The sequence below is a fragment of the Sinorhizobium prairiense genome (assembly GCF_029201645.2).
Classification (GTDB): domain Bacteria; phylum Pseudomonadota; class Alphaproteobacteria; order Rhizobiales; family Rhizobiaceae; genus Sinorhizobium; species Sinorhizobium meliloti_A.
Window position 1 is genome coordinate 1,446,610 of sequence record NZ_CP104131.1, and the last position, 909,742, is coordinate 2,356,351.

General features: G+C 62.2%; 790 protein-coding genes, 17 tRNA genes, 77 pseudogenes and 2 riboswitches (1 of these 886 cut by a window edge). Of the genes and pseudogenes, 379 read left to right on the forward strand and 505 right to left on the reverse strand.

What is annotated here, in order from left to right; translation table 11 throughout:
- Positions 1 to 164 precede the first annotated feature (164 nt).
- Entirely contained in the window at positions 165 to 554 is a 390-nt protein-coding gene (locus tag N0Q91_RS09590) for a cupin domain-containing protein (RefSeq protein WP_275597951.1), read from the forward strand.
- A gap of 17 nt (positions 555 to 571) precedes the next feature.
- On the opposite strand, the gene N0Q91_RS09595 is transcribed toward N0Q91_RS09590, so the two are convergent.
- Positions 572 to 1,489 carry a LysR family transcriptional regulator gene (locus N0Q91_RS09595; protein ID WP_275597952.1) on the reverse strand — a complete coding sequence of 306 codons (918 nt, stop codon included), beginning with the start codon at positions 1,487 to 1,489 and terminating at the stop codon, positions 572 to 574.
- A gap of 97 nt (positions 1,490 to 1,586) precedes the next feature.
- On the opposite strand from N0Q91_RS09595, the gene N0Q91_RS09600 reads away from it, so the two are divergent.
- The 5 genes and pseudogenes from N0Q91_RS09600 (at position 1,587) to N0Q91_RS09620 (ending at position 4,305) form a co-directional block, all read left to right on the forward strand.
- Complete coding sequence (locus N0Q91_RS09600) at positions 1,587 to 2,378, forward strand: SDR family NAD(P)-dependent oxidoreductase (RefSeq protein ID WP_275597953.1); 792 nt, start codon at positions 1,587 to 1,589, stop codon at positions 2,376 to 2,378.
- A gap of 13 nt (positions 2,379 to 2,391) precedes the next feature.
- Complete coding sequence (locus tag N0Q91_RS09605; RefSeq protein WP_275597954.1) at positions 2,392 to 2,694, forward strand: putative quinol monooxygenase; 303 nt, start codon at positions 2,392 to 2,394, stop codon at positions 2,692 to 2,694.
- Between the two features lie 56 nt (positions 2,695 to 2,750).
- A pseudogene (locus N0Q91_RS09610) lies at positions 2,751 to 3,594 on the forward strand (type 1 glutamine amidotransferase domain-containing protein).
- A gap of 322 nt (positions 3,595 to 3,916) precedes the next feature.
- Positions 3,917 to 4,111, forward strand: a complete 195-nt coding sequence (locus N0Q91_RS09615) for a hypothetical protein (RefSeq protein ID WP_275597955.1) — start codon at positions 3,917 to 3,919, stop codon at positions 4,109 to 4,111.
- 20 nt (positions 4,112 to 4,131) lie between these two features.
- Positions 4,132 to 4,305: a DUF3606 domain-containing protein gene (locus N0Q91_RS09620; RefSeq protein WP_100674268.1), complete on the forward strand. Its 174-nt coding sequence runs from the start codon at positions 4,132 to 4,134 to the stop codon at positions 4,303 to 4,305.
- 375 nt (positions 4,306 to 4,680) lie between these two features.
- On the opposite strand, the gene N0Q91_RS09625 is transcribed toward N0Q91_RS09620, so the two are convergent.
- Positions 4,681 to 4,754 (reverse strand) — tRNA-Asn (locus tag N0Q91_RS09625).
- Between the two features lie 141 nt (positions 4,755 to 4,895).
- Between N0Q91_RS09625 and N0Q91_RS09630 the strand changes: the two genes are divergently transcribed.
- The gene (locus N0Q91_RS09630) at positions 4,896 to 5,177 is read left to right on the forward strand and encodes a hypothetical protein (RefSeq protein WP_100674270.1); all 282 of its coding nucleotides are present in this window, start codon (positions 4,896 to 4,898) and stop codon (positions 5,175 to 5,177) included.
- 47 nt (positions 5,178 to 5,224) lie between these two features.
- Here N0Q91_RS09630 and N0Q91_RS09635 read toward each other — a convergent pair whose 3' ends face one another.
- On the reverse strand, positions 5,225 to 5,572 hold the full coding sequence (locus N0Q91_RS09635) for a hypothetical protein (RefSeq protein ID WP_275597956.1): 348 nt from the start codon (positions 5,570 to 5,572) through the stop codon (positions 5,225 to 5,227).
- A 397-nt stretch (positions 5,573 to 5,969) separates the two neighbouring features.
- On the opposite strand from N0Q91_RS09635, the pseudogene N0Q91_RS09640 reads away from it, so the two are divergent.
- A pseudogene (locus tag N0Q91_RS09640) lies at positions 5,970 to 7,050 on the forward strand (calcium-binding protein).
- A gap of 46 nt (positions 7,051 to 7,096) precedes the next feature.
- Here the strand turns inward: N0Q91_RS09640 and N0Q91_RS09645 are convergent.
- From N0Q91_RS09645 to N0Q91_RS09670, 6 genes and pseudogenes are all read right to left on the reverse strand, one after another.
- A tRNA-Cys gene (locus tag N0Q91_RS09645) sits at positions 7,097 to 7,170 on the reverse strand.
- Between the two features lie 218 nt (positions 7,171 to 7,388).
- A pseudogene (gene lexA / locus N0Q91_RS09650) lies at positions 7,389 to 8,104 on the reverse strand (transcriptional repressor LexA).
- 208 nt (positions 8,105 to 8,312) lie between these two features.
- The gene (locus N0Q91_RS09655) at positions 8,313 to 8,477 is read right to left on the reverse strand and encodes a hypothetical protein (RefSeq protein ID WP_013844460.1); all 165 of its coding nucleotides are present in this window, start codon (positions 8,475 to 8,477) and stop codon (positions 8,313 to 8,315) included.
- 194 nt (positions 8,478 to 8,671) lie between these two features.
- Positions 8,672 to 8,747 (reverse strand) — tRNA-Ala (locus N0Q91_RS09660).
- Between the two features lie 268 nt (positions 8,748 to 9,015).
- A tRNA-Ser gene (locus tag N0Q91_RS09665) sits at positions 9,016 to 9,105 on the reverse strand.
- 194 nt (positions 9,106 to 9,299) lie between these two features.
- Positions 9,300 to 9,512 (reverse strand): hypothetical protein, encoded by a 213-nt coding sequence (locus N0Q91_RS09670; RefSeq protein ID WP_100675104.1) that lies wholly within the window; start codon positions 9,510 to 9,512, stop codon positions 9,300 to 9,302.
- A 449-nt stretch (positions 9,513 to 9,961) separates the two neighbouring features.
- Here N0Q91_RS09670 and N0Q91_RS09675 point away from each other — a divergent pair, with 449 nt between their 5' ends.
- The 4 genes and pseudogenes from N0Q91_RS09675 to N0Q91_RS09690 all read left to right on the forward strand — a co-directional run bounded on the left by N0Q91_RS09675 (position 9,962) and on the right by N0Q91_RS09690 (position 14,004).
- Positions 9,962 to 11,002: a septal ring lytic transglycosylase RlpA family protein gene (locus N0Q91_RS09675; RefSeq protein WP_275597957.1), complete on the forward strand. Its 1,041-nt coding sequence runs from the start codon at positions 9,962 to 9,964 to the stop codon at positions 11,000 to 11,002.
- A gap of 56 nt (positions 11,003 to 11,058) precedes the next feature.
- Positions 11,059 to 12,214 (forward strand): annotated as a pseudogene (locus tag N0Q91_RS09680) (D-alanyl-D-alanine carboxypeptidase family protein).
- Between the two features lie 57 nt (positions 12,215 to 12,271).
- Positions 12,272 to 12,976: pseudogene (gene tmk / locus N0Q91_RS09685) on the forward strand (dTMP kinase).
- Positions 12,973 to 14,004, forward strand: a complete 1,032-nt coding sequence (locus tag N0Q91_RS09690) for a DNA polymerase III subunit delta' (protein ID WP_018094911.1) — start codon at positions 12,973 to 12,975, stop codon at positions 14,002 to 14,004. The pseudogene tmk and the gene N0Q91_RS09690 overlap by 4 nt, the downstream one beginning before the upstream one ends.
- Here N0Q91_RS09690 and N0Q91_RS09695 read toward each other — a convergent pair.
- On the reverse strand, positions 13,999 to 14,304 hold the full coding sequence (locus N0Q91_RS09695; RefSeq protein WP_275598115.1) for a pyrophosphohydrolase domain-containing protein: 306 nt from the start codon (positions 14,302 to 14,304) through the stop codon (positions 13,999 to 14,001). The two genes, N0Q91_RS09690 and N0Q91_RS09695, sit on opposite strands and share 6 nt — an antisense overlap.
- A 285-nt stretch (positions 14,305 to 14,589) precedes the next feature.
- Here N0Q91_RS09695 and metG point away from each other — a divergent pair, with 285 nt between their 5' ends.
- From metG to N0Q91_RS09720, 5 genes are all read left to right on the forward strand, one after another.
- Complete coding sequence (gene metG / locus N0Q91_RS09700) at positions 14,590 to 16,140, forward strand: methionine--tRNA ligase (RefSeq protein ID WP_275597958.1); 1,551 nt, start codon at positions 14,590 to 14,592, stop codon at positions 16,138 to 16,140.
- Between the two features lie 13 nt (positions 16,141 to 16,153).
- Positions 16,154 to 16,933 carry a TatD family hydrolase gene (locus N0Q91_RS09705; protein ID WP_275597959.1) on the forward strand — a complete coding sequence of 260 codons (780 nt, stop codon included), beginning with the start codon at positions 16,154 to 16,156 and terminating at the stop codon, positions 16,931 to 16,933.
- A 1-nt stretch (position 16,934) separates the two neighbouring features.
- Complete coding sequence (locus N0Q91_RS09710; protein ID WP_275597960.1) at positions 16,935 to 17,771, forward strand: MBL fold metallo-hydrolase; 837 nt, start codon at positions 16,935 to 16,937, stop codon at positions 17,769 to 17,771.
- 249 nt (positions 17,772 to 18,020) lie between these two features.
- Entirely contained in the window at positions 18,021 to 19,448 is a 1,428-nt protein-coding gene (locus tag N0Q91_RS09715) for an ISNCY family transposase (RefSeq protein WP_275596165.1), read from the forward strand.
- A 292-nt stretch (positions 19,449 to 19,740) separates the two neighbouring features.
- On the forward strand, positions 19,741 to 21,111 hold the full coding sequence (locus N0Q91_RS09720) for an ISNCY family transposase (RefSeq protein ID WP_275597961.1): 1,371 nt from the start codon (positions 19,741 to 19,743) through the stop codon (positions 21,109 to 21,111).
- A gap of 289 nt (positions 21,112 to 21,400) precedes the next feature.
- Here N0Q91_RS09720 and N0Q91_RS09725 read toward each other — a convergent pair whose 3' ends face one another.
- A complete protein-coding gene (locus N0Q91_RS09725) occupies positions 21,401 to 22,141 on the reverse strand; it encodes a hypothetical protein (RefSeq protein ID WP_275597962.1) in 741 nt (246 codons plus the stop codon).
- Positions 22,142 to 22,375: 234 nt separating this feature from the next.
- Here N0Q91_RS09725 and N0Q91_RS09730 point away from each other — a divergent pair, with 234 nt between their 5' ends.
- Positions 22,376 to 22,768 carry a GFA family protein gene (locus tag N0Q91_RS09730; RefSeq protein ID WP_275597963.1) on the forward strand — a complete coding sequence of 131 codons (393 nt, stop codon included), beginning with the start codon at positions 22,376 to 22,378 and terminating at the stop codon, positions 22,766 to 22,768.
- A gap of 27 nt (positions 22,769 to 22,795) precedes the next feature.
- On the opposite strand, the gene N0Q91_RS09735 is transcribed toward N0Q91_RS09730, so the two are convergent.
- Positions 22,796 to 24,304 (reverse strand): winged helix-turn-helix domain-containing tetratricopeptide repeat protein, encoded by a 1,509-nt coding sequence (locus N0Q91_RS09735; protein WP_275597964.1) that lies wholly within the window; start codon positions 24,302 to 24,304, stop codon positions 22,796 to 22,798.
- A 133-nt stretch (positions 24,305 to 24,437) separates the two neighbouring features.
- On the opposite strand from N0Q91_RS09735, the gene N0Q91_RS09740 reads away from it, so the two are divergent.
- Complete coding sequence (locus N0Q91_RS09740; RefSeq protein ID WP_275597965.1) at positions 24,438 to 24,644, forward strand: DUF1127 domain-containing protein; 207 nt, start codon at positions 24,438 to 24,440, stop codon at positions 24,642 to 24,644.
- 11 nt (positions 24,645 to 24,655) lie between these two features.
- Entirely contained in the window at positions 24,656 to 25,822 is a 1,167-nt protein-coding gene (locus N0Q91_RS09745) for an MFS transporter (RefSeq protein WP_275597966.1), read from the forward strand.
- Positions 25,823 to 25,901: 79 nt separating this feature from the next.
- Here N0Q91_RS09745 and N0Q91_RS09750 read toward each other — a convergent pair whose 3' ends face one another.
- Positions 25,902 to 26,657, reverse strand: coding sequence for an SDR family NAD(P)-dependent oxidoreductase (locus N0Q91_RS09750; RefSeq protein ID WP_275597967.1), 756 nt, complete (start codon positions 26,655 to 26,657; stop codon positions 25,902 to 25,904).
- Positions 26,658 to 26,825: 168 nt separating this feature from the next.
- On the opposite strand from N0Q91_RS09750, the gene N0Q91_RS09755 reads away from it, so the two are divergent.
- From N0Q91_RS09755 to N0Q91_RS09780, 6 genes are all read left to right on the forward strand, one after another.
- Positions 26,826 to 27,407, forward strand: coding sequence for a L,D-transpeptidase (locus N0Q91_RS09755; protein ID WP_100673983.1), 582 nt, complete (start codon positions 26,826 to 26,828; stop codon positions 27,405 to 27,407).
- A gap of 189 nt (positions 27,408 to 27,596) precedes the next feature.
- Complete coding sequence (locus N0Q91_RS09760) at positions 27,597 to 27,737, forward strand: hypothetical protein (RefSeq protein WP_003529619.1); 141 nt, start codon at positions 27,597 to 27,599, stop codon at positions 27,735 to 27,737.
- Between the two features lie 163 nt (positions 27,738 to 27,900).
- Positions 27,901 to 28,485, forward strand: coding sequence for a hypothetical protein (locus N0Q91_RS09765; protein ID WP_100673984.1), 585 nt, complete (start codon positions 27,901 to 27,903; stop codon positions 28,483 to 28,485).
- Positions 28,486 to 28,618: 133 nt separating this feature from the next.
- Complete coding sequence (locus tag N0Q91_RS09770) at positions 28,619 to 29,206, forward strand: protein-S-isoprenylcysteine O-methyltransferase (protein ID WP_018097672.1); 588 nt, start codon at positions 28,619 to 28,621, stop codon at positions 29,204 to 29,206.
- Between the two features lie 9 nt (positions 29,207 to 29,215).
- Complete coding sequence (locus tag N0Q91_RS09775) at positions 29,216 to 30,001, forward strand: chloramphenicol acetyltransferase (RefSeq protein ID WP_026168888.1); 786 nt, start codon at positions 29,216 to 29,218, stop codon at positions 29,999 to 30,001.
- A complete protein-coding gene (locus N0Q91_RS09780) occupies positions 29,998 to 30,882 on the forward strand; it encodes an SDR family NAD(P)-dependent oxidoreductase (protein WP_275597968.1) in 885 nt (294 codons plus the stop codon). Before N0Q91_RS09775 ends, N0Q91_RS09780 begins: the two co-directional genes overlap by 4 nt.
- A gap of 857 nt (positions 30,883 to 31,739) precedes the next feature.
- On the opposite strand, the gene N0Q91_RS09785 is transcribed toward N0Q91_RS09780, so the two are convergent.
- The 6 genes from N0Q91_RS09785 to coaD all read right to left on the reverse strand — a co-directional run bounded on the left by N0Q91_RS09785 (position 31,740) and on the right by coaD (position 36,871).
- Positions 31,740 to 32,561: a transporter substrate-binding domain-containing protein gene (locus N0Q91_RS09785; protein ID WP_275597969.1), complete on the reverse strand. Its 822-nt coding sequence runs from the start codon at positions 32,559 to 32,561 to the stop codon at positions 31,740 to 31,742.
- A gap of 290 nt (positions 32,562 to 32,851) precedes the next feature.
- Positions 32,852 to 33,982, reverse strand: coding sequence for a tRNA guanosine(34) transglycosylase Tgt (gene tgt / locus N0Q91_RS09790; RefSeq protein WP_275597970.1), 1,131 nt, complete (start codon positions 33,980 to 33,982; stop codon positions 32,852 to 32,854).
- Positions 33,983 to 35,065: a tRNA preQ1(34) S-adenosylmethionine ribosyltransferase-isomerase QueA gene (queA, locus tag N0Q91_RS09795; RefSeq protein WP_100673989.1), complete on the reverse strand. Its 1,083-nt coding sequence runs from the start codon at positions 35,063 to 35,065 to the stop codon at positions 33,983 to 33,985.
- Positions 35,066 to 35,246: 181 nt separating this feature from the next.
- Positions 35,247 to 35,756, reverse strand: a complete 510-nt coding sequence (locus tag N0Q91_RS09800) for a peptidylprolyl isomerase (protein ID WP_003529604.1) — start codon at positions 35,754 to 35,756, stop codon at positions 35,247 to 35,249.
- 24 nt (positions 35,757 to 35,780) lie between these two features.
- A complete protein-coding gene (locus N0Q91_RS09805; RefSeq protein ID WP_018097677.1) occupies positions 35,781 to 36,353 on the reverse strand; it encodes a peptidylprolyl isomerase in 573 nt (190 codons plus the stop codon).
- A gap of 26 nt (positions 36,354 to 36,379) precedes the next feature.
- Positions 36,380 to 36,871, reverse strand: coding sequence for a pantetheine-phosphate adenylyltransferase (gene coaD, locus N0Q91_RS09810; RefSeq protein WP_018097678.1), 492 nt, complete (start codon positions 36,869 to 36,871; stop codon positions 36,380 to 36,382).
- 225 nt (positions 36,872 to 37,096) lie between these two features.
- Between coaD and N0Q91_RS09815 the strand changes: the two genes are divergently transcribed.
- A complete protein-coding gene (locus N0Q91_RS09815; protein ID WP_003529597.1) occupies positions 37,097 to 37,228 on the forward strand; it encodes a hypothetical protein in 132 nt (43 codons plus the stop codon).
- Positions 37,229 to 37,471: 243 nt separating this feature from the next.
- Here the strand turns inward: N0Q91_RS09815 and N0Q91_RS09820 are convergent, their stop codons facing one another.
- The 3 genes and pseudogenes from N0Q91_RS09820 to N0Q91_RS09830 all read right to left on the reverse strand — a co-directional run bounded on the left by N0Q91_RS09820 (position 37,472) and on the right by N0Q91_RS09830 (position 41,368).
- The gene (locus tag N0Q91_RS09820) at positions 37,472 to 38,872 is read right to left on the reverse strand and encodes an MATE family efflux transporter (protein ID WP_275597971.1); all 1,401 of its coding nucleotides are present in this window, start codon (positions 38,870 to 38,872) and stop codon (positions 37,472 to 37,474) included.
- Positions 38,873 to 39,039: 167 nt separating this feature from the next.
- Positions 39,040 to 40,298, reverse strand: a pseudogene (locus tag N0Q91_RS09825) (TCR/Tet family MFS transporter).
- Between the two features lie 161 nt (positions 40,299 to 40,459).
- The gene (locus tag N0Q91_RS09830; RefSeq protein ID WP_275597972.1) at positions 40,460 to 41,368 is read right to left on the reverse strand and encodes a LysR family transcriptional regulator; all 909 of its coding nucleotides are present in this window, start codon (positions 41,366 to 41,368) and stop codon (positions 40,460 to 40,462) included.
- A gap of 118 nt (positions 41,369 to 41,486) precedes the next feature.
- On the opposite strand from N0Q91_RS09830, the gene N0Q91_RS09835 reads away from it, so the two are divergent.
- Positions 41,487 to 42,485 (forward strand): aldo/keto reductase, encoded by a 999-nt coding sequence (locus N0Q91_RS09835; protein ID WP_275597973.1) that lies wholly within the window; start codon positions 41,487 to 41,489, stop codon positions 42,483 to 42,485.
- Positions 42,486 to 42,526: 41 nt separating this feature from the next.
- On the opposite strand, the pseudogene ypfJ reads toward N0Q91_RS09835, so the two are convergent.
- Positions 42,527 to 43,461, reverse strand: a pseudogene (gene ypfJ, locus N0Q91_RS09840) (KPN_02809 family neutral zinc metallopeptidase).
- 214 nt (positions 43,462 to 43,675) lie between these two features.
- Here ypfJ and N0Q91_RS09845 point away from each other — a divergent pair.
- The 3 genes from N0Q91_RS09845 (at position 43,676) to N0Q91_RS09855 (ending at position 48,841) form a co-directional block, all read left to right on the forward strand.
- Positions 43,676 to 44,719 carry a zinc-dependent alcohol dehydrogenase family protein gene (locus tag N0Q91_RS09845; RefSeq protein WP_100673995.1) on the forward strand — a complete coding sequence of 348 codons (1,044 nt, stop codon included), beginning with the start codon at positions 43,676 to 43,678 and terminating at the stop codon, positions 44,717 to 44,719.
- 202 nt (positions 44,720 to 44,921) lie between these two features.
- Positions 44,922 to 48,413 (forward strand): carbamoyl-phosphate synthase large subunit, encoded by a 3,492-nt coding sequence (carB, locus tag N0Q91_RS09850; protein WP_100673996.1) that lies wholly within the window; start codon positions 44,922 to 44,924, stop codon positions 48,411 to 48,413.
- An 83-nt stretch (positions 48,414 to 48,496) separates the two neighbouring features.
- Positions 48,497 to 48,841 (forward strand): DUF6894 family protein, encoded by a 345-nt coding sequence (locus tag N0Q91_RS09855; protein WP_275597974.1) that lies wholly within the window; start codon positions 48,497 to 48,499, stop codon positions 48,839 to 48,841.
- Between the two features lie 3 nt (positions 48,842 to 48,844).
- Here the strand turns inward: N0Q91_RS09855 and N0Q91_RS09860 are convergent, their stop codons facing one another.
- Complete coding sequence (locus N0Q91_RS09860; protein ID WP_275598116.1) at positions 48,845 to 50,287, reverse strand: MFS transporter; 1,443 nt, start codon at positions 50,285 to 50,287, stop codon at positions 48,845 to 48,847.
- Positions 50,288 to 50,606: 319 nt separating this feature from the next.
- Here N0Q91_RS09860 and greA point away from each other — a divergent pair, with 319 nt between their 5' ends.
- Both greA and N0Q91_RS09870 read left to right on the forward strand, forming a co-directional pair.
- Positions 50,607 to 51,083, forward strand: a complete 477-nt coding sequence (greA, locus tag N0Q91_RS09865; protein WP_003529568.1) for a transcription elongation factor GreA — start codon at positions 50,607 to 50,609, stop codon at positions 51,081 to 51,083.
- A gap of 80 nt (positions 51,084 to 51,163) precedes the next feature.
- Positions 51,164 to 52,219, forward strand: coding sequence for a glycosyltransferase family 4 protein (locus tag N0Q91_RS09870; protein WP_275597975.1), 1,056 nt, complete (start codon positions 51,164 to 51,166; stop codon positions 52,217 to 52,219).
- Between the two features lie 5 nt (positions 52,220 to 52,224).
- On the opposite strand, the gene N0Q91_RS09875 is transcribed toward N0Q91_RS09870, so the two are convergent.
- The 4 genes from N0Q91_RS09875 to N0Q91_RS09890 all read right to left on the reverse strand — a co-directional run bounded on the left by N0Q91_RS09875 (position 52,225) and on the right by N0Q91_RS09890 (position 55,698).
- Entirely contained in the window at positions 52,225 to 53,247 is a 1,023-nt protein-coding gene (locus N0Q91_RS09875) for a glycosyltransferase (RefSeq protein ID WP_275597976.1), read from the reverse strand.
- Complete coding sequence (locus N0Q91_RS09880) at positions 53,244 to 54,275, reverse strand: glycosyltransferase (protein ID WP_275597977.1); 1,032 nt, start codon at positions 54,273 to 54,275, stop codon at positions 53,244 to 53,246. Before N0Q91_RS09880 ends, N0Q91_RS09875 begins: the two co-directional genes overlap by 4 nt.
- Positions 54,276 to 54,293: 18 nt before the next feature.
- Positions 54,294 to 55,130: a glycosyltransferase family 2 protein gene (locus N0Q91_RS09885; RefSeq protein WP_275598117.1), complete on the reverse strand. Its 837-nt coding sequence runs from the start codon at positions 55,128 to 55,130 to the stop codon at positions 54,294 to 54,296.
- A 97-nt stretch (positions 55,131 to 55,227) separates the two neighbouring features.
- Entirely contained in the window at positions 55,228 to 55,698 is a 471-nt protein-coding gene (locus N0Q91_RS09890; protein WP_003529557.1) for an Lrp/AsnC family transcriptional regulator, read from the reverse strand.
- A gap of 433 nt (positions 55,699 to 56,131) precedes the next feature.
- On the opposite strand from N0Q91_RS09890, the gene trxB reads away from it, so the two are divergent.
- From trxB to N0Q91_RS09925, 7 genes are all read left to right on the forward strand, one after another.
- Complete coding sequence (gene trxB, locus N0Q91_RS09895) at positions 56,132 to 57,106, forward strand: thioredoxin-disulfide reductase (RefSeq protein WP_100674002.1); 975 nt, start codon at positions 56,132 to 56,134, stop codon at positions 57,104 to 57,106.
- 233 nt (positions 57,107 to 57,339) lie between these two features.
- Positions 57,340 to 58,236, forward strand: a complete 897-nt coding sequence (locus tag N0Q91_RS09900; protein WP_003529555.1) for a LysR family transcriptional regulator VtlR — start codon at positions 57,340 to 57,342, stop codon at positions 58,234 to 58,236.
- A gap of 644 nt (positions 58,237 to 58,880) precedes the next feature.
- Positions 58,881 to 59,171: an ArsR/SmtB family transcription factor gene (locus tag N0Q91_RS09905; protein WP_100674004.1), complete on the forward strand. Its 291-nt coding sequence runs from the start codon at positions 58,881 to 58,883 to the stop codon at positions 59,169 to 59,171.
- Positions 59,172 to 59,219: 48 nt separating this feature from the next.
- Entirely contained in the window at positions 59,220 to 60,341 is a 1,122-nt protein-coding gene (locus N0Q91_RS09910; RefSeq protein ID WP_127710960.1) for an alkene reductase, read from the forward strand.
- Between the two features lie 71 nt (positions 60,342 to 60,412).
- Complete coding sequence (locus tag N0Q91_RS09915; protein WP_275597978.1) at positions 60,413 to 61,207, forward strand: aminoglycoside phosphotransferase family protein; 795 nt, start codon at positions 60,413 to 60,415, stop codon at positions 61,205 to 61,207.
- A 55-nt stretch (positions 61,208 to 61,262) separates the two neighbouring features.
- Positions 61,263 to 61,772 carry a GNAT family N-acetyltransferase gene (locus tag N0Q91_RS09920; protein ID WP_275597979.1) on the forward strand — a complete coding sequence of 170 codons (510 nt, stop codon included), beginning with the start codon at positions 61,263 to 61,265 and terminating at the stop codon, positions 61,770 to 61,772.
- Positions 61,773 to 61,818: 46 nt separating this feature from the next.
- On the forward strand, positions 61,819 to 62,832 hold the full coding sequence (locus N0Q91_RS09925) for a lytic transglycosylase domain-containing protein (RefSeq protein ID WP_275597980.1): 1,014 nt from the start codon (positions 61,819 to 61,821) through the stop codon (positions 62,830 to 62,832).
- Here the strand turns inward: N0Q91_RS09925 and N0Q91_RS09930 are convergent.
- Positions 62,822 to 63,862 carry an NAD(P)H-binding protein gene (locus N0Q91_RS09930; RefSeq protein WP_275597981.1) on the reverse strand — a complete coding sequence of 347 codons (1,041 nt, stop codon included), beginning with the start codon at positions 63,860 to 63,862 and terminating at the stop codon, positions 62,822 to 62,824. The two genes, N0Q91_RS09925 and N0Q91_RS09930, sit on opposite strands and share 11 nt — an antisense overlap.
- Positions 63,863 to 63,952: 90 nt before the next feature.
- Between N0Q91_RS09930 and N0Q91_RS09935 the strand changes: the two genes are divergently transcribed.
- On the forward strand, positions 63,953 to 64,846 hold the full coding sequence (locus N0Q91_RS09935) for a LysR family transcriptional regulator (RefSeq protein WP_275597982.1): 894 nt from the start codon (positions 63,953 to 63,955) through the stop codon (positions 64,844 to 64,846).
- A 64-nt stretch (positions 64,847 to 64,910) separates the two neighbouring features.
- Here N0Q91_RS09935 and gyrA read toward each other — a convergent pair whose 3' ends face one another.
- Positions 64,911 to 67,706 carry a DNA gyrase subunit A gene (gene gyrA / locus N0Q91_RS09940; protein ID WP_100674010.1) on the reverse strand — a complete coding sequence of 932 codons (2,796 nt, stop codon included), beginning with the start codon at positions 67,704 to 67,706 and terminating at the stop codon, positions 64,911 to 64,913.
- A gap of 286 nt (positions 67,707 to 67,992) precedes the next feature.
- Between gyrA and N0Q91_RS09945 the strand changes: the two are divergent.
- Positions 67,993 to 68,621: pseudogene (locus tag N0Q91_RS09945) on the forward strand (MarC family protein).
- A gap of 66 nt (positions 68,622 to 68,687) precedes the next feature.
- Here N0Q91_RS09945 and N0Q91_RS09950 read toward each other — a convergent pair.
- Positions 68,688 to 69,212 (reverse strand): single-stranded DNA-binding protein, encoded by a 525-nt coding sequence (locus N0Q91_RS09950; RefSeq protein ID WP_275597983.1) that lies wholly within the window; start codon positions 69,210 to 69,212, stop codon positions 68,688 to 68,690.
- Between the two features lie 286 nt (positions 69,213 to 69,498).
- Here N0Q91_RS09950 and uvrA point away from each other — a divergent pair, with 286 nt between their 5' ends.
- From uvrA to N0Q91_RS09965, 3 genes and pseudogenes are all read left to right on the forward strand, one after another.
- Positions 69,499 to 72,420, forward strand: coding sequence for an excinuclease ABC subunit UvrA (uvrA, locus tag N0Q91_RS09955; protein WP_100674013.1), 2,922 nt, complete (start codon positions 69,499 to 69,501; stop codon positions 72,418 to 72,420).
- Between the two features lie 99 nt (positions 72,421 to 72,519).
- Complete coding sequence (locus N0Q91_RS09960) at positions 72,520 to 73,323, forward strand: DUF72 domain-containing protein (RefSeq protein ID WP_100674014.1); 804 nt, start codon at positions 72,520 to 72,522, stop codon at positions 73,321 to 73,323.
- A gap of 673 nt (positions 73,324 to 73,996) precedes the next feature.
- Positions 73,997 to 77,787 (forward strand): annotated as a pseudogene (locus tag N0Q91_RS09965) (vitamin B12-dependent ribonucleotide reductase).
- 222 nt (positions 77,788 to 78,009) lie between these two features.
- On the opposite strand, the gene N0Q91_RS09970 reads toward N0Q91_RS09965, so the two are convergent.
- Positions 78,010 to 78,648 (reverse strand): glutathione S-transferase family protein, encoded by a 639-nt coding sequence (locus N0Q91_RS09970; protein ID WP_275597984.1) that lies wholly within the window; start codon positions 78,646 to 78,648, stop codon positions 78,010 to 78,012.
- A 186-nt stretch (positions 78,649 to 78,834) separates the two neighbouring features.
- Here N0Q91_RS09970 and N0Q91_RS09975 point away from each other — a divergent pair, with 186 nt between their 5' ends.
- A complete protein-coding gene (locus N0Q91_RS09975) occupies positions 78,835 to 78,993 on the forward strand; it encodes a hypothetical protein (RefSeq protein ID WP_018097708.1) in 159 nt (52 codons plus the stop codon).
- A gap of 956 nt (positions 78,994 to 79,949) precedes the next feature.
- Positions 79,950 to 80,315 carry a hypothetical protein gene (locus N0Q91_RS09980; RefSeq protein WP_275597985.1) on the forward strand — a complete coding sequence of 122 codons (366 nt, stop codon included), beginning with the start codon at positions 79,950 to 79,952 and terminating at the stop codon, positions 80,313 to 80,315.
- 24 nt (positions 80,316 to 80,339) lie between these two features.
- Here the strand turns inward: N0Q91_RS09980 and N0Q91_RS09985 are convergent, their stop codons facing one another.
- Together N0Q91_RS09985 and N0Q91_RS09990 are read right to left on the reverse strand one after the other, a co-directional pair.
- On the reverse strand, positions 80,340 to 81,323 hold the full coding sequence (locus N0Q91_RS09985) for a DUF1775 domain-containing protein (RefSeq protein WP_275597986.1): 984 nt from the start codon (positions 81,321 to 81,323) through the stop codon (positions 80,340 to 80,342).
- A gap of 92 nt (positions 81,324 to 81,415) precedes the next feature.
- Positions 81,416 to 81,810: pseudogene (locus tag N0Q91_RS09990) on the reverse strand (hypothetical protein).
- A gap of 156 nt (positions 81,811 to 81,966) precedes the next feature.
- Positions 81,967 to 82,054, forward strand: a riboswitch (glycine riboswitch).
- 142 nt (positions 82,055 to 82,196) lie between these two features.
- Here N0Q91_RS09990 and gcvT point away from each other — a divergent pair.
- The 3 genes from gcvT to gcvP are packed head-to-tail and all read left to right on the forward strand — an operon-like array spanning position 82,197 to position 86,579.
- Positions 82,197 to 83,336 (forward strand): glycine cleavage system aminomethyltransferase GcvT, encoded by a 1,140-nt coding sequence (gene gcvT, locus N0Q91_RS09995; RefSeq protein WP_275597988.1) that lies wholly within the window; start codon positions 82,197 to 82,199, stop codon positions 83,334 to 83,336.
- 16 nt (positions 83,337 to 83,352) lie between these two features.
- Positions 83,353 to 83,715 carry a glycine cleavage system protein GcvH gene (gene gcvH / locus N0Q91_RS10000; protein ID WP_029962390.1) on the forward strand — a complete coding sequence of 121 codons (363 nt, stop codon included), beginning with the start codon at positions 83,353 to 83,355 and terminating at the stop codon, positions 83,713 to 83,715.
- The gene (gene gcvP, locus N0Q91_RS10005; RefSeq protein WP_275597989.1) at positions 83,715 to 86,579 is read left to right on the forward strand and encodes an aminomethyl-transferring glycine dehydrogenase; all 2,865 of its coding nucleotides are present in this window, start codon (positions 83,715 to 83,717) and stop codon (positions 86,577 to 86,579) included. The genes gcvH and gcvP overlap by 1 nt, the downstream gene beginning before the upstream one ends.
- A 228-nt stretch (positions 86,580 to 86,807) precedes the next feature.
- Here gcvP and tig read toward each other — a convergent pair whose 3' ends face one another.
- On the reverse strand, positions 86,808 to 88,283 hold the full coding sequence (gene tig, locus N0Q91_RS10010) for a trigger factor (protein ID WP_275597990.1): 1,476 nt from the start codon (positions 88,281 to 88,283) through the stop codon (positions 86,808 to 86,810).
- Positions 88,284 to 88,457: 174 nt separating this feature from the next.
- Positions 88,458 to 88,542 (reverse strand) — tRNA-Leu (locus N0Q91_RS10015).
- 1,138 nt (positions 88,543 to 89,680) lie between these two features.
- Here N0Q91_RS10015 and N0Q91_RS10020 point away from each other — a divergent pair.
- The 3 genes from N0Q91_RS10020 (at position 89,681) to trmFO (ending at position 91,783) form a co-directional block, all read left to right on the forward strand.
- Positions 89,681 to 89,824 (forward strand): DUF1127 domain-containing protein, encoded by a 144-nt coding sequence (locus tag N0Q91_RS10020; RefSeq protein ID WP_003529522.1) that lies wholly within the window; start codon positions 89,681 to 89,683, stop codon positions 89,822 to 89,824.
- Positions 89,825 to 90,128: 304 nt separating this feature from the next.
- A complete protein-coding gene (locus N0Q91_RS10025; protein ID WP_003529520.1) occupies positions 90,129 to 90,272 on the forward strand; it encodes a DUF1127 domain-containing protein in 144 nt (47 codons plus the stop codon).
- Between the two features lie 92 nt (positions 90,273 to 90,364).
- Positions 90,365 to 91,783: a methylenetetrahydrofolate--tRNA-(uracil(54)-C(5))-methyltransferase (FADH(2)-oxidizing) TrmFO gene (trmFO, locus tag N0Q91_RS10030; RefSeq protein WP_275597991.1), complete on the forward strand. Its 1,419-nt coding sequence runs from the start codon at positions 90,365 to 90,367 to the stop codon at positions 91,781 to 91,783.
- Between the two features lie 34 nt (positions 91,784 to 91,817).
- On the opposite strand, the gene N0Q91_RS10035 is transcribed toward trmFO, so the two are convergent.
- From N0Q91_RS10035 to yajC, 5 genes are all read right to left on the reverse strand, one after another.
- Positions 91,818 to 92,273 (reverse strand): hypothetical protein, encoded by a 456-nt coding sequence (locus N0Q91_RS10035; RefSeq protein WP_018097719.1) that lies wholly within the window; start codon positions 92,271 to 92,273, stop codon positions 91,818 to 91,820.
- 607 nt (positions 92,274 to 92,880) lie between these two features.
- Positions 92,881 to 93,723, reverse strand: a complete 843-nt coding sequence (locus tag N0Q91_RS10040; RefSeq protein ID WP_275597992.1) for a phytoene/squalene synthase family protein — start codon at positions 93,721 to 93,723, stop codon at positions 92,881 to 92,883.
- Positions 93,724 to 93,744: 21 nt separating this feature from the next.
- Positions 93,745 to 94,131, reverse strand: coding sequence for an Mth938-like domain-containing protein (locus N0Q91_RS10045; RefSeq protein WP_003529512.1), 387 nt, complete (start codon positions 94,129 to 94,131; stop codon positions 93,745 to 93,747).
- Positions 94,131 to 96,707, reverse strand: a complete 2,577-nt coding sequence (secDF, locus tag N0Q91_RS10050; protein ID WP_275597993.1) for a protein translocase subunit SecDF — start codon at positions 96,705 to 96,707, stop codon at positions 94,131 to 94,133. The genes N0Q91_RS10045 and secDF overlap by 1 nt, the downstream gene beginning before the upstream one ends.
- 164 nt (positions 96,708 to 96,871) lie before the next feature.
- Positions 96,872 to 97,204 carry a preprotein translocase subunit YajC gene (gene yajC / locus N0Q91_RS10055; protein WP_011975343.1) on the reverse strand — a complete coding sequence of 111 codons (333 nt, stop codon included), beginning with the start codon at positions 97,202 to 97,204 and terminating at the stop codon, positions 96,872 to 96,874.
- A gap of 340 nt (positions 97,205 to 97,544) precedes the next feature.
- Here yajC and N0Q91_RS10060 point away from each other — a divergent pair, with 340 nt between their 5' ends.
- Positions 97,545 to 98,420 (forward strand): ATP-binding protein, encoded by an 876-nt coding sequence (locus N0Q91_RS10060; protein WP_100674024.1) that lies wholly within the window; start codon positions 97,545 to 97,547, stop codon positions 98,418 to 98,420.
- A 104-nt stretch (positions 98,421 to 98,524) separates the two neighbouring features.
- Here N0Q91_RS10060 and N0Q91_RS10065 read toward each other — a convergent pair whose 3' ends face one another.
- The 15 genes and pseudogenes from N0Q91_RS10065 to N0Q91_RS10135 all read right to left on the reverse strand — a co-directional run bounded on the left by N0Q91_RS10065 (position 98,525) and on the right by N0Q91_RS10135 (position 115,910).
- Positions 98,525 to 100,066, reverse strand: coding sequence for a LysM peptidoglycan-binding domain-containing protein (locus tag N0Q91_RS10065; RefSeq protein ID WP_275597994.1), 1,542 nt, complete (start codon positions 100,064 to 100,066; stop codon positions 98,525 to 98,527).
- Positions 100,067 to 100,333: 267 nt separating this feature from the next.
- Positions 100,334 to 100,987, reverse strand: coding sequence for a biotin biosynthesis protein BioC (locus N0Q91_RS10070; RefSeq protein ID WP_275597995.1), 654 nt, complete (start codon positions 100,985 to 100,987; stop codon positions 100,334 to 100,336).
- A gap of 239 nt (positions 100,988 to 101,226) precedes the next feature.
- The gene (locus tag N0Q91_RS10075) at positions 101,227 to 101,880 is read right to left on the reverse strand and encodes a protein-L-isoaspartate(D-aspartate) O-methyltransferase (RefSeq protein WP_100674027.1); all 654 of its coding nucleotides are present in this window, start codon (positions 101,878 to 101,880) and stop codon (positions 101,227 to 101,229) included.
- Complete coding sequence (gene surE, locus N0Q91_RS10080; protein WP_102762919.1) at positions 101,877 to 102,647, reverse strand: 5'/3'-nucleotidase SurE; 771 nt, start codon at positions 102,645 to 102,647, stop codon at positions 101,877 to 101,879. Before surE ends, N0Q91_RS10075 begins: the two co-directional genes overlap by 4 nt.
- Positions 102,648 to 102,675: 28 nt before the next feature.
- Positions 102,676 to 103,959, reverse strand: coding sequence for a serine--tRNA ligase (serS, locus tag N0Q91_RS10085; protein ID WP_275597996.1), 1,284 nt, complete (start codon positions 103,957 to 103,959; stop codon positions 102,676 to 102,678).
- A gap of 134 nt (positions 103,960 to 104,093) precedes the next feature.
- Positions 104,094 to 104,936 (reverse strand): twin-arginine translocase subunit TatC, encoded by an 843-nt coding sequence (gene tatC / locus N0Q91_RS10090; RefSeq protein WP_018097729.1) that lies wholly within the window; start codon positions 104,934 to 104,936, stop codon positions 104,094 to 104,096.
- Positions 104,933 to 105,580, reverse strand: coding sequence for a Sec-independent protein translocase protein TatB (gene tatB / locus N0Q91_RS10095; protein WP_275597997.1), 648 nt, complete (start codon positions 105,578 to 105,580; stop codon positions 104,933 to 104,935). The genes tatC and tatB overlap by 4 nt, the downstream gene beginning before the upstream one ends.
- Before the next feature lie 73 nt (positions 105,581 to 105,653).
- Positions 105,654 to 105,860, reverse strand: a complete 207-nt coding sequence (locus N0Q91_RS10100; protein WP_003534564.1) for a twin-arginine translocase TatA/TatE family subunit — start codon at positions 105,858 to 105,860, stop codon at positions 105,654 to 105,656.
- 94 nt (positions 105,861 to 105,954) lie between these two features.
- Complete coding sequence (locus tag N0Q91_RS10105) at positions 105,955 to 107,064, reverse strand: ABC transporter ATP-binding protein (protein WP_275597998.1); 1,110 nt, start codon at positions 107,062 to 107,064, stop codon at positions 105,955 to 105,957.
- A 63-nt stretch (positions 107,065 to 107,127) separates the two neighbouring features.
- Complete coding sequence (gene scpB, locus N0Q91_RS10110) at positions 107,128 to 107,847, reverse strand: SMC-Scp complex subunit ScpB (protein WP_275597999.1); 720 nt, start codon at positions 107,845 to 107,847, stop codon at positions 107,128 to 107,130.
- On the reverse strand, positions 107,840 to 108,679 hold the full coding sequence (locus N0Q91_RS10115) for a segregation and condensation protein A (RefSeq protein ID WP_275598000.1): 840 nt from the start codon (positions 108,677 to 108,679) through the stop codon (positions 107,840 to 107,842). The genes scpB and N0Q91_RS10115 overlap by 8 nt, the downstream gene beginning before the upstream one ends.
- A 72-nt stretch (positions 108,680 to 108,751) precedes the next feature.
- The gene (gene nagZ, locus N0Q91_RS10120) at positions 108,752 to 109,786 is read right to left on the reverse strand and encodes a beta-N-acetylhexosaminidase (RefSeq protein ID WP_275598001.1); all 1,035 of its coding nucleotides are present in this window, start codon (positions 109,784 to 109,786) and stop codon (positions 108,752 to 108,754) included.
- Positions 109,787 to 109,894: 108 nt separating this feature from the next.
- Complete coding sequence (locus tag N0Q91_RS10125; RefSeq protein WP_275598002.1) at positions 109,895 to 112,750, reverse strand: SPOR domain-containing protein; 2,856 nt, start codon at positions 112,748 to 112,750, stop codon at positions 109,895 to 109,897.
- 63 nt (positions 112,751 to 112,813) lie between these two features.
- Complete coding sequence (gene argS, locus N0Q91_RS10130) at positions 112,814 to 114,571, reverse strand: arginine--tRNA ligase (RefSeq protein ID WP_275598003.1); 1,758 nt, start codon at positions 114,569 to 114,571, stop codon at positions 112,814 to 112,816.
- Positions 114,572 to 114,668: 97 nt separating this feature from the next.
- Positions 114,669 to 115,910, reverse strand: a pseudogene (locus N0Q91_RS10135) (deoxyguanosinetriphosphate triphosphohydrolase).
- Positions 115,911 to 116,100: 190 nt separating this feature from the next.
- On the opposite strand from N0Q91_RS10135, the gene erpA reads away from it, so the two are divergent.
- A complete protein-coding gene (erpA, locus tag N0Q91_RS10140) occupies positions 116,101 to 116,430 on the forward strand; it encodes an iron-sulfur cluster insertion protein ErpA (RefSeq protein ID WP_018097738.1) in 330 nt (109 codons plus the stop codon).
- Between the two features lie 84 nt (positions 116,431 to 116,514).
- Here erpA and N0Q91_RS10145 read toward each other — a convergent pair whose 3' ends face one another.
- Positions 116,515 to 117,978, reverse strand: a complete 1,464-nt coding sequence (locus N0Q91_RS10145; RefSeq protein WP_275598004.1) for a phospholipase D-like domain-containing protein — start codon at positions 117,976 to 117,978, stop codon at positions 116,515 to 116,517.
- 207 nt (positions 117,979 to 118,185) lie between these two features.
- Here N0Q91_RS10145 and xth point away from each other — a divergent pair.
- Positions 118,186 to 118,978: pseudogene (gene xth, locus N0Q91_RS10150) on the forward strand (exodeoxyribonuclease III).
- Between the two features lie 58 nt (positions 118,979 to 119,036).
- Here xth and exoR read toward each other — a convergent pair.
- From exoR to N0Q91_RS10195, 9 genes and pseudogenes are all read right to left on the reverse strand, one after another.
- Positions 119,037 to 119,843 carry a two-component system ChvIG regulator ExoR gene (exoR, locus tag N0Q91_RS10155; RefSeq protein ID WP_003534542.1) on the reverse strand — a complete coding sequence of 269 codons (807 nt, stop codon included), beginning with the start codon at positions 119,841 to 119,843 and terminating at the stop codon, positions 119,037 to 119,039.
- A gap of 372 nt (positions 119,844 to 120,215) precedes the next feature.
- Positions 120,216 to 121,505 carry an OmpP1/FadL family transporter gene (locus tag N0Q91_RS10160; protein ID WP_275598005.1) on the reverse strand — a complete coding sequence of 430 codons (1,290 nt, stop codon included), beginning with the start codon at positions 121,503 to 121,505 and terminating at the stop codon, positions 120,216 to 120,218.
- A gap of 465 nt (positions 121,506 to 121,970) precedes the next feature.
- A complete protein-coding gene (locus N0Q91_RS10165) occupies positions 121,971 to 124,814 on the reverse strand; it encodes a valine--tRNA ligase (RefSeq protein WP_275598006.1) in 2,844 nt (947 codons plus the stop codon).
- A gap of 255 nt (positions 124,815 to 125,069) precedes the next feature.
- On the reverse strand, positions 125,070 to 125,822 hold the full coding sequence (locus N0Q91_RS10170) for a PopZ family protein (RefSeq protein WP_275598007.1): 753 nt from the start codon (positions 125,820 to 125,822) through the stop codon (positions 125,070 to 125,072).
- Between the two features lie 789 nt (positions 125,823 to 126,611).
- The gene (gene tolC / locus N0Q91_RS10175) at positions 126,612 to 127,985 is read right to left on the reverse strand and encodes an outer membrane channel protein TolC (protein WP_275598008.1); all 1,374 of its coding nucleotides are present in this window, start codon (positions 127,983 to 127,985) and stop codon (positions 126,612 to 126,614) included.
- Between the two features lie 276 nt (positions 127,986 to 128,261).
- Positions 128,262 to 128,921: a protein-L-isoaspartate O-methyltransferase family protein gene (locus tag N0Q91_RS10180; RefSeq protein ID WP_275598009.1), complete on the reverse strand. Its 660-nt coding sequence runs from the start codon at positions 128,919 to 128,921 to the stop codon at positions 128,262 to 128,264.
- Between the two features lie 306 nt (positions 128,922 to 129,227).
- Entirely contained in the window at positions 129,228 to 129,653 is a 426-nt protein-coding gene (exbD, locus tag N0Q91_RS10185) for a TonB system transport protein ExbD (protein WP_018097747.1), read from the reverse strand.
- Between the two features lie 6 nt (positions 129,654 to 129,659).
- Positions 129,660 to 130,636: pseudogene (gene exbB, locus N0Q91_RS10190) on the reverse strand (tonB-system energizer ExbB).
- A 221-nt stretch (positions 130,637 to 130,857) separates the two neighbouring features.
- Positions 130,858 to 133,239, reverse strand: coding sequence for a ComEC/Rec2 family competence protein (locus N0Q91_RS10195; protein ID WP_275598010.1), 2,382 nt, complete (start codon positions 133,237 to 133,239; stop codon positions 130,858 to 130,860).
- 331 nt (positions 133,240 to 133,570) lie between these two features.
- Between N0Q91_RS10195 and gltA the strand changes: the two genes are divergently transcribed.
- Positions 133,571 to 134,860 (forward strand): citrate synthase, encoded by a 1,290-nt coding sequence (gene gltA / locus N0Q91_RS10200; protein WP_003537363.1) that lies wholly within the window; start codon positions 133,571 to 133,573, stop codon positions 134,858 to 134,860.
- 161 nt (positions 134,861 to 135,021) lie between these two features.
- Here the strand turns inward: gltA and lpxB are convergent, their stop codons facing one another.
- The 19 genes and pseudogenes from lpxB to N0Q91_RS10295 all read right to left on the reverse strand — a co-directional run bounded on the left by lpxB (position 135,022) and on the right by N0Q91_RS10295 (position 154,797).
- A complete protein-coding gene (gene lpxB, locus N0Q91_RS10205) occupies positions 135,022 to 136,191 on the reverse strand; it encodes a lipid-A-disaccharide synthase (protein ID WP_275598011.1) in 1,170 nt (389 codons plus the stop codon).
- On the reverse strand, positions 136,188 to 137,075 hold the full coding sequence (gene lpxI, locus N0Q91_RS10210; protein ID WP_275598012.1) for an LpxI family protein: 888 nt from the start codon (positions 137,073 to 137,075) through the stop codon (positions 136,188 to 136,190). The genes lpxB and lpxI overlap by 4 nt, the downstream gene beginning before the upstream one ends.
- A pseudogene (gene lpxA / locus N0Q91_RS10215) lies at positions 137,075 to 137,892 on the reverse strand (acyl-ACP--UDP-N-acetylglucosamine O-acyltransferase). The gene lpxI and the pseudogene lpxA overlap by 1 nt, the downstream one beginning before the upstream one ends.
- The gene (gene fabZ / locus N0Q91_RS10220) at positions 137,889 to 138,353 is read right to left on the reverse strand and encodes a 3-hydroxyacyl-ACP dehydratase FabZ (RefSeq protein ID WP_010969260.1); all 465 of its coding nucleotides are present in this window, start codon (positions 138,351 to 138,353) and stop codon (positions 137,889 to 137,891) included. The pseudogene lpxA and the gene fabZ overlap by 4 nt, the downstream one beginning before the upstream one ends.
- Positions 138,346 to 139,410, reverse strand: coding sequence for a UDP-3-O-(3-hydroxymyristoyl)glucosamine N-acyltransferase (lpxD, locus tag N0Q91_RS10225; RefSeq protein WP_018097754.1), 1,065 nt, complete (start codon positions 139,408 to 139,410; stop codon positions 138,346 to 138,348). The genes fabZ and lpxD overlap by 8 nt, the downstream gene beginning before the upstream one ends.
- Before the next feature lie 44 nt (positions 139,411 to 139,454).
- Complete coding sequence (gene bamA, locus N0Q91_RS10230) at positions 139,455 to 141,788, reverse strand: outer membrane protein assembly factor BamA (RefSeq protein ID WP_018097755.1); 2,334 nt, start codon at positions 141,786 to 141,788, stop codon at positions 139,455 to 139,457.
- A gap of 247 nt (positions 141,789 to 142,035) precedes the next feature.
- Entirely contained in the window at positions 142,036 to 143,160 is a 1,125-nt protein-coding gene (gene rseP, locus N0Q91_RS10235; RefSeq protein ID WP_100673903.1) for an RIP metalloprotease RseP, read from the reverse strand.
- A 129-nt stretch (positions 143,161 to 143,289) separates the two neighbouring features.
- On the reverse strand, positions 143,290 to 144,123 hold the full coding sequence (locus N0Q91_RS10240) for a phosphatidate cytidylyltransferase (protein WP_275598013.1): 834 nt from the start codon (positions 144,121 to 144,123) through the stop codon (positions 143,290 to 143,292).
- Positions 144,123 to 144,866 carry an isoprenyl transferase gene (locus N0Q91_RS10245; protein ID WP_100673905.1) on the reverse strand — a complete coding sequence of 248 codons (744 nt, stop codon included), beginning with the start codon at positions 144,864 to 144,866 and terminating at the stop codon, positions 144,123 to 144,125. The genes N0Q91_RS10240 and N0Q91_RS10245 overlap by 1 nt, the downstream gene beginning before the upstream one ends.
- A 36-nt stretch (positions 144,867 to 144,902) precedes the next feature.
- A complete protein-coding gene (gene frr, locus N0Q91_RS10250; protein ID WP_275598014.1) occupies positions 144,903 to 145,463 on the reverse strand; it encodes a ribosome recycling factor in 561 nt (186 codons plus the stop codon).
- Positions 145,464 to 145,514: 51 nt separating this feature from the next.
- Positions 145,515 to 146,237 (reverse strand): UMP kinase, encoded by a 723-nt coding sequence (gene pyrH, locus N0Q91_RS10255; RefSeq protein WP_018097759.1) that lies wholly within the window; start codon positions 146,235 to 146,237, stop codon positions 145,515 to 145,517.
- Positions 146,238 to 146,420: 183 nt separating this feature from the next.
- The gene (gene tsf / locus N0Q91_RS10260) at positions 146,421 to 147,344 is read right to left on the reverse strand and encodes a translation elongation factor Ts (protein ID WP_275598015.1); all 924 of its coding nucleotides are present in this window, start codon (positions 147,342 to 147,344) and stop codon (positions 146,421 to 146,423) included.
- 251 nt (positions 147,345 to 147,595) lie between these two features.
- A complete protein-coding gene (gene rpsB / locus N0Q91_RS10265) occupies positions 147,596 to 148,363 on the reverse strand; it encodes a 30S ribosomal protein S2 (protein ID WP_003534993.1) in 768 nt (255 codons plus the stop codon).
- Positions 148,364 to 148,545: 182 nt separating this feature from the next.
- The gene (locus N0Q91_RS10270; protein WP_275598016.1) at positions 148,546 to 150,102 is read right to left on the reverse strand and encodes a sulfatase family protein; all 1,557 of its coding nucleotides are present in this window, start codon (positions 150,100 to 150,102) and stop codon (positions 148,546 to 148,548) included.
- Between the two features lie 53 nt (positions 150,103 to 150,155).
- Positions 150,156 to 151,094 carry an aliphatic sulfonate ABC transporter substrate-binding protein gene (locus N0Q91_RS10275; protein WP_164866969.1) on the reverse strand — a complete coding sequence of 313 codons (939 nt, stop codon included), beginning with the start codon at positions 151,092 to 151,094 and terminating at the stop codon, positions 150,156 to 150,158.
- 44 nt (positions 151,095 to 151,138) lie between these two features.
- A complete protein-coding gene (locus tag N0Q91_RS10280; RefSeq protein ID WP_127710809.1) occupies positions 151,139 to 151,966 on the reverse strand; it encodes an ABC transporter ATP-binding protein in 828 nt (275 codons plus the stop codon).
- Positions 151,963 to 152,706: an ABC transporter permease gene (locus N0Q91_RS10285; protein ID WP_275598118.1), complete on the reverse strand. Its 744-nt coding sequence runs from the start codon at positions 152,704 to 152,706 to the stop codon at positions 151,963 to 151,965. Before N0Q91_RS10285 ends, N0Q91_RS10280 begins: the two co-directional genes overlap by 4 nt.
- 56 nt (positions 152,707 to 152,762) lie before the next feature.
- Positions 152,763 to 153,877, reverse strand: a pseudogene (locus N0Q91_RS10290) (ROK family transcriptional regulator).
- 102 nt (positions 153,878 to 153,979) lie between these two features.
- Positions 153,980 to 154,797 (reverse strand): annotated as a pseudogene (locus tag N0Q91_RS10295) (EipB family protein).
- A gap of 141 nt (positions 154,798 to 154,938) precedes the next feature.
- Between N0Q91_RS10295 and N0Q91_RS10300 the strand changes: the two are divergent.
- Genes N0Q91_RS10300 through N0Q91_RS10315 form a run of 4 tightly spaced genes read left to right on the forward strand, consistent with a single transcriptional unit; the run spans position 154,939 to position 157,789 of the window.
- On the forward strand, positions 154,939 to 155,403 hold the full coding sequence (locus tag N0Q91_RS10300; RefSeq protein WP_275598017.1) for a RidA family protein: 465 nt from the start codon (positions 154,939 to 154,941) through the stop codon (positions 155,401 to 155,403).
- Between the two features lie 13 nt (positions 155,404 to 155,416).
- Positions 155,417 to 156,142 (forward strand): glycerophosphodiester phosphodiesterase, encoded by a 726-nt coding sequence (locus tag N0Q91_RS10305; protein ID WP_275598018.1) that lies wholly within the window; start codon positions 155,417 to 155,419, stop codon positions 156,140 to 156,142.
- Positions 156,143 to 156,146: 4 nt separating this feature from the next.
- Positions 156,147 to 157,334: a GNAT family N-acetyltransferase gene (locus N0Q91_RS10310; RefSeq protein ID WP_275598019.1), complete on the forward strand. Its 1,188-nt coding sequence runs from the start codon at positions 156,147 to 156,149 to the stop codon at positions 157,332 to 157,334.
- A 35-nt stretch (positions 157,335 to 157,369) separates the two neighbouring features.
- Positions 157,370 to 157,789 carry an HIT family protein gene (locus N0Q91_RS10315; RefSeq protein WP_275598020.1) on the forward strand — a complete coding sequence of 140 codons (420 nt, stop codon included), beginning with the start codon at positions 157,370 to 157,372 and terminating at the stop codon, positions 157,787 to 157,789.
- Between the two features lie 62 nt (positions 157,790 to 157,851).
- Here the strand turns inward: N0Q91_RS10315 and N0Q91_RS10320 are convergent, their stop codons facing one another.
- The 8 genes from N0Q91_RS10320 to N0Q91_RS10355 form a co-directional block, all read right to left on the reverse strand.
- Positions 157,852 to 158,187, reverse strand: a complete 336-nt coding sequence (locus tag N0Q91_RS10320) for an AzlD domain-containing protein (RefSeq protein ID WP_080636661.1) — start codon at positions 158,185 to 158,187, stop codon at positions 157,852 to 157,854.
- A gap of 5 nt (positions 158,188 to 158,192) precedes the next feature.
- Positions 158,193 to 158,939 (reverse strand): AzlC family ABC transporter permease, encoded by a 747-nt coding sequence (locus N0Q91_RS10325; protein WP_100673916.1) that lies wholly within the window; start codon positions 158,937 to 158,939, stop codon positions 158,193 to 158,195.
- Positions 158,940 to 159,011: 72 nt separating this feature from the next.
- Positions 159,012 to 161,525 (reverse strand): ATP-dependent Clp protease ATP-binding subunit ClpA, encoded by a 2,514-nt coding sequence (gene clpA / locus N0Q91_RS10330; protein WP_018097773.1) that lies wholly within the window; start codon positions 161,523 to 161,525, stop codon positions 159,012 to 159,014.
- Positions 161,526 to 161,534: 9 nt separating this feature from the next.
- Complete coding sequence (gene clpS, locus N0Q91_RS10335; RefSeq protein ID WP_003535011.1) at positions 161,535 to 161,888, reverse strand: ATP-dependent Clp protease adapter ClpS; 354 nt, start codon at positions 161,886 to 161,888, stop codon at positions 161,535 to 161,537.
- Between the two features lie 271 nt (positions 161,889 to 162,159).
- On the reverse strand, positions 162,160 to 162,513 hold the full coding sequence (phaP2, locus tag N0Q91_RS10340; RefSeq protein ID WP_100673917.1) for a phasin PhaP2: 354 nt from the start codon (positions 162,511 to 162,513) through the stop codon (positions 162,160 to 162,162).
- Between the two features lie 241 nt (positions 162,514 to 162,754).
- A complete protein-coding gene (locus tag N0Q91_RS10345; RefSeq protein WP_003535016.1) occupies positions 162,755 to 162,958 on the reverse strand; it encodes a DUF3126 family protein in 204 nt (67 codons plus the stop codon).
- A 180-nt stretch (positions 162,959 to 163,138) separates the two neighbouring features.
- The gene (gene cysE / locus N0Q91_RS10350; protein ID WP_275598021.1) at positions 163,139 to 163,966 is read right to left on the reverse strand and encodes a serine O-acetyltransferase; all 828 of its coding nucleotides are present in this window, start codon (positions 163,964 to 163,966) and stop codon (positions 163,139 to 163,141) included.
- Between the two features lie 194 nt (positions 163,967 to 164,160).
- Positions 164,161 to 164,940, reverse strand: coding sequence for an alpha/beta fold hydrolase (locus tag N0Q91_RS10355; RefSeq protein WP_015241159.1), 780 nt, complete (start codon positions 164,938 to 164,940; stop codon positions 164,161 to 164,163).
- Positions 164,941 to 165,130: 190 nt separating this feature from the next.
- Between N0Q91_RS10355 and N0Q91_RS10360 the strand changes: the two genes are divergently transcribed.
- Both N0Q91_RS10360 and N0Q91_RS10365 read left to right on the forward strand, forming a co-directional pair.
- The gene (locus tag N0Q91_RS10360; RefSeq protein ID WP_003535025.1) at positions 165,131 to 165,376 is read left to right on the forward strand and encodes a zinc-finger domain-containing protein; all 246 of its coding nucleotides are present in this window, start codon (positions 165,131 to 165,133) and stop codon (positions 165,374 to 165,376) included.
- A gap of 27 nt (positions 165,377 to 165,403) precedes the next feature.
- Positions 165,404 to 166,567: an FAD-dependent oxidoreductase gene (locus N0Q91_RS10365; RefSeq protein WP_275598022.1), complete on the forward strand. Its 1,164-nt coding sequence runs from the start codon at positions 165,404 to 165,406 to the stop codon at positions 166,565 to 166,567.
- Positions 166,568 to 166,619: 52 nt separating this feature from the next.
- Here the strand turns inward: N0Q91_RS10365 and N0Q91_RS10370 are convergent.
- A pseudogene (locus N0Q91_RS10370) lies at positions 166,620 to 168,030 on the reverse strand (cystathionine beta-lyase).
- A 113-nt stretch (positions 168,031 to 168,143) separates the two neighbouring features.
- On the opposite strand from N0Q91_RS10370, the gene N0Q91_RS10375 reads away from it, so the two are divergent.
- The 6 genes from N0Q91_RS10375 to N0Q91_RS10400 all read left to right on the forward strand — a co-directional run bounded on the left by N0Q91_RS10375 (position 168,144) and on the right by N0Q91_RS10400 (position 173,179).
- Positions 168,144 to 169,169 carry an amino acid ABC transporter substrate-binding protein gene (locus N0Q91_RS10375; RefSeq protein WP_100673922.1) on the forward strand — a complete coding sequence of 342 codons (1,026 nt, stop codon included), beginning with the start codon at positions 168,144 to 168,146 and terminating at the stop codon, positions 169,167 to 169,169.
- Between the two features lie 104 nt (positions 169,170 to 169,273).
- Positions 169,274 to 170,467, forward strand: a complete 1,194-nt coding sequence (locus N0Q91_RS10380) for an amino acid ABC transporter permease (protein ID WP_275598023.1) — start codon at positions 169,274 to 169,276, stop codon at positions 170,465 to 170,467.
- Positions 170,468 to 170,471: 4 nt separating this feature from the next.
- Positions 170,472 to 171,626 (forward strand): amino acid ABC transporter permease, encoded by a 1,155-nt coding sequence (locus N0Q91_RS10385; RefSeq protein ID WP_100673923.1) that lies wholly within the window; start codon positions 170,472 to 170,474, stop codon positions 171,624 to 171,626.
- Positions 171,627 to 171,642: 16 nt separating this feature from the next.
- Positions 171,643 to 172,419, forward strand: coding sequence for an amino acid ABC transporter ATP-binding protein (locus tag N0Q91_RS10390; protein WP_100673924.1), 777 nt, complete (start codon positions 171,643 to 171,645; stop codon positions 172,417 to 172,419).
- 237 nt (positions 172,420 to 172,656) lie between these two features.
- Entirely contained in the window at positions 172,657 to 172,902 is a 246-nt protein-coding gene (locus N0Q91_RS10395) for a type II toxin-antitoxin system Phd/YefM family antitoxin (protein ID WP_026168897.1), read from the forward strand.
- Positions 172,892 to 173,179 (forward strand): type II toxin-antitoxin system RelE family toxin, encoded by a 288-nt coding sequence (locus N0Q91_RS10400; protein ID WP_018097784.1) that lies wholly within the window; start codon positions 172,892 to 172,894, stop codon positions 173,177 to 173,179. The genes N0Q91_RS10395 and N0Q91_RS10400 overlap by 11 nt, the downstream gene beginning before the upstream one ends.
- Before the next feature lie 281 nt (positions 173,180 to 173,460).
- Here the strand turns inward: N0Q91_RS10400 and N0Q91_RS10405 are convergent, their stop codons facing one another.
- From N0Q91_RS10405 to cysG, 5 genes are all read right to left on the reverse strand, one after another.
- Positions 173,461 to 174,273: a ferredoxin--NADP reductase gene (locus N0Q91_RS10405; RefSeq protein ID WP_018097785.1), complete on the reverse strand. Its 813-nt coding sequence runs from the start codon at positions 174,271 to 174,273 to the stop codon at positions 173,461 to 173,463.
- A 144-nt stretch (positions 174,274 to 174,417) separates the two neighbouring features.
- Entirely contained in the window at positions 174,418 to 174,918 is a 501-nt protein-coding gene (locus N0Q91_RS10410) for a DUF934 domain-containing protein (RefSeq protein ID WP_275598024.1), read from the reverse strand.
- A 17-nt stretch (positions 174,919 to 174,935) separates the two neighbouring features.
- A complete protein-coding gene (locus tag N0Q91_RS10415; protein ID WP_100673926.1) occupies positions 174,936 to 176,609 on the reverse strand; it encodes a nitrite/sulfite reductase in 1,674 nt (557 codons plus the stop codon).
- Positions 176,610 to 176,623: 14 nt separating this feature from the next.
- Complete coding sequence (locus N0Q91_RS10420; RefSeq protein WP_018097788.1) at positions 176,624 to 176,941, reverse strand: DUF2849 domain-containing protein; 318 nt, start codon at positions 176,939 to 176,941, stop codon at positions 176,624 to 176,626.
- 10 nt (positions 176,942 to 176,951) lie between these two features.
- Complete coding sequence (gene cysG, locus N0Q91_RS10425) at positions 176,952 to 178,409, reverse strand: siroheme synthase CysG (RefSeq protein WP_275598025.1); 1,458 nt, start codon at positions 178,407 to 178,409, stop codon at positions 176,952 to 176,954.
- A 221-nt stretch (positions 178,410 to 178,630) separates the two neighbouring features.
- Between cysG and N0Q91_RS10430 the strand changes: the two genes are divergently transcribed.
- Positions 178,631 to 179,218 carry a deaminase gene (locus N0Q91_RS10430; RefSeq protein ID WP_275598026.1) on the forward strand — a complete coding sequence of 196 codons (588 nt, stop codon included), beginning with the start codon at positions 178,631 to 178,633 and terminating at the stop codon, positions 179,216 to 179,218.
- 3 nt (positions 179,219 to 179,221) lie between these two features.
- A complete protein-coding gene (gene mazG / locus N0Q91_RS10435; protein WP_275598027.1) occupies positions 179,222 to 180,055 on the forward strand; it encodes a nucleoside triphosphate pyrophosphohydrolase in 834 nt (277 codons plus the stop codon).
- Positions 180,056 to 180,212: 157 nt separating this feature from the next.
- Here the strand turns inward: mazG and N0Q91_RS10440 are convergent, their stop codons facing one another.
- From N0Q91_RS10440 to dusB, 10 genes and pseudogenes are all read right to left on the reverse strand, one after another.
- Positions 180,213 to 180,503: a GIY-YIG nuclease family protein gene (locus N0Q91_RS10440; protein ID WP_275598028.1), complete on the reverse strand. Its 291-nt coding sequence runs from the start codon at positions 180,501 to 180,503 to the stop codon at positions 180,213 to 180,215.
- A 252-nt stretch (positions 180,504 to 180,755) separates the two neighbouring features.
- A complete protein-coding gene (hflX, locus tag N0Q91_RS10445) occupies positions 180,756 to 182,153 on the reverse strand; it encodes a GTPase HflX (protein ID WP_275598029.1) in 1,398 nt (465 codons plus the stop codon).
- A gap of 6 nt (positions 182,154 to 182,159) precedes the next feature.
- Complete coding sequence (hfq, locus tag N0Q91_RS10450; protein WP_003535434.1) at positions 182,160 to 182,402, reverse strand: RNA chaperone Hfq; 243 nt, start codon at positions 182,400 to 182,402, stop codon at positions 182,160 to 182,162.
- Positions 182,403 to 182,502: 100 nt separating this feature from the next.
- Positions 182,503 to 183,366, reverse strand: a complete 864-nt coding sequence (locus N0Q91_RS10455) for a D-amino-acid transaminase (RefSeq protein ID WP_018097795.1) — start codon at positions 183,364 to 183,366, stop codon at positions 182,503 to 182,505.
- Between the two features lie 11 nt (positions 183,367 to 183,377).
- Entirely contained in the window at positions 183,378 to 184,754 is a 1,377-nt protein-coding gene (gene trkA / locus N0Q91_RS10460; protein WP_003535437.1) for a Trk system potassium transporter TrkA, read from the reverse strand.
- 174 nt (positions 184,755 to 184,928) lie between these two features.
- Positions 184,929 to 186,293, reverse strand: coding sequence for a two-component system response regulator NtrX (gene ntrX, locus N0Q91_RS10465; protein ID WP_018097797.1), 1,365 nt, complete (start codon positions 186,291 to 186,293; stop codon positions 184,929 to 184,931).
- Positions 186,283 to 188,597 (reverse strand): annotated as a pseudogene (ntrY, locus tag N0Q91_RS10470) (two-component system sensor histidine kinase NtrY). The gene ntrX and the pseudogene ntrY overlap by 11 nt, the downstream one beginning before the upstream one ends.
- Before the next feature lie 178 nt (positions 188,598 to 188,775).
- Positions 188,776 to 190,231: pseudogene (ntrC, locus tag N0Q91_RS10475) on the reverse strand (nitrogen regulation protein NR(I)).
- A pseudogene (locus tag N0Q91_RS10480) lies at positions 190,228 to 191,375 on the reverse strand (two-component system sensor histidine kinase NtrB). The pseudogenes ntrC and N0Q91_RS10480 overlap by 4 nt, the downstream one beginning before the upstream one ends.
- Positions 191,372 to 192,400 (reverse strand): tRNA dihydrouridine synthase DusB, encoded by a 1,029-nt coding sequence (gene dusB, locus N0Q91_RS10485; protein WP_018097801.1) that lies wholly within the window; start codon positions 192,398 to 192,400, stop codon positions 191,372 to 191,374. The pseudogene N0Q91_RS10480 and the gene dusB overlap by 4 nt, the downstream one beginning before the upstream one ends.
- A 148-nt stretch (positions 192,401 to 192,548) precedes the next feature.
- On the opposite strand from dusB, the gene N0Q91_RS10490 reads away from it, so the two are divergent.
- Both N0Q91_RS10490 and N0Q91_RS10495 read left to right on the forward strand, forming a co-directional pair.
- Positions 192,549 to 193,781: a bifunctional 2-C-methyl-D-erythritol 4-phosphate cytidylyltransferase/2-C-methyl-D-erythritol 2,4-cyclodiphosphate synthase gene (locus N0Q91_RS10490; protein WP_275598030.1), complete on the forward strand. Its 1,233-nt coding sequence runs from the start codon at positions 192,549 to 192,551 to the stop codon at positions 193,779 to 193,781.
- Positions 193,762 to 194,259, forward strand: a complete 498-nt coding sequence (locus N0Q91_RS10495) for a CinA family protein (protein ID WP_100673934.1) — start codon at positions 193,762 to 193,764, stop codon at positions 194,257 to 194,259. The genes N0Q91_RS10490 and N0Q91_RS10495 overlap by 20 nt, the downstream gene beginning before the upstream one ends.
- Here N0Q91_RS10495 and N0Q91_RS10500 read toward each other — a convergent pair.
- The 16 genes from N0Q91_RS10500 to tpiA form a co-directional block, all read right to left on the reverse strand.
- The gene (locus N0Q91_RS10500) at positions 194,247 to 194,696 is read right to left on the reverse strand and encodes a type II toxin-antitoxin system RatA family toxin (protein WP_018097804.1); all 450 of its coding nucleotides are present in this window, start codon (positions 194,694 to 194,696) and stop codon (positions 194,247 to 194,249) included. The genes N0Q91_RS10495 and N0Q91_RS10500 overlap by 13 nt on opposite strands.
- A 158-nt stretch (positions 194,697 to 194,854) precedes the next feature.
- Positions 194,855 to 195,826 carry a lipoyl synthase gene (lipA, locus tag N0Q91_RS10505; RefSeq protein ID WP_018097805.1) on the reverse strand — a complete coding sequence of 324 codons (972 nt, stop codon included), beginning with the start codon at positions 195,824 to 195,826 and terminating at the stop codon, positions 194,855 to 194,857.
- 134 nt (positions 195,827 to 195,960) lie between these two features.
- Positions 195,961 to 196,212 (reverse strand): GlsB/YeaQ/YmgE family stress response membrane protein, encoded by a 252-nt coding sequence (locus N0Q91_RS10510; protein WP_275598031.1) that lies wholly within the window; start codon positions 196,210 to 196,212, stop codon positions 195,961 to 195,963.
- 75 nt (positions 196,213 to 196,287) lie between these two features.
- Entirely contained in the window at positions 196,288 to 197,733 is a 1,446-nt protein-coding gene (gene lpdA, locus N0Q91_RS10515; protein WP_275598032.1) for a dihydrolipoyl dehydrogenase, read from the reverse strand.
- Positions 197,734 to 197,750: 17 nt separating this feature from the next.
- Positions 197,751 to 198,332, reverse strand: a complete 582-nt coding sequence (locus N0Q91_RS10520; protein ID WP_275598033.1) for a GNAT family N-acetyltransferase — start codon at positions 198,330 to 198,332, stop codon at positions 197,751 to 197,753.
- A 2-nt stretch (positions 198,333 to 198,334) separates the two neighbouring features.
- Complete coding sequence (locus tag N0Q91_RS10525) at positions 198,335 to 198,976, reverse strand: SGNH/GDSL hydrolase family protein (RefSeq protein ID WP_100673938.1); 642 nt, start codon at positions 198,974 to 198,976, stop codon at positions 198,335 to 198,337.
- 56 nt (positions 198,977 to 199,032) lie between these two features.
- Positions 199,033 to 200,376, reverse strand: coding sequence for a pyruvate dehydrogenase complex dihydrolipoamide acetyltransferase (locus tag N0Q91_RS10530; RefSeq protein ID WP_275598034.1), 1,344 nt, complete (start codon positions 200,374 to 200,376; stop codon positions 199,033 to 199,035).
- 13 nt (positions 200,377 to 200,389) lie between these two features.
- On the reverse strand, positions 200,390 to 201,769 hold the full coding sequence (locus N0Q91_RS10535; protein WP_275598035.1) for a pyruvate dehydrogenase complex E1 component subunit beta: 1,380 nt from the start codon (positions 201,767 to 201,769) through the stop codon (positions 200,390 to 200,392).
- A 17-nt stretch (positions 201,770 to 201,786) separates the two neighbouring features.
- A complete protein-coding gene (gene pdhA, locus N0Q91_RS10540) occupies positions 201,787 to 202,833 on the reverse strand; it encodes a pyruvate dehydrogenase (acetyl-transferring) E1 component subunit alpha (protein ID WP_003535472.1) in 1,047 nt (348 codons plus the stop codon).
- 136 nt (positions 202,834 to 202,969) lie between these two features.
- The gene (locus N0Q91_RS10545) at positions 202,970 to 203,290 is read right to left on the reverse strand and encodes an FtsB family cell division protein (RefSeq protein ID WP_100673941.1); all 321 of its coding nucleotides are present in this window, start codon (positions 203,288 to 203,290) and stop codon (positions 202,970 to 202,972) included.
- 411 nt (positions 203,291 to 203,701) lie between these two features.
- Entirely contained in the window at positions 203,702 to 204,976 is a 1,275-nt protein-coding gene (eno, locus tag N0Q91_RS10550) for a phosphopyruvate hydratase (protein WP_275598036.1), read from the reverse strand.
- A 135-nt stretch (positions 204,977 to 205,111) separates the two neighbouring features.
- Positions 205,112 to 205,954, reverse strand: a complete 843-nt coding sequence (gene kdsA / locus N0Q91_RS10555; protein WP_275598037.1) for a 3-deoxy-8-phosphooctulonate synthase — start codon at positions 205,952 to 205,954, stop codon at positions 205,112 to 205,114.
- Positions 205,954 to 206,844 (reverse strand): VOC family protein, encoded by an 891-nt coding sequence (locus N0Q91_RS10560; protein WP_275598038.1) that lies wholly within the window; start codon positions 206,842 to 206,844, stop codon positions 205,954 to 205,956. The genes kdsA and N0Q91_RS10560 overlap by 1 nt, the downstream gene beginning before the upstream one ends.
- A gap of 151 nt (positions 206,845 to 206,995) precedes the next feature.
- Positions 206,996 to 208,633, reverse strand: a complete 1,638-nt coding sequence (gene pyrG / locus N0Q91_RS10565) for a CTP synthase (protein ID WP_275598119.1) — start codon at positions 208,631 to 208,633, stop codon at positions 206,996 to 206,998.
- Positions 208,634 to 208,767: 134 nt separating this feature from the next.
- Positions 208,768 to 209,253: a preprotein translocase subunit SecG gene (gene secG, locus N0Q91_RS10570; RefSeq protein WP_275598039.1), complete on the reverse strand. Its 486-nt coding sequence runs from the start codon at positions 209,251 to 209,253 to the stop codon at positions 208,768 to 208,770.
- Positions 209,254 to 209,375: 122 nt separating this feature from the next.
- A complete protein-coding gene (gene tpiA / locus N0Q91_RS10575) occupies positions 209,376 to 210,146 on the reverse strand; it encodes a triose-phosphate isomerase (protein ID WP_018097818.1) in 771 nt (256 codons plus the stop codon).
- Between the two features lie 256 nt (positions 210,147 to 210,402).
- Between tpiA and N0Q91_RS10580 the strand changes: the two genes are divergently transcribed.
- Positions 210,403 to 211,029: a cytochrome b gene (locus N0Q91_RS10580; protein ID WP_275598040.1), complete on the forward strand. Its 627-nt coding sequence runs from the start codon at positions 210,403 to 210,405 to the stop codon at positions 211,027 to 211,029.
- Positions 211,026 to 211,631, forward strand: a complete 606-nt coding sequence (locus N0Q91_RS10585) for a YceI family protein (RefSeq protein ID WP_127710756.1) — start codon at positions 211,026 to 211,028, stop codon at positions 211,629 to 211,631. Before N0Q91_RS10580 ends, N0Q91_RS10585 begins: the two co-directional genes overlap by 4 nt.
- On the opposite strand, the gene N0Q91_RS10590 is transcribed toward N0Q91_RS10585, so the two are convergent.
- Both N0Q91_RS10590 and N0Q91_RS10595 read right to left on the reverse strand, forming a co-directional pair.
- Positions 211,628 to 212,953 (reverse strand): FAD-binding oxidoreductase, encoded by a 1,326-nt coding sequence (locus N0Q91_RS10590; RefSeq protein ID WP_275598041.1) that lies wholly within the window; start codon positions 212,951 to 212,953, stop codon positions 211,628 to 211,630. The genes N0Q91_RS10585 and N0Q91_RS10590 overlap by 4 nt on opposite strands.
- A 147-nt stretch (positions 212,954 to 213,100) precedes the next feature.
- A complete protein-coding gene (locus N0Q91_RS10595) occupies positions 213,101 to 214,036 on the reverse strand; it encodes an alpha/beta hydrolase (RefSeq protein WP_275598042.1) in 936 nt (311 codons plus the stop codon).
- A 193-nt stretch (positions 214,037 to 214,229) separates the two neighbouring features.
- Between N0Q91_RS10595 and parE the strand changes: the two genes are divergently transcribed.
- Positions 214,230 to 216,290, forward strand: coding sequence for a DNA topoisomerase IV subunit B (gene parE / locus N0Q91_RS10600; RefSeq protein WP_018097823.1), 2,061 nt, complete (start codon positions 214,230 to 214,232; stop codon positions 216,288 to 216,290).
- A 15-nt stretch (positions 216,291 to 216,305) separates the two neighbouring features.
- On the opposite strand, the gene N0Q91_RS10605 is transcribed toward parE, so the two are convergent.
- Positions 216,306 to 216,776 carry a GNAT family N-acetyltransferase gene (locus N0Q91_RS10605; RefSeq protein ID WP_275598043.1) on the reverse strand — a complete coding sequence of 157 codons (471 nt, stop codon included), beginning with the start codon at positions 216,774 to 216,776 and terminating at the stop codon, positions 216,306 to 216,308.
- Between the two features lie 272 nt (positions 216,777 to 217,048).
- Here N0Q91_RS10605 and N0Q91_RS10610 point away from each other — a divergent pair, with 272 nt between their 5' ends.
- On the forward strand, positions 217,049 to 217,480 hold the full coding sequence (locus N0Q91_RS10610) for a hypothetical protein (RefSeq protein WP_275598044.1): 432 nt from the start codon (positions 217,049 to 217,051) through the stop codon (positions 217,478 to 217,480).
- 15 nt (positions 217,481 to 217,495) lie between these two features.
- On the opposite strand, the pseudogene N0Q91_RS10615 reads toward N0Q91_RS10610, so the two are convergent.
- A pseudogene (locus N0Q91_RS10615) lies at positions 217,496 to 218,627 on the reverse strand (DUF2336 domain-containing protein).
- 73 nt (positions 218,628 to 218,700) lie between these two features.
- Between N0Q91_RS10615 and N0Q91_RS10620 the strand changes: the two are divergent.
- The gene (locus N0Q91_RS10620) at positions 218,701 to 219,420 is read left to right on the forward strand and encodes an aldolase/citrate lyase family protein (RefSeq protein ID WP_275598045.1); all 720 of its coding nucleotides are present in this window, start codon (positions 218,701 to 218,703) and stop codon (positions 219,418 to 219,420) included.
- 43 nt (positions 219,421 to 219,463) lie between these two features.
- On the opposite strand, the gene N0Q91_RS10625 is transcribed toward N0Q91_RS10620, so the two are convergent.
- Entirely contained in the window at positions 219,464 to 220,066 is a 603-nt protein-coding gene (locus N0Q91_RS10625) for a flavin reductase family protein (protein WP_275598046.1), read from the reverse strand.
- Positions 220,066 to 220,650: a nitroreductase family protein gene (locus tag N0Q91_RS10630; protein ID WP_275598047.1), complete on the reverse strand. Its 585-nt coding sequence runs from the start codon at positions 220,648 to 220,650 to the stop codon at positions 220,066 to 220,068. Before N0Q91_RS10630 ends, N0Q91_RS10625 begins: the two co-directional genes overlap by 1 nt.
- Positions 220,651 to 220,750: 100 nt before the next feature.
- Between N0Q91_RS10630 and N0Q91_RS10635 the strand changes: the two genes are divergently transcribed.
- On the forward strand, positions 220,751 to 221,746 hold the full coding sequence (locus N0Q91_RS10635) for an RgsD C-terminal domain-containing protein (RefSeq protein WP_275598048.1): 996 nt from the start codon (positions 220,751 to 220,753) through the stop codon (positions 221,744 to 221,746).
- A 191-nt stretch (positions 221,747 to 221,937) separates the two neighbouring features.
- On the opposite strand, the gene thrS is transcribed toward N0Q91_RS10635, so the two are convergent.
- The 5 genes from thrS to N0Q91_RS10660 form a co-directional block, all read right to left on the reverse strand.
- Entirely contained in the window at positions 221,938 to 223,920 is a 1,983-nt protein-coding gene (thrS, locus tag N0Q91_RS10640; RefSeq protein WP_275598049.1) for a threonine--tRNA ligase, read from the reverse strand.
- Between the two features lie 113 nt (positions 223,921 to 224,033).
- On the reverse strand, positions 224,034 to 224,573 hold the full coding sequence (locus N0Q91_RS10645) for a DUF1697 domain-containing protein (protein WP_275598050.1): 540 nt from the start codon (positions 224,571 to 224,573) through the stop codon (positions 224,034 to 224,036).
- A 5-nt stretch (positions 224,574 to 224,578) separates the two neighbouring features.
- A complete protein-coding gene (locus N0Q91_RS10650) occupies positions 224,579 to 225,007 on the reverse strand; it encodes a DUF2267 domain-containing protein (RefSeq protein ID WP_100673957.1) in 429 nt (142 codons plus the stop codon).
- The gene (yidD, locus tag N0Q91_RS10655) at positions 225,004 to 225,378 is read right to left on the reverse strand and encodes a membrane protein insertion efficiency factor YidD (protein WP_275598051.1); all 375 of its coding nucleotides are present in this window, start codon (positions 225,376 to 225,378) and stop codon (positions 225,004 to 225,006) included. Before yidD ends, N0Q91_RS10650 begins: the two co-directional genes overlap by 4 nt.
- Positions 225,379 to 225,381: 3 nt before the next feature.
- Positions 225,382 to 225,828, reverse strand: a complete 447-nt coding sequence (locus N0Q91_RS10660) for an iron-sulfur cluster assembly scaffold protein (protein ID WP_100673958.1) — start codon at positions 225,826 to 225,828, stop codon at positions 225,382 to 225,384.
- 339 nt (positions 225,829 to 226,167) lie between these two features.
- Between N0Q91_RS10660 and folE the strand changes: the two genes are divergently transcribed.
- The 3 genes and pseudogenes from folE (at position 226,168) to N0Q91_RS10675 (ending at position 228,631) form a co-directional block, all read left to right on the forward strand.
- A complete protein-coding gene (gene folE, locus N0Q91_RS10665; RefSeq protein WP_275598052.1) occupies positions 226,168 to 226,782 on the forward strand; it encodes a GTP cyclohydrolase I FolE in 615 nt (204 codons plus the stop codon).
- A 101-nt stretch (positions 226,783 to 226,883) separates the two neighbouring features.
- Positions 226,884 to 227,335: pseudogene (hisI, locus tag N0Q91_RS10670) on the forward strand (phosphoribosyl-AMP cyclohydrolase).
- A 330-nt stretch (positions 227,336 to 227,665) separates the two neighbouring features.
- Positions 227,666 to 228,631: a patatin-like phospholipase family protein gene (locus tag N0Q91_RS10675; RefSeq protein WP_018097837.1), complete on the forward strand. Its 966-nt coding sequence runs from the start codon at positions 227,666 to 227,668 to the stop codon at positions 228,629 to 228,631.
- Positions 228,632 to 228,789: 158 nt separating this feature from the next.
- Here N0Q91_RS10675 and N0Q91_RS10680 read toward each other — a convergent pair whose 3' ends face one another.
- Both N0Q91_RS10680 and N0Q91_RS10685 read right to left on the reverse strand, forming a co-directional pair.
- Positions 228,790 to 229,218 (reverse strand): CBS domain-containing protein, encoded by a 429-nt coding sequence (locus tag N0Q91_RS10680; protein WP_018097838.1) that lies wholly within the window; start codon positions 229,216 to 229,218, stop codon positions 228,790 to 228,792.
- 387 nt (positions 229,219 to 229,605) lie between these two features.
- Complete coding sequence (locus N0Q91_RS10685; protein WP_275598053.1) at positions 229,606 to 230,346, reverse strand: rhomboid family intramembrane serine protease; 741 nt, start codon at positions 230,344 to 230,346, stop codon at positions 229,606 to 229,608.
- Between the two features lie 360 nt (positions 230,347 to 230,706).
- Between N0Q91_RS10685 and N0Q91_RS10690 the strand changes: the two genes are divergently transcribed.
- From N0Q91_RS10690 to N0Q91_RS10715, 6 genes are all read left to right on the forward strand, one after another.
- Positions 230,707 to 231,288 carry a PAS domain-containing protein gene (locus tag N0Q91_RS10690; RefSeq protein WP_275598054.1) on the forward strand — a complete coding sequence of 194 codons (582 nt, stop codon included), beginning with the start codon at positions 230,707 to 230,709 and terminating at the stop codon, positions 231,286 to 231,288.
- Positions 231,289 to 231,355: 67 nt separating this feature from the next.
- Positions 231,356 to 231,964 carry a PilZ domain-containing protein gene (locus N0Q91_RS10695; protein WP_018097840.1) on the forward strand — a complete coding sequence of 203 codons (609 nt, stop codon included), beginning with the start codon at positions 231,356 to 231,358 and terminating at the stop codon, positions 231,962 to 231,964.
- 482 nt (positions 231,965 to 232,446) lie between these two features.
- A complete protein-coding gene (locus tag N0Q91_RS10700) occupies positions 232,447 to 233,055 on the forward strand; it encodes a transglutaminase-like cysteine peptidase (RefSeq protein WP_275598055.1) in 609 nt (202 codons plus the stop codon).
- Between the two features lie 216 nt (positions 233,056 to 233,271).
- A complete protein-coding gene (locus tag N0Q91_RS10705; RefSeq protein WP_275598056.1) occupies positions 233,272 to 234,000 on the forward strand; it encodes a hypothetical protein in 729 nt (242 codons plus the stop codon).
- Between the two features lie 249 nt (positions 234,001 to 234,249).
- Entirely contained in the window at positions 234,250 to 235,746 is a 1,497-nt protein-coding gene (locus N0Q91_RS10710; protein WP_275598057.1) for a D-alanyl-D-alanine carboxypeptidase, read from the forward strand.
- Positions 235,747 to 235,917: 171 nt separating this feature from the next.
- Entirely contained in the window at positions 235,918 to 236,187 is a 270-nt protein-coding gene (locus N0Q91_RS10715) for a hypothetical protein (protein ID WP_100673964.1), read from the forward strand.
- Between the two features lie 236 nt (positions 236,188 to 236,423).
- On the opposite strand, the gene N0Q91_RS10720 is transcribed toward N0Q91_RS10715, so the two are convergent.
- Both N0Q91_RS10720 and N0Q91_RS10725 read right to left on the reverse strand, forming a co-directional pair.
- Complete coding sequence (locus tag N0Q91_RS10720) at positions 236,424 to 236,858, reverse strand: DUF1489 family protein (RefSeq protein WP_275598058.1); 435 nt, start codon at positions 236,856 to 236,858, stop codon at positions 236,424 to 236,426.
- 86 nt (positions 236,859 to 236,944) lie between these two features.
- Positions 236,945 to 238,345 (reverse strand): L-serine ammonia-lyase, encoded by a 1,401-nt coding sequence (locus N0Q91_RS10725; protein ID WP_275598059.1) that lies wholly within the window; start codon positions 238,343 to 238,345, stop codon positions 236,945 to 236,947.
- A 610-nt stretch (positions 238,346 to 238,955) separates the two neighbouring features.
- Here N0Q91_RS10725 and N0Q91_RS10730 point away from each other — a divergent pair.
- From N0Q91_RS10730 to N0Q91_RS10740, 3 genes are all read left to right on the forward strand, one after another.
- Positions 238,956 to 239,690 carry a DUF599 domain-containing protein gene (locus N0Q91_RS10730; RefSeq protein WP_198516849.1) on the forward strand — a complete coding sequence of 245 codons (735 nt, stop codon included), beginning with the start codon at positions 238,956 to 238,958 and terminating at the stop codon, positions 239,688 to 239,690.
- Between the two features lie 135 nt (positions 239,691 to 239,825).
- On the forward strand, positions 239,826 to 240,848 hold the full coding sequence (locus N0Q91_RS10735) for a heparan-alpha-glucosaminide N-acetyltransferase (RefSeq protein ID WP_275598060.1): 1,023 nt from the start codon (positions 239,826 to 239,828) through the stop codon (positions 240,846 to 240,848).
- Between the two features lie 3 nt (positions 240,849 to 240,851).
- The gene (locus tag N0Q91_RS10740) at positions 240,852 to 241,325 is read left to right on the forward strand and encodes a methyltransferase family protein (protein WP_275598061.1); all 474 of its coding nucleotides are present in this window, start codon (positions 240,852 to 240,854) and stop codon (positions 241,323 to 241,325) included.
- Between the two features lie 165 nt (positions 241,326 to 241,490).
- Here N0Q91_RS10740 and N0Q91_RS10745 read toward each other — a convergent pair whose 3' ends face one another.
- Both N0Q91_RS10745 and mgtE read right to left on the reverse strand, forming a co-directional pair.
- Positions 241,491 to 241,877 (reverse strand): MerR family transcriptional regulator, encoded by a 387-nt coding sequence (locus tag N0Q91_RS10745; RefSeq protein ID WP_003536722.1) that lies wholly within the window; start codon positions 241,875 to 241,877, stop codon positions 241,491 to 241,493.
- An 84-nt stretch (positions 241,878 to 241,961) separates the two neighbouring features.
- The gene (mgtE, locus tag N0Q91_RS10750) at positions 241,962 to 243,383 is read right to left on the reverse strand and encodes a magnesium transporter (RefSeq protein WP_100673970.1); all 1,422 of its coding nucleotides are present in this window, start codon (positions 243,381 to 243,383) and stop codon (positions 241,962 to 241,964) included.
- A gap of 218 nt (positions 243,384 to 243,601) precedes the next feature.
- Between mgtE and N0Q91_RS10755 the strand changes: the two genes are divergently transcribed.
- The 3 genes and pseudogenes from N0Q91_RS10755 (at position 243,602) to N0Q91_RS10765 (ending at position 244,976) form a co-directional block, all read left to right on the forward strand.
- Positions 243,602 to 244,120, forward strand: a complete 519-nt coding sequence (locus N0Q91_RS10755; protein ID WP_100673971.1) for a peptide deformylase — start codon at positions 243,602 to 243,604, stop codon at positions 244,118 to 244,120.
- A 78-nt stretch (positions 244,121 to 244,198) separates the two neighbouring features.
- Complete coding sequence (locus N0Q91_RS10760) at positions 244,199 to 244,465, forward strand: hypothetical protein (RefSeq protein WP_275598062.1); 267 nt, start codon at positions 244,199 to 244,201, stop codon at positions 244,463 to 244,465.
- Between the two features lie 156 nt (positions 244,466 to 244,621).
- A pseudogene (locus tag N0Q91_RS10765) lies at positions 244,622 to 244,976 on the forward strand (hypothetical protein).
- A gap of 279 nt (positions 244,977 to 245,255) precedes the next feature.
- On the opposite strand, the gene N0Q91_RS10770 reads toward N0Q91_RS10765, so the two are convergent.
- The 4 genes from N0Q91_RS10770 to N0Q91_RS10785 all read right to left on the reverse strand — a co-directional run bounded on the left by N0Q91_RS10770 (position 245,256) and on the right by N0Q91_RS10785 (position 250,775).
- On the reverse strand, positions 245,256 to 246,803 hold the full coding sequence (locus tag N0Q91_RS10770; protein ID WP_100673974.1) for a SpoVR family protein: 1,548 nt from the start codon (positions 246,801 to 246,803) through the stop codon (positions 245,256 to 245,258).
- Between the two features lie 12 nt (positions 246,804 to 246,815).
- Positions 246,816 to 248,132 carry a YeaH/YhbH family protein gene (locus N0Q91_RS10775; RefSeq protein WP_018097853.1) on the reverse strand — a complete coding sequence of 439 codons (1,317 nt, stop codon included), beginning with the start codon at positions 248,130 to 248,132 and terminating at the stop codon, positions 246,816 to 246,818.
- Between the two features lie 24 nt (positions 248,133 to 248,156).
- Entirely contained in the window at positions 248,157 to 250,106 is a 1,950-nt protein-coding gene (locus N0Q91_RS10780; RefSeq protein ID WP_018097854.1) for a PrkA family serine protein kinase, read from the reverse strand.
- Positions 250,107 to 250,690: 584 nt separating this feature from the next.
- Positions 250,691 to 250,775, reverse strand: a tRNA-Leu gene (locus tag N0Q91_RS10785).
- A 158-nt stretch (positions 250,776 to 250,933) separates the two neighbouring features.
- Between N0Q91_RS10785 and lipB the strand changes: the two genes are divergently transcribed.
- The 10 genes and pseudogenes from lipB (at position 250,934) to N0Q91_RS10835 (ending at position 258,423) form a co-directional block, all read left to right on the forward strand.
- Positions 250,934 to 251,692, forward strand: a complete 759-nt coding sequence (lipB, locus tag N0Q91_RS10790; protein WP_018097855.1) for a lipoyl(octanoyl) transferase LipB — start codon at positions 250,934 to 250,936, stop codon at positions 251,690 to 251,692.
- A gap of 183 nt (positions 251,693 to 251,875) precedes the next feature.
- Positions 251,876 to 252,273 (forward strand): annotated as a pseudogene (locus tag N0Q91_RS10795) (helix-turn-helix domain-containing protein).
- An 89-nt stretch (positions 252,274 to 252,362) separates the two neighbouring features.
- Positions 252,363 to 253,490, forward strand: coding sequence for an S-(hydroxymethyl)glutathione dehydrogenase/class III alcohol dehydrogenase (locus N0Q91_RS10800; RefSeq protein WP_275598063.1), 1,128 nt, complete (start codon positions 252,363 to 252,365; stop codon positions 253,488 to 253,490).
- A 75-nt stretch (positions 253,491 to 253,565) separates the two neighbouring features.
- On the forward strand, positions 253,566 to 254,006 hold the full coding sequence (locus tag N0Q91_RS10805; RefSeq protein ID WP_018099569.1) for a YaiI/YqxD family protein: 441 nt from the start codon (positions 253,566 to 253,568) through the stop codon (positions 254,004 to 254,006).
- A gap of 22 nt (positions 254,007 to 254,028) precedes the next feature.
- The gene (locus N0Q91_RS10810) at positions 254,029 to 254,688 is read left to right on the forward strand and encodes a DUF1345 domain-containing protein (RefSeq protein ID WP_275598064.1); all 660 of its coding nucleotides are present in this window, start codon (positions 254,029 to 254,031) and stop codon (positions 254,686 to 254,688) included.
- Positions 254,689 to 254,704: 16 nt separating this feature from the next.
- On the forward strand, positions 254,705 to 255,538 hold the full coding sequence (gene fghA / locus N0Q91_RS10815) for an S-formylglutathione hydrolase (protein WP_100672254.1): 834 nt from the start codon (positions 254,705 to 254,707) through the stop codon (positions 255,536 to 255,538).
- A gap of 33 nt (positions 255,539 to 255,571) precedes the next feature.
- On the forward strand, positions 255,572 to 255,949 hold the full coding sequence (gene crcB, locus N0Q91_RS10820; RefSeq protein ID WP_275598065.1) for a fluoride efflux transporter CrcB: 378 nt from the start codon (positions 255,572 to 255,574) through the stop codon (positions 255,947 to 255,949).
- 37 nt (positions 255,950 to 255,986) lie between these two features.
- Positions 255,987 to 256,979, forward strand: a complete 993-nt coding sequence (locus N0Q91_RS10825) for an RluA family pseudouridine synthase (RefSeq protein WP_018099565.1) — start codon at positions 255,987 to 255,989, stop codon at positions 256,977 to 256,979.
- A pseudogene (locus tag N0Q91_RS10830) lies at positions 256,979 to 257,645 on the forward strand (HAD-IA family hydrolase). Before N0Q91_RS10825 ends, N0Q91_RS10830 begins: the two are co-directional and overlap by 1 nt.
- Positions 257,638 to 258,423, forward strand: coding sequence for an ATP12 family chaperone protein (locus N0Q91_RS10835; RefSeq protein ID WP_275598066.1), 786 nt, complete (start codon positions 257,638 to 257,640; stop codon positions 258,421 to 258,423). The pseudogene N0Q91_RS10830 and the gene N0Q91_RS10835 overlap by 8 nt, the downstream one beginning before the upstream one ends.
- A 120-nt stretch (positions 258,424 to 258,543) precedes the next feature.
- On the opposite strand, the gene sugE is transcribed toward N0Q91_RS10835, so the two are convergent.
- The 3 genes from sugE to N0Q91_RS10850 all read right to left on the reverse strand — a co-directional run bounded on the left by sugE (position 258,544) and on the right by N0Q91_RS10850 (position 261,728).
- Positions 258,544 to 258,858 carry a quaternary ammonium compound efflux SMR transporter SugE gene (gene sugE / locus N0Q91_RS10840; protein ID WP_275598067.1) on the reverse strand — a complete coding sequence of 105 codons (315 nt, stop codon included), beginning with the start codon at positions 258,856 to 258,858 and terminating at the stop codon, positions 258,544 to 258,546.
- Between the two features lie 165 nt (positions 258,859 to 259,023).
- Complete coding sequence (locus N0Q91_RS10845; protein WP_100672250.1) at positions 259,024 to 260,334, reverse strand: replication-associated recombination protein A; 1,311 nt, start codon at positions 260,332 to 260,334, stop codon at positions 259,024 to 259,026.
- Positions 260,331 to 261,728, reverse strand: a complete 1,398-nt coding sequence (locus tag N0Q91_RS10850; protein ID WP_275598068.1) for a DegQ family serine endoprotease — start codon at positions 261,726 to 261,728, stop codon at positions 260,331 to 260,333. Before N0Q91_RS10850 ends, N0Q91_RS10845 begins: the two co-directional genes overlap by 4 nt.
- A gap of 287 nt (positions 261,729 to 262,015) precedes the next feature.
- Between N0Q91_RS10850 and msrP the strand changes: the two genes are divergently transcribed.
- Both msrP and msrQ read left to right on the forward strand, forming a co-directional pair.
- Entirely contained in the window at positions 262,016 to 262,957 is a 942-nt protein-coding gene (msrP, locus tag N0Q91_RS10855; RefSeq protein ID WP_275598069.1) for a protein-methionine-sulfoxide reductase catalytic subunit MsrP, read from the forward strand.
- A 2-nt stretch (positions 262,958 to 262,959) separates the two neighbouring features.
- Positions 262,960 to 263,610, forward strand: coding sequence for a protein-methionine-sulfoxide reductase heme-binding subunit MsrQ (msrQ, locus tag N0Q91_RS10860; RefSeq protein WP_275598070.1), 651 nt, complete (start codon positions 262,960 to 262,962; stop codon positions 263,608 to 263,610).
- A 202-nt stretch (positions 263,611 to 263,812) separates the two neighbouring features.
- Here the strand turns inward: msrQ and rplQ are convergent, their stop codons facing one another.
- The 31 genes and pseudogenes from rplQ to rpsL all read right to left on the reverse strand — a co-directional run bounded on the left by rplQ (position 263,813) and on the right by rpsL (position 282,946).
- Positions 263,813 to 264,238, reverse strand: coding sequence for a 50S ribosomal protein L17 (rplQ, locus tag N0Q91_RS10865; protein WP_003536492.1), 426 nt, complete (start codon positions 264,236 to 264,238; stop codon positions 263,813 to 263,815).
- A 45-nt stretch (positions 264,239 to 264,283) separates the two neighbouring features.
- Entirely contained in the window at positions 264,284 to 265,294 is a 1,011-nt protein-coding gene (locus N0Q91_RS10870; RefSeq protein WP_003536494.1) for a DNA-directed RNA polymerase subunit alpha, read from the reverse strand.
- A 103-nt stretch (positions 265,295 to 265,397) separates the two neighbouring features.
- The gene (gene rpsK, locus N0Q91_RS10875) at positions 265,398 to 265,787 is read right to left on the reverse strand and encodes a 30S ribosomal protein S11 (protein ID WP_003536496.1); all 390 of its coding nucleotides are present in this window, start codon (positions 265,785 to 265,787) and stop codon (positions 265,398 to 265,400) included.
- 230 nt (positions 265,788 to 266,017) lie between these two features.
- A complete protein-coding gene (gene rpsM / locus N0Q91_RS10880) occupies positions 266,018 to 266,386 on the reverse strand; it encodes a 30S ribosomal protein S13 (RefSeq protein ID WP_003536498.1) in 369 nt (122 codons plus the stop codon).
- Positions 266,387 to 266,616: 230 nt separating this feature from the next.
- On the reverse strand, positions 266,617 to 267,195 hold the full coding sequence (locus tag N0Q91_RS10885; protein ID WP_100672246.1) for an adenylate kinase: 579 nt from the start codon (positions 267,193 to 267,195) through the stop codon (positions 266,617 to 266,619).
- Entirely contained in the window at positions 267,192 to 268,532 is a 1,341-nt protein-coding gene (secY, locus tag N0Q91_RS10890) for a preprotein translocase subunit SecY (protein WP_018099556.1), read from the reverse strand. Before secY ends, N0Q91_RS10885 begins: the two co-directional genes overlap by 4 nt.
- A gap of 235 nt (positions 268,533 to 268,767) precedes the next feature.
- Positions 268,768 to 269,238: a 50S ribosomal protein L15 gene (gene rplO / locus N0Q91_RS10895; RefSeq protein WP_018099555.1), complete on the reverse strand. Its 471-nt coding sequence runs from the start codon at positions 269,236 to 269,238 to the stop codon at positions 268,768 to 268,770.
- 12 nt (positions 269,239 to 269,250) lie between these two features.
- Positions 269,251 to 269,454, reverse strand: a complete 204-nt coding sequence (gene rpmD / locus N0Q91_RS10900; protein WP_003536508.1) for a 50S ribosomal protein L30 — start codon at positions 269,452 to 269,454, stop codon at positions 269,251 to 269,253.
- A gap of 12 nt (positions 269,455 to 269,466) precedes the next feature.
- On the reverse strand, positions 269,467 to 270,036 hold the full coding sequence (gene rpsE, locus N0Q91_RS10905) for a 30S ribosomal protein S5 (RefSeq protein WP_003536510.1): 570 nt from the start codon (positions 270,034 to 270,036) through the stop codon (positions 269,467 to 269,469).
- Between the two features lie 133 nt (positions 270,037 to 270,169).
- The gene (gene rplR, locus N0Q91_RS10910; protein ID WP_003536512.1) at positions 270,170 to 270,532 is read right to left on the reverse strand and encodes a 50S ribosomal protein L18; all 363 of its coding nucleotides are present in this window, start codon (positions 270,530 to 270,532) and stop codon (positions 270,170 to 270,172) included.
- Between the two features lie 12 nt (positions 270,533 to 270,544).
- Positions 270,545 to 271,078 carry a 50S ribosomal protein L6 gene (gene rplF, locus N0Q91_RS10915; RefSeq protein WP_003536514.1) on the reverse strand — a complete coding sequence of 178 codons (534 nt, stop codon included), beginning with the start codon at positions 271,076 to 271,078 and terminating at the stop codon, positions 270,545 to 270,547.
- A 40-nt stretch (positions 271,079 to 271,118) separates the two neighbouring features.
- Positions 271,119 to 271,517, reverse strand: coding sequence for a 30S ribosomal protein S8 (rpsH, locus tag N0Q91_RS10920; RefSeq protein WP_003536517.1), 399 nt, complete (start codon positions 271,515 to 271,517; stop codon positions 271,119 to 271,121).
- A gap of 12 nt (positions 271,518 to 271,529) precedes the next feature.
- Positions 271,530 to 271,835 carry a 30S ribosomal protein S14 gene (gene rpsN, locus N0Q91_RS10925; protein ID WP_003536519.1) on the reverse strand — a complete coding sequence of 102 codons (306 nt, stop codon included), beginning with the start codon at positions 271,833 to 271,835 and terminating at the stop codon, positions 271,530 to 271,532.
- 34 nt (positions 271,836 to 271,869) lie between these two features.
- Positions 271,870 to 272,427 (reverse strand): 50S ribosomal protein L5, encoded by a 558-nt coding sequence (gene rplE, locus N0Q91_RS10930; RefSeq protein WP_275598071.1) that lies wholly within the window; start codon positions 272,425 to 272,427, stop codon positions 271,870 to 271,872.
- A pseudogene (gene rplX, locus N0Q91_RS10935) lies at positions 272,420 to 272,732 on the reverse strand (50S ribosomal protein L24). The gene rplE and the pseudogene rplX overlap by 8 nt, the downstream one beginning before the upstream one ends.
- 14 nt (positions 272,733 to 272,746) lie before the next feature.
- Positions 272,747 to 273,115: a 50S ribosomal protein L14 gene (gene rplN / locus N0Q91_RS10940; protein WP_003536525.1), complete on the reverse strand. Its 369-nt coding sequence runs from the start codon at positions 273,113 to 273,115 to the stop codon at positions 272,747 to 272,749.
- 178 nt (positions 273,116 to 273,293) lie between these two features.
- The gene (gene rpsQ, locus N0Q91_RS10945) at positions 273,294 to 273,530 is read right to left on the reverse strand and encodes a 30S ribosomal protein S17 (protein ID WP_275598072.1); all 237 of its coding nucleotides are present in this window, start codon (positions 273,528 to 273,530) and stop codon (positions 273,294 to 273,296) included.
- Positions 273,531 to 273,543: 13 nt separating this feature from the next.
- A complete protein-coding gene (gene rpmC, locus N0Q91_RS10950; protein WP_003536529.1) occupies positions 273,544 to 273,744 on the reverse strand; it encodes a 50S ribosomal protein L29 in 201 nt (66 codons plus the stop codon).
- A gap of 12 nt (positions 273,745 to 273,756) precedes the next feature.
- The gene (rplP, locus tag N0Q91_RS10955) at positions 273,757 to 274,170 is read right to left on the reverse strand and encodes a 50S ribosomal protein L16 (protein WP_003536531.1); all 414 of its coding nucleotides are present in this window, start codon (positions 274,168 to 274,170) and stop codon (positions 273,757 to 273,759) included.
- Positions 274,171 to 274,208: 38 nt separating this feature from the next.
- On the reverse strand, positions 274,209 to 274,922 hold the full coding sequence (rpsC, locus tag N0Q91_RS10960) for a 30S ribosomal protein S3 (protein WP_018099553.1): 714 nt from the start codon (positions 274,920 to 274,922) through the stop codon (positions 274,209 to 274,211).
- A complete protein-coding gene (rplV, locus tag N0Q91_RS10965; protein WP_003536535.1) occupies positions 274,922 to 275,311 on the reverse strand; it encodes a 50S ribosomal protein L22 in 390 nt (129 codons plus the stop codon). The genes rpsC and rplV overlap by 1 nt, the downstream gene beginning before the upstream one ends.
- A 2-nt stretch (positions 275,312 to 275,313) precedes the next feature.
- Positions 275,314 to 275,592 (reverse strand): 30S ribosomal protein S19, encoded by a 279-nt coding sequence (rpsS, locus tag N0Q91_RS10970; protein WP_002964358.1) that lies wholly within the window; start codon positions 275,590 to 275,592, stop codon positions 275,314 to 275,316.
- 15 nt (positions 275,593 to 275,607) lie between these two features.
- Complete coding sequence (gene rplB, locus N0Q91_RS10975; RefSeq protein ID WP_018099552.1) at positions 275,608 to 276,444, reverse strand: 50S ribosomal protein L2; 837 nt, start codon at positions 276,442 to 276,444, stop codon at positions 275,608 to 275,610.
- Positions 276,445 to 276,487: 43 nt separating this feature from the next.
- Positions 276,488 to 276,781, reverse strand: a complete 294-nt coding sequence (locus tag N0Q91_RS10980) for a 50S ribosomal protein L23 (RefSeq protein ID WP_003536621.1) — start codon at positions 276,779 to 276,781, stop codon at positions 276,488 to 276,490.
- Positions 276,778 to 277,398: a 50S ribosomal protein L4 gene (gene rplD, locus N0Q91_RS10985; protein ID WP_003536623.1), complete on the reverse strand. Its 621-nt coding sequence runs from the start codon at positions 277,396 to 277,398 to the stop codon at positions 276,778 to 276,780. The genes N0Q91_RS10980 and rplD overlap by 4 nt, the downstream gene beginning before the upstream one ends.
- 12 nt (positions 277,399 to 277,410) lie before the next feature.
- A complete protein-coding gene (rplC, locus tag N0Q91_RS10990) occupies positions 277,411 to 278,097 on the reverse strand; it encodes a 50S ribosomal protein L3 (RefSeq protein WP_010969195.1) in 687 nt (228 codons plus the stop codon).
- 122 nt (positions 278,098 to 278,219) lie between these two features.
- Positions 278,220 to 278,528, reverse strand: a complete 309-nt coding sequence (gene rpsJ, locus N0Q91_RS10995; protein WP_003507767.1) for a 30S ribosomal protein S10 — start codon at positions 278,526 to 278,528, stop codon at positions 278,220 to 278,222.
- Between the two features lie 142 nt (positions 278,529 to 278,670).
- On the reverse strand, positions 278,671 to 279,846 hold the full coding sequence (tuf, locus tag N0Q91_RS11000; RefSeq protein ID WP_100672242.1) for an elongation factor Tu: 1,176 nt from the start codon (positions 279,844 to 279,846) through the stop codon (positions 278,671 to 278,673).
- 71 nt (positions 279,847 to 279,917) lie between these two features.
- Positions 279,918 to 282,017, reverse strand: a complete 2,100-nt coding sequence (gene fusA, locus N0Q91_RS11005; protein ID WP_018099708.1) for an elongation factor G — start codon at positions 282,015 to 282,017, stop codon at positions 279,918 to 279,920.
- Between the two features lie 29 nt (positions 282,018 to 282,046).
- Positions 282,047 to 282,517, reverse strand: coding sequence for a 30S ribosomal protein S7 (rpsG, locus tag N0Q91_RS11010; RefSeq protein ID WP_003536198.1), 471 nt, complete (start codon positions 282,515 to 282,517; stop codon positions 282,047 to 282,049).
- Between the two features lie 57 nt (positions 282,518 to 282,574).
- Positions 282,575 to 282,946 carry a 30S ribosomal protein S12 gene (gene rpsL, locus N0Q91_RS11015; protein ID WP_003507760.1) on the reverse strand — a complete coding sequence of 124 codons (372 nt, stop codon included), beginning with the start codon at positions 282,944 to 282,946 and terminating at the stop codon, positions 282,575 to 282,577.
- A 707-nt stretch (positions 282,947 to 283,653) separates the two neighbouring features.
- On the opposite strand from rpsL, the gene N0Q91_RS11020 reads away from it, so the two are divergent.
- The gene (locus N0Q91_RS11020; RefSeq protein WP_010969192.1) at positions 283,654 to 283,950 is read left to right on the forward strand and encodes a hypothetical protein; all 297 of its coding nucleotides are present in this window, start codon (positions 283,654 to 283,656) and stop codon (positions 283,948 to 283,950) included.
- 121 nt (positions 283,951 to 284,071) lie between these two features.
- Here N0Q91_RS11020 and rpoC read toward each other — a convergent pair whose 3' ends face one another.
- From rpoC to N0Q91_RS11090, 14 genes and pseudogenes are all read right to left on the reverse strand, one after another.
- Positions 284,072 to 288,277 (reverse strand): DNA-directed RNA polymerase subunit beta', encoded by a 4,206-nt coding sequence (gene rpoC / locus N0Q91_RS11025; protein ID WP_275598073.1) that lies wholly within the window; start codon positions 288,275 to 288,277, stop codon positions 284,072 to 284,074.
- Between the two features lie 184 nt (positions 288,278 to 288,461).
- Positions 288,462 to 292,605 (reverse strand): annotated as a pseudogene (rpoB, locus tag N0Q91_RS11030) (DNA-directed RNA polymerase subunit beta).
- A gap of 265 nt (positions 292,606 to 292,870) precedes the next feature.
- Positions 292,871 to 293,251: a 50S ribosomal protein L7/L12 gene (rplL, locus tag N0Q91_RS11035; RefSeq protein WP_014328058.1), complete on the reverse strand. Its 381-nt coding sequence runs from the start codon at positions 293,249 to 293,251 to the stop codon at positions 292,871 to 292,873.
- A 58-nt stretch (positions 293,252 to 293,309) separates the two neighbouring features.
- Positions 293,310 to 293,828, reverse strand: a pseudogene (rplJ, locus tag N0Q91_RS11040) (50S ribosomal protein L10).
- 331 nt (positions 293,829 to 294,159) lie between these two features.
- Entirely contained in the window at positions 294,160 to 294,858 is a 699-nt protein-coding gene (gene rplA, locus N0Q91_RS11045; RefSeq protein WP_018099704.1) for a 50S ribosomal protein L1, read from the reverse strand.
- 4 nt (positions 294,859 to 294,862) lie between these two features.
- Complete coding sequence (gene rplK, locus N0Q91_RS11050; RefSeq protein ID WP_018099703.1) at positions 294,863 to 295,291, reverse strand: 50S ribosomal protein L11; 429 nt, start codon at positions 295,289 to 295,291, stop codon at positions 294,863 to 294,865.
- Between the two features lie 216 nt (positions 295,292 to 295,507).
- A complete protein-coding gene (gene nusG / locus N0Q91_RS11055; RefSeq protein ID WP_003536182.1) occupies positions 295,508 to 296,038 on the reverse strand; it encodes a transcription termination/antitermination protein NusG in 531 nt (176 codons plus the stop codon).
- 16 nt (positions 296,039 to 296,054) lie between these two features.
- Positions 296,055 to 296,255 (reverse strand): preprotein translocase subunit SecE, encoded by a 201-nt coding sequence (gene secE / locus N0Q91_RS11060; protein ID WP_003536180.1) that lies wholly within the window; start codon positions 296,253 to 296,255, stop codon positions 296,055 to 296,057.
- Between the two features lie 183 nt (positions 296,256 to 296,438).
- Positions 296,439 to 296,514, reverse strand: a tRNA-Trp gene (locus N0Q91_RS11065).
- 223 nt (positions 296,515 to 296,737) lie between these two features.
- Positions 296,738 to 297,631: an NAD-dependent epimerase/dehydratase family protein gene (locus N0Q91_RS11070; protein ID WP_275598074.1), complete on the reverse strand. Its 894-nt coding sequence runs from the start codon at positions 297,629 to 297,631 to the stop codon at positions 296,738 to 296,740.
- Between the two features lie 124 nt (positions 297,632 to 297,755).
- Positions 297,756 to 298,421 (reverse strand): hypothetical protein, encoded by a 666-nt coding sequence (locus N0Q91_RS11075; RefSeq protein ID WP_275598075.1) that lies wholly within the window; start codon positions 298,419 to 298,421, stop codon positions 297,756 to 297,758.
- Positions 298,422 to 298,747: 326 nt separating this feature from the next.
- Positions 298,748 to 299,923, reverse strand: a complete 1,176-nt coding sequence (tuf, locus tag N0Q91_RS11080; RefSeq protein WP_100672242.1) for an elongation factor Tu — start codon at positions 299,921 to 299,923, stop codon at positions 298,748 to 298,750.
- Between the two features lie 261 nt (positions 299,924 to 300,184).
- Positions 300,185 to 300,258, reverse strand: a tRNA-Gly gene (locus N0Q91_RS11085).
- Between the two features lie 23 nt (positions 300,259 to 300,281).
- A tRNA-Tyr gene (locus tag N0Q91_RS11090) sits at positions 300,282 to 300,366 on the reverse strand.
- 215 nt (positions 300,367 to 300,581) lie between these two features.
- Between N0Q91_RS11090 and N0Q91_RS11095 the strand changes: the two genes are divergently transcribed.
- Entirely contained in the window at positions 300,582 to 301,457 is an 876-nt protein-coding gene (locus tag N0Q91_RS11095) for a TrmH family RNA methyltransferase (protein ID WP_275598076.1), read from the forward strand.
- On the opposite strand, the gene N0Q91_RS11100 is transcribed toward N0Q91_RS11095, so the two are convergent.
- Positions 301,447 to 301,731 (reverse strand): hypothetical protein, encoded by a 285-nt coding sequence (locus tag N0Q91_RS11100; protein ID WP_100672240.1) that lies wholly within the window; start codon positions 301,729 to 301,731, stop codon positions 301,447 to 301,449. The two genes, N0Q91_RS11095 and N0Q91_RS11100, sit on opposite strands and share 11 nt — an antisense overlap.
- A 108-nt stretch (positions 301,732 to 301,839) precedes the next feature.
- Positions 301,840 to 302,460 (reverse strand): FMN-dependent NADH-azoreductase, encoded by a 621-nt coding sequence (locus N0Q91_RS11105; RefSeq protein ID WP_018094902.1) that lies wholly within the window; start codon positions 302,458 to 302,460, stop codon positions 301,840 to 301,842.
- A 199-nt stretch (positions 302,461 to 302,659) separates the two neighbouring features.
- Between N0Q91_RS11105 and N0Q91_RS11110 the strand changes: the two genes are divergently transcribed.
- A complete protein-coding gene (locus N0Q91_RS11110; RefSeq protein WP_275598077.1) occupies positions 302,660 to 303,601 on the forward strand; it encodes a LysR family transcriptional regulator in 942 nt (313 codons plus the stop codon).
- Between the two features lie 105 nt (positions 303,602 to 303,706).
- On the opposite strand, the gene N0Q91_RS11115 is transcribed toward N0Q91_RS11110, so the two are convergent.
- A tRNA-Thr gene (locus N0Q91_RS11115) sits at positions 303,707 to 303,782 on the reverse strand.
- Between the two features lie 194 nt (positions 303,783 to 303,976).
- On the opposite strand from N0Q91_RS11115, the gene N0Q91_RS11120 reads away from it, so the two are divergent.
- Both N0Q91_RS11120 and N0Q91_RS11125 read left to right on the forward strand, forming a co-directional pair.
- Positions 303,977 to 304,750 carry an NAD kinase gene (locus N0Q91_RS11120; RefSeq protein ID WP_018094900.1) on the forward strand — a complete coding sequence of 258 codons (774 nt, stop codon included), beginning with the start codon at positions 303,977 to 303,979 and terminating at the stop codon, positions 304,748 to 304,750.
- Positions 304,751 to 304,837: 87 nt separating this feature from the next.
- Positions 304,838 to 305,338 (forward strand): hypothetical protein, encoded by a 501-nt coding sequence (locus tag N0Q91_RS11125; protein WP_275598078.1) that lies wholly within the window; start codon positions 304,838 to 304,840, stop codon positions 305,336 to 305,338.
- Between the two features lie 245 nt (positions 305,339 to 305,583).
- On the opposite strand, the gene prfB is transcribed toward N0Q91_RS11125, so the two are convergent.
- From prfB to N0Q91_RS11140, 3 genes and pseudogenes are all read right to left on the reverse strand, one after another.
- Positions 305,584 to 306,715, reverse strand: a protein-coding gene (gene prfB / locus N0Q91_RS11130; protein ID WP_100672234.1) for a peptide chain release factor 2 whose coding sequence is annotated in 2 segments (ribosomal slippage) — positions 305,584 to 306,645 and positions 306,647 to 306,715 — 1,131 coding nt in all. Because the reading frame shifts where the segments join, the coding sequence is not laid out codon by codon here.
- Positions 306,716 to 306,812: 97 nt separating this feature from the next.
- Positions 306,813 to 309,265, reverse strand: a pseudogene (locus N0Q91_RS11135) (penicillin-binding protein 1A).
- A gap of 364 nt (positions 309,266 to 309,629) precedes the next feature.
- Complete coding sequence (locus N0Q91_RS11140; RefSeq protein ID WP_275598079.1) at positions 309,630 to 310,862, reverse strand: N-acetylmuramoyl-L-alanine amidase; 1,233 nt, start codon at positions 310,860 to 310,862, stop codon at positions 309,630 to 309,632.
- A 758-nt stretch (positions 310,863 to 311,620) separates the two neighbouring features.
- Between N0Q91_RS11140 and N0Q91_RS11145 the strand changes: the two genes are divergently transcribed.
- Both N0Q91_RS11145 and N0Q91_RS11150 read left to right on the forward strand, forming a co-directional pair.
- Positions 311,621 to 314,404 carry an Rne/Rng family ribonuclease gene (locus N0Q91_RS11145; RefSeq protein ID WP_275598080.1) on the forward strand — a complete coding sequence of 928 codons (2,784 nt, stop codon included), beginning with the start codon at positions 311,621 to 311,623 and terminating at the stop codon, positions 314,402 to 314,404.
- A gap of 163 nt (positions 314,405 to 314,567) precedes the next feature.
- Entirely contained in the window at positions 314,568 to 314,783 is a 216-nt protein-coding gene (locus N0Q91_RS11150; RefSeq protein WP_100672230.1) for a hypothetical protein, read from the forward strand.
- 419 nt (positions 314,784 to 315,202) lie between these two features.
- On the opposite strand, the gene N0Q91_RS11155 is transcribed toward N0Q91_RS11150, so the two are convergent.
- Positions 315,203 to 316,360: a pyridoxal phosphate-dependent aminotransferase gene (locus N0Q91_RS11155; protein WP_100672228.1), complete on the reverse strand. Its 1,158-nt coding sequence runs from the start codon at positions 316,358 to 316,360 to the stop codon at positions 315,203 to 315,205.
- 25 nt (positions 316,361 to 316,385) lie between these two features.
- On the opposite strand from N0Q91_RS11155, the gene N0Q91_RS11160 reads away from it, so the two are divergent.
- From N0Q91_RS11160 to aat, 7 genes and pseudogenes are all read left to right on the forward strand, one after another.
- Positions 316,386 to 316,535 (forward strand): hypothetical protein, encoded by a 150-nt coding sequence (locus tag N0Q91_RS11160; protein ID WP_100672227.1) that lies wholly within the window; start codon positions 316,386 to 316,388, stop codon positions 316,533 to 316,535.
- Between the two features lie 53 nt (positions 316,536 to 316,588).
- A pseudogene (locus tag N0Q91_RS11165) lies at positions 316,589 to 317,355 on the forward strand (DsbA family protein).
- A 129-nt stretch (positions 317,356 to 317,484) separates the two neighbouring features.
- On the forward strand, positions 317,485 to 317,931 hold the full coding sequence (aroQ, locus tag N0Q91_RS11170) for a type II 3-dehydroquinate dehydratase (protein WP_018094891.1): 447 nt from the start codon (positions 317,485 to 317,487) through the stop codon (positions 317,929 to 317,931).
- Positions 317,932 to 317,954: 23 nt separating this feature from the next.
- Positions 317,955 to 318,431, forward strand: coding sequence for an acetyl-CoA carboxylase biotin carboxyl carrier protein (gene accB / locus N0Q91_RS11175; RefSeq protein ID WP_003533074.1), 477 nt, complete (start codon positions 317,955 to 317,957; stop codon positions 318,429 to 318,431).
- Between the two features lie 12 nt (positions 318,432 to 318,443).
- A pseudogene (locus N0Q91_RS11180) lies at positions 318,444 to 319,517 on the forward strand (acetyl-CoA carboxylase biotin carboxylase subunit); the annotation flags it as partial.
- Positions 319,445 to 319,708, forward strand: a complete 264-nt coding sequence (locus N0Q91_RS11185) for a hypothetical protein (RefSeq protein ID WP_375341938.1) — start codon at positions 319,445 to 319,447, stop codon at positions 319,706 to 319,708. The pseudogene N0Q91_RS11180 and the gene N0Q91_RS11185, both read left to right, overlap by 73 nt.
- Positions 319,709 to 319,794: 86 nt before the next feature.
- Positions 319,795 to 320,408, forward strand: a pseudogene (gene aat, locus N0Q91_RS11190) (leucyl/phenylalanyl-tRNA--protein transferase).
- A 110-nt stretch (positions 320,409 to 320,518) separates the two neighbouring features.
- Here the strand turns inward: aat and N0Q91_RS11195 are convergent.
- The 4 genes from N0Q91_RS11195 to gatB form a co-directional block, all read right to left on the reverse strand.
- Complete coding sequence (locus tag N0Q91_RS11195; protein WP_275596405.1) at positions 320,519 to 320,971, reverse strand: DUF2155 domain-containing protein; 453 nt, start codon at positions 320,969 to 320,971, stop codon at positions 320,519 to 320,521.
- A gap of 119 nt (positions 320,972 to 321,090) precedes the next feature.
- Positions 321,091 to 321,486 carry an NADH:ubiquinone oxidoreductase subunit NDUFA12 gene (locus tag N0Q91_RS11200; protein ID WP_018094887.1) on the reverse strand — a complete coding sequence of 132 codons (396 nt, stop codon included), beginning with the start codon at positions 321,484 to 321,486 and terminating at the stop codon, positions 321,091 to 321,093.
- Between the two features lie 172 nt (positions 321,487 to 321,658).
- Positions 321,659 to 322,156, reverse strand: coding sequence for a GNAT family N-acetyltransferase (locus N0Q91_RS11205; protein ID WP_275596406.1), 498 nt, complete (start codon positions 322,154 to 322,156; stop codon positions 321,659 to 321,661).
- 2 nt (positions 322,157 to 322,158) lie between these two features.
- Positions 322,159 to 323,661 carry an Asp-tRNA(Asn)/Glu-tRNA(Gln) amidotransferase subunit GatB gene (gene gatB / locus N0Q91_RS11210; protein WP_018094885.1) on the reverse strand — a complete coding sequence of 501 codons (1,503 nt, stop codon included), beginning with the start codon at positions 323,659 to 323,661 and terminating at the stop codon, positions 322,159 to 322,161.
- A gap of 331 nt (positions 323,662 to 323,992) precedes the next feature.
- Here gatB and N0Q91_RS11215 point away from each other — a divergent pair, with 331 nt between their 5' ends.
- Entirely contained in the window at positions 323,993 to 324,247 is a 255-nt protein-coding gene (locus N0Q91_RS11215) for a YjhX family toxin (protein WP_018094884.1), read from the forward strand.
- Positions 324,248 to 324,348: 101 nt separating this feature from the next.
- Here N0Q91_RS11215 and gatA read toward each other — a convergent pair whose 3' ends face one another.
- The 3 genes and pseudogenes from gatA to N0Q91_RS11230 all read right to left on the reverse strand — a co-directional run bounded on the left by gatA (position 324,349) and on the right by N0Q91_RS11230 (position 326,974).
- A complete protein-coding gene (gene gatA, locus N0Q91_RS11220) occupies positions 324,349 to 325,830 on the reverse strand; it encodes an Asp-tRNA(Asn)/Glu-tRNA(Gln) amidotransferase subunit GatA (protein WP_275596407.1) in 1,482 nt (493 codons plus the stop codon).
- Positions 325,831 to 325,879: 49 nt separating this feature from the next.
- Entirely contained in the window at positions 325,880 to 326,167 is a 288-nt protein-coding gene (gatC, locus tag N0Q91_RS11225; RefSeq protein ID WP_275596408.1) for an Asp-tRNA(Asn)/Glu-tRNA(Gln) amidotransferase subunit GatC, read from the reverse strand.
- A gap of 103 nt (positions 326,168 to 326,270) precedes the next feature.
- A pseudogene (locus N0Q91_RS11230) lies at positions 326,271 to 326,974 on the reverse strand (metal-dependent hydrolase).
- Between the two features lie 123 nt (positions 326,975 to 327,097).
- On the opposite strand from N0Q91_RS11230, the pseudogene ruvX reads away from it, so the two are divergent.
- Positions 327,098 to 327,594: pseudogene (ruvX, locus tag N0Q91_RS11235) on the forward strand (Holliday junction resolvase RuvX).
- Here the strand turns inward: ruvX and N0Q91_RS11240 are convergent.
- Together N0Q91_RS11240 and N0Q91_RS11245 are read right to left on the reverse strand one after the other, a co-directional pair.
- Positions 327,528 to 327,863 carry a DUF6105 family protein gene (locus tag N0Q91_RS11240; protein WP_275596409.1) on the reverse strand — a complete coding sequence of 112 codons (336 nt, stop codon included), beginning with the start codon at positions 327,861 to 327,863 and terminating at the stop codon, positions 327,528 to 327,530. The pseudogene ruvX and the gene N0Q91_RS11240 sit on opposite strands and share 67 nt — an antisense overlap.
- Entirely contained in the window at positions 327,860 to 328,015 is a 156-nt protein-coding gene (locus tag N0Q91_RS11245) for a hypothetical protein (protein ID WP_275596410.1), read from the reverse strand. The genes N0Q91_RS11240 and N0Q91_RS11245 overlap by 4 nt, the downstream gene beginning before the upstream one ends.
- A 201-nt stretch (positions 328,016 to 328,216) precedes the next feature.
- Here N0Q91_RS11245 and N0Q91_RS11250 point away from each other — a divergent pair, with 201 nt between their 5' ends.
- On the forward strand, positions 328,217 to 329,152 hold the full coding sequence (locus tag N0Q91_RS11250) for an AEC family transporter (RefSeq protein WP_100672217.1): 936 nt from the start codon (positions 328,217 to 328,219) through the stop codon (positions 329,150 to 329,152).
- Here the strand turns inward: N0Q91_RS11250 and N0Q91_RS11255 are convergent.
- On the reverse strand, positions 329,134 to 330,786 hold the full coding sequence (locus N0Q91_RS11255) for an acyl-CoA dehydrogenase family protein (RefSeq protein WP_275596411.1): 1,653 nt from the start codon (positions 330,784 to 330,786) through the stop codon (positions 329,134 to 329,136). The two genes, N0Q91_RS11250 and N0Q91_RS11255, sit on opposite strands and share 19 nt — an antisense overlap.
- A gap of 142 nt (positions 330,787 to 330,928) precedes the next feature.
- On the opposite strand from N0Q91_RS11255, the gene N0Q91_RS11260 reads away from it, so the two are divergent.
- The 10 genes from N0Q91_RS11260 to rpmG all read left to right on the forward strand — a co-directional run bounded on the left by N0Q91_RS11260 (position 330,929) and on the right by rpmG (position 342,879).
- Positions 330,929 to 331,870 carry an aspartate carbamoyltransferase catalytic subunit gene (locus N0Q91_RS11260; RefSeq protein ID WP_003533035.1) on the forward strand — a complete coding sequence of 314 codons (942 nt, stop codon included), beginning with the start codon at positions 330,929 to 330,931 and terminating at the stop codon, positions 331,868 to 331,870.
- Positions 331,867 to 333,159, forward strand: a complete 1,293-nt coding sequence (locus N0Q91_RS11265) for a dihydroorotase (protein ID WP_275596412.1) — start codon at positions 331,867 to 331,869, stop codon at positions 333,157 to 333,159. Before N0Q91_RS11260 ends, N0Q91_RS11265 begins: the two co-directional genes overlap by 4 nt.
- Before the next feature lie 29 nt (positions 333,160 to 333,188).
- Positions 333,189 to 333,800 (forward strand): glycerol-3-phosphate 1-O-acyltransferase PlsY, encoded by a 612-nt coding sequence (gene plsY / locus N0Q91_RS11270; RefSeq protein ID WP_100672215.1) that lies wholly within the window; start codon positions 333,189 to 333,191, stop codon positions 333,798 to 333,800.
- On the forward strand, positions 333,800 to 334,948 hold the full coding sequence (dprA, locus tag N0Q91_RS11275; protein WP_275596413.1) for a DNA-processing protein DprA: 1,149 nt from the start codon (positions 333,800 to 333,802) through the stop codon (positions 334,946 to 334,948). Before plsY ends, dprA begins: the two co-directional genes overlap by 1 nt.
- Positions 334,949 to 335,158: 210 nt before the next feature.
- On the forward strand, positions 335,159 to 337,843 hold the full coding sequence (topA, locus tag N0Q91_RS11280; RefSeq protein ID WP_275596414.1) for a type I DNA topoisomerase: 2,685 nt from the start codon (positions 335,159 to 335,161) through the stop codon (positions 337,841 to 337,843).
- A 2-nt stretch (positions 337,844 to 337,845) separates the two neighbouring features.
- Complete coding sequence (gene rnr / locus N0Q91_RS11285; protein ID WP_275596415.1) at positions 337,846 to 340,215, forward strand: ribonuclease R; 2,370 nt, start codon at positions 337,846 to 337,848, stop codon at positions 340,213 to 340,215.
- Between the two features lie 36 nt (positions 340,216 to 340,251).
- Complete coding sequence (locus tag N0Q91_RS11290; protein WP_275596416.1) at positions 340,252 to 340,707, forward strand: DUF983 domain-containing protein; 456 nt, start codon at positions 340,252 to 340,254, stop codon at positions 340,705 to 340,707.
- Positions 340,704 to 341,420, forward strand: a complete 717-nt coding sequence (locus tag N0Q91_RS11295; protein ID WP_275596417.1) for an NUDIX hydrolase — start codon at positions 340,704 to 340,706, stop codon at positions 341,418 to 341,420. Before N0Q91_RS11290 ends, N0Q91_RS11295 begins: the two co-directional genes overlap by 4 nt.
- 12 nt (positions 341,421 to 341,432) lie before the next feature.
- Positions 341,433 to 342,617 (forward strand): MFS transporter, encoded by a 1,185-nt coding sequence (locus tag N0Q91_RS11300; protein WP_100672209.1) that lies wholly within the window; start codon positions 341,433 to 341,435, stop codon positions 342,615 to 342,617.
- 94 nt (positions 342,618 to 342,711) lie between these two features.
- On the forward strand, positions 342,712 to 342,879 hold the full coding sequence (rpmG, locus tag N0Q91_RS11305; protein WP_003537640.1) for a 50S ribosomal protein L33: 168 nt from the start codon (positions 342,712 to 342,714) through the stop codon (positions 342,877 to 342,879).
- Positions 342,880 to 343,336: 457 nt separating this feature from the next.
- On the opposite strand, the gene N0Q91_RS11310 is transcribed toward rpmG, so the two are convergent.
- A complete protein-coding gene (locus N0Q91_RS11310) occupies positions 343,337 to 344,704 on the reverse strand; it encodes a PleD family two-component system response regulator (RefSeq protein WP_100672208.1) in 1,368 nt (455 codons plus the stop codon).
- Between the two features lie 17 nt (positions 344,705 to 344,721).
- Positions 344,722 to 345,093: a response regulator gene (locus N0Q91_RS11315; RefSeq protein ID WP_003537642.1), complete on the reverse strand. Its 372-nt coding sequence runs from the start codon at positions 345,091 to 345,093 to the stop codon at positions 344,722 to 344,724.
- A 156-nt stretch (positions 345,094 to 345,249) separates the two neighbouring features.
- Between N0Q91_RS11315 and N0Q91_RS11320 the strand changes: the two genes are divergently transcribed.
- The 3 genes from N0Q91_RS11320 (at position 345,250) to N0Q91_RS11330 (ending at position 348,357) form a co-directional block, all read left to right on the forward strand.
- Positions 345,250 to 345,522, forward strand: a complete 273-nt coding sequence (locus tag N0Q91_RS11320; protein ID WP_026168581.1) for a DUF3572 domain-containing protein — start codon at positions 345,250 to 345,252, stop codon at positions 345,520 to 345,522.
- Between the two features lie 206 nt (positions 345,523 to 345,728).
- Positions 345,729 to 347,021 carry a DNA polymerase IV gene (locus N0Q91_RS11325; protein WP_275596418.1) on the forward strand — a complete coding sequence of 431 codons (1,293 nt, stop codon included), beginning with the start codon at positions 345,729 to 345,731 and terminating at the stop codon, positions 347,019 to 347,021.
- A gap of 118 nt (positions 347,022 to 347,139) precedes the next feature.
- A complete protein-coding gene (locus N0Q91_RS11330; protein WP_275598121.1) occupies positions 347,140 to 348,357 on the forward strand; it encodes a L,D-transpeptidase family protein in 1,218 nt (405 codons plus the stop codon).
- A gap of 725 nt (positions 348,358 to 349,082) precedes the next feature.
- Here the strand turns inward: N0Q91_RS11330 and dnaE are convergent.
- The 4 genes from dnaE to proS form a co-directional block, all read right to left on the reverse strand.
- Positions 349,083 to 352,592 carry a DNA polymerase III subunit alpha gene (gene dnaE / locus N0Q91_RS11335; RefSeq protein ID WP_275596419.1) on the reverse strand — a complete coding sequence of 1,170 codons (3,510 nt, stop codon included), beginning with the start codon at positions 352,590 to 352,592 and terminating at the stop codon, positions 349,083 to 349,085.
- Between the two features lie 476 nt (positions 352,593 to 353,068).
- Positions 353,069 to 353,755 (reverse strand): ABC transporter ATP-binding protein, encoded by a 687-nt coding sequence (locus N0Q91_RS11340; RefSeq protein WP_275596420.1) that lies wholly within the window; start codon positions 353,753 to 353,755, stop codon positions 353,069 to 353,071.
- A gap of 17 nt (positions 353,756 to 353,772) precedes the next feature.
- Entirely contained in the window at positions 353,773 to 355,086 is a 1,314-nt protein-coding gene (locus N0Q91_RS11345) for a lipoprotein-releasing ABC transporter permease subunit (RefSeq protein WP_198516727.1), read from the reverse strand.
- Positions 355,087 to 355,101: 15 nt separating this feature from the next.
- The gene (gene proS / locus N0Q91_RS11350) at positions 355,102 to 356,430 is read right to left on the reverse strand and encodes a proline--tRNA ligase (protein WP_100672204.1); all 1,329 of its coding nucleotides are present in this window, start codon (positions 356,428 to 356,430) and stop codon (positions 355,102 to 355,104) included.
- A 415-nt stretch (positions 356,431 to 356,845) separates the two neighbouring features.
- On the opposite strand from proS, the gene N0Q91_RS11355 reads away from it, so the two are divergent.
- The gene (locus tag N0Q91_RS11355) at positions 356,846 to 357,112 is read left to right on the forward strand and encodes a hypothetical protein (protein WP_275596421.1); all 267 of its coding nucleotides are present in this window, start codon (positions 356,846 to 356,848) and stop codon (positions 357,110 to 357,112) included.
- 61 nt (positions 357,113 to 357,173) lie between these two features.
- Here N0Q91_RS11355 and N0Q91_RS11360 read toward each other — a convergent pair whose 3' ends face one another.
- The 28 genes and pseudogenes from N0Q91_RS11360 to N0Q91_RS11495 all read right to left on the reverse strand — a co-directional run bounded on the left by N0Q91_RS11360 (position 357,174) and on the right by N0Q91_RS11495 (position 379,884).
- Entirely contained in the window at positions 357,174 to 357,470 is a 297-nt protein-coding gene (locus N0Q91_RS11360; protein WP_198516726.1) for a hypothetical protein, read from the reverse strand.
- Positions 357,471 to 357,491: 21 nt separating this feature from the next.
- Positions 357,492 to 357,755: a hypothetical protein gene (locus N0Q91_RS11365; RefSeq protein WP_275596422.1), complete on the reverse strand. Its 264-nt coding sequence runs from the start codon at positions 357,753 to 357,755 to the stop codon at positions 357,492 to 357,494.
- Entirely contained in the window at positions 357,748 to 358,254 is a 507-nt protein-coding gene (locus tag N0Q91_RS11370) for a c-type cytochrome (RefSeq protein ID WP_275596423.1), read from the reverse strand. Before N0Q91_RS11370 ends, N0Q91_RS11365 begins: the two co-directional genes overlap by 8 nt.
- Before the next feature lie 18 nt (positions 358,255 to 358,272).
- On the reverse strand, positions 358,273 to 358,695 hold the full coding sequence (locus N0Q91_RS11375) for a DUF411 domain-containing protein (protein ID WP_275596424.1): 423 nt from the start codon (positions 358,693 to 358,695) through the stop codon (positions 358,273 to 358,275).
- Positions 358,696 to 358,707: 12 nt separating this feature from the next.
- The gene (locus tag N0Q91_RS11380; protein WP_275596425.1) at positions 358,708 to 359,628 is read right to left on the reverse strand and encodes a WD40/YVTN/BNR-like repeat-containing protein; all 921 of its coding nucleotides are present in this window, start codon (positions 359,626 to 359,628) and stop codon (positions 358,708 to 358,710) included.
- A 199-nt stretch (positions 359,629 to 359,827) separates the two neighbouring features.
- Complete coding sequence (locus N0Q91_RS11385; protein WP_275596426.1) at positions 359,828 to 360,220, reverse strand: hypothetical protein; 393 nt, start codon at positions 360,218 to 360,220, stop codon at positions 359,828 to 359,830.
- Between the two features lie 26 nt (positions 360,221 to 360,246).
- Positions 360,247 to 360,516: a DUF1467 family protein gene (locus N0Q91_RS11390; RefSeq protein WP_018094857.1), complete on the reverse strand. Its 270-nt coding sequence runs from the start codon at positions 360,514 to 360,516 to the stop codon at positions 360,247 to 360,249.
- An 82-nt stretch (positions 360,517 to 360,598) separates the two neighbouring features.
- Complete coding sequence (gene mce, locus N0Q91_RS11395; protein ID WP_275596427.1) at positions 360,599 to 361,003, reverse strand: methylmalonyl-CoA epimerase; 405 nt, start codon at positions 361,001 to 361,003, stop codon at positions 360,599 to 360,601.
- Between the two features lie 53 nt (positions 361,004 to 361,056).
- Complete coding sequence (locus N0Q91_RS11400) at positions 361,057 to 362,724, reverse strand: ribonuclease J (protein ID WP_275596428.1); 1,668 nt, start codon at positions 362,722 to 362,724, stop codon at positions 361,057 to 361,059.
- A 27-nt stretch (positions 362,725 to 362,751) separates the two neighbouring features.
- Positions 362,752 to 363,519, reverse strand: a complete 768-nt coding sequence (locus tag N0Q91_RS11405) for a biotin--[acetyl-CoA-carboxylase] ligase (protein WP_275596429.1) — start codon at positions 363,517 to 363,519, stop codon at positions 362,752 to 362,754.
- A pseudogene (gene nuoN / locus N0Q91_RS11410) lies at positions 363,516 to 364,957 on the reverse strand (NADH-quinone oxidoreductase subunit NuoN). The gene N0Q91_RS11405 and the pseudogene nuoN overlap by 4 nt, the downstream one beginning before the upstream one ends.
- Before the next feature lie 19 nt (positions 364,958 to 364,976).
- The gene (locus N0Q91_RS11415; RefSeq protein WP_018094853.1) at positions 364,977 to 366,488 is read right to left on the reverse strand and encodes an NADH-quinone oxidoreductase subunit M; all 1,512 of its coding nucleotides are present in this window, start codon (positions 366,486 to 366,488) and stop codon (positions 364,977 to 364,979) included.
- Complete coding sequence (gene nuoL, locus N0Q91_RS11420) at positions 366,488 to 368,482, reverse strand: NADH-quinone oxidoreductase subunit L (protein ID WP_275596430.1); 1,995 nt, start codon at positions 368,480 to 368,482, stop codon at positions 366,488 to 366,490. Before nuoL ends, N0Q91_RS11415 begins: the two co-directional genes overlap by 1 nt.
- Before the next feature lie 7 nt (positions 368,483 to 368,489).
- Complete coding sequence (nuoK, locus tag N0Q91_RS11425) at positions 368,490 to 368,798, reverse strand: NADH-quinone oxidoreductase subunit NuoK (RefSeq protein WP_003531854.1); 309 nt, start codon at positions 368,796 to 368,798, stop codon at positions 368,490 to 368,492.
- Between the two features lie 29 nt (positions 368,799 to 368,827).
- Positions 368,828 to 369,441: pseudogene (locus N0Q91_RS11430) on the reverse strand (NADH-quinone oxidoreductase subunit J).
- Positions 369,442 to 369,592: 151 nt separating this feature from the next.
- Positions 369,593 to 370,084: an NADH-quinone oxidoreductase subunit NuoI gene (gene nuoI, locus N0Q91_RS11435; RefSeq protein WP_100672197.1), complete on the reverse strand. Its 492-nt coding sequence runs from the start codon at positions 370,082 to 370,084 to the stop codon at positions 369,593 to 369,595.
- A gap of 64 nt (positions 370,085 to 370,148) precedes the next feature.
- The gene (gene nuoH, locus N0Q91_RS11440) at positions 370,149 to 371,192 is read right to left on the reverse strand and encodes an NADH-quinone oxidoreductase subunit NuoH (protein ID WP_018094850.1); all 1,044 of its coding nucleotides are present in this window, start codon (positions 371,190 to 371,192) and stop codon (positions 370,149 to 370,151) included.
- A gap of 20 nt (positions 371,193 to 371,212) precedes the next feature.
- A pseudogene (nuoG, locus tag N0Q91_RS11445) lies at positions 371,213 to 373,293 on the reverse strand (NADH-quinone oxidoreductase subunit NuoG).
- 200 nt (positions 373,294 to 373,493) lie between these two features.
- Positions 373,494 to 374,135 (reverse strand): helix-hairpin-helix domain-containing protein, encoded by a 642-nt coding sequence (locus tag N0Q91_RS11450; protein WP_275596432.1) that lies wholly within the window; start codon positions 374,133 to 374,135, stop codon positions 373,494 to 373,496.
- Positions 374,136 to 374,141: 6 nt separating this feature from the next.
- Positions 374,142 to 375,446: an NADH-quinone oxidoreductase subunit NuoF gene (nuoF, locus tag N0Q91_RS11455; protein ID WP_018094847.1), complete on the reverse strand. Its 1,305-nt coding sequence runs from the start codon at positions 375,444 to 375,446 to the stop codon at positions 374,142 to 374,144.
- Positions 375,447 to 375,460: 14 nt separating this feature from the next.
- A complete protein-coding gene (nuoE, locus tag N0Q91_RS11460) occupies positions 375,461 to 376,285 on the reverse strand; it encodes an NADH-quinone oxidoreductase subunit NuoE (protein WP_100672194.1) in 825 nt (274 codons plus the stop codon).
- 16 nt (positions 376,286 to 376,301) lie between these two features.
- Positions 376,302 to 376,556, reverse strand: coding sequence for a hypothetical protein (locus tag N0Q91_RS11465; protein WP_018094845.1), 255 nt, complete (start codon positions 376,554 to 376,556; stop codon positions 376,302 to 376,304).
- On the reverse strand, positions 376,556 to 377,746 hold the full coding sequence (locus tag N0Q91_RS11470; protein WP_018094844.1) for an NADH-quinone oxidoreductase subunit D: 1,191 nt from the start codon (positions 377,744 to 377,746) through the stop codon (positions 376,556 to 376,558). Before N0Q91_RS11470 ends, N0Q91_RS11465 begins: the two co-directional genes overlap by 1 nt.
- 56 nt (positions 377,747 to 377,802) lie before the next feature.
- Positions 377,803 to 378,408, reverse strand: a complete 606-nt coding sequence (locus N0Q91_RS11475; protein WP_018094843.1) for an NADH-quinone oxidoreductase subunit C — start codon at positions 378,406 to 378,408, stop codon at positions 377,803 to 377,805.
- Positions 378,409 to 378,425: 17 nt separating this feature from the next.
- Positions 378,426 to 379,004, reverse strand: coding sequence for a NuoB/complex I 20 kDa subunit family protein (locus N0Q91_RS11480; RefSeq protein WP_003531828.1), 579 nt, complete (start codon positions 379,002 to 379,004; stop codon positions 378,426 to 378,428).
- Complete coding sequence (locus N0Q91_RS11485) at positions 378,995 to 379,360, reverse strand: NADH-quinone oxidoreductase subunit A (protein WP_018094842.1); 366 nt, start codon at positions 379,358 to 379,360, stop codon at positions 378,995 to 378,997. Before N0Q91_RS11485 ends, N0Q91_RS11480 begins: the two co-directional genes overlap by 10 nt.
- Before the next feature lie 301 nt (positions 379,361 to 379,661).
- Positions 379,662 to 379,738, reverse strand: a tRNA-Asp gene (locus N0Q91_RS11490).
- 69 nt (positions 379,739 to 379,807) lie between these two features.
- Positions 379,808 to 379,884 (reverse strand) — tRNA-Asp (locus N0Q91_RS11495).
- Positions 379,885 to 380,323: 439 nt separating this feature from the next.
- Here N0Q91_RS11495 and N0Q91_RS11500 point away from each other — a divergent pair.
- The 7 genes from N0Q91_RS11500 to N0Q91_RS11530 all read left to right on the forward strand — a co-directional run bounded on the left by N0Q91_RS11500 (position 380,324) and on the right by N0Q91_RS11530 (position 386,598).
- Positions 380,324 to 380,399, forward strand: a tRNA-Val gene (locus tag N0Q91_RS11500).
- 91 nt (positions 380,400 to 380,490) lie between these two features.
- A complete protein-coding gene (locus tag N0Q91_RS11505) occupies positions 380,491 to 382,047 on the forward strand; it encodes a site-specific integrase (protein ID WP_275596433.1) in 1,557 nt (518 codons plus the stop codon).
- A 438-nt stretch (positions 382,048 to 382,485) separates the two neighbouring features.
- A complete protein-coding gene (locus N0Q91_RS11510) occupies positions 382,486 to 383,715 on the forward strand; it encodes a phage portal protein (protein WP_275596434.1) in 1,230 nt (409 codons plus the stop codon).
- Positions 383,712 to 384,125, forward strand: a complete 414-nt coding sequence (locus N0Q91_RS11515; protein WP_275596435.1) for a gene transfer agent family protein — start codon at positions 383,712 to 383,714, stop codon at positions 384,123 to 384,125. Before N0Q91_RS11510 ends, N0Q91_RS11515 begins: the two co-directional genes overlap by 4 nt.
- Entirely contained in the window at positions 384,122 to 385,663 is a 1,542-nt protein-coding gene (locus N0Q91_RS11520) for a phage major capsid protein (RefSeq protein WP_275596436.1), read from the forward strand. Before N0Q91_RS11515 ends, N0Q91_RS11520 begins: the two co-directional genes overlap by 4 nt.
- Before the next feature lie 3 nt (positions 385,664 to 385,666).
- A complete protein-coding gene (locus N0Q91_RS11525; protein WP_275596437.1) occupies positions 385,667 to 386,248 on the forward strand; it encodes a hypothetical protein in 582 nt (193 codons plus the stop codon).
- Entirely contained in the window at positions 386,245 to 386,598 is a 354-nt protein-coding gene (locus tag N0Q91_RS11530) for an HNH endonuclease (RefSeq protein ID WP_275596438.1), read from the forward strand. The genes N0Q91_RS11525 and N0Q91_RS11530 overlap by 4 nt, the downstream gene beginning before the upstream one ends.
- A 2-nt stretch (positions 386,599 to 386,600) precedes the next feature.
- On the opposite strand, the gene N0Q91_RS11535 is transcribed toward N0Q91_RS11530, so the two are convergent.
- Positions 386,601 to 387,161, reverse strand: coding sequence for a hypothetical protein (locus N0Q91_RS11535; RefSeq protein ID WP_275596439.1), 561 nt, complete (start codon positions 387,159 to 387,161; stop codon positions 386,601 to 386,603).
- A 186-nt stretch (positions 387,162 to 387,347) separates the two neighbouring features.
- Here N0Q91_RS11535 and N0Q91_RS11540 point away from each other — a divergent pair, with 186 nt between their 5' ends.
- The 8 genes from N0Q91_RS11540 to N0Q91_RS11575 all read left to right on the forward strand — a co-directional run bounded on the left by N0Q91_RS11540 (position 387,348) and on the right by N0Q91_RS11575 (position 395,304).
- Positions 387,348 to 387,710, forward strand: coding sequence for a head-tail connector protein (locus N0Q91_RS11540; RefSeq protein ID WP_275596440.1), 363 nt, complete (start codon positions 387,348 to 387,350; stop codon positions 387,708 to 387,710).
- Positions 387,700 to 388,140, forward strand: coding sequence for an HK97-gp10 family putative phage morphogenesis protein (locus N0Q91_RS11545; protein WP_275596441.1), 441 nt, complete (start codon positions 387,700 to 387,702; stop codon positions 388,138 to 388,140). Before N0Q91_RS11540 ends, N0Q91_RS11545 begins: the two co-directional genes overlap by 11 nt.
- On the forward strand, positions 388,133 to 388,546 hold the full coding sequence (gene gp17, locus N0Q91_RS11550; RefSeq protein ID WP_275596442.1) for a DUF3168 domain-containing protein: 414 nt from the start codon (positions 388,133 to 388,135) through the stop codon (positions 388,544 to 388,546). The genes N0Q91_RS11545 and gp17 overlap by 8 nt, the downstream gene beginning before the upstream one ends.
- Positions 388,546 to 388,863, forward strand: a complete 318-nt coding sequence (locus N0Q91_RS11555; protein ID WP_275596443.1) for a phage head closure protein — start codon at positions 388,546 to 388,548, stop codon at positions 388,861 to 388,863. The genes gp17 and N0Q91_RS11555 overlap by 1 nt, the downstream gene beginning before the upstream one ends.
- On the forward strand, positions 388,860 to 389,267 hold the full coding sequence (locus N0Q91_RS11560; RefSeq protein WP_275596444.1) for a phage terminase small subunit P27 family: 408 nt from the start codon (positions 388,860 to 388,862) through the stop codon (positions 389,265 to 389,267). Before N0Q91_RS11555 ends, N0Q91_RS11560 begins: the two co-directional genes overlap by 4 nt.
- The gene (locus N0Q91_RS11565) at positions 389,260 to 390,900 is read left to right on the forward strand and encodes a terminase large subunit (protein WP_275596445.1); all 1,641 of its coding nucleotides are present in this window, start codon (positions 389,260 to 389,262) and stop codon (positions 390,898 to 390,900) included. The genes N0Q91_RS11560 and N0Q91_RS11565 overlap by 8 nt, the downstream gene beginning before the upstream one ends.
- A gap of 11 nt (positions 390,901 to 390,911) precedes the next feature.
- The gene (locus tag N0Q91_RS11570) at positions 390,912 to 393,629 is read left to right on the forward strand and encodes a D-alanyl-D-alanine carboxypeptidase family protein (protein WP_448136912.1); all 2,718 of its coding nucleotides are present in this window, start codon (positions 390,912 to 390,914) and stop codon (positions 393,627 to 393,629) included.
- Positions 393,630 to 394,644: 1,015 nt separating this feature from the next.
- On the forward strand, positions 394,645 to 395,304 hold the full coding sequence (locus N0Q91_RS11575; RefSeq protein ID WP_275596448.1) for a hypothetical protein: 660 nt from the start codon (positions 394,645 to 394,647) through the stop codon (positions 395,302 to 395,304).
- Between the two features lie 89 nt (positions 395,305 to 395,393).
- Here the strand turns inward: N0Q91_RS11575 and N0Q91_RS11580 are convergent, their stop codons facing one another.
- Positions 395,394 to 395,966, reverse strand: a complete 573-nt coding sequence (locus tag N0Q91_RS11580) for a hypothetical protein (protein WP_275596449.1) — start codon at positions 395,964 to 395,966, stop codon at positions 395,394 to 395,396.
- A gap of 209 nt (positions 395,967 to 396,175) precedes the next feature.
- Here N0Q91_RS11580 and N0Q91_RS11585 point away from each other — a divergent pair, with 209 nt between their 5' ends.
- The 9 genes from N0Q91_RS11585 (at position 396,176) to N0Q91_RS11625 (ending at position 406,610) form a co-directional block, all read left to right on the forward strand.
- Positions 396,176 to 397,108 (forward strand): hypothetical protein, encoded by a 933-nt coding sequence (locus N0Q91_RS11585; protein WP_275596450.1) that lies wholly within the window; start codon positions 396,176 to 396,178, stop codon positions 397,106 to 397,108.
- On the forward strand, positions 397,101 to 397,697 hold the full coding sequence (locus tag N0Q91_RS11590) for a hypothetical protein (protein WP_275596451.1): 597 nt from the start codon (positions 397,101 to 397,103) through the stop codon (positions 397,695 to 397,697). The genes N0Q91_RS11585 and N0Q91_RS11590 overlap by 8 nt, the downstream gene beginning before the upstream one ends.
- A 1,216-nt stretch (positions 397,698 to 398,913) precedes the next feature.
- Positions 398,914 to 399,378: a hypothetical protein gene (locus N0Q91_RS11595; protein ID WP_275596452.1), complete on the forward strand. Its 465-nt coding sequence runs from the start codon at positions 398,914 to 398,916 to the stop codon at positions 399,376 to 399,378.
- Positions 399,368 to 400,051, forward strand: a complete 684-nt coding sequence (locus N0Q91_RS11600) for a hypothetical protein (protein ID WP_275596453.1) — start codon at positions 399,368 to 399,370, stop codon at positions 400,049 to 400,051. Before N0Q91_RS11595 ends, N0Q91_RS11600 begins: the two co-directional genes overlap by 11 nt.
- 1,786 nt (positions 400,052 to 401,837) lie before the next feature.
- Entirely contained in the window at positions 401,838 to 402,371 is a 534-nt protein-coding gene (locus N0Q91_RS11605) for a hypothetical protein (protein WP_275596454.1), read from the forward strand.
- Positions 402,358 to 402,924, forward strand: a complete 567-nt coding sequence (locus tag N0Q91_RS11610) for a hypothetical protein (protein WP_275596455.1) — start codon at positions 402,358 to 402,360, stop codon at positions 402,922 to 402,924. The genes N0Q91_RS11605 and N0Q91_RS11610 overlap by 14 nt, the downstream gene beginning before the upstream one ends.
- Positions 402,894 to 403,412 (forward strand): hypothetical protein, encoded by a 519-nt coding sequence (locus N0Q91_RS11615; protein ID WP_275596456.1) that lies wholly within the window; start codon positions 402,894 to 402,896, stop codon positions 403,410 to 403,412. The genes N0Q91_RS11610 and N0Q91_RS11615 overlap by 31 nt, the downstream gene beginning before the upstream one ends.
- Positions 403,413 to 403,687: 275 nt before the next feature.
- Positions 403,688 to 404,407 (forward strand): hypothetical protein, encoded by a 720-nt coding sequence (locus N0Q91_RS11620; RefSeq protein WP_275596457.1) that lies wholly within the window; start codon positions 403,688 to 403,690, stop codon positions 404,405 to 404,407.
- A gap of 1,636 nt (positions 404,408 to 406,043) precedes the next feature.
- Positions 406,044 to 406,610: a hypothetical protein gene (locus tag N0Q91_RS11625; RefSeq protein ID WP_275596458.1), complete on the forward strand. Its 567-nt coding sequence runs from the start codon at positions 406,044 to 406,046 to the stop codon at positions 406,608 to 406,610.
- Between the two features lie 452 nt (positions 406,611 to 407,062).
- Here the strand turns inward: N0Q91_RS11625 and N0Q91_RS11630 are convergent, their stop codons facing one another.
- The gene (locus tag N0Q91_RS11630) at positions 407,063 to 407,449 is read right to left on the reverse strand and encodes a hypothetical protein (RefSeq protein WP_275596459.1); all 387 of its coding nucleotides are present in this window, start codon (positions 407,447 to 407,449) and stop codon (positions 407,063 to 407,065) included.
- A gap of 168 nt (positions 407,450 to 407,617) precedes the next feature.
- Here N0Q91_RS11630 and N0Q91_RS11635 point away from each other — a divergent pair, with 168 nt between their 5' ends.
- The 3 genes from N0Q91_RS11635 to N0Q91_RS11645 all read left to right on the forward strand — a co-directional run bounded on the left by N0Q91_RS11635 (position 407,618) and on the right by N0Q91_RS11645 (position 409,491).
- Complete coding sequence (locus tag N0Q91_RS11635) at positions 407,618 to 408,076, forward strand: hypothetical protein (protein ID WP_275596460.1); 459 nt, start codon at positions 407,618 to 407,620, stop codon at positions 408,074 to 408,076.
- Positions 408,063 to 408,269: a hypothetical protein gene (locus N0Q91_RS11640; RefSeq protein WP_275596461.1), complete on the forward strand. Its 207-nt coding sequence runs from the start codon at positions 408,063 to 408,065 to the stop codon at positions 408,267 to 408,269. The genes N0Q91_RS11635 and N0Q91_RS11640 overlap by 14 nt, the downstream gene beginning before the upstream one ends.
- Positions 408,270 to 408,756: 487 nt before the next feature.
- Positions 408,757 to 409,491: a hypothetical protein gene (locus tag N0Q91_RS11645; protein WP_275596462.1), complete on the forward strand. Its 735-nt coding sequence runs from the start codon at positions 408,757 to 408,759 to the stop codon at positions 409,489 to 409,491.
- A 260-nt stretch (positions 409,492 to 409,751) separates the two neighbouring features.
- Here N0Q91_RS11645 and N0Q91_RS11650 read toward each other — a convergent pair whose 3' ends face one another.
- From N0Q91_RS11650 to N0Q91_RS11660, 3 genes and pseudogenes are all read right to left on the reverse strand, one after another.
- Complete coding sequence (locus N0Q91_RS11650; protein ID WP_275596463.1) at positions 409,752 to 410,150, reverse strand: (R)-mandelonitrile lyase; 399 nt, start codon at positions 410,148 to 410,150, stop codon at positions 409,752 to 409,754.
- An 88-nt stretch (positions 410,151 to 410,238) separates the two neighbouring features.
- Positions 410,239 to 413,701, reverse strand: a pseudogene (locus tag N0Q91_RS11655) (AAA family ATPase).
- A complete protein-coding gene (locus N0Q91_RS11660) occupies positions 413,701 to 414,993 on the reverse strand; it encodes a metallophosphoesterase family protein (protein ID WP_275596464.1) in 1,293 nt (430 codons plus the stop codon). Before N0Q91_RS11660 ends, N0Q91_RS11655 begins: the two are co-directional and overlap by 1 nt.
- Positions 414,994 to 415,245: 252 nt before the next feature.
- Here N0Q91_RS11660 and N0Q91_RS11665 point away from each other — a divergent pair, with 252 nt between their 5' ends.
- A complete protein-coding gene (locus tag N0Q91_RS11665) occupies positions 415,246 to 415,719 on the forward strand; it encodes a MarR family winged helix-turn-helix transcriptional regulator (RefSeq protein ID WP_018094837.1) in 474 nt (157 codons plus the stop codon).
- A gap of 70 nt (positions 415,720 to 415,789) precedes the next feature.
- Here N0Q91_RS11665 and N0Q91_RS11670 read toward each other — a convergent pair whose 3' ends face one another.
- The 7 genes and pseudogenes from N0Q91_RS11670 to N0Q91_RS11700 all read right to left on the reverse strand — a co-directional run bounded on the left by N0Q91_RS11670 (position 415,790) and on the right by N0Q91_RS11700 (position 426,595).
- Positions 415,790 to 417,982, reverse strand: coding sequence for an esterase-like activity of phytase family protein (locus N0Q91_RS11670; RefSeq protein ID WP_275596465.1), 2,193 nt, complete (start codon positions 417,980 to 417,982; stop codon positions 415,790 to 415,792).
- 230 nt (positions 417,983 to 418,212) lie between these two features.
- A complete protein-coding gene (gene hupB, locus N0Q91_RS11675) occupies positions 418,213 to 418,485 on the reverse strand; it encodes a DNA-binding protein HupB (protein WP_003531811.1) in 273 nt (90 codons plus the stop codon).
- A 221-nt stretch (positions 418,486 to 418,706) separates the two neighbouring features.
- A pseudogene (gene lon / locus N0Q91_RS11680) lies at positions 418,707 to 421,126 on the reverse strand (endopeptidase La).
- Positions 421,127 to 421,596: 470 nt separating this feature from the next.
- Positions 421,597 to 422,874, reverse strand: a complete 1,278-nt coding sequence (gene clpX, locus N0Q91_RS11685; protein WP_003531807.1) for an ATP-dependent Clp protease ATP-binding subunit ClpX — start codon at positions 422,872 to 422,874, stop codon at positions 421,597 to 421,599.
- 294 nt (positions 422,875 to 423,168) lie between these two features.
- The gene (gene clpP, locus N0Q91_RS11690) at positions 423,169 to 423,795 is read right to left on the reverse strand and encodes an ATP-dependent Clp endopeptidase proteolytic subunit ClpP (RefSeq protein WP_003531805.1); all 627 of its coding nucleotides are present in this window, start codon (positions 423,793 to 423,795) and stop codon (positions 423,169 to 423,171) included.
- A 275-nt stretch (positions 423,796 to 424,070) separates the two neighbouring features.
- On the reverse strand, positions 424,071 to 425,627 hold the full coding sequence (locus tag N0Q91_RS11695) for a phospholipase D family protein (protein ID WP_275596466.1): 1,557 nt from the start codon (positions 425,625 to 425,627) through the stop codon (positions 424,071 to 424,073).
- Between the two features lie 110 nt (positions 425,628 to 425,737).
- Complete coding sequence (locus N0Q91_RS11700) at positions 425,738 to 426,595, reverse strand: endonuclease/exonuclease/phosphatase family protein (protein WP_018094833.1); 858 nt, start codon at positions 426,593 to 426,595, stop codon at positions 425,738 to 425,740.
- A 172-nt stretch (positions 426,596 to 426,767) separates the two neighbouring features.
- Between N0Q91_RS11700 and N0Q91_RS11705 the strand changes: the two genes are divergently transcribed.
- Positions 426,768 to 428,015, forward strand: coding sequence for a cytochrome P450 (locus N0Q91_RS11705; RefSeq protein ID WP_275596467.1), 1,248 nt, complete (start codon positions 426,768 to 426,770; stop codon positions 428,013 to 428,015).
- Positions 428,016 to 428,021: 6 nt separating this feature from the next.
- On the opposite strand, the gene N0Q91_RS11710 is transcribed toward N0Q91_RS11705, so the two are convergent.
- From N0Q91_RS11710 to N0Q91_RS11720, 3 genes are read right to left on the reverse strand one after another with little or no spacing between them, the layout of a single operon-like run.
- A complete protein-coding gene (locus N0Q91_RS11710; RefSeq protein ID WP_100672184.1) occupies positions 428,022 to 428,363 on the reverse strand; it encodes a cupin domain-containing protein in 342 nt (113 codons plus the stop codon).
- 28 nt (positions 428,364 to 428,391) lie between these two features.
- A complete protein-coding gene (locus N0Q91_RS11715) occupies positions 428,392 to 429,672 on the reverse strand; it encodes an O-acetylhomoserine aminocarboxypropyltransferase (RefSeq protein WP_100672183.1) in 1,281 nt (426 codons plus the stop codon).
- Between the two features lie 27 nt (positions 429,673 to 429,699).
- Positions 429,700 to 430,128 carry a CoA-binding protein gene (locus N0Q91_RS11720; protein ID WP_100672182.1) on the reverse strand — a complete coding sequence of 143 codons (429 nt, stop codon included), beginning with the start codon at positions 430,126 to 430,128 and terminating at the stop codon, positions 429,700 to 429,702.
- A 190-nt stretch (positions 430,129 to 430,318) separates the two neighbouring features.
- Here N0Q91_RS11720 and N0Q91_RS11725 point away from each other — a divergent pair, with 190 nt between their 5' ends.
- Complete coding sequence (locus tag N0Q91_RS11725) at positions 430,319 to 431,155, forward strand: EamA family transporter (protein ID WP_018094828.1); 837 nt, start codon at positions 430,319 to 430,321, stop codon at positions 431,153 to 431,155.
- Positions 431,156 to 431,235: 80 nt separating this feature from the next.
- Here N0Q91_RS11725 and N0Q91_RS11730 read toward each other — a convergent pair whose 3' ends face one another.
- On the reverse strand, positions 431,236 to 432,057 hold the full coding sequence (locus N0Q91_RS11730; RefSeq protein ID WP_275596468.1) for an enoyl-CoA hydratase: 822 nt from the start codon (positions 432,055 to 432,057) through the stop codon (positions 431,236 to 431,238).
- A 170-nt stretch (positions 432,058 to 432,227) separates the two neighbouring features.
- On the opposite strand from N0Q91_RS11730, the gene N0Q91_RS11735 reads away from it, so the two are divergent.
- The 5 genes from N0Q91_RS11735 (at position 432,228) to argC (ending at position 435,947) form a co-directional block, all read left to right on the forward strand.
- A complete protein-coding gene (locus N0Q91_RS11735) occupies positions 432,228 to 432,659 on the forward strand; it encodes a PaaI family thioesterase (RefSeq protein ID WP_275596469.1) in 432 nt (143 codons plus the stop codon).
- Between the two features lie 218 nt (positions 432,660 to 432,877).
- On the forward strand, positions 432,878 to 433,342 hold the full coding sequence (rplM, locus tag N0Q91_RS11740) for a 50S ribosomal protein L13 (RefSeq protein ID WP_018094825.1): 465 nt from the start codon (positions 432,878 to 432,880) through the stop codon (positions 433,340 to 433,342).
- A gap of 2 nt (positions 433,343 to 433,344) precedes the next feature.
- Positions 433,345 to 433,812 (forward strand): 30S ribosomal protein S9, encoded by a 468-nt coding sequence (rpsI, locus tag N0Q91_RS11745; RefSeq protein ID WP_003529231.1) that lies wholly within the window; start codon positions 433,345 to 433,347, stop codon positions 433,810 to 433,812.
- A gap of 152 nt (positions 433,813 to 433,964) precedes the next feature.
- Positions 433,965 to 434,921, forward strand: a complete 957-nt coding sequence (gene speB / locus N0Q91_RS11750; protein WP_275596470.1) for an agmatinase — start codon at positions 433,965 to 433,967, stop codon at positions 434,919 to 434,921.
- Positions 434,922 to 435,014: 93 nt separating this feature from the next.
- Positions 435,015 to 435,947: an N-acetyl-gamma-glutamyl-phosphate reductase gene (gene argC / locus N0Q91_RS11755; protein ID WP_275596471.1), complete on the forward strand. Its 933-nt coding sequence runs from the start codon at positions 435,015 to 435,017 to the stop codon at positions 435,945 to 435,947.
- Between the two features lie 70 nt (positions 435,948 to 436,017).
- Here argC and N0Q91_RS11760 read toward each other — a convergent pair whose 3' ends face one another.
- Positions 436,018 to 437,124, reverse strand: coding sequence for a COX15/CtaA family protein (locus tag N0Q91_RS11760; protein ID WP_275596472.1), 1,107 nt, complete (start codon positions 437,122 to 437,124; stop codon positions 436,018 to 436,020).
- 174 nt (positions 437,125 to 437,298) lie between these two features.
- On the opposite strand from N0Q91_RS11760, the gene N0Q91_RS11765 reads away from it, so the two are divergent.
- The 3 genes from N0Q91_RS11765 to N0Q91_RS11775 all read left to right on the forward strand — a co-directional run bounded on the left by N0Q91_RS11765 (position 437,299) and on the right by N0Q91_RS11775 (position 439,668).
- Positions 437,299 to 437,511 (forward strand): DUF2842 domain-containing protein, encoded by a 213-nt coding sequence (locus tag N0Q91_RS11765; protein WP_003529239.1) that lies wholly within the window; start codon positions 437,299 to 437,301, stop codon positions 437,509 to 437,511.
- A gap of 11 nt (positions 437,512 to 437,522) precedes the next feature.
- Positions 437,523 to 438,263 carry a metallophosphoesterase family protein gene (locus tag N0Q91_RS11770; protein ID WP_275596473.1) on the forward strand — a complete coding sequence of 247 codons (741 nt, stop codon included), beginning with the start codon at positions 437,523 to 437,525 and terminating at the stop codon, positions 438,261 to 438,263.
- A 157-nt stretch (positions 438,264 to 438,420) separates the two neighbouring features.
- The gene (locus tag N0Q91_RS11775; protein ID WP_275596474.1) at positions 438,421 to 439,668 is read left to right on the forward strand and encodes a GNAT family N-acetyltransferase; all 1,248 of its coding nucleotides are present in this window, start codon (positions 438,421 to 438,423) and stop codon (positions 439,666 to 439,668) included.
- Between the two features lie 2 nt (positions 439,669 to 439,670).
- Here N0Q91_RS11775 and N0Q91_RS11780 read toward each other — a convergent pair whose 3' ends face one another.
- Positions 439,671 to 441,809 carry a GumC family protein gene (locus tag N0Q91_RS11780; RefSeq protein WP_275596475.1) on the reverse strand — a complete coding sequence of 713 codons (2,139 nt, stop codon included), beginning with the start codon at positions 441,807 to 441,809 and terminating at the stop codon, positions 439,671 to 439,673.
- Between the two features lie 208 nt (positions 441,810 to 442,017).
- On the opposite strand from N0Q91_RS11780, the gene N0Q91_RS11785 reads away from it, so the two are divergent.
- The 7 genes and pseudogenes from N0Q91_RS11785 (at position 442,018) to N0Q91_RS11815 (ending at position 448,872) form a co-directional block, all read left to right on the forward strand.
- Entirely contained in the window at positions 442,018 to 442,593 is a 576-nt protein-coding gene (locus tag N0Q91_RS11785; protein WP_018094818.1) for a polysaccharide biosynthesis/export family protein, read from the forward strand.
- A 5-nt stretch (positions 442,594 to 442,598) separates the two neighbouring features.
- Positions 442,599 to 443,768 (forward strand): glycosyltransferase family 4 protein, encoded by a 1,170-nt coding sequence (locus N0Q91_RS11790; RefSeq protein ID WP_275596476.1) that lies wholly within the window; start codon positions 442,599 to 442,601, stop codon positions 443,766 to 443,768.
- A 58-nt stretch (positions 443,769 to 443,826) separates the two neighbouring features.
- Positions 443,827 to 445,389 carry an undecaprenyl-phosphate glucose phosphotransferase gene (locus tag N0Q91_RS11795; protein ID WP_275596477.1) on the forward strand — a complete coding sequence of 521 codons (1,563 nt, stop codon included), beginning with the start codon at positions 443,827 to 443,829 and terminating at the stop codon, positions 445,387 to 445,389.
- Positions 445,386 to 446,630: pseudogene (locus tag N0Q91_RS11800) on the forward strand (O-antigen ligase family protein). The gene N0Q91_RS11795 and the pseudogene N0Q91_RS11800 overlap by 4 nt, the downstream one beginning before the upstream one ends.
- Positions 446,627 to 447,802: a glycosyltransferase family 4 protein gene (locus N0Q91_RS11805; protein WP_275596478.1), complete on the forward strand. Its 1,176-nt coding sequence runs from the start codon at positions 446,627 to 446,629 to the stop codon at positions 447,800 to 447,802. Before N0Q91_RS11800 ends, N0Q91_RS11805 begins: the two are co-directional and overlap by 4 nt.
- Positions 447,803 to 447,898: 96 nt before the next feature.
- Positions 447,899 to 448,108 (forward strand): hypothetical protein, encoded by a 210-nt coding sequence (locus tag N0Q91_RS11810; protein ID WP_018094813.1) that lies wholly within the window; start codon positions 447,899 to 447,901, stop codon positions 448,106 to 448,108.
- Between the two features lie 578 nt (positions 448,109 to 448,686).
- Positions 448,687 to 448,872 (forward strand): hypothetical protein, encoded by a 186-nt coding sequence (locus tag N0Q91_RS11815; protein ID WP_345774908.1) that lies wholly within the window; start codon positions 448,687 to 448,689, stop codon positions 448,870 to 448,872.
- 353 nt (positions 448,873 to 449,225) lie between these two features.
- Here N0Q91_RS11815 and N0Q91_RS11820 read toward each other — a convergent pair.
- Positions 449,226 to 449,302, reverse strand: a tRNA-Pro gene (locus N0Q91_RS11820).
- Positions 449,303 to 449,485: 183 nt separating this feature from the next.
- On the opposite strand from N0Q91_RS11820, the gene N0Q91_RS11825 reads away from it, so the two are divergent.
- A complete protein-coding gene (locus tag N0Q91_RS11825) occupies positions 449,486 to 449,701 on the forward strand; it encodes a hypothetical protein (RefSeq protein ID WP_275596479.1) in 216 nt (71 codons plus the stop codon).
- A gap of 63 nt (positions 449,702 to 449,764) precedes the next feature.
- On the opposite strand, the gene N0Q91_RS11830 is transcribed toward N0Q91_RS11825, so the two are convergent.
- From N0Q91_RS11830 to N0Q91_RS11855, 6 genes and pseudogenes are all read right to left on the reverse strand, one after another.
- On the reverse strand, positions 449,765 to 450,295 hold the full coding sequence (locus N0Q91_RS11830; protein WP_100672167.1) for a MerR family transcriptional regulator: 531 nt from the start codon (positions 450,293 to 450,295) through the stop codon (positions 449,765 to 449,767).
- A gap of 334 nt (positions 450,296 to 450,629) precedes the next feature.
- Complete coding sequence (locus N0Q91_RS11835; protein WP_003529278.1) at positions 450,630 to 450,968, reverse strand: integration host factor subunit alpha; 339 nt, start codon at positions 450,966 to 450,968, stop codon at positions 450,630 to 450,632.
- Between the two features lie 93 nt (positions 450,969 to 451,061).
- A complete protein-coding gene (locus N0Q91_RS11840) occupies positions 451,062 to 452,033 on the reverse strand; it encodes a beta-ketoacyl-ACP synthase III (protein ID WP_275596480.1) in 972 nt (323 codons plus the stop codon).
- 18 nt (positions 452,034 to 452,051) lie between these two features.
- Positions 452,052 to 453,095 carry a phosphate acyltransferase PlsX gene (plsX, locus tag N0Q91_RS11845; RefSeq protein ID WP_275596481.1) on the reverse strand — a complete coding sequence of 348 codons (1,044 nt, stop codon included), beginning with the start codon at positions 453,093 to 453,095 and terminating at the stop codon, positions 452,052 to 452,054.
- Between the two features lie 193 nt (positions 453,096 to 453,288).
- Positions 453,289 to 453,840, reverse strand: a complete 552-nt coding sequence (locus tag N0Q91_RS11850; protein ID WP_275598122.1) for a YceD family protein — start codon at positions 453,838 to 453,840, stop codon at positions 453,289 to 453,291.
- A gap of 96 nt (positions 453,841 to 453,936) precedes the next feature.
- A pseudogene (locus N0Q91_RS11855) lies at positions 453,937 to 454,458 on the reverse strand (ubiquinol-cytochrome C chaperone family protein); the annotation flags it as partial.
- A 137-nt stretch (positions 454,459 to 454,595) separates the two neighbouring features.
- Here N0Q91_RS11855 and N0Q91_RS11860 point away from each other — a divergent pair.
- Positions 454,596 to 455,102, forward strand: a complete 507-nt coding sequence (locus N0Q91_RS11860) for an outer membrane protein assembly factor BamE (protein ID WP_018094732.1) — start codon at positions 454,596 to 454,598, stop codon at positions 455,100 to 455,102.
- Positions 455,103 to 455,175: 73 nt separating this feature from the next.
- Here N0Q91_RS11860 and N0Q91_RS11865 read toward each other — a convergent pair whose 3' ends face one another.
- From N0Q91_RS11865 to ribH, 4 genes and pseudogenes are all read right to left on the reverse strand, one after another.
- Complete coding sequence (locus N0Q91_RS11865) at positions 455,176 to 457,311, reverse strand: sodium-translocating pyrophosphatase (RefSeq protein WP_018094731.1); 2,136 nt, start codon at positions 457,309 to 457,311, stop codon at positions 455,176 to 455,178.
- 198 nt (positions 457,312 to 457,509) lie between these two features.
- A pseudogene (locus tag N0Q91_RS11870) lies at positions 457,510 to 458,737 on the reverse strand (MFS transporter).
- A 4-nt stretch (positions 458,738 to 458,741) separates the two neighbouring features.
- Complete coding sequence (nusB, locus tag N0Q91_RS11875; protein WP_003529296.1) at positions 458,742 to 459,224, reverse strand: transcription antitermination factor NusB; 483 nt, start codon at positions 459,222 to 459,224, stop codon at positions 458,742 to 458,744.
- Entirely contained in the window at positions 459,221 to 459,682 is a 462-nt protein-coding gene (ribH, locus tag N0Q91_RS11880) for a 6,7-dimethyl-8-ribityllumazine synthase (protein ID WP_018094729.1), read from the reverse strand. The genes nusB and ribH overlap by 4 nt, the downstream gene beginning before the upstream one ends.
- Positions 459,683 to 459,932: 250 nt before the next feature.
- Between ribH and N0Q91_RS11885 the strand changes: the two genes are divergently transcribed.
- The 3 genes from N0Q91_RS11885 to N0Q91_RS11895 all read left to right on the forward strand — a co-directional run bounded on the left by N0Q91_RS11885 (position 459,933) and on the right by N0Q91_RS11895 (position 461,930).
- Entirely contained in the window at positions 459,933 to 460,436 is a 504-nt protein-coding gene (locus tag N0Q91_RS11885) for a cupin domain-containing protein (protein WP_100672161.1), read from the forward strand.
- A 40-nt stretch (positions 460,437 to 460,476) separates the two neighbouring features.
- Positions 460,477 to 461,016, forward strand: coding sequence for a GNAT family N-acetyltransferase (locus N0Q91_RS11890; RefSeq protein ID WP_100672160.1), 540 nt, complete (start codon positions 460,477 to 460,479; stop codon positions 461,014 to 461,016).
- Between the two features lie 563 nt (positions 461,017 to 461,579).
- Positions 461,580 to 461,930: a hypothetical protein gene (locus N0Q91_RS11895; RefSeq protein ID WP_018094726.1), complete on the forward strand. Its 351-nt coding sequence runs from the start codon at positions 461,580 to 461,582 to the stop codon at positions 461,928 to 461,930.
- Positions 461,931 to 462,014: 84 nt separating this feature from the next.
- Here the strand turns inward: N0Q91_RS11895 and N0Q91_RS11900 are convergent, their stop codons facing one another.
- From N0Q91_RS11900 to N0Q91_RS11930, 7 genes and pseudogenes are all read right to left on the reverse strand, one after another.
- Entirely contained in the window at positions 462,015 to 462,635 is a 621-nt protein-coding gene (locus N0Q91_RS11900) for a riboflavin synthase (RefSeq protein WP_275596482.1), read from the reverse strand.
- Positions 462,636 to 463,819: pseudogene (gene ribD, locus N0Q91_RS11905) on the reverse strand (bifunctional diaminohydroxyphosphoribosylaminopyrimidine deaminase/5-amino-6-(5-phosphoribosylamino)uracil reductase RibD).
- Positions 463,820 to 463,836: 17 nt separating this feature from the next.
- Entirely contained in the window at positions 463,837 to 464,310 is a 474-nt protein-coding gene (nrdR, locus tag N0Q91_RS11910; RefSeq protein WP_003529310.1) for a transcriptional regulator NrdR, read from the reverse strand.
- Positions 464,311 to 464,322: 12 nt separating this feature from the next.
- Positions 464,323 to 465,618 (reverse strand): serine hydroxymethyltransferase, encoded by a 1,296-nt coding sequence (glyA, locus tag N0Q91_RS11915; protein WP_018094723.1) that lies wholly within the window; start codon positions 465,616 to 465,618, stop codon positions 464,323 to 464,325.
- Between the two features lie 184 nt (positions 465,619 to 465,802).
- On the reverse strand, positions 465,803 to 467,134 hold the full coding sequence (locus tag N0Q91_RS11920) for a L,D-transpeptidase family protein (protein ID WP_275596483.1): 1,332 nt from the start codon (positions 467,132 to 467,134) through the stop codon (positions 465,803 to 465,805).
- 423 nt (positions 467,135 to 467,557) lie between these two features.
- Positions 467,558 to 468,070 (reverse strand): transcriptional regulator LdtR, encoded by a 513-nt coding sequence (ldtR, locus tag N0Q91_RS11925; protein WP_018094721.1) that lies wholly within the window; start codon positions 468,068 to 468,070, stop codon positions 467,558 to 467,560.
- Positions 468,071 to 468,200: 130 nt separating this feature from the next.
- On the reverse strand, positions 468,201 to 468,638 hold the full coding sequence (locus N0Q91_RS11930) for a DUF6163 family protein (RefSeq protein ID WP_100672273.1): 438 nt from the start codon (positions 468,636 to 468,638) through the stop codon (positions 468,201 to 468,203).
- A 180-nt stretch (positions 468,639 to 468,818) separates the two neighbouring features.
- On the opposite strand from N0Q91_RS11930, the gene hemB reads away from it, so the two are divergent.
- The 4 genes from hemB (at position 468,819) to N0Q91_RS11950 (ending at position 472,164) form a co-directional block, all read left to right on the forward strand.
- On the forward strand, positions 468,819 to 469,832 hold the full coding sequence (gene hemB / locus N0Q91_RS11935) for a porphobilinogen synthase (RefSeq protein WP_275596484.1): 1,014 nt from the start codon (positions 468,819 to 468,821) through the stop codon (positions 469,830 to 469,832).
- A gap of 83 nt (positions 469,833 to 469,915) precedes the next feature.
- Complete coding sequence (locus N0Q91_RS11940) at positions 469,916 to 470,380, forward strand: RDD family protein (protein ID WP_003529322.1); 465 nt, start codon at positions 469,916 to 469,918, stop codon at positions 470,378 to 470,380.
- A gap of 95 nt (positions 470,381 to 470,475) precedes the next feature.
- The gene (locus N0Q91_RS11945; RefSeq protein WP_100672152.1) at positions 470,476 to 471,255 is read left to right on the forward strand and encodes an arginyltransferase; all 780 of its coding nucleotides are present in this window, start codon (positions 470,476 to 470,478) and stop codon (positions 471,253 to 471,255) included.
- Positions 471,256 to 471,258: 3 nt separating this feature from the next.
- Complete coding sequence (locus N0Q91_RS11950; RefSeq protein ID WP_275596485.1) at positions 471,259 to 472,164, forward strand: DMT family transporter; 906 nt, start codon at positions 471,259 to 471,261, stop codon at positions 472,162 to 472,164.
- Positions 472,165 to 472,245: 81 nt separating this feature from the next.
- Here N0Q91_RS11950 and N0Q91_RS11955 read toward each other — a convergent pair whose 3' ends face one another.
- Together N0Q91_RS11955 and parC are read right to left on the reverse strand one after the other, a co-directional pair.
- Entirely contained in the window at positions 472,246 to 472,584 is a 339-nt protein-coding gene (locus tag N0Q91_RS11955) for an ArsR/SmtB family transcription factor (RefSeq protein WP_275596486.1), read from the reverse strand.
- A 158-nt stretch (positions 472,585 to 472,742) separates the two neighbouring features.
- Positions 472,743 to 475,019: a DNA topoisomerase IV subunit A gene (gene parC / locus N0Q91_RS11960; protein WP_100672149.1), complete on the reverse strand. Its 2,277-nt coding sequence runs from the start codon at positions 475,017 to 475,019 to the stop codon at positions 472,743 to 472,745.
- A gap of 183 nt (positions 475,020 to 475,202) precedes the next feature.
- Here parC and N0Q91_RS11965 point away from each other — a divergent pair, with 183 nt between their 5' ends.
- From N0Q91_RS11965 to groL (N0Q91_RS11975), 3 genes are all read left to right on the forward strand, one after another.
- Positions 475,203 to 476,393 carry an aq_1923 C-terminal domain gene (locus tag N0Q91_RS11965; protein ID WP_275596487.1) on the forward strand — a complete coding sequence of 397 codons (1,191 nt, stop codon included), beginning with the start codon at positions 475,203 to 475,205 and terminating at the stop codon, positions 476,391 to 476,393.
- Between the two features lie 174 nt (positions 476,394 to 476,567).
- Positions 476,568 to 476,786 carry a hypothetical protein gene (locus N0Q91_RS11970; protein ID WP_100672147.1) on the forward strand — a complete coding sequence of 73 codons (219 nt, stop codon included), beginning with the start codon at positions 476,568 to 476,570 and terminating at the stop codon, positions 476,784 to 476,786.
- A 133-nt stretch (positions 476,787 to 476,919) separates the two neighbouring features.
- The gene (gene groL / locus N0Q91_RS11975; RefSeq protein ID WP_275596488.1) at positions 476,920 to 478,548 is read left to right on the forward strand and encodes a chaperonin GroEL; all 1,629 of its coding nucleotides are present in this window, start codon (positions 476,920 to 476,922) and stop codon (positions 478,546 to 478,548) included.
- A 125-nt stretch (positions 478,549 to 478,673) separates the two neighbouring features.
- On the opposite strand, the gene N0Q91_RS11980 is transcribed toward groL (N0Q91_RS11975), so the two are convergent.
- Both N0Q91_RS11980 and aspS read right to left on the reverse strand, forming a co-directional pair.
- Positions 478,674 to 479,054: a rhodanese-like domain-containing protein gene (locus N0Q91_RS11980; protein WP_275596489.1), complete on the reverse strand. Its 381-nt coding sequence runs from the start codon at positions 479,052 to 479,054 to the stop codon at positions 478,674 to 478,676.
- Between the two features lie 175 nt (positions 479,055 to 479,229).
- Positions 479,230 to 481,017 carry an aspartate--tRNA ligase gene (gene aspS / locus N0Q91_RS11985; protein ID WP_018094709.1) on the reverse strand — a complete coding sequence of 596 codons (1,788 nt, stop codon included), beginning with the start codon at positions 481,015 to 481,017 and terminating at the stop codon, positions 479,230 to 479,232.
- Between the two features lie 303 nt (positions 481,018 to 481,320).
- Between aspS and N0Q91_RS11990 the strand changes: the two genes are divergently transcribed.
- The 5 genes from N0Q91_RS11990 to N0Q91_RS12010 all read left to right on the forward strand — a co-directional run bounded on the left by N0Q91_RS11990 (position 481,321) and on the right by N0Q91_RS12010 (position 488,146).
- Positions 481,321 to 482,556, forward strand: a complete 1,236-nt coding sequence (locus N0Q91_RS11990) for an MFS transporter (protein WP_100672143.1) — start codon at positions 481,321 to 481,323, stop codon at positions 482,554 to 482,556.
- A 133-nt stretch (positions 482,557 to 482,689) separates the two neighbouring features.
- Entirely contained in the window at positions 482,690 to 484,147 is a 1,458-nt protein-coding gene (locus N0Q91_RS11995) for a multicopper oxidase family protein (RefSeq protein ID WP_275596490.1), read from the forward strand.
- A gap of 81 nt (positions 484,148 to 484,228) precedes the next feature.
- The gene (gene rnd, locus N0Q91_RS12000) at positions 484,229 to 485,380 is read left to right on the forward strand and encodes a ribonuclease D (RefSeq protein ID WP_275596491.1); all 1,152 of its coding nucleotides are present in this window, start codon (positions 484,229 to 484,231) and stop codon (positions 485,378 to 485,380) included.
- A 245-nt stretch (positions 485,381 to 485,625) separates the two neighbouring features.
- Positions 485,626 to 486,717, forward strand: a complete 1,092-nt coding sequence (gene cya2 / locus N0Q91_RS12005) for an adenylate cyclase Cya2 (RefSeq protein ID WP_275596492.1) — start codon at positions 485,626 to 485,628, stop codon at positions 486,715 to 486,717.
- A 70-nt stretch (positions 486,718 to 486,787) separates the two neighbouring features.
- Positions 486,788 to 488,146 carry an esterase-like activity of phytase family protein gene (locus N0Q91_RS12010; RefSeq protein ID WP_275596493.1) on the forward strand — a complete coding sequence of 453 codons (1,359 nt, stop codon included), beginning with the start codon at positions 486,788 to 486,790 and terminating at the stop codon, positions 488,144 to 488,146.
- Between the two features lie 67 nt (positions 488,147 to 488,213).
- On the opposite strand, the gene ppx is transcribed toward N0Q91_RS12010, so the two are convergent.
- The 4 genes from ppx to N0Q91_RS12030 all read right to left on the reverse strand — a co-directional run bounded on the left by ppx (position 488,214) and on the right by N0Q91_RS12030 (position 493,901).
- Entirely contained in the window at positions 488,214 to 489,737 is a 1,524-nt protein-coding gene (gene ppx / locus N0Q91_RS12015) for an exopolyphosphatase (protein WP_100672139.1), read from the reverse strand.
- 11 nt (positions 489,738 to 489,748) lie between these two features.
- A complete protein-coding gene (locus N0Q91_RS12020) occupies positions 489,749 to 491,959 on the reverse strand; it encodes an RNA degradosome polyphosphate kinase (RefSeq protein ID WP_018094702.1) in 2,211 nt (736 codons plus the stop codon).
- A gap of 63 nt (positions 491,960 to 492,022) precedes the next feature.
- Positions 492,023 to 492,712, reverse strand: coding sequence for a DnaA regulatory inactivator HdaA (gene hdaA, locus N0Q91_RS12025; protein ID WP_275596494.1), 690 nt, complete (start codon positions 492,710 to 492,712; stop codon positions 492,023 to 492,025).
- 73 nt (positions 492,713 to 492,785) lie between these two features.
- Positions 492,786 to 493,901 (reverse strand): AI-2E family transporter, encoded by a 1,116-nt coding sequence (locus N0Q91_RS12030; protein WP_275596495.1) that lies wholly within the window; start codon positions 493,899 to 493,901, stop codon positions 492,786 to 492,788.
- Between the two features lie 245 nt (positions 493,902 to 494,146).
- Here N0Q91_RS12030 and purM point away from each other — a divergent pair, with 245 nt between their 5' ends.
- Together purM and purN are read left to right on the forward strand one after the other, a co-directional pair.
- Positions 494,147 to 495,217 carry a phosphoribosylformylglycinamidine cyclo-ligase gene (purM, locus tag N0Q91_RS12035; protein ID WP_018094699.1) on the forward strand — a complete coding sequence of 357 codons (1,071 nt, stop codon included), beginning with the start codon at positions 494,147 to 494,149 and terminating at the stop codon, positions 495,215 to 495,217.
- Entirely contained in the window at positions 495,214 to 495,876 is a 663-nt protein-coding gene (gene purN, locus N0Q91_RS12040; protein ID WP_275596496.1) for a phosphoribosylglycinamide formyltransferase, read from the forward strand. Before purM ends, purN begins: the two co-directional genes overlap by 4 nt.
- A gap of 10 nt (positions 495,877 to 495,886) precedes the next feature.
- On the opposite strand, the gene N0Q91_RS12045 is transcribed toward purN, so the two are convergent.
- From N0Q91_RS12045 to N0Q91_RS12060, 4 genes and pseudogenes are all read right to left on the reverse strand, one after another.
- Positions 495,887 to 497,269: a virulence factor gene (locus N0Q91_RS12045; RefSeq protein ID WP_275596497.1), complete on the reverse strand. Its 1,383-nt coding sequence runs from the start codon at positions 497,267 to 497,269 to the stop codon at positions 495,887 to 495,889.
- Positions 497,266 to 499,872 (reverse strand): bifunctional lysylphosphatidylglycerol flippase/synthetase MprF, encoded by a 2,607-nt coding sequence (mprF, locus tag N0Q91_RS12050; RefSeq protein ID WP_275596498.1) that lies wholly within the window; start codon positions 499,870 to 499,872, stop codon positions 497,266 to 497,268. Before mprF ends, N0Q91_RS12045 begins: the two co-directional genes overlap by 4 nt.
- Positions 499,873 to 499,976: 104 nt before the next feature.
- Positions 499,977 to 500,572 (reverse strand): annotated as a pseudogene (locus tag N0Q91_RS12055) (NUDIX domain-containing protein).
- A gap of 165 nt (positions 500,573 to 500,737) precedes the next feature.
- The gene (locus N0Q91_RS12060; protein ID WP_275596499.1) at positions 500,738 to 502,870 is read right to left on the reverse strand and encodes a molybdopterin-containing oxidoreductase family protein; all 2,133 of its coding nucleotides are present in this window, start codon (positions 502,868 to 502,870) and stop codon (positions 500,738 to 500,740) included.
- Between the two features lie 68 nt (positions 502,871 to 502,938).
- Here N0Q91_RS12060 and N0Q91_RS12065 point away from each other — a divergent pair.
- The 4 genes and pseudogenes from N0Q91_RS12065 (at position 502,939) to N0Q91_RS12080 (ending at position 505,721) form a co-directional block, all read left to right on the forward strand.
- Positions 502,939 to 503,807: pseudogene (locus N0Q91_RS12065) on the forward strand (23S rRNA (adenine(2030)-N(6))-methyltransferase RlmJ).
- Between the two features lie 51 nt (positions 503,808 to 503,858).
- Positions 503,859 to 504,302: a hypothetical protein gene (locus N0Q91_RS12070; RefSeq protein ID WP_018094692.1), complete on the forward strand. Its 444-nt coding sequence runs from the start codon at positions 503,859 to 503,861 to the stop codon at positions 504,300 to 504,302.
- Between the two features lie 55 nt (positions 504,303 to 504,357).
- The gene (locus N0Q91_RS12075) at positions 504,358 to 505,116 is read left to right on the forward strand and encodes a ribonuclease T2 family protein (protein ID WP_410177259.1); all 759 of its coding nucleotides are present in this window, start codon (positions 504,358 to 504,360) and stop codon (positions 505,114 to 505,116) included.
- Positions 505,117 to 505,130: 14 nt separating this feature from the next.
- Positions 505,131 to 505,721: a glutathione S-transferase gene (locus tag N0Q91_RS12080; protein WP_275596501.1), complete on the forward strand. Its 591-nt coding sequence runs from the start codon at positions 505,131 to 505,133 to the stop codon at positions 505,719 to 505,721.
- A gap of 164 nt (positions 505,722 to 505,885) precedes the next feature.
- Here N0Q91_RS12080 and N0Q91_RS12085 read toward each other — a convergent pair whose 3' ends face one another.
- Entirely contained in the window at positions 505,886 to 506,524 is a 639-nt protein-coding gene (locus N0Q91_RS12085; protein WP_018094689.1) for an outer membrane protein, read from the reverse strand.
- 362 nt (positions 506,525 to 506,886) lie between these two features.
- Between N0Q91_RS12085 and N0Q91_RS12090 the strand changes: the two genes are divergently transcribed.
- The 5 genes from N0Q91_RS12090 (at position 506,887) to N0Q91_RS12110 (ending at position 511,223) form a co-directional block, all read left to right on the forward strand.
- Entirely contained in the window at positions 506,887 to 507,651 is a 765-nt protein-coding gene (locus N0Q91_RS12090) for an SDR family oxidoreductase (RefSeq protein WP_275596502.1), read from the forward strand.
- Positions 507,648 to 509,672: an excinuclease ABC subunit UvrC gene (uvrC, locus tag N0Q91_RS12095; protein ID WP_275596503.1), complete on the forward strand. Its 2,025-nt coding sequence runs from the start codon at positions 507,648 to 507,650 to the stop codon at positions 509,670 to 509,672. Before N0Q91_RS12090 ends, uvrC begins: the two co-directional genes overlap by 4 nt.
- A gap of 234 nt (positions 509,673 to 509,906) precedes the next feature.
- The gene (gene pgsA / locus N0Q91_RS12100) at positions 509,907 to 510,494 is read left to right on the forward strand and encodes a CDP-diacylglycerol--glycerol-3-phosphate 3-phosphatidyltransferase (RefSeq protein ID WP_003531610.1); all 588 of its coding nucleotides are present in this window, start codon (positions 509,907 to 509,909) and stop codon (positions 510,492 to 510,494) included.
- Positions 510,491 to 510,751, forward strand: coding sequence for a molybdopterin converting factor subunit 1 (moaD, locus tag N0Q91_RS12105; RefSeq protein WP_018094686.1), 261 nt, complete (start codon positions 510,491 to 510,493; stop codon positions 510,749 to 510,751). Before pgsA ends, moaD begins: the two co-directional genes overlap by 4 nt.
- Positions 510,752 to 510,755: 4 nt before the next feature.
- Positions 510,756 to 511,223 carry a molybdenum cofactor biosynthesis protein MoaE gene (locus N0Q91_RS12110; protein ID WP_275596504.1) on the forward strand — a complete coding sequence of 156 codons (468 nt, stop codon included), beginning with the start codon at positions 510,756 to 510,758 and terminating at the stop codon, positions 511,221 to 511,223.
- A gap of 19 nt (positions 511,224 to 511,242) precedes the next feature.
- Here the strand turns inward: N0Q91_RS12110 and N0Q91_RS12115 are convergent, their stop codons facing one another.
- Entirely contained in the window at positions 511,243 to 512,139 is an 897-nt protein-coding gene (locus N0Q91_RS12115; RefSeq protein WP_275596505.1) for a branched-chain amino acid ABC transporter permease, read from the reverse strand.
- A gap of 68 nt (positions 512,140 to 512,207) precedes the next feature.
- On the opposite strand from N0Q91_RS12115, the gene N0Q91_RS12120 reads away from it, so the two are divergent.
- Positions 512,208 to 512,768 carry a CGNR zinc finger domain-containing protein gene (locus N0Q91_RS12120; RefSeq protein ID WP_275596506.1) on the forward strand — a complete coding sequence of 187 codons (561 nt, stop codon included), beginning with the start codon at positions 512,208 to 512,210 and terminating at the stop codon, positions 512,766 to 512,768.
- Positions 512,765 to 513,268 (forward strand): hypothetical protein, encoded by a 504-nt coding sequence (locus N0Q91_RS12125; protein WP_275596507.1) that lies wholly within the window; start codon positions 512,765 to 512,767, stop codon positions 513,266 to 513,268. Before N0Q91_RS12120 ends, N0Q91_RS12125 begins: the two co-directional genes overlap by 4 nt.
- A gap of 52 nt (positions 513,269 to 513,320) precedes the next feature.
- On the opposite strand, the gene ndk is transcribed toward N0Q91_RS12125, so the two are convergent.
- Positions 513,321 to 513,743: a nucleoside-diphosphate kinase gene (ndk, locus tag N0Q91_RS12130; RefSeq protein ID WP_003531616.1), complete on the reverse strand. Its 423-nt coding sequence runs from the start codon at positions 513,741 to 513,743 to the stop codon at positions 513,321 to 513,323.
- A gap of 102 nt (positions 513,744 to 513,845) precedes the next feature.
- Positions 513,846 to 514,535: a glutathione S-transferase family protein gene (locus N0Q91_RS12135; protein WP_275596508.1), complete on the reverse strand. Its 690-nt coding sequence runs from the start codon at positions 514,533 to 514,535 to the stop codon at positions 513,846 to 513,848.
- A 152-nt stretch (positions 514,536 to 514,687) separates the two neighbouring features.
- Here N0Q91_RS12135 and N0Q91_RS12140 point away from each other — a divergent pair, with 152 nt between their 5' ends.
- Entirely contained in the window at positions 514,688 to 515,200 is a 513-nt protein-coding gene (locus N0Q91_RS12140; RefSeq protein ID WP_275596509.1) for a DinB family protein, read from the forward strand.
- On the opposite strand, the pseudogene N0Q91_RS12145 reads toward N0Q91_RS12140, so the two are convergent.
- Both N0Q91_RS12145 and N0Q91_RS12150 read right to left on the reverse strand, forming a co-directional pair.
- Positions 515,141 to 517,791 (reverse strand): annotated as a pseudogene (locus tag N0Q91_RS12145) (non-ribosomal peptide synthetase). The gene N0Q91_RS12140 and the pseudogene N0Q91_RS12145 overlap by 60 nt on opposite strands.
- A 232-nt stretch (positions 517,792 to 518,023) precedes the next feature.
- Positions 518,024 to 518,305 (reverse strand): hypothetical protein, encoded by a 282-nt coding sequence (locus tag N0Q91_RS12150; protein WP_003531620.1) that lies wholly within the window; start codon positions 518,303 to 518,305, stop codon positions 518,024 to 518,026.
- Between the two features lie 310 nt (positions 518,306 to 518,615).
- Here N0Q91_RS12150 and N0Q91_RS12155 point away from each other — a divergent pair.
- Positions 518,616 to 520,504: pseudogene (locus tag N0Q91_RS12155) on the forward strand (ABC-F family ATP-binding cassette domain-containing protein).
- 88 nt (positions 520,505 to 520,592) lie between these two features.
- Here the strand turns inward: N0Q91_RS12155 and N0Q91_RS12160 are convergent.
- Positions 520,593 to 521,432 carry a GNAT family N-acetyltransferase gene (locus tag N0Q91_RS12160; protein ID WP_018094676.1) on the reverse strand — a complete coding sequence of 280 codons (840 nt, stop codon included), beginning with the start codon at positions 521,430 to 521,432 and terminating at the stop codon, positions 520,593 to 520,595.
- A gap of 181 nt (positions 521,433 to 521,613) precedes the next feature.
- Here N0Q91_RS12160 and N0Q91_RS12165 point away from each other — a divergent pair, with 181 nt between their 5' ends.
- The gene (locus N0Q91_RS12165; RefSeq protein ID WP_275596510.1) at positions 521,614 to 522,540 is read left to right on the forward strand and encodes a Gfo/Idh/MocA family protein; all 927 of its coding nucleotides are present in this window, start codon (positions 521,614 to 521,616) and stop codon (positions 522,538 to 522,540) included.
- 176 nt (positions 522,541 to 522,716) lie between these two features.
- Here N0Q91_RS12165 and N0Q91_RS12170 read toward each other — a convergent pair whose 3' ends face one another.
- The gene (locus N0Q91_RS12170) at positions 522,717 to 523,181 is read right to left on the reverse strand and encodes a DNA polymerase III subunit chi (RefSeq protein ID WP_275596511.1); all 465 of its coding nucleotides are present in this window, start codon (positions 523,179 to 523,181) and stop codon (positions 522,717 to 522,719) included.
- 3 nt (positions 523,182 to 523,184) lie between these two features.
- Positions 523,185 to 524,678 carry a leucyl aminopeptidase gene (locus N0Q91_RS12175; RefSeq protein WP_275596512.1) on the reverse strand — a complete coding sequence of 498 codons (1,494 nt, stop codon included), beginning with the start codon at positions 524,676 to 524,678 and terminating at the stop codon, positions 523,185 to 523,187.
- Positions 524,679 to 524,759: 81 nt separating this feature from the next.
- On the opposite strand from N0Q91_RS12175, the gene N0Q91_RS12180 reads away from it, so the two are divergent.
- The 7 genes and pseudogenes from N0Q91_RS12180 to rsmA all read left to right on the forward strand — a co-directional run bounded on the left by N0Q91_RS12180 (position 524,760) and on the right by rsmA (position 532,730).
- Entirely contained in the window at positions 524,760 to 524,966 is a 207-nt protein-coding gene (locus N0Q91_RS12180) for a hypothetical protein (RefSeq protein WP_275596513.1), read from the forward strand.
- Positions 524,967 to 524,991: 25 nt separating this feature from the next.
- Entirely contained in the window at positions 524,992 to 526,164 is a 1,173-nt protein-coding gene (lptF, locus tag N0Q91_RS12185; protein WP_100672115.1) for an LPS export ABC transporter permease LptF, read from the forward strand.
- Entirely contained in the window at positions 526,161 to 527,243 is a 1,083-nt protein-coding gene (gene lptG, locus N0Q91_RS12190; RefSeq protein ID WP_275596514.1) for an LPS export ABC transporter permease LptG, read from the forward strand. The genes lptF and lptG overlap by 4 nt, the downstream gene beginning before the upstream one ends.
- Entirely contained in the window at positions 527,243 to 529,588 is a 2,346-nt protein-coding gene (gene lptD, locus N0Q91_RS12195; protein ID WP_100672113.1) for an LPS-assembly protein LptD, read from the forward strand. Before lptG ends, lptD begins: the two co-directional genes overlap by 1 nt.
- A 330-nt stretch (positions 529,589 to 529,918) precedes the next feature.
- Positions 529,919 to 530,868 (forward strand): annotated as a pseudogene (locus N0Q91_RS12200) (peptidylprolyl isomerase).
- Between the two features lie 9 nt (positions 530,869 to 530,877).
- A complete protein-coding gene (gene pdxA / locus N0Q91_RS12205; protein WP_275596515.1) occupies positions 530,878 to 531,906 on the forward strand; it encodes a 4-hydroxythreonine-4-phosphate dehydrogenase PdxA in 1,029 nt (342 codons plus the stop codon).
- On the forward strand, positions 531,906 to 532,730 hold the full coding sequence (gene rsmA / locus N0Q91_RS12210) for a 16S rRNA (adenine(1518)-N(6)/adenine(1519)-N(6))-dimethyltransferase RsmA (RefSeq protein WP_100672111.1): 825 nt from the start codon (positions 531,906 to 531,908) through the stop codon (positions 532,728 to 532,730). Before pdxA ends, rsmA begins: the two co-directional genes overlap by 1 nt.
- 117 nt (positions 532,731 to 532,847) lie before the next feature.
- Here rsmA and gmk read toward each other — a convergent pair.
- The 7 genes and pseudogenes from gmk to fabD form a co-directional block, all read right to left on the reverse strand.
- A pseudogene (gmk, locus tag N0Q91_RS12215) lies at positions 532,848 to 533,506 on the reverse strand (guanylate kinase).
- 3 nt (positions 533,507 to 533,509) lie between these two features.
- Positions 533,510 to 534,397, reverse strand: coding sequence for a YicC/YloC family endoribonuclease (locus tag N0Q91_RS12220; protein WP_275596516.1), 888 nt, complete (start codon positions 534,395 to 534,397; stop codon positions 533,510 to 533,512).
- Between the two features lie 247 nt (positions 534,398 to 534,644).
- On the reverse strand, positions 534,645 to 535,844 hold the full coding sequence (mltG, locus tag N0Q91_RS12225) for an endolytic transglycosylase MltG (protein ID WP_100672109.1): 1,200 nt from the start codon (positions 535,842 to 535,844) through the stop codon (positions 534,645 to 534,647).
- 324 nt (positions 535,845 to 536,168) lie between these two features.
- The gene (gene fabF / locus N0Q91_RS12230) at positions 536,169 to 537,434 is read right to left on the reverse strand and encodes a beta-ketoacyl-ACP synthase II (RefSeq protein WP_275596517.1); all 1,266 of its coding nucleotides are present in this window, start codon (positions 537,432 to 537,434) and stop codon (positions 536,169 to 536,171) included.
- 305 nt (positions 537,435 to 537,739) lie between these two features.
- On the reverse strand, positions 537,740 to 537,976 hold the full coding sequence (locus tag N0Q91_RS12235; protein ID WP_003531676.1) for an acyl carrier protein: 237 nt from the start codon (positions 537,974 to 537,976) through the stop codon (positions 537,740 to 537,742).
- Positions 537,977 to 538,312: 336 nt separating this feature from the next.
- Positions 538,313 to 539,050, reverse strand: coding sequence for a 3-oxoacyl-[acyl-carrier-protein] reductase (fabG, locus tag N0Q91_RS12240; RefSeq protein ID WP_018094661.1), 738 nt, complete (start codon positions 539,048 to 539,050; stop codon positions 538,313 to 538,315).
- Positions 539,051 to 539,074: 24 nt separating this feature from the next.
- Positions 539,075 to 540,019, reverse strand: coding sequence for an ACP S-malonyltransferase (gene fabD / locus N0Q91_RS12245; protein WP_275596518.1), 945 nt, complete (start codon positions 540,017 to 540,019; stop codon positions 539,075 to 539,077).
- 336 nt (positions 540,020 to 540,355) lie between these two features.
- Here fabD and N0Q91_RS12250 point away from each other — a divergent pair, with 336 nt between their 5' ends.
- On the forward strand, positions 540,356 to 541,399 hold the full coding sequence (locus N0Q91_RS12250; protein ID WP_275596519.1) for an aldo/keto reductase: 1,044 nt from the start codon (positions 540,356 to 540,358) through the stop codon (positions 541,397 to 541,399).
- 26 nt (positions 541,400 to 541,425) lie between these two features.
- Here N0Q91_RS12250 and N0Q91_RS12255 read toward each other — a convergent pair whose 3' ends face one another.
- Entirely contained in the window at positions 541,426 to 541,758 is a 333-nt protein-coding gene (locus N0Q91_RS12255; protein WP_275596520.1) for a four-helix bundle copper-binding protein, read from the reverse strand.
- A 342-nt stretch (positions 541,759 to 542,100) separates the two neighbouring features.
- Between N0Q91_RS12255 and rpsF the strand changes: the two genes are divergently transcribed.
- The 4 genes from rpsF (at position 542,101) to rplI (ending at position 544,580) form a co-directional block, all read left to right on the forward strand.
- Positions 542,101 to 542,550 carry a 30S ribosomal protein S6 gene (rpsF, locus tag N0Q91_RS12260; protein ID WP_018094657.1) on the forward strand — a complete coding sequence of 150 codons (450 nt, stop codon included), beginning with the start codon at positions 542,101 to 542,103 and terminating at the stop codon, positions 542,548 to 542,550.
- Positions 542,551 to 542,575: 25 nt separating this feature from the next.
- On the forward strand, positions 542,576 to 542,824 hold the full coding sequence (gene rpsR, locus N0Q91_RS12265) for a 30S ribosomal protein S18 (RefSeq protein ID WP_003531693.1): 249 nt from the start codon (positions 542,576 to 542,578) through the stop codon (positions 542,822 to 542,824).
- Between the two features lie 193 nt (positions 542,825 to 543,017).
- Positions 543,018 to 543,971, forward strand: coding sequence for a YybS family protein (locus tag N0Q91_RS12270; protein WP_100672104.1), 954 nt, complete (start codon positions 543,018 to 543,020; stop codon positions 543,969 to 543,971).
- A 33-nt stretch (positions 543,972 to 544,004) separates the two neighbouring features.
- Positions 544,005 to 544,580 (forward strand): 50S ribosomal protein L9, encoded by a 576-nt coding sequence (rplI, locus tag N0Q91_RS12275; RefSeq protein ID WP_018094655.1) that lies wholly within the window; start codon positions 544,005 to 544,007, stop codon positions 544,578 to 544,580.
- Between the two features lie 91 nt (positions 544,581 to 544,671).
- Here rplI and N0Q91_RS12280 read toward each other — a convergent pair whose 3' ends face one another.
- From N0Q91_RS12280 to N0Q91_RS12290, 3 genes are read right to left on the reverse strand one after another with little or no spacing between them, the layout of a single operon-like run.
- Complete coding sequence (locus tag N0Q91_RS12280) at positions 544,672 to 545,739, reverse strand: HlyD family secretion protein (RefSeq protein ID WP_275596521.1); 1,068 nt, start codon at positions 545,737 to 545,739, stop codon at positions 544,672 to 544,674.
- Positions 545,740 to 545,756: 17 nt separating this feature from the next.
- Positions 545,757 to 547,352, reverse strand: a complete 1,596-nt coding sequence (locus tag N0Q91_RS12285) for an MFS transporter (RefSeq protein WP_275596522.1) — start codon at positions 547,350 to 547,352, stop codon at positions 545,757 to 545,759.
- Positions 547,349 to 547,801, reverse strand: a complete 453-nt coding sequence (locus N0Q91_RS12290) for a MarR family winged helix-turn-helix transcriptional regulator (RefSeq protein ID WP_275596523.1) — start codon at positions 547,799 to 547,801, stop codon at positions 547,349 to 547,351. Before N0Q91_RS12290 ends, N0Q91_RS12285 begins: the two co-directional genes overlap by 4 nt.
- A 322-nt stretch (positions 547,802 to 548,123) precedes the next feature.
- Here N0Q91_RS12290 and N0Q91_RS12295 point away from each other — a divergent pair, with 322 nt between their 5' ends.
- Positions 548,124 to 549,623 carry a replicative DNA helicase gene (locus N0Q91_RS12295; RefSeq protein ID WP_003531702.1) on the forward strand — a complete coding sequence of 500 codons (1,500 nt, stop codon included), beginning with the start codon at positions 548,124 to 548,126 and terminating at the stop codon, positions 549,621 to 549,623.
- 92 nt (positions 549,624 to 549,715) lie between these two features.
- On the opposite strand, the gene N0Q91_RS12300 is transcribed toward N0Q91_RS12295, so the two are convergent.
- The 3 genes from N0Q91_RS12300 to N0Q91_RS12310 form a co-directional block, all read right to left on the reverse strand.
- Positions 549,716 to 550,018 (reverse strand): branched-chain amino acid transport AzlD family protein, encoded by a 303-nt coding sequence (locus tag N0Q91_RS12300; RefSeq protein ID WP_275596524.1) that lies wholly within the window; start codon positions 550,016 to 550,018, stop codon positions 549,716 to 549,718.
- Entirely contained in the window at positions 550,015 to 550,668 is a 654-nt protein-coding gene (locus N0Q91_RS12305) for an AzlC family ABC transporter permease (protein ID WP_275598123.1), read from the reverse strand. Before N0Q91_RS12305 ends, N0Q91_RS12300 begins: the two co-directional genes overlap by 4 nt.
- A gap of 182 nt (positions 550,669 to 550,850) precedes the next feature.
- A complete protein-coding gene (locus N0Q91_RS12310) occupies positions 550,851 to 551,708 on the reverse strand; it encodes an AraC family transcriptional regulator (RefSeq protein ID WP_275596525.1) in 858 nt (285 codons plus the stop codon).
- Between the two features lie 132 nt (positions 551,709 to 551,840).
- Here N0Q91_RS12310 and alr point away from each other — a divergent pair, with 132 nt between their 5' ends.
- The 5 genes and pseudogenes from alr (at position 551,841) to N0Q91_RS12335 (ending at position 557,570) form a co-directional block, all read left to right on the forward strand.
- Complete coding sequence (alr, locus tag N0Q91_RS12315; RefSeq protein WP_275598124.1) at positions 551,841 to 552,980, forward strand: alanine racemase; 1,140 nt, start codon at positions 551,841 to 551,843, stop codon at positions 552,978 to 552,980.
- A 123-nt stretch (positions 552,981 to 553,103) separates the two neighbouring features.
- Positions 553,104 to 554,506, forward strand: a pseudogene (radA, locus tag N0Q91_RS12320) (DNA repair protein RadA).
- Positions 554,507 to 554,581: 75 nt separating this feature from the next.
- Positions 554,582 to 555,181 carry a CvpA family protein gene (locus tag N0Q91_RS12325; RefSeq protein WP_018094645.1) on the forward strand — a complete coding sequence of 200 codons (600 nt, stop codon included), beginning with the start codon at positions 554,582 to 554,584 and terminating at the stop codon, positions 555,179 to 555,181.
- 146 nt (positions 555,182 to 555,327) lie between these two features.
- Positions 555,328 to 556,818 (forward strand): amidophosphoribosyltransferase, encoded by a 1,491-nt coding sequence (gene purF, locus N0Q91_RS12330; protein WP_275596526.1) that lies wholly within the window; start codon positions 555,328 to 555,330, stop codon positions 556,816 to 556,818.
- Positions 556,819 to 556,829: 11 nt separating this feature from the next.
- A complete protein-coding gene (locus tag N0Q91_RS12335; protein ID WP_100672095.1) occupies positions 556,830 to 557,570 on the forward strand; it encodes an SDR family NAD(P)-dependent oxidoreductase in 741 nt (246 codons plus the stop codon).
- 118 nt (positions 557,571 to 557,688) lie between these two features.
- Here the strand turns inward: N0Q91_RS12335 and pssA are convergent, their stop codons facing one another.
- The 4 genes from pssA to N0Q91_RS12355 form a co-directional block, all read right to left on the reverse strand.
- Positions 557,689 to 558,564, reverse strand: a complete 876-nt coding sequence (gene pssA, locus N0Q91_RS12340) for a CDP-diacylglycerol--serine O-phosphatidyltransferase (RefSeq protein ID WP_275596527.1) — start codon at positions 558,562 to 558,564, stop codon at positions 557,689 to 557,691.
- 9 nt (positions 558,565 to 558,573) lie between these two features.
- The gene (locus tag N0Q91_RS12345; protein WP_018094641.1) at positions 558,574 to 559,272 is read right to left on the reverse strand and encodes a phosphatidylserine decarboxylase; all 699 of its coding nucleotides are present in this window, start codon (positions 559,270 to 559,272) and stop codon (positions 558,574 to 558,576) included.
- A gap of 105 nt (positions 559,273 to 559,377) precedes the next feature.
- Positions 559,378 to 561,261, reverse strand: a complete 1,884-nt coding sequence (locus tag N0Q91_RS12350) for an ABCB family ABC transporter ATP-binding protein/permease (RefSeq protein WP_275596528.1) — start codon at positions 561,259 to 561,261, stop codon at positions 559,378 to 559,380.
- A gap of 284 nt (positions 561,262 to 561,545) precedes the next feature.
- Positions 561,546 to 563,255, reverse strand: coding sequence for a LysM peptidoglycan-binding domain-containing protein (locus tag N0Q91_RS12355; protein WP_275596529.1), 1,710 nt, complete (start codon positions 563,253 to 563,255; stop codon positions 561,546 to 561,548).
- Positions 563,256 to 563,497: 242 nt separating this feature from the next.
- Here N0Q91_RS12355 and N0Q91_RS12360 point away from each other — a divergent pair, with 242 nt between their 5' ends.
- Entirely contained in the window at positions 563,498 to 564,115 is a 618-nt protein-coding gene (locus tag N0Q91_RS12360; RefSeq protein ID WP_275596530.1) for an LOG family protein, read from the forward strand.
- 124 nt (positions 564,116 to 564,239) lie between these two features.
- Here the strand turns inward: N0Q91_RS12360 and rarD are convergent, their stop codons facing one another.
- The 7 genes and pseudogenes from rarD to cysS form a co-directional block, all read right to left on the reverse strand.
- Complete coding sequence (gene rarD / locus N0Q91_RS12365; protein ID WP_275596531.1) at positions 564,240 to 565,181, reverse strand: EamA family transporter RarD; 942 nt, start codon at positions 565,179 to 565,181, stop codon at positions 564,240 to 564,242.
- A 212-nt stretch (positions 565,182 to 565,393) separates the two neighbouring features.
- Positions 565,394 to 567,011 (reverse strand): annotated as a pseudogene (cimA, locus tag N0Q91_RS12370) (citramalate synthase).
- Between the two features lie 54 nt (positions 567,012 to 567,065).
- Positions 567,066 to 568,028 (reverse strand): prolyl aminopeptidase, encoded by a 963-nt coding sequence (gene pip / locus N0Q91_RS12375; protein WP_275596532.1) that lies wholly within the window; start codon positions 568,026 to 568,028, stop codon positions 567,066 to 567,068.
- Positions 568,025 to 568,526, reverse strand: a pseudogene (locus tag N0Q91_RS12380) (GFA family protein). Before N0Q91_RS12380 ends, pip begins: the two are co-directional and overlap by 4 nt.
- Complete coding sequence (locus N0Q91_RS12385) at positions 568,523 to 569,002, reverse strand: GFA family protein (RefSeq protein WP_275596533.1); 480 nt, start codon at positions 569,000 to 569,002, stop codon at positions 568,523 to 568,525. The pseudogene N0Q91_RS12380 and the gene N0Q91_RS12385 overlap by 4 nt, the downstream one beginning before the upstream one ends.
- The gene (locus N0Q91_RS12390) at positions 568,999 to 569,481 is read right to left on the reverse strand and encodes a GFA family protein (RefSeq protein ID WP_018094632.1); all 483 of its coding nucleotides are present in this window, start codon (positions 569,479 to 569,481) and stop codon (positions 568,999 to 569,001) included. Before N0Q91_RS12390 ends, N0Q91_RS12385 begins: the two co-directional genes overlap by 4 nt.
- A 49-nt stretch (positions 569,482 to 569,530) precedes the next feature.
- A complete protein-coding gene (gene cysS, locus N0Q91_RS12395) occupies positions 569,531 to 570,931 on the reverse strand; it encodes a cysteine--tRNA ligase (protein ID WP_275596534.1) in 1,401 nt (466 codons plus the stop codon).
- Positions 570,932 to 571,345: 414 nt separating this feature from the next.
- On the opposite strand from cysS, the gene N0Q91_RS12400 reads away from it, so the two are divergent.
- The gene (locus N0Q91_RS12400; protein WP_080662060.1) at positions 571,346 to 571,495 is read left to right on the forward strand and encodes a hypothetical protein; all 150 of its coding nucleotides are present in this window, start codon (positions 571,346 to 571,348) and stop codon (positions 571,493 to 571,495) included.
- Positions 571,496 to 571,583: 88 nt separating this feature from the next.
- On the opposite strand, the gene N0Q91_RS12405 is transcribed toward N0Q91_RS12400, so the two are convergent.
- A complete protein-coding gene (locus N0Q91_RS12405) occupies positions 571,584 to 572,414 on the reverse strand; it encodes an SOS response-associated peptidase (RefSeq protein ID WP_201269669.1) in 831 nt (276 codons plus the stop codon).
- Here N0Q91_RS12405 and N0Q91_RS12410 point away from each other — a divergent pair.
- The 8 genes from N0Q91_RS12410 to N0Q91_RS12445 all read left to right on the forward strand — a co-directional run bounded on the left by N0Q91_RS12410 (position 572,413) and on the right by N0Q91_RS12445 (position 577,557).
- Entirely contained in the window at positions 572,413 to 572,877 is a 465-nt protein-coding gene (locus N0Q91_RS12410; RefSeq protein ID WP_275596535.1) for an NUDIX hydrolase, read from the forward strand. The two genes, N0Q91_RS12405 and N0Q91_RS12410, sit on opposite strands and share 2 nt — an antisense overlap.
- On the forward strand, positions 572,874 to 573,311 hold the full coding sequence (locus N0Q91_RS12415; RefSeq protein ID WP_100672084.1) for a TIGR02301 family protein: 438 nt from the start codon (positions 572,874 to 572,876) through the stop codon (positions 573,309 to 573,311). Before N0Q91_RS12410 ends, N0Q91_RS12415 begins: the two co-directional genes overlap by 4 nt.
- 157 nt (positions 573,312 to 573,468) lie before the next feature.
- Entirely contained in the window at positions 573,469 to 573,738 is a 270-nt protein-coding gene (locus tag N0Q91_RS12420) for a hypothetical protein (RefSeq protein ID WP_010969047.1), read from the forward strand.
- A 15-nt stretch (positions 573,739 to 573,753) separates the two neighbouring features.
- Positions 573,754 to 574,500 (forward strand): hypothetical protein, encoded by a 747-nt coding sequence (locus tag N0Q91_RS12425; RefSeq protein WP_275596536.1) that lies wholly within the window; start codon positions 573,754 to 573,756, stop codon positions 574,498 to 574,500.
- 109 nt (positions 574,501 to 574,609) lie between these two features.
- Positions 574,610 to 575,458, forward strand: coding sequence for a CAF17-like 4Fe-4S cluster assembly/insertion protein YgfZ (gene ygfZ / locus N0Q91_RS12430; RefSeq protein WP_275596537.1), 849 nt, complete (start codon positions 574,610 to 574,612; stop codon positions 575,456 to 575,458).
- On the forward strand, positions 575,455 to 576,063 hold the full coding sequence (locus N0Q91_RS12435; RefSeq protein ID WP_028012012.1) for a YfbR-like 5'-deoxynucleotidase: 609 nt from the start codon (positions 575,455 to 575,457) through the stop codon (positions 576,061 to 576,063). The genes ygfZ and N0Q91_RS12435 overlap by 4 nt, the downstream gene beginning before the upstream one ends.
- Positions 576,064 to 576,065: 2 nt before the next feature.
- Positions 576,066 to 576,599, forward strand: a complete 534-nt coding sequence (locus N0Q91_RS12440; RefSeq protein WP_275596538.1) for a tyrosine phosphatase family protein — start codon at positions 576,066 to 576,068, stop codon at positions 576,597 to 576,599.
- The gene (locus N0Q91_RS12445; protein ID WP_275596539.1) at positions 576,553 to 577,557 is read left to right on the forward strand and encodes an NUDIX hydrolase; all 1,005 of its coding nucleotides are present in this window, start codon (positions 576,553 to 576,555) and stop codon (positions 577,555 to 577,557) included. Before N0Q91_RS12440 ends, N0Q91_RS12445 begins: the two co-directional genes overlap by 47 nt.
- Before the next feature lie 54 nt (positions 577,558 to 577,611).
- Here N0Q91_RS12445 and N0Q91_RS12450 read toward each other — a convergent pair whose 3' ends face one another.
- The 8 genes and pseudogenes from N0Q91_RS12450 to N0Q91_RS12485 form a co-directional block, all read right to left on the reverse strand.
- Positions 577,612 to 578,130, reverse strand: coding sequence for a superoxide dismutase family protein (locus N0Q91_RS12450; protein WP_100672078.1), 519 nt, complete (start codon positions 578,128 to 578,130; stop codon positions 577,612 to 577,614).
- Between the two features lie 102 nt (positions 578,131 to 578,232).
- The gene (gene nadC / locus N0Q91_RS12455; RefSeq protein ID WP_275596540.1) at positions 578,233 to 579,132 is read right to left on the reverse strand and encodes a carboxylating nicotinate-nucleotide diphosphorylase; all 900 of its coding nucleotides are present in this window, start codon (positions 579,130 to 579,132) and stop codon (positions 578,233 to 578,235) included.
- Between the two features lie 49 nt (positions 579,133 to 579,181).
- Complete coding sequence (locus tag N0Q91_RS12460; RefSeq protein ID WP_275596541.1) at positions 579,182 to 580,780, reverse strand: L-aspartate oxidase; 1,599 nt, start codon at positions 580,778 to 580,780, stop codon at positions 579,182 to 579,184.
- Positions 580,781 to 580,829: 49 nt separating this feature from the next.
- The gene (nadA, locus tag N0Q91_RS12465; RefSeq protein WP_275596542.1) at positions 580,830 to 581,909 is read right to left on the reverse strand and encodes a quinolinate synthase NadA; all 1,080 of its coding nucleotides are present in this window, start codon (positions 581,907 to 581,909) and stop codon (positions 580,830 to 580,832) included.
- Between the two features lie 184 nt (positions 581,910 to 582,093).
- Positions 582,094 to 583,332 carry an MFS transporter gene (locus tag N0Q91_RS12470; RefSeq protein ID WP_275596543.1) on the reverse strand — a complete coding sequence of 413 codons (1,239 nt, stop codon included), beginning with the start codon at positions 583,330 to 583,332 and terminating at the stop codon, positions 582,094 to 582,096.
- A 137-nt stretch (positions 583,333 to 583,469) separates the two neighbouring features.
- Positions 583,470 to 584,311, reverse strand: a pseudogene (locus N0Q91_RS12475) (MOSC domain-containing protein).
- Positions 584,312 to 584,389: 78 nt separating this feature from the next.
- Positions 584,390 to 585,045 (reverse strand): annotated as a pseudogene (locus N0Q91_RS12480) (HD domain-containing protein).
- Complete coding sequence (locus tag N0Q91_RS12485; protein ID WP_275598125.1) at positions 585,042 to 587,798, reverse strand: DUF2339 domain-containing protein; 2,757 nt, start codon at positions 587,796 to 587,798, stop codon at positions 585,042 to 585,044. Before N0Q91_RS12485 ends, N0Q91_RS12480 begins: the two are co-directional and overlap by 4 nt.
- 242 nt (positions 587,799 to 588,040) lie before the next feature.
- Between N0Q91_RS12485 and N0Q91_RS12490 the strand changes: the two genes are divergently transcribed.
- Entirely contained in the window at positions 588,041 to 590,044 is a 2,004-nt protein-coding gene (locus tag N0Q91_RS12490) for a PhoX family protein (protein ID WP_275596544.1), read from the forward strand.
- Between the two features lie 113 nt (positions 590,045 to 590,157).
- Here N0Q91_RS12490 and recO read toward each other — a convergent pair whose 3' ends face one another.
- Positions 590,158 to 590,901 (reverse strand): DNA repair protein RecO, encoded by a 744-nt coding sequence (gene recO / locus N0Q91_RS12495; protein WP_100672265.1) that lies wholly within the window; start codon positions 590,899 to 590,901, stop codon positions 590,158 to 590,160.
- A gap of 223 nt (positions 590,902 to 591,124) precedes the next feature.
- Here recO and N0Q91_RS12500 point away from each other — a divergent pair, with 223 nt between their 5' ends.
- Entirely contained in the window at positions 591,125 to 591,865 is a 741-nt protein-coding gene (locus N0Q91_RS12500; RefSeq protein ID WP_275596545.1) for a L,D-transpeptidase, read from the forward strand.
- 110 nt (positions 591,866 to 591,975) lie between these two features.
- Here the strand turns inward: N0Q91_RS12500 and N0Q91_RS12505 are convergent, their stop codons facing one another.
- Positions 591,976 to 592,338: a hypothetical protein gene (locus N0Q91_RS12505; protein ID WP_275596546.1), complete on the reverse strand. Its 363-nt coding sequence runs from the start codon at positions 592,336 to 592,338 to the stop codon at positions 591,976 to 591,978.
- Positions 592,339 to 592,347: 9 nt separating this feature from the next.
- Positions 592,348 to 592,830, reverse strand: a complete 483-nt coding sequence (locus N0Q91_RS12510) for an SRPBCC domain-containing protein (RefSeq protein ID WP_018094610.1) — start codon at positions 592,828 to 592,830, stop codon at positions 592,348 to 592,350.
- 51 nt (positions 592,831 to 592,881) lie between these two features.
- On the opposite strand from N0Q91_RS12510, the gene N0Q91_RS12515 reads away from it, so the two are divergent.
- The 3 genes from N0Q91_RS12515 (at position 592,882) to rkpK (ending at position 595,771) form a co-directional block, all read left to right on the forward strand.
- The gene (locus N0Q91_RS12515; protein ID WP_275596547.1) at positions 592,882 to 593,214 is read left to right on the forward strand and encodes an ArsR/SmtB family transcription factor; all 333 of its coding nucleotides are present in this window, start codon (positions 592,882 to 592,884) and stop codon (positions 593,212 to 593,214) included.
- A gap of 71 nt (positions 593,215 to 593,285) precedes the next feature.
- Positions 593,286 to 594,311 (forward strand): NAD-dependent epimerase, encoded by a 1,026-nt coding sequence (locus N0Q91_RS12520; protein WP_275596548.1) that lies wholly within the window; start codon positions 593,286 to 593,288, stop codon positions 594,309 to 594,311.
- A 146-nt stretch (positions 594,312 to 594,457) separates the two neighbouring features.
- The gene (rkpK, locus tag N0Q91_RS12525) at positions 594,458 to 595,771 is read left to right on the forward strand and encodes a UDP-glucose 6-dehydrogenase (protein WP_018094607.1); all 1,314 of its coding nucleotides are present in this window, start codon (positions 594,458 to 594,460) and stop codon (positions 595,769 to 595,771) included.
- Between the two features lie 85 nt (positions 595,772 to 595,856).
- On the opposite strand, the gene N0Q91_RS12530 is transcribed toward rkpK, so the two are convergent.
- From N0Q91_RS12530 to cfa2, 3 genes and pseudogenes are all read right to left on the reverse strand, one after another.
- Positions 595,857 to 596,171, reverse strand: coding sequence for a hypothetical protein (locus N0Q91_RS12530; RefSeq protein WP_100672057.1), 315 nt, complete (start codon positions 596,169 to 596,171; stop codon positions 595,857 to 595,859).
- 379 nt (positions 596,172 to 596,550) lie between these two features.
- Positions 596,551 to 598,717: pseudogene (locus N0Q91_RS12535) on the reverse strand (Tex family protein); the annotation flags it as partial.
- A gap of 149 nt (positions 598,718 to 598,866) precedes the next feature.
- A complete protein-coding gene (gene cfa2 / locus N0Q91_RS12540) occupies positions 598,867 to 600,123 on the reverse strand; it encodes a cyclopropane-fatty-acyl-phospholipid synthase (protein ID WP_275596549.1) in 1,257 nt (418 codons plus the stop codon).
- Between the two features lie 571 nt (positions 600,124 to 600,694).
- Between cfa2 and N0Q91_RS12545 the strand changes: the two genes are divergently transcribed.
- Positions 600,695 to 601,693: a glycerophosphodiester phosphodiesterase family protein gene (locus N0Q91_RS12545; RefSeq protein WP_275596550.1), complete on the forward strand. Its 999-nt coding sequence runs from the start codon at positions 600,695 to 600,697 to the stop codon at positions 601,691 to 601,693.
- Positions 601,694 to 601,915: 222 nt separating this feature from the next.
- Here the strand turns inward: N0Q91_RS12545 and era are convergent, their stop codons facing one another.
- The 8 genes from era to rpoZ all read right to left on the reverse strand — a co-directional run bounded on the left by era (position 601,916) and on the right by rpoZ (position 608,782).
- Positions 601,916 to 602,845, reverse strand: a complete 930-nt coding sequence (era, locus tag N0Q91_RS12550) for a GTPase Era (protein ID WP_275596551.1) — start codon at positions 602,843 to 602,845, stop codon at positions 601,916 to 601,918.
- Between the two features lie 8 nt (positions 602,846 to 602,853).
- Entirely contained in the window at positions 602,854 to 603,570 is a 717-nt protein-coding gene (rnc, locus tag N0Q91_RS12555; protein ID WP_018094599.1) for a ribonuclease III, read from the reverse strand.
- Positions 603,570 to 604,313 carry a signal peptidase I gene (lepB, locus tag N0Q91_RS12560; RefSeq protein ID WP_275596552.1) on the reverse strand — a complete coding sequence of 248 codons (744 nt, stop codon included), beginning with the start codon at positions 604,311 to 604,313 and terminating at the stop codon, positions 603,570 to 603,572. Before lepB ends, rnc begins: the two co-directional genes overlap by 1 nt.
- A gap of 158 nt (positions 604,314 to 604,471) precedes the next feature.
- Positions 604,472 to 604,891, reverse strand: a complete 420-nt coding sequence (gene acpS, locus N0Q91_RS12565; RefSeq protein ID WP_018094597.1) for a holo-ACP synthase — start codon at positions 604,889 to 604,891, stop codon at positions 604,472 to 604,474.
- A complete protein-coding gene (locus N0Q91_RS12570; RefSeq protein ID WP_275596553.1) occupies positions 604,888 to 605,445 on the reverse strand; it encodes a DUF2062 domain-containing protein in 558 nt (185 codons plus the stop codon). Before N0Q91_RS12570 ends, acpS begins: the two co-directional genes overlap by 4 nt.
- A 291-nt stretch (positions 605,446 to 605,736) precedes the next feature.
- Positions 605,737 to 605,889 (reverse strand): DUF3563 family protein, encoded by a 153-nt coding sequence (locus N0Q91_RS12575; protein WP_018094596.1) that lies wholly within the window; start codon positions 605,887 to 605,889, stop codon positions 605,737 to 605,739.
- 157 nt (positions 605,890 to 606,046) lie between these two features.
- Complete coding sequence (locus N0Q91_RS12580) at positions 606,047 to 608,272, reverse strand: RelA/SpoT family protein (protein WP_275596554.1); 2,226 nt, start codon at positions 608,270 to 608,272, stop codon at positions 606,047 to 606,049.
- A gap of 102 nt (positions 608,273 to 608,374) precedes the next feature.
- Positions 608,375 to 608,782, reverse strand: coding sequence for a DNA-directed RNA polymerase subunit omega (rpoZ, locus tag N0Q91_RS12585; RefSeq protein ID WP_018094594.1), 408 nt, complete (start codon positions 608,780 to 608,782; stop codon positions 608,375 to 608,377).
- Between the two features lie 472 nt (positions 608,783 to 609,254).
- Here rpoZ and N0Q91_RS12590 point away from each other — a divergent pair, with 472 nt between their 5' ends.
- The gene (locus tag N0Q91_RS12590; protein ID WP_003527296.1) at positions 609,255 to 609,833 is read left to right on the forward strand and encodes a LabA-like NYN domain-containing protein; all 579 of its coding nucleotides are present in this window, start codon (positions 609,255 to 609,257) and stop codon (positions 609,831 to 609,833) included.
- 223 nt (positions 609,834 to 610,056) lie between these two features.
- Here N0Q91_RS12590 and smpB read toward each other — a convergent pair whose 3' ends face one another.
- Positions 610,057 to 610,536 carry an SsrA-binding protein SmpB gene (gene smpB, locus N0Q91_RS12595; RefSeq protein WP_003527297.1) on the reverse strand — a complete coding sequence of 160 codons (480 nt, stop codon included), beginning with the start codon at positions 610,534 to 610,536 and terminating at the stop codon, positions 610,057 to 610,059.
- On the reverse strand, positions 610,536 to 611,420 hold the full coding sequence (gene dapA / locus N0Q91_RS12600; protein WP_018094592.1) for a 4-hydroxy-tetrahydrodipicolinate synthase: 885 nt from the start codon (positions 611,418 to 611,420) through the stop codon (positions 610,536 to 610,538). Before dapA ends, smpB begins: the two co-directional genes overlap by 1 nt.
- A 300-nt stretch (positions 611,421 to 611,720) precedes the next feature.
- Between dapA and N0Q91_RS12605 the strand changes: the two genes are divergently transcribed.
- From N0Q91_RS12605 to N0Q91_RS12620, 4 genes are all read left to right on the forward strand, one after another.
- Positions 611,721 to 613,766 (forward strand): lytic transglycosylase domain-containing protein, encoded by a 2,046-nt coding sequence (locus N0Q91_RS12605; protein WP_275596555.1) that lies wholly within the window; start codon positions 611,721 to 611,723, stop codon positions 613,764 to 613,766.
- 164 nt (positions 613,767 to 613,930) lie between these two features.
- Complete coding sequence (locus N0Q91_RS12610; RefSeq protein WP_275596556.1) at positions 613,931 to 614,419, forward strand: BA14K family protein; 489 nt, start codon at positions 613,931 to 613,933, stop codon at positions 614,417 to 614,419.
- Positions 614,420 to 615,025: 606 nt separating this feature from the next.
- Positions 615,026 to 616,084: a porin gene (locus N0Q91_RS12615; RefSeq protein ID WP_275596557.1), complete on the forward strand. Its 1,059-nt coding sequence runs from the start codon at positions 615,026 to 615,028 to the stop codon at positions 616,082 to 616,084.
- Positions 616,085 to 616,257: 173 nt separating this feature from the next.
- Positions 616,258 to 617,190: a tyrosine-type recombinase/integrase gene (locus N0Q91_RS12620; RefSeq protein WP_026168567.1), complete on the forward strand. Its 933-nt coding sequence runs from the start codon at positions 616,258 to 616,260 to the stop codon at positions 617,188 to 617,190.
- Positions 617,191 to 617,295: 105 nt separating this feature from the next.
- On the opposite strand, the gene N0Q91_RS12625 is transcribed toward N0Q91_RS12620, so the two are convergent.
- Positions 617,296 to 618,318, reverse strand: a complete 1,023-nt coding sequence (locus tag N0Q91_RS12625) for a porin (protein WP_275596558.1) — start codon at positions 618,316 to 618,318, stop codon at positions 617,296 to 617,298.
- An 809-nt stretch (positions 618,319 to 619,127) separates the two neighbouring features.
- On the opposite strand from N0Q91_RS12625, the gene N0Q91_RS12630 reads away from it, so the two are divergent.
- A complete protein-coding gene (locus N0Q91_RS12630) occupies positions 619,128 to 619,418 on the forward strand; it encodes a type II toxin-antitoxin system HicA family toxin (protein ID WP_410177258.1) in 291 nt (96 codons plus the stop codon).
- Positions 619,415 to 619,747, forward strand: coding sequence for a type II toxin-antitoxin system HicB family antitoxin (locus N0Q91_RS12635; RefSeq protein ID WP_275596559.1), 333 nt, complete (start codon positions 619,415 to 619,417; stop codon positions 619,745 to 619,747). Before N0Q91_RS12630 ends, N0Q91_RS12635 begins: the two co-directional genes overlap by 4 nt.
- 181 nt (positions 619,748 to 619,928) lie before the next feature.
- Here N0Q91_RS12635 and N0Q91_RS12640 read toward each other — a convergent pair.
- Positions 619,929 to 620,018 (reverse strand) — tRNA-Ser (locus N0Q91_RS12640).
- A 261-nt stretch (positions 620,019 to 620,279) separates the two neighbouring features.
- Here N0Q91_RS12640 and N0Q91_RS12645 point away from each other — a divergent pair.
- The gene (locus N0Q91_RS12645) at positions 620,280 to 621,401 is read left to right on the forward strand and encodes a pyridoxal phosphate-dependent aminotransferase (RefSeq protein WP_275596560.1); all 1,122 of its coding nucleotides are present in this window, start codon (positions 620,280 to 620,282) and stop codon (positions 621,399 to 621,401) included.
- A 21-nt stretch (positions 621,402 to 621,422) separates the two neighbouring features.
- On the opposite strand, the gene N0Q91_RS12650 is transcribed toward N0Q91_RS12645, so the two are convergent.
- On the reverse strand, positions 621,423 to 621,689 hold the full coding sequence (locus N0Q91_RS12650) for a sel1 repeat family protein (RefSeq protein WP_100672044.1): 267 nt from the start codon (positions 621,687 to 621,689) through the stop codon (positions 621,423 to 621,425).
- 591 nt (positions 621,690 to 622,280) lie between these two features.
- Between N0Q91_RS12650 and N0Q91_RS12655 the strand changes: the two genes are divergently transcribed.
- Positions 622,281 to 622,622, forward strand: a complete 342-nt coding sequence (locus N0Q91_RS12655; RefSeq protein WP_018094582.1) for a DUF2147 domain-containing protein — start codon at positions 622,281 to 622,283, stop codon at positions 622,620 to 622,622.
- 80 nt (positions 622,623 to 622,702) lie between these two features.
- Here the strand turns inward: N0Q91_RS12655 and N0Q91_RS12660 are convergent.
- Positions 622,703 to 623,405: pseudogene (locus tag N0Q91_RS12660) on the reverse strand (glutathione S-transferase family protein).
- A 235-nt stretch (positions 623,406 to 623,640) separates the two neighbouring features.
- Here N0Q91_RS12660 and N0Q91_RS12665 point away from each other — a divergent pair.
- The 4 genes and pseudogenes from N0Q91_RS12665 to N0Q91_RS12680 all read left to right on the forward strand — a co-directional run bounded on the left by N0Q91_RS12665 (position 623,641) and on the right by N0Q91_RS12680 (position 625,979).
- Positions 623,641 to 623,814, forward strand: a complete 174-nt coding sequence (locus N0Q91_RS12665; RefSeq protein ID WP_003527318.1) for a hypothetical protein — start codon at positions 623,641 to 623,643, stop codon at positions 623,812 to 623,814.
- A 13-nt stretch (positions 623,815 to 623,827) separates the two neighbouring features.
- Positions 623,828 to 624,001 (forward strand): hypothetical protein, encoded by a 174-nt coding sequence (locus N0Q91_RS12670; protein WP_003527319.1) that lies wholly within the window; start codon positions 623,828 to 623,830, stop codon positions 623,999 to 624,001.
- 76 nt (positions 624,002 to 624,077) lie between these two features.
- The gene (locus tag N0Q91_RS12675) at positions 624,078 to 624,398 is read left to right on the forward strand and encodes a YnfA family protein (protein ID WP_018094580.1); all 321 of its coding nucleotides are present in this window, start codon (positions 624,078 to 624,080) and stop codon (positions 624,396 to 624,398) included.
- A gap of 79 nt (positions 624,399 to 624,477) precedes the next feature.
- Positions 624,478 to 625,979: pseudogene (locus N0Q91_RS12680) on the forward strand (AMP nucleosidase).
- Positions 625,980 to 626,007: 28 nt separating this feature from the next.
- On the opposite strand, the gene N0Q91_RS12685 reads toward N0Q91_RS12680, so the two are convergent.
- On the reverse strand, positions 626,008 to 626,964 hold the full coding sequence (locus tag N0Q91_RS12685) for a lysylphosphatidylglycerol synthase domain-containing protein (RefSeq protein ID WP_275596561.1): 957 nt from the start codon (positions 626,962 to 626,964) through the stop codon (positions 626,008 to 626,010).
- A gap of 95 nt (positions 626,965 to 627,059) precedes the next feature.
- Between N0Q91_RS12685 and N0Q91_RS12690 the strand changes: the two genes are divergently transcribed.
- Together N0Q91_RS12690 and N0Q91_RS12695 are read left to right on the forward strand one after the other, a co-directional pair.
- Complete coding sequence (locus N0Q91_RS12690; protein WP_100672038.1) at positions 627,060 to 628,079, forward strand: glycosyltransferase family 2 protein; 1,020 nt, start codon at positions 627,060 to 627,062, stop codon at positions 628,077 to 628,079.
- Complete coding sequence (locus N0Q91_RS12695; protein ID WP_275596562.1) at positions 628,072 to 629,556, forward strand: ArnT family glycosyltransferase; 1,485 nt, start codon at positions 628,072 to 628,074, stop codon at positions 629,554 to 629,556. Before N0Q91_RS12690 ends, N0Q91_RS12695 begins: the two co-directional genes overlap by 8 nt.
- A gap of 14 nt (positions 629,557 to 629,570) precedes the next feature.
- Here N0Q91_RS12695 and N0Q91_RS12700 read toward each other — a convergent pair whose 3' ends face one another.
- A complete protein-coding gene (locus N0Q91_RS12700) occupies positions 629,571 to 630,497 on the reverse strand; it encodes a diacylglycerol/lipid kinase family protein (RefSeq protein WP_127712297.1) in 927 nt (308 codons plus the stop codon).
- A 139-nt stretch (positions 630,498 to 630,636) separates the two neighbouring features.
- Positions 630,637 to 631,038, reverse strand: coding sequence for a winged helix-turn-helix transcriptional regulator (locus N0Q91_RS12705; protein ID WP_100672035.1), 402 nt, complete (start codon positions 631,036 to 631,038; stop codon positions 630,637 to 630,639).
- 100 nt (positions 631,039 to 631,138) lie between these two features.
- Here N0Q91_RS12705 and N0Q91_RS12710 point away from each other — a divergent pair, with 100 nt between their 5' ends.
- Positions 631,139 to 632,152, forward strand: coding sequence for a zinc-binding alcohol dehydrogenase family protein (locus N0Q91_RS12710; protein ID WP_275596563.1), 1,014 nt, complete (start codon positions 631,139 to 631,141; stop codon positions 632,150 to 632,152).
- Between the two features lie 99 nt (positions 632,153 to 632,251).
- Here the strand turns inward: N0Q91_RS12710 and N0Q91_RS12715 are convergent, their stop codons facing one another.
- From N0Q91_RS12715 to N0Q91_RS12725, 3 genes are all read right to left on the reverse strand, one after another.
- The gene (locus tag N0Q91_RS12715; protein WP_018094574.1) at positions 632,252 to 633,139 is read right to left on the reverse strand and encodes an ABC transporter permease; all 888 of its coding nucleotides are present in this window, start codon (positions 633,137 to 633,139) and stop codon (positions 632,252 to 632,254) included.
- Positions 633,140 to 633,359: 220 nt separating this feature from the next.
- Complete coding sequence (locus tag N0Q91_RS12720) at positions 633,360 to 634,358, reverse strand: ABC transporter substrate-binding protein (protein ID WP_018094573.1); 999 nt, start codon at positions 634,356 to 634,358, stop codon at positions 633,360 to 633,362.
- A 405-nt stretch (positions 634,359 to 634,763) separates the two neighbouring features.
- Positions 634,764 to 636,428, reverse strand: coding sequence for an electron transfer flavoprotein-ubiquinone oxidoreductase (locus N0Q91_RS12725; RefSeq protein ID WP_275596564.1), 1,665 nt, complete (start codon positions 636,426 to 636,428; stop codon positions 634,764 to 634,766).
- A 269-nt stretch (positions 636,429 to 636,697) separates the two neighbouring features.
- Here N0Q91_RS12725 and N0Q91_RS12730 point away from each other — a divergent pair, with 269 nt between their 5' ends.
- The 5 genes from N0Q91_RS12730 (at position 636,698) to N0Q91_RS12750 (ending at position 640,981) form a co-directional block, all read left to right on the forward strand.
- On the forward strand, positions 636,698 to 637,987 hold the full coding sequence (locus N0Q91_RS12730) for an Hsp70 family protein (protein WP_275596565.1): 1,290 nt from the start codon (positions 636,698 to 636,700) through the stop codon (positions 637,985 to 637,987).
- Positions 637,988 to 638,059: 72 nt separating this feature from the next.
- Positions 638,060 to 638,923 (forward strand): uracil-DNA glycosylase, encoded by an 864-nt coding sequence (locus tag N0Q91_RS12735; RefSeq protein ID WP_275596566.1) that lies wholly within the window; start codon positions 638,060 to 638,062, stop codon positions 638,921 to 638,923.
- A 138-nt stretch (positions 638,924 to 639,061) separates the two neighbouring features.
- Positions 639,062 to 639,238, forward strand: coding sequence for a hypothetical protein (locus tag N0Q91_RS12740; RefSeq protein ID WP_100672030.1), 177 nt, complete (start codon positions 639,062 to 639,064; stop codon positions 639,236 to 639,238).
- A 37-nt stretch (positions 639,239 to 639,275) separates the two neighbouring features.
- Positions 639,276 to 639,431 (forward strand): hypothetical protein, encoded by a 156-nt coding sequence (locus N0Q91_RS12745; protein WP_275596567.1) that lies wholly within the window; start codon positions 639,276 to 639,278, stop codon positions 639,429 to 639,431.
- A 260-nt stretch (positions 639,432 to 639,691) separates the two neighbouring features.
- Entirely contained in the window at positions 639,692 to 640,981 is a 1,290-nt protein-coding gene (locus tag N0Q91_RS12750; protein ID WP_275596568.1) for an MFS transporter, read from the forward strand.
- 9 nt (positions 640,982 to 640,990) lie between these two features.
- Here the strand turns inward: N0Q91_RS12750 and N0Q91_RS12755 are convergent, their stop codons facing one another.
- Complete coding sequence (locus N0Q91_RS12755) at positions 640,991 to 641,929, reverse strand: DMT family transporter (RefSeq protein ID WP_018094566.1); 939 nt, start codon at positions 641,927 to 641,929, stop codon at positions 640,991 to 640,993.
- Between the two features lie 429 nt (positions 641,930 to 642,358).
- Here N0Q91_RS12755 and pepN point away from each other — a divergent pair, with 429 nt between their 5' ends.
- Together pepN and N0Q91_RS12765 are read left to right on the forward strand one after the other, a co-directional pair.
- A complete protein-coding gene (gene pepN / locus N0Q91_RS12760; protein WP_275596569.1) occupies positions 642,359 to 645,013 on the forward strand; it encodes an aminopeptidase N in 2,655 nt (884 codons plus the stop codon).
- Positions 645,014 to 645,337: 324 nt separating this feature from the next.
- Entirely contained in the window at positions 645,338 to 647,665 is a 2,328-nt protein-coding gene (locus N0Q91_RS12765) for a PAS domain-containing sensor histidine kinase (RefSeq protein ID WP_198516714.1), read from the forward strand.
- A 10-nt stretch (positions 647,666 to 647,675) separates the two neighbouring features.
- Here N0Q91_RS12765 and N0Q91_RS12770 read toward each other — a convergent pair whose 3' ends face one another.
- From N0Q91_RS12770 to feuN, 12 genes and pseudogenes are all read right to left on the reverse strand, one after another.
- Entirely contained in the window at positions 647,676 to 650,636 is a 2,961-nt protein-coding gene (locus tag N0Q91_RS12770; RefSeq protein WP_275596570.1) for a bifunctional [glutamine synthetase] adenylyltransferase/[glutamine synthetase]-adenylyl-L-tyrosine phosphorylase, read from the reverse strand.
- A 35-nt stretch (positions 650,637 to 650,671) separates the two neighbouring features.
- A pseudogene (locus N0Q91_RS12775) lies at positions 650,672 to 652,068 on the reverse strand (sensor histidine kinase).
- Positions 652,065 to 652,766 (reverse strand): response regulator transcription factor, encoded by a 702-nt coding sequence (locus tag N0Q91_RS12780; RefSeq protein WP_018094561.1) that lies wholly within the window; start codon positions 652,764 to 652,766, stop codon positions 652,065 to 652,067. Before N0Q91_RS12780 ends, N0Q91_RS12775 begins: the two are co-directional and overlap by 4 nt.
- A 149-nt stretch (positions 652,767 to 652,915) precedes the next feature.
- Positions 652,916 to 654,466: a Do family serine endopeptidase gene (locus N0Q91_RS12785; protein ID WP_275598127.1), complete on the reverse strand. Its 1,551-nt coding sequence runs from the start codon at positions 654,464 to 654,466 to the stop codon at positions 652,916 to 652,918.
- A gap of 345 nt (positions 654,467 to 654,811) precedes the next feature.
- Positions 654,812 to 655,195: pseudogene (locus N0Q91_RS12790) on the reverse strand (cytochrome c-type biogenesis protein); the annotation flags it as partial.
- Positions 655,192 to 657,174, reverse strand: a complete 1,983-nt coding sequence (locus N0Q91_RS12795) for a heme lyase CcmF/NrfE family subunit (protein WP_275596571.1) — start codon at positions 657,172 to 657,174, stop codon at positions 655,192 to 655,194. The pseudogene N0Q91_RS12790 and the gene N0Q91_RS12795, both read right to left, overlap by 4 nt.
- The gene (ccmE, locus tag N0Q91_RS12800) at positions 657,171 to 657,623 is read right to left on the reverse strand and encodes a cytochrome c maturation protein CcmE (protein WP_029958929.1); all 453 of its coding nucleotides are present in this window, start codon (positions 657,621 to 657,623) and stop codon (positions 657,171 to 657,173) included. Before ccmE ends, N0Q91_RS12795 begins: the two co-directional genes overlap by 4 nt.
- Entirely contained in the window at positions 657,620 to 658,765 is a 1,146-nt protein-coding gene (ccmI, locus tag N0Q91_RS12805) for a c-type cytochrome biogenesis protein CcmI (protein ID WP_275596572.1), read from the reverse strand. The genes ccmE and ccmI overlap by 4 nt, the downstream gene beginning before the upstream one ends.
- 172 nt (positions 658,766 to 658,937) lie before the next feature.
- A pseudogene (locus tag N0Q91_RS12810) lies at positions 658,938 to 659,385 on the reverse strand (RT0821/Lpp0805 family surface protein).
- A 213-nt stretch (positions 659,386 to 659,598) separates the two neighbouring features.
- A pseudogene (feuQ, locus tag N0Q91_RS12815) lies at positions 659,599 to 660,982 on the reverse strand (two-component system sensor histidine kinase FeuQ).
- Positions 660,972 to 661,643, reverse strand: coding sequence for a two-component system response regulator FeuP (gene feuP, locus N0Q91_RS12820; RefSeq protein ID WP_003527364.1), 672 nt, complete (start codon positions 661,641 to 661,643; stop codon positions 660,972 to 660,974). Before feuP ends, feuQ begins: the two are co-directional and overlap by 11 nt.
- 40 nt (positions 661,644 to 661,683) lie before the next feature.
- Entirely contained in the window at positions 661,684 to 661,935 is a 252-nt protein-coding gene (feuN, locus tag N0Q91_RS12825; RefSeq protein WP_003527365.1) for a two-component system FeuPQ modulator FeuN, read from the reverse strand.
- 344 nt (positions 661,936 to 662,279) lie between these two features.
- Here feuN and N0Q91_RS12830 point away from each other — a divergent pair, with 344 nt between their 5' ends.
- Both N0Q91_RS12830 and N0Q91_RS12835 read left to right on the forward strand, forming a co-directional pair.
- A complete protein-coding gene (locus N0Q91_RS12830; RefSeq protein WP_003527368.1) occupies positions 662,280 to 662,420 on the forward strand; it encodes a hypothetical protein in 141 nt (46 codons plus the stop codon).
- Positions 662,421 to 662,485: 65 nt separating this feature from the next.
- Positions 662,486 to 662,821 carry an MmcQ/YjbR family DNA-binding protein gene (locus N0Q91_RS12835; protein ID WP_100672018.1) on the forward strand — a complete coding sequence of 112 codons (336 nt, stop codon included), beginning with the start codon at positions 662,486 to 662,488 and terminating at the stop codon, positions 662,819 to 662,821.
- Between the two features lie 43 nt (positions 662,822 to 662,864).
- Here N0Q91_RS12835 and N0Q91_RS12840 read toward each other — a convergent pair whose 3' ends face one another.
- The gene (locus tag N0Q91_RS12840; RefSeq protein ID WP_003527370.1) at positions 662,865 to 663,332 is read right to left on the reverse strand and encodes a YcgN family cysteine cluster protein; all 468 of its coding nucleotides are present in this window, start codon (positions 663,330 to 663,332) and stop codon (positions 662,865 to 662,867) included.
- Between the two features lie 120 nt (positions 663,333 to 663,452).
- Between N0Q91_RS12840 and N0Q91_RS12845 the strand changes: the two genes are divergently transcribed.
- The 3 genes from N0Q91_RS12845 to N0Q91_RS12855 all read left to right on the forward strand — a co-directional run bounded on the left by N0Q91_RS12845 (position 663,453) and on the right by N0Q91_RS12855 (position 666,910).
- On the forward strand, positions 663,453 to 665,687 hold the full coding sequence (locus N0Q91_RS12845; protein WP_275596573.1) for a transglycosylase domain-containing protein: 2,235 nt from the start codon (positions 663,453 to 663,455) through the stop codon (positions 665,685 to 665,687).
- Positions 665,688 to 665,784: 97 nt separating this feature from the next.
- Positions 665,785 to 666,372 (forward strand): DUF1214 domain-containing protein, encoded by a 588-nt coding sequence (locus tag N0Q91_RS12850; protein ID WP_275596574.1) that lies wholly within the window; start codon positions 665,785 to 665,787, stop codon positions 666,370 to 666,372.
- Positions 666,365 to 666,910 (forward strand): DUF1254 domain-containing protein, encoded by a 546-nt coding sequence (locus N0Q91_RS12855; protein ID WP_018094549.1) that lies wholly within the window; start codon positions 666,365 to 666,367, stop codon positions 666,908 to 666,910. Before N0Q91_RS12850 ends, N0Q91_RS12855 begins: the two co-directional genes overlap by 8 nt.
- A 108-nt stretch (positions 666,911 to 667,018) precedes the next feature.
- Here N0Q91_RS12855 and N0Q91_RS12860 read toward each other — a convergent pair whose 3' ends face one another.
- From N0Q91_RS12860 to N0Q91_RS12870, 3 genes are all read right to left on the reverse strand, one after another.
- The gene (locus tag N0Q91_RS12860; RefSeq protein ID WP_013844138.1) at positions 667,019 to 667,189 is read right to left on the reverse strand and encodes a hypothetical protein; all 171 of its coding nucleotides are present in this window, start codon (positions 667,187 to 667,189) and stop codon (positions 667,019 to 667,021) included.
- Between the two features lie 287 nt (positions 667,190 to 667,476).
- A complete protein-coding gene (locus tag N0Q91_RS12865; protein ID WP_018094548.1) occupies positions 667,477 to 667,761 on the reverse strand; it encodes a hypothetical protein in 285 nt (94 codons plus the stop codon).
- A gap of 156 nt (positions 667,762 to 667,917) precedes the next feature.
- The gene (locus N0Q91_RS12870; RefSeq protein ID WP_275596575.1) at positions 667,918 to 668,568 is read right to left on the reverse strand and encodes an SH3 domain-containing protein; all 651 of its coding nucleotides are present in this window, start codon (positions 668,566 to 668,568) and stop codon (positions 667,918 to 667,920) included.
- A 242-nt stretch (positions 668,569 to 668,810) separates the two neighbouring features.
- On the opposite strand from N0Q91_RS12870, the gene N0Q91_RS12875 reads away from it, so the two are divergent.
- Positions 668,811 to 669,866, forward strand: a complete 1,056-nt coding sequence (locus tag N0Q91_RS12875; RefSeq protein WP_275596576.1) for a DUF2336 domain-containing protein — start codon at positions 668,811 to 668,813, stop codon at positions 669,864 to 669,866.
- Positions 669,867 to 670,153: 287 nt separating this feature from the next.
- Here the strand turns inward: N0Q91_RS12875 and N0Q91_RS12880 are convergent, their stop codons facing one another.
- The 3 genes from N0Q91_RS12880 to N0Q91_RS12890 form a co-directional block, all read right to left on the reverse strand.
- Positions 670,154 to 670,489: a DUF1491 family protein gene (locus N0Q91_RS12880; RefSeq protein ID WP_275596577.1), complete on the reverse strand. Its 336-nt coding sequence runs from the start codon at positions 670,487 to 670,489 to the stop codon at positions 670,154 to 670,156.
- A gap of 86 nt (positions 670,490 to 670,575) precedes the next feature.
- Positions 670,576 to 671,529: a peptidoglycan-binding domain-containing protein gene (locus N0Q91_RS12885; protein WP_275596578.1), complete on the reverse strand. Its 954-nt coding sequence runs from the start codon at positions 671,527 to 671,529 to the stop codon at positions 670,576 to 670,578.
- Positions 671,501 to 673,078: a sensor histidine kinase gene (locus N0Q91_RS12890; RefSeq protein ID WP_275598128.1), complete on the reverse strand. Its 1,578-nt coding sequence runs from the start codon at positions 673,076 to 673,078 to the stop codon at positions 671,501 to 671,503. Before N0Q91_RS12890 ends, N0Q91_RS12885 begins: the two co-directional genes overlap by 29 nt.
- A gap of 515 nt (positions 673,079 to 673,593) precedes the next feature.
- Between N0Q91_RS12890 and N0Q91_RS12895 the strand changes: the two genes are divergently transcribed.
- The gene (locus N0Q91_RS12895) at positions 673,594 to 674,031 is read left to right on the forward strand and encodes a DUF5330 domain-containing protein (protein WP_275596579.1); all 438 of its coding nucleotides are present in this window, start codon (positions 673,594 to 673,596) and stop codon (positions 674,029 to 674,031) included.
- Between the two features lie 179 nt (positions 674,032 to 674,210).
- A complete protein-coding gene (locus N0Q91_RS12900) occupies positions 674,211 to 674,633 on the forward strand; it encodes a SufE family protein (protein WP_275596580.1) in 423 nt (140 codons plus the stop codon).
- Positions 674,634 to 674,829: 196 nt separating this feature from the next.
- Here the strand turns inward: N0Q91_RS12900 and mucR are convergent, their stop codons facing one another.
- The 8 genes and pseudogenes from mucR to N0Q91_RS12940 all read right to left on the reverse strand — a co-directional run bounded on the left by mucR (position 674,830) and on the right by N0Q91_RS12940 (position 681,611).
- Positions 674,830 to 675,261, reverse strand: coding sequence for an exopolysaccharide biosynthesis transcriptional regulator MucR (gene mucR / locus N0Q91_RS12905; protein ID WP_018094540.1), 432 nt, complete (start codon positions 675,259 to 675,261; stop codon positions 674,830 to 674,832).
- A gap of 405 nt (positions 675,262 to 675,666) precedes the next feature.
- Positions 675,667 to 676,017 carry a monovalent cation/H(+) antiporter subunit G gene (gene mnhG, locus N0Q91_RS12910; RefSeq protein WP_100672008.1) on the reverse strand — a complete coding sequence of 117 codons (351 nt, stop codon included), beginning with the start codon at positions 676,015 to 676,017 and terminating at the stop codon, positions 675,667 to 675,669.
- Complete coding sequence (locus N0Q91_RS12915) at positions 676,017 to 676,403, reverse strand: cation:proton antiporter (protein ID WP_100672007.1); 387 nt, start codon at positions 676,401 to 676,403, stop codon at positions 676,017 to 676,019. Before N0Q91_RS12915 ends, mnhG begins: the two co-directional genes overlap by 1 nt.
- Positions 676,400 to 676,875: pseudogene (locus N0Q91_RS12920) on the reverse strand (Na+/H+ antiporter subunit E). The gene N0Q91_RS12915 and the pseudogene N0Q91_RS12920 overlap by 4 nt, the downstream one beginning before the upstream one ends.
- Positions 676,872 to 678,436, reverse strand: a pseudogene (locus N0Q91_RS12925) (Na+/H+ antiporter subunit D). Before N0Q91_RS12925 ends, N0Q91_RS12920 begins: the two co-directional pseudogenes overlap by 4 nt.
- Before the next feature lie 6 nt (positions 678,437 to 678,442).
- Positions 678,443 to 678,820, reverse strand: a complete 378-nt coding sequence (locus tag N0Q91_RS12930) for a Na+/H+ antiporter subunit C (RefSeq protein ID WP_275596581.1) — start codon at positions 678,818 to 678,820, stop codon at positions 678,443 to 678,445.
- Entirely contained in the window at positions 678,820 to 679,239 is a 420-nt protein-coding gene (locus tag N0Q91_RS12935; RefSeq protein WP_018094534.1) for a Na(+)/H(+) antiporter subunit B, read from the reverse strand. Before N0Q91_RS12935 ends, N0Q91_RS12930 begins: the two co-directional genes overlap by 1 nt.
- Positions 679,236 to 681,611, reverse strand: coding sequence for a putative monovalent cation/H+ antiporter subunit A (locus N0Q91_RS12940; RefSeq protein WP_275596582.1), 2,376 nt, complete (start codon positions 681,609 to 681,611; stop codon positions 679,236 to 679,238). The genes N0Q91_RS12935 and N0Q91_RS12940 overlap by 4 nt, the downstream gene beginning before the upstream one ends.
- A 252-nt stretch (positions 681,612 to 681,863) precedes the next feature.
- On the opposite strand from N0Q91_RS12940, the gene msrB reads away from it, so the two are divergent.
- The 3 genes from msrB to N0Q91_RS12955 are packed head-to-tail and all read left to right on the forward strand — an operon-like array spanning position 681,864 to position 682,959.
- Positions 681,864 to 682,271 (forward strand): peptide-methionine (R)-S-oxide reductase MsrB, encoded by a 408-nt coding sequence (gene msrB, locus N0Q91_RS12945; protein WP_275596583.1) that lies wholly within the window; start codon positions 681,864 to 681,866, stop codon positions 682,269 to 682,271.
- Between the two features lie 31 nt (positions 682,272 to 682,302).
- The gene (locus tag N0Q91_RS12950; RefSeq protein ID WP_157813666.1) at positions 682,303 to 682,449 is read left to right on the forward strand and encodes a hypothetical protein; all 147 of its coding nucleotides are present in this window, start codon (positions 682,303 to 682,305) and stop codon (positions 682,447 to 682,449) included.
- A gap of 12 nt (positions 682,450 to 682,461) precedes the next feature.
- Entirely contained in the window at positions 682,462 to 682,959 is a 498-nt protein-coding gene (locus N0Q91_RS12955; RefSeq protein WP_100672001.1) for a hypothetical protein, read from the forward strand.
- Between the two features lie 22 nt (positions 682,960 to 682,981).
- On the opposite strand, the gene trhA is transcribed toward N0Q91_RS12955, so the two are convergent.
- From trhA to N0Q91_RS12970, 3 genes and pseudogenes are all read right to left on the reverse strand, one after another.
- Entirely contained in the window at positions 682,982 to 683,644 is a 663-nt protein-coding gene (gene trhA, locus N0Q91_RS12960; protein ID WP_275596584.1) for a PAQR family membrane homeostasis protein TrhA, read from the reverse strand.
- A gap of 264 nt (positions 683,645 to 683,908) precedes the next feature.
- Positions 683,909 to 684,253, reverse strand: coding sequence for a TraR/DksA family transcriptional regulator (locus N0Q91_RS12965; protein WP_018094528.1), 345 nt, complete (start codon positions 684,251 to 684,253; stop codon positions 683,909 to 683,911).
- 59 nt (positions 684,254 to 684,312) lie between these two features.
- Positions 684,313 to 684,734: pseudogene (locus N0Q91_RS12970) on the reverse strand (universal stress protein).
- A gap of 340 nt (positions 684,735 to 685,074) precedes the next feature.
- On the opposite strand from N0Q91_RS12970, the gene N0Q91_RS12975 reads away from it, so the two are divergent.
- From N0Q91_RS12975 to N0Q91_RS13000, 6 genes are all read left to right on the forward strand, one after another.
- Complete coding sequence (locus N0Q91_RS12975; RefSeq protein WP_275596585.1) at positions 685,075 to 685,965, forward strand: VOC family protein; 891 nt, start codon at positions 685,075 to 685,077, stop codon at positions 685,963 to 685,965.
- A 174-nt stretch (positions 685,966 to 686,139) separates the two neighbouring features.
- A complete protein-coding gene (locus tag N0Q91_RS12980) occupies positions 686,140 to 688,248 on the forward strand; it encodes a S9 family peptidase (RefSeq protein WP_275596586.1) in 2,109 nt (702 codons plus the stop codon).
- Positions 688,249 to 688,260: 12 nt separating this feature from the next.
- On the forward strand, positions 688,261 to 688,788 hold the full coding sequence (locus N0Q91_RS12985) for a DUF1697 domain-containing protein (RefSeq protein ID WP_275596587.1): 528 nt from the start codon (positions 688,261 to 688,263) through the stop codon (positions 688,786 to 688,788).
- Positions 688,789 to 688,882: 94 nt separating this feature from the next.
- Positions 688,883 to 689,839: a homocysteine S-methyltransferase family protein gene (locus N0Q91_RS12990; RefSeq protein WP_275596588.1), complete on the forward strand. Its 957-nt coding sequence runs from the start codon at positions 688,883 to 688,885 to the stop codon at positions 689,837 to 689,839.
- Between the two features lie 167 nt (positions 689,840 to 690,006).
- Complete coding sequence (locus N0Q91_RS12995; protein ID WP_275596589.1) at positions 690,007 to 691,479, forward strand: protein adenylyltransferase SelO; 1,473 nt, start codon at positions 690,007 to 690,009, stop codon at positions 691,477 to 691,479.
- A gap of 230 nt (positions 691,480 to 691,709) precedes the next feature.
- On the forward strand, positions 691,710 to 694,043 hold the full coding sequence (locus N0Q91_RS13000; protein WP_275598129.1) for a glucose/quinate/shikimate family membrane-bound PQQ-dependent dehydrogenase: 2,334 nt from the start codon (positions 691,710 to 691,712) through the stop codon (positions 694,041 to 694,043).
- 123 nt (positions 694,044 to 694,166) lie between these two features.
- On the opposite strand, the gene bla is transcribed toward N0Q91_RS13000, so the two are convergent.
- A complete protein-coding gene (gene bla, locus N0Q91_RS13005) occupies positions 694,167 to 695,057 on the reverse strand; it encodes a class A beta-lactamase (protein WP_275596590.1) in 891 nt (296 codons plus the stop codon).
- A gap of 286 nt (positions 695,058 to 695,343) precedes the next feature.
- On the opposite strand from bla, the gene N0Q91_RS13010 reads away from it, so the two are divergent.
- Both N0Q91_RS13010 and N0Q91_RS13015 read left to right on the forward strand, forming a co-directional pair.
- Complete coding sequence (locus N0Q91_RS13010; protein ID WP_018094518.1) at positions 695,344 to 695,757, forward strand: MerR family transcriptional regulator; 414 nt, start codon at positions 695,344 to 695,346, stop codon at positions 695,755 to 695,757.
- Between the two features lie 189 nt (positions 695,758 to 695,946).
- Positions 695,947 to 696,450, forward strand: coding sequence for a GNAT family N-acetyltransferase (locus N0Q91_RS13015; RefSeq protein ID WP_100674527.1), 504 nt, complete (start codon positions 695,947 to 695,949; stop codon positions 696,448 to 696,450).
- A gap of 23 nt (positions 696,451 to 696,473) precedes the next feature.
- Here N0Q91_RS13015 and N0Q91_RS13020 read toward each other — a convergent pair whose 3' ends face one another.
- The 3 genes from N0Q91_RS13020 to N0Q91_RS13030 all read right to left on the reverse strand — a co-directional run bounded on the left by N0Q91_RS13020 (position 696,474) and on the right by N0Q91_RS13030 (position 698,799).
- Positions 696,474 to 697,388, reverse strand: a complete 915-nt coding sequence (locus tag N0Q91_RS13020) for a c-type cytochrome (protein ID WP_275596591.1) — start codon at positions 697,386 to 697,388, stop codon at positions 696,474 to 696,476.
- 122 nt (positions 697,389 to 697,510) lie between these two features.
- Entirely contained in the window at positions 697,511 to 697,957 is a 447-nt protein-coding gene (locus tag N0Q91_RS13025; RefSeq protein ID WP_013844129.1) for a c-type cytochrome, read from the reverse strand.
- Positions 697,958 to 698,160: 203 nt separating this feature from the next.
- Positions 698,161 to 698,799, reverse strand: a complete 639-nt coding sequence (locus N0Q91_RS13030) for a LysE family translocator (RefSeq protein ID WP_100674530.1) — start codon at positions 698,797 to 698,799, stop codon at positions 698,161 to 698,163.
- 127 nt (positions 698,800 to 698,926) lie between these two features.
- Here N0Q91_RS13030 and N0Q91_RS13035 point away from each other — a divergent pair, with 127 nt between their 5' ends.
- Positions 698,927 to 699,640 carry a helix-turn-helix transcriptional regulator gene (locus N0Q91_RS13035; RefSeq protein ID WP_275596592.1) on the forward strand — a complete coding sequence of 238 codons (714 nt, stop codon included), beginning with the start codon at positions 698,927 to 698,929 and terminating at the stop codon, positions 699,638 to 699,640.
- A 94-nt stretch (positions 699,641 to 699,734) separates the two neighbouring features.
- Here N0Q91_RS13035 and N0Q91_RS13040 read toward each other — a convergent pair whose 3' ends face one another.
- Positions 699,735 to 700,337: a superoxide dismutase gene (locus N0Q91_RS13040; RefSeq protein WP_018094513.1), complete on the reverse strand. Its 603-nt coding sequence runs from the start codon at positions 700,335 to 700,337 to the stop codon at positions 699,735 to 699,737.
- Between the two features lie 231 nt (positions 700,338 to 700,568).
- On the opposite strand from N0Q91_RS13040, the gene N0Q91_RS13045 reads away from it, so the two are divergent.
- Positions 700,569 to 700,979 carry a VOC family protein gene (locus tag N0Q91_RS13045; protein ID WP_100674532.1) on the forward strand — a complete coding sequence of 137 codons (411 nt, stop codon included), beginning with the start codon at positions 700,569 to 700,571 and terminating at the stop codon, positions 700,977 to 700,979.
- Between the two features lie 76 nt (positions 700,980 to 701,055).
- Here the strand turns inward: N0Q91_RS13045 and N0Q91_RS13050 are convergent, their stop codons facing one another.
- Complete coding sequence (locus tag N0Q91_RS13050; RefSeq protein ID WP_275596593.1) at positions 701,056 to 701,937, reverse strand: branched-chain amino acid aminotransferase; 882 nt, start codon at positions 701,935 to 701,937, stop codon at positions 701,056 to 701,058.
- A 153-nt stretch (positions 701,938 to 702,090) separates the two neighbouring features.
- Between N0Q91_RS13050 and N0Q91_RS13055 the strand changes: the two genes are divergently transcribed.
- From N0Q91_RS13055 to N0Q91_RS13075, 5 genes are all read left to right on the forward strand, one after another.
- The gene (locus tag N0Q91_RS13055) at positions 702,091 to 703,131 is read left to right on the forward strand and encodes a zinc-dependent alcohol dehydrogenase family protein (protein ID WP_275596594.1); all 1,041 of its coding nucleotides are present in this window, start codon (positions 702,091 to 702,093) and stop codon (positions 703,129 to 703,131) included.
- A 67-nt stretch (positions 703,132 to 703,198) separates the two neighbouring features.
- Positions 703,199 to 703,750: a phosphatase gene (locus tag N0Q91_RS13060; RefSeq protein ID WP_275596595.1), complete on the forward strand. Its 552-nt coding sequence runs from the start codon at positions 703,199 to 703,201 to the stop codon at positions 703,748 to 703,750.
- A gap of 179 nt (positions 703,751 to 703,929) precedes the next feature.
- The gene (locus N0Q91_RS13065) at positions 703,930 to 704,592 is read left to right on the forward strand and encodes a haloacid dehalogenase type II (protein WP_100674536.1); all 663 of its coding nucleotides are present in this window, start codon (positions 703,930 to 703,932) and stop codon (positions 704,590 to 704,592) included.
- Positions 704,593 to 704,605: 13 nt separating this feature from the next.
- Entirely contained in the window at positions 704,606 to 705,379 is a 774-nt protein-coding gene (gene tam / locus N0Q91_RS13070) for a trans-aconitate 2-methyltransferase (RefSeq protein ID WP_275596596.1), read from the forward strand.
- A 139-nt stretch (positions 705,380 to 705,518) separates the two neighbouring features.
- Positions 705,519 to 706,346, forward strand: a complete 828-nt coding sequence (locus N0Q91_RS13075; protein ID WP_275596597.1) for an aldo/keto reductase — start codon at positions 705,519 to 705,521, stop codon at positions 706,344 to 706,346.
- Between the two features lie 97 nt (positions 706,347 to 706,443).
- Here the strand turns inward: N0Q91_RS13075 and N0Q91_RS13080 are convergent, their stop codons facing one another.
- Positions 706,444 to 706,839, reverse strand: a complete 396-nt coding sequence (locus tag N0Q91_RS13080) for a DUF2780 domain-containing protein (protein ID WP_018094505.1) — start codon at positions 706,837 to 706,839, stop codon at positions 706,444 to 706,446.
- Between the two features lie 290 nt (positions 706,840 to 707,129).
- Between N0Q91_RS13080 and N0Q91_RS13085 the strand changes: the two genes are divergently transcribed.
- On the forward strand, positions 707,130 to 708,692 hold the full coding sequence (locus N0Q91_RS13085) for a helicase HerA-like C-terminal domain-containing protein (RefSeq protein ID WP_275596598.1): 1,563 nt from the start codon (positions 707,130 to 707,132) through the stop codon (positions 708,690 to 708,692).
- Positions 708,693 to 709,060: 368 nt separating this feature from the next.
- On the opposite strand, the gene N0Q91_RS13090 is transcribed toward N0Q91_RS13085, so the two are convergent.
- Complete coding sequence (locus N0Q91_RS13090; protein ID WP_010968954.1) at positions 709,061 to 709,483, reverse strand: organic hydroperoxide resistance protein; 423 nt, start codon at positions 709,481 to 709,483, stop codon at positions 709,061 to 709,063.
- Between the two features lie 108 nt (positions 709,484 to 709,591).
- On the opposite strand from N0Q91_RS13090, the gene N0Q91_RS13095 reads away from it, so the two are divergent.
- Positions 709,592 to 710,068, forward strand: a complete 477-nt coding sequence (locus N0Q91_RS13095; protein ID WP_275596599.1) for a MarR family winged helix-turn-helix transcriptional regulator — start codon at positions 709,592 to 709,594, stop codon at positions 710,066 to 710,068.
- Positions 710,069 to 710,210: 142 nt separating this feature from the next.
- Here the strand turns inward: N0Q91_RS13095 and N0Q91_RS13100 are convergent, their stop codons facing one another.
- Entirely contained in the window at positions 710,211 to 710,990 is a 780-nt protein-coding gene (locus N0Q91_RS13100; RefSeq protein ID WP_275596600.1) for a L,D-transpeptidase family protein, read from the reverse strand.
- Positions 710,991 to 711,175: 185 nt separating this feature from the next.
- Entirely contained in the window at positions 711,176 to 713,494 is a 2,319-nt protein-coding gene (locus tag N0Q91_RS13105) for a putative bifunctional diguanylate cyclase/phosphodiesterase (RefSeq protein WP_275596601.1), read from the reverse strand.
- A gap of 262 nt (positions 713,495 to 713,756) precedes the next feature.
- Here N0Q91_RS13105 and N0Q91_RS13110 point away from each other — a divergent pair, with 262 nt between their 5' ends.
- Positions 713,757 to 714,416 carry a glutathione S-transferase family protein gene (locus N0Q91_RS13110; protein ID WP_275596602.1) on the forward strand — a complete coding sequence of 220 codons (660 nt, stop codon included), beginning with the start codon at positions 713,757 to 713,759 and terminating at the stop codon, positions 714,414 to 714,416.
- Positions 714,417 to 714,446: 30 nt separating this feature from the next.
- On the opposite strand, the gene N0Q91_RS13115 is transcribed toward N0Q91_RS13110, so the two are convergent.
- The 3 genes from N0Q91_RS13115 to N0Q91_RS13125 all read right to left on the reverse strand — a co-directional run bounded on the left by N0Q91_RS13115 (position 714,447) and on the right by N0Q91_RS13125 (position 717,456).
- Positions 714,447 to 715,355, reverse strand: a complete 909-nt coding sequence (locus N0Q91_RS13115) for a LysR substrate-binding domain-containing protein (protein WP_275596603.1) — start codon at positions 715,353 to 715,355, stop codon at positions 714,447 to 714,449.
- Between the two features lie 386 nt (positions 715,356 to 715,741).
- A complete protein-coding gene (locus N0Q91_RS13120; RefSeq protein ID WP_003536681.1) occupies positions 715,742 to 716,362 on the reverse strand; it encodes a glutathione S-transferase family protein in 621 nt (206 codons plus the stop codon).
- An 86-nt stretch (positions 716,363 to 716,448) separates the two neighbouring features.
- The gene (locus N0Q91_RS13125; RefSeq protein WP_275596604.1) at positions 716,449 to 717,456 is read right to left on the reverse strand and encodes an asparaginase; all 1,008 of its coding nucleotides are present in this window, start codon (positions 717,454 to 717,456) and stop codon (positions 716,449 to 716,451) included.
- A 71-nt stretch (positions 717,457 to 717,527) separates the two neighbouring features.
- Here N0Q91_RS13125 and N0Q91_RS13130 point away from each other — a divergent pair, with 71 nt between their 5' ends.
- The gene (locus tag N0Q91_RS13130; protein WP_275596605.1) at positions 717,528 to 718,265 is read left to right on the forward strand and encodes a DUF3750 domain-containing protein; all 738 of its coding nucleotides are present in this window, start codon (positions 717,528 to 717,530) and stop codon (positions 718,263 to 718,265) included.
- A 300-nt stretch (positions 718,266 to 718,565) separates the two neighbouring features.
- On the opposite strand, the gene N0Q91_RS13135 is transcribed toward N0Q91_RS13130, so the two are convergent.
- The 3 genes and pseudogenes from N0Q91_RS13135 to N0Q91_RS13145 all read right to left on the reverse strand — a co-directional run bounded on the left by N0Q91_RS13135 (position 718,566) and on the right by N0Q91_RS13145 (position 722,101).
- Positions 718,566 to 719,567, reverse strand: coding sequence for an NAD(P)H-quinone oxidoreductase (locus tag N0Q91_RS13135; RefSeq protein ID WP_275596606.1), 1,002 nt, complete (start codon positions 719,565 to 719,567; stop codon positions 718,566 to 718,568).
- Between the two features lie 79 nt (positions 719,568 to 719,646).
- A pseudogene (locus N0Q91_RS13140) lies at positions 719,647 to 721,445 on the reverse strand (EAL domain-containing protein).
- Between the two features lie 107 nt (positions 721,446 to 721,552).
- Positions 721,553 to 722,101: an HdeD family acid-resistance protein gene (locus tag N0Q91_RS13145; protein ID WP_018094491.1), complete on the reverse strand. Its 549-nt coding sequence runs from the start codon at positions 722,099 to 722,101 to the stop codon at positions 721,553 to 721,555.
- Between the two features lie 144 nt (positions 722,102 to 722,245).
- Here N0Q91_RS13145 and betI point away from each other — a divergent pair, with 144 nt between their 5' ends.
- The 4 genes and pseudogenes from betI to betA all read left to right on the forward strand — a co-directional run bounded on the left by betI (position 722,246) and on the right by betA (position 727,761).
- Positions 722,246 to 722,866 (forward strand): transcriptional regulator BetI, encoded by a 621-nt coding sequence (gene betI, locus N0Q91_RS13150; RefSeq protein WP_275596607.1) that lies wholly within the window; start codon positions 722,246 to 722,248, stop codon positions 722,864 to 722,866.
- Positions 722,867 to 722,969: 103 nt separating this feature from the next.
- A complete protein-coding gene (gene betC / locus N0Q91_RS13155) occupies positions 722,970 to 724,508 on the forward strand; it encodes a choline-sulfatase (RefSeq protein WP_275596608.1) in 1,539 nt (512 codons plus the stop codon).
- A gap of 1 nt (position 724,509) precedes the next feature.
- The gene (gene betB, locus N0Q91_RS13160) at positions 724,510 to 725,973 is read left to right on the forward strand and encodes a betaine-aldehyde dehydrogenase (protein WP_275596609.1); all 1,464 of its coding nucleotides are present in this window, start codon (positions 724,510 to 724,512) and stop codon (positions 725,971 to 725,973) included.
- 139 nt (positions 725,974 to 726,112) lie between these two features.
- Positions 726,113 to 727,761, forward strand: a pseudogene (gene betA / locus N0Q91_RS13165) (choline dehydrogenase).
- A gap of 1 nt (position 727,762) precedes the next feature.
- On the opposite strand, the gene N0Q91_RS13170 reads toward betA, so the two are convergent.
- Together N0Q91_RS13170 and N0Q91_RS13175 are read right to left on the reverse strand one after the other, a co-directional pair.
- The gene (locus N0Q91_RS13170) at positions 727,763 to 728,242 is read right to left on the reverse strand and encodes a DUF6644 family protein (RefSeq protein ID WP_275596610.1); all 480 of its coding nucleotides are present in this window, start codon (positions 728,240 to 728,242) and stop codon (positions 727,763 to 727,765) included.
- Positions 728,242 to 728,628, reverse strand: coding sequence for a DUF6152 family protein (locus N0Q91_RS13175; RefSeq protein ID WP_026168560.1), 387 nt, complete (start codon positions 728,626 to 728,628; stop codon positions 728,242 to 728,244). Before N0Q91_RS13175 ends, N0Q91_RS13170 begins: the two co-directional genes overlap by 1 nt.
- Before the next feature lie 156 nt (positions 728,629 to 728,784).
- On the opposite strand from N0Q91_RS13175, the gene N0Q91_RS13180 reads away from it, so the two are divergent.
- From N0Q91_RS13180 to cysN, 4 genes are all read left to right on the forward strand, one after another.
- The gene (locus N0Q91_RS13180; protein WP_275596611.1) at positions 728,785 to 730,137 is read left to right on the forward strand and encodes a chloride channel protein; all 1,353 of its coding nucleotides are present in this window, start codon (positions 728,785 to 728,787) and stop codon (positions 730,135 to 730,137) included.
- A gap of 143 nt (positions 730,138 to 730,280) precedes the next feature.
- Positions 730,281 to 731,075: a phosphoadenylyl-sulfate reductase gene (locus N0Q91_RS13185; protein WP_275596612.1), complete on the forward strand. Its 795-nt coding sequence runs from the start codon at positions 730,281 to 730,283 to the stop codon at positions 731,073 to 731,075.
- A gap of 47 nt (positions 731,076 to 731,122) precedes the next feature.
- Positions 731,123 to 732,076, forward strand: a complete 954-nt coding sequence (cysD, locus tag N0Q91_RS13190) for a sulfate adenylyltransferase subunit CysD (RefSeq protein WP_275596613.1) — start codon at positions 731,123 to 731,125, stop codon at positions 732,074 to 732,076.
- Positions 732,076 to 733,572: a sulfate adenylyltransferase subunit CysN gene (gene cysN / locus N0Q91_RS13195; RefSeq protein WP_275596614.1), complete on the forward strand. Its 1,497-nt coding sequence runs from the start codon at positions 732,076 to 732,078 to the stop codon at positions 733,570 to 733,572. The genes cysD and cysN overlap by 1 nt, the downstream gene beginning before the upstream one ends.
- 114 nt (positions 733,573 to 733,686) lie before the next feature.
- Here cysN and N0Q91_RS13200 read toward each other — a convergent pair whose 3' ends face one another.
- Both N0Q91_RS13200 and N0Q91_RS13205 read right to left on the reverse strand, forming a co-directional pair.
- Entirely contained in the window at positions 733,687 to 733,830 is a 144-nt protein-coding gene (locus N0Q91_RS13200; protein ID WP_127711632.1) for a hypothetical protein, read from the reverse strand.
- Positions 733,831 to 734,024: 194 nt separating this feature from the next.
- Positions 734,025 to 734,101, reverse strand: a tRNA-Pro gene (locus N0Q91_RS13205).
- A gap of 278 nt (positions 734,102 to 734,379) precedes the next feature.
- On the opposite strand from N0Q91_RS13205, the gene N0Q91_RS13210 reads away from it, so the two are divergent.
- Positions 734,380 to 734,793: a hypothetical protein gene (locus tag N0Q91_RS13210; RefSeq protein ID WP_275596615.1), complete on the forward strand. Its 414-nt coding sequence runs from the start codon at positions 734,380 to 734,382 to the stop codon at positions 734,791 to 734,793.
- Positions 734,794 to 734,876: 83 nt separating this feature from the next.
- Here the strand turns inward: N0Q91_RS13210 and N0Q91_RS13215 are convergent.
- The 3 genes and pseudogenes from N0Q91_RS13215 to N0Q91_RS13225 all read right to left on the reverse strand — a co-directional run bounded on the left by N0Q91_RS13215 (position 734,877) and on the right by N0Q91_RS13225 (position 738,845).
- Positions 734,877 to 737,494 (reverse strand): annotated as a pseudogene (locus N0Q91_RS13215) (DUF3772 domain-containing protein).
- A 344-nt stretch (positions 737,495 to 737,838) separates the two neighbouring features.
- The gene (locus N0Q91_RS13220) at positions 737,839 to 738,435 is read right to left on the reverse strand and encodes a hypothetical protein (protein ID WP_275596616.1); all 597 of its coding nucleotides are present in this window, start codon (positions 738,433 to 738,435) and stop codon (positions 737,839 to 737,841) included.
- 335 nt (positions 738,436 to 738,770) lie between these two features.
- Positions 738,771 to 738,845 (reverse strand) — tRNA-Gln (locus N0Q91_RS13225).
- Between the two features lie 233 nt (positions 738,846 to 739,078).
- On the opposite strand from N0Q91_RS13225, the gene N0Q91_RS13230 reads away from it, so the two are divergent.
- The gene (locus N0Q91_RS13230; protein ID WP_275598130.1) at positions 739,079 to 739,987 is read left to right on the forward strand and encodes an MBL fold metallo-hydrolase; all 909 of its coding nucleotides are present in this window, start codon (positions 739,079 to 739,081) and stop codon (positions 739,985 to 739,987) included.
- A gap of 53 nt (positions 739,988 to 740,040) precedes the next feature.
- Here N0Q91_RS13230 and N0Q91_RS13235 read toward each other — a convergent pair whose 3' ends face one another.
- A complete protein-coding gene (locus N0Q91_RS13235; protein WP_275596617.1) occupies positions 740,041 to 740,949 on the reverse strand; it encodes a DUF1499 domain-containing protein in 909 nt (302 codons plus the stop codon).
- A gap of 294 nt (positions 740,950 to 741,243) precedes the next feature.
- On the opposite strand from N0Q91_RS13235, the gene N0Q91_RS13240 reads away from it, so the two are divergent.
- Entirely contained in the window at positions 741,244 to 741,633 is a 390-nt protein-coding gene (locus tag N0Q91_RS13240; protein WP_100674560.1) for a hypothetical protein, read from the forward strand.
- Between the two features lie 166 nt (positions 741,634 to 741,799).
- Positions 741,800 to 742,048: a hypothetical protein gene (locus N0Q91_RS13245; RefSeq protein ID WP_275596618.1), complete on the forward strand. Its 249-nt coding sequence runs from the start codon at positions 741,800 to 741,802 to the stop codon at positions 742,046 to 742,048.
- Positions 742,049 to 742,090: 42 nt separating this feature from the next.
- Here the strand turns inward: N0Q91_RS13245 and ppdK are convergent, their stop codons facing one another.
- The 5 genes and pseudogenes from ppdK to N0Q91_RS13270 all read right to left on the reverse strand — a co-directional run bounded on the left by ppdK (position 742,091) and on the right by N0Q91_RS13270 (position 750,512).
- Positions 742,091 to 744,787, reverse strand: coding sequence for a pyruvate, phosphate dikinase (gene ppdK, locus N0Q91_RS13250; RefSeq protein ID WP_275596619.1), 2,697 nt, complete (start codon positions 744,785 to 744,787; stop codon positions 742,091 to 742,093).
- A gap of 195 nt (positions 744,788 to 744,982) precedes the next feature.
- Positions 744,983 to 748,443: pseudogene (locus N0Q91_RS13255) on the reverse strand (chromosome segregation SMC family protein).
- Positions 748,444 to 748,636: 193 nt separating this feature from the next.
- Positions 748,637 to 749,008, reverse strand: a complete 372-nt coding sequence (locus tag N0Q91_RS13260) for an endonuclease domain-containing protein (protein WP_275596620.1) — start codon at positions 749,006 to 749,008, stop codon at positions 748,637 to 748,639.
- Positions 749,009 to 749,085: 77 nt separating this feature from the next.
- Positions 749,086 to 749,895 (reverse strand): DsbA family protein, encoded by an 810-nt coding sequence (locus N0Q91_RS13265; protein WP_018094469.1) that lies wholly within the window; start codon positions 749,893 to 749,895, stop codon positions 749,086 to 749,088.
- Positions 749,896 to 750,005: 110 nt separating this feature from the next.
- Positions 750,006 to 750,512: a DUF721 domain-containing protein gene (locus tag N0Q91_RS13270; protein WP_026168555.1), complete on the reverse strand. Its 507-nt coding sequence runs from the start codon at positions 750,510 to 750,512 to the stop codon at positions 750,006 to 750,008.
- A gap of 89 nt (positions 750,513 to 750,601) precedes the next feature.
- Between N0Q91_RS13270 and mutY the strand changes: the two genes are divergently transcribed.
- Together mutY and N0Q91_RS13280 are read left to right on the forward strand one after the other, a co-directional pair.
- Positions 750,602 to 751,702: an A/G-specific adenine glycosylase gene (gene mutY, locus N0Q91_RS13275; RefSeq protein ID WP_275596621.1), complete on the forward strand. Its 1,101-nt coding sequence runs from the start codon at positions 750,602 to 750,604 to the stop codon at positions 751,700 to 751,702.
- A gap of 72 nt (positions 751,703 to 751,774) precedes the next feature.
- Positions 751,775 to 752,431 carry an HAD family hydrolase gene (locus N0Q91_RS13280; protein ID WP_275596622.1) on the forward strand — a complete coding sequence of 219 codons (657 nt, stop codon included), beginning with the start codon at positions 751,775 to 751,777 and terminating at the stop codon, positions 752,429 to 752,431.
- Positions 752,432 to 752,564: 133 nt separating this feature from the next.
- Here the strand turns inward: N0Q91_RS13280 and N0Q91_RS13285 are convergent, their stop codons facing one another.
- Positions 752,565 to 753,695 carry a site-specific DNA-methyltransferase gene (locus N0Q91_RS13285; RefSeq protein ID WP_275596623.1) on the reverse strand — a complete coding sequence of 377 codons (1,131 nt, stop codon included), beginning with the start codon at positions 753,693 to 753,695 and terminating at the stop codon, positions 752,565 to 752,567.
- 168 nt (positions 753,696 to 753,863) lie between these two features.
- Between N0Q91_RS13285 and N0Q91_RS13290 the strand changes: the two genes are divergently transcribed.
- From N0Q91_RS13290 to N0Q91_RS13300, 3 genes are all read left to right on the forward strand, one after another.
- On the forward strand, positions 753,864 to 754,547 hold the full coding sequence (locus N0Q91_RS13290; RefSeq protein ID WP_275598131.1) for an ArsR/SmtB family transcription factor: 684 nt from the start codon (positions 753,864 to 753,866) through the stop codon (positions 754,545 to 754,547).
- Between the two features lie 184 nt (positions 754,548 to 754,731).
- A complete protein-coding gene (locus N0Q91_RS13295; protein ID WP_275596624.1) occupies positions 754,732 to 755,427 on the forward strand; it encodes an HAD family hydrolase in 696 nt (231 codons plus the stop codon).
- A 169-nt stretch (positions 755,428 to 755,596) separates the two neighbouring features.
- Positions 755,597 to 756,703 carry an ABC transporter substrate-binding protein gene (locus N0Q91_RS13300; RefSeq protein ID WP_100674568.1) on the forward strand — a complete coding sequence of 369 codons (1,107 nt, stop codon included), beginning with the start codon at positions 755,597 to 755,599 and terminating at the stop codon, positions 756,701 to 756,703.
- A gap of 192 nt (positions 756,704 to 756,895) precedes the next feature.
- On the opposite strand, the gene N0Q91_RS13305 is transcribed toward N0Q91_RS13300, so the two are convergent.
- A complete protein-coding gene (locus N0Q91_RS13305) occupies positions 756,896 to 757,441 on the reverse strand; it encodes a hypothetical protein (RefSeq protein ID WP_275596625.1) in 546 nt (181 codons plus the stop codon).
- 343 nt (positions 757,442 to 757,784) lie between these two features.
- Between N0Q91_RS13305 and thrC the strand changes: the two genes are divergently transcribed.
- From thrC to N0Q91_RS13325, 4 genes are all read left to right on the forward strand, one after another.
- A complete protein-coding gene (gene thrC, locus N0Q91_RS13310) occupies positions 757,785 to 759,191 on the forward strand; it encodes a threonine synthase (RefSeq protein WP_275596626.1) in 1,407 nt (468 codons plus the stop codon).
- A gap of 15 nt (positions 759,192 to 759,206) precedes the next feature.
- Positions 759,207 to 760,508, forward strand: coding sequence for a M16 family metallopeptidase (locus N0Q91_RS13315; RefSeq protein ID WP_127711663.1), 1,302 nt, complete (start codon positions 759,207 to 759,209; stop codon positions 760,506 to 760,508).
- A 270-nt stretch (positions 760,509 to 760,778) separates the two neighbouring features.
- The gene (locus N0Q91_RS13320) at positions 760,779 to 761,390 is read left to right on the forward strand and encodes a GNAT family N-acetyltransferase (protein ID WP_018094457.1); all 612 of its coding nucleotides are present in this window, start codon (positions 760,779 to 760,781) and stop codon (positions 761,388 to 761,390) included.
- Entirely contained in the window at positions 761,390 to 764,302 is a 2,913-nt protein-coding gene (locus N0Q91_RS13325) for a sensor domain-containing phosphodiesterase (protein ID WP_275596627.1), read from the forward strand. Before N0Q91_RS13320 ends, N0Q91_RS13325 begins: the two co-directional genes overlap by 1 nt.
- Positions 764,303 to 764,447: 145 nt before the next feature.
- On the opposite strand, the gene N0Q91_RS13330 is transcribed toward N0Q91_RS13325, so the two are convergent.
- Positions 764,448 to 765,053, reverse strand: coding sequence for a YqgE/AlgH family protein (locus N0Q91_RS13330; protein WP_018094455.1), 606 nt, complete (start codon positions 765,051 to 765,053; stop codon positions 764,448 to 764,450).
- Positions 765,054 to 765,256: 203 nt separating this feature from the next.
- Here N0Q91_RS13330 and N0Q91_RS13335 point away from each other — a divergent pair, with 203 nt between their 5' ends.
- The gene (locus N0Q91_RS13335; RefSeq protein ID WP_275598132.1) at positions 765,257 to 766,084 is read left to right on the forward strand and encodes a protein-disulfide reductase DsbD domain-containing protein; all 828 of its coding nucleotides are present in this window, start codon (positions 765,257 to 765,259) and stop codon (positions 766,082 to 766,084) included.
- A 55-nt stretch (positions 766,085 to 766,139) separates the two neighbouring features.
- Entirely contained in the window at positions 766,140 to 766,625 is a 486-nt protein-coding gene (locus N0Q91_RS13340) for a peroxiredoxin (RefSeq protein ID WP_018094453.1), read from the forward strand.
- Between the two features lie 208 nt (positions 766,626 to 766,833).
- On the opposite strand, the gene rnhA is transcribed toward N0Q91_RS13340, so the two are convergent.
- The 12 genes and pseudogenes from rnhA to coxB all read right to left on the reverse strand — a co-directional run bounded on the left by rnhA (position 766,834) and on the right by coxB (position 776,170).
- Complete coding sequence (gene rnhA / locus N0Q91_RS13345) at positions 766,834 to 767,295, reverse strand: ribonuclease HI (RefSeq protein ID WP_018094452.1); 462 nt, start codon at positions 767,293 to 767,295, stop codon at positions 766,834 to 766,836.
- Positions 767,292 to 768,272 carry a homoserine kinase gene (locus N0Q91_RS13350; protein ID WP_275596628.1) on the reverse strand — a complete coding sequence of 327 codons (981 nt, stop codon included), beginning with the start codon at positions 768,270 to 768,272 and terminating at the stop codon, positions 767,292 to 767,294. Before N0Q91_RS13350 ends, rnhA begins: the two co-directional genes overlap by 4 nt.
- Before the next feature lie 153 nt (positions 768,273 to 768,425).
- The gene (gene ispH / locus N0Q91_RS13355) at positions 768,426 to 769,436 is read right to left on the reverse strand and encodes a 4-hydroxy-3-methylbut-2-enyl diphosphate reductase (protein ID WP_275596629.1); all 1,011 of its coding nucleotides are present in this window, start codon (positions 769,434 to 769,436) and stop codon (positions 768,426 to 768,428) included.
- Between the two features lie 92 nt (positions 769,437 to 769,528).
- Entirely contained in the window at positions 769,529 to 770,296 is a 768-nt protein-coding gene (locus N0Q91_RS13360; RefSeq protein ID WP_275596630.1) for an SURF1 family protein, read from the reverse strand.
- The gene (locus N0Q91_RS13365; protein WP_100669155.1) at positions 770,265 to 770,648 is read right to left on the reverse strand and encodes a DUF983 domain-containing protein; all 384 of its coding nucleotides are present in this window, start codon (positions 770,646 to 770,648) and stop codon (positions 770,265 to 770,267) included. Before N0Q91_RS13365 ends, N0Q91_RS13360 begins: the two co-directional genes overlap by 32 nt.
- Positions 770,645 to 770,746: a L,D-transpeptidase gene (locus N0Q91_RS13370; RefSeq protein ID WP_275596631.1), complete on the reverse strand. Its 102-nt coding sequence runs from the start codon at positions 770,744 to 770,746 to the stop codon at positions 770,645 to 770,647. The genes N0Q91_RS13365 and N0Q91_RS13370 overlap by 4 nt, the downstream gene beginning before the upstream one ends.
- A 96-nt stretch (positions 770,747 to 770,842) precedes the next feature.
- The gene (locus tag N0Q91_RS13375) at positions 770,843 to 771,721 is read right to left on the reverse strand and encodes a cytochrome c oxidase subunit 3 (RefSeq protein ID WP_100669988.1); all 879 of its coding nucleotides are present in this window, start codon (positions 771,719 to 771,721) and stop codon (positions 770,843 to 770,845) included.
- Between the two features lie 61 nt (positions 771,722 to 771,782).
- On the reverse strand, positions 771,783 to 772,379 hold the full coding sequence (locus N0Q91_RS13380) for a cytochrome c oxidase assembly protein (protein ID WP_275596632.1): 597 nt from the start codon (positions 772,377 to 772,379) through the stop codon (positions 771,783 to 771,785).
- Between the two features lie 11 nt (positions 772,380 to 772,390).
- Positions 772,391 to 772,531, reverse strand: coding sequence for a cytochrome c oxidase system small membrane protein (locus N0Q91_RS13385; protein ID WP_010968907.1), 141 nt, complete (start codon positions 772,529 to 772,531; stop codon positions 772,391 to 772,393).
- Positions 772,531 to 773,480, reverse strand: a pseudogene (locus N0Q91_RS13390) (heme o synthase). Before N0Q91_RS13390 ends, N0Q91_RS13385 begins: the two are co-directional and overlap by 1 nt.
- 97 nt (positions 773,481 to 773,577) lie before the next feature.
- On the reverse strand, positions 773,578 to 775,266 hold the full coding sequence (ctaD, locus tag N0Q91_RS13395; RefSeq protein ID WP_003532329.1) for a cytochrome c oxidase subunit I: 1,689 nt from the start codon (positions 775,264 to 775,266) through the stop codon (positions 773,578 to 773,580).
- A 19-nt stretch (positions 775,267 to 775,285) separates the two neighbouring features.
- A complete protein-coding gene (coxB, locus tag N0Q91_RS13400; RefSeq protein ID WP_018094445.1) occupies positions 775,286 to 776,170 on the reverse strand; it encodes a cytochrome c oxidase subunit II in 885 nt (294 codons plus the stop codon).
- Positions 776,171 to 776,570: 400 nt separating this feature from the next.
- Here coxB and N0Q91_RS13405 point away from each other — a divergent pair, with 400 nt between their 5' ends.
- Complete coding sequence (locus tag N0Q91_RS13405) at positions 776,571 to 777,101, forward strand: invasion associated locus B family protein (protein ID WP_026168549.1); 531 nt, start codon at positions 776,571 to 776,573, stop codon at positions 777,099 to 777,101.
- 69 nt (positions 777,102 to 777,170) lie between these two features.
- On the opposite strand, the gene ribB is transcribed toward N0Q91_RS13405, so the two are convergent.
- Positions 777,171 to 778,271 carry a 3,4-dihydroxy-2-butanone-4-phosphate synthase gene (ribB, locus tag N0Q91_RS13410; protein WP_275596633.1) on the reverse strand — a complete coding sequence of 367 codons (1,101 nt, stop codon included), beginning with the start codon at positions 778,269 to 778,271 and terminating at the stop codon, positions 777,171 to 777,173.
- A 115-nt stretch (positions 778,272 to 778,386) separates the two neighbouring features.
- Entirely contained in the window at positions 778,387 to 779,484 is a 1,098-nt protein-coding gene (gene aroC / locus N0Q91_RS13415) for a chorismate synthase (protein WP_100669165.1), read from the reverse strand.
- A 440-nt stretch (positions 779,485 to 779,924) separates the two neighbouring features.
- On the opposite strand from aroC, the gene N0Q91_RS13420 reads away from it, so the two are divergent.
- Positions 779,925 to 780,185: a DUF1344 domain-containing protein gene (locus N0Q91_RS13420; RefSeq protein WP_003532345.1), complete on the forward strand. Its 261-nt coding sequence runs from the start codon at positions 779,925 to 779,927 to the stop codon at positions 780,183 to 780,185.
- Between the two features lie 10 nt (positions 780,186 to 780,195).
- Here N0Q91_RS13420 and N0Q91_RS13425 read toward each other — a convergent pair whose 3' ends face one another.
- The 4 genes from N0Q91_RS13425 to N0Q91_RS13440 all read right to left on the reverse strand — a co-directional run bounded on the left by N0Q91_RS13425 (position 780,196) and on the right by N0Q91_RS13440 (position 783,658).
- Positions 780,196 to 780,780 (reverse strand): histidine phosphatase family protein, encoded by a 585-nt coding sequence (locus tag N0Q91_RS13425; protein WP_275598133.1) that lies wholly within the window; start codon positions 780,778 to 780,780, stop codon positions 780,196 to 780,198.
- Positions 780,781 to 780,924: 144 nt separating this feature from the next.
- On the reverse strand, positions 780,925 to 781,743 hold the full coding sequence (gene fabI, locus N0Q91_RS13430) for an enoyl-ACP reductase FabI (protein WP_100669167.1): 819 nt from the start codon (positions 781,741 to 781,743) through the stop codon (positions 780,925 to 780,927).
- Positions 781,744 to 781,942: 199 nt separating this feature from the next.
- Positions 781,943 to 782,986 carry a DnaJ C-terminal domain-containing protein gene (locus tag N0Q91_RS13435; protein WP_275596634.1) on the reverse strand — a complete coding sequence of 348 codons (1,044 nt, stop codon included), beginning with the start codon at positions 782,984 to 782,986 and terminating at the stop codon, positions 781,943 to 781,945.
- A gap of 216 nt (positions 782,987 to 783,202) precedes the next feature.
- Positions 783,203 to 783,658 (reverse strand): RT0821/Lpp0805 family surface protein, encoded by a 456-nt coding sequence (locus N0Q91_RS13440; protein ID WP_198516561.1) that lies wholly within the window; start codon positions 783,656 to 783,658, stop codon positions 783,203 to 783,205.
- A 140-nt stretch (positions 783,659 to 783,798) separates the two neighbouring features.
- On the opposite strand from N0Q91_RS13440, the gene pdxH reads away from it, so the two are divergent.
- A complete protein-coding gene (pdxH, locus tag N0Q91_RS13445; RefSeq protein WP_018094438.1) occupies positions 783,799 to 784,419 on the forward strand; it encodes a pyridoxamine 5'-phosphate oxidase in 621 nt (206 codons plus the stop codon).
- Between the two features lie 23 nt (positions 784,420 to 784,442).
- Here pdxH and N0Q91_RS13450 read toward each other — a convergent pair whose 3' ends face one another.
- Positions 784,443 to 785,501, reverse strand: a complete 1,059-nt coding sequence (locus tag N0Q91_RS13450; protein ID WP_275596635.1) for a polysaccharide deacetylase family protein — start codon at positions 785,499 to 785,501, stop codon at positions 784,443 to 784,445.
- Positions 785,502 to 785,712: 211 nt separating this feature from the next.
- Between N0Q91_RS13450 and N0Q91_RS13455 the strand changes: the two are divergent.
- Positions 785,713 to 786,938: pseudogene (locus tag N0Q91_RS13455) on the forward strand (serine hydrolase); the annotation flags it as partial.
- A gap of 88 nt (positions 786,939 to 787,026) precedes the next feature.
- On the opposite strand, the gene tldD reads toward N0Q91_RS13455, so the two are convergent.
- Both tldD and N0Q91_RS13465 read right to left on the reverse strand, forming a co-directional pair.
- Positions 787,027 to 788,442, reverse strand: coding sequence for a metalloprotease TldD (tldD, locus tag N0Q91_RS13460; RefSeq protein WP_275596636.1), 1,416 nt, complete (start codon positions 788,440 to 788,442; stop codon positions 787,027 to 787,029).
- Between the two features lie 102 nt (positions 788,443 to 788,544).
- Positions 788,545 to 789,743 (reverse strand): annotated as a pseudogene (locus N0Q91_RS13465) (winged helix-turn-helix domain-containing protein).
- A 132-nt stretch (positions 789,744 to 789,875) separates the two neighbouring features.
- Here N0Q91_RS13465 and N0Q91_RS13470 point away from each other — a divergent pair.
- From N0Q91_RS13470 to N0Q91_RS13490, 5 genes are all read left to right on the forward strand, one after another.
- On the forward strand, positions 789,876 to 790,556 hold the full coding sequence (locus tag N0Q91_RS13470; RefSeq protein ID WP_275596637.1) for an energy-coupling factor ABC transporter ATP-binding protein: 681 nt from the start codon (positions 789,876 to 789,878) through the stop codon (positions 790,554 to 790,556).
- On the forward strand, positions 790,550 to 791,155 hold the full coding sequence (locus N0Q91_RS13475) for a CbiQ family ECF transporter T component (protein WP_275596638.1): 606 nt from the start codon (positions 790,550 to 790,552) through the stop codon (positions 791,153 to 791,155). Before N0Q91_RS13470 ends, N0Q91_RS13475 begins: the two co-directional genes overlap by 7 nt.
- Positions 791,156 to 791,186: 31 nt before the next feature.
- A complete protein-coding gene (locus tag N0Q91_RS13480) occupies positions 791,187 to 791,750 on the forward strand; it encodes a biotin transporter BioY (protein WP_275596639.1) in 564 nt (187 codons plus the stop codon).
- Between the two features lie 258 nt (positions 791,751 to 792,008).
- Positions 792,009 to 793,250, forward strand: a complete 1,242-nt coding sequence (locus N0Q91_RS13485) for a class I adenylate-forming enzyme family protein (RefSeq protein WP_345774907.1) — start codon at positions 792,009 to 792,011, stop codon at positions 793,248 to 793,250.
- Positions 793,234 to 794,427, forward strand: coding sequence for a thiolase family protein (locus tag N0Q91_RS13490; protein ID WP_275596640.1), 1,194 nt, complete (start codon positions 793,234 to 793,236; stop codon positions 794,425 to 794,427). The genes N0Q91_RS13485 and N0Q91_RS13490 overlap by 17 nt, the downstream gene beginning before the upstream one ends.
- On the opposite strand, the gene N0Q91_RS13495 is transcribed toward N0Q91_RS13490, so the two are convergent.
- The gene (locus N0Q91_RS13495) at positions 794,415 to 794,816 is read right to left on the reverse strand and encodes an acyl-CoA thioesterase (protein ID WP_100669187.1); all 402 of its coding nucleotides are present in this window, start codon (positions 794,814 to 794,816) and stop codon (positions 794,415 to 794,417) included. The two genes, N0Q91_RS13490 and N0Q91_RS13495, sit on opposite strands and share 13 nt — an antisense overlap.
- 13 nt (positions 794,817 to 794,829) lie before the next feature.
- Between N0Q91_RS13495 and N0Q91_RS13500 the strand changes: the two genes are divergently transcribed.
- From N0Q91_RS13500 to N0Q91_RS13530, 7 genes and pseudogenes are all read left to right on the forward strand, one after another.
- Complete coding sequence (locus N0Q91_RS13500) at positions 794,830 to 795,798, forward strand: zinc-dependent alcohol dehydrogenase family protein (RefSeq protein ID WP_275596641.1); 969 nt, start codon at positions 794,830 to 794,832, stop codon at positions 795,796 to 795,798.
- A gap of 62 nt (positions 795,799 to 795,860) precedes the next feature.
- Positions 795,861 to 796,790 (forward strand): histone deacetylase family protein, encoded by a 930-nt coding sequence (locus N0Q91_RS13505; RefSeq protein ID WP_018094426.1) that lies wholly within the window; start codon positions 795,861 to 795,863, stop codon positions 796,788 to 796,790.
- Positions 796,791 to 796,793: 3 nt separating this feature from the next.
- Complete coding sequence (locus tag N0Q91_RS13510; protein ID WP_275596642.1) at positions 796,794 to 797,045, forward strand: exodeoxyribonuclease VII small subunit; 252 nt, start codon at positions 796,794 to 796,796, stop codon at positions 797,043 to 797,045.
- Between the two features lie 198 nt (positions 797,046 to 797,243).
- On the forward strand, positions 797,244 to 798,167 hold the full coding sequence (locus tag N0Q91_RS13515) for a pirin family protein (RefSeq protein ID WP_100669193.1): 924 nt from the start codon (positions 797,244 to 797,246) through the stop codon (positions 798,165 to 798,167).
- Positions 798,168 to 798,387: 220 nt separating this feature from the next.
- The gene (dxs, locus tag N0Q91_RS13520; protein WP_275598134.1) at positions 798,388 to 800,301 is read left to right on the forward strand and encodes a 1-deoxy-D-xylulose-5-phosphate synthase; all 1,914 of its coding nucleotides are present in this window, start codon (positions 798,388 to 798,390) and stop codon (positions 800,299 to 800,301) included.
- A 51-nt stretch (positions 800,302 to 800,352) separates the two neighbouring features.
- On the forward strand, positions 800,353 to 801,108 hold the full coding sequence (locus tag N0Q91_RS13525; protein ID WP_275596643.1) for a TlyA family RNA methyltransferase: 756 nt from the start codon (positions 800,353 to 800,355) through the stop codon (positions 801,106 to 801,108).
- A pseudogene (locus N0Q91_RS13530) lies at positions 801,105 to 802,351 on the forward strand (class I SAM-dependent RNA methyltransferase). Before N0Q91_RS13525 ends, N0Q91_RS13530 begins: the two are co-directional and overlap by 4 nt.
- Positions 802,352 to 802,431: 80 nt before the next feature.
- Here the strand turns inward: N0Q91_RS13530 and mcpU are convergent.
- From mcpU to N0Q91_RS13545, 3 genes are all read right to left on the reverse strand, one after another.
- Positions 802,432 to 804,528, reverse strand: a complete 2,097-nt coding sequence (mcpU, locus tag N0Q91_RS13535) for a methyl-accepting chemotaxis protein McpU (protein WP_448131175.1) — start codon at positions 804,526 to 804,528, stop codon at positions 802,432 to 802,434.
- A 293-nt stretch (positions 804,529 to 804,821) separates the two neighbouring features.
- Positions 804,822 to 805,574 (reverse strand): crotonase/enoyl-CoA hydratase family protein, encoded by a 753-nt coding sequence (locus N0Q91_RS13540; RefSeq protein ID WP_275596644.1) that lies wholly within the window; start codon positions 805,572 to 805,574, stop codon positions 804,822 to 804,824.
- Between the two features lie 9 nt (positions 805,575 to 805,583).
- Complete coding sequence (locus N0Q91_RS13545; RefSeq protein WP_275596645.1) at positions 805,584 to 807,365, reverse strand: acyl-CoA dehydrogenase family protein; 1,782 nt, start codon at positions 807,363 to 807,365, stop codon at positions 805,584 to 805,586.
- 192 nt (positions 807,366 to 807,557) lie between these two features.
- Here N0Q91_RS13545 and N0Q91_RS13550 point away from each other — a divergent pair, with 192 nt between their 5' ends.
- Positions 807,558 to 808,547 (forward strand): transporter, encoded by a 990-nt coding sequence (locus N0Q91_RS13550; protein ID WP_275596646.1) that lies wholly within the window; start codon positions 807,558 to 807,560, stop codon positions 808,545 to 808,547.
- Between the two features lie 14 nt (positions 808,548 to 808,561).
- Here N0Q91_RS13550 and N0Q91_RS13555 read toward each other — a convergent pair whose 3' ends face one another.
- The gene (locus N0Q91_RS13555) at positions 808,562 to 808,981 is read right to left on the reverse strand and encodes a BA14K family protein (protein WP_275596647.1); all 420 of its coding nucleotides are present in this window, start codon (positions 808,979 to 808,981) and stop codon (positions 808,562 to 808,564) included.
- A 258-nt stretch (positions 808,982 to 809,239) separates the two neighbouring features.
- Between N0Q91_RS13555 and N0Q91_RS13560 the strand changes: the two genes are divergently transcribed.
- Positions 809,240 to 810,301 (forward strand): glycoside hydrolase family 25 protein, encoded by a 1,062-nt coding sequence (locus tag N0Q91_RS13560; protein WP_275596648.1) that lies wholly within the window; start codon positions 809,240 to 809,242, stop codon positions 810,299 to 810,301.
- A gap of 1 nt (position 810,302) precedes the next feature.
- On the opposite strand, the gene N0Q91_RS13565 is transcribed toward N0Q91_RS13560, so the two are convergent.
- Together N0Q91_RS13565 and N0Q91_RS13570 are read right to left on the reverse strand one after the other, a co-directional pair.
- Positions 810,303 to 811,370 carry an FAD-binding oxidoreductase gene (locus N0Q91_RS13565; protein WP_275596649.1) on the reverse strand — a complete coding sequence of 356 codons (1,068 nt, stop codon included), beginning with the start codon at positions 811,368 to 811,370 and terminating at the stop codon, positions 810,303 to 810,305.
- Positions 811,367 to 812,611: an aromatic ring-hydroxylating oxygenase subunit alpha gene (locus tag N0Q91_RS13570; protein ID WP_275596650.1), complete on the reverse strand. Its 1,245-nt coding sequence runs from the start codon at positions 812,609 to 812,611 to the stop codon at positions 811,367 to 811,369. The genes N0Q91_RS13565 and N0Q91_RS13570 overlap by 4 nt, the downstream gene beginning before the upstream one ends.
- A gap of 113 nt (positions 812,612 to 812,724) precedes the next feature.
- A riboswitch (cobalamin riboswitch) is annotated at positions 812,725 to 812,927 on the reverse strand.
- Positions 812,928 to 813,247: 320 nt separating this feature from the next.
- Here N0Q91_RS13570 and N0Q91_RS13575 point away from each other — a divergent pair.
- The 3 genes from N0Q91_RS13575 to N0Q91_RS13585 all read left to right on the forward strand — a co-directional run bounded on the left by N0Q91_RS13575 (position 813,248) and on the right by N0Q91_RS13585 (position 816,364).
- On the forward strand, positions 813,248 to 813,844 hold the full coding sequence (locus tag N0Q91_RS13575; RefSeq protein WP_275596651.1) for a DUF6656 family protein: 597 nt from the start codon (positions 813,248 to 813,250) through the stop codon (positions 813,842 to 813,844).
- Between the two features lie 65 nt (positions 813,845 to 813,909).
- On the forward strand, positions 813,910 to 814,884 hold the full coding sequence (locus N0Q91_RS13580) for an L-threonylcarbamoyladenylate synthase (protein WP_275596652.1): 975 nt from the start codon (positions 813,910 to 813,912) through the stop codon (positions 814,882 to 814,884).
- Positions 814,885 to 814,930: 46 nt separating this feature from the next.
- Positions 814,931 to 816,364 (forward strand): FAD-binding oxidoreductase, encoded by a 1,434-nt coding sequence (locus N0Q91_RS13585; protein WP_275596653.1) that lies wholly within the window; start codon positions 814,931 to 814,933, stop codon positions 816,362 to 816,364.
- A gap of 40 nt (positions 816,365 to 816,404) precedes the next feature.
- Here the strand turns inward: N0Q91_RS13585 and N0Q91_RS13590 are convergent.
- Positions 816,405 to 818,713, reverse strand: a pseudogene (locus N0Q91_RS13590) (DUF1217 domain-containing protein).
- A 371-nt stretch (positions 818,714 to 819,084) separates the two neighbouring features.
- On the opposite strand from N0Q91_RS13590, the gene N0Q91_RS13595 reads away from it, so the two are divergent.
- Positions 819,085 to 819,651: a DUF6101 family protein gene (locus tag N0Q91_RS13595; RefSeq protein WP_100669217.1), complete on the forward strand. Its 567-nt coding sequence runs from the start codon at positions 819,085 to 819,087 to the stop codon at positions 819,649 to 819,651.
- 78 nt (positions 819,652 to 819,729) lie between these two features.
- Here N0Q91_RS13595 and ubiA read toward each other — a convergent pair whose 3' ends face one another.
- The 3 genes from ubiA to N0Q91_RS13610 all read right to left on the reverse strand — a co-directional run bounded on the left by ubiA (position 819,730) and on the right by N0Q91_RS13610 (position 823,187).
- Complete coding sequence (ubiA, locus tag N0Q91_RS13600; RefSeq protein ID WP_275596654.1) at positions 819,730 to 820,689, reverse strand: 4-hydroxybenzoate octaprenyltransferase; 960 nt, start codon at positions 820,687 to 820,689, stop codon at positions 819,730 to 819,732.
- Positions 820,690 to 820,762: 73 nt separating this feature from the next.
- Positions 820,763 to 821,569, reverse strand: a complete 807-nt coding sequence (locus N0Q91_RS13605; RefSeq protein ID WP_275596655.1) for a MipA/OmpV family protein — start codon at positions 821,567 to 821,569, stop codon at positions 820,763 to 820,765.
- Positions 821,570 to 822,371: 802 nt separating this feature from the next.
- Positions 822,372 to 823,187 (reverse strand): AraC family transcriptional regulator, encoded by an 816-nt coding sequence (locus N0Q91_RS13610; RefSeq protein ID WP_018094407.1) that lies wholly within the window; start codon positions 823,185 to 823,187, stop codon positions 822,372 to 822,374.
- 114 nt (positions 823,188 to 823,301) lie between these two features.
- On the opposite strand from N0Q91_RS13610, the gene N0Q91_RS13615 reads away from it, so the two are divergent.
- The 5 genes from N0Q91_RS13615 (at position 823,302) to N0Q91_RS13635 (ending at position 830,010) form a co-directional block, all read left to right on the forward strand.
- Positions 823,302 to 824,498 carry an MFS transporter gene (locus N0Q91_RS13615; RefSeq protein WP_018094406.1) on the forward strand — a complete coding sequence of 399 codons (1,197 nt, stop codon included), beginning with the start codon at positions 823,302 to 823,304 and terminating at the stop codon, positions 824,496 to 824,498.
- A gap of 105 nt (positions 824,499 to 824,603) precedes the next feature.
- A complete protein-coding gene (locus N0Q91_RS13620) occupies positions 824,604 to 825,644 on the forward strand; it encodes a polyamine ABC transporter substrate-binding protein (RefSeq protein ID WP_275596656.1) in 1,041 nt (346 codons plus the stop codon).
- Positions 825,641 to 828,013, forward strand: a complete 2,373-nt coding sequence (locus N0Q91_RS13625) for a putative bifunctional diguanylate cyclase/phosphodiesterase (RefSeq protein ID WP_275596657.1) — start codon at positions 825,641 to 825,643, stop codon at positions 828,011 to 828,013. The genes N0Q91_RS13620 and N0Q91_RS13625 overlap by 4 nt, the downstream gene beginning before the upstream one ends.
- A 126-nt stretch (positions 828,014 to 828,139) precedes the next feature.
- A complete protein-coding gene (purD, locus tag N0Q91_RS13630; protein ID WP_275596658.1) occupies positions 828,140 to 829,411 on the forward strand; it encodes a phosphoribosylamine--glycine ligase in 1,272 nt (423 codons plus the stop codon).
- 116 nt (positions 829,412 to 829,527) lie between these two features.
- On the forward strand, positions 829,528 to 830,010 hold the full coding sequence (locus N0Q91_RS13635) for a plant virulence effector HPE1-like domain-containing protein (protein WP_275596659.1): 483 nt from the start codon (positions 829,528 to 829,530) through the stop codon (positions 830,008 to 830,010).
- 110 nt (positions 830,011 to 830,120) lie between these two features.
- On the opposite strand, the gene N0Q91_RS13640 is transcribed toward N0Q91_RS13635, so the two are convergent.
- The 4 genes from N0Q91_RS13640 to N0Q91_RS13655 all read right to left on the reverse strand — a co-directional run bounded on the left by N0Q91_RS13640 (position 830,121) and on the right by N0Q91_RS13655 (position 835,554).
- Complete coding sequence (locus N0Q91_RS13640; RefSeq protein WP_275596660.1) at positions 830,121 to 830,636, reverse strand: 2-thiouracil desulfurase family protein; 516 nt, start codon at positions 830,634 to 830,636, stop codon at positions 830,121 to 830,123.
- A 59-nt stretch (positions 830,637 to 830,695) separates the two neighbouring features.
- Positions 830,696 to 832,861 (reverse strand): glycine--tRNA ligase subunit beta, encoded by a 2,166-nt coding sequence (glyS, locus tag N0Q91_RS13645; protein WP_275596661.1) that lies wholly within the window; start codon positions 832,859 to 832,861, stop codon positions 830,696 to 830,698.
- A 91-nt stretch (positions 832,862 to 832,952) separates the two neighbouring features.
- Positions 832,953 to 834,887: a DUF2207 domain-containing protein gene (locus tag N0Q91_RS13650; RefSeq protein WP_275596662.1), complete on the reverse strand. Its 1,935-nt coding sequence runs from the start codon at positions 834,885 to 834,887 to the stop codon at positions 832,953 to 832,955.
- A 118-nt stretch (positions 834,888 to 835,005) separates the two neighbouring features.
- On the reverse strand, positions 835,006 to 835,554 hold the full coding sequence (locus N0Q91_RS13655) for a LemA family protein (RefSeq protein WP_018094398.1): 549 nt from the start codon (positions 835,552 to 835,554) through the stop codon (positions 835,006 to 835,008).
- 239 nt (positions 835,555 to 835,793) lie between these two features.
- Between N0Q91_RS13655 and N0Q91_RS13660 the strand changes: the two genes are divergently transcribed.
- Positions 835,794 to 836,039 (forward strand): hypothetical protein, encoded by a 246-nt coding sequence (locus N0Q91_RS13660; RefSeq protein ID WP_345774906.1) that lies wholly within the window; start codon positions 835,794 to 835,796, stop codon positions 836,037 to 836,039.
- On the opposite strand, the gene N0Q91_RS13665 is transcribed toward N0Q91_RS13660, so the two are convergent.
- The 5 genes from N0Q91_RS13665 to N0Q91_RS13685 all read right to left on the reverse strand — a co-directional run bounded on the left by N0Q91_RS13665 (position 836,040) and on the right by N0Q91_RS13685 (position 839,470).
- Positions 836,040 to 837,002, reverse strand: coding sequence for a glycine--tRNA ligase subunit alpha (locus N0Q91_RS13665; RefSeq protein ID WP_018094396.1), 963 nt, complete (start codon positions 837,000 to 837,002; stop codon positions 836,040 to 836,042).
- Positions 837,003 to 837,101: 99 nt separating this feature from the next.
- Complete coding sequence (locus N0Q91_RS13670; protein WP_003533286.1) at positions 837,102 to 837,293, reverse strand: hypothetical protein; 192 nt, start codon at positions 837,291 to 837,293, stop codon at positions 837,102 to 837,104.
- 145 nt (positions 837,294 to 837,438) lie between these two features.
- On the reverse strand, positions 837,439 to 838,305 hold the full coding sequence (locus N0Q91_RS13675) for a S49 family peptidase (RefSeq protein WP_102761391.1): 867 nt from the start codon (positions 838,303 to 838,305) through the stop codon (positions 837,439 to 837,441).
- Between the two features lie 138 nt (positions 838,306 to 838,443).
- Complete coding sequence (locus tag N0Q91_RS13680) at positions 838,444 to 839,214, reverse strand: tRNA1(Val) (adenine(37)-N6)-methyltransferase (RefSeq protein ID WP_275596664.1); 771 nt, start codon at positions 839,212 to 839,214, stop codon at positions 838,444 to 838,446.
- 34 nt (positions 839,215 to 839,248) lie between these two features.
- Positions 839,249 to 839,470, reverse strand: coding sequence for a putative signal transducing protein (locus N0Q91_RS13685; protein WP_100669239.1), 222 nt, complete (start codon positions 839,468 to 839,470; stop codon positions 839,249 to 839,251).
- A 107-nt stretch (positions 839,471 to 839,577) separates the two neighbouring features.
- Here N0Q91_RS13685 and N0Q91_RS13690 point away from each other — a divergent pair, with 107 nt between their 5' ends.
- The 5 genes from N0Q91_RS13690 (at position 839,578) to N0Q91_RS13710 (ending at position 845,679) form a co-directional block, all read left to right on the forward strand.
- Positions 839,578 to 840,594 carry a polyprenyl synthetase family protein gene (locus N0Q91_RS13690; protein WP_010968861.1) on the forward strand — a complete coding sequence of 339 codons (1,017 nt, stop codon included), beginning with the start codon at positions 839,578 to 839,580 and terminating at the stop codon, positions 840,592 to 840,594.
- Between the two features lie 262 nt (positions 840,595 to 840,856).
- Positions 840,857 to 842,680, forward strand: coding sequence for a tetratricopeptide repeat protein (locus N0Q91_RS13695; RefSeq protein ID WP_275596665.1), 1,824 nt, complete (start codon positions 840,857 to 840,859; stop codon positions 842,678 to 842,680).
- A 7-nt stretch (positions 842,681 to 842,687) separates the two neighbouring features.
- On the forward strand, positions 842,688 to 843,593 hold the full coding sequence (locus N0Q91_RS13700; RefSeq protein WP_275596666.1) for a 4-(cytidine 5'-diphospho)-2-C-methyl-D-erythritol kinase: 906 nt from the start codon (positions 842,688 to 842,690) through the stop codon (positions 843,591 to 843,593).
- Positions 843,594 to 843,599: 6 nt separating this feature from the next.
- A complete protein-coding gene (gene moaB, locus N0Q91_RS13705) occupies positions 843,600 to 844,142 on the forward strand; it encodes a molybdenum cofactor biosynthesis protein B (RefSeq protein WP_018094389.1) in 543 nt (180 codons plus the stop codon).
- 457 nt (positions 844,143 to 844,599) lie between these two features.
- Positions 844,600 to 845,679 (forward strand): hypothetical protein, encoded by a 1,080-nt coding sequence (locus N0Q91_RS13710; protein WP_275596667.1) that lies wholly within the window; start codon positions 844,600 to 844,602, stop codon positions 845,677 to 845,679.
- Positions 845,680 to 845,746: 67 nt separating this feature from the next.
- Here N0Q91_RS13710 and N0Q91_RS13715 read toward each other — a convergent pair whose 3' ends face one another.
- Positions 845,747 to 846,304: a glycosyltransferase family protein gene (locus tag N0Q91_RS13715; RefSeq protein ID WP_275596668.1), complete on the reverse strand. Its 558-nt coding sequence runs from the start codon at positions 846,302 to 846,304 to the stop codon at positions 845,747 to 845,749.
- A 177-nt stretch (positions 846,305 to 846,481) separates the two neighbouring features.
- Between N0Q91_RS13715 and N0Q91_RS13720 the strand changes: the two genes are divergently transcribed.
- Together N0Q91_RS13720 and rnhB are read left to right on the forward strand one after the other, a co-directional pair.
- Positions 846,482 to 847,639 (forward strand): PA0069 family radical SAM protein, encoded by a 1,158-nt coding sequence (locus N0Q91_RS13720; RefSeq protein ID WP_100669249.1) that lies wholly within the window; start codon positions 846,482 to 846,484, stop codon positions 847,637 to 847,639.
- 187 nt (positions 847,640 to 847,826) lie between these two features.
- Positions 847,827 to 848,477: a ribonuclease HII gene (gene rnhB / locus N0Q91_RS13725; protein ID WP_100669251.1), complete on the forward strand. Its 651-nt coding sequence runs from the start codon at positions 847,827 to 847,829 to the stop codon at positions 848,475 to 848,477.
- Positions 848,478 to 848,715: 238 nt separating this feature from the next.
- Here rnhB and N0Q91_RS13730 read toward each other — a convergent pair whose 3' ends face one another.
- The 12 genes from N0Q91_RS13730 to N0Q91_RS13785 all read right to left on the reverse strand — a co-directional run bounded on the left by N0Q91_RS13730 (position 848,716) and on the right by N0Q91_RS13785 (position 860,864).
- Positions 848,716 to 849,201: a F0F1 ATP synthase subunit B gene (locus tag N0Q91_RS13730; RefSeq protein ID WP_018094384.1), complete on the reverse strand. Its 486-nt coding sequence runs from the start codon at positions 849,199 to 849,201 to the stop codon at positions 848,716 to 848,718.
- A 13-nt stretch (positions 849,202 to 849,214) separates the two neighbouring features.
- Positions 849,215 to 849,829, reverse strand: a complete 615-nt coding sequence (locus tag N0Q91_RS13735; RefSeq protein WP_275596669.1) for a F0F1 ATP synthase subunit B — start codon at positions 849,827 to 849,829, stop codon at positions 849,215 to 849,217.
- 73 nt (positions 849,830 to 849,902) lie between these two features.
- A complete protein-coding gene (locus N0Q91_RS13740; protein ID WP_003533642.1) occupies positions 849,903 to 850,130 on the reverse strand; it encodes a F0F1 ATP synthase subunit C in 228 nt (75 codons plus the stop codon).
- Positions 850,131 to 850,214: 84 nt separating this feature from the next.
- Positions 850,215 to 850,967, reverse strand: a complete 753-nt coding sequence (locus tag N0Q91_RS13745) for a F0F1 ATP synthase subunit A (RefSeq protein WP_018094382.1) — start codon at positions 850,965 to 850,967, stop codon at positions 850,215 to 850,217.
- Between the two features lie 60 nt (positions 850,968 to 851,027).
- A complete protein-coding gene (locus N0Q91_RS13750; protein WP_275596670.1) occupies positions 851,028 to 851,390 on the reverse strand; it encodes an AtpZ/AtpI family protein in 363 nt (120 codons plus the stop codon).
- A gap of 289 nt (positions 851,391 to 851,679) precedes the next feature.
- Entirely contained in the window at positions 851,680 to 852,837 is a 1,158-nt protein-coding gene (locus N0Q91_RS13755; protein WP_100669257.1) for a cell wall hydrolase, read from the reverse strand.
- 205 nt (positions 852,838 to 853,042) lie between these two features.
- The gene (locus N0Q91_RS13760) at positions 853,043 to 854,944 is read right to left on the reverse strand and encodes a potassium transporter Kup (RefSeq protein ID WP_033047212.1); all 1,902 of its coding nucleotides are present in this window, start codon (positions 854,942 to 854,944) and stop codon (positions 853,043 to 853,045) included.
- 16 nt (positions 854,945 to 854,960) lie between these two features.
- Entirely contained in the window at positions 854,961 to 855,941 is a 981-nt protein-coding gene (locus N0Q91_RS13765) for a magnesium transporter CorA family protein (protein WP_275596671.1), read from the reverse strand.
- 320 nt (positions 855,942 to 856,261) lie between these two features.
- Positions 856,262 to 857,413, reverse strand: coding sequence for an Mrp/NBP35 family ATP-binding protein (locus N0Q91_RS13770; protein WP_275596672.1), 1,152 nt, complete (start codon positions 857,411 to 857,413; stop codon positions 856,262 to 856,264).
- Positions 857,414 to 858,032: 619 nt separating this feature from the next.
- Positions 858,033 to 858,866, reverse strand: coding sequence for a LuxR family transcriptional regulator NurR (nurR, locus tag N0Q91_RS13775; RefSeq protein ID WP_275596673.1), 834 nt, complete (start codon positions 858,864 to 858,866; stop codon positions 858,033 to 858,035).
- Positions 858,867 to 859,037: 171 nt separating this feature from the next.
- Positions 859,038 to 859,778: a helix-turn-helix transcriptional regulator gene (locus N0Q91_RS13780; protein WP_100669263.1), complete on the reverse strand. Its 741-nt coding sequence runs from the start codon at positions 859,776 to 859,778 to the stop codon at positions 859,038 to 859,040.
- A gap of 225 nt (positions 859,779 to 860,003) precedes the next feature.
- Positions 860,004 to 860,864, reverse strand: a complete 861-nt coding sequence (locus N0Q91_RS13785) for an IclR family transcriptional regulator (RefSeq protein WP_275598136.1) — start codon at positions 860,862 to 860,864, stop codon at positions 860,004 to 860,006.
- Positions 860,865 to 860,984: 120 nt separating this feature from the next.
- Between N0Q91_RS13785 and N0Q91_RS13790 the strand changes: the two genes are divergently transcribed.
- From N0Q91_RS13790 to N0Q91_RS13815, 6 genes and pseudogenes are all read left to right on the forward strand, one after another.
- A complete protein-coding gene (locus N0Q91_RS13790; RefSeq protein ID WP_275596674.1) occupies positions 860,985 to 861,755 on the forward strand; it encodes an SDR family NAD(P)-dependent oxidoreductase in 771 nt (256 codons plus the stop codon).
- Entirely contained in the window at positions 861,752 to 862,672 is a 921-nt protein-coding gene (locus N0Q91_RS13795) for a 2-dehydro-3-deoxygalactonokinase (RefSeq protein WP_275596675.1), read from the forward strand. The genes N0Q91_RS13790 and N0Q91_RS13795 overlap by 4 nt, the downstream gene beginning before the upstream one ends.
- Before the next feature lie 14 nt (positions 862,673 to 862,686).
- Positions 862,687 to 863,325 (forward strand): 2-dehydro-3-deoxy-6-phosphogalactonate aldolase, encoded by a 639-nt coding sequence (locus tag N0Q91_RS13800; protein ID WP_275596676.1) that lies wholly within the window; start codon positions 862,687 to 862,689, stop codon positions 863,323 to 863,325.
- Positions 863,322 to 864,205 (forward strand): annotated as a pseudogene (locus N0Q91_RS13805) (SMP-30/gluconolactonase/LRE family protein). Before N0Q91_RS13800 ends, N0Q91_RS13805 begins: the two are co-directional and overlap by 4 nt.
- A gap of 49 nt (positions 864,206 to 864,254) precedes the next feature.
- The gene (locus tag N0Q91_RS13810; RefSeq protein ID WP_275596677.1) at positions 864,255 to 866,018 is read left to right on the forward strand and encodes an IlvD/Edd family dehydratase; all 1,764 of its coding nucleotides are present in this window, start codon (positions 864,255 to 864,257) and stop codon (positions 866,016 to 866,018) included.
- Between the two features lie 349 nt (positions 866,019 to 866,367).
- A complete protein-coding gene (locus N0Q91_RS13815; protein WP_100669277.1) occupies positions 866,368 to 867,000 on the forward strand; it encodes a PRC-barrel domain-containing protein in 633 nt (210 codons plus the stop codon).
- A gap of 81 nt (positions 867,001 to 867,081) precedes the next feature.
- On the opposite strand, the gene N0Q91_RS13820 is transcribed toward N0Q91_RS13815, so the two are convergent.
- Positions 867,082 to 868,626: a trimethylamine methyltransferase family protein gene (locus N0Q91_RS13820; protein WP_275596678.1), complete on the reverse strand. Its 1,545-nt coding sequence runs from the start codon at positions 868,624 to 868,626 to the stop codon at positions 867,082 to 867,084.
- 90 nt (positions 868,627 to 868,716) lie between these two features.
- On the opposite strand from N0Q91_RS13820, the pseudogene N0Q91_RS13825 reads away from it, so the two are divergent.
- Positions 868,717 to 869,692 (forward strand): annotated as a pseudogene (locus tag N0Q91_RS13825) (LysR substrate-binding domain-containing protein).
- Here N0Q91_RS13825 and N0Q91_RS13830 read toward each other — a convergent pair.
- Together N0Q91_RS13830 and N0Q91_RS13835 are read right to left on the reverse strand one after the other, a co-directional pair.
- Complete coding sequence (locus N0Q91_RS13830; protein WP_275596679.1) at positions 869,665 to 871,014, reverse strand: putative bifunctional diguanylate cyclase/phosphodiesterase; 1,350 nt, start codon at positions 871,012 to 871,014, stop codon at positions 869,665 to 869,667. The pseudogene N0Q91_RS13825 and the gene N0Q91_RS13830 overlap by 28 nt on opposite strands.
- Positions 871,011 to 872,876: a response regulator gene (locus N0Q91_RS13835; RefSeq protein ID WP_275596680.1), complete on the reverse strand. Its 1,866-nt coding sequence runs from the start codon at positions 872,874 to 872,876 to the stop codon at positions 871,011 to 871,013. The genes N0Q91_RS13830 and N0Q91_RS13835 overlap by 4 nt, the downstream gene beginning before the upstream one ends.
- A 239-nt stretch (positions 872,877 to 873,115) precedes the next feature.
- Here N0Q91_RS13835 and mutL point away from each other — a divergent pair, with 239 nt between their 5' ends.
- Together mutL and N0Q91_RS13845 are read left to right on the forward strand one after the other, a co-directional pair.
- A complete protein-coding gene (gene mutL / locus N0Q91_RS13840) occupies positions 873,116 to 874,927 on the forward strand; it encodes a DNA mismatch repair endonuclease MutL (protein ID WP_100669287.1) in 1,812 nt (603 codons plus the stop codon).
- Between the two features lie 93 nt (positions 874,928 to 875,020).
- Positions 875,021 to 875,251 carry a DUF2093 domain-containing protein gene (locus N0Q91_RS13845; protein ID WP_018094360.1) on the forward strand — a complete coding sequence of 77 codons (231 nt, stop codon included), beginning with the start codon at positions 875,021 to 875,023 and terminating at the stop codon, positions 875,249 to 875,251.
- Here N0Q91_RS13845 and lpxK read toward each other — a convergent pair whose 3' ends face one another.
- From lpxK to N0Q91_RS13875, 6 genes are all read right to left on the reverse strand, one after another.
- Positions 875,252 to 876,292 carry a tetraacyldisaccharide 4'-kinase gene (gene lpxK / locus N0Q91_RS13850; RefSeq protein WP_275596681.1) on the reverse strand — a complete coding sequence of 347 codons (1,041 nt, stop codon included), beginning with the start codon at positions 876,290 to 876,292 and terminating at the stop codon, positions 875,252 to 875,254. It lies immediately after the preceding gene.
- Positions 876,293 to 876,433: 141 nt separating this feature from the next.
- On the reverse strand, positions 876,434 to 877,144 hold the full coding sequence (locus N0Q91_RS13855) for an HAD family hydrolase (RefSeq protein WP_100669291.1): 711 nt from the start codon (positions 877,142 to 877,144) through the stop codon (positions 876,434 to 876,436).
- Between the two features lie 36 nt (positions 877,145 to 877,180).
- A complete protein-coding gene (gene waaA / locus N0Q91_RS13860) occupies positions 877,181 to 878,353 on the reverse strand; it encodes a lipid IV(A) 3-deoxy-D-manno-octulosonic acid transferase (protein WP_375341923.1) in 1,173 nt (390 codons plus the stop codon).
- A gap of 173 nt (positions 878,354 to 878,526) precedes the next feature.
- The gene (locus N0Q91_RS13865; RefSeq protein ID WP_275596682.1) at positions 878,527 to 878,763 is read right to left on the reverse strand and encodes a DUF4170 domain-containing protein; all 237 of its coding nucleotides are present in this window, start codon (positions 878,761 to 878,763) and stop codon (positions 878,527 to 878,529) included.
- 60 nt (positions 878,764 to 878,823) lie between these two features.
- Entirely contained in the window at positions 878,824 to 879,642 is an 819-nt protein-coding gene (locus tag N0Q91_RS13870) for a 3'(2'),5'-bisphosphate nucleotidase CysQ (protein ID WP_275596683.1), read from the reverse strand.
- 45 nt (positions 879,643 to 879,687) lie between these two features.
- Positions 879,688 to 881,034, reverse strand: coding sequence for a TldD/PmbA family protein (locus N0Q91_RS13875; RefSeq protein WP_275596684.1), 1,347 nt, complete (start codon positions 881,032 to 881,034; stop codon positions 879,688 to 879,690).
- A 151-nt stretch (positions 881,035 to 881,185) separates the two neighbouring features.
- Between N0Q91_RS13875 and N0Q91_RS13880 the strand changes: the two genes are divergently transcribed.
- The gene (locus N0Q91_RS13880; protein ID WP_018094353.1) at positions 881,186 to 883,012 is read left to right on the forward strand and encodes a monovalent cation:proton antiporter-2 (CPA2) family protein; all 1,827 of its coding nucleotides are present in this window, start codon (positions 881,186 to 881,188) and stop codon (positions 883,010 to 883,012) included.
- A gap of 365 nt (positions 883,013 to 883,377) precedes the next feature.
- On the opposite strand, the gene N0Q91_RS13885 is transcribed toward N0Q91_RS13880, so the two are convergent.
- The 3 genes from N0Q91_RS13885 to N0Q91_RS13895 all read right to left on the reverse strand — a co-directional run bounded on the left by N0Q91_RS13885 (position 883,378) and on the right by N0Q91_RS13895 (position 886,614).
- Positions 883,378 to 884,277 carry a patatin-like phospholipase family protein gene (locus N0Q91_RS13885; RefSeq protein WP_275596685.1) on the reverse strand — a complete coding sequence of 300 codons (900 nt, stop codon included), beginning with the start codon at positions 884,275 to 884,277 and terminating at the stop codon, positions 883,378 to 883,380.
- A gap of 72 nt (positions 884,278 to 884,349) precedes the next feature.
- Positions 884,350 to 884,910 (reverse strand): 16S rRNA (guanine(966)-N(2))-methyltransferase RsmD, encoded by a 561-nt coding sequence (gene rsmD / locus N0Q91_RS13890; RefSeq protein WP_018094348.1) that lies wholly within the window; start codon positions 884,908 to 884,910, stop codon positions 884,350 to 884,352.
- 6 nt (positions 884,911 to 884,916) lie between these two features.
- Positions 884,917 to 886,614 (reverse strand): pseudouridine synthase, encoded by a 1,698-nt coding sequence (locus N0Q91_RS13895; RefSeq protein ID WP_275596686.1) that lies wholly within the window; start codon positions 886,612 to 886,614, stop codon positions 884,917 to 884,919.
- 73 nt (positions 886,615 to 886,687) lie between these two features.
- On the opposite strand from N0Q91_RS13895, the gene N0Q91_RS13900 reads away from it, so the two are divergent.
- Positions 886,688 to 887,137: a nucleoside deaminase gene (locus tag N0Q91_RS13900; protein WP_100669311.1), complete on the forward strand. Its 450-nt coding sequence runs from the start codon at positions 886,688 to 886,690 to the stop codon at positions 887,135 to 887,137.
- Between the two features lie 51 nt (positions 887,138 to 887,188).
- On the opposite strand, the pseudogene N0Q91_RS13905 reads toward N0Q91_RS13900, so the two are convergent.
- The 5 genes and pseudogenes from N0Q91_RS13905 to N0Q91_RS13925 all read right to left on the reverse strand — a co-directional run bounded on the left by N0Q91_RS13905 (position 887,189) and on the right by N0Q91_RS13925 (position 893,521).
- Positions 887,189 to 887,669: pseudogene (locus N0Q91_RS13905) on the reverse strand (GNAT family N-acetyltransferase).
- 62 nt (positions 887,670 to 887,731) lie between these two features.
- Positions 887,732 to 888,352: a hypothetical protein gene (locus N0Q91_RS13910; RefSeq protein WP_018094344.1), complete on the reverse strand. Its 621-nt coding sequence runs from the start codon at positions 888,350 to 888,352 to the stop codon at positions 887,732 to 887,734.
- Between the two features lie 132 nt (positions 888,353 to 888,484).
- A pseudogene (ileS, locus tag N0Q91_RS13915) lies at positions 888,485 to 891,393 on the reverse strand (isoleucine--tRNA ligase).
- A gap of 282 nt (positions 891,394 to 891,675) precedes the next feature.
- The gene (locus N0Q91_RS13920) at positions 891,676 to 892,659 is read right to left on the reverse strand and encodes a bifunctional riboflavin kinase/FAD synthetase (protein WP_100669315.1); all 984 of its coding nucleotides are present in this window, start codon (positions 892,657 to 892,659) and stop codon (positions 891,676 to 891,678) included.
- Positions 892,660 to 892,672: 13 nt separating this feature from the next.
- Positions 892,673 to 893,521, reverse strand: a complete 849-nt coding sequence (locus N0Q91_RS13925; RefSeq protein ID WP_275596687.1) for a TIGR01459 family HAD-type hydrolase — start codon at positions 893,519 to 893,521, stop codon at positions 892,673 to 892,675.
- Here N0Q91_RS13925 and N0Q91_RS13930 point away from each other — a divergent pair.
- The 3 genes from N0Q91_RS13930 (at position 893,505) to groL (N0Q91_RS13940) (ending at position 895,981) form a co-directional block, all read left to right on the forward strand.
- Positions 893,505 to 893,780, forward strand: a complete 276-nt coding sequence (locus N0Q91_RS13930) for a hypothetical protein (RefSeq protein ID WP_275596688.1) — start codon at positions 893,505 to 893,507, stop codon at positions 893,778 to 893,780. The two genes, N0Q91_RS13925 and N0Q91_RS13930, sit on opposite strands and share 17 nt — an antisense overlap.
- Before the next feature lie 191 nt (positions 893,781 to 893,971).
- Positions 893,972 to 894,268 carry a co-chaperone GroES gene (gene groES / locus N0Q91_RS13935; protein WP_011970827.1) on the forward strand — a complete coding sequence of 99 codons (297 nt, stop codon included), beginning with the start codon at positions 893,972 to 893,974 and terminating at the stop codon, positions 894,266 to 894,268.
- Between the two features lie 75 nt (positions 894,269 to 894,343).
- Positions 894,344 to 895,981 carry a chaperonin GroEL gene (gene groL / locus N0Q91_RS13940; RefSeq protein WP_010968823.1) on the forward strand — a complete coding sequence of 546 codons (1,638 nt, stop codon included), beginning with the start codon at positions 894,344 to 894,346 and terminating at the stop codon, positions 895,979 to 895,981.
- 196 nt (positions 895,982 to 896,177) lie between these two features.
- Here the strand turns inward: groL (N0Q91_RS13940) and N0Q91_RS13945 are convergent, their stop codons facing one another.
- From N0Q91_RS13945 to hisS, 5 genes are all read right to left on the reverse strand, one after another.
- Positions 896,178 to 897,404 carry an NAD(P)/FAD-dependent oxidoreductase gene (locus N0Q91_RS13945; protein ID WP_275596689.1) on the reverse strand — a complete coding sequence of 409 codons (1,227 nt, stop codon included), beginning with the start codon at positions 897,402 to 897,404 and terminating at the stop codon, positions 896,178 to 896,180.
- Between the two features lie 78 nt (positions 897,405 to 897,482).
- A complete protein-coding gene (locus N0Q91_RS13950; protein ID WP_275596690.1) occupies positions 897,483 to 898,190 on the reverse strand; it encodes a glutathione binding-like protein in 708 nt (235 codons plus the stop codon).
- Positions 898,191 to 898,310: 120 nt separating this feature from the next.
- Complete coding sequence (gene hisG / locus N0Q91_RS13955; RefSeq protein WP_275596691.1) at positions 898,311 to 899,006, reverse strand: ATP phosphoribosyltransferase; 696 nt, start codon at positions 899,004 to 899,006, stop codon at positions 898,311 to 898,313.
- Entirely contained in the window at positions 899,003 to 900,142 is a 1,140-nt protein-coding gene (locus N0Q91_RS13960; RefSeq protein ID WP_275598137.1) for an ATP phosphoribosyltransferase regulatory subunit, read from the reverse strand. Before N0Q91_RS13960 ends, hisG begins: the two co-directional genes overlap by 4 nt.
- Positions 900,143 to 900,147: 5 nt before the next feature.
- Positions 900,148 to 901,662: a histidine--tRNA ligase gene (hisS, locus tag N0Q91_RS13965; RefSeq protein ID WP_275596692.1), complete on the reverse strand. Its 1,515-nt coding sequence runs from the start codon at positions 901,660 to 901,662 to the stop codon at positions 900,148 to 900,150.
- A gap of 232 nt (positions 901,663 to 901,894) precedes the next feature.
- Between hisS and N0Q91_RS13970 the strand changes: the two genes are divergently transcribed.
- The 3 genes from N0Q91_RS13970 to N0Q91_RS13980 all read left to right on the forward strand — a co-directional run bounded on the left by N0Q91_RS13970 (position 901,895) and on the right by N0Q91_RS13980 (position 904,647).
- Positions 901,895 to 902,320, forward strand: a complete 426-nt coding sequence (locus tag N0Q91_RS13970; RefSeq protein WP_275596693.1) for a hypothetical protein — start codon at positions 901,895 to 901,897, stop codon at positions 902,318 to 902,320.
- A 75-nt stretch (positions 902,321 to 902,395) separates the two neighbouring features.
- Positions 902,396 to 902,782 (forward strand): CopM family metallochaperone, encoded by a 387-nt coding sequence (gene copM, locus N0Q91_RS13975; protein WP_275596694.1) that lies wholly within the window; start codon positions 902,396 to 902,398, stop codon positions 902,780 to 902,782.
- 407 nt (positions 902,783 to 903,189) lie between these two features.
- Positions 903,190 to 904,647 (forward strand): NCS1 family nucleobase:cation symporter-1, encoded by a 1,458-nt coding sequence (locus N0Q91_RS13980; RefSeq protein WP_018094332.1) that lies wholly within the window; start codon positions 903,190 to 903,192, stop codon positions 904,645 to 904,647.
- A 72-nt stretch (positions 904,648 to 904,719) separates the two neighbouring features.
- On the opposite strand, the gene N0Q91_RS13985 is transcribed toward N0Q91_RS13980, so the two are convergent.
- Positions 904,720 to 905,355 (reverse strand): DNA-3-methyladenine glycosylase I, encoded by a 636-nt coding sequence (locus N0Q91_RS13985; protein ID WP_275596695.1) that lies wholly within the window; start codon positions 905,353 to 905,355, stop codon positions 904,720 to 904,722.
- A 288-nt stretch (positions 905,356 to 905,643) separates the two neighbouring features.
- Here N0Q91_RS13985 and N0Q91_RS13990 point away from each other — a divergent pair, with 288 nt between their 5' ends.
- Entirely contained in the window at positions 905,644 to 906,384 is a 741-nt protein-coding gene (locus N0Q91_RS13990; protein ID WP_275596696.1) for a L,D-transpeptidase, read from the forward strand.
- A gap of 183 nt (positions 906,385 to 906,567) precedes the next feature.
- Positions 906,568 to 907,263: a L,D-transpeptidase gene (locus N0Q91_RS13995; protein ID WP_100669341.1), complete on the forward strand. Its 696-nt coding sequence runs from the start codon at positions 906,568 to 906,570 to the stop codon at positions 907,261 to 907,263.
- A 152-nt stretch (positions 907,264 to 907,415) separates the two neighbouring features.
- Here N0Q91_RS13995 and glcF read toward each other — a convergent pair whose 3' ends face one another.
- Complete coding sequence (gene glcF, locus N0Q91_RS14000; RefSeq protein WP_275596697.1) at positions 907,416 to 908,708, reverse strand: glycolate oxidase subunit GlcF; 1,293 nt, start codon at positions 908,706 to 908,708, stop codon at positions 907,416 to 907,418.
- 133 nt (positions 908,709 to 908,841) lie between these two features.
- A protein-coding gene (gene glcE / locus N0Q91_RS14005; protein ID WP_275596698.1) for a glycolate oxidase subunit GlcE crosses the window boundary here: on the reverse strand, positions 908,842 to 909,742 show its 3' portion. It continues 317 nt past the right edge of the window; 901 of the gene's 1,218 nt are visible here — the last part of the coding sequence; its start codon lies off the right edge, out of view; its stop codon occupies positions 908,842 to 908,844.

Genomic DNA, 909,742 nt, shown 5'->3' on the forward strand with positions numbered 1-909,742 from the left:
GCTTCACCGACGTAAGGAAGGGACGATGACGTAGCGCACTTGCTGCGCCAGATATCCGGAGATTGGAGCCGCGATGCAGGGCAATTCGGTCGCGGCTCTGGATAGGCCGGCTGACTTCATACTGAACTGTGACACACAGAGATGGACAATTCGCGAGAGATGACATGACGCGCAAAGATTTCGACGTCAATTCGGTCAGGCCAAGCGGAAGCGCGCCTGCTCATGCAACGCTTTTTGATCCGGGTGCTGAAGGTCCCTGGCGTGGCTCTTTGCCGGGTGACACACTCGGAGCACCGGTGACCGTGCTCGCTTACGGCAGCAACCGCACTGGCGAAGGCCCACGTCTTCACGTGCATCCCTATGACGAGGTGTTTGTCGTGATCGAGGGCCGGGCCCGTTTTTTCGTTGGAGACACTGTCCTCGACGCGACTGCCGGTCAGGCTGTGTTTGGCCCGGCTGGCATCCCACACCGGTTCGAAAATCTCGGACCAGGGCGCTTACAGACTATAGACGTCCACCATTCGCCGCATTGGATCCAGACCGACCTCGACTAGACGGCCCCGCATAACACCTATCCGCCCTTCAGGAGGGGTGACTCTTCCAATGCCTCGATCATGTATTCAATGAAGGCTCGAACCCGATGCGGTAACGGTCCACCGCCAACGTAAATGGCGTGGATCAGTTCGAGATCACCTGGATTGCCGTCCTCGAGCAGAGGCACGAGCCTTCCGGCGGCGATGTCGGCGGCGACGTGAAACAGCCCGAGCCGTGCAACGCCGGCTCCGGCAAGCACCATCTGCTTCATCGTCTCACCGTTGTTGACGACCAGGCTTCCGGTGACCGCCTGGGCGATCTCCCGGCCGTCCCATCGGAAGGGCCAGGACGGCCGCTCGCGGCGAAAGTTGAAGGTCAGGCAGTCATGACGCTCAAGGTCGGCGGGCGTCTGGGGTCTTCCTTTGCGTTCCAGATACGAAGGCGCGGCGCACACCACTCGTCTGCTCTGACCGAGCTTTCGCGCGATCAGGCCGCTGTCCGGCAGGTTGCCCATGCGAATGGCGACGTCGGTCTTTTCCGCGACGAGATCGACGATACCGTCTGCGAAGCTGAGATCAACGATTAAATCGGGGTTCCGCGCGATGAAGGCGGGCATCGCCGGCGCCACGAACATGGTGCCGAACGGAATGGTGGCGTTCACCCGAAGCCGGCCACGAACGGCGCCGCCCGACGCTTCCTGATCAGCATCGTTCAGAGCCTGCAAGATCTTGAGCGCGGCGTGATGATAAGCCTCGCCTTCTTCGGTCAGCGTTAGCGCGCGGGTCGTGCGCATCAGAAGGCGCGTGCCAAGTCTTGCCTCCAGACGCGCGATCAGTTTGCTGACTGCCGATGGCGTGATGTCGAGGCTGCGCGCGGCTGCCGAGAAGCCGCCCTCCTGCACCACCCGCGTAAACACCTCCATCTCGCCAGAGCGTTCCATCAAAATGCGTGGCACTGATGATCTCCATTCACAGGTGCATGTCCAGTGGCGGCAATAGTTCTTCGGGCTCTCAGATCATAGATTGCGTTCGGACACAATCAGGAGCCACGTCATGGATTTGCAACTGACCGATAAAACCGCGCTCGTTACCGGCGCCACCGCTGGTATCGGGTTTGAAATCGCCCGCGCGCTCGCCCGCGAAGGCGCGAATGTGATCATCACCGGCCGCGACCGGCCGAAGCTCGACAAAGCCATCACCGACATCAAGACGTCCGGCGGGGAATCCGTTGCCGGCGTTCTCGCAGACGCTGCCACCGCTGATGGCGCAGCGACCATCGCCAAGGCCGCGCCGTCGGTCGACATCCTGGTCAATAATCTTGGCATTTACGAAAGCAAGGACTTCGGCGCCATCACCGACGCTGACTGGAGCCATCTCTTCGAGGTGAACGTGATGAGCGGCGTACGCCTGTCGCGCGCTTACCTGCCTGGCATGCTGGAGCAGAACTGGGGTCGGATCATCTTCATCTCAAGCGAGTCCGGCCTCGCCATCCCGCCCGACATGATCCATTACGCGACCACCAAGACGGCGCAACTCTCCGTCTCGCGCGGCTTGGCGCAACTGACGCGCGGCACCAACGTCACGGTGAACGCGGTGCTGCCGGGGCCGACCCGTTCGGAAGGCATCGAGACCTTCCTGCGCAGCCAGGCCACCGATCCTTCCGCTCCGATCGAAGAGATCGAGGCCGAATTCTTCGCCACTGCGCGCTCCGCTTCGATCCTGCAGCGGATGGTGGAGGCAGAAGAAGTGGCAAACCTCGTCACCTATCTCGCCAGCCCGCGTTCGTCGGCCACCAACGGCGCAGCACTGCGCGCCGAGGGCGGCCTCGTCAACACGATTGCCTGAGAGAGCGCGTTCGATGTCAAACTCTCCGCTCACCATCATTGCCATGACTATCGCCAAAGCCGGCAAGGAGGCGGCCCTTGGGGCTGCCCAGGAAAAGCTCGTCGCCCAGACTCTCATGAAGGACGGCTGCCTGCGCTACGAACTGCACCAGTCCCTCGATGACGGCCGCATTCGCATCTTCGTCGAAAGCTGGGAGACCGACGCACAGTGGCGGGCGCACATGGAAGGCGCTGCCATGCAGCGGTTTCTGGCCAGCGGCGTCGGCGACTATTTCGCCGATTTCTCGCTGCATCGGCTGGCGAAGATCGCCGGCTGACACAGCCCGCAACACACTCCTGACAACGCAAATTTTCAAGCATCCGGAGACAGACGATGAAATACCTGCGTCGCCTCGCCATCACCCTTGCCCTGGGTTTCAGCGCCGCCAGCGCCCATGCAGCAAACGTGCTGGTGGTCCTTTCCGATTCAGACCATCTCGACCTGAAGGACGGCAAGGTATTCCAGACCGGCTTTTACCTCAACGAACTGATGCAGCCGGTCGAGGCGCTGCTCGATGCCGGTCACGAGATCACCTTCGCCACCCCCAAGGGCACGGCGCCGTCCATCGACAAGACCTCTATCGACAAGATGTATTTCGGCGGAGACGAAGCTGCGATGAAGGCGAGCGAAGCGCAGCTTGAGGAAATCGGCTTGCTGTCTGACACTGCCTCGCCCGTAATCAGCCTCGCGCGGGTCGAGCAGATCGGCTACGACCATTTCGACGCGGTCTACGTCCCTGGCGGCCATGCCCCGATGCAGGATCTTCTTGTCAGCCCTGAGCTCGGCAAGGTGCTGACGCATTTCCATGAACAGGGCAAGACGACCGCGCTCGCCTGCCATGGCCCCATCGCGCTCATCTCGACTTCTGCGGGACCCGAAGGCTTTCACCACACAGCTCGAAACCGAAGGCGCAGCGAAAGCAGACCGTGAATGGATCTATGCCGGCTACAACCTCACTGTGATCAGCAATGAGGAAGAGGAACTGGCAAAGGGATTGCTCGGCGGCGGCGCGATGAAGTTCTATCCGCAGGATGCTCTCACGCAAGCAGGTGCTCGCTATAGTCAGTCCGATGCGCCCTTCAGCGCGCATATCGTCACCGATCGGGAACTGATCACGGGCCAAAATCCGGCCTCGGCCCCCGCCGTGGCGCAGGAACTCCTCAAGCGCTTGAAGTAAGAGGCGACATGTCCGGCCAGCACGAGGCCAGCCGGCGAGACCGCGCTCAGTTGCGGCGTTGATGCGGGGCTCATCGAATGCAAAAGCCCGGCGCAGCAGGAATGCCGCGCCGGACCTCGAGTTGAATTGAGCAAAGAGGAAATCTGAAGCTGAGAACATCGAGGCACTGATTGAGCCGTGGACGTTCCTGATACGGACAGTGAAATGCTACCGGTCGACGGCGCGCCCCGGACAACGACATCACCCAGAGACGCGTCATAAGCCCGCCCTTGCCGAAGCGTGATCCGCTCCTATTCTTCATCTAAGTACATGGAGGAAAAGAGTGGCAGATAAAGACAAGGAGCCGGATCGTGACCGCGATCTCGTTTCCACCGAGGGGCATGGGGTCGCAAGTGATGAGAAAAATGCGGCCTATAGGAGAAGGATGGTGCAGGAGGCCCTCCGTGAAGGAAACCCTGCCGGGGTGAAAGCGAAGGACTATCTCAGCAATAGATGGTTGTCCGGCGGCTCGTGGTAGACCGTCGACGAGAGGAAAGCATGGCAGATAATCCGAAGAAGAAAGGCCGCGACCGTGAGCTCGTTTCCGAACAGGAGCACGAGGTGGCCTACCTCATGAGAACGGCGAAGGTGACGCGGCAGAAGGCGTTGAAGGCGATCCGTGAAGCTGGGCCGAACCGCGAAAAAGTGATGGAATATCTCGGCAAGAAATAACGCTCAAAAGAGCGTCGCCTGCTGGACCTCCTTTGTCTCCGGCTCAAATGGCGGTCGCGTCCCGCCTTTCGTGGCGTTCGTCTCCTGATCCGCGCCTTCTCCCATGCGGCGTGATAGTTCGTGTGCAGCTCGGCACGCGGCGATGATAGCGATAGATGCCGCTTGCGGCGTTTCTCATTGCGTAACGCGCAATATCTTCGAACCCCAGGAATTCCCCGTTTGCCGGCCTGTGTGGTCCGAAAAGCAGCCAAAATGTAACCAAAAAGCAAGCCAGCACCGAACCCTTAGAGGCTTGGTGCATTTACATGATCGGTTAAGCGCTTGAAAATACTCAAGGAAAAAGCCCCGCACCGTGAGATGCAGGGCTTTGGAAACTGGCTCCCGGGCCGGATTCGAACCGGCGACCTATCGATTAACAGTCGAGTGCTCTACCGCTGAGCTACCAGGGATCATCTGCGCCGCAGAAGTGAGGCTGCTAATACAAATGCTTTTCCGATTTGCCAAGCGGTTTTTCAAAAAAATGACGGTAGGCGGTTGCCGCCCTGTGGAGAAAGCACCAACTGTGGGGTCATTGGTATGGAAGAAGAGTGATGGCGAAGAAGCATTTTGGCATCGATCCCAAGACGCGTGAGATCGTGCTCGGCAAGTGGCGGATGAGCCTGCCCAATTCGCCGGCATTGCGCGTGCTCATCGGCGTTCTGCTCGTCTTCGGCGGTCTGCTCGGTTTTCTGCCCATCCTGGGCTTCTGGATGGTTCCTCTGGGCCTGCTCGTGCTTTCGCACGATATTCCCTCGATGCGCCGACGGCGGCGCAAGCTGGCCGTATGGTGGGCCCGATGGCGCAGCAAGCCGAACTCGTCCGGCAGATCCTGAGAGGTGGGCCTTGCCAAGAGTTCCGCCAGCATCCGGATGCACGCATTTCAGTCGTCGGAATTGCGCGGCTTTCGACGTCGTTTGGGCAGGAGGGCGACAATGACGCAGGCGAGGACCAAAGCGACCGGCCAGAAATCGGTCGCCTGGTCCCAACTCCACCTCCACATTTCATAGCCCTCCAGGTGAGGCGGCAGCAGCTTTGCGCTGATCTCGAAATCACGTTTCTCGCGGCCGTGGAAGTGTCCGATGGCGAAGGCGAGGCCGATGATCAGCGCCAGTCTTCTCGGTGCAATCGCCATGAACAGGAGGGCGACGACTGCTGCAATACAGAAGCCCTCGACCACATGCCCGAGCCAATCGAAGTGGCGCTGAATGTAGCCCCAAGGAATATCCATCACGTCGCGCTTCGAGTGCCGCCCTCCCGATGAGGCCGGCCGACGGACCGCTATATCACAACCGCCGATCACGAGACCACACGATCCTCGAGGTTTCGCCCTTCGCGGACGTCTTCGGGAGCGTGGGCGAGCTCGTCCTTCTTCCAGTATCCGGACGCTGAGTGTCGCCGCAAAGTACAACTTGTAGTTAATCCAAAGTGGTCAATAGACAGGAACATCACGTTCGGCAACATTGGAGCGCTTTCAGGAAAAGGGTGTAACGGTCTTCCGTAGGAAGTCGGTATTTTCATAGCGTTAGCTCGTCACTCCGACGGAGCCCGACGAAGTCGGCGCCGCGAAGGCCGTCCGGGTTTCCCAAGACGAGCATCGCCTACTTTACAGCACTGTGGAGAGAAAAATGGCGCATCTGATCGGTGGCATCGCCCCTTGGTTCGGGCTGGACAACCACATCTTCGGAACGAACGATCCGGATATTATCTTCGGAGACCCGTTCACGACCGGCAATAGCCTAGGAGTTCTCCGAAATCGGCGGCTTCCTGTCTTCGGGGCAGGGTGGCCGCGACAGCCTTGACGGCCTTGGGGGCAACGACACGCTCTTCGGCGACGCTTGGACGATCTCCAATCAGGGGCGTGGTGGCGACGACCAGCTCGACGGCGGCGCCGGCGACGACACGCTGTACGGCGATGCCTTCCAGATCGATGCGATCGATTCCGCTACCGTCGCCGGAGGGAATGATCGTCTCTCGGGCGGCAAAGGCAACGATACACTCTATGGCGATGGCTACGATTGCCTCAGCGGACGTGGTGGAGACGACTGGCTCGACGGCGGCGCCGGAGACGACAGTCTCTCGGGCGACGCTTTCTCCCTGGGCGATTTTTTCGTTGGCGGGAACGATCGCCTCCAGGGCGGAGAGGGCCATGACAAGCTCTACGGGGATGGCCTCGACCAGGGCGTCGTGGAATCCGGCATTGGCGGCAACGACCACCTGTATGGTGGTTCGGGCAATGACTTTCTCGTTGGAGACGTTCTTTTCTCACGTGGCGGCAGTGGCGGCGACGACCTGCTCGACGGAGGCAAAGGCAATGATGTCCTGTATGGCGATGCAGAGGTCGGTGTGGACACCGCGGGTGGGAACGACCTCTTGATCGGCGGCACGGGTAACGATCAGCTCTGGGGCGATGGTCGACTGACCGCAGGCTTCGCGGTCGAGACCGGTGCCGATCAGTTCCTGTTTTCACGAAACAGTGGTCGGGATGAGATCTTCGACTTCGAATTGGACAAGGACGTCATCCAAATCGCTGGCTATGGCTACGACGACTTCGCTGATTTTTTGCCCAACATCGGCAACGATGCCGACGGGAACGCTGTCCTGCAGTTGAATGGCACGGTCGATCAGGTCACTCTGATCGGCATCCACGCTGCCGACCTCAGCGCTGCCAACTTCGTCTTTGCGGGCGCGGATTTCGCCTTCGTCTGACGCAGGTAAGATTTGTCGGTAACAAAGCTGAATAGGGGTGGTTTTTTGGAGGCCTCGCCCGGAATTGAACCGGGGTACAAGGATTTGCAGTCCTCTGCGTCACCACTCCGCCACGAGGCCTCTACGATTTGCGATTTTTCAAATCGTGGCGCGGATTTAGAATGATTGCCCGCAATCCGCAAGAGGGTACATTTGGAATAGGGTCTTTTTTATTCTGTATAATATGGCTTCGGTTCTGTGGAGGCGTGGCCATAGCGCCCCAAGGCGCAATGCCCCCACTTCTAACGCTTTGAAATTGCGTACTTCCGTGGGAAACGCCTGCACACCTGGTCGGGAGGCTAGTGGTACCGCCGGATGAGGCCGACAAGCCTGCCTTGGATCTTGACCCGATCCGGACCGAATATCCGTGTCTCGTAAGCCGGATTGGCGGCTTCGAGCGCAATAGAGGCGCCCTTGCGACGGAAACGCTTCAGAGTTGCTTCCTCGTCGTCGATCAGGGCGACGACGATATCCCCGGGGTGGCAGTGCTTCCGTTCCGGATGATCACCGTATCGCCATCGAGGATGCCGGCCTCGATCATCGAATCACCCTTGATCTCGAGAGCGTAGTGCTCGCCGCTGCCGATCATTTCGACCGGTACGGAAATATCGTGCATGTTGTTCTGGATTGCGGAAATCGGCACGCCGGCGGCAATGCGGCCCATGACCGGGACAGCGACCGACGCGATCTCGGCCGGGGGCGCTGGTTTCGGTGCGGGGGGCGGGGCCGCAGGCTTGCCCAGACTGCCTTCGATCACGCTCGGCGAAAAGCCGCGGCGGACCTGCGAAACACCGGCATAGGCCTCCGGCAGCTTGATGACTTCGAGGGCTCGAGCGCGATTCGGTAGCCGGCGAATGAACCCGCGCTCTTCGAGTGCGGTGATCAGACGATGGATGCCCGATTTGGAGGCAAGGTCCAGGGCATCTTTCATCTCGTCGAAGGACGGCGGAACCCCGGATTCCTTCATTCGTTCATGAATGAACAGAAGCAATTCCTGTTGCTTGCGGGTTAGCATGGCGTCACTCCAGAATCGCGAAACAAATCAAGAACAGAACCTATCTGTTCCATATGTGTTCCGCAAGTGCCTAAAATTCCGTGAATACCGCTTGCTGCTGAATGCCTGTCCGCTTTCCATCCGGCGTGCGATGGCGATCGCTCGGAATCTGGGGGCAGGGGCGTACGCTCACTTACAGCGGCCGGCCCAGTCGCTCGCCTACGCCATGCTAATAGGCAAGCCGCAGTCCGCCCGGCGTAAGAACGTCGAATTCAGGCTCGGGATAGGGCCCGTACCACTGGGTATAGGTCGTGTTGGTCGAGCCTGTGCTGGCGCACCCCGAAAGGGCGAAGAGGGAAAAAATTACGGCTGCCACCAAAGATTTAACAGGCATGTTTTTCTCCACTCGCGGGAGTTGCCCAGACCTCGAACGGGTCAGACTAAAACTTTCTCTCAAATCAGCTTTTTTGGCAAGCGCAGCCGAGCCGCGGCATCGCCCGGGCTCTGCAACCTGACGTCCGGCATCGGTGGATGTTAGCTCAGGTAAGATCCGTTACCTGGGTCTCCGGGCTGGACAAAAGAGGGGAATGGTGGAGTTGAAGGGAGTCGAACCCTCGACCTCCGCAGTGCGATTGCGGCGCTCTCCCAACTGAGCTACGACCCCACTGGTCACCCATTGTATAAGATTTTTCGGCCCCGCGCGCCAGTGCATTCCGTTTGCCGGCTTCACCCTTGCCGCCCGGTAGGGCACGCTGCAATTCACCCATCCGAATATCGCCCCTTCGCGATGGAGTTCCAAAGCAGCTTCTTCCGCTCCTGCAGGTGACGCAAAGCGTCGGAAGGGCAGGGCAGCCACGAGCCTTGCGGGTGGGGAAGACGGCCATCAGTGACGAGAAGCTGGGAATTCCGGCGTGCCCGGATCAATTCTGAAATGGCGGAAGAGGTGGGATTCGAACCCACGGTACGCTTTCACGCACGCCGGTTTTCAAGACCGGTGCCTTAAACCGCTCGGCCACTCTTCCAGGTGATTGCGGAGCTTCGTGAAATTCGTTTCCGAGTTCTCGATGGACCGGCGATCGCTACCGGGTTTGCTGCCCATTCACCAACGGCTGGCTTTTTAGCAGCTTTGATCACAGCGTCAACTTGCTCCGGAGCATTTGCTTGCATTCGAGGCGTGCCGCGCCGCATACGCCCGTGGCACGGTTGTGGGCCATCGTCACGGGCGCCGTCCGCTGTCCGGCGCCGCAGTCGGACTTTCGTCGCCTGCCCGGGCGACGTAGGCCGCGACATCCCGACTTCTGCCGTCCAGGAGCGCCGCTCCGGCAAGCAGATAAACGGCAATCGCCAACATCGACAGGAGCATTATGCCTAGGGGGAGGCCGGTTGCCGCCCGTCGCTCCGGCGGCCCATAATCGTATCTGTCGTCCATTGCGAGATCCTCTCGGACTTGGGCCGGAGCACGGGCACCACGCCAACCGGGGACGGAGCCTCAGAGTTGCACCGACGGGAAGCTTCGGCCAGCTCTGAGGCCGCCGCACCCCGCGGCCGACGAGCCACGCGGGTGCTTATTGCGATATGTATCGGCAGGGAAACCCGGCAACGGGTTTCGGACCTTTGGCGCGCTCTATCGGACCATGGTCCAGCGACTCATTTACGTTTCGTAAACCATAGCGAGCGTTTTTTTGCCTCCGTTCGTCCTCCGGTTCGCAATTTCGCCTTGTTGTTGTCATGATTGTTCGACTGTTCCGTTTCGGGACGGCGAAATTCTCGCGGGGGAACTACTGCACGATTGCGACGATCGTTGCGCGTTCGGTCGGATGCGCGAGCGCTGCAGGAGCGGATTTCGGGTGCGGCTTTGCGAATGATCTTGTGGGACAGATGACATCCAATAACGGTGCGGCATATCTTGTGAGGGGGCTCCGTCTCGCAGCGGTTCCGTTGCTTTGCGCGGTGCTTGCGGCCTGCGGGTCGACGTCGAGCGTCAAGAAGACCAAGTCGCGGAGCAAGGAATACTTCGCCGAGTTCGTCTATGGCGTCAAAGCCAGCCCCAGAGTCGCTACCGGAAACAACATTCCCAAGGGCGGTGGCCGCTACCAGGTAGGCAAACCCTATCAGGTCAAAGGCAGGTGGTATCAGCCGAAGGAGGATTTCGGCTACAACAAGAGCGGGATGGCCTCCTGGTACGGGTCTGCCTTCCATGGCCGGCTGACGGCCAATGGCGAAGTCTATGACAAGCATCACCTTTCGGCCGCTCACCCGACCTTTCCGCTGCCGAGCTATGCGCGCGTGACCAACCTGGAGAACGGCACGTCCGTCATCGTGCGTGTCAATGATCGCGGCCCCTATGAATACGGCCGGATCATCGACGTCTCTTCGAAAACCGCCGACCTGCTGGACATCAAGCGCAAGGGAAGCGCCAATGTTCGCGTTCAATATGTCGGTCGTGCGCCCCTCGAAGGCAATGACATGCCCTACCTCATGGCTTCGTACGTCAGGAAGGGCGACCGTGGCCCGAGCGTGATGCCGGAAGGGCAGATCGCCTCAGGCGTGATGGTGGCTTCCAACGAGCCGCTGCGCGACATGGTTCCGAATCTCCGCGCCGTTCCGGTTCCGAACAGATCGACGCTCGATGCCGGCGTGCCGGTGAACGCGCTCGCAAAGCCGGCGCAGGCCTCGGCGGCACCAAGCGCCTTCGGCGAATTCGTCGTTCTGCCGCAGATCGGCCCCATGCCTACGTCGCGCCCGCAATTGATCCCGCTGCCGGATGGCAGCATGGCCTATGCTGCGGCCTATGTCGAAGTTCGCGTCAGCGACAAGCCTTCGCCCTTCGAGGCGATCATGGTCGATCGCAATCCGCTGACCCCCGATTCCATTCTCGCCTATGCGAAGCGCCAGTACCGAAACGCCGACTCGCGCTGACGCCGGTTGAAGAGGGCTTTTCGCGCTGATATGCCCATGCAGAACCGGAGTTTCTCATGCGCATGAAGTGGCTTGCGGTCGTAGGTTTCCTCGCGGCCATCGTTTCGGGACCAGCGGTCGCACAGACGCGCGCCTTCGACACCAAAGCGAAGCAGATATATCTCGTCGATGCCGAGACGGGCACAGTGCTCTTTTCACGCGACGAGGATGCACCCGTCCCGCCTGCCTCGCTCGCCAAACTCATGGCGATGGAGGTGGTTTTCGAAGCCCTGGATAAGGGCGACCTGACGTCCGAGACGAGTTTCGAGGTTTCTGAACATGCGTGGCGTACAGGCGGGGCCCCCTCCGGCACTGCAACGATGTTCGCCGCGATCAAATCCAGGATCCGCGTTGCGGATCTCATCCAGGGCGCAACGGTGCAACTCGCCAACGATGCGTGCATTGTCCTGGCTGAGGGAATTGCTGGCAGCGAGGCTGCTTTTGCCGAACTGATGACCAAGCGGGCCCGCGAGCTAGGGCTGCCGGTCGCCACATTCAGGAATGCCACGGGGCTGCCGCATCCGGAAAACAAGATCACGATGCGCGAACTCGTCGCCCTTACGCGGCACCTGTACGAGGCGCACCCGAATTACTACCGGCTCTATTCGCAGCCGGAATTCGAGTGGAACAAGATCCTTCAGCGCAACAAGAACCCTCTGATCGCCGCGAATGTCGGCGTCGATGGATTGGCGACCGGCTTTGCGGAGGGTTTCGGCTTCTCGCTCGCCGTCTCGATGCAACGGGGCGACCGCCGGGTCTTTCTCGCGATGGGGGGCCTCGAGAGCGAAAAGGAGAGAATCGACGAGAGCCGCAGGGTCCTGGATTGGGCGATGACCGCTTTCGAGAAACGGCGCATTTTCGCAGATGGTGAAACCATCGGAGAGGCGAGCGTCTACGGCGGTGCGGATTCCCGGGTGGCGCTCGTGGCGGGCGGCCCGGTCGACGTTCTGCTGCCGGTAAAAAATCCCGAACGGCTGACGGCACGCATCGTCTACAAATGGCCGCTCAACGCACCCGTCGCTGCCGGTCAGCAGGTCGGCGTCGTCAAGCTCTGGAACGGGGACAAGCTGCTGCGGGAAGTTCCCGTGAAGACGGCGAGGGCGGTCGAGTTCCGGAACGCTCACGAGCCGGGCGCTCGACGCGCTGCAGGAACTGCTGTTCTTCTGGCTGTGACAAATGCGCTTTGCGACGGTTCCTTCCGCGGGACCGATCGGCTAAACAGAGACGATAATGCACGCCGATCCGGGAATTGAAGTGTCGCTGACCAAGGGTTTGTTCATAACATTCGAGGGGGAGAGGGGGCCGGCAAGTCGACCCAGATGCGCCTTCTTGCGCAAGCGCTGAGCGCGCGCGGCTACCGCGTGCTCACCACGCGCGAGCCGGGAGGCTCCGCGGGTGCCGAAGCCGTTCGCCACGTCCTTCTTTCGGGCGCGGCGGAGTCCTTCGGAGTTCCGGATGGAGGCGATCCTCTTTGCGGCCGCCCGCAGCGACCACGTCGAGGAGGTGATCCGGCCGGCGCTCCAGCAAGGAACGATCGTCCTTTGCGATCGGTTCATGGATTCCTCGCGCGTCTATCAGGGCGTGACCGGCAATCTGGAACCGGCCTTCGTCGAGACCATGGAACGCGTTGCGGTGAACGGTGTCATTCCCGACTGCACCATCATTTTCGATCTTCCCGCCTCGGTCGGGCTGGAGCGCGCCCGCCGCCGCGCCGCAAACGACAGTCCCGACCGATTTGAAAAGGAACAGTTGGCGACGCATGAAAAGCGGCGCGAAGCCTTTCTCGATATTGCCGCGGCCGATCCGGAGCGATGCCGCGTCGTCGATGCCAACCGTCCGCCGACCGCGATCGCTGCCGAAGTATTGAGTCTCGTCGAGGCGCTATTGCCGCTTGAGGGCAAGCCGCAACCCTCGAATGTGGAAGCGACGTCATGACCCCGGAACAGCCAGGTGTGCTGGAGGGCGCGCTTGCTCCCGTGATGAACAGCAAGCTCTTCGGTCATCGGGAGGCGGAAGCCTTTCTCGCACAGAGCTACCGGTCCGGAAAGGGTCATCACGCGATCCTGATCGAAGGGCCGGAGGGGATAGGCAAGGCCACACTCGCCTTCCGCTTCGCCAATCATGTCCTGAGCCATCCGGATCCGGCAGACGCCCCCGAAAGGCTTGCCGACCCTGATCCCGCCTCTATCGTCACGAGACAGCTCGGTTCGGGCGCATCGCACAATCTCCTGCATCTCGCGCGCCCAGTGGACGAAAAGACGGGCAGGACGAAGGGCGCGATCACGGTCGACGAGGTTCGCCGCGCCGGCAAGTTCTTCGGCCAGACGTCGGGCACCGGAAACTGGCGCATCGTCATCATCGATCCGGCCGACGATCTCAACCGCAACGCCGCCAATGCCATTTTGAAGATGTTGGAGGAGCCGCCGCGCCGTTCGCTGTTTCTGGTGCTCACCCATGCGCCGGGAAAACTCCTGCCGACCATCCGCTCGCGTTGCCTGCCTTTGCGGCTGAAGCCTCTGGACACGGAAGCCCTGCGCCAGGCGCTTGCGCATCTCGGGCTCGATCTCGCGGGTCTGAATGCAGAGCGCGTTCTCGCCGCCGCAAACGGCAGCGTTTCTGAGGCGCTGAAGCTCGTCAATTATGGCGGGCTGGATATAGCCGAGGCTTTCGAAGACATTCTGGCGGGGCAGGGCCCGGCCGTTCGCAAGAACATGCACAAGCTGGCCGACGTGCTTTCGGGCAAGGACAGCGAAACGATCTTCGATTTCTTTTCGTCGCTGCTGTCGGGGCGCATCATGCGGATGGCTCGCGAGGCGGCGATCGCCGGCGACGTCGGCGCGGCCGAACGGTTCGCCAGGCTGTCCAGCACCGTTGGCGAACGCCTGACGCTGAGCGCGGCCTATAACCTCGACCGCAAGCAGACGGTCCTTTCCCTCCTCGATGATCTCAAGGAAGCTCTATAGGTCGGGAGCGAACTTCCATTTTCGCTCGATTGCCGCAGCCAGGTCTATATCGTTGTGGTGGGCGAAGAGCAGAACGTGGCCGAGGAGATCGGCCGTTTCGTCGGCGATTGACTGGCGCAGCGTCTCCGGGGAGACCTCCCGGTCGCGCCCCCGTCCTGTGGCGTTGTTCCAGGCCTGCGTCAGTTCCCCCATTTCCTCCTGCAGTTTCAATATAAACCAATCCGGATCACGGCTGATCGAATGCATCGCCGCATAGCCCGCCGACGCTTTCTCGAATTTTCGTCTGAGTTCGTTGAGCACACACTCTCCCCCGTTTGTTTTTGTTTTGTTCCAGACGATCTTTCGTGTCAATCCCGTCTGATATCGCGGGAAGCCCCGCGGCTGGAGAGAAGCTTTCTCTTGCGCTCCGGGTGGAGAAGGGTATGGGAGGTTTCCGCGGAGCCCGAATTTTCCCCCTCGAAGACGGTTCACGGCCATGGTCAGGTCGCTCCGGCCTAAATTCAACGTGATCTACCGGTTTCCTACCCGAAGGCGATGCGGTAATAGCACCCCATAGTTTCTGTCCCGAGGATATCGAAGCCCGCTATGAGAGATACGTCCCCGTTCTACATCACCACCGCGATTTCCTATCCGAACGGCAAGCCGCATATCGGTCATGCCTATGAACTGATCGCGACGGATGCCATGGCACGCTTTCAGCGGCTTGACGGGCGTGAGGTCTTCTTCCTGACCGGGACGGACGAGCATGGACAGAAAATGCAGCAGACGGCGAAGAGGGAAGGGATTTCTCCGCAGGAGCTTGCCGCCCGCAATTCGGCCGAGTTCCAGAATATGGCGCGGCTGCTCAACGCCTCCAACGACGATTTCATCCGCACGACCGAACAGCGCCACCATGAGGCCTCGCAGGCGATCTGGATCCGCATGGGGGAGGCGGGCGACCTTTACAAGGATTCCTATGCCGGGTGGTATTCCGTTCGGGACGAGGCCTACTACCAGGAAAACGAGACGGAACTGCGCGGCGACGGCGTACGTTACGGACCGCAGGGAACGCCCGTGGAATGGGTGGAGGAAGAGAGCTATTTCTTCCGGCTGTCCGCCTACCAGGACAAGCTCCTCAAGCACTACGAGGAAAATCCCGACTTCATCGGTCCGGCGGAACGGCGCAACGAGGTGATTTCCTTCGTCAAGTCGGGCCTGAAGGACCTCTCCGTCTCGCGCACCACGTTCGACTGGGGAATCAAAGTTCCGAACGATCCCACTCATGTCATGTATGTGTGGGTCGACGCGCTGACCAACTACGTCACCGCCACCGGCTATCTGACCGACCCGACGGGTCCGCGCGCGAAGTTCTGGCCCGCAAACATCCACGTCATCGGCAAGGACATCATCCGTTTCCACGCCGTCTATTGGCCGGCATTCCTGATGTCGGCCGGTCTTCCGCTTCCCAAGCGCGTCTTCGCTCACGGATTCCTGCTCAACAAGGGCGAGAAGATGTCGAAGTCGCTCGGCAATGTGGTCGATCCGTTCAATCTGGTCGAGCATTTCGGCCTCGATCAGATCCGCTATTTCTTCCTCCGCGAAGTCTCGTTCGGCCAGGACGGCAGCTACAGCGAGGAGGGGATAGCGACCCGCATCAATTCCGACCTCGCCAACGGTATCGGCAATCTCGCCAGCCGTTCCCTGTCGATGATCGTCAAGAATTGTGACGGCCAGATTCCGCTCTGTGGGCCGCTGACCGACGAAGACAAGGCGATGCTCGCCGCCGCCGACTCGCTGATCGACACCGCACGCGAGGAAATGGGCAAGCAGCTCATTCATCGCGCACTTGCGGCGATCATCGCCGTCGTTTCCGAGACCGACCGCTACTTCGCAGGCCAGGAGCCCTGGGCGCTGAAAAAGACCGATCCGAGCCGCATGGCAACCGTGCTTTACGTCACGGCGGAGGTCGTTCGCCAGGTCGCGATCCTTCTGCAGCCATTCATGCCGGAATCGGCGGGAAAACTCCTGGATCTCGTCGCCCTACCGGCCGACCGCCGCGATTTCGCCCATCTCGGCGAAGCCGGGCGCCTCGTGTCCAGAACGCCGCTCGAAGCACCCAAGCCGGTCTTCCCGCGCTACGTCGCGCCGGAAGCCTGAACGAGACGAAAGCATGCTGATCGACACCCATTGCCACCTCGATTTTCCGGATTTTGAGGCCGAACGCGACGTAATCATCGAGCGCGCGCGGGAGGCCGGCGTGGCGCAGATGGTGACGATTTCGACCCGGGTGAAACGGTTCGACACGATCCTCGCCATCGCCGAAAAATATCCGAACGTCTTCTGTTCCGTCGGCACGCATCCGCATAATGCCGATGAGGAACTGGACGTGACGGCCGACGATCTCGTTCGGCTCTCCGCCCATCCCAAGGTCGTCGCGATCGGCGAAGCGGGGCTGGATTATTTTTACGACAACGCGCCGCGCGACGCGCAGGCGGAGGGATTGAGGCGGCATATCGCGGCAGCGCGAACAACCGGACTGCCGCTCGTCATCCATAGCAGGTCGGCCGACGACGATATGGCTGCCATTCTAACCGAGGAATCGGGGAAGGGCGCCTTCCCCTTCCTTCTCCATTGCTTCTCGTCCGGCCCGGACCTCGCCCGAATTGGCGTCGAGCTCGGCGGCTATGTGTCCTTTTCGGGGATCCTGACATTCCCGAAATCCGAGGAACTGAGGGACATCGCCAGGACAGTCCCGCGCGACCGGATGATCGTCGAGACGGACGCGCCCTATTTGGCACCGAAGCCCTTCCGCGGCAAGCGCAACGAACCGGCCTACGTGGCGCACACGGCCGAGGTGCTGGCGCAAGCCATCGGCGTCTCCAGCGAGCAGATTGCCGAAATCACCACCGAAAACGCCGTCAGGATCTTCTCGAAGATGCCGAGGCTTTGAAATGGCGTTTCGGCGGGTCTTCACCATTCTGGGCTGCGGCTCGTCTCCGGGCGTGCCGCGCATAACCGGTGATTGGGGCGCCTGCGATCCGTCGAACCCCCGCAACCGTCGCATGCGAGCGGCCTTGCTCGTAGAACAGTTTGCGCCGGACGGCGGCAAGACGACCGTCGTGATCGACACCGGCCCGGACTTCCGAGCCCAGATGATCGCGGCGAATGTACGCCACATCGATGCCGTGCTCTACACCCATGCCCATGCGGACCATCTGCACGGGATCGACGATCTGCGCGGTTTCGTCATCGAGAATCGCAGGCGCGTGCCGATCTGGGCCGATGCGTTCACGATGGCCCGTATTCGCGACGGCTTCCGCTATTGTCTGGAGTCGCCGCCAGGCAGCGGCTATCCGCCGATCGTCGACCCCTATGTGATTCCCGACGACCTGCCGCCGTTGACCATCCATGGCGCCGGCGGGCCGATCTCGTTCGAGCCGCTGATGCAGTTTCACGGCAACGTCCATTCGCTCGGCTTCCGTATCGGCGGTTTTGCCTATTGCAGCGACGTCAGCGACTTTCCGGCAGAAACGGTCGGGAAGCTCGGCGGACTCGATCTGCTCGTCATCGACACGCTGCAGTACAAATTTCACCCGAGTCACTTGTCCCTGGTGCAGTCGCTCGTGTGGATCAACCGACTGCGGCCGAAACGCGCCATGCTCACGCATATGCATGTGCCGATGGATTACGAGACCGTGTGCGCGGAGACGCCGGATCACGTCGAGCCGGCTTACGACATGATGCGCATGGAATTCGATATCGACCGGCCGTCGGCGGAAGACGCATAAAGTCCCATATCAGAGATCTTATTTAAGTCACTGATCCGATGCGACTTACGCCTCTCTTAGATCACAGCGATCCGTTCCATAATCTATCTTATGCGATGGATGCATGTAGCGGCAGTTTAGAGATGCGACATATGAGCCAGTTAGAGATGCGACAGTCGTCGCCTCTCGGGATGCTGGTCAAACGTCAACGTTTGGAAGGAAGACTGGCGACGTGAAGCGTGGTTGAGACCATGAGCGTTCGGAGTCGTCATGTCTTGTTTGATCACCATGTCGCAGAAGGAATTGCATCGTCTTGAACTCATACAGCGGATTCGCGGTGGCAGCCTGACCGTCGTCGAGGCGGCCGCGTTGCTTCGTCTCAGCCGCAGTCAGGTCCACCGGCTGTTGCAGGCCTATGACCTGGACGGCGCCGACGGTCTCGTGTCGAAGAAGCGCGGCCGTCCGAGCAACCGGCGTCATAGCGAGGATTTCCGCAACCTGGTGCTCGATCTGGTGCGTGAGCATTACGGGGATTTTGGACCTACGTTGGCCGCCGAGAAGCTGCTGGAACGCCACCGGATTGCCGTCAGCAAGGAGACGCTGCGTCAGTGGATGATGGAAGTCGGCCTCTGGGTGTCGCGACGCGAGCGCAAGAAGCGGGTTTTCCAGCCGCGCGGCCGGCGCGATTGTTTCGGCGAACTCGTTCAGATCGACGGCTCGCTTCATTGGTGGTTCGAGAACCGCGGTCCCAAATGCGCCCTGCTCGTCTATATCGACGATGCCACCGGCAAGCTGTTGCACTTACGCTTCGCCGGATCGGAGAACACCTTCGACTATCTGCACGCGACGAAGGCCTACCTGCAGCAATGGGGCAAGCCGATCGCCTTCTATAGCGACAAGCATGGCGTCTTCCGCACCACCCATGCTTCCAAGAAGGACAGAACCAGTGGCCTGACGCAGTTCGGGCGAGCCCTTTATGAACTCAACATCGACATCATCTGCGCCAACACCCCGCAGGCCAAGGGACGCGTCGAGCGCGCCAACCAGACGCTGCAGGATCGCCTCGTCAAGGAACTGCGGCTGCGCGGCATCGACACGATCGCCGCGGCGAATGCCTATGCGCCGGAGTTCATGGCCGACTTCAATCGCCGCTTTGGCAAGGCGCCGCGCAATCCGAAGGACATGCACCGGCCGTTTGCCGCGCATGAGAACCTCGATGGCGCGATGTGCCGCAAGGAGATCCGCAAGCTGTCGCAGTCGCTGACGCTGCGCTATGACAAGGTGATGTTCATCCTCGATCCGACCGACCTCGCCACGGCGCTGGCCGGCAAGAAGGTCATTGTCTGCGACTATCCCGACGGTCGCCTCGAGGTCACCCATGAGGGGACGTCCCTGCCCTACAGAACCTTCGACACGCTGCGCTCGGTGCACCGCTGCGAGGTGGTTGAGAACAAGCGCCTTGATGACATGCTGGCGGTGGTGGCCGAAATGCAGGCCGGACGAGAGCAACAGCGCAGCAAGGGCGGGCCGCGCCGCACCGGCCAGACGGACCATATGTTCGGCATTCGCGACGGCAGCCAGAGCAATGGCTATCAAAAGCGCGGCACGAAGCCTGGCCGGAAGACGGATTTTACCAAGGATCCGGTGGTCATCGCCAAGCGCCAGCAAGCCCTTGCGCAGCTGAAAGCGGCGGAGTGATCGGATGTCAAAGCTAAAGTTTATCTTGCAGCTGGAGCCATCCGCCGCCGACCGGGCTGCGCAACCCTGACCAGCTCCACCCGGCCGGCGGCTTGCGTCTCCGTACTTTTTAAATATAGCAACTTGCAAATGCAGTAGTAATGGATAGGATGTTGTCGCGTTTCTAAGTTGACTACTTTGTCTCATCTTTAAATAGCTGTGACAATGCATGTAGCCGCAAAGTTAAAGTGTCCTGTTTCTGCAAAGTAAGAATGTCACTCTCCCGGCGGTTTGACGGCGTGGGAGATTGCGGATGGGATTGATTGCGATGAGCGAGCGTGACCTGCAGCGCATTGAGGTTTTGTCGAAAGTGATCGCCGGACGCATGACGCTGGTTTCGGCAGCGCATGTCCTGGGCTTAAGCACGCGCCAGGTCCGCCGCTTGCTGGAGCGTATCCGGAGGGATGGTGCAGCATCGATCCGGCACAAGGCGATTGGTCGGCCATCGAACAATCGGATTTGCGACGGTGTGCGGGATTATGCCCTTGCGATCGTGCGCGAACGCTATGCGGACTTTGGTCCGAGCTTGGCAGCCGAGAAGCTTGCTGAGCGCGATGGTTTGCGGGTGTCGCGCGAGACGCTGCGCAGCTGGATGGCGGATGCCGGACTTTGGCTGTCGCGCAAGCAGCGACGGACGTTTCATCAGCCACGATTGCGACGTGAGGCCTATGGCGAACTGGTGCAGATCGACGGGTCGGAGCATCGCTGGTTCGAGGATCGCGGGCCGCCGTGCTCGCTTTTGGTGTTCGTCGATGATGCGACCGGCAAGTTGATGCAGTTGCGGTTCGTGCGCTCGGAAAGCGCGTTCACCTACTTTGAGGCGCTGGCGCTTTACCTTAGGCAACATGGGGCACCTGTGGCCTTTTACTCCGACAAACATTCGGTGTTTCGGGTGGCGAAGAAGGATGCCAAGGGTGGCCAGGGCATGACTCAGTTCGGGCGTGCACTTTGCGAGCTAAACATCGAGATTCTTTGCGCAAATTCCAGTCAGGCCAAAGGTCGCGTCGAGCGGATGAACCGGACGCTGCAGGATCGGCTGGTCAAGGAATTAAGGCTGGCGGGTATCGACGGCATGGAGGCTGGCAATGCGTTTCTGCCTGGCTTCATGGAGCACTACAATGCGCGGTTTGCGGTTGTCCCTGCCCGACCCGATGATCTGCATCGGCCCATGAATCTGGCGCCCGATCGGCTCAAAGAGATCCTGTGCAAACGCGAGCAGCGCTATGTCGGATCGCAGCTGACGTTTTCGTTCGAGCGCCAGCGGATCATGCTTGAGGAGACCGATGTGACGCGCGGTTTGGCTGGTCGCTATGTCGAGACCTATGCCTATGCCGATGGTCGATTGGATGTGCGGTGGAAAGGCCATTGCCTGCCCTACCGGGTGTTCGATAAGGACCAGCGGGTGACGCATGCGGCGATCACCGAGAACAAGCGGCTTTCCGATGTGCTGGCCTACATCAAGGAGCGCCAGGACGAGCGGCCGCCGAAGGTGAAGACCAATAGCGAGAGGATCGGTTACAAACCGAGTGGCCGCAAGCCGGGACGTCGGACCGATTTCACGAACGATCCAGCGGTCATTGCCCGACGGCGACAAGCGCTCTCCGAGCTCGATGCGGCGGAATGATCCGCCGTCGCAAGGTCTCAAAGCTAAAGCGTTTGGTGCGTCTCACCCGCCCCCTCCCTTCCCTTGCAATCCGATCCAGCCGGTCCGGTCGGGGGCTTGCCTCAGTGCCAGTGGGGATGTCGCATGTCGCATTTCTAAATGGTTGGTGACGCACTCACAGTGACATTTTAACTTTGCGCAACAGCGGACATTTCAACCCGGCCGCCACAATAGCCGGGTACATTCTATTTTCAAGTGCGACATGGCAATAAAAACAATGGCTTGCCTCTTGCAGATCTTTGCATATGTCTCAAGAGACAGTGATCTCGGCTTCCGTATCGGATTCCAACTTTAAACAGGCTGTCCATAGAGGTGTTTTGTAATAGGTACCGTCCTGCAGAAAATCTAGCCCTTCCCGCTCTTCCTGCAGCAATCCCAGCCAGCACAGGGGCCGAATAATGTCGTAGCGGAACTCCCCTCTGATCGTCGTAGCTTGGATAATCGTTTCTGCTTGCGCCAGCGAGTACGACTCGCTCGGGTATAACTCGCTCACCAGGTCGTCCAGCGAACAGCCCTTTCTCGCCTTGATATTGATAAGATTGAGAAAGACGTGCCACCACCGCATCCGCACACGCACATCGTCCCGTGTCTGCCCGTAGTCGATATAGGCATAAAGATAATCCGTCGCGATCTGATCGAAGAAGGTTTGGGGTCTTGCAAGAAAATCCCGACCGCGTTTGGTGGGAAACAATCGGTCTTTTTTTCGCCGCACAAGCCTTAGGTGCTTGAGCATGTCGTGGACCACCGAAAGCGGCGGCATGTCAGCTTCGTTCAGAACCTTGTTGACGCTGTATAGATCCTCCGGAGTGTTGCCGGGCCAATCGAAGTGAACAGCGGCCCAGTGCACAAACTTACGGTTCATCGCACCGGACGCAGTCAGACCGATGCCGCCTTCGGTCTCGGCATAGGAGATGGCCATGACCATGCCGCGAACCAGTGGCGACATGGCCACTACGTCCACGTCCGCAACGAGCTTAATTTCCGGAAGCATTGCGCGCGCTCCTGGCGAATCCGGTCGCTTGAATTTATCCGGAACGATCTCCCAAGAGCGCGGAGATTGAAACCCCGAAAAGCTAAGCAAAGGAAAGAAAGCCCCTCACCCGGCCCGGCTCTTGCAACCCGGACCAGCCCGTCACATTCTACCCGATAGACATGCGACAAGCCGCACCTCTCGGGGTGCCGGACAACGTCAACGCTGAACCGCTTGATTTAAAGGAGACACGGTATGGACCGATTCACAGGCGGTTGCCTGTGCGGCAACTTGCGATTTGTGGCGTCGGGACGACCATACCGAGTCGGTCTCTGCCATTGTCTCGACTGCCGCAAGCATCACGGGGCCCTTTTTCACGCGTCCGCAATTTTCCCTGAGGATTCTGTGACGGTCGATGGCGAGACACGCGATTACGCCGGTCGGCATTTCTGTCCCCGTTGCGGCTCGATCGTCTTCGCACGCACCGGAGACGAAATCGAGGTGAACCTGGGATCCCTGGATGCCCCGGATCAATTGATGCCAACCTACGAAAGCTGGACCGTCCGTCGCGAATCCTGGCTGCCGCCGTTTCCCCTCAAGAGACGATACGAGCGGGATCGCGATGAAACGAGTCGCTTCGAGGATTAGGCCCCGCGAACGGACGATGGATGCGCGTCACTCCGGCAGGCCCGCCTTGCGGTAGCCGTCAACGAAATGCGCAAGCGTCACAGGGTCGCGGAACGGCTCCGTACTCGCCCAGTGTCGCGTTGTAAAATGCGGGTTGGCGACGAGGAACAGCTCGACCTCGGCGCGCGCCTCGTCGAGCCGGCCCAGTTGGGCAAGGCTTGCCGCCAGGAAACGTCGCGAGCTGGTGCGATACGTCTCGTCCCTTCGCAGTGTCTCGACGGCGGCTTCGTATTCGCCGGCGGCATATTGGGCCTGGCCGAGCGTCAGATAGTACCAGCTTGCCGGAAACGGGTTCAGCCGGAACGCCTTGCGGATGTGCTCAAGGCCCTCATCCACCCGCCCGGCCAAGACCGCTATGTCGGATAAAGTCGCCCAGGTATCGGCCTCATTCGGGTCGAGCTCGATCGCCTTGGCGAATTCCGCATCCGCCTCGGCGAAGCTGCGCTCATATGCAAGCAGGTTGGCCAGCACCCAATGGCAGCCGGCATCGTTCGGATCGATCGCCACGGCTTTGCGTGCCAGTTCCAAAGCAATGCTACGGTTCGGCTCGATCGGTTCGCCCCAATGCACCCATCTCATCCAGTGGTTCATGGCAAGCCAGCGATTGGCCTCGGCATATTCCGGATCAAGCGAAATCGCGCGCGTGAGCATCAGATGCGCTTCCCGCGCCGTCTGAGGCGAATCATCGATCAGCTTGCGCGCCCGCACGCAGAGATCGTAGGCCTCGAGATTCTTGGGGCGATTGCGCGGCGGCTGTGGGCGCAGCCGGCCGAGCAACGCCTCCACGATCTTGCCGGTGACCTCGTCCTGAACTGCAAAGATATCTTCGAGGCTGCGGTCGAAGCGTTCCGCCCATAGATGATTGCCGCTCACCGCATCGACCAGCTGTGCGTTGATGCGCACGCGCCCTGCGGCGCGTCGTGCGCTACCCTCCAGCAGATACCGCACGCCAAGGTCCGCAGCGATCTCGCGCACGTCCCTCGCCTTTCCTTTGAAGGCGAAGGCCGAGTTGCGCGCGATGACGAAGAGGCCGGAGATCCTGGACAGGTCGGTGATCAGGTCTTCGGTCAACCCATCCGCGAAGGAATCCTGCTCCGGATCGCTGCTGAAATTAACGAAAGGCAACACGGCGATCGATGGTTCGTTGGGCAGCGCCAGTGGATTTCGCTTCGCGCCACCGACCTGTTCGACAGGGCCCGTGAAGCGGTAGCCGACCCGCGGAACCGTGGCGATCCATTCTCCGCCGTCGGGGGGCGCACCAAGCATTTTCCGCAGCTGCGCGATCTGGACGGTGAGGTTGCCTTCCTCGACCGCCCTGCCCGGCCACGCCGCATCCATCAACTCGGCTTTTCCCAGGATTTCGCCCGGCCGTCCGGCGAGCGCCTCAAGCAGCTTCAGCCCGCGATAGCCGATGGCGACGGGATCATCGTTCCGGACGAGCGTTCCCGCACCCGGATCAAGGACGAACGGACCAAAGACGATGCGCGATCGCTGCATAGGCGCATCTATAGTGCGTTTGGAAGTTTTTGAGAACTTTTTGGAGGAGCTTAATTACGACGCTTTTCGCATAACGCAGAATTCGTCCTCCCCAGGTCGAGGGCTCTGCCCCTCAAGCCGTATGGAGGTTGCAATGAACGATATCCCCTCCGTTATGACGGAAATGCCGCGTCGCCGCCTCGCGACCCTTCGAAGCATTATCGCGACGTGGGAGGAGCGGAAGCGCTTTCGCTGCGAACTTGAGCAAAAGTTGAAGGACGATCCGCATTTGATCTGCGATATCGGTCTGACGAAGCTTGAAGCCGAGGCGGAGATCGCCAAGCCCTTCTGGCAAGTATAGGCGTAGTCTGCATGACCACTGAAAGCACGACATTATCGCTCCACGAGCGGATCCCATGGGCCGCCATGGCCGGCATCATCGCGACCGTCACGGTGTTCGCCGTGGCACAGGGCCTTACCTATCCCCTGCTCAGCTTCATCCTGGAGCGGCAGGGGACGACGCCCGGCCTGATCGGCTTGTCCGCGGCGATGACCCCGCTGGGTTTCATCGTATCCGCCCTCTTCATACCGGCATTGGCGCGGCGCATTGGCGGGGCGCGGCTTGCCATCCTGTGTTCGGGCCTGGCCGCGCTCACGCTGATCGCAATCGGCTGGTCGCGGGAGGTCTGGATCTGGATGCCGCTGCGCTTCCTGCTCGGCTTCTTCGCCAATCCGCTTTACGTCATCAGCGAGACCTGGCTGCTCTCGATCACGCCCGCGCGGCGGCGCGGCCGCATCATGGGCCTTTATTCGTCGATCGTCTCGGGCGGCTTCGCCATCGGCCCGCTCTCGCTCGGTCTTGTCGGCACGCAAGGGTGGCCGCCCTTCATGGTCGGCATCGTCGCCTTCCTTCTCTGCGGGCTGATCGTGCTTGCGGTCGTGCCGCACCTGCCGAAGATGCCACATGAAGGCGAAGCGACATCGGTCGGAGGCTTTTTCGCACTGGCGCCGCTGCTCTTGTTCGCGGTTTTCGCCGCCGCCGCCTTGGAGCAGACCCTGCTTTCCCTGTTCGCGGTCTATGGCGCGGCGCTCGGCAGCACAGAAGGGCGCATCGCCTCGCTCATCACCTGTTTCATCGCAGGCAATGCCGTGCTGCAGATATTGCTCGGGCGGGTGGCCGAACGGTTCGGGTCGCTGCGGACGATGATGCTCTGCGCCTTGGCTTCACTGGGTGGCTGCCTGCTGCTGCCGGCGATCTTCGAATCATGGCTCATCTGGCCGCTCTTTTTCGTCTGGGGCGGAGCCTCGTTCGGAATCTACACAATGTCGCTGATCCAGCTCGGCGAACGTTTCACCGGCCAGGCCCTGATCGCCGGCAACGCGGCCTTCGCCTTCGTATGGGGCATCGGCGGCATCGTGGGCTCGCCCGCGACCGGACTGGCGATGCAACTGATCGGACATCAGGGGCTGCCATCGTCCCTTGGCCTGCTTTGCTTCGTGCTGGCCATGTTTCTCGTGGCAGAGAGACGGCGGATCTGACCGGGAATTGCGTCGTGCCGCGGTCCAACACGTTGAAACTATGCACTTCCGGACGGAATGCCGCTATCCCGGAAGTGCTCTAATGCGCCGTAAAAGCACCGTCGACCGGATGATAGCTGCCGGTGATGAAGCTCGCCTGTTCCGACAGCAGGAAACAGACGAGAGCGGCAACTTCCTCCGGTTTTCCCCGCCGGCCGAGCGGCTGCAGCGCTTCCAGGCGCCGTGTCTTCGCCAATTCCGAATGTCCCGACAGAAGCGGCGTTTCGATCCAGCCGGGGCCGACCGCGTTGACGCGAATCCCCATTCTTGCATATTCGATCCCGGCAGCTTTGGTGAGCCCCACCACCCCGTGCTTGGCGGCGGTGTAGGCAGACGCGGTGGGCAAGGCGACCGCGCCGAGAATCGAGGACATATTGACGATGGCGCCTCCGCCCTTTCCGAGCATGGCGGCGATCTGGTATTTCATACAGTAGAAGACGCCGTTCAGGTTGACTTCTATCAGCCTGCGCCAATCTTCGAGCGGGTAGTCCGCGGTCGCTTTGCGCGGCCCCTCTATGCCTGCATTGTTGACCGCCAGATGCAATCCGCCGCATTCCTGCACGGCGAAGGCGACCATTTGCTCCACCGCCCCCGCGTCGGTGACGTCGACGGTGAAATCTCGCGCCCTACCCCCGGCTGAGCGAATCTCGGCGGCGACGCTTCGCGCCGCTTCGGTGTCGCGGTCTGCGACGATCACTTCCGCACCCTCGCCGCCAAGTTGCCTGGAAATGGCGGCGCCGATGCCGGAACCCGCGCCGGTCACGATTGCGATTTTTCCTTCCAGGCCGAGTTTCATCGTGCCGCTCCTTGTCTCCGCTGCTTCCCCGAACCAGTCGATCAGACGCCGGTTCCGGTCGCAAGAGGTTTCATCCTTGCGGTCGTAACCGTTGCAAGGCTTGGCCGACACGCGCTTGGGTGTTAAACACGAAATCGTAGGGACTCACAATTTACTCAGCAGGTGAGAATGGAGAACGATCGCATTACGCGCCGGGTACTCGTGCTGGGTAGCCTGGCTCTATTGGCCTCCGGTTGCAGTTCGTTGCGACCAGCCGACAGCCCGCAAACGGCCAGGACCCGTATAGACCCACGATACCGCAGGCAGGAGGTCGCCTATTATGGCGGCGAAGCGCCCGGAACGATCGTTGTCAATACGGGAGAACGCTATCTCTATTATGTTCAAGGTGGCGGTTCGGCGATTCGCTACGGGATCGGCGTAGGTGAGGAAGGCCGCACTCTCAAAGGCCGGGCGAAAATCGGCCGCAAGGCGGAGTGGCCCTCCTGGACGCCGACTGCAAACATGATTCGCCGCAAGCCGCATCTGGCACAATATGCCGGCGGAGTGAGCGGCGGGTTGCATAACCCGCTTGGGGCCGCGGCCCTCTACCTTTACCAGGGCGGAAACGACACTATGTTCCGGCTGCACGGGACGAACGAGCCCTGGACGATCGGGCAGGCCGTATCGAGCGGGTGCATTCGCTTGACGAACGACGACATCGTCGATCTCTACAGCCGTACCCCGGTGGGTACGACCGTGCTGATCGTTTGATGGCGTTTTCCGTTACATTTCGGTATAAATGACTAAGCCCCGTGTGTTCCGACGCGGTTGATAACCCGGTAACCATAAAGCGGTTATCAACTGTGTCCTTTCTGCACTAGGCCCCGGCGCAAATCGCCACTATTACTTGAAGTGTTGCCTTCGATAACCCATTCCGACTATTGAGGAAAGGACTACTTGATGAGCCGAATTCTAGTTGTGATGATTGCGTTGCTTTCCGTTGCCGGCCTCACCGCGTGTGATACGATCGGCAAAGGTAAGGGTAAGGCCCCGCCGCCTGCTGCCGTCGATACGGTAGAGCCGGCGCCGGTATACAAGTAACAGTGACTTTGCGCCGTGGGAGAGCTCAACGAGCGCTCTCCCACGGCGCGTTATTCAGGGTTAGACCGGCTGTGAGACTGACGGCATAGTACGTGTCAAGAACTCCAGCAAGCCGGCCCGAGGTCTGGATTGTCAGAACTCGGAAGACAATCTAAGTGGTGTGATGACGCTTGCACGAGGCCGCATATCCTTTGTGATCTTGGTCGCACTGGCAGCAGCAGCATGCCAGACACAAGACAAAAATCCCGAACCGCGCTACGTTTCCAGCAGCCTGAATGCGCCGGCGAAACTTGAATCTCAAGCGCGAGAGCAGGGTTATTTCATCGAATTTCGCTCCCGCTACGCGCTGAGCTATGGCCACACCTACGTCATCTACGGGCGCACGAACAAGTCTGGCGCGGTCGTTCAGCGTCAGGTTGCCGGCCTTGCACCGGCCACGCTCGATCCGACGCCGTATGTCCTCGGCCATTTTGTGCCCGTTCCCGCCGAAACCGGCGCGAGCGACGGTGACCTCGAGGAAGAATACCGCTCGGCAAGCTGGCGCGTCATGCTGACGGAGGCGGAATACAAGAAGGTCGTGGCTTTCATCGACAAACTGAAAGCCAGGTCGAAGGTCTGGCACGCGTCGCTCTACAACTGCAACGCCTTCGTGGCCGAAATCGCCCGCTCCATGGGCTATAAGACGCCCGGCATCTGGCTTCGACCGCAGGAATTCATTACAAGGCTTCGGGAGATGAACGGAGGTTGAGAGGCGACGGGCACAGAGCTCGCGATCCAGCCGTCACCGTTCGACATAGAATCACGCTGCGAAGCATCGGCTGAAGAAGGTTCCCGCCCGATCGTTGACGCCAGGCGCATGCTAAGGATTTGGGGAACTAGACATGTCGGTATCCTCCATCGGCGAGATCGCCTGGGTGCTCGGAATCGTTGCCTGGTACTTCATTCGCCGCCCCTATGAACGCCGGGCCAAGCGCGTGCGAGTCGTCAGCCATCGCCGCTCAACCTCCGAGATGCTGGGGCTGGCGGCAGCCCTGCTCGGCCTCGCGATCATTCCCGCTTTTTATGTCGCAACCGGCATCCCGGAAGGAGCCGACCACCCTGCCCGGCTCTGGGCCGTCGTGGTCGGTGCCGCTATTTTCTGTCTGGCCATGTGGGTCTTTCGCAGAACCCACAAGGAACTCGGGCGCAACTGGTCGATCACGCTCGAGATTCGCGACAAGCACGAACTGATTCGCCGCGGTCCTTACGCCCTAGTCCGCCATCCCATGTATACTTCGTTCCTGCTGATGGGCGTCGGCCAGGCGTTTCTTCTGCCGAACTGGGTCGCAGGGCTGGCGGGTCTTGCCGGTTTCGCGGTCCTCTTTCTTCTGAGGGTGGACAAGGAGGAACGCATGATGATGGAAATGTTCGGCTCTGAGTATCGCGACTACATGGCGGACACCAAGCGGATCATTCCGTACATTTACTAGAGGTGCATGATGCGAGGCCGAGCCCTCAAGCTTTCAGCGTCTCGGCGCCTGGTCGGGGATCTCATGCGATTTTCGATGAAGGTGCCGCGGGTGAGCGTGCAGCGGCGGATGAATCTCGGGCCGTTGCTCAAGGCCAGAACATCGCTTGAAAGCAGGCCATCCTGGACGGCGCTCTTCCTCAAAGGATACGCCCTTCTCGCGCAGGAGACGCCCGAGTTGCGGCGCGCTTACGTCAAGTTTCCCAGACCGCAGCTCTACGAGTATCCGGGAAGCATCGCTTCCATCGCGCATGAAAGGGAGTACGAGGGCGAACGAGTCGTGCTTCTGACGACGATCAAGAATCCGGAGCGCCGTTCGATCACGGAGCTGGGCTCCTTGATGCAGACGGCGCGAACCAGCCCCGTGCTGGAGGTCAAGGAATTCCGGCGCGCCTTGAAGATCGCCCGCCTCCCCGGCCCTGTCAGATGGCTTCTAATGTGGCTCGGTTTGAATATCGGCCGGCAAAGGGCGCGCCGTTTCGGTACATTTCAGCTGTCGGTCTATTCGGGCCTCGGCGCAGAATCGCTCAACCCTCTCACGCCTTTGACCTCACTTCTGAATTACGGCCCGATCGACAAGGATGGCTCGGTCACGGTGCGTATCCACTATGACCACCGGGTCATGGACGGCGCCAACGTCGCGCGCGCCCTCGAGCGGTTCGAGAGGATATTGAACGGCGAAATCACCGCCGAGCTGGAGGGGCTTGCATTTGGGCGCGACGTGACCGCTGCGGCAGGTTCCGGGGCAGCGCGATGACTTCGGGCGGTCAAAGTCGTCCGGCCGTAGTCATCGTCGGTGCATCGCGGGGAATCGGCAAGGCAATCGCCGAAGTGGCCGCGAGGGATGGCACGCCGGTCGTAATGGTAGCGCGTTCGGCCGAATCACTGGCGGCCGCCGCCGACGGTATCCGGAAGGCCGGAGGGGAGGCGTTCACGGTCCCGCTGGATTTCCTGGCTGATGATGCGACGCTCGGTCTCGAGAACTTCCTGTCCGCAAACGGCCTGTTCTGCGACGTACTCGTCAACAGCGCCGGTTATGGATTGCGCGGAGGGGCGACGGTCCTGCCGCTCGATGAACAGCTCGGCCTCGTCGACCTCAACATCCGCGCCCTTACCGAACTCACCCTGCGTTTCCTGCCGGCAATGGTCGCGCGCGGTCGCGGCGGCGTCATCAATCTCGGTTCGGTCGCAAGCTTCACGCCGGGTCCGTACATGGCGCTCTATTATGCCAGCAAAGGTTTCGTCCGCTCCTTTTCGGAAGCGCTGCATCAGGAACTGCGTCGCACCGGCGTGACCGTCACATGCGTGGCACCAGGGCCGGTCGCGACGGAATTTCTGGCAACCTCCGGCGCCAATCGCGTCGCGCTGTTCAAGATCCTGCCCAAGCTCGAATCGGGCTATGTCGCTGAAAAGGCCTGGCGCGGCTACAAAGCAGGCCGCCGCCTCGTCATACCCGGCATTGCGTCCAAGCTGACGATCCTGTTGGCGACACTGGTCCCGTCGGCGATCATGCTGCCCCTGATCGGCCGATTGCAGCGCAGGAGCAAGGATCCGTGCCCTTGCGGATCCGGAAAAAGTTTCACCTCGTGCTGCGGTGCCCGCGGCAATTCGCTCGGAATCACCACGCAAAGTCGATAGCGAAGTATTCGCGGAGTGGCGAGCGGCCATGAAACACCGGCCTCTCCGATGAGGTCGAGCCTCTACGATCGATGAATAAACAGATTAAATGGCGTCCATATGCCCTTGATAATCAAGCGACATCGTCAAAGTCGCCTTCTATAGCGTTTCACTGCGCCATTGAAACAGTGAGACGCTATAGCCCTCTGAAACTACGCGCTTTCGGGCAGAGAACCGCCACACCTTTCTTGCAAGTGCTCTAACAAAGGCCAGTTTAGATTCGGGATTCCCGCAGCGGTTTGTTTTGTTTGATCTCCTCATTCCTGTGCTTGTCACAGGAATCCAGTCAGACCAAGTCCTTGGGCTGAAAGAACGCTTCCCGCGCCGCAGACGCGGCGCTGCTGGATCCCTGTGGCGAGCACAGGGATGAGGGTAGAGAGGGTGCGGTCCCTCGGCGCGTTTCATAAACCGTGACGATAGTAAGGCGGCGCGGAAGCTCCCGCCCGTATACAGCGTCCCGCTTCGCTTCGATGTAGTGGCCGCACATCTCGGTCCCTCATTCCTGTGCTTGTCACAGGAATCCAGCCAGACCAAGTCCTTGGGCTGAAAGAACGTTTCCCGCGCCGCAGACGCGGCGCTGCTCTCGTCTCTGTGACAAGCACAGAGATGGCGAAGGAGGAGAGGTTGCATTGAAGCAAGCACGTCCGGCCGGAAAGCTGCTACGACGCAATCGACTGATTTCCAGATCCGGCCAGGCTCCCATGGACGGCCGGGCGCCTTTCCCTGACACGGGAAGAACCAGAGCATCCGATCCCTAAAGACCGGATGCTCTGGTCGTGGCTTCAGCACCTCCGAAGAGCGCCGGCGCCGTGATGTTGTCAGTCCTTGCTGTAGTCAGCGCCGTACCACTTGGTCGTCAGTTTTCCGAGTGTGCCGTCGGCCTTCATCGCTTTGATGATTTCACCGATTTTGGCAGTCCATTCCGGGTCGCCTTTATCGGCAATGACGACCGCGGGCGACCGAAAGGGATAGACGTCCTCGAGGATACGGACGGGATAGTCGTTTCTGACTGCATTTTTTGCGGTCTGCTCGGGGGCGATGACCGCGTCCAACCGAACACCGTTGCCAAGACGCAGGTCGTCGAAGGGCATCATGGAATCGGGAAACGTGCGCACCTCCCCCGGTTCGAGTTTGTATTGAACTGGCGGCAAACCCGGCGCATCGATCTCCAGGCGACGGTTGATGAAGTCTTCGGACGCCGTGCCCGTCTCCACGCCGATAACCTTGCCATTCAGATCTTCTTCCGATTGAATGCCGCTTTCGGCATGAACGACGTAGACGTAAGGGCTGTAATAGTAGATTCCGGCGAAATCGATGACCTCTGCGCGCGCCTTGGTCGGTGCGACGGAACCGACCCCGAGATCGAAACGGCCCTGCCAGTGCCCCCCGGTCATGGTTGCCCATTCCGGAGTTTCGAAACGCACGTTCACGCCCAACCGGTTGCCGATTTCTTTGGCGACATCAATGTCAAAGCCGACAAGGACATTGTTTTCATCGAGGAACCCCTGCGGCGGCCAGCCGACATTGGTGGCGACGACCATCTCTTTTTTCTCGTTGACGCGATCAAGCGTAGGGCCTGCCACTGCCGAACTGCAAAATATAAACAGAGACGCCGATGCTATAGCAGCAATTCTTTTCATGTTTTCTCCTACCCCCCGTTGAACGGTCAACAACTCCTTGCGTGTTTTTTGCTGGGATAGTTCTACAAACGGACGCAGCCCGCAAACCCATTTATTAGAATTGTGCTATCGGAATTTCCGATTCCACCTTCCAAAATCGGTTCTGATAGCTTCGGGTTGTCGAAATGAAACCAGCACCGCCGGAGGGTCCAGTTCGTTTCTGTCGGTGGAAGGCCGTCGGCGACGGCGTCGTTCAGGGGAGCCAAACTTTCGAGCGCGCAGATCGCAGTTACCGGCGGGCCGCGCGAAGATCACACCGGTGGCAGATCGCCGCGCTGCCAGCCTTCCATGGTCTCCGCCATGAAATCGGTATAGCGCCCTTCTTCGATCGCCTTGCGGATGCCGGCCATCAACTCCTGATAATAGGCCAGATTGCTCCAGCTGAGCAGCATGCCGCCGAGCGATTCGTTTGAACGGATCAGGTGGTGCAGGTAGGCGCGCGAATAGTCGCGAGTCGCCGGACAGGAAGACTGTTCGTCGAGCGGGCGAATGTCTTCCGCATGTCGGGCATTGCGCAGATTGATGCGGCCGTAGCGCGTGAAGGCAAGCCCATGGCGTCCGGAGCGGGTCGGCATGACGCAGTCGAACATGTCGATCCCATGCGCGACCGACTTCAGGATATCGTCCGGCGTTCCGACGCCCATCAGATAGCGCGGCTTGTCGGCCGGCAGGACGGGGCAGGTCACGTCGAGCATGCCGAGCATGACCTCCTGCGGCTCACCAACGGCCAGCCCCCCGACGGCATAGCCCTTGAGGTCCAGATCCCGGAGGGCCAGGGCCGAGCGTTCGCGCAGCCTGGGAATGTCGCCGCCCTGTACGATGCCGAACATCGCCCTCCCCGGCTGATCGCCGAAGGCGACCTTGCAGCGCTCTGCCCAGCGCAGCGACATTTCCATCGCGCGCTCGATCTCGTCCGGTTCCGCCGGCAGCGCCACGCATTCGTCGAGCTGCATCTGAATGTCACTGCCGAGCAGGCCCTGGATCTCGATCGAACGTTCGGGCGACATATGATAGAGCGCGCCGTCGACATGGCTCTTGAAGGTAACGCCCTGTTCGTTGAGCTTGCGCAGGCTTGACAGCGACATGACCTGGAAGCCGCCGCTGTCGGTCAGGATCGGCCGCTCCCAGCGGATGAACTTGTGTAGTCCGCCAAGCCTGGCAACCCGTTCGGCGCCCGGGCGCAGCATCAGGTGATAGGTGTTGCCCAGAATGATATCGGCGCCCAGATCGCGCACCTGGTCGAGATACATCGCCTTGACCGTGCCGACGGTTCCGACCGGCATGAAGGCAGGCGTACGGATCGTCCCGCGAGGGGTCACCACTTCGCCACGGCGCGCATTGCCGTCGTTGGCAAGCAGTTTGAATTGAAACGCTTCGGTCATCTAATCTTTCCGGAAGAGCAGGCTCGAATCGCCATAGGAATAGAATCGGTACCCCGTTGCGATCGCATGCGCATAGGCGGCGTGCATCGTCTCGAGCCCCGCAAAGGCCGAGACGAGCATGAACAGGGTCGATTTCGGCAGGTGGAAATTGGTCATCAGCATATCGACCGCGCGGAAGCGATAACCCGGCGTTATGAAAATCCCGGTTGCGCCCGACCAGGGACGGATGCTTCCGTCTTCGGCGGCTGCGCTCTCGATCAGCCGAAGCGATGTCGTGCCGACACAGACGATGCGGCCGCCGCGTTCGCGCACGGCATTGAGCTTCGCAGCGGTCACCGGATCGACGTGACCGATTTCCTCGTGCATCACGTGGTCGGCGGTATCGTCTGCCTTGACCGGGAGGAAGGTTCCCGCACCTACATGCAGCGTGACGAAATACCGTTCGATCCCAGCCTCGTCCAGGCTGGCGAAAAGCCGGTCGGTAAAGTGCAGCCCCGCAGTCGGCGCGGCTACCGCCCCTTCCTCGCGCGCATAGACCGTCTGGTAGTCGGTCCGGTCCCGTGCATCGTCGGCACGCTTGGATGCGATGTAAGGCGGCAGGGGAATGTGTCCGACGGCCATGATCGCCTCATCGAGCGAGGGGCCCGAGAGATCGAAGCGAAGCGTCACCTCGCCGGCATCGCCTTTCTCCTCGACCACGGCCTCCAGCGATCCGAGCAGGCAGGCATTGCCGCCATGACCGAAGCTGATCCGGTCACCCGGCTTCAATCTGCGGGCCGGACGGGCGAAAGCTTTCCAGCGACTGGGCGCAACCCGCATATGCAGCGTCAGCGACACGGGCGTGCTTATGTCCTCACCCCGGTAGCGGACGCCTTCGAGCTGCGCCGGTATGACCTTGGTGTCGTTGAAAACCAGCGCATCGCCCGGCCGCAGGAATGACGGCAGATCGAGGACGCCGCGATCTTCGAGAACCGGTTCGCCGTCGGGGCGAACGATGAGCATGCGGGCGCTGTCGCGCGGGCTTGCGGGCCTCAGCGCAATCGAATTTTCCGGCAGGTCGAAATCGAACAGGTCTACGCGCATCTATGGTATCAATTAAAAGCAAACCCGCCCCGGCGGCTCGCGCGCGATCGGGGCGGGCAGGTCAGTGCGCTACAGCGCCGCGCGTCTGACAAGACGCGCGAAGATCGCCGCAGCACGTCGAACCGCTGCATGTTCCGTCCTTGGATCGATGACGATCCAAGGCAACATGCAGTAGCGCAGATCAGGCGTCGGCGGCAACCCGCATCGAAACGATGGTATCCGGATCGCGGACCGGTTCGCCGCGCTTGATGTTGTCGATATTCTCCATTCCTTCGACGACCTGGCCCCAGACCGAATACTGCTTGTTGAGCCAGGGAGCGTCGGTGAAGCAGATGAAGAACTGGGAATTGGCCGAGTTCGGCATCTGGCTGCGCGCCATGGAGCACGTTCCGCGCACATGTGAAACGTCGGAGAATTCGGCCTTCAGATCCGGCTTCGAGGAACCGCCCATGCCCGCGCGGGACGGGTTGAATTGCTCGCCGCCGGTCTTGCCATATTGCACGTCACCGGTCTGGGCCATGAAATCCTCGATCACGCGGTGAAAGACCACCCCGTCATAGGCGCCTTCACGCGTCAGTTCCTTGATGCGGGCGACATGGCCCGGAGCCACGTCCGGCCGCAGCTCGATCACCACCCTGCCCTTTGTGGTTTCCATGATGATCGTATTTTCCGGATCCTTGATCTCGGCCATGATTCTTCTCCTTCTGTTTCAGTCTTACCTGCCGACCTTAACGCTGATCATGCGATCTGGATCGGCGACGGCACCATTATTGGCGTCATCGCCGAGTTTGATCTTGTCGACATTCTCCATGCCTTCGACCACCTTGCCGACGACCGTGTATTGGCCGTTGAGGAAATCGCCCGGTGCGAACATGATGAAGAACTGCGAGTTGGCACTGTTTGGATCCTGGGCGCGGGCCATACCGACCGTGCCGCGCTCGAAGGGAACGTCGGAGAACTCGGCCGGAAGGTTGGGCTTGGACGAGCCGCCGGTTCCAGCGCGATCGGGCTGGTAGCCGTCCTTCACGTCGCCGAACTCGACGTCGCCGGTCTGGGCCATGAAGCCCTTGATGACGCGATGAAAGGCGACATTGTCATATTCGCCCGCCGCGGCCAGTTCCTTGATCTGCTGGACGTGCTTCGGGGCGATATCCGGACGCAGTTCGATGACCACCGGACCATCCTTGAGCTGAACCGTCAGAATGTTTTCGCCGGACTGCGCCAGCGCACCTCCCGTGAAGGTTGCGAGCGCCAAGGCTCCGGCAAAAGCGAATTGGAGAATCTTCATTGGGACTCCTTGCGTGATGTAAAGCTTTATTTGCGCTTTGCCTGCAGCGCCTGGTGAACCGCCCCAGGGACGAAAGCGCTGACGTCACCGCCCATAGCCGCGATCTGCCGAACCAATGTGGCCGTAATGGGCCGCGAGGCGGTACCTGCCGGCAGGAACAGGGTCTGAATGTCAGGGGCCATCTGCCGGTTCATGCCCGCCATCTGCATCTCGTAGTCCAGGTCCGTTCCATCGCGGAGCCCCCGGACCAGCAGCCTTGCGCCGTGCTTGCGGGCGGCATCGACCACGAGATTGTCGAAAGAGACGACGGAGATGTCGGCTGCCCTCTCCGGCAGCGTCTCCTCAAGCGCGGCCCGGATGAGATCCGCCCTTTCGTCGAAAGTGAAAAGCGGCGCCTTACCGGGATGAACTCCGATCGCGACGATGACCTTGGCTGCGACGTTCAATGCCTGGACGAGTACATCGAGATGCCCGTTGGTGATCGGATCGAAGGAGCCGGGATAGAAAGCCGTGGTCATCGCGCCTGTTTCCGTTTGGTGAAGCCTTTTGTCACGGACGGCCGCGGACCGCAAGGGTTGTACGATCCTTGCTTCCTGTTCCCCCGGAAACAGCGTCGGCAAAATGGTGATTGCTAGATGAACGCAACGTTCAAGAGGGTTTCACACCGCAAGTCTTAGTGTGGAGCCAAGTCGACGGGAACTTTTTTCAGTACCTGCCGTTTAAAACCACGAAAGGAGACGGCCATGGGACTTGCTCTATTTTCGATGGCGATGTTCTTCGCGATGGTCGTTGCGACGATCCATGCGCTGCGAGACGAGGACCGTGACCGCGCGACCGTGCTGTTGCCGCTGGCCGATAGACGCAGGCGCAAATGACGAATTCTAATATCGTGGCTCGCCACAGTTGAAACCAATGCCTCCAGGAAACTTCTCGCCGGAAGTTTCACAAGCGATCCCATTCTTCCCCTGATGCGATCGCTTCTACAAGCCGGACGGTCTCCCCTGCCCGTCCGGCTTTTTCTTTGCGCACATGCCCTGCCTTTCTGGCTGGATACCTGTGACAAGCACAGGAATGAGGAAATCAAACAAGACGCCGCGGGTATCCGATCTCGACAGGCCTTAGCCGGCCGGGGCCACGCTCACCCTGCGGAGGAGACGGAAGAAGCGCCAGTTGAGCAACAGCGCCGCAGACGCAAGACCGAGGACGAAGCCGAACCAGACGCCGACGCCGCCGAAACCCAGCGGAAAGGCAAAAGCCCAGGCGCAGAAAAAGCCGATCGGCCAATAGGCGATCATCGCCAGGATCATCGGTATGGTCGTGTCCTTGAGGCCGCGCAGCATGCCGGCGGCAATGGCCTGCAGGCCGTCGACGAGCTGGAAGGCACCGGCGATGACGATCAGTGGTCCTGCAAAGGCGAGAACCTCAGCTGCATCGGGCCGCCTCGTATCGAGGTAGAGGCCGGCAAGCTCGTGCGGAAACAGGGCGAAAATCGTGCTGCCGACGGCAGCAAAGCCGACGCCGAGCGTCAGCACGGCAATTGCGGCACGCTTCACGCCTACCATGTCGCCGCTGCCATAGGCCAATCCTATGCGAACCGTTCCGGCCTGCGCCAGCCCAAGCGGGATCATGAAAGCGATGGACGCGAACTGGAGTGCTATGCCGTGGGCAGCCAGTTCGATGGTTCCGATCGTGCCCATGAGCAGCGAAGCCACGGTAAACAGGCTGACTTCCGCGAGAATCGTCACGGAGATCGGAATGCCGAGATAGACCACCTCTCCGAAAGCGGGCCAATCCGGCCGCCAGAAGCGGACGAACAGCTCGTAGCGATGCAGTTCCGGCTGCCGTCGGATATAGCCTATCGTCAGGGCCGCACCGAGCAGGGCCACGCCGAGAGCGGCGACGGCCGCTCCGAAGATGCCCAGCTCCGGAAAACCGAAATGGCCGAAAATCAGGACATAGCAAAGCGCGGCATTCAGAACCAAGGTCACGAGCGTCACGTAGAGGATCACCCCTGCCCGCTCGAGCCCGCTCAAGAATGCCCTGAGGACCATGAAAATGAGGCTGGGGAAGATCGCCCATTGGGCGATACGCAGGTATTCTCCCGCAAGCGCAGCAACTTCGGGTTTCTGCCCGGCAAAGAGAAGGATCGGCTCGGCCATCCAGAGGACCGGCGCAGTCAGCACGCCGTAAAGCAGCACCACCCACATGCCCATGCGTACCGAGCGCCGCACGGAGACCTGATCGCCCCGGCCCTGCGCCTGAGCAACCATGGGGACCACCGCATTGGCAAATCCGCTGCCGAAGATGAAGACCGTGAAGAAGACCTGCGTCGCGAGGATGATCGACGCCAGCTGGGTGGCGCCCAGCTGGCCGACCATGAGCACGTCCGTCGTATTGATCGCCAACTGGGCGAGCTGGGCGCCGATAAACGGCACGCCAAGATAGAGGCTCGCGCGAAAATGCGTGGGCCATGAATTGTCGCTCTGCGCAAGCACGAGGTCTTTGGTCGCGGTCAGCATGAGGAATCCTGGCTCTGCACCGGCAATGGGCAAAGGGCAAAATGAAGAAGAGAGAACGAATTAGAGCACCACCAGGGCTTGCGCCAGCGGTAAAGGCCGAACTGCTCGATTTTTCATCGATCGATCAAGAAAATTGATCAATCTGGAGGCAGGGAAGCCACGGACCGCTATGCCTCCGTCACGCTCGGAACGGCATCCCGGATGACATTTCCCCGGCCGGCGCGGACCTTGGCAAGGAAAATCACCAGCGCGGCGACGATCAAACAGCCTGCCAGGGCATAGGGGGCGCCTGAAAAGCGATAGGCGGCTGCAGGGTCGGTGAAAAAGGCGAAAATTTGCGTGAACATCAGAGGCCCGACGATCGTGGTGATGCTGGATATGCTGGTGAGCGCACCTTGCAGCTCGCCCTGTGCCGAAGGCGGGACATGGACGGAGGCTATGCTGCGGAGCGGCGGGTCGGCGACGCTTTCGAGCGCCGTCGCGACGATCACCGCATAGACCATCCAGCCTTCCCAGGCGGCCGCATAGCCGGCCATCCCGAGGGCTGTGAAAGTGAGCCCGAGCGCTGCCGTTCGCCTTTCTCCCAGTGCGGGCACGACGCGGGGAGCACCAGCGCCATCACGATTGCGCCGCCGACGCCGAAGATCCCCAGCGAAAGTCCGATCTGCCCTTCGCTCCACCCGTAGCGATAGGAAGCAACGAAGGACCAGACGGCCGGGTAGACGGCGTGAGCCAGCCAGTAGAGGAAGAAGACGAGGCCTACCCAGCCGATCCCCGGATAATGACGCATCTGCTTGAACGCGCCGAGCGGATTGGCCCGATGCCATTCGAAGCGGCGCCGGTTGGCCGGGGCGAGCGTTTCCGGCAGGAGAAAGACCCCCATGATGAAATTGACGAAGGAGAGGGCTGCAGCACCATAAAAGGGCACTCTCGGGCCCATTTCGCCAAGGAAACCTCCGATGACCGGGCCGAGCGCAAAACCGGTGCCGAAGGCAATGCCGATCAGCCCGAAATTCTTGGCGCGGTTCTCATCGTCGCTGACATCCGCAATGTAGGCGGACGCCGTGCCGAAGCTTGCGCCGCTGATGCCGGCAAGGCTGCGTCCGATGAAGAGCATCCAATAACTGGTTGCAAGCGCACAGATCAGGTTGTCGACAGCGAATGTCAGCACGGAGGCGAGCAGGACCGGCCGACGCCCGAAGCGATCGCTCAGATTCCCGATAAGCGGTGCGAAGAGAAATTGCATCGCCGAATAGACGAGCAACAACCACCCGCCGTCGATAGCGGCCTCGCCGACATCCGCGCCCGTCAGCTCCTCCAGATAGGTCGGCAACACCGGCACGATGATTGCGATGCCCATGATGTCGAGGAAGAGAATGAGGAAGACCAGGAACAGGCCGCGTCTCACGAATTTCTTGTCGAGCATGAAGCTCCCTCCCCGCTTTCCGCCGAAGCGGAGACAGAACGTGAACGACGTTACCAGATTAGGTGTAACGGCTTGCCTGATCCGAAACAATACGTGAACATGTCAAAGTTTAAGATGGTACCGATCGGTTGTGCTGATAGCTCGTATAGCCTCCGCGTGCATCATTGCCCCGCATGCCGCTGCTCCGACTTCAGGAAGTCCACGAAGGCGCGCACGGGCGCCGGCAGGTGCCGGCGACCGGCATAGTAAAGGAACGGCCCGGGAAAGCTGGTCTCCCATGCTGCAAGGATGCGAACCAGTCTCCCGGCCTCGATCTGCGGTATCAGGAACTCCTCGAAGGTACGGATCACCCCTAGGCCGTCGACGGCCGCGCCGAGCTCGAGGTCGACCGAATTGGCGAGCACTGCCGGCGGCGGCGCAATATTCATCGCCATTTCTCCCTCGCCAAATTCCCACGGCAGCGAAACGCCGTTCTGGAATTGGTGGCGGATGGTCGCGTGGTCGAGAAGATCGCGCGGATGTCGCGGTTCGCCGTGCCGGGCGAGATAGTCCGGAGCGGCCGCTGTGATGTAGCGCTGCACGCGCGGACCGATGGGAATTGCGATCATGTCCTTCTCGACGCGCTCCTCGTAGCGCACGCCGGCATCGAAGCCGGCGGCAAGCACATCGATGAAGCCATCCTCGGCGGTGACCTCCAAGGTGATCGCCGGATGCGCTTTCATGAATCGGCCGACGAGCGGCGGCAGGATGACCCTTGCGACGATGGTCGGAACGTTCAACCGCAATGTACCTGCCGGACTGCCGCGCTCGCTCGCCACCTGATCGAGCGCTCCGGCAATCTCCCCGAGCGCCGGCGACAGCCGCTCGAGCAAGCGCTTGCCCGCTTCCGTCGGCGTGACGCTGCGCGTCGTGCGGTTGAGCAATCTGACGCCGAGTCTCGCCTCCAGCCGTCGCAGGGCTTCGCTGAGCGCCGAAGCGGAAACGCCGCGCTTGCGGGCGGCCGTACGAAAGCTGCGCTCCCGTGCAACCGCGGCAAAGGCGTCGAGATCGGCAAGCGGCAGATCATGCATTGTACAAAATTCAGAACAAGTCGTTTCGCTTGTGGGTGATTATCGCACACTGCCATCCGAAGTAAACATTGCATCGACGCAAGCGGCCGCGGGACGGCCTCATCAAAGGAGAAACGAGATGCACATGGTTTCGCTCGGGAATTCCGGTCCGAAGGTCTCGGCAATCGGGCTTGGCTGCATGGGAATGTCGGGCATGTACGGTCCGTCCGATCGCGCGGAAAGCATCGCCACCATTCATGCGGCCCTCGATGCGGGCATCACCCTGCTCGACACCGGCGACTTTTACGGCATGGGGCACAACGAGATCCTGATCGGCGAGGCGCTGAAGGGGCGCAATCGAGACCAGGTGCAGTTGAGCGTCAAGTTCGGCGCATTGCGGGATCCGGCCGGCGCATGGCTCGGTTACGATGCACGACCGAACGCTGTACGCAACTTTCTCGCCTATACGCTGCAGCGCCTTGGTGTCGAATATATCGACGTCTATCGCCCCTCCCGTCTCGATCCGAACGTGCCGATAGAGGAGACGATCGGTGCCATTGCCGACATGGTAAAGGCAGGCTATGTGCGCCATATCGGTCTCTCCGAAGTAGGCCCGGACACGATAAGGCGCGCGGCAGCCGTTCACCCGATCTCAGACCTCCAGATCGAATATTCGCTGGTTTCGCGCGGCATCGAGGACGAGATCCTGCCGGTCTGCCGCGAACTCGGCATCGCCGTCACAGCCTACGGTGTGCTGTCGCGCGGGCTGATCAGCGGCCACTGGCAGAAAGATGCCGCAAAGGGCGGCGACTTCCGAGCGATGAGCCCCCGGTTTCAGGAAGGAAATATCGAGCGAAACCTCGCCTTGGTCGAGGCGCTCAGACGCATCGCCGAGGCCAAAGGCGTTACCGTCGCCCAGATCGCCATCGCCTGGGTCGCCGCTCAAGGTCACGATATCGTGCCGCTCGTCGGTGCGCGCCGGCGGGACCGTCTCGCTGAAGCACTCGGCGCGCAGGCGGTCCGACTGGACGCTGACGACATGTCTGCGATCGAAAGCGCCGTGCCGAAAGGCGCCGCCGCCGGTGCGCGTTATCCGGAAGCACAGCTCGTGCACATGGACAGCGAGCGGCAGAGATGACGAAGGAACGCCGGACCGGGCAGCCCGGTCCGGCGTTGTGATCAGATAGCGCCGGAGAACGTGTCGCAATCCGACATCTTGCCGCTGTCGAAGCCCCGCTGGAACCACCGCATCCGCTGCTCGGACGTGCCGTGATTGAAACTTTCCGGGACGACATAGCCCTGCATGCGCTTCTGCAGCGTGTCGTCGCCGATCTGGGTCGCAGCGTTCAGCGCCTCCTCCAGATCGCCACGCTCCAACAGCCCCTTCTGCTCGGTGTACTTGCCCAGATTCCGGCGAAGCAGTCCGCCTGCAGTTCGACCCGGACCGACATCTGGTTCGCCTCGGCCTCGCTCATGCGTTGCCGCATTTCATTGAATTTTGGCAATACGCCGATCAGGTTCTGGACATGATGGCCGACTTCATGCGCCAGCACATAGGCCTGGGCAAAGTCGCCGGAGGCCTCGAACTTCTGGGCCAGCTCGTCGAAGAAGCTCATATCGAGATAGACTTTTCGGTCGCCGGGGCAATAGAAAGGACCCGAGGCGGACGAGGCAAAGCCGCAGGCCGAGCGGACCGAGCCGCTGAACAGCACCAGCCTCGGTTCTTCATATTGCTCGCCGCTTGCCTGGAAGATGCCGTTCCAGGTGTCCTCCGTTTCGGCAAGAACCGTGGCCATGAAGGCCTTCATCTCTTCTTCCTCGGCCGTGCCCTGCGGCGCCCCCGAACCGTCGCTCTGCTCGAAGCCCGGCATGTTCGCCGGGCCTCCACCCTCGAGCACCTGGAGCATGTCGATGCCCATCGCCTTCAGGACGAAATAGAGAATGACGAGGAAGATGAGCGTGCCGAAACTCATGCCGCCGCCGGCGCGACGCATTCCGCCGCCGCCACCGGGCAGGCGGAATCCACCGCCACGACCGAAAGGACCGCCTCCCCGGGGGCCGGCCCCGCGTTGATCCTCGATGTTTCCGGACTGGCGGCGGCCCTTCCATTCCATGATCTGTCCTCCAGAAGGCGTCGCCTCTACTTTAGCGCGCTGAGTGATTTTATAAGCCGGGGCGGCGATCCTTGTAAAACGCAATCGCCGTCACCCGGTTGCATCTGACGCATCGTTTTGTCGAGCGGAGCTGCAGGCGCAAAGGGCAAGGGCCGCAGGATTGACGCTCGCGCCGTGTTCGGCTCCAATGGAAAGCAAGCGACGGGAGGAACAGATGAAGGCAGTGCGTCTGGAGTCGGTGGGAAATATCTCCGTTCGGAACGTCGAGATTCCCGTGCCCGGGCCTGACGATCTGCTCGTCAAAGTGGAAGCCTGCGGCATCTGCGGGACCGATCGTCATCTTCTTCATGGGGAATTTCCGTCGACGCCGCCGGTAACGCTCGGCCACGAATTCTGCGGCATCGTCGTTGAAGCCGGGAGCGGCGTTCGAGACATCGCACCGGGTGCGAGGATTACCGGAGATCCCAACATCTCCTGCGGTCGCTGCCCCCAGTGCCAGATGGGCCGGGTCAATCTCTGCCGGAACCTGCGCGCGATCGGCATCCATCGCGACGGCGGCTTCGCCGAATACGTCCTGGTGCCGCGCAAGCAGGCGTTCGAAATTCCGCTTACTCTCGATCCCGTGCACGGCGCTTTCTGCGAGCCTCTCGCCTGCTGCCTGCACGGTGTCGATCTTTCGGGCATCAAGGCGGGCTCGACGGTGGCGATCCTGGGCGGCGGCGTGATCGGCCTGCTGACGGTGCAGCTCGCGAGGCTCGCCGGCGCCACGACGGTCATTCTGTCGACACGCCAGGCAGCGAAGCGTCGTCTGGCCGAGAATCTCGGCGCCACCGCATCGGTCGACCCGTCGGCCGGCGACGTCATCGAGGCGATCGCGGGTCCGGCAGGTCTCGTCCCCGGAGGGGTCGATGTCGTCATCGAGTGCGCCGGAGTCCCGGAAACGGTGAAGCAGTCGACGCGCCTCGCCAAAGCGGGCGGTACGGTCGTGATCCTCGGCGTGCTGCCGCAAGGCGAAAAGGTCGAAATCGAACCGTTCGACATTCTCTTCCGCGAGCTCCGCGTGCTTGGTTCCTTTATCAATCCCTTCGTCCACCGCCGCGCGGCCGACCTGGTCGCGGCAGGCGCGATCGAGATCGACCGGTTGATTTCACGGCGCATATCGCTCGATGAGGCGCCTGGTGTCATTTCAAATCCCGCCGCTGCCGGCGAGGTGAAGGTATTGGTGATCCCGTCCGCCGAGCGGGTGGCGCAGCAGTAGCGATTCCATAGGAGAACCGTTGGTTCGAGAGGCGGAACAAATATCTTCGCTTTCTTGTCGATTCCCGAATTTTCGGGGTTCCGCTGGCGAAAACATTTGCCTATAAGCCGCTTCTAGCCTGAAAAGACCATCAATGCGCGACCCGGCCGGTGACCTCCCAACCTGGCCGGTTTTTCGCGCAGCTAGAAACGGATGATTGCCCATGCCGAAGCGCCAAGACATCAAATCGATCCTCATCATCGGCGCGGGGCCGATCGTCATCGGTCAGGCATGCGAATTCGACTACTCCGGCACCCAGGCGTGCAAGGCGTTGAAGGAGGAAGGCTACCGCGTCATTCTGGTCAACTCCAACCCGGCGACGATCATGACCGATCCGGGACTGGCGGACGCGACCTATGTCGAGCCGATTACGCCCGAGGTCGTCGCCAAGATCATCGCCAAGGAACGCCCGGACGCGCTGCTGCCGACCATGGGCGGACAGACGGCGCTCAACACGGCCCTGTCGCTGCGCCGCATGGGCGTGCTCGACCGCTACAATGTCGAGATGATCGGTGCGAAGCCCGAGGCGATCGACAAGGCGGAAGACCGTGCCCTGTTCCGCGAGGCCATGGCGCATATCGGCCTGGAGACGCCCAAGTCGCGATTGGCGAACGCCACGGACATCAAGGACCACGACCGCAAGTCACACGAGGCGGAGCGCTCGGCCCTCAAGGCGAAGCTTTCCGGTGACGAACTCGACAAGGCGCTGGACGAACTCGAAAACCAGTGGAACCTGGGCGAAGGCGATCGCAAGCAGCGCTATGTGAACCATGCCATGGCGATCGCCGCACAAGCGCTCGACGATGTCGGCCTCCCCGCGATCATCCGGCCGTCCTTCACGCTCGGCGGCACCGGCGGCGGCATCGCCTATAACCGTTCGGAGTTCTTCGAGATCGTGGGCAGCGGTCTGGACGCGTCGCCGACGACGGAAGTCCTGATCGAGGAATCGGTCCTCGGCTGGAAGGAATATGAAATGGAGGTCGTCCGCGACAAGGCGGACAACTGCATCATCATCTGCTCGATCGAGAACATCGATCCGATGGGCGTCCACACGGGCGATTCGATCACCGTTGCGCCGGCGCTGACCTTGACCGACAAGGAATATCAGATCATGCGCAACGCCTCGATCGCGGTGCTGCGCGAGATCGGCGTCGAAACGGGCGGCTCGAACGTCCAGTTCGCCGTCAACCCTGAGAATGGCCGCCTCGTCGTCATCGAGATGAACCCGCGGGTCTCGCGCTCCTCCGCACTCGCATCGAAGGCCACCGGCTTTCCGATCGCCAAGATCGCCGCCAAGCTCGCCGTCGGCTATACGCTCGACGAGCTCGAGAACGACATCACCGGCGGCGCGACGCCCGCATCCTTCGAACCGTCGATCGACTACGTCGTCACCAAGATCCCCCGCTTCGCCTTCGAGAAATTCCCGGGAGCCGAGCCGACGCTCACGACCGCAATGAAATCGGTGGGCGAAGTCATGGCGATCGGCCGGACCTTCGCCGAATCGCTGCAGAAGGCGCTGCGCGGACTTGAGACCGGGCTGACCGGACTTGACGAGATCGAGGTTCCCGATTTCGACGACAACGGCGACGGCCGCAATGCCATCCGCGCTGCGCTCGGCACGCCGACGCCGGACCGCCTGCGCATGGTTGCCCAGGCGCTGCGGCTCGGCATGAGCGAAGCCGAAGTGCATGAAGCCTGCAAGATCGACCCCTGGTTCATTGCCCAATTCAAGGCGATCGTAGACATGGAGGCGCGCATCCGCGAGCACGGCCTGCCCACCGACGCCGAGAACCTGCGCATGCTGAAGGCGATGGGCTTCTCCGACGCCCGGCTTGCGACGCTTACCGGCAAGCGTCCGAAAGAGGTGGCAGAGCTTCGCAACGCACTGAACGTGCGCCCCGTCTACAAGCGCATCGACACCTGCGCGGCCGAGTTCGCATCGCCGACCGCCTACATGTATTCGACCTACGAGACGCCTTTCGTCGGTGCCGCCCGGTCGGAGGCGCAGGTTTCCGATCGGAAAAAGGTCGTCATCCTCGGCGGCGGACCGAACCGGATCGGCCAGGGCATCGAATTCGACTACTGCTGCTGCCATGCCGCCTTCGCACTGAAGGACGCCGGCTACGAAGCGATCATGATCAACTGCAACCCGGAGACGGTTTCGACAGATTACGACACCTCCGACCGGCTCTATTTCGAGCCCCTGACGGCAGAGGACGTGATCGAGATCATGCGTGCCGAACAGGAAAACGGCACTTTGCATGGCGTCATCGTCCAGTTCGGCGGCCAGACTCCGCTGAAGCTTGCCGAAGCGCTGGAAAAGAACGGCATCCCGATCCTCGGCACCGCGCCGGACGCGATCGACCTCGCCGAGGACCGTGATCGCTTCCAGAAGCTCCTGATGAAGCTCGACCTCAACCAGCCGAATAACGGCATTGCCTACTCCGTCGAGCAGGCCCGCCTCGTCGCCGGCGAAATCGGCTTCCCGCTGGTTGTGCGCCCGTCCTATGTTCTCGGCGGTCGCGCCATGCAGATCATCCATTCGGAAAGCATGCTGCAGAGCTATCTGCTCGATACCGTTCCGGGGCTGGTTCCTGAAGACATCAAGCAGCGCTATCCGAACGACAAGACCGGCCAGATCAACACCTTGCTCGGCAAGAACCCGCTCCTCTTCGACAGCTACCTGACGAATGCGATCGAAGTGGACGTCGATTGCCTTTGCGACGGCAAGGATGTCTTCGTTTCGGGTATCATGGAGCATATCGAGGAAGCCGGCATCCACTCGGGCGACTCCGCCTGCTCGCTGCCGGTGCATTCGCTCGGCACGGAGATGGTCGACGAGCTGGAGCGTCAGACGGGGGCGCTCGCCAGGGCGCTGAATGTCGGCGGTCTGATGAACGTGCAGTTCGCCATCAAGGACGGCACCATCTATGTGCTCGAAGTGAACCCGCGCGCTTCACGCACCGTCCCCTTCGTCGCCAAGACGATCGGCGCGCCGATCGCCAAGATCGCCGCCCGCGTCATGGCCGGCGAAATGCTCGACGAGGCGATCGCCGCCTATGGCAAGAAGCCGGATCCGCGCAACCTGAAACATATCGCCGTCAAGGAGGCCGTGTTCCCCTTCGCCCGCTTCCCGGGCGTCGATACGCTGCTTGGCCCGGAAATGCGTTCGACCGGCGAGGTCATCGGCCTGGACACCGACTATGCGCTGGCCTTTGCCAAGTCGCAGCTCGGTGCCGGCGTCGACCTGCCGCGCGACGGAACGGTTTTCGTTTCGGTTCGCGACGAGGACAAGGAACGGGTGCTGCCCGCGATTCGCATTCTCGCCGATATCGGCTTCAAGGTCATGGCGACCGGCGGCACGGCGCGCTTCCTCGGCGAGCAGGGCATCGTGGCAACCAAGATCAACAAGGTCCTGGAAGGACGGCCCCATGTCGAGGACGCCATCCGCAACCGGCAGGTCCAGCTCGTGATCAACACGACCGACGGCAACAAGGCGATCTCCGACTCGAAATCGCTTCGCCGTGCGACGCTGATGCAGAAGGTGCCCTATTACACGACGATGGCCGGCGCCGAGGCCGCGGCACTCGCCATCAAGGCACTGAAGGCAGGCAACCTCGAAGTGCGTCCGCTGCAGAGCTACTTCGAAGCCTGACCATTGCGGATTTACGCTTCTGAACGCAGCCTGAATGTCCGATTCAGGCTGCGTTCCATTGCCGCATGGTTCCATGCCCCGACATGCGGAAACGGATCACCCGTGACGCGCATGGTTGGGGCAACGACATGCAGCTATATTTCTTCGATCTTCATTGGGATGACGATTGTGTCACCGATGACGAGGGCATCCTTCACTTCGATGAGGGATCAGCGCTCTATTACGCCCAGCGCATTGCCGACAGGATCGGCCGCGACGCGGATTATGGTTCCCTGAAGGTCACGATACGCTCGCAGGCAGGCGCGCTCCTTGCAACGGTCACGCCTTCGCGGGGCCGCGCCGCCGAACAGGAAGCCCTGCTCGGCCGCCGCCCCGTTCTGTTCCCGCATCCGTTCCAAGCCGGCCTTGCGCCGGCCGCGGCTCGGTGAACGCTACCGGATCGCGGCCCTGCCCTCGCATCGCGCCAGCCGCAGGGTCCTGATCCCGAAGAAGAGCGACGCGGCGGCGAGAACGCAGCCGAGCGCGAAAACGCCCAGCATTGCCGTCGAAATCACCCGAGCGCTGACACCTTCGTCGAATCCTCCGGCATTGGCGACCGCTCCGAAAACGGCCGCGCCGATCGCATAGCCGGCGGATTGCAGCGTCGGCAGCAGGGCCGAGGTCTTGTCGCGTTCCTCGATGGTCGAGACGTTCATCAGCAGTTGGCTCAGCGTTCCCCAGCAAAGGCCGAAACCGGCTCCGACGGCGCTCTGGCTGACGAAGACGAGGCCGTATTCGCCGGAGCCGACGGCGAGCGTCAATCCGCCGAGGCCGAGGCAGAGGAACAACGGACCGGTCCAGACCAGCCGTATGCGCGTCTCGTGAGAGCGAAGGCTCGCGACGATGATTGCCGTCAGGCTCCAGGATATGGCCATCAGGGCATTCGAGAAGCCGGCGGCGGTCGGGCCGAAACCCCAGAGATGTTGCAGCGCGTAGACGAGATAGACGGAGCCCGAGGCCTGTGCCAGAGGCATCAGCAACACGACCCAGAGCCCTGTTCCGAGCGGGCGATCGAACGAAAACGCGCCGAAGGGGAGGATGGACTGCGGCGATCGGCGGTCGAAGCGAACGGTCGCGACGACGACCGCGAGTGCAGCCGCCAGCAGCGCCGACATCCTGTAGCCGTCGGCAGCCGTATTCGAGAGCGAGATCAGCATTATGCCGAAGCCGAACGCCACGAGGCGCAGCAAGGGAACGGGTCCGGCCGTCCTTGGACCTTGCTTTGGCTGACGAAGGATTGCGACGACGAGCGCTATGAAGATTGCGGCTGCCGGTATGTTGACGAAGAAGGCGGCGCGCCAGGACCAATATTCCGTGAGCAGGCCGGATATCAGCGGCCCCCCGAAGGCGGCGGCAGCCCATACGATCGCTTCTGCGCCGAATATCTTGGGCACCAGCCGCTGCGGAAAGAGCTCCGGTATCAGCGCGTAGCACAGCGCGGCAATGATACCCTCCCCAAGGCCCTGGAGCACCCTCCCGGCCAGAACCTGCGGCATGCTGCTCGCCATCGTCGCGATGGCCGTGCCCGTCGCGAAGACGAGCGCGGCAACGATCAGCGTGTTGCGCGCACCGAACCGGACCTTCAGGCTTGCCGCCAAGGCGCCGCCGACGATGGCGAAAACGAGATAAAGCGTGAAGGCCCAGGACAACAGGGCGGCTCCGCCAAATTCCGCGACGGCCGTCGGCAGTGCCGTCGAGACGAAGAACTCGTTGAAGGCAAAAAGCGCGACGCCAAGGCACAGCGTCACGGTTGCGGCGAGATGGCGCGGCCGAAGGAGCTCGCTCCAGCTCCCCTCCTCCACGTCGATCTCCGTCTGCGGCGCCGGACCGGCCACTTGTGATTCCTCTTCGACTAAACTCATGATTCGGCCCCGTGTGGTTGGTATGGAGCCGGCACTGATACGACCTCAATCGCGGTTGAGGTAAAGAGGCTTTACTGCAGAATCTCACCTTTATCCCAACCCGCCGGAAGCCGCGGATCGATATGGCGTGCCGCGCGAGGATCGCGAAAAATCTGGCTTTCGGACTTCGGATTCTGTTATAAGATCGGTTCGGTTTGTTCGGACGGTTCCGGTGCTTGCGCTCCGGAGGCCGTTTTCTTTTGCGCTGGCGCCGCCGAAAGGCGGCGCCGCGTGTTCGATGAAGGATGATGAAATGGTCGACAAGGTGCCCATGACACAGGGTGGATTCGTCAATCTGCAGGAGGAGCTGCGCTGGCGCCAGCAGGAAGAACGGCCGCGCATCATCGAAGCGATCGCCGAGGCCCGCGCCCATGGCGACTTGTCGGAAAACGCCGAATATCATGCGGCAAAGGAAGCCCAGAGCCATAACGAGGGAAGAATTTCCGAACTCGAAGACCTGATCGCGCGCGCCGAAGTCATCGATCTTTCGAAAATGTCCGGATCGAAGATCAAGTTCGGCGCCAGGGTGAAGCTCGTCGACGAGGATACGGAAGAAGAAAAGACCTATCAGATCGTCGGCGATCAGGAGGCCGACGTCAAACAGGGACGCATTTCCATCTCCTCTCCGATCGCCCGCGCGCTGATCGGCAAGGAGGTCGGCGACTCGATCGAAGTCAATGCACCGGGCGGGTCCAAGGCATATGAGATTCTCGCCGTTCAATGGGGCTGACCTGCCTTTAGGGGCGCGCCGGCCCCGCGCCGCCCCTCCTCCCTTGAATTGATTGTCGCAGGCGCAAGGAGAGCGCACAGGTGGTCGATATCCGCGACGTCGAAGTGATCGCGCCCAATTTCAAGCAGCGCCTGTCCGGCGTTACCTCGACAATCATTCAGCTGGTGCCTGTGCAGCGTGCCCTTGGACAGAAGATCGCGGTTCTCGGACCGGGCCTTCCCAAAAGCCTTCCTTCGGTCCGCTTTCGCGATCTCATTCATCTCTGGAAGAGGCCCGAAGGCCGGCCCTGCCGCGTTTGGCACGCGCGTCGAAACGTCGAAATGCTCCCGGCCATCCTTCTGCGCGACCTTCTGCACATGAAGATCCGGATCGTCTTTACCTCCGCTTCGCAACGCCGGCATACCGGCTGGAGCAAGTTCCTCATCCGCCGGATGGACGCGGTTATCGCCACCAGCGGCAGGACGGCCGCCTATCTCGATGTACCGAACACCGTCATCCTGCACGGGATCGACACCAAGCGCTTTCAGCCACCTTTCGACAAGACGGAGGCGAAGAAGGCGCTCGGCCTCGATCCCGCGAAGAAATTCGTAGGATGCTTCGGGCGCGTACGACATCAGAAGGGGACCGACCTCTTCGTCGACAGCATGATCGCCCTCCTGCCCTGCCGGCCGGGCTGGGGCGCTATCGTTGCCGGGCGGGCCACCGGCCCTCACCTCGCTTTCGAGTCGGAACTGAAGGAACGCGTCGCCAAGGCCGGTCTCGCCGACCGGATCCTGTTCGTAGGCGAACACACGAATATTCCCGACTGGTACCGCGCCCTCGATCTCTTCATCGCCCCGCAACGCTGGGAAGGCTTCGGCCTGACGCCGCTCGAAGCAATGGCGACCGGGGTCCCCGTCGTGGCAACCGATGTCGGCGCGTTTTCGGAACTGGTAACCAGCGGTTCCGAGGAGACGGGCCTCATCATCGCGGCCGACGATCTCAAGGCGATGGTCGATGCGGCAGCCGCCTTCATGGACGACCTGCCGCGGCTTGCCGCCGCCGGCGCCAACGGCCTGGCACGGACCGCCGAAAACTTCGCCATCGAGCAGGAAGCCCGCGCGATCGGAGCGGTTTACGAAAGCCTGATGCGCTGATCTGGCTACGACTTCGAGGCAAACAGCTGCAGATAGGCGTCAGTGATCGCTTCCCTTGAGAACTGACCGACAAGCGTCTCGTGTCCGCGCTCGGCCAAGCGCGTGCTCAGGGAATTGTCGGCCACGATCTGCTCGATGGCGCGGGCGAAACCTTCGGCATCGCCGATATCGACCATCAGGCCGTTTTCGCCGTCGCGCATGAACCATTGCGGCCCCTCGGAACGGGTCGATACGACTGGCGTTCCCTGGACCCATGACTCGAGAATGACGTTGCCGAGCGGCTCGTGGCTGGACGACATTACGAAGACATCGGCCGCAGCCAGGAAGGGCCTCGTGTCTTCCTGCCAGCCGGCAAAGCGAACGCGGCTGGAAACGCCGAGGTCCGTCGCGAGCTTGTGCAGATTGTCACGCTCCTCTCCATCGCCAAGCAGCCAGAGATAGATCCCCGGCAGTCTGGCGACCGCTTCGATCAGCGTATGAAACCCTTTCCGCTCGACGAATCGGCCCATGGACATCACCACGGGCGCATCGGCTGGCGTATCGAGCATTGCCCGATCTATCGCCTCGACGCGCCCGGTTCCGGTGAAATTGGAGATGACCCTTATCTCCCGTTTCCAGCCGAGACCTCGAACGCGCTCGGCAATTCCCGGCGTGTTGCACACGATGCAGTCGGTGTTTCTGAAATAGCTCAACCGGGTCGGATAATCGCCGAGGCGCGAGATCTTGAGTGCGCCTTTGTAGTTCGGCATCAACTCGCTTGCCCGGGGCGCCCAAGCCATCAGGACATCGGGCTTCTCGCGCCGCGCCATGTGCTTCACCTTCAACGGCAGCAGGATCCGATCGAGCGAGAGGTTGCGAAAATGGCTTTCCCGGATCGTCGCGGCGCCTTCGATGTCTCGCCGCCAGCCGCGTCCGGGGCGGATGATCGCCGACTGCTCGACGCCGCGTTCCGCAAGCGCATTGACCAGGTGTACGAAGAAACGCTCGGCGCCGCCGTCCTTGCCGAAATGAAAGTGAGTGACTTTCATCGCTTTGCGACACCTCTGTCGAAAAGGTCGAGATAAGCGTCGGTGATCGCTTTTTCGGAGAAGCGCGTGCGCAAGGTTTCGCGGCCGCCGGCGCTCAGCCTCTCGCGAAGTGCCGGATCGTCGCGTAGCCGCCGAACGGCCTCCGCAAGACCCACGTCATCGCCGCAATCGACCATGAGGGCATCGCTCTCATGCGTCATCACCCAGGATGGCCCCTCAGCGCGAGAGGCTATCGTGGGCTTTCCGGCGCCCCAGCCTTCGAAGCAGACATTGCCGAGAGGCTCGTGCGACGAGTTGATGACGAAGGCGTCGCCGGCGGAGAGAAAACCATAGGCGTTGGTCTGCCATCCGGTGAAGCGCACGCGATCGCGAAGCCCGAGTTCGTCGGTCAGCTGCTCGAGCTGCTCTCGTTCCGGACCATCCCCGACCAGCCAGAGATAGGTGTTGTCCACCTCCTTCACGGCGCGGATGAGCCCTGCGAAACCCTTGCGTTTGACGAAGCGGCCCATGCCGACCACGACGAAGGCATCCGCCGGTGTCTGCAGGTCGGCCCGCGCTACGGGCGGTGCAGGCTTTGCGCGGGTGAAGTTCGCGATCACCTCGATGTCGCGCTTCCAGCCAAGTTCGCGAACCTTGGCGGCCATATCCGGTGTGATGCAGACGAGTGTCTCGACATTGGTATAGTAGCCGAGATGTTCGGGATAATCCCCCAGCCGGGAAATGCGAAATGCCTTGGCGTGAGCCGGCATGAAGCGGCTCGCCCGCAACTGCCATGCCATTATGACGTCCGGCTCGAACTCGCGAAGGACCCGGTTCATCCGCCATTTCAGGAGGAAGCGAGAAAGCGAAATGCGCCGAAAAACCCCTTCATAGATCGTAGCACTGTTCTCCAGGTCCTTACGCCAGCTGCGGCCCGGGCGGATCAGTGCGCGTTGTTCGACGCCCCTCTCATGCAGCGCATTGACGAGATTGACGAAGAACCGCTCCGCACCGCCCTCCGTGCCGAAGTGAATATGCATGACCTTCATGCCGAACCCCCTGATCGATCAATGCGAAAGCGCATCATCCACATTCGGGCGCGCCTTCAGAGCGTGCCGCTGGTAGATCTTCGCCGCCGTCAGGAAGGCATAGACCGCCCCGGTCATGGCCTCGATGAAGCCCGACAGGCCGCAGCGCCAGAGACCGTTGCGGAAATAGAGCCTGAGAAAATAGATCGGCGGGGTGAAGATGAGCTTGTAAAAGCGCGGCCGTTTTCCGGATTCGACCTGCTGGTCCGCTTTCAGCGTCGAATATTTGTTTTCCTTCAGGATCTGCTCGTCCATGACCAGCGGGCGGAAATGAAGGAGACTGCCGGTCCGGGCATTGTCGACGTTTCCCTCGGGAACGATGCCTTCATGGACTTTCTGGCTAAGGTCGTAACGTCCCTTGCCGCGCCGGATCAGCCGCAAGTTCCGCCGCTCGCGGACGTTTTCGGGGGTGTAGCCATAGCCGATCAGATAGGGACGACGCGCCACGCGCCAGCCGACGGTTTCGGCCGAGGCTGCGAGCAGCTCAGGCAGCAATTCCCGCAGCGCCTTGTCCAATCTTTCGTCCGCATCGATGTTGAAGCACCAGGGCTGGCTGCATTGCTCGAGCGCGAACTGCTTCTGCCCGGCATAGCCGCGCCACGACTCGTACATGAAACGGATGGGCCATCCCGCGTCGATATAGGATTGAACCAAAGCGGCGGTGCCGTCCGTCGATCCGGAATCGACGATCACGATTTCCGCGCACCGCTCGAGGCTCTCGATGCACTTGCCGAGATAGGCCTCCTCATTCAAGCAGATGATGAAGGCTGAAAGCGGAAGCTTGGGGGTCGTATGGCCGTCCCGCGTCGCCGGAATCGGCAGGGTTCCCTCGCTCTCGTCCTGGTAATTGCTCAATTCATTCGGTCCGCGGGGCGTTTGGTTGCGATGCTCGGCGGCCGGGCCGCCCTGCACATCAGATTTCTACCTGACATGCGTCCTTCACTTGACGGATCGTCAGCATCGTCCGCACCGTGTCGACATTCTCGGTGGCGGTCAGTTCTTCAATAACGAAATCCTGAAAGCTCGCAAGGTTTTCGGCCACGCACTGCAGCAGAAAGTCCGATTCCCCGGAGACCATCCAGGCCTCGCGAACAAGCGGCCACGAGGCGGTGCGGGCGGCAAACGCCTTCAGATTGGCATCGGACTGGTGCTTGAGGCCGACCATGCAGAAGGCGACGAGGTCGTATCCCAGCGCGGACGCGTTCAGAAGCGCACGATAGCCTCTGATGACACCGGCTTCCTCGAGCTTGCGCACGCGGCGCAGGCACGGAGGAGCCGAGATCCCCACCCTCTCGGCCAGTTCCACATTCGTGATTCGGCCGTCGTCCTGCAGTTCGCGCAGTATTTTCATATCAATGGCATCGAGCTCGACGCGTACGACCATTGCCCAAATCCCCAATCCTGCCGGCCTTGCGGGGAAGGCCCCGTTTTATCCGCCGATCAACTGCACCACAGGCCGTAACCGCAGCGCCTATCCGTCCGCACCAAAGGGCGCCTGGCGGCGGCTGCCCCCGGGCTGTCTCCGTGCTTGGGTAGCACGTAACCGAATGCCGATACGAGAGCGCTTGCAGGTGCATGCACAAAAACCTTGTGCGCCCGGGCGCTGGAGCGTGTTATGGCGGTGCTGCGGGTCAAAACCGATGCAAATATGCCCGATCTGGTGTCAAATCGACGCTGACCACGCAACCACTTGTGTGTATCAGAGGACGCGCCCTTGAAAGTGCGCGCTGTGAATACCTAAAGTAAGGCAATATTTGCATTGGCGGATTGCACCGGAGGACGCTCCCTGCTCTCTCCGGCGGACGAAGGACAAAAGCATGACTGCGCGCCACACGAAAGTGTTGATTATCGGGTCCGGCCCTGCCGGTTATACCGCGGCCATCTATACGGCGCGAGCCATGCTTTCGCCGGTCCTCATCGCCGGTATGGAACAGGGCGGCCAGCTGATGATCACCACGGATGTGGAGAACTATCCGGGCTATGCCGATCCGGTCCAGGGGCCCTGGATGATGGAGCAGATGCTGAATCAGGCGATCCACGTCGGCACGGAAATCGTCAACGATCTCGTAACCGACGTCGACCTGTCCGTCCGCCCCTTCCGCCTCAAGACGGATAGCGGCACGGATTGGACGGCGGACGCTTTGATCATCGCCACCGGCGCCAAGGCGAAATGGCTCGGCATCGAAACCGAGCCGACCTTCATGGGATTCGGCGTTTCCGCCTGTGCCACCTGCGACGGGTTCTTTTATCGCAACAAGGATGTCATCGTCGTCGGCGGTGGCAACTCCGCGGTGGAGGAAGCACTTTATCTCTCCAATCTGGCGAAGACCGTCACCGTCGTTCACCGCCGGGATGCTTTTCGCGCGGAAAAGATCCTGCAGGAGCGCCTTTTCGCAAAGCCGAACGTCAAGGTGATTTGGGACCACGAGGTTCTGGAATATCTCGGGACCCCTGCAAAGCCGCCGATGCCAGCCTCGGTCAACGGCGTGAAGCTTCGCAACACCAAGACCGGGGAAACATCCGACATGGCCATCGACGGTGTTTTCGTCGCGATCGGTCATGCGCCTGCGGTCGAGCTCTTCAAGGGCAAACTTCGCCAGAAGCCGAACGGGTATCTTTGGACTGCGCCGGATTCCACCGCGACCGACGTCCCGGGCGTCTTCGCCGCCGGCGACGTGACCGACGACATCTATCGGCAGGCGGTTACCGCCGCCGGCATGGGTTGCATGGCTGCGCTCGAAGCGGAGAAATACCTGGCGGGTCATATGCCCGTCGCAATTGCAGCCGAATAGAAGCTGCTAAACAGGGCACGCGCCGGGATCGGGGGCGCGGCTCTGCGAGCGCGGGATGAGGAAAAGTGCGTGCGGTTTTCCGCCGTATCCCGCGTCTCAACTTATTAGAATCGATCACGTTCATGATCTTAGGTCGATCCGACTAAGATTATCGTGATCTAGGGAACAGATGCATCGGTCGTCTCCGGAGAAAAGTGGCAAGCTTTTCCGGCTGAGCCTTTATGGGGGATTCTATGTCGCTGGACTGGGACAAACTGCGCATTTTCCATGCGGCGGCCGAGGCTGGCTCGTTCACGCACGCGGCAGACAAACTCCACCTTTCGCAGTCGGCGATCAGCCGGCAGGTCAGTTCGCTCGAGCAGGATGTCGGTATCAAGCTCTTTCATCGGCACGCCCGCGGCCTGATCCTCACCGAACAGGGCGAAATGCTCTATCGCACCGCGCACGACGTGCTGATGAAGCTCGAAAGCGTCAAGGCGCAGCTTAGCGAGACGACGGACAAGCCGAGCGGAAAGTTGCGGATCACGACCACGGTCGGCCTCGGCCAGGGGTGGCTGACCGACAAGATCCAGGAATTCATGTCCTTGTATCCGGAAATCCAGGTACAGCTCATCCTCGACAACGAGGAACTGGACGTGAACATGCGTCATGCGGACTGCGCCATCAGGCTGCGGCAGCCGCAACAGTCGGATCTGATCCAGCGCAAGCTCTTCACCGTGCACATGCATGTCTATGCCGCGCCGTCCTACATCAACAAATATGGCGAGCCGCAGTCGCTTGACGATCTCGACAATCACCGGATCATCACCTTCGGCGAGCCCGCCCCCAACTATCTGCTCGACGTGAACTGGCTGGAGATTGCCGGACGCGATTCCGACAATCCGCGCATATCGCATCTGCAGATCAACAGCCAGACATCGATCAAGCGCGCCTGCCTGCTCGGCATCGGCATCGCCATGCTTCCGGACTATATCGTCGGCCGCGATCCCGGTCTCATTCAACTGCCGATAAGCGCCGACATCCCCTCTTTCGATACCTATTTCTGCTATCCGGACGAATTGAAGAACGCGGCGAAGCTGAAAGTCTTCCGCGATTACATCGTCGCTAAAGCGAGAAACTGGAACTTTTGACGTTCCGTTCAATTGCCCGATTTGTGAGCAATTGCCAGCTTCTTGCGTAAGCCTTTGTTAGTGCTCGACTCTTTTCATATGTGAGCGGCGCTCCTCGCGAACTGCGTCCTTGTGCGCTGCAAAAATGAGCAGCGATGCGCAAACGGCATGGCTGTCATGCATATTAAATGATTGCCGACAGCCCAAAAAAGCAGCATACCACACTCAGCTGATGCATCTTTGGTGGCTTCTCCTCCCAGTGCCACCGCAGCAGCTGTTCCCCTCTGGAGGTTTTAATTACCTTCACAACTACAAGGGCCCAAGTTTTCTTGTGGCCCTCTTTTTTGCCTGCGGGAGCCCCACAGCCCTCAGTTGCGAAAATCTTCGGAACGGCTATTGAAAGCGGCTACGGCCCTCCCCATATCTCTTTCAGCTGGTGCATCTAGCGGCTTTCTCCTCCCCAGCCGCTGCAGCAGCTGTTCCCCTCTGGAGGTTTGAAACCTTCACAACTGAAAGGGCCCAAGTTTCTTGTGGCCCTCTTTTTTGCCCGCGTTTTGCCCGGCACTCACACGTCATTTGGGGCCCTCGGTATTCACGACGTTGTGACTTCCTGTATCGAATTTTAGCGATATATATATCGAAGAAACTAAATACACCGAAATACGATGGATAGAGACGAAATCCTCAAAGCATTGGCGCATCCGACGCGCATGGAGATCCTGACCTGGCTGAAGGAGCCGCAGACGCATTTCTCCGGCCAGGAGCATCCGCTCGACATGGGCGTCTGCGCAGGGCAGTTCGAAAGATGCGGCCTGTCGCAGTCGACGGTTTCATCTCATCTCGCCGTGCTGCAGCGCGCCGGTCTGGTGACGACCCGCCGCGTCGGCCAGTGGGTCTTCTATCGGCGCAATGAGGAGACCATCGCAGCGTTTCTGAAGACCATCGGCGATCTCTGATTTCCCCCACTTCCTCCCAAGTCTCAACCGCAATGGAAAGGACAATCCATGGCCTCTCTCTTCGACCCGATCACGATCGGCGATATCAGCCTCAGCAACCGCGTGGTGATGGCACCTCTGACCCGGAACCGTTCACCCCAGGCCGTGCCCAATGATCTGAACGTCGCCTATTACGAACAGCGCGCATCCGCCGGCCTGCTGATCACCGAAGCGACGGCGATAAGCCACCAGGGCCAGGGCTATGCCGACGTGCCGGGCCTTTACAAACCGGAGGCCCTCGCCGGCTGGCGCAAGGTCACGGATTCGGTTCACAAAGCCGGTGGCAAGATCGTCGTGCAGATGTGGCATGTCGGGCGGATATCCCACGACTCGCTCCAGCCGCAGGGCGGCAAACCGGTCGCCCCTTCCGCTATCCGCGCAAAATCGAAGACCTATCTCGTCAATCCCGATGGGACCGGCAGCTTTGCCGAAACCTCCGAACCGAGGGCGCTCGAACTGGCGGAGATCGGCGGAATCGTCGAGGATTACCGCAAAGCTTCTCGGGCCGCGATCGAAGCCGGTTTCGACGGCGTCGAGATCCATGCTGCCAACGGCTATCTGATCGACCAGTTCCTGCGCTCCGGGTCCAATCAGCGCACGGACGCCTACGGCGGCTCGATCGAGAACCGCGCCCGCTTCCTCTTCGAGGTGGTCGATGCCGTTACCAAGGAGATCGGCGCTGGCCGGGTCGGGATCCGCATCTCTCCCGTGACCCCCGCCAACGACGCCTTCGATCCGGATCCGCAGCCGCTCTTCACCTATGTCGCCGAGGGCCTGGCCCGCTATCCGCTCGCCTATGTGCACGTGATCGAGGGCGCTACCGGTGGGGCGCGCGACCATCAGCAGGGTGACCGGCCCTTCGACTACACAAGCCTCCGTGCCGCCTACGCAGCCGCCGGCGGCAGGGCAGCCTGGATGACGAACAACGGTTACGATCGCGATCTGGCGCTGAAGACGGTCGAAAACGGCGAAGCCGATCTGGTTGCTTTCGGCAAACCCTTCATCGCCAATCCGGATCTCGTTCGTCGTTTGAGAGACAACGTGCCCCTGAATGCGCCGGACCAGGCGACCTTCTATGGCGGCGGCGCCAAGGGTTATACGGATTACCCGTCGCTCGAAAACGTCGCCTGAATCGATAAAGACCAAGGAGCCCCGCCCGATGCGCGGGGCTCCTTGCGCAGCGAATCGATTATGCTGCCCCGATGTTCACGTCCTTCATCGATGAATGGTCTCTAGAGCCCGAAGGCGACCCTATCCTCACGCGGACGAGCCGTCTCCTGCCCGTTCGCTGGCGCGGCCTGCCGGCGATGCTCAAGGTGGCAGACGAGCCGGAGGAAAGATTTGGTGGGCAGTTGATGCGATGGTGGGATGGCCACGGCGTCGCCCGGGTCTACGCCGCAACCGAAAGCGCCATCCTCCTCGAACGGTCGGAGAGCCGCCGATCGCTTCTTCATATGGCGATGACCGGCAGCGACGACGACGCCACCCGGATCGTCTGCCGCACCGTTGCCGCGTTGCATGCACCACGGGCCTCCATGCCTGCGGGTCTCGCACCGCTCGAGCGCTGGTTCCAGGCGCTGGACCCTGCAGCCCGCGCCCATGGCGGTATTCTCAGGACCTGTGCAGACGCCGCCCACCATCTCCTATCCGCGCCCGAAGAGCCAGTCGCACTGCACGGAGACATTCACCACGGCAACATTCTCGACTTCGATGCCCGGGGCTGGCTCGCCATAGATCCCAAGGGTCTCTATGGCGATCGCGGTTTCGATTACGCCAATCTTTTCTGCAATCCGGAGCTTCCCGTCGTAACCGCTCCGGGGCGGCTATCCGGACAGCTTGCAATCGTCGCCCATGAGGCGCGGCTGGAGCCGAAGAGGCTCCTTCGGTGGATCATCGCCTATGCCGGCCTGTCGGCGGCCTGGTTCCTTGGCGACGGAGAAAGCCCGGAAAGCACTTTGGCAGTGGCCGCGATTGCAGCCGCGGAGCTGAGCGGCTAGTGGACGGGGAGAAACTCTGTTGAGCTGACAAGCCCGCTGGACCCGGAGGAAGAGTATGGAAATCAGAGATGCCGCCGAAACCGATCTTCCGGCGATATGCGCGATCTACAACGACGCTGTGGCGAACACGACGGCGATCTGGAACGAGACCCTTGTCGACGTCGCCAATCGGAAAGCGTGGCTGAAAGCACGCAACGCTGCCGGCTTTCCGGTGCTTGCCGCCCTTTCCCCTGACGGCGAGGTCGTCGGCTACGCCTCCTTCGGCGAGTGGCGCGCCTTCGACGGATACCGGCACACGGTCGAGCACTCGGTCTATGTGCGGACGGACCAGCGCGGCGGCGGCATAGGCCGGGCGCTGATGCTCGCGCTCATCGATCGGGCCGAAGCACTTGGCAAGCACGTGATGGTCGCGGGGATAGAGTCGGCAAACTTGCCGTCGATCCGTCTCCATGAGCAACTCGGTTTTCGTGAGGCCGGCCATATGAAGGAGGTCGGCACGAAATTCGGTCGATGGCTGGACCTCACCTTCATGCAACTGATCCTTCGCACCGGTTCTCCGGACTGAAAGCTTTGCAGCCCGATTTCTCGTCCGCAACGAAGATGCTATCTATATGCACTCGTTGGTCGCCGAGGGCCGCATGGTCGCGTACGAAAAGGCAGGCACAAGCTGTATCCGGAGCACCCTGAAGGGACGTCTGGCACGCGTCGCCGCGGCCGTGTTGTCCGTGGTCATGTGTTTTGTCTCCGCCCACTCCGGGGCTGCGGAGGCACGCACCGACGCGCCGGCTCCGCCGCGGAAGTGCCTCTACTCGGGGGTGTCCACGGCAAACCCCTTCCTCCGTCTCTGCATCAGCCCCGACAATTTCGCCCGCGACGTCTGCGGCATCATCGAACATTATGCCAAGGCGAACGATCTGCCCGCCGCTTTCTTCGCCCGTCTGATCTGGCGCGAAAGTCTTTTCCAGCCGGACGCCATCAGCCCCAAGGGCGCAGAAGGAATTGCCCAGTTCATGCCCGCGACGGCAAAGCTGCGCGGCCTCTCGGACAGCTTCAACGCGGTGGCGGCGCTCGGCAAATCCGCCGAATATCTGAGGGAGCTCAAGTCCCGGTACGGCAATCTCGGTTTTGCGGCGGCGGCCTACAATGCCGGCGAAGCAGGCCTGGAGCGCTTCCTGGAAAAGGACCGTCTACCCTATGAAACGCGGGATTACGTGCTGGCGATCACCGCCTATTCGGTCGAAGACTGGCGCGACAACCCACCGAAGTCGCTCAACATCGAACTCGACAAGGACAAAAGCTTCCTCGATGGCTGCGTCGCGCTTGCCAATACGCGGCGCTTGCGCGAGCTGGTTATCGCCGATGAAGCCGTCTGGGCGCCCTGGGGCGTTCAGCTTTCGGCCCACTATCAGAAATCCATGGCGCAGCGGCTGTTCCTGAACGCCGTGAAAAAATTGCCCGCTCCGATCAACAGGGAAAAGGCAGTTCTGGTGCGGGAGCGCAATGCCAGCTTCGGGTCCAGGCGCCGCTACGCTGCCCGCATCGGCCGGCAGACACGCGCCGAGGCAGACCAGCTTTGCGCCGCCATCCGCAAGAGCGGTGGCGTCTGCGTCGTGTTCAAGAACTGACGGATGCACGCCCCAGCGCGTTGCCGCTATGCCCGGCGGGGAAATTGTTGCTCGTTTCACTGCGCAGGCAATCAAGAGACGCAAGCGTCGTTGCGACGGCTTGGTCGATCGGCGTATGCGGCTCTTCGCCCAGCAGCGCGACAAGGCGATCGTTGCGCATTTCAAGCGGCTTCCGCCAAAGATAGCGCATCTCCTTAACTTCCCGAAAGAACGGGACGAAGGGCGACGCCAGCGTGACGAGCCACCACGGAAAGGTCCGAACCCTTAGGTGCGGCCTGTCCGCCGCACGTCTGATCGCGGCGATCATTCCGGTGCCTTCATCGTCGAAGTGTCCGCGCATATGGAAGACGGCGAAGGGCGGGAGGGTTTCCGCACGCTCGATCAGGCGTGCCATCGTCTCCGCCATGTCCGGCAAATAGGCCCATTGGTGCCCGACCCCTTTCGCGCCGGGATAAGTTACCGTCGTCAGCGGCTTTCCAGGCTTCACCAGCCCTTGCGAGAACCAGTTGTTCCCAGCATTCGGCCCGAAGAAATCCCCCGCCCTGAGGATGATGACGCCGGTGCCTTCCTCAGAGGCAGCTTTCAGCCGAGCCTCCATTTCCTTGCGAATCGTCCCCTTTTTCGTCAGTGGCCGCTGCGGTGAATCCTCACGAAGAATTGGGAAAGCGTCGGGCCCGAAGTTATACATCGTGCCCGGTAACACGATACGGGCGGCAACCTGTCTGGCAGCACCTATAGTGTTGTCGAGCATCGGCAGCACAAGGCGTTCCCAGTCGCGGTAACCGGGCGGATTGACCGCATGCACGATGAACCCCACTCCCTCTGCCGCGGCACGAACATCCGCGGCGTTCATCGCGTCGCCTTGAACCCACTCGAGGGCCGGCGCTTCTGCGGATACCTTCGCAGCGTTGCGGTGCAGTGCGCGGACTTTCCACCCACGCGCATTCAGGTTTTGCGCCACGGCGCCACCGATTCCGCCTGTTGCACCCAGCACCAGGACCGTTCCTGTCTTCTCTTTCGTCGCGCTCATCATTCTCTCCATCGCTTGACGAAGGGAGCATCGGCCATCATTCGGCTAAACGGAATTGTCTAAATAGGTCTTGCCGCTATACTGAAATGCATGAACCTCATTGAGCCGAGTTGGGACTTCTACCGCACCTTTCTCATGGTGTTGCGCGAGCGCTCGCTATCGGCCGCGGCGCGCCAGCTCGGCCTGACCCAGCCGACCGTTGGCCGGCACATAGATGCCTTGGAGACCTCGATGGGGTTTCCGCTCTTCACGCGTTCGCCGCACGGATTGATGCCGACCGACGCCGCGCTGGAGTTGCGGCCCTATGCCGAGACCCTGGCAGCGACAGCTGCAGCCCTGTTGCGTGCCGCATCAGGACAACACGGTGCGATCGGCGGAACGGTCCGTATCAGCGCCAGTGAGGTCATCGGCGTTGAAGTCCTGCCCCCGATCCTCGCCGAATTGCACAGGGACTACCCGGACCTCTCCGTCGAACTTTCCGCATCGGATGTCGTCGAAGACTTGCTTCGCCAGGAGGCGGATATCGCTGTGCGCATGGTCGCGCCGGCCCAGGAGGCACTGGTTGCGCGCCATATCGGTGCGGTTCCGCTCGGCTTCCATGCGCATCGCTCCTATCTGGAGCGCCGTGGGATACCGCAGACGCTTGAGGATCTCTCGCGCCACAGCGTGATTGGCTATGACCGGGAAACGCCGGCGATCCGCTCGATCAAAGGAAGAGCACCGGACTTGCCGATCGGGCGCTTCGCTTTCAAATCCGATAGCAATCTTGCTCAACTCGCGGCGATCCGCGCCGGTTTCGGCATCGGCATTTGCCAAAACGCGCTTGCCGCCCGCGACCCGGATCTCATGCACGTGCTGGCGGATGCCTTTGAACTGAAGCTCGAGACCTGGCTCGTAATGCACGAAAATCTGCGTGCGACGCCACGTTGCCGCGTGGTTTTCGATGCCCTTGCCCGCGGGCTTCTCGACTACCTGCGCCAATAAATCGATTCCACAAAAAAGACCCGCCGCTGGAAAGCGGCGGGTCTGAACTTATTCTGCGCTTCGATCACTCCTCCGGTGTCGACGTGGTGTCCGGCGGCAGCTCCGGTTCGGCCATGACGCCTTCGGCACCTACGGCTTCGATCTCCTCGTCGCCATCCGGCTCACTGATCCGCTCGACCGAAACGACCTTCTCGTCCTTGGCGGTGGAGAAAATGGTCACGCCCTTGGTGGCGCGGCTCGCCAGGCGAATGCCTTCCACCGGAACCCGGATGAGCTGACCTCCGTCGGAAACGAGCATGATCTGGTCGTTGTGCTCGATCGGGAAGGCGGCGACGAGTTCGCCGATTTCCGCCGTCTTCGAGGTATCGGTGGCGCGAATGCCCTTGCCGCCGCGGCCTGAAGTGCGGAAGTCGTAGGACGAGGAACGCTTGCCGAAGCCTTTCACCGAGACCGTCAGGATGAATTGCTCGCGCGCCTTCAGTTCCTCGTAGCGCTCATTGGTGAGTTCGCCGCCATTGGTGACCTCCTCGCCGACAAGCACGATTTCCTCTTCTTCACCGGTCAAGGCGCGACGCTCCGCGGCCGACCGCTTCAGATAAGCGGCACGCTCCCACGGCTCGGCTTCGACGTGAGCGACGATGGCCATCGAGATGATCCGGTCGCCGTCACCGAGCGAAATGCCGCGAACGCCGATCGAGTTGCGGCCCGCAAAGACGCGGACATCGGCAACGGGGAAGCGGATGCACTGGCCGAGGGCCGTCGTGAGCACCACGTCGTCGAACTCGGTGCAGGTGTCGACCGAGAGGATTTCGTCGCCCTCCTCTTCGAGCTTCATCGCGATCTTGCCGTTGCGGTTGACCTGGACGAAGTCTGAGAGCTTGTTGCGACGGACCGTGCCGCGGGTCGTCGAGAACATGACGTCGAGGTTTTCCCAGGTCGTCTCGTCCTCGGGAAGCGGCATGATCGTGGTGATGCGCTCGCCGGGTTCCAGCGGCAGCATGTTGATCAGCGCCTTTCCGCGCGACTGCGGCGTGCCGATCGGAAGGCGCCAGACCTTCTCCTTATAGACGATGCCGCGCGAGGAGAAGAACAGAACCGGCGTGTGCGTATTGGCGACGAACAGCCTGGTAACGAAATCCTCGTCGCGCGTGGCCATGCCCGAGCGGCCCTTGCCGCCGCGGCGCTGCGCCCGATAGGTCGTCAGCGGCACACGCTTGATGTAGCCGAGATGGGACACGGTAACCACCATGTCCTCCTGCGCGATCAGGTCCTCGTCGTCCATGTCCGGACCGCCGTCGGCAATCTCGGTTCGGCGCGGCGTGCCGAACTCGTCACGGACTGCGGCAAGTTCGTTCTTGACGATCTGCATGATACGGAGACGGGACGACAGGATGTCGAGGTAATCCTTGATCTCCTCGCCGATCTTGTTGAGTTCGTCGCCGATCTCGTCGCGGCCGAGCGCGGTCAGACGCTGCAGGCGCAGGTCGAGGATCGCGCGAGCCTGTTCTTCGGACAGGTTATACGTAGCGTCGTCATTGATCCGGTGGCGCGGGTCGTCGATCAGCCGGATGAGCGCATCGACGTCGTGCGCCGGCCAGCGGCGCTCCATCAGCTGTTCGCGCGCGGTCTGCGGATCCGGCGCCTGGCGGATGAGCTTGATCACCTCGTCGATATTCGCGACCGCGATCGCGAGACCGACCAGCACATGCGCCCGCTCGCGCGCCTTGCGCAGCAGGTATTTCGTGCGCCGGCTGACGACATCCTCGCGGAAGGAGACGAAGGCGCGCAGCATATCGAGCAGCGTCATCTGCTCCGGCTTGCCGCCGTTCAGCGCCACCATGTTGCAGCCGAAGGAGGTCTGCAACGGCGTGTAGCGGTAAAGCTGGTTGAGAATGACCTCGGCGTTGGCGTCGCGCTTCAGTTCGATGACGACGCGATAGCCCTGGCGGTCGGATTCGTCGCGAAGATCGGAAATGCCCTCGATCCGCTTCTCGCGGACGAGTTCGGCCATCTTCTCTATCATCGTCGCCTTGTTCACCTGATAGGGAATCTCGGTGATGATGATCTGCTCGCGATCGCCGCGCATCGGCTCGATATGGGCACGCCCGCGCATGATGACGGAGCCGCGGCCGGTCTCGTAGGCCTGACGGATTCCCGAACGGCCGAGGATCAGCGCCCCGGTCGGGAAATCCGGCCCCGGAATGATCTGCATCAGCTCCGGCAGTTCGATCGCGGGATTGTCGATCAGGGCGATACAGCCGTCGATCACCTCTACGAGGTTATGAGGTGGGATATTGGTCGCCATGCCGACGGCGATGCCGCCGGCCCCGTTGACGAGCAGGTTCGGGAACTTTGCCGGGACGACGACGGGCTCGTGCAGGGTGCCGTCGTAGTTGTCGCGGAAATCGACCGTATCCTTGTCGAGATCGTCCAGCAGCGAATGCGCCGCCTTCTGAAGCCGGCACTCGGTATAACGCTCTGCCGCCGGCGGATCGCCGTCGACGGAGCCGAAGTTGCCCTGGCCGTCGATCAGCGGCAGCCGCAGAGACCAATCCTGCGCCATGCGTGCGAGCGCATCGTAAATCGCCATGTTGCCGTGCGGATGGTATTTACCCATCACGTCACCGGTGACGCGGGCGCATTTTACGTATTTCTTGTTCCAGTCGATGCCGAGCTCGCTCATCCCGTAGAGGATGCGGCGATGAACGGGTTTGAGACCGTCGCGCACGTCGGGAAGCGCGCGCGACACGATCACGCTCATGGCGTAATCGAGATACGACCGCTGCATTTCCTCGATGATGGAAATCGGCTCGATGCCTGGCGGATTTTTTCCGCCGCCGGGGGTGCTTTGCTCAGTCAATGGCGATCACGATCTTTGTTCAGAATCAATCGGTTTTTTATAGCCGAATGCGGCTCGGAGCGCCAATTTTCGGCCGGTGTTTTGAACAGTCTTTTGCCGCAGGAACAGGCTTTTCTAGGGCAAGGAAAGGAGCTCGCAAGGAAAGCTGCGCGCCTCGGGGATGGCGCTGGTTTAAGCCATTGCGTTGCACTTGGCTACCCGCTCTTTCCAAGCTCGCATCGCTTGCCTAACAATGCGGGCCGCACCACCGGGAATAGCCGGGGTAGAAATCCGGAAGGGGATACGGATGTTCGATGTCGATCTCTTGGTCAATGCGCTGACGACGCTGCTCGTCACGCTTGATCCGCCCGGCCTTGCGCCGATCTTCCTGAGCCTGACCGTCGGCTTGAGCCGGCAACAGCGCTTCCAGGTCGCGACCCGCGGCTCGCTCATCGCTTTTTCATCCTCGCCGCCTTTGCGCTTTTTGGCGACGGCATCCTCGGTCTGCTCGGCATCTCGATCGGCGCCTTCCGGATCGCCGGCGGCATGCTGCTCTTCTGGATCGCTTTCGAGATGATTTTCGAGAAACGCCAGGAGCGAAAGGAGAAGGCCGGGGAGACGGCGATCACGAAGGACCACCTTCACAATATCGCGGTCTTCCCTCTCGCACTGCCCCTGATCGCCGGACCGGGAGCGATCTCGGCAACCATCCTTCTCGGCAGCTCCTTCCCCTCGGCGTTGGATCGGGTGCAGCTCATCGTCGTCATTGCCGCATCGATGGCCATACTGTTCCTGGCGCTGGTGATCGCCGAGCGCATCGACCGGTTCCTGGGCGTCACCGGCCGGGCGATCCTTACCCGCCTCCTCGGCGTCATCCTTGCCGCACTCGCCGTTCAATTCGTCGTGGACGGCGTGCGCTCGGCGTTTCAGGTCTGAAGGCATAACGAGAACGGCCCGCAACGAAGCGGGCCGGATGGGTCTCGGGCTGGCTGGAGCAGTCGATCAGAACGGAATGTCGTCGTCGAGATCGCGCGAGAAGTTGCCGCCCTGGTTCGGCTGGTTCGATTGACCGCCGGACCGGGCGCCGCCCGAGGAGGACCGCGACTGATCGTATTCCTCGTAGCCGCCACCGCCGTAGTCGCTGCCGCCGCGACCTCCGCCGCCGCCCTCGCCTCCGCGACCGTCGAGCATCGTCAGGGTCGAGTTGAAGCCCTGAAGGACGACCTCGGTCGAATAGCGGTCATTGCCGGTCTGATCCTGCCACTTGCGCGTCTGCAGCTGGCCTTCGATGTAGAGCTTGGCGCCTTTCTTCACATATTGTTCGACGACCTTGCAGAGGCCTTCGTTGAAGACGACGACCGTGTGCCACTCCGTCTTCTCGCGGCGCTCGCCCGAATTGCGGTCGCGCCAGGTTTCGGAGGTGGCAATTCTGAGGTTGGCGATCGGCCGGCCGTCCTGCGTGCGCCGGATTTCCGGGTCGGCCCCGACGTTTCCGATCAAGATCACCTTGTTGACGCTACCAGCCATATCGCTTTTCCCGTTTCTGCCGCCGGACCGCTCGGCCGGCTTTCCAATGTCTCATGTGCGAACACCTTAGCGGCCCGCCGCCGCCGATACGCCCCGTATCGCGCATAATCCACAGTTGATTTGGCGTGGATATGGCAGAGTTTGTTCTTTTTTTGTTCTATTATTCCTCTATGATCCTGTCAACCGAATCGCAATTGAACCGCCTCTTTTGCCGATTGCGCCTCGACATGGGCGCGGCCGTCATTACATAGGGGGCTTTCAACCGACATACAAAGCTGGCCTTCCGATGAGCGAACTCAAGACCATCTCCATTCGCGGCGCTCGCGAGCACAATCTCAAGGGCATCGACCTTGATCTGCCGCGCAACAAGCTGATCGTGATGACCGGCCTTTCGGGCTCCGGGAAATCCTCGCTTGCCTTCGACACGATCTACGCCGAGGGCCAGCGGCGCTATGTCGAGAGCCTTTCGGCCTATGCGCGCCAATTTCTCGAAATGATGCAGAAGCCCGACGTCGATCAGATCGATGGGCTCTCGCCGGCGATCTCGATCGAGCAGAAGACCACGTCGCGCAACCCGCGTTCGACTGTCGGAACCGTTACCGAGATCTACGACTATCTGCGCCTGCTCTTCGCGCGCGTCGGCGTGCCCTATTCTCCCGCCACGGGCCTGCCGATCGAAAGCCAGACCGTCAGCCAGATGGTCGACCGGGTGCTGGAGTTCGGCGAGGGAACGCGCCTCTATATGCTGGCCCCGCTCGTGCGCGGGCGCAAGGGCGAGTACAGAAAAGAACTCGCCGAGCTGATGAAGAAGGGCTTCCAGCGCGTAAAGGTAGACGGGCAATTTTACGAGATTGCCGACGTGCCGGCGCTCGACAAGAAATACAAGCACGACATCGACGTGGTCGTCGACCGTGTCGTGGTGCGGCCCGATATCGGAACCCGTCTCGCCGACAGTATCGAAACCTGCCTTACGCTCGCCGACGGCTTGGCGATCGCCGAATTCGCCGACCGCCCCCTGCCTCCGGAAGAGACCTCCGCCGGCGGCTCGGCCAACAAGTCGCTGAACGAAACCCATGAGCGGGTGCTGTTTTCCGAGAAGTTCGCCTGTCCCGTCTCGGGTTTCACCATTCCCGAGATCGAGCCGCGGCTTTTCTCCTTCAACAATCCCTTCGGAGCCTGCACGACCTGCGACGGGCTGGGCAGCCAGCAGAAGATCGACGAGGCGCTGATCGTTCCGGAGCCGAACCGCACCCTCAGGGACGGCGCCATCGCACCCTGGGCGAAATCCACCTCGCCCTACTACAACCAGACGCTCGAGGCCCTCGGCACGGTTTTCGGCTTCAAGCTCGGCAGTCGCTGGAGCGAGCTTTCCGAGGAAGCACAGGACGCGATTCTCCACGGCACGAAGGACAAGATCACCTTCCACTATCAGGACGGCGCCCGATCCTACAACACGACGAAAACGTTCGAGGGCATCGTGCCGAATCTCGAACGCCGCTGGAAAGAGACCGACAGCGCCTGGGCGCGCGAGGAGATCGAGCGCTATATGTCGGCAGCGCCCTGCCCCGCCTGTGCCGGTTACCGGCTGAAGCCGGAAGCGCTTGCCGTCAAGATCCACGCGCTGCATATCGGCGAGGTTTCCGATATGTCTATTCGCGCCGCACGCGACTGGTTCGAGGTCTTGCCCGAGCATCTTAGCACGAAGCAGAACGAGATCGCCGTGCGCATCCTCAAGGAGATCCGCGAGCGCCTGCGCTTCCTGAACGACGTCGGCCTCGAATATCTGAGCCTTTCGCGCAATTCCGGGACGCTTTCGGGCGGAGAAAGCCAGCGCATCCGGCTCGCGTCGCAGATCGGCTCAGGGTTGACGGGCGTTCTCTATGTTCTCGACGAGCCCTCGATCGGCCTTCACCAGCGCGACAATGCCCGCCTCCTGGATACGCTGAGGCATCTGCGCGACATCGGCAACACGGTCATTGTCGTGGAGCATGACGAGGATGCGATCCTCACGGCCGATTACGTCGTCGACATCGGCCCGGCGGCCGGCATTCACGGTGGCGAGGTCATTGCGGAAGGGACCCCTTCCGATATCATGTCCAATCCGAAATCGCTGACGGGGAAATATCTCTCCGGCGAGCTTTCCGTTGCCGTGCCCGGCGAACGGCGCAAACCGAAGAAGAAGAAGGAAGTCACCGTCGTCGGCGCGCGCGCCAACAATCTGAAGAACGTGACCGCATCGATCCCGCTCGGTGTCTTCACCGCCGTCACCGGGGTATCGGGCGGGGGCAAGTCCACCTTCCTGATCGAGACGCTCTACAAGGCTGCCGCCCGCCGCGTCATGGGCGCGCGCGAAAATCCGGCCGAACACGACCGGATCGACGGCTTCGAGCATATCGACAAGGTGATCGACATCGACCAGTCGCCGATCGGCCGCACGCCGCGCTCCAACCCGGCGACCTATACCGGAGCCTTCACGCCCATTCGCGACTGGTTCGCCGGGCTGCCGGAAGCAAAGGCGCGCGGCTACCAGCCGGGCCGCTTCTCCTTCAACGTCAAGGGCGGCCGCTGCGAGGCCTGTCAGGGTGACGGCGTCATCAAGATCGAGATGCACTTCCTGCCGGATGTCTACGTCACCTGCGACGTCTGTCACGGCAAGCGCTACAATCGCGAGACGCTGGACGTTCACTTCAAGGGAAAGTCGATCGCCGATGTGCTCGACATGACGGTGGAGGAAGGCGTCGAGTTCTTCGCGGCCGTTCCGGCGGTGCGCGACAAGCTGGTGACACTGAACCAGGTGGGCCTCGGCTATATCAAGATCGGCCAGCAGGCGAACACGCTTTCGGGCGGCGAAGCCCAGCGCGTCAAGCTCGCCAAGGAGTTGTCGAAACGCTCAACCGGGCGCACGCTCTATATTCTCGACGAGCCGACAACTGGCTTGCATTTCCACGACGTAGCCAAGCTTCTTGAAGTTCTGCATGAGCTGGTCAATCAGGGTAACTCCGTAGTGGTCATCGAGCACAATCTCGAAGTCATCAAGACGGCCGACTGGATCATCGACTTCGGCCCGGAAGGCGGCGACGGCGGCGGCGAGGTCATTGCGCAGGGGACGCCGGAAGAGGTCGTGAAGGAGCAGCGCTCCTATACCGGCCAGTTCCTGAAGGAGCTTCTGGAGCGCCGGCCAGTGAAAAAGGTGGTTGCGGCGGAGTGATGTGGCCGGGCCGGACGCCTCGTGAAATCGGGTGGCGTCTCTGATTCGCCCCGGCTACAGCGGTTTTGCGCGTCTGAGTGAGCATCGAGGAGGAAGTGGATGGCAAATTCGGGACAAATCCGTATCGGCATCGGCGGATGGAACTTCGAACCCTGGGAAGGCACCTTCTATCCGGACGATCTTCCGAAGAAGCGGCAACTCGAATTCGCCGGCAAGGAATTGCGGACGATCGAGGTCAACGGCACCTATTACAGCTCACAGAAGCCGGCGACTTTTGCCAAGTGGGCGTCGGAGGTTCCCGACGGCTTCATTTTTTCGCTGAAGGCGAGCCGCTTCGTGACCAATCGCAGGGTCCTCTCCGAAGCCGGTGAATCCATGGAGCGGTTCCTGACCCAAGGACTGACGGAACTCGGCGACCGCCTCGGTCCCATTCTCTGGCAGTTCGCGCCGACCAAGAAATTCGACGCGGAGGATTTCGAGGGATTCTTGAAGCTCCTGCCGGATAAGCAGGACGGCCTGAAGCTCCGCCACGTGGTCGAGGTCCGCAACCCCAGCTTCCAGGTTCCGGACTTCGTCAAGCTCATTGAAAAGTACAAGGTGGCCGTCGTTCTTGCCGAGCATGCGGACTACCCGATGATCGCCGATGTCACGAGTGATTTCGTCTATGCACGGCTGCAGAAGGGCAGCGACGAGGTGAAGACCTGCTATCCGCCGAAGGATCTCGATCGCTGGGCCGAGCGGCTGAAGACCTTTGCCGCCGGCGGTGAGCCGGACGACCTGGAGAAAGCTGCGTCGGAACGGAAGCCCGAGACGGCACCTCGCGACGTCTTTGCCTTCTTCATCTCCTCAGGCAAGGTCAACGCGCCGAACGGCGCCAGGGAACTGCAGAAACGCGTGGCCTAGGCGCGGCCATTGCCGAGGTCTTGTTCATGAGCCCCTCTGGCAGGCCAGAGGGGCAGCAAGATCACCGCATCCGAATCACCAAACGGGCCGCTTCACACACCCACCTGATTCGCAATCGCGAGTAGCGCTGGGCCACGTCTTTTACCCGCTTTTTCATCCATAAAAATTTGAATTTCGGCCTGCCGCTAGCTCATCTTCGCAGGCAAGCGGTGGAAGTCCCTGTTTTTCAACGAATTGATCGATGTCCCCGTTTTCCACAGTCGACCCACACAAGATATAGCGCCCAAACTTCCGTCACAAACCACCCCTTGACGCCCCGAGGCGATTCACGGTTAATGGATTTCACGTTGCGACGGCGGCGGACCGGGAAGTTCAGAGGCCGGTTCACACCCCAAATCGTCGGTTCCGACATGCGGCCCGGGCGAATGAGCCCGAGCGGCTGCAGTGGCGGAATTTTGCGCGAAATTTGGGTCGCCAAAGCGGCATTTCGAGCTGGCGTAAAGAGCCTGTTAATACTATATTTAGTGTTTGCAGCCAGCATCATCACAAGATACAGGATTACCCAGGAGCTGGGTTTCCTCACATCGACAGAAATTTTCAGGCTGGCTGCGAGATCCATCGCGGCCGGGCGAGGTTAACTGCGCTTTAGCGCATGGCAACAAAGGACGGGACAATGAAGATCGAGCGTCGTTTCACAAAGGCAGGGCAATCCGCCTATGCCGAGATTGAGTTCCGCAAGGCGACGAGTGAGATCAAGAACCCGGACGGGTCCGTGGTCTTCCGCCTTGCGGATATCGACGTGCCAGCGCAGTTCTCGCAGGTCGCCGCCGATATTCTCGCCCAGAAATATTTCCGCAAGGCCGGCGTGCCGGCAAAACTGAAGCGCGTGGAGGAAAACGACGTGCCGTCCTTCCTCTGGCGCTCGGTTCCGGACGCCGACGCGCTGAAGGCGCTGCCGAAGGAAGAGCAGTACGGTTCCGAAACCGATGCCCGCCAGGTTTTCGATCGCCTGGCCGGCACCTGGGCCTATTGGGGCTGGAAGGGCGGCTATTTCGACACGGAAGAGGACGCCAGCGCCTTCCGTGACGAGCTCGCCTACATGCTCGCCACCCAGCGCGTTGCTCCGAACTCGCCGCAATGGTTCAACACCGGCCTCCACTGGGCCTATGGCATCGACGGCCCCGGCCAGGGCCACTTCTACGTCGATCCCTTCACCGGCAAGCTGACGAAGTCCAAGTCTGCCTACGAACACCCGCAGCCGCACGCCTGCTTCATTCAGTCGGTCGCGGACGACCTCGTCAACGAGGGCGGCATCATGGATCTCTGGGTGCGCGAGGCGCGCCTCTTCAAATACGGCTCCGGTACCGGCTCGAACTTCTCGCATCTGCGCGCCGAAGGCGAAAGGCTCTCGGGCGGCGGCAAGTCCTCCGGCCTCATGAGCTTCCTGAAGATCGGCGACCGCGCCGCGGGCGCCATCAAGTCGGGCGGCACGACGCGCCGCGCCGCCAAGATGGTCGTCGTCGATATCGACCATCCCGATATCGAGGAATATATCAACTGGAAGGTCAAGGAAGAGCAGAAGGTCGCCGCCCTCGTCACCGGCTCGAAGATGGTCGCCAAGCACCTGAAGGCGATCATGAAGGCCTGCATCAATTGCGACGGCAGCGACGATGCCTGCTTCGATCCCAAGCAGAACCCGGCGCTGAAGCGCGAGATCCGCGCCGCCAAGCAGGCGCTGGTTCCGGAGAACTATGTCAAACGCGTCATTCAGTTCGCGCGTCAGGGTTATAAGGACATCCAGTTCAAGACCTATGACACGGATTGGGATTCGGAGGCCTATCTCACGGTTTCCGGCCAGAATTCCAACAACTCGGTCTCGATCAAGGACGACTTCCTGCGCGCCGTGGAGGCGGATGGCGATTGGCACCTGACCGCCCGCAAGGACGGCCGCGTCATGAAGACCCTGAAGGCGCGCGATCTCTGGGAGTCGATCTCCCACGCCGCCTGGGCCTCGGCCGATCCGGGCCTGCACTTCAACACGACGATGAACGACTGGCACACCTGCCCGGCTGCAGGCCCGATCCGCGCATCGAACCCGTGCTCGGAATACATGTTCCTCGACGACACGGCTTGCAATCTCGCCTCGCTCAACCTGATGCAGTTCAAGGATGCCGCGACCAAGCGGATCAATATCGGCGACTATGAGCATGCCGTCCGTCTTTGGACGGTCGTTCTCGAAGTCTCGGTGATGATGGCGCAGTTCCCGTCCCGCGAGATCGCCGAGCTCTCCTACGAATACCGCACGCTCGGCCTCGGCTATGCGAATATCGGCGGCCTGCTGATGTCGTCAGGCATTCCCTATGACTCCCCGAGGGCCGCGCCATCGCCGGCGCGCTGACCGCGATCATGACCGGCGTCGCCTATGCCACCTCGGCCGAGATCTCCGCAAAGCTCGGCCCCTTCCCCGGCTTTGCGCCCAACCGCGACAACATGCTGCGCGTCATGCGCAATCACCGCCGCGCGGCTCACGGCGACACCGCCGGTTATGAGGGCCTGTCCGTCAACCCGGTCGCGCTCGTCCACGGCGATTGCCCGGACCAGGACCTGATCGCCCATGCCAAGAGCGCCTGGGACAAGGCGGTCGAGCTCGGCGAGAAGCACGGCTACCGCAACGCTCAGGCCACCGTGATCGCGCCGACCGGTACGATCGGGCTCGTAATGGATTGCGACACGACCGGCATCGAGCCCGATTTCGCCCTGGTGAAGTTCAAGAAGCTCGCCGGCGGCGGCTACTTCAAGATCATCAACCGTGCTGTTCCCGAGGCGTTGCGCACGCTCGGCTACTCGGAAAGCCAGATCGCCGAGATGGAGGCTTATGCCGTCGGCCACGGCAACCTCAACCAGGCGCCCGCCATCAACCCGACGACGTTGAAGGCCAAGGGCTTCACCGACGAGAAGATCGAAGCCGTCAATGCGGCGCTTAAAGCTGCCTTCGACATCAAGTTCGTCTTCAACCAGTGGACGCTCGGCGCCGATTTCCTCAAGGCGACGCTGAAGGTCAGCGACGAGCAGCTTGCCTCAATGGACTTCAACCTGCTCGAGCATCTGGGCTTCTCCAGAAAGGACATCGAAGCCGCCAACATCCATGTCTGCGGCGCGATGACGCTCGAAGGAGCACCGTTCCTGAAAGCAGAGCACCTGCCGGTCTTCGATTGCGCCAATCCCTGCGGCAAGATCGGCAAGCGCTACCTCTCGGTCGAAAGCCATATCCGCATGATGGCGGCCGCCCAGCCCTTCATTTCGGGTGCAATCTCCAAGACGATCAACATGCCGAACGAGGCGACCGTCGAGGATTGCAAGAACGCCTACATGCTCTCCTGGAAGCTCGCGCTGAAGGCGAATGCGCTCTACCGCGACGGTTCCAAGCTCTCGCAGCCGCTGAACGCCTCGCTGATCGAAGATGAGGAAGACGAGGACGCGATCGAAGAGCTGATGCAGGCGCCGGCAGCCGCCCAGGCGGTCGCGGTCACCGAGAAGATCATCGAGCGCGTCATCGAGAAGGTAGTGCGCGCCCGCGAGAAACTGCCGAACCGTCGCCAGGGCTATACCCAGAAGGCGATCGTCGGCGGCCACAAGGTGTATCTGCGCACCGGCGAATTCGGTGATGGACGCCTCGGCGAGATCTTCATCGACATGCACAAGGAAGGTGCGGCCTTCCGGGCGATGATGAACAACTTCGCCATCGCCATCTCGCTCGGCCTGCAATATGGCGTGCCGCTCGAAGAATATGTGGAGGCCTTCACCTTCACCAAGTTCGAGCCGGCCGGCATGGTCCAGGGCAATGACGCGATCAAGAACGCGACGTCAATCCTCGACTATGTCTTCCGTGAGCTTGCCGTTTCCTATCTCGGCCGCCACGACCTTGCTCATGTCGACACCTCCGACTTCAGCAACACCGCGCTCGGCCGCGGCATTCAGGAAGGAAAGACCAACCTCGTCTCCACCGGCTGGACCCGCGGCTACAAGCCGTCCATCGTCGGCGGCACGGGCGAGCGCTCCGAACCGAAGGGGGCTTCGACGGCCGCCCCGGCCCGCGCCTCGGCCGGCGCTTCCGTCACCTCGATCTCCGGCAATGCCGTGCGCAAGCTGGAGCCGGCAATCGCCGCCGCCACCTCCGAAGTCGTCGCCTTCAAGCGCGATTACGAGGAACGGGCCGTCGAACTCGCCGAGGAGATTGCCGAAGAAGCGGAACAGGAGGTGACTGCCCTCTTCTCCGACAAGGCCGCGGCAGAGGCCGCTGCGGCAAAGTCCGAGGCAAAGAAGGTCGAAGCCGAACGCCGCGCCCGCTCGATCATGCAGGGCTATACCGGCAACATGTGCTCCGAGTGCCAGAACTTCACGATGGTGCGAAACGGCACGTGCGAGAAGTGCGACACATGCGGCGCCACGAGCGGGTGCAGCTGAGATAGGCGGCGGAAGTTGTAATCAGCCATTGGTTACGACGCACTCCCACTGAAATGACGCAGTAATAGATATGGCCGCCTCCCTGGAAGCGGCCATATCGCTGTTCTGCAGAGGGATTCTCAAAGTGGCAGCGGCTGAGAATAGTCCTAGGCGTCGTTCGAAATATAATCGTTCGGCATTGAGCTGTTCTATCCGCGGGCTTCACGGAAGAGCAAACTCGGACTAGGCCGGCCGCGTCTCCTCCATCGAGCGCCTCACCGAGATCCGCGCCCACCACGCAGCCAGATTCTCATGTTCCCGGAGCATCTCCTGCCCCTCCAGCGCCCTTAGGAAATAATCGAATATCGGGGCGGCATAGAGGTCGGCGAGCGACATGGTCTCGCCTGCGAGCCATGGCGACGCCCCCATGAGATCGGACATCGCCTTCAGGCAGGTCCTTGCTTTCGGCAGCGCTGCAGCGAATACCGCTTCGTCGGCAACTGCGCCGCTTGCCGGCTTTGAGACGCGCTCGACGTAGATCCCCCAGACCAAAGCGGGATAGGCGTAGTTGTCCGCGATGCTGACGATCTGGTTGCAGCGGGCGCGTTCCCGTGGATCGAGGGGCTGAAGCTGCCTCCCGTCGAATACCTCGTCGACATAGCGCGCTATCGCGCCGGTCTCATAAAGCCTGAAGCCTGCATGGTCGAAGGCGGGAATGCGGCCGAAGGGATGTCGCTCGATGTAGTGCGGTGGCGGCCCCTCGGAAGCGAAGATGTCGACGGGAACGAGTTCGTAGCCGATCTCCTTCTCGGCCAGCACCAGCCGCACGATCCGCACGTAGACACTGTAGTCCGCTCCGAACAGGCGCGGTCTTTCCGTCATTGCATTCTCCCCTTGCATGAATATTTCGCCCTAAGATGTAGCCGGCTTTCGCGGCATCGATGCGACGAGACGCGGCAGCGTTCGTCTCACGAAGGAAAAAGCAAAGGAGTCAATGTGAAAGCGATGGACTGCCGCCTCGGGATACCGCAATTTATGCGCGTCTGACGAAGCAGAATCGGAGAGTTCATGTCCCTCAAATATTTGACCGCCCTATTGGCGCTTGCCGTCCTGTCGGGGTGCACCAGCACCGGCGGAAACAACACGACCTATGCTCAATGGTACGGACCGAATCCGGTTCCCAATTTCAGCGCCGCGAGCCCCGGCGGTGTTCGCGTAGGCTATTAAGCACCTGGACCGGCCAAGGAAGCTCGCGGAATTTCGCAGCCGCCTATGTTTTCAAGGTGTGGATAAACCGGTTCCCCTGACGGAGGCGGCACAGTCGCAGCGCCTCCGTTTTGCCATTGCGAGCCGCCGCCGCTTGGGTCGCATTGGATTTGGCCTCGGTAGAGGCGACGATGATCTCGGAGGCGATCACCTCGGCGGGATTAGACCATGATAGTAATCCCCGTCACCGCCGACCACCCGGTCCCCGGTGTGCGAGCACGCCGCCAGCGTGGCGAGTGCGAGCAACAACACGATCTTGCGCATAGGCCCCCATACCTTTCCTAACAGTTTGACGGCCATTGATATTCTGCCATTCGCGCCGGATCAATTCCAAACCTGTCGATCTGCAACTTCTGCGACCAGTTGCCGGCCGAAGTTGGGACATGCGATGCGCGGGCGCTTCTCGTGAGGCGCACCGCGACAGCCCTCTTCCTACGCGACTGAAACGAGTTCATGCGCCGCGTTTCGGGCTTCGCTTCATGCTGTCGTTCTTAAAGCCGCTATGGGGCTGGGCGACATGCTTCAGAAAGGCGTCGGGGGTACGACGCCGGTATAGTATTGGCCTTCCCCCGCATAATACCGTTCGGCGCTGGGCCTTCCCGTTTGCGAGCACGCGCTGAGAGCAAAGATCGCCAACAACAATACGATCGCGCGCATTGATTTACGTCCTTTCGTGAGTGACCTTCTTCAATATGACTTTTATGAACTAAATTTCCTGCCGGCGCAGAAGCCGCGCCGGTTCTCGGTTACGGCTGCGATTGTACATACCGTTCAACCGACGGTACACAAAATTGCGCAACGTTCAGCCCGCAGTCCTCGAATCGTTACGATTTTCTTAAAATTCGATCACCCGATTTCACCTGCTCGCAATCGCAGTCTGGCACAGGAAAGGATTATCGTGCCCGAGGACTGACAGGATGACCCAGGTCGTTACCATCTCCGCGACGACGGCGGCCTATGCGGCGGACGCATTGAAGCCGCCCACACGCCTGCGTGGCGATGGACCTGTCGACGAGGCAATCACACTGCTTTCCGCGCGCGGCCAAGAGCAGGCGGCGGTCCCGAAGATCAGAAGCGCGCTGCCGCTGCACCTCATGCTGATCTGCGCAGAGCGCCGTCTGCCGCAACAGACACAGGCCGAAACGCTTCGCCGCTATCTCGAAAACGCGGAGGACGAAAACGGCCGCGAAGAAGATCGCCGGCAGGAAGATGGACCTGCCGGCGACGAACCGGAGCAAGTTGCGCTCACCGACATGCTCGACCGGTTCATTCAGGGAACCTGAACCGATCAAGGATCACGCCGGCAGCTATTGATGGCTATGCCCGGAATGAGCGCTGCCCGCCGCCGTGCCGACCGGTAGGACATAGTCGACCTCACCGGCCTTCTCGAAGGTAAGCGTCACCGGCACCATGTCGCCCTCGGCAAAGGGCTTCTTCACCTCCATGAACATGAGATGCAGGCTGCCGTTCTTCAGCTCGACTGCCTGACCGGCGGGAACGGCGATGCCGTCCTCGAGCTTGCGCATTTTCATGACGTCGTTCTCCATCGTCATCTCGTGAAGTTCGACTCGACCCGCGGCCGGGCTCTCGACGGCAAGCAGGCGGTCGTCGGCACTGCCGCCGTTCCTGACCACGAAGCCGCCGCCGCCGACCTTGGCACCGGGCAGCATGGCCTTCACGGCTCCGCCCGAGATCTCGAGGTCGCCGACCTTGACCGCTTCGGCCGCGGACTGATGATGCCCCGCGTGAGCGGAGTGCTCATCGCCGCCCGTCGCCATGGTGACGGTGATCGTGGGCGCCGGATGCTCGAGGGAATGGGCGTCCTGGCCCTCCGCCGCCACCTGATCCCAGACTACCTTGCCGTCGGCGCCGCAAAGCTGCGTCGTCGGAAAGGCGAGCACGGTCTCCTTGTCGAAACCCGCGAGTTTCCCGCGCATGACGAAGGTGTCGTAATGTTCGTCGGGAAGGTTGCCGCCTTTCCAGCGGATTTCCAGCGGACCGGAGGAAACCTTGGTGCCGTGATCGTCATAGGTCTTCCGGTAGTCGCCCTTGATGATCTCCAGCTCCCAGCCGGGCTTCGGCTGGGGCTTGGCGAAGACGAACCCCTCCGGCAACTGCACCCGTACTTCGGTCGTCGCCTTGCCGTCGCAGCCATGCGGCACCTGAAGGGTGGCGTTGACGGTCGTTTCGGCCGGCGCGCTATCCGTCTCGAATGTCGCATGGGCATGGGCGGGACCGGCCACGGCAACTGTGAGGCCGGTGGCAAGCAAGGAAAGTCTGATCTTGTTCATGTCGTAATCTCCGAACCACGTGCCGGAACGCGGCCTTCGTGGGTCAATGCCGCATAGCGGCGCAAGAAATTCTGGGTTGGATTCGAGGAGATCTACGGTTGGGCCGGCGGACCGCGCGGTGGCGGCAACAGGCGCAGGGGCAGAAGGACCGCCTCGGCGGCGACGATCGGCGTTCCGGCGATCCAGTTGCCGTTTTCGGCCGTCGAGCTTTCATCGGGCGCCGCCGGCAGGAGCACGGAGGCGGCGAGCCGGCACGCTTCGCAGACGGGAGCCGATGACGACGACTTGCCGTGGCCGGTGTCATGATCGACGCCGCCCGTGCCGAAGCAGATATCGGCGAAGGTGCCGTCGGGGAGAAGATATTCGGCGGAGATCGCCGGGCCGATGGCTTTCGCAAGGGCTGGCTTATGAGCGAAGGACAGGAATAGGAGTGCGAAGGCTGCGAGCAGCCGCACCCCAATTCCCATTTCCGCTCGCGCCCCGTCATGGCCACCTCTCTTCGGTCTTCCCTATCCGCTGCCCAGGAAAATTGCAAAGGCCGATTTTGCCGCACCGGTCGCGGAGGATGAAGCCAGGGCGACAAAAATATGTTTGGTCGCGACATAGGCCCTTGCCAAAATCCGGCCTTCGCCGTTATCTGGATTCGACCTTGTTGGGAGAAACCGGTTCGATCCGGTGCCGAAGGAGCAACCGCCCCGGAAACTCTCAGGCCAAAGGACCAGCAAGGTGCCGGTAGGACTCTGGAGAGAAGCGTTCGCGCTCGCCGAAGGGATAACAATCTCAGGCAAAGGGACAGAGGGGGCTCGAATTTGTCGGCGCATGACGCCGGTATTGTGAGCCGGCGCGAAGACGCGCCAGACCTGGAGGCCGGACTTGGAAGACGTTTCCACCTTGAAACACACGCCGTTGCACGCGCTGCATCTTTCGCTCGGTGCGCGCATGGTGCCCTTCGCCGGTTACGACATGCCGGTCCAATACCCGGAAGGCGTATTGAAGGAGCACCTGCATACCCGCGCCGCCGCCGGCCTTTTCGACGTGTCACACATGGGGCAGATCGTCGTGCGGCCGAAATCGGGAAAAGTCGAGGACGCGGCGCTGGCGCTCGAAAAGCTCGTGCCGGCGGATGTGCTCGGCCTCCGGGAGGGCCGGCAACGCTACGGCCTCTTCACCAATGCCGCAGGCGGTATTCTCGACGACCTGATGATCGTCAATCGCGGCGATCATCTCTTTCTGGTCGTCAACGCGGCCTGCAAGGATGCCGATCTTGCGCATCTCAAGGACGGTCTCGGCAGCGCCTGCGACGTGACCATGCTGACAGACCGTGCCCTGATCGCCCTTCAGGGGCCCCGGGCCGGAGCGGTTCTGTGCGAGCTGTGGGCGGACGTCGCGTCGATGCGCTTCATGGATGTCGCCGAAGCCGACCTTCACGACGTGAGCTGTATCATCTCCCGCTCCGGCTACACCGGCGAGGATGGCTTCGAGATTTCCATTCCCGCCGACGCGGCTGTGGATGTGACGCAGCGCCTGCTCGAACATCCCGACGTCCTGCCCATCGGGCTCGGCGCACGCGACTCGCTCCGCCTCGAAGCGGGGCTTTGTCTCTATGGCAACGATATCGACACGAATACGAGCCCGATCGAAGCGGGCCTCGAATGGGCAATCCAGAAAAGCCGCCGCGCCGGCGGTGAGCGCGCCGGCGGCTTTCCGGGCGCCGGCCGGATACTGGCCGAACTCACCGACGGAGTTTCCAGGCGGCGTGTCGGCCTAAGGCCCGAAGGCCGCGCGCCCGTGCGCGGCAATGCCAATCTCTTTGCCGATGCGGAGGGCAGGACGGCGGCAGGAACCGTCACCTCCGGCGGCTTCGGACCGAGCGTGGATGGACCGGTCGCCATCGGCTATGTCGCCGCCGAGCACGCCGAAATCGGCACCAGACTGTTCGCAGAGGTGCGCGGCAAATACCTGCCCATCGCCGTCACTGCCCTGCCCTTCATCAAACAAACCTACAAACGCTGATCAGGAGAACCTGCGTATGCTGAAATTCACCGAGGAACACGAATGGCTGAAGATCGAGGGCGACGTCGCGACAGTAGGCATCACGGAGCATGCCGCGGGCCAGCTCGGCGATCTTGTCTTCGTGGAGCTGCCGGAAGCGGGTGCCAGCTTCTCCAAGGGCGACTCGGCCGCGACGGTCGAGTCCGTCAAGGCGGCATCGGACGTCTATTGTCCGCTTGATGGCGAAATCGTCGAGGTCAATCAGGCGATCGTCGACGATCCGTCGCTCGTCAACAGCGATCCGCAAGGCGCGGCCTGGTTCTTCAAACTGAAGCTCGCCGATCCGGACGCTGCCAATGCGCTCCTGGACGAAGCGGCCTACAAGGAGTTCGTCGCCTGATGAGCATGCCCAAGGACTTTACCTTTACCGATTACAAGCCTTACGACTTCGCCAATCGACGTCACATCGGCCCTTCGCCGGCCGAGATGGACGAGATGCTGAAGGTCGTCGGCTATCCCAGTCTCGACGCGCTCATCGACGACACCGTGCCGCCGTCGATCCGCCAGCGGACGCCGCTTGCCTGGGGCGAGCCGATGACGGAGCGCGAGGCACTCGACAAGCTGCGCGAGACGGCGAACCGCAACCGGAAGCTCGTGTCCCTGATCGGTCAGGGCTACTACGGGACCATCACCCCGCCGGTCATCCAGCGCAATATCCTCGAGAACCCGGCCTGGTACACCGCCTATACGCCCTATCAGCCGGAAATCAGTCAGGGGCGGCTGGAAGCCCTGCTCAATTACCAGACCATGGTTTGCGATCTGACCGGGCTGGACGTCGCGAACGCCTCGCTGCTCGACGAGGCGACGGCTGCAGCCGAAGCCATGGCCATTGCGGAGCGCGTGGCAAAGTCAAAGGCGAAGGCGTTTTTCATCGATGAGAACTGCCATCCCCAGACGATTGCGCTCCTGAAGACCCGGGCGGAGCCGCTCGGCTGGCAGATCGTCGTCGGCGATCCCTTCGAGGATCTGGACGCTGCCGGCGTCTTCGGCGCGATCTTCCAGTACCCCGGCACTTACGGCCATGTCCGCGACTTCTCGGGCCTGATTGCCAAACTCCACGAGCAGGGTGCAATCGCCGCCGTCGCAGCCGATCCGCTGGCGCTGGCGCTTCTGAAATCTCCGGGTGAAATGGGCGCCGACATCGCGATCGGTTCGACCCAGCGCTTCGGCGTTCCGGTCGGCTACGGTGGGCCGCACGCGGCCTATATGGCGGTCAAGGACGCCTACAAGCGCTCCATGCCCGGCCGCCTCGTGGGCGTGTCGGTCGATGCACGGGGCAACCGCGCCTACCGGCTGTCGCTCCAGACCCGTGAGCAGCATATCCGGCGCGAGAAGGCGACATCGAACATCTGTACCGCGCAGGTACTGCTTGCCGTCATGGCCTCCATGTATGCGGTCTTCCATGGTCCGGACGGATTAAAGGCGATCGCCCAGAGCGTGCACCAGAAGACGGTGCGGCTTGCCATGGGATTGGAAAAGCTCGGCTATACCGTCGAACCGGATGTCTTCTTCGATACGATCACCGTCGAAGTCGGCAAGCTGCAGGGCATCATCCTCAAAGCCGCCGTGGCCGAGGAGGTAAACCTTCGCAAGATCGGAACGACCAGGATCGGCATCAGTCTCGACGAACGTTCGCGGCCGGTCACGCTCGAGGCCGTCTGGCGCGCCTTCGGCGGCGATTTCAAGGTCGAGGAATTCGAACCGGACTACCGCCTGCCGCAGGAACTGCTGCGCACCAGCGCCTATCTCACCCATCCGATCTTTCACATGAACCGCGCCGAGAGCGAGATGACGCGCTACATGCGCCGCCTCGCCGATCGCGATCTGGCGCTCGACCGCGCAATGATCCCGCTCGGCTCCTGCACGATGAAGCTCAACGCGACAGCGGAAATGCTGCCGATCACCTGGCCGGAGTTTTCGGAAATCCATCCCTTCGTGCCGACCGACCAGGCACTCGGCTACCAGCATCTGATAGAAGACCTGTCGCAAAAGCTCTGCGCGATCACCGGTTATGATGCGATGTCGATGCAGCCGAACTCGGGTGCCCAAGGTGAATATGCCGGTCTGCTCGCGATCCGCGCCTACCATATCGCCAACGGCAACGCACATCGCGACGTCTGCCTGATACCGACATCGGCGCACGGCACGAATCCGGCCTCGGCGCAGATGGCCGGCATGAAGGTGGTGGTCGTCAAGGTAAGCGACGCCGGCGAGATCGACATGGACGATTTCCGCGCCAAGGCGGAGCAGTATGCGGACTCCCTCTCCTGCTGCATGATCACCTATCCCTCGACGCACGGCGTGTTCGAGGAGAACGTCCGCGAGGTCTGCGAGGTCGTCCATAAGCATGGCGGCCAGGTTTATTTGGACGGCGCCAACATGAATGCGATGGTTGGCCTTTCCCGCCCCGGCGACATCGGCTCGGATGTCAGTCATTTGAACCTGCACAAGACCTTCTGCATTCCGCATGGCGGCGGCGGCCCCGGCATGGGCCCGATCGGCGTCAAGTCGCATCTCGCCCCCTTCCTTCCGGGACACCCGCAGACCGACGGGCACGAGGGCGCTGTTTCCGCCGCACCGTTCGGGTCGGCCTCGATCCTGCCGATCTCCTGGAGCTACTGCCTGATGATGGGCGGGGAAGGCCTGACGCAAGCGACCAAGGTCGCGATTCTCAACGCCAACTACGTCGCCGCCCGGCTGAAGGGTGCTTATGACGTGCTCTACAAGTCGGCGAAGGGCCGGGTCGCGCATGAATGCATCATTGACACCCGTCCCCTCGCCGAACGCGCCGGCGTCACAGTCGACGACGTCGCCAAGCGCCTGATCGACTGCGGCTTCCATGCGCCGACGATGAGCTGGCCGGTCGCGGGCACACTGATGATCGAACCCACGGAATCGGAAACGAAGGCCGAGCTCGACCGCTTCTGCGACGCCATGCTGGCAATCCGCGAAGAGGCCCGCGCCATCGAGGACGGCCGGATGGACAAGGTCAACAATCCGCTGAAGAACGCGCCACATACGGTCGAGGACCTCGTCGGCGACTGGGACCGGCCCTATTCGCGCGAGCAGGCCTGCTTCCCACCGGGCGCCTTCCGCGTGGACAAATACTGGTCGCCGGTCAACCGTGTCGACAATGTCTATGGCGACCGTAATCTCGTCTGCACCTGCCCGCCGATCGAGAGCTACGCGGAAGCGGCGGAATGACGATGTGATCCGATCGGGTGCGGTTCATGCGCCGCGCCTGCCTGCCACGTCCTGACAGCAAAAGCCTGGCTAAGCCGGGCTTTTTGCTGGTCTAAGCACTTCGAGGAGAAGTCTGTAGCGGTTTTCGGTCGGGAAGATAATTTCGAGGTATTAGAGGGTTCACTAACGGTTCCTCAAAAAAGAAAAAGCCGCCCGGAGGCGGCCTCTTCCTATCTCTGAGAGATGCGATTACTCGGCGCTCTCGTCCGCAGCCTTCTTCTTGGCCGGGGCCTTCTTCTTCGGCGCGGCGGCTTCTTCGCCCTCGCCGGCTTCGGCCTTGGCGGCTGCCTTCTTCTTGGAGGCCGTCTTCTTGGCCGGCTTTTCGTCGGCTTCGTCGTCAGCCGTCAGCTCTTCCTTCGAGACCTTCTTGTCGGTCACCGAAACCTCGGTGAGCAGGTGGTCGACAACCTTCTCCTCGAAGAGCGGTGCGCGCAGCGAGGCGGCAGCACCGGGCGTGTTGCGGAAGTATTCGAGGATTTCTTTTTCCTGCCCGGGGAACTGGCGCAGCTGCTCGAACAGCGAACGCTGCATCTCGTCATCGCTGACCTGGACGCCGGCCTTTTCGCCGATTTCGGAGAGAACCAGGCCGAGGCGGACGCGACGCTCGGCGAGCTTGCGATATTCGGCGCGCGCATCTTCTTCCGTCGTGTCTTCATCGGCGAAGGTCTTGCCGGCCTGCTGCAGGTCGGTGTTGATCTGGCGCCAGATGTTCTCGAACTCGGCATCGACGAGGCGCTCGGGCGTATCGAACTGATAGAGTTCGTCGAGCTGATCGAGAAGCTGGCGCTTGACCTTCTGGCGGGTGATCGAGCCGAACTGGCTTTCGATCTGGCCGCGGACGATTTCCTTCAGCTTGTCGACGGATTCGAGGCCGAGCTTCGTTGCCAGCTCGTCGTTGATCTCGATCGGGGCAGCGGCAGCGACATCCTTGACGGTGATGTCGAAGGTCGCTTCCTTGCCGGCAAGGTTGGCTGCCGGATAATCGGCCGGGAACGTGACCGTAATGGTCTTTTCATCGCCGGCCTTTACGCCGACAAGCTGCTCCTCGAAGCCCGGGATGAAGCGGTTGGACCCGAGCACGAGCTCCGCATCTTCGTCCTTGCCGCCGTCAAAGGCTTCGCCGTCGACCTTGCCGAGATAGTCGACCGTGACGCGGTCGCCATTGGCAGCCTTGCCCTTCTTCAATTCGTAAGTGCGGGCGCTCTCGGCGATGCGCTGGATCTGCTCGTTGACTTCATCCTCGCTGACGTCGACGACCTCACGGGTGACCTTGATGCCGCTTGCATCCTTGAGTTCGATCGGCGGAATGATTTCGTAGGCGACCGTGAATTCGAAATCGGCTTGGGCGCTCAGGATCTTGTCGGCTTCTGCCTCGTCCTCGGTCATCGCGATTTCGGGCTGGGTGGCCGACTTTTCGCCGCGGCTCGTGAGGATTTCCGTCGGCTTTTCACGAACGATCTCGTTGACGAGATCGGCCATGATCGACTTGCCGTAAACCTTCTTAAGGTGCGCAACCGGCACCTTGCCGGGACGGAAGCCGTTGATGCGAACACGATCCTTCACTTCGACGAGGCGCTCGTTCATCCGAGCCTGCATTTCGTCGGCCGGGATAACGACCTTGAGTTCGCGCTTCAGCCCTTGAGCGAGCGTTTCGATAACCTGCATGTTAAAACCTTCACTTCACGTTGACAGTGCTCTTCCCTTGAAAGGCTAGGCGAGCACGTGAGCCGATCCATTTGCCGGGAGTGGCTTTACGCAATTCCGACCGCTTTGCAAGCAAAATGGCGCCTTGCCGGCCCTCCCAGCGCCGAATACCGACGCGTGACTGCTATATCGTCCTGGTGCGGGTAGAGAGACTTGAACTCCCACGCCTTGCGGCACCAGAACCTAAATCTGGCGTGTCTACCAATTTCACCATACCCGCGTTCAGACGACCGCACCGCCCAATCGCATTCCTCACAAGATCTCATCAGCGGAATGCCGCGGATATTCTTGGGCCATGCGAAAGGTTCAGGGCTCCCGAGCGCGGCGTCTCTATAACACTCGTTTTCATCGGATCAAAGGGAAAATGCTCGCGCCCGTTGCCCGCTCGCAGCCATGGCTTCGAACGGGCAGCTCGAGGCTCCTTAGCAAAGGATGCCGGCAGAAACGTGATGCTGCGTTCCACCGCATGACAGCCACTGGATCCTCGCCCTCCATCGGCGGGACGGCGAACGGCAATCCGCGTTGCGCAATCCGCATATCTTCCATGTGGACATTGCACTGCACAAATCGATTTAAGGCCACTATATTCCAAATCAACGAAGCGCCGCGGTGATAGCCGAATGGACGCCGGCGGGCATGATCGCCCGCAGCGGGAAATCCCGCGAAGATCCGAGCCTGAGCTCGACAGAATTCGAAGCTGCGCACTCCTCCTCCCATCGCCGCTTCGATAGGATTGGCAATACTCCTCCTCCCAGTTGCCAATCGCATTTGTGACGCCCGCCGGTCCTCCCCCGACGGGCGTCATTCTCCCCTCAGATATTCCGTACGGCACCTCCATCTGCCCATTATTTCGGCATTTTGCGATCGTCCGACGCTTGAGCCATGCACCATTTGCATAGGTGCCATTCCCGGCGGCCCCTAGCAGAATCCGGGGTTCGGCCTATATTCCAATTATCGATCGGGCAGCGCACTCCTCCTCCCAGCGCACCCGATACGGATTGGCGACACTCCTCCTCCCGGTTGCCAATCAGATCAAGCAACGCCCGCTGGACCTCCTCCCCCAGCGGGCGTTGTTTATTTCTGCCAACTCCCTTGCTCCGAGAATCGCACTGCGCGCCGCGCGCTCTGATAGACCGCCAAGGTCTTTGGAACGGTCTGGAAATGCGCAAGAGCGCCGGCATCGGCAACAAAAGGTTAAACTCCGGTTAATGCCACCGAAAAGCTTTGCACGCCGCGCATGGGTGCGATGCAGCATTAGCTCTGTAATCCCGGCTCAAACCGATTATATTCCGGTTCATAAGATGACGGCCAGCAAGAGAGATAGAGCGCTGGCGAACGACCTAGAAAGGAATAGGATCATGAACCTCGCACGTTCTTTCAACAACTGGCGCAAGTATCGTCAGACCTGCAACGAGCTCGGCCGCATGAGCGACCGTGAGCTGACTGACTTGGGCATCGGCCGCGCAGACATCCCCTACGTTGCCCGTCAGGCAATCAAGTAAGCATCAAGCTTTCGCCAGATAATGGCCGTTCAAACGCCTTCCGGTTCGCCGGCGGGCGTTTTTTTATTCTGCTGAGTCGTTCTGATGTCGTGCAGCAATCCCTGCAAAAGCAACTTAACCGAAACTTAATCGATGGCGCATTTTCGGGCCGGCCGAGATGCATGCTCACAAAACGATCGATGCACTGCACAAATGCATAGCAGATGCATCTACTTTGCACTCCATCTTCCAGTTAGACAAGCGTATAAGAACCTCAACGACGCAGACAATCACTGTCGCGAGCGATCTTCTTGAGGAAACGACCATGAACCCGATTCGCATTGCAAAAAGCTGGATCAACTACCGCCGTACCGTTGCCGAGCTGGGCAGCCTTTCCAACCACGCTCTTAACGATATCGGCATTACGCGCTACGACATCCGCAACATTGCGGCTCGCTCCTTCCGCTAATCGGATCGAGCATTGCTTGGCTTGAAGACGGCGCCCTCGGGCGCCGTTTTCGTTTCTTGGAAGCGACGGATGCCTGTGGTAGGAAGCCGCCCATGAACAAAACGACGTCCTCCCATTCGCCCATTCACGTCATTGGCGGCGGCCTCGCCGGGTCGGAAGCCGCCTGGCAGATCGCCGAAGCGGGCGTGCCGGTCATTCTGCATGAAATGCGCGGCGTGCGCGGCACGGATGCGCACAAGACCGAGAGCCTCGCCGAACTCGTCTGCTCGAACTCTTTCCGCTCCGACGATGCGACCAGCAATGCCGTCGGCGTGCTCCATGCGGAGATGCGTCTTGCGGGCTCGCTCATCATGCGATGCGCCGATCTCAACCAGGTGCCCGCAGGCGGTGCGCTCGCCGTCGATCGCGAAGGCTTTGCCGAGGCCGTCAGCGCAGCGATCGCAGACCATCCGCTGATCACGGTTCTGCGGGAAGAGATCGGGGGCCTGCCGCCGAAGGACTGGGATCTCGCCATCATTGCGACCGGCCCGCTTACAGCACCGGACCTCGCCGAGGCGATCCGCACGGAGACCGGCGCCGATGCCCTGGCCTTCTTCGACGCCATCGCACCGATCGTCCATGCCGACACGATCGACATGGATATCTGCTGGCATCAGTCGCGCTACGACAAGGTCGGCCCGGGCGGCACGGGCAAGGATTATATCAACTGCCCCCTCACACAGGAGCAGTATGACGCCTTCGTCGATGCGCTCATTGCCGGGGACAAGGCCGGCTTCAAGGAATGGGAAGGCACACCCTATTTCGACGGCTGCCTCCCGATCGAAGTCATGGCAGAGCGCGGCCGCGAGACCCTGCGTCACGGGCCGATGAAGCCGATGGGCCTCACCAACGCCCATAATCCCTCGGTCAAGCCCTATGCCGTGGTTCAGCTTAGGCAGGACAACGCGCTCGGCACGCTCTACAACATGGTCGGCTTCCAGACGAAACTGAAATACGGCGCGCAGGGCGAAGTCTTTCGGATGATTCCGGGGCTCCAAAACGCCGAGTTTGCGAGGCTCGGCGGCCTGCACCGCAACACCTATATCAACTCGCCGACACTCCTCGACAATTCGCTGACGCTCAAGTCACGTCCGGGCTTGCGCTTTGCCGGCCAGATAACCGGCTGCGAGGGCTATGTGGAAAGCGCGAGCATCGGCCTGCTGGCGGGCCGCTTCGCCGCGGCGGAACGCAAAGGCGCCTCACCCGTCCTACCTCCGGTGACCACGGCCTTCGGTGCTCTTCTCGATCACATCACCGGCGGCCACATCGTCTCCGACGACGAACCGGGCAAGCGCTCGTTCCAACCGATGAACATCAATTTCGGACTGTTTCCGCCGCTCGAACCGGGCGCCATGACGAGGCCGGAGGGTGCCAAACGCTTCCGTGGCAAGGAGAAGGCGCTCGCCAAGAAGCAGGCGATGGCGTCACGCGCGCTGAGCGATTGCGCAAGCTGGCTCGGCAACGCCGTCTGACGAGCGACGAGAACTCCGTTGCGGATTCAGCCGGTCAGTCCAGACCCTGCGCCGCGTCACCCGGTGCTTCCAACTCCGATTTCGGACTGAAGGTGCCGAGCAGCCAGAGCGAAACCTCGGCTGCCTCGGCGGCCGTCCGAAACTCGAAAGCGTTGTCCAGGTAGGCGAAATCCGGGAAGTGGACAATCAGCCCGCGCCCACTCTCGGACGTGTTGACCCGCACCTTGCCGGGCTGAATGACGTGGCAGACATAATGCGTGCCGTGCGATTGTATGAATCCGGCCTTGCCATCGTGCAGACGCAGGAAGATCGCCGTTCTGTCGACGGTCGAATGCAGCGCCCGGATCGCTTCGTCCGGGAATGCCCGGCCGAATTCCACGATCGCCGACCCGGCATCCGGATTGTCGGCGTCGCGCTCGGCGCGTGCGTTCATCCGAATATAAAACACGCAGACGGCGGCGATCGCCACCAGGAGCAGTAACCAAAGCATCGCGTGGGTCCCTTGATCGCGACGGGATTTCGATTGAGAAGAATTATATCCCGCGAGACTTGCGCCAGCGTGACGGGCGAGCGCCTAGCGAATGAATCCTCGTCTAAGACGGGCGCTGTAGCACTTTTCGGAGGACTGCAATCTCTCCTCCTTCATCCTCCCCCTGGCTCGTCACAGGGATGGGAGCAGCGCCGCGTCTGCGGCGCGGAGAGAGTTCTTTCAGCCCAAGGACTTGGTCTGGCTGGATTCCTGTGACAAGCACAGGAATGAGGGACCGGGGATGTGCGGCGAGGGAATGGTCAACCTGTCACGCAATGAAGGTTACGTCTATATTCTCGCATCGAAGCGAAACTGGACGCTGTATACGGGCGTGACTTGGGGCCTTCCGCGCCACCTCACTATCTCACGGTTTATGAAGCGCGCCGAGGACCGCACCCTCTCCACCCTCATCTCTGTGCTTGTCACAGAGATCCAGCAGCGCCGCGTCTGCGGCGCGGGAAGCGTTCTGTCAGCGAAGGACCGGGTCTGGCTGGATCCCTGTGACGAGCACAGGATGAGGAGATCAAACAAGCGGCGGCGGGTATCCGGAATCTCAGCGGGCCTTCGTCTAAAACTGCCGGCGCCGGCTCGCCCGCCACATCCGCCATTGCCGCTGCCATTGCGGCGGCCGCAGTGGCTGACGGAGGATTCGCACTCCGGCGGCTTCCGCGCGATCGAACACCGGTTCGGCCAGGGCAACGGGAAGGAAAGCGGAGAAATTCCGGGCGGAGATCGCGCCTGTACTTTCACGTGCCTTGGCGAGATGATCGCGACCGAGGCCGCAGAAGGCGCGAATGGCCCTTTCGATCGCACTCTCGTCGGTTCCGGCAAGAAGCGTTTCCCTGTCGAGGCCCGTTGCGCTCAAAAGCTCGGCAGGAAGATAGACCTGGCCACGCCCGATATGAACCGGCAGAAGCAGCAGGAGACCGGCGACCGTCTGAGCAACCCCGGCATGACCGGCTGCGTCTGAGGATTTCGCAGCATTTTCGGGATCCAGGATGAGCGATGAAAGCTGAATGAGCGCCGATGCGGTTTCACCGGCATAGCCCTCCAGCGCCGCCCTGTCCTGCATCGGGTCGTCGTAAAGATCGAAAATGCGTGCATCGATCATGTCCTGCAGAACGCGGACAGGAAGGTGATGCTCGCGGATGCAACGCAGGATCGCTTCGGCCAGCGGATGCCCCGCGCCGTCCGACTGCTGGTTTTCGAGAATGTCACGCCACCACTGCAGCCGGATCTCGCCGGGGAGCGGCTCCTTGACCGTGTCGCGGATACGGGCGATCTCCGCGTAAAAGGCATAGAGCGCCGCGAGCGAGTGGCGCTTCTCTGCAGGAGAAAGCAGACAGGCCAGGTAGCGATCGCGGTCGGTGTCCCGCAAGGTTGCGAGAATCTGATCATCGGACTGTTGCACGCCGGGTTTCCTTCGAACGCCTCACACCGCGATCAATGCCGCGGCGACGGCCCGCGATTCCGCCAGCATTACGTTATAGGTCCGCACCGCCGCCCCCGTGCTCATCGGATCGGACGAGATGTTGGCGGCCCTGAGCGCCTCCTTCAGGTCTCCCGGCAAAGGACGGATTTCCCGGCCGGTGCCGACGAGCAGCACCTCGACGTCACGCGCCTCATCGAAGATGCGCTGGAATTTCGCGACCGCGAGCACGTCGCCTTCGGCAACGTCCCAGGCGTAGATACCGGAAGGCAACATCAGAACGGACCCGCGATGCGACATATCGGCGAAGCGGAAGCCGCCATTGCCGTAGGCGTCGACAGGCGCGCGTCCCGGAAAGTGCGCTTCGCGCATTTCGATCCCTTTTGCCATCACACCGCACCCTTTGCTTCCGTCTCCGACGAGGTATCCCGGTCCGCCGGGTCCTCCGTGCCTCCAAGACGATTGTTTCGGCGATTGAAGAGGATGAGCAGCGGTCCCGCGACATAGATCGAGGAAACGGTGCCCACAAGCACACCGAATATGAGTGTCGCGCTGAAGGACTGGACGAGACCACTGCCTCCGAACAGATACAGCGCAACGAGAGCAAGGAGCGTCGTCAAGGCGGTCAGGACGGTCCGCGACAGGGTCTGGTTGATCGACGTGTCGATCAGGACCGAAAGCGGCATCCTTCGATAGCGCACCAGATTTTCCCGGACTCGATCATAAATCACCATGGTGTCGCTCAGCGAGTAGCATACGATCGTCAGCAGCGCTGCGATGCTGGCGAGGTTGAATTCGATGCCGGTCACGACGAGGAACCCAAGCGTCAGCAGCACATCATGCAACGTCGCGACGATGGCTCCGACGGCAAATCGCCGGCCGAAGCGAAGCCACACGTAAAGCAGCACGGCCAGCACGGCTGCGGCAACGGCGAGCGACCCTGCCCTCGTCAACTCGCCGGAAACCCCGGGGCCAACCACCTCGACACGGCGGAAGACATACTGATCCTCGAGTTCGGAGCGAACCAGCCCGACCGCCGTCTGCTCGGCATTGTCGCCGGCTTCCTGCGACGGGATACGGACGAGAACGTCTCGCGCCGATCCAAGTTCCTCGACTTGAACCTCTCCGAGATTCAATTCATCGAGACGGGCACGGATGTCGGCACCATCGGCGACGCCGGTCCGTGCCCTCAATTCGATGACGGACCCGCCCCTGAAATCTGCTCCCATGTTGAGCCCGAGGCTCGTCAGGAGAACCAGCGAAGCGAGCGACAATGCCGTCATCAGAATGAAGACCGGATTGCGGATCGCCATGAAACGAAAATCCGCCCGACTGAAAAATCCGGTCCGGATGCCGCGCGGCAGACGCCGCGGCAGGCGGCGGCGATACCACCCGCGAATAAGGCGGCGTGTCAGGCTGTGCGCCGTCAGGATGGTGGTGACGCTGCCGATGGCAAGCGTAACCGCAAAACCCCGAATGGCGCCCGATCCGAGATAGAGGAGGATTACGCCCGCGATGAATATCGTCAGATTCGCATCGACGATGCTCCTCAAGACGCGCTCGAATCCGTCGTCCAGCGCCCTTCGCAAGGGTTTACCGCTGGTACGCGCTTCTTCCCTCAGCCGCTCATAGATGAGAACGTTCGAGTCGACCGCAATTCCGATCGTGAGGATGATCCCGGCAATTCCGGGCAATGTCAGCGTGGCGCCGGTGACGGACAGGACCGCGATGATCAGCACGACATTGACGATGACGGCAATGACGGCGACGACACCGAAGAAGCCGTAGAAGCCAATCATACAGGCTGCGACGGCAATGGCCGCGATCAGGCCCGCCGTGAGGCCGTTTGCCACGGCGTCGGCGCCGTCCTCGGGACCGACGGTACGCTCCTCGATGACGGTCAGCGAAACGGGAAGCGGGCCGGCACGCATCAGGGCGGCAAGGTCGTTCGCCCCGTCCTCCGAGAGATTTCCGGAAATCCGGACGCTATCACCGGAAAGCGCGCCGTCTAGAACGGACGTCGAGATAACCTGCCCGTCGAGCACGATCGCGAACTGCTTCCGTGGATCCGACTGCAGGACCGGCGCGATCCGTGCGGCAGCCCCGGCAGTAATCCTTGCATTGACGACAGGTTCGCTCGTTGCCGGATCGAAGCCCGGCTGCGCCTCGACGAAGTCCGGTGCCGCAGCAAAGGCGTGTCTCTCGACCAGGTAGGGTATTGGTGGATCGTCCAGCGAATAGAGGACCTCGGACCCCGCAGGCGGCCCCGTATCCACGGCCTGTTGTGCCGGCATCGAGGAATCCAGCCACTTCAGAGCGACATCTCCTCGCTGTCCGAGGAGATCCTTCAACCTTTGCGGCTCGTCCAGACCGGGGACCTGCACGCTCAGCCGGTCACCGCCGCGACGCTCTATGATCGGCACGACCGCGATGACTTCGCCGACCCGCCGGCGTACGACCTCGATGGACTGGGCGACGGCATCTGAGACCCTGAGATTTATGCCCTCGTCCGTCAGGCGAAGCCGAAGCGTGTCGCTGGTCGCGCTTCCCTCGTAGACCAGTTCCTGTATGGAACTCCCAAAAAAGCCGCCCTGTCGAACGGGGGCGACCAACGCCTTCAGCGCGTCGCGTGCCGCTGGTGCTTTCGTTGCATCGCGGAGACGAAACTGCAGGCTCTGCCCGCTTCCTGACAGCCCCGTATAGCGGATATCCGCCTGTCTCAGGGCATCGGCGATCGTGTCGATGGTCGATTGCAGGCGCTCCGCGACGATGTCTTCGCGGCTGACCTTCAGGACGATATGGGAACCGCCCCTAAGATCGAGCCCGAGCGGCACCTGCCGATGCGGCAGCCAGATCGGCCAGTCGGCAAGCTGCTCTCTGGAAAGAAGATTCGGCAGTGCGAAGGCGAGGCCCGCAAGGACGACCAGCCAGATGAGAATGTTCTTGAACGGCGACAACCTGGGCATATTTCGAAATGCTCCATCCGCCGGTCTCTGCCGGTCGCGGCCCTTGCCCTAACCACGGTGATTTTGGCCTCGCGTCGCCCCAAAATCAAACCGTGATCGATGCCGATAGCAAGCGCGGTATGCGGGCAAAACCGCGCACGCTTCTTCACGTTCCCGCGCCGGAGTTATTCCTTGACGGGCTCGCCCTTCACGCGAACTTCGGATACGCCGCTGCGCACAACGCGGACTTTGGTGCCCTCGGCGATCTCCACCTCGAGCTCCGTATCGTCGACGACCTTGGTCACCTTGCCGACGATGCCGCCGCCGGTGACGACCTGGTCGCCGCGCCGGATGTTCTTCAGGAGCTCTTCGCGGCGCTTCATCTGCGCCCGCTGCGGTCGGATGATCAGGAAATACATCACCACGAAAATCAGCAGGAATGGCAGGATGGACATCAGAATATCGGCGCCGCCGCCCCCAGGGGCCGCCGTCTGCGCGAAAGCTTCGGTAATAAACATCGATCACTCCTTGAGTTCAAATTGCGCGCTTGCCCCCGCGGCAAACCTGCCGGAATATAGGCAAGCCGTCCCGTAACGCAAATCGTCGGTACACTTCCCCGTTTCTCCTGCCTCTGGCACAAATTCCGCAGCAGGAGAACCCCCTGGTTGCAGGCTGCCGGTCTTTTCCAGCGCAAACCGCCGTGCTACCGAGAAAAACGCCGCCGGCGGCAGCTTCAACGGATTCGACCGGAGGATGAACGTCGCGGCGATTCAAGGATTTGGGTTAAGCCGGCGCACGCCCGTTATCGCGCGGGTCGGCCGCTCATGTTCGAAATCCAGCCTGCCGGAGATAGATGAAATGCCCGAAAGCAAGATCGACGTCCTGCTCAACGAAATACAGAAGCTTTCGGCCGCGATGGAGCGCATCGCCGGACCGGCATATGCCGTCAACGACTGGCATGAGGCGGAGTGTTTCGTCTGGGCACCGGCCACGCGCCACCTGCAGCCCGTCCCTAACCCGAATCGCATCGATCTCACGCTCATTACCGGCGTCGACCACGTCCGCGACATTCTCTTCGACAACACGCTTCGCTTCGCTGACGGCTATCCGGCAAATAACGTGCTCCTCTGGGGCGCCCGCGGGATGGGCAAATCGTCGCTGGTCAAGGCCGTTCACGCAAAAGTCGCCCACGACACCGGAAGCGCACTCAAGCTCGTCGAAGTCCACCGGGAGGATATCGCCACCCTGCCCGTGCTGATGGAAATCCTGAAGGCGGCGCCGATGCCCGTGATCGTCTTCTGCGACGATCTCTCCTTCGATCACGACGATACTTCATACAAGTCGCTGAAGGCGGTGCTCGACGGAGGCGTCGAGGGGCGGCCGGCAAACGTTCTGCTCTATGCGACGTCCAACCGCAGACACCTGCTTCCCCGCAACATGATGGAAAACGAGCAATCCACCGCCATAAACCCCTCGGAAGCCGTCGAGGAAAAGGTGTCGCTATCCGACCGCTTCGGACTGTGGCTGGGTTTCTACAAATGCAGCCAGGACGACTATCTGGCGATGGTCGACGGATATGCGCGGTACTTCAAATTGCCTCTCGAGCCCGAAGCGCTGCATGCCGAGGCTCTTGAATGGGCCACGACGCGAGGATCGAGGTCCGGCCGCGTCGCATGGCAATTCATTCAGGATCTGGCCGGTCGTCTGCGCAGACAGCTCGACGCTCCTGCCTGATCGCACTTGGCGTCAGCCGGCGTGATCGCAAAAGCGCCGCGCGTCTTGCCAGACACACGGCGCTTTCGGTTTGCGCATAAGCCGGGAGCGGCCGGTGCTACGGCTTATTCCAGATAGGTCGCAGGGTTGACCGGGGTCGCATTCTTGCGCACCTCGAAGTGAACTTGTGGCCGGGTCGCTCTGCCTGTCATGCCGGAAGATGCGAGCGTCTGGCCGCGTTGGACTTTCTGACCGCGTTGGACCTTGAGTTCGGCAGCGTTGCCGTAAACCGTCACCGTACCGTCGTCGTGGCGCACCAGAACGGCATTGCCGAGTTCTTTCAGGCTGCTGCCCGAGTAGATCACGACGCCGTTCTCGGCTGCCTTGATGGGCGTCCCCTCCGGCACCGAAATGTTGATGCCATCGTTTCGGTTGCCGTCGACATTGGCGCCATAGCCAGCGACGACCGCGCCACGGACAGGCCAACGGTACTTTCCGATGCCGGTCGATTTCGGAAGATCCTCGTCACCATCCGACCGGATGGCAACCTCCGACACGCTTTCCTTGGCGGCAGGCGCCTTGGATTCGGTCAGCTTGCCCTGCTCGGTCGAAGCCGCCTGGGCCTCGTCCTTCTTGGCCGAAACAGAAGCCGTGACCACCGCATCGGTCGCCGGCGTTTTCGCCGAGGCGCTCGGGATGTTGAGTTTCTGCCCGATGCGGATGGCTTCTGTCGTAAGCCCGTTCGCCTGCTTCAGGGCAGCGACCGAAACGCCGTTCGCCTTGGCGATTCGGTTGAGCGAGTCACCCGGCTTGACCGTATAGGCACCATTTCCACCGCCCTCGCCGGCGCTGTTGAGCTTGCCCGCCGCGACATCGCTACGGCTTTCGCTCTTTTCACGCGACTGGGACTGGCCGGGGAGGATCGCCACCTCGCGCTGGTCGGTCGGCAGCGGAGACGGACGCTTCTTGCCGCCCTCCACGTCGGCGATCGAACCCGATGCGGCCGCCTTTGCGGCGCTGCCTGCAGTACCGAACGCCGGAATGACGAGCCGCTGGCCTGGCTCTACCTGGCTTGCCGATTTCAGGCCATTCGCCTTCAGTATCTCCTTCTCGGGGACGCCGAAGCGTCTGGAGAGAACAGTAATCGTGTCGCCTTGACGGACCATGATGGTCGGCGCGTTGGAGGCGCTCCAGCCACCCTTGCTCGACATATCCTTGGCAGCCCCCGCCAGCGGCTCCGCCTTCGGGAGGGCAGCAGCCTGCGACGCGAGGGAGGCGGTCTGAACCTGCGGCTGCCGAGATGCGGCGGATGGTTCATCGAGGCTCGTGCGCTGAACGCTCATCGGCGTCGATGCGACACGGGCGCTGGATACCGGCGAGGCCGCCGCCGTGTTGTAGCCTCCGTTGCCGCCGCCGGAGGGATAGGATTGACCGAGCGCTGCGTTGTTCCCGTAGGAGGGCGCCGCACCGCCGCTCGCGACATCGCCTCTCGGTACCGTGCTCGAGCCTTGCGGGATCGCACCCGTCATTATGTCGTCGGACCGCGAAAAGAGCCCGCCGAAGCGGCTGGCGTCAGAACTGCAACCGGTCGCTACACCCGCAAGCAGGATCGCCGCACAGAGACGGATCATGGACTTGCCTGCTTGGGGAGATACAAATTTACGCATGACGCTTTACCCACTCCGAACGCAACTCGCTGTAGAAGGATTAAAGCGCATTAGAGTTACCGCCCGGTTAAAGACGGCACCACTTTGGCGAAATGCTAACCATAGCCGCACCGAAGCGGGCGATTTCCGGTCATACGTGCGCTGCGGAACCGGGATACGGATCGCCAGAGCGCCTCCGGGAAAAGTGTGTAACGGTTTTCCGTGTGGAAGTGCGCAATTCCAAAAGTGGCAGGGTGTTTCGCTGTTTCAGCGAAACAGTGAGACACCCTATAGCAGCTCGGAATAAAGCCGTTCGATTTCCGTCATCGGTCTCGGCTCGGGCGCATTTACCTCATAGCTGATGTTGGACGCGTCCCAGGCGAAAAAGACGCGCTCTGCCGGCGACATCGTGGTCGAGGCCGGCGAAGGGGCAATCTTGTCTTCTTCGAGAAACACGCTGACGAGGTTCTCGAATTTGGCATCTATGTCGAGGCCGCTGTCCGCATCATAGTCGAGCGAGCGCAGGCCCGCGACCGCCGCTTCGCGCGTCCCGAAATAGCGCAGGCTGTTCTGATCCTCCGGGCGAAGGCCGTCATAATAGTCGATGAAGGCCCGGTAATATGCCCTGTAGTCACCGGTTTCTGCGAGCTTGCCGAACGCCTGGTACTCGCGTGCCGCAAGTTGCGGCGAAAGACGATTGTTCCACTCGTCCTTCGTAAGCGGCGGCAATTTCTCAGGCGTTCTTTTTGCCCGGCCGAGATAGAGCAACGCGTCGGCGGACAGCGAAATGCGCGGTGTCGGGTCGACGAAGCCCGCAGGCGCAACCAGCGTCCCGCTCTCGCCTTTGTCCGCGGCAGCAGCCTGGTCGGCCGAACGCCCGGCGAGGTTTCCCAAGCCATCACCGGACGCAGCGGCAGCGTTCAACCTGTTCTCGATCTGCATATGCCGTCTCCGTCTGTCGCATGACGACTGCGATGCGGAGCAAATGCGTACTCCGCGTCATCTCATGCCGTCCCGGCCTGGATCACGATGATTTCAGGTCGGGTACCTGAAGAGGGAAGCTTGCGCGGGGCTGGAGCGGGTTAAGATTGTATTAACCCGCTTCCGGGAGGCGCACGCGATCACGATGTTCAGGTCGGGTCGACCTAAAACATGAACGTCATCGATTCCAAGAAATTAGACTAAAGGAACGACGCTACCTGTGGGACGATCGGAAGGTAAGGCGCATCGAACAGGTCTTCCCGGTCGAAGCGGCTACCGGTGCGGTTGACGCGAACGATACGGCAATGCGTTTCGCTCATCATGATCGGCACCAACAGCGTGCCGCCGGAGACGAGATGATCGGAGAACGTCCGGGGAAGGCTGTTGAACGCAGCGGTAATGAGGATCCGGTCGAAGGTGCCCTCGCCCGGCACTCCTGCACTGCCATCGGCCTGGCGGACGACGACGTTGCGCAGGCCCGCCTTCTCGAGGTTTTTCTGCGCCGAGGCGACGAGTGTCTGGTACCGCTCGATCGTCAGCACGCGCTCGGCGATCCGCCCCATCACGGCCGCGGTAAAGCCGCTGCCGGTTCCGACCTCGAGTATACGCTGGCCCGGCTTGAGATTGAGACAATGCAGAAGCCGCACGGCCATGTCGCAGCCCTCCATGAACGAGCCGCAATCGAGCGGAATCAGCCGCTTGGAGTAGACTTCGTCCTGGTATTGCGGCGGAGCGAAGAGCGTCCGCGGCGTCTGCTCCACAGCCTTCAGCAGCTCATGATTGACGATGCCGCCCGAGCGAAGCCGCAGCGCCATCGCTGCAAACCCCTCCTGCTGCGAAATTCGTCCGCTCAAGCGACACTTCCTTCCCGCAATGCCCGCGCGATGCGCTCCTGAGCGGCATGATCGGTCATGTCCAGTTTAAGCGGGGTTACCGAAATCCTGTTGTCTCGAAGAGCCCTGATGTCGGTGCCGGAACGGAAATCGCCGGCACGTTCGCCGAAACGGAGCCAGAAATAGGGAAAGCCGCGTCCGTCCGTGCGCTCGTCGATGCTGAGACCGAATTCGAGCTTGCCCTGCGACGTGACTTCAACGCCCGCAACGGCATCGACGGCGCAGTTCGGAAAGTTCAGGTTGATAAGCGTTCCGTCCGGCAGGTCGACTCCCATCAATGTGCGGATGAGCGCCGGTGCGTGCGTCTCTGCTACATCCCAGGGAACGTCGCGGCCAACGGCATATTGAAAGGCCTGGCTGAGTGCGATCGAGCGAATGCCCTGCAGCGTTCCCTCGATAGCGCCGGCCACGGTTCCGGAATAGGTGACATCGTCCGCAAGGTTTGCGCCGACATTGACGCCGGAAAGGACGAGGTCGGGCTTGCGATCAAGAATCTTCTTGACCGCCATGATAACACAATCGGTCGGGGTACCCCGGAGCGCAAAGCGCCGTTCGGAAACCGGGCGCAGACGCAGCGGCTCCGAAAGCGTCAGAGAATGGGCAAGCCCGCTCTGGTCCACTTCCGGTGCCACCACCCAAACGTCGTCCGATATCGTCCGGGCGATCCGTTCCAGCACGGAGAGGCCCTCGGCGTGAATGCCATCGTCATTCGTCAGCAGGATGCGCATTGCCGGTCTTCTTCCGCTTCATTCGTGCTTAGGCCGATTTCTCGATCCGCCGCAGGCCGCCCATATAAGGCACAAGGACGTCCGGCACCGTGATCGAGCCGTCGTCATTCAGGTAATTCTCGACAACGGCAATCAGCGCCCGGCCGAGCGCGACGCCGGATCCGTTGAGCGTGTGGACGAACTTCGTCCCCTTCTCTTCTTTCCCGCGGTAACGTGCGTTCATCCGACGGGCCTGGAAATCGCCGCAGACGGAGCAGGAGGAAATCTCGCGATAGGCGTCCTGCCCCGGCAACCAGACCTCGAGATCATAGGTCTTGCGCGCGCCAAACCCCATATCGCCGGTGCAGAGCGTCATGACGCGGTAGTGCAGGCCGAGGCGCTTGAGCACCTCCTCGGCACAAGCGGTCATGCGCTCGTGCTCGTCGATCGAACTTTCGGCGTCGGTGATCGACACCAGTTCGACCTTGTTGAACTGATGCTGGCGCAACATGCCCCGGGTGTCACGACCGGCGGAACCGGCCTCTGAGCGGAAGCACGGGGTCAGCGCAGTGAAGCGCAGCGGTAGTTTCTCACCGTCGAGAATCTGCTCCCGCACCATGTTCGTCAGCGGCACTTCCGCAGTCGGGATCAGCCAGCGCCCGTCGGTCGTGCGGAAGAGATCGTCGGAGAATTTCGGCAACTGGCCGGTGCCGTACATCGCATCGTCGCGGACGAGCAAGGGCGGCTGAACCTCGATGTAACCATGCTCCCCGGTGTGCAGATCGAGCATGAACTGGCCGAGTGCCCGCTCGAGCCGGGCGAGCTGGCCCTTCAGGATGGTGAAGCGCGACCCGGCGATCCGGGCCGCTCCCTCGAAGTCCATCAGTCCCAGCGCCTCGCCGATCTCGAAATGCTCGAGAGGCTTGTGATTCCAGCCGGGCTTGGCGCCGACGACCCGCGTCACGACATTCGCGCTTTCGTCCGCGCCGACGGGCACGTCGTCGAGCGGCGTATTGGGGATGCGCGACAGCGCGTCCGAGAGCTCGGTCTCGATCTGACGGCTTTCCTCTTCGGCCGCCGGCAACGCATTCTTGAGGTCGGCCACTTCGGTCTTGAGCCTGTCGGCCAGCTCGCTGTTCTTCTGGGCCATCGCCGCGCCGATCTCCTTCGACGCGGCATTGCGCCGCGACTGCATGTCCTGCAGGGACTGGAGGACTGCGCGGCGACGTTCGTCAAGTGCGATCAGGGACGCCGACAACGGCTCCGCACCCCGTTTCGCCAGGGCGTCGTCGAGCCTGTCTGCATTCTCACGGATCCATTTGATATCGAGCATAGTCGTTCCACGCGTTAGTTGCTGCAGGACGTCGGAGCCGCTTACGGCGAAATCCTGCAGCGATTCAGAATGCCACAGCGCCCCTTGCGCGTGCGAGGAGCGAGGGCGCCGTGAACGGCGCAAGACGTCCGCGGTCAGCCCTTGGCGGGGTCAGCCGTCTCGGACGAGCTTTCCTGCTCAGAGGCAGCCTCGCGCTCGAGGGCCTCGGCAGCCCTTCGCCTTTCGACGAGTCGCGCCGTGTAGATTGAAATTTCGTAGAGAAGGATGGCTGGCAGCGCAAGGCCGATCTGGGAAACCGGATCCGGCGGCGTCAGAACCGCTGCGACCACGAAGGCGATCACGATCGCGTATTTGCGCTTCTCGGCGAGCCCCTGGGCGGTGACGAAGCCGACACGCGCGAGGAGCGTCGTGATGACCGGCAACTGGAACACCAGACCGAAGGCGAAGACCAGTGACATGATGAGGCTGAGATACTCGGACACCTTCGGCAGGAGCTGGATCGCGACCTGCCCTTCGCCGCCGCCCTGTTCCATGGCGAGGAAGAACCACATGACCATCGGCGTGAAGAAGAAATAGACCAGCGCGCCGCCAAGCAGGAACAGGAGTGGCGAAGCGACCAGGAATGGCAGGAAGGCAGCGCGTTCGTTCTTGTAAAGGCCGGGTGCAACGAACCTGTACACCTGCGAGGCGATGACCGGAAATGCGATCACCAGCGCACCGAACATCGCAACTTTGATCTGCGTGAAGAAGAACTCCTGCGGCGCCGTGTAGATGAGCTCGACGTTGCGGTGGCTGAGCCCGGCCCAGCTCACGGCCCACTTGAACGGCAGAACAAGGAGGTTGAACAGCTGCTTGGCAAAATAGAAGCAGACGAGGAACGCCACGAAGAATGCGCCCACCGCCCACATCAACCGCGTGCGCAGTTCGATCAGATGCTCGATAAGCGGCTGCGGCCGGTCCTCGATATCGCGGCTCATGCGTCACCTTTCTTGCGCGAAGCCGCGCGCGTCTTCGACTTGCTCGCAGCCGGCGCTTCGCCCGGCGCCTTGCGCGCCGGCGACTTCTTCGGCGCCGTTTCGCCGGCGGCCTTCTTCGTGACGGAAGCGCCCGACTTCTTGGACTGCGCTCTGGGCTTGGCAGCAGGTTCCGGTTCGCTCGCCTTCGGCGCGTCGGCGGCACGGTCCATCTGTCTCGATGCCGAGCTCACCGCTGCCGCCGCCACCTTATCCGTGGCTACTGCCGCCGTTTCGCCGGCGGCGTCGGTACTGACCGGTTCGACCAGCGGTTCGGGCGTCGTGGAGGCTGGCGGCCTGTCGGGCGTGGTCGCCTTCTGCAGATCGGACTTGATCTCGTTACCGAGCTGCCGCAGCGGATTCATCGCATCCCGCAATGCCGCGGTCGGATTGAGGCTTTGCGCATCGCTGATCGTCTTGCGCACGTCGTCGAGATCGGCTTCACGCAGCGCCTCGTCGAACTGCCGCCGAAAATCGGACGCCATCCCGCGCATCTTGGACGTCATCCGTCCAAACGCGCGCAGCATCGGCGGCAGGTCCTTCGGACCGACGACGATAATCAAGACGATTGCGATAACAACAAGCTCGGTCCAGCCGATATCAAGCATCCGACGCGCCCTAAAAACCCGTGATGCGGGCTACCGGGTGCCTGTCGCACCCAGCCCCGTCAGCTTCCGACCGTCAGCGGACTTCGTCAGATTTGTGGTCGACGGTCTTGCCGTCGATCGATTTGTCGGCCGAAGCGACCTCGTCGTCGCCCATGCCCTTCTTGAAGTTCTTGATGCCCTTGGCAACGTCGCCCATCAACTCGGGGATCTTGCCGCGGCCGAACAGCAGCAGAACCACCGCCAGAACGATCAGCCAATGCCAGATACTAAACGAACCCATCCACTTACTCCCTCAAGACCCTAAACAGATTAGAGCCCAGCACGTTGTCATTTTTCAGGCGCACCCTCCGGGCACGCCATCCTCTTGGCGGACCCTAAGGTGTTGAGGCGTCTTTTTCAAACACCAATATGTCGCGCTCGTTAACGGAAAGCGTGACGTCACGCAATCCTTGCGGCAGCAAATCGGCGCGGATGCGGGCGCGAACCGTGCGTTCGGACTGCGGCACGGCGAGTTCCAGAAGCTCCACGACGCCAAGGAAGCGCCGGGATACGATGCGTGCCGGAATTTCTCCACCGGTCTCGTCGAGCCGGATGCCGGAAAGACGCACGGCTACGCTCAGTGGCTGCCCCTCCGTATATTGCCCTGTTGCCACAACCCCCAGCGGCGTTTCGACATGGCCGTCCCGTACGCGCGCATCGAAGACGTTAATTTCCGAGAAGAAGCCGGCAGTGAAGAGATCGCAGGGCCGGCGATAGAGCTCGTCCGCCGTGCCGACCTGCACCAGCCGACCGTCTTTCAGCAGGGCGATCCGGTCCGCCATACGCATCGCCTCTTCGGCGTCGTGCGTTACGACGATGGCGGTCGCGCGCGTCTCGCGCAGTATGGCCAGCGTGTCGGCGCGGATGGAATCCTTCAGGCGGGAATCGAGGCCGGAAAAAGGCTCGTCCATCAAAAGCACCGCCGGCCGCGGCGCAAGCGCACGGGCCAGCGCCACGCGCTGCTGCTCGCCACCTGAAAGGACATGCGGATACCGCTCGGCATAATGCAGAAGGCCGACCCTCTCCAGCGCGGCATCGGCCTGCAGCAATGCCTTCTTCTTCGGCAATTCGGTCAAGCCGAAACAGACGTTCTCACGGATGGTCATATGAGGGAAAAGGGCGAAGTCCTGGAACATCAGGCCGACGCCGCGTTGCTCCGGCGGAATGAAGATGGAAGGGCCGGATATTTCCTGTCCATTCAGCAGCAGACGCCCGCCCGTCTGCTTCTCTATGCCCGCGGCGATGCGCAACAGCGTTGTCTTGCCGGAGCCGGAAGGTCCGAGCAGGCAGAGCACTTCGCCGGCCTCGGCCTTGAGCGAAACACCCTTGATCGTTTCCTTGGAATGATACCGATGGCTGATATTCTCGAATGCCAGGTTCGCTGCGAACGACACACCCGAGCGCCTCGTCATCGTGACGGCGCCGCTACGCGCATCTGAAACCATGCTTGCATTCCTCGACCCGAAGATCCGGCTCTAACCTAAAGCCGATATCCATACTCAGGATTTTTAATCGTCTTCTTCAGCCTTCGGTGTCAAGAGGCCCAGTTCTTCGAGGTCCATCTGCGTGATGGGATCCTCGTTATCGGCAAACTCGTCGTCGCCGATCGGAACCGGAATGTTCAGATTCGAAGGGACACGCCCGGACAGCAGGCCGGCCCCCTTCAGCTCCTCGATGCCCGGCAGGTCGCGGATCTCTTCGAGGCCGAAATGATCGAGAAAATCTCTCGTCGTGCCGAACGTCACCGGACGTCCGGGCGTGCGTCTGCGACCGCGGAACCGCACCCATCCCGCCTCCATCAGCACGTCGAGGGTACCCTTCGAGGTCTGAACGCCGCGGATATCCTCGATCTCTGCCCGCGTCACCGGCTGGTGATAGGCGATGATCGCCAGCACCTCGAGCGCCGCGCGCGACAGTTTGCGGACCTCCTGCTCCTCCGTATTGACGACGAAGGACAGATCCGCGGCAGTGCGGAAGGCCCAATGATCGGCGACCTGAACCAGATTGACGCCGCTGCCGGCATATCGGTTCTTGAGCCGCGCCATAACGCTTGCGACGTCGACGCCGCGCGGCAGGCGGCCGGCAATATAGGTTTCTGAAACCGGTTGGGCCGAGGCAAATACAAGGGCCTCGGCGATCCGCTCCGCTTCCTGCTCGAGCCTCGGATCGAAAGAGAATTCTTCCTCGTAATCCTCGTCACCCGGCACGAATTTCTGAGCTTCAGCCACGTGCCGCCTCCATCTCCGCCAAGGTTGCTGCATCGATCGGATTTGGCCCGCGCCGCAGATAGATTGGCGTGAAAGCGCCCTCCTGCCGGATTTCCAACCGCCCCTCGCGCACCATTTCCAGTGAGGCCGCAAAGGAGCTCGCAATCGCCGTCGCGCGCTCCTTCGGGCTCGTCATGTAGCGGATCAGGAAATGGTCGAGCGCGGTCCAGTCGTCAAGACTGCCGACCATTCTCGCCAGGATCAAACGGGCATCGCCGAGCGACCAGACATGCCGCTTCTCGATCGTCACCTGGGTTATCGCCTGACGCTGCCTGAGCGTCGCATAGGCGGTCAGCAGGTCGTAGAGCGAGGCGTCATAATCGGACTTCCTCTCCGTGACGATGTGCTCGGGCGCGCCGCGCACGAAGATGTCCCGGCCTAGGCGGTTCCTGTTCACGAGTTTCGTCGCGGCGTCGCGCATCGCCTCCAGACGTTTCAGGCGGAATGCAAGCGCCGAGGCCATCTCCTCGCCCGACGGGCCTTCATCCTTTGCCGGCTGGGGGATGAGCAGGCGTGACTTGAGGTAGGCAAGCCACGCTGCCATGACGAGATAGTCGGCGGCAAGCTCGATACGGATAGACCGTGCCCGCTCGACGAAGGCGATATATTGTTCCGCAAGCGCCAGCACCGAGATGCGGGAAAGATCGACGCGCTGGCTGCGCGCGAGGTGCAGCAAGAGGTCCAGCGGACCTTCGAAGCCGGCGATGTCGACGACGAGCTCGTCCTCGTGCAATCCGCGACGGGCAAACTCGTCCTGCCACAAAGGCTCCATCGGCGCCTTCGCGGAAGGCATTTCCTGCCTTTCGTCCGATTTGCTCACGACCCTGCCCTTTCAGCAACGGACCCGCGCGCCAGGCTCGAGAGCCTAGGCGAGCGCGAACATTGCGTTGAATTCCGCGCGCAGCGCAGCTTCGACTGCGTCGTCCGGTTCCCGGAAAGCGGCCTCGGCAGCCCTCGCCCGGCGGAGCCTCTCGCCGGAGAGAACCGGAACGACATCTGCCACGGCCTTCATTTCTTCCATAATGCCATGACAATGCAAGACGAGATCAAGACCGGCCGCGATTATTCCGCCGGCACGTGCAGTCATGTCGCCGGCAAGCGCATTCATGGAAACGTCGTCGGACATCAGCAGGCCGTCGAAGCCGATGTGGCCCCGGATGATCTCGCTCACGACCTTCGCAGAGGTCGTCGCCGGGTTGTCCGGGTCGATAGCAGTGAAGACCATGTGCGCCGACATGGCCATCGCTTCGTCTTTCATGGCCGCGAAGGGCAGAAAATCGCTGCTCTTCAACTCATCGATACCGGCGCTGACGACCGGCAGGTTGTGATGCGAGTCGACGAAGGTCCGGCCGTGACCGGGCATGTGCTTCATCACCGGCAACATGCCGCCCGCCTTCAAACCTTCGCTCATCGCGCGACCGATCGCGGTTACCGTCGCCGGGTCATGCCCATAGGCACGATTGCCGATGACGTCATGGCTGCCGGGTACCGGCACATCGAGTACCGGCAGGCAATCGACCGTGATGCCGAAGCGCATCAGGTCGAAGGCATGCAGACGCCCCATGACCCATGCGGCACGCAGGCCCCGTTCCCTGTCCCGCCGATAGATTTCGCCGATCGCCGCGCCGTTCGGATATTGCTGCACGAGCGGCGGGCGTATGCGCTGAACGCGACCGCCCTCCTGATCGATCAATACCGGAGCCCGGGGGTCGCCGATGCTGTCACGCAGGCTCGCCACCAGGTCGCGGATCTGCTCTTCCTCGCCGATATTGCGTCCGAAGAGTATGAAGCCCCATGGGCGCTCGCCCGCAAAGAAATCGCGTTCTTCCTGCGTCAGCGAAAGGCCCTTGCAGCCGGATATGAATGCTTTTGATTCGCTCATACGAAAAGCATACTGCATGTTTCCCTAAAGCGTAGCCGACTTGGCCATATAAACGTGCGGCAATCCCGTAATGAAAACGGGCGCGGCATCCCTGCCGCGCCCGTTTCTTGTTTTCTCTTCTCAGGCTTATTTCGTTACCAGGCAGCTTCCGCCGGCGCTTTTATAGCGAGAGCAAAGCGAATTGGCCTCCTCGCGCGAACCGACGGGGATCCTGACCCGGTAATAGGTGCCCTTGCCAGCAATCTCCGCCTTGCGGATGTCCACCCCGCGACCGCCGATCACGCTCGCGAACTTCGAGGAGAGATTGTTGTAGCTCTTCTGCGCCTCGGCCTCCGAAGGCAGAGAGGCAATCTGGATCACGTAGCTGCCGGCGGGAACCGAAGCCGTCGCCAGCGGCGCGGCTGCCGTTTCGGTTGCAGGCTGGCTTTCCGCGGGGGCCGCGGCGGGAGCAGCGGCCTGCGGCTGAGCGGCCGGGCGTGCCTGCGGCAGCGCGGTCGTCTTTACGCTTCGAACGGGCGTGGCCCCTTCGGAGGCTGCAGCGAGCTGATCCGGCTGCGCGGCAGCCGTTGCTTCGGCTTGTGAACCGGCGGCAACGGCTTCACCGGACACACGGGCCGGGATCGGCGCCGGACCGCCGGCTGTTGCCGCCGCGCTTTCCTGTTGCGGAGCCGGTTCCTCACGGGGGACAAGCGTACCGTCCGGCTTGACGATCATGGTGCGGACCTTGCGCGGTGCAACGGCGGGAACCGCTTCCTCTTCATCGGCGGCATTGCCGGCATCGGTCCCCGGCAGCAAGCGGGCGACCTCGTCGTCGTCGGCGGGCGAAGCACCCGGCAACGTCTCAACATCTCCACGTCCCTCGAGCGGCAAAGTCTCCGGCGTCAGCGTCCGCTGCACCACGTCCATCGGCTCCTCCGTCGATGAGACCAGGCTCTGCTGGAGCGGCGCCTTGCCCGAGACGCCGGCAACGCGGTCGTAAACCGCCTTGTCCTGGTTCGGCACAGTCTTGCCGCCCTTCTCCTCGGGCACGACCTTCACCGGCGCCTTGTCCGCCAGGATTATCTTCGGACCATCGCCAGAAAGCACCGCGTTGCTGCCGCCCATCCAGGCGTAGACGGCGGCGCCGCCGACGATGATGATGCCGGCAACGCTGGCAGCCAGCAACATCGAGCGCTGGGACCGCCGGCCATAACCGTCTTCGCGATATTCCTCGGCCTGAGCATGGGGCATCGCCGTCATGCGCTCGGCTTCCTGCGTTGCGCTCCGGCGCTCCGCCATCGATCGCTGGAAGTCTTCCTCCATCGCCTTCTCGAACTCGTCGAAATCATCGGCCGGTGCGAATGCAGGATCCGCTTTTTCCGCCGATGCAGCCACGGGTTCGAGGTTTGCGCCGTTCTTGGCAGCAGGCGCCGGCGCGCTGAAAAGCTGCGCCATCTCGGCGTCGATATCCAGATCGTAATCGGCCGGATAAGCCGCTGCTTTTTCCTCCGCCTCGACCGGAGGGAGTTGTGGAACGTCCAGTTCGCCGATCGGTGCGACACCGCTTTCGGTCTCGCCGATCATCGCCGGGTCGAAAGGCAAGGCCACGTCGGCGGATGGCTTTTCGGGCTCCACCGGCACAGACATGTCCCGAACCGATACGGGGGCCTGATGGACGGATGTCTCCGGCTCGCGTGGCGCGACCATAGCCTGCAGGTACGGCTGCGCAGGCGTTTCCACGAGCGCCGGGTGCGCTGCGGCGGCCTGCGTAGCGACAATCGTCGTCGGCGCATCGGCGACCGGGCTGTCCGCAAGATCGAGGTCGAGCGCTATGTCGGCCAGTTCGAGTTCGAAGTCCTCGATGTCGAAGCTCGGCTCGACTTCCGCTTCCGGCATCCTGTTTTCGGGCACCTGAGGCGCTGCTTCCGCACGCATCTCGGGCGCTCGTTCCGGCGACAGGCTCTGAACGACGACCGCCGGGCTTGTGGCAGCCGCGCCTGTGGCAGCCGGGCTTGCGACAGCCGTCTCGGCGGTCGGCGTGGCAAAAGCCCGCTGCTGCGAGACGCCGCCTGACGACGCGACCGGAGTCGCGCGGCTGAACGTCGGAGTAAAAGGATAGTTGTTCTTCTTCACGGCCGCCGGAGCGGGCCGATCCTGCGTTTCGGCCACGGCCGGGGCAGCGACTTCTGCGGCGGCAGGCACCGGAAAACGTTCGACATCGGTCAGGAGCCGGTCGGCGTCAGTGGAAGCCGACGGTTGCGACTGCATTTCCGGCGGCGCGACGGCAATGGCCGCCAGCTCGTTGCTCTCGACCGCACCGGCGAGATCGCCGGCCATGTCGACATAGACGGGCTCTGCAAGCCCGGCCTGCTCGGCGAGTTTGCCGGCTACGGCCAGCTTGGCGGAAAGCGGCTCCTGCCAGTCGGAGAAGATAGGAACGTCGCTTACGCCGGCAGGCACCACATCCGGCTGGGCGGCGTCGGTCGCATCCGGCGACGCATCGTAGCCAAGCGACAATTCGAGCTCGCGCTCCAGGTCGACGGCGGGTTCGTCATGGGACGCTACGGCGACCGCAGTCAAATCCTCGTTCGACGTCCGCTCCACCGGGGTCTCGATGGAAGGCGACGCTGCAGCGTCGGCGACCCCCTCGGGGGCCGGAGCGACATCGGTGACGACTGCATTCTGAGCGACCTGTTCGTCGAAGACAGGGTGCGCGCCATCGGTCGACACTGGGGCAGACGGATGTTCGACAAGGCCGCTATCGGGCCGAACAGGCGCTGCATGGGGCGTATCGTAGCTATCGAACGCGCGGAGGAGCTCCTCCTCGAGATCGAAGGCCGGCTCGCGCCGCATCGCCTCCTGATGGCGCTGAAGTTCCTGCAGTTGCTGAACGGCTGGCCGAGCATCGTAACCGACAATGCGGGCAAGTTCGCTCAACGGATCATCATCGGCCAATGGTTCGAATTCTGCCGGCCCGCTTCGTGCGAATTGTTTGTCTGCCATACTCTCCACTCACAACTGCCTGCGTTGAATTGCCAGTGCATTGTGGGGAATTGGTGACACGACTTACCGCATCTCATCCGGTGCAGAAGTGCCTGTGATCGACAGGCCTGACTTCAATACCGAGGCGACAGCATGCACCAGCCCGAGTCTGGCAATGCTTAATTCTCTATTCTTATCGTTAACAAAACGTAATTCCGGGTTTTCCTTACCTTTGTTCCAGTGTCCGTGGAAGACCGCGGCAAGATCATACAGGTAAAAAGCGATCCGGTGAGGCTCGTGCGAGAGTGCTGCCGCCTCCACCACGCGGGGATATTCTGCAAGCTTGGCGACGAGCTGCATTTCGGTGGGGTCGACAATCGCGCCGGCCGCGCCCGCGAGGTCGACCGAAGACAGATCAAGATCAGGGAATGCTTCCGCAGCCTGGCGGAAAACGGAACGGCAGCGCGCGTGAGCGTATTGCACGTAGAAGACCGGGTTGTCCTTCGACTGTTCCGTCACCTTTGCGAAGTCGAAGTCGAGCGGCTCGGAGCTCTTGCGGTAAAGCATCATGAACCGCACGGGATCGCGTCCGACTTCGTCGACGACGTCGCGCAGGGTCACGAAATCGCCCGAACGCTTGGACATCTTCACGGGCTCGCCGTTGCGATAGAGCTTCACGAGCTGGCAGAGCAGCACCGTCAGCTTCGCCGATCCGCCGGAGATCGCACGCGCCAGTGCCTCCAGCCGCTTGACGTAGCCGCCATGGTCGGCGCCGAGCACATAGATCATCTCGTGGAAGCCACGATCGAACTTGTCCTTGAAGTAAGCAACATCGGCCGCGAAATAAGTATAGCTGCCATCGGACTTGATCAGCGGGCGATCGATGTCGTCGCCGACCTCGGTCGAGCGGAAGAGCGTCTGCTCCCTGTCTTCCCAATCTTCCGGCAGCTGCCCCTTCGGGGGCGGCAGCGTGCCCTTGTAGACGTGACCCTTGAAGGTCAAATCGTTGATGGCCGTGCGGATCCGCGCCGCACCGTTGTCGTGCAGGGCGCGCTCGGAAAAGAACACGTCATGGTTGACGTTGAGCGCCGCCAGATCCTCGCGGATCATCGCCATCATCGCGTCGATGACACGCTCCTTGACGAGCGGCACCCATTTGTCCTCCGGCATGATCCGGAGGCTCGTGCCGTACTCGTCCGCGAGCGCCTCGCCCACCGGCACGAGATAGTCGCCTGGGTAAAGCCCCGCCGGAATTTCGGCGATATCCTCGCCGAGCGCCTGGCGGTAGCGCAGGAATGCCGAGCGGGCGAGCACCTCGATCTGCGAGCCCGCGTCGTTGATGTAGTATTCCTTGGTCACGTCATAGCCCGCAAAGGCCAGCAGGTTAGCGAGCGCGTCACCGACGACCGCGCCGCGGCAATGACCGACATGCATCGGCCCCGTCGGGTTGGCCGAGACATACTCCACGTTGATCTTGCGTCCGGCGCCGGACGTGCTGCGTCCGTAATCGACGCCGGCACGCGTGACGGCTGCCAGAAGCTTCTGCCAATAGGAAACCGACAGGCGGACATTGATGAAACCGGGACCGGCAACCGAAACGCCGGCAACCTCCGGATCCTGCCCGAGCTTTTCGACGATCAGTTCCGCAAGCGCGCGCGGGTTCATGCCAAGGGGCTTGGCGAGCACCATGGCGGCATTGGTCGCCACATCGCCGTGACTTGCATCGCGCGGCGGCTCTACATTGATGCGCCCGAAGTCCAGCTCGGATCGCTTTTCACGAATGATCTCAATCGATTCCAGAATTCTGTTAATTCTTGCTTCGAAGTCTGTGAAAAGGTTCATCTAATCCGTCCGCTTTTTCCAGCCACACTGGAGAATGGCGCAAATTCAAAGGAGGCCGGGTCCATCGAGAACCTGCAGCCTCCACGCGGGGGCGTCACTAGCGCAAATCAGGCGTATGGTCAAACAAGCGCCTATGCACGCTTATCGCGAAAGTGTCGGTCATACCGGCGAGGTAATCGCCGACGTGGCGCGCCCGGGCCGGCACCGCCATACCGGCGATTTGGTCGATCCAGTAATGCTCCTTCATCAGCGACGGATCGTGCATGAAGGCCCGGTAGAGGTCCGTCACGATCGATGCCGCTCCCTTTCGTACCCGCATGACCTCCGGATGCCGATAGATGCGCGTCATGAGCAGATTCTTGATCTGGCGGTCCGTCTCGCCCATCTCATCCGAGAAGGTTGCCATTACCCTGCCCGCGCATCGCACGTCTTTCGCGCTTTCCGGCCGGACTTCACCGAGCCTTTTCTGCGCCACGGCGATGACGTCCTCCACCATGGCGGTGATCTGCCGCCGCATGATCTCATGCGTGAACCGGCTGCTTTCAAGGCCTGGATAGCGGTCGTGAACCTCGCGCATCAACCGGGCGAGAAACGGTATCTCTTCCAGCATTTCGAAAGTGAGATAGCCGGCACGCAGACCATCGTCGATATCGTGGGTATTATAGGCGATATCGTCGGCAATTGCCGCCACCTGCGCCTCGAGGCTCGCAAAGCTCGCAAGCTCGAGGTCGTGAAGCGCGCAGTAATCGAGAATCGGCTGCGGAACGGGGCCGCGAAGGCCCTGCCCGTCTGCCGTCATCAGCGGGCCGTTGTGTTTGACGAGCCCTTCGAGACTCTCCCAGGTGAGATTGAGGCCGTCGAACTCCGCATAGCGCCGCTCCAGCTTGGTGACGATGCGCAGCGACTGGGCGTTGTGATCGAAGCCGCCATAGGGCTCCAGCACCTCGTGCAGTGCGTCCTCGCCGGTGTGCCCGAACGGCGTATGGCCGAAATCATGGACGAGCGCCACCCCTCGGCGAGATCCTCGTCCAGTTTCAAGGCCCTGGCGAGGGCGCGAGCGATCTGGGCGACTTCGATCGTATGCGTGAGCCGCGTGCGGTAATGGTCTCCGTCGGCGGCAATGAAGACCTGCGTCTTGTGCTTCAGCCGCCGGAAGGCCGTGGTATGAACGATGCGGTCGCGGTCGCGTTGGAAATCGGAACGTGTGGGGCTCGATGCCTCGGGATACAGTCTGCCGCGGGAAGCCCAGGGGTTCGATGCATAAGCTGCGTGTTCACCGTAACCGAAACCAAGGGCCTGCCTGTCGACTGTCATTTCACACCTGCGCGCGTCATCCCATTGACGGGACATTCAAGCCTTCATACCTATAGAAAGCGCTACAGGAAAGCGACGCCGGCCGGCGACTCCGTCCCCTCGGGGCGGAACAACGGCTTGCGGCAGCCTGAAGATCGCCTGTCACGGCATGCGATTATAGCGTCAGAGCGAAGACGAATCTCTCCGGTTCTTGACCCCGGCAGGAGGCAAATAAGATGCAGGAAACAGTTACGCTTTCGGATGCGGCGGCCAGACGCATTGCCGCAATTCTCCAGGCGGAGAAGGACAAGAGCGCGATGCGCGTCTCCGTCGAAGGCGGCGGGTGCTCGGGCTTCTCCTACAAGTTCGATTTGGTGGACGCCGCAAATGCCGACGATCTCATCCTCGAAAAGGACGACGCCAAAGTCCTGATCGACAGCCTGTCGCTGGTCTATATGGGCGGCTCGGAGATCGATTTCGTCGACAATCTTCTCGGACAGTCGTTCCAGATCAACAATCCGAACGCGGTCGCAAGCTGCGGGTGCGGAACGAGCTTTTCGATCTGACGCCTCGCGCCACATCGTTATCGATTCCAGGACGTTAGAGCGGGATGCGGGCGGAAAACCGCGCACGCTTTTCCTCATCCAGCACTAAAGATAGGGCGATCCGAGCCAGAGCAATCGGTTTGCCAGCCGGTTTACGAGCGGCTGCGCGCGGAGCCCCGCAAGGGTCACTTCATCCGCGGTCGCGCGTATGGCGCAGACCTTTTCGCCGATTGCGCGTGCGAAGGCTTCGTCGAGTATTTCGAGGTCGAACTCGAAATTGAGGCGCAGGGAGCGAGGATCGAGATTGGTCGATCCGACATAGACCCAGCGATCGTCGATGACCATCAGCTTGGAATGGTTGAAGGCGCCCTTTGCCCGCCAGACGCGGCAGTGACCTTTCAGCACCTGGTCGAACTGTGCCGTCATCGCGCGGTCGACGAGTGTCAAATTGTTGACGGAGGGCACGACGATGTCGACCTCGACACCCTTCCTCGCCGCCGTCACGAGCGCGCTGATCAATTCCTTGTCGGGCAGGAAATAGGGCGACATCAACCGGATATGTTTTCGCGCCATCGAAAAGGCGCCCATAAGCATCTTGTGATTCGTCTCGTTGGTGTTGTCAGGACCTGAGGGAACGGCCCGCATCAGCACCGATCGCACGTCCGGCTCCGCGGGAAGGTCGGCCAGCCGCCAGCCATCGCCTGTCAGTACCTCCTCGCTCGAGAACTGCCAATCTTCCGCAGCAACCTGAAAGATATCGGCGACAACGGGTCCCGTAACGCGGAAATGCGTGTCGAAAGAAGCAGCCTTTCCTGCGATTTCAGCGGCAAAGCCCGCACGGATGTTCATGCCGCCGGCGAAAGCGACCGTACCGTCGACAACCATGATCTTGCGGTGTGTCCTGAGATTGGCATAGGGCAGCCGCAGGCCCATGATGATATTGCCGTTGAAGACGGCGGTCGGCACGCCTCCTTCCTTCAGATAGCCCACAATGGACGGCACGGAATAGCGCGCACCCACGGCATCGATCAGGACGCGCACGGCGACGCCGCGTTTCACTGCGGCGATCAGGGCATTTGCGAAACGCATGCCGATGGGATCGCGGTCGAAAATGTAGCTCTCGATGAGAATGCTGCGACGGGCGGACGCGATCTCGTCGAGCATCGCGGCATAGACCGCGTCGCCGCCCTCGAGCATGGTGATGTGGTTTCCCGCCGACATCGTGAAGCGCGCAACGCGGTCTCCAAGCATCTTCATTGCCGCGAAACGCTGCCCGAAACGGGCCACCACCTGATCATGCGTGACATCGAAGCGCCCGAACGGGTCCCGCTCGGTCGAGCGCAGCAGCGAACGCTGCAGGCCGATAGACGAGCGGCGCATCCGATTGATGCCGGCGACCGCGTAGATGACCGCACCGATGACCGGTGAGAGCAGCACAACCCCGACCCAGCCGGCAGCCGCACGCACATCGTCTTTCGTCATCGCCGCATGGATGATTGCCGGGACGCCGAGGACGACCGAAAGCAGCGCCAGAAAATGCGGCCAGTAACTCTCTATGAACGCGATCATGCGCGGGACTATAGACGGACGCGGAGCGGAATCAATTCGGCTACTTAAGGGTGAAACCTAACGTGGGGAAGAAGCGGAAGATGCGCCGGACCGCGGCCGCCCGATCCCGGACCCAAATGGCGGATCCCGGATTTGTCAAAAGAATTTCCAGCCGCTAGAACCAATCGACCGAACGGACTCAAATGTCATGAGAGGCAAGGCTGCCCAATGAAGATTGCCACATGGAACATCAACGGCGTCAAAGCGCGTCTCGACGGCCTCGTCGGCTGGCTTAGCGAGTTCGAACCCCGACATCGCCTGTCTGCAGGAGATCAAATCCGTCGACGAGACATTTCCGAGAAGCGAGATCGAGGCGCTCGGCTATCATGTGGAGACGCATGGACAGAAAGGCTTCAATGGCGTTGCCCTGCTCTCCAAGATAAGACCGGACGAGATCAATCGAGGATTGCCGGGGGACCCTGCCGACGAACAGTCGCGCTTCATCGAAGGCGTGTTCTCCGTCAATAGCGGAGCCCTTCGGGTCTGCTGCCTCTATCTGCCGAACGGAAATCCGGTAGAGACGGAAAAATACCCCTACAAGCTCGGATGGATGCGGCGTCTGGCAGCCTTCGCGGAACAGAGGCTCGCCCTGGAGGAACCGCTCATCCTGGCCGGCGACTACAACGTCATCCCGGAGGCGCATGACTGCTGGGACGTCAAGGTCTGGCGGAACGACGCTCTCTACCTGCCAGAGACACGTGCCGCCTTTCGGCGGCTGCGCAACCTCGGCTTCACCGACGCGGTGCGCGCGACCTCCGACGAGGCGCCGCTCTATTCGTTCTGGGATTATCAGGCCGGCTGCTGGCAGAAGAATTTCGGCATCCGCATCGATCATCTGATGCTGTCGCCGGAGGCGGCCGACAAGCTCGTGTCGACCTCTATCGAAAAACACGTCCGTGCCTGGGAAAAGCCGTCCGACCATGTGCCCGTAACGGCTGAATTCGCGTTCGCGACGACCTGAGGCGAGGCGAGCTTTCCTGCCCTGCGGCCGCCATCCTCGGGTCAGGCCGCACAGGACCTCAATCGTCGTCGTTCTGCAGATGCATGTTCTGGGACATGGTTATCGCCACCCGGCGATCGTCTTCGGTGGCGAGCGAGAACGCCTGTTCCTGCATCGCCTGAAGCCAGGGCCGGTCCTTGGGAGAACATTGGCCGAGCGCCGCCGTCATGTATGCGAGACCGCGAGCGGTCTGACCTTCCTGGAAAATGACGTTGCCGAAAACGCCCATGGCGCCGGCATGACCATTCTTGCGCGCCCGGTTGAGCCATTTCTTGGCCTGCTGGACATTGACGCTTCCGCCCTCGCCCGAAAGCAACATGCGCGCGAGCTGGAATTGTGCTTCCGCCACGCCGAAGGTGGAGGCCGCCTGGAAATACAACTGCCTGGCCTGCGACAGGTCGGACCTTACCGGGGTGTCGGGAATGCCGCGCCGGTAGTAGCCGGCAAGCGAAATCAATGCATTGACGAAGTAGCCCGTATCTTCCGAGCCCGGCTCGACACCCTGTTGTGCGATTTCGCTGTAGATCTTGAATGCTTCGAGATCGTTCTCCGCGACACCATCGCCATAGGCATACATATTGGCGAGCGCCCAGCGAGAGCCCGTGTGCCCCTTTTCGGCAGCATATCGATAGGCCTCGACCGCTTCGTCTTTCCGGCCGCTCTTATAGGCGGAAAAACCGAACTTGAAGAGCGCGAAGGGGCCGGACTCCTTGGTCACGCCGGCTCCGGGATCGAAAGCCCGTGCCGGCCCGGCCGCGGTTGCGCCAACCGCCAGCGACATGCCAAGCACCGCAACCCTAAGCGACTTCAATTCACCCGCGCGCATAACAATCAGTTTCTTTCGTTCGAGCCGGCCACGCCGACCCCATCACCGTCGCGAAGATGCTGCACATACTGGCTCCTGCGCCCACCGGTGCTCCGGCTGCGCGCCTGAGGCCAATTGCTACGGGATGTCATGACGGCACACAAACTCACTTCACCTCAACGCGGGCATGGAACTCGACTAGCCTTCGTCCCTATATCGCTGCTCTCATTTTGTGGCGGGAAATGGACATAATCGACCCGGCCCGGATAGTAGCAAACCGTAGCAGGAAATGTGTTGCTGAATCGTCACATTCACAACCGCTTATAAGCGTGGTTACCAGACATAAAAAAAGGCCCGGCGGAGACCGGGCCTCGAGCAGTGGATTTTAGGAGATCAGAACCTGACCTTCAGCGATGTCGAGATCGCACCGACGAAGTCATTGTCGAAGTCGTAGGAGACATCGCCGCCGATCGTCTCCCCTTCGAAATCAACCGGACCGGAACTGCCGCTGGTCAGGATACCGACGACGCCGGCAAGACGGATTTCTACATTCTCGGTCGGCGTATAGGAAACGCCTGTGCCGAGCGTCCAGGTATCGGTCTGAGCCCCGTAGCCTTGGCTTGTTCCACGATCCCAGGTGAGGCTGACTGCACCGCTCCATTGATCGTTGAACTTGTGGCCGATGCCCCCGGTGACGGTCCAGCCATCCCGGTAAAGGAGATCGAGGCTGGTGCACGGCGTAGTAGGCGATATCGTCGCAGGGCAGAATGTTACAACCTGCAACTGACTCCAATCGGTCCATTTGATGGAGCCAAACGCCAACCACCCGGGGGCAATGCCGGATTGAACCTTGAGTTCAAGCGAATCCGGCATCGAGGCCGAACCCCGAACGTCATATTTGGTGCCGGTGATCAACGGAGGACCGACCGGGAAAGGGTTCGGAAACGCAAGCTGACGCAGATCGATGAAGCCTGAAAGATCATCCAGATCTACAGCACTGTTGTACACCAAGCTCGCCCGCATAGCATATTCAGGAATTTCGTATGCAACGCCGGTGCGCCAACCCCATCCGCTGTCTTCCAGCTCGAGACGACCGACGCCAGAAAAGGTCGAAAGCGGAAACGGCGCGAAGGTGTAATCCTGCACGAGTCGCTCTTTAAAGCCGCCCACTTCCTGATAGAATCCACCGCCAATAACCCGGAAATAGCCAGGTCCCATTTCCCACTTGTAGGAACAGGTGGCCGCATAGTTGTCGCTCTCCACCTTCGTCTCGATGTTGTTGTTGGCACCGGCCCAGTTTTTGCCGGGGTTGGTATGGGCGCCCCAAGGCTGCGAGTAGTCCGCCATACAGTCAATACTGTCACCCAAAGCAGCCTTAACGCCGATGCGGGGCGCCCAATAGCTCTCAGTGTCGTCCGCGGTGCTTGGACGATAATTCAGGTTTCCGCCACCAAATGTCCCTCCGAGAATGTCCGTATTGGCGGTATCGGTGTCCTCGACATTCTTCAGCTTACGTTGCGGATTGACATAGGTCGCCGTCGCTTCGGCCGCATAGTCCGACGGGTCGAACAAGAGATCGATATTATAGCCGCTGCGCTCGAGCCCTCCCGCCTGCGCAGCCGAGGCCACGAGCACCCCGGCCACCGCAGCCAGAACACCCTGCTTCAATCCAATTCGAGCCATCAAGCTCCTCCCCTGCATTCCAATTCTGCGGCCATCCGCCTCGAGGCCGCGCTTGGGGGAAGTATCCTCACGATTGCGTGAAATGGCAAACTGGAAGCCCCTGAGCCGACCGGGCGAGACCGGTCATCGGATTTACGTAAGAATTCCCACTTCTCGCCACAATTCGGCCGCTAATAGAATTTCTTTTCCCGAAAGACCGCGATTTCATCAACCGATGGAATTAAATACTACCAAATCGCGGTGTGTGACGCTGTAACAACATCATGGCTTTTTACACGACGCCCTTGCCAGACACCATTGAAACGCCGGCAGCTAAAACCCATGCGTGCATTGTCGATCGCCCCACCTGCGTTGCCGCCGAGCCAGACCAGGAACCGATTCGCCGCATGGGTCAGAAATTGGAAAATCCGCGGCATTGCTGCCGCGGATCGTGTCTGCCTTCGAGTTTGTCTCGCAGATGAAAAGCTACCCGGCTTCCGTAACGCGGGACAAAGCAACGCCGAGCGAGTCTCTTTGCAGGTCGAGTTCGACCAGCCGCTCGCGCTCGGCCTCGACCAGTTCAGGCTTGGCATTGGCGACGAATTTTTCGTTGGCGAGCTTGCCGAGGATCCGTTGCCGCTCGACGTCTACCTTTGCGATGGCCTTTTCCAGACGCAATTTTTCGGCCGCGAGATCGATGAGACTGCCGAGCGGAAGGCAAGCCGTCGCTTCGCCGACCACGATCTGAGCGCTGCCGCGGGGCGCCACTGACGCGCGCTCGATATTCTCCACTCTCGCCAGACGCTTGATCGCAGAGGCGTGCCGGTCGAGCCGCTCGCTCGTCAGCGCCTTCGCCCCGACGATGACCAATGGAGCCATCGCCGCCGGAGGGACATTCATTTCGGCGCGAACCGAACGAATGCCGGAAACGAGATCGATCAGCCAGTTGATTTCGTCTGCAGCCGCGTCATCCGCATAGAAGGCGGCCGGCCATTCGGCATGGCAAAGGAGCGTCGTACGCTCTCGCCCGGGGCCGGTCGTCTTTTCCCAAAGCTCTTCCGTCATGAAGGGCATGAACGGATGCAGCAGCTTGTAGATCTCATCCAGGACATAGGCCGTGCAGGCCTGGGACTCGCGCTTGGCCGCTTCATCGTCGCCATTGAAGACAGGCTTCAGGAGTTCGAGATACCAGTCGCAGAACTGGTTCCAGACGAAGCGGTAAAGGGTTCCCGCCGCCTCGTTGAAGCGGTAATCTTCGATCGCCTCGCTCACGTCGCGGATGGTGCGCGACAATTCCGTCAGGATCCAGCGGTTGATCGTCAGCGACGCTGCCTCGGGAATAAAGCCGTCGCTGCTTACTGCCCCGTTCATCTCGGCAAAGCGGGTCGCATTCCACAGCTTGGTTCCGAAGTTGCGGTAGCCTGCTATCCGGGCCGGGTCGAGCTTCACGTCGCGCCCCTGAGCCGCCATGATCGCCAGCGTGAAGCGCAGTGCGTCGGCGCCGTATTCGTCTATGAGCTCCAGCGGGTCGATGACGTTGCCCTTGGACTTCGACATTTTCTGCCCGTTCTTGTCACGGACGAGCGCATGAACATACACCGTGTGGAAAGGCTCGACAGGTGTGCCGTCCGCATCCTTCATGAAATGAAGACCCATCATCATCATCCGGGCGACCCAGAAGAAGATGATGTCGAAGCCGGTTACCAGCACATCGGTCTGATAATATTTGTCGAGCTCCGGCGTCTCCTGCGGCCAACCGAGCGTCGAGAAGGGCCAGAGCGCCGAGGAGAACCAGGTGTCGAGGACATCCTCGTCGCGCGTCAGTATCTCACCCGGCTTGAAGTTTTCGAGCAGGTCTTCGACATAGGCCTTCATCGGTCCTTCATGGGCGATGTAATGCTGAATCGCCGCGTGCAGCGCTTCCTCCTCGTTTCGTTCAACGAAGATCTGCCCATCGGGACCGTACCAGGCGGGGATCTGGTGGCCCCACCAGAGCTGGCGCGAAATGCACCAGGGTTGGATGTTCTCCATCCATTCGAAATAGGTCTTTTCCCAGTTCTTCGGGACGAAATTCGTCCTGCCTTCCTTGACCGCCGCAATCGCCGGCTTCGCCAAGGTCTTGGCGTCGACATACCATTGCTCGGTCAGGCGCGGCTCGATCGGCACGCCGCCGCGGTCACCATGGGGCACCATGTGCTTGTGAGGCGCGATGTGATCGACGAGCCCGGCCTCTTCGAGCATCTCGACGATAAGCTTGCGCGCTTCGAAGCGATCCTTGCCCTCCAGTTGATCCCAGGCGCCGTGCAGCGCCGCCGGGTGGTCGAGCCCCTCGAGGAAATCCTCGTTGTTCTTGATCGTTATCCGGCCGTCTGCCGTGAGAACGTTGACCTGCCGCAGTCCCCTGCGTTTTCCGACGTCGAAATCGTTGAAGTCGTGCGCAGGCGTCATCTTCACCGCGCCGGTGCCGGTCGTCGGATCCGGGTACTCGTCGGCCACGATCGGAATGCGGCGGCCGACGATCGGCAGAATGACGTGCTTGCCCACGATACCCTTGTAACGGGCGTCATCGGGGTGCACGGCAACGCCGGTGTCGCCGAGCATGGTTTCCGGACGCGTCGTCGCGACGACGAGATAGTCGCGCGCCTCCCATTCCGTCGCATTGCCTTCCTCATCGAAGGCGACGGGATGCTGATAGGTCACGCCCTCTTCGAGCGGGTAGCGCAGATGCCAGAGATGGCCGTTGACCTCGACCGGCTCGACCTCGATGTCGGAGATCGCGGTTTGCAGCTTCGGGTCCCAGTTGACCAGACGGGTGTCGCGATAGATGAGGCCTTCCTTGTAAAGGCTGACGAAGACCTCGATGACCGCCTCGGACAGCCCCTCGTCCATCGTGAAGCGCTCGCGCGACCAGTCGCACGAGGCGCCGAGCCGCTTCAATTGATTGAAAATCAGGCCCCCGGATTCGGCTTTCCACTCCCAGACCTTCTCTATAAAGGCCTCGCGGCCCATATCGCGGCGGTTCGGAAGCTGACGTTCCATGAGCTGGCGCTCGACGACCATCTGGGTCGCGATACCCGCATGGTCCATACCCGGCTGCCAGAGCACATCCTTGCCGCGCATGCGCTCGAAGCGGACCATGATGTCCTGCAGCGTATTGTTGAGCGCATGGCCCATATGGAGCGATCCCGTCACGTTCGGCGGGGGGATCACGATCGTGAAGGTCTCCGCCTCCGGCTTCGCGTTGACACCGGCGCGAAAGGCATCCGCTTCGTCCCAGGCCTTGGCGATCTTCGGTTCTACCGCTGCGGAATCGTAGGTTTTATCAAGCATTCTTTGGCCGATTTCTGGAGATTGATGTCAGCGTTTGTAAACCGGAAGGCCCGGGGCAAGTCAACCTGAACGGGGAAAAAGCCGCAGCCATCGTGCATGCCGCTTCCATCTTAGATTACTTCCGGGAAAAGTGTGTAACGCTTTTCTGTCCGGACGTGCGCAGGTTCGAATGCGCTACTGGGGAAAAGAGCTCGGCGAGTTTCCTGAAATCGTCCACGGGCGGCAGACGCAAGTCGGGCACGTCTACCGTTTACGTCAGCGCCGGGGCCCGCGTGCCACGCGCTCGATTTCCTCGCGCACCAGTCTTTCGACCAATGTCGGCAAGTTGTCGTCCAGCCATTCCTGCAACATCGGACGCAGCATCGCCTCGGCGATCTCGTCGAAGGAACGCCGGGGTCCGTTCTCGACGGCATGTGCCAATTCGTCGAAAGCGCGCGCAACCTGACGGCTGACAGCCGGGGAAACGATCGTTCCAGGCGTGCCTTCCGGCTCCGTTGCCTCGTCCGAGGCCGCATGCGCGGCCGCCGACACATCCCCGGCCACAGGAGCCGACCCGGCGTCCGCTGCCGCACTCGCCGGGATGGCCGAAGAGGGAAACGCAGCGATGCGGGATATCATCGCCGGACTGTCCGCTGGCGACCGCGCCTCCTCGCCTCCTGCTTGATCCCTCGGAACCGTATGCACCGCCTGCCGCTCCGAAGCGGCCCTCACCCTTGCCGCGACATCGGCAAGCGAAAGCGGTGCAGACGACGCTACCGGCGCGTCGGTACGGTTATCGACCGCCGATGGTGACGTCCTGACCGAGGAGAATTGGTCGTCGGCGGATCCGAACGCATCCGCTTCGACCTCCGGATCCATCGACAGTTCGACATCGTCGCGGGCGCCGTCCTCGAAGCTCTGCTGCGCGGAGGTTCCGGCCGGACCAGGCTCGTTACTCTCGATGATCTTGCGAATGGATGCCAGAATCTCATCCATCGAAGGTTCACGTGCGACGTTGAGCTGCGCCATTTCAATCCCCGTTTGCTGCGGACGAACACGGAAAAGCCGCTCCGTGTGCCGATTCGAACAAACCTTAAGTGAGTTCGCCGACGAAACAAACGCCGCGAATCAGCTCGGTAAATTCTTGCACAGATTTGTTTTTTTCGGCAGGGGCAATGGCACTTGCGCCCTAAAGCCCGTTGAGATTCGGGCCACCCGCCGCTTGTTTGATTTCCCCATCCCTGTGCGCGTCACAGGAATGAGGACGGGGATGTGCGAAGCGGGACGGGACACTGTCCACGGGCGTGACCGGCGAACTTCCGCGCCGCCTCGATATCTTCACGGTTTATGAAGCGCGCCGAGGGGCCGCACCCTCTCCGTCCCCATCCTTGTGCTCGTCACAGGGATCCAGCAGCGTCGCGTCTGCGGCGCGGGAAGAGTTCTTTCAGCCCAAGGACTTGGGCTGGCTGGATTCCTGTGACAAGCACAGGAATGAGGGACCGGGATGTGCGGTTCCTACAACTTGCGCTTGGGAATATGCGAGGGAATGTTCAACCTGTGACGCAATGAAACGCGCCGAGGGGTCGCACCTCTCTATCCTCATCCCTGTGCTCGTCACAGGGATCCAGCAGCGCCGCGTCTGCGGCGCTGAAGACTCTTTCAGCCCAAGGACTTGGTCTGGCTGGATTTCCTGTGACAAGCACGGGAATGAGGAAATCAAACGAGCCGCCGCGGGTGGCTCGAATCTCAACGGGCTTGTCACAAAACGCCGCGACCCTGGGGGACGCGGCGTTTCGTGTCGAATTGGCTAAGGGCCGTCTAGCGCCCGTCGACGGTGCGCAGGCCGAACCACTTGTCCTTGACGGCCTCGTAATGTTCCTCGGCCCGATATTCGGCCACCTGCAGGCCCTGGCTCCTGACTGTCAGGTGGCCCATTGCGGCGAGCAAGGCATAGCTTGCAACCACCGCATCGCGTTGCGCGCCCGCCAGCGACTCCTGCGCGTCCAGCACGTCCTGCTGCGCGTCGAGCACGTCCAGCGTAGTGCGCTGACCGACCTTGCGCTCTTCGATCACGCCTTCGAGCGCGAGATTCGCTGCGGAGATCTGCGACCGGCTGGCCTTGATTCGGGCAAGTGCCGATTCGAGCTGCGCATGCGCCGATACGACGGTCTGCTGCACCGAGGCCCGCTCGGAGTCGACGAGGATCCGTTGCTGCCCCAGAATTTCCTTGGCCTGGCGAATCTGGCCGTATTCCGCACCGCCCTGATAGATCGGAACTTCGAGCCGAGCAGTGACGCTCGCCGTCGTGTCATCAAGTCCCAGATTACCGGCATTACCGGTGTTACGGCTCACGGCACCCTGGAGAACGACGCCCGGCAGCATCGTGCCTTCCGCCGATTTCACCTGGTAACCGGCCGAATCGACGGCATATTGCGCCGCCAGGATTCGCGGGTTCTCGCGCAGCCCCGTCGCCACGGCCTGATCGAGGGACCTCGGCATGGCCTTCGTGGCCGGTCCAGGCTGTCTGATGCCGGTCGGCGCTGCGCCGACGATCTGCACATAGACCGCTTCGCTCTGTTTCAGCTGCGCGATTGCAGCAACGAGCAGCGACTGGGCGTTGGCGAGTTCGGCTTCCGCCTGGCTCACATCCGTCCGCGTGCCTTCGCCCACATCGAGGCGGGCCTGTGCGGCGCTCAACTGTTCCCGAAGGAAGGCGAGGTTCTGACGACGAATGGAAACGACCTGCTGATCGCGGGCTATGTTCGCATAGGATTGCGCGGCCGAAAGAAGAATCTGGATCTCATTGGCCTTCAGCGTCTCGCGGCTCGAAAACACCTCCGCTTCGGCCGCCCTGACATTGTTCAGGGTCTGAAATCCATCGAAGATCGTCTGCGTGATGGAAATCCCGACCTGTCCGGAATGAAAGTCGCGGGTGCCGGTCCGTTCGGCGTCGACCCGTGAGAGCGTCCCAGTCGCCGACGCGGAAACCTGCGGCCGGTAGCCGGCCTTCGCAATCGGAACCCCTTCATCGGTCGCGCGCAGCCCGGCGCGAGCGGCGTTGAGATCCGGGTTGTTCGCATAGGCCTTGGCCATCGCCCCGAAAATCGTCTCCGCGAGAACGGCGTGGGGCGCGAGCAGCACACTGGTCGAGACAGCCGCCCACAAGGCTGCTTTGCGGACAATCGACACCATCTTCCCTCCGATCAATCGGGGCAGCGTCGCCACCCCGCATTTTTCAGCAGGCCCTTTGGCGGCCTGCACAAACACTGCAGTGAAGCCCCGCGCCACCCATGGCGGGCAAATCACCGCTTCCAGGCTCTTTTGAACTCCGGATTCGGGTCTACGACAACTGCGCACCGACCCTCTGCACGGCCATTTCAAAAAGAAACAAATAATACGTTGCCGATTGGCAACATTGCAGTTTTCGCTTCAACACTCATATGTTGAGCTACCTCAATAAGAGGCACATCAAAAAACAAAAGAACGGTTGCGGCGGAAGCCGGGAAGCGGCTTCACGGCGGTGTTGAAGTCAGCTCGCTCCGACGTCATGCCCGATTCGCGCACGTAAAGTTTCGCACGAGATGCGTTACCAAAACCTTCCACGACCACGAGCCGGCCTCCGTCGCGAAGCTGCTCGAACAGCTCGGCAGGGATCATCTCGACGGCACCGTTGATGAAGATGACGTCATAGGGCGCCTCCGCCGCGTACCCCTTGGTGAGATCGCCGCTCACCACGGCGATATTATCGTAGCCGAGGCGTGCCAGCGTCTCCGTGGCCGTGGCGGCCAGGGCTTCGTCGCTCTCCAGCGCCACGACGGAACCGGCGAGAAGCGACAGCAAGGCAGAGGCGTAACCTGTCCCGCAGCCGATTTCGAGGACCAGATCCGAGTTGGAGATCTCCGCAAGCTGGAGAAGTTTCGCCAGCGGCGACGGCTCCATCAGGTAACGCGGCTGGGGACCGCCGACGAGCTCGATATCGGTGTCGATATAGGCCAGCTCCCGCATCTTGGCAGGCACGAACTCCTCACGCGGGACCGACAGGAAAGCAGACAGGACTGAATGGGAGGTCACATCCGTGGTCCGGATCTGATTGTCCACCATCTTGATGCGGGCTGCTTCGAAATTCATGATATTGCCTCGTGTCGGAATGGGCGCGGCGCCGGGAAGATCGTGCGTTCGGCGGCCGCTAGCCCGTTGCCTGAAGCGCGAAGCGCCGTATTGATGCGTCGCGCCTCAGGTTGTTGTCTCTGTGCCTGTCGTCGGTCCGAAACCGCTCCGCGCTTTCGGACACATTCATAAAGCTCATAGATCGCCGCACGGCCGGTTTCAAGCGACTGCGTCTCCGTGCACGCAAAAAGGCACCGCCAGCCCACATCGGAACTGGCGGCCGGGCTATCAGGAACCTGCCGAGACGAGGATGCGGACGGAAAACCGCTAGCGGGCGGGAGCGGCCTCCAGGCCGACGAGTGCGATCTTGCCGTAGCCGGCATTCTGAATGAGGTTCATCACCGTCATCAGTTCGCCGTAGTCGACCAGGCGATCGGCGCGCAGAAGCACGCGCGTATCCGTGTTGCCGCCGGTTATCCGGTTCAGCTCGGAAACGAAGGCTTCGCGAGGCGCCTCTTCATTGCCGATGGCAAGCGTGAGGTCGGCTTTCAACGTCACGAAGACCGGTTTGTCGTCGCGCGGCGTCGGCTTTGCGACGGATTGCGGCAGGTCGACCTTCATGTCGACCGTCGCGAGCGGCGCAGCCACCATGAAGATGATGAGCAGCACGAGCATGACGTCGATGAAGGGGGTGACGTTGATCTCGCTGTTCTCGTCGAGATCGCCGCCGCTCTCGGAAATTCTTCCAGCCATTTTCGCTTATCCGATTCTGGCGATCGAGTTGGGGCCGTGAACGAAGCCGTCCTGGCGGCACGGCGGCGCTCTGCGGGCGTGGCGATGATCGAGATCGCGGCTTACCAGTCTTTCGACGGCCGCCGCCGCATCTGCCAGGATGAGCTTGTACCCCCCGACGGACCGGGCAAAATAGTTGTAGATCACCACCGCCGGTATTGCCGCGACGAGACCGATCGCAGTCGCCAGCAGCGCCTCGGCGATGCCCGGCGCAACGATGGCGAGGTTGGTCGTCTGCGCCTTGCTGATGCCGATGAAGGAATTCATGATTCCCCAGACGGTACCGAAGAGGCCGACGAATGGACCGACTGACCCGATGGACGCCAGGATCCCGGTACCGGCACTCATCCTTTTGCCGGCGCGAACTTCGATACGCGTGAGCAGAGAGGAGACGCGTTCCTTGACACCTACTGCCGGCGCAAGGTCCAGAACGGCGTCCGAGCGCGTCATTTCGTCGACCGCTGCGGCAATCATCTCCCCAGCCACGCCAGCGCGGCGCTCGAGCTTTGGCTGCACGTCGGCGAGACCATTCGCGGAAACGAGGGCCGCCACGGCGCGCTTGAGGCGTGACTTGGCATATATGAGCTCCAGCGTCTTCACGAGGAAGATCGCCCAGGTGGCGACGGAGGCGAGCGCCAGAGCGACCATCACCGCCTTTACGACGATGTCGGCAGCGAGAAACATGCCGACCGGCGAAAGATCGTGCGGAAGCACGGGATTTGCTCCCCCGCCGTTGCGTCGCCCACCGCTGCCTCGGCCGGCGCCGGTGGCACGCCCGGACTATCGCCGCCGGGAAGGTCTGTCGCCGGCGGCTGCGCGTCGACCGAAACGGACGAGGGCTGTTGTGCGGTCTGCGCGAGGCCGGTCGCGACCGGGCCGGCAAGGAAAACAGTCAGCGTTGCCGCCAGCAACATGTTCAATTTCGGCCGGATCCGATCAGACATCTCGTTCCTCGTTTTTCCGTATTCGCCCGAGCGTCACGGGCCTGCAATCGATTTCAACAATCAGGTAGGCGCGGGATGCAAACCGCGGCCGCTCGCGCCCGCCCCTGTCGGTGAAGCGCTTTCGCAACGCTCTTTACGACAAACAATGGCGGGATGACAAGATTGTGGAGTACGATAATCAAGAATATCACGACAGATGGGCGATGAGGAACGCGCGGTCGTCAGGGCGGTGAACCCTGCAGCAAAAAACTGCCGGTGCGCCAGTCGTAGCGGCGATGACGCTGCCAGGGGCGCTCGGTGGAGGAGAACGACGTGACGACGCGCATGCGTGGCGGCACGCCCGGTCGTTCCTGCTGCTCGGCATGGATCTCGACCGCCCCCGTCCGCCGCAGCGTTTCGGCGCTTATGACCAGCGAACCGCCGGACGGGCAGGCTGCGGACGGCCGGCGGCTGGCGACGACGACCAGATCGGCGCGACCGCACAGGAAGGAGAGCGATTCGGCCTTTTCGATAACAGCCACTGTCCATCCCTCGCGGCTGCGCCCGGCGCACCCTATTCCCTTTCTGCAGGCGAAGACGCCGGGCTGGGCCGAGGTCAGGAAGGCTGCTGTCTCGACGGCGGTGTCCGGCTCCGCCTGAAGGTCGAGCGGTGCCTTATGTTCCGCGATCGCAAGTGCGCGCTGCCATTGCGAGAAGATGAACTCCGGCGGACGGCTCCGATTGGTCGCGATTGCATCCGCGGCGATCAGGCCGACCAATTGCGCATCCTCCGATATCGCGATCGATGGGCGCTCCTTCCGCGGCTCGAGCGCGATCGCGCATATACCCAGAGCGATCAGCCCCGCGCCGACGAGCGCCAGCCGCGTTCTCAGAACGCAGACCAGGATGCCGCCGAATGCGATAAGGAAGAACGGCGCGTCGCCCATGCGGCCGGTCATCCACTCCCCGTCGAGCGATGCGACATATCTCGCGACGGCCAGCATCCAGTCCAGCCCCTGCCCCATGACCACGAGGGGATAATATTCGAGCCCGAAGGGCATAAGCAGCATCGCGAACAGCGCGAAAGGCATGATCAGCACGCTGATCAGAGGCGTCGTGAGAACGTTTGCGGCCAGCCCGTAACCGGGGAGCCGGTTGAAATGGGCAGCCGCGTAAACCGCCGTCGCCAGGCCGCCGATGACGGAGGTGGCGACAGTACCGATGGCGAGGCCGGACACGACCCCCACGCTCCCCCGCTTCTTCGAGGTTTCGGGATCCTTTCTCCTGTGGTCGCGCCAGCGGGAATAGCTCGCAACGAGGGCCAGCGTCGCCGCAAAGGACATTTGGAACCCGGGTCCGGCTACCGCCGACGGCGTCCAGGCAAGGATGATGAGCGCGGCAAGCGCCACGTTGCGCAGGCTGATCGAGACGCGGTCGAAGAACAATGCGACGAGCATGATCGAAATCATGATCCAGGATCTGAGCGCTGAGACCGCACCTCCGGAAATCAGAATATAGAAGAACACCATGAGAAGAGCGCCGACGGCAGCGATCTTCTTGACGGAAGCTCTTTCCGCCAACCCCGGAACGAAGCTCAACAGAGTCCGGGCGCCGATGAGAAACGTGCCCGCCGCCAGCACCATGTTGAGTCCCGAGATCGCCAGGACATGCGACAGGCCCGCGGCGCGCAGCATCTCGACGGCCTCGCGGCTGATCGCGCGCTCCTCGCCGGTCACGAGCGCCGCAGCGATCGCACCGGTATCGCCGCCGATCGCTGTCCGGATGCGATTGCCGATCACTTCGCGGATCAGTGCCAGATATGCGGCCGCTTTCGCCGGCAGCGAGGCTTCGGACCGACCGGTGACAGCGCCGGCATCCACCGGCGCTCGCGGGGCGCCATAGAAATACCCGACCGCGCCTACGCCTTTGAAGTAGGATCCGAACGCGAAGTCGTTGAGACCCGGGAGAGCCGGCCCGGAGGGCGGCGACAAACGCGCCTTGCCTTCAATGATAGCTCCGACCGGAAACGGTTCGTGGCGGCTCCGCGCCAGCAGCGTCGCCCTTTCCGGCGCCCGGCGCAGCCGCGGGCCGGATGTTTCTTGTATGCGAACGAGATAACGCCAGCGTCCCCTGTCGTCGGGATCCCGGGTGAGGACCGTTCCGCGAACGGTCGTCGTCACGGGCGTGTCGAGAATGACCGTATCCAGCCTCGCTGTTTCGGCCGCGGCTAGCAGCATGCCCGTGGTAAAGAGAGCGGGCGCGATCACCAGCGGCCGCCAGGTTCGCAGGTCCCCCCGGCAAAGCACCGCAGATATGCCGAAAACGCAAAGCAGCGCTGCAAGTTTGGCAATTCCGACGGATTCGGGCACTGCGAGCCATGCAAGCGAGCCAAGCGCAAGCATGACCGGGATCAGGACGAAGCCGTGGCCGTATTCCTGCTCTTCCGCAACTGCAGCGCCTATGCCGAGGGAAACCGCCGTGGCCGCCGAGCCTATCCGATGGCGAATGTTTGCCGCATGCCAGCCCGCAGGCGCCCGGCGGCCGGAGCCGATGGCGGGCAAATCGCCGGTGAGAACCCGCGTGCCCTCGCTCCGGGGCCACGCGCTGCGCTCCCCATCGCGCACAACCGCTCGTGCCCCGCTCTCCCCATTCCGCTCCGCCCGCGCCTGTTTTCTCGATCCTGCAGCCAACCGCGCAATCTTGCAACTCGAAGGCTGATGCTCAAAAAAGAGGCAGACTAGATAGAATGGTACCGCATTATCAGCTTAGCGATCATTGATCTCTTCGAACGAATTGCCGTAACATGCGTTTGTTGCGTTGCCATATGCGTTTTCGCATCGCACAAGTTTGCCTTTGGTACTGCTTGGCAGTCGAAAATAAATCATATAGCAAATTCGCAACGCTCAAATTCGCGGCACAGAGCTATGCCACGATGTCACAAAAACGGAGGGTCCCATGTCAGAAAAAAGCGCGACAGTAACATTCGGCGGAAAGTCCGCGGACCTGCCGGTGCGATCGGGATCAATCGGTCCGGATGTCGTGGACATCGGCTCGCTCTACAAGCAAACGACGATGTTCACCTACGATCCGGGCTTTACCTCCACGGCATCGTGTGAATCGAAGATCACCTATATCGATGGCGACGAGGGCGTCCTGCTTCACCGCGGATTTCCAATCGAGCAACTGGCAGAGCACGGCGACTTTCTCGAAGTCTGCTACCTGCTTCTCTACGGCGAACTGCCGACAAAGGCTCAGAAGGCCGATTTCGATTATCGCGTCACGCACCACACCATGGTCCATGAGCAGATGTCGCGGTTTTTCACCGGCTTCCGCCGCGATGCCCATCCGATGGCCGTCATGTGCGGCTGCGTCGGCGCCCTTTCCGCCTTCTACCACGACTCGACCGATATCACCGATCCGCATCAGCGGATGGTCGCGTCGCTGCGCATGATCGCCAAGATGCCGACGATCGCCGCGATGGCCTACAAGTACCATATCGGCCAGCCCTTCGTTTATCCGAAGAACGATCTCGACTACGCCTCGAACTTCCTGCGCATGTGTTTCGCCGTGCCTTGCGAGGAATATGTCGTGAACCCGGTTCTGGCGCGCGCCATGGACCGGATCTTCATCCTCCACGCCGACCATGAGCAGAACGCATCGACCTCGACCGTTCGCCTCGCCGGCTCGTCGGGTGCCAACCCGTTCGCCTGTATCGCTGCCGGTATCGCCTGCCTTTGGGGACCTGCCCATGGCGGCGCCAACGAGGCGGCGCTCAACATGCTCGCCGAAATCGGCACGGTCGACCGCATTCCGGAATATATCGCCAAGGCCAAGGACAAGAACGATCCGTTCCGTCTGATGGGCTTCGGCCACCGGGTCTACAAGAACTACGATCCGCGCGCGAAGATCATGCAGAAGACGACGCATGAGGTTCTCGCCGAGCTCGGCCACAAGGACGACCCGCTCCTGGAAGTCGCGATGGAGCTCGAACGCATCGCCCTGACGGACGAGTACTTCATCGAGAAGAAGCTCTACCCGAACATCGACTTCTACTCCGGCATCACGCTGAAGGCACTGGGCTTCCCCACCACGATGTTCACGGTGCTCTTCGCGCTCGCCCGCACCGTCGGCTGGATCGCTCAATGGAACGAGATGATCGAAGATCCGGAACAGCGCATCGGCCGTCCGCGCCAGCTCTATGTCGGCGCGCCGCTGCGCGACTACGTGCCGATCTCGAAGCGGTGAACGGCGGACGAACTCGGCAAAAAGCCCATTGCGCCAACCCTCATCCTCGGGCTTGTTCCCGAGGATGACAGGTGGCAGGGTTTGCAGAGACTGTGGCGAGGCTTCCGTCATCCTCGGGGCTTGGCCCGGCGACCCACATCGGTTGCAAGCACTCGCCTCCCTCATCCCGCTCGAAGGCAAGCGAGAACGATATCCGCCGCCTTTTCACCGGGCGGACGGTTCGTTTCCATTCGCTGTTGAACGAGGGCGAAGCCGTCGAGCATCGCACGGCGTTGCGCCGTATCGCTCGAAAGCCGTTCGAACCAGCGCGTCAGAACGGCCGGGCGGATCGACTTGTTGAAATATTCGGGCACGACCGGAAAATCCGCGATGAGGTTCGGAAGCGCCGCGGTCCATATCCGAATGCGGGAATGCAGGAGGCTGACGATCCAGTCGGCAGAATAGGTAGAGACGACCGGAACTCCGGCGAGCGCCAGTTCGAGGATCACCGTGCCCGAGGCGGCAATGGCCGCGTCGGCTTGGGCAAAAGCCTCCCATTTCCTGTCGGCGGTTACGCTTATCTCGGGCTGAACCCGCCAGGAGGCCGTCAACGCCCTCACACGGTCTTCCTGGCGCGGCACGGTCGGCAAGAGGAACCGAATGCCTTCGTGCCGCTCCGCGAGCTCTTCGGCCGCTTCGCGGAAGATCGGAAGCAGGCGGCTGACCTCGCTCCCGCGCGATCCGGGCAGCAGGAGGCAGGCCTTCGGCTCGCGCCGATCCTGCATCTGCCGTCTCAGTCGTTGGCGCTCCCGGACCGCGAGAACATTGCCGTCAGATGCGAGCCGATGCCCGACATAGGTCGTCGGCGGACCGCCGAGCTTCCCCATCGCTTCCGGCTCGAAGGGTAAAACCGCGAGCACGTGATCCACATAAGCCCGCATGCGCGGCGCCCGCTCCGGCTTCCACGCCCAGACGCTCGGGCAGACATAGTCGATCACCGGCAAGTCGGGCAATGCGGCGCGGACGCGTTGCGCCACGCGGTGGGTGAAGTCCGGGCTGTCGATGATCAACAGAGCATCCGGACGCGCAGCGGCGATCGCGCGGGCGGTCTGCCCAATCCGCAACAGAAGCTTCGGCAGGTTCGCCAGAACCTGCGAGAAACCCATGATCGACAGTTCGGAATAGTCGAAAAGCGACCGGAGCCCTTCGGCTTCCAGCCCCTCGCCGCCAACGCCCACGAGTTCGAGCGGACCGTCTAGACGGTCACGCAATGCCCGCACCAGGTCGGCGCCGAGCAGGTCTCCGGAAACTTCTCCGGCGATAACCGCCAGCCTGTAGGGTCCGCCTGTCATCTCCGGTCCTTGCGGCAATCGCGCTCGATACCGAGAACGAACAGCCCGCTCCTGTCGGCTTCCTCCACGAGACGCGCGCGATCGAGAACCAGCGCGCGTCCTGCCTCCACGGCGATGCCCGCGAGGCCGGCAGCATGCGCTCCTGCGACCGTCGACGGACCGATCGAGGGCAGATCCGCCCGCTCGTCCTGTTGCGGCTTGCAGAGCTTGACGAGGACGCCGCGACGACGAATTGAAATCCGTCCGTCTTTCCTGAGACCGGCCACTCTCGCCAACATGGCGTCCGTCCCTTCCGCCCCCTCCAGCGCCACGACCCTGCCGCCGACCGCAACGGCGCCCTGGCCGACATCGAGCGCACCCAGCGCGTTGGCTGCGGCGATGCCGGCTTCGATGTCACGCCGATCTTCGTCCGTCGGGGCATGGGCGCCGAGCGGACCGGTATCGGCAAGAAGCCCCGGAACGACCTCGTGCGCGCCGATCACATGGGCGCCGCTCGCCTCGATCAATTCGATCACCATGCGCAGCACGGCGTCGTCCCCGCCGGATATCAAGGTGCGGAAAACCCGCGGCACCTTGGCCAGCGTCTTCAGCGTAGGACGGATATCGCGCCACTCCGGCCGCCGCCGCACCGCACCGGAAAGGACGACCCGGTCGATTCCCTCGGTCTCGAAAGTGCGGCTGATCGCGGCAAAGTCTCCGATTGCGCAAACGACATGGTCGAAGCCGGTCCAATCGGTATCCGCCTCACGCGAAAGCGCAATGATGAACGGGTCTTCGCCCTGGAAGCGCGCTGCCTCGGCCACGTGATGGGGAAGCGTTCCGGCGCCGGCGATGATGGCGAGCCTGCCTTTGGAATGCGGCAGGCGATGAATCGCCACCGCCATCAGCCCTTGGCGCCGCGATTCGGCGACGACAGCGCGCGGTCGCTCTCCGCGGCAATGAAATCCAGGATCTCGATAGCCGGCGCGCAATCGAGATATTCGTTGCGGATAGCGGCTGCGTTCGCGCGAATCGAGCCGTCTCCCTCGAATATCTGCTTGTAGCACCGCCGGACGCGATGAATCGCCGCACGCTCGATCCCCGCACGGGTCATCCCGACCACGTTAAGGCCGCTCAAAATGCCGGGGTTGCCGTTGAGCATTCCATAGGGAATGACGTCATAGCTCACCGCCGACAGGCCACCGATGAAGGCCTGACGCCCGATGCGGGTAAACTGGTGAACCGCCGAGCCACCCCGAGTATGGCTCGATCCTCGACGGTGACGTGCCCCGCAAGCATGACATTGTTGGAAAGGATGATATTGTTGCCGAGGCGGCAGTCATGCGCCACGTGCGAATAGGCCAGGAACAGGTTGTTGTTGCCGATGATGGTCGCGCCGCCGTGCTCCACCGTACCCGTATTCATGGTCACGCCTTCGCGGATGGTACAGTTTTCGCCGATCACCAGTTTCGTATTCAAGGCGCTGTGGTGGACGCTCTGCGAGTCGCCGCCGATGACAGCACCCGGAAAGATCTTCGAGCCCTTGCCGACGCTCGTATGACCGATGACCGCGACGTGACTCAGAATTTCGACGTCATCTGCAAGAACGACATTCGGCCCGATATGGCAGAACGGGCCGATCTTCACGTTTTCGCCGATTACCGCACCGCTCTCGATGGCCGAGGACGGGTGGATCTTCGCACTTGATGCTATCATTCTCAGGCGTCTTCCTTGCTGACAATCATCGCGCCGATATCAGCTTCCGCGACGAGTTGCCCGTCAACTTTTGCATCACAGTGAAACTTCCAGATATTGCCGCGCTGCTTCTGCTTCACCACATGGAACTCCACCCGGTCGCCTGGCACGACGGGCTTGCGGAAGCGGGCATTGTCGATCGTCATGAAATACACGAGATTGCTGCCGATTCCCGTCTTGCGCGCACAGATCGCGCCGGCCGTCTGTGCCATGCCTTCGATCAGAAGAACGCCCGGCATGATCGGCTTCTCGGGAAAGTGCCCGGTGAAATGCGGCTCGTTGGCCGTCACGTTCTTGATCCCGATGGCCGAATTGTCGTCATCGATCTCGATAATGCGGTCCACGAGCAGGAAGGGATAACGATGGGGAAGAAGCCTCAGGATTTCCTGTATGTCCGCCGTGCCGAGGACCGTTGCAGCCTCATTCATCCTTGCCACCCTTCTTCTTCTGCCTCTCGCTCGACCGCAGGGCCATTTCGGCCACATCGCGCAGGAAATCCCGCATCGGTCGCGCCGGAATTCCGCCATAGCGCTCGCCGGCCGGCACATCGCTCGCCACGCCACTCATCGCAGCGATCTGCGCTCCGTCTCCAATGGTGATATGCCCGTTGACCCCGACGCCTCCGCCGATCATGACCCCGTCGCCGATCTGCGTGCTGCCGGCGATGCCGACCTGGCTGACGATGCCGCAGTAACGACCGATGCGGACGTTATGGCCGATCTGAACCAGATTGTCGATTTTCGTCCCCTCGCCGATCACGGTGTCATCCATCGTGCCGCGATCGATCGTCGTGTTCGCGCCGATCTCCACGTGATCCTGGATGATCACCCGCCCGACCTGGACGATCTTGATCATTCCGCCCTTCGGGCCCGGTGCATAGCCGAATCCGTCCTGACCGATGCGTGCGCCCGGATGAATGATGACGTTGTTGCCGACCAGCGCACAAAGGATGCTTGCACCGGCCGAAATGGTGCAATCGCGGCCGATCCGCACGCCCGGTCCGATCATTGCTCCCGCTGCGATGCGCGTTCCGCTTCCAATCTCGACGCCGGCTCCGATCACAGCCATCGGCTCGACCTCGACGCCCGCCTCGAGGCGCGCCGTCGGATCGATGAAGGCTCCCGCCGCTACGCCCCTCTCGCTCGTATTATAGGAAGGGCGCATGGCCCTTTCGTGAAGCAAGGTGCCGGCAAGGGCGAAGGCCGTGTGCGGTTTCGATGTCAGCAGCACGGGTATCGTATCGGGAACAAGCGACGAAATGGCCTTGTCGCAGATGATCGCGGCGGCACGGCAGCTCTGCAACTCTTCGCGATTCTTGCGCGACAGCATGTAACAGATGTCGCCCGGCTTGGCGCGATAGACCGGCGCGACCGAACGCACGGTGCGATCGGCGGCGGCAATATCCAGCAACTCCGCCCCAATCTGATTCGCGAGGTCGCCCAGACGAATCCCCTGATGGGGCGGAAAAAACCAATTCTGTTCCATGGACACTCCAGAACGATTCTCTGGCAGTTCTGGACTGCTCTCTATCAGAACGACGAGTTGATACCGAACTTGAAGTTCTGGACCTCGTCGAAGTCTTCCTTCGCAACCGGCACGGCATAATCCACACGCAGCGGACCGAAAGGCGAAGCCCAGATAAGGCTGACGCCGACCGACGCACGCAGCGAAGCGTCGTTGCCGCGCACCGATTCACCGGCTCCGGTCAGCTCCAACTCATTGTTGTAGAGCGTGCCCGCGTCGACGAACAATGCACCGCGGAAGCCGCTGTCACGCGGAAGGCCCGGCAGCGGGAACGTCGCTTCCGCAGACGCCGTGAAATAGGTCGTGCCGCCAAGGGCATCGCCGTTGTTTGCCCGCGGACCGATACCGTTGCGCTCGAAGCCGCGGATATCGTTGCTGGTCAGCTGGAACTGGTCGAAGACTTCAAGCGAACCGGACGTCTTGAACAGCTGGCCGGCGCTGCCGGAGATCGAGCCGATGATGTCGGCCTCGTCGTGCAGCGTATAGTACCATTTGGCCTTACCCGTCAGCTTGTAGAAGTCCGACGTACCGCCAAGACCTGCAAACTCCTGGGTGACCGAAGCGAGAATGCCCTCGTGCGGCAGTTGCGCATCGTCGAGCGTGTTGTAGGTGATCGACTGGGAGACGGAGGAACGCGTCCAGGGGCCGTCCTCGATTGCGCGAACATAAGGAGAGGAAAGCTCGTCCTCGTCGCCGAAATATTCGAGCTCCGTGTAGTTGTAGCGCAGCGTCGTCGACAGGTTTTCCGTGATCGGCGCAGTCACGCGCAGGCTGAATCCCTGATCGTTGTAGCTGTAGTTGTCGTCATCGAAGTCGTTTTCGTTCTTGAAGAGGTCGAAGCCCGCCGCGAGACGATAGCCGAGGAAATAGGGCTCGGTGAACGAAACATTGTAGGTCTGGCTGTCTTCGCCCTTACCGGCGGCAAGACGAATATACTGGCCGCGGCCAAGGAAGTTCTTTTCTTCGATCGAAGCTTCGACGAGGAAGCCGCCGCCGTCGCCGGCGGAATAGCCGGCGCCGATGCCGAACGAGCCGGTCGACTGATCCTGCACGTCGACGACGATGACCACACGGTCAGCCGCGCTGCCCGGCTGCGTCGAGATGTTGACCGACGAGAAATAGCCGAGCGCTTCCAGGCGGCGCTTGGCGCGCGCAACCATTTCCTGGTTGAAGGCATCGCCCTCGCCGACGTCGAACTCGCGACGAATTACGTAGTCACGCGTCCGGGTGTTGCCGCGAATCTCGATGCGCTCGACATAGGCCCGCTCGCCCTGGTCCACGAGATAGTCGACGGCGATCGTGTGATTGGCGAGATCGCGATTGCCGCGCGGCGTGACGCGCGCAAAGGGATAACCCTCCGACGCGACGCGCTTCGAAATCTCGCTCATCGTGTTCTGAATGTCCTTGGCCTTGTAGACCGTGCCTTCGCGGCTCTGAACGAGCCCTCTCAGTTCCTCGGCGTCGATGCCTTCGACGGTCGATTCGATGTTCACCGAACCGAAGTCGTATCGAGGACCTTCCTCAACCGTGATCGTTACCGTGTATTCGTTGGTCGCCTCATTGAGCGCCGCTTCGGACGAGACCACCTGAAAATCGGCATAGCCGCGGTTGTAGTAGAACTGCCGCAGCAATTCCTCGTCGGCCCGCAGCTTATCCGGATTGTAGACGTCCTTGCGCGTGAGGAACGAGAAGATGCCCGATTCCTTGGTCGCAATCACCGACTGCAGACGGCCGTCGCTATAGGCCTCGTTGCCTACGAAGTTGATCTGCGTGATCTTCGTGCGTTCGCCTTCATTGATGACGAAGGCCAGGTTGACACGCCCTTCGGCAATCGGAACGACCTGGGTCGTCACGGTCACGTCGCTGCGGCCGATGGCGGCATAGGCGTCCTTGATGGCCTGAATGTCGGTTTCGACGGTCGCCTCGCTATAGGGACCGAGCGGCTGGGTACGAACGACACCCTGGAGCTTGTCATCCTTGATCTTGCGGTTGCCGTTGAAGACGACTTGGTTGACGAGCTGATTCTCGCTGACGGAAACGACAAGCGATCCGCCGGAAACCGTGATGCTGACATCGGAGAAATAGCCGGTGGCATAGAGCCGCTTCACGGATGCGTCGATATCGGCATTGCTGAAGCTCTTGCCGGGAACGATCGTGATGTTGGCGCGAACGGTTTCCGCGCTGACGCGCGTTGCCCCACGCACCTCAACCCGATTGATGACCGCGGCTTGCGCGACTGAGGTACCAGCAACAAGTCCTACCCCGGTACCCGTGGCGACCATGCTTGCTGACAGAGCAAACGCCGACACCGCGTTCAAAAACCTTGAACCAGCTTTCATGTCAAAATCTTACCTTTTCCCAACGTCCCGCGGCAGTTTCGTGCCGACTCCGGTCACGGTTGCCGTTTTAACCGCTTTTCCCATACAAGCAAGTCAGCTCGTTAATTTCTGTTTACTTCAATTCCAACCGTGGCTTAACAGCCACTACGGCCTCTTATTATCGTAAACAAACCGTTATCGAGCAGCCGGCTAAACTCCCTCGCTCTCCGAATCCTTAACGATGTCCGCTCCCGCCCAAGGCTCCGCTCTATCCGAAGAGCCAGTTGATATCGTTCCAGGCCGCAAAAACCGTCAGCATGAGCACCATGGCAAAGCCGATACGGAATGCGAGATCCTGTGCGGCGGGACCGACCGGCCTGCCGCGCAGCGCTTCGACCGCATAGAACATCAGATGACCGCCATCAAGCACCGGCACGGGCATCAGGTTGAGCAATCCAATGGAAACCGAAAGGACGGCCGCGAAATTCAGCACCTCGGCAATACCGAGCTTCGCCATCTGACCGGACATCTGGGCGATGCGGATCGGTCCGCCGACCTGATCGGCGCTCATCCGGCCGACAAAGAGATTCGAAAGATAGTCGAGCGTGCCCGTTACGATCCGCCAGCTCTGCAGTGCCCCTTGCCCCACCGCTTCGAGAGGTCCGTAGGTCTCGACCCGGAAATTGCCGGCCTCCTGGTTCGTACCGATCCCGATCTTGCCCTCCTCCATCTTGTTGCCGAGCGGGTCGACGGATTCGGTGCGCTGGGGCACCATTGGCAGGTCGATCGCAGCGCCATCGCGCTCGATCCGGACGGTGATCGGAAGCTCGGGACGGACGCTGACATAGCGGCGCACGTCGTCGAAGGTGCTGATCGGCTTTCCGTCGATCGAAAGCAGCCGGTCTCCAGGCAGAACACCCGCCTTTTCCGCAGCGCTGTCCGGCGCCACGAAAGCGACGACGGGATCGGCGACGGCACGGCCGTAGATGGAGAAGAGGACGGCGAAGATCGCAATCGCCAGTAGAAAATTCGCGATGGGACCGGCCGCGACCGTCGCGGCGCGCTTCCATAGCTTTGCACCCAGGAATGTGCGGCCCCGTTCTTCGGGCGCGATCATCTCCAGCCGCCGGTAGTCGGGCGTGCTCGCCGCATCCTCGTCGCCGAAAAACTTCACGTAGCCGCCAAGCGGGATCGCGCAGAATTTCCAGCGGGTGCCGTGGCGATCGGTCCAGCCGAAGAGCTCGGGTCCGAAGCCGACGGAAAAGGCCAGGATGCGGATGCCCGACCAGCGCCCAACCAGGTAATGTCCCATCTCGTGAACGAAGACCAGCAACGTCAGGAGAAACAGGAAGGTGGGGATCGTGTACTGGAGATTGTCAAGCAGCAGGCTCATAGTCATTCCTAACGCGTCCGTTGCCACGTCCGCCAGTTCAAATTGCAAGGTCGGGGCCGTGACGCCATGGTCGGACCGCCGCAGGATAGTCCCGCTTCGAGCCCGATATAAGGACTACACCGGCAGTCTTCAAAGACCCAGCAGAATCGCGCCGAAAGAGACTTCCCGGCCGCCCGCCAGCAAGAACTGCCCAAGCACCAGAGCCAGTGCGGCAATGCAGGCGAATATCAGCCCGTCCACCCGGTCCATGACGCCGCCGTGACCCGGGATCAGCCTGCTCGAATCCTTGACGCCGAACCGGCGCTTGACGAAGGACTCGAACAGATCGCCTGTCTGGCTTGCGACGGACAGGACCAGCGCGATGACGGGAATGCGCAGGTCCTCGAGGGCAAAGTGAGCCATGAAAACGGCGACACCCGCAAGAACGCCGAAAATCGCCCCGCCGATCGCGCCCGACCAGGTCTTGCCCGGCGAGATTGCGGGCGCCAGCTTTGGCCCGCCGATCGCCCGCCCCGTGAAGTAGGCGAAAATATCCGTTGCCCATACGACGGCGAACACGAACAGCATCGCCATCAGACCGAGATAGTCCGCTCCGCGGATCGCCGCGAGCGAAATGCTCGTCAGACCCGCATAGACGATCCCGCCCGGTAGCCACCAGCTGGTTCCCTTTATCGCCACCCAAAGCGCTGCCGCGAGCACACAGAGGGCAAGCCCCGGGAGGCTGACATGCATATAACCGAGGAGGACCAGACCGGCGATCACCGCCTGCGCCAGCCAGCCGAGGGCATTGCCCTGAAAGTCCCGCTCGGGGAGCTTCGTGATGGTGGACCACTCGTAATAGACGAGCAGGCCGATCACGACGGAGAGAAGCTGGAAGGCAAAGCCGCCGATCCAGGTTGCAGCAAGAACCACCGCAGCAAGAACCACCCCGGAGGCGATACGAAGTTTGAGTTCGGCCTGCATCAGGAGCCGACCGCCAAAGTCGGTTGGGTCAGTCCGCCGAATCGGCGCTCGCGGCAGGCATATTGTTCGATCGCCGCAAAGAATGTCTCGCGCGTGAAATCCGGCCAGAGGTCCGGAATGAACAGCAATTCGGAGTAGGCCCCCTGCCAAAGGAGAAAATTGGAGAGACGCTCCTCGCCGCTCGTCCGGATGATGAGATCGGGATCTGGAATGCCCGCCGTATCGATCGTCGAGGATATCCGTTCCGCGGTAATCTCTTCCGGCCGCAGACGACCGGCGGCCACGTCCCCCGCCAGGCGGCGCATGGCTCTCGCCAGCTCGTCTCTGGCGCCGTAATTGAACGCGATGACCACCGTGATGCCGGTGTTCGCGACCGTCGTCTCCTCCGCTTCGATGAGCAGAGGCAGGATATCGCCGCTCAGATTCGATCGGTCGCCGATGACCCGGATGCGGACGTTCTCACGGTGGAGATCGGCGAGATCCCGTCGGATGAAAGCCTTGAGCAGGCCCATGAGGTCGCTGACCTCGTTTTCCGGCCTGTTCCAGTTCTCCGACGAGAATGCGAACAGGGTCAGGTAACGGATACCGATCTCCGCCGCCGTCCTTACCGCCCCGCGGACCGCCTCAACGCCCTTGCGGTGGCCCATGGTACGGGGCAGTCCACGCGCATTCGCCCAACGACCGTTGCCGTCCATGATGATGGCGACGTGAGCCGGTACGTTTGCGGGATTGAATTCTTGCATGGGTTGTCCGGACAAAGAGACTCACCTATCCGCAGGTCAGACCTGCATGATTTCCTTTTCCTTCTCCGCGAGCAAGCGGTCGATTTCGGAAATTACGTCATCGGTCATTTTTTGGACCCGCTCGGACTGAGCACGGCTCTCGTCCTGGCCGATCTCGCCGTCCTTTTCGGCTTTTTTCAGGTCGTCCATACCGTCACGGCGAACGTGGCGGACGGCGACCTTGCTTTTTTCGGCATAGTCGTGGGCGACCTTGACCAGCGATTTGCGGCGCTCCTCGTTCAGTTCCGGGAGCGGAATGCGCAGGTTCTGCCCGTCGACGATCGGGTTGAGCCCCAGATTGGACTTCCGGATTGCCCGCTCCACGGCCCCGACCATGGACTTGTCCCACACCGAAACCGAGAGCATCCGCGACTCCGGAACCGTGATGTTTGCCACCTGGTTCAGCGGCATGCGAGAACCGTAGGCTTCGACGGTCACCGGATCGAGTACGTTCGCCGAAGCGCGGCCGGTCCGCAGCGACGCGATGTCGTGCTTGAAAGCAGCGATCGCCCCGTCCATCCGACGCTTGAGTTCCTTCAGATCCACACCTTCACTCATGGTTCAAGACTCCCGTTCTTATCAGCAGCCCTTGCGGGCCCCAGCAGCTTGTCAATTATCGGTCACGATGGTGGCACGGCCGCCACCCGTCAATATCTCCGTGAAGCCGCCCTTCTCGTGGATGGAAAAGACGACGATCGGAATGGCATTCTCCCGCGCAAGCGCCACGGCGGCAACATCCATGACTGCGAGGCCTTTTTCGAGAACCTCGCTATGGGTCAGGCGGTCGAAGCGGGTGGCCGAGGGGTCCTTCTTCGGATCCGCGGAATAGATGCCGTCGACCTGTGTTCCCTTGAAGATCGCCTCGGCGCCCATCTCCGCCGCACGAAGCGCCGCAGCCGAATCCGTCGTGAAGAACGGATTGCCCGTGCCGCCGGCGAATATCACGACACGCCCGAGCGAAAGATGATAAAGCGTCGCGCGCTGCGAGAAGCTCTCGCAGATTTCCGGCATGGCGATGGCCGACAGGACGACGGTGTCGATATCGAGCTTGCGCAGCGACGTCGCCAGCGCAAGTGCGTTGATGACCGTCGCCAGCATTCCCATGTGGTCGCCGGTTACACGGTCGCCGCCCTTGGACGCGACAGCGACACCGCGGAAGATGTTGCCGCCGCCGACGACGACGCCGACTTCGACACCCATCGCTCTCGCTTCCGCGATATCGGAGGCAATCCGGTCGGCTACGGCAACATCGATGCCGAACCCCTGGCTTCCCATAAGCGCTTCACCGGAGGCTTTGAGAAGAACGCGCTTGTAGATTGGCTTGGCCGACATCGTCACTCCTGAAATAGATCGGCGCGCGTGTGCAGGCATCTGGCGCACACCGGCGTAAAGGCAAATTCCGCTGCGTGGTATCAACCGCTCCGGCGGGTCCTACGCATCGACTGGAGCCGGATACACGAAGGGCACCGCGTTGTCACGCGATGCCCCAACGTTTTCCCATTCGAGGTGAAGAAATCAACCCTTCGCGGCGGCTGCCACCTCTGCCGCGAAATCGCTCTCTTCCTTTTCGACGCCTTCGCCGAGCAGGAGACGGGCAATGCCGGCAACTTCGATCGGCGCGCCGACGGACTTTTCCGCTTCCTTGATCGCGGCTTCCACCGTCAGATCAGGGTTCATGACGAAGGCCTGCGACAGAAGGGCGACTTCCTCGAAGAACTTGCGCATGCGGCCATCGACCATCTTCTCGATGATGTTGTCCGGCTTGCCGGAAGCGCGCGATTGCTCGATGAAGACGTTGCGCTCGCGCTCGGCGACCGCCGGGTCGATTTCGCTCGAACGGACCGCGAGCGGGTTGGTCGCGGCGACGTGCATGGCAACCTGCCGGCCGATCGCGTTCAGAGCTTCCTTGTCGCCGGTCGACTTCAACGCGACGAGCACGCCGAGCTTGCCGATGCCGTCGCCTGCGGCATTGTGCACATAGGTCGCGACGACGCCATCCTCGACCTCGAGCAGTGCCGAGCGGCGCAGCGTCATGTTCTCGCCGATCGTGGCGATGGCGTCCTTGATCGTATCTTCAACGGACTTGCCCGTCGCCGGATAGGTCGCCTTGGAGACGGCTGCAACGCTGCCGTCGGTGCCGAGGGCGACATTGGCGACACCGCGAACCAGCTCCTGAAAGGCGTCGTTGCGGGCAACGAAGTCGGTCTCGGAGTTGATTTCGACGACGACGGCCTTGGTGCCGGAGCTGGCAATGCCGATGAGGCCTTCGGCAGCAGTGCGGCCGGACTTCTTGTCAGCCTTGGCGATGCCCTTGGCGCGCAGCCAGTCGATGGCGGCTTCCATGTCGCCATTGGTCTCGGCAAGCGCCTTCTTGCAGTCCATCATACCTGCGCCGGTCTTTTCGCGCAGCTCCTTCACCATTGCGGCGGTAACAGTCATCTTTGTGCCTCTTGTCTGTTTGCTGGCGCGCCGACCGGGATTGGCGCAGTGCCAGAAGGTTTGGCAGGAAATGGCCTTTCTGTGTGACATCGTGATGAAGCCACTTTAGCGATGTTCGCGGGCTCACCGCGCGCGATCGGCCGGGCCATTTCCGGCTGATAAAGAACAAGGCCGTTCAGATTCTACATCACAAACGGCCTCGTCCCGATATTTCATGCGTACGGCAGCGCTTGGTCTGCCGGTCGGGCCGATCAGGCTTCGGACGCTTCCTCGAGAGCCGGCTCGACCGGAACCTCTTCGGATGCGCCGAGATCGCGGCCAGAGGCGCCCTGCTGACGGGCGATACCGTCAATGGCGGCGCGGGCGATGAGATCGCAGTAAAGGGCGATAGCGCGCGATGCGTCGTCGTTGCCCGGGATCGCGTAGTCGATCTGGTCCGGATCGCAATTGGAGTCGATGACGGCAACGACCGGAATGCCAAGACGCTTGGCTTCGTCGATGGCGATCGATTCCTTGTTGGTGTCGATGATGAACATCAGATCCGGGGTACCGCCCATATCGCGGATACCGCCGAGTGCGCGGTTGAGCTTCTCGCGCTCGCGCTCGAGGTTCAGGCGCTCCTTCTTCGTGAAGCCGGAAGCTTCCGAAGCCAGGATTTCATCGAGCTTGCGCAGGCGCTGGATCGAGTTGGAGATCGTCTTCCAGTTCGTCATCATGCCGCCGAGCCAGCGGGCATTGACGTAGTACTGGGCGGAACGCTTCGCAGCGTCCGCGATGATCTCGGACGCCTGGCGCTTGGTGCCGACGAAAAGCACGCGGCCGCCGCTGGCGACGGTGTCGCTGACGACCTGCAGGGCGCGCGACAGCATCGGTACGGTCTGGGCGAGATCGATAATGTGAACGTTGTTACGGTCGCCGAAGATGTACGGCTTCATCTTCGGGTTCCAGCGGTGCGTCTGGTGACCGAAGTGGACGCCCGCCTCGAGAAGCTGGCGCATAGTGAAATCAGGCAATGCCATGCCTTTGTCTCCTTTTCCGGTTGAACCTCCGCAAGGCGTCGAGCGCACCGCAATGCGCCCACCGGCGGAACGATCCGGATTTCTCCCGGAAAATCCCATGCCTTACGTGTGGAATGGCCAGCCCCTTAGCGGTAACCGGCCCGGAAATCAAGCCTTGGGGACGCTTTTTGTATCGCGCCGGCTCAGGCCGCCTTCGTTCGGCACCGAGCCAGCACCTCGGCGGTGACATGTTCCGGAATGTCGCCGATTTCCGCCATGCGCGCATCGAGCTTGGCCAGCATTTCCTCGAACACAGCGGAGTAGGCCGGCTCGTTCGCCCGGTTGCGCAGCTCGAACGGGTCCTCCTCGCAATCGAACAGTTCCCATTCCGCAGCCTCGTCGCCGGAAAAGGCACCAGGCTGGCCGAGCGGATCGTTATACCAGTAGATGAGCTTGTAGCGGGCGTCGCGCACGCCGTAATGCGCGAAGGCATTGTGGAACTCGTCCTTGTGCATCCAGTACCGGTGATAGGCGAGGCCCTTATCGTCCTCGTCCGCCGTTTGCTCGATAATCGGGCGCATGCTCCTGCCCTGCATGTAATTGGGGATCGGCAGGCCCGCATAATCGAGAAAGGTCGGCGCGAAATCGACATTGGTCGCGATGTGGCCGGCTTGCGTGCCGGGCCGGATGCCCTCCGGATAGCGGATCAGGAAAGGCATCTGGAGCGATTCTTCGTACATGAAGCGCTTGTCGAACCAGCCGTGCTCGCCAAGGAAGAACCCCTGGTCGGACGTATAGATGACGATGGTGTCGTCGCGCAGGCCTTCCGCGTCGAGATAGTCGAGCAGACGGCCGACATTGTCGTCCACGGCGGCAATGGTCTGCAGGTAGCGCATCATGTAGCGCTGGTACTTGAAGAGGGCGAGTTTCCGCGGATCGGTAAAGAGATAATTCTCTCCGGTGGCTCCGTCGATCAACCGCAGTTCCTGACCTTCCTCGATGTCCGGAACCTTGCGCTGGGTCCAGCCTGGCAGAAGCAGTTCGCCGATCTCGTCGCCGCCTTCGGGCTGGACGAGGCCAAGGTCCCTGTATGTCATGTCGGAGCGAATGCGCATTTTCGCCGCTGCCGCCGCTGCTGCGCGGTTGGAATAATCGTCGGAGAAAGTTTCCGGCACCGGCAGTTTCCCGTCGGCATAGAGGTGCCTGTCGCGCGGGTGCGGCTCGAAGCTGCGATGCGGCGCCTTGTGGTGGCACATCAGGAAGAACGGCCGCTCGGGATCACGCCTGCCGAGGAAATCGAGGCATTTGTCTGTGATGATGTCGGTGGCGTAGCCTCTCTCCGTTCGCGGTCCGTTGCGGTCGATCATCACCGGATCGAAATATTCGCCCTGCCCGGGCAGTACCGACCATTCGTCAAATCCCGCCGGCTCGTGCGCCTGGCCCTCGCCCAGGTGCCACTTGCCGAAGATCGCCGTCTGATAGCCGCCCGCGCGCAGATGTTTGGCCACATTGGGGAGCCGGTTGTCGATATGGGTATCGAGCGTGGTGACCATGTTCACATGGTTGTAGGTGCCGGTCAAAATGGCGGCACGGCTGGGCGTGCAAATCGAATTGGTGACGTAGCACCGATCGAACCGCATGCCTTCGTCGGCGATGCGGTCGATATTGGGCGTGCTGTTCAGGCCCGCGCCGTAGGCGGAAATCGCCCGCGCCGCATGGTCGTCCGACATGATGAACAGAATATTGGGCTGCTTTGTCATTCTAATCTCGATGGAGAGTGCCGGCGCGACGGAGCGCGCCGGCGGGTTGGCGTTCAGTCGCCTGCGTAGAGGTCGGCGAGATAGTAGTCCTTCGGGTCGAGCGGGTTCTGCATCTTGCCGAAAGCGACGAACTGGTCGTTGAGACCCTTCAGCCAGTTGGCCACCGTCCCATCCCTGCTGGCTGCAACGAGCTCGGCGGTGGTCAGGAACTTGCCGTTGCGGCTTTCGACTTCAAGCGGTTCGGCCGGCACTCCGAGGAACTTGGCGGTGATCGCGACCGAGCGCGGCACGTCGGCAACGCGATAGTCGTTGGCCTCCTTCATCGTGGCGATGAATTTCCTGACCACGTCCACGTCGCCGGCTATCACCTCATTGCGGGCGACGAAAGCCGAAGGGAATGAGTTCTCGGGATAGAAATCGTCGCTCTTGGCGACTTCGACCAGATCCGGGACGGTCTTCTTGATGATGCCCACCAGCGGATACCAGATGCCGGCGCCGTCGATCTGCTTCGATGCAAAAGCCGAAACGACCGTCGAAGGGTCCATCTTCACCACTTCTATGTCGGAAATCGTCATGCCAGCCTTGGCAAGGCCGAGACGCAACAGCATGTCGCCCGACGTGCCTTCCGGAACGCCGACCTTCTTGCCCTTGAGGTCCGCGACGGAGTTGATGCCCTTCTGCGCGATGACGCGGTCGGACAGTCCGAGCACATTGATCGCCACGAGTTTGGCCTTGCCAGTGGCCGGGAGCCAAAGGGCGCCCGGACCGACATACCCGAAATCGAGACTGCCCGCGCCCAACGCCTGGATCTGGATAGGGCCATTGGTGAAGATCTTCAGGTCCGGTTCCAGGCCGTGTTTTGCCCACAGGTTCTGGTCGGTGGCGATCGCCGTCAGGCTCGTGCCGAAATAGTCGGCGATGTAACCGATCCGCACGGGCTTTGCCTCTGCGTAAGCGGCTCGCGTGGTGGCGCCCACTATGGGGGCCGCCAGCGCACCGGCAGCGGCAACGCGGATGAAACTGCGTCGGGTAAAAGTCACGGCATTCCTCCTCCTTGTGATGAACTCGAACTGACCTGGGGTTTCTGATGGTAGACGGCGTGCCAGACCCGATTGCGGACCTGCGCGAATTCAGGCGATAGCCGGATCTCTTCGTTGCGCGGATAGGGCAGGTCCACGGGGATGATCTCGTGCAGGCGGCCCGGCCGCGCGGCCATCACGATGACGCGATTGGCGAGATAGACCGCCTCATCGACATCATGGGTGATGAAGATCACCGTCCGTCGCTCGCGGCTCCAGGTGTCGAGCAGCTGGTCCTGCATGTTGACGCGGGTCAATGCGTCGAGCGCGCCGAAGGGCTCGTCCATGAGGAGGATCGTCGGATTGACCGCATAGGCGCGGGCGATTGCGCAGCGCTGCTTCATGCCGCCGGACAAGGTCTTGGGCAAGGCATCGGCGAAATCCTTCAGCCCGACGAGATCGATGAAGTGATCGGCGATGCGCCTGCGCTCGGCCGCCGGCATGTTTTTGATGCGCAGGCCGAATTCGACGTTCTGGCGAACCGTCAGCCACGGAAACAGCGCATATTGCTGGAAGATCACGCCGCGTTCGGGCCCCGGCCCGTCGACCGGCTTACCGTCGACCAGAACACGTCCGTCCGACACCTCCGTCAGGCCGGCCGCGATATTCATGGCCGTCGACTTGCCGCAGCCGGACGGTCCGACCACCGTGACGAATTCACCCTCGCCGATATCCAGGCTCAGCCTGTCGAGCGCGAGGACCGAGCTCTCGCCTTCGCCGAAACGGCGGGTGACGTTTTGAAATGAAATCTTCGGGTCGGAGGCCGGGTCCGGAACAGCTGTCATTGCGCGCGCTCCTGCCAGCGGGTCAGACGGCGTTCCGCCGCCTGGACGATGCGGTCCATGAGCAGGCCTAGAATGCCTATCGTGACGAGGCTGACGAAAATGGTGGGAAGGTCGTAATAGAGTTGCGCCTGCTGCATTCGGAAGCCGAGGCCCGATTGCGCTGCGATGAGCTCGGCCGCGACGACCGTTGCCCAGGCCGAGCCGAGCCCGATCCGGACGCCGACCAGAATGAAGGGAATGGAGGCAGGGACGATCACGCGGTAGAACAGCACGCCGTCGTTGGCCCCAAGCACGCGTGCAGCGCTGATCAACGTACGGTCGACGCCGATGACACCCTGATAGGCGGCGACGACGCAGGAAAGGAACGAGGCGAGGAAAATGACGAAGACCTTCGGCGCTTCGTCGATGCCCATGGTCACGATCGCGAGCGGTATGACCGCCAGGGGCGGAATCATGCGGAAAAACTGGATGTAGGGCTCGATCAGTGCGCGGGCGACGCGGTACCAGCCCATCAGGAAACCGACGGGAATGGCTGCCGCCACGCCGAGCAGGAAGCCTGCCAGCACGCGGCGAAGACTGGAGACGACGTCCAGCGGCAACTGGCCGTTCGCGATCAGCTCCACTGCACGCCGGAAAACCTCGGCCGGTCCCGGCAGGATCACCAGCCCCGCCGCCGTTATGCCCCACCATACCGTGACGGCGAAGGCCAAGGCGATCAGGTTCAGGACGATGGGCGCCAGCTCCGCCGGCGAAAACCCGTTCCCTGTCGTTTCCTCGTCTTTGGACGTCAGAGTGCTCAATACCGGGCTCCCGAATAGAAAAAGTGGTCGAGCGCGACCGCCGCCCCCCGATCGCGCCCGGCTGCGAGCCAAAAGCGGTTCGTTCGAACCGCAGGATATCGCGCATATGAGGCATGACCCGTGGCGGCAGATGTTTTCGCAGATGCGCGAACAGGCTCTCCGGCGCGTCAGCGAGGTGACCGCCGAAGACGATCAGATCGGGCGTAAGCAGACTGATTGCGATAGCGAGCGAGTTGGTCAGCCGAGCGAGTGTCGGACCCCAGACGTCCGTGTTCTCCACCTGCATCAGGAGATCGGCCGGAGCAGAGCCTTCCAACCCCAATGCACGCATCAGGACGCGTTCGTTCACATAGCTTTCGAGACAGCCATGATTGCCGCAACTGCACCGTGGCCCGTCCTGTGAGATCTGGATGTGACCGAGCTCGACTGCACCATGGCCGCCCGGCCGAAACGGTACGCCGTCGACCACCAGCCCTGCCCCGAGACCGGAGCGCAGATAGACGTAAAGCAATGCCGGGACCCCGCGGCCGAGACCGAAGCGCGCCTCCGCGACCGCCATTGCCGTAACGTTATGCTCCAGCACCACCGTCAGGCCCGTGCGTCGCTCCAGCATGCCTGCCAGCGGCAGGTTGCGCCAGCCGGTATTGATCGAAGCCAGGATGGTGCGCTGGCCGGCATCGACGGGTCCCGGCACTCCTACTCCGACGCCGAGCAGATGGTCTGTGCGCGCGAGAAGCTTCAGATTTTCTATTTCGTCGGCGATCCGCGCGGTCACGGCCTCCGGCGAGGTGTCTGGCAGCGCGAATTCGAACGAAGCGGCCGCTTTCGGCGAACCCAGGACATCCGTGACCGTCAGTTGGACGAGCCCGGCACCGATATGCACGCCGGCAACGTGATGAGCGTTCGGCAGGAGCCGGATCGCCAGTCCCGGCCGCCCCACCCCGCTGCTTGCCGCCGGCTCCACCTCGGCGACGGAGCCGTCGGCGAGGAGCTGCGCCGTCACATGGGTAAGGGTCGTCGCGGACAGCCCGGTGCGGCGCGCAAGGATGGCGCGCGATTGGGGCCCTTCGTCGCGAAGGATGCGCAGGACCTGGCCGTGATGCACACCCACTTTTCGCCCCTTGGTCATTTATTTTCTCAACTTTAGAAAATAAATGGTCGCTGTCAATAGGAGCAGGTTGCGGTCACTTTCGAAAAGCGCTTCTGCGGTCGTCTATTTGCACTCTTCGCTATTGAAGACCTCGAGCTTTGCGAGTTTTCCGCTCAGGACGAAGTCACCGTAGTCCATGGTGAGATCCCGCGTCACGCCGTTCTCGTAGAGCTTGAACGCCATGCGGTAGACGGGCAGCGCGTCGCCGTTGGCTTCGTCGTTGAAATAGGTGATCGTCACCGGCCAGTAGTTCTCGCCCGCAAGCTTTCCGGCCTTGCCGACATCCGCATCGTCAGGAGCGGGCTTGCGCGGCTTGCCCACGAAGGTCGAGGTAATCAGCGTCTTGTCGCCCGAATCGGAACCATCGAAAATACGCGCCTCGAAAAAGGTCTCTCCTTTTTCGCACGTTCGATCACTTCGAGCATGTGTTCTGTCGGAAACCGGCTGGCCGCAAGCGCCACCTGGCGCTTGTCGGGGGCGGTCAGCTCGACCTTGACGCCGGACTTATCGTCATGCGCGCTTCCGCGCACCTCCTTGTCCAGCTTCTCATCGGTAAAGGAGCGGGTGAGGAAACGGAAATTGCCGTTCTTCATGTCCTCATAGGTGGTGGTCTGCTGATCGGTTAGGCGAACCTCGTCACCCGTATCGACCTGGGTGACGAAGCGGAAGCTGACGGTATAGCCTTCGCAGGAGGAGCCGTTGAACTCATAGACCATGCGGCCATACATGCCGGAGATGCCGGACCGCTCGGAGGCGTCCTTCAATTCCAGATCGTAGACGGCGCGGTGGGGAACGAGAGCAGTCGCCTGTGCCGCGCCCGCCGTCATGACCACGACACAGACGCTTCCCACAGTGACGAGACCGAAGCCTTTACGAAACATCCGTTTCCTCCTGTTGGAACTCGCCGCCAATGCGATAAACAAGCATTCGGCAGAAACAAGGCAGATCGGTTCTGGTCCACGCCTGTCAAGATCTGCTTTGCATGCCGGATTTTAGCACAAAAGACAACAACGGAGCCTTCCATGTCCGCAGAGATCGAAACCCGCCTCACCGAACTCGGCATCGTCCTTCCGCAGGCAGTTGCGCCGGTCGCGAACTACGTGCCTTACGTCGTCTCGGGGTCGATGCTCTACATTTCCGGGCAGTTGCCGATGGAAAACGGCAAGGTCGCCGTAACCGGCCATGTCGGCAAGGATGTCGATGTCGCCGGCGGGCAAAGAGCCGCCGAACTCTGCGCGATCAACATCCTGGCCCAGGCCAAAGCGGCTCTCGGCGATCTCGGCCGTATCCGCCGCCTCGTCAAGATCAACGGCTTCGTCGCTTCCACGCCGGACTTCGTCGAACAGCACCTGGTGATCAACGGCGCCTCGAACCTGCTTGCCAATGCGCTCGGCGAAGCGGGCAAACACGCTCGTGCCGCTGTCGGCATGGCTTCCCTTCCCTTCAACGCGGCTGTCGAGATCGACGCCGTGATCGAAATCGCATGATCAGGGACTTCCAATGAAGGATCTTTCCTGGCTCAAGGCCGAGCCGATCGCCCATCGCGGCTTCCACGACATGAATCGGGAGGTTTGGGAAAACACGCTCTCCGCCTTCTCTCGCGCGGTCGAATCCGGCTTCGCGATCGAGTGCGACCTTCAATTCGCGGCTGACAGCGTTCCCGTCGTTTTCCACGACCACGACCTGCAACGGCTCTGCGGGATTGCGGGCGACGTGCGCGCGAAGACGTCCGCCGAGCTGGGGCTTCTGTCCGTCGGCGGCACGGGCGACAAGGTGCCGACCCTGAAGCAGATGCTGCGCCTCGTTGCCGGCCGTGTCCCACTGATCATCGAGCTCAAGGGGCGACTGGGCGACGACGAAGGCTTTTGCGCGGCCGTGCTCGAGACGCTGGAAGGCTATGAGGGCCATGTGGCGCTGATGAGCTTCGACCATTGGCTGCTCAGGGACCTGAAGGAACTCGATGCGCCCTACCCCCTCGGCCTCACTGCCGAGGGTGTCAATCCGGAAACCTTCTTCGTGCACGAGGAGGCGATGCATCTCGGACTGGATTTCATCTCCTACCATTACGGCCATCTTCCCAACGCCTTCACGGAAAAGGAGCGCGCGCTCGGCCGAACGCTCATCACCTGGACGGTACGCGACAGACAGGCTCAGGAGCACACATTCGCCAATGCCGACCAGATGACCTTCGAGGGTTTCGATCCCCGGGAGAGCATGATTTCGTAGGCGCATGACAGACGCGATCACCATCCGCATAGAACCTTCGTTCACGTCGATATCGCCGGCGAGCTGGGGCGGGCTTGCCGGCGCTTCCAAAGGGCATGCCGGCACGGCCTACAATCCCTTCGTCTCGCATGCCTATCTCTCGGCACTGGAGGAATCGGGCTCGGCTACGGCGGAGACTGGCTGGCTCGGGCAGCATCTCCTGATGGAGGACGCGGACGGTTTCCTGCGGGGGGCTCTCGCCTGCTACGTCAAGAGCCACAGCCAGGGGGAATATGTTTTCGACCATGGCTGGGCGGATGCCTTCGAGCGAGCCGGCGGCCGCTATTATCCGAAGCTGCAATGTTCCGTGCCCTTCACGCCGGCGACGGGGCCAAGGCTGCTGGTAGCCGGGGGAAGCGATCCACGAACCGTGCGCGACGCACTCGCTGCCGGCCTCAAGGAGCTCACGCGCCGCCACCGCCTCTCCTCGGCCCATGTAACCTTCGTCCCGACGGACGAAATGCCGATCCTGGAGCAGGCGGGCTTCCTGCATCGGATGGATCAGCAGTTCCACTTCATGAATGAAGGCTATGGATCGCATGACGACTTTCTCGCCACGCTCACCTCGCGAAAGCGCAAGGCACTCAAGAAAGAACGCCGATCGGCGGTGGAAAACGGCATCACCATCGACTGGCTGACCGGCAGCGATCTGACCGAAGCTATCTGGGACCAGTTCTTTGCCTTCTACATGGATACCGGCGGACGCAAATGGGGGCGTCCCTATCTGACCCGCGCCTTCTACTCACTGATCGGAGAGCGCATGGCCGACGACATCTTGCTGGTCATGGCCAAGCGCGGCGGGCGCTATATCGCCGGAGCGATCAATTTCATCGGCGGCGATGCGCTATATGGCCGGCACTGGGGCTGCATCGAGGATCACCCCTTCCTGCATTTCGAAGTCTGTTACCATCAGGCGATCGACTACGCGATCGCGAAGGGATTGAAGCGCGTCGAAGCCGGCGCGCAAGGCGAGCACAAGCTTGCACGGGGCTATATGCCGGTGACGACTCATTCCGCACATTTCATCAGCCATCCGGGGCTTGCGCGCGCCGTAGCCGATTATCTGGAACGGGAGCGCCGGGATGTGGAAGAAACCGGCGAGTTTCTTGCGGAACACGGCCCTTTCCGCAAAGGTGGACGCCAGGACGACTGAGACGCCGCGAATGCCTGCCAGGAAGAGGAAACGACATGAGCGCATACGACACCAACAATATCTTCGCCAAGATATTGCGCGGCGAGATCCCCTCGCATCGCGTCTATGAGGATGAGGCCACCGTCGCCTTCATGGACGTGATGCCTCAGGCCGAAGGCCATGTCCTGGTGTTGCCTAAGGCGCCGTCCCGCAACTTTCTCGATGCGGATCCAGCCACCCTCGCCAGCCTGATCGCGACCGTTCAGAAGATTGCCCTGGCCGCGAAGGCCGCTTTCGCGGCGGACGGCGTCACCATCATGCAGTTCAACGAGGCGCCGGCCGGTCAATCCGTCTTCCATTTGCACTTCCACGTGATCCCCCGGCGGGAGGGCATTCCGCTGAAGCCGCATTCCGGCAAGGTGGAAGACGGAGAGGTCCTGGCCGCAAACGCGGAGAAGATCCGCCGAGCGCTTTAGGCTACCAGGTAACCTTTGATTCAACTGCTTACGGAATTTTTCTGTTATTCCGCTTTAACTCATCAGAAGCCCAGCCACCAGAGGCCTGCGGCCAGGGCAGCGATCGCCGTTCCGATCCCGGCGACGGGTTTCTGGCGGGCGAGGAAAAACGCGATCGCGCCGAGGACGACGGAGCCGAGCCGAAGCCACAGAGGCGATTGGGCCAAGACGCCGGTCGGGTAAAGTACGAGTTTTGCAATGACGGCCGCCACCAGCGCCGTCGCCACCGCCCTCACCCAGTTCAGCGCCTCCGAATCGTCGCGCAGCCGATTTCCGGCGAGCACTCCGAGCCACCGCCAGATGTCGGTCGCAAGCCAGCCGGCGATCGCAATGAATGCGTAGGCCCACCATCCGTCCATCCAGCTCACGCGCTCGTTTCCTTTCGCGTGCGCCAGAAGCGCTCGCCAAGCCAGGCGAGTGTTCCTCCGCCGAGGCCGGCGAGCAGAATGTCGAACTCCGGTGCGATCCAGTAGCAGACCGGCCCTGCGGCGAGACCGATCGCGAGCGCGGCATAGACAACCGGATGACGGGCCGAATTCCAGATCGAGGCGAGGAAATAGACCGGCGTCAAAAAGAAGAGGCATCCGGCGACGATGGGCGGGAAATCGGCGACAAGGCGATAAACGATCCCGACCAGCGCCATGTTCGTCGCGACCAGCGTGATGCCGAAGCCGGCGAAGAAGGTCGCGCGGTGCCGGCGCGGAACCGCATGCACGCGCTCCATCGCGAAGACCCAGGCGGTGATGGCGATGAAATGCGAAAGCAAGAGAAGCAGCCATGTCGGCGTCTTCGGCGTACGGAGTTCGGGAACGAGTGCGGCGACCATCGGCATCAAGCGAACCGACGAAAGCGTGACCGCCAGGAACGCCGTCGCAAGACTGGCGCCGCTGAGGATCGAACTTACGAGAATGACCTTTGCCGGCAGGGCCCAGACGATGCCGGTCATGAACACGACTTGCGCCGGTGGGATCCCCGCCTGAACCGTCAGCGAGCAGAAGCCCACGAAGGAAAGCATGAGGATTATGGCCGGAAGGCTGAATATCCCACGCGCACCCGCCAGAAACCAGCCCAGAGGCGATCGCTCCTCTTCGATACGATTAGTGGAATCCACCCGCTATGCTCCACGCTCACAAGAAAGTGCCGGGTAACTCACCCGGCACTGTCACGTCCAGTCGCGATCGCGTTATTTCTTGCGCGGCACCTTCGGAACCGTCCGCCCCCTGAGGGGAGCCGCGCCGGAACCGCCGCTCTTGTTCGAGGACTTGGCCGCCGTCTTCTTCGACTTGGCTTTCGCGCCCTCTTCGGATGCGGCTACGCTTTCCTTTTCGGCAGCCTTCTTGGGTTTCGCGCCCTTGCCGGCGGGACGCGAGACCTCGGCCTTGGGCTTGATCGGAGCCGTTTCCGGCACGGCTTCGAGCATGAGCCCCTTCGTGCCGTCTTCCTTTGCCCCGATCGTCACCTTGACGACACCGCCCTTCTTCAGCTTGCCGAAGAGGATCTCGTCCGCGAGCGGCTTCTTGATATTTTCCTGGATGACGCGTGCCAGCGGCCGTGCACCCATCTTCTCGTCATAGCCCCTCTCCGCGAGCCAGGCGATCGCATCAGGCGCAAGGTCGAAGGTGACATTGCGCTCCGCAAGCTGCGTTTCGAGCTGCATGACGAACTTCTGCACGACCTTGTGGATGACCGGGGTCGGCAGCGAGTTGAACGGAATGACGGAGTCCAGACGGTTGCGGAACTCCGGCGTGAAGAGGCGATTCAGCGCCTCCACGTCCTCACCCGTCCGCTTGGAGGAACCGAAGCCGATCGCCGCCCGAGCCATGTCGGACGCGCCGGCATTGGTCGTCATGATCAGGATGACGTTCCGGAAATCGATCTTCTTGCCGTTATGGTCGGTCAGCGAACCGTGGTCCATGACCTGCAGGAGGATGTTGAAGAGATCCGGATGCGCCTTTTCGATTTCGTCGAGCAGCAGCACGCAATGCGGATGCTGGTCGACGCCGTCGGTCAGGAGTCCGCCCTGATCGAAGCCGACATAGCCGGGAGGCGCGCCGATCAGTCGCGAGACCGTGTGGCGTTCCATATATTCCGACATGTCGAAGCGCAGCAGCTCGACGCCGAGCGAGGTGGCAAGTTGCTTCGCCACTTCCGTCTTGCCGACGCCGGTCGGGCCGGAGAAGACGTAGCAGCCGATCGGCTTGTTGGGCTCGCGAAGGCCTGCGCGCGCCAGCTTGATCGACGAGGCGAGCGCCTCGATCGCCAGATCCTGGCCATAAACGACGGAACGCAGTTCCTGCTCGAGATTGGCGAGCACCGCCTCGTCGTCCTTGGACACGGTCTTGGGCGGGATGCGAGCCATCGTTGCGACGGTCGCTTCGATCTCCCTTTCGGTGATCAGCTTGCGGCGTTTGCTGACGGGCAAAAGCATCTGCGCGGCACCGGACTCGTCGATGACGTCGATCGCCTTGTCCGGCAGCTTCCGGTCGTTGATGTAGCGTGCCGAAAGCTCCACCGCCGCCTTGATGGCATCGTTGGTGTATTTCAGCTGGTGGTAGTCCTCGAAATAAGGCTTGAGGCCCTTCATGATCTCGATCGTGTCCGCGATCGTCGGTTCGTTGACGTCGATCTTCTGGAAGCGGCGAACGAGAGCCCGGTCCTTTTCGAAGAACTGGCGGTACTCCTTATAGGTGGTCGAGCCGATGCAGCGGATCGCGCCGGAAGAAAGCGCGGGCTTCAGGAGGTTCGACGCGTCCATGGCGCCGCCCGACGTGGCGCCGGCACCGATGACCGTGTGGATCTCGTCGATGAACAGCACCGCACCGGGGTAATCTTCGAGTTCCTTGACCACCTGCTTCAGGCGCTCCTCGAAGTCGCCGCGATAGCGCGTGCCGGCCAGCAGGGTTCCCATGTCGAGCGCGAAGATCGTGGCGTCCTGCAACGCCTCGGGCACCTTCTTCTCGACGATGCGCTTGGCAAGGCCCTCGGCGATCGCCGTCTTGCCCACGCCAGGATCGCCCACGTAAAGCGGGTTGTTCTTGGACCTGCGGCAAAGCACCTGAATGGTCCGGTTGACTTCGGCGTGACGCCCGATCAACGGATCGATCTTGCCGGACTTGGCCTTTTCGTTGAGGTTCACGCAATAGGCCGTGAGCGCATCCTGCTGCTTCTTCGGGCCCGCCTCCTCGCTCTCGCGCGAAGCCTTCTGTTCGGAGTCCTGGTCTTCCGCCCCGCGCACCGGCCGCGCCTCGGAGCTTCCCGGCCGCTTGCCTATACCGTGCGAAATGAAATTGACTGCGTCATACCGCGTCATCTCCTGCTCCTGCAGGAAATAGGCAGCATGGCTCTCGCGCTCGGCGAAGATCGCCACGAGCACGTTGGCGCCCGTCACCTCTTCGCGGCCCGAGGACTGCACATGGATGACGGCTCGCTGGATCACGCGCTGGAAGCCCGCCGTCGGCTTGGAGTCCTCGTCGTAACCGGTGACGAGGTTCGACAATTCGTTGTCGACGTAATCGGTCACCGTCTTGCGAAGCGTGTCGAGATTGACATTGCACGCGCCCATCACAGCCGCCGCATCGGCATCATCGATCAATGCCAGCAGCAGGTGCTCGAGCGTCGCATATTCGTGATGGCGCTCGTTGGCAAAAGTCAGTGCCTGATGCAGCGCCTTTTCGAGGCTGGGCGAAAATGTTGGCACGTTAGTTCCTCATTTCTTTTCCATGACGCATTGCAACGGATGTTGATGCTGCCTGGCGAAATCCATCACCTGCGTCACCTTGGTTTCGGCGACCTCGTAGGTGAAGACGCCGCATTCTCCAACGCCGTGGTTGTGGACATGTAGCATTATGACGGTCGCTTCTTCGCGGTTCTTCTGAAAGAAGCGCTCGAGGATGTGAATGACGAATTCCATCGGTGTGTAATCGTCATTCAAAAGCAGAACGCGGTACAAACTCGGCTTCTTGGTCTTCGGCTTGGTGCGGGTGATAACGGACGTGCCACGACTGGGGCCGCCTCCGTCTCCTTCGCTTCCCTGCTGCATCCGGACCGGCATGGCGATCATTCTTGTTCATTCCTTTACAGCCGCGGATCCATTTGCATTCGGCCACGACATGCTTGCCTTTATCTAATGGTTCGTTCTTGGATTTTAAGACCGAACCCACGCACTGCAAACATATTCGCACGGCGAAACACAAGATTGATCAAATTTCTTCGCCGGCACCTGCTGCCTTCAGGCCCGTCGGCGGTCTTGAAGACGCGCAGATTACGAACCGACGAAGGCCGGCCGCGGCATCCGCGACCGGCCTGGTCTGCAATAGCGATGAAGCTGATGGTCAGGCGGCGGCGGCCGTTTTGACCGCAGTGCCTGCCTTGGCAACCGGCGCCTCATAGGGCTTGTAGGCGTCCTTGGCGAGGTCGGCATACATCTCACCGATCTTCGTCGCCTCGGCGAAAAAGCCTTCGTAGCTTGCCTTCAGATAATTCGTCTGAAGCTCGAACGCTGCTTCGAGGCTTTTGGCACTGGTAAGCTTTTCGACATGAGCAACGCCATCCTCGAAGGATTTTTTCGAATAGTCGGCCGCTTCGGTCGCAATAGCCTGGAAACCTTTGGTCATGGCTGAGTAGCTCTTCACGGCCACGTCGAGCGCTTCCTTGCTCTTCCTGTTCGCATCGTCGAAGTTAAACATCGGGCGTCTCCTTGTAACGGCTCGGCTAGGAACGCGGCCAGTCTAGGTGCACTGCACAAAAAGTCAAGTTCAGTGTGCGTTGCAATAAAATACAGTTCTTGCAACGACTTGATGAAGACGGACGCCTCCAGTCAAATTTCTCCGAAAAGTATGATTTAACAACAGGAAACCCGGCCTGATTGCTCAGTACCGGGTCTTGCAACGCGCGATTACCACGGATCCAGGTGGATTCGTGTTGCTCTCAGAGGTCGATGTCGAGGATCGCCATCGAGAAATTATAGGAGAGCTCGCCGTCCTCTTCGTCACGGAAGACGACACCGAGAAATTCGTCGCCGAGATAGACTTCAGCGGATTCGTCCTTCTTCGGGCGAGCCTTGACGACCATGGACTGGTTGAACGTGCGCTTAAGATAGGCCTCAAGCTTGCGGATTTCTTCGGGCTTCAAAACTATTCTCCGTAGCCGATTGATTTGCCGCGCTTGTTGCACGGGCCATTGCCCAGTGTAAACCCATCAGAGCGCCAAGCGTTCGCCGGGAGGCGAAGAAATGCTCGCAACGCCTTGAATTAGTGCACTGATTTTTCGCAGCGTCGATGCCCCGGCACAGCCGGGCTTCGGGCGCCTTGATCAGATATCGAACGACGCCAGGATCTGGTCCATCTGACGCGACGGCTCGGAACAGCCGGCCTCGCCGACGACCTTCGCCGGCACACCGGCAACCGTCGATTTGGGAGGGACCGCCTTCAGCACGACGGAACCGGCGGCCACGCGTGAGCAGTGGCCGATGTGGATATTGCCGAGAATCTTTGCGCCGGCGCCGATCAGCACGCCGTTGCCGATCTTCGGATGACGGTCGCTGCCTTCCTTGCCGGTGCCGCCAAGCGTCACGCCATGCAAGATAGATACGTTATCGCCGATGACCGCGGTTTCGCCGACAACGAGCCCCGTTGCATGATCGAGGAAGATACCGCGCCCGATGCGGGCGGCCGGATTGATGTCGGTCTGGAAAACGCTGGAGGAGCGGCTCTGGAGATAGAGCGCAAAGTCTCTCCGGCCGCGGCTCCACAGCCAGTGAGCCAGACGGTGCGTCTGTATGGCATGGAAGCCCTTGAAATAAAGCACCGGCTCCATGAAGCGCGTGCAGGCGGGATCGCGATCGTAGACCGCCTGGATATCCACGCGCAGGACGGCGCCCCATTCGGGCCAGTCCTCGAGCATCTCGGCAAAGGTCTGGTGCAGGAGGCTCGCCTGGAGGTCGGGATGATCCAGCCTCTCGCAAATCCGGTAGATAACGCAATCTTCCAGGGAATGCTGATTGACCACCGTCGAATAGAGAAAGGCCGCCAGCATCGGGTCGCGCTCGGCCGCCAGCCGCGCCTCCTCACGCAGGCTATCCCAGATCGGATCGATCGTTTCGAGCGATTCCGTATGACGAAGTTCTGTCTTGGCGACCATGGTCGCTCTCCTTCCTGGGCGTTCCCTCGGCGGGGTCGTCTTTGGCCTGCCGTCTTAAGATGGGGTCGTGTTCGGGCATATATAGGCCAATTCCCCGCCGACATAAATGGCCTGGCCGGATTTCACCTCTCGTTGGTCGCACGGCCGAGAGCAGCTCGAGGAAAAGTGCGCAGGGTTTTCCGCCTGGATCGGCCTCACCCAACTCCGGCAAGAAACTCCAGGACCGCCTTCTTGAACACACGGTCGCCGACCGCCAGCATGTGGTCGCGCCCGGGAATGTCGAGTGCCACGGCATGCTGCATCAGCGCGGCAAGCTCCTCAGCCGACCCGGCGATGTCATCCTTTGTCCCGACACCGATCAGCACCGGCACGTCTATGCGGCCCACCTCGTCGGCGGTAAGCAGGTCGCGCGATGTCGATATGCATGCGGCAAGCGCCTGACGATCGCTTTTCGTCTGGTCTGCGAAGGCGCGGAACGTCCGGCCCCGCTCGTGCGTAACGTCCTCCAAAGAAGGTGCAAGCAGCGCGTCGGCGATCGGATCCCACTCCCCCACCCCCGTGATCATGCCTATCCCGAGACCGCCGAATACCAGCGAACGGACGCGATCCGGGTGCTGCAAAGCCAGGAATGCCGAGATCCGCGCGCCCATCGAATAACCCATGACATGCGCCTCGCCGATGCCGAGATGCACCAGAAGTGCCGCCGCATCCCCCGCCATCTGCGGCGGGTGATAGAGCGAGGGATCATGGGGTTTGCTGCTTTGCCCGTGCCCGCGATTGTCGAGCGCGATGACGCGGTATCCGGCGTCGCCGAGCGTCTTCAGCCATCCGGGAAACACCCAGTTGACATTGGCGCTCGATGCAAAGCCGTGAATGAGCAGGATCGGGTCGCCCGAGGGGTCACCTTCGTCGAAATAGGCGATTTCCAGTCCGTCATGCGTGAAGCGGGAAAATGGCGGAGGGTTCAAGTCCATCTGGTTTTCCTGGTATTGTCCTGTCGGCGCGGACGTTAGTTGGTAAAGCAACCGCCGGAAACCCCAACCGCTTCAAAAACCATAAAGCGCGGCATGTTTGCCGCTACACATTTTCGCCAAAGCTCACTATGGTGCCGGCAAATTCGACACCCCAATCGACATCTAAGACTTGCATATATCGGAGTACGACATGGCCGGCCACAGCATCCCCCATTTTCAGAACGACGGCGGGCACCGGGTCATCGAGATCGGCGTCAAGGAATTCATGTGCACGGGTGCTTCCGTCCCGTTCGACCACCCTCACATCTTCGTCGACATGGGCGACGAGAACGAGAAGGTCTGTTCCTATTGCTCGACCCTCTACCGCTACAATCCTTCCCTGAAGGCGACGGAAACGATTCCTCCGGGCTGCCTTTTCACGACTAAAGCCGCCTGATCCTGCGCAGGCGACGGCGCGACATCCATGCAAAAGGCTGATCCGGTTGCGATCGTCGGTGCCGGCATCGCCGGGCTGACCGCCGCGCTCTGCCTTGCACGGCAGGGTTTCCGGACGGATATATTCGAGCAGGCCGAAGCATTGGAGGAGGCCGGTGCCGGGCTTCAGCTTTCGCCGAATGCATCGCGCATCCTCATCGACCTCGGCTTGCTGCCCGCTCTCGAACGCGTCTGGAATGAACCGGAAGCGATCTCGCTTACCGACGGCCGCTCGCTGCGGCCACTTGCCAGCGTGCCTGCCGGCGCACGCGCCCGCGAGCGCTGGGGCGCTCCCTATGGCGTCCTGCATCGTGCCAGCCTGCAAACGATCCTTCTGGATGCGGTCCGGGCGGAGCCGCTTTGCCGTCTTCACCTGGGAAATCGCGTCGGGGACGATCCGCGAGCAGTCATCACCGAAGCGAGCAAGCGATCACCGGCAGCGATCATCGGTGCGGACGGTATCTGGTCGCGGATACGCTTCTCTGTCCCCGGCGCCGGCACCGTCCGTTTTTCGGGCAATGTCGCCTGGCGCTTCACGCTGTCACGCACCCGGGCGCCCGCCTGCCTGTTGCCTGATCGCGTCACCGCCTTCCTCGCGCCGAAGGCCCATCTCGTCGCCTATCCGATCAGAAAGATCGACGGCTTCAACCTCGTCGCGATCGTTGCCGGAAAGGCGTCGGGCGAAACCTGGACGGGGCACGAAACCGGCGATCGCCGGCGCGAGTTCGAGGCGGCCTTCACGGATTGGCATCCCGACCTGCGCGCGCTTCTCGGTCACGCCGGCTCGGCGACCTACTGGCCGCTCTGCACGGTTGAAGACGGGGCCTGGCACAATGGGCGCGACACCATTCTCATCGGCGATTCTGCCCATGCCATGACGCCATTTGCAGCCCAGGGCGCGGCGATGGCCATCGAGGACGCCCGTGAACTCGCCCGCTGTATGGCCGATACTCCCGACCTTCCCTCCGCCTTCGCGCGTTATGAAGACGCACGCAGAACGCGGATCGGCCGCGTTCGCAAGCGCGCCGCATTCAACAGCTTCGCCTACCACGCAGCAGGTCCGGTGCGGATCGCGCGCGATTTCGTTCTCTCTTTCAGAAAACCCGAAGCGCTCGCAGCCGATTTCGACTGGCTTTACGGCTACGGCGCTTAGTTGGAACGCGATGAGGGAAGCCTATTCGCCTCCCTGTCGCTTCGTTCAGACCTCAGACGGCGTTTGCCGCGGCGAGGCCCGCCTCGATATCCCGGCGGATGTCCGGTACATCCTCGAGTCCGATCTGCAGCCGGATGACCGGCCCCTCGGACGGGGCCTTCGCGACCTTGCGGTCGGAGAGGTTCACGTGAACGGCGAGGCTTTCGAAGCCGCCCAGGAGTAACCGAGCCCGAACAGCGAGAGCGCATCCAGGAAGGCATGCGCCTTTGCCTTGCCGTCTTCGGGTTCAGCCCTGAGCACGAAGGAGAATATCCCGCTCGCGCCGCCGAAGTCGCGCTTCCACAATTCGTGTCCGGGAAAGCTCGGCAGTGCCGGATGAAGCACGCGCGCCACCTCGTCACGGCCCTCGAGCCATTCAGCGATCGCCAGCGCGCTTGCCTGATGGCGCTCCAGGCGGACGCCCATCGTGCGCAGGCCGCGCAGGATTTGATAACTGTCGTCCGGCGAAACGCAGACGCCGAGCGTAACCATCGCCTCGCTGAGGGCCGGCCAATGGGCCGCATTGGCGGAAACGGTTCCGAGAAGAACGTCCGAGTGACCGGAGGGGTATTTGGTCGCCGCATGGATCGAAACGTCGACGCCGTGGTCGAGGGGCCGGAAGTAGACCGGCGTCGCCCAGGTGTTATCCATGGTCACGATACAGCCGTGCCGGTGCGCCGCGGCGGAGATTGCCGGAATATCCTGCATCTCGAACGTATTCGAGCCCGGAGCTTCCGTATGCACCAGCCGCGTGTTCGGCCTGATCAGGTTTTCGATCCCGGCGCCGATCGTCGGGTCATAATATTCGACAGTGACGCCGAGCCTGGAGAGCATCGTGTCGCAGAAATGGCGGGTGGGGAAGTAGACCGAATCGACGATGAGAACATGGTCGCCCGAAGAGAGATAGGCCAGGAACGGCACCGTGACCGCAGCGAGCCCGGAAGGAACGAGGATCGTGCCCGCTGCGCCCTCCAGCTCGTTCACGGCCTCGCAAAGCGCGTCAGTCGTCGGTGTGCCGCGCGTACCGTAGGTATATTTCTGCGCCCGCGTCTCCATCGTCCTCGCATTCGGGAACAGCACGGTGGAAGCGTGAACCACCGGCGGATTGACGAAACCATGGAAGTCGGAGGGATTGTTGCCGGTATGCGCGAGGCGGGTATTGATGCCCTGCTCCGCTCGCCCGCTCGTGTTGTCTGCCATTGAAACATCCGCTGTTGAATTTCGCTGCCAACTCATCGAACGGGCTACGGGCCGGGTCAAGGAAAAATTCGAGCCGGCCGGCTGTGAATCACGAAGGAGGCGCAACTGGCGGTTTTTTATCCATGGCGGGCAATTCCGTCGCGGGACCTGCCTAAACTTCTGGCGAGCTTCACGTTTTTCACATGGAAGATCACAAAATCGGCCACGTCTCTTGACCCTTCCAGATTTTGAGCATGAGATAGTTTTTACTCAGGCCAGGAGGGTGGCTGAGGCTGCACGCGCCAAGAGCGCGCTACCGTGCAGACGCGAAAAACGACAACCGAAAAGGTTCGAAAAAATGGCAAGAAGAATTCTGACAGCTCTCGTTGGCGCTGCTGTCGTGGGGATTGGCACACATGCGGCATCCGCCGCGACGCTCGACGACGTAAAGGCCAAGGGCTTCGTCCAGTGCGGCGTGAATACCGGCCTCGCCGGTTTCGCAGCCCCTGACGCCTCGGGCAATTGGAGCGGTTTCGACGTCGACTACTGCAAGGCGATTGCGGCTGCGATCTTCGCCGACGGCAGCAAGGTCAAGTATACGCCGCTCTCCGCCAAGGAACGCTTTCCGGCGCTGCAGTCCGGCGAAGTCGACGTGCTTGCGCGCAACACGACCTGGTCGATCAACCGCGACACCGCGCTCGGCTTCAACTTCCGTCCCGTCAACTATTACGACGGCCAGGGCTTCATGGTTCGCAAGGAACTCGACGTGAAGTCCGCCCTCGAGCTTTCCGGCGCCGCCGTCTGCGTTCAGACGGGCACGACGACCGAGCTCAACCTTGCCGACTACTTCAAGGCGAACAATCTGCAGTACAATCCGGTCGTCTTTGAAAAACTCGAGGAAGTGAACGCTGCCTACGACGCCGGCCGTTGCGACGTCTATACGACCGACCAGTCCGGCCTCTATTCGCTGCGCCTCACCCTCTCGAAGCCCGATGACCACATCGTTCTGCCGGAGATCATCTCCAAAGAGCCGCTCGCACCGGCGGTCCGCCAGGGTGACGATCAGTGGTTCGACATCGTCAGCTGGGTTCATTACGCCCTGGTCCAGGCCGAAGAGTTCGGCATAACCCAGGCCAATGTCGAAGAAATGAAGAAGTCGACGAACCCCGACGTTCAACGCTTCCTGGGAGTCGAGGCCGACAGCAAGATCGGCACGGACCTCGGCCTCACCAACGAATGGGCGGTCAATATCGTCAAGGCAGTCGGAAACTACGGCGAAGTGTTCGACCGCAACATCGGCGCAGGCAGCCCGCTGAAGATCGAGCGCGGCCTCAACGCCCTCTGGAACAAGGGCGGTCTCCAGTACGCACCGCCGGTCCGCTGATCGGACGCGGATGGAGGGGGACGGCGCGGCCGTTCCCCCGATCAACGATAAAAACCCGATAACGGGAACATCCGAAAGGATGGATTAGGGGAAAGAGGCATTGCATGGCCATCGGCGTCACCAACGCGCCTGAACGAAGCACGTCATCGGGATCGATCATCAACGATCCTCAGGTGCGCGGGATATTCTATCAGGCAATCACCATCATCATCCTCGCAGCGCTCATCTACTGGATCGTCGACAACACCGTCGAAAACCTGAGACGCGCGAACATCGCATCCGGCTACGACTTCGTTAGAAGCCGCGCCGGCTTCGATGTCGGACAGTCGCTGATTTCATTTACCAGCGATTCCACCTATGGCCGCGCCTTGCTGGTCGGCTTCGTCAACACTTTGCTCGTCGCAATTACCGGAATCATCACGGCGACGATCATCGGTTTTATCGTCGGCATCGGACGCCTTTCGCACAATTGGATCATCGCCAAGCTCTCGCTGGCCTATGTCGAGGTGTTCCGCAACATCCCGCCGCTGCTCGTCATATTCTTCTGGTACAGCGGGGTGCTGTCGATATTGCCGCAGGCACGAGATGCGCTTGCCCTGCCCTTCGATATCTTTCTGAGCAATCGCGGTGTCGCCTTTCCGAGGCCGATTGCCGAAGAGGGTGCAGGATACACGCTCCTCGCGTTTGTTATCGCCGTCGCCGCAAGTGTGTTCTTTGCCCGTTACGCGCGCCAACGGCAGTTGGCGACCGGCGAGCGCCTTCCCGTCCTGTGGACCGTGCTCGGACTGATCATCGGCCTGCCGCTGGTCACATTTCTCGTGACCGGTGCGCCGATCACCTTCGACATTCCCGTGGCGGGCAAGTTCAACCTCACGGGCGGTTCGGTCGTCGGACCGGAGTTCATGTCGCTGTTCCTCGCGCTTTCCTTCTACACGGCAGCCTTCATCGCTGAAATCGTCCGGGCCGGTATCCGCGGCGTTTCCAAGGGCCAGACGGAGGCGGCACATGCGCTCGGCATACGCCCGGCGCTGACGACGCGCCTCGTGGTCGTGCCGCAGGCGATGCGCATCATCATTCCGCCGCTGACCAGTCAATATCTCAACCTCACCAAGAACTCTTCGCTGGCGGTTGCCATCGGTTATGCCGACCTCGTCGCCGTCGGCGGCACCATCCTCAACCAGACCGGACAGTCAATCGAGATCGTAAGCATCTGGCTCATCGTCTATCTCAGCCTGAGCCTCGCGACGTCGCTGTTCATGAACTGGTACAACGCCCGAATGGCGCTGGTGGAGAGGTGAGATCATGAGCACGAATCAGGCCTCTTTCGTTCGCGCTTCGATGATCGAAGCTTCGCCTGCCCCGTCGCTGGAAAGCGGTGTCGTCTCCTGGCTGCGGAAAAATCTGTTCGCCACGCCCAAGGACACGGCCCTGACGATTATCAGCCTGCTTATCCTGGCATGGCTGGTGCCGCCCGCAATCCAGTGGCTCTTCATCGATGCCGCCTGGAGCGGCGGCGGCCGCGGCGTCTGTGCCACGCTCTCGCAAGGCGGCTCGCAGCCGGAAGGCTGGAGCGGCGCCTGCTGGGCTTTCGTCAATGCGAAATTCGCCCAGTTCCTTTTTGGCCGCTACCCGCTCGATGAGCGCTGGCGTCCGGCACTCGTCGGCATCCTTTTCGTGTTGCTGCTGGTGCCGATGCTGATACCGAGAATCCCATACAAGGGATTGAACGCACTTCTGCTGCTGGTCGCCCTGCCTATCCTTGCGGCGATCCTCCTGCCCGGCGGCTGGTTCGGCCTCACCTATGTCGAAACGCCGCTCTGGGGCGGCCTGATGGTCACCCTGGTCCTCTCCTTCGTCGGAATCGCAGTTTCGCTGCCGCTCGGCATCCTGCTGGCGCTTGGACGCCGGTCGAACATGCCGGTGATCAAGATGCTGTGCACCGTCTTCATCGAAGTCATCCGCGGCGTTCCATTGATCACGGTCCTGTTCATGGCCAGCGTCATGCTGCCGCTGTTCCTGCCGCAGGGCGTCACCTTCGACAAGTTCCTGCGCGCCCTGATCGGTGTGTCGCTCTTTGCCTCCGCCTACATGGCTGAAGTCGTTCGCGGCGGTCTGCAGGCAATTCCGAAGGGTCAGTATGAGGGCGCCGATTCGCTGGGGCTCAGCTTTTGGCAGAAAATGGGCTTCATCGTTTTGCCGCAGGCCCTGAAGCTGGTCATTCCCGGTATCGTCAACACATTCATAGGCCTGTTCAAGGACACATCGCTCGTGTCGATCATCGGCATGTTCGACCTGCTCGGCATCGTTCGCCTGAACTTCAGCGATACGAACTGGGCCAGCGCCGTCACGCCGCTGACCGGCCTTATCTTCGCGGGCTTCGTCTTTTGGCTTTTCTGCTTCGGCATGTCGCGCTATTCAGGCTTCATGGAACGCCTGCTCGACAGAAGCCAGCGGTAAAAAAGGGGAAAAGAAAATGGCAAATACCGCCACTGCACCGAAATTGGCCGTCTCGACGACGGATGTCGCGATCGAAATCACCAACATGAACAAATGGTACGGTGATTTCCATGTGCTGCGCGACATCAATCTCAAGGTCATGCGCGGCGAGCGCATCGTCGTCGCCGGCCCGTCGGGCTCCGGCAAGTCGACGATGATTCGCTGCATCAATCGGCTCGAAGAACACCAGAAGGGCAAGATCGTCGTCGACGGCATCGAACTCACCAACGACCTGAAGAAGATCGACGAAGTGCGCCGGGAAGTCGGCATGGTCTTCCAGCACTTCAACCTCTTCCCGCATCTCACGATCCTGGAAAACTGCACGCTGGCGCCGATCTGGGTCCGCAAGATGCCGAAGAAGGAAGCCGAGCAGGTGGCGATGCACTTCCTGGAGCGCGTGAAGATTCCGGAGCAGGCGCTCAAATATCCAGGCCAGCTTTCGGGCGGTCAGCAACAGCGCGTCGCCATCGCCCGCTCGCTTTGCATGCGGCCGAAAATCCTTCTCTTCGACGAGCCTACCTCTGCACTCGACCCGGAAATGGTCAAGGAAGTGCTCGACACCATGGTGGGACTCGCCGAGGAAGGCATGACCATGATCTGCGTCACCCACGAAATGGGCTTCGCCCGCCAGGTCGCCAACCGCGTGATCTTCATGGATCAGGGCCAGATCGTCGAACAGAACTCGCCGGCCGAGTTCTTCGACAATCCGCAGCACGAGCGGACCAAGCTGTTCCTCAGCCAGATCCTGCACTGATCTTCCAACCGCTCGAAATGACTGCGGCCCGCTTTTACGGCGGGCCGTTTCGTTTGAACTGCAGGCCGAGACCTCGCAGAAGCCTGCCGTTCTAGGCCGAAATGTCAGCCCTGGTTCGTTTTGTCTCCCCGGCAAAGAGGGCGAGCCCGGGATCTGATCTATGGACTCCAGTTGCTAAAAAGTACCAATTCTGGTACAGAAAAAGGTCTCACCAATGGTCTTGAGTAAGAGGGCATTATGCAGCGTGTAGAAGCCTCTGTAGCCGTGAGCGTTTCCGACTTGAAGAAGAGTCCCACGGCGGTAATGGGCGAGGCCCAAGGCGAAGCGGTGGCCGTGCTGAACCACAATCGCGTCATGGCCTATCTGGTGCCTGCCGAGGTCTACGAATCCATGCTTGAGCGGCTGGACGACCTCTATCTTGCCGAGCTCGTGAAAGAGCGAGCGGAGGAAAAGGGCGAGCCGGTCGATATCGATGCCCTATAGCCTCGAATTCCTGCCGTCTGCTCGAAAGGAATGGGACAAGTTAGGCGCGACGATCCGGCAGCAGTTTGTAAAGAAGCTGCGTGAGCGTTTGGAGCGTCCCCGCATTCCGAGCGCCGCGCTAAGCGGAATGCCCGACCACTACAAAATCAAACTGAGACAGCTTGGCTACCGTCTCGTCTACAGGGTCGATGATGGCACTGTCATTGTGTTGGTCGTGGCAGTCGGGAAGCGAGAACGGGGGGACGTCTACAACACAATGCGAGCACGCGGGCGTTAGATCGCCGGACCTCGCATCATAGGCCAACTAAGCGCTCCTATCTTTTGAAACTACGCACTTCCGGACGCAGCCGGAGCGCCCGCCACGAGTCCCTTCGCCCCGCTTGCGGGGAGAAAGTGCCGGCAGGCGGATGAGGGGCGAAATTCTTTAGAGCACTTCAAGGAAGAGTGTGTGACGGTTTTCCGTCCGGAAGTGCGTTGAATCAGATGGCTAGAGCATTTCAATGTTTCTATGAAACGTTGAAATGCTCTAGGAGGACGCTATGCCCTCGGCGGCAGGGATCAGCCGACGAACGCACGTTCGATGACGAACTCTGCCGGCTTGTTGTTGGCGCCTTCCGTCAGGCCGGCGGCTTCGAGGATTTCCTTGGTGTCCTTCAGCATGGCAGTGGAGCCGCAAATCATGCCGCGGTCGATCGCGGGATCGAGCGGCGGGAGGCCAAGGTCGGCGAAGAACTTGCCGTTGGTCATCAGGTCGGTGATCCGGCCCTTGAAAGGATATTCCTCACGCGTCACCGTCGCGTAGTGCCGGAGCTTGTCGCCGACGATCTCGTTCAGGAATTCGTGGTTGCGGATTTCCTCGACAAGGTCGAAGCCATATTTCAGCTCCGCCACGTCGCGGCACGTGTGGGTGAGGATGACCTCCTCGAACTTCTCGAAGGTCTCCGGGTCGCGGATGAGGCTCGCAAAAGGCGCGATACCCGTGCCCGTCGAAAACATATAGAGCCTGCGGCCAGGCACGAGCGCATCCAGCACCAGCGTGCCCGTCGGCTTTTTGCGCATCAGCACCTGGTCCCCGGGCTTGATCCCCTGCAGATGCGACGTCAGCGGTCCGTCAGGCACCTTGATCGAGAAGAATTCCAGTTCCTCGTCCCAGGCCGGGCTCGCGATCGAATAGGCACGATAAACGGGCTTGTCGCCAACCATCAGGCCGATCATCGCAAATTCGCCCGAGCGGAAGCGGAACTCCTGCGGGCGCGTCATGCGGAAGCGGAAGAGCCGGTCGGTGTAGTGTTCGACGCTCGTCACCGTTTCAGCGAAGACGCCTGCCGGAGCCTGTACCGCGAAATCTTCTTTTTTTGCCGGAGCATTCATCGTGACCACAGTCCTATAAATGGTGACGCTGTTTATCAACTACAAACGGATATTCCAACCCATGCCGAATTGAAAGGAAATCCCTTCCAAATATAGTCGCTTTCGAGGATTTCGGCTTGCTTCACACTGTCGCGGCCGCGCCGCTCACGAGACGCGGCGCCAGCTGTAGGAATTGGCGTTGACGGACGGCTTTGCCGTCGGCTGGTAGTGGTTGGAAATGCCCGGCAGCCGGCCCTCCGAAAGCCGCTTGATCGCCGTGGCGTTGGTTACGGCGAAGCTGTCGACGCCGCAACGCAGCATAAGCGGGATCGGGTCGATCAGCACGTCTCCGACGGCGCGAATTTCGCCCTGGTAACCGAGCCGCGAACGCAGCAGCGAAGCATGGCTGAAGGACCGGCCGTCGCTGAAAGCCGGAAATGCCACCGCCACCAGCGCTATCCTTTCGAGATGGGGCTGAAGACGCATCACGTCGTCTGCGGGGTTGATCAGAACGCCAAGCTCCGAGGCATCGCTCTCCGCAACCGCAGCCAGGAAGGCGTCGATGTTCAGGATCGCCTTTTCGTTCGACCCGGCTTTGGTCTCGTCGGTTTCGATCACCCAGGGATCATCGTTCACGAAGCCCGTTTCTTTCCAGATTTTCGTCATCTTATGCTGTCCTTTGATCACGCCGCCGCCTGGGCGCCGCCGCCATAGAGCGCGTCCTTGAAAGGCTGCGGCCCCACCCGGCGATAGGCTTCGAGGAAGGTCTCGGACTTGTCTCGGCGCAAGCCGAGATAGGTGTCGACGATCGTTTCCACCGCGTCGGTCACTCTTTCCGGCTCGAAGCCGCGGCCGATGATCTCGCCGATCGATGTATGTTCGTCACCGGAGCCGCCGAGCGTGATCTGATAGAGCTCCGCGCCCTTCTTCTCGACGCCCAGAAGACCGATATGGCCGACGTGATGATGCCCGCAGGCATTGATGCAGCCGGAGATCTTGATCTTGAGCTCGCCGATTTCGGCCTGCCGCTCGGCCGAGCCGAAACGGTTCGAAATCTCCTGCGCGACCGGAATCGAGCGTGCATTGGCAAGCGCACAGTAGTCGAGCCCCGGACAGGCAATGATGTCGGTGATCAGCCCCGCATTGGCGGTGGCGAGGCCGGCGGCGACCAGGGCGCGATAGACCGGCTCGAGGTCCGCCAGCGCCACATGCGGCAGGATCAGGTTCTGCTCATGGCTGACGCGTATCTCGTCGAAGGCATATTCCTCGGCGATATCGGCGACCGCATCCATCTGTTCGTGGCTCGCGTCGCCGGGAATGCCCCCGATCGGCTTCAGCGAGATCGTTACCATGCCGTAATCGGGATGCTTGTGCGGCTGAACGTTCTGGTGCACCCAGCGGGCAAATTCCGGATCGGCCTTCTTCCAGCGGGCGAGACTGCCCCAGCCCTCGGGCCGGTTCGGCAGCATCGCCGGCGCAAAATAAGCAGCAATCGCCTGGATATCCGCATCCGGCAGCTTCAGTTCCGTGTCCTTCAGATTGGCGAATTCGACCTCCACCTGACGGGCCAGTTCCTCGGCACCGGTTTCATGAACCAGGATCTTGATGCGCGCCTTGTACTTGTTGTCGCGGCGACCATGAAGGTTGTAAACGCGCATGATCGCGGTCGTGTAGGAAAGCAGATCCTCTTCCGGCAGGAAGTCGCGGATTTTCTTGGCGATCAGCGGCGTGCGGCCCTGCCCGCCGCCCACATAGACGGCAAAGCCAAGCTTGCCATTCTCGTCCTTCTTCAGGTGCAGGCCGATGTCATGCACCTGAATGGCGGCGCGGTCGCGCTCGGCGCCGGTCACCGCGATCTTGAACTTGCGCGGCAGGAACGAGAACTCCGGATGGACGCTCGACCATTGCCTGAGGATTTCGGCATAGGGGCGCGGATCGGCGACTTCGTCCGCCGCGGCACCGGCGAAATGGTCCGCCGTCACATTGCGAATGCAGTTGCCGGAGGTCTGCAGCGCGTGCATCTCCACGCTCGCCAGCTCCTGGAGGATATCAGGCGTGTCGGAAAGGCGCGGCCAGTTGTACTGGATGTTCTGGCGGGTGGTGAAATGTCCGTAGCCGCGGTCATATTTGCGGGCGATATGGGCGAGCATCCGCATCTGCCGGCTCGAGAGCGTACCATAGGGGATGGCGACGCGGAGCATATAGGCATGGAGCTGCAGATAGACGCCGTTCATCAGGCGCAGCGGCTTGAACGCATCCTCCGCGAGTTCACCGGACAGCCGCCGCTGGACCTGGTCGCGGAACTGCTCGACGCGTGCGGAAACGAAGGCGTGGTCGAATTCGTCGTAACGATACATGGCTTCTCAGGTCCTCAGGCAGCAACATTTTTTGGGCCCGCAAGCCCGCTATATCCGGGAGCGTAGGGGATCGACGGCCCTTCGGCGCGGATCCGCTCACGCATGCGCAACGGCCGCAGCGTACCGTCGACTTCCTCGACGTCGACAACGTTGACGTCTACCACTTTATTCTCGTCGAACGAGCGCTTTCCGGTCGCCTCCAGGGCCGCGACGGCCTCCGCATGGCGAGCCACGAAGGCATCCTGCAACGACTCCACCCAATTGCCGGAAGCGTCGAGCCAGACGGAAATGCCATCCGCCAGACGGTTTGCCGTCAGAACCTTTTCCACCATCGCGTCGTCCTCAATTCCAAATCTGTTCGGTGCGTTTCGCTGAAACTTTGCCGGCACCGCTATACTTGATGCGGCCGGCGGTAAGCGGCTCGGAGCGTGCGAAATTCGCGCCCGCGACCGCTTCGCCGATGATCACCATGACCGGCCCGTCCAGTTCCGTGCGGGCCTCGAGGTCCGGCAGATCGCGGAGCGTACCGTGCAGGAGACGGCGCTCGGCACGGCTCGCATTCTCGATGACAGCGACGGTCGTGTCCTGCGGCAGACCTGCCTGCATGAGTCGCGAGGCGACGGAAGCCGCAACGGTACGGCCCATATAGACTGCAATCGTCGCGCCGGAAACGGCCAGTCGCGCCCAATCGGGAAGAACGCTGCCTGTCAAATCGTGGCCCGTCGTGAAGACCAGCGACGACGCCACGCCGCGCAGCGTCAGCGGCAGCTCGAAATCGGCGGCCGCGGCAAAGGCCGATGTGATCCCCGGCACCACCTCGTAGCTGATGCCGGCCTCACGCAGCGCCGCCATTTCCTCGCCTGCCCGGCCGTAGACCAGAGGGTCGCCGGATTTCAGCCGGACGACGCGCTTGCCTTCGCCGGCAAGCTTCACCAGCAACTGATTGATCTCGTCCTGCGACTTGGTATGGCAGCCCTTGCGCTTGCCGACCGAAAGCCGCTCGGCGTCGCGGCGGCCCATGTCGACGATCGCTTGCGGCACCAGCGCATCATAGACGATGGCGTCCGCTTCCATCATCACGCGCTGCGCCCGGAGCGTCAGCAGGTCTTCGGCGCCCGGGCCGGCGCCGACCAGCCACACATGGCCGGCCACACCGCCCGCGGCATCCAGAAGCTTCGAGGCCTCCCGGCGTGCGGATGCAAGATCGCCGACCGCGACGTGATCCGCCACGGGGCCCGAGAAGAAGCGCCGCCAGAAAACACGCCGCGCGACGCCGCGCGGCACGAGGCGGTCGACGGCGTCGCGATAGTTGGCTGCCAGAGAGGCAACGATACCCAGCGACGGCGACAGCAATTGATCGATCTGCGCGCGGATCATCTGAGCCAGAACCGGCCCTGCCCCTTCTGTGCCGATCGCAACTGCGACGGGCGCCCGGTTGACGAGTGCCGGCGTCAGGAAATCGCAATAGTCCGGCTGATCCACGGCATTTGCGGGGATTTTCCGCTCGCGGGCCGCAGTCACGACAACGCGGTCAAGCGCCGCATCTCCGGTCGCGGCAAAGACGAGGACGGCGCCTTCGACCTGATGAGCCCCAAAGGGTTCGCGCACGGTCTCGATATTGTTGGCATCCAGAAAAGCCTCGAATGCCGGTTCCGGCCGATCCGCATAGGCGACGATGCGCGCCTCGGTGTTCAGCAGCAACCGCACCTTGGCGAAGGCCTCGTCCCCATTGCCGAACACCGCCACGCTTTTCTGCGCGACGCGAAAGAATGCCGGGAAGACGGACAATTTCTGCGACATGACGAGGGGACGGCTCCTTTTGCAGGCTGCGGCGAATATCCCCTATAGGCCGCAACAATTGAAGGAACAGAAATTTCAATGCTTTTCCGGTCACGTATTGTTTTGCTCGACAGCCGATCTTTTTGAGCAAATATCTCCGGAGCCCTGAACCACCGGTGGCTCGGCCATTGCGCCGATCGGCCGACCTCCGTTAAATGCCGGCTCAAGCAGGAGACCGAGACATGAAGCAAACCCAACTGGCAGAGCGCCTGCTGACCGTCATCGAAGAGGACATACTTCCGCTCACCGAGAAGGGCGTAGCCGACGGCAACAAGGTGTTCGGCGCCGCTATCCTGCGCAAGTCCGATCTGTCGCTGGTACTGGCCGAAACCAATAACGAGACCGAGAATCCGCTGTGGCATGGCGAGGTGCACACGCTCAAGCGCTTCTACGAGATGGCCGAGACGCCGGACACGCGCGAGCTCATCTTCCTGTCGACGCATGAGCCCTGCTCCATGTGTCTCTCGGCGATCACCTGGGCAGGTTTCGATAACTTCTACTACTTCTTCAGCCACGAGGATTCGCGCGACAGCTTCGCTATCCCGCATGACCTGAAAATCCTGAAGGAGGTCTTCCGCCTCGAACCGGGCGGCTACGCCCGGCAGAATGCATTCTGGAAATCGGCGTCCATCGCGACACTGATGCAGGAGACCGATCCCGAAACGCGGCAGCGGCTCACCGGCCAGGACGCCCGCATCCGGGCACGCTACGATCGTCTGTCCGATACCTATCAGGCGAGCAAAGACACCAACGCCATACCGCTGAACTGAGCCATGGAAGCCTCCCGCGACATTCAACGCCTGCTCGACATCATGGCCGCGCTCCGCGACCCGGAGACAGGCTGCCCTTGGGACGTCGTGCAGACGTTCGATACGATCCGGCCTTACACGATCGAAGAGGCCTACGAGGTCGCAGACGCGATCGAGCGTCGTGATATGGACGACCTGTGCGACGAACTCGGGGACCTTTTGCTGCAGGTGGTGTTTCACGCACGCATGGCCGAGGAAGCCGGCGCGTTTTCCTTCGGCGACGTCGTCGAAGCCATCACGCGGAAGATGATCCGCCGCCATCCGCATGTCTTCGCCCGCTCCGACGCCGATACCGCCGAGGCGGTGAAGCTGCAATGGGACGAGATCAAGCAGGCCGAGAAAGCCGACCGGCGGCAACGGCGCCTGCAGCGCGGCGCGTCGCAAGAGGAGCATGCCGGGCATCTCGGCTCGATCCAGCGCAGTTTTCCCGCGTTGGTCGAGGCGCTGAAGCTGCAGGAACGGGCGGCAAAGGTCGGCTTCGACTGGTCCGAGCCGGAGCCGATCCTCGACAAGGTCGAGGAGGAAATCGGCGAGCTGCGGCAGGCACTGAAGGACGGTGACCGGGGGAAGGTCGCGGACGAGCTCGGCGACCTGATCTTCGCGCTCGTCAATATCGGCCGCCATGTCGGCACCGATCCGGAAATGGCGCTGCGCGGCACCAATACCAAGTTCCGGCGCCGTTTCGGACACATCGAAAAGGAACTGGAAGCCGGAGGCGAAACGCTCGACGCGGCATCGCTGGAGCGCATGGAAGAACTCTGGCAGGCGGCGAAGGCTATCGAAAGGCAGCTGACCTAGGCTTGCGGCGTTACCCGCTGCGTCATTGCTGTTCCTTGTATCTGCCTGTCACAGGAATCCAGCTGGAAAGACTCTTCCGCGCCGCAGACGCGGCGCTGCTGGATCCCTGTGACGAGCACAGGGATGAGGTGGAGAGGGTGCGGTCCCTCGGCGCGCTTCATAAACCGTGAAGATAGTGAGAGATATCTTCCCATTCCGGGCTCAATTCTTCTATCAACTTAAGCTTCCACTTCCTCGGCCACTTCTTCATGGTCTTCTCCCGCATGATGGCGGAAGTCAGCAGGTCGAACTCCTCGAACCACACCAAGGTCTTCACGCCGTATCTGGACGTGAACCCAGGCGTCAGATCGTTCTGGTGCTCGAGGAGGCGGCGCGGCAGGTCCCGGGTCACGCCCGTGTACAGCGTCCCGTTTCGCTTCGATGCGAGAATGTAGACGTAACCTTTCATTGCGTGAAAGGTTGACCATTCTCTCGCATATTCGCAAGCAGAAGTTGTAGCGCCCAAACCTCCCCGGCCCTCATTCCTGTGCTTGTCACAGGAATCCAGCCAGGCCAAGTCATTGGACTGGAAAGACTCTTTCGCGCCGCAGACGCGGCGCTGCGCTCATCCCTGTGACGAGCACAGGGATGAGGGAAGGCCCTCGAAACACTTCTCACAGGCCACGCAGGAAGTCAGGAGATGGCGCAACACGCCAGGATGCTACCAATCCTCTTGGACGGCCTTCGGGCCATTGCCCAGCCGCCTCTCGAGCTCGGTGGCCTCTCCCTCCGTCAGACGGAGATCCAGGCTCACGCGCCCATCTTCGAGATCTTCGCGGCCGTCGACGATCGCGTGCTGGTAAACCCAAGGCAGCAACTGTAGCTGATCGAGACCCAGAACGACGGTGCACTCGGTCATGACGCCCGAAAGACGCCGGCCTATTTCAGCGAGAAGATCGTCCACACCGTCGCCGGTCATGGCCGAGACGGCGACCGTGTTGTCGGCGCTCGCGGCCTTCTTCACCAGCGCTTCGCGCACTTCCGGCTCGACCTTGTCGATCTTGTTCCAAACCTCGACAATGCGCTCGGCCCCCTCCTTCTCGTCAATGCCGAGATCGGCCAGGATGCGCAGCACGTCGCTTGCCTGCGCCTGATTATCCGGATCGGACAGATCGCGCACATGCAGGACCAGGTCGGCCTCGAGTACCTCTTCCAGCGTCGCCCGGAAGGCGGCGACCAGATGCGTCGGCAGATCGGAAATGAAGCCGACGGTGTCGGAGAGGATGACCATACGCCCATGCGGCAGTTTCAGCCGCCTCAGCGTCGGATCCAGCGTGGCGAAGAGCATGTCCTCGGCGAGCACACCGGCCCCGGTCATCCGGTTGAAAAGCGTCGATTTGCCCGCGTTTGTATAGCCTACCAGCGCGACGATCGGATGCGGCACCTTCTTGCGCTTCGACCGATGAAGCTGGCGCGTGCGCCGCACCTGCTCCAACTCGCGCTCCAGTTTGACGATCCTGTCCTGCAGCAGCCGGCGGTCGGCCTCGATCTGCGTTTCGCCGGGCCCGCCCATGAAACCCGCGCCGCCACGCTGCCGTTCGAGGTGCGTCCAGCTGCGGACCAGGCGGCCCTTCTGATAATTGAGATGTGCGAGATCGACCTGCAGCGTGCCCTCCCTGGTGGAGGCGCGCCGGCCGAAGATCTCCAGAATGAGGCCGGTGCGGTCGATGACCTTGGCGTTCCATTCCTTCTCGAGATTGCGCTGCTGGACGGGCGTCAGCGGGTGATCGACGATCACGAGCCCCGCATCCTTCTCGCTCAGAACGTGGCCGATCTCCTCGATCTTGCCGGTGCCGAGCAGCGTGCCCGGTTTCGGCTGGGCGACGGGAACGATCATGCCGTGAACGACGTCGAGGTCGATGGCGAGCGCCAGGCCCGTCGCCTCCTCCAGCCGGCTTTCGTCCGAACGCGTGGCGGGCTGCGCAACGATGTCGGCAGACGCCTTCCCGGTTTTTTTCAGGATCGGAACGATGACGACGGCACGCGAATCATCACGGAGCGTCTCGAGCTCCGGAATGATCGACGACGATTTTGAATCACGCTTGGTAATGTTCCTCACACCCCGTCAGGAGGCAGCTTCCTCATTCTCGAACATCTGCAACGGCTGGCCCGGCATGATCGTCGAGATGGCGTGCTTGTAGACGAGCTGAGAATGACCGTCGCGGCGCAACAGCACACAGAAATTGTCAAACGATGTTACGACACCCGTCAGCTTGACGCCGTTGATGAGGAAAATGGTCAAAGAAATCTTTTGCTTGCGGACCGTGTTGAGAAAGAGATCCTGCAAGTTTTGAGAACGTTCCGCCATCGCGCCGCTTCTTTCTTATTTGCCGGCGTTCTTGCGCCGGTGCATTTTGTTAATTTTTAAGGTGTCACGTACGATCCCGGCACCTCCGCAGGGTTTGGTATCAAATCACCGTCTTTTCCGCAATGTCGAAAAAGGCCTCGCGAATATTCTGTGCTATGCTTCCCGGATGACCGTTGCCGATCGTCTTTCCGTCCACGGAAACGACGGGAAAGCAGATGCTGGTAGCAGCGGTGATGAAGACCTCCCGCGCCGCGAGCATTTCTTCCACGGAGAAGGCCTTTTCCTCGATCTTGAGGCCCAGCGGCTTGGCTACGTCCATCAGGGTGGTGCGGGTCACGCCGCGCAGAATGCCGTTCTCCGCCGGTCGGGTGCGCAACGTCCCTTCACGGTCCACGATCCATACATTCGTCGCCGCCCCCTCTTTGACCGTGCCGTCCACGTCGACGAAGATCGCCTCCTGCGCGCCGGCTTCCTTCGCCCGCTGACGGGCAAGCACATTCGGGAGAAGGCCGACGCTCTTGATGTCGACGCGGTCCCACCGGTTCTCCGGCACCGTTATCGCAGATATGCCCTCGGCATTCTTCCGGGCGATCGCCCCAGGGTCCGTGCGCTTGGCGGTGACGACGATCGACGGCGGCGTGTCCGCATCAGGGAAAACATGATCCCGACGTCCGACGCCGCGGGTCACCTGCAGATAGAAGAGCCCGTTTCGGACCCGGTTTCGGCGCAGCACCTCCCGGATGACATGGATCAGCGCCGCACGGCTCATCGGCCAGCCTATCCTGAGCTCGCCCAGGGATCGCCCAAGGCGATCGAGGTGCCGGGTCAGGTCGATGATGAAGCCGTGGCGCACCTCGCAGACCTCGTAGACGCCGTCGGCAAACTGGTAACCGCGATCCTCGACGTGAATGGCGGCTTCGGCGTGCTGGACGTAAGTGCCGTTGACATAGGCGATTCTCGGCATGGCTGAGGCCCTCAGAAATATTGAATGCTGACGCGGAAGAGCTGTTCGACGTCACGGACGGTCTCGGCGGCCGCGAGCAGGACCACGCGGTCCTTCGCCTTGATCCGCGTGTTGCCGTCCGGGCGCACATAGGCCTTGTCGCGATAGAGCGCGCCAATGCGGATACCCTCCGGCAATTCCAGCTCGCGCAGCGCCTTGCCGACCAGCGGAGAGGTTTCGAGCGCCTCGGCCTCGATCACCTCGGCCATGCCGTTCTGCACTGCATACACCGACCGGATGCGGCCTTTTCGCACGTGCTGCAGCACACGCGAGATGGTGACGGCGCGCGGATTGATATAGGCATCGACACCGGCGGCGCCGGCGAAGTCCTGGTAGGCGGGTTCGTTGATCAGCACGAGGGTCGACTTCGCTCCCAGCCTCCTGGCAAGCATGCTTCCGAGGATGTTGATCTGATCGTTATTCGTCAGCGCGACGACGAGATCCGCCTCCTGGACATCCGCTTGCGCCAGGATCCGCTGGTCCATGGCCGAGCCGTGGAGGACCACCGTGCTGTTGAGCTTGTCGGCGACGAGCACGGCGCGGTCGCGGTCGTTTTCGACGAGTTTCACCCGCATGCGCGGCTGCTGTTCCTCGATCGTTCGGGCGACGAAATAGCCGATATTGCCGGCGCCGAGGATGATGATCCGCCGCGCCTCCTGTTCTTCGTGGCCGAAGAGCGCCAGCGTGCGGCGGGCATGGTCGCGGTCGCAGACCACATAGGCGAGATCGCCGGTCTTCAACTGGTCGGAGGAATGCGGAACTATCAGCTTGCCATCCCGGAAGATACCGGTGACGGTCGCGTGCAGATCGGGAAAGAGCTCGCTCAATTGCTGCAGAGGCGTGTCGACGACGGGGCAGTCTTCCATACATTCGATCGCAACCATCGCGATCCGATCATCCGCGAAGCGCACCACGTCTGTGGCACCGGGAAAGGAAATGCGGCGAAGCACGAGCCGCCCTACCTCGATTTCCGGAGAGATCGTCACGTCGATCGGGACGTTCTCGCGCGAAAAGAGGTCGGAATATTCGGGCGCCAGATAGCTCTGTGCGCGGATGCGGGCGACCTTGGTCGGTACGTTGAAAATCGCATGCGCTACTTCGCAGGCGACGATGTTGACCTCATCGTACAGCGTTACCGCGATGAGCATGTCGGCCTGATCGGCGCCCGCCTTCGCCAGTACATCCGGATGCGCCCCGTGGCCGACGTAACCGCGCACGTCCAGCGTCTCGGTTATGTAGGCAATCAGCGCGGCCGACGTATCGATCACCGAAACGTCGTTATTCTCGCGCGACAGCCGCTCGGCGATGCCGTAGCCGACCTGCCCTGCCCCGCATATGATCACCTTCATTGCTATTCCTTACGTCTGGGACGGATCTGCAGATGGCTCTAGAGCACTTCCAGCAAAAGTGTGTAACGGTTTTCCGTCCGGAAGTCGTTGGATCAAAGGGTCGGAGCGTTTCAGTGTCTCCATGAAACATTGAAATGCTCGAGATGGGGCGAAATACGCCCCTTCCGTTTTCAATTACACGCCCAACGACTTCAGCTTGCGATGAAGGGCGGAGCGCTCCATTCCCACGAATTCCGCAGTGCGCGAGATATTTCCGCCGAAGCGGTTGATCTGGGCGATCAGATAATCGCGTTCGAACATCTCGCGAGCCTCCCGCAGCGGCAAGGTCATGATGTGCTGATCGCTTTGCGCCGAAATCTTCGGCAGGGTGTCCCCCACCTCGTTCGGCAGCATGTCGGCGGTGATCGGCGTATCGGGACCGTCGCTGCGCGCAAGGATCATCAGGCGCTCGATGTTGTTGCGCAACTGGCGGATATTGCCGGGCCAATCATGCGCCTGCAGCACGGCCAGCGCATCCTCGCCTATCTTGCGGGGGCGGATGCCGGCCTGTTCGCTTACCTGTCGCATGAACATGTCGACCAGGAAAGGGATGTCCTCGCGCCGCTCCGCAAGAGCGGGAACGCGCACCGGAATGACGGCAAGCCGGTGATACAGGTCCTCGCGGAAAAGGCCTTCGGTGATCATGTTCTCGAGATTGTAGGCGGTCGAGGAGATGATGCGGACATCGACCTTGACGCGCTTGGAGCCGCCGACCCGCTCGAACTGCTGATCGACGAGGACGCGCAGGATCTTGTTCTGCGTTTCGCGCGGCATTTCGCCGACCTCGTCCAGGTAGAGGATGCCCCCATGGGCCTCCTCGAGCGCACCGGTTCGACGCGGCTGCCCCGCAGTTCCTTCGGTACCGAAAAGCGCGATCTCCATTCTGTCGGGCGTGATCGCAGCCGCATTGAGAGCCACGAAAGGACCGTTGGCACGCGCGGACTTACGATGGATCATCCGCGCGACCAGTTCCTTGCCGGAGCCGGACGGTCCCTGGATCATGATGCGGCTGTTGGTCGGTGCCACTTTCTCGATCATCTGGCGCAGCTGCGACACGGCAACCGAGGTTCCGATCAGCTCCACCGGATCGCCCGACTTCCTTTTCAGCTCGGAGACTTCGCGCTTGAGCTTGGAATTCTCGAGCGCCCGCTCGGCGATCAGGATCAGCCGGTCGGCCTTGAACGGCTTCTCGATGAAATCATAGGCTCCGCGCTTGATCGCGGAGACGGCGGTTTCGATGTTGCCGTGACCCGAGATCATCACCACCGGCAAGTCGGGGTGGCGGTTCTTGATCTCGTCGAGCAGTGCCAAACCGTCGAGCTTGCTTCCCTGCATCCAGATGTCCAGGAAGATCAGGCGTGGCACACGGTCGTTGATCGCCGCGAGCGCGCTCTCGCTGTCGAAAGCGGTCCGCGTTTCATGGCCCTCGTCCGACAGGATTCCCGAGACGATCTCGCGAATATCCTCCTCGTCATCCACAACCAGAATATCAGCCGCCATTGGTATTACCCTTATCCTTTAAATTATCTTCGCCCCCGGTCTCGCCGGCAGGCGGCAGAACCACCCGGATCATCGCCCCGGCGCCGCCGTCGAAGTCCGGCGGTGCGTCGTGCAGTTCCAGTTGCCCGCCGTGGTCCTCGATGATCTTCTTGACGATAGCGAGGCCGAGACCGGTGCCCTTATCCCGCATCGTCATGTACGGCTCCAGAATTCGGTGCCGGTTCTCGGTCGGAAGCCCCTTGCCGTTGTCGATGACGTCGACCACGAACCGGCCGGTGGTATCATCGCGACGGGATCGGATGAGGACCTTCGGCGCGCCTCGCGACGTTCCCGCGGGCACGGCTTCGATCGCCTCCACCGCGTTCTTCACGAGATTGCCGAACGCCTGACCCAGCATGCGGCCGTCGAACTGCCCCTCGAGCGGTTCGTCGCCGAAATCGCGGACGAAGTTGATGTGGGTGTTGCCCATCTCGCGCAGGAATACGGCGTCCTTCAGGATCGCCCGCAGGTCGGACTTCTCCTTCGTCGGCTTCGGCATGCGCGCAAAGGCGGAGAATTCGTCGACCATCCGGCCGATGTCCTCGACCTGGCGCACGATCGTTTCGGTGCACTGGTCGAAGACCGCACGATCCTCCTGATCGATCTGCCTGCCGTAGCGGCGTTTCAGCCTCTCGGCCGAGAGCTGGATCGGCGTCAGCGGGTTCTTGATCTCGTGCGCAATGCGGCGAGCGACGTCCGCCCAGGCGGTGGAGCGCTGCGCGATTACCAGATCCGTGATGTCGTCGACGGTGATGACATAGGAACCATGCGATTCGTCGCCCTCCTCCCGCGTCACCTGAACATTCATCGTGCGCTCGGTGCCGCCGCGCATGATGTTGATCTGCTTGCGGTAATCGTTGCGGTAGCGGCTCTCGGCCTCAACCAGAACCGCTTCGATTTCCGGGGCCACGTCGCTCAGATTCGCGCCGATGAGCTCCGGCGCCGCCTTTTTCAGCATCCCCTCCGAAGACGGATTGAAGATGGTGATCCGTCGATCCCTGCCGACGCCGATGACCGCTGCCGTCACGCCGGAGAGCACTGCCTCGATAAAGCGGCGGCGTTGGTCGACCTCGTCCTTCGCCACCAGGATCTGATCCTGCTGGGTCCGAATTTCGCTCACCATCTTATTGAACGTGCGCGACAGGTTGCCGACGTCGCCGTCGACTGCACGCACGGGAACGACGACGTCGAGATTGCCTGAAGCGACGCTGTCGGCCGCGCCGATCAGTTGCCGGATCGGCCGGACGATGCGGTCGGCGACCGCAATGGCCGTCCAGATCGCCGCCAGCAGCACGATCAGGGCAAAACCGATGTAAAGGACGCCGAAGGCGATCTGCAGGGAGGTACGCCCGGCCTCGAGCGTCTTGTATTCCGCAGTGTTCTCTTCCATCAGCCGCATCGATCGCATGACTTCCGGATCGACGTTTCTGACGGTGTAGAGATAGGTGCCCGGAATGTTTTCGAGCGGAATGACCGCCCCCACCAGGTTGGTCACGCCCGGGGGATAAGTGTCGGCTGGCCGGCAATGGTGCTTTTCAGTGCGTCCTGCGGGATCGCCGGAAGCGGACGATCGGTCGAAATATTGGCCTGGAGTATGGCGCTGCCGTCGGCGCGCACGAGGAATGCGCCGAGCATGCCGCGCCCCCTCGCCTGCCGTGTCATCAGCTCGACGAAGCCGGTACGGTCGAGGCTATAGAGCTGGCGATTGCGCTCCAGGTCGTTGGCCATCGACACCGTCTGACCCTGAAGGTAGCTGGCATTCTCGAGGACATAGGCCTGCGCGACGTTCAGGGAGGAACGGACGATCGCCTGCGTACGCAGCGAGAACCAGCGATCGAGGCCGACATCGAGGGTAATGCTGGCGAAGATCGCGACGAGGATCGCCGGCGTGATTGCGACGATCGAGAAGAGCGCGACGATGCGCACGTGCAGACGCGCTGCGGCCCTTCCCTTGCTGCGCGCCCTGAGCAGCCTGAATATCTCGCGTGCGATGAGATAGATCAGGCCCACGACGAAGAGTCCGTTGATGCCGGCGCAGGCGATCACGATGTTTCTCTCGGGACGGATCGGGGTCAGGCCGAGAAGAACGAGCAGCGACAAGGTGGCGCAGATCAGGGCGCCGGTGGCGAGCATAAGCCCCGGCAAGGCGAACGAGGCTCGCCGATCCTGGGCAGCAGCGACTCGGTCCTCCGTGCCCAATGGCAAGGCCATTCCATCCACCATGAAAAGTGCTACCCCCAACCGGCGTACCGACGACACCGGCATACGCCTGCGTCCCGGACCGAGACATTGAACCTTACAGCGCCGCGTCTCCTTTCGGACACGCTAAGCCCCCGCCCGCACCGGTCTGATCGACGGGCTGCGACCGAGCGCCGGCGAATCGGCGCTTATGCGAGGTTCAAGCAACGCATTGTGGCGAAAATGCAACGGTGTTGCATCTCAGTCAAGCGCTACGCGAGCTGCGGTACACCGAGACCCCGAGTTCGCGGATCTTCTTGCGCAGCGTATTGCGGTTTAGACCCAGGAGGTCGGCCGCCTTGATCTGGTTGCCGCGGGTCGCCGTCAGAGCCGCGAGAATCAGAGGATATTCCATTTCCGCAAGGACGCGGTCGTAAAGGCCGGAGGGCGGTAAGGCATCGCCAAAGCTCGCGAAATACTGCCGCATGTTCTCCTCGACCGCCTGCGATATCGACAGCGAGCCCGAGCGCGCCGAAGCCTTCTCGATCGGGCTGTCCGGTATCTCCGAGCGCAGTTCGTTCTCGATGATTTCGCGGGTAATGACATCCTGTGGATAAAGTGCCGTCAGACGGCGAACGAGGTTCTCGAGTTCGCGCACATTGCCCGGCCAGGGATGCGCCTTCATCAGCTCCAGAGCCTCCTGATCGAAGCGCTTGACGTCGAGCCCTTCCTTTTCGGCCTGCTGGACGAAATGGCGGACAAGGTCCGGGATGTCTTCGGCGCGGTCTCTCAGGGGCGGCAGACGCAGCGGCACGACATTCAGGCGATAGTAGAGGTCCTCGCGGAAAAGGCCCTGATTGATCGATTGCTTCAGGTCCTTGTTGGTGGCGGCGACGATGCGGACATCCGAGCGGATCGGCGTGCGTCCGCCGACGGTCGTATATTCGCCCTGCTGCAGCACGCGCAGGAGACGCGTCTGCGCATCCATCGGCATGTCGCCGATTTCGTCCAGGAAGAGCGTCCCCCCTTCGGCCTGCTCGAAACGACCGGTGGAGCGCGTCTGGGCGCCGGTGAAAGCCCCCTTCTCATGACCGAACAGCTCCGAACTCGATGAGGTCGCGCGGGATCGCCGCCATGTTGATGGCGACGAAGGGACCGTTTCTCCGCTTGCCATAATCGTGCAGTGCACGGGCGACGAGTTCCTTGCCGGTGCCGGACTCGCCGGTGATCATCAGGGTGAGGTCGGTCTGCATCAGCCGGGCAAGCACACGGTAGATTTCCTGCATGGCGGCGGAACGGCCGACGAGCGGCATCCCGTCCTGCGAATCGTCCTCCAGCTTCGAGGGCCGCCGCTTGGGTTCGGCGAGCGCCCGGCCGATGATGCCGATCAGCTCCGTCAGATCGAAGGGCTTCGGCAGATAGTCGTAAGCGCCCTTCTCCGAAGCCTTGATGGCCGTCATGAAGGTATTTTGAGCGCTCATCACGAGAACCGGCAGATCCGGCCGGGCCTTCTTGATCCGCGGCAGGAGATCGAAGGCGTTTTCGTCCGGCATCACGACATCGGTCACGACCAGGTCGCCGTCGCCGGCCGCTATCCAGCGCCAGAGGGTTGCAGCATTGGAGGTGATGCGCACATCGTATCCGGCACGGCTGAGCGCCTGGTTCAGCACGGTGCGAATGGCAGCGTCGTCATCCGCGACGAGGATCGTTGCGCCCGTCATCCATCGGTTCCTTTTGTCATCGGAGTTTCGTCATCGGCCGCCAACCCCTTGGATGCCGGCATGAGAACGCGGAAGGTCGTGCGGCTATGCTGGCTGTCGCATTCGACGATGCCGCCGTGGCCGCCGATGATCTTGGCCACAAGCGCCAGGCCGAGACCGGACCCGTTCGTCTTGGTGGTGATGAACGGGTCGAAAAGATGCGGCAGCAGATCGGGGGGACGCCTGGACCGTTGTCATGCACGCAGAATTCCAGCGGCAGCGAAATCTTTTCGCGTGTTCCGGCGACCGACAGGCGAATGCCCGGCCGATAGGCCGTCGTCAGCAGAATCTCGCCGTCCGACCTGTCGCCGATCGCCTCGGCCGCATTCTTGATCAGATTCAGGAAGACCTGAACTAACTGGTCGCGGTTTGCGAAAACCGGGGGAAGCGACGGATCGTAATGTTCCGAGATCTTGATTCTCCGGGCAAAGCCGGCCTTGGCGATCGCCTTGACGTGGTCGAGCACCGCATGGATGTTGAGCGGCAGGCGGTCGACCGGGCGCTCGTCGGAGAAGACCTCCATCCGGTCTACGAGCGAGACGATGCGGTCGGTTTCGTCGCAGATCAGTCTCGTCAGGGCGCGATCCTCGTCATTGACGGAGGTTTCCAGGAGCTGCGCGGCACCGCGAATGCCCGAAAGCGGATTCTTGATCTCGTGGGCGAGCATCGAAGCAAGGCCGGTGACGGACCGCGCTGCGGCACGGTGGGTGAGCTGGCGGTCGATCTTGTCCGCCATGGACCGCTCCTGGAAGACGATCACCACCGATCCGGGTTGCGACAGTACCGGGGCCACATAAAGGTCGACGAGCTTGTCGGCTCCAAGGCGCGGAGAGCTGAGGTCCACCCGGTACTCGTTGACCGCCGCCCGCCGCTCGCGAACCTGCTCGATCAGCGTCAGGAGCGGGCTGCCGAACGGAATGAAGGCGCTGATATCGTGCCGCGCAAGATGGTTGGCGCTGGCCCCGAAGAAGGATTCGGCCTCCCAGTTCGCAAAGGCGACGAAGCCATTCTCGTCCACCAGGATGACCGGATTCTGGATCGCGTTCAGCACGGCCATGGAAAGATCGTTGGCGCCTTCCACCGGTGCCGTTGCCTTCTCCGTCATGCCGCAATCTCCTCCCTCGCCGCCGCATCGCCGGAGCGAGCAATGGCGGCTACCACGCTGTCGCGTACGAAAGCCGTGTCGGTCGATGTCAGAATCGCGGCCTTCTCCGAAGCGGGAAGCTCGGGCGCGAAACGATCGAGATACCAGCCCGCGTGTTTGCGGGCGGTCCGCAGCCCGACCTCCACGCCGTAGAATTCAAGCATCATCTCGTAATGCTCCGCAAATATGCAGGCGACGCCCGACGCATCCGGGTGAGCCGCAGCGCCGGCGAGAACGCCAGCATGCCAAGGCCGCCCCTGGCACGATCGACCGACCATGACGGCGTCCGCACCCGACCGGCGCAGGATCTCGTGCGCATCGGCAACCGAACCCACATCGCCATTGGCAATCAGCGGGACGGAGACCACCTCGCGGACGGCCCGAATCGCATCCCAATCGGCCTTGCCGTTGTAGAATTGCATGCGTGTGCGTCCATGAATGGTGATCGCCTTCACGCCTGCCTCCTCAGCCCTGCGGGCAATCAGCGGCGCATTGATCGAATTCTCATCCCAGCCGAGGCGCATCTTGAGCGTTACCGGGACCGTGGCTGCGTTGACCGTCGCTTCGATCAGCGAAAGCGCGTGATCCGGATCGCGCATCAGCGCAGATCCGGAATAGCCCCCGGTGACCTTCTTCGCAGGGCAGCCCATGTTGATGTCGATGATATCGGCGCCATTGGCCTCGACGATCCTCGCCGCCTCGGCCATCCAATGCGCCTCACGCCCGGCGAGTTGCACGATGTGGGGGTCGATGCCGGAATTCTTCAGCCGCGCCCAGGATTCGGCGGCATTACCGACCAGTTCGCGGCTCGCCACCATCTCGGTCACGACGAACCCGGCCCCGAAACGCCAGGCAAGCGTACGAAAGGGCAGATCCGTCACGCCGGACATCGGCGCGAGCGCTACGCGATTGCGGATTTCGACATTCCCGATCAGAAGCGAGGGTGAAAAAGCCGTCGAGGGCAAATGCATATCTTTCAGGCACATGAAAATCGTGCACTATTTTTAGACATTGTTCTTCTGCTTGCCAAGCCTTTTCGACGCGCGGGACAAAATTCCTCGCATGGCTGGCCATGGCAGGACCTTCGCGGTACATCACGGCGAATATTGGCGAATGCGGGACCACATACAAAAGATGCAAGGCGAAGAACAGTTCTCCTGCGGCGTCGTGATCGTTGCGGCCGGCCGCGGCGAGCGCGCCGGCCAGTCGGCCGAGGGACCGAAGCAATACCGCACGATCGGTGATCGCCCCGTTATCGCCCATACGCTTGACATTTTCGCGACATGGCCCGGAACGGGACCTGTCGTCGTCGTGATCCACCCGGACGACGAAGAGCTGTTCGCGGCGGCCCGCCGGCGGATGGCGGCAACTTCGGAGCTGACAGTGGTCCACGGCGGAGCGACACGCCAGCTTTCGGTGCTTGCCGGGCTGGAAGCGGTCGCCGCTACAGGCGTGGAATACGTGATGATCCACGACGCGGTGCGACCCTTTTTCGATCACGCACTGCTCGATCGCTGCGGTGCGGCGCTTCGTGGCGGCGCCCAGGCCCTCCTGCCGGCAATTGCAGTCGCCGACACGCTGAAGCGTACGACGGCGGCCGGCCTCGTCGCCGAGACCGTCCCGCGAACCGATCTCTATGCCGCACAGACGCCGCAGTGCTTCCGCCTCGAGCTGATCCTCTCCGCTCACCGGCAAGCGGCGGCAAGCGGCAGGTCCGACTTTACGGACGACGCCTCGATCGCCGAATGGGCCGGCATCCCCGTCCTTCTGGTGGAAGGAACCGTGGACAATTTCAAGTTGACGCTCCGGAGGGACCTGTCGATGGCAGACGAGAAACTGACCCGCATGGCCATTCCCGATGTGCGCACAGGCAACGGCTATGACGTGCATCAACTCGTGGACGGCGACGGCGTAACCCTCTGTGGTGTCTTCATCCCCCACGACCGCAAACTCTCCGGCCATTCCGACGCGGACGTAGCCCTGCATGCCTTGACGGACGCCCTGCTCGCCACTTGCGGTGCCGGCGATATCGGCGACCACTTCCCGCCATCCGACCCGCAGTGGAAGGGCGCGGCTTCGCGCATCTTTCTCGAACACGCTGCGCAGATCGTCCGCGAGCGCGGCGGCACTATTACCAATGCCGACATATCGCTGATCGCCGAGGCGCCCAAGGTCGGGCCGCACCGTCAGCAGATGCGAGAAAACCTTGCGGCGATACTCGGCATTTCGCTCGACCGCTGTTCGATCAAGGCGACGACCAACGAGAAACTCGGCTTTGTCGGGCGGAATGAAGGAATTGCGGCGATCGCCACCGCGACTGTCGTCTATGCATCACGGAGCAAGCCCGATGTGGACGACCGATACTGAAGAGAAAGCGCGGGCGATAATCCGGGATCTCACCTCCCTCGGACTGAAGCTGGCGACGGCGGAGTCCTGCACCGGCGGCCTGATCGCCGGCGCCTTGACGGAAATCGCAGGCTCGTCCTCCGTCGTCGACCGCGGCTTCGTCACCTATTCCAACGAAGCCAAGGTCGAGATGCTCGGCGTTAATCCCGCAACGCTTGCCGCACATGGAGCCGTCTCGCGTGAGACGGCCATCGAAATGGCCCGCGGCGCGGTTTCGCACTCAGCCGCCGATATCGCCATAGCCGTCACGGGCATAGCCGGCCCGGGCGGCGGCTCCGCCGAGAAGCCCGTTGGCCTCGTTCATCTCGCCGCCGCCGCCCGTGACGGCGCGACGGTTCACCGGGAGATGCGTTACGGAGACATCGGCCGAGGTGCGGTGCGGCTTGCCACCGTGCATACGGCGCTCGATCTGGTCGCAGAACTGGCTCACGCCCCGTAGATCACATCCGCCCGCTTTTCGAATGCTTCGGAGAACATGCGGAAGGCGCGATCGAACATCGAGCCCATAAGCGCGCCCAGAAGGCGGCTCTTGAATTCATAGTCGATGCAGAAATGCACGATCGATTGGTTATCGTTCACGGGCTCGAAACGCCAGACATTGTCGAGGTACTTGAACGGACCCTCGATATAGTTGACGTCGATGATCCGCTCTTCCCTTTTGAGAAGCACCTGCGTCGTGAATGTTTCCCGGATCGCCTTGTAGCCCACGGTCATGTCGGCAAGCAGCAGCACCTTGCCGTCGCGCTCCTTGCGTGAGCGTACGCTCAGCGCTTCGCAAAGGGGCAGGAACTCCGGATAGCGCTCGACATCGGCGACGAGAGCGAACATCTGCTCGGCCGAGTGCTTGACGACGTGGTTGGTTTCGAAATGGGGCATGGATTGTGAGTTAAGGCTGCAGCGCGAGAAGATCAAGGAGGCGGCGCATTTGTGCCGGCTTGTTGTCGATGGTCGTGGAGTGTTGCCACGAATGTCCTTCGACCCGCCTGCGGGGAGAAGGTGGCCGGCAGGCCGGACGAGGGGCGGAAGCAGGCGGACTACTCCGCCGCAGCCGCCAGCTTCTTCTCGCGCGCCGCCTTCAGCCGGGCGAAGTCGTCGCCGGCATGGTGGGACGAGCGGGTCAGCGGGCTCGAGGACACCATCAGGAAGCCCTTGGTGTAGGCCACCGTCTCGTAGGACTTGAATTCTTCCGGAGTGACGAATTTCTCGACCTTGTGATGCTTGCGGCTCGGCTGCAGATATTGGCCGATCGTCAGGAAATCGACATCGGCGGTACGCAGGTCGTCCATCAGCTGCAGCACTTCGTTGCGCTCCTCGCCGAGGCCGACCATGATGCCCGACTTGGTGAACATGGTGGGATCGAGTTCCTTCACGCGCTGCAGAAGCCGGATCGAGTGGAAATAGCGCGCGCCCGGTCTGACCGTCAGGTAGTTGGACGGAACCGTTTCGAGGTTGTGGTTGAAAACGTCCGGCTTGGCGGCCACGACACGCTCCAGCGCGCCGGGCTTGCGCAGGAAATCGGGCGTCAGGATTTCGATCGTGGTTTCCGGCGAGGCTTCCCGGATCGCGAAAATGACCTTCTCGAAATGCTCGGCGCCGCCATCGTCGAGGTCGTCGCGATCGACGGAGGTGATGACGACATGGCTCAGGCCCATCTGCTTCACCGCCTTGGCGACATTTGCGGGCTCGTCCAGATCGAGGGCATTGGGCTTGCCCGTCGCGACATTGCAGAAGGCACAGGCACGCGTGCAGATCTCGCCCATGATCATGAACGTCGCGTGCTTCTTGTCCCAACACTCGCCGATGTTCGGGCACCCGGCTTCCTCGCAGACCGTAACGAGCTTATGGCTCTTCACGATCGAGCGGGTCTCCTGATATCCCTTGGAGGTCGGTGCCTTCACACGGATCCAGTCCGGCTTGCGCAGGACCTCGGTGTCGGGCCGGTGGGCCTTTTCCGGGTGACGAACACGCTGCGCCCGATCCGAGACGGCGTCGAAAACCGTTACCATGTGTCTTCCTTCATAGTGACGGGCGAGCGGCAACAAGGCCGCCCGCACCTTGTCGCCTTATATAAACAGCCGGAAATGAAAAGTCAGGCCACCATTTGCATGGCAGCCTGACGGCAAGCGATGGGGGAATGGCCCTACCCTCGGACGGCGCGGCCCGCCGCGATCAACAGGCAGGCGCCGATGAATCCGATGATGAGATAGGCGATCCAGCCGCTGTAAGCCATGCCGAGCGCCGCGAGAATGAAATTCAACACCACGGCGCCGATAATGCCGAGAATGATGTTCATGAACAGCCCCATCTGGCTGTTCATGAATTTTTCCGCCAGCCAACCGGCAAGCCCGCCGATGATGATCGCCGCCAGGATACCTACGCCATTCAAGCTCATGAGAACCTCCCCGCATTGTAGATGTCATGCAATCAATGCGTGAAAAAGCCGAAAGTTCCGGACGGCCGCGCGTCATCAGGCGTTCAATACTCTGCCGTAGGCATCGAGCACGCTTTCCTTCATCATCTCCGAGAGGGTCGGGTGCGGGAACACCGTGTGCATCAGTTCCTCTTCGGTCGTCTCCAGGTTCATGGCGACGACGAAGCCCTGGATGAGTTCCGTCACTTCGGCGCCTACCATATGGGCGCCGATGAGTTCGCCGGTCTTCTTGTCGAAGATGGTCTTGATCAGGCCCTGGTCTTCGCCGAGCGCGATCGCCTTGCCGTTTGCGCCGAAGCTGTATCGGCCGACGCGGATGTCGCGGCCGAGTTCCTTGGCCTTCGCCTCCGTAAGGCCCACCGAGGCGACCTGCGGGTCGCAATAGGTGCAGCCCGGGATCTTGCCCTTGTCGAGCGCGTGCACGCCGGGAACCCCGGCAATCTTCTCGATGCAGATGACGCCCTCATGCTCGGCCTTGTGTGCCAGCATCGGCGGCCCGGCGACGTCGCCGATCGCATAGATGCCCGCGACATTGGTCTTGCCGTAGCCATCGGTGACGATGCAGCCGCGGTCGGTCTTCACGCCTAGAGCCTCGAGGCCGAGATTCTCGATATTGCCCTGAACGCCGACGGCGGAGATCAGACGGTCCGCCTTGATCGGCGTAACCTTGCCGTCCTTCGTCTCCACATGCGCCGTGACGTCGTTCGCGCCCTTCTCGACCTTCGTCACCTTGGCATCGGTGATGATTTTCAGGCCGCGCTTTTCGAGCTGCTTACGGGCCAAGGCGGAAATTTCCGCATCCTCGACCGGCATGATCTGCGGCAGCAGTTCCACGACGGTCACGTCGACGCCCATCGAGCGGTAGAAGCTCGCGAATTCGATGCCGATCGCGCCGGAGCCCATGACGAGCAGCGACTTCGGGAATTCCTCCGGCTTCATCGCCTCGAAATAGGTCCAGATCAGCTTGCCGTCCGGCTCGATGCCGGGGAGCGCTCGCGGGCGCGCGCCGGTTGCGACGATGATGTGCTTGGCCGTATAGGTCCCCTCTCCCTTGGCGCCCTTCGGAACCGGGTTCTGCGGCTGGACGGCCGGCCTGGACGGCGCGCCGACGACGATCTCGCCGGGTTTGGTGAGCTTCGCCTCGCCCCAGATCACGTCCACCTTGTTCTTCTTCATCAGGAAGGCGACGCCGCCGTTCAGCCGCGCAGAGACGCCGCGCGAGCGGGCGACGACATCCTTGACGTTGGCGGTCATCTTGCCTTCGAGGGTCAGCCCGTAGTTCTTGGCATGATTGGCATGGTCGAGAATTTCGGCGGAGCGCAACAGCGCCTTGGTCGGAATGCAGCCCCAGTTGAGGCAGATCCCGCCCAAATGCTCCCGCTCGACGATCGCCGTCTTCAAGCCAAGCTGCGCCGAACGAATGGCGGTCACGTATCCGCCCGGACCCGAACCGACAACGATCACGTCGTAATTCTCAGCCATGTTTTTCCTACCTTTGGTCAAGCGGCGTTGCGGGTGAAAAGCACCCAGTGGTGTTTTCTGCTGTCTTCGAAAAGCGGCACGGCCTCGGCCCGCGCCACCTCCTCGAAGCCGTTCATCCTGTAGAGCGCCTGCGCCGTTTCATTGTGGCTTTCGGTGATCAGGCTCACCGGCCCCTGCCCAGCGCGGGAAATCTCGTTCTCGAGCAGAGCGCGGCCAATGCCTTTACCACGGTGATGGCGATAAACGCCGAGGCTATCGATGAACCAGTGGCCGACCCCCTGCTTCTGCAGGAAAAGCAAGGGCGCAAGCACGGGATGTTTCGGCTCGATCTCGAGAATCGATGCATCGATGCCGTAGGAAACCGACATGCCGACGATCTCGTCTCCGATTTCGGCCACCACCGCATCGCGCCAGGCACCCGGCCCGGTATCCCGACGCAGCACGTTGCGGCCATGCTCGAAGGCGGTTTCCGCGGATTTGCTCAGAACGCCGCCGTACCAGAGCCATGAGGCAAACCCATGTGAGGCGATGTCGATCAGGATCGCAAGTTCCGCTGCCTCGCTTCGCTTCGCAGGCCTGAGGGTCGCGCCAGCCGTCATCGTCAAAGCCCGAGCATCATCCGCACGACAGGCTCCAATCCTCTGCCGACCGCCCGGGTGTTCTCCGCGTCGAGGTGGACACCGTCGATCGGCGTCGTCCTGGCCACTGATCCGCCGTCGAAGAAGCCGCAGTCGAGCTCGTCGGCGAGATCGCGATAAAGCGGCGCCAGCATTGCGGATTGCTCGACCCCACCCGCAAACATGGCGGCAAAAGCGCTGTTGGCCGTTTCGCAGAGCGGCGGCGGCGAGACGATGAGGATTTCGGGCCCCTCCTCCGTTTCCGTCGGCCAGTCGTGCCTGCGCACCAGATTGACGAGGCGCTCGATACCCTTCACCGCACCGAAAGCGGTGCCGTGAATGATCGGCTTCATATCGTTCGAGCCGAGCATGAGGAGGATGAGATCGATCGGCGCGTGGGTGTGCAGGAGCGTCGGAAGGACACGCGCCCCGTTCCGGTCGCAATCGGCGAGATGGTCGTCATAGGCGGTCGTCCGCCCGTTCAGCCCTTCGGCGACGACATGCACGTTCGAACCGAGCGCCTTCTGCAGCACGCTCGGCCAGCGGTCCTCCAGCGCATGCCGGCCGGAACCGCTTGCATCGTATCCCCAGGTCAGACTGTCACCGTAGCAAAGGACTGTCTTCATCTGCCTACTCGCTTTTCATGGGGAAAGGACCGGCTGGGAAGCCGGTCCGGATCGCATCAGACGAGCATGCCCATCGGGTTTTCGATGTAGCGCTTGAAGGCGGCGAGCAGTTCGGCGCCGAGCGCTCCATCGACGCAGCGATGGTCGGTCGAAAGCGTGACGGTCATCACATTGGCGATGACCATCTCCTTGTTCTTGACCACGACACGGTCCTCGCCGGCGCCGACCGCGAGGATCGTCGCGTGCGGCGGATTGACGACGGCGGCGAAGTCCTTGACGCCCATCATGCCCATATTCGAAACGGCCGTGGTGCCGCCCTGATATTCTTCAGGCTTCAGCTTGCGCTCCTTGGCGCGCTTGCCGAGATCCTTCATCTCGTTGGAGATCGCCGAGAGGCTCTTCAACTCCGCCTGGCGGACGATCGGCGTGATCAGGCCGCCGGGAATTGAAACCGCAACGCCGACGTCCGCGTGCTTGTGCTTGATCATGTTCTGATCGGTCCAGGACACATTCGCATCCGGAACGTCGCGCAATGCCAGAGCAAGCGCCTTGATCACCATGTCATTCACGGAAAGCTTGTAGACCGGCTTACCATCCTTTTCAGGTGCTGCGGCATTCAGCTGGGCGCGCAGCGCCAAAAGCGCGTCGAGCTCGCAATCGACCGAAACATAGAAATGCGGGATCGTCTGCTTCGATTCGACGAGGCGTTTGGCGATCGTCTTGCGCATGCCGTCATGCGGCACGAGTTCGTAGGAGCCCGGCTCGAAGAGCTTGAGGATGGCATCCTCCGACATGCCCTTTGCGAGCGTCGCCGGGGCCGGAGCTGCTGCTGGCGCGGCGGCGGGCTTGGCTGCGCCGCCGGAAACGGCTGCCTCGACGTCCTTCTTGACGACGCGGCCATGCGGTCCGGAACCGGCGATCGCCGAAAGGTCGATGCCTGCCTCCTTAGCGATGCGGCGGGCCAGCGGCGACGAAAAGATGCGCTTGCCTTCGCCGTCGGCGGATGCAGGAGAAGCCGGAGCAGCAGCCTGCGGTGCCGGCGCTGCGGCGGGTGCCGGCGCGGCGGCGGGTGCCGTTTCGGCTGTTCCCTGCGGCTTCGGTGCCGGGGCTGCTCCCGCTGCACCGTTGCCGCCCTTGGCGGCAGTCGCGACGTCTTCGCCCTCGCCGGCGAGAACCGCGATCAGCGCATTGACCTTGACGCCTTCAGTGCCGGCGGGAACGACGATCTTGGCGACCGTGCCCTCGTCGACGGCTTCCACTTCCATCGTCGCCTTGTCGGTCTCAATCTCGGCGATCACATCGCCGGACTTGACCTTGTCGCCTTCCTTGACCAGCCATTTGGCCAGATTGCCTTCTTCCATGGTCGGAGAGAGGGCCGGCATGGTGATGTTGATTGGCATCGAACGACCCCCTTTATTTGTAGCAGACGGCTTTCACCGCATCGACGACTTCCGCGACATTCGGCAGAGCAAGCTTTTCAAGGTTGGCCGCATAAGGCATCGGCACGTCCTTGCCGGCGATCGTCAGGATCGGCGCATCGAGATAGTCGAAGGCCTGCTGCATGACGCGGGTGGCAATCTCGGTGCCGACCGAGGATTGAGGATAGCCTTCCTCGACGGTAACCAGGCGGCCGGTCTTCTTGACGGATTCGATGACGGTCGGCAGGTCCATCGGACGGATCGTGCGAAGGTCGATGATCTCGACGTCGATACCCTGCGCCTCGAGTTCCGCCGCGGCCTTGATCGCATAGGTCATGCCGATGCCGAAGGAGACGAGCGTCGCGTCCTTGCCGGCACGATGAATGCGGGCCTTACCGATCGGCAGCACGAAATCGTCGAGCTTCGGCACTGCGAAGGACTGGCCGTAAAGGATCTCGTTTTCGAGGAAGATCACCGGGTTCGGATCGCGGATGGCAGCCTTGAGCAGCCCCTTCGCGTCTGCCGCCGTATAGGGCATGACGACCTTCAGGCCCGGAATGTGGCTGTACCAGGCGGCATAGCATTGGGAGTGCTGCGCCGCGACGCGGGCAGCAGCACCGCTCGGCCCGCGGAAGACGATCGGCGCGCCCATCTGGCCGCCGGACATATAGAGCGTCTTGGCGGCCGAGTTGATGATCTGGTCGATCGCCTGCATGGCGAAGTTGAAGGTCATGAACTCGACGATCGGGCGCAGACCCGTCATCGCCGCGCCGACGCCGACGCCGGCAAAGCCGTGTTCGGTGATCGGCGTGTCGACCACGCGGCGCGCACCGAATTCCTGCAACAGGCCCTGCGTGACCTTGTAGGCGCCCTGGTATTCGGCGACCTCTTCGCCCATGACGAAGACGTCCTCATTGGCGCGCATCTCTTCGGCCATCGCGTCGCGAAGCGCTTCGCGGACGGTCATCGTCACCATTTCGGTTCCGGCCGGGATTGCCGGGTCGGAAGGAACCGCCTTGGGCTGCGCCGCGACGGGCGCCGCGGAAGCAGCCGGCGCTTCCGGCTCGGCCGGCTTCGGTGCTTCCGCTTTCGGGGCTTCGGCCTTCATGGAATCGATGTCGCTTGCGGCTTCGCCATCCTGCAACAGCACGGCGATCGGCGTGTTCACCTTCACACCCTCGGTGCCGGCTGCAATCAGCAGCTTGCCGATCGTGCCTTCGTCAACCGCTTCCACTTCCATCGTGGCCTTGTCGGTTTCGATTTCCGCGATGACATCGCCGGAGGACACCTTGTCCCCCTCGTTCTTCAGCCACTTGGAGAGCGTGCCTTCCTCCATGGTCGGGGAAAGGGCAGGCATAAGGATTTCTACAGGCATATTTGTCCCTCCCCGGATCAAAGCAGGATATCGGTGTAGAGCTCGGAGACATCCGGCTCCGGATCAGACTGGGCGAAATCGGCACTGTCCGCCACGATGTCGCGAACCTCCTTGTCGATCTGCTTCAGTTCGTCCTCGGTGGCCCAGCCTTTATCCGTCAGACGGGCCTTCACCTGCTCGATCGGATCATGCTCCGAACGCATCTTCTGCACTTCGTCCTTCGAGCGATACTTCGCCGGATCGGACATCGAATGGCCGCGATAGCGGTAGGTCAGCATTTCGAGGATGATCGGGCCCTTGCCGGAACGGCAATGTTCGACCGCCTCGTCGGCAGCGGCCTTGACGGCGCGGACATCCATGCCGTCGACCTGATAGCCGGGAATGCCGAAGGAAGCGCCGCGCTGGGAGAAATCGGTCTGTGCCGATGCCCGCGACACGGAGGTACCCATGGCATAACGGTTGTTCTCGACGATGTAGATCACCGGCAGCTTCCAGAGAGCGGCCATGTTGAAGCTCTCATAGACCTGACCCTGGTTCGCCGCACCGTCGCCGAAATAGGCGAGGCTCACATTGTCGTTGCCGCGATACCTGTTGGCGAAAGCGAGGCCGGTCCCCAGCGAGACCTGCGCACCGACGATGCCGTGGCCGCCATAGAAGTGCTTCTCCTTGGAGAACATGTGCATCGAGCCGCCTTTCCCCTTGGAAAGGCCCCCACGGCGACCGGTGAGCTCCGCCATCACGCCGCGCGCACTCATGCCGCAGGCGAGCATGTGGCCATGGTCGCGATAGCCGGTGATGACCTGGTCGCCCTCTTTCAGGGCCAGCTGCATCCCGACAACGACGGCTTCCTGACCGATATAGAGGTGACAGAAACCACCGATGAATCCCATGCCGTAAAGCTGGCCGGCCTTTTCCTCGAAACGCCGGATCAACAGCATTTCGCGGTAGGCCTTGAGATCGTCTTCCTTGGAGAATTCGGCGATCGTGCCGCCGGCAAAATCTTTCTTGGCCGGCTTGGCAGCGGTCTTGCGGCTGGAAACGGACGCGGATTTTCGCGGAGCCATTCGTTCCTCCCAATGGTTAGCCTTTGGCGGCTACCATAGGGAAAGAAAAGCGCGGCAGCAATGCTATATTTGCATGGCTATTATTCGCGTCAACGCATTGATATATAATATGATTTCGAGATTAACCTATTTCAGGTTAATCATCGGAATGGTGGAAAATAACGATCTCATCGCTGCGCGACATGTTGAGCGCGAGGCGAGCCTTCTCATCCAGCATGTCTCTCTCGAGCGAACCGTCGCTCATCAGCTCGACTTCCTTTTCCAGGATTTTTCGCGTCTGAGTGAGCTCGTCCAGCCGTGCCTGCCGCTCGGCAATCTGACGGTCAAACTCCTTCGTCGCCTCCAGACCATAACCGCCATGGATCGAATGATAGCCGAAATAGGAAAGGAAGGCGACCGCCAGCAACGGCACCACCAATCGCCCCAGTTTCCGCTTCTTGTGATGCCGTGTCCACATCGCTCATGCCCTGAATTGAGTTGGCGCGGGCTGCAGGAGATACTGCAAACCATTGTCCCGCGCCCGCTCCAATACGCAGTACGAAGATGAAGACTAGCGTCGATTGATTAACCGACGGTTGACCATAAACAATTTGCGAATGGAAAGAGAACTCGGAGGACGGAGCGTTCGGCAAGCGGGACGAAGGAGACTCGTGACGACGCCGCTTTTCCCTTCTCCCCGTCAAACCGTCAGGGCTGCTCCTCTGGCGGGAACAGTTGCTACGGAGAGAAACCGGCTGGTCAGGCCGCTTGTCGTCTCCCCCACAAGGGGGAGAACCCGTGACAGTTTTGGGCATGCGACGGTCAAACCGTTTATCGCATGCCCTAGGGCAATCGTCCCGCGAGAGGATCAGTTGCCCCCGCCTTTCAATCAACCGCGCAACACGGAGCGGCCGGCATATTGCGCCTGCGGGCCGAGCTGCTCTTCGATACGGATCAGCTGGTTGTACTTGGCGAGCCGGTCGGAACGTGCGAGCGAGCCGGTCTTGATCTGACCGCAATTGGTGGCGACCGCGAGGTCGGCAATCGTCGAATCCTCGGTCTCGCCGGAGCGGTGCGACATGACGGCGGTGTAACGCGCCTTGTGGGCGGTCTCGACCGCGTCGAGCGTTTCCGAAAGCGACCCGATCTGGTTGACCTTGACGAGGATGGAGTTCGCGACGCCCATCTTGATGCCGTCACGCAGGCGCGCAGAATTGGTGACGAACAGGTCGTCGCCGACGAGCTGGCACTTGTTGCCGACGAGGTCGGTCAAGGATTTCCAGCCGTCCCAATCGTCTTCAGCCATGCCGTCCTCGATCGAGATGATCGGATATTTGCCGGCGAGCTCGGCGAGATACTCGGCCATGGCGCCCGGCTCCAGCGTACGGCCCTCACCCTCGAGGACGTACTTGCCGTCCTTGAAGAATTCGGTCGAAGCGCAGTCGAGAGCGACATACATGTCCTCGCCCGGTTTGTAGCCGGCCTTCTCGATTGACTTCATGATGAAGTCGAGGGCTGCCGGCGCGGAAGCGAGGCCCGGCGCGAAGCCGCCTTCGTCGCCGACATTGGTGTTGTGGCCGTCCGCGGCAAGCTGCTTCTTCAGCGTGTGGAAGACTTCCGAACCCATACGGACGGCGTCCTTCAGGGTCTCGGCGCCGATCGGCATGATCATGAATTCCTGGAAGTCGATCGGATTGTCGGCGTGAGCGCCGCCATTGATGATGTTCATCATCGGAACGGGCAGAAGATGCGCATTCGGGCCGCCGACATAGCGGTAGAGCGGCAGGCCCGAGGCTTCCGCGGCGGCCTTGGCGACGGCGAGCGAAACGCCGAGAATGGCGTTGGCGCCGAGGCGCGACTTGTTCGGCGTGCCGTCGAGCTCGATCATGGTACGATCGATCTGAATCTGGTTTTCAGCGTCGAGGCCGCCGATCGCTTCGAATATCTCGCCGTTCACCGCATCGACGGCGCGTTCGACGCCCTTGCCGAGGTAACGCGTGCCGCCATCGCGCAGTTCGACGGCTTCATGCGCACCGGTGGAGGCGCCCGAGGGAACCGCCGCGCGACCGAAACTGCCATCCTCGAGATGGACATCGACCTCGACGGTCGGGTTGCCGCGGCTGTCGAGTATCTCTCTGCCGATGATGTCGATGATTGCAGTCATGATCTCTTCCCTTATGGACGATGATAATGGTCGGCCTGTCTTAATTCACGGCCCCGAAATTACAATGGCGCCGGGAGCGCAAAATCCGGCCGCCGGCCCGCTTCATAAAAAATTCACGAAGCGGGACGCCGGGGCTCAAGCTTTCGCAACGGCGTCGAAGGCCAGCAGCTTTTCAAGCAGCCGCGGCATGTCCTTCAGCGGCACCATGTTCGGACCGTCGGAAGGCGCGTTGTCGGGATCCTCGTGGGTCTCTACGAAGACACCGGCGACACCGACAGCGACGGCCGCGCGCGCCAATGTCTCGACGAACTCACGCTGGCCGCCCGTGGAGCCTCCCTGCCCGCCCGGCTGCTGCACGGAATGGGTCGCATCGAAGACCACCGGAGCGCCGAGTGCCGCCATGATCGGCAGCGAACGCATGTCGGAGACCAGCGTATTATAGCCGAAGGAAGCGCCGCGCTCGCAGAGAAGCACGTTCGGGTTGCCGCTCTCGGTGAACTTGGCAAGGACGTTCTTCATGTCCCAAGGGGCGAGGAACTGGCCCTTCTTGACGTTGATCGCCCGCCCCGTCTTCGCGGCGGCGACGAGCAGATCCGTCTGCCGTGACAGAAAGGCCGGGATCTGCAGGATGTCGACGATCTCGGCCACGGCAGCGCATTGCTCTTCCGTGTGGATGTCGGTCAGGACCGGAAAACCGAACTCCCGCTTGAGGTCGGCGAAGACCTCCATCGCCTTGTCGAGCCCGATGCCGCGCTTGCCGGAGAGCGAGGTGCGGTTCGCCTTGTCGAACGAAGATTTATAAACGAGTCCGAGCCCGAGCGATTTGCAGAGTTCGACGAGCTCCCCCGCAATCATGAAGGCGTGTTCGCGGCTCTCCATCTGGCACGGTCCGGCGATCAGTGTCAGCCGTTCCTTCTGCGAGAACACCACCTGGCCGGCACCTTCGCCGACGACGACTCTTGAATTGGTTTCCATCATCATCCTCCAAAGGCGAAGATTACACCCTGCCCCGGCGCTTCCGGAACGATGAGGCGTCCGCCCATTTCTGCGAATTCGATATCGTTCTGCGCAAACAGCGCCCGCGTAGCCTCCAGATCGCTCACGTGGAAGACCACGGCGCGACCCCGCAAGCCGCGCTCTGCACCCTCGATTGAGCGACCGAAGAATGCCTGCACGCCGGCCGGGGTCAGGACGCTGATTCTGGCACTGCCTGCCTGGATGTCCATGCCGAAGGAATGGGCCGAGACCTCGCGCTCGTCCACGGCTTCCTGCAGAAGATACTGGAAATCCGTCGGGTTCTGCTCCGAAAGCACGACCTCGGCAATGCCGAGCACGCCGTTTCCATGGCGGTGAAGCGAGCTGCTGTCGACCGGCAGCGCACGCAGGCGCTGACAGGCAAAAAGGAAAAAGTCCGGCGAACGCAGATCCGCTGCAAAGGAAAGCCGGAAGGAACCGAGCCCTTCACGCCCGTCGGGCAGCCGCATAGGCCGTGAGAATTCGAGCATTTCGCCGCCGGAGATGCCGCGGGAGCGGAACCGGATGTGGTCTTCGGCAGCGTCCGGCGTCCCGAGCACGACGGCCGACAGACCCTCGGCCCCCTGGCGAAAGCGAAAAGCCTGGTCACGCGCCACGAAGGCGTTGCCTTCAAGCGCGGCTGCCTCGCATTCCTCCCGCGAAGCGACGGCGAGCGGCTCCAGATAGGTGTTATCCGAGAAGAAGACGCAGGCATTCGCGGTGCCGAACGGGTGGCGTGCCTCATCGGCAACCGTGAAGCCGAGCGCCGCCAGGCGCTGCCTCGTCCGCGCGAGATCGGCCACCGGCAGCACGAGATGATCGAGCGGGCGGGCGGTTCGCTTGGATTGGCTCATGGCGGATTCCCTGATGACCGGTTTGCCGCTGTTTGCAACTTTTGACCGCCGATTGCAAGCGCGGCGGCGGGCGCCCGGAACCGTGACCGGAAATGCGAACGGCCGCCTCTTGCAGGCGGCCGCAGAAGTGATTGCCCGTTCGGTGACCCGGCTATACGAGCCGGGACTGTTCGAGCGCTGCCTCGATGAAGCTCGAAAAGAGCGGGTGCGGATCGAGTGGACGCGACTTCAGTTCCGGATGGTACTGAACGCCGATGAACCAGGGATGGTCGGGATACTCGATCGTCTCCGGCAGAACGCCATCCGGGGACATGCCGGAGAAGACCAGGCCGCAGGATTCCAGGCGGCTCTTATAATCTACATTGACCTCGTAGCGGTGGCGATGACGCTCGGAAATATCGGGCGACCCATAGATCGCGGCGATCTTGGTGTCGGGCTTCAAGGCCGCGCGATAGGCGCCGAGGCGCATGGTGCCGCCGAGATCGCCCGCGGCGGACCGCTTCTCGAGTTCATTGCCCTTCACCCACTCGGTCATCAGGCCGACGACCGGCTCCTTGGTCGGGCCGAACTCCGTCGAGGACGCCTTTTCGATACCGGCGAGATTGCGCGCCGCTTCTACGACGGCCATCTGCATGCCGAAGCAGATGCCGAAATAGGGCACCTTACGCTCGCGGGCGAAGCGCGCCGCATTGATCTTGCCTTCCGAGCCGCGTTCGCCGAAGCCGCCCGGAACGAGAATGCCGTGGACCTTTTCCAGATAGGGCGCCGGGTCCTCCTTTTCGAAGACCTCCGACTCGATCCACTCGAGCTTGACCTTGACGCGATTGGCAATGCCGCCATGGTAGAGCGCCTCGATCAGCGACTTATAGGCATCCTTCAGGCCGGTATATTTTCCGACGATCGCGATCGTCACCTCGCCTTCCGGGGTGCGGATCCGGTGCGCCACGTCTTCCCAGGCTTCCATGCGCGGCTTCGGCGCCGGCTCTATGCCGAAGGCGGCAAGCACTTCGTTGTCGAGCCCTTCCTTGTGATAGGCGATCGGCACGTCATAGATCGAAGCGACGTCGAGCGCCTGGATGACCGCGGACTGGCGGACATTGCAGAAGAGCGACAGCTTGCGGCGTTCCGCTTCCGGAATTTCGCGGTCGGCGCGCACGAGCAGGATATCCGGGTGAATGCCGAGCGCCTGCAGTTCTTTCACGGAATGCTGGGTCGGCTTCGTCTTCAGCTCGCCCGCGGCCGGAATGTAGGGCATCAGCGTCAAATGGACATAGACGGCGGTGCCGCGCGGGAGGTCGTTGCCGAGCTGGCGGATCGCCTCCATGAAAGGCATCGCCTCGATATCGCCGACGGTGCCGCCGATTTCGCAGATAACGAAATCGTAGTCCTCATTGCCTTCGGTGACGAAGTTCTTGATTTCATTTGTGACGTGCGGAATCACCTGGACCGTCGCGCCGAGATAGTCGCCACGCCGCTCCTTGTCGATAATGTTCTTGTAGATCCGCCCCGTGGTGATGTTGTCGGTCTTGGTCGCCGAGCGGCCCGTGAAACGCTCGTAGTGCCCGAGATCGAGATCCGTCTCCGCGCCGTCGTCGGTGACGAACACCTCGCCGTGCTGGGTGGGGCTCATGGTGCCCGGATCGACGTTCAGGTAGGGATCGAGCTTGCGCAGCCTCACACGGTAGCCACGCGCCTGCAGCAACGCTCCAAGAGCGGCCGCAGCGATGCCTTTTCCGAGAGAGGAGACCACGCCGCCAGTGATGAATACATATCGCGCCATGGGAGTCACCGGATACCTTTTCACAAACGATTCCGCCACCGAAAAATTCGTCTTTCAGAATTTTCCGTGCGGAAGGGCGGATTTCACACAAAACAAAACCGGCGGATGAAGCCATCCGCCGGCAGATCTTCTGATTTGCGGCCTTACTGACCGCTCGGAACTTGCGATCCCGTATTGCCGTTGGCGCCAGCAGCCGGGGCTGCGGGAGCCGGAGCGGCAGGCGCGGCACCTGCCGGGGCCTGAGGCGCGGCAGTACCACCTGCCGGTGCGGCGTTGTTGGCGCCGTTGCCGTTGGCCGGAGTCTCGGTGTTTCCGTCGGCCGGTGCGGTCTGACCGCCACCGAGCGAATCGAGAACGCCGCCGCTCGAGCTCGTTCCCGGGATACGGTCGAGAATGTCGGTCGCCTGCGGCTCGTAGCGTGAAAGAATGCCCATCGCCAGCGCCAGCGCGAAGAAAAGGAAGGCCAGAATGGCGGTCGTTCGGGTCAGCGCATTGGCCGTGCCACGCGCAGACATGAAGCCCGCGCCGCCGCCGATCCCGAGACCGCCGCCTTCGGAACGCTGAATGAGAACGACGCCGATCAGGGCGACGACCACCATGAGATAGATGACGAGTAGTACGGTCTGCATCAGCTTCCAGTCCTGCCCTCTGCGGGGCATGCGAATCGAACGACGCCGGCCTCACCGTGGGGCCGCGTCAAATTTGGCGCCTCTTTATACCAAGCCGCCAGTTATTCCAAGTCCCGCGGCAATCAGGCAGTCAATTCTTCATAGGCCCTGTAGATGGCGAGGAAATCATCCGCTTTCAAGCTCGCGCCGCCGATCAGGGCGCCGTCGACATTGGCAACGCCCATGAGTTCCTTCGCATTCGAGGGCTTGACGGAACCTCCATAGAGGATGCGCATCTTGCCGCCTTCCGCGCCGAAGCGCGAGACGAGCTCGCGGCGCATGAAGGCGTGCGCCTCCTCGACGTCGGACACGGTGGGCGTCAGGCCGGTGCCGATCGCCCACACGGGTTCGTAGGCGATCACCGTGTTTTCGGACGTCGCCTGGTCCGGGAGGCTCTCGGCGAGCTGGCGCTTCAGGATGTCGAGCGTCCGGCCGGCCTTGCGCTCCTGTTCCGTCTCACCGACGCAAACGATCGCGACGATATCCGCGCCGTGCGCGGCCTCGGCCTTGGCACGCACCAGTGCGTCGCCTTCGCCATGATCGGTGCGCCGTTCGGAATGGCCGACGATCACATGAGTGCCGAAACAATCGGCGACCATTTCAGCCGAGACTTCGCCGGTATGGGCTCCCGACTGCTTCTGGTGGCAGTCCTGAGCCCCGATCATCAAAGGGCTGTCGTCGCAAAGCGCGGTCGCAACGTAAAGCAATGTGGCCGGCGGGCAGATCAGGGCGTCCACCCTTGCGGAAAGGTCGCCTTTGACGCCCTCGGCCATTGCCTTGATCTGATCGAGAGACGCGCGTGTTCCATTCATCTTCCAGTTGCCGGCGACGAGCGGGCGGATATCGGGCGTCATGGGGTCTCCTCCAGATCAGGTCTCTTCGTCTCGGCAAGCGGCGTAGCAAATCGCTCGCGTAAAAAAAAGGCACCAGCCGGATTATTCGGTGTCAACTCTCCGAGCACGGCGAATCCGCCCACCCCGTCCAGCGTTGCCGGCGCTCGAGCCAATGGGAAATCGTCCCGACGAAAGCGAATAAAAACGGCGCCGTGGGCGTCTAAGGCGGAGACGTTCTACCGCCAGTAGACGTACGCACCGGGCGTCGGAGTCTGCCATGCTGCGCAACAGCGACAACGGTTTCGGAACGGTGACGATCGCCCTTCACTGGACGATCGCCGTTCTGATCCTCGGGCTTATCCTCGCCGGCATCGTCATGCGGCGCATCGAGATCGACCCGGCTTTGCAGTTCTCCCTTTACCAGTGGCACAAGTCGTTCGGCTTCACGGCCTTGGGACTGGCTGCGTTCCGGATGCTCTGGTGGCTCGTGGAAACCAGTCCGGCCGCCTCTCCGACCCTTGGCCCGATGGAGCACATGGCCGCGCGCGCCACGCATCTGTCGCTCATCGCGCTCGCACTCCTCGTGCCACTGTCCGGCTGGGCGGTCGTGTCGGTCTCCACGCTGGCGATCCCGAGCTTTTATTTCAACTTGATCGTCATTCCGCATCTGCCGCTCCCGAAATCCGGGGCTTCGGAAGCGTTCTGGGCCTTCGCCCATGCAACGCTCGCCTATGTGACGCTTGGCCTGGTCGCAATCCACGCGGCGGCAGCATTCTATCACCATCTCGGGCGGCGCGACTTGGTGCTCATCCGCATGCTTCGCTCCGGGCCGATGCCGCGCACCGGCAGCACCGTCAACACTTCTGAAAAGGACGACACCGTTGTCGAGAGGAAACGCATATGACCAGCCCAGGCAAGCAGTCCATGGCAGTGGCCCTGCCGCTTTCGCTTCTCGCCCTTGGCCTCGCAGGGACGCCGGTTGAGGGCGCAAAAGCGCCGGCACTTGCGAATGCTGCCGGGAACTACCGCATCGCGAGCTCCTCGAGTATTCAGTTCAGCGTCGGACAAGTGGGTGGCAGCGGCGGCATTGCCGGCAGCTTCACTAAATTCTCGGGCATATTCCGGATCGATGGCGATGACATCGGCCGATCCTCCGTGGAATTCACGCTTTTTCCGGAGAGCGTGAAGTCCACCGAGCGCCGGATCGAAGACTTCCTGCGCTCCAGCGCAGTGTTCGATGCGGCCAACCACAAGACCGTGACCTTCCACTCTACCGGCGTCAGCCAGACCGGCCCGGACACCGCAACGATCGAGGGCGTTCTGACCGCCCGCGGCAAGAGCCGCAAGGAGCGTTTCGACGTGAGGCTCACCGACTGGAACAGACGGTCGATTTCCTTCACGATCCGCGGCAGCATCCGCCGCTCGCCCTACGGCATGACCGTCGGGACGCCCATTTACTCCAATGTCGTGGACTTCGACATGAACATAAGGGGGCAGAAGCGCTAGGTTTGCCCAGGCGCCCAAGCCGTGCGCCGCCAGAAGTCCGAGACCATTGCCGGATCGCGCAGTGCCTCCAGTCTTTCCCAGGCGGGAAATGATGCTTCGAAAACGGCCGGGCTCATGCGGACGTCCTGGGACGGATTGACCGCACCGCCGGCGACAACGGCAATCTCGTCGAGAGCGTCGAGCAGCTTGACCGTGGCCTCGCCTTGATTGGCAAAGTCCATGGTCAGGGTGAAGCCCGGCCTCGCAAAGGAGAGAAGCCCCGGGGAGGCTATGTCACCGAAACGCTGCAGCTTCGTCCCTACGGACGCATGACCGGCACGGCGGGCTGTTTCAAGCAACCGCGCCGTCGTCTCCGGCGCGGTCGCGACGGGATAGACGCTTTGATGCTGGCAGAGGCCACGCCGCCCGTAGAGCCTGCGCCACCCGCCGATCGCGTCGAGAGGGTGAAAGTGGGAAGTCCACGTCTCCGTCGACACGGTCTCGCCACGGTCGCGCTTGCGAAAGCGGTATTCGTTCAGCAGTCTCAGCGTCACGCTGTTGAACAGACTGAAGGGCGGAGAAAAAGGCACGGCGAGCCTCGGCCCCTTCGGGACGTCAGGATATTCGCAAGCGCCGTCGGCGTGATCCGCGGCGAACAGCACGCCCCTCCCCATGCGCCGTCCCGTCGCGAGCTGGTCGAGCCAGGCTACGAAATACTCGTGTTCCTCTTCGGCTCGTTCGGCCAGCGTGAAATACCGATCGAGGCTGTCGAAGCGATGCACGTGCCGCTGGACATGCGGCGACGGCACCTTCATCAGCCGAAGCTCGACGTCGAGGATCAGCCCGGTCAGTCCCAGGCCGCCGATCGTCGCAGCGAAGAGCTCTGCATTCTCCTCGGGCGAGCAGACCAGGCGTTCGCCCGTCGAACGCAGCAGGGTCAGGCGCCGGACGTGATTGCCGAAGGAGCCACGCGCATGGTGATTTCCGCCGTGGACGTCGTTGGCGACGGCGCCGCCGACGGTGACGAGGCCCGTCGCCGGCGTCACGGGAAGAAAAAAGCGGTGCGGGACGGCGCGCGCGAGCAGGTCGGCAAGGATAGCGCCGGCCTCACAGCGAATGGTCCCACTTCCCGGATCGAAAGACAGGATGCGGTTATGCCTCCTGCTTGCGATAAGGGTCCCAAGTTCATTGCGGCAAACGTCGCCATAGCTCAGGCCATTGCCCACGGGAAGAAACGCCATGGGGCCCACCGAGCTCATGCCGTCCTCGTAGTCATCGGGTGAAACGGTCGGTTGAGAGCGGTTTCCAAACCGCCCTGCGTTCTCGGAATCGTCCATCCTCATTGCCGCCGTCAACTCCACAACCGATCGCGTTAGTCTAGAGCGGGGTGAGGAAAAGTGTGTGCGGTTTTCCGCCCGCATCCCGCTCCAACTTCTTGGAACCGATCACGTTCATGTTTTTAGGTCGACCCGACCTAAAAACATCGTGATCTAGCGGTCGAGAATCCAGTTCAGCGCCTCTCGCCAGTCCGTCATCCTGATCGGAGTTCCATGCGAACCTGTTTCGAACAGGACGAAGCGGGCAGGATAGTCCTTCGATCTGAGGCTGCGATAGAACGCGATCTGGGACTCGGCCGGATAGACGCTGTCGCGGCTGCCGTGGCTGAAGAATATCGGCAGCCGCGCCCCGTAGGCGGCACTTTTGCGAAAGTCGGGGTCGGCTGGACCGCCCATGATCATCATGCCGCCAAGGGCCGAGACGGTCGCCTCTTGCCGGGCTATGCCCCAGCAGATGAAGCTTCCCATGGAGGCACAGGAAAGGACCACCGGCCGGCCGCCGGAGCGCTCCGCGGCGAAACGGATCAGAGCCGAAATATCCGCTACGCCCGCAGCATCGAAGGACCTGACGCTTGGAGCGTAATAGGTACCGCCATTGACGACAGTCAGATTTTTGAGGCGATTGAAATTGCCTCCGAATGAGAAATCATTGACGCCGAGACGGCGGTCGCCGCCGCGACCATGGATGAAGATCACGGTGAATGCGGCGCCGCGATCGGGGCCGACGCGGGTGACGTCAAGCCCCCGCTCGCCGAGACCGAGCGTCTCGTTCACCTGCACGCTCTTGACACCGAGCGACACGTAAGCGCGCTTCACCCGCCGCTCGGGTATCTGGTCGCGCTCGTTGATGTCGCGGAGCTCCTGGTAGTCGACAACGCGGAAGTCGCCGCCATCCGCCTCCTGAAGCAGTTTGCTATAGCGAAACAGCGCATCCTTGTAGGGCTCAAGGGGTTCGGCCCTTGCGGAAACGGCAAGGCTCGCGAAAAGAAGCGCGCCGATCAAATGCCGTACGGAGAAAAGAATTGTGGACATGGACACCCGATCGGCTCCCTCGTTCGGCGCATGCCTTGCCACCGGCGCCTCGGCCAAGCAACACTGGCGCGGCAAATCTGGCTCATTAAAGGATATTTCTTCCTCCGGGGCATCGAAATTCGCCTTTTGTTCGCGCTTCCGGCGAGACTTCTGGCAGAATTCCGGTGATTCGCGCGACAAAGGATGGCGGCCGCGCCGCGGTCTTGCTATGGCCTAGCCGACACTTAGACAGGAACGATCTGAACGCTTCATGGACGACAGCAGCGACCTTTTTTCCGCTATGCCCCAACAGCCGAAGCCGGCGGATGCCGCGCCACGCAAGCCCGCGGCCCCCGTCGCCGGTAACGAAGCGCCGCGCCCCGCACCCAAGACGAGCGACGGCAGCGACTACGACGCTTCGGCAATCGAGGTACTGGAAGGTCTGGAGCCGGTCCGGCGCCGTCCGGGCATGTATATCGGCGGGACGGACGAAAAGGCGCTGCATCATCTGTTCGCCGAGGTCATCGACAACTCGATGGACGAGGCGGTCGCGGGGCACGCCAACTTCATCGATGTGAGCCTGGACGCCGACGGCTACCTGACGGTGACCGACAACGGCCGCGGCATCCCGGTCGAGAACCACCCGAAATTTCCCGGCAAGTCGACGCTCGAAGTGGTGATGACGGTGCTGCATGCGGGCGGCAAGTTCGACGGCAAGGCCTATGAGACTTCCGGCGGCCTGCACGGCGTCGGCGTTTCCGTGGTCAACGCTCTGTCGGACGACCTTGAAGTCGAGGTTGCACGCAACCGGCGGCTCTATCGCCAGCGCTTCTCCCGCGGCATCGCGCAGGGCGGCCTCGAAGACCTGGGTGACGTACACAACCGACGCGGCACCAGGGTCCGCTTCCACCCCGACCCCCAGATCTTCGGACCGCATGCCCGCTTCGAGCCGGCGCGGCTTTTCCGAATGGCCCGCTCCAAGGCCTATCTCTTCGGCGGCGTCGAAATCCGCTGGTCCTGCGATCCGGCGCTCCTGCCGGAAGGTTCGGAAATCCCGGACAGGGCGGTGTTTCATTTTCCCGGCGGCCTCAAGGACTATCTGGCCGCCACGCTCGGCAAGGAATTCACCGTCACCCGCGAGATTTTTGCCGGTAAATCGGAAAAGTCCGGCGGCCACGGTTCGCTCGAGTGGGCCGTCACCTGGTATGGCGGCGACCAGCAGATCCACTCCTACTGCAACACCATCCCTACACCCGAAGGGGGAACGCACGAGGCGGGTCTGCGCATTGCGCTGACGAAGGGGCTCAAGAACTACGCCGAGCTCACCCAGAACAAGCGCGCTGCGATCGTCACCACCGACGATGTCATGATCTCCGCGGCAGGCATGCTCTCGGTCTTCATTCGCGAGCCGGAATTCGTCGGTCAGACGAAGGACAAGCTGGCAACGGTGGAGGCGCAGCGGATCGTCGAAAACGCGCTTCGCGATCCTTTCGACCATTATCTCGCCGACAATCCGGCAGAGGCGGCCAAGCTTCTCGACTGGGTGGTGGAGCGCGCCGAAGAGCGTGTACGCCGGCGCAAGGAAAAGGAAGTCAGCCGCAAGACGGCGGTCCGCAAGCTGCGCCTGCCGGGCAAGCTCGCGGACTGCGCCCAGAATACGGCGGAAGGTGCCGAACTCTTCATCGTCGAAGGGGACTCGGCCGGCGGATCGGCCAAACAGGCGCGCAACCGCGCCAACCAGGCGATCCTGCCGCTGCGCGGCAAGATCCTCAACGTCGCCAGCGCGGGCCGGGAGAAGCTCGGTGCCAATCAGCAGATCGGCGATCTCGTCCAGGCGCTCGGCTGCGGCACGCGCTCGAAGTATCGCGAAGAGGACCTGCGCTACGAGCGCATCATCATCATGACCGACGCCGACGTCGACGGTGCGCACATCGCATCTCTTCTGATCACCTTCTTCTACCAGGAAATGCCGGAGCTGATCCGCGGCGGCCATCTTTATCTCGCCGTGCCGCCGCTCTATCGCCTGAGCCAGGGTTCCAAGACGCTTTATGCCCGCGACGACGCGCATCGCGAAGAGCTGATGCGGACGGAGTTCAATGGCCGCGGCAAAGTCGAACTCGGGCGGTTCAAAGGCCTCGGTGAGATGCTGCCCGCGCAGCTCAAGGAAACCACGATGGACCCGGCCAAGCGGACGCTCCTCAAGGTCGAAATCGACGATGTCGACTTCGAGGGTACCCGCGATGCCGTCGACAGCCTGATGGGAACGAAAGCCGAGGCCCGCTTCCGTTTCATCCAGGAGCGCGCCGTCTTCGCGGACAACCTGGATATCTGAAACGCCTGATCGCCCTCACGCTTCCTGCCGAACCGGTTTTTCCATGAACAGGCTCAGCGGATCCGGCAGATAGGTGCCGAAGGGCGGGCGCTCCACGTAGCCGGATGCCCTGTACAGGCCGATCGCTTCCGGCTGATGGATGCCGGTCTCCAAGCGGATCACCGTCAGACCGAGCTTTGCCGCCTTGGCTTCAAGAGCCGATACGAGCAGCTTGCCAATCTTCAGCCCCCTCGCCTCCGGGTCGACGAACATGCGCTTGATCTCGGCCGTACCGTCGCCTGCTTCGACGAGGCCACAGCAGCCGACGATTTCGCCGTCACGTCGGGCGACGAAAAAGGATACGGTCGGCTGCTCCAACTGAGACAGATCGACCAGATGATTGCTTTCGGCCGGATAGAGCGATGCCGCATAGGCGTCGGACAATTCGAGCAGGCGGATGACGGCCGGCTGGCGCGGCGACTCTTCGGCGATGGTTACGGCGGTCATTTCAGTCTCTCCCCATGCACGATCGTAAGCTGGATGTGAGCTTCCAAAGGACATCCATTCGGTCCCGCCCCGGAAGCGCCCGGTTCCAACGCTCTAACGCCGAAGGACGCCGGGACCAATACGCCAAACGACGCAAGTTCGCAGCTATCACAATCAATCCGCGTGACGGGGAGAAACAATTTGTTTCAGGGCCCGCCGACCTTTGCCCTTCTTTGAAAGAATCGGACGGCCATAAACAGGGAGTCGCCATCATCTGAACGGAAGACGTGACCATGAAAGCCGCCCTGATCGTCATGACCATTCTCGGTTGCGACGACAACGTGACCCAATGCCATTACATCTCGACCGTGAACGGCGACTGGCCGTCGATCGTGCAGTGCGACGCGGAATCGCAAAAGGAACTGCCGCGGTTCTCCGACAGGAACTACCCGGTCGTGGTGGCCGTGTGCGAGAGCTCAGGGCCGGGCATGACGGCGGAAACCGAGCCGGTTCCGGAGATGAATGCAACGCTTCCGACCGAGCGGGGCCTGCAGCAAAACACACCCCCAGCGGCGGAAGGCGGAGAACCAACCTTGCCGAGGCGCGCTTTGGCATTGATCAGTGGCGCGGTACCCGACCGGGAGAAACTGAAGGCGATCGTCAGCGCACCGGTCCACTACGTCGAAGACGGCTATTCGTGGGTGGCGCGCCGATTCGGCAATTGAGGTAATCAAGTCCTCTTACGCGGCCTGGCGGGATTGCGACGCGTAGTTGCGCGCCCTCTGCCGCTGCTCGGCAAAAGCCAGCCGCTCCGCCAGCTCGGCGACGACGTGATATGCGCCGCGGCTTCGGCCGCGAAGGCGATCCGAAAGTCTGGCGGCCACGGAGGGGGAGACTCCATCGTGATCCGCATCTGCCTCGCATTGGCAGAACAATACGGCCTCCGAAAACACTCCGCTTACTTCACGTCCGAGACCCGCAGTTTCGAGGAGAGCCCTGATCGAGTGGAACCGCCCGCCCGAAAGGATCGATCGGACGCGCTTTTCCGGGACTCCGGACAGATCCACGATCGCCGCGGAAAAAAACTCCGTCCTGCCGCTGCAAAGCGCCGTCAACAGCAGGGCCGGCGTCAGGCGGCCGGCTTTGCGGAGACCGGCAACCATCCGCTGCAATTCCTCCCTCGCGGAGGCCGAGGAAAGCGTCAGCGCTGCCGCATCGCAAGACTTCCCGCACGACACGCTGCGCCCGCCCCTCGCGCACGACGGCGCGTACCAGGTCGGAGGCCACAAGCGCCGCGCCGACTTTTTCGGCGAGGATCTGGCGCGCGTCGCTCGGCAGATCATGACGCTCGAGCAACAGGCCACGGGCGGCCACGCTATCGCCAAGGCGGTCGGCTATTCGCCGCAACGAGCCCGGAGACAGTCCAGCCCCCGGATTTTCCAACAGAATGAGCACCTCTTCCTCGCCGCCAATCTCGGCGATCGCAGCCGCAACCGCGCATGAGACGGCGCTGCGGGAGGCGATCATCGCCCGCATCTCCGCGCCGCCCTCCGCCGTCATGTCGACAAGATCTTCGTCATTCAAGACGGGAGAGCGGGAAACGGTGATGTAGGCGATCTCGGGCTGATCCTGCGCAAGCACCTTGATGATCGAGCGCGGTACAATCGGGCAATCGGCCAGCGCCTCGGCGAGAGATCGACGCACCTTGGGCGAAGGATCGTCGAGGAGAAAGGTCATGGCCATTTCGGCCGCCTGCCGATCGATGCCGTTCACAGCGGCTTCAGCATAGGCGCGACCAAGCGCACTGGCAGCACTGGCACGTTCGCTGGCTTTCGCCGTTTCCACCCAGCGAAGAAATGCTTGTATGATCACCTATGCCCCACTCAGTCACCCGAGCAGCCCCATGCTCGAAACCTAGCGGGCAAAGGTTTAAGATTGGTTCACCATGTCTGTTAACGGCGCGATAACCACCCTACCGCTCCTGTATCTGCCGGCCGACGAACCGCCGCCTCCGAAGGAGATCCTGACCGCCGTTCAAGCGGTCGTGATGACCGGCGGCCAAACTGGCCGGCCACTCTCGGACCTGCCTCGGCAGGATGCAGGCTGCCTGTTGCTCGCCCGAATCGGGACGAGCGGCGATCCCGGCGAAGACGAGCTTGCCGCTTTGATCGGCAACGGCTTCGATGGCATCGTTCTGTCCGGATGCCGCGGCCCCGCAGACATTCAGCGGCTCGATGTTCTGCTCAGGGTCGCCGAGGCGGCTGCCGGCAAGGCCGAGGGCCGAACGGTGATTCTTGCCGAATACGCGACGGCGCCGGAAAGCGTCCTGTCGCCGCATTCGCTGGCGGGTGCATCACCGCGCCTCTCGGCACTGATATTCGATGCTTCGGCCCTGGCGGAAGCGTGTGGTTGCAGGCGCGTGACCGAAACGGGCGATGTGCCGGCCGTCGTCCGGGCCGGCCGCGCGGCGGCGGTCCTGAGGGCTCACGAGGCCCGCATCGCGGCTTACGACATGCTGCCGGTCGACGCCGATGATGAGGCGGCCGTGCGACGCCTGTGGAAAAGCAGCGTAGAGAATGGCTTTTCCAGCGTTGCCATCCGCTCGCCGCAACAGATCGATCTTCTTGCCGCTGCAGGCGTTGCGCCCCAAGCCCAGACGGGATGAATCGATGACGACGGTCTCAGGTGATGACCTGAACCATCGTGATCTAGCGGACAGGCCGGATCATTTCGAAGACGTCGCCACCGTCGCAATAGTCCATGTAGCCGAGCCGGGCGAGCGGCTTCACGGTCGCCATATCGAACCGCCCGTCGCGAATGGCCTCCTCGCGGATGTGAATGCCGACCACTGCGCCGATGACGACATAGCTGTCGGAAGCCACGCCGTCGACGCCCTTGGGACGAAAGATATCCGTCATCCGGCATTCGAGCGCCGCGAAGGCCTCTCCCACGAAGGGAGCCTTCACGAGCGTTCCGTCGACGGGGGTCAGCCCGGCAATCTCGAACTCGCTTTCACCATGCGGGGCAGCCACCGAGGTGAGATTGACCGCCTCGCTCAGGTTGCGGCTGGCAAAGCTCGCGGTGAAATCCCCGGTCGCCTCGATATTGCGGACCGAATCCTTGTAGCCGCTCGAGGCGAACATCACGAGCTTCGGCCGGTCGCTGATGGCGTTGAAAAAGGAATAGGGCGCGAGATTCAGCGCCCCATCGGCCGCGCGGGTGCCGATCCAGCCGATCGGTCTCGGCGACACGATCGCCTTGAAGGGATCGTGTGGCAGGCCGTGTCCGTTTCCGGCGGTATCGTAGAACATCAGTCACTCTCCCCGACCCAGGTGACGATCTCCTCGAGTTCGGGCCTGGGGCGCTCCGTCGGCGGTACCATTGCAGTGCCGATGTGAATGAAGCCCGCAATCTTCTCGCCCGGCGCCACGCCCAGCAGCGGATAGGCCCGTTCCTCGAAGGCATACCACTCGGTCAGCCAGTTCGAGGCGTAACCGAGCGCATTTGCGGCCATCAGCAGATTGAGGCAGACGGCACCAGCCGACATCTGCTGCTCCCATTCCGGAATCTTGAAATGCGGCGCCGCCTTGCTGACCACGGCGACCACGACGGGCGCGCGCGTCAGTCGCGCCTCCTCGACCTTGATCATCTCTTCCGGCATGTCCGGCCTGGCGGCAAGCGCCATCTTCTTCAGTTCGGCGCTGATGCGCGCCCTCTCCTCGCCCCGATAGACAATGAAGCGCCACGGCGCCAATTTGCCATGATCCGGCACGCGCGAGGCGAGCTTCAGCATCTCCGCGACTTCCGCCTTGCTGGGTCCTGGCTCACCCATCTGAAAGGCCGGGATGGACCTGCGGGAGGCAAGATAGTCGACAAGCTTTATTTCGGTTTTCATATCGAGCGAATTCCACTAGTTTGCGGCCGGATCGGCAGCCACGAAAATGCCATACCGGCGTCCCAAGTGGAGTCACCCAGTCAAGAAGTCAACTGCTCTCATGCGTCTCCGTCATCGTATTTTCCTGAGAACCGTTCTGGCGATCACATTCGCCGGGACCGGTGCGGGACGCGCGATTGCGGAGGATGCCACTGACGCCTTCAAGAGCTTTCCCTCGATCTCCGGCACGCACAAGATGCCGAAGCTTACCGGTTTCAGCCCGCTCATCACCGATCCGATGCAGGGCGGCCAACTGAAGGACGTGAAGCTCGAGGCGCTGCTGACGGATAATGGAAAGCCGGTCCAATCGGGCCTTACCTGGCGGGTCTTCAGCCCCATTCCGGGAAGCGACGGAAAGCTGCCGCTGCTCGCGACCTCCGAGGGCGGCTCCACCGCTTTCAATCTCGTGCCCGGCGAATATTTCGTCAATGTCGCCTTTGGCCGGGCGGGCGCGACCCGCAAGATTCGTGTGCCCGAAGACGGCCCGCTCGACAAACAGGTGCTCGTGCTCGACGCCGGAGGCGTCATGCTGAACGCCGTCTCCGGCAGCGATGTCCGCATCCCGCCGAACGAACTCAGCTTTTCGATCTTCTCTTCCGACGTGAGGGAGGATGGCGAGCGCGGCCTCGTGGTCGCCGACGTGAAGCCCGGTACGGTGGTTCAGCTCAATGCCGACACCTACCACGTCGTGTCGAACTACGGATCGGTGAATGCCGTCATCCGTGCCGACATCCAGATCGAAGCCGGCAAGCTGACCGAAGCGACGATCCAGCACCGCGCCGCGAAGCTGACCCTGAAACTCGTCTCGGAAGCCGGCGGCGAAGCCATTGCGGATACCGCCTGGTCGATTCTCACCTCCTCCGGCGACGTCGTCAGCGAGAGCGTCGGCGCCTTCCCGACCCTCGTCCTTGCCGAGGGCAGCTACACGGCGGTGGCGCGCAACAAGGACAAGATCTACCAGCGCGACTTCGCCGTGAAGGCCGGCGTCAACACTGATGTTGAAGTGCTGCTCAACGGCAGCGGCGAAGCCGACGAGGCCGCGGACGCGCAGGACTGAAGACGTACCCCACCCGGCCCCTCAACCGCCTGCCGGTACCTTCACCCATCAAAACGGGAGTAGGTGGCGGCCGCCGGATGAGCGGCAGCCGCGCGACAAGAGCCTCACAACAGTGCGCACGGAATCCCACAGTTTCAGTTGCGGGCGTGCGCTCGAGCGTCTTGAAACGACGCACTTGCGCACGAAAACCGTTACACACTTCTCCTGGAATTGCTCCTGCGCTTTAGGTCCGGTGCCATGGCTTCGGCGGAGAGCGAAGTGACCGCCTCGTCCAGCGACATTGGCGTCTGCGCCTGAGAGCCCAGGCGACGGATGTTGACCGAGCGCTCCTCCGCTTCGCGCTTGCCGCAGACGACGATCACCGGAACCTTCGTCACCGAATGCTCGCGGACCTTGTAGTTGATCTTCTCGTTGCGGAAATCGGTCTCGACCGTCAGCCCGGCATCACGCAAGCGTTCGGCGACTTCGCGGCCATAATCGTCCGCTTCCGACGTGATCGTTGCGACCACCACCTGCAGCGGCGATATCCACAGCGGCATGTGGCCGGCATAGTTCTCCAGCAGAATACCGAGAAAACGCTCCATCGAACCGCAAATGGCGCGATGGATCATCACCGGCTGGCGCTTCTCGGATTCGCTGTCGATGTAAAAGGCGCCGAAACGCTCCGGCAGGTTGAAGTCGACCTGCGTTGTTCCGCACTGCCATTCGCGGCCGATCGCGTCCTTCAGCGTATACTCGAACTTCGGGCCGTAGAAGGCGCCCTCGCCCGGCAGGATGCCGGTCTTGATGCGGCCTTCGGACTGCGCCTCGATGGTCTGCAAGACTTCCGTCATCACGGCTTCGGCGCGATCCCAAAGCTCATCCGAGCCCACGCGCTTTTCCGGCCGCGTCGACAGCTTCACGACAATCTCCTTAAAGCCGAAGTCCTCATAGACGGAAAGGATCAGGTCGTTGATCTTCAGGCATTCGGCCGCCATCTGCTCGTCGGTGCAGAAGATGTGCGCATCGTCCTGCGTGAAGCCGCGGACGCGCATGAGACCATGCAGCGCGCCGGAGGGTTCATAACGGTGGACTGCGCCGAATTCCGCCAGCCGAACAGGAAGTTCGCGGTAAGACTTCAGACCGTGCTTGAAGATCTGAATGTGTCCGGGGCAATTCATCGGCTTCAGCGCGAAGACGCGGTCATCGTCCGTATCGTCGCCGGCGACAGTCACCTTGAACATGTTGTCGCGATACCAGCCCCAGTGACCGGAGGTCTCCCACAGCGACTTGTCGAGAACCTGGGGAGCATTGACCTCCTGGTAATCGCCTTCGAGCCGGCGGCGCATATAGGCGACCAGACTCTGAAATATCCGCCAGCCCTTTCCATGCCAGAAGACCACGCCGGGCCCTTCTTCCTGGAAGTGGAAGAGGTCCATCTCGCGGCCGAGCCGGCGATGGTCGCGCTTCTCGGCTTCGGCGAGCACGTGCAGATACTGATCCAGCTCCTCCTGCGTGTGCCACGCAGTGCCGTAGATGCGCGTCAGCATCGGATTGTTGCTGTCGCCGCGCCAATAGGCGCCCGCCACCTTCATCAGCTTGAACGCCGTACCGATCTGGCCTGTCGAGGCCATGTGCGGCCCGCGGCAGAGATCGAACCAGTCGCCCTGGTAATAGATCTTCAGGTCCTGCCCCTCGGGGATGGCATCGACGAGTTCCACCTTGTAATTCTCGCCCTTGGCGGCAAAGACCTCCTTGGCCTTTTCGCGCGACCAGACCTCCTTGGTGAAGGGCCTGTTGCGGGCGATGATCTCCCGCATCTTCTTCTCAATGACGGGCAGGTCGTCCGGCGTGAAGGGTTCGTTCTTGGCGAAGTCGTAATAGAAGCCGTTGTCGATGACCGGACCGATGGTCACCTGCGTTCCCGGCCACAACTCCTGCACGGCTTCCGCCATGACATGGGCCGCGTCGTGGCGGATGAGCTCGAGCGCGCGCTTGTCGTCGCGCGTGACGATCTCGATCCTACCTTCCGTCACGGCATCCGAGAGATCGCGCAGTTCGCCGCTGATGGCGATCGCGACGGCCTTCTTGGCGAGAGACTTCGAGATCGATTCCGCGACATCGCGACCGGTCGTGCCGGCGGCGAATTCTCGAACGGAGCCATCAGGAAATGTAAGGGAAACAGAATGCGACATCATGATCTCCTATCCAGTCCCGCCAACGAATGCGGGTGGTATGGTTTGCCGGCCAGGCCGGTTCGCGGGCCTGATAAAGCTTTTTCACCGTGGAGTAAAGGCGCGGCGGCCGCTCAACCGGCAACCATTTCACGCAGTCGCCTCACGGTGTTCCAGTTGCGCACCGTCCCGATGCCGAGCCGTTTGGTCGTTAGCGCCCCGAGCAACTTCGATTCGCTCGCCCTGCCGGCAAAATCGACCCAGAGATCGCCGTCGACGATGGCCACGCGCTCGCCCCTGGAGCAATGGCCGAGCAGTTTTTCCCGCATGTCGGCTTCGAGAGGAGAGCGCATCACCCGCACGTGGACGCTCGCAGGATCCCTTTCGCTTTCCACGAGAAAAGGGTTGCCTGCCGCAAGTCTCGACCAGTCCTCCGCGGAACGAAGGATGATGTCGACGTGACGGCCGAAGGTCTTCTCGAAAGTCCTTTCGAGTTCGGTCTCCAATTCCGCGAGCGGCTTTTCTGGCGACTCGAACAGAAGATTGCCCGTGGCGACGAGCGTGCGCGGCGCCCTGTAGCCGAGCGCTTCGGCCATCGCCTTCAAGTCGGCCATAACGACGCGCCGGCCGTCGGCGAGAACGATGCTGTGCAGCAAGGCGACGTAAGCCTTCATTCGCCTCAAGCCCGCCAGAAATCGACAGCGCCCGCGGGTAGGCGCGCGAGCACGCGATCGAGCAGCGTTTCGTCTATATTGCGCCGCAACGCCGCGGCTACATCTGCGATCGCCGTTTCCGGAGAGACGTTGTGATTGCCTCGGAAGGCCTGCACCTCGCGCGTCATCGCCCGGCGTTCGCAGAAGGGCACGGTCGGCTCCTCCAGGTCCCAGTCGGCGACGAAGATCGCTCGAAGGACCGGCGGTAGCGCCTTGGCGAAAAGCAGGGCGCCGGAGATGTCGAGGCGACGGCGGAAAGTGTAAAGCACCGCCTGCACCATGGTATAGGCCTGATTGGTTGTCTGAAGAGCGGCGATATCGCGTGCGTCGACGATGAACCGGTCGAAATCCGCAGAGGCCTGCCGGTACTCCATCGGAATGGTCACGGCTCTCATGCGTCCTTTCGGCGTAATTGCCAGTAGCGCCATGGCGTGTACCAGCGCTGGCGCGGTGCGAGGCCTTCCGGCACCGGATCGAATCCGTGGGTTCCGCCCGGGCCGCAGCGGATGACCCGGAACAAGGTCAGCCACCCGCCGGCCCAGAGGCCGTATCGGGCGATCGCCTCGAAGCCGTACTCCGAACAGGTCGGCAAGTGCCGGCAGGAATTGCCGATGAAACTCGACAGCGTCAGTTGATAGGCGCGGATCAGGGTGACGCCGACGAGGCGCCCCGGCGTCTTGCGGAACGGCCCGGACCAATTCCGCCCTCCGGCGGCACCGGTATCGCCACGGGTGAATGCATGATCGGCATGGGGCTGAGGACACATGGCTCAGACGGCCGCGGCGAGGCGCCTCGCCTCGATCTGACCGATGGCATCGACGACGGCATCGAAAGTCAGCATCGTCGAGGCATGACGCGCCTTGTAGTCCTTGACCGGCTTCAGAAAGCGCATGTCTTCGAAACGATCCGATGGCCCCTCCCCATCGGCCTTCAGCATGGCCAGCATGTCCTCGCGGGCCTGCCGGATCTCGTCCGCATGGGCACCCACGACATGGCGCGCCATGATGGATGAGGACGCCTGGCCGAGCGCACAGGCCTTGACGTCATGGGCGAAGTCGATGACGACGTCGCCGTCCATCTTCAGCCAGATTCTCACCTTCGAGCCGCAAAGCTTGGAATGCGCGGCGGCTTCGGCGTCGGCATCGGTCAACATTCCGAGGCGCGGAATATTCCCTGCGAATTCGAGAATTCTGCTGTTGTAAATGTCGTCTATCATTTCAGGAATCCGGTGGATTTTTCGCGGTTTCGGGCGTTCGGCGCATGATTTTCCCCAGGCGGCGGGAAAAAAGCAAGGCGTGGCGCATTCGGGCTCTTTTATCCATGTGGCACCATACTATATGCTATGTCGTGTTGGGGTGACAGTTCCGCAAGGGGATCAAATGTCGCCTGTTGTTTGGGAAACCGTGCCGGACGGTCGAGTGCACTGCTAAGCCGAGACCCGAAAGCCCCGGAGCCCGCCAACGGAACCCAAGCCTGCAGGGTTAGGCGTATGGCCAATGGCGAGTTGTCCGAAAAGATAAAACGTCAGCAATTTCGTATTGCTTGAAGGGGCCATATGGACGCCATAGTGAAGAATTTTCCTGTGCTCGACGACACAAGTCGTCCGACGCAGAAGGAAGCCGAAGAAGCCGTTCGCGTCTTGTTGCGCTGGGCAGGTGAAGATCCGGCACGAGAAGGCCTGAAGGACACGCCTTCGCGCGTCGCCAAGGCGTATCGGGAAATTTTCGGCGGCTACGATCTCGTGGCTGAAGACGTGCTCGGGCGAACCTTCGAGGAAGTCTCCGGCTACGACGATATCGTGCTGGAAAAGGACATCCCGTTCTATTCGCATTGCGAGCACCACATGGTGCCGATCATCGGCAAGGCTCATATCGCCTATCTGCCGAACGGCCGCGTGCTCGGCCTTTCCAAGATCGCGCGGGTCGTCGATATCTACGCCCGTCGTCTGCAGACGCAGGAAGCGATGACGGCGCAGATCGCCAAGGCCATCGACGAGACCCTCATGCCCCGGGGCGTGGCGGTGATGATCGAGGCCGAGCATCTGTGCATGGCGATGCGCGGCATCAAGAAGCAGGGCGCGACGACGCTGACGACCACCTTCACCGGTGCGTTCAAGAGCGAACCGGCCGAACAGGTCCGGTTCATGACGATGCTCCGGGGCTTCAAGTAAGCTCCGCCACCGCATGCTGAAAAGCATGCAGCAACCCCCAAGTGCTACAGCGACCTTGCGCGTCTGACCAAGACGCGCGGCGCTGTAGTGGAGCTCGGACTATGACGCTCACTTTTGCATCCCCCCGCAGGACAAGGCCGAACTGGAAAGCGGCCCGACCTTCACCCCGCGTTTCGACGAGGAGGGTCTGATCACGGTCGTCGTCACCGATGCCCGCGACGGCGAATTGCTGATGGTCGCGCACATGAATGCCGAAGCGCTGTCCCTCACGCTCGAAACCGGAATTGCGCATTACTACAGCCGCTCACGCGAACGCCTGTGGAAGAAGGGCGAAAGCTCGGGCAATTTGCAGACCGTCCGGGAAATACGAACCGATTGCGACCAGGATGCCGTGTGGTTGAAAGTCTCTGTGGCTGGCCACGATGCGACCTGCCATACCGGGCGGCGCTCGTGCTTCTATCGGACGGTCGGCGTCACCGATGGCGAAGCAAAAGTGGCGATCACCGACGACCACCGGCATTTCGATCCGGCGCAGATTTACGCCGGCAACTGAGCATCTGCATTTTCCTGGTTCACCTGAGTGATATATTCATCTTTTGGCAACCAAACGGGCATCTAATCATTAATCTTGTAAGTGGTTCCCGCGGTAACGGCGGAGTACCAAAATGTGTTGCAGGCTGTATCCAATGTTTATCGGGCGGGCCGCATTTGTAGCCGGTTCAGTGCTATATCTCGATTATGGTGTCAGACTTTCAGCGACCAAACGTGAAGCCGGCACCGGCATGTTTCGATGGCCGAATCGCTTCGGTTCCAGGAATATGCGGTAGTAGAGCTGCAGGGCCGTGTCGGAAGCTAATCTATTCGGCGGTGTCGGAGGTGCCGGATGCTGAACTGGACATTCACGCGTAACAGTCAGATCGCCGATCTTTCCGGCGCGAACGGGTCATCGATCACGACCACTCCTCCAGAACCACCCATTTCCCAGTCCGTGAAACCCAGGATCGCGCTGGCGCTCGGCGGCGGTGCTGCGCGAGGTTGGGCCCATATCGGTGTCCTGAAAGCCCTCGACGAGGAGGGCATCGAAGTCGGAATGATTGCGGGCACATCGATCGGTGCGCTGGTCGGCGGCTGTTATCTCGCCGGCAAGCTCGATGAATTGGAGGCTTTCGCCCGCTCGCTTACCGTGCGCCGTATTGCCGGCTTGCTCGATTTCGCGATCGGCGGCGGTGGCCTCTTTGGCGGTCTGCGGCTCACCAAGCGGATGCAGGAACATCTGCAGAACCTCAGTATCGAGGATCTCGACCGGCCCTTCGTGGCCGTCGCCACGGAAGTCTACAGCGGCCACGAGGTCTGGATCGAGAAAGGATCCCTGATTACCGCCATTCGCGCATCCTACGCCTTGCCTGGCATCTTCGAGCCCGTCAACGCCAACGGCCGGACGCTCATCGACGGCGCGCTGGTCAACCCCGTTCCCGTTTCGGTCTGCCGCGCACATGAGCAATTGCACGTCGTCGCCGTCAACCTGAACTACGACGTCTACGGCCGCTCGGCGGTCGTCAAGCACAGCGCCGGCATGGAAACGCCCGACGCGCCGGCGACGGAGACGAACCGTTTTTCGGCACGACTCGGCATGACCAGTGTGATGGTCCAGGCCTTCAACATCATTCAGGACCGCATTTCGCGCGCCCGGCTGGCTGGCGATCCGCCGGATCTGTCGCTCCACCCGAAGCTGAACGATATCGGACTTTCGGAATTCCACCGCGCCGGCGAAGCGATCGAGCGCGGTTATCAGGAAGCCAAGATCAAGCTTTCGGAAATCCGGCGCATGCAGGAACCGCTGCCTCGTTGAAAGGCCGGGAGAACTTGCGGATCGGCCCAAGTGTTCCAAGGCCCGTTGAGATCCGTACACCCGGCGCGCTTGTTTGATTTCTCCATTCCTGTGCTTGTCACAGGAGTCGAGTGGCGCACGGTCAGCCGTCATAAACTCAAAATGAATCTCAACAGGCCTTAGCCGGAGATATAGGCCTTGATCTGTTCGGCCTCGTTCTCGATGGCGCGGATGTGATATTTCACCACGTCTCCAATCGAAATAATGCCGGCCAGCCGGCCTTCCCGCTCCACGGGTAGATGACGCGCGCGAAATTTACTCATCATCTCCATCAGCGCGTCGACAGACATTTCTTCGCGACAGCAATAGACGTTCTGCCACATGACGGAAGAAACCGGCTTGTCGAGGCAGGCGGCACCATATCGGGCAATCGAGGCGACGATGTCGCGCTCCGTCATGATGCCCACGATATGCTCTTCCGGATCGACGACGACAACGGCTCCGATATGATTTTCATGCAGTAAAGTCGCGACCTGCTGCACCGTCACCTGCGCCGTGACCGTGACGACGTTGCTGCCTTTTTCGTTGAGAATCGCTTTCACCGACATGCGCACATCTCCCGTTGCGACAAAACCGGGCCGACGGGAAGAGTTTCCGTCCGTGCCGGTCACTGCACTTTCCTCCGGTGGAAGGAAGACCGCGTTGACAGTGCAAATGGCCGCAGGAAACCCGTACCCATTCCGGCGCCTGCGCAGCCCCTTGGCACTCCTCGAGCACAAAGCTACGCCGGCACCCGGCCTTTTCCGCGGTCGCCTCGAGCAATTCGGCGGCCGTGATGAATGGTGCTCCAGCGACTTCAGGAAATCAAGGCTTCTGCAGAAAGCCGTCCGCCTCTGCGGCGAAATCAGTCATCACGAAAAATTCCGCGGTTGACACAATCGATTGTCGCACCCTCGCCCGAAGCCGGTGGAAGCTTCTTTCCGGCTGGCAGTGCCTCACCTTTCCTGCCTTCGGGGATCGAAGAATGCGAACAGAAGGAAGCCGAAGAGGAAACCGCCGATATGCGCCTCCCAGGCCACGCTTCCCGCCCCTCCGATCGACAGAATGCCAAAGCCCACCAGCAAATTGGTCAGGAACCATATCCCGGTGAAGACGAGCACGGACCGGTTGGTGAGCGTCTCCACGAACGACAGCCGCCGATTGAGATGGGCAAACTGGCGGCTGATGCGACCGCTCGGGGAAAATACGAACCGGGCCGCCGCCCCCATCAAGCCTGAAACGACGCCCGAAGCCCCGATCACCACCGCCATCTCGCCCCAATGGAAGATGATATGCAAGCCGACGGCGGCAGCCGCCGACAGGCACCAGAACAAGGCGAGCCTGGCCATCCCGATCCGTCTGACGACGGGTGCGCCGAACGCGACCATCCAGAAGACATTGAAGATGAGATGCTCCCAACTGCCGTGCAGGAAGGAATAGGTCACCGGCGTCCAGAGCCAGACCAGCCCCTGCTCACCGAGCGGCAGCGTGTAGCGCACCGGCAGAAAGGCAAAGTTGAGGATCAGCTCCTGGTCGATCTCGGGCGGCAGAACATAGGTCCTCAAGACATGGACCGCGATCAGGAACAAAAGGATGCCGGTCAGCCCCGGCGGAAGGTTGAAGGCGGGCTCGCGACTGCGGACGCCGGTACTTTCGACATCGGTTTCCGGTGATGTTGCCGCCTGATCCCGTTCCATCGCTGCCTCTTCCCTTCGGTCGCTGCGGTTGCGCTCAGACGGCGGCGAACCGCCCACAGCAGCGCGCAAGGGATAAGCAAACAAAAAAACGCCGTCCAGTGAAAACTGAACGGCGTCACGCGCCGTTCCGCGCGTATCAGTCGATGTGCTGAAGGCAATCCTTCGTGAAGTGCTGCCGAATGAAATGGCAGCCGCCGGCGTCGAGCGCAATCGAAACCGGCCGTTAACCTTAATTTCGCGCTGGCACGAAAATCGCTCCATGCACTCAAGGAACACCCAATAGGCCGCCGGCTATCCCGATCCGGGACGGTCTGCGCCGCAACAACGACCGATCGGGCAAAAATGCGCAGCAGAACGACAATGGAACTGTTTCAATACTGGAACGAAGTTCGCGGCGACCGCGATCTCCCGCGCCGTGACGAAATCCAGCCCGCCGATATTCGTTCACTCCTGCCCAACATCTTCATCCTCCAGGCGGAGGCGGACGGCGGAATACACTTTCGTCTCGCGGGCACCCACATCTGCGGCCTGTTCGGCGACGAACTCCGCCACCGTCAATTCTCCGCCTTGTGGCTCGGCGGACAGCAGGAGGAGGCTGCCGGCATCGCCGTTGAGGTCGTGAAGCGATGCACGCCGATGCTTCTGACCGCGTCCGGCGCAACCGCAACCGGAGATCGGCTGGACGTGGAAGTTCTGCTCACCCCCCTCGCCTCTCCCGACGGTACGGGCGACCGCATACTCGGCGCGCTGTCGCCGCTGTCCCGTCCGATATGGCTGCACATGAAGCCATTGCCGCACCTTGTCCTCGACAGCCGGTGTGCCGCATTCCCCGCGTCTGAATGCTCCACTGCCGGTCTGACCGCCAGCCGCATCGATGCCTGCGATCGCCCCTTCCGCGTGACGCAGCACCTGCGCGTCTTCGAGGGTGGAAGACGAAACTGAGCGAACCTTCTGTTAATCGGTGCGGTCTATACTTTCGGCTGCAAACTATATCCATCATAGAGTGATCATGTTCTCCTTCCAGCATGCGCAGAACAGCGCCCCGAAACCACATCAGGAAAGTGCGTTTCAGCGCGTTTCGGTCAATCTTTCGGGACGACTGATGCTTGCCAGTCACGAGGAGTATGACTGTACCGCCTTGGAGATGTCGCCGGGCGACGTTCTCTTAACCTCCCCCGCGCGTCCGCGCGGCGGGGAGCGTATCATTGCCTATGTCGACCATGTAGGTCGCCTCGAAGGCACGGTGTCACGCGTCGCGGACGATACGTTCGTGATTCAGCTCAATGCCACGGAGCGCAAGCGCGAGAAGCTTGCGGCACAGCTGACCTGGATCGCCAACAAACACGAACTCGGTCTGCCGGAAGACCGGCGCCATGACCGGCTTGCGCCCCGCAAGACATTGACGGAACTCACCGTCGATACCGGCGAGAGATACAGTTGTCGGATCATCGACCTCTCGCTCTCCGGCGCGGCGGTCGACATCGACACGCGGCCCGCCGTAGGATCGCCGGTCAGGCTGGGCAATATGAAGGGCAGGATCGTCCGTCATTTCCAGGAAGGCGTCGCCATCGAATTCTCCGGGATACAGTCCCGCGAGGCGCTGACCGAGTTTCTGTAAGCGCACCCGACGTAGCCTGGAGTAACGTCCGCAGAGGCGGCGATTGCTCGGCGGACCGCCTGGACCAGGCCTCTGCCCTCGCCAGTGCAAATCGGCTCTTCCGCGGCGGGCCGGCAACAGAAATAGCTTCTGGTAAACCGGGCGTTACTCTTCCCAGCGATCTGGCACTACTTCCCGATGGCTCCGATGGGTCATACCGTCACCGGCTGCATGGCTGGCGGGACGCGCAATCGCGGCCATGCCACATGCGCCGCGACAATATTTTTTTAAAATATTCAATGACTTACGAGGACTTTCACCGTAGGCGCCGCCGGGGGCGCCGACAAGCGGCATAAAAATCGATAAAATTTGAATCGAATTTTATTACAGTTCTCCTCGATTTTTATTCTTATGTTATTCGAGTTTGTTCTTGTTTTTACTTCCGATCTTCGCCGCCGGTAAAAAACTCTGTGCCAATGTCGAACCACAACGGGGAGACAATCATGCGCACAATCATCACCATGGCGATCGCTGCCGCAGCCCTAGCCACCGGCCTCATCACCGGGGCGGCTTACGCGGCGCCGGCGAACATGACGGTCGGCGGCGCGACCAACCCGCCGATCGGGCATTACGAGTTCTGCAAGGCCAATCCCTCCGAATGCCAGGCCATCGGCAAGGATCCTGGCCCGGCGGAGCTGACGCGCGAAAGCTGGAAGAAGATCCTCGAAATCAACTACGAGGTGAATCAGGCGATCGCTCCGATGACCGACATGGAGATCCATGGTGTCGAGGAAAACTGGTCCTACCCGGACGCCGTCGGGGACTGCGAGGATTACGTGCTGCTGAAGCGCCGCAAGCTGATCGAAAGCGGCTTCTCCCCCGCCGATCTTCTGATCACCGTCGTCCTGCAGCCGAATGGCGACGGTCATGCCGTCCTGACGGTGCGCACCGATCGCGGCGACTTCGTTCTCGACAACATGCGCAGCAAGGTGCTGCTCTGGTCGGACACGGAATATACCTACCTGAAGCGGCAGTCCTCGGACCATGCAGGCCGCTGGGTGAAACTGCAGGATGGTCGCGCTCTCGCCGTCGGCAGCGTCAGCGCGCAGTAAGGACATGAGCAGGCGCAGGCCATGGCCTGCGCCTCTGCTCGGCCCCCGTCGGCACCCCGCCCGCGCCCGGGCGGATTTTCCCGGGCGGCCGCCACGCTTCACCCAAAATTAACCAAGTTGGACGAGCCTTGGCCGCGAGCGAGTTCCGCGCGGCGAGGTCCATTGGCCTTCGAGCGGATAGAACGCGCCCCTGATCAGGTATCCCACGGCGCAGCCATGAACCCGCCCCACATTCCCGAACCGGAACTCCTGCCGCTCCTTTCATCCCGCTCCGTATACACAGCTGCCGCAGCCGTCGTGATCCTCGTTGCGCTGACGATCGCCCTCTCCCTTTCCGGGCGCTGGTTCGGTCGACATCTCGCCCAGGCCGGCCACACTGCGAGCCGCGAAACCTACGACATCTTTATCGGCCAGGACCATTTGCGCCTGCCCGCGAATGTCATTCGCTTCGAAAACCAACGCAACACGAGCATCGTCGAGCGCGTGGATCTCTATCTCACCTGGCCGGGGCTCGAAGGCTACAGCGAGGAGACGCGGCCATTGTTCGACGATGTCAGCCGGCCGGAAAATCTGATCTTCCTGCAGGTCGCGCAAAGTACGATGTCTCGCGACATGTCGGGGCGTCTCGCCCCCGTCTACCGCCATGTCCTGCAGCACGCGCCGCAGGCCGGCCCCGAGGGCCTCACTGGGTACGACGCAAAGCCGGATTCCAGCTATGCCGGCGAAGTCTTCTTCACCGCCGAGAGGGACGGGCGCCCTGCCTATGTGCTGCGCTGCGTGCTTCCCGAGAACCCCGCGGCATCGACCAGCGCGGATTGCCAGCGCGACGTTCACATGGGCAAGGACCTCATCGTTCTTTACCGTTTCTCCAGCAGGTTGCTGCCGCAGTGGCGTACCATCGAAGATTCGATAGAAACTTACATCAACACACATCTCGTGCCGTGATTTTGACGAAGAGTCGTGATGCAGCCAATGCGCCGGCTAGAACGGGATGGGGGAGTACGCACGGGGTTTCCGGCCGAGCCTACCAAGACATCATGATCTAGTGCGGGCTGAAGGTGTCGATCCTGAACAAAACGACCGGTGGCGGGCAACCAATCGTTCATCATAAACCGATTGGTAACGCTATCCCGATACTGTCTCGGGAAAGGTCGTATCCGGAGACGGCGTCCGGACGGCACCCCTGATATGTGAATGAAGAGCAATACAGTGTCTCAATCCGTTTTTTTTGATCTCGCGAAACGCCCGTTCGGCGTCTTTTCAGAAGTTGTGGGGCGGATTTTTCTTGCCGGCCTGATCGCCGTGCTGACCTTTTCGGCGCCCGCCTTCGCGAATTCCAAGTATGCCGGCATCGTCGTAGACGCGAAAACCGGCAAGGTTCTTTACGGCGAAGACGCTGATCAGTTACGCTACCCGGCTTCGCTGACGAAGATGATGACGCTGTATCTGACGTTCGAGGCGCTTGAAGCCGGACGGATCAGCAAAAGCACCCCTGTTCCCTTTTCCAAAAAGGCGTCGGCAGAGCCGCCGTCGAAGCTCGGTGTGCGCGCCGGCCGATCGATCACCGTCGAGCAGGCGATCCTGTCGCTGGTGACGCGCTCCGCCAATGATGCGGCAACGGCGCTTGGCGAGCTCCTGGGCGGTTCGGAGCAGCGCTTCGCCCGGATGATGACCAACAAGGCCCGCGCGCTCGGCATGACGCGCACCACCTATCGCAACGCCCATGGCCTGCCCAATTCCGAACAACGGACGACCGCCCGCGACCAGGCCCGCCTCGGTATCGCGCTCCGGCAGCATTTTCCGCAATATTACGACTATTTCTCCACGCGCAGCTTCCGTTTCGGGAAGCAGACGATCGGCAACCACAACCGGTTGCTCGGCAACGTCCGCGGAGTAGACGGTATCAAGACCGGCTATACACGCGCATCCGGTTTCAATCTCGTGACCTCGGCCCAGCTCGACGGGCGCAGCATCGTGGCAGTCGTCATGGGCGGCACGTCCGGTGGCGCCCGCGATGCGCAGATGCGCAAGCTCGTCGCGAAATACATGCCTTCCGCATCGCGCCGCGGCAGCGGCAATCTGATCGCCGAGGTTCCGGCCGAACCCGTGACGACGGTAGCCGAAGCCGAAGTTCGGCCGGCAACCGCCGCGGCTGTCGCGTCGGCAGCGATGGACCTGCCGAATACCGGCCCGGTCCCGGATTTCCGCTACACAGGCGAAAGCGCCGGCAGCGTCGCAATGGCCTATGCATCGACGAAAGCGGCTTCGGACAATCCCGTGCTTGCAGCGAAGATTGCGCCGAACACGCTCGATTCACAGAGCGCCCGACTTGCCCAGGAGCCGGAAGCCGCTGGCGACGTCGATACGCAGATCACCAATTCGGTCGCCACCGCTGAAACCGCACCTGCCGCGGCCGAAGCGCGCACCGAAGCGAATGTCGGCATGCAGGGCTGGGTCATCCAGATCGGCGCCACGCCCGACAAGACGCAGGCCATGACGCTGCTCGACAATGCCAAGGAAAAGGGCGGCAAGGCACTGCGTAACGCCACCCCCTTCACGGTCGCCTTCAGCAATGGCGGAGCTCAGCTCTACCGCGCACGCTTCGGCGGCTTCGACGACCAGGACAAGGCCGTCAACGCATGCAGGGCATTGAAGAAGAAGGGCTTCGCTTGCTGGGCGAGCCAGCAGTAAGAGACGCCATCTACTGCATGTTTCCTTTGATCCAATCCGATCCAAGGACAAAGCATGCGGCAACCAAAGTGCTACAGCGACCTTTGCGCGGCTGAGACGCGCGGCGCTGCAGCGGCAGCCGGACGTTTTCCGGCTGTCCTCCTCGGATTAGTACAGCGTAACGAGGTCAGCATGGCAATGAACGAGAACGTCCCCGGCGACAGCCTGATTTCCGACCGGAAAGCAAGGTCTTCGCGCATCCGGCTGCATCCATTGCATGAGGCGGCCATGCGCATCGCCGACATCGGTCTGAACCGGTCCAAGGCAAAGACGCGCGACCTGGTGGGTATGCTCCTTACACATGGCGCGCGCGCTTGGCGTTCGACCCAGCCTCGGGCCGACATCCATCTGCATGTCGCGGCACCGGGTCGTAGTCACCCTCTCAGAATGCGCCTGCAATAAACAACGATGGCCTGCTTCCCCCTCGTCTCTGTGCGTGTCACAGAGATGAGAGCAGCGCCGCGTCTGCGGCGCGGGAGGCGTTCTTTCAGCCCAAGGACTTGGTCGGCTGGATCCCTGTGACGAGCACAGGGATGGGTTCAAGCAAGCGGCGGGTATCCTATCCCGAATCTCCACGCGCCTTAAAGCACGCCAGGAGAAGCGCGTAGCGGTTAGCAAGCGCCTCTTCCCGCCCCCGCCTATAACAGCCCGAGTTCGGCAAGTTCACGCCGCAATTCGAGCGGTATCTCACCGCCATCGGCGAGCGAGGCAAGATCGCGCGGGGCTTCCTTCTCCTCGAGGTAGCGCCAGCCCTGAAAAGCCCGACGCGGCTGCGTTTCCGTCTCCATGACTTCCGGGCCGAGCAGGAGATTGCAGCGGCCGATGCCCTCGCCGTCGGTGAAGGTCTCGATGCCGATCAGCGGCTGTCGCGCCTGAACGTAACCCTTGATCACCCAATAGAGCGAACCGCCGGCGAGAAGCTCATCCGCCCGCTTCGGGACCATCCGGGTCGTGTGGAAGGAGTGCGGCTGCTGCCCGGCTGCGATCGCCGCCAGGGCCCTGCGCGCTACCCATTCGCGCAGGTCCTCGATCGATTCGGCACCGACACAGAGTTTGATGAGATGCAAAGCCATGGCAAATCTTGAACACCCGGCCGACGGCTGCGGTCAAGCCGTCCGGGCATATTCGTCCACAGCCCCATCGGCTTCAGACTTATCGCTCAGCACTCGACCACGTTGACCGCGAGACCCCCGGTCGATGTTTCCTTGTACTTCTCGTTCATGTCCGCGCCGGTCTGGCGCATCGTCTCGATACAGGCGTCGAGCGGCACGAAATGCTTGCCGTCACCCTTGAGTGCGAGCGAGGCGGCCGTAACCGCCTTGACGGCGCCGAGGGCATTGCGTTCGATGCACGGCACCTGAACGAGACCTGCGACCGGATCGCAGGTCATGCCGAGATGGTGTTCGAGCGCGATCTCGGCCGCATTCTCGATCTGCTCGGGCGTTCCGCCCATGACGGCGGCAAGACCCGCCGCGGCCATCGCCGACGCCGATCCGACTTCGCCCTGACAGCCCACCTCCGCGCCGGAAATCGAGGCGTTGTGCTTGATGATACCGCCGATCGCCGCTGCGGTCAGCAGGTAATCCCGGATGCCTTCCTGATCGGCATCGTCGTGGAAATGCAGATAGTAGCGGATCGTCGCCGGAACGACGCCGGCCGCGCCGTTGGTCGGCGAAGTCACCACCCGGCCGCCGGCAGCATTCTCTTCATTGATCGCCATCGCATAGACGCTCAACCAATCATTCGCGAGGAGAGGATTGGTCTTGTTGGAGCGCCATTCCTCCTGCAGCTTGTCGTGGATCGCCCGGGCGCGCCGGCGCACCTTCAGACCGCCCGGCATGATGCCGTCCTGGCTGAGGCCACGGTCGATGCAACTGCTCATCGCCGTCCAGATGCGGTCGAGCCCGGCGTCGAGCTCGTCCCTCGACATGCTGCATTCCTCGTTCGCGCGCTTCATCTGGGCGATCGTCAGCCCGGAGCGCGCGGCCATGTCGAGCATCTGCTGAGCCGTGGCAAAGGGATAGGGCACCTTTACGCCGGTGGGCTTGTTCTTCTGGGCCCTCATCGCGTCCAGTTCCGTATCGGTCACCACGAAGCCGCCGCCGATCGAATAGTAGATGCGTTTCAGAAGCAGCCGGCCGTCCCGGTCGAAGGCGGAGAAGGACATGCCGTTGGCATGGCCCGGCAGCGGCGTCTTCTTGTCGAAGACCAGATCGGTTTTCGGCTGGAATATATAGCCCGGATGGCCCGGCGGGGTGATGCGGCCCGTACGCTCCACCTGCTCGATGATCCCGTCCATCCTGTCCGGCTCGACGAGATCCGGCCGCTCGCCCATCAGGCCGAGAATGACCGCCCTGCCCGTTCCATGTCCGATGCCTGTATGCGCCAGCGATCCATGGAGGCTTACCTTGATGGCGCCGACAGCCGCGTGAGACGGTCGCGGCCATTCATCCGACAGGATGAGATCGAGAAACCTGTTGGCGGCCGACATCGGCCCCATCGTGTGTGAGCTCGATGGACCGATACCGATCTTAAAAACGTCGAAGACGGAAAGAAACATGAATTGCCTGCCCAGAGCCTGACGCAACGTTGCAGCCGATGAGCTCCACATTTGCGTCGATGATAGGACCGAAGCCGACCGTTTTCCTGCTCGGGCGGTGTCGATCGTTCCTAATATAGGATCGAACCCTAAGCGATCCTATGCCGACCCGTCAGGCGACCGACCGACATCGGATTCTGTTGGTGCGACATGCCACTGAAGAACAGCGCATGTGATCGGCGATCGAGAGCGGTCAAAAAAAAGCGTTGCAGCCCGTGAACTGCAACGCCTGACATTTCAATCTGTCTTCAGAAGCCGCCGAAGAGATAGGCGAGAACGAGAACGCCCCCGAAACCCGCCACGGCGCGAACCGTCACGCCCCAGCACGACTTCTCTACTGTTTTGTCCATGATGTCTCCGAATACCGAAGCTCGGTAACCATTAAGTCGTGTGGCCGTCCAATAGCGAAGAATCTGTTAACGCGCAATGGTGAAATATGGCGAAATAGTGTCAAAGCGATGCGGGACAGCTTGGACGCGGACACAAAGCCGTGTGCAAGCGGTGGAATCCCCGGAGCGCCCGCTCGGTGCTGTCGCCTCGATTTCGCCGTGAAATCTTAAGACAGGCCGACATGCGTCCATCTTGCATTTTCGGATGGCCGTGCCAAAACACCGCTATGACCTCTGAAGATTACCTCGCGCTCGTCATCTTCGTGCTCCTCTGGGCCGGCTTCAGCTGGGCTTCCGACGGGGGGCGCGGCTTCGACCGCGTCAGCCTGACGCGTTTGATGAACGAGCACAGGGCGCGCTGGATCCGCAATTCGCTCAATCGCGATCTCAAGATGATCGACACGCAGATCATCGCCGGGCTGCAGGCCGGTACCGCTTTCTTCGCCTCGACGACGATCTTCGCGCTCGGCGGTTGTTTCGCATTGCTCGGCGCGACAGACCAAGTGCAGATGATCTTCAGCGACCTTCCGCAGATATTCCGAAGCGGGCGGACCGCCTTCGAACTGAAAGTCGGCGGACTGACCTGCCTCTTCGGCTATTCCTTCTTCAAATTCGGTTGGTCATACCGGCTGTTCAACTATTGCTCGATCCTGATGGGCGGCATACCGATGACGGCGGACATGCAACGCGACCAGAAGGCGGCCGAGCGCGCCGCGGAGCGTGCGATCCGCATGAACATACTTGCGGCCAAGCACTTCAATGCGGGGCTCCGGGCGATCTTCCTGTCGATCGGCTATCTCGGCTGGTTCATCAGCCCCTATGTGTTCATGGTGCTTACCGCCCTCGTCATCTTCGTCCTCGCGCGCCGGCAGTTCTTCTCCGAAGCGCGCGCCGCGCTGATCGAGAATGCGCCATAGGCTGCAGCGATTGCACCCGGTCGGCGGTTTGCGGTAAGCAATCGAATGACTGGCGGCCCTCCTTTCAACATATTCGCGACGCGACTGAAATGAGACGCCCTCGTAGACCACCTCCAGCAGCAGAGCGACTCTTCGATGTCCGAACACAGCGCGACGACGACCCCTGAAGTGCAAATGCGCACGGAGGTGACCGGAACCCACCGGATGGTCCTCCTGGATGCGCTGCGCGGCCTGGCCCTCGTCGCCATGGCCCTCTATCACTTTGTGTGGGACCTCGAATTCTTCGGCTATGTCGCGGCCGGCACCGCCGGGACCGGCGGCTGGCGGATGTTTGCACGCTTGATTGCCAGCAGCTTCCTGTTTCTTGCCGGTTACAGCCTCGTGCTCGGCCAGTTCCCGAAACTCCGTCCGCGCGCTTTCATCATACGTTTCGCGAAGATCGCCGGCGCAGCCGCGCTGATCAGCATCGGGACCTGGTTCGCCTTCCCCCAGTCGTTCATCTTCTTCGGGATTCTTCACGCCATTGCCGCGGCAAGCCTCATCGGCCTCCTGTTTCTGAAATTGCCGGCTGCCGTTTCCTTTCTTGCAGCCGCCGCGGCCTTCGCGGCTCCCCTCTATCTGCGCTCGTCGTTTTTCGACATGCCGGCGCTCTGGTGGGTCGGCCTCTCGGAAGCGATCCCGCGCTCGAATGACTACGTTCCTCTGCTTCCGTGGGTTGCCCCTTTCCTGCTCGGCCTCGGCACCGCGAAGCTGCTCCACCCGCTATTTTCCGCCCGGCGCAGCCGAAGCGCCGGGACCCGTAAGCTCCCGTGGATGACGCCTCTCGCCTTTGGCGGCCGTCACAGCCTTCTGATATATCTCATCCACCAGCCGCTGCTTATCGCGGCAGTCTATCTTTTCTCTCTCGCCGTTCCCGCCCCGACACCGGATCCCGCACAGGTCTATCTGCTGAATTGCGAACGGGCATGCAGCAACGAAAATTCCGCGATCTCCTGCAGCGCCTTTTGCGGTTGCACACTCGCCGGCCTGAAGGAACAGAACCTGTTCGACGATCTGAACCTGGGCAAGATCGACGTGAGCACGGATGAACGCATTGCGCGAATCGCGGGTCAGTGCACAATGGATGCACAATCAGGAGAGGCACAGTCGGGGGACTAGGACATGAATGCCTTTCGTGCCAAGCCGCTGAAGTTTCCATGGCCGCCTCTGCTCTATGGCGCGGCCGTTCTCACCGCGCTGGCCCTGGGCCACCTTTTCCCGATTCCGGTGGCGCACGAGCACAGCTGGATCCTCTCGCTGGTGGGCTACGGCCTTGTCGTGCTGGCGATCACCATCGATCTCTGGGCCGTCAAAACCCTCCTTGACCGCCACACAGCCGTACTTCCGAACCGGTGCGCCACCTGCCTCGTTACCTGCGGCCCATTTCGTTTCAGCCGCAACCCGATCTATTTCAGCTACACGCTGGCGATGACCGGCCTCGGATTGGCGACGATCAACCCCTGGTTCTTCATCATGGCAATCGCGGCAGTCGGATTGACCACGCTTTTCGCGATCCGCAAGGAGGAGCGGCACCTGCTGTCGCGCTTCGGTTTCGAGTTCGAGCGATATTGCCGGCACACGAGCCGTTGGATTTGAGCGGAGATGGACGAGTCTGCCCAGGGCCTTGGGCTGGCTGTATTCCTGTGACGCACACAGGAATGAGGGAGTTTTTGGGCGCGCTACGACAGCGTTCGCGTATGCGAGCCGCCGTTCACTGGCTGCATCGGCGTACGAAATGAATACGCAAAAACTCAGGGATCGTCAGGTGCCGACGCCGATTTCGGCAAGGCGCGTGAGGCAGGCCTCTTCGACATTGTCGAGTTCGCTAAGTGTGTCTTCGATGTCCTTGCGCTTCTGCCGCAAGTCCTCGCGCTTCTCCTCGACGCGCTTGATCAAGAGCTGCAGCTGGCCCATCTCACCCGGCGGATCCTTGTAGACCTGAATGATTTCGCGAATTTCGGCAATGGTAAAGCCAATGCGCCGGCCACGCAGGATCTCCTTTATGAGGTGCCTGTCGGCGGGGCGGAACAGACGCGTGCGGCCACGACGCTCCGGATGAATCAGACCTTCATCCTCATAGAAGCGCAGTGTCCGGGTCGAGATGCCGAATTCCCGGGTCAGCTCGGTAATGCTATAGTATTTGTTCACGCAGCCATTCCATCAAAGACGCGCCTCAACTATTGTTGACTTTGACGTAAAAGTCAAACACGGCGCCCCCGCGTGCGTCTCACCTCAACTGATGCTGAACCACCATGTCGCAATGCCGAGAAAGCTGAAGAAGCCGGTTATGTCGGTGACGGTCGTCACGAAGACGGCGGAAGAGACCGCCGGGTCGGCACCGTATCTTTCGAGCAGAATCGGGATCAGGATGCCGGCGAGCGCGGCGGCCATCATGTTGACCAGCATCGCGGTCGCGATGATGCCGCCGAGGTCTGGATTCTGGAACCAAAGTCCCGCAACAAGCCCGATGAACGAACCGAAGATCACGCCGTTCAAAAGTCCGACGCCCGCCTCGCGGCGGATGATTCTCGGCGCGTTGTGAATATCGAGCCCCCGGGTTGCGAGCGCACGCACCGTCACGGTCATGGTTTGCGATCCCGCATTGCCGCCCATGCCTGCAACGATCGGCATCAGGACCGCAAGTGCGACGATCTGCTGGATCGTCGCATCGAACAGGCCGATGACCGAGGCAGAAACGCAAGCCGTCATCGAGTTGATGAAAAGCCAGGGAACGCGTGAGCGCGCGGCTTCCGCGACCGAGTCCGACAGTTCTTCGTCACCGACGCCGCTCAGGCGCAGGAAATCCTCTTCCGCCTCTTCCTGGATCACGTCGACCACGTCGTCGATCGTCAGCACGCCGACGAGCCGGCCGTTTTCATCCACGACGGCGGCCGAGAGGAGGTCATACTGTTCAAAGAGTTGCGCCGCCTCCTCCTGGTCCATTTCCGCCGGCACGGAATGGCTTGTGTCACGCATGATCGCATCGATCTTTACCGAGCGCTTAGCGCGCAGCACCCGGTCCAGATCGACTGCCCCCAGCAGCTTGAAAGTCGGATCGATGACGAAGATCTGCGTGAAACTTTCGGGAAGGTCGTCGTCCTCGCGCATGTAATCGATCGTCTGGCCGACGGTCCAGAAAGGCGGCACCGCGACGAACTCGGTCTGCATGCGCCGCCCGGCGGTGCTCTCCGGATAATCGAGCGAGCGGCGCAGGCGGACGCGCTCGGTAAAGGGAAGCTTGGCGAGGATCTCGTCCTGATCCTCCTCGTCGAGATCCTCGAGAATGTAGACCGCGTCATCGGAATCCATCTCGCCGATCGCCTCGGCAATCTGCTCGTTCGGCAGATGTTCGACAATGTCCAGACGGATTCCTTCATCGACCTCGGTCAGCGCAGCCAGGTCGAAATCCTTGCCAAGCAGCAGAACCAATGCGATACGCTGCTCCGGCTGGATCGCCTCGATCAGGTCGCCAAGTTCCGACGCATGGAGGCCGGCGACATGCTGGCGAAGGTAAATGATATCGCGATCCGCGATTGCGGCGCCGACATGCATCAGGAAATCGGAGCGTACCGAGCCGTCTTCAGCGTAGATGTCCGAGTCGCCGTGGACAGCGATTTCGTCGGAACCGCGGTCGTCGTCGCCGGTGCTGCTCATGGTCCCCTCCAGAGATTACCGCCGACCGAGCCCGCGCCGGAACGGCTCCTCTGCCCTGCTAGCGCAAAGCTCCGCCTCAGTCCACAGTCGAGACGAGATCGGCGATCCGCCTCGGAACATTTATCCAAGCTGTTGCAAAAACATAGGAAATGATGAAACGAATGTGACGATCCCACCGGGCGCCGGCCCGACCACTCACCCGAGCAGAGACATTTCTCATGGCTGTCCGACCGATCATACGCTTTCCAAGTGCGCTGCTGACGACGTCAGCCGAGCAGATCAGCCGGTTCGATGGCGCTCTCCGCCAGCTATCAGACGATCTCGTCGACACCATGCGCGCAGCCCCGGGCATAGGCATCACCGCGCCCCACATCGGCATTCTGCAGCGGCTGACCGCCATCGAAGTCGACCCGCAGATAGGACCGCGCAGCTTCGTCAACCCGGAAATCGTCTGGCAGTCGAGCGAGACGGTGCGCCACAGCGAAGGCAGTGTCTCGATGCCCGGTGTCACGGAAGAAGTGGAGCGGCCGGCGCGCGTGCGCGTCAGCTTTCAAACGCTGGACGGCGAGACCCGCGAGGAAGAAGCCGAGGGATTGATGGCGGTCTGCCTGCAGCATGAGATCGACCAGCTCAACGGTATCTTCTGGATTCGACGGCTTTCCAGACTGAAGCGCGAACGCGCCGTCAAGCGGTTCGAAAAATTTAACCGAGCCGAAGCTTTTCCCGGCACGCAATGATTGCGGCACCCCTTCGATCTGCCGTAAACCGTCTTCCGGTCGGCCATCGGCTCCAAACAGCAAGGCGAAGGACAATTGATGAACAAAATAGCCCTCATGCTTCTCTGCGTGGTTGCGCTTGCAGCCTGCACCGCGACCCCTCCCGACCTGGAGCCGCTTCCGGGAAGCCTCACCTATGGAGAAACTGCCTCCTCTCGGAAGACCCGTGCGGCCCCTGGGACCATGATCCAGAACCGGTTCCTTCATAAGGGCACCATGGTCTTCGAGACCTATGAGGTTCAACCCGACCATACATATAAGCTCGTTCGCCGTAGCGTCGCCAACTCCTGGCCGCCCGGCGACTGATCACGGAACATTGTCGGCCTCCGCTCCGTTCCCTACTGCATGTATCCTCGGATCCTAGCCGGTCCAAGGACGAAAAATGCAGCAATTCAAGGTGCTACACCGACCTTTCGCCTCTCTTGAGGCGCGGCGCTGTAGATAGCCAGTGGAGTCAAAGCGATGGCCAAATATCTTGACGAACGCGGCGATCCGGCCTCGGCAACGCACGGAGCGGATCGAGAGAATTTCACCGGTGAGGAAGCCAAGCAGGGTCGCACGGGCGTTCCGGTGCTTGGGGTCCTCGTCGGCGGACTGTTCCTCGCCCTCCTCGCCTGGGGCGCCGTCGAAATCTGGGGTGAAAGCACCGACAACGACCGCCTGACCGAAACCGAACAGGTCCAACCGGCGCCCTCGCCGGAGCAGACAGGCAGCGTCGGCACCGGACAGCCCGTCCCGACCGACCGGGATCCCACGGCACAGACCGGCACCGGCGGCGAGTTCGCAGCAGGTTTCCCCGGACGGGACCGAGAAATAATCGCCGAGTGGACGGCCGGGCCGGTGTAGGCGCTCAGAACATTATGAGAGGCGGTATGCCGGGCGAAGACGCTCACACTCGGCCCGTCTCTCCCTTCCCCTGTCTGTGCTGGAGATTCGGGCCGCCGCCGCTTCTTTGATTTCCTCATTCCTGTGCTTGTCACAGGAATCCAGCCAGACCAAGTCCTTGGGCTGAAAGAACATTTCCCGCGCCGCAGACGCGGCGCTACTGGATCCCTGTGACAAGCACAGGGATGAGGGTGAAGAGTGGCGCACGGCCTTAGTCCGACAGCTCCTCCGTCGAGCACTCGTAGAGCGTCTCGCCGCTCTCCATATCGACGCCGGCGAGGCTCACCTCGTAGCCCCAAAGACGGCGGACGTGGCGCAGAGTGGCATCGCGGCTGTTCTCCTCCAGGAGCACTCCATTCTTTACATTGTGCTGCAATCGCAGGTGCCGGTCGCCCAACAAATCGACATCCATCACCTGGATGTCCGGCTGGCTGCTTCCGATGTCGTAGCTGCGGGCGAGAGCGCCGCGAATCGTTTCGTAGCCGCGCTCGTTATGGATGGATGCCACCTCGCAGAAATTGTCGTCCGCCTCGTCCGTCAGCAGGAACAGCCGAAACTTTCGGATCAGCGCAGGACTGAGGAATTGCAGGATGAAGGACTCGTCACGGTGGTTCGCCCAGGCATCGAGAAGCGTCTCGCGCCAATTGCCGGTGCCGGCGATTTCGGGAAACCAATCGCGATCCTCCGCCGTCGGCTCGACGCAGATGCGTTCGATGTCCTGCATCATGGCAAATCCCAACGCATAGGGGTTGATCCCCGGAAAGCGGGGATCGTCGAAGCCCGGCTGGAAAACGACATTGGTATGACTCTGGAGAATCTCCAGCATCGCGCCTTCGCTTATTTTGCCCTGGTCGAAAAGGCTGTTCATGATGGTGTAGTGGACGAAAGTGGCGCATCCCTCGTTCATGACCTTCGTCTGTCGCTGCGGATAGAAGTACTGCGCGATCACTCGAACGATTCGCAGTATCTCCCGCTGCCAGGGCTCAAGGATGAGGCTGGTCTTCTCCAGGAAATAGAGCAGATTCTCTTCCGGGAGGTTCAGCGATTTTTTCCGCTCGGAGAGCTCCCGTTCCAATTGCGTGGGATCGTTGTTCTCTCCCGCGGGTGGAAGCGTTCTCCACAGGTCGCTAAAGGTCTGCTCTTCATATTCCAGCCTCTCGCGCATCCGCTCCTGCTCTTTTTCGGTCGACAGGCGCGGGGGCCGTCTGTAGCGGAACACGCCCTGCTCCATGAGTGCATGGGCAGAGTCGAGGATCGCCTCGACCGCCGTCGTTCCGTGCCGTTCTTCGCATTTGCTGATGTATTTCTTCGCGAAGTCCATATAGCTGAGGATTGCGCTGGCGTCGGTCCACTGCCGGAAGAGGTAATTGTTCTTGAAAAAATGATTGTGGCCGAAGGCTGCATGTGCGGTCACCAGGGCCTGCATGGCCATGGTGTTCTCCTCCATCAAGTAGGTGATGCAGGGATTGGAGTTGATCACCAGCTCATAAGCGAGGCCGCGCCGGCCCCTGCGATAGAGATGATCCTCGAAAACGAAGCGCTTCCCGAAAGACCAATGCTGGTACATGAGCGGCATGCCCACCGACGAGTAGGCATCCAGCATCTGCTCGGAGGAGATGATCTCGAGCTGATTGGGGTATACGTCGAGACCGAGATCGCCGAGCGCGATCTCCTCGATGGCATCGTAGGTGCGCGCCAGCGTCTCGAAATTCCAGTCGGAACTGTGGAACAGAAGGTTTGAGGCGGCGCCCTTTGACATCCCGGTCCCTTTTCACTTGCGCAATTGCATTTCCGGCTGCTTGCCGAAGAGTTTTCGGAAGACGGGGTAGATATCCGCCGGTTTCGCGATGCGGGTCATCTGAAAATTCGGCCATTCGCCGTCGACGGTGCGATAGGCCCGCCAGAGCGAAGTCCCGTTATCGGTAGTGCCGAAAATCTCCGTCTCTCGCTCATCGATAATCTCGACATAGGCGTAGTATTGGCAAAGTCCCATCAGTTCGTCGTGAAGAAGGGAAGCGCAGCGTTCGGAGTCGCCTGAGATATTCTCGCCGTCCGACGCCTGCGCAGCATAGATGTTCCATTCGTGGGCAGGATAGCGCTCCCGGATGACGCGCAGCATCTCCTCCAGCGCGGTGGAAACGACCGTGCCGCCGCTCTGCTTGCTGTAGAAGAAGGTATTCTCGTCGACCTCGCCGGCCTCGTCGGTGTGCCGGATGAACACGATGTCGATCCGCTCGTAGCGCCGCTTGAGGAAGAGGTGCAGCAGCACGAAAAAACGCTTGGCGAGGTCCTTCTCCCGCTCCCCCATCGAAGCGGAGACATCCATGAGGCAGAACATGACCGCACTCGCATTGGGCAGCGGCTGCGGCTCGAAACGATTGAAGCGAATGTCGACGGGATCGACATAGGGAATACGCCGGCGCCGGCGCTCGAGACCGTCGAGCTTCTGGCGCAGTTCCTCCAGGCGCTGCCGGTGCTTGATGCGTCCGCGCGGCTCCGTCTCCAGCCCGGCAATCTCGTCGGCAATCGCCTCGATTTCCCGGCGCGACGGCCGCCGCAATGCGATGCGGCGTCCGTAGCTGTTGCGCATGGTCCGGCCGACATTGATGTTCGTCGGGGAGCCGCTTGCGCTGAAGCCGGCCCGCCGTCGCTTGAAGGTAACCGATTCCTTCAGATTGAGCTTTACCATGTCGGGAAGTTCGAGGTCCTCGAAGAAGAGATCGAGCACCTCCTCGCGCGAAAGGACGAACTGAAACTCGTCTTCGCTCTGACCAGTGCCGGCTCCCGCATTGCCCGCACCGCCGCCTGACCCCCTTTTGGGGATACGGTCTCCCGCCGCGAACTCCCGGTTGCCCGGCAGGACGTGGCGTCGCTCGCCGCTGTTGGAGTCCGGCTGGAAAGCCGGCTCGTTGACGCCGCGGGCGGGCATGGACACGTTCTGTTCGGCATCGACATCCGCGATCTTGCCCGACTTGACCCGCTCTTTGATGGTGCGCTTCAGTTCCTCTCGTGCCCGTTTCAGGAAGCGTTGCCTGTTACCGAGACTCTTATCCTTCGGATTGAGGCGACGGTCGATGAAATTCGGCATTAGCTAACCCCCGCATCCGCAGCCTCAACCCGCCTTGTTTACACGCATGTACCAGTCGACGAGACGCCGCACCTGCCGTTCGGTGTACCCACGCTCCTTCATGCGCTGTACGAATTCGACATGCTGCTTCTCTGTGGAGCTGTCCTTCTTCGACCCGAAGCTGATGACCGGCAGCAGGTCTTCGACCTGACCGAACATGCGCTTCTCGATGACCTCGCGAAGTTTTTCATAGCTCGTCCAGGACGGGTTCTTGCCATGGTTCTTGGCCCGCGCCCGCAAGGTGAACTTGACCACCTCGTTGCGGAAGTCCTTCGGATTGGCGATGCCCGCCGGTTTTTCGATCTGAGACAGCTCACTGTCGAGGATCTTGCGGTTGAGGATCTGCCCCGTATCGGGATCCTTGAAGTCCTGGTCCTCGAGCCAGGCATCGGCATAGGCGATATAGCGGTCGAATAGGTTCTGGCCGTATTCGCTGTAGGACTCGAGATAGGCCTTCTGGATCTCGTGACCGATGAATTCCGCATAACGCGTGGCGAGTTCCGACTTGATGAAGTCGAGATAGGCTGCCTCCGTTTCCTTCGCAAACTGCTCGCGCTTGATGGCCTGCTCCAGGATGTACATCAGATGTACGGGATCGGCCGCGACCTCCTTCGTGTCGTAATTGAAGGCCTCGGACAGGACCTTGAAGGCAAAGCGCGTGCTGACGCCCGTCATGCCCTCATCGACGCCGGCAGCGTCCCGATACTCCTGCACCGATCGTGCCTTCGGGTCGACATCCTTGAGGTTCTCGCCGTCATAGACGCGCATCTTGGTGTAGAGAGACGAGTTCTCGTGAGGAACGAGCCGGGTGGATACGGTGAAACGGCTCAGTATCTCCAGCACCTCGGGTGCGCAGGGATTGCTGACCAATTCGCTCTCGCGAAGAAGCTTTTCGTAGATCTGCTTCTCCTCGGTGACGCGCAGGCAATAGGGCACCTTGACCACCAGGATGCGGTCCAGGAAAGCCTCGTTGTTGCGGTTGTTCTTGAACTGCAGCCATTCCGATTCGTTGGAGTGGGCGAGAATGGTGCCCTGAAACGGGAATGCGCCGAAGTTTTCCGTACCGTTGTAGCTGCCTTCCTGGGTCGCCGTCAGAAGAGGATGCAGGACCTTGATCGGCGCCTTGAACATTTCGACGAATTCGAGCAGCCCCTGCGTCGTGCGGTTCAGGCCGCCGCTGTAGGAGTAGGCATCCGGGTCGGCCTGGCTGTAGTTCTCGAGCTGGCGGATATCGACCTTGCCGACAAGCGAGGAGACATCCTGATTGTTCTCGTCGCCCGGCTCGGTCTTGGCGATGCCGATCTGACGCAGGCGCGACGGCATCAGCTTGACGACGCTGAACTTGGATATGTCGCCACCGACCTCGTCCAGCCGCTTGGCGGCCCAGGGAGAGATCAGCCCTGTCAGCCTCCTACGGGCGATGCCGTATTTGTCTTCCAGGAGATCGGCCATCCGTTCGGGATGGAACAGGCCGAGCGGCGATTCGAAAACCGGGCTGATCTTGCCGTCGACCATCAGCGTGTAGATCGGTCGCAGTTCCATCAGCTTCTTCAATCTTTCGGCGAGCGAAGACTTGCCGCCGCCGACCGGCCCCAGAAGATAAAGGATCTGCTTGCGCTCCTCGAGACCCTGCGCGGCATAGCGGAAGTAGCCGACGATCCGCTCGATCGTGTCTTCCATGCCGAAGAAGTCGGAGAAGGCCGGGTAGATTTTGATGGTTCGGTTTGCGAAGATCCGACCTAAACGCTCGTCAGCGCTGGTATCGACGAGAATCGGGTCTCCAATTGCGTCCACCATTCGTTCCTGAGCGGTGGCGTACATGCTTTTGTCATCGCGACATGCGAGGAGATATTCCTGTAGACTTATCTCTTCTTGCGCTGCACTCGTATAAATCTCCGAAAAGAGATCGAAGACGTCAGATTCACTCCTTTGCATCGTGCTCTCCCGCGGCGGGCCGCTTGGTTGAAACGGGCTCGCTGCCTTTCGGCATCTGCTTCAGGTGAACGGTTTTCCTAGCTTCAAAGTTCCTTCACGTAACCGACACTGAAACGGATACCGAAGCAGCAGCCAGCGACGAACATCCGCATATCAGTTCGGGACCGACCGATCGGCGCCTCATGAACGTTATGAGGCGCACTCCGCAAGACTTCGTCGCTCTGTCACCCCATCATGCCGGCGCTTCTCGCGAATCCGTCATGACAAGCGAATCATAACTTGTCCCTGCTCATTCGCCGACTTTTTTTTTGCGATTCCACGAATTTAGCCATCAACAACATCGTGTAGAACGGTGATTTCGTGATCGGGCACCGCCATGTCGATGTCGTGGCGGGCGCTCCGCATCGGCACGGAGCAGAGACCTGGACGACGCTGTGGCCCGAGGCATGACGCCGAGCTGTTTTGCGCCGTAAATCCGAGAATAGTCCTCGCGTCCTACCGCGTCCAGCAACAACGTCGTGAAAGAGGATTAAAAATAAAAAACCCACGGAACCATTTGGTTACGAGGGCTTCTTCATCTTAGATGGTGCGGTCGAGAAGACTCGAACTTCCACGGGTTGCCCCACAGCGACCTCAACGCTGCGCGTCTACCAATTCCGCCACGACCGCATCGTGGTAGGTGCCGATTGCGTCGGCGGGGCTGCATGTAGCAAAAGGATTCCGGGTGCACAAGTGCGTGACGACAGAAATTTGACGAGAAACAAAACTATTTCGATCGGCTCCCCGCGAACCACTGGAAACGCTGGACTCTTGCCGTCGGCGACCCCATGTACAGGCCGGAAAAAATCAGTATTCGCAAGGTTCCCATGCAACGCGAAGATCTTATCCAGAGCATGTTCGCTCCGCCGGATGCACCGCCGGTGCGGTGGCGCATTGCGCCTTCCCTCGTGGAATATCCGGAGGCCGTCGAGACGATGGAGCGCGAAGCCGCCGCGATCGCGGACGGCACCGCCGACGAGCTGGTCTGGCTGGTCGAGCACCCGCCGCTTTTCACCGCGGGAACCAGCGCCAACGCCGCCGACCTCGTGATGCCGGATATGCTCCCGGTTTTTGCCACCGGAAGAGGCGGCGAATACACCTATCACGGTCCCGGGCAGCGGGTCGTCTACGTCATGCTCGACTTGAAGCGCAGACGCCAGGACGTCCGCGGATTTGTCGCCGCACTCGAGAGCGTCATCATCGCCACGCTCGATTCCATGAACGTCAAGGGCGAACGCCGTGAAGATCGTGTCGGCGTCTGGGTGCGCCGCCCGGAAAAGCCGCCGCTCATGGACGGGACGATGGCGGAGGACAAGATAGCGGCAATCGGCATTCGCTTGCGCAAATGGGTGAGCTTTCACGGATTGTCGTTGAACGTCGATCCGGACCTCGAGCATTTCGGGGGCATCGTGCCTTGCGGCATTCGCGGCTATGGTGTCACCAGCCTCGTCGATCTCGGTCTGCCCGTCATGATGGCCGATGTCGATATCAGGCTGAGGGAGGCCTTCGAAAGGGTCTTCGGCCCGACCCGAATCGAGAACGAATAGCAGGGTCCCACGGCACGTTGCTCCGTGCGGAAACGTCGGCAAAGCCGCTTTTAGCCGTCTTTTTGCCGCTTCACATTGCCCCATCCGCAAGGAAAAGCCTATAAGCTCCCCTCACCTTCGCCCCACCGCGGGCAGTCAGGGTGCCTCGGCACCCGACAACGACAACAGGCGAAAGGAGCTACCATGCTGTTATCAACCGAGAATGCGATTGCACGTCTGCGTGAGACAGGAGACGGCGATACGCTGGGCGGTCGTATCTGGAGAGCGCGTGACGCGACGGGACTCTCTACGAAGGAGCTTGCCAGCAAGCTCGGTGTCCGCAGCGACACCATTTCCTCCTGGGAACGCGATCGCGCCGAACCACGGGCCAATCGCCTGTTCATGCTGGCCGGCGTGCTTGGCGTGACGCCCGCCTGGCTGATGGCCGGTATCGGACGCGCACCGGATGATAACACCGGAGATGCTTCGGGGACGAACTTCGCAAGCAGCTGGATCTCGTAAAGAAGCTGCACGATCAAACCGCCGAGGCTATTTCGGCACTCGAGATGGAATTCGAACGCCTGAACCAGGACGTTCGGTGATCGGATAGGATTTTTCCTCTTGCCGGTGGCGACCGGCGCGATATGACGGTCGCCCCGCCTCGTTGTTCTTAGTTTGATGGAGTAGAGAAATGGACGTACGCGCCGCAGTGGCCTTGGAAGCCGGCAAGCCGCTGGAGGTCATGACCGTGCAGCTCGAAGGCCCTCGGGCCGGCGAGGTGCTGGTCGAGGTGAAGGCGACCGGCATCTGCCATACCGACGATTTCACGCTGTCGGGGGCCGATCCGGAGGGGCTGTTCCCGGCGATCCTCGGTCATGAGGGCGCCGGCATCGTCGTCGATGTCGGCCCCGGCGTCACCTCGGTGAAGAAGGGCGACCACGTCATCCCGCTCTATACGCCGGAATGCCGCTCCTGCCCCTCCTGCCTCAGCCGCAAGACCAATCTCTGCACCGCCATCCGCGCCACCCAGGGGCAAGGGCTGATGCCGGACGGCAGCTCGCGGTTCTCGATCAACGGCGACAAGGTCCACCACTATATGGGCTGCTCGACCTTTTCGAACTTCACCGTGCTGCCGGAGATCGCGCTCGCCAAGGTCAATCCGGACGCCCCCTTCGACAAGATCTGCTATATCGGCTGCGGCGTCACCACCGGCATCGGCGCGGTGATCAACACCGCCAAGGTCGAGATCGGCGCCACCGCCATCGTCTTCGGTCTCGGCGGCATCGGGCTCAACGTCATCCAGGGGCTTCGCCTTGCCGGCGCCGACATGATCATCGGCGTCGACCTCAACAACGACAAGAAGCCCTGGGGCGAAAAGTTCGGCATGACCCACTTCGTCAATCCGAAGGAGGTCGGCGACGACATCGTGCCCGATCTCGTCAACCTGACGAAGCGCGGTGCCGACCAGATCGGCGGCGCCGACTACACCTTCGACTGCACCGGCAACACCAAGGTCATGCGCCAGGCGCTCGAAGCCTCGCATCGCGGCTGGGGCAAGTCGGTGATCATCGGCGTCGCCGGCGCCGGCCAGGAGATTGCCACCAGGCCTTTCCAGCTCGTTACCGGCCGCACCTGGATGGGCACCGCCTTCGGCGGCGCGCGCGGGCGCACCGACGTGCCGAAGATCGTCGACTGGTACATGGAGGGCAAGATCGAGATCGATCCGATGATCACCCACACCATGCCGCTCGAGGACATCAACAAGGGGTTCGAGCTCATGCATTCCGGCGAGAGCATTCGCTCTGTCGTTGTCTACTGAGTTCGCAATCTCATTCAGGAAAGCGCCGGAGGCCAATGAATCCGGCGCTTTTTTGCCTGCCGGAAGCTATCCCCGATGATCTATGTCGATGCCGATGCGTGCCCGGTAAAGCCGGAAATCCTGAAGGTGGCCGAGCGCCATGGCCTGGAGGTGACCTTTGTCGCCAATTCCGGCCTGCGCCCCTCGCGCGATCCGATGGTTCGCAACGTCATCGTATCGGCCGGTTTCGACGCAGCGGATGATTGGATCGCCGAACGCGCCAGGGACGGCGACATCGTCGTCACTGCCGACGTGCCGCTTGCCGTGCGCTGCGTCGGCGCCGGAGCGCTCGTCACCGGGCCGACCGGGCGCGTCTTCGACGAGACCAACATCGGCATGGCATCCGCGATGCGCGATCTCTCGGCCCATCTCAGGGAGACCGGGGAAAGCAAAGGCTATAACGCCGCCCTCACCTCCCGCGACCGCTCCGCTTTTCTCGAAACGCTTGACCGACTCTGCCGACGGGTAAAAAGGTAGAACCGGCGAACGGAGGCGGCGAATGGATCGGAAGGCAGGCCTGCGGCACTGGCCGTTTTATCTCGCCCTGACGGGCGGGTTGGTCAGCCTGCCCATCGGTTTTGCATTCTTCCGCGCAGAAGCAATCGAGGTCGCGGCCATCCTCTTTTTCCTTATCTATCTGTCGATCACGGCTTTGCGGCTTCCCAAACTTACCGGCAGTTATCTCCAGGCCAATGCGCGCGACACGGGTGAGCCGGAGCCAATCATCTTCCTGGTGACGCTCGTTGCCGCGGCGACGTCGCTGGTGGCTCTGTTCCTCGCGCTGAACCGCGCCGGGGGCGGCGGCGCGGTGGGGCTGTCCATCGCCTTCGCAGCGGTTGCGCTCGGCTGGGCGACGATCCACACCATGGCGGCGCTGCATTATGCTCATCTTTATTGGCTTGCCGACCGCAATGATCCCGCCAGCAATCCCGCAGCGCGCGGTCTTGCATTCCCGGAGACCGACAGTCCCGGCGGATACGATTTCCTCTATTTCGCCTTCGTCATCGGGATGACGGCGCAGACGTCGGATGTCGCCATCACGACAACGGCGATGCGCCGCGTGAACCTGATGCACGCTATCGTCTCGTTCTTCTTCAACACGGTGCTCGTCGCCGCCGCCGTCAATGCCGCGGTTCAGCTTGCGGGCGCCGCCCCATGAAATTCAGGAGCAAAGAATGAAAGTAATCTCGCAGAACACGGCCTTCGGCGGCATGCAGGGCGTCTACGCTCATGATTCCACGGCCTGCAAAGGCGAAATGACCTTCGCCGTCTTTGTACCACCGCAGGCGATCACGGAGCCTCGCCCCGTTCTCTGGTATCTCTCCGGCCTCACCTGCACCCACGCCAATGTCATGGAGAAAGGCGAGTACCGCCGCATGGCCTCGGAGCTGGGACTCATCATCGTCTGCCCGGATACGAGCCCAAGAGGGGCGGATGTTCCCGATGAACTCACCAACTGGCAGATGGGCAAGGGCGCCGGCTTCTATCTCGATGCGACGGAGAAGCCCTGGGACGAGCACTATCGGATGTACAGCTACATCACAGAAGAACTCCCGGCCCTGGTCGGTCAGCATTTCCGCGTGGATATGAGCCGCCAGGGTATCTTCGGCCACTCGATGGGCGGGCATGGCGCAATGACCGTCGCTCTCAAGGACCCTGAGCGTTTCAAGAGTTGCTCCGCTTTCGCGCCGATCGTCGCGCCGTCTTCCGCCGATTGGTCGGTCGGTGCCTTCGAGAAGTATCTCGGTCCCGACAAGACCGCCTGGCGGAAATACGATGCCTGCGCCCTCGTCGAGGACGGGGCCCGCTTCCCGGAATTCCTGATCGACCAGGGCAAGGCGGATAGCTTCCTCGAAAACGGTCTGCGCCCCTGGCTGTTCGAAGAAGCCGTCAAAGGAACGGGCATCGGGCTTACGCTCCGGATGCATGAGCGTTACGACCATTCCTATTATTTCATCTCGACCTTCATGGACGACCATCTCAGGTGGCACGCCGAGAGACTCGGCTGACAGGATGCAGCCTTCTCGGATCGGAACGATTTGATGAACCATATCCTCCTCGTCGGTGCCGGCGGCGCCCTTGGCTCCGTCCTGCGCTACCTCGTCGGCCTCTGGATGCTGCAGCGCGCCGGACCCGTCTTTCCCTGGGGGACGCTGTTCGTGAACGTTACGGGTTCCTTTCTGATCGGTTTTCTGGCGCAGTTCATCATGCATAAGATGGGAGCCTCGCCGGAAATACGCGTGTTCCTGATCACCGGCGTGCTGGGGGGCTACACGACGTTCTCGGCCTTTTCGCTCGACGCGATCACCCTTCTGGAACACGGGCAGACGATGAGTGGCCTCGCCTATATCGCGGCGAGCGTCGGTCTTTCGATACTTGCCGTGTTCGCCGGGCTGGCCCTGATGCGCGCAATGGTCTAAAGCCAGCCTTTAAAGAAAAGAAGGCGGATTTCTGCAAATGGCGGGCATAGAACACAGGCAGGTTGACAGCGACGAAGCGGGAATGCGTCTCGACCGCTGGTTCAAGGTGCATTTCCCCGGACTGGGCTTCGGTCCGCTGCAGAAGCTGCTGCGTTCCGGACAGATCCGCGTGGACGGGGCGCGGGCAAAATCCGACACGCGCATACAACCCGGCCAGACGATCCGCATTCCGCCGCTCGGCGTCGATCCCAAGGAAGCGAAATCCGGCCCGATCGGCGGCCGGGACCTGCGTCAATCGCCGGACGGAGAGCTTCTGTCGCGCATGGTGCTGCATGAGGATGCCAAGGTCATCGTGCTCAACAAACCGGCCGGCCTTGCCGTTCAGGGCGGCTCGGGCGTCAACCGGCATATAGACAAGATGCTCGAGGCCTGGACCAGCCAGAAGGGCGAAAAGCCGCGCCTCGTCCATCGTCTCGACCGTGATACCTCGGGCGTACTTGTCGTCGCCCGCACGCGTGGGGCTGCGCAACAGCTGACCGCGGCATTTCGCGAGCGCGACACCAAGAAGACATACTGGGCCCTGGTCAGGGGCGTGCCGCGCAAGCGGGAAGACAAGATTTCCACCTGGCTGGTAAAGGAGCCCACGCCCGATGGCGACCGTGTCCGGATTGCCAAGCACGGCGAGAATGGCGCCGACCACGCCATCTCCTATTACCGGATCGTCGAACAAGCCGGGCAGAACCTCGCCTGGCTGGAAATGGAACCCTATACCGGCCGCACGCACCAGCTGCGCGTCCACGCCGCCCATATCGGCCATCCGATCATCGGCGATCCGAAATACTTCGAAGCGGACGTCAACTGGACCTTCCCCGGCGGCATGCAGAACCGGCTGCACCTTCATGCGCGGCACATAGATATTCCGCATCCGAACGGCGGGCGGCTGAAGATCACCGCTCCCCTGCCCCAGCACATGGTGCAGAGCTGGAATCTGCTCGGCTTCGACGAAAACGCCGCCGGCGAGGAAGAGTGATGAAGCTCGTCCTTTTCGATTGCGACGGAACGCTCGTCGACAGCGCGGGACTGATCCATGAGGTGATGGCCCGCACCTTCGAGGCCTTCGATCTGGATCGCCCGACATCGGACGCGACCAAGGCGATCATCGGCCTCACTCTCGATATCGCCATTGCCCGGCTCATGGGGCAGGAACACGTCGACGACCGGGCGACCGCAATGACGGCGCATTACAAATCTATATTCGCCTCGGTACGAGGCGAACCCGGCTGCAGCGAAGCGCTGTTTCCGGGCATTGCGGAGATGATGCAGACCCTGGCCGGACGCGACGAACTGCTGATCGGTGCCGTCACCGGCAAATCGAGGCGAGGTCTGACGCATATCGCGGCGATGCATGGATTCGACAAGATTTTCTTCGTCTCCCGCACGGCGGACGACTGCCCCTCGAAGCCGCATCCCGCCATGGTGGCGGAGTGCTGCGCGGAGGCTGGAGTTCGATCCCCGCGACACGATCGTGATCGGAGACGCGATCTATGACATGCAGATGGCGAAGGCCGCCGGCGCCGATGCCCTGGGCGTCGCCTGGGGTTACGCCAGTGTCCCGGAGCTGATGGCATCCGGTGCGGATCACATCGCCCGCGTTCCGGCAGACATAATCGAATGGATGGACCACAGCCATGCCTGATATTCGCGACGAACTGAGTGGTGCGCTGAGCCACGACGATCCTGTGCGTCGGGCCCAGATCCAGATGCAGAAACCGCTGCCGAAACGCTTCTACAAGCAGGCGAGCGCCGCACCGGCGGATGACGGCGGATACGCCGTGCTTCTCGACGGAAGGTCAGTGCGCACACCGGCCAAACGGGCGCTCACCGTACCCACCGAAAAGCTCGCAGGGCTGCTGGCAGCCGAGTGGGACGCCCAGACCGAAATCATCGATCCCTCGGCGATGCCGCTCACGCGGATCGTCAACACCGCGATGGACGGAGTTGCGCTCGACGATCGTGCGGTCTTCGACGATATCGTCCGTTTTGTCGGCAGCGATCTTCTCTGCTATCGGGCCGACAGCCCGAAAGAACTCGTCGCTCGGCAGAACGAGCACTGGAATCCGATAATCGACTGGGCCGCCCGGACGCTCGGCGCCCGGTTCATTCTCGTGGAAGGCGTGATCCATCAGGAACAACCGGCGGAGGCGGTCTCGGCCTTTGCCGAGAGCCTGCGCGGGTTTGCGACACCGCTCGGCCTCGCCTGCCTGCACACCGTCACCAGCCTGACCGGATCCGCCCTGCTCGCTCTTGCCCTCGCCATGGGCAGGCTCTCCGCCGAACAGGCATGGGCTGCCGCTCATGTCGACGAGGATTGGCAGATCGAACAGTGGGGAACAGACGAAGAGGCATTCAGACGGCGCGAAAACCGCTGGCGGGAAATGCTGGCTGCCGCGGTCGTACTCGACGCGCTGAAGTGACGTGAAGGGTCACTTGCTCCTCATCCCCCTGCCGGGGCGCCGCGAGTCTCTTCGCCCCGCTGGCGCGAAGAGGGTGGCCGGCAGGCCGGATGAGGGGCAGACTTTCAGTGGTCGAACACGTCAGCCGACGAGCTTCAGACCCGCGATGCCCGCGACGATGAGGCCGATGCAGCCGAGGCGCATCGCCGTTGCCGGCTCTGCGAACAGAATGATGCCGAGAATGACGGTACCCACGGTGCCGATGCCGGTCCACACGGCATAGGCCGTGCCAAGCGGCAGCGAACGCACCGCTATTCCGAGCAGAACGACGCTCAGGATCATCGACCCGACCGTCAGCACAGTCGGCGTGAACCGCGTAAATCCATTCGTGTATTTGAGACCGATCGCCCAGCCGATTTCGAGAATTCCGGCGAGCAACAGCGTGAACCAGGCCATTTCGAACTCCTTCATGTGGAGCGAGGCCGTCCCCGCGGAAGTTCGGATCCATTCGATCCGTGCAGCCGTCTGCGATGTGGTTCTTCTATGCCACGGCCTCATCGGGACAGCAAGGCATCCTGTGGCAAGGCAGCCCTGCGGGAGTGACGGAGCTGGGGCGAGCCCTCACGAATTCCGGTCGCGCCGAAGCTTGTTCCACCACTCCAGCCGCTTGCGGATCTCACGTTCGAAGCCGCGCTCCGGGGGATCGTAGAAGGTCTTTCTGCCCATCTTCTCGGGGAAATAATCCTGGCCGGAGAATGCGTCGGGCTCGTCATGATCGTAACGATAGCCGTCGCCGTAGCCTTCCCCCTTCATGAGCTTCGTCGGAGCGTTGAGGATATGCTTCGGCGGCAGCAGAGATCCGTTCTCCTTGGCCGCACGCATCGCCGCCTTGTAGGCGGTATAGACCGCGTTGGATTTCGGCGCCGTTGCAAGATAGACGCAGGCCTCGGCAAGAGCCAGTTCCCCTTCGGGGGACCCGAGATAATCATAGGCATCCTTGGCGGCATTGCAGATCGCCAGTGCCTGCGGATCGGCAAGGCCGATATCCTCGACCGCCATCCGCACGAGCCGCCTGCCGATATAGAGCGGATCCTCCCCGGCATCGAACATGCGGCAGAGATAATAGAGCGCCGCGTCCGGGTCGGAGCCCCGAACGGATTTATGGAGCGCCGAGATCAGGTTGTAATGGCCGTCCTGGCCCTTGTCGTATACCGGCGCGCGGCGCTGGACGATCTCCTGAAGCCCGGCGGAATCGAATATCTCGTCCCGGCGCGCCGCCCGCCATACCTCTTCCGCGAGCGTCAGCACCGCCCGGCCGTCCCCGTCCGCCATGCGGATCAGGCTGGCCCGCGCATCGTCATCGAGCGGCAGCGGTTTGCCCTCGGCTGCCTCCGCCCGCTTCAGAAGTTCCTCGAGGCTGGCCTCGTCATGCGGCTTGAACGTCAAGACGCGCGCCCGCGACAGAAGCGCGGCGTTAAGCTCGAAAGACGGGTTCTCGGTGGTGGCGCCGACCAGGATGACGGTGCCGTCCTCCATGACCGGCAGGAAGCTGTCCTGCTGCGCCCGGTTGAACCGGTGGATCTCGTCGACGAAAAGCAGCGTCTGGCGCCCCGACATGCGCCGGGCGCGCGCAGATTCGAATACCTTCTTGAGATCCGCAACGCCGGAGAAGATTGCCGAAATCTGCTCGAATGCGAGACCTGCCTCGCCTGAAAGCAGACGGGCAACCGTCGTCTTGCCGGTTCCCGGCGGGCCCCAGAAGATCATCGAGCCGAGGGATCCGGAAGCGATCATCCGTGTGAGCACGCCGTCGGGGCCGGTCAGATGCTCCTGGCCGGTCACCTCCGCCAGCGTGCGCGGGCGCAGGCGATCGGCCAGCGGCCTTGCCGAGGCCATTTCAGGAGGTTCATGGGGGGCGAAGAGATCGCTCATCGGAAGAACTGACGGATGATCTGGCCGTTGCGCTCGATCTCGACACGCCAGAAGGAGGCATCCTCGGCGACGACGCCTTCCAGCGTCTTCGAACTATCGATTGCCGTCCCGTTGACTGAACGAACGATATCTTTCGGTTCCAGGCCGATACGTGCAGCCGGCGAGCCGCGATTGATCTCGGTGATGACCACACCCTGCAGCGACGTGGGCATGCGCAACTCGTCCGCAAGCCGCGGCGAGAGATTTGCCACGACAGCGCCGGCGAAGGGGTTGCGCCCCTCGATCAGCCGTTCGTCCCGTGGCTGTGTTTCCGGCGCCCGCTCAAGCTTGAGGGCGATTTCGCGCGAACTGCCGTTCTCCGAGATCGTAACCCGCGCCTCGTGGCCGATCCCCACGGTGGTCAGACGATAACCAAGCGCATCGGGGTGTTCGACCGGTATGCCGTTGACGGCGGTGACCACCTGTCCGGGGCGCATGCCGGCGCTCTCCGCCGGACCGCCTGCGACGACCGCCGTCACCAGCGCCCCGCGGGCCCGCTCAAGCCCGAGCGCCTCGGCCACATCGGAAGTCACCGGCTCGAAAGTCGCCCCGACGAAGGGACGGATGAACGAGCCGTTGCCTCCTTCAGCGGAGGCAACGAAAACCTTGACCAGGTTGGCGGGGATCGCAAAGCCCACGCCGTTGGAACCGCCGCCTCTCGAAAAAATCGCGGTGTTGATTCCGATCAACTCGCCCTTCATGTTGATCAGGCCGCCGCCGGAATTGCCCGGATTGATCGCCGCATCCGTCTGGATGAAAAAGCCGAAATCGCCGTTGGAAATCTGGTTGCGGGCGAGCGCCGACACGATGCCGCTCGTCACCGTCTGCCCGACGCCGAAGGGATTGCCCATCGCCAGAACCAGGTCGCCGACCTCCACCGCGTCGGAATCACCGATCGGGACGATGTCGAACGGACCGGCCGACTGAATTTTCATGACAGCCAGATCGAGGCGATCATCCTTCAATATGACCTTGCAGGGGAACTCACGCCCGTCGGCGAGCGCCACCTTGATATCGTCGCCGCCCTCGATGACATGGTTGTTGGTCACGACCAGGCCATTGCGGCCGACGATCACGCCCGACCCCAGCGACGACTGCTTCTCGGTGCGATTCGGCATCCGCTGCCCGAAGAATTCCTCGAAGAAAGGGTCTCCGGCAAAGATCGAGCGACGCTCAACCACGCGCTCGGCATACACGTTGACGACCGCATTCGCCGTCTGTTTGACGAGCGGCGCGAAAGAGAGCTGCATCTCCGACCGCGACTGCGGCACGGTCCTGGCATCCTGGGCCATCGCAGGTGTCGATATGGCAACAGCAAGCACGAGAGCCGCGAGAGCGCGATGGCCGAAGATCATGAAGCATTCTCCCTTTCGTTGCTGCTACGTTCAGATAGGATTTCGCACTGAAAAAGGCAAACCTGTCGCCCGACAATCCAACGCAATGCAGCCGCAAGGACGGGTCGTTTCATCAGGGAATTCATAGGAGTACGTGCTGCGCGCCGATTGCTCGGCCTTGCGCTCCGAAAGACGCAGGCGACGTTCACGAGTCATGCACGAAAACGTGGTCTCGCCAGCCTTTTCCGGTGATCGAAACTCTGCTCATTTGTGTATTAGAAAAAGTCGAATGACACCGAGGAGACCCCATGCCCAGCTATCGCACGCCGAAGATTGCCGCTGCCGAAATCACCCCGGAGCGCTTCTTCCTGGATCGGCGGACCTTCATCGCCGCCGCGGCCGGAAGCCTGGCCCTCGCCGCGCCCAAGCCGAGCCGCGCTGCCGCACTCGACGCGTCCAAGAGCATATACAGGGTCGATGAGCCCGCCACGCCGGAAAAGGACGCCACCACCTACAACAACTTCTATGAATTCGGGACAGGCAAAGGCGATCCGGCTGCCAACTCGGCAAACTTCAAGCCGGCGCCCTGGACGGTGAAGGTCGACGGATTGGTCGGCAAGCCGCGGGAATTCGGCCTGGAGGAACTCCTGGCCTTCTCTCTGGAAGAGAGAATTTACCGGATGCGCTGCGTCGAAGCGTGGTCGATGGTCATTCCCTGGGTCGGCTTTCCGTTGGCCGCGCTCCTCGACAGGGTCGAGCCGCTCGGAAGCGCGAAATATGTCGCCTTCGAAACCGTGGTCCGGCCGGAGGAAATGCCGGGCCAGTCCGGTTATTTCCAGCCCCTGGAATGGCCCTACCGGGAAGGCTTGAGGCTCGACGAAGCGCGCCACCCGCTGACGATCCTCTCCGTCGGGCTCTATGGCAAGACGCTGCCGAACCAGAACGGCGCACCGATCCGCCTGGTGGTACCGTGGAAATACGGCTTCAAGGGAATCAAATCGATCGTGCGCATCTCTCTGACCGAGACGCCGCCGCCGTGCACCTGGAACCTCGCCGGGCCGACTGAATACGGCTTCTATGCCAATGTGAATCCAGCCGTCGATCATCCCCGCTGGAGCCAGGCGACCGAAAACCGTATCGGCGAAGGCGGCTTCTTCGGCGCCAATCGCCGCGATACGCTCCCCTTCAACGGCTACGCAGAAGAGGTTGCGAACCTCTACGCCGGCATGGACCTCAGGGTGAATTTCTGAGGATGCCGAGCCTTCCTGCCCTGCCGAAACGATTGCACGGCCCTTCGATCTGGGCGCTCTATACGCTCGGCCTCATACCGGCCGCCTGGGGGTTCTATCTTGGAGCCACCGGTCGGCTGCCCGGCAATGCAGTCAAGGAATTCGAGCACCTGCTCGGCATCTGGGCCCTCCGCTTCCTGATTGCCACGCTGACGATCACGCCGATTCGCGACCTGTTCGGCGTCAACTGGCTCAGATACCGCCGCGCCCTGGGCCTCCTCGCCTTTTACTATGTGATGATGCATTTCCTCACATATATGGTGCTGGACCAGACGCTCCTTCTCCCGGCCATTCTCGCCGACATCGCCCGCCGTCCCTTCATCACCATCGGCATGGCAGCCCTCGTGCTGCTCATCCCGCTGGCGGTTACATCGAACAACTGGTCGATAAGGCGCCTTGGGCAACGATGGAACAAGCTTCACAGGCTCGTCTACGTGATTGCTGCGGCCGGCGCGCTGCATTTCGCCATGTCGGTCAAGGTCGTAGGCCCTGAGCAAATGCTTTATCTGTTCCTTGTGGCGGTGCTCGTCGCCTGGCGCGCCGTCAGAAAGCGGTTTCTGCGGTGGCGGCGCCAGGGCACCGCACCCGTACGGTCGCAAGCCCGAGCGGGATAAAGGCGCAACGTACAAGCCGGGAGAGCCGCACCGGCCAAAGCCCCGCAACACCTCTCCCGACCCTCATTTCTTCCTTTGCCTGTCACAGGATTTGAGAGGCACAGGAATGAGGATCTACTGCTACTTTCAGTAAAACCAACAAAAAAAGCGGCCGGGGGCGATCAGCCCCCGGCCGCTTGAATGGTTTCGTCAACCGATCGGATCAGGCCGCTTCGGCTGCTTCGGCTTCGGCAGAAACGCGGGCGCGGTCCTTCGAACCCTTGGCGTCGACGTCGCGGTCAACGAATTCGATGACGGCGAGCGGGGCATTGTCGCCCTGGCGGAAGCCTGCCTTCATGATGCGCAGGTAGCCGCCGTTGCGGGTGGCGTAGCGCGAGGCAATCGCGTCGAACAGCTTCGAGACGACGGCAACGTCGCGGATCTGCGAGATCGCCTGGCGGCGGGCATGCAGATCGCCGCGCTTGCCGAGCGTCACGAGCTTTTCCACGATCGGACGGATTTCCTTGGCCTTCGGCAGGGTCGTGACGATCTGCTCGTGCTCGATCAGCGAAGCTGCCATGTTGGCAAACATCGCCTTGCGGTGGCTGGCGGTTCTATTCAGCTTGCGGCCGGCTTTACCGTGGCGCATGGCTATTCTCCTTTACTTGCAGGCATCCGCCCGCAGTCTAATAGGTTAGTACTGGTCTTCGTAACGCTTGGCGAGGTCTTCGATGTTCTCCGGCGGCCAGGACGGCACTTCCATGCCGAGATGCAGGCCCATGGAAGCGAGAACTTCCTTGATCTCGTTGAGCGACTTGCGACCAAAATTCGGCGTACGGAGCATTTCTGCTTCGGTCTTCTGAATGAGGTCGCCGATATAGACGATGTTGTCGTTCTTCAGGCAGTTGGCCGAACGGACGGAAAGCTCCAGTTCGTCGACCTTCTTGAGAAGCGCGGGGTTGAAGGCGAGTTCGGTGACTGCCTCTTCCTCGGTTTCCTTCTGCGGCTCGTCGAAGTTGACGAAGACCGACAGCTGGTCCTGAAGGATGCGGGCCGCGAAAGCGATCGCATCTTCGCCGGTGACGGAGCCATCGGTTTCGATGGACATCGTCAGCTTGTCGTAGTCGAGAACCTGGCCTTCACGGGTGTTTTCCACCTTGTAGGAGACCTTCTTGACCGGAGAGTACAGGCTGTCGACCGGAATGAGGCCGATCGGCGCATCTTCCGAGCGGTTGCGGTCAGCCGGTACGTAGCCCTTGCCGTTGTTGACGGTGAACTCCATGCGGATTTCCGCGCCCTCGTCGAGGGTGCAGATCACGTGGTTCGGGTTGAGGATCTCGATGTCGCCAACTGTCTGAATGTCACCGGCGGTCACGACGCCCGGACCCTGCTTGCGCACGACCATGCGCTTTGCGTCGTCGCCATCCATCTTAATGGCGATTTCCTTGATGTTGAGCACGATGTCGGTCACGTCTTCCCGGACGCCCGGGATAGAAGAGAACTCATGCAATACGCCGTCGATCTGAACCGCGGTTACGGCAGCACCGCGCAGCGACGACAATAGGACGCGACGAAGCGCGTTGCCGAGCGTCAGGCCAAAGCCGCGCTCAAGCGGCTCCGCGACCAACGTTGCCTTGGTGCGGCCGGAGGAGGCGAACTCCACCTTGTTCGGCTTGATCAATTCCTGCCAATTTTTCTGGATCATGTTTTCTGCCTTCCGTTCGTTGCCACCATCCAATCGTGACAACCGAGCCCCGAAGACCGGGAGGACACCGGAACGTCCTCACCGGAATGTTGAATACAGATGATCAGACGCGGCGCTTCTTGCGCGGACGGCAGCCATTGTGCGGGATCGGGGTCACGTCACGGATCGACGTGATCATGAAACCTGCAGCCTGGAGCGCGCGAAGAGCGGATTCGCGGCCGGAACCAGGACCGCAAACTTCCACTTCCAGCGACTTCATGCCGTGTTCCTGAGCCTTCTTGGCGCAATCTTCAGCGGCGATCTGCGCGGCGAACGGGGTCGACTTGCGCGAACCCTTGAAACCCTTCGCACCGGCGGACGACCAGGCAATAGCATTGCCCTGCGCGTCGGTAATGGTGATCATCGTGTTGTTGAACGACGAATTGACGTGTGCGACGCCAGACGTGATGTTCTTGCGCTCGCGACGGCGAACGCGGGTGGCTTCCTTGGCCATAGGATCCCTTTCTTAGATCTCTGCACCGCCGTAATTCCAGCGGCTCCACCGGGAAAAGGATTGGTCGTCCCCTGCCCTGCATCTTACAATTCGCGACAGCCGGGACACCGGCTTCGCGAGCATTCCGAGAAACCGGTAACGGCACTCGCATTGGTCGGACACTTGCCCTTCCCAAACTGCAAAAGGAGGCCGGCGCGTGCGCCAGCCTCCCGTTTTCCCTTTTCGGGAAATTACTTCTTCTTGCCGGCGATCGCCTTTGCCGGACCCTTGCGGGTGCGGGCATTGGTATGCGTGCGCTGACCGCGCACCGGCAGGCCGCGACGATGGCGCAGACCGCGATAGCAGCCGAGATCCATCAGACGCTTGATGTTCATCGAGGTCTCGCGACGCAGGTCACCCTCGACCTGATAGTCACGGTCGATCGTTTCACGGATCTGAAGGACCTCAGCGTCCGTCAGCTGGTGAACGCGACGCTCGGCCGGAATGCCGACCTTCTCGATGATTTCCTGTGCGAATTTCGTGCCGATCCCGTGAATATACGTCAGCGCGATGACGACGCGCTTTGCGGTCGGGATGTTGACGCCAGCGATACGTGCCACGTCTATTCTCCTTGCGTTCCAGTTGCCTACAGGCAATAGGTGCTTCGTTACGCGACCTTAAGAGCCGCTCGTTGATTGAGGTTCGAGACACGTCAAAAACGACCGTACCCGGACTTCATTTCGTTGAAGACCGCGCCGATCGCTTCTCTTGTCGCGAGTTGACGCAGTCTTTGGAGGAATCGGCCGAAAAAGTCAACTCCCCGGCGCTTCCATTTTGGCAAAGGCAATGCCTATACCAGAATCTTCTCGATCTCGGCCGTAACCGTATCCACATCCGCCATGCCGTCCACGGTCTTCAACCGACCGGTTCGGGCGTAGTGTTCCGAAAGCGGAGCGGTCTTTTCCCGATATTCCTGCAGACGCCGCCGGAATGCTTCCGGATTGTCGTCCGAGCGTACGGTGCCGCCGGCCGCGACGGTTTCGGCTACGCGATTCTCCATGCGCCGCACAAGAGCTGCCTCATCGACTTTCAACTCGATGACCGCATCGAGCTTCAAGCCTTTTGCCTCAAGCATCCCGTCGAGCGCTACGGCCTGCGGGACCGTGCGCGGATAGCCGTCGAGAATGAAGCCCCTTGCGCAATCCGGCGAATCGATGCGGTCGGAGACGATCTCATTGACGATTTCGTCGGAGACGAGCTGGCCGGCATCCATCACGGCTTTCGCCCGCTTGCCGACCTCGGTCGCCTGAGCTACGGCCGCCCGAAGCATATCCCCCGTGGAAAGCTGCGGAATGCCGTATCTCTCCGTCAGAAGCTTGGCCTGAGTACCCTTGCCAGCGCCCGGCGGTCCCAAAAAAATTAACCTCATCGTCCCCTCTTTCCTCCGCGCAGCTTCGACTTCTTGATCAGCCCCTCATATTGCTGGGCAATGAGGTGACCCTGGATCTGTGCTACCGTATCGAGGGTCACACTGACAACAATCAAAAGCGACGTACCACCAAGGTAGAACGGCACCCCTGTCTGCGAGATGAGTATCTCAGGCAGGATGCAGACAAAGACCAGGTAGATCGCGCCGATGACGGTGATGCGCGTCAACACGTAATCGATGTATTCGGCCGTGCGTTCACCCGGGCGGATGCCCGGAACGAACCCGCCATGCTTCTTCAGATTGTCGGCCGTATCCTTCGGATTGAAGACGATGGCCGTATAGAAGAAGGCGAAAAAGGCGATCATCGCACCGTAAAGGATCATATAGAGCGGCTGACCGTGAGCGAGCGCACCGACGATCGCCGTTGCCCAGTCGGGCATGGTCGCGGTGTTGGCAAAGCCGGCGAGCGTGGCGGGCAGCAGGAGAAGCGACGACGCGAAGATCGCCGGGATCACACCCGAGGTGTTGAGCTTCAGCGGCAGGTGCGACGTGTCACCCTGGAACATGCGGTTGCCGACCTGGCGCTTCGGATACTGGATCAGCAGGCGGCGCTGCGCGCGCTCGACGAAGACGATCAACGCGATCACGCCGACGACCATGACGATAATCGCAAGGATGAGAGGCGTTGACAGAGCACCGGTACGGCCGAGCTCAAGGGTTCCGGCAAGCGCCGAGGGCAGAGCGGCGACGATGCCGGCGAAGATGATCAGCGAAATACCGTTGCCGATGCCGCGGGAGGTGATCTGCTCACCGAGCCACATCAGGAACATCGTGCCGCCGAGCAGCGAAATAACGGTGGAAATCCGGAAGAACCAGCCCGGATCGTTGACGAGACCGCTGCCGCTTTCGAGACCGACGGCAATACCGTAGGCCTGCATCGCGCCCAACAGCACCGTGCCGTAGCGGGTGTACTGGTTGATGACCTTGCGGCCCTGCTCGCCCTCTTTCTTCAGCTGCTCGAGCGCCGGAACGACCGACGTCATGAGCTGCACGATGATCGATGCGGAAATGTAGGGCATGATGCCGAGGGCGAAGATCGCCATGCGCTCGACCGCGCCGCCCGAGAACATGTTGAAGAGGCCGAGAATGCCCCCCGACTGCCCCTGAAATGCCTGCGCGAATGCGTCCGGGTTAAGGCCCGGCAACGGAATGTAGGTGCCAAGTCGATAGACCAGAAGCGCACCGAGAGTGAACCAAAGGCGCTTTTTCAGATCTTCCGCCTTGGCGAAAGTCGAAAAATTCAGGTTCGAGGCGAGCTGTTCCGCTGCAGAAGCCATGCAATTCTCCGCGTACCAAGTCTCGGAAACACGGGAAAACCCGGTCGTTCCGGATGGAATCAGTTTTCGTCGTGGAAAACCAGGCGCGAGGCGATTGTCGCTGCAATCGGATGCCTCACCGTGGTTTCCGTTATGTCCCGTCGCGGCAGCCGATTCGCTGCGCTTGGACGTGAGGCTCACATATGGGAGCAAAACCGCCCGGCGTGAAGCACCCCGGGCGGTTCATCAGTCATATTTATTCAGCGGCTGCGGAGAGCAGCTTGACGGAACCGCCAGCCTTTTCGATCTTCTCGATCGCAGGCTTGGAGGCGCCGGCAACTTCGAGCGAAACCTTCGCCTTCAGTTCGCCGTCGGCGAGAACGCGCACACCATCCTTGACGCGGCGGATAACGCCGGCGGCCTTGAGAGCGGCGGCATCGACGGTCTTGGAGGCGTCCAGCTTCTTGGCATCGACTGCGGCCTGAATCCGGCCGAGCGACACGACAACGAACTCCGAAGCGAAGATGTTGTTGAAGCCGCGCTTCGGCAGGCGGCGGTAGATGGGCATCTGACCGCCTTCGAAGCCGTTGATCGCGACGCCCGAACGCGCCTTCTGACCCTTTACACCGCGACCGGCCGTCTTGCCGGAACCGGAGCCGATACCGCGGCCCAGACGCTTGCGGTTCTTGGTCGCGCCTTCGTTGTCCTTGATTTCATTCAGTTTCATATCTCGATCCCCTCACTTCTCGTCGACGACGCGAACGAGGTGCTGGACGGCCCGGATCATCCCGCGAACGGCCGGAGTGTCTTCCAGCGTGCGTACCCGGTGCATCTTGTTGAGGCCCAGACCGACGAGCGTCTGACGCTGCACGGCCGGACGGCGAATGGGGCTACCGATCTGCTCGACGGTAACCGTCTTCTTGGCAACTTCCTTCTTAGCCATCTGTCAGCTCCCTTATTCTTCGGAAGCAACGCCGGCGGAAACGCGACGGGACTGGAGCGTGGCGTACTTCATGCCGCGCTGTGCCGCGATATCCTTCGGGTGCATCTGGTTCTTGAGCGCGTCGAAGGTAGCGCGAACCATGTTGTAGGGGTTCGACGAGCCGGTCGACTTGGCTACGACGTCGTGAACGCCGAGCGTCTCGAAGACGGCGCGCATCGGGCCACCGGCGATGATACCGGTACCGGGCTTGGCCGAGCGCAGCAGCACCTTGCCGGCGCCATGACGGCCGTGCACGTCGTGGTGCAGAGTGCGGCCACCGCGCAGCGGTACGAAGATCAGGTCGCGCTTGGCGGCTTCCGTTGCCTTACGGATGGCTTCCGGCACTTCGCGTGCCTTGCCATGGCCGAAGCCGACGCGGCCCTTCTGGTCGCCCACGACGACGAGAGCGGCGAAACCGAAACGACGACCGCCCTTCACCACCTTGGCGACGCGGTTGATAGCGACGAGCTTATCGACAAATTCGCTGTCGCGCTCTTCGCGGTTCTGGCGATCTTCGCGAGAACCTCTTCTTTCTTGTGCCATTGTCCTCTTCCTTTTTCTTTTCCGGGTGCAATCGGCAGATTGACGAAAGCCGCCTCGCTTCCTTGGAAATCGAAGCGGCCGGGGATTTGCGAAGCCGGGTTACGCCCGGGCATTGCGGCCCGGGCGACGAACTTTAGAAGTTCAGGCCGCCTTCGCGAGCTGCCTCGGCCAGCGCCTTGATGCGGCCGTGGTAGATGAAGGCGCCACGATCAAAGACAACGTCCTTGATGCCCGCCTTGGAAGCACGTTCTGCCAGGAGCTTGCCGACAGCCGTAGCGGCTTCGGTATCGGCGCCGGTCTTCAGCGAAGACCGCAGATCCGTGTCGAGGGTCGATGCCGAGGCAATCGTCTTGCCGGCAACATCGTCAATGATCTGCGCATAGATGTTCTTCGACGAGCGATGAACCGACAGGCGCGGGCGGCCATTGGCAACCGCCTTGATTTGACGGCGCACGCGGCTGGCGCGACGCACAAGAGTATCTTTCCTGCTAGCCATTTCGCGTGATCCTTACTTCTTCTTGCCTTCTTTGCGGACGATCCGCTCTTCGGCATATTTGACGCCCTTGCCCTTGTAGGGCTCGGGGCCACGGTATTCGCGGATTTCCGCGGCAACCTGGCCGACCTGCTGCTTGTTGATTCCGGAGACGACGATTTCCGTCGGCTTCGGCACAGCGATCGTGATGCCTTCCGGCGTCTGGTAGACGACGTCGTGGCTGAAACCGAGCGCGAGCTGCAGGTTCTTGCCCTGCATGGACGCGCGGTAACCGACGCCGTTGATTTCGAGCTTGCGCTCGTAACCGTCCTTCACGCCCTTGAGGATGTTCTCGATCATCGTGCGGGACATGCCCCACTTTGCGCGAGCATCCTTGCTCTCGTTGAGCGGCTGAACGACAACCGTGTTGTTTTCGAGCTTCACCGAAACTTCGTCATTTGCGACGAAGAACAGTTCGCCCTTCGGGCCCTTTGCCGTTACCTTCTGGCCATCCACGTTAGCCGTGACGCCTGCCGGAACTTGAACGGGCTTCTTACCGATACGAGACATTTTTATACCTGTCTGTTCGCTATGGAGATCCTGCTCGATCTTAGAAGATCGAGCAAAGAACCTCGCCACCAACATTCTGTTCGCGTGCCTGGTGATCGGCCATCACGCCCTTCGGAGTCGAAAGGATGGTGATGCCGAGGCCGTTCGCGACCTGCGGAATGGACTTGACCGAGACATAGACCCGGCGGCCCGGCTTGGAGACGCGCGCGATCTCACGGATCACGGAGGCGCCTTCGTAGTACTTCAACTCGATGTTCAGCTCGGCCTTGCCGTTGCCGAATTCGACCTCTGAGTATCCGCGGATGTAGCCTTCAGCCTGAAGGACATCCAGAACGCGTGCGCGAAGCTTGGAAGCCGGCGTCGAAACGCTCGACTTGCGGCGAGCAGCGCCGTTGCGGATACGGGTGAGCATATCGCCCAAAGGATCAGTCATTGCCATGTACCCGTCTCCTTACCAGCTCGACTTGACCACGCCCGGCACCTTGCCGAGATTGCCCAGTTCGCGAAGTGCAATACGCGACATGCGCAGCTTGCGATAATAGGCACGCGGACGGCCGGTGACTTCGCAACGATTGCGGATGCGGGTCTTGGACCCATCGCGGGGCAGTTCGGCCAGCTTGAGGGTGGCCTTGAACCGCTCTTCGATCGGCAAAGACTGGTTCATGATGATTGCCTTCAGGACCGCGCGCTTGGCGGCGTGATTGGCAACCAGTTTGCGGCGGCGCTTGTTCTTTTCAACTGCGCTCGTTTTCGCCATAACAGTTATCCTTCTTTACGCTTGCCGTTACGGATTACTGACGGAACGGGAAGTTGAACTCTTTGAGAAGAGCGCGTGCTTCGTCGTCGTTAGTTGCCGTCGTGCAAACGATGATGTCCATGCCCCACATCTGATCAACCTTGTCGTAGTTGATCTCAGGGAACACAATGTGCTCCTTGATGCCCATGGCAAAGTTGCCACGACCATCGAAGGACTTCGGATTGAGGCCGCGGAAGTCTCGAACACGCGGAAGAGCGATGTTGATGAGACGATCCAGGAACTCATACATCCGAACGCCGCGCAGGGTAACCTTGGCACCAATCGGCATGCCTTCGCGAAGCTTGAAGCCGGCGATGGAGTTGCGAGCGCGGGTGATGACCGGCTTCTGGCCGGCAATCGCAGCGAGGTCGGCAGCAGCAACGGTCGGCTTCTTGGAATCGCCGGTCGCTTCGCCAACACCCATGTTGATGACGATCTTGTCGAGGCGCGGGATCTGCATTTCGTTGGCGTAGGAGAACTGCTCCTGCATCGCCTTGCGGATGCGCTCTACATATTCCTTCTTGAGCCGGAACTCATAAGCGGACTTAGCCATCGATCACATCTCCCGAACGCTTGGCCACGCGGACCTTCTTGTCACCATCGATCTTGAAACCGACGCGGGTCGGCTTGCCGTCCTTCGGATCGGCGATCGCGATGTTCGAAAGGTGGATCGAGGCTTCCTTGGTGATAATGCCGGCTTCCTGGTTCTGAGTTCTGGCGCTGGTGACGCTTCACCACGTTGACGCCGCGCACGAGAGCCCTGTCTTCCTTCGGCATGACCTGAATGACTTCGCCGGTACGGCCCTTGTCCTTACCGGTCAGAACGACGACCTTGTCGCCTTTGCGAATCTTTTGCATCTCTGATCGCTCCCTTAGAGTACTTCCGGAGCCAGCGAGATGATCTTCATGTGGTTCTTGGCGCGGAGTTCGCGCGGAACCGGTCCGAAGATACGGGTGCCGATCGGCTCTTTCTTGTTGTCGATGAGAACGGCTGCGTTGGTGTCGAAACGGATGACGCTGCCATCCGCACGGCGGATGTCTTTCGCGGTGCGAACGACAACAGCCTTCATGACATCACCCTTCTTCACGCGGCCGCGCGGAATGGCTTCCTTGATCGAAACGACGATGATGTCGCCGATCGACGCGTATTTACGCTTGGAGCCGCCCAGCACCTTGATGCACATGACACGACGTGCGCCGGAATTATCCGCCACGTCGAGGTTTGTTTGCATCTGAATCATGTCAGGTCGCCTTCTTGTTGTTACCAGGCCGGTTGGGTCGAAACCCCCTCGCCCGGCTTATTGTGCTCATCTCAAAGCAAAAGAACGCTCGAACTCGAGCGTTCCTCGGCTTTAATTGCGTGCTTCATACAGATATTTGCCCGAGACGCAAGGGTCCGGCGGTCAAAACCTGCAGAAATCAAGACTGGGCGGAAATGACCGTCCAGCGCTTGTCCTTGGAAATCGGCGCGCATTCCTCGATGGAAACGAGGTCGCCGACCTTGAACTGGTTGTTCTCGTCGTGAGCCTTGTACTTCTTGGAACGACGAACGGTCTTCTGAAGGATCGGGTGCGCAAAGCGGCGCTCGACCCGGACGACGACGGTCTTGTCGTTCTTGTCGCTGACGACGGTGCCCTGCAGAATGCGTTTCGGCATAGTGTTCTGGTCCTTAGGCCTTGGCTTCTGCCGCCTTCTGGCGGGCAATGGTTTTGATGCGTGCGATGTCCTTGCGGACCTCGTTGATACGCGAAGACTTCTCGAGCTGGCCAGTCGCCTTCTGGAAGCGCAGGTTGAACTGCTCCTTCTTCAGCTTGGCAAGCTCTTCCTTGAGTTGGTCGGCGCTCAGAGCGCGAACATCTGCGGCTTTCATGAGCTTCACTCCTTACTCTGCGATACGCTGCACGAAGCGCGTCTTGACAGAGAGCTTGGCAGCGCCGAGGCGAAGTGCTTCGCGGGCGAGCTCCTCGTTGACACCGTCGATCTCGAACATCATGCGGCCGGGCTTGACCTTGCATGCCCAGTATTCGACCGAACCCTTGCCCTTACCCATGCGGACTTCGGTCGGCTTTGCCGTGACCGGAACGTCGGGGAATACCCGGATCCAGACGCGGCCGGCGCGCTTCATATGACGGGTGATCGCACGGCGGGCCGCTTCGATCTCGCGAGCATTGACGCGGTTGGGCTCCTGGGCCTTCAGACCGAACTCGCCGAAGGCGAGGTCAGAGCCGCCCTTCGCGACGCCCTTGATGCGCCCCTTGAACTGCTTGCGATACTTCGTACGCTTTGGCTGCAACATTTTTTTACTTCTCCGATATTGGCTGCCACGCGCGAATGTTACGCGTTCTCGCGGCGACGCTCTCTGCCGCTACCGCCCTGGTTGTCACTCTCGGTCGCGCGACGCTCGGAAGCCATCGGATCATGCTCAAGGATTTCGCCCTTGAAGATCCAGACCTTGACACCGCAGATACCGAAAGCGGTTTCCGCTTCGGCCGTGCCGTAGTCGATGTCGGCGCGCAGCGTATGCAGCGGAACGCGGCCTTCACGATACCATTCGGTACGGGCGATTTCCGCACCGCCAAGACGGCCGGCGCAGGTGATCTTGATGCCTTCGGCGCCGAGGCGCATCGCCGACTGAACGGCACGCTTCATCGCACGACGGAACGCTACGCGGCGCTCGAGCTGCTGAGCGATCGACTGCGCAACGAGCGTTGCGTCGACTTCCGGCTTGCGCACTTCGACGATGTTGAGGTGCGTTTCCGAATTGGTCATCTCGGAAAGCTTCCTGCGAAGCTTTTCGATGTCGGCGCCCTTCTTGCCGATGATCAGGCCCGGGCGTGCCGAGTGGATCGTCACGCGGCACTTCTTGTGCGGACGCTCGATCACGACCTTGGCGATACCGGCCGACTTCAGCTCTTCCATCAGATAGGCGCGGATCTTCAGGTCTTCGTGAAGAAGCTGGCCGTATTCCGCGTTGTCCGCGAACCAACGGCTATCCCAGGTCCGGTTGATGCCGAGACGGAAACCGATCGGATTAATCTTCTGGCCCATTATGCGGCCTCCCCTTTGGCTTCCACTTCACGAACGACGATCGTCAAGTGCGCGAACGGCTTTTCGACCCGCGATGCACGGCCGCGACCACGGGCGTGGAAGCGCTTCATCACGATCGACTTGCCAACAAAAGCTTCTGCGACGATGAGCGAATCAACGTCGAGATCATGGTTGTTCTCTGCGTTGGCGATCGCAGATTCAAGCGTCTTCTTGACGGTGCCTGCGATGCGCTTGCGCGAGAACTCGAGTTCGGCCAGAGCCCGGTCGACCTTCTTGCCGCGGATCAGCGCGGCAACGAGGTTGAGCTTCTGGGGGCTGACGCGGATCGTGCGCGCAACTGCCTGCGCCTCATTATCCTTCAGCCGGCGTTCGGCTTTTGCCTTGCCCATCGTTACTTCCTCTTCGCTTTCTTGTCCGCGCCATGACCATAATAGGTCCGGGTCGGAGCGAATTCACCGAACTTGTGACCGACCATTTCTTCGGACACCGAGACGGGAACGTGCTTGTTGCCGTTGTAGACGCCGAAGGTCAGACCGACGAACTGCGGAAGGATCGTGGAGCGACGGCTCCACATCTTGATCACTTCGTTGCGGCCGCCTTCGCGGACCTTCTCAGCCTTCTTGAGAAGATAACCGTCAACAAACGGACCTTTCCATACTGAACGAGCCACTTGAGACTTCCTCTCTTACTTCTTGCGCTGGTGACGCGAGCGCATAATGAACTTGTCGGTCGACTTGTTGGAGCGCGTGCGCTTGCCCTTTGTGGGCTTGCCCCATGGCGTGACCGGATGGCGACCACCGGAGGTGCGGCCTTCACCGCCGCCGTGCGGATGGTCAACCGGGTTCATGACGACGCCGCGTACGTGCGGACGCTTGCCGCGCCAACGCGAACGGCCGGCCTTACCATCATTGATGTTGCCGTGATCGGGGTTCGATACAGCACCGATCGATGCGAGGCAAGAGCCGTGCACCAGACGCTGCTCGCCCGAGTTCAGGCGCAGGATCGCCATGCCCTGGTCACGGCCGACGAGCTGAGCGTAGGTTCCGGCGGAGCGAGCGATCTGACCGCCCTTGCCCGGCTTCATCTCCACATTGTGGATGATGGAGCCGACCGGAATGTACTGCAGCGGCATCGCATTGCCGGGCTTGACGTCGACGGCCTTTTCCGAGGCAATCACCTTGTCGCCGACAGCCAGGCGCTGCGGCGCAAGGATATAGGCCTGCTCACCGTCCGCGTAGTTGACCAGCGCGATGAACGCCGTGCGGTTCGGGTCGTATTCCAGACGCTCGACCGTGCCTTCGACGTCGAACTTGCGACGCTTGAAGTCGACCAGACGGTAGGTCCGCTTGTGACCACCGCCCTGGAAACGAACGGTGATGCGGCCCAGGTTGTTGCGACCGCCCTTGGAGGACAGACCCTCGGTCAGCGCCTTGACCGGCTTGCCCTTGTAGAGGCCGGCCCGGCTGACGATGACCAGTTGACGCTGGCTCGGCGTCGTCGGATTGAAACTTTTCAATGCCATTTTCTTGTTCCCTTTTGGGTTTTTACCCTAATGGGCCTATCCGTTAGAGACCGGTGGAAACGTCGATGGACTGACCGTCGGCGAGCGTTACGATCGCCTTCTTCACGTCCTTCTGCTTTCCGGCGAAGCCGCGGAAGCGCTTCAACTTGCCCTTGCGGACGAGCGTGTTCACGGCCGTGACCTTCACGCCGAACAGCGCTTCGACGGCAGCCTTGATCTCAGGCTTCGAAGCACCCTTGGCGACATTGAAGACGACCTGGTTCTGTTCGGAGACCAGCGTCGACTTTTCAGTGATCGAGGGAGACACGATCACGTCGTAGTGGCGAAGATCCGTCATTTGAACCGCTCCTCCAGAGCTTCCACAGCAGCCTTGGAAAGCACGAGCTTGCCACGGCGCAGAATGTCGTAAACGTTGATGCCCTGAACCGGCAGAACGTCCACATTCGGGATGTTCTGGGCGGCGAGCTTGAAGTTGCCTTCGATCTCGGCTCCGCCGATAATCAGGGCGTTGGTGAGGCCGAGCGAGGCGAATGCCCCGGCGAGCGCCTTCGTCTTTGCTTCGTTGGCGACGAGATCGTCGATGACGATGATGTCTTCGGCCTTCAGCTTGGCAGACAGCGCATGGCGCAGGCCCAGTGCGCGGATCTTCTTCGGAAGATCGTGCGCATGGCTGCGGACGACCGGCCCGTGAGCCTTGCCGCCGCCGCGGAACTGCGGAGCACGAGCCGAATGGTGGCGGGCGCGGCCCGTACCCTTCTGCTTGTACATCTTGGCGCCGGTGCGGGAAACTTCCGCACGGCCCTTGGACTTGTGCGTGCCCTGCTGGCGCTTTGCGAGCTGCCAGCGAACGACGCGGGCAATGATGTCTTCACGAGGCTCGAGACCGAAAATGGCGTCGGAAAGGGAAACCTTTCCCGCGTCCTTGCCCTCGAGGGTTTTGACGGTGAGATCCATTATTCGGCTCCCTTACTTCGATTCTGCGGCGCGCACTGCGGCAGGGCGCGGTGCGCCTTCCGGAGTGCCCGACTTGATGGCGTCACGGACGACGATCCAGGAACCCTTGGAGCCGGGAACTGCACCCTTGACCAGGATCAGACCGCGGTCTTCATCGGTCGATACGACTTCGAGGTTCTGCGTGGTGACGCGCGTCTGGCCCATGTGACCAGCCATGCGCTTGCCCTTCCAGACGCGGCCCGGGTCCTGGTTGGAACCGGTCGAACCATGCGAACGGTGCGATACGGACACGCCGTGCGTTGCACGCAGGCCGCCGAAGTTGTGGCGCTTGATCGCGCCGGCAAAACCCTTACCGATGGTGGTGCCGGTAACGTCCACGAGCTGCCCGGCGACGAAATGGCCCGCCGTAAGCTCGGCGCCAATGTCGATTAGGTTGTCGGCGCTCACGCGGAACTCGACGAGCTTTGCCTTCGGCTCAACGCTGGCAGCGGCAAAATGGCCGCGCATGGCCTTCGGCGTATTCTTGACCTTCGAACGGCCGGCACCCAGCTGAACTGCGGTATAACCGTTCTTCTCTTCCGTGCGGTGGGACACTACCTGGCAGTTCTCCAGCCGCAATACTGTTACCGGGATATGCTCGCCGGCGTCGTTGTAGACGCGGGTCATTCCCACCTTCTGTGCAATCACACCTGAACGCATCGGTTCACGCCTCTTGTTTAGGGTTCCCGTCCGGCGCTTCACACACCTTCCGGTTTCCTGTTCCTGGAAGCCGTTGGAGAAACTCCACGTACCTTCCTTGTTATTTCGGCTTGCGCCGGGTCTTACAGCTTGATCTCGACGTCTACGCCGGCGGCCAGATCGAGCTTCATCAGCGCGTCCACCGTCTGCGGGGTCGGATCAACGATATCGAGAAGACGCTTGTGCGTGCGCATCTCGAACTGTTCGCGGCTCTTCTTGTCGACGTGGGGCGACCGGTTGACCGTGAATTTCTCAATCCGGGTCGGAAGCGGCACGGGCCCGCGCACACTCGCACCGGTGCGCTTGGCCGTCGACACGATTTCGCGCGTGGAGGCATCGAGGATCCGGTGATCAAACGCCTTGAGGCGGATGCGGATATTCTGGCCGTTCATTCGACTTGTCCTTGCTCGTGTTTTCCGGTGTGCTCACGAAGCACACACTTGAAGTATTCGTTTCGCTTAGCCGCTTCTTTTCAAAAATCGCAGGGACATGGCCGACCATGTCCCTGCCGAAACGGCTCAAGCCGTTTTCTTGTTATTCGACGATGGAGGCGACGATGCCTGCGCCGACGGTGCGGCCGCCTTCGCGGATAGCGAAGCGCAGCTTTTCTTCCATCGCGATCGGCACGATCAGCTCGACGTCAACCGTGACGTTGTCGCCCGGCATGACCATTTCCGTGCCTTCCGGAAGCGTCACGATGCCGGTCACGTCCGTCGTGCGGAAGTAGAACTGCGGACGGTAGTTGGTGAAGAACGGCGTGTGACGGCCACCCTCTTCCTTCGTCAGGATGTAGGCTTCGGCCTTGAACTTGCGGTGCGGCTTGACCGAACCCGGCTTGCACAGAATCTGACCGCGCTCGACGCCGTTGCGGTCGACACCGCGAAGCAGCGCGCCGATGTTGTCGCCGGCCTGGCCCTGGTCGAGCAGCTTGCGGAACATTTCAACGCCCGTGCAGGTCGTCTTCGTCGTCGGACGGATGCCGACGATCTCGATTTCCTCACCGACCTTGACGATGCCGCGCTCGACGCGACCGGTCACGACCGTACCGCGGCCCGAGATCGAGAACACGTCTTCGATCGGCATCAGGAACGGCTGGTCGATCGGACGCTCAGGCGTCGGGATGTAGGCGTCGACCGCAGCCATCAGCTCGCGGATCGCGTCTTCGCCGATCTTCTTGTCGGAATCTTCAAGCGCAGCCAAAGCCGAACCCTTGATGATCGGAATGTCGTCGCCCGGGAATTCGTAGGACGACAGCAGTTCGCGCACTTCCAGCTCGACCAGCTCGAGCAGTTCAGCGTCGTCGACCTGGTCGACCTTGTTCAGGAACACCACGATCGCCGGAACGCCGACCTGGCGGGCGAGCAGGATGTGCTCGCGCGTCTGCGGCATCGGGCCGTCAGCCGCCGAAACAACCAGGATCGCGCCGTCCATCTGCGCCGCACCGGTGATCATGTTCTTGACGTAGTCGGCGTGGCCGGGGCAGTCGACGTGCGCATAGTGACGGTTCGGCGTCTCGTATTCGACGTGCGCCGTCGAAATGGTGATGCCGCGCGCCTTTTCTTCCGGCGCAGCGTCGATCTGGTCATACGCCTTGAACTCGCCGAAATACTTCGTGATCGCTGCCGTCAGCGACGTCTTGCCATGGTCAACGTGGCCAATCGTGCCAATGTTGACGTGCGGCTTATTGCGCTCAAATTTGCTCTTTGCCATTTCCGGCTCTCCGTTTCCTGTCCCCTAGAGGGGAAATCTTTTCATTCTGTTTCAGCGCTAGGCTATTCCGGTCACTTCTGACCGGAATACTTCGCCTGGATTTCCTGCGCGACGTTCGACGGAACCGGCGCGTAGTGATCGAACAGCATCGTGTACTGAGCGCGGCCCTGCGACATCGAGCGCAGATTGTCCACGTACTTGAACATGTTCGCGAGCGGCACGTGGGCATTGATCACCACGGCGACGCCGCGTGCTTCCTGACCCTGGATCTGGCCACGGCGAGAGTTCAGGTCACCGATAACGTCACCGACGTAATCTTCCGGCGTCACGACCTCGACCTTCATGATCGGCTCGAGGAGCTGAGCTCCAGCCTTCTTCGCGGCTTCACGGAAGCATGCACGGGAAGCGATTTCGAAGGCCAGGACCGACGAGTCGACGTCGTGGAATGCACCGTCGATCAGCGTCGCCTTTACGCCGAGCATCGGGAAGCCCGCGAGCGGACCCGAGGACAGGACGCTTTCGATGCCCTTCTGAACGCCGGGGATATATTCCTTCGGAACAGCACCACCGACAATCTTCGACTCGAATGCGAAGTCTTCGCCTTCCGGGTTCGGTTCGAAGACGATCTTGACGCGCGCGAACTGGCCGGTACCACCGGACTGCTTCTTGTGCGTGTAATCTTCCTCGTGCTTGCGCGTAATGGTCTCGCGGTAGGCAACCTGCGGAGCACCGACCGAAGCTTCGACCTTGAACTCGCGACGCATGCGGTCGACGATGATGTCCAGGTGAAGTTCGCCCATGCCGGCGATGATCGTCTGGCCGGATTCCTCGTCGGTCTTGACGCGGAAGGACGGATCCTCGGCAGCCAGGCGGTTGAGCGCGAGGCCCATCTTTTCCTGGTCGCCCTTGGTCTTCGGCTCGATCGCGATCTGGATGACCGGCTCCGGGAATTCCATGCGCTCGAGGATAACCGGCTTCAGCGGATCGCAAAGCGTATCGCCCGTGGTGGTTTCCTTGAGGCCGGCCAGAGCAACGATGTCGCCGGCGAAGGCTTCTTCGATGTCTTCACGCGAGTTGGAATGCATCTGCAGCATGCGGCCGACGCGCTCGCGCTTTTCCTTGACCGTGTTCATCACCGACGTGCCCTTTTCGAGCTTGCCGGAATAGATGCGCGCGAAGGTCAGCGAACCGACGAAGGGGTCGTTCATGATCTTGAACGCGAGCATCGAAAGCGGCTCGTTGTCGTCGGCCTTACGGGTGATCTCGCCTTCGGTCTTGACGTCAATACCCTTGATCGCCGGAATGTCGATCGGCGACGGCAGGTAATCGACAACGGCGTCGAGCAGAGGCTGAACGCCCTTGTTCTTGAAGGCGGTGCCGCAGAACATGGGGTGGAACTTGACGTCGATCGTACCGCGACGGACCAGTTCACGGATTTTGTCGTTATCCGGATAGGTACCTTCCAGGTAGGCTTCCATCGCCGCTTCGTCGATCTCGACAACCGTCTCGATCAGCTTTTCGCGGTATTCTTCCGCCTTTTCCTTCATGTCGGCCGGGATTTCGACGACGTCCCACTGGGCGCCGAGCGATTCGTCGCGCCATACGAGAGCATTCATCTCGATCAGGTCGACAACACCCTTGAAGTCGCTTTCAGCGCCGATCGGCAGCTGCATAACGACGGCCGTCGCGCCGAGGCGCGTCTTGATCATCTCGACCGAGCGGTAGAAGTCCGCACCGGTCTTGTCCATCTTGTTGCAGAAGATCATGCGCGGAACATGATACTTCTCGGCCTGGCGCCATACGGTTTCCGTCTGCGGCTCGACACCGGCGTTGGCGTCGAGAAGCGCGATCGCACCGTCGAGAACGCGCAGCGAGCGCTCGACTTCGATGGTGAAGTCGACGTGGCCGGGAGTGTCGATGATGTTGAAGCGCCGCGTCTTGCCGTCGCGACCTTTCCAGAAGGTCGTGGTCGCAGCAGACGTGATCGTGATGCCGCGCTCCTGCTCCTGCTCCATCCAGTCCATCGTCGCGGCGCCGTCATGGACTTCGCCGATCTTGTGGGACTTGCCGGTGTAGTAGAGGATACGTTCGGTCGTCGTCGTCTTGCCGGCGTCGATGTGCGCCATGATACCGAAGTTTCGGTAGTCTTCGATTTTATATTCGCGAGCCATGAGAGACTGCCTTTCGGAACCTGTTCTGATTACCAGCGGTAGTGCGAGAACGCACGGTTGGCATCAGCCATCTTGTGGGTGTCTTCGCGCTTCTTCACTGCGCTGCCGCGATTGTTCGCTGCGTCCATGAGTTCGCCGCACAGGCGATCGACCATGGTCGTTTCATTGCGCTTACGGGCAGCTGCGATCAGCCAGCGGATAGCGAGAGCCTGACGGCGCTCCGGACGAACGTCGACCGGCACCTGGTAGGTAGCACCACCGACGCGGCGCGAACGCACTTCGACATGCGGAGCGATGTTGTCGAGCGCGGAGTGGAACACGGCGACCGGCTCCTGCTTCAGCTTCGACTGGACCGCATCGAACGCACCGTAGACGATGCTTTCCGCAACGGACTTCTTGCCGTGCAGCATGATTGCGTTCATGAACTTCGTGACGACCAGATCACCGAACTTCGGATCCGGGTTGATCTCACGCTTTTCTGCTCTGTGACGTCGGGACATACTTCTCGTCTCTCAACTTTAAATCTTATGACCAGCGAAATGGCGCCGGTTGCGATGTTATTTCGGACGCTTCGCGCCGTACTTCGAGCGGCGCTGCTTACGGTTCTTCACACCCTGCGTATCGAGAACGCCGCGGATGATGTGGTAACGAACACCCGGAAGGTCCTTCACGCGGCCGCCGCGGATCATGACCACGGAGTGCTCCTGAAGGTTGTGGCCTTCACCCGGAATGTAGCCGATCACTTCGAAGCCATTCGTCAGGCGGATCTTGGCGACCTTACGGAGAGCCGAGTTCGGCTTCTTCGGGGTCGTCGTGTAGACGCGGGTGCAAACGCCGCGCTTCTGCGGGTTCTCCTGCAGTGCAGGAACCTTGTTGCGCTTTACCTGTGCCTGACGCGGCTTGCGGATCAGCTGGTTTACGGTAGGCATCTAACCATCCCTTACAAAAACTTGTCTCGTTACCCTTTCGGGCGGATCGCTTGCCGTCGCCGGCAACAACGAACGCCTATGAAATGCGCAAAACGAGGGCCGATCCGCTTTTTCGCAGATGGCCCCACAAAAAGCAGAGGACGCACTATTTCGCGCGTCTTGCGTGCAGCATTATGTCGTCAGCGTGCGTTTTGAACCTTGTTTGAGGCGAACTCCAGAACGCGTCGTTCCGAACCAGCCAGCCTCACATGGGCTCTGATGCGGCGGGGTGTACTGATTTCGGGGCGATCCGTCAAGGGCAATTAAGAAATATCTGGGCGTTGCAGCCCTGATATGCCCGAGAAACAAGGCTTTGCGCGCTTGCCGTGCCCTAGGTCCGGCCGAACGCCGGCCCGTGTCGTCGCATAGTCGTTCCCACTTAAGGAATCAGCAACCTCTTTCTGTCGTTTTCCACGACCGCGAGTCGCGCCGTGCCCGATATCCTGTCTCGACGTCATCCCTGACCAAAAATGTTTCGGGCCATCGTACGATTCGTGGAACGGGTTTCGGTCTGGCGCAATATGCAGTAGAGCAGGATGAGGCAAAGTGTATCCGGTTTCCCCGCATCCCGCGTCTCAACGCTTGAGAATCGATCGCGCCGGTTTCGGCCTCTTTCGACTTAAAAGAAACGCGATCGCCCGCTACTATTCTTCAAAGAGGATGTTTCCATGTCTGTCACACCGGATAACGACAACGCACCCGACGAACCGCTGATCTTCATCGTTATCGGCAAGGCCTACGAGACCGACGGCGATGCCGAGGGCGTCGACATCCATGTGATGCTGCGGGCGCCCGATGACGATACGGCCGTGCGCGAGGCGCTGAACGCACTCGCCGAGGAAGGCTTCCTTGAAGCCGATCTCGACCAGATCGGCACCTTGGACGGCATACCGGACGAGGAGCCGCACGCTTCCGCCTATCAGGGCGCCCTCGAGGGCGAAGTCGCCATCATTCGCTTCGGTTGAGAGATCCGGCGGCATCTGGAGCCGCATCGACGCCAAACACATCGACCTGAAAAAGCCGCCCGGATCGCTCCGGGCGGCTTTTTTGTTTCGCCAGGGAGGGCAGATACCCTCCCCTTTTCGCTTATTCCGCCGCGGCGGGATCGTTTGCCATGTCGGCGAGCATCGGCGTGGCGCTTTCCGCACCGGTGCCCTTGCGGCGCTCTTCGAGGATCAACTCGTCGCGGGCCGTAGCGATACGGCGGATCTGCGTCATCGTGCCGCCCGTACCGGCCGGGATGAGACGACCGACAATGACGTTCTCCTTCAGACCCTGCAGATTGTCCGTCTTGCCTGCGACCGCAGCTTCGGTGAGGACCTTGGTGGTCTCCTGGAACGAAGCGGCCGAGATGAAGGACGGCGTCTGCAGCGATGCCTTGGTGATACCCAGCAGCACCGGCTCGCCAAAGGCGGGCTTCTTGCCTTCGGCAAGCAGAGAGTCGTTGACGTCCTCGAGTTCGATGCGGTCGACGTTGTCGCCGACGATATAGGTCGAGTCACCGGCGTCGGTGATTTCGACCTTCTGAAGCATCTGCCGGACGATCACCTCGATGTGCTTGTCGTTGATGACAACGCCCTGCAGTCGGTAGACTTCCTGGATTTCGTTCACGAGATAGGAAGCAAGTGCTTCCACGCCCTTGATTGCCAGGATGTCGTGCGGCGCCGGATTGCCGTCGAGGATGTAGTCGCCCTTCTCGATGTAGTCGCCATCCTGAAGATGGAAGGGCTTGCCCTTCGGGATCAGGTATTCGACCGGTTCGACACCGTCTTCCGCCGGCTCGATCATCACGCGACGCTTGTTCTTGTAATCGCGGCCGAAACGGATCGTTCCATCGATCTCCGCGATGATGGCGTGATCCTTCGGACGACGTGCCTCGAACAGTTCGGCAACACGCGGCAGACCACCGGTGATGTCCTTGGTCTTGGCGCTTTCGAGCGGCGAACGGGCAAGAACGTCGCCCTGGCTGACCTTTTGTCCCGGCTCGACCGAAAGGATCGCGTCGACCGAGAGCATGAAGCGGGCTTCGCCGCCGCGGGCAAGCTTGGCGATGTTGCCATTCTTGTCCTTGATGACGATCGCCGGCTTCAGGTCGGTACCGCGTGGCGTCGAACGCCAGTCGATAACCTGGCGCTTGGTGATGCCGGTCGACTCGTCGGTCGATTCCAGAACCGAGATGCCGTCGACGACGTCTTCGAAGTGAACGGTACCTTCCACTTCCGTCATCATCGGACGGGTGTAGGGATCCCACTCGGCGAAACGCTGTCCGCGCTTCACCTTGTCGCCATCGTCGACGAAGATCTTCGAACCGTAGGCAACGCGCTGCGAGGAGCGCTCGACACCGCGTTCGTCGAGGATCTGGATCGCCATGTTGCGGCCCATGGCGACGAGTACGCCATCGGAGTTGCGCAGCATGTTGCGGTTCTTGATCTGAACCGTGCCCTCATAAGAGGCTTCCAGGAACGACTGGTCGACCACCGTTGCCGTACCACCAAGGTGGAACGTACGCATGGTCAGCTGCGTGCCCGGCTCGCCGATCGACTGAGCCGCGATGACGCCGACGGCTTCGCCCATGTTGACAGGCGTGCCGCGGGCGAGGTCCCGGCCGTAGCAAACGCCGCAGACGCCGGTCTGGATCTCGCAGGTCAGTGCCGAACGAATGCGGACGGACTGGATACCGGCCTTCTCGATCGCGACGACGTCCGGCTCGAGAATCATCTTGCCGGCATCGACGATGCGTTCACCGGTGACCGGGTTGTCGATGTTGTCGAGCGCCGTACGGCCGAGGATACGCTGGCCGATCGAGGCTACGACCTGCCCGGCATCGACGATCGCAGTCATGGTGAGGCCCTTGTCGGTGCCGCAATCCGTATGCGTGACGATGCAGTCCTGTGCCACGTCGACGAGACGACGGGTCAGGTAACCGGAGTTCGCAGTCTTCAAGGCGGTGTCGGCGAGACCCTTACGGGCACCGTGCGTCGAGTTAAAGTACTCGTTCACGGTCAGGCCTTCCTTGAAGTTCGAGATGATCGGCGTTTCGATGATCTCGCCCGAGGGCTTTGCCATGAGGCCGCGCATGCCGCCAAGCTGACGCATCTGGTTCGGCGAACCGCGGGCGCCCGAGTGCGACATCATGTAGATCGAGTTCATCGGCTTCTGGCGGCCGCTGTCGTCGAACTCGACGGCCTTGATGCGCGCCATCATCTCTTCGGCGACCTTCTCGGTCGCCTTGCCCCAGGCGTCGACAACCTTGTTGTACTTTTCGCCCTGGGTGATGAGGCCGTCATTGTACTGCTGCTCGTATTCCTTCACGAGCGCTTCGGTGTCGCCGACGATCTTCACCTTCGTGTCCGGAATGACCATGTCGTCCTTGCCGAACGAAATGCCGGCGCGGCAGGCATGCGAGAAGCCGAGCTGCATGATCCGGTCGCAGAAGATGACCGTGTCCTTCTGACCGCAATGGCGATAGACCGTGTCGATCATCTTGGAGATGTTCTTCTTGGTCATTTCCTGGTTGCAGATTTCGAAGGGGACGTTCGGGTTCTTCGGCAGGAGTTCGCCGATGATCATGCGGCCAGGCGTCGTTTCATAGATCTTCGAAACCGGGTTGCCCTCGGCATCGACGGTCTTGTAACGGCCACGGATCTTGGCGTGCAGGGTGACGGCCTTGGTCTCCAGCGCATGGTGCAATTCGCCCATGTCCGAGAAGGCCATGCCTTCGCCCGGCTCGTTCTGGTTCATGATCGACAGATAATAGAGGCCGAGAACCATGTCCTGCGACGGCACGATGATCGGGGCACCGTTTGCCGGATGCAGGATGTTGTTCGTCGACATCATCAGCACGCGTGCTTCGAGCTGTGCTTCGAGCGACAGCGGCACGTGAACGGCCATCTGGTCGCCGTCGAAGTCGGCGTTAAAGGCCGTGCAGACGAGCGGGTGCAGCTGGATCGCCTTGCCTTCGACCAGGATCGGCTCAAAGGCCTGGATGCCCAGGCGGTGCAGGGTCGGCGCGCGGTTCAGAAGGACCGGGTGCTCGCGGATGACCTCGTCGAGGATATCCCAGACTTCCGGCTTTTCCTTCTCGACCAGCTTCTTCGCCTGCTTGACGGTCGAGGAGTAACCCTTGGCGTCGAGGCGGGCGTAGATGAACGGCTTGAAGAGCTCGAGCGCCATCTTCTTCGGCAGGCCGCACTGGTGCAGCTTGAGTTCCGGACCGGTCACGATGACCGAACGGCCGGAATAGTCGACGCGCTTGCCGAGCAGGTTCTGACGGAAGCGGCCCTGCTTGCCCTTGAGCATGTCGGAGAGCGACTTCAGCGGACGCTTGTTCGCACCCGTGATGACGCGGCCGCGGCGGCCGTTGTCGAACAACGCGTCCACGGATTCCTGCAGCATCCGCTTTTCGTTGCGGATGATGATGCCCGGCGCACGCAGCTCGATCAGCCGCTTCAGGCGGTTGTTGCGGTTGATGACGCGGCGATAGAGATCGTTGAGGTCCGACGTCGCGAACCGGCCGCCGTCAAGCGGCACGAGCGGACGCAGGTCCGGCGGGATCACCGGAACGACCTTCATGATCATCCATTCCGGACGATTGCCGGATTCCATGAAGTTCTCGACGATCTTCAGCCGCTTCATCAGCTTCTTCTGCTTCAGATCGGACGTCGTCTCGGCCATCTCCGAACGCAGATCACCCGCGATCTTCTCGAGATTCATCGATGCGAGCATCTCGTAGATCGCTTCGGCGCCGATCATCGCGGTGAACTGGTCCTCACCGAACTCGTCGACCGCGATCATGTATTCTTCTTCGCTCAGGAGCTGATTTTCCTTGAGCGACGTCAGACCCGGCTCGGTGACGATGTAGTTCTCGAAATAGAGAACGCGTTCGATATCCTTGAGCGTCATGTCGAGCAGCGTTGCGATGCGGCTCGGCAGCGACTTCAGGAACCAGATGTGAGCAACCGGCGCAGCGAGCTCGATATGGCCCATGCGCTCGCGGCGAACGCGCGACAGCGTGACTTCGACGCCGCACTTTTCGCAGATGATGCCCTTGTACTTCATGCGCTTGTACTTGCCGCACAGGCACTCGTAGTCCTTGATCGGACCAAAGATGCGGGCGCAGAAAAGACCGTCGCGTTCCGGCTTGAAGGTACGGTAGTTAATCGTCTCCGGCTTCTTGATCTCACCGTAAGACCAGGAAAGAATCTTCTCCGGGGACGCTATCGAAATCCGGATGGAATCGAAGGTCTGTGCAGGCACCTGCGGATTGAAAGATTTCATGACCTCTTGGTTCATGCCTGTCTCCTTTGCGGGCATTTAAGCCCTGAGCTTGGCGAGGGTGCCGGCAATCCCGGGCGCCGGCCCCTGCCCCATAAACAGCTAAAACCGCATCGGGTGCGGCCCTTTTCCTGCCGCGGACAATCAGGTGCCCGACGGCGGAAACGGTGCGCGCCGCTTAGCGGCACGCACCTGATGACTCTTACTCCGCCGCGTCCGGCAGTTGCGCCGTGCTACCGACGTCATCGACCTTGGAATTCTCCAGCTCGACCGAAAGGCCCAGCGAGCGCATTTCCTTGACGAGAACGTTGAAGCTCTCCGGAATACCCGCTTCGAAGGTATCGTCGCCGCGGACGATCGCCTCGTAGACCTTGGTGCGGCCGGCCACGTCGTCCGACTTGACCGTCAGCATTTCCTGCAGCGTGTAGGCAGCACCATAGGCTTCCAGAGCCCAGACCTCCATTTCGCCGAAGCGCTGACCGCCGAACTGCGCCTTGCCGCCCAGCGGCTGCTGGGTAACGAGCGAGTAAGGACCGATCGAACGGGCGTGGATCTTGTCGTCGACCAGGTGGTTGAGCTTCAGCATGTAGATGTAGCCCACGGTCACCTGGCGATCGAAAGTCTCGCCGGTACGGCCGTCATAGAGCGTCGACTGACCGGTTACCTTCAGGCCAGCCTGCTCCAGCATCTCGTTGACGTCCGCTTCGACAGCACCGTCGAAGACCGGTGTCGCGATCGAAACGCCGCGGCGGGTCTGCTCGGCAAGCCGAACGATCGATTCATCGTCGTACTGCTTGATCGGCTCACCCTTCGGGCCAGATCCGATGACGCTGTCGATGGTATCGCGCAGCGGCTGAATGTCAGCGCCCGCCTTATATGCATCGAGCATCGCTCCGATCTTCTTGCCCATGCCGGCGCAAGCCCAACCGAGATGGGTCTCGAGGATCTGCCCGACATTCATGCGCGACGGCACGCCCAGCGGGTTCAGAACCACGTCGACATGCGTACCGTCTTCGAGGAACGGCATGTCTTCGATCGGGACGATCCGCGACACGACACCCTTGTTGCCGTGGCGGCCGGCCATCTTGTCGCCCGGCTGGATCTTGCGCTTCACGGCGACGAAGACCTTGACCATCTTCATGACGCCCGGAGGCATCTCATCGCCGCGCTGAACCTTCTCGACCTTGTCCATGAAGCGCTGTTCAAGGCGCGACTTGGATTCGTCGTACTGTGCGCGAAGCGCTTCGATCTCGCCCTGAGCCTTCTCGTCCTCGATAGCGAACATCCACCACTGCGAGCGGGGATATTCACTGATGACGACGTTGGAGAGCTCGGTGCCCTTCTTGAAGCCCTTCGGACCGGCAACGGCGACGTGGCCGCGAAGCATGTCGACCAGACGCGCATAGACGTTGCGGTCGAGGATCGCCTGTTCGTCGTCGCGGTCCTTCGCAAGCCGCTCGATTTCCTCGCGCTCGATCGCCATCGCGCGCTCGTCCTTCTCGACGCCATGGCGGTTGAAGACGCGCACTTCTACGACCGTGCCGAAGGTGCCCGGCGGCATGCGCATCGACGTGTCGCGAACGTCCGACGCCTTCTCGCCGAAGATGGCGCGCAGAAGCTTTTCTTCCGGCGTCATCGGGCTCTCGCCCTTCGGCGTGATCTTGCCGACGAGGATGTCGCCCGGCTGAACTTCGGCGCCGATGTACACGATACCGGCTTCGTCCAGGTTCTTCAGCGCTTCTTCCGAAACGTTCGGAATGTCGCGGGTGATTTCTTCCGGACCAAGCTTGGTGTCGCGCGCCATCACTTCGAATTCCTCGATGTGGATCGAGGTGAAGACGTCGTCACGCACGATCCGCTCGGAGAGCAGGATCGAGTCTTCGTAGTTGTAGCCGTTCCAGGGCATGAACGCGACGAGCGCGTTGCGGCCGAGCGCCAGATCGCCGAGGTCCGTCGACGGACCGTCCGCGATGATATCGCCCTTGTTGATCACGTCACCGACAGTGACGAGCGGGCGCTGGTTGACGCAGGTGTTCTGGTTGGAGCGCTGGAACTTCTGCAGGCGGTAGATATCGACGCCCGACTTGGACGGATCCAGGTCTTCGGTGGCGCGGATAACGATACGGGTCGCGTCCACCTGGTCGACGATACCGCCGCGGCGGGCAGCGATCGCAGCACCGGAGTTCGCGCGCGACGACCGGCTCCATGCCGGTACCGACGAAGGGAGCTTCCGCACGCAGCAGCGGCACGGCCTGACGCTGCATGTTCGAGCCCATCAGCGCGCGGTTGGCGTCATCGTTCTCGAGGAACGGAATGAGCGCGGCCGCGACCGAGACGAGCTGCTTCGGCGAAACGTCCATCAGGTTGATATTGTCGCGCGGTGCCAGCATGACTTCGCCGGCGTGGCGGCAAACGACGAATTCTTCGGAGAAGGAGCCGTCGTCGTCCAGAACCGAGTTTGCCTGTGCAACGTGATACTTGGCTTCTTCCATCGCCGACAGATAGACGACGTCGTTCGTCACCTTGCCGTCCACGATCTTGCGGTACGGGCTCTCGATGAAGCCGTACTTGTTGACGCGGGCGAAGGTCGCAAGCGAGTTGATCAGACCGATGTTCGGGCCTTCCGGCGTCTCGATCGGGCAGATACGGCCGTAATGCGTCGGATGCACGTCGCGCACTTCGAAGCCGGCGCGCTCGCGGGTCAGACCGCCCGGACCCAGTGCCGAAAGACGGCGCTTATGGGTGATTTCCGAAAGCGGGTTCACCTGGTCCATGAACTGCGACAGCTGCGAGGAGCCGAAGAATTCGCGAACGGCCGCGGCAGCCGGCTTCGCGTTGATCAGGTCCTGCGGCATCACGGTGTCGATCTCGATCGAGGACATGCGTTCCTTGATCGCACGTTCCATGCGCAGGAGACCCAGGCGATACTGGTTCTCCATCAACTCGCCGACCGAGCGGACGCGACGGTTGCCGAGATTGTCGATGTCGTCGATCTCGCCCTTGCCGTCACGCAGCTCCACGAGCATCTTGACCACGGCCAGGATGTCTTCCTTGCGCAGCGTGCGAACCGTGTCCGGAACGTCCAGATCGAGACGCATGTTCATCTTCACGCGGCCGACGGCCGAGAGGTCGTAGCGCTCCGCATCGAAGAAGAGCGCATTGAACATGGCTTCGGCCGAATCCATGGTCGGCGGCTCACCCGGACGCATGACGCGGTAGATGTCGAACAGCGCGTCCTGACGGTTCTCGTTCTTGTCGGCCGAAAGCGTGTTGCGGATATAGGCGCCGATATTGATGTGGTCGATGTCGAGCACCGGGATCTCATCGAAGCCGGCGGAAAGGATGACCGGAAGCGTCTTCTCGTCGATCTCGTCACCGGCCTCGAGATAGATCTCGCCGGTCTCGAAGTTGACGACGTCCTCGGCGAGATAGTTGCCGTAGAGATCGTCGTCGGTCGCCTTGAGTGCCTTCAGGCCCTTTTCCTGCAACTGCCGGAGCAGGCGCGGGGTCAGCTTCTTGCCGCTCTCGACGACGACCTCGCCGGTATCGGCGTCGATCATGTCTGACAGTGTCTTCTGGCCCTTGAGCGCATCCGGCTGGAACGGCACGCGCCAGCCCTCGCCGTCGCGCTGGTAGAGCGACTTCGTGTAGAAGGTGTCGAGGATTTCCTCGCCGTCCATTCCGAGCGCCATCAGCAGCGAGGTCACCGGAATCTTGCGGCGGCGGTCGATGCGCGCATGGACGATGTCCTTCGCGTCGAACTCGATGTCGAGCCACGAGCCGCGATAGGGGATCACGCGCGCGGCGAAGAGCAGCTTGCCGGACGAGTGGCTCTTGCCCTTGTCATGGTCGAAGAAGACACCCGGCGAACGGTGCATCTGCGAGACGATGACGCGCTCCGTGCCGTTGACGATGAAGGTACCGTTGTCCGTCATGAGCGGCATGTCGCCCATATAGACGTTCTGTTCCTTGATATCCTTGATCGACTTGGCGCCGGTGTCCTCGTCGATATCGAACACGATCAGCCGCAGCGTCACCTTGAGCGGCGCCGCATAGGTCAGGTCGCGCTGACGGCACTCCTCGACGTCGAACTTCGGTGCCTCGAATTCGTAGGAAACGAATTCAAGCATCGAAGCGCCGGAAAAATCCTTGATTGGAAATACCGATTTGAAAACGGCTTGAAGCCCCTCATCCGGCCGCCCGCCTTGGGGCTCATCGACCATGAGGAACTGGTCGTAAGACGCCTTCTGAACCTCGATGAGGTTCGGCATCTCCGCGACTTCGGGAATTTTACCAAAAAACTTGCGTACGCGCCTACGACCGTTAAACGAAAGGGTCTGAGCCATCGTCGCTCCTTGTCAATCTTGCATCCGGGCCTGCAACGGACGGGAACCGATGGCCAGTCGACCCCGTCAATCAATGGGTAGTTCAATCTCGTCCAGCATTCGAAAGACGCCAGCGCGGAATGCTGTGCTGTCCTTCGATGGAGACCATCCTCTTGAAGAACCCATTACCCAAAAGCCGTTTTCGACAGGCTTTTGGGTAATATGTTCTAAAAACGGTCAAAGAGAGGCGGCCACGAAGGCCACCTCCCTTTCGCATTTCGTCGAATTACTTGACGTCGACCTTCGCGCCAGCGTCTTCGAGCTTCTTCTTGAGGTCAGCAGCTTCCGCCTTGGAAACGGCTTCCTTGACAGCCTTCGGAGCGCCTTCGACCAGGTCCTTGGCTTCCTTGAGGCCGAGGCCGGTGATGGCGCGGACTTCCTTGATGACGTTGATCTTGTTCGCGCCGGCATCCGTCAGGATGACGTCGAACTCGGTCTTTTCTTCTTCAGCCGGAGCAGCAGCGCCAGCAGCGCCACCGGCAGCAGCAACGGCTACCGGAGCAGCGGCGGAAACGCCCCACTTTTCTTCGAGAAGCTTGGAAAGCTCAGCAGCTTCCAGGACGGTCAGCGAGGAGAGGTCTTCAACGATCTTTGCGAGATCAGCCATTTTACTTTTCCTTTTGTTCGGTTCGAACTGGTTTTAAATACAACAGCGAAATTCCGCCTCAGGCGGCTTCGTCCTTCTTGGCATAGGCCGAGACACGCGGGCAAGCTGGCTTGCCGGTGCTGCGACAACCGTCGCGACGCGGGTTGCCGGGGCGTTGAGAAGGCCCAGCAGCTTCGCGCGCAGCTCGTCGAGAGAAGGCAGGGTCGCAAGCGACTTGACACCTTCGGCGTTGAGCGTGGTTGCCCCCATGGCGCCGCCCAGAACAACGAGCTTGTCGTTGGTCTTGGCGAAATCCACGACGACCTTCGGAGCCGTTACGGGGTCTTCGCTGAATGCGATCAGCGTCTGACCCTTGAAGAGATCGATCATCCCTTCAGACTCCGTGCCCTGAAGAGCGATCTTGGCCAGGCGGTTTTTCGCGACTTCTGACGGTGCCGCCAGCAGCGCGCATCTTCGAACGGAAGTCGTTCATCTGCGCGACTGTGACACCAGCATAGTGGGCCACGACAACCGAACCGGAAGCCTTGAAGACTTCGTTCAGCTCCGTGACGAATTCGCGTTTTTCCGCTCTTTCCACTGTCTGTCTCCAGTTGGCAGGGTTGCTCATCGCAGCCCTGCCGGGTTTGCCTTTGTCACCCGGGATCATTCTCGATCCCAAGCAACGCTTGAGGATCCTGTCCCTTGGCGTTCCCGGAAAGCCGGGTCTGACACAAGGCAAGCGAGGTTCGAACCGAATTCCGACGCGTCCGCGTCTTCATGAAATTCAGATCTTACCCGTCTCATGCGGGCCAGGTGATTAAGGTAAAACCACCCGCAATCTCGGACAGGAGTTCCGGGCGGTAGGCCGGAATTTCCGGCCCCGAAAGGCCGGAAATCTGGTTACGGGCCGAAGCCCGTCAAATCGTCAATCAGGCAGCGCTGATCGTTGCCGGGTCGACCTTGAGGCCGGGGCCCATCGTCGAAGAAACAGCCACGCGCTTGACGTAGTTGCCCTTGGCGCCGGTCGGCTTTGCCTTGATCACGGCATCTGCGAAGGCGCGGATGTTCTCTTCGAGCGCCTTGGCATCGAAGGAAGCCTTGCCGATGCCGGCGTGAACGATACCCGCCTTCTCAACGCGGAACTCGACGGCGCCGCCCTTCGAAGCCTTGACTGCTCCGGCGACGTCCATGGTGACGGTGCCGACCTTCGGGTTCGGCATCATGCCACGCGGGCCGAGAACCTTACCGAGACGGCCGACGAGCGGCATCATGTCGGGGGTCGCGATGCAGCGATCGAAGTCGATCTTGCCGCCCTGTACGATTTCGACGAGCTCTTCCGCACCGACGACGTCGGCGCCGGCAGCCTTGGCTTCGTCAGCCTTCGCGCCACGGGCGAAAACGGCGACGCGAACCGACCGGCCGGTGCCGTTCGGCAGATTGACCACGCCGCGGACCATCTGGTCGGCATGGCGCGGATCGACGCCGAGGTTCATAGCGACTTCGATCGTTTCGTCGAACTTGGCCGTCGCACGCTCCTTGACCAGCGTTACGGCCTCGGTAAGGCCATAGAGCTTCGCCGGATCGATGCCCTCGCGGGACTTCTGTACACGCTTTGCAATCTTCGCCATGGTCTTAGCCCGTCACTTCCAGGCCCATGGAGCGGGCCGAGCCCTCAACCATCGCCATTGCGCCTTCGATATCGGCCGCGTTGAGGTCCTTCATCTTGGCCTCTGCGATCGTGCGGATCTGAGCCTTGGAGATCGAGCCGGCCTTGGCCTTGCCCGGGGTCTTGGAGCCCGCCTGGACCTTCGCTTCGCGCTTCAGGAAGTAGCTGACAGGCGGCTGCTTCATGACGAATGTGAAGGACTTGTCCTGGTAATAGGTGATGACGACCGGGATCGGCATACCCTTTTCCATTTCCTGCGTGGCGGCGTTGAACGCCTTGCAGAATTCCATGATGTTAATGCCACGCTGACCAAGCGCAGGACCGATCGGCGGCGACGGATTCGCCGAGCCGGCCTTTACCTGCAGCTTGAGCTGGCCTGCAACTTTCTTAGCCATTTCTCTCTGCCTTTCACTGCTCCTTTGCGGCGAGGCCGAAAAGGGAGCTCATCAGCCGGCTGCCCGGCCATTTGCCGATCGATCGATCGGCGGCTGCGGTTGCGTGGTGCGGATGAACCGACCCGGCTTAAGGTCGGAAACCTCCCACGCGATGCGGATCGCTCCGCCGAACAAGCCGATAAATCGACCTGCCCATTCGTATTCGCTTACGCTCTATCAGACCTTTTCGACCTGGCCGTATTCCAGCTCGACAGGCGTCGCGCGGCCAAAGATCGATACCTCGACCTTCAAGCGCGACCGCTCTTCATCGACATCCTGAACGGTGCCGTTGAACGATGCGAACGGGCCGTCGGAAACGCGGACCTGCTCGCCGATCTCGAAGGAGACCGAAGGCTTCGGGCGCTCGACTCCGTCCTGCACCTGACCGAGAATACGGTCGGCCTCGTGATCAGGAATCGGCACCGGCTTGCTGTCCGTGCCAAGGAAACCGGTCACTTTCGGCGTGTTCTTGATAAGGTGATAGGCCTCGTCGGTCAGATCGGCGCGAACGAGGACATAACCCGGAAAGAACTTCCGCTCCGCATCGACTTTGCGCCCGCGACGTACCTCGACCACCTTCTCGGTCGGGACGAGAATCTTCTCGAAGAGATGGGTGAGGCCCTTCTGCTTGGCCTTCTCCTCGATCGATTCGGCGACCTTCTTTTCAAAATTCGAATAGGCGTGAACAATATACCAGCGCGCAGCCATGCTACTCTCCACCCAATCAAGCGCCAACGTTGAGGATCAGGCTCATTACCCAACCCAGCAACTGGTCCGCACCAAAGAAAAAGGCGGCGGCAAAAGAGACCATGACGAAAACCATCAGCGTCGAGATCGTCGTCTCGCGCCGCGAAGGCCAAGTCACTTTCGACGTTTCAGCGCGCACCTGCTGCAGAAACGCAAATGGATTTGTTTTGGATGCCATATAATGCTCACGCCATTACGGCGCGTAAAGCCGACATGTCAGCCCCACGCACCGCGTGTCTGTTTGGACCCTACATAAAGACCGATTGCGAAAACCACAAGAGCCAACCAGTCTTTTTTGTGAATATACAAAGACGGCAATGCCGCCTTCCCCACGCATCCCAACACGGCAGGATCGGGAGAATGGCAGGGGCAGAGGGGCTCGAACCCCCGACCTGCGGTTTTGGAGACCGCCGCTCTACCAACTGAGCTATACCCCTACGGTGCCGCGACGCAACCGAACCGGCTGCATCCCAAGTCAGCGGCTTAATATTCAGTTTGCCGGACGCTTTCAAGCGCATTCGCAGCAAAAGAGAAAAAGAATCAACAAAATTTCGGCCGCCCTCTCCGCGGGTGCCCGAACGGCGGCTGCGACGCCGCTCGAGGGACGAGGAAAGTGTGAGCGGCATTCCGCCCGCTACACGCGCCTCAACTCATCGTGATCTACTCGTTCAGCCGTACATATTTCCGCCAATCGTGCTCCTCCTTGAAACCGAGGACCTCGCGGATCTTGCGATTGGAAAGCAGCCCTTCGAATTCGCCGATCTCGCGCGTGAAGGGAACATTTGGATAGAACTGCCTGGCCAGTTCGCGCGAAGGCGTGTTGGCCGATACCGTGTCGTTCGCGGCGTTGAATATCGCGAAGCCGAGACCATCCTTCTCAACGCAAAGCTTCACGATCTGGCCGAGGTCACGGGCATCGATATAGCTCCAGGCGATCCTTTTGCGGATCTCCGGATGGGCGAAATAATGCGGGAAGTCCGCATATTCATGCGGCTCGATCACGTTGCCGATGCGCAAAGCGTAAATATCGAAGCCGGAGCGCTCGGCGAAGGCCCTCGCCGTCTTCTCGTTCACCACCTTGGAAAGCCCGTAGGAATCCATCGGATCGACGTCGTAATCCTCTTCGAGAGGAAAGTGATGGAAGTCCCGGTGCCCCTCCGCAAAGCAGACGCCATAGGTCGTCTCGCTGGAAGCGACGATGATCTTTCGGATGCCGAGCTTTACCGCCGCCTCGATGACGTTGTAGGTACCCATCACGTTGACCCGGAAAGTTTCGTTGTCGGGTTTGATGAGAATGCGCGGAATGGCCGCGAAATGCACGACGCCGTCGAAGGGCTGCATGCCCTGGTCGAGATCGGGGAAGTCCCGGTGCATCGACAGCGCATTGAACATCTGGCCGCTGTCGGTGATGTCGGCGATCAGATTGGTGACGCCGGGGCTGTCGAGCGGCACGAGATCGACATTGTGCACCTCATAGCCGGCCTCGATGAGGTAGGGCACGGCGTGCCGCCCGGCCTTCCCCGAGCCGCCGGTAAACAGAATTCGCTTTTTCATGATATATCCCCACGCAGAAGAAGACGTGCTGCAGCGACTTTGCTGTATGCGCCGCTCTGTAGGTTAGGTACTTTGCGCCCTTGCGCAAGATCGATCGTGCGTGGCGCCGAGTGTTCCTTCCGATTCACCACTTCAGACTATAGCGGACATCGACCACACTGCGCGGCGCCAGCAACGGATCGGCGACGGCCGCGCCGAGGCGCAGATTTCCGAAATTCTGTTCCACCCCAATCCGGCTCACACCGCTGACGCCGTCACGCGAAACCTGGCTCTGCACGGTGAGCGACGTTCGGCTTGCGGGAGACACGAGCTTGGCGGATTGAGTGAGCTTCGGTTCGCTGCACCGGCTCTCATAGGCGTTGCATTGGATAGCGATGCTCCGGTGGACCTCCGCATCGAGCGTGGGCGTGACGATCCAGCTGCGCGCGGTACCGGCGCCGAAGTTGCCGGCCCCTCGCAAAGCATTGTAGTCCACGCTGATCTGAGAGGAACGCGTGACCGCCCCTCGCCCGCTTCCGCGCGAAGCCGTTCCCCAGAGGCGGACAGGCGCGCCGGGTGGATTGATCTTGCCAGAGCGCGTGGCGTCCATCGAGACTTCGGCACCGGCGGACGTGTTCCACCGCCCCGTCCGGCGAACGCCGAACCGGAACTTGTAGGAGTTGGCTCCGGTCTTGGAAGGCGACCAGATAAGCGGGCGGTCATCGGCGGCCGAGGCAAATTGCGGGGACTTCCCGACGCAGATCAAAACGATGCCAGCCGCGGCAAGCCGCGTGGGAATACGTCTTTTCATTGGCTTCCGATCCTGCTGCATATTTCCGCCAATCGGAGCCGATTGAGGACAAACATGCTGCAATTCAAGCGCTCAAGCGACCTTTGCGCGCCTAAAACGCGCGGCGCTGTAGGTCGCATTCGGCAAATCGTCAGGACCGGAAGGTAACACGGACCGGCGGCAAGGTCCCGGGATATTCGGGCGATGCGTGCGGGACTATGCAAGCACTGTTGCAGACATCACACGCGAAAGAGATCGCCCGCCGCTTCAAAAGCGTTGATTGGTAAACGGCCAAAAAGAAAAACCCCGCGGTTGCCCGCGGGGTTCGAAGTCCGGTCCGACCGGAATTACTCGACGATGGAGGCGACGATGCCTGCGCCGACGGTGCGGCCGCCTTCGCGGATAGCGAAGCGCAGCTTTTCTTCCATCGCGATCGGCACGATCAGCTCGACGTCAACCGTGACGTTGTCGCCCGGCATGACCATTTCCGTGCCTTCCGGAAGCGTCACGATGCCGGTCACGTCCGTCGTGCGGAAGTAGAACTGCGGACGGTAGTTGGTGAAGAACGGCGTGTGACGGCCACCCTCTTCCTTCGTCAGGATGTAGGCTTCGGCCTTGAACTTGCGGTGCGGCTTGACCGAACCCGGCTTGCACAGAATCTGACCGCGCTCGACGCCGTTGCGGTCGACACCGCGAAGCAGCGCGCCGATGTTGTCGCCGGCCTGGCCCTGGTCGAGCAGCTTGCGGAACATTTCAACGCCCGTGCAGGTCGTCTTCGTCGTCGGACGGATGCCGACGATCTCGATTTCCTCACCGACCTTGACGATGCCGCGCTCGACGCGGCCGGTCACGACCGTACCGCGGCCCGAGATCGAGAACACGTCTTCGATCGGCATCAGGAACGGCTGGTCGATCGGACGCTCAGGCGTCGGGATGTAGGCGTCAACCGCAGCCATCAGCTCGCGGATCGCGTCTTCGCCGATCTTCTTGTCCGAATCCTCAAGCGCAGCCAGAGCCGAACCCTTGATGATCGGAATGTCGTCGCCCGGGAATTCGTAGGACGACAGCAGTTCGCGCACTTCCAGCTCGACCAGCTCGAGCAGTTCAGCGTCGTCGACCTGGTCGACCTTGTTCAGGAACACCACGATCGCCGGAACGCCGACCTGGCGGGCGAGCAGGATGTGCTCGCGCGTCTGCGGCATCGGGCCGTCAGCGGCCGAAACAACCAGGATCGCGCCGTCCATCTGCGCCGCACCGGTGATCATGTTCTTGACGTAGTCGGCGTGGCCGGGGCAGTCGACGTGCGCATAGTGACGGTTCGGCGTCTCGTATTCGACGTGCGCCGTCGAAATGGTGATGCCGCGCGCCTTTTCTTCCGGCGCAGCGTCGATCTGGTCATACGCCTTGAACTCGCCGAAATACTTCGTGATCGCTGCCGTCAGCGACGTCTTGCCATGGTCAACGTGGCCAATCGTGCCAATGTTGACGTGCGGCTTATTGCGCTCAAATTTGCTCTTTGCCATGGGTACGCTTCCTGTGGTCAAATCGGATGGATCAGCCGGCGGGGCCGGTTTGTCGAGCCGTTTAAGGGTTTCGTCGCATTTGCGCAAGACTTAATTGCGTGCGCCGGAACGGCAAGGTCTCGCCTCTTCAGAAAGGCAGCGGCAAGCGGCGGCAGAAGTACCCAAAGCGCTACGCCTCGGGCCGGAAAATAGAACGTAAACAAGCGCGTGCGGCACAAACCTGAAGTGCAGCGGATTTTTTTGATGCTTTGAAAAAGAAGCTGGAGCGGGTAGCGGGAATCGAACCCGCGTATTCAGCTTGGAAGGCTGCTGCTCTACCATTGAGCTATACCCGCGGGCCTTCGATCCTGAAGCAGAATGGTGGAGGGAGTTGGATTTGAACCAACGTAGGCTGAGCCAACGGATTTACAGTCCGTCCCCTTTAACCACTCGGGCATCCCTCCATTTTTCTGTCGGGATCAATCGACCAAGCATTTGAGATCGCGTAAGAACCGGCGTCGTTTGTCGCCGCCCCGCGATCTGCGCCGGGTATATGACCGCCTGCATTCGTCCTGTCAACACGGCGAAATGCAAATTCTCAGAATTTCTCCACTGCCGACCGCAGCGGCGATTTCCGAAATCAGTTTCAACCGGAGGCGAAGCTCACTATAAGACCGGCATGAGCAAGGACAAGACCGGCGACAAGAGCGCCAAAGACACCCATTATGCAAATCTGCGCCGTGCGCACCGGGACGCCCGGCGCGAACGCGGGGAGATTCCGACTCCGCGCCAGGACAAGCGCGGAAAGCTGCCCGCCGACTGGAAGCCGCCGGCGCTTGCCCCGGACCAGGTGCTCCTCTACGGCCTGCACACGGTCCGCGCCGCCCTCGACAATCCGGAACGCCGCATCATCCGCCTCTCGGTAACGCAGAACGCCGCCGCGCGCCTGGAGCTCGGCGATCTGGCGGCGCTCCCCTTCCCGGCCGAGACTGTAACGCCGCAGGAGCTCGACCGCATGCTCGGGCCCGATGCCATTCACCAGGGCGCGATGCTGGAGACGCAGCCTCTGCCGCACCGCAAGCTCGAGGCTCTTCGCGACTGCCCCTTGATTCTCGTTCTCGATCAGGTGACCGATCCCCACAATGTCGGAGCGATCATGCGCTCGGCGGTCGCCTTCGACGCAGGCGCGCTCATTACGACGATGCGCCACAGTCCAACCGAATCAGGTGTGCTGGCGAAATCGGCCTCGGGTGCGCTGGAGCTCATTCCTTATATCCAGATCACCAATCTCGCCGACACCCTCGAGGAGCTCCACGAACTCGGCTTCATGACGATAGGCCTCGATTCGGAGGGGCCGCAGCCGCTCGAAGGCACATTCGTCGGCGACAAGATCGCGCTGGTGCTCGGTTCGGAGGGTAGGGGCCTGCGCCAGAAGACCCGGCAGACGGTCAAGGCGCTCGCACGGCTCGACATGCCCGGCGCTATCAAGTCGCTGAACGTGTCGAATGCCGCCGCCATCGCAATGTACGCGGCAAGACATCATCTTAGGGGATAGGTGCCGGCGGGACGATCGTCACGGCGAGACCCGCCGTCGGGCAGCCGTCCTGCAATCTCTTCCATGTCGTGACGTTGAGGTTCATTTCGCAGCGCGCGAGATAGGAGACGTCGCCGATGCGGATGCACGCAGTCTGGCCGAGTTCGTATTTGCCCCCATCGCGGTGACGACAGGTGCACCGCCCGCCCGGCGCAGACGCGGAAACACTTCCGGCCACCAGGGCGACGGCCGCGAGCGACAACGCCAGAAACCGCAGGGCGCGCACGCATTTCATGCCCGACAGAATAGCGCAGTTTCGACCCGATCAGAAACGGAGAATGCCGGCTGATTGCTCGGCCGGCATCCTCCGCAACGAACCGGCGCCACGGCGCCGGCCGAATGATTAGCTTGCGAGCTTCAGAACGTTGCCCTGAGCAATCGTCTTTTCGGCTTCGGCTATGGCGAACTGCTTCTGGTCGGGGCCGAGATTCAGGCCCTCTGCGCGGATGAACTCGATGTCCGTTATGCCGAAGAAACCGAAGACCGACCGCAGATAGGTTTCCTGGTGGTCCATGGCGGAAGCCGGGGCGACCGAATAATGACCGCCACGGGTGGAGGCGACGATCACCTTCTTGCCCTTGGCGAGGCCCTCCGGTCCTGCTTCGGTATAGCGGAAGGTTTTGCCGGCAACGGCCAGACGGTCGATCCACGCCTTGAGCTGGCTCGGGATCGAGAAGTTATACATCGGCGCACCGACGACGACCGTGTCGGCAGCCAGGAATTCCTCGAGCATCTGGCGGCCGATGCGCACATCGGCGGCCAGAGCGGCATCGACACCATCGAGATCTGCGGGCGCCATGATCTGTGCGCCGGTCAGGTGCGGAACGCGTTCGGATGCGAGATCCCGATAGGTGATCTCCGCATCGGGCTGGTCGGCCTTGAGCTGCGACACGATTGCCGACGTCAGGCGGCGGGAGACGGAGTGTTCGCCGAGAATGCCGGAGTCGATATGAAGGATTTTCATGGGAAGCACCTTTGCTTACGTTGCGGTGCATCACATATGATCTGCAAACAATCATTCGATAAGTCAGCGAATATTTGACATTCCGTTTCCCCAGGGAAACAATTATATCGCGACAGATGGCCCCCTGAGCTCCAATCGTTACCCTCCAATCGACGGGAGCCGCACCGAACGTCGATACCGCCTTTGATGGGAGGCACTCATGCAGGATCTGAACGATATCGCGCTCTTCGCCGCCGTCGTCAAACACAATGGCTTCAGCGCCGCTGCGCGCGACCTGAACGTGCCGAAATCCAAGCTCAGCAAACATGTCGCACGCCTGGAGGAGCAATTGGGCGTGCGTCTGCTCGAACGCTCGACGCGCAAGCTTCGAATGACCGAAATCGGCCGTATCTTTTACGAGCACGCCCAGGGGCTGCTCGACGGCGTGGCCGCCGCCGAAGCCGAGATCGCCGCAGTGCGCGCCGAGCCGACGGGCGTCGTCCGGCTCGCCTGTCCTATCGGCTTCACACCGATGCTCGCCGACATCCTGCCCGCCTTTCACCGCCGATATCCGGGTGTCCGCCTGTTGATCACCGCCTCCAACCGGCGGATCGATCTCATCGAGGAACGGATCGACGTGGCCTTGCGCGCACGCGACCAGCTCGACACCGACAGCCAGCTGATCGTCCGCAAATTCGGCGAAGTGCGCCAACGCCTCGCCGCCAGCCCGACGCTTCTCGCGCGCCTCGGTGAGATCACGACCGACAATCTTTCGCAAATGCCGACGCTGTCGATGAACGAGCAGCACCTCAATGATGTCTGGCGGCTCGTCCACGCAACCGGGGGAGCGATCGAGATCGCTCACCGGCCCATCGTCGGCTGCAGCGATTTTCTCATCCTCGAGCGCGCGGCCATCGAAGGCATGGGCATTGCGCTGCTGCCCGACCATATCTGCGAGCGCGCCTTCCGAACCGGCGCCCTCGTTCCGGTCCTGCCGGAGTGGACCTCCGGCAACGTCATGGTCCACCTCGTCTTCCCCTCGCGCCACGGCCTGCTGCCCGCGACCCGCGCCCTCATCGACTTTCTGGCGGAAAATCTGATCAAGGCGCTGGAGCGCTGCCGCGAGGTCGACCCGAGGCCGGCCGCGTCGTTCGAGATTTGATGCGACGGTTGGATGGCTGCGCCACTTCGATGCCGACGAAACCTTGCCGGAGCGAAGGGGGCAACCGGAAGGAAGCGTGGGCGACGGATTGTTTTCAGGGTTTTCTGGTGCCCCCAGAGAGACTCGAACTCCCGACCTACTGATTACAAATCAGCCGCTCTACCAACTGAGCTATAAGGGCACGTTAGGGCTGGGAGTTACCATATTCTCTCCCGGTGTAAAGCAAAAATGCGGCCTCTCCCAATTTTTCGGATGCGTTCGTGCCGAGGCCGTGCCAGAAAAAGCGACCGTGGCGTCTATAGCGCCGCTCGCCTAAATTGACGCGAAAACAAGCGGAAGCGCCCCTGCCCCCGCAATGACAGACGGACTGAGTTCATGGCCCGCAAGTTCAACTCCCTCGCCTTCATCGCATCGCCGGCAGAGGAAGCGCAGAAGGCGGCCGAGGATCTCCGGGCCCTCTATGGAGATCATGATGCGGACAAGGCCGAAGTGATCGTCGCGCTCGGCGGCGACGGCTTCATGCTGCACACGCTCCACAGGACGATGAATACCGGCAAACTCGTCTACGGGATGAACCGCGGCTCGGTCGGGTTCCTGATGAACCGCTACAGCACCGAGAACCTGCATCAGCGCATCGCCAATGCGGACGAAAATGCATTTCATCCGCTCGAGATGCGCACGACGGACGTCAACGGCGACAAGTTCACCGCGCTTGCCATCAACGAGGTTTACCTTTTCCGCCAGTCCTACCAGGCCGCGAAGTTGAAGGTCATCGTAGACGGAAAGACGCGGCTCGACGAACTGACCTGCGACGGGCTGCTTCTGGCGACACCTGCGGGCTCCACCGCCTATAATCTTTCTGCGCACGGGCCGATCCTGCCGTTGGAAGCGCCGCTTCTGGCGTTGACGCCCGTCAGCCCATTCCGGCCGCGGCGCTGGCGCGGGGCGCTGTTGCCGAATCACGTGACGGTGGACATCGAAATCCTCGAGGCCGACAAGCGCCCGGTCAACGCCGTGGCAGACCACCAGGAAGTCAAGTCCGTCGTGCATGTCCGCATCGCCGAATCGGAGAAGCTCACGGCGCGGATCCTTTCGGATCCGGACCATTCCTGGTCCGATCGCATTCTCGCCGAGCAGTTTTCCAATTGAAATCACACGTTGCACGGCCGATATGGTATGATCACGGGCGGTAGCGTGCCTCGCGGTCCCGGCGTTCGGTTGCGAAGGATATCCACAATGCACAAGGCCCTGCTGATAGCGCTCTGCCTGACCCTGCCCTCAGGCGCGCTTTTCGCTCAGGACAATGGCCTCCTGCCCCCGAACGTCATCTTCGTGACGAGCACGGGCTTTTGGGAGGAGAGCGGCGGCGCGCCGCAGCCGGAGGAAAGCAGGGATGATGACAAGAATGCGAAGACTGCGGCACCCGGTGGGCGGCGCGGCTATTATAAACTGATTGCCGTTCGACAGGAGGACGGCACCGCGCAGGTCCATCTGCAGCAGATCGCCTCCACTCCGACCGGTCCCGAGGTGGTTTCCTCCGCGGAACTGGAGGAATTCACGGCGCTGAAACCCTATGTCACCGATATTCGCCCCGAAACCTCGACAGGGATCACGCCGCAGCCGGGAATGTTCGCGACGGTTTATCTGAAGACCGAAGCGGGCGCGACCGAGCCCGAGACCTGGACGGTCCTCATCGACGAGCTCGGCGACATCAAGATCGAGCGCGCGACGAATTGAGGGGCACCGAACTTCGCCCCCTCATCCGCCTGCCAGCACCTTTATAACTTGTCATTAACCGAATCCGCCATGCTTGTGGATGCGGTGGCGAAGGGGACTGGGGCCCTGCCGCGAGTTCCCTTCGCCCCGCTTGCGGGGAGAAGGTGGCCGGCAGGCCGGATGAGGGGCGGCTTTCAGCGCAGACCGCATGCCGCGCATGCCGAAAGGAATTTCCCCTCGCCCCCTCAACACCGGGGCAACGGCAATCAGCTCAGGTCGTCGACGGCCGCATCCGCGCCACCGCTGACGCGATGCGCAAGGGCTGCCTCCATGAACTCGTTCAGTTCACCGTCGAGCACGTCGCCCGGGCTGGTGCTTTCGACGCCCGTCCTCAAATCCTTCACCAACTGATAGGGCTGAAGGACGTAGGAGCGGATCTGGTGACCCCAGCCTATATCGGTCTTCGACGCCGCCTCGACGTTGGCGGCCTCCTCGCGCTTCTTCAGTTCAGCCTCGTAGAGCCGCGCGCGAAGCATGTCCCATGCCTTGGCGCGGTTCTTGTGCTGCGAGCGTTCCTGCTGGCACTGCACCACGATGCCGCTCGGCATATGGGTGATGCGCACGGCCGAATCGGTCGTATTGACGTGCTGACCGCCGGCGCCCGAGGAGCGGTAGGTATCGATCCGGCAATCGCTTTCGTTGATGTCGATCTGGATCGATTCGTCCACGACGGGATAGACCCAGATGGACGAAAAGGACGTATGGCGGCGAGCGTTGCTGTCATAGGGAGAAATGCGGACGAGGCGATGCACGCCCGATTCCGTCTTCAGCCAGCCATAGGCATTGTGCCCCTTGACGAGAAGCGTAGCGGATTTGATGCCTGCTTCTTCCCCGTCCTGGATTTCCATGAGCTCGACCTTGTAGCCCTGGCGTTCGGCCCATCGCGTATACATGCGAAGCAGCATGTTCGCCCAGTCCTGGCTTTCCGTGCCGCCGGCGCCCGAATGGACTTCGAGATAAGTGTCGTTCTGGTCGGCCTCGCCCGAAAGCATGGCCTCGACCTGCTTCTTCGCCGCCTCGCCGCGCAATTGGCGAAGCGCTTCCTCGGCCTCGGATACGATCGCCGAATCGCCCTCCTCTTCACCGAGTTCGATGAGCTCGATGTTGTCGTTGAGCTGCTGCTCGAAGCGGCGCAGGCCATTGATGCCATCGTCGAGCTGCTGGCGCTCGCGCATCAGTTTCTGCGCCTCGGCCGCATCGTTCCAGAGCGACGGATCTTCCGCCTTGTTGTTCAACCAGTCCAGTCGTCTTACCGCCTGATCCCAGTCAAAGATGCCTCCTCAGCAGGCTTATGGCCTGCTTGATTTCGTCGACGATGTTCTCGATTTCGCTGCGCATGATCCTGCTTCTTCAGGTGACTTTTCCAACGTGACGGTCAAATAGCGGTGCCCGCCGCCGATGTAAAGGCGACGGGCACCGCGTGCAATGGAAAGGGTCAGAACAGTCCGTTGGAGCCGGAGGTTACCGCCTGGTTGGCCTGCGGAGAGGTTCTCAATATTTCTTCCGGCGGCGCATATTCGTCGAGGTCGCCGATGACCGAGAAGGTGTCCGCAGGACCGGTGCCCGGCTTGAAGGCTTCGATGATCGTGTCCGGCTCGCCCTCGACGGCCGCCATGCCGGTCTTGCGGTTGACGGGAATAAGGCTCATGCCTTCCGGCACCACGAACTTGCCGGGACGGGTACCCTCCACCGCCTTCTGCATGAAGGCGTTGAAGATCGGCGCCGACAGGCCGCCGCCGGTCGACCCGCGCCCGAGCGGTGCCGGGTCGTCGAAGCCGAGATAGAGCCCCGCGACGAGGTCGGGAGTGTAACCCACGAACCAGGCGTCCTTCTCGTCATTGGTCGTGCCGGTCTTGCCCGCGACAGGGCGATCGAGTTTGATCTTGCCTGCCGCGGTCCCCCGCGCGACTACGCCTTCCATCATGGAGGTGATCTGATAGGAGGTCATCGGATCGAGGACCTGCTCGCGATTGTCGATCAGCACCGGCTCTTCCTGAGCTTCCCAATGGTCGGCATTGCAATTCTCGCAGGCCCGGTCCTCGTGGCGGAAGATGGTCTTGCCGTAACGGTCCTGGATCCGGTCGATCAGCGACGGCTTGATCTGCTTGCCGCCATTGGCGATGACGGCATAGGCAGACACGAGACGCAGCACCGTCGTTTCGCCGGAACCGAGGGACATCGCAAGAAGCGGCGCCATCTTGTCGTAGATCCCGAAACGTTCGGCATATTCGGCGACGATGTTCATGCCCAGGTCGTTGGCAAGCCGGACCGTCATCAGGTTGCGCGATTTTTCGATGCCGAGGCGAAGCGTCGACGGTCCGGCAGAGCCGCCGCCGTAGTTTTCGGGCCGCCAGACCTGACCGCCCGCGACGATCTCGATAGGCGCATCCAGAATGACCGATGCCGGGGTATAGCCGTTGTCGAGGGCGGCCGCGTAGACGAAGGGTTTGAAGGCGGAACCGGGCTGGCGCATCGCCTGAGTCGCGCGGTTGAACTCGGACTGTCCGTAGGAAAACCCGCCGACCATCGCCAGCACGCGGCCGGTATGCGGGTCCATCGCGACCAATCCGCCCTGAACCTTCGGCGGCTGGCGCAGCCGATATTCGCCGGCCTCTTGCAACGGCTCGACATAGACGACGTCCCCGGCCCGAAGACCCCCTCCGGCGACTTGGCGTTCTTGCGCTTTCCGCCCGCGGAGCGATAGGCCCACTGCATGTTCTTGGCGGCAATCCGCCCGGTCACCCGTTCAGGCACGATCTTGCCCGAGACTTCCTTTTCCGGCTGGACGCCGATTTCGGCGCCTTCGCTGTCTACAGAGAGCACGACCGCCAGTTTCCATTCCGGCACGTCGCTGAGCATGGGGATCTTGCTCAGCGGCTCGCCCCAGTCGCCGCCGATCTCGATTGTCTTCACCGGACCGTGAAAGCCTCGCCGCTCGTCGTAGTTCAAAAGCCCGTCCTGAAGCGCCTTGCGCGCCGCAATCTGCAGCCGCGGATCCAGCGACGTACGCACGGAAAGCCCGCCCTCGTAAAGGGCCTTGTCACCGTATTTCTGGATGATCTGACGACGCACTTCTTCGGCGAAGAAATCGGAGGCGAAGAGGTGCGCGCCGCCGCGCCGCGGCTTGACGCCGAGCGGTTGTTGCTTTGCCTCCTCGCCGTCAGCCTTGGTGACGTATCCATTTTCGACCATCCGATCGATCACCCAGTTGCGGCGCTCGATCGCAGCCTCGACCTCGCGGAACGGGTGATAATTGGCCGGCCCCTTGGGCAGGGCCGCAAGATAGGCGGTCTCGGCAATCGTCAGTTCCGTCACCGACTTGTCGAAATAGGTCAGCGCCGCCCCGGCGATGCCGTAGGAATTCAGCCCGAAGAAAATCTCGTTGAGATAGAGCTCGAGAATGCGGTCCTTGCTGTAGGCCTGTTCGATGCGGAAGGAGAGGATCGCTTCCTTGATCTTGCGATCGAGCGTCTGGTCGGAGCTCAGAAGGAAATTCTTGGCGACCTGCTGGGTGATCGTCGAAGCTCCGACCGGGCGCCGACCGGAGCCGAAATTCTGCACGTTGACGACGATGGCGCGCGCAAGGCCCGTCACGTCGACACCCGGATGCCGGTAGAAATTCTTGTCTTCCGCCGAGATGAATGCGGCCTTGACGCGATCGGGTATCGCCTGAATAGGCAGATACAGCCGGCGCTCGCGCGCATATTCGGCCATCAGCGCGCCGTTACCCGCATGGAAGCGCGTCGTCACCGGCGGCGCATAATTGGCCAGCACCTCATAGTCGGGCAAGTCCTTGGTGATGCCGCCGAGATAGATCGCGACGGCCGCGGCTGTGCCAAGCAGCAGAAACGCACCAATGCCAAAAAAATATCCAATCAGTCTGATCATCAGTCAGGTACCGGTATCTAATTATCGTCCCATTGCGAGGTCGCCGAGTGCCCGAACGCTCGTTTTCCGCGAAAGGAAGCCGACTTCGCCAAACTCTTCCAAAGAAATCGTCCGGCATTTTCAGTTACACGCGTTTGGGCTCCCTCATATGGCCAGGAACCTGAAGCATCAACACCGTTTCCCACAAATCGGGACGCCCTCCCCCTAAGGGGCCCGGATTGTGAGTAAAATAGGGCTGTTACCGGATTATACAGTGCGCATCCGCTGAAAAGCATATCGCTGTTACCGGCTCGACACAAATCACATCCCCATTCCGTGGCGCCGGGCTGGGACGAGATCAGCGATCCCGGAATGCCCTGCGCATTCAACCGCCGTTTGCAACCGCGGTGTTCCGGTAGCGCTGAACGGCGTCTGCAAGCAGCGCGGATACCTTCTTCCGCCATTCCGCATCGAGCAGTTGCTTCTCATCTTCCTTGTTCGACAGGAAGCCGAGCTCGAGCAGCACCGAGGGCACGTCCGGCGCCTGCAGGACCCGGAACCCCGCATGGCGGTGCGGATTGTTGATCAGCTTGATCTGCCCTTCGAACGAGGAAATGACGCTTCGGGCGAGGTTGACCGAGAAAGCCTGCGTTTCGCGGCGGGTGAGATCGATGAGGATATCCGCGACTTCGGCCGGCTCGCTTTCAAGCGGAATCCCGGCAATCTCGTCGGAGAGATTCTCGCGTGCGGCAAGATCGGCTGCGAGGTGGTCGGACGCCTTGTCGGAGATCGTGTAGACCGTGGCGCCCCGAATATCCTTCTGCCGTAATGTGTCGGCGTGAACCGAAATGAACAGGTTGGAGCCTCGCTGGCGTGCAATCTGCACGCGTTGAGGGAGGGAGAGAAATTCGTCGCGCTCCCGCGTCAGAAACGCCTCGATGCCGGGTTCGTGATTGAGCCGTTCCACCAGCTCCTTCGCGAAGGCCAGGGTCACGTGTTTCTCTTCGGTTTTCGTGACGCCACCGATTGCACCGGTATCGATTCCGCCATGGCCGGCATCTATCGCAACCACGAAGACGCCGGCCTTCGGGGGTGGCGCGGCGGCCGGCCGGTCGGTCTTGGCGGAGGGCACCGTGCCTGTCCACTGCTGCTCGGCCAGGAGCTTGTCGAAGCGGTCCTGGCCGATCCTCTCCGCATCGAGCACGAGGCGAAAGCCCTTCCCGTCCTCCACCGGCTTCACTTCCGCATGGGTCACCTCCGTCGGCCCCTTGGCGGAGAGCACAAGCCGCGAGGCCCCTGCCCCCATTCCGCCGTAGCGGATGGCGTCGAACAACCCGCGAGGCTGCAGGCTCTCCGGTTTCAGTCCGAACGACGTTTCCGGCAGATCGACGATGACGCGAAAAGGATTGGCGACGTAGTGGATGGAGAAGGCCGGCTCGCGATCGAACTCGATGACCAAGCGCGTGCGGGCATCGTCGCCGGCAATCCGCGCGGCATAGGCGAGGAGAGGCACCGGCTCGCCGGCGCGCACGCCCGCCACGGGCGACAAGAGAAGCAAAACGGCACCAAAGGCAGCGACGAGCACGCGCATACCGCGACGACGCCCGATCGCCTCCATGGAACACAGCCTAGTCGCCGAACGCCTCACCTGAAACCCCGCATTCATCCAATCAACGTGCCGGCGAAGGTCTCCCCGGCACCCCCTATCCGCCCCTCAACCAATGAACCCTCAGGGTTAACCAAAGCTTGACGCGGAGGCCGTCGCACCGCCCGTCAGCCGGCGCTGTCTTCTCCTGAAGGTCCGGTTACACCCGCGCAAGCGAATCGATCAATATTGTGGCGGCAAAGGCTTTTCCCTTGCCAATGTGACATGGAAAACATAAAAGCGTCACAAGGAGAAAGTGTTGACGGGATAGAATCGTCGGCCGGGCAGCCGGAGCTTTTAGACGAGCTTGGCGCCAGGGAGTGATCGAGCCGGAACAACCGGTTGCAACCGTATCAAGCTTCCGCGGCCGCAGGAATTCATCCGCCGTCGCCGCATTTCCTCCTCCGTATACTGGTTCGCAAATTTCCGGCGGTGGCCGGAGTTCTTGATGGTGAATTTCACCGGATGCCCGCAAGCGGGCGCATTCATCGGGCCTCTTCCAGAGGTCCAGGACATTGGCATTCTTGTTTGGTCTTTGATGTGACTCAGCAGTATCGGTCAGAAGTAGAGCGGCCCCGGGACCCCAGCGTTCCGGCTGCCGTCTGGCTGCTGCACCATCGCCTGCGCCAAACAGGACCTTTCATATCCGGCGCAGCCTCCGACGTCTTCGACAGCCTTCTTGAAAAAGGCACTCTGTCTGTCGTCCCGCCGCGCCGAGGAGCACAGCTTAGATGGCAGAGAAAATGCTTATCGATGCGTCTCACTCAGAGGAGACGCGCGTCGTTGTCGTACGCGGGAACCGCATAGAAGAATTCGATTTCGAATCGGAACATAAGAAGCAGATCCGCGGCAATATCTACCTGGCGAAGGTAACCAGAGTGGAGCCGTCGCTCCAGGCGGCCTTCGTCGATTACGGCGGCAATCGCCACGGGTTTCTGGCCTTCGCCGAAATCCATCCCGACTACTACCAGATCCCCCTCGCCGATCGTCAGGCCCTGTTGAAGGCGGAAGCCGAAGAGGCCCGCCGCGACGATGACGAGCCGAACGACACCGTGGCGGAACAGAAATCCGCGCCGGCCGGCGATACGGTTGCCGAAGTCGTGGCACAGGCCGAAGCCGCCGAGGCAGCCGGAGAAGCCGCCGAGGCCGCAGAGACCGCTGCGGAGAAGCCGAAGGCCAAGGCCAAGCCGAAGCGTACCCGCCGCGCAAAGCCGAAGGCCGGCGAAGAGCCCGTGGCGCCTGAAGGCGGCCCGTCGGAAGACGGTGAAGGCGACAAGAACGAAATGGCCGCGGTGGTCGATACCGATTCGATCTCCGAGGATATCGACGCGCGTCGTCAGCGTGACGACGACGATGACGACGACAATCACGACGGCGAAAAGGAAATCATCGAATCCGTCGGCGCCGAAGATGCCATGGAAGAGGTGGCGGATCGTCATATCCGCAAGCCGCGCAAGCAATACCGCATTCAGGAAGTGATCAAGCGCCGACAGATCCTGCTGGTTCAGGTCGCAAAGGAAGAGCGCGGCAACAAGGGTGCGGCACTCACGACCTATCTTTCGCTCGCAGGCCGCTACTCCGTTCTCATGCCGAACACGGCGCGCGGCGGCGGCATTTCGCGCAAGATCACCAACCTGCAGGACCGCAAGCGTCTGAAGGAGATCGCCCGCGGTCTCGACGTGCCGCAGGGAATGGGTGTGATCCTGCGCACCGCCGGGGCCAATCGCACGAAAGTCGAGATCAAGCGTGACTTCGAATACCTCATGCGGCTGTGGGAGAACGTCCGCACGCTGACGCTGAACTCGACTGCCCCCTGCCTCGTCTACGAGGAGGGCAGCCTTATCAAGCGATCGATCCGCGATCTCTACAACAAGGACATCAGCGAGATCGTCGTATCGGGCGAGGAAGGCTACAAGGAAGCCAAGGGCTTCATGAAGATGCTGATGCCGAGCCACGCAAAGGTCGTGCAGCCCTATCGCGACGTGCATCCGATCTTCTCCCGCTCCGGCATCGAAGCGCAGCTCGATCGCATGCTGCAGCCGCAGGTGACGCTGAAGTCTGGCGGCTACATCATCATCAACCAGACCGAAGCTCTGGTTTCCATCGATGTGAACTCCGGTCGTTCGACGCGCGAGCACTCGATCGAGGATACGGCTCTCCAGACGAATCTCGAGGCAGCCGAGGAAGTAGCGCGGCAATTGCGCCTTCGCGACCTTGCCGGCCTGATCGTGATCGACTTCATCGACATGGAAGAGAAGCGGAACAACCGCTCCGTCGAGAAAAAGCTCAAGGATTGCCTGAAGAACGATCGGGCCCGTATCCAGGTCGGCCGCATCTCGCATTTCGGCCTGCTCGAAATGTCTCGCCAGCGCATTCGCGCCTCGGTGCTGGAAAGCACGATGCAGACCTGCCCGCACTGCAACGGCACGGGCCATATCCGTTCGCAATCCTCCGTTGCCCTGCATGTTCTGCGCGGCATCGAGGAACATCTGCTCAAGAACACCACGCACGACATCAGCGTGCGCACGACACCCGATATCGCGCTCTACCTGCTCAATCAGAAGCGCAGCTCGATCACGGACTACGAACAGCGCTTCGGTGTCTCCATCTTCATCGAAGCGGACGCCCATGTCGGTGCGCAGCACTTCGCGATCGATCGCGGTGAACCGGTCGAAAATCCGGTGAGGATCGACCAGATCCTGCAGTTCGAGCCGGAGCCGGAAGACGAAGAAGAGGTCCTCGTCGAGGAGGAGACCGACGAAGAGGAAGCGGAAGAGATTGCTGCCGAGCGTCAGGACCAGAAAAAGGGTCAGACCGACGAGCAAGGCGGCCGCAAGCGCAAGCGTCGTCGCCGCCGGCGCGGCAAGGGCACGGGTCAGGGGGCGGACGAAGCCTTCGCCGAGGCCGCCGACGCGGCTGAGGACGAGACCGGCGATGAAGGCGCCGTGGACGATGCCGAGGATGAAGGCGACGCCACGGATGCCCTGAATGGCGATAGCGAGCAGAAGCGCAAGCGTCGTCGCCGCGGCAAGCGTGGCGGCCGCCGCAGTCGTCAGGATGAACTTGCTGAAGCCGAGGGCGAGGCCGGCGTGGCTGCAGAAGCCGGCGAAGCGGCCGGTGACGACGCGGAGGCGGAAGTCCTCCCAGCCGCGGCAGCCGAGGAGACGTCGCCGGATATCGCGGCAGCCGCTGCCGTCGAGGCAGCAGCGGAGGAGCCGAAACCGGCAAAACCCCGGCGCAGCCGCAAGAAAGCAGTCAAGGCCGAGGCGCCGGCCGAGAGTGTCGACGAAGGAGCCGAGAAGGCCGTCGAGTCCCAACCCGAAACACCCGAAGCCGCCCCTGAGGCGGTGGAGGAAGCTGTTGCCGATCTGGAAGGCGCAAAGCCTGCGCGCGCAAACCGGGATCTGTCGGCGATCGCTACCGAGCCGGTCGTGACGTCCAGCAAAAGCGAGGGCGAAGAGGAGCCGGCAAAACCCAAAAAGGGCGGCTGGTGGCAGCGCCGCGGTTTCTTCTAAGAAGCAAAGAAATAGCCCGGAGCGATCCGGGCTTTTTCATGGCCGGGACGTGTGGCGGCTCAGGTGTGAGCTGCCCCATTGAAAAACTCCGCCCTTTCCGGACGGAAAGCCGCACATAGTTTTCCTTATCCCGCTCTATACTTTCCAGAGGGAGGACGAGGCCATGCACAAGTTCACAGTCATCGTTACGGAAGAGTTTGAAGCCGACACTGCCGAGGAAGCTGCCTTGCTCATGTATCAGCAACTGACCAACGGGCCGGCCCCTTTGCATTATTCGGTCACGGATGAAACGAAGCTCGCAACCAACCTGACACTGGACCGGAAAGAGGCAGATGAGTTTGCCAGTGTCGATCACACCGCAGACCCCGGCAACTGGTAAAACCCGGCGCAACTACCCGCGACGGCTTGTTTGATTTCCTCATTTCTGTGCTTGTCACAGGAATCCAGCCAGCCCAAGTCCTTGGGCTGAAAGAACGCTTCCCGCGCCGCAGACGCGGCGCTGCTGGATCCCTGTGACGAGCACAGGGATGAGGGTAGAGAGGGTGCCGTGAAGATAGCGAGGCGGCGCGGAGGTCCCGGGTCACGCCCGTATACAGCGTCCCGCTTCGCTTCGATGTAGTAGCCGCACATCCCCGGTCCCTCATTCCTGTGCTCGTCACAGGAATCCAGCCAGATCAAGTCCTTGGGCTGAAAGAACGCTTCCCGCGCCGCAGACGCGGCGCTACCCTCATTCCTGTGACAAGCACAGGAATGAGGAAATCAAACAAGCGCCGCGGGCGGCCCGAATCTCGATAAGCCTTAGGCCAGCCAGCGCGCGATGCGGTTCATCGCCTCCTCCATCTCGATAGCCGCGCCCGCATAGGAAAAGCGCATGGTGCGATGCCCTTCGACGGGATCGAAGTCGAAGCCGGGCGTTGCCGCGACGTCGATCTCGGCCAGCATCCGACGGGCGAAGGCCATGCTGTCATTGGTGAAGCGGCTGACATCCGCATAGGCGTAAAATGCGCCGTCCATCGGCGAGGCGATCGAAAAGCCGATCTGCGGCAGCCGTTCGAGCAGCAATGCTCGGTTCGCGGCATAGGCACGCTTGTAGCCGTCGAGCTCCTCATGCGCGCCGAGAGCCGCCTCCGCGGCAATCTGTGACAGCTCCGGCGGCGAAATATAGAGGCTCTGCGCGATGCGCTCGAAGGCACGCACCCGCGCCTCGGGCAGAACCATCCAGCCGATGCGCCAACCGGTCATACAGTAATATTTGGAGAAGGAGTTGATCACGACGGCGTCGTCGGCGACTTCAAGCGCCGTCGTCTCCTCCCCGGCGAAAGTAAGGCCGTGATAGATCTCATCGGAAATGAAGGCGATCGAGTGGTCCCGGCAATAATCGGCGAGCGCCTTCAGCTGCGCCTTGCCGGTCACCGTTCCCGTCGGGTTCGCCGGGCTTGCGAGAAGCACGCCCTTCAGCGGTTTTCCGCCCCGTGCGGCGGCGCGCTCCAGGCTGTCCGGGGTCAAAGTGAAGCCGGCATCGGCATTGGCTTCGATCTCGACCACTTCGAGCCCGAGCGCGGCCATGATGTTGCGATAGGCGGGATAGCCCGGGCGGGCGATAGCCACGCGATCGCCCGGATCGAACAGGGCGAGAAAAGCGAGATTGAACCCGGCCGACGATCCGGTCGTCACCGCAATCCGCTGCGGATCGAGCGTGATGCCGTGTCGGCTGTGATAGTGAGCGGCAATCGCCCTCTTCAGGGAGAGTGTGCCAAGAGCGTCCGTATAGCCGAGCCGACCGTGATCGAGTGCCCTCCTTGCTGCATCGAGTGCCGCTTTCGGCGCCGGATGCGCGGGCTGACCGACCGCCATGGATATGACCGGGTGGCCGGAATCGCGCCGCCGCGTGGCCTCGGCCAGCACATCCATGGCGTGGAACGGCTCGACTGCGCTGCGTTTCGACATCTGTGCCAAAAGAACGGTCCTCGCGAGTTTCTTGATGCCCTTTGCACCATCGCTCGCGGCTTCACAAGTCCGCGAACGCCGCAATTCGGCCGATTTTGCCGTTTCGTTTCCCTCCGCCACGCCCTATGCTTCAACCAGTCGGCGCAAGCCGGGACTTGTCGTCGTCTTCAAACTGGCGCATTGACGCAAGCGTGCGGAGCCTACGACCGACATAGAACAGCAGACCACGAGGAAAGAATGACGCTCAAGATGAAGATGATTGCCGCAGCATCCCTGATCGCGCTTGCTGCCGGCGTCGCCCTGCCCGGTCCCGCGGCGGCGCTCGATGCCAAGCAGAAGGAGGAATTCGGCGCCTTCATCAAGGAGTACCTGCTCGCCAATCCGGAGATCATGCTGGAAGTGCAGGAAGCTCTCACCTCCAAGCAGCGGGCCAAGCAGCAGGAAACCGCTCAGGCGGCAATCGCCGACAACAAGAAGGCGATCTTCAACTCTGCCTACGACATTGCCCTCGGCAATCCGGACGGCGATGTGACGATCGTCGAGTTCTTCGATTACAACTGCGGCTATTGCAAACGGGCTCTCTCCGACATGGACGACATCCTTGCCAAGGACAAGAATGTCCGCTTCGTTCTCAAGGAGCTCCCAATTCTCGGGCCGGACTCGCTCGCGGCCCACAAGGTCAGCGCTGCCTTCCGCGTGATCGCACCAGAGAAATACGGCGATTTCCATCGCGCCCTGCTCGGGGAGAGGAGCGCGCGACGGAGGAAACCGCGATCGCCGTTGCGGCCAAGCTCGGCGTGACGGAAGCGCAGTTGCGCGAAAAGATGGATGACGGGCCGTATGATGCCTCGATGCGCGAAGCCTATACGCTCGCCAACGAGCTCGGCATCACGGGAACGCCTTCCTACGTCGTCGGCAACGAGGCGGTCTTCGGCGCTGTCGGGGCGCCAGAGATCGAACAGAAGGTCGCCAACATGCGTGCGTGCGGCAAGACCGTCTGCTGACGGCCGGCCGGCCACCGCCCCTATAGGAACAGCACGACTTGTGGACAAAGCCCGCGGGTACCCAGGGGGCTTTTCCTCGGGGAACCATCAGTCTATAGGTAACCCTCCATCACCGGACCGGATTCCCTTATGCCTTCGACTATCTTTGTGCTGAACGGCCCAAACCTGAACGCGCTCGGCAAACGCGAACCGGGTATCTATGGCGGCAAGACGCTTGCCGACATCGAAGCGATGTGCAAGGAGGAGGCCAGACACCTCGGCTTCGACGTCGACTTCCGGCAGTCGAACCATGAAGGCACGTTGGTCGACTGGTTACACGAGGCTGGCGAAAAGGCAGTCGGCATCGCCATCAATCCCGCCGCCTACGGACACACCTCCATCGCCATGCACGATGCCATTCGGGCGATCACCGTCCCCGTGGTGGAGCTGCATCTTTCCAATATTCATGCGCGCGAAGAATTCCGGCACAAGTCGATGATCGCACCAGCCGTCAAAGGCGTTATCTGCGGTTTCGGCGCACAGAGTTACATTCTGGCGCTGCATGCGCTAAAGAACCTGACGGAAAAATCCAAATAAGAAGAACACGAGGCTCATATCCCATGGCTGAAAAGAAACCGGGTATCGATCAGGCGCTGATCCGTGATCTCGCCAATATCCTTAACGATACCGACCTCACCGAGATCGAAGTGGAGCAGGACGATCTGCGCATCCGCGTTTCGCGGAACGGCACGCCTGTTGCCATGTCCATGCCGGCGATGCCCGCCTACCAGGTGCCGCCCGCCATCGCCGCCGGCCAGCCGGCTGGTGCGCCCCAGGGTGCCGCCGAAGGCGGTCACAATGCCAAGAACGCAGTGACGGCCCCCATGGTCGGCACCGCCTATCTCGCCCCGGCTCCGGGCTCCCGCCCCTTCATCGAAGTCGGTGCGGTGGTAAAGGAAGGTCAGACGATCCTGATCATCGAGGCAATGAAGACGATGAACCAGATTCCGGCCCCCCGCTCCGGCAAGGTGACGGAAATTCTCGTGCAGGACGCCGCCCCGGTCGAATATGGCGAACCCCTGATCGTGATCGAATAGGGCACGGTGGCGATGATCTCGAAAATCCTCATTGCCAATCGCGGCGAAATTGCTCTGCGCGTCCTGCGCGCCTGCAAGGAGCTCGGCATCGCGACCGTGGCCGTGCACTCGACGGCAGACAGCGACGCCATGCATGTCCGGCTCGCCGACGAGAGCGTCTGCATCGGCCCGCCGCCTTCGCGCGAGAGCTATCTGAACATCCATCAGATCGTTGCCGCCTGTGAGATCACCGGTGCGGATGCGGTGCATCCGGGTTACGGCTTCCTCTCGGAGAACGCGAAGTTCGCCGATATCCTCGATGCGCACGGCATCACTTTCATCGGACCGACTGCCGAGCACATCCGCCTCATGGGCGACAAGATCACCGCCAAGAAGACGGCGGAAGAACTCGGCATTCCGGTGGTTCCGGGCTCCGATGGCGAAGTGAAGCCGGAGAACGCCCTGGAGATCGCCCGCCAGATCGGATTCCCCGTGCTGATCAAGGCGACGGCGGGTGGCGGTGGCCGCGGCATGAAGGTCGCCCGCACCGAGGAGGAACTCGAAAACGCGGTTGCGACGGCACGTTCCGAAGCGGCGGCCGCATTCGGCAACGACGCGGTCTACATGGAGAAGTTTCTCGGCAAGCCGCGCCATATCGAAATCCAGGTCGTCGGGGATGGCGAGGGCAATGCGATCCATCTCGGTGAACGCGACTGCTCGCTGCAGCGCCGCCATCAGAAGGTCTGGGAAGAAGCCAATTCCCCGGCCCTGAACGTCGAACAGCGCATGAAGATCGGTCAAATCTGCGCCGAGGCGATGAAGAAGTTGAAATATCGCGGCGCCGGCACGATCGAGTTCCTCTACGAGAACGGCGAGTTCTACTTCATCGAGATGAACACGCGCCTGCAGGTCGAACACCCGATTACCGAAGCGATCACCGGGATCGACCTCGTGCACGAGCAGATTCGCGTGGCGTCCGGAGCCGGCCTCTCTGCCAAGCAGGAAGATATCGTCTTCTCCGGTCACGCCATCGAATGCCGCATCAATGCCGAAGATCCGCGCACCTTCGTCCCTTCTCCGGGCACGATCACGCATTTCCACGCCCCGGGCGGCCTCGGTGTGCGCGTCGACAGCGGCGCCTATCAGGGTTACCGCATCCCCCCTACTATGACAGCCTGATCGGTAAGCTGATCGTCCACGGCCGGACGCGCGTCGAATGCATGATGCGGCTGCGCCGCGTACTCGATGAATTTGTCATCGACGGCATCAAGACGACTCTTCCCCTTTTCAGGACCTGATCAACAATCAGGATATCGCAAACGGCGATTATGATATCCATTGGCTGGAGCACCATCTGGCCACAACATCCGCATAGGATACGACATTGAAGGAGACGCGCAGCAAACAACCGGATATCACGCCGGACATGTTGTTGCGCGCCTACTCGATCGGTCTCTTCCCATGGCCAACTCGGCCGACGATCCTGAACTTTTCTGGGTGGAGCCCGAGATCCGCGGCATCATTCCGCTGGACCGGTTTCACGTCTCGCGCAGCCTCGCCAAGGCGATCCGCAGACGTCCCTTCGACATTCGCTTCGATACGGCCTTCGCTGAGGTCATGGAGGGGTGCGCGCAGCCCGCACGGGACAGGCCGACGACCTGGATCAACGACACGATCCGCTCCCTCTATGCGGCCCTGCACCAAATGGGCCATGCGCACAGCGTCGAGGCATGGGAGGGAGATGTACTCGTCGGCGGACTCTACGGCGTTTCACTCGGCGCAGCCTTTTTCGGCGAAAGCATGTTCTCGCGGCGCACCGACGCATCGAAGATTTGCCTCGTCCATCTGGTCGAGCGATTGAGGTCCAAGGGATTTCGGCTCCTCGACACGCAATTCACAACCGAACACCTGAAGTCCTTCGGTGCAGTCGACGTGCCCAAGGCTCAGTACGAAGTTCTGCTCGCGAAAGCCATAGCTTCGCCAAATCTCGAATTCTGAGGATCATGCCTCCTCAAGGAAAGGCTTACGCTTTGCGTCGCTCCAGTGAGTGGCAGCAGTGAGTGGCAGGCAAAGAGAGAAGGATCGCAGGAGGCGCCTTGCCAAGTGCTCTATTGCTTTGCCGCCGTATCCGGCGGGGGGACGTCCGACGAGGTCTTGCAGGACTGCAGCCAAACGTCATAGACGGGGTGCTCGACCGCATTGAGCCCCGGGCTGTCGGCAAACATCCAGCCGGTGAAGATACGGCGGATCTTCCGGTCGAGCGTAATTTCGTCCACCTCCACGAAAGTGGTCGTCTTCGGCGCTTCCGTTTCGTCGCGGCTGTGGCAAACGCGCGGCGTTACCTGCAGCGCACCGAATTGCACCGTTTCGCCGATATAGACGTCAAAACTGGTGATGCGGCCGGTGATCTTGTCGATGCCGGAGAAGACCGCGACGGCGTTGGAAAGGCGCGCCGCCTGCGCGGTTTCGACGGTAGACGTCACCGGAGCGGCAAGGAGAAGGGCAATGGCAGCAAACCGCCCTCCCCGGCCAATCAAATCCCGCAGACAGAAACCCGCCATTACCGCCAATCCCCCGCACATTGCTGTTAGTCCCGGATGGACTTCAGGCGCTAAACCCGAAATGTGGCTGCGCCGTGATCGTCCCGAATGTCGCGGGATGATACCCGAAGAGCCCAGGCTCAGGAGCGCGGCGTCCAGGCGTCGTAGTCGCCGGTCACACGCGGGCGCTTGCCGGCGCCGGCAATCGACCCCTTCGGCCGATAGGCACCGGGCGTGCCGGTCGGGTTGGCGCGGTGGGGCTTCTGCCACTCGCGTACGACATATTTCTCGTCGGCGGGGGAGACGTCGGTGCGGTGGTGCATCCAGCCATGCCAGCCCGGCGGGATCGCAGACGCCTCGGCAGGGCCGTTGTAGATGACCCAACGCCGCGTCCGCCCCTCAGAGTCCGTGCCGCCCTGATAGTAGACGTTGCCGAACTCGTCTTCCCCGACGCGCTGGCCATGGCGCCAGGTGTGAAACCGGGTACCGATCGTCTGTCCGTTCCACCAGGTGAAAATCTGCAGCAGGAGCTTCATAGGCATCGTCCTTTACCGGCCGATGGGAGCCAGCCGGATGTCAAAATCTCGCCCCCGCTTATGCCGCGCCGCTTCCGGCTTGTCCAGTGATTCCGCTCTTGGCTGCGGGGCATTTCACCTGCATCTGGCGGCCGAAGCGGCTGTGTCGCATCGATGCGAGCGGCGTCAAAGGTCAGGAAAGACGCTTTTCGAGGATGAGCGCCGGTATGCCGGACTGCTCGTCGCCGCAACTGGATGTTTTTGCGACTTCCACAAATCCGTGCGCGCGATAAAAGGCGAGCGCGTGCAGGTTCTGCGGCTCCACCTCCACCCGCATGCGTTCCGCGTCCGGGAAGCAGGTCTCGAGCTCCGCGAACATGTCGCGACCGACGCCATGGCGTTGATACTTCGGCAGCACATAGAGCTGGTGCAACACGGCTGTCTTTTCCAGCGACTCGGACATGGCGGCATAGCCCATCCCGGCAAGCTCGCTGCCGTTGTCGGCGACGACAAACTCGGAGTGCTTGCGCTGCAAGCGCGCGCGAAGGGCCTCGACGGAATGCCACTTCGCCGTCAGTTCATTGACCTTTTCGACACCGTAGAACGTATCGTAGGTCGCGTGCCACGTCTCGGCAAGCAGAGCGCGAACCTTTTCGAGGTCGCGCTCGCTCGCGGTACGGACGAAGAACATCGTCACTCCTCGATGCCGAGCTTGGATTTTACGAGGGCCTGCACCGCCTGCGGATTGGCCTTGCCGCCGGTTGCCTTCATCACCTGCCCGACGAACCAGCCGGCGAGCGACGGCTTCGCCTTGGCTTTTTCAACCTGGTCGGGATTGGCGGCGATGATCTCGTCGACCGCCTTCTCGATCGCACCGGTGTCGGTGACCTGCTTCATACCGCGGCTCTCGACGATCTCGGCCGGATCGCCTCCCTCGCTCCAGAGGATTTCGAAGAGATCCTTTGCGAGCTTGCCGGAAATGGTGCCGTCCTTGATGAGATCGATGATACCGCCGAGCTGCGCCGGCGAGACCGGCGTTTCCTCGATGGTCTTTCCGGCCTTGTTCAGCGCGCCGAGAAGATCGTTGATCACCCAGTTCGCCGCCGCCTTGCCGTCACGGCCTTCGGCCACGGCTTCGAAGTAATCGGCAATCGCCTTTTCCGAGACGAGAACGGACGCATCGTAAACGGACAGACCGAGATCGCGAACGAAGCGTTCCTTCTTGTCGTCCGGCAATTCGGGAAGATCGGCCTTGAGAGCTTCCACGAAGGCATCGTCGAACTCGAGCGGCAGGAGATCCGGATCGGGGAAGTAGCGGTAGTCGTGCGCCTCTTCTTTCGAACGCATGGAGCGGGTCTCGCCCTTGTTGGCATCGAAGAGACGGGTCTCCTGGTCGATCGCGCCGCCGTCTTCGAGGATGGCGATCTGGCGACGGGCCTCGTATTCGATCGACTGGCCGACGAAGCGGATCGAGTTGACGTTCTTGATTTCGCAGCGCGTGCCGAAAGCTTCGCCCGGGCGGCGAACCGAGACGTTGACGTCCGCGCGCATCGAGCCCTCGTCCATATTGCCGTCGCAGGTGCCGAGATAACGCAGGATCGAGCGGAGCTTGGTGAGATAGGCTTTCGCCTCGTCCGACGACCGCAGGTCCGGCTTCGAGACGATCTCCATCAGCGCGACGCCCGACCGGTTGAGGTCGACATAGGACATGGCGGGATGCTGGTCGTGCATAGACTTGCCGGCATCCTGCTCCAGATGCAGGCGCTCGATGCCGATCTCGACGTCTTCGAACTGCCCCTGGCGATCCGGACCGACGGAAATGATGATCTTGCCTTCGCCGACGATCGGATCCTTGTATTGCGAGATCTGATAGCCCTGCGGCAGGTCCGGATAGAAATAGTTCTTCCGGTCGAAGATCGAGCGATTGTTGATCTTTGCCTTCAAGCCGAGGCCGGTGCGCACGGCCTGCTTGACGCATTCCTCGTTGATGACCGGAAGCATGCCCGGCATTGCGGCATCGACCAGCGACACATTGGCGTTCGGCTCCGACCCGAACTCGGTCGACGCACTGGAGAACAGCTTCGAATTGCTCAGCACCTGCGCATGGACTTCCATGCCGATGATGACCTCCCAGTCGCCGGTGGCGCCTGGAATGAAGCGTTTCGGATCAGGAGTGCGGACGTCGACGATGCTCATGTCATGCTCTTCTTTGAAGCCTGAATTCGTGGTTTCTCGGTAGAGCAATTGATCCCACGGTGCAAGCTTGTAAGGCGCGGCCGCACATCGGCACTGGACAATGCAGGCTCTCGCAGCCGGTGATTGCAACCTTGACGATTGCGCGGCGATCTCCTAGAAAGCGCGAGATCCGACAGGAGTCTTTATGTTCCATCAGTCTGAGTCCCGGTAAGGGCCCTGCCCGCTTCCACTGAAAAGCGTGCATGGGCCGGAAACGTAAACCCCGCTCTTCTCGCGAAGAACGGAACGTTTTCCTGCGTTCTGACGAACGCCATTCCGGAACACTCCAACGATGGACATTTCACGCGCCGAACAGCGCATTCTTCACCATTTGGCCCAGGGCGGCCGCATTGAAATCACCCGCGAAGGCAAGGCGATCGCGGACGTTCGCTGCTTTACGAGAGACGGCTGGGTCTATCCCGGTGTCGATCTCGAGCTTTTCCGTAAGCTGAAACGAAAGAGAGCGATCAAGTCGTCGGCCGGTAAGCCCTATCGCATCACCGAACGCGGACTGCATCTGGTCAGATCGGAGCTCAACAACCGCTGAGCGCCGGCGATCCGAATTGCACCGGATGCCGGAGATATCGTCTCCGGCATCCGATGCGTTCGGTTTGCCGCGATTTCGACGGATTACGCCTCTTTACGCCGTCACCACCATTTGGAGGGCGTGAAGCGGCCGGCTGCCTGTTCGATGACATGGGCCGTCTTGAACAGCGTTTCTTCTTCGAAGGGCTTGCCGATGAGCTGCAGACCGAGCGGCAGCCCCTTGCGGTCGAGCCCGCCCGGCACCGCAATACCCGGAAGGCCGGCCATGTTCACCGTCACGGTGAAGATGTCGTTCAGGTACATCTTCACCGGATCGGATGCGAGGTCCTCGTCGGCAATGCCGAAGGCGGAGGACGGCGTGGCCGGCGTCAGGATCGCATCGACACCCGCCTGGAAGGCGAGCTCGAAGTCGCGCTTGATCAAAGTCCGGACCTTCTGCGCGCGCAGGTAATAGGCATCGTAATAGCCGGCGGAGAGTACATAGGTGCCGATCATGATACGACGCTTGACCTCCTGGCCGAAGCCGGCGGCGCGCGTCTTTTCATACATGTCGATGATGTCCTTGCCGTCGACGCGCAGGCCGTAGCGAACGCCGTCGTAACGCGCGAGGTTGGACGACGCTTCGGCCGGAGCGACGATGTAGTAAGCGGGCAGCGCGTATTTCGTATGCGGCAGCGAGATATCGACGATTTCGGCGCCGGCATCCCTGAGCCAGGCGATGCCCTGCTGCCAGAGCGCCTCGATATCCTCCGGCATGCCGTCGACGCGGTATTCCTTCGGAATGCCGATCCGCATGCCCTTGATCGACTGGCCGATCGAGGCTTCGTAGTCCGGCACCGGCAGATCGACGGATGTCGTGTCCTTCGGATCGATGCTCGCCATCGACTTCAACAGGACCGCCGCATCGCGCACGTCGCGGGCGATCGGGCCCGCCTGGTCGAGCGACGAGGCGAAGGCGACGACGCCCCAGCGCGAGCAGCGTCCATAGGTCGGCTTGATGCCGACGGTGCCGGTGAACGCCGCCGGCTGGCGAATCGAGCCGCCGGTATCGGTCGCGGTGGCGCCGGCGCAAAGACGCGCCGCGACCGCGGCCGCAGACCCGCCGGAAGAGCCGCCGGGAACCAGGTCCAGATTCGAGCCTTTAGCGCGCCACGGGTTCTTGACCGGTCCGTAATAGGAGGTCTCGTTAGACGAGCCCATGGCGAACTCGTCCATGTTAAGCTTGCCGAGCATGACGGCGCCGTCGTTCCACAGGTTCTGGGTCACGGTCAACTCGTAGCGCGGCTCGAAGCCGTCGAGTATGTGGCTGCATGCCTGCGTGTGGATGCCCTCCGTGCCGAAGAGATCCTTGATACCAAGCGGAATGCCCTCGAGCGCGCCGGCCTTACCGGCCGCGATGCGGGCGTCCGATGCCTTCGCCATCTCGCGCGCCTTTTCCGGCGTGACGGCGACATAGGCGTTGATCGTCTGGTTGGCTGCCTCGATCGCGGCAAGATAGGCGTCGGTCAACTCGACCGCGGTGATCTCCTTGGCGGAAAGCTTCGCGCGGGCTTCGGCGATCGTGAGGCTCGTAAGGTCGGTCATGGTGCAATCGGACTTTCGCATTCAAAACGGCGGGGCGGACGGCGGGTGGTTATTCGACCACCTTCGGAACGAGGAAGAAGTTGCGATCCGAGTTCGGCGCGTTGGCGACAATGTCGTCCGCCTTGTCACCATCCGCGACGATGTCGTCGCGCTTTTTCATCTTCATCGGCATCACCGACGTCATCGGCTCGACTCCGTCGATATCCACTTCGGAGAGCTGCTCGACGAAGCCCAGGATACCGTTGAGTTCGCCGGTCATCCGCTCGGCTTCCTCATCGCTGACGGCGATGCGGGCAAGGCGCGCGACGCGCTTCACGGTGGCAAGGTCTACGGACATGATCGTCTCCGGTATCGCAAAGTTTCCCCGCTATAAAGGCGAGTTGCACAACGTGCAACTCGCGAATAGCGCTGACCGGTTTCCGGTTCGGCTGCGCTCCTCTTCAGAGGGTTACTGCGCCACCGACCTCGGGGAGGGCGACCAATGTCGAGGCACCGTCCATGCCCGCAACGAAGGTCTCCGGCGTCTGGTCGATGATCGGGAAGGAGCCATAGTGGCAAGGGATCGCCGTGTTGAACTTGAAGTAGCGCTGGCATGCGAGCGCGGCCACGGCACCGCCCATGGTGAAACGGTCGCCGATCGGCACGATGCCGATTTCCGGCTCGTGCAGTTCCTGCACGAGCGCCATGTCCGAGAAGATGTCCGTGTCGCCCATGTGATAGAGCGTCGGCTCGTCGTCGAAATGGAGAACAAGGCCATTGGCGTTGCCGAGCGAATGCGAAACGCCGTCGTCGGTGATCTGCGCCGACGAGTGCAGCGCGTTGACGAATGTGGCGGTGAAGCCCCCGAGCTGGATGGTTCCGCCCGTATTGCCCGGCTCCAGCTTCGAAATACCCTGCCGGCCGAGCCACATGCAGAGGTCGAAATTGGCAAGGACCGTCGCCCCGTTTCCTTGGCTATGGCAACGGTGTCGCCGACGTGGTCGCCGTGGCCGTGGGTGAGCAGAATGTGGGTCAGTCCCGCCGTTGCGGCCTTGCGCTCCTCGTCCCGAAAGGCGGGATTGCCGGTGAAAAACGGATCTATCAGGATTTTGGCTTTCGCCGTTTCGATGTGGAAGGCGGAATGTCCCAGCCATTTGATGTTCATGATGTTCTCCTCAGATCGCGCGCGGCACCCCGGACGAGTCGGGCGATAAAATCGTTCGATTTATGTCTAGGACAAGCATATGGATCAGACCAGCGCACTGGAAAGATCGAATCGGTAAATCCCATGGCAATTCTCACGATGGAGGAACTCGCGGAGCGGCTGCCGCCCTATCGGTCGGTGGCGGGCCTGGATCTCGGGACGAAAACGATCGGCCTTTCGGTTTCCGATCTGGGGCGGCGCTTTGCGACGCCGCGCGATGTGATCCGCCGCGTCAAGTTCGGCGCCGACGCGCAGGCGCTCCTGGCCTTTGCGGAGAAGGAAGGGATCGCGGCCTTCATCATCGGCTTGCCGGTGAACATGGACGGATCCGAGGGGCCGCGCTGCCAGGCGACGCGTGCCTTCGTGCGCAATATGGGGAAAAGACGGATATCCCCTTCGTCCTATGGGACGAACGCCTGTCGACGGTGGCAGCCGAGCGGGTACTGATCGAAATGGACGTATCGCGTAAAAAGCGGGCCGAACGTATCGACTCGGCAGCCGCTTCCTTCATTCTTCAGGGAGCGCTGGATAGATTGGCATCGCTGGCGAGAGGCGCTTCCGGCGATCGGGACGCACCGTAACGGCGCCGATACCAGGCCGCGATCTGCCGCCGCTTCCTGAGCGCGACAAGGCCGAACACGATCAGGCTGTCGACGATCATGGCCCGGGCGACGAGCGGCGGAATGGTTTCCGGCGGCATTCCCAGGATTTTCCCGTAAACCCGGAAGACGAGCTCATGCGCCTCCCGCGTAAGCATGAAGACGCCGAAGCTCATGTCGTAATAGGAGAGCCCGTACCAGCCCGTAAGCAGCATCACGGGACCGCCCCAGAAGATGAGCAACCACTTCATGAAGCGCCCCTCTCCGGCTGATGGCCGCGCAGAAGCGAGCTGATCCCACGATCAAGCAGGACGAACGTGGTCAGGACGGCCGCGAGGCTCGCTATATCGAGCGCCAGGCCGGCAAAAAACATCACCATGATGATCAGCAAGGCAGCTCTCACCGGCCGCTCCGTTCCATCCTTGAAAAAATCGCACCGCCAGTATCTCCGCCTCGGAGGCAGAAGCGCAATGTAAACCATTTGTTAAGGTTAATATTCACGGTGAAAGGCGGCTTGCGGCCGCCGGTCCAGCGGCCTACAGCGAGTTCTGCGCACCTCATAAGAACGCGCGGCGCTACGTGCGTGAACCTGCCTGGAGCCCTGATGACCATCGTCTTCGAAAGCATTCTGCCCGTCTTCCTGCTGGTGATCCTTGGTGTCGCGCTCCGGCGCTCTACGCTTGTAGACCAGGGGCTATGGATCGGGCTCGAGCAGTTCGGCTATTATTTTCTCTTTCCCGCGCTGCTCTTCTCGACGCTGGCGAAGGCGGACCTGGCCGGACTCGAGGCTGATGCGACGGCCGTCGCTACGGTCGGCAGCGTGACATTGATGTCGGCCGCCCTCCTCTCGGCCTGGCCTCTGCTGCGTCGAAGCGGCATTTCGGGGCCCACCTTCACGTCGGTCTTCCAGACGGCCACGCGATGGAATGCCTTCATTGCACTGGCGGTCGCTGAAAAACTCTTCGGCGCGGTTGGACTCAGCCTGACGGCCCTCGTCATGGCACTGCTCATCATCCCGATCAATTTCTACAATATCGCCGTTCTGACCTGGTTCGGCGGCGGCAGCCGTGGCATCGGTTTTTTCTTTTTGAAGATCATCACCAATCCCCTGATCATCTCGTCGGCGCTCGGGATATTGTTCAACTTGACGGGCATCGAACTCTATGAGCCGGTGATGACGGCGGTCGACATGCTGGCGAGCGCTTCGCTCGGGCTTGGGCTGATCCTGGTCGGGGCCGGCCTCAAGGTCGCCGACGCCCTGAGCCCGAGCATCCCAGCCCTGTTCGCGGTCGTGCTCAAGCTGATCGTCATGCCGGTGTTCATGGTGGGCGGCAGCGCGCTTCTCGGCATCCGGGGGGATGCCCTGCTGGTCATCGCCGTGGGTGCGGCCGTCCCCACCGCCATGAACGGCTATCTTCTGGCCAAACAGATGGGGGGTGACGCGGAGCTTTACGCCTCCGTCGCCACGATCCAGACGGCGGCCTCCTTCCTGACGATACCGCTCGTGCTCTTCGTTACGGGCTATGTCGCGGCCGGATAGAGCAAATCGAGGACATAGGCCGAATCGAAGCGCGAATCGAGCATGCCGTAAGTCGAGCGCCAGCCGGCGGCCAGGCGCGATTCCAGAAACGCATCGGCGATGCGCCCGGCCCCGAGCCTGTAGAGTTCGGCAGCCGCCGCCGCCAGCGCCAGTTGCTCGACCAGCATGCGTGCCGCGCCCTCGTCCCGCTCGCAGAGCGACATGGCGGCACGCAGAACCTCGATCGTCTTGCGCCCGGCGGGACCCAGATCGCGGCCGATCGTTGCGAAGAGCTGCTCGAACAGTTCCTTGCGGCGCCCGAGCACCCGCAGGACGTCGAGCGCCATAACGTTGCCGGAGCCTTCCCAGATCGCATTGACCGGCGCTTCGCGGTAGTGGCGCGCAAGCGCCCGCTCCTCCACATAGCCGTTGCCGCCCATGCACTCCATGGCCTCGTAGATCAGCGCGGGGGCGATCTTGCAGCACCAGTATTTCGCGACCGGCGTCATGATGCGGGCATAAGCGGCATCCTCGGCGCTGCCATGGGCATTATCGAAGGCTTCGGCCAGGCGGAACGACAGCGCGCTTGCGGCCGCGACATCCAGGGCCATGTCGGCGAGCACTCTGGTCATCATCGGCTGGCTGACAAGCGCTTTGCCGAAAACCTTGCGGCCGCGGGTATGATGGACGGCTTCGGCGAGCGATGCGCGCATCATGCCGGCCGAGGCCAGCGCGCAGTCGAGCCGGGTCAGCGTCACCATGTCCAGAATCGTACGGACACCGGCATCCGGCGTACCGAGCAGGAAACCGAAAGTGTCGGAAAACTCGACCTCGGAGGAAGCATTGGAACGGTTGCCCAGCTTGTCCTTCAGGCGCTGGAAACGCAGACCGTTGGCCCCACCGTCCTCCAGCAGCCGTGGGACCAGGAAACAGCCGAGCCCCTCCCGGGTCTGTGCCAGCATCACGAAAGCGTCGCTCATCGGCGCGGACATGAACCATTTGTGTCCGGTGAGGCGATAAATGCCCTCCCCCACCCGTTCGGCCGTGGAAGTGTTGGCGCGCACATCCGTGCCGCCCTGCTTCTCGGTCATGCCCATGCCGATCGTGACCGCGGATTTCTGCATCCACGGCCGATTGGACGAATCATATTTGCGCGAGAGGATCTTCGGCGCCCATTCCTTCTGGACGGCGGGGGAAGCGGTAATCGCCGCGACCGAGGCACTGGTCATCGTCAGCGGGCAGAGATGGCCGCATTCGAGCTGCGCGGTCAGATAGAAACGGATCGCCCTTACCTTGTGCGAGCGGCCGCGCTCATCGGGCAGGTTCTCCCAGGCGGAAGAATGCAGGCCGGTCGTCATGGATCGGCGCATCAGCGCATGCCAGGCGGGATGGAACTCGACGACGTCGAGGCGCTCCCCGCGCGGCCCGTGCGTCTTCAGCTTCGGCACGCCTTCATTGGCCATCCGGGCCAGTTCCTGCGCCTCGGGCGAAGTCACATAGCGCCCAAGCCCATCGAACTCGTCGCGCAGCGTCTTCGGCATGCTGGACGTGATGTCGACCACCAGCGGGTCGGAGCGAAAGGCGTTGACACCGGACCAGGGCTTGGGCTGGTTCAGTTCTGCAAGTTTTTGTTCTGTCCGGTTCATCTGATTCATGGGCCGGTTTTAGAGCCTTTCCTGTCCAAATGGAAACAATTCTGTCGGCCCAAGTTTTCTTCGGAACGGGCGGCGCGCCGCTTGCCGCGCCGGGGTCCACGTTCTATAGAGCGACCGAATTCCAGAAATGCAAGGGCGGCCCATGATCACCTTCCCGCATCGCCACCTGCTCGGCATCAAGGGGCTGACGGAACAGGATATCACGCTCCTGCTCGATCGCGCCGACGAGGCCGTCAAGATCTCTCGACAGAGGGAGAAAAAGACCTCCTCGCTGCGCGGGCTCACGCAGATCAATCTGTTCTTCGAAGCCTCGACCCGGACCCAGTCTTCATTCGAGCTCGCCGGAAAGCGGCTCGGCGCCGACGTCATGAACATGTCCGTCGGCAATTCCTCGGTGAAGAAAGGCGAGACGCTGATCGATACGGCGATGACGCTGAACGCCATGCACCCGGACGTGCTGGTCGTTCGCCACTCGTCGGCCGGGGCTGCCTCGCTGCTTGCCCAGAAGGTCTCCTGCTCGGTCGTCAACGCCGGCGACGGCCAGCACGAGCACCCGACGCAGGCGCTGCTCGACGCGCTGACGATCCGGCGCGCCAAAGGCAAGCTCTCGCGGATCATCGTGGCGATCTGCGGCGACGTTCTCCACTCGCGCGTCGCCCGCTCCAACATCCTGCTTTTGAACCAGATGGGCGCCCGCGTGCGGGTCGTCGCGCCGGCGACGCTGCTTCCCGCCGGCATCGCCGAGATGGGCGCGGAGGTCTACCACTCCATGGCCGAGGGCCTCAAGGATGCGGACGTGGTGATGATGCTGAGGCTCCAGCGCGAGCGCATGGCCGGCTCATTCGTGCCTTCGGTGCGCGAATACTTTCATTACTACGGGCTGGACGCCGAGAAGCTCAAGGTCGCGAAGGACGACGCGCTCGTCATGCATCCGGGGCCGATGAACCGCGGTGTCGAGATCGCCTCGGAGATCGCCGACGGGCCGCAAAGCGTGATCGAACAGCAGGTCGAGATGGGCGTCGCCGTGCGCATGGCCGTGATGGAAACATTGCTTCTCTCCCAGAACCAGGGGCCGCGCCTATGACCAGACCACTCGTTCTGCAGAACCTCCGCATCGTCGATCCTTCGCGGAACCTGGACGAAACCGGCACCGTCATCGTCGGGGACGACGGCCGTATCCTCGCGGCGGGGAAGGATGCGCAGAACCAGGGCGTACCTGCGGACGCCTTCGTCAAGGACTGCGCCGGTCTCACCGCCGTTCCGGGCTTGGTCGATGCGCGCGTCTTCGTCGGCGAACCGGGCAGCGAACATCGCGAGACGATCGAGTCGGCCTCGCGTGCCGCGGCGACCGGCGGCGTCACTTCTTTCATCGCCATGCCGGACACCGATCCGGTGATCGACGATGTGGCGCTGGTCGAATTCGTGCGGAAGACCGCGCGCGACAAGGCGCTCGTCAACGTGCATCCGGCGGCGGCCCTGACCAAGGGACTGCTTGGCCAGGAGATGACCGAGATCGGGCTGCTTCGCGATGCGGGCGCCGTCTGCTTCACCAATGGGCGACAGCCGGTACACGATACGCTCGTGCTTCGCCGCGCGATGACCTACGCGCGCGAGTTCGGTGCCGTCGTCGCGCTCGAGACCCGAGACAAGTATCTCGGCGCCAACGGCGTCATGAATGAAGGGCTGCTGGCGAGTTGGCTCGGCCTTCCCGGCGTTCCGCGCGAAGCCGAGATCATTCCGCTCGAACGCGACCTGCGCATCGCCGGCCTGACGCGTGCGGCCTATCACGCAGCCGAAATTTCCGTTCCCGAATCGGCCGAGACCATTCGCATCGCCCGCGAGAACGGCACCAACGTCACCTGCGGGATCTCGATCAATCATCTGACCCTGAACGAGAACGACATCGGCGAGTACAGGACTTTCTTCAAACTCTCGCCGCCCTTGCGCACCGAGGACGATCGCGTCGCAATGGTCGAGGCGCTGGCCAACGGAACGATCGATATCATCGTCTCGTCCCATGATCCCCAGGATGTCGACACCAAGCGCCTGCCCTTCGCGGATGCCGCGGACGGGGCGATCGGTCTCGAAACACTGGCGGCAGCGGCGCTGCGGCTCTACCACAGCGGCGAAGTGCCGCTGATGCGGCTGATCGATGCTCTGTCCACCCGTCCGGCCGCGATCTTCGGCCTGGATGCCGGCACGCTGAAGCCCGGCGCCCGGGCCGACATCGCCGTCATCGACCTTGACGAGCCTTGGGTTCTCCACAAGGAGACACTCGTCTCACGCTCCAAGAACACGCCTTTCGAAAATGCACGCTTTACCGGACGGGTCGTCCAAACCTATGTTGCGGGCGAACTCGTGCATTCGGCATAACCGGCGCGAGTCAGCGGAAGGGGGGACCGGTGGACATGTTTTCCTGGCAGTTGGGGCTGCCTTCGACGCTCGCATGCCTTGTTTTCGGTTATCTGCTGGGCTCGATCCCGTTCGGCCTCATCCTGACGCGGATGGCCGGCCTCGGTGACGTACGCAAGATCGGCTCCGGCAATATCGGCGCGACGAACGTGCTCAGAACCGGCAACAAGAAGCTTGCCGCCACGACGCTGCTGCTGGATGCGCTGAAGGGCACGGCTGCCGCGGCGATCGCATCCTACTGGGGTGTCGAAGCGGGCATCGCCGCCGGTTTCGCCGCCTTTATCGGGCACTTGTTTCCGGTCTGGCTTTCGTTCCGGGGCGGCAAGGGCGTTGCCACCTATATCGGCGTGCTGCTCGGCCTCGTGCCGGTGATGGTGCTCCTCTTCGCAGTCATCTGGCTGGCAATGGCAAAGATCACCCGCTACTCATCCCTGTCGGCGCTCGTCGCTACCGCTGTCGTCCCAATCGCGCTCTATGCAGCCGGCCACGGCAAGGTGGCCGTGCTCTTTGCGGTCATGACGGCCATCGCCTGGATCAAGCACCGCGCCAACATCCAGCGCCTTCTGAGCGGCACCGAAAGCCGGATCGGAGAAAAGGGCTGATGCCGCCGGGCGCTCGACGTGCCGGGATGGCGCTGAGCGAACGGCAGAAAATCGCATGGTTGCGGCTGATCCGAAGCGACAATGTCGGCCCCGCAACCTTCCGCGATCTGATCAGCCATTTCGGCAACGCAGAGAAGGCGCTCGAGGCGCTGCCGGAACTTTCGCGTCGTGGCGGGGCGGACCGGTCCTTCCGCGTCGCCACGGTGGAAGAAGCCGAGCGAGAACTCGAGGCCGCACACCGGTTCGGCGCCGTGTTCGTGGGCATCGGCGAGCCCGATTATCCGGATGCGCTCAGACAGATCGACGGCGCCCCGCCTCTTCTCGCGACGAAGGGCAATTTGAAGGCGGCGGCCCGCCCTTCGCTCGGGATCGTCGGCTCACGCAATGCCTCGGTCAGCGGCGCGAAGTTCGCGGCGATGATCGCCCGCGACGCCGGAGCTGCCGGCTATGTCATTACATCAGGGCTCGCCCGCGGCATCGACACCGCCGCCCACCGCGCCAGTCTGCGGACAGGCACGATCGCCGTGCTCGCGGGTGGCCTCGACCGCCCCTACCCGCCGGAGAATCGCGACCTGCTGCAGGAAATCGTCTCCGGCGAGGGGCTGGCGGTCAGCGAGATGCCCTTCGGCTGGGAACCGCGCGCCCGGGACTTCCCGAGGCGGAACCGGCTCGTCGCGGGCATCAGCCTCGGTGTTGCGATCGTCGAAGCCGCGAGCCGCTCAGGGTCACTGATCACTGCGCGTTACGCGGCCGATTTCGGCCGGCTGGTCTTTGCCGTGCCCGGGTCGCCTCTCGATCCGCGCTGTCACGGCACGAACGATCTCTTGAAACAGGGCGCGACCGTCACGACCTCTTCGGCGGACGTGATCGAGGCACTGGCGCCTCTCAGCCGCGACGATCTTTTCTCGCGGCTGGACGTGAAGGAACCGGGTATCGAGGAACCGCGATCGGTGCCGCCGGCCCCGGACGACACCGATCGCGCGCGCGTCGTCGAGGCTCTCGGGCCGACGCCGGTCGAGATCGACGATCTCATTCGGTATACGGGGCTTGCCGCACCGCAGATCCATATGGTGCTCGTCGAACTGGATCTTGCCGGTCAGCTCTGCCGGCACGGAGGCAATCTCGTATCGCTCGCGACCGCCGAATGACGGCTCGGATCCTTCGCTCCGCCGCGCCAAAGACAACGGCAAGAATGACGACCACCGGTTGAGCCGATTCGAATGTTGCCGCTTGGTTGCGGTCGAGCGCGATATAGCTATTTTCGATCAAACCCCTTGACCGCGCCCGAATCCCTGTCCATGTCGTGGCGTCGGTATTGGCGCGCAGGGTCGCCAAACAAGTTGTCTCAGAGAATGTCGATGAATGTTGTAGTGGTGGAATCGCCTTCCAAGGCCAAGACGATCAACAAGTACCTGGGCCCAGGCTACAAGGTGCTTGCCTCGTTCGGCCATGTGCGTGACCTGCCTGCCAAGGACGGATCGGTTCGCCCCGACGAAGACTTCGAGATGTCCTGGGAGGTCGACGGCGCCTCCGCCAAGCGGATGAAGGACATCGCCGATGCGGTGAAATCGTCCGACGGTCTCATTCTCGCAACCGACCCCGACCGCGAGGGCGAGGCGATCTCCTGGCATGTGCTCGACCTTCTCAGGAAGAAGAAGGTCATCGGCGACAAACCGGTCAAGCGCGTCGTCTTCAATGCGATCACCAAGAAGGCCGTGCTCGATGCGATGGCCGAACCCCGCGACATCGATGCCTCGCTGGTCGACGCATATCTCGCACGCCGCGCTCTCGACTACCTCGTCGGCTTCAATCTTTCGCCCGTGCTCTGGCGCAAGCTGCCGGGCGCACGCTCCGCGGGCCGGGTGCAATCGGTGGCGCTGCGCCTCGTCTGTGACCGCGAGGCGGAAATCGAGCGCTTCGTCACCGAAGAATACTGGAACATCTCGGCGCTTCTGAAGACACCGCGCGGCGACGAATTCGAAGCGCGCCTCGTTTCGGCCGACGGCAAGCGGCTGCCGCCGAAGGCGATCGGCAATGGCGAGGAAGCCAACCGGTTGAAGTCCCTGCTCGACGGCGCGAGCTACGTCGTGGAGAGCGTCGAGGCAAAGCCGGTCAAGCGCAACCCCTCCCCGCCCTTCACCACTTCGACGCTGCAGCAGGCCGCCTCCTCGAAACTCGGCTTCTCGGCATCGCGCACCATGCAGGTTGCGCAGAAGCTCTATGAAGGCGTCGATATCGGCGGAGAAACCGTAGGTCTCATCACCTATATGCGTACGGACGGCGTGCAGATGGCGCCGGAAGCGATCGCCGCCGCGCGCCAGGCGATCGGCAGCCAGTTCGGAGAGCGCTATCTTCCGGAAAAGCCGCGCTTCTATTCCACCAAGGCAAAGAACGCCCAGGAAGCGCACGAGGCCATTCGCCCGACGGATTTCGACCGCACGCCGGACCAGGTTCGCCGCTTCCTCGACGGCGACATGCTCAGACTCTACGATCTCGTCTGGAAGCGCGGCATCGCGAGCCAGATGGCATCTGCGGAGATCGAGCGCACCACCGCCGAGATCGTTGCCGACAATGCCGGCAAGAAGGCGGGCCTCAGGGCAACCGGTTCGGTCATCCGCTTCGACGGCTTCATCGCAGCCTATACCGACATGAAGGAAGACGGCGAGCAGTCGGATGACGGCGACGAGGGCGGCCGCCTTCCGGAAATCAACGCGCGCGAAAATCTTGCCAAGCAGAAGATCAACGCCAGCCAGCACTTCACCGAGCCGCCGCCGCGCTATTCGGAAGCGACGCTCATCAAGAAGATGGAAGAGCTCGGCATCGGCCGTCCGTCCACCTATGCGGCGACCGTCACGACCCTCATCGACCGCGACTATGTGGAAATCGACAAGCGCAAGCTGGTGCCGCAGGCGAAGGGCCGTCTGGTCACGGCGTTCCTCGAAAGCTTCTTCACCCGCTATGTCGAATATGACTTCACCGCGTCGCTCGAGGAGAAACTGGACCAGATTTCGGCGGGCGAGCTCAATTGGAAGGACGTGCTGCGCGACTTCTGGAAGGACTTCTTCTCCCAGATCGAGGACACCAAGGAACTGCGCGTCACCAACGTGCTCGATGCGCTCAACGAGGAATTGGCACCGCTCGTGTTCCCGAAGCGGGAAGATGGCGGCGACCCGCGCCTTTGTCAGGTCTGCGGCACCGGCAAACTGTCCCTGAAACTCGGAAAGTACGGCGCTTTCGTCGGATGCTCCAACTACCCGGAATGCAACTACACGCGCCAACTCTCCTCCGACAGCAGCGGTGACGCCGAAGCAGCCGCAGCGAACGAGCCGCAAAGCCTCGGCAAGGATCCGCATACCGGCGAGGAGATCACGCTACGCAACGGCCGCTTCGGCCCCTATGTTCAGCGCGGCGACGGCAAGGAGGCGAAACGCGCCAGCCTGCCGAAAGGCTGGACGCCTGCAGCGATCGATCATGAGAAGGCCCTGGCTCTTCTCTCCTTGCCGCGCGACATCGGGCCGCATCCGGAAAGCGGAAAGATGATCTCCACCGGCATCGGCCGTTATGGCCCCTTCGTGCTTCACAACGGCACCTATGCCAATCTGGAGTCGGTCGAAGACGTCTTCTCGATCGGTCTGAACCGCGCGATTTCCGTCCTTGCCGACAAGCAGTCCAAGGGCGCCGGCGGCGGTCGCACCGCCGCGGCGGCCCTCAAGGAGCTTGGGGAACATCCGGACGGCGGCGCGATTACTGTTCGCGACGGACGCTTCGGACCCTATGTCAACTGGGGCAAGGTGAATGCCACGCTGCCGCGGGGCAAGGACCCGCAATCGGTGACGGTCGAGGAAGCGCTTGCGCTCATCGCCGAGCGCGAAGCGAAGGGCGGCGTGACCAAGGGCAAGGCGGCAAAGGGAAAATCGGCCGCGGCAAAATCGGCCGGAGCGAAGTCTGCCAAGGCTGCATCGGCCGGAACCGCGAAAGCGGAGAAGCCGAAATCAGCAGCGAAGACGAAAACGAAAGCGGCCGCGAAGGCCAAGAAGGACTGACTTTGACCAGGATTCCGCGCGACCCGACCGAAACGCCCGCAAAGGGCGCAGGCAAGAAGTCCGGCCGCGCGGCCAGGACGGCACCGGCCGGAGAAAAGGAGACGATCGTTCACGGCGTCGTTCCTTCCCGCGAGGTGCTGATGCGCTTCATCGCCGAGAACCCGCAACACGCCTCGAAGCGCGATATCGCCAAGGCGTTTGGCCTGAAGGGCGAAGCACGGGTAGAGCTCAAGCGATTGCTGCGCTCGCTCGAGGAGGACGGACTCCTCGAGAAGAAGCGCAAGTCGCTCGTTCGTCCCGGCGGGCTCCCGCCCGTCACCGTTCTTGACATTACCATTCGCGATGTCGATGGCGACCTGATCGGCCGCCCGGCCGAGTGGCTCGACGACGACGGCGTCGCGCCCGCAGTCCTGATCAAGCAATCAAGCGTCGCCAGGGCCAAGGGCAAGACGCCCGTAGGCGGTCTCGGCGACCGGGTGCTCGCAAAGATTTTCCCGGCCAAGGAACGCGGCGGCCCCGCCTATACCGCGCGTATCATCAAGGTGCTCGACAAGCGCAAGGACGCGGTGCTCGGCGTCTTCCGCGCCACGCCGGGTGGTGGCGGCCGACTGATGCCGATCGACAAGCGGGGCGAGGAACTCCTCATCGATCCGGACTTCACCGGCGACGCCAAGGAAGGCGATCTCGTCGAAGCGCATCTCTCGCGGATCGGCCGCTACGGTCTGCCGCGCGCGCAGGTGCAGAACGTCATCGGCTCGGTCGCATCTGAAAAGGCGATCTCGATGATCGCCATCCATGCGCATGGTATCCCGCACGTCTTTCCGGAGAAGGTGTTGCAGGAGGCGGAAGCCGCGCGTCCTGCAACAATGGCCCATCGCGAGGATTGGCGCACCCTGCCGCTCATCACCATAGACCCGGCAGACGCCAAGGATCACGACGACGCGGTCTACGCGGAGCCGGATCCGTCGCCGGACAATCCCGGCGGCGTCATCGTCACCGTCGCGATCGCCGACGTCTCCTGGTACGTCCGGGCACGCTCGGCACTCGATCTCGAGGCGTTGAAACGCGGCAACTCGGTCTATTTTCCGGACCGGGTCGTACCGATGCTGCCCGAACGTATATCCAACGACCTCTGCTCCCTGAAGGAAGGCGTCGACCGCCCGGCGCTTGCGGTCCGGATGCGCTTTTCCAAGGAAGGCCGCAAGGCCGGCCATACGTTTCACCGCATCATGATGCGGAGCGCGGCCAAGCTCTCGTACCAACAGGCGCAGACCGCGATCGACGGTGCTCCCGACGACAAGACCGGCCCCATACTGGATACGATCCTCAAACCGCTCTGGGAAGCCTATCGTATCCTCACACGCGGAAGGGAGCGCCGTCAGCCGCTCGAACTCGACGTGCCGGAGCGCAAGATCATCCTGAAACCGGACGGAACGGTCGATCGGGTGTTCGTGCCGGAACGCCTCGATGCGCACAAGCTCATCGAAGAGATGATGATACAGGCGAATGTCGCCGCCGCCGAGACGCTGGAACAGAAGCGTCAGGTTCTGATCTATCGTGTCCACGACCAGCCGTCGCTCGCCAAGCAGGAGAGCCTTCGCGAATTCCTTGCGACACTCGAGATCGCGCTCGCCAAAGGTGGCAACATGCGGGCGAACCATTTCAACGGGATTCTCGCGAAGGCCGACGGAAAACCTTACGAGACGATCGTGAACCAGATGGTACTGCGCTCGCAAAGCCAGGCGATCTACAGCCCGGAAAATATCGGTCATTTCGGCCTGAACCTGCTGCGCTACGCCCACTTCACCTCGCCGATCCGGCGCTACGCGGATCTGATCGTGCACCGCGCGCTCGTTTCCGCGCTCGGGCTCGGCGAAGGCGGCATCATGCCCGAGGAAGAAGCAACGCTCGACGATATCGCCGCCGAAATCTCGACCTTCGAGCGGCGCGCCATGGCGGCTGAACGCGATACCATCGATCGGCTGATCGCCCATCATCTGAACGGCCGCGTCGGCGAGGAGTTCGACGGACGGGTTTCCGGCGTCACAAAGGCGGGACTATTTGTCACTCTCCCCGCCTATGGCGCCGACGGATTCATCCCTATATCTACGCTCGGGCGCGACTATTTCATCTATGATGAAGCGCATCAGGCCCTTTCCGGCGAGAAGTCCGGGCTGGGCTACCGTCTCGGAGACCCGGTGCAGGTCAAGCTTGTAGAAGCGGTGCCGTTGGCCGGTGCACTCCGTTTCGAAATGCTGAGCGAGGGACGAAAGATGCCGACGGCAATGCGTTCCTTCCACAAGGCCGGCCGCCGCGACCGGACGGGTGCACGCAAACGGCCGGGGACGCGACCGCCCCGCGGCAGGCACTGACAGCCGGACGCGCGACGTCCGGCACGAGGATTGGACATGAAGGCAACGGCGACAGACATGCTTCAGCTCGGCGGAGCGGAGGGCGACAAAAGGCCTGTCGGCCGCTCGATCAAGCGTGGCCTTTTCGGATCCTGTCCGGCCTGCGGCCGCGGTCGGCTGTTCCGCGCCTTCCTTAAATCGGTGGACGCCTGCGAAGCTTGCGGCGAACGCATGGATCACCACCGCGCCGACGACTTCCCGCCCTACATCGTCGTCACGATCGTCGGCCATGCCGTGCTCGGCGGTTATATGATGACCGATCTCGTGCTGCCGCTTACGACATGGCAGCATCTCGCTATATGGGCGCCGGTCACGCTTGCCAGTTCGCTCGCCCTGATGCAGCCGGTCAAGGGCGCGGTCATCGGCCTGCAGTGGGCGTTGAGAATGCACGGTTTCGGCGGTCACGACGATCTGCCGGAAGACGTCCTTCCGCCGCGAGATCCTTCGGCATGACCCCGGAGCGGCTTGGCGGCCGCGCTTTCGCACTCGACGCCGAAGCGGAGAGTTGTCCGACGGTCAGGACGCGCGATGCGGCCTCCATCATGCTTCTCGACAGATCGGGCAAGGACATTCGCGTGCTGATGGGCAAACGCCACAGCGCCCACGTCTTCATGCCGGACCTTTACGTCTTCCCGGGTGGCCGCCGCGATCCCGGCGACCATCGCCTGAGATTTGACGGCGATCTTCATCCGGCGGTTCTGCGATCTCTCAGGGCAGGCGAAGGGCGGGCTATCACGGTGGCTCGCGCACGCGCGCTAGCACTTGCGGCCGCGAGAGAGCTCTACGAAGAAGCCGGAATAAGCCTCGGCCGGACGCACGAGCGCCAAGGCTCGGCGCTTCCGTTTCTTCCCGATCTTTCGAATTTGCGCTATATGGCGCGGGCCATTACTCCTCCGGGACTGCCGAGGCGATTTGACACGCGGTTCTTTGCCGTTTTCGCGGACGAGGCTGAGATCGATCCCTCACTGGTGGCGGAAAGCCGGGAGCTTCAGGATTTGCAATGGATCGATGTCAACGACTTTTCCGCGCTTCGCGTGCCGGAGATCACCGCGATCATCCTCTCGGATCTGAGAAACGATCTCGAATCGGATCCTTCGCTTCCGCCTGAAAGAACCGTTCCATTTTATTTTACGCGCCATGGGCGCTTTCACCGTACGCTTCTCTGAGGGCCCTATCGCATGTCGAAGCCGCCGCCCGGTACGTCAAGACCGGTTGACGAAATCCACTGGCCTTCATTGATCGCCGCGCTCGCGTCGATCACTGCCGTCGGCATCGCGATCGGTCTGGGGCTCCCGCTGCTCAGCGTCATCATGGAAAAGCGGGGCATCGCGCCCACGCTGAACGGGTTGAATGCAGCAATGGCCGGCCTCGCATCGATGGCCGCCGCCCCGTTCACCATGAAATTCGCCCATCGTCACGGCGTCGCTCCGACCATGCTGCTGGCAATAGTGTTTGCGGCGGCGAGCTCGCTCGGTTTCTACTACCTCACGAATTTCTGGCTCTGGTTTCCCCTGCGCATCGTCTTTCACGGCGCGATCACTGTCCTCTTCATCCTTTCGGAGTTCTGGATCAACGCCACCGCGCCCCCCAACAGGCGCGGCTTCGTGCTCGGGATCTACGGCACGGTACTCTCGCTCGGCTTCGCGAGCGGTCCCCTGCTCTTTTCGATCCTGGGCAGCGAAGGCTTCCTGCCCTTCGCGGTCGGCGCGGGCGTCATCCTGCTTTCCGCGATTCCGATCTTTCTCGCGCGCAATGAAAGCCCGGTGCTGGACGAAAAGCCGAAACGCCATTTCATGCGTTATGTCTTGCTGGTGCCGACCGCGACGGCCGCCGTCTTCATCTTCGGGGCGGTGGAATATGGCGGCCTTTCCCTGTTTCCAATCTTCGGGACGCGCGCGGGCTTCAGCGAATCGCAGGCAGCGCTGCTGCTGACGGTCATGGGCGTCGGCAATTTCATCTTTCAGATCCCCCTCGGCATGCTTTCCGACCGCGTGAAGGACCGCCGTACGATCCTGTCGGCGCTGACCCTGATCGGGCTCGTAGGCGCCCTGTTCCTGCCTATGCTGGTCGAAAACTGGTTTCTGATGGCGCTTGTTCTTCTGTTCTGGGGCGGATGCGTCTCCGGTCTCTATACGGTCGGCCTCAGCCACCTCGGCTCCCGTCTCCAGGGATCAGACCTTGCGGCCGCCAACGCCGCCTTCGTGTTCTCCTACGCGGTCGGTACGGTAGCGGGTCCGCAGGTGATCGGGGCGGCCATGGATGTGACGGGCAATGACGGATTTGCCTGGGCAATCGCCGGCTTCTTCGGGCTTTATGTCGTACTTTCCCTGGTCCGCATCGTTTTGAAACCAAAACGGTCTTGACTTTTCGATCGTGATTTGTAGTTTCGCGGCAACTTGACCGTGGCCCGCAATAGGTTGTCCACGGCTTTCAATTTTTCATAAAGGCAGGACGACCATGGCGAAAGCTACCACCATCAAGATCAAGCTGCTGTCGACGGCCGACACCGGTTACTTCTACGTCACCACCAAGAACAGCCGCACGATGACCGACAAGATGACGAAGACGAAATACGATCCGGTCGCGAAGAAGCACGTCGAATTCAAGGAAGCCAAGATCAAGTAAGGTCGCCGCTTTCTTCGATCCAGAAGCGCCGCCCGCGGGGCCGGCGCTTTTTCTTTGCTTTCTCCGGGGGACGGAACGAAGGGATAAAACGAAAACGCCGCCTCTTTCGAAGCGGCGTTTTCGAATGGGGGTCGACTGGTCCGGTTGCAGCACGAGGAATCCGCAAATCCGAGGCCAGCCGACCGACCCCACGACCCAGGAGATGCGGCGGACCTGAGCATCATGGGGTAACCGAATTCTGTGGAAGTTTCCTTCCTCGCTTATCAGCATTGCCTGAAACTAAAAAAAAATCAACGCATTCTTAATCGCCGAGCAGGGGTTGCTCGGCGTTTGGTTAATTCTGTTCCAAAATCGGACAGTGTCGCCTGCGGATGTGCTTACTCCGGCACGGCCGCGCGAAGAAGAGCGCAACTGGAAGAACCCGCGAGGCCCTGAATAGCACAGCATGTGCGGCGGATCAGGCCGCGGCAGCGACAACCCGGTTCCGTCCGCCGTTCTTCGCCTGATAGAGCGCCATGTCGGCGCGCTTCAGCAAAGCCTCGGCCGTATCGCCATCCGGCCTCAGGGTTGCAATGCCGAGCGACGCCGTGACGTTCAGGACCGTCGCGGCCTGCGGAATGTCGAAGCCACGGCTCTCGACCGCCAATCGGAGTCTCTCCGCAACGATCGCTGCCATTTCGGGCGTCGTATCCGGCATGACGACCACGAACTCCTCCCCGCCGAAACGGCAGGCGAGATCCGCGCCGCGCACCGTGGCGCGAACGCGGTTGGCAAATTCGCGCAGTACATCGTCACCGGCATCATGACCGTAGGTATCGTTCACACGCTTGAAGCGATCGATATCCGTGATGCAGATCGACAGCGGACGCCCCCTTGTGGTTGCGCGATCGATCAGCAGCTTCAGGTGGTTTTCCAGATAGCGCCTGTTGTGGAGGCCGGTGAGATCATCCGTCACGGCCAATTCGATCGTCTGTTGTACACTGGCGCGCAGGCGATCGTTGCAATGCTTGCGCCGGATCTGCGTTAGGCAACGGGCGACAAGTTCGTTCGGATCGACGGGGCGCATGATGTAGTCCGTCACGCCCAGTTCGAGTGCGCGGACGATTCTCTCATCGTTTCCCTGCTCGGTTACCAGCAGGATCGGAATGAAGCGGGTCCGCTCGAGCGACCGCAATTGCGAACACAGACGCAAGGGGTCGTAATCGTCGAAATTCGCGTTGACGATGATCAGGTCGAAACTGCTTTCGGCAGCCTCGAACAGAGCGGCCTGCGGGTCCGATATGACGGCGACATCGGCGATCGGCTTCAGGGCACGCGTCAGCCGCTCCTGTGAGGAAGCACGGCCATCGACGAGCAGAACGCTGCCGGGCTCGTCCGGCCGATCGACGCGGGCCGTCTCCTGCAGCCCGATCGTTTGTGCCGTCTGAGCTCTGAGACGCAGCTCGTCGCTGACGTTCTTCAGGCGGACGAGACTTTTCACGCGCGACATCAGCTGCAGATCGTTCACGGGCTTGGTCAGGAAGTCGTCCGCGCCGGCCTTCAGCCCGCGCACGCGATCGGACGGCTGGTCGAGTGCCGTTATCATCACGACCGGAATATGCGCGGTCCGGCTGTTCGCCTTCAATCTTTCACAGACCTCGAAACCGTCCATCCCCGGCATCATGACATCGAGCAGGACCAGATCCACCGGCGTCTTTTCGCATGTCGCCAAGGCGGCATTCCCGTCCGGAGCCGTCAGCACGTCGAAATATTCGGCCACCAGCCGCGCTTCCAGGAGCTTCACATTGGCTGGTACGTCATCAACGACGAGGATGCGCGCAGTCATATCGATCTTTCTGGCAGTCAGGCATCGCCCAGATATGTTTTGATGGTCTCAATGAATTTTGGAACGGAAATCGGCTTGGAAACATAGGCCTCGCATCCCCCTTGGCGGATGCGCTCCTCGTCGCCCTTCATGGCAAAAGCGGTTACGGCAATAACCGGAATCACGTGAAGCTCATCGTCTTCCTTGAGCCATTTCGTGACCTCGAGGCCGGAAACCTCCGGCAACTGGATGTCCATCAGAATCAGGTCGGGACGGTGCTTGCGCGCGAGTTCGAGGGCTTCCATGCCGTTGCGCGTCTGGATCGTCGCGTAGCCCGAAGCCTCAATCAGGTCGCGGAAGAGCTTCATATTCAGCTCGTTATCCTCAACAATCATCACCTGTTTGGGCATGTCGATCCCTTGCTGTCTGCCGCCGCCTTGCAAGTCTCCGGGAGAGATTTAAGTTGCAACAACGGCGACTCGACCCTTTTCGTCGATCGCCAGGCTAGCGCGATTTGGTTGAAAAATAGGTAATTGCGGCCGGCAAACGAGAAGAGAGCGGATATCATGAAGAACGCTGAGGATACGGCGATCGCCATCCTGACCTGGCTCGCGAACGAGCCTGAGCTGATGTCGCGCTTTCTGGCGCTCACCGGCACCGATCCCGCCTCCCTGCGCGGCGCCGTCGGCGAGCCGGGCTTCATGGGGGGCATCGTTGCGTTCCTGATGGAGCACGAGCCGACGCTGATGGCCTTCTGCAACGAAACGCAAACCTCGCCGGACGAGGTCGTCCGGGCGCACCATGCCCTCTCCGGCCCGCGCGATTTCGAGGAAGGCTGAGTGCTGCCGGCACGCGGCGTGCGCAGCGCGGTGCACCGCCCGGTGCCGAGTGCGCCGTGCCGACTAAGGAGCATCCCGAAGTCCGGCCGGCGATCGGCCGGCACCGTCTCAAATTTAACTGCGATATCCAAAACAGCCTCCAGCCGCCGCCTTGAGACTCAGCAGCGTAGAGCGTAAAGTCGCCGCGTTCAACATTTGTTCCGGATATGATCGACAGCGCCGCCCCACCCTCCGGCTTCTGCCGTGATTGCCTCAAGGAGCAAGCCGCCCAGGCGCGGCGGTGCCTCGCCTGCGGAAGCCCGCGGCTCCTCCGGCACCCCGAACTCTACCGGCTGACCCTGGCGCATATCGACTGCGATGCCTTCTATGCCTCGGTCGAGAAGCGCGACAATCCGGAGCTCGCCGACAAGCCCGTGATCATCGGCGGCGGTAAGCGTGGCGTCGTCTCCACGGCCTGTTACATTGCCCGCATCCACGGCGTGCGCTCCGCCATGCCTATGTTCAAAGCCCTCGAAGCCTGTCCGCAGGCCGTGGTGATCAGGCCCGACATGGAGAAATACGTGCGCGTCGGGCGGGAAGTCAGAGCGATGATGCAGGAGCTGACGCCTCTCGTGCAGCCGCTGTCGATAGATGAGGCCTTTCTCGATCTGAGCGGCACCGAGCGGCTTCATCACGATCCGCCCGCCCGAACGCTTGCCCGCTTCGCCAGGCGTGTGGAGCGGGAAATCGGCATCACCGTCTCCGTCGGGCTCTCCTACTGCAAATTCCTGGCCAAGGTCGCCTCGGACCTTCAGAAGCCGCGCGGCTTTTCGGTCATCGGCCAGGCCGAAGCCATCGATTTCCTGAAAGCCAAACCCGTTACACTCATCTGGGGCGTCGGCAAGGCCTTCGCCGCCACGCTCGAAAGGGACGGAATCCGCGCGATCGGGCAGCTCCAGACGATGGAAGAGGCGGACCTCATGCGCCGCTACGGCACGATGGGCCGGCGGCTCTACAGGCTCTCGCGCGGCCTGGACGAAAGATCCGTGGAAATCGAAGGCGAAGCGAAGAGCGTCTCCTCCGAGACGACCTTCAACGACGACCTGGCGCGCCAGGAAGACCTCGTAACGCATCTGAGGGGCCTCAGCGAACAAGTGGCATTCCGCTTGCGAAAATCCGCCCTCGCCGGACAGACGGTGGTGCTGAAGCTGAAGACCGCGGACTTCAAGACCCGCACGCGCAACCGCAGGCTGGACAGCCCCACCCGCCTTGCCGACCGCATCTTCCGCACCGGCCTGCAGCTGCTCGAGAAGGAGGTCGACGGGACGAAATACCGGCTGATCGGGATCGGCGTCAGCGATCTGGCCGATCCCGACCTCGCCGATCCGCCGGATCTTGTCGATCCGCAGGCATCCCGGCGTGCCGCCGCCGAGGACGCGATCAACAAGCTGCGCGACAAGTTCGGCAGGACGAGCGTCGAGACCGGCTATACGTTCGGCAAGGGGCGGCGCCGGCAATAGCCCGACCGGACGGCTGACGCATCGTATGGGGCAATTCCTTAAATATTGAACGCTAGCCTGCTTCCACGGCTCCGTCGTCCGTTTTGCGGTGCCGCCACTGTCTGAATGAGGGTAGGTGTTGCGTTTCGCTCTCCGGATGGGATTCGCGGTTTTCGTCATGGCGTCGCCGTCCGCGCTTGCGGCCGGCGCCAAGGCGCCGTTGCAGATCGTCGTCTCGAGGGAGCAGCAGTCCCTCGTCGTCTATGACGGCGACACGGTGGTCGCCACGTCGAAAGTGTCCACCGGCAAGGCCGGGCACACGACGCCGACGGGCATCTTCTCGATCCTGGAGAAGCGCCGACGTCACGAGTCGAACATCTATTCGAATGCGCCGATGCCGTTCATGCAGCGGCTTACCTGGTCCGGCATTGCGCTGCATGGCTCAAACCATGTACCGGATTATCCGGCTTCGCACGGTTGCGTGCGGCTGCCGAGCAAATTCGCGGCGAGCCTGTTCAAGATGACGGGCTACGGCATGCATGTGGTCATATCGGATCGGCAGATCGCCCCGGTCGAGGTCGCGCACGAAATGCTTTTCCAGCCGAGCCAGTCGCGACCGCAGGGACCTGCCCTGTCGGACGTCCCCCTGCGGCCGGCGATCGGGGAGTTCAACCGGAGCGCAGTTGAAGTCGCCATGACCGACAAACGCCCCTCGCCCGTCACATCCGACGAGGCGAAGGCCCCGATACGTATTCTGATTACCCGGCGCGGTACGCAAGAGAGCGTGCGCAACCTCCAGACGCTCCTCAATACGCTCGGCTACGATGCAGGTCTGCCGGATGGATTCAACGGTCCGGCAACGGCCGCCGCAATCGAAGCGTTCCAAAGGGCCGAAGCTCTGCCCGTCGATGGCAAGATAACGCCGGAGCTGATCGAAGCCGTCTTCCGCAAGGCGAACCGCAGTGCACCGTTGAACGGCGTGTTGCGCGTGCGCCGGCAATTCCAGCCGCTTTTCGAAGCCGAGATTGCCATCGCAGAGCCGGAAATGGCGCTCGGGACACATCTGCTGCAGTTCCAGGATCTCGACACGAAAACCGGACAGGGCAAATGGTTCGGCATGTCGCTCGAGAACAAGCTGCCGAAAACGACGAAGAAGCGACTTGGCATTACAGAGGAAGGCGAGCCCGACACGCTGAAGAGGACGCTGAGCCGCATCACCGTGCCCGAAGACGTCCGCGAACGCCTCGCCGGCCTCCTTGCAAACGGCTCGTCACTCTCGATCACCGATACCGAATCGGGGCTGGAGACGGGCAAGGGAACGGATTTCATCACCGTGACGAGGGAGCGGCGCGGGTGAAAGGCATGGGGTGATTTCCGCACCCTGGTTTGCCCTTATCGCCCTGCCGGGACCTTCTCCCGCAAGCGGGGCGAAGAGAAAAGCAGCAAAGGCCCGCTCTTCGAGGGGGCGATATAGTAGCCTGTCAATGGACAAGACATAGAGCAGCTCAAAATGCTGCAGCGACCTTTGCGTGTCTGATAAGACGCGGCGGGGCTGTAGGAAACTTTTCGGAGAGCTCTGTGCTTGTCACAGAGATGAGGTGGAGAGGGTGCGGTCCCTCGGCGCGCTTCATAAACCGTGAAGATAGCGAGGCGACACGACGGGTCCCGGGTCACGCCCGTATGCAGCGTCCCGCTTCGCTTCGATGTAGTAGCCGCACATCCCAGTTCCTCATTCCTGTGCTCGTCACAGGAATCCAGCCAGACCAAGTCCTTGGGCTGGAAAGGCTCTTCCCGCGCCGCAGACGCGGCGCTGCTGGATCCCTGTGACGAGCACAGGATGAGGTGAGGAGAGATTGCAGTCCTCCGATACGTTTCCTACAGCGCCGCGCGCCTTACGCGCAAAGGTCGCTGTAGCACTTTGAGCTGCTGCATGTTTTTGTCCTTTGATCGGCTACGATCAAAGGACAAATGGAGTGGCGCACGGTCGGTACTCGAGGTCTTCAAGCGACAAAACCGACCCGAGCTTCAACGCCATTATCCATCTCGCAGCCGTCATAAACTCAAAATGAATCTCGACATGCCCTAAACCAGCTCGACGTCCACCACCCCGGGAGCGGAGCGAAGGGCGGCGGCGATCTCGGGTGAGATCCGGTATTTCTCGTTGAGCTCGACTTCGATCTCCCGCTGCCCGTTGTCCTTGATGACGATGAAGGAAACCAGGCCGTCCCCCTTGGCGTTCAGATGCGAGGCGATGGAGCGCAGCGGTCCGCAGTCGCGCACATAGACGCGCAAGGCCTTCTGCATCTGCAGCGATTCTTCCTCGAGCGAACGCAGGGTTCGGATACGAAGGCCGATCCCTTCCGGCCGCTCTTCGGCGTCGACCGTCATCACCAGCGATTTGCCGGGCTCCAGAAGGTCGCGATACTGGTTCAGCATTTCGGAGAAGAGTACGGCCTCGAATTGGCCCGAAGCGTCCGAGAAAGCGACGATGCCCATCTTGTTGCCGGTGCGCGTCTTGCGTTCCTGCTTCGACGTCACCGTCCCGGCGAGGCGGCCCGCCGCCGCACCCTGTTTTACGGCTGCCGAGAAATCCGCAAATGTCTGCACGCGCATCTTGGCGAGCAGATTGTTATAGGTGTCGAGCGGATGGGCGGAGAGATAGAAGCCCAAAACCTGGAACTCGCGATGCAGCTTCTCCGAGGCGAGCCACGGCGTATAGGGCGGGAGCGCGATCTTCTCGGGCCCGGTTGCGGCACCCGCGCCGAACATGTCGCTCTGGCCGCTCACCTTGTTTTCCTGGGCGCGCTGGGCGAAACCGAGGATACGATCGAGGCCGCCGACGAGCTCCGCCCGGTCGTAGCCGAAGCAGTCGAAAGCACCGGCGGCGATCAGACTTTCGAAAACACGCCGGTTCAAGAGCTTCGGATCGATCCTCAGGCAAAAATCTTCGAGACTTGCGAAAGGCCGATCGCCACGCACGGCGACGATGTGGTCGACGGCAGACTCGCCGACGCCTTTGAGGGCGGCGAGCGAATAATAGATGCGGTTGTCGCCGGTTTCGAAGTGGCGGTGGGAGGTCTGCACGGACGGCGCGACCACCTGGATGCCGAGGCGCATCGCGTCCTGGCGGAAATCGTTGATCTTGTCCGTGTTCGACATGTCGAGCGTCATCGACGCTGCGAGAAACTCGACCGGATAATGCGCCTTCATGTAGGCGGTCTGGTAGGAGACGATGGCGTAGGCGGCTGCGTGCGACTTGTTGAAGCCGTAATTGGCGAACTTGGCGAGAAGGTCGAAGATCAGGTCGGCCTGCGGCTTCGAGACGCCATTCTTGACGGCACCGTCAACGAAGCGGGCGCGTTGCTTGTCCATCTCCGCCTTGATCTTCTTGCCCATGGCGCGGCGCAGAAGGTCGGCCTCGCCGAGCGAATAGCCCGAGAGCACCTGGGCGATCTGCATCACCTGCTCCTGGTAGACGATGACGCCCTGTGTCTCCTTGAGGAGGTAATCGATCTTCGGATGGATCGATTCGATCTCTTCCTCGCCGTGCTTGCGGGCGTTGTAGACCGGGATGTTCTCCATCGGTCCCGGGCGATAGAGCGCCACAAGCGCGATGATGTCCTCGATGCAGTCCGGGCGCATGCCGATCAGCGCCTTTCGCATGCCGGCGCTTTCCACCTGGAACACGCCGACCGTCTCGCCGCGCGAAAGGGTCTCGTAGGTCTTCAGATCGTCGAGCGGAATGCTTGCGAGGTCGATATGGGTGCCGCGCTTGCCGACGAAGTCGACGGCCGTCTTCAGAACGGTCAGCGTCTTCAGGCCAAGGAAGTCGAACTTTACGAGACCCGCCTGCTCGACCCATTTCATATTGAACTGAGTGACCGGCATGTCGGAGCGCGGATCGCGGTACATCGGCACGAGCTGCGAGAGCGGCCTGTCGCCGATGACGATGCCGGCCGCGTGCGTCGAGGCGTGGCGGTAAAGCCCCTCGATCTTCTGGGCGATGTCGAGGAGGCGGGCAACGACCGGCTCCTTCTCCGCCTCTTCCTGCAGGCGCGGTTCCTCCTCGATCGCCTTGGAAAGCGGCGTCGGGTTGGCGGGATTGTTCGGCACCAGCTTGCAGATCTTGTCGACTTGGCCGTAGGGCATTTCCAGCACGCGGCCGACGTCGCGCAGTGCTGCGCGCGCCTGCAGCGAACCGAAGGTAATGATCTGCGCCACCTGCTCGCGGCCGTATTTCTGCTGCACGTAGCGGATGACCTCCTCGCGCCGGTCCTGGCAGAAATCGATGTCGAAATCGGGCATCGACACGCGTTCGGGATTGAGGAAGCGCTCGAAAAGCAGAGAGAAGCGCATCGGGTCGACGTCGGTGATCGTCAGGGCATAGGCGACCAGCGAGCCGGCACCCGAGCCGCGGCCCGGCCCGACCGGAATGTCATGTTGCTTGGCCCATTTGATGAAGTCCGCAACGATGAGGAAGTAGCCCGGAAACTTCATCCGCTCGATGACGCCGAGTTCGAAGGCCAGCCGTTCCCGATAGTCCTCTTCCTTGTAGCCGGGCGCCATGCCGAGTTTGGCGAGGCGGCCCTCCAGCCCCTCCTCCGCCTGCCGGCGCAGCTCCGCCACCTCCGCGCGTTCGGCCTCCTCCGGATCATCCGAAGCGCCGGTAAAGCGCGGCAGGATCGGTCCGCGGGTCTTCAACATGAAGGAGCAGCGCCGCGCGACCTCGATCGTATTCTCCAATGCCTCGGGCAGATCCGCGAAGAGCGCCGCCATCTCCTTGCGGCTCTTCAAATAATGATCCGGGGTCAGACGGAAACGGCTGTCGTCGGACACCATCGCATTGTGAGCGACGGCCATCAGCGCATCGTGGGCATCATAGTCGGACGGCGACGGGAAAAACGCCTCGTTGGTGGCAACGAGCGGAACGTCGAACCGATAGGCGAGATCGATCATGCGGTTTTCGTGACGCCGGTCGTAATTCCCGTGCCGCTGCAGTTCGACATAGAGGCGATCGCCGAAAAGCTCGATCAAGACTTTCAGGCGTGCCTCGGCCAGGGCCGGCGAACCCGACTTCAGCGCCATGTCGACCGGTCCGGCTCCCGCCCCGGTGAGCGCGATCAGCCCGGACGTACCGCCTGCGGCGAGCCAGGAGCGGCTTATTCGCGCCTGCTGGTGTCCCTCGCCTTCGAGATAGGCGCGGCTGACGAGCTCTACCAGGCGAGCGTAACCGTCATCGGTCGCCGCGATCAGCACGATCGCGGGAAGCTTGACGAACTGATGGGCGTTTCCACGCCGCTCGCCCTCCGCTTCGTCCTCCATATCGATGGAGAGTTGGCAGCCGATGATCGGTTGCAATCCGTCGTCCGCGGCCTTCTGCGAGAATTCGAGCGCCGCGAACAGATTATTGGTGTCGGCGATGCCGATCGCCGGCTGATCGTCGGCGACCGCCTTGCCGATGATCTTCTTCAAAGGCAGGGCGCCTTCCAGCAACGAATAGGCGGAATGCACCCGCAGGTGAACGAACTGCGGATCCGCCGCAGCCCCAGTGCCGTGCCCGATACTCTGCCCGATACTCTGGTTGCCTGTCATCGCCGCACTCCGATTCTTGTCCGGCGTCGAGGATATCCTGTTTCCCGTCCCAACTGTCCAGTCTCAAGGACGGGCCGCCGGGGTTTTTGCCCGGCGTGTGGTGTTTGGTGCGCGTTCGACAGGAACGCGGAGCACGCTCGAAAATCCCGGTCACAGGCCGAGAGCGATTACCGAGATGCTCACGATGAAAAGGCTCATCGAGGCGAAGGCAGCAAGATCACGTACGAAATCAGCCATAACTTGTCTCCTTTCCGCTACTGTTCCCTTTTTGTTCTAATTTTGTTCGATAGTCAAGGAAGTCTGCATAGAAGACCCGCTATTCAGTGGCTATGGTTAACGTGCACCGGCGGCCCGCATTCGTGCATGCCCCTCCGAGGGTCGATACGCCTCGAATGGAACATGCAAGGAGCGCAGCCCGAGGCGGGTGACCGCGCCGCGAGTGAGGTCGGAGCCAAGTAGGGGCAGCCGCGGCCGAACTAATTCAGTTCGACGACCTTGCCGTCCTCGATGGTCACGCGGCGATCCATGAGCGAAGCGAGTTCGTGATTGTGGGTGGCGATCAGCGCCGCGAGCCCGGACTGGCGCGCCAAGGCTTCCAGCGCCTCGAACACATAGCCGGCCGTCTCGGGGTCGAGGTTGCCGGTCGGCTCGTCCGCCAGAAGGATGAGCGGCGCATTGGCGACCGCCCTGGCGATGGCGACGCGCTGCTGCTCGCCGCCGGAAAGCTCGGTCGGGCGGTGGCTGCCGCGATGGCCGATGCGCATATAGTCCAGGAGGGCCGATGCCCGCTCCGCCGCCTCGGCCTTGGGCAATCCGGCGATCAGTTGCGGCATCATGATGTTCTCCAGCGCCGAGAATTCCGGCAGGAGATGATGGAACTGGTAGACGAAGCCGATCTCGTTGCGGCGGATCGCGGTTCGCCGGTCGTCGCTGAGCCCGTTGCAGGAGGTGCCGTTCACGAGCACCTCGCCCTCGTCCGGGTGTTCGAGCAGCCCGGCGATATGAAGCAATGTCGACTTTCCGGTACCGGACGGGGCCACGAGGGCGACCGTCTCGCCGCTTCGCAACGTCAGGTCGGCTCCCTTGAGGATCGGCAGAAACGTGTCGCCCTCGCCATAGTGCCGCTCGATGCCGGAGAGCTGCAGTGCCACGCGCGCATTCATTTAAGCTGTTGTCCTTGTTATTCGTACCGCAGGGCCTGCACCGGATCGAGGCGCGAGGCGCGCCAGGCCGGGAAGATCGTGGCAAGGAAGGAAAGCGCAAGCGCCATGACGACGACGGTGACGGTCTCGTCGGCGTTCATATCGGCCGGAAGCTGGCTGAGGAAATAGAGCTCCGGATCGAAGAGCGTGGCGCCGGACACCCAGGAGAAGAACTGGCGGATCGACTCGATGTTGAGGCAGACGACGACCCCGAGGACGACGCCCGCGATGGTTCCCGTGACCCCGATTGCGGCGCCCGTCATGAAGAAGATGCGCATCACCGAGCCGGAGGTCGCGCCCATCGTCCTAAGGATCGCGATATCGCTGCCCTTGTCCTTCACCAGCATGATCAGGCCGGAGATGATGTTCAGCGCCGCGACCAGCACGATCAGCGTCAGGATCATGAACATCACGTTCCGTTCCACCTCGAGCGCGGAAAAGAATGTTCTGTTGCGCTCGCGCCAGTCCGTAATGAATATCTGCCGGCCGGCGGCATCCTCCACCGGCTTGCGAAGCTCATCGACCGCGTCCGGATGCTCGGCGAATATCTCGATCGACTGGACGAGGCCTTCGGCATTGAAATAGAGCTGCGCTTCCTCGAGCGGCATGAAGATGATGGTGGCGTCGTATTCCGACATGCCCATCTCGAAGATGGCCGAGACGGTATAGGCCTTGACCCTCGGATTCATGCCCATCGGCGTGACGTCGCCGTTCGGCGAGGTGAGCGTGATCGTCCCACCCACCCGGATGCCCAGCTGCTCGGCCATGCGCGAGCCGATGGCGACGCCGCTGCCCGAGGCGAAGCCGACGAGGTCGCCGGACTGAATATTTCCCGAGATCGACTTCAGCTTTGTGAGGTCGTCGGCGCGTATCCCGCGAACGAGCGCACCCGTCGACGCATCGCCCAGGCCTTGCGCGAGAACCTGGCCCTCGACGATCGGAATGGCCATGGTCACGCCCGGAACGGCGGAGAAATTGGTGGCAAGATCGGCATAATTGGTGAGCGGGCCGTCCAGAGGCTGGACGATCATATGGCCGTTCATGCCGAGAATGCGCGAAATGAGCTCGGTTCGGAAGCCGTTCATCACCGCCATGACGATGATCAGCGTTCCCACCCCAAGCATGATCCCTATGAAGGAAAAGCCGGCAATGACCGAGATGAACGCTTCCTTGCGCCGCGAACGCAGGTAGCGCCAGGCGACCATACGCTCGAAGGCGGAGAAGGGACGGCTGGAAGATATGCTGGATGGAGCGGCAGCCTGCACTTGCTCATCCGTCGCCGCGGTCATCATCGATCCCTTCGTCTGTTATCTCGCCGCGACCAGTTTGTTGATCGCCGCTTCGACGGTCATCGTCTCCCGCGCGCCGGTCCTGCGGTCCTTCACTTCGACTTCGCCGTTCGCGATCGAACGCGGTCCGACGATCACCTGCACCGGCACGCCGATAAGGTCGGCGGTCGCGAACTTCCCGCCGGCGCGCTCGTCGGTGTCGTCAAGAAGAACGTCGAATCCAGCCTTGCCGAGATCGGAGTAGACCCTGCCGCAAGCCGCATCGCAAGCGTCATCGCCCGTTTTCATGTTGATGACGACGACGTCGAAGGGAGCGATCGCTTTCGGCCAGATGATGCCGTTGTCGTCATGCGAAGCTTCGATGATCGCCGGCACCAGGCGGGTCGGACCGATACCATAGGAGCCCATGTGCACCGTGTGTTCCTTGCCGTCCGGCCCGAGCACTTTCGCACCCATGGCCTCGGAATATTTAGTGCCGAAATAGAAGATGTGGCCCACCTCGATGCCGCGCGCGGACAGGCGCTCGCCTTCGGGGATGGCGCCGAAGGCGGCCTCGTCATGCATTTCCGAGGTCGCCGCATAGCGCGACGTCCACTTGTCGAAGATCGTCTTCAGGCCCGCGACGTCGTCGAAATTCGTATCCTCGCCCGGAATGTCGAAGCCGAGGAAGTCCTTGTGGCAGAACACCTCGGACTCGCCCGTGTCGGCAAGGATGATGAACTCGTGGCTGAGATTCCCGCCGATCGGGCCCGTGTCGGCACGCATCGGTATGGCGCGCAGGCCCATCCGGTCGAAGGTGCGGAGATAGGCGGCAAACATCTTGTTATAGGCGTGCTCCGCCCCTGCCCGGTCGAGATCGAAGGAATAGGCGTCCTTCATCAGAAACTCGCGCGAACGCATGGTGCCGAAACGCGGACGGATCTCGTCACGGAACTTCAGCTGGATATGGTAGAGGTTCAGCGGCAGATGGCGGTAGGACTTGACGTAGGAGCGGAAGATGTCGGTGATCATCTCCTCGTTCGTCGGTCCGTAGAGCATCGGCCGGTCCTGCCGGTCCTTGATGCGCAGCATCTCCTTGCCGTAGGCGTCATAGCGCCCGCTCTCCTGCCAGAGCTCCGCCGACTGCAGCGTCGGCATCAGCAGTTCGATGGCGCCGGAACGGTTCTGCTCTTCGCGAATGATCGCATTCACCTTGTCCAGCACGCGCTTGCCGAGCGGCAGCCACGTATAGATGCCCGCGGACTGCTGGCGGACCATGCCTGTCCTCAGCATCAGTCGATGGGAAACGATTTCCGCTTCCTTCGGATTTTCCTTTAAGATGGGCATGAAAAAGCGGGACAGGCGCATGACGGGTTCCAGAACTGGTGAATTCGCACTATCGACGGATTCAGGCAAAATGACGTTGTGCTTCGGCCGCTCCTTCGCCTGAGATCAGGGTAGGCAGCTGTTGCCATTCTAACAGGGCTCTTGATTTTCCCGGCGACGCATCGACGGGAACCTTTCGAGTTCAGCGTTCATAGCCGCTTCGCGCGCGGAAGGGAACCCTGCCTTAAGGCCGGCTATCGCTGCGTCGACACATAACCCGGATGAGAAATACGGGTTGCGACCCTGCGGCAAAAGAGCACGCTAGTAACAGGACGAAGACAGTTGGTGTCAACGGAAAAATTTTACCCGACTGTAGCAAAAATGCAAAAAAAGCAGATGACAGCGCCCAAGGTTTGAGCTAATTTCGGCTCACAAAACAGGCAGGAAGACCAAATTCTTGCCGAAATTCGCGGTCAAGTCTTGGGAGGATAAGATCTTAGGCGCGCTCGTTCGCTGCCGCCGGAAACGGATTAAAGATCACGCGACACTTAAAAAACAAGGCTTTGGCCTTGTTTTTTTTGCTTTTTCATCGCCCCTCCTGGCGAAGCAGGCGCGAGAAAACGTCAATAATCTGTCTGTCAAGTGCGCACACGCGCCGGCCGGCCTGCAAGCTTCCCGCCCCCCGGTTCTGCTACGTCATATTTTAGGGGTGAAAGAGCGTTGAAGGCGGCCCCCCCGTTGGTCCTTCGAGAGACCGCCCTCGTCTAATATCCTACGGAGTTGCGTCAGCGGTCCTGCGGCAAAGGCTTTGCTTCCCGTTCGGTGGCCGGAGCCGCTTCGTCGCCGTGCAGTGGATGATGATGAGCCATCTGCTTCATCATCCCCGCGCATGCCTCCATCATCGGCCCCATGGCGCGCATCATGTCCATCATGCCCTTCATTCCGGACATGTCGCCACCCATCATATCCATGCCGCCCTTAACCGCCTCGTCTTTCGCGACGGGGGGCGCGCTATGGTTCGCATAGGCGGCGGTTGCAATGAGCAGTGCTGCTGAAAGCGTTAGCTTCGTAATGGTATTCATCCTGGTCTCTCCTTTCTCTGGTCACTTGGTTCGTTCATCGGTGGCCGATGCATCGGCCGGCTTCTTGCTTCGGCACATGACGCAATATCCGGTGGCACACATCACCGCGCAGGGCGCGAGGCTCAAGAGAATGGGGGCCACACCCGCCGCTGCGAGCCAGTCCCAATTTGCGGCCAGGCCGGTTCCGGCAACGCCCAGTCCGACAAGGATCCAGCCGCGGCGGCCGAACGGCATCCGCAGGCCAGCTACTTGCCTCGTGCTGGCGGCTTTTACGATTTCACTCATTTTCGAGTCTCCCGTTGTTCTCATGGCTCTGCCCGTCGCCCGCGGTGATCCGGGTCTGTATTTTGCGCTGGCGCTCCGGCCACCTGCTCTTGATGAACCCCAGAACCGCGGTGATCTCGGCATCGGTCAGCAGCCCCCCAAAAGCGGGCATATCGCTTTCGTAGTCCGGTAGAACCGCACCGAGACCCGATTTGGTGAAGGTGAACAGCTCCTGATCCGAATGATGCCAGGTATGTCCGGTTGCATCATGCGGCGGCGCGGGCATGCGGCCGCTCGCTTTTCTCCGTCGCCAGTCAGGCTCTCCTTCCAGCCGCACTCCGTGGCAAGAGGCGCAATGGTCCTGGTAGATCGCCTGTCCAACGTCGATCTGTTCGGACGTGACGGCCTCCCCCAGAAAGGTCAGGCCGTTGGCCACCGGCCGCTGCGCAGCGGCGGCAAACCAGCCCGCAGCGCCGATGCCCGCCGCGACAAAGGCCGTCATGAGTTTGCGCACACGCATCGGCCCCGCCTCCGCTGCTCACTCATCGGAATAGACCGCCGGGCCGTCGGGACCGAAAGAAAAGATGCGCAACGACCCCGTCTTTTTGGAGGCCATACCCGGCGCATTCGCCGGCATGCCCGGCAGCGTGATACCCGTGACGGCGGGGCGTTCATGGAGCAAACGCCGGATGATATCGGCCGGTATCAGACCGCTCAGGGTATAGCCGTCGATTTCCGCCAGGTGGCAACCCATGCCACGCTCAGGCACCCCCGCCGCCACCGAACGGTTGACGAAGTCCCGGTCATCGATCACGTGAACCTCGAAGTTCTCGGAGCGCAGGTAATCGACGTAGGCGTCGCAGCAGCCGCAATCCGGATCGCGCCAGACCGTCATCGGTTTTTCGGCAAGGGCCGGGGTCGCCAAGGCGAGATAAACGGCCAGGGAAAGTTTATTTCGCAAGAGAGTTCTCCTTCAGAGCTTCGTCCAGTTTGTGCCGCCATCGCGGCTGACTACGACCGCATCTTTCGTGACGGCGGCAAGCTGTTCGGGGTTTTGTGGATGCGATGCCAGGGCGAGCGCATTCAGCTCCGAGCTGCGGGACCAGTTCACGCCCGCATCTGCGGAAGTCCAAAGACCGGAAGGCATCGCGGCGAACAGCCTCTCGGAGTCCGCGAGGCAGGAGACGAGCGCGCGGACCGCCTCCCCCTTGGGCAAGGGTGCTTCCGGTTTTGGCGGACCGCCGGCAATCAGAGCGTCCATCGCTTCGCCCGCTACGATCGCCTGCCAGCGGCAGAAGCAGTCGGGCACCCGGATCAAGCCGGCCTCGGTTGCGGCGTAGATCCAGATGCCCCCCATGCCCGAGGCGGTGTTCACCGAGGCGAGCCCGACGATCTCGCGTTCCCCGTCCCCGATCCAGGGCCGGTCCATTGCGAGGCTCCAGACCGCCCCGTTGTCTGTGCTGTGCCAGAGCCCGTCACCTGCAACGGCGGCGTAGAGCGTGCCGGGCGCTGCGGCGGATGCGGCCAATGCAGTTACGGGCGCCCCCGGCAGTCCCTTTCCCGGGAATTGCCAGCTGCTGCCGCCATCCGAAGAACGTGCGATGCCGCCCCCTGCCAGACCGGCAACGATCTCACCCGCCCGCGCGGGGAGGCTGGCGAGCGCCGTCACGAAACCGGGTGACTTCAGGACCTGCCAGCCGATCACGGGAGCGAACCGTCGGATCTCTCCTTCGATCGCAGTTACGAGCGAATTGCCATCGAAAGCGATCGCGCGCGGGACAGAGGTCGCTGCCCCGATCCTGTATGGCAACAGGACGAAGCCGGCGCCGGTGGCAAGCAAGCCCACAACACTTCGCCGGGATAGACCGGCGCATGCGGCCGTGGAAAAGATCATTGTCTTCCTCATATAGGATTTCGATTGCAGCTATCGTCCTGCCTGAAGGCCGGCATCGGAACGACGTGGCTGAGATGGCGCGTGTCTGGCCTGGCCGCGTGCCCGGGCCGCCAGCGCCTATCAAAGCGACGGAGGACGGCTGAAACCTTGCTTCGGCGACGGTCGCCGTGGCACGGAAACTGACCGTTCCACGCACCTCTCAGGCATTGCGCGTCAGATCAGGCGAAATGTTTTGGGGAAGAGGGTCCGGCGGTCCGATACGGCCAGGCCGATCGTCAGCCGCAGCGGGGCCGAAGTCTTTCGACGGGACGATCGGTCGGTATCCGGGATAATCGACGGGCAGGCCCGACCCGAGGGTGGTGCAGTCGACGTTGCAGGCAAAGCCGTCAGCGTCGCCAGGCTCATCGTCGCAATCCGGGCACCCTGCCATCTGCGAGCCGGCATCGGCTGCCATGGCGATCATCATCGCCGTGCTACCTGCCGCCTGCGCAACGGTACTCGCGGCAAAGGCGGCGAGCCAAAGGCACAGGAGGAGGCGGGCAAAATACAGCATGCCCTTTATTAGCCCGCGGGCGAGTGGCTGTCGATTCACGAAACCGTGTCGCTGCGTTCCCGGCGTCAGTAGAATTCCGGCGCGAAGCGTGGGATTGCATCGATGTCGTAGCCGAGCTTCACCGAAACAATGTACCAGCCGAGATGGATGACGGCGGCAATGACCGTGGTCAGCAGTACGACCCTGAGGGCGCGGAAACGGGCTGGAGCACTCTCGACGGAGCCGGGGACGACGTCATTCTCTTCGGCTTGCGTACGCACACCGAGCGGCAGCACGACGAAAAGCGTGATCCACCAGATGATGAAGTAGATTGCAAAGGTAGAGAAGAGAGGCATCAAAAATCTCTGCGGTGGAGCGTTCGGCCGCGTTATAACCCCGCACGGCTCAACCGGCAAACCTCTTCCCCGCGCCCGACTGTCACACCTCTTCGAGCTCGATCAAGGTGCCCTGAAAGTCCTTGGGGTGAAGAAACAGGACCGGCTTGCCGTGCGCGCCGATTTTCGGGTTGCCGTCGCCGAGGACACGCGCTCCCGCCTGCCTCAGCCGGTCGCGCGCGGCGATGATGCCTTCCACCTCATAGCAGATATGGTGCATGCCGCCGGCCGGGTTTTTCTCGAGGAAGGCGGAGATCGGCGATGCGTCGCCGAGCGGCTCGAGCAATTCGACCTTGGTATTGGGCAGCGTCACGAAGACGACGGTCACGCCGTGTTCAGGCAGGGCCTGCGGCTCGGAGACCGGCGCCCCCAGCGTGGCGCGATAGCTTTCGATGGCGACTGCAAGGTCGGGCACGGCGATCGCTACGTGATTCACTTTTCCCAACATCCGATGCTTCTCTCCCTGCCCTGCGGTTCACGATTTCGGAGGGTGCCGCCGGATCAGACCTTGGTGATGAACACCGTGACGACCGGCTTCTTGCCCCAGACCTGGTTCGTAGTGCTGCGCACGGCGCGGCGAACGGCTTCCTGCAGCATCGCGAGGTCCTTCCGCTTTGCCCGCGGAATGCTCTCTACGGCGCCGAGCACCGCATCATAGAGCGTGTCCTCCATCGCCTCGCCTTCGTCGTCGTATTCCGGAAGGCCGATCGGCACGACGTCCGGGTCGCCCAGAAAGTCGTAACGGCTGTCGAGGACGACATTGACGGAGACGTGGCCGGCGAAGGAAAGCTTGCGGCGTTCGCCGATCCCCATCTCCTCGAAATCGCCGATGAGGGTGCCGTCCTTGTAGATGCGGCCGTGCGGCGCCTCGTCAATGACTTCCGCGGGTCCGGGCGCAAGCCGCAGCATTTCGCCATTGCGCAGCCGCGGCACGCTCGGGATACCCGATTGCAGTCCAAGCTCCGCATGCGCCGTCAGATGCGCCGCCTCGCCATGCACCGGCACGAGGATCTGCGGCTTCACCCACTGGTACATCTGCTGGAGCTCGGTGCGCCGCGGGTGGCCGGAAACATGCACCAGCGCCTCGCTGTCCGTGACGATGTGGATGCCTTGCTCGATAAGCCCGTTCTTGATGTCGTTGATCGCCTTTTCGTTGCCGGGGATGGTACGCGACGAAAAGACGATCGTGTCGCCGGCCGAAAAAGCCACGTTGCGCATCTCGTCGCGAGCGATCTTGGCAAGGGCGGCGCGCGGCTCGCCCTGGCTGCCCGTCAAAATGACCACGACCTTGTCGCGCGGGACATAGCCGAACTCGTCCTCTGCCAGGAACGGCTTCACGCCTTCCATGAGCCCGACATCGCGCGCAACGTCGACGACGCGCTTCATCGAACTGCCGAGTAGAAGCACCTCCCGCCCGGCAGCCTCCGCCGCTTCCGCAACGGAGCGGATGCGCCCGACATTGGAGGAGAAGGTCGTGATCCCGACCCGGCCCTCGGCATCGGCAATGATCTTGGCGAGACTTTCGGAGACTTGCTGTTCGGACGGCGATACCCCCTCGCGCAGGGCATTGGTCGAATCGCAGACGAGAGCGAGGACGCCTTCCTCACCGATCTGGCGAAACCGCGACTCGTCGGTCAGCGGCCCGAGCGAAGGCTCGAGGTCGATCTTCCAGTCGCCCGTGTGCACGACCGTGCCGAGCTGCGTGCGAATGACGAGCGCCATCGGCTCGGGGATCGAATGATTGACCCCCACGGCTTCGACGCTGAAAGGTCCGACATTGATGCGGTCGCCCTGCTTGAAGATCGTGATCGGGATCTCGCTGCGGGACTTTTCGAATGCGCGCTTGGCCTCCAGCATGCCCGCGGTAAAGGGCGAGGCGTAGACGGGAACGTTCAGGCCCGGCCACAGATCATTCAGGGCCCCGTAATGGTCCTCATGGGCATGCGTGATGATGATCGCCTTCAGATTGCGGCGCTGTTCGGCCAGAAAGGCGATATCGGGCAGAACCAGATCTACGCCGGGCAATTCCGGGCCGGGGAAGGTCACTCCGCAATCGACCATGATCCATTGGCGGTGACCTGGCCTTCCATAGCCGTAAAGGCCGAGATTCATGCCTATTTCGCCGACGCCGCCGAGCGGCAAGAACACCAGTTCTTCATCCTGCGCCATGTCGTGATGCGCCTTTGCTTTTTTCAATCATCCAAAAAATACGTCGCCCGCCGCAATGGTTTGCGGCGGGCCGGAACCCGTGTCGAGTAGAAGCCGGCCGTCCCGATCGATACCTGCAAAGCGGCCGGAAAGCGAGCGGTCCGGGAGGTTGACCGTGATCGCCTCGCCGATGCCCTTGGCCGCGGCGCGCCACTGATCGATGATTGCGGCGACGCCCGCGCCTCGGTCCCATACGGCGAGCGTTTCGGCCATGGTTACGAAAAGATGCGCGAACAGCTCCTCGGGAGAGGTCGTCGCGCCCTCCCGCCGAAGCGATGTGACGGGGTAAAGTGCGTCTTCAGGCATGACGGCGACGTTGATGCCGCAGCCAATCACCAGGGCCCGCCGCCCGTCGGCCAGAACCTCGCCTTCGAGAAGAATGCCGCAGGTTTTTCGACCGTCGATAAGAATGTCGTTCGGCCATTTGATCGCGGCCTCGGCTCCGCCCGGTGGCATCACCCGGCGGATCGCCCGATGGACTGCGACCGCTGCGGCGAGGGGCACCGCATGCAGCCTGTCCACCGGCGCCGGATCGATGAGCAGCAGGGATGCGTAGAGGTTCCCCGGCTCCGAGAACCAGGCGCGGCCACGCCTGCCCCTGCCCCCGGTCTGGCGCACCGCGGTGATCCAGAGATTGCCGGGATCACCCTCGCGCGCCCGCAGAAGGCATTCGTTGTTGGTCGAGACCGTTTCGGCGAGCGCGACGTGCCGGAAATCTTCAGGCGAACTCCGGCCGCCGCTTCGTCCGCCGGTCAAAAGAATGTCCGCGCCGCGGCTTCGGCAGCGGTTCCGAGCGGACCGCCGATGAGCACGTAGCCGAGCACGAAGAGGCCGGACAGACCGAACACCAGCCTAAGCTCGCCCGCCGTTCGGGCAAACTCGCCCTCGGCTCCTCGAACCACATCACCTTGATGACCCGCAGATAGTAGTAGGCGCCGACGACGGAAGCGAGCACGCCGATGATTGCCAGGCCATAGAGCTGCGCCTCGATCGCCGCAACGAAGACGAAGTACTTGGCGAAGAAACCTGCCAGCGGAGGGATGCCGGCGAGCGAGAACATGAGGATCGTCAGCACCGTCGCCATGAACGGGTTGGTTTGCGAAAGACCGGCGAGATCGTCGATACCTTCGACATGCTCGCCTTCCCGCCGGCGCATGGCAAGGATGCAGGCGAAAGTGCCCAGCGTCATGACCATGTAGATCAGCATGTAGAGGATCACGCCGCGTACGCCGGCCATCGAGCCGGCCGCCAGACCGACGAGCGCATAGCCCATGTGGCCGATCGAGGAATAGGCCATCAGCCGCTTGATGTTGCGTTGGCCGATCGCGGCGAAGGAGCCGAGCAGCATCGATGCGATCGAGATGAAGACGACGATCTGCTGCCAATCGGCGACCACCGGCTCGAAGGCGTTGATGACGATGCGCACGAGGATCGAAATGGCCGCGACCTTCGGTCCTGCGGCGAAGAATGCCGTCACCGGCGTCGGGGCGCCTTCGTAGACGTCCGGCGTCCACATATGGAAGGGGACGGCGGAGATCTTGAAGGCGAGGCCTGCAAGAATGAACACCAGCCCGAAGACGAGGCCCAGCGACCGGCCCTCGGCCGTGAGCGCCGCCGCGATCTCGTCGAAGCCGGTATGCCCGGTGAAGCCGTAGACGAGCGACATGCCGTAAAGCATCATGCCCGAAGACAGCGCGCCGAGAACGAAATACTTCAGGCCCGCCTCCGTCGACCGGACGCTGTCGCGGTTGATTGCCGCCACGACGTAAAGGGCGAGTGACTGCAGCTCCAACGACAGGTAGAGCGAGATGAGATCGTTGGCCGATATCATCAGCAGCATGCCGAGGGTGGCCAGAACCAGAAGCACGGGGAACTCGAACCGGTCGATCTGAGCCGAACGCGCGTGGCCGACGGTCATCACCATCACGGTGATCGAGCCGATCAGGGCGAGGACCTTCATGAATTTGGCGAAGGGATCCGACAGGAAGGCGCCGCCATAGGCCTCCCCCTCGCCCGTCTTCAGGACGAGCCACAGCCCGGCGATGATGAGCACAGCGACCGCAAGCCCGGTCACGGTCGGTGTGGCTCTTTCGCCCGAAAAGACGCCGATCATCAGGAGAGCCATCGCGCCGACCGCAAGGATCAGCTCGGGCATCGAAAGTTGCAGGCTGGCGATAAGGGTTTCAGCAGTCATGTCACATCACGTCCCTTGATCATTGCACCGAAAGCGCAACGTCTTGCGCTGCCTGCAGGGCGGCGGCGTAGTTGTTGACGAGCAAGTCCACGGAGGCCGCGGTCGCGTCGAAGACCGGTGCCGGATAGACACCGAAGAAGATGGTCAGGATCACCAGCGGATAGAGAATGAGTTTCTCGCGCCCCGACAGATCGAGCAGCGCCTTCAAGCTTTCCTTTTCCAGCGCACCGAAAATCACCCGGCGGTAGAGCCAGAGCGCGTAGGCTGCCGACAGAATGACGCCGGTCGTCGCGAACAGGGCGACCCAGGTGTTGGCGCGGAAGGCGCCCACCAGCGTCAGCACTTCGCCGACGAAGCCCGACGTTCCCGGAAGGCCCACATTGGCCATGGTGAAGACCATGAAGGCGACGGCATATTTCGGCATGTTGTTGACGAGGCCGCCATAGGCCGCGATCTCGCGCGTATGCAGCCGGTCATAGACGACGCCGACGCAAAGGAAGAGCGCGCCCGAGACGATGCCGTGCGACAGCATCTGGAAAATCGCTCCCTGGACACCCTGAACATTCGCCGCGAAGGTTCCCATCGTGACGTAGCCCATATGCGCCACCGATGAGTAGGCGATGAGCTTCTTGATGTCGGTCTGCATCATCGCGACCAGCGAGGTGTAGATGATCGCAATGATCGACAGGGTGAAGACGAACGGCGCGAAGAAGTCGGACGCCAGCGGGAACATCGGCAGGGAGAAGCGCAGGAAGCCGTAGCCGCCGAGCTTCAGGAGGATGCCGGCCAGGATGACCGAGCCTGCCGTCGGCGCCTGCACGTGCGCATCGGGAAGCCAGGTGTGCACCGGCCACATGGGCATCTTCACCGCGAAGGAAGCGAAGAAGGCAAGCCAGAGCCAGGTCTGCATTTCGCGCGGGAACTGATAGGCGAGCAACTGCGTGATGTCGGTGGTGCCCGCCTGCCAATACATCGCCATCATGGCAAGCAGCATCAGAACGGAACCGAGCAGCGTGTAGAGGAAGAACTTGTAGCTCGCGTAGACGCGCTCCTTGCCGCCCCACACGCCGATGATGATGAACATCGGGATGAGGCCCGCCTCGAAGAAGACGTAGAAAAGGATGATGTCGAGAGACACGAAGACGCCTAGCATCAGCGTTTCCAGGATCAGAAACGCGATCATGTATTCCTTCAGGCGCTTCTCGATCGTCACCCAGCTTGCCAGCACGCAGAACGGCATCAGGAACGCCGTCAGCGGGACGAAGAGTATGGAAATGCCGTCGACGCCCAGATGATAGGAAATGCCGGTGCCGAGCCACTCCCGCTTCTCGACCATCTGGAAGCCCGGGTTCGACGGGTCGAACTGGTACCAGATGTAGAGCGACACGAGGAAGGTGAAGACCGTCGTCAGCAGCGAGACGTTCAGGATGTTGCGGCGGCCGTAGGCGCTGTCTTCCCTTGTGAGCAGGAGAAGCAGAACGCCGACGAGCGGCATGAAGGTGACCGCGGAAAGTACGGGCCAATCGGTCATCAGAAGGAACTCCCGAGCATCATCCATGTAACGAGCGCTGCAATACCGATCAGCATGGCGAACGCGTAGTGGTAGAGGTATCCGGTCTGCAGGCGGACCACCCGGTCGGTCACGTCGAGAACGCGCGCAGCGATCCCGTTCGGGCCGTACCCGTCGATCACCCGGCCGTCACCCTCCTTCCAGAGGAAGGTACCCAGGCGCTTGGCGCTGCGGACGAACAGGAAATCGTAGAGTTCGTCGAAATACCACTTGTTGAGCAGGAACTGGTAAAGCCCGCGATGCTGCTCGGCGAGATATTTCGGCGTCTCCGGCGAACGGATGTACATGTACCAGGCCGTGAAGAGACCGAGCGCCATGGCGGCGAACGGGCTCCATTTCACCCATAGCGGAACGTGGTGGTACTCCTCGAGAAGCTCGTTTTCCGCGGACGTGAACAGAGCGCCCTGCCAGAACTCCGCGTAGTGGTGACCGAAGAAATAATCGTGGAACAGGAAGCCCGCGACGAGGGCGCCGGCAGCCAGGATGTAGAGGGGCACCAGCATGACCTGCGGCGACTCGTGGACGTGATGCATGACGTCGGAAGAAGCGCGTGGCTTGCCGTGGAACGTCATGAAGGTCAGGCGCCAGGAGTAGAAGCTGGTGAAGAGCGCCGCGATGACCAGCAGCACGAAGGCCAGACCGGAAACGACGCTATGCGACGCGAAGGTGGATTCGATGATCGCGTCCTTCGAGAAGAAGCCCGCCGTGCCGATGACCGTACCGGGAATGCCGACGCCGGTGAGCGCGATCGTACCGATGAACATCATCCAGTAGGTGACCGGAATATGCGTGCGCAGTCCGCCCATGTAACGCATGTCCTGCTCGCCGTCGACGGCGTGGATGACCGAGCCCGCGCCCAGGAACAGGAGCGCCTTGAAGAAGGCGTGCGTGAAGAGGTGGAAGATCGCCGCGCCATAGGCGCCGACGCCGAGCGCGACGAACATGTAGCCGAGCTGAGAGCAGGTCGAATAGGCGATGACGCGCTTGATGTCGTTCTGGACGAGACCGACGGTCGCCGCAAAGAATGCGGTGATCGCGCCGATCAGGGTGACGACCGTCAGGGCGTCTGGCGAAAGCTCGAAGAGCGGCGACATGCGGGCAACGAGGAAGACGCCCGCGGTCACCATGGTTGCGGCATGGATAAGGGCCGAAACCGGGGTCGGGCCTTCCATGGCGTCCGGCAGCCAGGTGTGCAGCAGGAACTGCGCCGACTTGCCCATCGCGCCCATGAAGAGCAGCAGGCAGGTGGCCGTCAGGGCATGCCCCTTGTCGAGCTGCATTCCGAAGAGATTGATGACCGCGTCCCCTGCCGCAGCACCCTCGGCCGGCAAATAGTTCTGCGCGGCGGCGAAGATGGTCTCGAAATTGATCGAGCCGAAGAGGACGAAGACGCTGAAGATGCCGAGCGAGAAGCCGAAGTCGCCGACGCGGTTGACGATGAAGGCCTTCATCGCCGCCGCATTGGCGGACGGCTTCTTGTACCAGAAGCCGATCAGCAGGTATGACGCGAGACCCACGCCTTCCCAGCCGAAGAACATCTGCAGCAGATTGTCCGACGTGATGAGCATGAGCATCGCGAAGGTGAAGAGCGACAGATAGGCGAAGAAACGCGGCCGGTTCGGATCGTGGTGCATGTATCCGATCGAATAGATGTGCACCAGGGTCGAGACGGTGTTGACGACGACGAACATGACGGCCGTCAGCGTGTCGACGCGGAAAGCCCATTCGACATCGAAGCTTCCGGACTGGATCCAGCGCAGCACCGAAACCTTGATCATCTCCTCTTCGCCGAGGGCGACGTGGAAGAAGACGAACCAGGAGAGCGCTGCGGTGACGATCATCAGGCCGCTGGTCACATATTCGGATGCTTTGGCGCCGATCTGCGTGCCGAGAAGGCCGGCGATCAGGAAGCCGATCAGAGGCAGGAAGACGATAGCCTTGACGATGGTATCCATAGCCCTGTCAGCCCTTCATCATGTTGACGTCTTCGACGGCGATCGAGCCGCGGTTGCGGTAGAAGACGACGAGAATTGCAAGTCCGATGGCGGCTTCGGCCGCCGCAACGGTCAGGATGAACAGCGCGAACACCTGGCCGGTGATGTCGTTCAGGAAGGCCGAGAACGCCACCATGTTGATGTTGACGGCCAGCAGGATGAGCTCCACCGACATGAGGATGATGATGACGTTCTTCCTGTTGAGGAAGATGCCGAAGACGCCGAGCGTGAACAGAATGGCGCTGACGGTCAGATAGTGGGAAATTCCGATTTCCATAAGTGTAGTCCCTCGACCTCGCGTCCCGATTAGATGCCCTGCCCCGGCTTGACCGTAACCACCTCGACGGCGGTTTCGGGGGTGCGGGCAACCTGCTGCGGAATGCTCTGACGCTTGATGTTCTGACGGTGACGCAGGGTCAGCACGATGGCGCCGATCATGGCGACGAGCAGCACGAGCCCCGCGATCTGGAAGAAGTAGACGTAATGGGTATAGAGGACATCGCCGAGCGCGGCGGTGTTGGTGCGGTCGCTCGGCGCCGGTATCGGCATTGCGATGCCCTTGGCGATTTCAGGTGAGAAAGCGGAGCCGCCGACAACGACGATCAGTTCGGCGGCAAGGATCAGCCCGATCAGCGCGCCGATCGGCGCATATTCGAGCACGCCGGCGCGAAGCTCGGCAAAGTCGATATCGAGCATCATGACCACGAAGAGGAAGAGAACCGCCACGGCCCCGACATACACCACCAGCAGGATCATCGCCAGGAACTCGGCACCGGTCAGCAGGAAGAGCCCGGCCGCATTGAAGAAGGTCAGGATCAGGAACAGAACCGAATAGACCGGATTCCTGGCCGCGATGACCATGAATGCCGACGCCACGGCGATGAAGGCAAAAAGATAGAAAAAAGAGCCTGCAGACCCATGATCGGTGCCTTTTTCGTCTTGCTGGCGTGAAGGCACGCAGGCCCGCACTCCATGAGGCAAAGCCGGACCACCTGTCCGGCCGATGCCCAAACCCGTTTTGCATGCACCGTCTTCGATCAAGCGGCGCGATGCTGCGTTGCGCGAATGGCCTCAGCGGTAGGGCGAGTCCATCGCAATGTTGCGCGCGATTTCCCGCTCCCACCGGTCACCGTTGGCGAGCAGCTTCTCCTTGTCGTAGTAGAGCTCTTCGCGCGTCTCGGTGGAGAACTCGAAGTTCGGCCCCTCGACGATCGCATCGACAGGGCAGGCTTCCTGGCAGAAGCCGCAATAGATGCACTTCACCATGTCGATGTCGTAACGCACCGTGCGGCGCGTGCCGTCGTTGCGCCGCGGCCCGGCCTCGATGGTGATGGCCTGCGCAGGACAGATCGCCTCGCACAGCTTGCAGGCGATGCACCGCTCTTCGCCGTTGGGATAACGGCGCAGCGCGTGCTCGCCGCGGAAGCGCGGGCTGATGGGCCCCTTCTCGAAGGGATAGTTCAAGGTCGCCTTCGGACGGAAGAAATAGCGCATCGACAGAAGGAATGCGCCGACGAATTCCTTGAGGAACAGCGAGCTGACGGCGTTCGAAAGACCGGCCATCATTAACCTCCAAACTTGCCGGTTGCGGAGAAACCGGCGGTATGCAGCGAAGCGTGAGCGGCCATCATGCCCAGCCCGTCAGCTTCAGAACGAATGCGACGATGACGACCATCGCCAGCGAAAGCGGCAGGAAGACCTTCCAGCCGAGGCGCATCAGCTGGTCGTAGCGATAGCGCGGGACGAAGGCTTTCACCATGGCGAACATGAAGAACACCAGCGACGCCTTCAGCACGAACCAGATGATGCCCGGGACCCAGTTCAGGAGCCAGATGTCGACCGGAGGCAGCCAGCCGCCGAGGAACAGAATCGTCGTCAGCGCGCACATCAGGCAGATCGCCGCGTACTCGCCGAGCATGAACATCATGTACGGGGTCGAGCCGTATTCGACCATGAAGCCGGCGACGAGTTCCGATTCGGCTTCCGGAAGGTCGAAGGGCGGACGGTTCGTCTCGGCGAGCGCCGAGATGAAGAAGATGATGAACATCGGGAAGAGCGACAGCCAGTGCCAGTCGAGGAACGAGGCAGGCAGGCCAAGCATGGTGCCGACGCCGTCGTTCTGCGCGTTTACGATGTCCGTCAGGTTGAGCGAGCCGACGCAGAGCAGCACGGTGACGATGACGAAGCCGATCGAGACCTCGTAGGACACCATCTGCGCCGCGGAGCGCAATGCGCCGAGGAAGGGATATTTCGAGTTCGACGCCCAACCGCCCATGATGATGCCATAAACCTCGAGAGAAGATATGGCGAAGACGAAGAGGATGCCGACATTGATGTTCGCGATCACCCAGTTCGCATTGAGCGGAATGACCGCCCAGGCGGCGAGCGCCAGCGTCACGGAAACGAGCGGGGCGAGCAGAAAGATCGTCTTGTTGGCGCCGGCCGGAATGACCGGCTCCTTGAAGACGAATTTCAAAAGGTCGGCGAAGGACTGGAACAGCCCCCATGGGCCGACGACGTTAGGGCCGCGGCGAAGCTGCACGGCCGCCCAGATCTTGCGGTCGGCGAGCAGGATATAGGCGATGAAAAGCAGCAGCGCGACCAGAAGCAGGAGCGACTGGCCGATCATGATGGCCGTGGGCCAGACATAGGTCGAAAAGAAAGCGTCCATGATGCTCTATTCCCTCGCGCTCATTCCGCGGCAGCTTTGAAATTGTTGCGCGCCAAGGCCGAGCATTCGGCCATGACGGCGGATGCGCGCGCTATCGGGCTCGTCAAATAGAAGTCTTTGACCGGAGACGCAAACACGGATTTCGCCATCGCACCGGCTTTTTGTGCAAGTGCGGCAATTTCGTCGCTGCGGCCTGCGGCGATCTCGTCGACTGCGGCGAAATGCGGATAGGCCGCATAGAGCTTCGCACGCAATTCGCCGAGCGAGTCGAAAGGCAGCTTCCTGCCGAGCACGTCGGAAAGCGCGCGGATGATCGCCCAGTCCTCGCGCGCTTCACCCGGTGCGAAAGCGGCGCGGTTGCCCATCTGGACGCGCCCTTCGGTATTGACCCAGGTGCCGGACTTTTCCGTGTAGGTCGCGCCGGGAAGAATGACATCCGCCGCATGCGCGCCGTTGTCGCCATGCGAGCCGATGTAAACGGTGAAGCCGGCCTTCTTGGCCGAAAGATCGATTTCGTCGGCCCCCAGCAGGAAAAGGACATCCATGGCGTCGACCATTTCGCCCGCCGACTTGCCGCCCTGACCAGGCACGAAGCCGAGATCGAGACCGCCGACGCGGGCGGCCGCGCTGTGAAGCACGGCAAAACCGTTCCACTCGGCATTCACCGCACCAACGGCAACGGCGAGCTTCGCCGCATTGGCGAGAACGGCCGCACCGCCCTCCCCTGCCAAGGCGCCCTGGCCGACGATGATCAGCGGACGCGCGGCCTTTTCCAGCGTTGCGAAGAACGTCCCCTTGCCGGAAACGAGTTCGGCGAGCGTGTCGGTACCCGCACCCAGATATTCGTATTCGTAACGCAGCTCACCCGCCTCGCCGATCACACCGATCGGGAAGTTGGCCATGCGGTAGCGCTTGCGGATGCGGGCATTGAGGACCGACGCCTCGAAGCGCGGATTCGAGCCGATGATGAGCAGTGCATCGGCGCTTTCGATGCCCTGGATCGTCGGGTTGAAGATGTAGCTCGAACGGCCGAACGACGGATCGAGCGCTGCGCCGTCCTGCCGGCAGTCGAGGTTCGCCGAGCCGAGCGAGGAGACGAGCTCCTTCAGCGCGTACATTTCCTCGACCGAAGCGAGATCGCCGGCGATCGCGCCGATCCTGTCGCCCGACGTGCCGGCAACGGCGGTCTTGATCGCCTGGAAGGCTTCGCCCCAGCTTGCCGGCTGCAGGCGTCCATCCTTCTTGACATAGGGGCGGTCCAGGCGCTGCGTCTTCAGCCCGTCCCAGATGAAGCGCGTCTTGTCGGAGATCCACTCTTCGTTGATCTCCTCGTTGACGCGCGGCATGATCCGCATGACTTCGCGACCGCGCGTATCGACGCGGATGGCAGAGCCGACCGCGTCCATGACATCGATCGATTCGGTCTTGCCGAGCTCCCACGGGCGCGCGGTGAAGGAGAAGGGCTTGGAGGTCAGCGCGCCGACCGGGCACAGGTCGACGACGTTGCCCTGCAGTTCCGAGGTCATCGCCTGTTCGAGATAAGTGGTGATCTCGGCATCCTCGCCGCGGCCGATCAGGCCGAGTTCGGCGATGCCGGCGACTTCCGTCGTGAACCGGACGCAGCGCGTGCAGTGAATGCAGCGGTTCATCACCGTCTTGACGAGCGGACCGATATACTTGTCCTCGACCGCGCGCTTGTTTTCCTGATAGCGCGAGCTGTCGATGCCGAAGGCCATCGCCTGGTCCTGCAGGTCGCACTCGCCGCCCTGGTCGCAGATCGGGCAGTCGAGCGGGTGATTGATGAGCAGGAACTCCATGACGCCTTCGCGCGCCTTCTTGACCATCGGCGTGGTCGTGAAGACTTCCGGCACCTCGCCGTTCGGACCGGGACGAAGGTCGCGCACGCCCATGGCGCAGGAGGCCGCCGGCTTGGGGGGCCGCCCTTGACCTCGATCAGACACATGCGGCAGTTGCCGGCAACCGAAAGCCGCTCATGGAAACAGAAGCGCGGAACCTCGGCGCCGGCCTCCTCGCATGCCTGAAGCAGCGTGAAATGATCCGGGACCTCGATCTCTTTTCCGTCGACTTTCAGCTTTGCCATCTTCGTACTCAATCCTGTCTTCAGTCCGTCTGCTCTTCTACAGCGCCGCGCGTCTTGATCTGGCGCGCAAGGGCCGCTGCAGCACTTTGGTTTGCTGCATGTTTCCTTTAATCGGCTACGATTAAAGGAAACATGCAGTAGGCAACGGACAATTCCTTCACGGTCTCGCCGCTTGCCGTGACCACCGCACGGTCGTCACGTTATTTCTCTCGCGCTCCCGTGAGCGCCTTTGCCTGCCCGATCCAATCGTCGCGGACGACGCGGCCGGCAAGGCCGAGTTCGCTATCCAGTCGCTCCACGTCGGCCTTGCTCAGGGCGGCGATGTCGGCGAAGCGGAATATGCCCCTGCCGTTCAGCACCTGCTCGAGCTTGGGGCCTATGCCGGAGATTTGCTTCAGATCGTCGTTTGCGAGGCCTGCCGCCGGTGCCGCAGCCCGCTTGACGGGTCTGCGCGGTTTACGCGTCGCGACCGCGGAGACCGGAGCTTTCCGCAACGCTGCCTTTTGCGGCCTTGCGACCGGAGCAGGCTTGGAGATCTCCGCCTGATCGGGCGCGGCGACGCTCTTCCTAAGCGTGCTGGCCGCCCCCTGCATCGCGCCGAACATCATGCCGGCGATGTGACTGGACAGACCGAAGCCAAGAGCCGTCGCTGCCGCGACGGCCGCCGCCGGATGCGCCATCAACGGATGCAATCCGACGCTCGGCAAGCCGGCGTTCGACAGGTTCTTCATCCATTCGCCCATGCCGAACGGATCGGCCGGGTCGGCGCCCTGAGGCCATGCGAATGAACCGGCCGCGCTCGCGGCTGTCCTCCCCTGTCCGTCCTTGCGTGCTCCAGCCATGGTTTCTTACTCCGCCGCCTCCAACACGGCGCCATGCGAGGTCGCATTGCGCGTGTATTCGTCGATCCGCTTCTCCATTTCCGGACGGAAATGCTTGATAAGGCCCTGGATCGGCCATGCCGCCGCATCGCCGAGCGCGCAGATCGTGTGGCCCTCGACCTGCTTCGTCACGTCGAAGAGCATGTCGATCTCGCGCTTCTGGGCGCGGCCCTGCACCATGCGCTCCATGACGCGCATCATCCAGCCCGTGCCTTCGCGGCAGGGCGTGCACTGGCCGCAGCTCTCGTGCTTGTAGAAGGCCGACAGCCGCCAGATCGCCTTGATGATGTCGGTCGACTTGTCCATGACGATGACGGCAGCCGTGCCCAGGCCCGAGCCCAGCTCGCGCAGGCCGTCATAATCCATGATCGCGTCCTTCATCTGCGCGCCGGGCACGCAGGGAACCGACGAGCCGCCGGGGATGACCGCCAGCAGGTTGTCCCAGCCGCCGCGAATGCCGCCGCAGTGCTTCTCGATCAGCTCGTGGAACGGGATCGACATCGCGTCCTCGACCGTGCACGGGCGATTGACGTGGCCGGAAACCGAATAGAGCTTGGTGCCGTGGTTGTTGGGGCGGCCGAAGCTCGTATACCAGCCGGCGCCGCGGCGCAGGATGGTCGGCGTCACCGCGATCGACTCGACATTGTTGACCGTCGTCGGGCAGCCATAAAGGCCCATATTCGCCGGGAAAGGCGGCTTCAGGCGCGGCTGGCCCTTCTTGCCTTCGAGGCTTTCGAGCAGCGCCGTCTCTTCGCCGCAGATATAGGCGCCGGCACCGTGATGCACGTAAATGTCGATGTCGTAGCCGAGCTTGTTGTTCCGGCCGAGCAGGCCGTATTCGTAGCATTCGTCGATCGCCGCCTGCAGCGCTTCGCGCTCGCGGATGAACTCGCCGCGGACGTAGATATAGGCGGCATGCGCACCCATGGCGAAGCTCGCAATCACGCAGCCTTCGATCAGCGTGTGCGGATCGTGGCGCATGATGTCGCGGTCCTTGCAGGTACCGGGCTCGGACTCGTCGGCATTGACGACGAGGTAATGCGGGCGCCCGTCGCTTTCCTTCGGCATGAAGGACCATTTGAGACCGGTCGGGAAGCCGGCGCCGCCGCGGCCGCGCAGGCCGGAGGCCTTCACCTCGTTGATGATCCAGTCGCGGCCCTTTTCGAGGAACTGCTTCGTGCCGTCCCAATGGCCGCGCGCCATCGCGCCCCTCAGCGACTTGTCCTTGAGGCCGTAGATGTTGGTAAAGATGCGATCTTCATCTCTAAGCATGGGGTATCACCTCTTCACCGCGGCTTCTTCGCGGGCTTCGACTTATCGACCGTTTCACCTTCGATCTTGACGTTCTTCGCCGCCGCCTTCCTGGCGGTGGCCGGCGTCTTCAAGGTCGGATTGGTAACGTCCGTCGCGGTCGAAGGCTTTGCCGCATTCGACGGAGGCACGCTCACCGCCTGTTCGTCCTTCGACTTGCGGACCGATTTCTTCTTCTCTTCGACCGGCTCGGGCCCCTGCAGCGTCGTCAGGCCGCCGATCGGCGCGGAATAGATGCGGTCGATCTGCGGGCCCGGCACGACTTCCGCCCCCTTGCCGGCCTCGAAGCGGTCGATGATCTCCTCGAGCCGCTCCGGCGTCAGATCCTCGAACGTGTCCTTGAAGATCATGACCATCGGCGCGTTGACGCAGGCGCCCTGACATTCGACCTCTTCCCAGGAAAGCGTGCCGCCCTCGTTGAGGGTGAACGGTTCGCTGGCGATCTTCTTCTTGCAGATCCTGATCAGGTCTTCGGCGCCGCGCAGCATGCAGGGCGTGGTGCCGCAGACCTGGACATGGGCACGCGTTCCGACCGGCTGCAGCTGGAATTGCGTATAGAAGGTGGCGACTTCGAGAACACGGATATAGGCCATGCCGAGCATGTCGGCGACCGACTCGATCGCCGCCCTCGTCACCCAGCCATCCTGCTCCTGAGCACGCATCAGCAGGGGGATGACCGCCGACTGCTCGCGGCCCTCGGGATATTTCTTGATCGTTGCCTCGGCCCAGGCAGCGTTTTCCTTGCTGAACGCGAAGGCCGCTGGCTGGACTGTGTCTTCGGCTAGTCGACGAACGGACATTCTAGTGGACACCTTATCAGTTAATCGAACCGCACCGCGATTTCGTCAGCGAGACAAATTCGCAGGCATAGGCTGACTGGTCTTTCTGCAAAAACACGATGTAGCGCGCGCCGTTGTTGACGGCTGCCTTGATCTCGTAACCCCTCGACAGGAGTGCCGGCATGGTGCCGCCCCTGAGCGCCGCGGATGACTCGCTGCCGACGTCCTCCTGGGCCGAAGCCCCGGAGGCGAGCGCAAGAAGTCCGACGGCGACGAGCGGCACCAGACGCATCAGCGATCCACCTCGCCGAAAACGATATCGAGGGAGCCCAGCACGGCCGAAACGTCGGCAAGCTGGTGTCCGCGACAGAGGAAGTCCATCGCCTGAAGATGCGCGTAACCCGGAGCGCGGATCTTGCAGCGATACGGCTTGTTGGTGCCGTCGGAGACCAGATAGACGCCGAACTCGCCCTTGGGCGCCTCGACCGCGGCGTAGACCTCCCCGGCCGGCACGTGATAGCCCTCGGTATAGAGCTTGAAGTGATGGATCAGCGCCTCCATCGACCGCTTCATCTCGCCGCGCTTCGGCGGCACGATCTTGCCGTCGAGCGAGGAGACCGGACCGATCTTGGCATCGCCGAGCAGACGGTCGACGCACTGGCGCATGATACGCGCCGACTGGCGCATCTCGATCATGCGGATGAGATAGCGGTCGAAGCAGTCGCCGTTCTTGCCGATCGGAATGTCGAACTCCAGGTCGGAATAGCATTCATAGGGCTGCGAACGGCGCAGATCCCAGGCCGCCCCCGAGCCGCGCACCATCACGCCCGAGAAACCCCAGGCCCAGGCGTCCTCGAGGCTGACGACGCCGATATCGACGTTGCGCTGCTTGAAGATGCGGTTGCCGGTCAGAAGCTCGTCGATATCGTCGACAGTCTTCAGGAACGGGTCGATCCAGTTGCCGATATCTTCGACCAGCTGGTGCGGCAGGTCCTGATGCACGCCGCCCGGACGGAAATAGGCCGCGTGCATGCGCGCGCCGCAGGCCCGCTCGTAAAAGACCATCAGCTTCTCGCGCTCCTCGAAGCCCCAGAGCGGCGGCGTAAGCGCGCCGACGTCCATGGCTTGAGTCGTCACGTTGAGGAGATGCGACAGGATCCGGCCGATCTCCGAATAGAGAACGCGGATCAGCTGGCCGCGGACCGGCACCTGCGTGCCGGTCAATCTTTCGACCGCAAGCGCGAAGGCGTGCTCCTGGTTCATCGGCGCGACATAGTCGAGCCGGTCGAAATAGGGTATCGCCTGCAGATATGTCTTGGCCTCGATCAGCTTTTCCGTGCCGCGATGCAGGAGGCCGATATGCGGATCGACGCGCTCGACGATCTCGCCGTCAAGCTCCAGCACCAGACGCAGAACGCCGTGCGCCGCCGGATGCTGCGGGCCGAAGTTGATGTTGAAGTTGCGGACGTTATGTTCGGTCATACCGATTGCTCCAGGCCGGATGGCGTCCTTCGCGGATCGCCGCGGGCCGACTTAATTCAGCGTGGTCTCGCCTTTTCGTCGCCGGGCAGCACGTATTCCGTGCCTTCCCAGGGCGAAAGAAAGTCGAAATTGCGGAATTCCTGCTTCAGCTCGACGGGTTCGTAGACGACGCGCTTGGCCTCGTTGTCGTAACGCACCTCGACGAAACCGGTCAGCGGGAAGTCCTTGCGCAGCGGATAGCCTTCGAAGCCGTAGTCCGTCAGGATGCGCCTCAGATCCGGGTGACCGGTGAAGAGGATGCCGTACATGTCGTAGGCTTCGCGCTCGAACCAGTCGGCGCCGGGATAGACCGACGTCGCCGAGGGGACAGGCTCGTTCTCGCCGGTCGCAACCTTCACGCGGACGCGCTGGTTCTGGCGCGGCGAGAGAAGATGATAGACGACATCGAAGCGGTCCGGGCGCTGCGGATAATCGACCCCGCAGACATCGATGAAGCTGACGAAACCACACTGGACGTCGTCGCGCAGGAAAGTCAGGAGCGCGACGAGGTTCTCGGCTTTCGCCGTCAGCGTCAGTTCGCCGTATTTGACCTCCGCATCGGCGATCAGCGCGCCACGCGCCTCGCGAAGATAGGAGGCAAGCTCGTTCAGGGCTTCACTCATCTTAAGTTCCCCTGCCCTTAGCGCTCGATCGTGCCGGTCCGGCGGATCTTCTTCTGCAGCAGAAGCACGCCGTAAAGCAGCGCTTCTGCCGTGGGAGGACAGCCTGGCACATAGATGTCGACGGGCACGACGCGGTCGCAGCCGCGCACAACCGAATAGGAATAGTGATAGTAGCCGCCGCCATTGGCGCAGGATCCCATCGAGATCACGTAACGCGGCTCGGGCATCTGGTCATAGACCTTGCGCAAGGCCGGCGCCATCTTGTTGGTCAGCGTGCCGGCGACGATCATGACGTCGGACTGGCGAGGCGAGGCGCGCGGCGCAAAGCCGAAGCGTTCGGCATCGTAACGCGGCATCGACATCTGCATCATTTCGACCGCGCAGCAGGCGAGACCGAAAGTCATCCACATCAGCGAACCGGTGCGGGCCCAGTTGATCAGCTCGTCGGTCGAGGTGACGAGAAAGCCCTTGTCGGCGAGCTCGTTGTTGATCTCGCCGAAGAACGCGTCATTGCTGCCGATCGGCTTGCCGGTCGCGGGATCGAGGATACCCTTGGGCTGCGGCGCAACGAGCGTGGTGCCGGATGCTAATTCCATTCCAGCGCTCCCTTCTTCCATTCATAGATAAAGCCGACCGTCAGGACCAGAAGGAAGACCATCATCGACCAGAAGCCGAACCAGCCCAACTCCTTGAACGAAACCGCCCAGGGGAAGAGGAAGGCGACCTCGAGATCGAAGATGATGAAAAGGATCGACACGAGATAGAAGCGGACGTCGAACTTCATGCGGGCATCGTCGAACGCATTGAAGCCGCACTCGTAAGCCGACAGTTTTTCCGAATCAGGCGCCTTGAAGGCGACGGCGAAAGGAGCGACCAGAAGTGCGAGGCCGATCACCAGCGCGATCCCAATGAAAATCGCGATCGGTACGTAGGAACCGAGAAGTTCTGTCATTTTATCCGTCCCTGCCTGCGGAGGGCGCCATGAAAGCGCTTCAACGAAGAATGCCGCAGGCCGAAAAGCATGTTGCAACGCCAGAGTGGTTAGCGCAGCCGGCGCCCGGGCGCAAGCCTCGAAGGGGCATTTAAACCGGTTCGCAGCGCATAGCGGGGATGCGCCCACCGCAGGATGCGCGGCAAGGCGCGCAATCGCGGGAAGCCGGGCCTCCCGGCGCCAGGAATTCCGCGGCGAGACACTTTGCCGCAATGCAAAAAAGGAAGCACAATTAGGGGGAGACGGCCACTTGAGAAGAGAATGGCGCGAGTGACGGGGCTCGAACCCGCGACCTCCGGCGTGACAGGCCGGCACTCTAACCGACTGAGCTACACCCGCGCATTATGGCCATCGCTGGCCATTATCTCATCATCGGCACTTTTTGAGAATGCCGCATTCTTTCAAGAGTGGCGCGAGTGACGGGGCTCGAACCCGCGACCTCCGGCGTGACAGGCCGGCACTCTAACCGACTGAGCTACACCCGCATCTCTTGACCTTCCAGACGCGCTCGCGCGCCCCTGCCCGAAGCGGCCTTGCCGTTCGATGAGCGGCTAACTAAGCGGTTCGCTTTGGGGTGTCAAGCGCGATTGAAAACAAATCGGTGACGGAACGTTTTTTGGTCCACAGCATAGCTTCAGGCAAGGATTTTGCCGTCTGTGAAAGCGCGCACCGAGGGTGAGCACACCCTCACCCCTCGGGGCTCGCCCTTCCTTTATATGCAGGCGCAGCGGAGCGACCAACAATGCGCCGCCTGCCTCGCCAGCCGCCTCCCTTCGCCGACCAATTTGTCCACAGACTTCCTGGCGGGCGCCCCGGTCCGCGATAAAAAATTCGAAAAAATCGCTCGAACGCTCTTGCGGTTTTCGCCGGTTACGCATAGATCACGCCCACCGACGCGGCGGACACTCGTCCGGCAACGCGATAGGGCGATTAGCTCAGTTGGTAGAGCGCCTCGTTTACACCGAGGATGTCGGGAGTTCGAGTCTCTCATCGCCCACCATTCTATCCATTTGAAATCGTTGGAAGCCCTTGCGTTACAAGGCTTTTCGCCCATATTGACGTCACAAATCACGTCACAAAATGGATTTCGAATGGCTGGCAATCTCCGGCACTGGAAAGAGCGCAATGGCCGATACTCGGCGCGGATTGTCGTTCCGCCCCATCTTCGGCCCTATCTCAACGGCAAGACGGAACTCGAAATCCAGCTTGGCGGCGACCGGCGCACGGCCCTTCGCCATCACGCCGCAGCGGTCGCGTCGATACAGCGGCAGATTGGCATAGCGCGCGAGAAGCATGAGGCGGCGACCGGCCAGAAGGCGAAACAGCTCTCCTTCCCGCTCACAGCGCAGCAGATCGCGCTTCGCGACTACCAGAACCAAATTGACTTCGATGCGGAGCTTCGGGCGCACGATTCGCGTTATGCCCGGATCGAGCCCGATCCTGACGAGGCACGGCGTTTCCGCGACGGCTTCGCAGGTAAGCTTTCCGATGACGAGCTACAGGAGCTTGTAGGCGCTCGCCTTGAACGTGCCCGGATTGCGGGGAACACCAATGCGATCAAAGGAACGCCCGAATGGCGGGCGCTGGCTCAGGCGCTTTGTGTTGCATCCTACGAGGCCATGCGCCGCGAGGACGAGCGCAACGAAGGCGACTTTAGCGGCCAGCCCTCACACCCGATCTTAGCAAACGCCCCGCCCCTACCCGAAGACGCACCGGCCCCGGTCACCTTTGACAATATAATAGATGACGAGGTTAAACGCCGGGCGCGTGGCAAGAATGCCAAGCCTCTGCCCGCCCGCACCGAAAAGAAGTATCGCGATCATTGCGCCGCGTTCGCGAAGTGGCGCAAGAGCAAGAATACCCTCACCGTTACCGCCGCAGAGGGGAAAGGCTGGATCGAGTCATTGCAAGACGCGGGCGAACTCAGCAACCGCACCGTGAAGGCGATGCTTCAGAACGTGCGCACCGTGATGAATTGGGGAAGGCAGAGTGACCCGGCGAATTTCTTCCCGGCTGGCAACCCGCTCAAAGGCATTAAAGCCCCTGACTACACAACCCTGCCGTCCTACCTTCGCGCCTTCACGATGGACGAGGCAAAGCTAGTGCTTGCCGCTGCCCGGAAGGAGGAAAAGCCAATGTTCCGGTGGATACCGTGGCTATGCGCCTATTCGGGGATGCGAGTGAGCGAGGCCGGAAGTCTCCGCAAGGAAGACTTCTTCCAAGTTGGCGACCGATGGTTCTGGAAAGTGACGACCGTTGGCAACCGCTCTTTGAAGACAGCCAGCAGTGAACGCCGCATTCCGGTCCATAAGACGCTTGCCGATGAAGGCTTGCTTGATTTTGTGAAAGCAGCGAAGCCAGGACGATTGTTCAAGGGCGATACCAAGGACGCGGTTCTTATCCAGCCCCGTATCAGCACATGGGTTCGTGGCCTGATACCGTTTGATAAGCGTCCGGAACTTTCCCCTAATCACGGCTGGCGTCACCTATTCGAAGACCTCTGCACCCGCGACCACGTGCCGGAAGACGCTCGCAACTACATGACAGGCCGAACGGGCGGCGGCTCGCAAGAGCTATATGGACGAAGCGAAGTCATGCTTCCCGGCTTGGCCGCTGCAATGGATCGAATTGAAGCTATCCCGATCTGATCAACGATAGGGTTGTGATTCGGGGAATGCACAGGTCGAGGATAGTTCAGTGCGGCATCCCCGTATTCCACAGCGGCAAAGCGTGCTGGGGTAAAAGTGCCTGTTAATACTATATTTAGTGTTTGCTCTCACGGAGCGATTCAGCGCTAATGTCTCTGCTGAACACGATGGGAGACAGTGACCGGCGCGGCAACGCCTTAAAGTCACTGTCTCGCACCTTGTGCCTGTTCGGCTGGAGGCCTGCGAACCAAAGCGGGGCCACATGAGAACTGCCATCGGGTTCTCATGACTCAAACCTACTCCAAAAGCCGACATTTCCAAACCCTCCGCTTCTACAAATTTGTCAATCCACAGTAGGAAAATTTTCCTATTCTGTCTTGCACGCCGATTCAGGCCATGAGACAATATTGTCAAGTTAAGCGTAAGAGGACGTGATAGTTGAATCTTTCCCTCGTAAATCGAGTGAAGAAAGCCTTTAGTTCACTCACAGAACAGAAGGCATATCCACTCAATGATCCAGCAGCATTCGAACTGTTAGGCGTTCGTCCGACTTATTCTGGCGTGAACGTTGGCGGCCAGTCGGCCCTTTATGTTCCTGCTGTTCTTCAGGCCGTGCGCCTGGTCTCAGAAACAATTGGTTCGTTGCCTTGCAAGGTCTATCGGGAAAACGAAGGCGGCAAGGAAGCGGCCAAGGATCACACCGCCTATCGCATCGTGCACAAGCGGGCGAACGAATGGACCGGCGCGGGCGAGCTTCGCACCGTCCTGACCGCCGATGCTCTCATTCACGGCAACGGCTATGCGAAGGTTGTCCGCTATCCCGACGACGGACGCCCTTTCGAGCTTCACCGCCTGAAGCCGGGAACCGTGACGCTGCTTGAGGACAAACTGACCGGCGCGCCCGTTTACCGCGTGCAGGAAGTCGGCGGAACTACCGACCATCCCCACACCGAAATCCTTCACGTTCCGTCCTTCCTCGGCACGTCGCCCATAGCGTTCGGCAAGGAAGCAATCGGCCTTGCCGCAATCCTTGAACGCCACGGTGCGCAGTTCTTCGGTTCCGGCGCGCGCGCGTCGGCCATCATCAAGGCTGGAGAGAAACTGGCCGACAACGACGCTGGCGCGAACAAGCTCAAGAATGTCCGCAGCGATTACGGCCGGTGGAAGAACAATCCCAATGAACCGCTGATTCTGCCGCCCGGTTGGGATCTTGACCAGCCCGCCATGACTTCGACCGATGCACAGTTCCTTGAGAACCGTATCGAGCAGATCAACGAAATCGCCCGCATCTTCGGTGTCCCGCCGCACCTTCTGTTTCAGCTTGACCGTGCGACGTGGAGCAACGCCGAACAGATGGGCGCAAGCTTCCTTCAGCTTTGCCTTCGGCCTTGGTTGGACCGTTGGCAGGACGCCTATGCAACCGTCCTTCTGTCCGAAGACGAGCAGGATGCGGCCTATTTTGAGTTTGTCGTGGACGACCTGCTTCGCGCCGACGCGGCCGCCCGCACCGCGAACATGACGGCGCTCGTTACCAATCGGATCATGACGCCGAACGAGGTTCGCGCGATCCTCAATCTTCCGCCGCTTCCGGGCGGCGATGTCCTCACCAATCCCCATACGACCAGCAACGCAGCGCCGATCCCGGTCCCGGCGAAGGAATCCGCATGAACCAGCACAAGGCGTTCTTCGGCGACGGCGAAAAGACCTTTGCCTTCCCGACCCGCGAACTTATCGAGGAATTAGAAGCCAAGACCGGCCACGGCATCGGCGCTTTGTTCCGGCGCTTCCGCACGTCCGATTATTCATTCTCTGACGTGCTTGAGGTGATCCGGCTTGGCCTGATTGGCGGCAGCACCGCGCCCGTCGAAGCGGCCCGGCTTGTGAACGTCTACTGCATCGGGCGTCCGCAGGCAGAAGTTTTCGCCGTTGCCGATGGCGTCATTACCGCCTTGTTCTTTGGCGCGCCTGAAGACGACGCCGACGCTGCAGCAATCCCCCAGGACGAATTGCGACAGGCGGCAGCGACCGGCGACCTCGCAGCAGCAATCAGCGCCGTTTACGAGGACGTGCCCGCATGACCGAGCCGGAAAACCGTGAAATCAAGGCCGAAGCCGAAGTCACGATAGACGATGCTGGAACTGTAATCGGCATTGCATGGCCATTCGGCAAGCCCGACAGCAGGGGCGATCTGATCGAACCGACCGCCTTCCGGTTTGCGCCGGAAGTCCCGATGCTCATGGAGCATGAGCAGGGGCGCGGCGCGGTTGGCATCTGGAATAGCTACGCCATCACCGACAGGGGGCTTGAAGTGAAGGGCCGTCTGTTCGTCGAAGGCGTAACCCCGGCGCGCGATGCACGCCGTCACCTGAAGGCAGGCATTATGTCCGGCCTGTCGATTGGCTACCTGCTTCACGAATATAAGGCACGCCCGGAAGGCGGGCGCGTCCTGTCTGATCTCACCATCACCGAAATCTCCCTATGCCGTCGCCCGGTGCACCCGGACGCCCGGACCACTGAAGTCAAATCCATCATTGAGGAAAGCCATATGGAAAACGAAATCGAGAATGCACCGGAAGCCAATGCCGATCCGGTTATCAGTGCCGCAGAGGTAAAGGCCCTGAAGGACGATATCGCGACGCTGAAGGCGAAGCTCAATCGCCCGGCTGCCGCAAACAACAACCAGCCGGCAGCCGAGAACGACAACACCGAACAGAAGGCATTCGCCAACTATCTCCGCACCGGCGAGGTTGAGCGCAAGGCGCTTACCGTCGCCAGCGATGCACCCGGCTATGTTTTGGCACCGGAAGAGACCAGCGGCGAGTTCATCCGCAACCTTGTCGAATTCTCGCCTGTTCGCGGCATCGCTGATGTTCGCTCGACGGGCTCGCACACCGTCATTCTGCCGAAGCGTCTGACCGTGACGAATGCCAAGTGGAAGGGCGAGACCGTTGCTTCCGAAGCGTCCGAACCGACCTTCGGCGACATGGAAGTCGGCATCAAGGAAATGACCACACATGTTGATGTCGGCAACTGGCTTATCGAAGACGCCAGCCACGACGTTGAAGCTGAAATCCGCCTTGCTCTCGCCGAAGACTTCGGCGCGAAGGAAGGGCTGGCTTTCGTCAACGGCAGCACGGCAGTCGAGCCTAAGGGCTTTATGGCCGAAGCGGGTATCGCTAACGGCTTGAACGGTCACGCAACCGACCTTTCCGCAGACGCCCTTATCACGCTCATGTATTCCCTGCCGGGCGTCTACCGTAACCGGGGAACGTGGGCGATGAACGGCACGACGCTTGCCGCTGTTCGCAAGCTGAAGGATGGCAGCGGCAACTATCTCTGGCAGCCTTCCTATCAGGCGGGGCAGCCTGAAACCATTCTTGGCCGCCCTGTTGTCGAGCTTATCGACATGCCAGACATCGAAGCTGACGCCTTCCCGATCATCTTCGGCGACTTCAAAGCCGGTTACCGCATCTATGACCGCATCGAGCTTCAGGTTCGCCCGAACCCCTACCTTCTGGCGACCGAAGGCCTTGTGCGTTTCCACGCTCGCCGTCGCGTCGGCGCTGGCGTTGTCCGCACCGATGTCTTCCGCAAGCTGAAGATGGCGACGGCCTAATCCATGACCTACCAGCGGCCCGCCTATGAGGAAGTGACGATCGCGCATGGTGGAAACGCCGTGACGCTTCGCCCCTCCTTGCGGGCCGCTGCTATCCTCGAAAGCCGCTATGGCTTCCCGGCGCTCTATCGGGCGCTGGACGAACTCAACATCACGATCATTTCCGAAATCATCCTGTCGGCATCCGTAATCCGGCAGGATGCAGCGGCCTTCCTTTTTCTCGTTCGGGGAAGGCCGCTTTTTCCCTTCTTCCTCGCCATTCGCCAGCCACTAGCCGAATTGCTCGAAATGTTCCGCCCGGCGCCCGATTCGAAGGCGAAGCCCGGAACCGGCAAGCTCATTCCGTGGCGGGACTTTTATCAGGGGCTTTATGCGCAGGCGACCGGCTTCCTCGGCTGGACGCCGGAAACGGCATGGAACGCCACGCCGACCGAAATTGACCGCGCGTATGCGGCGCATATGGACAAGCTGAAGGCTATCCACGGCAGCGCCGACAACGATCAGCCCTCCGATGATCCGCGTGAGGAAGTTTCTGAACAGGAAGTCCGCGCCGGGCTCGCAGCGCTCAAGAGGCACTGCCGATGACGAAGCCACCCCGCCTTTGCAGTTGCGGCAACGTCGTTCCGCATGGCGAGTTTTGCGCTTGCCAGATCAAGGCACGACGCGAACGCAACGCCCGCCATGACGCACGTCGTCCCTCGGCCCGCGACCGTGGCTATAATCACGAATGGCGCAAGGCCCGCGCCGAATACTTGACCCTTCATCCGCACTGCCGGGAATGCAGCAAGCACGGCGTTACCCGCCTTGCGACCGTCGTAGATCACGTCATTCCGCACCGTGGCGATAAGCGCCTGTTCTGGCACCGCGCCAATTGGCAGAGCCTTTGTGCGCCTTGCCATAACTCCATCAAGCAGCGGCAGGAGCGACCGACGTGACGCTAGTCGAAAAGGCCCTTGGCATCCCCAGCCGCGCCAAGCGCACCCGCCAATTTGGGAGCCGCTTTGGACAGAATGCTCAGAAGATTGCGTTGGCGCAGGTAAATTGCGATTCTGCTGTGAAGGTTTTCTCTGAATTCTTCCACGTCCTTCGGACCGTTTTTGAATTCATCAACAGCCATGTCGCCGATCGTTCCAATGATCTCTTCGATCTCGTCAACGGTCTTGCCTCCAAGTTTGACACAGAAGTATTCCCTCTGCGGCACGAACTCGAAAATGAGCGCGGGCAATTCCCGGTGTTGAAGTTCGTGCTGATCAATGATGCGACGAGCCATGTCCACCCCGTATTCATCGACCCGCAGCGCAGAATCAACAGCGTAGTCGCCCGCTACATAGGGGATGAGCATGTGCCATGCTGTGCGCACGTGAGGATCAAATCCCTTACGCATTCCAAGCACGGCCTCGATAAGTTCATTCCGATATGCGTGATGCACAAATACCGAAATGAGCGCTCGTTCTCTTCTGAACTTAGCCATCTCCTTTTCGTCGGATATTCGAAGCATCGCGTTCTCCCTTTCGTAATCCATAGTTGCAACTTCGAATACACCTGCTTCCTGAGAGCTTCATTAACGTCTCACCTTAGACTGCCGGGGGTGGTTTCCAACTTTGCCCCCTCCAAGGGGACCGGCGCGGGGGCACCGCACAAGAGACGTCGAAAATAACTTTTTCAGAAAAGGCTTGATTAGCGCATGTCCATAGTATCGCTCAAACTCGCCAAGGCTCATATGAAGATCGATGGCTATGCCGATGATGAGCTTATTCAGCTTTACATCGATGCGGCCGAAACTTGGCTTGGAAATTACATCGGCGAACCGCTTTCGGACTATGATCCTGATTGGAACGAATACGGGGAAGACGGCGCGCCGCTTCCGCCACCGGCCGATTACAACCCTATGCCCGCAGACCTGAAGCTGGCCGTTTTGAAGCTGGTTTCCTTCTATTTCGAGTGCCGAAACATCGTTTCTTTCGGCGTTTCCACGCAGCTTGCGCCGCAGGGCGTGACAGCAATCGCAGATAGCTACCGGGAAAAGTGGTTCACCGATGGCGTCTAAGAAGGACGATGGCGGGCTTTCGAACCTCTTGGCGCGCATGGACGCCGTGAAGAACAGCCCGCGCAAGCAGATCAACAAGGCGCTCATGACCTCGGCAAACGAGCTTGCCGACGCTCAGCGGCACCTTGCCGAAGCATCCCGCGATACCGGCGCGCTCATTGACAGCATCGCCGTGACCGGCCCCGGCGAAACGACGCCCGCCTATTCGCAGCCGGGCGGTTCCCGCGTGGCTGGCGAGCATGAGGCGATCGTGACCGCTGGCAACAGCGACGTGCGCTACGCGCACCTTGTCGAATACGGCACCGCCGACACCGATGCGCAGCCGTTCTTCTGGCCTGCCTTCCGGCTTCTCCGCAAGCGCCTTCAGCAGCGCATTGACCGCGCCGGGCGCAAGGCGATCCGCGACGCATGGGATGGAAAGAATGATTGAACCGACCTTGGCCGTTCAGACCGCAATTCGCGCCGCGCTGATAGAGGCCCCGGCTGTGACGAACCTTGTTCCGGCCGATCATATCCGCGCTGGCAGCACCCGGCCGGACAAAACGCCGTGCATCATGATGAGCGACGGGAACACGTCCTTGCACGGTCACGACTACACCGCACAGCGCACGGCTTGGGTCTATCTGGATCTCCATATCTGGACGCTGGACGCCGGGCAGGACGCGGCGAAAGAAATTGCCGGGGTGGTTATGGCCGCGCTCGATAAGCCCCTGACCGTCGAAAGCGGGGAATGCGACCATTTCCGCGTCACGGCTTCCCGGTTCCCGCGCGATCCCGACCCGGCCTATGGGCACGGCGTCCTTTCCGTTGAAGCCCTTATCCGGTGGATTGTCTAATGCTGAATATCGGCAAGCTGGATCGCCGCATCTCCATTGAGCGGGAAACCGAAACCGTGAAGCCATCCGGCAGCGTCGCGAAGGCGTGGGCGACCGTCGCGACCGTATGGGCGGAAATCGTGCAGCAGACGGCTAGTGAGTTTCTGACCGGCTTTGGTGAGGCCGAAAACGGCACCATGATTTTCCGCGTCCGGTGGATACCTGGACTCACGACCGCCGACCGCGTCACCTATGCCGGGAAGGTCTACGACCTGAAGGAAATCACCGAACTCGGCAGGCGTGACGGTCTCGAGCTTCGCGGGGCGGCAACGTCGTGACGCATCTCCGCGGCGTCAAGCCGTCCCTTACCCCTGACCGCGCGCCGCTTACTAAGGCACCGTCCGCGCCGAAGTGGATGACGGATGAGGCACGCGCCGAATGGAAGCGGATCATGCCGCGCCTGATCGAAGATCGGATTATCACGAATGCCGATCTTACGGGCGTCGAAAACTATTGCGTTGCAGTTGGGCGCGTCCGCGAAATCGAGGCGCTTTTCCGCACGTCCGGCACCTTGGACAAGGTTCTTTTCGGGATGCAGAACCGGGCGATGCAGACCGCCCGGCAGCTTGCCGCTGAATACGGTTTGTCGCCGGTATCTCGTGCCCGCGTCGGCGGCGCGGCGACCGACGATGACGACGACGATAACCCCATGACGATCGGCAGGAACCGCGCTTATGCCTAAGAGCGCATTCCCGCACTGGATTTGTGACGGCAGCGCCATTCCCGACCCCTTCGGAAACGGGCAGCAAGCTGTTGACTTCATCCGGTTGCTGAAGCACCCGGCCAGCGCCGCGCCGAAAGGCCGTTTCCAGCTTTACGACTTTCAGGAGCGCATGACCCGGCGCATTTACGGGCCGCGCAATCCGGACAAAAGCCGGATCGTGCGAACCGTCTTCCTCATGCTGCCCCGCGGCAACCGCAAAACGAGCATCGCCGCGGCATGGGCGTTGCTCCATACCATCGGGCCGGAATCCCGCGCGGCAGGACAGGCGATCTTCGCCGCGTCCGATCGCGAACAGGCGGGCATCGGCTTTAAGGAAGCGGCGAACATCGTTCGGGAAGATCGCCGCCTTGTGGCTGCAACGCGCATCTATGACGCCCACAATAGCGCGAAGAAGATCATTTCCCGCCCGAACAAGGCCGAACTTCTGGCCGTGTCGAGCGACGGCGCGGCACAGCACGGCAAGACGCCTTCATTCGTGCTTGTGGACGAAATTCACGCTTGGAAGGGCCGCGACCTTTGGGAAGCGCTCAAATCCGGCATGGCGAAGGTTCCCGACACCCTCATGATCATCGCCACGACGGCAGGGCGCGGACAGGAGAACATCGGTTTCGAGCTCTACGACTACGCCCGGAAGGTGGCGACCGGCGAAATCGACGACCCTTCTTTTCTTCCGATCATCTTCGAAGCGGAAGCCGGCAACGATTGGCGCGATGAAGACGTTTGGCACAAGGTCAATCCCGGCCTGAAGCACGGCTTCCCCGATCTCGGCGGATTGCGCACGATGGCGAGGGAAGCCGAACACCGGCCCGCCGAACGGTTCGCATTTCAGCAGTTCCATCTGAACATGTGGCAGGCCGCTTCCCGCGATCCGCTGTTTGACATGGCCGTCTACGACGCCGGGCGCGATCCGAATTTTGACCTTGCCGACCTTGAGCCGCTGCCCTGCTATCTCGGGGTTGACCTTTCCCGCTCCGGCGACCTTACAGCCATTGTCGGCGCGTGGCGCCACGACGACGGCAGGATTTCGGTGCACCCGTGGTTTTTCCTGCCGTCCGAAGGCTTGGAAGATAAGGCGAAGCTTGAACAGGTTCCCTACCCCCGCTGGCGCGACGAACGCCTTTTGAACGTCATCGACGGGCCGGTCATCGAACCCGACGCCATCGCCGACCAGATCATTGACCTTTGCGGCACCTATGACGTGCAGGAAGTCATCTTCGACCCGTCGCTAGCCGGGCCGATCATGGCAAAGCTCATGGATCACGGCATCAATGTGATTCAGCTTCCGCAGACGGCCAAGCACATGCACGGCCCGATTTGCGACCTTGAGCGCATCGTGAATGGTCGCCGCATCCGGCACAGCGCGCACCCGATCCTTCGCAACCATTTTGATTCCGTCGTGGTGAAGCGGGCAACCAGTGCCGGCGAACTGACGACGATGCACAAGGGCACCCGCCACAGTAACCATATCGACGGCGCTATCGCGTCCGCGCTGGCCGTCAATCGAGCCGCCGCGAACGATAACCAGCGCTCGATTTTCGACCTCGATCCCGATGAATTTGACCGACTTCGCGCTGAAGCCGAAGCCGCATAGGAGTTTCCCGCTTGTCCGACGAACAGCGCCTGCTAGTCACCTTTGAAGCCCGCTTGAACAAGTATGAGCGCGACCTTGAACGCGCCAAGGGCAAGAGCCGCACCAACTTCCGGGCAATCCGGAATGACGCCGAAGACGCCGGCAGCCGCATTGAGAAGGCGATGGGCGGCGCGTTCAAGAGCCTTGGCAGCTTTGGGAAGGGACTTGTCGGCGGCGCAGTCGGTGCCCTTGCAGTCGGCGGGCTTGATCAGATCGTGCAGCGTGTCGGCGATATCGCGAAGGGCGTGGCGAACATCGGCAACGAAGCTAAGCGCGCCGGTCTCAGCACGAAGTCGTTTCAGGAGCTTTCCTTTGTTGCACAGCAGAACCGGATTGAGGTTGACGCCCTTGTAGACGGCATGAAGGAATTGAACCTTCGCGCCGACGAATGGATCGTGACCGGCACGGGACCGGCAGCCGAAGCATTCCAGCGGCTCGGCTTTTCCGCCGACACCCTCAAGCGCAAGCTTGCCGATCCTTCCGCCTTGCTTGTCGAAATCATCGGCAGGCTGGAGCATCTAGACCGGGCCGCACAGATTCGCATCGCCGATGAAATCTTCGGCGGAACAGGCGGCGAGCGCTTTGTGGAGCTTCTGGACCGTGGGGCCGAAGGCATCCGCCGCACGATCAAGGAAGCCAACGACCTCGGCCTTGTGCTTGACGAAGACGTGATCCGGCGCGCCGACGAAATCGACCGCAAGTTTACCCGGATCACCGGCACCGTTGGCACTGCCTTGAAGAAGGCCGTTGTTGATGTTGTCGGCGCAATGGACGACTGGCTTGACCGGATGAACCGGCTTGAGGAACAGACCGATCGCAATATTCAGGCTCAGCTTCACGGCACCTATGAGAAGCTCCGCGAAGCAAAAGAGCTTCTGTCCGACCTTGAGCTTGATAGGGGCGCGTTCCCGGCCGATTCGACCATTGACCTCAACATTCAGAAGCAGAAGCAGCTTATCGAGGAACTGACCGGCGAAGCGATGAAGTTTCGCGACATTCTCGACCGGCGCAACGGCTACGATGAAAACTTCATCTACAAGACCGGGCAGGACGCGGCGGGCGCAAAGCCGCCCCTCGACAATCTCAATGACGCCCTGTCCGGCACCGGCAGCGCGGCGAAGGATGCATTAAAGTCCATCAACAGCTACGCCGACGCGATCCGGGCGCTGAAGGGCGAAGTGCCGGAATTGGCCGCATCCTTGCGCGATCTGGACGCCAAGAGCCGCATTGATGCGGTTTACCGGCAGGCGCTCGGCAAGGCGCAGGGGCAGCGTGAAATCGCCCTGGCTAACGAGATGCGCGGCAAGGCGCTTCAGGCGCTCGGCATCAAGAGTGCGACCGATGACCCGGCAAGCTACCTTTCTAACGTGCTCGCCGCTGGCAAGTCGAAGGATCACGTCAACGGCATGGCCGATGCATTCGCGTCGAAGCTGGCGAAGATGCTGGCTTCCATGCCCGACGACCTGAAGGGCAGCGTCACCATCAATTCCGGCTATCGCTCGATCGAGCGGCAGCAGCAGCTTTGGCTTGACGCCCTGAAGAAGTATGGATCGCCGGAAGCCGCCCGGAAGTGGGTAGCCCCGCCCGGCAATAGCCAGCACAACAAGGGCAACGCCGCGGACCTTGGCTATAGCTCCGACCGGGCGCGGCAGTGGATGCACGCCAACGCTAGCAACTTCGGCCTGTCCTTCCCGATGGGGCATGAGCCTTGGCATATCGAGGACGCCGCGGCCCGCGCCGGGCAGGTGACGGCCGAAATCGAGAAGCTGACGCAGGCGGCAACGCAGCAGGCCGAAGCCTATGGCGACATCACGGCCAGCGCCCGCGAACACGCGGCTGCGCAGGGCGTAGAGCGGCACGCGCTCGGCATGACCGCGCAGCAGGCGCAGGCGCTCCGCTACGAGCAGGAGATGCTTAATCAGGCGCAGCGGGCCGGAATTGCGCTCACGCCGCAGCAGCGGCAGGAAATCGCAAGCCTTGCGCAGGGCATGGCCGCAGCAGAGGGTAGCGTTGAAAGCTTGCGCTTGAAACAGGAACAGGCGCAGGAAACCGCCCGGTTCTTCGGCCAGTCCATGACCGACGCATTGACCGGCATTCTGACCGGCACCATGACCGCCGAAGAAGCGCTTCAGTCGTTGTTGCAGACGCTCGTGAAGGCGACGTTGCAGGCGGCGCTTATGGGCGAAGGACCGCTTGCCGACCTGTTCGGCATGGGCGGCAGCAAGGAAGGCGGAGTCGGCTTTGGCGGGCTGTTCGGCTCATTGCTCGGCGGGCTGTTCGGCTTTGCGTCTGGCGGCTTTACCGGGCACGGCGGCAAATATGAACCGGCTGGCGTCGTGCATCGTGGCGAATTCGTCATGAGCAAGGAAGCAACGCACCGGATCGGTGTTGCCAATCTGGACGCCATGCACCGGGGAGCACTGAAGGGCTACGTCGAAGGCGGCTTTGTCGGCGCGGCCCCGGCCTTGCGCTCGCCCGCTCTGAAGGCCGCAAACAGCGCCGCGCCGGTGCAGCAGATCAGCATTCATGCGCCGATCACCGTGGAAGGCAGCGCGGGCACGCCGGAACAGAACGCCGATCTTGCCGCCCGCATGGCGAAGCAGGTTGAATCGACCGTTCGCGGCGTTGTCGCGGAAGAACTGCGCAAGCAGACGCGGCCCGGCAACATGATGAATAGCAGGAGCCGCTAAATCTACAAAAATTCCTATGCCGGACGTTTGCGCGTTTGCTATAATGATCGGTGAGACACAAGAGAAGTGCGACGACCTTATCGGTTGCGCGGGGATGGTCGGTAGGATTAATCACCTACCGGCCTCATACTCTTGAGGCACTGGTTATGGCAGTGTCACGTCTTGCAAGGCAGCGGTGGAATACAGGACCACCCTCCGCGTTTCAAGAGCGCAAAAGGTTATCGGGCGCGGCTGTCTGGCTTTCCCGGCTTCGGCTGGATGAATTCTCAAGGTTTCGTTTCGGTTGCACCCCGGGTTCAATCCCCGAAACGCACCCCTCCGACGCGGGCAATGTCCTGATATGATCGTAACGACAACCCGCAGCTAGTGAATGTTGCCGGATGAAGAAGCATTCACTTAGCACCGTTTGAGTGCCGAAAAGCACGGATAAACGGCAGTAGAGATTATCGGCAAACCGGATCTCGCGCGGCTGATTGCCGCAATCTGCATCTTCATGTCCACCTCGGGAAAGACTTCAAGGCTCCTTTATCTCCCTCTAGATAGCAACGTCGAGCCATAACGGCTCATTATTTACGTGTTTCTGTCTAGAGGGGATAAAGTATTTCCTGGGAAAGGGGCTTATAAAGAAAAGGGAAAAAGGAAACACGAACCAAACCAGACACGGACGAGAACAACACGACGCGAAGACTAGGAAGCTAAATGCTCTGACCGAAAAGCCGGGCAAAGCAGAGGCGGCCAAGCGAGCGAAGCGAGCGCCGGGAAAGCCGATGCGAAGCCCGTGCGAGCGAAGCGAGCAGGTGTCGGCGTGCCCCGCGAAATAATTTCACTCAGGGTGCGACCTACGATCCGGTCATTGCTATAATATCTCTTGTCGTGCGGGGCTTCTCCAATCCCGCGTTAGCAGCGACAAAAATTCTCTCTGTAACCTCCCGGCGTGTCACCGGGAGGTTTTTTTGTAAGTAGAGAATCAGTCATTACTGACTTGAGTACTTAAACTCCTCAAAAATAAACATGAATGTCTGATTTTGCTCTTGATCTAACACGGGATGTTGATTCATATGCATCTGCAACTCGCAACATATTCGGAATCATTGATATGAAAACTGCGAATTATATTGAGAATGACCGCTACGCATTCGAAGCCGCCAACCTCACGGCGACGCTCCGGCTGATCCATGATGAGCGCATCGCTATCTATCCACGCTCGGCTGATCCGGCTGAAGCCTATGAGCGCGTGCACGTCGCCTTGCGTGCTGCCCGGCTTGTGGAGCTTGGCGCGCCGCGCGTCGTCAATGGCCGCGTTGAGCCGGAACACTATGGCGCGCTTGTCGAAGCGCTGGCGACCTTGGAACCGGACGCGGCGACGGGAACCATGGAGCTTGATCAGGTGAAGTTTGTGCTTGCCGAAGTCGGCGCGATCTTCCCGGAAAGCACAAATTCGATCCACAAGGCAGTGGAAGAAGTCAGAGCGCCTATGCGGCAGATTCTGAAAGATATCGCCACGCTCGGCGCGCCCCGCTTCCGCGCGGCCGACTTCGCGACACTCGGCGCAGGCGGCTTCGACAAGTTAGCTCGGCAGCACTTCGAAGCCTTCCGCGCTGAAGCCGACCGAGAGGCCGAGGCGGCATTTGCGGCGGCCCCGGAGCACCTGAAGCACTGCAACCCGAAACCTTAGCAGGAACCCACGGCAAGTGAACCGGATTGATAAGCGCCGTTCCATTGTCGGGAAACGGCGCACGACTGGCGGGGCGGCAATCTCGTCAGTCATTCTCGCTCGAACGGCGCGCTGACAGCTTCGTAAACCTTTGAGGCATGCTCGTTTAACCAGATTACATAGCGCATTGGCTTATTCACCGCTTTCACGTCTGCCGTGTAGTCAATCCTCATATTCGCGATGCGGGCATTGGCTTCGTCCATCCGAACAAGACCATCAGGCGCCGTTGGCGTAAGTATCTTGTCGATCTTGATGAAACAAACGAGGTCAGTGCTGGTCTGGCCTTCAAAAGACCATTTGGCATCGCCGAGCCAAGTGCTCCCCGCGCGTTGGCAAGGGGAATCCACCATCGCCACAAGCTCAGCGCCGTCCAACACCCGCCCTTTCACGCGGATGGACGATATGCGCTTGCGATTATCTGGCTGCCTCCATTTAACTTCAACAAATAACTGACCATTATCTATCGGTAGGTAGTCGGCATGGGAGTCAAAGTAGAGTCCCCAGGGCGTTGTAATCTGCGCTCGAAGATCGCCGTCCGCTCTCGTTTCAGCGTTGGCGTCCCAATATCCATACGCAATTGCCGCGGTCACGATGCCAATCAACCAAGACGAAAACTTTTCCATGCAATAATCCCCGGCCCCAGCGCATCTTCAGCATAGTTCCCTGAACGACGGAAGAGGATAGCTGCGTGGACGGTCTTGACTTCCGTGAACAAACTAAGAACATAGTGCACGCCATAAGGAAAGACTCAACAAAGCCGACACGCAGTGCTTGAATTGCAACCAAAGCGATTCGACGCATTTTAAACACGCGGCTTTGAGGGTTGTAAGGGATGGCACCTAGAAAGAATGAAGAAGTAAGTGCGAGCTTCCACTATCTCATACGGGTGAAGAAATCCGGAGATGATGAAGTGGTGATCCCCTTCACCACGGGAGATTTCACAGGACTCTTCACGAAGATGCAATCGCAGAAGCCGTTTGACCTATCTCTAGAGAGGGACATCGAAAGACTTAGGTCATACAAGGAGGCACCGCTCGAAAATCTTGAGCTAGTAAATCAGCGGACGATTACCGGCACGTTTAAAGCATCATATTACGGGCACGGTTACGACAATTCAGAAAAGGGTAGGATATCCGCCGACAGCGTCAACTTAAGGCCGTTTCACTTCGTGCTCTATCTTGCCGAATCTGGACGCATCTACGTCGGCTCACAATACTTGGGTTTGTTTGGCGGGTATCGAATCCTTCGAGACACTATCAAAGGCATGATGCCTGAAAGCGCAGGGATTAGATCACTGTCTTACCGGCTAGGAGCTTCCTACTACAAGAACGCCGAACCGAAGGAAATCCGAGTCAATGTCGCGAACAAGTCAACATCAATCGCCGGTCGCAGCCAACTTGGTGGAAAGATGATGATCGCCCTCACGAGGACTAGTAAAGAGGATCCGCTTGTTGACCGCGTTAAACGCGGAGTCATCCCCTTTTTCGGCAAAGGCCAGCGTGAGATTAAACACGCTGTGGCTGGCTTGATGAATCAAAGCGATTTGATCGAGCTCGACGACGACGACGTTCTCGACTGCACGGTCCTTGCTGACATGAACGGAAAGTCCACGACTATCTACATGTTCGACAACGGCATTCGCGCAACGCGGTTCAAGCTGGATGTTAGCGTCGATGACGACGGACACCCCTCCAATGCAGATACCTGCAATGAGATCCTCAACGCTCTAAATGATCACGTTATAAGCGTTATCGCAAATGGCTAGCGTTCGCTCCATCATCGCGAACAATAACGCCACGTTCTATAACTATAGAACAGGTGGCCGCATTCGCGTATGGCCACGGATCTTGCTATTTATTGCCTTGTCTCCACTGCTATCATTCCTCCTGACGGATAAGCTCACCGACTTTATCAACTCCATTAATACTGTTGCATCAATTCTGCTCGGCTTCGGTTTCAGTGTGTTATTTTATATTGCCAGCAGCAGAGAGGACCACAGTTCACCGACCTCGTCATTGGAACAGAAAAATCGTGCACGCCGTGTGAATGCTCTGTCCAAAGAGCTTTTTCACAACGTCTCCTATTTCGTGATGACGGCATCTGCTGGCTTGGCATTCGCGATGGCGGTTATTGCACCGGAAGCGCAAGGTGAATGGTTCACGAAGCACGCCCTGCCCTTGTTGGCGAAAATTACTTCAAGCGCATCGGATTATCTCTGGTGGGCCAGCCTTTGCGTAAGAAGTGTTTTCTTCTTCCTGATGATCGAGGCGGGATACACGTTCGGTCGGATCGTCGGCAGAGTAAATTTCTTATTCGAAGAGAAGCTCGCAGGTGGAAACGTCAACGATCAATGACGATTTTTTTCACAAAATATAGCTCGTCCCAACGTCACAAATTAGCATTTTCCAATATTTAATTGTTTCAGCATAATCAACATATTGGCTACATTTACGATGAGAGTTTCGAGTTTTCGAGTCTCTCATCGCCCACCATTTCTTCCATATGTCAGGCAGTGTTTTGCGCAGGTTTCTCTTGTGAGCCGCCTCACCGCTTTGAAGCCACAGCGATTCCGGACGCCGCGCTGCCCTGCGTAGCGCACGCCCTTCGACCGTCATTTCTGCGCCAGGGACTGGAATCCAGCCAGGCCAAGTCCTGGGCTGAAAAACTCTTCCGCGCCGAGGGCGCGGAACCGGCGAAGTCCTGCGATGAGCACAGCGAGTAAGGGACCCGACCATTCGTCATCAGTCATCGATGTAACACTGGCCGTTCCAGCCATTGGAAACGGCGCACCCTGACCGCCCTGGTACCGCTCCTCGATCGACGACCTGCCGTCGAGCACCTCCTGATTGCCATGCGGGTCATTCCGTTTCCCGCGCGGGCGACGCGGGGGATCCGGGTGCTTTGCGGGGGATCCGGGTGCTTTGTCGACAGCATCGCCTCCGGAACCGACCTTCGCGCAGTCAGTACAGCGTAGCGATACGCAATACAACTTATTGAACCATAACGATATGTGCGTGCTTTAGTTCGGCCGTAGCGAGATTTCGTCAAGCGCTCCAACTGGAAGGCAAGACCCTCGGGCGGCCGTCCTGATATTCTTTCTTCCAAGAGGAAGCCGATGGGACCCGGATCCGGTTAGTTTAAATCTGATGGTCGTTTTGGCTCGCAGCGGATTGAGCTGGCAACGGATGCCGGCGGCGGCAGGCACCGCATCGTCAATAACTTCAATGCCGGCGAGTCGGTTAACGACCAGACATGTCAGACATCGGCCGAGACCGCCCGTGGCAATGGCTCGTCGACGCCTTCGCCAAAACCCGTATGGAGAGCAAAAGATCCGCACCGCAACTTATTTGACTATCATCGATTTTCTATGTTGCAACGGGCGGTGGCAAGCAGGAGTAGGTCGTTTGTTGCGCACACGGATGATGGAAAGCAACCACTTGAGGTTCTCGTGGTCTCGCCGTAGCCCGTGCCGCTCGACCTGCTTAAAGGCGATTTCCATGCTTGCCTCCTCACTGGCGCGTCGGTAGCGGCGGCGCTGTCGCCGGTTGAGATCAGTGGGGAGGATACTTGGTGCATGACTTCAAAACTAGCCGACGCCTAGCTGTCGTAGCGGCAGTGGCGGCTTTGCACGCCGCGGCGTCGTTTGCGAAGACAGATGAGCTTGATGCAGTCAAGAAACGTTTGCTTGGAGCCAGGAAGCAAGGCGACATTACCAGGATTTACGAAGAAGTCGAACGCAGATTCGATGGAGATACAGTGAAGATCTCGGCTTATCTTCAGAGAATAGGGTTTTCATGTGTGCCGGGAAGAATACTGTATAAGATAAAATGTGTATATTCGTACTGTGGTGACCGTCGCATTTTCCCTTTGATTTTCCAGAGAGAGTTTATATCTGTCGGTGTTATTATAACCGAAAAGGGAACATCGACGGACCTTGTTCATCACAATGCCACTGAATGTCCGGCAACTGACGCCCTCCTTCGGGCGGCACAGGAAAAGCTTTTGAACGGAGGAATTAGGCGCGATGGAAAATAACAGGGCAGTGTTCTCGATCATCGAGTATGATATTGAAATCATTTCGCGCTTTGTGCCCGGACAAGTTTCGCACTTAGGAATCCGCTTCGAAATCGACGGAGAGGTGCGCGAGTGGAACTTCGGTTCCTTTTTCAAAGGACAGTACGATGACGTCGGGCTTCCGTTCGACCCACGGGATGTACTTGGCGGAATTGGGCGAGCCTTGGGGATGCCTTCCGCAATTGCCGGCTCCGCGAGTGTGGAGCGTGGTCTTGGCTTAACGCTTGCCGACCAGATCGATGCGTTCGCGCAGAATCTATACAGCAAGAAAGTCGCCTACGCGCTAACCCCCAATCTATTAGCCCGCGAAGCCAACTCCAACTCCGCCGCCGCCTACGTCATGCGAATGCTCGGAATTGATCCGAATTCGCTTCCCTACCAGGGCAACCCCGCGGGCCTCAATGTCGACTTATCTAACCGGCGGTTCGGACTTCCGTCGCCAGGCTTCTATTCGGGTCGCGCCCACGCCGAGTATTTGGATTGGCAATACGGTGGCGTGGCGCCGTCCCCAACACCTAGACCAAGCGATATCGCGCCTTCGTTGACGCCCGCTCCGCAGCCGTCCGGCGTGCAGCCGCTCCCTGTTCCCTCGTGGCGCGAAGTTTTAGAAGAACACAACAGCGGAGGCACATGATGTCTAAACAGACTCTCCACTGCAGTATATACCTTGGTGGTATATGAACGCGATGACTAAGAAGATAAACACAATATTCAATTTGGTTTTCGTCGCAATTTGGGTTGAACTATTTTTCGTCCTATCAGTCCGAGATTCGACGAAGTTTGGTGGACACATTGAAACAATCTTTCAGATTCTTTCCGCGCTGATGGTGATAACGTCACCATTTTCCTTATTTAGTTATATACTTACCAAGCTATATCCTTTCGTAATAAAAGACAGTGTGATGAAAACAAGACTTAACAGAAATCCTATACAACTCCTAATTTGGCGTGAGGTATTGGAGGCGCACAAGGACAACGAATTGTAATTCATTCTGGAACGCAAGACGCGATTGTTTACACTCAACTCAACCTTGTTGAGGGTGACTATGGCGTCATGTACTTACGTTCGGCGTTATGGCGGTTTCCTGGCTGACGGCCTGAATTTCGGGGAGAAATTGGTTCAGCATCGGTTTGTGTCCGGCGGCTATGCGATCGGCAATATCGAGGAGAGAGCGGTAGGTTTGCCCGGCAGGCCCCCATTGTCCGACTGTCATCGGCTCATATCAACGGAGCTCGATGTGATTTCGAAATGGTGCTCGGCACGCCCACTGGAAGGCAAGACAGAATGGCAGCCAAGCGCAGTTGAGGATATCACATTGGAACGAACATCTGGAAATAAGCGACGGCTATTGGTAATCATTTCTGCATCAATACTAGTTTTTTCTGTCTATATATATGGAGAGAGTCTCAATGATAGCAGATCTCCGGAGAATCAGACGCTAGCTAAATTGGAGCGATACTTGTCTGAATTTGGGGAGTCCGATAGAATTATTTACGCAACATGTTATAGGTTCGAGGAGACGGAAAATGACCCCATTCCTAATGTGAGCTTCTTCGTGGGATGCGAAGTAAAGGACCCACCTTTTTCAAAACCGGTTATCCTCACGGCGGCATTCGGACTGCGCGGTCAAGTTGAATTTTGGGACGTATCGAGGGGCGAGAAATGACGGAGACGGGTTCGGGAAAAAACCTTCGCAAAAGCTTGGGGTGGGAAGATGCTCAAGCGCATTGGGAAGCCGGTAACGTGCCACCGTCTATGTGGATATGTACTCACATATGGCTTACGGCGGAGGCTCGTATTAGCGGAAATATGGCAGCATTCCCGTGGAATACGAGATGAATACGCTCGATGTGATTTCCGAAATGGTGCTCGGCGCGCCAGCTGGAAGGCAAGACCCTCGGGCGGCCGTCCTCCCCTCACGGCCGCACAGATCCGGCTCGTCTGCGACGAGCTCGCCACTGCCCCGTCAGCCGAATGACCATCATGGAGAGAGACGAGTTCGCCGGCCGATCGTCCGAAATGCGCAAGCAACTTATTTGCGCATAATGCAGTATCCAATGGGCCGGGCGGACGCTTTGCCTCCCGAAACCTGATCACAACGAACGCCCACGGACAATGGACGCTCACTCTTTATGGCGACGACGGCCGCGACATCTTCGACCGCTCGCAGCGGATCGAGCTGGCGACCGATACCGGCGGGTCGCTTGGCATCAGATATGTCAGGTAATGGCTGAGACCAAACGTTGCGGCGGTACCGGCGCCCTCCCCCTGTTCATTCTCCCGCTCCCGCACGCGCGCAAGGAGCAGAAGTCCTGCACCACAACTTATTTGTCCATAGTCCAATCTCTATGCTCAATACCATTGAGCGTTGCGGACTTGGCGTTTCGCCTGCGACGTTGGGCTGCCTAAAGGTGCTACAATGCAGCAAACCGGAAGTTTTGCGGGAATAAAGACGAAGAGATGCGTCATCGATTTGGGCCCGCCAAGGACGGCTAAGGACCTTGTTCACAATGCGACGAAGCTTGCAGCAGCAGTTCTGCTTGCAGTCTTCCACGGGACCGTGGCTACGGTCTCCGCTGGCGACCTCGACGACGTTAAACAACGTCTGCTAGCGGCAAGAAAGCACAATGAAATGGATCGGATTTATCGAGACATAACCCGAGAACTCAAAGGAGACGTAAGGAAGACCGTTGGCTTTCTCAGGAATAACGGTTTCTCGTGCTGGACGAACAATGGGTATTTCAAGGCAAGATGTGTTCTTGCCTATTGCGGCGACCGATCGGCGTTCGTTGGCTTTCGCAAGGAACTGATGACAATCGGCGTCATTATAACGGAACGCGGCGTAAATACTTCTGTTGTTCATCAGCCCTCAGCCTGCCCTCGCACAGAAGCGGCACTTCAAGGGACGCAAGAAAGATTGCTGACGGGAGGAAAAATGCATGGCGGAAAATAGCGGCGTCCGGTTCTCGATCATCGAATACGATATTGAAAGCATTTACGGATCGACGGGAACGGTAGGCGATGCCGCGCTTGCCGCCGACGGCAATGGCTATGTCATACGGCAAAGCACGACGGCGAACTCCGACGGGTCGACCTTGCAGGACATTCTCGGCTATACGCCGGACGGGCGCTTCGCCTTCCGCAACCTCATCACCAGAAGCGCCGACGGACAATCGACGCTGACCCGCTATGACGACGACGGGAACGGCACCTTCGACCGCTCGCAGCGGATCGAGCTGGCGACGGATGCCGGCGGGTCGCTTGGCATCAGATATGTCAGGTATTGGCTGAGACCAAACGTTGCGGCGGTACCGGCGCCCTCCCCTGTTCATTCTCCCGCTCCCGCACGCGCGCAAGGAGCAGAAGTCCTGCACCACAACTTATTTGTCCATAGTCCAATCTCTATGCTCAATACCATTGAGCGTTGCGGACTTGGCGTTTCGCCTGCGACGTTGGGCTGCCTAAAGGTGCTACAATGCAGCAAACCGGAAGTTTTGCGGGAATAAAGACGAAGAGATGCGTCATCGATTTGGGCCCGCCAAGGGCGGCTAAGGACCTTGTTCACAATGCGAGGAAGCTTGCAGCAGCAGTTCTGCTTGCAGTCTTCCGCGGGACCGTGGCTACAGTCTCCGCTGGCGACCTCGACGACGTTAAACAACGTCTGCTAGCGGCGAGAAAACACGATGAGATGGATCGCATTTATCAAAGCATAGAGCGCAAGCTGGGAGGCAACAGACCAAAAATCGTTGAATTTTTACGAGCTTCCGGATTTTCGTGCTCCGTGGGTAGCGTACCGACGACTGCGAAATGTGTGTTTGCGTATTGCGGTGACAGGCGCTTCTTTCGAAGAGAACTGAAGACGATAACAGTGGGAATGGTCGGCAGAGACGTGACGACCTCAGTGGTTCATCAGCCGGCAGAATGCCCTCCCACAAACGCGCTTCTTAAAGAAAAACAAGAATACCTTCTAAGTGGAGGAGACACACGTAAATAATAGAGATCTATTTCAGTAATTGAAATGATATCGGACGCAATCGAGCGTCCAGCACTCCAACTGGAAGGCAAGACCCTCGGGCGACCGCCTCCCCTCACGGCCGCACAGATCCAACTCGTCTTCGGCGGCGGGTGATATCGAGGCGGTCGTCTCCGACGGCAACACGCCTCGCGGGTAAAGGTCTGCGAAGCAACTTATTTGCGCATAAAGACGGTTCTGCGTTTTGGTTCCGGCCGTAGAGCACGAGACGCTCTACAATCGTCACGGTCGGAGCCATGGGCATATTTCGAGCGCGCAACATTTTCATCGCACTTTCCGCACTTGGCGCGATTTGGCTCGGTTGGCTGGTCGCCAACGAATACGCCCTTTCATATGCAAGCCAACACTACCTGGCCAACGGGGTAGTACGCATCGAACTGCCGGGTGGGCGCAAGTTCGATATTCCCGAGCGCTACATGTATTGGGAAGGCTATGTGAAGCATGGCCGCTGGCCCAAGCCCAAAGAGGGCCGCGTTAAGGTTGAATCGTTCAACTTCGATGCGCTCCTGCCCGATTTGCGACCCTATCGGGCGGAGGATGACGAGAAATGGCAGGAACTGGGGTACGGCGACAAATTGCATGTCTATGTGCACCGCAAAGACTTTGACGCAACGTCCTGGCGTCACGTGTATGAAAGCGAACTGGACAGTGTGGAGCGTGGCTATGCAAAGAGATTGGACAACGAGAACGGGCTCGCCAAGTTTCTGAACCTGAGCGGCAAGGAAGGAGACTTGAAACCTTACGACGTGACGTACTTCACCGAAGATTTTAGACTTAAGATCAATTGCAGCTACCCTGGAACGGTTATCGCCGGGATGCAGCTTAGATTACATCGATGGCGATCACCACAACTATATAGGATATGCTTTTTCCCTGAAATACATGCCGAACTGGATGACGATACACAGCAATCTGTTGCTGCTCATTGCGCAATTCGAGCGCGATGGGAATTCTGATACTGTCAAATAACTCGGTGCCCGACCGTGGTCCTTGCCCTCAATGATCAACAACGAGCCAAATTGAAGACCTTCGCTTCGCTCGACGACTATGTCGGCGGGTGGCAATATCTGGCGTCGATCAGCGATGCCTAGGCGGATAACGCTTATACCGAGGTCGGTTAAGCACATTGTTCCCAAAGCAAGGAAGCTCGCCGCAGCAATACTGCTGGCAGCCTTCCAAGGGACGGCGGTCACAGTCTCCGCCGGCGACCTCCACGACGTCAAGCAACGTCTGCTTGCTGCAAGAAAACATGCTGAAATGGACGGAATTTATCGAGATATACACCGAGAATTTAGGGGAGATGTAGCGGGCATTGTTGGCTTTCTCAAGAAGAATGGTTTTTCTTGCTGGGCTGACGATGGGTATTTCAAGGCTAGATGCGTTCTTGCCTATTGCGGGGACCGGTCCGCATTCGTTGGTTTTCGCAAGAGGCTGATGTCTGTGGATATCCTCATTACGATACGCGGTGCCGATACAGCTGTTGCACACCAACCTATTGCGTGCCCGGGGGCAGCAACTGCGCTTCGCCAAATACAGGAAAAAGCACTGACGGGAGAGAATATGCATCGCCGAGAATAGACAAGTTTCAGTTCTCGATCATCGAATGCGAGATCATGCGGAGGAGAGACGAGTTCGCCGACCGCCGAATGTAGGGAGACTTATTTGCGCATAATTCTGTAACCATGCTTGGTCTTGTCCGGCGCCGAATGGCCCCCGGCGAGTAGGGACGGTATCCACACGGCTTATGTCACCTGAAGTGAGCAGTCAGAGAAGTCCTTTTGTCCTCCGAGCGGCCGACGACATCGATGATGTCCGATTTCGACGAGCATATCGCCTATACTTTCGGTATTTTCCGTTTTTCATCTATGCCCTCTATGCGGCGTCAATACCGTTTCCCGGAGAATGGCTAAATTTAAAATGGGCGCAACGATTAATGCTGTACATTCCAAAATTTCATGTAGAGGCTTCCAATTTTAAAGGCTTACCCGTCAATGACATCCGGTATTATTTAACAGAAAACTGTTTTCTGTACCTCTTCACATTTTTGTGCATCGTTTTTTCCACACTTATAAATCTTACAAAGGGAAAGAAATATCCACTGTCCCCTGATCAGGCTCGGGAAATACGTTATAGGCACTTCATCTCTCCCATAACTGTATGCATCGTCTTCCTTTTCTTCATTCCGCTTCCGGTCTGGATGGATGGTCGGAGGGGGGAGCTACTGCGCAATCCCCTCTACATGCCGCTGATCAGCGCAACCTTCTTGGGATTGCTCGGGATGGTGTGTGCGGCGGCATCTCTCTGCATTGGCCGCGCGCGGGGACGAACGAGAAACACCCACTCTCAATAGGATCATAGGATCGGCACAACTCGAGGAAAATAGGCTCCGAGGGATGACTACCTGCAGGCGCTACGTGGTTTCCATTATTCGGTTACGACTACGGGGCAGAAGTTCTGGAGTTCTCTTTGGTTTCGGCGTGAAAAGACGGGCCATGAATGCAAGTTCTCTTATTTGATCATTAGACTAGGAAATTGTATTTGCTACAGAGGACAGCCCGGCCGACGGACATAAGGTAGGTAAATCCACTTCCCATGGAGAACGATAAGGACCCAGTTTCAAGGTTCGATGAACAGATGAAGATTGAGGTCAAACACCTCAAACGTTCAGCGCTGCTCATGATTATTCCAGCAATATTCGCGATCGGGGGGAGGTTCATATTAGTCTCCCATCCGAACACCGCGTGTGCAATAGCAGAGAATTCCGCTCTACTTGCACTTTGGCCACAGAACCTGTTGTTGCAGGGCCAACTGTACGCCAGCCGATACACGTCGCATGAAAAATGCACGTTCTTTGCAATGCAGTCGATATTTGCCGCTGGATGCTACATTTGGCTTCTTTTTAAGATCGTCGATGACATCTATCGAAAGGACACTATATTTATACCTGGATTCTTAAAGGTAGCATTAATAACAATTACCGTAAGTGTTGTTTCAGTTTTTACGTCGAGATTCGAGGAATACAACACATTATACTCCCTAAATTTATCGCAATCAATTGAGATAAATATATGGAAGAACATTCCGCTTATTTGGCTTTTTGTTTTCAGCACGGGAATTTTGATCGAGAGAGCCTTGGCCTACGGCCGATCACGGCCATGAAATTGTGAACAACTTAACCATGGAGCAGAGCCTTGAGAAACGAGGTGTAAGCATTTTTCCGCATAACGGAGCCTGTTCATGAATATAATTGAGGCAATCAAAAGAAACCTATTTATTTATAGGCTTATTTTGATGCTGGCGTTAGTTATTATTACCTAATTTATCGAATATTCATGTCCTATGTTTCTTTGGATTTCATTCTTGATAGTTATTGGAAAACTTTATGAGATATTCTTTCTTCGTGGAGGGGACCGATGGGATTCGGATCCGGTTAGTTTGAATCTGATAGTCGTTTTGAAGTTTGCGGAATACGTCTGGAATGGATTCGCCAGGAGCAACTGAATGCAAGAGGCGGCAAGTAACACTACCGATTGGGCCGGTTGGAGCACCGCTGGGTGGGCAGTTGGCGCCTGTATCGACAGGCATTGCCAGGAATCGCTCAACATGGCGAGTCAGGGTTGGAGTCGGCAAGCCGCATAACCGGCCGGATGTCCGCGATGATCGACGCGGTGATTTTTCGCGAGGCCGACGCCGAGGGGTGCAGCGGCAGGTGGGCGAATCCACGAAGACTTTATCGCACAGGGCACGTCGTTTTTCGGCAGCGGGATGTTCCCGGCTATATGCCGGGCGGACGCTTTGCCTCCTGAAACCCGATCAAAACGAGCGGCGACGGACAATCGACGCTGACCCTTTGTGGCGACGACCGTCGCGACACCTTCAACCGCCCGCAGCGGATCGAGCTGGCGACGGATGCCGGCGGCGGCAGGCGCCGCATCGTCAATAACTTCGATGCCGGCGAGTCGCTTGGCATCGGAATGCCAAGTATTGGCCGGGACCAACCGTCGCGCGCAAGGAGCGGAAGTCCTGCACTACAACTTATTTGTCAATAATCCAATTTCTATGCTCAATACCATTGAGCATTGCGGACTTGGCGTTTCGCCTGCGACGTTGGCCGACCAAGGGCGGCTGCGGCCCCATTATCCATTGGCGGACAGAGTGGACGATATGTGGCTATGAAAATCCGAAACTGCGTCGCCACCGCCTTAGTTACCGCTACGATGCTCACGGCGGCTTCGCCTTTACATGCAAGTGAGCTTGGAAACGTCAGAGAGCGTTTGCTGGCAGCACGCAAGCAAGAAGATTTCGCAGGCTTATACAAAGAGATAGACAATAATTTTGGTGGAGACACGGAGAAAATTGTTGCCTTTCTCAAACACAGCGGCTTTTCCTGTCAATTTGGAACAATTTTATTCAAAGCAAAGTGCGTATTTGCTTATTGCGGCGATCGATCGTTATTTCCTCCTCTTCGAAAAGAATTAATGACCATAGACATAATCTTCGAAAGAACCGGAGAGGCTCGGACTGGGGTTGCTTATAATCAGACAACCTGCCCGGACACCGCAACCCTTCTCCGAAGGAAGCAAGACGAGTTATTGACTGGGAGGACTCCGCGTGGCGGAAACTAATAGCATCGTTTTCTCTATTATTGAGGATGAAATCAGGTTCCTTTCGAGAGTGCCGCCCGGGCAGATATCTCATCTGGGCATCCGGGCGAAGGTCGATGGCCAAGTGCGGGAATGGAACTTCGGATTGTTTCGCAATGGGAAATATGAGCCGGTGGGCGTGATCGGCGATCCCCGGATGTTCTCGGGGAAATGAAACGACCCATGGGCATGCGGTCCACGATTGCCGGCTCGGTGAGCATTGAGCCTGGACTTGGGCTGGCGCCGATCGACCAGTAAGAGCCTTTGCGGACGATCTGTACGACCGGCAGATAGCTTACGGACCGACGCCCAACCTAGTGGAAAGGAAAGCCAACTTCAACTCCGGCGCCGCCTTTGTCATGCTGATGCTCGGGATTGATCCCCAATTCTCTTTCCAATCAGGGCGACCCCGTGGGCCTCAATGTCGACTTGTCCGACCGGCGGTTCGGCCTTCCGTCGCCGGGCTTCTATTCGGGTTACCAGCGAATTCGTCTTCACCGAATGGGACAAGTCGGCGGGTGATATCGAGGCGGTCGTCTCCGGCGACAACACGCGTCGCGAGCAAAGGCCAGAAAAGCAATTTATTTGCGCATAAGGTCGGTTCTGCGCTTTGGTTCCGGCCGTAGAGCACGAGACGCTCTGCAATAATCACGGTCGGAGCCATGGGCATATTTCGAGCGCGCAGCATTTTCATCGCACTTTCCGCGCTTGGCGCGATTTGGCTCGGTTGGCTGGTCGCCAACGAATACGCCCTTTCATATGCAAGCCAACACTACCTGGCCAACGGGGTAGTACGCATCGAACTGCCGGGTGGGCGCAAGTTCGATATTCCCGAGCGCTACATGTATTGGGAAGGCTATGTGAAGCATGGCCGCTGGCCCAAGCCCAAAGAGGGCCGCGTTAAGGTTGAATCGTTCAACTTCGATGCGCTCCTGCCCGATTTGCGACCCTATCGGGCGGAGGATGACGAGAAATGGCAGGAACTGGGGTACGGCGACAAATTGCATGTCTATGTGCACCGCAAAGACTTTGACGCAACGTCCTGGCGTCACGTGTATGAAAGCGAACTGGACAGTGTGGAGCGTGGCTATGCAAAGAGATTGGACAACGAGAACGGGCTCGCCAAGTTTCTGAACCTAATCGGCAAGGAAGGCGACCTGAAGCCTTACGACGTGACGTACTTCACTGAAGATTTCAAAATCTTAATCCGCTGTAGCTATCCGGGTAGGGATCCTTTCCCAAGTTGTAATGTTAGGTTTATTGACGAAAACAAGTATAACTATCTAAATTACTATTACAGCATAGCATATTTTCGAGATTGGAATAACATCCATAAAAACCTCATCAGCCTCATTGCGCAATTCGAGCGCGATGGGAATTCTGATTCTATCAAATAACTCGGAGCCTGACCGTGGTTCCTTGCCCTCAATGATCAACAACGAGCCAAACTGAATACCTTCGCTTCGCTCGACGACTATGTCGGCGGGTGGCAATATCTGGCGTCGATCAGCGATGCCGCTTACAATTCGGTCGGCTTCACTCTGCCCGCCACCTCTCCCCGCAAGCGGGAGGACGCTCGGCGTCGCTCTGCCCTCGGCCGTTCATGGGAGTGGCGGGCCCGCACCTTCACCATCGGCACGCAAGACCGAATAAGCCGCTACCCGCCCCGATACTGCTCCTCCGTCACATGTTCGAGCCAGTCCACCGCCTTGCCGTCGAGCGCCTCCTGAATTGCGATATGCGTCATTCCCGTTTCCGGCGCGGCGCCATGCCAGTGCTTTTCGCCCGGCGGGAACCAGACGACGTCGCCGGCGCGGATCTCGCGCGGCTCCCCGCCCCAGCTCTGCGCCAGGCCGCGGCCTGCGGTGACGATCAGGGTCTGGCCGAGCGGGTGCGTGTGCCAGGCGGTCCGCGCGCCGGGCTCGAAAGTCACGGTCGCGCCGCGTACCCGTGCGGGTGACGGTGCCTCGAAGGCCGGGTCCACGCGAACGGAGCCGGTGAAATACTCGGCCGGGCCATGCGCCGAGGGTCTCGATCCGCATTCGAAGATATCCATTGGAGCCTCCTTTGAGGGACGTCGCCGGGCCAGCCGACGGGTGATGCAGGGGCAAGGCGCATGCAGCTTACCTCTTTCCGGCAAGCGGCTACAACCGGTGGATCGTCACGCCCGGGCAGGCGCTCCGCGCAATGTCGCAAAGGTGCTCGTGGTGGGTCAGATAGATCACCTGTCCGACATCGGCCATTTCCGCCATCAGTTCGAAGGCGCGGCCGGCGCGGCCGTCGTCGAAGGTTTCCATGATGTCGTCGGCGATGAAGGGCAGCGTTTCCCGCGTCGCCGCGACCTCGTGGTAGCCGGCGATCCTGAGCGCGAGATAGAGCTGGAAGCGCGTGCCCTTGGAAAGATCGCGGGCGAGCTTCGATCCGCCGGCGGCGGTATTTGCTATGAGGAATTCCTGGCCCTTGTCGGCTTGCGTCGAGAGACCGGAATATTCGCCGCCGCTGATATGCATGAAGGTTCGCGAGGCGCGTTGCATCATGGCGCTGCGGTGGCGCTCGCGAAACAGCCTGAGCGCCTGTTCGGCGGCGATCACGCCCGCGCGCAGGCGGAGATAGCCGATCGCCTTGCTCTCGATGTCGAGCAGCAGCGTGCGGCGCCGCTGTTCGAGCTCCGCCACCCGGTCGCCGCCCTCGACGGCGGCAAGCGCCCTCTCCCGGGTCCTGACATCGGCGTGCAGCTCGCTGACATCCCGGTCGGCCGCCTCGATCGCCTCCTCCAGCCGCGCCAGTTCCAGCCCGAGTTCCCGGTCGTCGAGCTCGGCGAGCAGCGCTTCGGCCTCGTCGGCGCTCGCGACGCCGAGCCGCGCGGCCAGATCGCTTTCCATTTCCGAGCATCGCTGTCGCAGCCGCTGCTCTTCGCGGGTGGCTTCCAGGCAGGCGGCCGCTTCGTCGAGAGTCCCGCAGCCAAAAAAGTCGAGGACCCTCTGCCTGTTGGCGCCGTGAAGTCGCTCCTCGGCGCGCAGCGAGTTCGAGGCTCTCCTCCATGCGCTCGATATTGCCCTGAAGCGCCAGACGGCGCTCCTCCTTCTGAAGTGCGGCGGCAACGCGGTCGCGCACCGCGGAAAAGAGCGTGAGGACATCGCCGGCCCGTTCTTCGCCCAGTGCGGCGGCCACGCCGACGACGTTTTCCGTGAAGGCCGCCTGATCCCTGCGCATCCCCGCCACGCGATGATCGAGCTCCGCTTTCTTCTGCATCAGCTTGTCGAGGTTCTGAAGCACGGCGAGCACGGGACCGATTTCCTGCGGCAGCGGGCGCTCCACCTGCCGGGAAAGCCACGTGCCGGCGAGCGCCTCGTCCCATTCCCCGCACCAGAATGCCATCGCAGCCTCCGCGGCCGCAAAAGCGGTCCGCCGCTTTTCGAGCGCCTCCGAGGCGCGTTGGAGCTGCGCCACGGCATTCCGGCAAGCAGTGGATGCGGCCTCGGCTCGGGAGGAGACAAGTTCCGCTACCGCGAGCAAGGCGTCGAGGCGCTCCGGCAGCGCATCGCTCATCCCGAGCCGCGCCAGCTCCGCCCGAAGACTGCAGACCGCCGCCTTCTCTTCGGCGACCGCCCGGTCGCGCTCCTTCAGCGCAGTGCGAAGCTCCATGCGCAATTCGAGCGCGGATGCGCGGGCGGCAAGCCACGCCTCCAACTGGGGCAGCCCCGTTATGCAAGGCAAGCCACAGGCGCGTGCGGCGGCGCCGATCTCGGCGCTCAGCCTCTGCCTCCGCTCCTCCGCGGCTTTCCTTTGCATGTCCAGCGACTGCAGGCGGGCGCGCCGCTCGGTCACGGCAAGCGTCAGGTTGCGTATCTCGGCCACGCGCTCCGCCTGGGCAAGCCGAAGCGCCGTGGTTGCATCATGCTCGTGCAGTGCCGTCTCGAATGCGATCGCCGTCTGCTCGTCCAGACCGGCACGATGGCGCTGCCAGGCAGTATTGCGGCGGCGCCTCAGTTCGCAAACGGTCGCGTCGTCCACGACGCCGCCATTGGCCGCAATGGCGGCAAGGCGCGCCTCGTCTCCGGCCTGGCGTTCGCTTTCGTCGGCGATCCTGTCGCCGAGGCGCAAGCGCCGCTCCGCCTCGGCGTGGTCCTCGGCCCGCCACGCTTCCACGACGGGCGGTGCCGGAGCGGGAAGCGCGGCCAGATCGTCGATCGTGCCGGCGAAAGGCCGCAATTCATCCAGCCGGTCGCATATGGCGGCATCGAGCCGGTCGATCTCCCTTGCCGATGACTGCTGGCGCAACAGGCAGTCGCTCTGCCGGAGGAGATGCACGCGTTCGGCGAGGAACGCCGGGTCGGCCGTCCCCTCCTTCAGCCGGGCAACTTCGCGCTCGGCGTCGCCGTGGTTCCCTTCCGCGGTTTCCATCTCCTCGCGCGCCGCTGCCAGCCTCTCCGAAAGGCTTGCGTGCCGGCGCACCAGATCCTGCAGTCGGACGGCGCGCGCCGCCGGCAGCAGGAGCGAGGCCAGATCGGGATTGCCCGCCTCGCCCAGGCGGATCAGACAGGCATCGATCTCGGCGACCGTCTTCGCCAGTTCCTCCAGACGAGCCGGCATGTCGCGGTCCGCCGTGAGATAGCGGGCTTCGAGTGCGCTTTCGCGCAGAGCCCCGAACCGGTCCGCGATCGCCAGCGCCTGCTCGTCGCGAGGCAGCCCGGCAAGCTCTTCGCGCCGCCGGGTGAGTTCCTCATGCAATTGCCGGAGCCGCGCGGCGATTTCCGCATCGCGGCGGCGAAGAACCGGCAATTCCTCCTGCCACTCGGCCGGCGGCACCGGCAACGGGTCCCGCCCGGCGAGCTCCTGCCGTACGCCGCGAAGCCGCGCGAGAAGCGGCAGGGCATCGCGCTGAGCCCGCATCCGGTCCCGGTCGGCACGCAACTCGTTGCGCTGCCTCGCCGCTGCCTCGTGGCGTGCGCGCATGCTCGCCAGGGCCTTGCGGAGTGCTGCATATTCGCGTGCATTCACGTCGACCGCGTTCCGCTCCGCCTTCAGTGCGTCGAGCTCCGCCTTCAATTCGGCAAGCTGGTGCTTGCGCGCCTGCGGGCGGAAGAAAGAATCCGCTTCGGCTCGAAGCCCCGCAAGCACGGCGGTGCTGTCCGGCAAACCGGAACTCGCGGAAAACAGGAGAGACCCCAGCTCGCCCTCGCTCTTCAGTATGGCTTCCCCGCCCTCTTCGATGCTGTCGTCGTCGAGCGAGAACATCGTGCTGTAGGTCGCCCGGTCGATCGAGCCGAGGGCTGTGGAAAACAGGCCATCGGGCAGCGGCTGCTCGTCGGGGCCGATCAGGCTGTTGGCGTTGCGCTTGATGCGGTAGGCGTGATGCAGGCGGTTACCGGCCGCGACGATGCCGCCGATCCGCATCGTCTGATAGGGATGCAGGAAGCCGTAGGGGCTCGAACGTTCGATGCCGAAGACGAGGTCGAGGAAGCCGGAAAAGAGGGTCGACTTGCCGGCTTCGTTCGGGCCGTAGATGAGGTGAAAATCCGGCTCGCCCAGCCTCGCCTCGCCGAAATCGAGATGCCGCTCCGTGAATTTTCCGTAGCGGACGAGCTCCAGTCGCTGAAGCCGCATCAGTCGATGCCTCCGGCACCGGCACGGCCGTGAAGATGCGCCAGCACATCCGCACTCCCCGCAAGTGCTGCCTCCAGCGCCAGCCGCTCCAGCGCCTCCTCGTCGCTCGCCAGCACCTGCCTGAGTTCAGGCGGCAATTGCTGCAGGAGCTCCTTGGCAACTCCGCTCAGCTCGCCGCGAAAGCCGAAGGAGGGCAGAACGTCGTTTTCGACGAGTGCCGCCAGTTCGCCGACCGGGTCGGCCGCACTTTGCTCCGCATTGCCGATTGAGTGGCAGCTCAGTTCCGTCTTCTCGATCCAGCATCCGCCGATCCCGGCCGCGATGTTGACAATCTCCGCTTCCAGGAGATCCGCGTCGCGCCTGAGGCGCCAGGCAAGCGGCGTCGCGCCGGTCAGCGTCAAGCGCAGGATCAGATTGTCCGCCGCCATGTTCTTTCGAAGGTGGATCAATTCACGGCCCACCGCATCCAGCATGTCGCGCCAGTCCGCAATCCCGCTCACGTCGATCTCATGTCGCTCGAACGCGGCGGTGCCGGTCGGCCGGTCATCCAGCGCAACCAGCCCCTCATCGTCGACCGTCACGATCGTGACGCCCTTCGTCCCCGCTTCGTTGATGTCTCGGCCCTGCGGCATGCCAGGCATGACGATGCAGGGCTTTTCGCAGTGCACCTGCCGCTGATGGACATGACCGAGCGCCCAATAATCGAAACCGTGCCGCTGAAGCTCGGCGACGCTACAGGGCGCGTAAGGGTCGTGGGCCGCGGATCCGGAGAGACTGGTATGCAGCATGCCGATATTGATGCCGCCGGCGACCGGCGGATGGAACTGGGGCAGCAGGCTTTCCGGCGCGTGCGGATCGGCAAAGCTCACGCCGTGGATGTGCACCGTGCGGCCGGTCGCAAGCGTCTTGACATGTACCGCCCTGCTCCGGCCGGCAAATACATGCACCGAAGACGGCAGGGTGAGTTCGCGCGTCACCTGCGACTGGGCATCGTGATTGCCGCGAATGATGAACGTCCGGATGCCGGCCTCGTCGAGCCGCCGAAGCTCGGCCGCCAGGAAGAGCGCCGTGTTCATGGAGGTCTGGCTGCCGTCATAGAGATCGCCGGCGATCAAAAGCGCATCGACCCTTTCGGAAATGCAGAGATCGACGATGCGGACGAGCGCATCGCGCGTCGCGCTTCGAACGAGGCCGGCAAGCTCCGCATTCCGGAGTGCCAGGCTGCGCAAGGGCGAATCGAGATGGAGGTCTGCGGTGTGAACAAATCTGAAGGGCATGGCCGGGCGGACCATGACCCGGCGCCGCCGCTTTCGTCAATGGCAGCAGGACCGGGTATCCACCGAATGCTTGAATGCGGGCAGCGTTACGACGCGCCGGCGACAACTCTTCGCTTCGCAAACAACGGCATCGCGACCAGGGCGCGTTTCTTGTCGCCGCCGGTCATTCCCAAGTTTTAGGTGGTTTTGGTCGACAAATGCGGCAATTGTGACTATCAATAATGTCACTGCCATTTCACATGGCCCCTCATAATAACTCATAAGGTCATGAAGAAGACATTCGAGGTTTCCGATAAGCTGTTCGAGCTCTACCATCGCGTTCATCGTCTGGTGAACGAGTCCATGACGGAGGAAGGCGTATCGCTTGCCAGGAGCAAGTTCCTGTTCTTCCTGAGCAAGCTCGGACCCTGTCGGTCTACCGACATAGCCTGTGCGCTGAATTTCGCTCCGCGAACAGTGACCGAGGCGATCGACGGACTGGAACGCGACCGTCTGGTCATGAGAAAACCCGACCCCGAGGATCGCCGCGCAAAGATCGTCTCCATAACAGAGACCGGCCGGGCCGTTCTTCAGGCTGCAGAACATCCGCGCAAGCAGCTCATCGAAGAGATCTTTTCGGCGCTCGATGACGAGCAACTGGACCAGTTGTACGATATCGTCAGCAAACTCGTCGAGAAAACCGACGATATCCGCAAGCGCAAGGAAGAAGCGGAAGCCACGGAGATAGCCGTCGCGCGCTGAAGGCCGTTTCTAGAATCAAGAGGCCGGGACATCATGTCCCGGCCTCTTTCGTTTTCTCCGTATCGGACGCTTACATGGCGTCCATCGCGCCTATGGAGAAGAACAGCGTTTCGCCGGAGGAGTCGTCGACGCCGTCATTGTCGGTGACGACATAACCGTTGCCGGCCGCGTCGATTGCAAAGCCTTCGACCTTGTCGACGACATAACCGTTCAGCGACTGCAGGTCCGGAATGAGGTCGCGCACCTCTTCCTTGTTCACCACAGGCAGTGCCCTGCCGAGTGCCGCGGGTTTCAGATCCGCGAGCGCGACGCGGTAGAGCTTCTTGAGCTTGGCGGCTTCGCCGACCAGATTGTCACGCTCGAGAATATAGGCGTAGGCTCCATGAACGGAAATTTCCGACAGGCCGACCCAGCCTTCCTCCGCCTTTTCAAGCGGATAGCGCACGGCGCCCCATTCCTTGCTCGACGGCTTGTAGGAGACGAGCTTGACGAAGCCCTTCTCGTCATCCTTCCATTCGCGCTGCACAGCCATCCAGAGAGCCTGATCGTCCCCCTCGCCCACGACGGCTACCCCTTCGAAGCCGTAGCGGATCTCGCTGGCGCGCAACTCCTCCGGTAGTGCGATCTCCTGCTTGATCTCGCCCTTCTTGTTCACATGCAGCAGCGCATGGCTGTAGAGCTTGTCGGAGTTGCCTTCCGAAGCGAGCCAGAAGCCGCCTTCGCCGTCAGTGGCGATGCCTTCGACGTCGAGCTTCTGGGCGGGAGCGCCGTCACGGGTGACCGGCAGGGCTTCCGTGATCAAAGCGGGCTTCTGCGTAGCGTCGATCGTGAAGATGGTCGGCTGCGACGAGTAGACTGAATCATTGACCGCATGCAGGAAGCCGGGCTTGTCGGCAGCGGCAAGGCCGGAAAGCGCCCCGAAGCCGATGGGTAGCCCGTCCTTCTCCACGGAACGGATCTGCGGATAGGCAGCCTCCCCTTCCCCGCGCTCGTAGATCATGACATGCGCCCGCGCCCCGCCGTCTTCGACAAGATCGACCTCGTTGGCGGTCGCAAACAGGTTGCGCCCGGGAATGGCGACAGCGCCCTCGGGGGAAACGCCGGAGGGCAGAAGCTGCACGAGTTCCGGTTCGCCGCCCGTATCCTTGTAGACGCCGACGATCGAGGCCCGTTCGGAAAGAACGAAGAAAAGCTTGTCTTCGCCGAATTGCGCCATTTCAAGCCCTTCCGGTTCCACGCCCTTCGCCGAAGAACGCTTTTCCGGATAGTGGCCGATCGACGCGATCGCGTGTTCGAAGGCTGCTCCCGATTCGTAGAGGACCTTCCCGGTCGTGTCGAAGATCGTGAAGCCGCGGCTCCCGCCGTCATAATCGCCCTCATTGGCGACGACCAGGCGATCGTCGTCGAGCCACTTGATCGCATCGGGCTCGCGCTTGCGGCCCGCCTGCTCGCCGGTGAAGGCGATGGAGCCGTCACGCTTTGTGTCGATACCTTGGAGATTGACCGTGCCCGCAGGGAAATGCGTCTTCACGGTTGCGGACTTGCCGTCGATGATGACGATGTGGTTGTTCTCCTGGAGGGTGAGCGCAATCTCGTCCCGGCCGTTGAAGGCTACGAATTCCGGCTCGGGATCGTCGCCGGCGACCTCGGCGAGACCGGTCAGCGTCACATGCTTGATGGTCGCGCAATCGGCCGCCCCGTCCTTCAGCGACAGGATCACGAGATCGCCTGCAGGCATCTGAGGGATCTGCCCGTCATTGACGTCCTCGTCGCGCTCGTTCTCGATCGCGATTGCGGCAAGCGTCCGATCCTTGTTCACGGCCACCGAGTCCGGCTGGCCACCGAGATCGCAGGTGGCATCCACCTCCCTGCCTGCAATGTCGACCACGGCGAGCACGCCGGACGGCTTGGTAAAGCTTTCGCTCGTGTTGACGGCAACGAGCGCTTTGGCACCGGCTACCGCAACCGAAGTCGGCTCCCCGCCGAAAGAGACGATACCGCCTGCCTCAGGTGCCCTGGCGTCGGTGATGTCGATGAAACCGATGCGTTTGCCGGGACTGTCGGAATAGATCAGCGTATTGCCGTCTTCGCTTGCGGTGATGATTTCGGCCGATGTCGGGGCGTTCCGCTCGGCTCCCTCGGGCAAATTCGTGGCCACCGCAAAGGATGCGATGCGATTGAATACCTGTTCGGCCTGAACGACCGACGCCGTCGATGCGGCAAGTGCCGCGGCCAATGCCGTGGTGATGGAAATTGCTTTCATCTGTCCCTCCTTGTCGCGGCACGCCGTTGCGCTACCGCGTGCGTCCGAAAACGTCGGGCGGGAGGCTTTTGCAACTGTCCTGTAACAGCCGGATGACAGGGAAAGCCGGAATGAAAAGAGGCCCGGATGACCGGGCCCCAATCAACCTGCCGAATGCCGCCTAGGCGGTATCGCGACAGATGGAACATGAACCAGTAGCGGACGGAGGCACCCGCCGCTCCATCGGTAAATTAGTTGACGGCGTCCTTGAGGCCCTTGCCGGCCGTGAACTTCGGCACGTTGCGTGCCGGGATGTCAACTTCCGCACCCGTCGACGGGTTGCGGCCCTTGCTGGCTTCGCGGCGCGATACGGAGAAATTGCCGAATCCGACGAGGCGGATGTCGCCGCCGTTCTTCAGTTCGCCCTGAATGGTCTCAAAAACTGCATCAACGGCAGAAGACGCATCTGCCTTCGAGAGTCCGGCCTTGTCGGCTACGGCAGCCACGAGCTCATTTTTGTTCATGTTTCCACCCCTTTCATGCTGGTTCGAAACGACTGTCTTCTTAAGGCGGGGCTGCGAAAGCAATGCCCACGTCTTGCCATTCCCAATTGCGCCTAATCCCTTGGAATGCAAGGGTTGCAGCGTGCTTTTACAACAAAAAAGACCGGCAGAACGCCGGTCTTCCTTGTTTTTCTGGCCGAAGGGCGCAAGCGGGACACACTTGTCACCCTATCTGCACTGCCTCAGTGGGCAATCGAAGTGCCCGCTTCGTCCTGCGAATCAACGGACGGCAGGGCGGCCGGCTGGCTTGCCGGGTCCCATTCGATGGGCTCCGGAAGCCGCAGCAACGCGTGCTCGATCACCTCGCCCATCCGCGAAACGGGGATGATTTCGAGGCTGTTCTTGACGTTGTCAGGGATGTCGGCGAGGTCCTTGGCGTTCTCCTCGGGGATCAGCACCTTCTTGATGCCGCCACGCAGAGCCGCCAGCAACTTCTCCTTTAAACCGCCGATCGGCAGCACGCGTCCACGCAGGGTGATTTCACCGGTCATCGCCACGTCCTTGGAGATGGGGATACCGGTCATCACCGACACGATCGCCGTCGCCATGGCGACACCGGCCGACGGGCCGTCCTTCGGGGTCGCGCCCTCCGGCACGTGGACGTGAATGTCGCGCTTGTCGAACAGCGGCGGCTCGATGCCGAAATCGATCGCGCGCGAGCGGACATAGGATGCCGCCGCCGAAATGGATTCCTTCATCACGTCACGCAGGTTGCCGGTAACCGTCATGCGGCCCTTGCCGGGCATCATCACGCCTTCGATCGTCAGCAGTTCGCCGCCGACCTCAGTCCAGGCAAGACCGGTGACCACCCCGACCTGATCGTCACGCTCGGCTTCGCCGTGGCGGAAGCGCGGCACACCGAGATAGTCGTGGATGTTCTCGGCCGTCACTTCGACCTTCTTGGTCTTGCCCTTGAGGATCTCCGTCACCGCCTTGCGCGCCAGCTTCATCAGCTCGCGCTCGAAGTTGCGGACGCCCGCTTCTCGCGTGTAGTTCTGGATGACCGCCATAAGAGCGCCATCCGTGACGGAGAACTCGTTCGTCTGGAGCGCATGGTCGCGGATCGCCTTCGGCAGCAGGTGCCGCTTGGCAATTTCCCGCTTTTCGTCTTCGGTATAGCCGGCAATGCGGATGACTTCCATGCGGTCCATCAGCGGCGGCGGAATGTTGAGCGTGTTCGCCGTGGTGATGAACATCACGTTGGAGAGGTCGTATTCCACCTCCAGGTAGTGATCCATGAACGTCGAGTTCTGTTCCGGATCGAGCACCTCCAGAAGCGCCGAAGACGGATCGCCACGGAAGTCCTGGCCCATCTTGTCGATCTCGTCGAGCAGGAAGAGCGGGTTGGACTTCTTCGCCTTCTTCATCGACTGGACGACCTTACCCGGCATGGAGCCGATATAGGTCCTCCGATGGCCGCGAATTTCGGCCTCGTCCCGAACGCCGCCTAGCGCCATACGGATATATTCGCGGCCGGTCGCCTTTGCGATCGACTTGGCGAGCGACGTCTTGCCGACGCCGGGAGGGCCGACGAGGCACAGGATCGGCCCCTTGATCTTGGACGAACGGGCCTGCACCGCCAGATATTCGACGATGCGTTCCTTTACCTTGTCCAGACCGAAGTGATCGGTATCCAGCACCTTTTCGGCATGGTTCAGATCGGTCTTGATCTTCGACTTCTTGCCCCAGGGCAGGCCCAGCAGCCAGTCGAGATAGTTGCGCACGACCGTCGCTTCCGCCGACATCGGGCTCATCTGGCGCAGCTTCTTCAGCTCCGCATCGGCCTTTTCACGGGCTTCCTTGGAGAGCTTCGTCTTGGAGATGCGCTCTTCGAGTTCGGCCATCTCGTCACGGCCGTCCTCGCTGTCGCCGAGCTCCTTCTGAATCGCCTTCATCTGCTCATTCAGATAGTACTCGCGCTGCGTCTTCTCCATCTGGCGCTTGACGCGCGAACGGATGCGCTTTTCGACCTGAAGAACCGAGATCTCGCCTTCCATGAAGCCGAGCGCCTTTTCGAGCCGCATCTTCACGCTCGTCGTCTCCAGCATTTCCTGCTTTTCGACGATCTTGATCGACAGATGCGAGGCGACGGTATCGGCGAGCTTCGAGTAGTCTTCGATCTGGCTCGCGACGCCGACGACTTCCGGCGAAATCTTCTTGTTGAGCTTCACATAGCTTTCGAATTCGGAAACGACCGAACGGCTCAGCGCCTCGATCTCGACCGGATCCTCGTCCGGTTCGGGCAGCGCATGGGCCACGGCCTCGTAGAAATCGTCACGCGGCGTATAGCGATCGATCTCGGCACGCGACCGTCCTTCGACCAGAACCTTCACGGTTCCGTCGGGGAGCTTCAGAAGCTGCAGCACGTTTGCAATCGTGCCGACTTTGTAAATGGCGGCGGGTTCCGGATCGTCATCCGTAGCGTTGATCTGGGTCACGAGCATGATCTGCTTGTCGGTACCCATGACCTCTTCGAGTGCACGGATCGACTTCTCCCGGCCGACGAAGAGCGGCACGATCATGTGGGGAAGACCACGATGTCACGCAGCGGCAGAACCGGATAGGTCGCGCTTTCAGTCGCCGGAGACGTTTTGTTCGTCATATCATTTCCTTTCCGTCCCGATGTTCGGGCCCGTTTCCGGGAGCCTCTGCGGCACTCCCGGCTGTCACATTTCGTACATGAAAGTGGAGTGCAAGAGAGGCCTTTTCAAGGTACGGCGCAATCCCCGCCTTCATGGATAATCCCCGACCTTTAAGCTCGAATGCTGTTGCAGACCTTGCGACCTGCCCGGATATCGCGGTCTGCAAATGCGCATCCATTGAATCTGCGCATCATCGCGTTGTTGCGGCACTTTAGCAACAATCGATTGGTGCGATCACCATGATTTTGAACTGAAACATTCGAGGGAACGGGCCCGAACGGCGGCTGCAGAGCCGTCCTCGAAAATGCCGGTTCCGCACCGCTTCGCCGGCACGATCGCAACGGCGTCACATGAAAAAGCCCCCACGCGGGGGGCTCTTCAAACAATCGTGAGGGCCAGCGCGCCCGATAGAACGCGCTGCGCTTGAGGTTCAAGCCGAAACGTTGGTCTTCTCCTCGGAACGCTCCGAGTAGATATAGAGCGGCCGCGCCGTCCCCTTGACGACCTCGTCCGAAATGACGACTTCGCGAACGCCTTCCAGCGTCGGCAGCTCGAACATGGTGTCGAGCAGGATCTTCTCCATGATCGAACGCAGGCCGCGTGCGCCGGTCTTGCGGACGATGGCACGGCGGGCGATCTCACGCAGCGCGTCCTCGTGGAAGTTCAGTTCGACATCTTCCATTTCGAAAAGCCGCTGATACTGCTTGACCAGAGCGTTCTTCGGCTCCGACAGGATCTGGATCAGCGCATCCTCGTCGAGATCCTCGAGCGTCGCCAGAACCGGCAAGCGCCCGATGAATTCCGGGATCAGGCCGAACTTCACCAGATCTTCCGGTTCGAGCTCGCGCAGCACCTCGCCGACGCGCCGGTCTTCCGGAGCGCGCACCGTCGCGCCGAAGCCGATCGACGTCTTCTCGCCGCGGGCGGAGATGATCTTGTCGAGGCCCGCAAAAGCGCCGCCGCAGATGAAGAGGATATTCGTCGTATCCACCTGCAGGAACTCCTGCTGCGGATGCTTGCGGCCGCCCTGGGGCGGGACCGATGCGACGGTACCTTCCATGATCTTCAGAAGCGCCTGCTGCACGCCCTCGCCCGAAACGTCGCGCGTGATCGACGGGTTGTCGGACTTACGGGAAATCTTGTCGACCTCATCGATGTAGACGATGCCGCGCTGGGCGCGCTCGACGTTGTAATCGGCCGCCTGCAGGAGCTTGAGGATGATGTTCTCGACATCCTCACCGACATAGCCGGCCTCGGTCAGCGTCGTCGCGTCCGCCATCGTGAAGGGAACGTCGATGATGCGAGCGAGCGTCTGCGCCAGATAGGTCTTGCCGCAGCCGGTCGGCCCGACCAGCATGATGTTCGACTTCGCCAGCTCCACGTCGCTGCTCTTTGCCGCATGGGCTAGGCGCTTGTAGTGGTTATGCACGGCGACCGACAGGATACGCTTGGCCTGCTGCTGGCCGATGACGTATTCGTCGAGGACCTTGATGATCTCCTGCGGCGTCGGAACGCCATCGCGGGACTTGACCATCGAGGTCTTGTTCTCTTCGCGGATGATGTCCATGCAGAGTTCGACGCATTCATCGCAGATGAACACGGTCGGTCCGGCAATCAGCTTGCGGACTTCATGCTGGCTCTTGCCGCAAAACGAACAATAGAGAGTATTCTTCGAGTCACCGCCGTTGCTACCGCTGACCTTGCTCATTTCCACTTCCTTCCAGCACGCCGGACACCTTCGGAAAGATATCACGGACACTCAGTTCGCCTTGCACGTCGGCTCCAGGCGCCGCCCAAGGCTCTTGGGAGTACTCACCGTTCCGGGCGGAGGCCCGATCACCGGTTGCAACAACTCTCCCCATCAAATCCGAATGCTATGCTCCTTGTTCCAACATAGCATTAAGGATTCATATTAACGGCTTTGCCCCTTGGATAAAGCCCCTTCGCCATTACAAATGTGTCACAATTACATCTGTGGCGACACAAAAGCCCGTGTTCGAACCTATTCCATGCCCTCGACCGCATCGCGCGACGTGATCACCTTGTCGATCAAGCCCCAGTCGAGCGCCTCGTCCGCACTCATGAAATGGTCGCGGTCGAGCGTCTGCTCGACTTCTTCGTAGGTGCGGCCGCAATGCTTGACGTAAACCTCGTTCAGCCGGCGCTTCATCTTGAGAATGTCGCGTGCATGCCGTTCGATGTCGGACGCCTGGCCCTGGAACCCGCCGGAGGGCTGGTGGACCATGATCCGCGAATTGGGCGTTGCGAAGCGCATGTCCTTGTGGCCGGCGGCAAGCAGCAGCGAGCCCATCGACGCCGCCTGACCGATGCAGAGCGTCGAGACCGCCGGCTTGATGAACTGCATGGTGTCGTAAATCGCCATGCCCGCTGTCACGACACCGCCCGGAGAGTTGATGTAGAGAGCGACTTCCTTCTTCGGGTTTTCCGCCTCGAGGAACAGCAACTGTGCGCAGACCAGCGTCGCCATGTGGTCTTCGACAGGCCCCGTCAGGAAGATGATGCGCTCCTTGAGCAGTCGCGAATAGATGTCGTAGGATCGCTCGCCGCGATTGGTCTGCTCAACAACCATCGGCACCAGCGCCATGGCCGTATCAACTGGATTTCTCATATCGAACCTTCATCAATCGGGACCGCATCCCTTCGCGGACCGGAATCATCGGATAAGCCTCAGACCTTACATAGAGTGTCAATGCCCTTCACTTCAAGACGCGAACATTCGATAAACTGAATAGTCGCGGGCCCGGGGTCCAGAGCTTTTTATCGGCGTGGCGGATTGGCGGTAGAACAATTTTCCAATTCTTTATGCCGTCGCGCATGCCCCGGGCGCCTTCCTCACAGGCATTCGCAGGAGCGCGGTAAACGACTGGTAAATTCCGACGCCTTTCAAAGCTGGGACTCCAACGGCAGAAAGCGGATCACGCCGGCGATCAGCCGGCGGAGGATGCTTGCGTCCGGCTCGCGCCGCAGCAGCCGCAGGGAGCCGTTCGTCCGGTCCCGCCACGCGGGCCTGCCGTCCTTAAGCATCAGGCGATAGCTTCGCTCCGGCGCCGTTTCCTCCTCGAAGATCGACTGAAGCTCGGCGGCGAGCGCCTCGTCGGAGAAGACGATGCCCATCTCGGTGTTGAGCGACGCGGAACGCGGATCGAAATTCATGGAGCCAACATAGCCGCAGAGGCCATCGACGACGAAGGCCTTGGTGTGAAGGCTCGCGTTTCGCGCTCCGAACAGCGACATACGGTGGCGATCGAAGAAATCGCCGCGCTCCTTGAGCTCGTAAAGCTCGACACCGCCGTCAAGCAGGCCCTTGCGATACTTCACGTAGCCGCCATGCACCGCCGCGACGTCGGTTGCGGCGAGCGAATTCGTCAGCACCGCCACCCTCGCGCCCTTTCCCGCGAGCAGCGCCAGCACGCGCGTCCCCGCTGCGCCGGGGACGAAGTAAGGCGAGATGATCCGCAGATCACGCCTGGCGCCCTTGATCAGCGGGAACAGTTCGCGCAACAGCCAGTTCTGCCGCTTCTGCATCAGCGCCTTTTCCGGCGGGTCGAACGCCATGCGCATATCCGCGCTGCGATGGAGGGTCCGGCTCCCCCAATAGGGGCCGGGACCCGCGTCTGCGACCTTTTCGAGGTAGAAGCGCGCGGCCGCCGTGCGCGCCAGCGCGTCCAGCGCCTCTCTCAGCGCCGGAAGGTACTGCTTGCGCGGCGTCCTGAGCGCGGCGATCGGCAGCACCGACGTGCTGTTCCAGTAGAGATCGAACATGGCCGTCGCCTGGTCGACGACCGGCCCCGCCATCCAGACGTCGAGGTCACGAAAGTTCGACAGTTCCGCCGCGTCGAAATAGGCATCGCCGATATTGCGCCCACCGGATATCGCCAGCCGGCCATCGGCGACCCACAGCTTGTTGTGCATCCGGCGCGTCGCACTGAAGGCCCTTATCGCCATTTCGAACCCGCGGCGGAAGCGGTCCGTTCGTGCCCGGCTTGGATTGAAGAGCCGCACGTCGACATTCGGATGTGCGTCGAGCGAAATGCAGAGACGATCATGGATGCCTGCATTGATATCATCGAGCAGCAGGCGGACGCGAACGCCGCGGTCGGCCGCCCGGATGATCTCGCGCGTCAGCAGAAACCCCGTCAGGTCGTCCTTCCAGTAGTAGTATTGCAGGTCCAGGCTGCGCCCCGCCCGGCGGGCCGAAAGCGCCCGCGCAACGAAGGCTTCGATGTTATCGGAAATGAGCGCGACCACGCTCTCGCCGGGTTGGGCGGCACCCAGCAGCGGGCCAAGGTGCCGATCGATGCCCGTCTCGTCTCCGCCGATGGGGAGCGCGAATGATGGTTCGATCCGCGGCCTGCGACCAAACCAGCCGTAAACGTAGAGGACCGCGACCAGAAAGAGCCCGCAGAGCGCTACGAGAAAAAGTGCAATCCACGACAACATCAGACGCTGCCCTGCCGCATGTTTCACCGGAGCCGATCAAGGATGAAACATGCGGAAACCAAACTACGACGGCGACCAGCGCGCCCCACTATGGAGCGCGTGCGACACCGCTATCCCTGCCCCGCATCGGCCAAGCGGGCTTCCTCACCCTCGGGGCCGTCCTTCTGGACAACCTTCAGATCGATCGAGGCCTTGACGGGCAGATGGTCCGAAGCCACTCGCGCCAGGGGCGTGTCGTGCACGGCCACCGAGGTTACAAGATGATGCGGATTGCCGAGCACCCGGTCGAGCGGCAGCAGCGGAAAGCGCGAGGGGAAGCTGGCAACGGCTGAATGCGACGGGTCGAATATCGGACTGAGGAAGCTGAGCGAGGAGCGTTTGCCCATGCGCCATTCGTTGAGGTCGCCGATCAGCAGCGTCGGACGGCCGGCGCCGTCCGCCGTCGCCTTCAAAAGCGATTCCGCCTGGCGCGCCCGGGAATGACGCAGCAGGCCAAGGTGAGCGGCGATCACCCGCAACGGACCCGCCTTCAGGTCGAGATCGACGACGAGGGCGCCGCGCGGCTCGACGCCCGGCAATTTCAGCTGCCGCACGTCGGAAACCGCACCCTCACGGATAAGCAGGACGTTGCCATGCCATCCGTGGCCCTTCTCGCTGAAAGGCGAAATCGGAACGGAGACAAGATGCGCCTCACGGCGCAGGTGCTCGAGATCGAGGAGCCCCGCGCGCTCGCCGAATCTCTGGTCGGCCTCCTGAAGCGCGACGATATCCGCACCGATCTCGGCGATGACCTGCGCAATTCGCGGCGGGTCGAAGCGCCCGTCGGTGCCGACGCATTTGTGGATATTATAGGAAGCGATCACGATGTCGCCGCGGTTCACGGCGGCATCACGGTTGACGACCGTCGGCCGCCGCTTTCGTATCGCTGCCATGATGCCCGCGGATAGATTGCCTTGCGTCTTTGCCATGCCGCTCCCTGCTTGCTGCCGCATCATGCTCAAATAGGTCGGGCGGTGCTACCGGAAAAGTAGCTAGCGGCGATGTTGTTCCTTCCAGTGCCGAAGGCACTTGCAGTCAGCACGCATCGCGCAATAGAGATGCGGATCGCCATCCGATTGCAGCATTCGAAGAGTCGATATCATGTCCATCGCCCCCGGTATCACCATCGACGGCCCCGCCCGGCGCGTCTCCCTGGACGTCCGCAACCCCCGCTTCTTCCGCAATCCGCTGCCGGCCTACGCGGCACTCCATGCGCAATGTCCGGCCTTTTTCTGGGAGGAGCCGCAGCAGTGGTTCTTTGCGGGCTACGAGCAGGTGAACAGTCTATTGCGCGACCGCCGCTTCGGCCGGCAGATCCTGCATGTCGCCACCCGGGAAGAACTCGGCATGCCGGAGCCGAAACCGCATCTGAAGGCTTTCGATGCGCTGGAGGAACACTCGCTGCTCGAACTGGAGCCGCCGGCCCATACGCGACTGCGCACGCTCGTCAATCGCGCCTTCGTCTCCCGTCAGATCGAACAGCTCAGGCCGGAAATCGAGGCGCTCTCGCATGCGGTGATCGACGGCTTCGAGAAGGATGGTCAGACCGAGCTGTTGAAGACCTATGCCGAGACGATCCCGGTCACCATCATCGCGCGGATGCTCGGCATCCCGGTCGAAGCGGCGCCGCGTCTGCTCGACTGGTCGCACCGCATGGTGAAGATGTACGTGTTCAATCCCAGCCTGGAAACGGAGTTCGACGCCAACCAAGCATCGGCGGAGTTCGCCGACTACCTGAAGGGAATCATAGCGGAGAAGCGGGCAAACCCCGCCGACGACCTGCTCACGCATATGATCACCTCGGAAAAAGACGGCGAGCGCCTGTCGGATGCGGAGCTGATTTCGACCACGGTCCTCCTTCTGAATGCGGGCCACGAGGCGACGGTTCATCAGATCGGCAATGCCGTGCACACGATCCTGCAGTCCGGCCTCTCCCCCACCGAGCTTTTTTCGGACGAGAAGGCAACGGAGCGCACGGTGGAAGAGTGTCTGCGCTTCGCCGCGCCCTTGCATATCTTTCAGCGCTACGCGCTCATGGATATCGAGCTGGAGGACGGCATCGCCCTCAGGAAGGGGGACAAGATCGGCCTGATGCTGGGGGCGGCGAACGTCGATCCGCGCAAATTCTCCTCTCCCGATACGTTCAGGCCGGATCGCAACGAAGGCGCCAACGTCTCGTTCGGCGCCGGCCTGCATTTCTGCATCGGCGCACCGCTGGCACGGCTGGAGCTGCAGATTTCCCTGCCGATCCTGTTACGGCGGCTTCCCGGAATGCGGCTCAGGAACGAGCCGCCGGTCAAGGACGCGTTCCACTTTCATGGTCTGGAGCGGCTCGATCTGGTCTGGTGAGCGGCGTCAGACGCGGATCACGTAGTCCTTGCGAGTCGTTTCAACGACTTCCCAGGTTCCCTTGAAGCCGGGTCTCAACACCAGGCTGTCGCCGACTTCGAGATGAAGGGGCTCCCCGCCCTCTTCGGTCACGATGGAATGACCGGAAAGGATGTGGAAATATTCCCACTCGTCATAGACGATCCGCCACTTGCCGGGCGTGGCTTCCCATATGCCCGCATAGAGCCCGCCGGCCTCCTCGATATTCCAGGTGCGAAATTCCGGATTTCCAGAAATCAGCCTGTCGGGCGCCGGCGCCCCGATCTCAGCCTCGACGCAAGACGGATCGAATTTCAGCATATGGCCCATAAGAAGCCTCCACGTCCTGCCGTGCCTCTCAGGCCTTCCCCAGCGCCTGTTCCAGATCGGCAATGATGTCGGCCACGTCCTCGATGCCGACCGACAACCGGATGACGTCGGGTCCGGCGCCTGCGGCGACCTGCTGCTCCGGCGTGAGCTGCCGGTGCGTGGTCGAGGCGGGGTGGATCACGAGCGAACGCGTGTCGCCGATATTGGCAAGATGGGAGAACATTTCCAGTGCCTCGACAAAGCGCTTTCCCGCCTCGTATCCGCCCGCGAGCCCGAACGTGAAAACGGCTCCCGCCCCCTTCGGCGAGTAGCGCTTCTGCAGCGCGTGGTTCGGATCGCCTTCGAGCCCGGAATAGCGGACCCAGGACACCTTCTCATGCCCCTTCAGCCATTTGGCGACCTCCAGCGCGTTGTCGCAATGGCGCTGCATCCTCAGCGGCAGCGTCTCGACGCCAGTCTGAATAAGGAAGGCGTTGAAGGGCGAAATCGCCGGACCGAAATCCCTCAGACCCAGTACCCGCGCGGCGATGGCGAAGGCGAAGTTGCCGAAGACCTGGTGCAGGACGATGCCGCCATATTCCGGCCTGGGCTCCGACAGCAGCGGATACTTGCCGGATTTCGACCAGTCGAACGTACCGCCGTCGACGATGATGCCGCCCATCGAATTGCCATGACCGCCGATGAACTTGGTGAGCGAATGGACGACGATATCGGCGCCGTGTTCGAGCGGCCGCATCAGATAGGGCGTCGCCATCGTATTGTCGACGATGAGCGGCAGTCCATGCCGCCGCGCGACGTCTGCGATCGCGGCTATATCGACGAAGGTGCCGCCCGGATTGGCGAGGCTTTCGATGAAGATCGCCTTGGTGCGTTCGTCGATCTGCGCATCGAAGCTTTCGGGCTCCGCCGAATCGGCCCAACGGACCTGCCAGTCGAAGGCCTTGAAGGCATGGCCGAACTGATTTGCCGACCCGCCGTAAAGCTGTCTGGCGGAAACGAAATTGTCACCCGGCCTCATGATCGTATGGAAAACCAGCAGCTGGGCCGCATGCCCCGAGGAAACGGCCAGGCCGGCGGTCCCGCCTTCGAGCGCCGCGATCCGCTCCTCCAGTACCGCCTGGGTCGGGTTCATGATGCGGGTATAGATATTGCCGAATTGCTGAAGGCCGAAAAGTGCCGCCGCATGATCGGTGTCGTTGAAGACGAAGCTGGTCGTCTGGTAGATCGGCGTCGCCCGCGCGCCGGTCGTCGGGTCCGGCTGGGCCCCGGCGTGGATTGCAAGCGTGCTGAACCCGGGTCCGGATTTCATCGTCGTTCCTCCCTCATTTATTAACGATCAACCGATCAGTCGCGGATATTCGATTGCCGGGCAGCGGTCCATGACGACCTTGATGCCTGCGGCCTCGGCCTTGGCCGCAGCTGCATCGTCGCGGACGGACAGTTGTCCCCAGATAACCTTGGGCAGGGCCGGCAGCGACAGGATCTCGTCGACGAGCGCAGGCAAGGCCGAAGCCGCACGGAAGACGTCGACCATGTCGATCGCCTCCCCTATATCCGCGAGGCGCGCTACAACCGGCTGGTCGAGAATCGCACCGCCCGCATGGCCGGGATTGACCGGAATGACGCGGTATCCCTTGCGCAGAAGAAAGGCCATGACGCGATAGCTCGGCCGCTCCGGCTTCGGCGAAGCGCCGACGAGCGCGATGGTCTTCGTCTCGCGCAGGATGTCGGCAAGATAATAATCCGGGTAGGCATCGTGGTGCATGCTTGTTGTCCGCGCATGTTTATCATGCGGAGCGATAGTTGGCGTGGAGCGGCCGCGAGTCAACCAAGGCACCTTCCCCGGCCATGCATTTGCACCGTTTCGTTGCGATCGATCTGTAATTCCGGTTGCATTTCGGCAAATGCGAGCCCACAACCGGCTTTCCCGCCCAATCACCCCGCCGAGGTTCATCTTGCCGCCGGACGTCATTGCGCTCGTACTTCTCGGAGCGCTGCTGCACGCGACCTGGAACGCGCTCGTCAAGGCCGGCACGGAAAAATCGCTCGACGCCGCCATGGTGTCGCTTGGCGGCGCGGTCGTGGCGCTCCCCTTCCTGCCCTTCCTCCCGATGCCCGGTTCCGAGGCCGTGCCCTACATTCTGGTTTCGGCACTTTTCCAGTTCGCCTATTTCCAGCTGGTCGCAGCCGCTTACCGCGCAGGCGACATCGGGCTGGTCTATCCCTTGATGCGCGGCGTCGCTCCTCTTCTCGTCGCGGCGACGAGCAGCCTCGTCATCGGCGAGAAACTGAGCGGCGGCGCGATGGCCGGCATCATGACGATCTCCGCGGGCGTGCTCACGCTCGCCTTCGAATCCCGCAAGGGCGGCAGGCACGCCATCGTTCTGGCACTGCTCAATGCCTGCGTGATCGCGAGCTATACCTATGTCGACGGGATAGGCGCCCGCATTTCCGGCAATGCCATATCCTACACGCTCTGGATGGCATTGCTGCCGCCGGTCCTGCTCTTCGGCTGGGCCTTCGCCCGGCGCGGCGTCAAGCCGGTCGCGCGGCATGTGAGCCGTCACTGGTGGCGCGGGCTTGTCGGCGGCGCCGGATCGATCGGCTCCTATGGCCTTGCGCTCTGGGCGATGACGAAAGCCCCGGTCGCCACCGTCGCCGCCCTCCGCGAAACGGCGATCCTGTTCGCCGTCGTCATCTCCGTCGTGTTCCTCGGAGAGCGCGTCAGCGCCTGGCGCATCATCGCCGCCTGCATCATCGCGCTCGGTGCCTTGCTCCTCAGGCTCGCCTGAGGCCCAGGACCTAAAGCGCGTCGCGCTCGTTACTGCATGTCGTTATCCCAGAACCGCTGCACACTTTTGGGCGACATGCACTATTCCTCTTTCCATTCCGGCATGCGCTTGCCGAGAAAGGCACCGATACCTTCCTCGGCATCGCGGGCGAGCATGTTCTCGACCATCACGCCGACAGCGAAGTCGTAGGCGTCGGCAAGCGGCATTTCCGTCTGACGGTAGAAAGCCTCCTTGCCGATCTTCAGCGCCTGCGGCGACTTCGAGGCAATGATCGACGCATATTTGTCGATGACCTGGCGCAGATATTGTTGTGGGACGATGCGGTTGACGAGACCGAACTCCTTCGCTGTCCCGGCATCGATCGTCTCACCGGTCAAAAGCATCTCCATCGCCTGTTTGCGATGGGCGGCGCGCGTCAGGGCGACCATCGGCGTAGAACAGAAAAGACCGATATTCACGCCGGGGGTGCAGAAGGTCGACGTGTCGGTGCAGATCGCGAGGTCGCAACTGGCGACCAACTGGCACCCGGCGGCGGTCGCAAGGCCGTCGACTTCGGCGATGACCGCCTGCGGCAGCCTGGTGATCGTCAGCATGACTTCGGCTGCGAGGCGAATCGTTCGCTCGAAGAACGCCCGGCCACCGTCGGCGTCGGCCCTGTGCGAGGTCATTTCCTTGAGATCGTGGCCGGCGGAGAAGAGCTTCCCGGTCGCCGCGATCACGACGACCTTGATCTCCTTCGAGACGGCCGCTTCTTCGAGCGCCGCCAGCAGTGCTTCCATCAGGGCGATCGAAAGCACATTTGCCGGGGGATTGTTGAGGGTAAGCCGAAGGACCGGGCCATCGAACTCGCGCAGCAAGGGTCCGTTCGACTCTTCTTTCCTGAATGAAACGACGTCCGCCATGGCTCTCTCCCATATCGAAGTTCGTGTCGTGGTACGCCGCCGTCGCCGCTCTTTCAACCCCGCGCTCCCGACTGACCTATGACTGCCTAAGACCAATTTCCCGCTTGCACGGCGCTCCAGGACGTTTTGTAACGGGTGCAACCGAGGCAAGTAACACGGGAGAGAACGCGATGACCCTGCAGCCGGTCATGACCGTCGAGGAGCTCAACCGCTTTCTCGACACCGATTTTCCGCAGGTCCACACCGACGGAAAGGCCTTCGCGGTGACCGAGACCGGACCGGGCTTCGCCACGATGCGGCTCGACCCGAACGAGCGCCACATCCGTCCGGGCGGCACGGTCTCGGGCCCGACGCTCTTCGCGCTGGCGGACGTGTCGGCCTATATCGCGCTCATCGCGCATATCGGTCCGGTCGCGCTTGCCGTCACCACCAGCCTCAACATCAACTTCCTGCGCAAGCCGGAACCGGAACCACTCGAATGTACCTGCCGGATTCTCAAACTCGGCAAACGGCTGGCCGTTCTCGACGCCTCGATAAAGACGGTAGCAAGTCCCGATTTGATCGCGCATGCGACGGCGACCTATTCGATTCCGCCCCGTTGAAGTGTGGTATAATAATACCACACTCGTAACTATCTGAATTTGCTTCATCTTCTTTCACGACGCGCGGAAAGACGGTCTTGACCTTGATGGCGAGCTTCCTTATAAGCGCCCCAGATCGCGGTCCGACTGGGCCGCCTTCTTTTTTGCCCTCATCGAGGTCAAAGCAAGCAACAAGAAACGCCCGGCTTCGTTCCGGGTCCAAACGAAAGAGTTTAGATATGGCAACCTTCGTTCAGAAGCCTGCAGAGGTGGAGAAGAAGTGGATCATCATCGACGCCGAAGGCCTCGTTGTCGGTCGCCTCGCTTCCCTTATCGCAAACCGCCTGCGCGGCAAGCATAAAGCCACCTACACGCCGCATGTCGACGACGGCGACAACGTCATCGTCATCAATGCAGAGAAGGCCGTCCTCACCGGCAAGAAGTACACCGACAAGAAGTACTACTGGCACACCGGTTACCCCGGCGGCATCAAGGAGCGCACCGCGCGCCAGATCATCGAAGGTCGCTTCCCGGAGCGCGTCATCGAGAAGGCCGTCGAGCGCATGGTTCCGCGCGGCCCGCTCGGCCGTCGCCAGATGAAGAACCTGCGTGTCTACGCCGGCTCGAACCACCCGCATGAAGCACAGCAGCCGGCCGTCCTCGACGTCGCCAAGCTGAACAGCAAGAACACAAGGAGCGCCTGATAATGGCTGACCTTTCCGCTCTCAAGGAAATCGCCACGACCGCGGAACCGGCTGCTCCGGTTCACGTCAAGAAAGTCGACGCCCAGGGCCGCTCCTATGCGACCGGCAAGCGCAAGGACGCCGTCGCCCGCGTTTGGATCAAGGCCGGTTCCGGCAAGATCACCATCAACGGCAAGCCTTTCTCGGACTACTTCGCCCGTCCGGTTCTGCAGATGATCCTGCAGCAGCCGGTCGTCGCGGCAGCCCGTGACGGCCAGTTCGACATCGACGCGACCGTTGCCGGCGGCGGCCTTTCCGGCCAGGCCGGTGCCGTTCGTCACGGCATTTCCAAGGCCCTCACCTACTTCGAACCGGGCCTGCGCCCCGTTCTGAAGCGCGGCGGCTTCCTCACCCGCGACAGCCGCGTGGTCGAGCGCAAGAAGTACGGTCGTGCCAAGGCACGTCGTTCGTTCCAGTTCTCCAAGCGCTAATCGCTGGCAGACTGCACTTTCGAAGGCCGGGCTCGTCCCGGCCTTTTTTCATGTGAATCCATAGCGTCCCCGTGCACATGATTTTTGACGCCGGGCTCTTGCCTTGCCCCAATCGATTGGCCAACGTCCCGCACATCTGTCGGGAGAACAGCATGGCCAACAAGTCGATCGACCACGCGATCACTGCAAAATCACTGACGGCGGCGGCCTCCGATCCGACGCATGCCGGCATCCTTTCCTTCATGCGGCGGAAATACACCAAAGAGCTCAAGGGTGTGGAGGCGGTCGTCTGGGGAATCCCGTTCGATGCGGCGACGTCGAATCGCCCCGGCGCGCGCTTCGGGCCACAGGCGATCCGACGCGCATCGGCGATCTTCGACAACGATCCGCAATATCCGTTCCAGCGGGACCTGTTTGCCGACATGGCGACGATCGATTACGGCGATTGTCTGCTCGACTACGGCAACCATGCGAAGACTCCTCAGACGATCGAGCGCGAGGCGTCGAAAATCCTGAAGTCCGGCGCCTACCTGCTGACCCTCGGCGGCGACCACTTCGTCACCTATCCGATCCTCAGGGCCCATGCAGCCCTGCACGGACCCCTCGCCCTCGTCCAGTTCGACGCCCATCAGGACACCTGGCCGGACGAGAAAGGCCGCATCGATCATGGCTCCTTCGTCGGCCGCGCGGCACGCGAGGGACTGATCGACGTGGAACGCTCGATCCAGATCGGCATCCGGACGCATGCTCCGGACGATTGCGGCCTTCGGATCGTCTACGGCGGCGAGCTCGAGGAGATGCGCGCCGAGGAGATCGCCGATACCATTATCCGCCATGTCGACAGCCGCCCCGCCTATCTGACCTTCGATATCGATTGCCTTGACCCGGCCTTTGCGCCCGGCACCGGCACGCCCGTGGCCGGCGGCCCGTCAAGCGCAAAGATACTGTCGGTCCTGCGCAAACTCGGCGCGCTTCATATCGCCGGGAGCGACGTGGTCGAGGTGGCGCCTGCCTACGACCACGCGGACCTCACCGCCATTGCTGGCTCGACCATCGCCATGTATATGCTGGGCCTGCGTGCCGAGTGGCTGGCGGAGAGGCGCGGCTGATCGAAGCGGCGGCGCGCGCCCAAGAAATTGATTCAATTCTATGCCAGACTGATTCCGGAAACGCCGCTAACGGACTGCAGGAGCAGGAAAATCATGAAACCGAAGATCTTTATCGATGGCGAACACGGCACGACGGGCCTGCAGATCCGTGTGCGCATGGCCGGGCGTACGGATCTCGAACTCCTGTCCATTTCGGAAGCGGAGCGACGCAATGCAGCGATGCGCGAGGATCTTCTGAACAGCGCCGATATCGCCATCCTATGCCTGCCGGACGACGCCTCGCGGGAGGCCGTTGCCATGGTTGCCGGAAACAATCGCGTCCGCATCATTGATACGTCGACGGCGCATCGCGTCGCGCCCGACTGGGCCTATGGCTTTGCCGAGATGGACAAGGCGCAGCCCCAGCGGATCCGCGACGCGCGCCATGTCGCCAATCCCGGCTGCTACCCGACCGGAGCGATCGCCCTGATTCGCCCTCTGCGCCAGGCGGGCATCCTGCCGGACGGCTATCCCGTCACCGTCAATGCGGTGTCCGGCTATACCGGCGGCGGCAAGCAGATGATCGCGCAGATGGAGGACGACAAGAATCCGGACCACATCGACGCGCCGCATTTCCTCTACGGGCTTACGCTGAAGCACAAGCACGTGCCGGAAATGAAGATGCACGGGCTTCTCGAGCGCGCGCCGGTCTTCAGCCCTTCCGTCGGCAAGTTCGCGCAGGGGATGATCGTGCAGGTGCCGCTTTATCTCGAGGACCTGGCAGCCGGTGCAACGCTGGAAACGATCCATCGGGCCCTCGTCGACCATTATGCGGGACAGTCGATCGTTGACGTCGTGCCGCTTGAGGAGAGCGCCAAGCTCGCCCGGATCGATGCGACGGAGCTCGCCGGCAGCGACGCCATGAAGCTTTTCGTTTTCGGTACCCAGGGTGGAGCGCATGTCAATCTGGTCGCGCTGCTCGACAATCTCGGCAAGGGCGCCTCGGGCGCCGCCGTCCAGAACATGGACCTGATGCTGTCCGCCTGACACGGCGAGTCGAGACGAAAACCCCGGCAGCGTTCCTGCCGGGGTTTTCGTTCGTTCGATCGCAGGCAAATCAGTCGCGCATTTCTATCGCCGTGTCTGTCGGATAGGTGCCGACGAAACCGCGCCAATGGGCGATCGCGAAGCCGAGCACGACGAGGGCGCCGCCCTGATGCAATACGCCCCAGCCGATCGGTACCTGCAGAAGCAACGTCGTGATGCCGATTGCCGCCTGCACCGTCACCAGCGCGAACAGGAGTACCGAGCGGCGGGCATGTGTCGTCTCCGGCGCGGCGCGGAGGGATGCGATCATGTGCCAAAGCGCCAGTGCGAACAGCAGATAGGCGCCGAGACGGTGTACGAACTGCACCGTCTTCGGATTTTCGAAGAGATTGATCCAGGCGGGCTGCTGCTGCACGAACAGACCGCCCGGCACGATCGCCCCGTCCATCAGCGGCCAGGTGTTGTAGCTCAGACCCGCATCGAGACCCGCGACGATCGCGCCCAGATAGATCTGGACGAGGCTCATGATCGCGATGGCCGCCGCCATGCCTTGCGACCTTTTCGTCGGATGCGCGTCGTCGGAATGCGGACACAGCCCCCGGTAAATCCACATGCAGGCGGCAAAGATCAGGCAGGCGATGGTCAGATGCGTGGCAAGCCGGTACTGGCTGACTGCGGTCCGCTCCGCCAGACCGGAGGATACCATCCACCAGCCGATGAATCCCTGAAAACCGCCGAGCGCCAGGATTCCGAGAAGCGGCAGCCGCAGACGCCGCTCTATCCGCCCCGTGATCCAGAAGAAGAAGAGCGGCAGAGCGAAGATCACGCCGATGCCGCGCGCGAGCAGCCGGTGCGCCCACTCCCACCAGAAGATGGTCTTGAACTCGTCGACCGTCATGCCTTTGTTGATCTGCTCATATTGCGGAATGCGCTGGTAGAGGCGGAATTCCTCCTCCCATTCCTCCGCGGAGAGCGGCGGTATGACGCCGTGGACGGGTTTCCACTCGGTGATCGACAAGCCGGATTCGGTCAGTCGCGTAGCCCCTCCGACGAGCACCAGCGCAAACAGAGCGAAGAGAACGGCGGCAAGCCAGCCGCGGATCTGCCGGCGGTTGCGCTCGGTTCTGCCGATCTCTTTGAGCAGCATCTGTTCTGTTGCCAATTCGGCGTGGGCCATGGCACTTCCTCATCTGTCGCGGAAACGGTACCGCTATGCCGGCATTGCCGGTCAGGACGGTCTCAAAGCCGTTGATTTGCACCAGAGTGCCGTGCAAAACAAGGCCGAACCCTTTGCGGCATGCCGTCGCGGGCCGCCCGAGTGCCAACGCTGCCGCCACCGAAAGATCGAAAAATGCCCGTACGCCTCCGAAAACTGATCGGTACCGTCCTGCTCATCATCCTCGTCGTCGTCTACGCACTTGCGGCCGTTACCTTCGCTTCCCTGCTGCTCGGCGCGTCTCCCTGGTGGGTGCATCTGCTTTATTTCTTCTTCACCGGCCTGCTGTGGGTCCTTCCCGCCATGCTGATCATCAAATGGATGGAAAAACCCGCCGCCGATCACTGAGGTTTCCGGGCATGAGAATCGCGGTGATTTCCGATGTTCACGGCAACGACCTCGCGCTCGAGGCCGTGCTTGCCGACATCGACGCACAGGGCATCGACGAGATCGTCAATCTTGGCGATCATCTGAGCGGCCCGCTGAATGCCGCGCGGACAGCGGAGATCCTGATCCGCCGCCGTACCGCTGCGATACGCGGCAATCACGACCGCTATCTTCTCACGCTCGACCCTGCCCGCATGGGATTGTCCGACCGCTCCGCCCATGAAGAACTCGATGAGCGCCACCTCGACTGGCTGGCCGCTCTGCCGGCGACCCTCGTCTATCGGGACGCTCTCTTTCTCTGCCATGGCACGCCGACGAGCGACGAGGCCTATTGGATGGAAGCGCTGACGGGCGACGGCATCGTTCACATGGCGCGGCGCGCGGAGATCGAGCGCTTTGCCGACGACATCGAGCACCCCGTAATCCTCTGCGGCCACACGCATGTTCAACGTGCCCTGCGGCTTTCGGGCGGGCGGCTCCTGGTCAATCCGGGCAGTGTCGGATGCCCGGCCTATGGCGACGACCGGCCAGTCGCGCACAAGGTCGAAACCGGTTCGCCGGATGCCCGCTACGCCATCGTCGAGATGGCATCCGGCGACTGGAACGTCACCTTCCGCTGTGTCGGCTACGATCACATGGCGGCGTCGCTCCTCGCGGCCGAACGCGGCCGCGCCGAATGGGCAACGGCGCTCGCGACCGGGTTCCTCGACTGAATTCTACCGGCCGCCTTGCCTGCATTTCCAGCGGCCGCCTGTTCCGGCTTCATATTCCCCTAACCCTGTTGTCTGCCGGGCACGCGCGTGCCTGCCGGATTAATCAGATCTATCAGAATTCCCGTTTCAATGGCTGCATCACGCATGCGGATCGACAATGATGGCAAGTTCCGATTTCACCCTTTCGCCGGAAGCCAGCGCCGGGCGGTATCTTTCGGCCGGGAGCGTCGCCCGTGAAGGCAGCGGTGCCGGCCGGATCACCATCTCCGTCCACGCGGACATGGACGAGATCGAAGCGGAATGGCGCGTTCTTGACGGAAGCAGCGGCAATTCGCTGCACCAGAGCTTCGACTGGTGTGCGGCGTGGACAAAGACGCATGGCAGCGAACTGCTGATCGTTCGTGGCGCGGCTGGCAGGGAGCCGCTTTTTCTCCTCCCGTTCGAGATCGAACGCGGCCGGCTTTTCCGCGCGGCGCGCCTGATCGGCTCGGAGCACAGCAATCTCAACACCGGCCTGTTCGGCCCCGGCATCGACAATGCGCCCGCTGCGGAGCTCACGGCAGCGCTCACCGGCGGCATCGGTCGCCAGCTCCGCCGTTTCGCGGACGTGATCGTATTCGACCGGACGCCGCAGATCTGGCGCGGCGCGCCGCACCCCCTCGCCGCTCTGGCCGGCATCGAGAACCCGAACGCATCGTTCCAATTGCCGCTTCTCGGCACGATCGAGCACACACTCGCCCAGATCAATGCCAAGCGGCGGCGCAAGAAGATGCGCATATCCGAAAGGCGCCTCGCCGAGATCGGCGGCTATGATTATGTGATCGCTCGCGAAACGCAGGAGGCCCACGCCCTGCTCGAGACCTTCTTCCGCCAGAAAGCCGCCCGCTTCGAGACACTCGGCCTGCCGGATGCCTTTCGTGATGCCGAGACGCGCGCCTTTTTCCATGCGCTGATCGATGCCCGGGCGCCCGAGCCCCTCCTCGAACTCAATGCGATAAGACTGAGGGGCGAATATGCCGGCCGAATTCTCGCGGTCGCCGGTCTCTCACGCAAGGGCGACCACGTCATCTGCCAGTTCGGTTCGATCGACGAGGAAATCGCCGCGGACGCCAGCCCGGGCGAGTTGCTGTTCTACAGAATGATCGAGCGCCTTTGCACGGAAGGCGTCGCCGTCTTCGACTTCGGCATCGGCGACCAGCCTTACAAGCGGTCGTGGTGCACGGTGGAAACCCCGTTGCGCGACATCGTTCTGCCCCTCACGTTCCGCGGTCGGCTGGCCGCCGGCGGTTTCCGGGCAATCGCCGGGGCGAAACGGTTGGTCAAGGCCAACGAAACGCTTTATGCCTTCGTTCAACGGCAGCGGCAGCGACGGCAGACATCGGCTGCAAGCGCGGATGAACCGTGACGTTATGCAGCGCGGCGGTCGGGAAAATCGGGGCCGTCCTGCCCCTTCCCGGTCATCAGCACGACGTCGCGATATCCGGCTTCCCCGAAACTCAACAGCATCTCGACGATCTGGTCGTCGCTGATCGACGGTGCCGACAGAATGATCTCGGTGCCCTCGTGCCGTGCCACCTTGGCGACGGCCTCCGCATCGGCCGACCCGCATTCGATCAGGACGAGATCGTAGGCGTTGGCGAGCGCGTCGATGATGATCTGCAGCCGGTCGATGCCGCGCATCGCCGCATGAGGATCGGCGTCGCCATGGGGTATGATATGTGCTTGGGACAACCTGTCCGAGCGAATCGACTCGGAGAAGGCGACTTCGCCCATGAGCAGATTCGTAACCCCGGCAAGGTCCTGCGATTGTGCCATGAGCCGCGTCGGACAGGCCGAACCGGAAAGGTCGATCAGCACGACCTTCTGCTCGTCCTCGGCCAGAACGCGCGCCAGCATCACGGTGGCCGTCGATCCCTCGTCGCCGCCCGGGGATACCGAGACCGCAATCCGCACGCCATTGGAACGAAGATGTTCGGCCACCGACTCGATCGAAAAATCGTGCTTCGATGCCGCATTTCCATCGGCGTCGTTTTCCTCAGGCGCAGGTTCCGCCGGGACGAGGACAGGTGCGGGAATTTCTTCGACCACGCCAGCGACTGAAGGCATTTCTGCGGGCTGACCAGGGGCCGGTGCTTCGGGGAGCGAGACCGGCCTTAGCGCCCGGCCGCTGAAAAGTTCGCCAAGCATGACGACGACGCAACTGACCAGGAGGCTTGCAAAGGCAGCGGCGATCGTGATCGGCAGCACCTTCGGAAAGCTCTGGGCAGTCGGGACCACGGCGCGCGAAATCACGCGTGCATCGGCCGGAGTTGCGTTCGCAACGGTACGCGACGTCGCCTCGCGGTATCGGGCAAGATAGGTTTCGAGCAGTTGGCGCTGCGCCGTCGCCTCGCGCTCGAGCGCGCGGAGCCCGACCTCCTCCTCGCCCGCCTGCGCCGATTGCGCCTTGAGCGTGTTCATTTGCTGAACGAGCTGCTGCTCGCGCAGTTGGCCGACCTTCGCCTCATTTTCGAGGCTCGCAAGAATCTTCCGCGTCTCCGACCGGATCTGCCCCTCGATCCCTTCGAGCTGGGATTTGAGCCCCTTCAACCGCGGATGGCCGTCGAGCAGTGTCGTCGACAGGTCGGCGATCTGCGCCTGGACGTTGGCGCGGTTCTCCTTGAGACGCTGAATCATCGGCGAACCGACGATGTCGGCAAGCGTGTCCGCCGGACGGCCGTCGGCGAGCGCCGTCCGCATACCCTCGGCGCGTGCAGCCGTGTTCGCCCGCTCCGACCGCACCCGTGCAAGCTCCGTCGAAATGTCGGTAAGCTGGCGCGTGGCAAAATTCTGCGTCTCGCCGGTCGGAAGCAGGCCAGACTCGGCGCGGTAACCTGCGACCTTCGCCTCCGCCTCGCGCACCTTCTCGCGCAGGTTGGCGATCTCCGGCTCAAGCCAGCGGCTCGCCTCGGAGTTCGAGTCGAGCTTGGCTCCGCTCTGCAACGAAAGATAGACATTGGCCATTTCGTTCGGAATGGCGGCTGCGAGCTTCGGGTCCTTCGAGGTGAAGGCGATGGCGATCACACGCGATTTTTCGACCTGATAGACCTGCAGCTTCTCTTCGAACTCCTTCAGCACCCGTTCTTCCGGCGGCAAATCGAGAGGATTCTTCTTCAGACCCAGCATCACCAGGAGATCGGACGCGGCAGAAGGCCGTGCCGAGGGATCGAACTCGTCGAGTTCGTGAAGCTTCATGTTGCGCGCGACCTGCTTGATAAGGTCCGCCGAACGCAGGACCTGCACCTGGCTGAGGATGCCCGACTCGTCAAACATCCGGTCGGAGCCATTCTGCGAAACTTGATTGGTGCCGCTGAACTCGGGCTCACGCGACTCTATCAGAACGCGCGTTTCGCCCTCGTAATCGGGATCGACCATCTTGGCAGCCGCGAAGGCGACGGCAGCGGCCCCGACCGTGGCGAGCAGCACCCGCACGCGGCGTTGCCAGATGGCGCGAAAAAGCCCGCCGAGATCGATATCCACATCCTGCTGTCCGCCGATGCCCGACATGCCTGCACTCCAAAGCTTTCTCGTTTGGCGGGAAGGTAAACGAACATGGTAACCCAAGGGTTAATTTCCGCTGTAACCAGAGGGTGGCATGCGCCATGACGAGAAGGGCATTCGATGCGGGAAATTCTCGTGGTGGATTTACCGGCCATTAACCCTAACGGATCGATAACATCGGCCAACGGTGATCGTTTCCGGAGCCCCTGACCGCATGTCGACCGCAGCCAACAAGAGAACAAGCGTCTTCGCCGTCGCGATCCTGTCGGCGCTCGTCGGCGGTTGCACGAACTACCAGCCCGCCCCCAAGGGCTTCAGCCAGGCCACGGTTCAGCCCTATCGGCTGGACAGCGGCGATCGCCTGCGCATCAACGTCTTCGAACAGGCAAGCCTCAGCGGCAGCTACACGGTCGATCAGGCCGGCTATGTCGCCTTCCCGCTGATCGGGGCCGTTCCGTCGCGCGGGCATACGCTTCCGGAACTGGAGGGGATGATCGCGGCGAAGCTCCGCCAGGGCTTCCTCAAGGATCCGGACGTCACGATCGAGGTCGACCGCTACCGCTCCGTGTTCATCATGGGCGAAGTGGGACAGGCCGGCCAATACGCCTACGTTCCGGGGATGACGGTACAGAATGCGATCGCCGTCGCAGGCGGCTTCACGCCACGCGCCAACCAGGCGACCGCCGACATCACCCGCAAGATCAACGGCCGCATCATCACCGGACGCGTTCCGGTAACCGACCCGGTTCTCGCCGGCGACACCGTCTATATACGCGAACGACTGTTCTGATCGCCATGAGCGAACGCCCCTTGCGCATTCTGCATTGCTTCAGATCCCCGGTCGGCGGCATATTCCGGCACGTGCGCGACCTTGCCGAAGCGCATGCGGACGCCGGACATCAGGTCGGAATCCTTTGCGACAGCACCACCGGCGGGGCCCACGAGGACGCGCTCTTCGAAGAGGTTCGCCCGCATCTGGCGCTCGGCATCATCCGTGTTCCAATCCATCGTTCGATCGGGGCATCGGACGCCGCGGCGCTTTGGCGCGGCTACAAGGAAATCAGAAGTTTGCAACCGGATGTATTGCACGGCCACGGCGCCAAGGGCGGCGTGATGGCGCGCATCGTCGGTTCAGCCCTGCGGGTCAACAAGTATCGCGTAGCCCGCCTCTATTCGCCCCATGGGGGCAGCCTTCACTTCGAGCGCCGGTCCCTGGCTGGTTCGCTCATTCTGCGCGTCGAGCGCCTGCAGGAACGCCTGACCGACGCCCTCGTCTTCGTCTGTGAATACGAACGCCGCACCTACGGCGCCAGGGTCGGCCCTCCACTGGCGCGCAACGAGCTGATCTATAACGGCATCGACGATGCGGAATTCGAACCGGTCGAGACGGGCCCGGGCGCTGTCGATTTCCTCTATATCGGCATGATGCGGGACCTGAAGGGTCCCGATCTTTTTATCGAAGGATTTGCCGCAGCCGAAGAGATCGCCGGCCGCAGGCTTTCCGCCTTGATGGTCGGAGATGGCCCGCAGCAGCGGCAATACGAAGAAATGACCCTGCGCATGGGTCTCGCCGATCGCGTCCGGCTGCTGCCGGCAATGAGGGCGCGCGAGGCTTTCGCTCTGGCCCGCAAGGTCGTCATTCCCTCCCGCGCAGAATCCATGCCCTATATCCTTCTGGAAGCGCTCGCCGCCGGAAAGCCCGTAATCGCGACCCGCGTCGGCGGCATCCCGGAGGTTCTCGGGTCCGATAGCGAGGCGCTCGTCCAACCCGGCGATGCGGGGGCGCTTGCCCGCCTCATGGCAGACGCCATCCTGGACGCCGGCTGGGCTGCCCGGACGATGCCCGACGCGGACCGGTTCAAATCCCGCTTCGCCGCATCGGTGATGACCAGACACGTGATGCAGCTTTATCGAGACCTCACCGAGGAATCGCTTGTGCCGCAGGGGCGGCTGCGTACAACGTAAGCGTTTCTTAGTGGCTTTCTGCTATCCGGGCGAAGGACTTCAGCGCCGGAAAGCGACCATGAACCAGTTTGACAGGCCAGAGAGCTTCAACCCCGAAGCGCTTCGCAAGAAGGTCTCGGAGATCCGCAAGACCACCACCGAACAAAAGAACGGGACAGGGGGAAATGCGGGGCTCAACCCGCTGGCGAAGCAGATCGCCCTCCAGTTCCGTGCGGACACCTACACACCGGCGATGATCACCGGACTTATCCGGCTTCTCGACTTCTGCGCACTTTTTGCCATCGGCTACGGCATCAATGCACAATATGTCGCGCCGGCGCTGGAGCAACTGCCGGTCTATCTCCTCATCCTCGCCGGGGGGCCGGCGCTCGCCGTTGCCGCCATGCAGGTCGCCGACGCCTACCAGGTGCCGGCACTGCGCGCCTGGCTGAGGATGACGCCGCGCGTCCTCGGTGCCTGGACGGCTGCGTTCGGCGTGATTGCGCTTGGCCTTTTCTTTCTCAAATCGGGCCACCTCTATTCGCGGTTCTGGATCGGCGCATGGTTCCTCGCCGGCGGGTTTTTCCTCGTCGCGGAGCGCGCATTCATCGCCTATTCGATCCGTCACTGGTCGAGAAACGGCACCATGGAACGGCGAGCCGTCATCGTCGGTGGCGGGCAGCCCGCGAAGGACCTGATCCGGGAGATCGAGCATCAACCGGACAACGATATCCGCATCTGCGGGATCTTCGACGATCGAGACGAGCGCCGGTCCCCGAATGTGATTGCCGGCTATCCGAAACTCGGGACGGTGGACGAACTGGTCGAATTCGCCCGTCTCGCCCGCATCGACATGCTGATCATCTCGCTGCCGCTGACTGCGGAAAAGCGCATCCTCGCACTCCTCAGAAAGCTGTGGGTGCTTCCGGTCGACATCCGGCTCGCGGCGCACGCCAACAATCTCCGTTTCCGCCCACGCAGCTATTCGCATGTCGGGCAGGTCCCGATGCTCGACATCTTCGACAAGCCGATCGCCGACTGGGATTCCGTCGCCAAGCGCTGCTTCGATATCTTTTTCAGCCTCGTGGCGCTCGCTTTGCTCTGGCCCGTCATGCTCGCTGCCGCCGTCGCGGTGAAGGTCACCTCGCCCGGTCCGATCATCTTCAAGCAGCACCGCCACGGCTTCAACAACGAGACCATAGAGGTCTACAAGTTCCGCTCGATGTACACGCATATGAGCGACCCGACCGCGCGCAACGCCGTAACCAAGAACGATCCTCGCGTAACCCCCGTCGGACGCTTCCTGCGCAAATCTTCGATCGACGAATTGCCCCAGTTCTTCAATGTGCTGAAAGGCGAGCTCTCGCTCGTCGGGCCACGTCCCCACGCCGTGCTCGCGCAGACGAAGGACCGAACCTATTCCGATGTCGTCGAAGGCTATTTTGCCCGCCACCGCGTCAAGCCGGGAGTGACCGGCTGGGCACAGATCAACGGCTGGCGCGGTGAGATCGACAACGACGAAAAGATCCGATTCCGAACGGCATTCGACCTCTACTATATCGAGAACTGGTCGCTGCTGCTCGACCTGAAGATTCTCATCCTCACGCCGTTTCGGCTGCTGAATACGGAAAACGCCTATTGACCGCCGTCACCGCATCGCGGCCGGCTATCCTTCGCCCGCAGCTTGCCGCGATTTCGCTCGTCGGCTCCTGCCTGGTGACGATCGGCGTCTTCCTGTCCGGGTTCGTCATCGCCGAGCCCGCGCCCTGACGAGATCTTCATGGCGGGGCTCATCGGCCTCTGGGCGCTTTTCGGCCTCAGGATCTCCCGTGCCACGGCTCCGCTCACGGTCCTTCTCGCCCTGTTCATGATCGGCGGCATCCTGTCGCTGACGGTGATGGCCGACCTTGGGACCGGTCCGATGTATATGGCCGTTACCGGCTTCCTCTGCCTCACGGCGGTGTTTTTTGCGGCCATCATCGAAGAGAGCTACCAGCGCCTGCCGCTCATCCTCAACGCCTGGGTGGCAGCCGCAGTCATCACCGCCCTCCTCGGCATCCTCGGCTATTTCGGCGCGATACCGGGTGCGGCGAACTTCACGCTGTACGATCGGGCAAAGGGAGCGTTTCAGGACCCGAATGTCTTCGGACCGTTTCTCGTAGCCCCCACCCTCTACCTCCTTCACGGCCTGCTGACGCAGCAGATCAGCCGGGCGCCCTTGAAGATCGCCGGGCTGCTGGTGCTCACGCTCGGCGTGTTCCTCTCCTTCTCGCGGGCGGCCTGGGCTCTCGACCTCTTCTGCGTCGTCGCTTTCGTCTTCGTCATGCTGCTTAAGCAGCGCAGCGGTCTCTTCCGCCTCCGGATTCTCGTGCTGACCCTCTCCGGCGCCCTGTTCGTGGTGGCAGCACTCGTGGTCGCCCTGCAATCTGACCAGGTTGCCTCTCTCTTCTCGAGCCGCACGCAGCTCGTTCAGGATTATGACGGCGGACATCTCGGGCGTTTCGACCGGCACCGGATCGGCTTTTTGATGGCCATGGAAAAGCCGCTCGGCATCGGCCCCATGGTGTTCAGCACCATGTTCCCTGAAGACGAGCACAACGTGCTTCTGAAGAGCCTGACATCCTATGGATGGCTCGGCTTCGTCGCCTATGTCACGCTCATCCTCTGGACGCTGTCGCTCGGCTTCCGGTTTCTGCTGCTCGAGAGGCCGTGGCAACCATATCTGATGATCGCCTGGATCACGCTTATCGGCCATGTCGGCATCGGCAACGTGATCGACACCGACCACTGGCGCCATTTCTACCTGCTTCTCGGCATTCTCTGGGGTGCGCCGCGCTGGAATATCGCCATAGAAGGCAGATCCGTTCCGGAACGACCGCATGACCACGGGTAGCGAGCCGCTCGACGCCCCTCTGCGCCTGCTCGAGGTACTGGAACCCAGCGGCGGCGGGTCCGGGCGCCACTTTCTCGATCTCTGCCGCGGCATGCATGCGCGCGGTCATCATGTCGAAGCGATCTATTCTCCTGTTCGGGCCGAAGACGGTTTCGTGCGCGAACTCCAGGCACTCGGCCTTCCCGCCATTCACGCCGTCGGCATGTGCCGGGCGCCCGCCCCCTCCGACTGGTCCTGCTTTCGCGCCATAAATCGCATCATCCGCACTGCCGGGCCGTTCGACGTCGTTCACGGGCACAGTTCCAAGGCCGGAGCCCTGACGCGCCTGCGCCTGCCGGGAAGGCACGTACCGCGCGTCTACACGCCGCATGCCTTCAGGACGATGGATCCGACGCTCGGCCGCAGCGGCCGGATGATATACGGGGGCATAGAGGCGCTTCTCGCCCGTTTCTTCACCGATCATCTCGTCACCGTCTCCGGTGACGAACTCGCTCATGCGCTGTCGATCGGCATTTCGAGACAGGGCATGTCCGTCATCGTCAACGGCGTCGAGACCCCCTCGACCGGCATGGCGCAGACGGTGCGCGCCAGCTTCGGCATTCCACCTGACGCCTTCGTTTTCGGCTTCATCGGCCGGCTCTCGGCGCAAAAGGCCCCCGAGCGTCTCATCAATGCCTTCGGCAAGGCCGCGACGGCGATCAGGAACGGTCACCTTGTGCTGGTCGGATCGGGAGAATTGGAGGAAGAGGTCCGCGCCGCGATCGCCGCAAGCGGTTTGCAGAACCGCATCCATCTGACCTCGGCCTTTACGGGCCCTCAGGCGGTGCCCGCATTCGATCTCCTCGTCATGCCGAGCCGCTACGAGGCAATGTCCTATGTGATGCTCGAAGCCGCCGCCGCCGGCCGGCCGATCATCATTTCCGACGTCGGCGGAGCCAGAACGGCCGTCGATCACGGAGAGAACGGCTACGTCGTTCCGAACAGCGAGGACGCCTCACCGCTTGCAAAAGCGATGATAGCGGCAGCCGACCCGGATATATTTCGGTGCCTTGCCAGCGCGGCTTCGGCACGCCGGGACCGTTTTACACTGAAACGCATGCTCGACGAGACGGAAGAGGTTTACCGGCGAATGGCAGCGCAGCGGCGCCGACAGCAGCCATAGGATCGAATCAGCCCAGATTTGGCCACAGACGTTCAGTACATTCCATTACACTTTATTAGGCATTTATAATTCTATTTATATTGTATGGGGGCAATCATGGGACCGGTAACACTGGTACTAACGGTGTGCCTTATTTCGGCGCCCGAAAAATGCCGTGAGGAGCGCCTGCACCTGGAGATCCAGGAAACGTTGATGCAGTGCACGTTCCGCTCCGCAATGTATGTCAGCAACTGGTCGGGACAGCACCCAGCTCTTAGCGTCAAAAAATGGCGATGCGAGCTTTCAGTGGCGAACAGGAGCATCTAGGCGTCCTACGACGCACCGGACAGGCGAAAGAGGGACTCGGTGAGGCCGGCAGGGTTGATGGCCGGACGATGATCGAGGCGACGGCGGCAGCCCGCTCCAAACCGAAAAATGGCCTGACACAAATAGAGCTGCAGCGGGGGACTTGCTGCAGCTCCGGTCGCGACGTGTCATCTTCTAGCTGGGGCGCATTTGCCCTGTTCCATTCAAGGGAACCGCTTCGAACGTCGCTTGGACATATTGTACTCTCAGCGGAACAGGAATCAAGGGAAAGCGCCTGTTTTGCCAGCGCCGGGGCTCACGCTTTTCAAGGCTGGGAATGGCACTCGCCCCATGGCCCGAGGGCGATGTTCCTATAGCCGTGCCACCGCTTCCCGCCGACGGCATATCGGACCTTGGTCGGGTTTATCGATGGCAAAGGTCTTAGCCACGCCGTCGAGCGAAACCTTTCAGACCAATTGGAGTTGTCACCGTCGAGCGGCCCCCAGCCGCTTGGGTGAGTGATGACCTCAGAGCTGTAAAGATTGTCCCTTCTCCGCAGCTCTGAGGCTCCCACTCCCCAGCGCATTAGGAATTGATTGATGCAAGATAGAGACGACTACGCGTTGCCGGAGCAAAGTGCCTCACGCGACGAGAACAAGGATGCTGACACTCCAAAGAAAACGATGGCACAGCGGCGGAAGTCAGTTGGAGTGACCCGCGGAGCCGATCACAGTCGCCTGAAGGCCTTGGAGTATCTCGGCAGAAGGTGGTTGTCACATCGATGACAGAGTGAGAACAAGCGGGCTTACTCCCCCCGAAGCAAAAACACAAAGCGCCATTCGGAACCATCTTTGCAGCTGACCGTTAAAGCCCGTCTCCGGACGGAGCGGCAGCGTCCTTATCTCCTCCCTCGCCCCGAGGATGCTGCCACTTCCGGGCAACTTGAGCACACGCTGGTGCAGCTCGATCAACGCCGCAACCGAGCGCCGTCTTGAAGGAGATGGGGAGGAAGAGGGGCGACCGGTATCCGATCACCTATAACAGGCTCAAGATGCAGTGGAAACGAATCAGCGCGAAAACAAAGATCCAGGATTGCGCAAGGGCGCCTATCATATCGCATTGAAACCAAAGCGGAAAATGGTCGGAGCGGCGGGATTCGAACCCACGACCCCTTGACCCCCAGTCAAGTGCGCTACCGGGCTGCGCTACGCTCCGACCCGCTTGGTTACAAGCCCGCTCTCATTAGTCGGAACACACGCCCGGCGCAAGGGGGAAAATGGAGCTCGCCCATCACAGGAGGCCGCCGACTGTAGCGGAAGCGGCAAGACAACAGTTTTGTGATTTGGATCGATGTCCCGTGCTGGATAAACTGCGCCTGCAAACCACAGGAGAAGCCCGATGAAGAGCATCCTCGTACTTGCAGCCGCCTTCGCTTTATCGGCGACGGCAGCGTCAGCCGATTGCCTGGGCCATTCCAACACCACGGCATCGATCGACAAAGTCGACAAGGAGATCACGACCGCGAGCGTGGCAAAGGCCGAGCAGTCGACCTCTGACGATCTCCTCCTGAAACAGAAGAATGCACCGCAGTCGACGGAAGAAGCGGCCGAATAAGTTGATCACGACCGAGTTGGGCCTCGGCACTGCTTTCGAGGCCCCCTTCCCGTGTCTTCCCTACTACCGAACCTGATCGAGCAGACGCTTGCATTCGAGGAGGTCGTAGAGCGCTTCCTGCAGCAGCGCCCTGTCTTCCTTGCCGACCGACGTCTTGCCGACGGTTATCTCGGCATCGTCGCTTCCGGTGCCGAAAGAGAAGAAACGCCGGCTCGCCGGTGCCTTCGGACGGCCGACGATCTGGTCCTCCTCCGCCACGCCCGCCTTGGGCGGCGCCGGCTCTTCGTTGCTGGAAGCGGCAAGCGCCTCGACGGTCGCAAGATCCCCGCTCGCGATGGCGGCGACGAATTTGTTGCCGTTGGCTTTCAAAAGCTTCTGCACACCCTTGATCGTATAGCCGTGATCGTAGAGGAGGTGGCGGATGCCCTTGAGCAGGTCGACATCCTCGGGGCGATAATAGCGGCGCCCGCCACCGCGCTTCATCGGCTTGATCTGCTGGAACCGGGTTTCCCAGAAACGAAGCACGTGTTGGGGGAGATCGAGTTCGTCCGCAACCTCGCTGATGGTGCGGAAAGCATCCGGGCTTTTCTCCATGTGGTCCCCATCTCCATAAGGCGCGTCGGGATCTGAACCGATTCCTGCGACGTGTTTACGTCCTCTGTCTGCGTATCCGCCATCCAAATCGCCGCTAGGACCAGCGCTTTCAGTGTTTCATGGAAAGACTGAAACCCTCTAAGTCCTTGAAGCTCCGCACTTCCGTACGGAAAACCGCTAAGCACTTTCCCGGCAATGCTTCGGGCGGCGCTTGCTCGCCGCGCAAGATCGGCTACGCGACGCACGGATCGTCAGGCGATGATTACACGAATCATGCCTATTTCAATGGCTTATGGATGGGTTTTCAACCACATTTGTGGTGGTCAACGGCGCTTCAGCCGGCCGGGTTGGACGGTTTCAACTTGGACTTGCGGCTCAGATGCGCCTTCAGGACCCGCTGCTTCAGGACATTCGAAGCCTTGAAGGTCATCACCCGGCGCGGAGAAATCGGCACTTCCTCGCCGGTTTTCGGGTTCCTGCCGATGCGCTCGTTCTTGTCGCGCACCTGAAACGTTGCGAAAGAAGACAGCTTCACGCTCTCGCCACGCACGATTGCGTTGCAGATCTCGTCGATGACAGTTTCCACGAGTTCGGCGGACTCCGTGCGAGACAGACCCACCTTGCGAAAAACCGATTCAGCCAAGTCTGCCCGCGTTACTGTTTTTCCGCTCATCTTCCCCCACCGATGTCTGGCATGCCGATCAGCGATTGAAGACTATTGCCCTTGTCTTTTCCGGTCAAGCGCCTGCCGTAATTCATTATTTTCTTACCAGCGTAGAAGAACGGAGCCCCAGGTGAAGCCCCCGCCCATCGCTTCGAGCATTACGAGATCACCCTTCTTGATCCGGCCGTCGGAGGCGGCGGCATCAAGGGCAAGCGGAATCGACGCCGCGGAGGTGTTGCCATGCAGATCGACGGTAACCACAACCTTTTCGAGAGGGATGCCGAGCTTCTTGGCCGAGCCGTCGATAATGCGGCGGTTGGCCTGGTGCGGAACCAGCCAATCGATGTCGTCGGCGGTCGTCCCGGTTGCCTCGAAAGCCGCCTCGATCACGTCGGTGATCATGCCGACCGCATGCTTGAAGACCTCGCGCCCTTCCATCCGGAGATGGCCGACGGTGCCCGTCGTGGACGGCCCGCCGTCGACATAGAGCTTGTCACGGTGGGCGCCGTCAGAGCGCAATTGCGCCGTCAGAACGCCTCGATCAGCCTTCGTGCCGGCCCCCTCCTGCGCCTCCAGGACGATCGCACCGGCGCCGTCGCCGAAGAGCACACAGGTCGTCCGGTCGGTCCAGTCTAGAAGTCGCGAGAAGGTCTCGGCGCCAATGACCAGCGCGCGTTTGGAGAGACCGCCGCGAATATAGGCGTCAGCCGTCGCGACCGCGTAGACGAAGCCGGAACAGACCGCCTGCATATCGAAAGCCGCACCGTGCCGCATGCCGAGGCGGTTCTGGATGTTCACCGCGGTTGCAGGGAAGGTATTGTCCGGAGTGGAGGTCGCGACGATGATCAGGTCGATGTCGTCGGGCGTCAGCTCGGCTTTCGCGAGCGCCGCACGCGCCGCCGCCTCGCCGAGAGAGGCGCTCGTCTCCTCCTCGCCTGCGATATAGCGCTGGCGGATGCCGGTCCGCTGCACGATCCATTCGTCGGACGTGTCGACCTTGGATTCGATTTCCTTATTGGTCATCACTCGCTTCGGCAGTGCTGCCCCGAAGCCGCGCACGACAGAACGGATCATCTACTCAAACCTCATCATTCATGCCCGCGGAAGGGCTTCGGACGGCTGGGCGCCATGATACCGTGCCAGATCGGTCTCGATCTTCGCCTTCAGGCCGTTCTTCACCATATCGTATCCGACGTCGATGGCCGCGGCGAAGCCCTCGGCATCCGCGCCACCATGGCTCTTGATAACGATGCCGTTGAGACCGAGGAAAACCCCGCCATTGACCTTTCGCGGATCCATCTTCTCGCGGAGCCGGTCGAAGGCTCCCTTGGCGAAGACATAGCCGACCCTTGCAAGAAGCGTGCGCGACATCGCGGCGCGCAGATATTCGGCGATCTGACGCGCCGTCCCCTCTGCTGCCTTCAGCGCGATATTACCGGAAAAGCCCTCGGTCACCACGACATCGACGGTGCCGCGGCCGATATCGTCGCCTTCGACGAAGCCGTAATATTCGATCCCCTCGACGTCGGCCTCACGGATCAGGCGCCCGGCCTCCTTTACCTCTTCCTGGCCCTTGATCTCCTCCACGCCGACATTTAGAAGGCCGACGGAAGGACGCTCAACTTCGAAGAGCGCCCGGGCCATTGCGCCGCCCATCAGGGCGAAATCCATGAGTTGCTGCGCGTCCGCGCCGATCGTAGCGCCGACGTCGAGAACGATGCTTTCGCCCTTCAGCGTCGGCCAGATGGCGGCGATCGCCGGCCGCTGAATGCCCTGCATCGTCCTCAGACAGAAAACCGACATCGCCATCAGGGCGCCGGTGTTCCCGGCCGAGACGACCACATCCGCTTCGCCGGCGTTGATCGCGTCGATAGCCTTCCACATGCTCGATTTGCCGCGTCCGCGCCGAAGCGCCTGGCTCGGCTTTTCGTCCATGCCGACGGCAATCTCGCAATCATGGAACGTGCTGCTCGCCTTGAGCTTCGGGTGCTTGGCGAGCAGTTCCACGCACCGCGCTTCCTGGCCAAAAAGAACGAACTTTATGTCCGGGTGACGTTCGAGCGCTCTCGCTGCGCCCGGGATGACGACTTCAGGACCATAGTCGCCTCCCATCACGTCAAGTGAAATTCTGACCACGCGTGTCTTATCCTTTTTTCCCGCCACGCAACATGTTTCGCCCCTCAAGCATCAAGCGGCGGCGATCCATGTTCCTTCTGAAGTGGGGCCGGCATGCAATGTCTCGGCGTAGCGGCCCCCTTGGCTGGAGTCGGGCCAAAATACTGCTTTTCGTCGGCGTGACAACCGAATTGTAAGCCGGGGCTCAGCCGTTTCAATCCTTTTTCCAGTCCTTCAGCACCGCGAACGGGTTCGGCCGTTCGTCGTCCGCGGCGGAGCTTTCGATGCGTTCGCCGAAAGCGGCGCCCGGCTTGCGCGGATAGGGATCGATGGCGAGCGCGACGTGCTCGCTGACGACCACGCCGGCATCGATCGTATCGCCTGTGAAGGTATCTGGCAGGTCGGGTCCGTCCGGATCGACGATCATCTCGCCGCCGTCGGCGTCGGCCTGCCGCGCGAGACGTGATCCCTCGGGTACGAGGATCGCATCCACCGGTTCCCGGATATCAGACTCGACCGGCTCGAGCGTCACGACGCAGGACTGGACGATATGCGCACGAACCTCGCCCTTGATCTTCACACCGTCCTTTTTCCAGCGCGCAATCTGCAGGTCGGCGGCAAGGGAAGAGACGCCTTCCACGCGCCAAAGCTCGGCAAGAGCCCGCAGTTCGGCATCGTTCGCCGACATATGCACGGTCACAGGATTTGCCGAAATATGCCCCACCTTCACCGGGTAGGAGAATGCCGGTTTGCTCTCTTGCTTCATGTTCAGGTCCTTCCTCGCGCCGGCACCGCTGCAGGGCGGCGGTCGGCGCGCTGCCATTTGATCGACGAACGATCGCGGCGCTTTTACGTTCCGGCCGGGGATGCGCAACTGACCCGTCTCGACGGCCTCTTCCGTGGTATCCGAGAGTACGGACTCGACCGCAAGGAGGTAGGAGGCGAGGCCCTGCATGGACGGCGCGTCCTCTACGTCGGCGTGGAAATTGCGCCGCAATGCGGCCGCCAGTGCGCCGGCGTCGCGTCCTTCAAGGGCCGCCGCGTAGGATTCGAGGCGGCCGTAGAACATGCCGGCAAGTTTCTTCATCTTCTTCGGCACGCTCATGTCGCCGACGCCGAGCTCGCGGATGGAATGGTCGACATCCTCGAAGAAGGCGTCGACAATCTCCTGCGCGATCTCCTGGCCGGCTCGCGCCGAGCTGCGCGTGCGGCGGAAATAAAGGATCAGAATCGCCGACAACATCTCGAAGCGCCCCATGACCGTGTCGGGCACATCGAGGTCGGTATAGAGAAACGGTTGGCGCGCCGCCGCGGTCAGTGCCGCATATTGGCGCTTCACAATCGCAATATTGCCGCTTTTTTTCTTGAACAGTCCAAAAATCATCACAGAGGCCGGCTGGCTTTCTCGAAATCAGGGGCAAGCGCCCATGATCATGTTGCATGATAGCCGAAGCTGGTTTACCGAAGCGGGCACGAATTGCAATGGCCGATCTGCCAATCGTTACTCCAGGGGAGCAGTCCTTGACGAAGCGGTATTTGACGACAAACCTCAAAGTCCTGGGCCGTGCCGTGCTCGTGGCTTCCCTGTGTACTACCGCCCTTTCCGCCTGCATGTCCGCGAATGTGGGTGAAGTCCTGCATCAGGGCTATGTCGTCGACCAGGAAACGCTGGCACTCGTGCCGGTCGGATCGAGCCGCGAGCAGGTGCTGCTTTCGCTCGGCACGCCTTCGACCACCGCGACATTCGACAATGAGGTGTTCTACTACATCTCCCAGACCCGCAAACGGCCGGTCGCCTTCATGAAGCCGAAGATCATCGATCAGTCCATCCTCGCCGTCTATTTCGACAAGGAAGGCACCGTCAGCCAGCTCGCGCACTACACGTTGAAGGACGGGAAGGTCTTCGACATGCTGTCGCGAACGACGCCGACCGGCGGCAAGGAATCGAGCTTCCTCGGCCAGCTCCTGAGCGGCCCCGGCGCCGGACAGGCCGCCGCGCGCAACCTGTTCAAGGACTTCGGCAAGTAACCGAGCCGCAACGGATCAAAAAAGGCCCGCGAGACCAGGTCCCGCGGGCCTTCTGTTTTTCAAGACGCCTGCGTCAGGCCAGGACGGCGAGCAGGAGAAGGGCCACGATATTGGTGATCTTGATCGCGGGGTTGACCGCCGGACCGGCGGTATCCTTGTAGGGATCGCCGACGGTGTCACCCGTCACCGAGGCCTTGTGCGCTTCGGATCCCTTCATGTGGCGCGTGCCGTTGCGGTCGACGAAGCCGTCTTCGAAGCTCTTCTTGGCATTGTCCCAGGCACCGCCGCCGGACGTCATCGAGATGGCCACGAAAAGGCCGTTGACGATCACGCCGAGGAGCGAGGCACCGAGCGCCGCGAAGGCGGACGCCTTCGAGCCGGAGATCAGCAGCACGCCGAAATAAACGACGATCGGCGCCAGCACCGGCAGCAGCGACGGGATGATCATTTCGCGGATCGCCGCCTTCGTCAGCATGTCGACGGCCCGGCCATAGTCCGGCCGATCCTTGCCTTCCATGATGCCGGGCTTTTCCTTGAACTGACGACGAACCTCCTCGACGACGGCGCTCCCGGCACGGCCGACGGCGGTCATTGCGATGCCGCCGAAGAGATAGGGGATGAGACCGCCGAAGATCAGCCCGGCGACGACGTAAGGATTGGACAGATCGAAGGAGATCGTCCCCACGTCGGCGAAATAGGGATGCTTGTCGCCATTGGCGGCGAAATAGGCAAGGTCGTTGGAATAGGCCGCGAAGAGTACCAGGGCACCAAGCCCCGCCGAACCGATCGCATAACCTTTGGTCACGGCCTTGGTGGTGTTGCCGACGGCGTCCAACGCGTCGGTCGACTTGCGGACCTCGGGCGGCAGATGCGACATCTCGGCAATCCCGCCGGCATTGTCGGTCACGGGACCGAAGGCGTCGAGCGCTACGATCATGCCGGCAAGACCGAGCATGGCGGTCACGGCGATGGCCGTCCCGAAGAGGCCGGCGAACTGGTAGGTCGCGATGATGCCGCCGACGATGACGATTGCCGGCAAGGCCGTCGATTCGAGGGACACGGCGAGACCCTGGATCACGTTGGTGCCGTGGCCGGTGACCGAGGCCTGCGCGATCGAGTTCACAGGCCGCTTGTTCGTCCCCGTATAATATTCGGTGATCACGACGATCAGCGCGGTGACGATAAGGCCGATGATGCCGCAGAGAAACAGATTCCAGCCGGTGATGTCCATGCCCGCGACCGTTCCGATCGAACCCCATCCGATCGTCAGCGATGTCGCCGCGCCAAGGCCGAGGATCGACAGAGCGCCCGTAACGATCAGCCCGCGATAAAGCGCGCCCATGATCGAGGCGTTGGCGCCGAGCTTGACGAAGAAGGTGCCGATGATCGAGGTGATGATGCAGGCCGCGCAGATCGCCAGAGGATAAGTCATGACGGTTGCGAGCATCGGGGTCCCTGCGAAGAAGATCGATGCAAGCACCATCGTCGCAACGACGGAAACCGCATAGGTCTCGAACAGGTCGGCGGCCATGCCGGCGCAGTCGCCGACATTGTCGCCGACGTTGTCGGCGATCGTCGCCGGGTTGCGCGGATCGTCCTCGGGGATACCCGCTTCCACCTTGCCGACGAGGTCGCCGCCGACATCGGCGCCTTTCGTGAAGATGCCGCCGCCGAGACGGGCAAAGATCGAAATCAGCGACGCCCCGAAGCCGAGCGCGACAAGCGCATCGATGACCTCGCGCGCGGCCGGCTCATGCCCCAGGCCTGCGGTGAGTATGAGATAGTAGACCGAGACGCCCAGGAGGGCGAGGCCGGCCACCAGCATGCCGGTGATTGCACCGGATTTGAATGCGATGTCGAGACCGGAGGCGAGGCTGACCGAGGCGGCCTGGGCCGTACGGACGTTGGCCCTGACCGAAACATGCATGCCGATGAAGCCTGCGGCACCCGAGAGCACCGCACCGATAAGGAAGCCGATGGCGGCTGCACCCGACAACAGGACCCATGCGGCGATGAAAACGACGACGCCGACGATGGCGATGGTTGTGTACTGACGCGTGAGGTAGGCCTGCGCCCCCTCTCTGATAAAACCTGCGATTTCTTGCATGCGGGCATTCCCCTGGTCGGCGGCAAGCACCGACCTTGTCGCCCAGATGGCATAGACCACCGAAAGCAACCCGCATGCGATAACGCCCAACAATATGGTCATTTCGCACTTTCCTCCGTTACAACCTGCGGGCTCATCCCTGCCGCAGGCCCCTCTCCGCGAATCACACGCCGCCTCCTCAAGCGACGCGTTTTCGCGGCGCGGCCAGAGTGCTGTTGCCGATGTGGATCGTCAAGCCCCTGAAATTGCCCGCATGCCGGCCTTTTCAGGGTCCGGGAGGCATTCGGATAAAACCGGCTTTCAGGCGGTGGCTTGCTTGCCCGCGCGCATGAGCGGGAGAAGGAGAAGAAGGCAAAAACCGGCCACTGGCCAGACAACCGCGCTCAGCATGTCCCAACCATAGGCGGAAAGCACCTTGCCGGACGCGAAGGAAGAACAAGCGACGGCTGAGAAGAGAACGATGTCGTGAAAGCCCTGGACCTTGTCTGCCTCATGCGGCCGGTAACTCTGCGCGACGATCGCCGTGGAGCCGATGAAACCGAAATTCCAGCCGAGGCCGAGCAGCGACAACGCCCCCCAGAAATTCCAGAGTGCGACACCGAGGTGAGCCACGGCAGCGCAGGCCATCAGCAGGAGGAGACCGCATGCGACGATGCGTTCGGCGCCGAAGCGGCTGATCAGCCAGCCCGTCACGAAACTCGGAGCGAACATCGCAAGCACGTGCCATTGGATTCCGAGCGTCGCGAGATCGCTCGAAAAGCCGCAGCCGACAACCATGGCAACGGGCGCGCCCGTCATCATGAAGGTCATCAGGACATAGCTGGAAATCCCGCAGATCATTCCCGTCATGAAACGCTGGCTGCCCGCAATCTCGCGCAGCGGACGCGCGGGAGGCTGCTCATGATGGGTCGATGCCGATGTGTGGTCCGGCAGCCGTAGCGGCACGAAGAAGAAGAGCGCGACGAGGCAGACCGGTACGAGAGCGACGAAAGCGCCCGCGAACCACACGGGCGCAAAGTAATCGCCCGCGAAGATGACGATCTGCGGTCCGAGGATCGCCGAGACGATGCCGCCTCCCAGGATCCAGGAAATCGCCTTGGCCTTGTAGAAGGAGGGCGAGGCGTCGGCTGCGGCAAAGCGGAGCTTCTGCGTAAAGCCGTTGGAAGCGCCGAGCACGGCGAGGCCGCAGGCGAAGAACCAGAAACTCTCCCGGAAAAGGGCAGCCATGGCGAGCACGCCGCCGAGCGCAGCGATCGACGCACCGGCGATGAAGGCGAAGCGCCGGCCAACGAGTTCGCGACAACACCGCAACGAGCACGACGCCGAGCGCCATGCCGAGATTGTAGGCGGTGAGCGGCGCCGTCGCGAGCGACTTGTCTTCGCCGAGCAACTGGTGGCCGGCAACCCCGCCGACGGCAAAACTGATCGGCCCGACAACGCCGAGCAGTGCCTGCGCCACGGTAAGCAACTGCACGTTGCGACGCGCCTCGCGGAGGACCGTTCGGATTTCTGCCGGCTCGGTGGCCATCCGCTTACTTTCTCTGGTCGCCGCGAACTTGTTTGGCGATCCGGTCGAGGACGGCGTTGACGAGCTTCGGCTCTTCGTCCTGGAAGAAGGCCTTGGCGATCTCGACATATTCGGTCACGATCACCGGAACCGGCACGTCCTTTCGCTCCAGTATCTCGAAGGTGCCGGCGCGCAGGATTGCGCGAACGGTGGAATCGAGCCGGGAAAGCGCCCAATCGTCCTGAAGCGCCGAGCCGATCAACGGATCGAGCTTGCGCTGGTCGCGCACGACGCCCGCAACGATCGAGCGAAACCAGGACGCGTCTGCCCTGAGATAGGTGTCACCGTCCAGTTCCTTGCCGAGGCGATGTTCCTCGTATTCGGCGACGATCTCCAGGACGCCGGTCCCGCCGACATCCATCTGATAAAGCGCCTGAACGGCTGCAAGGCGCGCGGCGCCACGCTGGTTGACCTGTTTCAGCGGCTGATCCGAAGGGGTGTTCGTCACTTCTCTGCGCCCAATCTTTGCTTCAGTTCAATCATGGTCAGGGCGGCGCGCGCGGCGAATCCGCCCTTGTCGCCTTCCGTACGGCGGGCCCGTGCCCAGGCCTGATCGTCGTTTTCGACCGTCAGAATGCCGTTGCCGAGTGCCAGGCTCTCGCTGACGGCGAGATCCATCAGCGCGCGCGCGGACTCGTTGGCGACGATGTCGAAATGGTAGGTTTCGCCGCGGATCACCATGCCGAGCGCAACGAAGCCGTCATATTCCGCCCCGCCTTCGTCGGCGCCGTCGAGCGCCATGGCGATCGCCGCGGGAATTTCCAGCGCTCCCGGAACCGTCACAATATCATAAGTGGCGCCGGCCGCATCCAGCGCATGTTTCGCTCCATCGAGGAGCGCGTCGGCCATATCGTCATAGAAACGCGCTTCCACAATCAGGATGTGGACGGGCTTGATCTTCGCCATGGATCACCTGTCTTGAAAAATTCGGACCGGACTTGGCCGGTGCAGGCGGCGGTCAAACCATGCCCGGCACGGAATGGCAAGTAAATTCCGTTAACCGAAGGGCATTTGCCGTACCGCAATCTTCGATATTGGTGGAGCCGAACAGCAAACCCGCTTGTAACGGCGCCAACTGTCTCTAATCCTTAAGCGCGCCCAGACCGATTCCGCGAGGTCGAGCCGGGCATGCGACGCGACCAGGAGGACGACTGCGATGACGGACGCGCAAAAGCCCATCGTCAATCCGAAGAACCTGAAGCTCGACCACTGGCGCCGTGGCTCGTTCTTCGAATCCAGCGACGTCTCTTTCGGGTCGCTTCTCGGCCTCAAGGATATCGGCATAGGCTACGGCGAGGTTCCGCCCGGCAAATCCGGGTGTCCATTCCATAACCACCATGTCGAAGAAGAGCTGTTCATCATCCTCGAGGGGCAAGGTACCTACCGTTTCGGCAGCGAACGCCATGCGGTCGGACCAGGCGACATACTCGGAGCCCCCGCTGGCGGCCAGGAGACCGCGCATCACCTCATCAATACCGGCACCGTCCCGCTCAAATACCTGTCCATTTCCACCATCGCAGCGACCGAAATCTGCGAATATCCGGACTCCGGCAAGTTCCTTGCCCGGACCCGGCGTCCGGGCGAAAGCCAGGCGTCGTTCGACTTCATCGGCCGCGCGCCCTCGGCGGCCGACTATTGGGACGGTGAACCGGGCTTCTGAGAACTCTACTCCTTCCCCTGTCAGAACAAGCGGAGCGACAATGCACAGCGTCCCCACGATCGAGACCGAGCGGCTATTCCTGCGCCCCTACCGGCGCGACGACTTTCCTTCCTATTGCGCACTCTTCGGCGACGAGGAAGTGACCCGTTATACCGGCGGCGTGCCGTACACGCGCGAACAGTCCTGGACGCGATTCCTGCGCCAGGTCGGCATGTGGCACTACTTCGGCTTCGGCTTCTTCGCGATCCAGGACAAGCAAAGCGGCGCCTTTATCGGAGAGGCCGGCTTCCACGAAGCGCATCGCCAGATCACGCCCTCGCTGGAGGGAACGATGGAGACGGGCTGGGCGATTTCACCGAAGAACCACGGCCGCGGATTGGCGACGGAAGCCGTGACCGCCGCCCTCGCCTGGGCCGACCGTCAGTTTCCCGTGCTGAGGAAGACCTGCATCATCGAACCGGGCAACCAGGCTTCGATCAATGTCGCCCTGAAACACGGTTTCAAGGAATTCTGGCGCACGACCTATAACGGCCGGCCGATGGTCATGTTCGAAAGGCGGCCGAAGGGATCGGAAGCTTAGACCGGGAAAGAGTATGTGGGGTTTTCCGCCCGCTGAAGGAAGCTTTTCGGAGGACTGCAACCTCTCCTCTTCCTCATCCCTGTGCTCGTCACAGGGATCCAGCAGCGCCGCGTCCGCGGCGCGGGAAGCGTTCGTTCCGCCCAAGGACTTGGTCTGGCTGGATTCCTGTGACAAGCACAGGAATGAGGCGATCAAACAAGCGGCGGCGGTGGCCCATTCTCAACAGGCGTTAAAGCACTTCCAGGAAGTTTCCTACGGCGCCGCGCGGATCGCAGAAGCGGAAGATGAACAATTCTTAATTATTTTCAGCCGTTTACGCCACCGAAACGGCCACATTCCGGTCCAGTTTCATGACCGTTGGCACGGCGCGGGATCCCAGTCGGACGCGAACAAGGCGCAGTACCAACCAGTCGAAACGGTCCAGCTTTCTTCGCTGCGGGTGACATCACCCGTAAACGACCCGTGCTGGCCTGCAGGCTGCGCCTCAGAGAAGCAAAACGGCCGTGGCAGATCTACGGACCGATCGTCACCGGGGGCAGCCGCAAAACCAAAGGAGCATGACAATGAACAGCATTGCGAAAATCTCCGTCATCGCCACCCTCTCCGCCCTTACCTTCGCCGGCATCTCCCAGGCGGCGAGCGTCGAAATGAACTGGCCGGACCGGATCGACCAGACCGTGCGCACCTTCAAGGGCGACAATTTCCGCGTCGTCGATGTCGACACGTTGAGCCGTCTGAATCAGACCCGTATGCGGGTCGACGAGGCGACACCGGGGCAGCGCGCCGCATTGCGAGCCGCCGTCGAAGCCAACAGACCGCTGCTCGCTTCGCTCAGGGCACGCAATGTCGAAATCGACAACGTCGCCGCGGCGACGCAGGCGGCCGATGGCGGACTGACGATCTATCTGCGCTGATGTTTTCGGCCGGCTGCCCGACAAACTCGTCCGCCCCCATTTCGGGGCGGACTTTTTTGACGGGCGATTTCTTTCGGCCGGACGTTATTCGTCCTTGGGAGCCGGGAATTCGGCCAATCGCGCCGCGTAGCGCGCCATCGTGTCCACCTCGAAATTGACGAGATCGCCGGACTTGCGTTCGCCCCAGGTCGTCACTTCGAGCGAATGACGGATCAGCAATACGTCGAACTCGACGCCATCCACCTTGTTCACGGTGAGCGACGTTCCGTCGAGCGCCACCGAGCCCTTGGGGGCGACGAATTTCGCGAGATGTTCGGGTGCCCTGAGGCGGAAGCGCACCGCTTCCCCCTCCGCTTCGACCGCGAGGATCTCCGCCTTGCCGTCGACATGGCCGGACACGATGTGGCCACCCAGTTCGTCGCCGATCTTCAGCGAGCGCTCGAGATTGATGCGCGTCCCCTCCCGCCAGTCGGCGATCGTCGTCAGCCTCAGCGCTTCCTCCCATGCCTCGACCTCGAACCAGCGCTCGTTGCTGCCCGCTTCCGGCAGCGACGTGACGGTCAGGCAGATGCCGGCATGGGCGATGGAGGCGCCCAGATCGATGGTCTGAGGGTCGTAATTGGTGGCGACACGAAGCTTGATGCCTTCCTTGAGGGGTGAAGCTTTCTCGACCGTGCCGATATCGGTGATGATGCCTGTGAACATTCAGCTTTCTCTCTCATAATCCTCGAACAGATCGTCGCCGTAGCGCGCCGTGCGGCGAAGTGTGAAGCCCTCCGGCACCGACGTCCTCTGAAATGGGGACGGAATGCCGCCTTCGCCAATCGCCGGCGGGCAGGTGAAGAGCAGGATTCGGTCCACCAGATCCGCATCGAGAAACGAACGCGCCGCCCGGGCCCCACCCTCCACGAGCAGGGAGGAGATGCCCCGGGACGCAAGTGCGGCCAGGAGGTCGGGGATGGTATCGGCGTTCAGCAGCTCGGCTCCTGCCGCTTCGAGGCCAGCTCGCCTGGCGTCGTAATCGACCTCTCTCCGCGAGCGCAGAGAGAGGCATCTGCGCGCCGCCTGGCTGCCCCTCATCCGCCCTTCGGGCACCTTCTCCCCGTATGCGGGGAGAAGGGAATCCTGCATCACCCGCAACGACAATCAGCGGAACGTCGCGCGCCGTGCGGACCAATTTCGAGTCGAGCGGCAGATCGAGCCGGCGGTCGAGCACGATCCGGATCGGAGAGCGCTCCTCCAGTCCCGGGATCCGCACCGTGAGTTGCGGATCGTCGGCAACGGCCGTACCGATACCCACAAGAATCGCGTCCGTCTCGGCTCGCAAAATCTGCACCTGGGCGCGAGCGACGGCACCGGAAATCCTCACCTGCCCCTCGCCTCTCCGGCCGATCATGCCATCGGCGGAAACCGCAAGTTTCAGAAGTCACATGCGGACGTTTCTTCCGCTGACGCATGAGGTAGGCCTCGAGCACGCGCCCGCCCTCTTCATGGAGCGTGCCGATGTCGACGGCGATCCCCGCATCGCGCAGCATCACCACCCCGCGGCCGGCAACGCGTTCGTCGGGATCGAGGATGGAAACGACGACACGGGCGATCCCCGAAGCGATCAGCGCATCCGCGCAGGGCGGGGTCTTGCCATGATGCGAACAGGGTTCGAGAGTGACATAGGCGGTCGCTCCCCTCGCCTGTTCGCCGGCCTCCGCAAGCGCCTGTGTTTCCGCATGCGGCCGCCCGCCCGAAGCGGTCACGGCTCGGCCGACGATCGTCCCTTCGTTGACAATGATGCAGCCGACCGAGGGATTGGTGGAAGTCAGGCCGAGATTGCGTCTTGCAAGCCGCAGCGCCGCCGCCATGAAACGTTCGTCTTCACGTGTCGGCTCGCCCATACCCCGTGCTCTCCGGCCTATTCGCCCGGATCGCGGGCAATCTTGGCGCTTATCTCGGCAATCACCTTTTCGAAATCTTCCGCATGGGAGAAATCGCGATAGACAGACGCGTAGCGCACGAAGGCAACGTCGTCGAGGCTCTTCAACGCCTCGAGCACCTGAAGGCCGATTTCCTCCGAGGGAATTTCGGTTTCGCCCGAGCTTTCGAGCCGGCGGACGATGCCCGACACCGCCCGTTCGATCCGGTCGCGATCCACCGGGCGCTTGCGAAGCGCGATCTCGAAGGAGCGCAGCAGCTTATCCCGGTCGAAAGGAACCTTCCGACCGGTCTTCTTGATGATCATCAGCTCACGCAGCTGCACCCGCTCGAAGGTCGTGAAGCGGCCGCCGCAATCCGGGCAGATGCGGCGGCGGCGAATGGCGTTCCCGTCCTCTGCCGGACGGGAATCCTTCACCTGACTGTCTTCGGAACCGCAATAGGGGCAGCGCATGCAGCCGTCCGATCACATATAGCCGTACATCGGGAAGCGGTCGGTGAGCTTGATCACCTTCTCGCGCACGCCAGCCTCGACTGCGGCATTGCCCTCGTCGGAATTGGCGACCTTGAGACCGTCGAGCACCTCGACGATCAGTTCGCCGATCTCCTTGAACTCCGCCTCCTTGAAGCCGCGCGTCGTACCGGCCGGTGCACCGAGGCGCACGCCGGAGGTGACGAAGGGCTTTTCGGGGTCGAAGGGAATGCCGTTCTTGTTGCAGGTGACGTAGGCACGGCCGAGAGCAGCTTCGGCACGCTTGCCGGTCGCGTTCTTCTTGCGCAGGTCGACCAGCATCAGGTGGTTGTCGGTACCGCCCGAGACGATGTCAAGGCCGTTGGCCTTCAAGGTTTCGGCAAGGGTGCGGGCGTTCTTGACGACCTGGGCCGCATAATCCTTGAAGGAGGGCTGCAGCGCCTCGCCAAGCGCGACTGCCTTGGCGGCAATCACATGCATCAGCGGACCACCCTGGAGACCGGGGAAGACGGCGGAATTGATCTTCTTGGCGATTTCCTCGTCATTGGTAAGGATCATGCCGCCGCGGGGTCCGCGCAGGGACTTGTGCGTGGTGGTCGTCGCAACGTGGCAATGCGGGAACGGCGACGGATGCTGGCCACCGGCCACGAGACCGGCAATGTGCGCCATGTCGACCATCAGCCACGCGCCCACCTCGTCGGCGATCTCGCGGAAGCGCTTCCAGTCCCAGATGCGGGAATAGGCCGTTCCGCCGGCGATGATCAGCTTCGGCTTTTGCTCGCGCGCCTTCTTGGCGACCTCGTCCATGTCGAGAAGGTGATCGTCTTGGCGCACGCCGTAGGAAACGACGTTGAACCATTTGCCCGACATGTTCACCGGGGACCCATGCGTCAGGTGGCCGCCGGAATTGAGGTCGAGGCCCATGAAGGTGTCGCCCGGCTGCAGCAGCGCCAGGAAGACCGCCTGGTTCATCTGCGAGCCCGAATTCGGCTGAACGTTAGCGAAGTTGACGCCGAAGAGCTTCTTGGCGCGTTCGATCGCGAGTTCCTCGGCGATATCGACATACTGGCAGCCGCCGTAATAGCGCTTGCCCGGGTAACCCTCGGCATATTTGTTGGTCATGATCGAGCCCTGCGCCTCGAGCACGGCCCGTGAAACGATGTTCTCGGAGGCGATCAGCTCGATCTCATGGCGCTGGCGACCCAGCTCCTTCTCGATCGCACCGAAGATCTCCGGATCGCTGTCGGCGAGAGAGCGGGTGAAGAAAGCGTCGTTGGTCTGTGAAAGCATCGGCTCGAGGCTCCTCTGAAGGGTGGCTGTTCTTTAGCTTCCTCGCACGCGGAGAGCAATATCCGCTATGCGGATTGCGTCATTTCCGCCATCCGCCGCGCCGGGTTCGCACAGCCGTCTCCAATTGAAAAAGCCGCGCGTTCGTGGAACGCGCGGCCTGTGATGAGGAATGTGGCTTCTCTGCTTATTGCGGCAGGGCGTCTGCGTCGATGGGACCGGCAGATTGCTCGATCCCCGTCGTCGTTTGCAGCGCGAGTTCGGCCGCACCGTCGCGCTGGTAGATATCGTCGCGGAACTGGACGACACGGTCTTTTGCCGACCAGGCGGTTATATAGGTGAAGTAGACCGGGACCTCTTCGGCAAGCTTGATCGGCGTGTTGACGCCGGACTTGATCGTCGCCTCGATCTGCTGACGCGCCCAGCCGGGCGTTTCCTTGAGCAGCCAGGTGGAGAGGTCGCGCACGTTCTGGACGCGCACGCAGCCGGACGATTCGAAGCGCATCAGCTTGTTGAACAGGCCCTGCTGCGGCGTGTCGTGCATGTAGACGGCGTGCTCGTTGTGGAAGTTGATCTTCGTCGAGGACATCGCGTTGATCTTGCCGGGGTCCTGGCGGAACATCAGGTTCGGCGCCTTCTCGGCCTGCCAGTCGATGGTTTCCGGCGACACTTCGTTGCCGTTGCCGTCGAGAAGGCGGATCGCGTTGCGCTCGAGATAGGTCGGATCCTTGCGCATCAGCGGCATGATATCCTTCTGGATGATCGAGCGCGGCGCCGTCCAGTAGGGGTTGAGGATGACCTCGTAGATCTTTGAATTGAGGATCGGCGACTGGCGGTCGATTTTGCCGACGATGGCCGTATGGCGCAACGCGACGCGGCCGTTCTCCACTGCTTCGATATAGGCCGCAGGGATGTTGACCATGACGTAGCGCCGTCCGAGGTCGCCGGACATCGACTGGAGCCGTACGAGGTTTGTTTCGAGCTGGGCGAGCCGGGTCGAGGCGTCGACGTTCATGGCCTTCAGGGAATATTCGCCGATCACGCCGTCGGCCGGAAGGCCGTGGCGCGCCTGGAAGCGCTTGACCGCGCCGTCGACGTAGGAGTTGAAGGAAGAGGAAATGCCGGCAGACTGCGGCAGATCGCCGGAGATCATCAGGCGCTGACGCAACTGCTGGACGGAAGGATCGGTAACGCCGATTTCGAGCCTTTGGGTGCTCGCAGGCGTGACCATCGGCCAGCCTCCGGCGGATGCGATCTGCTGATAATCGAAGATCGCCTGCTGCAAATGTGCGATCGTTTCAGGGCCGAAGACCGGCGTGTTGGAGAGGACCGCAGTAGCCGTGCGCGAAGCCTTCGCATCGAACTGGTCGTCCCAGGAGCCGCGGCGCGGCGAATTGATGATTTCGTTCAGCGCATCCTGGGCGCCGGCGGCGCCTGCCCATGCGGCGGCACCGAAGGTTGCGGCCGAGCGCAGAAATGCGCGGCGCGAGAAAGCATCAATTCCGTTCTTTTTCGACATAGTCCCACCGTCTCAATGCGCCAGAAGCGCGCTGCCCGAGCCCTAAAGCGCATTACGCGATGCGCTTTACGTCTTTGCATTCATGCAAGTCGCGTCCCAAAACCGATCTGCGCTTCTGGGCGACATGCATTAGCACGGCTATGGTTAACAAAGGTAAACCCGCGTGCCACCCGGCCCTCAAATCGCTTCACGTTCCCGCGAACAAGAGCCGCCCCGGCAGGCGAGCCGCGCAACCGACTTCCGTCACATGGACGCAATTGCGCATCTGCCGCACCCAAGCGTCGCTGTCACAGCAATATGGCCAATTCGTGTCTCCGCGCCCGTCGGCGGGGCGTGGCGCTGCAACTCCATGGCGTGAAATGCAGCAAAGGTCGGACACGCAGGGATTGCGCCCGACCCTTGAGACTGGAGGGGTATGCCCGATTAAAGGCGATAGAGGATTTGATCGTTCCAGAAGCGGTCGAGACGCTGCAGGAGCTTATTCATCTGGGTGAACTCGTCGCTGCCGATCCCGCCGACCTTCTGGATCGAACCGATGTGGCGCTCATAAAGCTTGGCGACGGTTTCGGCGATCTCCTGCCCGTCTTCCGTGAGGCTGATGCGAACCGAACGGCGGTCGACACGCGAGCGTTGGTGGTTGATCAGGCCGAGATCGACGAGTTTCTTGACGTTGTAGGAAACGTTCGAGCCCAGATAGTAACCGCGGGAGCGAAGTTCGCCGGCGGTCAGTTCGGAGTTGCCGATGTTGAACAGGAGCAGAGCCTGGACGGCATTGACGTCGCTGCGTCCCTGACGGTCGAACTCGTCCTTGATGACGTCGAGCAGGCGGCGATGCAGGCGCTCGACGAGGTGGAGGGATTCCATGTAGAGACCACGGATGGTTTCTTCCTGCGGGTCTCTGGGCGCAACAACCTGCGGCTTCATCTTGGTGTTCATTTTCGTGCCTCACTGTTTCGTTTGGCGGTGTCTCTTTGTCTTCCCGCCTTGAGTGAGACCCTATCGAATACGTATAAAATTCTACTTAAACCGCAGCCTTAACATGAACTTACCGCCGACCGAGCCTGTCTCAGGGTGAATCAACCCTTACCTTCCGTACCTGGCGCAGCCGCTGATAGAGCAGCGCGGCGCGGAAAAGCACGAAAGTGACGGCGACGGATCCGTGGAGCACGATCAGCAACGGACGGTGGCCGAGGATGCCGGGATAGAACTTGTCCATGACGATCTCCGTCGCGGCGGCAACCACCCAGACGACCGGCCCCCAGGAGACCAGAAGCCAGAGCCCAATGGCGGCGACCGGGTAGACGACTGCAAGTGCCGTGGCGGCCGCGCGCCACTCCGGCGACAGAAGATCGAAACGGCCCGCGCCGCTATGGGAAAAGCCGATCAGCATGGCCCAATAGCTCAATGCGAACCAGAAGCAGGACGCACCGACCAGGCGCAGGAACCAGGCGAAGAGCACCTCGGTGAGCGACGGTTTCGGCACGTGAACAGAATCATGAAGCATGGCCGGCAAGATAGGCCGGGCGTCTGCGAACCACCAGCGCGAAGGACGGGAATGCGCCGCGATGTACTCGACGGGCGGAAGAAATGCCGCAGGCCAATGGCTGGCGATGCGGGTTTTCAACCCCTGAAGGCGCGTGATAAACCGCCTTCACGCACGATCAGGAAAGAGGGACGCGGCGCGATGAACGACAGGACAAATCTTGTGGACAGGATCACCGGACACCGCCGCATGCGCCGCAACCGCAAGGCGGATTGGACACGCCGGCTGGTTCGGGAGAACCGACTGACGGTGGACGACCTGATCTGGCCGATCTTCGTCGTGCCCGGCAGCGGCATCGCCGAGCCGATCGCTGCGATGCCGGGCGTCAACCGCATGAGCGTCGACAAGGCGGTCGAAGCGGCGAAGGAGGCGGCCGGCCTCGGCATCCCGGCTATCGCCACCTTCCCCAATATCGAAATGGCGCTTCGCGACGAGACCGGGTCCGACAGCCTCAACGCCGACAATCTGATCAATCAGGCGACGCGGGCGATCAAAAAGGCCGTACCCGACATCGGGATCATCACCGATGTCGCGCTCGATCCGTTCACCAGCCACGGGCACGACGGCATCCTGCGGGGCGGCGAGATCGTCAACGACGAGACGGTGGAGGCGATCGCCAGGGCGGCGGTCATTCAGGCCGACGCCGGCTCCGACATCATCGCGCCCTCCGACATGATGGACGGGCGGATCGGCGCGATCCGCGAGGCGCTCGACGCTGCCGGCCACCAGAATGTCGGGATCATGTCCTATGCGACGAAATTCGCCTCCGCCTTCTATGGCCCTTATCGAGAGGCGATCGGCACGGGCGGTCTGCTCAAGGGCGACAAGAAGACCTATTACATCGATCCGTCGAACGGCACGGAGGCGATCCGCGATGCGGCACTCGATGTGGAGGAAGGCGCGGACATGCTGATGGTGAAGCCCGGCCTGCCCTATCTCGATATCTGTTGGCGGATGAAGGAAGCCTTCGGCCTGCCCGTCTTCGCCTATCAGGTTTCCGGCGAATACGCGCAGATCAAGGCTGCCGCCGCCAATGGCTGGATCGACGGGGAGCGGGTGATGCTTGAGACGCTGCTCGCCTTCAAGCGTGCCGGTTGCGACGGTATCCTCAGCTACTTTGCCGTCGACGTGGCTCGCACTCTTGCGAAACGCTGACGCCGGCAGCAGACCGGCCAGTGCATTGTTTTACCGCATTCGCTCCCCATATCTTGGGTGGATAGCAATTTTGGGGCACGCGCATGAGCATGCATAATGAAGAACTGAGGCTTCCGAGCGAGGACTGGCGCGCCTACCAGGGCGTATTGTCACGCAGGATATTCGCCTTCATCATCGATTACCTGATCGTCGCGCTGCTGTGGATACCGGCGGCCGTCGTGGTCTTCTTCCTCGGCATACTGACGCTCGGCCTCGGCTTTCTCCTCTACCCGGTCCTCTTCGCTTTGGTGGCGATGCTCTATTTCGGACTGACCGTCGGCGGCCGCGAGCAGGCATCACCCGGTATGAGGATCATGGGCGTGGCGATCGCCCGGACGGATGGTCGGCCAATGGATTTCCTGACGGCAATCGTCCATCTGGCGATATTCTGGATCGCCAATGCGCTGTTGACGCCGCTCATCCTGCTGATCGGCCTCTTCACCGACCGTGGCCGGCTGTTGCACGACCTGCTGATCGGCACCGTGGCCGTTCGGCGCGACATGTACTGACGGGACCGTTACGCCGAACGAGTGTGTTGACGTTTTCCATTCTTCGGCCATGCTATTACGATGAGCAACCGCACGAAGAGTGATCCGCCCGCTCGATGAACACGCAGACCGCACCGTCTCCTCAGTTCTACCTGACCGCACCGGCAGCGTGTCCCTATCTGCCGAACCAGATGGAACGGAAGGTATTCACGCATATGGTGGGAGAGCGGGCGCCGGAGCTCAACGACCTCCTGACGCAGGGCGGCTTCCGCCGCTCGCAGAACATCGCTTACCGCCCCGCCTGCGAGACCTGCCGGGCGTGCATTTCCGTGCGCATACTCGCCAACGAATTCGCGCCGACGCGATCCATGCGCCGCGTGCTTGCGGCCAATGGCGACATCGTCTCCGCGGAATATCCGGCCGAGCCATCGAGCGAGCAGTACAATCTCTTCCGGCGCTATCTCGACTGTCGCCATCAGAAAGGCGGCATGTCCGACATGTCGGTGCTCGACTATGCGATGATGGTCGAGGATACCCATGTGCACACGAAGATCATCGAGTACCGGTTGCGGGTCGAAGGCGACGGCATCAACGACAAGGCGCGAGGCCCCCTGATCGCCACGGCGCTCACAGACCGGATGAGCGACGGTCTCTCCATGGTCTATTCCTTCTTCGATCCGGCTCTCTCCGAGCGTTCCCTCGGCACCTATATGATTCTGGATCATATCCGCCGGGCGAAGGAACGCGGTCTGCCGCATGTCTATCTCGGCTATTGGGTCAAGGGATCGCGTAAAATGGGGTATAAGACAAAGTTTTTGCCGCAAGAGCACCTTATGGCCCGCGGCTGGGAGCGCTATTCTGGCGAGCACGATTCCACCAAACCCGCCACGGATTGAAAATTGACCCCATCCACTGACGCCGCCCGGCACCGGCGCGGCCTTGCCATCACCGGCCTCGGCGGCCTTGCGCTCTCCTTCGACATTCCGCTGATCCGGTCGGCAGATGGCGAGGTCTGGTCGATCCTTGCCGTGCGCAGCCTCTCGACCTTCCTCGCCGCGCTCGCCACATGGGTGGTGATCAACCGCCTGCTCGGCCGCCGTGTCGCCCTGATCCCGGGAAAGGCCGGCCTGATCGCCGGTCTCTTCTACGGCATCAACTCCTTCACTTTCCTGCTCGCCGTATTCAATACATCGACCGCGAACGTTGTTTTCATACTGGCGTTCACTTCGATGTTCGCGGCGATCCTATCGTGGATATTCCTCGGGGAGCGCCCCTCCAACGCCACCTTCCTGACGATGGCGGTCATGCTCGTCGGCGTCGGTGTGATCGTCAGCGACGGACTCGAAAGCGGGCATCTCTTCGGTGATGCGATGGCGGCATCCTCGGCCTTCCTGCTCGCAAGCGCGATCACCATCAGCCGCGCCAGCGGCCGCGACATGTCGCTCGTGCCGCTGACGACGGCGGTCTTCCCGGCGATCGCCGGCTTCATGCTTTTGCCGTCCGGCGGCCTCACGATCGCCGAACCCGCCTACATCCTCTTCAACGGACTGGTGATGATCCCGCTTGCCTTCTTCTGTCTGGCGACGGGGCCGCGCTACCTTTCCGCGCCGGAAGTCGGCATGTTCTACCTGCTGGAGACCATTCTGGCGCCGATCTGGGTACGGGTCGTCTTTGCGGAGACGCCGACGAACCGAACGCTCCTCGGCGGCACGATCCTCATTCTCGCTTTGCTCGGCCATTCGTTTTGGCAGATGCGGATCAAGGCGGCCAGGGCGCGCATCGCCTGCGTGGAAATTGCGGGATAGGATAGCGCCTCATCCGCCTGCCGGAGGAGGCGCGCTTGCACCGAGCATGCGAAGCGACGACTTTACGTCGCTGTTCGGCTCCTATCGCTGTTCGGGCGACCCTTCATCCCTGGCGGATTCCTGCATCTGCGACTGCATCGCCCAGAGCTCGCGATTGGTGTCGATCCACTCCGCGGCAATCTCGAGCGGCGCAGGATCGGCCTTGACGAGTTCTTTCCCGCCATTCCACCGCCGGGCAACCAACCCGGCTGTCTCCAGAACGGCAAGATGCCCCGAAAGGACGTCCTCCCCGATGCCGATGGCTGCAGCGATACTCGCCGCAGGCGTCTCGCCGGCAAACAGGACTTCGAATATGCGGCGGCGCATCGGATCGGCCAGCGCCAGCAATGTATCGTCAAGAGCCGAGGTCATCGCGTTCATCTCGCCGCCGCAGGTTGCTCGAATCGGAGCCGATCAAGGGGACATGCAGGAGATCAAGGAATTGCAGCGATATTCGGGATAGCGAGGACACCGGCCCGGGGCTATCCACCAACATTGATCCACGAACGCTCCGCCCTTGCAAGCCCGGTGTTATCGATCTAGCCGCTGAATTTGCCGCTCCGTGGGAAGCCCTTCGGGACGACCCTCCCGGCGCCGGCGCGATCACCCATCCACTCGATCAATTCGTCCCTGGTCTTGGTGAAGACACGGCCGGCGCTGTCTTCCCAGCTAAGCCCTTCGGCGATTGCGAAAGAACGGATATCGGAAACGCCGCCATCCTTGTAGCGCTGGAGACGCACGCCCTTGCCGCGTGCCATCTCGGGAACCTGGACCAGCGGGAAGACGAGCATCTTGCGGTTCTCGCCGACGACGGCGAGATGATCACCCTTGACCGGAACGACGAGCTTGGCCTCGTCGGGCATGGTGACGTTCATCACCTGCTTGCCCTTGCGCGTGTTGGCCACGATATCGCTCTCGGTGACGACGAAGCCATTGCCGGCCGTGGAAGAGACGATGAGCTTGCGTGCCGGATCGTGCACGAAGGCCGTCAGCACGTCCTGGTCGTTCTCCATATCGACCATGATGCGCAAGGGTTCTCCGTGGCCCCGCCCGCCGGGCAGCTTGTCGCCGCCAAGCGTGTAGGCCTTCCCGCCCGTCGTGAAGATGAGGATCTTGTCCGTCGTCTGCGCGGGAAACGAAACCTTCAGGCCATCGCCATCCTTGAACTGGAGCGAAGACGTATCGGCGATGTGCCCCTTCAAGGCCCGGATCCAGCCTTTCTCCGAGATGACGACGGTGATCGGCTCCTTTTCGATCATCGCCTGCTGAATGGCTTCGACATCCGCGTCAGGCGCGTCGGCGAAGGTGCTGCGGCGCTTGCCGAGTTCGGTCGCCTTGGCGAATTTCTTCTTGACCTCGCCGATCTCCCAGGCGACCGCCTGCCACTGCTTGTCACCAGAGGCGAGCAACGCCTCGATTTCCGCCTTCTCTTTCGACAGCGCGTCGAACTCGGTGCGGATCTCGAATTCTTCGAGCTTGCGCAACGAGCGCAGCCGCATGTTGAGGATCGCTTCGGCCTGGACATCGGTGAGCCCGAAGCGCTCGATCATCACGGCCTTCGGCTCATCCTCCTCGCGGATGATGCGGATGACCTCGTCGATGTTGAGATAAGCGATGAGATAGCCGCCGAGAATCTCGAGCCGGCGATCGATTGCGGCGAGCCGGTGGCGCGAGCGCCGCTGCAGGACCTCCCGGCGGTGCGCCAGCCATTCGCTGAGCACCTCGTTGAGCGCCATGACGCGCGGTACGCGGCCCATCGACAGCACATTCATGTTCAGCGGAATGCGGCTCTCGAGTTCGGTAAGTTTGAAGAGCGATTCCATCAGGATATTGGCATCGACCGAGCGGCTCTTCGGCACCAGTACGACGCGGACGTCCTCTGCCGATTCGTCTCTGATGTCCTCGAGAAGCGGCAGTTTGCGTGCGATGAGCAGTTCGGCGATCTTTTCGATCAGGCGGGACTTCTGGACCTGATAGGGAATTTCGGTGACGACGATCTGGAAGCCGCCGCGCCCAAGATCCTCTACCGCCCAGCGTGCCCGGACCCGAAAACCGCCGCGGCCGGTCCGATAGGACTCGGCCATGCTGGCGCGGCTCTCGACGATCACGCCCCCGGTCGGGAAATCCGGCCCTTCGATGCCGCCGCGCTGCGGATTGGCCGGATCGAACAGCAGATCCTCCACCGTCGCATCCGGATGCTTGATGAGATGGAGCGCCGCGTCGCAGAGCTCATGCGCATTGTGCGGCGGGATGGAGGTCGCCATGCCGACGGCGATACCGGACGCGCCGTTGGCGAGCAGATTCGGGAAGGCACCGGGAAGCACGGTCGGCTCCTGGTCCTCCTCGTTGTAGGTCGGGCGGAAATCGACCGCGTCCTGGTCGATTCCCTCCAGAAGGAGGGCTGCGACCTCGGTCATTTTCGCTTCGGTGTAACGGTAGGCGGCAGCGTTATCGCCGTCGATATTGCCGAAGTTGCCCTGGCCGTCGACGACCGGATAGCGCTGGGAGAAGTCCTGCGCGAGGCGCACCAGCGCATCGTAGACCGACTGGTCGCCATGCGGGTGGAACTTACCGATGACGTCGCCGACGATGCGGGCGCATTTCTTGAACGAGGAATTGGGCCGCAGGCCCATCTCGCTCATGGCATGAATGATCCGGCGATGGACCGGCTTCAGGCCGTCGCGAACGTCCGGCAGCGCGCGGTGCATGATGGTCGACAGCGCATAGGCCAGATAACGCTCTTCCAGCGCCGCCTTCAGGTCAACCGGCTGAATGTTGTCGTCCCCGCCAGACGGCGGCAAAAGGCTTTGTCCCATATGTCCTTGCTACCTCAACAGGCGCGGGACGGCAAGAATTCCGGGCTATGCCACTGTGGAGAACGTCACCGGCGGGTGATCCCTGGCCCGCCCCCGCACGAGTTTGCACTTGGCGGCAGAACGGCGCTTGCGTATCGTCCCGGCATGATCGACGCAATCAGAACAATTTCACAAGGAACTCCAATGATACATACGCGCAAAGTCCGCCTGATGCTGGCCAGCGCCGCCCTCCTTACCCTCGCCGGACAGGCCATGGCCCTGGACGGCGCGGACATGATGCAAAAGCTCAATGCGGCGACGTTGCCCAACGGCACTTCGGTGACCTACGACAAGGCGGAGGCCGACGGCGACGTGGTGACGGTCACCGGCATGAAGCTGCAGGTGGTGGCAAAGCCCGGCACGTCCATCGACATAGGCGAGGTGACGTTCGAAGGCGTCGAGGAAAAGGACGGCGGCTACTATGCCGAAACCGTCTCCTTCCCGGATATCGCTGTCAGTGACAAGCATTCAAGCTTCTCGGTCAAGGACATCTCTATCGGCGGCCTGTCCATTCCGGGCAACGCGGCCGGTACCACGATCGATGACATCCTGCTTTACGAAACAGCCGGCACCGGCCCTATGACCGTAAACGTCAAAGGCAAGAACGTCTTCACCGCCGAAAGCACGGAAACCAATCTGACGCGGCAGGAAAACGATGCGGGCTTCGACTTCGACGCGACGCTTGCCGGAATCAAGGCGGATCTGTCGCAAATCGAGGATGCCAAGACCAAGGAAGCGGTCGAGAAGCTTGGGCTGACGACGCTCGATGGCGGAGTCACGATGAAGGGCAGTTGGGAATTGGAAACCGGCAACCTTGCCCTCGACGAATACGCGCTGGACTTCAAGAATGTCGGCCGGCTGAATATCGCCATGGACTTGTCCGGCTATACGCTGCAATTCATGAAGTCGTTGCAGGAGGCAGCCCAAGCGGCTGAGGCCAACCCGAACAAGAAGGAAGCCGATCAGGCGATGGCACTGGCGATGCTCGGCCTGATGCAGCAGCTTACCTTCAATAGCGCCTCGATCCGCTTCGACGATGCATCAATCACGAAAAAGGCGCTCGACTACGCCGGCAGCCAGCAGGGCGTCACCGGCGAACAGCTGGCGCAATCGCTGAAGGGGCTCGTGCCGATCATGATGGCGCAGCTCAATATCCCGGAGCTGCAGAACCAGGTCTCCAGCGCCGTCAGCGCCTTTCTCGACAATCCGAAGAGCCTGACGATCAGCGCTGAGCCGGAAAAGCCCGTGCCGTTCCCGATGATCATGGGGGCTGCAATGGGGGCTCCCAACACCGTCCCGTCCGTGCTCGGCGTCAAGGTGACGGCGAACGACTGATGGCGCTTATGGCGCGGCCACATGCTGACCCCCGGCGGCCTTGTCGCCGGGGTTTTTTTCATCCGCCCGATCGATGATATGATGCATGCTTGATGCTCGCACGCGATCGCCTATCTATTTTTTGCGTGCCGACAGTTTGCGCATTCCCGACCGACCAAGCGGAAGGAGGACGCCATGGGACTGAAGCATTCGGATATCACCGCCATCCTCGGCCCTGTCGACGAAACGCTGATGGCTGAACTTCTCGCGACGGGCGCGACCGCGAGTGAACTTGCCGAAGCAATAGCATGGGTCAACAACGACGAGGCGCTGATCGGCGAGGGCCGCCACCTTCCGGCCGGCCGCGTTGCGGCGCTGATCGATATCCTGACGCCCGCCGACGACGAGGAGTGAATGCAATCGGCAGCGGCGGGGAGCACGGCATGCCCTGCTCCCCGCCGACACGCGGCGCTCCAGGAGGAGCGTGCCGGCGGGACGCGAAAGAAGCACGAAGACATTCGGGAATTCCGTGTGGAGGGAGGCATAAATGGTTGCCAAGGAAGTCAAATTCACCAGCGATGCCCGCGATCGGATGCTGCGCGGGGTCGACATCATGGCCAACGCGGTGCGCGTGACTCTGGGACCGAAGGGACGGAACGTCGTCATCGACAGGTCCTTCGGTGCACCGCGGATCACCAAGGACGGGGTTTCGGTCGCCAAGGAAATCGAGCTCGAGGACAAGTTCGAGAACATGGGCGCGCAGATGCTGCGCGAAGTGGCGTCGCGCACCAGCGACATCGCCGGTGACGGCACCACCACAGCCACCGTACTCGCTCAGGCTATCGTCAGGGAGGGCGCCAAGGCCGTCGCATCGGGAATGAACCCGATGGATCTGAAGCGCGGCATCGATCTTGCCGTCGAGGCGATCGTCAAGGAACTCAGGAACAATGCCCGCAAGGTCTCCAAAAATGCCGAAATCGCCCAGGTGGCGACGATTTCGGCCAACGGCGATGCCGAGATCGGCCGTTACCTGGCCGAAGCGATGGAAAAGGTCGGCAATGAGGGCGTGATCACCGTCGAGGAGGCCAAGACCGCCGAGATCGAACTCGAAGTCGTCGAGGGAATGGAATTCGATCGGGGATATCTGTCCCCCTATTTCATCACCAATCAGGAAAAGATGAGGGTGGAGCTGGAAGACGCCTATATCCTGCTTCACGAGAAGAAGCTCTCCAACCTGCAGGCGATGATCCCGATCCTCGAATCCGTCGTCCAATCCGGCAAGCCGCTCCTGATCATTGCCGAAGATGTCGAGGGAGAGGCGCTCGCCACCCTGGTCGTCAACAAGCTTCGCGGCGGCCTGAAGATCGCTGCGGTCAAGGCCCCGGGCTTCGGCGACCGTCGCAAGTCCATGCTGGAAGATATCGCGATCCTGACCGGCGGCACCGTGATTTCCGAGGAACTCGGGATCAAGCTCGAAAACGCCACGATGGATACCCTCGGCCGTGCGAAACGCATCATGGTGGAGAAGGAGACGACGACAATCGTCGACGGCGCCGGATCGAAGGAGGACATCGGCGGCCGCGTCGCACAGATCAAGGCGCAGATCGAGGACACGACTTCGGACTATGATCGGGAGAAGCTGCAGGAGCGGCTTGCCAAGCTCGCGGGCGGCGTCGCCGTCATCCGCGTCGGCGGCTCGACCGAAGTGGAGGTCAAGGAGAAGAAGGACCGGGTCGACGATGCGCTGCATGCAACGCGCGCGGCGGTCGAGGAAGGCATTCTGCCCGGGGGCGGCGTGGCGCTGTTGCGGGTCGTGAGCGTGCTCAACGGTCTTGCGACCGCCAATGACGACCAGCGCGTGGGCATCGAGATCGTCCGCCGCGCGATCGAGGCACCCGTGCGTCAGATCGCCGAGAACGCCGGCGCCGAGGGATCGATTATCGTCGGGAAGCTGCGCGAGAAACAGGATTTCGCCTTTGGCTGGAACGCACAGACCGGAGAATTCGGCGATCTCTTCCAAATGGGCGTGATCGATCCGGCGAAGGTCGTGCGCGCCGCGCTTCAGGACGCTGCCTCCATCGCCGGTCTCCTCGTGACGACGGAAGCGATGATCGCCGAGAAACCGCAGAAGGACGGGCAGCCGCAGATGCCGCCTGGCGGCGGAATGGACTTCTGAGAAGCGTCCGCGGGCGGCGCAGGCGGGGAGCGCCAGCAACGTATGCCGGAGGCGGAGCGCCCCGCGAGACGCCTTCGCCTACTTGCGAGGCCGACGAGGGGCGAAGTTCCGTTCGATGCGCGCGTTCACGCCGGTTCTGTATCGATGCCCGCCTCGGCCAGATCCTTGAAGCCGCCGATGTTGTAGACGGCCGAGTATCCCATGTCCTGCAGGGTCTTGCCCGCAAGAGCGGAACGGCCGCCGGAGGCACAATGCAGAAGGATGGTCTTGTCCTTCTGAAAGACCGGATTGTGGTACTGGCTTTCCGGGTCTGCCCGAAACTCCAGCATCCCCCGCGAGACGTTTACCGCCCCCTTGATCCTGCCGGTTTGCTGGACTTCTGTCGGATCACGGACGTCCACGATCAACACATCATCGGCGCGCATCTTCTCGGCCGCCTCGGCGGGAGACAATTTCGGGACTGCACCGTTTGCTTCCGCGAGCAGATCCTTGACGGTCTTGATCATTGTTCCCCTCCAACCGATGGTTTGCACGGAAAGGAAACGCCTCGAAACATCCGCTGTCAAGGCGAGCGTCACGGAGCGCGTCCCGGGACTCTCTCCTCGCGCGCTTCGAAACAGGAACCGGACCAAAGAAAAACCCGGCGAGATCATCGCCGGGTTCGTTCGGTCTCGAAGAAGATCAATCCTTCTTCTGCGGGATCGGTCGGATCGAGAGTTCCCTGAGTTGCGCAGGCGTCGCCTGAGAAGGCGCGCCCATCAGCAGATCCTGGGCCTGCTGGTTCATGGGGAACAGCGAAATCTCGCGCAGGTTCTTGGCGCCGACGAGCAGCATGACGATGCGGTCGATGCCGAAGGCCATGCCGCCATGCGGCGGGGCACCGTACTGGAACGCACGGTAGAGACCGCCGAACCGCTCTTCGACGTCGGCCTGGCTCAGGCCCACATTTTCGAAAGCCTTGACCATCAGTTCCGGCGACTGGTTACGGATCGAGCCCGAGGCGATCTCGAAGCCGTTGCAGACCATGTCGTATTGGAACGCCTTGATCGACAGGAGATCGTCGCTCGAAAGCGCGGTCAGACCGCCCTGCGGCATCGAGAAGGGGTTGTGGGCGAAGTCGACACGCTTTTCCTCCTCGTTCCATTCATAGAACGGGAAGTCCACGATCCAGCACAGCTCGTAGCGATCGCGGTCGACGAGGTTCAGTTCCTCGCCGGCCCTGGTGCGAGCCTCGCCGGCGAATTTGTAGAACTTCGCCGGCTCGCCAGCCACGAAGAAGCAGGCGTCGCCATCTTCGAGGCCGAGCTGCGTGCGGATCGCGTCGGTTCGTTCCTCGCCGATATTCTTGGCCAGCGGACCGGCGCCTTCGAGCTTCTCGCCCTCCTTGCGCCAGAAGATGTAGCCGAGACCCGGCTGACCCTGGCTCTGGGCCCAGGCGTTCATACGATCGCAGAATGCGCGGGAGCCGCCGGTCTTGGCGGGAATGGCCCAGATCTCCACCTTCGGATTGGAGGCGATCATGTTGGCGAAGACCTTGAAGCCGGATCCGGCGAAATGCTGCGTGACTTCCTGCATCTCGATGGGGTTGCGCAGATCCGGCTTGTCGGAACCGTATTTGCGGATCGCCGTGTCGTAGGGAATGCGCGGGAACTTGTCGGTCACCGGCTTGCCGCCGGCAAAGTCCGAGAAGATCGCCCGGATCATCGGCTCCATGGCGTCCCAGACGTCTTCCTGCTCGACGAAGCTCATTTCGAGGTCGAGCTGGTAGAACTCCCCGGGCAGCCGGTCGGCGCGCGGATCCTCGTCGCGGAAACAGGGCGCGATCTGAAAGTAACGGTCGAAGCCGGCGACCATCAGAAGCTGCTTGTACTGCTGCGGCGCCTGCGGCAGCGCATAGAAGTTGCCGGGGTGGATGCGGCTCGGCACCAGGAAGTCACGCGCACCTTCCGGCGAAGAGGCCGTCAGGATCGGCGTCGTATATTCGGTGAAGCCGATGTCGCCCATCCGCCGGCGCATGGCGGCGATGATCTCGGTGCGCCTGACGATGTTCTTGTGCAGCGTCTCGCGGCGGAGATCCAGGAAGCGGTATTTCAGGCGCACGTCTTCCGGATAGTCCGGCTCGCCGAACACCGGCAGCGGCAGTTCCTTGGCGGCCGAGAGAACCTCGATCTCGCGGGCATAGAGTTCGACCTCGCCGGTGGGCATGTTCTTGTTGACCGTATCGTCGGTGCGCGCCTTGACGGCACCGTCGACGCGAATGACCCATTCGCCGCGCACGGTCTCGGCGGTCTTGAAGGCCGGCGAATCCGGATCGGCGACGACCTGGGTCATGCCATAATGGTCGCGCAGGTCGATGAAGAGCACACCGCCGTGATCGCGGACGCGGTGAACCCAGCCGGAAAGGCGAACGGTGGAGCCGACATCCGACTTGCGGAGGGCGGCACAGGTGTGGCTGCGGTAACGGTGCATCGTATAGTCCCGGAATTGCTTAAAGGCCGCGCAGCTCGCAGAACGGCGCAGGGCGGCAGGTCAAAGTCGGGCGGAAAAGCGCATGATGCGCCGGTTTTGTCAAGGCCGCGGCGCGCCGGCGGCAGGAGCGCCGGCCTGGTCGTACAAGTTGCCCGCGTCGACCACGGCCGCGAGGGGTACCGCGCAAATTTGGACACGGGTGGTCACAAATTGCTACTGTTCCCGCGCGTCAGCCACGGTTAAACAGGGGCAAGGGTCGCGTATCGCGCGAGTTCGCGGCCGCAATCGGATCCCTTCTGTTCCATGTCCCAGATTCGCCCGCTCATCCCGCTGCTCGTCACCGCAGGCATTCTGATCGGCGGCAACGGGTTGCAGGGCACGTTCATCTCCTTGAGAGCGCTCGAAGAAGGCTTCTCGACCTCGCTGATCGGCGTAATCGGCGCCGGCTACAATGTCGGCTTTGCAATCGGCTGCGTCTACGTCACGCGCATTCTGAGGGCGATCGGCCATATCCGCACCTTTTCGGCGATGGCAGCCATCGCCTCCGCCGCTGCGATCGCCATGGTGCTGGTCATCGATCCGTGGTTCTGGTTCCTGATGCGGCTCGTCGCCGGCATCTGCTTCGCGAGCCTCTTCGCTACGGTCGAGAGCTGGTTGAATGCCAGCGTCACCAACGGCAACCGCGCGCGCACCCTTTCGATCTATCGCCTCGTCGATCTCGGCTCGGTGACGGCTGCACAATATGCAATTCCCGGCATCGGAATCGGCGGCTTCGAGCTTTTCGCCATCATCTCGATGGCGCTGACGCTTTCGCTCGTGCCGATCTCCTTTGCCGACCGGTCGAGCCCGGTTGCACCGGAAGCGATACGCTTCGACGTGAAGGCGCTCTGGAACATCTCGCCGCTGGCCACCATCGGCTGCATCGTCGTCGGCCTCACCAATGCCGCGTTCCGCTCGCTCGGCCCTATCTATGCGCAGGAGATCGGCCTTTCGGTGACGGCGATCGCGACCTTCATGAGCGCCGGCATCATCGGCGGCGTCGTGCTTCAATATCCGCTGGGGTATTACTCCGACCGGATCGACCGCAGGCTGATCATCCTGATCGCCACCTTCGGCTCCCTTCTCGCGGGGCTCTTCCTCGCCTTCGTCGCCGGGAACGACGAGTGGTTGAACTTCGCCGGCATCTTCGCCTTCGGCGCATTCGCGATGCCGCTCTTCTCGCTCTGCTCCGCGCATGCCAACGACCATGCGGCCGAAGGCCAGCATGCGCTGGTTTCCGCCGGGATGCTCTTCTTCTGGTCGCTCGGAGCCATCATCGGGCCGCTCCTCGCATCCTTCCTGCTCGAGATCTTCGAACCGCCGGTGCTCTTCATGTATACGGCAGCAATCCTGGCGCTCTTCATGGCCTATACGATCCGGCGCATGACTGCGCGCAAACCCGTTCCAGCCGAGGAAAGGTCGATGCCGTTTCGCAGCCTTCTGCGCACATCGTCCTTCTTCAACAAGCTTGCGGGCGGCCAGACGCGGAAAGAGCCTTGATCCAACAGGGTGGCAACGAGGCGTGGGCTGCCGAATTGCTGAAACTGAAAATCAGGTTTAATAACGGGCCGGACCATTTTTCGGGGGCCTATCGGCTTTGCCCCTTCTTCCGGAACAGACAAGCAAGATACAGATGCTCGATCGCCGAATGTTTCTCCAGGGTTCAGCCGCACTTGGCGGCGCCTTCGCGCTCGGCGCCGGTCTTGCCGCGCGGGCGGGCGCAGCGCCCGATCCGCAGATCCTGACGGCGCGGTTCACCGAGGCACAGATAGCGGCCGGCGGCATCACCCCCCGGGTCATGACCTATGATCCCCGGGTCACGGCGCATGATCCCCGGGGTATCGCGCATGATCCCCGAGTTATCCTGCATGATCCCGGCAACCCGGCAAGCGCCGCCATGCCGCCCGTCTTGAGGATGCGCAAGGGCGAACCCTTCGCAGCGAGACTGGTCAACCGTCTCGACGAACCGACGACCGTTCATTGGCATGGCCTGAGGATCGCCAATGCGATGGACGGAGTGCCGGAAATGACGCAGCCCTATGTCTATCCCGGCGACGGGTTCGACTATCTCTTCACACCGCCGGACGCCGGCACCTTCTGGTACCACCCGCACTGCAACACGCTGATGCAGATGGGGAGCGGCCTGACCGGCGTGATCGTCGTCGAGAACCCGGAGGACCCGACCTTCGATTCCGAGATCGTTCTCAACCTCAGGGACTGGCGGCTCGGCGCCGGCGGCGCGTTCATCGCCCCTTTCAAACCGCGGGATGCAGCGCGCGGCGGGACCTATGGAACGGTGAGAACCGCAAACTGGCAGCGCGAGCCGGTCTACGACGCTCCCGCCGGCGGGCTCGTCCGCGTGAGGATCGCCGCAACCGACGTCACGCGCATCTACACGATCGGGCTCGAAGGCGCTGAGGCCCGGGTGATCGCGCTCGACGGCAACCCGATCGAAATCCCCTTCGCGCTCGACCGGCTCGACCTCGGCCCCGGCCAGCGCGTCGACCTTGCGCTTCGCATGCCGCAAAGCGAGGGCCAACGGGCAAGACTTGGCAATTTTCGCGGCTCCAGTCCCTGGACGATCGCAGCCTTCCGGGCAGTCGGCACTTCGCTGAAGCGGGACCTCCGGGATATCGCACCCCTGCCCGCAAACCCCATTGCCGAAGCCGACATTTCCACGGCCAGGCGCATTCCGATCGAACTCACTGCAACGGCCGAGCACGAGCCGGCCGCCTCGATCTGCGGCTCGCTCGGTTATACTTTCTGGGCGATCAACAAGGTACCTTGGCCCGGTGACACGCCCGATCCGGTCGCCCCGATCGATGAACTCAAATTCGGGAAAAGCTATGTGCTGGAGATCGCCAACCGCACACCGCATGCCCATCCGATCCATCTGCATGGGCTGAGCTTCCGCGTTCTCGCCTCGAACAAGCGGAGCCTGTTGCCGCCGCCGACCGACACGATCCTGCTCTTGCCGGACGAACAGGCGCAGCTCGCACTGGTCGCGGACAATCCCGGCGACTGGGTGTTCCATTGCCATATCATCGAACATCAAAAGACCGGGATGTCGGCTTATTTCCGGGTCGCCTGACAATTTCCATTGTGACAGGTGCCGTGAAACGGTACACGGGGAAACTCAAAGCCGCATTTTTGCCACAGTGATTAAAGCCCGATGATTCAAACGACAGCAGATCTTGAGGCCGCCTGCCAAGAGCTGGCCCGTTCAAGCTATATTACGATCGATACGGAGTTCCTGCGCGAAACCACGTTCTGGCCGGTGCTGTGCCTCATCCAGATGGCAAGCCCGGATATGGCAGTGATCGTCGATCCGATGGCGCCCGGAATCGACCTCGCCCCGTTCTTCGCGCTCATGAGCAACCCGGATGTCGTGAAGGTGTTCCACGCCGCCAGGCAGGACATCGAGATCATCCATCATCTCGGAAACCTCATTCCTCATCCGATCTTCGATACGCAGGTGGCCGCGATGGTTTGCGGCTTCGGTGACAGCGTTTCCTATGATCAACTCGTCAACCGCATCAAGAACGAGCAGATCGACAAGTCGTCTCGTTTCACCGATTGGAGCCGCAGACCGCTCACCGACAAGCAGCTCGACTATGCGCTGGCGGACGTGACGCATCTGAGGGATATCTACCAGTACCTCACCAAGGAACTGGATCGCGAGGGACGCTCCTCCTGGCTTGCGGAGGAAATGGCGATCCTCGAAAGCCGGGAAACCTACGACCTCCACCCCGACAATGCCTGGCAGCGGCTGAAGATGCGGGTGAAGAAGCCCATCGAGCTCGCCGTCCTGCAGAAGGTGGCGGCGTGGCGCGAACGCGAGGCGCGGGCTCGCAACGTACCGCGCGGGCGAATTATCAAGGATGATGCGATCTATGAGATCGCGCAGCAGCAGCCGAAGGATGCCGAGGCGCTCGGACGCCTCAGGACCATTCCCAAGGGCTGGGAGCGCTCGAGCGCGGGGACGGCCCTCATCGAAGCCGTCGGCGAAGCCTTGGCGATCCCGAGGGGCGAGCTGCCGCGCCTGCCGCGTCAGAACCACGCACCCGAGGGCGCTGCGGCAGCGAGCGAACTGCTCAAGGTGCTGCTGAAACTCATCTCCGAAAAGGAGGGAGTCGCGGCCAAGATCATTGCAAACAGCGACGATCTCGACAGGATCGCAGCAGAGGGCGAAGGCGCCGACGTCGCCGCCCTCAAAGGCTGGCGGCGTGAGCTCTTCGGCATGACGGCGCTGAAACTCATCAATGGCGAGGTGGCATTGCGCTTTGTCGACAAAAAGGTCGAGGCGGTGGAAATCGGCGGTTGAAGACCGCCGCTCGACGACAATTTTCCGCCCGAATCTGAGCTTAGCCGAGTCGTTTCGACGGCTGCTCGCCGCAAAACGGCGCCGATCAGCCGTTTCTACATGCCGAGCGGGACCGCCGGCCCCGCATGCTTCAACTGCATGTGTCCTTTGAGGACAAAACATGTAGCAAATCCACTTTCTCCAGCGACCTTTGCGTGCCTGATAACACGTGCGGCGCTGTATATTCTCGTTTTCGAGGCTGTCACATGCGCTGGAGATTTTCCACGCTCGAGATCATCCTGTTGCTGCTCGTCGTCGCCGGGAGCGGCATGGCCTATGCGTGGGTCGTCTACGGCGGCGGCGGTCTGATCGGCGCGACCTATGCGCTTTTCATGTGCATGCCGATTCTCGCCTTTGAACGGCACATCATCTTCCGGCGCCTTTACCGGAGGATCCACGGATCGCCGACGCCGGCGTTTCTTCTCTCGTCCCTCGCCGTCTACTTCATATTCGTCAACGTCGGATATGCAGCCGCCGGGCTGCTTTTGCACGTCGCCGGCGTCATGCGTGAAAGCAGGACGGACGCGATGCTGCCATCGCTCAATGTGCTGGTGTACGCACTTGCGACCTCCGGTCCGATCATATTCGTGCTCAGGGTGCGCGAATTGCTCGGCCGCGATATTTTCCTGAGCCTCCTGACTGGGCGATACCGCAAGCCGGTGCAGGAGGAACGCGTGTTTCTTTTCATCGATCTCGCCGGATCGACATCGCTTGCCGAGCGCTTCGGTGACCTGCGCATGCAGGAATATTTGGGAAAGCTGTTTGCAGCCATGGCTGATCCCGTGCTGCGCTATGGCGGATCCATCGACGACTATGTCGGCGACGCTGCCGTGATCACCTGGCCTTACGATCGCGCTGTCGCGGATGCAGCCTGCATCCGCTGCGTGTTCGACATTCTGGAGCAGATCGAAGCGGACGCCCGTCGCTGGCGAAAAGACTACGGCGAGGTGCCGCGCCTGCGTGCCGCTCTGCATGGCGGCACGATCGTTGCCGCGGAGATCGGCGTCGACAAACACAAGATCACCTATTTCGGCGACACCGTGAACACGACGGCACGCCTGGAGGGCCTGTGCCGAACGCTCGACCGTCAGGTCTTGATCTCAGCCGATCTGCTGCGGCGCTTGCGCCCGCCCGTCTTCGTGCGCGCCGAGGATCTCGGCAAGCATGAGGTCAAAGGTCGTGGCCAGAAGCTCGCGGTTCTGTCGCTCACGGCCGGTCCGCTCAGCGGCGACGGCGCCCTGGACCCAGACGGGAAGCCCGTTAGCAGTCCGTCCGTCGGGGCATTCACCTCGCTGTAAGACAAACTTCAAACAGCTGTCATCGAAGCCGCCTATCGGGTTCACCTGCACTCCAACCCGAGGTGAACTTATGACGAAACCCATCCTTGCCGCCATGGCGTTAACCCTTCTGGCGTCGAGCGCCGCGCTTGCCGAGGAAAAGGCCTTTCCTGCAACGCTCGAGGCGCACGCGATCCTTCCCGCAAACACCATTATCGCCGCGCCGGCGGATGCCGCGGAGTACCTCAAGACCTCGGGCAAGTTCTCGACTGCCGACCGCAAGCGCGCCGTCGAACTGGGCAGCGTCGCGGGCAAGGATGGCGTTCGCCCGACCGGTTTGTCGCTGCCCTTCAACGGCCAGCCGATGCAGGGCTTCTCCGGCATCAAGGCGATGGAGGACGGCACTTTCTGGAGCCTTTCGGACAACGGCTTCGGCAACAAGCTCAACTCGACCGACGCAATGCTGATGCTCCACCACCTCAAGATCGACTGGGACGCCGGCAAGGTCGAGGCGTTGAAGACCCTGTTCCTGTCCGACCCAGAGCGCAAGGCGCCCTTCCCCATCGTCATGGAAGGCTCGGCCACCCGCTACCTCACGGGCGGCGACTTCGACGTCGAATCGATCCAGCCGGTGGCCGACGGCTTCTGGGTCGGTGAGGAATTCGGCCCCTACATCCTGAAGTTCGACCTTGACGGCAAGCTCACCGATGTCATTGCGACCGTCGTCGACGGCAAGCCCGTACTCTCGCCGGACAATCCGGCACTGACGCTGCAGGGAGATCCTTCCAAGAAGGCACCGGACTTCAACCTGAAGCGCTCCGGCGGTTACGAAGGACTGGCACTCTCGAAGGACGGCGCGAAGCTCTACGGACTGCTCGAAGGCCCGATCTGGGCGGACAGCGAGTCGGTGGAAGAGGCGGAGGGCCGGCCGGCGCTGCGGATCGTCGAGCTTGACGCCGGCAGCAAGGCCTGGACCGGGCGCAGCTGGCTGTATCCACTCGCCGAAGGCGGCGAAGCGATCGGCGACTTCAACATGCTCGACGAGAAGACCGCGCTGGTGATCGAGCGCGACAACGGCGCCGGCACCGTCGACAAGGCCTGCGCGGATCCCAAGAACCCGCAGCCGGATTGCTTCGCCGTCGGATCGAAGCTGAAGCGTGTCTACAAGATCGCCATGAACGACGAAAACGTCGGCAAGGCCGTGCGCAAGATCGGCTATGTCGACCTGCTGAAAATCGCCGATCCGAACAACCGCAAGCGCCAGGGCGGCGGCCAAGGCTATTACGACATGCCCTTCGTCACCATCGAGAATGTCGATCGCGTGGACGAAACGCATATCATCGTCGGCAACGACAACAACCTGCCATTCTCCGCCGGGCGTTCGCTCGACAGGGCGGACGACAGTGAATTCGTGTTGCTCGAAGTCGGCGAATTCCTGAAGGCCGAATAAGTGCCGCAGTGCCGCGCATCCTCAGATGCGCGGCACCCTGCTGTGGCAGGAACGAGCCGGAAAGGGTTCAGCGCTCGAAGGAGAAGGCGAGCTTCTTGCCGGTAAGCTTACCGAGTTGCTGGAGCCGGCCGTCAAGGCGTTCGCCCTCGAAGTCGGCATAGGCTGCCGGGACGACGAATTCGAGATCGATGTCGGGCTTCGAAGATCGCCGGAGCGTGAGGTGGCGCGCCACACCCGGCATGGAGGCCGAAAAGAGATAGGCGACGCGCAACAATCCGCCCAGGAGCTTCGCCAGCTCGAGCAGGCGCGGCGTCGTGATGCCTGCGAGCGGGCTCGTGGCGCCGTCGTCGTTAAGCCCCTCGAAGCGGTAGTAATTCGCGAGCGCGATATAGGCCCGTCCCGCATGCGTGATGCCGGTGAACGCCGAGTGCGCAATGATGTTCAGCGCCTGCAGACCGCGATAGTCCGGATGCGCCCGCCAGCTGATATCCGCCAGCAGACAGGCGGCCTGGCGGTAGCGCCTCTCCTCTTCCGTTTCTTCGATGCCGAAGAACGACACGAGGCGGCCGGTCCATTCGGCGAGCTCTCGCGCATGCTCGGGCGAACGGGCCCGAAGGATGGCGAGTTCGTTGGCAGCCGTCAGCAGCGGGTCCTGCTGGCGTTCCTCACTGGAAAGCAGCGAAAAGAGATACCCTTCGCGGACGCCGAGCGCGGAAAACGAGATGCGCTCGGGCTTCATGATGGAGATTGCCTCGTGCATCGTCACCGCACCGAAGGGCAACAGGCTCCGGCGGCTCTTGGAAATCGTCGCATAGGCGGAGGGCTTGATATTCTTCGGCTCCATCACTTCGGCAAGGATCGCCAGCGCCTCGTCATAGGAGATCTCGTAACCCTGCATCATGTGCAGCGGGTAGTTGTGCATCTCCATGTGCAGCTTGGCGATGGCTCGCCAGGTTCCGCCCACGGCGTAGAACGTGCGTCCGGTCCCCTTCTTCAGGACCTCGGCGTCTTTCATGACTTTGCGTACCCAGGTCCGCGCCTTGCTGAGCGAGCCGCTCGAATGCTCGAAGAGGCGGATGCCGCCCAGAGGCAGCGTTATGCCCTTGCCGATCCGCTTGCCGTCTACATCGACAAGCTCAAGCGAGCCGCCGCCGAGATCGCCGACGACGCCATCCGGCTCATAGTAGCTGCTGACGATGCCCATCGCCGAGTAATGGGCCTCCTCCTCCCCGCTCAGGATCTTCACCCTTTGCCCGAGGATGGCTTCCGCCCTTTCGATGAAGGCCGCTCCGTTGGTGGCCTCCCGCGCCGCAGCGGTCGCGATCACATACATCTCGGTCGCGCGCGCCTGGTCGGAGAGTGCACGAAAGCGGTGCAGCGCCCTCAGCGCCCTCGCCACGCTTTCCTCCTCCATGCGGCCGGTCGCATCTATGCCCTTGCCGAGGCCGCACATCACCTTCTCGTTGAAAAGCATTGCCGGCGAACGGCTCAGCCCTTCATAGACGACGAGACGAATGGAGTTGGAGCCGATATCCACAACGGAGACCGGGCGGATGCCGGGCAGACGTCCCTGCGCTTCAGATTCGACCATGCAATTCCAGTTTACTTGTGCCAGCCGCTCTTCCAGCCGGCGATCAGCTTCGGTGCACTGGATTTCAGAGCCTCACCCCGGCCCGAAAGGCTCGGATTGGTCATGAAATAATGCTGAGCGTTGAACGGCTCGGCGTCCTTGCCGACTTCCATGCGGCGCGAGGTGCCGTCCGGAAGAATCTCGTAGCTCTGCTGGTTGTCGATGAGATTGCCCAGCATGATCTGCGAAAGAACCTGTTCGTGCACAGTGCGGTTGATGAGAGGAACGAGCGTCTCCACCCGCCTATCCAGATTGCGCGGCATCATATCCGCCGAGCCGATATAGACAAGCGCATTCTCCGATGGAAGTCCATGTCCGTTGCCGAAGCAGAAAATTCTTGAATGCTCCAGGAAGCGACCGACGATGGACTTGACGCGGATGTTGTCGGAGAGCCCGGGCACCTGCGGCCTGAGGCAGCAGATGCCGCGCACGACGAGATCGATCTCGACGCCTGCGCAGCTTGCCTTGTAGAGCGCATCGATGATTTCCGGGTCCACCAGGGAGTTCATCTTCATCCAGATCGACGCCGGCCGCCCGGCTTGCGCGTGGACGATCTCCTCCTCGATGTGCTTGAGGATGCGCGGACGCAGCGTATGCGGTGACACTGCGAGTTTCATGCCCCCTTCAGGCTCGCCGTAGCCGGTGATGAAGTTGAAGATGTTCGCCATGTCGTGAGCGATCACCGGGTTGCAGGTGAAGAACGACAGGTCGGTATAGATTTTCGCCGTGACCGGGTGGTAGTTTCCGGTGCCGAGATGGCAATAGGTCCTGAGCTTGCCCTCCTCACGGCGCACGACCATCGACATCTTGGCGTGGGTCTTCAACTCGATGAAGCCGAAAACCACCTGGACGCCGGCGCGCTCGAGGTCGCGCGCCCAGCGGATATTCGCCTCCTCGTCGAACCGCGCCTTGAGCTCGACAAGCGCCGTCACCGACTTGCCGGCCTCGGCGGCATCGATCAGCGCGCGCACGATCGGGCTGTCGTTCGAGGTTCGGTAAAGCGTCTGTTTGATCGCGAGCACGTCCGGATCGCGCGCAGCCTGCAGCAGGAACTGCACGACGACATCGAAGGATTCGTAGGGGTGGTGGACCACCATGTCCTTTTCACGGATGGCGGCAAGACAGTCGCCCGCATGTTCGCGCACACGCTCCGGGAAGCGCGGATTGTAGGGCTCGAATCGCAGGTCCTCGCGCGGCGCCTTGGTGATCTCCGAAAGCGTGTTCAGCGCCAGCAGGCCCGGCAGTACCGCGACGCGATTTTCCGGGACGCCGAGCTCCTGCACGACGAACTGGCGCAGCGAAGCCGGCATCTCCGAATCGGTCTCGATGCGGATCACCGAGCCGCGACGGCGGCGCTTGAGGGCGGTCTCGAAAAGACGCACGAGATCTTCGGCTTCCTCCTCGACTTCGATATCGCTGTCTCGAATGATGCGGAACGTGCCCGACCCTTTCACCTCGTAGCCCGGGAAAAGCCGGTCGATGAACTGGCTGACGACATCTTCGAGGGTGATGTAGCGGATGACGTTCTTGACATCCGGCAGGCGAATGAAGCGATCGAGCGCCACCGGCAGGCGCAGCAGTGCCGTCATCGGATCGCGCCCGGTCTTGCTGACGAGCTGCAGGCCGATGGAGAAGCCGAGATTCGGAATGAACGGGAACGGGTGCGCCGGATCGATCGAGAGCGGCGTCAACACGGGGAAGATCGCCTGGTCGAATTCGTTCGCGAGCCAGCTGCGATCCTGCGCGGAAAGCGAAGCCGGACGGACGATGAGGATATCTTCCTTGGCGAGATATTGCTGCAGGACGGCAAGCGATGCCTGCTGCTCCATCTGCAGATTGTCGACTTCCGTCAGAATGCTCTCGAGCGTTTCCGCCGGCGTCAGGCCGTCCGGGCTACGCAGCGAAAGCCCGGAACGGACCTGGCCCTCCAGACCCGCGACGCGAACCATGAAGAATTCATCGAGATTGGCGGCGGAGATCGACAGAAAACGGACGCGCTCCAGAAGGGGGTGCGCCGTGTTCAGCGTCTCCTCAAGGACCCGGCGGTTGAACTGAAGCCAGGAGAACTCGCGGTTGACGAAGCGCTCGGGGCTCTTGAGAAGGTCCAGCGCTTCGGCCGGCGCCTCACGCTTCTGCTCAGCAGATGCCTCGTGTTCCGTGATTGCAGACGTTGCGCTGTCCATGCCTGTAAAGCCCCATTACTCCGAACGACGAGCTACCCCAGTTTGACGACGGAACTGTGACAGTCAATCGGAGAGGCTTGTATTTGCAAGCTCTTCCAAAACTTCCGCGGCGAGCGCACGGGTCGGCCGCGTTCCACGCGCCAGCGCCAGATGGTCTATCCGCTCGACGATGGTCTGCGCCGCCTCCAGCGAGCGTTCCATGCGCGCGACGACGTAGCCGACCAGGCGCTCGTCCACGAGGAGCTGGCGGTCGGCAAAAAGCTTGGTGAGCACCTGCCCGAGCAATTCGTCGTCGGGCTCGCCGATTTCGACCACGGTGGCAGCCTTGAGGCGCGACTTGAGGTCGGGAAGCCGCACCGGCCATGACATCGGCCATAGCCGAGACGTCATCAAAAGCGCCGTACCGTTCTGTCGCACGCTGTTGATGACATGGAAGAGAGCCGTATCGTCGAAGCCCTGGCGGTCGGCATCCTCGAACAGGACCGGCTTTTCCGCGGCGATATCGGCAGCGTTCGAGCCGGCGAAGGGATGTATCGGCTCCGCCCTCGCCTTTTCGCGCCAGATGCCCGCAAGATGCGATTTGCCGGAACCGACCGGCCCGCAAATGATGACCACCGGCGACGGCCAGACGGGCCAGTGATCGACGATGGAAATGGCCGCGCTCAACCGGTCCGAGACGAGCAGGTCGTCGCGACCGTTTGCGGGCGCATGGCCGAAGACCAAAGGCAATTGTTCGGACAGATGTCTCTTCATGCATTACCCGTGAGCATTCACCTTTTGCAGCTACGCACGTCCGCACGGAAAACCGCTATGCACTGGAAGTGCTCTAGCCGTGGCTCTCCGGCTCCTTGTGAACGGCTGTTCTATGCCCGTGATAGAGATCGCTATCAAGGTACCGCTGGATGCCGAAGCGGACAAGCACACCGATCGCGGCCGCCGCGGGCACCGCCACGAGCAGGCCGACGAAGCCGAAGAGCGCGCCGAACGCAAGCAGGGCGAACATCAGCCAGACCGGGTGCAGCCCGACGCTTTTGCCGACCAGTTTCGGCTGCAGAATATTGCCTTCGAGAAACTGGCCGCTGAAGAAAACGGCGAGAACCACAAGGATCCAGACATAGTCCGGCCAGAACTGAACGAGCGCGACGCCGAGCGCAAGCACGAGACCGACCAGCGATCCCACATAGGGGATGAAACTGATCATGCCGGCGAAGAGGCCGATCAGGAGGCCGAAATTGAGGCCGACCATGCTCAGCCCGATCCCGTAGTAAAGGCCGAGGATCACGCAGAGAGAGCCCTGGCCGCGTACAAACCCGGCAATGGTCGTATTCATGTCGCGAGCGATCTGCCGCACGACCTCGACGTAATCGCGCGGTATCCAGCTGTCGACCCTGTCGACCATACGGTCCCAGTCGAGCAGCAGATAGAAGGCGACGACGGGGGTGATGACGAATAGGGACAGGATATTGAGAAGTGCCAGGCCGGAGTTCCAGATCTGCTGGAACAGCGTGCCGAGGAAGCTTGCGCCTTGCTCCAAGAGCTTGGCCGAGTTCTCCTTGATGGTCGTCATCTGGCCGGCGAGCCAGTCCGGCAACAGCGTCGACTGGCTGTCGGTCAGGAACTCCTGAAGCCTGGTGATGTAACCCGGCATTTTCTGAATGAATTCGGCAGCCTGCGTGACGACCAGCGGAACGATGATCATCAGCGACAGCGCCAGCACGACGACGAAGGCGACCAGGATGGCGATCGTCGCCATCAGCCGGCTCAGACCGAGCCGCTCCAGGCGATCGGCGACAGGATCGAGAAAATAGGCGAGCGCCATGCCGGCGAGAAAGGGCAGAAGGATGGAGCTGAACACCAGCAGGAAGGCAATGAAGCCGACAAGCACCAGCAGCCAGAAAAAGATCTGGCGCTGAAGTCCCATACTGCTGACCCGATCGCCCATGACGGCCCCCGTTGCGCGCGGCACACCGCACCTTCCGCGTCGTTCGTTCGCACGAGATAGGGCTTGGGGCGCGCCAAGGTCAAGTCCGGCGGCGCTCACGGGACAAACGGCCTGTGACCGGCAGAAGGCGCTGACCACAGGCAGATTCACGAAAAAAGCAGGATCGGGCGCGCCTCTGCGCTTGCACTCCTCGCTTCTCCGTGCCAATCGCATCCGCAATCAGCGACGATCCTTGGAGAGCGAGCATGAGCCAGTCGGGAAAGAACGGCCTCACCTACAGCGACGCAGGTGTCGATATCGATGCCGGCAACCTGCTGGTCGAGAAGATCAAGCCGCATGTCCGCTCGACCCGGCGCCCCGGCGCCGATGGCGAGATCGGCGGGTTCGGCGGCCTTTTCGACCTGAAGGCCGCCGGTTTCAGCGATCCGGTCCTCGTCGCCGCCAATGACGGCGTCGGCACGAAGCTCAAGATCGCGATCGACGCCGACAAGCACGACACGGTCGGCATCGACCTCGTCGCCATGTGCGTGAACGATCTCGTGGTGCAGGGCGCCGAACCGCTGTTCTTCCTCGACTACTTCGCGACCGGCAAGCTCGATCCCGACCAGGGCGCCGCGATTGTCGCGGGAATTGCCGCCGGCTGCCGCGAGGCCGGCTGCGCGTTGATCGGCGGCGAGACGGCCGAGATGCCGGGCATGTATTCCGGCGGCGACTACGATCTTGCCGGCTTTGCCGTCGGCGCGGCCGAGCGCGGGCAGCTTCTGCCTGCCGGCGACATCGCCGAAGGCGACGTCATCCTCGGGCTTGCCTCCTCGGGCGTGCACTCGAACGGCTATTCGCTAGTGCGCAAGATCGTTTCGCTCTCGGGTCTTGCCTGGGATGCTCCGGCACCTTTCGGCGAAGGCACCCTCGCCGACCTCCTGATGACTCCGACGCGCATCTATGTGAAACCGCTCTTGAAGGCGATCCGCGGGACGGGTGCGATCAAGGCACTGGCCCACATCACCGGCGGCGGCTTCCCCGAGAATATTCCGCGGGTGCTGCCGAAGCATCTTGCCGCCGAGATCGACCTCGGCGCCATCAAGCCGCCGGCCGTCTTCTCGTGGCTCGCAAAGACCGGCGGTGTTGCCGCCAACGAGATGCTGCGCACCTTCAATTGCGGCGTCGGCATGATCGCCGTGGTTCCGGCGAGCGAAGCGGAAAAAGTTGCGGCCGTGCTTGCCGGCGAAGGCGAAACGGTCTTCACGCTCGGCCGCATGGTCGCACGCGCCGAGGGCACACCCGGCACGATCTACAAGGGCAATCTCGCCATATGAGCTTGATGACCGGCAAGAAGAAGGTCGTCGTGTTCATTTCCGGCGGCGGCTCCAACATGATCGCGCTGGCGAAGGCTGCCGCCGCGCCGGATTTTCCGGCCGAGATCATTGCGGTGATCGCCGACAAGGCGGATGCAGGTGGCCTCGACAAGGCGGCCGGGCTCGGCATTCCGACCTTCGCCTTCGTTCGCAAGGATTTTGCGAGCAAGGAAGCGCACGAGGGAGCAATCCTGGCCGAGCTCGACCGCCTCCAGCCGGACGTGATCTGTCTCGCGGGCTATATGCGCCTTCTTTCTGCGGCCTTCATCCAGCGCTACGAGGGCCGGATCCTCAACATCCACCCGTCACTGCTTCCGCTCTTCCCAGGGCTCCACACGCACCGCAGGGCGATCGACGCCGGGATGAGGATCGCAGGCTGCACCGTGCACTTCGTGACGGAGGGTATGGACGACGGGCCGATCGTCGCCCAGGCGGCCGTACCGGTCGTTTCCGGCGACACGGCGGATACCCTCGCCGCCCGCGTCCTTACCGTCGAGCACAAGACCTATCCGATGGCGCTTCGGCTCGTGGCTGAAGGCAAGGTGCGGATGGAAGCCGGCCGGGTGGTCAGCCATGCCGTCGGCGAGGCAACGGGTACGCTCATTTCCCCCGTCATCTGACGCAAGCGGGTCATCTTCCCATCGCCAGCCGCCGGTCGAGCGCATCAAGCACGCGTCGTGTTAAAGCGGCATAATCGCCATCGAAATGATGGCCTCCCTCGATGGGAACCACCTCGATACCGGAGGATTTCAGATCCGGGCAAGCGTCGTCCTCCTCGTCGGTGCCGTAGATGCACTGAACGAGTGGCGGCTCGATCGCCTTGATGTCGTCGACCGGGTCGCCGGCATTCCCCTCCCCATCGGCGCCGAGCCAGCCGAGGACGGAGATCTTGTAGTCGGCGCGATGCGACAGTGCCATGAGCGTGACCTGCCGTATGCGTGCGCGGGTCGCGGGCGCAAGCAGGTTGTATGTGCGCGGCAGGATGTCGGCGCCGAAGGAATAGCCGATCAGCACTACGTTACGGACGTTCCACCGCTTGCCGTAATAGGTGATGACACGGGCGAGATCGTCCGCCGTCGCCTGCGGCTGGCGCTCCGACCAGAAATAGCGCAGCGAATCCACCCCGACGACGGGCACGCCCTGCTGCTGCAGGGCATTGCCGACCTCCTTGTCGATGTCGCGCCAGCCGCCGTCGCCGGAATAGATCACCGCCATGGTATCGCGCGTTGGCTTCGCATCGAGAACGGTCAGGGGGAGCCCGAACGGGTTGTCCCCGTCGTCCTCCTGCTGGATGTACCCGGCGAGCGTGCCGGAGAGTGCGGCATAGACGTCTTCGTCGCTCGCCTGGATTTCGACGTCCGGATGCTTGGCTGCGAGAGCGGCGACGTGCTCGCGCCCGGCGGGCGACGCAGACGGCGAAGAGATTACGGTTACCGGGTCGGGTAAGGCGCCATCGGTCAGGCCATAGACCATGCGGTCGCCTTTTCGAATTTTTTCGGCCGGAGTGCAGAGCTGCTTCGTCAGGGCGATACCCTCTTCGGGATCGACCGCGAGCGTCCGGCCGATGGTCGCTGCGGGCGACTGTGCGGCGATTGCCAGCGCCATGGCGCCGCCGGCGCCGACGCCGGCGACGATCGGCGGCCGATAGGCGCCGCTGCCGGCCGCGCGCTGCACCTGCTGACTCAAGGATTCGATGTCCGAAACGGTGTAGACGCAGTCCCCGTCATCCCTGGCAAGGGCTGCCAGATAGGCCTTGAGGTCGATGCCGATGACGAGCGCTTTCTCGCTCGAAAGCTTTCGGGCCACGGCATCCTCCCTCTCAGTCCAGCCGCCGGCGTCCGAAAGCAGCACCACGGCGCCGGAAGGCGCCTCTTTCGGGAACAGGATGTGCGGTGCGGGGATCATGCCGGTGTCGAACTTTGCCGCGTCTTCGGCAAAAGACGGAAGGGATGCAGTGCCGGCAATCAGGGCCGCCAGGGCTGCATGCTTCAATATCCTTTTAATGGGGGTCATTTCCCGATCACTCCCTTCAGACCGCCGCCGATCAGGAATGTCGCATCCATCAGCGCCAGGATCGGGTTGAAGCCGCCGCTCGCCACCAGGTAGCGCGGTTGCCACTGCGGGTGAAACTTGGACTTGAAGGCACGCAGTCCCTTGAAGTTGTAGAAGCGCTCGCCGTGCTCGTAAAATGCCCGGCCGGCGCGGTCCCATACGGGCGCCAGCCGGCGCTCCGACATTCCCGACAGCGGTGCCATTCCGAGATTGAAACGCCGATAGCCTTCGTTCTTCAGATATTCCATCAGTTGCGCGAACAGGAAATCCATCGCCCCTTTCGGCGCCTCGGGCGAGAAACGCATGAGGTCGACCGAGCCCTCCTCCTTCGTGCCGGTGATCAGAATATTGGAGAAGGCCACGATGCGACCCTGCCATTTGAGGATCGCAACAGGCTGCGCCGTCAGATATCGCGGATCGAAGGCGCCGAGGGAAAAGCCCTTTTCCCGCGCATTGTGGTGGGCGAGCCAAGCATCGGAAACGGCCTCGAGCTCCGGAAGGATCGCCGATACCTCCGCAGGCGCGACGACCGAAAACTCCAGCCCGTCGCGTAGGCCACGGCTCACCTGCTGGCGCAGGTTTGCCCACTTGCCGCCCTTCATCTCGAATCGCGTGAGATCGACCTCGGCAAGTTCGCCGAGACGGAAGGCTCGCAAGCCCGCATCCGCGTAATGGGCAAGCCCGCGCGCCGAGACCTGGTAGAAGACGGCCCGGCAACCATTGGAGCGCGCCGCCTCGATGAACTGCCAGATCAGGTCCGGCCAGGCATCCACGGACCCGACCGGATCGAACAACGCAATCCAGGAACGCGCCCAGCGGCCATACATGATGAAGGCCCGGCCGTCGGCGGAGAACATGATGCTCTTGTCACCCATGCGCACGAGGTTGGCATCGGACATGTCCTGCGCGTCGACGATGGCGATAGCCCGTTCCATCTCCTGCCGGCAGGCGGGGGCAACCGCCGCAGCGGTCGGGCGCATCAGGCTCCAGGTCGCTACGGCACTTGCGCCGATCGTCACTCCCAGAAGGGCGCGGAGCCCGCGCGGCGCCTCGGCGGAGAATTCGAACTGCCACCAGAGCTCATGGCTATATGCGACGTCGCGATAGACGAAGAGCAGGACGACGAATGCGCCGAAACAGATCACGCCGAGCGCGGTAAGCCACGGCAGCGTCAGCGCCTGTCCGAAAAGCGAGGCGGGACGGTTGAAGAGCCGCCGACTCGCGAGCAGCCCGACAAGGAGGAAGGCGAGCATGCCGGCTTCCCCGAGCGCCACCGCCTTCACCAGGGAAAGCAGGGTTGCGGCCAGCGCGATCCCGATCGATGCCCACCAGGCGCCGTCGAGACGCAGCGCCAGCCCCCGCGCGACGATGAACAGCGCCAGACCCAACAGGCTCGCCAGGAAATGCGCCCCTTCAATGATCGGAAGGGGCACGTAATTCGCAAGAAAGTCCAGGTTCTCGTCCGGGGTCGGCGTCACGCCCGAGAGCACCAGCATCAGGGCGAGGACGAGCGCCAGCGTGGCAAGCAAGAGCGGCGTCATCCGGCCGCCGGCGCGGCGAAGGCTGGAGGCCGCCGGGTGGCCCGCCAACTGGCGGAGTTCGATGCCGATCATGACGACGATGGCGATGAGCAAGGGCAACAGGTGGTAGATGACGCGGTAGAGGACGAGTGCACCGAGCACCGCATCGACGCCGCCTGCGCGGCCCAGGCTCGCAACGATCACCGCTTCAAAAACGCCGAGCCCCGCCGGCACGTGGCTGAGCACGCCGAGGCCGACCGCCACGGCGTAGATCGCCAGGAAGGCGGGCCAGCCCACCGTTCCGGCGGGCAAAAGGACATAGAGGACGCTCGCCGACGCAGCGAGATCGAGCGCCGTCACGAGGAACTGGCACGAAGACGTCCGTGAGTCCGGCAGACGCAGGACGAGGCGGCCGATGCGGACCTCGCGACCGCTGCGGGCGGCGACCAGCACCGCCAGCAAGCCGGCAAGGACGAAGGCGGCGATTGCCCGCAGCCATGCCGCATCGATCCCGGTCAACGGCGCCACGTATTCGCCAACGGCAAGCAGGCTCAGGCATGTGACCGTCGCGAGCCCCAATCCGAAGGCGAGCGTGACGAAGGCGATGATACGGGCGATCTCCTCCGGTTCCAGTCCAAGGCGCGAATAGGACCGATAGCGGATTGCGCCGCCGCTCAGCGGACCGAAGCCCGCCGTGTTGCCGACCGCATAGGCGCAGGCGGCGGTGAGCGCGACGGCGGGATAAGGGAGCTTGCGTTCGATGTAGTCGAGCGCGCTGACGTCATAGAAGGTGAGTGCGAGGAAGCTCAGGCCCGTGAACAGGATCGCCGTTGCCACCGATCGCCGGCTTGTTTCCGACAGCGCCGACACGACATCGTCATATTGCACCTCGGCCGTCAGGTGAAATATCGCGGCCCCGAAGAACGCGATCACGAGGAGTGTGCCTAGCGCGGAGAGATAGCGCTGGTTGCGCTTCAGAAAGAGCATCCATGCGCCCCGCGGCCGCTGGTCTTTCTCTTCAAACTCTTCAGAGGAGGACGCCATTGGATCGCCCGTGTCGTTGAAGGAGACGACAAGGACTTACCGCAGCGCAGCGCGATCAAACAGTGAAATATCGGTAATGTAGAATATTGCAGAGTATCAGGCGATTACTGGGCCAGAGAGGCACGGTTGAGCATAGCCCACTGCAGAAGCATGATGGTTTTCGCGTCGCAGATCTCGCCGGTGCCAATCCCCGCGACGGCTTCGTCGAAGGAAATTTCCAACACCTCGATGTCCTCGCCTTCATGCGCAAGCCCGCCGCCCGCCGCGACCTTCTTCGATATATCGATGAGACCGAGGAAGAAGCTCGTGCGCTCCGTAATGGAGCCGGGGCTCATATAGGCATCGAAGAGATGCATAGCCGTCTCGATGCGGTAGCCGGTTTCCTCCATCGCCTCGCGGCAAATGGCGACTTCCGGCGCTTCGCCGTCGAGGAGGCCCGCCGGCGCTTCGAGGAGATATCCCTTTTCCCCTGCAGGAAAACCGGCAGGCGCAGCTGGCGGACGAGAACCACCACCTGCCGCTCCGGATCGAAGAGGAGGATCGTTGCGGCGCGACCGTGGTCGTGGACTTCACGCACGAGGCGCGCGGTGCTGCCGTCGGACATTTCCTGCTCGATCGTGATCTGCTCGAGATTGATGAAACCATCCCAGACCGTCTTGCGATCGATGATCCGGAAGCGCGGGTCTGCGTTTTTGATCATAAGAAATCCTTCGAGGCCTGTTGAGATTCGGGCTACCCGCCGCCGCTTGTTCGATCGCCTGTGCTCGTCACAGGGATCCAGCCGGACCAAGTCCTTGGGCCGAAAGAACTCTTCCCGCGCCGCAGATGAGGGGGCATAAAGTCATCGTGATCTGGAGAGCGGCGGTCAGGTCCGCCGCATCCAGACCCGGTTGTCGTGGAATGCAGCGCCGCCATAGGGTGCCACGGCATCGGCACCGGTCAAGACGTTGATCCCCTCCCCGTCCAAGTGGGCGCCATTGGGCCAAAGCCCTTCGGCGATGACGACGCCGCGACGGGCACCCCCTCCGATCTTCGCGTGCAGGCGAATTTCACCACGCCCGTTGCCAAGCCTGACGACGTCGCCCTCGGCGATACCGAGTTCGGCCGCATCCTGCGCATGAATCATGACTTCCGGCCGGCCTTCCTTCTGGATCGAGGACGGGGTTTCGGCAAAGGTGGAATTGAGGAAGGACCGCGCCGGCGACGTTGCCAGCCGGAACGGATGCCGCTCGTCGGCCACCTCGATGAGGTCGACATGATCTGGGAACTCGGGGAGTTCACCGTGCGGCCCCTGAGCCCCCATCGCCTCCGGTGGCCGGTTCGGCGCGGGCGTACCGGTCCAATCCGCCTTGAAGCGGAACCTGCCGTCCGGATGCGCGAAACCGTTGAGGAAATGCGCCTCCTCGAAAGCCGGCTGGCAATCGAGCCATTTCCGTTCCTTCATCTCGTCGTAGCCGATGCCGTAATTGGCGAGCAATCGATCGATATGCTGACGTTCCGTCATCCCGAAGCCGGGACAGTCTGCGACGCCGAGACGCTTTGCCAGCTCTTCGATGACGAAAAGATTGGTGCGCACGGTCGGCGGCGGCTCGACGACTTTCGGCCCGAGCAGAACATGCTGGTGGCCGCCACCGCGATAAAGGTCGTCGTGCTCGAGGAACATGGTGGCCGGCAGGACGATGTCCGCGACTTGCGCGGTGTCCGTCATGAATTGCTCGTGCACGGCGACGAAGACGTCGTCGCGCAGAAAGCCGCGCTTCACCAGCCGCTGCTCCGGCGCGACATTGACCGGATTGGTGTTCTGGATGAGCAATGCCGTCACGGGACCGCGATTGCGAAGCGCCTCGGCGTCTCCGGTCAGCACGCGGCCGATCTGCGACTGGTCGAGCATGCGCACATCCGGATCGTGAAGGGTGCTGCCGACGAGCTCGCGCTTGTCCAGCCGGAAAATGTCGTTGTTCGAATGGAAGGCACCGCCGCCCTCGTGCTTCCAGGAGCCGAGCACCGTGGCAACGGAGGCTGCGGCATGGATCGCGACGGAACCGTTGCGCTGGCGGGTGAAGCCGTAGCCGAGACGGAAATAGGTCCGCGCCGTCGTCCCGACGAGTCTCGCGAAAGCTTCGATCTCCTCCACCGAAAGCCCGGTGATCGCGGAAGCCCATTCCGGTCCGCGCGTCTTCAGATGCGCTTCGAGCCCCGCGGGATCGTCGGCGAATTCAGCCATATAGGCGCGGTCCGCATGACCGTCGCGGAAGGCGACGTGCATGACGGCGCAGGCGAGCGCCGCGTCGGTGCCCGGCTTCAGGACCAGCCCCATATCGGCCTGCTTGATAGTCGGATTGTCGTAGACGTCGATGACGACGATCTTGGCGCCGCGCTCCTTTCGCGCCTTGACCGCGTGGGTCATGACATTGACCTGCGTCGCAACCGCATTGGTGCCCCAGATCACGACGCAATCGGACTTGGCCATCTCTCTTGGGTCCGGTCCGCGCAGGGTACCGGTCGCCATGGTGTAGCCGGTCCAGGCCATGTTGGTGCAGATGGACCCGAAGAAGCCGGAATAGCGCTTGGCGTGGCGCAGCCGCTCGATGGAGTCGCGCTGCACCTGCCCCATCGTGCCGGCATAGAAATAGGGCCAAACCGCCTCCGAGCCGTGCCTCTGTTCGGCTTTGACGAACTGGTTGGCGATCTCGTCCAGGGCCGTCTCCCAGGAAATCTCCTGCCAACGCCCCTCGCCCTTCGCACCGAGCCGGCGTTGCGGCACCATCAGCCGGCCAGGATGATAGATGCGCTCTGCATAGCGGGCGACCTTGGCGCAGATCACCCCCGCCGTATAGGTGTTTTCCGCCGCGCCGCGTACGCGGCCGATCCGGCCCTCGGCGGTGAGGTCGACCTCCAGAGCGCAAGCCGAGGGACAGTCGTGCGGACAGACCGAATGGCCGATGGTTTTTTCTTGTCTGATAGGGGTCGCAACGTTCATGGCTTTTCTATATGGCATGGCCAGGGACGCTCAAAGCCCCATTCGCCATTCATCGAAACAATTGATCGCGGCCATCGGCAACGCTTATGAACTACCGGCACATCTACCACGCGGGCAACTTCGCCGATGTCCTGAAGCACGCGGTGCTGGCACGGCTCGTCACCTATCTGAAGCAGAAGGACAAGGCCTTCCGAGTGCTGGACACCCATGCGGGGATCGGCGTTTACGACCTTTCAAGCGAGGAAGCGCAGAAGACCGGCGAATGGCGCGAGGGCATCGGAAGGCTGATCGAGGCCGAGCTTCCCGCCCCGGTCGCCGCCATTCTCGAACCGTATCTTTCCGCCGTTCGCGACCTCAATCCCGAGGGCGGCCTCATGCATTATCCGGGGTCGCCGAAGCTCGCTCGCATGTTGTTTCGCCCGCAGGACCGGCTGTCGGCCATGGAACTTCATCCGGAGGATCACGAGGCGCTGCACCGGCTCTTCGAAGGCGATTTCCAAAGCCGCATCACCCGGCTCGACGGCTGGCTGGCGCTGGGCGCACATCTGCCGCCGAAGGAAAAGCGCGGGCTCGTTCTCGTCGATCCTCCCTTCGAAGCCGAAGGCGAGTATGAGCGGCTGGTGGACGGACTGGCCAAGGCATACCGCCGCTTCACCGGCGGCATCTACTGCCTCTGGTATCCGCTGAAGAAGGGCGCACCGATCAGGGATTTTCATGAGTCGCTCAAGGCTTTGGAAATCCCGAAGATGCTTTGCGCCGAACTGTCGGTGCGCAGCGATCGCGTTACCACGGAACTCGCGGATCCGGCCTCGTCATCGTCAACCCGCCCTTCACGCTGAAAGGTGAACTCGACATTCTCCTACCCTACCTGAAGACACAACTCGCCCAGGATCGTTTCGCTTCGGGGCGTTGCTTCTGGCTGCGCGGCGAGGCGCCGCTCGATCGAGGGCCTTGACGGATAAGGTTCTGTGGCTTCAATCTCTTACGACGACTCAGGGAGGTAGCCATGACTTGCAAGCTTGCCGCAATGCTTCTCACCTCGCTTTCCCTCGTTGCCGGCGTGACCAGCAGCGCGGCCGCCGCAGACTTTGCGGAAGTTCCCGTTGCCCGGCATACCTACGACGTCGGCGTTTGCGGCAACCCCTCCGTCCTGGGTTTCATCACCCGGCGCTTCGACTACAAGGCGGCGAACTATCTGCGCGCCAACATCGCCATCGCCGAGATCCGTGAAATGGGTCAAAGCCGCTTCGAACCGCGCGATTACACCCATCTGGTGGAACGCGAATATTGCTACGCGACCGCGGTGACCACGGACGGCGTTCGGCGCCCGATGTGGTATCTGATCGAACGGCCATGGGGCTTTGCCGGCGTCGGGTCCAATATCGAGTTCTGCGTCGGGGGTCTCGACCCATGGTATGTCTACGGCGCCAACTGCGCTTCGCTTCGGTGATCGCAGCACCTAACGCATGTCGCCCAAAAGTGCGCAGCGGTTTTGGGACAACGACATGCATCGGTACGAAAAGCTGACGCGCATCTCACGAACTCGATCGAATGCGACGCCTTTCAGCCTGCTGCCGGCAATCGTCGTCCTTGGCACGCTTCTCGGCTGTAGCGGTGAAGAAGGCAGCCAGACTGCCCCGAACGCCTCGAATGATTTGGCGAAACGTGCGTCAATGGCGCCTGTGCCCGTCGGCACGGGTTTCGACTTCTATGTGCTTTCCCTCTCCTGGTCGCCGACCTGGTGCGACGCCAACGACCCGAAAGGCAAGTCCGACCAGTGCGAAACCGGCCGCGGGCATGGCCTGATCGTACACGGGCTCTGGCCGCAGAACGAAGGCAGCTATCCGGAATATTGCCGGACGCGGCACTCGGATCGCGTGCCCGAATCACTCGGACGGCAATATTTCGATCTCATCCCCTCGATGGGCCTTATCGGCCACCAGTGGCGCAAGCACGGCACCTGTTCCGGCCTCAGCCAGAGGGATTATTTCGCGGTCACGCGGGCCGCGCATGAGAGGCTCGCCATTCCTCCGGAATTGACGGCTGCGGACGGCGCGCAGAACCTCTCCGTCCAGGCGATCGAAGCGGCCTTCGAGAAGAAAAATTCCGGGATGACGAGCGAGTCGATCGCTGTTACCTGCGAAGGAAGGTTACTCGAAGAAATCAGGATCTGCTTCGACAAGGAACTGAAATTCAGGGCTTGCCCTCAAGTCGACCGACAGGCCTGCAGACGAGACACCGTCTCGTTGCCTCCAGCACCATGATGGAAAGACATCGCATGAAGATACTCTACTCGCCTGCCTCCCCCTATTCGAACAAGGTCCGCATGGCGGCTCATCATGCCGGAATCGCGGCGGACAGCGTTCTCACGGAAACCAATGCCAATCCGCCGCAGCTGATCGACAACAATCCGCTCGGAAAGATTCCGACGCTGATCACTGACGACGGCCTGGCAATCTACGACAGCCGCGCGATCATGCATTTCATCGATCGCGAAACCGGGGGCAAGCTCTATCCGAAGAATCACGAGAAGCGTACCCGGATCGAGATCTTCGAGGCACTTTGCGACGGCATTTGCGACAGCCTGCTCGCGATCGTCTACGAGAAGCGCTTCCATCCGCCTGAAAAGGTGCACCAGCCCTGGATCGACCGGCAATGGGAAAAGGTGGAACGGGGCCTCGACTACCTCGAAGCAAACCTGCCCAAGACCGGAGGGAAGCTCAATGCCGGTCATTTCGCACTCGCCGCCACGCTGCGCTACATCGAACTGCGCTTCGCCGGCGAATGGCAGAAGGGCCGGCCCAAGCTCAAGAACTGGCCTGCCAAATTCGAGAAGCACTTCCCGGATTATTCGAAGTTCAAGGCTTGAGCATCGCGAAGCTTGCTCTTGCTTGCATCGCCCCTCATCCGGCCTGCCGGCCACCTTCTCCCCGCAACCGGGGTGAAGGAGACTCGTGGCGCGCGCCGCAGGATGCGGCTCAAAACAAAAAAGGCCGGGGTTAGCCCGGCCTTTTTTCGATCGCGTTGGACGGATCAGAACTTGACGCCCATACCGAGTTTGACGCTGTGCTCGTCGTAGCCGGACGAGATCGTCGAACCGCCGGCGCGGAAGTCCTTGGAGCCGTAATCCGTGTAGCGGTATTCGGCACGCGCGGTGATGTTGTCGGTGACGAAGGTTTCGGCGCCGACACCTGCGGTCCAGCCGACAAGAGTCTTGTCGTCGGAGCCTGCCGGAGTCGAAAGCTTGGCATTGCCGAGTGCGACACCGGCCGTGCCGTATACGAGAACCGGGTTCAGGTCGACACCGACGCGACCGCGGACCGAGCCGTTGACACCCTGCTTGACGCGGCGGCCGCTGGAGCGGGCATCGTTGCCGGTGTAGTTTACGTCGGCCTCACCGCCATAAACCATCTGGCCGTCCTGAACGTTGTAGCCGCCATAGAGACCGCCACCGAAACCGACCGACTTATTGTTGCCGGTCGCATCGGCCTCGCCATGGTGCCAGTCGATGGTGCCGCCGACATAGGCGCCGGACCAGTTGCGCACCGCCGGTTCGGTATATTCGGCAGCCGGAGCAGCCGGAACTTCGTCGACCACGTCAGCGGCGTGGGCGGCCTGGAAAGCAACGAGGGCCATGGCCGAGGCCATGAGGGTGGTGGTGAGCGTACGCATACTATTCTCCTTTCGAACCGGCGTTCCGTTTTAGGTGTTTCCCGGCGGAACACCGGACATCTGTAATTAACCCGCCCGGTTGACCCGAAATTGATCAGGAAATGAGGAATCACAAGAGCCAAAATGTGAAATTTTAGTGGCGGCAACGCGACTGAAAAGCGATGTTGCAGCGCCGACACAGGGATTTTATTAACCATGATTCATGATTAACGAAAGATATACTATAGCAATACAAACTAATGCAAATTACGGCTTCCGCGTTAATTTTTCAGAAATGAATCCTCCGGCGAGAGTTTCGGCGAGCGTTTCCAGTCTATATCTTCTGCCACTCGGCATCAGGATTCGAAGAACGGGACGAAACTTTGAAAAGGACACTCAAGGCGGCGCTCGTTACCGGCGGCGCCCGACGCATCGGCAGGGCAATAGTCGAGGATCTGGCGGCGCACGGTTTCGCGCTCGCCATTCACGCGAACGGATCGTTCGCAGAAGCGGAGGCGCTCGCCGAGAAGCTGGGAAAGACCGGCGCGAGGGCGGTCGCACTCAGAGCCGATCTTACCGAAGCCGGCGCCGCCTCCGGGCTCATCGCCGAGGCAACGGCCCTGCTCGGTCCGCTGGATCTCCTCGTCAACAACGCCTCGGTGTTCAACAAGGACAGCCTCGCCGAGTTCGACGAAGCGGTATGGGAGCGGCACTTCGCGCTGCATGTCAAAGCCCCCTCTCTGCTCGCCCGCGATTTTGCCCTGCAGCGGCCGACCGACGTCTCCGGTCTCATCGTCAATGTGATCGATCAGCGCGTCTGGTCTCCAAATCCGCGCTTTTATTCCTATATGTTGTCGAAGTCGGCGCTGTGGACGGCAACTCAGACGATGGCCCAGGCGCTCGCCCCCGACATCCGCGTCAACGGCATCGGACCCGGGCCGACGCTGCCGAACGAGCGACAGGATCCGCGTGATTTCGAGGCCCAGGTCGAGGCGCTGATCCTCAGGCGCGGTCCGGCGCTCGATGAATTCGGACGTGCGATCCGCTTCCTTTTCGACACGCCGTCGGTTACCGGACAGATGATTGCACTCGACGGCGGCCAGCACCTTGCCTGGGAGACGCCGGATATTCGGGAGATAGTGGAATGAACGGGCAGACGCCCACCGATGGCGGCATCCTTTACGACGCCACGGAGACGGACGATGAAGACGATCTGGTCGAAGTGACCGAGCCCGAACGGCCGGCGCCGGCAATAGGATGGGCGGAGAGCCTGCCGGAAGCGGCGGGCCTCAAGGGAGCCGAACTCATCCAGGCCTTCGTCAAGCGCCTGCCGAACGGGCCCGGCGTCTACCGGATGCTCAACGAGGCCGGCGACGTGCTCTATGTCGGCAAGGCCCGCAGCTTGAAGAAGCGGGTGAGCAACTATGCGCAGGGGCGCGGCCACTCGAACCGCATCGCGCGCATGGTTCGCGAGACCGCACATATGGAATTCGTGACGACGCGGACGGAGATCGAGGCGCTGCTGCTCGAAGCGAACCTCATCAAGCGCCTGCGCCCGCGCTTCAACGTGCTTCTGCGCGACGACAAGTCCTTCCCCTATATCGTCGTCACCGGCGATACGCGAGCGCCGGCGCTCTACAAGCATCGCGGCGCGCGCAGCCGCAAAGGCGACTATTTCGGCCCCTTCGCCTCGGCCGGAGCAGTCGGACGCACGATCAATTCGCTGCAACGCGCCTTTCTTCTCAGAACCTGCACGGACAGTGTCTTCGAAACACGCACGCGCCCCTGTCTGCTCTACCAGATCAAGCGTTGTTCCGCGCCGTGCACGAACGAGATCAGCGATGCGGACTACGCGGAACTGGTCAGCGAAGCCAAGGACTTTCTCTCCGGCAAGAGTCAGGCGGTGAAGGCGACCATTGCCTCCGCCATGGCCGAGGCTTCGGAAAACCTCGATTTCGAGCGTGCCGCGCTTTACCGCGACCGGCTGGCCGCGCTGAGCCACGTCCAGAGCCACCAGGGCATCAATCCGGCCGGCGTCGAGGAAGCGGACGTCTTCGCCATTCATCACGAAGGCGGCATCTCCTGCATCCAGGTGTTCTTCTTCCGGACGGGGCAGAACTGGGGCAATCGCGCCTATTTTCCGAAAGCCGACCCTTCGATCCCGCCGGCCGAGGTGCTCAGCGCGTTTCTTGCCCAGTTTTACGACGACAAGCCCTGTCCGCGGCAGGTCCTGCTCTGCGCCCCCGTGGAGGAACAGGAACTGCTTGCACAGGCGCTCAGCGAGAAATCCGGCTACAAGGTCTCGATCCTCGTGCCGCAGCGCGGAGAGAAGAAGGATCTCGTCGAGCATGCGCTCGCAAACGCCCGCGAGGCGCATGGCCGCAAGCTCGCGGAAACCGCTTCGCAGGGGCGCCTGCTCGAAGGCTTTGCCGCAACCTTCCAACTCCCTTACGTGCCGCGCCGCATCGAGATCTACGACAACTCGCACATCATGGGCACCAATGCGGTGGGCGGCATGGTGGTCGCCGGCCCGGAGGGCTTCGTCAAAGGCCAGTACCGAAAGTTCAACATCAAATCGACCGACATCACGCCGGGCGACGATTTCGGCATGATGCGCGAGGTCATGACGCGGCGCTTTTCCCGTCTCCTGAAAGAGGAGGGCAAGCCGGATCGGTCCGCAGAGCCGGGTGAGGATGCCGGTTTCCCCGCGTGGCCCGACGTCATCCTGATCGATGGCGGCCAAGGGCAGATGACGGCGGTTCGTGCGATTCTCAAGGAACTCGGCATAGAGGACAGCGTGGCGGCGATCGGCGTGGCCAAGGGCGTCGACCGCGACGCCGGCCGCGAACGTTTCTTCGCCGAAGGCCGGGAAAGCTTTACTCTGCCGCCGCGCGATCCGGTCCTCTATTTCATCCAGCGCCTGCGCGACGAAGCGCACCGCTTCGCGATCGGCTCGCATCGGGCTCGCCGGAAGAAGGAAATGGTCAAGAATCCGCTCGACGAGATCGCCGGAATCGGCCCGACGCGCAAACGCGCGCTCCTCACCCATTTCGGAACCGCCAAGGCAGTCTCCCGCGCCGGCATCAACGACCTGATGTCGGTAAACGGCATTTCCGAAACGGTCGCCCGTATCGTCTACGAGCATTTCCACGAAGACGCCGCCAAATGACGGCGCGGCGCGGTTCAGCCTGCATTCAGGCGAAATCCGCCAATTATGACAGGCGTCACGCAATGATCTGTTGACCTTATGGTCGCAAAGTCATTCTGTACAGCTGAACCCGGAGGGGATGAGGAAAGGCATTCGGCGTTTCCGCCCGCATCCCGCTTCGACCACTAGAATCGATCGCGCCGAGACCCCAGATGGCGGGAAATGAGGACTGTCGTGTCCAGAGAAACCGAATCCATGCCAACGCCCATAGCCTATAGCATCCCGAATCTGCTGACCTATTTCCGCATCCTGATCGTGCCGCTGATCGTCTTCTGCTTCTTCATCGAAGGCCGGCTTCACAGCTCGGACTTCGCGCGCTGGACCGCGCTTATTCTCTTTGTCGCGGCTTCGATCACCGACTTTTTCGACGGCTATCTCGCCCGCATATGGAAGCAGACCTCGAATATCGGCCGCATGCTCGACCCGATCGCGGACAAGCTGCTGGTCGCCTCGATCCTGCTGCTCGTGGCCGCCGACGGGACGATCGCCGGCTGGTCGATCTGGGCTGCCATCATCATCCTCTGCCGCGAGATACTGGTTTCCGGTCTGCGCGAATATCTTGCAGCTCTCAAGGTCAGCGTTCCGGTGACGCGGGTTGCCAAATGGAAGACGACGATCCAGATGGTGGCGATCGCGTTCCTGCTGGCCGGTCCGGCCGGCGACAAGATCGTGCCCTATGTGACGGAAGCCGGTATCCTGCTTCTGTGGATCGCCGCGGCCATCACACTCTACACCGGCTACGACTATTTCCGCGCCGGCCTGAAACATGTGGTCAACGAATGAGCACGGTAAACCTCGTCTATTTCTCCTGGGTTCGCGAACGCATCGGCAGGCCTGAAGAAACACTGGACCTGCCGGAGGATGTCGTCACGATCGCCGATCTGCTTGGCCATCTGAGGACCCGCGGCGAGGAGTATGCCGCGGTGTTCGAGCACGCGAACGTCATCCGCGCGGCGATCAACCAGGAACATGTGGAGCACGGCGAGCCGATCGCCGGCGCCCGCGAGATCGCCCTCTTCCCGCCGATGACGGGCGGCTGAGATCATGGCTGCCGCGGTCACCGTGCGCGTCCAGCGCGACGATTTCGACATCGCCGCCGAAGTCTCGGCGCTTTGCCGTGGGCGGACTGACATCGGTGCGGTGGTCACGTTTGCGGGGCTGTGCCGCGACGAGGCCGGAGCCCTCGGCGCCCTCGAGCTCGAGCACTATCCCGGCATGGCGGAGGCGGAAATCGAACGGATATGCCAGGAAGCGGTCGAGCGCTTCGGCCTGCAGGCCGCAACCGCCATCCATCGCTTCGGCCGCATGGAGCCGGGAGCGAATATCGTCCTGGTGATAACCGCCTCGCCGCACCGGCGGGCGGCATTCGATGGCGCGAATTTCATCATGGATTTCCTGAAGACCTCGGCCCCCTTCTGGAAGAAGGAACATCACACCGACGGCAGCGCAGGCGATTGGGTCAGCGCGAAGGATGCGGACGACGCGGCACGCGATCGCTGGACGCGTCGCTGATCTCACACCGCCTAGCGGTTCATGGAATGATCTTTTCCCGGCGCGTGATCGCGAGCACGATCACCAGAAAGCCGAATATGGCGAAGTCCCGCCAGAGGATGGGTCCATAAGCGCTCCACAAGGTCTCCATGAGGCCGATGCCGGCTGCGCCCAGTGCCGCGAATAGCGGCGAAGCCTGCCCGCCGATGGCCGCGATGAACAGGACCTTGACCCCGAAGGTCAGGCCGGTGCCGAAATCCATGTTGCCGTAATAGGAAGCAGCGAGAATCCCGCAGAACGCAGCGATCAGCGACGCCACGCCGTAGGCGGCGACATAGACCACGCCGGGATCGATACCGCAAAGCGCGGCGGCCTTGCGATCCTCGGAAACGGCGCGCCAGTAGCGGCCGGCGTAGGAACGGGTCAACAGCCAATGGCCGCCGGCGACAAGGGCCACCATGAGCGCGGTATTGACGAGTTGTACGACCGTCAGCGCGACCGGAAAGGCGGGATTGGGCCAGAACACCACCACGTCGTTCAGGAAGGGCGGCAGCCAGAGGCTTCTGGTGTCGGAGGCGAGCCGGGCTGTTTCCATCAGCACCAGCAGGCTTCCGAGCGAGGCGACGACCACCGCGTTGGCGGAGGAAAAAGCCAGGGGCCGCATGACGTAGCGGCCGGCAACAAGGCCGGCACCGAGCCCGAATGCGAGCGCCGCTGCCGCCCCCAGCGCGAGCGCCGCCGGCAGTACCAGCCACAGCCGGCTCCAGCCGACATCGGCGAAGAGCACGAAGATTTGCCCTGCAAAGGCGAAGAGTGCGCCATAGGTCAGATCCGCCCGGCGTGTGACGGCAAAGGCGATCGCGTATCCGAAGGCGAGCGCCGCATAAAGCGCGGCCACGGGCACGGCGTTGGCGATCTGCTGCAGGAAATAGGCCATGGCACATCCGCGTGATGACAAGCGTACTATAACTGGTAAAATAGCTTTTACCAGTTAGGATTTTTCGCATGAGCTTCACCTGGACCGCACATCGATTCTCCGGCGGCGCACTCGCACTGGACGTCGCCAATTCCGTGGTCCTGCGCTTCGACGCGGAGCGCCGGATCGATCGCTTCGACGATCCGGCGGCGATCGACAGCTTCGCCGAGGCCGCAAATCTCTACGGCGCCGAACGGAGCCGTTTCGGCACGCTCGTCCCGGCTAAATCAGAGCGCCGAAATGCGTTCATCGGGTTGCGCGAGGCGACCGACCGCCACTTCCGCGCGCTGGTGCGGACTGAGGATCGGCCGGACCTCCTGGCCGATCTGCTCGAGGCGATCGCCACCGTCCTGCGTCAACCCGCGGACACGGGCAAAGGCACGCCGCTCGATGTGGCCACGGCGCATTCGGCACTTGGTCTCATTGCCGGACCGGAGAGGGAACGCCTCAAAATCTGTCCCAACTGCGCGTGGCTGTTTCTCGACCGCAGCCGCAACCGAAGCCGGACGTGGTGCGACATGGCGGTTTGCGGCAACCGCACGAAGGCCAGGCGTCATTATCGCCGCAGCAGGGAGGAACCGAAGCCATGAAGAAAGCCATGATATCCGCTCTGCTCGCCGCAGCGGTCGCTGCCGGCTGTCAACGCGAAAGCGGCAGGGATCCGCTCGAACTGACCGGCAAGATGTTCGTGTTCAACTATCGGCTGGCCTATGCGACCTATATGGTCACCCTCAACAAGACGGAGCCGGTTCCGGATGGGAGCACTGTCGTCGCAACCTTCGAAAACCCTGCCGGCGGCAATCCGCTGACGCTTGAACGGCGGCTTTTCCCGAAGCTGAACAAGGTGGTGCTGGAAAGTCCGGACATCACCTGCGTGAAGAAGCAGATACCCTATGCCGTGACCATCGAGGTCAAAGGGCCGGACGGGACATCGCTTCAGAGATTGGAGACGACTGTCATTTCGGACATCGATCAGGACGTGATGCCGGCGAAACCCCTTGTCGAAGGTCCGGCCTACGACAAGAACCCGGAGGTCTTCAAGGACGGCAAGGCGCCGGCGCGCTTCGAGACCGCCACTTGCCCGACGTAAAAAGCCGGAGCGTCGCCGCCCCGGCTCGAAAATCACGTCTCTGCTTTATCGCTCAGCCGACGATCTCGGTGCCGGAGAACCAGTAGGCGATTTCCTCGGCAGCCGTCTCCGGGGCATCGGAACCGTGAACCGAGTTTTCGCCGATCGAAAGAGCGTGGACCTTGCGGATCGTGCCCTCGGCGGCGTTAGCCGGGTTGGTAGCGCCCATGACTTCACGGTTCTTGGCAATGGCGTTTTCGCCTTCGAGAACCTGGACCACGGTCGGGCCGGAGGACATGAATTCGACGAGCTCGCCGAAGAACGGGCGCTCCTTGTGGACGGCATAGAAGCCTTCGGCTTCGCGGCGGCTCATCCAGACGCGCTTCGAGGCGACGACGCGAAGGCCGGCATCCTCCAGCATCTTGGTGATGGCGCCGGTCAGGTTGCGCTTCGTCGCATCCGGCTTGATCATCGAAAAGGTACGTTCAATCGCCATTGGCTCAATTTCCCTTGCTCTTAAGAAGTGGCGGTTCATTAGCCGCCAATTCCGCGCAAAACAAGGGGGCGCGGCGATGATTCGCCCCCTCGCGCTGTAGTTTCACGCCGCTGTCACGCTGCGGCCCAAGCCGTCGTGAAGGTCGAGGCAGCGCTCGAACCAGTCGGTGACGACGTCGCCTGCGGCAAGCAGGCGGCGTGGCGAAGCGATACGCGCCCATTGCAGCGCGCCGAAGACGATATAATCGGCAAATAGCGGCCCGTCGCCGCCGAGGAACGGCTGAAACTTCAGCATGTGGCGGAGCGGTTCGAGCTTCGCCGAGAAGCTTTCGAGGTCTCCACGCCCGGCCTCGGCAACCGCCTCCAGCGGCCTTCCGAAGCGCTCCTCGCGGCTCGCCCGGAAATAAGCCCGGTCGATCGGGTCGAGGCTGTCATGAATGTCCATGATCGCGATACGTCCGATCGTGGGATGCAAAACCGTTTGCGACCAGCCCTCGACGAAGCGAGCCATGGCCTTTCCGCCTTCGCCGGAAAACAGCGGGGGACGATCGGGATAGGCCTCTTCGAGATAGAGAGCGATATCGAAGCTGTCGCTGACGAGTTTCTCCCCGTCGCGCAGCAGGGGAACGATCTTCGTCGCCCCCTGCTCCAGCCTCGGAATCTCGGTGAAGCCGACGGGCGCGATGTCGAAGGCTAGGCCCTTGTGCGCGAGCGATAGCTTCGTCTTCCACACATGCGGCGAAAAGGGGCGGCTCCTGTCGGTTCCGGAGAGTGCATAGAGTTTGCGTGTCATTCAGGCTCCTGTATTTCGCTACCGAGGCACATAAGGGGAGCACCGCTTGCGGATCAAATCACTTAATTTCATCAGTAGCATTCGACACCCTGATACGGATTCGCGATAGGTTGCCGACCACACGAGGAGCCGACCACAGGAGGAGATTGCCGATGCTCGACCACTACCGGATGTTTGCCGACTACAATCGCTGGGCGAACCGGCGTGTCTACGCTGCCGTCTCGGAACTATCGGATTCGGAATACCGGGAGGACAAGGGAGCCTTCTTCGGCTCGCTGCACGGGACGCTGAACCATATCCTCGCGGCGGACCGGATCTGGATGAAGCGGTTTACGAAAGAGGGCGAGGCGCCGTCGCAACTCGACGCCATTCTGCACGAAGATTTCACCGGACTGGCGGCGGCGCGGGCGGCCGAGGACGACCGCATCATTGCCTGGGTCGACAGCCTCGACGAGGCGCGCCTTGCCGGGCACTTCACCTACTCTCCGCTCACCAATCCGGTCGAGGTCACGGAACGGCTCGCACGGACGCTCGCTCACTTCTTCAACCATCAGACCCATCATCGCGGCCAGGCGCATGCGATCTTGACCGCGCTTAGGCAGCCCTCACTGACGCTGGACCTGGTTTTCTTCCTGCGGACCGAGGGCAAGAAGTGGGCCGATTGAAGCGAGGCCGGAGCCGCCCTCCGTGGCAAGCGAGATGCGCCTGTCTCGGGCACCGGCGAGCCACGCGATAAGTCGACCCTGCCCCAGCCAGGCGGCAATGCCGAGCGCGATGCCCCCAGGATTGAGCAGAAGGCAAACGCCAGCGGCGACAGCAACGGCCGGATCGGCAGCAACAGCAACTCCGGCACGAAGCGGTGCAGGATGTAGATATGAAAGCCCGCTGCGGAAAGCGGCAGGATCAGCCGCGTACCCCATTGCGGCATGCGAATGCGCGGCAGGAAGAGCAGCGCCGCCAGGACGGCGATCTGCAGCAGATATTTGACTTTCGTCCCGATCCAGACGCCCTCATAAAGCCCGAGGAACAGGAAAACGCCTGTTCCTGCCAGCATTACCATCGAGCGTTCTTTCCACGTTTCGGCAACTGCCGCACACCAGCCGAGCACCGCCATGTAGAATATCCATGGAAGGGTGAATATCTGGCGGTTGCCGATATCGACGAGAAGCGGAAACGCCATCCGCGCAGCGAAGGCCGCGGCAAACAACGCCATGCCCACGGCAAGAGGTCTTCTGGCCGCGGCGCGCCGGACGACCGGAACGGCAAACAGAGCGCCAAACACCAGCAGCATCTGACAATAGGCTTCGATGAACCAGTAGAGATAGGGCACCATGCCGTGGCGCCCGGGGTCGGCAAAGCCGAAATTCCCGACGAGAAAGACCGACGCCCAGGGTACCTGGCCCCAGGCGAGCGTGTAGCCCGCCACGATCAGATAATAAGGGACGAGAATCTGGACGAGCGACCGCAGCAGCTTGTCTATCGCGCCGGAGAGCAGTGCGCCGCTTTGGAAGCGGGCTAGACCGAAGCCGGCGAGAATGACCATGGCAGCCGATCCTCCCGGAATCGGCCAAAGCGTCTCGTGGTGGACCACGACCAGCAGGATCGCCAGCGCCCGGATCAGGAGATCCGCGCCGATGCGGCGGCTCTTTCGCTCGCGGCTGCCGAGGGCGGCGAGTTCGCCGATCGAGAGCTTTTCCCAGGCCTCCGGCAGTTCTCCGAGCCTCCTCTCGAGGCCGATCGAAAGCTGGACGAAACGGAGCGAATCGCCACCAAGCGACAGAAAACTGTCCTCCCGTCGAACCTTCTTCGGATAGAACAGCTGGGCAAAAAGCGCCTCGACGTCCCCCTCTTCCGAACTGCCGCACGTCGCCGCGGCCGGCCGCTTGCGAAGGGCCGGGTAATCGATCTTGCCGGATGTCAATCTCGGCAACTTGTCCAGGCGGGAAGCCCCTAAATGCATCAAGGTCAAGCCGCTCGCCTCGACGAGCAGGCGGCGAACTTCATCCGGATCGCGGTTTCCCACATAGTAGGCATGAATTTCGGTGTCGCTGCCGACCACGGCCGCGGCGACGCCGTGCCGCTCCAGGGCCGCCTCCAGACTGTCGTGACCTATTCGGAGGCCGGCAATCTTCGATATCCGCTTTGTTCGTCCGACGATCCGGAAGAGCCCGTCCGCATCTCTTACGGCCAGATCGCCGGTCCGCAATTCCGACAACTCGGCCCCCCGCGCGAGATCGGCGCGCGACGACGCGTAGCCCATCATCACGTTCGGCCCGCGATAGACAAGCTCGCCGGGCTGATCGGCGCTGGAGATTATCCTTCCACCGTCGTCCTCTATCGTCAGGCTGCCGCCCGGGATGGCGATGCCGATCCGGTCTTCCCTGCCGCGGAGACGGTCCGGCGGCATATAGGCCATGCGAGCGGTTGCCTCTGTCTGGCCGTACATCACGAAAAGGCACGCGTTGCGCGCGGAGAGATGCTCATTGTAGCGGCGAACGAGTTCCGGCGCCAAACGTCCGCCGGCCACAGTCATGAAGCGCAGCGCCGGAAAATCCCGCTCCCGGAATCCCGCCATTTCCAGGAGGTCGTAGGAATAGGGGACTCCGGCAAAATTGGAGCTGCCGCTCTGCGCAAGTTCATCGAGGAAGCCCTCGTCGAGGATGGAACAGCCCGGCATATAGACGCTCGCGCCCACGGCGAGGTGGGCGTTAAGGACGGAAAGCCCGTAGGAATAGTGGAGCGGCAGGATGAGGCAGCCTCGGTCCGCTGCCGTCAAACCGAGATATTCCGCGATTGATCGCGCATTGGACTGGATATTCATGTGCGACAGCCGCACCCATTTTCCCTGCCCGGTGCTGCCGGACGTCGAGAGCAGGACGGCAAGTTCGGGATGCGGCCCGATCGCTTCTCCCTCCAGCCGCTCCATGCGCCAGCGGCCGCCGAAGCGGCGGTAGCAATATTCCGGTTTGAAGACGTCGCGATCCTTGACCATGGAAGCGGTGCCGCACAGGGCGACCGCGTGGCCCGCCTCGAGTGCTGCGAGATAAGCGACGATAGCGTGTTCGGAAAGATCGGCCTCGATTGTGACCAGGCCGCGATCGCCGCGCCACCGAGAAGCGAGCCGGTCGATGCGCTCGGCAAGTTCGCTGTAACTCACGATCCGCCCGCCGCGCAAAAGCAGCGCCGGCCGATCGCCCCGCGCAGCAAGACTTGCAACACCGAACGGAGACACCGAAACTTCGCCTGAGCCGCCCAAAACCACCTCCATTTTAGCAAGGCGGCATATTATTGCTGACTCCCATCGTCAAGTATAAAGGGCGAAGCGGCGAGAGGACGTTGTGCGAAACGGTTTTGCGCGCGGAGCGCGCCGTTTGAATAGGCCACCCGGAGCACGAAAGGCCCGGTTCGTGGGAACCGGGCCTTTCGTTCGGGCGGAGCCACAGGCGCGTGGGAGGCCGCGCCCGCTCCGTGACTCGTCGGCTGTGACCTTAGCGGCTGAGGCCCTGGTAATATTCGCCTTCACCGCCGGAAACGACCTTCGGCTGCGGAGCATAGCCGACGGAACCGGTGGACGTACGGTCGAGGGAGCCGTCGGCACGGCGAACGGCCGTCTGGTCACCGGCTCGCGCTGCGCGTTCGGTGTAGAGCGGCTTGTCGCTGACACCCTGATAATAGCTGCCGCCGGCAAAGGCTGCGGATGCACCGCCGAGAACGGCTGTGGCAACAAGGGTGGCGGCGAGAGCAGTATGGATTGCGTTCCTCATGATCATCACTCCTGATCGGTCGTTCGCTTGAACGAAGGTTTCGTCGCGACCGCCTTGATCGGCACCATTCCGGACGCGGTGGCCTCGCCGATGGCGCCCGGTCCGATCAAAGGGTCAGAAGAGCATTCTCGTGCTCTCCGTCCGAAGATGTGGGGCCTCATGATGAGGATGGGAAGTATTGATTATCGGAACACGTTGTCCATGAATCCATAACAATCCTTACTTGAAAATGCCTTCGGCATCCTTATCCGAGCGATCGCGAGAGCAGTGGCGCGAGCCTCTTGCCTTCCCGAAAAAGTCCGGGCAAAAGGCCCGGATGATCCAGATATCCGGCCTCTCCGCCCGCATTGCGGGCCGTCTGCTTATCGACAACGCTTCCGTGACGCTCCCGGCGGGCACGAAGGCCGGGCTCGTCGGGCGCAACGGCGCCGGCAAGTCCACACTGTTTCGGGTCATCACCGGCGAGCTTGCGGCGGAAGCCGGCGGTGTTTTCTTGCCGAAGAACGCGCGGATCGGGCAGGTCGCACAGGAAGCGCCGGGGACGGAAGAGCCTCTGATCGAAATCGTGCTCAACGCCGACAGGGAACGCACCGCGCTCATCGCGGAGTCGGAGACGGCGATCGACCCGCACAGGATCGCCGAGATCCAGACGCGGCTCGCCGACATCGGCGCCCATTCGGCGGAAGCGCGCGCGGCAAGCATTCTCGCCGGTCTCGGCTTCGACCACGAGGCGCAGAAACGCCCCGCCTCCTCCTTTTCCGGTGGCTGGCGCATGCGCGTGGCGCTTGCCGCGGTCCTTTTTCCGAGCCCGATCTGCTGCTCCTCGACGAGCCGACCAACTATCTCGACCTCGAAGGAACGCTGTGGCTCGAGGACTATATTCGCCGTTATCCGCACACCGTGATCATCATCAGCCACGATCGCGACCTCCTGAACACCGCGGTGAACGCGATCGTTCACCTCGATCAGAAGAAGCTCACCTTCTACCGCGGCTCCTACGATCAGTTCGAGCGGCAAAAGGCGGAAGCGGACGAACTGCAGATGAAGGCGAAAGCCAAGAACGAGGCGGCCCGCAAGCATCTGCAGAGCTTCATCGATCGCTTCAAGGCCAAGGCTTCCAAGGCCCGTCAGGCCCAGAGCCGCATCAAGGCATTGGAGCGGATGGGCACCGTTGCAGCCGTGATCGAAGACCATGTCCAGGGCTTCACCTTTCCGGACCCGGAGAAGCAGGTGGCCTCGCCCATCGTCGCCATCCAGGGCGGCGCGGTCGGCTACGAACCGGGCAAGCCTATCCTGAAGAGGCTCAATCTGCGCATCGATGCGGACGACCGGATCGCGCTTCTCGGGTCCAACGGCAACGGCAAGTCCACCTTTGCGAAGTTCATCGCCGGGCGCCTCCCGGCGCAAAGCGGCGAGGTGCGGATCGCCCCGGGGCTGAAGGTGGGCTTCTTCGCCCAGCACCAGCTCGACGACCTCGTGCCGACGCAGAGTGCCGTGGAGCACGTCCGCCGCCGCATGCCGGAAGCGCCGGAAGCGAAGGTGCGCTCCCGCGTGGCGCAGATGGGACTTGCAACCGAGAAGATGGACACCGCGGCCAAGGATCTCTCCGGGGGCGAAAAGGCGCGGCTTCTTATGGGCCTTGCCGCCTTCGAGGCGCCAAGTCTGCTTATCCTTGACGAGCCCACCAACCATCTCGACATCGACAGCCGCAATGCACTGATCGCCGCCCTCAACGACTTCTCCGGCGCGGTCATCCTCATTTCGCATGATCGCCACCTGATCGAAGCGACGGCCGACCGGCTGTGGCTGGTGCGCGAAGGAACCGTCACGAACTACGACGGCGACCTCGAGGACTATCGCGGGCTGATCGTCGGCGGGCCGAAGCCCAGGGACGACAAGCCCAGGGTGAACGGATCGGATGAGGCGCTCTCCAAGGCAGACCAGCGAAAGGCCAATGCGGACAGGCGAGCCTCACTGGCACCGCTCAGGAAAAAGATCAATGAGATCGAGTCCTTGACGGCCAAACTGGAGAAAGTGATTCAGGCCCTTGATACGGAGCTTGCAGATCCCGCGCTTTACGAGAAGGCCCCGGCAAAAGCGGCTCAGCGCGCCAAGGAGCGCGCCGATGCCGTCGAGAAACTTGCTGCTGCGGAAGAGCAATGGCTGGAGCTGTCGGCGGAATACGAGGAAGCGATGGCGGGATAATCAGCCCGGCTGCTCTCGATCACGATGTCTTTAGGTCGGGTCGACCTGAAGACACCGGCGGAAATGGCACAGTTTTCCCCATCCCGCTCTAGCCGAGCTCGAAGGTCGTGATCCCGTAAATCCGTGCAAGCGGCAGATCCGGTGCAGGTCCGCGATACATGCGGGCGGTCTCGAAAACCGGCTTCATGTTGTAGCGCGTGCAAAGTGCTCGGGCGGACGCATTCGGCTCGGGAACGTCCAAATAGATCCGTTCCCCGCCGGTGCCGGTTGCGAGCTTGCGAAACAGGAGATCCGCACCGGTCTCGCTGTCGGCGAGCAGCGGACCGATCTTGTAGCCTTCGCGGCACTTGCGGATCGTTCCGTAACCGGTGATTGCGCCGTCTCGCAGCAGGACCACGCTTCTGCGCGTCTGCAACTGCTTGGTCCATTCGCGCAGAAACGCCTCGCGCCGCGTTGGATTGAACCTCATGTCATAATCGATCAGCGTCGCCGAATGCACCGGCGCCACGTCGACAAGCTCGGTGCCGGGCGGCTCGGTCACGTTCACCACGCCGCCGTAGCGTATGTTCGCGTGCGCCCAGCCGAAACCCGATTTCCGATAGTTTCCCTGCTGGCCCACGACCCCGTCGAGGCCGATGGTCCGCCCCTCGGCCCTTGCAATCGCCCACTTCCAAAGATCGAGGCCGATGCCCCTGCCCCGATACGCCTCGTCGGCGATGAAAAAGCCGAGAAATGCGTAACCGCTGCCATAGCGCACGAGCGAAATGGCAGCGGCAAGCCGCTCTTCCTCGACCGCGACCCAGTAGCCTTCTGGATCGGCGGCCCAGAAAGCATTGCCGTCGTCAGTACCGGGATTCCATCCCTCCCTGGCGGCCCAGTCGATGATCGTGTCGAGCTCGGCCCGTGTCGCAAGACGAATATGTGGCATCTGAAATCCTGACTTCGGAGACCCCCTCGAGAGGCAAGAAGACGGACAAGATAGATTTGGGTTCCATCTTGTCCACCCAAGCGGCTAGGCTAATTTTTGCAACTGGATGCCGGCTTGTCGGCATTTCCCAATCTGCTAAAAGGGTGCGGAATAAATCATACTAATCAGGGCGGAAAACACCATGTCCCCAATCAACATTGCCATCGTTGGCGTCGGCAAGATCGTGCGCGATCAACATCTGCCGGCGCTTGCGAAGAACGCGGACTACCGCCTGATCGCAGCCGCGAGCCGCCATGGAACGGTGGACGGCATCGACAATTTCAAGTCGATCGAGGCCATGCTCGAGGCCGTGCCGGGGGTCGAGGCGGTTTCGCTCTGCATGCCGCCGCAATACCGCTACGAGGCGGCGCGTACCGCACTTGCCGCCGGCAAGCATGTCTTCCTCGAAAAGCCGCCGGGCGCGACTTTGAGCGAGGTCGCGGACCTGGAGGCGCTGGCGGACGAAAAAGGCGTTTCGCTTTTCGCGAGCTGGCACTCGCGCTATGCGCCGGCAGTGGAGGCGGCAAAGACGTTTCTGGCGTCGACCGCGATACGCAACGTCCGGATCATCTGGAAGGAAGATGTTCGCCACTGGCATCCGAATCAGGAGTGGATCTGGGCAGCCGGCGGTCTGGGCGTCTTCGATCCCGGCATCAATGCACTCTCGATCATGACCCACATCCTGCCCCGGCCGGTCTTCATCACCTCCGCGACACTCGAATTTCCCGAAAATCGCGACGCGCCGATCGCCGCCACGATCGCCTTCAGCGATGCCGAGAAGCTCGATGTCGCTGCCGAGTTCGATTGGCGCCAGACAGGCAAGCAGAGCTGGGACATCGTCGCTGAAACCGATGCGGGCGAGATGGTCCTCTCCGAGGGCGGCGCCAAACTCGCGATCGACGGCAAGATCGTCCACGAGGAGCCCGAGCAGGAGTACCCCATGCTCTATCGGCGTTTCGCCGAGATCATCAAAGCCGGCAGATCGGATGTCGACCTGGCGCCGCTCCGGCACGTGGCCGACGCCTTCATGCTCGGCCGCCGCAAATTCGTCGAGGCATTCCACGACTAAGTGTGGCGTGTGCGGACATGGTGCTGTCGCCCTCGCCGCCGCTGATGCCCCTCTCCCCGGCTAAACCCGAGGGGACGAGTACGACGCTGCCGCGAGTCTCTTTCGCACCGCCTGCGGGGAGAAGGTGGAAGGCAGGCCGGATGCGGGGCAACCGGTTCCGGCCTGATTCGCGTCGATCACGCTTTCTTTTCCCATCTTCCGTCACGGTTCTGCTGCCAGTAGGTGAGATTGTGCCCCTCGCCCTTTAGCCGCTTCCACTGATCGCGCGCCGCCTCGAGCTGCTGCTGGTCGTAGCCGTCGAACATGAAAACAACCCGCTCATATTCCGAAACCGGCGGCGGCTCGGCGCCGTCGACGACAAAGCGCACAGTCGCGGCATTCCGGTTGCCTTCATCGGCGACGACGAGAATCGGTTGCTCCGCCGCGAAATCGCCGGCGTCCGTCCCGTGCGGCAGGAAGCTGTCGTCCCGATAGACCCATAGATGCGTATCCAGCGCATCACGCCTTTCGGCGTCGATCGTCTGCACGACCACCCGCCAGCCGCGCTCGATGCTCTTGTCGAGCAGCGGCGGCAGGGCGTCTTCGAGCTTCGATTCCGTCAGGTGGTAAAAAGGATCTCGGTCATTCCGATCTCGGGCCAACGGTCACGATTCGTAGTTCGCGCGCACCAGCTGGTCGAGGAGACGAACGCCGAAGCCCGAGCCCCATGACTGATTGATCTCGTCGGTCGGCGAGCCCATGGCGGTGCCGGCGATGTCGAGATGCGCCCAGGGGGTGTCCTTGACGAAGCGTTTCAGGAACTGCGCCGCGGTGACAGAGCCGCCGTGCCGGCCGCCGGTGTTCTTCATGTCGGCGAACTTGCTGTCGATCATCTTGTCGTATTCCTTGCCGAGCGGCATCCGCCACAGTCGCTCCTGCGTCGCCAAACCGGCGGCGAGCAACTGCTCTGCCAGCCGGTCGTCGTTCGAAAACAGCCCCGCGTAATGATTGCTGAGCGCTACCATGATCGCGCCGGTCAGCGTTGCCAGATCGATCATCAGCTGCGGCTTGAAGCGATCATTGCAGTACCAGAGGGCATCGCCGAGGACGAGCCTGCCTTCGGCGTCGGTGTTGATCACCTCGATCGTCTGCCCGGACATGGACGTCACGATGTCGCCCGGCCGCTGGGCACTTCCGTCCGGCATGTTCTCCACGAGCCCGATGATACCTATGGCATTGACGGCTGCCTTGCGCGCAGCAAGGACATGCATGAGGCCGGTCACTGCCGCCGCTCCGCCCATATCGCCCTTCATTTCCTCCATGCCGGAAGCGGGCTTGATCGAAATGCCGCCGGTGTCGAAGACGACCCCCTTGCCGATGAAGGCGACCGGCTTTTCCTTGGCCTTTCCGCCCTTCCACTGCATGACCACCAGCCGCGGCGGACGGGACGAACCTTGCGCCACGCCGAGGAGTGCGCCCATGCCGAGCTTCTTCATCTCCCGCTCGGTCAGGATCTCGACATCCACGCCGAGTTTTTCCAGTTCCTTCGCGCGCGCCGCGAACTCGACCGGGCCCAGCACGTTGGCGGGCTCGTTGACGAGATCGCGCGCCAGAAACACGCCTTCTCCGACCGCCTGGGCCGTCGTAAAGGCCTTTTTCGCTGCGATCACCGTGCCGGTGACGATGGTGACCTTGACCGGTTTCTGCGCCGCCTTCGGCTCGTCATCCGATTTCCGGGTCTTGTAGCTTTCGAAGCCGTAGGCATTCATTTCCATGCCAAGGGCGAAATCCGCGGCTGCCTTGCCGGTGACTTCGAGCCCCGGCGCATCGAGGAAAACCGTGATCTTTTCGGCAGACCGCGATTTCGCAGCCGCGGCGCCACCGGCCTTCAGCCAGTCGTGATCGCCGACTCCGCCCGCGTCCCCGAGGCCGAGCAGGACAATCCGATCGGCCGGCGAGCCGTGCGGCGCAATGACGTCGAGAGTCGAGAGCGCCTTTCCCGTGAACTTCCCGATCTTCGCCGCCTTCGGCAGGACGCCCTCCGGATCGACGACAGCCGCCCCGGCCGCTTCCTTGGCGCCCGCAACCTGCAGGAGTATCGCGACGCCGCCGGCCGGGCGGTGGGATTTGCTGAAAGAAAACTCGAATTTCATCGGCATGCAGGACTCCAGGCACTTTCTGACGGTGGCGCCCGGCCTGTTACCGGACGGCTACAGTGACCGACATTCGCGACGTCGGCGGTGATCGAAGCTGTGGGGCGCACCCTTCTCGCTTTTCAGGCGCTTGGCAAGATGCTCGCACATGTTTACATGCCCTTAACCGAAATTCTTCGGCTTATATTTTCCCTGTTGTCGCATATTCCGATTCGCGGCACGGGGACGAAGACGGCCACCTCGGCCGGCAAGAAATTGCGCGCTCGTCCGCAACCGAACGGCATACGAAATTGAGCAGGACCTTGGACCGGATACGGCTATGAAGCTCATCGAACGCTACATATTCCGGCGCGCCACGATCATGTTCCTGGCGACGCTCCTGCCGTTGATGGGCATCGTGTGGACCACGCAGGCGCTCACCAATGTCAACCTCGTTACCGACAGCGGTCAGTCGATCATCGCCTTCCTGAAGCTCGCGACGCTGATTCTGCCCTCGGTCGTGCCGATCATCCTGCCCTTTGCCCTGGTGATCGGCGTGACGCAGACGCTGAGCGCGATGAACACCGATTCAGAGCTTACGGTGCTCAGTGCCGCCGGCAGTTCGCGCATGTCCATCATCCGGCCGGTGATGTTTCTCGCGGCAGGACTGAGCGTCCTCTCCTTCGCCATCGACAATTTCGTCGAGCCTTATTCGCGCGTTGCGGTACGCAAGATGATCGCGACGGCCCATGCGGATCTGCTTGCCTCCGTCGTCCAGGAGAACGCATTCCGCAAGATTACCGACGGGCTTTACGTTCAGGTCGGCGCCCGCCGCAGCGGCGGCGTGCTGCAGGGCATCTTCGTCGCCGATGCGCGCGATCCGAATTTCGAACTCGTCTACTATGCGCGCGAAGGAGCCGTCGACGAGGAACGCTCCGCGCTGGTGATGAAGGACGGAGAGGTCCACCGCAAACTGCCGGACGGCGACGTTTCCATCATCAAGTTCGACTCCTACGCCTTCGATCTGACCGACCTGACCAGGATGGCGGGAGAGGCCAATATCCGCGCCAAGGACCGCGATCTCTTCTATCTGCTTGACCCCGATCCCGACGACGAAGCCTACAAGAGAGCTCCGCGCGCCTTTGCGGCGGAGCTGCACCGGCGCTTCACCGAATGGACCTTTCCGCTGCTCTTCGGCCTCATTGCACTGGTCGTCAGCAGCGATGCCCGGTCGCATCGCGAGGCACGCGTGCACCCGATGGTCAGCGCTCTTGGAGCGGCTCTGGTCATCCGGTGGATGACGTTCTACGCGGCCAACAGCGCCGAAGATTCGGTATGGTTCGTGCCGCTCATGTATCTGATCCCGCTGGTGACGGGAGCGCTTGCCATACAGCAGCTTGCCAGCAACCGGCGCCTCGACATCCCCATGACCTGGCAGGAAAAGCTCACTGACCTCATGGTCAGGCTACGGCTCGTGCGGCCGGCGGGTGCCGACGGGGAGCAGCCCTCATGATTTTCAACACGCTCGGACGTTATTTCTTCAAACGTTATGCACGCACCACGTTTTGGTTCCTCGTCGGCATTTTCGCGCTGATCTTCATCATCGACTTCAGCGAACTGACCAGCCGCATGTCGAACCTGCCACATTACACGGTGTCGGGCGCGCTGCTGATGACTGCGTTCCGCATTCCGACGATTCTGCAGCAAACGGTGCCCTTCGTCGCGCTTTTCGCGGCGATGGCTGCATTGATCTCCCTTAACCGGCGCTATGAACTCGTCGTAACCCGGGCGGCGGGCATTTCCGTCTGGCAATTCCTGCGTCCGTTCGTCGTCGGCGCCCTGCTCTTCGGCGTGCTTGCCGTGGTCGTGATCAACCCGCTTGCCGCCTGGGGAACCAAGAAGGCGGAAGCGCTGGAGGCAGAGTGGGGCTCCACCCGTTCGGCCGCCGCGAACTCGATTCCCTGGCTCCGGCAGATCTACGACGGCACCGACACGATCATCGGCGCACGCTCCGTCCAGAACGGCGGCACCGAGCTGATCAACGTGACCGTTATCCACTTCGATCCACAGGGCGCAATCACGCTCCGGCAGGATGCGAAGTCGGCGAAACTCGAAGATGGTTACTGGCTTCTTAACGGCGTCGTCGAGACGGAGGTCGGGCGCCTGCCGCGTCGTATGGAAACGGCACAGCTTCGCACCAACCTGAAGCCGGATTTCGTCCAGGAACGTCTGGCAAAGGCTGATTCTATTCAGTTTTTTGACCTTCCGCGGAAAATCGAAGTGGCACGGTCCTTCGGCTTTTCCACCAACAGCCTGGAAACGCAATTTCACTCTCTCATGTCGCTGCCGCTGCTGCTCGTCGCCATGACGCTGATCGCCGCCTGCGTCTCGTTAAAATTTAGCCGGTTCAACCAATCTCGATCGGTGATTCTCGGTGGAATCCTGTCGGGCTTCGTGCTTTATGTCGTCACCGTGCTTGTCAAAGCATTCGGGAGCAGCGGCATTGTGCCTCCGTTCGTTGCAGCCTGGCTGCCGGTTGTTGTAGCAATGGCGCTGGGCTCGACGATTCTACTGCATCAGGAGGATGGCTAGTGGCGGCAGGCAACCGCAAACGCATGAAGCTTACCAACGCTGCCCTGCTTGCAGGCGTGGCGCTGCATATGCTTGCCATCGGAATGAATGCGCCAGCCAAGGCGCAGGATGCAGGGACGCGAATCGACGAACTGCAGCCGAATATTCCTGCCGACGCCAAGCTGCTGCTGACCGCCAATGAGCTCGTCTACAATCGCGACACGGAAAAGGTGACCGTACGCGGCAATGTGCAGATCGAATACGGCGGCTACAAGATGGTGGCCCGGCAGGTCGATTACGACCAGAAATCCGGCCGCATCCTCGCGACCGGCGACATCCAGCTCATCGAGCCGGGCGGCAACATCGTTTATGCCGACAGAATGGACGTCACCGACGACTTCGGCAACGGCTTCGTCCAGGCCCTCAGGATCGAAACGACGGATCTGACGCGCCTGGCGGCGGAAACCGGCGAAAGACGCAATGGCGAGGAATTCATTCTCAACAAGGCTGTCTACACCGCATGCACTCCGTGCAACACCAAGCCGGAACATCGCTCTCTGTGGCACATCAAGGCCCAGCGAATCATTCAGAACGGACGCACCCGTACCATTCGGCTCGAGCACGCCTATTTCGAGCTCTTCGGCAAGCCGATCGCCTACATTCCGGTGATGGAAATCCCGGACCATACGGTCAAGCGCAAGAGTGGCTTCCTGTTCCCGCAGTTCCGCTACACGCAAAAGCTCGGCGCCGGCGTAGGAGTGCCGTACTACTGGGCGATCTCGCCCTACATGGACGCGACGATCACCGGCACCGGGCTGACCCGCCAGGGTTTTCTCCTTGAAGGTGAGTTCCGGCAGCAGTTCCACAACGGCCTGCATACGCTGAACGTCGCCGGCATCAGCCAGCTGGACAGGGAGCAATTCACACCGGGAACCGTGGACGCGCTGGAAACCAATCGCGGCATGATCGCTTCGCGGGGCAAATTCGAGATCAATCCGCGCTGGAGCTTCGGCTGGAACGTCCTCGTCCAGTCGGACAACAACTTCGCCAAGACCTACGATCTGTCGACCTTCGACGGCACGACCTATGTGAACCAGGCCTATCTCACGGGCCTTGGAAAACGCAATTATTTCGACCTGCGGGCCTTCTATTTCGACATTCAGGATGCCGACCCAAACAGCCTCGACGAAAACAAGCAGCCGATCGCGCAGGTCCTCGACTATTCCTACACTGCACCGGAGCCGATCCTGGGCGGCGAACTCAACGCCGATTTCAACCTTACCAACATCAAGCGCAACCGGCTCGACAGGATAAACGTGCTGGGGGTCGAGCGCTTCCGCGGCCTCGAGGGTACCTCGCACAGGCTCACCGGCGAACTCGAATGGAAGCGAACCTTCATTGCGCCCGGCGGACTTGTGCTGACACCGCTGCTCGCGGCACGCGGCGATGCCCTCGGCATGAATGTGGATGACCCGGTCGGTTACACCGGCAACTTCAGCAGCAGCGATGCCGAGACCCGTAGAATGTTGACCGCCGGTCTCGAGGCACGCTATCCGATCCTCTTCGCTGGAGAGACGAGCACCCACGTTCTCGAGCCAATCGGGCAGCTGTATGCGCGTCCGGACGAGCAATATGCGGGCGGACTGCCGAACGAAGACGCGCAGAGTTTCGTCTTCGACGCGACCAACCTCTTCGATCGCGACAAATTCTCCGGTTACGATCGCATCGAGGGCGGTACGCGCGCGAATATCGGTCTGCGCTATACTGGAAGCTTCGACAGCGGCTTCGGCCTGCGCGCCATAGCCGGCCAGTCGTTTCACCTTGGCGGCCTCAATTCCTTCGCGACGGACGATCTCGTCAAGGTCGGGGCGGATTCGGGCCTCGAAACCGACAGTTCCGACTATGTCGCCATGTTGGGTATCGATGCCCCGTCGGGTCTGATGGCGAGCCTCTCCGGACGGCTGGACGAAAGCGACTTCTCGCTGCGCCGGGCCGATGCAACGGTCGGCTATCTCGGACTGAACTGGCAGGCCGCTCTCACCTATACGCGGATCGAAGCCCAGCCGACCTATGGCTCACCGTTCGATCAGGACGAAATCCAGACCGCTGCCGCCTACCGGTTCCACGAATATTGGTCGGTTTTCGGCGCGGTGACCTACGACATCGACGCGGGCGTCGTCTCCCGCAACGGCCTCGGCATCACCTATGACGACCAGGACACGCTGTTCTCGATCGTCTACAAGCAGGAGCGGGACACCGACAGTTCGCTTGCGAACGATTGGTCGATCGGCGCCCGCATCAGCTTCCGCACGCTCGGTGACGTCTATGTCGGCGACACCAAGTTCGACGAACTGGACTACTTCTAGAGCGTTTGAAACGGCGCACTTCCGGACGGAAACCGTTCCACGTTTTTCCTGGGAAGTGCTCTGAAGTGGCCATGTTCCGCCCTCGCCGCATCGGCCCGATCGGAATCGACCTTCGGAAAGGACGGTTTCATAAGTTGAAGCGTCCTTCCGGCGTCGGCTCCGGCGTGAATCGATCATGCGGTCTTGTCATTGTTTGGCCGCATGTATTATGCATTTCCCTCGCATTGACACCTATGACGCCGCGCGACTTGCGGGGCGCGTAGAGCTCGCCGTAGCAAGGCAGTGTGGCAACTGAAGCCGCCGGCAACGGGAGGCAGAACGAACAGGGGAATGATGATGGGCGGGAAAAACGCGATCGTGAGGTTGCTTTCGGCGGTTGCACTGGCGGGTGCGCTGAGTGTCGCAGCGGGTACGGCTACCACGGCAATGGCGGCGAGTACCGTGGAGGCGGTCGTCAACGGCACCGTGATCACCTCAGGCGACGTAGCCAAGCGGGTCGCTTTCCTTCGGCTTCAGAGGCAAAGCGGCGGCGCGGCCGAAGCCAAGCAGCAGCTCGTCGACGAGGTACTGAAGCGCGCCGAGATCGCGCGCGTTCAGCAGTCCGTCAGCACGGAGGAGGTCGATGCCGCCTTCGCGCGTTTCGCCGCCGGCAACAAGCTTTCGCCGGAGCAGCTCGGCAAGATCCTTGACCAGGCCGGCGTCGGTATCGACCATTTCAAGCAGTATATCGCAGTCCAGATGAGCTGGCCGCGTGTCGTCAACTTCCGCTACGGCAGCGCCAGCCGCCTTTCCGGCGGCGACCTCGTCAAGCGCATGATGCAGGGCGGCGGCAACAAGCCGGTCACGACGGAATATTTCCTGCAGCAGGTCATCTTCGTCATTCCCGAATCGAAGCGCGGCGCCATCACGGCAAAGCGGCAGGCTGAAGCCAATGCCTCGCGCTCGCAGTTTCCAGGTTGCGACACCTCAAAGGCCTTCGCGGCGAACTACCGCGACGTTTCGATCCGCAGCCTCGGCCGGATTCTGGCACAGCAGCTGCCCGAGGATTGGAAGCCGCTCGTCGAAAAGGCCGGCGACGGCATGACGACGGGTACGCGCGTTACCGAGAAAGGCGTCGAATATCTGGCAATCTGCAAGAAGCGGCAGGTCAACGACGACGCCGCCGCCGAGATCGTCTTCCGCGCCGAGGATCTCGGCAAGAAGAAGGCCGAGGGGAAGACCCGAACAGCGCCAAATATCTTGAAGAACTGCGCTCGAAGGCGCAGATCGTCAACAAGTAACGAGCCGGTATGAGCGAGACGAGCATCGGGCCGGTCGCCCTCACCATGGGCGATCCGGCCGGGATCGGCCCGGACATCAGCCTCTCCGTATGGGCGAAGCGGGCCGATCGGGCGACGCCGCCGTTTCTTTATGTGGGCGATCCGGCAGTACTCGCCGCCCGTGCCAAGCTCCTGGATCTGACCGTGCCGATATGCGAGACCGATTGTCTCGGGGCCGTCGCCGCTTTCCGGCAGGCGCTGCCCGTTTGGCCGGTCCGCTCCCCTGCCCCCGTCGTTCCCGGTAATCCCGATGCGGCGAATGCTTCCGCCGTAACCGATGCGATCGACACCGCCGTCCGGCTCGTGCTGGCGGGAGAGGCGTCCGCCATCGCCACCAATCCGATTGCCAAGGCAGTGCTCTACGAGGCCGGGTTCCGCTTCCCGGGCCACACCGAATATCTCGCGGATCTCGCCGCGCGCGCAACGGGCGTTGCCGCCCTGCCGGTGATGATGCTCGCCGGGCCGAAGCTGCGCGCGGTCCCGGTCACGATCCATATCCCGCTCAAGGACGTTCCAGCCGCGCTGACGCCGGATTTGATTTACGAGACCTGCACGATCACCGCGGCCGACCTCAGGAGCCGTTTCGGCCTGCCGGCGCCGCGCCTGGCGATTGCCGGTCTCAATCCGCATGCGGGCGAAGGCGGCGCGCTCGGCCGCGAGGACGATGCCGTCATCCGCCCCGTCATCGATCGGCTGCGCGCCGAGGGGCTGGACGTCGTCGGACCCCTGCCGGCGGACACCATGTTTCACGATCGCGCGAGAGAAAGCTACGACGTCGCCATCTGCATGTATCACGATCAGGCATTGATACCGGCCAAGGCGCTCGGTTTCGACGACAGCGTCAATGTCACGCTGGGCCTGCCCTTCATCAGAACCTCTCCGGATCACGGAACCGCTTTCAGTCTCGCGGGGAAAGGGATCGCGCGCGAGGAAAGCCTTCTTGCGGCACTGCGGCTTGCAGAAGAACTTGCCCGCAACGCCGGCAGGGCGAAGCGCTGATGGCGGCTCTCGACGGTCTGCCGCCGCTACGCGACGTCATCCAGCGCCACGGTCTCGACGCGAAGAAGGCGCTCGGCCAGAATTTCCTCCTCGATCTCAACCTTACCCAGAAGATCGCGCGCACCGCCGGTCCGCTGGAGGACGTGACGGTGATCGAAGTCGGTCCGGGTCCCGGCGGCCTTACACGGGCGATCCTCGCTCTGGGGGCCAAGAAGGTCGTCGCGATCGAGCGCGATTCGCGCTGCCTGCCGGCACTCGCCGAGATCGGCGCCCATTATCCGGGGCGGCTCGACATCATCGAGGGCGACGCGTTGAAGGTGGACTTCGAATCGCTTGCCGACGGCCCGGTGCGCATCATCGCCAATCTTCCCTACAACGTCGGCACCCAGCTTCTCGTCAACTGGCTGCTGCCGGGGCACTGGCCGCCCTTCTGGCAATCCCTGACGCTGATGTTCCAGCGCGAGGTCGGCCTCAGGATCGTCGCCGGCGCCGATGACGATCACTACGGCAGGCTCGGCGTCCTCTGCGGCTGGCGTACAAAGGCGCGTCTGGCATTCGACGTGCCGCCGCAGGCCTTCACACCGCCGCCCAAAGTGACGTCGACGGTCGTCCATCTCGAGCCTGTCGAAGCTCCGATCCCCTGCTCGCCCGCGGTCCTGGAGAAGGTCACCCAGGCAGCCTTCGGCCAACGGCGCAAGATGCTCCGCCAGAGCCTGAAACCCCTCGGTGGCGAGGCGCTGCTTGCAAAGGCGGGCATCGATCCGCAACGCCGCGCGGAAACCCTGACTGTGGAAGAATTTTGCCGACTGGCCAATTGTCTGTAGAGCCGGACGGACGCTTGCGACAGCACAGGAGCGAGCCCGCAGCCGCCGGCTGTCTTTCCCCCATACGCCTGCCGGCACCCTCTTCCCGCAAGGCGGGCGAAGGGACAAGCGGCGCGCTCAGAGAGGATTTTCCGTCAGCAGTCCGTTGACGAATTCGAAGAGGCCGGGGCGCCGGTCGCGGCGAAGGCGCTCGGCTTCGACGATCGCCCTGACGGCGGAGAAGGCCCGGTCGAGATCGTCGTTGACCACGATGTAGTCGTATTCGCGCCAGTGCTCGATTTCGGCGCGCGAATTGGCCAGCCGCGTCGCGATGACCTCTTCACTATCCTCGGCGCGCCGATGGAGCCGCGACTGCAGCTCCGCCATGGACGGCGGCAGGATGAAGATCGATACCACGTCGCCCGCCATTTTTTCCTGCAGCTGCTGGGCGCCCTGCCAGTCGATGTCGAAGAGCATGTCCCGCCCTTCGCCCATCGCCTTCTCGACGGCGTCACGCGGCGTGCCGTAGTAATTGCCGTGCACTTCGGCCCATTCGAGCAGCGAGTCCGTTGCCCTCAGTGCCTCGAACTCTCGGATCGACTTGAAAAATAATGCCGCCCCTCGATCTCGCTCGGCCGCCGCGAACGCGTCGTCACGCTCACTGAAATGCTCAAGTCCGGATCGGCTTCGAGCAGGTTGCGCGCGATCGTAGACTTCCCCGCACCTGAGGGCGATGAAATCACGAGCATCAGCCCGCGACGAGCGATCTTGATGGGCGAAACGGTCGCCGGTTTCATATCCTACTCCAGATTCTGAACCTGTTCGCGGAACTGGTCGATCACGACCTTCAATTCGATACCGGCGGCAGACACGGCAGCGGCATTCGATTTCGAACAGATGGTATTCGATTCTCGGTTAAATTCCTGTGCAAGGAAATCGAGCTTGCGTCCGACCGGCCCGCCCTTTGTCAGGAGGTCGCGGGCAGCGCCGATATGGGAACCCAGCCGATCGAGTTCCTCCCGAAGATCGGCCTTCGTCGCAAGCAGCGCGACCTCCGCATGCAGCCTTTCGCGGTCGATGCCGGACGCGTTGGCCATGATCACCGAAACCTGCTGCGCCAGCCTGTCGGCGATCGCCTGCGGGCTGCGGGACGGATCGTTTTCGACTACCGCGGTCAGCTTCTCGATGCGCTCCACCTGGGCGAGCAGCACCTGCCCGAGCGCCTTGCCCTCGTCTTCCCGCATCGTCCGCAGATCGGCGAGCGCGCCTTCCAGGCCGGCGAGTATCTCCGCGTCGCGTTCCGCGCGCTCGTTCTCGCTCTCCTCCGGCTCGCGGAAGTCGACGATGCCGCGAATGGAAAGCAGCGTATCGAGTTTGAGCGGCGCCGGATCGATGACATCGCCCAATCGTTCGCGAAGCTTCAGGACGGCGGCGAGCGCTTCCTCGTTGAGAACTGCCTCCGCCGAAACTTCCGTACCGCTCAGTGAAAGGCCGACCTGCAGGTTCCCTCGCGAGAAGTACTGCGAGGCGAGACGCCGGCAGTCGGGTTCGATACGTTCCAGTCCCGGCGGCAGGCGAAGCCGCATGTCGAGACCTTTGCCGTTGACCGAACGGAGTTCCCAGGCCCAGCGATACCGTCCGGTGCTCCCCTCTTTCCTGGCAAAGCCGGTCATCGATTGGAGCGGCATCGTTTCCTCCGTTGGCAGTGATTCGTTAAAGTGACAACGATTTCTGTACCTCCGAGGGAGGCACGACATTGTCGTTGAGGGAAGCACTATGGCGACAGCGCCGAACTCCGCAAGGAATATCCGCGCGGCGGCGAGCCCGTCCACATGAGGCTGAGGCGCGCCGCATTTAATTCATGCGGCGCGCCTCAGGTTTTGCTTTCGTGCATTGTCGTTATCCCAAACCGCTGCGCGGTTTTGGCGACCTGTATTATTGCTGGGTTCCGGTCTGCGTGACGGCATCCTGTGCCGCCTCGATGGCCTTCGCCGCCTCCGCTGCCCTCTCCGCCTCGATCTTCCGCCAGCGCCGCACATTGGCATTGTGCTCGTCGAGCGTCTCCGCAAAGACGTGTCCACCGGTGCCGTCGGCGACGAAGTAGAGTTCGGGTGTGCGCGACGGATTGGCGACGGCTTCGAGCGCCGCCCGGCCCGGATTTGCGATCGGCGTCGGCGGCAGACCTTTGATGAGATAGGTGTTGTACGGCGTCTGCTTGTCGAGGTCGGACCTCAGGATCGCCCGGTCGGCGGGTTTGCCTTCGCCCCCGAAGATGCCGTAGATGATGGTCGGATCCGACTGCAGCCTCATGCCCTTTTCCAGGCGATTGATGAACACGGACGCGACCCGCGGTCGCTCGTCCGCGCGGCCGGTCTCCTTCTCCACGATCGACGCAAGAGTTACGAATTCCTCTATGGTCGACACGGGAAGATCCGGATCCCGCTTCTCCCAGATCTGCTGCACCAGCGCCTCCTGGGCAGCGGTCATCTGCTTGATGATCTCGTTACGGTCGGTTCCGCGGGTGAACTTGTAGGTGTCCGGCTTCAGGGAGCCTTCGGGCGGCAGCTCCGCCGGCAGATCGCCGACAAGAACCGGATCGTCGGCAAGCCTGTGGAACATCTGCTTCACGGTCAAACCCTCGGGCAGCGAGACGGAGTAGAGGATCGACTTGCCGGATTTCAGAAGCTCCATGATCTCCTGCATCGATGCATGCGCCTTGATTTCGTATTCGCCGGCCTTGAGCGTGTCATTGCTCAGATAGGCTTCCGAAACGAACCGGAATACGCGGCTGTCGGTAATGATCTCGTTGCGCTCCAGGTTGCTGGCAATCTCGCTGATGCCCGCGCCGCTGCGAACGATGAAGTTCTTGTTCGCCTCCAAGGGACCCGGCTTCTCGTATTCGTGCATGGCATAATAGACGGCCCCGGCGGCCGCAAGTGCCACGAAGACGACCACAGTCATGACGAAGTTGAGAAAGATGACGACTTGGCTGCGCGCCTTGCGTGAACGCTTCGGCGGATGGGGAACTCTTTCGGGACGCAGCGCTTCGTTGGCCGACTTCGGAATGATCGGCCCGTTGCTCCCGGTTTCATTGCGGCCGAATTGCACCGCGCTGTTATCGTTTGAGTCGCTCACGATTATCCCGATTCCGAAATTCGCAACCTTTTCAAACCGCCGCCGGTGCGAATTTCGGATTAGACCGGCGACCAGTGAATGTTACGGCGGCCTCTGCGGCTCCGGTGAAAGAGCGGCCTGCCCTGCGATGAATATCCTACATTTACCAGATGTGGCTTGCGCGAACATAGCCCTTGGCGGCGGCCCCGAGTCGTCGCCACTCCAGCGACAGCTTGTAGCGAGCATTGCGGCAAAAAGCGGGATCGCGGGTCGATGCAGATCGGAAGATCTGCCCGAATTCCGCTTACCTTGGCAACCCGTTTCGCAAGACGCCCGCTCGAGGGATCAATGGCCGGTGTAACGGCGCAGAATCAGCGACGCGTTGGTGCCGCCGAAACCGAACGAGTTCGACAGGGCCACATTGATCTCGCGCTTGCGCGCGACATGCGGCACGAGATCGATCTTCGTCTCGACGGAAGGGTTGTCGAGATTGAGCGTCGGCGGAGCGATATTGTCGCGAATTGCGAGCGCCGAGAAGATGGCCTCGACCGCGCCGGCCGCTCCGAGCAGATGCCCGATGGCCGATTTCGTCGAGGACATGGAGATCCTCGAAGCGCTGTCTCCGACCAGCCGCTCGACCGCGCCGAGCTCGATCGTGTCGGCCATCGTCGATGTTCCGTGGGCATTGATATAGTCGATGTCAGCAGCCGTGACGCCCGCGCGCTTCAACGCCATCTGCATGCAGCGGTAAGCGCCTTCGCCGTCTTCGGACGGAGCGGTGATGTGGAAGGCGTCGCCGGACAGGCCGTATCCGATCACTTCGGCGTAGATCTTGGCACCGCGCGCCTTTGCGTGCTCCAGTTCTTCCAGAACGACGACGCCCGCACCCTCGCCCATGACGAAGCCGTCACGATCGGCGTCATAGGGCCGCGAGGCCTTTTCAGGATTGTCGTTGTGCTGGGTCGAGAGCGCCTTGCAGGCGGCGAAGCCTGCGAGCGATATCCGACAAATCGGAGATTCCGTACCACCGGCAACCATCACGTCCGCATCCCCAAGCGCGATCAGCCGGCTGGCGTCGCCGATTGCATGCGCCCCGGTCGAGCAGGCCGTCACGACGGAATGGTTGGGACCGCGCAGCTTGTGGCGGATGGAAACCTGACCGGCTGCGAGATTGATCAGCCGGCCGGGAATGAAGAACGGGGAAATACGCCGCGGACCCTTGTCGCGCAGGGTGTAACCCGCATCGACGATACCTTCCAGCCCGCCGATGCCGGAGCCGATCAGGACGCCGGTCGAAATCTGGTCTTCGTCGCTTTCGGGTTTCCAGCCGGCATCCGCCAGCGCCATATCGGCAGCGGCCATCGCATAGACGATGAAAGGATCGACCTTGCGCTGTTCCTTGGGCTCCATCCAGTCGGCGGCATTAAACGTACCGTTGCTGCCATCGCCGAAGGGAATGCGGCAGGCAATCTTGGCGGGAAGGTCCTCGACCTCGAACTCGGTGACCTTGCGGGCTGCATTGTCGCCGGCCAGAAGACGCGCCCAGCTGACTTCGGTTCCGCAACCCAGAGGAGATACCATGCCGGTACCGGTGATAACGACACGTCTCATACCCGTGACCCACCCTGACTGTTCAATTCAACCGCCGGACCGGACCACGCGACGATCGCGACCCGCGCATGCATTGCAAATCTCGTTACAGCGTCGTGAAGACGCGCAAAGGTCGCTTTGACCTTATGGTTCCTTGCATGTTCTTGTCCCTGGACGGACTCCAATCAGGAGACATGCAGTAGTGACGACCAGAGGGAAAGGCGGGACGCTTTACCGATCGCAACCCGCAGTGAATGCAGGCCAGCCCACTGCCCCAGGGCTGAACGGGCCGCGAGTGCGGCCCGCCAATAACTCAAGCCAGAAGGTCAGGCCTGGGCTTTCTCGATGAACTTGACGGCGTCGCCGACGGTGAGGATCGAATCTGCAGCGTCGTCCGGGATTTCGACACCGAATTCTTCTTCGAATGCCATGACCAGTTCGACGGTGTCGAGCGAGTCCGCGCCGAGGTCATCGATAAAGCTTGCGCCTTCGCTGACCTTTTCGGCGTCGACGCCAAGATGATCAATAACAATTTTCTTCACGCGTTCTGCGATATCGCTCATGTCGGAGTTCCTCGACCTTATGTTTCTCTACGGCGCTGTTACCGGCACCGGCACTCTATCACGCCTGATAGACCAAGTTGGTCCAACGGGCAATCCATCCAACCGAAACCGCGGAAACCTAGGGCAACAAGAGCTGCCGGACACCTGGCCGGAACGGTCGACTGCGCGCAGTCATGGCCCGATTAACACGGTTTATGCCTGCCGCAAAGTGCGAAAATGCCCGATATTCCCTTGGTCAACATTGATTTTCAGGCATTTGGCACAAACAAACGAAGAGGCTGATCGGAGCTCGCGGCACAGGCCGAAGACCAAGGTACCGCACACTCCATCGCCTCGTCAGATCATCGCCATGCCGCCGTTGACGTGGATCGTCTGACCGGTGACGTATCCCGCTTCGTTCGAAGCGAGATAGGCGACGGCGGAGGCGACCTCGGCTCCGCTTCCCATCCGCCGCATCGGGATCGCAGACATGATCCCTTCCTTTTGCTTGTCGTTCAGCTTGCCGGTCATCGCGCTTTCGATGAAGCCCGGCGCGACGCAGTTGACCGTGACGTTGCGGGTGGCGATTTCCTGTGCAAGCGACTTGGAGAAGCCGATCATGCCGGCCTTCGAGGCACAGTAATTCGCCTGCCCCGGATTGCCGGTGACGCCGACCACCGAGGTTATGTTCACGATGCGGCCGAAGCGACGGCGCATCATCGGATGCGTGAGCTCGCGCGTCAGCCGGAAGACGGCCGTGAGATTGACTTCGATGACGTTGTCCCAGTCTTCGTCGCTCATGCGGACGAAGAGCCCGTCCTTGGTAATGCCGGCATTGTTGACGAGGATGTCCACGCCGCCGAGATCGGCTTCCGCCTTTTCACCGAGCGCCTTGACTTCAGCGCGGTCGGAGAGATTTGCCGGGAATATCTGAACCCGTTCGCCGAGGGTGTTGGCAAGAGCTTCGAGCTTCTCGACGCGGGTACCATGCAGTCCGACGACGGCGCCCTGAGCATGCAGCATGCGGGCGATTTCCTCGCCGATACCACCGGAAGCGCCGGTAACGAGAGCCTTGCGGCCTGAAAGATCGAACATGGATTTCTCCTTATAGTAGGGCGCTCAGGCCAAGAGGACGGCAAGCGCCGCATCGATATCGGCGGGCGAATTGACGGCGATGCCGGTGACGGTCTTGTCGATCCTCCGGGCAAGTCCCGTCAGGACCTTGCCCGAGCCGATCTCGTAAAGCGTCGTCACGTCATGGGCCGCAAACCACTCGACCGTCTCGCGCCAGCGCACCTGCCCGGTCACCTGCTCGACAAGCAGGCGTGCGATGTCGCCCGCATCGCTAACCGGCGCGGCAAGCACGTTCGCGACGACCGGCACCACGGGATCGCGCTTCTCGACCGTTGCGAGCGCCTTGCGCATGGCTTCTGCGGCCGGTGTCATCAACGCGGAATGGAAGGGGGCGGACACGGGCAGCATCAGCGCGCGTTTGGCACCCCTTTGCGATGCGAGAGCCGCGGCCTTCTCCACAGCCGGCTTCTCGCCCGAGATCACCAGCTGGCCGCCGCCGTTGTCGTTGGCGATCTGGCACGAGCCGAGCGATGCGGCGTCGCGGCAGATCGCTTCGACATCGTCATGCTCCAGACCGATGATCGCCGCCATCGCGCCCTTGCCGACGGGCACGGCCGCCTGCATGGCATCGCCGCGAATGCGCAGAAGACGCGCCGTGTCGGCGAGCGAGAAAGTACCGGCGGCACAGAGCGCCGAATACTCCCCGAGCGAGTGGCCCGCAACGAAGGAAACCTTGCGCTTGAGATCGACGCCCTTGGCCTCGAGCACGCGGATGACCGCCATGGACACCGCCATCAGCGCCGGTTGCGCATTCGACGTCAGCGTCAGCGTGTCCTCAGGCCCGTTCCACATGATGTCGGAAAGCTTTTCGCCGAGCGCCTCGTCGACCTCGGCGAAGACGGCGGCAGCCTCCGGAAAGGCCTCGGCCAGATCCTTGCCCATGCCGACGGCCTGGCTGCCCTGACCGGGGAACGTGAATGCGGTGCTCATCAAGAGTGCCCCTTCCATGGGTCGCGGCTGGTTCGGAGCAAGCCAGTAACCGTGACCGTTTCAGTTGCGCGGGCGGGTGCAGATGAACCGCCCGGACCTTTGGCGCCGCCCCGCATTTTCCTCTCCATTCACATTCCTGAACCGCAAGTCAAGCGCGGAAGCCGCGCTTCGCCGGTTGGTTACGGTCTTTTGCCCTTGATCTTCGCCAATCAAGGCTTAAGTTTGCCCCGCTTTGCCGCCGCGCCGTTCCGGAACTTCCCGGGCTGCGGCCAACCGTCATTTCCAAGGCGGAGCGCCTTCCTCCCATGGGCGCTAACCCGCCCCACAAGGAACGTCATGCGCTACAACAAACTCGGCCGCACCGGCATCAAGGTTTCGTCCCTCTGTCTCGGAACGATGACGTGGGGCTCGCAGAACACGCCGGCCGAGGCCCATGAACAGCTCGACTATGCCTTCGATCATGGCGTCAACTTCATCGATACGGCCGAACTCTATCCGACCACGCCGCTTTCAGCGGAGACCTACGGCAACACCGAGCGCATCATCGGCGATTGGCTGGCCGCACGCGGCCGCCGTGACGACGTGGTGGTTGCAACCAAGGTCGCCGGCTCCGGCCGTGCCTACATCCGCAATGGCGGCCCGGTCACCCCGCAAGGGATCGGCGAAGCGGTCGATGCGAGCCTCGCGCGGCTCAGAACCGACTATATCGACCTTTATCAATTGCATTGGCCCAACCGCGGTCATTACCACTTCCGAAACGCCTGGTCCTATGACCCTTCCCACCAGAACAGGGAGGAGGTCGCAGCTGATCTCAAGGCCATTCTGGACAAGCTCGGCGAACTCGTCAAAGCGGGCAAAATCCGCGCGGTCGGCCTTTCGAACGATACGGCCTGGGGCGCGATGAAGATGATCGACCTCGCCAACAGATACGGCTTCCCGCGCGTCGCAACGATCCAGAACGAGTACAGTCTGCTCTACCGCAGCTACGATCTCGACCTGGCGGAAGTGTCGCACCACGAAGATATCGGCCTGCTCGCCTATTCGCCGCTGGCGGCCGGGCTGTTGAGCGGAAAATATCTGGACGGGGCCAGGCCGGCCGGATCGCGCCTGTCGATCAACGGCGACCTCGGCGGCCGCTACACGCCGCATCAGGAGCCCGCCGTCGCCGCCTATGCCGCACTCGCCCGCGAACACGGTCTTGACCCCGCTCAAATGGCGATCGCCTTCTGTCTCACGCGCCCCTTCATGGCCTCGGCCATCATCGGCGCCACGTCCATGGAGCAACTGAAGAATGACCTCGGCGCCGCCGACGTCACTCTCTCCCAGGACGTGATGAACGGCATCCGGCGGCTGCACCGGCTCTATCCGGCGCCGATCTGAAACACTCTCCCGCCGGAGCGGCGGCTTCATGCCGCCATCTGGCGGCAGCTCTCGGCACAGCGCCTGCAGGTGTCGACGCAATCGCCCATGTCGCCGATGCGCTCGCAGTCGTCCGCGCACTCCGCACAGATCTCGGCACATTCGCCGCACAAGTGCTTGTGGTGCGGCGTACCCAGCAGCATGAAATGCGCCGCGTCCCTGCAAATTTCCGCGCAGGCCATCATCAACCGGAAGTGCAGCGGCTCGGTATGCTCGCCGCCGGTCTCCAGGCAATGCGTCATCGCCGTCGAAAGGCAGACGCGATAGCAGGCAAGACAATTCTCGATGCATTCCTGCATCTTCGGATCGAAGGGGGCCATTTTCTTCTCCCGGATGGGTGGGAGCCCACTCAACAGCGCAAGGGCGCTTTTGTTCCGGATGAGTGCAGCCGGGAGGCCAATCCGACGAGAGCGCTTGCATTTCGGGTGAAAACCCGTATAAGCGCGCTGTTCGAAACGCCCGGTCTTCTGGCTGGTGGCTGAACGGAGGGCCGGTTTCCATTCGGAAACCGCGAGGAATGTAAGGCATTCCGGCCTCCCGTGTCTCCGCTCTCGACCGTCTCGATACAACACTTTCTTGCCGGCTCTCATGGCCTTTAAGAACAGTCGTTGAGGCTTAGCCGCCGAGGTCCGGGCTGATTAACGCAAGAAAGGCAAGCCACAATGGCTCTTTATGAACACGTATTCCTCGCTCGGCAGGACATCACGCCGCAGCAGGTCGACGCTCTGGTCGAGCAGTACAAGGGTGTCATCGAATCGAACGGCGGCAAGGTCGGTCGGGTCGAGAACTGGGGCCTGAAGTCCCTCACCTACCGCATCAAGAAGAACCGCAAGGCTCACTACGTCCTCATGGACATCGATGCCCCGGCACCGGCCGTGCACGAAGTCGAGCGTCAGATGCGCATCAACGAAGACATCCTGCGCTACATGACGATCGCCGTCAGCAAGCACGAGGAAGGCCCGTCCGCGATGATGCAGAAGCGCGACCGCGACGATCGCCCGCGCCGCGACGGCGACCGCCCGGACCGTGGTGGGTTTGGTGACCGTGGTCCGCGTCCGGACCGTGGCGACCGCGATGACCGTCCGCGCCGCCCGCGCGAAGACCGCGCTTAACAAGAAGCTTTAGGAGATAAAGACAATGGCTGAAGTTTCTTCCGCTCCGGTACGCCGTCCGTTCCACCGTCGCCGCAAGACCTGCCCCTTCTCGGGCGCAAACGCTCCTCGGATCGACTACAAGGACGTCCGTCTCCTGCAGCGCTACATTTCCGAGCGCGGCAAGATCGTGCCGTCGCGCATCACGGCCGTTTCCCAGAAGAAGCAGCGCGAACTCGCCCAGGCGATCAAGCGCGCCCGCTTCCTCGGCCTGCTGCCCTACATCGTATCGTAAGGCGGCCGGCGCTCCGTTGATCGGTTGACTCAACGGAAACCAGCTCCGATCGAGGCGCGCTTTCAAGTGTGCCTCGATCCCTCCCTTCCGCGGTGGGCGCGGATCGGAAACGCGCCGGAACGGCGCGCAAATCCCATGTTGGGGCAATGGCCGGACGGCCGCCCCTAACTGCATCTCAAGCAGGACAGCGAACGTGAAGAACTGGAACAGGACATCGCTGCTGACCGGCGTTCTCGCCGGCATTACCGCCGCCCTCTTGTCGATGGGCGCGAATACGCAGTCGTCTCTTGCGATCGTTCTCTACGCCGCCTCCGCGCTGCCGATCCTGATTGCGGGTCTCGGTTGGGGAAACGCCGCCGCCATCGCTGCCATCGTGGTCGCGGGCGGGGCAGCAGTGGCACTCGTGTCACCCTATTTCGCACTGCTGATCGTCGTCGTGACGCTCGTCCCGGCCGGCTGGCTCAGCCACCTCTCCAATCTTGCGCGCCCGGCTTCCGAACTCGGCGGTCCCGAGGGTTCACTCGCCTGGTATCCGCTCTCCGACATCCTCGTGCATCTTGCCGGACTGGTGACGGTCGGCATGATCATCGTCGGCTATATCGTCGGATACGACGCGAGCGTCTCCGACATCATGGTCGATATGGTGGTCGAGGCGATAAAGGCGCAGGAACCGCTCTACAATCCGGATGCCGCGGCGATCGCTCAGCTCAAGTCGATATTCACGCTGGCGCTGCCGCTGGTGCAGGGTGCCATCTGGGTATTGATGCTGTTCGCCGCCTACTATCTCGCGACCCGCATCGTGCAGCTGTCCGGCAAGGCGCTTCGGCCGCGGGAGGACGTTCCCTCTTCGCTCAGGATGCACCGCAACGCCATCTTCGTTTTTCTCGGCGGCCTGGCCCTCACCTTCTTCGGCGGGGCGCCGGCTGTGATCGGTGCGCTCGTCTGCGGTACCTTCGGCGCCGGCTTCCTGCTGTCGGGCTTCGCCTCTTTTCATTTTCGCACGCGCGGCAAGTCCTGGCGGCTTCCCGTGCTGTGGATCGCATACCTGTCGGTGTTCGTCTTTACGATTCCGGCTTTCTTCTTCCTCCTGTCCGGCTTGATCGATACGCGCCGCGCCATCGCACTCACGCCCACGGGAAAAAACTGACCAACGAAACGAACAAACTGAAAGGAAATCAAAATGGAAGTCATTCTCCTCGAACGCATCGCCAAGCTCGGCCAGATGGGCGAAACCGTAAAGGTTCGCGACGGCTTCGCGCGCAACTACCTGCTGCCGCTCGGCAAGGCGCTCCGCGCCAATGCCGCCAACAAGGCCCGTTTCGAATCCGAGCGCTCGACGCTCGAAGCCCGTAACCTCGAGCGTAAGTCGGAAGCCCAGAAGGTTGCCGATTCGCTTGACGGCAAGTCCTTCATCATCGTCCGTTCCGCTGGCGAGACCGGCCAGCTTTACGGCTCGGTTGCCGCCCGCGACATCGTCGAGACGCTGGCTGCCGAAGGCTTCAACATCAACCGGAACCAGGTCGACCTCAACCAGCCGATCAAGGCTATCGGCCTGCACAAGGTCACGCTGCACCTGCACGGGGAAGTCGACGTGGCGATCGAAATCAACGTCGCCCGTTCGGCCGAAGAAGCCGAGCGCCAGGCCAAGGGCGAAAGCCTGACCTCGGCCGATGCCATCTACGGCGTGGACGAAGACGCCCTGAAGCCGGAAGATTTCTTCAACCCGGAAGCCGAGATCGAGTCCGAAGAAGAATAAGTCCCGAGCGGACCTCAAGGAAAGAAGCCCGGATCCGATCGGATCCGGGCTTTTTGTTTGCGGGCGATTCCTTGCGGAACCTGGAATTGCCCTACCCGGCGGACGCGATCGCCGCCTGAGGTTCGGCCGCCTTGTCGACCCTCACCACCACCGAAAGCCCGGGAGCAAGGCGGTCGGCCATCGGCTGTTCGGGATCGACGGCGATGCGCACGCCGAGACGTTGCGCCACCTTGGTAAAATTGCCGGTGGCGTTATCGGGCCGTATGATGCTGAATTCCGATCCGGCAGCGGGAGAGAAGCGCTCGATGTGGCCTCTCAGCACCTGCCGGTTCAGGGCGTCTACCGAAATGGTGACGGGCTGACCAACCCGCATCCCGTCAAGCTGCGTCTCCTTGAAGTTGGCGACGATCCAGACGTCGTGCGGCACGACCGAGAGCAGCTGTGTGCCGGCGGTGACATATTGCCCGACACGGGCACCGATCTCGCCGAGCCTGCCGGCACGCGGCGCAACGATCCTGGTGTTGTCGAGGTCGATCTCGGCGAGTTCCACGGCCGCCTCGGCGCCGGCTACCGCACCCTCGAGGCCGGCGCGGGCGCCGAGCGTCGTCGCAAGCGACTGGCGCGAAACCTCGAGATTTGCGATCGCCTGTTTGACGCCCGCGTCCGCCTGCTCGAACGCAGCCCGGGCCTGGTCGGCGTCGCTCCGCGTCGCGACACCTTTATCGGCGAGCGGACGAATGCGGTCCCAGGTTGCTCTCGCCGTTGCCAGAGCCGCTTTGGCCCCGTCGAGCTGGGCCTCGCTCGCGGCGATTCCGGCCTTTGCCGATAGCTCCTGTTCGAACGAGTTCGCCAGTGCCGACCGTTGTGTCGCAAGCGTCGCTTTTGCCTGCGCAAGCTTCTGGACGTAAATCCGGTCATCGATCCTGACGAGGAGCTGACCAGCCCTCACCTCCTCGTAGTCGCGCACCGGCACCTCCGCGACGTAGCCGGAAAGTTGCGGGCTGATGGTCGTGACATAGCCGCGGACATAGGCGTTCTCCGTGGTTTCGACGGAGCTCGCGAAGGGCGGCAGACGCCAGGCGTAGAGGACGAGCGAAAGACCGGCGAGGCCGGCAAGAAATACGATGAGCGTTGTAGGAGAGCGGAAGTTTTTCAGCATGATAACGACTTCATTGTTCAAGATATGGCCGCCGGCACGGCGTCGGGATCGCGCCCGGCAAGCCGTTTGACAGCGATTTGGATGAGCAGCACCGCGAGCGCGAAAAGCGCTATGATCGCCGCCAGCAGGAAGGCATCGTTGTAGGCGAGGATGTTGGCCTCGCGGGTGATCGTCTGCCCGAGCAGGGCAACGCCTTCCCCGTTCAGCAACGCCCTGTCGCCGATTGCCTTGGCGTAGGCGCCCGACAGCTGCCCGATGCGCTGCGCGACCAGAGGATTGGTCAGAACCATCTGCTCGGCCAGAATGTTGGCGTGGAACTTCTCCCGCAGTGTCACGAAGGTTCCGAAGGCGGCAGAGCCCATCAGGCCGCCGATGCTCTGCGTGAACAGAAAGACGACGATGAAGCTCAGGATGTAGCTCGGGCCTTTCGCGAGTGCCGCCGTGAAACCGCGGGCCATGGCCGGCGGCAGGAAAAGGGCCGTGCCGGCGGCGACCAGCGCCTGGCTCACATACATTTGTTCCGGACGCGTGAGGCTCGTCGCATGGCTGTCCATATAGGCGCCGCCAGCGAGCATGCCGAGGGCGAACACGTGGATGACGTCCGCGTGCCCCGGCTTCATCAGCGCCGCACAGAGCAGACCGCCCCCGAGCGATGCGGCCAGAATGATCCAGTAAAGTGTCGCGAGCTGGTCATACTGCAGGCCGAGCAATTGGTAGAAGTTGGTGGCGATCGCCGACTGTTCGGAGGCGACGAGGCGGAAGATCAACAGTACGGCAGCAAAATGCACGATCTCGCGCGAGGCCAACCAGCGTATGTCGATCAAGGGCTGCTCGCGATTGAGCTCGATCAGGACGACGGCCGTGAGGGTAACGACCGACAAGGCGAGCAGTATGCCGAGCCAGGGTGCCTCGAACCACCAATAGAGCCTCCCCATCACGAGGACGACGGCAACGCAGCCGAAGCCGACGGCGAGCAGCAGGTAGCTGAGGATGTCGGTACGCTGGATGACTTTGGCATGAGGCACCGGCGTCAGCGGCAGCAGATAGATGACCGGCAGCGCGATCAGCGCGAGCGCCATCTCAAGCGTGTACAGCCCGTGCCATTGTCCGATCTCGATGAGCCGCGGCGAGATCAGCCGCGTGATCGGAGCGGCCAAGGTCGTGCATGTCAGGGCGAGTGCGAGGCCCACCGTCAGCTTGCGCGCCGGCGGAAAGGCTTCCAGCATATAGAGAAAGCCGAGGCTCGACATCGGCGCGGCCGCAATGCCGCTGATGAAGCGGACGACGATCGCCGAATGAAGGTCCGAGACGAAGACGTTCATCAGTGAAGCGATGACGAAGCCGACTATGCCGATCTCAGCGAAGCGGCGAAGACCATATTGGGCGCGAATCTTCACGAGAGCGGCCGAAAGGCTGACATTGGGCGCCATGTAGGCAGCCGCAAGCCAGGCAGCCTCCACCGACGTGGCCGAAAGCGACCCCTGGACCTGCGCAAGATTGGCCGACGCGAGATTCAGGCCGAGGCCCTGCGTCAGAAAGAGGAGAGCGGAGCCGGCGATATAGAGAGCCGATCTACCGATGCGCATCGAGTTGGGAGCGGCAACGGCATTCATCGGTCGCCACTCCGCCCGATCGACTGGATGTTCGTCGCGATCTTGCAAACGACCTTCAGCGCGACGGCGATTTCCTGTGGCTGCAGCCCGCCCAGGACCTCCTCGCGGATGTCGCTCGCGAGCTTCTGAATCTCATCCGCCACGGAGCGGCCAATGTCCGTCATATGGATCTGCTTCGCACGCCGATCGGAAAGCTCGACCCGGCGCTCGATAAATCCCTGCTTTTCCATGCCGTCGAGAAGGCGAACGATCGTCGGCGTCTCGATATCGAGCTCTTCGGCCAACTCGCGCTGATTAAGACCTTCTTTCCTGGCGAGCGCGAACAGCATCCGCGCACGCGGCAGCGTCAGGCCGCGCTCCTTCACCCGCGCGTCGAACACCGACCGCAGTTTGCGATTTACGGTCGCAAGTGCGTCGAACAGATCACGATTGTCGCTTGGATTCGGCATTTAGTATCGTTTCCATATTACTAGCATGCTAACTATCTGGACACTATTTAATCCGGCCATGGGCATTTTTCAAGATGCCCATCGAGGACGCGGGGACGCGAATCAGGTAGTTTTTACCCATGGCCGCTGCGTCAACCAGTGTCGCGTGAGAATGTATTTTTTTACAACTTCTCCCTTGCCTCCCTGTGGATCAGTCGAACAACGGGCAAAGGCGACAGGCGGGGTTGTATGGCACGCCACTGTTGCGTGCCTGCACTAGACGCGACGGGCAACAGTCAGCAAACCGGGTGCCTCACGGGATCATAAGCGGAAACGGAAAACGATGAACGACGCAGCGCGAAAGCTCGCCCCTTTGGCCAAGGATCAGGCGGAACAGCATTATCGCGAGGCGCCGAACAATCTGGAAGCGGAACAGGCCCTGCTCGGCGCCATTCTCGTCAATAACGACGCCTTCTACCGGGTGTCGGACTTCCTCAAACCCGTACACCTGTATGAGCCGTTGCATCGCAGGATCTTCGAGATCGCCGGCGAAATCATCCGCATGGGCAAGACTGCCAACCCGGTGACGGTCAAGACCTTTCTCAAGGCCGACGAGAAGGTCGGCGACCTGACGGTTGCGCAATATCTCGCGCGCCTCGCCGCCGAAGCCGTGTCCATCATCAATGCGGAGGACTACGGCCGCGCGATCTACGACCTGGCGCTCCGCCGGTCGCTGATCACCATCGGTGAAGACATGGTGAACATCGCCTATGACGCACCGCTCGACATGCCGCCGCAGAGCCAGATCGAGGATGCCGAACGGCGCCTGTTCGAACTCGCCGAGACCGGGCGCTACGACGGCGGCTTCCAATCGTTCAACGACGCGGTGGCGCTCGCGATCGACATGGCCGGACAGGCGTTCGAGCGGGACGGTCACCTCTCCGGCATTTCCACCGGCATCCATTCCCTCGACGGGAAGATGGGCGGACTGCAGCGTTCGGACCTGATCATCCTCGCCGGCCGTCCGGGCATGGGCAAGACCTCCCTCGCGACGAACATCGCATACAACATCGCCGCCGCCTACGAACCGGAGGTACAGCCCGACGGCTCCTTCAAGGCCAAGAACGGCGGCGTGGTCGGCTTCTATTCGCTCGAAATGTCGTCCGAACAGCTCGCTACCCGTATCATCTCCGAGCAGACCGAAGTCTCCTCCTCGAAGATCCGCCGCGGTGACATTTCGGAAGCGGATTTCGAGAAGCTCGTCGCCTGCTCGCAGATGATGCAGAAAGTGCCGCTTTATATCGACCAGACCGGCGGTATCTCGATCGCCCAGCTTGCCGCGCGTGCGCGCCGATTGAAGCGGCAGCGCGGCCTGGACGTACTCGTGGTCGACTACATCCAGCTCATGACCGGTTCGAAGAAGTCGGGCGAAAATCGCGTACAGGAAATCACCGAGATAACCACCGGCCTCAAGGCGCTCGGCAAGGAACTCAACGTGCCGATCATCGCGTTGTCGCAGCTTTCGCGCGCGGTGGAAAGCCGCGAGGACAAGCGGCCGCAGCTCTCCGACCTGCGTGAATCGGGCTCGATCGAACAGGACGCCGACGTGGTTCTCTTCGTGTTCCGCGAGGAATATTACGTGAAGAACATGGAACCGCGCGACGAGTTCGATCCGAAATACGAAGAGTGGAAGATGCAGATGGAGAAGGTGAAGGGCACGGCCGACGTGATCATCGCCAAGCAGCGCCACGGACCGACCGGCACCGTAAAGCTCGCCTTCCAGTCGGAATTCACGCGCTTCTCGGATCTCGCCGATCCGTCGTTTACGCAGTACGAGCACTGAGGGGCGGACTGAGAGCATTACAATGTTTCATCGAAACACTGAATTGCTCTAAGTCTCTGGTCCAACGCACTTCCGGACGGAAAACGGGCTCTCTACGCTACGAACACCCTCACAACCGCCACGACGATCACCCCGGCCGCCACGGCCGCCAGCAGCGGAAGCCTCGTGGCGACAAGCGCTGTCGCGAGGGTTGCGAGCGTTTCGGCCGGCCCGGTGACCAGCGCCGTCGGCGCGATGACGGCCATCAATACGGCCGGCGGAATCGCCTCCAGCGCCCGCTTCTGCTTCGGACCTATCGTGACGAAACGGATGAGGACAAGACCGCCGATCCGGGTCAGCACGGTCGCCACGGCCATCGCGACGATCGCAAGAAGCGTGTGCGGATCGAGCGTCATGCGCGGGCCTCCTGACGTTCCCCGGTGAAGAGAGCCGCAATGACGCCCGCCCCCGCGCCGGCTGCGATGTACCAGACTCCGGGGAGGAATTGGTGCGCGAGGACCGCGGCCGCAGCGCTCGCAGCGAGAACCGTGCCGGTCTCTCGTCCCTTCCAGAAACCCATGACCAGGACGATAAAGACCGCGGGGAACGCAAAATCGAGACCGAGCGCTTTCGGGTCTCCGAGGAACGCGCCGGCGAGCGAACCGGCAAGGCCGGCAAGCACCCAGACCAGATAGAACGGCACCGCGAGGCCCGCATACCAGGCGGGCGTGAGGCGCGACTCACCGGCCCGGACCTCGGCCATGGCCCATATCTCGTCGGCAAGGAGAAGCATCGCGGCATACCTCGCCGGCCCCGAGAAGGCCGGCATTTTCGTCCCGATCGATGCGCTCATCAGAAGATGGCGGATATTGACGAGCAGAGCCGAAAATCCGAGGGCCGCCCAGGAGGCCGGATGAGTCCAGATGTCGAGCGCGACGAATTGCGAACCGCCGGCGAAGACCAGAGCGCTCATCATCACGATTTCGAGGGTCGACAGGCCCTTGGTTGCGGCGACGGCCCCGAAGACGAGCCCGATCGGCATCACCGCCACGATAAGCGGTGCCATCGCCCTGAAACCGCCCCAGAATTCCTCGACTGCCCGCACCTTTTTCACGCCAGGGATCTCCCGTACCTGCAACACCAACCTTCTGAAATTGCGCACTTCCGGAGGGAAAACCGTTACGCGCTTTTCCTGGAAGTCCGCCAGCAGGTAGCCCGGCAGAAGACACCCGTCTTGAACGAAAGTGATCAGCCTGAGCGATAGGTGCCCGGCGTGACGCCGGTTCGAGCCTTGAAATGGCGGCTGAAATGCGCCTGATCGGCAAAGCCGCAGTGATAGGCGGTGTCCGCCGCAGACCAGCCCTTGCGCAGAAGGGCCTTGGCTTCCCGCACCCGCTTGTCGGTGAGAAAAGCATGCGGGGTGATGTGAAATTCCTTTCGGAAGGCGCGGATCAGATGGGCGCGGCTGAGCCCCGCCAGCTTCGCAAGCTCCTCCAGCCCGATATCGTGCGTGTAGTTTTCAACAAGATAGTCGCGTGCCCGGTGCACGGCTGACCTCTCGCGCGTCTGCAGAGGGACGATGATAGCGTTGCCGTGGCGCTCGAAGAGCCTGGCCAGGAACCCGAACATGCTTTCGTCCGCTTCGAGCGTACCGACCTTGCCTTCCAATGCGCGGTGCGCACGATGAAAGCCGATCGCAAGCTCTCTATCGGTGAGAAGCAGCCGCGAGAAGGACGGCGTTCCCCTGAAGGAGCGGCCGGTCACATCCTCGAGTATCTCCACCAGCAGGTCCGTGGATGGATAGATCATCCGGTAGCGGTAGCCTTCATGGCCCGGATGTCCGTCGTGGATTTCATCCGGATTGATGAGATAGAGATCTCCCGGGCCCGTCTGCGATCGTTCCCCCTTGATCGTGCTGATCTGGGAACCCGCTTCGATCGCACCTATGCTGAAGGTGTCGTGCGCGTGGGGGGCAAATTCGTGTGTGATGAAGGTCGCGCTGAGGCACTCCATGCCCTTGAAGCGGGGGTCGCGCCAGAAACGAGTCCGCTCGGCTCCCTCGAGCGGCATGGCGTCGATGGCCTTTTCCTGTGAGATCGTTTCCATCGGCCGATCTTATCGGGCGAGGAAAGGCTCGTCTTGCATAAAAGTGCTTTCGACCGGAGCATTGCGTCGGCGGTTTGCGGCACGGAGCACTTGGATGTATTGCTGCGGGTATCGTCCATGCAGAGTTCCAGTATGCAAAGCCCCGAGTTTCTTTCCGCCTCCAGCAGGCTCACCGTCGACCTCACCGCGCTTGCCGACAATTGGCGGGCGATGAACGAGCGGTCCGGAAACGCCCGCACCGCCGCCGTTCTGAAGGCCGATGCCTACGGCCTCGGCGTCGTGCATGCCGCACCGGCTCTCTATGCCGCCGGCGCGCGCGATTTCTTCGTGGCCAGTGTCGAAGAAGGGGCCGAGCTTCGCCCGCTTGTTCCGGATGGGCGAATCGACATTCTCGCGGGAATGTGGCCGGGCAACGAGGAACTCTTCTTCGAGAACGATCTCGTGCCGATCATCAACTCGGAGGAGCAGCTGGCGGTCTTCATGGCAGCGCTTTCCGAACGGGGCGACCACCCCTGCGTTCTCCACGTCGACACGGGCATGAACCGGCTCGGCCTGTCGCCTGAGGAGGCCGTTGCCCTCGCCCACGACCCTGCGCGGCCTGCGAGTTTCTCGCCGGTCCTCGTCATGAGCCATCTGGCCTGCGCCGACGATCCTGGACACCCGATGAACCGCTATCAGCTTCAGCGTTTCCGCGAGGTTACGGCCGCCTTCGAGGGCGTGCCGGCAAGCCTCGCAAATTCCGGCGGCGTGTTCCTCGGCGCGGACTACCACTTCGATCTCACCCGGCCCGGTATCGCGGTCTATGGCGGCGAAGCGATAGATGGCGCCGTGAATCCGATGAAAGCGGTCGTCACCGCCGAAGCGCGCATCGTGCAGGTCAGGACGGTTCCATCCGGCGAAACGGCAAGCTACGGCGCCTCGGTCCGCTTCGGCCGCGACAGCCGCATTGCGACGGTCGCGATCGGTTATGCCGACGGCTACCACCGTTCGGTTTCGGGCGGCGGCGTCACCCTCAGACAGGCGATGCCCTCGGGCGCCTTCGGTTTCCTGCATGGTATGAAGGTGCCGCATGTCGGGCGGGTGACTATGGATCTGAGCCTGTTCGACGTCACTGACCTGCCGGAAACGGCCGTGCGTGCCGGCGATTACATCGAGGTCTTCGGGCGCAATGTCGCCATCGATGACGTCGCGCGCGCCGGCGGCACTATCGGCTACGAGCTGCTGACGAGTCTCGGCCGCCGGTATCATCGGACCTATGTCGGAGGCGCTTGAACAAGGCGCAAAGGAATATCGTCCTTTCAATCAGGAATTCGCGGCATTATGTGACCGCCAAGAGTGATTCTCGGGCGGCGGCAATTCCGCCATCCGCCCGCAAACATCCGAAAGCCGACATCCATGGCGAAAGCCCGCACCCAGTTCGTCTGCCAGAATTGCGGCACTGTCCATTCCCGCTGGGTGGGCAAGTGCGACGGTTGCGGCGAGTGGAACACGATCATCGAGGATGACCCGACGGGGGGATCGGCGGCGGTCCCATGCGCACGCCGAAGAAGGGGCGTCCCGTCGCACTTACCACGCTCTCCGGAGAGATCGAAGACGCGCCGCGCATCCACACCGGCATTTCGGAACTCGATCGCGTGACCGGCGGCGGCTTCGTTCGCGGATCCGCACTGCTCGTCGGCGGAGATCCGGGCATCGGCAAGTCGACCGTACTGATGCAGGCGGCCGCGGCACTTGCCCGCCGGAAGCATCGGGTGATCTATGTCTCGGGCGAAGAAGCGATCGCCCAGGTCCGCCTGCGTGCTCAGCGGCTTGGCGCCGCCGATAGCGACGTGCTTCTTGCGGCCGAGACGAATGTCGAAGATATCCTCGCGACGCTTTCCGAGGGCAAGCGCCCGGACCTCGTCATCATCGATTCGATCCAGACGCTTTGGAGCGATATCGTCGACTCCGCACCGGGCACGGTGACGCAGGTCCGCACCGGCGTGCAGGCGATGATCCGCTTCGCCAAGCAGACGGGCACGGCGGTCGTGCTGGTCGGCCACGTGACGAAGGAGGGCCAGATCGCCGGCCCGCGCGTCGTCGAGCACATGGTCGATGCCGTCCTTTATTTCGAGGGCGACCGCGGCCATCATTACCGCATCCTCAGGACGGTGAAGAACCGCTTCGGACCGACCGACGAGATCGGCGTTTTCGAAATGTCGGACAAGGGCCTGCGCGAGGTCGCCAACCCGTCGGAGCTGTTTCTCGGCGAACGCAACGCGAAATCGCCGGGTGCCGCGGTCTTCGCCGGCATGGAGGGCACGCGGCCCGTGCTTGTCGAGGTACAGGCGCTGGTCGCGCCGACATCGCTCGGAACGCCGCGCCGCGCGGTGGTCGGCTGGGATTCGGCCCGCCTTTCGATGATCCTCGCCGTGCTGGAAGCCCATTGCGCCATTCGCCTCGGCCAGCACGACGTCTACCTCAATGTCGCGGGCGGCTATCGCATTTCCGAACCGGCGGCCGATCTCGCTGTGGCTTCCGCACTGGTTTCGTCGCTTGCCGGGCTTGCCCTGCCGGCCGATTGCGTCTATTTCGGCGAAGTCAGCTTGTCGGGTGCAGTCCGGCCGGTTGCGCATACCGCCCAACGTCTCAAGGAAGCCGAGAAGCTCGGTTTCTCCCAGGCCGTCCTGCCATCTGCATCGACCGAGTTGCCGAAGAACGGCAACGGCCGCTGGAGCGAGATGGAAAGCCTGCCGGATCTGGTGGCGCGTATCGCGGGATCGCGGCGTGCCCTGCAGCAGACGAATGACGAGGACTGACGGAATAGCCGCGCCCTGGAGCATCAACAGGATGTGCCGCCTGGCGATTGGCGGTGAAGTCGGAGTAAGGACAACATGCCCATCACAATTCTCGACGGTATCGTTCTCGGCGTCGCGCTGTTTTCGGCCATCCTCGCGATGGTTCGCGGCTTCTCGCGCGAGGTTCTGTCGGTGGCGAGCTGGGTCGGCGCAGCCGCCGCGGCCTATTTCCTCTATCCGCATCTTCTGCCCTACGCCAGCCAGTACACGACCAGCGGAACGGTCGCGATGATCGGCTCGGCGGCCGTAATCTTCCTGATCGCACTGATCATCATCTCCTTCATCACGATGCGGGTGGCCGATTTCATCATCGACAGCCGCATCGGCGCGCTCGACCGCACGCTCGGCTTCCTGTTCGGAGCCGCTCGCGGCATTCTGCTCGTCGTCGTCGCCATGCTGTTCTTCAACTGGCTGGTGGCGCCGCAGCAGCAGCCTGTCTGGGTGACCCACGCGAAGTCGAAGCCGCTGCTCGACAATCTCGGCAATCAGTTGGTAGCGCTGCTGCCGGAAGAGGCCGACGCCACCATTCTCGACCGCTTGCGCGGAAAGGATACGACCGGCGAAGGCGAAGGCGAGACGCCGCCGGCTCAGACGGAACAGGCGCCCGGCGAGGAAGCGCCGGCGACGAACGGCTGAGATCGACAGGAAAGTTTGCGACAAAGCCCGCTGTGCGGGCTTTATCCATTTGGAATGACGCTTGTCAGTGTTTTCGGGTAAGATCGCTTGAAGACTGGCGGCCCGATCACGATATGCGCACCGGCACGTAGCAAAGGCGAATTGCGATGACCGATCTCAGATCCAGCGAAATTCATGACGAACTCGACGGCGACACCCTTCATGAGGAGTGCGGCGTTTTCGGCATTCTCGGGCATCCGGACGCCGCCGCGCTGACGGCGCTCGGCCTGCATGCGCTCCAGCATCGCGGGCAGGAAGCCGCCGGCATCGTCACCTTCGACGGGCGGCAGTTCTATTCGGAGCGCCGCATGGGTCTCGTCGGCGACCATTATACCGATCCCACGACGCTCGCGAAGCTGCCCGGTTCGATGTCGATCGGCCATGTACGCTACTCCACCACCGGTGAGACGGTCCTGCGCAACGTCCAGCCGCTGTTTGCCGAGCTGCAGGAAGGCGGAATCGCAATCGCGCACAACGGCAACTTTACGAACGGCCTGACGCTCCGGCGCCAGATCATTGCAGACGGTGCCATCTGTCAGTCGACATCCGACACCGAAGTGGTGCTGCATCTGATCGCGCGGTCGAAACACGTCTCCTCCAGCGACCGCTTCGCCGACGCGATCGCCCAGGTCGAAGGCGGCTATTCGATGCTGGCTCTGACGCGCACCAAGCTCATCGCCGCCCGCGACCCGAACGGCATTCGCCCGCTCGTCATGGGCGAACTCGACGGCAAGCCGATCTTCTGCTCGGAGACCTGCGCGCTGGATATCATCGGCGCCAAGTTCGTTCGCGATATCGAGAACGGCGAAATCGTCATCTGCGAGATTCAGCCGGACGGGTCGATCACCATCGATGCCCGCAAGCCGCAGAATCCGCTGCCGGAACGCCTTTGCCTTTTCGAATACGTCTATTTCGCCCGACCGGATTCGGTCGTCGGCGGCCGCAACGTCTATGTCGCCCGCAAGAACATGGGCAAGAACCTCGCCATCGAAGCCCCCGTCGAGGCGGATGTCGTGGTGCCCGTTCCGGATGGCGGTACTCCGGCTGCAATCGGCTACGCGCAGGAAAGCGGTATCCCCTTCGAACTCGGCATCATCCGCAATCACTATGTCGGGCGGACCTTTATCGAGCCGACGCAGCAGATCCGTGCCTTCGGCGTCAAGCTCAAGCATTCTGCGAACCGGGCGATGATCGCCGGCAAGCGCGTCGTGCTCGTCGACGATTCCATCGTCCGTGGCACCACTTCGGTCAAGATCGTCCAGATGATGCGTGACGCAGGCGCGCGCGAGGTGCATGTGCGCGTCGCGAGCCCGATGATCTTCCACCCGGATTTCTACGGCATCGATACGCCGGACCGTGACAAACTGCTCGCCAACCAGCATGCCGACCTCGCCTCGATGTGTCGCTTCATCGGCGCCGATTCGCTCGAATTCCTCTCTATCGACGGGCTTTATCGTGCCGTCGGCGGCGAGACGCGCAACCCACAGGCGCCGCAGTTCACCGATCACTATTTCACCGGAGACTACCCGACCCGCCTTCTCGACCAGGGGGCAGCGAGCAACGTTCGCAAACTCTCGGTTCTCGCAAGCAACGGATAACGAACAACAACATGACGCCCAATCTGAAAGACCGGATCGCCGTCGTCACCGGCGCATCGCGCGGGATCGGCTATTTCACTGCTCTTGAACTCGCCAGGGCCGGCGCCCACGTCGTCGCCTGCGCCCGCACCCTCGGCGGTCTCGAAGAACTGGACGACGCGATCAAGGCTTTCGGCGGTTCGGCAACGCTCGTCCCCTTCGATCTGTCGGACATGGCCGCCATCGACAAGCTCGGCGGCGCCATAAACGAGCGCTGGGGCAAGCTCGACATCATGGTCGCCAATGCGGGCGTCCTCGGCACGATCTCGCCGATCGGCCATGTGGAAGCCAAGGTCTTCGAAAAGGTGATGGCCATCAATGTCACCGCGACCTGGCGCCTGATCCGTTCGCTCGAACCGTTGCTCGTCCGTTCGGATGCCGGCCGCGCCCTCATCCTCTCCTCGAGCGCGGCGCACAAGTGCAAGCCCTTCTGGGGGCCCTACTCCGCCTCCAAGGCTGCGGTCGAGGCGCTGGCACGCACCTGGGCCTACGAGACGCAGCGCCTGCCGCTGCGCATCCTCAGCGTCGATCCGGGCGCCACGCGCACCGCCATGCGGGCGCAGGCCGTGCCCGGCGAAGATCCCGAGACCCTACCGCATCCCTCCGAGGTGGCTCAGGCGCTGTTGCCGCTGCTCGGCCCCGAGCAGACCGAGACGGGAAAGCTCTTCATCGTTCGGGAAAAGAAGATCGTCGACTACCGCATGCCGGAATAGGCCGGCGGCGCTTCCCCGCATCCGGCCTGCCGGCCACCTTCTCCCCGCAAGCGGGGCGAAGGTGATTGGCGACTGATGCTCCGCCCCCGGCGGGCATCCGCGCGCGGAAACCTATCAGCTATTCGCTGTCCCCCGGCAAACCGTCGTTCCCGTGGCCACCCGGCCAGTCGCCATATTTGCGCTGCCAGGATCGGGCACCGAAGGGCAGGCTCACCAGATAGGCCATCGCAGTCACCACCATCGTCTCCCAGGTATAGGTCATCAGCGTCGCCACGTAGAAGACGACGACCAGGATGACGGGGAGGACCAGATCCCGGCGGACGCGGTTCTCCGACTTGCCGGACCAGACAGGAAGACGGCTGACCATAAGGAAGGCGATAAGGACCGTATAGACCGACGCGATCAGCGCAAACGTCCTTTCCGGCGCAAGACCGAGCAGGCCAAGATAGACGGGCAGCAAAACCAGCATCGCACCGGCCGGCGCCGGAACACCGACGAAATATTCCGACTGCCAGGACGCCTTGACCTGGCGCTCCGCCATCACGTTGAAGCGCGCCAGCCTCAGACCGACGGCAATGGCGTAGATCAGCGCCGCAATCCAGCCGAGGGAACGCGCCTGATCGAGGAGAAACACGTAGAGGACGAGCGCGGGCGCGACCCCGAAATTGATGATGTCGGCAAGCGAGTCCATCTGGACCCCGAAACTCGAGGTCGCCTTTAGAAGACGCGCGATGCGCCCGTCGATGCCATCGAGGAAAGCGGCAAGGAGAACCATCGCAACCGCGAGTTCGAACCGATTCTCGAATGCCAGCCGGACGCCCGAGAGGCCGGCGCAGATCGCCAGGACCGTGATCATGTTCGGGACCATCAGCCGTAGCGGAATCTCCCGCAACCGGGGCCCGCGGGCCTTGTCGTGGGTGCCGGTGGCGTCCACGTGCTCAGCGGCGGACTGTTCAGGGCTTCCTGCGGATTGTTCGTGGCGGGGCTCTTCCATGACCTGTCCTCACGCGCGCCGGCTGATGACCGGGCCCTTCGCCGACCCGAATTCGGCGAGCACCGTCTCGCCGCCGGTGGCCGTCTGACCGACCGTCACGCGCGGTTCCGCACCGGCAGGCAGGAACACGTCGAGACGCGAGCCGAAGCGGATGAGGCCGAAACGCTCGCCCGCCTCGAGCGACGCGCTCTCCCGCGTCCAGCAGAGGATGCGGCGGGCCACGAGACCGGCGATCTGGACTACGCCGATCTGGCCGTGTTTCGTTTCGATGACGAGGCCGTTGCGCTCGTTTTCCTGACTTGCCTTGTCCAGCTCGGCATTCACGAACTTGCCGGCACGGTAGGCGATCCGTCGTACCGTGCCGCTCATCGGCGCGCGGTTCACGTGGCAATTGAAGACGTTCATGAAGACCGAAATGCGCAGCATCGGCTCCGATCCGAGGCCCAGTTCCTCAGGCGGCGTCACGGTGGCGACCGACGATACGGTGCCGTCCGCCGGGCTGATGACGAGATCGTCGTCGATCGGCGTCATGCGCTCCGGATCGCGGAAGAAATAGGCGCACCAGGCGGTCAGAACGAAGCCGATCCACATCAGCGGCTCCCAGAGGAAGCCGAGCGCCAGCGACACGACAAAGAAAATCGCAATGAAGCGGTAGCCTTCCCTGTGGACCGGTACGAGCGTGTTGCGCACTGTGTCGATCAAACTCATGAACTCTACTCTCCATATTTGCTTTGCGACGTGAACTAGCGCGAATCAGACAGCCCGGCAATGTCGAGGCCGGGAGATAGAGGACTCGCGGTAACATCATTGCGATCAGAGCGCCGGCATTCCGCGGTCGACGATGCCGAGATCGTCGCTCTCACGCACGCGTTTCAACTGTTCTTCGGCCTGCGTTGCCTCGCGCTGGCGGCTCCACATGGAAGCATAAAGACCGCCGCGGTCGATCAGTTCGCCATGGGTGCCGCGTTCGGCAATGACGCCGTCCTTCAGGACGATGATCTCGTCGGCGTTGATGACCGTCGACAGGCGATGGGCGATGACGAGCGTGGTGCGATTGCGCGACACGATATCGAGCGCAGCCTGGATTTCCTGTTCCGTCTTCGTGTCCAGAGCCGACGTCGCCTCGTCGAGGATCAGAATCGGCGGCGCCTTCAGGATGGTTCGCGCAATCGCGACGCGCTGCTTCTCGCCGCCCGAAAGCTTCAGGCCGCGCTCGCCCACCATGGCGCGGAAGCCTTCCGGCAGGTCACGGATGAAATCGGCGATCTGCGCCGCCTCGGCGGCTGCCTCGACCTCCGCATCGCTCGCAGTCACCCGGCCGTAACGAATATTGTAGGCGATCGTATCGTTGAAAAGCACAGTGTCCTGCGGCACCATTCCGATCACGGAGCGCAGGCTCTTCTGGGTGACGTCACGCACGTCCTGACCGTCGATAGTGATCGAGCCTTCCTGGACATCGTAAAAGCGGTAGAGCAGCCGCGACAATGTCGACTTGCCGGCTCCTGAGGGGCCGACGACTGCGACAGTCTTTCCGGCGGGCACATCGAAGGTGATCCCTTTCAGGATCGGCCGTGCCGGATCATAGGCGAATTGGACGTTCCTGAAGGAAATTGCGCCTCTTTCGATCTCCAGCTCCTTCGCGTTCGGCCGGTCGACGACCTCCGCCCGAACGTCGAGCAGATCGAACATGTGCTCGATATCGGTCAGGCCCTGGCGGATTTCGCGATAGACGAAACCGATGAAGTTCAGCGGGATCGCGAGCTGGATCAGCATCGCGTTGATGAAGACGAAGTCGCCGATGGTCTGTTCGCCGCGCTGCACGGCGAGCGCCGATATCGTCATCATCACCGCCGTGCCGGCACCGAAAATCAGCGCCTGGCCGAAGTTCAGCCAGCCGAGCGACGTCCAGACCTGCGTCGCGGCCCGCTCGTAACGCTCCATAGACTTGTCGAAGCGCTTCGCCTCCATCTCCTCGTTGCCGAAATATTTCACGGTCTCGAAATTCAGGAGCGAATCGATCGCCTTGGTGTTCGCATCGGTGTCGCTGTCGTTCATCGAGCGTCGAATGGCGATGCGCCAGTCGCTCGCACGCACCGTGAACCAGATGTAGAGCCATACCGTGACAGCGGTCACCAGGAGATAGGTGAAGCCGTAGCCCCACCAGAAGATCACCGCCGTCAGCAGGAACTCGATGAGTGTCGGTACGCTGTTGAGGATCGTGAAGCGGACGATCGTCTCGATGCCCTTGGTGCCGCGTTCGATGATGCGCGAAAGCCCGCCCGTGCGCCGCTCGAGATGGAAGCGCAGCGAGAGCTGGTGCATGTGAACGAAGGTCTTGTAGGCAAGCTGCCTGACGGCATGCTGGCCGACACTGGCGAAAAGCGCGTCGCGCAGCTGGTTCAGGCCCGCCTGCAGCAAACGCGCGAGATTATAGGCGAGTACCAGCATGACGGCGCCGGTCAGGAACTGCGGCAGGAAACCGAGCGCGTCGGGCTTGTTGTTGAGCGCATCGGTCGCCCATTTGAAGAAATAGGGGACAAGGATGAGCACCGCCTTGGCGATCACCAGGATCACCGTCGCCCAGACGACCCTCAGCTTCAGATCGATCCGGTCCGCCGGCCACATGTATGGCCACAGATTCGCTATGGTTTCGATGGGATTGGCACTGTCGGCGGAAACCGTCTTCTTCTGGGGCACGTCTCAGTCCGCTTCATGATTTGATTGACGAAGACATGCGGGCGAACCGCTACGTCGCGCGCCTTCATCCCGCACCAGCTTCAATGAAAAGCGGCGCCTTTTTGGAGGACGCCGCTTTTCCTGACAGATAGGTCCACCTCCCCGCCAACGCAATGGAAGTGCCGGCAAAAGACAAACTTAGAGCGGGATGAGGAAAACTATGTGCGGTTTTCCGCCCGCATCCCGCTCTTGGGAACGATCACGTTAGTGCTTTCAGGTCGAACCGACCTCAAAAGCATCGTGATCTAGTGTCGCATATGCTTGCGGTGGATTTCCCGCGATTCTTCCTCCGACAGCATCTCGTCCGGAACCCCGAAAACCTGGCCCGGTCGGATCAGATCCGGATTTTCGATCTGTTCGCGGTTGGCGAGATAGATGGTGGTGTAGCGCAGACCGGCACCGTAGACGCGGCGCGAGATCTGCCACAGCGTATCGCCGCGGCGGATGATCACCGACGTCTTGCTTTCCTTGAGCGGTGCCTGCTCGATGGTGGCCGGCTGTTCCTTCGCCGCATCCGAAGCCGGCGCCGCCGCCTGTTCGACCACGGTTGCATTTGTCTCGCCCGCTGCCGAAGGCTCCGGCTGCTTCGAGGCATCGCTCGCCTGCGCCGCCAAGGGTTCGGCGGATGCCACCGAGGTGCCGACATTCTGGCGCGTCAATGCGTTCCCAAGAGCGCCATCGACCTTCTCCACCGCCGCTGCGACGCTTGACGGGTCCTGCGGCGCAGCCTTGAGCGCGTCCAGCGCCGTTGTCGCCGCCTTGGACGCTTCAGCGGCGGCTGCCGCCAAATCGGCATCGGAGCCATCGGCCGGCTTGAATTCGGCCAGCGACTGGAGGGCGAATTCGGTTGCCGAGCGGGCTGCGGCGAGCTGCTCCACGGAGGGCTGCTTCCCGTCGGCAAAAAGCGCTTTCAAAAGGGTAAGCGCCTTGCCCGCTTCCGCCTTCAAACGGTCGAGACCCGTCGTGGGTGCTGCAAGCGTCGAACCGGCGATGGCGGCAACCTGCGCGCCCGCCGGCCTGTCGAAGGGAACGGAGGCGCGCATCGCCACCTTGCTTGCATCTTCGTTCATCATATCGGCGCGGATGATGTGGCTGCCGACCGAGAGCTCGATCGAACCGTCGACGACGAAATGTCCCTTGTCGTCGGCTTTCACCTCACCCAGCAGCTCGTCGTCCGCGTAAATGCGGACAAGGGCGCCGGGCTTGGCGTTGCCTGCGACATACATCATGCCGCCTTCGATCTCGACCGCAGTCACCTGCAGCCCGGGAATGGTTGCCGGTGAGGCGGGAGAAACGGAAGCGCCGGCGGGCTCGCCGGCCGGTACCGTGCCCGGATCGGCGGCTGCCTGCATCGGCTTCGGCTCGGCTTCCGGCGTCGTGATCAGCCGGCTCGCCTTGCCCGCCTTGGATACCATCGCCAGCAGCTGCCCGCTCGAATCCTTCGGTACCGAAACAGTCGCAACCTCCTCCGACGTCTTGCTGTGTCCGCCTGAGCCGACGCTTCTGAGCGTCAGCTGGTGGTCGCCTGCCGAGAGCGGCTTGTCGAAGACGGCGGCAAAATCGCCGCCCGCGCCGACATTGGCGGTGCCGACGACCGTGTCGCCGCTCAGGATCTCGAGCTTCGTGCCGGGCTGGGCTCTGCCCGCGACGACCGTCGAGCCGTCCGGTTCGACGCGCAGGACGTCGAACCCCGGAACCGTCCAGTCCGCCACCGGGTCGGATGCGGCCCCATTGCTGCCGGAGGCCGCCGTCGCTTGTTGTGCTGCGTTGCTTTGCGGGGCGGAAGGATCGGTCTTCGTTGCCGCCGCCGTTTGGCCGGGCTGCCCGCTTGCGCCCGATTGGGCCACCGCCCCCTTGTCGCTTTCACGCAGATTCGGCTGAACCACAAAGATCATCAATGCGGTCGCGATTGCCAGGACGCCAAGCGCCACCCAGCTGGCCTTATTCTTAATCATGCCACTCTCCACAGGGCGGAGCGCCTTGATGCTCCCCGCATGCCCCATCGGCCGGCGCTGCGACGCCAGGTGCATTATAGCGCAACCGCAGCACACTGTCCGAATTCTTCAATGTATTACTGAAATTGCTAACGTTTCTTATAGTGCTATACAAGCGCTCACTATGATTCCGGCGCTCGACAGCCGGAGATTTTTCGTCCATTTTCCTTGACCCGTGCTGCACTGCAATCTCTGGTGGGACCATGAACGAGGAAACCACGCCGATTTTATCCGTTTGCGTTTATTGCGGTTCTCAGCCCGGGCGTGACGAAGCCCACATGCAGGCCGGCCGCACCCTCGGCAAATCGATCGCCGATCATGGCCTGCGCCTCGTCTATGGCGGCGGCACGCGCGGGATCATGGGCGCCGTGGCGAGCGGCGTGCTTTCGTCCGGCGGACACGTGACCGGCATCATTCCCGAATTCCTGATGGACAAGGAAGCGACGCGTCACTCGCTAGGCCAGCTGAACGAATTGATCGTTACCGCCGACATGCATGAGCGCAAGCACAAGATGTTCGAGCGCGCCGGCGCCTTCGTCGCCCTTCCGGGCGGGATCGGCACGCTCGAGGAGATCGTCGAAATCATGACCTGGGCGCAGCTCGGCCGCCACAGGAAGCCGATGGTCTTCGGCAATGTCAACGGCTTCTGGGATCCGATGCTGCAGCTGATCGACCACATGCGCGGCCAGGGATTCGTTCACACCGCGCATCTCGTGCAGCCGCTGGTGATCGACCGTGCGGAAGACATCATCCCCGGCATCCTTGCGTCGGTCCGCGCCAACGGGCGCGAAGGCGAAGCCGAGATCATCGCCAGGCTCTGATCCAGAGCGGGACGAGGAGAAGTGTGTGCGGGTTTCCGCCCGCATCTCCGCTCTTCTTAGAATCGACCACGTTCATGGCTTCAGGTCGATCCGACCTGAAGTCATCGTGATCTGACTCTGCCGATTATTCGGCCGGCGTCGGTTGAGCCGCGCGCCGCGCCCTGCTCTCCGCAAGCATCGCTCCCGAATAGATGAAGAGCGCGGCCCAGATCAGGGCGAAGGCGACGAGTTTGGCCGTTCCAAAGGGTTCGTGGAAAACGAAGACCGCGATCAGGAAGATCATCGTCGGAGCGATATATTGCATGATCCCGATTGTCGAAAGCCGGAGCAGCTTCGCGCCATTGGCATAGATCATCAGCGGCACGGCGGTGACGATCCCGCAGGCGAGGAGCAGCAGGACATCCGTCATGTTGGCGTCGCCGAGGAAGTGGCCCTGCCCCGTCGCCTCGAGCCAGATGACGTAGCCTGCAGCCGGGATGCTGAGCAGCAAGACTTCGAGGAAGAAGCCCTGGTTCGGCCCGACCGGCAGCGTCTTCCGGAAGAACGCATAGAAACCCCAGGAAAAGCACAGCCCGATCGAAACCCAGGGAAGACCGCCCGCGTCGAAGGCAAGCACGCCCACGGCGAGCGCGGCGAGGCCGATCGCCACCATCTGCGCCGGATTTGGCCTTTCCTTCAGCAGCAGCGCACCGAGGAAGATGGAGAACAGAGGGTTGATATAGTAGCCGAGCGCGGTCTCGATGGCCCGCCCCGCCCCGATCGCCCAGACATAGATGCCCCAGTTGACCGTGATGAGAGCCGCCGTGATCGTGGCCATCATCAGCACGCGTGGAGAGCGCAGCGCTACCTTCACGTCCTGCGTGCGGCCGAGCCACACGAGCACGAGGCCTGCGAGCGGTACCGACCAGACGATACGATGCGCCACCACTTCCGCCGCAGGGATATGCGACACCGCCTTCATGAAAAAAGGCAGGAAACCCCACAACAGGTAGGCTGCCAGCGCGAAGGCGAAACCCTTCGGCGAATCGACATTCTCTGCGGGCAAATTCGCGTTCGGCTCGGCCATGATTTTGATCCTGAAATTCCACCGGAGCCGAGCGGGAAGCGCTCCGGTCGCAATCGACGGCCAACCCTCTCGGGAGCAATTGCCGTCAGTCCTCCTGCGTCCTACTCCAACGGACGGTGATGCACCAATTCATTTCCGTGAACCGATGGATGAACGGCGTTGATACGACGGAACCGGACATCCCGCGCAACCCGAATTCATCGTGATCCAAACTACTCGGCCGCGATCGATCCGACCTGATCGCGGTTTTTGAGCAGCTTGTAGACGATACTGTCCATCAATGCCTGAAATGAGGCGTCGATGATGTTGTCGGACACGCCGACCGTCCACCAGCGCGCCCCTGAGCGATCCGTCGATTCGATCAGAACGCGGGTGACGGCCTCGGTGCCGCCGTTGAGGATGCGCACCTTGTAATCGGCAAGTTCCAGATCGGCGATCTCGGACTGGTACTTGCCGAGATCCTTGCGAAGCGCGAGGTCGAGCGCGTTGACCGGGCCGTGCCCCTCGGCGACCGACATCATCGTTTCGCCGTCGACGATCACCCTGACCACGGCCTCCGATACCGTCTTCAGCTTGCCGTTCGCGTCGAAGCGGCGTTCGACCATCACGCGGAAGCTCTCCACCCGGAAGAAGTCGGGCACGGTGCCGAGAATACGGCTCGCGAGGAGCGTGAAGCTCGCATCCGCACCTTCATAGGCATAGCCCGTCGCCTCGCGTTCCTTGACGATCGAGATCAGCTTGTCGAGCCGCGGATCGTCCTTGGAGACCGTGATGCCGCGCCGCTTGAGGGCATTGATGAAATTGGCCTTGCCTCCCTGATCGGAGACCATGACCTTGCGCAGGTTGCCGACGCTTTCCGGTGCGACATGCTCGTAGGTTCTCGGGTCCTTGAGCAAGGCGGAGGCGTGAATGCCGGCCTTGGTGGCAAAAGCCGAAGCGCCGACATAGGGAGCCTGGTGATCGGGAGAGCGGTTGAGCAATTCGTCGAAGGCATGGGCGAGCTTGGTCAGCTCCTGGAGCCTCTCGGCGTCGATCCCCGTCTCGAAACGGTTCGAATAGGTTTCCTTCAGGGCAAGCGTCGCAATCAACGTCACGAGATTGGCGTTGCCGCAGCGTTCCCCGATGCCGTTGAGCGTGCCCTGGATCTGGCGAACGCCGGCTTCGACCGCAGCCAACGAGTTGGCCACCGCCTGCCCCGTATCATTATGCGCATGGATGCCGAGATTTGCACCGGGCACTCCCGCCGCAATCACGGCCGAGACGATCTCGCGGATCTCGCCCGGCTGCGTGCCGCCATTGGTGTCGCAAAGGACGACCCAGCGCGCGCCCGCCTCGAAAGCCGTTTTCGTGCAGGCGAGCGCATAGGCGGGATTCGCCTTGTAGCCGTCGAAGAAATGCTCGCAATCGACCATCGCCTCGCGCCCGGAACTCGACGACCGCCTTCACGGATGCGCGGATATTGTCGAGATTTTCCTCGTTCGTGCAACCGAGCGCCACCTCGACATGATAATCCCAGCTCTTGGCGACAAGACAGATCGCATCGCTCTTGGCGCTCAGCAGCGCGCTCAGTCCCGGGTCGTTGGAAGCGGAGACGCCGGCGCGCTTGGTCATGCCGAAGGCGACGAAGGAGGCCTTGTCGGTGCGCCGGCACTTGAAGAACTCCGTGTCCGTGGGATTGGCGCCGGGATATCCGCCCTCGACATAGTCCATGCCGAATTGATCGAGCAGCGCCGCAATCGCGATCTTATCCTCGACGGAAAAGTCGATGCCCGGCGTCTGCTGCCCGTCCCGAAGCGTCGTGTCGAAGAGATAGATGCGTTCCCTGGTCATGTCTCGGTTCCAACGTACAAATCACTGATCGATTGCGGGTTCTTCGCACCCGCCCTATTCGGTCTTGCCGGCAAATTTATCGGTCGCCCGGATGAGCCGGTCGAGAATGCCCGGCTCCGAATAGGCATGCCCCGCCCCCTCGATGAGGTGGAATTCGGCTTGCGGCCAGGCCTTGTGCAGCTGCCAGGCATATTTTGCCGGGCATGGCATGTCGTAGCGGCCATGCACGATCACGCCCGGAATTCCGCGGAGCTTATGGGCATCGCGCAGCAATTGCCCGTCTTCCAGCCAGCCGGCATTGACGAAGAAATGGTTTTCGATGCGGGCGAACGCATGAGCGTATTCGTCCTCCTCGAAGGGCGTGCTGGTGTCCGGCTCCGGCAGAAGCGTAATGGTCTCCCCCTCCCAGATGCTCCAGGCCTTGGCCGCGGCAAGCCGCGTCGCGCGGTCCTCGCTTGTCAGGCGGCGGTGATAGGCCCGCATCATCTCGTGGCGTTCTTCCGGCGGGATCGGCGCGATGAAGCGTTCCCACTTGTCGGGGAACATTTCCGAGACGCCGAACTGATAGTACCAGTCGAGCTCGGCCTTGGTCAGGGTGTAAATGCCCCTGACGACGAGCTCGCTTACCCGCTCAGGATAGGTCTCGGCATAGGCCAAGGCCAGCGTCGAGCCCCAGGAGCCGCCAAAGACGAGCCACTTGCCAACCCCGCAAAATTCCCGCAGCCGTTCGATATCGGCCACGAGGTGCCAGGTCGTGTTGGCCTCGATCTCTGCATGCGGCGTCGACCTGCCGCAGCCGCGCTGGTCGAACAGCATCACATCGTAGAGCGACGGATCGAAGAGCCGGCGGTGGTTCGGCGAAATCGTACCGCCCGGGCCGCCGTGGAGGAAGACCGCCGGCTTGGCGCCGGGCGTGCCCGCCCGTTCCCAATAGATCGAATGGCCGTCGCCCACATCGAGGTGCCCGGATGCATAGGGTTCGATTTCGGGATAGAGGGTACGCAATGGAGAACTCACGATAGATCTTCCTCGGGCGGCCAGTGCACCGTGTCGTAGTCGGGGTGCTGGCGGTTGGATTCCAGGACTATGAGATGGCGCTCTGCGGCCGCTTCGCTGCCGTCGTCGGTCTCTGTTTCGGGAAGCTGCGGCAGATGCGAAAACCAGAACATCCGCGAACTCGACGCCGGACTGGTAGACCGGCTGGACGTCATCCGGATCGTCGAGCGAACCGAGCGCGATGTTCAGGAAGCTCGCATGCGGCATGTCATAGAAGAGCGGCGTCCCGCAATCGCGGCAAAAGCCGCGGCGCACGAGATCTGACGAACGGTACCAGGCGGGCTGGCCGCGCACGATGCGGAAATCTTCGCGCGCGATATTGGCGAGCGGCAGAAAGTAGTTGCCCGCCGCCTTCTGGCACATGCGGCAATGACAGATATGCGGATCGTCCAGCGTGCCCTCGGCGCGGTAGCGCACCGCGCCGCACTGGCAGCCGCCGGTGAAGATGCGTCCGATCATCGTGCCCAGACTCCGCCCGGAGGCCACTGCTCCGTCTCATGGTCCGGATGCTGAAACGAGATGATCTGCTCCTGCCGCCCATAATAGTCGGCATCGTGGTGAACCGGCTGCTCGAAGATCGATTCGACCCAGGGAAGCCGGGACTGGTAATTGACCTGAATTTTCGGCGCGAGATCGGAGCGGTCGTCGAAGGCGCCTATGGCGATTTCGAGGCCGCCGGGATGCCGATAGGTCATCGGCGTACCGCATTTCGGGCAGAAGCCGCGATCGATATTGACCGATGACTGGAAATAGCTCGGCTCGTCACGGATCCACTCGACCCCGTCCTTCGGCGCGGTTACCAAGGCGGAGAAGAACGAGCCGAACTGTTTCTGGCACATGCGGCAATGGCAGATCGAGGGGCGCCCGAGCTCTCCGTGGATGCGGAAGCGAACGGCCCCGCACTGGCAGCCTCCAGTCCTGACGGTATTGCTCATCCTTTTTCCTCCGGTGGCCAGGTTTCGGTGTCGTGGTCGGGGTGCTGATAGGAAACGAGGTCGGCAAGAAAGGCGACAGCCTCGGCGTCGGCCATGGTCTCTTCGCCGGGCAGCTCGGATACATGATCGACATAGGGCAGTTTTCCTTCGACGCCCCATTGGATGGTCGGCACGATGCCTTCCGGCCTGTCGAATGCAGCGATCGCGAGCGCCATGCCGTCCGGCGCCTCGTAGGTCAGCGGTGTTCCGCAGTCGCCGCAGAAGCCGCGCCAAACCACATTCGAAGACCGGAAGCGCTTGCGCTCGCCGCGGGTCCATACGAGCTTCGCGCCGCGTACGGAAACGAGCGGGAGGTAGAAATTGCCGCTCGCCTTCTGGCACATGCGGCAATGGCAGACGGAAGCATCGCCGAGTTTTCCCTCGACGCGGAAGCGGACCGCGCCACACTGGCATCCGCCCATATGGATCTCGTCAGCCATCTCGCCCTCCTCTTTCCTCCGGCGTGCCGGCAGCGCCAACATCCTGAAACTAGACCTGAGACCGCTTCACCTCCCAGGTGGTCACTCTTTCGCCGGTCTCGGGATCCTTGCCGTCCTTGAGCTGGATGCCTCTCGCCAGGAGATCGGCGCGGATGCCGTCAGCCTGCGCGTAGTTCTTGGCCTTCAGAAGCTCCAGACGCTCACGTACACGGCCATCGATCTCGTGAACGACCGCCTCGTCGAGTTCGACCTCCTTCGGCACCACCCCGAGAAGCGCCGCGCTCGCGGCGAAGGCCCCGAGATGACGCGAATCGGCGGAAGCCTTTTGCGCCAATGCATGCAGCGCCTGAATGGCCGCCACGGTGTTGAGGTCGTCGGCCAGGGCGGTGACGACGGCCGGGTCCGCCTCGCCTGCAGCGTCGCCGTAGACCGGCCATTTCGACAGCAGATGCTCGGCCTCCTCCAGCCGCTTGATCGAGAAGTCGATCGGTTCGCGGTAATGGGTCATCAGCATCGCCAGCCGAAGGACCTCGCCGGGCCATCTGCGGCCGCCGAATTTTTCCGTGTGAAGAAGCTCGTAGATAGTGATGAAATTGCCCTCGGACTTCGACATCTTGCGGCCTTCGACCTGCAGGAAGCCGTTGTGCATCCAGACATTCGCCATCATCTCGGTGCCGTGGGCACAACGGGACTGGGCGAGCTCGTTTTCGTGATGCGGGAAGATCAGGTCGATGCCGCCGCCGTGGATGTCGAACACGTCGCCGAGATAGCGCCCGCTCATCGCCGAGCATTCGATGTGCCAGCCCGGCCGCCCGCGGCCCCAGGGGCTGTCCCAGCCCGGCTCGTGCTCGGCGGAAAGCTTCCAGAGCACGAAATCGCCCGGGTTTTTCTTGTGCGCCTCGACGGCGACACGGGCACCGGCCTGCTGCTCGTCGAGATTGCGCTTGGAAAGCTGGCCGTAATCGTCCATCGACCGTGTATCGAAGAGCACCTCTCCCTCGGCCTCGTAGGCATGGCCCTTGGCGATCAGCTTTTCGATGATTTCGATCATCCCGGCGATGTTTTCGGTCGCGCGCGGTTGCACGGTGGGCTCGAGGCAGCCGAGCACCGCCGCATCTTCGAGGAACTGCGTCTCGGTCTTCTCGGTCACATGCCGGATCGCCTCGTTCAGCGGCAGCCCGGGATAGTCGCGCAATGCCCGCGCGTTGATCTTGTCGTCCACATCGGTGATGTTGCGAGCATAAATGACGTGATCCGCGCCATAGACGTGACGAAGCAGCCGGAACAGGACGTCGAATACGATGATCGGCCGTGCATTGCCGATATGGGCATAGTCGTAGACCGTCGGGCCGCAGACATACATGCGGACGTTCTGAGGATCGATCGGCCGGAATTCGGCCTTTTCCCGCGTCAGCGTGTTGTACAGTTTCAAAATCGGCATTCCGCCCATCCCAGATCTCCAAGTCTGCATGCTGCCGTCGCAATATAATCGCCGGGTGGCCCCGCGCGTTTGTCATCTTGGATTTTTGGAGACGAAAACGGCCAGGCCAGCGGTTCGCTAGCGAATAATCTTCCGGCAAATAATGCAGATAACCGTTTTCATGGCGACCCTTATCGCGCGTCACCCGGCGCCGGTCAAGAGGCGAGCCACGTGCAAGCGAAAGTCGGCATTCTGCAACCATGACGGCCATGGATTTGTCACGATTTGGCTTATCTGGAAATCGTCAGAGGGGAAGGAGATACGCCAATGCAGCCCGGCACGGCATCAGGTCCTGTTTCCCGAGGAACAACAGGGACATGGTTTTCGTTGAAAATTCACGAGGGCTAATGCTCCCGATAGGGAAAACACCAAGGAAGACATGCAATGAAGGCCGCCAAAATTGCCGAACGCAACCCGCCGCCATCCGATCTGCTGACGAAATACCGCCCACTTGGCCTGAAGGCCGTCCTCGCAGCCGCGCTGCAAGTCAGGGCTAAACCGGCTGACAAGAAGATCGCGAAGCGTTCGGCTTAGTTCCGACCTGGGGCAGCGCCGCGCGTCCCCTTCGCCCCGCTTGCGGGGAGAAGGTGGCCGGCAGGCCGGATGAGGGGCGGTCCATGGCTCAAAACAACGACATCTGCCCGCCATCATCCCGGTCGTCGGAGCGCCCCCTCTTCGGGACCGGCGCTATCGGCGTGACCTCGTCCTGGAGCTCAGGGCCGGTGTTGGCGACCTTGTTGACCTTGTCCGACACGGGGATTGCTTCGAAATAATCCTCCGCCGCCGGCACCATGAGGTCGGCCACCTCGCGAGGTTCCTGGCTCTTGCAATCGAGCCAACGGGAAAAGTCTTCGGGCTGGATCACGACCGGCATGCGGTCATGGATGTGACTGACGGCGCCGTTCGCATCGGTGGTGAGGATCGCCGCGGTGTCGACCTCCGAACCGTCGGCGGAAGACCACGTCTCCATGAGCCCGGCAAAGGCCACGATCCCGCCCTTTTTCGGCCGGACCCAAAAGGCTTGCGAGGCCTCCCGGCTGCCCTTGACGGGGCGGCGCCATTCGTAAAAACCGGACGCCGGCACCAGCACACGGCGATGGCGCATTGCGGCGCGGAAGGCGGCCTTGCCGATCGCGGTTTCGGCCCGAGCGTTGATGAGCAGCGGAAACTTGCGCGGGTCCTTGACCCAGCCTGGCGTGAAACCCCAACGGACGAGCACAGCCTTGCGTTCCGGCAGGTTGCTGCCCGGTTCCGGCCGATCGGAGGCCACGATAACGACTATCGGCTGCGTCGGCGCGATGTTGAAGCGCGCAGGAAAACCCTCCGCTTCAAGCAGGCCAAACAGTTCCAGCAATTCCTCCGGCGTTGCCGTAAGCGCAAAACGTCCGCACATGACATCGATGTGGCACTTCACGTAGTATGGGTCAACGACCAAGGTGATTTTCGATTCCATGATTACGAAGCAACCCGAGCGCGCCTCCTCCGCCATTCTCGAACGGAACGGCCGCTATCTTCTTGTCCGGCGGGCCAATCCGCCGTCAGCCGACATGTACGCTTTTCCCGGCGGCAGGGCGGAGCCCGGGGAGACGCCGGCGCAGACGGCATTGCGCGAACTCGCCGAGGAAACGGGCATCAGCGCCCGCGATCCCGTGCTCTTCGAAATCTATGACCTGCCCGGTATAGGCCCGCAGGAGCGTCACTTCCTGCTCTCGGTCTTCACCGTCCAGGCCGATCCTGATTTGGTCGCGATCGCCTGCGATGATGCCGCCGGCGTTGGCTGGTTCACACCGGAGGAAATTTTGACCTTGCCCATTCCGGAAAGCGTGCGCGACTGCGTGGAAAAGCTGGCTGCCGGCGGGCCAAGGCGTATTCCTGAGTCGGCGACCGGCGTCAGTTCGGATTTGAGGGGCGCATGACCGATAAACGGCTCCCGTTCAGACTGTTGCTTACAGGCATTCTCCTCGCCACCGCCGCGGGCGTGGCGGCTCAGGAAAAGCAGCCTGCCCAGCAGACGGCCGCTCCCTCTCCGGCGCAGGAGGAAAAGCCGACCCCTTACGACCGGCGGCTGATCCGCCTCGCCGAAATTCTCGGCTCGGTGCATTATCTGCGCAATCTCTGTCTCGACCAGCCCGAGGACGGCTGGCGCCGCTCCACGCAGGAACTGATCGACAAGGAGGCGGCAGGAGAGCCGAAACGGCGCGAGCGCATAACCGCGGCTTTCAACCGGGGCTATCGGACCTTCGCCTCGGTCTATACCAGGTGTACGGAGCCCGCGACGCTCGCGGAAGAACGCTACCGTGCCGAAGGTGCAACACTCGTTTCGGAAATCGTCGCCCGCTTTGGAAATTAGGAAGATATTAACCTCTTTTTCCCTGACCCCGTGTCGTTTCGGGAAAAGGCTGCTAAGTTTGTTAAGAGAGTGATAAGAAGTAGCCGGCCTGTCTGCCCGTTCAGTTGCGGTTCAGCGGATAGGCGTTAGGTTAGCCAGTGCACGTAATGGAAGCCGCATGGAACGAATGATGGAACCAAGCCTGACAGACATCGACGACATGATCGTCCACGAGAAGATGCAGGCGGCGCTCGAGCACCAGAACGAGGCTTGGGCGGATGGCATGGCCGACGGCATCGAGCCCGAAATCATCGCCGATGCGGCGATTGCGCTGGCCATGCGCGAAACCGTTCGGCTTCATGGCGAAGAAGGTGCCGAGGCAATGCTTAATTCGCTTCGCGAGCGCATGCTCGCCGGAGAATTCTCGCCAGAGCGGACGATTCAGTAACATCAGGACTGCCCGATGAACCGGAACCCTGCAAACCGGGCCCTCCCGGTTGGTCTTGTCGTGTTGCTGCTGGCGAGTGCGACGATGCCCCCTGCGCCCGCGTTCGCGCTCAGTGAGTTTCAGGGCGCCCCTGCCCCCATTGCCGGCGAACAGAACGCAGCCCCAGGCGACGAGGCCGAAGAGTCCGCGCCGGAAGAACGGGCCCCCCTCGAAATTCCGATGCCAGACCCTCTCGTCGACAGGACGGCCGTCGAGTCGAAGGACGATGAGATCGCCGCGCCTGACGTTGTGGAGCCTGTCGAGGTCCTGACGGATGTTTCGAAGATCCCGGTGCCGGTCGCACGCATGCGCGAACTGATCGTCGAGGCCGCGGCTTCGGGTGACATCGAGCGGTTGCGCCCGCTGCTCGGCAAGGGCCCCACCCAGACCCAGGTTACCGCCACCGCCGGGGAAGACGACCCGATTGCCGCACTCAAAAGTCTTTCCGGCGACCAGGACGGCATCGAAATTCTGGCCATCCTCCTCGACGTCATGTCGACGGGCTTCGTGCTTGCGGACAAGGGTACTCCCGAGGAGGCCTATGTCTGGCCCTATTTCGCCGAGAAGCCGCTCTCGTCGCTGACCGCCCCGGAAAAGGTCGACCTCTTCCGACTGGTGACCGCCGGCGATTTCGCCGGGATGGAAGAGTTCGGCACCTACAATTTCTACCGCGTCGGCATCACGCCGGATGGAAAGTGGAAGTTCTTCGTCGCGGGCGATTGAGCGCGTCTCTTGCCGGAGAGACGGAAATGCTGGCGGTTCCCGCTCGGGCGTGCTTGCCCTTCCCCGGCAGACATCCTACCTCTTCGGAATAGAGAATAGGACTCGACATATGCCAATGGTTTGCCTCGACGGCCGCGCAATCATTCGTGTCTCCGGAAAGGACGCGGAGACCCTTCTTCAGACGCTGATCACGACGGATATCGCCTCGTTGACCCCGAACGAGGTCAGGCCCGGCGCGCTGCTGACGCCGCAGGGCAAGATCCTTTTCGATTTCCTGATCTCCCGCGACGGCGAAGCGTTGCGTCTGGAGACGACGGAGGATCAAGCCGAAGCGCTCGTCAAGCGCCTGACGATGTACAAGTTGCGATCGGCAGTGGAGCTGTCGCTCAATTCGCCGGCGCCGGTCACGGTCGTATTCGGAGAAGATGCGCCGGCCGAGAGCTATCGCGATCATCGGTTCGAGAAGGCGGGCATTTCCGCTTTCCGCCTCTATCGCGACATGCCTGCAGCGGAAGCGGGCGTCGCCGATCTGGACCGGCTCAGAATCGCGGCGGGCATCGCCGTTGCCGGCCGCGACTACGACCTGCAAGATGCCTTTCCGCATGATGTTCTCATGGACATGAACGGCGGCCTTTCCTTCCGCAAGGGCTGCTATGTCGGGCAGGAAGTCGTTTCGCGCATGCAGCACCGAGGCACTGCGCGACGCCGCCTCGTCATCGTCGCCGGCGAGGCGACGCTGCCGCCGAGCGGAACCAACATTTCCGTCAACGGACGGCCGATCGGTTCACTCGGCACCGTACTGGATCGGGACGGCCTGGCGATCGTCAGGGTCGACAAGGCAGGCGAAGCGATCGCCAAGGGTGAGGCCATTCTTGCAGGCGATGTGCGCCTTACCCTCACGCTCCCCGCCTGGACGGGGCTCGTCTTTCCGGGCGAGGCAGGCGAGGCGAGCGCATGATGAGTGCGCGTGCGTGGCAGCGTATGCTTTCCGGGCGGCGGCTCGATCTTCTCGACCCCTCACCGCTCGACGTCGAGCTTTCCGATATCGCCCACGGACTCGCCCGCGTGGCGCGTTGGAACGGGCAGACTTCCGGCGACCACGCCTTCTCCGTTGCCCAGCACAGTCTCGTTGTCGAGGAGATTTTCCGCCGCACCAATCGCTGCGATGCCCAGGATTGCCTGATGGCCCTGCTTCACGACGCGCCGGAATACGTCATCGGCGACATGATCTCGCCGTTCAAGGCCGTCGTCGGCGGCGGCTACAAGACCGTGGAGAAGCGCCTGGAGAATGCGGTCCACCTGCGCTTCGGGCTTCCGGCACATACGCCCCGGGAACTCAAGGAGCGGATCAAGAAGGCCGACCGTATCGCGGCCTATTTCGAAGCGACGGAACTTGCCGGCTTTTCCGCAGAGGAGGCCCGAAAGTTCTTCGGTCAGCCGCGCGGCATCACCCGCGAGACGTTGCTGATCGACCCTCTGCCCGCGGTCGAGGCGCAGCGGCTCTTCGCCACGCGCTTCAATGCGCTGGAGTCCGAACGCGCCAAGGCGAGACAGGAGGCGTGACCATGACGGCAATCGTCGTCTCGCCGCTTCAGCGCATCGCGGAAATGGCCGTCCGGCACGGCTGCCGCGAAATGCTGAGCCTGCTTGCGAAGGGTCAGAATTTTCATCGCCCAGCCGTCATCGACCATGCGAAGCATCTGACGATCGGCGTCAACGACATCAGCTTCGCCGGAACGGGCGACCTGATTGCGCCGCAGGAAGAACACGTTCATCGAATCATCGATTTCGCCCGCAAATGGGACCGGACGCGGCCGATGCTCATACATTGCTGGATGGGCGTCTCCCGCTCGCCTGCGGCCGCGCTGATCGCCGCACTCGCCGTCGAACCGGACCAAGACGACCACGCGCTCGCGAAGCGCCTCCGGCTTGCCTCGCCCTATGCGACGCCGAATGCGCGGCTCGTGGAAATCGGCGACCGGGCGTTGTCGCGCAAAGGTGCGCTCGTCGCCGCAGTGCGAGCCATCGGCCGCGGCGCGGATGCCGACGGCAATGCTCCGTTCATCCTGCCCCTGCAAGACGTGCAACATGCCGGGTGAAGCGCAGCCGGTCACGGTCGAGATCGGGCTCAATGCCGTGATCGTCGCGGTCGTCAGCCGCAGCCCGCGCATCCTCGCCGTCAGCGAGGCGGACGGGGACGCTCGCGACAGCCTGCCCTTCGGCCCCTTCGATCCGGCCCGCCACCGCACTTTCGAGGCAAGCCTGCGGGCGCGCGTCGAGAAGCGTACGGCGCTCAAGCTCGGCTATATCGAGCAGCTCTACACCTTCGGCGACCGCGGGCGCCAGCGTCTGCCTGGCGAGGAAGGCAAGCACATGGTGTCCGTCGGCTACCTGGCGCTGACGCGCACCGACGCCGAGAACAACGAGAGGCTGGCCGAAGCGGGCGCCCATTGGCGCGACTGGTACGGCTATCTGCCCTGGGAAGACTGGCGTCTCGGACGTCCCGCGATACTCGACCAGACCATCCTGCCGGCGCTTGTTCGCTGGGAGTCCGGCGACGAAAAGCCGGCCTCGGCGCAGCGTCGTTCACGAGTACGCCTCGCCTTCGGCCTTGACGATTTTCCCTGGGACGAAGAGCGCGTGCTGGAGCGCTACGAATTGCTCTATGAGGCGGGTTTGGTGCGCGAGGCCGTGATCGACGGCCATTGCCGCGATCCGGAAAATCCGGCGGCAGGGCTGGCTATGCGCCACGACCATCGCCGGATCGTCGCGACCGCTGTCGCGAGACTGCGCGGCAAGCTCAAATACCGGCCGGTGGTCTTCGAGCTGATGCCGCCGGCATTCACCCTTACGGATCTGCAGGCAACCGTCGAGGCGATTTCAGGCCGCCATCTCCACAAGCAGAACTTCCGCCGGCTGGTCGAAGGAGCGGAGCTCGTCGAGCCGACGGGAGAGACCCTGGCATCCACCGGTGGCCGTCCGGCCGCACTCTTCCGCTTCCGCCGCCAAATCCTCGACGAGCGGCCCGCGCCCGGCCTCAAGGTCGGCGGCCGCTGATCCTTACACCGCGTTTGTGTTTTGCCAAACCCGCGGCGCACCGGGCGAGATGCACTATTTCACCACCGCGCAGGCCAGCCGGTCGCCGGCATCGCCGGAGGGCTGACTGCGGTTGTCGTCCGAATGCATGTGGATCACCAGGGCCCGGCCGCGAAGGGCGGTGGCCTTGTCGTCGAGAGACACGAAGCTGTTGAAGACCTGGGCGCGCAGGATGCCATCGGCGCCGACATACTGGTTGGGCATGTCGCCGGCATGCGGGCCATTGGAAGCGAGGAAGCCGTGCTCGGAATTTTCATCCTCGCCGGCAAAATGCTTTCCCGCCGACTCGAACCCGTCCTTGGGATCGCAGCGTCCCATTTCGTGAGCGTGAAAAGCGACCCAGGTATCCTTCGGCAGGCCGCTTATCTCCATCTCGATCAGCACGCCCTTGCCACCTGCCGTCAAAGTGGCCCGCCCGATGTCGGTGCCGTCCTTGCCCACGAACTCGGCCGTCGCCGTTTGCGAGGATTGTTGTGCCGAAGCGGCACCCGCCATGCCTGCCGCACAGGCGATCGCGATCATCGTTCTCATCATCGGAGTTCTCCCTCTCACTCGCGGGTCGATAGAAGACAACGCGCGGCTGCCGGGGTCGTTCCGCAAAAACGCGGCTGAGTTGCAGTGATCCGGCGAATTGAGCTAAATCGACACGTCCAGACCGATGTCGAGCGTCGGTGCGGCCATCGTGATCTTCGATGTCGAAATGTAGTCGACGCCCGTTTCGGCGATTGCCCGAATGGTTTCGATCTTAACGTTTCCCGACGCCTCCAGCCTGGTGCGGCGCAGGTCACCGGCATAGGAAGCGGCGGACAGTTCCCAATGTGCCGCGTTGATCGCGACGGCCTCGCGGAGCAGTTCCGGCCCCATATTGTCGAGCAGGACCACGTCCGGCGAGGCGGTCAGCGCCTCGCGCAACTGGGCGAGACCGTCGACTTCGACCTCGACCTTGACGAGATGGCCGCAATAGGCTCGCGCGGCGCGGACGGCGCCGGCAACACCGCCGGAAACGGCGATGTGGTTATCCTTGATCAGCACCGCGTCGTCGAGGCCGTAACGATGATTGGAGCCGCCGCCGAGGCGAACGGCGTATTTTTCGAGCGCGCGAAGGCCGGGGATCGTCTTGCGCGTGCAGCAGACCTTGGCGCCCGTATGGGCGATCTCATCGGCGAACGTTGCCGTGTAGGTCGCGACCCCCGAGAGATGCATGAGAAAGTTGAGCGCCACCCGCTCGGCCGAAAGGAGTCCTCGGGCACGGCCGGAAATTCGCGCAATCGTCGTACCTGGCGCCACCCGGTCGCCGTCCGCAGCGAGCGCCTCGAAGCAGATCGACGGGTCGACCAGGCGGAAGGCGGTTCGCGCCAGTTCCAGCCCGGCAACCACGCCCGCTTCGCGCACGCTCATATTCGCGGCGGCTGTCCGCTCAGGCCCGATCGTCGAGAGGGTGGTGATGTCACCGGCCCGGCCGAGATCTTCCAGAAGGGCCGCTTTCACCTGCTCCTCGACCATGAGAGCGGGCAGTTCCGGGCGAAGGGCGGTCATTATGTCGTTCCTGCGGTTGGAGTAGCTTCTAATTTTGCGTTTGCCGCCCTCATGCCGGCTCGCTCTCGGCCACGTCCGCGGCCAGACGCTCCGCCTGGGCAAGCGTCAGATAGGTCCGGCGCCGCCATTCCGGCCGCTCGTCCGGGCAATCGGCCCGAAAATGACCGCCGCGGCTTTCCGTCCGTTGCAGGGCGGCGATCGCGATGAGCTTGGCCGTGGTGACGATATTGGCGAAGCGCAGGCGCTTGTTCGCCCTCTCGAGTTCCGCAATCCCCCGGATCGCCCGGGTCAGGCTTTCGCGCGTACGCACGACCCCGACGCAATCGCTCATCAATTGCCGCAGCACCTTGAAAGGCGGGCTGTCCTCGACCGTCACGGGATCGTCGTTCTCGCCGGCATTGTCGCCCCAGGCAGTCAGCTTCGGGGCCGGCAAGCTGCCCTTGATATTTTCCGCGATCCGCGCCGCGAAGACGACCGCCTCCAGCAGCGAATTCGAGGCAAGACGGTTCGCGCCGTGAACGCCGGTCGATGTCACTTCGCCCGCCGCCCAGAGGCCGTCGATGGAGGTACGCCCCTCCCCGTCCGTCAGCACGCCGCCCATGTGGTAGTGCACGGCAGGCGTGACGGGGATTGGCTGTCTGACCGGATCGATGCCCGCTGCCATGCATGAGGCGTAGACGGTCGGGAACATCTCAGGAAAATGCCTGCCGACGGCCTTTGTGCAATCGAGGAAGGCGCCGCGTCCGGCCTGGACTTCCGCAAAGACCCCACGCGAAACGATATCGCGCGGCGCGAGCTCTCCATCGGGATGGATGTCGAGCATGAAACGACGGCCTTGCGAGTTCACCAGGGTGGCGCCATCTCCGCGCAACGCCTCGGTCGCAAGCGGCGCCGGGTCCTTGCCGATGTCTATCGCGGTCGGATGAAACTGGACGAACTCGGGATCGGCAATGATGGCGCCCGCCCGCGCCGCCATGCCGACGCCCTGGCCGCATGCTTCCCATGGATTGGTGGTGACCGCATAGAGATGGCCGACACCGCCCGAGCAAAGAACGACGGCGCGCGCCGGGAAGGAAACGCGGCTCTTCGACTGGCCGGCATCCGGCCGCGCGATCACACCGGAGATGAACCGGCCCTCGCGCACCAGTTCCTCGACCACATAGCCCTCGATCACCCGGATCGACGGAGTATTGCGCACCGCGGCAATGAGCGCCTCCATGATCGACTTGCCGGCCATGTCGCCCTTGACGCGGACGATGCGCCGCTCGGAGTGCGCGGCTTCCCGCGAAAGCAGGAGCTTCCCCTCCAGGTCGCGGTCGAAGGGCACCCCGAATTCGAGCAGATCGTGGATGCGGGCCGGGCCCTCTGCGACCATCATGCGCGTCATCTTCTCGTCGACGATACCGGCACCGGCCGCAACCGTGTCGGCGACATGCTTCTCGAATGTATCGCCCCTGCTCATCGCGGCGGCGATGCCGCCTTGCGCCCAGGCCGAGGAGGCGCCGTAGCCGATCGGTGCGGCGGCAAGGATCGTAACGGGACGCGGCGCCAGTTTCAGCGCGCAGAAAAGCCCGGCAAGGCCGCCGCCGACGATGACGATGTCATCGATTCCGTTGAAGGACTGCGGGCGGAAATGGTCGGTCAGCATGGCTCGATAACTCCTCCACGGGCCTGCGCCGGGTTTGCCCCGGCATTGATCACTGCTTGAGGTTCACCATGCGCTCGACCGCCAGCCGCGCGCGGTCGGCGGTCGCCGGATCGACCAGAACCTCTTCCGTCATGTCGAGCAGGCTGTCGAGGATCTTCGGCAGCGTGATGCGCTTCATGTGCGGACACAGGTTGCACGGCTTGACGAAATCGACGCCCTTGACCTCCGCCTGGATATTCGAGGCCATCGAGCATTCCGTCACCAGCAGCACCCGTTGCGGCCGCTTGTCCTTGACGTAATTGATCATGCCCGAGGTGGAACCGGAGAAATCGCAGACGGCGATGACATCGGGGTGGCATTCCGGATGGCCGACGATCTCGATGCCGGGATTGGCTTCCTTGTAAGCCAGCAGTTCGGCTGCCGTGAAGCGCTCGTGCACCTCGCAATGACCTTTCCAGGTCAGGATCTTCTTATTCGTCTGGCGCGCCACGTTCATCGCCAGATACTCGTCCGGGATGCAGAGCACGGTGTCGGACTCGAGGCTTTCGACTACTGCCAGCACGTTGGAGGAGGTGCAGCAGATGTCGGTTTCCGCCTTTACGTCGGCCGAGGTGTTGACATAGGTGACGACCGGCACGCCCGGATAGCGTTCCCTGAGGAGCCGCACATCCGCTCCGGTGATCGAGTCCGAAAGCGAGCAACCTGCTCTCGCATCCGGAATGAGCACGGTTTTTTCCGGATTGAGCAGCTTCGACGTCTCGGCCATGAAGTGCACGCCGCACTGGATAATGATCTCCGCGTCGACCTTGGCAGCGTCGCGCGCAAGCTGGAGCGAATCGCCGACGATGTCCGCCACGCAGTGAAAGATGTCCGGCGTCTGGTAATTGTGGGCCAGGATGACCGCGTTGCGTTCCTTCTTCAGCCGGTTGATCGCATGAACGTAAGGCGCATATGCCGCCCACTCGAACGCAGGAATGAAGTCCTTGACCTTTTCGTAAAGGTGCTCGGTCTCGCGCGCGATAGCCGGGGTGAAGGCGAGATCCGGCTTTTCGATGACGCCGAAGCGTGCCGCAGCGCTTGCGAAGGCCGGAGCGGGCGCCGCTTCCTTGCGAAGGTCAAGAGTGGTCATCGGGCTCTCCTCTCTCGCCGTTTCCGGCAATTTCTAATTATGCTCAAAATGAGCATAATTAGATCAAAACAAAAGCGGCTGAGCCGCCGGAACTGATTTAGAAAGTTTTGTGACAGATTTCAAGCGCGCAGGGTGGAAACGACACGCCCGCATATCGCACGGGCGCATCGCGACATTTTGGCGATCAGGCCATTGCCGGGCGGGCGACGGCACGCTCCTCGATCGGCCAGTGCACGATGGCCGCGAACACTCCTAGCGCGACGCCCACCCACCAGACCGGATCGTAGGATCCGAACTGGTCGTAGAGATAGCCGCCCATCCATACGCCGAGGAATGAACCGATCTGGTGCGACAGGAACACGATGCCGCCGAGCAGGCCGAGATGCCGCGTGCCGAACATGATCGCCACCAGTCCGTTGGTCGGCGGCACCGTCGAGAGCCACAGGAGCCCCATGGCGACCGCGAAGACGATGACCGATGTCGGCGTTTGCGGCAGCAGCAGGAAGGCCGAGACGACGACTGAACGGGCCAGATAGATCAGCGCCAGGAAATAGGGTTTCGAATAACGCTGGCCGATGATGCCGGCCGAGAAAGAGCCGATGATGTTGAAGAAGCCGATCAACGCGAGCGCGATTACCGCATAGCGGGCGTCGATTCCGATATCGCCGATATAGGCCGGAAAATGCGCGGTGATGAAAGCGACCTGATAGCCGCAGACGAAGAAACCCGAGACGAGCAGAAGATAGCTCTTGTGCCCGAGCGCTTCCTTGAGCGCTTCCCCGACTGTCTGCTTGAACAATGCCTCCGACTGGCGCCCGGAGGAGGCATTGCCGCGCAGCGGAATCGCAAAGAGCGGAACGAGCAGCATCATGAGGCCGAGATAGACGAGGCTGTCGGACCAGCCATAGGCGGAGATGAGGCCTTGGCTCAGCGGCGCGAACAGGAACATGCCGGCCGAGCCGGCTGCGGTGCCTATGCCGAAGGCGAGCGAGCGCTGCTCGGGCGCGACGTTGCGGGCAAAGGCGGAAAGCACGATGCCGAAGGAACCCGACGCAACGCCCAGCCCGACCAGTACGCCGCCGCCGATATGCAGCCAGATCGGCGCATCCGCGAAGGCCATCAGGATCAGTCCCGCGGCATAGACGAGGCCGGAGAGCGCGAGCACGCGCCAGGTGCCGAACTTGTCGGCGATCGCGCCGAAGAACGGCTGGCCAAGGCCCCAACAGAGATTTTGAAACGCCATTGCCAGCCCGAAGGTCGTCCGGTCCCAACCCTTCTCGGCAAGCATCGGCAGCTGGAAGAACCCCATGGCGGAACGCGGACCGAAGGTCAGCATCGCGATGATGGAGCCGGCGACGATGATGAGCCACGGCAGGCCGCTGCGCTCCGCCGGACGGGTGACTGCGGGAGAAATGGCAGACATGGGCAAGCTCCTGATGATGAGGGGCCATCCTATGGCGGCGGCGCGCCCGGGGGAAACCAATTATATTGAGCGTGGCATCACAGGAATTGATGCGCCGGCCGCTCGCACGTTTTCGCACGGCCGCGTTTTAAGCCGGCTCAGCGCACCTTCATCGGCCAGCGCTCCTCGCGACGGCGGAGGACCTTGACCGCGTCGCCGAGCCTGACAATGCCCTCCCCCGCGGCACGGCGTTCCAGCCGAACAGCACGCCGGGCACGCGCCGGTCCGCAGACATGCGCTTTACCGAAAGACCCTGGATCGGGTTGCCGCCGACGCGTTCGCCGGTCGTCTGATCCTGCGTCGTCATGATGCACCGGGCGCAGGGCTTTACGAGATCGAAGGTAATCCCGGCAATCTCCAGGCTCTCCCAGAAGTCCTCGGCCCAGGCCTCGTCGCAATCGATGACGATATTGGTGCGGAAGCGCTCCATGCCGACCGGCTCCTGCCCCTTTTCCATCAGGGTGCGGTTGAGGTCGGCGAGCGAGCCCGTTGTCGTAATCAGAACCGGGAAGCCGTCGGCGAATGCGACGGGGGCCGCCGCTCCCGCCCATTCGGCGCCGACGAAGCGCTCGGCCTCATCGTCCATGCGGACGAGCTTGACGGGGCGGCCGAACCAGCCGGACAGCATGTCGTTTGCAGCACCCCCGGCGACAGCCGCATTGACGTCGCTCGACCAGACCCGGACATCGAGGCGGTCATTCGGGTCGAAGCGAACGGAAAGCTCCTTGCCGTTCATCCGCAGGCGCACACCGCCGGCGACATGCTCCGCCTCCACCTGCGCAAGCGCCTGCAGCTCGCGCTGTGTGATAAAATGTCCGTCGGGCGCGACCAGCATGAAGCGCCGGTCGCCGGCGAGCCCATCGAGATTGACGGTAACGGCCGTTTGCGGCACCGCGCGACCGCTCTTCAGGGGATGGATGTTCAGGCCGGTCACTTGCATGTCAATTTTCCGAATTCAGAAATCGGTTCAGGCCGTTGCCAATCTGATTCACCGGGACGTGCCAACCCATTGAAGCTTTTAGATTTCATCCAGCATCATGGCAAGCACGCCGCGAAGCCGCTCCTGCCGCTCGACGGCCAGCCGCCGCCCCGCCGCGGTCTGGAAATCCTTCGCCAGGCGGAAGAGCTTCGCCTCGAAATGGTCGATCGCGAAAGCCTTGTCGTCGAGCGGCCGGGCTTCGGCCAGGGGATCGAGGGGATCATAAAGCGCGCTGTTCATGCGCCCGGCGATGTAAAAGCAGCGGGCAGCGCCGACCATGCCGATGGCATCGAGCCGATCGGCATCCTGCAGGATCTGCGCCTCCAGCGTTTCCGGCGGCAGATTGGCCGAAAAGCTGTGTGTCAGAACGGCGTGGGCGACGGATGTGATATCGGCCGCACTCCAGCCGAGCCTCTCGAGGATTTCGGACGCCTTTTCGGCCGCCAGCCGAGAAGCCGCTGCACGCCGTGGGGAATTTTCTCGACCGACACGCAGTCGTGCAGCAGCACGGCGGCGGCCAGCAGGCGGGTGTTGCCACCCTCCTCCGACTGGATGCGGAGAGCGTTTTTCCAGACTCGGATGAGATGCGAGGCGTCATGGGAACCATCGTCCGCGGCGAAGGCATGCGGGAGGAGTTCGCCGGCGAGCCGGTCATGGGGTGCGAAGGCGGCCGCGAGTGCAGGAAGTCGGCTCATGCGCGGTGAGCCCCGTTGCCAGCGCTGCTCGACAATATCTTCTGGTAGAAGAGCCCGATACCGATCAGTACCGCCCCCAGGCCGATGAAGGACAGCGCCCGCAGAAAGCCTTCGAGATTGGACATGTCGACCAGGAATACCTTGAGCACGGCGATGAAGACCAGCACCGCCGAGGCGATACGGATGCTCTTGGCATTCATGCGTGAGCCGACCACGAGAAGCAGCACGCCGAGAACCAGCCAGACCACCGAATAGGTGTAGGTCTCACCCTGCAGGAAGCCCTTCCAATCGGCGACGTTCTGCCCTTGCCAGAAACGGCGCACACTGAGGCTCGCCCAGGCGAAGGCGAGAACGGCGCCACTGACGGCGAGCGCCGCCACATAGGGCAGCGGGCGACGGCCCCGCGCATACCGGGCAAGCCCCGCATAGCCGATGGCGGGGAGCAGATACCCGATGAGGAGCAGATCGAAGAAGGGAACGCTTCCAAGCAGTTCGCCGCTGAAATACGGGTTCAGGCCGACGAGGTGGGCGGCAAGCACGGAAAGCATCGACAGGACCCCGAGCGCCATGCCGCCATAGCGGAACACCGGACTCGGCGACCTCCCGTCGAGGGTCATGAATATCCCGGAGGCGCCGATCGCGAGAAGCGTGTAGATCGCCTGCTCACCGAGTGTCGGGACGGAACTGTCGAGCACGCCGCGGTTCATCGCGTGGCGAACGAGGATCGCGACCGTCAGAAGGACGAAAAGGCTCGCCAGCGCCTGCAGCAGGTTGCGCACCCGCACATCCGGCAAGGTCCTCAGGAAATAGGCGGAGGCGACGAGCAACAGCGCCGGGATGCCGTAGCCCGGGAGCAGCGCATTGAAGACCGGCACCGTTCCGAGGCTGCCCGGCCCGACGATCGTCGGCTCCCAGGCGATCCGCGCGAGAACGACGACCGCGCCGGCGACCGTCACCCAGGGAAGAACCGGCCAGGAGCGAAGACGCGTCGCGAAGCTGTATGCGGCCCCGAGGAAGGCGATCGCCAGTGTCGTCACCAGGCCGTCGGTCCAGGCGTGAAGCCCGATGACGAGAAGACCGAAGGAGCCGAGCGCCAGCAGACCGCCGGGAACGTCGGCTTCCCCCGCCTCTGTGCCGCGGCGATCGAGCCATTCGACCAGCGCGAGAAGGAACAGCCCGCCGGCGAAGGCGGCGAGGCCATGCGGCAGGTCGAAGGTGAAATTGCCCGTCATCAGGAACGACATGGCCAGAAGCGCATTTGGCACTGCCGCGGCGAGACCTGCCCAAAGAACGACGAATGGCCGATTCCCCGCCGGGCGCCGGGCAAGCACGAGGGCGCCGAAGAGGACGAAGAGCGCCGAAAGTATCATGGCGCTCAGCATGGCCGTGCGGCCAGGGACGACGATCTCGGGCGGCAAATCGGCCAAAGACGGATCGAGATAGGACAGAACACCACTGAGCGCAGTCAAGCTCCAGGTGCCTGCGATGGCACCGAAGGCGGCGAGCAGTGCCCCATAGACCGCGTTTGGACGCAAGGAGCCTGCAGCGGCAAGCGCCGCGACGACGACCACGAATTCGGTCACCGGGAAACGCTGGGCGTCGACGGTCGGGCTGATGAACAGCAGCGCGAGAACGGCTGCGACGATCGCCGCCGAGATGGAGATGGCAAGTCGGGGCGGCTTGAAGAGCCGCTCCCAGGCGCCCGCCGCCGGCGCTCCGCTCGGCTCCGCGTCCCGGTCGCCGAGGCCCGGCCAGATCAGTGCGACACCGGCGATCATCACCAGGAGCGCGAAGGTAACCGGAGGCGCCTCGAAAGGCGTCGCGAGCGCTACATAGGCAAGGCCCCAGAGGCCGAGGCCGGCATTGGCAAGCGTCGGAACGACCGACCAGCGGCGCAGACGCGACGCGGCAAGCGTGGCGAGCCATGCGGCCGCAAGGAAGCCGAACAACACCCAGGGGCGCGGCTCTCCGCTGGAGACGAACAGGGGCGTCAGAAGCGATGCGAGAAGACCGAGGCCGGCAAATGCCTGACCGTGCAGCAGCGACAGCCCCACCGTCGCAAGCGAAATCACCGCCAGCAGAATGAAAGCGGCTGCAGTGCCGATGAAGCCGTAGATGCCATAGGCGGCATAGACGACGCCAAACAGGGTGACGGCGCCGGCAGCGGTCAGAACGCCCGGTATCATCGCGTTGCGGAAGCGGTCCGCGACAGCAGGCACGGCGCGCCGGCGGATCACCTCGCCTGTTGCTCCGAGCGCGACCCCGAAGAGAGCGGCGAGGGTCAAGCGGACCGTGGGGCTCAGCAAGCCGGCATCGATCGAATACTGCACGAGGAAATAGCCGCCGAGCGCCAAGGCGAGCCCCCCGACCCAGACCGGCCACCTCCCGCCGATCCGGCTCTCCAGGCTCTCGGTCCGCGCTGCCGCAGCCGAGGGTACCGCCGGTGGCGCGGCCTCCTCGTCGAGGCTTTCGGCAGCACCCCTGGTTTCGTCAGCAACGGTGTGAGCGTCCTGCCGCGCCCGCGCCCATGGACCGTCGGCCATCGCCTCGGGCTCGGCAGCCTTCGCAACGTCAGCCTCAGTCCTCACGGATTCGATATCCGGGGAGCCCTGTTCCGTCGACTCTCTCCCGAGCCGCGCGATCTCCGCCTTCAGGCTCTCGATTTCACGGTCAAGGCGCTCGGCCGTCCGGCGGCCGCCGAGGAAAGCAACGAGCGCCATCACGAAGGCTAGAAGAGCTATGGCCTCGAGCATCAGTTCCCCCGGCATCACGATCAGGATCGATTCGGACAACGTTAGCGCGAAACGGGCGCCGAAAATATCCTGCGGAAGATATCCGCGGATTTATGGAGCCGTGGGGAGCGTCGCGGCATCGCGACCCTCTGCAGCAATCTCTTCATCCAATTGTCGCAGAGCTGTCATGAACTCGCTGATAAAGCGAGACCGGGACGCCCGGGAGATCGGGCGCGTCTACCGTCTCAATGGGGAGAATTGCCATGGACAAATATCTCGGCCTTGCCGAAGAAACCGAATTCAAGACGCTGACGGAGCGCAGGGAAGAACTGGAAGACGTCGGTCATAACTGTTCCACCAACCCGACCATGGGCGACATCATCAATCGCCGCTTCTCGCGCCGGTCGTTCATCGGCGGCTCTCTGGCCGTGGCTGCCATATCCACAACGGTCAGCCCCCTCGCCCTGCTGACGGCTGACGAAGCGCGGGCAAACGGCGAAGCGTCGCGATTCGCCTTCAAGGAGATCGAAGCCGGTGTCGACGAGACCCATCATGTTGCCGAGGGTTACGACGCCGACATCCTGCTGCGCTGGGGCGACAAGGTCTTTGCCGACAGCCCGGAATTCGACCCGCTGAACCAGACAGCCGAAGCCCAGAGCCGGCAGTTCGGCTACAACAACGACTATGTCGGCTTCATTCCGCTCGAAGGCAATCCGGACCACGGCCTGCTGGTCGTCAACCACGAATACACCAATGCCGAGATCATGTTCCCGAACTTCGCCCGCGTCGAAAAGGTGACGGAGGACGGCAAGGAGGAGGACAAGGTCGTGCTCGGCGAGTACACCAAGGACCTCGTCGATATCGAAATGGCCGCCCATGGCGGCACCGTCATCGAAATCCGCAAGGTCGACGGGAAATGGCAGCCGGTCCTCGACGGCAAGTACAACCGCCGCATCACGGCCACGACCGAGATGCAGCTTTCCGGCCCTGTTGCCGGCCACGAGCGGGTCAAGACCCCATCGGATCCGACCGGAAGGAAGGTCTTCGGCACCATCAACAATTGCGCCGGCGGCGTCACCGCCTGGGGCACCTACATGATGGCCGAGGAAAATTTCAACGGCTATTTCGGCGGCGAACTCGCCGAGGATCATCCGGAATTCAAGCAGATGAAGCGTGTCGGCGCGCCGGGCGGGCAGTATGAATGGTCGAAATTCTACGACCGCTTCGACGTATCCAAGGAGCCGAACGAAGCCAACCGCTTCGGCTGGGTGGTCGAGGTCGACCCGCTGGACCCCACCTCCGTCCCGAAGAAGCGCACCGCGATCGGACGCTTCAAGCACGAGGGCTGCGAGTCGATCGTCAACAGGGATGGCCGCGTCGTCCTCTACAGCGGCGACGACGAACGCTACGATTATGTCTACAAGTTCGTGACGAAAGGCACTTACAACCCGGACGACCGAGCGGCGAACATGGATCTCTTCGACGAAGGCACGCTCTACGTGGCGAAGTTCGACGAGGACGGCACGGTCACCTGGATGCCTCTCGTCCACGGCGAAGGGCCGCTGACGGCCGAGAACGGCTTCGCCTCCCAGGCCGACGTGCTGATCGACACCCGTTTTGCCGCCGATGCGCTCGGCGCGACCAAGATGGACCGGCCGGAAGACGTTCAGCCCAATCCGAAGACCGGCAAGGTCTATGTGATGCTGACCAACAACACGAAGCGCAAGGAGGACGAGATCGACGCCGCCAATCCGCGCGCCAAGAACGCCTTCGGCCACATCGTCGAAATTTCGGAAACCGACGGCGATTTCGCCTCGACGAAATCCCGCTGGGACGTCCTCCTGAAGTGCGGCGATCCGAGCGTCGCCGAGGTCGGTGCCTCCTTCTCCACCGCCACAACCAGGAACGGCTGGTTCGGCATGCCGGACAATTGCGCCATCGACGCCGATGGCCGTCTCTGGGTCTCGACCGATGGCAACAACGAAAAGGACACGGGGCGCACGGACGGCGTCTGGGCCGTGGAGACGGAAGGCGAAGACCGCGGCACCTCGAAGCTGTTCTTCCGGGTGCCGGTCGGTGCCGAAATGTGCGGCCCGAGCTTCAACCCGACGAGCGACACCTTCTTCCTCGCGGTTCAGCACCCGGGCGATGCCGGTCTCGCAACCTACGAGAAGCCGGCGACGCGCTGGCCGGATTTCCGCGACGACATGCCGGTGCGCCCGGCCGTCGTCGCCGTCACCAAGCAGGGTGGCGGCAAGATCGGCTGAAGCGTTTCGGAGCGCCACACCCTCTGCGACCTCCCATCCCTGTGCCCGTCACAGGGATGGGAGAAAAAGGCATCCGCCACCCGTCGCCACCGCGGTCGCCTTCTCAAAAACGCTCAAGCCTCCGACGATGCGGCCTTCAGCGCCTTCAGCGTCGCATGGACGAACCCGTCCCGCGCCGACGCGGCGTCGACGCCCCGCGGCTCGTAAACATGGCGGTTGAGGAAATAGGCGGTAAGGCGGAAGGCGGCGGCAAGGCTTTCGTGATCGGCAGCTCTGCTTCCTCCCGATAGGAAGTCCGGGAGGGCGAGCATGCGGTCGGCGTAAGGGGCACCCGCTTCGCGGCAGATCGCGCGGCCCGATTTCGGCGATACGAAGACAAGGTCGCTTTGCGCACCCGTCGCCCCACATTGAGAAAGATCCAGGCCGAAGCCGAGATCGTTCAGCACCGCGAGTTCGAAGCGCACGAACAATTCGCCGGCATCTGCCGGGTCCTGGAGGTGATCGACGATGACGGCGAGCGCCTCGTAGAGATGGGGATGCGGGTCGCGCTCCGGCAGGAGCCGCAAGAGTGCGCCGATCGCCTGAATTCCGTAGACGGAAGTCGCCGTCTCGATCAGCCTCGCCGCGCGCAATTGCAGCGGCTCGACGCGGAATTCGCCGAGATGCTCGTCCAGCCTCGCCCGCCAGCTCACCTCCACGGAATTGCCCGGCTGCAGCACCGGCTGCATCGCACGCGAGCGGCCCGAGCGCACGAGCCCGAGATGCCGCCCGTGCCCGGGCGTCATCACCTCCGCGATGACAGAGCTCTCGCCATGCCGCCGGATGCCGAGAATTATGGCTTCATCGCTCCATTGCATGAAAAAGGCATACACCCGCCGCCGAAACCGGAGCAAGCGAAGAAACGCGCCCGGTTTCGAGCCTTGTCCGGTGCGGCGGAAACAAACTGTAGCCTTTCCGCTACACTTGCCGTGCGCCGCAAATCTATTGTCGTTTTTGCCGCATTGCGACGCCTTTCAATGCGGGTTGCGAGGTCTTAGACGTGCCTCCTCAAGAATGAAAGTCAGCAGGAACAATTCGACTATGTGTGTGTCCGGGAATCGCGCCAGCCGTCTGATGCAGCTTTGCGCCGCTTTGGCCCTCTCCGCCGCGCTGGCGGGTTGCGTGAGCAGCAACCAGCCGGTCCGGCCGAAAGGGCCGGATCCCTATTTCGTGGCAATGTATGGGGCGAAGCCGGATGAGACGTTTCCGCTTCCGGCCACCGACATCAGCAAGGTCGAACCGCGTTTTCTGCGGCAACAGGTGCCTTACGTCACGCATGAGCCGCCGGGTACTGTCGTGATCGACACGGAAAACCGCTTTCTCTATCTCGTGCAGGGCGGAGGCATGGCGCTTCGTTACGGCATCGGCGTCGGCAAGGCCGGGCTGGAATTCGAGGGCGAGGCGCGCGTCGGCCGCAAGGCGGAATGGCCGCGCTGGACGCCGACATCCGACATGGTCGCGCGCGAACCCGAGCGCTACGGACCGCTCGCGGGAGGCATGGACCCCGGCCTGCGCAATCCGCTCGGACCGCGCGCGCTCTATCTCTACCAGGGAAACCGCGACACGCTGTTCCGCATCCACGGCACCACGGAGGCCTGGTCGATCGGCAAGGCGGTCTCGAGCGGCTGCATCCGCCTGTTCAACCCGGATATCATCGACCTTTACAGCCGCGTGCCGGAAGGCTCGCGCGTCGTCGTGCTCCAGGCGGAACCGCCGATGAGCCAGCCGATGGATGCACCGATGTCGACCGCCGCCGACGGCAGCGGGTCGCTTTCCTTCTAGAGCACTTCCAGGAAAAGTGAGTAAACGGTTTTCCGCCCGGAAGCGCGTTGGATCAAACGCTTAGAGCATTTCAGTGTTTCCATGAAACACGTTGAAATGCTCTCACTCGCTTACCAGGCATCCGGCTCGCGCACGAGGTGCACGATATTGGCGGGGTTCATGATCCATCCGCCGCGGAAGCCCTCGCCCAGTTCCTCGACCTGGTCGCAGCGCACGACCTTGTGCGCTGCGAGACGATCGAGGGCTGCCTCGTGATCTTCGGTAAAGAGTTCCAGCCATATTTCCGCCTGGCTGTAATGCGGCGCTTCGTCTATCCACAAACGATTGGGGCCGAGAACGAAGCCTTTCGCCGGTGCCTTTTCGTCGAAAGGCGCGAGACCGACGACGTCGCGGTAGAAGGCGATCACCGCTTGGTATTGATGGCTCGGAACTTTCATGGCGATGTTGATACCGCCCTTGATTTCGGTGGACATCGCCCCCTCCTACAGTTGCGGCTCGAGTGCCGGCTTGCCGGAGAGTTCGCTCACATAATAGCCCTCCCGCAAATTGATGCCATATTCGACCCAGGCCTTCATGCAGGCGAGCATCTGCGACCAGCCCTCGCAATTGAGATAGGAGCTCTTCTGCCCCTGTTCGTTTTCCCGCCAGCCGCTCTCGGCGATCGTCACCATGGTGGCGCCGTCGTCGAGCGACTGAAAGCGCATTTCAACCCGCGTCTGGTAGGGAGACTCGCCCTCACCGGTCATGGCATCCCAGCAAAAGACGATCCGCTCGTTAGGCTCCACTGCCTCGACCTTGATGGGAACCTCGCCCCACCACGTCACGGTGGTGCCGGCAACCAGCGGTCCGCTGATGCCGCCGAGCGTTACGAAATAGCGGCTGAGCTGATCCGGGTTTACCACCGCGTCGAAGACCTGCTCGACGGGACGGGCAATACGTCCATTCACACGAAATTCGAATGCCATGACGTCCTCCTCACGATTGTATCGGTGGATAATATGTTATAAAAACATAACATGTCAAACGATTCGAAAGACGATGCGGTTTTCAAAGCGCTGGCGAACGGCCTGCGGCGACGGATGCTCGACGCGCTGAAGGAGAAACCGCAAACGACGGGCATGCTCTGCGAGCTCTTCCCGAACCTGGATCGCTGCACGGTGATGCAGCACCTGAAGGTTCTGGAGGAGGCCGATCTCGTTCTCGCCAGGCGCGAGGGCCGCGAGCGGTGGAACCACCTGAACGCCTTGCCCATCCGTGCCATTCACGATCGTTGGATCAGTCAGTATGCCGGCCACGCAATGTCCGTTCTGACAGCCCTCCAACGTGAGCTCGACCAGCCCCGCGAGTGACGGAATTGACTTTTCATCGGCCGGCTTTCTGCGTATGAACTGTGGAGTGGGGCAAACTGGGGGAAATCGTCATGCGTTACCTCATCACCGGCACTGCAGGATTCATCGGTTTTCATGTTGCAAAACGACTGATCGACGAGGGGCATTTCGTCGTCGGATTCGACGGCATGACGCCCTATTACGACGTGACGCTGAAAGAGCGCCGACACGCGATCCTTCAGCGCTCCAACGGCTTCAAGGCGGTGACGGCCATGCTCGAGGACAGGGCCGCGCTGGACCGCGCGGCGGAGCTTGCCGAGCCGGAAGTCATCATCCACCTCGCCGCCCAGGCAGGCGTCCGCTACAGCCTCGAAAACCCGAAAGCCTATGTGGACGCAAATCTCGTCGGGTCGTGGAACATGCTCGAGCTCGCCAAGGCGATCGCACCGAAGCACCTGATGCTCGCCTCCACCTCTTCGATCTACGGCGCCAACGAGAAGATCCCGTTTGCCGAAGCGGACCGGGCCGACGAACCCATGACGCTCTATGCCGCGACGAAGAAGTCGATGGAGTTGATGGCGCACAGCTATGCGCATCTCTACAAGGTGCCGACCACCGCCTTCCGCTTCTTCACCGTTTACGGCCCCTGGGGGCGGCCGGACATGGCGCTCTTCAAATTCGTCGACGCCATAGACAACGGCCGGCCGATCGACATTTATGGCGAGGGCCGGATGAGCCGGGACTTCACCTATATCGACGATCTCGTCGAAAGCATCGTCCGGCTGTCGCATATTGCGCCTTCGGAGGAGAACCGGGTGGCACCGGAAAAGGCCACGGACACGCTTTCGCGCCATGCGCCGTTTCGCGTCGTCAATACCGGCGGTGGCCAGCCGGTAGAATTGATGACCTTCGTCGAAACGGTCGAGAAGGCTGTGGGGCGTCCGGCGATCCGCAACATGCTGCCGATGCAGCAGGGCGACGTACCGCGTACCTTCGCTTCGCCGGACCTGCTCGAAGCCCTGACCGGATTCAAGCCATCCGTTTCGGTCGAGGAAGGCGTTGCGCGCTTCGTCGAGTGGTATGAACAGAATTATCGCCGTGCGCCCACGACCGTCTGATGGTAAAACAAACGATATTTGTGCGAAGCGCATGCTTCCGCACGCAATTGCAATTTGGTTTTTCTTTACTTTTTTCTCGATGACATCCTTTTATTAGATAAAACTTAATTGATCAGCGTTCTCAAGAACAATCAAAGGAAAAGCGGATGAAAATCACGATGATCGGTGCCGGCTATGTCGGCCTTGTTTCCGGTGTTTGCTTTGCGGATTTCGGCCATGACGTCGTCTGCGTCGACAAGGACGAAGGCAAGATCTCGGCGCTGAAGAAGGGTCAGATTCCCATCTTCGAACCCGGGCTGGACCATCTCGTCGCCAGCAACGTCGCGTCCGGGCGCCTGAACTTCACCGATGATCTCAAGACCGCCGTGGCCGCCAGCGACGTCGTTTTCATTGCCGTCGGAACGCCGTCGCGGCGCGGTGACGGACATGCGGATCTTTCCTATGTTTACGCAGCTGCACGCGAAATCGCTGCCAACCTTCAGGGCTTTACCGTCGTGGTGACCAAGTCCACGGTTCCGGTCGGTACCGGAGACGAGGTCGAGCGCATCATCCGCGAAACCAACCCTGCGGCTGACGTCACCGTCGTCTCCAACCCGGAATTCCTGCGGGAAGGCGCCGCGATCGAGGATTTCAAACGGCCCGACAGGATCGTGATCGGGGTCGACGGCAGTGACGGTCGCGCGCGAGAGGTAATGACGGAGGTCTATCGGCCGCTCTATCTCAATCAGTCGCCGCTCGTATTCACGACACGCCGCACGTCGGAACTGATCAAATATGCCGGCAACGCCTTCCTGGCGATGAAGATTACCTTCATCAACGAGATTGCCGATCTCTGCGAGAAAGTCGGTGCCAATGTGCAGGACGTCGCCCGCGGCATCGGGCTGGACGGCCGCATCGGGTCGAAGTTCCTGCATGCCGGGCCGGGATATGGCGGCTCCTGCTTCCCCAAGGACACATTGGCGCTGGTTAAAACCGCGCAGGACCACGACACCCCCGTGCGGCTCGTCGAAACCACGGTCGCCGTCAACGACAACCGCAAGCGGGCGATGGGACGCAAGGTGATCGCGGCGGCCGGCGGCGATATCCGCGGCTCCAAGATTGCAGTCCTCGGCCTGACCTTCAAGCCGAATACCGACGACATGCGCGACAGCCCTGCGATCGCGGTCGTTCAGGCGTTGCAGGACGCAGGCGCCCGCGTCACCGGCTACGACCCGGAAGGAATGGAAAACGCGCGCAAGCTGATAGAGGGCCTGGACTGCGCGAGCGATCCCTATGAAGCGGCGGCCGAGGCGGATGCTCTGGTGATTATCACGGAATGGAACGAATTCCGGGCGCTGGATTTCGACCGTTTGAAATCCGCGATGAAGACGCCCCTGCTCGTCGATCTGCGCAATATCTATCGCAAGGACGAGGTCGCAAGGCACGGCTTCCGCTATGCGAGCATCGGCAGGCCGGACTGACCGGCACCGCACCGTCGCATTCAATGGTAAGCGGAGGGAAGCTGCACGGGCTTCCCTCTGCGCGTCTTGCGCAGGAGGCTGGCGGTCAGGCCTTCGGGCCGACCTGGATGACCTGTTCCCAGCTTTTTCCGGCAAGGAAGACGCAGCTGCGGCCGGAAACATCGGTCACGATCAAAGTCCAACTGCCGCCGTCGGCCGCATAGAGTTCCATGACCGCTTGCGGATTGATCTGCCCGAACGCGGCCTGCTTTTCTTGATATTGTCGAGCCAGCAGCTCGATGACCTGCGAACGCTCAGCGCAATTCACAACGGCCTGTGAGTCTGCCGCATGGGGGTAGGCTGTCACTGCGGCCGTCAGAAGGACGGCAAGAGAAAGGCCGCGGACCACATTGCGTACCATGACGCACCTCCTTTAGCCGGGAAGCCCCGGCGGAAGAGGGTTTCCGCTGACCTGTTCCGCCGTATACCGGCATTCGATGGTCGACACCTTCACGAGACGGAGCAATGTCGCCATCTGAAAAGTGTGACGGAGGCGGGTTACATCTCAGTTGGCTAAATTATCGAACGCAACCTGAGCCATCACACGAGCATCGATGCTCGGGTAACGATCCTTCCATGCGGGCCGTTCCATCGAACGCTCTCATTTTTCTTCATCGCCGCCATCAGCGCCGCGCCGAACGCGCCCTGCGCCGGCTCCTGCGGTGTTTGCGACCGAGCCGTCCCGCCCCGGTTCCCGCCCTTCGGTGTCGCCCCCCTCGCCTCGCGGGGCGTATCGGCGCTACCTTCCTTGCGCATGGAGAGCGCGATGCGCTTGCGCGCGACGTCGACCTCCGTGACGCGGACCTGCACGACGTCACCCGCCTTGACGACCTCATGCGGATCCTTGACGAAGCGGTCGGCCAATTGCGAAACGTGGACGAGGCCGTCCTGGTGCACACCGATATCGACGAAGGCGCCGAACGCTGCGACATTGGTTACCGTGCCCTCGAGCCGCATCCCGACTTTCAGATCCTTGATGTCGTCCACGCCTTCCGCGAAGGTAGCCGTCTTGAAGCTCGGGCGCGGATCGCGACCCGGTTTCTCGAGTTCGGCCAGGATGTCCTTGACCGTCGGCAGGCCGAAGCGCTCGTCGACGAAAATGCGCGGATCGAGTTTTTTCAGCTCGGCGCTGTCTGCCATCAGCGAGCGCACGTCCCGCCCGCAGGCTGCAACGATCTTCTTGGCAACGCCATAGGCCTCCGGATGCACCGCAGACGCGTCGAGCGGCTCGGAACCGTTCGGTATCCGCAGAAAGCCGGCGCACTGCTCGAAGGTGCGGGCGCCGAGACGCGGCACTTTCAAAAGTTCCTGGCGGCTGGCGAAGGCCCCCATCGCATCGCGGTGCGCGACAATTGCCTCGGCCGAGGACTTGCCCAGTCCAGAGACACGCGCCAGGAGGGGCGCCGAGGCGGTGTTGAGATCGACCCCGACGGCGTTTACCGCATCCTCGACAACGGCGTCGAGCGAGCGGCTGAGCTTCGACTGATCGACGTCGTGCTGGTACTGGCCGACGCCGATCGATTTCGGTTCGATCTTGACGAGCTCGGCCAGCGGATCCTGCAGCCTGCGGGCGATCGAAACGGCGCCCCGCAGGCTAACGTCGAGGCCCGGAAACTCGGCAGCCGCCGTCTCCGAAGCGGAATAGACCGATGCACCCGCTTCGGACACGATCACCTTGGTAGGCTTCGGCGCCGGCATGGCAGCGAGCATGTCTGCGACGAGTTTCTCCGTCTCACGGCTACCGGTGCCGTTGCCGATCGCAATCAGTTCCACCTTATGCTTGCGCACGAGCGCCGCAAGCTCTGCCTGGGCCCCGCGAATGTCATTCTTCGGCGGAAAGGGATAGACCGTGGCGGTGTCGAGCAGCTTGCCTGTGCCGTCGACCACCGCGACCTTGACGCCGGTGCGGATCCCGGGATCGAGCCCCATGGTCGCGCGCGAGCCCGCGGGTGCGGCGAGCAGCAGGTCCTTGAGATTGCGTGCGAAGACGCGGATTGCCTCTTCTTCGGCCCGCTCGCGCAGCTCGCGCATCAGGTCCAGCGACAGCGAAAGCGAAAGCTTGACGCGCCATGTCCAACCGATGACCTCCAGCAGCCATCTGTCGCCGGGCAACCGATCGCCGACATTGTAGGCCGCCGCGATCATCCGCTCGGTCGGCCTTTGCGAAGGCGCGGCCTCCTGATCGACCACGATATCGACCGAGAGGACCTCTTCGTTCCAACCGCGCAGCATCGCCAATGCGCGGTGCCCGGCCACCGTCGCCCAGCGCTCGGAGTGGTCGAAATAGTCCGAGAATTTGGCGCCGGACTCCTGCTTGCCGTCCACGACCCGAGCGCGCAGGAAGGCTGCCTCCCGCATATAGTTCCGCAACCGCCCGAGAAGGTCGGCGTTCTCGGTCATGGCCTCGGCGATGATATCGCGGGCGCCGTCGAGTGCGGTCTTGACGTCCGGCACATCGGCGGTGAGGAAGGCGGCCGCGCGTTCGGCCGGCGCGATCGAGCGATCGGAAAGAATTGCTTCGGCCAGTGCACCCAGCCCACGTTCGCGTGCGATTTCCGCCTTGGTGCGGCGCTTCGGCTTATAGGGCAGGTAAATGTCTTCGAGTTCCGCCTTGGTAACCGCGCCGGCGATCTTGCCTTCGAGCTCGTCGGTCATCTTGCCCTGGCCGCGGATCGAATCGACAATCGACGCCCGTCGCGCTTCAAGCTCGCGCAGATAGGTAAGCCGCTCCGACAGGACGCGCAGTTGCGTGTCGTCGAGACCGCCGGTGACCTCCTTGCGATAGCGCGCGATGAAAGGCACCGTCGCTCCGCCGTCCAGCAATTCGACTGCCGCTGTGACCTGGGCGGCGGTCGCCTTGATTTCGCTGGCGATGATGGCGGCGATGGGCTTTGCGGTCGTGACCATTCTCTCGTTCCGTTTCCTGTTTCGGCCGGACCATACTGGCGCAGACCATCAAGGCCAAGTGAAGGCCGATGGCCGCCCGGGCGAACTCCACAGAAGATCAGGAGACGGTGCCGTCGTGGGGGCGGATGAGGAGGCTTTCGCCCGCCCCCTCAGACCGCGACGAGTTCCAGCCGTTCGCGGGTCTTTTCGAATTCCAGCAATTCGCGCTCCTTGATGGCGATGTAGTCGCGCGACACCGGCACCGTCGCGAGTGACGGCGAGAGCTGGAGCTGGAAGACAAAATGCTTGTCGTAGAGGAAGGCCGTTTCCGAGGCGGCGAGATAGAACTCCCACATACGGAAAAAGCGCTCGTCATAAAGCCTGACCGCCTCGTCCCGCTGCGCCAGGAAACGCTCGCGCCAGGCCCTGAGCGTCCAGGCGTAATGCAGCGGCAGAATCTCGATGTCCTTGACGAGCAGGCGGTTGCTCTCGACCCGTGGCAATACCTCCGACAGGGCGGGAATGTAGCCGCCGGGGAAGATATACTTTTCGATCCACGGGTTGGTCGCCCAGGGTTTGTAGATCTGACCGATCGAATGCAGCAGCATCACGCCGTCCGGCTTCAGCAGTTCTTTCATCTTGCGGAAGAAATTGCCGTAATTGCCGATGCCGACATGTTCGAACATGCCGACGGAGACGATGCGGTCGAATTGCCTTCCCTGCATGGTGCGATAGTCCTGCAGCTCGAAACGCACCCGGTCCGAAAGCCCGCGCCTTGCGGCGCGTTCGCGCGAGACCTTCAACTGCTCTTCGCTGAGCGTGATGCCCGTGACTTCCACACCCGACGACTCGGCGAGGTACATCGCCATGCCGCCCCAGCCGGAACCCACTTCCAGTACCTTCTGGCCGGGCTCGAGCAGCAGCTTTGCCGCTATGTGCCGCTTCTTGGCGCGTTGCGCCTCGTCGAGCGAGATGCCCGGCGGATGGAAATAGGCACAGGAATATTGCCAGTCCTCGTCAAGGAAGAGATTGAAGAGCTTGCCGTCCAGATCGTAATGGTGGGCGACGTTGTAGCGGTTGCGGTTTACCGGCAGCCGGCTCTTCATCTGCTGGCGAAAGATGTGTCCGAGCGCGACGATCGAATTGGTGAAGGTTGCCGCCTTGTCGAGATCATTGCTCTTGACGATGGCCAGCACGTCGAAAATATCGCCCTCCTCCACGAGAACGCGACCGTCCATGTACATTTCGCCGAATTTCAGCCCTGGATCGTGAAGAACGGCTTTTTCCGCTCCGGCATCAGCGAAACGGATGGCCGCCGGCTTGCCCGTACCATCGCCCAGAACCACCTTTTCACCCGACGAGAAAACGACCGTCAGCTTGCCTTTCTCGACAAGCCGGCGAAGTAGATTCAACAAACCCGCATTCATATCCTACCTCAGCTCAGACCTAAACGAACCATCGGTTCCTTCACAGGGGGAGCGGGTGAGCGGCTGGTCGGCTTCAGGGCAGACATGCGGCAGCTTGGAAGCAGGCGGCCACATCCGGAAGCGGCGAGAAACCGGCTCGAGCGCGACCTCACGGTTTCCGGCGAGTCCTCGCGAAACAAGGCAAGGACCAGCTGCGGGAATTCGTCAGGCCAGCCCATCGGGCTCCTATCCATCAGAACTTCCATTAACTTAGCTGTGTTCGGCGGTTATTCAATGGGGCTTTTTTGTGGCCCCTCAAAGATTTGTTTGCTTAGCAAATTCGAAAGCACTGGGACAAGACCGTCAGCGGGCGCAAACCGGTGCATCGAGGCTATTGCTCTCGTCCCTTCGAAACGAGCTCTCCTCGGATGTTGCGGGGCCGCTTCCGGGCGCCTACCTGCGCTTAGTGGTGGCCGACCGGTCACGGACCCGATAACAGAGTGGTGCCGGTCCTTGTAACACTCGTACACCAACCGGTAACATCGTCACGCCACATTGTCGCGGCAAGCCCGTCGCGAGAGGAGGATACACGATGAAGAAGATCGCCGTGGTTGCGCTCGTCGTCGTCGCCATCGTCTGGCTTCTCAACACGTCGCTTCTGGCGCCGCCTCCCTCCGGCAATGCAAAGATCCTCGCTCATCGCGGCATCCACCAGGTTTTTTCCTCGGAAGGTCTCGACAACGACACCTGTACCGCCGAGCGCATCGAAAAGCCGCGCCACAGCTATCTCGAAAACACGATTGCCTCGATGCGCGCGGCGATGGAGAGCGGCGCCGACGTCGTCGAACTCGACGTCCACCTGACACCGGATCGCCAATTTGCCGTGTTTCACGACTGGACGCTCGACTGCCGGACGAATGGGAGCGGCGTCACCCAGGACACTCCGATGTCCGAGCTGAAGACACTGGACATCGGCTACGGCTATACGGCCGACGGCGGCAAGTCCTTCCCCTTCCGCGGCCAGGGGGCTGGCCAGATGCCGACGCTGACGGAGGTTTTCAAGGCCCTGCCCGAGGGCCGCTTCCTTATCAATTTCAAGAGCGAGCGGCGGGAGGAAGGAGCGACCCTCGCGGTCCTCCTCCGGTTCCACCCGGAATGGCGCAAACAGGTGTTCGGCGTCTATGGCGGCACCGCTCCGACGCAGGAAACGCTCCGGCTGGTTCCGGGGCTCAGAGGCTATGATCGACAATCCACGATCGCCTGTCTTGGCCGCTATGCCGCCTATGGCTGGACCGGCATCGTACCGGACGCCTGTCGCGATACGCTGATCATCGTGCCGAGTAATTATGCAAGTTTTCTGTGGGGCTGGCCCGACCGGTTCGCGGCCCGCATGCAGGCCGCCGGCAGCGAAATCATCCTGCTTGGCCCTTACAGCGGAGGCGATTTCACCTCCGGCATCGACAGCACCGATGATCTCGCTTTCGTTCCCGAGCGCTTCTCCGGCTACGTCTGGACCAACAGGGCCGAAACAATCGCTCCCCTTCTCGGAAAGCGCCCCGGCGCAGCGACCGACCAGGCCAATCGACAGTAGCCGAAGCGCGCAACCTTCGTCGTGCAAGGGTCAACAGATGTCGACATATGGATTCTCGCGGCCGCCGCCTTTGCTGCTCTCGCTGCATTTTCGGCCGTTGGATGCGCATGATCACGGTTCCGCATCAGTCATCCATCGCCAAGGCGTTCCAGGAAGAGCTGGTGGATCGGCTGCGGAGCTCGAACGCCGCATGACGTTGAAGAGCGTCTGACGTCCTTCCCGCTATTTCGGAAAGTCGAGCCCCATTTCGCGGAAGCGTTCCGGATCGTCGCCCCAGTTTTCGCGCACCTTGACGAACAGGAAGAGGTGCACCGGCTGCTCGAGAATTTCGGAGATTTCCTTGCGCGCGGCGGTCGAGATCGCTTTGATCGCCTCGCCGCCCTTGCCGAGGGCGATCTTTTTCTGGCTGTCCCGTTCCACGTAGATCACCTGTTCGATGCGCACGGAACCGTCCTTGCGCTCCTCCCATTTCTCCGTTTCCACGTGAGATGCATAGGGAAGCTCCTGATGCAGACGAAGGAAGAGCTTCTCGCGGGTGATCTCGGCGGCGAGCTGGCGCATCGGCAGATCGGAGATCTGATCCTCGGGATAGTACCACGGGCCTTTCGGCAGCGTCTCGGCGAGATAATCCATCACGTCTTCGCAGCCGGAACCCGTCAGCGCGGAGATCATGAAAGTGCGCTCGAATGCGACCACTTCGTTCGCAGCGGCCGCAAGCTTCAGCAAATCCTCGCGGCGAACCTGATCGACCTTGTTGAGGACGAGAACCTTCGGCTGATGTACCTCCTTCAGGCCCTCGAGGATCGCCTCCGCGTCACCCTTGATCCCGCGCTCGCTGTCGATCAGCAGCATGATCAGATCGGCGTCCTTGGCTCCGCCCCAGGCCGTGGTGACCATGGCGCGGTCGAGCCGACGCCGCGGCTTGAAGATGCCGGGCGTGTCCATGAAGACGATCTGCGCGCTGCCGTGGATCGCAATGCCGCGGATGATCGCCCGCGTCGTCTGCACCTTGTGGCTGACGATCGACACTTTCGCGCCGACAAGGCGATTGACCAATGTCGACTTGCCGGCATTCGTCGCCCCGATCAGCGCCACGAAGCCCGAGCGCGTCGGCACTGCGCCGGCGGCCGTATCCTTTTGAGTATCCGTCATGATATCCGTCAATTTCCGGCAGAGCGCTTCTGCCACACACCTTCGCGTTCCAGCAATTTCATCGCGGCGACCTGCTCGGCCCCGCGCTTGGAACGATCGACCCCCGTCTCCGGCGCGATCCCGTCGACCTCCACCGTCACGGTAAAGCGCGGATCGTGATCAGGCCCGGAACGGTCGTCCGTCCTGTATTTCGGTGCGACGCCGAATCTGGCATGCGCCCATTCCTGCAGTTCCGTCTTGGCGTCCCGCCTGGCGCCGTCTGCGCTTGCGGCCCGATGCGTCCAATGCTCGAGCACGAAACGTCGCGCCGCGTCGAGGCCGCCATCAAGATAGATCGCGGCGATCAGCGACTCTACCACATCGGCGCGCACATTCATCATGTGCTTGCCCGTGATTTTCTTCACATCCGAGCCGGTGCGGATGAATTCGTGCAGCGAGAGCTCATCCGCCACCTTCGCGCAGCTCTCCGCGCTGACGAGCTGGTTCAGACGCACCGAGAGCTCGCCTTCGTTGGCATCGGTGAAGGTCTGGAACAGGAGTTCCGCGACGCAGAGCCCAAGCACCCGGTCACCCAGGAATTCGAGCCGCTGATAGTTGATCGCGCGGCCGCTGCGAGCGCTCGAATGCGTCAGCGCCCGGTCGAGACGTTCCTTCTCGGCGAACCGGTAACCGATCGCGGCCTCGAGCCGCGCCCGGTCCTCCCCGTTCAACGAGCGGCCCTTCATCAGTGGACGACCTTGAATAAACGATCGTAACGCAGGTTCGCCGGCCATTTCCAGATCTGCCGGAACGAGGTGTCGTTGCCGAGCGAGAAGAAGATCAGGCTGGCGCGGCCGACAAGGTTTTCAGCCGGCACGAAGCCGACGTCGAAACGGCTGTCGGCGGAGTTGTCCCGGTTGTCGCCCATCATGAAATAATGACCTGCGGGGACGATGAATTCACGGGTGTTGTCGCCGCGCGAATCGGGGAACTGGTCGAGCGTGTCGTAAGTCATGCCGTTGTCCATCGTCTCGCGATAGACAGGAACATCGCCGCCCGTGTCGTACTGATCGTCAGCGCGGAACGTGCCGTCCGGCACCCGTTCGACCGGCTTGTCGTTGACGTAGAGAATGCTGTTCCTGACCTGGATGCGGTCGCCCGGCAGGCCTACAAGGCGCTTGATATAGTCGATATCGGGATTGGGCGGGAACCGGAAGACCACGATGTCGCCCCGCTCCGGTTCGCTCGCAAAAATCCTGCCGCTGAAAAGATCCGGCGAAAAGGGCAGCGAGTATTTCGAATAGCCGTAGGCGAACTTGTTGACGAAGATATAGTCGCCGACAAGGAGCGTCGGCATCATCGAGCCGGAAGGGATCGTAAAGGGCTGAAAGAAGACGGTGCGGATGACCACGGCGAGGAGCAGCGCCTGGATGATGACCTTGACGTTCTCCCAGAGACCGCTCTGCTTCGCTTCTGTCTTTTCTGCCACGCTCAGTCTTCCTTGTCATCCTGCCCGGGGGCACCGGGCCTAACGCTTCAACGTTCGTCTGCGCCCGAACTCAAGCGCACGCCGCCCCGCAACTCGATGCTATATGTCGCGGGAATGCCGTGCTTCAAGCGACCGCGGGCCGGTCTTCGGCAAGTGCTCTAAACCGTTCCCTCGGCGGGGGCAACCGGGAGCGCCTCGATAATCACGAAAGCTTGAGCAAGCGGGAAGTCGTCGGTGATGGTCAGATGGATTGCGGCGCGGTGGCCGACCGGCAGCAATTCCTGAAGGCGCGCGGCCGCGCCACCGGTCAGCTGCATCGTCGGCTTCCCGCCAGGCAGGTTCACGACGCCCATATCTTTCCAGAACACGCCTTGAGCCAGGCCGGTGCCCAGTGCCTTGGAACAGGCCTCCTTTGCGGCGAAACGCTTGGCATAGGAGGCCGCACGATTTTTGCGGCCCTCGGATTTGGCGATCTCGATATCGGTGAAGCACCGATTGACGAAACGCTCGCCGAAGCGTTGGAGCGAGTTTTCGATGCGCCTGATATCGATCAGATCGCTGCCGATGCCGATGATCATGTCGGATGTCCAAATTTGTGCGCGCGGGCCTGCCGGCGCCGCTTCTGGAAGAGGCGGGCCGTCTGAAAGGCAAACGGGTAGAATATCAAGGCGCCCGCCGCTGAAAGAGGGAGCGAGCCAATGAGCATCGGCTTGAAGACCGGGCCCCACAGGCTTGCAAAATCGAGATGTTCGATCATCCGCATGATCTCTTGGCCGCCGATCACCTGAGCGGCTTGCGGCTGCGTGAGCATCGTGCCGACCTCGTAGGAAGCCGTCAGGATGACCGGTATCGTGATGGGATTGGCGAGCAGCGTCGTGATCGCGGCTGCGATGAGATTCCCGGAAAACGCCGACGCCAGAAGGACGGCGAGAACGATATGCAGGCCGAAGAACGGCGTCAATGACGACGCAGCACCCGCCGCCACCCCGACGGCGATCGAGTGCGGAGACGAGTTCAGCCGGAGAATTCGAAGGGCAATGTAGCGCGGAGCGCGCGTCAGCCCCTTGCGCGGCCAGAAGAAAGCGCGAAGCCTCTCGGATAGTGTGACCGGTTTTCTGCGCCTGAATAACATTATGCCGTCATGATCGCATTCGAAACCGCCGCCGGCGCAAGACGGACCGCCCGCCTTACGATGGGCGCAAGATAGGCGCCGCACACGCCGTGTGCAAGCTGCTGCATGTTTCCTTCAATCCTTGAAGACTGAGGCGTGCGGCAGATCAAAGCGCTACAGCCGCAGGACACGCAGCGTCGTAAGGCGTCAGACTGAGAGATAAGGCAAGAGAGCCATTCGTAAAACGCATAGCTCAGGCTACCACCGGGCGCAGCAGCCGTGGCGCGCCTTTCGGGCGCGCCGCATTCGCGATCAGAAGCCCTTCCGGAAAAGGCCGCGGTCGATCTGACGCTGACGGTATTCCAGGTCGATCCGGTCGACGGAGCCATTCAGATAGGCGGTCTCGCGCTCTTCGATGCTCGGAATGTGCAGGGCACGGGTGATTTTCTTCAACTGCTTGAACATGGCAAACCCCTTTCGTTCACCTCCCGATGCGAAAGATAGTTCACCAGCCGAATCACCACCAGTCCCGCGAAGCATCGGCAGCCATGCAATGAATGCATGGCGCGGCTCATCATTGTTACGAGATGCTTATTTCTGAGGCAGATTGCACGGAAACCGGCTACTCGAAGAGGCGCTTGACCATGGATATGCTCGGCAGCTCCTTGAGCTGCGCCATCAGATGGTTGAGCTGACGCAGGTCCCAGACCTCGAGATCGAACTGCAATTCGCTGAAGTCCGCGGCGACGCGCCCCATGGAAAGCGAACGGATATTGACGTCGGTGGTCGCGATGGCCTGTGCGACCTCTGCCAGCGTGCCGGGTTCGTTCAAGGCGCTGACCGCAATCCTCGCCATGAAACGGCTGTTGTTCGCCTCGTCGAGATCCCAACGAACGTCGATCCAGCGCTCCGGCTCTTCATCGAACTTCTGCAGGATCGGCGACTGGATCGGATAGATGGTGATGCCTTTGTCCTTGTCCATGATGCCGACGATGCGATCGCCGGGAACGGCGCCGGCAGGACTGAAATGGACCTCGGCATTGCCGGAGAGGCCACGGATCGGCAGGGCTTCCGGCCCCTCCGCCTGCTCGGCGGCGGCCATTTCCTTCGACCGCTCCGGTAGCTTGAAGATCATGCCCGCGGCGCTGCGCATGTTGAACCAGCCGTCGTCGGCGCTGGGCTTCACGGTCACGCGCTCGTCCTGATGATCGGGAAACACCGCGCGCAGAACGTCGAGCGAGGAGAGTTCGCCGCGCCCGACCGCGGCGATGGCGTCCTCGACGTCCTTCTGTCCGAGCCGGTGCAGCACCGGCTTCAAAGCCTCGCGCGAGAAGGTCTTGCCCGCCCGTTCGAAGGTGCGCTCGAGGATGCGATAGCCGAGGCCGGCATATTGCTTGCGGATGGCGGCGCGCGTCGCGCGGCGGATGGCGGCCCGCGCCTTGCCCGTGACGACGATCTCTTCCCAGGCCGGCGGCGGCACCTGAATACCCGAGCGGATGATCTCCACCTCGTCACCGTTGTTGAGCCGCGTCACCAGCGGCATGATGCGACCGTTGATCTTGGCCCCGACGCAAGTGTCGCCGATATTCGTATGCACGGCATAGGCAAAGTCGATCGGGGTGGCGCCGCGCGGCAGCGCTATCAGTTGCCCCTTCGGTGTGAAGCAGAAGACCTGATCCTGGAAGAGCTCGAGCTTGGTGTGCTCGAGAAACTCCTCCGGATTGTCGCCCTCGGCGAGCGATTCGATCGTGCGGCGCAGCCAGGAATAGGCATTCGATGTCGGAGTGCGCGTCAGGTCACCGGAAACGGTGTCGCGATCCTTGTAGAGTGCGTGGGCCGCGATACCGTATTCGGCGATCTCATGCATGCGCTTCGTGCGGATCTGCAGTTCGATGCGCTGGCGCGACGGGCCGATGATCGTCGTGTGAATCGATTGATAGTCGTTCTGTTTCGGGGTCGAGATGTAGTCCTTGAAGCGTCCCGGCACGACACGCCAGCGGGTGTGCACGATACCGAGCGCGCGATAGCAGGACGGGATGTCGTTGACGATGATGCGGAAGCCCCAGACATCCGAGAGCTGCTCGAAGGAGAGTGATTTCGACTGCATCTTGCGGAAAACCGAATAGGGCTTCTTCTGGCGCCCCCTCACCTGTGAATCCGTCAGCCCCTCGGCCTGAAGGAGGTCGCTCAGTTCCTCCTCGATCTTCTTGATCAGCCCCTCATTACGCTCGGAGAGCTCCTGGAGGCGCCTGGTAACGGTCTCGTAAGCCTCCGGATCGATGTGGCGGAAGGACAGGTTCTCGAGCTCCTCGCGCATGTCCTGCATGCCCATGCGCCCTGCCAGGGGCGCATAGATGTCCATCGTCTCCTCGGAGATGCGCGCGCGCTTTTCGGCCGACATGTGGTCGAGGGTGCGCATATTGTGGAGGCGATCAGCAAGTTTGACCAGGAGCACGCGGACGTCATCCGAAATCGCGAGCAGCAGCTTCCGAAGATTTTCCGCCTGCTTGGCCTTCTTGGTGACGAGGTCGAGCTTCTTGATCTTGGTGAGGCCTTCGACCAAGGCGCCGATATCCTCGCCGAAGAGATCGTCGATCTCCTGCCGCGTCGCGGTCGTATCCTCGATCGTGTCGTGCAGCAGCGCGACGGCGATCGTGGATTCGTCCAGATGCATCTCGGTCAGGATCGCCGCCACTTCCAGGGGATGGGAGATGTAAGGATCGCCGCTTGCCCGCTTCTGCTGCCCGTGCTTCTGCATGGCGTAGACATAGGCCTTGTTCAGCAGCGCCTCGTTGACGTCGGGCTTGTATTTTTGCACGCGCTCAACGAGCTCGTATTGGCGCATCATCCGCTAGCGGCTCCGTGAAATCAGGCAAATAAAAAAGTGCGCCAATCATATGAGTGGCGCACTGCTTCGATAACACGTCGGAACGTTGTTCCGGAACGAATCTCAGTAGTCGTCGCTCTTTTCCGGAGGAACGAGGCCTTCGATGCCGGCCAGCAGTTCTTCTTCGGACATGCGGTCGAAGGTCAGCGCTTCCGGCTGGTCTTCCTCTTCGGCGGCCTCAGCGAAGGCGGGCGCTGCTTCCGTCTGGGCGAGCGATGCCGGATCGGGTTCCGGCTCGTCCACTTCCACATGCTTCTGCAGCGAGTGGATCAGGTCCTCCTTCAGGTCGCCGGGCGACAGGGTTTCATCGGCGATCTCGCGCAGTGCAACGACCGGATTCTTGTCGTTGTCGCGGTCGACCGTAATCGGGGCACCCTGGGAAACCAGGCGTGCGCGGTGGCTGGCAAGAAGGACGAGTTCGAAACGGTTTTCGACCTTGTCGATGCAGTCTTCGACGGTGACGCGGGCCATAGCCTGTCCTTTACGACTCAAGAGATGCGGCGGCATTGCCGCGGCAGGTTTAACGACGCGAAACCGGAACGTCCGCTGACATGCGGCTCCATCAGCTCCGATTTCTGGAATTAGGCGTCCGATACAATCAAAACGGCATAAGTTCAAGTTTTTCCTGCATCCGGCTCACGTCATCGCCCGGAGCATGATAAAATGCCGCGTCTGTGGAACGCTCCCATAGGGTCACAGACATTGCCTGTATTTCGTGATAATTTCGAATACGTATCCAGCAACAATTATAGATTGAAAATGTGGACGAACTGCAGCAACTGCTAAAACTAGCTATAGGCGCCGCGCCCTAGTTGGAATAATGCGTTGGCATGACCACATTATTTGCAGATAAGTGAGCTTTAATTTAATCCGCCAATTGTAAGCGTGACGCTCCGCGGGGTTGGTCCGGTCACTGTGCAGGGTACGGAAAAAGGAAGTAACGATGTTCGATCCTCGCGAGAAAATCGCTCTTTTCATCGATGGCGCCAACCTCTACGCCGCGTCGAAGAGCCTCGGCTTCGACATCGATTACCGCAAGCTGCTCAAAGCCTTCCAGAAGCGCGGCTACCTGCTCAGGGCCTACTACTACACCGCACTCATCGAGGACCAGGAATATTCGTCGATCCGCCCGCTGATCGATTGGCTGGACTATAACGGCTATAAGGTCGTGACAAAGCCCGCCAAGGAGTTCACCGATTCCCTCGGACGCCGCAAGATCAAAGGGAATATGGACATCGAGCTGGCGATAGACGCCATGGAGCAGTCCGAATCGGTCGACCATCTGGTGATCTTCTCCGGAGACGGTGATTTCACGACCCTGGTCGAAGCGTTGCAGCGCAAGGGCCGAAAGGTTTCCGTGGTCTCGACCATGTCGACGCAGCCGCCGATGATTGCCGACGACCTGCGCCGTCAGGCCGACCACTTCATCGATCTCGCGACGCTCAGAGGAGAGATCGGCCGCGAACCGTCCGAACGCGTTCAGCGCCCTGTCGAGCCGGTCGCCGACGACGTCGAGCTTTAAAGCCTGTCGGGATTTTTCCTCGTCCCTGTGCTTGTCACAGGGACCCGGCCGGACCAAGCCTTGGCTGAAAATGGCTTTTCCGCGCCGCAGACACGGTTTCCGCCCGCATCCCGTTCCAACTCATTGGAATCGATGACCTTCGTGGTTCAGGTCGACCCGACCTGAAATCATTGTGATCTCTTCTGCCGGATGAAGAGCAAATACCCCAGAGATCGACGGGGACTCAGCCGCGCTCCTTGAGGAGCCTGTTCTTCTGCCGGTTCCAATCGCGTTCCTTGGAGGTCTCTCGCTTGTCGTGCAGCTTCTTGCCCTTGCCGAGCGCCAGTTCCAGCTTCGCCCTGCCTCGCTCATTGAAGTATATCCGGAGCGGTATCAGCGACATTCCCTCGCGGTTGACCGCACCTTGCAGACGGTTCACTTCCCTCTTCGACAGGAGCAATTTGCGGCGGCGGCGCGTCTCGTGATTGAAGCGGTTGGCCTGCAGATATTCGGGCAGGTAGGAGTTGATGAGCCAGATCTCGCCGCCTTCGTCGGTCGCGTATGATTCCGCGATATTGGCCTTTCCCTCGCGCAACGACTTGACCTCCGTGCCGGTCAGGACCAGACCGGCCTCGTAGGTGTCGACGATCTCGTAGTTGAAGCGGGCCTTGCGATTTTCCGCGACAACCTTCTTGACCGTGCGTTCGCTGCCTTTCGGTGCCATCAGTTCATCAGCCCTGCATGCCTGAGCGCCGCGTCGATAGCCGACGCCGTGGCCGGCTCAAGCGCCGACAGCAACGGCGAGCGGACAGTAAAGCTCATCCGCCCCAGACGGTTCAACGCATATTTGGCGCCGCAGACGCCCGGCTCAAGGAAGATGGCCTTGTGCAGCGGCATCAATTTGTCTTGAAGTTCCAAGGCCTTGGCATAGTTGCCGGCAAGGGTTGCCTCCTGAAATTCGGCGCACAGGCGCGGAGCGACATTGGCGGTGACGGAGATGCAGCCGACGCCGCCATGCGCATTGAAGCCGAGGGCGGTCGCATCCTCTCCCGAAAGCTGCACGAAAGCCTTGCCGCAGCCTATGCGCTGCTCGGAGACCCTCTCGATCTTTCCGGTCGCATCCTTCACGCCGATGATCGTGGGATGGGCCTTGGCCAGCGCCGCCATGGTCTCGACGCTCATGTCCACGACGGAACGGCCGGGAATGTTATAGATCACGATCGGCAGCTTCACGCTTTCGGCGATCGCCGCGTAGTGGGCGAAAAGGCCCTTCTGCGTAGGCTTGTTGTAATAGGGCGTGACGACGAGGATCGCGTCCGCACCGGCCTTTTCCGCATGCTGCGCAAGCTCGATCGCTTCGATCGTGTTGTTGGACCCGGCACCGGCGATGACCGGTACGCGCCGCGCCGACGCCTCTACGCACAGTTCCACGACCTTCTTATGCTCATCGTGGGAAAGCGTCGGAGATTCACCCGTGGTGCCCACGGGCACGAGGCCGTGGCTGCCCTCTTTTATCTGCCACTCCACATGCGCGACGAAACTATCCGCATCAACCGAGCCGGCGGCGGTGAACGGCGTTACGAGTGCGGGAATGGAACCCTTGAACATACACAACTCCTGACGACCGAGGGCGCAGAATACGCTCACGCTTTGGCCGCAATCGACGGTTAAAAAACTGCCGCACCATAATCATGTGACGTGTCTGCGGCAAGCGCTGAGAGGATGCATTTCACTTTCGTTTCCGCACAAACGCCGCCCGTGGGCGGGACCGCAATGGGGCGCCGGGTTTCGGGGATCACGCATGCGCCGGCCGGTCAGCAGTCCGACAGATATGGCTGGGTTTCGCTGATCGATCGGCTGTAATGGAGCGGCAATGAAGTCGAGGGATGAGGGACCACGGGGCTCGTGATGCGGCGAACAATTTTCCTGCCGGTCGCCGCCATGATCGGTGCGGGGATGCTGGCTTTTTCGGCCGACGCAGCCGAGGGCCGGATTCCTGTGCCGACGAGCAAGCCGGATGCTGCCGGCAAGATCGGCAGCATCGCAGCCGGCGAACCCTCATCTATCCTCGGCGCCAATCTGGAAAGCGGTCTCGATGCCCTCTCCGATCGGCAGCCGGAAAAGGCGATCGCCGTTCGCGACCGCATGCCGGCAGGAACGCTCGACCGCCATATCCTGGCCTGGGCGATCGCGGTGTCCGGACAGAGGGGCATCCCCTCCTATGATATTGCCGAGGCGCAGCGGGAACTCCAGGGCTGGCCGGGCCTGAAGTCGCTGCGCTCGCATTCGGAACGGGCGCTTTACCGCGAGAACGCTCCCGCCGCCGATGTGGTCGCCGCCTTCGGCACCACCCGGCCCGAGACGGCTGAAGGGGCGATCATCCTTGCACGCGCACTTGCAGCGGTGGGGCAGAGCTCGGCGGCCGCCACGCACCTGCGCGCATTCTGGCTGAGCGAAGCCCTGGACAAGGACACCGAAACGAAGATCCTTTCCGAGTTTTCCGATCTTTTGACGACGGAAGATCACAGGCAGCGGATGGAAATGCTTCTCTACCGCGCCCGCATAGACCAGGCCGAGCGGTTCAGCGATCTCGGCAAGGCGCAATCGCTGTTCCGCGCCTGGGCCGCAGTGACCCGCGGCGGCAGCAACGCTGCCTCGCTCATCGAAGCGGTGGACGCTTCCTGGCGCAGCAGGCCTTCCTACCTCTTCATCCGCATCGAGCATTTACGCAAGCAGCAGAAATACGCCGAGGCGGCCCGGCTTCTCGACCAGATGCCGAAGGACGACGGCGCCCTCGTCAATCCCGGAGAATGGTGGGTCGAGCAACGTATCGTCAGCCGCGGCTTGCTCGACGCCGGCGACTTCCGCGGCGCCTATCGCATCGCCGCCAACCATGCGGCAAGGCGCGCCACGGACCGCGTCGACGCGGAATTCCACGCGGGCTGGTATGCGCTTCGCGGCCTCGAGGAACCCGAGACGGCGGCGCGTCACTTTCGCAGGATCCTCGAGGCATCGAGCCGGCCGATCTCCGCCTCGCGCGCCTGGTATTGGCTGGGGCGCGCCGCCGAAGCGGGCGGCCCCGGCGACGCGCGCGCGTATTTCACCAATGCGGCGCGCTACCCGGCCACCTTCTACGGGCAACTCGCCGCCGCACGCCTCGGCCAGGCGAAACTCAATATGAGCTATCCCTCGCCGACGGAGCAAGACCGCATCCGGCTGGAAGGGCGCGAAGCCGTTACGGCGATCGGCCGGCTCGAAGCTGCCGGCCATGGCTGGCGCGCCGACAGTCTTTATCGGGCGCTTGCCGAGGAACTGACCAGCCCCGGCGAACTTGCGATCCTGGCGGAGCGGGCCGAGAAGGCGGGCAATCACCAACTCTCGCTGCAGATCGGCAAGATCGCCTTCGGGCGCGGCATCGAGGTGGCTGCCCTTGCCTTTCCGATCGGGGTCATCCCGCCGAGCGCCGATATCGACGGGGCAGGCAAGGCGCTCGCCTATGCCATCGCCCGGCAGGAAAGCGCTTTCAACCCGGCCGCTGTTTCGGTGGCGAATGCCCGGGGGCTCCTGCAACTCCTTCCCGGCACGGCCAAGGCCGTCGCCAGCCGCTATGGCCTCGCCTATTCGAAGGACCGCCTGACGAGCGACGCCGGCTATAATGCGACGCTTGGTGCCCATTACCTCGGCGAACAGATCGACAGCTTCGGCGGTTCCTACATCCTCACCTTCATCGCCTATAATGCCGGCCCGCGTCGTGTTCCTGAGTGGCTCGCCCGCTATGGCGATCCACGCGGAAAGCCCATCGACGAGGTCGTGGACTGGATCGAGCGCATCCCCTTCGAGGAGACGCGCAACTATGTCCAGCGGGTGATGGAGAACTACCAGGTTTATAAATCGCGGCTGGGACAGGATACGGACATCGTTGCGGATTTGAGGTTGGGACGCCGTTTGCCTTGAGCCGGAGCTGCGGGGGGCAAACCGGACGGTCGCGCCCGACTGCCGGTCCCCGCGGCAGCTCTGCCGAGAGAGGATCACATCATCGTGATCCTTCGGCGGCGTCCGGCACAAAATACGATTTCGGCCATTTTCCCTTTGAAGGGATTACTTTCTCCTGAGAGGAAATGGTGAGGCCAATGAAGACCTTAGCAATTGTTGCCCTGTCGCTGGCCACGGCCATCAGCAGCGTTCCGCCCGCAGAGGCATTTCCGATCGTTCCGGCACCGAAGACGCAGGCTGCCGACGTGCAGTTGGCGCAGTTTCCGTACGAGCGCGGGGAAGCGCGCAAGGGCCGCTGCCGCGACCGGGACTGCCGGCGGATGGGCAACTGGCGCGGTCATCGCGGAAACCGCCATTACAGCAATCGCTACCATCATCGCCGCTACTACCGCGACGACGATGATGATCTCGGAGCTTTCTTTGGCGGCCTGGCCGCCGGCGCGATCGTCGGTGGCGTGTTGAGCCAGCCGAGATATGCGGCGCCGAGGTATTACGGCGGCGGCAATCCACATGTGGAATGGTGCTACTCGCGCTATCGCTCGTATAGAGCCTGGGACAATACATTCCAGCCCTACAACGGTCCACGGCGCCAGTGCTATTCACCCTATAGCTGACGCCACTGCGCGCAGACAAACCAAGGCCTGTTGAGAGTCAGGCCATGCGCCGCCGCTTGTTTGATCGCCTCATCCCTGTGCTTGTCACAGGGATGAAGGTAGAGAGGGTGCGCCCCCTCGGCGCGTCTCATAAACCGTGAAGAATATCGAAGGCGGCGCGGAAGCTCGCGGGTCACGCCCGTGTACAGCGTCCCGCGTCACTTCGATGCAAGAATGCAGACGTAACCTTCATTGCGTGACAGGTTGACCATTCTCTCGCATATTCGCAAGCGAAAGTTGTAGGAGCCGCACATCCCGGTCCCTCATTCCTGTGCTTGTCACAGGAATCCAGCCAGGCCAAGTCCTTGGGCTGAAAGAACGCTTCCCGCGCCGCAGACCCGGTGCTCGCCTCATCCCTGTGACGGGCACAGGGATGAGGCGATCGAACAAGCGGCGGCGGGTGGCCGAATCTCAACAGGCCTGAAAGCGCGTGGCATGAAGTTCTATTTGAACGCGACGCGCCTCCCCTCACCTTTCTCCCAATCTGAGGGAAAGACGGTGGCAGTGCTGTCCTCGCCGGACCCCCAGTCATAGGATTTCTTTCCCACGACTGACTGGAGGTCAGAAATGAACATCAAGAGCCTTCTTCTCGGCTCCGCTGCTGCTCTCGCAGCAGTCTCCGGCGCCCAGGCTGCCGACGCGATCGTCGCTGCCGAGCCGGAGCCCATGGAATACGTCCGCGTCTGCGACGCTTTCGGCACGGGCTACTTCTACATCCCCGGCACGGAAACCTGCCTCAAGATCAGCGGCTTCATCCGCGTTCAGGGCGAATTCGGCCGCGACGAAGTTAACGACCGTTCGGACTGGGGTACGCTTGACAAGCCGCGGAAAGACTATGTTGGCGGGACTTCCGATTGGGACATGTTCTCCCGCGCTTACATCGCGTTCGACTCGAAGAGCGACACCGAATACGGCACGCTCACCGGCTTCTTCGCCGCTGAGTTCAACGCCGACAACGACACCGACGAAGGCGACAGCTTCATCGACGTCGACGAAGCCTACATCCAGCTCGGCGGCTTCAAGGCCGGCTTCTTCTACAGCTGGTGGGATAAGGGTCTGAACGGCGAAACCGACTCGATCGGCGAGAACACGGAATTCAACTCGATCGCCTACATGTATGACGGCGGGACGTTCCAGGCTGGTGTTGCGATCGATGAACTTGAAGGCACCTCGACCAAGCCTAACGGCATCGGTGTTGAAGGTATCGTTTCCGCTTCGGTCGGTGGTGTAAGCTTCGACCTGCTCGGCGGCTACGACACCGAGTACGAAGAAGGCGCGATCCGCGCACTGCTTTCGGCCGATGCCGGTCCGGGTACATTCCAGATCGCCGGCATCTGGGCATCCGACCCGAATGCTTACTGGGCCAACTCGGAGTGGACCGTTGCTGCGTCGTACCGCTTCAACGCTTCCGAAAAGCTCGCAATCACCCCGGGCGCACAATACTGGGACGCTCTGAACAACGGTGCTGGTGGCTTCAACTCGAGCGAAGAACAGTGGCGCGTCGGTGTCACTGCCGACTACAAGATCACCGATGGTCTCGCCTCGCGCTTTGCCATCAACTACACGGATGCAAGCAACAAGCCCGACGCTGTCAGCGGCTTCCTCCGCCTGCAGCGGGACTTCTAATCTGACCTAGTCAGGTTCAAAAAAGCCCGCAACCCAACATTGAGTTGCGGGCTGTTGCTGTTCTGCAACGAATGTGCGCCGCCAAGGCGTTGAGATTGTTTGACTATAAGCACTGACTTGATGGTCAGTGGTTTCTTGGCTCGTTCACGGAGAATGGGGAGGAAACGGCAAACGTGACGTCGGACGCTGAAAAACGAGCGAGTGACCTTGGATTCCCTGGAATGGGGTCCGGATACGAGGTCAATTATAGCTTCGGCCGGCAAGGTCCCATGGGAGTGGTGAAGGAAGCCACGCTCGCCGAATTGCTTCAGCGCTATGCCGACATCCTGTGGGACGAAGGCAAGCACAAATACAATGTGAAGGCCTTCGTCGGAGAGCTGGACGAGATTCTGCTCGGCAAGCGTTTCTCCGTCTTCTCGCAGGAGATGCTCGACGGCCTCATCGGTGCGCTGCGAAAGCGCGGCAACAGCAACGCGACCATCAACCGGAAGATGGCGGCGCTGCGAAAGCTGCTGCGGAAAGCGTACAAGATGGGGGATGTACACAATCTACCGGAGTTCAAGCGCCAGAAGGAGAAGGCGGGGCGCCTACGCTTTCTGGAGGCAGACGAGGAGGAACTGCTCTTCCGGGAGATCGCGAGCCGGTCTGAACTATACCTTTATCTCTCGATATTCCTGGTGGATACGGGTGCGCGCCTGGGCGAGGCCATCGCTCTCAAATGGAACGACATCCATGAGGGCCGGGCGACATTCTGGGTCACCAAATCGGGCCGCAGCCGTACGGTCCCGCTCACCTTGAGGGCAAAGGACGCCCTGAAGAAATGTGCCGACAGAGCCCCGGGCCCCTTTTCGAGAATTGATCAGCAGAAGTATCGCGCCGTCTGGAACGCTGCAAAGGTGGATGCGCGCCTCGGTGACGAAGAAGACGTCGTTCCGCACATCCTGCGGCATACCTGCGCCTCACGCCTGGTCAGAGGCGGGATCGACCTTAGACGGGTTCAGATGTGGCTTGGCCACCAGACGCTCGAGATGACGATGCGCTACGCCCATCTCGCCTCCCACGACCTCGATATGTGCGTGCCCGTCCTGGAACGGCACCTCAAGTAAATCGCGGAACGCGCCGCAGTAGCGCGGCACTCACAATACTGTCCCAAAAAGAGAAAGCCCGGCTTTGAGCCGGGCTTTCCTTCCACTGACCGAGGTCAGGTCAGATTAGAAGTCACGCTGCAGGCGGAGGAAGCCGAAGACTTCTTCGTCGCCATTGTCCTGATCTTCGTAGTTGATCGTGAAGCGAGTGGCGAGACCTTCGGTGATCTGGTAGTCGGTCGTGATACCAACGCGCCATGCATCGTCGTTGCCGAAGTTGTTGTTCTCGTTCACGTTACCGAAGTACTGAGCGCCAGGGGTGATGGCGAACTTGTCGTTCACGTTGAAGCGGTAGGACGCAGCAACGGTCCACTCGGAGTCATCCCAGTAGGCGTTCGTTTCGGATGCCCAGATACCAGCGATCTGGAACGTGCCCGGGCCGAGGTCTGCGGAAAGCAGGGCACGGATCGCGCCTTCTTCGGCTTCCGTGTCGTAGCTGCCGAGCAAGTCGAAAGCAACGCCACCGAGCGTAGCGGAGACGATACCGGTAACGCCGACACCGTTGTCCTTAGTCGTTGCGCCTTCGAGTTCGTCGACCGAGATACCTGCCTGGAAGGTGCCGCCATCGTAGATGTAAGCGAGCGAGTTGAATTCGGTGAAGTTGCCGAGCGTGTCGGTTTCGCCGTTCAGACCCTTATCCCACCAGCTGTAGAAGAAGCCGGCCTTGAAGCCGCCGAGCTGGATGTAGGCTTCGTCGACGTCGATGAAGCTGTCGCCTTCGTCGGTGTCGTTGTCGGCGTTGAACTCAGCAGCGAAGAAGCCGGTGAGCGTGCCGTATTCGGTGTCGCTCTTCGAGTCGAACGCGATGTAAGCGCGGGAGAACATGTCCCAGTCCGACGTACCGTTGCCGGAATCGTAGCGGCTGGTCACTTCGTCACGACCAAAGGTGCCCTGAACGCGGATGAAGCCGCTGATCTTGAGGCAGGTTTCCGTGCCGGGGATGTAGAAGTAGCCCGTACCGAAAGCGTCGCAGACGCGGACATATTCCATGGGCTCCGGCTCGGCAGCGACGATCGCGTCGGCAGCCTGAGCGCCGGAGACTGCTGCGAGAGCAGCAGCGGAGCCGAGAAGAAGGCTCTTGATGTTCATTTCTGACCTCCAGTCAAAAGTTTAAAACGGGTCTGGGTTTTTTGCTGAAGGACAGCGTTCCCTGCCCCATCCCCAATGTTCAAGAAGTCGGACGATCAACCGCCCTTGCTTCCGGAGTTGAAAATACAAAACCGGGTGGGGCGCGCAACGACCAACTTACCAGATCGACTCCTTTGCCCTGCCCTTCCCTGATCCCTGTTGCTGAAACGACACAAAATCGCCCCAGACGGCCCGAGGAAATTAACAGAGCGTTAAGAAAATCCTTTAGCGACGAGGGGTTAGCGCAGGATGTCGGGCTGTGATCTGTGTCGGAAAGGGGCAAAAAATGGCCGGAAAGGGGGTCGAAACCGGGCGAAGCCCCTGCCCAAGTCCTATCTTTTCGAGAGCCATCGACGCGTCGATCCCGGGCCCGCGCATCGAAGTCGGGCCGCTTCCCGGCCGATTCTCGGAAGAATCAGCGCACAGGGATTCGCGAATCGAGAAGCACTCACGAGCGCAGTCGGAATGGCTGCGCCGGCTCCACTCTTTACCCGGTGTTTAAAAATGAGCTGATTGGCCATGACGGTGAGTGCGGTCACGCGCTGCATGTCGCATCCCCGACGCCGGGGCCATCGTCGATCGCTTTCGACAACGGAGATTTGCCCCGAAGGGAAACTGGCCGCGACCGATGGTGATGATCACCAGGTTCGCTCTATAGCCCTATAATCCGCCCTCTCCCCGGCAGGCCGGCCGGGTACGACCTCGACGACCTGCTTGATGAACTGCTCGCCCTGATACCGGATCGCCCGACGACAGGGTCGAAGTCGAACTTGAAAACGGTACCAGAAAATGGTACTGGACATTCCATGAAAAAGCGTCGCAGAGCCACGCTGGAACTGATCTTCGCCCGCCCGGTCAACGGCTCGATCCGCTGGGTCGACATAGAGGCGCTGTTTGTAGCCCTCGGGGCGGAGGTCAGCGAGCGGCAAGGTTCGCGGACAGGCGTGTTCCTGTTCGGCGAAGTGCGCGTCTTTCATCGCCCGCATCCTTCACCGGATACGGATAAAGGTGCGGTTGCCAGCATCCGTAAATGGCTGGACGAACACGGAGTAAAGCCATGAACAATGTCGTTGAAATCAATGGCGAGAAGGCGGTCATCGCTTTCGATCCCGAGATTAAGATGCTGCGCGGCGAGTTTGTCGCCCTGAATGGCGGGGCCGACTTCTATGCCGAGAGCGTCCACGATCTGATTGAGGAAGGCCGCAAGTCGCTGGCCGTCTATCTCGAAATGTGCCGGGAAAAGGGTATTGAGCCTCGCCGGAAGTTCTCTGGCAAGTTCAATGTCCGCCTCACCCCTGACGAACATGCCGCAGCAGTCATTGCTGCCGCAGCCGCGGGCAAGAGCCTGAATGAATGGATCGTCGGGACCATCAGGGAGGCCGCTGAATAACGGCAATGCTGCGCGTAGGAGCGCGCATCGGGCCGAACTAAACGGTTGGCCTGTTTGAAGGAGACAGAACACGCTTCGAGGTTGGCGAAGGCGAGGCTCGCATCATGGGACCGAAGTCCCGGCTGCTACATACGCTTACGGCGGGAAGTGGCGTAGACTCAGTGCCCACTCAAGGACTGAATGGCGGAGAAGAAGGGATTCGAACCCTCGATACCGTTTCCGGTATACTCCCTTAGCAGGGGAGCGCCTTCGACCACTCGGCCACCTCTCCGTTAGCGCCTGACTAGTGTCACCGCGTTTCCAATGCAAGATTTTTTTGTCGAATTTCGGGAAATCATCCCATTTTCATCCGCTTCGGCGCGGTCACCACCCGATCGGGATATGGTGAAATCGTGTTGCCTGGGAGTAAGAGTTGGGAGAAGCCCCTTCGAGGCGGCTGTTCTTCTGCCGATTCTTCATCGCATCGATTCCGCTTCGCCTTCTTATGCGATAAGTTCCGCCGGCATTTCCGAACGGAGTACGTTTTACCAACATGTCCGCATTCTCACGCTTCACGCCACTCGTCCAATCCCTGCCGGCTACCGTCCCCTTCGTTGGCCCTGAGGCGCTCGAGCGTCAGCACGGCCGCGAGGTCGCGGCGCGCATCGGCGCCAATGAGAGCGGGTTCGGCCCGGCACCATCCGTGTTGCTGGCCATTCGTCAGGCGGCCGATGAGACCTGGAAATATTCCGATCCCGAGAATCACGATCTGAAGCAGGCGCTCGCCGGCCATCTTCGTGTCCCAGCCGCCAATATCGCGATCGGAGAGGGAGTCGACGGCCTGCTCGGGCAGATCGTGCGCCTCGTCGTGGAACCGGGCATGCCGGTCGTGACCTCTCTCGGCGGCTATCCGACCTTCAACTATCATGTCGCAGGACATGGCGGACGGCTGGTCACGGTCCCCTATGCCGGCGATCGGGAGGATATCGATGGATTGCTCGCCGCCGCGAAGCGCGAGAATGCGGCGCTCGTCTATCTCGCCAATCCCGATAATCCGATGGGCAGTTGGTGGCCCGCCGAACGCGTGATCGCCTTTGCGGACGCTCTGCCGGAAACGACACTCCTCGTGCTGGACGAAGCCTATTGTGAAACGGCGCCGCGGGAGGCAATTCCTTCGATCGAGAGCCTGATCGACAGGCCTAACGTCATACGCACGCGCACCTTTTCGAAGGCCTACGGACTGGCCGGGGCCCGCGTCGGCTACGCGCTGTCGACGCCCGGGACGGCTCAGGCCTTCGACAAGATCCGCAATCATTTCGGAATGAGCCGAATCAGCGTGTCGGCAGCGATTGCCGCACTGGCCGACAAGGAATACTTAAAGGAAGTCACGCGCAAGATCGCGAATTCACGGGAGAGGATCGGCCGGATCGCTGCCGACAACGGCCTCGGCCCTCTTCCCTCAGCCACAAATTTCGTGGCTGTCGACTGTGGAAAGGATGCGGCCTATGCGCGGGCGATCGTCGATCGGCTGATGAGCGATCATGGCATTTTCATCCGCATGCCCGGGGTCGCGCCGCTCAACCGCTGTATCCGCATCAGCACTGCGCCCGAAACCGAACTCGATCTTCTTGCGGCCGCGCTTCCGGAGGTGATCAGGAGTTTGGCTGCCACCTGAACCGGCGGCAACCGCCACGCATCAGTGCATCGTCATCCATTCGCGTGCTGCGCGCAGCGCGGCGGCGAGATCCGCCTTGCTCATCGTGGCCGCGAGGTCGGCTCGCAGGTCGGCCGCACGGTCCGAGCCCCTGATCGCGGCGATGTTCAGCCACTTGTGCGCGGCTACCAGATCCACGGGCCTGCCGCGGCCCGTCGCATAGGCGAGGCCCATCTCGCACAGAACGTCGGCGCGGTTGCCGCCGCCGATGGCGTCATCCGAAACGATCTCAATGTTAAAGAGTGCCATTTTTCTTGTCCCTGTCTTTTCTTCGTTTGAGCGAAGCGGCCCGCCCGTAGGGGCGAGCCCGGCTTCAGCTGGTATTCCTGGTCCCTGTTTCATCGAGCCTCTTGGCGGGCTTTCCGGGAAATCGCGCCGTCTTCTGCAGCGTCGCTTTCCGGTTGGTCGGCGGCTTGTTTCGCCGCTCGTCTTATGGATGTGAATATGCCTGACGGCCTTCAATGGCCGCTTAAAATCCATGCTTAATTTGACGCAAACAAAGTGCAAATGCTTGGTAAACTTGGGTTTTCGTTAAGCATCGCAGGCCCTGCAAAGGCACGCATTCGCCTCGAATTTTACGAAAATTTCACGTTCGGATTTCAACTGAACGCTAACCATGAGAACAACTGCTCTTTCAAGGACGGTGCCGCCGCGCGCGCAAGAAGCCCCTTGGATGGCAGGGCAACGCCCGGATATTTACCTTTACGTACGCGTAATATACTGTCTGTGCCGGAGTGATCTTCATCCGCCCGATAGCCCGTGCGGCAGCAGGAGTTCGCGCTCCACAGGGAACAAGCACGCGGCAGGACCGAAGAGCCTGCCGACTTCGGAGGAAATTGCATGATTCGCACATTGCTCGTCGCAGCAGCGCTTGGCTTTGCAGCAGCCGCCCCGGTCCACGCTGCCGAACCGATCCTCGGCAAGTGGAAGACGGCGAGCGGCTCCACCGCGGAAATCGCGGCTTGCGGCACAGCCTTCTGCGTCACGCTGAAGACGGGCAAGCACGCGGGCAAGCGTGTCGGTTCGCTGTCCGGAACCGGCGGCAGCTATAGCGGCGTGGTCACCGATCCCGAAAGCGACAAGACCTATAGCGGTACGGGGTCGGTGGACGGCAATCTGCTGAAGATGCGGGGCTGCGTGCTGAAGGTACTTTGCAAATCGCAAACCTGGACGCGTCTTTAAGCCTCCGCAGCAAGAACACGGGCGGCGCTGCACCAGATACGCCTATGGAGGGGCATTGTTCGCCCCTCCCGCGCCCCGCATTAGCGGGCGCGCTGGCCGAATAGGACCTTCTGCGCCTCTTCGTCCTCGGCGAGGCTTTTCTGGCGAGCCCGCTCTTCCTTGCCCACTTCGATGGCCTTCTTCACCGCCGGGCGCGCAAGCACGGCGTCGAACCAGCGCTTCAGGTTCAGGGAATTCGTTGAGGTCCTGGCCCTGGTTCTCGTGCGGAATCACCCAGCCGATCGCGGCCATGTCCGCGATCGAGTAGTCGCCGGCGAGGAACGGCCGGTCGGCGAGCCTCTTGTTCATCACGCCGTAGAGGCGGTTCACTTCATTGGTATAGCGGTCGATGCCGTAGGCGATTCTTTCCGGGGCATATTGCCGGAAATGATGTGCCTGCCCCGCCATCGGGCCGAGGCCGCCCACCTGCCAGAAGAGCCACTCCTCTACCTCGACGCGGGCGCGCTCGTCGGACGGATAGAACTTGCCGTATTTGCGGCCGAGATACTGCAGGATCGCTCCTGATTCGAATACGGAGATGGGCTCGCCGCCCGGACCGTCCGGATCGACGATCGCCGGCATCCGGTTGTTCGGCGAGATCTTCAGGAAGTCCGGCTGGAACTGATCGCCCCGGCCGATATTTATGTACTTGACGACGTAGGGAACGCCGAGCTCCTCCAGCATTATGGTGATCTTCCAGCCGTTCGGCGTGGGCCAGTAATAAAGCTCGATCGGAGCGGTCATCGCGTCTCTCCTGATTTGTCGGAAGGACAGACTTAGGAACACGACGGCTCATCGGCAAGGCCGCAGTCCGGCGCGCATTCGTTTAAGTGCATGATCGTTCTCCCTAAACCGCTGCACATCTCCGGCGCTGCTTAGATGAACGCCAGATGAACGGACGTCTCAGCCAGAGTTCAGTTTGGTTGTGCGAAAAGACGATCAATCGATTTGAACGTGTCTCGCTTCAACGGACGGAACCATGGACATTCTCGCTCGCCGCCTCACCATTATCAGCCTGCTCATGGTCGTCTTCGCGATGACGCTTGCCGCCGCAGTCGGCGCCGACACGGAACGCCGCCGCCAGAACACCTATATCGGTTCGCTCACGGATTGCACCGCTCACACGGCGCAATACTGCCAAGCCAAACTCTGAAGGAAGCTGTGGAATGGCCGCGCTCGTCTCCTCTGCCATTCTCTCGCTCAGGCTCCTGATACTCGCGGGCCTGCTGATCGCTCCCATCGGAGCGGTCGCTTACAGCAAAGCCGCCGGCTACGGCATCGGCAAGAACGGTGCCGGCTTCGTTCTTTTCGTCACCCTCCAGCGCCAGGCGATGAGCTGATTTCGAGACGCCGCCTTCGGTCCTTGCATATCGGTTGAAAGTGCGCTCCTCTCCTGATCGGGAGGACCTGTAAGCCATGCCCGCATACGCGATCTACTTTGCCGCAGCTCTTGCCGAAATCGCCGGATGCTTTGCCTTCTGGTCCTGGCTGAGACTTGGCAAATCCACCCTGTGGCTCATTCCCGGCATGGCTTCGCTTGCGCTTTTCGCCTGGCTGCTGACGATGGTGGACGCGGCAGCGGCGGGCCGCACCTATGCCGCCTATGGCGGCGTCTACATCGTCGCGTCGCTCTCTTGGCTCTGGCTTGCCGAAGGCGTCCGGCCGGATCACTGGGACATGACGGGCGCCGCCGTGGCGCTCGCCGGCAGCGCGATCATTCTCGCGGGGCCGCGCTGAAGTACAAAGTGCGGCGCTGTAGAACAAAAAACAGCACTCTTGTCGTTTGCTTGTCGAAAGGGGCTGCATATAATGCGACATGAACAAGCGAATCTCTTCACACTCCGTCCTCTCCGTCGCCACCCCTGAACCCTTCGAGCCGCAGCTCTTCGACGATGCGACCCAGGCCGTCGATTGTCTGGAAGCGCTCTACGAACGCAACACCCGCTTCCTCTGCGAAGCCTTCGAAGGTCTCGGGAAAAGCGGCAGGCCCCTCACTCGTTTCCGCGCCTGCTATCCGCAGGTCAGCATCGAGACGAGCAGCTTCGGACATGTCGATTCGAGGCTTTCCTTCGGCTATGTCAGCGCGCCCGGCGTCTACACGACGACCATCACCCGGCCCAAACTGTTCCGGCACTATTTGAAAGAACAGCTCGGCCATCTCATGCGCAACCACGGCGTCGCCGTCACGGTGTCGGAATCCTCGACACCGATCCCCTCCATTTCGCCTTTGGCGAAGGGGCGCATGTCGAAGCGTCTGCGGCCGACGGCATCGACATTCCGCTGCGCGACCTTTTCGACGCGCCGGATCTTACGACCACCGACGACGAGATCGCCAACGGCTCCTACGAGCCGGGTCCGGGAGAGCCGTCGCCGCTCGCGCCCTTCACGGCGCAGCGCATCGACTATTCGCTCGCGCGCCTCAGCCACTATACCGCGACCAGCGCCAGGCACTTCCAGAACTTCGTGCTTTTCACGAACTATCAGTTCTATGTCGACGAGTTCTGCGCCTGGGCGCGCCAGCAGATGGCGGAGGGCGGCAACGGTTACACCGCCTTCATCGAACCAGGCAACATCACCACCCCCGCGGGTGCCGACCGGCCGGATGCCGACTATTCGCTCGCCCGCCTGCCGCAGATGCCCGCCTATCATCTGAAGAAGAAGGGGCACGGCGGCATCACTCTCGTCAATATCGGCGTCGGCCCATCCAATGCCAAGACGATCACCGACCATATCGCCGTGTTGAGGCCGCATGTCTGGCTGATGCTCGGCCATTGCGCGGGCCTGCGCAACAGCCAGCGGCTCGGCGATTACGTGCTGGCGCATGCCTATATGCGCGAGGATCACGTGCTCGATGACGACCTGCCGGTCTGGATTCCCTTACCCGCACTGGCCGAGGTGCAGGTTGCCCTGCAGGACGCCGTCGCCGAAGTGACGGGCTACAAGGGCTACGACCTCAAACAGATCATGCGCACGGGCACGGTCGCGACGATCGACAACCGCAACTGGGAACTGCGCGACCAGCGCGGACCGGTCAAACGACTCTCGCAGGCCCGGGCCATCGCGCTCGACATGGAATCGGCTACCATCGCCGCCAACGGGTTCCGCTTCCGCGTCCCCTACGGGACGCTGCTCTGCGTGTCCGACAAGCCGTTGCACGGCGAACTGAAGCTGCCCGGCATGGCGAGCGCCTTTTACCGGACACAGGTGAGCCAGCACCTGAAAATCGGTATCCTGGCCCTGCAGAAGCTGGCGGCGATGCCTTCCGAGAAGCTCCATTCACGCAAGCTCAGAAGCTTCTACGAGACTTCGTTCCAGTAGAGCCCGCATCCTGTCGCTCAGAAGCGTTTCACGCTTTCGGCCGCAGGAGGAGCGACAGCAGCGTGCCGACCACCGCCGACACGATTACCATGAGGTGGGCATTGACACTGGCGCGGCCGAGCGTCTCGAGCGTCGCCTGATCCGCCGACGCTCCGAAGGAAACCGCACCGGCGACGATCGCCGCTGCGTAGGTTCCCACACCCGCCGGCGCGTGCACCGGCAGGACGGAAGACAATTCGCCACCGAGCGCCCCGCCGAAGGAGGCGGCGAGCGGAGCGACCCCCATGATCGCGAGCACCCAGGCGAGAACGACGACTTTTACCGCCCAGTTCAGCATCGTCATCGCCCAGGCCCGCAGGAAAGCGGGAATGCCGATCGGCAGGCCCGCCTCCACCTCGTCCAGATGCGGACCGACCTTCGCCGGCGCGAAACGGCGCACCGTGGTGAGAGCTTTCTCCTTCATGAGAAAGAAGGCAAGAGGCGACAGAAAAGCGATAAGCCAGAGAACCCAGCCGATCGCCCCTGGGCCCCGCCCCACCACCAGACCCACCGCAGCGACGGTCAGCAGGGCGTGCAGGTCCAGAAGCCGCATGACGAAGAGCGCCGCGGTACCACGCACCAGCGGCACACCGAATTCGCTGCGCATGAGCAAGGGAAAGCTCGTTTCGCCGGCTCTGAACGGCAGCATGATGTTGAGCAGATTGTGAACCTGGGTCACACGGAAGAGAGACAGAAACCGGCCCCTGGTTTCGCCCGGGAAGTAGTCGTGGATCCGATAGCAACGGATGAGATAGGTGGCGACGAGAAGCGCTAGCGCCGAGAGCACCGGCACGACGCCGATTTCGGCCCATTGCCGCAGCAATACCGGCCAGCCCCAGACCCACTCCACGAAGACGGCATAAGCCGCGATTGCCGCAGCGGAAATCAGTGTCAGACGGTTGCGCGCGAGCCACGACCGCCGGCTGCGCTCCCAGTTCGTATTCATCGAGACCGTTTTCCTGTATCAGCAATGCGATTCGACATTGGTTATAACCTCAGAAGTATGCAAGAAAACCTGCCAGCCCACCGGAGACTGCCCTCTTGAATCGCATCGAAGAACCCGTGAAGCCGATGACCGAAGTCCTGGAGGGTGTCGAGCTCTCCATAGTCGTGCCGGTGTTCAACGAGGAGGAGAGCGTCGGACCGCTCGTCACGCGCATCCGGGCGGCAATGGCCGGGTTCCTGAAGTCATGGGAACTCATCCTCGTCGACGACGGCAGCACGGACCGAACCCTGCCGAACGCGCGCAAGGAGCTTTCACACCCCGACCTGCAACTGAAGATCATCGAACTCCAGAAGAATTTCGGCCAGACGGCCGCAATGCAGGCGGGGATCGACGCGGCGTCCGGCCGGCTGATCGCCACGCTCGACGGCGACCTTCAGAATGATCCGGCAGACATTCCCAACATGGTCGCGGCGATAGAAGAGCGCGGGCTCGACCTCCTTGTCGGCTGGCGGCAAAACCGACGCGATGCACTGATTCTGAGGAAGATCCCGTCCTGGTGCGCCAACGTTCTGATCGGCAAGATCACGGGCGTGAGATTGCACGACTATGGCTGCAGCCTGAAGATCTACCGCGGTTCCATCATCAAGCAGGTGAAGCTGATGGGGGAAATGCACCGCTTCATTCCGGCCTGGGTGGCGGGTGTCGTGCCGAGCAGTCGGATCGGCGAGATGCCGGTGACCCATCACGCGCGGCATTACGGCAGCTCGAAGTACGGGATCTCGCGCACGTTCCGCGTTATTCTCGATCTGCTCGCGGTCTTGTTCTTCATGCGCTACAAGGCGCGGCCCGGGCACTTTTTCGGCTCCATCGGCCTGGCTGCCGGCGGTCTCAGTGTGCTGATCCTTCTCTATCTAGCGATAGACAAGTTCATCTTCGGCAACGACATCGGTACCCGTCCGATGCTGATCGTCGGCGTGATGCTGTTCCTCTCTTCGGTCCAACTGATCACCACCGGCATTCTCTCGGAGATGATGGCGCGCGCCTATTTCCGCGACGATGAAATGACGAGTTACATCGTGCGCCAGACTTTCGAGCGGGAGCAGCCGCGTGCTTGAAGCGGTCAATCGACGCCCTGGAGCGGTCGTCCTGGCGGTTGCCGGCTATTTCCTGCTGTGCATCATCCTGCGGGTCTCCGTCTCGAGCTCACTGGAAATCGACGAGGCGGAACAGGCATTTCTGTCTCAGTTCCTCGCCCTCGGATACGGACCGCAGCCGCCCTTCTACAATTGGCTGCAATATGGACTGGCAGAGGTGATCGGGACCTCGCTGGCGACGATGACCATCCTCAAGAACGGGCTCCTATTTCTCTGCTGTCTGTTCTACGGCCTTGCGGCACGGCTGGTACTGACCGACCGCCGTCTGCCTCCGATCGCAATGCTCGGCGTTCTTACGCTGCCCCCGATCTTCCTACTCGCACAGCGCGATCTTTCCCATACGGTCGCAGCACTCTTCGCCGTCTCGCTGTTTCTCTACAGCTTCCTGAAGACGCTGAAGCGGCCCAGCCTTTTCTCCTATATTCTCACCGGCGTTGCGGTGGGTATCGGCCTGATGGCGAAGTACAACTTCGTCCTCGTGCCGGTCGCGGCGATCGTCGCCGTTTTGCCGGAACGGGAGCTGCGGGCGCGGATACTCGACTGGCGCATTCTGCCGGCGATTGCGGTAGCAACGCTCATCGTTCTGCCCCACGCCTACTGGATGCTGCAGAATTTCGGTTTCGCCTCGGGTGGGACCTTGAACGAGATGCGGGAGCGCGAGGCGGAGGGATTTCTGCTTCAGGCCTTTTACGGCGTCTATTCGCTCGGCTCCGCCGTCATCGGCGGCAGCCTGGTGCCGCTGCTCGTATTCGGCCTGGTCTTCCGCGGCAAGTTCCGCGCGATCTGGCAGGCGGAAAGCCAGTGGAGCAGGATCATCGGGCGGATGCTCGCCCTTTGCCTGATCGCGGTCCTGCTGGTCGTACTCGGCGTCGCCGCCACGCATGTGCGCGAAAAATGGCTGGTCCTCTTCCTCGTTCTCATTCCGCTTTATCTCTGCCTGAAGATCGAGGCGGCGAATATCGACCTTACAGACAGCCTCAGGCGCTTCTTTCTGCTGGTCTTAGTCATCGTGCTGGGCGCACTCGTGCTCGTGTCGGCGCGAGCGGTCGTGCGGCCGTGGTTTGGTGACTATTCGAGGCTGAACATACCCTACGCCGCATTGGCCGAAGCGGTGGCACAGGCAGAAGGCCAGCCGGCGCTTATCCTCGTCAATGACAAGCAGATCGCGGGAAATCTCCGAATGCAGTTCAGCGGAGCACAGGTCACGATGCCAAGCCCCTCGAATGCGCTTCCGGTCGATATGTCGAAAAGGCCCCTTCTCGCGGTCTGGCATAACGACGCACAGCCGGAAGCACCCGTTCCCGACCTGTTGCGGAACGCTCTCTCCGCACTTGGCATTCCGGACGCGGCCGCGGCACCGCGCCACCTCGCGCTGCCCTATCTCTACGGGACCGGCGAGGACCGCTACAGCTTCAGCTATATCTGGGTCGCGGAATAGAGCGCGGGAAGCCGCTACACGGGGTTCCCGAAATTGCTCTCCTGCGAGCCGACCAGCAGCTTCAATTCACCGGGGTGAACGCGCAATGCGACCTTGCCGCTTCTGATCGGGATAAGCTCGCCGTCGATGACGCAGTTGATCTTCCGATCCACCTTCGGAAAGTGCAGGTCGACCGTCAGAGCGCTCATCTCGGTGATCAGCGTGCTGCTCCTGAATTTTCCGCGCAGGATGTCGAAGGAGAGCTTCGCCACGCCCGCAGGGCTTAGCGGCGGCGCCGTGTAGAAGCCAAGGTGGCCGCTCGTCAGGTCTTCCGCATACATCAGCGTGTCGTGGCCGAAATGGTTATTTGAAACGGAAATCGCCGAAACATGCCGGCGCTCGCGGTGCCCGTCCGCGTCGAATTCGATCTCGAAATCCGGCGGGTTGAAGATTACCCCGATGGCGGCGCGTACGCTGGCGCTGATCTTTCCGAGTCGCGACGCAAAACGATAGGACTGACGATAACGCACCATGCGGGCGTGGAGCCCCATCGAGAACTGATGCACGAATGCGCGGCCGTCAGCGCTGCCTATATCGGCATCGATGATTCGGCCATTGGCCAGCACCTCCGGGACCTTCCAGATATCGAGCGGCAGCTTCAGGGAGCGCGCGACGAGATTCATCGTCCCGGCGGGGACGATGCCCAGCGGCATGCCGGTTTTCCAGGCCACGCCTGCTGCCGCAGAAATCGTGCCGTCGCCGCCGCCGGCGACGATCGCGTCGAGATCGTCCCGTCCGCAAGCGGTCTCCAACGCGTCCCGCATCTCATCCGCTGCGACCACGGCGATCTCGATCTCGTGGCCGGCCGCCCGAAAGTCCTCCTCGACCTTCCTGCTGTAGGCATCCATGTCCGTCGTGCGGAAAGTTCCCCCATCTCGATTGAAGATGGCTTTGACTTTCAAGGGCTGCTGCCTCCGTCATGCGAGTGCGTTCAGCTTCTCAGATAAGAGCGGCAGCGGGGGTTTCCAGAGCTATGCGGACGAAAAGTGCGGGCGGCCTTATCGCCGGCCGCTTCGGCGTACGGAAGTTTCAACGAAGCGATCACGCGCGCTTGAGTTCTGGCCCCGAGCGGGATTCGAGCGGCTTCAGTGTCATGCGATCGCCGTCGCAGAGGACATTCTCGTCGCCCCAGGCTTTCAGGGCCATGATCACCGGTTTCAGGCTTTCTCCCCTCGGCGTCAAGGCGTAGTCGACACGCGGCGGAACGACCGGAAAGACCGTACGCGACAGAAGCGCCGCCTCCTCCAGCTCACGCAACTGCCTGGTCAGCATACGCGGCGTCACGCTCGGCAGCCTCCTGCGCAGTTCGTTGAAGCGCAGGACGCCTTCGCTCATCAGGTGATAGAGGATGACGCCCTTCCATTTGCCGTCGATGAAACTCAAGGTCGACTCGACCGGGCAGCCCGGAAATGTATTCGTCAGCTTCGCGCGCGGGCGGGACATACGGTATCCTTTTCGACACTATAGGCCAAATTTGTGCATTCTTGTGTCCATTGAGCATAGGGGCCATGTAGCTCCTGTTCAATTTAAAAAGGAGCATTCCATGCGTGCCGTCGCCTACAAGACACCGCAACCCATCGCCAACGAGACCGCGCTGATGGACGTGGACCTGCCTGTGCCGACGCCGGGGGAGCGCGATCTCCTGGTGGAAGTCAAGGCGGTTTCCGTCAACCCGGTCGACACCAAGGTGCGCGCCGGCGTTCAGCCGGAGCCGGAGCAGCTGAAGGTTCTCGGATGGGATGCCGCCGGCGTCGTCAAGGCGGTCGGCCCGAAGGTTACGCTCTTCAAACCCGGCGACGAAGTGTTCTACGCAGGCGCCATCGGCCGGCCCGGGACGAATGCGGAGTTTCACCTCGTCGACGAGCGGATCGTCGGGCGGAAACCGCATTCGCTCGATTTCGCGGCCGCCAGCGCCTTGCCGCTTACGGCGATCACCGCCTGGGAGTCGATTTTCGATCGGCTCAGGGTCAATGATCCCGTACCGGGAGCAGCGAACGCGGTGCTGATCATCGGGGGCGCCGGCGGCGTCGGCTCGATCGCCATTCAGTTGCTGCGCGCTCTGACCAATGTCACCGTCATCGCCACCGCTTCACGCGCCGAAACCCGCGAGTGGGCCTTGAAGCTCGGTGCCCATCATGTGCTCGACCACAGCCGCCCGCTTGCGGCCGAGGTAGAGCAGCTCGCCCTCGGCGCGCCGGCCTTCGTGTTTTCAACGACCAACACCGACAAGCATGTCGACGAGATCGTCAAGCTGATCGCGCCGCAGGGGCGCTTTGCGCTGATCGACGACCTGGCGGTCCTCGACGTCATGCCGTTCAAGCGCAAATCCGTCTCGATCCACTGGGAAATGATGTTTGCGCGTCCGCTGTTCGGGACCCCGGACATGATCGAGCAGCACAACCTCTTGAACAGGGTCGCGGAACTGGTGGATGGCGGCAAGATCCGCACGACCTTAACGGAGACGCTCGGCCCCATCGACGCGGCCACGCTCAGGAAGGCGCATCAGATGATTGAAACCGGCCGCACGCGCGGCAAGCTGGTGCTCGCCGGATTCTGATCCGGTGGCGATGTGGGCCGTCTGCAAGGCCCCTCCCCAACCCCTCCCCACAAGTGCCACAAGTGGGAGGGACTGGGGAGGGGAAGTTCTTTGGTGCCTCTATCCGTGAATGATTTCGCGGTGGCGCTGGAGCCGGCGCCCGTAGGCCTGGCTCACCCGGTCGAAGATGATGGCGATTCCGACGATGGCGAGGCCGTTGAAGATGCCGAGCGTGAAATACTGGTTGGCGATCGCCTTCAAGACCGGCTGACCCAGGCCCTGAACGCCGATCATCGAAGCAATGACGACCATGGCGAGCGCCATCATGATGGTCTGGTTGATCCCCGCCATGATCGTCGGCAGCGCCAGCGGCATCTGCACGTTCTTCAGCTTCTGCCAGTTCGACGAGCCGAAGGCGTCCGCCGCCTCCAGCACATCCTTGTCGACCAGCCGGATTCCGAGATTGGTGAGGCGGATCATCGGCGGGATCGCGTAGATGACGACGGCTATAAGCCCCGGAACCTTGCCGATGCCGAGAAGCATCACGACGGGAATGAGATAGACGAAGCTTGGCATCGTCTGCATCACGTCGAGCACCGGATTGACGATGTTCTGGAAACGATCGGAACGCGACATGATGATGCCCATCGGTATGCCGATCGCTATCGACAGGACCGTACAGACGAAGATCATCGAGATCGTCTTCATCGTGTCGTCCCACATGTCGAGATAGCCGATGAGGAGCAGGGTACCGACGGCGCCGGCAACGATCTTCCAGTTGCGGCTGGCAAACCAGGCGATCACGGCAATCAGTATGAGAATGATCGGCCAGGGCGTTCGTGTCATGAAACGTTCGGCGTGGATCAGGAAGAACTGGAGCGGGTCGAAGAACGATTCGATCGCGTCGCCATAGGCGCGTGTGAAGCTACGGAACCCTTCGTCGATTATCTTCTTCAACTGCCGAAGCCGATCGTCGTCCATGTGCGGAAATTTGGTCAGCCATTCCATGTGTCGATTCCCCTTCGCACTCTTTTGGGCGGCTTATGGTTTTTATTGCTTTGCCGCCTGCCTCTTAACGCTAACGCGCGGTGTAAACGATGAAGCCGCGCAATCTTATTCTCAAACCGACATGCGGTGAACGAAATCTTGCGCCTTCCTTCGAAAACTACGCAGCAGAAAACAAAAAACGGCGCGCTTTTACGCGCGCCGTTCATTCGAGGCGAGTCGATCAGAGGGCAGCCTTGATCTTTTCGGCGACTTCGGGCGAGACCCACTTGGTCCAGAGGTCCGGGTTTTCCTCGAGGAAGTGCTTCGCGCCTTCCTCGCCGCTCGCCTGATTGTCGGTCATCCAGGCCATGAGCTTGTTGACCGTGTCGTTCGTCCAGGCGCGGGTGTTGAGATACTCCATGGCCGGGCCGGCGCGGTCGGCGAATTCCTTGGTTACCAGTGTCTGGACCTTGTCCTTCGGCCAATCGTTCTTCTTCGGATCCGGGCAATCCGCAACCGTATTGCAGCGCTTCCATTCGGCCATGTCGTTGGGGACGCCATGCTCGAGCTTGACCATCTCGTACTTGCCGAGCAGCGCTGTCGGGGCCCAGTAGTAGCCGACCCAACCCTGCTTGCGCTCATAGGCCTTGGCAATCGAGCCGTCGAGGCCGGCCGCCGAGCCGGTATCGACCAGCGTGAAGCCCGCCGCCTCGGCGCCATAGGCCTTGTAAAGCTGCGTCGTCACGACCGTGCCGCCCCACCCTTGAGGACCGTTGAAAATCGCGCCCTTGCTGGGATCCTCCGGATCGGGGAAGAGTTCCTTATGCTTCAGGACGTCGTCGATCGTCTTGATGTCCGGGTTGGCATCGACGATGTATTTCGGAACCCACCAGCCCTGTACGGCGCCATCCGAAAGCGCGACTGCGGCGCCTACGAGCTTGCCTTCTTCGAGGCCGCGGTTCACCACGTCCGGCAGCAGGTCGACCCAGCCCTCCGGCGCGATATCGGGCTCGCCCTTCTCGATCATCGACGTGATGGTCGGCACCGTGTCGCCGACGACGAGCTCCGCACTGCAGCCGTAGCCTTCGGTCAGAATGAACTTGTCCACACTCGCCAGGACTTCGGCGCTCTGCCAGTTCATGTTGGCAATCGTCACATCGCCGCATTCCGCCGCCGATGCCGCGCTGCCGAGTCCCAAAAGACCGGCGGCCAGGCATGTCGTTGCAAGAAGTTTTTTCATTTCGGCTCCCTCTGTTTTGGCGGTGTCTCTATGGCGGACTGCCAGCCTCACCGCAGCTGCTGACAGTGAACGGAACAAGCACCCGCCCCGATCCGATGCCGGGGCGCGACAGCTCGCGGGTCAACCGATACCTGTTCGGACCGGTACCGCCCACATTGCTATCGTGTCTTTCCGGCGAACACTTTCCCATTTGCGTCAGCGGCTGACATTCCTGCCGTTTGTCAAACTACACAAATAATTGATGGGTTTAACCCCCTTTTTTAAATTCATTCGCCGGCGACCCCCACCATCCACGTCGGAAGCTGGACGACTTATAAGGACATGCGAAAAGGCCGGCGAACGCTCGCCGGCCTTTCGGGAAGTGCAATTTCGGACAGGGCGCGTTCGACCTGCCTCTCCGAACATTCACATGTTCGGATAGACCGGCCCTTCGCCCCCTTGTGGCGGCACCCAGTTGATGTTCTGGTTCGGGTCCTTGATGTCGCAGGTCTTGCAGTGGACGCAGTTCTGGGCGTTGATGACGAAGGTGGGCTCGCCGTCCTTCTCCACCCATTCATAGACGCCGGCCGGACAGTAGCGCGACGACGGGCCGGCATAGACCTCGTATTCCGAGCGTTTCTGCAGATCCCAATCCTTCACCTGAAGATGCACCGGCTGGTCCTCCTCGTGATTGGTGTTCGACAGGAACACCGAGGAGAGCCGGTCGAAGGTCAGCACGCCATCCGGCCTCGGATAGTCGATCTTCTCGTGTTTGGCGGCCGGCTCGAGCGATTGCGCATCGGTCTTGCCGTGCTTCAGCGTGCCGAAGAAGGAGAAGCCGAAGAGCTGGTTGGTCCACATGTCCAGACCGCCGAGCGCCACGCCGACAGCGGTGCCGAACTTCGACCACAGCGGCTTGACGTTGCGGACCCGTTTCAGGTCCTGGCCGATGGCGCTCTCGCGCCAGCCGCGCTCGATCTCGATCGGCTCGTCATTGGCGCGGCCGTGGGCGATCGCCTCGGCGAGTTTCTCCGCCGCGAGAATGCCCGACAGCACCGCATTGTGGCTGCCCTTGATGCGCGGCACGTTGACGAAACCGGCCGAGCAGCCGATCAGAGCCCCGCCGGGGAAGGAAAGCTTCGGCACAGACTGGTAGCCGCCCTCGGTAATGGCGCGTGCGCCGTAGGAGAGCCGCTTGCCGCCCTCGAAGGTGCCGCGGATCGCCGGATGCGTCTTGAAGCGCTGGAACTCCTCGAACGGATAGAGATATGGGTTCTTGTAGTTGAGATGGACGACGAAACCGACGGCGACCAGATTGTCCTCGAGGTGATAGAGGAAGGATCCGCCGCCGGTCTTCATGCCGAGCGGCCAGCCGAAGGAATGCTGCACGAGGCCGGGCCTATGATTTTCCGGCTTCACCTCCCAGAGTTCCTTCAGGCCGATGCCGAATTTCGGCACATCGCGCCCCTCGTCGAGCTTGTATTTGGCGATCAGCTGCTTGGCGAGCGAGCCGCGCACGCCCTCGCCGATGAGGGTGTACTTGCCGAGCAGCTCCATGCCGCGGGCGAAGTTCGGCCCCGGCTCGCCGTTGCGCTCGATGCCCATGTCGCCGGTGGCAACGCCGATCACCGCGCCCTGGTCATTGTAGAGGACCTCGGTCGCGGCAAAGCCCGGATAGATTTCGACGCCGAGCGCTTCCGCCTGGGTGGCCAGCCAGCGACAGACATTGCCGAGGGAGACGACGTAGTTGCCGTGATTGTTCATCAGCGGCGGCATCAGGAAATTGGGAAGGCGGACCGAACCGGCGGGGCCGAGAAAGAGGAACTGGTCGTCGGTGACTTCCGTCTTGAACGGGTGGTCCGATTCGTCGCGCCAGCCGGGCAAGAGCCGGTCGATGCCGATCGGGTCGACCACGGCGCCGGAGAGGATATGCGCGCCCACTTCGGCGCCCTTCTCCAGAACCACGACCGAGAGTTCCGGATTGACCTGCTTCAGCCGGATCGCCGCCGCAAGACCAGCCGGTCCCGCCCCGACGATCACGACGTCGAATTCCATGCTCTCGCGTTCGGGGAGTTCTTGTTGCTCGGTCATTACACTCTCCAGTTCTGCCGGTCTTCTGCCGGCTCCGTTCCCGGCCAAATCATCCCGTCATGACAAATGCCGTAAACCTTGTCGAGCCGGGATGCGACAGACTGTCTCTGCATTTGCGCATGAGTTCATGAGATTACTATGTTACTTGAACGTAAACGTAAATCCATCTGGGCGGATCCGGCCGATGGGCAGCTTGCTTTTGCAGCGCTCGCATGCGAGGAGGCCCGCCCCACGCCGCAAGCCGCATCACCGACAAGACGGAGACGATCATGGCATTCGCCCTAGGCCTCGACTTCGGCACGACCAATTCGGTACTGGCGCAGGCCGACGGCGCCTCGACGCGCTCCATCGTCGTGGAAAGCCCGATCGGGAGATCGGACACGACGCGCACGGCGCTCTCTTTCCTGAAGGATGCCGGTCCCTCGCCCTTGAAAGTCGAAGCAGGACAGGCGGCAATCCGCGAATTCATCGACAATCCGGGCGAATGCCGCTTCCTCCAGTCGATCAAAACCTTTGCCGCGAGCGCGCTCTTCCAGGGCACGCTGATCTTCGGCAAGCGCTACGAGTTCGAGGACCTGATGCAGCGTTTCCTGACGCGGCTCAGGGACTATGCCGGCAGTAACTGGGAGCCCACCTTCAGGCGTGTCGTCATCGGCCGTCCCGTGCAGTTTGCGGGCGCCAATCCGAACGAGAAACTGGCCCTCGAACGCTACAATCGCGCGCTTACCCGCATGGGTTTTCCCGAAGTCCATTACGTGTACGAACCGGTCGCGGCCGCCTTCTATTTCGCGCGCAACCTCGATCGGGACGCGACGGTGCTCGTCGCCGACTTCGGCGGCGGCACTACCGACTACTCGATCATCCGGTTCGAGAGCCAGGCCGGTCGACTGACGGCAACGCCGATCGGACATTCCGGCGTCGGCATCGCGGGAGACCATTTCGACTTCCGGATTATCGACAACATCGTCTCGCCGCTCATCGGAAAGGGGAGTCTGTTCAAGAGCTTCGACAAGCTGCTTGAGGTGCCGTCGAGCTACTACGCGAATTTCGGCCGCTGGAACCAGCTTTCGATCTTCAAGACGTTGAGAGATTTCACCGAATTGAAAAAGCTGGTGCGCGCAAGCCTGGAGCCGGAAAAGCTGGAGTCCTTCGTGGAGCTCATCGAGCATGACGAAGGCTATCCACTCTATCAGGCGGTCTCGGCCACCAAGATGCGGCTCTCGCAGGCTGAGGAGACCGAATTCGCCTTTGCGCCGCTGGGCGAGCGCGCACGCCGTACCGTTCACCGGGAAGAGTTCGAAGCCTGGATTGCGCCTGACCTTGCCCGCATCGAGGAGGCGCTTGACGAGGTCCTTTCAACGTCTGCGACAACACCGGACGGGATCGACAAGGTGTTTCTGACCGGCGGGACATCCTTCGTGCCGGCGATTCGCCGTCTCTTCGAGAACCGCTTCGGCAAAGAGCGCATCGAGAGCGGCGGCGAGCTCCTGTCGATCGCCCATGGCCTGGCGCTTATCGGCGAGCGCGACGACATCGCGGCCTGGACAGCGGCGGCCTGAAGGCAGTCCCTGCCACCACAGATTTGAGGAACGTGCAGTGGACCACGCCCACCGATCTGTTACATTCGCCCCATGATCTCGGCCAACGACCTCTCCCGCTCCGAACTCGCTGCCCTTCTCGCCTTCCATGCGGAGGCGGGTGTCGAGTGGCTCCTCGAAGACGAACCGGTCGATCGGCTCGCTGAATTCGAGGCAATGAGAATCAGGCGCGCGCAAAGCCGCGCCGTGCCGCAAACCAGCGCGACCGCAGTTGAACCGCAGCAGCCTCCTCCCCTTGCCGCCCCCTCGCGCGAGCGTCGCCCCGCGCCTCCGGCATCCCCTCCGGTGGTTGCGATACCGGACGAGCAGGCCATCAAGGAGGCGCAGTTCGTCGCCGATGCCGCGCGATCGCTGGGAGAGCTACGCACGGCCATGGAGGCCTTTGCCGGCTGCAACCTCAGGAACAGCGCCCGCAACCTCGTCTTTGCCGAAGGCAGTGCTGCTTCGGGTGTCATGATCATCGGTCCGATGCCCTATGCGGATGACGACCGCGACGGCCGCCCTTTTGCGGGGCGGCACGGCGAGATGCTCGAACGGATGCTGTCCGGCATCGGCCTCTCGCGCGAGGACGTGCTTCTTGCCAATGCCGTGCCCTGGCGGCCACCGGGAAACCGCGTTCCGAGCGCTCGCGAGGCGGATATCTGCCGGCCGTTTATCGAGCGACAGATCGCGCTGGCCGAACCCAAGCAGTTGCTTCTGCTCGGCAACTTCACCGCCCGCTTCTTCTTCGGCGGCGAAACGATCCATCAACTGCGCGGCGAATGGCGGGAGCTCACCTTTGGCGGCACCGGCATTCCAACGCTCGCCACCTTGCATCCGCAGGACCTTGTCGCCGCTCCCGTCAACAAGCGCTTTGCCTGGCTGGACCTGCTGGCGTTCAAGTCGCGCCTCGGCTGATACAACTGCTCGATTTATGAACAAGGTGTGAAAAAAGCCATGCGATTTGCGCATGTCTGAGCGGCGTTTTAGCGCATTGCAAAACCCATGCTGCACCGCAATATAGCACGACGGGAGGAATGGATAAGGATTTGAACCATGACTGCCCGCTATCGCCCGATTCACAGCAGCTTCGAGACGCTCCGCTACGCCGGTGCCTCCTCGCGGGCGCCGTTCAACAGCTTCGGGTCGGCTGCCAACGAGCAGCTGACAGCAATCGGTCTCGCGCGGACGACCCGCCCGGCTCAGATCTTCGCCGAATTCATCCAGCGCTGAACGCCCTGCGCCGGAAAGACTGCAGGAGAGAACGATCATGTCCAAGGCGCTCGACGGCATTCGCGGTCTCGTCGACACGATCTCCGACATTCGCACCGCCGTCCGCGCGTCTCGCGAGTACAGCCGCCTGAGCATCGCCAGCGACGGGCGCCGCGCCGATCACGGCGCGGCGAGCCAGTTGCTGCCGAGATAGGGCTCGTTTGGGTCCCGGATCGACCTGAAACCAACGTGATCGATTCCAATTGGTGGAACGCGGATGCGGGCGGAAATCCGCACACACTTTCCTCATCCCGCTCCAGCCTTTCCGGCTGCGCCATTTCGCCATTCCCTGTCGCAATCGACAGCGCCCCGGAACTTCGTTACAGCCACTCTCGATTCGTTTTGACGGAGTGACGAAGTTCATCGGCCGAGCCGAAACGAAGCCGCTCCTTAATCCCCTCTCCAGGAGCGCCGATGCTGGCGAACTTCGCTTCCGTTTTCAGCCTGATGCTCTCGACCTTCCTGATGATGGTCGCCTTCGGGCTGCAGAGCTATGTCATCCCTGTACGCTCCGTGGCGGAAAGCTGGTCGACCCTCACCATCTCGATCTTCGCAACCGGCTACACGCTGGGGTTCACCCTTTCCTGCATCGTCACGCCTAAATTCGTCCTGCGCGTCGGCCATGTCCGCGTCTTCACAGCCCTGATAACGCTCCTTTCCATCGCGATACTGATGTGCGGGCTCGTCGTCGATTGGCGCGCCTGGATCGGCTTCCGTGCCGTGTCGGGCTTTGCGATTGCCGGAAGCTATCTCGTCATCGAGAGTTGGCTGAACGAGCGGGTGACGAACGACAATCGCGGCCTGCTCTTCTCGCTCTATCTCATCACCAGCATGGTCGGCACGATCGGCGGACAGTACCTGGTGCCGCTCGGCGATCCGAGCAACACCTCCCTGTTCATCCTTTGCGGCGTGCTGTTCTCGCTCGCCCTGCTGCCGACCGCCCTTTCCTCCTCGCCGATGCCGGCCCCCCCGGCACGGGCAAATTTCGACATCCCCGCACTCTACCGCCGCTCGCCGGTCGCCGTCGTCGGCGGCTTTCTCGCCGGTGCGCTCTCGGGCGCGTGGCTCAATCTCGGCGGCGTCTTCACCCAGAAGATCGGCCTTTCGACCGGCGAGGGAGCGACGCTACTCGCGTCGCTTCTGGCCGGCAGCGCGATCTCGCAGGTCCCGATCGGCCGCGCCTCGGACCGGATGGACCGGCGCATCGTCATGGTTGCCTGCGGCATCGCCGGCGTCGTGTCGTGCCTTGCCATGTCCGTTTCGATTGCGAGCAGTCCCCCGGTTCTCTATGCACTCGCCGCCTGCATCGGCACGGTCCTCTTCCCGATCTACGCGCTGAACGTCGCGCATGCCAACGACCTTGCCCGCCCCGACGAATATGTGGAGATTTCATCCGGGCTGATGATCACCTACGGCCTCGGCACGATCTCCGGTCCGCTGATGGTCGGTCCGGTCATGGACCGGTTTGGCCCCGTCGCACTGTTCATCGCGCTTGCCGTGTATTTTGCACTCTACAGCGGCTATGCCGCGTGGCGCATCCTTCAGCGCGAGCAGCATGACGGCCTCGTCGCGAAGACCGATTTTCAGGCGACCACGGTGCTGCCGACCCCCGGTCCCGACGTCACCGGTCCGCTCGCACAGCAGGACGCAGGCGAACTCATCGAGGACGATACCGTTCCTGCCTGGGAGCAACGCGCCGAGTAGCGCATCCCTTTATCCCTGCGGCGTCACGTGCTTGCGCGCGCCCTTGCGCTCCAGTCCCAGCCGATGCTCCCGGTAGATGATGAAGATGCCCGCGCCGACGACGATTGCCGTCCCGGCAAGCATGGTCAAGGTCGGCACGTCGCCGAAGAGGAAGTAGCCGATGACTATGCCGAGCACGATCGACGTGTATTCGAAGGGAGCGATCGTCGACATATCGGCGTGGCGATAGCTCTCCGTCAGCAGGATCTGCCCGACGCCGCCGCAAAAGCCGGCGATCGTCAGGAGAACGAAGGCCTGCCAGGAAAGCTCGGACCAGCCGAAAGGCAGCGTCGCGAGCGAGAACACCGCGGCCGAAAGGGAGAAGTAGAGGACGATGGTGTGCGTGCGCTCCTTCTGCACGAGCTTGCGCACGAGCACCATCGCCGTTGCCCCGAGCGCTGCCGAAAGCAGTACGGCGACCGCACCCTTGGCCTCGGCCGACCCGAAGCCGCCTTCGTTGAACAGCGTAAGCCGCGGCCAGGAGATGATAAACACCCCGACGAGCCCGACAAACACCGCAGACCAGCGATAGAGCCGCACGATCTCGCCCAGAAAAATTGCCGCGAAAGCGACAGCGAGCAGCGGCATGGCATAGCCGATCGCAATCGCCTCCGGCAGCGGCAGATGGACGAGGCCGTAAAAGCCGCAACTCATGGCGAGAATGCCGACAAAGCCGCGCACCAGGTGTCCGGTGATATCAGTGGTCCTGAACGCGTCCCGCAATGCGCCACGGCATGCCAGAAATCCAAGGATCGGCACCATCGCAAAAGCCGAGCGATAGAAGGTGATCTGGCCGGTGGGGATATCGTCGCCTGCAGCCTTGATGCAGGTCGACATGCACACGAAGACGACGACGGAGAGCACCTTGAGCACAATCCCCTTCATCGGGCTCACATCGTCCGCATCCATGAAACGCAACTTTTCAAACTGACATCGGCGAACCGGTCGGAAGGCCAACAGAAACGGGAGGACGCGGCGGCAAGGCCGCGAAAGGACCACGCCACCTTAGCCGTGCTTGCGCAGCATGTTGGATCAAATTTCGTGATGGAGCTGGTTTTTTCGTGATGAATTCGCCCGCATATGCAAAGCTTGTTGCCGGAGAAAAATGGGCCTGCAGGTTATTTAGCAAGCCCGAAAAAATCGTCACGGATTTAGTTCTTGTTAGTGCCGCTCCGATAAACCTTCGGTCAATAAGAGGCGGGAGTGGCCCTGCGTTTTTGCTGCCGGATGTACTGTCGCCGGCACCACATTCGTGCGTAAATCTCGGATCTTGGCTTTTCACCATCACGAGCGCCCTCTACAAATCAAAAGAGCAAGAAGGCGCAAGCAGGACTGACCATGCGGACAAACACTGGCCAGATCGTTCATCTGGAAAACTACCGGCCGACCGATTTCGTACTCGAGAGGGTGGACCTGACTTTCGAACTCGACCCGAGGGAAACGAAGGTCGAGGCGCGCATGATCTTCCATCGCCGCGAAGGCGTCAGCCCCTCTGCACCGCTCGTTCTCGACGGCGACGAGCTCACCATGACCGGCCTGCTGCTCGACCAGGAAGCGATTCCCGGCACGCTCTATGAGGCAACGGACGACACGCTTACCATTCGTGGCCTGCCGGAAGCGGCGCCCTTCGAGATCACCGTCACGACGGCCTTGTCGCCTGAGACGAACACCAAGCTGATGGGCCTCTACCGCACGAGCGACGTCTATTGCACCCAGTGCGAAGCCGAAGGCTTCCGCCGCATCACCTACTTCCCGGATCGCCCCGACGTGCTGGCGGTCTATACCGTCAACATCATCGCGGACAAGGCTTCCGCACCGCTCCTGCTTTCGAACGGCAACTATCTCGGCGGCGCCGACATGGGCGACGGCCGTCATTTTGCCTCCTGGTTCGATCCGCATCCGAAGCCGAGCTACCTGTTCGCGCTCGTTGCCGGCGATCTGGGCGTCGTCGAGGGCACCTTCACCACCGCTTCCGGCCGCGACGTCGCGCTCAAGATCTATGTCGAGCACGGCAAGGAGCCGCGTGCCGCCTACGCCATGGAAGCGCTGAAGCGGTCGATGAAATGGGATGAGGAAGTCTTCGGCCGCGAATACGATCTCGACATCTTCATGATCGTTGCCGTTTCCGATTTCAACATGGGCGCCATGGAGAACAAGGGGCTCAACATCTTCAACGACAAATACGTGCTCGCCGATCCCGAGACGGCGACCGATGCGGACTATGCCAATATCGAGGCGATCATCGCCCACGAATATTTCCACAACTGGACCGGCAACCGCATCACCTGCCGCGACTGGTTTCAGCTCTGCCTGAAGGAAGGCCTGACCGTCTATCGCGACCACGAGTTTTCCGCCGACATGCGTTCGCGCGCCGTGAAGCGGATCGCCGAAGTGCGGCACTTGAAATCCGAGCAGTTCCCCGAGGATGCCGGCCCCCTCGCCCATCCGGTGCGCCCGACGCAATACCGCGAAATCAACAATTTCTACACGACGACGGTTTACGAGAAGGGATCCGAGGTCACGCGGATGATCGCGACGATCCTCGGCCGCGACCACTTCAAGAGGGGAATGGACCTCTACTTCGAGCGGCACGACGGCCAGGCGGTGACGATCGAGGATTTCGTTGCCTGCTTCGAGGCTGCGAGCGGCCGCGACCTCAAGCAGTTCTCGCTATGGTACCATCAGGCCGGAACGCCGCTCGTCACCGCTGCCGGCACCTATGACGCCTCCAGCCAGACATACACGCTATCGCTGGAGCAGACCGTTCCGCCGACGCCCGGGCAGAGCAGCAAGGCACCGATGCATATCCCGCTCCGCTTCGGATTGCTGCTTCCGGACGGAAGCGAGGCAAGGCCCTCGGCCGTCTCCGGCGCCGAAATCACCGGCGACGTACTGCACCTGACCGAGCGCGAACAGACGGTCACCTTTTCCGGCATCCCATCCGAGCCGGTCCCCTCCTTCAATCGCGGCTTCTCCGCGCCCGTCAATCTGCACCTGGCGCAAAGCGCCGAGCACCGTGCGCTGATTGCGCGCCACGAGACCGACCTCTTCGCACGCTGGCAGGCGCTGAACGCGATGGCCCTCGACAATCTCGTCAAGGCGGCAGCGGAAGCGCGTACCGGCCAGCCGGTTGCCTGTGACGATGCGCTCGTCGACGCCCTGCTTGCAGCAGCCGGCGACGACCGACTGGAGCCGGCGTTCCGATCGCAAGTGCTGTCCCTGCCGAGCGAAACCGACATAGGCCGCGAAATCGGCGGCAACAACGAGCCGGATGCCATTCACGCCGGCCGCCAGGCTATTCTGGCCGCCATCGCCACGGCCGGCAAAGACACCTTTGCGCGACTGGTGAACGAAATGTCTCTGTCCGGCCCGTTCCGTCCCGATGCCGACAGCGCCGGGCGGCGGGCGCTGCGCAATTCCGGGCTCACCTACCTCGTCTATGCCGACGGAAAACCGGAGAAAGCCGCTGATGCGTTTCGGTCCGCCAACAACATGACCGACCTCAGCCAGGCGCTGACGCTTCTTGCGCATCGGTTTCCGGGCGCCGAAGAGACGGCGGACGCCCTGGCCGCGTTCAAGACGCGCTTTGCCGACAACGCGCTGGTCATCGACAAGTGGTTCGCCATTCAGGCGACGATTCCCGGAGCATCGACGCTCGACCGCGTTCGGGCGCTGATGTCGGATCCGCTCTTCAATGCCAGCAATCCGAACCGCGTTCGCTCACTGGTCGGCACATTCGCCTTCGCGAATGCCACCGGCTTCAACCGCATCGACGGTGAAGGCTATCGTTTCCTTGCCCGGCAGATTCTGGACATCGATGCGCGCAACCCGCAACTTGCGGCGCGTATTCTGACGTCGATGCGCTCCTGGCGGTCGCTCGAAAAGATCCGGGCCGGCCACGCCCGCAGCGCGCTCGAGGATATCGCGCGCGCCTCCAATCTTTCCGCCGATGTCAGCGACATCGTCGACCGCATGCTCAAAGACAAGCACTGACCAGAGCACCGGCACACCGCCGAACACGACGGTTTCAGGTCGGATCGACCTGAAACCGTCGTGGATCTGGCCCGAAGTCGGCTCTGGCAGTCCGGCTATCATTTCCCAACGATGAAATATGGTTAACAAATCTTTACCGTTACCTCTGGACAAGGCGAATCGCCCTGTGATTCATTGAGTCAGATTCGGGCGAGCGGCGCGCCGAATCACTGAAACGCCCGCTTCCGGGAAACCGATAAAGACGGGACCGACGTTTCGGACTGAGAAGAATCAAGCGTTCCTTGCGGCATGGTCGCGTGCGGATCGCTTTTCGAGGACGACAAATTGGATAAGATGGCGGACGCGCGACGGGGAAGCGCAGCCGAAGGGCGGTTGCGACTCAAGTTTCCGGGCTTTTCGAGCCTCGAACGGGAGTTCATCGAGCAGGCAAAGATATTTGCCGAACCGGCCTCGCAGAAGCTCGCAATGGCCGAGCCGATGCTCAAGCGGTCCATCCCGGTCCTCATTATCGCTTTTCTTCTCATCGTGGCGATCTCACGGATGTCGGGCATCATGGACGAGCATGCCCGCATGGAAGCCTCCTCCCGCCGGACGGTCAGCCTCGCGGCCGCAGCGGCAGCCGGTGTTTTCCAGACCGGCGGATCGGAACTCTTCGCCGATGGCCGCCGCTGGGAGGTCGAACGCCGGCTCACCGAACTTCTGCCTGCCGAAATCCTGGACGCCGGAATTTTCCTGCTGACGGTCCGCAGAGACGGACGCGTCTTTGCCGGGACGCAGGATGGCGTCCATCTCATCGGGCGCACGCTCTCCGCAATCGCTCCCGAGGTCGCGACGCTGCAATATTACGGCGAGGGTGCCGGCGTCGTAAGAGCGTCGATCGACGGCATCGAGCATTTCATCGCGCTCCGGCAATTGCCGGATTCCGGCGGCGCGGTTCTGGCGGCGACGTCGATCGCCAGATTCGAAGCGGCCTGGCGCGACGAAATTTCACTCAACGTCACGCTGTTTGCCGGCGTTTCGGCGATCCTGATGGTCGTCCTCTATGCCTATTACATTCAGGCAAAGCGCGCCCGAGATGCCGATGCGGTCTTTGCCGAATCGAACCTGCGCGTCGAAACGGCGCTCTCGCGCGGACGCTGCGGCCTCTGGGATTTCGATCTCGACAACCGGCGCCTCTTCTGGTCCCGCTCGATGTACGAGATGCTGGGAATGCCGGGCGACGCGAGCGTGCTTTCGTTCGGCGATGCCGCCCGTCTCATGCATGTCGAAGACCGGGGCATATACCGGGTCGCTCGGGCGATCGCGAAAGGCAACGAGCGCCAGATCGATCAGGTGTTCCGGATGCGCCATGCGGATGGCCACTATGTATGGCTTCGAGCGCGTGCCCAGGTGATCCGCACCGTGTCGGGCCGGACGCATCTGATCGGCATTGCGATGGACGTGACCGAGCAACACAGGCTTGCGCAGCGTTACGCCGAGGCCGATCAGCGCCTGGCGGACGCGATCGAGTGCACCTCGGAGGCCTTCGTGCTCTGGGACAAGCACGATCGCCTGGTGATGTGCAACACCCATTACCAGCAAGCCTGGCAGTTGCCCGACCACGTGCTGGTACCAGGCACCGAACGCACGATCGTCCATGCTGCGGCGGCAAGGCCCGTTGTCGAAAGGCGCGTCGCCGATCCGGACCGGAGCAATCACTCGCAGACGAGCGAGGTTCAGCTTGCCGACGAACGCTGGCTGCAGATCAATGAGCGGCGCACGCGCGACGGCGGGCTCGTCTCGGTGGGCACGGACATCACGCTCCTCAAGCGGCATCAAGTTCGCCTGCGCGAATCGGAGCGGCGGCTGATGGCAACCATCGGAGATCTCTCCGCCTCCCGCGTAACGCTCGAGCAGCAGAAGGCCGAACTTTCCGTCGCCAACGCGAACTATCAGGCGGAGAAAGAGCGCGCCGAGGCCGCGAACCGGGCAAAGTCCGAGTTCCTCGCCAACATGTCGCACGAGCTGCGCACCCCGCTGAACGCCATTCTCGGCTTTTCGGAAATCCTGCAGGACCAGATGTTCGGCCCCCTCGGCTCGGAGAAATACCACGAGTATTCGCGCGACATATTCGAGAGCGGCAAGCATCTGCTCAACGTCATCAACGACATACTCGACATGTCGAAGATCGAGGCAGGCCATATGCGCATCACGCGCGAGCGGATCGATCTCGCGCCACTCATCGAGGAGACCCTTCGTTTCACGGCGATTCCGGCAGAGCGAAAGAACATCCGCGTGGTCCAGCAGATATCCTCCGGCCTGACGATGTTCGCCGACCGCCGGGCGATGAAGCAGGTCCTGCTCAATCTCCTCTCCAATGCGGTCAAGTTCACCAATGAAGGTGGCCGCATCTCCTTGCGGGCGCGCAAGGTGAGGGGCGCCGTCACGCTGACGATCGCCGATTCCGGCATCGGCATTCCCAAGGGCGCGTTGCAGAAGATCGGCCAGCCCTTCGAGCAGGTGCAGAGCCAATATGCCAAGAGCAAGGGCGGCTCCGGGCTCGGGCTCGCCATATCCCGTTCGCTGACGCGGCTTCACGGCGGGACGATGAAGATCCATTCGGCAGAGAATGTCGGCACCATCATATCGGTCAGGATTCCCGACCGCGGCTGACTACGTCCGCTTACGCTGCAGCGACGACCCCCTGGAAGATCCGGCGCACGGCCTTCGAGAAACGGCGAATGTCGGCTTCGAGATGCGTCAGATCCGGATAGTCTCCGGCACGGCAGACGAGATCCACGAGACCGGCCGGCGCTTCCTTCGGATCGAAGTCGCCGTCGATGCAGAGGCGCACGAGCTGCGACAGCTCTGAGAAGAGTACGAGCGCTTCGGCGGCCGTATCGAGATCGTTCGCATTCATCATCCCGGCGCCGAGCGCCTTCAGCGCCTCGAGCGTATGCGTGCCGGCAGGAGGGGACGTCACTCCCCTCGCCGGCGCGATCAGGGCGAGGTACTGGGCGATGAACTCGATGTCGACCAATCCGCCGGGAATGAGTTTGAAATCCCAGATGTCCTTCGGCGGCTTCTCCTTGTCGATCAGGCCGCGCATCTCCTCGACGTCCTTGCGGATCTTCGCGATGTCGCGCTTTTCAGTGAGGATCTCGGCAAAGATCGCCTCCGCTTCGCCCACGAGGCTCTCGTCGCCGCAGATGCAGCGCGCCCGCGTCAGCGCCAGATGCTCCCAGGTCCAGGCTTCCGTTCGCTGGTACTTGGCGAAGGCGGTTATGCGGGTGGCAACCGGCCCCTTGTTGCCGGAGGGTCGCAGCCTCATGTCCACGTCGTAGAGGATGCCCTCGGCGGTCGGGGCGGAAAGCGCGGCGATCAGCCGCTGCGTGACCCGCGTAAAATAACGCACCGGATCGAGCGGCTTGGCGCCGTCGGATTCGAGCACTTCGTCGTCGTAATCGTAGAGCAGGATGAGATCGATATCGGAGCCGGCGGTCAATTCGTGACTGCCGAGCTTGCCCATTCCGACGATTGCGACCCGCCCGCCGGGGAAACGTCCATGCGCCGACCGGACCTCCTCCAGAACCGCATCGAGCGCGGCGGCAATGATCAGATCGGCAAGGTCGGTGAGAGCGCGCCCCGCCTGAAGGCCGGTGATCGCGCCTGTGAGCAGCCGGATACCGATCAGGAAGCGCTGCTCGGCGGCGATGATGCGCAAACGGTCCAGCACCTCCTCATAGTGCCGGCCTGCGCCGACGAAGGTCGCGATGCGCGGCGCCAGATAATCCCTCGTCGGCAGTTCGGCAAGCAGCCCCGGCTCCAGCATGCCGTCGAAGACATGCGGCTTGGCGGCGATGATGTCCGCCAGGCGCGGTGCCGACGACATGATATTGACGATCAGCGACAGGAGGCCGGGATTGTTGCCGAGCAGCGAGAAGAGCTGGATCCCCGCGGGCAGACCGGAGAGGAAGTGGTCAAAACGCAGAAACGCTTCGTCCGCCCGCCTGCTTTCGCCGAAGACGCGCAGAAGCTCCGGCGTCAGCTCCGTCAGCCGCTCGCGCGCCTCGACCGATTGCGTTGCCCGATAGCGCCCGTAGTGCCAGGTGCGGATGATATTCGCTATGTCGGACGGCCGCTGGAAACCGAGCTTCTTCAGTGTTTCGAGCGTATCCGGATCGTCCTGCTGACCGGTGAAGACCAGGTTTCCGGTTTCGGTGGATAGCTTCGCCTCCTGCTCGAAAAGCTGCGCATAGCGCCGCTCGACCGCGCGCAGCACGCGCGACAGCGCATCCGAAAAGGAAGCCGTATCCTCGAAGCCGAGCATATAGGCGACCCGTCTGAGCTCCGGCTCGGTCTCCGGAAGGAGGTGAGTTTGCTCGTCATGCACCATCTGGATGCGGTGCTCGACGTCGCGCAGGAACCAATAGGCATCGGTAAGCTCCTCGGCCGTCGCCGCGTCGATCCAGCCGCTCTCGGCGAGCATCCGCAGCATCGCTTCCGTTTCGCGCAGACGCAGCGCGGGCGTGCGGCCGCCGGCGATCAGCTGCTGGGTCTGAACGAAGAACTCGATCTCCCGGATGCCGCCGCGCCCGAGCTTGATGTTGTGTCCCTTCACGGCGATTTCTCCGTGCCCCTTATGGGCATGGATCTGCCGCTTGATCGAGTGAATGTCGGCAATTGCCGCATAGTCGAGGTACTTGCGGAAGACGAAGGGCGTCAGTTCCTTCAGGAAGCGTTCGCCCGCCTCCAGATCGCCCGCGATCGGCCGCGCCTTGATGAAGGCGGCCCGTTCCCAGTTCTGCCCCCTGCTCTCGTAATAGAGCATTGCCGCCTCGACCGGGATGGCAAGCGGCGTGGAGCCCGGGTCTGGCCTGAGCCGCAGATCCGTGCGGAAGACATAGCCGTCGCCGGTTCTCTCCTGCAGGATGCGAATCAAGCGCCGCAACAGCCGGGCGAAGGTTTCCGGAGCATCGTCGCGATTGGCGATGATGCCCGACTGCGGATCGTAGAAGACGACAAGATCGATATCGGAAGAATAGTTGAGCTCGCCGGCGCCGAGCTTACCCATTCCAAGCACGACGACGCCGGAGGCGGTAGACGGCGCGGAACTGTCCTTCAACACGAACTTGCCGCTTTCATGCGCGCCGAGCAGCAGATGATCGATCGCCGCCGAAACGGCCGCCTCTGCAAAATCGCTGAGCCACCGTGTCGTCTCACGGCCACCGAAAAGCCGCGAAAGGTCCGCAAGCGCGACGGCGAAGGCGACCTCGCGCTTCGCCCGTCTCAATCGCGTCATGATCTCGGCGTCCGGCAGCGCCGCCCCGGGTGCATCGCCCCACCAGGACGCCCTTGCGGCCTCGATCCTGTGCTTCAAAAACGCCGGCAGCGCCTCGGATAGCAATGCTTCGAGGATCGCCGGGTGGCTACGCGCCGTATCCCGCAGGAATGGCGAAAGCGCGAAGGCGGCAACGAAAAAATCCTTCAGCGGCGCGTCCGAGGCAATGAGCTTGGCAATCTGCTCGCTGCTTTTCGCCGCATCCTTGAGCACGGAAAGGGCGGCTTTGGCGTCCGCCTGGCTCGCCGGGCGAATCGCCACCACATCGATATCGGACAAAGACCGCTCGATCGCTTCCGCCATGCACAATCCCCCCTTCGGTTCCCGTCATGGGTTTATCAGGTCGCAACCGCCGGGAAAACCATGCGAACCGCCAGGCCCCGACCGTCCTCCTCCGTCGCCGACAGTTCCAGCGAGCCGCGGTGCATCTCCATGACGGCCTCGACGAGCGAGAGGCCGAGGCCCGTCCCCGGCTTCGAGCGGCTTTCGTCCAGGCGAACGAAACGCTTGACGACCTCCCCGCGCATATTCTCCGGAACGCCAGGCCCGTGGTCGGCAACGGTCAACACGACGTGACGAGCGCTCCTCTTCAATTCAACCCGTATGAGCGGATTTTCGGCACCTTCCGCATATTTGATCGCATTGTCGATCAGGTTGCCCAGCGCCTGGCTGATCAGTTCGCGGTTGCCGGAGATCGCCGCCCCCGCCGGCGCCTCCGCTTCGATGCGCATTTCCTTGTCTTCCGCCAGCGGCTCGTAGAGTTCGACGCAATCCGCCACGATCTGCGCCAGGTCGATCTCGTTCATCTCGGCGACGGCGGAGCCGGCTTCGACGCGGGAAATCATCAGAAGCGCGTTGAAGGTACGAATCAGCTGATCGGACTCGGCGATGATCTGTTCGAGCGCACCGCTCTGGTTGCCCCCTCGGTATCGGCGAGCGCCGCCTCTGCCCTGTTGCGCAAGCGCGTCAGCGGTGTCTTGAGATCGTGCGCTATGTTGTCCGAGACCTGTTTCAGTCCTTCGTTCAGCTTTTCGATGCGCTCGAGCATCGCGTTCAGCGATTCCGAAAGACGGTCGAACTCGTCGCCGGAACCGCTCGTCGGCAAGCGTTGCGAGAGGTCACCGGCCATGATCTTGGTGCTCGCCTCCGACATGCGGTCGATCCGGCGCAGGGCGTTGCGGCCGATGCCGAACCAGATCACCAGCGCACCGAGCCCCATGATGCCGAGCGCGACCATCAGCGCCTGACGGACGAGCGCACGGAATTTTTCGGGTTCCTGCAGGTCGCGGCCGACGAGGACTCTCAACCCGTTGTCGAGCATCAGGACCTGGGCAAGGGCGACATGCCTGTCGGCGCGGCTCTCGTCGGTGAAGCGCCGGTAACGGAACGGCTCGGATTTCCATCCTTCGTCATCGAGCAGCCCCGGCTCCAGCGCGGCCACGTTTCCGGCGAGGATCTCTCCGTTCGGACCCGCAATGACGTAGAGATTGGCTCCCGGCTGACGTGCCCGGCGCTCGAGCGAGCGAAGCAGCCCGTTGATGCCGGCCCGATCGTATACGCCGGCGATCTGCGCCACTTCGGCGGCGATCGCTTCCCGCGTCTGCTGCTGCAGGAGGCGCTCCGACATGCCGGTCACGTAGAAGACGAGGAAGGCCGCACACAGGGAGAAGAGGACCAGATAGAGCGCAGAGAGCCGGACTGCGGTCGTCCTGAACAGCACGCTTACCCTGCTCATGTGTCCGTGGTCCGGTCGTCCTTGATCATGTATCCGGCGCCCCGGATCGTCCGCAGCAGGGGAGGATCGAAATCCTTCTCGATCTTCGAGCGCAGGCGCGAGACGTGCACGTCGATAACATTGGTCTGGGGGTCGAAGTGGTAGTCCCACACGTTTTCGAGCAGCATGGTTCTTGTCACCACCTGCCCGGCATTTTTCATGAGGTATTCGAGCAGCCGGAATTCGCGCGGCTGCAAGGATATCTCCTTGCCCTGCCGTCGGACCGAATGGGACAGGCGGTCGAGTTCGAGATCGCCGACGCGATATACCATGTCCTGCTCGGGTGCGCCCTTTCGGCGGCCGAGCACCTCGACACGCGCGAGGAGCTCGCTGAAGGCGTAGGGCTTCGGCAGGTAATCGTCGCCGCCGGCACGCAGACCGGTGACGCGGTCGTCCACCTGCCCGAGTGCGGAGAGAATGAGCACGGGCGTGTGGATGTCCTTGCGCCTGAGTTCGGTGATCAGCGAAAGACCGTCGCGGCGGGGGAGCATGCGGTCCACGACGAGAACGTCATAGGCATTCTCGCTCGCCATGAACAGGCCGGCCTCGCCGTCGCTCGCGTGATCGCAGACGATGCCTGCCTCACGGAATGCCTTGGCCAGATAGGCGGCGGCCTCCAGATCGTCTTCAACAATCAGAATCTTCATACGGGTGACCATAGTCCCGGACCTCCGTTCGTCTCAACCGGTTTCAGCCCGCTGCGGCTGACGGGATTTGAAACACCAAGCGCCGCGACATGTTTTCGATGTCGCGGCGCCTTCCAAGTCGGAGCGGGGTTCGGAAAGTCCGCGCCCCTTCCTGCGGCGTCTCAGCCCTGAGCGATGGGGAGTGCGACGAAGCGGCTGCCTTCCTGAGCCTCGATCTGGAACAGAGCCTTGGTCCGTCCATCCTTCTTGGCGTTGTTTATGACCTTGAGAACGTCGTCCGCCGATTTCACGTCCTGATTGTTGACGGAGACGATCTTCTCGCCTTCCTTCAGGCCGCGATCGCTGGCGGCGGAGTCCGGATCGACGGACGTGATCGTGACGCCACTGTCGTCGTCCGACGGGGTTACCGTCAGGCCGAGGTCTGCCAGCGCCTCCTCGCCTGCCTGACCTTCATCGGGCTGCGCTTCGCTGGGCGCCGGCGTTTCCTTGGAATCGCTCGGCAGCGTGCCGATTTCGAGCTTGACCGTCTCCGACTTGCCGCTACGCCACAGCGTAACCTCGGCGGTGGAGCCGGGGCGCAATGCCGCGACCCGACGGGCAAGATCGCGCGGATCCTTGACCGGTTCGCCATTCAGGGCCGTCACGATGTCACCGTTCTTGATGCCCGCCTTTTCACCCGGCGAGCCTGCCTGGGGTTCGACGACGAGGGCGCCATTCGCTTCGGACAGGCCGAGCGACTCGGCGATGTCCTTCGTCACCGGCTGTATCTGGACACCCAGCCAGCCGCGCGAAACCGTGCCGTCCTTCATCAAGGAGTCGACGACGTCTTTCGCGACCGTTGCGGGAATCGCGAAGGCGATGCCGACATTGCCGCCGGAGGGCGAGAAGATGGCCGTGTTGATGCCGACCACTTCGCCTGCGAGGTTGAAGGTCGGGCCGCCGGAGTTGCCGCGGTTCACCGCTGCATCGACCTGCAGATAGTCGTCATAGGGACCGGAACCGATATCGCGTCCCCGGGCGGAGATGATGCCCGCGGTCACCGTGCCGCCGAGGCCGAAGGGGTTGCCGACGGCGACCACCCAGTCGCCGACGCGGACCTTTTCGTCGTCGGCGAACTTGACATAGGTGAACTTGCGCTTGTCGTCGACCTTGAGCACGGCGAGATCGGTCCGGCTGTCCTTGCCCACGAGCTTGGCATCGAGCTCGGTACCGTCGTTCAATATGACGGTGAAGGCCGAGCCGTCGGAGACGACATGATTATTGGTGACGAGGTAACCGTCCTCGGTGATGAAGAAGCCGGATCCTTGTGCCCGCGGACGGAGACGACCCTCGCCGCGGGGGCCGCGACGGTCGCGCCAGCGATCCGCGCGGTCGTTGTCACCGGGACCGAATTCGCGGAAGAAGCGCCGCAGCGGATGGTCTTCGGGCAGATCCTCGAAGCCGCGGCCGCCGAAATCGAAGGTGAAGTTGCTTCCATCGTCGCTGACGCGCTCACGTGCCTGGACGCGGACGGAGACGACCGCCGGAGAAACGGCGTCGACGACGTTCGCGAAGCTCGGAACAGCCGGAGCGGGCACGCTGACGGCTTCGGCGAAGGACTTGGTAACCTCTGCCGGGAGGCCGGTGGTCAGCAGCACGGCCGCGACACCCGCAACCGTCGTTGTCTTCAGCACTGTCTTCAAGGAGGGCCGGGAATTTTTGATCGTGGACATTCGCTTTGCCTTCTCTCTTTCAGGAAGCCCGCCTGCAGGGGCAGGCGGCTTCGAAACCTTTCTCCGAGCCGGACCAACGGCGTGACTGCCGGAGATCCGCTCGTCCGGCTGTCCCTTGGGGAAACAGCCTGTGTCGAAAGATGTAACGGGTTGGACCTTACTGAGTTCTGTCCGGCAGATGAATTTTTGGTAATGTTCCGCTCGGCCCGGCAAGCTGCCGGAGTCCCTGCCGCCGGGTGGTGCGCCGCAAAGCCGGGAATCCCGCTCGAGATCAGGGCCGCAGGAGCTTGTCCAGCGCTTCCTTTTCCTCGGCGGAAAGGGGGCGCCGGGAATCCTCGCGGCGCGGCGCCGCCCCGCCAGGACGAGGGTGACGATGCCGGCCACGAGAAGAATGGCAGGCATGCCCCACAACACGAGCGTCTTGGCCTCGAAGCGGGGTTTCAAAAGAACGAATTCGCCATAGCGCGAGACGACGTAGGAGATCACAGCCTCGTCCGTATCGCCGTTCTTCAGCCGCTCGCGCACGAGCAGCCGCAGGTCCTTGGCGAGTTCGGCATTGGAGTCGTCGATCGACTGGTTCTGGCAGACCATGCAGCGAAGCTGGGCGGAAATCGCACGGGCACGCGCCTCTAGCCCCGGATCTGCGAGCACCTCGTCAGGATTGACGGCAAGGCTCGGAACGACCGAGGCAAGGAGAAGGAAGAGCGCGAGCAGCAGCCGCCTGATCATTCGGCAGCTCCCATCGCCAGCGCCTTTCTGGCACGCGCCGGTGCGCCCACGCGAAGGCGCCGATCACTGAGCGAGACGATGCCGCCGGCCATCATTACGAGCGCGCCGCCCCAGATGCAGAGAATCAGCGGTTTCCACCAGATGCGGACGACGATGCCGCCATCCGCCATGTCGTCGCCCAGCGAAACATAGAGCTGACTGAGGCCGAAGGTCCGGATTCCGGCTTCCGTCGTCGGCATGCGGCGCGCGGAATAGAGCCGCTTCGACGACCAGATATCGGTAACCGCGACCCCGCCTCGGCTGATGGTGAAGTGGCCGGCATCCTCGGTATAGTTCGGCCCGCGCCCTTCACGCATGCCGTCGAAGCGCAGGCTGTAGCGTCCGACGTCGACCACCGCTCCGGGCTTCATCTCGACGACTGTTTCCGTTTCGAAAGCCGTGACCGTGACTATCCCGATCAGGGTGATTCCGAGCCCGATATGGGCGAGCGCCGTGCCGAAAGCCGAACGCGGCAGTCCCGAAAGCCGTCTCCAGGCGACGCCCGCCGCCACTTTGCCGAGACCGGAGCGCAGAACCAGATCGGTAAGCGCTCCCAGGATCAGGTACACGCCGAGGCCGAGGCCGAAGGGAGCCAGGACCGGGCCGCCGTGCAGCGCGTAATAGCAGATCGCAGCGGCGAGCAGGCCCAGGGCGGCAGCCGCAAACAGACGTTGCGCCGCACCGGCAAGGTCGCCGCGCTTCCAGGCAAGCAGCGGACCGAAGGGAACGACGGCGATGAGCGGCAGCATCAGCAGACCGAACGTCATGTTGAAGAACGGCGCGCCGACCGAAATCTTGTCGCCGGTGAGCGCTTCGAGTACCAGCGGATACAGCGTGCCGGTCAGCACCGTCGCCGTGGCCGTCGTCAGGATCAGGTTGTTCACGACGAGCGCACCCTCGCGCGAAACCGGCGCGAATATTCCCCCGGCCTTGAGATGGGAGGCACGGAAGGCAAAGAGCGAAAACGCACCGCCGATGAAGACGACCAGAATGGCGAGAATGAAGACGCCGCGGGTCGGGTCGGTGGCGAAGGCATGGACGGATGTCAGCACGCCGGAGCGCACCAGGAACGTGCCGAGCAGCGACAGCGAAAAGGTCATGATCGCCAGCAGCACGGTCCAGATCTTCAGCGCCTCTCGCTTCTCCATGACCAGGGCCGAGTGCAGAAGTGCCGTTCCGGCAAGCCAAGGCATGAAAGAGGCGTTTTCGACCGGATCCCAGAACCACCAGCCGCCCCAGCCCAGCTCGTAATAGGCCCAATAGGAGCCCATGGCGATGCCGGCGGTAAGAAAGGTCCAGGCGGCGAGTGTCCACGGCCGCACCCATCGCGCCCAGGCCGCGTCGATCCGCCTCTCGATGAGGGCGGCGACCGCGAAGGAGAAGCATACGGAAAAGCCGACATAGCCGAGATAAAGCAAGGGCGGGTGGATCGCGAGCCCGATATCCTGCAGCACGGGGTTGAGGTCCCTGCCCTCGCCCGGTGCCGGCACGAGCCGCGCGAAGGGATTGGAGGTCAGCAGGACGAAGAGCGCGAAGGCCGTCGCGATCCAGGCCTGCACCGCAAGGACGTTCGCCTTCAACGTCTCTGGCAGGTTGCGGCCGAAGAGCGCCACCATCGCGGAAAAGAAGACGAGAATCAGCAGCCAGAGAAGCATCGAGCCTTCATGGTTTCCCCAGACCCCGGTGATCTTGTAGATCAGCGGCTTGAGGGAATGCGAGTTCTCCCAGACGTTCTTGACCGAGAAATCCGATGTCACATAGGCGAATGTCAGCACCGCGAAGGAGAATGCCACCAGCAGGAAGCAGACGAGCGCAGCGTTTGCTGCCAGGCCCATCAAGGAAGGGTCGCCGCGCCGCACTCCCAGGACCGGCAAGACCCCCTGGATGATCGCGGTCGCGAGCGCCAGGACCAGTGCATAGTGCCCGAGTTCGATGATCATCGGATGTTTTCCTCCCCGCCGAGCGTGACGCCCTGCGCTTTGAGGCGGTCGGCGACATCCTTCGGCATGTATGTCTCATCATGCTTTGCGAGGACGGTGTCCGCAACGAAAACCGGGCTGCCTCCGACGAAGGCTCCCTCGGCCACCACGCCCTGGCCCTCGCGGAAGAGGTCGGGCAGGATGCCCGTATAGGTCACCGGAACGGTCGCAAGCGTATCCGTCACCGTGAATGTGATAGTCCTTCCCTCGCCGCGCTTTACGGAGCCCGCCTCGACAAGCCCGCCGAGGCGGATGCGCGTCCCCGGCGCGACGCCGGCCTTCGCAAGATCGCCCGGAACGTAGAAATAGGCGACCGCCTGGCTGAAGGCGAACATGACGAGCAGCACCGCGGCCGTCAGAAATGCCACGCCGCCGCCGATTATCGCCAACCTTTTCTGCTTGCGTGTCATTCAGCCTCTCCGCCGGCGTCGATCCCCAGTTCCCGCGCCAAGGCCAGCAACTGCTTTCCCTGCTCGCCCGTTTCCGGGAAGGCCCTCAGCCCGTCATGCAACGCAATTTTCGCCCTGTCCCTTTGGTCGAGCACCACATAGGAACGGATCAGGCGCATCCACCCCTCCAGGTTGGCCGGATCCTCCTTCAGGCGGCTGGCCAGGCTGTCGACCATGCCGCGGATCATCGCCTGCCGGTCGCCGGCATTCATTTCCTCTGCGGCGGCAATATCGCCGGGAGCCGGATTTCCGGGCGCGGCAGGGCCTGGACCGGCCGGGGCGGCGGCGAGCTCCGCGATATGCTGGTTCACCAGAGACAGCCAGGGCGCATCGGCCGGTGAGCGCTCTGCGAGCTTGCGGAAGGCTGCGAGCGCATCGGTGTGCTTGCCCTCCTGCTTCAGGCCGAGTGCGAGGTAGAATGCGGAGCGCGGATCGTCGGGGTCGAGCGCCAGCGCCTTTTGCAGCGCGTTCTGCGCCTCGGATGTGACCAGGCCGCCGGCCTGCGCCACAAGAGCCTCGGCGTAGCCGCCCATTCTTGCCGGGGTTGGCCCGAGCAGGTGGATCGCGCGGTCGTAGGCGGCGACGGCGTCGTCCACGCGGCCATGGCGCATGTAGATCGGCGCCAGCAGATCCCAGCCGGCGCCGTCCTGCGGATTGAGGGCCAGGTGGTTTTCGGCCTTCGCGATCAGGATATTGACGTCGTCGCCGGGGTCGGCAAGGCGAGCCGCGAGCGGCTGTGCCGGCACACCGGGGCTGCCGGTCGTCAAATAGAGACAAAGGCCGACGGCCGGAAGACAGAGGAAAATGAAAGCCCGCGCCAGGCGGTTGGATAGAAGCCGCTTCGGCGTGCGCTCCGCCACAGCCTGATCCGCAGCACTGGCGGCCAGCATGCGGCGGGCGATCTCGGCCCTGGCCAGCTCGGCCTCCTCGCTTCCGATCAGACCGGCCTCCCGGTCCCGCGCCAACTCGCCGAGCTGATCGCGATAGACTTCGATGTCGTGACTATGGCGAGACGGCAGCGGCTCTGCCGCCCGCATGAGCGGCAGAAGAAGCACGGCTGCGACAGCCGCCGTCAGAATGGCGACGAGGATCCAGAACAACATGCTTGGGGAATACTATGAGGGCCATGTCATTCCAACTCGAAAACCGGCAATGACGTATATTCGAGGCGTTTCGCCGCAAGAATGCCGCCGCGCAAGGAGAATCCGCTCGCCCGAAGCAGCCCCCCGCGATTCAACGCCTTCCACGGTTCGCGATATTCGAGGGCGGTGCCGCTCAGGTGAGCGGCGTCCAGCTTCCATCGCTGTTGCGGCAGGCGGCGCCGCGTGCCGTGGTCTGTTGGCTCTTGACGGTCACCGTATGGCTGTACTGACGGCAATTCTGCGACCCGACCTGATAGGGTGCGGCAGCGACGACCGAGCCGCTGACGCCCCGCCCTTGCCAGGCGACGGGCTGCCCGCCCGGCGCGGCTTCGAGGGCGCGATACTCGGCCTCGAGCGCCCGCTGCCGATCCGACTTGCCGAGCTCGACGCCGCCAAGACGCGAAACGACGCCACCCTGCAGGGCCTCGATATAGGTGGCTGACGATGCAACGCGGGTGGACGCTGCTCCGAGTTCCGGCAACCGCCCCACCCTGACCGGACGAGGTCGTGCCACAGCCGGCGAGGGCTACACCCGAAGCCACCACCGCGATCCTGCCGCGTGACGCGAAAGCTCGCGTCATTTCTGCGTAATTCCTCATGATACGCGCTACTCATTCCTCTTGTCGGTCGCCAGTCGCGCCTCGGGAATATCCATCGAAACGGCTGGCTCCGGTCGGGTTCTTTTGCACCACCTGCCGGTGGAGGCAACCGCCTGCCGTCAGCGCCGGCATTTTCAGGTCCGGGTGTGACCGCCGGATCACGATCGTCCCGCATCAGTCGTATCCGACCGGCGCTCAGACCGCGGCCGGCAGTACGAGCGTGGCCCGCAACCCTCCCACATCGCGACGGCTGAGCTCCACGCTTCCCTGATATTCACCCACGATCTCGCTTACGATCGAAAGACCGAGCCCGGTTCCGGGCTTGCTCTCGTCGAGCCGCTTGCCGCGTTTCATCGCCACCGCGATCTGATCGGGGTCGAGCCCCGGTCCGTCGTCGTCGATCTGGAGCACGATCCACTGGCGGCCCGGCTCCCTTTCGCGCGCATCTTCGGGGGCCGGCTCAACATTCAGCGAAATCCTATCATGCGCGTAACGGGCGGCGTTTTCCAGCAAGTTGCCGACCGTTTCCTCGACGTCCTGCTGTTCCATCGCCAGCACCAGTCCGGGCGGATTGATGGAGAGGCTGAATTGCTTGTCCGGGTTGAGCCGCCGCATCACCCGCATGATTCTTCCAGTGCCGGCTGGGCTTCGGTCCGCGCCAGAATCGACCCGCGCTGGGCGGCAATCCTGGCGCGGCTGAGATAGGACTGCACCTGTGTCTGCATGGCGTCCGCCTGGGCCCTGACCAGCTCGCCGTGCGGCACCTCCAGCACTCTCGCCTCGTTGAGCAGCACGGCGATCGGCGTCTTGAGCGAGTGGGCCAGATTGCCGACCTGCATGCGCGCGCGTTCGACGATACGCCGATTGCTGTCGATCAGCGCGTTCACCTCGTTGGCAAGGGGTTGGATCTCCCGCGGGAACGCGCCATCCAGCCGTTCGCTCTCCCCCGTGCGGATCTTTTCGAGCGAGCGGCGTACCTGATCGAGCGGCTTCAGGCCGAACAGGATCGTGAGCGCGTTAACGCCAAGGCCGCCGAGACCGAAAATGGACAGGGCGATCGTGAGGTTGCGCGTGAAGCGATCTATGTCGGCCTCGAGGACATCGCGATTGCCGGCGACGCGGAAGCGGGCGGCGTGGCCCTGAATGTCGAGAACGACCTCGGTTTCGGCCACCTCCACCGCGTTTCCGAACGGATCCGTGGTGGTGTAGAACCGCTCGTAGCGGATATCGAAGGGGACCTCGTCGACGCTGACGATCGGCAGTTTCGCCGTGCCGAGCGAAGTCGATATCAGCGGCGGCGTGTCGAATTCGCCGATCGGCTCGACGATCCAATACCAGCCCGTCTGCGGCTGGGAAAGCGCAGGTCGCCAAGCTGCGGGCTACCGGAGAGCGCGGCCTTCTCGTCGACAGAGATGGAGTTGATGACGTTGTAGAGCTGCGCCCGCAGCAGGTCCTGAAAGCCGCGCTCGGAGCCCTGCCGATAAAGGGCGGAGATGACGACCCCGATCACCACGAGGGCAACGACGGCCCAGACGGTCGAAACCGCCAGAACGCGCGCCGTGAGCGATCTAATGGCCATTGCCGGGTGCTTGCATGCGATATCCGAGGCCGCGCACCGTTTCGATCAGATCATTGCCGATCTTCTTGCGGAGCCGGCCGATGAAAACCTCGATCGTGTTGGAATCGCGATCGAAGTCCTGATCATACATGTGTTCGACCAGCTCGGTGCGGGAAACCACCTGTCCCATATGATGCATGAGGTAGGAAAGCAGGCGGAACTCGTGCGATGTGAGCTTCAGCGCCACGCCTGCGACGGTCGCCTTGGAGCCCTTGGTGTCGAGACGGACGGGGCCGCAGACGATCTCGGAGCTTGCGTGCCCGGCGGCCCGCCGGATCAAAGCACGGATGCGGGCCAGCACCTCCTCTACGTGGAAAGGCTTCGCCACGTAATCGTCCGCGCCGGCATCGATGCCTGCGACCTTGTCGCTCCATCGATCGCGGGCCGTCAGGATCAGCACCGGCATGGTCTTGCCGTCTGCGCGCCACTTCTCGAGAACGGTGATGCCGTCCATCTCCGGAAGGCCTATATCGAGAATCACCGCATCATAGGGCTCCGCATCGCCCAGATAGTGGCCCTCTTCGCCGTCATAAGCCTGGTCGACGACATAACCGGCCTCCTTGAGAGCGTCGGCCAGCTGCCTGTTCAGATTGGTATCGTCCTCGACGATCAGAATGCGCATTCTCGTCCACTTCCCTTGCCTTCGGGTACCCCGAAAAAGCTTACATAGGCACTTTCACCGTGACTTTCTTGGGGCGCCCTCCGTTGCCCGGGATGAGCACCGTCACCACGCACTGCCCATCGCCGGTCGGCTGGGCAGAAAGCAGCTCGCCACCCGTCTGGGCAACCACCTGCGCGGCGGCCGCGCTGCAATCGCCAGCCACGCGGACGACAACCGCAGGCATGTTGACGGCAGGCGGAGAAAAGCCTGCGAGGCCTGCGGCGAGCGCGGCTATGGTCAATGCTGAAGACATGAACGCACTTTCGACTTGGGAAGCACTATGCCGGAATCATTAACCGATACAGGCTGAATGGCAAATGAATGTCGGCCTTGTGGCTCCGCGGACTCGCGTCCGGCGGTTGTCTGATCTCTGATACGGGAATCGACCGTAGATTGCAGAAGTTGGGCGAACAAGTCTTTGGGACAGCTCGGCGCGGGCATCAACGAGACTGCTGCCACCTTTCTGTGGATCGGCTGGGAAATTAATCGATTTAAATTTTTTTCAATCGTTTAAATGCTTTAAACCGCTGATTTACAAAGTCTTTATCCTGTGGAATCGTCCGCCCAGTCCAACAGTCTCGCCCAAAGGAGGTCCGGATGAAGACACTCGCGAACAAGCCGCCGGTATCACCGCAATCCAGAATCCCGCAATCGCTGCTCGAGCGGTTCGAGAACGAGTGGCGCGAAATGCGCACGGTCGGCGAGGCTGCACAGAAGACCGTTCCTCCCGCAGAGTGAATTGCTCCGGCGGCCCGGCGCCGCCGGATTTTTGCCAATCGGCAATTCCGTGCTACTCTCCTTCCATGCTGTCCGAAGAAATCGAAAAGCTGGCCCTGAGCCTTCCGGGAACCCAGGAAAATGCCCATTTCGGTGCACGGGATTTCCGTGTGGGCAACCGGATTTTCATGACCCTGCCGGAAGCCGGTCGCGCCGTATTCAAGTTCACGCCGGACCAGCAGCGAATGCTTCTGGAAATGGAACCCGGCGTCTGCGCCGCCGTTCCCGGCGGCTGGGGCGCACGCGGCTGGACATCATTCTATTTCGTCGGTGCCGACGACGAACTCGTTCGCCAGTCCATGGAAACCGCATGGCGCAATGTCGCGCCGAGAAACCTCGTCACCAAAAACGGCCGTCACTGACGGCGACGGTCCGCGAAGTCGCTGCAGCACTCTGAGGCGTGCCCTAATCGGCCGGTTCCCTGCCGACCTCCAGTGGCCAGGTCACGAGATAATCTTCATAATCTTCGATGTCGATGCCGTCCTCGGCGACGGTGCGTCCGCGCACGGATATGCCGGCCGCATGCACGGTCTCCGGATCGCCGGAGACGAGCGGGTGCCACCAGTAGAGATCCCTGCCTTCGGCAACCAGACGGTAGCCGCAGGTCGGCGGCAGCCAGCTGATTTCGCGCACCGCTTTCGGCGTCAACTGAATGCAGTCCGGGACGGTTGCCTGGCGATTGTCATAGTCCTTGCAGCGACAGCTTTCGCCATCCAGCAGGGTGCAGCGGATCGAAGTCCAGGCGATCTCGGAACTGTCCCAATCCTCGAGCTTGTTGAGACAACAGAGCCCGCAACCATCGCAGAGGCTCTCCCACTCCGCGCCGGTCATCTCCTCGAGACCTTTCGTCTTCCAGAAAGGCATTTCGCCCATAAAGTCACACTTTCGTAAAATCCGAGCCAACTTTGAAACTTCGCAGAAAATTGCCGGTTTTTTAAGGCGGGTTGCGCGATATGCAAGTAGATTGGATTGCCGCCCCGTGCAAATATCGTCATGAGGCAGAACCTTCGGGACATGAAAGCCGTGCAGGAACCGAGGAAAGAGGACAACCGGCCGAAAAGGCGACACATCTTTCTTCGGATCGATTCCTGGATCGATTCGACCGTATGGAGTGCAGGGTTCCGGCTCGGTGAGTGGTGGGAGGACACCACCATCTTCTTCCGCCGTTTTCGCGTGCGCGGCTGGAAAAGAGCGTTCTTCGAAGTGCTCGGCGAGGGAATGACCCTCGGCGCGGCGGGCTCGGTGCTGATGCTGGCGCTCGCCCTTCCCGCTTTCGAGGAAACCAAGGGCAACTGGCGGGCGCAAAGCGATTTCGCAGTCACCTTTCTTGACCGCTACGGCAACGAGATCGGCCACCGGGGCATCATCCACGAGGATTCCGTCCCGATCGACGAGCTGCCCGATCACCTCATAAAAGCGGTCCTCGCCACGGAAGACAGGCGCTTCTTCGACCATTGGGGCATAGATTTTCTCGGGCTCGCACGCGCCATGACCGAAAACGCTCGCGCCGGCGGGGTCGTTCAAGGCGGCTCGACACTGACGCAGCAACTGGCCAAGAACCTTTTCCTCTCGAACGAGAGGACGATCGAGCGCAAGATCAAGGAAGCCTTTCTTGCCGTCTGGCTCGAATCCAACCTGTCGAAAAAGGAAATCCTCCGCCTCTATCTCGACCGCGCCTATATGGGCGGCGGCACCTTCGGCGCGGCAGCGGCGGCGCAGTTCTATTTCGGCAAGGCGATTACCGACGTCAATCTTGCCGAGTTGGCGATGCTCGCCGGTCTCTTCAAGGCGCCGGCGCGCTATGCCCCCCATGTGAACCTGCCGGCGGCGCGTGCCCGCGCCAACGAGGTCCTGAGCAATCTCGTACAGGGTGGGCTGATGACGGAAGGACAGGTGATCGCCGCCCGCCTGACCCCAGCCTCGGTGGTCGATCGTGCTCAGGTCAAGGCACCGGATTTCTTCCTCGACTGGGCCTTCGAAGAGGTCCAGCGCATTGCCGCTCCCTTCGCGCAGCATTCGCTGATCGTGCGCACGACGATCGACATGGGGCTGCAGCAAGCAGCCGAGGAAGCGGTCGAATCGGGCCTCAGGCAATATGGCGAGAGCTACAAGGTCAAGCAGGGCGCTCTCGTCATGGTCGAGCATGGCGGCGCGGTGCGGGCGATGGTCGGCGGCCGCGACTACGGCGAAAGCCAGTTCAACCGCGCCACGCGCGCGCTGCGCCAGCCGGGGTCGTCCTTCAAGGTCTATACCTACGCTGCCGCGATGGAAAAGGGCATGACACCGGAAACCATCGTGGTGGACGCGCCAATCACCTGGCGCGGCTGGTCGCCGCAGAACTACGGCCGCAAATATGCCGGCCGGGTAACGATGATGAACGCGCTCGCCAGATCGATCAACACTATTCCGGTCCGCCTCGCCAAGGACAAGCTCGGTACCGAAATCATTGCCGAGACCGCCAGGAGAATGGGCGTCGAGACCCCGGTTCGGACCGACAAGACCATGCCGCTCGGCACCTCCGAAGTGACCGTGCTCGATCAGGCGACGGCCTATGCGGTCTTTCCGGCGGGCGGGTTCCAGTCGCAACGCCACGGCATCAGCCAGATTCTCAACTATGACGGCGACATTCTCTACGACTTCGGGCGCGACGCGCCGCCGCCACGCAGGGTTCTGAGCGAACAGGCGGTCTCGTCGATGAACCGCATCCTGACGCAGATTCCGGTCATCGGGACGGCGCGGCGCGCAGCCCTCGACAACGGGATCGTCACCGGCGGCAAGACCGGAACGACACAGGCTTATCGCGACGCATGGTTCGTCGGCTTCACCGGCGACTACACCACGGCCGTCTGGTTCGGCAATGACGACTATACCTCCACCGATGAAATGACCGGCGGATCTCTCCCGGCGATGACCTTCAAGCGGCTGATGGACTATGCCGAACAGGGGATCGAGCACCGCGCGATTCCGGGCATCGAAATCGCACCCGCCAAACCGGCGAAGGAGCGGGTCGCCGAAACTGCGAAGCCGGACGAGAACGCCCTGCCGCCGCTCGTGCGGCCGCGGTCATTATCCGCGGACGTAACCCGGCTCTTGAAAAAGATCGGCGACACATTCGAGAAAGCGCAACCGCTCAAGGCGCGCGAAAGACCCGGCGGCAAGGTGGCCGTGCTCGAGCCGACGGATCGCGGCGTGAACATGCGGACCATGCCCGGCACGACAAACAATTGACTTTGCAGTCAGAAATCCGTTCTCTGGCGAACAGGCCGAGCGGCGCCCCTACGAGCGCCGACAGGGTAAACGACGCAACATTCGATAGAGCCGCCACTTGTTTCGAGTTCCCCTCCTTGTCGCTCTTGCCCTCATCGTCGCGTTCGGCGGCGGAATCGGGACGGCCGTATGGGCGCTGAAGGCGACCGTCGGTTTCGGCTCGATCGCGATCGGTCCCTGGATCGCTTTTCCCGAAGCGCAGACCGTCTCCGCCGATCCCTATGCCAAGGCGCACCGCGCCCGGGCCGGCGAATTGCTCTATGGCGGCGCCGAGGGACTGGCCTTTACCGCTCTCACGGACGATACCGGTGCGCGCCTCTCGGCCGCCTGCTCCTATGAGATTTCGGGTATGACACCGCCGGCGCGGTTCTGGACCCTTTATGCGGCGGCGGCGGACGGGACCGCGCTGTTGCCGGGGCCGGACCTGCCCTCCGCAATCAATTCCTGGACCGTCCTGCGCGCCGAGGACAGCCGCTTCGTCATCCACGTTTCCCCGGTTGCCCAGCCCGACAACTGGCTGGCGATACCCCGGACGGGCAGCTTCGCGCTCGTGCTGACCCTTCTGGACACGCCGACGGCAGGGTCCTCCGGCTTGATCGACCTCGCAATGCCGAAGATCGCAAAAACCGGGTGCGGGCATGCGTAGCATCATCTTCGCCATTCTCGTCGGTCTCGTCGGAGCGGCGCTTCTTCATATCGTGATCGTGCTCGCCCTGCCCCAGTTCACCGGCCGCGATGCCTATACGCGCGTGCTCGGCCTGCTCGAAATGGACAGCTTCTTTCCGCTGACCGCCGAACCGGGGCCGACAGGCCTGAACAACGCCGACCCCTTCCTGCGTACGGCCGTCTGCAGCTTCTCGGTGGCGGACGCTCCGGCTCGCTTCGTCGGGCGCGGCGACGTGCCCTTCTGGTCGCTTGCGATCTTCGACAGCGGGTCGAACGAGGTCTTCAGCATGAACGACCAGACAGCCGTCCATGGCGATCTCGACCTCGTGGTCGCCACACCGATCCAGCTCGTCGAGCTGCGCAAGTCGCCGCCCGAAGCGCTGGCGCAATCGATCATGATCGAGATGAAGGACGAGGAAGGTTACGCAGTTCTTCGAGCCCTGGCACCTCTCGACAGCTTCGAGGACCTGGTCCGCACATTCCTTGCAGAGTCGAGGTGCGAGCCCTTCCAGCGGTAGAGGCGAAGGTAACGGCGATTTGGGGGAAACTGAAATCGAAGTGGTCGAAGTCGGACGGCGAACGGGCGCACCGCCCGGGCGGGCGCTGCCGGCGCTTTGCCCGCGGGTTTACTGCTTCTTGGCCTGGCGGCCAGCCGGGGCAGTTGGCTGCGGTCCGCGGCCGTCCAGCCTTTCGTAACGGATTCCTGTGAAGAACAACACCTTGGCGCCGCCCTTCCCGACAGGACGCCGTCGAGGGCGCTTGACGATCCGGTCCTGCATTCTGATTACGTCTGCCATGCTCGTCTCCATAGTCTCACGAGACGGATGAACTACCGTACAGATTTCACCCTGCCCGTTTTCGGGCTGACGCATTTTCCGGTGCCCGGACAGACGCGCCCTTCTCAGTCACTCCTTCTTCCGGTCACCCGGATGTCGTCCGTTTCGGCATAAGAGGCGAGGCGATAATAGCCGCCTTGTGCCGATTGAGACACAGCCTGGTTAACCGTTTGTTAATCCAGACCATGACGCATTAACCTCGCGCAATCCTCAATCCTGGGGGATTTGCAAATCCGGCAATCCGTCCGTCAGCGCCTTGCAATCAAACCGAAAAGGAAAGCTACACCCGCGACCGTCAGCAATGTCGAAATCGGTTCTTCCCGAACGCGCTCCCGAACGCGCTGCGTCATCAGTTCCGCTTCCCCCTGCACGACCGCCTTGGCTCCGGTGCCTATAGCCGAGACGGTCTCCGTCAGCCGGGCGATCTCTGCCTTCAGTTCCTGGACCTGCGATTCCAATTCGGCCTGTGCGCCGGACGCCCGCGTTTGGGCACCCGTCTCTGCACCGACTGCCGCCAGATTCTTCTCCGCCATCTCTCCGCTCCTTGCCATTCCGGTATCACCCTTTGCGCGTTTTCAACGCGTCGAGGCCGGATTGGTTCCCTTCAGGACGACGCAAGAACCAGCGGCTCAAGGAAGGGCGGCGACGATCGCCGCCCACCCTGGAGTGAAGCGGCCGAATCGCCGCGCCTACTCTTCGCAGCGGAAATCGCCGCCGTCGCATTCCGCGATCGTCCTCTGCCCGTGGTAACGGCGCTCGCGGCGCGACTGTTCCCGTTCAGCGCCCTCGATCCCCCGCCGCCAGCGGTCATCGTCACGGCCGCGCTCCGATTCCCATTCGCGCCGCTCCCTTTCCCGGTCACGCTCCCAGTCTCGGCGTTCCCGCACCTGGCGGCGATGCCATTCCGGCCGGTCGTGTTCACGCTCGCGATCCCAATCGCGGTCATGCCTCCAGCGGTCGCGATGGCGATAGAAATCCCGGCCGCGGTAGTTCCGATCCCAATAGCTGTCGAACTCGAAGACGACCGTCGGAATGCCGAGCGGACGGTAGTATTCCGGCTCCACATAGACCCGGCTGCTGCGATAGGCGGCCTGCACGTATCGGCCTGCGACCCATCCCCGCCCGCCATAGAAGGAAACGTCGCACCAGGGGCTTTCCGACAGGCAGCCGTGAATTTCCACCGATTCGCCGACCGGAATGACCGTTACAGCCGGATAATATGTACTCGGTCCCGAGCGCATATTGACATTGGCAGTGGCAAAACCTTCGGCCGCCGATGCGGCCGCGGGCATGAGCAGCAGCGCAAAGGCAGCCGCTGCCCGCAAGAATATTTTCTTCACAAATCAACTCCCACATGAGAGGCCGCAGCCCAACTCGCTTCCGGCGTTTGCCGTCAATCGGATCAAATAGGAGCGCTTGTGGACTTTTTATGGCTGAGGAAAGCAGCCTCCGCTGCCGGGGCGGCTCGTCACCAGAATGACGCAAGCCTGAATAAAGCCCCAACGTCCATAGTTAATGCTGCGCTAACGATTTCGATCTAGTTTTAGACACGTGTGTCGTTCCGAGCCATCGGAATGCCGTCATGCTTTGCGTTTTAGGATATGTCGTGACAAACCGGTTTCGTGAGTTGGAACGGCCGCAGACGGGGCGGTTGAAGGACGTCGTGCTGATGGCGACCGTCACCGGCTTCGAGAGCCTTCGGATTCCAAGCAGGTCCGACATGAAGCAGTTTGCCGAGCTGTTCGAGCCGCTCTTCCTCGGCTCCAGCAACGAGGCCCGCCGACAGGCGGCGGCGGCACTATCCCAATGCCCGCACGTGCCGGAGCCGGTGGCCCTGTTGATCGGCAGCATGCCCATTTCGATCGCCGCCGCCTTCCTTGCCCGTGCGACAGCGATTTCCGACGGCGTGCTCATTTCCATCATTCGCCAGCAAGGGCAGGGCCATGCTAACGCCATTGCCCGTCGGGAGAGCCTTTCGCCTTCGGTGATCGACGCGCTCGTCGAGCATCATCAGTCCGCTCCCCTCCCCGCACGTCTTCACGACGGCGCCAGTCGCCGGGCGGCGAGCGATCCGCAGCCGGCTGCCGCAGCCGCCGAACGCGAAGAAAAGCTGCGCGCGGAAATCAAGGCGCTGGCGCGCGTCGGATCACAGGAGAAGAACGGCACCTCGTCGATCCAACCCGTCAGCGAGCTGCATTGCGCGCTGCTCGTCCGTTTTGCGCGCAATGGCGAAGCGACCCTCTTCTCCACGGCCCTGGCAGACGCGCTCGGAGCAAGCCGCGCACTCACCGACCGGATATTGCTCGATGTTTCCGGCCAGCAACTCGCCGCGACGCTTGCAGCTCTCGCCTTCCCGGCGGACGAGGAAAGCCGCGTGCTCGAGGCGCTCTATCCCCATCTTTCCGAAAGAATCGGCGGCGGCAACCGCGCCGAAGCGCTGATCGGAAGTCTCGACCGGCAGGCGAGCGGCGAACGGGTGGCGTCCTGGGTTCGCGCCGATGCAAACGGGGCGAAGCCAGGACGGCATGAGAGCCTGCTTGCGGATAATCGAGCCGCGGACCCGCGCCGGCACGACGCGCAACCGATTGCGCGTCAAAGCAAGGCCGTCCAACCAAAGCGAGGCTTCGGCCAGTTCTAGATCCGTTGATCGTAGCCGATCAAAGGACAACGACATCCAGCAGCTCAAATTGCTACAGCGACGTTTGCGCGTCTCATAAGGCGCGCAGCGCTGTAGGAAACTTTTCGGAGGACTGCAATCTCTCCTCAGCCTCATCCCTATGCTCGTCACAGGGGCCCAGCAGCGCCGCGTCTGCGGCGCGGGAAGAGTTCTTCAGCCCAAGGACTTGGGCTGGCTGGATTCCTGTGACGAGCACAGGAATGAGGAGATCGAGCAAACCGCGGCGGGTATCCCGAATCTCGAAAGCCTTAAACCAGATCGAACAGATCGCTGCAGTCGTCGAGTTCCAACTCTACAATCCAGCAGTCCGGGTCGAAGCGGATTTCCGAGGAAAGCGCCCGTTCGACGGCGTCGGCCTCGGCGCCACGCAATCGCACCTCGAAGCGGCGCGACGTATCTCCTTCCCCATCGAAGAAATTCTGCGGCGCCGGCGCATAAAGCGTCTCGTAGCCCGATCGTCCGCGCTGCCGGATGAAGATCGCGCCGGCGTCCTCCGCTCCCTTGCGCAGCACAGCCGCATACCCGCCGCGTCCAAAGGCGTTCCGCAAAAGCGAGGAGACGAAAATGTGGGACTTCAGGCGCATGCACAGCTGATACACGCGCGACCGGCGAGATGCAAACGGAGCGGTCGACCGGCAGTGGTGCGCAACTGATCCTCTTGCTCTGGCCGTCAGAGCGCTCCGATTTCCTTAAGCTTCTTGAGAACCTTGGGGTTGGGCTCTCCGGTCTGAGGAAGACGATAGTGTTTTTCGAAATGGCGGATGGCGGCGCGCGTCTGATCGCCGGCAACGCCATCGACGACGACATCCGCATAGGCGAGATTGCTCAGCCCCTTCTGGATGTTCATCACCATTTCGCTCGACACGGGAACCTCCGTGCGGGAGCCGAGCGCGTTCTCCTTCTCGGCGCTGCGGATGGCAGCGGCGACCGGATCCGCCTCGGCCGGAACAGTCTTCGGGTCGGCATAGGGCCGGTTGGCGGGCGTCGCAACTGCCGGCGGGGAGCCGCCGGCGTTGCGCAGTGCCCGAAGCAGATCGTCACTCGGCGCACCCGTCTCCATACGGCCGGCTTGCTTTTCGAAGCGGAGGATCGCCGCCGAGGTCTTCGGACCGCTTCGGCCGTCCGGCGCTCCTTCGTAAAAGCCGAGCCTTGCCAGTTCCTTCTGGATGTCCGCAACCAGCGTCGAGACCGTGCTGCCGGGCGCATCCGGTGAGTCCTGCGCCGGAAGCGACGCCTGCCGTTCGTTGGGCCCGTCCGTTGCCGCATCGCCGGCTTTCGCGTTCCCCTCCCGCTCTATGACAAAGGTGGTAACATCGCGCTGCTCGACCGGCTCGCCTTTGGCAGCCGCAAGGCGTTCGGCCACTTCGGGACTGACGAGGGGCACGCGGGTACGCAGAAGCGGCGAGGGATGAGTACCGTTCTGGTACCACATGGCGTTTGCGGCGACGAAACTGAAGACGACGGCAAAGGTCGCCGACCCGCCGGCGCTCACCGGATGGCGGGAGATCAGGCGACCGGTGAGCACCAGACCACGGCCGACGACAGCGAGTCCGCGCAAGGCCAGACCCGCTCCGCGCCGCGCCGCCCGCTTGCGCTCAGGCTGTTTTCGCTTGCGCGGCGCCATGTCCCCCTTCCCTGTCAATTTCTCCGGTGTGGAAAGCCTCGGAGAGCGCCGGCACTCCGGTTTCGCTCTTTCCGTCTGCGTGCTGCTTCAATCGCGGCGGAAACTCCACTGTAACGGGCGCATCCGCGCACTCCCTTTCTGCCGCGCCTGCGGCATCGCTGGGAATGGTTACGACGATAACGGTACCCTCCCCTTCGGCGCTGCGGATCGCAAAATCGCCGCCATGCAGTTCGGCAAGTCCCTTGACCAGCGAGAGGCCGAGTCCGGTACCCTCGTAGCGGCGGGTATAGTCATTCTGAATCTGGACGAAAGGTTGGCCGAGCATTTGCAGCTTGTCCGCAGCGATCCCGATCCCGGTGTCGCTGACCGTCAGCTTCAGCATGTTGCCTTCAAGTGCGGCATCCACCGTGACAAGCCCGCCGCGGTCGGTAAACTTGATGGCGTTGCCGATGAGATTGATGAGGATTTGCTGGAAGGCGCGCTGGTCCGCATTGATCTCGCCGACGGAACGGGTGACGCGGCTCGTCAGCCGCACGCCTTTTTCGCGCGCCTGGTGCGACAGCATGGCCTCGCAGGCGGCGATCGCCTCGGCGACACGGAATGGTTCGAGGAGAAGCTCGTAACGGCCCGCTTCGATCTTGCTGATATCGAGCATCGTGTTGACGACCGAGAGAAGATGCGTGCCGGATTGATGGATCAGCGACACGTATTCGCGCTGGCGATCGTTTTCGAGCTTGCCGAAATATTCGCCTGCAAGCACGTCCGAAAAGCCGAGGATGGCATTGAGCGGCGTGCGCAATTCATGGCTGACGGCCGCAAGGAACCGCGTTTTGGCATCGTTGGCCGACTCGGCATGTGCTGCCTTGGCGGCCGCCTCTGCCTGCAAGCGGGCCTCTTCGGAAACATCGCGAGACTGGGCGACAATCGCAAGGAGATTTCCTTCAGCGTCTCGAATCGGCGTCATCTCGCAGTAGATATGTGCGAATTGAGCGCCATCCGCCGACGTCCGTTCGAGACGGATGTCCACGGCAGAGCGCTCGCTGTCCAGGCGCAGCGAATCAATCGCTCTCAGGAAGGCGATGCGATCCGACACATGGATCTGCTCGATGAAGCCGCGCCCATGCGGATCGCGCATCAGTTTCAGATACTCACTCGCATCGCGGCCGTGGACGGACAGGACGTGGCCCCGGGTATCGTGGACGGTCACCAAACCCGCAAAGAGATTGTATGCCGCATTGAGATCGGGCAGTTCCGGTGCAGGCGCGAGTTCCACCTCGCCGGCCGCCGGGAAATCGCGGCCGCTCGCAATGGCTGCAGCCGCGGCCAGCAGGGACGCCGAGGCCCAAAGCGCCGCTCCCGCCGGCAGCGCGGCGGATACGGGCAATGCCAGGGTCAGCGCGAGCGGGACGATCGGCAGCGCGGTCAGGGATACGGCAGCGACGGCACGCAAGCGTCTGAAGTCGTGACGCGCAATTGCTGGGCCCAGGCCGCCGCTCGGCAGCCAGGGTGCGGCCGCTTCATCCACAAAGGATGTCCATCTGCCAGCCATGTCACGCAATAAACTCACGCCTTGCCCTGCCGAATTTGTCGTTCTTGCGAGGCATTTCCGGACCGTTCCGCGTCGTCGCGGACGACCGCCTCGTGATGACCCGAATCTCGCACCCCTGACTTAATGAAAGAATAAACGGCCGCTCTCCGGAGGCGTCCGGGGCGACCGAAAGTTCCCGATTTGAGGCAATCCGAGCGAGCATCGTCAGATGTGGTTAACGGTGCGTAAGCAGCGGATTTTCGTGGATTTTTCGGCTCGCGTTAACGATTTGGGCAGGCATCGCCACTATCCGGTGCCGGGAACGCGAGGCTTGAGGCCGAGACCTCAGCCACGAGCGTTAACGACGGCCGCTGAAATGCAGGGAAAAGCGTCTGCACGAATATGCTGATCCCTGAATTTCAATAAAATTTGAAGCAAATACCGTTGTTTCTGGAAAAGCGGCCTTGTGATTCCCGCGCTAGTTTCGAAGCGTAAACACCACGGCCGGAGCCGAAGGCAAAAGAGGATGGCGCAAGATGTGGTTTCTCGTAAAGGCGACGTTCTGGTTCTCGCTGGTGCTGGTGCTGCTGCCGTTTCTCGATCCGTCGAGCAGCGAGAAGCTCGAGCACGGCCCGAAGATGGAGATCGGCGGCACATTCTCTGCCGCGAACGAAGCCTTTCAATATATAAGCGCGATCTGCGTAGAGAAGCCGGACGTCTGCGAGAAGGGTGCGGAGACTTTCGTCGCCCTCGGACATCGCGCCCGCGAAGGCGCTCGCATCGCCTATGAGTTTCTCAACACCCAGTTCGCGGAAGGCGACGCCGCCGCTCCCGACGTCAAGGTCATGACCGGTACCGTCGCACCGGCAGAAAGTATCCCTTCGGCGGAAGCGACCGAGAAGGCCGAACAAGCATTCAAGCGTATGCCGGTTCCGGAACACCGCCTCGATCCCGGTCCGGCTTCCGGGAAGTAAGCCCTGCCGCGGAGAAGGCAAGACTGATCGTTGGGGCGTGGCAGCGCGGGGAAACGCGATTGCCTGTTCTCTTTGCGGCCCGCCTCTCCTATATGAAGGTGAAACGATGCGCCCGAACTGCGATTGAAGCAGTTTCACGCGGCTGCGCTACGCAGCGGGCGCCGAAAGCCGGACATAGCATGACTTCACTTGACCAGATCATCGACGACTTTGCATTTCTCGACGAATGGGAAGATCGCTACCGCTATGTGATCGAACTTGGCAAAAACCTGCCCGAGATGCCGGAAGCCTCGAGGACGAGCGAGAACAAGGTGCAGGGCTGTGCCAGCCAGGTCTGGCTCGTGACCCATGCGACCGGCGATACTGAAGACCCGCTTCTCACCTTCGAGGGAGAATCGGATGCGCATATCGTGCGCGGCCTCGTGGCAATCGTCCTCGCCATCTTCTCCGGCAAGCGTGCTTCGGAAATTACCAGAACCGACGCTCTCGACATCTTCGGCAAGATCGGCCTCATCGAACACCTTTCCTCGCAACGCGCGAACGGCCTGCGCTCGATGATCCGGCGTATCAAGAGCGAAGCCGAAGGACGCCTGCCTGCCTGACCGGCGAAGAGTCAGAGCACTTCCAGGACAAGTGCGTAACGGTTTTCGTCCGGAAGCGCGTAGCTTCAACGGGTGGCAGCGTGTCAGTGTTTCAATGAAATACTTAAACGTCCTGAAAAAGCCGGCCCGAATGAACCGGCCGGCCTTTATGACACAACTCAGGCGCGTTCCCGATGGCCCCGTGGGGCCGCCGGGATCACTTGCCGCGGCGCTTCCGACGCTGTCCCAAACCCATTTCCTTGGCGAGCCGCGAGCGTGCTTCCGCGTATGCCGGCGCGACCATCGGATAATCCGCAGGCAAATCCCACTTGTCTCGGTAGTCTTCCGGCGAAAGGTTGTGGTGCGTCATCAGATGCCGCTTCAACGACTTGAAGGTGCCGCCGCATTCGAGACATGTGATCTGGTCGTCCTGCACCGACTTTCGGACCGAAACCGCGGGCTTCGGCTTTTCCACCGGGACGACCACCGGTGCAGGAGCCGTGGTGTTGTTGAGAGCCGAATGCACGTCGGCTATGAGCGTCGGCAGCTCGGCAACCGGAACCACGTGGTTGCTTACATAGGCGGCAACGATCTCCGCCGTAAGCTCAACCAGGAGTTCATTGCTCGCACCGAGCGAAGTCTCTGTCATTTCTTTCTCCTATCGGAATCCAGCGACGAAACCTGAAACAGAGTTCCAGGGGGAGGATGTACAAAATGCCGTCAATCAGCGCTTGCCGCCTCGGAACCGACCGCGATCTCGCAATGGAGACTGCGGTTCTGCCGCAACATCAAGGCTCGAATTGCGAGAGGGAAGAACCGTCACCAAGGCGCCAAAGCGGCCGACACCTCAAAGCAACGGACAAGCATCACAACTCAGGCTGGAATTTCATCTCAAAGTATTTTCCACGACGACACTTTGCATTTACTGCATTAACACTGATCTGCCAAAAGTCCAAACATAAATTTATCGGCATGCAGCAACTTTATTCCGAGTTGCTAAAATTGTCACGCTCGGCAAAATTGTCCTCAAATACAGAGTCAGAAATGCTGCCCGTCAATGCCCGCGCGGCTCTTCCTTATGGGGAAGCTGATCTATCACCGATCGTTTTGTCATCCTGTAGCCCGCTTGATGCGCGGCTTTTGCCAATAGATGGGCCGAGATCGGTGCCGTCAGCACGAAGAAGCCAAATCCCGCAAGTGCGCGCACGAAGACGGCGGCATCGAGCGAATGCAGCCCGGCCGCAAAGAGCAGCAGACCCGAACCGACGGTACCGGCTTTCGAGGCCGCATGCATGCGGGTGTAAAGGTCGGGGAAGCGGATGAGGCCAACCGCGGCAAGCAGCGAGAAGCAGGCGCCGACAATCATGATCAGCGCAACGAGGTAGGCGATGATTTGCAGAACCATCAACGCGCTCCCTTGCGTTTGCGGCGCCCAGCCTGTCCCGCGCGCGAGCGCGTCGACGACGGCTTTGCCTGGGCCAGGTCAGTTGCGCCCGGCGTCATGCGCTCCGGCGAGAGACCGCGCGCCAGGATGAAGCGGGCGAAAGCGACCGTCGCAAGAAAGCCGACGAGTCCGAGGGCGATCGCGATATCGATGTAGAGATAGAAGCCGGTTCTCACGGCGATCACCGCGATCAGGCCGATCGCAATCGCCACCAGCATATCGAGGCCCAGCACCCGGTCCGGAAGCGTCGGCCCGCGAATGATGCGCAGCACCGTCAACAGCAGCGCGAGAGAGAGAAGCACGAGCGCCACGCCGGAGGCCGTGCTCAGGACTGCAGCGGGCGTCATCGTTCGAAGGCCTCCCGAATTCGACGTTCGAAGCCGCCGGCGATGTCTCGCCGTAGAGCTCCCGGATCGGCGCAATCGAGCGCATGGACGTAGAGGGTCTTGCGATCTTCGGAGACATCCACCGACAGCGTACCCGGCGTCAGCGTGATCAGATTGGCGAGCAGCGTTATCTCGAAGTCACTCCTGAGCGCGAGCGGATAGGCAAAAATGCCCGGCTTCAGCGCCATGTTCGAGCGGAGAACCAGAATCGCGACCTTCGTTGCGGAAATCGCGAGCTCCTTGAAAAACAACAAGGCGAGCAACAGGAGCCGCAACGGTCTCAGCGGGTAAGCCACCGGGCGCAGCTCACGCCGGATCAACCAGAGCGACAAGGCGCCGGCCGCGAAGCCCAGCAGGAGGTTCGCGGGCGTGAAGCTGGCGCTGATTGCCCCCAGATAAGCGTAAAGACCAGGTTGGTCAGCAGGAATTTCATTGCGGACCTCCTGTGGGAAAGACTGAATTCAGGTAAGCGGATGGCTCTGCAAGACCGGCTGCGGCGCTCTGGATCATCGCAAGCAGCGGTTCGGGATAGAGGCCGAGCGCAAGCGCCAGAAGCGTAAGTGCTGCAAGCGGACCCAAGGCCGTCGCGGACAGGGGGCCGGGCCGGCGGCCGCCTCGGGTATTGCGCTATCTCGCCAATAGGCCAGGAGGAAAAGGCGGCCGGTCGCAATCATGGTGAAGAAGCCGACGAGAAGGAGCGCGGCGGCAAGCCACCAGGCGCCGATATCGATGGCCGCCTTCACCAGCATGACCTTCGGCCAGAAGCCGGAAAAGGGCGGCAGCCCCGAAATGGCGAAGCACAGCATCAAGGTCAGCGCCGCAAACCCCGCATGCTTGCGGTAAAGGCCCGCAAGCGTTGCGATGGAGCTGTCTGCACCGAGGCGCATGGCGATCCCGGAGGCGAAATAAAGGCCCGTCATCACCAGCATCGAATGGAGCGCGTAGAAGATCGCGCCGCCAATGCCGCCTGGTCCGCCGATGGCTAGGCCTGCGAGCATCGAACCGATGCCCGAAACGACGAGGTAACCGAGAAGGCGACGAAAATCCGTTTGCGCGAGCGCACCGAGAACGCCGACCATCATCGTCAGGGCACCGACGAGCGCCAGTACGAAGCTCAATTCCTCCCTTTCGATCGGAAAGAGCATGACCGTCACCCGGATCAACGCATAGATACCGACCTTGGTGAGCAGGCCGGCAAAGAGCGCCGACACGACGACGCGAGGGGTATGGTAGGAAGCAGGCAACCAGAAGTTCAAGGGAAACGCGGCCGCCTTCATGCCGAAGGCGAGAACATAGAGTCCGACCAAAGTCATCAACGGCGCATTGACGCGCAGTTCGTCGGCCTTACGCGCGATGTCGGCCATGTTGAGCGTGCCGAACACGGCGTAGAGGAAGCCGGTAGCGACGAGGAAGAGCGTCGTTGCGACCAGGTTCAGAAAGCCGTACTTCACCGTCCCGTCGATCTGCCCGCGCTCGGAGCCGAGGACCAGAAGCCCGAAGGAGGAAATCAGCAGGACCTCGAACCAGACATAGAGGTTGAAGATATCCCCCGTGAGGAAGGCTCCCGATACGCCGGCCATCAGCAGCATCAGCAGCGGATAGAAACCATAGCGCCGGCCGCTGTCGTTGATATCGGACAGCGAAAAGATGCCGGCCGCAAAAGCGACCAGGGCCGCCACCAGGGCAAAGAGCGCACCGGTCAGGTCAACCGTGAAGGCGATACCGAACGGCGGCAGCCAACGCCCCATCACCATGGTCGTCGGCCCGTTTCTTGCGACGTGATCGAGCAGCGCCACGTCGATCAAAACCAGAACGGCCAGGCTCGCAAGCGCTATTGCGGGCTGGATGCCGGCCCAGCGACGAAGCATCACGAGGAGCGCGCCGACGGCCAGGCACCAGGCGACGGGCAGAACGACGAGCCATTCGACTGCCGACGCGGGGGCAAGCATCAGGGCTGCGGAAAGATCGACGTGAGCGGGGGTGGAAACGGCCATGGTGCGTCAGTATCCCAGTGGCGGCGCCGGCTCGTTCACCGGTTCCGCAACACGCATCTCGTCCGTGTTGTCTGTCGCGAGGTCTTCATAGGCGCGCCAGGCGAGAACGAGGAGAAAGGCGAAGAAGGAGAAGGAAATCACGATGGCGGTCAGGATCAGCGCCTGCGGCAAGGCATTGGCCGCCGGACCGGAAAGCGCATCGGCACCCTCCGCTATGACCGGCGGTACGTCACGCGTCAGGCGGCCGCCGGTGAAGATCAGAAGGTTTACCGCATTTCCCAGGATCGCCACGCCCAGGAGGACGCGGATGATGGATTTCGACAGAAGCAGGTAAATGGCGACGGTGAAGAAGAAAGTGACCAGCAGGGAAAACCAGGTCTCCATCAGGCGCCCCCTCTTTCTTCAAGCGACAGCGCGATCGAACTGATGGCACCGACGACGACCAGGTAGACTCCCGTATCGAACAGCATGACCGTGGAGAGCGGAACTTCGACGCCGAAAAAGGAGGGATATATCCACAGCCCGGTCATGAACGGCACCCGCGCGAAAAGTGACGCCAATCCCGCCAAGGTCGCGGCGAAAAGGCCGGCGCCCGCGATAGCCATCGGGTGGAAGAATATCGCCCGCCGCACCGTCTCCACACCGTGGGCGATGCCGTAGATCGCCAGCGCCGAAACGGCGATCAAACCGCCTATGAAGCCGCCTCCGGGCTCGTTGTGGCCGCGCAGCAGCACAAAGATAGAAAAAAGCATCATCAATCCGGCGAGGAAGGGCGCGACGGTCCGAAAAATGATCGACTTCATACCGGCTCCTTCGTGTTCGCTTCAGCGGCCGCGATCTCGCGCGTTTCGCCGCGTCTCAACGATCCCGCCCGCAACCGCACGAGGGAAAGGATGGACAGGCCAGCAACCAGCACGACGGCAATTTCGCCGAGCGTATCCGTACCGCGGAAGTCGACGATGATGACGTTGACCACGTTCGCGCCGTGCGCGATCGATTTCGAATAGAGGTTGAAGAATTCCGTCAGCGTCGAATCGAACGGCACACCGGTAACCCGGAGGAGGAAAAGGCCGAATCCGATTCCGCAGGCGAGCGCGATCGTGAAGTCGGGAAGCTTCTGTCTGAGTGGTCGGTGATCGGAGGGAGACAGCCGCAGCCGGGTCATCACGAGTGCCAGCACGACGACGGACAGCGTCTCTATCATGAACTGGGTGAAGGCGAGATCCGGAGCGCCGTAAAGCAGGAAGAGCATCGCAACGGCGAAGCCCTGAATTCCGAGCGACACGATCGCCGTCAGCCTGTCCGCGGCCAGCACCACGGCGAAGAGGCCAAGCACGGCGATCGCCATGATCGCGAATTCGTGCAGCGGGACGTCGCCCGGAAAGAAAGGTGCGCGGGGGAATTCGCCATAGCGCAGCGGCAATGCGAGCATGACGGCGGCGACGAGCAGGAAGGTCACGGTCATGTAGTTATCGAGACGGCCGCCCTGCAAGCGCCGGGTCGCGGCGACCGCAAACCGCACGAGGCCGCGTATGAACTGGTCGAAGCCTCGATCCGGTCCCCAGCCGATATCGGCGAGGATCACCGCCATGGCGGCGCGCAGCCGCGTCAGATTGAGGAACAGAACGACGCCGACCGCCAGCGTCACCACGGAGAGCAACAATGGCACGCCGATATGCGGTGCGAGCGATATCGTCACGGTTCTCGGCTCGCCGGCAACGGCCGAGGCCATGGGCGAGGTCACGAACCGATGAACGAGGCCCGACATCAGCGCACTGGAAAGGCCCATCGCAGCCAGGATAGCCGGGCCGATCCAGAGGAGCACCGGTGCCTCGTGGGCATGCTTCGGCGTATCGACCTTAGGGCCGAGAAACGGTTTTAGAGCGATCGCGAAGCCGACGGCGAACATCAGGCCGTTGCCGAGGATGGTCAAGGCCGCGAACACCATGGACCGACGGTCGAAACCGGAGAGTGCGGCGTAGATTTCCTCTTTCGCAAGGAACCCGAAAAAGGGCGGAAGGCCGCCCATCGACAGGGCCGCCGCAAGAGCTATGGCGAAGGTCAGAGGCATGGCACTGCGCAGGCCGCCGAGCTTCGTCAGGTGGCGCGTACCGGTTTCATGATCGATAATGCCGGCCACCATGAACAGCGCCCCCTTGAACAGGGCATGCGCCACCAGGTAAAGCACTGCGGCTTCAATGGCGTAGGGCAGGCCGAGCCCGGTCAGCATCACCAGAAGACCCAGCGACGACATGGTCGTATAGGCCAGCATCATCTTCAGGTCCGTCTGGCGCACTGCCAGGGCGGCTCCGGCGACGAGCGTCGTCACGCCGAAGAGCGGCAACAGCACCTGCCACTCCGTCGTGCCGCCGAGCACCGGGTTGAGCCGCATCAGAAGATAGACGCCCGCCTTCACCATCGTCGCCGAGTGCAGATAGGCCGAAACGGGAGTCGGCGCTTCCATGGCGTTCGGCAGCCAGAAGTGAAACGGAAACTGTGCCGACTTGGTGAATGCGCCGCCGAGGACGAGGAGCAGCGCCGCGAGATAGAAGGGGCTCTGCTTCAGTTCGTCTCCGAAGGACAGCAGCAGCGAAAATTGCGTGACGCCGCTGACGTTCCACAGGATGAGGAGCCCGGCAAGCAAGGCAAGTCCGCCTCCCCCGGTCACGACCAGAGCTTGCAAAGCCGCGCGGCGCGCCGCCTCGCGGCCGTGATCGAAGCCGATCAGCAGGAACGAAGTGATCGACGTCAGCTCCCAGAAGACGAAGAGCATCAGGAAGCTGTCCGAGACGACGAGGCCCTGCATCGAGCCCATGAACATCAGAATGAACGAAAAGAAGCGGCCCTGGTCGGGATGCCCCTTCAGATATCCGCCCGAATAGAGGACGATCAGTGTGCCGATGCCCGAAATCAGAAGTGCGAATGTCAGTGACAAGCCGTCGATCAGCCAGGAGAAGCTGACGTTGAAGGATGGTATCCAGATATAGCCGCCGGTGACGATCTCGCCGGCGGCGACTTCCGGAATGAAGCCTGCGAGATGCATGAAGACGGCGAGTGGCGCCAGCGCCAACAGCCAGGCGGCATTCCCGCCGAGAAGCCGGGTCAGGGCCGGCGCGACGACGGCCGCGGCAAAGGGAAGACCGAGGGCCAGGAATGTCAGGGCCGCGGCATCCATCGTATCGACACGCTCCTTGTCTTTGATCTTTCAGTCAAGCTTTAACCGGACATAGAAGATGGTCGGGCCTGCCTCAAGGGAAATCGGCCGGGGTGTGAGGTTATGCCACGTTTATACTGTGTAGAGGGCAGCGGCTTCGTCCCGACCCTGATCAGTATCCTGTCCAAAACGCGGAGCTCCTGGCATCGACTTCCATTTGTGCCCAAGCAGAACCCATCCTATATATTCGCTGCAATCGAAAGGAGCGCAGCCATGTCCGAAAACCGGATGCCGAAGATTACGAAGACGAACGAGGAGTGGCGGGCAGCGCTGACGCCCGAGCAGTACCGCGTCACACGCGAACATGGCACCGAGCGACCCTTCACCGGCCCCTTCCTCGACAATAAAAGGCATGGCACCTACAAGTGCGTCTGTTGCGGCCGCGCGCTGTTCCGCTCGGATACCAAGTTCGATTCCGGCTGCGGCTGGCCCAGCTATTTCGCCCCGGTCGAACCGGACGCGATCTCTGAATATGTGGACCGCTCGCACCACATGGTCAGAACGGAGATTCGCTGTGCCGATTGTGACGCCCATCTCGGCCATGTCTTTCCCGACGGGCCTCCACCGACGGGCCTGCGCTATTGCCTGAACGGCACCGCGATGACATTCGAGGAGGATTGACCACGGGCCTGTTTCGGCGGCACTTTCCAGCATGCGTGTGGTCTACCGCATGCCCTTAAAGCCGGAACGTTTTGAAGATAAGATGGTGCAGCAGTTCAAAGCCGTTGCGGCGGCCCTCGGCGTCCAGAACAAAACGCGCGGCGCGGTGAGGAGAAGCGGCAGGTCGAACGAAGCCTAGAGGACGCCCCGCATGCGCCGTGCCTGTATCGCATCTCTGCTCCTCGTGACGCTTGCCTCGCCCGCTGTCGCCGAGGACGACTGGCACCCTTACGCCAATCCCCGCTTCGGTTACACGGTCGACATCCCGCCCGGATTCGAGATGGGCCTCGAGGCCGATAACGGCGACGGTGTCAGATTTCACGCCGATGACAACGGTGCGACGCTCATGGTGTTCGGCACCCATCCGCCGGATGGCGACTTTGAAACCGACGTCGCCGAAAGGATCGGCTACGAGAAGCAGGACGACTGGCGAATCATCTTCTCGCGCGTCACGTCCGCCTGGGCGAGCTTTTCCGGCGCGCGCGAGAGCGACGTCTTCTATACGCGGGCGATTGCGCTCTGCGACGGCAGCGCCGCCTATTTCAGGCTCCAGTATCGGAAGAGCAAACTGACCAGTTTCGATGGGGTCATCTCGCGTATGGCCTCGGCACTCAGGCCGTCGGAAGAATGTCAGCCTGCTGCAGACTGAAGCTGCAGCTCTGACTCCAAGCTTAAGATACGGCGGCGCTGCTGATGCAGGTCAGGACTGCGGAATAGTGCACAGCAGCTCCCGTGACGACGAAGCCGTGCCAGATGGCGTTCTGGAAGCGCAGGCGCTCCCAGACATGGAAGATGACCCCGACCGAATAGATGACGCCACCAATGACGATCAGAGTGAGCGTCGTTGCGCTCAAGGCGGTAAAGAGGGATTTCGCGGCGAGCAAGCCGCTCCAGCCCATGGCGAGATAAAGCAGGATCGCCAGCCGATCGAAGCGCCCCGGCAGGAGGCACTTCATGGCGATGCCGGCGGCTGCGATAAGCCAGATGGCGACCAGCATCGAGAAGAGGAACGGATCATCCCAGCCGTGCTGCAGAAACGGCGTGTAGGTTGCAGCGATCAGCACGAAGATTCCGGAGTGGTCCAGCCGACGCAGCAGCCACTTGGCCCGGCCGACCGGAAAGAGATTATAGACGAATGAGATGGACAGAGCGGCGATGAGCCCGCCGCCATAGATCGAAGCCGCGGCCAATTGCCCGGACGTGCTCCAGACGGTGGCGTAAAAGATCAGGGCGGTAACACCGACGAGCGCCGCCGAAAGGCCGATCCCATGGACGATTGCGTCGGCGATCATCTCCGATCGGTCGTAGTCCCATTTGACGCCGGCAACCTTCACGCGGCCCCTCCCGCTCCGCTTTCGATATCCGTGCAGCCTGCAGCAGCAACGAAATACCTCATGATCGATCACGGCGGATTCGAACGGTTCGAAACACCGCAAGATCACCTGGTTCGGTTCATCCTGCCACAGGCCGGCGGCACGGCAAAGCACCAGGATCGGGCGAAAGGATCAACTTTTGCAACGCATTACAACAAATACCGCACCCTTCGCCGGAGCGTGCGGCAAACGGCTTCCTCTGGAGCAGGTGGGATCTTTGGGCGGTTATCTCCCGCCGGTCGCGATCTCGGCGGCGCAGGTCTGACAGAGCGGAGCATGCGGCACGGCGCGCAGCCTTTCCGGGGATATGGGGTCGCCGCAACGCACGCAAATGCCGAAGGTCCCTGCTTCGATGCGGTTGAGTGCAGCATCGATCGCGCGAATTTCGCCCTGGCCGGCCAGGCCGAGTCCCTCCAGGACCTCATCGCTCTCCCGTTCCGTTACGCGATCCGGCACATCGGCATTCATCGGCTGCTCGAGATCTTCCTCTATCTGCACCAACCGGCCATGAAGTTCGCGTTTGCGGCGCAAAAGCTGTTCGCGAAAGTCGTCAAGCGCATACTTATCCATTGCGTGACTCCTTCGGATCGCGGCGCAGGGGGCCTGCACCGTGCCGTTTATTCCCAGTGTTACCGGTCGACGAGAACCGCGCAGGGGCAATGGCTGACGACACGGCTGGCGGTCGACCCGATGAAATAGTCGATCAGGCCCGGGCGGTGGGACGCGATGATCACCAGGTCGGCCTTCTCTTCCTCGGCCAGTGCATTGATGCTGCCGGCAGCTCCGCCGGTGCGGATTTCGACGCGTCCGTTGATGCCATGCTTGGTTTTCAGCGCTTCCAGGGTCTTGACCGCGTGCTTGCGCGATTCCTCGATCATCTCCAGCGGAAAATCGACGATCATGTAACCTTGTGCATAGGCGTTGAGATCCTCGACGACGTTGAGCAGAATGATCTCTCCCCCTCGTCGATCAGTTTCTCGGCAATGCCAAGGACGGACTCGCCGTGCTCCAGTTGATCCATGGCAATCGGCACGATGATCTTCCTGTACATGCTGCTACGTCCTTTTCTATGTTACCACGTCGCACGCCGAATGCGACGGCCTCTGGCTCCCGATAGAGACGGAAACCACATCACGTACGCCGTCCTGCGCCGGACCGATATCGCACGGTGACGGCTGTACGGGCCTTGACTTGGATCAAAGTGACCGCCCCACTGCTCCCATCGCTCCCACCGTTAAAGGTAGCGCGGCCGCGGCGACTGTCAACGTTTGTCGAACACAACATCAAGTAATAAAAGAGCTTTCGCCTACGTGTTGACGTGCTCATATTGGATCAGGGCAGCAGATCACAGTCTCGGGCGTCGCCCTCCCGCTGTCCGAAAGGCGAATAGGATGAAGGACACCGCACAACCGAAGCCGCAGGCCAGCGTTCCCGCCGATCACGCGACCGCGATGCCCGCTTATGTCGATCGGTCGCATCTTGTCGTCAGCGACCTGGAGACGGTCTCGTCCTGGTACCAGCGGATAATCGGTCTGTCGCCGATCGAGGCGAACAAAAGCGGCGTGACGCTCGGCGTCGCCGGAAGACCGCTGCTCACATTGACGGGCGACGGCAATGCCGTAAGGGCTCCGCGAAGTGCACCCGGTCTCTTCCATCACGCATTCCTGGTTCCGGACCGTACCGAGCTCGGACACTGGCTCGTGCACGCCGCCGAAAACGGGGTGCAGTTGCAGGGAGCCTCCGATCACCTCGTCAGCGAAGCGATCTATCTCGCTGATCCGGAGGGTAACGGAATCGAGATTTATCGCGATCGCCCACGCGCCGAATGGAATTACGGAGCGGACGGCATGGTGGCAATGAACACGCTGCCGCTCGATCTGCAGGCACTCTACGACGAGGTGCCGAAGAACAGCTGGGACGGCTTGCCGGCCGGCACCACGATCGGTCACATTCACCTCCAGGTCTCGGATATCCCGCAGGCGGACGATTTTTTCCGCAATGGCCTGGGGCTCGACCTCATGGCACGCTACCCTGGAGCCAGCTTCTTCGCGACCGGCAAGTACCATCACCACGTGGCGGCCAATATCTGGAATTCTCGCGGAGCGCCGAAACGCCAGGGCAACATGACCGGTCTCGCCGACTACACGATCCGCTTCCGGGACCCGGAGGCCCTCGACGCGGCGATCCAGAAGCTCGACGCGCTCGAAATAGCGAGGGACAGGCAGGGCGACACGCATAGCCTCACCGACCCGTGGGGCATCGGCCTCAAACTCGTCGCCTAGGCGTCTCGGCGGCCCTTTCCGCTTGATCGCCGCGCTGGTGCCCTCTATCTCATTGTCTCCCCATACGGCGCCGCACGTCTCGTCAGACGCGCAAGAGGTCGCTGTAGCGCATTAATCTGCTGCCTGTTTTCCCCTCCGGAAGACATGCAGCAGGACCGATCCCGGAGACATGCCTTGTCCGTATTCAAGAACCTGCCCGCCGCACCCGTCGCCCCGAAAAAGCCGGCAACGGATACCCGCCACGGCATGACCCGCACCGACGATTACGCTTGGCTCAGGGCCGAAAACTGGCAGGCCATGTTCAAGGATCCGTCGATCCTGGATCCCGAAATCCGCCGCCATCTGGAGGCGGAGAATACCTATATGAACGCCGCGATGGCCGACACGAAGGACCTGCAGAAGACGCTGTTTGCCGAAATGCGCGGCCGGATCAAGGAAGACGATTCATCGGTTCCGATGAAGGATGGCCCTTTTGCCTACGGGACGTCCTACGTCACCGGCGGCGAGCATCCGCGCTATTTCCGGATCCCGCGCGAGGGTGCAGCGGGCGACGAGACGATCCGCAAGGTGCTGCTCGACGGCGACAGGGAGGCTGAAGGTAAGGCCTATTTCCGTATCGCCGGGCTCGACCATTCGAGCGATCATTCCCGCGGAATCTGGGGGTACGACGACAAAGGGTCGGAATATTTCACTTTGAAGGTGCGCGATCTTTCGACCGGCGAGGACCTCGAGGACCTGCTCGAAAATACGGGCGGCGGCGGCGCCTGGGCGCCGGACGGCAAGAGCTTCTTCTATACCGTGCTCGACGAGAACCACCGGCCATCGAAGATCTTCCACCACGTCATCGGCACGCCGCAGTCGGAAGACCGGCTGGTTTATGAGGAGCCCGATGCCGGCTTCTTCATGTCTGTCGGCGGTTCGCTCCTCGACGATTTCATCTATATCGACATCCATGACCACGAGACGAGCGAGTACCGGCTCATCCCGACCAGCGACCTTGCCGCGGAGCCCAGGATCGTGGCGGAGCGCTTAACCGGTCTTGAATATTCCATGACCGAGGGCGGCGACGTCTTCTACATTCTGACCAATGCCGACGGCGCCAAGGATTTCAAGATCATGGAAGCGCCGGTGGAAGCGCCGCAGAAGGAAAACTGGCGCGAGGTCGTGCCGCACAAGCCGGGAACGCTGATCCTCAGCCATATGGCCTATGCCCGGCATCTGGTCTGGCTGCAGCGCCGCAACGGGCTGCCGGAAATCGTCATCCGCGACCGCCGCACCGGCGAGGAACACGCCATCGCATTCGCCGAGGAGGCATATTCTCTGGGGCTTTCGGGTGCGGCCGAATACGACACCGACATCATCCGCTTCTCCTATTCGTCGATGACGACGCCTTCGCAGCTGTTCGACTACGAGATGCAGACGCGCAAGCGCACGCTGCTCAAGACGCAGGAAGTCCCCTCCGGGCACGATCCGGACGCCTATGTGACCCGCCGGGTATTCGCCCCGGCGCATGATGGCGAGCAGGTGCCGGTCACCCTGCTCTATCGCAAGGACACACCGCTCGACGGATCCGCCCCTTGCCTGCTTTACGGCTACGGTGCCTACGGCATCACCATTCCCGCCAGCTTCAACACCAACTGCCTGTCGCTCGTCGACCGCGGCTTCGTCTATGCGATCGCTCATATCCGCGGCGGCAAGGACAAGGGCTTCCACTGGTACGAAGACGGCAAGATGGCGAAGAAGACCAATACGTTCAAAGACTTCATCGCAGCCGCCGATTATTTGAATCAGGAGAAGTTCACCTCCTACGCGAACATCGTCGCCGAGGGCGGCTCGGCTGGGGGCATGCTGATGGGCGCCATCGCCAATATGGCGCCGGAGAAGTTCCGCGGCATCATCGCCGCGGTGCCCTTCGTCGACGTGCTCAGCACGATGCTGGACGACACGCTGCCGCTGACACCCCCGGAATGGCCCGAATGGGGCAATCCGATCGACAGCCCGGAGTTCTACGACATCATCGCGAGCTACTCGCCCTACGACAATGTCGGTGCCAGGCCGTATCCCGCCATTCTGGCGCTCGGAGGCCTGACCGATCCGCGCGTCACCTATTGGGAACCGGCAAAATGGGTGGCGAAACTGCGCGAGGAGACGACCGGCAGCGAACCCATCCTGCTCAAGACCAACATGGACGCCGGCCACGGCGGCGCTTCCGGTCGCTTTCAGCGGCTGGAGGAGATCGCCTTCGAATATGCCTTCGCCATCAAGGTCGCAGGCAAGGCGTAAGGGGAAGAGCCGGTGCCGGTCTATGTAGCACTGCTCAGGGCCGTCAATGTGGGCGGCACCGGCAAGCTGACGATGGCGGACCTGAGGGCCGCCTGCGATGGGCTCGGCTTCGCGGGGGCCAAGACCTATATCCAGAGCGGCAACGTCGTTTTTCGCTCTGACCTGCCTGAGCCCGCAGTGCAGGCGAAACTCGAACAGGCGCTGGCGGCGAAAATGGGCAAGGCGCCGGAAGTCTTGCTCCGCAGCCGCCGCCAACTGGAGGACGTCGCCGCCAGGGCGGAGCGGTTTCTCGATGCCAAGCCGAACTTGCTGCTGATCACCTTCCTGCCGGAGCCGCCTCCCCGCGACGCGCTCGACAAGCTGGTGGCACCCGATGGAGAAAAGGTGCGGATCGACGGGCGCGAAATCTATATCCACTATCCGAATGGATCCGGACGATCGAAGCTGAAGCTTCCGGCGCTCAGACCGGGCACGGCGCGCAATCTCAACACAATACGCAAGCTGGCGGAAATGGCCGCCGCGATGGAAGTGGGTTCCTGACGTTACAGCGAGACGCCGACACCTGTGCATACTCTGCTGCGCCCCTGCCAATTTGGCAGGAGAACAAACGCAAGGAGGGATAAAGGTGGAGGACTTGGCCAGGTACAGACACGATCTGCCGCTTGTACGGGGCGGCATGTTCTTGAGCGACGGTGGCATGGAGACCGCGCTGATCTTCCAGGAGGGGATCGAACTCCCGCATTTCGCGTCCTTCGTCCTGCTCTCGACGGCGGAAGGCCGGCGGCGGCTTCTGCGCTACTACACGCGCTATCTCGAAATCGCCAGGCGCCACGGCACCGGCTTCGTGCTCGATACCGCCACATGGCGCGCCAATGCCGATTGGGGTGAAAAACTCGGCTACGATGCGGCGGCATTGAGAAAGGTCAATCAGGATGCCGTTGATCTCCTCACGGGGTTGCGCACCGAGTACGAGCGGCCGCAGGCTCCGGTCGTCCTCAATGGCGTGATCGGCCCGCGCGGCGATGGCTATCAGGCGGGCCGGATTACGGCCGACGAAGCGGAGGACTATCATTCCGCCCAGGTCGCCGCCTTTGCCGACAGCCAAGCAGACATGATCACGGCAGTCACGATGACGAATACCGAGGAGGCGATCGGGGTCGTCCGGGCCGCCAGGGGCCATGACATGCCCTGCGCCATCTCCTTCACGGTGGAGACCGACGGCCGCCTGGTTACCGGTCGCTCGCTACAGCACGCGATCGAGACGGTGGACGCCGAGACCGGCGGTTATCCGCACTACTACATGATCAATTGCGCCCATCCGACCCATTTCGAGAATGTGCTGGAACGGCAGAGCGCCTGGGTCCGGCGGATCGGCGGCATTCGCGCCAATGCCTCGACGAAGAGCCATGCCGAACTCGACGAGAGCGAGACATTGGATGCGGGCGACGCGTGCGACCTTGCAGAGCGTTACCGTTCGCTCACCGGCCGCCTGCCGCATTTGCGGGTGCTCGGCGGCTGTTGCGGTACCGACCACCGGCACATGGCGGCGATCTGCGAGGCGTGCCTGCCACGAGCGGCGCTCAGTGCCTGATCGCGACTGCCCCTTCGCATGAAGGAGCGAGGGGGCTCATATAGGCGTCCAGGCCGAAACCTCGCGAAAAGCGCGGGGTTCGTGTAGACTTGCTGCGAAAGGGCGGCCGACTTTCCGCGTGCCGCTGTATCGTGATGAGTTCCGTTCCAACGCAGCCAATTTCAAAGATGACCGCATTCCGCTTCGACAACAGCTACGCCCGGCTGCCGGCCAATTTCTACGCCCGTGTGGAGCCGACGCCGGTGGCGGAACCGTGGCTGATCAAGCTCAACCGTCCGCTGGCCGTCGAGCTTGGGCTCGACTCCGAAGCGCTCGAACGCAACGGCGCGGCGATCTTTTCGGGTAATCTCGTCCCCGAAGGTGCCGAACCGCTCGCCATGGCCTATGCGGGCCACCAGTTCGGCGCGTTCGTGCCGCAGCTCGGCGACGGACGTGCCATCCTGCTCGGAGAGGTGACCGACGCCGGCGGACGGCGACGCGATATCCAGCTCAAGGGAGCCGGCCAGACACCCTACTCCCGCCGCGGCGACGGACGGGCGGCGCTCGGGCCTGTCCTACGCGAATATATCGTCAGCGAGGCGATGCACGCGCTCGGCGTGCCGACGACCCGTGCGCTGGCTGCCACGGTCACGGGTCAGCCCGTCTACCGCGAACAGATCCTGCCGGGCGCCGTCTTCACCCGGGTCGCGGCAAGCCACATTCGTGTCGGCACGTTCCAGTTCTTCGCGGCACGCGGCGACATGGAGTCGATAAGGACGCTCGCGGATTATGTGATCGACCGTCATTATCCGGAACTGAAGAAGGATGAGAAACCCTATCTCGCGCTCTTCAAGGCGGTCGCGGCGCGTCAGGCTGCACTGATCGCGCGCTGGCTGCATGTCGGCTTCATCCATGGGGTGATGAATACCGACAATATGACGATTTCGGGCGAAACGATCGATTTCGGCCCCTGCGCCTTCATGGACGTTTACGATTCGAAAACGGTGTTCAGCTCGATCGATCAGTTCGGCCGCTATGCCTATGCCAACCAGCCGGCGATCGGTCAGTGGAACCTCGCCCGCCTCGCCGAGACGCTGGTGACGCTGTTCGATCCCGTGGCGGACACGGCCGTGAACCTCGCCAACGACGCTCTTGGCGAATACGGGAGTATCTTCCAGAACCATTGGCTCGGCGGCATGCGGCGCAAGATCGGCCTGTTCACGGACGAAGACGAGGATCTCGACCTCGTTCAGTCGCTGCTGACGCTCATGCAGAACGGGAAAGCCGATTTCACTCTCACCTTCCGCCGGCTGGCGGCATCCGCGGAAAACGCGGCCGCCGATACGGAGCTTGCAAGCCTCTTCGAAGAACCGCAGGCACTCTCACCCTGGCTCGTGGATTGGCGCCGAAGGCTCGAACGCGAACCGCAGCCGGCGACCGAACGCGCTGCCGCGATGCGCGCCGTCAATCCCGCCTTCATTCCATGCAACCACCGGGTGGAACAGGCGATCGATGCGGCAACGCAAGACGCGGATTTCTCGCTTTTCGAAGCGCTCGTCGACGTGACCTCCCGTCCCTATGAGGACCAGCCGGGCCGCGAAGCCTACGCCGCGCCACCCAAGCCGGGCGAGGAAGTGCTCCAAACCTTCTGCGGCACCTGACACTCCCTGTCGATCGTCATGCGACCATGCGCCGACAATCTCGGTCTCCGGCGGATTGTGGCCATTGAAAGGCACGCGTTTTGCGTTAACTTCGAAATAGCGCACCGACCGGGCTCCGCACGGAGCCGCGCCTTCGTCATCGGCAATGCGCATTCTCCTCCAGGCCCCGCCGGGCCTGCCCGCGGAATCAGTCGTGCCCACGCACGTCCTCAACTCGGGAGTTCTACTTGATGCTCATCGTCCTGACCGCCATCGTCTTTGCCGTGATCGGCCTCGCCCTCGGTGCGGGCGGAACGCGGCTCCTGCTGCTCGGCGGCAGCCCTTACTACCTCGTCGCTGGCCTGGGCTTCCTGCTCACCGCGTTTCTGCTCTTTCGCCGACGCGCCGCCGCGCTCTGGGTCTATGCGCTGGTCGTCCTGGGCTCGCTTGCCTGGGCGGTCTGGGAGGTGGGATTCGATTGGTGGCAGCTCGGGCCTCGCGGCGGCGTGATTATCCTGCTCGGGCTGTGGTTGCTCACACCCTGGACACGGCGCCCCCTCGGCTTCGTCAGCCCCACGGGCGAGCAATACGGCGCGCGCGCCTGGCCGCTCGCCCTGGCCAGCCTTCTATCGATCGGCGTTGCGCTGTTTTCGATGACACAGAACCCCCACGACATCAGGGGCGATCTGCCGGGCGAGGTCGTGGCAAACCCGAATCTCGGGGGTAACGTGCCGCCGGGCGAATGGCACCAATACGGGCGCACGCCCTTCGGCCAGCGTTATTCCCCGCTCGACCAGATCCGCCCGGAGAACGTCTCGAACCTCCAGGTGGCATGGCAATATCAGACCGGTGACGTGAAGCTGCCGGAGGACGTCAGCGAAACCACCTACCAGGTGACGCCGCTGAAGGTGAAGGACACGCTCTATGTCTGCACACCGCACAACTGGGCGATCGCGCTCGACGCCGCCACCGGCCAGGAGAAGTGGAAGTACGATTCGAATTCCGGCATGAACCCGGACCGTCAGCACCAGACCTGCCGCGGTGTCACCTATTGGGCCGATCCGGCCGCGGCGCCCGGCAGCCCCTGCGCCGAACGGGTGTATCTGCCGACGTCCGACGCCCGCCTGATCGCGCTCGACGCGACGAATGGAGAGGTGTGCACCAGCTTCGCCGATAACGGGGTCCTGCATCTGGAGCAGGGCATGAAGTACAACCCGGCCGGCTATTACTATTCGACGTCGCCGCCGGTCGCCGTCGGCGACAAGATCATCATCGGCGGTGCCGTCAACGACAACTATTCGACCATGGAGCAGTCGGGCGTGATCCGCGCCTTCAACATCAACACCGGCGCCCTCATCTGGAACTGGGACAGCGGAAATCCGGACGTGACGACGCCGCTGCCTCCGGGTGAAACCTACACCACCAATTCGCCAAACAGCTGGTCGGTCTTCAGCTATGACGAGGGGCTCGGCCTCGTCTACATTCCCATGGGCAACCAGGTACCCGACCAGCTCGGCATGGGACGCAGCGAGCATGTGGAGAAATATTCCTCCTCCATCGTCGCCCTCGACATCAACACGGGCGCGGTTCGCTGGGTGCGCCAGACCGTGCATCACGACCTTTGGGACATGGACGTGCCCGCCCAACCCGCCCTGCTCGACATCACGAGAGAGGACGGGACCGTCGTGCCGGCACTCGTCGGACCGACCAAGCAGGGCGACATCTATGTGCTCGACCGGCGAAACGGGGAGCCGATTATCCCGATCGAGGAAGTACCGGCGCCCGGCGGCGCGATCCCAGAGGATTTTACTGCGCCTACCCAGCCCGTCTCGGGCCTCACCTTCATGCCCCCGCCGCTCATGGAGCGCGACATGTGGGGGATCAGCATGTTCGACCAGCTTGCGTGCCGTATCGAATTCAGATCGCTGAAATACGAGGGGCGCTACACGCCGCCTTCCCTCGAGGGGACGATCGTCTATCCCGGAAATTTCGGGACTTTCAACTGGGGCTCGGTCGCCGTGGACCCGGAACGCCAGGTGATGTTCGGGATGCCGACCTATCTCGCCTTCACCTCGCGGCTCGTTCCGCGCGACCAGATCGCCCCGAAGGGCGAGGGCGAAAAGGGTAGCGAACAGGGCCTCAACCGCAATGAAGGCGCACCTTACGGGGTCTTTATGGGTCCGTTCCTCGGCCCGCTCGGGATTCCCTGCCAAGCCCCGCCATGGGGCTATGTCGCAGGCGCCGATCTCAGAACCGGCAAGATCGCCTACAAGCACAAGAACGGCACGGTCTACGACATGACGCCGCTGCCGCTGCCCTTCAAGCTGGGCGTACCGGGCATCGGAGGACCCATGATAACCAAGGGCGGTCTCGCTTTCCTGGGTGCCGCGGTCGACGATTACTTCCGGGCTTACGACCTGACCACGGGTGAGCAGCTCTGGGAAGCGCGGCTTCCTGCCGGCGGCCAGTCGACGCCGATGACCTATACGGTCGGCGACAAGCAGTACGTGCTGATCGTAGCGGGCGGACACGGTTCGGTCGGCACCAAGCCGGGCGACTATGTCATCGCCTATACGCTGCCCTGACGCCCGAACCGGAATGCGCGCGCCCGCATGGGCGTCCTGAGGACTGCAATCTCATCTCTGTGCTTGTCACAGAGATGAGGCGATCAAACAAGCGGCGGCGGGCGGCCGGAATCTCAACAGGCCTCAGGCCATGTCGGCGACGATACTGCCGATATCGGCGAAGACAGGGTTCAGGTCGTCGAGCGGCGCCTTGGCCTCGCCCATGTAGACGCAGATCAGGATCGGGCCACGGCCCTGCGGCCAGGCGACGGCGATATCCGAAACGGCACCGGTCATACTCGTTCCCGTCTTGTCTCCGATCCGCCAGTCCTTGGGCAGGCCCGCCCGTAGCCGCGCATCGCCGGTCTTGTTCGCAACCAGCCAGTCGATGAGCTGCTGGCGCCCTTCTTGCGAGAGGACCGGACCCAGGACCAATTTCCCGAGTGTGTCGAGCATGGCGGCCGGTGTGGTGGTGTCGCGCGGATCGCCCTTCCTGGCCTCGTTCAGCTTGGGCTCCGTTCGGTCGAGCCGCGTGGTCTCGTCGCCGATCGAGCGCAGCCAGGACCTCAGGCCCTCGGGACCCCCGAAGCTTTCGAGCAGCAGGTTGCCGGCGGCATTGTCGCTGATGGTGATCGCCGCCTCGCAGAGTTCCGCGACCGTCATGCCGTTGCCACCCACATGCTTTTCCGTCACCGGCGAGTGAGGCAGCAGGACCTCCTTGCCGAAGGTGATCCGCCGTTCGAGCTTTTCCTCCCCGCGATCGACGCGTGCCAGCGCGCAAGCCGCCGCAAGCGCCTTGAAGGTCGAACACATGGCGAAACGCTCGGCCTCCCGGTGCCCGAACGAGATGTTGGTCTCGGTGTCGAGCACGGCAACCCCGAGGCGTCCGCCGGTGCGCTCTTCAAGCCGGCGAAGTCGTTCCGTGACGTCTTCCTCCGCCCCACCGGCCGCATTCGCGGGCGTTCCGAGCACGAATGCCGGATAGAGCATGGCCGACGCGGCCAGCATTGCTCGGCGGGTAATGTGCAAAGGCATGTCTTCCTCCGTCTGTGGGGCTCAAGCGCCGAGACATAGCTAAATTATTGATCTGGAATATTATTCCTGTCGATTCCGACGGTCGAATCGCTAAAGGGCGATTGCGGCGGGCTTGTGCCCGAAGCTGCGCTCTTCGACACGGAATCAACCTCGGATGCCGCTTTCCAAGCTTGATCGGCGGCAGGTCCTGCCCATATAAAGCTCTAGAGACTAGAGGATAAGAAAGCGGTGTGCGGTTTCCGTCTGGAAATACGCAGTTTCAAAATGTGGAGCACTGGGCCATCGCATGTATACGATCGGCGATCTTTCCCGGCGGACGGGCGTAAAAATCCCGACCATCCGCTATTACGAGCAGATGGGACTGCTCGCGGCGCCGGAGCGCTCGGAGGGCAATCAGCGGCGCTATGAAAAGCACGAGCTTGAAAGGCTCGCCTTTATCCGCCACGCACGCGACCTCGGACTTTCGATTGAGGCGATCCGGGACCTTCTGGCATTGAGCGAACATCCGGAACGCCCCTGCGGCGAGGCGGACCGCATCGCGACCGAGCATCTTGCCTCCGTGCGGGAAAAAATCGCCCGGCTCAGAAGGCTGGAGCATGAGCTCGAGCGCATCGTCGCCTGCCATGGCGATCACACGATCGGCGATTGCCATGTGATCCGCGCGCTTGCCGACCACTCGCTGTGCGGAAAAGAGCATTGAAATTCCTCGTTGACAAATTCCGGGATTTGGACAATCTACGCGCATGATCAAGAACGCGCCCATTTCCAGCGTATATTTTTGGCTGTTCCGATAGGAGCGGCCTGCTGATCATATTCAACAAGGCCGCCATCAGGCGGCTTTTGTTTTTCACGGCACCTGATGGCGGAAGAGAACCATTAGGAGCCGAGAATGCTGCAGACCGTCACCCCTACCCTTCAGCCCGTTCCGTCGGCCCGTGCGCCGATGGTGACGATCCGTTGCGCCAAGCCACGTGATCTCGCCGAATTGCGCGAGATGGTCGCCGAGCTTGCCGCCCATCACGGCGATGCCGCAACCGTCACGCCCGAACAGCTCGAGCGGGATCTCTTCGGACGCACGCCCTGGATCACGGCGCTGGTCGCCGAAGCCGGCGGCGCGTTGATCGGCTATGCCGTTCTCGTCCCGCAATACCGGGCGGCCGAAGGTGCCCGCGGCATGGAAATGCACCACCTCTTCGTCCGCCCCGGTCACCGCGGCACCGGCATCGGGCGCCACCTCGTGGCCAAGGCTCGCGAGCAGGCGAAAATGGCGGGCTGCGACTACCTCTCGGTCAGTGCCGCCACCGGAAACTTCCAGGCGCACCGTTTCTACGAGTCCGAGCGTTTCGTACCGCGCCCGGTAACCGGCATGCGCTACCTGCAGAGACTCGGGTGACGGAGGCCGCGGGTCGCTCCGGTTTACAGCGCCGGCAGCGCCTTGAGATAGGCCGCGATCGCATCGCGGTCGGAGGCCGGCAGCTCCGCCATGTTCTTCTGGACCTCGACCATCGAGCCGCCGACCGTGTCGAAATCCGGCGTGAAGCCGGTTTCGAGATAGGAGGCGATGTCGGATGCACTCCAGCCCCCGATGCTTTTCGAAGACGGGGTGATGTCGGGAATTCGGCCTTCGCCTTCGGGATTGGGTGCGCCGGTGAGCCACCGGCCCTCCTCGAAGCCGCCAAGCGCATCGCGCGGCGTGTGACATTCGCCGCAATGACCAGGGCCCTCCACGAGGTATTGCCCGCGGGCGAGCTTGGTGTCGGCGGTATTGACCTGAGTACGCGGCTCCGCGTTCAGATACAGCAGCTTCCATGCTCCGAGCGCCTGGCGGACATTGTAGGGGAATGCCAGGTCGTGCGGAGGCGTCGCGTTGCCGCTCTTCGGCAGCGTCTGCATGAAGCCCCAAAGGTCGTTCACGTCCTTCGCGGTCATCCGGATATAGGAGCCGTAGGGGAAGGAGGGATAGAGATGCTCGCCGTCCTTTCCGACGCCGCGGGTCATCGCGTCGCCGAACTCCGCAAGCGTCCAGTTGCCGATGCCAACGGTTTCATCGGGGGAGATGTTGGGCGGATAAAAGGTGCCGAAAGGGCTCTTCAGGGTGCGGCCGCCGGCAAGCACGAGCCTCTGGTCGTCCTTGGCGCCCGGAGCGGCGTGGCAGCTGACACAGCCGCCGGCCCAGAAGATCCGTTCGCCATTGGCGAGATCGGGCTCGCCGAGCCCCTCCCAATGAGCGCCGTCCCAGCGATCGGGCTTGGTCAGCCACCAGGCGAGACTCCCTCCCGCCACCACCAGCAGGACCAGACCAGAAAGCAGATACCTCGCGCGCCGGCCCATGGGCTCCTCTTGAAATCACGAATGCGGATGACAACGGCCGGAGGGCTTTTCGACCTGCTTGCGGAGAGATCGCGCCGGCGAACCGGCGCGGTTCAAATCGGGTTGGAAGAACCGTCTGATCGTCAATTCTTCTTCAGGCGGTAGGTCTCGTGACAGCTGCTGCAGTCCTTTCCCAGAATGCCGAGCGCGGCGCCGACACCGGCCTGATCTGCCGGCAATTGGGCAAGGATCTTTTCTGCGTCACCGCCGAGCTTGGCGGCCTTTTCCTTGAAGTCCTCCATGTTCTCCCAGATTTTCGGACTTGCTTCGGTTTCCATTCCCGTTTCGGAGCCGGCCGGGAAGTGATTCGGGAAAACCTTCACCGTCTCGCTTATCGTCGCCAGAGATGCTTTGACGATCTCGGCGTCATAAGGCTTTTCACCCTTGGCGATGCCGCTGAGTTCGCCCGTGGCCTTTCCCACCTTTTTCATCAGCTGCTGACGCACCGCCTGCGGCTCGTCGGCCGCCGTCACGGCGGTCACGCCCAGGCCCGCCAGGGCTGCGGCAAGCATAAGAGCTCGTATCTTCATCATGTTCTCCGGTCTGACCCGCTTCCGCGGCGTGGTGTTCAAGCGCCGGCATGATGGCATTTTGGGTTTTCTACGGAAGTAACTTTTTTTGATGTGCTTGTCGATTCAGCACAATTCCCGACGCAATACCTGGCTGCGTGGCGACGCCTTCAGATATTCAAATATGATTACAGAACTCATCTTTATACTTGTTCGACGGCGTCTTAAACAGCCCCGCTCCAGCCATGCCATACCGTGAAGATGGCGATGACGACGAGGAGGAGACCGGCGAGCCGGCCGATGGTCACCGTGGCACCGGGGCTGCCCACGAGGAAATCACGCCCGCGCCCGGCGGCAAGTGCAAGCCCGCCATAGACCGCAAGCTGCGTCAGCGCGATCATCACGGCCATGACGGCCGCCTGGGACCACACCGGGCCGAACTGCGGCTTGAGGAACTGCGGGTAGACCGCAAGCATGAAGAGATAGGCCTTGGGATTCATCAGGCTCGTCAGGGCGCCCTGCCGAAAACTCGCCCAACGCGACAGCCGTGCCCCTCCTTCGACGCCGCTGATGGTGATGGAACTGCGCAGGAGCGAAAAACCGATCCAGGCGATATAGGCCGCGCCGGCAGCGAGCAGCAGGTTGAAGAGCTGGGGCACCAGATGCAGGACGACGCTGACGCCAAGGGCTGCATAGAGCGTGTGCAGCACGCCGCCTGCCACGATTCCGGCCGTTGCCGAAAGCCCGGAAGCGCGCCCGCCGGTCATCGCATTGGCGAGGACGAAAACCATGTCCATGCCGGGAACGATGATGATGCCGAAGAGCAGGGTGAAAAAGAGCCAGAGGTTTTCCGCATAGGTCATGTCAGTTGCTCACCCGATTTCCGTGCTATCCCAGGAGCGGATTGTTTAGTTTCAACCCGTTGGCGCGTGTTATATCTCTCTCCTACTGACAAGGTCGTGTCAGGAGTGAGCAGGTAGAGGCCGCTTCATGCGCAAGGCGTCGCGTCTTTTCGAAATCATCCAGATGCTGCGGCTCGCCCGTACACCGGTGACGGCGGCGCAAATCGCCGACGCGCTGGAGGTGACGCCCCGCTCTATCTACCGGGATATTGCCGCCCTGCAGGCGATGCGCGTGCCGATCGAGGGCGAGCGTGGCATCGGCTATATCCTGAGGCCCGGCTTTGACCTGCCGCCGCTGATGTTCTCGATCGAGGAGACGGAGGCGATCGTGCTGGCGCTTGCGCTTCTGGCTCGCACGGGCGACGAGGAGCTGAAGGCGGCGGCACGGCGCGTCAATCAGAAGATCACCGGCGCCGTGCCGGAACCGCTGCGTAAGGCCTTCCAGTCACAGGCGCTGCACGCCTGGGGCACGATCGCCTCGCCGCCGCCGGCGGTCGACTTGGCCATGATCCGGCGGACGATCCGTGACGAGCAGAAGCTGGTGCTGGACTATCGCGACGAGCTCGGGCGCGCGACCGAGCGCACAGTACTACCGCTTGCGCTGATCTATTATTCCGAACACGCGATGATGGTCGCGTGGTGCGAATTGCGGCAGGATATCCGCAACTTCCGCGCCGACCGCGTTGAACACTGCGAACCCGCCGACGCCTATTTCCGCGGCGAAGGCAACCGGCTGAGGCAGATGTGGATTGCGGGATGGCAGGCGAATGCGGTTCGGCCGCTCGAGGCGGCGGACGGGTAGAAAACTGTGACGAGATGGCCGCTGAAAACCGCCCCTCAAAACGAAAGGCCCGGCGCAAGCGCCGGGCCGATTTCCCGCTGGTAGAAAGCAGTGCTTACTTTGCAGCCGCTTCGTACAGCTCGAGGACGTAATCCCAGTTGATGAGATTGTCGACGAAGGCTTCCAGGTATTTCGGACGCGCGTTGCGGTAGTCGATGTAATAGGAATGTTCCCACACATCGACGCCGAGAATCGGGGTTGCGCCGTGGACGAGCGGATTTTCGCCGTTCGGGGTCTTGGAGATTTCCAGCTTGCCGTTCTTAACGGAAAGCCAGGCCCAGCCCGAGCCGAACTGACCTGCGCCGGCAGCAATGAAATCGGCGCGGAACTTGTCGTAGCCGCCAAGGTCCGATTTGACCGCCGCATCGAGCTTGCCGGGCAGGCTGGTGCCGCCGCCGCCCTTCTTCATCCACTTCCAGAAGTGGACATGGTTGTAGTGCTGGCCGGCATTGTTGAACAACGGCTGGTTGGTGCCGTAGGATTTCTTGACGATATCTTCCAGCGAAAGATCGGAAAGACCGGCTTCCTCGGCGAGCTTGTTGCCGTTCGTCACGTAAGCGAGGTGGTGCTTGTCGTGATGGTATTCGAGCGTTTCGCGCGACATGTAAGGCGCAAGCGCATCGTAGTCATAGGGAAGGTTCGGCAATTCGAAAGCCATTGTGGCATCTCCTCTTGGCATGGATTTCGTCGGGGAAATCTGTCAGCGGAACATAGGCACCGCCTTGCAGGGAGGCAACCGATGCAGCGCCAAAATTTCGCTAACCCACGCAAAATACTTTCATTGCTTTCGTGACTTCCGCCTTCGCGCGCAAGCGCCTCGACGCGCCGCCTTGCGGTCCTATCTTACGTTATCGAGGGCATGTGCCCAACCGTGCCACAGGAGAAGACGATGGAATTTCACCAGGGACGGCTCATCGACCATGTGCATCTTCGCGTCGGGGACCTCAGGGCGAGCAAGCGGTTCTATCAGGCGGTGCTCGGCGCGCTTGGCCACCAGCCGACCTACGAGACCGACGAGTTCTTTGCGTTCGACGAGTTCTTCGTCGACGCGGCGGAGGATTACCGCACCCGCGTCCACCTCGCATTCCAGGCCTCGGGCCCCGATGCGGTGCAGCGGTTCTACGATGCCGGACTGGCCAATGGCGGCACCGACAATGGACCGCCCGGAGAGCGAAGCTACCATCCGGGCTATTATGCCGCGTTTCTCCTCGACCCGGACGGCAACAATGTCGAAGCGGTCTATCACGGACCGAACACGCGCTCGTCCGCCGATGTGGTCGTCCGTCCGCTTGAACCGTGACCTTCGACGGGCGACTGGCGATGCCTCGCGCGTTCAGGGCGGCGGAGAAATCACGGCCGGCTAGACTGAGAGGAGATCACTTCCCTCCGGTCGCGTGCGCCCAGTCCATGTAGAGATCGCGCGCCTTCGCCGCGACCGGACCGGCCTGCAATTCGCGCTGTTCGAGGCGAGTGACAGGCAGCACCTTGGAATAGTTGCCCGAGGTGAAGATTTCGTCGGCCCCTTCGAAATCGGCCATGGTCAAGCTGGTTTCGATCACTTCGTGGCCTGCCTCCCCGAGAAGGGCCATCACGCGCGAGCGGGTGATGCCGGCGAGGAAGGTCCTGTTGGCGGCCGGCGTGAAGACGACGCCGTCCTTCACCATGAAGATATTCGAGGAGCCGGTCTCCGCGATGTTGCCGAGCATGTCGCGCACCAGGGCATTGTCGAAACCGCGCGAACGTGCCTCGTTGAGGATGCGGGCGTTGTTGGGATAGAGGCAGCCGGCCTTGGCATCGGTCGGCATGCATTCGAGCGTCGGCCGGCGGAAGGGAGAGAGTGTCAGCGACGAGCCGGCACGGCTATTGCCCATCGGCGCCTCGAAAAGGCAAAGCGCGAAGCGTGTCGATTCAGGATCCACCGCAACGACGCTCCAGGACCCGTGCTCGCCCCAATACATGGGCTTCACATAGACCGCCGTCTTGCCGTCGAACTTCTTCACGCCTTCCCAGGTCAGTCCCTCGATCTCCTCGGCCGACATCGTTGGCTTGAGACCCAGAGCCTCGGCGGAGCGGTTGACACGCCGGCAATGGAGGCCGAGGTCCGGCGCAATGCCGTCGAACCAGCGGGCGCCGTCGAATACGGTCGAACCGAGCCACATCGCATGGGATGTCGGGCCGATCAGCGGCGGGTTGCCGGCAAGCCATTCGCCATCGACAAAGGTCCAGGTGGTGGATCGTGGGGATGTATCGACGGCCATCGGCGCCTCCTTCTTTCTTCACGCACTTCCGCTCTAGCCGGAAAAAGCAGCATGAGGGTGAATGGGTACATCAAAAAATGTCATGGCGTCCATTCTGGAGCCCTCCCGGGCGACGTGTCAGAATGATGAAAACGCCCAAAGGGAGAGATCTCGATGAAAGCGATGTATTACGATGCCTTCGAGAAGATGCCCGAGATCCGGACGCTTCCCGATCCGGCGCCGACCGAGAACGGCGTCGTCATCAAGATCGAGGCGACCGGCCTTTGCCGCAGCGACTGGCACGGCTGGATGGGGCACGACCCGGACATTCGTCTTCCGCATGTGCCGGGCCACGAACTGGCAGGCACGATCGCGGCGGCCGGGCGCGGGGTCCTCCGCTACAGGATCGGCGACCGGGTGACGGTACCCTTCGTTTCGGGTTGCGGCCGCTGCTTCGAATGCAGCTCCGGCAACAGCCAGGTCTGCGAAGCGCAGTTTCAACCGGGTTTCACCCACTGGGGCTCGTTTGCGGAATATGTGGCGATCGACTTTGCCGAGCAAAACCTCGTGCATCTGCCCGAGAACATGGATTTCGCAACGGCGGCGAGCCTCGGCTGCCGCTTCGCGACCTCTTTCCGGGCGGTCGTCGACCAGGCCCGCGTCAAGGGCGGCGAGTGGGTGGCTGTGCACGGCTGCGGCGGTGTCGGCCTCTCCGCAATCATGATCGCCGCGGCACTCGGCGCCAACCCCATCGCCATCGACATCTCGGAGGAGAAGCTCGCCTTCGCCCGGACGCTCGGGGCGGTCGCCACCATCGACGGCCGCGAGACGGAGGACGTCGCGGGAGCTGTCAGGGAACTCACCCGAGGTGGCGCCCACGTCTCGCTCGATGCGCTCGGCTCGCCCGTTACCTGCTTCAACTCGATCAAAAATCTGCGCCGCCGCGGCCGGCACGTCCAGGTCGGGCTTATGCTGGCGGAGCACGCGACGCCGCAGATTCCGATGGCGCAAGTGATCGGCCATGAACTCGAGATCTATGGAAGCCACGGAATGCAGGCCTGGCGTTACGACGCGATGCTGGCAATGATCACCGCCGGGAAACTGAACCCGAAGCAGTTGATCGGCCGTGAGATATCGCTCGAAGAGGCGGCGCCGGCGCTTGCTGCGATGGACCGGGCGACAGACCTCGGCATCAGTGTCATCACGCGGTTCTGACCGGATTTCGGTTGCGTGCCGGCGCTGCTATTCTGCCGGCAATCCGAGACGAATCAGGAGGCACGTCATGGCTCTTGCGGTTCAGGCTATCGAGAGCGCCTGTTATCGGCCCGTACTCGACGCGAATCCGGCGCATCCGAACGGCTGGCCGGTGCGCCTCATCGTGAGCTCGCAAACCGAGGCGCGGCACAATCGCGCGTTATGGGCGCCGACGCATCTCGTCTCCATCCGAGCGCCAGCGACGCGTCTGCTTTCGATGATCGACCTGCCGCCGGAGCGGCATCTGGAACTCCGCTTCGGCGACACCATCGACCCGGATGCGCCGGATGCCGCGCGTCCGGCGGCCATCGAGGCGACATTTGACTTCATCGACAGCCTGCCCGGAGAGGCGCACCTGCTGGTTCATTGCCTCAGAGGCATCGGACGTTCGACAGCGCTGACCCTCGGCGTTCTGGCGCGCTATCTGGCACCGGAGGAGGCTGCGGCAGCGCTTCACGGGCTGCGCCCGGAGGCGAAACCGAACCGGCACGTGCTCGGCCTTTGCGACGCGGCCCTCGGCCTCAAGGGCAAACTTGCGAAACAGGCGCTGCGTTTCCCGGCAAAGGTTTGGAAAGACTGAACGAAGGCGGGCGACGAAGACATTGTGCGGCGCACAAAGTTTTGACATGATGCGCGCAAAAGAATGCTGTGGCACAGCGTCTCCGACGCAGTGCCGCAAGCCCCTGCCCGGCGGCCGCTCGCGCAAACGGTGAAAACCTCCGGCGCGCCGACCGGACGGTGGATAAACGGGAGAACTCGATGTCTTACGCGGCCTATGTCTTCGACGCCTATGGCACGCTTTTCGACGTGCATGCGGCCGTACGCCGGCATGCCGATGCGATCGGGCCGGACGGCCAGGCCTTTTCGGAACTCTGGCGCGCCAAGCAGCTCGAATATTCCTGGGTGCGCTCGCTGATGGGCGCCTATGTCGACTTCTGGGAATTGACCGAGCAGTCGCTCGACTACGCCTTTCAGCGCTTCCCCTCAGCCGACCCCGGGCTTAAAAAGCCGCTTCTCGACGCCTATTGGGCGCTCGACTGTTATCCGGAAGTTCCCGCGGTCCTCAAGGGATTGAAGGAACGTGGCGCCCGCATCGCCATTCTTTCCAACGGTTCGCCGGCCATGTTGGCCTCGGCCGTCAAGAACGCCGCACTCGATATCATCATCGACGACGTTTTCTCGGTCGATGCCGTCAAGGCGTTCAAGACGGCACCGGCTGTCTACGACCTGGTGACGACGAGCTACCGGCTCTATCCGCAGGCGGTCTCGTTCCAGTCCTCGAACCGGTGGGATATCGCCGGCGCCACGAAATTCGGCTTTCGCACCGTCTGGATCAACCGGGCCGACGGGCCGGATGAATACAAGGACCATGGTCCTTCGCTGATCCTCCCCTCGCTCGAAAGCCTGCAATTCGGCGTATGAAGGAGCCCCGCCCATGGCCTGGTCTGCAGCGCAATATGCCAAGTTCGAGGACGAACGGACGCGTCCGGCGCGCGACCTGCTGGCGCAGGTACCCGATCTGCCCGCCGGTCCTGCCTTCGACCTCGGCTGCGGCCCGGGCAATTCGACCGAGTTGATCCTCGAACGATTTCCGGGCAGCCCGCTCACCGGCATCGACAGCGACGATGACATGCTTTCGGCCGCCCGCACCCGCCTGCCGGACCTTCGCTTCGAAAAAGGCGACCTCGCCGCCTGGACGCCGCCGGCGGAAAGCGCGCTCTTCTTTGCCAATGCGGTCTTCCAGTGGCTGCCGGAGCACGTCACGCTTTTCGAGCGGCTCATACTGGCGCTTGCGCCCGGCGGAACGCTTGCCGTGCAGATGCCCGACAATCTCGACGAATCGTCTCATCTTCTGATGGAGGAAACGGCAGAGGAGGCCGCCTTCGCCCCGGCCTTCGCGGGCCGCACCATTCGGCGCAGGTCCCTGCCCTCACCGGCTACCTACGTCGAAAGGCTCACCTCGAAGGAGGTCCGCGTCGATGTCTGGCACACCGTCTACTATCACCAGCTCGCAAATGCGAACGCGATCGTCGAATGGGTGAAGGGCACGGGATTACGCCCCTATCTGGACGCGCTGCCCACCACTCAGCGGGCGGGGTATCTCGCCGCCTATGCCGAAAAGATCAGGAAGGCCTATCCGGCGATGAAAAACGGGCGCGTGCTCCTGCGTTTCCCGCGGCTTTTCATCGTGGCGACAAAAAATCGCTAGAGCGCGAGTGCGTGCGGGTTCTCGCCGCTCCGACAGGCGCGGCCCTGTTTTCCGGACAAGCTTGAAGGCGCGCCTTGCGCGGACAAGTATAGGAGATCGCGCTTCGGCCCGCCGGGCGCTCGCAGTGAAGGAGTTCTCAATGCATGCAGTCAGTTCAAATGGCGCCAATATTCCCGCGCTCGGCTTCGGCACATTCCGTATGTCCGGAGCGGAGGTGCTTCGCATCCTGCCGCAGGCCCTGAAGCTCGGTTTCCGCCACGTGGACACCGCACAGATCTACGGCAACGAGGCGGAAGTCGGCGAGGCCATCCAGAAGTCCGGCATTGCACGGGCGGACATCTTTCTGACCACGAAGGTCTGGGTCGACAACTATCGCCACGACGCCTTCATCGCCTCGGTCGATGAGAGCCTGAGAAAGCTGAGAACCGACCATGTCGATCTGCTGCTTCTGCACTGGCCGGGGAGCGACGTGCCGATGGCCGAACGCATCGGCGCCCTGAACAAGGTGCGGAATGCCGGCAAAGTACGCCATATCGGCATCAGCAACTTCAACGCCGCGCAAATGGAAGAGGCGACGCGTCTCAGCGATGCGCCGATCGCCACGAACCAGGTCGAGTATCATCCTTATCTCGACCAGACGAAGGTCCTCCAGACGGCGCGGCGGCTCGGAATGTCGCTCACGGCTTACTATGCCATGGCCAACGGCAAAGTGCCTGCCGACCCGCTGCTCGCGGAGATCGGCGGCCGCCACGGCAAGACGGCGGCGCAAGTGGCGCTGCGCTGGCTCGTGCAACAGCAGGATGTGATCGTGCTTTCGAAGACGGCGACGGAGGCGCGGCTCAAGGAGAATTTCGCGATATTCGACTTCGCGCTGACGCGGGAGGAGATGGCGGCAGTCCGCGAGCTTGCCCGCCCGTCCGGGCGGATCGTCAATCCGCAGGGTCTTGCTCCCGAATGGGATGCGTGAGGTGAAGGCCTTTAGAGGCCCCCATGCCGCACCGCGACCGTTACCTCCTCCGGCTGCCGGCCAGAGGGGGTAACGGCCTGCCTGCGCATCAGAGCAATCAGACGAACTGGCTGAGGCCCGGAACGGAGGCGACCACCTCGTCGACGACTTCCTCGCCCGCCTTCTCCTTGGCAAATGCGATCGTCTCTTTCGCGAGCGCCGTAATCTCTCCCATGCCAAGACCCTGGCTCATCAATTGCTGCCCCAGCGCCATGACGCCGCCGCCTCCGCCGATCGCCGACATCAGGCCGCCAAGAAGGCCGCCACCACCGCTGCCCTCGCCATTGTACTGGGCGACCAGTTCGGGCGCACCGGGGATCGCCTCGATCATCTGGGCGACCGGGCCTTCGGCTGCCTCACGCTGCAGGAAGCCGAGGATCATCCCGACTGCCTTTTCCGCCGTTGCGGTCTCGATTCCGACATTTTCCGCCACGCGCGTGACCAGTTCACTCATGGAAATCTCCTCGATCGAATTTTGACGTTAACGTCAAGGTAAATGAACGATGCCGGAATAACAAGAGCATCGAAACGGACGCCGAATACCATATTCCGCCACCTCGCAGCATCGTTTCACGGGGCTCGCCAGATGGCAATCCGGCCTTGTTCGCGCCCGCAATCATGTTGCCGGGAACAGACGCACCGCCTATAACAGATGCACGCTATGTTTCGATGACCGACTTTGTGCGACATGCGGGAAATACCCGCTTTCATTGATAAAATTGACAAGACGGAGATGAAGCCCCCATGCTGCAGGAAGGCAAGATCTATATCGGAACCAGCCGCAAGCCGGACGATTCGATCAACAAAGGCGAATATCTGGAGCTGAAGTTCGGCAACCGCCACGGGCTGATCACCGGCGCCACTGGGACCGGCAAGACCGTGACGCTGCAGATCCTGGCCGAGGGTTTCTCGAATGCGGGCGTTCCGGTCTTCTGCGCGGACGTGAAGGGCGACCTGTCCGGTATCGGCGCCATGGGCGAGCCCAAGGACTTCCTGCTGAAGCGCGCCGAGCAGATCGGCCTCGAGCCTTACGATTTCCAGGAATTCCCGGTGATCTTCTGGGATCTCTACGGCGAGAAGGGCCACAGGGTCCGCACCACCATTTCCGAAATGGGCCCACTTCTTCTGTCGCGGCTGATGAATGCGACGGACGCGCAGGAAGGCGTGTTGAACATCGCCTTCAAGATCGCCGACGAGGGCGGCCTGCCGCTGCTCGACCTCAAGGACCTGCAGGCGCTGCTCAATTACATGGGCGAGAATGCGAGCGAGCTTTCCAATCGGTTCGGCTTCATCTCCAAGGCCTCCGTCGGCTCTATCCAGCGCGAACTCCTGATTCTGGAGCAGCAGGGTGCGGAGCATTTCTTCGGCGAGCCGGCGCTGAAGATCACCGACATCATGCGGACCACAAATGACGGGCGCGGCGCGATTTCGGTGCTTGCCGCCGACAAACTGATGATGAACCCGCGTCTCTACGCGACCTTCCTGCTGTGGCTCTTGTCCGAGCTGTTCGAAGAACTGCCCGAAGTCGGCGACCCCGACAAGCCGAAGCTGGTGTTCTTCTTCGACGAGGCACATCTGCTCTTCAACGATGCGCCGAAGGTTCTCGTCGAGCGTGTCGAGCAGGTCGTCCGCCTGATCCGCTCTAAAGGCGTCGGTGTCTATTTCGTCACGCAGAACCCGCTGGACGTACCGGAGACGGTCCTCGCCCAACTCGGCAACCGCGTCCAGCACGCATTGCGCGCCTATTCCCCGCGCGAACAAAAGGCCGTCAAGACGGCTGCCGACACATTCCGCCCGAATCCCGACTTCAATTGTGCCGACGTGATCACGAATCTTGGCACCGGCGAGGCTCTGGTCTCGACGCTCGAGGGCAAGGGATCGCCGTCGATCGTCGAGAGAACCCTGGTCCGGCCGCCTTCGTCGCGCCTTGGCCCGCTCACGGATGCGGAACGGCAGAAGGTGGTGGACGTGAGCCCGGTGCGCGGTCTCTACGACGAGGACTTCGACCGCGACTCGGCTTATGAGATGCTTGCCAAACGTGCAGCCAAGGCAGCGGAACAGGCGGAGGCTGCCCGGCAGGCAGAAGAAAAACCCGCCGAGGAGACTTCCGGCGGCAGCCGCTGGACCCTGCCCGGCTTCGGCGACGATGCGGCCGAAGCGCCTTCCGGCAAGCAGACCCGGCCGCGATCGTCCGGCTACAAGCGGGAAACCATCATGGAAGCTGCGATGAAGTCGGTCGCGCGAACGGTTGCGACCCAGGTGGGGCGAGCCCTTGTGCGCGGAATACTCGGCAGTCTGAAGCGCTAGATCACGATCGTTGAGACGCGGGATGCGGGCGGAAAACTGCACATAGTTTTCCAGCGCGTCTCATAAGACGCGCGGCGCTGTAGGAAACCTATCGGAGGACTGCAACGTCTCCTCGTTCCTCATCCCTGTGCTCGTCACAGGGATCCAGCAGCGCCGCGTCTGCGGCGCGGAAAGAGTTCTTTCAGCCCAAGGACTTGGTCTGGCTGGATTCCTGTGACAAGCACAGGAATGAGGAAATGAAACAAGCCGCGGCGGGTGGCCCGAATCTCAACAGGCCTTAGATCTATCCCCGACACTTGCTTGCGGCGGAACTGCCGGGGCAGGCCGAAGCCCGGGGTTACGGGCTTCGGCTATCTGCAACGGTCCTATCAGGCCACCGTCAGCTTAACGTCGACATTGCCCCTGGTCGCATGGCTGTAAGGGCAAACGATATGCGCCTTCTGGACGAGGTCTTCCAGGACCGCCTTTTCCACGCCGGGCGACGAGATTTCCAGCGCCGCGTCGATAAAGAAGCCTGTCCCGTCGTCGCGCGGTCCGATGCCGACCGTGCCCGTCACCGTCGTGTCTTCCGCAAGCTTTACCTTCTCCTTGCCGGCGACGAATTTCAGTGCACCGAGGAAGCAGGCGGAATAGCCGGCGGCAAAGAGTTGCTCGGGATTGGTGCCGCGCGCGCCGTCGCCTCCGAGTTCCTTCGGAACGGTCAGCGTCACGTCGAGAACGCCGTCCTTGCTCTTGGCCTGGCCGGCGCGGCCGCCGGTCGCGGACGCGGTAGTGCGGTAGAGGATGGGCATGACAGTCTCCTTCCTTGTGGTTGCCGGATTTATATATCGCAAGATTAAATAGCGCGCAAATTAATTTTGCAAATTGCTTTGCCGGCGTGAATTTGCGACAATGACATCATGACGAGGAAAGCGGCAAAATTCGACGCAGATTCCGATGAGGTGCTGGCGCTCGGCCGCCAGCTCTGTTTCGCCGTCTACTCGGCGGCGCATGCCTTCAATCGCGCCTACAAGCCATTGCTCGACCGCTTCGGGCTGACCTATCCGCAATATCTCGTGTTGCTCACGCTCTGGCAGCAGGACCGCATGACGGTGAAACGAATCGGCGAAGAACTGGGCCTCGATTCAGGCACCCTTTCGCCTCTGCTCAAGCGGCTGGAAGCAGGCGGATATGTCCGCCGCGTACGCGATGCGGCGGACGAGCGGCAGGTGATCGTCAGCCTGACGGATGGCGGCCGGGAGCTGAAGGCCGAAGCCTTCGGTATTCTGCGCGACATCGGCAATGCATCAGGCTGCAGCCTCGAGGAGGTCGGCGAATTGCGCGACGCGCTGCACAGGCTGACGCAGCGGCTGGCCGGGAGTCGACACGAAAGCTGACAAGAGCACCTGAAGGAAAAGTGTGTACCGCTCTCCGTCCGGAAGTTCGCAGTTAACGCTTTCGCTGGTCATCAAAACGCAGAAAGAAGCGATTTTCGCTGCCGAAACGAACGGCCCCTTCGTTACGCTCCCGGAAAGGCCGTCAGATGACGAGGATCGGCGCCTTGTTGCGCACGCGATCGTAAAGATCGATCACGTCCTGATTGACCATGCGGACGCAACCGGAAGAGACCGCCTTGCCGATCGATTGCCATTCGGGCGTCCCGTGGACGCGATAGAGCGTATCCTGGCCGTTCTGAAAGATGTAGAGAGCGCGCGAGCCGAGCGGATTGTCGAGTCCCGGCGGCATGCCGCCATTATCGGCGGAATATTTCGCCAGTACCGGCTGACGGGCGATCATTTCGTTCGGCGGCGTCCACTTCGGCCATTTCTGCTTCCACTGGATCAGACCGCGGCCCGACCAGGCGAAGCCTTCGCGGCCTAACCCGACGCCATAGCGCATCGCCCGCCCGCCCGGCTGGACTAGGTACAGATAGCGGTCGGCCGTATCGACGACGATCGTGCCGGGGGCCTCACCGAAGGGATCGCCGACCTCCTGGCGATAGAAGCGCGGATCGATCTGTCTGAAGGGCACCTCCGGGATGAGAAAGCCGCCATCCTCCCGCGCCGCATAGATCTCCGCGTAATAGGCATCCTGCGGCGGCAGGCCGATCGGCCCCTCGCCGACCGGTCCCTCGAAGATCCCGCCCGGCGGCCCGTTCCAGCGGCTTTCGAGCGCAGGATTGCGGTAGACCGGCATCGTTTGCTCGCGGAAGCGGTCCGTATTCATCGAAGAGGTACAACCCGCAAGTCCGGCGGAGGCGATTGCCAAGCCGGATGTGCGGAGAAACTGACGTCGGGACAAGGCAGGCAGTGATGACATCTAACTCTAACGGGGTTGTGCTGCACGGAAAGAGTCCAGGTGCTCCATTCCGAGGGCCGGATCAAGGTGCTTCGAAAGTGAATCGTTGCGAAGCCGTCTCGAATGGTTATCGGCAAGTCGGAACGGGACGCAAGCGGAAACCGCTCCCTGTGGCACCAGATTGCATTTACGGCCGCTCGCGAACATCACGGCCGCTTGGAGGAAAGCAGCGCTTCGAAATCCTCGCCCGACAAGGGCTGGCTGAAGAAGTAGCCCTGGATCTCGTCGCAGCCGCTTTCTTTGAGAAACTCGACCTGGGCCTTTGTCTCGACACCCTCGGCAATGACGCGCAGGCCGAGCTTCTGTGCAAGCGAGATGATCGCGGACGTAATCGCCATGTCGTCGGCATCGTCCGGAATGTCCGTCACGAAGGACCGGTCGATCTTCAGCCGGCGCACCGGGAAGCGCTTGAGCGCACTGAGGCTCGAATAGCCTGTCCCGAAATCGTCGATCGCAAGGTGCACGCCGATCGCCTCCAGCGCATGCATCGTGGCGATCGCCCCCGGCACGTCCTGCATGATCAGACTTTCGGTGAGCTCGAGTTCGAGGTAACGGGCCTCGAGGCCGGTCTCCTCCAAAACCGCCGCCACACGCGCCGCCCAGTTGCGCTCGCGGAACTGCCGCGCTGAAACGTTGACGCTGACGATCAGCGGCGGCAGACCGGCGTCCTGCCAGGCCTTCAGCTGGCGGCAGGCGGCGCGCAGGACCCAGTCTCCAATCGGGACGATCAGACCGGTTTCCTCGGCGAGCGGAATGAATGCCGCGGGCGAGATGATGCCGCGCACCGGGTGCTGCCAGCGCAACAGCGCCTCCGCAGCGAAGATGCGGCCGGTCTCGAGGCTCATCTGCGGTTGGAAATGCAGCAGGAACTCCTCCCGCGCAAGCGCCTCGCGAAGCTCTTCTTGCGACTGGAGTTTTTCATGGGCTCTGGCGGCCATCGCCTCGGTGAAGACCTGGATGTTGTTGCGGCCGAGCTCCTTGGCGCGATACATGGCCATGTCGGCATTGGCGAGAAGTTCGCCCGCCGTCGTGCCCTGGTTGGGGAAGCAGGCCACGCCCATGCTGCAGTTCACCTGCAGGGAGCGGCCCTGCAACTGCACCGGCATGGCGATTGCAGCGCGGATGTCCTCCAGCCGCGACAGAACGACGTCCCGCTCCTTCGGCAGGCCGTTCAGGAGGATGATGAACTCGTCGCCGCCGACGCGCACGACGGAATCGGACCTGCGCACGGCACCCCGCATGCGCCCGGCTACGACCTTCAGGAGCTCATCACCTGTGGCGTGCCCAAGGCTGTCATTGATCAGTTTGAAATCGTCGAGGTCGAGAAAGGCGAGCACGGCCCATTGATCCCGCTCGCGGATCTCCTCGAGCATGCCGGCGACCTGCTCCTCGAAAAGGACGCGGTTCGGCAGCCCCGTCAAGGCGTCGTGATGGGCCATGAAACCGATGCGGTCCTCCGCCCGCTTGCGCTCGATCGCTATTCCGGCGAGATGAGCGGCCATGGCAATCAGTTCCTGCTGCTGCTCGCTCGGCGTTCCAACCTCCTGCGCGTACAGCGCGAATGTCCCGAGCACATTGCGCTCGCGCGACAGGATGGGCGTGGACCAGCAGGAGCGGAGGCCGGAAGGCCCCAGGAGAGGCGCGTATTCCTCCCAGAGCGGATCGGCGAAGACGTCGGAAACGATCACCTGTTCGCCGCACCACGCAGCCGTTCCGCAGGAGCCGGCCGCAGGGCCGATCTCGACGCCATGGATGGCAGCGCAATAATCCGCGTCGAGGCTGGGGGCAGCGCCGTGCAGGAGATGCCCGCCATCCTCCGAAAGGAGCAGGATGGAGGCCTTGATCCCGGGCAGCAGCGCTTCGATCATCAGCACCAGCTCGTGGAAGAACTCACCAAGGGGCCTGCCCTTGGCGATCATTTCCAGCAACCGGGCCTGACCTTCGAGCAGGCGCTCCGCGGCCTTGCGATCGCTGATATCGCGCGAGATGCCGACGATACCGATGATCCCGCCGCTCTTGCTGCGCAAGGGCACTTTCGAGGTCATCAGCCAGCGATCGCGGCCCTTGGTCACGATGGCGCGTTCCTCGATGCCGAAGATCGGTTCGCCGGTTTCCAACACGCGTCGCTCGGTATCGGCGACGGCCTGGGCGAACTCGTGCGGGTGCAGATCGAAATCGGTCTTGCCGACGAGGTCTCGCAGGCATTCAAGGCCGTTGTCGGCGACCGTCGCCTCGTTGGCGATCAGGAAGCGCCCCGCCGTATCCTTCGCATAGATATAATCGGGAACGTGGTTGATCATCGCTTCGAGCCAGTAGTGGCGGTCGGCCATGTCGGGTTCGGGCGGAAAGAGACGCGCGACCTCGTCGGCAAGGCGGCTGCCGGCATCGATCAGCCGGCGCGTCTGCGCATTGTCGTCCGCGTTCAGGTCGGCATATCGGATGCTGCGGGACGTTTTTCTTGCCAAGCGAAACCTCCGAAGGAGCGGCGCTCGCGCAGATTTAGCGAAAAGAGGTTATGCTTCCCTAAATTCCACAGCGAAAAATCGTCTAAAGGTTGCGCAGAGCCACTTCGCATCAAAAGAATTCATGCGACCTATCATTGCCGACGGCTTCTGCCGAGGACGGCGATGGCCTACAGCATGACCATGCAGGAGTTACAGCGATCTTTGCGCGTCTGTCCGACGCGCGCGCTGCAAGGAGCTGAACGACAATCGGAGGACGCGGGAAATGCTGACGATCTATGGAGTTTACCGTTCGCGCGCGTCGCGCAACTACTGGATGGCGGGGGAACTCGGCCTGCCCTTCCGGTCGGTGCCGGTTGTCCAGGCGCGCCGGGTCGCCGATCCGCTGGCCGCGGATGCCCCCCTCAATACGAAGTCACCGGGCTTCCTCGCCATAAACCCGATGGGCCTCATACCCGCGATCGAGGATGACGGGTTGGTGCTGACCGAGTCGCTCGCCAACAATCTTTATCTCGCCCGCAAACACGGCGGACCACTGGCACCGGCCGATATCCGGGAGGAAGGGCAGATCGGCAACTGGACGATGTGGGCGGCGACCGAGGTCGAGCCGCATGCGGTGAAGATCGTTCTCGCCTATGACAGCGGGATCGAGGACACGCCGGAAGGGCGGGCGGAGATCGCGGCCTGCGCCCGCTCCCTTGAAAAAGCCTTTTCCGTACTCGAAACGCACCTCGCCGATCGCGACTACGTTGTGGGTGACCGCTTTACCGTCGCGGACCTCAATCTTGCGGAGGTTTTCCGCTACACGATGAGCCAGACGGACCTTTTCGAAAGGCACCGCCAGGTCAAGGCCTGGCTGGCGCGCTGCCAATCCCGCCCCGCCTTCAAGGCGATGATGGAGGAACGGCTGAAGGAACCGGAATAAGGCACCTGGCTGGGTGAGCGAAGGCTCTTCTCATCCCGTCATCGCCGCGAGCTGCCGCATTCCGTCCTCCACTTCCTCGCGCACCCAGCGCTTGAAGGCGGCAGCGCCCTTGCTTTCGCGGCGTGAGACGGAGGTGACGAAGTAGTGCCCGAAGCCGGTCTTGGCGCGAATGCCGAACGGCGCCACGAGAGACCCCCTCAGCAGCGCGTATCCGGCAAGCGTCTGCCAGGCAAGCATTACCCCCTGCCCGGCAATCGCCGCATCGAGCGCCAGGGAAGCGTCGTTGAAGGTGTGACGCACCGTCATGGCCGCACCGGTGAGGCCGGCGGTCTTGAGCCATAGTTCCCAGGAAAACATTGCATGCGCATCGATCACCGCGGGCAGCTTCAGCATGTCCGCGGGCTCACGAAGTCCGGCGGCCAGTGCCGGCGAGCAGACCGGGAAGACCTCCTGCTCGAGCAGCAGTTCCGATCGCACGCCCGGCCAGCGGCCAGCCCCGACGCGGATGCCGAGATCGACATCGGAGGTCTCCAGATTGGCGAGCGTCGTGGTCGCGTCGATCCTCAGCCGGATATCCGGATTACGCTCGGCGAAGCGGTCCAGCCGGTAGACGAGCCAGCGCGCCGCAAAGACCGGCGCGACCGACACCGTCAATACCGAATCGTCACGACGCCGTGCCTGCGCGACTGCCTCGGCGAGCTCCCTGAACGCGCTCGACAATCGCGTCAGCAGCGCGCGCCCGCTATCCGAAACCACAAGCCCCCGCGGCGAGCGCTCGAAAAGCGTACGACCGAGTTGCGCCTCGGTCTTGGCAATCTGCTGGCTGACGGCGCCGGCGGTGACGCCGAGCTCCTCCGCCGCAGCGGCGAGCGAGCCCAGGCGGCCGACCGCTTCGGCCGCGCGCAGTCCGTTCAGGTGAACCGTATTGAGGTCTTTCATATAGTTTTTCTAAACCGCTGCCGTCGCAATCTCAATTGCAAACTTCGACAAAGAGGTGGATTCTCCTTCAACAGACTGAAGGGTTCAGCGGCCGGCGAGACCGGCTACGCTACCCCAATCCGAGCTGAACGGTGACGACATGCTGAAGGTTTTCTCAATACTGAGGCGCCCCGCGGCCTCGTCCGACAGTGTTCGAGGACTCGCCTCCGACTGGATGCGCGACCCTCTCCAGCATCCGGATCTCTTCCGTATGGGTGAACGCGAACTCGCGGATCTGCCGTTCCCCGGATGGCCTTGGCCGCGCACTGGGGCGGAGAACCTCTGCAACTGAGGGCGACCAACGCCCGTTTCAACGCTTCGGCTCTGCCGATCCCGGTCGATTGCCGTTACGACTGCACTTCGGCCAGAACCTTGGCGACGGCCGGACGCTCGGCCATCCGGTTGCGATGGTCGAGGATCCGCGGAAACCGGGCCGGATCGACACCGTCCGACTCGAGCCAGCCGGCGATGGTAAAGAGATAGGGATCGGCGACCGAATAGGCGTCGCCCCTGACAAAGGGGCCGACGAACATCGTGCGCTCGATCAGCGCGAAGCAGTCGGCCATGTTCTGCGGCACCTTGGCCTTCATCGCCTCCTGCGCCGCAGGGTCGTCTGCCCACCTTGCGGCCCGGCGCGCATGGGCATGAGCGACGTGAACCGTCGAGCAGAGATAGCTCAGAAACGACTGCAGCCGCGCGAACTCGAAAGGATCGTCAAGCGGCGCAAGCCGCGCCTTCGGGAAGCTTTGGGCGATATAGGCAAGAATGGCCGGCGTCTCCGTCAGTATACCGCGGTCGGTCACGAGGGCGGGCACCCGCCCCTTGGGGTTGATGGTGAGGTAGTCCGGCTTGGTCTGCTCGGCTTTGGAGAAATCGACCCGATGCACTTCATAGCCGGCACCGGCTTCCTCTAGCGCGATATGCGAGGCAAGCGAGCAGGTTCCAGGCGTATAAAACAGTTTCAGCATCGTTCTTCCTCCCAATTGCGCGGCCGACGGCGCCCAAGCACAGAAGATCGAATCGCCGCGATTGACAAGTCCTGAGCGAGATCGCGTCAGGTGGCAAAGGCTTCCGTCACCCGCACGTCGCCGACGTGCATTCCGTTCCAGTTGCGCATCGCGTGATTGGCCTGAGCCATCAACGCCTCATGGATTTCGTCATCGTCCGAAAAGAAGCGCGCAAGCGTCGCGGCGACCATCGCCTCGGCGGCCCGGGTCGTGCCGTCCTCGCATTTCGGCGCGATGCCGATACCCTTTTCCGGTATCGCCGCACAGAATACGCCCTCGGCGCCGGTCTTCGCAAAAATGCGGCCGGGAGCCGTCTTCATCAGCCGCGTGCAAGCGCGCTTGGTGCCGGCGACGTAGAAGGGTTCGGCCATGCAGGCGTCGATGAGACGCTTCGAGGCCCGCGCCCGCTCCGTCCCGAGGCCGACCCCGCTCGCCATCCTGGCAAATCCATGAGCAAGTCCTTTCATCGAGAGCGCGTAGGTGGGGATCGAGCAGCCGTCGACGCCGCAATTGTCGCGATCAAGAATCGCTCCGGTCAGCTCCGCCATGACGCCGCGAATTTCCCGCTGGATCGGGTGGTCATAGCCGATATAGCCTTTGACCTCGGTCCCGGAATGGCAGCAGGCGCAGACGAAGCCCGCATGCTTGCCCGAGCAGTTGTTGTGGAGCGCGCTCGGCACTTCGAGTGAGCGGGCCTGCGCGATCAGCGTCTTCTGGTCGGAGGACCAATGGGCGCCGCACTCAAGCGCCTGGACGTCCCGCCCCGCAGCCGCCAGCATTTTGGCGGCGAGCGCCACATGTTCCGGCTCCCCCGAATGCGACGAGCAGGCCAGCGCCAACTCCCGATCGCCGAAACCATAGGCGTCGGCGGCACCGCTTTCGATCAGCGGCAGCGCCTGCATTGCCTTGCAGGCGGAGCGCGGAAAGATATGAGCATCCGTTTGGCCAAGGGAAAACAGCATCTTTCCGTCGCCATCGACGGCGACGATCATGCCCCGATGGCGGCTTTCGACCAGATTTCCGCGCGTTACTTCGACCAGAACCGGATTCGACATCGGCTGCCCTCAATTTTCCAAGTTTCGGATATGCATCTATCAGGAATCCCACGGCAGAAAAGTCACCGTAGATGAAATTCCTCCGCAAGCTCCTTCTCGTTTTCGCTGTCGTCTACCTGCTTCCGGCGCTCGCCTCGGCGGGCCTGTGGTACTTCAAGGAGCGGCCACAGAGCTGGCACGACGCGGATTGGTCGTCGTCAGGTATTCTGGCGGATGCTGCTGCGAGCCCGCAGGCGGTGATTTACGTCTTCTCGGCGACCACCGGAGGCATGAAGGGGGCGGTAGCAAGCCATGCCTGGATCGTCACCAAAGACGAAGGGGCGCCTACCTATAACCGTTATGAGAAGGTCGGCTGGGGCAAGCCGATCCGCAAGAACGCCTATCCGGCCGACGGACGCTGGTATTCCAACGAGCCGCGCATCGTCGCGGTAGTCAGGGGCGAGGAAGCCAAGCGCCTGATCCCCAAGATCGAAACGGCGATCGAGGATTATCCCTATTCTTCGCCGGGCGCCTATCGAATCTGGCCCGGGCCCAACTCCAACACTTTCGTCGCCCATGTCTTGCGATCGGTGCCGGAGCTCGACGTCGTGCTGCCGCCGGATGCGGTCGGGCGCGACTATCTGCCGGAGGGGAAACTGTTCCATGTCGATGCCGACGGTCGCGACCTGCATGCGACGCTTTACGGCCTCGCCGGCGTCTCGGCCGGCTGGCGCAGCGGGCTGGAACTGCACTTCATGGGACTGGTGGCGGGCTTCGACGTCGCGCGGCCCGGCATCAAGATTCCGGCACTCGGCCGCTTCGGAATCTGAGGGGATGGCACGCTGGCGGAAAACCGCACACATTTTTCCTCATCCCGCTCCATAGGAAAAGGGCCGCCCTGCGGCGGCCCTTCATGAGCTTTGGCCTCACAATGGCCGGGTGCTGAGACCCTAAGGAAGGCGGCTATCAAGCCGAGGGCTGCCTCGACTCCTTCACCTCTCCCATGTCCATTACGAGGTCCGAAATCTCATTAGACATTGGATCACCTTCCTTTCTGTTCGTTGACGTTGATCCCAACGTAAGCGATCTTTGGGCCAATACAAGGGCGACCATCGTCTTATTGTCTTTTGCTACCCGATCCGCATCACGATCTTGCCGATATGATCGCCCTGCTCCATCAGCCGATGAGCGCCGGCAATCTCGGCGAAGGGCAGGATCGCCTGGATGACCGGCGCAACTTCGCCCCCATCCAGCAGCGGCCAGACCTTTTCCGCCAGCCCGTCGCGGATTGCCTGCTTCTCGGCGGCGGTGCGCGGCCGGAGCAACGAACCCATTATCTGCAGGCGCTTCATGAGAATTGGCGCAATGTTGGCGTCCTCCACCCGGGCGCTACCGAGGAAGGCGATGATCGACAGGCGGCCGTCCTTGGCCAGGCTGCCGATGTTGCGCTCGAAGTAGCGCCCGCCCACCATGTCGAGAATGACGTCGACTCCGCGACCGCCGGTTTCTTCCAGCACGACGGCCCTGAAATCCTCCTCACGATAATTGATCGCACGTTTCGCCCCGAGTGCCTCGCAGGCCTCGCACTTCGCAACGTTGCCGGCGGTCGCGAAGACCTCTGCACCGAGTGCCTTGGCAAGCTGGATGGCGGTCGTGCCGATACCGCTGGATCCTCCATGGACAAGGAACGTTTCGCCGGCCTTCAGGCGGGCCATGTCGAAGACGTTGGCCCAGACCGTGAAGAAAGTCTCCGGCAAGGCTGCCGCCTTCGCGGCATCGTAGCCCTTGGGCCAGCGAAGGGCCTGCGTGGCGGGAACGGCGCAATATTCCGCGTAAGCGCCGCCATTGGCCAGAGCGCAGACCTTGTCGCCGGTCGAGAAGCCGGCCGCTCCCTCGCCGAGAGCAACCACTTCGCCTGCAACTTCGAGCCCGAGGATGGGGCTCGCCCCAGCGGGCAGCGGGTAGTCTCCCTTGCGCTGCAGGACGTCCGGCCGATTGATGCCGAAGGCTTCGACGCGGATCAGAATGTCGCCGGGCCGGACCTCAGGCATCGCCCCCCGCGCCAGCACCATATTCTCCGGCCCTCCGGGGCCAGGCAGATCGACATAGGTCATTTCTGTCGGAAGGGTCATGACGGCATCCTCGCAAAACGGTTCCGCCTATACCTATAGCCCTCTTGCCGTTCGGGAAAGTTCGTCGTGCATCCGCTGCTCAGGTCCGGTCGAGGGGTTCCATGACGAGGCCTTCTTCGCTCGCCTTGGCGCGCGCCTTTATCTCCGCAATCCGCTTGCTCACGGTCTGTCCGTCCGAGAGGACAAGGCCTTCCGGAAGCAAAAGCACCGCGATCGAACAGCGCATCAGGGGAAAGCCTTCGTGGTGCCGTCGCGGCCATATCCGCTGATCCGTCCCGCCGACAGATGCTCGGGCGAATAGAGCTGGCGGACGTCCGAGCGAAAGTCGTCGATCAGACGTGAAAGGACGCCCCGTATGTCCTCCTCGGTGGAACCGTCGATGCCGACGAAGAAATCGTCGCCTCCGACGTGACCCAGGAACTTCCCTTCGCCAATGAAGTGGCGCCGCAGGAGCGCCGCAAAGAGCGTGATCGCGAGATCCCCCTTCTGGAAGCCGTAGGTATCGTTGAAGGGTTTGAAATCGTCGAAGTCGCAGTAGCAGAAGTAGCGGGCCTGGTCGCCGTCCAGGATCGCGTGCTGGACATAATCGCGGATCGCGCGATTGCCGGGGAGGCCCGTCAACGGATTCTGCTCCTGGGCCGTCTTCAACTGCTTCTCGTTGATGATCTTCAGGAGCGACGAAGCGGAGAGAATGCCGGCATAGCGCATGTTCTCCGTGAGGATGACGCAGTCGCTCCCGTTCATGCCGGCGAAGATCTTGAGCATCTCGTCGGCGGGCGTGTCGAGATCGGCGATCGGCGCGGGCGTGACGAAATGCGAGATGCGGCGCTGATAGAGGCGGTTCTTCAGGAGGTCGCGGCCAAAGGGATGATAGATCATCTCCTTGACGTGATACTCGTGCAGGATGCCGCGCGGTTCGCCATTGGCATTCAGAACCGGAAAGAAAGCCTGGCGTGGATTGAGCCGGAAAAGGTCGAACACGGAATCGAGGTCGTCGCTCTCCCTCGCTGCCGGAAGCTGCTCGATCTCCTTGCGGATCAGGATGCTGTCAAGGGTCGCAGACGGGCGCCGAGCGCCGGCCGCCGGTTCGAAATGAGCGTAGGCGGCCTGCAACTCCGTGACGTGCGTCGTCGGTCGGGCGATGAAGTAGCCCTGCATCAGATCGCAACCGAGATCACGGCAGACGAGAAACTCCGCCTCCGTCTCCACGCCCTCGGCGATGACCCGCGACCCGAGCACATGGGCCATGTTGACCGTATGCCGGCCGAGGTGCCGCTTGCGGGGGTCCTTGTCTATATCGCAGATGAAGTGCCGGTCGACCTTCACATAGTCGACCGGCTGGTCGCAGAGCAGTTTCAAGCCGTTGAACCCCGCACCGAAATCGTCGATCGCGAGCTTGAATCCCGCAAGCCGCAGCTGCCGCACGAGCGCGGAAAAGTCAGGCATCTTGCTGCTGTCGAAACGTTCCGACAGTTCGAAGCAAAGAGAGGACGGCGCGATATTCGCACGCTTCAAGTGGTTGACGAGGCGATCGACGATGTCGCCCTCGGCGCCGACGAGCCGCGCATCGAAATTGAGAAAGAGCGTGCGCGCCGAAAAGTCCGGGAGCGCGGCAAACGCGGCGACGGCGCGGCTGTTGATCAGGTGCTCGAGCGCGAGCAACTGCCCCGCGCTCTCGGCCCTGTCGAGCAATTCGACCGGCGAGGCAAAGCCCAGGCGCTCGAAACCGCGCATCAGGGATTCATAGCCGAACACCGCCCCGGTCGCCGCTTCCACGATCGGCTGGAGGGCATTTTCGATGACGAGTTTGGCAAGGGTCACGATCTGGTCGTCGCCGAAACGGCGAAGCGACAGGATTTCTGCGGGGGCGGCCGACATGCCGGGCTCCAGGGATAGGACACACAAACGCGCGCCAGCATCGGAGCCAGGCGTCAACGAAATCTTTCGCGAATGTGAAAGTTTGATGAAGCTTCGGAAAAGCCTGCTCAGCCCCTTGCGAGAACCCCGAAGGCGATCGAGGCCAGCCCCTGCATGACGAGATCGACCGCCAGGAAAAGACCCAGTATCCAGAGGCTGTCGACCGGCCAGCCGGCAGCGATGATGAGGCCGGCTAGCAGGGTCACGAGGCCGCCGATGACCATCCACCCCCAGCCGCCAAGAGGACGAAGCCTGAACCCTACCCAGATGCGGGAGCAACCGGCGGCGATCAGCGCCACCGCCAGCAGAAATGTCAGCACCGAGGAGGCGAGGACAGGATTGATGAAAGCGAACAGGCCTGCCGCAGCATAGAAGGCACCGCTCAAGATCCAGTAAAGGACACTTCCCCAGTTTTTGACCTGAAAGGCGTGGGCGAGGTTGAGCAGGCCGCCGATCAGCATGATGAGACCGACGTAATAGACGGAGGCGACTGTCGCCATCAGCAGGTTTCCGAAGGCGATGCCGCCGCACATGATCAGAAGCACGCCGAGTGCGACGAACCACCCCCATTTTCCGGCAAGGGCCTCTCTGCCGGCGGGATCGAACGCGTGAACCATTTCAACCTCCAGTCATGCCTATGCGCATGGACGCCTCCCGCTGATTGAGCCGGATTTCCAAGCAAAAAGAAAGAGAAAAGCGCAGGATTTTTTTATTGATTGATGGATCAATCAAAAATAAGCTAGAGCCAGAGGAGTTCGAAGATGCCCAAGGTCGGAATGGAGCCGGTGCGCCGCAAGGCGCTGGTCGATGCGGCGCTGCGCGTGATCGGCGACCAGGGGACGCTCGCGGTCACCATGTCAGATATCGCGCGGACGGCCGGCGTTTCGCCCGCGCTCGCGCATCACTATTTCGGCAGCAAGGAACAGTTGCTGATCGCCACCATCCGCAGCCTTCTCCGCAAGCTGCGCGACGACGCCGTGTCTGCGATGAAGGCGGCCTCGACGCCGCGCGCAAAGGTGAGTGCTCTGATCAGCGTGAGTTTTCGCGCCGATCAGTTCGCGCCGGAGACGGTCGCAGCCTGGCTCGCCTTCTATTCGGAGGCGCAACGGTCGGAGGAAGTGCGGCGGCTGCTGGTGATCTATGCGCGGCGGCTGCGCTCAAATCTGCTCGCGGGTCTGAGAGCGCTCTGCCCGGCAGATGACGCGGAACGCATCGCCGAGGGCGCCGCTGCGATGATCGACGGGCTCTACATCCGGCAAAGTTTGAAATCGGCGCCGATCAGCATCGAAGCCTCGGTGGCGCTCACGGAAGATTACGTGAATGCGCATCTGAGGGCGAGCGACGGGAAAGGCTCCCCTCCCCGGGTTTACTCCGAGGATTAGCCCCTCCCTCCCGGCGGGCAGAAGGTGGCGGCAGCCGCAGCTGACAATCGCCGACCGGCCAAGCAAGACGAAGCAAGAATTCGAACCACGAGGAAACGATCAAGTGACCACCGGGAAGCCGAATATTCTGATCATCATGGTGGACCAGCTGAACGGAAAGCTTTTTCCGGACGGGCCTGCAGACTTCCTGCACGCGCCCAACCTGAAGGCGCTGGCCAAGCGATCGACCCGTTTCCGCAACAACTACACCTCGTCGCCACTATGTGCCCCAGCCCGAGCATCCTTCATGGCCGGGCAATTGCCGAGCCGCACGCGGGTTTATGACAATGCCGCCGAGTACCAGTCGTCGATCCCGACCTATGCACATCACCTGCGCCGGGCCGGCTATTACACCGCGCTTTCCGGCAAGATGCATTTCGTCGGACCGGACCAGCTGCACGGCTTCGAGGAGCGGCTGACGACCGACATCTATCCGGCCGATTTCGGCTGGACGCCGGATTACCGCAAGCCGGGCGAGCGAATCGACTGGTGGTATCACAATCTCGGCTCCGTCACCGGCGCCGGGGTCGCCGAGATCACCAACCAGATGGAATATGACGACGAGGTGGCATTCCTCGCCAACCAGAAGCTCTACCAGCTTTCGCGGGAAAACGACGATGCGAGCCGGCGCCCCTGGTGCCTCACCGTCTCCTTTACCCATCCGCACGACCCCTATGTCGCGCGGCGGAAATTCTGGGACCTCTACGAGGATTGCGAGCACCTCACGCCCGAGGTCGACGCTATCCCCCTCGACGAGCAGGACCCGCATTCGCAGCGCATCATGCTGTCCTGCGACTACCGGAACTTCGAGCTGACGGAGGAGAATGTCCGCCGCTCTCGCCGCGCCTATTTCGCCAACATCTCCTATCTCGACGAGAAGGTCGGCGAACTGGTCGACACCCTCACGCGGACGCGGATGCTCGACGAGACGCTCATCCTCTTCTGTTCCGACCACGGCGACATGCTCGGCGAACGCGGCCTCTGGTTCAAGATGAACTTCTTCGAAGGCTCGGCGCGCGTGCCGCTGATGATTGCCGGCCCCGGTATCGCACCCGGCCTGCATCTGACGCCGACCTCCAATCTCGACGTGACGCCGACGCTTGCGGACCTCGCCGGCATTTCTCTCGAGGAAGTGAAGCCCTGGACCGATGGCGTCAGCCTCGTGCCGATGGTCAACGGCGTCGAGCGCACCGAACCGGTGCTGATGGAATATGCGGCCGAGGCCTCCTATGCGCCGCTGGTCGCCATTCGCGAGGGCAAGTGGAAATACATCCACTGCGCACTCGATCCGGACCAGCTCTTCGACCTCGAGACCGATCCGCTGGAGCTCACGAACCTCGCAGCGAAGCCGCGCGGACCTGTCGACCAGGCAACGCTTACCGCATTCCAGGACATGCGCGCCGCCCATTGGGACATGCAGGCCTTCGATGCTGCCGTACGCGAAAGCCAGGCCCGCCGCTGGGTCGTCTACGAGGCGCTGAGAAACGGCGCCTATTACCCCTGGGATCACCAGCCGCTGCAAAAGGCATCGGAGCGATACATGCGCAATCACATGAACCTCGACAATCTCGAGGAGTCCAAACGCTATCCGCGAGGAGAATGAGATGAGAGCCCAACCGAAAGCCTCGCACTTCATCGACGGCGAATATGTCGAGGACACCGGCGGCACGGTGATCGAGAGCATCTATCCGGCGACCGGCGAAGTCATCGCCCGCCTCCATGCCGCAACACCCGCAATCGTCGAAAAGGCGATCGCAGCGGCGAAGCGCGCGCAGCCGGAATGGGCGGCGATGAGCCCGACCGCGCGCGGGCGTGTCCTGAAGCGGGCCGCCGAAATCATGCGCCAGCGCAACCGCGAGCTTTCAGAGCTCGAAACGCTCGACACGGGCAAGCCGATCCAGGAAACCATCGTGGCCGACCCGACGTCCGGTGCCGACAGTTTCGAATTTTTCGGCGGCGTCGCGCCCGCCGCACTCAACGGCGATTATATCCCGCTCGGTGGCGACTTTGCCTATACCAAGCGGGTGCCGCTCGGCGTCTGCGTCGGCATCGGCGCCTGGAACTACCCTCAGCAGATCGCCTGTTGGAAAGGTGCGCCCGCACTCGTCGCGGGCAACGCCATGGTCTTCAAGCCTTCTGAAAACACCCCGCTCGGCGCACTTAAGATCGCCGAAATCCTCATCGAAGCGGGTCTGCCGAAGGGCCTCTTCAACGTCATTCAGGGCGACCGCGCGACGGGCCCGCTCCTCGTCAACCATCCGGACGTCGCAAAGGTGTCGCTCACCGGCTCCGTGCCGACCGGAAAGAAGGTGGCCGGCGCCGCCGCCGCGGAACTCAAGCACGTCACCATGGAGCTCGGCGGCAAGTCGCCTCTGATCGTCTTCGAGGATTCCGATCTCGAAAGCGCGATCGGCGGCGCAATGCTCGGCAATTTCTACTCGACCGGCCAGGTCTGCTCCAACGGTACCCGCGTCTTTGTGCAGAAGAAGATCAAGGAGCCCTTCCTCGCCCGTCTCAAGGAACGCACCGAAGCGATCGTCATCGGCGACCCCCTGGACGAGACGACGCAGCTTGGGCCGATGGTCTCGGCGGCGCAACGCGACAAGGTCTTCTCCTATATCGAGAAGGGCAGAGCGGAAGGGGCGCGCCTCGTCACCGGCGGCGGCATTCCCAACAATGTGAGCGGCGAAGGCACCTATATCCAGCCGACCGTCTTCGCCGACGTCACCGACGGTATGACGATCGCGCGGGAAGAAATCTTCGGGCCGGTCATGTGCGTGCTCGACTTCGACGACGAGGCGGAAGTCATCCGACGCGCCAACGCCACGGAGTTCGGCCTATCGGCCGGCGTCTTCACCGCGGACCTCACCCGCGCCCACCGGGTCGCCGACCGGCTCGAGGCCGGCACGCTCTGGATCAACACCTATAATCTCTGCCCGGTAGAGATCCCCTTCGGCGGGTCCAAGCAGTCGGGCTTCGGACGCGAGAATTCGGTCGCGGCGCTGAACCACTATACCGAGCTCAAGACCGTCTATGTCGGCATGGGGCCGGTCGAGGCGCCGTATTGAGCTTTGCAGTTCTGCCCTCTCGGGTTTGACCCGAGGACTAACCCTCTCGCCGCGCGGGGAGAGGGGACCGGCGCGGCATATGCCTTTTCCCTCGCGCGGGAGAAGGCGGGCCATCCCAGAAGCAAGAAAGACCACGCTCATGCAGGCAGATTTCGTCATCATCGGTTCCGGCTCGGCGGGCTCGGCGCTCGCCTATCGCCTGTCGGAAGACGGCAGGAATTCGGTCATCGTGCTCGAGTTCGGCGGCTCCGATGTCGGCCCGTTCATCCAGATGCCGGCGGCGCTTGCCTGGCCGATGAACATGAACCGCTATAATTGGGGCTATCTCTCCGAACCCGAGCCGAACCTCAACAACCGGCGCATCACCGCGCCGCGCGGCAAGGTGATCGGCGGCTCCTCCTCGATCAACGGCATGGTCTATGTCCGGGGCCATTCGGAAGACTTCAACCGCTGGGAGGAACTCGGCGCCAAAGGCTGGGCCTATGCGGACGTGCTGCCCTATTACAAGCGGATGGAGCATTCGCATGGCGGCGAAGAGGGCTGGCGCGGCACCGACGGGCCGCTGCACGTCAAGCGCGGCCCGGTCAAGAATCCCCTTTTCACGCCTTCATCGAAGCGGGAAAAGAGGCCGGCTTCGAAGTCACCGAGGACTATAACGGCTCGAAGCAGGAGGGCTTCGGGCTGATGGAGCAGACGACGTGGCAGGGCCGCCGCTGGTCGGCCGCTTCCGCCTATCTGAGGCCGGCCCTCAAACGTCCGAATGTCGAGCTCATCCGTTGCTTCGCCCGCAAGGTCGTGATCGAGAACGGGCGGGCGACGGGCGTGGAGATCGAGCGGGGCGGACGGATCGAGGTGGTGAAGGCCAACCGCGAAGTGATCGTCTCCGCCTCCTCGTTCAATTCGCCGAAGCTGCTGATGCTTTCCGGCATCGGACCGGCCGCCCACCTCAAGGAGATGGGAATTGACGTGAAGGCCGACCGACCCGGCGTCGGCCGGAACCTGCAGGACCACATGGAATTCTATTTCCAGCAGGTGAGCACGAAGCCGGTTTCACTCTATTCCTGGCTGCCATGGTTCTGGCAGGGTGTCGCCGGTGCGCAATGGCTCTTCTTCAAGAGAGGCCTCGGAATTTCCAACCAGTTCGAGTCCTGCGCCTTCCTGCGTTCGGCACCCGGCGTGAAGCAGCCGGACATCCAATACCACTTCCTGCCGGTGGCGATCAGCTATGACGGCAAGGCGGCGGCGAAGTCGCACGGCTTCCAGGTGCATGTCGGCTATAACCTGTCCAAGTCGCGCGGTGACGTCACCCTTCGCTCGTCCGATCCCAAGGCCGACCCGGTGATCCGCTTCAACTATATGAGCCATCCGGAGGACTGGGAGAAGTTCCGCCATTGCGTTCGGCTGACGCGGGAGATTTTCGGGCAGAAGGCTTTCGACCTCTATCGCGGCCCCGAAATCCAGCCCGGCGAAAAGGTGCAGACAGACGAGGAGATCGATGGGTTCCTGCGCGAGCATCTCGAAAGCGCCTATCATCCCTGCGGCACCTGCAAGATGGGGGCGAAGGACGATCCGATGGCCGTGGTCGACCCCGAAACCCGGGTTATCGGCGTCGACGGGCTTCGTGTCGCCGACTCCTCGATCTTCCCGCACATCACCTATGGCAACCTGAACGCCCCCTCGATCATGACCGGCGAAAAGGCCGCCGATCATATCCTCGGCAAGCAGCCACTCGCCCGCTCGAACCAGGAGCCGTGGATCAATCCGCGCTGGGCGGTGAGCGACAGGTAAGTTATTCCGAGAGGAAACCTATCCAGCGCCCGGCTAGGACCGCACCGGTCCAGACCGCCATGGAAAGCAGCGCTGAAAGGCGGACCCTCGGCGAGAGCGGCCCGCCTTTGATTGCGTCGCGCCATTGCGGGGTCAGGTGCAATATGGCGGCGTTGAGCACGCCGAGCGCGAGCAGCGTCATCTTCGTCAGGAAGGCGGGGTTGCCGGCATACTCAACCGGGCGAACGCTGAAGAGACAGAAACCGGTGGCGATAGCCAACGCGATGCCGATCGCAGCCGCGCGTGAAAGATAGGGTCCGACCACTCCGATCGGCACGTCGCGGAAGAAGCCGAGCAGCCGCAGGTCGAGCGGCAGGATCGAACCGACGATTATCCCGATCGAGAGTATGTGGGCGGCGTTCACGAAGATGTAGAGCACCGCGGAGCGCCGTATCGCCAAAGCGAAGGGCAACGCCCCGATCCACGTCAGCGCCTCCTCCATCAATTCGTCCGTATGCGCTCCGGATAGATGTCGTAGACCTTGCCGGCGACGGTGATCCGCACGGCCTTCATCCTCTTCTCGTTCCGGTCGAGCGAGCGGTTGCCCAGCACCACGATCGGATCGCCGGCCTTGGCTACCCCCTCCACAAAGCCCGAACGCTGGGTGAGCCGCGGGTTGCCGAGTTCGACCCGCCAGGTGCCGTCATCCGTCGTCTCGACCTGAAGGGTCGGATGCGGCGGCGCCATGGAGATCTCGCGGATCGTCCCTGAAAGCTCGACCTGATCGGCCTCCGCCCAGGACCAGCCGTGATGCGCGTAGGCGCCCGTCACCAGAAGCAGGCTCAGCAAACCGGCCGCGGGGAGGCGTGACGACAAAGACGTAGCCATCGGCATTTCCTTCTCCTGCGTTGATGATGCCTGAACATGGAGCACGCATGGGGCAAGAACAGCGCGCTCACCGATTGTTGAACGGCAGGGTCTCGCGATCCTGCACGGGCAGACTCCCGATTTGTGTTCGAAGGGCATACTCGCTAAGAGAACATGATGCCTTCGGCCTACACCAAATCGAAACTCCTCCGCCGGTCCAGAGTCCTTTGGGGATCCTACGGCGTCTGGCGGCCAAGACTGGTCTTCTGGGTCGGCGCAATTGCGATCGGCGTGATCAGCGTCGCCTTCGCCGAAGCTGCCGATTGGGCCCAACACGCCTTCCGCCGGCTGACGGATGCCGGGCGGTGCAGCTTTCTGCTTCCCCTGCTCCTCACACCTGCGGTTTTCGTCCTCTCTGCCTGGCTCGCCATCCGCTTCTTCCCCAATGCGCAAGGCAGCGGCATCCCGCAGGCCATCGCTGCAAGGCATCTGCATGGCGAGGAAGAGCGCTCGCGCCTGCTGTCGCTGCGGCTTGCCTTCGGGAAGATCCTGCTTACGGTCCTCGGGCTCTTCGGCGGGGCATCGATTGGTCGCGAAGGCCCTACCGTCCAGGTCGGCGCCTCGATCATGCTGCAGGCCGCCCGCTGGGGCGGAATGGCTCACGCGCGCGGGCTCATACTTGCCGGCTCCGCCGCGGGGATCGCGGCTGCATTCAACACACCGCTGGCGGGCATCGTATTCGCGATCGAGGAAATGAGCCGGACCTACGAGTCTCGCGCAAACGGACTCGTTCTGACCGCAGTCATATTGTCCGGCCTCGCGGCCCTGAGCCTCTCCGGCAACTACACCTATTTCGGCACCAGCTCGACGACGGCGAGCGGCGCCAAAGATTTCCTGCTCATTCTCGCCTGCGGAATAGGCGGCGGGCTTCTTGGCGCCGCCTTTAGCGCGGCCAGCCTTCGGCTGACGCGGCGTATCCGCCGCTGGGCGCAGCCGGCTCCCGTGAAGCGCATGCTCATGCTGGCTGGCGGATGCGGCGTCGCCACCGGCATCGTCGGGGTCCTGTCGGGTGGTGCCACCTTCGGAACCGGCTACGAGCAGGCGCAAGCGGCGGTCGCAGGTGAGCCGCTTCCCTATTTCTTCTTCCTGGGCAAGCTGTTCGCGAGCTTCGCGGCGATGATCTCGGGTATCCCGGGCGGCATCTTCGCCCCCTCTCTTGCGATCGGCGCAGGACTCGGCAGCACGATGAGTTCACTTTTCGGCACCAGCATCGCCTTGGGAGCCGTGCTCGGCATGGCCGGCTATTTCGCCGGCATCGTCCAGGCGCCGATGACCGCCTTCGTCATCATCATGGAGATGACCGGCAACCATCAGGGCGTGATCGCGCTGATGGCCGCATCGATGCTTGGCTATGTCACCGCCCGGCTCGTTTCGCCCGAGCCGCTCTATCACGGTCTTTCCAGAACATTCATCGCCCAGAGCATTCTCCTGCGCAGGAGCAGCGCGAAAAGCGAAGCCGCACCTCAGTGAGGCACCGGCCACGGGCGCCTTTTTCAAGGCCTCTGGGGATCAGAGAGATATTTGCTCCGTTCGCGCGGCATTAGAAACCGCTATTTCTGTCCATTGTCATGAACGGCTGCCATATTCCGTGCAAATTGCAACAGGATGCAGCCATGACGACGCAATCCCGCAAAGCAGAAGTGGCGGTCGACGCGGAAGAGTTTGCCCTCGAGGCAGAGGCCCAGGCCATCAACGACGAGCTCGAAGGGCTGGATCTTTCCGGCCGTCTGGCATTCATCGCCGGGCTGGAAGGCCGCGCGGTCTTTACCACTTCGCTCGGCATCGAGGACCAGGTCATTACCGCCGCGATCGGCAGCAACCATCTCGATATCGAAGTCGCGACGCTGAAGACCGGCCGTCTTTTCGACGAGACCGTGGCCCTGATCGACAAGACCGAGGAGACCTATGGCATCCTCATCAAGCGCTATTATCCCGAGAAAGCCGATATCGAAGCTTATGTGGCGCAATACGGCATGAACGGGTTCTACGAAAGCGTCGAAGCCCGGCATGCCTGTTGTGGCGTGCGCAAGCTGAAGCCGCTTGCGCGCGCACTCGACGGGGCAAGCTACTGGATTACCGGCCTGCGGCGCGGGCAGTCGGGCAACCGTGCCACGACCCCTTTCGCTGAAGCCGACGTCGAGCGCGGGCTCATCAAGATCAATCCGCTCGCCGACTGGGACATCGAGACGATCCAGGCCCACGTCGCGGCAGAGGCCATCCCCGTCAACCCGCTGCACAGCCGCGGCTATCCGTCGATCGGTTGCGAGCCCTGCACCCGGGCCATCAAGCCCGGTGAGCCGGAGCGCGCCGGGCGCTGGTGGTGGGAGAACGATGAGAAGCGCGAATGCGGCCTGCATGTGCCGGAAGCGGCTTCCTCGATCATCCCCAACGCCAGCAACGCGGCCTGAACGCCACGCGCGCACCCGAAGACCACGATCTTCCCCCGGAGTTAGCAATGCCCCACACTCTTCCGGAAACGGAACTGCATAATCCGCAGAGCACGAAACCGCCGCTCGATCCGCATCTGAAGGCGCTGGAGAACGAAGCGATACACATCTTCCGCGAGGTCGCGGCCGAATTCGAGCGCCCCGTAATGCTTTACTCGATCGGCAAGGATTCGTCGGTCCTGCTGCATCTTGCGCGCAAGGCCTTCTATCCCGGCCGCATCCCCTTCCCGCTCCTGCATATCGACACGGGCTGGAAGTTCCGCGAGATGATCGCATTCCGCGACGAGATGGCCGCGAAATACGATCTCGACCTCGTCGCCCACACCAATCCGCGCGGTGCAACCGAAAACGTCACGCCGTTCACGCACGGATCGGCGCTCTATACCGACATCATGAAGACCGAAGCGTTGCGCCAGGCGCTTGACGCGGGTCAGTACGACGCCGCATTCGGCGGCGCGCGCCGCGACGAGGAGGCAAGCCGTGCCAAGGAGCGCATCTACTCCTTCCGCACGCCCGATCATCGCTGGGATCCGCGCAATCAGCGCCCGGAACTCTGGAACGTCTATAACGGCATGATCCGCAAGGGCGAGAGCGTCCGCGCCTTCCCTCTGTCCAACTGGACCGAGGTCGACATCTGGCGCTACATCCAGGCGGAAGAGATCCCGATCGTTCCACTCTATTTTGCCAAGAAGCGCCCCGTCGTAGAGCGCGACGGCATGCTGATCCTCGCCGAGGATCCTCGCCTCGAGCTGCTTCCCGGCGAGGTCAAGCGCGAGGAAGTCATCCGCTTCCGCACGCTCGGCTGCTTCCCGCTCACGGGCGCGATCCGCTCCGAAGCCGACACGCTCGACGACATCATTGCCGAACTTGAAACCGCGACCGTCTCCGAACGTCAGGGCCGCGCGATCGATCGCGATCAGGCCGGTTCGATGGAAAAGAAGAAACGCGAAGGATATTTCTGATGACCGCACCGGCAGCAGCGAACGCAGTCCTGGATCAAACCGTCGTATCCCTTCCGATGCAGGAGACTGCGCGGGTCGTGCGCGACACGCGCCCCCTTCGCCTCATCACCTGCGGCAGCGTCGACGACGGCAAATCGACGCTGATCGGCCGGCTGCTTCGGGACACCAAGGCGGTCAAGGAAGACCAGGCGGCAAGCCTTCAGCGCGATTCCGGCGGCAAGCAGAACGATCTCGGCCTTCCGGATTTCGCTCTCCTGCTCGACGGCCTTCAGGCCGAGCGTGAACAGGGCATCACCATCGACGTGGCCTATCGCTATTTCGCGACCGACAAGCGCTCCTTCATCGTCGCCGACACGCCCGGCCACGAGCAATATACCCGCAATATGGCGACCGGCGCTTCGACCGCCGACCTCGCCGTGCTGCTCGTGGACGCGCGCGTCGGCCTTCTGGAGCAGACCCGCCGCCACGCGACGATCGCGACGCTGATGGGCATCCGCCAGTTCGTGCTCGCCGTCAACAAGATCGACCTGACGAATTACGATCGCGCCCGCTTCGACCAGATCTCGCACGAGTTCCGGGAGCTGGCCCTTTCGCTCGGGGTGCGCCAGGTCACCGCAATCCCGGTCTCGGCGCTCAAGGGCGAGAACGTCGTCTATGACGGCCGCGCTTCCATGCCATGGTATGACGGCCCGACGCTCATCGAAATACTGGAGCTTGCCACGACCCGCTCCGCCCAGACCGTCGGCTTCCGCCTGCCGGTGCAGCGCGTATCGCGCCCGGGAGAGAGCTTCCGCGGCTATCAGGGCACGGTTGCCGGCGGCTCGGTGAAGCCGGGTGACTCCGTCGTCATCCTGCCGTCGGGCATGGTCGCCAATGTGAGCAAGATCGTCACCTTCGATCTCGTGCGCAATGCGGCGGTGGCCGGAGACGCGATCACGCTGGTGCTCGACCGCCAGGTGGACGTTTCCCGCGGCGACGTCATCGCCTCGATCGACAGCCAGCCGATGACCGGGCTCGCCTTCGATGCGCAACTCGTGGCGCTGCAGCCGGAAGGCATCCAGCCGGGCAAGCGCTACTGGCTGAAGTCCGGCAGCCGCCGCCAGCGCGTGCAGGTGCAGCCGGTCAGCCAGCTCGAACTCAAGAGCGGCAAGTGGAACCACGCAGACGAACTGCCGATGAACGCGATCGGCAAGGTGCACCTCGCCTTCGACGAACAGGCGATCTTCGACACCTATGAGCAGAACCGCACGACCGGCGCCTTCATCCTGATCGACCCCGACACCAACAACACGGTGGCGGGCGGCATGATCACTGCCAAGCGCGCCGCGCTCGGGGGCATCCATGCCGAGGAAAGCCGGGTAATCCTGTCGCTGCCGGCAGATCTTGCCGATCAGCTCATGGCGACGGAGCTCTTCGCCGCCCGCCGCGAAGACGTTGAGGTGCGCCGGATAACCGCCGCGAAGGCGGTGGGTATCATCGACTCGATCGACGGCTGATGCTCTTACCGTTTGCCTGTCAGCGAAGGGGCCGCATGGCCCCTTTTTGCTGCTCTGATCGGGAGACGGTCGGAGTGCAGGCACGCGCTTCTAAGGTGGAGGCCGTCAATACGGTCAGGCCCGCCGCTCGACCGTTGCGAGGTCGATCGTCAGCGGCTGTGGATCGGCATGATTCCAAAGCTGGTAGCCGACTACACTGCCCAGAATGGCGGCCCAGACGAGAATTTCGCGCAGAGTGAAGATGGGTTCCTTCGACATCGCTGCCTCACGGGTTTGCGTTTGAAGGATATTCGCTCCGATTGTTCACTCCGATAAGACGGATTTTCAGGAACAACCCGTTTCTCTGTGAACAATAAAGGTGCGGCAAAGGCATCGGCCGCCGCAATGTGAGAGCGACCAGGCAAACCGGCAGAAAGCCGGAAAAAAAGATACGGTTGGGGGAGATTTACAGCTGGTCGGAGTGGAGTGATTCGAACACTCGACCCCCACGTCCCGAACGTGGTGCGCTACCAGACTGCGCTACACTCCGTGACCAGCGGCGCCTCTATAGAACAGCATTTTTGATTTCACAAGCGCCTATCGCAAAAAAGACCGCGCTGAAGGTGAAAATGTTCCGGCCGCCGGCACGTCCCATCTCATAAGCAATAGGGCGTTTCTGCAACGCTCTCCAATTTCCTCTGCGGCAATGCTCCGAGCCGATTTTCTTTCACGGCTTTTAGCGCTAGAGCCTCGGCGGACTGCAAGGAAAACCGGGGATTCCGGCCCTTCCGCGCCGCAGGTTTCAGGACATATCTAAGGGACAGACACATGAATTTCCGCATGATGACGGCGGGCGCCCTCGGGCTGCTTCTTGCCGGCTGCACGACGACGACCGGGATCACGAGAAATGCGGTCGAGGCACGCTGGCTCGGCCAGCCGGCAGGGCCCTTCTTCGCTCAGTTCGGGCCACCCATTTCCGACGTCGAAGCGGGCGGCGACACCATTTATAGCTGGAAGGGCGGTTACAAGACGCGCAGGATCCCGGCGGAATACGAAAAGACCGCCGACGGCAAACGCGGCAAGCGCATCTCTGCCGCGCGCACGGAATATCTGAGCTGCTCCGTTCAGCTGACCGTCTCCTCCGACTACGTCATCCGCGCGATCCGGATCGCCGGCGACCGCAAGCGTCCGAACGGGCCGAGCTGGTGCGAGGAGTTTTTGGGCGGCGCAAAGGCTGAATAGTCAGCTCGAACCGTCTCGGCTACCCCCGGGCCCGCTGCCGAAAGCCAGCGGGCCTGCTTCGTCATCCGGGACTGCCTTCATACTCATTCGCTGGCGGCCTCGGCCGCACTCTTCCGACGTTTCGCGCGCGTTTGCCCCGGCCGAGACGCTGCTGCCGGCGCGGCTGTGCGGCCATCGAACAGCTCGCGGACCAGCCCCTCGATGCTGGCGAGATCGCGAAGATGGATGTCGCGCTGGCCGAAGGGCATTTCGATCTTTTCCTCGCGGAAGCGTTTGGCGATTTCGAAACGCATATCGCTCGCCGCCCCCGCATCGGCGTTGATGTTGCCGACGTGGCAGAACAAGGTGAACTGCAGGGCATCGGCTCCGAAATCGGTGAAGGAAACGAAAGGCTCCGGAATTCTCAAGACCCGCGGATTGTCCATGGCGATTTCCAGCAGAACCCGCCGCACCTGCTCCGGGTCCGATTCATAGGAGACCCCCACCGGAATCTTCAGGCGCGCCGAGAAGTCGCCATGCATCCAGTTGACCACCTGGCCGCTGATCAGATCGGCATTGGGTACGATCACGGTCACATTGTCGAAGGTCTGGATCTGGGTAGCCCTGACGCTGACGCGCTGGACGATGCCCGTATTCGGGCCGACCTCGATGCGGTCCCCGACCTTGAAGGGCCGTTCGGCAAGCAGGATGATCCCGCTGACGAAGTTGTTGACAATGGACTGCAGGCCGAAACCGATGCCGACGGACAGGGCGCTGGCGACGATTGCGACGTTCTGGAGGTTGAGACCCGCATAGGAAAAGGCCACGAGACCCGCGATTGCAGCGCCGACATAGCCCACCCCGTATGGATCGACGTCCTGAGGCCGGTGTCGAGGCTGGTTTGCGGCAAAAGGCGGCCGTCGAGCCACCTCTGGAAACCGCGCGTTGCGACGATCACGACGACGAAAACGACGATCGCGCCGAGAATCGCAGAAGGCGAGAACGAAAATCCGGCGATCTCGAATCCGAAGAAGGCGGAAGTGAAGGTGCCGACCACATCCTCCGACTGGATGCCCCAGGGCGCGAGAAGGGCCATAACGGCTACCATGATCACGATCAGGCGCGCGAACCCGGCAAGGATCACACCGATCTGGCTGATCGTGTTGGGCTTCAGGCCGATCGCCTGCCGCATGAAGCCGCCGATCCGCGTCTGTACCGAAAAGCCGTAGGAAATCGCCTCGTCCGCAAGACGCAGCAACAGCACGAGGCTCATCAGCACCGCCGTCGTGAAGACGATCTGCAGCGCGGCGAAGCGTCCGAAAGCCACGAAGCCGGCGAGCGGCGCAATAACGGTGAGCGCGGCGACCGCCCAGGTAACCGGAATGAGCAGGCGCCACGCCGAGCTCGTTCCCTGCGGATTCTCGTCATCATCTTCGCGCGCGACAAATCTGAGCGCGACCATGGCGAGAATGCCGAGCGCGATGGCACCGAGGCCTTGGGCCGCGACGGCAAAGGAGAGGGGCGCATGAGTCGCCTTCAGGAACGCGTCGAGGGCAAGGCCGCCGACATTCACCACAGCCATGGCCACTATTATCGGAATCAGCCGCTCGGCCGCCGTGTCCGTAACCTCGACGAGCCGCCAGCTGGGCCGTTCCGGTGCGAGAACGGCGATCGAGAGTCCGTAAAAGAAGGATGCGAAGGTCAGCCCGAAAAGGACCGGCCGCAGGACCGTCGCCAGATCCGCCGGGAGAACCTTCAGAATGGACATGGCTTGGTAGAGCACGAAGAAGGCGACAGCCGGGATCAGCAAGTTCGCAAGCGTGATGGCCGCCGCTGCGGTCGCCTTGGCGAGCCCCGACGGGTGGAGAACCGAAGGGTCGCGGCTCGTGCGCCGAGTAAGCCAGCGCCGGCCCGGCGACAGGAGAAAGGCGGCGAAGCCAATCACGACCACGAGAATGCCCGCGGCCGAACGGCCCGTGCGTTCGACCAGGGCGCCGAACCAGTACCCGACCACGCGGGACTGGTCTGCCAGCGTCTCCGGTGTCGCGGCGGCCAGATCGAACCAGAAGGAAGGATCGGCAAGGCTCTGCGAGCGCTGCAGAATGGAGCTCGTAAAGAGGGCCCGCCGCCGCTCTCCGATCGTGTCTATATCCTGCTGGCCGCGAAGCGCGATGAGATCGGCCTGCTGGACGACGCCCTGCAGGCCGGCCGCCTCCGACTGTAGTTGCGCCTGTTCGGATTTGATCGCTTCGGTCTGGTTGCGGGCGGCCTGCTCGTCGGCCGGCTTCAACTGCTCGATGCGCTGATTGACGAGCTGCAATCGCGGCTGCAGGGCTGCCTTGAGCCCGGCGGCTTGCATGGGAATCTTGGCGATCTGGCTGCGCAGCTGTGAAAGAGTGACGTCGTCTACGCGTTCGGCCTGGAGCGCGGCCTCCACACGCTCCAGCGTCGCTTGCCAGGCATCGATGCGTGCCTGCTCCTCCGGAAAGGCTTTCGGCGGCACCTCCGGTAAGGCACTACTCTGGCCCTGCACATCGGCTGCTGCGCCGGCTTCCGGCTGTCCGCCGCCGTCCTGGGCAAGGGCAGCCGGTGCAAATGTCAGCAGGAATGCGACGAGAAGCAATCGAAGCAATGTGCTGACCGAACGGGCCTGATCCAAAGCTCTTTCGAAGGTTGGGCCCGTCGCGGATGTGCGACGAAGAAGGAACCGCATGCTCGTCATTATCAGTCCTATTCCGGTGTTCTGCATCGTGCCTCTGCCGAGCGCGCTGAGCCGAGCCCGGGGTTTGCAAAGGCGCACCATAAGGTTGCCGACCGGATTATCCAACCTCACCCCGCCGATTTGCGCCGGCTATCCGGCCGGGAGCGCCTCGCAGACGCCGGCACGACGGCCGCATTCCGAACGGAGACACCGCTCGGAGATTCGACGCGTCGGCTTTCGCCGGCAGCCATTATCGGCATATTGCAGGAGGTTGTTGCCCGCCTCGATCCGTCCGCGTCCGAGGCAGCCCTTACGAAATTTCCGCCGCGCAAATCTCGGCCGTCAGGAGGCGAGGCGTTGCGCCATCACAGGGTGCTTGCGAGATTCTGTGCTTTCTCTGCGAGGCACTTGTCACGGTTCTCGAAGTCGTATTCCAGGGCGATGAACGATACGTCCTCGCCGATGCCCTGGACTCTCAGCTTTATATATTTGATCCCGTCCTTGAGTTTCGAACCATGCGCGACGGACCATTCGTAACTGTGCATCCGCTCGTTCTGCGTTATGGACATCACCCAGTCACGCCTTTCATGCCAGCGTGGACCTGCCTTCAAGTGCTCGAAGCGCTTTCCCCTGCCGTAAATATCTTCGAGTTCCTGTACAATCTCTTCGAACTTCGATCGAACGTCCGTTCCGAACCGATCCTTCCTGAACATCATCGATCCCGCACTGACACGGCAAACACCAAATCTTTCGCTGATTTCTGCTGCGTATACTTCGAAATCGGGGTGACGCCTCGGAACGGAACGAAGATTATAAATGCCGCCGTGTGGCGCTACGTTTCTGAGTTCAAGAGCATTTTTACTCTGCCCCTGCTCTATGCCGAATGGACCAGCGCACGCGTCATATACGATAATCAACGATGCAAGGCAGTGTGCGACATTGACAAGAATAATCGCTTTCATCTTCGCTATCCCCAGCGCGAATACACCTACAGGAAATAGGCGAATACGTTTCTTGTCAATCATAAATACTAAAATGCATTTCAGTCCTCGATGAGACCGCCAAAAATATGCATTATTTTATATAACTTATAAGGGTATAAGATTTCTGCCGAACCCGCATTTTCTCTGGGACCTATTCCCCCAGGGGCGCCAAATACGTGAATATGACTGCCGCAGAAGAACGGTGCTTTTCGGTTTTCATGCCGGTAAACCGAATTACCGTCGGCAGCTCTGTCGTCGAGCGCGTCGACCACGCCGTCATCTTCGGCAAGGTATAGGTTCGGTGGTGTGAAGTGTGGCTGGGGCGCCTGGATTCGAACCAGGGAATGGCGGTACCAAAAACCGCTGCCTTACCGCTTGGCTACGCCCCAACTAAACTGGCAGGTAATCTCCTCGCCAAATCGAGCGCCTGATTAGCAAAGCTCGTGCGCGCTCACAATGCTTAACTTCGTTTGGCGCGCAGATTTATCGCTCGCGGTCCGGCAGCAATCTCAGGCCCGAACCGATGTTTCCTCCGCCCGGCCTTTGGCCTATGGTCGCGCCGCCCCTAAAACTCCCGAGGGTGACGTGCAAGCGGGAGGCCGAGTGGATGACAGGCCAGGACATGCAAGCTCCGGAATTCGACCTCGATTTCAAGCCCGCCTATGGCGAACCGGTGAGCGTAGCCGAGAACGTACAGCGCATCACGGTCAACAATCCCAGTCCGTTTACCTTCCACGGCACGAACACCTATATTGTCGGCCGAAGTTCGGTCGCGATAATCGACCCCGGCCCCGAGGACGAGGCACATTTCCATGCGCTGATGGCCGCACTCAGAGGGCGCGAGGTGACGCATATCGCCGTCAGCCATACCCATCGCGACCACTCTCCGCTCGTCGGCAGGCTCGCCCGGGCAACCGGCGCGATGGTCGTGGGCGAAGGACCGCACCGGGCAGCCAGGCCGCTGCATGCCGGCGAGGTCAATCCCTTCGCCGAAAGTTCGGACATGGACTTCGTGCCCGATGTCGTGCTTTGCGACGGGGCACACGTCGAAGGCGACGGCTGGAGCCTGACGGCGGTAGCGACGCCGGGGCACACGGCCAACCACATGGCATTTGCGCTCGACGGAACCGGAATCCTCTTTTCCGCCGATCATGTGATGGCCTGGGCGACGAGCATCGTCGCGCCGCCGGACGGAGCCATGGCCGATTACATGGCCTCGCTCGACAAGCTGCTCCAGCGCGACGATCGGATCTACCTGCCAGGCCATGGCGGTGCGGTCAACGAGCCTGCCTCCTTCGTGCGGGCGTTGAAGGCGCATCGCAGGATGCGCGAGCGCGCGGTGCTCGAACGCCTGCGTGCGGGCGACCGGCAGATCGCCGAAATGGTCAAGGTGATCTATGCCTCGACCGATCCGCGGCTGCACGGCGCTGCGGCACTCTCGCTGCTGGCGCATATCGAAGACCTCATCGAGCAGGGGCGCGTCGAAACAGAGGGGCCGCCGTCGCTCGCCAGCGCATACCGGCTGGCGTGACGCGGTTGGATCGCTGAAAGGCGCAATCCGCGGCAGAAAACCGCGCGCACTCTCTAATCGCCCGCGATCCCCAGGAGCTCGGCGTCGAGGTCGCGCAGGAACTCCTCGGCGAACATGGCTCCCATGCCGAGGTCATGGCGGCCGTAGCGCGAAGCCACGCGCAGATCGACGAAGGTCGTTTCCGCCTCTTCGCGCAATCTGATCAGCACGTCGAATCGGAAGCCGACGACAAGGCTCCGCCATTCGCCTTGCAGGACGACGTCGCTGGATCGCCGTCCCGGTATGCCGTCGTCGACCAGTTGCGTGGGTCGAGCGGTTGGAACGGGGATGACGTTCGGCCCGGCATTCGCATCCCCGCCTGCCTCGGGTCGTACGGCGAGGTCTTCGAGGTCCGCCCGCGCGTTGTCGGCGCCGAACTCAGCAGTGATGGTGATCCGCGTCTGCTCGACGACCTTGCGCACGCCCTGGAATACACGGTCCAGCGCCCCTTCGTAGCGCCGGCCCGTAAGCCCCGGATAGGCTTCAACCTGCGCCTCGCGGTCTTCCCGCGTCACCGGACGCTTGCGCCCGAGCCAGCTTTCCCCTGATGCCGGCGTCCTGATCCAGGGCGGGGGCGTCGAGGTATCGGTACTGACCTCGTAGAGCGCCGGTCGCGTCAGGTATTGCACGGCCCCATAACCGAGGAACCCGAGCGGAACCGCCGCGTAGAAGAGCGCCGAAACGGAAGCGGCCCCGCCGATCGCTGCCACCTGCCAAAGACGCGTGAGCCCGATCGTTGCCAGCACGACGCTAAGGAGAGCCAAGCCCCCGGCGATCAACGCCAGCGTCAGAAAGTGCGGCGTCGTCAGAGGACCGAAACGATGCGACAGCAGCGACAGCAGAAAAACGATGAAGGCGATGCGGGCGATGCGGCGCGCCCAATGTGCCGCGTAGGAATAGGGACGCTCGTACCGGACAATCATCTAACGGAATCAATCCCCGAGGCGGAAAAGGACCTCGCCTTTCTTAGACCATGGCTCGGGTAGTGCAAACCCCGTATCTTTCCCCCATCGGCGATGGAGATCGCCCCATGGAGGCCAAAGAGAGAATGCGGGCGGCGAATATGGCGGCGCCACTCACACGGGTGCCGCAAATTTGCCATTCTCGTTAACCACCTATTCAGGTTTACTATTTGGCCGGACACACGGCGCTGTAGCATTTGGAGGCATCGGCCGTCGTCGCCGGCAAGAGGCGCGGCAAATCAACGGAGAGACATCATGGCCGCACAGCAGTCTACCATGGAGATCGCCATCCCCGCCCCTCCGCCCCCGGTCGGCGAAGCCGCGATGCCCATGGCACTTCTCGAGTTGGAGCTTTCGCTCGATCGCTTTTCCGGCGACAAGGACGATTTCGTCGGCTTCACGCATAAGGTGGCTCACGACATCGGCGCCGAGCTGCTCTTCGTTCTGCCGGCTTCCGGTCTCGTCGACGATTGCGTGACGATCGCCGCGATACGCCACGGCCAGGCGGAGGATAAGACACCGATCATCCTGTTCATCTGTCTCGCTCAGGACGGTACCACCATCCGCGTCGAGCAGCCGAGCGAGCACACCGCCGGTCTCAAGAGCTTCGCCAACTCCTTCGTCGGCGTCCTCGAGCGGATCTGAACCGCACTCCGTGGGGCGATTGACCAGCTATGCGCAACGGGCGCATGATGTCGACGAGTTGAATCGCGCCCACGGATCTCGTCTTATGCGTTGCATTATCATGCCTGTCGTCCAGCGGAATGCCATCGGACTCTGCCCCCGCGAATGGGTGCCGGTCAGGAGGCAAATGACGACGATGACCATGAGACTGCTTGGCCTTGCGGCCGTGGGGCTGGTGCTTGCCGCATGCCAGTCGATGTCGCCGCAGGAACGTCGAGCGAGAGACGAAAATACATGCGCCTCCTACGGCTTCAGAAGGGGCACGGATGCGTTCGCAAACTGCCTGCAGCGCATAGATCTCGACCGTCGCGCGGAAGCGCGCGCTTTCCGGTATGACAACGACGTTTTCCTGCGCGGCCCTTATTACTGGCGCTGACCGGCGAGACGGCCCGCAGCTCCGGACGAAGATCGACGCCTGTCAGCTCGCCGCCAGAGCTTGAACCTCGGCGACCTCGCGGCCGTTGATCGTCGCCTGTGCGGCCGCAAGTCTCGCGATCGGCACTCGGAACGGCGAGCAGGAAACGTAATCGAGACCCGCTTCCTCGCAGAACCGAATCGAGACGGGATCGCCGCCATGCTCGCCGCAGATCCCGAGCTTCAAACCGTTCTTGGTCCGCCGGCCCCGCTCCGCCGCGATCTGGATCAGTTCGCCCACGCCCTCGAAATCGAGCGAGACGAAGGGATCCTGCTCGATAATGCCCTTCTGCTGATAGGTGGCCAGGAACAGGGCTGCGTCATCGCGCGAAATGCCGAAGGTGGTCTGCGTCAGGTCGTTGGTGCCGAAAGAGAAAAAATCCGCCGATTCGGCGATCGTGTCCGCCCTGAGGGCCGCCCGCGGCAACTCGATCATCGTGCCGATCAGATAATCGATGTTCACGCCAGCCTCGCCGACGACCTCCTTGGCGACCGCCTCGATCCGCGCCTTGACGTAATCGAGCTCGGCGCGCAGGCCGACGAGCGGCACCATGATCTCGGGAACGACGGCAGCGCCGGTATCGTGGGCAGCCTGGACCGCCGCCTCGAAAATCGCGCGCGCCTGCATCTCGGCGATCTCCGGATAGGAGATCGCCAGTCGGCAACCGCGATGCCCGAGCATCGGATTGAACTCGTGAAGTGCATCGACCCGCTGACGAAGTTCCGCGGGATCGATCGTCAGCACGCGCGCAACCTCTGCGATTTCCTCGTCGGTTTTCGGCAGGAACTCGTGCAGCGGCGGGTCGAGAAGACGGATCGTGACCGGCAGGCCGTGCATGATCGAAAAGAGCTCGACGAAATCGGAGCGCTGCATGGGCAGAAGCTTGGAAAGTGCTGCCCGCCGCCCTGCTTCGTCTTCGGCCAGGATCATCTCGCGCATCACATTGATGCGGTCGTCCTCGAAGAACATGTGCTCCGTACGGCAGAGTCCAATGCCTTCGGCGCCGAAGGAGCGGGCGGCGCGCGCATCCGCCGGCGTCTCGGCATTGGTGCGCACGGTCATGCGGCGGCTTGCGTCGGCCCATTGCATGATCTTGCCGAAGTCGCCCGAAAGTTCCGGCTGCAGCATGGGGATCTCGCCCTTCAGCACCTGGCCGGAGGAGCCGTCGATGGTGATCACGTCGCCCTTCCGCAGCGTGACGCTCGCGGCGATCAGGAGCTCGTTTCGCTGATCGACGCGGATGCTGCCGGCGCCCGATACGCAAGGCGTACCCATACCGCGCGCGACGACCGCCGCGTGGCTGGTCATGCCGCCGCGGGTCGTCAGTATGCCTTCAGCCGCATGCATGCCGTGAATGTCTTCAGGACTCGTCTCGACGCGAACGAGGATGACCTTGCGGCCTTCCTTGACCGCCTGCACCGCCTCGTCGGAGCTGAAGACGATCTCGCCCGTGGCGGCACCCGGCGAGGCCGGCAGGCCGGAACCGATAATGTCACGGCGGGCATGAGGGTCGATCGTCGGATGCAGAAGCTGGTCGAGCGAAGCCGGATCGATGCGCGCCACCGCCTCCTCCTTCGAGATCAGCCCTTCCTCGGCCATGTCGACGGCGATCTTCAGCGCCGACTTGGCCGTTCGCTTGCCGGAACGCGTCTGCAGCATCCAAAGGTTGCCGCGTTCGATCGTGAACTCGATGTCCTGCATGTCGCGGTAGTGGCGCTCGAGCGCGTTACATATCTTCTCGAACTCGGCAAAAGCCTCCGGCATCAGCTTTTCCAGTGACGGCTTGTCCGAACCGGACGCGATGCGGGCCGCTTCGGTGATGTTCTGCGGCGTGCGGATGCCGGCGACCACGTCCTCGCCCTGAGCATTGACGAGAAACTCGCCATAGAGCTCTTTCTCGCCCGTCGACGGGTTGCGCGTGAAGGCGACGCCCGTCGCCGACGAATTGCCGAGATTGCCGAAGACCATGGCCTGGACGTTGACGGCCGTGCCCCAGCCGGCCGGTATGCCGTGAAGGTGACGGTAGGTGATGGCCCGCGGGTTCATCCAGCTCGAAAAGACGGCACCGATCGCGCCCCAGAGCTGGATTTCCGGATCCTGCGGGAAAGGCACGCCGAGCATCTCCTCGATCGCCTCCTTGTAGCGCGAGATCACGTGCTGCCATTCGACGGCGGAAAGCTCCGTGTCCTGCTCGTGACCGAGGCGCGCCTTCTCGTCCTCCAGAACTTCCTCGAAAACCTCGTGGTCCACCCCCATCACCACATCGCCATACATCTGGATGAAGCGGCGGTAACTGTCCCAGGCAAAGCGCGCATCGCCGGCGTCGTGACCGAGCGCATGCACGGATTGATCGTTGAGGCCGAGGTTCAGGACCGTGTCCATCATTCCCGGCATGGAGGCGCGCGCGCCGGAACGGACCGACAGAAGCAGCGGGCGGTTCGTATCGCCGAAGACGCGCCCGGTGATTTTCTCCATCCGCACGATGCCCTCGCGGACCTGCTCGCGCAGACCCTCGGGCATGCAGCGGCCCTTCTCGAGATAGCTGTTGCAGGCAGCGGTGACGATTGTGAGCCCCGGCGGCACCGGCAGGCCGAGATTGCACATCTCCGCGAGGTTAGCCCCCTTGCCGCCCAGCCGGTCGCGGTCTTCCGCGCCCCCTTCGGCCTCTCCCGCACCGAAGGTATATACCCATTTCGCCATGCCTGTTCTCCACCCGAAACAGTCGCCGACCTAAAATCATGAACGTGATCGAATCTAAGAAGTCAGAGCGGGATGCGGGCGGAAAAGCGCACGCACTTTTCCTCACCCCGCTCCAGACCATCTACAGTATATGCTCCGGCCTGAAAATGCACTCGGCGAAGATTTTGTTGCAGTGCACCAAATTGGAGGTCGCCATCAGACGGCTTCGCGCAGCCGCTCTGCCGTCTGCAGGTCGACCGAGACGAGCTGCGAGACCCCCTGCTCCGCCATCGTGACCCCGAACAGGCGATTCATCCGGGCCATGGTGATCGGATTGTGGGTGATGATGACGAAGCGGGTCTCGGTGGAGGCCGCCATTTCGTCCATCAGGTTGCAGTAGCGCTCGACATTGTGGTCGTCGAGCGGCGCATCCACCTCATCGAGAACGCAGATCGGGGCCGGATTGGTGAGGAAGACGGCAAAGATCAGCGCCATTGCAGTCAACGCCTGCTCGCCGCCGGAAAGCAGCGTCATCGTCTGCGGCTTCTTGCCGGGCGGCCGGGCAAGGATTTCGAGCCCCGCTTCCAGCGGGTCGTCGCTTTCGATGAGCTGCAGTTCCGCCGTGCCGCCCCCGAAGAGATGGGTGAAAAGCCGCTGGAACTGCACATTGACCACGTCGAACGCGGCAATCAGCCGCTCGCGGCCCTCGCGGTTGAGGTTCTGGATGGCACTCCTCAGCCTGCGGATCGCCTCGATGACGTCGTCACGTTCCTTGAGCAGCGCCGCGAGCCGCTCCGAAAGCTCCTTCTGCTCCTCGTCGGCGCGCAGGTTGACGGCGCCGAGCCTTTCCCGCTCGATCTTCAGCCGCTCGAGTTCCCGTTCCACGCTGCGCATATCCGGCAGTCCTTCGTCGGGGCCGAGGCCGGTAAGGCGCATCACTTCATGGGGGGCGCAGGACAATGCTTCGAGGATGCGCGCCTCTATCTCGACACGCCGCTCCCGCGCAGAAACGAGCCGCTCTTCGGCGCGGCCGCGCTTTTCGCGTACCTCTGCCAGCTCCGAGAGCGCGGTGGCGGCCTGGCGATCCGCTTCGCGCTGGTGGTTTTCCGCCTCGGCGAGTCTGTCGGCCGCCTCTCGGCGTGACGCCTCCGCCTTTTGCAGCTCGTTCATCAGCGCGCGGCGCTTGTCGTCGAACTCGTCAGGCGCATCGAGCAGTTCCTCGACCTCCTCGCGCGCCTCCGCCTCGCGCTCGCGAAGCGTCGCAATGTGATCTTCGGCGCTCGCCGCCCTCGCTGCCCAGGTCTCTCGCTCGCCGGCGATGGCCGCAAGCCGCCTGAGGCGCCCATCGTTTTCGCGTGCGAGACCGTCATGTGCGGCGCGAGCCTCGGCCGCCGCCGCACGGTCGGTCGCGACTTCGGCCGTCCGATTGCTCAGCCGCAGGTCGAGCTCTGCAAGATCCGGCTGACCGGCAGAGGCCTCCCTGGCCGCCTCGATCTCTTCGGCGATCTCCTCGGCCTGCCCCTCGATCTGGAGCTTCGTCTCGGCAAGCACCGCGCGGCGCCGGGCAAGATCGCCGGAGGCCCGCTCGGCGGCTGCCAAGGCATCGCGCGCCTCGGAGAGCTGCCGTGCAAGCATGCGTTGCGCCTCGCGCGAAAGCCTCAGCCGCTCATCCTCGGCGCGGATGTGCGCGCCGGCAGCGGCAAGATGCGCCTCCGCCTTCAGCAATGCCTCGCTCGCCTCCTCGGCTGCACCTTCCAGTTCGGAAAGGCGGTTCTTCTGGGCGAGCCTCAGGGCCGCAGCACTCGGCGCTTCCGAGCCGGTAACGTGGCCGTCCCACCGCCAGACGGCGCCTTGCCTCGTCACCAGCCGCTGGCCGGTCCTGAGGAGCGGCAGCAGTCGCTCCGCCTCCTCGTCGCTCTCGATGATCCCGATCTGCCGGAGCGCTCGTCTCAGCGCCTCCGGTGCCTGGACGAAATCGATCAAAGGGAGGGCGCCAGCCGGCAATGCGGGATCGTTCGCATCGTCGCCGGGCATGCGCCAGTGCGCCGGCGCCGCCTGTTCCAGGGGCGAATCGAGGTCGTCGCCAAGAGCCGCGCCGAGCGCCGTTTCGAAGCCGCGCTCGACTTTCATCTCCTCGACGACGGCCGGATAAGTGCTGCCGCCGGCCGCCTCCAGCATGCGCCGGATCGTTCGCGCTTCCGTCTCGATGCCGTTCAGCCGCGCTCGGGCCTCGTCGACGGGCGGGCGCGCGGCGGCTTCGTCGGCGCGCGCCTCGGCGAGTCTCTCTTCGACGGCGGCGACGGCGGCCTCGGCCTCCTCCAGCGCCGCCTCCGCAAGCTCCACCTGCCCCCTCTTTCGTCCGGGTCGGGGAGTCGCGCCATCTGACCGTCAAGGTCGTCGACTTCGCGCCCCTGATCCGCAAGCTGGCGTGCAAGGCGCGCCTGCCGCTCGGAGAGATCGCGCAGCGCTCTCTCGATCTGGTTGCGCGCGGCTTGCGCCTCGGCGCGCTCGGCCGTAATGCGGGCGAGACCGGCTTCGCTCGCCGCTAGCTTTTCATTGGCCTCGTCGAGCCTTTCACGCGCCTGAGCGCCGCGATCATCCGCCTCGGCCAGCGCGTCTCGCAGATCTTCCTCCTCCTGATCCAGGCGGGCGAGAATGCCGGCATTGTCGGCGACCAGCCGCTCTTCGCGGGCGATGTCCTCCGCAAGTTGCGCCAGTCGCCGCTGCAATTCCTCACGGCGGCGCAGGATCCGGCCGGCATCCTCCTCGAGCTGCGCGCGAGCGATCTGCAGGCGCTGCAGCCCGGCAGCGAACTTCGCCTCGCTTTCACGCAGTTCCGGCAGCTTGAGGCTCGCGATCGCCTGAGCCTTGGCGGCTTCCATCTGCGCCTGCGCCTTCTCGGCGACGAGCGCAGTGATCTGGTTCAGCTGGCTGGTCGCCTCGGCCTCCGCTTCCTTGGCCTGCACCCAGCGGGTATGGAACAGGATCGCCTCGTGCCGGCGGATTTCCGCCGACAGCATCTTGAACCGGTTGGCCTGGCGCGCCTGGCGCTTGAGACTCTCGATCTGGCTTTCGAGCTGCGAGGTGACGTCGTCGAGGCGCTCGAGATTGGTTTCGGCCGCCTTCAGCCTGAGTTCCGCCTCATGCCGGCGCGAATGGAGACCGGAAATGCCGGCCGCCTCCTCGAGCAGCTGCCGGCGCGCCTGCGGCTTGGCGGCGATCAGCTCGCCGATGCGGCCCTGGCCCACCATCGAGGGCGAGCGCGCACCGGTGGACGCATCGGCAAACAGCAACTGCACGTCCTTGGCGCGCGCCTCCTTGCCATTGATGCGGTAGACCGAGCCCTGCTCGCGCTCGATACGGCGCGTCACCTGTATCTCGTCGCTGTCGTTGAAGGCTGCGGGCGCGGTGCGGTCGCTGTTGTCCAGGTAAAGGCCGACTTCGGCCGTGTTGCGCGCCGGGCGGTTGCCGGATCCGGAAAAGATCACGTCGTCCATGCCGGAGGCACGCATGTTCTTGTAGGAGTTCTCGCCCATCACCCAGCGGAGCGCCTCGACGAGGTTGGACTTGCCGCAGCCGTTCGGTCCGACGACCCCGGTCAGGCCGCGCTCGATGACGAATTCCGTCGGTTCGACAAAGGACTTGAAGCCGAGCAGGCGCAGCCGGGTGAATTTCATGACGGACACGCTGGGGTGGATGGCGGCGCATACCCCCTCTGCCCTGCCGGGCATCTCCCCCACAAGGGGGGAGATCGGCAAGGAGCAAAGCCCCGCATACGAGACCAGCGGTTGAAGGAGACATTGCCACCTGCCAATCTCCCCCTTGTGGGGGAGATGCCCGGCAGGGCAGAGGGGGTGAGCCACGACCGCCTCACTCGAACGCCCCCTTCCCGATCACACGGACAATATGCTCGCAGACATTGTCGATGTCGCGCAGCACGTCATCGTTCCAGAAACGCAAAATCGTCCAGCCATCCGCCTCAAGACGCCGAGTACGCTGCCGGTCGTAGTCAGCACTTTGAGGTCTCGCATGCTGCGAACCATCGACCTCGACGATCAATCGATGCGCGGCACAGGCGAAATCCACGATGTAACCGGCGATCGGAACTTGCCGGCGAAAACCAAGCCCCATCAGCCGATGCGCACGCAGTTCATTCCAGAGCTTGGCTTCCGCCTCCGTCATGGCATTGCGCATGCGGCGGGCGTTGCCGCGAACTTGCGGCGATATGTCAGCGTGAGGCATGGCGAAGCCCCACCGACCGGAGACAAAAAACGGGCGCACGGCTGCCGCCGTCGCCCGTCGGAATTGAAAGCGAAGGATCAGAGCTTGCTGTCGATGAGGGCCGACATAACGTCAACCGACATGTCCCCCGAATAGTGCTCACCGTTGACGAAGAAGGTCGGCGTCGACTTGACCCCGAATTCCTTGGCGCCCCTCTGCATGACTGCATTCACATCATCCAGAAGTTTCTGGTTCGTCAAGCAGGCCTCGAAGCTCTCCTGTGTAAAACCGGCGAGTTTCGACAATTGCAGGAGTGCATCGCGGCCGTTCTGCGCAGCCGCCCACTGCTCCTGCTGCTTGAACAGCATGGAAACCATCGGGAAATACTGCCCCTCCGGTGCACAGCGCGCCAGCATGAAGGCGGCTGCCGCGCGCGGATCGAAGGGGAATTCGCGGACGATGAAGCGTACCTTGCCGCTGTCGATATACTTCGTCTTGATCGCGTCGAATGTATCGTTGTGGAAATTGGCGCAATGCGGGCAGGTCATCGACATGTATTCGACGATGGTGACCGGCGCATTGGCTTCTCCGAGCGCCATTTCCGGCAGCGCTCCGGGCTCCAGGAGCTTCGCCATGTCGACGCTGCCCTCCGACTTCGGCAACTCGACCTTGGCGGCAGGGGTTGTGGCCTGCGCCACTTCGGTCGCCGGCTTCGCCTCGCTCGCGGCGGCAGGCGCCTGAGACGTCGAGGCGGTGGTCGTCGCATCGGTGCTCGCCGTGGTCTCGGCGGGCGTCGTTGAAGCCGCCTCCTTCTTTTCATCGCTGCAGGCTGCGAGCGCCAGAGCGAGCGCTGCAACGGCGACGCCGCTCAGCAGGCGTTTCGGAAGGCTTGTTTGGGAAGCGGACATGGACAGGACCCGTGTTCTACTCGAGGGAAATTGAAGCGTGATTTCGATAACTTGCCACGTGCGGGGCGACAAGAGGGGGTGTTTCGACAGCGTTCAAACAATCGTGACCGTCATCGCCGCGGCGTCGACAGAACGGCAGTGCCGAGCCGCTTCAGCGCCGCCTTCAACGCGTCGCTTTCGACGCCTTCCACCATGGTTTCGAGCCGCCGGGCGGCCTCTCCGACAAGGGGCAGCGGGCGGCTGTAGCGCTTGGGCGGCGGTGCGACCGGCTTCTGGACGATGCGCAACTGGCCGATTGCGTGGAAACCGAAGAAGCCGTTGATGCGCTGGATCAGCTCGCCCTGGGCATGGGTCAGGAAAAGCGCCCGGGCGCCTTCGCACGCGACCGTCAGCACACCCGGCTGGTATCCGCCTTCGCCGGCGATCTCGGAAGCGCGGCGCGGCCAGGCAATTCTCTCCGGCCGGGTGCAATCGGCAAACTCCGCGCCCGCGATTTCGTCCCACGAACCGAGCAGCATCGTGTTGATGCCGGCCCGCTTCGCCAGCACCGGATCGATCAGGCCGTTGGCAACTTCGCTGATCTGAACGACGCCCTTGCGGGCCTTTCTCTCACTCACGGAACGACTTTCTGTTTGCAATTTCGATCGAACCTTGCGGCTCAAGCCGGCATCGGCCAAGTATAGGCCGCAAAAGGATCTCCCTGCAAATGATGCGCGATCTTCCACAGGCGGCGAGCGCCGCACTTCTTCTCGAATGGTACGATCGCCACCACCGCGACCTTCCATGGCGGGTGCCGCCGGCAGCGGCGCGGAAAGGTGCGGTTGCCGACCCCTATCGCGTCTGGCTGTCGGAGGTGATGCTTCAGCAGACGACGGTCCAGGCAGTCAAAGCCTATTTCGAGAAATTCCTCACCCTGTGGCCGACGGTCGGCGACCTTGCCGCTGCGGACACCGAGGATGTGATGAAGGCCTGGGCCGGCCTCGGCTACTACGCCCGCGCGCGAAACCTGAAGAAATGTGCCGAAGCGGTCGCCCGCGATCACGGCAGCCGTTTTCCCGATAGCGAAGAGGGGCTGAAAGCGCTGCCGGGCATCGGCGACTACACCGCCGCAGCCATCGCCGCGATCGCCTTCAACCGGGCAAGTGCCGTTCTCGACGGAAATGTGGAACGCGTGATCTCGCGCCTCCATGCCGTCGAGACGCCGCTGCCCGCGGCCAAGCCCGAAATGCGGGCCCTCGTCCACGCGCTGACCCCGGCCGACCGGCCGGGCGATTTCGCGCAGGCGATGATGGATCTCGGCGCGACGATCTGCACGCCGAAACGGCCCGCCTGTTCCCTCTGTCCCTTTCGCGCTGATTGCCGGGCCCTGAAAACAGCCGACCCGGAGACATTTCCGCGCAAGGCAGCCAGGAAGGAGAAGCCGCTGCGCCGGGGTGCGGCCTTCGTCGCCGTCGACGGCTTCGAGGCGGTCTATCTTCGCAAGCGCCCCGAAACGGGCCTCCTCGGCGGCATGACAGAAGTGCCCGGCACGGACTGGACGGCGCGCCGCGACGGCGACACCTCGATAGACGCTCATCCCTTCCCCGCAGCGTGGGAGCCGTGCGGGACCGTCAACCACGTCTTCACGCATTTCGAGTTGCACCTTTCCGTCTTTCGGGCCAGGGTCTGGCGCGCCAATGTCGGAGAGGTGCGGACCGGCACGAGCGGATGGTGGGAGCCGCTCGCCTCGCTCAAGGCGCAGGCGCTTCCGACTGTCATGAAAAAGGCAATCGCCAAGGCTATACCGCATGCGTTCGAAGCGGGCTAAATGCAAGGCGGAGCGCTTTGCGGCCGCTCCGGCCCAATTTCCGTCGCAAGCCAAGGATCGGCAGGAATACCAATGAGCAGCATCGACATCCGCCACATCGTTTTCGACATCGGCAAGGTGCTGATCCATTACGATCCGAACCTTCCCTATTCCCGCCTCATACCGGACGAGGCGGAACGCAACTGGTTCTTCGCCAATGTCTGCACATCCGACTGGAACATAGAGCAGGATCGCGGCCGCTCCTGGGAAGAGGCGGAGGCACTCCTCATCCGCAACCATCCCGAAAGGGAAGATCACATCCGGGCCTTTCGCCGGCACTGGCATGAAATGGTGCCGCACGCCTATGTGGGGACGGTCGCCATCATGGAAGGCCTGATCGCCGACGGCTGGGACGTCACGATGCTGACCAATTTCGCCTCCGACACCTTCCGGGAGGCGCAGAAGCTTTATCCCTTCCTGACCCTGCCGCGCGGGGTTACGGTCTCCGGCGACGTGCGGCTCATCAAGCCCGATCTCGCCATCTACCGGACCCACGCGAAGGCCTTCGATCTCGATCCGGGGGCGACGCTCTTCATCGACGACAGCGCCGCCAATGTCGAGGGCGCGCAAGCGGCCGGCTGGCACGCGGTTCAGTTCACCGGCGCAGAAAGGCTGAAGGCCGATCTGGCGGCCTACGGTATCCAGCCTTCCGAGGCGGCACCCTCGCTGACAGCGGCCGCCGTGCTGTAATCGGCCGACGCCAGAATTGATACAAACGCCCGGAATCCTCTTCGGATTCCGGGCGTTTAAAGCGCTCATCCGGGACTGAAGGTACAAAAACCGGAGGGGGGCGCTTATCGAAGACCCAGGCGGAACTGGTTGATCAGTTCAGTTTTGCCAGGTCGTTTCGAATGACGGATCTGAGCTCGTCGATCGGTTTCAACGCGCTTCCCTCCTCGAAGTGCCAGAAGGTCCAGCCGTTGCAGGCATCGAGGCCCTGCACTTTCGCGCCGAGGCGATGAATGGATCCGGCCTCGCCGCCGGACGCAAGCGTGCCGTCGGCGCGAACGATCGCGCTGTAGCGGCGCTTCGCATCCGTCAGAACCGTGCCGGGCTTGATCAACCCGCTTTCCACCAGAGTGTTGAAGGCGACGCGCGGCTCCGCCTTCTTGCCGGTCATGACCGAGAGCGTGGCCTTGCCGAGCGGCTCCACGGCCGCGATACGCTCGGCGGCGGCGTCGATATAGTCCTGCTCGCGCTCGATGCCGACGAAGTGCCGGCCGAGGCGCTTGGCGACCGCCCCGGTGGTGCCGGAGCCGAAGAACGGGTCGAGCACGACGTCGCCGGGCTTGGTCGAGGCCATCAGGATGCGGGCAAGCAGCGCTTCCGGCTTTTGTGTCGGGTGTACCTTCTTACCGTCGTCTCCCTTCAGCCGCTCGGAACCGGAGCAGATGGGGAACAGCCAGTCGGAGCGCATCTGAACGTCGTCGTTCGCCGCCTTCATCGCTTCGTAGTTGAAGGTATAGCCCTTTGCTTTGGCGTTCGGCGTCGCCCAGATCAGCGTTTCATGTGCGTTCTGGAAGCGGCGGCCCTTGAAGTTCGGCATCGGATTGGTCTTGCGCCAGATGATATCGTTCAAGACCCAGAAGTGCAGGTCCTGAAGGATCGCGCCGACCCGGAAGATATTGTGGTAGGAACCGATGACCCAGAGCGTGCCGGTGGGCTTCAGGACACGCCGGCAGGCAAGCAGCCAGGCGCGGGTGAAAGCGTCATAGGCTTCGAAGGAGGCAAACTGGTCCCAATCGTCGTCCACTGCATCGACCAGCGACTGATCGGGCCGGTGCAACGTGCCGCCGAGCTGAAGATTATAGGGCGGGTCGGCGAAGACGACATCGACCGAATGATCGGGAAGCGCGTTCAGCGCGGCCACGCAATCTCCCTTGATGATGCTGTCCAGCCAGGTCAGCGGACGGGCGGCACGGGAGATTTCGGCAAGCGAAACAACTGATGACATTGGCAACTCGCAAATACGCTTACTCGGACTGACGATAGGCTTATGGTTACCGAAGATGGTTACCAAAGCCTGAAGGCGCCGGAAAAATTTGCGTCGCTGCAGGGGCCATCGTCCAGGCGGCGCCGTCCGGGACTTGCCGGCCCGCGATACTTCGACTACCATCGAAGTATGAAGGAAGGTCCGGACATAGCTCTTATCGGCTCGTTGATCGGCGATCCTGCACGCGCGAACATGCTGACCGCTCTGATGGGCGGCCAGGCGCTGACGCCGACGGAGCTCGCAGCCCAGGCCGGCATCACGCTGCAGACCGCCAGTTCGCACCTCGCCAAGCTGGAGGCGGGCGGCTTGCTGACACAGCGCAAGCAGGGCCGGCACCGCTATTACGCGCTGAGCGAGGACGAGGTCGGCCTCATGCTCGAAAGCCTTATGGGTTTTGCCGCCGGGCGCGGCCTGACGCGCTCGCGGCCCGGACCGAAGGACCCGGCACTGCGCAAGGCACGCGTCTGCTACAACCATCTTGCCGGCGATTACGGCGTGCGCATGCTGGACAGCCTGATCGACGCCCGGCAGATGGAAATGACGGGCGACGACGATCTGGCCCTGACCGATGCCGGGCGTGTCCGCATCGAGTCAATCGGGATCGACTACGCCGCGCTCAGGAAATCCAGGCGGCCGATCTGCCGCACCTGCCTCGACTGGAGCGAGCGGCGGTCGCATCTCGCCGGTTCGCTCGGGGAGGCGTTGCTGACGCTCTTCATCGACAAGGGCTGGGCGAAACGGGAGCAGAGCAGCCGTGCAGTTCGCTTTACGGCGCCAGGCGAGAAGGCCTTTCTCGAGCTCTTCCCGCGGTGATCACGACGATTTGTACCGTCGGCTGCAGCGATTGTGAGTTGAATCGGCCACAATCCCCGGTTCTCCATCTCCTGCCCCAGGTTGAGCTTTGATCCGCCATCGTATAAAGCTGCGAACACCGTTTCCCGCGCCGCTTTTCAGCTCCTCCCCTGCCGGCGGCGCCTTTCTCCCAAGGAACCGATTTATGACGGGTATCGACCTCATCATCTTCGACTGCGACGGCGTGCTCGTCAACTCGGAAATCATCGCCTCGGAAGTCGAGGCCGGACTGCTGACGGAAGCGGGCTATTCGATCAGCATCGAGGAAATGTCCGAACGCTTTTCCGGCATGACCTGGCGCGACACGTTGCTGGCGGTCGAGAAGGAAGCAAGCATTCCGCTCTCCGCCTCCCTGATCGACAAGGTCGATGCCATTCTCGACATCCGGCTTGCCCGCGACGTCAAGATCATCGAAGGCGTGCGGCCTGCACTCATGCAACTGACGCTTCCGCATTGCATCTGCTCCAACTCCACTTCCAAACGGCTTGCGATGATGCTCGGCAAAGTCGGAATCAAGGATCATTTCGGCAAGCACATCTATTCCGCGCGCGATCTCGGGCCGGATCGCGTCAAGCCGAAGCCGGACATCTTCCTGCATGGGGCCGCACAGTTCGGCGTCGATCCGGCACGCGTTCTTGTCATCGAAGACTCGGTTCACGGCATTCATGGCGCACGCGCGGCGGGCATGCGCGTCGTCGGTTTTACCGGCGGTTCGCATACGTTCGCAGCCCATGCGGACAAGCTGACGGAAGCCGGTGCCGAAACGGTCATCTCGCGAATGGCGGCGCTTCCCGGAGTAATCGCCGCGCTCGCGGAATGGTCGGAGTCCATGACGGCTTAGGGGGGACGGCTTAGGGGGACGGCTTAGGGGGGAACGGCTTAGGGCGGGCGAGGATTCCATGCCGCATTGAAGCCGCATGGACTTCCTCCGAGAATCGGCCGATTTTCAGACTGCGCGCGGCATATCAAGCAAACCCCCAGAAGGGGGAATTTTCCAAGGAGGAAACACAATGCGTCTTTCACGATTGACCGGAATGGCCCTGGCGGCCAGCGTCGCGTTTGCGCCGCTCGCCCATGCCGACATCACCATCGGCGTCATCACGCCGCTCACCGGTCCCGTTGCGGCCTTCGGCGAGCAGGTCAAGAACGGCGCCGAAGCGGCGATCGAAGCGATCAACAGCGCCGGCGGCGTCAATGGCGAGAAACTTGTCGTCAAGATCGTCGACGACGCGGGCGAACCCAAGCAGGCCGTCTCGGTCGCCAACCAGCTGGCGGGCGAAGGCATAAAATACGTGGTCGGACCGGTGCTTTCCGGCACCTCGATGCCGGCATCCGACGTGCTGGCGGAAAACGGTATCCTGATGGTCACGCCGACGGCAACGACCCCGGACCTGACCACCCGCGGCCTGTGGAACGTTCTGCGCACCTGCGGACGCGACGATCAGCAGGCCGTGGTCGCCGCCGACTACGTCGTCAAGAACTTCAAGGACAAGCGCGTTGCGGTCCTTCACGACAAGGGAGCCTATGGCAAGGGTCTTGCCGACGGCTTCAAGGCTGCGATCAACGCAGGCGGCATCACCGAGGTGGTCTATGAGGGCCTGACGCCCGGCGAGAAGGACTTCGGGGCGATCGTCACCCGCCTCAAGTCCGAGAACGTCGACGTCGTCTATTTCGGCGGCTATCACGCGGAGGGCGGGCTGCTCGCTCGCCAGATGCATGACCAGGGCGTGAAGGCGCAGCTCCTCGGCGGCGACGGTCTTTCCAACACCGAGTTCTGGGCAATCGGCGGCGAAGCCGCATCGGGCACCGTCTACACCAATGCCAGCGACGCCACCCGCAACCCAGCCGCCGCACCGGTGATCGAGGCCCTCAAGGCCAAGAACATCCCCGCGGAAGCCTTCACGCTCAACGCCTATGCCGCCGTGCAGGTTCTCAAGGCGGGCATCGAGAAGGCGGGCTCGCCCGACGACGCGACTGCCGTTGCCACCGCCATCAAATCCGGCGACGCGATCGACACGGTCATCGGCAAGCTGACCTACGGCGAAAGCGGCGACCTCACCTCGCCAAGCTTCTCGCTTTACAAGTGGGAAGGCGGCCAGAGCGTCGCGGTCGAGTAAGCGGCCGCTGAACGGAGTTGAGCTCGCCCCTCATCCGCCTGCCGGCACCTTCTCCCCGTCTTACGGGGAGAAGGGACAAGCGGCATCGCCTCCGCATCTTCAACGTCAAGAGAGAGCTGGGAGCGTGCCGCTCGCGTCCTTCGCCCCGCCTGCGGGGAGAAGGTGGCCGGCAGGCCGGATGAGGGGCGGGTATTACTTGGTCCTGTACGGACCTTCGTCAAATCCTACGAAGACCTTCGCTTCGGCGCCGGCGCCGGCAGGAAGCGTCACATCGGCCTTGGTGAAAACGAACTGGGTGGTGGCGCTGCCCGCCGGCACTTCGACCGGATATTGAGTGAGCTCCGAATAAAGCGTCTTCTCGCCATCCGTGGCGGCGACGCGGATCGGCAGCGTCACCCTGCCCGGCCCGCCGGCGGGACCGGCGACCACGCGACCCTGCACCACGACCGTCATCGTCAGCTTGTCCGGGCTCTGCACGCATTGGCGCGTCGTGTCGGCAAGCGAGGCCTGATAGACGATCTTGCTCGGATCGTCCTTGGCACCCTTTGCATAGGTGCGGTAGGAGGAGGTACCGTCGCGGAGGCTGATCGGCGGGCAGGCCGCCTGGATCACCGCAGGCGTCGGCGCCGTCGCGCTTCCGCCGGCGTCGATGGCGCCACCCGATTGCGTCTTGTTACAGCCGGCAGCGGCCAAAAGAAGGGATACTGCGAGAACACGGCGAGATACTTTGCCAGACACGTTGCACAACCTCTACTGAACGGACGAACTCCCAAACCGCGATGATTTCGGCTTATAACAAAGCCAAACTCGCCGCGGCCGGCTTCAACGGGCGAGAGCTCGAGACCGCCTCGGGTCAACTCGAGCTCAGGGCCGAAAACGGCTGGAGGCCTTTCTTGACCTTCGGGCATCGTCTATATCAGCGGCGAAATCAAAAATCGACCGGTCCACGCTCCCCAACCGAAATTTCCGAAACCGACGTGAAATTGCCACGGTGACAAGAATGGCCGCGCGATTTGCCAGGGACTGACGCAAAAGCGCCTGCAGCGCCGCGCGTCTCATTCAGACGCGCAAACGACGAAGGATGACGACGGTGAAGTATATTTCGACACGGGGAGAAGCGGCCTCTCTCGGTTTTTGCGATGCTCTTCTGGCGGGACTTGCCCGCGACGGCGGACTTTACCTGCCGAAGGAATGGCCGGCGCTCTCGAAAAAAGATATCCGGGCGCTGCGCGGCAAATCCTATCAGGAGATCGCCTTCACCGTTCTCGAACCCTTCACCAATGGCGAAATCCCGGCGGCCAAGTTCCGCGAGATGATCGACGAGGCCTACGCCACTTTCCGTCATCCGGCCGTAGCACCCCTGGTCCAGACCGGACCGAACGCTTTCGTGATGGAGCTCTTTCACGGTTCGACGCTCGCCTTCAAGGACGTGGCCATGCAGTTGCTCGCCCGGCTGATGGACTATGTTCTTGCCGAACGGGGTGAGCGGGCGACGATCGTGGGAGCGACTTCCGGCGATACCGGCGGCGCCGCGATCGACGCCTTCGCCGGCCGCGATCGCACCGATATCTTCATCCTCTTTCCGCAGGGCAAAGTGTCGCCGGTGCAGCAAAGACAGATGACCACGTCCACGGCATCGAACGTGCACGCGGTCGCCGTCAAGGGCAATTTCGACGATTGCCAGAACCTGGTCAAGGCCATGTTCAACGACCAGGCCTTCCGCGACCGCGTGAAGCTTTCCGGCGTCAATTCGATCAACTGGGCGCGTATCATGGCTCAGATCGTCTACTACTTTACGACGGCGGTCGCTCTCGGCGCGCCTGACCGGAAGATCTCCTTCACCGTGCCGACCGGCAATTTCGGCGATATTTTCGCAGGCTACGTCGCCAAGCGCATGGGTCTGCCGATCGACAAGCTGATCATCGCCACCAACGAAAACGACATTCTGGCGCGCGCCCTGAAGAACGGCCGCTACGAGATGCGCGACGTCAAGGCGACGACCTCGCCTTCGATGGACATCCAGATCTCGTCCAACTTCGAAAGGCTCATCTTCGAGGCGAACGAGCGCGATCCGGCGGAAGTCCGCGCAGCCATGGCGAGCCTCAGGCAATCCGGCTCGTTCACGCTCGGCGACGCAGCGCTGAAAAAAATCCGCAAGGAATTTCGCGCGGGCCGCGCCTCGGAGAGAGATGTGGCGAAGACGATCCGCAAGACCTTCGACGAAACCGGCTATCTCCTTGATCCGCATACGGCAATCGGCGTTTTCGTGGCAGCCAAGCACGAGAAGAACTCCGCCCCGATGGTCACCCTTGCGACTGCCCATCCGGCAAAATTCCCCGCCGCAGTAAAATCGGCAAGTGGTATTGACCCCGCGCTTCCGACGTGGCTTGCTGATCTCATGACTAGGGCGGAGCGTTTCGACATCCTGGATCCGGAGCTCAAGAGCGTCGAAACCTTCATCGGCGAGCGTACCCGCGTTCGGGAATAGAGCGAAAGATCACGGATGATGAAAGTTGAGTGCACCCGGCTCCCTTCCGGGCTGACGGTGGTTACCGAGCGAATGCCGCATCTGGAAAGCGTGGCGCTCGGAGTCTGGATCAAGTCCGGTTCGCGCAACGAAACCGTGAATGAACACGGAATTGCGCATCTCCTGGAGCACATGGCTTTCAAGGGCACGAGGCGGCGCAGCGCCCGCCAGATCGCCGAGGAAATCGAGAATGTGGGCGGCGAGGTCAACGCCGCCACCTCGACCGAAACGACTTCCTACTATGCCCGCGTGCTCAAGGACCATCTGCCGCTGGCGGTCGATATCCTCGCCGACATTCTGACGGAATCGACCTTCGAGGCGGACGAGCTCCGTCGCGAGAAGCAGGTCATCCTCCAGGAGATCGGCGCGGCGGACGACACGCCGGACGACGTCGTCTTCGATCGCTTTGCCGAGACCGCCTATCGCGGCCAGACGGTCGGCAGGCCGATCCTCGGCACGCCGGAAACGGTGATGTCCTTCAGCGCGGATCAGATCCGGCAGTATCTCGGCCGCAACTATACGACCGACCGCACCTTCATCGTTGCCGCCGGCGCCGTCGATCACGACACCATCGTGCGCCAGGTGGAGGAGCGTTTCGCCTCCCTGCCCGCCGAACCCGTTTGCGCTCCCGTCATCGAGACCGCGCGCTACACCGGCGGCGACAGCCGCGAGAGCCGCGACCTGATGGACGCGCAGGTTCTGCTCGGCTTCGAAGGCAAGGCCTATCACGCGCGTGATTTCTATTGTTCGCAGATCCTTGCCAACATCCTCGGCGGCGGCATGTCTTCCCGCCTGTTCCAGGAAGTGCGCGAACATAGAGGCCTCTGTTATTCGGTCTATGCCTTCCATTGGGGCTTTTCCGATACCGGCATCTTCGGCGTACATGCGGCAACGGGCGGAGAAAACCTGCCGGAATTGATGCCGGTGATCGTCGATGAATTGCGCAAGTCATCCTTGAGCATCGATCAGCAGGAGATCGAGCGTGCCCGCGCACAGATCCGGGCGCAATTGCTGATGGGCCAGGAAAGCCCGGCCGCGCGTGCGGGACAAATCGCACGGCAGATGATGCTGTACGGCCGGCCCATTCCGAATGAGGAGCTGATGGAACGCCTGTCGGGCATCACCATCGAGCGCCTCACCGACCTGGCTGGCCGCCTGTTCTTCGACACGGTTCCGACGTTGTCGGCCATCGGGCCGCTCGGGCAGCTCGCTCCCCTGAACGACATATTGTCCTCGCTGACCGCGAAGGCGGACGCGATCCATGCTGCGGCGAGCTGACCGGCCGTTGCCGGTCGCATGCCTTCCTTCAACGTCCTCGTTTTCCTTGTACAATTCTTAAAATCGGATTCGATTTGGGCGTAAACTTGTGCAACGTTTCGCATTGAGACAGTGCCCTGAAGCGCGTCGCGTTCGATCGGACTCACCCGACGCGCATTAGGGCATTGTTCTCGTGCAGGTCGTCCCAACCGCCGCATATTGTCTGGGCGACATGCATTCGGTTCGACCGAATTGCGGCGGCGCCGACGCGGTATTGGCCTGGAGGCATAGATGACAAGATCGGTTTTTCGGTTCCTTTCGCGGCAGCCGGATACGGTCGAGATCGCCAGCCAGCATTACCTGCTCCGCCTCCCCCGCTACGCCGACTACCGGCAATGGTATCGGTTGCGCAGCGAAAGCCGCGCCTTCCTGGAGCCGTGGGAGCCTACCTGGCGCGCCGACGAAATGACCGAAGGCGCCTTTCGCAGCCGCGTCAATCGCAACGAGCAGGAATTTGCGTCCGGTCAGGCCGTACCGCTCTTCCTCTTCCACAGGCCGGACGAAACGCTGCTTGGCGGTCTCACCATCGGTCATATCCGCCGCGGTGCTGCGCAGAACTGCATGATCGGCTACTGGATGGGCCAGAAACATGCCGGACAGGGTCATATGTACGAGGCCTTGAAGCTGACGATCCCCTACATCTTCACGGGGCTCGAGTTGCACCGTATCGAAGCAGCCTGTATTCCAGAAAACGCACGGAGCATCCGGCTCCTTGAAAAGGCCGGCTTTGAGCGTGAAGGCTATTTGAGACAGTATTTGAAGATAAACGGGCAGTGGCGGGACCATTTGATGTTTTCGCTCCTCTCCGTCGATGCCGTACCCAACAGGAATTTGCCCCTTTGATGCCCCTGACCCGTAAGCCGCTCGCATGGCCAGCCGCAAGGCTGGCGGCGTTTCTGGTCGCACTCGTCGTTTTCGTCCTTGGTCTTGGCGGCGGCGTTGCGCATGCGCTCGAGCCGGTGAAGATCTCGCGCGAGGACACGGCGCTCGACCTTACCGCCACGACGGAGATCTACAGCGGCAGAGGCGATGCCTTTCAGGTTTCGACCGCCCCCGGCACGGACGGCATCGTCAGACGCATCGAAGTGCGTTCCAGCACGGAAAACCACCAGGGCGACTGGGCCGTATTCGCGCTCGCGAATGTATCGGAAGAGCAGCTCGAACGCGTTATCGTCGCACCGCATTTCCGGCTCGTGAATTCGAAGCTCTTCTGGCCTGACCTCGGCTCGCAGCGAATACTCTCGATCACGCCGAGCGAGGGTTTTGCGCTGGACCGGCAACCGAGCGAAGAAGCGGACGTCTTCCGGATCACGCTCAATCCGGGTGCGGTCATCACTTTCGTTGCCGAACTCACCACGCCGGAGCTGCCACAGATCTATCTTTGGCAGCCGGACGCCTACAAGGATACCGTCAACGCCTTCACCCTGTATCGCGGTATCGTGCTCGGCATCGCCGGGCTGCTCGCGGTGTTCCTGACGATCCTTTTCGTCGTCAAGGGCACGTCGATGCTGCCGGCCACCGCCGCGCTCGCCTGGGCCGTGCTTGCCTATATCTGCGTCGATTTCGGCTTCCTTTCGAAGCTCATCACCGTGACTGCCGACGACGAGCGCATATGGCGAGCGGGCACGGAGGTGTTCCTCGCAGCCGGTCTCGTGGTCTTCCTGTTCACCTATCTCAATCTCAATCGCTGGCATCAGCATCTCGGCTACGCGACGCTCGCATGGATTCTCGGCCTCGGATTGCTCTTCGGCGTCGCCGTCTACGATCCGGCGATCGCCTCCGGAATCGCCCGCCTGTCCTTCGCGCTGACGGCAACCGTCGGCATCGTGCTGATCGCCTATCTGGGCTTCAACCGTTATGACCGCGCGATCCTTCTCGTTCCCGCCTGGCTGTTGATCCTTGTATGGCTGTTCGGAGCCTGGCTCGCGGTGACCGGTCAACTCGCCAACGACATCGTGCAGCCGGCACTCGGCGGCGGCCTCGTACTCATCGTGCTTCTGATCGGCTTCACCGTCATGCAGCACGCCTTTTCCGGCGGGGCCTATCAGCTCGGCCTGTTCTCCGATCTCGAGCGCCAGGCGCTGGCACTCACGGGATCAGGCGATACCGTCTGGGACTGGGACGTGGCGCGCGACCGGGTCGTTACCATTCCCGATATCTCGCACCAACTCGGGCTTTCGCTCGGAACGATGAACGGGCCGGTGCGCAATTGGGTGCCGCGGCTGCACCCCGACGACCGCGACCGTTTCCGCGCAACGCTCGACGTGCTGCTCGAGCATCGCCGCGGGCGGCTCAACCACGAATTCCGCGTGCGCGCCGAGGATGGCCATTATCATTGGCTCTCGATCCGGGCGCGCCCGGTGCTCGGCGCCAATGGTGAAATCATCCGATGCGTCGGCACCATCAACGACATCACCGAACAGCGCAATTCGGTCGAGCGGCTCCTGCACAACGCGCTTCTGGACAATCTGACCGGCCTGCCGAACAGACAGGTCTTTCTCGATCGCCTGCAGGCGATCCTCCTGATGGGCGACGGCAGCAACTCGATACGCCCGACCGTGCTTGCCATCGACATCGACCGCTACAAGCAGGTCAACGACATGCTGGGGATCGCCGCCGGCGACAACGTCCTCATCGCGCTGACGCGCCGCCTGCGCAGGCTTCTGCGCCCGCAGGACACGCTCGCGCGTCTCGGTGGCGACCAGTTCGGCTTGATCCTCATGTCCGAACGCGATCCGCCCAAGATCGCCGACTTCGCCGATGCGGTCAGCAAGGCGATCATGGTCCCGCTCAACTACGGAAATCGGGAGATCAACCTGACCGCTTCGATCGGCCTCGTCTCTTGGCTCGATCAGGAGCAGAGCGCTGCTGGACTGCTCGACGATGCCGAGCTTGCGATGTTCCGCGCCAAGAAGGCGGGCGGCAACCGGGTCGAACCGTTCCGTCCGGCTTTCCGGACCTCCGGCTCGGACCGCCTACAGCTCGAAGCCGACCTGAAACGCGCCATGGAACGCAAGGAGCTTTCCCTCGTATACCAGCCCATCGTCCGCCTCAGCGATGCCGAAATCGCCGGCTTCGAAGCGCTCATGCGCTGGGAGCATCCGAAGCGCGGAAATATTTCGCCGACTGAATTCATCCCCATTGCGGAGAATTCCGACCTGATAAACCAGCTGGGTCTGTTCGCCTTCGACAAGGCCACGAGCGATCTTGCCGAGTGGCAGGCGCAGACCGGCGACCTGCCGATCTTCATCTCGATCAACCTGTCGAGCGCGCAGCTTCTGAACAACGAACTCTATGACGACATGCGCGCGATTCTCAGCAAGAGCCGCTGCGATCCGGCGCAGATCAAAATGGAACTGACGGAATCGCTTGTCATGGAGAACCCCGAGCAGGCCAGGCTCGTGCTTGAAAAGCTCCGCGAAGCCGGGCTGCGGCTGGCGCTCGACGATTTCGGCACCGGCCACTCGTCGCTCTCCTATCTCACCCGCTTCCCTTTCGACACGATCAAGATCGACAAGGCGCTGGTCCGCGATCCAAGCGACAAGCGCGCGGTCATCCTGCGCTCGGTGATCACGATGGCGCGCGAGCTCGACATGCGGGTGGTCGCGGAGGGAATCGAATCCGAGGAGGATGCGATCCAGCTCGCGCAGATGGGCTGCGACTACGGTCAGAGCTTCCTGTTCGGCCCGCCGGTGGGATCGGAATCGATCCTGAGGCTCCTGAAGGAGCGATTTCCGCTGATGAAGCGGGCATGAGGGCATCTGCCCTCTGATGGCCCATTGGGCGAAGGGACAAGCGGCACGCTCCTCCTGCTGCTGGCTTGAGAGATGATCGAGCGACCGCCGCTTCCCGCTTCGCCCCGCCTGCGGGGAGAAGGTGACGGCAGGCGGCCGGGGGCAATCAAGCGTGGCCTGAGTCCGTCGAGAGCATCGCCGGGCTGACACCCATCAGGGCCAGCGCTCTGTCGTACTTCTCGTCGAGGTCTCGGCTGAAGATCAGCTCCTCCTGCGCAGGGCAGGTCAGCCAGCCGTTCTGGGTGATTTCGGCCTCCAGCTGGCCTGGGCCCCATCCCGCATAGCCGAGCAGCATGGTGGCCTTGAGAGGTCCCTCGCCGCGCGAGATCGCCCTGACGATGTCGAGCGTCGCCGTCAGGCAGATGTCGTCACTGACCGGAATGCTGGAGTCGCTCAGATAATCGTCCGAATGCAACACGAAGCCGCGCCCGGTCTCGACGGGGCCTCCGGCCTGGATCTGGAACTCGCGCGTAGCCGACGGCAGGCGGATGGCCTCATCCGGGTCCAGAAGCTGCAGGTGCAGCAGAACATCCGGGAAGGTCAGGCGCTGCGGACGATTCAGAATGAAACCCATCGCCCCGTCTTCCGAATGGGCGCAGACGAAGATGACCGTCCGGGCGAAATTGGTGTCGAACATGCCGGGCATGGCGATCAGGAATTGACCGTCAAGGAAGCCACGTTCGCGTATCGTATTCAGCACGTTTTTCGCCATGATGATGATAGCCTATCAATTCGCGACGAAATGAAAAGCGCTTCTACGCGGCGTTTGCCGATATTTGCGCCCACGCAAGCGACACCCTGTCCATGCTCTCGCCTTGCCGATCAAGCAATTATGATCGCAGCGGCATATCGGGACCGCTGGAGGCCAAGGGCGAAACGCGATACAGCTTGGCCATGACCCGACGCTCGACCCCAATGAAGATGGCCCAGCGCATCGCGACGGCAAGCCTTCTCCTCGCTTTTTTTCTGCCTGCCCAGTCCTATGGAGCCGCCAGCGAATGGGTGACCTCGCCCGGCGGCGCTTTCCGCATTGTCGCTTCGCACCCGAACCCGGATGGTATCATTCCCGCCATTCTCGAAGTTCGACTGAACCCCGGCTGGAAGACCTATTGGCGCGATCCCGGCGCAAGCGGCATACCACCACAAGTGACCATCGATCCCTCCGGCGGCGTCTCGCTGCGGTCGATCCGCTTTCCAGTGCCGAAGACGTTCGGCGAAGGGCCCGGGCGCTACACCGGATATGACGCGCCGGTGGCTTTCCCGCTGATGCTCAGGAAGACCGGCAACGGCGGCGACGTCACCATCCGCGCCTCCGTCTTCCTCGGCATCTGCGAAGATATCTGCATCCCCGTGCAGGGCGATGTGACCCTTGCGCTCAAAAGCGGCGAGTTCGACAATCCGCTCGACGGTGCGCGCATCGAGAAGGCGCTCTCCGCGCTGCCGGAGCAGCCATCCGAGAACTTCAGGGTGGTCACCTCGAAATTCGATGCGTCCGCCGGCAAGCTACGGATTGAGTTCGTGTTGCCGCCGGATGCGGCTGCCGGGTCAGCCGATCTCTTTCTCGCCGGACCGTCGGGCGTCTTTTTCGGCGCGCCGGTTTTTCACGATGCGCAGGGTGCCGAGCGCCGGGCCGACGTTCCGGTGAAGCTCTCCGGCAAGGACAAGAACGTCGCGGGAAAGCCGATCACGCTCACCCTGCGCGCGGGCAGGCGCAGCATGGAAACGACGCTTGCGTTTGATTGAGCCGACCCTATAGTCCTGCGAAACACCGCTGCTGCATAGAAACGAGGAGATACCAGTGACCATTGCCGTCGGAGACAAGCTGCCCAACGCCACCTTCAAGGAGAAGACCGCAGACGGCCCGGTCGAGGTAACGACAGAGCAGCTCTTCAAGGGCAAACGCGTGGTTCTTTTCGCGGTGCCGGGTGCTTTTACCCCGACCTGCTCGCTCAACCACCTGCCCGGCTATCTGGAAAATCGCGACGCCATACTTGCGCGCGGCGTCGACGATATCGCCGTGGTCGCGGTCAACGACCTGCATGTGATGGGCGCCTGGGCGACCCACTCCGGCGGCATGGGCAAGATCCATTTCCTCTCGGACTGGAATGCCGCCTTTACCAAGGCGATCGGGATGGAGATCGATCTTTCGGCCGGCACGCTCGGCATCCGCTCGAAACGCTATTCGATGCTGGTCGAAGACGGCGTCGTCAAGGCGCTGAACGTCGAGGAAAGCCCGGGACAGGCGACCGCTTCCGGTGCGGCCGCGATGCTTGAGCTGCTCTGATTCTGAAGGCGGACTGCAAGCATCTGCCCCTCATCCGGCCTATCGGCCACCTTCTCCCCGCACGCGGGGCGAAGGGACAAGCGGCATGCCCCGAAGGTCCCGCTTCCCCGCCTGCGGGGAAGAGAGGACTGGACTAGTCCGGGTCGAGCCCTAGGAAGAGGGGCAGCCGCAAGTGAAATCACAGCCTCGCATTATATCCCATTCGAATTCACTTCACCGCGTCGGCGCGACGCGCTCTCTTGAACGGTTCCATGCCCTTGCGGGCGAGTTCGTCGGCGCGTTCGTTCTCCGGGTGACCGGCGTGGCCCTTCACCCAGTGCCAAGTCACGTTGTGACGATTCCTCGCCTCATCGAGCGCCTGCCACAACTCGCCGTTCTTTACCGGCTTCCGGTCGCCGGTTTTCCAGCCGTTGCGCTTCCAGCCGTGTATCCATTTGGAGATCCCGTCCATGACATATTTGCTGTCGGTATGGAGATCGACCTCGCAGGGCTGCCTGAGCGCGTTGAGGGCAGAGATCGCCGCAAGAAGCTCCATGCGGTTGTTCGTCGTCTCCGCCTCTCCGCCGGACAATTCCTTCTCCACGTCGCCGTAGCGCAGGACCGCGCCCCAACCGCCCGGCCCCGGATTTCCCGAGCACGCACCGTCGGTAAAGATGTCGACGTGCTTCATGCCGAGGCCTCTTCGCGTCTGAGGCCGTATTCGGCGCTCGAGACGATGGCGCGGTGGAATCGGATCTTCGTCAGATATTCGAGCGGATCTTTCTTGACCACAAGCGCGCCCGGCGGCGTCGTCAGCCAGTCATAGAGGCGCGTCAGGAAAAAGCGGAGTGCGGATCCGCGCGCAAGCAGCGGCAGCGCCTCTACTTCTTCCGCCGTCAATCTCCGCACGCTCTCATAGCCGGAAAGCAGCGCCATGCCCTTGGTGATGTTGTAGGAGCCATCCTTCTCGAAGCACCAGGAGTTCAGGCAGATGGCGACGTCGTAGGCGAGGAAGTCGTTGCAGGCGAAGTAGAAATCTATAAGGCCGGAAAGGCGATCGCCGAGGAAAAACACGTTGTCCGGGAAGAGATCAGCGTGGATCACGCCTCCCGGCAGATCCTTCGGCCAATGCTCCTCGAGAAAGGCGAGCTCCGTCGCGATCTCGTCCTTCAGGCCGGCTTGAACCTCGTCGGCACGCGCTTCGGAGTTCCGCCATAGCGGTCGCCAGCCTTCGACGGAGAGCGCGTTCGGGCGCTTCAGGGCAAAGCCCTCGCCCGCCTGGTGCATCGATGCGAGCGCCCGCCCGACTTCGCGGCAGTGCTGCGCCTCGGGCTTCCTCAGCCACATGCCCTCCAGAAACGAGATCACCGCCGCAGGTCTTCCGGAGAGCGTTCCGAGAAGCTTGCCGTCGGCGCGTGGAAGGGGCAGCGGGCAGGAAAGCCCCCGCTGGGCGAGGTGATGCATGAGGCCCAGGAAAAACGGCAGATCGTCGGCGTTTACCCGCTTCTCGTAAAGCGTGAGGATATAGGCCCCCTCGGTCGTGTGGAGAAGGAAGTTCGAATTCTCCACGCCTTCGGCGATCCCCTTGTAGGAGGTCAGCGATCCAACCTCGTAGGCGGCGAGGAAACGGATCAGCTCGTCTTCCGTGATATCGGTATAAACTGCCAAGGCGCGTTACTTTCCAGAGATGCGAATTGCGAGATATTAAGCGGCTAGAGCACTTCCAGGAAAAGCGTGTGACGGTTTTCCGTCCGGAAGCGCGTTGGTTCAAATGGGGAGCATTTCAGTGTTTCCTTGAAACATCGACATGCTCTGGCCGAGCTACTCGCCGTTGACGAAGGCCATGTCGGCCCCCGTGAGTTCGACGTGCCGGAGCTCGCGGTTGACGAGAAAGTGCTCGTTTTCCTCCACCGTGTCGGCAAGCTCGACCGTGGCATCGTAGCGCTCGCGGAACGCTTCGATGATCTCGTTGACGATCACCTCCGGTGCGGAAGCACCCGCCGACAACCCGACCATCGAGATATCCCCCACCCTCGCCCAGTCGATTTCGGAGGCGCGCTGGACGAGAACGGCTTTCTTCGCCCCTGCCCTCAACGCAACTTCGACGAGGCGCTTCGAGTTCGATGAGTTGGGTGCGCCGACGACCAGGAAAAGGTCGCAGCCGGGCGCCGCCTGCTTCACCGCTTCCTGCCGGTTCGTGGTGGCATAGCAGATCGAATCGGCCGCAGGCGCCGTCAGGTTCGGAAAGCGCTCATGCAGCCGCTTGATGACGCCGGCGGTGTCGTCGACCGAGAGCGTCGTCTGCGTGACGAAACCGAGATTGTCAGGGTCCGGCGGCATATAGACCTCCGCATCCTCGACGGTCTCGACGAGGGAGACCGCCCCCTCCGGCAATTGTCCCATGGTGCCGATAACCTCCGGGTGTCCGGCATGGCCGATCAGCACGACGTGGCGTCCCATGCGATGATGGCGCATCGCCTGCTTGTGCACCTTCGAGACGAGCGGACAGGTGGCGTCGAGATAGAAGAGATTGCGCGCGTCCGCATCGGCCGGAACGGATTTGGGCACTCCATGGGCGGAGAAGACCACGGGCTGCTCGCGGTGCTCGGGCGGGATCTCGTCGAGTTCCTCGACGAAAATCGCCCCCTTGGCTTCGAGCCCCTCCACGACGTAACGGTTATGCACGATCTCATGGCGGACATAGACCGGCGCGCCGAACTCCTTGAGCGCGAGCACCACGATCTGGATCGCCCGGTCGACGCCCGCGCAGAAGCCACGCGGCCCGCAGAGGCGGATGGTGATCGGGGATTTTGCTGCTGTGGATGGGGCCATCATGAAAACGCCAGTGGAACGAACAAACCAGATGTCGGCATGCGCCATATATAGCGGCAACGACCGGGCACACAAGGAAGAACCGGCGCGCCCTACCGCCTGCGCCGATAGACGTAGATGCCGCTGACGGCGACGAGGGCGGCTGCAAGGCCGTACCAGGTCAGCGCATATTGCAGGTGATTGTTCGGCAGATCGAACTGGGTCACGCCGCCGATCGGAAGGCCGCCGGGATTTTCCGATGCATCGGCATCGATAAAGAAGGAAACGACGCGATCGGTTGCGATGCCGGCAGAGTCCGCCATCGCATCGAGGTCCTTCCAGTAGAAGATGTTCTTGGCGGCGTCGTTGTCCGGTACCAGCGACGACGGCTTTCCGGAAAGCTTCGGCCGCGCCAGGCCGTCGATCGCCACACTTCCGGCGATCTGCCCTTCGGCCCGCGTGGAGGCGTCCTTCTTTTCGAAGGGGACGAAGCCGCGGTTCACGAAAATCGCCCGGCCATCGGCCAGCATGAGAGGCGTGAAGACGTAGAAGCCGGTACGGCCTTCATGGGTGGCGAAGAAATGGCGCTCCTTGCCGTGGTCGTACACGCCGGACACATGCACCGTCCGGTAGTCGATGTCTTCGCCGGCCGCGGCCATGGCCTCGATCTTGTCGAGCGAGACGGCCGGCGCCGAACGCCGCTCGGCAATTGCACCGATCAGCGCCTCCTTCCAATGCAGCCGTTGCATCTGCCAGGTACCGAGCGACACGAGCACGGCGAAAGCGGCGAGCACCAGGACAACGCCCGCCAGACGGCCGGCGCGGCTGTGCGGGGCCGGCATGCGCTCGTCAACCACGGTCGATTTCACCCGGGCGTGCATTGTTTCGGTATTGCAGATTGATGAGCACGCCCTTCAGCAGGCGCGTCAGCGCCAGGCTCAAGATGGTTGCAAGCGGAATCCACAGGAGGAAATGCAGCCAGAGCGGCGGGTTGACGTTGATCTCCATCCAGAGCGCCGCGCCGACGACGACGAAGCCGACGATCAGGATGACGAAGACGACCGGGCCATCGCCGGAGTCCGCGAAACCATAATCGAGCTCGCAACTGCTGCAAGCCGGCCGAACCTTCAGCAGGCCGTCGAAGAGCTTTCCCTGGCCGCAGCGGGGGCAAAGACCCTTGATTCCCGTCATCACGGGATCGACGGGCGGGTAGAGCGCCTTGTCTTCGTTCATGGCGTGGTCACGATCGCGGTATTGTCGGGAACCCTGTCCCGGATTTCGTCCATCTCGGCATTGGTAACGGCAATGCAGCCATTCGTCCAATCGAACATCTGCGTCAAAAACGCCGGCCAACCGAAATACCATATGTTCAAACGAAACGGGGCGACCTCTCGGCCGCCCCCGTCATCAACAAAGCAAAAACAGCATCAGCCGTGGGCGATCGGCGCGCCCCAGCCACCCCAGATGTAGATGGAGAAGAAGAGGAACAGCCAGACGACGTCGACGAAATGCCAGTACCAGGCCGCCGCTTCGAAGCCGAAGTGGTGCTTCGGCGTGAAGTCGCCCCGCAGGGCGCGCAGCAGGCAGACGAGCAGGAAGATCGTGCCGACCAGCACGTGGAAACCGTGGAATCCGGTCGCCATGAAGAAGGTCGCACCGTAGATCGAATCCTTGAACGCGAACGGCGCGTGCGCATATTCGTAGCCCTGCACGTAGGAGAAGAGAACGCCGAGCAGGACCGTGAGCGTCAGGCCGTAGACGAGGCCCTTGCGGTCGTTGTGCAGCAGCGCGTGGTGCGCCCAGGTCGCGGTCGTGCCGGAGAGCAGCAGGATGACGGTGTTGTAGAGCGGCAGGTGCCAGGGATCGAGGACCTCGATGCCCTTGGGCGGCCAGACGCCGCCGGTGAACTCGGCGCGCGCGGCCTGGATCGCTTCGCCGGGAAAGAGGCTGGCGTCGAAGAATGCCCAGAACCAGGCAGCGAAGAACATCACCTCGGAAGCGATGAACATGATCATGCCGTAGCGCAGGTGCAGCGACACGACGCGGGTATGGTGGCCCTCATGCGCCTCCTTGATGGTGTCCGACCACCAGCCGAACATGGTATAAAGGATCAGCGCCAGACCGATGAAGAAGACCCACGGGTTGGCGAACTCAAGCCCGAACAACTTGAACGAGCCGCCGGAGAGATAGCGCATGTAGCCGACGCCGCCGAAGGCCATGACGAAGGCTCCGATGGAGGCAAGCAGCGGCCACGGGCTCGGGTCGATGATGTGATAGTCGTGTTGCTTCTGATGCGCTCCGGCCATGTCGATAACCCCCGATAGTCCTCTCTTGTCGCCGCCCGGCATAGCCGAAACGGCGCGCATGTCAAAGTTGGTTTTCTGCCTTCGCCTTCACTTGCGCGACCGGCTTGGAGGGTTCGCGCGGATAGAAGGTGTAGGACAGCGTCAAAGTCTTGATGCCCTTCGTCTCGACCGGCTTGACGATCTCCGGATCGACGAAGAAGACGACCGGCATCTCCATTTCCTCGCCCGGTTGAAGCGTCGTCTCGGTGAAGCAGAAGCATTGCACCTTGTTGAAATAGGCACCGGCCGCCATCGGCGTCACGTTGAACGTCGCCTGGCCCGTCGTCGGCGTCGAAGCCAGGTTCTTCGCACGGTACATGATCTGCACCGTCTCGCCGATCCTGACGTCGATATCCCGTTGAACCGGGACGAACTCCCAGGGCAGTCCGGCGGCGACATTGGCGTCGAACGTTACCTTGACCTTCTCGTCGAGGATGAGGTCGGATGCCTGCTCGACCCGCTGCGTCGTGCCGTTGTAGCCCGTGACGCGGCAGAACATGTCGTAGAGCGGAACGGCGGCATAGGCCATGCCGATCATGCCGGCCACAAATGCAAGGCACGTGCCGACGATCATGCCGTTCGAGCGTTCCTTCCGATCTGCCTGTCCATTCTCCGCCATGCGCAACGCCTTCAATTCACCATGCCGCCGCCGACCTTGACCAGCGTGACGACGTAGAAAATCGCGACCAGGGCCGCCAGCACGATACCGAGCGCGATGTTGCGGCCGCGGCGAGACTTCTTCTGAGCCTCGTTGAGTTCGACGGTTTCCATCAGACAATACCTCCAAGCCAGATCCGGGCGATCGCGTAATCGACCAGAAGCGCCGAGAATATCGCGAAAAGATAGGCGATCGAGAATGCGAAGAGCTTCTTCGCCGGTACCATGCGCTTGTCGCCTTCGGGCATGCGCAGCACACCCAGCGAATACCAGACGAAACCGAGCCCCATGGCCGTGGCAAAGGCTCCATAGCCCAGGCTCGCGAAGCCGAGCAAGGTGGGACAGACGCCGCTGATCGCGGTGAGCACGGCATAGATGACGATCTGCCGCTTGGTCGTCGCCTCGCCGCAGACATTCGGCATCATCGGCACGCCGACCGCGCCGTAATCGCCCATCTTGAAGAGAGCCAGGGCCCAGAAATGCGCCGGCGTCCAGAGAAAGATGATGAGGAAGAGCACGATGCTCTCGACCGACACGCCGCCGGTCACGCAGGCCCAGCCTATCATCGGGGGAAGGCCCCGGCGGCTCCACCGATGACGATGTTCTGCGGCGTCGAGCGCTTCAGCCACATCGTGTAAATGGCCACGTAGAAGAAGATCGTGAAGGCGAGCAACCCGGCTGCGAGCCAGTGAACGGCGAGCCCGAGGATGATCACCGAGAATGCCGACAGGGTCAGCCCGAAGGCAAGCGCCTCCTGGGGCAAAATCTTGCCGGCCGGAATCGGACGCTTGGCCGTGCGGCTCATCACCGCGTCGATATCCGCGTCGTACCACATGTTCAGCGCACCGGAAGCGCCGGCTCCGATGGCGATGCAGAGAATGGCGGTGAAGCCGATGAACGGATTGATATGGCCGGGGGCAAGGATGAGCCCGGCGAATGCGGTGAAGACGACGAGAGACATGACGCGCGGCTTCAGGAGCTCGAAATAATCGCGCGCAGAGGCCTCGGAAAGTCGCGGTGCGCCTTCCATGCCAACTACCTCGTGATTGTCGATGACCGTCATGTCCGTACCTTGAACTTGCTGCGGCAAAAACAGCCGCGTCACGCCGGTATCCCGGCGGGAGAAGCCGCCGAAACCGGCGGCTTCTGTTCGTTACCCGTCACTTGATCCGCGGGAGCTGCTCCCACTGGTGGAACGGCGGCGGCGAAGACAGCTGCCATTCCAGGGTGTTGGCGCCCTCGCCCCAGGGGTTATCCCCCGCAACGCGCTTCTTCGCGAAAGCTTCGGCGACACAGAAGAGGAAGATCAGCACGCCGACCGCCGCGATGTAGGAGCCGTAGGACGAAACCATGTTCCAGCCGGCAAAGGCGTCCGGATAGTCGATGTAACGGCGCGGCATGCCTGCGAGCCCGAGGAAGTGCTGCGGGAAGAAGATCAGGTTCACACCGACGAACATCACCCAGAAATGCAGCTTGCCCAGAAACTCCGAGTACATGTAGCCGGTCATCTTCGGGAACCAGTAGTACCAGGCCGCGAAGATGGCGAAGACGGCGCCGAGCGACAGCACGTAGTGGAAGTGCGCCACCACGTAATAGGTGTCGTGCAGCGCACGGTCGAGGCCGGCATTGGCGAGCTGGACGCCCGTCACGCCGCCGACGGTGAACAGGAAGATGAAGCCGATCGCCCAGACCATCGGCGTCGCGAAGCGGATCGAGCCACCCCACATCGTCGCGATCCAGGAGAAGATCTTCACACCCGTCGGCACAGCGATGACCATCGTCGCGAAGACGAAGTAGCGCTGCGTCTGGAGCGACATGCCGACCGTGTACATGTGGTGCGCCCACACGATGAAGCCGACGGCGCCGATCGCGACCATGGCGTAGGCCATGCCGAGATAACCGAAGATCGGTTTGCGCGAGAAGGTCGAGATGATGTGGCTGACGATGCCGAAGCCCGGCAGAATCAGAATGTACACTTCCGGATGACCGAAGAACCAGAACAGGTGCTGGAACAGGATCGGGTCACCGCCGCCTTCCGGCGCGAAGAAGGTCGTGCCGAAGTTGCGGTCCGTCAGCAGCATGGTGATCGCGCCCGCGAGAACCGGCAGCGAGAGCAGGAGCAGGAAGGCGGTGATCAGAACCGACCAGGCAAAGAGCGGCATCTTGTGCAGCGTCATGCCCGGAGCGCGCATGTTGAGGATGGTGGTGATGAAGTTGATCGCGCCGAGGATCGACGAGGCGCCGGCAATGTGCAGTCCGAGGATCGCGAGATCCATCGCGGGCCCTGGCATGCCGGATGTCGAGAATGGCGGATAGATCGTCCAGCCGCCGCCCGCGCCATAGGCGCCTGCAGGGCCTTCGACGAACATCGAAAGGAGCACCAGCAGGAAGGCCGGCACGATCAGCCAGAACGAAATGTTGTTCATGCGCGGGAACGCCATGTCCGGCGCACCGATCATGATCGGCACCATCCAGTTGGCGAAGCCGCCGATCAGCGCCGGCATGACCATGAAGAAGATCATGATCAGCGCGTGAGCGGTCGTGAAGACGTTGAACATGTGCTTGCCGCCGTCGATGGCAGCATCACCCTCGAAACCATAGACCATCTGGGCCAGACCGTGGAAGATCTGGATGCCCGGCTCCTGCAGTTCGGCGCGCATGAAGACCGACAGCGTACCGCCGATAATGCCGGCGATGATCGCGAAGATCAGGTAGAGCGTACCGATGTCCTTATGGTTGGTCGACAGGAACCAGCGCTGAAAGAAGGTCAGCGGCTTGTGCGCGTGGTCCGCGTGGCCATGATCGGAATGATCATGGCGTTGATCGTGATGAACGGCTGTTCCAGCCATGGTCAAGCTCCACTTCCGATTACTGTGCGGCGTTGTCGGCGACGTCAACGGCCTTGGCCGCGCCGTCTACGGACGCCATGAGCGCCTTGTTCGCTTCGCCGACATTGGTTGCGGCGGCGGCGAGCCAGGCGTCGTATTTGTCCTGCGCAACAACGCGGACGGCGATCGGCATATAGGCGTGATCCTTGCCGCAGAGCTCGGAACACTGGCCGTAATAGAGACCTTCGCGATCGGCCTTGAACCAGGTTTCATTGAGGCGGCCGGGAACCGCGTCGATCTTGACGCCGAAAGCCGGCATGGCGAAGGCATGAATCACGTCGGCAGCCGTGACGAGCAGGCGAACGGTCTTGCCGACCGGCACGACGACTTCGTTGTCGACGGCGAGAAGACGCGGATACTGCGCCTTATCCTCCTTGCCGAGGCCCGCACGATCCTCGTCCTTCAGGAGCAGGCTATCGAAGGAGAGCGGGTTTTCGCCGACTTCATATTCATAAGACCAGTACCACTGGTTGCCGGTCGCCTTGACCGTCAGGTCCGGATTTTCCGGTGGCGTGAGCTGCGCGGTCAAAAGCTGGAATGAGGGAATCGCGAGGAAAAGCAGCACGATAACCGGGCCGACCGTCCAGATGACTTCGATCAGCGTATTATGGCTGGTCCTCGACGGAACAGGATTGGCACTCTCGCGGAACTTGACGACCACGATGACCAGCAGCAGGAGAACGAAAAGTGTGATCGGAATGATGAACCACAGGGTATAGTGTTCAAACCACGTGATTTCTTCCATGATGCCCGTAGCAGCCGCCTGAAAGTTCGTCTGCCAGTCGACAGGCTTGTCAGCAAAGGCGCTCGAAGCAAAAAGCAGACAGGCAAGCGCTGCCAGAACTGCATAGGCCTTGTTTTTCACAATTACGTCTCCCCAATGCGCTTGATCAGGATCAAACCCGGAACGCAGAATCCCTGCGATACTGAAGCGCTTCAAACCACAGTTTGACCAGCGCCGCAACATCTGTCCAAGCAACCTCGTGCGGCATTTTTGCACAAAGCGGAAGTTTTCGCACAGGAGACCTCGCAACCGGTCGAAAGCCCTCCCACGCACCGGCGCCCGCGCGCGAGCCGGTATTCGCCGCCCCTTTTGCGGGCAGCCACGCTCATCGGCGAAGACAAGGCTGCCCTCGGCAGGCCTATTTCGTGCCGGGAGGGCCCAATTTCGGCCATATGACACTGGAATGTAACGACCAGGGCTTTTCATTTATCCTCGCGCGCTTCAAGAATAGCCCTAATGATTCGAGGTTTTTGAGGTTTACATGGGCCTGTCCCTCTTCTCCCGGCTGCCCGCCCTGGCCGCGCTCGCAATTGCCGCCTTCGCACTCCCCGCAGCAGGCTTGGCCCAGCAATCCAACGCAACGCCGGGCACGGTGAAGTCAAACCACGGCGCGTGGTCGATCGTCTGCGACCAGCCGGCGGGCGCCTCGGCCGAACAGTGCGCGCTGATGCAGAACGTCATCGCCGAAGACAGGCCGGAAGTCGGCCTCTCGGTCGTCGTGCTGAAGACCGCCGACCGCAAGGCGAAGATCCTTCGGGTGCTTGCGCCGCTCGGCGTGCTCCTGCCGAACGGCCTCGGCCTCAATGTCGACGGCAAGGACATCGGCCGCGCCTATTTCGTGCGCTGCTTCTCCGACGGCTGCTACGCCGAGGTCGTGCTCGAAGACGAGCTCCTCAAGACCTTCCGCGCCGGCGCGACGGCAACCTTCATCGTTTTCCAGTCGCCCGAGGAAGGCATCGGCATCCCCGTCGACCTCAAGGGCTTCGACGAAGGCTACGACGCCCTGCCGTAACGGCAGCTTTCTTCAAAGGCGAGGGAGCCGCGTCCGGTGACGCGGCTTTTATTTCGGGCTCTTCCGGATTTACAGAATCTCGGTCGCGGCGATCTTGATGCCGAAGCCCTCCAGGCCGACGTAGTGCCGCTCGCGCGATGAAAGAAGGCGAATGGAGGTGATGCCGAGGTCTTTCAGGATCTGCGCGCCGAGGCCGATCTCCAGCCACTCGCTTTCGCGCTCCTGTGCCTCCGAGTGGGCTTCCCTCTCGTGCTTGCCCTTTCGCGCGGTCTGCGAAATTCCGACCCCCACCGAGCCCTCTCGCAGATAGACGATGACGCCCCTCCCCTCAGCGGCGATGCGCTTCATGATCTCGTCGATCTGGCGGCCGCGGCCGAAGACGTCGGCTCCGACGTTCTCGAGGTGGAGGCGCACGGGAATGTCGACGCCGTCGCGAATGTCTCCGAAGACCACGGCTAGGTGCTGCATCGTGTCCCAGGGCAGCGAATAGGTGTGGCCCTTGGCCTTGCCGTAGGGCGTGTCCATCTCGAAGGAATGGCCCTGCTCGATCAAAGTCTCCTTGCGCTGGCGATAGGCAATGAGATCGGCCACGGAGACCTGCTTCAGGCCATGCGTTTCGGCAAAGGCTTCGACCTGCGGTCCACGCGTGACCGTGCCGTCATCGTTGACGAGTTCGCAGATGACGCCGATCGGCGGCAGGCTCGCGAGCCTGCAGAGATCGACGGCGGCCTCGGTATGGCCGGAGCGCATCAACACGCCGCCTTCGCGCGCCACCAGAGGGAATATGTGGCCGGGCCGGACGAAATCCGTCGGCCCGACATTCGGATTGGCGAGGTTCCTGACCGTCAGCGTGCGGTCGTCGGCGGAAATGCCGGTCGTGGTCCCGTGCTTGAAGTCGACCGAGACCGTGAAGGCGGTGGTGTGGGCGAAGTCGTTCTCGGCAACCATCGCATTGAGGTTGAGGCGTTTTGCCTCCTCGCGCGGCATCGGCGCGCAGACGATGCCGGACGTATGGCGCACGATGAACGCCATCTTCTCAGGCGTGCAGTGCACCGCCGCGACGATCAGGTCGCCCTCATTCTCGCGGCCGCCGTCGTCGGTGACGACGACGATCTCGCCTGCTTCGAAGGCGCGAATGGCTTCGACGACGCGCTTCTGGTCGTAGGACATGTCTTGTCTCCGCGAATATCCTGTTTGGTGCATTCCCCGACGGAAAACCGCTGCGCACCTTTTCCTGCAGCGCCGCGCGTCTTTCAGAAGCGCAAAGGCCGCTGCAGCACTCGAGTTACTTCAGCCGGCCGGTCTGGCCGCGGTCACGCAGATAGTGATCGGCGATGGCGCAGGCCAGCATGGCCTCTCCGATCGGCACCGCCCGAATGCCGACGCAGGGGTCGTGACGGCCCTTGGTGCGCACGTCGACCTCCTTGCCGTCGCTGTCGATCGAACGGCGCTCCGTGAGAATGGACGAGGTCGGCTTGATGGCGAAGCGCGCAACGACCGGCTGCCCGGTCGCGATCCCGCCCAGAATGCCGCCGGCATTGTTGGACAGGAAAACCGGTTCGCCCTGCGCTCCGATGCGCATCTCGTCGGCGTTCTCCTCGCCGCTGATCTCGGCTGCGGCGAAGCCGTTGCCGATCTCGACCCCTTTGACCGCGTTGATGGACATAAGATTGGCGGCGATATCCTGATCGAGCTTCGCATAGATCGGCGCGCCGATGCCGGCCGGAACGCCTTCGGCAACCACCTCGACCACGGCGCCGATCGACGATCCCGCTTTACGGATGCCGTCGAGATAGTCTTCCCAGACGGGCACAATCGCCGGGTCGGGTGCGAAGAACGGATTGTTGTTCACTTCCGCCCAGTCCCAATTGGAACGGTCGATCCGGTGCTTACCGATCTGGACGAGTGCACCGCGGACCACCAGGCCCGGCACGACCTTGCGGGCGATAGCGCCCGCCGCCACGCGCGCAGCGGTCTCGCGCGCCGAGGAGCGGCCGCCGCCGCGGTAGTCGCGGATGCCGTATTTCGCATCGTAGGTATAGTCGGCATGGCCGGGACGGTAGCGCTTGGCGATCTCGGAATAATCCTTGGAGCGCTGGTCGGTATTCTCGATCATCATCGAGATCGGCGTACCGGTCGAAATCATCGTCTCGCCGTCGTCATCGAGCATCACGCCGGAAAGGACCTTAACAAGGTCGTCCTCACGACGCTGGGTGACGAAGCGCGACTGGCCGGGCTTGCGCTTGTCGAGCCAGGCCTGGACTTCGGCGAGCGTAAAGCGAATTCCGGGCGGACACCCGTCGACGACACAGCCAAGTGCGGGACCGTGGCTTTCGCCCCAGGTCGTGACGCGGAAAAGATGACCGAATGTATTGTGCGACATGGCGGCTACCGAACTCCGGATCGCGAAGATGGCCGGTGAGCCGCTTCGCGTCTATTCCAATTACCCCGGAGCCGCAGCTGGCCCGCTCCGAGGGCCACGCGAAAGACGCGCGTGCCCTCTCTTAGTGGAAAGCGGGCACGCGGGAAAGTCCTTCTGCGGCGGCGGCTGGCACCCGTGCCGTCTCCCCTGCCCCCAGGCTTGGCGCCTTGAGGAAGGTGCCGCTAAATTCCCGTGGAAAACCGGGAGAGTTCGGCTGCCGCCGGGCCGCTCCGCCGCTTTCGCGGAAACATCGGGTTGCAATTCGCCGAACCGGCCTTCACCCTCCCATGCGGTGGGCAACTGCATCGAAAAAGCAACGACATAGGGCTACTTTTGCCACAATCGGGGATCAAAGCGTGAGAACAACAAAATTCGCAAAATCATTGATGAGGGCAACAAGGATGCGATTTGTCATTGCCACGCTCATGGCCACCGCAAGCCTGCTTTCGCCGCTCTCCGCGCTTGCCGAGAGTGCCGATGTCGAAGCCGTGATCACCAGCGTCGATACCGACCGGCTGAGCCTCTCCCTCGATGACGGCAAGAGCTATCAGGCGCCCGAGGAGTTCAACTTCGAAGGGCTGGAGGCCGGCGTCAAGGTGCTTGTCTTCTATACCGAGGTCGACGGCAAGCGCGTCATCAACGACCTGGAGATTCTTCAGTAGGTTTGTGGCGTCAGAGCCAGCCTATCGAGCCATCCAGGATTTTCAGCAGGCGGTCCTGCGGGATCGCTGCGGCCGCCGCCTCATCGGCATCCATCTCCCCAAGCAGCTTGAACAATGCCCTGATAACGCCGCCATGGCTGACGCAGACGGTAGGCCGCGTCACGCTCCTGAGCCAGGCACCGACACGCCAGGAGAGAATTTCGTAGCTTTCGGCGTCGGGTCCGGGCGGGATGAAATCCCATTTCGCGACGCGCCTTTCTGCGATCCGCTCGGGCACGAGCCGCTTCAGTTCGGGAAGCGTGTAGCCTTCCCAGTCGCCGAAGGACACCTCTTTCAGACGCTCGTCGGTGCGGTAGGCCGAGGGATCGAGATCCATCGCCCGCCGAAGACGCTCCATGGTTTCGCGCGTACGGCCGAGCGGGCTGCTGACGAAATCGAAGTCGGCGGCGCCACTCCCGAGGAACCTCCTCAGCGCGACGCCGTTCCCGGTCGCCTGCTGCCGTCCGGTCTCGTTGAGGGGGATGTCCTTCTGACCCTGAAGGCGGCTCTCCGCATTCCAGTCCGTTTGTCCATGGCGAACCATGTAGATGAGCACAATGTCCACTCCGGGCGAGCCGCCGCGATCCCTGCCGCACATTCCGCAAGCTGCAGCCGGTTTGAGGATAGAACATGCAGCAGTTCAAAGTGCGACAGCCGCCATGCGGCCGAAGGACGCATGGCGGCTGTCGAGCAAAGGCTGTCAATCCTTCACAACGCTGATGTCCGGCGCGTCAACGGCCTTCATGCCGACCGTGTGGTAGCCGGAATCAACATGATGGACTTCGCCGGTAACGCCGCTCGACAGGTCGGAAAGCAGGTAGAGGGCAGAATTGCCGACCTCCTCGATCGAGACCGTGCGCTTCAGCGGGGCGTTGTATTCGTTCCACTTCAGGATATAGCGGAAATCACCGATGCCGGACGCAGCAAGCGTCTTGATGGGCCCGGCGGAGATCGCGTTGACGCGAATGCCGCGGTTGCCGAGGTCCACCGCCAGATAGCGAACGCTTGCCTCGAGGGCCGCCTTGGCGACACCCATGACGTTATAGTGCGGCATGACCTTCTCGGCGCCGTAATAGGTGAGCGTCAGTATCGAGCCGCCGTCGTTCATGACGCGATCCGCACGTGCGGCGACCGCCGTGAAGGAATAGACCGAAATGTCCATCGTACGCGCGAAGTTGTCGCGGCTCGTATCCAGGTAGCGCCCGGTCAATTCGTCCTTGTCGGAAAAGGCGATCGCGTGCACGACGAAATCGATCTTGCCCCACTTCTCTTCGAGAGCCGAGAATACGGCATCGATCGTGGTGAGGTCGGTCACATCGCAATGGCCGGCCATGAAGGCACCAAGCTCCTGCGCCAGCGGCTCGACGCGCTTCTTCAAAGCGTCGCCCTGCCATGTCAGCGCGATCTCGGCCCCCGCCTCGGACAAGGCCTTCGCGATGCCCCATGCAATCGAGCGATTGTTTGCGACGCCCATAATGACGCCGCGCTTGCCATTCATCAGACCCGATGCCTGAGCCATGGAATGTCCCCAATACTGTCTGCCTCCACCAGCTGCTGCCGGTGGCAAAATTTCACGAATGCCAGGATGCCGCGCCTCCTGCAGCGGGTGCGGCAATTGTCGAGCATTGCCTATGGCATAGGCGCCACAGCGGTTCAAGCAGGAGGCAGATCAGGAACTGTTAGTCCCCGTAATATTGGTTCAGCTTGTCAGAAAAGCTTCATAAAAAGAGGCCGTCACGCTGGGATCGCATGAGGTCCGTCACCTTGTCGTCCGGTTTTTCGTGCAGCACCACCCGCAATTCGACGACCAAGTCGCCGCTGTCCCCGTCGGCCCCGCGCAAGCCTTTTCCGGCGATGCGGATCTCCTTGTCGGAGCCCGACCACGCCGGCACCGTCACCGTGAGCGGTCCGTTCGGCGCATCGATCGTCGTTTCGCAGCCGAGAACCGCGCTCTGAAGATCGATCGGCAATGTGGTCACGAGGTCGAGACCGCGGGTCCGGAACGGGCCGTCCTGGCGGAGGCGCAGGGTTGCCACCACATCGCCGCGCGCCATACCGGCAACGCGGTAGCCCTGCTCCTTCAGGCGGATCGCCTGGCCGTCCGCAGCGCCGGCCGGGATGGGGACCTTCAGCAGTTCTCCGTCCGGAAGCTCCACCGGCACCCGCGCGAGATTGATCACGTCCTCGACACTGGCGTGAACGTCGACGGCAAGATCCGGCACCTTCTCGGCCGTCTTCGCGATGCGTCCGCGAATACGCTGAACGATCGCCGCGACCAGATCCGCCGCCGGCATGATCGAGCGACGGGCAAACGCGTCGGCTTTCGGCTGCTCTTGTTTTGCTTCGGCGGCGAGCTCGGTTTTGGCTTCCACCGGCGCACGTTCCCGTTCGGCGGCACGCACGGAGGATTTCGGCCTGGCGGCAGCGGGCTGCGGCTCGACGCCGAATATGCGCGAAATCGCTTCCTCGGCCGTTTCGGTGCCGACAGGGTCCTCCGGCACCTCCGCGCCTCGCATCTTCTCCTTCATCGCCTCCATGCGACGAAGCTCCGCCTCGCGCCGCGCCCAATCGTAACGGCTTCTGCGCACCGGATCGCGAAGCAGCTCATAGGCCCTGCCCGCTTCCGCGAAGCGTTCGTTGGCGGAGGGATCGTCCTGATTGTGATCGGGGTGGACCGCTCTGGCGACGGAGCGCCAGGCCGCCTTGATTTCCTCTTGCCCGGCGGTGCGACGCACACCAAGAATTGCATAGGGATCGCGCATGGCTGCTATCGTTTTCTCTACTCGGCGGTCCTTCCCCGGATGCCCGCCTGACACCTCACGACGAGCGAAGAGGGTCTGCGAGACCTTCTCCGTCACCGGGCGATGATCGGGCGAAGTTGCTAACTATCGGTTAGTCGGAAGCGGGGACGCGGTGCCGAAAACATCGTCCGGGACGCTTCGCCGGCCGCTTTGCGGCAATATGGTTAACCTGCGATTTCAGCTCCGCGGGCCGAAGCTCGTCAGGTACCATTCCCCGTTGCCGAGCTGGCAGGTGTTGCCATCGAACTTGGCAATGCCCTCGAAGGAGTGCCGGGTCGTCGTGAAGCGGCGGCAACGCATGCCCGAGGCATGGTCTTCCTGGATGCTGCTGATGACGCCGGCGCTGCCGGAATTTGCATTTGCCCAGGGGATGGTGCTGTCCTTGCCCTGACTGATGTCGGCAGCGGTAACGAGGTCGCGCACGGCTATGGCATCGGAAAGGCCGTCGGATGTCTTCGCCACCGGCACGGTTCCGGTCGAGACCGAACGATCGACGCCCGATCCCCCGAAGACGTCGAGGCCCGCGCCCATGCACCCCGGCAGGGCGAGAATCGTCACGCAAATTGCCGCGCTGCGCAGCAATGCGAAGGAAAGACCCTTCTTGCCATCGTTCCGCTTTGCTATGTCTTGCACGGCATTCCTGTCAGACTCGCCAGAGCGCACCACGTCCCAAGGAAGTCCGCAGGCAGGCTCTGACATTATTACGATGCGGAAACGCCACTCGGCTCATCCCGAAGCGTTCCCGCGCCAGACACACGGCATTGGAAAACAATATGACCGCGAACGAGTTAACAACCGGTGACTTCACGGAAGCAAGCGAGCCCTTTTCCCTTTTTGGCACATGGCTGAAGGAAGCCGAAAAGAGCGAGGTGAACGATCCGAACGCCGTCGCCCTTGCGACCGTCGACCCGGATGGCATGCCCAATGTACGCATGGTCCTGCTCAAGGGGTTCGACGAACGCGGCTTCGTCTTGTACACGAATTTCGAAAGTCAGAAAGGCCGGGAAATGCTTGCGACCCCAAAGGCGGCCCTGTGTTTCCACTGGAAATCGCTGCGCCGCCAGGTGCGTCTGCGCGGTCCGGTCGAAGTCGTCTCCGACCAGGAAGCCGACGAATATTTCATGAGCCGGCCCCGCGGCAGCCGCATCGGCGCCTGGGCATCGAAGCAGTCCCGGCCGCTCGAAAGCCGCTTTGCGCTGGAGAAGGCCGTCGCCGAATACACGGCGCGGCATGCGATCGGCGAGATTCCACGTCCGGACTACTGGTCCGGATTCCGCATCCGTCCACTGTCGATCGAATTCTGGCACGACCGTCCCTTCCGGCTGCACGACCGTGTCGAGTTCCGCCGCGAAACGCCGGACGGCGGTTGGACGAAAGTGCGGATGTATCCCTGACGGAAAGACGCTGCCACCGCGCCTCAAGCTGCCTGGCGGGCAAAGAGCCGGAACGGGATGCCGGAACCGAGCGCGGTCACATAGCGCGCGGCCTGGAAATGGCCGTTGAGCGAAATGCGTGGCAGCGCATGAGGATTGGCGGCCTCGGACAGCATGCCGGGCTGCGTCGTCACCGCCACGGCAAAACCGAGTTCCGCCGCCAGCCGATGATCGCGGGGCGAAACCGCGAGCCTGTCCCCATAGGGATAGGCGAAGCTCGTGGGCCGGCGACCGGTGATCGTCCCGACGCGTTCGGCGGAGGCTGAGATTTCGCGGCTGGCCTCGTCGTCGCCAAGCCGCGCAAGTGCGCGATGGCTGATCGTGTGTCCGCCGAGGCTCGCAAGCGGGCTTCGGACCAGGCTCCGAAGACCCACTTCATCCAGCGTCAAACGCTCGGTGATGGCCAGCGGATCGATGCCGTGCTCCTGCGCGGCCCTGTTTAGTGTCGCGAGCGCATGGGCCTCATCGCTGCCATGGACGTAAGCGGCGATCCGATCGAAGGCGGCCTGCTTCTGCGCAAGGTTTTCGCTCGCCACCGCCTCCTCGCCTGCGCCGAAATCGAAGCGAAACCTGCGACAGACGGACAGGAGATCGGCGAGCGTTTCCCACCAGAGCGTATGGCTGCGGTCGATGTAACCGGCGGTGACGAAAACGGTGAAGGGCACGCCGTGGCGCTCGAAGACCGGCAGGGCGTGATCGAGATTATTGCGGTAGCCGTCATCGAGAGTGAAGCAGGCGAAGGGCCGGGTATCGGCGGAAGCAAGGCAGGCGGGCAGGTCGTCCAGCGGGATGAAGCGATAGCCGTCCCGCTTCAAAGTCACGATCGCCTCTTCGAGGAATTCCGGTGAGATTTCCAGATGGGCGTTGGGATCGAAAGCCCGCGCAACCCTCGGGCGAACATGGTGCAGGGTGAAGATCGCCCCGCGCCCGCGGGCCGCCCCCATCAGCCGTGCCCGCGCAAGCAGATGCGCAGCTTCGAGCCCGCCGGTGATAGCGGCGCGCTTGGCATGGTAGCGGACCAAACCCGCAAAGCCGTGTTTCATCTTCTTCCGTCTTCTCAAATCGTCCTGTCGAGCGTGGATGGGCGTTGCGGCCCGGACGGTAACTTCTGCGGGGTTAAGCCTTGCTGAATCGGCCGGGCGGCGCGAAAGAGCGGGCCGCCTTTTGTGCGGCGAGGTTGCAACGACGCCTCGAGCCTGTCAAAACAGCGTACCGCGTCGATATCGGCCGCACATCTCTATGAGGGGGAGTTCGATGACGAGCTTTCGATTGGCTCTGGCGACGATCGCCGTGCTTTTCTTCGGTGCCGTTCAGGCAATGGCAGGCAACGCCTCTCTTGTCGTCGACGCTCGGACGGGCCGGGTTCTCTCTGCCGAAAACCCCGACACGCTCCACCATCCCGCGTCTCTCACCAAGATGATGACGCTCTACATGACCTTCGAAGCGCTTCACCGCGGCCAGATCGCCTGGAAAACGCCTGTGCCCATGTCCGTGACCGCTGCACGCAAGCCGCCGACGAAGCTCGGCGTCAAGGCCGGAGGAACGATCACCGTCGAAGAGGCTGTCTACGGCATGATCATTCGTTCGGCCAACGACGCGGCGGCAGCCATGGCCGAACGGCTTGGCGGTTCCGAGGAAGGCTTTGCGAGAATGATGAACGCAAAAGCGCGCCAGCTCGGCATGAACCGCACATTCTTCGTCAACGCTTCGGGTCTGCCGGCAAGCGAACAGGTGACCACGGCTCGCGATATGGCGCGGCTCGCCGTTGCCCTCATGCGACACTATCCGCGCGAGTACCGCCTGTTCTCGGTCCAGAGTTTCGCCTTCCGCGGCCGTGTGATCCGAGGCCACAACAATCTGATGTATCGATACCAGGGGATGGACGGCATCAAGACCGGCTACACGCGGGCCTCCGGCTACAATCTCGTAAGCGCGGTGAGCGACGGCAACCGCCGCATCATCGGCGTGGTGCTCGGCGGGCGAAGCGCGCGAAGCCGTGATGAGAAGATGGCGGCGCTCCTCGACCAGCACCTGGGCAGGGTCTCCTCGCCCGGACGCCCGATGATCGCAGCGGCACGCGCACCCCGCCTGGCCGACGTGGCAAGCTTGCCCGGCGTTTCCTTGTCCTATGTGGGTACCCAGCCCCCGGTCGAAGCTGTCGCCGCAGCGCCGACGGAAGCTATCGTCCCGGCGGACCGGCCAACCGCAGTGGCGGCCGCGGGCACGAAACCACCGGCGAGCGGCTGGAGAATTCAGATTTCCTCCGCACCGACCGCGGAAGGCGCGCGCAAGATGCTCGTCGAGGCACAATCGGCTGGCGGCGCGGCCCTTCTCGGCGCCGCCCCCACACCGAGGCCGCAGGCTCGGGCGGAGCCTATCGCGTAGGTTTCGTAGGCTTCGCCAGTCGCGAAGCGGCGACGACCGCCTGCAGCATCCTGAAGAAGCGGTCCTATGACTGCGTCCTGCTTCCTGATGGGGGTGAGTCCGCAACAGCTGAAAGAACGCTTCCCCCGCCGCAGTGGCGGCTGCCCTCACATCCGTAACAAGCACAAAGATGAGGGCACGTTGTCAGGCCTGCGTGCCGCCGACGGTGATCTGATCCATGCGCAGGTGTGGCTGGCCGACGCCGACCGGCACCCATTGGCCGGCCTTGCCGCAATTGCCGATGCCGGTATCGAGCTTCGTATCGTTTCCGACCATCGTCACCCGCTTCATCGCATCCGGACCGTTGCCGATCAGCATCGCACCCTTGACGGGCGCTCCGACCTTGCCGTTCTCGATCAGATAGGCCTCGGTGCAGCCGAAGACGAATTTGCCTGAGGTAATATCGACCTGGCCGCCGCCGAAGGAGACGGCATAGATGCCCCTCTTCACCGACGAGATGATTTCATCGGGCGTGCGGTCGCCGGCAAGCATGTAGGTGTTGGTCATGCGCGGCATGGGCACGTGGGCGTAGCCCTGGCGGCGGCCGTTTCCGGTCGGTTCCATGCCCATCAGACGGGCGTTCTGCCGGTCCTGCATATAGCCGACGAGCTTGCCGTCCTCGATCAGGACATTGTAGCCGGACGGCGTTCCCTCGTCGTCGATCGAGATGGAGCCCCGCCGCGCTTCGATCGTGCCGTCGTCGACGACCGTCACGCCCTTCGCAGCGACCTGCTCGCCGAGCAGCCCGGCGAAAGCGGAGGTCTTCTTGCGGTTGAAATCGCCCTCCAGGCCGTGGCCGACGGCTTCGTGCAGCATGACGCCCGGCCAGCCGGAGGCAAGCACGACATCCATGGTGCCGGCCGGCGCATCGATCGCCTCGAGGTTCACGAGCGCTTGCCGCAAAGCCTCTTCCGTCCCGCTTTTCCAGTTTTCCTCGGTTATGAAATCGCCGAAGCCGCGCCGTCCGCCGATACCGAAGGAGCCGCTTTCCTGGCGGTCGCCCTCGCCGACCACGACGGAGATGTTGATCCGCGTCATCGGCCGGACATCGTGGACGCGGTGCCCGTCGGCTCTCAGAATATCCACGACCTGCCAGCTCGCCGCGAGCGTCGCGGTCACCTGGCGGACCTTCGGCTCCTTGGCGCGCAGATAGGCGTCGATCTCCTGAAGCAGCTTGACCTTCGTCTCGAAACTCGGCTCGCCGATGGGGTTCTCGTCGCCGTAGAGCTTTTTGTTGGTGCGCTGCGGGGCTGCCGCGTAGGAGCCGGAATAGCCTCGGGTCACCTGCTCCACGGCGTCCGCTGCCCTCTTCAGGGCCGCAAGCGACAGTTCGCCGGCATGGGCATAGCCGACGGCTTCGCCGGCGACGGCCCGCAGACCGAAGCCCTGGTCGGTGTTGAAACTCCCGCCCTTCAGACGGCCATTGTCGAAGGAAAGCACCTCCGCCTGCGCATGCTCAAGGAAGAGTTCGCCGTCATCGGCGCCGGCAAGCGTCTCGGAGAGAACCTTGCGGACCGTCGCCTCGTCCGCATCGAAGAGGCTCATCAGGTTGGTGTCCATGGTTCTGCTCCCTGCCGTGAAGGATTGGGTCGTGAAACTTACTGGCTCCATTTAGGGAGCGCCGGCCCGCAAGCCAAGAAAAAACAAAGCACGGAAAATCGGTCAGGAAAGGGCAGCGTTCCAGCCATCGAGCAATTTGACCTGCTCGACGCCGGCAAAGCGGGCGATGCGGTCGAGTTCGGCCATAAGCTTTTCCATCCGGCCCGAAGAGGGTTTGACGCCGCGCTCCAGCCAGAGGCGCCGAACGTCGAGGCTTCCGCGCTTGCGATCGGCCTTCATGTCGATGCGGCCGATCAGCCGGTCGCCTTCGAGCAGGGGAAGACATAATAGCCATATTCCCGCTTCGGCTCCGGTACGAAAACCTCGATACGGTAGAAGAAATCGAAGAGCCGTTCGGCCCGGTTCCGGTCGCGCAGCAGCGGATCGAAGGGGCTCAGCACCCGGACGCGGGCGGGCGGGTCGGGAATGTCGCCGAGCCCGTCGGGAAAGCCGGCGAACGCAAAGGACGGGCGCGGCTTGCCGCCATTGGCAGATTCGATGACGATCTCGCACAGTTCGTCCCGATGGGCAGCGACCCAGTCCTTCGCCTCGTCCGGCGATACGAGATCCCAGAAGGCGGCGATCTCGCCGTGGGTGGCGAAGCCCAGCCGCTCGAGCGCGCTGCGGCAGGCCCAGTCGATGAACTCCTCATGCGCGACCTCGCCGTCGTAATGGCGAGCCGGAATGACGCGTTCCGTCAAATCATAGACCTTCTGGAAATTTTCGCGCCGGGCGATCGCAAGCTTGCCCTGGCGCCAGAGCACCTCGAGTGCCGTCTTCGACGGGTGCCAGTTCCACCAGCCGCCGGATTCGTGGCCGTCCTCCTTAAGGTGGCGCGCCATGACGGCGCCATTGTTCGCGATCCTCGCATAGGTCTCCTCGCAGCCCGCGTCGAAGTCTTCTCCGCGCCATTTGCGCCAGCGCTCGCGGAGCGTTTCGCTCTCCCATTTGAAGCGATGCTTCCAGTAGACGAAGAAGGTGCTCGGTATGATCGAAGCGTCGTGGGTCCAATGTTCGAAGAGCTCGCCGTCCTTTTCGAGAAGCTCGGCCAGATGCTCGCGGCGATAGGTCTGATTGCGGGAAAAGAGAATCTGATGATGGGCCCGCTCGACGGTCGCTATGCTGTCGACCTGCACGAAACCCATGTCGTGAATCAATTGCAGCAAGCCGTCCTTGCCGAGCGCGCGATGCGGCGCGGCCGAGAGCCCCTGCTTGGCGAGAAAGATGCGCCGGGCATCGCGATTGGAAAGGCGAATCGTCATGAACAGAGAGTAGGCTTTTATTCCCAAGTTTCAAACGTGAGTCGGCAACAGACGTGTTGTTTACACTACATTGCCCTTTACGATCGACTTGTCCTATAGAGCGATCACGCAAAACATCGCGAGGACCGACGCTTGGAAATCCGCTTTACCGATTGCTCGGTCAGCTTCGGCGAACGGGTCGCGCTTCAACCTCTGAGCCTTGCCCTCGATGAGCGGCGGGTCGGCGTCATCGGTCTCAACGGCTCCGGAAAGACCACATTCGCACGGCTGATCAACGGGCTCGTCAAGCCGACGACCGGACGGGTCAAGGTCAACGGCCTCGACACGGTCGAGGACGACAGGGCAGTGCTCGCAGAAGCCGGCTTCATCTTTCAAAATCCGCAGCACCAGCTGATCATGCCGATCGTCACCGACGATATCGCCTTCGGGCTCAAGAACCGGGGGCTGCCTGCGCATGAGATCTCGTCGCGGACCGAGGCAGTCCTTGTACGCTTCGGCGTCAGCCACCTCGCACGGAGGCGGGTGCACGAGCTTTCCGGAGGCGAAACGCAACTCGTCGCCATGGCAAGCGTCATCGTCACCGGCCCGAAAATTCTGATCCTCGACGAGCCGACCAATCAGCTCGACCTCAGAAATCGCCGGATGGTCGCCGAGACGATCGACACGCTCGACGAAGACACGATCGTCATCACCCATGATCTGGCGCTGGCCGAGAGCGCCGAACGGGTCCTGCTCTTTCACGAGGGCCGCCTTGTTGCCGACGGTGGGCCGACCGAAACCATCCGGCGCTATCACGAGGTCGCCGGATGCTGACGAGCCTCTATGTCGAGGGAAGAAGCTGGTTTCACCGCGTGCCGGTGCGCGCCAAGCTTGTCGCGCTCGCCGTCTTGAGCATCGCGCTCTTCGCGACGGACTCACCCTTCCTGCTGCTGCCTGCCTTTCTCCTCAGCGGTTGGCTTTACCTCTCGCTCGGGCTGAAACCGCGCGAAGCGCTGTCGCGCGTCGGTTTCGTTTTCTTCACCATTCTGATCCTTGCCGCGGTCAATCTGTTCCTCGTTCCCGTGCCGCAAGTCGCGGCGCTCGTCTTGCGGCTGATGGCGCTCGTCCTCTTTGCAGCCGCGGTCACGGCGACCACGACGATCGGCGCTTTCATGGACGAGGTAACGATCCTCCTGAAGCCGCTGGAGCGCCTCGGTCTCTTGAGGGCGGCAGATGTCGGTCTGGCGCTTGGGCTCGTGCTGCGGTTCGTGCCCGACATCTTCGCCCGGTATCAGGCACTCGCCGAAGCGCATCGGGCACGCGGGCTGCCGGTCCGGCCGTTGACCATCATCGGCCCGCTGATCATCCTGACGCTGAAAGATGCGGACACGATCGCGGCCGCCATTGACGCGAGGGGATTTCGCCGTCAATAAATTCGCTTTTTCTAATAAAAGGTAGGGCTATATGAACACCAGAGATCTCGTCCTCGTTGCGCTTTTCACTGCCATCATCGTCGTGCTCGGCCTCGTACCGCCGATCACGCTCGGCTTCATTCCCGTTCCGATCACGGCGCAGTCTATGGGCGTGATGCTCGCCGGCTGCATCATCGGCGCGAAGCGCGGCGCCCTCGCCTTTCTCCTGCTCATCCTGCTCGTCACGATCGGACTGCCGGTACTTTCCGGCGGCCGCGGCGGACTCGCCGTCCTGGCCGGCCCCTCGGGCGGGTTCATCTTCGGCTGGGCAGTTGCCGCCTTCGTTACCGGGCTGATCGCCGAGCGCTTCGTCCAGTCCACGAATTCGGAAGCGCGCCAATTTGTCGGCTTCTTCCTCGCCTCGGTCCTCGGCGGCATCGTCGTGCTCTATGGGATCGGGGTTCCGTGGCTCTCTGCCGTCACCGGCACGCCTCTGATGGCCGCCGCAACCGGTTCGCTCGTCTTCATTCCGGGCGACCTGTTGAAGGCCGCGATCGCGACGCTCGCCGCCCGGGCCGTCTACGCCGGCTATCCGCTGCTGCCGGCGCGCGTCTGACGCAGTGCCGCTCTCCGAGGCAATCGCGATCCATGCGAGCGAACGCCCGTATTCCCCGGCCTTCCGCATGGAAGGCCGGGTTTTCACCTTTGGCGACCTTGCCGCGGAGGCCGGACGCATCCTCTCGGCCATCCACCGCACGGGTGCACAGGCGACAGAAGAAAGCATACTTTCCGGGCGCGCGCGGCTGGTCGCGCTCGAAACGGGAAATCACCCGCTTTTTCCCGCCGCTTTCCTTGCCGCGACCGCGGCCGGCCATTGCGCCGCCCTGATCGACCCGCATCTGCCGGAGATCGCGCGCCAACGGATGAAAGAGCGCCTGCGGCCGGAGATCGTCATCCGCGCCGAACGCGATCTCTTGCGCATCGACGTGCCGTCGGCAGGACAAAGCCGTCTGCTGCAAGGCGCCTCCGACGCGCCGCCCGCAATCCCCCCGGCTGCGGCGGTGATCCCTTTCTCATGGTCTTCACGTCGGGCACGACCGGCGATCCGAAGGCGATCATCCGCGACCGCCGGTCCTGGCGGGCGAGCCTTGAGACCGGGCAGAGCTTTTTCGGGCTTGGGCCGGAGACGACGACTTACGCGCCGGGACCGTTGGCGCACGGCCTGACGCTTTACGCGCTTGCGGAAACCCTGACGGCCGGAGCGGAATTCGTGGGCGCTCGGCACTTCGAGGCAGATCAGGCTTTGGCCACGATCGCGGCCACCGGAGCGAAACGGCTGGTGCTGGTGCCGACGATGCTGCGGCGGCTCTGCGAGCGCGCGGCCGGTTCGCCGTTGACATCGGTCAGACGGATTACCGTCGCCGGAGCCAAGCTCACGCCGGCGGATCGGGAAGCGGCGACACGGGCTTTTCCGGAGGCTCAGGTCACGGAATATTACGGCGCCTCGGAACTCGGCTTCATCAGCGTTTCCCGGCCGACGGACAGGCACACGCCGACCGCAGTCGGAAAGGCCTTTCCCGGCGTTCGCCTGGAGATCCGGGACGAGAAAGGCGAGCGCCTTCCCGCAGGAGAAACGGGCACGATCTTCGTCGAAAGCGAGCTCATATCCGACGGTTACATCGCGGGCGGCGACGGAGCGGGATTCCGCCGGCAAGGAAAGCTCGCGACGGTCGGCGACCTCGGTTTCCTTGACGAGAGCGGCACGCTGCACCTCATCGGCCGGGCGGGCGGGATGGTGGTCTCCGGCGGGAACAACATCTATCCATCGGAGGTGGAGATCGTGATCCAGGGAGCCGGCGGCGTGAACGCGGCCCTTGTCTTCGGTCTCGATCATCCGGATCTCGGCAGCGAGCTTGCGGCGGTGATCGAGCCCGGCGCCGGATTCGATCATGCGGCACTCGAACGTCATCTTGCCGCCGCCCTGCCGCGCTACAAGCGCCCGCGCAGGATATGGCTCTGCCGGAAGATGCCGATGACCGCCTCCGGCAAGGTCGCGGCGGGAGAGCTTCGGCAATGGATCGCGGAGGAGAACAGTGCCCTTGAACGCCTCCTCTGACCCCGAACGCACCCCGGTCGTCATCGCCGCACTGCGAACGCCGGTCGGCCGCGTCAACGGCAGCCTTGCCGCGATCGAGCCTGCAAGCCTTGCCGCCTTGCTGATCGAAAGGATCATTGCGGATACCGGCATCGACCGGGCAGAGATCGACGACGTGATCGTCGGCAATGCCGCCAACAGTGCCGGCAATCTCGCACGTCTCGCCGCGCTGGAGGCAGGATTGCCAGTCGCAATTCCGGGCGTCACCGTCGACCGTCAATGCGGCTCCGGGCTGGAGGCGATCGTCCTTGCGGCTCGGCAGATCCAGGCCGGCGCGGGTGGTTTCTACCTTGCCGGAGGCACCGAGAGCGCCAGTCGCGCGCATATCCGCCTTCGGCCCCCGCTCACGCGCGGCGAAGAGCCACAGCCGGTCCAGCGCGCGCGGATGGCGCCCGATTCGATCGGCGATCCGGATATGGGCGTTGCAGCGGAGAACGTCGCCACGGCCTGCGGCATCTCGCGTGAGCGGCAGGACCGGTTTGCGCTCGAAAGCCACCGACGCGCCGTCGCGGCCGAAGCGGCAGGCCGGTTCTCGCGCGAGATCGTGCCCGTGCCGACATCATCAGGGCCTGTCGCAAGGGATGAGTGCCCTCGCGCAAACGCATCTGCCGAGACGCTCTCGCGATTGAGGCCGGTTTTCGTTGCTGGCGGCACCGTCACCGCCGGAAATGCATGCCCGGTCAATGACGGCGCGGCGATGGTACTGATGACGAACCTCGCGGAGGCGCGCAGGCGCGGTGTCGCCTTCGGTCTCGTCTTCACCGATGCGGCGACGGCCGGCGTCGAACCGAAGCTGCTCGGCCTCGGCCCCGTCCCCGCCATGGCGAAGCTTCGCGCGCGCAATCCCGCGCTCGATGTGGCCCGCGTCGATTTCATCGAATTCAACGAGGCCTTCGCCTCGCAGGTTCTCGGGAGCCTCGACCAGCTCGATATCGCACCCGAACGCGTCAACAGCGACGGCGGCGCGATCGCGCTCGGCCACCCTTATGGTGCTTCCGGCGCCATTCTCGTCGTCCGGCTGTTCTCGCAGATGTTCGCGGCCTCCTCCCCGGCGGAAGGGCTGGCCATGATGGGCATCGGCGGCGGCATGGGGATCGCCGCCCACTTCAGCAGCTGCAGACCGGATCAGGCGGCATAGCCGGCGAGCCATTCCCGGGTTGGGGCCGGCACCTGTACCGGTTGATGGCGGGCACGGTCGACGGCCACCCAGACGATCTCCACCTCGGCGGCAAGTTTGTCGCCGGTCTCGACGCGCACGGCAAAACCTATGGAGCTGCCGCCGATCTTCGCGACGGTCACCGTAAAGCGCGCGGGATCGTCGAAGCGCAGACCACGATGGAAGATGCAGGCGGAGCGGCGGACGAGATAGGCCGGTTCTTCCGCGATTGCCGGCCGGTGCCGCCAGAGATTGGCAAGCGCGGCCTCCGCATGCGCATAATAGGCCGCATTGTGCATATGGCCGTGCATGTCTATATCGCGGAACGGAATGCGGACTTCCGTGACATTTTCCCGCTCTGTGCCGTCCATGCGAGGCTCCCCGATGCGCTCCACACTCGTTAGACAGTTTGGCGACCCCGGACAAGTCATCGAGCTCGTGGACGCACCCCGCCCTGCCGCAGGCGCGGGCGAAGTCGAGGTCGAGATATCGCTCGCGGCAATCAATCCTTCGGACCTGATCCCCGTTACGGGCGCCTACAGCGCGCGCACCGTCCTGCCTTTCGTCCCCGGCTTCGAGGGCGTCGGCATCGTCAGGCGCGTCGGGCCGGACGTGCAAGGCTTCAAGGCCGGAGATCGGGTCGTCCCGATCGGCGCGAGCGGACTTTGGCAGCAATTCCTCCTCCGACCTGCCGAATGGTGCTTTCGCGTGCCGGACGGGATCGAAAACGCACAGGCGGCGATGAGCTATGTCAATCCGCTAACGGCGTTGAGGCTTGTCGAAGCGCTGCGGGAGCATTTCGGATCGCTCGAGGGCATGGATGTCGGCGTGACCTCTGCGGGCTCTGCCATCGGCGGCATGCTGATGAAGCTGCTTGCGCTCGAAGGCGCGGTGCCGACGGCCATGCTTCGCAGCGAGAGGAGACGCGGCCGTCTCGGCGAGGCACACCGGATCCTGGTGGCCGACAGGGGCGATCTCCTCATGGACAGCCAATTCGATGCGGTGCTGGATGCCGTCGGCGGCGCGCTGGCGGGCGAGCTGATCGGGCGGTCCATCCGCCCCGGCGGGACCTTCATCCAATATGGAGCGCTCAGCGGCGCACCCGTGCCTCAGACGGCGATCAGCGGCCGGCCCGACATACGTTTCGCCTTTCTTTGGCTGAGAACCTGGGTGCATTCCGCCGGCCGGGAGGCACTCGAAGCCGCTTTCCTGCGCAGCTTCGCCGGGCTGCAGAGCGGCCTCTTTACCAGCCCTGTTGCCGCCACCTACCCCTTGAGCAGGCTTGCCGACGCCCTTGCGCATCAGGCCGACCCGGATCGCGACGGCAAGATCCTGCTCGATCCGCGCTGTTGAAAATCGGCAGTTTCGCGTCGCGCGCCATGGATTTTGACAGGCATGCGCACTAGGTTCGCCGGATGACCACGCATCTCTACGAAAATCCGGTCTTCCTGAAGCACGAGGTCCCGGAAGGGCACCCCGAACGGCCGGATCGGCTGAAGGCCCTGAATCTTGCGTTGGAGCATCCGAATTTCGCGGATCTGGAGCGGGTCGAGGCATCGAAGGGTGACGAAAATCTGGTGTTGCTCGCTCACACGGAAGAGCACCTGCTGCGAATCAAGCGGGACATTCCGGACGAGGACATCAACCAGCTCGAGGCCGATACCTATGCAGGCCCGCAAAGCCTCGAGGCCGCGTTGACCGGCATCGGCGGTGCTGTGGCGGCTGTCGACGCGGTTTTCGCGGGCGAAGCGGACAATGCCTTCGTCGCAGCCCGCCCGCCCGGCCACCATGCCGAGAAGAACAGGGCCATGGGCTTCTGCTTTTTCAACAATGTAGCGATCGCCGCGCGCCACGCGCAGACGGCGCATGGTGCCGAACGCGTTGCCATCGTCGACTGGGACGTCCACCACGGCAACGGCACGCAGGACATTTTCTGGGACGACCCGTCGGTGCTCTTCTGCTCCACGCATCAGATACCGCTCTATCCCGGTACCGGTGCCAAGGACGAGACGGGCGTCAGGAACAATGTCGTCAATGCGCCGATTTCGCCCAATAGCGGCAGCGAGCATTTCCGCGATGCCTTCCGTTCGCGCGTGCTGCCCGCGCTTGAAAATTTCCGGCCCGATTTTCTTCTGATTTCCGCCGGCTTCGACGCCCACCACCGCGATCCATTGGCCCAGATCAATCTGGTCGGCGAAGATTTCGACTGGGCGACGGGTCGTCTCATTGACGTTGCCGGCAGGAGCGCCGGCAACCGCATCGTCAGCCTGCTCGAAGGCGGCTATGACTTGCAAGGCCTGGCCGAGTCGGCCGGTCTGCATATCCTGAGATTGATGAGAGGGTAATTCATGGACAACAATGCGCAACCGGACGTTTCCGCCCTCTCCTTCGAGCAGGCCGTCGAGGAATTGGAACGTATCGTTTCGGCGCTTGAACGCGGCGACGTCGCACTCGACAAATCGATCGAGATCTACGAGCGCGGCGAGGCCCTGAAGAAGCACTGCGAGGCCCTGTTGAAGGCGGCAGAGGACCGTATCGAAAAGATCCGCCTCGACCGCGCCGGCCGGCCGCAGGGAGTCGAGCCGCTCGACGCGGAGTAGTTTTCATTCCAGGCGAGATTCGCCCTCATCCGGCCTGCCGGCACTCCCAGCAGGCGAGGCGAAGGGACAAGCGGCACGCATCGGTGCAAACCCGCCTGCGGAACTCGAAACAGAAACACTCCGTCTCCCGATTGCCGCTACCGAACCGGAAGCACTGACGGTAGTCTTCAGTGAATGCCATCAACCGGAGCGCCTGCCATGTCCTTCTTTCCCGGTCCCGATCCGCTCGCCGGCGACAAGCCCGCCTGCGACGCAATCGAGCATCTGATCATCCCGCGTACCAGCGATATCGGCGGCCTGCAGGTCAGGCGGGCGCTGCCGACGGCAAAGCGCCGGCTCGTCGGTCCTTTCATCTTCTTCGACCGGATGGGCCCGGCGCTGCTGCGTGCCGGCCAGGCGATCGACGTCCGCCCGCATCCGCATATCGGGCTTTCGACCGTCACCTACCTGTTCGACGGCGAGATCAAGCACCGCGACAGCCTCGGCACCGAAATGGTCATTCGCCCCGGCGACGTGAACCTGATGACCGCCGGGCGCGGCATCGTGCATTCGGAGCGCTCGCCGGAAAACCAGCGCGGGCACGAACGCTCTCTTTCAGGACTGCAGACCTGGCTGGCGCTGCCCGACGCCATGGAGGAGATCGATCCGGTCTTCGCGCATACCGAGGAGCGCATGCTGCCGCATCTTGCCGACGGCGGGGTTCGCGCGCGCGTCGTCATCGGTCAGTTCGAAGGGGCGGCTTCGCCCGTCTCCACCTTTACCGATACGATCTATGTCGACCTGATGATCGAGCCCGGCAAGAGCGCGCCTTTCGCGGCCAACTGGGAAGAGCGCGCACTCTACATCCTTGCCGGCGAAGCGATCATCGCCGGCGACCATTTCGACGACAATCAACTCCTCGTCTTTCGTCCCGGCGACGAAATCACCATCACCGCGGGGCCTGCGGGCTGTCACGTGATGCTCTTCGGCGGGGCAGCGCTCGGCTCGCCGCGCCATATCTGGTGGAACTTCGTTTCCTCCTCCAAGGAGCGGATCGACAAGGCAAAGGAAGAATGGCGCACGGGACGCTTCGATATCGTGCCGGGAGACGAGGAAGAGTTCATACCCTTGCCCGCAAGCTGATCTCCGTTAAGCTCGTTTTCAGGGATTGGATCGCGATGCGACGGAAAACCGCGCAGGTTTTCCTCATCCCGCCCTTGGTTGAAGCCGCAGGAAAGCCTAATTTTGCATTCAACGGCGATTACCTCTAAGAAAGAGCCGTTCCGACGACCCAACAACAATGCGCGCGCCTATCTCCGGCGCGCATGAGGCATGCAGCGTGACACAACTGCCAACCAATCCGATGCCGGCAACTCCCCTGCTCGATAAGGTCGAATATCCCGACGATCTGAAGAAGATCGACGACAGGGACCTGCCGCAGCTGGCGGCCGAATTGCGTGCCGAGATGGTCGATGCCGTGTCGCGCACCGGGGGGCATCTGGGCGCGGGCCTCGGCGTCGTCGAACTGACGATCGCCATCCACAAGATCTTCGACACGCCGCATGACCGCTTGATCTTCGATGTCGGACACCAGTGCTATCCGCACAAGATCCTGACCGGCCGGCGCGATCGCATCCGCACCTTGCGCCAGGAAGACGGGCTCTCGGGCTTCACCCGGCGGGCGGAAAGCGAATACGACCCCTTCGGCGCAGCGCACTCCTCCACCTCGATCTCGGCCGGTCTCGGCATGGCTGTCGCCGCCGAACTCGACGGCAAGAGCCGCAATGTGATCGCGGTGATCGGCGACGGCGCGATGTCGGCCGGGATGGCCTTCGAAGCGCTTAATAATGCCGGCGCGCTCGATGCGCGCCTCATCGTCATTCTCAACGACAACGACATGTCGATCGCACCACCGACGGGCGCGATGAGCGCCTATCTGGCGCGGCTCGCCTCCGGGCGGACCTATATGGGCATTCGCGAGGTCGGCAAGAAACTCACTGCCTATCTCGGCAAGACCGTCGACCGGGCGATCACCCGCGCGGTGGAGCATGCCCGGGGCTACGTCACCGGCGGCACGCTCTTCGAGGAGATGGGCTTCTACCATATCGGTCCGATCGACGGACACTCCTTCGACCACCTGCTTCCGGTCCTGCGCAACGTTCGCGACAATGCGAAAGGCCCGGTCCTGATCCATGTCGTCACGCAGAAGGGCAAGGGCTATCCGCCAGCGGAAGCCGCGGCCGACAAGTATCACGGCGTCAACAAATTCGACGTGATTACCGGGGCTCAGGCGAAAGCGAAGCCCAACGCACCCGCCTACACCTCCGTCTTCGCGGACGCGCTCACGCAGGAGGCGACCCTCGACGACAAGATCGTTGCGATCACTGCCGCCATGCCGTCCGGGACGGGCCTCGATAAGTTCGCCTCGGTGCATCCCTCGCGCTGCTTCGATGTCGGCATAGCCGAGCAGCATGCCGTGACTTTCGCCGCCGGCCTTGCGGCGGAGGGGTACAAACCCTTTGCGGCGCTTTATTCCACCTTCCTGCAACGCGCCTATGATCAGGTTGTCCACGACGTGGCCATCCAGGGTCTGCCGGTCCGCTTTCCGATCGACCGCGCCGGCTTCGTCGGCGCCGACGGGCCGACCCATGCCGGCTCCTTCGACACGACCTATCTGGCGACATTGCCGGGCTTCGTCGTCATGGCGGCGGCCGACGAGGCGGAGCTGAAGCATATGGTGCGCACCGCCGCGGCCTACGACGAGGGTCCGATTTCGTTCCGCTATCCGCGCGGCGAAGGCGTCGGCGTCGAGTTGCCGGAACGCGGCGAGATTCTTGCGATCGGCAAGGGCCGGATCGTCAAGCAGGGGAGCAAGGTGGCGCTGCTTTCCTTCGGCACACGGCTCGCCGATTGTCTGCTGGCGGCGGAAGACCTGGATGCCGCCGGCCTCTCGACGACCGTCGCCGACGCCCGCTTCGCCAAGCCGCTCGATCATGATCTGATCCGTCAGCTTGCCCGCCATCACGAGGTTCTGATCACCATCGAGGAAGGGGCGGTCGGCGGCTTCGCAAGCCACGTGCTGCAGTTCCTCGCGGAAGAGGGCCTCCTCGACGGCGACCTCAAGGTACGCCCCATGGTCATGCCCGACATATGGATGGAGCAGGCAAAACCGGAAGCGATGTACGCCCGTGCCGGCCTCGACCGCGCCGGCATCGTGTCCACCGTCTTCAAGGCGCTCGGCCAGAAGCACGGCGTCGGCCTCGGCGCCGCCGGCTGAGCCGTCCAAGAGTTCGCTTGCATTGCGCGGCGGGACGCGCGATGACGGCCCATGTCCCAAGATACACAGATGACGATCCGCCTCGATCAATTGCTCCTGAACAGGGGCTTGGTGGCCAGCCGCGCACGCGCACGCGACGCGATCCAGCGGGGAACCGTGAAGGTCGACGGCCGCACCGTGACCAAGCCGGCCTCGACCTTCGCGCAAAGCGTTACGCTCACCATTGACGATCCGGCGCAGGATTACGTTTCGCGTGCGGCACTGAAACTCGTCGCGGCGCTCGATCACTTCGGCCTCGATCCATCGGAGCAGACCTGTCTCGACGTCGGGGCCTCGACCGGCGGCTTTACCGAGGTGCTGCTGAAGCGCGGCGCCGCGCATGTGGTCGCCGTCGATGTCGGCCACGGTCAGATACATCCGCGCGTCGCCGAAGACCCGCGCGTGACGAACATCGAAGGCCTGAATGCCCGGTCCATGACCCGCGGCGACGTCGGTGAACGCGCCATCAATTTCATCGTCTCGGATGTCTCCTTCATCTCGCTGAAGCTGGCGCTGCCGCCGGCCCTCGGCCTGGCGGAACCGGGCGCCTGCTGCATCCTGCTCGTCAAGCCGCAGTTCGAGGCCGGCCGCGATGCGATCAGCAAGGCCGGGCTGCTGAAGGATCCGGAGAGCGCTCCGGCGGTGGCAGCCGAACTCGAGCGGTGGCTTGTCGAAGACATGGGCTGGCGAAGCCTCGGCCTGATCCCCTCGCCCATTGCCGGCGGTGACGGCAACAGCGAATTTCTTCTGGCGGGGCGCAAGCCATGAGCACCGGGATCGTGACCATCGATCGTCTCGGCGCCCAAGGCGACGGCGTCGCTCGGACAGAAGCCGGTCTCGTCTTTGCACCGTTCACGCTCCCCGGCGAGACCGTCTCGCTCGCGGTCAACAAGGCGAGCGGCACGCTGATATCGCTGAAGGAGGCCTCCCCGGAGCGGGTCGAGCCGCCATGCCGGCATTTCGGGCCGGACGGTGTCAACGGGACGTGCGGCGGCTGCACGCTGCAGCACGCATCCGACGCGCTCTACCACGCCTTCAAGCGCAATCTCGTCATCGACGCCTTGAGGTCGAAGGGACTGACGCCGGAGGTCGCCCCGCTGATCATCGCGCGGCCCGGCGATCGCCGCCGTGCCGTTTTCACCGCCCGGCGGACGGAAAAGGAACTGCTGCTCGGCTATAACCAGATGCAGAGCCATCATATCGTTTCGATCGGCGAATGTCCGATCACCAGCCCGGGCATCGTCTCGCGGCTGGCGACCATCCGCAAGATCGCCGCGGCCATGGCGTCGAGCGCCGAACCGTTCCGTATCACCGTACTCGAAACCGATACGGGCCTCGATCTCGCCTTCGAGGGGTGAAACTCAGCGACCCGCAGCGGCGCTCGACCGTCGATGCCGTTCTTGGCGAGCGAGGCATCGCGCGCGTCAGCTTGAACGGCGAGATCGTCGTCGAGCCGATCAAGCCCGCGATCGATTTCGGCGGTGTGACGGTTTTGCCGCCGCCCGGCGCCTTCACTCAGGCGACACGGCCTGCCGAAGACGCGATGGCGAAGCTGGTGCTGGCTCACGTCGGCAAGGCGAAGCGCGTTGCCGATCTTTTCGCCGGCATCGGCACTTTTGCGCTGAGGATTGCACGAACGGCACGCGTTCACGCGGTCGAAGGCGACGACAGGGCCGTGAAGGCGCTGGATTTCGCCGCACGCAACACCCAGGGGCTGAAGCCGGTGACCGCCGAGAAGCGCGATCTTTTCCGCCGGCCGATGATGGCGCAGGAATTGAAAGCCTTCGACGCCGTGGTCTTCGACCCGCCCCGGGCCGGCGCCGAAACGCAATGCCACGAGCTTGCCCGATCCGGCGTGAAGAAGGTGGCCGCCGTCTCCTGTAATCCGGTTAGCCTGGCGAGGGACCTTTCGATACTGACCGCAGCCGGTTATCGCATTACCGGGGTGACGCCGATCGACCAGTTCCTCTGGTCGGCGCATGTGGAAACGGTAGCGACGCTCGAAAAATGAAAAAGGCCCGGCAACGAACCGGGCCTTGTTTGTTCAAGCTATTCCAGACGGAAACCGCTGCACAGTCCCCGGGATCGCCGTCAGGCCGCGCGGCGGCGGCTCGCGGCCTGGTAAGAGGCCGCTTGCGTCTCGCCCAGTATGAACTGGGAGAGCAGCGCGTTGAGCGCCGCTGCCTCGGATGCGAGACCGTGACTGGCGGCCGTCTGCTGCTCGACCATCGCGGCGTTCTGCTGCGTGCCCTGGTCCATCGTGTTGACGGCCGTGTTGATCTCCTGGAGACCGGTCGACTGCTCGCGCGTCGCGGTCACGATTGCGCTTACATGCTTGTTGATCTCCTGCACCTCGGCGACGATCGCCTGCAGCGCCCGTCCGGTATCGCCGACCAGCGTCACGCCGGAATGCACCTGCTCGCCGGAGGTCGTGATCAGCGCCTTGATTTCCTTGGCCGCATTGGCCGAGCGTTGAGCGAGCTCGCGCACCTCCTGGGCGACGACCGCGAAACCCTTGCCCGCCTCGCCTGCCCGTGCCGCTTCGACGCCGGCATTCAGCGCCAGGAGATTGGTCTGGAAGGCGATGTCGTCGATGACGCCGATAATGTTCGAGATTTCTCCTGATGATTTCTCGATGGCATGCATGGCCTCAACCGCATTCTGCACCACTTCCCCGGACTTCTCCGCACCGGCACGGGTACGGGCGACCAGCGCACCGACTTCCTCGGCCCGGTGGGCGGAATCGCGGACGGTCGTGGTGATCTCCTCGAGCGCAGCGGCCGTTTCTTCGACGGATGCCGCCTGCTGTTCGGTTCGGCGTGCGAGGTCGTCGGCCGCCGAACGGATTTCGCTCGCACCCGCGTCGATCGCGCGGGCATTCGCGCCGACTGCGCAAAGCGCGTCGTGCAGCTTGGCGACCGAGTTGTTGAAGTCTTCCCGGAGGCGATCCAGGCGATCGGCAAAGGGACTGCCGATCCGATAGGCGAGATCGCCGTCGGCCAGCCGTCCGAGACCCGTTGCCAGCGCATCGACCGCATGCTGAACCTCGGCGGCATCGCGGGTCTTCTGCGCCTGGCGCTCGAGGCGCTCGCGCTCCGAAAGCGACCGGTTGGAATCGGCCTCGTCTTCCAGGCGCTTCCGTTCGACCGCATTGGCGCGGAAAACGGCGACGGCCGCCGCCATCGACCCGATCTGGTCGCGCCGCTCCTCACCCGGAATCATAACGTCGAGACTGCCGGCTGCGAGCTTCTCCATGGCGCCGGTCATGTCGGTTACCGGACGGATGACGAGGCGGCTCAGAAGCGTCGCGAGGAAGGCGATCATGGCGCCGACCGCCAGGATCGTGGCGATCGTCGCGGCGACGCGGAACTGGCTGATCGCCGAATAGGCGACATCCGCATCGAGCGCGAAGCCGACATACCATTCGACCGACGGGAGCCCCTTCACCGGCACGAAGCTCACGAGCATCGGCTTGCCGTCGAGTTCGGTGTGCATGATCCCGGTGCCGATCGCCGGCGTATCCGTCGGGAAGGCGTCGGCGAGCGTCTTCGTCACGAGCTTGGCATTCGGATGAACCAGTATCTGGCCATCCTTGTTGGCAAGGAACGCAAAGCCTTCGCCGCCGACATCGATGCCGTTGACCATGGAAACGAGGGCCTTCAGCGAGAAATCGCTGCCGGTCACACCGTAAAGCTTGCCTTCGTGCTTCACCGGCACAGCGGCGCTGATGATCAGGTCGCCGCTCGACGCGTCGACATAGGGTTCGGTGAGGACGCGTGCATCGGCTTTCACCGCCTGCTGATACCAGGGGCGCTGGCGCGGATCGTAGCCGTCGGGCATTTTCGAGTCCGGCCAGATCATGAACCGGCCGCTCTCGTCGCCGACATAGGTGGAGATGAATTCGCCGGTCAGCACGTCGTTCTTCAGGACGCCCTGAATGGCCGCTTCGTCAGCCACCCGGCCGGCAGCGTCCGCCGCCATCGCGGTCAGCGTCACACGGCCGTTCAGCCAGTTGGCGACGCTCTGCGCCGCCTGATTTCCGGAGGAAGCGATATCCTCCTCCACTGCTTTCGTGGTCGTGGCGCGCTGGAGGCTGTCGATATAGACGGAAAAGCCTGCAAAGGCGCCGACGACGACGCAGGACGCGGCAACGAGAATGCGCGTCATGAGATTCGATCGTTTGGACAAGGTGGGGCTCCCTGAAAGAGGCGGCAACGCCGCCGGGATGAGCTCGCGATGATCTTCCCGGGCGCGACGGATCGGCCGCTGAGCGACTTGAAGGACGGCGGGAAAACGATGGGACATGCCGCAAAGGCGGTGCCGGCAATGCTTCATGCGGCCGGGGGCCTCACGTGCCGCACAATTCCTGCGGCGCCGAAGGAGACCTACTGCGGCAGGACGCTAGCGGGAGCTATTTAAGAAGCGATTAAAATTGATGCATGCAAGTCGCGATGGCCGGAAGCGACGTGACGAATTGCCGCCTACCGGCGCATGAAGGCCTCGAACGCCGCGCGCGCCTCGGCGCTTTTCAATTGCGCGGCAAAATGCTTCGCCTCCTCCTCGATCCGGGCAAGCACATCGCTGCGATCGCCGCGAATGAGGTCGCGGGCGATGCGCAGCGCTTCCGGCGGTTTTTTTGCCAGGCGCGCTGCAGTTGATAGCGTTTCATCCTCGACGGCGGTCTCTTCCACGATCTTCCAGATAAGCCCGGCCTCGCGCGCACCGGCCGCGTCGAGCGGCTCGCCGGCAGCAAGCAGGGCAAAGGCGCGCTGATGGCCCATGATGCGCGGAGCGCTCAGGCTCGAGGCCGCTTCCGGAACGAGCGCCAGATCGACGAACGGGGTCTTGAACACCGAGCGGGCCGAGGCGACCGTCAGGTCGCAATGAAGGTGGATCGTCGTGCCGATGCCGATGGCCAGTCCGTCTACGCCGGAAACGATCGGTTTCGTCGCGCCGGCAAGCGCCCGCAGGAAGTCCAAAACCTCGTCCCCCATGCTGCCCCCCATGGCGAAGGCGAGGAAGTCGGCCATGTCGTTGCCGGCCGAGAAGCACCCTTCCGTTCCGAGGAATGCCATCGCGCGGATGGCGGGATCCGTTCCGGCGGCGGTCAGCGCCTCCGTCATCCTGGCGTACATCTGGCGCGTGATGGCGTTCTTCTTCTCCGGCCGATTGAACCGGATAAGCTGAACGCCGGGATAGGCTTCCGGCCGTTCGACGAGCACGTGGTCGGTCATGGGTTTCCCTCAGTCGAGTATGGAACGGGCTGCGGCGAGACTTTCCGCCCCGTTGACGACACGGTCCTTGAGCGCGCTCGTCTCCGAGAGCAGATTTTCCGCTGCGAAGCGGCAAAGCGCAACGCGCCGATCCTGCCTCCCGTCACCGGCTTCGGCAAGAGCGCCCTTGGCGAGATAGACTCCGGTCAGCACGAGGCCGAACAGGCGCTGATAGGCAGTCGCACCGGCGAGAGCCTCGGCGAGCTTTCCGTCGCGAAGCCTCGAAAGCAGCCAGTCGGTCGCCCCTTCGAGATCCGCAACCGCCGCATCGAGCCGTGCGGCCGTCTCGCCGAAGCCTTCCCTGTTCGACGCGGCAGCGGCAGCGGCGACCTCTCGGAGTTCGGCGATGAAGCCGCGCACCTGTGCGCCATCGGAGAGCGTCAGCTTGCGGGTGACGAGGTCGATCGCCTGAATGCCGTTGGTGCCTTCGTAGATCGGCGCGATTCGGGCGTCGCGGAGATAGCGCGCGGCCCCGGTCTCCTCGATGAAGCCCATGCCGCCATGGACCTGAATGCCCATCGAGGCGACGTCGACGCCGGCGTCGGTGGCGAAGGACTTGGCGATCGGCGTCAGCAGGCTCGAACGCTCCTGCCAGTGGCGGGCTCCCTCCCCTTGCGCGGCATGCGCCATGTCGACGGCGTGGGCGCAGGCATAGGCGATGGCGCGCGATCCCTGCGTCAGCGCTTTCATCGTCAGCAGCGTGCGGGCGATATCCGGATGCTCTATGATCGGACTCATGCCGTCGCCGCTCCACCCCGGCGCGCGGCCCTGCGTGCGCTCCTTGGCGTAGGCGATCGCTTTCTGGGTGGCGGCCTCCGCGATGGCGACGCCCTGCATCCCGACCGCGAGCCGCGCATTGTTCATCATCGTGAACATGCAGGCGAGACCGCGGTTTTCATCACCGATCAGATAGCCGATCGCCCCCTTCTCGCGGCCGAATTTCCCGTCGCCGTAGATCATGGTGCAGGTCGGCGATCCGTGGATGCCGAGTTTGTGCTCCAGCGAGTGGCAGAAAACGTCGTTGCGCTCGCCAAGCGTACCGTCCTCGTTGACGAGGAACTTCGGCACGAGAAACAGCGAAATGCCCTTCGTTCCGGATGGCGCATCGGGCAGCCGCGCGAGTACCAGATGGACGATATTGTCGGTGAAATCGTGCTCGCCCCAGGTGATGAAGATCTTCTGCCCCAGGATGCGATAGGTGCCGTCGTCGCGGCGCTCGGCGCGGGTCTTCAGCACGCCGAGGTCCGAGCCGGCATGCGGCTCGGTCAGGTTCATGGTCCCCATCCATTCGCCCGAGACCATCTTCGGCAGGAAGGTCGCCTTCAGAGCGTCGGTGCCGTGCTTCTCGAGCGCTTCGATGGCGCCCGTGGTAAGCGTCGGCGCAAGGGCGAAGGCCATCGAGCCGCTGTTCCACATTTCCATGGCGGCGACGTGCAACATGTGCGGCAGGTTCTGCCCGCCGAAAGCTTCCGGAGCCGTCAGGCCGTTCCAGCCGCCGGCGATCCAGTTGCGGTAGAGCTCCCGCCAGCCCTCCGGCGTCTTGACGGCGCCATCGACGAGCCGCGATCCCTGCCGGTCGCCCGCCTCGCCGCGCGGCGCCACCTCTTCCGAGGCGAAGCGCCCGGCCTCGCCGAGGATCGCGTCCACAAGGTCCTCGCCGAGTTCGCCGAACGTCCCGGCATCGAGAGCCTCGGACAGGCCGGCGACGTGTTTCAGGGTGAATGCGATCTCGTCGACCGGTGCCTTGTACATGGTGCTCCTCCCTGCATCCGCCGCCGTCCGCAGCGGGCGCCTTTTAGATGCGCAGCAGACTAATCATTTTTACGTGAACGTCAACGTCAACTCGCCACGGGCGGCTGGCGGTTCCGGCCAGCGAAACTGTAACAAAACTGTCATGGGCCGCGAATAGAAGCCGACTCGACCGCTCCGGGCCGAGGCACTCCGATGAACCTGATTTCACCCGAAATACCGGGCCTCGTCTGGGCCTACCGGTTCGCACCGGGCGAAAGCCGGTGTCAGCGCATAGCTGCCGATTCGCCCGTTGAAAGCCTTAAGGCAGGTGAAGATTGGGTCTGGTTGCACCTCGCGCTCAGCGACGCGCGCACACCGGCGCTGATCGAGCGCATCGGCAATCTTCCGCAGGAGGCAATCGCGACCCTTACGAGCCACGACACGCAGGCGGCGATCACGGTCGCGGATGACGTCGTGCACGGTACGCTGGTCGATTTCGAGCGGACATTCGACGCGGTGACGCAGACGATCGGCTGGCTTCATTTCGCCGTCAGCGACCGGATGATCATCACCACGCGCCTGCATCCGCTAAGGAGCATCGACCGGGTGAAGGCGGCCGTGGAAAAGAGCTCCAAATGCAGCCGCCCGATCGATCTCTTCGAAATGCTCGTCGTCGAGTTCCAGCGCACCCTGATCACGCTGGTGCTCGAATTGACGGAGGAATTGAACATCATCGAGGACCATGTCTATGGCGAGGCGGGACACAGGAAACAGCCGGGGCTGGCGCCCTTGCGACGGACCGTCGTGCGGCTGCACCGGCACTTAAGGACCGTGCTCGCCCTGCTGCGCCGGGCCGGGGCACTGGAAGAGGATGAGGTGCCGCCGGGCTTCATCGACGTGACCGAGAGGCTCTCCGATCGGCTGGAATCCGTCGACCGCGATGTGTTCGCTCTTCAGGAACGCGCACGGCTGCTGCACGAGGAAATCGACAGCAAGATTTCCTCGGAAACGAACCGCCATCTCTATATCCTCTCGCTGATGACAGCCTTCCTTCTGCCGCCGACGCTGGTGACCGGCTTTTTCGGCATGAACACGGGGGCGCTGCCCTTCTCTGAGGGCAGCGGCACCGTTTTTGCGGGAATGTTCATTGCCTCGTCGATGGGCGTTGCCTGGCTCGTGCTCAAGCGCATCGGCATTATTTGAGCGAAGCGGACCGATCAGCTATAGGGAGAATAGCACTGCCGGCGCGGGCCGTTATAGGGCTGATAGCTGTTGTCGTAAGCCCTATAGGAGCGGTAGCGATCATAGCACCATTGGATATGCCGGCTGCCGTAGCGCACCGGCGGGCGAACGGCGGGACGGCGCTCGATCACGATGCCGGGTCGGAAGGCAGCCCCCGGGTACCACCAACCGCGGTAATAGCGATAGCCGGGCCGCTGATAGCGGTACCCACGATAGCCGTTATAGTAATAGAAGTCGCCATACCGATAATAACCGCGCCGCGGCGCGTACTGAACGTCCGTGACGGCGCTCTCGACGGCAACCCGCGGGGGCAGAGGCGTGAAAGCCTGAGACGGCACCGCCGATGCCGCCAGCGTCATCGCTGCAAGCGCGCCTGAAAGCCATTTCAGTGACATCATTTCCTCCTGCCTTCGATTTCATGTACAACCGGCCCTTGCAAGGGCGACATACCAAGACTAGGGCAGAAGTCGCCGGAAGCAACCATCGCGCGCGGATGCAGCAAAGGAAAAATCTCGCCGTCGATACAATCCTGGGCGGAATCGGGCCGTCGACTTTGCCTCTTGAGGTCGGTGTACAGAAGCGTCCGCCTCGCGCAGATTGAGGCCGGGGCTGAGATTTACGACCTCTTAACTCTAAGTCGGCAATCTCAGAGAATGGAAAAGCGGGGAATCTCGATCATAGGGATGATCTTGCGCCTGGCGGTCCTCATGGGCCTGACCTTCGCGGCGGCGAACGCACGCGCGAGCGAAGTGGAGCCGTGGAAAGAGCGGCGGAACGCCCTCATCGTCGACGCTTACGAGCTGAACAGCATCGACTGGGAAGCCATGCTGAAGGACAAGCGGATAGCGGGCTTCATCGCGAAGGCTTCCGACGGCCTGCCGGAAAGCTACACCTGTACCGGTGACCACGGCGGCGATACGGTTGCACATTGCAAGACGATGTGGCGCAAATATGCGGTCAGCCGGGAACTCTATCAGACGCGCCGGATGATCGCGCGCTCGCATGGCCTGCTCTGGGGCGCCTATCATCTGGCAAGGCCCGGCAACCCCGTCGATCAGGCGAACCACTTCATCGACTATGCCGATCCGCGCGACGACGAGCTGATGGTGCTCGATATCGAAGGGATCGATCCGGAAAAATACATGTCGCTCGAAGACGCAGCAATCTTCGCCGGCCATGTGAAGGCCCGGACGGGGCGCTATCCCGTCCTCTATACCAACCACGCAACCGCGAAACACATTGCCGCCAACCGCTTCAAGCATCGACTTCTAGCGCGTCTTCCGCTCTGGTATGCGCGCTATAAGTCCGATATCCGCAAAGTCTTTCCGATGGGCAACTGGGACCGCTACGCGCTCTGGCAATTCTCGTCGGCGCATAATTGCGGAAAGAAGCGTTGCCCCTATCGGGTGCCCGGCACCCTCGACGATATAGACGTGAATGTCGCAGCGATGAGTGCATCGGCACTGAAGAGAGTCTGGCCCCATGGCGCGCTTCTTCCGGAGAAGCCGCCGGTGCTCACCGTTATCGCCTCGGCCACCGTCGGCACGATCCCGGCGTTGAATGCAAGTGCAACGGCCGCTCTTTCGCGGCCGCTCGTGATAAGCCGCGCCGAGGCGGAGAGCGGATCAGGGGCGGGCGCCGACGAGACGGTTACCGGCTCCATCGCCGTCAGGGCCGCCGAGGCACGCCTGCCCTACCAATCCGAGCGGCGGTAACTCAGGCCTCGATCTGGACGTCGCTTGTCGGCCGCGAACAGCAGGCGAGGATGTAGCCCTCCTCGATCTCATCGTCGAGAATGCCGCCATTGTGGTTCATCTCGACATCGCCGGCGATCTTCATCACCCGGCACGTGCCGCAGATGCCGCCCTCGCAGGCGGCCCCGATCCTGACGCCGTTGGCCCGGGCTGTCTGCAGAATCGTCTGGCCGGGAACGGCGGTCGCCTCCTTGCCGCTCATGGTAAAGGTCACCCGCGCCGCACCGGCCCCGGCATCGGCCGCCGGCGCCGCGGCGGGCTGGAAGCTCTCCTGGTGATAGCCGGCCATGTCGAAGCCCGCCGATTCCAGCATTGCCCGAACATTGCCCATGAACGGCTCGGGCCCGCAGCAGAAAACGGTTCTTTCCATGAAATCCGGTGCGAGCATCGGCAGCTTCGCCGCGTCGATGCGCCCGCGCAGACCATGCCAGCCATGCCGCGCTTCATGCCCCTCCACGAGGAAGCCTAGATTGAGCCGCGGCATCTGACGCGCGAGAACTTCGAGCTCCGTTCTGAAGAGGAGATCGTCCGGGCGGCGGGCGCAGGAAATGAAGGTGACATCCGTTTCCGGTGCGCAGTCGGCCATCCAGCGCGTCATCGACATCATCGGCGTGACGCCCGACCCCGCCGAAATGAAGAGATACTTTTCACCGGGATGACGGACGAAGCTGAAATCGCCGAGCGGTCCGAACGCCTTGAGCATCATGCCCGGCTTCAGATTGTCGAACATCCAGCGGGTGCCGATGCTTCCCGGCTGCGCCTTGACCGTGACCGCGACCGAAAGCGGGCGCGAGGGCGAGGATGACAGCGTATAGGTGCGCATCACCGGCTCGGCTGAGACGGGCAGTTCGAGCGTCACGAACTGCCCGGGCAGGTAGCGGAACCAGGCCGGCTTGTCGGAGCGGAAGGTGAAAGTCATCACGTCGGCGGCCTCGGCTACGGCCGACGTGCACTCCAGCATGTGCTGACGGTCTCTCCAGGGATCGAGCTCGTCGAAATGGTGAAAGGAGCGAGGCATTTCCATGGTCATGCCACCCGCGAGAGCTGCGTGGCCCCGCCCTGAAGGCGGTCCAGCATGAAGTTCGAATACCACTCGACGAACTGCATGACGCCGCCCTCGTGTTCGGCCGAATATGGACCCGGCTCATAGGCCGGCGAGCGGATCCCGAACGCGTTTTCCTCGACGATCTGCCGGTCCTGGTCGTTGGTCTCCGTCCAGACGTGCGTCAGCTCGTCTATCGTATAGTCGACGCCCTCCACCGCATCCTTGTTGACCAGCCATTTGGTCGTAACCTGCGTCAGTTCCGGCCCGAGCGGCAGAACGCGGAAGGTGATCGCATGATCGCCCAGAATGTGGTTCCAGGTCGTCGGATAATGGAAGAGGAGCAGCGTGCCGATGCCATCGGCGTCAAGCCCGGCGGAGAGCTGCCTGCGTACGGCCTTCTGTCCGGACATCGTATAGCTCTCGGCGCCGTTGATCAGCGGCATTCTCGTCATGCGGAACTGGCCGGTAGGCGCGATCCTGAAAGCGCTCGGAAGGCCCGCCGCCTCGCATTTCTGCCAATGGGCGCCGATTTCCGGGTCGTTCATCGCCCCCTGGACACCGGTGACGGTCGGCGCTTCGGGATAGGTACGGCAGAGTTCCGGATGATTGGCGGCGCAGTGGTAGCACTCGCGATTGTTCTCCCAGACCAGCTTCCAATTGCCCTTCTCGACGATTGTGCTCTCGAAGGCGACCTTCGTTTCCCCGAGGCGGTGCGGCGCGAGATAGGCCGCGACCGTCTCGCGGAACGGCCGGAAGTCCATCGGTTGTTCGGCAAGGCTGATGAAGATGTAACCGCCGACGGTTTCGCAGTGGATCGGCTTAAGACTGTGTTCGGCCGGGTCGAAGCCCTCGGGCATCTGCCGCGCGAAGAGCAGGCGGCCGTCGAGCTCGTAGGTCCACTGGTGGTAGGGACAGACGAGTTTGGCGGATGAGCCTTTGTGCTGCGTGCATACGCGCGAGCCGCGATGGCGGCACGAATTGTGCAGTGCCCGCACCGCGCCCTGTCTGTCTCGAACGATAACGACCGGGTAATCGCCGACCTGCACCGTGAAATAGTTCCCCGGCCGCGGGACTTCACAATCATGGCCGATGAACAGCCAATCCTTGTACCAGATCTGCTCCAGGTCCTGGCGATAATAATCAGGATCGACGTAGAAGGCGCGGTCGAGGCTGTAGCCTTCGCGACGGGTCTTCAGCTTGCGCAGCATTTCGGTCTGAATTTCCATGCCCTTATCCTCGTTTTCCGCCGTTTCGGAGAGGCAGGACTGGAACCCGCGCCGGCCGCATGGACCCGCAACGCAATTGGCTCCGATCCGGCTGCCCGCCGCAACCAGCTACGGTCTGTTTCTGCTTCAAGGCTGGTTTCCGGGCTCTGGAGCTGTCCGCAAGGGACCTGCCCGGCGCCTTCCCGGACGCTGTGTCCAGTGGCCTTCTGCCGTGGCTGTTCGCTCCACCACCGTTGCGGGGGCAGCGCCGGGATTTGACCGGCTTCCCAATTCTCCGCCTTCCCTTCGAGGCAGCACCTTGAGTGTCCTCATCTAAGCCTCAGGGCCGGTCCGGCAACTGCCAATAGACGACATCCGCTTCCAGAAAGACGACAGCCATTCGCGGCGCAATCGGCACGATTGGCAGACGGATATTATCCATAACAAACAAGGAAGTAGGTGAATCTCCGCGCAGCCGGCGGATTTTTCGGCAGCGCCGTTCATGGCGCGAAGGCGACTGGCCATTTTACGACACGGCCCACCGACACAAGGTCTGATCGATGCCCGCACGGCCGCAAACGAACCAATTCGTTAACTGTGATGATTTACGTTCGCTACCATCAACCCGCTTTCGGACAGGATGGCGCGACGACGCCCATGGCAAAACTCCGATATTACGACGCTGCCGACAAGGCGCCGGCCGCACCGGCGAAAGCCAAGGCTCACACCGAGTTCCTGCGGACCGGCCGGATCGATAGACGCCGGTGGATGGCGAACGAGCGTCAGTATCTCAGTTATGCCGAGGTTGCGCAGCAGACGGCGCGGAAGCTGACGACGGCGGGCGAGACGACCCACAGCCGAATCAACGGGTTTCATGCCTCGATCCAGTTCCCGAAGATGGTCTTCCATCGCACGCTCGCCAACAGTCCGCATCTCGGCTACTGCCACGTGACCGCCGCGAAAACCTGCCTCGCCAAGGGACATGAGATCACCTGGTCCTTTTATCTCGCGAACTTCTTCTGCGACCTCGGGAACGAGACCCATTTCTTCGACCGGATCCAGCCGGGCTATTCGCGCATGTATTTCGCCGTCGCGATCGAGCCCGATGCCGGCGAAGAGCGGATCGTCGTCAACCGCAACGTGCGCGGCAACGGCCTGATTTTCCGGACGCAGGATCCGAAGGTGGCGCTGAAGAACGTGCTGATGCTCGGCGCACGCGACGAAGCCTTGCGGCGGATCATTCGCAGCCTTTGACCAAGAAAATCGTTCTGTTTTTGCAATCGCTCCGTTAAGGAAGCGACGGAAAGGATCAGAACGCCATGGCCGAAATCATCGACACGCGGATCGAACCGGAGCGGGCAATCGAGACGGCTTGCGCAGTTCTTTCGGACAGGGAACCCGTGGCGATCCCCACGGAGACCGTATACGGCCTTGCCGCCGATGCCACGACCCCCGATGCGATCAGCCGCATTTACGAGATGAAGGGGCGGCCGCGGTTCAATCCGCTGATCTGTCACGTCTCCGATCTGGCGATGGCGGAGGCGCATGTGACCTTCGATCCGGTTTCGAGACGTCTGGCCGAGGCTTTTTGGCCTGGCCCCCTCACGCTGATCCTGCCGCAGCGGCGGGAAAGCACCGTGCACACGCTCGCATCCGCCGGTCTCGATACGCTCGGAATTCGGATGCCCGACGGCTTCTCGCGTCGGGTGATCGCCCGGTTCGGGCGACCTTTGGCGGCGCCGAGCGCCAACACCTCGGGCAAGATCAGTCCCACCAGTGCGGCCCATGTGCAGGCGGATCTCGGCTCCAGGCTGAAGCTCATCCTCGACGCAGGCCCGGCCGCGATCGGCCTTGAATCGACCATCGTCAAGGTCGAGAACGGAAAGCTGCGGCTGCTGAGGCCCGGGGGGCTCGACGCGGCAGAGATCGAAGCTTTGACCGGTCTCGCCATCGAGCGTCCTGAGACCGCCGGCGCCGTCATCGAGGCGCCCGGCATGCTCGCCTCGCATTACGCTCCCGGTGCCGCTGTGCGGCTCGATGCCGATGAGGTCCGGAAAGGAGAGGCCCTCATCCGCTTCGGCGGAAAGGCACTTCCCGGTGAAGGCGATGCCGCGATCGTCTTGGATCTCAGTCCGGGCGGCAGCCTGCGGGAAGCCGCGGCCAATCTTTTCGATTATATGAAAAAGGCGGATGCCAGCGGCGCCGCGACCATCGCTTTCGGCCCGATCCCGAGCGTGGGGCTCGGCGAAGCGATCATCGACCGGCTGCAGCGCGCGGCCGCGCCGCGGGGCTGATGGCCACCGGCACGCTTGAAGCAACCACGTGATCCGAGGCAGGGCCATGACCACCATACTTCCATCTCCCGAACTCATCGCCTCCTTCGTCGACATCGTCGGGCCCGGCAATGCCCTCACCGCACCCGCCGACACGGCCCCCTACCTGGTCGAGTCCCGCGGGCTCTATCACGGCACGACGCCGCTCGTGCTCAGGCCCGGCTCCGTCGAGGAAGTTTCGCTGGTCATGCGGCTTGCGAGCCAGACCCGAACGGCAGTCGTGCCGCAGGGCGGCAATACCGGACATGTGGCCGGCCAGATTCCGCGCGAGGGCAGAGCCGACGTGGTCCTTTCCCTCGAGCGGCTGAACCGCATCCGCGACATCGACCCGGTCGGCAACGTGATCGTAGCCGATGCCGGTTGTATTCTGGCGGACATCCAGAAGGCCGCCGATGACGTCGACCGGCTTTTTCCCCTGTCACTCGGCTCGGAAGGCTCCGCCCGGATCGGCGGCAATCTTTCGACCAATGCCGGCGGCACTGCCGTGCTTGTCTATGGCAATATGCGCCAGCTTTGCCTGGGGCTGGAGGTCGTGCTTCCGACCGGGGAGATCTGGAACGGGCTCAGACGCCTCAAGAAGGACAACACGGGCTACGATCTGCGCGATCTTTTCATCGGTGCCGAGGGAACGCTCGGCGTCATAACCGGCGCCGTTTTGAAGCTCTTCCCGAAACCGCGGGGTCACCAGGTGGCTTTTGCCGGCCTCAGAAGCGTCGAGGACGCACTGGCGCTTTTCGATCGGGCATCGAGCCTCTGCGGGCCGGCCCTGACGGGCTTCGAACTGATGCCGCGGCTCGGCATCGAGTTCACCACCCGGCACATCGCCGGCGTTCGAGATCCGATGGAAACGACGCATCCGTGGTACGCGCTGATCGATATCTCCACCTCGGATACCGCCGAAAGCGCGGAGCGGATGGTGCAAGACCTTCTCGAAGCGGTCAACTCCGACGGTCTCGTCGAGAACGCCGTCATCGCCCAGAACGAAGCGCAGCGCAGAGCCCTCTGGCACATGCGCGAAAGCATGTCGCCGGCACAAAAGCCCGAAGGCGGCTCGATCAAGCATGACGTTTCGGTCCCGGTATCGAGCATTCCGGCCTTCATGACGGAAGCCGATGCGCTGGTCTCCAAGGCCATTCCCGGCGCACGCATCTGCGCCTTCGGCCATATGGGCGACGGCAATATCCACTACAACATCTCCCAGCCCGTCGGCGCGGACAAGCAGGGCTTTCTCGACCGGTGGCGCGAGATCAATGCGATCGTTCACGCCGTCGTGCTCAAGCATGAGGGCTCGATATCTGCCGAGCATGGCATCGGTCAGTTGAAACGCGACGAACTCGCGGCGATCCGCTCGCCGATCGAGATCGAGCTCATGCGGCGGATCAAGCACGCCTTCGACCCGGCGGGGATCATGAACCCCGATAAGGTGCTGCGCGAGGATTGAGGCGAGTAACGACGCGTGCCGGTCCGGCCGCCGTTAAGCCCTACCCGCCCTTCCTGAGCTGCGACAGTTGGAAGAGCGTATCGGCGCTGATGCCGATATTGCTGCCGCTGCCCGAGAGCACCACCACGGCCGGATCGACTTCCATGTTGTTCTCCAGATCGTAGAGCACGGTGAAGCGCGCGAGGACCTTCTTCAGCTCGGCCGGATCGCTCAGCTTCTCGAGCTCGAGATTCTTCTCGACGATCTTTGCCTGCTGGTCGATGTCCATGGAACTGAATTCGTCGGGCAGGCTGAAGATCGTGCGGAACACTTCGGCGAGCGCATCATCGGCCAGGAGATCGTAAGCGTCGACGAGCGAGCCTGCCTGGCGCTCGAAATAGAGGGCCAGGCGGACACCTGCATTGTCCTCGCCGGCCTGTTCTTCCAGCGTCTGGTGCAGATACCGGTCGAGGGTCTCGTAAAGCCCCTGCCGCGTGACGATGACGCTCTTGTCCTCGCGCAGCACGTTGCCGCCGCGGTCGAAATTGAACGAGGTGACCAGGGCGATATAGGCCCCGGAGTTCTGCTGCTGATTGATGAAGCTCTTGGGATCGTCCAGATCGGAGGTGAAGATGTCGCGAAGGAAATCGACGGCGACATTCTCGGGATCGATGCCGTTTGCCGCCAGAGCGAAATCGACCAGGCGGGAATCGGCCAGAAATTCGTCGAGAGAAGAGAGTTTGGCGACCTCGGCCGTATAATATTCGGCATCCGCTTTGGCCTTGGTCTTGTCCTCCTCCGAGCCAAAACGGGACTTGTTGACGATGTAGGTCTTGGCGGTCTCCTGAATCAGCGTCTCCGACTGGGCCAATGCCGGAACGCCGATGTCGCCCGATGTCGTAAAGTTGAACAGCTGGGCGAGCTTCAGGTAACGCTCGTCCTTCAGCGTGTAGACGAAGCTTTCCGGATCGGTGAGATCGCTGGTCAGAACCCGCTTGATCGTCCGTGCGCTTTCGGCGTCCGGATCGAGACCGACCGCTTGCAGCGCGAAATCGTAGATCGAAGCCGTGTCGATGAAGTCGCCGACGGACGCCATCTTCTCGACGGCAAGCTTATAGGCGCCGATCGCCTTCGCGTCCGCTGCGTCGTCCTTGTCGTTGTAGCGCGTCATGTAACGGCTGGAGGTGAGTGTCGTCTGTTCCGTGGTCTGCGCCGCATCGCCCGCCGCGAGCGTGCCGTCCGCCTGGAAGTTGAAGGCCCTGGCGAGCGCCTTGTAGTTCTCGTTGCCCTTGCCGATCGTATTGATGTAGCTGTTCGGGTCGTCCGGATCGCTGGTCAGGATATTCTTGATCGTCGCCGGCACGATGGTGACCTCGTTGAGATCGAAGGCCGTGCGGATGTAGTTATAGAGGCGCGTATCGGCGACAAGCTCGCTGACGGTCGTGATGCTCGCGATCTTTTCCTCGAAATAGGCCTTGTTCAGGAGCGCTGCCTGGGGGTGATCCGGGGATTGCTGGAGACGTAGAGTTCATTCATGGTCTTCTTGTGCGCGGCGGTCTGCGCCGATCCCGCGGCCACCGTGCCGTCGGCGTTGAACTGGAAAGCCGCCGCCATGGCCAGGTAATTGCTGACCGTGGAAATCGACTTGTTGTAGGTGGCTATCTTCGCCCGGAGTTCCAGCTTTTCCGCCTCCGTCGTGCCGCTCTGCTGGAGCCTCGCCTGGGCGTCGGCTCTGGCGGCCTCGAGTTCCGACAGTCTGGGTTCGAGCACGGTTTTCTCATAGCTGCCCGGATCGTCGGCATTGCTGGAGAGAACGTTGCGGAGCGTTTCACGGGAGTACGTGCTCTCGTCGATACCGAAGACGGTGAAGACATAGGTACGCAGACGCTCATTGTTCAGAAGCTGATCGACGCTCGTTACCTTGTCGATCATGACGTTGTAGTAGCGCGTCTCTTCCTTCTGGGTTTCCCCGATGCTGGCGATACTCGTATTGTAGAGGCCGATCATCTCGTCGAGCTGCGCTTCGGTCTGGGAAACCGCCGTTCCACCGCTGAAGCTGAACGCCATCGTGAATTCGCGGTATCGTTCGTCCGTCAGCTTGTTGGCAAAGCTGTTATCGTCGGACAGGTCGCTTTCGAGCACCTTCCTCATGAAGGCGACCGACTCGATCATATCTGCCAGGCCATAGGCCTTCATCGCGTAGGAATAGAGGCGGTAGTCGGCGAGGAACTCGTCGACGGAGGCCACACTGCCGATGTTCTCCCTGTAATACTGCGTGTCGCGGGCGACGATCGTCTGCTCCGACACGCGTCTCAGGCTGAGCTTCATGTCCCGTGCGATCAGATTGTAGTCGAGATAAGTCGAAACCATGCGTCGCCCGCCAGCAAGGAACGGGGACCGCCGGCGCGCCGACATCCCCTGAAACCACTCCGATGATGGCGAAGATCGCGCAGCATGCTTGTGTGTGGCTTTCCCGCTGGAGCGGATGAGAAAGAACGGGTGCCCGTTTTCCGACCGCATCCCGCCCCGGCAAAGCACAACGAAAATGCCCGCGGTTTCATTGACGAATGAGAAACCTTGCGGCCTCGGCTTTTGCTAACCATCGGAGACAGCAAAGTTTTTTTAACCGCGAATTTTAAGCCGCCCGGAACGGAGCCCGCCTATCCTCGGCCCCTAGAGGACGAAAAGTCCCGAGAGGAAAGCCGGAAACGGCTCTCAAGGAAAAACAAGGGCGATATGAAATGCGCAATACACTCTCTCAGCCGGCTTGGGTCGGAAACACGCTCAGACTTGACCCGAAGCGCTTTCCGCAGCAAGCAAGCTACGTGCTGCGCGGGCACACGGGGAATGTCAGCATCAGCCTTGACGAGCGTGGCGCTGTTCTGCGCAAGGTGCTACCATTCAGCGGCCTGCCGCTTTCGATCGCTCTGCCGGCGCGAGCTTTCAAGGGTGTGGCGGCACGGGCAATCGACCATGGCGACGGGGAGGTTACAGTGACGCTCGAACTTCATCACGATGATCCGGATCTCTGTATCCCGCTGCTCGTGGCTCATGATCTTTCGGACATCGCAGCCGATTGGCGCGCCTGGGCCGAAGCCTATCGCATTCCGATGCTCATGGTGGAAGCCGACGGGGTCGCACGGCCGCTCGAGGAACATATCGGCGATGTTCGCACCGCTCCCGCAAAGCCGCGCCGCCGCCATTCCTTTTTCGCCGAGCGCCGGCCGCGCTTTCTCGTGCGCCGCTCCACCGGCAGTCTCGGCATCCAGATGAAGATCGACGGCCGCGAAATCATCGCCCGGGCGTGACCGCAGCGTCCAAGCCACAAGACATCGATCAGCAAGCCGGCCCTTCGGCGCTCCGCGCCTTAGGGCCGGCTTCTGCGTTCAAATGAGCCGCACGAGAAGCGAGAGCACAAGTCCGGCAAAGATGATCAGGCCGACGACGCCGTTGAACTTGAACAGCGCCAGACATTGTAGCGGATCGTGAATGTTCAATACGAGAATCTGATAGGCGAGCATCACCGCGGCCACCAGAAGCCCGATATAGGCGAAAAATCCGGCGCCGGCGGACAGGAAGGCGAAAAGTATCAGGAAAACCGCAATCCCGTATAGCCCGATAAGCCAGGGCCGCGGGTTGTCGCCGAAGCGGCGGGCGGTCGAGCGAACGCCGATCAGCTCGTCATCCTCCCTGTCCTGATAGGCATAGATCGTATCATAACCGATGGTCCAGGCGATGGCGGCAACGTAGAGGATGATCGCGGCCAGGGAGAGGCTGCCGAACTCAGCGGTCCAGCCCATGATCGCGCCCCAGGAGAAGGCGAGCCCCAGGAAAAACTGCGGCCAGTCCGTGAAGCGCTTGGCGAAAGGATAGATCGCGACCAGCGCCAGCGAAAGGAAGCCGAGAAAAATCGTGAAACCATTGAACTGCAGCAGCACGACGAGGCCCACAAGGGCCTGCAACAGCATGAATGCCTTCGCCTGAAAACGGGCGACGCGGCCGGAAGGCAGCGGTCGGGAGCGCGTACGTGCCACTTCCATGTCGATGTCGTGATCGACGATGTCGTTGTAGGTACAGCCGGCGCCGCGCATGGCAATCGCTCCGACAACGAACAGAAAGACATGGAAGAGAAATCGCCCAGCCGAAAAGCTGCCGAGCGATGCCGCCGTTCCGGACGCCAAGGCCGCCGACCAGAGGCACGGCCACAAGAGCAATTGCCAGCCGATCGGCCGGTCCCAACGCGCGAGCTGCGCATAGGGCCACAGCGCTCGCGGCAGAACCCGATAGACCCAATTGTTGGACGGCGCGTCGTGCACGCGGCCGGAATCGATGGAAGAACTGTTCATGGCCTCTGTTTGGCCCCGCAAAACCTGCCGGTCAAGCGCTCCATTTCATCCCGCCGCCATCCAGGCCGACCCGTCAGGGGAGCGTGAAATCGAAGCGATAGGTCGCGGTCACCCCGACGAGGAACTGGTCGGGGCTGCCGCGCTCGCGTACGAGGCTTGAATCGGCGGCAGCGCCCATCAATCGCCGATATTCGGCATAGACACCCGTTTCGAGCTTCTCGGTCGCCATCCAGTTGATCTCCGCCCCGAACCCCGCGGAGTGAATACCGCCACCCGGATCATAGGTGCCGAGTCCCGAAGCAGCGGACTCCGCTGCGTTGACGCCATAATAGGCGTCGAAATAATCGCTCGATGCCGCCGTCAACCGCGGTCCGGCGGAAATGCGGACGGTTTCGCCGAGATCGGCGAAAGCATCCGCCGCGACATCGGCGACGACCCCGTGATGGCTGCGGATACCCTGACGTATCTCTGCGCGAAGGCGCATCCAGTCCGTGGGGTAGACTTCCGCGAAACCGCCGATTTCGCCGCCGAATTTCGGATGGTCGAGGCCTTTAAGATCGCTCGAATCGTCCTCGTCACGCTCGAAAATCAATTTGCCGACGGCGCCAGCGCGAAAATGTCCCTGGTCGAGCAGGGCGTAGGACATGTTGTCGTTGCGCGACGAAAAGCGCACGGCGCTGCCAGCCTTGCCGAGCGAAACGAGCGGCGCCGCCTGAAGCATGCGCTTCGAACCGCCTTCATACTCCGGACCGAGAAAACCAGTGGCGCCTATCTTCAGATACCAGTCTCCAGACCAGGGGTACCGGCGTTCTTCGGCGGCAACGACTCCGGCTGCAAGAAGAAAAACCTGAGACGCAAGAAAAACAACACGAGTTCTCATCTATACTCCGAAGAATAGTTTATTGGTCTGGGAAACCCAGGACGTGACTCAAGCACGTATAATGCGTGGCTACCCATTCATACAACGCCTTCTTATCTTCGGCAAGTCCATGAGATTTCGTTAACCCGATCTGTTGAGCTTCGGGATTCATACCGAACCGCGGCTACTTCGCAAATTGAACTAGGGCCTGTTGAGATTCAATTTTGAGTTCATGACGGCTGCTGCGAGATGGATAACGGCGTTGAAGCTCTGGTCGGTTTTGTCGGCACGCATGGCGATGCGCTGAATTCCTCGCGTAACGACCGTGCGCCACTGCATGTTGATCGTAGCCGGTCAATGGACAGAAACAGCAGCAGCTCAAAGGGCTACAGCGACCTTTGCGCGTCTCATAAGACGCGCGGCGCTGTAGGAAACGTATCGGAGGACTGCAACCTCTCCTCTCCTCCCCTCATCCCTGTGCTCGTCACAGGGATCCAGCAGCGCCGCGTCCGCGGCGCGGGAAGAGCCTTTCCAGCCCAAGGACTTGGTCTGGCTGGATTCCTGTGACAAGCACAGGAATGAGGACCGGGGATGTGGGGTTCCTGCAACATTCGCTTGCGAATATGCGAGGGGATGGTCAGCCTGTGACGCGATGAAACGCGCCGAGGGACCGCACCCTCTCGGCCCTCATTCCTGTGCTCGTCACAGAGATCCAGCAGCGCCGCGTCTGCGGCGCGGGGAATGAGGAAATCAAACAGGCCGCCGCGGGTGGCTCGAATTTCAACAGGCCTTGGCGCATTTCAACGAAAATTGCCGACGCCGTTCAGGTCCGCTGGTCACGCAGATAGACGCTCGGCGGCGCACCCAGCATGCGGCGGAACATGGTCGTGAAAGCTGCGACGTTCTCGTAACCGGCGTCGAGCGCCACCGTGGTGATCGGCTCGCCGTCCGCAATGCGCGGCAGCGAGGCGAAGATGCAGGCATGCTGGCGCCACGTGACGAAGCTCACGCCCGTCTCCTGCCGGAAGAGCCGCGTGAAGGAACGCCGGCTGATGCCCATGCGCGCCGCCCACGCGTCGATATTCGCGGATGCCGACGGCGCCTCCAGAAATTGCCGGCAGAGGGCTGCAAGCTTGCGGTCGCGCGGGAAAGGCAGGCCTAAAGGTCGCTGGTTGAGCCGCGGTATTTCCGTGAGCAGCAATTCCATGATCAGGCTTTCGCGCCGTTCGGACGACGCTTCGTTCCCGGCGCCGACGAGTTCGTCGATGAGGCTGCCGACGAGCGCGCTCATTTCCAGGACGAGGGGCCGGCGCGCTTCGCTTGCCTCCGGCGGGATGTAGATGGAATGCATACGCACATCGCTGACCATCTCGGCCGAATGTTCGATTCCCGCGGGAACCAGCAGGGCGTGTCCCGGGGGAATCATCCAGCGTCCCTCCGACGTATAGACGAGCACCACCCCCGAACGCGCCCACCAGAGTTGCGTCCGGCTGTGGCTGTGGGAGGGCACGGTGAGCCCGCAGGCGTAGTCCCTCCCGATCGCGAGAACGGGCGCGTTCGCCTTCTCGATCCATTCCAGGCTTCTGAAATGGTCCGCGTCCGGCAACTTTGGCAGGTGATGTCGGTCGGATTTCGCCATATGGCCCACTCTCGAAAGAACTCGACCAAATCACAAAAGCAGGCCAGCGACAACCCGTCTAGAGATGGCCGAAAAGGCTCCGTTGGCGAGCCGCCCCCTAAGGAAACATTCTCCATGGCAACGGTCACGTCGGCGGGCACCATCAGCCCGGAAAAGACAGCATTTTCGGTCATCCTGGCGGTCAGCTTCTGTCATATGCTGAACGACATCATGCAATCGCTGCTGACGGCGCTCTATCCTTTGCTCAAGGAAAACTACGCGCTCGATTTCGTCCAGATCGGCCTTCTGACGTTCACGTTTCAGGTGACGGCGTCGATGCTGCAGCCGGCCATCGGCATCGTGACGGATCGCTGGGCGCTACCCTATTCGCTGCCGTTCGCCATGCTCTCGACCTGCATGGGTCTCCTGCTTCTCGCCAATGCCGACCACTTCTGGATGCTTCTCCTGGCAGCGAGCCTGATCGGCATCGGGTCGGCGATCTTCCACCCCGAATCCTCCCGCGTGGCCCGGCTTGCGTCGGGCGGCCGCCACGGGCTGGCTCAGTCGCTGTTCCAGGTCGGCGGCAATGCCGGAAGCGCGCTTGGCCCGCTGCTGGCCGCATTCATCGTGCTCCCTTTCGGCCAGGGCAGCCTCGGCTGGTTCTCCATCGTCGCCATCACCGGGTTCTTCGTGCTTTCCTGGGTGAGCATGTGGTACGTCCGCCACCGCCGCGCGACCATGAGCCGTCCCGTCCCCAGCCGCGCGCTGCCCTTGCCGAAGGCGCGGGTCCTGTGGACGATCGCGATCCTCGTCCTGCTGACGGCTACGAAGAACGTCTATCTCACCAGCATCTCTAGCTATTTCACCTTCTTCGTCATTGAAAGGTTCGGCACCAGCGTACAGCAGGCGCAGCTGATGCTGTTCCTCTTCCTCGGTTCGGCGGCCGCAGGAACCTTCCTCGGCGGCCCGATCGGCGATCGATACGGCGCCCGCTTCGTCATCTGGTTCTCGATCCTCGGGGTCGTTCCGTTCACCCTTCTCTTGCCTTATGCGAACCTGTTCTGGACGGGCGTACTGAGCGTCATCATCGGCCTCATCTTCTCGTCCGCTTTCTCGGCGATCGTCGTCTTCGCGCAGGAACTCGTTCCGGGCCGGGTGGGGCTCATCGCCGGCGTTTTCTTCGGTTTCGCCTTCGGCGCCGGCGGCATGGGCGCCGCGGTCCTCGGCGTCTTCGCCGATCGGCAGGGCATCGAGTTCGTCTATAAGATCTGCTCCTATCTGCCGCTCCTCGGGTTGCTCACCGTATTTCTGCCGAAGCTGCCGGCGCGATGAACAGGCGTGCGGGCGCCTCGCGCCCGCACGATCTTGCTCCGGACGTAAGCATTCCTCAATCATTGCCGGATAGCGTCCGGCGATGGGGGTGTGCAGGGGCAGAACATGAAGGCACGCAGGGCTATTTCCGTCTTTCTGGCGACACTGCTTTGCGCTTCTGCGAGCCGCGCCGAAACGCTCAACCTGCTTATCTGGGAAGACTATATCGCCGAGAGTCTCATCGACCGCTGGACCGAAAAGACGGGCGTTTCCATCCGCCAGATCAATTTCGACAGCGACGATGCCCGCGACGAGATTCTTGCCGATCCGGGCCGTAACATCGATCTGGTCATCGTCGATGAGAACGGCGCGACGCTTTTCGGACGGAAGGGCATCATCGAGCCGCTCTCCGAGACCAATCTGCCCGCGATCGCGGACTATGCGCCGCAATGGCGCAAATCCTGCGCCGGTTACGGCCTTCCCTACTTCTGGGGCACGGTCGGCATCCTCTATCGCTCCGATGTGGTCACGCCGCCACCGACATCCTGGCGTGACATGATGCGTCCGGCACCGGCGTTGGAGAAGCACATCGCCATGTTCGCCGACCACAGCGAGATTTTCGTGCCACCGCTGATGCTGCTCGGCGCCTCCGTCAATGCCGACGACACGGCAACGCTGAAGGCCGCATTCGCGCTCCTGAAGACGCAGGCCCCATCCGTGCTGACCTACGACTACGTCGTCACCTCGATCCAGGATCCGGCCTTGGCCGGAAATATTTATCTGGCGCTGGGCTATAGCGGCGATCAGCATGTGCTCAACAGTAAAGCCGGCAAGGCGGGGCTATGGCGCTACGCGGTCCCGAAAGAGGGCACGTTGTCGTGGCTCGACTGTTTTTCCGTCACGGCCGCATCCCCTCGCAAGCAAAGGGCTCTCGAATTCCTGAATTTCATCGGGTCGCCGGAGGCCGCCGCTGCCAACGCGATCGCGCTCAACATGCCGACCGCAAGCAGCGCGGCGCTCAAGCTCCTTCCGGAGACCATGCGCTCCGATCCGGAAATCTACCCGCCGTCCGAAATCATGGCGAAAAACCAGCATCACCAGGAACTGTCCGTCAGGTCGATCGAAGCGCGCCGGCGAATCATCAACACGTTGGCGAACTTCCAGTGACCCTCGGCAAGCGTGCGCTCATCCTCATCTTTCCGGTCGTGCTGGCGGGTTATCTTCTCGCGGCTCTCTCCGTACACGTCGCCCAGAGCCGTTCCATCCGCGCACTCGAGCACGCCAAGCTCTCACAACGGCTCGAACATGCCGCCTCCGTCTTCCAGAACGAGGTTCGGCGCAGCCGCGGTGCCCTCAACGCGCTTTTGAGCGGCAACGCGCTGCGGCAATACGTGGCCGAAACCGACAAGAAATATCGCGCCAATGCGCTCGGTGTGCGGCTGCAGGAGAGCCTGACGTCGCTGTCCGACGACCCTGCGGGGTTTATCTCCCTGGCTGTTCTCAACAGCAAGCTGGAAACGGAGTACTACTTCGAGAACAGTTGGGATCCCTTTGCGGAAATCGATCCGGCACAGCTCGATCTCGCGCGGCAGTTGCTCAACGGATCGAAACTCGGCGACTGGAGCTATCTCGACTCCGCCGGCGACCGGCCGCGAATCGTCTATTCGCTGTTCGTCGATCCGGTAACCTTTGGCCGGCCGGCTCCCAGCAACAGGGCAAATGCGCTGCTGATGCAGGTTGCGGTACAGCCCGACCGCTTTCTCAGGCTGCTGGCCCCGCTGAAAAGGGAATATGGCGCCGATATCGTCCTCCAGCCGTGGCCGCTTGCCGTGACCGACGATCTGTCGGCAAGCGTTCCTCTCGGGCCTGCCTTGCATGCGACGCTGACGGTTTCTGATGCGCATTTCGAAGCCCAGATGATGCGCCAGAAAGTGCTCCTCGCCCTCGGCGCATTGGCCATGAGCCTCTTTTCGATCTGGCTGATCATCGTGCTCATCCGCCGCTTCATCACGGGGCCGATCGCAACGCTCGATACCAATGTCATGGCGGTCATGGCCGGCGCGCGCGAGGAAATCGCCGAGGTGGACGAGGCCGGCGAAATCGGCCGTCTGACCCGAAACATCCGGGAGATGCATCGACAATCCGTCCAGTCGCTCCAACTCGTGCAGCGGAGTTCCTGGACCGACACGTTGACGGGCATCAGCAACCGGGGACGCTTCAACATGCTTGCCGCGCAGGCCGTCCAGGAGGCTGTCGCATCCGTCGAGAAATGCAGCCTGCTTTTCATCGACATCGACAACTTCAAGTTCGTCAACGACAAGCACGGCCACGATGTCGGCGACGAGCTCTTGAAAACGCTCGCCGCCCGGATCGCACGCGATGTCGGAGCGATCACGCGCAGGCGCGGACAGGAGCCGGCCATCCTCGCGCGGCTCTCCGGCGACGAGTTCGCGGTTCTGTTACGTTCGCAGCTCGGCGACGGCGCGGTGCGGGAGGTTTGCGGCGCGATCCTCGCCCTGTTTTCAGACGGGTTCGAGCTTTCCGGCAAGCGTTATCCGGTCACGGCAAGCATCGGCGTTGCCGCATGTCCTGATGATGCGAGCTCGGTCGCGGAGCTGATCTCGAATGCCGACGCCGCCATGTACCAGGCGAAGAGCGCCGGCAAGAACCGGTCCGCCCGCTTCTCCCGCGCGCTCAACGACAAGCGCACCCGCCAGCGGCAGATCCAGGATGAGCTGCGCGCGCTCGATCCCGACGAGCAGTTTCACCTTGTCTACATGCCGATCGTCGACGCCGGCGGAAAAGTCACCGGCTGCGAGGCTCTGTTGCGCTGGCACTCGCCGGTCCTGGGGCATGTGACGCCCGACGAATTCGTTCCGATAGCCGAGAGCTCCGGTCTGTTCACGAAAATCGACTGGTGGGTTATCGACAAGGCGATGTCGGATTGCCACCAGCTGAAGGCGCTGTTCGGCCCCGATACGGTTCTGGCGATCAACATCTCCTCGGCCGAACTGCACTCTAAGTCGATCAACGACCATTTTTCGGACTGCCTCGCGCGCCACGGCCTGGAGGCGCGATCGATCGACATCGAGCTCACCGAAACATTCGCCGTCCAGATCAGCGATCAATTGCGCCTGAACATGGAAGAGCTCAGGAGCAAAGGCTTCCGGCTCTCGATAGACGACTTCGGCGCCGGCTACACATCGGTTCAGCAGATCATCGATTATGCCGCCGACACGATCAAACTCGACCGGGCGCTCGTCTCCAACCTGGCCGCTTCGCGATCGCTGGCGGTACTCAAAGCGGTCGTCGCGCTGTGCCACGCGAAGGAGATGACCGTGGTCGGCGAAGGCGTCGATACGCCGGAAAAGCTCGCCATGCTGACGGCGGCGGGCTGCGACCGCTTTCAGGGCTATCTGATCAGCAAGCCGCTCCCGCTCAACGAGCTGGCGATCTGGGCACTCTCCCGGGTCGCGCTCCACGCAGACAAGCCGGCTGACGACGACGGCTGGCCGGTGGCTGCAAGCCGGCGCTGACGTCACTCCCGACAGAAGCACGCTGGCTGGCACCAGGAAATTTGCAGCGCGGGCCGCTTTTTCCTTGACCTCGTCCCGCCTGCCGTCTTAACCGCAGCGCAACAATTCCTGACGGCGAGGATGGCGATGAAGGTTCTTCTGATCGGATCGGGCGGCCGCGAACATGCGCTTGCATGGAAGATCGCGCAGTCGCCGAGGCTGACCAAGCTTTATGCCGCCCCCGGTAATCCGGGCATCGCCGAGGAGGCCACGATCGCCGACCTCGACACGGAAGATCACGAGGCCGTCGTCGATTTCTGCAGGACCCATGCGATCGATTTCGTGGTCGTCGGTCCCGAAGCGCCCCTGGTTGCCGGTCTTGGCGACGCGCTTCGCGCGGCCGATATTCCGACCTTCGGCCCTTCGGCCGCAGCGGCCCAGCTTGAAGGCTCCAAGGGTTTCACCAAGGACCTCTGCGCGAGATACGGGATCCCGACCGGGGCCTATAGACGCTTTACCGATGCCGGGTCCGCCAAGGCCTATGTCCGCCAAGAGGGCGCACCGATTGTCATCAAGGCCGACGGGCTTGCCGCCGGCAAGGGCGTGACGGTGGCGATGAGCCTCGACGAGGCCCTTGCCGCGGTCGACGAATGCTTTGCGGGCGCCTTCGGCGCGGCCGGCGCCGAGGTGGTCGTCGAGGCCTATCTCGACGGCGAGGAAGCGAGCTTCTTCTGCCTTTGCGACGGCAAGAACGTGCTGCCGCTCGCCTCCGCGCAGGATCACAAGCGTGTCGGCGACGGCGACACCGGGCCGAACACCGGCGGCATGGGCGCCTATTCGCCCGCGCCGGTCATGACCGCCGAGATGGTGGAACGGACGATGAAAGAGATAATCGAGCCCACCGTCCGCGGCATGGCCGAAAGCGGTCATCCCTTCGCCGGCGTATTCTTTGCCGGCCTGATGATCACGGAAAAGGGCCCGGAACTCATCGAGTACAATGTCCGCTTCGGCGATCCCGAATGCCAGGTGCTGATGATGCGGCTCGAGAGCGACCTCCTGCCGCTGCTCTACGCGGCGGCCACCGGAACGCTCGAAGAGACGAAAGCGGAGTGGCGCGACGACGTTGCTCTGACCGTGGTGATGGCCTCGCGCGGCTATCCGGGCGCCTACGAAAAAAATACGCCGATCGAGGCCCTGCCCGACGCGTCCGCCGCGACCAAGGTATTTCATGCCGGAACCTCAATGAAGGAAGGCGGGCTGGTCGCAACCGGCGGCCGGGTGCTGAACGTCACCGCCACGGGAAAGACCGTCGGTGAGGCGAAGGACGCAGCCTATGCGGCGGTTCGCGGCGTTCGCTGGGAGAACGGCTTCTATCGCAGCGACATCGGCTGGCGGGCAATCGCGCGCGAGACTGCCTGACGGCTTCAGCGAGCGGCGCTGCAGGAAAGGCCGTATCGTTCAAATTTTATGATTTCTCCTGACCGGAAGGTAAGGGGAGACCGCTATTCTCACCTTGACCAATCGAGGAGAGATCAATGCGTTCCCTGCTGATCACAGCCGCTCTCGTCTATACCGCCGGTCCCGCGGCAGCCTCTTCGATCGACAACATCACCTCCGGCGAGGCTGTCAATTCGAGCGTCGCGACGGTTTCCTGCGCGGCTTGCCCGCCCTTGCAGCCAAAGAGGAAGCCTTCCTACGTCGTCCCGGATCTAGCGCCGGGCACGGATCGCGTGGAGCTCAAGGAAATCCATGGAGAGGTGAAGTCGGTGCGCACGGAGGCGTGGCTGGGCGGCTCGCCGGTCATTTTCGTCAACGATGCATCGGATGTCGCGATCCGGGCCGCGGGAATGCAGACCGGCGAACCGGCAGCGGCCGACGTCCCGGCAAGCACCCTTCGCACCGGGATTGCGGAAATCTCCATCGACCATACCGCAAAAACCGCCGCGGTTGCTGCCTCCATGGCCAGCGGCGGTTCACGGAAAATTGATCCGGCTATTTTCGATCTTCGCCTAGATTGATACCATATTATTAACGTTCCCTGCCCCAGTCAGTCGACGTTCAAGGCTGACGGGCAAATTCGCTGCAAAAGCGAGAGGTTGCGCCCCTGAGAGAAGCAGGGGCGTAATCTTTAGAGCGATACCCCAACTTCGTTGCCGGCATCGCCGACCCTTGCGACCAAGGTCTCTATCTCACGATCGGAATAGATTTCAATGCCGTTGGCCCGCAGCAGCGCGGCCGTCACGCCCTCACCCGCAATACGTTCGCCGCTGAACCGGCCGTCATAGATGAAGCGGGAGCCGCAGGATGGACTGCCGTCGATCAGCAGGGCAAACCGGCAATTCGTCTCGCGTGCCAGCGCAAGCGCATTCTCCGCTGCGCGACGAAACTCCGACGTCACATCGCCGCCCGTCTTTTCGAGGACGCGCGTCCTGCCGGCGAGCACGTCGGCGCCCGTCCTGCCCCCTTCGATCTCGGCCGGCGGACGCGGCACCGGCATGCCGGCCGACATTTCCGGACAGATGGTGACGAGCCGCCCTTCCCTCCTCCAGCGATCGATCGCCGGGTGAATGAGCGGCTTCGATGCGCCGTCGTAACGAACGGCATGTCCCATGAGGCAGGCACTGACGAGAATCCTGGCGGTCATGGGCTTTCATATCGGCCGGTCGTCAACGCGGCAACCTCTGCGGTGCAGAGCGCTTCGAGTTACCCCGATATCTTCGAGAAGTCCGCCACCTCACCCGTCGCCGAGCGGATGAGGCCCAGGAGCGCGAGGCGGTTGGCACGGATCGCCTTATCCTCGTCATTGACGAGAACATCGTTGAAGAAATCGTCGACCGGCTCGCGCAGTTTCGAGAGCGCCTCCATGGCGGAGCGGAAATCCTCCTTGACGATCGCGTCGCGCGCATCGTCCGACGCGACCTTGATCGAAGCGTGCAGCGTCCGCTCGGCGTCGAGCCGGAACAATGCTTCGTCGACGCTCTCGGCGACTTCCGTACCCTTCTTCTCTTCGGCAGCGAGAATCTGCGTCGCACGTTTCGTGCCGGTGAGCAGGTTCCTGCCCTCCTCGGCCGTGATGAAGGCGGTCAGCGCCTCGACGCGGCGGGCGATCATCAACAGATCGTCCGCATCCGACGCGAGCACCGCATCGATCAGATCGTATCGCGCGCCGAGATCGCGCAGGTAAACCTTCAGGCGATCGTGGAAGAAGGCGAGCAGATCGGCGGAAATCTCGGCTGCGATATCCGGACGCTGTCCCTTCAGGGCGGCGAGCGCCACATCGAAACAAGGCAGAAGCGGCAGCCGCGCACTTCCCTCCAAAATGAGCCGGATCACGCCGAGTGCCGCACGGCGCAGCGCATAGGGGTCCTTGGAACCGGTCGGCTTTTCGTCGATTGCCCAGAAGCCGACGAGGGTATCGAGCTTGTCGGCAAGCGCCACCGTTACCGAGACGGGATCGGTCGGCACACGGTCGGATGGTCCCTGCGGCTTGTAGTGATCCTCGATCGCATTGGCGACGGCCGCGCCTTCACCCTGCAGAATGGCATATTTGTGGCCCATGATGCCCTGGAGCTCCGGGAATTCGCCGACTGCCTCGGTGCGAAGGTCCGCCTTGGCGAGGAGGACCGCGCGATCGGCGGAGGCGGGATCGGCACCGGTGAGCTTGGCGAGCGCTGCGGCGAGCGAGCGGATGCGGACGACACGGTCGCCCTGCGTGCCGAGCTTAGCATGGAAAGTCACGTTAAGGGCGTCGAGCTTCGCCATGCGCTGGTCGAGAGGCTTTTTCAGATCGAGGCCGAACTTCTCGGCAGACGCCGTCAGCGTTTCGAGATCCGGCAAATCGCCCTGGTCGCGCTTCCAGAAATGCGCCGCGTCGGAGAGCCGCGCACGCACGACCTTGCCGTTGCCGTGGGCGATCTCCTTGCCGCCGTCCTTCGCCTCGATGTTCGAGACGAGAATGAACCGGTTGGACAGCGTTTCGGCGCCGGGCTTGCGCGTGACGAAGCATTTCTGGTTGGTCTTGATCGTCAGTCGGATGATTTCGGACGGGATTTCGAGATAGCTTTCCTCGAAGCTACCCATCAACACCCTCGGCCATTCGACGAGACCGGCGACTTCCTCCAGGAGGCCCTCGTCTTCAACGAGCTCGAGGCCGTTGGCGAAAGCGATGTTGTGGGCGTCGGCCGAGATGATCTCCTTGCGGCGCTCCGCATCGATCACGACCTTCGCCTTTTCAAGCTTCTCGGCGTAGTCGGCGAAGCGGCGGACCGTGATCGCCTCCGGCGCGTGGAACCGGTGGCCGTAGGTGACGTTCGAGGCGACGATGCCATCGACTTCGAAGGGGATCACCTTCGTCTCGTCGTGTTCCGCGCCGAACGTGCAGACGATCGACTGCAGCGGCCGGACCCAGCGAAGACTGCCCGGTTTGGCCGAAGCGGCACCGGAGCGCATGGATTTCGGCCAGGGAAAGTCGCGGATGATCGCCGGCATCACATCGGCGATGATCTCTTCCGCCTCCCGGCCGGGCTTTACGATGTGCGCCACATAGAAATCGCCCTTCTTCGGGTCGTTATGGACATGAGCCTCGCTGACGGAGGAGAGGCCCGCGGCGCGGAGAAAGCCTTCGATCGCCTTCTCGTTCGCGTCGATGCGCGGGCCCTTGCGCTCCTCGCGCAGGTCGGCGGAGCGCGCGGTCAGGCCGCGGATGTCGAGCGCCAGCCGCCTCGGCGTCCAGTATTCGCGCGCGCCTTCATAGGTGAGCCCCGCCTCAACCAGAGCGTCCGTCACGAGCTTCTTCAGATCGCCGGCCGCCTTGCGCTGCATGCGGGCGGGGATTTCTTCGGATCGCAATTCAATAAGGAGATCGGGCATGGATTCGAGACTTCGTTCTGTTCCGGAAGGTTGCGGCGGACTTAGCAAGCTCTGGCGAAAATGTCATCACGGCCGGCGAGGAAATCCGCTGTCACCAGCCGCCACCGCCACCGCCGCCACCGCCACCGCCGGAAAATCCGCCGCCGGAAGAAAAGCCCGAGGACGAACTCTTCGCAGGCGGCGGCAAGGAAGACGTCATCGTATCCGCCATCGAACCGGCGAAACCGCCGATCGTGTCGGTGAAGGATCCGGGCCCGAAGCTGTCGCCGTGATACCAGCTCGGCTGATAGGCGGCTGCCGCCGCGCCCGCCGAAGCCGCATGCAGCCAACGCTCGAAGGTCTCGCTCCAGGGCTTTTCCACACCGAGTGCGACGGCATAGGGGAGCAGGGTCTCGAAATGCCGCGGCGACATTTCCGGCGCGCCCTGCATGTTCAGACGGTCTTTCTCGGCGAGCGTAAGATATTGCCTGAGTCCGTCGATGCCATCCATCATGCGCGTGCCGAGCGGCGTCGGCGCGCCCATGAGGTAATAGAAAAGCCCGTTGACGAGGACGATGCCACCGATCGCGAAGAACAGCGGCAGGTCGCCCGGATCGCTGGCCGAAAAGACGAGCGCGGCGAGAATGCTCGAGAAAACCGTGAACAGCACGAAGCCGATGAAGGCAAGCACGACGATCGACAGAATGCGGCGTGCGAGGCTCGAGCCGCGCCGGAGCGATTTACCGACCGAAACGGCGAAGGCGGAAATGAAGACGGCGAGGAAGACCGGGACGATGACGAAAGGAACGCTGTCCTCGCTCAGGTCACCGAAGACGAACAGCGCCGCGAGAGTGGCGACCGAAAGCACGATGCCGCCAACCACGTATCCGGTATTGGCGCGGTAATACTTGCCGCGATGCTCGCGCTCCATCGCGCTGCGGAAGCCGGAACCCGCCGCCTCAATCTTCTTGCCGTTCGCCCTGTCGATGGTGAGCTTGCCGCCGGCCGCGTCCACCGCTTTCATCAAGGCCGCTTCGCCGGTCGGCAGCTTCTCGCCGTTCTTGCCCGTGGCGGTGATGACGACCGCCTTCTTCAGGTCTTCGAGGATGACATGCCCCTTGACCGCAAGGTTGAGCGCCGCCGCGGAAAGCGCTGTCCATCCTTCGCCGGAAAAGCCCTTGTTATCGATATAGTTGACGAGCGCGGGCGAGACGCCGTGCGGAGGGTCCCAGCGCGGGACCATGACGCCGCGGGCCGGGTCGCGGCCGACACGCACCCAGGCGCGCCCGTAATAGAGCAGGACGAGGAGGAGGCCGGACCCGGCGATGACCAGAGTCATGTGATCGCGCAGCCACCAGATATTTTCCTGGGAGGCGGTTGGCCGTTCGATGCTGCCCTTGGGCAGCTTGATCGCGACGGTCAATCCCTCCTGCGGGCGCAGTCGGCGCGTGGTCGCGAAGAAGATCTCGTCGCCCTCCTCCACCGCGCGCGCATCCTTTTCGGTCGCGCCGTAGCCGCCGGTAAAGACGTCGAGCGCCTCCGCCTTCACGCCCTTCGGCAAGGTGACGGTGGCGGTCGCCTCCTCGATCGGGAATGCCCATTCGGTTCCGGTCACGTTCCAATAGAGCTCGTCGTGGTCGTCGAAGAAGCGGATCTGCCGGCTCGTCTCGTAGGTGATCTGAAAGGTGTGTTCGCCATGCGGCAGGAGCACGTCGGCGCTTCCCGTATAGATGCGGATGCCGCCGCTGATCGATTCCGTGCGGTATTCCTCTTCATCGCCGTCCCGCTCGACGGAGAGAAGGTTGAAGTCGACCTTGCTGCGGCCACCGCGCGCGTCGACGAAGGTCAGCGGAAAGTCGCGGTAGATGCCGCGCCGGATACGGTTGCCTTCGACATTCGCCGTGATCGTCTCGGTGACCGTGAGCGTGCCGTCTTTCGCGACCTCTATGACCGAATGGTAGGCGGAGATGAACTCTTCCGCCGCCGCGACGAGCGGCGCTGCAAGAACGAAGGTGACGAGCGCAAGCGCCGCGAAAAGCCGCCTCATCGGGATTTCCCTTTTTCAGGCCCACCGGAGCACTTCCAGAGAACTATTTAACGGTTTTCCGTCCGGAAGTGCGCGGTTTCGAACCGATAGATCGTTTTATTGATTCAGTGAAATTGATCTAGAACTTGACCGAGGGAACCGCGCGGTCCGCCTCGTTGGTGATCTCGAAATAGCTGGCCTTGACGAAGCGGAAGGCGTTGGCGATCAGGTTCGACGGGAAGCTCTCGACCTTGACGTTGAGATCGCGCGCTGCGCCGTTGTAGTAGCGCCGGGACATTTGGATCTCGCCCTCGATCGTTTCCAACGAACGCTGGAGTTCTGCGAAATTCTCGTTGGCCTTCAGGTCCGGATAGGATTCGGCGAGCGCGAAGACGCGGCCAAGCGCCTGCGAAAGCGCGCCTTCGGCCGCGGCCCGCGCCGCGACATCGCCTTCCGGCACCGCCTGAGCCCGATTGCGCAGCGTAACGACCTCCTCGAGTGTCGACTTCTCGTGAGCGGCGTAACCCTTCACCGTCTCGATCAGATTCGGGATGAGATCGGCGCGCCGCTTCAACTGCACGTCGATGCCGGACCAGGCCTCCTCGGCCATCTGCCGCGCCTTGACGAGACCGTTATAGACGAAGACGAGATAAAGAATAACGGCGACGCCAATTGCCAGCCCGATCATCAAACCCTCCTTTGGATCACGGCGATCCTACTGCATGTTTTCTTAAATTCTATTCGATTCAAGAACAAACCGGTCAGCAATTCAAAGTTCTACAGCGGCCGATCACAAGACCGCCCCCAGCCCCTGCCGAACGGGTGGTGCCGACGTCTGCAGCCTCAGGCTGTTCCACCGGTAACGGCAACGCGTCGGCGGATGCTCGATAGTCCATCCATCGAACAACCTCAACGCTTAGTGCCGCCATGAACACCCCCGTGAGCTTCATCAACGTGATCGCCTTTGCCGCCCTTTTCGCGACCCATGCAAGCGCGGGCCCGATCGAAAGGCCGAGCGGTGTGCGCCGCGCGCTGCAAATCTATGCCGGCGAGTTGTCGAGCGTCAGAGCGCCGGCGCCGAAGTGGCGGCTCGACGGGAGCGAGCACATCTGCTCGCAGCGATCGGACCCGCTTGCTCCGCCATGCGGCCGGAGGACCTCTGCGACCTCCTGATCAGGCCGCTTCCCTGTTCCAGTTGGCGCCGCCGGCCTCAGTCAGCAGGAAGGCTTCGCCGCAGGCTTTCGCGAGCGTACGCACGCGCAGGATGTAGCTCTGGCGCTCGGTCACCGAAATCACGCCCCGGGCATCCAGAAGATTGAAGACGTGGCTCGCCTTGATGCACTGGTCATAGGCGGGGAAGACGCATTTGTGCAGGCGGTTGTTGCTGGAGTCATCAGGCGCACCGGCGGCCAGCAACGCCAGGCATTCCTTTTCCGCATCGATGAAATGCTGATGCAGCATCGCCGTGTTGGCGTATTCGAAATTGTGCCGCGAATATTCCTGCTCCGCCTGCAGAAAGACATCGCCATAGCTGATCTTCTCGGCGCCCTCGCGGCCGTTGAAGTTGAGGTCGTAGACATTGTCGACGCCCTGGACATACATCGCCAGGCGCTCGAGGCCGTAGGTCAGTTCGCCGGAAACCGGAGAGCATTCGATGCCGCAAACCTGCTGGAAATAGGTGAACTGCGACACTTCCATGCCATCGCACCAGCATTCCCAGCCGAGGCCCCAGGCGCCGAGCGTCGGGCTCTCCCAGTCATCCTCGACAAAACGGATATCGTGCAGCAGCGGATCGAGGCCGATCGCCTCGAGCGAGCCGAGATAAAGCTCCTGCAGATTGGAAGGGTTGGGCTTCAAGATCACCTGATACTGGTAATAGTGCTGCAGCCGGTTGGGATTTTCGCCGTAGCGACCGTCGGTCGGGCGCCTCGACGGCTGCACATAGGCCGCGCGCCATGGCTTCGGCCCGAGCGCCCTGAGGGTCGTCGCCGGATGGAACGTGCCTGCGCCGACCTCCATGTCGTAGGGCTGAAGCACGGCGCAACCCTTGTCGGCCCAATAGTTGTGCAGCGTCAGGATCAGAGCCTGAAAGGAGCGCTTCGGGTTCATGTGGTCCGGGAGGGGTGCAATCGTCATGGGATCCGGGTCCGAATTCGTCAAGATTTGCGGGGACAGGTGCCATGCCGCAGGGCGAGGGTCAAGCGCCTTCACCCGCCGGTATTCGGTCAGGCAGCCTCACTCGTCGTCGCGCTTCAGGCGGTACTCGCCGGTCTCGGCGTCCTTGACGAGCGTGCCGTTTGCGCCAGTCTCGCGCTGCCTGCGCAGGCGCTCACGCTGACGCGTCAGCTTCTCGGCGTCTGCGATGAACTTGCGATAGCCGATCCAGGCGATGACGGCGATAATCAGAAGCAGGATGATCTGCGGCATGGTTCCTCCTCTGCATTTCCCTCCAATGGAACGACGGCGCGAGGGGATGCAGCAAATCGCAGTGTTAGCGCGCTCTTGCGGTGCTGGCCAGATGCCGCGAGACCGTTCTTCAAAAACACACGCTCACGCAAGGAACAGGGCCGATTCAAAGACCGAAACGCGCCCAGAGCGCCCGTTCCTCGACGGCGTCGACAAGACCTGCAGCCGCCGTTGCGACGAGCGGCCCCGCGATTGCTCCGGCTACGGCTGCCCCGGGCTGACGTCGCCCGAAGAGGCTTCGGGCCGGCTGGATCAGCTCCAGCCGCGCTTTTTCTCCATAGCGCTTCTTCACCTCGCCCCGCATGTCGCCGAGAGCGTCGACCAGGCCGAGTTCCTGGCCACGTTGCCCCGTCCAGAACAGCCCCGAGAAAAGATCGGGATGGTCGGCCAGGAGCGAACCGCGCCTGCTCTTGACCATCTGGATGAAGATGTCGTGGATCTCGAGCTGCAGGCCTTTGAGAAATTCGATGTCACGCTCCTTCTCCGGCTGGAAAGGATCGAGAACCACCTTGTTTTCGCCCGCCGTGTAGACCCGTCTCTCGACGCCGATCTTCTTCAGGAGATCGGGGAAGCCGAAGCCGCCCGAAACGACGCCGATCGAGCCGACGATCGAGGTCGGATCCGCGATGATCTCATCGCCGGCCAGTGCGATCATGTAACCACCGGACGCCGCCACGTCCTCGACGAAGATCAGCACGCGCTTCCTCTTCTCCTGCGCGAGATCGCGGATGCGCTGATAGATAAGACGGGACTGCACCGGCGAACCGCCCGGAGAGTTGATGGAGATGGCAACGGCCGGGGCCTCCTTGACGGAGAAGGCCTTTTCGAGCAGCGGCGCAACCGTCGCAAGATTGAGAGCCGGGCGGAGCGGGCTGCCGCCGGCCATGATTGCGCCATGCAGCCTGATCGCCGGAATCGTCACACCATCCCTGCGGAAGCGCTTCGGCATCAGCTTTCTGAAGAATCCGGCCATTTCAACTCCTGCCCGCTGCAATCTCTGCATATCTTCTTAAATCCTAGCCGATTTAAGAACAAAGACATGCAGCAATCCGAATCGTCGTCGTGCATGTATGCATTGGCGTCGCAAACGCAATGCCCTGCTTACGGTTAATCATCGGCGATGATAGGCCGCGCGGCCATTGTTGAGATCGTCGACCTCGGGCGAGAAGCGGTGGCCCTCCCCGTGCATCACGAGCTGCGCGCGCAGCGCCAGCCGCTTGCGGCTCTGCTTGATCGCGGATACGAGGATGCGCACGGCATTTTCGCCTGCCCGCGGCAGAAGCGGGGTGATCTCTATGCCGCCGAAGCGCCGGCCGCAGGCTTCGATGATCCCGGCGATCGATTCGGGCCGGGCGATCAGGGAAAGCTGCCCGCCCGGCTTCATGATTGCTCCGGCCGTTTTGATCCACGCTTCGAACAGGTCGCCGCTCATTGCATGGGCCTCCGCCTTCAGCCGGTCGGGCGTCCTGCGATCCGCGGCGTCGTTGAAGGGTGGGTTCATGATCACATGGTCGAATGTGTCGTCCGGAAGACCCGCGGCCGCGCGCGCCTTGCCGCTCAGCGCGACATCGGCTTCGAGCACCGAGACCCGGCCGGCAAGATGCGCGTTCTCAGGCAATGCGAGGCTGCGGCGCGCAAAATCCGCCATGACCGGCGAACGCTCGACCAGCAGCACTTCGGCCTCCTCGATCCGCGACGCGACGGCCATGCCGGCCGCACCGGCGCCGGCGCCGAGATCGGCGACGCGGCACGCGCTGCGGCAGGAAACGAGGGATGCGACCAGCATCGCATCCATTCCCGAACGGTGCCCCTGACCCAGAGGCTGGATCAGGTGGAACCTGCCGCGGTGGAAAGCATCCACCGTCTCCGGAATTCCCGTCATGCCGCTTTCCGCCTCGCGGAAGGGCCGCAGCCGATCATTGCCGCAATTCCCGTTCGAGGCCCGCATCGATCAGAATGCGCCGCGCCCGGTTGGCATCGTCCTCGGCGACCAGGAAGCGCCGCGGCAGGAGGCCGAGCGATCCTTCGAGTATGCTCATGTCCTGATCGGCGATGAAGCATCCGATCCCGGCATCCTTCATCAGGCTTTCCGCAAAGGAAAGAAGGACGGCATCATTGGTGCGGATCAGCTCTTTCATCCGGCTCTATTTTCCTGTCTTAAAGCTGCGGGCGGGACAATTCGCCTCTTGCCGCCCGAAGCCCCTCTTTCTATTGTCGAACCCGCAACGAAACAGGAGTCCGGGCGTTGGGCGTAGTGATACCGCTGGAAGACAATAAAAACAAACAGGCATCTGTGAAGCCGCTTGTCGACCTGACGCTGTCCGACATGGAGCGGGTCAACCAGCTCATTCTTTCCAAGGCGGGTTCCGACGTCCAGATGATCCCGGAAGTCGCCAACCACCTGATTTCCTCGGGCGGCAAACGGCTCCGGCCGATGCTGACGCTCGCAGCCGCTTCGATGTTCGGCTACGAGGGCGATGGTCACATCAAGCTCGCGACCAGCGTCGAGTTCATGCACACGGCGACCCTTTTGCACGACGACGTGGTCGACGAGAGCGATCTGAGGCGCGGCAAATCGACGGCGCGGACGATCTGGGGCAATCAGGCAAGCGTGCTCGTCGGCGATTTCCTGCTCGGGCAGGCATTCCGCATGATGGTCGACGTCGGCTCGATCGATGCGCTCGACGTCCTTTCGACCGCCGCATCGGTGATCGCGGAGGGCGAGGTCCTGCAGCTTTCGGTCGCCAAGAACATGGAGACGACCGAGGACGACTATCTGCAGGTCATCCGCGCCAAGACAGCGGCCCTCTTCGCCGCCGCCTCCGAGGTCGGGCCGATCGTCGCAGGCGGAAGCAAAGCCGACCGCAACGCGCTGAAATCCTACGGCACCAATCTCGGCCTTGCCTTCCAGCTGGTCGACGACGTTCTCGACTATGGCGGAACGTCGAGCGATCTCGGCAAGAATGTCGGAGACGATTTTCGCGAAGGCAAGATCACGCTGCCGGTCATTCTCTCCTATCGCCGCGGCACGCCGCAAGACCGGGCGTTCTGGCGCGAGGCGATCGAGGGCGGCGCAAGCGACGCGGCAAATCTCGAAAAGGCGCTGGGTCTCATCCGTCGCTACGGCGGCCTTACGGATACGATCGCCCGTGCCAAACACTACGGTACGATCGCCCGCGACGCGCTCGCGCCGCTGCCGGCTTCCCCATGGAAATCGGCGCTCGTCGAGGTGATCGATTTCTGCATCGATCGGGTAAGCTGAGCCACTTCATGTTTCCTTGCATCGCGGCCGATCCAAGGGCAGAAACATGCAGCAATTCAAAGTGTTGCCGCGAGGCTTACGCTTCCGGCACGGGACCCGGCGCCGCAGCAGCGGCGGACGAAGACTTCTCCGGAGGATTTTCTTGCCGCGTTGCGCCAAAAAAGCCATTCTATTCTTGAAGACTTGCGCCCGATTTCCAATCGGCTCCGGGCCAACCAGCGGTGGCGTCTCGAATCGTACCACCGGCAATGAAAGGTTTGATATGCGGCAGAATACATTCCTTCGCCTTCTCAGCGGCGCGGCAATGCTGGTTCTTGCAACGGTGACCGGCAACCAGCAGGCCTTTGCCGAGGAGAAGGCGCCGGTCGAAGACGCCGAGCCTTTCGATATCAGGAGCGTCAACACCTTTGCCGGCGCATTCCTTGCGGCGCGCACGGCAGACGTCGATCGCGACTTTGCGGCGGCAACCGAACTCTATCGTACCGCACTCAGGTTCGAGCCCGGCAATAACGATGTCAAGCAGCGGCTGATGATCACGCTGCTGATGAGCGGCAAGTTCGATGAAGGCGCCAAGATCGCCGAAGAGCTGAAATCGGATCCCGCCGTCGAAAGGATCACCACGGTGGTCCGCGCGATCGAAGCTATCCGCAAGCGAGAATACCGCAACGCGCAAAAGCTCTTGAACTACGACGGTCCGAACGACCTCGACCGGCTGATGAGTTCGCTGCTTTCCGCCTGGGCCAAGTTCGGCCAGGGCCGACCGAAGGAAGCGCTGGCGCAGATCAAGAATTTGGATGGCCCGGAATGGTTCCGGATCTTCAGGAACTATCATGCGGGGGCGATTGCGCTTGCGGCCGGCGACAAGACGACGGCGCGCGCCCGGCTCAACGACGCCATTCTTGACCGAGAAGGCGGCGGCGCCGCGCCGGACACTTTCATGCGGGCCGTCGAGGCGCTGGCGCGATTCGAAGCGCGCGAAGGCAACAAGCAGAAGGCGTTGGATACGATCGCCGTCGGCGAAAGCCTCGTCAACAACTACACTCCGCTCGAGGCGCTGAGGAAGAGTGTCGAGGAAGGGAAGCCGCAGGAGCAGCAGGTACGCAACGCCGTGCAGGGTGCGGCCGCCGTTCTCTTTTCGATCGGTGGCGCGCTCAACCGCGAAGGCGCGGAAGACATCGTTTCGCTCTACCTTCAGACGGCGCGACGGCTCGACCCGGAAAGCGCCGATATTCTCGTGATGCTCGGCGGGATCGCCGAAAACCTCAAAAAGCCGGAAGAGGCGATAGCGCTTTACAAGAGCGTGCCGGAGAGCTCGCCGATGCGCCGCCTTTCCGAACTTCAGCTTGGCCTCAGCCTCGCCGGCATCGGCAAGGTAGACGAGGCGAAAAAGCATCTCAAAGGGCTGATCGACGTCGATCCCAAGAACATCCGCAACTATCTCGCCTATGGCAGCGTGCTTTCCGACGCCAAGGACTACAAGGCGATGGGCGAGCTTTACGACCGTGCGGTCGCCGCGATCGGCCCCGTGCCGAAGCGGAGCGACTGGACCGTCTTCTTCCAGCGCGGCATTGCCTACGAACGCCAGAAGCTCTGGGAAAAGGCGGAGCCGAACTTTCGCAAGGCACTGGAGCTCAACCCGGATCAGCCGCAGGTTCTGAACTATCTCGGCTATTCCTGGGTCGACATGAACATCAACCTCGAGGACGGGCTTGAGATGATCCGCAAGGCGGTCGAGCTCAAGCCCGACGACGGCTATATCGTCGACTCGCTCGGCTGGGCCTATTTCCGCATGAACCGGTTCGACGAGGCTGTGACCGAGCTCGAGCGCGCTGCCGAACTGATGGCCGGCGACGCGACGATCAACGACCACCTCGGCGATGCCTACTGGCGCGTCGGCCGGAAGCTCGAAGCCGTGTTCCAGTGGAATCAGGCGCTGGAACTGAAGCCCGAGGAAGCGGAAATTCCGAAGATCAAGGCGAAGATCGAAAACGGTCTGCCGCCGCTTAAGGAACCGGTCCCGGCCGCGGCGGATGCCAAGGAAATACTGCCGAAAAAGACCGAGACAGCGCCGGACAAGAAGTCCTGACCGTAACATGCAGGCAGACGGCATTCCGGGCTTCGCACTGACCTTTGCGGCGCCCGCCAAGATCAATCTCGCGCTGCACGTCGTCGGGCAGCGCGCCGACGGCCACCATCTGCTGGAAAGCCTGGTGACCTTCGCCGAATGTGGCGACCGGGTCGGGCTGACCGCGGCGGAAAGGGACCGTTTCACGGTGTCGGGCCGCTTCGCCACCGACCTTTCATCCGAGGGCAATGGTGGTAATCTCGTGCTCCGCGCCCGGGACCTGTTGCGGCGCGAGCTTTCGGCGCAGGGTGGAATGGCCGGCCCGGTTCATCTGCATCTCGAGAAGAACCTGCCGATAGCATCGGGGATCGGCGGCGGCTCGGCCGATGCCGCCGCGACTCTGCGCGGGCTGCTGTCGCTCTGGGGCGCGACCGTCGAAGCGGCAAGGCTCGACAGCCTTGCGCTGCAGCTCGGCGCGGACGTTCCGATGTGTCTCGACCGAGGCCCCCTCGTCGCGAGAGGCATCGGCGAAGAGATCACGCCTTTTCCCGAGCTGCCGCCCTTCGACGTCGTCCTCGTCAACCCCCTCGTCGCGGTCTCCACGCCGGTTATCTTCCGATCGCTCGTCAGGAAGACCAATCCTGCGCTGGTCTTGCCTGAAGATGCCCGCTCGACTGCCGAATGGCTGACGGCCATGGCGGCCATGCGGAACGATCTGGAGCCGCCGGCACGTGCGCACGAGCCGATGATCGAAACCGTCTCGAACGCACTGCACGATGCAGGCGCCGCGCTCGTGCGGATGTCCGGCTCAGGCGCCACCTGCTTCGGACTGTTCACGGGGACGAAAAGCGCCGAGCGTGCCGCTGAGACCATTTCCGCCGACCACCCGCGATGGTACGTTCAGGCGACGCGAACCGCGGGAAAATCAGGATAACGCCAGATGCCCGGCCTCGATGAAAGACGCCCCTTCATTCCCATCGGCATCGCCGTGCTCACGGTCTCGGACACGCGCACACGCGCGGACGACAAGTCCGGCGATGTGCTCGAAGCAAGAATACGGGAGGCCGGCCACCGGCTCGAGGCGCGGACAATCGTTCCCGACGAGCGCGAGAAGATCTACGGACAGGTAAAGGCCTGGACGCTCGATGCCGCGATCGACGTCGTCATCACCACCGGGGGCACCGGCTTCACGGGCCGCGACGTGACGCCGGAAGCGCTGGAGCCGCTCTTCGAGAAACGCATGGATGGCTTTTCGGAGGTGTTCCACCGGATCTCTTACGAGAAGATCGGCACGTCGACGATCCAGTCGCGAGCCACGGGCGGGGTCGCCAACGCGACGTTCATCTTCGTCCTGCCCGGATCCCCCGGTGCCTGCAAGGATGCCTGGGACGAAATCCTGAAGCAGCAACTCGATTACCGGCACATGCCGTGCAATTTCGTCGAGATCATGCCGAGACTCGACGAGCACCTGAAGCGCGGCTGACGAAATTCGTGTTCCGTTTGGAACAGCCCAGCGCCCAGAATCCCGTTAGTTTGCCTTCGTCGGCTTGGCTCGAAGCGGGCAAGGCAAGCACCGTTTAATTGCTTCGAGCGAATGTCCGGCCTCTTTTCTGGGGCAATATCGGGAAAAGAGAGAAGGCTACGACGTGCTGCCCGTTCGCAACGGTGGGCCTGCATGGCAAGACATTTTCACAGACGATTATTTGCATAAACAAGGTCATTTGAGAGCCACTTTGGGGGGTACCGCAAGGTACGCCCCATTCTGGCTTCGGAGAAGAGGCTCAGCTCGGGGCTGCCACCGGCATATGACGGCTTCTCGTCGCCGGAGAAACCCCATTCCTGTTTACCGCCTCGGAGCCCCTTTTCCCGGTTTTCACTAACGACGCAGGCGCGCCGCTCGAGGCTCCGCGCCGCGACCCCGCGCGGGTAAGGAGGAGGTCATGGGAACGGCAGAGCATACATATTCGAAAACGGATTGGCCTGAGGCCGAGATTCCGCTGGGGCTGCGGGCGCTCTACGAAAGGCGGCGGAAGGATGAATGGCAGGCAACGGTGGACAGGCTGAACGCATTGCGCCAGTCCTTCGCGGAGCAGCGACGGCATATCATTGCACCTGAACTGCGCGACAGGATCAAGAATGTTGCAAGGTCGGGCTTGCGGGATGATCCGCGCGGCCCCGGTCTTCGATACAGGTCGTTCGTGGAGGCCAGGAATGCCGACCTTGATCTGAACGCGCTCAAACGGCTTCATAAGCGCGCCTATAGCGACGTCGGCGCGTTGGTGAAGAGCCCTGAAGCCTTCCACCGCCACGAAACGGTGGTCGGCAGCGTGACTGACATCTTCAAACAGCCACCGATCGTGTATGTCGCGCCCGATCCGGACAAGGAAAAGCTGTTTCTCCCGCCCTTTGGAGGTTGCTGGGACAGACTCGATCAGAATCAGGCAACCGGCGACGGAGCAATCGTGGAGAACAGTTCCTATCTGGACTGTGCCGGCCGGTTTGGATCGAAACTGATCGCCCGCAACAGCGATGCCTCCGACGTGGATCTTCTCTGTGCCTATCGGGAGAACGGCTATCTCGTGCCGTTCAAGACGCTTCGCACCGGGATACTGCAAGTCAAGGCCGACCTGTCGGCCCTCATCTGCCGCCATCACATTTCGACCTACGACGAGTTCGGGTGGTCCGACTTTCACGCGACGACGCGCGGCCGCCTCGTGTTGGCTGTGTTCTGGAACTGGGAGGATGTCGAACCGGCGAACGAGGTGAGCGACCAGTGGTTCGCCTCGGGCCTCGACTGCAGCGGCGATGGCGAGAGCTTCCCCGGCACCTCAATCCAGGCCGTTCCTGGGGAACGAAGAATCATCAACCTCTTCACCGAGATGGCCTTCCCCGCTGGCCGCGAGCTCTGGATCTATGTCGGCGTGGCCGATCGCATCTGGGCACTCCTCAATGACGTCAGCATCGACATTTCGATCGACTCGGCCTGGCAATTGAACTCGCTTGCAGTCCGCTCGCTCTGACAACAACGATGCCATTTGGGTGCCTCCGACACCTCGGTCGGGGGCGAATGGACAACCTATCGCAAGCTCACATCTTGGAATCAGGCGTCCGATGCCGTTCACCGGTCGACCGGTTCTCCATTGCGACCCAGGCTGGGACGAGCTCGGTCGCAAGTTTGCGGGCAGCTCGTCCGCTCGTAAGGCCGCTGAGCGGCATCTTGCCGCGCGCAGCCGCGACCGCATCACCCTTCGGCATCAGAAATCCGGACTCCAGCGGCTGCGACCTGTGCGCCAGGCGCTTGAGAAGCGGGCGCTTATGCATTCGCGAGGGAGAAAACTGCGCCGGGCTCCTGTTCAAAGAGACGTATTCGGCCAATTCATCCACCCAGCGACCGATGGGGCGGGCACCAGGCTCCAGCAGCATCAGCCACTCGCCGCGGGCCGAACGAAGGACATCGCCGAGATCCCAGTCGAGGCAGAAGCGGCAGCCAGCCGCATCCGCGATCCTGGGAGAGCCGTCGGTCGATCCGTGGTCCAGGATTATGACATCGCTGACGAGCCCTTCCACCGCACCGGCAACGAGCGCCGAGAGCGTCTGTGCGAGCTCCGCTTCGTTGTCCTTCGTTTCCATGATGACCGTCAGCATAGGCGTTCCTACCGCATCGCAGCGCAGATTGCTACAAGCGCCGTTCCGCACAGGGTGCGGGATGATGACGGACCTTCCCCGGACCTGTGCTGAATATTTGTTCTTGATTTGTTCCCTCTTCTACGCTAGGAAAATAATCAGCACCAAGCGAACCGAACATGGTTCCGGGAGATTTCGATGAACGATCTGTCTCAACTCAAGCAGGGCGTCTATGCGCCAGGCAACAGCGCGGATGTGGCGGAAGCCCTCGTCGCCGGAACCGGCATCAGAATCGACGTCGATCGTCGGCGCGGCCGCGGTGCCGCCCTCAACATCTCCGGACGCTTCGAGCCGATGACGCGCGAAGTCTTCGATGACGGTTGGCAAACGCTCGAGGAGCTGCCGCCGTTCAAGACCGAGGTCCAGATAGAAAAGCCGAAGACCGCGATCACGCGCAACGATTCTCCCGATATATCTTTCGACCGATCGATCAATCCCTATCGTGGCTGCGAGCACGGCTGCATCTACTGCTTCGCGCGGCCTACGCACGCCTATATGGGGCTCTCGGCAGGGCTCGATTTCGAAGCCAAGCTCTTCGCCAAGCCGGACGCGCCACGTCTTCTCGAGCGCGAGCTGGCGAAGCCGGACTATAAGCTCCGTCCGATCGCGATCGGCACAAATACCGATCCCTATCAGCCGATAGAAAAGGAATGGCGGATCATGCGCCAGATCCTGGAGGTGCTCAAGGACGCCAATCATCCGGTCATGATCGTTACCAAATCGGCCATGGTGACGCGCGACATCGACCTGCTGGCGCCGATGGCGGAAAAGGGGCTTGCCCGGGTCGGGATTTCGGTGACCACGCTCGACCGGAAACTGGCGCGCAGCATGGAGCCGCGGGCGTCGACGCCCACCAAGCGGCTGGAGGCGCTACGCGCAATTTCCGAGGCCGGCATTCCCGCTGGCGTTCTGGTCGCGCCGATCATTCCGGCGCTGAACGACCACGAGATCGAGCGCGTGCTCGATTCGGCGAAGACGGCCGGCGCGTCGGATGCGAGCTACGTCCTCCTCCGGCTTCCGCTGGAGGTGAGCCCCCTGTTCCGTGATTGGCTTCTCAGAAACTATCCGGACCGCTACCGGCATGTCATGTCGCTCATCCGTTCCATGCGCGGCGGCAAGGATTACGATGCCGAGTTCGGTAAACGAATGAAGGGCAGCGGACCTTATGCCTGGCAGATCGGCCGTCGGTTCGAGCTTGCCGCCAAGCGGCTCGGCCTCAATCTGACGCGCCGGCAATTGCGCAGCGATCTCTTCGTGCCGCCGCTCGGGATGGGGGTTCAACTGTCGCTGCTTTGATGCAGACCTTTTCGACAGGCCATCGCACCGGAGATTGAAAAAACGTCACGATCTCGACCGCCGATGTGCCTTAAAACTTCCAGTGTCCGCCCTTTGCCTCGGGGGCGGTGCTGGTCTTCCCCGGCAACCGCCGCAAACCGAGCCGGGGGCTTGAAGGGAATCGGGCGAGTATGCCAATGTCGCCCGCATGACACGCAGCAAACAGCCCGATTCCCCTCTTTTCCCTCTTCCGCCGGCCGTTCCGGATTTCGCGTTCGAACGCGCGGCGCAGCGCGACGGTCTCTGGCCGGTGGCGGGCGCCGACGAGGCCGGGCGTGGTCCGCTCGCGGGCCCTGTCGTCGCTGCGGCTGTCATCCTCAATCCGGAGGCGATCCCGGCGGGCCTCAACGATAGCAAGCTCTTGAGCGCGGAGCAGCGCGAGGCATTGTTCGAGGAGATTCTGGCGACGGCGACGGTCTCGATCGCCTCGTCCTCGTCGGCCCGCATCGATACGACCGACATACTGAAAGCCAGCCTCGATGCGATGCGCCGCGCCGTTCATGGCCTGGAGGTGGCGGCTCGCATCGTTCTCGTCGACGGCCGCGACGTCCCTCCCGGGCTTACCTGTCACGCCAAGGCCATCGTCAAAGGCGACAGCCGCTCGGTGTCGATCGCCGCCGCATCGATCGTTGCCAAAGTCACCCGCGACCGGATGATGGCCCGGGCCGATGCAACCTTTCCCCTCTACGGCTTTGCCCATCACGCGGGCTATGCGACGGTGAAGCATCGCACCGCGATCGAAAGCCATGGCCCCTGCTCCCTGCACCGCATGAGCTTCCGCCCGTTCCGACAATTGTAGTCGACGTCGGCCCTGGCCCTTGATCGGGGGCGTAAACCGGAAGCTTTCTTCCGCGCCGCGCAAAGCGGCTCCACCGCCCTGATCCAGGCTGTAGGCATGAGCGTCCCTCCCGGCAAGGGCTTGGTCGACACGATCACAACCGCTGAACCCGACCGAAGGATGTCGGAGACAACCTCCCATGCGCGCAACGAAAAAACCCCGCCGAAGCGGGGCCCTTGAATCTCGGTCGAACCGACGCTCAGTTCAGGCGTGACTTGACCTCGCCGAGCGCCTTCTTGAAGAGCGACTCCTGAGCGCCTGCGTCGGCCTTGCTCGCGATCACTTTCTCGGCTGCGCTGATTGCCAGGTCTACGGCAGCAGCACGAACCGCATTGATCGCATCGCTTTCGGCCTGCTTGATCTTCTGTTCGGAAAGTGCGGTGCGGCGCGCGACATATTCTTCGGTCTTCTGCCTTGCTTCCGCCGTCAGCATCTCTGCTTCGCGCTGGGCAGCGGCGACGATGCTCGCGGCTTCCGCCTCGGCATCCTTGCGCTTGCGCTGATATTCGGCAACGAGGCTCTGCGCTTCCTCGCGCAGACGCTTCGCTTCCGCCAGTTCGTTGCTGATCTTGTCGGCGCGGGCGTCGAGTGCCTTGCCGACCATGCCCGGAACCTTGAGATAGGCGATGAGGGCAAAGAAGAGAATAAGGCCTACGAGGGCATAGAAAGTCGCATCAAGAGCCATTGTTCTCTTATCCTCAGTTGCCGGCCGAAGCCTTGAACGCCGCAGCGATCTCGGCCTTGGTGACGGTTCCGCCGATCAATTGCTTGACCACGGCCGTTGCAGTTTCCTCGGCGATGGCGCCGACATCGGCAAGCGCTTTCGACTTGATGTCGCCAATGCGCGCCTCTGCGGCGGCAATCTTCTTCGCGAGTTCGGCTTCGACACCGTCGCGATCGGCCTTGGCCTTCGTCTTGGCAGCTTCGCGTGCGGTGTCCGCAATCGAATGGCCTTTTGCCCTTGCGCCTGCCAGTTCCTGCTCGTAGGCGGCGATGGCCGCATCGGCCTCGCCCTTCAGACGAGATGCCTCGTCGAGGTCCTGAGCGATCCGGTCATGGCGCGTCTCGAGGATACCGCCGATGCGGGGGATGATGACTTTCGACATCAGGAGATAGAAAAGCCCGAACGTAATCGCGAGCCAAAGAAGCTGCGAAGCGAAATGGGTCGAATCGAAGGGCGGGAACACGCCGGAGCCATGCTCGCCTTCGTGGGCCACACCCGTTTCGGTGTGCACCTCACCGGCCGCAGCGGCATCGTGTGCTTCGGCGCCTTCGGTGGTGGATGACTGGGCATATGCCTCGGTCACAAACATGCTCACCTCCAGGTGCACTCAAGAATATGCGCGGCCGCGGCCCGACGGGCCGCGGCCAAAACTTCTGCCGATATCAGACGGCGAAGAGGAGGAGGAGTGCAATGAGCAGCGAGAAGATGCCCAGAGCTTCCGTAACGGCGAAGCCGAATACGAGGCGGCCGAACTGGCCGTCAGCTGCCGACGGATTGCGCAGAGCGCCGGACAGGTAGCTGCCGAAGATGTTGCCGAGGCCGAGAGCCGTGCCGGCCATACCAAGGCATGCAAGACCTGCACCGATGTACTTTGCTGCTTCCGCTTCCATGATTGACTCCTTCGAAATGGTGTTGCGGCTTAGGATTTGCGCTTCCGGCGGCAAGCCGACCGGAAACCAGCGACTGTTTATTCCTTAGTGGCCTCCGGGGTGGACCGCATCGTTGAGGTACATGCAGGTCAGCACCGCAAAGACATAGGCCTGGAGGAAGGCGACAAGGAATTCAAGACCGGTAAGGGCGACGGTCATGATGAGCGGCAGGATCGCGCCGCCGATGCCGAGCGCTCCAAAAGCGCTGAGCGATGCGACGAAGCCTGCGAAGACCTTCAGCGTGATGTGGCCCGCCAGCATGTTGGCGAAAAGACGGACCGAGAGGCTGATCGGACGGGAAAGGAACGAAATGATTTCGATCGAGACGACAAGCGGCAGAAGCGCGCCCGGCACGCCTTGCGGCACGAACAGCTTGAGGAAGCCGAAGCCGTGCTTGTAGAAGCCGTAGAGAAGGACGGTGCCGATCACGAAGACCGCAAGCGCGAAGGTGACGATGATCTGGCTGGTGACGGTGAAGAAATAGGGGACCATGCCGAGCAGGTTCGCCGTCAGGATGAACATGAACAGCGAGAAGACCATCGGGAAGAATTTCATCCCGTGACTGCCGGCGCCCTCGCGAAGCATCGAGGCGATGAATTCGTAGGACATTTCCGAAACCGACTGCATGCGCGTCGGGATCAGCCCACGCTGCGACGTCGTCAGATAGAGGAAGCCCGCGGCCGCACCCACGGTCGCGACCATGAACAGCGACGCATTGGTGAAGGAAAAGTCAATTCCGCCAATCTCGATCGGGACAATCTTGTTGACCAGGAACTGGTGGGTCGGATCGTTTGACACCGCGCTTCTCTTTCGTTTTGCCCGCCCGCGAGCGGAAATCCTGTTCTTCCCGGCGACGTATCAGACGCCGCCGCCATCCTCTTTGTCCGTGCCCGGCTCGCCCTTCCGCTCGTCGGGCTTCGCCACCAGACCGGCGGAACGCAGCACGTTCAACACGCCGGCACAGAAGCCGAGTAGCAGGAGGACGATCATGCCCCACGGCCCTGTACCCGCAAAGTGGTCCAAAAGATAGCCCAGAAACGCCCCGACCAGGATGCCGGCGATGAATTCGCTCGAAAGCTTCATCGCCGCCGCGTACCCCTTGCGGCTTTCATCGGCGCGCCCATCCGCCCCTTCCGAGACATCCGCCCGCTTCTTGGACTTGATGTCGTCGCCGAGACGCTTGAGCCGCGCTTCCAGACTTTCTTCCGGCTTCTCCGTCACATGGCTCCCCTTTGCACCCCCACGCGGTCGAACGCGATCTCGGTCATACAAACGGCCGCTGTTCAAGCCACGCTTCGGCCCCATTTGAAGTCGCGCGCAACATAGTTTTAGGCACCCGCATAGTCAAGGCATGGAGGCACCTTCGACGTGGACAATATTATTGTGTTGATTCAACGACTTAATGATAAATCCGGCAAGCTGCGACAAAGGTGCAGAGGGAATCGCCGCCAACGGCGGGATCACGCCCGCGGCTCCGGCGGCTGGCAGGGGCGCGGAGGCGGCCACGCCGTCAGCTCCAGCCGCCGCCATAGGTTCTGTAGAAGATGTGCAGTCCGATCTTGCCGACCCGCTTCATCGTCTTGGCCCAGGCGGGATTCACATAGGTGGCGTGATAATGGGTCGCCGAGCCGACTTCCGACAGCCATATCCTTCCGGAGGTAACCGCCAGCGCGACTTCCTTGGCCGTCTTCCAGTGCGATCGCGAATAGATCAGGTCGCGGATCATGTCGCAGGCGAAAGAGAACTGGCAGCGGTTGCGCCAAGCCTTGTTCTGGTAGACGACGCCGCAGATCGTCTTCGGGTAGGTCGGATTGCGGACGCGATTGAGAATGACCTGCGCCACCGCGGCCTGACCCTTGACGGATTCGCTGCGTGCCTCGAAATAGATTCCCTCGGCCAGACAGGTCTGCTCTTCCTTGCTGAAGACGGTTGGCGGCAGCGGCGTTGCCGCCCAGGCATGATCGTCGGGCGCGATATCCGGAATGAAGCGCCCTGCATTTTCGTCGTTCCGCAGGATCGAATCGAAGGGTGATTCACGCGCATAGTCCGGCTCGGGCCGGACATAGGCAGTCGCAAGAATGTCGGGCTTGTCGTTGGTGACGAGCTTGGCCAGCATCGGCGAGAGGCCCGGTTCCGGCTTCGGCGGCGTCTTGCGGTAAAAGACCGTGGCGATCTCGATCTCCTTGCCTTTGATCTTCGGCTTGGCGAAGACCATCTTCTCGGGGCCGTCGAGGGCCGGGCCGATAAGCGAGCTCGTGCGCTGAAGGATGGACCCGGCGCTGAAGTCCTTGGGCGGGGTCACCGGCGTTACCGCGACGATTCGCCCCTTCTTCAGCTTCCGCGTCACGCGATCCTCGTCCGGCGTCCCCTGGTGTTTCGATTCGGCGGTCAGCGCCACGCGGCCGCCTTCCGGCAGGGTCATGCCGGCGCCGCCATCGAGCGCACCGGTGGTGATCGGGTCCGTGAAGACCATCTCGACTTCGTGGAGAGAGCCGGCCGGCGAAGGAGTGAGATAGGTGCGCCAACGCTCGCCGCCGCGGTTGATGCCGGACAGAAACGTCGCAATGTCCGAATAGGCGACCGCCGAGGGAAAGCCCAGGAATACGGCAAGGCCTAGGATCGCCGGAGCGCGCCAGGCCGAGAACGAAAACCGAAACTTGTCACGCAACTTCCAACTCTTACGCACCGGTCGGCTCCAGGAACTCTTTCTCAAGCACGCGCTCTCGCAAGCCGGCGATGAGCCAGCGACAAGATTCCATGCAGGACGCTAGGGTTTGGAAGCGGCCGGCCGGCTCGCCGGGACCGCTTCGCTTGAGCCTTGAAAATGCGGCATTAACCTTGATGTTTGGTTAATGCGGACGCAGTGAAACGGATCAGATGATCACGTGAGAGCCGAGTTCGACCACCCGGTTCGTCGGCAGGCGGAAATAATCGGAGGGATCGATCGCAGCATTGGCGAGTGCGATGAACAGACGGTCCTGCCAATGCGGCATGCCGGACTGGGCGTCGGGCACGAGTTTGCGGCGGCCGAGATAGAAAGAGGTGGACATGATGTCGAATTTCAGGCCCGATTTTCTGAAGAGGCCCAGCGCCTGGGAGACATTCTGCGTCTCCATGAAGCCGAACTTCATTTCCAGCAGAGTGAAACGCTCCGACAACCGCCGCGCGCTGACCCGCTCTTCCCTCGGCACCTTCGGCGTGTTTGCCGTCCGGATCGTCAGAATGAAGTTCTGCTGATGCAGAACGTGGTTGTGTTTGATGTTGTGCAACAGGGCGGCAGGAGTCGATTCCGGATCGCTGGTCAGGAATATCGCCGTGCCGGTCACCGACACCGGCGCGTGCTCGCTCTGGCGCTCGACCGATTTGATGAAGCTTGCCAGCGGAATGTCGATATGGCGGGTCTTGGCGTGCAGGATTGCTGTGCCGCGCTTCCAGGTCCACATGATGACGATGAAGGTCGCCGCAATGAGGATCGGCACGTAGCCCCCGTCGTGGATCTTCAGCATGTTGGCGCCCAGGAAGACGAATTCCAGCGCGAACAGGGGCAGCAGCGCACCCGCCGCCCACCAGCTCGGCCAGTTCCACCGCATACGCAGGAATTCGAAGGAAAGTACCGTGGTGACCACCATCGCGCCGGTGACGGAAATGCCATAGGCGGTCGCGAGCGCCTCGGAGGAGCCGAAGAGGAAGACGAGCGCCATGACGCCGAACATCAAAAGCGTGTTGACGTTCGGCAGGTAAATCTGGCCCGTATGGGTCTCGGACGTATGGAAAATCGCCATGCGCGGCAGGAAACCAAGGTGGATGGCCTGGCGCGTCAGCGAAAAGGCGCCGGTTATGACCGCCTGACTGGCGATGATGGTGGCCGCTGTCGCGAGAATGACGGCGGGCAGCAGCGCCCATTTCGGAAACATCAGGAAGAAGGGATCGGACATCGCCTCCGGGTTCTTCAGCACGAAGGCGCCCTGCCCCAGATAGTTCAGCGTGAGCGCCGGGAAGACCACGGTGAACCAGGCCCACTGGATCGGCCGCCTGCCGAAATGGCCGAGATCGGCGTAAAGCGCCTCGGCACCCGTGACCGTCAGGAAGACGGCGCCGAGTACGACGATACCGACATAGCCTTCGTTGAACAGGAAGGTGACGGAATAATACGGGTTGAAGGCTCTGAAAATCGACAGGTCGTCGGAAATATGCACGAAACCGATCGCGCCCATGACGACGAACCAAATGAGCGTTATCGGGCCGAAGAAATTGGAAACCGCGGCAGTACCCTTGGACTGAACGGCGAAGAGGAGCAGGAGGATGACCACGGCGATCGGAACGACGTAGTCCGAAAGGGCCGGGGTCACCAACTTCAAACCCTCGACGGCCGAGAGCACCGACAGTGCCGGTGTTATCATCGCGTCGCCGATGAAGAGTGCGGCGCCGGCAATGCCCATGAAGAACAGTATCGCCGTGTGACCATTGGCGGTCTTCATGAGCAGCGCAAGCAGGGAGAGCGTGCCGCCCTCGCCCTGGTTGTCCGCCCGCAGCAGGAAAAGCACGTATTTTATCGTGACAATGATCGTCAGCGCCCAGATCATCAGCGAGATCAGACCGATGATCTCGACGTCCGTCACACCGTCGTGCGCAACGGGGCGCAACGCCTCGCGGAAGGCATAGAGGGGGCTGGTGCCGATATCGCCATACACGACGCCGACGGAGCCAAGCGCCAGAACCAGCAGGCGGCGGATATTCTCCACCCCAGGTGTAGCGGGAGCAGACAATTGAGACATGTTGCTCAACAGGCCCTTAGAGCCAGCCTTTCCAGCGGAAGAAGAAAAAGGGGATCACGGCCGAAAGTACCATGGCCGCAAGCGCCCACGGATAGCCGAACTGCCATTCAAGCTCAGGCATGATGCGAAAGTTCATGCCGTAGACAGAAGCGACCAGCGTCGGCGGCAACAGAACGACCGAAGCGATCGAGAAGATCTTGATGATCGCATTCTGCTCGACATTGATCAGGCCGAGCGAGGCATCGAGCAGGAAGGTGATATTTCCAGAGATGAAAGCCGTGTGTTCCGAGAGCGACTGGATGTCCCGCGATACCGTACGGCAAAGTTCCCGGCTTTCCTTGTCTGCTTGAACGTCGGGAACCGTATAGACGAAGGTCAGCAGCCTGGAGAGCGAAGCGAGGCTGTCGCGCGTTTTCGCAACAAGCCGGTGATGGCCCGCGACGTCGCGCAGGCGTGCTTCGAGAAAGTGCGGTGGCCGGTGCCGCCGGCCAGACGCCTTGTCGCCGAAGACCTGAAGCGCCAAGTCGTCGATCCTGTCGACGGCCTGCTCGAGAATTTCCGCCGTCCTGTCCACAATCGTCTCGAGCAGGCGCGTCAGAATCACCGCGCCGTTGCGGCAGCCGCCGGGGATACGATGCATGCCGGCCTTGAACAGGCCGAAGGCCCTCGGCTCGGCATAGCGGACGGTGACAAGGCGCTTGCCTGCCAGAATGAACCCGACATCCGTCAACCCCGGCATTTCCGTGTCGCTTCGATAGACGAGCGAAGCGGTCATGAAGACGGCACCGTCGTCCGTATAAAGCCTGCTCGAAGGTTCGATGTCCCTCAGATCGTCCCGCGTCGGAATGGGAATTCCGAGCAGTCCCTCGATCATCAGGTCTTCCGCCTTGGTTGGCTCGACAAGGTCTATCCAGACGAGATCGGGACGCAGGGCCGACGGCGGTTCGGCCGTGGAGAGAGCGACCGCTTCACCGTTGACACAATAGCCTGTGATCATGCGGCCGCCTTTTTCATGCAGCCGACGACGATGAACCTTGATGATTTCGCAGGATCAGCCGCCACACGATTTTCCACAAAGCAGATTCATCCGATGAAGGCTTTCAGCCGTTTCGACGCCGCTTGACGGCAGTCGGGTGACCAAAGTCTCCGGCGATGGCAGTGGCTCGCTTTGACTTGCCTATGCGAGCCAAGGGGATATGACTCAACCCCGGCGCAAAATCAATGGCCTTCGGGGATCCGGTGCTTCCCTGTCGGATGTCTCGGTCGCGCCGCACTGAATTCCCCGGCATGTCGCTTGGGCATGACCGCGGCGAAGCGCTATTCGAAGACGATGTTCGGCGTCGCACGGCTTTTGTCCTGCCGGGCAGCGGTGACCTCTCCCCAGACCCGCGCCGCGATGTCGCGATAGACGCGCGCGACCTCGCCATCGGGCTCGGACGCCACGAGAGGGGTTCCCGCATCGGAGGTCTCCCGGATACCCATGGTCAGGGGCACCTCTCCAAGGAACGGTACGCCGATGCGCTCGGCTTCCTTGCGCGCGCCGCCATGACCGAAGATGTCGTAGCGCCTGCCCGTATCGGGCGCCACGAAATAGCTCATGTTTTCGACGATCCCGAGAACCGGAACCTCTACCTTGCGGAACATGGCGAGACCCTTGCGGGCATCCACGAGCGCCAGGTCCTGCGGCGTCGACACAATGACGGCGCCTGCGAGCGGCACCTGCTGAGCCATCGTCAACTGTGCGTCACCGGTGCCCGGCGGCATGTCCACGACCAGGACGTCGAGGTCCCCCCACGCCACCTCGCGCAACATCTGCAGGAGCGCCGACTGGATCATCGGGCCGCGCCAGATCATCGCGACCTCCTCGTCCACGAGGAAGCCCATCGACATGACTTTCAGGCCGTAGTTTTCCATCGGGCGGATAAGCCGCCCCTCGATCTGTTGCGGGCGGCCTGAAATCTTCAAAAGCCGCGGCATCGAAGGGCCGTAGATATCCGCATCGAGGAGCCCGACCTTCAGCCCGTTTGCCTGAAGCGCCAACGCCAGATTGACGGAGGTGGTGGACTTGCCGACTCCGCCTTTGCCGGAGGCGACGGCGATAATGGCGCCGACGCCGGGGATGCCCGCCTTTGGTGCCGCACCGCCCGCCCGCTGCGCCGGCGCATGGCCCGTCGGGGCCGGCCGGGGCCGCTCCACCGGGCCCTTCTGCGGCGCGGCCTTGCGGTCGGCAGTCAATGCCACCATGGCGGCCTTCACGCCGGGAATCTCGCGCACGACCCGTTCGGCGGCCGCCCGCATCGGTTCGAGCTCCTTCGCCCGATCCGCCGGCACGGTGATCGAGAAGTAGGCCTTGCCGTCGGAAATGAACACATCGGACACAAGGCCGAGGTCGACGATGTTTCCTTCCATGTCCGGACCGCGGACGGTCCGTAGCTTCTCCAAAACCATTTCCCGGGTGACATCCGGCATGTCGGCCTCTTGCTCTTTCGTTGGCGCGCAACGCTTTCGACTGCTCTATCGCTAGCCCAAATCGCACCCGATTTAAGGAACTGGGTATTAGATAGTCGAGCCGGGGCACTTCGCCAATGCGACAGGCGGGAAAATGAGAGGGCCGCCAACCGATCATCGTGTCCGTACATCCGGGATCACGGGCGATCGGCGGCGGCCCCTGTCGCGACCTTCCTGGGCGCTGTCTTATTATGGTCCCCTCTGGACACGGAACTGAATATGCACAATGCGTGCCAGTTGGAGCCTTCCGGAAAAAACCAGAGTTTCCAATGAGTTGCTCTTCAACTATCGCGGATGCGCAAGAGACTGCGCTGCTCATTTCCTGAGCAGGCGCGCCATTTGGATACGAAATGCTCTCAGATGCGCCGGCCATTGCTCCGGCCGATGGGGCTGCCGGCTAAAGCTGTTGAGATCGAATAACCGCTGCGGCTTGTTTGATTTCCTCATTCCTGTGCTTGTCACAGGAATCCAGCCAGACCAAGTCCTTGGGCTGCAAGAACGCTTCCCGCGCCGCAGACGCGGCGCTGCCATCATCTCTGTGACAAGCACAGAGATGGGGGCGGAGGATGACTCTCAGACCCTAGCTGATATAGCCCTTTTTCATCGCCTTCACGACCGCCTGCGTGCGGTTCACCGCGTCGAGCTTCTTCGTGACGTGGTTGAGGTAATGATTCACCGTGTGTTCCGACAGGCCGAGGATACCGGCGATTTCCGAGCTGGTCTTGCCGGCGGCCGTCCAGCTCAGGCACTGGATCTCCCGTTCGGAAAGAACCGTATTGGTGTTCTTCCAAACAGAGCCGATCTCGGCAAGCCGGTTATAGACGTGAATTGCGATCATCTGCAGTTCCATCGCCGCCGTCATCGGTAATTCCGCTTCCGGGCCCATGAGGATGACCGCGCCGCGGCCACCTTCGGCATCGTGGACCGGGAAGTAATTGGCTTGGAATATGCCGTTGTCGCGCAACATGGCGATGTAATCCGCGGCAGAGTCGGGCTTGCCTCCCTCCCTCTCCCAGTCTTCAAGCTTGATCTGAAACGGCGTCGTCGTCTCTCTCAACCGCCGCACCCCGGTGCTGAAGCGCAGCATCGAAAGGCTGTCATATTTGTTGAGGAGCTCGGCCGGCATGTTCGAGATCACCGTGGTGGCGGAGAGCCGCTCTACCTCGACTGCAGGGATCGAACAGATGAGAAACGTCTTGAAGCCGAAAATCGGCGTAATCCGCCGCATGTAGCGGATAATGTCGAACTGGGTCTCGAGCCTTGCTATCTCAGGCGCGAAATCGCCGCCCCGGGGCAGATCGATATCAGTCGTCCCCCTCGTGATCATCTCTTGCATCGGTGCGGTTCCATCGCAGTCATCGACTATCAAATAGCCCGAGCCGCCGAGCAATGCCAACAGGTGATTGACGATCATCACCTCTGACGCGCAAAACCCTGTGCATTTCGACCGTGCCGATGAACGCCGACCCCGCCTTCAGCCGCTCGCCCCGAAAGACGGCCTCGTCGCGTTCGCGTGCCTCCATTTCCCGTGCTTGTCACAGGGATGAGAGAGTAAAAGGCTCTATTCATGTCCCGCCGGCGTCGATCAATTGATCAAGCCCGCGCGTATCGCCTTGGCGACAGTTTGGACGCGATTGACCGAATCGAGCTTGCGCGTCGCACGGTTGAGATAGTGGTTCACCGTATATTCCGACAGTGCCATTATGCGGGCCATCTCCACCGTCGTCTTGCCAGCCGCGGCCCAGCGCAAACACTCGATCTCGCGCCGGGAAAGGCTGCCCGGGCCGCGTCGGTCGCGCGTCCGGACTTCGCTCAGCCGGCTGTATAGAAGGCCGGCCCAGAGGTTCAGAGCCTGCATCTCGTCGTCGGACACGGCGGACCTGTCACCGCCGAAGGCGATGGCGGCGCGGTGACCCGCGGCATCATGGACCGGCAGATACACCCCGCGCGGCATGTTCGCCTGTTCGAAAACGCATATGGCAGCTTCGCCCTTTCCGTCCACGCGCCCGCGCGCGAGCAGATGAGCATCATAGGTGAAGGGAATTGTGCTGCGCCGCAACCGCTGGATCACGGGACTGCCGTCGATCAGGCGGGCACTGTCGTAGCGCCTGAGGAAATCCATCGGCCAGGTCGTCATGAGCGCCTGCGCAGTGAGGCTGTGGGACCCCGACTCGGGAATGGCGAGGACCATGAAGCCTCGAAAACCGAAACCTTCCGACACCCGGCCGAGCGCGCTCCGCACATCATCCTCGCTGTCGATCGACCCGCTGACAGCGTGACCGTCAGGGAGGACCAATGAGGATATATCCACGCTGAAATCGATCATCTTCCGCCCGCCTCTCACATCCGCGTTCCAGCTGGAGCATGACGCTCGCGCTGTCATACCCACGCCTTCGCTTCCACCAGAATTCCGCCCGATGCAACCAGCCGTGGCAGCAGACCGGCATTGAAGCTACTTATCTTGAACCTTTTCGTCCAGTCGAAACTTCTAATTTACCGTAAAGCGGTTCCGCGCACTTTTTCGTGGAAAACATGCTGTAATCCTTAACCGTCACGGAGACCTTTGCTCGTCCGGCAGGACACGCGGCGCCGCAGCCCCCGTTTCCCGCCCGGGGCCAAGCCGGATCCGGACCTCTTCCTCGATCTCTGCCGCCACCTCGCGCACGTCCTGCGCCCAAGCGGTCAGCTGCTGCAGGCTGACCCGATAGGAGGGACCGGTCACGGAGATCCCTCCGACCAGGTCGTGTTCCGGAACGCTGATCGGGGCGGCCACGCAGCAGATCTCCGCCTCGTGCTCCTCCCGGTCGAAGGCATGGCCGTCGTGCCGGATTTCCTCGATCTCGGCAAGGAGCGATTCTATCGAACGATGCGTTTGCGCCGTGAACGGGTGAAACTCCATTCCGGTCGATATCCGCTGCAATTCGCCTGCGGGAAGAACCGACAGAGCCGCCTTGCCGATACCCGTACAATAGGCCGGCGACGCCTTGCCGATCTGCGAACTCATACGGACGGTCTGCCGGCTTTCCACCTTGTCGACATAGATGATCTCGGTCTCCCGCAGCACGCCCAGATGCACCGTCTCGCCGGTCAATTGGTGCAGATGCAGGAGATAAGGGGCGGCGATCTCGCGAAACCGGTTCCCCGACCAGGAGCGATAAGCGAATTTCAACAGGCGAAGCCCGGGCTCGTAGGACAAGTCCCGGTGCTGCACCAGCAAGCCCTCTTCGACGAGATGGCCAAGCAGCCGGTGCAGGGTTCCTCGGGGCTGACGAACGGTCTGCAATATATCCGTGAAGCGCTGAGGGCGGTCGGCCATGGCTACTGCCTCCAGCACGGCCATTGCCTTGCCAAGCGTGCCGGTGCCGACGAGGTCACCTTCCATGTCGTCTTCTTTCTTCCGCTTCATTCTTATCCGCTTTCCGCTGCGCTATCTTGACAGGCTAAAAGCATTGGCGCGATAATTCCATATAATAAAACACAGTTCCGGATATTGGAACAACCAATCCCGCAGCCGCGGTATCAGGGAGAAGCCATGACCTTGCCGAGCAGCCAGTTTCCTGATCTGCGCGATCGCGGAGTTCTGGTCACCGGCGGCGGCTCCGGCATAGGAGCCGCACTGGTGGAGGCGTTCGCCCGGCAAGGCGCCCACGTCGCCTTCGTGGACATCGCAGCGGAAGCGAGCCTGGCGCTCTGCGAGAAGGTCGCGGCGCAGACCGGACAGGCGCCGCATTTCATCCAGGCAGACCTTCGCGATGTCGAGGCCGTACGGGCCGCAGCCGAGGAGGCGGCCGCCAAACTCGGCTCCGTCCGTGTGCTCGTCAACAACGCCGCGCGCGACGACCGGCAGGCGCTCGAAGCGGTGACCGAGCAGAGCTGGGACGAAAGCCTTTCCGTCAACCTCAGGCATATCTTCTTCATGTGCCAGGCGGTCGCGCCCCACATGCAGCGGCAAGGCGGCGGATCGATCATCAATTTCTCCTCGATCGCCTTCATGCTCAATATGCCGGAAATCCCCGCCTACTCTGCAGCCAAAGCCGGGATCATAGGCCTCACCAAGTCGCTCGCCGGCAAGCTCGGGCCGGACAATATCCGCGTCAACGCGATCCTGCCCGGCATGATCGTTACGGAACGGCAGCGGCGCTTGTGGCTCACGGAAGAATCGATCGCACGGATGCAGGAAAGGCAGTGCCTCAAGCGCATGCTGGTCGCCGACGATCTCGTCGGCCCATGCCTCTTTCTGGCGTCGGACAGTTCGGCGGCGATGACCGCACAGACCATGATCATCGATGGAGGCGTGTTTTGACGACGGCAGGCTATTATGCCGCAGTGGATTGGGGAACATCGAGCTTCCGCCTGTGGATCATCGGCGAGGACGGTGCGGTGCTGGCCGAACGCCGCAGCGCCGAGGGCATGACGACGGCCGCAAAGACCGGTTTTCACACGATTCTCGACGGCCATCTCGCCGCGGTCTCCGCGCCTGCGCATCTGCCGATCATCATCTGCGGCATGGCAGGCGCCCGTCAGGGCTGGAAGGAGGCCGGGTATATCGAAACCCCCGCAGCACTCGCCGAGATTGCCGGCCGTGCCACGGCCATTCCCGATGTCGACCGCGACATCCGCATTCTCCCCGGCCTCGCCCAGCGCGACCAACGGCATCCGGACGTCATGCGCGGCGAGGAGACGCAGCTCCTCGGCGCAGCCGGGCATCTCGGCGCCGGCAGCCATCTCGTCTGCATGCCCGGCACGCACAGCAAGTGGGTTCGTCTTGCCGACGACAGGGTCGAGGGCTTTTCCACCTTCATGACCGGTGAGCTCTTCGACACCATCTCGCGCCACACCATCCTCAGCCACGCGGTGGCAGAAGCGGAAAGCTTCGCGACCGGGAGCGCAGCCTTTACGGATGCAGTAAGCCGCACGAGGGAGAACCCGGCGCTCGCAACCAATCTGCTCTTCTCCGTTCGCGCCGGGCAGCTTCTGCACGGCACCGGCGCCGCCGACGCGAGAGCGCAATTGTCCGGGACCCTGATAGGCCTGGAGATCGCCGGAGCGCTCGCGGCCTCGGGCACGGTGGACGGCGTATGCCTCGTCGGCTCCGGTGGGCTCGGCACGCTTTATCGTACTGCCCTCGAAAGCCAGGGCCTCAACGTCCGGGCCGTCGACGCCGATGAGGCGGTGCGGGCCGGTCTTTCCGCTGCCGCCCGTGCGATTTGGCCTTTGTGATAGAAAGAAAGAACATGGACAGAATCCCCCTGCCCCCGATGAAACGCCCGCTGATCGCGATCCTGCGCGGCCTGAAGCCGGAGGAGGCGGAAGGCGTGGTCGGCGGCCTCATCGAAACAGGCTTCACGGCGATCGAAATCCCACTGAATTCGCCGGATCCGTTTCGCTCCATCGAGACGGCCGTCAAAATGGCTCCGGCCGGGTGCCTTATCGGCGCCGGTACGGTGCTGACGACGGCCCAGGTGGAACGCCTCGCCGATGTCGGCGGGCGGCTGATGGTGAGCCCCAATGTAGAGCCGGCAGTCATCCGGCTTGCTGCGACGAAAGACATGGTGACGATGCCAGGCGTTTTCACGCCGACGGAGGCATTGGCGGCGGCCGCCGCCGGAGCCAGCGGCCTCAAGTTCTTTCCGGCAAGCGTGCTCGGCCCCTCCGGCATCGCGGCGATCCGCGCGGTGCTGCCGGGCGACCTCGAGATCGCGGCGGTCGGCGGCGTGTCCGAGGTCAATTTCTCCGACTATGCAGCGATCGGGATCCGCAGCTTCGGGCTCGGTTCGAGCCTGTACAAGGCCGGGATGAGCGCCGGGGAAGTGCGGCAGCGGGCCATTGCCACGCTCGCAGCCTATGATGCCGTCTATGGAGGCCAGCAGTGACCGATCTCGTTCCCTTTTCCGGCCGAACCCTTTCGGAAGCCGCGTGCGAACTCGGCGAAGGCCCCACCTTCGACCCCGACACAGGAACGGCCTGGTGGTTCAATATAACGGGCCGCGAGTTGCATGAGCTTCATCTCGAAAGCGGACGGAAGGCGATCCATCCCCTGCCCTTCCTCGGCAGCGTGCTTGCGACGATCGATCCGCTACGGCAGTTGATCGCCTCGGATCAGGGCCTTTTCGTGCGCGACACCGAAAGCTCGAAGCTACGCCATTTCGCGACGCTCGAGGAAAAGCCGGGCAACCGCTCCAACGACGGACGCGTCCATCCCTGCGGCGCGCTTTGGGTCGGCACCATGGGGCGCAGCGCCGAGAAACATGCGGGTGCGATCTACCATGTGGCCGGCAGCCGCGTCACGAGGCTCTATGGCAACATCACCATTCCCAACGCGATCTGCTTTTCCCGGACGGGGCTACCGCCTATTTCACCGACACCGACGTCAACCAGCTGATGCGCGTGGACATAGATCCGGCGACAGCGCTCCCGACCGGCGATCCGGTGCTGCTTTCGGACGAAAGCACGAGCCCGGGCGGCGTCGACGGCGCCGTCTGCGATGCCGACGGGCTGATCTGGAACGCCCGGTGGGGCGCAAGCGCCGTGGAGGTCTATAAACCCGACGGCCGGAAGGTCGCCCGCTACGCCGTGCCGGCGACGCAGCCGAGCTGCCCGGCTTTCGTCGGCGCCCGGGCCGAACGGCTGCTGGTGACATCGGCCTGGCAGGGCATGGACGACGCCGCGCGGGCAGCCGACCCGCAGGGCGGGAAAACCTTCGACCTCGGGATCGAGGTCGAAGGGCGCTTCGAGCCCGCATTCCGACTTTAAATCCGCCGAACAACAAAGACTGGCGTCGCGCCGGCGAAAAATCATACAATTGCTCCATTGCGCTGAATCGCGGTGGAAGGAGTGCTCGGATGAGCGACAAGAAAAAGAACTGAGAAGCCGTCACTGGTACGGCGGCACGCACAAGGACGGCTTCATTCATCGGTCCTGGATGAAGAATCAGGGGTTTCCCGACCATGTGTTCGACGGCCGGCCGATCATCGGCATATGCAACACCTGGTCTGAACTCACGCCCTGCAACAGCCATCTGCGTATTCTCGCCGAAGGGGTGAAGCGCGGCGTCTGGGAAGCGGGGGGCTTTCCGGTCGAATTTCCGGTGTCGTCGCTCGGGGAGACGCAGATGCGTCCGACCGCCATGCTCTTCCGCAACCTGCTCGCAATGGATGTCGAAGAGGCTATCCGCGCCTATGGCATCGACGGCGTCGTGCTTCTCGGCGGCTGCGACAAGACCACTCCGGGCCAGCTGATGGGAGCGGCCTCGGTCGACCTCCCGACGATCGTCGTTTCCTCCGGCCCCATGCTGAACGGCAAGTGGAAGGGCAAGGATATCGGGTCGGGCACGGATGTCTGGAAGTTTTCGGAGGCGGTGCGCGCCGGTGAAATGAGCCTGCAGGAATTCATGGCCGCCGAAAGCGGCATGTCGCGCTCGCCGGGCGTCTGCATGACCATGGGCACGGCGACGACGATGGCGTCGATCGTGGAAGCCATGGGCCTGTCGCTTCCGACGAACGCCGCCCTGCCCGCGGTCGACGCCCGCCGCATGGCGCTCTCGCACATGACCGGCAAGCGCATCGTCGAGATGGTTCACGAAGACCTCAGGCTGTCGAAAATCCTGACAAAGGAGAACTTCGAGAACGGCATCATCGCCAATGCCGCCGTCGGCGGATCGACCAATGCCGTGGTCCACATGCTGGCGATCGCCGGGCGCGCGGGTATCGACCTCTGTCTCGAGGATTTCGATCGGGTGGGCGGTCAGGTGCCCTGCATCGTCAACTGCATGCCGTCGGGCAAGTATCTGATCGAGGATCTCGCCTATGCGGGCGGCCTGCCGGCCGTGATGAATCGGATCCAGCACCTGCTGCATGCCGACGCACCGACGGTCTTCGGCGTTCCGATCAGCAAGTATTGGGAGGGCGCGGAGGTCTATAACGACGATGTCATCCGCCCGCTAGACAACCCATTGCGTGCGGCGGCGGGCATTCGCGTGCTGAAGGGTAATCTTGCGCCCAACGGTGCGGTGATCAAGCCGTCTGCGGCAAGCGAACATCTGCTCGCCCACGAGGGGCCGGCCTATGTCTTCGACACGATCGAAGACCTCAGGGCCAAGATCGACGATCCCGACCTGCCGGTCACCGAAGACACGATCCTCGTTCTTAAGGGTTGCGGACCGAAGGGATATCCCGGCATGGCGGAGGTCGGCAACATGCCGATTCCGCGCCGGCTTGTCGAAAAGGGCGTGCGCGATATGGTGCGCATCTCCGATGCGCGCATGTCCGGCACCGCCTTCGGCACCGTCGTTCTTCATGTGAGCCCAGAAGCCAATGCCGGCGGGCCCCTGGCGATCGTCAGGACCGGCGACCGGATCCGCCTCGACGCCCTGAAAGGCGAGCTGAACCTGCTCGTCAGCGAGGAAGAACTGGCGGCCCGCATGGCGGCCTGGCAGCCGCCCGAACAGAAATGGCATCGCGGCTACTACAAACTCTATCACGACACGGTGCTGCAGGCCGACAGGGGCGCGGACCTCGATTTCCTCGTCGGCAAGAGCGGCAGCGAGGTTCTCCGCGAAAGTCACTGATCGAGCCTTCGCCCCCGGACCCCTGGAGCCATGAAGGCGTCCCCTGCGAAAGGCAACCGGAATGCGAGCTTCTGCGCCGCGTGTTCACCCGAGCATGCGGCGCAACCGCATCGAGCGCACACCAATGGAAGCCTCGTGCCGGCCAGCTCGGCGTTCACTTTTTCCGGAACAGTTTGCGTTGCCGGGCGTTGCTTGAGTGTCATCGGCGCAGCATCCCTGGCCCAACTTGAGGCTGCGCCTGGATCACGGTGATGACATCGTGATCGATGCCAAAGGGCTGGAAGGGAATGCGGGCGAAAAGCGCACGTAATGCCCTCTAGCCGACAACGTCAACGAAAGGCAGTCTGACATGAAAGAGAGACTTATATCTTCCGTTGCCGCTGGCGCGCTTCTCGTGGGCGTTGCCGTTGCCCCGATGAGCTTCGCACAGCAAACCACGACGCCTCCGGCTACGGCACCTGAAACCCAGACCATGGAACCCGCCCCGGCTCCGGCTACCCCGCCGGCCGCCGACGAGCAGGCGCAGACACCGGATACGGCAGACAAGACGACCGATATGGCGGCTGGTGACGCCAGCTACCTGACGGAGCAAGCGGAAGACCAAGTGTCCGCGAATACTTATATCGGCCAGTCCGTCTACAATGCCAGCGATGAAAGCATCGGCGAGATCAACGACCTGATCATCGAGAAGGAAGGCGGTATCGCTGCTGCCATCGTCGGAGTTGGCGGCTTCCTCGGCATCGGGGAAAAGAACGTCGCAGTTCCGTTCGACAAGATCGCGATTGCCGACCAGCCCGATTCGGATGAGATCAAGCTGACGACCACCGAAACGGCCGACTCCCTGAAGGCCGCGCCGGAGTTCAAGACGAAATCGCAGGTAATGGCCGAGCGTAACGCTGACCAGCCGGTCGATACGTCGACGACTTCGGCAACGGGTACGACGCCGGCACCGGCGCCTGCGGAACCTGCCCCCCAGCAGTAAGCCGTAGGCTCTAAAACGAACAACAGGAGCGGCGCCCATGGCGCCGCTTTTCGTCGTCAGGTGGCAACGCGTTGGAAAGGCTCAGTACCACGCGTCGGCCATGCCGTTCTTGCGCGTTGCGACATAGTCGTTCAGCGCTTCGTCGATGGCCGCATCCAAGGGCGGCGCCTCGTATTCGGCGAGAGCCTTTTTCCAGCTCCTGTTCGCGCGCAGCGCCATGTCGGTTTCGCCCTGTTCCACCCATTTCTCGAAGGGTTCGTTATCGGAAAGGGCGCTGTCCCAGAAGGCGGTCTGATAATTGCGCATCGTATGGCCGGAGCCAAGGAAGTGGCTGCCCGGGCCCACTTCTAGGAAGGCGTCCATGGCGAGCGTATTGTCGTCGACAACGACGCCGGCAAGATAGGAATGCAGCGCCCCGCAGAAATCCATGTCCATCATGAATTTTTCGTAGGACATGGCCAGCAGGCCGTCGGCGAAGCCTGCCGAGTGCAGGACGAAATTGGCGCCGCAATGTACGGCCGACAGCATCGACATGACGCCTTCCTGCATTGCCTGTGCATCCGGGCGCTTCGAGTTGGAGAAGTTTCCGGCGCAGCGCAACGGCAGGCCGAGCCGGCGCGCGAGCTGGCCGATGACCATGCTGCCGATCGCCGGTTCCGGCGTGCCGAAGGTCGGCGAGCCCGAGCGGAGCGACATCGAGGAAAGAAAGTTTCCGAAGATGACGGGCGCGCCCTTCCGTTCGAGCTGCGTCAGCGCACAGCCGGCAAGCGTTTCGGCATAGGATTGCGCAATCGCCCCGGCATTAGTGACCGGCCCCATCGCGCCGCCGAGGATGAACGGCACGATCACCGCGGCCTGGTTGGCGCGCGCATAAGCCCGCAGCGACTTCGTCATCGTGCCGTCCCAGACGAGCGGCGAGTTGACGTTGACATTGCCGAGAATGACGCAGTTGCCGTCGACGAATTCGGCACCGAAAAGAATGCGGGCCATTTCGATCGAATCCTCGGCACGTTCCTCCGAGGTAATCGACCCCATGAAGGCGCGATCGGAGTATTTTATGTGGCTGTAGACCATGTCGAGATGACGTTTGTTCACCGGCACGTCGCACGGTTCGCAGATGGTGCCGCCGGAGTGGTGCAGCCAGGGGCTCGACTGGGCGAGCTTCACCAGATTGCGGAAGTCCTCGATGGTGCCGTAGCGCCTGCCCTTGTCCAGATCCATGACGAAGGGGGAACCGTAAGCCGGAGAGAACACCACGTTGCGGCCGCCGATCTCGACGCTGCGGGCAGGGTTGCGGGCGTGCTGCGTGAATTGCGCCGGCGCCGAACGGACGATCTCTTTCAGCATCCCGGGCTCGAAGGTGACGCGAAGACCCTCGATTTTGGCCCCGGCGCGCCGCCAGTGGTCGAGCGCCACCGGGTCGTCGCGAAACTCGATGCCGACTTCGGCGAGAATGCGGTCGGCCACCCCTTCGATCCGCTCCAGGTTCTCCTCGCCGAGGATGTCATAGGTCGGTATATTGCGGGCGATGTAGGGGACGCCGAGATTCTTGCTGCCCTCGCGTCGCTGCGGTCGCCCGCTCCGGGTCCGTTTCGGCGCCTCGCCGGTTGCTTCCAACACTTCCATGGTCGATCTCCCATCATTTGCAATGATGGTATTGACGAGAGAGGCTATTGTAACGCAGGAAAAATTCGACGCTTGATATAAGTGGTACTTATGGAAAATCTGCGCCGTCTCCTACCGTCTGCCGCGAGCCTCATCGTCTTCGAGGCAGCCGGCCGGCATCAGAACTTCACACGCGCTGCCGGTGAGCTCGGAATGACTCAGGCAGCGGTGTCCTACGCCATTCGAGGAACTCGAGAACCAGCTGGGCGTGCCCCTGTTCCACCGTGTGCACCGGGCCGTCGAACTGACGGAGGCCGGAGAAAAGTTTCACGCGGATGTCTCGGTCGGCCTCGCACGGATCCAGAAGTCGGCCGAAGACATCCGCGCCAAAGGGCGCGAGACCAATGTGACGCTGGCGGCCTCGACGGCCTTCACCTCCATGTGGATGCTGCCGCGGCTAGCCCGGCTGCGCGAAGACCTGCCGGAGATCGACCTTCGCATCCAGACAAGCGTGCGCGACCTCGATCTGGATGAGGAGCCGATCCCGCTCGGAATTCGTGGCGGGGACCCCAGCCATTGGCCGCGCTATCATGCGGCGGTGCTGGCCGATGAAGTCGTCCAGGCCGTGGCGACACCCGCCTATATCGAAACGCATGGGCTGCCGGCAACGCCCGCGGACCTCATCAGGCACAATCTTATCCACCTCGAAGAGCCCGTAAGGCGGGCCTGCGACTGGACCGAATGGTTCGCGAGCGCGGGCCTTGCTTATCCGGCGCAAGGCAAAAGGCTCGCGATCAACGATTACGTGCTCGTGATCCAGGCCGTGCTGGCGGGAGAGGGCATTGCGCTCGGCTGGGAGCATCTGACCGCCCGACAGGTGCGCTCCGGCGCGCTGGTGCCGGTCGGGGGGCATGTGCTGAGGACGGGCCAGGCCTTCTACGTCGTCTGGCCGCGGTCACGCGAACTCAACAGTCAGGCGCGCCGCATCCGCGACTGGCTTTTGGAGGAGGGCCGCAGCGATCGTTCGGGAGCCGAAACCGTAAGCGGGCATGAGGCGCTTCAGCGCGCCGCCGCCACATCCGGGTAATGCTCGGAAAGGTAACGCAAGGTGGCATCGGCATCGGCGGGCTTGCCGTAGAAATAGCCCTGTCCCAGGCCGCAGCCGAGCGCCTTGAGCTTCAGCGCCTCGGATGAATGCTCGATGCCTTCGGCGACCACGGCGAGTTCCAGCCCCTCGCACATCGAAACGATCGCCTTGACGATATGTTCTGAAGTCCGGTCGGTGGAAATCCCCGAAACGAAGGTCCGGTCTATCTTCACCTTGTCGAGGGAAAAATCCCTGAGCCGCCCGAGGCTCGACTGGCCCGTTCCGAAATCGTCCAGCGACACGCGTACGCCGGCCGCTCTCAATTCGGTGACGATCCTCTGGGCAGTGCCGGCGTCGGCCATCGCAGCGGTCTCGGTGATCTCGAGTTCGAGGCGCCGGGGGTCGAGGCCCACCTGAGCTGTGATTGCCAGGAGCCGAGCGCTCGTCGCCGGATCCATCAGCTGGACCGAGGACAGGTTGAAGGACAGGAAGAGGTCCTCCGGCCAGGAGAGGGCAGCCCGCGCCGCCTTGCGCAGAAGCATTTCGGAAAGCGCGTCGATGAATCCGCGCTCTTCCGCGAAAGGCACGAAGACGGCCGGCGAGACATAGCCGAGGTCGGCGTCGCACCACCGCGCCAGCGCCTCGAAACCCACCGGACGGTCGCTGCGCAGATCGACGATCGGTTGAAAGTGGACATCGATCCCACCGGCGATGATCGCATTGCGCAGTGCCTGCTCAAGCTGCGTCGCGTGCTTCATCTCCTGTGCGATCTCTTGCGAGTACACGGTGATCTGGCCGCGGCCACGCCGTTTGGAGCGGTAGAGCGCGGTATCGGCGCTCTTCAGCAGGTCGTCGAACGTGTCTCCGGCAAAGGGAAAGACAGCAAAGCCGAACGAGGCCGAAAGCCGAACGTTCCGGTCGCCGAGTGCGAAGGGCGAAGAGAGCACTTCCTTTAGCATCTGGCCGCGCTTCTCCGCACTCCTTCGTTCAAAGACCAGCGGCAGGACGATGGCGAATTCGTCATCTGCGGTACGCGTCACCGTCGCGCCCTCGGGAACGCAGGCCTTCAGCCGGTGCGCCACCTGGCGCAGGATCTGATCGCCGGCCTCAGGGCCGAAGAGGTCGTTGATCGGCTTGAACCCGTCCAGATTTGCGAGGGCGATGGTAAAGGGTGCGGGATCGCTTGCCCGTTCGGCCGCGAGGGCGCAGACGGTTTGCTTGAGGTGGCGTGCATTGCCGAGCTCGGTCAATGGATCGACGAAGGAGGCACTATACGGCCTGTCCCGCTTCGCCCGATCGATACCGAGCTCCTGCAATGTCATTGTGATCCGCTCCGACCAGAACCCGAAACGCGCCTTTCGGCCGCCGGCAGGTGTTTCCGCAGCAGCATCTCGATCATATCCGGGCTGACCGGCTTCATGATGTGGTCATCCATTCCCGATGTCCTGCAGCGCTCGAGGTCGATATCGATCGCCTGGGCGGTCACGGCCACGATCGGCGTGCGACGGCCCGTGCCCTTCTCGGCCTGTCGAATGGCAATGGCGGCTTCAAAGCCGTTCATCACCGGCATGGAGACGTCCATCAGAACCAGGGCGGGCTGGAGTTCGTGCCAGAGGTCCACCGCTTCTCTTCCATCCGCGGCGATCCGGTGGGAAATCCCGAGCCCCTCCAGGATCTGCGCGAAGACGAACTGGTTGACGTGGTTGTCCTCCGCGACGAGGACTTCCACCGTCGGCGCATGCGTCGCGGGCGCGAGATCGCGGTCGAGCGCAATCCCCCGTTCGGGCTGCAGCAACGGCGAACGCGCGCCGCGGGCGCGGACAGCGAAGATCTCCCCAAGCAGGATCGTCGCATCCATATCGCTCGATACCTCGACCCATGTACAGGCGCGCCAGGAGGCGAGAACGCGATGCTTCTCCGGAAAAGCGGTGTCGAGCAGAAGAAGGTCGATCTCCAATCCGCGGGCCTCGGCAGCCAGCGCGAAGGCGTCGAGTTCCTCGCCATTGCGGACCGCACAGGCGTCGAGCCCGAAGCCGCGCAGCCGCGCCACGAATCGCTCTTCCGTGTCCCGGTCGGCGGTCGCCAGAAGTACGCGCAATTCCCGAGCCGGCAGCATGTCGATCTTCGATCCGGCGTGGGCGAGTTGCTGCAAGTCGAGCGACCGGAAGGGATCGTAGAAATTCTGCGCAGGCGTGAAGATGCTATAGTCCCGGATCTGCAGACCGGTGTCGCCGCCTTTTTCCGAGCCGTCATACCAGACGGCGATATCGGTGACGTCGGTCATGCAGGTGACGACGAAATGGCGGCCGGGCAGGCCGATACGATATTTGCGCGTCACGACCCAAAGGTCGCTGCCGTCGGCGCGAACGATATGCTCCGCCTCCGAATGCGGCATGCCTGTCTCCAGGACGTGGCGGTCCGACCGTTCGAAGTGCTCCGCAAGCTCCGTTTCGACGAGGTCCGAGGCGGAACGTCCGAGCATGGCGTCCGGCGCGAGATCGTGGATGACGCAGAAGGCCTTGTTTACGGCGATGTAGTGGAGGTTGCTGTCCTTGACGCAGATGGGATTGGGCTGAGCGTTGAGGATCTCTTCCGTCAGGGCGATCCGCTGGAGATCGGTCCGGGCCTGCTCGTCGCGCTTCTTCTGTTCGGAGACGTCGCTGACGGCGAGAAGGCCGATACCGCTCGACAGCCGCCGCTGACGCAGAGAGAGCCAGCGCGTGCGGCCAGCCCTCTCGACATTCTCGTAGCGTTCCCGCCAGTGGAGCGCCATCTGCTCGGCGATCCAGTCTTCGCGGTTCGGCCTATGCCGGCTGGACTCCGGCAAGGTTCCGGGGCGCACGCCGGTATCGTATACCGCCCCCAGAAAATCGCGCAGCCGCGTCCCGGGAACCAGCATGGCGGCTGGCACCGGGAAAAATTGCAGTATCGAGGCGCTTGCGAAGGTGATGGTGTCGTCCCGGCCGAAAACGAGCAAGGCGGCGCCAAGCGTTTCACCGCTTGCCTCCAGAATGATCCTGCTGATGTCTGCGCCGCCCGACGCCACATCATTCATCGCGCTGCCCTCGTTCCCGCTACAGCGCCAGTCGTCCTTGGACGCATAACGGGTGCTGTAGCACTCTGTCCGCTGAACGGCCTTCCCGGCCCGGCTACGGTCCGGCCAACCGATCAGCAGCGGTTTCATTTCGGGACATGCTGGCCGCCTTTGAGGCATCCTTTTGAAGGGATGCGGGCGGCGTCCAGCAACGCCGCGGTGCTCCAGAGGCAAAAACCCGACGATCATTCAGGTTGCTGTGGAAAATTGCAGCAGAACGTTAAAGCCCGATTAAGTCGCAATACCGCTTTTTGCAGGTCCGGCCGGAAGCCTTGGAGAAGTGTGAGCGCGGGGCTTTCCCTCCCTCTCCGAATCCTGGAAAATAGGGCATGGCCATCAAGCAACTTTCCGAAACGCTCATCAACCAGATCGCCGCCGGCGAAGTCATCGAACGACCGGCGAGCGCCGCGAAGGAACTGATCGAGAACGCGCTCGATGCGGGCGCGACGAGGATCGAGATCGCGACCGCCGGTGGCGGCAAGACGCTCCTCAGGGTCACCGACAACGGCATCGGCATGTCGCCGGCCGATCTCGAACTGGCGATCCGCCGCCATTGCACCTCCAAGCTCGACGACAGCCTCGCCGATATCCGGACGCTCGGTTTCCGCGGCGAAGCCCTGCCCTCGATCGGATCGGTGGCGCGCCTGTCGATCACCACGAGGACGGCGGAGGCCCGGGAAGGCGCGGCGATCACGGTCACCGGCGGCAGGAGCGAGCCCGCCCGGCCGTCGGCCGCTATCGTAGGCACCGTGGTCGAGGTGCGCGACCTTTTCTTCGCGACCCCGGCGCGGCTGAAATTCATGAAGTCGGAAAAGGCCGAGGCGGCGGCGATCTCGGAAGTCGTCCGGCGTATGGCGATCGCCTTTCCGAGAGTGCGTTTCGTGCTTTCCGGCTCCGATCGCACGACGCTCGAATTCCCCGCAACAGGCGACGACCGGCTGGCGCGGATGGCGCAAGTGCTCGGCCGCGACTTCCGCGACAATGCCATCGAGATCGACGCCGAGCGCGAGGATGCGCGGCTGACGGGCTTTGCCGGCGTGCCGACCTTCAACCGCGGCAATTCGCTTCAGCAATATGCGTTCGTCAATGGCCGGCCGGTCCAGGACAAGCTGATCATGTCCGCGATCCGCGCCGCCTATGCCGAGACCATTCCGCAGGGGCGCTACCCGATCGCGGTGCTGTCGATCACGCTCGATCCGGCTCTCGTCGACGTCAATGTCCATCCGGCAAAATCGGACGTGCGCTTCCGCGATCCCGGACTGATCCGCGGCTTGATCATCGGCGCCATCCGCGAGGCACTGGCGCGTGAGGGAGACCGGGCGGCGACGACCGGGGCGCATGGGCTGATGCGCGCCTTCCGTCCCGAGTTCCACCGGGCAGACAGGCCGCAGGAGCCCTGGACGGCCGCCGTCTCGCCCTATCGGCCGCTGCGCTTCGACGAGGCCGCGCGGGGTTTTGCAGAAGCACCCCAGGCGGCCTTCTCCGATTTCGCCCAGCCGTCGGCGCGCAGCGCTGCCGCCGCCGTCGAGGCGACGCGGGCCGCCGATGGACGGGCGGTTTCCTTCCCGCTTGGTGCCGCCCGCGCCCAGCTTCATGAAAACTATATCGTCGCCCAGACCGACGACGGGCTCGTGATCGTCGACCAGCACGCCGCCCATGAGCGTCTCGTCTTCGAGACGATGCGAACGGCGCTCCACGCCCGCCCGGTACCGGCGCAGGCGCTGCTGATCCCCGAGATCGTCGACCTGCCGGAAGACGATTGCGACCGGCTGATTGCGCATGCGCAGGAGTTCACGCGCCTGGGACTGGCCATCGAGCGTTTCGGCCCCGCGGCGATCGCCGTCCGCGAAACGCCGGCGATGCTCGGAGAAATGGACGCCGCCGGACTGGTTCGCCAGCTTGCCGACGAGCTTGCGGAATGGGATACGGCCGGTGGGCTCGCCGGCCGGCTCGAATATCTCGCCGCCACCATGGCCTGCCACGGCTCGGTTCGCTCGGGCCGCCGGTTGCGCACCGAAGAGATGAACGCTCTGCTTCGCCAGATGGAGGCCACGCCCGGCTCCGGGCAGTGCAATCACGGCCGGCCGACCTATATCGAGCTGAAGCTGGCCGACATCGAGCGGCTTTTCGGGCGGAGCTGAGACCCTGCTGGAACCATCTTCCAAAACCGCTGGTTTTTTGCAGAGCGCCGCGATAGATCAGGACGTCCACGATAAGACGAGGCCCGTTCAGGCATGATGAACCGTTTTGAAGGAAGCTCCTCCCGGGAGGCGAAGATCCGCTATCTCGACGGAGACTTCCAAGTCGTACTTGCCGGCTCGCACGTGATCTGTGCCGTTACGGGCAAGCCCGTTCCGGTCGATGAACTCAGGTACTGGAGCGTCGCGCGCCAGGAGGCTTACGCCGACGCGGACGCCTCGCTCGAAGCGGAACGACGCGCCGGCGGCCTGGCGGGTCAGGCTTGACTAACCCGTCTTGCGCTCGCGCAATCGGCGGGCGCGGGCGGCGGCAAGTGTCGCGTCGATGATTGCACCCGGCGCTGCCGGATCGTCGAAGCGCACCTCGATCTCGATCACGCGGCTTTTCGCCGCCAGTTCCCCTGCCCGCCCGTGTCCGGGCTCCAGGCGAACCATGTCCTTGGCCGTGGTCACCAGCGTATAGCCCCGGCTTGCGGCACGGTCGATCAGATCGGCAATCTCGTCTTCGGAGAAATGGTGGTGATCCGGGAAGGTCCGGGTCTCTTCGATCACCGCGCCGGTCTCGCGAACGGTCTTGAAGAACTTTTCCGGATCGGCGATCCCGGCCCAGGCAAGGACCTTGACGCCGTCGAGCGGCCCTGTATCCGTGCGCACCGTTTCGGCCACATAGACGGGCTTGCCGGCCCGTGCCGCCTGGCGGACGAGAGAATCGGCGGCGGAGCCGTGGCCGAGTTTCAGGAGAGCGTTGGCATGGCGCAGCTGATTGCCGATCGGCGCCCGAACCGGGCCGGAAGGCACGAGATGGCCATTGCCGATACCGCGGCCGGAATCGACCACCAGAAGGGCGAAATCGAAGACGAGCCGGGCACTCTGGAAGCCATCATCCATGATGATGATATCGGCGCCTTCCGCAGCAAGCTTGCGTGCGCCATCCACCCTGCGTCGGCAGATCACGGTGAGGGCCTCGCGGGCAAGCAGCAGCGGCTCGTCGCCGACGTCGCGCGCGCGATGGTGCTCGGGGTCGACCACCGTCGTGACGTCCAGCGACCCGCCATAGCCGCGGCTCAGGAAAGCGGGCTTCAGGCCCCGTGCCCTGGCGGCACGTGCAATAGCGATCGCCGTCGGGGTCTTTCCGGCTCCGCCGACGGTGAAGTTGCCGATGCAGATCAGCGGCACGGCGGAGGTCGCCCGGCGCGCCCGGTCCATGCGCATCCCGGCGATCCGGCCGTAAACCCAGGAAAAGGGCCAAAGAGCATAGGCGCGCCAGTCGGCCTTGGTCCACCAGAACGGGGGCGCTTCTGAAACCATCTTTACCCGTAAATATCCGTGCGGCCGCTCCTGCACATCGAGGGCAGGAACGGCAAATCCAGAACTTTCCGCCGCGGGCATCGGCCGTGAGCGGTGTGACCGGCGACAAAGAACGTCAGAACGGAGAAAAAGGCAAGCCGATCAGTTCGTGAGCACCGCTTCCAGCTCGGTAATATCGGCGAGGCAGTGGTCGCAAGACGCGGCAAGCGACTGGCGCGATCCGGTGCCGGTCAAAACGGCAACCGTCATGCCGACGCCGGCACTGCGGCCCATATGCATGTCGTGATTGTTGTCGCCGACTACGGCCACCTCGTCGGGTGCAAGCCCCGTTGCGGCGCAAAACCCGAGCACCATGCCGGGCTCCGGCTTTGTGCCATAGCCGCTATCGTAGCCGGCGACGTAATGGAGGTAGTCCTCGAAACCGAAGCGTCTGGCGGTTTCCCGGATCGATCGCTCGTTGTCGCTGGAGGCGACGCCGAGCCGGTAGCCTTTCGCGTGCAGCCCGGCAAAAAAGGACGCGAGATCGGTCACCGGCACGGCATAATGCGCGGATTGTGCAAAGAGCCCGTCGAACAGCGCCGTCAATTCTTCCACTGTAAACGGCGCGCCGGCGCCGACCATGCCGGTGGCAATCTCCACGGTATTCCCGGCCGCAAGCAGGCTATCGGGAACGACATATCCGGTCTCCGGATCCATCCCGCCCGCCTGAAGGAGGACACGCGCAAGGCTCTCATTGCCCTTGGCGGCGATCCGCGCCAGCTCGTAATTCACCGGCACCCAGCTCTTCACGTAGTCGAGAAGGGTGCCGTCCTTGTCGAACAATATGCCGGCGATCGGTTTCGTTGCGGGCATGGTCCCTTCCAGAGTCGAGGCTTCACGTTTCAGGCTTCAGGGCGCGGCTCCAGCCGCGCCTTCACCACAAGCGGGTTGATGTAGGGGTCGAGGCCCTTCATCGTCGCCGTCAGCGCGCCCCGCATCTGTTGCACGGTTTCGAGTTCCGGCATCGATCATCGAGCGACGCATGTCGTCGTTGGCGAGCAGGTAGTTGACCCCCTTGGCGAGCATCTCGGTGTCGCGCACGATCTTGGCGCTGCCGTTCTTCGCGAGCATCTGGTAGGTCTCGCGGAAATTCTGCACATTCCCGCCGGAAAGCACCGCGCAGCCGAGCATGGCCGGCTCGAGCGGGTTCTGACCGCCCTCGGCGAAAAGCGAACGTCCGACGAAAGCGACTTCCGTCAGCCTCAGATAGAGCCCCATTTCGCCGATCGTGTCGCCGAGTAGAATGTCGACTTCCGGTGTGACCGGATCGCCGCGCGTGCGGCGCGCGACGGTCAACCCCTTCGCGACCAGGGCAGCCTCGATCGCGTCGCAACGCTCCGGATGGCGAGGAACGATGATCGTCAGCAGGCCGGTTCTCTCCTTAAGCGCCTGGTGAACGGTCCCGGCCGCATTCTCCTCCCCCTCGAAGGTCGAGATCGCAGCCCAGGTCTTTCGTGCACCGATCTGCTGGCGGTATTCGCGCAGGTCTCTGGGATCGTGCGGCGGCGCGTCGTTGTCCACCTTGAGGTTGCCGGAGACCGTAACCGGGAGCGCACCCAGAGTGCGGAAACGCTCCGCATCGACATCGGACTGAGCGATGACGAGCGCGAGATTTTCGAAGAGAGCATCGGCAAGCGACGGCCGGCGCCTCCATCGGGCGAAGGTGCGGTCGGAAAGACGGCCATTGACCAGAACCTGCGGAATATGGCGCCTGCCGAGTTCGATGATCGTCATCGGCCAGATCTCCGATTCGGCGATGATCGCCAGATCCGGCTGCCAATATTCCAGAAAACGGCTCACCGCCGGCTTGAAATCGAGCGGCACGTACTGGTGCACGACGGCCGAGCCCAATCGCTCCGCGGCGACGCGCGCCGAGGTCGTCGTACCGGTGGTCAGCACCACGGCGATGCCGCGGCGGCGGATTTCCTTGATTAGCGGAGTGACTGCATTCGTCTCTCCGACACTGGCGGCGTGAAACCAGACGAGAGGGCCCTGGGGCCGCGGCGCACTGAGCATAGCCATAGCGTTCGCGCCGGCGTGCCGGGTCCTCCTTGCCCTTCGCCGCGCGGAGCGCAAGATAGGACCAGAAGAAGGGATAGACGGCCGTTCCGAGCCAGCGATAGCCGGAAAGTGCCAGCCTTGCGCGCAGGCTGCTCATGAACGCTTGCCCTCCGCCGCGTCCGACGCCGACGGCATTACTTCGCTTCCGGATCGAGCAGGCGATGCATGTGGACGATGAAATAGCGCATATGCGCATTGTCGACGGTCATCTGAGCCTTGGCTTTCCAGGCGACATGCGCGCTCTCGTAGTCCGGGAAGATGCCGACGATATCCAGATTTTCCAGATCGCGAAACTGCACGTCGGTGAGCGTTGCCAGTTCGCCGCCGAAGACGAGGTGCAGCCGTTGTTTTTTCTCGGAGTCGTGAGCCATCGAAATTCCATCTGTGTTCTTATTGGTGTTGGGGTGGTTTGCGGCATTCGCCCCTAAAGGTCAATGGGGCTCAAGCGGCCTGGAGGCGGCGAGCAACGCCGGCAGCGCGGTTCCCGAGGCCGCTCCCAGAACGCCGTGGGTGACAGTCGGGCGGTTGTAGGACAAGGGCTCGCCATCGAGACTGCAAAGCGCCCCCCCGGCGCGCGAAAGGATGAGGTCGGCGGCCGCCAAATCCCAATCGTGCGAATTCCGCTTGACGATCGTTCCGTCGATGCGGCCATCCGCGATCATCGCAAGGCGATAGGCGAGCGACGGCACGTGCGACACACGCATCATCCTGTTGCGATAGGGCAATGCCAGCTTCCCCATGACATCCTCGGCCGCCGCCACCTTCAGCACCGCGCCGGATGCCGCCTCCCGCACGGCAATCACCTTGCCGTTCTTCCGCGCTTCGCCATCGCGCGTCGCCTGGAATATCTCGTCGAGAGAGGGCGCATAGAGGACGCCGGCCACAGGCTGGCCACGGTGGACGACGGCGACGCTGACGCACCAGAGATCCTTGCCGGCGATGAAGGCCCGGGTGCCGTCGATGGGATCGACGACAAAGACGGTCTCGCGGACGAGACGGCTTTCGTCGTCGTCGGTCTCCTCCGAAAGCCAGCCATAGTCCGGCCGTGCGGCGAGCAGCCGCCCCTTGAGGATGTCGTTGGCGGCGAGGTCGGCCTCGCTAACGGGGGAACGGCCCTCATTTTTCCAGCGGACGTCCAGCGTCTTGCGGAAATAGCCGAGCGCAGTGTCGCCCGCCGCGACTGCAGCGGTAAGAATGAGTTCGAGGTCCTCGTCCCAGGCCGGGCGGATCGAAAGGGCTGTTTCTGACATGCAAATCCTTACACGCGGCGCTGTAGTGCAACGCACCGCCCACATTCAAGTTCCGGCGATCGTCATGCCTTCGATCGCAAGCGTCGGCGCGGCGATGCCGAACTTCCTATCGATGTCGTCGGCCGGCGTCAGCGCCATGAACATCTGCTTGAGATTGGAGGCGATCGTCACCTCGGAAACGGGATAGAGGATTTCGCCGTTTTCAATCCAGAAGCCGGAGGCGCCGCGACTATATTCGCCCGTCACCATGTTGACACCCTGGCCGATGAGCTCGGTGACATAGAAGCCGGTGCCGACGCCGCGGATCAGATCGTCGCGCGAGACGGAGCCGGGCTCGAGGGCGAGATTGGTGGAGGCCGGGCTGACCGCCGGACCGCCGCGAACGCCGCGCCCGTTGGTCTCGAGGCCAAGCTCCCTGGCCGCAGATGTGGACAGGAACCAATGGCGCAGCACGCCATCCTCGACCATCGACAATTTCGAGCCGCTGACCCCCTCCCCGTCGAAAGGACGCGAGGAGGCGCCGCGGACGATCAACGGATCGTCGGTAACGGCAATGCCCGATTTCATGATCTGCTTGCCCATCATGTCGCGCAGGAAGCTGGTCTTGCGGGCGACAGACGCTCCGTTGACGGCTCCCGCAAGATGTCCGACGAAGCCGCGTGCGACGCGCGGATCGAAAACGACCGTCACGTTCTTCTGCGTCGCGACGCGGCGGGGGTTGACGCGCGCCGCCGCCCGCTCGCCGGCGACCCGGCCGATGTCCTCGGCAGTGCGGAGTTCATCGAAATAGAGGCGGCTGTCGAAGTCGTAATCGCGTTCCATCTTGGTGCCTTCGCCCGCGATGGCGCTGACGGAGCAGCCGAAACGGGTGGCCATATAGGAGCCGGAGAAACCATGAGACGTGACGAGCACGAGCCCGCCCATGCCGGCCGATGCGCCCGCCCCGCTGGAGTTGGTGACGCCTGTGACCGAAAGCGCGGCTCCTTCGGCGGCGAGCGCCGCCTCCGTGAGTGCTTCGGTCGATACGTCCCGGTTGTCGAAAAGTTCGAGATCCGGATAGGCCTTCGCCAGGCGATCGGGGTCGGCAAGCGATGCGTAAGGATCCTCCGGCGACGCCTTCGCCATCGCCACCGCACGCTCTGCCAGGACCTTCAAATCGAAGCCCGGATTGGCGGAAACACTGGCGACGCGCCGCCCGACAAAGACCCTGAGCGAGAAATCGTCGCTCTCGGAAGCTTCCGCCGCCTCCACCTTGCCGAGCCGCACCGAAACCGAACGGGAGCGGCCACGCACCACCACGGCATCCGCGGCGTCCGCGCCGGCGCGGCGCGCCTGATCGACAAGCTCGGCGGCACGCTGCTCGAGGACGGCGGAATCGATCGTCTCAGACATGATTTTGGCCTTTCATTCCTGTCCCATTTATTGTGCACTGAAGCATGCATCAAGGGCATCATCGTGATTCCCGCCCCAGCAGCAAAATGATATGCGGCGGAATACGCCCTCTCCCACGGGTCCCCCGGCCGTTATAGCGGAAGCACCGAGCATGGAAACGACAACGATAATCTATTCGCAGGCGCTCATGCTGCTTGCCGGCGCCGTGATCGCAGCGCCGCTGTTCAAGCGTCTTGGGCTCGGCACCATCCTTGGTTACCTCGCCGCCGGCATCCTGATCGGTCCCGTCGCCCAGCAAATCACGGAAGGCGAAGAGATTCTGCATGTCTCGGAACTCGGCGTCGTCTTCCTGCTGTTCATCATCGGCCTCGAGCTGAAACCGTCGCGACTGTGGCAGATGCGGCGCGACATCTTCGGTCTCGGTACGGCACAGGTCGTGATCACCGGCGCCGTTCTTTCGTTCCTGATCGCGTTCAGCGGTCTTCTCGGAGGCGCCGGCAGCGTCGTCGCCGGCTTCGGCCTGGCGCTATCCTCCACGGCCTTCGCCATGCAGATACTGGAGGAGAACAACGATACCAACACGCGCTATGGCCAGCGCGCCTTCTCCATTCTCCTGCTCCAGGACCTGGCGATCGTGCCACTGCTTGCGATCATTCCGCTGATGGCGGCGCAGGCACCGGAGGACACGACCACGCCGATCGAGGACTTCGCGATCGCCATCGCCGCCGTGGCCGCGCTTTTCGCCGCCGGTCGTTATCTTCTCAATCCGCTGTTTCAGGTGATCGCGCGCACCGGCGCGCGCGACGTCATGATCGCAGCCGCGCTTCTCGTCGTCATGGGCGCGGCGACGATGATGCAGCTCGCCGGCCTTTCCATGGCGATGGGCGCCTTCCTTGCCGGGGTGTTGCTGGCGGAATCGTCCTATCGTCACGAGCTGGAGGCCGACATCGAGCCATTCCGCGGTATCCTCCAGGCGCTTTTCTTCATGGCGGTCGGACTGTCGCTCGAACTCCATGTGGTGGCAGAGAACCTGCTGAGCATCATCATCGCCGTTCCCGTGCTGATGCTGGTAAAGAGCCTGGTCCTTTACGGACTGTGCCGGGCCGCCGGCTCACGCCACAACGACGCCGTGCGCATCGGCCTGCTTCTGCCGCAAGGCGGCGAATTCGGCTTCGTGCTCTTCACCGCAGCCGCCGCGGCCGGCGTCTTCTCGCAAGCCACGTCCTCCCTGCTCGTCGCCATCGTCACGCTCTCCATGGCGTTGACACCCGTGGCAGCGATGCTCTCCAGGCGGCTGATGCACAAGCAGGACGAACTGGCCGAAGAAATGGAAGAGGATTTCGAGGGCGCCGGCGCCGACGTGCTGATGATCGGTTTTTCCCGCTTCGCCCAGATCGCTTCGCAGATCCTTCTCGCCGGCGGTCGCGATGTGACGATCATCGACCATTCCGCGGCGCGCGTGCGTCAGGCGGCCACATTCGGCTTCCGCATCTATTTCGGCGACGGCACACGCCTCGATGTCTTGCGAGCGGCCGGAATAGAGAAGGCGAAGATTGTCGCCGTGTGCACGCAGAAGAAGGAGGTCACGGACAAGATCATCGATCTCGTCCATGCCGAATACCCGAATGCCCGCATCTTCGCGCGCTCCTACGACCGCCTGCACACGCTGGAACTGCGCGCACGGGGTGTCGACTACGAATTGCGCGAGACGTTCGAGTCGGGTCTGCTTTTCGGCCGTAAGACGCTCGAGGCGCTCGGCGTGAACGGCGACGAAGCCATTGGCATCATGGACGATATACGCCGCCGCGACGAGGCAAGGCTGGTGCTCCAGGAAGCGGAGGGCATCACCGCCGGCCGCGACATGCTGCATTCAAGGCCCGTCCGGCCGGAACCGCTGGTAAAGCCGAAGCGTGAAGTCACTCAGCCTGACGATGCTCTGCCGGATCTTGCCGACGAAACGCTGGAAAAGGCGGAGTGATATCAGGGCCTGTTAACACTTGTGCTAAGGCCTGTTGAGATTCATTTTGAGTTTATGACGGCTGCGACATGGATAATGGCGTTGAAGCTTGTTTCCTTTGATCGTAGCCGATCTGTGCTCGCCACAGGGATCCAGCAGCGCCGCGTCTGCGGCGCGGAAGAGCCTTTCCAGCCCAAGGACTTGGTCTTGCTGGATTCCTGTGACAAGCACAGGAATGAGGAAATCAAACAAGCCTCAGCGGCTGGCCCGAATCTCGACAGGCCTTAGAGCGGGAGAAAAGCGTGTGCGGTTTTCCGCCCGCATCCCGCGTCTCCGACCGGGGATTTTGTTCAAGCCGGTTGAACAGATCATTTGCCCCTCGGTCGCTATATCCCCTTCTTCCACCGATCGATGCGCTCTGCCAGCGCGCGCTTCACCTCGTCCTTGGTCCCGCTGGTGGCGGTCAGCAATTCCTGGGTCCGCAAAAAATCCAGGACGCGGAACCGCCCGACATCGGGACGCAGGAGAATATCCGGTGCGCCGGCCTGCATCTTCATCGTGATGATCGACTGCATCATCAACTGGGTCGCGCCGAACAGGCTGTCGATACGGCTCGGGATCGTCTCCCCGTCTCCATCCGGCCCGCCGACGACATCGACGGCGACGACGATATCCGCCAGTCCGCGCAGGTGATCGAAGGGGATCGGATTATAGATGCCGCCGTCGATCATCACGCGGCCGTCGATCTTCACCGGCATGAATACAGCCGGCAGGGCACAGGAGGCAGCGAGCGCCTTGTGGAGGTCCCCGCTTTCGCAGACCCGCTCCGTCTGTCCGTAATAGTCGGTGACGATGATTTTCAGGGGGATGGCCAGATCGGAGAAGCGGACAGGCACCGCCTCAGGCAGGAAGGCCTTCAGCACACGCTCTATATTGAACTGGCCGACGCGGAAGCCGCTCGCCACAGCCTCGGCAAGACTGGTCGGCCTCAATCGCCATAGGCGGTTGAGAACCTCCCCACGCCGGCCGACGGTCGAAAGCACGTGTTCACGAATTTCCTTCCCGCTCATGCCGGCGGCCACGCCCGCGCCCATGAGAGCGCCGATCGACGAACCGGCGACGACCGCCGGCCGAAGCCCCATCTCATCGAGCGCCTCGATGACATGGATGTGGGCAAGTCCGCGCGCGCCGCCGCCGCCGAGGGCAAGCGCGATGGTCGGCTCCCCCTCGCTACCCGCGGCTTTGCGTATCGTGGACAGGTTCTGCTCCATCGCCACCTCCGTCATCGGCCATCCTGCACGAGGGGCAGGCCGAGATCACGCGGAATCTGAACAGCGCCAACCGACTTTGCGCCGGTCTCAGGCGCCTCGGAAACGCAGAAAATGCATGAGCGTATCGCCGAAGGCGCGTTCGTCGACCGATTCGAAACTTTCGGAAAACTGCGGCCGGACGTCCGCGCGCTCCTCCAGGATTGCAAGGGCACCCGGAACGAGCCAACCGCCGCGGGCAGCCGCGGCCAGAGCGCGTTCGCCGAGGCCCCTGCCATAGGGCGGATCTGCGAACACCAGATGAAACGGCTCCATCGTCCCGACCGGTCCGAGATCCGTCGCGTCGCGGCGAAAGATCTTGGCCCGCCCCTGAAGGCCGAGCGCTTCGATGTTGATCCGCAGCAGCCCGCGTCCCTCGACCCCCTGCTCCACGAAGAGAGCCTGCCGGCAGCCGCGCGACAGCGCCTCGAGCCCGACGGCCCCCGTGCCCGCGAAAAGATCGAGAACGCGCGTTCCGTCAAGCGCCTCCGGATAGGCGTGGCTCAGGATGTTAAACAGGCTCTCGCGCGTGCGGTCCGTGGTCGGACGGATATCGTCCGATTTCGGCGCGGCCAGCGTGCGGCCGCGAAATTCTCCACCGACGATGCGCACGGCCGCCTACTTCCCCCTGCCCTGCGGCCCCTTGCCCGGCGGCTTACCGCCCCCCGGACGACCGCCGGGCTTGCCTCCGGCGGGTCTGCTGCCGGCGCGTTTTCCGGCACGCGGGCCGGACGAGCGATGGGCGGCCGGCTTTCCCGAAGCCGGTTTTCCAGCAACCGGTTTGCCGCCGGCGTTCGCACGTGGCCGGTCGCCGGCGAAGCTCTTCTTGCCGTCGCCACGCGGCGGCCGAGCGTTCTCCTTGCGTCCTTCGGACGAGATGCGGTCGTCGGCCGGGCGGGCCGCTCGCTCGCCGCTGGGCCGGCGCGGCGGACGGTCGCCATGGTCGCGGGATTTCCGCTCCGCGCTTTCGAGCGGTCGACGCCTCTCGAAGCCGCCGGCGCCTGCGGCATCCTTGCGGCCGGCGGATTTACCCCCCTTGCCCTGGCGTTCCGCATCGAAGCCGCCCGCTGCTTTCGCCGCAGCGTCCTTCGGCCGGTCGCGCCGTTTGCCTTCCGCAGGCGCGCGCCGCGCCGCCTTCGGCGACAGCTCGTCCTCCGCTGCCTTCGGCTTTTTCTCTACGGTCGGACGCGCACCCGGCGCCATCCAGACGTTGGAAGAGCGGTTGCGCCGCACTGGCGGGCGCACCGGACGCTCCTCCGGCTTACCGCGGCTGCGGCCGCGTTCGTTCGGGCGACCGTCGTCGCGTCGCGTATCGAGACGGGCAAGAGCACGCTCCCGCTTGTCCTCGGCCTTTTCGCGCTTGTTGCCCCATTCAGCCTTTGCGTGGTTGGCGGGCTCCGCTTCAGGCTCGGCAGCAGCCGGCTGATCGTTATAGATCGGCGCGTCGAAATTCGCCTTGGCATCGGCGATCAGCCGGGGCCCCAGCTGCTCGCGCAGCGTGCGGCCGCGTATTTCCTGAACCTGACCGATCGGCAGCTCGCCAAGCTGGAACGGACCGTAGGAGATGCGGATCAGCCGGTTGACATCGAGGCCGAGCGCGCCGAGCACATTCTTGATCTCGCGGTTCTTGCCTTCCCGCAGGCCCATGGTGATCCAGACATTCGAGCCCTGCACCCGATCCAGCGTCGCCTCGATCGCTCCGTAGAGAACGCCTTCGACCGCGATGCCCTCCTTCAGACGGTCGAGCGCCTCCTGATCGATTTCCCCGTGCGCCCGCACGCGGTAGCGGCGCAGCCAGCCGGTCGACGGCAACTCGAGCACGCGGGCAAGCCCGCCGTCGTTCGTCAGAAGCAGCAGGCCCTCGGTATTGATGTCCAGGCGGCCCACCGACAGAACGCGCGGCAGATCCTCGGGCAGGTTCTCGAAAACCGTCGGACGGCCTTCCGGATCCGCATTGGTCGTCACGAGGCCGCCCGGCTTGTGATAAAGCCAGAGCCGTGTCCGTTCGATGCCGCGGATCGGATGGCCGTCGACCTCGATCCTGTCGGCGAGCGTCGCATTGACGACCGGCGTGTCGAGCACGACGCCATTGAGGCTGACCCGCCCTTCCATGATCATCCGCTCGACGTCGCGACGCGAGGCGACGCCTGCGCGCGACAGTATCTTCGAGATGCGTTGCGGCTCGTCCGCACCGGCGGGCGCTGCCGGACTGTTGCCGGCTGCCCGTGCCGCAGGCTTCTCGCTGCCGGAATGAGGTTTCTTGTCGCGACCCTTGGCCTTGCCGCCGGGCCTCGTGGGCTTGTCTTTGGATGTCATTTGTGTTGCCTGCCTTTTGCGGCTGTCCTATCAGGTCATAGGCCGTGGGTTAAGAGGAAATGTCGAACGAACGATGGCAGAAACGGCACGCTTCATGCAGGCGGCCCTTCAGGAGGCCCGAAAGGCGGCGGCACGCGGCGAAGTGCCGATCGGCGCCGTCATCGTGCTCGACGGCAAGATGATCGCCGCGGCCGGAAATCGCACCCGCGAACGCAGCGACATCACCGCACATGCGGAGATCGAGGCGATCCGCCAGGCGGCGGCCGCCGTCGGCGACGAGCGTCTTTCGGGAGCCGATCTCTATGTCACGCTCGAGCCCTGCACCATGTGTGCGGCTGCGATCTCCTTCGCTCGCATCCGCCGCCTCTATTATGGCGCGGAGGATCCCAAAGGCGGCGCGGTCGACAACGGCGTCAGGTTTTATGCTTCCCCCACCTGCCACCATGTGCCGGATGTCTATTCCGGTCTTGCCGAGCGGGAGGCAGCCGACATTCTTCGTGAATTCTTCGCCAGCCGGCGTTAAAAATCACTTCGGGAAAACTGTGTTGCGATTTCCCCGGGACCGCGTGAAGTGTCAGTCCGCTGCGAACGCTTCCAATCCCTTGCCGGCGAGCCGGTAACGAGTTCCATTCCGACATGGGCTCCGCCCCGACGGCCTCATAGACGCGGATGGCGGGCTCGTTCCAGTCGAGAACGCTCCATTCGAAGCGGCCGCAGCCTTCCGCGACTGCCGTCCGCGCCAGGTGCTTCAGGAGCGCCTTGCCGGCGCCAGAGCCCCGAAACTCCGGCGAGACGTAAAGATCCTCCAGATATAGTCCTTTGCGCGCCTGCCAGGTGGAATAGCTGTAGAACCAGACGGCAAAGCCTGCGGGCTTGCCGTCGGCCTCGCAGATCACGGCGCGCGCGACGGCATCGGCTCCGAAGAGCGACTCGTGCACGCGCTCGACAGTCGCCTCGACCTCGTGCGGCGCCTTTTCATAAGTCGCGAGTTCCGTGATGAAACGGAGGATCGTCGCAGCGTCACCGGGAAGGGCATCGCGAATGCTGATAGCCATGGCTTTGGACCAATTCTAAAACTTGGATGCGAACGGAACCGCACGCAGTTTCTCATTCCGCTCTAAAACGGCCAGTACCACTTGCTTCCGGAGTTCTTGATCTGCGCCTCCTTCTTGCGGCGGCGCGCCTTGTCCTTTTCGGGCTCTCCGAGATCGGCTTCAGCCCCCTCCGGCAGTCGACGGTATTCGAGCGGCGGGTCGCTCAGGAAGCGGCGCTTGTCCGCATAGGCGCCCTGCTCGATCTTGCGCGCCTCGCGATAGGCCTCCTGCTGCTCCTTGGCGGAAAGGCGGCGGCCGTTGGCATTCGCCTTTGCCAGCGGCGAGACGTAGTTGGGATCGTTCTTGTTGGCGTCCGCCTCTTCGCGCAGACGCGCGCGCGTCTCCTCGGGAGACTCGACCCAGGCCGGGTTGGCCTCGCGGCTTGCAAGCGACTGCTGCGGCTCGACCAGAGCGGTCTGCTGCTGTTGCGGCGGCAGCACCAAACCGGGGCGCGGCTGATACTTGACCGGATCCTTCTTCGCGGGAGCGAGGCTGACCGCGCTGCCTAGATCGTCGAGCAAATGCTCGCCGGCCGTCTTGTCCGTTCCGTAGGTGGGGCCGCCGATGCAGCCGGAAAGCACCAGACCTCCCGCCAGGATGGCGGCAATGCCGGCAGCCGCTCGCAACTCTCGCGTCATTCCCATGAGATTCCTTCCAGCCGGCCGCGCGTCGCTAAAACGGCCATTCAGCGCCCCATGGCGGAAAAATCCGCCAAATTTCGGGCAGGTTTTACCGGATGAAGAGCCTGAACGCAATTCACCCGGTAAACCGATCGATTACGGCTTGAAGCCGAGCTCCCGCAGGGCGGCCGCGTCGCGCGCGGAGACGTCCGGATAGAGCGGATCGGAGCCGACATCGGTGGTGATTCGCCAGGAGCGGGCGCATTTGCGGCCCTCGGCGAGTTTCGGTACGACGCTGACTTTCGCGACGTCCGGCAGCCTGAACGCATCCTCCGGGCCCTCGCCCCCGTCGACTTCGATCCCCGAGGTGATGCAGATCTCGGCGAAGTCCTGGCCGTTGAGCGCCTGGAGCAGATCCGGATCGGCGACATGGACGGCCGGCGCCGCCTCCAGCGAAGAGCCGATGCGTTTTTCCTTGCGCTCGATCTCGAGCGCGCCGGTCACCACCTTGCGGACTTCGCGGATCTTCCGCCACTTCTCGGCGAGCGCGTCGTTACGCCATTCCGCCGGGACCGTGGGGAACTGTTCGAGATGCACGGAAACGGCTTGCGGGTTGCGCGAAAGCCAGGCCTCCTCGGCAGTGAAGGGCAGCATGGGTGCAAGCCAGGTCACCAGGCAATCGAAAAGGGTGCGGATGACCTGCAGGGCCGCGCGGCGGCGCAGCGACGACGGCGCGTCACAATAGAGCGCATCCTTGCGGATATCGAAATAGAAAGCCGAGAGTTCGACATTCGAGAAATCGATGAGCGCCCGGGCGATCCTCTTGAAGTCGAAGGCGTCGTAGCCTTCGCGCACCAGCCGGTCGAGTTCCGCAAGACGATGCAGCATCAGCCTTTCGAGTTCCGGCATGTCGGCAAGCGCTACAGCCTCACCCTTGTCGTGGGCGAGCGTGCCGAGCATCCAGCGGATCGTGTTGCGCAGCTTGCGGTATGCATCGATATTCGTCTGGATGATGGTCTTGCCGAGGCGCTGGTCTTCCCAATAGTCCGTCGTCATGACCCAGAGGCGCAGGATGTCGGCGCCGGCATCCTTCATCACCTCCTGGGGCGTGACGGTATTGCCCTTCGACTTCGACATCTTCTCGCCCTTCTCATCCATGGTGAAGCCATGGGTGATGACGGCGTTGTAGGGCGCGCGGCCGCGCGTCGCGCAGCTTTCGAGCAGCGAGGAATGGAACCACCCGCGGTGCTGGTCGGAGCCTTCGAGATAGACGTCGGCCGGCCATTTCAGGTCCGGACGGTCCTCCAGCGTGAAGGTGTGGGTCGATCCGGAATCGAACCATACGTCCAGGATGTCCGTGACCTGGTGCCAGCGGGCATGGTCGTGGTCGTTGCCGAGAAAGCGCTCTTTCGCGCCTTCGGCGAACCACGCGTCCGCTCCTTCCTTCTCGAAAGCGTCGAGGATGCGGGCATTGACCTCGTCGTCAACGAGGATTTCGCCCTCGTCGTCGGCGAAGATCGCGATCGGCACACCCCAGGCGCGCTGGCGCGAAAGCACCCAGTCGGGGCGCTGCTCGATCATCGCCCGGAGACGGTTCTGGCCGGCGCCGGGCACGAAACGGGTTTCGTCGATCGCGTTCAACGCGCGCGAGCGCAGCGTCGTGCCGTCGCCGAAATCCTTGTCCATGGTGACGAACCATTGCGGCGTGTTGCGGAAGATGACCGGCTTCTTCGACCGCCAGGAATGCGGATAGGAATGCTTCAAACGGCCGCGCGCGAAGAGCGCGTGACGGCCGATCAGAGCCTTGATGACGCGGTCGTTGGCGTCGCCCTTCTTGCCCTTGTCGTCTATGACGCGGCCGGCGCCGCCTTCCGCATCCGGACCGAAGCCGGGCGCGTCGGCGGTGAAATAGCCGGCATCGTCGACCGGGAACGGGATCGTGGACGAAATGCCGCGTTCCTCGAGGACGCGCACATTGTCCATCCAGGCCTCGAAGTCCTCGCGGCCATGGCTGGGTGCAGTATGGACGAAGCCGGTACCGGCATCGTCGGTGACGTGCTCGCCGTCGAGAAGCGGGACATTGAACGCATAACCGCCACCCTGGCCGTGCAGCGGATGGGCGCAGGTAATCGCGGCCAGATCGGCCGCCTCCACATCGCGCACGAATTTGAACGTGACCTTCGCCTTGGCCGCCGACTCGTCCGCGAGGCGCTTGGCGAAGATCAGCTTCTCGCCCGGCTGCGGGCCGTAGTCGTTCTCGGCGGTCGCGACTTCATAGAGCCCATAGGCATAGCGCGACGAGTAGGCGATCGCGCGATTGCCGGGGATCGTCCAGGGGTCGTCGTCCAGATGACGACGAAGGCGCCGGCAAGCGCATCGGGGCCTTCGATCACCGGGAACTTCACCCAGATCATGTCGCTTTCGACGTCGGCATATTCCACCTCGGCCTCGGCAAGTGCGGTACGCTCGACGACCGACCACATGACCGGCTTGGAGCCGCGATAGAGCTGACCGGACTTGGCGATCTTCATCAACTCGCCGGCGATGCGCGCTTCCGCGTGGAAGTTCATCGTGGTGTAGGGGTTTTCGAAGTCGCCCTCGATGCCGAGGCGCTTGAACTCCTCGGTCTGAATCCCGATCCAGCCGCTTGCGAATTCACGGCATTCCTTACGGAACTCGTTGACCGGCACCTCGTCCTTGTTCTTGCCTTTCTCGCGGTACTTCTCCTCGATCTTCCATTCGATCGGCAAACCGTGGCAGTCCCAGCCCGGCACGTAATTGGCATCGAAGCCGCGCATCTGGAAAGAGCGGTTGATCACATCCTTGAGGATCTTGTTCAGGGCGTGGCCGATATGGATGTTGCCGTTGGCGTAGGGAGGGCCGTCGTGCAGGACGAACTTCTCGCGGCCGGCAGCGGACGCGCGGAGCTTTTTGTAAAGCTCCATCTTCTGCCAGCGGGCGACGGTCTCCGGCTCCTTCTGCGGCAGGCCGGCACGCATCGGAAAGTCCGTCTGCGGCAGGTAAAGAGTGGAAGAATAGTCGATCTTTTCAGCGGTCTCGGTCATGGTTTTCGCATTCGTGTTTTCCGCGCGGGGCAGTCACGCAGGCGGAAGGGTTCGGTAATCTCGAAGATGATGGGGGCGTTGAAACGCCGAAATCCCGGACCTTCCGGCGCAGACTAGAGCGCGCGGAAAGCCGGGCCAATAATTCGCTGATCGACGATCACTCGATGGAACCGGGTCATTATGGCCGGTTCTTTAAGGCGTTTTCCGCCTTTTGAAAAGGTCCGCCGGCCGCGCATGCCCGAAATCTTTGACGCATCGGATGGCATAGGGCCCTGCCGCCGCTCAGGCGAAATTGAGCCTGCGGTCGATCTCGCTCAGGGGCTGAACGCCCGCAAGCAGCGCGCGGGCCTCGCTCTCGTCCTTGCGCATCTGGACCATCAATGGCTCCAGACCGTCGAACTTGAGTTCGTCGCGCAACCGGCCGAAGAAGGATACGGCGCAGATCTCGCCGTAGAGATCCGCGGAGAAATCGAAAACGAAGGTCTCCAGCAAGGCTTCGCCGTCGCTGTCGACCGTCGGGCGACGGCCGAAGCTTGCGACACCGTCATGGAGGGACCCGTCCGCCCTCCGGAAACGCACCGCATAGATGCCGCTCTTCAGCTCCGCCTCGGGCGGCAGGCGCATGTTCGCGGTCGGATAGCCGAGCGTGCGGCCGAGCTTCTTGCCGTCGATGACCTCGGCTTCGACCGTATAGCGATAGCCAAGCAGCCCGGCCGCGTGCGAAACGTCGCCCTCGGCTAGCAGCGAGCGGATGAAACTCGAGGATATGACGGCGGCGTTTTCGTCGCGGAATGCATCCACAAGCGTCACGCCGAATCCCTCGCGCTCCCCGGCCGCCATCAGGAAGGCCGGCCCGCCTTCCCGCCCCTTGCCGAAATGGAAATCGAAACCGGTGACGACATGGGAGGCGTGCAGCCATTCGCGCAGGATGCTATGAATGAAGTCGGAGGCCGAAAGCTCCGAAAAGCTCCGGTCGAAAGGATATTCGATGACGGCACCGAATCCCATTCCCTCGAGTATGCGGGCTTTCAGCGGTGCCGGGGTGAGGCGGAACACCGGCGCGTCGGGCCGGAACACGGTACGCGGATGCGGCTCGAAGGTGAGCACGAGCGCCGGAACGGCCCGCTTCACCGCCTCCTCCAGCGCGCGGTTCAGCACCGACTGATGGCCGCGATGCACGCCGTCGAAATTGCCGATCGCGACCACACCGCCGCGTAGATGTTCGGGCAGCGGATCGCGGGTCTCGTTGCGGTGAAAAACGGTCATGCCGATCGTCCCGTCATGCCAGCCGCGGCATCCACCATTTCGGCTGCGCCCCATTCTGCCTCAGGAAGGCCATGAGCCTCGCTTCGTCGGTGCGGCTTTCGTGCATGTATTCCTGCGCATGGATGCCCGCGCTGATGTAGAGCAGGTCAAAGCCGGCATCCTGCGCGCCCTTGACGTCGGTCGGCATCCCGTCACCGATGGCGATGACGCGCGAAAGATCGAAATTACCCCTGGCGGACTTGGCCTGCGCGAGAGCGGCCTGATAGATCGCGATATAGGGCTTGCCGGCAATGCGGGCCTCGCCGCCGAGCTCTTCATAGAGTTTGGCGATGGCACCGGCACAGGGGATGAGCCTATGCCCGCGCTCCACGACAAGATCGGGGTTGGCGCAGATGAACGGTATTTTCCGCTTGGCGAGCCCCGTCAGCGTCGCGCGGTAGTGCTCGGGCGTCTCGGTCTCGTCGTCGTAGAAGCCGGCGCAGACGATCGTCTCGGCCTCGTCGGCGGATACGATCTCGGTGCCGAGCCCTTCGAGCAGCGGCAGATCCCGGTCGGCTCCGATGAAGAAGATGCGTTTGTCGGCCGTCGCAATCAGCGCCTGCGTCACGTCGCCGGAGGTCACGATACGGTCATAGGCTTCGTCGGGGACGCCGAGGCCGCGGATTTGCACCGTGACGCCCGGATGCGGCCGGGGTGAATTGGTGATGAGAACGACGGTCAGCCCCTGGGCGCGCGCCTCGGCCAGCGCTTCGCAGGCGGATGCAAAGGCTTGAATGCCGTTGTGAAGCACGCCCCAGACGTCGCAAAGGACCACGTCGTAACGACCGGCGATTTCCCGAAAACTGTTGATCCTGACGGCCATGCTGGCTTCCTGCAAACTCGGCTTTCCGGCTGACATCGCAAGGAAGGGGCAAGAATACAAGCCTCACGCCGAGAAAAACGCGGCACTTCCCAAGGATTTTAAAGCAATTCCAGGAAGCGGCGCGTTGAAGCTCGGGTCGGTTTTGTCGGCGCGCATGGCGATGCGCTTGAATTCCTCACGTGGCGACTGCGCGGTCTACGGCATGTTCCTTTGGCAGGAAACGGATCCTGCAGTCTCGCCTCTTCCAGGGATGAGGTAATCAAACAAGCCGCGGCGGGGCCTCGCTCTGTCAACGATCACGGGCGGCAAAAAATCTCGGAGCCGATCCTTGACTCATTTCACGGCCACCCTTATCTCGGCTGGCGCTAGCACTCACTTGAGAAGAGTGCTAACACCCATCCGGCGGGTCCATTCGCGACCCGCAGTGTCATTTGATCGAGGGATTAGACAATGGCAAGCACCAATTTCCGTCCGCTGCACGACCGCGTTGTCGTCCGCCGCGTCGAGTCTGAAGAAAAGACCAAGGGCGGCATCATCATTCCGGACACCGCTAAGGAAAAGCCGCAGGAAGGCGAGATCGTGGCTGTCGGTTCGGGTGCCCGCGACGAAAGCGGCAAGGTTGTTCCGCTCGACGTCAAGGCCGGCGACCGCATTCTGTTCGGCAAGTGGTCCGGCACCGAAGTCAAGATCGACGGCGAAGACCTTCTGATCATGAAGGAAGCCGACATCATGGGCGTCATCGGCTGATCGGCCGGCACCCCTTCAAATTCCGTAATTTGAAACCGGACCAGTTCCGGAGTTTCGAAACCAGGAGCTTTCAAAATGGCAGCTAAAGAAGTCAAGTTCGGCCGCAGCGCGCGCGAAAAGATGCTGCGCGGCGTCGACATCCTCGCCGACGCAGTCAAGGTGACGCTCGGCCCGAAGGGCCGCAATGTCGTTATCGACAAGTCGTTCGGCGCGCCGCGCATCACCAAGGACGGCGTTTCGGTCGCCAAGGAGATCGAACTCGAAGACAAGTTCGAGAACATGGGCGCCCAGATGGTCCGCGAAGTCGCTTCGAAGACCAACGACATCGCCGGTGACGGCACGACGACTGCAACCGTTCTCGCCCAGGCGATCGTTCGCGAAGGCGCGAAGGCCGTTGCCGCCGGCATGAACCCGATGGACCTGAAGCGCGGTATCGACCTGGCTGTCGCCGAAGTCGTCAAGGACCTGCTCGCCAAGGCCAAGAAGATCAACACCTCGGACGAAGTCGCCCAGGTCGGCACGATCTCGGCAAACGGCGAAAAGCAGATCGGTCTCGACATCGCCGAAGCGATGCAGAAGGTCGGCAACGAAGGCGTCATCACGGTTGAAGAAGCCAAGACTGCCGAAACCGAGCTCGAAGTCGTCGAAGGCATGCAGTTCGACCGCGGCTACCTGTCGCCCTACTTCGTCACCAACCCGGAAAAGATGGTCGCCGACCTGGAAGACGCTTTCATTCTCCTGCACGAGAAGAAGCTCTCCAACCTGCAGGCGATGCTCCCGGTTCTCGAAGCCGTCGTTCAGACCGGCAAGCCGCTCCTCATCATCGCTGAAGACGTCGAAGGCGAAGCACTCGCAACGCTCGTCGTCAACAAGCTGCGTGGCGGCCTGAAGATCGCTGCCGTCAAGGCCCCGGGCTTCGGCGACCGCCGCAAGGCCATGCTCGAAGACATCGCCATCCTGACGGGCGGCACGGTGATCTCGGAAGACCTCGGCATCAAGCTCGAAAGCGTCACGCTCGACATGCTCGGCCGCGCGAAGAAGGTTTCGATCACCAAGGAAAACACGACGATCGTCGACGGTGCCGGCCAGAAGTCCGACATCGAAGGCCGCGTCGCTCAGATCAAGGCCCAGATCGAAGAAACCACCTCCGACTACGACCGTGAGAAGCTGCAGGAGCGCCTTGCCAAGCTCGCCGGCGGCGTCGCCGTCATCCGCGTCGGCGGTGCGACGGAAGTCGAAGTGAAGGAAAAGAAGGACCGCATCGACGACGCCCTCAACGCGACGCGCGCTGCAGTTCAGGAAGGCATCGTACCGGGCGGCGGTGTTGCCCTGCTGCGTTCTTCCGTCAAGATCACCGTCAAGGGTGAAAACGACGATCAGGACGCCGGCGTCAACATCGTTCGCCGCGCTCTGCAGTCTCCGGCCCGTCAGATCGTCGAAAACGCTGGCGACGAAGCATCCATCGTTGTCGGCAAGATCCTCGAGAAGAACACCGACGACTTCGGCTACAACGCCCAGACCGGCGAATATGGCGACATGATCGCCATGGGCATCATCGACCCGGTCAAGGTCGTTCGCACCGCGCTTCAGGACGCAGCCTCGGTCGCTTCGCTGCTCATCACCACCGAAGCCATGATCGCCGAACTGCCCAAGAAGGACGCTCCGGCAATGCCGGGCGGCATGGGCGGAATGGGCGGAATGGACATGATGTGATAAGGCGACAGCCTTAGCACGATCCATCCGGATCCGAAGGGCGGCTCTCGAGCCGCCCTTTTTGTTTTATGATGCCGGAGCGCATGCGGCCGCGCTGGAGCATTTCAATGTTTCATGGAAACACTGAAATGCTCTGACCCTTTGGTCCAACGCATTTCCGGACGGAAAACCGTTACACACTTCTCCTGGAAGTGCTCTAAGTCAGCAATGCCTTCAGATCGACCTGCGGATTGGCGAGCAGCACACGGTCCGGCGTGGCGCCCGCCTCGAGAAGCTTCTTCCCCGTCACATAGGCCTTGGCGTCGTTGATCGCATCGACGGCGACCAGTTTGCCCTGGCGGAAATACCAGACCGAGACGCTGCCCTCGCGCTGGCCCTGGCGGACGAGCGTTTCGTCGTGGCCGAGGCCGAAGCCGGCAATCTGCAGTTTTACGTCGTACTGGTCGGACCAGAACCAGGGCTTCGGGTCGTAGGGATCGGTGCTGCCCGCGAGAACCGCGGCAACCGCTTCCGCCTGGTCGACGGCATTCTGCACGGATTCGAGGCGGATGCGCATGCCGTCCCACGGCAGGACGGCGCAGTCGCCCATGGCGAAGATCGTTGGATCTGAGGTCCGGCCATGGCTGTCGACGACAATGCCGTTTGCGGTTTCGATGCCGGCTTCGTGCGCCAGCGCATCATTCGCCGCCACGCCAATGCCGACGATCACGATATCGACGGGAATGACGGAGCCGTCGGAGAGTTCCGCCGCCGTAACGCGGCCGTTGTCGCCGATCAGACGATGGAGCCCTATGCGTTCACGTATATCCACGCCGTGCGAGCGGTGAATTTCGCGGACGATCGCCGAGGTGGCGCCGGAGGCGACACGCTGAAGGATCCGGTCGGCCATTTCGATGACTGTGACCTCGAGCCCCGTGGTCCGGGCAACCGCCGCAGCCTCGAGGCCGATGTAACCGCCACCGACGACCAGCACCCGCCGGCCGGGCTGCATCTCCTCTGCCAGCCGGTCGGCATCCCGGAAATCGCGCACGACGAAAACGCCCGCGAGATCGCCGCCCGCCGCAGCCGGCAGCCGACGCGGCGTGGCGCCGGTCGCGAGGGCAAGCGTCTCATAGGCAAGTTTGGAGCCATCGCTGAGCGTCACGCGTTTGGCGGCGCGATCGATCGCCGTCGCGGCGGTCGAAAGACGTATGTCGATCTCGTGCTCCGCATACCAGGGCTCCGGCCGGTAAAGCAGGCGATCGAGGGTCATTTCGCGCAGCAGATATTTCTTGGAGAGCGGCGGCCGCTGGTAGGGCAGGCTCGCTTCGGCGGCAACCACGGTGATCGGACGCATGTCCTTGAGGGCGCGAAGCTTGGCGACCAAAGCGAATGCGGCTTGACCGCCACCGACAACAACAAGTCTTCCCGACACCTGCTCCATCCGTCTCAATCGTCTCTGCCCATCGCTATCCTCCCGGCCGGCACCCGGTCAATCTCCGGCGGAGGCCCCCGCCCGAAACTACTCCTTGCGCGGGATCTCCATGCCCTTTTGGGCGGCGGGGCGTGCCAGGCCGCGATCCACCCAGTCCATGACGTTCGGGAAGCTCTTATAGTCGAGCACCTCGGCGCCGCCATAGAACTTGCGAGCCCCTTCCACCCAAGGATAGGTCGCGATGTCGGCGATGGTGTATTCGTCCCCCATCAGCCATTGACGGCCCTCGAGCCGCGCTTCAAGGACGCCGAGAAGACGCTTCGCTTCGTCGCGATAGCGCTGAACCGGATAGGGGTTGTTGGCGACCTTGTCGGCGGCAAATTTGAAGAAATGGCCGAACTGCCCGAACATCGGTCCGATGCCGCCCATCTGGAACATCACCCAGCACAGCGTCTCGTAACGGCGGGCCGCATCGGCCGGGAGGAGCTTGCCGGTCTTTTCTGCAAGATAGATCAAAATCGCGCCGGATTCGAAGAGGCCGATCGGCTTTCCGTCCGGTCCGTTCGGATCGATGATCGCCGGAATGCGGCCGTTCGGATTGAGCGACAGGAATTCGGGCGACTTCTGCTCGTTGGTATCGAAGGAAATGCGGTGTGCCTCATAGCCCAGGCCCAGTTCTTCGAGCGCGATCGAGACCTTAACGCCGTTCGGCGTCGGGAGCGAATAGAGCTGGATGATATCGGGACTTTTCGCCGGCCAGCGAGCCGTGATCGGAAACGAAGAAAGATCAGCCATGACGGATGCCTCTAGGTGGGAAATCGAAAGGGTGTCTGCCGCCCCAACATAGGGAGCGTCGGTTGCATTTGTCAGGGTCGAAGGCAAATTTGCCGGTCTTCACCTTCGCCGTCCTCGCGCTCAGAGCGCGGCCTGCACGGCAGCGACGATCCGGTCGATCACCGGATTGCCCTCGTGGGCGGCCTTGCGGGCCCGCACGAGGCAGGCCTCGGAGCGCAGGATCACGCCGTCAGAAAGGATCTTCAGATGGTTGGCCTTGAGCGTCGAGCCCGTCGAGGTGATGTCGACGATGATGTCGGCGGAGCCGGACGCGGGCGCGCCTTCGGTCGCTCCCAGGCTCTCGACGATGCGGTAGAGCTGGATGCCGTGGCTGCCCGAGAAGAAATGCTGCGTCAGACGCCAGTATTTGGTGGCGATCGCAAGCCGGCGGCCATGGCGGGCGCGGAAGTCCGCGGCGACATCGCCGAGATCGGCCATGGTGTCGACGTCGTACCAGATCTCGGGTACCGCGACGACCACATCGGCGTGACCGAAGCCGAGCCGGGCGGCGAAGTCGACCCGGGTGTCGGCGTCCGCCAGGCCTTCGCGCACGAGATCCTCGCCCGTGACGCCGAAATCGACCGCGCCGCTGCCGATCTCACGGGCGATTTCCGAGGCGGACAAATAGGCGATCTCGACGTCGGCCCACCCTTCAACGCGGCCACGATAGGACCGGTCGCTGCCGACTGCCGCAATCTTCATTCCGGCGCGTTCGAAGATCGCCGAGGCCTCATCCTTCATTCGCCCCTTGGAGGGCAGCGCAATGGTGACGGTCATTCCGCCCTCCCCGCAGCGATCACCTGTTCTATCCGGTCGAGCCAGAGGGAAAAGCCGACGGCCGGAATATGCTCGCGGGCACCGAGCAAAGTCAAAAGGCGGTCGAACCGGCCGCCGCCGGCGAGCACCGCCGGCGTGCCTTCGACCCCGATTTCGAAGACGAGCCCGGTGTAGTAATCAAGCGGCCGTCCGAAGGCGGCGCGGTAACGCATCAGGCCGGGATCGGCGCCGGTCCTTGCAAGCGCGGCCACGCGCGCGTCGAAAAGCGCCAGCGCATCATCGATCTTCAGGCCCGCCTTGCCGGCGAAGCGGTGGAGCGCCGCCGGAGCCTCGGCGAGCGGCAGATCGAAAGCCAAGAACGCGCGCATGACGCCGAGCGCCTCCTTGTCCAGGCGGGTGGCGGCGAGTTCGACTTTTTCCTTCAGGCGCCGCGCTATATCGCGGGGCGAGCGGCTCGCATTGGTCGAATAGCCGGTCGCCTTCATCGTCTCGCCGATATGGGCGACGAGCCGCTCCTCGTCCTCGAGCATGCCGAGCGCCGCGACGCGCTCGACGTCGTGACCGAAGACGCCGGGCGACTTCGGATCGGCGAGCGCCGCCAGAAGCCGTTCCAACTGCTTTTGATCGCCGAAGGCATGGATGAGGCGCTTCTGCCAGCCCCCGGGCAGGCCGCATGCGGCAATCACCGCTTCGAACACCGACTGGTCGCCGAGCGTCACGTTCAGCCGCTCGCCCGGCAACCGGTTGGCGAGGACGAACATAGCGTCGCCGACCACGCGGGCGTCGGCAGCGGCCGTATCCGGATCGCCAAGGTCTTCGATGCCCGCCTGGTAGAATTCACTCGATCCTTCGCGGCGCTGCCGGAACACCTCGCCCAGGTAGGCGTAGCGCTGCGGCGTACCGGTTGCGGTCTCGATATGGCGGAGGCAGACGGGAATGGTGAACTCGGGGCGCAGGCAAAGGCTCTCGCCGGTCTCGCTCTCGGTCATGAAAATGCGCCGGCGCAGATCTTCGCCGGCCATGTCGAGGAAAGGCTCCGCCGGCTGGATGACCGGCGTATCGACGCGCAGCGTGTTCCGCCGCTCGAAATCTGCGAGAAGGTCACCGGCAAAGGCGGGAAGATTGATCAGAGGCATTGCGGTCAACCCGCCCTTTTCCGGTCCTCGGCCTGTTCCGCCAGAATTTCGCGCACCTTCGCGACGAGTTCGCCTTCCGGGACGGAAACCTGCGCGACACGCGCCTCGCGCCAGGCGACATTATCCTCGATTTCGCCCGAAAGGCGCTTGCCTTCGATCAGGTCCTTGATCTGCACAACGCCGGAGGCGCGCTCGTCGCCCCCCTGAATCACGGCGATCGGCGATCCGCGACGGTCGGCATATTTGAGCTGGTCGCCGAAGTTCTTCTTGTTGCCCTGGTACATTTCGGCGCGGATGCCGGCATGCCGCAGATCCTGCACGAAGCGCTGGTAACGCCCCATGCTTTCGATATCGCGATCCATGACGCAAACGACAACCGGAGCGGTGACCTGTTCGGCGCCCAGCTTGCCCAGATTCTTGAGTGCCGTCATCAGCCGCGACACGCCGATGGAGAAGCCGGTCGCCGGCACCGGCTGACCCATGAAGCGCGACACGAGGCCGTCGTAGCGGCCGCCCCCGCCGACGGAGCCGAAGACGACCTTCTCGCCCTTTTCATTGGTGACGGCGAACTGCAACTCCGCTTCGAAGACCGGGCCGGTATAATATTCGAGGCCGCGCACGACGGAGGGGTCGATCTTGATGCGGTCCGCCTCGTAACCGGCACTGAGTACAAGGCTGCGGATTGTGTTCAACTCGGTGACGCCCTCGGCGCCGCGAGCCGTTCCGGCGACGAGCGCCGCCAGATCGTCCGCGCTGCTCGCATAGTCCGTGATCCCAACGAAGAAAAGGATCTTGCCGATCTGCTCCTCGTTCAGCCCGGCGCCCTTGGTGAAGTCGCCGCTCTCGTCCTTGCGCCCTTCACCCAGCAACAGCCGCACGCCTTGCGGACCGAACTTGTCGAGCTTGTCGATGGCGCGCAGCACCGTCAGCCGCGTATTCGTCTGCTCGACTCCGCCGAGACCGATCGCCTCCAGAACGCCGTCGAGTACCTTGCGGTTGTTGACGCGGATCACGTAATCGCCGCGGGCAATGCCGAGCGCCTCCATCGTGTCGGCCATCATCATGCACATTTCGGCATCGGCCTGCACGCCGGCGGCACCGACCGTATCGGCATCGAACTGCATGAACTGGCGGAAGCGGCCCGGGCCCGGCTTCTCGTTGCGGAAAACGTAACCGGCGCGATAGGTACGATAGGGAAGCTGAATTTCGTTGAAATTCTCGGCCACGTGACGTGCGAGAGGCGCAGTCAGATCGTAGCGCAGGCTCAGCCACTGGTCGTCGTCGTCGGTCAGCGAAAAGACACCTTCATTCGGCCGGTCGCTGTCGGGCAGGAACTTGCCGAGCGCGTCGGTATATTCGAAAAGCGGCGTCTCGACCGGATCGAACCCGTAACGTTCGTAGACTTTGCGGATTTTCGCGATCATCTCGTCGACGGCGCGAATGTCCGCGGCCGACCGGTCGACGAAGCCGCGCGGCAGGCGTGCCCTGAGCTTCTGCGTTTTCTTCTGTTTTTCATTCATTGAAAGCATTCCGGACTTCAAGCTTGGTCGGTGCCTTCCCTACCGGATCATGGCAGGGGCGGCAAGGGCGGCGACAAGCCGCAAGACCGCGCGCGTGCGGCCTTGCGGAACATTGCGGCGTTGCATGCGTTCCTGCGCGAAAGGCCCGATCACAATGCCGTGATTGTATATCTCGCAATTTACGCGTATAGGTTACGCAGCAGATCGAGGGCGACTTTGGGGACTGAGCGATATGCTGAACTTCATGACACCGGGATCCGGATCCATAAAACCTTTGAGTCCGGAGACGCACAGAGCCTGGACCCGCCGCGTCTCGCAGGCGGGTTGCCTGGTGGAGCCATGGCGCTGCGACCTTTCCAGCGGCGCTTTCATGATAGGTTCCAAAACCGCTGCCCTCCTCGGTCTGCGGCGCAATCCCTGCGGCATCGTCGACCTTGTCAGGGCCTATGACAGAGGCGACCGGTCCACGATCCTGAACATTCTGGAACAGGCGACGGAAAGCTCCTCGTCCTTCTGCTTCTCGACCACCGTCCGCGGCGTAACGGGACATCCTTCGCCACTCTATTGCATCGGCAATTCGACGCTTACGGACGAGGGCGCAGAGGGTTCGCTCGAAGGCGTGTTCGCCCTTCCGGATAGCGACAATACGGACGCCTGACGGCGCGTGCCAATTTCCATCATCTTTGCATTTTGTCCGCCCCTGTGAGCGGCGGACTCGATGAAAGGAAACGAAATGGTCCTCAAACGATCTCTGTCTGCCCTGTTTCTCGCCGCTACGCTCGATGCTGTTCCCGTGCTGGCGCAGGAAACCGACCACGGCAGCATGCATCACGGTTCGGCAGAGAGCGGCGCGGCGGGTGACGCGTCCCCGTCGAGCAAGGCCTTCGCCGAGGCGAACGCCAAGATGCACAAGGACATGGACATCGCCTTCAGCGGCAATGCCGATCTCGATTTCGTACGCGCCATGATCGCTCATCACCAGGGAGCGATCGACATGGCGAAGGTCGAGCTCGAACACGGCAAGGACGAAGCGATCCGCAAACTCGCGGATGACATCATCAAGGCCCAGGAAGCGGAGATCAGGATGATGAAGGAATGGCTGGCCCGCAATGGCGGCTAGATCACGATGCTCTTAGGTCGGGTCGACCTAAAAGCATGAACGTGATCGATTGCAAGAAGAGCGGCATGCGGGCGGCGCACAGTTTTCCTCATTCCGCTCTAAGGGCCACCCGCCGCCGCCTGTTTGATCTCCTCATTCCTGTGCTCGTCACAGGAATCCAGCCAGACCAAGTCCTTGGGCTGAAAGAACGCTTCCCGCGCCGCAGACGCGGCGCTGCTGGATCCCTGTGACGAGCACAGGGATGAGGGTGGAGAGGATGCAGTCCTCCGATACGTTTCCTACAGCGCCGCGCGTCTTATGAGGCGCGCAAAGGTCGCTGTAGCACTTTGAGCCCGCAGCGATATTGACAGTGGGCGGCAAGCTCCTCTTCCATAGGCACAGGTGCCATGACGTCAAGAGGGGAAACGATGACGATACCACCCGGTGCATCTCCACAATTGTATAACGAAGACCTCGCGCCCGCCAAAGAACGCAACTGGGGCGCATTCTCCATTTTCAACGTCTGGACATCGGACGTGCACAGCCTGTGGGGCTACTATCTTGCCGCCAGCCTGTTTCTCTTCTGCGGCAGCTTTATGAACTTCCTCCTGGCCATCGGCATCGGCTCGCTCATCATCTTCTTCCTGATGCAGCTTGTCGGCGTTGCCGGCGTGCGCACCGGCGTGCCCTTCCCGGTCCTGGCCCGGGCGTCCTTCGGTATCTGGGGCGCGAACTTCCCGGCAATCGTCCGCGCCATCGTCGCGTGCTTTTGGTACGGCGCCCAGACGGCGGCAGCCTCGGGCGCCATCGTCGCGCTGCTTGTCCGCAATGAAAGCCTGCTTCAGTTCCACCAGTCGAGCCACATGCTCGGTCATTCCACCCTCGAACTCGTCTGCTACGTCGTCGTTTGGGGTCTTCAACTGCTGATCATCCAGAACGGCATGGAGACGGTTCGAAAGTTTCAGGACTGGGCCGGTCCAGCAGTCTGGGTGATGATGCTGCTGCTTGCGATCTATCTCGTCGTCAAGGCGGGCGGCTTCTCGTTCAGCCACACGATCCCGATGGACGTGTTGCTTGAAAAGACCAAGAATGCCGGCGTGCCGGGCCTACCGGGGTCGTTCGCCGCGCTTGGCGCAGTGGCCGCGATCTGGGTGACCTATTTCTCCGCGCTCTATCTCAATTTCTGCGACTTCTCGCGCTACTGCCCGAGCGAACGGTCGCTGAAGGTCGGCAACCTCTGGGGCCTGCCCGTCAACCTCATCCTGTTCTCGCTGGTCGCCGGCGTTACAACCATCGCCGCCTTCAATGTCTATGGCGAGGTGCTGCTGCACCCCGACCAGATCTCGGCCAAGTTCGACAGCTGGTTCCTGGCGCTGCTCGCCGCACTGACCTTCGCGGTGGCGACTCTCGGCATCAACGTCGTCGCCAACTTCGTCTCGCCCGCCTTCGACTTCGCCAACGTCTTTCCCAAGCACATCGACTTCAAGAAGGGTGGCTATATCGCGGCGCTGATCGCCCTCGCGCTCTATCCATTCGCGCCTTGGGAAGGCGGGGCCGCGCACTTCGTCAACATGATCGGTAATACGATGGGCCCGATCTTCGGCGTCATGATGGTCGACTACTACCTCATCCGGAAGGGCCGCGTGGATGTGGAGGCGCTCTACCGCGAACACGGCGAGTTCCGCTTCGAGAACGGCTGGCACGTCAACGCGCTGATCGCCGCCGGCATCGGGATCGTCTTCTCCTCGATCCTGCCGGGGCTTACATCCGTCATGCCGGCATGGTGGGGCGTCTACGGCTGGTTCTTCGGCGTCGCCATAGCGGGTGCGATATACTACGCGCTCCGCTCCTTCAAATCGGCCAGGCCATACCCGGCCCAACCTTGATAGTCTACTGCTATCAGAGAACATCGCCCTCCCGTCGAATGGGGAGGGCGATGTTCTTGCCGGATGCGGCAATCAGGCCGCCGGACGTGCGAAGCGCCGGCGCAGGTCCTCTATCGGCGCGCGGCAGAAGCAGCCCTCGATATGGTCGTTGACGAGGCCCATCGCCTGCATGAAGGCATAGACGGTGGTCGGGCCGACAAAGGTCCAGCCACGCTTCTTCAGATCCTTCGAAATCCGCACTGAGGCCGGCGTCGTCGGATTGGCGATGAGGGTCTCGAAATCGATGATCTTCGGACGCTCGCTTCCATCGGGCTCATGCGACCAGAAATAGGCCGCCAGTGAACCGAATTCCGCGCGCAGCTCCTTCGCCCGGCGGGCATTGTTGATGGTCGAGACGATCTTGCCGCGATGGCGAACGATGCCGGCATCGGCGAGGCAACGCTCGACGTCCTCCTCGCCGAACTCGGCGACCTTGTCGAAATCGAAGCCCGCAAATGCGGCGCGAAACGCATCGCGCTTTCTCAGGATCGTCAGCCAGGAGAGGCCCGACTGAAAGCCTTCGAGGCAGATCTTTTCGAACAACCTGTGATCGTCGGCGACCGGCCGGCCCCATTCTTCGTCATGATAGCGGCGGTAATCCTCCAGATTGCCGTGCCAGGCACAGCGATCAAGGCCGTCTTCCCCCGTAATCAAGCCCCTGGCTGCCATTTCGCCTCTCTCCATCGTTTCTCTTTTGTTCCATTTACCATTTGCAAACCACATCGATAAAGAGGCGAATAACCCTACCCAAAGCTTTATTGCCGAGGCCGCCCTTGAGCGCCGCACCGTTTACGGTTCGGTTGCGGACAGATGAGAGCATCGCGCCATTGCCGGAGCGCTGCAACGCGCATGCGATTTCCCCAGAGCTCCGCCCCACTGAATTGAACGCAAGGGCCTTGGCGGGACAACTCACCCGGGCTCCTCCAGATTGTTCCGGCCAAGTAGCGAGTCCGTCCGATGCTGAAAAAATCCCTTTGTTTTGCCGCATGCTTCTTTTCGATCCTTTCCGGGGTTGCAGGCGCACAGGATCGGTATCAAAACCGTCCGCCTGTCATCGTCAGCCCGGATCTGACCGCCCCCTGGGTGATGCAGCTGACGGGCAAGCGCGTGGTCTATCGCCAGCAGGTTCCCACGACCACCCGAAAGCGGGTCGAGCGGCGCGAGCTCAGCCGCCGCCCCGCCAACGCGGCCGTTCAGCCAGCCTCGATCGCGCGCAGACAGAAGCCGGCAAAGTCGAGAATCGATCCACAGTTCCTCCCGCAGATGGTCGCTTACGAGACGAAGGAGAAGCCCGGGACCATTGTCATCGACACCAACAACCGCTTTCTCTATCTCGTCACCGGCAACGGCGACGCGCGGCGCTACGGCGTCGGAGTCGGCAAGCCGGGCTTCGAATGGGCGGGAGAGCACAGGATCACGCGCAAGGCCGAGTGGCCCAACTGGACGCCGCCGCAGGAAATGATCGCGCGTGAGGCAGCGCGGGGCCACTATCTACCGGCCCGCATGGACGGCGGACCGGAGAATCCGCTCGGGGCTCGCGCCATGTATCTGGGCTCGACGCTCTATCGCATCCACGGCACCAATGCACCCTGGACGATCGGCTACGGCGTTTCCTCCGGCTGTATCCGCATGCGCAACGAGGACGTGGTCGATCTCTATGAGAGAGTTAAGGTCGGCACAAAAGTCGTCGTGATATAGCGACCATGGATGCACAATACTTCTTTTCCCTCTTCATCGCCGCAAACCGTGGTTTTGAAGCAACAGATGTTCCCTCAGATACAAGTCTCGTCGAAATCGTTGCACTATAGAATGTATCGCGGGCGCCCACTTGCGGTTAAATCGCGTGGCTTGCTTGCAACGAGGGTTCAGAGGGAAATCGTAATGAGACGTCATGTCACGGGGATGGCCGCGCTTGCAGTTGCGGCCGCTGCTCTTCTTGTCTCCGGAAACGCTTCGGCATTTACTCCGGCCGATACTGTCGGCGCGGGCGTAAAAAGTTCCGACATCATTCAAGTCGCCAAGCAGAAGAAGCCGCCTCAGAGATACTGGCGCACCAAGGTGCGCTTCCGCACGGACGAGGCTCCCGGCACCATCATCGTCGATACCAACAGCAAGTATCTTTATTACATCGACGGCCCGAACCGGGCGACGCGCTATGGCATCGGCGTCGGCCGCGACGGCTTCGGCTGGTCCGGTGTCGTCAAGGTTGGCCGAAAGGCCGAATGGCCGAGCTGGACGCCGCCGGCCGAGATGCGCGTGCGCGAGAGAGCGAATGGCCGCATCCTGCCGATCACGCAGCCCGGCGGCATCGACAATCCGCTCGGCGCCCGCGCGCTCTATCTCTACAAGGGTGGCCGCGACACGATCTTCCGTATCCACGGGACCAACCAGCCCTGGACCATCGGCCAGAACATGTCCTCGGGCTGCATCCGGATGATGAACGAGGATGTCGAACACCTCTATGAGCGCGCCGGGATCGGCACGAAAGTCGTCGTCATCGGCCCCGGCAGCAAGCCCGGCGACACCTATTTCGACGATCGCGGCGTCGACATTTTCCGCACCATTTTCGGCGGCTGACGGCGGCACTGGACCTCTCCTCACCCGAGGACCAGCCCTCTTCCCGCACGCGGGGAGAGGGGACAGGGACCTTTCCGCGAGTCCCATCTCGCACTCAAAATGGGAGAAGGTGCCGGCAGGCGGATGAGGGTCCCCTGCTCACCCCCTGACTGTCACAACCCCGCCGGCTTTGGACCGCCATAGGCCCAGTCGAGCAGCTCCACCGTGTGCAGGATCGGTATCTCCGTGCCGCTGGCGATCTGCGTGATGCAGCCGATATTCCCGGTGGCGATCACTTCAGGCTTGGTCGCCTCTATATCTCTCACCTTCCGCGCCTTCAGCTTCGCCGAGATCTCCGGCTGCAGAATGTTGTAGGTGCCGGCCGAACCGCAACAGAGATGCCCCTCCGCCGGCTCGCGAACCGAAAAGCCCGCCCGTTTAAGGAGCTGCTTCGGTGCCGCGGTGATTTTCTGCCCATGCTGCATCGAGCATGCGGAGTGGTAGGCAACGGTGAGATTCCGTGCCCCCTGCTCCGGCAGGTCGAGGGTCGCGAGATATTCGGTGACGTCCTTGGCCAGCGCGGAAACCCTCGCCGCCTTCTCCGCATAGGCCGGGTCGAGCCGCAGCATATGGCCGTAATCCTTGATCGTCGTCCCGCAGCCGGATGCGGTAATGATGATGGCGTCGAGCCCATCCTCCTCCGCCGCCTTCAGCCAGACATCGATGTTGTGCCGAGCAGCCTTCAGCCCCGCCTCATCCCGTCCCATGTGATGGACGAGTGCCCCGCAACAGCCCTCTCCCGCCGAAACGACGACCTCGACTCCTTGGCCCGTGAGCAGACGGATGGTCGCATCGTTGATTTCCGGCCGCAGCACCGGCTGCGCGCAGCCGGTCAGAAGCGCGACGCGGGCGCGCGGCGTGCCTTTTGCCGCGTAGACCGCCGGCTTTGCCCCCCGCGATACCGGCAGCGCGCTCGGCGCCAGATCGAGCATGACGCCGAAGGTCCTGAGGAAGGGAACCCTCTTCAGCAATCCGGCGAGCGGGCGCGCAAGACCGGCAGCCCCGAGCGCCAGCCGGAACCGCGACGGATAAGGAAGAGTGGCGGCAATGACGGCGCGGGCGAGCCGGTCCTTGAACGGCCGCTTGTAGGTCTTCTCGATATGGGCGCGGGCGTGGTCGACAAGATGCATGTAGTCTACACCCGAAGGACAGGTGGTCAGGCAGGAAAGACACGAGAGACAGCGGTCGATATGGGTGACCGTCTCGCTGTCTGCCGCACGACCGTTTTCGAGCATGTCCTTGATCAGATAGATCCGCCCCCGCGGACTGTCGAGTTCGTCGCCGAGAACCACGTAGGTCGGACAAGTGGCCGTGCAGAAACCGCAATGCACGCATTTGCGCAGGATCGTTTCGGATTCGGCGACATGCGGGTCGGCGAGCTGCTCAGGGGAGAAGTTGGTCTGCAACCGAGTACTCCATGTGGCGCCTTGCGCCTTGGATCACTTTGATCTCCGTCGGGCGGGCCGGAAATCGTCATGATCGATTCTCTTCGTCTTAGGCCGATCTTTTAGACCGCACGATGGCGAAAGGTCCCTTCGCCTAGTTCTGGACCAACGCGGCCGCGCGCCCTGGATTGAATATGCCCGAGGGGTCGAATTGGGCGCGGATGCGTTCCGATAATTGTGCCACGGCCGGGGATTGCGGTTCGAAGGCCGGAATGCGGCCGCGCGCCTCCTCGTCGGCACGCAGAAGCGCCGCATGTCCGCCGCCGACCGCGCCAATATAACGGCGGAGCAGTTCCGCCTCCGGGTCTGCCTCCATGCGCAGCCAGACCAGACCGCCCTGCCAGTCGTAGAACGCATCGACACCGGTCTGCAGGCGCAATGCGGCGACGAGCTGATGGCCCGCCGAAGGGGCGACCGATACGCGCCACAAAGGCCGTCTGGTGCCATCGGCATAAGGCTTCACATCGCGGATTTCCGTCCAGAGGGTTCCTGTCTGCGCCTCGTCGAGTTGCGAAATCCGCCCGAAGCGCGACAGTTTTTCGCCGAGCTTCTGCGCCCGAATGGCAACGGATGCCGCGAGGCCTTCGAGCCGGAGCACCGTTGCGGCGCCATCCGGCAATACGCCGTCGAGAAAGCGGCTGCGCACGCTTTCCGGCAGATGCGACGCACCCGAAACCTCCACCGGCTGCGCCATGGCCTCCGCCATCACCGCAGCGGCTTCCGCATCGTTCAGCCCGGAGACGACGACGGTCGCCGCCGCCGGCGGGAGTGGCTGCACCTTGAAGGTGACTTCGGTCAGAATGCCGAGCGTGCCGTAGGACCCCGCCATGAGCTTGACGAGATCGAGCCCGGTCACGTTCTTCATCACCCGACCGCCGGCCTTGATGAGTTCTCCCCGTCCATTGACGAAACGCACCCCGAGCAGGCTGTCGCGAGCGGCACCGGCGACGTAGCGGCGAGGCCCGGAGACATTGGCGGCGAAGACCCCGCCCATC

Excerpts from the sequence above, each read along its gene's own strand:
- N0Q91_RS09590 (WP_275597951.1), top strand. The coding sequence starts at position 165 with ATGACGCGCAAAGATTTCGACGTCAATTCGGTCAGGCCAAGCGGAAGC.
- N0Q91_RS09600 (WP_275597953.1), top strand. The coding sequence starts at position 1,587 with ATGGATTTGCAACTGACCGATAAAACCGCGCTCGTTACCGGCGCCACC.
- N0Q91_RS09605 (WP_275597954.1), top strand. The coding sequence starts at position 2,392 with ATGTCAAACTCTCCGCTCACCATCATTGCCATGACTATCGCCAAAGCC.
- N0Q91_RS09620 (WP_100674268.1), top strand. The coding sequence starts at position 4,132 with ATGGCAGATAATCCGAAGAAGAAAGGCCGCGACCGTGAGCTCGTTTCC.
- N0Q91_RS09630 (WP_100674270.1), top strand. The coding sequence starts at position 4,896 with ATGGCGAAGAAGCATTTTGGCATCGATCCCAAGACGCGTGAGATCGTG.
- N0Q91_RS09635 (WP_275597956.1), bottom strand. The coding sequence starts at position 5,572 with ATGGATATTCCTTGGGGCTACATTCAGCGCCACTTCGATTGGCTCGGG.
- N0Q91_RS09655 (WP_013844460.1), bottom strand. The coding sequence starts at position 8,477 with ATGCCTGTTAAATCTTTGGTGGCAGCCGTAATTTTTTCCCTCTTCGCC.
- N0Q91_RS09670 (WP_100675104.1), bottom strand. The coding sequence starts at position 9,512 with ATGGACGACAGATACGATTATGGGCCGCCGGAGCGACGGGCGGCAACC.
- N0Q91_RS09675 (WP_275597957.1), top strand. The coding sequence starts at position 9,962 with ATGACATCCAATAACGGTGCGGCATATCTTGTGAGGGGGCTCCGTCTC.
- N0Q91_RS09690 (WP_018094911.1), top strand. The coding sequence starts at position 12,973 with ATGACCCCGGAACAGCCAGGTGTGCTGGAGGGCGCGCTTGCTCCCGTG.
- metG (WP_275597958.1), top strand. The coding sequence starts at position 14,590 with ATGAGAGATACGTCCCCGTTCTACATCACCACCGCGATTTCCTATCCG.
- N0Q91_RS09705 (WP_275597959.1), top strand. The coding sequence starts at position 16,154 with ATGCTGATCGACACCCATTGCCACCTCGATTTTCCGGATTTTGAGGCC.
- N0Q91_RS09710 (WP_275597960.1), top strand. The coding sequence starts at position 16,935 with ATGGCGTTTCGGCGGGTCTTCACCATTCTGGGCTGCGGCTCGTCTCCG.
- N0Q91_RS09715 (WP_275596165.1), top strand. The coding sequence starts at position 18,021 with ATGTCTTGTTTGATCACCATGTCGCAGAAGGAATTGCATCGTCTTGAA.
- N0Q91_RS09720 (WP_275597961.1), top strand. The coding sequence starts at position 19,741 with ATGGGATTGATTGCGATGAGCGAGCGTGACCTGCAGCGCATTGAGGTT.
- N0Q91_RS09725 (WP_275597962.1), bottom strand. The coding sequence starts at position 22,141 with ATGCTTCCGGAAATTAAGCTCGTTGCGGACGTGGACGTAGTGGCCATG.
- N0Q91_RS09730 (WP_275597963.1), top strand. The coding sequence starts at position 22,376 with ATGGACCGATTCACAGGCGGTTGCCTGTGCGGCAACTTGCGATTTGTG.
- N0Q91_RS09735 (WP_275597964.1), bottom strand. The coding sequence starts at position 24,304 with ATGCAGCGATCGCGCATCGTCTTTGGTCCGTTCGTCCTTGATCCGGGT.
- N0Q91_RS09740 (WP_275597965.1), top strand. The coding sequence starts at position 24,438 with ATGAACGATATCCCCTCCGTTATGACGGAAATGCCGCGTCGCCGCCTC.
- N0Q91_RS09745 (WP_275597966.1), top strand. The coding sequence starts at position 24,656 with ATGACCACTGAAAGCACGACATTATCGCTCCACGAGCGGATCCCATGG.
- N0Q91_RS09750 (WP_275597967.1), bottom strand. The coding sequence starts at position 26,657 with ATGAAACTCGGCCTGGAAGGAAAAATCGCAATCGTGACCGGCGCGGGT.
- N0Q91_RS09755 (WP_100673983.1), top strand. The coding sequence starts at position 26,826 with ATGGAGAACGATCGCATTACGCGCCGGGTACTCGTGCTGGGTAGCCTG.
- N0Q91_RS09760 (WP_003529619.1), top strand. The coding sequence starts at position 27,597 with ATGAGCCGAATTCTAGTTGTGATGATTGCGTTGCTTTCCGTTGCCGGC.
- N0Q91_RS09765 (WP_100673984.1), top strand. The coding sequence starts at position 27,901 with ATGACGCTTGCACGAGGCCGCATATCCTTTGTGATCTTGGTCGCACTG.
- N0Q91_RS09770 (WP_018097672.1), top strand. The coding sequence starts at position 28,619 with ATGTCGGTATCCTCCATCGGCGAGATCGCCTGGGTGCTCGGAATCGTT.
- N0Q91_RS09775 (WP_026168888.1), top strand. The coding sequence starts at position 29,216 with ATGCGAGGCCGAGCCCTCAAGCTTTCAGCGTCTCGGCGCCTGGTCGGG.
- N0Q91_RS09780 (WP_275597968.1), top strand. The coding sequence starts at position 29,998 with ATGACTTCGGGCGGTCAAAGTCGTCCGGCCGTAGTCATCGTCGGTGCA.
- N0Q91_RS09785 (WP_275597969.1), bottom strand. The coding sequence starts at position 32,561 with ATGAAAAGAATTGCTGCTATAGCATCGGCGTCTCTGTTTATATTTTGC.
- tgt (WP_275597970.1), bottom strand. The coding sequence starts at position 33,982 with ATGACCGAAGCGTTTCAATTCAAACTGCTTGCCAACGACGGCAATGCG.
- queA (WP_100673989.1), bottom strand. The coding sequence starts at position 35,065 with ATGCGCGTAGACCTGTTCGATTTCGACCTGCCGGAAAATTCGATTGCG.
- N0Q91_RS09800 (WP_003529604.1), bottom strand. The coding sequence starts at position 35,756 with ATGGCCGAGATCAAGGATCCGGAAAATACGATCATCATGGAAACCACA.
- N0Q91_RS09805 (WP_018097677.1), bottom strand. The coding sequence starts at position 36,353 with ATGAAGATTCTCCAATTCGCTTTTGCCGGAGCCTTGGCGCTCGCAACC.
- coaD (WP_018097678.1), bottom strand. The coding sequence starts at position 36,871 with ATGACCACGGCTTTCTATCCCGGCTCCTTCGATCCGATCACCAACGGG.
- N0Q91_RS09815 (WP_003529597.1), top strand. The coding sequence starts at position 37,097 with ATGGGACTTGCTCTATTTTCGATGGCGATGTTCTTCGCGATGGTCGTT.
- N0Q91_RS09820 (WP_275597971.1), bottom strand. The coding sequence starts at position 38,872 with ATGCTGACCGCGACCAAAGACCTCGTGCTTGCGCAGAGCGACAATTCA.
- N0Q91_RS09830 (WP_275597972.1), bottom strand. The coding sequence starts at position 41,368 with ATGCATGATCTGCCGCTTGCCGATCTCGACGCCTTTGCCGCGGTTGCA.
- N0Q91_RS09835 (WP_275597973.1), top strand. The coding sequence starts at position 41,487 with ATGCACATGGTTTCGCTCGGGAATTCCGGTCCGAAGGTCTCGGCAATC.
- N0Q91_RS09845 (WP_100673995.1), top strand. The coding sequence starts at position 43,676 with ATGAAGGCAGTGCGTCTGGAGTCGGTGGGAAATATCTCCGTTCGGAAC.
- carB (WP_100673996.1), top strand. The coding sequence starts at position 44,922 with ATGCCGAAGCGCCAAGACATCAAATCGATCCTCATCATCGGCGCGGGG.
- N0Q91_RS09855 (WP_275597974.1), top strand. The coding sequence starts at position 48,497 with ATGCGGAAACGGATCACCCGTGACGCGCATGGTTGGGGCAACGACATG.
- greA (WP_003529568.1), top strand. The coding sequence starts at position 50,607 with ATGGTCGACAAGGTGCCCATGACACAGGGTGGATTCGTCAATCTGCAG.
- N0Q91_RS09875 (WP_275597976.1), bottom strand. The coding sequence starts at position 53,247 with ATGAAAGTCACTCACTTTCATTTCGGCAAGGACGGCGGCGCCGAGCGT.
- N0Q91_RS09880 (WP_275597977.1), bottom strand. The coding sequence starts at position 54,275 with ATGAAGGTCATGCATATTCACTTCGGCACGGAGGGCGGTGCGGAGCGG.
- N0Q91_RS09890 (WP_003529557.1), bottom strand. The coding sequence starts at position 55,698 with ATGGTCGTACGCGTCGAGCTCGATGCCATTGATATGAAAATACTGCGC.
- trxB (WP_100674002.1), top strand. The coding sequence starts at position 56,132 with ATGACTGCGCGCCACACGAAAGTGTTGATTATCGGGTCCGGCCCTGCC.
- N0Q91_RS09900 (WP_003529555.1), top strand. The coding sequence starts at position 57,340 with ATGTCGCTGGACTGGGACAAACTGCGCATTTTCCATGCGGCGGCCGAG.
- N0Q91_RS09905 (WP_100674004.1), top strand. The coding sequence starts at position 58,881 with ATGGATAGAGACGAAATCCTCAAAGCATTGGCGCATCCGACGCGCATG.
- N0Q91_RS09910 (WP_127710960.1), top strand. The coding sequence starts at position 59,220 with ATGGCCTCTCTCTTCGACCCGATCACGATCGGCGATATCAGCCTCAGC.
- N0Q91_RS09915 (WP_275597978.1), top strand. The coding sequence starts at position 60,413 with ATGTTCACGTCCTTCATCGATGAATGGTCTCTAGAGCCCGAAGGCGAC.
- N0Q91_RS09920 (WP_275597979.1), top strand. The coding sequence starts at position 61,263 with ATGGAAATCAGAGATGCCGCCGAAACCGATCTTCCGGCGATATGCGCG.
- N0Q91_RS09925 (WP_275597980.1), top strand. The coding sequence starts at position 61,819 with ATGCACTCGTTGGTCGCCGAGGGCCGCATGGTCGCGTACGAAAAGGCA.
- N0Q91_RS09930 (WP_275597981.1), bottom strand. The coding sequence starts at position 63,862 with ATGAGCGCGACGAAAGAGAAGACAGGAACGGTCCTGGTGCTGGGTGCA.
- N0Q91_RS09935 (WP_275597982.1), top strand. The coding sequence starts at position 63,953 with ATGAACCTCATTGAGCCGAGTTGGGACTTCTACCGCACCTTTCTCATG.
- N0Q91_RS09950 (WP_275597983.1), bottom strand. The coding sequence starts at position 69,212 with ATGGCTGGTAGCGTCAACAAGGTGATCTTGATCGGAAACGTCGGGGCC.
- uvrA (WP_100674013.1), top strand. The coding sequence starts at position 69,499 with ATGAGCGAACTCAAGACCATCTCCATTCGCGGCGCTCGCGAGCACAAT.
- N0Q91_RS09960 (WP_100674014.1), top strand. The coding sequence starts at position 72,520 with ATGGCAAATTCGGGACAAATCCGTATCGGCATCGGCGGATGGAACTTC.
- N0Q91_RS09970 (WP_275597984.1), bottom strand. The coding sequence starts at position 78,648 with ATGACGGAAAGACCGCGCCTGTTCGGAGCGGACTACAGTGTCTACGTG.
- N0Q91_RS09975 (WP_018097708.1), top strand. The coding sequence starts at position 78,835 with ATGTCCCTCAAATATTTGACCGCCCTATTGGCGCTTGCCGTCCTGTCG.
- N0Q91_RS09980 (WP_275597985.1), top strand. The coding sequence starts at position 79,950 with ATGACCCAGGTCGTTACCATCTCCGCGACGACGGCGGCCTATGCGGCG.
- N0Q91_RS09985 (WP_275597986.1), bottom strand. The coding sequence starts at position 81,323 with ATGAACAAGATCAGACTTTCCTTGCTTGCCACCGGCCTCACAGTTGCC.
- gcvH (WP_029962390.1), top strand. The coding sequence starts at position 83,353 with ATGCTGAAATTCACCGAGGAACACGAATGGCTGAAGATCGAGGGCGAC.
- gcvP (WP_275597989.1), top strand. The coding sequence starts at position 83,715 with ATGAGCATGCCCAAGGACTTTACCTTTACCGATTACAAGCCTTACGAC.
- tig (WP_275597990.1), bottom strand. The coding sequence starts at position 88,283 with ATGCAGGTTATCGAAACGCTCGCTCAAGGGCTGAAGCGCGAACTCAAG.
- N0Q91_RS10020 (WP_003529522.1), top strand. The coding sequence starts at position 89,681 with ATGAACCTCGCACGTTCTTTCAACAACTGGCGCAAGTATCGTCAGACC.
- N0Q91_RS10025 (WP_003529520.1), top strand. The coding sequence starts at position 90,129 with ATGAACCCGATTCGCATTGCAAAAAGCTGGATCAACTACCGCCGTACC.
- trmFO (WP_275597991.1), top strand. The coding sequence starts at position 90,365 with ATGAACAAAACGACGTCCTCCCATTCGCCCATTCACGTCATTGGCGGC.
- N0Q91_RS10035 (WP_018097719.1), bottom strand. The coding sequence starts at position 92,273 with ATGCTTTGGTTACTGCTCCTGGTGGCGATCGCCGCCGTCTGCGTGTTT.
- N0Q91_RS10045 (WP_003529512.1), bottom strand. The coding sequence starts at position 94,131 with ATGGCAAAAGGGATCGAAATGCGCGAAGCGCACTTTCCGGGACGCGCG.
- secDF (WP_275597993.1), bottom strand. The coding sequence starts at position 96,707 with ATGCCCAGGTTGTCGCCGTTCAAGAACATTCTCATCTGGCTGGTCGTC.
- yajC (WP_011975343.1), bottom strand. The coding sequence starts at position 97,204 with ATGTTTATTACCGAAGCTTTCGCGCAGACGGCGGCCCCTGGGGGCGGC.
- N0Q91_RS10060 (WP_100674024.1), top strand. The coding sequence starts at position 97,545 with ATGCCCGAAAGCAAGATCGACGTCCTGCTCAACGAAATACAGAAGCTT.
- N0Q91_RS10065 (WP_275597994.1), bottom strand. The coding sequence starts at position 100,066 with ATGCGTAAATTTGTATCTCCCCAAGCAGGCAAGTCCATGATCCGTCTC.
- N0Q91_RS10070 (WP_275597995.1), bottom strand. The coding sequence starts at position 100,987 with ATGCAGATCGAGAACAGGTTGAACGCTGCCGCTGCGTCCGGTGATGGC.
- surE (WP_102762919.1), bottom strand. The coding sequence starts at position 102,647 with ATGCGCATCCTGCTGACGAATGACGATGGCATTCACGCCGAGGGCCTC.
- serS (WP_275597996.1), bottom strand. The coding sequence starts at position 103,959 with ATGCTCGATATCAAATGGATCCGTGAGAATGCAGACAGGCTCGACGAC.
- tatC (WP_018097729.1), bottom strand. The coding sequence starts at position 104,936 with ATGAGCCGCGATATCGAGGACCGGCCGCAGCCGCTTATCGAGCATCTG.
- tatB (WP_275597997.1), bottom strand. The coding sequence starts at position 105,580 with ATGCTTGATATCGGCTGGACCGAGCTTGTTGTTATCGCAATCGTCTTG.
- N0Q91_RS10100 (WP_003534564.1), bottom strand. The coding sequence starts at position 105,860 with ATGGGTTCGTTTAGTATCTGGCATTGGCTGATCGTTCTGGCGGTGGTT.
- N0Q91_RS10105 (WP_275597998.1), bottom strand. The coding sequence starts at position 107,064 with ATGGTTTCAGATGCGCGTAGCGGCGCCGTCACGATGACGAGGCGCTCG.
- N0Q91_RS10115 (WP_275598000.1), bottom strand. The coding sequence starts at position 108,679 with ATGCCTTCCGCGAAGGCGCCGATGGAGCCTTTGTGGCAGGACGAGTTT.
- nagZ (WP_275598001.1), bottom strand. The coding sequence starts at position 109,786 with ATGCAGTATGCTTTTCGTATGAGCGAATCAAAAGCATTCATATCCGGC.
- N0Q91_RS10125 (WP_275598002.1), bottom strand. The coding sequence starts at position 112,750 with ATGGCAGACAAACAATTCGCACGAAGCGGGCCGGCAGAATTCGAACCA.
- argS (WP_275598003.1), bottom strand. The coding sequence starts at position 114,571 with ATGAACCTTTTCACAGACTTCGAAGCAAGAATTAACAGAATTCTGGAA.
- erpA (WP_018097738.1), top strand. The coding sequence starts at position 116,101 with ATGCAGGAAACAGTTACGCTTTCGGATGCGGCGGCCAGACGCATTGCC.
- N0Q91_RS10145 (WP_275598004.1), bottom strand. The coding sequence starts at position 117,978 with ATGATCGCGTTCATAGAGAGTTACTGGCCGCATTTTCTGGCGCTGCTT.
- exoR (WP_003534542.1), bottom strand. The coding sequence starts at position 119,843 with ATGCGCGCGGGTGAATTGAAGTCGCTTAGGGTTGCGGTGCTTGGCATG.
- N0Q91_RS10160 (WP_275598005.1), bottom strand. The coding sequence starts at position 121,505 with ATGGCTCGAATTGGATTGAAGCAGGGTGTTCTGGCTGCGGTGGCCGGG.
- N0Q91_RS10165 (WP_275598006.1), bottom strand. The coding sequence starts at position 124,814 with ATGCTTGATAAAACCTACGATTCCGCAGCGGTAGAACCGAAGATCGCC.
- N0Q91_RS10170 (WP_275598007.1), bottom strand. The coding sequence starts at position 125,822 with ATGGCGCAGCTCAACGTCGCACGTGAACCTTCGATGGATGAGATTCTG.
- tolC (WP_275598008.1), bottom strand. The coding sequence starts at position 127,985 with ATGGTGTCGATTGTCCGCAAAGCAGCCTTGTGGGCGGCTGTCTCGACC.
- N0Q91_RS10180 (WP_275598009.1), bottom strand. The coding sequence starts at position 128,921 with ATGAATTTCGAAGCAGCCCGCATCAAGATGGTGGACAATCAGATCCGG.
- exbD (WP_018097747.1), bottom strand. The coding sequence starts at position 129,653 with ATGGCTGGAAGAATTTCCGAGAGCGGCGGCGATCTCGACGAGAACAGC.
- gltA (WP_003537363.1), top strand. The coding sequence starts at position 133,571 with ATGTCAGAAAAAAGCGCGACAGTAACATTCGGCGGAAAGTCCGCGGAC.
- lpxB (WP_275598011.1), bottom strand. The coding sequence starts at position 136,191 with ATGACAGGCGGACCCTACAGGCTGGCGGTTATCGCCGGAGAAGTTTCC.
- lpxI (WP_275598012.1), bottom strand. The coding sequence starts at position 137,075 with ATGGCGGTGGCGATTCATCGCCTGCCGCATTCCAAAGGCAGGCTCGCC.
- fabZ (WP_010969260.1), bottom strand. The coding sequence starts at position 138,353 with ATGAATGAGGCTGCAACGGTCCTCGGCACGGCGGACATACAGGAAATC.
- lpxD (WP_018097754.1), bottom strand. The coding sequence starts at position 139,410 with ATGGAACAGAATTGGTTTTTTCCGCCCCATCAGGGGATTCGTCTGGGC.
- bamA (WP_018097755.1), bottom strand. The coding sequence starts at position 141,788 with ATGAAAGCTGGTTCAAGGTTTTTGAACGCGGTGTCGGCGTTTGCTCTG.
- rseP (WP_100673903.1), bottom strand. The coding sequence starts at position 143,160 with ATGAGCCTGCTGCTTGACAATCTCCAGTACACGATCCCCACCTTCCTG.
- N0Q91_RS10240 (WP_275598013.1), bottom strand. The coding sequence starts at position 144,123 with ATGCAGGCCGAACTCAAACTTCGTATCGCCTCCGGGGTGGTTCTTGCT.
- N0Q91_RS10245 (WP_100673905.1), bottom strand. The coding sequence starts at position 144,866 with ATGCAAGAATTCAATCCCGCAAACGTACCGGCTCACGTCGCCATCATC.
- frr (WP_275598014.1), bottom strand. The coding sequence starts at position 145,463 with ATGAGTGAAGGTGTGGATCTGAAGGAACTCAAGCGTCGGATGGACGGG.
- pyrH (WP_018097759.1), bottom strand. The coding sequence starts at position 146,237 with ATGTCGGCCAAGCCAATCTACAAGCGCGTTCTTCTCAAAGCCTCCGGT.
- tsf (WP_275598015.1), bottom strand. The coding sequence starts at position 147,344 with ATGACTGTTACCGCCGCAATGGTGAAGGAGCTGCGCGAAAAGACCGGC.
- rpsB (WP_003534993.1), bottom strand. The coding sequence starts at position 148,363 with ATGGCATTGCCTGATTTCACTATGCGCCAGCTTCTCGAGGCGGGCGTC.
- N0Q91_RS10270 (WP_275598016.1), bottom strand. The coding sequence starts at position 150,102 with ATGACAAAGCAGCCCAATATTCTGTTCATCATGTCGGACGACCATGCG.
- N0Q91_RS10280 (WP_127710809.1), bottom strand. The coding sequence starts at position 151,966 with ATGACAGCTGTTCCGGACCCGGCCTCCGACCCGAAGATTTCATTTCAA.
- N0Q91_RS10300 (WP_275598017.1), top strand. The coding sequence starts at position 154,939 with ATGTCCGCAGAGATCGAAACCCGCCTCACCGAACTCGGCATCGTCCTT.
- N0Q91_RS10305 (WP_275598018.1), top strand. The coding sequence starts at position 155,417 with ATGAAGGATCTTTCCTGGCTCAAGGCCGAGCCGATCGCCCATCGCGGC.
- N0Q91_RS10310 (WP_275598019.1), top strand. The coding sequence starts at position 156,147 with ATGACAGACGCGATCACCATCCGCATAGAACCTTCGTTCACGTCGATA.
- N0Q91_RS10315 (WP_275598020.1), top strand. The coding sequence starts at position 157,370 with ATGAGCGCATACGACACCAACAATATCTTCGCCAAGATATTGCGCGGC.
- N0Q91_RS10320 (WP_080636661.1), bottom strand. The coding sequence starts at position 158,187 with ATGGACGGATGGTGGGCCTACGCATTCATTGCGATCGCCGGCTGGCTT.
- clpS (WP_003535011.1), bottom strand. The coding sequence starts at position 161,888 with ATGATCGCCATGCCGGTCCGGATGCAGCAGGGAAGCGAAGGAGACGGA.
- phaP2 (WP_100673917.1), bottom strand. The coding sequence starts at position 162,513 with ATGTTTAACTTCGACGATGCGAACAGGAAGAGCAAGGAAGCGCTCGAC.
- cysE (WP_275598021.1), bottom strand. The coding sequence starts at position 163,966 with ATGGTCGCCAAGACAGAACTTCGTCATACGGAATCGCTCGAAACGATC.
- N0Q91_RS10355 (WP_015241159.1), bottom strand. The coding sequence starts at position 164,940 with ATGGACTTGAACCCTCCGCCATTTTCCCGCTTCACGCATGACGGACTG.
- N0Q91_RS10360 (WP_003535025.1), top strand. The coding sequence starts at position 165,131 with ATGGCCGGCCACAGCATCCCCCATTTTCAGAACGACGGCGGGCACCGG.
- N0Q91_RS10365 (WP_275598022.1), top strand. The coding sequence starts at position 165,404 with ATGCAAAAGGCTGATCCGGTTGCGATCGTCGGTGCCGGCATCGCCGGG.
- N0Q91_RS10375 (WP_100673922.1), top strand. The coding sequence starts at position 168,144 with ATGGCAAGAAGAATTCTGACAGCTCTCGTTGGCGCTGCTGTCGTGGGG.
- N0Q91_RS10380 (WP_275598023.1), top strand. The coding sequence starts at position 169,274 with ATGGCCATCGGCGTCACCAACGCGCCTGAACGAAGCACGTCATCGGGA.
- N0Q91_RS10385 (WP_100673923.1), top strand. The coding sequence starts at position 170,472 with ATGAGCACGAATCAGGCCTCTTTCGTTCGCGCTTCGATGATCGAAGCT.
- N0Q91_RS10390 (WP_100673924.1), top strand. The coding sequence starts at position 171,643 with ATGGCAAATACCGCCACTGCACCGAAATTGGCCGTCTCGACGACGGAT.
- N0Q91_RS10395 (WP_026168897.1), top strand. The coding sequence starts at position 172,657 with ATGCAGCGTGTAGAAGCCTCTGTAGCCGTGAGCGTTTCCGACTTGAAG.
- N0Q91_RS10400 (WP_018097784.1), top strand. The coding sequence starts at position 172,892 with ATGCCCTATAGCCTCGAATTCCTGCCGTCTGCTCGAAAGGAATGGGAC.
- N0Q91_RS10405 (WP_018097785.1), bottom strand. The coding sequence starts at position 174,273 with ATGAATGCTCCGGCAAAAAAAGAAGATTTCGCGGTACAGGCTCCGGCA.
- N0Q91_RS10410 (WP_275598024.1), bottom strand. The coding sequence starts at position 174,918 with ATGACGAAAATCTGGAAAGAAACGGGCTTCGTGAACGATGATCCCTGG.
- N0Q91_RS10415 (WP_100673926.1), bottom strand. The coding sequence starts at position 176,609 with ATGTATCGTTACGACGAATTCGACCACGCCTTCGTTTCCGCACGCGTC.
- N0Q91_RS10420 (WP_018097788.1), bottom strand. The coding sequence starts at position 176,941 with ATGGTGGAAAAGGTTCTGACGGCAAACCGTCTGGCGGATGGCATTTCC.
- cysG (WP_275598025.1), bottom strand. The coding sequence starts at position 178,409 with ATGTCGCAGAAATTGTCCGTCTTCCCGGCATTCTTTCGCGTCGCGCAG.
- N0Q91_RS10430 (WP_275598026.1), top strand. The coding sequence starts at position 178,631 with ATGAAGCAAACCCAACTGGCAGAGCGCCTGCTGACCGTCATCGAAGAG.
- mazG (WP_275598027.1), top strand. The coding sequence starts at position 179,222 with ATGGAAGCCTCCCGCGACATTCAACGCCTGCTCGACATCATGGCCGCG.
- N0Q91_RS10440 (WP_275598028.1), bottom strand. The coding sequence starts at position 180,503 with ATGAAAGGTTACGTCTACATTCTCGCATCGAAGCGAAACGGGACGCTG.
- hfq (WP_003535434.1), bottom strand. The coding sequence starts at position 182,402 with ATGGCGGAACGTTCTCAAAACTTGCAGGATCTCTTTCTCAACACGGTC.
- N0Q91_RS10455 (WP_018097795.1), bottom strand. The coding sequence starts at position 183,366 with ATGCCGAGAATCGCCTATGTCAACGGCACTTACGTCCAGCACGCCGAA.
- trkA (WP_003535437.1), bottom strand. The coding sequence starts at position 184,754 with ATGAAGGTGATCATATGCGGGGCAGGGCAGGTCGGCTACGGCATCGCC.
- ntrX (WP_018097797.1), bottom strand. The coding sequence starts at position 186,293 with ATGGCGGCTGATATTCTGGTTGTGGATGACGAGGAGGATATTCGCGAG.
- dusB (WP_018097801.1), bottom strand. The coding sequence starts at position 192,400 with ATGTGCCTGAAAGATATGCATTTGCCCTCGACGGCTTTTTCACCCTCG.
- N0Q91_RS10490 (WP_275598030.1), top strand. The coding sequence starts at position 192,549 with ATGCAAGGCGAAGAACAGTTCTCCTGCGGCGTCGTGATCGTTGCGGCC.
- N0Q91_RS10495 (WP_100673934.1), top strand. The coding sequence starts at position 193,762 with ATGTGGACGACCGATACTGAAGAGAAAGCGCGGGCGATAATCCGGGAT.
- N0Q91_RS10500 (WP_018097804.1), bottom strand. The coding sequence starts at position 194,696 with ATGCCCCATTTCGAAACCAACCACGTCGTCAAGCACTCGGCCGAGCAG.
- lipA (WP_018097805.1), bottom strand. The coding sequence starts at position 195,826 with ATGGTAACGGTTTTCGACGCCGTCTCGGATCGGGCGCAGCGTGTTCGT.
- N0Q91_RS10510 (WP_275598031.1), bottom strand. The coding sequence starts at position 196,212 with ATGAGCTTGAATGGCGTAGGTATCCTGGCGGCGATCATCATCGGCGGG.
- lpdA (WP_275598032.1), bottom strand. The coding sequence starts at position 197,733 with ATGGCTGAGAATTACGACGTGATCGTTGTCGGTTCGGGTCCGGGCGGA.
- N0Q91_RS10520 (WP_275598033.1), bottom strand. The coding sequence starts at position 198,332 with ATGACGGCTGGCGCGACCCTCAGGCCTGCGAAGCGAAGCGAGGCAGCG.
- N0Q91_RS10525 (WP_100673938.1), bottom strand. The coding sequence starts at position 198,976 with ATGAAGACAGTCCTTTGCTACGGTGACAGTCTGACCTGGGGATACGAT.
- N0Q91_RS10530 (WP_275598034.1), bottom strand. The coding sequence starts at position 200,376 with ATGCCAATCAACATCACCATGCCGGCCCTCTCTCCGACCATGGAAGAA.
- N0Q91_RS10535 (WP_275598035.1), bottom strand. The coding sequence starts at position 201,769 with ATGCCTGTAGAAATCCTTATGCCTGCCCTTTCCCCGACCATGGAGGAA.
- pdhA (WP_003535472.1), bottom strand. The coding sequence starts at position 202,833 with ATGGCTCCGCGAAAATCCGCGTCCGTTTCCAGCCGCAAGACCGCTGCC.
- N0Q91_RS10545 (WP_100673941.1), bottom strand. The coding sequence starts at position 203,290 with ATGTGGACACGGCATCACAAGAAGCGGAAACTGGGGCGATTGGTGGTG.
- eno (WP_275598036.1), bottom strand. The coding sequence starts at position 204,976 with ATGACTGCAATCATCGACATCATCGGCAGAGAGATACTCGACAGCCGC.
- kdsA (WP_275598037.1), bottom strand. The coding sequence starts at position 205,954 with ATGATGGAAACCAATTCAAGAGTCGTCGTCGGCGAAGGTGCCGGCCAG.
- N0Q91_RS10560 (WP_275598038.1), bottom strand. The coding sequence starts at position 206,844 with ATGAGCCAATCCAAGCGAACCGCCCGCCCGCTCGATCATCTCGTGCTG.
- secG (WP_275598039.1), bottom strand. The coding sequence starts at position 209,253 with ATGCAGACCGTACTACTCGTCATCTATCTCATGGTGGTCGTCGCCCTG.
- tpiA (WP_018097818.1), bottom strand. The coding sequence starts at position 210,146 with ATGACGCCCGATATCCGCCCGCTCGTCGCCGGCAACTGGAAGATGAAT.
- N0Q91_RS10580 (WP_275598040.1), top strand. The coding sequence starts at position 210,403 with ATGCTGCGCAACAGCGACAACGGTTTCGGAACGGTGACGATCGCCCTT.
- N0Q91_RS10585 (WP_127710756.1), top strand. The coding sequence starts at position 211,026 with ATGACCAGCCCAGGCAAGCAGTCCATGGCAGTGGCCCTGCCGCTTTCG.
- N0Q91_RS10590 (WP_275598041.1), bottom strand. The coding sequence starts at position 212,953 with ATGAGGATGGACGATTCCGAGAACGCAGGGCGGTTTGGAAACCGCTCT.
- parE (WP_018097823.1), top strand. The coding sequence starts at position 214,230 with ATGGACGACAGCAGCGACCTTTTTTCCGCTATGCCCCAACAGCCGAAG.
- N0Q91_RS10605 (WP_275598043.1), bottom strand. The coding sequence starts at position 216,776 with ATGACCGCCGTAACCATCGCCGAAGAGTCGCCGCGCCAGCCGGCCGTC.
- N0Q91_RS10610 (WP_275598044.1), top strand. The coding sequence starts at position 217,049 with ATGAAAGCCGCCCTGATCGTCATGACCATTCTCGGTTGCGACGACAAC.
- N0Q91_RS10620 (WP_275598045.1), top strand. The coding sequence starts at position 218,701 with ATGTCTGTTAACGGCGCGATAACCACCCTACCGCTCCTGTATCTGCCG.
- N0Q91_RS10625 (WP_275598046.1), bottom strand. The coding sequence starts at position 220,066 with ATGTTCTACGATACCGCCGGAAACGGACACGGCCTGCCACACGATCCC.
- N0Q91_RS10630 (WP_275598047.1), bottom strand. The coding sequence starts at position 220,650 with ATGAAAACCGAAATAAAGCTTGTCGACTATCTTGCCTCCCGCAGGTCC.
- N0Q91_RS10635 (WP_275598048.1), top strand. The coding sequence starts at position 220,751 with ATGCGTCTCCGTCATCGTATTTTCCTGAGAACCGTTCTGGCGATCACA.
- thrS (WP_275598049.1), bottom strand. The coding sequence starts at position 223,920 with ATGTCGCATTCTGTTTCCCTTACATTTCCTGATGGCTCCGTTCGAGAA.
- N0Q91_RS10645 (WP_275598050.1), bottom strand. The coding sequence starts at position 224,573 with ATGAAGGCTTACGTCGCCTTGCTGCACAGCATCGTTCTCGCCGACGGC.
- N0Q91_RS10650 (WP_100673957.1), bottom strand. The coding sequence starts at position 225,007 with ATGAGAGCCGTGACCATTCCGATGGAGTACCGGCAGGCCTCTGCGGAT.
- yidD (WP_275598051.1), bottom strand. The coding sequence starts at position 225,378 with ATGTGTCCTCAGCCCCATGCCGATCATGCATTCACCCGTGGCGATACC.
- N0Q91_RS10660 (WP_100673958.1), bottom strand. The coding sequence starts at position 225,828 with ATGATAGACGACATTTACAACAGCAGAATTCTCGAATTCGCAGGGAAT.
- folE (WP_275598052.1), top strand. The coding sequence starts at position 226,168 with ATGGACGCCATAGTGAAGAATTTTCCTGTGCTCGACGACACAAGTCGT.
- N0Q91_RS10675 (WP_018097837.1), top strand. The coding sequence starts at position 227,666 with ATGCTGAACTGGACATTCACGCGTAACAGTCAGATCGCCGATCTTTCC.
- N0Q91_RS10680 (WP_018097838.1), bottom strand. The coding sequence starts at position 229,218 with ATGTCGGTGAAAGCGATTCTCAACGAAAAAGGCAGCAACGTCGTCACG.
- N0Q91_RS10685 (WP_275598053.1), bottom strand. The coding sequence starts at position 230,346 with ATGGAACGGGATCAGGCGGCAACATCACCGGAAACCGATGTCGAAAGT.
- N0Q91_RS10690 (WP_275598054.1), top strand. The coding sequence starts at position 230,707 with ATGGAACTGTTTCAATACTGGAACGAAGTTCGCGGCGACCGCGATCTC.
- N0Q91_RS10695 (WP_018097840.1), top strand. The coding sequence starts at position 231,356 with ATGTTCTCCTTCCAGCATGCGCAGAACAGCGCCCCGAAACCACATCAG.
- N0Q91_RS10700 (WP_275598055.1), top strand. The coding sequence starts at position 232,447 with ATGCGCACAATCATCACCATGGCGATCGCTGCCGCAGCCCTAGCCACC.
- N0Q91_RS10705 (WP_275598056.1), top strand. The coding sequence starts at position 233,272 with ATGAACCCGCCCCACATTCCCGAACCGGAACTCCTGCCGCTCCTTTCA.
- N0Q91_RS10710 (WP_275598057.1), top strand. The coding sequence starts at position 234,250 with ATGAAGAGCAATACAGTGTCTCAATCCGTTTTTTTTGATCTCGCGAAA.
- N0Q91_RS10715 (WP_100673964.1), top strand. The coding sequence starts at position 235,918 with ATGGCAATGAACGAGAACGTCCCCGGCGACAGCCTGATTTCCGACCGG.
- N0Q91_RS10720 (WP_275598058.1), bottom strand. The coding sequence starts at position 236,858 with ATGGCTTTGCATCTCATCAAACTCTGTGTCGGTGCCGAATCGATCGAG.
- N0Q91_RS10725 (WP_275598059.1), bottom strand. The coding sequence starts at position 238,345 with ATGTTTCTTTCCGTCTTCGACGTTTTTAAGATCGGTATCGGTCCATCG.
- N0Q91_RS10730 (WP_198516849.1), top strand. The coding sequence starts at position 238,956 with ATGCGTCCATCTTGCATTTTCGGATGGCCGTGCCAAAACACCGCTATG.
- N0Q91_RS10735 (WP_275598060.1), top strand. The coding sequence starts at position 239,826 with ATGTCCGAACACAGCGCGACGACGACCCCTGAAGTGCAAATGCGCACG.
- N0Q91_RS10740 (WP_275598061.1), top strand. The coding sequence starts at position 240,852 with ATGAATGCCTTTCGTGCCAAGCCGCTGAAGTTTCCATGGCCGCCTCTG.
- mgtE (WP_100673970.1), bottom strand. The coding sequence starts at position 243,383 with ATGAGCAGCACCGGCGACGACGACCGCGGTTCCGACGAAATCGCTGTC.
- N0Q91_RS10755 (WP_100673971.1), top strand. The coding sequence starts at position 243,602 with ATGGCTGTCCGACCGATCATACGCTTTCCAAGTGCGCTGCTGACGACG.
- N0Q91_RS10760 (WP_275598062.1), top strand. The coding sequence starts at position 244,199 with ATGAACAAAATAGCCCTCATGCTTCTCTGCGTGGTTGCGCTTGCAGCC.
- N0Q91_RS10770 (WP_100673974.1), bottom strand. The coding sequence starts at position 246,803 with ATGTCAAAGGGCGCCGCCTCAAACCTTCTGTTCCACAGTTCCGACTGG.
- N0Q91_RS10775 (WP_018097853.1), bottom strand. The coding sequence starts at position 248,132 with ATGCCGAATTTCATCGACCGTCGCCTCAATCCGAAGGATAAGAGTCTC.
- N0Q91_RS10780 (WP_018097854.1), bottom strand. The coding sequence starts at position 250,106 with ATGCAAAGGAGTGAATCTGACGTCTTCGATCTCTTTTCGGAGATTTAT.
- lipB (WP_018097855.1), top strand. The coding sequence starts at position 250,934 with ATGTACAGGCCGGAAAAAATCAGTATTCGCAAGGTTCCCATGCAACGC.
- N0Q91_RS10800 (WP_275598063.1), top strand. The coding sequence starts at position 252,363 with ATGGACGTACGCGCCGCAGTGGCCTTGGAAGCCGGCAAGCCGCTGGAG.
- N0Q91_RS10805 (WP_018099569.1), top strand. The coding sequence starts at position 253,566 with ATGATCTATGTCGATGCCGATGCGTGCCCGGTAAAGCCGGAAATCCTG.
- N0Q91_RS10810 (WP_275598064.1), top strand. The coding sequence starts at position 254,029 with ATGGATCGGAAGGCAGGCCTGCGGCACTGGCCGTTTTATCTCGCCCTG.
- fghA (WP_100672254.1), top strand. The coding sequence starts at position 254,705 with ATGAAAGTAATCTCGCAGAACACGGCCTTCGGCGGCATGCAGGGCGTC.
- crcB (WP_275598065.1), top strand. The coding sequence starts at position 255,572 with ATGAACCATATCCTCCTCGTCGGTGCCGGCGGCGCCCTTGGCTCCGTC.
- N0Q91_RS10825 (WP_018099565.1), top strand. The coding sequence starts at position 255,987 with ATGGCGGGCATAGAACACAGGCAGGTTGACAGCGACGAAGCGGGAATG.
- N0Q91_RS10835 (WP_275598066.1), top strand. The coding sequence starts at position 257,638 with ATGCCTGATATTCGCGACGAACTGAGTGGTGCGCTGAGCCACGACGAT.
- sugE (WP_275598067.1), bottom strand. The coding sequence starts at position 258,858 with ATGGCCTGGTTCACGCTGTTGCTCGCCGGAATTCTCGAAATCGGCTGG.
- N0Q91_RS10845 (WP_100672250.1), bottom strand. The coding sequence starts at position 260,334 with ATGAGCGATCTCTTCGCCCCCCATGAACCTCCTGAAATGGCCTCGGCA.
- N0Q91_RS10850 (WP_275598068.1), bottom strand. The coding sequence starts at position 261,728 with ATGATCTTCGGCCATCGCGCTCTCGCGGCTCTCGTGCTTGCTGTTGCC.
- msrP (WP_275598069.1), top strand. The coding sequence starts at position 262,016 with ATGCCCAGCTATCGCACGCCGAAGATTGCCGCTGCCGAAATCACCCCG.
- msrQ (WP_275598070.1), top strand. The coding sequence starts at position 262,960 with ATGCCGAGCCTTCCTGCCCTGCCGAAACGATTGCACGGCCCTTCGATC.
- rplQ (WP_003536492.1), bottom strand. The coding sequence starts at position 264,238 with ATGCGCCACGGTAAAGCCGGCCGCAAGCTGAATAGAACCGCCAGCCAC.
- N0Q91_RS10870 (WP_003536494.1), bottom strand. The coding sequence starts at position 265,294 with ATGATCCAGAAAAATTGGCAGGAATTGATCAAGCCGAACAAGGTGGAG.
- rpsK (WP_003536496.1), bottom strand. The coding sequence starts at position 265,787 with ATGGCCAAGGAAGCCACCCGCGTTCGCCGTCGCGAGCGCAAGAACATC.
- N0Q91_RS10885 (WP_100672246.1), bottom strand. The coding sequence starts at position 267,195 with ATGAGGTTAATTTTTTTGGGACCGCCGGGCGCTGGCAAGGGTACTCAG.
- secY (WP_018099556.1), bottom strand. The coding sequence starts at position 268,532 with ATGGCTTCTGCAGCGGAACAGCTCGCCTCGAACCTGAATTTTTCGACT.
- rplO (WP_018099555.1), bottom strand. The coding sequence starts at position 269,238 with ATGAAACTGAATGAAATCAAGGACAACGAAGGCGCGACCAAGAACCGC.
- rpmD (WP_003536508.1), bottom strand. The coding sequence starts at position 269,454 with ATGGCTAAGAAGGAAGTTGCCAAGAAGACGGTTACCGTCGAGCAGATC.
- rpsE (WP_003536510.1), bottom strand. The coding sequence starts at position 270,036 with ATGGCACAAGAAAGAAGAGGTTCTCGCGAAGATCGCCAGAACCGCGAA.
- rplR (WP_003536512.1), bottom strand. The coding sequence starts at position 270,532 with ATGGCTAGCAGGAAAGATACTCTTGTGCGTCGCGCCAGCCGCGTGCGC.
- rplF (WP_003536514.1), bottom strand. The coding sequence starts at position 271,078 with ATGTCTCGTATCGGTAAGAAGCCCGTTCAAGTTCCGGCAGGCGTCACG.
- rpsH (WP_003536517.1), bottom strand. The coding sequence starts at position 271,517 with ATGGCAATGACTGATCCTTTGGGCGATATGCTCACCCGTATCCGCAAC.
- rpsN (WP_003536519.1), bottom strand. The coding sequence starts at position 271,835 with ATGGCGAAAACGAGCGCAGTTGAAAAGAACAAGCGCCGCCGCAAACTG.
- rplE (WP_275598071.1), bottom strand. The coding sequence starts at position 272,427 with ATGGCTAAGTCCGCTTATGAGTTCCGGCTCAAGAAGGAATATGTAGAG.
- rplN (WP_003536525.1), bottom strand. The coding sequence starts at position 273,115 with ATGATTCAGATGCAAACAAACCTCGACGTGGCGGATAATTCCGGCGCA.
- rpsQ (WP_275598072.1), bottom strand. The coding sequence starts at position 273,530 with ATGCCGAAACGCATTCTGCAGGGCACCGTCGTCAGCGACAAGAACGAC.
- rpmC (WP_003536529.1), bottom strand. The coding sequence starts at position 273,744 with ATGAAAGCCGCAGATGTTCGCGCTCTGAGCGCCGACCAACTCAAGGAA.
- rplP (WP_003536531.1), bottom strand. The coding sequence starts at position 274,170 with ATGTTGCAGCCAAAGCGTACGAAGTATCGCAAGCAGTTCAAGGGGCGC.
- rpsC (WP_018099553.1), bottom strand. The coding sequence starts at position 274,922 with ATGGGCCAGAAGATTAATCCGATCGGTTTCCGTCTCGGCATCAACCGG.
- rplV (WP_003536535.1), bottom strand. The coding sequence starts at position 275,311 with ATGGGCAAGGCAAAAGCCGAACGCCGGCTGAAGGATAATGAGGCGCAG.
- rplB (WP_018099552.1), bottom strand. The coding sequence starts at position 276,444 with ATGGCATTGAAAAGTTTCAATCCGACGACGCCGAGCCAGCGTCAACTG.
- N0Q91_RS10980 (WP_003536621.1), bottom strand. The coding sequence starts at position 276,781 with ATGACGGATCTTCGCCACTACGACGTGATCGTGTCTCCCTCGATCACT.
- rplD (WP_003536623.1), bottom strand. The coding sequence starts at position 277,398 with ATGGATCTCACCGTCAAAACCCTCGAGGGCAAGGACGCGGGAAAGGTT.
- rplC (WP_010969195.1), bottom strand. The coding sequence starts at position 278,097 with ATGCGTTCAGGTGTGATTGCACAGAAGGTGGGAATGACCCGCGTCTAC.
- rpsJ (WP_003507767.1), bottom strand. The coding sequence starts at position 278,528 with ATGAACGGCCAGAATATCCGCATCCGCCTCAAGGCGTTTGATCACCGG.
- tuf (WP_100672242.1), bottom strand. The coding sequence starts at position 279,846 with ATGGCAAAGAGCAAATTTGAGCGCAATAAGCCGCACGTCAACATTGGC.
- fusA (WP_018099708.1), bottom strand. The coding sequence starts at position 282,017 with ATGGCTCGCGAATATAAAATCGAAGACTACCGAAACTTCGGTATCATG.
- rpsG (WP_003536198.1), bottom strand. The coding sequence starts at position 282,517 with ATGTCCCGACGTCACAGAGCAGAAAAGCGTGAGATCAACCCGGATCCG.
- rpsL (WP_003507760.1), bottom strand. The coding sequence starts at position 282,946 with ATGCCTACCGTAAACCAGCTGATCCGCAAGCCGCGTCAGGCACAGGTA.
- N0Q91_RS11020 (WP_010969192.1), top strand. The coding sequence starts at position 283,654 with ATGTCTGTCACACCGGATAACGACAACGCACCCGACGAACCGCTGATC.
- rpoC (WP_275598073.1), bottom strand. The coding sequence starts at position 288,277 with ATGAACCAAGAGGTCATGAAATCTTTCAATCCGCAGGTGCCTGCACAG.
- rplL (WP_014328058.1), bottom strand. The coding sequence starts at position 293,251 with ATGGCTGATCTCGCAAAGATCGTTGAAGACCTCTCCTCGCTGACCGTC.
- rplA (WP_018099704.1), bottom strand. The coding sequence starts at position 294,858 with ATGGCGAAGATTGCAAAGCGTGTACAGAAGTCCCGCGAGGGCATCGAT.
- rplK (WP_018099703.1), bottom strand. The coding sequence starts at position 295,291 with ATGGCTAAGAAAGTTGCAGGCCAGCTCAAGCTGCAGGTAAAGGCCGGC.
- nusG (WP_003536182.1), bottom strand. The coding sequence starts at position 296,038 with ATGGCTGCGCGCTGGTATATTGTTCACGCCTATTCGAATTTTGAAAAG.
- secE (WP_003536180.1), bottom strand. The coding sequence starts at position 296,255 with ATGGCATCCAAAACAAATCCATTTGCGTTTCTGCAGCAGGTGCGCGCT.
- N0Q91_RS11070 (WP_275598074.1), bottom strand. The coding sequence starts at position 297,631 with ATGAAAAAGCGAATTCTGTTTACCGGCGGCTCGGGGAAGGCCGGGCGG.
- N0Q91_RS11075 (WP_275598075.1), bottom strand. The coding sequence starts at position 298,421 with ATGAAAAGACGTATTCCCACGCGGCTTGCCGCGGCTGGCATCGTTTTG.
- tuf (WP_100672242.1), bottom strand. The coding sequence starts at position 299,923 with ATGGCAAAGAGCAAATTTGAGCGCAATAAGCCGCACGTCAACATTGGC.
- N0Q91_RS11095 (WP_275598076.1), top strand. The coding sequence starts at position 300,582 with ATGAGCAAGGACAAGACCGGCGACAAGAGCGCCAAAGACACCCATTAT.
- N0Q91_RS11100 (WP_100672240.1), bottom strand. The coding sequence starts at position 301,731 with ATGAAATGCGTGCGCGCCCTGCGGTTTCTGGCGTTGTCGCTCGCGGCC.
- N0Q91_RS11105 (WP_018094902.1), bottom strand. The coding sequence starts at position 302,460 with ATGAAAATCCTTCATATCGACTCCGGCATTCTCGGCGAACACTCCGTC.
- N0Q91_RS11110 (WP_275598077.1), top strand. The coding sequence starts at position 302,660 with ATGCAGGATCTGAACGATATCGCGCTCTTCGCCGCCGTCGTCAAACAC.
- N0Q91_RS11120 (WP_018094900.1), top strand. The coding sequence starts at position 303,977 with ATGGCCCGCAAGTTCAACTCCCTCGCCTTCATCGCATCGCCGGCAGAG.
- N0Q91_RS11125 (WP_275598078.1), top strand. The coding sequence starts at position 304,838 with ATGCACAAGGCCCTGCTGATAGCGCTCTGCCTGACCCTGCCCTCAGGC.
- N0Q91_RS11140 (WP_275598079.1), bottom strand. The coding sequence starts at position 310,862 with ATGGAGGCGATCGGGCGTCGTCGCGGTATGCGCGTGCTCGTCGCTGCC.
- N0Q91_RS11145 (WP_275598080.1), top strand. The coding sequence starts at position 311,621 with ATGGCAGAGAAAATGCTTATCGATGCGTCTCACTCAGAGGAGACGCGC.
- N0Q91_RS11150 (WP_100672230.1), top strand. The coding sequence starts at position 314,568 with ATGCACAAGTTCACAGTCATCGTTACGGAAGAGTTTGAAGCCGACACT.
- N0Q91_RS11160 (WP_100672227.1), top strand. The coding sequence starts at position 316,386 with ATGCCCTTTGCACCATCGCTCGCGGCTTCACAAGTCCGCGAACGCCGC.
- aroQ (WP_018094891.1), top strand. The coding sequence starts at position 317,485 with ATGCCTTCGACTATCTTTGTGCTGAACGGCCCAAACCTGAACGCGCTC.
- accB (WP_003533074.1), top strand. The coding sequence starts at position 317,955 with ATGGCTGAAAAGAAACCGGGTATCGATCAGGCGCTGATCCGTGATCTC.
- N0Q91_RS11185 (WP_375341938.1), top strand. The coding sequence starts at position 319,445 with ATGCCGCATCAATGCCGAAGATCCGCGCACCTTCGTCCCTTCTCCGGG.
- N0Q91_RS11195 (WP_275596405.1), bottom strand. The coding sequence starts at position 320,971 with ATGGCGGGTTTCTGTCTGCGGGATTTGATTGGCCGGGGAGGGCGGTTT.
- N0Q91_RS11200 (WP_018094887.1), bottom strand. The coding sequence starts at position 321,486 with ATGAAGCTCCTGCTGCAGATTTTCACCTGGTGGAACGGACAGACGATC.
- N0Q91_RS11205 (WP_275596406.1), bottom strand. The coding sequence starts at position 322,156 with ATGTTCTTCGTCCGTACCGCGAGCGAGCGCGACCTCGAAAAGGTTCGC.
- gatB (WP_018094885.1), bottom strand. The coding sequence starts at position 323,661 with ATGAGCATCGTCGACGTCCGCACTCCTGATCCGAAACGCTTCATTCCA.
- N0Q91_RS11215 (WP_018094884.1), top strand. The coding sequence starts at position 323,993 with ATGGACATTTCACGCGCCGAACAGCGCATTCTTCACCATTTGGCCCAG.
- gatA (WP_275596407.1), bottom strand. The coding sequence starts at position 325,830 with ATGACCGACCTTACGAGCCTCACGATCGCCGAAGCCCGCGCGAAGCTT.
- gatC (WP_275596408.1), bottom strand. The coding sequence starts at position 326,167 with ATGTCCGTAGACCTTGCCACCGTGAAGCGCGTCGCGCGCCTTGCCCGC.
- N0Q91_RS11240 (WP_275596409.1), bottom strand. The coding sequence starts at position 327,863 with ATGAAGTGGTTGCTCATCTTCTGGGGCGGTCCCGTGATGCTGCTTACG.
- N0Q91_RS11250 (WP_100672217.1), top strand. The coding sequence starts at position 328,217 with ATGACCATCGTCTTCGAAAGCATTCTGCCCGTCTTCCTGCTGGTGATC.
- N0Q91_RS11255 (WP_275596411.1), bottom strand. The coding sequence starts at position 330,786 with ATGAATCAGATGAACCGGACAGAACAAAAACTTGCAGAACTGAACCAG.
- N0Q91_RS11260 (WP_003533035.1), top strand. The coding sequence starts at position 330,929 with ATGATCACCTTCCCGCATCGCCACCTGCTCGGCATCAAGGGGCTGACG.
- N0Q91_RS11265 (WP_275596412.1), top strand. The coding sequence starts at position 331,867 with ATGACCAGACCACTCGTTCTGCAGAACCTCCGCATCGTCGATCCTTCG.
- dprA (WP_275596413.1), top strand. The coding sequence starts at position 333,800 with ATGCCGCCGGGCGCTCGACGTGCCGGGATGGCGCTGAGCGAACGGCAG.
- topA (WP_275596414.1), top strand. The coding sequence starts at position 335,159 with ATGAATGTTGTAGTGGTGGAATCGCCTTCCAAGGCCAAGACGATCAAC.
- N0Q91_RS11290 (WP_275596416.1), top strand. The coding sequence starts at position 340,252 with ATGAAGGCAACGGCGACAGACATGCTTCAGCTCGGCGGAGCGGAGGGC.
- N0Q91_RS11295 (WP_275596417.1), top strand. The coding sequence starts at position 340,704 with ATGACCCCGGAGCGGCTTGGCGGCCGCGCTTTCGCACTCGACGCCGAA.
- N0Q91_RS11300 (WP_100672209.1), top strand. The coding sequence starts at position 341,433 with ATGTCGAAGCCGCCGCCCGGTACGTCAAGACCGGTTGACGAAATCCAC.
- rpmG (WP_003537640.1), top strand. The coding sequence starts at position 342,712 with ATGGCGAAAGCTACCACCATCAAGATCAAGCTGCTGTCGACGGCCGAC.
- N0Q91_RS11310 (WP_100672208.1), bottom strand. The coding sequence starts at position 344,704 with ATGACTGCGCGCATCCTCGTCGTTGATGACGTACCAGCCAATGTGAAG.
- N0Q91_RS11315 (WP_003537642.1), bottom strand. The coding sequence starts at position 345,093 with ATGCCCAAACAGGTGATGATTGTTGAGGATAACGAGCTGAATATGAAG.
- N0Q91_RS11320 (WP_026168581.1), top strand. The coding sequence starts at position 345,250 with ATGAAGAACGCTGAGGATACGGCGATCGCCATCCTGACCTGGCTCGCG.
- N0Q91_RS11325 (WP_275596418.1), top strand. The coding sequence starts at position 345,729 with ATGATCGACAGCGCCGCCCCACCCTCCGGCTTCTGCCGTGATTGCCTC.
- dnaE (WP_275596419.1), bottom strand. The coding sequence starts at position 352,592 with ATGACAGGCAACCAGAGTATCGGGCAGAGTATCGGGCACGGCACTGGG.
- N0Q91_RS11340 (WP_275596420.1), bottom strand. The coding sequence starts at position 353,755 with ATGAATGCGCGCGTGGCACTGCAGCTCTCCGGCATCGAGCGGCACTAT.
- N0Q91_RS11345 (WP_198516727.1), bottom strand. The coding sequence starts at position 355,086 with ATGATGACCGCGGCGACGGATGAGCAAGTGCAGGCTGCCGCTCCATCC.
- proS (WP_100672204.1), bottom strand. The coding sequence starts at position 356,430 with ATGCGCCTGTCCCGCTTTTTCATGCCCATCTTAAAGGAAAATCCGAAG.
- N0Q91_RS11360 (WP_198516726.1), bottom strand. The coding sequence starts at position 357,470 with ATGAATACCATTACGAAGCTAACGCTTTCAGCAGCACTGCTCATTGCA.
- N0Q91_RS11365 (WP_275596422.1), bottom strand. The coding sequence starts at position 357,755 with ATGAGTGAAATCGTAAAAGCCGCCAGCACGAGGCAAGTAGCTGGCCTG.
- N0Q91_RS11370 (WP_275596423.1), bottom strand. The coding sequence starts at position 358,254 with ATGCGTGTGCGCAAACTCATGACGGCCTTTGTCGCGGCGGGCATCGGC.
- N0Q91_RS11380 (WP_275596425.1), bottom strand. The coding sequence starts at position 359,628 with ATGATCTTTTCCACGGCCGCATGCGCCGGTCTATCCCGGCGAAGTGTT.
- N0Q91_RS11390 (WP_018094857.1), bottom strand. The coding sequence starts at position 360,516 with ATGCCTCTCTTCTCTACCTTTGCAATCTACTTCATCATCTGGTGGATC.
- mce (WP_275596427.1), bottom strand. The coding sequence starts at position 361,003 with ATGTTGGGAAAAGTGAATCACGTAGCGATCGCCGTGCCCGACCTTGCA.
- N0Q91_RS11400 (WP_275596428.1), bottom strand. The coding sequence starts at position 362,724 with ATGGCGCAGGATGAAGAACTGGTGTTCTTGCCGCTCGGCGGCGTCGGC.
- N0Q91_RS11415 (WP_018094853.1), bottom strand. The coding sequence starts at position 366,488 with ATGACCGATTGGCCCGTACTTTCCGCGGTCACCTTCATGCCGCTCGTC.
- nuoL (WP_275596430.1), bottom strand. The coding sequence starts at position 368,482 with ATGGATACCATCGTCAAGGCTATCGTCTTCCTGCCTCTGATCGGCTTC.
- nuoK (WP_003531854.1), bottom strand. The coding sequence starts at position 368,798 with ATGGAAATCGGAATTTCCCACTATCTGACCGTCAGCGCCATTCTGTTC.
- nuoI (WP_100672197.1), bottom strand. The coding sequence starts at position 370,084 with ATGGCCGGTCTTTCGAACGCCGTCAGCTCGCTGTTCCTCAAGGAATTC.
- nuoH (WP_018094850.1), bottom strand. The coding sequence starts at position 371,192 with ATGGACGCTTTCTTTTCGACCTATGTCTGGCCCACGGCCATCATGATC.
- N0Q91_RS11450 (WP_275596432.1), bottom strand. The coding sequence starts at position 374,135 with ATGGCTGGAGCACGCAAGGACGGACAGGGGAGGACAGCCGCGAGCGCG.
- nuoF (WP_018094847.1), bottom strand. The coding sequence starts at position 375,446 with ATGCTTAGAGATGAAGATCGCATCTTTACCAACATCTACGGCCTCAAG.
- nuoE (WP_100672194.1), bottom strand. The coding sequence starts at position 376,285 with ATGTCCGTTCGTCGACTAGCCGAAGACACAGTCCAGCCAGCGGCCTTC.
- N0Q91_RS11465 (WP_018094845.1), bottom strand. The coding sequence starts at position 376,556 with ATGCGTCTGGTGCCGCTCGTCGCCGTCGGACTTCTTGCGCTCGCCTCC.
- N0Q91_RS11470 (WP_018094844.1), bottom strand. The coding sequence starts at position 377,746 with ATGACCGAACATAACGTCCGCAACTTCAACATCAACTTCGGCCCGCAG.
- N0Q91_RS11475 (WP_018094843.1), bottom strand. The coding sequence starts at position 378,408 with ATGAGTGAAGCCCTGAACGAGCTTGCCTCCTATCTTCGCGAGGCGCGT.
- N0Q91_RS11480 (WP_003531828.1), bottom strand. The coding sequence starts at position 379,004 with ATGGAATTAGCATCCGGCACCACGCTCGTTGCGCCGCAGCCCAAGGGT.
- N0Q91_RS11485 (WP_018094842.1), bottom strand. The coding sequence starts at position 379,360 with ATGACAGAACTTCTCGGTTCCTACGTACCGATCGCGATTTTCATTGGG.
- N0Q91_RS11505 (WP_275596433.1), top strand. The coding sequence starts at position 380,491 with ATGGCTGGCAATCTCCGGCACTGGAAAGAGCGCAATGGCCGATACTCG.
- N0Q91_RS11515 (WP_275596435.1), top strand. The coding sequence starts at position 383,712 with ATGAACCAGCACAAGGCGTTCTTCGGCGACGGCGAAAAGACCTTTGCC.
- N0Q91_RS11520 (WP_275596436.1), top strand. The coding sequence starts at position 384,122 with ATGACCGAGCCGGAAAACCGTGAAATCAAGGCCGAAGCCGAAGTCACG.
- N0Q91_RS11525 (WP_275596437.1), top strand. The coding sequence starts at position 385,667 with ATGACCTACCAGCGGCCCGCCTATGAGGAAGTGACGATCGCGCATGGT.
- N0Q91_RS11530 (WP_275596438.1), top strand. The coding sequence starts at position 386,245 with ATGACGAAGCCACCCCGCCTTTGCAGTTGCGGCAACGTCGTTCCGCAT.
- N0Q91_RS11535 (WP_275596439.1), bottom strand. The coding sequence starts at position 387,161 with ATGCTTCGAATATCCGACGAAAAGGAGATGGCTAAGTTCAGAAGAGAA.
- N0Q91_RS11540 (WP_275596440.1), top strand. The coding sequence starts at position 387,348 with ATGTCCATAGTATCGCTCAAACTCGCCAAGGCTCATATGAAGATCGAT.
- N0Q91_RS11545 (WP_275596441.1), top strand. The coding sequence starts at position 387,700 with ATGGCGTCTAAGAAGGACGATGGCGGGCTTTCGAACCTCTTGGCGCGC.
- gp17 (WP_275596442.1), top strand. The coding sequence starts at position 388,133 with ATGATTGAACCGACCTTGGCCGTTCAGACCGCAATTCGCGCCGCGCTG.
- N0Q91_RS11555 (WP_275596443.1), top strand. The coding sequence starts at position 388,546 with ATGCTGAATATCGGCAAGCTGGATCGCCGCATCTCCATTGAGCGGGAA.
- N0Q91_RS11565 (WP_275596445.1), top strand. The coding sequence starts at position 389,260 with ATGCCTAAGAGCGCATTCCCGCACTGGATTTGTGACGGCAGCGCCATT.
- N0Q91_RS11575 (WP_275596448.1), top strand. The coding sequence starts at position 394,645 with ATGTCTGATTTTGCTCTTGATCTAACACGGGATGTTGATTCATATGCA.
- N0Q91_RS11580 (WP_275596449.1), bottom strand. The coding sequence starts at position 395,966 with ATGGAAAAGTTTTCGTCTTGGTTGATTGGCATCGTGACCGCGGCAATT.
- N0Q91_RS11585 (WP_275596450.1), top strand. The coding sequence starts at position 396,176 with ATGGCACCTAGAAAGAATGAAGAAGTAAGTGCGAGCTTCCACTATCTC.
- N0Q91_RS11590 (WP_275596451.1), top strand. The coding sequence starts at position 397,101 with ATGGCTAGCGTTCGCTCCATCATCGCGAACAATAACGCCACGTTCTAT.
- N0Q91_RS11600 (WP_275596453.1), top strand. The coding sequence starts at position 399,368 with ATGGAAAATAACAGGGCAGTGTTCTCGATCATCGAGTATGATATTGAA.
- N0Q91_RS11605 (WP_275596454.1), top strand. The coding sequence starts at position 401,838 with ATGCAGCAAACCGGAAGTTTTGCGGGAATAAAGACGAAGAGATGCGTC.
- N0Q91_RS11610 (WP_275596455.1), top strand. The coding sequence starts at position 402,358 with ATGGCGGAAAATAGCGGCGTCCGGTTCTCGATCATCGAATACGATATT.
- N0Q91_RS11615 (WP_275596456.1), top strand. The coding sequence starts at position 402,894 with ATGCAGCAAACCGGAAGTTTTGCGGGAATAAAGACGAAGAGATGCGTC.
- N0Q91_RS11620 (WP_275596457.1), top strand. The coding sequence starts at position 403,688 with ATGGGCATATTTCGAGCGCGCAACATTTTCATCGCACTTTCCGCACTT.
- N0Q91_RS11625 (WP_275596458.1), top strand. The coding sequence starts at position 406,044 with ATGGAGAACGATAAGGACCCAGTTTCAAGGTTCGATGAACAGATGAAG.
- N0Q91_RS11645 (WP_275596462.1), top strand. The coding sequence starts at position 408,757 with ATGGGCATATTTCGAGCGCGCAGCATTTTCATCGCACTTTCCGCGCTT.
- N0Q91_RS11650 (WP_275596463.1), bottom strand. The coding sequence starts at position 410,150 with ATGGATATCTTCGAATGCGGATCGAGACCCTCGGCGCATGGCCCGGCC.
- N0Q91_RS11660 (WP_275596464.1), bottom strand. The coding sequence starts at position 414,993 with ATGGTCCGCCCGGCCATGCCCTTCAGATTTGTTCACACCGCAGACCTC.
- N0Q91_RS11665 (WP_018094837.1), top strand. The coding sequence starts at position 415,246 with ATGAAGAAGACATTCGAGGTTTCCGATAAGCTGTTCGAGCTCTACCAT.
- N0Q91_RS11670 (WP_275596465.1), bottom strand. The coding sequence starts at position 417,982 with ATGAAAGCAATTTCCATCACCACGGCATTGGCCGCGGCACTTGCCGCA.
- hupB (WP_003531811.1), bottom strand. The coding sequence starts at position 418,485 with ATGAACAAAAATGAGCTCGTGGCTGCCGTAGCCGACAAGGCCGGACTC.
- clpX (WP_003531807.1), bottom strand. The coding sequence starts at position 422,874 with ATGAGCAAGGTCAGCGGTAGCAACGGCGGTGACTCGAAGAATACTCTC.
- clpP (WP_003531805.1), bottom strand. The coding sequence starts at position 423,795 with ATGAGAAATCCAGTTGATACGGCCATGGCGCTGGTGCCGATGGTTGTT.
- N0Q91_RS11695 (WP_275596466.1), bottom strand. The coding sequence starts at position 425,627 with ATGTTGTCGTGGATTGCACTTTTTCTCGTAGCGCTCTGCGGGCTCTTT.
- N0Q91_RS11700 (WP_018094833.1), bottom strand. The coding sequence starts at position 426,595 with ATGGCAAAGACGCAAGGCAATCTATCCGCGGGCATCATGGCAGCGATA.
- N0Q91_RS11705 (WP_275596467.1), top strand. The coding sequence starts at position 426,768 with ATGTCCATCGCCCCCGGTATCACCATCGACGGCCCCGCCCGGCGCGTC.
- N0Q91_RS11710 (WP_100672184.1), bottom strand. The coding sequence starts at position 428,363 with ATGGGCCATATGCTGAAATTCGATCCGTCTTGCGTCGAGGCTGAGATC.
- N0Q91_RS11715 (WP_100672183.1), bottom strand. The coding sequence starts at position 429,672 with ATGAAATCCGGACCCGGGTTCAGCACGCTTGCAATCCACGCCGGGGCC.
- N0Q91_RS11720 (WP_100672182.1), bottom strand. The coding sequence starts at position 430,128 with ATGCACCACGATGCCTACCCGGATTATTATCTTGCCGACATCCTGCGC.
- N0Q91_RS11730 (WP_275596468.1), bottom strand. The coding sequence starts at position 432,057 with ATGGCGGACGTCGTTTCATTCAGGAAAGAAGAGTCGAACGGACCCTTG.
- N0Q91_RS11735 (WP_275596469.1), top strand. The coding sequence starts at position 432,228 with ATGACCCTGCAGCCGGTCATGACCGTCGAGGAGCTCAACCGCTTTCTC.
- rplM (WP_018094825.1), top strand. The coding sequence starts at position 432,878 with ATGGCAACCTTCGTTCAGAAGCCTGCAGAGGTGGAGAAGAAGTGGATC.
- rpsI (WP_003529231.1), top strand. The coding sequence starts at position 433,345 with ATGGCTGACCTTTCCGCTCTCAAGGAAATCGCCACGACCGCGGAACCG.
- speB (WP_275596470.1), top strand. The coding sequence starts at position 433,965 with ATGGCCAACAAGTCGATCGACCACGCGATCACTGCAAAATCACTGACG.
- argC (WP_275596471.1), top strand. The coding sequence starts at position 435,015 with ATGAAACCGAAGATCTTTATCGATGGCGAACACGGCACGACGGGCCTG.
- N0Q91_RS11760 (WP_275596472.1), bottom strand. The coding sequence starts at position 437,124 with ATGGCCCACGCCGAATTGGCAACAGAACAGATGCTGCTCAAAGAGATC.
- N0Q91_RS11765 (WP_003529239.1), top strand. The coding sequence starts at position 437,299 with ATGCCCGTACGCCTCCGAAAACTGATCGGTACCGTCCTGCTCATCATC.
- N0Q91_RS11770 (WP_275596473.1), top strand. The coding sequence starts at position 437,523 with ATGAGAATCGCGGTGATTTCCGATGTTCACGGCAACGACCTCGCGCTC.
- N0Q91_RS11775 (WP_275596474.1), top strand. The coding sequence starts at position 438,421 with ATGATGGCAAGTTCCGATTTCACCCTTTCGCCGGAAGCCAGCGCCGGG.
- N0Q91_RS11780 (WP_275596475.1), bottom strand. The coding sequence starts at position 441,809 with ATGTCGGGCATCGGCGGACAGCAGGATGTGGATATCGATCTCGGCGGG.
- N0Q91_RS11785 (WP_018094818.1), top strand. The coding sequence starts at position 442,018 with ATGTCGACCGCAGCCAACAAGAGAACAAGCGTCTTCGCCGTCGCGATC.
- N0Q91_RS11790 (WP_275596476.1), top strand. The coding sequence starts at position 442,599 with ATGAGCGAACGCCCCTTGCGCATTCTGCATTGCTTCAGATCCCCGGTC.
- N0Q91_RS11795 (WP_275596477.1), top strand. The coding sequence starts at position 443,827 with ATGAACCAGTTTGACAGGCCAGAGAGCTTCAACCCCGAAGCGCTTCGC.
- N0Q91_RS11805 (WP_275596478.1), top strand. The coding sequence starts at position 446,627 with ATGACCACGGGTAGCGAGCCGCTCGACGCCCCTCTGCGCCTGCTCGAG.
- N0Q91_RS11810 (WP_018094813.1), top strand. The coding sequence starts at position 447,899 with ATGGGACCGGTAACACTGGTACTAACGGTGTGCCTTATTTCGGCGCCC.
- N0Q91_RS11815 (WP_345774908.1), top strand. The coding sequence starts at position 448,687 with ATGCAAGATAGAGACGACTACGCGTTGCCGGAGCAAAGTGCCTCACGC.
- N0Q91_RS11825 (WP_275596479.1), top strand. The coding sequence starts at position 449,486 with ATGAAGAGCATCCTCGTACTTGCAGCCGCCTTCGCTTTATCGGCGACG.
- N0Q91_RS11830 (WP_100672167.1), bottom strand. The coding sequence starts at position 450,295 with ATGGAGAAAAGCCCGGATGCTTTCCGCACCATCAGCGAGGTTGCGGAC.
- N0Q91_RS11835 (WP_003529278.1), bottom strand. The coding sequence starts at position 450,968 with ATGAGCGGAAAAACAGTAACGCGGGCAGACTTGGCTGAATCGGTTTTT.
- N0Q91_RS11840 (WP_275596480.1), bottom strand. The coding sequence starts at position 452,033 with ATGATCCGTTCTGTCGTGCGCGGCTTCGGGGCAGCACTGCCGAAGCGA.
- N0Q91_RS11850 (WP_275598122.1), bottom strand. The coding sequence starts at position 453,840 with ATGAAGCAAGAGAGCAAACCGGCATTCTCCTACCCGGTGAAGGTGGGG.
- N0Q91_RS11865 (WP_018094731.1), bottom strand. The coding sequence starts at position 457,311 with ATGACCATATTGTTGGGCGTTATCGCATGCGGGTTGCTTTCGGTGGTC.
- ribH (WP_018094729.1), bottom strand. The coding sequence starts at position 459,682 with ATGGCGAAGATCAAGCCCGTCCACATCCTGATTGTGGAAGCGCGTTTC.
- N0Q91_RS11885 (WP_100672161.1), top strand. The coding sequence starts at position 459,933 with ATGACGGACGCGCAAAAGCCCATCGTCAATCCGAAGAACCTGAAGCTC.
- N0Q91_RS11890 (WP_100672160.1), top strand. The coding sequence starts at position 460,477 with ATGCACAGCGTCCCCACGATCGAGACCGAGCGGCTATTCCTGCGCCCC.
- N0Q91_RS11895 (WP_018094726.1), top strand. The coding sequence starts at position 461,580 with ATGAACAGCATTGCGAAAATCTCCGTCATCGCCACCCTCTCCGCCCTT.
- N0Q91_RS11900 (WP_275596482.1), bottom strand. The coding sequence starts at position 462,635 with ATGTTCACAGGCATCATCACCGATATCGGCACGGTCGAGAAAGCTTCA.
- nrdR (WP_003529310.1), bottom strand. The coding sequence starts at position 464,310 with ATGCGCTGCCCCTATTGCGGTTCCGAAGACAGTCAGGTGAAGGATTCC.
- glyA (WP_018094723.1), bottom strand. The coding sequence starts at position 465,618 with ATGCTTTCACAGACCAACGACGCTTTCTTCACCCGCTCTCTCGCCGAC.
- N0Q91_RS11920 (WP_275596483.1), bottom strand. The coding sequence starts at position 467,134 with ATGTCGAAAAAGAACGGAATTGATGCTTTCTCGCGCCGCGCATTTCTG.
- ldtR (WP_018094721.1), bottom strand. The coding sequence starts at position 468,070 with ATGAACACCAAGATGAAGCCGCAGGTTGTTGCGCCCAGAGACCCGCAG.
- N0Q91_RS11930 (WP_100672273.1), bottom strand. The coding sequence starts at position 468,638 with ATGCTTCATGATTCTGTTCACGTGCCGAAACCGTCGCTCACCGAGGTG.
- hemB (WP_275596484.1), top strand. The coding sequence starts at position 468,819 with ATGAACGACAGGACAAATCTTGTGGACAGGATCACCGGACACCGCCGC.
- N0Q91_RS11940 (WP_003529322.1), top strand. The coding sequence starts at position 469,916 with ATGAGCATGCATAATGAAGAACTGAGGCTTCCGAGCGAGGACTGGCGC.
- N0Q91_RS11945 (WP_100672152.1), top strand. The coding sequence starts at position 470,476 with ATGAACACGCAGACCGCACCGTCTCCTCAGTTCTACCTGACCGCACCG.
- N0Q91_RS11955 (WP_275596486.1), bottom strand. The coding sequence starts at position 472,584 with ATGAACGCGATGACCTCGGCTCTTGACGATACATTGCTGGCGCTGGCC.
- parC (WP_100672149.1), bottom strand. The coding sequence starts at position 475,019 with ATGGGACAAAGCCTTTTGCCGCCGTCTGGCGGGGACGACAACATTCAG.
- N0Q91_RS11965 (WP_275596487.1), top strand. The coding sequence starts at position 475,203 with ATGATACATACGCGCAAAGTCCGCCTGATGCTGGCCAGCGCCGCCCTC.
- N0Q91_RS11970 (WP_100672147.1), top strand. The coding sequence starts at position 476,568 with ATGGGACTGAAGCATTCGGATATCACCGCCATCCTCGGCCCTGTCGAC.
- groL (WP_275596488.1), top strand. The coding sequence starts at position 476,920 with ATGGTTGCCAAGGAAGTCAAATTCACCAGCGATGCCCGCGATCGGATG.
- N0Q91_RS11980 (WP_275596489.1), bottom strand. The coding sequence starts at position 479,054 with ATGATCAAGACCGTCAAGGATCTGCTCGCGGAAGCAAACGGTGCAGTC.
- aspS (WP_018094709.1), bottom strand. The coding sequence starts at position 481,017 with ATGCACCGTTACCGCAGCCACACCTGTGCCGCCCTCCGCAAGTCGGAT.
- N0Q91_RS11990 (WP_100672143.1), top strand. The coding sequence starts at position 481,321 with ATGTCCCAGATTCGCCCGCTCATCCCGCTGCTCGTCACCGCAGGCATT.
- N0Q91_RS11995 (WP_275596490.1), top strand. The coding sequence starts at position 482,690 with ATGCTCGATCGCCGAATGTTTCTCCAGGGTTCAGCCGCACTTGGCGGC.
- rnd (WP_275596491.1), top strand. The coding sequence starts at position 484,229 with ATGATTCAAACGACAGCAGATCTTGAGGCCGCCTGCCAAGAGCTGGCC.
- cya2 (WP_275596492.1), top strand. The coding sequence starts at position 485,626 with ATGCGCTGGAGATTTTCCACGCTCGAGATCATCCTGTTGCTGCTCGTC.
- N0Q91_RS12010 (WP_275596493.1), top strand. The coding sequence starts at position 486,788 with ATGACGAAACCCATCCTTGCCGCCATGGCGTTAACCCTTCTGGCGTCG.
- ppx (WP_100672139.1), bottom strand. The coding sequence starts at position 489,737 with ATGGTCGAATCTGAAGCGCAGGGACGTCTGCCCGGCATCCGCCCGGTC.
- N0Q91_RS12020 (WP_018094702.1), bottom strand. The coding sequence starts at position 491,959 with ATGGACAGCGCAACGTCTGCAATCACGGAACACGAGGCATCTGCTGAG.
- hdaA (WP_275596494.1), bottom strand. The coding sequence starts at position 492,712 with ATGAAGAGACATCTGTCCGAACAATTGCCTTTGGTCTTCGGCCATGCG.
- N0Q91_RS12030 (WP_275596495.1), bottom strand. The coding sequence starts at position 493,901 with ATGGGCGATCGGGTCAGCAGTATGGGACTTCAGCGCCAGATCTTTTTC.
- purM (WP_018094699.1), top strand. The coding sequence starts at position 494,147 with ATGAGCCAGTCGGGAAAGAACGGCCTCACCTACAGCGACGCAGGTGTC.
- purN (WP_275596496.1), top strand. The coding sequence starts at position 495,214 with ATGAGCTTGATGACCGGCAAGAAGAAGGTCGTCGTGTTCATTTCCGGC.
- N0Q91_RS12045 (WP_275596497.1), bottom strand. The coding sequence starts at position 497,269 with ATGACCCCCATTAAAAGGATATTGAAGCATGCAGCCCTGGCGGCCCTG.
- mprF (WP_275596498.1), bottom strand. The coding sequence starts at position 499,872 with ATGGCGTCCTCCTCTGAAGAGTTTGAAGAGAAAGACCAGCGGCCGCGG.
- N0Q91_RS12060 (WP_275596499.1), bottom strand. The coding sequence starts at position 502,870 with ATGCCATATAGAAAAGCCATGAACGTTGCGACCCCTATCAGACAAGAA.
- N0Q91_RS12070 (WP_018094692.1), top strand. The coding sequence starts at position 503,859 with ATGACTTGCAAGCTTGCCGCAATGCTTCTCACCTCGCTTTCCCTCGTT.
- N0Q91_RS12075 (WP_410177259.1), top strand. The coding sequence starts at position 504,358 with ATGCATCGGTACGAAAAGCTGACGCGCATCTCACGAACTCGATCGAAT.
- N0Q91_RS12080 (WP_275596501.1), top strand. The coding sequence starts at position 505,131 with ATGAAGATACTCTACTCGCCTGCCTCCCCCTATTCGAACAAGGTCCGC.
- N0Q91_RS12085 (WP_018094689.1), bottom strand. The coding sequence starts at position 506,524 with ATGCGTACGCTCACCACCACCCTCATGGCCTCGGCCATGGCCCTCGTT.
- uvrC (WP_275596503.1), top strand. The coding sequence starts at position 507,648 with ATGAACGGGCAGACGCCCACCGATGGCGGCATCCTTTACGACGCCACG.
- pgsA (WP_003531610.1), top strand. The coding sequence starts at position 509,907 with ATGCCAACGCCCATAGCCTATAGCATCCCGAATCTGCTGACCTATTTC.
- moaD (WP_018094686.1), top strand. The coding sequence starts at position 510,491 with ATGAGCACGGTAAACCTCGTCTATTTCTCCTGGGTTCGCGAACGCATC.
- N0Q91_RS12110 (WP_275596504.1), top strand. The coding sequence starts at position 510,756 with ATGGCTGCCGCGGTCACCGTGCGCGTCCAGCGCGACGATTTCGACATC.
- N0Q91_RS12115 (WP_275596505.1), bottom strand. The coding sequence starts at position 512,139 with ATGGCCTATTTCCTGCAGCAGATCGCCAACGCCGTGCCCGTGGCCGCG.
- N0Q91_RS12120 (WP_275596506.1), top strand. The coding sequence starts at position 512,208 with ATGAGCTTCACCTGGACCGCACATCGATTCTCCGGCGGCGCACTCGCA.
- N0Q91_RS12125 (WP_275596507.1), top strand. The coding sequence starts at position 512,765 with ATGAAGAAAGCCATGATATCCGCTCTGCTCGCCGCAGCGGTCGCTGCC.
- ndk (WP_003531616.1), bottom strand. The coding sequence starts at position 513,743 with ATGGCGATTGAACGTACCTTTTCGATGATCAAGCCGGATGCGACGAAG.
- N0Q91_RS12135 (WP_275596508.1), bottom strand. The coding sequence starts at position 514,535 with ATGACACGCAAACTCTATGCACTCTCCGGAACCGACAGGAGCCGCCCC.
- N0Q91_RS12140 (WP_275596509.1), top strand. The coding sequence starts at position 514,688 with ATGCTCGACCACTACCGGATGTTTGCCGACTACAATCGCTGGGCGAAC.
- N0Q91_RS12150 (WP_003531620.1), bottom strand. The coding sequence starts at position 518,305 with ATGATCATGAGGAACGCAATCCATACTGCTCTCGCCGCCACCCTTGTT.
- N0Q91_RS12160 (WP_018094676.1), bottom strand. The coding sequence starts at position 521,432 with ATGCCACATATTCGTCTTGCGACACGGGCCGAGCTCGACACGATCATC.
- N0Q91_RS12165 (WP_275596510.1), top strand. The coding sequence starts at position 521,614 with ATGTCCCCAATCAACATTGCCATCGTTGGCGTCGGCAAGATCGTGCGC.
- N0Q91_RS12175 (WP_275596512.1), bottom strand. The coding sequence starts at position 524,678 with ATGCCGATGAAATTCGAGTTTTCTTTCAGCAAATCCCACCGCCCGGCC.
- lptF (WP_100672115.1), top strand. The coding sequence starts at position 524,992 with ATGAAGCTCATCGAACGCTACATATTCCGGCGCGCCACGATCATGTTC.
- lptG (WP_275596514.1), top strand. The coding sequence starts at position 526,161 with ATGATTTTCAACACGCTCGGACGTTATTTCTTCAAACGTTATGCACGC.
- pdxA (WP_275596515.1), top strand. The coding sequence starts at position 530,878 with ATGAGCGAGACGAGCATCGGGCCGGTCGCCCTCACCATGGGCGATCCG.
- rsmA (WP_100672111.1), top strand. The coding sequence starts at position 531,906 with ATGGCGGCTCTCGACGGTCTGCCGCCGCTACGCGACGTCATCCAGCGC.
- N0Q91_RS12220 (WP_275596516.1), bottom strand. The coding sequence starts at position 534,397 with ATGCCGCTCCAATCGATGACCGGCTTTGCCAGGAAAGAGGGGAGCACC.
- fabF (WP_275596517.1), bottom strand. The coding sequence starts at position 537,434 with ATGAGACGTGTCGTTATCACCGGTACCGGCATGGTATCTCCTCTGGGT.
- N0Q91_RS12235 (WP_003531676.1), bottom strand. The coding sequence starts at position 537,976 with ATGAGCGATATCGCAGAACGCGTGAAGAAAATTGTTATTGATCATCTT.
- fabG (WP_018094661.1), bottom strand. The coding sequence starts at position 539,050 with ATGTTCGATCTTTCAGGCCGCAAGGCTCTCGTTACCGGCGCTTCCGGT.
- fabD (WP_275596518.1), bottom strand. The coding sequence starts at position 540,019 with ATGAGCACCGCATTCACGTTCCCCGGTCAGGGCAGCCAGGCCGTCGGC.
- N0Q91_RS12250 (WP_275596519.1), top strand. The coding sequence starts at position 540,356 with ATGCGCTACAACAAACTCGGCCGCACCGGCATCAAGGTTTCGTCCCTC.
- N0Q91_RS12255 (WP_275596520.1), bottom strand. The coding sequence starts at position 541,758 with ATGGCCCCCTTCGATCCGAAGATGCAGGAATGCATCGAGAATTGTCTT.
- rpsF (WP_018094657.1), top strand. The coding sequence starts at position 542,101 with ATGGCTCTTTATGAACACGTATTCCTCGCTCGGCAGGACATCACGCCG.
- rpsR (WP_003531693.1), top strand. The coding sequence starts at position 542,576 with ATGGCTGAAGTTTCTTCCGCTCCGGTACGCCGTCCGTTCCACCGTCGC.
- rplI (WP_018094655.1), top strand. The coding sequence starts at position 544,005 with ATGGAAGTCATTCTCCTCGAACGCATCGCCAAGCTCGGCCAGATGGGC.
- N0Q91_RS12280 (WP_275596521.1), bottom strand. The coding sequence starts at position 545,739 with ATGCTGAAAAACTTCCGCTCTCCTACAACGCTCATCGTATTTCTTGCC.
- N0Q91_RS12285 (WP_275596522.1), bottom strand. The coding sequence starts at position 547,352 with ATGAATGCCGTTGCCGCTCCCAACTCGATGCGCATCGGTAGATCGGCT.
- N0Q91_RS12290 (WP_275596523.1), bottom strand. The coding sequence starts at position 547,801 with ATGCCGAATCCAAGCGACAATCGTGATCTGTTCGACGCACTTGCGACC.
- N0Q91_RS12295 (WP_003531702.1), top strand. The coding sequence starts at position 548,124 with ATGAACGACGCAGCGCGAAAGCTCGCCCCTTTGGCCAAGGATCAGGCG.
- N0Q91_RS12300 (WP_275596524.1), bottom strand. The coding sequence starts at position 550,018 with ATGACGCTCGATCCGCACACGCTTCTTGCGATCGTCGCGATGGCCGTG.
- N0Q91_RS12305 (WP_275598123.1), bottom strand. The coding sequence starts at position 550,668 with ATGGCACCGCTTATCGTGGCGGTGATGCCGATCGGGCTCGTCTTCGGG.
- N0Q91_RS12310 (WP_275596525.1), bottom strand. The coding sequence starts at position 551,708 with ATGGAAACGATCTCACAGGAAAAGGCCATCGACGCCATGCCGCTCGAG.
- alr (WP_275598124.1), top strand. The coding sequence starts at position 551,841 with ATGCAAAGCCCCGAGTTTCTTTCCGCCTCCAGCAGGCTCACCGTCGAC.
- N0Q91_RS12325 (WP_018094645.1), top strand. The coding sequence starts at position 554,582 with ATGCCCATCACAATTCTCGACGGTATCGTTCTCGGCGTCGCGCTGTTT.
- purF (WP_275596526.1), top strand. The coding sequence starts at position 555,328 with ATGACCGATCTCAGATCCAGCGAAATTCATGACGAACTCGACGGCGAC.
- N0Q91_RS12335 (WP_100672095.1), top strand. The coding sequence starts at position 556,830 with ATGACGCCCAATCTGAAAGACCGGATCGCCGTCGTCACCGGCGCATCG.
- pssA (WP_275596527.1), bottom strand. The coding sequence starts at position 558,564 with ATGGAAGAGCCCCGCCACGAACAATCCGCAGGAAGCCCTGAACAGTCC.
- N0Q91_RS12345 (WP_018094641.1), bottom strand. The coding sequence starts at position 559,272 with ATGAGTTTGATCGACACAGTGCGCAACACGCTCGTACCGGTCCACAGG.
- N0Q91_RS12355 (WP_275596529.1), bottom strand. The coding sequence starts at position 563,255 with ATGATTAAGAATAAGGCCAGCTGGGTGGCGCTTGGCGTCCTGGCAATC.
- N0Q91_RS12360 (WP_275596530.1), top strand. The coding sequence starts at position 563,498 with ATGAACGAGGAAACCACGCCGATTTTATCCGTTTGCGTTTATTGCGGT.
- rarD (WP_275596531.1), bottom strand. The coding sequence starts at position 565,181 with ATGGCCGAGCCGAACGCGAATTTGCCCGCAGAGAATGTCGATTCGCCG.
- N0Q91_RS12385 (WP_275596533.1), bottom strand. The coding sequence starts at position 569,002 with ATGAGCAATACCGTCAGGACTGGAGGCTGCCAGTGCGGGGCCGTTCGC.
- N0Q91_RS12390 (WP_018094632.1), bottom strand. The coding sequence starts at position 569,481 with ATGGCTGACGAGATCCATATGGGCGGATGCCAGTGTGGCGCGGTCCGC.
- cysS (WP_275596534.1), bottom strand. The coding sequence starts at position 570,931 with ATGGGCGGAATGCCGATTTTGAAACTGTACAACACGCTGACGCGGGAA.
- N0Q91_RS12400 (WP_080662060.1), top strand. The coding sequence starts at position 571,346 with ATGAAGGCCGCCAAAATTGCCGAACGCAACCCGCCGCCATCCGATCTG.
- N0Q91_RS12410 (WP_275596535.1), top strand. The coding sequence starts at position 572,413 with ATGATTACGAAGCAACCCGAGCGCGCCTCCTCCGCCATTCTCGAACGG.
- N0Q91_RS12405 (WP_201269669.1), bottom strand. The coding sequence starts at position 572,414 with ATGGAATCGAAAATCACCTTGGTCGTTGACCCATACTACGTGAAGTGC.
- N0Q91_RS12415 (WP_100672084.1), top strand. The coding sequence starts at position 572,874 with ATGACCGATAAACGGCTCCCGTTCAGACTGTTGCTTACAGGCATTCTC.
- N0Q91_RS12420 (WP_010969047.1), top strand. The coding sequence starts at position 573,469 with ATGGAACGAATGATGGAACCAAGCCTGACAGACATCGACGACATGATC.
- N0Q91_RS12425 (WP_275596536.1), top strand. The coding sequence starts at position 573,754 with ATGAACCGGAACCCTGCAAACCGGGCCCTCCCGGTTGGTCTTGTCGTG.
- ygfZ (WP_275596537.1), top strand. The coding sequence starts at position 574,610 with ATGCCAATGGTTTGCCTCGACGGCCGCGCAATCATTCGTGTCTCCGGA.
- N0Q91_RS12435 (WP_028012012.1), top strand. The coding sequence starts at position 575,455 with ATGATGAGTGCGCGTGCGTGGCAGCGTATGCTTTCCGGGCGGCGGCTC.
- N0Q91_RS12440 (WP_275596538.1), top strand. The coding sequence starts at position 576,066 with ATGACGGCAATCGTCGTCTCGCCGCTTCAGCGCATCGCGGAAATGGCC.
- N0Q91_RS12445 (WP_275596539.1), top strand. The coding sequence starts at position 576,553 with ATGCTCCGTTCATCCTGCCCCTGCAAGACGTGCAACATGCCGGGTGAA.
- N0Q91_RS12450 (WP_100672078.1), bottom strand. The coding sequence starts at position 578,130 with ATGATGAGAACGATGATCGCGATCGCCTGTGCGGCAGGCATGGCGGGT.
- nadC (WP_275596540.1), bottom strand. The coding sequence starts at position 579,132 with ATGACCGCCCTTCGCCCGGAACTGCCCGCTCTCATGGTCGAGGAGCAG.
- N0Q91_RS12460 (WP_275596541.1), bottom strand. The coding sequence starts at position 580,780 with ATGCTGACCGACCATTTCCGCCCGCAGTCCTTCAACGGAATCGATGAC.
- nadA (WP_275596542.1), bottom strand. The coding sequence starts at position 581,909 with ATGACCACTCTTGACCTTCGCAAGGAAGCGGCGCCCGCTCCGGCCTTC.
- N0Q91_RS12470 (WP_275596543.1), bottom strand. The coding sequence starts at position 583,332 with ATGTCTGCCATTTCTCCCGCAGTCACCCGTCCGGCGGAGCGCAGCGGC.
- N0Q91_RS12485 (WP_275598125.1), bottom strand. The coding sequence starts at position 587,798 with ATGCTCGAGGCCATAGCTCTTCTAGCCTTCGTGATGGCGCTCGTTGCT.
- N0Q91_RS12490 (WP_275596544.1), top strand. The coding sequence starts at position 588,041 with ATGGACAAATATCTCGGCCTTGCCGAAGAAACCGAATTCAAGACGCTG.
- recO (WP_100672265.1), bottom strand. The coding sequence starts at position 590,901 with ATGCAATGGAGCGATGAAGCCATAATTCTCGGCATCCGGCGGCATGGC.
- N0Q91_RS12500 (WP_275596545.1), top strand. The coding sequence starts at position 591,125 with ATGTGTGTGTCCGGGAATCGCGCCAGCCGTCTGATGCAGCTTTGCGCC.
- N0Q91_RS12505 (WP_275596546.1), bottom strand. The coding sequence starts at position 592,338 with ATGTCCACCGAAATCAAGGGCGGTATCAACATCGCCATGAAAGTTCCG.
- N0Q91_RS12510 (WP_018094610.1), bottom strand. The coding sequence starts at position 592,830 with ATGGCATTCGAATTTCGTGTGAATGGACGTATTGCCCGTCCCGTCGAG.
- N0Q91_RS12515 (WP_275596547.1), top strand. The coding sequence starts at position 592,882 with ATGTCAAACGATTCGAAAGACGATGCGGTTTTCAAAGCGCTGGCGAAC.
- N0Q91_RS12520 (WP_275596548.1), top strand. The coding sequence starts at position 593,286 with ATGCGTTACCTCATCACCGGCACTGCAGGATTCATCGGTTTTCATGTT.
- rkpK (WP_018094607.1), top strand. The coding sequence starts at position 594,458 with ATGAAAATCACGATGATCGGTGCCGGCTATGTCGGCCTTGTTTCCGGT.
- N0Q91_RS12530 (WP_100672057.1), bottom strand. The coding sequence starts at position 596,171 with ATGGTACGCAATGTGGTCCGCGGCCTTTCTCTTGCCGTCCTTCTGACG.
- cfa2 (WP_275596549.1), bottom strand. The coding sequence starts at position 600,123 with ATGAATGCGGGTTTGTTGAATCTACTTCGCCGGCTTGTCGAGAAAGGC.
- N0Q91_RS12545 (WP_275596550.1), top strand. The coding sequence starts at position 600,695 with ATGAAGAAGATCGCCGTGGTTGCGCTCGTCGTCGTCGCCATCGTCTGG.
- era (WP_275596551.1), bottom strand. The coding sequence starts at position 602,845 with ATGACGGATACTCAAAAGGATACGGCCGCCGGCGCAGTGCCGACGCGC.
- rnc (WP_018094599.1), bottom strand. The coding sequence starts at position 603,570 with ATGAAGGGCCGCTCGTTGAACGGGGAGGACCGGGCGCGGCTCGAGGCC.
- acpS (WP_018094597.1), bottom strand. The coding sequence starts at position 604,891 with ATGATCATCGGCATCGGCAGCGATCTGATCGATATCAGGCGCATCGAA.
- N0Q91_RS12570 (WP_275596553.1), bottom strand. The coding sequence starts at position 605,445 with ATGTTATTCAGGCGCAGAAAACCGGTCACACTATCCGAGAGGCTTCGC.
- N0Q91_RS12575 (WP_018094596.1), bottom strand. The coding sequence starts at position 605,889 with ATGTTCAAGCAGTTGAAGAAAATCACCCGTGCCCTGCACATTCCGAGC.
- N0Q91_RS12580 (WP_275596554.1), bottom strand. The coding sequence starts at position 608,272 with ATGATGCGCCAATACGAGCTCGTTGAGCGCGTGCAAAAATACAAGCCC.
- rpoZ (WP_018094594.1), bottom strand. The coding sequence starts at position 608,782 with ATGGCCCGCGTCACCGTCGAAGACTGCATCGACAAGGTCGAAAACCGT.
- N0Q91_RS12590 (WP_003527296.1), top strand. The coding sequence starts at position 609,255 with ATGTTCGATCCTCGCGAGAAAATCGCTCTTTTCATCGATGGCGCCAAC.
- smpB (WP_003527297.1), bottom strand. The coding sequence starts at position 610,536 with ATGGCACCGAAAGGCAGCGAACGCACGGTCAAGAAGGTTGTCGCGGAA.
- dapA (WP_018094592.1), bottom strand. The coding sequence starts at position 611,420 with ATGTTCAAGGGTTCCATTCCCGCACTCGTAACGCCGTTCACCGCCGCC.
- N0Q91_RS12605 (WP_275596555.1), top strand. The coding sequence starts at position 611,721 with ATGCGGCGAACAATTTTCCTGCCGGTCGCCGCCATGATCGGTGCGGGG.
- N0Q91_RS12610 (WP_275596556.1), top strand. The coding sequence starts at position 613,931 with ATGGTGAGGCCAATGAAGACCTTAGCAATTGTTGCCCTGTCGCTGGCC.
- N0Q91_RS12615 (WP_275596557.1), top strand. The coding sequence starts at position 615,026 with ATGAACATCAAGAGCCTTCTTCTCGGCTCCGCTGCTGCTCTCGCAGCA.
- N0Q91_RS12625 (WP_275596558.1), bottom strand. The coding sequence starts at position 618,318 with ATGAACATCAAGAGCCTTCTTCTCGGCTCCGCTGCTGCTCTCGCAGCA.
- N0Q91_RS12635 (WP_275596559.1), top strand. The coding sequence starts at position 619,415 with ATGAACAATGTCGTTGAAATCAATGGCGAGAAGGCGGTCATCGCTTTC.
- N0Q91_RS12645 (WP_275596560.1), top strand. The coding sequence starts at position 620,280 with ATGTCCGCATTCTCACGCTTCACGCCACTCGTCCAATCCCTGCCGGCT.
- N0Q91_RS12650 (WP_100672044.1), bottom strand. The coding sequence starts at position 621,689 with ATGGCACTCTTTAACATTGAGATCGTTTCGGATGACGCCATCGGCGGC.
- N0Q91_RS12655 (WP_018094582.1), top strand. The coding sequence starts at position 622,281 with ATGATTCGCACATTGCTCGTCGCAGCAGCGCTTGGCTTTGCAGCAGCC.
- N0Q91_RS12665 (WP_003527318.1), top strand. The coding sequence starts at position 623,641 with ATGGACATTCTCGCTCGCCGCCTCACCATTATCAGCCTGCTCATGGTC.
- N0Q91_RS12670 (WP_003527319.1), top strand. The coding sequence starts at position 623,828 with ATGGCCGCGCTCGTCTCCTCTGCCATTCTCTCGCTCAGGCTCCTGATA.
- N0Q91_RS12675 (WP_018094580.1), top strand. The coding sequence starts at position 624,078 with ATGCCCGCATACGCGATCTACTTTGCCGCAGCTCTTGCCGAAATCGCC.
- N0Q91_RS12685 (WP_275596561.1), bottom strand. The coding sequence starts at position 626,964 with ATGAATACGAACTGGGAGCGCAGCCGGCGGTCGTGGCTCGCGCGCAAC.
- N0Q91_RS12705 (WP_100672035.1), bottom strand. The coding sequence starts at position 631,038 with ATGTCCCGCCCGCGCGCGAAGCTGACGAATACATTTCCGGGCTGCCCG.
- N0Q91_RS12710 (WP_275596563.1), top strand. The coding sequence starts at position 631,139 with ATGCGTGCCGTCGCCTACAAGACACCGCAACCCATCGCCAACGAGACC.
- N0Q91_RS12715 (WP_018094574.1), bottom strand. The coding sequence starts at position 633,139 with ATGGAATGGCTGACCAAATTTCCGCACATGGACGACGATCGGCTTCGG.
- N0Q91_RS12720 (WP_018094573.1), bottom strand. The coding sequence starts at position 634,358 with ATGAAAAAACTTCTTGCAACGACATGCCTGGCCGCCGGTCTTTTGGGA.
- N0Q91_RS12725 (WP_275596564.1), bottom strand. The coding sequence starts at position 636,428 with ATGACCGAGCAACAAGAACTCCCCGAACGCGAGAGCATGGAATTCGAC.
- N0Q91_RS12730 (WP_275596565.1), top strand. The coding sequence starts at position 636,698 with ATGGCATTCGCCCTAGGCCTCGACTTCGGCACGACCAATTCGGTACTG.
- N0Q91_RS12735 (WP_275596566.1), top strand. The coding sequence starts at position 638,060 with ATGATCTCGGCCAACGACCTCTCCCGCTCCGAACTCGCTGCCCTTCTC.
- N0Q91_RS12740 (WP_100672030.1), top strand. The coding sequence starts at position 639,062 with ATGACTGCCCGCTATCGCCCGATTCACAGCAGCTTCGAGACGCTCCGC.
- N0Q91_RS12745 (WP_275596567.1), top strand. The coding sequence starts at position 639,276 with ATGTCCAAGGCGCTCGACGGCATTCGCGGTCTCGTCGACACGATCTCC.
- N0Q91_RS12750 (WP_275596568.1), top strand. The coding sequence starts at position 639,692 with ATGCTGGCGAACTTCGCTTCCGTTTTCAGCCTGATGCTCTCGACCTTC.
- N0Q91_RS12755 (WP_018094566.1), bottom strand. The coding sequence starts at position 641,929 with ATGGATGCGGACGATGTGAGCCCGATGAAGGGGATTGTGCTCAAGGTG.
- pepN (WP_275596569.1), top strand. The coding sequence starts at position 642,359 with ATGCGGACAAACACTGGCCAGATCGTTCATCTGGAAAACTACCGGCCG.
- N0Q91_RS12770 (WP_275596570.1), bottom strand. The coding sequence starts at position 650,636 with ATGGCGGAAGCGATCGAGCGGTCTTTGTCCGATATCGATGTGGTGGCG.
- N0Q91_RS12780 (WP_018094561.1), bottom strand. The coding sequence starts at position 652,766 with ATGGTCACCCGTATGAAGATTCTGATTGTTGAAGACGATCTGGAGGCC.
- N0Q91_RS12785 (WP_275598127.1), bottom strand. The coding sequence starts at position 654,466 with ATGTCCACGATCAAAAATTCCCGGCCCTCCTTGAAGACAGTGCTGAAG.
- N0Q91_RS12795 (WP_275596571.1), bottom strand. The coding sequence starts at position 657,174 with ATGATCATCGAACTCGGGCACTATGCACTGGTCCTGGCGCTCGCGACC.
- ccmE (WP_029958929.1), bottom strand. The coding sequence starts at position 657,623 with ATGACACGCAAGCAGAAAAGGTTGGCGATAATCGGCGGCGGCGTGGCA.
- ccmI (WP_275596572.1), bottom strand. The coding sequence starts at position 658,765 with ATGTTGTTCTGGATCCTCGTCGCCATTCTGACGGCGGCTGTCGCAGCC.
- feuP (WP_003527364.1), bottom strand. The coding sequence starts at position 661,643 with ATGCGCATTCTGATCGTCGAGGACGATACCAATCTGAACAGGCAGCTG.
- feuN (WP_003527365.1), bottom strand. The coding sequence starts at position 661,935 with ATGTCTTCAGCATTGACCATAGCCGCGCTCGCCGCAGGCCTCGCAGGC.
- N0Q91_RS12830 (WP_003527368.1), top strand. The coding sequence starts at position 662,280 with ATGAAGACACTCGCGAACAAGCCGCCGGTATCACCGCAATCCAGAATC.
- N0Q91_RS12835 (WP_100672018.1), top strand. The coding sequence starts at position 662,486 with ATGCTGTCCGAAGAAATCGAAAAGCTGGCCCTGAGCCTTCCGGGAACC.
- N0Q91_RS12840 (WP_003527370.1), bottom strand. The coding sequence starts at position 663,332 with ATGGGCGAAATGCCTTTCTGGAAGACGAAAGGTCTCGAGGAGATGACC.
- N0Q91_RS12845 (WP_275596573.1), top strand. The coding sequence starts at position 663,453 with ATGAGGCAGAACCTTCGGGACATGAAAGCCGTGCAGGAACCGAGGAAA.
- N0Q91_RS12855 (WP_018094549.1), top strand. The coding sequence starts at position 666,365 with ATGCGTAGCATCATCTTCGCCATTCTCGTCGGTCTCGTCGGAGCGGCG.
- N0Q91_RS12860 (WP_013844138.1), bottom strand. The coding sequence starts at position 667,189 with ATGGCAGACGTAATCAGAATGCAGGACCGGATCGTCAAGCGCCCTCGA.
- N0Q91_RS12865 (WP_018094548.1), bottom strand. The coding sequence starts at position 667,761 with ATGGCGGAGAAGAATCTGGCGGCAGTCGGTGCAGAGACGGGTGCCCAA.
- N0Q91_RS12875 (WP_275596576.1), top strand. The coding sequence starts at position 668,811 with ATGCTTTGCGTTTTAGGATATGTCGTGACAAACCGGTTTCGTGAGTTG.
- N0Q91_RS12880 (WP_275596577.1), bottom strand. The coding sequence starts at position 670,489 with ATGCGCCTGAAGTCCCACATTTTCGTCTCCTCGCTTTTGCGGAACGCC.
- N0Q91_RS12885 (WP_275596578.1), bottom strand. The coding sequence starts at position 671,529 with ATGGCGCCGCGCAAGCGAAAACAGCCTGAGCGCAAGCGGGCGGCGCGG.
- N0Q91_RS12890 (WP_275598128.1), bottom strand. The coding sequence starts at position 673,078 with ATGGCTGGCAGATGGACATCCTTTGTGGATGAAGCGGCCGCACCCTGG.
- N0Q91_RS12895 (WP_275596579.1), top strand. The coding sequence starts at position 673,594 with ATGTGGTTTCTCGTAAAGGCGACGTTCTGGTTCTCGCTGGTGCTGGTG.
- N0Q91_RS12900 (WP_275596580.1), top strand. The coding sequence starts at position 674,211 with ATGACTTCACTTGACCAGATCATCGACGACTTTGCATTTCTCGACGAA.
- mucR (WP_018094540.1), bottom strand. The coding sequence starts at position 675,261 with ATGACAGAGACTTCGCTCGGTGCGAGCAATGAACTCCTGGTTGAGCTT.
- mnhG (WP_100672008.1), bottom strand. The coding sequence starts at position 676,017 with ATGGTTCTGCAAATCATCGCCTACCTCGTTGCGCTGATCATGATTGTC.
- N0Q91_RS12915 (WP_100672007.1), bottom strand. The coding sequence starts at position 676,403 with ATGACGCCCGCTGCAGTCCTGAGCACGGCCTCCGGCGTGGCGCTCGTG.
- N0Q91_RS12930 (WP_275596581.1), bottom strand. The coding sequence starts at position 678,820 with ATGGAGACCTGGTTTTCCCTGCTGGTCACTTTCTTCTTCACCGTCGCC.
- N0Q91_RS12935 (WP_018094534.1), bottom strand. The coding sequence starts at position 679,239 with ATGAAGTCGATCATTTTTCGGACCGTCGCGCCCTTCCTCGCCGGATTG.
- N0Q91_RS12940 (WP_275596582.1), bottom strand. The coding sequence starts at position 681,611 with ATGGATGCCGCGGCCCTGACATTCCTGGCCCTCGGTCTTCCCTTTGCC.
- msrB (WP_275596583.1), top strand. The coding sequence starts at position 681,864 with ATGTCCGAAAACCGGATGCCGAAGATTACGAAGACGAACGAGGAGTGG.
- N0Q91_RS12950 (WP_157813666.1), top strand. The coding sequence starts at position 682,303 with ATGCGTGTGGTCTACCGCATGCCCTTAAAGCCGGAACGTTTTGAAGAT.
- N0Q91_RS12955 (WP_100672001.1), top strand. The coding sequence starts at position 682,462 with ATGCGCCGTGCCTGTATCGCATCTCTGCTCCTCGTGACGCTTGCCTCG.
- N0Q91_RS12965 (WP_018094528.1), bottom strand. The coding sequence starts at position 684,253 with ATGGATAAGTATGCGCTTGACGACTTTCGCGAACAGCTTTTGCGCCGC.
- N0Q91_RS12975 (WP_275596585.1), top strand. The coding sequence starts at position 685,075 with ATGAAGGACACCGCACAACCGAAGCCGCAGGCCAGCGTTCCCGCCGAT.
- N0Q91_RS12995 (WP_275596589.1), top strand. The coding sequence starts at position 690,007 with ATGACCGCATTCCGCTTCGACAACAGCTACGCCCGGCTGCCGGCCAAT.
- N0Q91_RS13000 (WP_275598129.1), top strand. The coding sequence starts at position 691,710 with ATGCTCATCGTCCTGACCGCCATCGTCTTTGCCGTGATCGGCCTCGCC.
- bla (WP_275596590.1), bottom strand. The coding sequence starts at position 695,057 with ATGCCTTTGCACATTACCCGCCGAGCAATGCTGGCCGCGTCGGCCATG.
- N0Q91_RS13010 (WP_018094518.1), top strand. The coding sequence starts at position 695,344 with ATGTATACGATCGGCGATCTTTCCCGGCGGACGGGCGTAAAAATCCCG.
- N0Q91_RS13015 (WP_100674527.1), top strand. The coding sequence starts at position 695,947 with ATGCTGCAGACCGTCACCCCTACCCTTCAGCCCGTTCCGTCGGCCCGT.
- N0Q91_RS13020 (WP_275596591.1), bottom strand. The coding sequence starts at position 697,388 with ATGGGCCGGCGCGCGAGGTATCTGCTTTCTGGTCTGGTCCTGCTGGTG.
- N0Q91_RS13025 (WP_013844129.1), bottom strand. The coding sequence starts at position 697,957 with ATGAAGATACGAGCTCTTATGCTTGCCGCAGCCCTGGCGGGCCTGGGC.
- N0Q91_RS13030 (WP_100674530.1), bottom strand. The coding sequence starts at position 698,799 with ATGACCTATGCGGAAAACCTCTGGCTCTTTTTCACCCTGCTCTTCGGC.
- N0Q91_RS13035 (WP_275596592.1), top strand. The coding sequence starts at position 698,927 with ATGCGCAAGGCGTCGCGTCTTTTCGAAATCATCCAGATGCTGCGGCTC.
- N0Q91_RS13040 (WP_018094513.1), bottom strand. The coding sequence starts at position 700,337 with ATGGCTTTCGAATTGCCGAACCTTCCCTATGACTACGATGCGCTTGCG.
- N0Q91_RS13045 (WP_100674532.1), top strand. The coding sequence starts at position 700,569 with ATGGAATTTCACCAGGGACGGCTCATCGACCATGTGCATCTTCGCGTC.
- N0Q91_RS13050 (WP_275596593.1), bottom strand. The coding sequence starts at position 701,937 with ATGGCCGTCGATACATCCCCACGATCCACCACCTGGACCTTTGTCGAT.
- N0Q91_RS13055 (WP_275596594.1), top strand. The coding sequence starts at position 702,091 with ATGAAAGCGATGTATTACGATGCCTTCGAGAAGATGCCCGAGATCCGG.
- N0Q91_RS13060 (WP_275596595.1), top strand. The coding sequence starts at position 703,199 with ATGGCTCTTGCGGTTCAGGCTATCGAGAGCGCCTGTTATCGGCCCGTA.
- N0Q91_RS13065 (WP_100674536.1), top strand. The coding sequence starts at position 703,930 with ATGTCTTACGCGGCCTATGTCTTCGACGCCTATGGCACGCTTTTCGAC.
- tam (WP_275596596.1), top strand. The coding sequence starts at position 704,606 with ATGGCCTGGTCTGCAGCGCAATATGCCAAGTTCGAGGACGAACGGACG.
- N0Q91_RS13075 (WP_275596597.1), top strand. The coding sequence starts at position 705,519 with ATGCATGCAGTCAGTTCAAATGGCGCCAATATTCCCGCGCTCGGCTTC.
- N0Q91_RS13080 (WP_018094505.1), bottom strand. The coding sequence starts at position 706,839 with ATGAGTGAACTGGTCACGCGCGTGGCGGAAAATGTCGGAATCGAGACC.
- N0Q91_RS13085 (WP_275596598.1), top strand. The coding sequence starts at position 707,130 with ATGCTGCAGGAAGGCAAGATCTATATCGGAACCAGCCGCAAGCCGGAC.
- N0Q91_RS13090 (WP_010968954.1), bottom strand. The coding sequence starts at position 709,483 with ATGCCCATCCTCTACCGCACTACCGCGTCCGCGACCGGCGGCCGCGCC.
- N0Q91_RS13095 (WP_275596599.1), top strand. The coding sequence starts at position 709,592 with ATGACGAGGAAAGCGGCAAAATTCGACGCAGATTCCGATGAGGTGCTG.
- N0Q91_RS13100 (WP_275596600.1), bottom strand. The coding sequence starts at position 710,990 with ATGTCATCACTGCCTGCCTTGTCCCGACGTCAGTTTCTCCGCACATCC.
- N0Q91_RS13110 (WP_275596602.1), top strand. The coding sequence starts at position 713,757 with ATGCTGACGATCTATGGAGTTTACCGTTCGCGCGCGTCGCGCAACTAC.
- N0Q91_RS13115 (WP_275596603.1), bottom strand. The coding sequence starts at position 715,355 with ATGAAAGACCTCAATACGGTTCACCTGAACGGACTGCGCGCGGCCGAA.
- N0Q91_RS13120 (WP_003536681.1), bottom strand. The coding sequence starts at position 716,362 with ATGCTGAAACTGTTTTATACGCCTGGAACCTGCTCGCTTGCCTCGCAT.
- N0Q91_RS13125 (WP_275596604.1), bottom strand. The coding sequence starts at position 717,456 with ATGTCGAATCCGGTTCTGGTCGAAGTAACGCGCGGAAATCTGGTCGAA.
- N0Q91_RS13130 (WP_275596605.1), top strand. The coding sequence starts at position 717,528 with ATGAAATTCCTCCGCAAGCTCCTTCTCGTTTTCGCTGTCGTCTACCTG.
- N0Q91_RS13135 (WP_275596606.1), bottom strand. The coding sequence starts at position 719,567 with ATGACCCTTCCGACAGAAATGACCTATGTCGATCTGCCTGGCCCCGGA.
- N0Q91_RS13145 (WP_018094491.1), bottom strand. The coding sequence starts at position 722,101 with ATGGTTCACGCGTTCGATCCCGCCGGCAGAGAGGCCCTTGCCGGAAAA.
- betI (WP_275596607.1), top strand. The coding sequence starts at position 722,246 with ATGCCCAAGGTCGGAATGGAGCCGGTGCGCCGCAAGGCGCTGGTCGAT.
- betB (WP_275596609.1), top strand. The coding sequence starts at position 724,510 with ATGAGAGCCCAACCGAAAGCCTCGCACTTCATCGACGGCGAATATGTC.
- N0Q91_RS13170 (WP_275596610.1), bottom strand. The coding sequence starts at position 728,242 with ATGGAGGAGGCGCTGACGTGGATCGGGGCGTTGCCCTTCGCTTTGGCG.
- N0Q91_RS13175 (WP_026168560.1), bottom strand. The coding sequence starts at position 728,628 with ATGGCTACGTCTTTGTCGTCACGCCTCCCCGCGGCCGGTTTGCTGAGC.
- N0Q91_RS13180 (WP_275596611.1), top strand. The coding sequence starts at position 728,785 with ATGCCTTCGGCCTACACCAAATCGAAACTCCTCCGCCGGTCCAGAGTC.
- N0Q91_RS13185 (WP_275596612.1), top strand. The coding sequence starts at position 730,281 with ATGACGACGCAATCCCGCAAAGCAGAAGTGGCGGTCGACGCGGAAGAG.
- cysD (WP_275596613.1), top strand. The coding sequence starts at position 731,123 with ATGCCCCACACTCTTCCGGAAACGGAACTGCATAATCCGCAGAGCACG.
- cysN (WP_275596614.1), top strand. The coding sequence starts at position 732,076 with ATGACCGCACCGGCAGCAGCGAACGCAGTCCTGGATCAAACCGTCGTA.
- N0Q91_RS13200 (WP_127711632.1), bottom strand. The coding sequence starts at position 733,830 with ATGTCGAAGGAACCCATCTTCACTCTGCGCGAAATTCTCGTCTGGGCC.
- N0Q91_RS13210 (WP_275596615.1), top strand. The coding sequence starts at position 734,380 with ATGAATTTCCGCATGATGACGGCGGGCGCCCTCGGGCTGCTTCTTGCC.
- N0Q91_RS13220 (WP_275596616.1), bottom strand. The coding sequence starts at position 738,435 with ATGAAAGCGATTATTCTTGTCAATGTCGCACACTGCCTTGCATCGTTG.
- N0Q91_RS13230 (WP_275598130.1), top strand. The coding sequence starts at position 739,079 with ATGCAAGCTCCGGAATTCGACCTCGATTTCAAGCCCGCCTATGGCGAA.
- N0Q91_RS13235 (WP_275596617.1), bottom strand. The coding sequence starts at position 740,949 with ATGATTGTCCGGTACGAGCGTCCCTATTCCTACGCGGCACATTGGGCG.
- N0Q91_RS13240 (WP_100674560.1), top strand. The coding sequence starts at position 741,244 with ATGGCCGCACAGCAGTCTACCATGGAGATCGCCATCCCCGCCCCTCCG.
- N0Q91_RS13245 (WP_275596618.1), top strand. The coding sequence starts at position 741,800 with ATGACGACGATGACCATGAGACTGCTTGGCCTTGCGGCCGTGGGGCTG.
- ppdK (WP_275596619.1), bottom strand. The coding sequence starts at position 744,787 with ATGGCGAAATGGGTATATACCTTCGGTGCGGGAGAGGCCGAAGGGGGC.
- N0Q91_RS13260 (WP_275596620.1), bottom strand. The coding sequence starts at position 749,008 with ATGCCTCACGCTGACATATCGCCGCAAGTTCGCGGCAACGCCCGCCGC.
- N0Q91_RS13265 (WP_018094469.1), bottom strand. The coding sequence starts at position 749,895 with ATGTCCGCTTCCCAAACAAGCCTTCCGAAACGCCTGCTGAGCGGCGTC.
- mutY (WP_275596621.1), top strand. The coding sequence starts at position 750,602 with ATGATGCGCGATCTTCCACAGGCGGCGAGCGCCGCACTTCTTCTCGAA.
- N0Q91_RS13280 (WP_275596622.1), top strand. The coding sequence starts at position 751,775 with ATGAGCAGCATCGACATCCGCCACATCGTTTTCGACATCGGCAAGGTG.
- N0Q91_RS13285 (WP_275596623.1), bottom strand. The coding sequence starts at position 753,695 with ATGTCATCAGTTGTTTCGCTTGCCGAAATCTCCCGTGCCGCCCGTCCG.
- N0Q91_RS13290 (WP_275598131.1), top strand. The coding sequence starts at position 753,864 with ATGAAGGAAGGTCCGGACATAGCTCTTATCGGCTCGTTGATCGGCGAT.
- N0Q91_RS13295 (WP_275596624.1), top strand. The coding sequence starts at position 754,732 with ATGACGGGTATCGACCTCATCATCTTCGACTGCGACGGCGTGCTCGTC.
- N0Q91_RS13300 (WP_100674568.1), top strand. The coding sequence starts at position 755,597 with ATGCGTCTTTCACGATTGACCGGAATGGCCCTGGCGGCCAGCGTCGCG.
- thrC (WP_275596626.1), top strand. The coding sequence starts at position 757,785 with ATGACGACGGTGAAGTATATTTCGACACGGGGAGAAGCGGCCTCTCTC.
- N0Q91_RS13315 (WP_127711663.1), top strand. The coding sequence starts at position 759,207 with ATGATGAAAGTTGAGTGCACCCGGCTCCCTTCCGGGCTGACGGTGGTT.
- N0Q91_RS13320 (WP_018094457.1), top strand. The coding sequence starts at position 760,779 with ATGACAAGATCGGTTTTTCGGTTCCTTTCGCGGCAGCCGGATACGGTC.
- N0Q91_RS13325 (WP_275596627.1), top strand. The coding sequence starts at position 761,390 with ATGCCCCTGACCCGTAAGCCGCTCGCATGGCCAGCCGCAAGGCTGGCG.
- N0Q91_RS13330 (WP_018094455.1), bottom strand. The coding sequence starts at position 765,053 with ATGGCGAAAAACGTGCTGAATACGATACGCGAACGTGGCTTCCTTGAC.
- N0Q91_RS13335 (WP_275598132.1), top strand. The coding sequence starts at position 765,257 with ATGAAGATGGCCCAGCGCATCGCGACGGCAAGCCTTCTCCTCGCTTTT.
- rnhA (WP_018094452.1), bottom strand. The coding sequence starts at position 767,295 with ATGAAGCACGTCGACATCTTTACCGACGGTGCGTGCTCGGGAAATCCG.
- ispH (WP_275596629.1), bottom strand. The coding sequence starts at position 769,436 with ATGGCCCCATCCACAGCAGCAAAATCCCCGATCACCATCCGCCTCTGC.
- N0Q91_RS13360 (WP_275596630.1), bottom strand. The coding sequence starts at position 770,296 with ATGCACGCCCGGGTGAAATCGACCGTGGTTGACGAGCGCATGCCGGCC.
- N0Q91_RS13365 (WP_100669155.1), bottom strand. The coding sequence starts at position 770,648 with ATGAACGAAGACAAGGCGCTCTACCCGCCCGTCGATCCCGTGATGACG.
- N0Q91_RS13370 (WP_275596631.1), bottom strand. The coding sequence starts at position 770,746 with ATGTTCGATTGGACGAATGGCTGCATTGCCGTTACCAATGCCGAGATG.
- N0Q91_RS13375 (WP_100669988.1), bottom strand. The coding sequence starts at position 771,721 with ATGGCCGGAGCGCATCAGAAGCAACACGACTATCACATCATCGACCCG.
- N0Q91_RS13380 (WP_275596632.1), bottom strand. The coding sequence starts at position 772,379 with ATGGCGGAGAATGGACAGGCAGATCGGAAGGAACGCTCGAACGGCATG.
- N0Q91_RS13385 (WP_010968907.1), bottom strand. The coding sequence starts at position 772,531 with ATGGAAACCGTCGAACTCAACGAGGCTCAGAAGAAGTCTCGCCGCGGC.
- ctaD (WP_003532329.1), bottom strand. The coding sequence starts at position 775,266 with ATGGCTGGAACAGCCGTTCATCACGATCAACGCCATGATCATTCCGAT.
- N0Q91_RS13405 (WP_026168549.1), top strand. The coding sequence starts at position 776,571 with ATGGGCCTGTCCCTCTTCTCCCGGCTGCCCGCCCTGGCCGCGCTCGCA.
- ribB (WP_275596633.1), bottom strand. The coding sequence starts at position 778,271 with ATGTCCTACGACCAGAAGCGCGTCGTCGAAGCCATTCGCGCCTTCGAA.
- aroC (WP_100669165.1), bottom strand. The coding sequence starts at position 779,484 with ATGTCGCACAATACATTCGGTCATCTTTTCCGCGTCACGACCTGGGGC.
- N0Q91_RS13420 (WP_003532345.1), top strand. The coding sequence starts at position 779,925 with ATGCGATTTGTCATTGCCACGCTCATGGCCACCGCAAGCCTGCTTTCG.
- fabI (WP_100669167.1), bottom strand. The coding sequence starts at position 781,743 with ATGGCTCAGGCATCGGGTCTGATGAATGGCAAGCGCGGCGTCATTATG.
- N0Q91_RS13435 (WP_275596634.1), bottom strand. The coding sequence starts at position 782,986 with ATGCGCGATCCCTATGCAATTCTTGGTGTGCGTCGCACCGCCGGGCAA.
- pdxH (WP_018094438.1), top strand. The coding sequence starts at position 783,799 with ATGACCGCGAACGAGTTAACAACCGGTGACTTCACGGAAGCAAGCGAG.
- N0Q91_RS13450 (WP_275596635.1), bottom strand. The coding sequence starts at position 785,501 with ATGAAACACGGCTTTGCGGGTTTGGTCCGCTACCATGCCAAGCGCGCC.
- tldD (WP_275596636.1), bottom strand. The coding sequence starts at position 788,442 with ATGGACACCAACCTGATGAGCCTCTTCGATGCGGACGAGGCGACGGTC.
- N0Q91_RS13475 (WP_275596638.1), top strand. The coding sequence starts at position 790,550 with ATGCTGACGAGCCTCTATGTCGAGGGAAGAAGCTGGTTTCACCGCGTG.
- N0Q91_RS13480 (WP_275596639.1), top strand. The coding sequence starts at position 791,187 with ATGAACACCAGAGATCTCGTCCTCGTTGCGCTTTTCACTGCCATCATC.
- N0Q91_RS13495 (WP_100669187.1), bottom strand. The coding sequence starts at position 794,816 with ATGGACGGCACAGAGCGGGAAAATGTCACGGAAGTCCGCATTCCGTTC.
- N0Q91_RS13500 (WP_275596641.1), top strand. The coding sequence starts at position 794,830 with ATGCGCTCCACACTCGTTAGACAGTTTGGCGACCCCGGACAAGTCATC.
- N0Q91_RS13505 (WP_018094426.1), top strand. The coding sequence starts at position 795,861 with ATGACCACGCATCTCTACGAAAATCCGGTCTTCCTGAAGCACGAGGTC.
- N0Q91_RS13510 (WP_275596642.1), top strand. The coding sequence starts at position 796,794 with ATGGACAACAATGCGCAACCGGACGTTTCCGCCCTCTCCTTCGAGCAG.
- N0Q91_RS13515 (WP_100669193.1), top strand. The coding sequence starts at position 797,244 with ATGTCCTTCTTTCCCGGTCCCGATCCGCTCGCCGGCGACAAGCCCGCC.
- dxs (WP_275598134.1), top strand. The coding sequence starts at position 798,388 with ATGCCGGCAACTCCCCTGCTCGATAAGGTCGAATATCCCGACGATCTG.
- N0Q91_RS13525 (WP_275596643.1), top strand. The coding sequence starts at position 800,353 with ATGTCCCAAGATACACAGATGACGATCCGCCTCGATCAATTGCTCCTG.
- N0Q91_RS13540 (WP_275596644.1), bottom strand. The coding sequence starts at position 805,574 with ATGACCGACCACGTGCTCGTCGAACGGCCGGAAGCCTATCCCGGCGTT.
- N0Q91_RS13545 (WP_275596645.1), bottom strand. The coding sequence starts at position 807,365 with ATGTACAAGGCACCGGTCGACGAGATCGCATTCACCCTGAAACACGTC.
- N0Q91_RS13550 (WP_275596646.1), top strand. The coding sequence starts at position 807,558 with ATGAACCTGATTTCACCCGAAATACCGGGCCTCGTCTGGGCCTACCGG.
- N0Q91_RS13555 (WP_275596647.1), bottom strand. The coding sequence starts at position 808,981 with ATGTCACTGAAATGGCTTTCAGGCGCGCTTGCAGCGATGACGCTGGCG.
- N0Q91_RS13560 (WP_275596648.1), top strand. The coding sequence starts at position 809,240 with ATGGAAAAGCGGGGAATCTCGATCATAGGGATGATCTTGCGCCTGGCG.
- N0Q91_RS13565 (WP_275596649.1), bottom strand. The coding sequence starts at position 811,370 with ATGACCATGGAAATGCCTCGCTCCTTTCACCATTTCGACGAGCTCGAT.
- N0Q91_RS13570 (WP_275596650.1), bottom strand. The coding sequence starts at position 812,611 with ATGGAAATTCAGACCGAAATGCTGCGCAAGCTGAAGACCCGTCGCGAA.
- N0Q91_RS13575 (WP_275596651.1), top strand. The coding sequence starts at position 813,248 with ATGGCAAAACTCCGATATTACGACGCTGCCGACAAGGCGCCGGCCGCA.
- N0Q91_RS13580 (WP_275596652.1), top strand. The coding sequence starts at position 813,910 with ATGGCCGAAATCATCGACACGCGGATCGAACCGGAGCGGGCAATCGAG.
- N0Q91_RS13585 (WP_275596653.1), top strand. The coding sequence starts at position 814,931 with ATGACCACCATACTTCCATCTCCCGAACTCATCGCCTCCTTCGTCGAC.
- N0Q91_RS13595 (WP_100669217.1), top strand. The coding sequence starts at position 819,085 with ATGCGCAATACACTCTCTCAGCCGGCTTGGGTCGGAAACACGCTCAGA.
- ubiA (WP_275596654.1), bottom strand. The coding sequence starts at position 820,689 with ATGAACAGTTCTTCCATCGATTCCGGCCGCGTGCACGACGCGCCGTCC.
- N0Q91_RS13605 (WP_275596655.1), bottom strand. The coding sequence starts at position 821,569 with ATGAGAACTCGTGTTGTTTTTCTTGCGTCTCAGGTTTTTCTTCTTGCA.
- N0Q91_RS13610 (WP_018094407.1), bottom strand. The coding sequence starts at position 823,187 with ATGGCGAAATCCGACCGACATCACCTGCCAAAGTTGCCGGACGCGGAC.
- N0Q91_RS13615 (WP_018094406.1), top strand. The coding sequence starts at position 823,302 with ATGGCAACGGTCACGTCGGCGGGCACCATCAGCCCGGAAAAGACAGCA.
- N0Q91_RS13620 (WP_275596656.1), top strand. The coding sequence starts at position 824,604 with ATGAAGGCACGCAGGGCTATTTCCGTCTTTCTGGCGACACTGCTTTGC.
- purD (WP_275596658.1), top strand. The coding sequence starts at position 828,140 with ATGAAGGTTCTTCTGATCGGATCGGGCGGCCGCGAACATGCGCTTGCA.
- N0Q91_RS13635 (WP_275596659.1), top strand. The coding sequence starts at position 829,528 with ATGCGTTCCCTGCTGATCACAGCCGCTCTCGTCTATACCGCCGGTCCC.
- N0Q91_RS13640 (WP_275596660.1), bottom strand. The coding sequence starts at position 830,636 with ATGACCGCCAGGATTCTCGTCAGTGCCTGCCTCATGGGACATGCCGTT.
- glyS (WP_275596661.1), bottom strand. The coding sequence starts at position 832,861 with ATGCCCGATCTCCTTATTGAATTGCGATCCGAAGAAATCCCCGCCCGC.
- N0Q91_RS13650 (WP_275596662.1), bottom strand. The coding sequence starts at position 834,887 with ATGAGGCGGCTTTTCGCGGCGCTTGCGCTCGTCACCTTCGTTCTTGCA.
- N0Q91_RS13655 (WP_018094398.1), bottom strand. The coding sequence starts at position 835,554 with ATGATCGGGCTGGCAATTGGCGTCGCCGTTATTCTTTATCTCGTCTTC.
- N0Q91_RS13660 (WP_345774906.1), top strand. The coding sequence starts at position 835,794 with ATGAACACCCCCGTGAGCTTCATCAACGTGATCGCCTTTGCCGCCCTT.
- N0Q91_RS13665 (WP_018094396.1), bottom strand. The coding sequence starts at position 837,002 with ATGACGATTGCACCCCTCCCGGACCACATGAACCCGAAGCGCTCCTTT.
- N0Q91_RS13670 (WP_003533286.1), bottom strand. The coding sequence starts at position 837,293 with ATGCCGCAGATCATCCTGCTTCTGATTATCGCCGTCATCGCCTGGATC.
- N0Q91_RS13675 (WP_102761391.1), bottom strand. The coding sequence starts at position 838,305 with ATGGCCGGATTCTTCAGAAAGCTGATGCCGAAGCGCTTCCGCAGGGAT.
- N0Q91_RS13680 (WP_275596664.1), bottom strand. The coding sequence starts at position 839,214 with ATGACGGGAATTCCGGAGACGGTGGATGCTTTCCACCGCGGCAGGTTC.
- N0Q91_RS13685 (WP_100669239.1), bottom strand. The coding sequence starts at position 839,470 with ATGAAAGAGCTGATCCGCACCAATGATGCCGTCCTTCTTTCCTTTGCG.
- N0Q91_RS13695 (WP_275596665.1), top strand. The coding sequence starts at position 840,857 with ATGCGGCAGAATACATTCCTTCGCCTTCTCAGCGGCGCGGCAATGCTG.
- N0Q91_RS13700 (WP_275596666.1), top strand. The coding sequence starts at position 842,688 with ATGCAGGCAGACGGCATTCCGGGCTTCGCACTGACCTTTGCGGCGCCC.
- moaB (WP_018094389.1), top strand. The coding sequence starts at position 843,600 with ATGCCCGGCCTCGATGAAAGACGCCCCTTCATTCCCATCGGCATCGCC.
- N0Q91_RS13710 (WP_275596667.1), top strand. The coding sequence starts at position 844,600 with ATGGGAACGGCAGAGCATACATATTCGAAAACGGATTGGCCTGAGGCC.
- N0Q91_RS13715 (WP_275596668.1), bottom strand. The coding sequence starts at position 846,304 with ATGCTGACGGTCATCATGGAAACGAAGGACAACGAAGCGGAGCTCGCA.
- N0Q91_RS13720 (WP_100669249.1), top strand. The coding sequence starts at position 846,482 with ATGAACGATCTGTCTCAACTCAAGCAGGGCGTCTATGCGCCAGGCAAC.
- rnhB (WP_100669251.1), top strand. The coding sequence starts at position 847,827 with ATGACACGCAGCAAACAGCCCGATTCCCCTCTTTTCCCTCTTCCGCCG.
- N0Q91_RS13730 (WP_018094384.1), bottom strand. The coding sequence starts at position 849,201 with ATGGCTCTTGATGCGACTTTCTATGCCCTCGTAGGCCTTATTCTCTTC.
- N0Q91_RS13735 (WP_275596669.1), bottom strand. The coding sequence starts at position 849,829 with ATGTTTGTGACCGAGGCATATGCCCAGTCATCCACCACCGAAGGCGCC.
- N0Q91_RS13740 (WP_003533642.1), bottom strand. The coding sequence starts at position 850,130 with ATGGAAGCGGAAGCAGCAAAGTACATCGGTGCAGGTCTTGCATGCCTT.
- N0Q91_RS13760 (WP_033047212.1), bottom strand. The coding sequence starts at position 854,944 with ATGTCTCAATTGTCTGCTCCCGCTACACCTGGGGTGGAGAATATCCGC.
- N0Q91_RS13765 (WP_275596671.1), bottom strand. The coding sequence starts at position 855,941 with ATGATCACAGGCTATTGTGTCAACGGTGAAGCGGTCGCTCTCTCCACG.
- N0Q91_RS13770 (WP_275596672.1), bottom strand. The coding sequence starts at position 857,413 with ATGCCGGATGTCACCCGGGAAATGGTTTTGGAGAAGCTACGGACCGTC.
- nurR (WP_275596673.1), bottom strand. The coding sequence starts at position 858,866 with ATGATCGTCAATCACCTGTTGGCATTGCTCGGCGGCTCGGGCTATTTG.
- N0Q91_RS13780 (WP_100669263.1), bottom strand. The coding sequence starts at position 859,778 with ATGATCGATTTCAGCGTGGATATATCCTCATTGGTCCTCCCTGACGGT.
- N0Q91_RS13790 (WP_275596674.1), top strand. The coding sequence starts at position 860,985 with ATGACCTTGCCGAGCAGCCAGTTTCCTGATCTGCGCGATCGCGGAGTT.
- N0Q91_RS13800 (WP_275596676.1), top strand. The coding sequence starts at position 862,687 with ATGGACAGAATCCCCCTGCCCCCGATGAAACGCCCGCTGATCGCGATC.
- N0Q91_RS13815 (WP_100669277.1), top strand. The coding sequence starts at position 866,368 with ATGAAAGAGAGACTTATATCTTCCGTTGCCGCTGGCGCGCTTCTCGTG.
- N0Q91_RS13820 (WP_275596678.1), bottom strand. The coding sequence starts at position 868,626 with ATGGAAGTGTTGGAAGCAACCGGCGAGGCGCCGAAACGGACCCGGAGC.
- N0Q91_RS13830 (WP_275596679.1), bottom strand. The coding sequence starts at position 871,014 with ATGACATTGCAGGAGCTCGGTATCGATCGGGCGAAGCGGGACAGGCCG.
- N0Q91_RS13835 (WP_275596680.1), bottom strand. The coding sequence starts at position 872,876 with ATGAAACCGCTGCTGATCGGTTGGCCGGACCGTAGCCGGGCCGGGAAG.
- mutL (WP_100669287.1), top strand. The coding sequence starts at position 873,116 with ATGGCCATCAAGCAACTTTCCGAAACGCTCATCAACCAGATCGCCGCC.
- N0Q91_RS13845 (WP_018094360.1), top strand. The coding sequence starts at position 875,021 with ATGATGAACCGTTTTGAAGGAAGCTCCTCCCGGGAGGCGAAGATCCGC.
- lpxK (WP_275596681.1), bottom strand. The coding sequence starts at position 876,292 with ATGGTTTCAGAAGCGCCCCCGTTCTGGTGGACCAAGGCCGACTGGCGC.
- N0Q91_RS13855 (WP_100669291.1), bottom strand. The coding sequence starts at position 877,144 with ATGCCCGCAACGAAACCGATCGCCGGCATATTGTTCGACAAGGACGGC.
- waaA (WP_375341923.1), bottom strand. The coding sequence starts at position 878,353 with ATGGCTATGCTCAGTGCGCCGCGGCCCCAGGGCCCTCTCGTCTGGTTT.
- N0Q91_RS13865 (WP_275596682.1), bottom strand. The coding sequence starts at position 878,763 with ATGGCTCACGACTCCGAGAAAAAACAACGGCTGCACCTCGTCTTCGGC.
- N0Q91_RS13870 (WP_275596683.1), bottom strand. The coding sequence starts at position 879,642 with ATGTCAGAAACAGCCCTTTCGATCCGCCCGGCCTGGGACGAGGACCTC.
- N0Q91_RS13875 (WP_275596684.1), bottom strand. The coding sequence starts at position 881,034 with ATGTCTGAGACGATCGATTCCGCCGTCCTCGAGCAGCGTGCCGCCGAG.
- N0Q91_RS13880 (WP_018094353.1), top strand. The coding sequence starts at position 881,186 with ATGGAAACGACAACGATAATCTATTCGCAGGCGCTCATGCTGCTTGCC.
- N0Q91_RS13885 (WP_275596685.1), bottom strand. The coding sequence starts at position 884,277 with ATGACGGAGGTGGCGATGGAGCAGAACCTGTCCACGATACGCAAAGCC.
- N0Q91_RS13895 (WP_275596686.1), bottom strand. The coding sequence starts at position 886,614 with ATGACATCCAAAGACAAGCCCACGAGGCCCGGCGGCAAGGCCAAGGGT.
- N0Q91_RS13900 (WP_100669311.1), top strand. The coding sequence starts at position 886,688 with ATGGCAGAAACGGCACGCTTCATGCAGGCGGCCCTTCAGGAGGCCCGA.
- N0Q91_RS13910 (WP_018094344.1), bottom strand. The coding sequence starts at position 888,352 with ATGGGAATGACGCGAGAGTTGCGAGCGGCTGCCGGCATTGCCGCCATC.
- N0Q91_RS13920 (WP_100669315.1), bottom strand. The coding sequence starts at position 892,659 with ATGACCGTTTTTCACCGCAACGAGACCCGCGATCCGCTGCCCGAACAT.
- N0Q91_RS13925 (WP_275596687.1), bottom strand. The coding sequence starts at position 893,521 with ATGGCCGTCAGGATCAACAGTTTTCGGGAAATCGCCGGTCGTTACGAC.
- groES (WP_011970827.1), top strand. The coding sequence starts at position 893,972 with ATGGCAAGCACCAATTTCCGTCCGCTGCACGACCGCGTTGTCGTCCGC.
- groL (WP_010968823.1), top strand. The coding sequence starts at position 894,344 with ATGGCAGCTAAAGAAGTCAAGTTCGGCCGCAGCGCGCGCGAAAAGATG.
- N0Q91_RS13945 (WP_275596689.1), bottom strand. The coding sequence starts at position 897,404 with ATGGAGCAGGTGTCGGGAAGACTTGTTGTTGTCGGTGGCGGTCAAGCC.
- N0Q91_RS13950 (WP_275596690.1), bottom strand. The coding sequence starts at position 898,190 with ATGGCTGATCTTTCTTCGTTTCCGATCACGGCTCGCTGGCCGGCGAAA.
- hisG (WP_275596691.1), bottom strand. The coding sequence starts at position 899,006 with ATGACCGTCACCATTGCGCTGCCCTCCAAGGGGCGAATGAAGGATGAG.
- N0Q91_RS13960 (WP_275598137.1), bottom strand. The coding sequence starts at position 900,142 with ATGCCTCTGATCAATCTTCCCGCCTTTGCCGGTGACCTTCTCGCAGAT.
- hisS (WP_275596692.1), bottom strand. The coding sequence starts at position 901,662 with ATGAATGAAAAACAGAAGAAAACGCAGAAGCTCAGGGCACGCCTGCCG.
- N0Q91_RS13970 (WP_275596693.1), top strand. The coding sequence starts at position 901,895 with ATGCTGAACTTCATGACACCGGGATCCGGATCCATAAAACCTTTGAGT.
- copM (WP_275596694.1), top strand. The coding sequence starts at position 902,396 with ATGGTCCTCAAACGATCTCTGTCTGCCCTGTTTCTCGCCGCTACGCTC.
- N0Q91_RS13980 (WP_018094332.1), top strand. The coding sequence starts at position 903,190 with ATGACGATACCACCCGGTGCATCTCCACAATTGTATAACGAAGACCTC.
- N0Q91_RS13985 (WP_275596695.1), bottom strand. The coding sequence starts at position 905,355 with ATGGCAGCCAGGGGCTTGATTACGGGGGAAGACGGCCTTGATCGCTGT.
- N0Q91_RS13990 (WP_275596696.1), top strand. The coding sequence starts at position 905,644 with ATGCTGAAAAAATCCCTTTGTTTTGCCGCATGCTTCTTTTCGATCCTT.
- N0Q91_RS13995 (WP_100669341.1), top strand. The coding sequence starts at position 906,568 with ATGAGACGTCATGTCACGGGGATGGCCGCGCTTGCAGTTGCGGCCGCT.